Annotated in this window: 605 protein-coding genes, 8 tRNA genes, 10 pseudogenes and 2 riboswitches (2 of these 625 cut by a window edge); of the genes and pseudogenes, 359 read left to right on the top strand and 264 right to left on the bottom strand. The window is 46.8% G+C overall.

Annotated elements, in window-relative coordinates; all coding sequences use genetic code 11:
• The 6 genes and pseudogenes from PKOR_RS08090 to PKOR_RS08115 all read left to right on the top strand — a co-directional run.
• Positions 1-48, top strand: partial view of a hypothetical protein gene (locus PKOR_RS08090; RefSeq protein ID WP_052738771.1) — the 3' end only. The gene continues 621 nt to the left of window position 1, outside the view; only the last 48 of its 669 coding nucleotides appear in the window; its start codon lies beyond the left edge, outside the window; its stop codon occupies positions 46-48.
• A gap of 97 nt (positions 49-145) precedes the next feature.
• The gene (locus tag PKOR_RS08095; RefSeq protein ID WP_046310110.1) at positions 146-1,819 is read left to right on the top strand and encodes an amidase; all 1,674 of its coding nucleotides are present in this window, start codon (positions 146-148) and stop codon (positions 1,817-1,819) included.
• A gap of 119 nt (positions 1,820-1,938) precedes the next feature.
• A complete protein-coding gene (locus PKOR_RS08100) occupies positions 1,939-4,344 on the top strand; it encodes a prolyl oligopeptidase family serine peptidase (RefSeq protein ID WP_046310111.1) in 2,406 nt (801 codons plus the stop codon).
• 442 nt (positions 4,345-4,786) lie between these two features.
• Entirely contained in the window at positions 4,787-7,930 is a 3,144-nt protein-coding gene (locus PKOR_RS08105; protein ID WP_046310112.1) for a SusC/RagA family TonB-linked outer membrane protein, read from the top strand.
• 22 nt (positions 7,931-7,952) lie between these two features.
• Positions 7,953-9,452, top strand: coding sequence for a RagB/SusD family nutrient uptake outer membrane protein (locus PKOR_RS08110; protein WP_046310113.1), 1,500 nt, complete (start codon positions 7,953-7,955; stop codon positions 9,450-9,452).
• A gap of 85 nt (positions 9,453-9,537) precedes the next feature.
• Positions 9,538-11,061, top strand: a pseudogene (locus tag PKOR_RS08115) (IS1182 family transposase); the annotation flags it as partial.
• A 221-nt stretch (positions 11,062-11,282) separates the two neighbouring features.
• Here the strand turns inward: PKOR_RS08115 and PKOR_RS08120 are convergent.
• Together PKOR_RS08120 and PKOR_RS08125 are read right to left on the bottom strand one after the other, a co-directional pair.
• Complete coding sequence (locus PKOR_RS08120; protein ID WP_046310114.1) at positions 11,283-12,086, bottom strand: phosphatase PAP2 family protein; 804 nt, start codon at positions 12,084-12,086, stop codon at positions 11,283-11,285.
• 2 nt (positions 12,087-12,088) lie between these two features.
• Positions 12,089-12,892 (bottom strand): phosphatase PAP2 family protein, encoded by an 804-nt coding sequence (locus PKOR_RS08125; protein WP_046310115.1) that lies wholly within the window; start codon positions 12,890-12,892, stop codon positions 12,089-12,091.
• Between the two features lie 262 nt (positions 12,893-13,154).
• Between PKOR_RS08125 and metK the strand changes: the two genes are divergently transcribed.
• Positions 13,155-14,459, top strand: coding sequence for a methionine adenosyltransferase (gene metK / locus PKOR_RS08130; protein WP_046314248.1), 1,305 nt, complete (start codon positions 13,155-13,157; stop codon positions 14,457-14,459).
• 86 nt (positions 14,460-14,545) lie between these two features.
• Positions 14,546-16,069: pseudogene (locus PKOR_RS08135) on the top strand (IS1182 family transposase); the annotation flags it as partial.
• 284 nt (positions 16,070-16,353) lie between these two features.
• Here PKOR_RS08135 and hpf read toward each other — a convergent pair.
• From hpf to PKOR_RS08155, 4 genes are all read right to left on the bottom strand, one after another.
• Complete coding sequence (hpf, locus tag PKOR_RS08140; protein ID WP_046310116.1) at positions 16,354-16,650, bottom strand: ribosome hibernation-promoting factor, HPF/YfiA family; 297 nt, start codon at positions 16,648-16,650, stop codon at positions 16,354-16,356.
• A 27-nt stretch (positions 16,651-16,677) separates the two neighbouring features.
• Complete coding sequence (locus PKOR_RS08145) at positions 16,678-17,556, bottom strand: tyrosine-type recombinase/integrase (RefSeq protein WP_046310117.1); 879 nt, start codon at positions 17,554-17,556, stop codon at positions 16,678-16,680.
• Positions 17,557-17,627: 71 nt separating this feature from the next.
• Positions 17,628-17,822 (bottom strand): 30S ribosomal protein S21, encoded by a 195-nt coding sequence (gene rpsU / locus PKOR_RS08150; protein WP_046310118.1) that lies wholly within the window; start codon positions 17,820-17,822, stop codon positions 17,628-17,630.
• Between the two features lie 149 nt (positions 17,823-17,971).
• A complete protein-coding gene (locus PKOR_RS08155; protein WP_046310119.1) occupies positions 17,972-19,111 on the bottom strand; it encodes an acyl-CoA dehydrogenase in 1,140 nt (379 codons plus the stop codon).
• A gap of 240 nt (positions 19,112-19,351) precedes the next feature.
• Here PKOR_RS08155 and PKOR_RS08160 point away from each other — a divergent pair, with 240 nt between their 5' ends.
• From PKOR_RS08160 to PKOR_RS08235, 16 genes are all read left to right on the top strand, one after another.
• Positions 19,352-20,101, top strand: coding sequence for a tyrosine-protein phosphatase (locus PKOR_RS08160; protein ID WP_046310120.1), 750 nt, complete (start codon positions 19,352-19,354; stop codon positions 20,099-20,101).
• Positions 20,102-20,137: 36 nt separating this feature from the next.
• Positions 20,138-21,130, top strand: a complete 993-nt coding sequence (locus PKOR_RS08165) for an NAD-dependent epimerase/dehydratase family protein (protein ID WP_052738772.1) — start codon at positions 20,138-20,140, stop codon at positions 21,128-21,130.
• Between the two features lie 66 nt (positions 21,131-21,196).
• Positions 21,197-22,594 (top strand): tetratricopeptide repeat protein, encoded by a 1,398-nt coding sequence (locus PKOR_RS08170; RefSeq protein WP_046310122.1) that lies wholly within the window; start codon positions 21,197-21,199, stop codon positions 22,592-22,594.
• Positions 22,595-22,600: 6 nt separating this feature from the next.
• A complete protein-coding gene (locus PKOR_RS08175) occupies positions 22,601-23,374 on the top strand; it encodes a phosphosulfolactate synthase (protein WP_046310123.1) in 774 nt (257 codons plus the stop codon).
• Positions 23,375-23,477: 103 nt separating this feature from the next.
• Entirely contained in the window at positions 23,478-24,422 is a 945-nt protein-coding gene (locus PKOR_RS08180; protein WP_046310124.1) for a polyprenyl-phosphate transporter, read from the top strand.
• 27 nt (positions 24,423-24,449) lie between these two features.
• On the top strand, positions 24,450-25,190 hold the full coding sequence (locus tag PKOR_RS08185) for a shikimate dehydrogenase family protein (protein WP_046310125.1): 741 nt from the start codon (positions 24,450-24,452) through the stop codon (positions 25,188-25,190).
• Between the two features lie 99 nt (positions 25,191-25,289).
• A complete protein-coding gene (locus PKOR_RS24050) occupies positions 25,290-25,559 on the top strand; it encodes a YkvA family protein (RefSeq protein ID WP_235337350.1) in 270 nt (89 codons plus the stop codon).
• 502 nt (positions 25,560-26,061) lie between these two features.
• Positions 26,062-26,640, top strand: coding sequence for an RNA polymerase sigma factor (locus tag PKOR_RS08190; protein WP_052738773.1), 579 nt, complete (start codon positions 26,062-26,064; stop codon positions 26,638-26,640).
• On the top strand, positions 26,624-28,324 hold the full coding sequence (locus tag PKOR_RS08195; protein WP_046310126.1) for a porin family protein: 1,701 nt from the start codon (positions 26,624-26,626) through the stop codon (positions 28,322-28,324). The genes PKOR_RS08190 and PKOR_RS08195 overlap by 17 nt, the downstream gene beginning before the upstream one ends.
• Before the next feature lie 268 nt (positions 28,325-28,592).
• On the top strand, positions 28,593-28,976 hold the full coding sequence (locus tag PKOR_RS08205; protein WP_046310128.1) for a hypothetical protein: 384 nt from the start codon (positions 28,593-28,595) through the stop codon (positions 28,974-28,976).
• A gap of 369 nt (positions 28,977-29,345) precedes the next feature.
• Complete coding sequence (locus tag PKOR_RS08210; RefSeq protein WP_046310129.1) at positions 29,346-30,746, top strand: DUF4270 family protein; 1,401 nt, start codon at positions 29,346-29,348, stop codon at positions 30,744-30,746.
• A 9-nt stretch (positions 30,747-30,755) separates the two neighbouring features.
• A complete protein-coding gene (locus PKOR_RS08215; RefSeq protein ID WP_046310130.1) occupies positions 30,756-31,763 on the top strand; it encodes a Kelch repeat-containing protein in 1,008 nt (335 codons plus the stop codon).
• Between the two features lie 359 nt (positions 31,764-32,122).
• Positions 32,123-34,144 carry an excinuclease ABC subunit UvrB gene (gene uvrB, locus PKOR_RS08220; RefSeq protein ID WP_046310131.1) on the top strand — a complete coding sequence of 674 codons (2,022 nt, stop codon included), beginning with the start codon at positions 32,123-32,125 and terminating at the stop codon, positions 34,142-34,144.
• 128 nt (positions 34,145-34,272) lie between these two features.
• Positions 34,273-35,946: a M28 family metallopeptidase gene (locus tag PKOR_RS08225; RefSeq protein ID WP_052738774.1), complete on the top strand. Its 1,674-nt coding sequence runs from the start codon at positions 34,273-34,275 to the stop codon at positions 35,944-35,946.
• Between the two features lie 161 nt (positions 35,947-36,107).
• Positions 36,108-36,641, top strand: coding sequence for a GNAT family N-acetyltransferase (locus PKOR_RS08230; protein WP_046310132.1), 534 nt, complete (start codon positions 36,108-36,110; stop codon positions 36,639-36,641).
• 267 nt (positions 36,642-36,908) lie between these two features.
• Positions 36,909-37,829, top strand: coding sequence for a DUF6624 domain-containing protein (locus tag PKOR_RS08235; protein WP_046310133.1), 921 nt, complete (start codon positions 36,909-36,911; stop codon positions 37,827-37,829).
• 44 nt (positions 37,830-37,873) lie between these two features.
• Here the strand turns inward: PKOR_RS08235 and PKOR_RS08240 are convergent, their stop codons facing one another.
• Positions 37,874-40,078, bottom strand: coding sequence for a B12-binding domain-containing radical SAM protein (locus tag PKOR_RS08240; RefSeq protein ID WP_046314253.1), 2,205 nt, complete (start codon positions 40,076-40,078; stop codon positions 37,874-37,876).
• Between the two features lie 314 nt (positions 40,079-40,392).
• Here PKOR_RS08240 and PKOR_RS08245 point away from each other — a divergent pair, with 314 nt between their 5' ends.
• Positions 40,393-40,722 (top strand): hypothetical protein, encoded by a 330-nt coding sequence (locus tag PKOR_RS08245; RefSeq protein WP_148561648.1) that lies wholly within the window; start codon positions 40,393-40,395, stop codon positions 40,720-40,722.
• Positions 40,723-40,784: 62 nt separating this feature from the next.
• On the opposite strand, the gene PKOR_RS08250 is transcribed toward PKOR_RS08245, so the two are convergent.
• Together PKOR_RS08250 and PKOR_RS24725 are read right to left on the bottom strand one after the other, a co-directional pair.
• Entirely contained in the window at positions 40,785-41,012 is a 228-nt protein-coding gene (locus PKOR_RS08250; protein WP_046310135.1) for a DUF2798 domain-containing protein, read from the bottom strand.
• Positions 41,013-41,064: 52 nt separating this feature from the next.
• Complete coding sequence (locus PKOR_RS24725; protein ID WP_148561649.1) at positions 41,065-41,247, bottom strand: hypothetical protein; 183 nt, start codon at positions 41,245-41,247, stop codon at positions 41,065-41,067.
• Between the two features lie 145 nt (positions 41,248-41,392).
• Here PKOR_RS24725 and PKOR_RS08255 point away from each other — a divergent pair, with 145 nt between their 5' ends.
• Positions 41,393-41,701, top strand: a complete 309-nt coding sequence (locus PKOR_RS08255; RefSeq protein ID WP_046310136.1) for a hypothetical protein — start codon at positions 41,393-41,395, stop codon at positions 41,699-41,701.
• A gap of 72 nt (positions 41,702-41,773) precedes the next feature.
• On the opposite strand, the gene PKOR_RS08260 is transcribed toward PKOR_RS08255, so the two are convergent.
• Both PKOR_RS08260 and PKOR_RS08265 read right to left on the bottom strand, forming a co-directional pair.
• Positions 41,774-42,862, bottom strand: a complete 1,089-nt coding sequence (locus PKOR_RS08260) for a YncE family protein (RefSeq protein WP_046310137.1) — start codon at positions 42,860-42,862, stop codon at positions 41,774-41,776.
• 23 nt (positions 42,863-42,885) lie between these two features.
• Positions 42,886-44,802: a TonB-dependent receptor plug domain-containing protein gene (locus tag PKOR_RS08265; protein WP_046310138.1), complete on the bottom strand. Its 1,917-nt coding sequence runs from the start codon at positions 44,800-44,802 to the stop codon at positions 42,886-42,888.
• 107 nt (positions 44,803-44,909) lie between these two features.
• Positions 44,910-45,117, bottom strand: a riboswitch (cobalamin riboswitch).
• 109 nt (positions 45,118-45,226) lie between these two features.
• Here PKOR_RS08265 and PKOR_RS08270 point away from each other — a divergent pair.
• Positions 45,227-45,826: a DNA-3-methyladenine glycosylase gene (locus tag PKOR_RS08270; RefSeq protein ID WP_046310139.1), complete on the top strand. Its 600-nt coding sequence runs from the start codon at positions 45,227-45,229 to the stop codon at positions 45,824-45,826.
• A gap of 24 nt (positions 45,827-45,850) precedes the next feature.
• On the opposite strand, the gene PKOR_RS08275 is transcribed toward PKOR_RS08270, so the two are convergent.
• The 7 genes from PKOR_RS08275 to PKOR_RS08305 all read right to left on the bottom strand — a co-directional run bounded on the left by PKOR_RS08275 (position 45,851) and on the right by PKOR_RS08305 (position 50,353).
• Positions 45,851-46,279 (bottom strand): DoxX family protein, encoded by a 429-nt coding sequence (locus PKOR_RS08275; RefSeq protein WP_046310140.1) that lies wholly within the window; start codon positions 46,277-46,279, stop codon positions 45,851-45,853.
• Positions 46,280-46,356: 77 nt separating this feature from the next.
• Complete coding sequence (locus PKOR_RS08280) at positions 46,357-46,857, bottom strand: GNAT family N-acetyltransferase (protein WP_052738775.1); 501 nt, start codon at positions 46,855-46,857, stop codon at positions 46,357-46,359.
• Between the two features lie 143 nt (positions 46,858-47,000).
• Positions 47,001-48,152, bottom strand: a complete 1,152-nt coding sequence (locus PKOR_RS08285; RefSeq protein WP_046310141.1) for an alpha/beta hydrolase-fold protein — start codon at positions 48,150-48,152, stop codon at positions 47,001-47,003.
• A gap of 139 nt (positions 48,153-48,291) precedes the next feature.
• A complete protein-coding gene (locus PKOR_RS08290) occupies positions 48,292-48,480 on the bottom strand; it encodes a hypothetical protein (protein WP_046310142.1) in 189 nt (62 codons plus the stop codon).
• 13 nt (positions 48,481-48,493) lie between these two features.
• On the bottom strand, positions 48,494-48,748 hold the full coding sequence (locus PKOR_RS08295) for a hypothetical protein (protein WP_046310143.1): 255 nt from the start codon (positions 48,746-48,748) through the stop codon (positions 48,494-48,496).
• 94 nt (positions 48,749-48,842) lie between these two features.
• Positions 48,843-49,058, bottom strand: a complete 216-nt coding sequence (locus PKOR_RS08300) for a hypothetical protein (RefSeq protein WP_046310144.1) — start codon at positions 49,056-49,058, stop codon at positions 48,843-48,845.
• 107 nt (positions 49,059-49,165) lie between these two features.
• The gene (locus tag PKOR_RS08305; RefSeq protein ID WP_046310145.1) at positions 49,166-50,353 is read right to left on the bottom strand and encodes a THUMP-like domain-containing protein; all 1,188 of its coding nucleotides are present in this window, start codon (positions 50,351-50,353) and stop codon (positions 49,166-49,168) included.
• Between the two features lie 154 nt (positions 50,354-50,507).
• Here PKOR_RS08305 and PKOR_RS25530 point away from each other — a divergent pair, with 154 nt between their 5' ends.
• The 3 genes from PKOR_RS25530 to ahcY all read left to right on the top strand — a co-directional run bounded on the left by PKOR_RS25530 (position 50,508) and on the right by ahcY (position 52,661).
• A complete protein-coding gene (locus tag PKOR_RS25530) occupies positions 50,508-50,849 on the top strand; it encodes a DUF4397 domain-containing protein (RefSeq protein ID WP_235337352.1) in 342 nt (113 codons plus the stop codon).
• Between the two features lie 23 nt (positions 50,850-50,872).
• Positions 50,873-51,199, top strand: coding sequence for a DUF4397 domain-containing protein (locus tag PKOR_RS25535; RefSeq protein ID WP_235337503.1), 327 nt, complete (start codon positions 50,873-50,875; stop codon positions 51,197-51,199).
• A 154-nt stretch (positions 51,200-51,353) separates the two neighbouring features.
• Positions 51,354-52,661, top strand: coding sequence for an adenosylhomocysteinase (ahcY, locus tag PKOR_RS08315; protein WP_415837238.1), 1,308 nt, complete (start codon positions 51,354-51,356; stop codon positions 52,659-52,661).
• A 101-nt stretch (positions 52,662-52,762) separates the two neighbouring features.
• On the opposite strand, the gene PKOR_RS08320 is transcribed toward ahcY, so the two are convergent.
• A complete protein-coding gene (locus PKOR_RS08320; protein ID WP_046310146.1) occupies positions 52,763-53,509 on the bottom strand; it encodes a LytR/AlgR family response regulator transcription factor in 747 nt (248 codons plus the stop codon).
• Between the two features lie 29 nt (positions 53,510-53,538).
• Positions 53,539-56,511: a ligand-binding sensor domain-containing protein gene (locus PKOR_RS08325; RefSeq protein WP_046310147.1), complete on the bottom strand. Its 2,973-nt coding sequence runs from the start codon at positions 56,509-56,511 to the stop codon at positions 53,539-53,541.
• 290 nt (positions 56,512-56,801) lie between these two features.
• On the opposite strand from PKOR_RS08325, the gene PKOR_RS08330 reads away from it, so the two are divergent.
• Entirely contained in the window at positions 56,802-57,575 is a 774-nt protein-coding gene (locus PKOR_RS08330; protein WP_046310148.1) for a glycosyltransferase family 2 protein, read from the top strand.
• A gap of 6 nt (positions 57,576-57,581) precedes the next feature.
• On the opposite strand, the gene PKOR_RS08335 is transcribed toward PKOR_RS08330, so the two are convergent.
• Complete coding sequence (locus tag PKOR_RS08335; RefSeq protein ID WP_046310149.1) at positions 57,582-58,676, bottom strand: glycosyltransferase; 1,095 nt, start codon at positions 58,674-58,676, stop codon at positions 57,582-57,584.
• 108 nt (positions 58,677-58,784) lie between these two features.
• Positions 58,785-59,525 carry a class I SAM-dependent methyltransferase gene (locus PKOR_RS08340; RefSeq protein WP_046310150.1) on the bottom strand — a complete coding sequence of 247 codons (741 nt, stop codon included), beginning with the start codon at positions 59,523-59,525 and terminating at the stop codon, positions 58,785-58,787.
• Positions 59,526-59,838: 313 nt separating this feature from the next.
• On the opposite strand from PKOR_RS08340, the gene PKOR_RS08345 reads away from it, so the two are divergent.
• Genes PKOR_RS08345 through nadD form a run of 4 tightly spaced genes read left to right on the top strand, consistent with a single transcriptional unit; the run spans position 59,839 to position 61,901 of the window.
• Positions 59,839-60,432: a sigma-70 family RNA polymerase sigma factor gene (locus PKOR_RS08345; protein WP_046310151.1), complete on the top strand. Its 594-nt coding sequence runs from the start codon at positions 59,839-59,841 to the stop codon at positions 60,430-60,432.
• Between the two features lie 27 nt (positions 60,433-60,459).
• Complete coding sequence (locus PKOR_RS08350; protein WP_046310152.1) at positions 60,460-60,741, top strand: zf-HC2 domain-containing protein; 282 nt, start codon at positions 60,460-60,462, stop codon at positions 60,739-60,741.
• A gap of 6 nt (positions 60,742-60,747) precedes the next feature.
• Positions 60,748-61,332, top strand: a complete 585-nt coding sequence (gmk, locus tag PKOR_RS08355) for a guanylate kinase (protein WP_046310153.1) — start codon at positions 60,748-60,750, stop codon at positions 61,330-61,332.
• Positions 61,329-61,901, top strand: a complete 573-nt coding sequence (nadD, locus tag PKOR_RS08360; protein WP_046310154.1) for a nicotinate (nicotinamide) nucleotide adenylyltransferase — start codon at positions 61,329-61,331, stop codon at positions 61,899-61,901. The genes gmk and nadD overlap by 4 nt, the downstream gene beginning before the upstream one ends.
• A gap of 147 nt (positions 61,902-62,048) precedes the next feature.
• On the opposite strand, the gene frr is transcribed toward nadD, so the two are convergent.
• The 3 genes from frr to PKOR_RS08375 all read right to left on the bottom strand — a co-directional run bounded on the left by frr (position 62,049) and on the right by PKOR_RS08375 (position 64,021).
• On the bottom strand, positions 62,049-62,612 hold the full coding sequence (frr, locus tag PKOR_RS08365; protein WP_046310155.1) for a ribosome recycling factor: 564 nt from the start codon (positions 62,610-62,612) through the stop codon (positions 62,049-62,051).
• 51 nt (positions 62,613-62,663) lie between these two features.
• Complete coding sequence (gene pyrH, locus PKOR_RS08370) at positions 62,664-63,440, bottom strand: UMP kinase (RefSeq protein WP_046310156.1); 777 nt, start codon at positions 63,438-63,440, stop codon at positions 62,664-62,666.
• An 80-nt stretch (positions 63,441-63,520) separates the two neighbouring features.
• Positions 63,521-64,021 carry an acyl-CoA carboxylase biotin carboxyl carrier protein subunit gene (locus tag PKOR_RS08375; protein ID WP_046310157.1) on the bottom strand — a complete coding sequence of 167 codons (501 nt, stop codon included), beginning with the start codon at positions 64,019-64,021 and terminating at the stop codon, positions 63,521-63,523.
• Between the two features lie 85 nt (positions 64,022-64,106).
• Between PKOR_RS08375 and PKOR_RS08380 the strand changes: the two genes are divergently transcribed.
• The 52 genes from PKOR_RS08380 to hscA all read left to right on the top strand — a co-directional run bounded on the left by PKOR_RS08380 (position 64,107) and on the right by hscA (position 103,190).
• Positions 64,107-66,662 carry a M1 family aminopeptidase gene (locus PKOR_RS08380; protein ID WP_046310158.1) on the top strand — a complete coding sequence of 852 codons (2,556 nt, stop codon included), beginning with the start codon at positions 64,107-64,109 and terminating at the stop codon, positions 66,660-66,662.
• 150 nt (positions 66,663-66,812) lie between these two features.
• Positions 66,813-66,895, top strand: a tRNA-Tyr gene (locus PKOR_RS08385).
• Between the two features lie 77 nt (positions 66,896-66,972).
• A tRNA-Gly gene (locus PKOR_RS08390) sits at positions 66,973-67,045 on the top strand.
• Positions 67,046-67,148: 103 nt separating this feature from the next.
• A tRNA-Thr gene (locus tag PKOR_RS08395) sits at positions 67,149-67,220 on the top strand.
• Between the two features lie 73 nt (positions 67,221-67,293).
• Complete coding sequence (gene tuf / locus PKOR_RS08400) at positions 67,294-68,481, top strand: elongation factor Tu (RefSeq protein WP_046310159.1); 1,188 nt, start codon at positions 67,294-67,296, stop codon at positions 68,479-68,481.
• Between the two features lie 108 nt (positions 68,482-68,589).
• Positions 68,590-68,662: transfer RNA gene (locus tag PKOR_RS08405), tRNA-Trp, on the top strand.
• A 30-nt stretch (positions 68,663-68,692) separates the two neighbouring features.
• The gene (gene secE / locus PKOR_RS08410) at positions 68,693-68,884 is read left to right on the top strand and encodes a preprotein translocase subunit SecE (RefSeq protein WP_046314258.1); all 192 of its coding nucleotides are present in this window, start codon (positions 68,693-68,695) and stop codon (positions 68,882-68,884) included.
• A gap of 11 nt (positions 68,885-68,895) precedes the next feature.
• A complete protein-coding gene (nusG, locus tag PKOR_RS08415) occupies positions 68,896-69,453 on the top strand; it encodes a transcription termination/antitermination protein NusG (RefSeq protein ID WP_046310160.1) in 558 nt (185 codons plus the stop codon).
• Between the two features lie 12 nt (positions 69,454-69,465).
• On the top strand, positions 69,466-69,909 hold the full coding sequence (gene rplK, locus PKOR_RS08420) for a 50S ribosomal protein L11 (RefSeq protein WP_046310161.1): 444 nt from the start codon (positions 69,466-69,468) through the stop codon (positions 69,907-69,909).
• A 14-nt stretch (positions 69,910-69,923) separates the two neighbouring features.
• The gene (gene rplA, locus PKOR_RS08425) at positions 69,924-70,616 is read left to right on the top strand and encodes a 50S ribosomal protein L1 (RefSeq protein ID WP_046310162.1); all 693 of its coding nucleotides are present in this window, start codon (positions 69,924-69,926) and stop codon (positions 70,614-70,616) included.
• Between the two features lie 4 nt (positions 70,617-70,620).
• Positions 70,621-71,145: a 50S ribosomal protein L10 gene (rplJ, locus tag PKOR_RS08430; protein ID WP_046310163.1), complete on the top strand. Its 525-nt coding sequence runs from the start codon at positions 70,621-70,623 to the stop codon at positions 71,143-71,145.
• Positions 71,146-71,187: 42 nt separating this feature from the next.
• On the top strand, positions 71,188-71,568 hold the full coding sequence (gene rplL / locus PKOR_RS08435) for a 50S ribosomal protein L7/L12 (RefSeq protein ID WP_046310164.1): 381 nt from the start codon (positions 71,188-71,190) through the stop codon (positions 71,566-71,568).
• 160 nt (positions 71,569-71,728) lie between these two features.
• Positions 71,729-75,601: a DNA-directed RNA polymerase subunit beta gene (rpoB, locus tag PKOR_RS08440; RefSeq protein ID WP_046310165.1), complete on the top strand. Its 3,873-nt coding sequence runs from the start codon at positions 71,729-71,731 to the stop codon at positions 75,599-75,601.
• Positions 75,602-75,703: 102 nt separating this feature from the next.
• Positions 75,704-80,020, top strand: coding sequence for a DNA-directed RNA polymerase subunit beta' (gene rpoC, locus PKOR_RS08445; protein ID WP_046310166.1), 4,317 nt, complete (start codon positions 75,704-75,706; stop codon positions 80,018-80,020).
• 7 nt (positions 80,021-80,027) lie between these two features.
• Positions 80,028-80,345: a DUF3467 domain-containing protein gene (locus PKOR_RS08450; protein ID WP_046310167.1), complete on the top strand. Its 318-nt coding sequence runs from the start codon at positions 80,028-80,030 to the stop codon at positions 80,343-80,345.
• Between the two features lie 104 nt (positions 80,346-80,449).
• Positions 80,450-80,860: a 30S ribosomal protein S12 gene (rpsL, locus tag PKOR_RS08455; RefSeq protein WP_046310168.1), complete on the top strand. Its 411-nt coding sequence runs from the start codon at positions 80,450-80,452 to the stop codon at positions 80,858-80,860.
• 19 nt (positions 80,861-80,879) lie between these two features.
• On the top strand, positions 80,880-81,347 hold the full coding sequence (gene rpsG / locus PKOR_RS08460; RefSeq protein WP_046310169.1) for a 30S ribosomal protein S7: 468 nt from the start codon (positions 80,880-80,882) through the stop codon (positions 81,345-81,347).
• A 3-nt stretch (positions 81,348-81,350) separates the two neighbouring features.
• Entirely contained in the window at positions 81,351-83,456 is a 2,106-nt protein-coding gene (gene fusA / locus PKOR_RS08465; protein WP_046310170.1) for an elongation factor G, read from the top strand.
• Positions 83,457-83,465: 9 nt separating this feature from the next.
• A complete protein-coding gene (gene rpsJ, locus PKOR_RS08470) occupies positions 83,466-83,771 on the top strand; it encodes a 30S ribosomal protein S10 (protein ID WP_007654312.1) in 306 nt (101 codons plus the stop codon).
• A gap of 178 nt (positions 83,772-83,949) precedes the next feature.
• The gene (gene rplC / locus PKOR_RS08475; RefSeq protein WP_046310171.1) at positions 83,950-84,567 is read left to right on the top strand and encodes a 50S ribosomal protein L3; all 618 of its coding nucleotides are present in this window, start codon (positions 83,950-83,952) and stop codon (positions 84,565-84,567) included.
• A 1-nt stretch (position 84,568) separates the two neighbouring features.
• Entirely contained in the window at positions 84,569-85,198 is a 630-nt protein-coding gene (rplD, locus tag PKOR_RS08480) for a 50S ribosomal protein L4 (protein ID WP_046310172.1), read from the top strand.
• Complete coding sequence (rplW, locus tag PKOR_RS08485; RefSeq protein ID WP_046310173.1) at positions 85,198-85,485, top strand: 50S ribosomal protein L23; 288 nt, start codon at positions 85,198-85,200, stop codon at positions 85,483-85,485. Before rplD ends, rplW begins: the two co-directional genes overlap by 1 nt.
• Before the next feature lie 10 nt (positions 85,486-85,495).
• Entirely contained in the window at positions 85,496-86,320 is an 825-nt protein-coding gene (gene rplB / locus PKOR_RS08490) for a 50S ribosomal protein L2 (RefSeq protein WP_046310174.1), read from the top strand.
• 3 nt (positions 86,321-86,323) lie between these two features.
• A complete protein-coding gene (gene rpsS / locus PKOR_RS08495; RefSeq protein WP_025609055.1) occupies positions 86,324-86,602 on the top strand; it encodes a 30S ribosomal protein S19 in 279 nt (92 codons plus the stop codon).
• A gap of 2 nt (positions 86,603-86,604) precedes the next feature.
• Positions 86,605-86,997 (top strand): 50S ribosomal protein L22, encoded by a 393-nt coding sequence (gene rplV / locus PKOR_RS08500; protein WP_046310175.1) that lies wholly within the window; start codon positions 86,605-86,607, stop codon positions 86,995-86,997.
• Positions 86,998-87,002: 5 nt separating this feature from the next.
• Entirely contained in the window at positions 87,003-87,752 is a 750-nt protein-coding gene (gene rpsC, locus PKOR_RS08505; protein ID WP_046310176.1) for a 30S ribosomal protein S3, read from the top strand.
• Between the two features lie 29 nt (positions 87,753-87,781).
• Positions 87,782-88,204: a 50S ribosomal protein L16 gene (gene rplP / locus PKOR_RS08510; RefSeq protein ID WP_046310177.1), complete on the top strand. Its 423-nt coding sequence runs from the start codon at positions 87,782-87,784 to the stop codon at positions 88,202-88,204.
• Between the two features lies 1 nt (position 88,205).
• Positions 88,206-88,406 (top strand): 50S ribosomal protein L29, encoded by a 201-nt coding sequence (rpmC, locus tag PKOR_RS08515; RefSeq protein ID WP_046310178.1) that lies wholly within the window; start codon positions 88,206-88,208, stop codon positions 88,404-88,406.
• Positions 88,407-88,420: 14 nt separating this feature from the next.
• The gene (rpsQ, locus tag PKOR_RS08520) at positions 88,421-88,675 is read left to right on the top strand and encodes a 30S ribosomal protein S17 (RefSeq protein ID WP_046310179.1); all 255 of its coding nucleotides are present in this window, start codon (positions 88,421-88,423) and stop codon (positions 88,673-88,675) included.
• A gap of 1 nt (position 88,676) precedes the next feature.
• Positions 88,677-89,045: a 50S ribosomal protein L14 gene (gene rplN / locus PKOR_RS08525; protein WP_025609061.1), complete on the top strand. Its 369-nt coding sequence runs from the start codon at positions 88,677-88,679 to the stop codon at positions 89,043-89,045.
• Between the two features lie 18 nt (positions 89,046-89,063).
• Positions 89,064-89,387 (top strand): 50S ribosomal protein L24, encoded by a 324-nt coding sequence (gene rplX, locus PKOR_RS08530; protein WP_046310180.1) that lies wholly within the window; start codon positions 89,064-89,066, stop codon positions 89,385-89,387.
• 1 nt (position 89,388) lies between these two features.
• Positions 89,389-89,943 (top strand): 50S ribosomal protein L5, encoded by a 555-nt coding sequence (gene rplE, locus PKOR_RS08535; protein WP_046310181.1) that lies wholly within the window; start codon positions 89,389-89,391, stop codon positions 89,941-89,943.
• Positions 89,944-89,945: 2 nt separating this feature from the next.
• On the top strand, positions 89,946-90,215 hold the full coding sequence (gene rpsN, locus PKOR_RS08540; RefSeq protein ID WP_046310182.1) for a 30S ribosomal protein S14: 270 nt from the start codon (positions 89,946-89,948) through the stop codon (positions 90,213-90,215).
• Between the two features lie 90 nt (positions 90,216-90,305).
• Positions 90,306-90,704 (top strand): 30S ribosomal protein S8, encoded by a 399-nt coding sequence (rpsH, locus tag PKOR_RS08545; RefSeq protein ID WP_046310183.1) that lies wholly within the window; start codon positions 90,306-90,308, stop codon positions 90,702-90,704.
• Between the two features lie 14 nt (positions 90,705-90,718).
• Entirely contained in the window at positions 90,719-91,273 is a 555-nt protein-coding gene (gene rplF, locus PKOR_RS08550; protein ID WP_046310184.1) for a 50S ribosomal protein L6, read from the top strand.
• An 8-nt stretch (positions 91,274-91,281) separates the two neighbouring features.
• The gene (gene rplR, locus PKOR_RS08555) at positions 91,282-91,629 is read left to right on the top strand and encodes a 50S ribosomal protein L18 (RefSeq protein ID WP_046310185.1); all 348 of its coding nucleotides are present in this window, start codon (positions 91,282-91,284) and stop codon (positions 91,627-91,629) included.
• A 5-nt stretch (positions 91,630-91,634) separates the two neighbouring features.
• Entirely contained in the window at positions 91,635-92,153 is a 519-nt protein-coding gene (gene rpsE / locus PKOR_RS08560) for a 30S ribosomal protein S5 (protein ID WP_046310186.1), read from the top strand.
• 5 nt (positions 92,154-92,158) lie between these two features.
• Entirely contained in the window at positions 92,159-92,338 is a 180-nt protein-coding gene (gene rpmD, locus PKOR_RS08565; RefSeq protein WP_046310187.1) for a 50S ribosomal protein L30, read from the top strand.
• Between the two features lie 2 nt (positions 92,339-92,340).
• On the top strand, positions 92,341-92,787 hold the full coding sequence (gene rplO, locus PKOR_RS08570) for a 50S ribosomal protein L15 (RefSeq protein WP_046310188.1): 447 nt from the start codon (positions 92,341-92,343) through the stop codon (positions 92,785-92,787).
• 12 nt (positions 92,788-92,799) lie between these two features.
• Positions 92,800-94,116: a preprotein translocase subunit SecY gene (gene secY, locus PKOR_RS08575; RefSeq protein WP_046310189.1), complete on the top strand. Its 1,317-nt coding sequence runs from the start codon at positions 92,800-92,802 to the stop codon at positions 94,114-94,116.
• 3 nt (positions 94,117-94,119) lie between these two features.
• Entirely contained in the window at positions 94,120-94,893 is a 774-nt protein-coding gene (map, locus tag PKOR_RS08580) for a type I methionyl aminopeptidase (protein WP_046310190.1), read from the top strand.
• Positions 94,894-95,112, top strand: coding sequence for a translation initiation factor IF-1 (gene infA, locus PKOR_RS08585; RefSeq protein WP_025609076.1), 219 nt, complete (start codon positions 94,894-94,896; stop codon positions 95,110-95,112).
• Between the two features lie 5 nt (positions 95,113-95,117).
• Positions 95,118-95,234, top strand: a complete 117-nt coding sequence (rpmJ, locus tag PKOR_RS24055; protein ID WP_007654264.1) for a 50S ribosomal protein L36 — start codon at positions 95,118-95,120, stop codon at positions 95,232-95,234.
• 9 nt (positions 95,235-95,243) lie between these two features.
• Positions 95,244-95,621 carry a 30S ribosomal protein S13 gene (rpsM, locus tag PKOR_RS08590; protein ID WP_046310191.1) on the top strand — a complete coding sequence of 126 codons (378 nt, stop codon included), beginning with the start codon at positions 95,244-95,246 and terminating at the stop codon, positions 95,619-95,621.
• A gap of 10 nt (positions 95,622-95,631) precedes the next feature.
• Positions 95,632-96,024, top strand: coding sequence for a 30S ribosomal protein S11 (gene rpsK / locus PKOR_RS08595; protein ID WP_046310192.1), 393 nt, complete (start codon positions 95,632-95,634; stop codon positions 96,022-96,024).
• A gap of 20 nt (positions 96,025-96,044) precedes the next feature.
• A complete protein-coding gene (gene rpsD, locus PKOR_RS08600) occupies positions 96,045-96,650 on the top strand; it encodes a 30S ribosomal protein S4 (protein WP_046310193.1) in 606 nt (201 codons plus the stop codon).
• A gap of 37 nt (positions 96,651-96,687) precedes the next feature.
• Positions 96,688-97,677, top strand: coding sequence for a DNA-directed RNA polymerase subunit alpha (locus PKOR_RS08605; protein ID WP_046310194.1), 990 nt, complete (start codon positions 96,688-96,690; stop codon positions 97,675-97,677).
• Between the two features lie 72 nt (positions 97,678-97,749).
• Positions 97,750-98,277, top strand: a complete 528-nt coding sequence (rplQ, locus tag PKOR_RS08610; RefSeq protein ID WP_046310195.1) for a 50S ribosomal protein L17 — start codon at positions 97,750-97,752, stop codon at positions 98,275-98,277.
• Positions 98,278-98,356: 79 nt separating this feature from the next.
• Positions 98,357-99,472: a glutamine-hydrolyzing carbamoyl-phosphate synthase small subunit gene (gene carA, locus PKOR_RS08615; protein ID WP_046310196.1), complete on the top strand. Its 1,116-nt coding sequence runs from the start codon at positions 98,357-98,359 to the stop codon at positions 99,470-99,472.
• 21 nt (positions 99,473-99,493) lie between these two features.
• Positions 99,494-100,771 carry a phosphopyruvate hydratase gene (eno, locus tag PKOR_RS08620; RefSeq protein ID WP_046310197.1) on the top strand — a complete coding sequence of 426 codons (1,278 nt, stop codon included), beginning with the start codon at positions 99,494-99,496 and terminating at the stop codon, positions 100,769-100,771.
• A gap of 88 nt (positions 100,772-100,859) precedes the next feature.
• The gene (locus PKOR_RS08625; protein WP_046310198.1) at positions 100,860-101,156 is read left to right on the top strand and encodes an FtsB family cell division protein; all 297 of its coding nucleotides are present in this window, start codon (positions 100,860-100,862) and stop codon (positions 101,154-101,156) included.
• Positions 101,157-101,324: 168 nt separating this feature from the next.
• A complete protein-coding gene (gene hscA / locus PKOR_RS08630) occupies positions 101,325-103,190 on the top strand; it encodes a Fe-S protein assembly chaperone HscA (RefSeq protein ID WP_046310199.1) in 1,866 nt (621 codons plus the stop codon).
• Positions 103,191-103,256: 66 nt separating this feature from the next.
• Here hscA and PKOR_RS08635 read toward each other — a convergent pair whose 3' ends face one another.
• The 3 genes from PKOR_RS08635 to PKOR_RS08645 are packed head-to-tail and all read right to left on the bottom strand — an operon-like array spanning position 103,257 to position 105,646.
• Positions 103,257-104,201 carry an alpha/beta hydrolase family protein gene (locus PKOR_RS08635; protein ID WP_148561650.1) on the bottom strand — a complete coding sequence of 315 codons (945 nt, stop codon included), beginning with the start codon at positions 104,199-104,201 and terminating at the stop codon, positions 103,257-103,259.
• A gap of 21 nt (positions 104,202-104,222) precedes the next feature.
• Positions 104,223-104,570, bottom strand: a complete 348-nt coding sequence (locus PKOR_RS08640; RefSeq protein WP_046310201.1) for a hypothetical protein — start codon at positions 104,568-104,570, stop codon at positions 104,223-104,225.
• An 8-nt stretch (positions 104,571-104,578) separates the two neighbouring features.
• On the bottom strand, positions 104,579-105,646 hold the full coding sequence (locus PKOR_RS08645) for an Ldh family oxidoreductase (RefSeq protein ID WP_046310202.1): 1,068 nt from the start codon (positions 105,644-105,646) through the stop codon (positions 104,579-104,581).
• Between the two features lie 206 nt (positions 105,647-105,852).
• Between PKOR_RS08645 and PKOR_RS08650 the strand changes: the two genes are divergently transcribed.
• On the top strand, positions 105,853-108,231 hold the full coding sequence (locus PKOR_RS08650) for a tetratricopeptide repeat protein (protein ID WP_046310203.1): 2,379 nt from the start codon (positions 105,853-105,855) through the stop codon (positions 108,229-108,231).
• A 66-nt stretch (positions 108,232-108,297) separates the two neighbouring features.
• On the opposite strand, the gene PKOR_RS08655 is transcribed toward PKOR_RS08650, so the two are convergent.
• From PKOR_RS08655 to PKOR_RS08670, 4 genes are all read right to left on the bottom strand, one after another.
• Entirely contained in the window at positions 108,298-109,239 is a 942-nt protein-coding gene (locus tag PKOR_RS08655; RefSeq protein ID WP_046310204.1) for a Ppx/GppA phosphatase family protein, read from the bottom strand.
• 77 nt (positions 109,240-109,316) lie between these two features.
• A complete protein-coding gene (locus PKOR_RS08660) occupies positions 109,317-109,760 on the bottom strand; it encodes a hypothetical protein (protein WP_046310205.1) in 444 nt (147 codons plus the stop codon).
• 4 nt (positions 109,761-109,764) lie between these two features.
• Positions 109,765-110,316, bottom strand: a complete 552-nt coding sequence (locus tag PKOR_RS08665; RefSeq protein WP_046310206.1) for a hypothetical protein — start codon at positions 110,314-110,316, stop codon at positions 109,765-109,767.
• A 146-nt stretch (positions 110,317-110,462) separates the two neighbouring features.
• Positions 110,463-111,356, bottom strand: a complete 894-nt coding sequence (locus PKOR_RS08670) for a class I SAM-dependent methyltransferase (protein WP_046310207.1) — start codon at positions 111,354-111,356, stop codon at positions 110,463-110,465.
• 106 nt (positions 111,357-111,462) lie between these two features.
• Here PKOR_RS08670 and dapF point away from each other — a divergent pair, with 106 nt between their 5' ends.
• The 18 genes from dapF to PKOR_RS08760 all read left to right on the top strand — a co-directional run bounded on the left by dapF (position 111,463) and on the right by PKOR_RS08760 (position 130,765).
• On the top strand, positions 111,463-112,242 hold the full coding sequence (dapF, locus tag PKOR_RS08675; RefSeq protein WP_046314259.1) for a diaminopimelate epimerase: 780 nt from the start codon (positions 111,463-111,465) through the stop codon (positions 112,240-112,242).
• A gap of 106 nt (positions 112,243-112,348) precedes the next feature.
• Positions 112,349-112,867: a GNAT family N-acetyltransferase gene (locus PKOR_RS08680; protein WP_046310208.1), complete on the top strand. Its 519-nt coding sequence runs from the start codon at positions 112,349-112,351 to the stop codon at positions 112,865-112,867.
• Positions 112,868-112,878: 11 nt separating this feature from the next.
• On the top strand, positions 112,879-113,334 hold the full coding sequence (locus PKOR_RS08685; RefSeq protein ID WP_235337355.1) for a GNAT family N-acetyltransferase: 456 nt from the start codon (positions 112,879-112,881) through the stop codon (positions 113,332-113,334).
• Positions 113,335-113,591: 257 nt separating this feature from the next.
• Entirely contained in the window at positions 113,592-116,966 is a 3,375-nt protein-coding gene (gene secA, locus PKOR_RS08690) for a preprotein translocase subunit SecA (protein ID WP_046310209.1), read from the top strand.
• Between the two features lie 113 nt (positions 116,967-117,079).
• Positions 117,080-117,751 carry a deoxyribose-phosphate aldolase gene (gene deoC, locus PKOR_RS08695; protein ID WP_046310210.1) on the top strand — a complete coding sequence of 224 codons (672 nt, stop codon included), beginning with the start codon at positions 117,080-117,082 and terminating at the stop codon, positions 117,749-117,751.
• Positions 117,735-118,250, top strand: coding sequence for a hypothetical protein (locus PKOR_RS08700; protein WP_046310211.1), 516 nt, complete (start codon positions 117,735-117,737; stop codon positions 118,248-118,250). The genes deoC and PKOR_RS08700 overlap by 17 nt, the downstream gene beginning before the upstream one ends.
• A gap of 127 nt (positions 118,251-118,377) precedes the next feature.
• Complete coding sequence (locus PKOR_RS08705) at positions 118,378-119,568, top strand: M20 metallopeptidase family protein (protein ID WP_046310212.1); 1,191 nt, start codon at positions 118,378-118,380, stop codon at positions 119,566-119,568.
• 52 nt (positions 119,569-119,620) lie between these two features.
• The gene (locus PKOR_RS08710; RefSeq protein ID WP_046310213.1) at positions 119,621-120,415 is read left to right on the top strand and encodes a DUF2490 domain-containing protein; all 795 of its coding nucleotides are present in this window, start codon (positions 119,621-119,623) and stop codon (positions 120,413-120,415) included.
• Between the two features lie 154 nt (positions 120,416-120,569).
• Complete coding sequence (locus PKOR_RS08715) at positions 120,570-121,073, top strand: Hsp20/alpha crystallin family protein (RefSeq protein ID WP_046310214.1); 504 nt, start codon at positions 120,570-120,572, stop codon at positions 121,071-121,073.
• Positions 121,074-121,246: 173 nt separating this feature from the next.
• A complete protein-coding gene (locus tag PKOR_RS08720; RefSeq protein ID WP_046310215.1) occupies positions 121,247-122,737 on the top strand; it encodes a Do family serine endopeptidase in 1,491 nt (496 codons plus the stop codon).
• Positions 122,738-122,842: 105 nt separating this feature from the next.
• Entirely contained in the window at positions 122,843-124,420 is a 1,578-nt protein-coding gene (gene amaB, locus PKOR_RS08725; protein WP_046314264.1) for an L-piperidine-6-carboxylate dehydrogenase, read from the top strand.
• Positions 124,421-125,019: 599 nt separating this feature from the next.
• Positions 125,020-125,577, top strand: a complete 558-nt coding sequence (locus PKOR_RS08730; RefSeq protein WP_046310216.1) for an RNA polymerase sigma factor — start codon at positions 125,020-125,022, stop codon at positions 125,575-125,577.
• 35 nt (positions 125,578-125,612) lie between these two features.
• Positions 125,613-126,254, top strand: coding sequence for a hypothetical protein (locus tag PKOR_RS08735; protein WP_046310217.1), 642 nt, complete (start codon positions 125,613-125,615; stop codon positions 126,252-126,254).
• Between the two features lie 82 nt (positions 126,255-126,336).
• Positions 126,337-127,440, top strand: a complete 1,104-nt coding sequence (locus tag PKOR_RS08740) for a hypothetical protein (protein ID WP_052738776.1) — start codon at positions 126,337-126,339, stop codon at positions 127,438-127,440.
• 113 nt (positions 127,441-127,553) lie between these two features.
• Entirely contained in the window at positions 127,554-127,979 is a 426-nt protein-coding gene (locus PKOR_RS08745) for a RidA family protein (protein WP_046310218.1), read from the top strand.
• A 38-nt stretch (positions 127,980-128,017) separates the two neighbouring features.
• Complete coding sequence (locus PKOR_RS08750) at positions 128,018-129,832, top strand: MutS-related protein (protein ID WP_046310219.1); 1,815 nt, start codon at positions 128,018-128,020, stop codon at positions 129,830-129,832.
• Positions 129,833-129,976: 144 nt separating this feature from the next.
• Positions 129,977-130,219 (top strand): hypothetical protein, encoded by a 243-nt coding sequence (locus PKOR_RS08755; RefSeq protein ID WP_046310220.1) that lies wholly within the window; start codon positions 129,977-129,979, stop codon positions 130,217-130,219.
• 72 nt (positions 130,220-130,291) lie between these two features.
• The gene (locus tag PKOR_RS08760) at positions 130,292-130,765 is read left to right on the top strand and encodes a hypothetical protein (RefSeq protein ID WP_052738777.1); all 474 of its coding nucleotides are present in this window, start codon (positions 130,292-130,294) and stop codon (positions 130,763-130,765) included.
• 73 nt (positions 130,766-130,838) lie between these two features.
• On the opposite strand, the gene tsf is transcribed toward PKOR_RS08760, so the two are convergent.
• The 4 genes from tsf to rplM all read right to left on the bottom strand — a co-directional run bounded on the left by tsf (position 130,839) and on the right by rplM (position 133,495).
• Complete coding sequence (gene tsf / locus PKOR_RS08765) at positions 130,839-131,672, bottom strand: translation elongation factor Ts (protein WP_046310221.1); 834 nt, start codon at positions 131,670-131,672, stop codon at positions 130,839-130,841.
• 190 nt (positions 131,673-131,862) lie between these two features.
• Positions 131,863-132,630, bottom strand: a complete 768-nt coding sequence (gene rpsB / locus PKOR_RS08770; protein ID WP_046310222.1) for a 30S ribosomal protein S2 — start codon at positions 132,628-132,630, stop codon at positions 131,863-131,865.
• Between the two features lie 21 nt (positions 132,631-132,651).
• Positions 132,652-133,038, bottom strand: a complete 387-nt coding sequence (gene rpsI / locus PKOR_RS08775) for a 30S ribosomal protein S9 (protein WP_046310223.1) — start codon at positions 133,036-133,038, stop codon at positions 132,652-132,654.
• Between the two features lie 7 nt (positions 133,039-133,045).
• Entirely contained in the window at positions 133,046-133,495 is a 450-nt protein-coding gene (rplM, locus tag PKOR_RS08780; protein WP_046310224.1) for a 50S ribosomal protein L13, read from the bottom strand.
• Between the two features lie 255 nt (positions 133,496-133,750).
• On the opposite strand from rplM, the gene PKOR_RS08785 reads away from it, so the two are divergent.
• Positions 133,751-134,731, top strand: a complete 981-nt coding sequence (locus tag PKOR_RS08785; RefSeq protein WP_046310225.1) for an NAD(P)H-quinone oxidoreductase — start codon at positions 133,751-133,753, stop codon at positions 134,729-134,731.
• 184 nt (positions 134,732-134,915) lie between these two features.
• On the opposite strand, the gene PKOR_RS08790 is transcribed toward PKOR_RS08785, so the two are convergent.
• The 5 genes from PKOR_RS08790 to recA all read right to left on the bottom strand — a co-directional run bounded on the left by PKOR_RS08790 (position 134,916) and on the right by recA (position 139,852).
• Positions 134,916-135,626, bottom strand: coding sequence for an RluA family pseudouridine synthase (locus tag PKOR_RS08790; RefSeq protein WP_046310226.1), 711 nt, complete (start codon positions 135,624-135,626; stop codon positions 134,916-134,918).
• A 228-nt stretch (positions 135,627-135,854) separates the two neighbouring features.
• Positions 135,855-136,889 (bottom strand): sensor histidine kinase, encoded by a 1,035-nt coding sequence (locus PKOR_RS08795; protein WP_046310227.1) that lies wholly within the window; start codon positions 136,887-136,889, stop codon positions 135,855-135,857.
• A 3-nt stretch (positions 136,890-136,892) separates the two neighbouring features.
• Positions 136,893-137,582 carry a response regulator transcription factor gene (locus tag PKOR_RS08800; RefSeq protein ID WP_046310228.1) on the bottom strand — a complete coding sequence of 230 codons (690 nt, stop codon included), beginning with the start codon at positions 137,580-137,582 and terminating at the stop codon, positions 136,893-136,895.
• A 244-nt stretch (positions 137,583-137,826) separates the two neighbouring features.
• The gene (locus PKOR_RS08805; RefSeq protein WP_235337357.1) at positions 137,827-138,639 is read right to left on the bottom strand and encodes a DUF3108 domain-containing protein; all 813 of its coding nucleotides are present in this window, start codon (positions 138,637-138,639) and stop codon (positions 137,827-137,829) included.
• Between the two features lie 169 nt (positions 138,640-138,808).
• On the bottom strand, positions 138,809-139,852 hold the full coding sequence (gene recA, locus PKOR_RS08810) for a recombinase RecA (protein WP_046310229.1): 1,044 nt from the start codon (positions 139,850-139,852) through the stop codon (positions 138,809-138,811).
• Positions 139,853-140,481: 629 nt separating this feature from the next.
• Here recA and PKOR_RS08815 point away from each other — a divergent pair.
• A complete protein-coding gene (locus PKOR_RS08815) occupies positions 140,482-141,633 on the top strand; it encodes a hypothetical protein (RefSeq protein ID WP_235337359.1) in 1,152 nt (383 codons plus the stop codon).
• A gap of 13 nt (positions 141,634-141,646) precedes the next feature.
• Here PKOR_RS08815 and PKOR_RS08820 read toward each other — a convergent pair whose 3' ends face one another.
• The gene (locus tag PKOR_RS08820; protein WP_046310230.1) at positions 141,647-142,279 is read right to left on the bottom strand and encodes a GNAT family N-acetyltransferase; all 633 of its coding nucleotides are present in this window, start codon (positions 142,277-142,279) and stop codon (positions 141,647-141,649) included.
• Positions 142,280-142,450: 171 nt separating this feature from the next.
• On the opposite strand from PKOR_RS08820, the gene PKOR_RS08825 reads away from it, so the two are divergent.
• Positions 142,451-143,314 (top strand): SDR family NAD(P)-dependent oxidoreductase, encoded by an 864-nt coding sequence (locus tag PKOR_RS08825; RefSeq protein WP_046310231.1) that lies wholly within the window; start codon positions 142,451-142,453, stop codon positions 143,312-143,314.
• A 77-nt stretch (positions 143,315-143,391) separates the two neighbouring features.
• On the opposite strand, the gene PKOR_RS08830 is transcribed toward PKOR_RS08825, so the two are convergent.
• The 9 genes from PKOR_RS08830 to PKOR_RS08870 all read right to left on the bottom strand — a co-directional run bounded on the left by PKOR_RS08830 (position 143,392) and on the right by PKOR_RS08870 (position 153,934).
• Positions 143,392-143,820, bottom strand: a complete 429-nt coding sequence (locus PKOR_RS08830; protein WP_046310232.1) for a hypothetical protein — start codon at positions 143,818-143,820, stop codon at positions 143,392-143,394.
• Between the two features lie 108 nt (positions 143,821-143,928).
• Positions 143,929-144,894 (bottom strand): AAA family ATPase, encoded by a 966-nt coding sequence (locus PKOR_RS08835; RefSeq protein ID WP_046310233.1) that lies wholly within the window; start codon positions 144,892-144,894, stop codon positions 143,929-143,931.
• 7 nt (positions 144,895-144,901) lie between these two features.
• The gene (locus PKOR_RS08840; RefSeq protein WP_071843127.1) at positions 144,902-146,260 is read right to left on the bottom strand and encodes a peptidylprolyl isomerase; all 1,359 of its coding nucleotides are present in this window, start codon (positions 146,258-146,260) and stop codon (positions 144,902-144,904) included.
• Between the two features lie 102 nt (positions 146,261-146,362).
• Entirely contained in the window at positions 146,363-148,663 is a 2,301-nt protein-coding gene (locus tag PKOR_RS08845; protein WP_046310234.1) for a peptidylprolyl isomerase, read from the bottom strand.
• Between the two features lie 167 nt (positions 148,664-148,830).
• Positions 148,831-149,241, bottom strand: a complete 411-nt coding sequence (locus tag PKOR_RS08850; protein ID WP_046310235.1) for an ATP-binding protein — start codon at positions 149,239-149,241, stop codon at positions 148,831-148,833.
• Positions 149,234-149,572, bottom strand: a complete 339-nt coding sequence (locus PKOR_RS08855) for an STAS domain-containing protein (RefSeq protein ID WP_046314276.1) — start codon at positions 149,570-149,572, stop codon at positions 149,234-149,236. Before PKOR_RS08855 ends, PKOR_RS08850 begins: the two co-directional genes overlap by 8 nt.
• Positions 149,573-149,591: 19 nt before the next feature.
• A complete protein-coding gene (locus tag PKOR_RS08860; protein WP_235337369.1) occupies positions 149,592-151,658 on the bottom strand; it encodes a GAF domain-containing SpoIIE family protein phosphatase in 2,067 nt (688 codons plus the stop codon).
• Positions 151,659-151,962: 304 nt separating this feature from the next.
• Positions 151,963-153,432, bottom strand: a complete 1,470-nt coding sequence (guaB, locus tag PKOR_RS08865; RefSeq protein WP_046310237.1) for an IMP dehydrogenase — start codon at positions 153,430-153,432, stop codon at positions 151,963-151,965.
• Positions 153,433-153,616: 184 nt separating this feature from the next.
• Positions 153,617-153,934 (bottom strand): rhodanese-like domain-containing protein, encoded by a 318-nt coding sequence (locus PKOR_RS08870; RefSeq protein ID WP_046310238.1) that lies wholly within the window; start codon positions 153,932-153,934, stop codon positions 153,617-153,619.
• Positions 153,935-154,053: 119 nt separating this feature from the next.
• Here PKOR_RS08870 and pnuC point away from each other — a divergent pair, with 119 nt between their 5' ends.
• Both pnuC and PKOR_RS25020 read left to right on the top strand, forming a co-directional pair.
• Positions 154,054-154,767, top strand: a complete 714-nt coding sequence (gene pnuC, locus PKOR_RS08875; RefSeq protein ID WP_052738778.1) for a nicotinamide riboside transporter PnuC — start codon at positions 154,054-154,056, stop codon at positions 154,765-154,767.
• Between the two features lie 252 nt (positions 154,768-155,019).
• On the top strand, positions 155,020-155,196 hold the full coding sequence (locus PKOR_RS25020; RefSeq protein WP_158453752.1) for a hypothetical protein: 177 nt from the start codon (positions 155,020-155,022) through the stop codon (positions 155,194-155,196).
• A gap of 75 nt (positions 155,197-155,271) precedes the next feature.
• On the opposite strand, the gene PKOR_RS08880 is transcribed toward PKOR_RS25020, so the two are convergent.
• On the bottom strand, positions 155,272-155,679 hold the full coding sequence (locus PKOR_RS08880; protein WP_046310239.1) for a hypothetical protein: 408 nt from the start codon (positions 155,677-155,679) through the stop codon (positions 155,272-155,274).
• Between the two features lie 212 nt (positions 155,680-155,891).
• On the opposite strand from PKOR_RS08880, the gene PKOR_RS08885 reads away from it, so the two are divergent.
• Both PKOR_RS08885 and PKOR_RS08890 read left to right on the top strand, forming a co-directional pair.
• On the top strand, positions 155,892-156,410 hold the full coding sequence (locus PKOR_RS08885; RefSeq protein WP_046310240.1) for an AAA family ATPase: 519 nt from the start codon (positions 155,892-155,894) through the stop codon (positions 156,408-156,410).
• A 15-nt stretch (positions 156,411-156,425) separates the two neighbouring features.
• On the top strand, positions 156,426-157,301 hold the full coding sequence (locus PKOR_RS08890; RefSeq protein WP_046310241.1) for an aldose 1-epimerase family protein: 876 nt from the start codon (positions 156,426-156,428) through the stop codon (positions 157,299-157,301).
• An 85-nt stretch (positions 157,302-157,386) separates the two neighbouring features.
• Here PKOR_RS08890 and PKOR_RS08895 read toward each other — a convergent pair whose 3' ends face one another.
• Positions 157,387-157,635 carry a hypothetical protein gene (locus PKOR_RS08895; protein WP_046310242.1) on the bottom strand — a complete coding sequence of 83 codons (249 nt, stop codon included), beginning with the start codon at positions 157,633-157,635 and terminating at the stop codon, positions 157,387-157,389.
• A 230-nt stretch (positions 157,636-157,865) separates the two neighbouring features.
• A riboswitch (TPP riboswitch) is annotated at positions 157,866-157,962 on the top strand.
• Positions 157,963-158,025: 63 nt separating this feature from the next.
• Here PKOR_RS08895 and PKOR_RS08900 point away from each other — a divergent pair.
• The 4 genes from PKOR_RS08900 (at position 158,026) to PKOR_RS08915 (ending at position 163,421) form a co-directional block, all read left to right on the top strand.
• Positions 158,026-160,497 (top strand): TonB-dependent receptor, encoded by a 2,472-nt coding sequence (locus tag PKOR_RS08900; protein WP_046310243.1) that lies wholly within the window; start codon positions 158,026-158,028, stop codon positions 160,495-160,497.
• 254 nt (positions 160,498-160,751) lie between these two features.
• Positions 160,752-161,930 (top strand): acyl-CoA dehydrogenase family protein, encoded by a 1,179-nt coding sequence (locus tag PKOR_RS08905; RefSeq protein WP_046310244.1) that lies wholly within the window; start codon positions 160,752-160,754, stop codon positions 161,928-161,930.
• 340 nt (positions 161,931-162,270) lie between these two features.
• Positions 162,271-162,810 (top strand): RNA polymerase sigma factor, encoded by a 540-nt coding sequence (locus PKOR_RS08910; protein WP_046310245.1) that lies wholly within the window; start codon positions 162,271-162,273, stop codon positions 162,808-162,810.
• A complete protein-coding gene (locus PKOR_RS08915; protein WP_046310246.1) occupies positions 162,807-163,421 on the top strand; it encodes a hypothetical protein in 615 nt (204 codons plus the stop codon). The genes PKOR_RS08910 and PKOR_RS08915 overlap by 4 nt, the downstream gene beginning before the upstream one ends.
• 4 nt (positions 163,422-163,425) lie before the next feature.
• Here PKOR_RS08915 and PKOR_RS08920 read toward each other — a convergent pair whose 3' ends face one another.
• Positions 163,426-163,932, bottom strand: coding sequence for a phospholipase D-like domain-containing protein (locus tag PKOR_RS08920; protein ID WP_046310247.1), 507 nt, complete (start codon positions 163,930-163,932; stop codon positions 163,426-163,428).
• A 215-nt stretch (positions 163,933-164,147) separates the two neighbouring features.
• Between PKOR_RS08920 and ruvB the strand changes: the two genes are divergently transcribed.
• Both ruvB and queG read left to right on the top strand, forming a co-directional pair.
• The gene (gene ruvB / locus PKOR_RS08925; RefSeq protein ID WP_046310248.1) at positions 164,148-165,191 is read left to right on the top strand and encodes a Holliday junction branch migration DNA helicase RuvB; all 1,044 of its coding nucleotides are present in this window, start codon (positions 164,148-164,150) and stop codon (positions 165,189-165,191) included.
• A gap of 216 nt (positions 165,192-165,407) precedes the next feature.
• Positions 165,408-166,352, top strand: coding sequence for a tRNA epoxyqueuosine(34) reductase QueG (queG, locus tag PKOR_RS08930; RefSeq protein WP_071843209.1), 945 nt, complete (start codon positions 165,408-165,410; stop codon positions 166,350-166,352).
• A 2-nt stretch (positions 166,353-166,354) separates the two neighbouring features.
• On the opposite strand, the gene PKOR_RS08935 is transcribed toward queG, so the two are convergent.
• A complete protein-coding gene (locus PKOR_RS08935; RefSeq protein WP_046310249.1) occupies positions 166,355-166,546 on the bottom strand; it encodes a hypothetical protein in 192 nt (63 codons plus the stop codon).
• 312 nt (positions 166,547-166,858) lie between these two features.
• Here PKOR_RS08935 and PKOR_RS08940 point away from each other — a divergent pair, with 312 nt between their 5' ends.
• Both PKOR_RS08940 and aroC read left to right on the top strand, forming a co-directional pair.
• Positions 166,859-168,301: a BatD family protein gene (locus PKOR_RS08940; protein ID WP_046310250.1), complete on the top strand. Its 1,443-nt coding sequence runs from the start codon at positions 166,859-166,861 to the stop codon at positions 168,299-168,301.
• A gap of 2 nt (positions 168,302-168,303) precedes the next feature.
• On the top strand, positions 168,304-169,383 hold the full coding sequence (gene aroC / locus PKOR_RS08945) for a chorismate synthase (RefSeq protein ID WP_046310251.1): 1,080 nt from the start codon (positions 168,304-168,306) through the stop codon (positions 169,381-169,383).
• A 17-nt stretch (positions 169,384-169,400) separates the two neighbouring features.
• Here aroC and PKOR_RS08950 read toward each other — a convergent pair whose 3' ends face one another.
• From PKOR_RS08950 to PKOR_RS08960, 3 genes are all read right to left on the bottom strand, one after another.
• Positions 169,401-170,072 (bottom strand): carboxypeptidase-like regulatory domain-containing protein, encoded by a 672-nt coding sequence (locus PKOR_RS08950; RefSeq protein ID WP_052738780.1) that lies wholly within the window; start codon positions 170,070-170,072, stop codon positions 169,401-169,403.
• Between the two features lie 195 nt (positions 170,073-170,267).
• Positions 170,268-171,659 carry a sodium:proton antiporter gene (locus PKOR_RS08955; RefSeq protein WP_046310252.1) on the bottom strand — a complete coding sequence of 464 codons (1,392 nt, stop codon included), beginning with the start codon at positions 171,657-171,659 and terminating at the stop codon, positions 170,268-170,270.
• A 229-nt stretch (positions 171,660-171,888) separates the two neighbouring features.
• Positions 171,889-172,086: a hypothetical protein gene (locus PKOR_RS08960; protein ID WP_148561651.1), complete on the bottom strand. Its 198-nt coding sequence runs from the start codon at positions 172,084-172,086 to the stop codon at positions 171,889-171,891.
• Positions 172,087-172,352: 266 nt separating this feature from the next.
• Here PKOR_RS08960 and PKOR_RS08965 point away from each other — a divergent pair.
• Both PKOR_RS08965 and PKOR_RS08970 read left to right on the top strand, forming a co-directional pair.
• Positions 172,353-173,172 (top strand): annotated as a pseudogene (locus tag PKOR_RS08965) (IS982 family transposase).
• A 266-nt stretch (positions 173,173-173,438) separates the two neighbouring features.
• Positions 173,439-174,050 carry a NifU family protein gene (locus PKOR_RS08970; protein WP_046310254.1) on the top strand — a complete coding sequence of 204 codons (612 nt, stop codon included), beginning with the start codon at positions 173,439-173,441 and terminating at the stop codon, positions 174,048-174,050.
• Positions 174,051-174,245: 195 nt separating this feature from the next.
• On the opposite strand, the gene secDF is transcribed toward PKOR_RS08970, so the two are convergent.
• From secDF to PKOR_RS09000, 6 genes are all read right to left on the bottom strand, one after another.
• Positions 174,246-177,230, bottom strand: a complete 2,985-nt coding sequence (gene secDF, locus PKOR_RS08975; protein WP_046310255.1) for a protein translocase subunit SecDF — start codon at positions 177,228-177,230, stop codon at positions 174,246-174,248.
• Positions 177,231-177,397: 167 nt separating this feature from the next.
• Positions 177,398-177,727, bottom strand: a complete 330-nt coding sequence (locus tag PKOR_RS08980) for a hypothetical protein (RefSeq protein WP_046314283.1) — start codon at positions 177,725-177,727, stop codon at positions 177,398-177,400.
• Between the two features lie 88 nt (positions 177,728-177,815).
• The gene (locus PKOR_RS08985; protein WP_046310256.1) at positions 177,816-178,508 is read right to left on the bottom strand and encodes a potassium channel family protein; all 693 of its coding nucleotides are present in this window, start codon (positions 178,506-178,508) and stop codon (positions 177,816-177,818) included.
• Positions 178,505-179,125: a uridine kinase family protein gene (locus PKOR_RS08990; RefSeq protein ID WP_046310257.1), complete on the bottom strand. Its 621-nt coding sequence runs from the start codon at positions 179,123-179,125 to the stop codon at positions 178,505-178,507. Before PKOR_RS08990 ends, PKOR_RS08985 begins: the two co-directional genes overlap by 4 nt.
• Before the next feature lie 69 nt (positions 179,126-179,194).
• Entirely contained in the window at positions 179,195-179,779 is a 585-nt protein-coding gene (locus PKOR_RS08995; protein WP_046310258.1) for a non-canonical purine NTP diphosphatase, read from the bottom strand.
• 84 nt (positions 179,780-179,863) lie between these two features.
• Positions 179,864-180,379 carry a phosphoribosyltransferase family protein gene (locus PKOR_RS09000; protein ID WP_046310259.1) on the bottom strand — a complete coding sequence of 172 codons (516 nt, stop codon included), beginning with the start codon at positions 180,377-180,379 and terminating at the stop codon, positions 179,864-179,866.
• A gap of 190 nt (positions 180,380-180,569) precedes the next feature.
• Between PKOR_RS09000 and PKOR_RS09005 the strand changes: the two genes are divergently transcribed.
• The 4 genes from PKOR_RS09005 to hemC all read left to right on the top strand — a co-directional run bounded on the left by PKOR_RS09005 (position 180,570) and on the right by hemC (position 184,347).
• Positions 180,570-180,815, top strand: a complete 246-nt coding sequence (locus PKOR_RS09005; protein WP_046310260.1) for a type B 50S ribosomal protein L31 — start codon at positions 180,570-180,572, stop codon at positions 180,813-180,815.
• A gap of 78 nt (positions 180,816-180,893) precedes the next feature.
• Positions 180,894-182,099: a GlmU family protein gene (locus PKOR_RS09010; RefSeq protein WP_046310261.1), complete on the top strand. Its 1,206-nt coding sequence runs from the start codon at positions 180,894-180,896 to the stop codon at positions 182,097-182,099.
• A 46-nt stretch (positions 182,100-182,145) separates the two neighbouring features.
• On the top strand, positions 182,146-183,270 hold the full coding sequence (locus PKOR_RS09015) for a DNA polymerase III subunit (RefSeq protein ID WP_046310262.1): 1,125 nt from the start codon (positions 182,146-182,148) through the stop codon (positions 183,268-183,270).
• A gap of 126 nt (positions 183,271-183,396) precedes the next feature.
• The gene (gene hemC / locus PKOR_RS09020) at positions 183,397-184,347 is read left to right on the top strand and encodes a hydroxymethylbilane synthase (protein ID WP_046310263.1); all 951 of its coding nucleotides are present in this window, start codon (positions 183,397-183,399) and stop codon (positions 184,345-184,347) included.
• Positions 184,348-184,443: 96 nt separating this feature from the next.
• On the opposite strand, the gene PKOR_RS09025 is transcribed toward hemC, so the two are convergent.
• On the bottom strand, positions 184,444-186,003 hold the full coding sequence (locus tag PKOR_RS09025; protein ID WP_046310264.1) for an alanine/glycine:cation symporter family protein: 1,560 nt from the start codon (positions 186,001-186,003) through the stop codon (positions 184,444-184,446).
• A 306-nt stretch (positions 186,004-186,309) separates the two neighbouring features.
• Here PKOR_RS09025 and PKOR_RS09030 point away from each other — a divergent pair, with 306 nt between their 5' ends.
• The 8 genes from PKOR_RS09030 to PKOR_RS23420 all read left to right on the top strand — a co-directional run bounded on the left by PKOR_RS09030 (position 186,310) and on the right by PKOR_RS23420 (position 190,810).
• Positions 186,310-186,960 carry a peptidylprolyl isomerase gene (locus PKOR_RS09030; protein ID WP_046310265.1) on the top strand — a complete coding sequence of 217 codons (651 nt, stop codon included), beginning with the start codon at positions 186,310-186,312 and terminating at the stop codon, positions 186,958-186,960.
• 4 nt (positions 186,961-186,964) lie between these two features.
• A complete protein-coding gene (locus tag PKOR_RS09035) occupies positions 186,965-187,870 on the top strand; it encodes an SDR family oxidoreductase (RefSeq protein WP_046310266.1) in 906 nt (301 codons plus the stop codon).
• A gap of 217 nt (positions 187,871-188,087) precedes the next feature.
• Positions 188,088-189,740, top strand: a complete 1,653-nt coding sequence (locus PKOR_RS09040) for a sodium-dependent transporter (protein ID WP_046310267.1) — start codon at positions 188,088-188,090, stop codon at positions 189,738-189,740.
• A gap of 6 nt (positions 189,741-189,746) precedes the next feature.
• A complete protein-coding gene (locus PKOR_RS25235) occupies positions 189,747-189,905 on the top strand; it encodes a hypothetical protein (protein ID WP_200897432.1) in 159 nt (52 codons plus the stop codon).
• 9 nt (positions 189,906-189,914) lie between these two features.
• Positions 189,915-190,094 carry a hypothetical protein gene (locus PKOR_RS09045; protein WP_046310268.1) on the top strand — a complete coding sequence of 60 codons (180 nt, stop codon included), beginning with the start codon at positions 189,915-189,917 and terminating at the stop codon, positions 190,092-190,094.
• Positions 190,095-190,169: 75 nt separating this feature from the next.
• Positions 190,170-190,460, top strand: coding sequence for a ComEA family DNA-binding protein (locus tag PKOR_RS09050; protein ID WP_046310269.1), 291 nt, complete (start codon positions 190,170-190,172; stop codon positions 190,458-190,460).
• Positions 190,461-190,500: 40 nt separating this feature from the next.
• Positions 190,501-190,635 carry a helix-hairpin-helix domain-containing protein gene (locus PKOR_RS24060; RefSeq protein WP_200897433.1) on the top strand — a complete coding sequence of 45 codons (135 nt, stop codon included), beginning with the start codon at positions 190,501-190,503 and terminating at the stop codon, positions 190,633-190,635.
• Positions 190,622-190,810: a ComEA family DNA-binding protein gene (locus PKOR_RS23420; RefSeq protein WP_052738781.1), complete on the top strand. Its 189-nt coding sequence runs from the start codon at positions 190,622-190,624 to the stop codon at positions 190,808-190,810. The genes PKOR_RS24060 and PKOR_RS23420 overlap by 14 nt, the downstream gene beginning before the upstream one ends.
• Before the next feature lie 506 nt (positions 190,811-191,316).
• Here PKOR_RS23420 and PKOR_RS09060 read toward each other — a convergent pair.
• The 5 genes from PKOR_RS09060 to PKOR_RS09080 all read right to left on the bottom strand — a co-directional run bounded on the left by PKOR_RS09060 (position 191,317) and on the right by PKOR_RS09080 (position 194,733).
• Complete coding sequence (locus PKOR_RS09060; protein WP_046310270.1) at positions 191,317-192,159, bottom strand: class I SAM-dependent methyltransferase; 843 nt, start codon at positions 192,157-192,159, stop codon at positions 191,317-191,319.
• A 62-nt stretch (positions 192,160-192,221) separates the two neighbouring features.
• Positions 192,222-192,704, bottom strand: a complete 483-nt coding sequence (locus tag PKOR_RS09065; RefSeq protein ID WP_046310271.1) for an NUDIX hydrolase — start codon at positions 192,702-192,704, stop codon at positions 192,222-192,224.
• 52 nt (positions 192,705-192,756) lie between these two features.
• The gene (locus PKOR_RS09070; protein ID WP_046310272.1) at positions 192,757-193,845 is read right to left on the bottom strand and encodes an alpha/beta hydrolase family protein; all 1,089 of its coding nucleotides are present in this window, start codon (positions 193,843-193,845) and stop codon (positions 192,757-192,759) included.
• Positions 193,846-193,968: 123 nt separating this feature from the next.
• Positions 193,969-194,328 carry a hypothetical protein gene (locus PKOR_RS09075; protein WP_148561652.1) on the bottom strand — a complete coding sequence of 120 codons (360 nt, stop codon included), beginning with the start codon at positions 194,326-194,328 and terminating at the stop codon, positions 193,969-193,971.
• Positions 194,329-194,385: 57 nt separating this feature from the next.
• On the bottom strand, positions 194,386-194,733 hold the full coding sequence (locus PKOR_RS09080) for a hypothetical protein (RefSeq protein ID WP_046310274.1): 348 nt from the start codon (positions 194,731-194,733) through the stop codon (positions 194,386-194,388).
• A 143-nt stretch (positions 194,734-194,876) separates the two neighbouring features.
• On the opposite strand from PKOR_RS09080, the gene PKOR_RS09085 reads away from it, so the two are divergent.
• The 5 genes from PKOR_RS09085 to PKOR_RS09105 all read left to right on the top strand — a co-directional run bounded on the left by PKOR_RS09085 (position 194,877) and on the right by PKOR_RS09105 (position 202,086).
• Positions 194,877-195,335 (top strand): GNAT family N-acetyltransferase, encoded by a 459-nt coding sequence (locus tag PKOR_RS09085; protein WP_235337383.1) that lies wholly within the window; start codon positions 194,877-194,879, stop codon positions 195,333-195,335.
• A gap of 25 nt (positions 195,336-195,360) precedes the next feature.
• Complete coding sequence (locus PKOR_RS09090) at positions 195,361-199,305, top strand: AAA domain-containing protein (RefSeq protein ID WP_046310275.1); 3,945 nt, start codon at positions 195,361-195,363, stop codon at positions 199,303-199,305.
• A gap of 206 nt (positions 199,306-199,511) precedes the next feature.
• Complete coding sequence (locus PKOR_RS09095) at positions 199,512-200,357, top strand: hypothetical protein (protein WP_046310276.1); 846 nt, start codon at positions 199,512-199,514, stop codon at positions 200,355-200,357.
• Positions 200,358-200,625: 268 nt separating this feature from the next.
• A complete protein-coding gene (locus PKOR_RS09100) occupies positions 200,626-201,045 on the top strand; it encodes a TonB-dependent receptor plug domain-containing protein (protein ID WP_235337410.1) in 420 nt (139 codons plus the stop codon).
• Positions 201,046-201,210: 165 nt separating this feature from the next.
• Complete coding sequence (locus PKOR_RS09105; RefSeq protein ID WP_046310278.1) at positions 201,211-202,086, top strand: SDR family oxidoreductase; 876 nt, start codon at positions 201,211-201,213, stop codon at positions 202,084-202,086.
• A 101-nt stretch (positions 202,087-202,187) separates the two neighbouring features.
• Here the strand turns inward: PKOR_RS09105 and PKOR_RS25240 are convergent, their stop codons facing one another.
• Positions 202,188-203,987, bottom strand: a complete 1,800-nt coding sequence (locus PKOR_RS25240) for a hypothetical protein (RefSeq protein WP_046310279.1) — start codon at positions 203,985-203,987, stop codon at positions 202,188-202,190.
• Between PKOR_RS25240 and PKOR_RS09115 the strand changes: the two genes are divergently transcribed.
• Positions 203,986-204,273, top strand: coding sequence for a hypothetical protein (locus tag PKOR_RS09115; RefSeq protein WP_046310280.1), 288 nt, complete (start codon positions 203,986-203,988; stop codon positions 204,271-204,273). The genes PKOR_RS25240 and PKOR_RS09115 overlap by 2 nt on opposite strands.
• A gap of 462 nt (positions 204,274-204,735) precedes the next feature.
• Positions 204,736-204,927: a cold-shock protein gene (locus PKOR_RS09120; protein ID WP_046310281.1), complete on the top strand. Its 192-nt coding sequence runs from the start codon at positions 204,736-204,738 to the stop codon at positions 204,925-204,927.
• Positions 204,928-205,001: 74 nt separating this feature from the next.
• Here the strand turns inward: PKOR_RS09120 and PKOR_RS09125 are convergent, their stop codons facing one another.
• The 3 genes from PKOR_RS09125 to PKOR_RS09135 form a co-directional block, all read right to left on the bottom strand.
• A complete protein-coding gene (locus PKOR_RS09125; protein WP_046310282.1) occupies positions 205,002-206,096 on the bottom strand; it encodes an endonuclease/exonuclease/phosphatase family protein in 1,095 nt (364 codons plus the stop codon).
• A gap of 174 nt (positions 206,097-206,270) precedes the next feature.
• Positions 206,271-206,750, bottom strand: a complete 480-nt coding sequence (locus tag PKOR_RS09130) for a gliding motility lipoprotein GldH (RefSeq protein ID WP_046310283.1) — start codon at positions 206,748-206,750, stop codon at positions 206,271-206,273.
• Positions 206,743-208,167, bottom strand: a complete 1,425-nt coding sequence (locus tag PKOR_RS09135; RefSeq protein WP_071843128.1) for a PSP1 domain-containing protein — start codon at positions 208,165-208,167, stop codon at positions 206,743-206,745. Before PKOR_RS09135 ends, PKOR_RS09130 begins: the two co-directional genes overlap by 8 nt.
• A gap of 509 nt (positions 208,168-208,676) precedes the next feature.
• Between PKOR_RS09135 and PKOR_RS25150 the strand changes: the two genes are divergently transcribed.
• On the top strand, positions 208,677-209,918 hold the full coding sequence (locus PKOR_RS25150; protein ID WP_162488653.1) for a lipopolysaccharide biosynthesis protein: 1,242 nt from the start codon (positions 208,677-208,679) through the stop codon (positions 209,916-209,918).
• Here PKOR_RS25150 and PKOR_RS09145 read toward each other — a convergent pair.
• Entirely contained in the window at positions 209,912-211,255 is a 1,344-nt protein-coding gene (locus PKOR_RS09145) for a glycosyltransferase family 4 protein (RefSeq protein ID WP_235337505.1), read from the bottom strand. The genes PKOR_RS25150 and PKOR_RS09145 overlap by 7 nt on opposite strands.
• Before the next feature lie 83 nt (positions 211,256-211,338).
• Here PKOR_RS09145 and PKOR_RS09150 point away from each other — a divergent pair, with 83 nt between their 5' ends.
• Both PKOR_RS09150 and PKOR_RS09155 read left to right on the top strand, forming a co-directional pair.
• Positions 211,339-212,211, top strand: coding sequence for a GNAT family N-acetyltransferase (locus PKOR_RS09150; RefSeq protein ID WP_046310286.1), 873 nt, complete (start codon positions 211,339-211,341; stop codon positions 212,209-212,211).
• Between the two features lie 113 nt (positions 212,212-212,324).
• Complete coding sequence (locus tag PKOR_RS09155) at positions 212,325-212,654, top strand: DMT family transporter (RefSeq protein ID WP_046310287.1); 330 nt, start codon at positions 212,325-212,327, stop codon at positions 212,652-212,654.
• On the opposite strand, the gene PKOR_RS09160 is transcribed toward PKOR_RS09155, so the two are convergent.
• The 5 genes from PKOR_RS09160 to rsfS all read right to left on the bottom strand — a co-directional run bounded on the left by PKOR_RS09160 (position 212,655) and on the right by rsfS (position 217,472).
• Positions 212,655-213,485 carry a hypothetical protein gene (locus tag PKOR_RS09160; RefSeq protein ID WP_046310288.1) on the bottom strand — a complete coding sequence of 277 codons (831 nt, stop codon included), beginning with the start codon at positions 213,483-213,485 and terminating at the stop codon, positions 212,655-212,657.
• Positions 213,475-214,245 carry a UDP-2,3-diacylglucosamine diphosphatase gene (locus PKOR_RS09165; RefSeq protein ID WP_046310289.1) on the bottom strand — a complete coding sequence of 257 codons (771 nt, stop codon included), beginning with the start codon at positions 214,243-214,245 and terminating at the stop codon, positions 213,475-213,477. Before PKOR_RS09165 ends, PKOR_RS09160 begins: the two co-directional genes overlap by 11 nt.
• Positions 214,229-214,882, bottom strand: a complete 654-nt coding sequence (locus PKOR_RS09170) for a LutC/YkgG family protein (RefSeq protein ID WP_046314288.1) — start codon at positions 214,880-214,882, stop codon at positions 214,229-214,231. The genes PKOR_RS09165 and PKOR_RS09170 overlap by 17 nt, the downstream gene beginning before the upstream one ends.
• Before the next feature lie 11 nt (positions 214,883-214,893).
• Complete coding sequence (ftsH, locus tag PKOR_RS09175) at positions 214,894-217,026, bottom strand: ATP-dependent zinc metalloprotease FtsH (RefSeq protein WP_046310290.1); 2,133 nt, start codon at positions 217,024-217,026, stop codon at positions 214,894-214,896.
• Between the two features lie 71 nt (positions 217,027-217,097).
• Positions 217,098-217,472, bottom strand: a complete 375-nt coding sequence (rsfS, locus tag PKOR_RS09180) for a ribosome silencing factor (RefSeq protein WP_046310291.1) — start codon at positions 217,470-217,472, stop codon at positions 217,098-217,100.
• Positions 217,473-217,523: 51 nt separating this feature from the next.
• On the opposite strand from rsfS, the gene PKOR_RS09185 reads away from it, so the two are divergent.
• A complete protein-coding gene (locus PKOR_RS09185) occupies positions 217,524-218,279 on the top strand; it encodes a biotin--[acetyl-CoA-carboxylase] ligase (protein ID WP_052739104.1) in 756 nt (251 codons plus the stop codon).
• A gap of 57 nt (positions 218,280-218,336) precedes the next feature.
• Here the strand turns inward: PKOR_RS09185 and PKOR_RS23425 are convergent, their stop codons facing one another.
• Positions 218,337-219,860 (bottom strand): T9SS type A sorting domain-containing protein, encoded by a 1,524-nt coding sequence (locus PKOR_RS23425; protein WP_052738783.1) that lies wholly within the window; start codon positions 219,858-219,860, stop codon positions 218,337-218,339.
• Positions 219,861-220,384: 524 nt separating this feature from the next.
• Here PKOR_RS23425 and PKOR_RS09195 point away from each other — a divergent pair.
• From PKOR_RS09195 to rlmB, 4 genes are all read left to right on the top strand, one after another.
• Entirely contained in the window at positions 220,385-220,972 is a 588-nt protein-coding gene (locus PKOR_RS09195; RefSeq protein WP_046310293.1) for a T9SS type A sorting domain-containing protein, read from the top strand.
• A 126-nt stretch (positions 220,973-221,098) separates the two neighbouring features.
• The gene (locus PKOR_RS09200) at positions 221,099-224,050 is read left to right on the top strand and encodes a glycosyltransferase family 117 protein (RefSeq protein WP_046310294.1); all 2,952 of its coding nucleotides are present in this window, start codon (positions 221,099-221,101) and stop codon (positions 224,048-224,050) included.
• Between the two features lie 175 nt (positions 224,051-224,225).
• Positions 224,226-225,392, top strand: a complete 1,167-nt coding sequence (locus PKOR_RS09205; protein WP_235337411.1) for a GWxTD domain-containing protein — start codon at positions 224,226-224,228, stop codon at positions 225,390-225,392.
• The gene (gene rlmB / locus PKOR_RS09210; RefSeq protein WP_046310295.1) at positions 225,365-226,207 is read left to right on the top strand and encodes a 23S rRNA (guanosine(2251)-2'-O)-methyltransferase RlmB; all 843 of its coding nucleotides are present in this window, start codon (positions 225,365-225,367) and stop codon (positions 226,205-226,207) included. The genes PKOR_RS09205 and rlmB overlap by 28 nt, the downstream gene beginning before the upstream one ends.
• 105 nt (positions 226,208-226,312) lie before the next feature.
• Here the strand turns inward: rlmB and PKOR_RS09215 are convergent, their stop codons facing one another.
• Together PKOR_RS09215 and PKOR_RS09220 are read right to left on the bottom strand one after the other, a co-directional pair.
• Positions 226,313-227,389 (bottom strand): mannose-1-phosphate guanylyltransferase, encoded by a 1,077-nt coding sequence (locus tag PKOR_RS09215; protein ID WP_046310296.1) that lies wholly within the window; start codon positions 227,387-227,389, stop codon positions 226,313-226,315.
• Between the two features lies 1 nt (position 227,390).
• Entirely contained in the window at positions 227,391-228,362 is a 972-nt protein-coding gene (locus tag PKOR_RS09220; RefSeq protein WP_046310297.1) for a KpsF/GutQ family sugar-phosphate isomerase, read from the bottom strand.
• A 67-nt stretch (positions 228,363-228,429) separates the two neighbouring features.
• On the opposite strand from PKOR_RS09220, the gene recQ reads away from it, so the two are divergent.
• Both recQ and purD read left to right on the top strand, forming a co-directional pair.
• Positions 228,430-230,610 carry a DNA helicase RecQ gene (gene recQ, locus PKOR_RS09225; protein WP_046310298.1) on the top strand — a complete coding sequence of 727 codons (2,181 nt, stop codon included), beginning with the start codon at positions 228,430-228,432 and terminating at the stop codon, positions 230,608-230,610.
• A 181-nt stretch (positions 230,611-230,791) separates the two neighbouring features.
• Positions 230,792-232,081 carry a phosphoribosylamine--glycine ligase gene (gene purD, locus PKOR_RS09230; RefSeq protein ID WP_046310299.1) on the top strand — a complete coding sequence of 430 codons (1,290 nt, stop codon included), beginning with the start codon at positions 230,792-230,794 and terminating at the stop codon, positions 232,079-232,081.
• 78 nt (positions 232,082-232,159) lie between these two features.
• Here purD and PKOR_RS09235 read toward each other — a convergent pair whose 3' ends face one another.
• On the bottom strand, positions 232,160-232,573 hold the full coding sequence (locus PKOR_RS09235; RefSeq protein WP_046314294.1) for a BrxA/BrxB family bacilliredoxin: 414 nt from the start codon (positions 232,571-232,573) through the stop codon (positions 232,160-232,162).
• 345 nt (positions 232,574-232,918) lie between these two features.
• On the opposite strand from PKOR_RS09235, the gene PKOR_RS09240 reads away from it, so the two are divergent.
• Positions 232,919-233,290, top strand: a complete 372-nt coding sequence (locus PKOR_RS09240; protein WP_052738785.1) for a hypothetical protein — start codon at positions 232,919-232,921, stop codon at positions 233,288-233,290.
• Between the two features lie 58 nt (positions 233,291-233,348).
• Here the strand turns inward: PKOR_RS09240 and PKOR_RS09245 are convergent, their stop codons facing one another.
• Positions 233,349-234,233 (bottom strand): helix-turn-helix domain-containing protein, encoded by an 885-nt coding sequence (locus PKOR_RS09245; RefSeq protein WP_046310301.1) that lies wholly within the window; start codon positions 234,231-234,233, stop codon positions 233,349-233,351.
• 691 nt (positions 234,234-234,924) lie between these two features.
• On the opposite strand from PKOR_RS09245, the gene PKOR_RS09250 reads away from it, so the two are divergent.
• The 9 genes and pseudogenes from PKOR_RS09250 to PKOR_RS09290 all read left to right on the top strand — a co-directional run bounded on the left by PKOR_RS09250 (position 234,925) and on the right by PKOR_RS09290 (position 244,737).
• Positions 234,925-236,829 carry a sodium:solute symporter family protein gene (locus tag PKOR_RS09250; protein ID WP_046310303.1) on the top strand — a complete coding sequence of 635 codons (1,905 nt, stop codon included), beginning with the start codon at positions 234,925-234,927 and terminating at the stop codon, positions 236,827-236,829.
• Between the two features lie 29 nt (positions 236,830-236,858).
• Entirely contained in the window at positions 236,859-238,070 is a 1,212-nt protein-coding gene (locus PKOR_RS09255) for a glycoside hydrolase family 130 protein (RefSeq protein WP_046310304.1), read from the top strand.
• Between the two features lie 6 nt (positions 238,071-238,076).
• Complete coding sequence (locus tag PKOR_RS09260) at positions 238,077-239,303, top strand: AGE family epimerase/isomerase (RefSeq protein ID WP_046310305.1); 1,227 nt, start codon at positions 238,077-238,079, stop codon at positions 239,301-239,303.
• A gap of 72 nt (positions 239,304-239,375) precedes the next feature.
• Positions 239,376-240,611: a glycoside hydrolase family 26 protein gene (locus tag PKOR_RS09265; RefSeq protein ID WP_084694750.1), complete on the top strand. Its 1,236-nt coding sequence runs from the start codon at positions 239,376-239,378 to the stop codon at positions 240,609-240,611.
• Between the two features lie 167 nt (positions 240,612-240,778).
• On the top strand, positions 240,779-241,735 hold the full coding sequence (gene mgrA / locus PKOR_RS09270; protein WP_415837235.1) for an L-glyceraldehyde 3-phosphate reductase: 957 nt from the start codon (positions 240,779-240,781) through the stop codon (positions 241,733-241,735).
• A gap of 70 nt (positions 241,736-241,805) precedes the next feature.
• Positions 241,806-243,245: pseudogene (locus PKOR_RS09275) on the top strand (IS1182 family transposase); the annotation flags it as partial.
• 62 nt (positions 243,246-243,307) lie between these two features.
• A complete protein-coding gene (locus PKOR_RS09280) occupies positions 243,308-243,598 on the top strand; it encodes a transposase (RefSeq protein WP_046308825.1) in 291 nt (96 codons plus the stop codon).
• Positions 243,598-244,461, top strand: a pseudogene (locus PKOR_RS09285) (IS3 family transposase); the annotation flags it as partial. The gene PKOR_RS09280 and the pseudogene PKOR_RS09285, both read left to right, overlap by 1 nt.
• A 48-nt stretch (positions 244,462-244,509) precedes the next feature.
• Positions 244,510-244,737, top strand: coding sequence for a hypothetical protein (locus PKOR_RS09290; RefSeq protein WP_046310309.1), 228 nt, complete (start codon positions 244,510-244,512; stop codon positions 244,735-244,737).
• 78 nt (positions 244,738-244,815) lie between these two features.
• Here PKOR_RS09290 and PKOR_RS09295 read toward each other — a convergent pair whose 3' ends face one another.
• Complete coding sequence (locus PKOR_RS09295) at positions 244,816-246,222, bottom strand: sialate O-acetylesterase (RefSeq protein ID WP_046310311.1); 1,407 nt, start codon at positions 246,220-246,222, stop codon at positions 244,816-244,818.
• A 994-nt stretch (positions 246,223-247,216) separates the two neighbouring features.
• Here PKOR_RS09295 and PKOR_RS09300 point away from each other — a divergent pair.
• From PKOR_RS09300 to PKOR_RS09325, 6 genes are all read left to right on the top strand, one after another.
• Positions 247,217-250,354, top strand: a complete 3,138-nt coding sequence (locus PKOR_RS09300; RefSeq protein ID WP_046310312.1) for a SusC/RagA family TonB-linked outer membrane protein — start codon at positions 247,217-247,219, stop codon at positions 250,352-250,354.
• Between the two features lie 18 nt (positions 250,355-250,372).
• Positions 250,373-252,082: a RagB/SusD family nutrient uptake outer membrane protein gene (locus PKOR_RS09305; protein ID WP_046310313.1), complete on the top strand. Its 1,710-nt coding sequence runs from the start codon at positions 250,373-250,375 to the stop codon at positions 252,080-252,082.
• 34 nt (positions 252,083-252,116) lie between these two features.
• On the top strand, positions 252,117-253,274 hold the full coding sequence (locus PKOR_RS09310) for a glycan-binding surface protein (RefSeq protein ID WP_148561654.1): 1,158 nt from the start codon (positions 252,117-252,119) through the stop codon (positions 253,272-253,274).
• Between the two features lie 71 nt (positions 253,275-253,345).
• Positions 253,346-254,593 carry an IPT/TIG domain-containing protein gene (locus tag PKOR_RS09315; protein ID WP_046310315.1) on the top strand — a complete coding sequence of 416 codons (1,248 nt, stop codon included), beginning with the start codon at positions 253,346-253,348 and terminating at the stop codon, positions 254,591-254,593.
• 148 nt (positions 254,594-254,741) lie between these two features.
• Complete coding sequence (locus tag PKOR_RS09320; RefSeq protein WP_052738786.1) at positions 254,742-256,400, top strand: glycosyl hydrolase; 1,659 nt, start codon at positions 254,742-254,744, stop codon at positions 256,398-256,400.
• Positions 256,401-256,421: 21 nt separating this feature from the next.
• Complete coding sequence (locus tag PKOR_RS09325) at positions 256,422-258,209, top strand: glycoside hydrolase family 9 protein (RefSeq protein WP_046310316.1); 1,788 nt, start codon at positions 256,422-256,424, stop codon at positions 258,207-258,209.
• A gap of 108 nt (positions 258,210-258,317) precedes the next feature.
• On the opposite strand, the gene PKOR_RS09330 is transcribed toward PKOR_RS09325, so the two are convergent.
• Positions 258,318-259,076 (bottom strand): DUF2490 domain-containing protein, encoded by a 759-nt coding sequence (locus PKOR_RS09330; RefSeq protein ID WP_046310318.1) that lies wholly within the window; start codon positions 259,074-259,076, stop codon positions 258,318-258,320.
• Between the two features lie 223 nt (positions 259,077-259,299).
• Between PKOR_RS09330 and PKOR_RS09335 the strand changes: the two genes are divergently transcribed.
• The 4 genes from PKOR_RS09335 to PKOR_RS09350 all read left to right on the top strand — a co-directional run bounded on the left by PKOR_RS09335 (position 259,300) and on the right by PKOR_RS09350 (position 267,278).
• Positions 259,300-262,494, top strand: coding sequence for a SusC/RagA family TonB-linked outer membrane protein (locus PKOR_RS09335; RefSeq protein WP_046310319.1), 3,195 nt, complete (start codon positions 259,300-259,302; stop codon positions 262,492-262,494).
• An 87-nt stretch (positions 262,495-262,581) separates the two neighbouring features.
• Positions 262,582-264,027: a SusD/RagB family nutrient-binding outer membrane lipoprotein gene (locus PKOR_RS09340; protein WP_235337413.1), complete on the top strand. Its 1,446-nt coding sequence runs from the start codon at positions 262,582-262,584 to the stop codon at positions 264,025-264,027.
• Positions 264,028-264,114: 87 nt separating this feature from the next.
• Positions 264,115-265,632 carry a calcineurin-like phosphoesterase C-terminal domain-containing protein gene (locus PKOR_RS09345; protein ID WP_046310323.1) on the top strand — a complete coding sequence of 506 codons (1,518 nt, stop codon included), beginning with the start codon at positions 264,115-264,117 and terminating at the stop codon, positions 265,630-265,632.
• Between the two features lie 377 nt (positions 265,633-266,009).
• A complete protein-coding gene (locus tag PKOR_RS09350) occupies positions 266,010-267,278 on the top strand; it encodes a tyrosine-type recombinase/integrase (protein WP_046314301.1) in 1,269 nt (422 codons plus the stop codon).
• A gap of 164 nt (positions 267,279-267,442) precedes the next feature.
• Here PKOR_RS09350 and PKOR_RS09355 read toward each other — a convergent pair whose 3' ends face one another.
• The 7 genes from PKOR_RS09355 to PKOR_RS09385 all read right to left on the bottom strand — a co-directional run bounded on the left by PKOR_RS09355 (position 267,443) and on the right by PKOR_RS09385 (position 277,861).
• The gene (locus PKOR_RS09355; protein WP_046310324.1) at positions 267,443-267,964 is read right to left on the bottom strand and encodes a KilA-N domain-containing protein; all 522 of its coding nucleotides are present in this window, start codon (positions 267,962-267,964) and stop codon (positions 267,443-267,445) included.
• A gap of 99 nt (positions 267,965-268,063) precedes the next feature.
• Positions 268,064-268,465 (bottom strand): KilA-N domain-containing protein, encoded by a 402-nt coding sequence (locus PKOR_RS09360; protein WP_046310325.1) that lies wholly within the window; start codon positions 268,463-268,465, stop codon positions 268,064-268,066.
• A 650-nt stretch (positions 268,466-269,115) separates the two neighbouring features.
• Positions 269,116-272,145 carry a type I restriction endonuclease subunit R gene (locus PKOR_RS09365; protein ID WP_046310326.1) on the bottom strand — a complete coding sequence of 1,010 codons (3,030 nt, stop codon included), beginning with the start codon at positions 272,143-272,145 and terminating at the stop codon, positions 269,116-269,118.
• Complete coding sequence (locus PKOR_RS09370; RefSeq protein WP_046310327.1) at positions 272,126-273,349, bottom strand: restriction endonuclease subunit S; 1,224 nt, start codon at positions 273,347-273,349, stop codon at positions 272,126-272,128. The genes PKOR_RS09365 and PKOR_RS09370 overlap by 20 nt, the downstream gene beginning before the upstream one ends.
• A gap of 2 nt (positions 273,350-273,351) precedes the next feature.
• On the bottom strand, positions 273,352-275,292 hold the full coding sequence (locus PKOR_RS09375; RefSeq protein WP_046310328.1) for an AbiA family abortive infection protein: 1,941 nt from the start codon (positions 275,290-275,292) through the stop codon (positions 273,352-273,354).
• Between the two features lie 73 nt (positions 275,293-275,365).
• Positions 275,366-276,217, bottom strand: coding sequence for a DUF6804 family protein (locus PKOR_RS23430; protein ID WP_052738787.1), 852 nt, complete (start codon positions 276,215-276,217; stop codon positions 275,366-275,368).
• Positions 276,218-276,244: 27 nt separating this feature from the next.
• Positions 276,245-277,861 (bottom strand): type I restriction-modification system subunit M, encoded by a 1,617-nt coding sequence (locus PKOR_RS09385; RefSeq protein WP_046310329.1) that lies wholly within the window; start codon positions 277,859-277,861, stop codon positions 276,245-276,247.
• A gap of 851 nt (positions 277,862-278,712) precedes the next feature.
• On the opposite strand from PKOR_RS09385, the gene PKOR_RS09390 reads away from it, so the two are divergent.
• Entirely contained in the window at positions 278,713-279,363 is a 651-nt protein-coding gene (locus tag PKOR_RS09390; RefSeq protein ID WP_046314305.1) for a recombinase family protein, read from the top strand.
• Positions 279,364-279,383: 20 nt separating this feature from the next.
• On the opposite strand, the gene PKOR_RS24065 is transcribed toward PKOR_RS09390, so the two are convergent.
• From PKOR_RS24065 to PKOR_RS09460, 14 genes are all read right to left on the bottom strand, one after another.
• Positions 279,384-279,968, bottom strand: coding sequence for an antitoxin Xre/MbcA/ParS toxin-binding domain-containing protein (locus tag PKOR_RS24065; RefSeq protein WP_071843129.1), 585 nt, complete (start codon positions 279,966-279,968; stop codon positions 279,384-279,386).
• A 607-nt stretch (positions 279,969-280,575) separates the two neighbouring features.
• Positions 280,576-280,977 (bottom strand): hypothetical protein, encoded by a 402-nt coding sequence (locus tag PKOR_RS09400; RefSeq protein ID WP_046310331.1) that lies wholly within the window; start codon positions 280,975-280,977, stop codon positions 280,576-280,578.
• Between the two features lie 88 nt (positions 280,978-281,065).
• The gene (locus PKOR_RS09405; protein WP_046310333.1) at positions 281,066-281,461 is read right to left on the bottom strand and encodes a hypothetical protein; all 396 of its coding nucleotides are present in this window, start codon (positions 281,459-281,461) and stop codon (positions 281,066-281,068) included.
• A gap of 73 nt (positions 281,462-281,534) precedes the next feature.
• Positions 281,535-282,329, bottom strand: coding sequence for a serine hydrolase (locus PKOR_RS09410; protein WP_046310335.1), 795 nt, complete (start codon positions 282,327-282,329; stop codon positions 281,535-281,537).
• A 145-nt stretch (positions 282,330-282,474) separates the two neighbouring features.
• The gene (locus PKOR_RS09415; RefSeq protein ID WP_046310337.1) at positions 282,475-282,756 is read right to left on the bottom strand and encodes a hypothetical protein; all 282 of its coding nucleotides are present in this window, start codon (positions 282,754-282,756) and stop codon (positions 282,475-282,477) included.
• Positions 282,757-282,827: 71 nt separating this feature from the next.
• Positions 282,828-283,442: a hypothetical protein gene (locus PKOR_RS09420; protein WP_046310338.1), complete on the bottom strand. Its 615-nt coding sequence runs from the start codon at positions 283,440-283,442 to the stop codon at positions 282,828-282,830.
• 75 nt (positions 283,443-283,517) lie between these two features.
• Positions 283,518-283,775 carry a hypothetical protein gene (locus PKOR_RS09425; protein ID WP_046310339.1) on the bottom strand — a complete coding sequence of 86 codons (258 nt, stop codon included), beginning with the start codon at positions 283,773-283,775 and terminating at the stop codon, positions 283,518-283,520.
• 17 nt (positions 283,776-283,792) lie between these two features.
• Positions 283,793-284,047: a hypothetical protein gene (locus PKOR_RS09430; RefSeq protein WP_148561655.1), complete on the bottom strand. Its 255-nt coding sequence runs from the start codon at positions 284,045-284,047 to the stop codon at positions 283,793-283,795.
• Positions 284,048-284,156: 109 nt separating this feature from the next.
• Entirely contained in the window at positions 284,157-284,624 is a 468-nt protein-coding gene (locus tag PKOR_RS23435; protein WP_148561656.1) for a hypothetical protein, read from the bottom strand.
• Between the two features lie 89 nt (positions 284,625-284,713).
• Entirely contained in the window at positions 284,714-285,304 is a 591-nt protein-coding gene (locus PKOR_RS09440; RefSeq protein ID WP_046310342.1) for a hypothetical protein, read from the bottom strand.
• A 62-nt stretch (positions 285,305-285,366) separates the two neighbouring features.
• A complete protein-coding gene (locus tag PKOR_RS09445) occupies positions 285,367-286,395 on the bottom strand; it encodes a hypothetical protein (RefSeq protein ID WP_046310344.1) in 1,029 nt (342 codons plus the stop codon).
• A gap of 99 nt (positions 286,396-286,494) precedes the next feature.
• Complete coding sequence (locus tag PKOR_RS09450) at positions 286,495-287,304, bottom strand: carboxypeptidase-like regulatory domain-containing protein (protein ID WP_158453753.1); 810 nt, start codon at positions 287,302-287,304, stop codon at positions 286,495-286,497.
• Positions 287,305-287,349: 45 nt separating this feature from the next.
• A complete protein-coding gene (locus PKOR_RS23440) occupies positions 287,350-288,060 on the bottom strand; it encodes a hypothetical protein (RefSeq protein ID WP_148561657.1) in 711 nt (236 codons plus the stop codon).
• Positions 288,061-288,170: 110 nt separating this feature from the next.
• Positions 288,171-288,563, bottom strand: coding sequence for a DUF7674 family protein (locus PKOR_RS09460; protein WP_046310347.1), 393 nt, complete (start codon positions 288,561-288,563; stop codon positions 288,171-288,173).
• Between the two features lie 2,498 nt (positions 288,564-291,061).
• Here PKOR_RS09460 and PKOR_RS09470 point away from each other — a divergent pair.
• Entirely contained in the window at positions 291,062-291,535 is a 474-nt protein-coding gene (locus PKOR_RS09470; RefSeq protein WP_046310351.1) for a hypothetical protein, read from the top strand.
• Positions 291,536-291,679: 144 nt separating this feature from the next.
• Here the strand turns inward: PKOR_RS09470 and PKOR_RS23445 are convergent, their stop codons facing one another.
• The 6 genes from PKOR_RS23445 to PKOR_RS09500 form a co-directional block, all read right to left on the bottom strand.
• Positions 291,680-292,396, bottom strand: a complete 717-nt coding sequence (locus PKOR_RS23445) for a KilA-N domain-containing protein (protein WP_052738791.1) — start codon at positions 292,394-292,396, stop codon at positions 291,680-291,682.
• Between the two features lie 273 nt (positions 292,397-292,669).
• Entirely contained in the window at positions 292,670-293,011 is a 342-nt protein-coding gene (locus PKOR_RS09480) for a helix-turn-helix domain-containing protein (protein ID WP_052738792.1), read from the bottom strand.
• Between the two features lie 65 nt (positions 293,012-293,076).
• The gene (locus PKOR_RS09485) at positions 293,077-293,322 is read right to left on the bottom strand and encodes a hypothetical protein (protein WP_046310352.1); all 246 of its coding nucleotides are present in this window, start codon (positions 293,320-293,322) and stop codon (positions 293,077-293,079) included.
• A gap of 18 nt (positions 293,323-293,340) precedes the next feature.
• The gene (locus tag PKOR_RS09490; protein WP_046310353.1) at positions 293,341-293,910 is read right to left on the bottom strand and encodes a hypothetical protein; all 570 of its coding nucleotides are present in this window, start codon (positions 293,908-293,910) and stop codon (positions 293,341-293,343) included.
• A gap of 577 nt (positions 293,911-294,487) precedes the next feature.
• A tRNA-Arg gene (locus PKOR_RS09495) sits at positions 294,488-294,561 on the bottom strand.
• 64 nt (positions 294,562-294,625) lie between these two features.
• Entirely contained in the window at positions 294,626-295,348 is a 723-nt protein-coding gene (locus PKOR_RS09500) for a TVP38/TMEM64 family protein (RefSeq protein WP_046310355.1), read from the bottom strand.
• Positions 295,349-295,553: 205 nt separating this feature from the next.
• Between PKOR_RS09500 and PKOR_RS09505 the strand changes: the two genes are divergently transcribed.
• On the top strand, positions 295,554-296,723 hold the full coding sequence (locus PKOR_RS09505) for a cystathionine gamma-synthase (protein WP_262501867.1): 1,170 nt from the start codon (positions 295,554-295,556) through the stop codon (positions 296,721-296,723).
• 134 nt (positions 296,724-296,857) lie between these two features.
• Entirely contained in the window at positions 296,858-297,382 is a 525-nt protein-coding gene (locus PKOR_RS09510; protein ID WP_046310358.1) for a DUF6141 family protein, read from the top strand.
• Between the two features lie 85 nt (positions 297,383-297,467).
• Here PKOR_RS09510 and PKOR_RS09515 read toward each other — a convergent pair whose 3' ends face one another.
• Complete coding sequence (locus PKOR_RS09515) at positions 297,468-298,178, bottom strand: OmpA/MotB family protein (protein WP_046310360.1); 711 nt, start codon at positions 298,176-298,178, stop codon at positions 297,468-297,470.
• Positions 298,179-298,366: 188 nt separating this feature from the next.
• Positions 298,367-298,921 (bottom strand): hypothetical protein, encoded by a 555-nt coding sequence (locus PKOR_RS09520; protein WP_046310362.1) that lies wholly within the window; start codon positions 298,919-298,921, stop codon positions 298,367-298,369.
• A gap of 99 nt (positions 298,922-299,020) precedes the next feature.
• Between PKOR_RS09520 and PKOR_RS09525 the strand changes: the two genes are divergently transcribed.
• Positions 299,021-300,052, top strand: a complete 1,032-nt coding sequence (locus PKOR_RS09525; RefSeq protein ID WP_046310364.1) for an isoaspartyl peptidase/L-asparaginase family protein — start codon at positions 299,021-299,023, stop codon at positions 300,050-300,052.
• A 77-nt stretch (positions 300,053-300,129) separates the two neighbouring features.
• On the opposite strand, the gene PKOR_RS09530 is transcribed toward PKOR_RS09525, so the two are convergent.
• Positions 300,130-300,486: a SpoIIAA family protein gene (locus tag PKOR_RS09530; protein ID WP_046310365.1), complete on the bottom strand. Its 357-nt coding sequence runs from the start codon at positions 300,484-300,486 to the stop codon at positions 300,130-300,132.
• A gap of 55 nt (positions 300,487-300,541) precedes the next feature.
• Complete coding sequence (locus PKOR_RS09535) at positions 300,542-300,955, bottom strand: DUF5329 family protein (protein WP_052738793.1); 414 nt, start codon at positions 300,953-300,955, stop codon at positions 300,542-300,544.
• 130 nt (positions 300,956-301,085) lie between these two features.
• Here PKOR_RS09535 and PKOR_RS09540 point away from each other — a divergent pair, with 130 nt between their 5' ends.
• The 3 genes from PKOR_RS09540 (at position 301,086) to PKOR_RS09550 (ending at position 304,315) form a co-directional block, all read left to right on the top strand.
• Complete coding sequence (locus PKOR_RS09540) at positions 301,086-303,017, top strand: hypothetical protein (protein WP_046310367.1); 1,932 nt, start codon at positions 301,086-301,088, stop codon at positions 303,015-303,017.
• 42 nt (positions 303,018-303,059) lie between these two features.
• Entirely contained in the window at positions 303,060-303,566 is a 507-nt protein-coding gene (locus PKOR_RS09545) for a DUF421 domain-containing protein (RefSeq protein ID WP_046310369.1), read from the top strand.
• Between the two features lie 86 nt (positions 303,567-303,652).
• Positions 303,653-304,315: a hypothetical protein gene (locus tag PKOR_RS09550; RefSeq protein ID WP_046310370.1), complete on the top strand. Its 663-nt coding sequence runs from the start codon at positions 303,653-303,655 to the stop codon at positions 304,313-304,315.
• A 78-nt stretch (positions 304,316-304,393) separates the two neighbouring features.
• Here PKOR_RS09550 and trxA read toward each other — a convergent pair whose 3' ends face one another.
• The gene (trxA, locus tag PKOR_RS09555) at positions 304,394-304,720 is read right to left on the bottom strand and encodes a thioredoxin (RefSeq protein ID WP_046310372.1); all 327 of its coding nucleotides are present in this window, start codon (positions 304,718-304,720) and stop codon (positions 304,394-304,396) included.
• 408 nt (positions 304,721-305,128) lie between these two features.
• Between trxA and PKOR_RS09560 the strand changes: the two genes are divergently transcribed.
• Positions 305,129-306,130 (top strand): hypothetical protein, encoded by a 1,002-nt coding sequence (locus PKOR_RS09560; protein ID WP_046314318.1) that lies wholly within the window; start codon positions 305,129-305,131, stop codon positions 306,128-306,130.
• Between the two features lie 68 nt (positions 306,131-306,198).
• Here the strand turns inward: PKOR_RS09560 and dnaE are convergent, their stop codons facing one another.
• Entirely contained in the window at positions 306,199-309,822 is a 3,624-nt protein-coding gene (gene dnaE / locus PKOR_RS09565; protein ID WP_046310374.1) for a DNA polymerase III subunit alpha, read from the bottom strand.
• 279 nt (positions 309,823-310,101) lie between these two features.
• Between dnaE and PKOR_RS09570 the strand changes: the two genes are divergently transcribed.
• Positions 310,102-311,421, top strand: a complete 1,320-nt coding sequence (locus PKOR_RS09570) for an MFS transporter (protein WP_046310375.1) — start codon at positions 310,102-310,104, stop codon at positions 311,419-311,421.
• A gap of 116 nt (positions 311,422-311,537) precedes the next feature.
• On the opposite strand, the gene PKOR_RS09575 is transcribed toward PKOR_RS09570, so the two are convergent.
• The 4 genes from PKOR_RS09575 to PKOR_RS09590 form a co-directional block, all read right to left on the bottom strand.
• Positions 311,538-313,802 carry a LysM peptidoglycan-binding domain-containing protein gene (locus tag PKOR_RS09575; RefSeq protein WP_046310377.1) on the bottom strand — a complete coding sequence of 755 codons (2,265 nt, stop codon included), beginning with the start codon at positions 313,800-313,802 and terminating at the stop codon, positions 311,538-311,540.
• A gap of 306 nt (positions 313,803-314,108) precedes the next feature.
• On the bottom strand, positions 314,109-314,753 hold the full coding sequence (locus PKOR_RS09580) for an O-methyltransferase (protein WP_046310378.1): 645 nt from the start codon (positions 314,751-314,753) through the stop codon (positions 314,109-314,111).
• A 51-nt stretch (positions 314,754-314,804) separates the two neighbouring features.
• The gene (locus PKOR_RS09585) at positions 314,805-316,037 is read right to left on the bottom strand and encodes a M16 family metallopeptidase (protein WP_046310380.1); all 1,233 of its coding nucleotides are present in this window, start codon (positions 316,035-316,037) and stop codon (positions 314,805-314,807) included.
• 162 nt (positions 316,038-316,199) lie between these two features.
• On the bottom strand, positions 316,200-316,985 hold the full coding sequence (locus PKOR_RS09590) for a hypothetical protein (RefSeq protein ID WP_052738795.1): 786 nt from the start codon (positions 316,983-316,985) through the stop codon (positions 316,200-316,202).
• A 179-nt stretch (positions 316,986-317,164) separates the two neighbouring features.
• On the opposite strand from PKOR_RS09590, the gene PKOR_RS09595 reads away from it, so the two are divergent.
• From PKOR_RS09595 to PKOR_RS09610, 4 genes are all read left to right on the top strand, one after another.
• A complete protein-coding gene (locus PKOR_RS09595; RefSeq protein WP_046310381.1) occupies positions 317,165-318,166 on the top strand; it encodes a glycosyltransferase family 9 protein in 1,002 nt (333 codons plus the stop codon).
• A 165-nt stretch (positions 318,167-318,331) separates the two neighbouring features.
• Positions 318,332-319,621, top strand: a complete 1,290-nt coding sequence (locus PKOR_RS09600) for an aminopeptidase P N-terminal domain-containing protein (protein ID WP_046314321.1) — start codon at positions 318,332-318,334, stop codon at positions 319,619-319,621.
• A gap of 389 nt (positions 319,622-320,010) precedes the next feature.
• Positions 320,011-321,483, top strand: a complete 1,473-nt coding sequence (locus tag PKOR_RS09605; protein ID WP_262501857.1) for an OmpA family protein — start codon at positions 320,011-320,013, stop codon at positions 321,481-321,483.
• 213 nt (positions 321,484-321,696) lie between these two features.
• Positions 321,697-322,581, top strand: coding sequence for a transposase (locus PKOR_RS09610; RefSeq protein ID WP_235337423.1), 885 nt, complete (start codon positions 321,697-321,699; stop codon positions 322,579-322,581).
• 316 nt (positions 322,582-322,897) lie between these two features.
• Here PKOR_RS09610 and PKOR_RS09615 read toward each other — a convergent pair whose 3' ends face one another.
• The 8 genes from PKOR_RS09615 to PKOR_RS09645 form a co-directional block, all read right to left on the bottom strand.
• On the bottom strand, positions 322,898-323,821 hold the full coding sequence (locus PKOR_RS09615) for an aspartate carbamoyltransferase catalytic subunit (RefSeq protein ID WP_046310383.1): 924 nt from the start codon (positions 323,819-323,821) through the stop codon (positions 322,898-322,900).
• 15 nt (positions 323,822-323,836) lie between these two features.
• Positions 323,837-324,385: a bifunctional pyr operon transcriptional regulator/uracil phosphoribosyltransferase PyrR gene (gene pyrR, locus PKOR_RS09620; RefSeq protein ID WP_046310384.1), complete on the bottom strand. Its 549-nt coding sequence runs from the start codon at positions 324,383-324,385 to the stop codon at positions 323,837-323,839.
• Positions 324,386-324,527: 142 nt separating this feature from the next.
• Positions 324,528-326,012 carry a hypothetical protein gene (locus PKOR_RS09625; protein ID WP_046310386.1) on the bottom strand — a complete coding sequence of 495 codons (1,485 nt, stop codon included), beginning with the start codon at positions 326,010-326,012 and terminating at the stop codon, positions 324,528-324,530.
• Positions 326,013-326,188: 176 nt separating this feature from the next.
• Positions 326,189-326,599 (bottom strand): EVE domain-containing protein, encoded by a 411-nt coding sequence (locus PKOR_RS09630; RefSeq protein ID WP_046310388.1) that lies wholly within the window; start codon positions 326,597-326,599, stop codon positions 326,189-326,191.
• A 32-nt stretch (positions 326,600-326,631) separates the two neighbouring features.
• Positions 326,632-326,850 (bottom strand): hypothetical protein, encoded by a 219-nt coding sequence (locus tag PKOR_RS24740; RefSeq protein WP_148561658.1) that lies wholly within the window; start codon positions 326,848-326,850, stop codon positions 326,632-326,634.
• A gap of 30 nt (positions 326,851-326,880) precedes the next feature.
• Positions 326,881-327,309: a hypothetical protein gene (locus PKOR_RS09635; protein WP_046310390.1), complete on the bottom strand. Its 429-nt coding sequence runs from the start codon at positions 327,307-327,309 to the stop codon at positions 326,881-326,883.
• A gap of 4 nt (positions 327,310-327,313) precedes the next feature.
• Positions 327,314-327,499 (bottom strand): hypothetical protein, encoded by a 186-nt coding sequence (locus PKOR_RS09640; RefSeq protein ID WP_046310391.1) that lies wholly within the window; start codon positions 327,497-327,499, stop codon positions 327,314-327,316.
• A gap of 91 nt (positions 327,500-327,590) precedes the next feature.
• Positions 327,591-327,983, bottom strand: a complete 393-nt coding sequence (locus PKOR_RS09645) for a hypothetical protein (RefSeq protein ID WP_046310393.1) — start codon at positions 327,981-327,983, stop codon at positions 327,591-327,593.
• Between the two features lie 206 nt (positions 327,984-328,189).
• Here PKOR_RS09645 and polX point away from each other — a divergent pair, with 206 nt between their 5' ends.
• The 3 genes from polX to PKOR_RS09660 are packed head-to-tail and all read left to right on the top strand — an operon-like array spanning position 328,190 to position 331,295.
• Positions 328,190-329,893, top strand: a complete 1,704-nt coding sequence (gene polX, locus PKOR_RS09650; RefSeq protein ID WP_046310395.1) for a DNA polymerase/3'-5' exonuclease PolX — start codon at positions 328,190-328,192, stop codon at positions 329,891-329,893.
• A 6-nt stretch (positions 329,894-329,899) separates the two neighbouring features.
• On the top strand, positions 329,900-330,874 hold the full coding sequence (locus PKOR_RS09655) for a glycosyltransferase family 9 protein (RefSeq protein ID WP_046310397.1): 975 nt from the start codon (positions 329,900-329,902) through the stop codon (positions 330,872-330,874).
• A 13-nt stretch (positions 330,875-330,887) separates the two neighbouring features.
• Positions 330,888-331,295: a hypothetical protein gene (locus PKOR_RS09660; RefSeq protein WP_046310399.1), complete on the top strand. Its 408-nt coding sequence runs from the start codon at positions 330,888-330,890 to the stop codon at positions 331,293-331,295.
• 93 nt (positions 331,296-331,388) lie between these two features.
• On the opposite strand, the gene serS is transcribed toward PKOR_RS09660, so the two are convergent.
• Positions 331,389-332,663, bottom strand: a complete 1,275-nt coding sequence (gene serS / locus PKOR_RS09665) for a serine--tRNA ligase (protein WP_046310401.1) — start codon at positions 332,661-332,663, stop codon at positions 331,389-331,391.
• A gap of 285 nt (positions 332,664-332,948) precedes the next feature.
• Between serS and rho the strand changes: the two genes are divergently transcribed.
• Positions 332,949-334,694 carry a transcription termination factor Rho gene (gene rho, locus PKOR_RS09670; RefSeq protein ID WP_046310403.1) on the top strand — a complete coding sequence of 582 codons (1,746 nt, stop codon included), beginning with the start codon at positions 332,949-332,951 and terminating at the stop codon, positions 334,692-334,694.
• 172 nt (positions 334,695-334,866) lie between these two features.
• Here rho and PKOR_RS09675 read toward each other — a convergent pair whose 3' ends face one another.
• The 4 genes from PKOR_RS09675 to PKOR_RS09690 are packed head-to-tail and all read right to left on the bottom strand — an operon-like array spanning position 334,867 to position 337,721.
• On the bottom strand, positions 334,867-335,340 hold the full coding sequence (locus tag PKOR_RS09675) for a hypothetical protein (RefSeq protein WP_046310405.1): 474 nt from the start codon (positions 335,338-335,340) through the stop codon (positions 334,867-334,869).
• A gap of 42 nt (positions 335,341-335,382) precedes the next feature.
• Complete coding sequence (locus PKOR_RS09680) at positions 335,383-336,270, bottom strand: UbiA family prenyltransferase (RefSeq protein WP_235337425.1); 888 nt, start codon at positions 336,268-336,270, stop codon at positions 335,383-335,385.
• A 53-nt stretch (positions 336,271-336,323) separates the two neighbouring features.
• Positions 336,324-337,175, bottom strand: coding sequence for a hypothetical protein (locus tag PKOR_RS09685; RefSeq protein WP_052738797.1), 852 nt, complete (start codon positions 337,173-337,175; stop codon positions 336,324-336,326).
• Between the two features lie 42 nt (positions 337,176-337,217).
• Complete coding sequence (locus PKOR_RS09690; RefSeq protein WP_046310407.1) at positions 337,218-337,721, bottom strand: hypothetical protein; 504 nt, start codon at positions 337,719-337,721, stop codon at positions 337,218-337,220.
• Positions 337,722-337,915: 194 nt separating this feature from the next.
• On the opposite strand from PKOR_RS09690, the gene PKOR_RS09695 reads away from it, so the two are divergent.
• Positions 337,916-340,243 carry a penicillin-binding protein 1A gene (locus PKOR_RS09695; protein ID WP_046310408.1) on the top strand — a complete coding sequence of 776 codons (2,328 nt, stop codon included), beginning with the start codon at positions 337,916-337,918 and terminating at the stop codon, positions 340,241-340,243.
• A gap of 80 nt (positions 340,244-340,323) precedes the next feature.
• Here PKOR_RS09695 and PKOR_RS09700 read toward each other — a convergent pair whose 3' ends face one another.
• The 3 genes from PKOR_RS09700 to PKOR_RS09710 form a co-directional block, all read right to left on the bottom strand.
• On the bottom strand, positions 340,324-341,238 hold the full coding sequence (locus tag PKOR_RS09700; RefSeq protein ID WP_046310409.1) for a TIGR01777 family oxidoreductase: 915 nt from the start codon (positions 341,236-341,238) through the stop codon (positions 340,324-340,326).
• A gap of 97 nt (positions 341,239-341,335) precedes the next feature.
• The gene (gene folE, locus PKOR_RS09705; RefSeq protein WP_046310411.1) at positions 341,336-342,004 is read right to left on the bottom strand and encodes a GTP cyclohydrolase I FolE; all 669 of its coding nucleotides are present in this window, start codon (positions 342,002-342,004) and stop codon (positions 341,336-341,338) included.
• Positions 341,997-342,404, bottom strand: a complete 408-nt coding sequence (locus tag PKOR_RS09710) for a 6-pyruvoyl trahydropterin synthase family protein (protein ID WP_046314328.1) — start codon at positions 342,402-342,404, stop codon at positions 341,997-341,999. Before PKOR_RS09710 ends, folE begins: the two co-directional genes overlap by 8 nt.
• Positions 342,405-342,617: 213 nt before the next feature.
• On the opposite strand from PKOR_RS09710, the gene PKOR_RS09715 reads away from it, so the two are divergent.
• Positions 342,618-343,322 (top strand): hypothetical protein, encoded by a 705-nt coding sequence (locus PKOR_RS09715; RefSeq protein ID WP_046310413.1) that lies wholly within the window; start codon positions 342,618-342,620, stop codon positions 343,320-343,322.
• A gap of 81 nt (positions 343,323-343,403) precedes the next feature.
• Here the strand turns inward: PKOR_RS09715 and PKOR_RS09720 are convergent, their stop codons facing one another.
• The 5 genes from PKOR_RS09720 to PKOR_RS09740 form a co-directional block, all read right to left on the bottom strand.
• Positions 343,404-343,988 (bottom strand): inorganic diphosphatase, encoded by a 585-nt coding sequence (locus PKOR_RS09720; protein WP_046310414.1) that lies wholly within the window; start codon positions 343,986-343,988, stop codon positions 343,404-343,406.
• Positions 343,989-344,128: 140 nt separating this feature from the next.
• Entirely contained in the window at positions 344,129-344,482 is a 354-nt protein-coding gene (gene rplS, locus PKOR_RS09725; RefSeq protein ID WP_046310415.1) for a 50S ribosomal protein L19, read from the bottom strand.
• 175 nt (positions 344,483-344,657) lie between these two features.
• Positions 344,658-345,335: a tRNA (guanosine(37)-N1)-methyltransferase TrmD gene (trmD, locus tag PKOR_RS09730; RefSeq protein WP_046310417.1), complete on the bottom strand. Its 678-nt coding sequence runs from the start codon at positions 345,333-345,335 to the stop codon at positions 344,658-344,660.
• Positions 345,335-345,922 carry a ribosome maturation factor RimM gene (rimM, locus tag PKOR_RS09735; RefSeq protein WP_046310419.1) on the bottom strand — a complete coding sequence of 196 codons (588 nt, stop codon included), beginning with the start codon at positions 345,920-345,922 and terminating at the stop codon, positions 345,335-345,337. The genes trmD and rimM overlap by 1 nt, the downstream gene beginning before the upstream one ends.
• A gap of 11 nt (positions 345,923-345,933) precedes the next feature.
• Entirely contained in the window at positions 345,934-346,479 is a 546-nt protein-coding gene (locus PKOR_RS09740; RefSeq protein ID WP_046310420.1) for a 30S ribosomal protein S16, read from the bottom strand.
• Between the two features lie 200 nt (positions 346,480-346,679).
• Here PKOR_RS09740 and PKOR_RS09745 point away from each other — a divergent pair.
• Positions 346,680-348,203 (top strand): annotated as a pseudogene (locus tag PKOR_RS09745) (IS1182 family transposase); the annotation flags it as partial.
• 211 nt (positions 348,204-348,414) lie between these two features.
• Here PKOR_RS09745 and PKOR_RS09750 read toward each other — a convergent pair.
• From PKOR_RS09750 to PKOR_RS09765, 4 genes are all read right to left on the bottom strand, one after another.
• On the bottom strand, positions 348,415-349,185 hold the full coding sequence (locus PKOR_RS09750; protein ID WP_046310422.1) for an acyl-CoA desaturase: 771 nt from the start codon (positions 349,183-349,185) through the stop codon (positions 348,415-348,417).
• A 169-nt stretch (positions 349,186-349,354) separates the two neighbouring features.
• Complete coding sequence (locus PKOR_RS09755; RefSeq protein ID WP_046310424.1) at positions 349,355-350,035, bottom strand: RluA family pseudouridine synthase; 681 nt, start codon at positions 350,033-350,035, stop codon at positions 349,355-349,357.
• A gap of 158 nt (positions 350,036-350,193) precedes the next feature.
• The gene (gene panB, locus PKOR_RS09760) at positions 350,194-351,012 is read right to left on the bottom strand and encodes a 3-methyl-2-oxobutanoate hydroxymethyltransferase (RefSeq protein ID WP_046314332.1); all 819 of its coding nucleotides are present in this window, start codon (positions 351,010-351,012) and stop codon (positions 350,194-350,196) included.
• A gap of 77 nt (positions 351,013-351,089) precedes the next feature.
• Positions 351,090-353,762 (bottom strand): putative LPS assembly protein LptD, encoded by a 2,673-nt coding sequence (locus PKOR_RS09765; protein WP_148561659.1) that lies wholly within the window; start codon positions 353,760-353,762, stop codon positions 351,090-351,092.
• A gap of 88 nt (positions 353,763-353,850) precedes the next feature.
• On the opposite strand from PKOR_RS09765, the gene PKOR_RS09770 reads away from it, so the two are divergent.
• The 4 genes from PKOR_RS09770 (at position 353,851) to PKOR_RS09785 (ending at position 358,446) form a co-directional block, all read left to right on the top strand.
• Complete coding sequence (locus tag PKOR_RS09770) at positions 353,851-354,633, top strand: N-acetylmuramoyl-L-alanine amidase family protein (RefSeq protein WP_046310428.1); 783 nt, start codon at positions 353,851-353,853, stop codon at positions 354,631-354,633.
• A gap of 12 nt (positions 354,634-354,645) precedes the next feature.
• Positions 354,646-355,740 (top strand): MlaD family protein, encoded by a 1,095-nt coding sequence (locus PKOR_RS09775; protein WP_071843131.1) that lies wholly within the window; start codon positions 354,646-354,648, stop codon positions 355,738-355,740.
• Between the two features lie 94 nt (positions 355,741-355,834).
• Positions 355,835-357,463, top strand: a complete 1,629-nt coding sequence (locus PKOR_RS09780; RefSeq protein ID WP_046310429.1) for an acyl-CoA carboxylase subunit beta — start codon at positions 355,835-355,837, stop codon at positions 357,461-357,463.
• 134 nt (positions 357,464-357,597) lie between these two features.
• The gene (locus PKOR_RS09785) at positions 357,598-358,446 is read left to right on the top strand and encodes a transglutaminase-like domain-containing protein (RefSeq protein WP_046310430.1); all 849 of its coding nucleotides are present in this window, start codon (positions 357,598-357,600) and stop codon (positions 358,444-358,446) included.
• 100 nt (positions 358,447-358,546) lie between these two features.
• On the opposite strand, the gene PKOR_RS09790 is transcribed toward PKOR_RS09785, so the two are convergent.
• Complete coding sequence (locus tag PKOR_RS09790; RefSeq protein WP_046310431.1) at positions 358,547-359,128, bottom strand: thioredoxin family protein; 582 nt, start codon at positions 359,126-359,128, stop codon at positions 358,547-358,549.
• Between the two features lie 12 nt (positions 359,129-359,140).
• Complete coding sequence (locus tag PKOR_RS09795; protein ID WP_046310432.1) at positions 359,141-359,791, bottom strand: 4'-phosphopantetheinyl transferase superfamily protein; 651 nt, start codon at positions 359,789-359,791, stop codon at positions 359,141-359,143.
• 107 nt (positions 359,792-359,898) lie between these two features.
• Between PKOR_RS09795 and PKOR_RS09800 the strand changes: the two genes are divergently transcribed.
• From PKOR_RS09800 to folB, 3 genes are read left to right on the top strand one after another with little or no spacing between them, the layout of a single operon-like run.
• Positions 359,899-360,819, top strand: coding sequence for a WD40 repeat domain-containing protein (locus tag PKOR_RS09800; RefSeq protein WP_046310433.1), 921 nt, complete (start codon positions 359,899-359,901; stop codon positions 360,817-360,819).
• Positions 360,820-360,822: 3 nt separating this feature from the next.
• Positions 360,823-361,809: a DivIVA domain-containing protein gene (locus PKOR_RS25840; RefSeq protein WP_046310434.1), complete on the top strand. Its 987-nt coding sequence runs from the start codon at positions 360,823-360,825 to the stop codon at positions 361,807-361,809.
• A 4-nt stretch (positions 361,810-361,813) separates the two neighbouring features.
• Complete coding sequence (gene folB, locus PKOR_RS09810) at positions 361,814-362,170, top strand: dihydroneopterin aldolase (protein WP_046310436.1); 357 nt, start codon at positions 361,814-361,816, stop codon at positions 362,168-362,170.
• Between the two features lie 379 nt (positions 362,171-362,549).
• Here folB and meaB read toward each other — a convergent pair whose 3' ends face one another.
• The gene (meaB, locus tag PKOR_RS09815) at positions 362,550-363,530 is read right to left on the bottom strand and encodes a methylmalonyl Co-A mutase-associated GTPase MeaB (RefSeq protein ID WP_046310438.1); all 981 of its coding nucleotides are present in this window, start codon (positions 363,528-363,530) and stop codon (positions 362,550-362,552) included.
• A 258-nt stretch (positions 363,531-363,788) separates the two neighbouring features.
• On the opposite strand from meaB, the gene PKOR_RS09820 reads away from it, so the two are divergent.
• A complete protein-coding gene (locus tag PKOR_RS09820; RefSeq protein WP_046310439.1) occupies positions 363,789-365,180 on the top strand; it encodes a DUF5723 family protein in 1,392 nt (463 codons plus the stop codon).
• Between the two features lie 77 nt (positions 365,181-365,257).
• On the opposite strand, the gene PKOR_RS09825 is transcribed toward PKOR_RS09820, so the two are convergent.
• The 9 genes from PKOR_RS09825 to PKOR_RS09865 all read right to left on the bottom strand — a co-directional run bounded on the left by PKOR_RS09825 (position 365,258) and on the right by PKOR_RS09865 (position 374,697).
• Positions 365,258-366,382, bottom strand: coding sequence for a YncE family protein (locus PKOR_RS09825; protein ID WP_046310441.1), 1,125 nt, complete (start codon positions 366,380-366,382; stop codon positions 365,258-365,260).
• Positions 366,383-366,518: 136 nt separating this feature from the next.
• The gene (locus PKOR_RS09830) at positions 366,519-366,767 is read right to left on the bottom strand and encodes a hypothetical protein (protein WP_046310443.1); all 249 of its coding nucleotides are present in this window, start codon (positions 366,765-366,767) and stop codon (positions 366,519-366,521) included.
• A 194-nt stretch (positions 366,768-366,961) separates the two neighbouring features.
• On the bottom strand, positions 366,962-368,593 hold the full coding sequence (treF, locus tag PKOR_RS09835) for an alpha,alpha-trehalase TreF (protein ID WP_046310444.1): 1,632 nt from the start codon (positions 368,591-368,593) through the stop codon (positions 366,962-366,964).
• Positions 368,594-368,655: 62 nt separating this feature from the next.
• The gene (locus tag PKOR_RS09840) at positions 368,656-369,111 is read right to left on the bottom strand and encodes a hypothetical protein (protein ID WP_338047513.1); all 456 of its coding nucleotides are present in this window, start codon (positions 369,109-369,111) and stop codon (positions 368,656-368,658) included.
• A 117-nt stretch (positions 369,112-369,228) separates the two neighbouring features.
• Entirely contained in the window at positions 369,229-371,373 is a 2,145-nt protein-coding gene (gene scpA, locus PKOR_RS09845; RefSeq protein ID WP_046310446.1) for a methylmalonyl-CoA mutase, read from the bottom strand.
• 54 nt (positions 371,374-371,427) lie between these two features.
• A complete protein-coding gene (locus PKOR_RS09850; RefSeq protein ID WP_235337427.1) occupies positions 371,428-371,961 on the bottom strand; it encodes a GNAT family N-acetyltransferase in 534 nt (177 codons plus the stop codon).
• Between the two features lie 26 nt (positions 371,962-371,987).
• Positions 371,988-372,389, bottom strand: coding sequence for a YybH family protein (locus tag PKOR_RS09855; protein WP_084694755.1), 402 nt, complete (start codon positions 372,387-372,389; stop codon positions 371,988-371,990).
• A 6-nt stretch (positions 372,390-372,395) separates the two neighbouring features.
• On the bottom strand, positions 372,396-374,231 hold the full coding sequence (locus PKOR_RS09860) for a methylmalonyl-CoA mutase subunit beta (protein WP_235337429.1): 1,836 nt from the start codon (positions 374,229-374,231) through the stop codon (positions 372,396-372,398).
• A gap of 85 nt (positions 374,232-374,316) precedes the next feature.
• Positions 374,317-374,697 (bottom strand): YkvA family protein, encoded by a 381-nt coding sequence (locus PKOR_RS09865; RefSeq protein WP_046310448.1) that lies wholly within the window; start codon positions 374,695-374,697, stop codon positions 374,317-374,319.
• 165 nt (positions 374,698-374,862) lie between these two features.
• Here PKOR_RS09865 and PKOR_RS09870 point away from each other — a divergent pair, with 165 nt between their 5' ends.
• The gene (locus PKOR_RS09870; protein ID WP_046310450.1) at positions 374,863-376,197 is read left to right on the top strand and encodes an amidohydrolase; all 1,335 of its coding nucleotides are present in this window, start codon (positions 374,863-374,865) and stop codon (positions 376,195-376,197) included.
• 49 nt (positions 376,198-376,246) lie between these two features.
• Here PKOR_RS09870 and PKOR_RS09875 read toward each other — a convergent pair whose 3' ends face one another.
• Together PKOR_RS09875 and PKOR_RS09880 are read right to left on the bottom strand one after the other, a co-directional pair.
• Positions 376,247-377,041, bottom strand: coding sequence for a hypothetical protein (locus PKOR_RS09875; protein WP_148561660.1), 795 nt, complete (start codon positions 377,039-377,041; stop codon positions 376,247-376,249).
• Positions 377,042-377,141: 100 nt separating this feature from the next.
• Positions 377,142-378,539, bottom strand: coding sequence for a T9SS type A sorting domain-containing protein (locus PKOR_RS09880; protein WP_046310452.1), 1,398 nt, complete (start codon positions 378,537-378,539; stop codon positions 377,142-377,144).
• A gap of 182 nt (positions 378,540-378,721) precedes the next feature.
• Here PKOR_RS09880 and PKOR_RS09885 point away from each other — a divergent pair, with 182 nt between their 5' ends.
• The 3 genes from PKOR_RS09885 to dnaA all read left to right on the top strand — a co-directional run bounded on the left by PKOR_RS09885 (position 378,722) and on the right by dnaA (position 381,953).
• Positions 378,722-379,477, top strand: coding sequence for a 5'-nucleotidase C-terminal domain-containing protein (locus tag PKOR_RS09885; protein ID WP_046310454.1), 756 nt, complete (start codon positions 378,722-378,724; stop codon positions 379,475-379,477).
• 11 nt (positions 379,478-379,488) lie between these two features.
• Positions 379,489-380,421, top strand: coding sequence for a bifunctional metallophosphatase/5'-nucleotidase (locus tag PKOR_RS09890; RefSeq protein ID WP_046310455.1), 933 nt, complete (start codon positions 379,489-379,491; stop codon positions 380,419-380,421).
• Between the two features lie 107 nt (positions 380,422-380,528).
• Positions 380,529-381,953: a chromosomal replication initiator protein DnaA gene (dnaA, locus tag PKOR_RS09895; RefSeq protein WP_046310456.1), complete on the top strand. Its 1,425-nt coding sequence runs from the start codon at positions 380,529-380,531 to the stop codon at positions 381,951-381,953.
• An 89-nt stretch (positions 381,954-382,042) separates the two neighbouring features.
• On the opposite strand, the gene PKOR_RS09900 is transcribed toward dnaA, so the two are convergent.
• Positions 382,043-382,552: a hypothetical protein gene (locus PKOR_RS09900; RefSeq protein ID WP_235337431.1), complete on the bottom strand. Its 510-nt coding sequence runs from the start codon at positions 382,550-382,552 to the stop codon at positions 382,043-382,045.
• Between the two features lie 58 nt (positions 382,553-382,610).
• Positions 382,611-383,045, bottom strand: coding sequence for an OsmC family peroxiredoxin (locus PKOR_RS09905; RefSeq protein ID WP_046310458.1), 435 nt, complete (start codon positions 383,043-383,045; stop codon positions 382,611-382,613).
• Positions 383,046-383,278: 233 nt separating this feature from the next.
• Here PKOR_RS09905 and PKOR_RS09910 point away from each other — a divergent pair, with 233 nt between their 5' ends.
• From PKOR_RS09910 to PKOR_RS09930, 5 genes are all read left to right on the top strand, one after another.
• On the top strand, positions 383,279-384,778 hold the full coding sequence (locus PKOR_RS09910) for a GH3 auxin-responsive promoter family protein (RefSeq protein ID WP_046310459.1): 1,500 nt from the start codon (positions 383,279-383,281) through the stop codon (positions 384,776-384,778).
• 195 nt (positions 384,779-384,973) lie between these two features.
• Positions 384,974-386,125 carry a 1-deoxy-D-xylulose-5-phosphate reductoisomerase gene (locus PKOR_RS09915; protein ID WP_046310461.1) on the top strand — a complete coding sequence of 384 codons (1,152 nt, stop codon included), beginning with the start codon at positions 384,974-384,976 and terminating at the stop codon, positions 386,123-386,125.
• Between the two features lie 59 nt (positions 386,126-386,184).
• Complete coding sequence (gene rseP / locus PKOR_RS09920) at positions 386,185-387,498, top strand: RIP metalloprotease RseP (protein ID WP_046310462.1); 1,314 nt, start codon at positions 386,185-386,187, stop codon at positions 387,496-387,498.
• Between the two features lie 15 nt (positions 387,499-387,513).
• Positions 387,514-388,677, top strand: a complete 1,164-nt coding sequence (locus PKOR_RS09925) for a LysM peptidoglycan-binding domain-containing protein (protein ID WP_046310464.1) — start codon at positions 387,514-387,516, stop codon at positions 388,675-388,677.
• A 59-nt stretch (positions 388,678-388,736) separates the two neighbouring features.
• Positions 388,737-389,243: a DUF6702 family protein gene (locus PKOR_RS09930; protein WP_046310465.1), complete on the top strand. Its 507-nt coding sequence runs from the start codon at positions 388,737-388,739 to the stop codon at positions 389,241-389,243.
• Positions 389,244-389,296: 53 nt separating this feature from the next.
• Here the strand turns inward: PKOR_RS09930 and PKOR_RS09935 are convergent, their stop codons facing one another.
• Both PKOR_RS09935 and PKOR_RS09940 read right to left on the bottom strand, forming a co-directional pair.
• Positions 389,297-390,043, bottom strand: coding sequence for a DUF4184 family protein (locus tag PKOR_RS09935; protein WP_046310467.1), 747 nt, complete (start codon positions 390,041-390,043; stop codon positions 389,297-389,299).
• A gap of 63 nt (positions 390,044-390,106) precedes the next feature.
• Positions 390,107-392,098: an OmpA family protein gene (locus PKOR_RS09940; RefSeq protein WP_235337434.1), complete on the bottom strand. Its 1,992-nt coding sequence runs from the start codon at positions 392,096-392,098 to the stop codon at positions 390,107-390,109.
• A gap of 206 nt (positions 392,099-392,304) precedes the next feature.
• Here PKOR_RS09940 and lon point away from each other — a divergent pair, with 206 nt between their 5' ends.
• From lon to PKOR_RS10070, 25 genes and pseudogenes are all read left to right on the top strand, one after another.
• On the top strand, positions 392,305-394,794 hold the full coding sequence (gene lon, locus PKOR_RS09945) for an endopeptidase La (RefSeq protein WP_046314342.1): 2,490 nt from the start codon (positions 392,305-392,307) through the stop codon (positions 394,792-394,794).
• Positions 394,795-394,898: 104 nt separating this feature from the next.
• Positions 394,899-395,942, top strand: coding sequence for a type IX secretion system protein PorQ (gene porQ, locus PKOR_RS09950; protein WP_235337444.1), 1,044 nt, complete (start codon positions 394,899-394,901; stop codon positions 395,940-395,942).
• 69 nt (positions 395,943-396,011) lie between these two features.
• Positions 396,012-397,403: an ATP-dependent protease ATPase subunit HslU gene (gene hslU, locus PKOR_RS09955; protein ID WP_046310471.1), complete on the top strand. Its 1,392-nt coding sequence runs from the start codon at positions 396,012-396,014 to the stop codon at positions 397,401-397,403.
• A gap of 172 nt (positions 397,404-397,575) precedes the next feature.
• Positions 397,576-398,016 carry a hypothetical protein gene (locus PKOR_RS09960; protein WP_046310473.1) on the top strand — a complete coding sequence of 147 codons (441 nt, stop codon included), beginning with the start codon at positions 397,576-397,578 and terminating at the stop codon, positions 398,014-398,016.
• Positions 398,017-398,076: 60 nt separating this feature from the next.
• Positions 398,077-398,805, top strand: coding sequence for an SDR family NAD(P)-dependent oxidoreductase (locus PKOR_RS09965; protein WP_046310475.1), 729 nt, complete (start codon positions 398,077-398,079; stop codon positions 398,803-398,805).
• Positions 398,806-399,186: 381 nt separating this feature from the next.
• A complete protein-coding gene (locus PKOR_RS09970; protein WP_046310476.1) occupies positions 399,187-399,450 on the top strand; it encodes a DUF4212 domain-containing protein in 264 nt (87 codons plus the stop codon).
• Between the two features lie 28 nt (positions 399,451-399,478).
• Positions 399,479-401,170 carry a sodium:solute symporter family protein gene (locus PKOR_RS09975; RefSeq protein ID WP_046310477.1) on the top strand — a complete coding sequence of 564 codons (1,692 nt, stop codon included), beginning with the start codon at positions 399,479-399,481 and terminating at the stop codon, positions 401,168-401,170.
• A gap of 379 nt (positions 401,171-401,549) precedes the next feature.
• A pseudogene (locus tag PKOR_RS25245) lies at positions 401,550-403,427 on the top strand (propionyl-CoA synthetase); the annotation flags it as partial.
• Positions 403,425-405,407 carry an acetate--CoA ligase gene (gene acs, locus PKOR_RS25250; RefSeq protein WP_262501868.1) on the top strand — a complete coding sequence of 661 codons (1,983 nt, stop codon included), beginning with the start codon at positions 403,425-403,427 and terminating at the stop codon, positions 405,405-405,407. The pseudogene PKOR_RS25245 and the gene acs, both read left to right, overlap by 3 nt.
• An 871-nt stretch (positions 405,408-406,278) precedes the next feature.
• The gene (locus PKOR_RS09995; protein WP_046310479.1) at positions 406,279-407,163 is read left to right on the top strand and encodes an EamA family transporter; all 885 of its coding nucleotides are present in this window, start codon (positions 406,279-406,281) and stop codon (positions 407,161-407,163) included.
• A 205-nt stretch (positions 407,164-407,368) separates the two neighbouring features.
• Positions 407,369-407,932, top strand: a complete 564-nt coding sequence (locus tag PKOR_RS10000; protein ID WP_046310480.1) for an NUDIX domain-containing protein — start codon at positions 407,369-407,371, stop codon at positions 407,930-407,932.
• Between the two features lie 88 nt (positions 407,933-408,020).
• The gene (locus PKOR_RS10005; RefSeq protein WP_235337446.1) at positions 408,021-408,845 is read left to right on the top strand and encodes a lysophospholipid acyltransferase family protein; all 825 of its coding nucleotides are present in this window, start codon (positions 408,021-408,023) and stop codon (positions 408,843-408,845) included.
• Positions 408,787-409,074, top strand: a complete 288-nt coding sequence (gene gatC / locus PKOR_RS10010) for an Asp-tRNA(Asn)/Glu-tRNA(Gln) amidotransferase subunit GatC (RefSeq protein ID WP_046310483.1) — start codon at positions 408,787-408,789, stop codon at positions 409,072-409,074. Before PKOR_RS10005 ends, gatC begins: the two co-directional genes overlap by 59 nt.
• A 16-nt stretch (positions 409,075-409,090) precedes the next feature.
• Positions 409,091-412,129: a tetratricopeptide repeat protein gene (locus PKOR_RS10015; protein ID WP_046310484.1), complete on the top strand. Its 3,039-nt coding sequence runs from the start codon at positions 409,091-409,093 to the stop codon at positions 412,127-412,129.
• Between the two features lie 9 nt (positions 412,130-412,138).
• Positions 412,139-412,867, top strand: a complete 729-nt coding sequence (locus PKOR_RS10020; RefSeq protein ID WP_046310486.1) for an ABC transporter ATP-binding protein — start codon at positions 412,139-412,141, stop codon at positions 412,865-412,867.
• On the top strand, positions 412,867-413,418 hold the full coding sequence (locus PKOR_RS10025; protein ID WP_046310487.1) for a cob(I)yrinic acid a,c-diamide adenosyltransferase: 552 nt from the start codon (positions 412,867-412,869) through the stop codon (positions 413,416-413,418). Before PKOR_RS10020 ends, PKOR_RS10025 begins: the two co-directional genes overlap by 1 nt.
• 50 nt (positions 413,419-413,468) lie before the next feature.
• Positions 413,469-414,542 carry a branched-chain amino acid aminotransferase gene (locus PKOR_RS10030; RefSeq protein WP_046310489.1) on the top strand — a complete coding sequence of 358 codons (1,074 nt, stop codon included), beginning with the start codon at positions 413,469-413,471 and terminating at the stop codon, positions 414,540-414,542.
• Between the two features lie 96 nt (positions 414,543-414,638).
• A protein-coding gene (prfB, locus tag PKOR_RS10035) for a peptide chain release factor 2 (protein ID WP_148561661.1) occupies positions 414,639-415,716 on the top strand; the annotation gives its coding sequence in 2 pieces (ribosomal slippage) (positions 414,639-414,698 and positions 414,700-415,716; 1,077 coding nt in all).
• An 889-nt stretch (positions 415,717-416,605) separates the two neighbouring features.
• On the top strand, positions 416,606-419,716 hold the full coding sequence (locus PKOR_RS10040; protein ID WP_046310492.1) for a SusC/RagA family TonB-linked outer membrane protein: 3,111 nt from the start codon (positions 416,606-416,608) through the stop codon (positions 419,714-419,716).
• A 17-nt stretch (positions 419,717-419,733) separates the two neighbouring features.
• A complete protein-coding gene (locus PKOR_RS10045) occupies positions 419,734-421,179 on the top strand; it encodes a RagB/SusD family nutrient uptake outer membrane protein (RefSeq protein WP_046310494.1) in 1,446 nt (481 codons plus the stop codon).
• Between the two features lie 856 nt (positions 421,180-422,035).
• On the top strand, positions 422,036-425,167 hold the full coding sequence (locus tag PKOR_RS10050; RefSeq protein ID WP_046310495.1) for a SusC/RagA family TonB-linked outer membrane protein: 3,132 nt from the start codon (positions 422,036-422,038) through the stop codon (positions 425,165-425,167).
• Between the two features lie 48 nt (positions 425,168-425,215).
• Positions 425,216-426,778: a RagB/SusD family nutrient uptake outer membrane protein gene (locus PKOR_RS10055; protein ID WP_235337448.1), complete on the top strand. Its 1,563-nt coding sequence runs from the start codon at positions 425,216-425,218 to the stop codon at positions 426,776-426,778.
• A gap of 646 nt (positions 426,779-427,424) precedes the next feature.
• Positions 427,425-430,589 (top strand): SusC/RagA family TonB-linked outer membrane protein, encoded by a 3,165-nt coding sequence (locus PKOR_RS10060; protein ID WP_046310498.1) that lies wholly within the window; start codon positions 427,425-427,427, stop codon positions 430,587-430,589.
• A 9-nt stretch (positions 430,590-430,598) separates the two neighbouring features.
• Positions 430,599-432,113 carry a RagB/SusD family nutrient uptake outer membrane protein gene (locus PKOR_RS10065; RefSeq protein ID WP_046310500.1) on the top strand — a complete coding sequence of 505 codons (1,515 nt, stop codon included), beginning with the start codon at positions 430,599-430,601 and terminating at the stop codon, positions 432,111-432,113.
• Between the two features lie 88 nt (positions 432,114-432,201).
• Positions 432,202-432,798, top strand: coding sequence for a ribonuclease HII (locus tag PKOR_RS10070; RefSeq protein WP_046310501.1), 597 nt, complete (start codon positions 432,202-432,204; stop codon positions 432,796-432,798).
• Positions 432,799-432,884: 86 nt separating this feature from the next.
• Here the strand turns inward: PKOR_RS10070 and PKOR_RS10075 are convergent, their stop codons facing one another.
• From PKOR_RS10075 to PKOR_RS25025, 3 genes are all read right to left on the bottom strand, one after another.
• A complete protein-coding gene (locus PKOR_RS10075; protein WP_046310502.1) occupies positions 432,885-433,322 on the bottom strand; it encodes a response regulator in 438 nt (145 codons plus the stop codon).
• Between the two features lie 34 nt (positions 433,323-433,356).
• Positions 433,357-434,847 carry a sensor histidine kinase gene (locus PKOR_RS10080; RefSeq protein WP_046310504.1) on the bottom strand — a complete coding sequence of 497 codons (1,491 nt, stop codon included), beginning with the start codon at positions 434,845-434,847 and terminating at the stop codon, positions 433,357-433,359.
• A gap of 65 nt (positions 434,848-434,912) precedes the next feature.
• A complete protein-coding gene (locus PKOR_RS25025) occupies positions 434,913-435,050 on the bottom strand; it encodes a hypothetical protein (RefSeq protein WP_158453754.1) in 138 nt (45 codons plus the stop codon).
• Positions 435,051-435,187: 137 nt separating this feature from the next.
• Here PKOR_RS25025 and gcvT point away from each other — a divergent pair, with 137 nt between their 5' ends.
• Positions 435,188-436,276 carry a glycine cleavage system aminomethyltransferase GcvT gene (gcvT, locus tag PKOR_RS10085; RefSeq protein WP_046310506.1) on the top strand — a complete coding sequence of 363 codons (1,089 nt, stop codon included), beginning with the start codon at positions 435,188-435,190 and terminating at the stop codon, positions 436,274-436,276.
• Positions 436,277-436,353: 77 nt separating this feature from the next.
• Positions 436,354-437,079, top strand: a complete 726-nt coding sequence (locus tag PKOR_RS10090) for a 2-phosphosulfolactate phosphatase (protein ID WP_046310507.1) — start codon at positions 436,354-436,356, stop codon at positions 437,077-437,079.
• Between the two features lie 199 nt (positions 437,080-437,278).
• On the opposite strand, the gene PKOR_RS10095 is transcribed toward PKOR_RS10090, so the two are convergent.
• The 5 genes from PKOR_RS10095 to PKOR_RS10115 all read right to left on the bottom strand — a co-directional run bounded on the left by PKOR_RS10095 (position 437,279) and on the right by PKOR_RS10115 (position 439,784).
• Positions 437,279-437,605 carry a nucleotide pyrophosphohydrolase gene (locus PKOR_RS10095; RefSeq protein ID WP_046310509.1) on the bottom strand — a complete coding sequence of 109 codons (327 nt, stop codon included), beginning with the start codon at positions 437,603-437,605 and terminating at the stop codon, positions 437,279-437,281.
• Positions 437,606-437,616: 11 nt separating this feature from the next.
• Positions 437,617-438,288, bottom strand: coding sequence for a hypothetical protein (locus PKOR_RS10100; RefSeq protein ID WP_046310511.1), 672 nt, complete (start codon positions 438,286-438,288; stop codon positions 437,617-437,619).
• A gap of 12 nt (positions 438,289-438,300) precedes the next feature.
• Positions 438,301-438,444, bottom strand: coding sequence for a hypothetical protein (locus tag PKOR_RS25030; RefSeq protein ID WP_158453755.1), 144 nt, complete (start codon positions 438,442-438,444; stop codon positions 438,301-438,303).
• Between the two features lie 183 nt (positions 438,445-438,627).
• Positions 438,628-439,080: a D-aminoacyl-tRNA deacylase gene (dtd, locus tag PKOR_RS10110; protein WP_046310515.1), complete on the bottom strand. Its 453-nt coding sequence runs from the start codon at positions 439,078-439,080 to the stop codon at positions 438,628-438,630.
• 80 nt (positions 439,081-439,160) lie between these two features.
• Positions 439,161-439,784 (bottom strand): hypothetical protein, encoded by a 624-nt coding sequence (locus PKOR_RS10115; RefSeq protein WP_235337451.1) that lies wholly within the window; start codon positions 439,782-439,784, stop codon positions 439,161-439,163.
• Between the two features lie 169 nt (positions 439,785-439,953).
• Between PKOR_RS10115 and PKOR_RS10120 the strand changes: the two genes are divergently transcribed.
• Complete coding sequence (locus PKOR_RS10120; protein WP_046310519.1) at positions 439,954-440,856, top strand: ATP-grasp domain-containing protein; 903 nt, start codon at positions 439,954-439,956, stop codon at positions 440,854-440,856.
• On the opposite strand, the gene PKOR_RS10125 is transcribed toward PKOR_RS10120, so the two are convergent.
• A complete protein-coding gene (locus tag PKOR_RS10125) occupies positions 440,853-441,758 on the bottom strand; it encodes a universal stress protein (RefSeq protein WP_046310520.1) in 906 nt (301 codons plus the stop codon). The genes PKOR_RS10120 and PKOR_RS10125 overlap by 4 nt on opposite strands.
• A 143-nt stretch (positions 441,759-441,901) precedes the next feature.
• Here PKOR_RS10125 and PKOR_RS10130 point away from each other — a divergent pair, with 143 nt between their 5' ends.
• A complete protein-coding gene (locus PKOR_RS10130) occupies positions 441,902-444,622 on the top strand; it encodes a hypothetical protein (protein ID WP_148561662.1) in 2,721 nt (906 codons plus the stop codon).
• 17 nt (positions 444,623-444,639) lie between these two features.
• On the opposite strand, the gene corA is transcribed toward PKOR_RS10130, so the two are convergent.
• Together corA and PKOR_RS10140 are read right to left on the bottom strand one after the other, a co-directional pair.
• Positions 444,640-445,770, bottom strand: a complete 1,131-nt coding sequence (corA, locus tag PKOR_RS10135) for a magnesium/cobalt transporter CorA (RefSeq protein WP_046310523.1) — start codon at positions 445,768-445,770, stop codon at positions 444,640-444,642.
• A 47-nt stretch (positions 445,771-445,817) separates the two neighbouring features.
• A complete protein-coding gene (locus PKOR_RS10140; protein WP_046314347.1) occupies positions 445,818-446,423 on the bottom strand; it encodes an IMPACT family protein in 606 nt (201 codons plus the stop codon).
• A gap of 112 nt (positions 446,424-446,535) precedes the next feature.
• Here PKOR_RS10140 and PKOR_RS10145 point away from each other — a divergent pair, with 112 nt between their 5' ends.
• From PKOR_RS10145 to PKOR_RS10160, 4 genes are all read left to right on the top strand, one after another.
• Entirely contained in the window at positions 446,536-446,949 is a 414-nt protein-coding gene (locus tag PKOR_RS10145) for a sugar 3,4-ketoisomerase (RefSeq protein WP_046310524.1), read from the top strand.
• Positions 446,950-447,058: 109 nt separating this feature from the next.
• Positions 447,059-448,171, top strand: a complete 1,113-nt coding sequence (locus PKOR_RS10150; RefSeq protein WP_046310526.1) for a DegT/DnrJ/EryC1/StrS family aminotransferase — start codon at positions 447,059-447,061, stop codon at positions 448,169-448,171.
• 440 nt (positions 448,172-448,611) lie between these two features.
• Complete coding sequence (locus tag PKOR_RS10155) at positions 448,612-449,556, top strand: glycosyltransferase (RefSeq protein ID WP_046310528.1); 945 nt, start codon at positions 448,612-448,614, stop codon at positions 449,554-449,556.
• 190 nt (positions 449,557-449,746) lie between these two features.
• On the top strand, positions 449,747-450,727 hold the full coding sequence (locus tag PKOR_RS10160) for an acyl-ACP desaturase (protein ID WP_046310530.1): 981 nt from the start codon (positions 449,747-449,749) through the stop codon (positions 450,725-450,727).
• 84 nt (positions 450,728-450,811) lie between these two features.
• Here the strand turns inward: PKOR_RS10160 and PKOR_RS10165 are convergent, their stop codons facing one another.
• The gene (locus PKOR_RS10165) at positions 450,812-451,093 is read right to left on the bottom strand and encodes a DUF427 domain-containing protein (protein WP_046314348.1); all 282 of its coding nucleotides are present in this window, start codon (positions 451,091-451,093) and stop codon (positions 450,812-450,814) included.
• Positions 451,094-451,245: 152 nt separating this feature from the next.
• Between PKOR_RS10165 and PKOR_RS10170 the strand changes: the two genes are divergently transcribed.
• The gene (locus tag PKOR_RS10170) at positions 451,246-452,343 is read left to right on the top strand and encodes a vWA domain-containing protein (protein ID WP_046310531.1); all 1,098 of its coding nucleotides are present in this window, start codon (positions 451,246-451,248) and stop codon (positions 452,341-452,343) included.
• 147 nt (positions 452,344-452,490) lie between these two features.
• Positions 452,491-454,014: a sigma 54-interacting transcriptional regulator gene (locus PKOR_RS10175; protein ID WP_046310533.1), complete on the top strand. Its 1,524-nt coding sequence runs from the start codon at positions 452,491-452,493 to the stop codon at positions 454,012-454,014.
• A gap of 57 nt (positions 454,015-454,071) precedes the next feature.
• Here PKOR_RS10175 and PKOR_RS10180 read toward each other — a convergent pair whose 3' ends face one another.
• The 3 genes from PKOR_RS10180 to PKOR_RS10190 all read right to left on the bottom strand — a co-directional run bounded on the left by PKOR_RS10180 (position 454,072) and on the right by PKOR_RS10190 (position 455,643).
• Positions 454,072-454,365, bottom strand: coding sequence for a hypothetical protein (locus tag PKOR_RS10180; RefSeq protein ID WP_046310535.1), 294 nt, complete (start codon positions 454,363-454,365; stop codon positions 454,072-454,074).
• A 9-nt stretch (positions 454,366-454,374) separates the two neighbouring features.
• Entirely contained in the window at positions 454,375-454,917 is a 543-nt protein-coding gene (locus tag PKOR_RS10185; RefSeq protein ID WP_046310536.1) for a hypothetical protein, read from the bottom strand.
• Positions 454,918-455,109: 192 nt separating this feature from the next.
• Positions 455,110-455,643: a hypothetical protein gene (locus PKOR_RS10190; protein WP_046310538.1), complete on the bottom strand. Its 534-nt coding sequence runs from the start codon at positions 455,641-455,643 to the stop codon at positions 455,110-455,112.
• A 240-nt stretch (positions 455,644-455,883) separates the two neighbouring features.
• On the opposite strand from PKOR_RS10190, the gene PKOR_RS10195 reads away from it, so the two are divergent.
• Positions 455,884-456,618 (top strand): ZIP family metal transporter, encoded by a 735-nt coding sequence (locus tag PKOR_RS10195; RefSeq protein WP_046310539.1) that lies wholly within the window; start codon positions 455,884-455,886, stop codon positions 456,616-456,618.
• Here the strand turns inward: PKOR_RS10195 and PKOR_RS10200 are convergent.
• Both PKOR_RS10200 and PKOR_RS10205 read right to left on the bottom strand, forming a co-directional pair.
• Entirely contained in the window at positions 456,596-457,900 is a 1,305-nt protein-coding gene (locus tag PKOR_RS10200; RefSeq protein ID WP_046310540.1) for a dicarboxylate/amino acid:cation symporter, read from the bottom strand. The genes PKOR_RS10195 and PKOR_RS10200 overlap by 23 nt on opposite strands.
• Positions 457,901-458,208: 308 nt before the next feature.
• Complete coding sequence (locus PKOR_RS10205) at positions 458,209-458,667, bottom strand: peptidylprolyl isomerase (protein WP_046310542.1); 459 nt, start codon at positions 458,665-458,667, stop codon at positions 458,209-458,211.
• A gap of 146 nt (positions 458,668-458,813) precedes the next feature.
• Here PKOR_RS10205 and PKOR_RS10210 point away from each other — a divergent pair, with 146 nt between their 5' ends.
• A complete protein-coding gene (locus PKOR_RS10210; protein ID WP_052738800.1) occupies positions 458,814-459,488 on the top strand; it encodes a fasciclin domain-containing protein in 675 nt (224 codons plus the stop codon).
• A gap of 190 nt (positions 459,489-459,678) precedes the next feature.
• Positions 459,679-460,089 (top strand): hypothetical protein, encoded by a 411-nt coding sequence (locus PKOR_RS10215; RefSeq protein ID WP_046310544.1) that lies wholly within the window; start codon positions 459,679-459,681, stop codon positions 460,087-460,089.
• Positions 460,090-460,092: 3 nt separating this feature from the next.
• Here the strand turns inward: PKOR_RS10215 and rsgA are convergent, their stop codons facing one another.
• Positions 460,093-461,016, bottom strand: a complete 924-nt coding sequence (rsgA, locus tag PKOR_RS10220) for a ribosome small subunit-dependent GTPase A (protein WP_046310545.1) — start codon at positions 461,014-461,016, stop codon at positions 460,093-460,095.
• Between the two features lie 5 nt (positions 461,017-461,021).
• On the bottom strand, positions 461,022-462,263 hold the full coding sequence (locus PKOR_RS10225; RefSeq protein ID WP_046310547.1) for a 3-deoxy-D-manno-octulosonic acid transferase: 1,242 nt from the start codon (positions 462,261-462,263) through the stop codon (positions 461,022-461,024).
• A gap of 236 nt (positions 462,264-462,499) precedes the next feature.
• Between PKOR_RS10225 and PKOR_RS10230 the strand changes: the two genes are divergently transcribed.
• The 6 genes from PKOR_RS10230 (at position 462,500) to PKOR_RS10250 (ending at position 466,120) form a co-directional block, all read left to right on the top strand.
• Complete coding sequence (locus PKOR_RS10230; RefSeq protein ID WP_046310549.1) at positions 462,500-462,970, top strand: hypothetical protein; 471 nt, start codon at positions 462,500-462,502, stop codon at positions 462,968-462,970.
• Between the two features lie 23 nt (positions 462,971-462,993).
• Positions 462,994-463,152 carry a hypothetical protein gene (locus PKOR_RS25035; RefSeq protein WP_158453756.1) on the top strand — a complete coding sequence of 53 codons (159 nt, stop codon included), beginning with the start codon at positions 462,994-462,996 and terminating at the stop codon, positions 463,150-463,152.
• A 137-nt stretch (positions 463,153-463,289) separates the two neighbouring features.
• Positions 463,290-463,823, top strand: a complete 534-nt coding sequence (locus PKOR_RS10235; RefSeq protein ID WP_046310551.1) for a GNAT family N-acetyltransferase — start codon at positions 463,290-463,292, stop codon at positions 463,821-463,823.
• A 223-nt stretch (positions 463,824-464,046) separates the two neighbouring features.
• A complete protein-coding gene (locus PKOR_RS10240) occupies positions 464,047-464,925 on the top strand; it encodes a dimethylarginine dimethylaminohydrolase family protein (protein ID WP_158453757.1) in 879 nt (292 codons plus the stop codon).
• 89 nt (positions 464,926-465,014) lie between these two features.
• Positions 465,015-465,497 carry a GNAT family N-acetyltransferase gene (locus PKOR_RS10245; protein WP_046310555.1) on the top strand — a complete coding sequence of 161 codons (483 nt, stop codon included), beginning with the start codon at positions 465,015-465,017 and terminating at the stop codon, positions 465,495-465,497.
• Positions 465,494-466,120 carry a class I SAM-dependent methyltransferase gene (locus PKOR_RS10250; protein ID WP_046310557.1) on the top strand — a complete coding sequence of 209 codons (627 nt, stop codon included), beginning with the start codon at positions 465,494-465,496 and terminating at the stop codon, positions 466,118-466,120. The genes PKOR_RS10245 and PKOR_RS10250 overlap by 4 nt, the downstream gene beginning before the upstream one ends.
• 11 nt (positions 466,121-466,131) lie before the next feature.
• Here PKOR_RS10250 and PKOR_RS10255 read toward each other — a convergent pair whose 3' ends face one another.
• The 4 genes from PKOR_RS10255 to PKOR_RS10270 all read right to left on the bottom strand — a co-directional run bounded on the left by PKOR_RS10255 (position 466,132) and on the right by PKOR_RS10270 (position 469,362).
• Complete coding sequence (locus PKOR_RS10255; RefSeq protein WP_046310558.1) at positions 466,132-466,653, bottom strand: hypothetical protein; 522 nt, start codon at positions 466,651-466,653, stop codon at positions 466,132-466,134.
• 137 nt (positions 466,654-466,790) lie between these two features.
• The gene (locus PKOR_RS10260; protein ID WP_046310559.1) at positions 466,791-467,429 is read right to left on the bottom strand and encodes a peroxiredoxin; all 639 of its coding nucleotides are present in this window, start codon (positions 467,427-467,429) and stop codon (positions 466,791-466,793) included.
• A 29-nt stretch (positions 467,430-467,458) separates the two neighbouring features.
• Positions 467,459-467,923, bottom strand: coding sequence for a Fur family transcriptional regulator (locus tag PKOR_RS10265; protein WP_046310561.1), 465 nt, complete (start codon positions 467,921-467,923; stop codon positions 467,459-467,461).
• 164 nt (positions 467,924-468,087) lie between these two features.
• Complete coding sequence (locus tag PKOR_RS10270) at positions 468,088-469,362, bottom strand: aspartate kinase (RefSeq protein ID WP_084694756.1); 1,275 nt, start codon at positions 469,360-469,362, stop codon at positions 468,088-468,090.
• An 82-nt stretch (positions 469,363-469,444) separates the two neighbouring features.
• Here PKOR_RS10270 and fbp point away from each other — a divergent pair, with 82 nt between their 5' ends.
• A complete protein-coding gene (fbp, locus tag PKOR_RS10275) occupies positions 469,445-470,452 on the top strand; it encodes a class 1 fructose-bisphosphatase (RefSeq protein ID WP_046310563.1) in 1,008 nt (335 codons plus the stop codon).
• 198 nt (positions 470,453-470,650) lie between these two features.
• Here the strand turns inward: fbp and PKOR_RS23450 are convergent, their stop codons facing one another.
• The 4 genes from PKOR_RS23450 to yihA all read right to left on the bottom strand — a co-directional run bounded on the left by PKOR_RS23450 (position 470,651) and on the right by yihA (position 472,652).
• Positions 470,651-470,956: a hypothetical protein gene (locus PKOR_RS23450; RefSeq protein ID WP_052738801.1), complete on the bottom strand. Its 306-nt coding sequence runs from the start codon at positions 470,954-470,956 to the stop codon at positions 470,651-470,653.
• Positions 470,957-471,079: 123 nt separating this feature from the next.
• The gene (locus PKOR_RS10285; protein WP_046310564.1) at positions 471,080-471,541 is read right to left on the bottom strand and encodes a DUF5606 family protein; all 462 of its coding nucleotides are present in this window, start codon (positions 471,539-471,541) and stop codon (positions 471,080-471,082) included.
• Positions 471,542-471,563: 22 nt separating this feature from the next.
• Positions 471,564-471,971: an energy transducer TonB gene (locus PKOR_RS10290; RefSeq protein ID WP_046314354.1), complete on the bottom strand. Its 408-nt coding sequence runs from the start codon at positions 471,969-471,971 to the stop codon at positions 471,564-471,566.
• 72 nt (positions 471,972-472,043) lie between these two features.
• Positions 472,044-472,652 carry a ribosome biogenesis GTP-binding protein YihA/YsxC gene (gene yihA / locus PKOR_RS10295; protein ID WP_046310566.1) on the bottom strand — a complete coding sequence of 203 codons (609 nt, stop codon included), beginning with the start codon at positions 472,650-472,652 and terminating at the stop codon, positions 472,044-472,046.
• Positions 472,653-473,215: 563 nt separating this feature from the next.
• Between yihA and PKOR_RS10300 the strand changes: the two genes are divergently transcribed.
• From PKOR_RS10300 to PKOR_RS10315, 4 genes are all read left to right on the top strand, one after another.
• A complete protein-coding gene (locus PKOR_RS10300; protein ID WP_200897436.1) occupies positions 473,216-475,216 on the top strand; it encodes an OmpA family protein in 2,001 nt (666 codons plus the stop codon).
• Between the two features lie 153 nt (positions 475,217-475,369).
• Entirely contained in the window at positions 475,370-476,092 is a 723-nt protein-coding gene (gene ubiE, locus PKOR_RS10305) for a bifunctional demethylmenaquinone methyltransferase/2-methoxy-6-polyprenyl-1,4-benzoquinol methylase UbiE (protein ID WP_046310568.1), read from the top strand.
• Positions 476,041-476,808 (top strand): type IX secretion/gliding motility protein PorT/SprT, encoded by a 768-nt coding sequence (gene porT, locus PKOR_RS10310; protein ID WP_052738802.1) that lies wholly within the window; start codon positions 476,041-476,043, stop codon positions 476,806-476,808. Before ubiE ends, porT begins: the two co-directional genes overlap by 52 nt.
• A gap of 4 nt (positions 476,809-476,812) precedes the next feature.
• On the top strand, positions 476,813-477,559 hold the full coding sequence (locus PKOR_RS10315) for an SDR family NAD(P)-dependent oxidoreductase (protein ID WP_046310571.1): 747 nt from the start codon (positions 476,813-476,815) through the stop codon (positions 477,557-477,559).
• 82 nt (positions 477,560-477,641) lie between these two features.
• Here the strand turns inward: PKOR_RS10315 and PKOR_RS10320 are convergent, their stop codons facing one another.
• From PKOR_RS10320 to PKOR_RS10330, 3 genes are all read right to left on the bottom strand, one after another.
• Positions 477,642-478,040, bottom strand: coding sequence for an NUDIX hydrolase (locus PKOR_RS10320; RefSeq protein WP_046310573.1), 399 nt, complete (start codon positions 478,038-478,040; stop codon positions 477,642-477,644).
• A gap of 80 nt (positions 478,041-478,120) precedes the next feature.
• Entirely contained in the window at positions 478,121-480,208 is a 2,088-nt protein-coding gene (locus PKOR_RS10325; RefSeq protein WP_046310575.1) for a prolyl oligopeptidase family serine peptidase, read from the bottom strand.
• 408 nt (positions 480,209-480,616) lie between these two features.
• A complete protein-coding gene (locus tag PKOR_RS10330; RefSeq protein WP_046310577.1) occupies positions 480,617-482,209 on the bottom strand; it encodes a hypothetical protein in 1,593 nt (530 codons plus the stop codon).
• A 322-nt stretch (positions 482,210-482,531) separates the two neighbouring features.
• Here PKOR_RS10330 and PKOR_RS10335 point away from each other — a divergent pair, with 322 nt between their 5' ends.
• The gene (locus tag PKOR_RS10335) at positions 482,532-485,018 is read left to right on the top strand and encodes a DUF5686 and carboxypeptidase-like regulatory domain-containing protein (protein ID WP_046314357.1); all 2,487 of its coding nucleotides are present in this window, start codon (positions 482,532-482,534) and stop codon (positions 485,016-485,018) included.
• A 119-nt stretch (positions 485,019-485,137) separates the two neighbouring features.
• On the opposite strand, the gene PKOR_RS10340 is transcribed toward PKOR_RS10335, so the two are convergent.
• The 7 genes from PKOR_RS10340 to typA all read right to left on the bottom strand — a co-directional run bounded on the left by PKOR_RS10340 (position 485,138) and on the right by typA (position 494,458).
• Positions 485,138-486,241, bottom strand: coding sequence for a PepSY-associated TM helix domain-containing protein (locus PKOR_RS10340; protein ID WP_071843134.1), 1,104 nt, complete (start codon positions 486,239-486,241; stop codon positions 485,138-485,140).
• A gap of 4 nt (positions 486,242-486,245) precedes the next feature.
• Positions 486,246-488,588 (bottom strand): TonB-dependent receptor, encoded by a 2,343-nt coding sequence (locus tag PKOR_RS10345; protein WP_046310580.1) that lies wholly within the window; start codon positions 488,586-488,588, stop codon positions 486,246-486,248.
• A 216-nt stretch (positions 488,589-488,804) separates the two neighbouring features.
• Positions 488,805-490,007 (bottom strand): OmpA family protein, encoded by a 1,203-nt coding sequence (locus PKOR_RS10350; protein ID WP_052738804.1) that lies wholly within the window; start codon positions 490,005-490,007, stop codon positions 488,805-488,807.
• Positions 490,008-490,260: 253 nt separating this feature from the next.
• A complete protein-coding gene (locus PKOR_RS10355) occupies positions 490,261-491,103 on the bottom strand; it encodes an MBL fold metallo-hydrolase (protein WP_148561663.1) in 843 nt (280 codons plus the stop codon).
• Positions 491,100-492,062 (bottom strand): aldo/keto reductase, encoded by a 963-nt coding sequence (locus PKOR_RS10360; protein ID WP_046310585.1) that lies wholly within the window; start codon positions 492,060-492,062, stop codon positions 491,100-491,102. The genes PKOR_RS10355 and PKOR_RS10360 overlap by 4 nt, the downstream gene beginning before the upstream one ends.
• Before the next feature lie 44 nt (positions 492,063-492,106).
• On the bottom strand, positions 492,107-492,505 hold the full coding sequence (locus tag PKOR_RS10365; protein WP_046310587.1) for a DoxX family membrane protein: 399 nt from the start codon (positions 492,503-492,505) through the stop codon (positions 492,107-492,109).
• 141 nt (positions 492,506-492,646) lie between these two features.
• Positions 492,647-494,458, bottom strand: coding sequence for a translational GTPase TypA (typA, locus tag PKOR_RS10370; protein ID WP_046310588.1), 1,812 nt, complete (start codon positions 494,456-494,458; stop codon positions 492,647-492,649).
• A gap of 216 nt (positions 494,459-494,674) precedes the next feature.
• Here typA and msrB point away from each other — a divergent pair, with 216 nt between their 5' ends.
• From msrB to PKOR_RS10390, 4 genes are all read left to right on the top strand, one after another.
• Positions 494,675-495,226, top strand: coding sequence for a peptide-methionine (R)-S-oxide reductase MsrB (msrB, locus tag PKOR_RS10375; RefSeq protein ID WP_046310589.1), 552 nt, complete (start codon positions 494,675-494,677; stop codon positions 495,224-495,226).
• Positions 495,227-495,361: 135 nt separating this feature from the next.
• On the top strand, positions 495,362-496,138 hold the full coding sequence (locus PKOR_RS10380) for a DUF3050 domain-containing protein (RefSeq protein ID WP_046314359.1): 777 nt from the start codon (positions 495,362-495,364) through the stop codon (positions 496,136-496,138).
• A gap of 140 nt (positions 496,139-496,278) precedes the next feature.
• Positions 496,279-496,548 carry a hypothetical protein gene (locus PKOR_RS10385; RefSeq protein ID WP_046310591.1) on the top strand — a complete coding sequence of 90 codons (270 nt, stop codon included), beginning with the start codon at positions 496,279-496,281 and terminating at the stop codon, positions 496,546-496,548.
• Positions 496,549-496,768: 220 nt separating this feature from the next.
• Positions 496,769-497,113 (top strand): hypothetical protein, encoded by a 345-nt coding sequence (locus PKOR_RS10390; protein ID WP_148561664.1) that lies wholly within the window; start codon positions 496,769-496,771, stop codon positions 497,111-497,113.
• 33 nt (positions 497,114-497,146) lie between these two features.
• Here PKOR_RS10390 and PKOR_RS10395 read toward each other — a convergent pair whose 3' ends face one another.
• On the bottom strand, positions 497,147-497,383 hold the full coding sequence (locus PKOR_RS10395) for a hypothetical protein (protein WP_046310596.1): 237 nt from the start codon (positions 497,381-497,383) through the stop codon (positions 497,147-497,149).
• Between the two features lie 216 nt (positions 497,384-497,599).
• On the opposite strand from PKOR_RS10395, the gene metG reads away from it, so the two are divergent.
• Positions 497,600-499,639: a methionine--tRNA ligase gene (metG, locus tag PKOR_RS10400; RefSeq protein ID WP_046310597.1), complete on the top strand. Its 2,040-nt coding sequence runs from the start codon at positions 497,600-497,602 to the stop codon at positions 499,637-499,639.
• A gap of 176 nt (positions 499,640-499,815) precedes the next feature.
• Here metG and PKOR_RS10405 read toward each other — a convergent pair whose 3' ends face one another.
• On the bottom strand, positions 499,816-501,081 hold the full coding sequence (locus tag PKOR_RS10405; RefSeq protein WP_046310599.1) for an MFS transporter: 1,266 nt from the start codon (positions 501,079-501,081) through the stop codon (positions 499,816-499,818).
• A gap of 254 nt (positions 501,082-501,335) precedes the next feature.
• On the opposite strand from PKOR_RS10405, the pseudogene PKOR_RS26085 reads away from it, so the two are divergent.
• Positions 501,336-502,157, top strand: a pseudogene (locus PKOR_RS26085) (IS982 family transposase).
• Between the two features lie 13 nt (positions 502,158-502,170).
• Here PKOR_RS26085 and pth read toward each other — a convergent pair.
• The 4 genes from pth to PKOR_RS10430 form a co-directional block, all read right to left on the bottom strand.
• The gene (gene pth / locus PKOR_RS10415) at positions 502,171-502,734 is read right to left on the bottom strand and encodes an aminoacyl-tRNA hydrolase (RefSeq protein ID WP_046314360.1); all 564 of its coding nucleotides are present in this window, start codon (positions 502,732-502,734) and stop codon (positions 502,171-502,173) included.
• Between the two features lie 241 nt (positions 502,735-502,975).
• Positions 502,976-503,560 (bottom strand): 50S ribosomal protein L25/general stress protein Ctc, encoded by a 585-nt coding sequence (locus PKOR_RS10420; protein ID WP_046310601.1) that lies wholly within the window; start codon positions 503,558-503,560, stop codon positions 502,976-502,978.
• A gap of 44 nt (positions 503,561-503,604) precedes the next feature.
• On the bottom strand, positions 503,605-504,534 hold the full coding sequence (locus PKOR_RS10425) for a ribose-phosphate pyrophosphokinase (protein WP_046310605.1): 930 nt from the start codon (positions 504,532-504,534) through the stop codon (positions 503,605-503,607).
• Positions 504,535-504,702: 168 nt separating this feature from the next.
• A tRNA-Gln gene (locus PKOR_RS10430) sits at positions 504,703-504,775 on the bottom strand.
• Between the two features lie 685 nt (positions 504,776-505,460).
• On the opposite strand from PKOR_RS10430, the gene PKOR_RS10435 reads away from it, so the two are divergent.
• The 3 genes from PKOR_RS10435 (at position 505,461) to atpC (ending at position 507,915) form a co-directional block, all read left to right on the top strand.
• Positions 505,461-505,685: a hypothetical protein gene (locus tag PKOR_RS10435; protein WP_148561665.1), complete on the top strand. Its 225-nt coding sequence runs from the start codon at positions 505,461-505,463 to the stop codon at positions 505,683-505,685.
• A 376-nt stretch (positions 505,686-506,061) separates the two neighbouring features.
• Positions 506,062-507,573 carry a F0F1 ATP synthase subunit beta gene (gene atpD, locus PKOR_RS10440; RefSeq protein ID WP_046310610.1) on the top strand — a complete coding sequence of 504 codons (1,512 nt, stop codon included), beginning with the start codon at positions 506,062-506,064 and terminating at the stop codon, positions 507,571-507,573.
• 96 nt (positions 507,574-507,669) lie between these two features.
• Entirely contained in the window at positions 507,670-507,915 is a 246-nt protein-coding gene (gene atpC, locus PKOR_RS10445; protein WP_046310612.1) for an ATP synthase F1 subunit epsilon, read from the top strand.
• Between the two features lie 96 nt (positions 507,916-508,011).
• On the opposite strand, the gene PKOR_RS10450 is transcribed toward atpC, so the two are convergent.
• Entirely contained in the window at positions 508,012-508,569 is a 558-nt protein-coding gene (locus PKOR_RS10450) for a hypothetical protein (RefSeq protein ID WP_046310614.1), read from the bottom strand.
• Positions 508,570-508,742: 173 nt separating this feature from the next.
• Between PKOR_RS10450 and PKOR_RS10455 the strand changes: the two genes are divergently transcribed.
• Complete coding sequence (locus PKOR_RS10455; RefSeq protein WP_046310616.1) at positions 508,743-509,873, top strand: trans-sulfuration enzyme family protein; 1,131 nt, start codon at positions 508,743-508,745, stop codon at positions 509,871-509,873.
• A gap of 67 nt (positions 509,874-509,940) precedes the next feature.
• On the opposite strand, the gene PKOR_RS23455 is transcribed toward PKOR_RS10455, so the two are convergent.
• On the bottom strand, positions 509,941-510,684 hold the full coding sequence (locus tag PKOR_RS23455; RefSeq protein ID WP_052738805.1) for a hypothetical protein: 744 nt from the start codon (positions 510,682-510,684) through the stop codon (positions 509,941-509,943).
• A gap of 107 nt (positions 510,685-510,791) precedes the next feature.
• Between PKOR_RS23455 and PKOR_RS10465 the strand changes: the two genes are divergently transcribed.
• Complete coding sequence (locus tag PKOR_RS10465; protein WP_084694759.1) at positions 510,792-511,826, top strand: AraC family transcriptional regulator; 1,035 nt, start codon at positions 510,792-510,794, stop codon at positions 511,824-511,826.
• 10 nt (positions 511,827-511,836) lie between these two features.
• Here PKOR_RS10465 and PKOR_RS10470 read toward each other — a convergent pair whose 3' ends face one another.
• Positions 511,837-512,967 (bottom strand): aminotransferase class I/II-fold pyridoxal phosphate-dependent enzyme, encoded by a 1,131-nt coding sequence (locus PKOR_RS10470; protein WP_046310620.1) that lies wholly within the window; start codon positions 512,965-512,967, stop codon positions 511,837-511,839.
• A 243-nt stretch (positions 512,968-513,210) separates the two neighbouring features.
• Here PKOR_RS10470 and ispE point away from each other — a divergent pair, with 243 nt between their 5' ends.
• Positions 513,211-514,020 (top strand): 4-(cytidine 5'-diphospho)-2-C-methyl-D-erythritol kinase, encoded by an 810-nt coding sequence (ispE, locus tag PKOR_RS10475; RefSeq protein ID WP_046310622.1) that lies wholly within the window; start codon positions 513,211-513,213, stop codon positions 514,018-514,020.
• On the opposite strand, the gene PKOR_RS10480 is transcribed toward ispE, so the two are convergent.
• From PKOR_RS10480 to tgt, 3 genes are all read right to left on the bottom strand, one after another.
• Positions 513,976-514,920: a DMT family transporter gene (locus tag PKOR_RS10480; protein ID WP_046310623.1), complete on the bottom strand. Its 945-nt coding sequence runs from the start codon at positions 514,918-514,920 to the stop codon at positions 513,976-513,978. The two genes, ispE and PKOR_RS10480, sit on opposite strands and share 45 nt — an antisense overlap.
• On the bottom strand, positions 514,921-515,997 hold the full coding sequence (locus tag PKOR_RS10485) for an LptF/LptG family permease (RefSeq protein ID WP_046310624.1): 1,077 nt from the start codon (positions 515,995-515,997) through the stop codon (positions 514,921-514,923).
• 126 nt (positions 515,998-516,123) lie between these two features.
• Complete coding sequence (gene tgt / locus PKOR_RS10490; RefSeq protein ID WP_046310625.1) at positions 516,124-517,254, bottom strand: tRNA guanosine(34) transglycosylase Tgt; 1,131 nt, start codon at positions 517,252-517,254, stop codon at positions 516,124-516,126.
• Positions 517,255-517,523: 269 nt separating this feature from the next.
• Between tgt and PKOR_RS10495 the strand changes: the two genes are divergently transcribed.
• From PKOR_RS10495 to rsmG, 4 genes are all read left to right on the top strand, one after another.
• Positions 517,524-518,627: a glycosyltransferase gene (locus tag PKOR_RS10495; protein ID WP_052738806.1), complete on the top strand. Its 1,104-nt coding sequence runs from the start codon at positions 517,524-517,526 to the stop codon at positions 518,625-518,627.
• The gene (locus PKOR_RS10500) at positions 518,618-519,226 is read left to right on the top strand and encodes an RNA polymerase sigma factor (protein WP_025609480.1); all 609 of its coding nucleotides are present in this window, start codon (positions 518,618-518,620) and stop codon (positions 519,224-519,226) included. The genes PKOR_RS10495 and PKOR_RS10500 overlap by 10 nt, the downstream gene beginning before the upstream one ends.
• A gap of 166 nt (positions 519,227-519,392) precedes the next feature.
• The gene (locus tag PKOR_RS10505; RefSeq protein ID WP_046310628.1) at positions 519,393-519,611 is read left to right on the top strand and encodes a hypothetical protein; all 219 of its coding nucleotides are present in this window, start codon (positions 519,393-519,395) and stop codon (positions 519,609-519,611) included.
• 43 nt (positions 519,612-519,654) lie between these two features.
• Positions 519,655-520,296, top strand: a complete 642-nt coding sequence (gene rsmG, locus PKOR_RS10510) for a 16S rRNA (guanine(527)-N(7))-methyltransferase RsmG (RefSeq protein ID WP_046310630.1) — start codon at positions 519,655-519,657, stop codon at positions 520,294-520,296.
• 72 nt (positions 520,297-520,368) lie between these two features.
• Here the strand turns inward: rsmG and PKOR_RS10515 are convergent, their stop codons facing one another.
• Positions 520,369-521,322 (bottom strand): YheT family hydrolase, encoded by a 954-nt coding sequence (locus PKOR_RS10515; RefSeq protein WP_046310633.1) that lies wholly within the window; start codon positions 521,320-521,322, stop codon positions 520,369-520,371.
• Positions 521,323-521,457: 135 nt separating this feature from the next.
• Between PKOR_RS10515 and PKOR_RS10520 the strand changes: the two genes are divergently transcribed.
• Positions 521,458-521,880: a hypothetical protein gene (locus PKOR_RS10520; protein WP_046310634.1), complete on the top strand. Its 423-nt coding sequence runs from the start codon at positions 521,458-521,460 to the stop codon at positions 521,878-521,880.
• Positions 521,881-522,157: 277 nt separating this feature from the next.
• Entirely contained in the window at positions 522,158-522,415 is a 258-nt protein-coding gene (rpsT, locus tag PKOR_RS10525; RefSeq protein ID WP_046310636.1) for a 30S ribosomal protein S20, read from the top strand.
• Between the two features lie 196 nt (positions 522,416-522,611).
• Here rpsT and pyk read toward each other — a convergent pair whose 3' ends face one another.
• Positions 522,612-524,039: a pyruvate kinase gene (pyk, locus tag PKOR_RS10530; protein ID WP_046310637.1), complete on the bottom strand. Its 1,428-nt coding sequence runs from the start codon at positions 524,037-524,039 to the stop codon at positions 522,612-522,614.
• Positions 524,040-524,041: 2 nt separating this feature from the next.
• The gene (locus PKOR_RS10535; protein WP_046310638.1) at positions 524,042-524,470 is read right to left on the bottom strand and encodes an IPExxxVDY family protein; all 429 of its coding nucleotides are present in this window, start codon (positions 524,468-524,470) and stop codon (positions 524,042-524,044) included.
• A gap of 153 nt (positions 524,471-524,623) precedes the next feature.
• Here PKOR_RS10535 and PKOR_RS10540 point away from each other — a divergent pair, with 153 nt between their 5' ends.
• From PKOR_RS10540 to nadE, 4 genes are all read left to right on the top strand, one after another.
• Positions 524,624-524,860, top strand: coding sequence for an acyl carrier protein (locus tag PKOR_RS10540; protein WP_025609494.1), 237 nt, complete (start codon positions 524,624-524,626; stop codon positions 524,858-524,860).
• Positions 524,861-524,918: 58 nt separating this feature from the next.
• On the top strand, positions 524,919-526,172 hold the full coding sequence (fabF, locus tag PKOR_RS10545; protein WP_046310639.1) for a beta-ketoacyl-ACP synthase II: 1,254 nt from the start codon (positions 524,919-524,921) through the stop codon (positions 526,170-526,172).
• On the top strand, positions 526,172-526,912 hold the full coding sequence (gene rnc / locus PKOR_RS10550) for a ribonuclease III (RefSeq protein WP_046310640.1): 741 nt from the start codon (positions 526,172-526,174) through the stop codon (positions 526,910-526,912). Before fabF ends, rnc begins: the two co-directional genes overlap by 1 nt.
• Before the next feature lie 193 nt (positions 526,913-527,105).
• Positions 527,106-528,992 (top strand): NAD(+) synthase, encoded by a 1,887-nt coding sequence (gene nadE / locus PKOR_RS10555; RefSeq protein WP_046310641.1) that lies wholly within the window; start codon positions 527,106-527,108, stop codon positions 528,990-528,992.
• A 46-nt stretch (positions 528,993-529,038) separates the two neighbouring features.
• Here the strand turns inward: nadE and PKOR_RS10560 are convergent, their stop codons facing one another.
• Positions 529,039-529,368 (bottom strand): SdpI family protein, encoded by a 330-nt coding sequence (locus PKOR_RS10560; RefSeq protein ID WP_046310642.1) that lies wholly within the window; start codon positions 529,366-529,368, stop codon positions 529,039-529,041.
• A 121-nt stretch (positions 529,369-529,489) separates the two neighbouring features.
• Here PKOR_RS10560 and lgt point away from each other — a divergent pair, with 121 nt between their 5' ends.
• On the top strand, positions 529,490-530,329 hold the full coding sequence (gene lgt / locus PKOR_RS10565) for a prolipoprotein diacylglyceryl transferase (RefSeq protein WP_084694762.1): 840 nt from the start codon (positions 529,490-529,492) through the stop codon (positions 530,327-530,329).
• Positions 530,330-530,391: 62 nt separating this feature from the next.
• On the opposite strand, the gene PKOR_RS10570 is transcribed toward lgt, so the two are convergent.
• Complete coding sequence (locus PKOR_RS10570) at positions 530,392-531,225, bottom strand: hypothetical protein (protein ID WP_235337455.1); 834 nt, start codon at positions 531,223-531,225, stop codon at positions 530,392-530,394.
• A gap of 129 nt (positions 531,226-531,354) precedes the next feature.
• On the opposite strand from PKOR_RS10570, the gene PKOR_RS10575 reads away from it, so the two are divergent.
• Together PKOR_RS10575 and PKOR_RS10580 are read left to right on the top strand one after the other, a co-directional pair.
• Positions 531,355-531,753, top strand: coding sequence for a VOC family protein (locus PKOR_RS10575; RefSeq protein WP_046310644.1), 399 nt, complete (start codon positions 531,355-531,357; stop codon positions 531,751-531,753).
• A 131-nt stretch (positions 531,754-531,884) separates the two neighbouring features.
• Entirely contained in the window at positions 531,885-532,682 is a 798-nt protein-coding gene (locus PKOR_RS10580; protein ID WP_046310645.1) for a polysaccharide deacetylase family protein, read from the top strand.
• Between the two features lie 35 nt (positions 532,683-532,717).
• Here the strand turns inward: PKOR_RS10580 and PKOR_RS10585 are convergent, their stop codons facing one another.
• Together PKOR_RS10585 and cdd are read right to left on the bottom strand one after the other, a co-directional pair.
• Positions 532,718-533,365: an alpha/beta hydrolase gene (locus PKOR_RS10585; RefSeq protein ID WP_046310646.1), complete on the bottom strand. Its 648-nt coding sequence runs from the start codon at positions 533,363-533,365 to the stop codon at positions 532,718-532,720.
• A 50-nt stretch (positions 533,366-533,415) separates the two neighbouring features.
• Complete coding sequence (gene cdd, locus PKOR_RS10590) at positions 533,416-533,898, bottom strand: cytidine deaminase (RefSeq protein ID WP_046310647.1); 483 nt, start codon at positions 533,896-533,898, stop codon at positions 533,416-533,418.
• Positions 533,899-534,026: 128 nt separating this feature from the next.
• Between cdd and PKOR_RS10595 the strand changes: the two genes are divergently transcribed.
• Positions 534,027-535,376 (top strand): saccharopine dehydrogenase family protein, encoded by a 1,350-nt coding sequence (locus PKOR_RS10595; RefSeq protein WP_046310648.1) that lies wholly within the window; start codon positions 534,027-534,029, stop codon positions 535,374-535,376.
• A 4-nt stretch (positions 535,377-535,380) separates the two neighbouring features.
• Positions 535,381-535,767 (top strand): nuclear transport factor 2 family protein, encoded by a 387-nt coding sequence (locus PKOR_RS10600; RefSeq protein ID WP_046310649.1) that lies wholly within the window; start codon positions 535,381-535,383, stop codon positions 535,765-535,767.
• 8 nt (positions 535,768-535,775) lie between these two features.
• Here the strand turns inward: PKOR_RS10600 and PKOR_RS10605 are convergent, their stop codons facing one another.
• The 5 genes from PKOR_RS10605 to aroQ all read right to left on the bottom strand — a co-directional run bounded on the left by PKOR_RS10605 (position 535,776) and on the right by aroQ (position 539,337).
• Positions 535,776-536,492, bottom strand: a complete 717-nt coding sequence (locus PKOR_RS10605; RefSeq protein WP_046310650.1) for a tRNA1(Val) (adenine(37)-N6)-methyltransferase — start codon at positions 536,490-536,492, stop codon at positions 535,776-535,778.
• 44 nt (positions 536,493-536,536) lie between these two features.
• Entirely contained in the window at positions 536,537-537,001 is a 465-nt protein-coding gene (gene rnhA / locus PKOR_RS10610) for a ribonuclease HI (RefSeq protein ID WP_046310651.1), read from the bottom strand.
• Between the two features lie 69 nt (positions 537,002-537,070).
• Positions 537,071-537,631: a MarC family protein gene (locus tag PKOR_RS10615; protein WP_046310652.1), complete on the bottom strand. Its 561-nt coding sequence runs from the start codon at positions 537,629-537,631 to the stop codon at positions 537,071-537,073.
• A 118-nt stretch (positions 537,632-537,749) separates the two neighbouring features.
• Positions 537,750-538,811, bottom strand: coding sequence for an aminotransferase class V-fold PLP-dependent enzyme (locus PKOR_RS10620; protein ID WP_046310653.1), 1,062 nt, complete (start codon positions 538,809-538,811; stop codon positions 537,750-537,752).
• Between the two features lie 79 nt (positions 538,812-538,890).
• Positions 538,891-539,337 (bottom strand): type II 3-dehydroquinate dehydratase, encoded by a 447-nt coding sequence (gene aroQ, locus PKOR_RS10625; protein WP_046310655.1) that lies wholly within the window; start codon positions 539,335-539,337, stop codon positions 538,891-538,893.
• Between the two features lie 180 nt (positions 539,338-539,517).
• Here aroQ and xerD point away from each other — a divergent pair, with 180 nt between their 5' ends.
• From xerD to lolA1, 4 genes are all read left to right on the top strand, one after another.
• Positions 539,518-540,417: a site-specific tyrosine recombinase XerD gene (gene xerD, locus PKOR_RS10630; RefSeq protein ID WP_046310656.1), complete on the top strand. Its 900-nt coding sequence runs from the start codon at positions 539,518-539,520 to the stop codon at positions 540,415-540,417.
• A 121-nt stretch (positions 540,418-540,538) separates the two neighbouring features.
• Positions 540,539-541,570, top strand: coding sequence for a quinone-dependent dihydroorotate dehydrogenase (locus PKOR_RS10635; protein ID WP_046310658.1), 1,032 nt, complete (start codon positions 540,539-540,541; stop codon positions 541,568-541,570).
• Positions 541,571-541,645: 75 nt separating this feature from the next.
• Positions 541,646-544,264 (top strand): FtsK/SpoIIIE family DNA translocase, encoded by a 2,619-nt coding sequence (locus tag PKOR_RS10640; protein WP_046310660.1) that lies wholly within the window; start codon positions 541,646-541,648, stop codon positions 544,262-544,264.
• Between the two features lie 27 nt (positions 544,265-544,291).
• Positions 544,292-544,936: an outer membrane lipoprotein periplasmic chaperone LolA1 gene (gene lolA1, locus PKOR_RS10645; protein ID WP_046310662.1), complete on the top strand. Its 645-nt coding sequence runs from the start codon at positions 544,292-544,294 to the stop codon at positions 544,934-544,936.
• 81 nt (positions 544,937-545,017) lie between these two features.
• On the opposite strand, the gene PKOR_RS23460 is transcribed toward lolA1, so the two are convergent.
• Positions 545,018-545,536 (bottom strand): hypothetical protein, encoded by a 519-nt coding sequence (locus tag PKOR_RS23460; protein ID WP_052738807.1) that lies wholly within the window; start codon positions 545,534-545,536, stop codon positions 545,018-545,020.
• 123 nt (positions 545,537-545,659) lie between these two features.
• Here PKOR_RS23460 and pyrF point away from each other — a divergent pair, with 123 nt between their 5' ends.
• Positions 545,660-546,487, top strand: coding sequence for an orotidine-5'-phosphate decarboxylase (pyrF, locus tag PKOR_RS10655; RefSeq protein WP_046310663.1), 828 nt, complete (start codon positions 545,660-545,662; stop codon positions 546,485-546,487).
• 114 nt (positions 546,488-546,601) lie between these two features.
• Positions 546,602-546,847 carry a DUF7683 domain-containing protein gene (locus PKOR_RS10660; RefSeq protein ID WP_046310664.1) on the top strand — a complete coding sequence of 82 codons (246 nt, stop codon included), beginning with the start codon at positions 546,602-546,604 and terminating at the stop codon, positions 546,845-546,847.
• A 194-nt stretch (positions 546,848-547,041) separates the two neighbouring features.
• Here PKOR_RS10660 and PKOR_RS25565 read toward each other — a convergent pair whose 3' ends face one another.
• Positions 547,042-547,962, bottom strand: coding sequence for a transposase (locus tag PKOR_RS25565; protein WP_071843135.1), 921 nt, complete (start codon positions 547,960-547,962; stop codon positions 547,042-547,044).
• A gap of 117 nt (positions 547,963-548,079) precedes the next feature.
• Positions 548,080-548,586, bottom strand: a pseudogene (locus PKOR_RS25570) (transposase); the annotation flags it as partial.
• Between the two features lie 250 nt (positions 548,587-548,836).
• On the opposite strand from PKOR_RS25570, the gene PKOR_RS10675 reads away from it, so the two are divergent.
• The 7 genes from PKOR_RS10675 (at position 548,837) to PKOR_RS10705 (ending at position 555,269) form a co-directional block, all read left to right on the top strand.
• Positions 548,837-549,166, top strand: coding sequence for a zinc ribbon domain-containing protein YjdM (locus PKOR_RS10675; protein WP_235337459.1), 330 nt, complete (start codon positions 548,837-548,839; stop codon positions 549,164-549,166).
• 103 nt (positions 549,167-549,269) lie between these two features.
• Positions 549,270-549,734, top strand: a complete 465-nt coding sequence (locus tag PKOR_RS10680; RefSeq protein ID WP_046310668.1) for a YehS family protein — start codon at positions 549,270-549,272, stop codon at positions 549,732-549,734.
• Positions 549,735-549,852: 118 nt separating this feature from the next.
• Positions 549,853-551,094: a DUF2851 family protein gene (locus PKOR_RS10685; RefSeq protein WP_046310669.1), complete on the top strand. Its 1,242-nt coding sequence runs from the start codon at positions 549,853-549,855 to the stop codon at positions 551,092-551,094.
• 33 nt (positions 551,095-551,127) lie between these two features.
• Complete coding sequence (locus PKOR_RS10690; RefSeq protein WP_148561666.1) at positions 551,128-552,423, top strand: hypothetical protein; 1,296 nt, start codon at positions 551,128-551,130, stop codon at positions 552,421-552,423.
• A gap of 58 nt (positions 552,424-552,481) precedes the next feature.
• On the top strand, positions 552,482-553,117 hold the full coding sequence (locus tag PKOR_RS10695) for a NeuD/PglB/VioB family sugar acetyltransferase (protein WP_046310672.1): 636 nt from the start codon (positions 552,482-552,484) through the stop codon (positions 553,115-553,117).
• 159 nt (positions 553,118-553,276) lie between these two features.
• On the top strand, positions 553,277-554,245 hold the full coding sequence (gene trhO, locus PKOR_RS10700) for an oxygen-dependent tRNA uridine(34) hydroxylase TrhO (RefSeq protein ID WP_046310674.1): 969 nt from the start codon (positions 553,277-553,279) through the stop codon (positions 554,243-554,245).
• A 166-nt stretch (positions 554,246-554,411) separates the two neighbouring features.
• A complete protein-coding gene (locus tag PKOR_RS10705; RefSeq protein WP_046310675.1) occupies positions 554,412-555,269 on the top strand; it encodes a nucleoside phosphorylase in 858 nt (285 codons plus the stop codon).
• A gap of 109 nt (positions 555,270-555,378) precedes the next feature.
• Here PKOR_RS10705 and PKOR_RS10710 read toward each other — a convergent pair whose 3' ends face one another.
• The 3 genes from PKOR_RS10710 to PKOR_RS10720 all read right to left on the bottom strand — a co-directional run bounded on the left by PKOR_RS10710 (position 555,379) and on the right by PKOR_RS10720 (position 557,204).
• The gene (locus PKOR_RS10710) at positions 555,379-555,678 is read right to left on the bottom strand and encodes a hypothetical protein (protein WP_046310676.1); all 300 of its coding nucleotides are present in this window, start codon (positions 555,676-555,678) and stop codon (positions 555,379-555,381) included.
• 134 nt (positions 555,679-555,812) lie between these two features.
• Complete coding sequence (locus PKOR_RS10715; RefSeq protein WP_046310677.1) at positions 555,813-556,112, bottom strand: hypothetical protein; 300 nt, start codon at positions 556,110-556,112, stop codon at positions 555,813-555,815.
• Between the two features lie 81 nt (positions 556,113-556,193).
• Entirely contained in the window at positions 556,194-557,204 is a 1,011-nt protein-coding gene (locus PKOR_RS10720; RefSeq protein WP_046310678.1) for an acyl-CoA reductase, read from the bottom strand.
• A 115-nt stretch (positions 557,205-557,319) separates the two neighbouring features.
• On the opposite strand from PKOR_RS10720, the gene PKOR_RS10725 reads away from it, so the two are divergent.
• The gene (locus tag PKOR_RS10725) at positions 557,320-557,670 is read left to right on the top strand and encodes a 4Fe-4S dicluster domain-containing protein (RefSeq protein ID WP_046310680.1); all 351 of its coding nucleotides are present in this window, start codon (positions 557,320-557,322) and stop codon (positions 557,668-557,670) included.
• A gap of 179 nt (positions 557,671-557,849) precedes the next feature.
• On the top strand, positions 557,850-560,483 hold the full coding sequence (locus tag PKOR_RS10730; RefSeq protein ID WP_046310681.1) for a valine--tRNA ligase: 2,634 nt from the start codon (positions 557,850-557,852) through the stop codon (positions 560,481-560,483).
• Between the two features lie 81 nt (positions 560,484-560,564).
• Here the strand turns inward: PKOR_RS10730 and PKOR_RS10735 are convergent, their stop codons facing one another.
• Positions 560,565-563,297 (bottom strand): S8 family peptidase, encoded by a 2,733-nt coding sequence (locus tag PKOR_RS10735; protein ID WP_046310683.1) that lies wholly within the window; start codon positions 563,295-563,297, stop codon positions 560,565-560,567.
• A gap of 436 nt (positions 563,298-563,733) precedes the next feature.
• Here PKOR_RS10735 and PKOR_RS10740 point away from each other — a divergent pair, with 436 nt between their 5' ends.
• The 3 genes from PKOR_RS10740 (at position 563,734) to PKOR_RS10750 (ending at position 565,344) form a co-directional block, all read left to right on the top strand.
• A complete protein-coding gene (locus PKOR_RS10740) occupies positions 563,734-564,189 on the top strand; it encodes a hypothetical protein (protein ID WP_046310685.1) in 456 nt (151 codons plus the stop codon).
• Between the two features lie 201 nt (positions 564,190-564,390).
• Complete coding sequence (locus PKOR_RS10745; protein ID WP_071843137.1) at positions 564,391-565,137, top strand: carboxypeptidase-like regulatory domain-containing protein; 747 nt, start codon at positions 564,391-564,393, stop codon at positions 565,135-565,137.
• Between the two features lie 125 nt (positions 565,138-565,262).
• A tRNA-Leu gene (locus PKOR_RS10750) sits at positions 565,263-565,344 on the top strand.
• Between the two features lie 135 nt (positions 565,345-565,479).
• On the opposite strand, the gene PKOR_RS10755 is transcribed toward PKOR_RS10750, so the two are convergent.
• Positions 565,480-566,916 (bottom strand): dicarboxylate/amino acid:cation symporter, encoded by a 1,437-nt coding sequence (locus PKOR_RS10755; protein ID WP_046314365.1) that lies wholly within the window; start codon positions 566,914-566,916, stop codon positions 565,480-565,482.
• A gap of 302 nt (positions 566,917-567,218) precedes the next feature.
• Here PKOR_RS10755 and PKOR_RS10760 point away from each other — a divergent pair, with 302 nt between their 5' ends.
• The 5 genes from PKOR_RS10760 to PKOR_RS10780 all read left to right on the top strand — a co-directional run bounded on the left by PKOR_RS10760 (position 567,219) and on the right by PKOR_RS10780 (position 571,150).
• Entirely contained in the window at positions 567,219-568,208 is a 990-nt protein-coding gene (locus PKOR_RS10760; RefSeq protein ID WP_046310687.1) for an enolase C-terminal domain-like protein, read from the top strand.
• 155 nt (positions 568,209-568,363) lie between these two features.
• Entirely contained in the window at positions 568,364-568,831 is a 468-nt protein-coding gene (locus PKOR_RS10765; RefSeq protein ID WP_046314366.1) for a MarR family winged helix-turn-helix transcriptional regulator, read from the top strand.
• A gap of 19 nt (positions 568,832-568,850) precedes the next feature.
• Entirely contained in the window at positions 568,851-569,507 is a 657-nt protein-coding gene (locus PKOR_RS10770; RefSeq protein WP_052738811.1) for a YceI family protein, read from the top strand.
• A gap of 93 nt (positions 569,508-569,600) precedes the next feature.
• Positions 569,601-570,263: a YceI family protein gene (locus tag PKOR_RS10775; protein WP_046310688.1), complete on the top strand. Its 663-nt coding sequence runs from the start codon at positions 569,601-569,603 to the stop codon at positions 570,261-570,263.
• 137 nt (positions 570,264-570,400) lie between these two features.
• On the top strand, positions 570,401-571,150 hold the full coding sequence (locus PKOR_RS10780) for a DUF6503 family protein (RefSeq protein WP_235337461.1): 750 nt from the start codon (positions 570,401-570,403) through the stop codon (positions 571,148-571,150).
• A 64-nt stretch (positions 571,151-571,214) separates the two neighbouring features.
• On the opposite strand, the gene PKOR_RS10785 is transcribed toward PKOR_RS10780, so the two are convergent.
• The 3 genes from PKOR_RS10785 to PKOR_RS10795 all read right to left on the bottom strand — a co-directional run bounded on the left by PKOR_RS10785 (position 571,215) and on the right by PKOR_RS10795 (position 574,641).
• Positions 571,215-571,760, bottom strand: coding sequence for a hypothetical protein (locus PKOR_RS10785; RefSeq protein ID WP_046310691.1), 546 nt, complete (start codon positions 571,758-571,760; stop codon positions 571,215-571,217).
• Between the two features lie 5 nt (positions 571,761-571,765).
• A complete protein-coding gene (locus PKOR_RS10790) occupies positions 571,766-572,209 on the bottom strand; it encodes a nucleotidyltransferase domain-containing protein (protein ID WP_046310693.1) in 444 nt (147 codons plus the stop codon).
• Positions 572,210-572,478: 269 nt separating this feature from the next.
• Positions 572,479-574,641: a S9 family peptidase gene (locus PKOR_RS10795; protein WP_046310695.1), complete on the bottom strand. Its 2,163-nt coding sequence runs from the start codon at positions 574,639-574,641 to the stop codon at positions 572,479-572,481.
• A gap of 233 nt (positions 574,642-574,874) precedes the next feature.
• Between PKOR_RS10795 and PKOR_RS10800 the strand changes: the two genes are divergently transcribed.
• The 7 genes from PKOR_RS10800 to PKOR_RS10830 all read left to right on the top strand — a co-directional run bounded on the left by PKOR_RS10800 (position 574,875) and on the right by PKOR_RS10830 (position 583,301).
• Positions 574,875-575,162: an ATP-dependent Clp protease adaptor ClpS gene (locus PKOR_RS10800; RefSeq protein ID WP_046310697.1), complete on the top strand. Its 288-nt coding sequence runs from the start codon at positions 574,875-574,877 to the stop codon at positions 575,160-575,162.
• Between the two features lie 19 nt (positions 575,163-575,181).
• Complete coding sequence (gene recR / locus PKOR_RS10805; RefSeq protein WP_046310699.1) at positions 575,182-575,790, top strand: recombination mediator RecR; 609 nt, start codon at positions 575,182-575,184, stop codon at positions 575,788-575,790.
• A gap of 413 nt (positions 575,791-576,203) precedes the next feature.
• A complete protein-coding gene (locus PKOR_RS10810; protein ID WP_158453758.1) occupies positions 576,204-578,108 on the top strand; it encodes a T9SS type B sorting domain-containing protein in 1,905 nt (634 codons plus the stop codon).
• Positions 578,109-578,133: 25 nt separating this feature from the next.
• On the top strand, positions 578,134-579,135 hold the full coding sequence (locus PKOR_RS10815) for a PorP/SprF family type IX secretion system membrane protein (RefSeq protein WP_046310703.1): 1,002 nt from the start codon (positions 578,134-578,136) through the stop codon (positions 579,133-579,135).
• Positions 579,136-579,287: 152 nt separating this feature from the next.
• Entirely contained in the window at positions 579,288-580,502 is a 1,215-nt protein-coding gene (locus PKOR_RS10820; RefSeq protein ID WP_046310705.1) for a pyridoxal phosphate-dependent aminotransferase, read from the top strand.
• Positions 580,502-581,521 (top strand): bifunctional heptose 7-phosphate kinase/heptose 1-phosphate adenyltransferase, encoded by a 1,020-nt coding sequence (locus PKOR_RS10825; RefSeq protein WP_046310706.1) that lies wholly within the window; start codon positions 580,502-580,504, stop codon positions 581,519-581,521. Before PKOR_RS10820 ends, PKOR_RS10825 begins: the two co-directional genes overlap by 1 nt.
• Entirely contained in the window at positions 581,502-583,301 is a 1,800-nt protein-coding gene (locus PKOR_RS10830; protein WP_046310707.1) for a TrkH family potassium uptake protein, read from the top strand. The genes PKOR_RS10825 and PKOR_RS10830 overlap by 20 nt, the downstream gene beginning before the upstream one ends.
• Positions 583,302-583,343: 42 nt before the next feature.
• Here PKOR_RS10830 and PKOR_RS10835 read toward each other — a convergent pair.
• The 4 genes and pseudogenes from PKOR_RS10835 to PKOR_RS10850 form a co-directional block, all read right to left on the bottom strand.
• A pseudogene (locus PKOR_RS10835) lies at positions 583,344-584,258 on the bottom strand (porin); the annotation flags it as partial.
• Positions 584,259-584,505: 247 nt separating this feature from the next.
• The gene (hemE, locus tag PKOR_RS10840; protein ID WP_046310709.1) at positions 584,506-585,555 is read right to left on the bottom strand and encodes a uroporphyrinogen decarboxylase; all 1,050 of its coding nucleotides are present in this window, start codon (positions 585,553-585,555) and stop codon (positions 584,506-584,508) included.
• Positions 585,556-585,611: 56 nt separating this feature from the next.
• A complete protein-coding gene (locus PKOR_RS10845; protein ID WP_046310711.1) occupies positions 585,612-586,232 on the bottom strand; it encodes a MarC family protein in 621 nt (206 codons plus the stop codon).
• Between the two features lie 157 nt (positions 586,233-586,389).
• Positions 586,390-587,193 (bottom strand): NYN domain-containing protein, encoded by an 804-nt coding sequence (locus tag PKOR_RS10850; protein ID WP_046310713.1) that lies wholly within the window; start codon positions 587,191-587,193, stop codon positions 586,390-586,392.
• Positions 587,194-587,437: 244 nt separating this feature from the next.
• Here PKOR_RS10850 and PKOR_RS10855 point away from each other — a divergent pair, with 244 nt between their 5' ends.
• Both PKOR_RS10855 and PKOR_RS10860 read left to right on the top strand, forming a co-directional pair.
• A complete protein-coding gene (locus tag PKOR_RS10855) occupies positions 587,438-588,436 on the top strand; it encodes a DUF1028 domain-containing protein (RefSeq protein WP_046310716.1) in 999 nt (332 codons plus the stop codon).
• A 212-nt stretch (positions 588,437-588,648) separates the two neighbouring features.
• Entirely contained in the window at positions 588,649-590,076 is a 1,428-nt protein-coding gene (locus PKOR_RS10860; protein ID WP_084694765.1) for a M20/M25/M40 family metallo-hydrolase, read from the top strand.
• Positions 590,077-590,190: 114 nt separating this feature from the next.
• Here the strand turns inward: PKOR_RS10860 and PKOR_RS10865 are convergent, their stop codons facing one another.
• From PKOR_RS10865 to PKOR_RS10875, 3 genes are read right to left on the bottom strand one after another with little or no spacing between them, the layout of a single operon-like run.
• Positions 590,191-591,402 (bottom strand): S-adenosylmethionine:tRNA ribosyltransferase-isomerase, encoded by a 1,212-nt coding sequence (locus PKOR_RS10865; protein ID WP_046310719.1) that lies wholly within the window; start codon positions 591,400-591,402, stop codon positions 590,191-590,193.
• 46 nt (positions 591,403-591,448) lie between these two features.
• Positions 591,449-591,850, bottom strand: coding sequence for a DUF2721 domain-containing protein (locus tag PKOR_RS10870; protein ID WP_046310721.1), 402 nt, complete (start codon positions 591,848-591,850; stop codon positions 591,449-591,451).
• 13 nt (positions 591,851-591,863) lie between these two features.
• Positions 591,864-592,406 carry a hypothetical protein gene (locus tag PKOR_RS10875; protein WP_046310722.1) on the bottom strand — a complete coding sequence of 181 codons (543 nt, stop codon included), beginning with the start codon at positions 592,404-592,406 and terminating at the stop codon, positions 591,864-591,866.
• 926 nt (positions 592,407-593,332) lie between these two features.
• Between PKOR_RS10875 and PKOR_RS24745 the strand changes: the two genes are divergently transcribed.
• On the top strand, positions 593,333-604,753 hold the full coding sequence (locus tag PKOR_RS24745; RefSeq protein WP_046310724.1) for a T9SS C-terminal target domain-containing protein: 11,421 nt from the start codon (positions 593,333-593,335) through the stop codon (positions 604,751-604,753).
• A gap of 28 nt (positions 604,754-604,781) precedes the next feature.
• Positions 604,782-605,729 (top strand): PorP/SprF family type IX secretion system membrane protein, encoded by a 948-nt coding sequence (locus PKOR_RS10885; RefSeq protein ID WP_046310725.1) that lies wholly within the window; start codon positions 604,782-604,784, stop codon positions 605,727-605,729.
• Between the two features lie 134 nt (positions 605,730-605,863).
• On the opposite strand, the gene PKOR_RS10890 is transcribed toward PKOR_RS10885, so the two are convergent.
• Together PKOR_RS10890 and PKOR_RS10900 are read right to left on the bottom strand one after the other, a co-directional pair.
• Entirely contained in the window at positions 605,864-608,449 is a 2,586-nt protein-coding gene (locus PKOR_RS10890; protein ID WP_046310726.1) for a M14 family metallopeptidase, read from the bottom strand.
• 266 nt (positions 608,450-608,715) lie between these two features.
• Entirely contained in the window at positions 608,716-609,495 is a 780-nt protein-coding gene (locus tag PKOR_RS10900; protein WP_046310730.1) for a PepSY domain-containing protein, read from the bottom strand.
• Between the two features lie 520 nt (positions 609,496-610,015).
• Here PKOR_RS10900 and PKOR_RS10905 point away from each other — a divergent pair.
• From PKOR_RS10905 to PKOR_RS10915, 3 genes are all read left to right on the top strand, one after another.
• Complete coding sequence (locus tag PKOR_RS10905; protein ID WP_046310732.1) at positions 610,016-616,237, top strand: Ig-like domain-containing protein; 6,222 nt, start codon at positions 610,016-610,018, stop codon at positions 616,235-616,237.
• A 691-nt stretch (positions 616,238-616,928) separates the two neighbouring features.
• The gene (locus tag PKOR_RS24470; RefSeq protein WP_158453759.1) at positions 616,929-618,050 is read left to right on the top strand and encodes a T9SS type A sorting domain-containing protein; all 1,122 of its coding nucleotides are present in this window, start codon (positions 616,929-616,931) and stop codon (positions 618,048-618,050) included.
• A 497-nt stretch (positions 618,051-618,547) separates the two neighbouring features.
• Complete coding sequence (locus PKOR_RS10915) at positions 618,548-620,131, top strand: T9SS type A sorting domain-containing protein (RefSeq protein ID WP_046310734.1); 1,584 nt, start codon at positions 618,548-618,550, stop codon at positions 620,129-620,131.
• A 71-nt stretch (positions 620,132-620,202) separates the two neighbouring features.
• On the opposite strand, the gene PKOR_RS10920 is transcribed toward PKOR_RS10915, so the two are convergent.
• Entirely contained in the window at positions 620,203-622,092 is a 1,890-nt protein-coding gene (locus tag PKOR_RS10920; RefSeq protein WP_052738813.1) for a CocE/NonD family hydrolase, read from the bottom strand.
• A gap of 188 nt (positions 622,093-622,280) precedes the next feature.
• On the opposite strand from PKOR_RS10920, the gene PKOR_RS10925 reads away from it, so the two are divergent.
• The 5 genes from PKOR_RS10925 to PKOR_RS10935 all read left to right on the top strand — a co-directional run bounded on the left by PKOR_RS10925 (position 622,281) and on the right by PKOR_RS10935 (position 624,713).
• The gene (locus PKOR_RS10925; RefSeq protein WP_046310736.1) at positions 622,281-622,535 is read left to right on the top strand and encodes a hypothetical protein; all 255 of its coding nucleotides are present in this window, start codon (positions 622,281-622,283) and stop codon (positions 622,533-622,535) included.
• Between the two features lie 568 nt (positions 622,536-623,103).
• Positions 623,104-623,400 (top strand): transposase, encoded by a 297-nt coding sequence (locus tag PKOR_RS26090; RefSeq protein ID WP_420806334.1) that lies wholly within the window; start codon positions 623,104-623,106, stop codon positions 623,398-623,400.
• Between the two features lie 114 nt (positions 623,401-623,514).
• A complete protein-coding gene (locus tag PKOR_RS25040) occupies positions 623,515-623,685 on the top strand; it encodes a hypothetical protein (RefSeq protein ID WP_158453760.1) in 171 nt (56 codons plus the stop codon).
• 6 nt (positions 623,686-623,691) lie between these two features.
• The gene (locus tag PKOR_RS25045) at positions 623,692-623,844 is read left to right on the top strand and encodes a hypothetical protein (RefSeq protein WP_158453761.1); all 153 of its coding nucleotides are present in this window, start codon (positions 623,692-623,694) and stop codon (positions 623,842-623,844) included.
• Between the two features lie 86 nt (positions 623,845-623,930).
• Positions 623,931-624,713 carry a TerB family tellurite resistance protein gene (locus tag PKOR_RS10935; protein WP_046310740.1) on the top strand — a complete coding sequence of 261 codons (783 nt, stop codon included), beginning with the start codon at positions 623,931-623,933 and terminating at the stop codon, positions 624,711-624,713.
• A gap of 64 nt (positions 624,714-624,777) precedes the next feature.
• On the opposite strand, the gene PKOR_RS10940 is transcribed toward PKOR_RS10935, so the two are convergent.
• Positions 624,778-625,374 carry a DsbA family oxidoreductase gene (locus tag PKOR_RS10940; protein WP_046310742.1) on the bottom strand — a complete coding sequence of 199 codons (597 nt, stop codon included), beginning with the start codon at positions 625,372-625,374 and terminating at the stop codon, positions 624,778-624,780.
• A 119-nt stretch (positions 625,375-625,493) separates the two neighbouring features.
• Between PKOR_RS10940 and PKOR_RS10945 the strand changes: the two genes are divergently transcribed.
• The gene (locus tag PKOR_RS10945; protein ID WP_046310743.1) at positions 625,494-626,681 is read left to right on the top strand and encodes a serine hydrolase domain-containing protein; all 1,188 of its coding nucleotides are present in this window, start codon (positions 625,494-625,496) and stop codon (positions 626,679-626,681) included.
• A gap of 97 nt (positions 626,682-626,778) precedes the next feature.
• A complete protein-coding gene (locus PKOR_RS10950; protein ID WP_148561669.1) occupies positions 626,779-627,663 on the top strand; it encodes a hypothetical protein in 885 nt (294 codons plus the stop codon).
• A gap of 126 nt (positions 627,664-627,789) precedes the next feature.
• Here the strand turns inward: PKOR_RS10950 and PKOR_RS10955 are convergent, their stop codons facing one another.
• Positions 627,790-631,092, bottom strand: coding sequence for an amidohydrolase family protein (locus PKOR_RS10955; protein WP_046310747.1), 3,303 nt, complete (start codon positions 631,090-631,092; stop codon positions 627,790-627,792).
• Positions 631,093-631,307: 215 nt separating this feature from the next.
• Here PKOR_RS10955 and PKOR_RS10960 point away from each other — a divergent pair, with 215 nt between their 5' ends.
• Positions 631,308-632,045 (top strand): SDR family oxidoreductase, encoded by a 738-nt coding sequence (locus PKOR_RS10960; RefSeq protein WP_046310748.1) that lies wholly within the window; start codon positions 631,308-631,310, stop codon positions 632,043-632,045.
• A gap of 69 nt (positions 632,046-632,114) precedes the next feature.
• Here PKOR_RS10960 and PKOR_RS10965 read toward each other — a convergent pair whose 3' ends face one another.
• From PKOR_RS10965 to rpsF, 5 genes are all read right to left on the bottom strand, one after another.
• Entirely contained in the window at positions 632,115-634,181 is a 2,067-nt protein-coding gene (locus PKOR_RS10965; RefSeq protein WP_046310750.1) for a thioredoxin domain-containing protein, read from the bottom strand.
• A 176-nt stretch (positions 634,182-634,357) separates the two neighbouring features.
• Entirely contained in the window at positions 634,358-635,338 is a 981-nt protein-coding gene (locus PKOR_RS10970; protein ID WP_046310752.1) for a GSCFA domain-containing protein, read from the bottom strand.
• Positions 635,339-635,438: 100 nt separating this feature from the next.
• Complete coding sequence (rplI, locus tag PKOR_RS10975; protein WP_046310753.1) at positions 635,439-635,882, bottom strand: 50S ribosomal protein L9; 444 nt, start codon at positions 635,880-635,882, stop codon at positions 635,439-635,441.
• A gap of 12 nt (positions 635,883-635,894) precedes the next feature.
• On the bottom strand, positions 635,895-636,146 hold the full coding sequence (gene rpsR, locus PKOR_RS10980; protein ID WP_007652662.1) for a 30S ribosomal protein S18: 252 nt from the start codon (positions 636,144-636,146) through the stop codon (positions 635,895-635,897).
• Positions 636,146-636,514, bottom strand: coding sequence for a 30S ribosomal protein S6 (gene rpsF, locus PKOR_RS10985; protein ID WP_046310756.1), 369 nt, complete (start codon positions 636,512-636,514; stop codon positions 636,146-636,148). The genes rpsR and rpsF overlap by 1 nt, the downstream gene beginning before the upstream one ends.
• Before the next feature lie 537 nt (positions 636,515-637,051).
• On the opposite strand from rpsF, the gene PKOR_RS10990 reads away from it, so the two are divergent.
• The 18 genes from PKOR_RS10990 to PKOR_RS11075 all read left to right on the top strand — a co-directional run bounded on the left by PKOR_RS10990 (position 637,052) and on the right by PKOR_RS11075 (position 660,938).
• Positions 637,052-638,371 carry a c-type cytochrome gene (locus PKOR_RS10990; protein WP_084694767.1) on the top strand — a complete coding sequence of 440 codons (1,320 nt, stop codon included), beginning with the start codon at positions 637,052-637,054 and terminating at the stop codon, positions 638,369-638,371.
• Between the two features lie 40 nt (positions 638,372-638,411).
• The gene (locus PKOR_RS10995; RefSeq protein ID WP_046310759.1) at positions 638,412-641,396 is read left to right on the top strand and encodes a TAT-variant-translocated molybdopterin oxidoreductase; all 2,985 of its coding nucleotides are present in this window, start codon (positions 638,412-638,414) and stop codon (positions 641,394-641,396) included.
• A gap of 20 nt (positions 641,397-641,416) precedes the next feature.
• Complete coding sequence (gene nrfD, locus PKOR_RS11000; RefSeq protein WP_046310760.1) at positions 641,417-642,841, top strand: NrfD/PsrC family molybdoenzyme membrane anchor subunit; 1,425 nt, start codon at positions 641,417-641,419, stop codon at positions 642,839-642,841.
• Positions 642,834-643,358 (top strand): DUF3341 domain-containing protein, encoded by a 525-nt coding sequence (locus PKOR_RS11005; protein ID WP_046310762.1) that lies wholly within the window; start codon positions 642,834-642,836, stop codon positions 643,356-643,358. The genes nrfD and PKOR_RS11005 overlap by 8 nt, the downstream gene beginning before the upstream one ends.
• Positions 643,358-644,020, top strand: a complete 663-nt coding sequence (locus PKOR_RS11010) for a c-type cytochrome (RefSeq protein ID WP_046310764.1) — start codon at positions 643,358-643,360, stop codon at positions 644,018-644,020. Before PKOR_RS11005 ends, PKOR_RS11010 begins: the two co-directional genes overlap by 1 nt.
• A gap of 25 nt (positions 644,021-644,045) precedes the next feature.
• Positions 644,046-645,317 carry a hypothetical protein gene (locus tag PKOR_RS11015; protein ID WP_046310765.1) on the top strand — a complete coding sequence of 424 codons (1,272 nt, stop codon included), beginning with the start codon at positions 644,046-644,048 and terminating at the stop codon, positions 645,315-645,317.
• A 24-nt stretch (positions 645,318-645,341) separates the two neighbouring features.
• The gene (locus PKOR_RS11020) at positions 645,342-646,412 is read left to right on the top strand and encodes a cytochrome c oxidase subunit II (protein WP_046310767.1); all 1,071 of its coding nucleotides are present in this window, start codon (positions 645,342-645,344) and stop codon (positions 646,410-646,412) included.
• Between the two features lie 18 nt (positions 646,413-646,430).
• Positions 646,431-648,257 (top strand): cytochrome c oxidase subunit I, encoded by a 1,827-nt coding sequence (locus PKOR_RS11025; RefSeq protein WP_046310769.1) that lies wholly within the window; start codon positions 646,431-646,433, stop codon positions 648,255-648,257.
• An 8-nt stretch (positions 648,258-648,265) separates the two neighbouring features.
• Entirely contained in the window at positions 648,266-649,342 is a 1,077-nt protein-coding gene (locus PKOR_RS11030) for a COX15/CtaA family protein (protein WP_046310771.1), read from the top strand.
• 41 nt (positions 649,343-649,383) lie between these two features.
• Positions 649,384-650,238 (top strand): heme o synthase, encoded by an 855-nt coding sequence (cyoE, locus tag PKOR_RS11035; protein WP_235337470.1) that lies wholly within the window; start codon positions 649,384-649,386, stop codon positions 650,236-650,238.
• Positions 650,239-650,246: 8 nt separating this feature from the next.
• Positions 650,247-650,831, top strand: coding sequence for a cytochrome c oxidase subunit 3 (locus PKOR_RS11040; RefSeq protein ID WP_046310773.1), 585 nt, complete (start codon positions 650,247-650,249; stop codon positions 650,829-650,831).
• A 23-nt stretch (positions 650,832-650,854) separates the two neighbouring features.
• Positions 650,855-651,601: a cytochrome c oxidase subunit 3 gene (locus PKOR_RS11045; RefSeq protein WP_046310775.1), complete on the top strand. Its 747-nt coding sequence runs from the start codon at positions 650,855-650,857 to the stop codon at positions 651,599-651,601.
• Between the two features lie 78 nt (positions 651,602-651,679).
• On the top strand, positions 651,680-652,024 hold the full coding sequence (locus PKOR_RS11050; protein WP_046310777.1) for a cytochrome C oxidase subunit IV family protein: 345 nt from the start codon (positions 651,680-651,682) through the stop codon (positions 652,022-652,024).
• A gap of 12 nt (positions 652,025-652,036) precedes the next feature.
• The gene (locus PKOR_RS11055; protein WP_046310779.1) at positions 652,037-652,699 is read left to right on the top strand and encodes an SCO family protein; all 663 of its coding nucleotides are present in this window, start codon (positions 652,037-652,039) and stop codon (positions 652,697-652,699) included.
• Entirely contained in the window at positions 652,677-653,231 is a 555-nt protein-coding gene (locus PKOR_RS11060; protein ID WP_046310780.1) for a DUF420 domain-containing protein, read from the top strand. Before PKOR_RS11055 ends, PKOR_RS11060 begins: the two co-directional genes overlap by 23 nt.
• Positions 653,232-653,261: 30 nt before the next feature.
• A complete protein-coding gene (locus PKOR_RS11065; protein WP_052738814.1) occupies positions 653,262-653,528 on the top strand; it encodes a hypothetical protein in 267 nt (88 codons plus the stop codon).
• 221 nt (positions 653,529-653,749) lie between these two features.
• Positions 653,750-657,460, top strand: a complete 3,711-nt coding sequence (locus tag PKOR_RS11070; protein WP_235337472.1) for a sensor histidine kinase — start codon at positions 653,750-653,752, stop codon at positions 657,458-657,460.
• A gap of 16 nt (positions 657,461-657,476) precedes the next feature.
• Positions 657,477-660,938 carry a hypothetical protein gene (locus PKOR_RS11075; RefSeq protein WP_148561670.1) on the top strand — a complete coding sequence of 1,154 codons (3,462 nt, stop codon included), beginning with the start codon at positions 657,477-657,479 and terminating at the stop codon, positions 660,936-660,938.
• Here PKOR_RS11075 and PKOR_RS11080 read toward each other — a convergent pair.
• Together PKOR_RS11080 and PKOR_RS23485 are read right to left on the bottom strand one after the other, a co-directional pair.
• Positions 660,935-661,660, bottom strand: a complete 726-nt coding sequence (locus tag PKOR_RS11080) for a LytR/AlgR family response regulator transcription factor (protein WP_046310783.1) — start codon at positions 661,658-661,660, stop codon at positions 660,935-660,937. The genes PKOR_RS11075 and PKOR_RS11080 overlap by 4 nt on opposite strands.
• Positions 661,657-662,715 carry a sensor histidine kinase gene (locus PKOR_RS23485; protein WP_052738816.1) on the bottom strand — a complete coding sequence of 353 codons (1,059 nt, stop codon included), beginning with the start codon at positions 662,713-662,715 and terminating at the stop codon, positions 661,657-661,659. Before PKOR_RS23485 ends, PKOR_RS11080 begins: the two co-directional genes overlap by 4 nt.
• 624 nt (positions 662,716-663,339) lie before the next feature.
• Here PKOR_RS23485 and PKOR_RS11090 point away from each other — a divergent pair.
• Positions 663,340-664,359, top strand: coding sequence for a hypothetical protein (locus PKOR_RS11090; protein ID WP_046310785.1), 1,020 nt, complete (start codon positions 663,340-663,342; stop codon positions 664,357-664,359).
• 90 nt (positions 664,360-664,449) lie between these two features.
• Here PKOR_RS11090 and PKOR_RS11095 read toward each other — a convergent pair whose 3' ends face one another.
• Both PKOR_RS11095 and rfaD read right to left on the bottom strand, forming a co-directional pair.
• Positions 664,450-664,908 (bottom strand): YciI family protein, encoded by a 459-nt coding sequence (locus tag PKOR_RS11095; RefSeq protein ID WP_046310787.1) that lies wholly within the window; start codon positions 664,906-664,908, stop codon positions 664,450-664,452.
• A gap of 98 nt (positions 664,909-665,006) precedes the next feature.
• A complete protein-coding gene (gene rfaD, locus PKOR_RS11100; RefSeq protein ID WP_046310788.1) occupies positions 665,007-665,972 on the bottom strand; it encodes an ADP-glyceromanno-heptose 6-epimerase in 966 nt (321 codons plus the stop codon).
• Positions 665,973-666,053: 81 nt separating this feature from the next.
• Between rfaD and PKOR_RS11105 the strand changes: the two genes are divergently transcribed.
• The 4 genes from PKOR_RS11105 to lpxB are packed head-to-tail and all read left to right on the top strand — an operon-like array spanning position 666,054 to position 669,554.
• Entirely contained in the window at positions 666,054-666,947 is an 894-nt protein-coding gene (locus PKOR_RS11105) for an ABC transporter substrate-binding protein (protein ID WP_235337474.1), read from the top strand.
• Positions 666,944-667,957 carry a FecCD family ABC transporter permease gene (locus tag PKOR_RS11110; RefSeq protein ID WP_235337476.1) on the top strand — a complete coding sequence of 338 codons (1,014 nt, stop codon included), beginning with the start codon at positions 666,944-666,946 and terminating at the stop codon, positions 667,955-667,957. The genes PKOR_RS11105 and PKOR_RS11110 overlap by 4 nt, the downstream gene beginning before the upstream one ends.
• The gene (locus tag PKOR_RS11115; RefSeq protein WP_046310790.1) at positions 667,958-668,380 is read left to right on the top strand and encodes a 6-pyruvoyl trahydropterin synthase family protein; all 423 of its coding nucleotides are present in this window, start codon (positions 667,958-667,960) and stop codon (positions 668,378-668,380) included. It abuts the gene before it with no gap.
• A 52-nt stretch (positions 668,381-668,432) separates the two neighbouring features.
• Entirely contained in the window at positions 668,433-669,554 is a 1,122-nt protein-coding gene (gene lpxB, locus PKOR_RS11120; protein WP_046314381.1) for a lipid-A-disaccharide synthase, read from the top strand.
• 361 nt (positions 669,555-669,915) lie between these two features.
• On the opposite strand, the gene clpX is transcribed toward lpxB, so the two are convergent.
• The 4 genes from clpX to PKOR_RS11140 form a co-directional block, all read right to left on the bottom strand.
• Entirely contained in the window at positions 669,916-671,139 is a 1,224-nt protein-coding gene (gene clpX / locus PKOR_RS11125; RefSeq protein ID WP_046310792.1) for an ATP-dependent Clp protease ATP-binding subunit ClpX, read from the bottom strand.
• Positions 671,140-671,494: 355 nt separating this feature from the next.
• On the bottom strand, positions 671,495-672,193 hold the full coding sequence (locus PKOR_RS11130) for a ClpP family protease (protein WP_262501870.1): 699 nt from the start codon (positions 672,191-672,193) through the stop codon (positions 671,495-671,497).
• 91 nt (positions 672,194-672,284) lie between these two features.
• Positions 672,285-673,607 (bottom strand): trigger factor, encoded by a 1,323-nt coding sequence (tig, locus tag PKOR_RS11135; RefSeq protein ID WP_046310794.1) that lies wholly within the window; start codon positions 673,605-673,607, stop codon positions 672,285-672,287.
• 80 nt (positions 673,608-673,687) lie between these two features.
• A tRNA-Leu gene (locus tag PKOR_RS11140) sits at positions 673,688-673,769 on the bottom strand.
• Positions 673,770-674,017: 248 nt separating this feature from the next.
• Between PKOR_RS11140 and PKOR_RS11145 the strand changes: the two genes are divergently transcribed.
• The 4 genes in view from PKOR_RS11145 to PKOR_RS11160 are tightly spaced (at most 28 nt apart) and all read left to right on the top strand, a layout consistent with a single transcriptional unit that may run on beyond the window.
• Positions 674,018-676,210 (top strand): RelA/SpoT family protein, encoded by a 2,193-nt coding sequence (locus PKOR_RS11145; RefSeq protein ID WP_046310796.1) that lies wholly within the window; start codon positions 674,018-674,020, stop codon positions 676,208-676,210.
• 28 nt (positions 676,211-676,238) lie between these two features.
• Positions 676,239-676,739: a Fur family transcriptional regulator gene (locus PKOR_RS11150; RefSeq protein ID WP_046310798.1), complete on the top strand. Its 501-nt coding sequence runs from the start codon at positions 676,239-676,241 to the stop codon at positions 676,737-676,739.
• Positions 676,711-677,061: an STAS domain-containing protein gene (locus tag PKOR_RS11155; RefSeq protein ID WP_046310799.1), complete on the top strand. Its 351-nt coding sequence runs from the start codon at positions 676,711-676,713 to the stop codon at positions 677,059-677,061. Before PKOR_RS11150 ends, PKOR_RS11155 begins: the two co-directional genes overlap by 29 nt.
• Before the next feature lie 8 nt (positions 677,062-677,069).
• A protein-coding gene (locus PKOR_RS11160; RefSeq protein ID WP_046310801.1) for an adenylosuccinate synthase crosses the window boundary here: on the top strand, positions 677,070-677,157 show its 5' portion. It continues 1,196 nt past the right edge of the window; only the first 88 of its 1,284 coding nucleotides appear in the window; its start codon is at positions 677,070-677,072; the stop codon falls past the right edge of the window.

The following is a 677,157-nucleotide window of genomic DNA, read 5'->3' on the forward strand; positions in this document are numbered from 1 at the left end:
GACGAAGCTGAAATGGCACAGCTGGTGAAATACTATAACTCGCTGTAGAGCACTAAAATGATCAGTAATAGAAGAGGCAGACATCATAGTCTGCCTCTCTTTTTATAAAATGATTATCTTAGGAGGATAAATCAACTTAAACAGAATGAAGAGTAGAACTATAGCCTTGCTTGGCGCGGCATGCTTTGTGTCGGGTGCGTTTGTGGCAAAAGTGGCAGATGACAAACTATCCGTAGGGGTGCTACAGGATGCGCAGAAGCTGATAGGGTTAAACTTTACAGATGCACAACTCGATTCAACAATTACAGAGCTGGAGGAGCTAAGAGAGAACTACGAAGTACTGAGAAAGCAGAACCTGCCAAATAGCGTAGCGCCGGCACTAGTGTTCAATCCTATACCGGTTGGATATACTTTTGAAACGCAGAAATCAGCTTTTGAGGCTGAGCGCGCGCAAAACGTGAAGCTGCCAAGAAAGCGCGAGGAGCTGGCTTTTTACACTATACCACAGCTGGCAGAACTGGTGCGTACGCAGCAGATTACATCCGAGGAGCTGACAAAGTTCTACCTGGACCGCCTGAAGAAGTATGGCCCTACACTCGAGTGTGTCACCTCTCTTACAGAAGAGCTGGCACTGCAGCAGGCGCGGCAGGCAGATAAGGAGATCAAAGCCGGTAAATACAAAGGCATGCTGCACGGTATTCCGTTTGGTGTAAAGGATTTGCTCTCTACGCGCAAGTACAAAACTACCTGGGGAGCGACGCCTTACAAAGACCAGGTAATAGATGAGGATGCTACTGTGGTGCAGCGGCTGCAGGACGCAGGAGGAGTGTTGGTGGCTAAATTAACATTAGGTGCACTGGCTATGGGAGATGTATGGTATGGTGGTAAAACACGCTCACCATGGGACATAAACAAGGGCTCTAGTGGTTCATCAGCTGGCTCGGCAGCAGCAGTATCGGCAGGCTTATTACCATATGCCATCGGTACTGAAACTCTCGGTTCTATTGTGTCTCCATCAACAGCTACTGGAACTACAGGTCTGCGCCCAACCTTTGGCCGAGTAAGTCGCCATGGTGCTATGGCCTTAAGCTGGTCAATGGATAAGATTGGTCCGATTGCACGTTCCGCCGAAGACTGCGCAATTGTGTTCAATGCTATTTATGGCCCAGATGGTAAAGACCAGTCTGTTTATGATGCTCCTTTTAACTATAACCAAAGTATAAACCCGAAGAAGCTCCGTGTAGGTTATCTGAAAGATGACTTTGCAAAGGAGTACGGCTTCAAGGAGAATGACCAGGCTACGCTAGAAGCGCTTCGTAAGGCGGGAGTGGAGCTAGTGCCGATTTCTCTGCCTGATCTGCCTGCCCGGGAGTTGACTTTAACCATATCAGTAGAAGGTGCAGCAGCTTTCGACGAGCTTACCCGTAGCGGCCGTGACAGCATGCTTGTGGCGCAGCACAAGAATGCATGGCCGAACATCTTCCGTACCGGGCGATTTGTGCCTGCTGTAGAATACCTGCAGGCGCAGCGTGTGCGTACGCTGCTGGTACAGCAAATGCAAGAGATACTAAAAGATGTGGATGTATACATCAGTCCGTCTTTTGCCAGCAACAACCTGGTGGTAACCAACTTGACAGGGCACCCTTGTGTGGTAGTGCCAAATGGCTTTCAGAAGAATGGAATGCCTACTACCATTACATTTATGGGTAAGCTTTTCGGAGAGGCCGAACTGCTGAGCTTCGCTAAGTTCTACCAAAGCATAACACCACATGATGAGCAGCACCCAAGTATGAACTTCGGAAAGAAGAAGAAATCTTAAGACGCAGATTATAAAAGCCGCTCCCAGTGAGTTTCCTTCATGGGGGCGGCTTTTTGCTTATTCAGGTTAAAACTTTAATTTCAAGGCCAAACCTAACCTACCTAAACCTCATTAAAACGATGCAACTGAAACAAAAAGTCGTGGCGTTTGCGGCTTTGCTGCTGTTGGGCAGTAATGGCTTGCTGGCGCAGAACGATAAGCTGGAACTAAGCGTGGAGAAAATCATGCGCGATCCGAAGTGGATCGGCACCTCCCCAAGCAATGTGTTCTGGTCTGAAGATGGAAAGAAGATCTACTTCTACTGGAACCCGGAAGGTAACCGCCAGGATTCACTGTACAGTGTAAGCGCCGATGGCAGAAACCTGCAGAAAGTAAGCCCGCAGGAGCGCCGCAACCTGCCAGCACAGCGCGGTGTATACAACCGTGCCGAAACCAAAAAGGTGTATGAGAAGAACGGAGACATCTTCCTGTATGACATCAAGAGCGGAAAAGCGCAGCAGGTAACCAATACCGTAGAGCGCGAGAGCAGTCCTGCCTTTAGCCACAACGAGCAGAAGGTGGTGTACATGAAAGACGGCAATCTCTTTGCTTGGGGCATTGGCAATGGGCAGACAGTGCAGCTGACTGATTTCAAGAAAGGTAGAAAGGCAGCGGAGGAAGGCAAAAATGCGCAGCGTGACTGGCTGAAAGAGCAGCAGTTGGCGTTGCTGCAGATTGTGCGCGACCGCAAAACTGATAAGGATGCAGCCGAAAAGCAGCAGAAGCTGGATAGCCCTGATCGTCCGAAGGAAATTTATGTGGAGGACAAGGTTGTAAACAATGTAACGCTCGGGCCAAACGAGCGCTTTATTACTTATCAGCTTATCTCTCGGCCGAAGAATGCTAAAGTGGCCATCGTTCCCAACTTTGTTACTGAAACCGGCTACACTGAAGACATCAATACCAGAACTAAGGTTGGAGATGCTCAGAACGGCTATGAGTTCTTTGTGTACGACACGCAGCGCGACACAGCCTATGCAGTGCTGATGAACAATGTGGAGGGCATATATGATCAGCCGGCGTACTTGCTACAGCAGGAGGCCAAGGCTAGTGTTTCTCCAAGTACTACAGATAGCAAAACTAAAAAGCCAGAGCCACGTGCAACAGCCATTTATGGCCCGTATTGGTCTGATAACGGAAAGCATGCTGTGGTGGTAGCCCGCTCTGCCGATAACAAAGACCGCTGGATACTGAAGCTAAACCCATCTACAGCTGAGCTTACTGTGCTGGACCGCCAGCGTGATGAGGCATGGATTAATGGACCAGGTATAAGCTATGGCCCAGGCGAAATTGGTTGGATGCCTGATGGCGAAAGTGTGTGGTTTCATTCAGAAGAGAGCGGATACTCACATCTTTACGCTGTGAACGTGAGCAGTGGCAAGAAGAAAACCCTGACCAGCGGCAAGTTCGAAGTATCGGACGTGCGACTGTCAGACGACAAGAAGAATTTCTACTTTACAGCTAACAAGGTGCACCCGGGTGAGAAGCATTTCTACCGTATGCCAGTAAACGGAGGAGAGATGGTGCAGCTTACAAGTATGACTGGTGCCCATGAAGTAGAGCTGTCACCTGACGAAAAGAATTTGGCTATTCGCTATTCTTATAGTAACAGGCCATGGGAGCTCTATGTGATGAATAATAAGAAAGGAGCTAAACCCAAGCAAGTTACCAACTCCCTGACGGATGAGTTCAAGTTATACGATTGGCGTGAGCCGGAAGTAATTACCTTTAAGGCTGAGGATGGTGCTGATGTGTATGCACGCTTGTACAGACCGGAAAATCCACAGCAAAACGGACCTGCTGTAATCTTTGTGCATGGGGCAGGATACCTGCAGAACGCCCACAAGTGGTGGAGCAGCTATTTCCGCGAGTACATGTTCCACAACTTCCTTGCTGACCAAGGTTATACTGTACTGGACATAGACTACCGAGGCAGTGCAGGTTACGGCCGCGACGTGCGTACAGGCATCTACCAGTTTATGGGCGGCAAAGACCTGAGCGACCATGTAGATGGGGCTAAGCACCTGGTGGAGAAGTATAACGTGGATCCGAAGCGCATCGGTATTTATGGAGGCTCTTACGGAGGGTTTATAACTTTGATGGCCATGTTTACTGAGCCAGATGTGTTTGCTGCTGGTGCTGCATTACGCTCTGTAACCGATTGGGCTCACTATAACCATGGCTATACTTCTAACATTCTGAACACGCCACAAACCGACAGTACGGCTTATGCAAAGAGCTCCCCAATTTATTATGCCGAAGGGCTGAAAGGAGCTTTGCTTATCTGTCATGGCATGGTTGATACTAATGTGCACTTCCAGGATGTAGTACGCCTGACGCAGCGGCTTATTGAGCTAGGTAAGGAAAACTGGGAGCTCGCTGTTTACCCTGTAGAGGACCATGGTTTTACCGAGCCAGCCAGCTGGACCGATGAGTACAAGCGAATCTACAAGCTATTTGAGGAGAACCTGAAAGAGAAAAAATAAGAGCAGTTCTGCTTAAATTTCAAGAGCGTGTGGTGCGAAAGTGCCACACGCTTTTTTGCTTTATAAGCTTGTCAATTTAAGATAAGTATAGTGGTACACAAATACTTGAAAAATATAAAATCTGTTGATCCCACAAATGTTTGCTAGACTGATTTTTGGTTGATCTGAAATCGGGTAAAGAGCTAGTGAAGGTCAAATTTTGTGCATGATGATAGGATGTTTTAACACCATAAAGGGAAAATTATAAATTGATTTACGCAAAGTATAAAGGACTAGATTGCAGTGTTTTAGCTTCGAAAAAAACAGATAGGTTTCTTGAAAAAGGCTGTTAAGATGTTTAGATGCAGCATTTTTTTAAAACCTGCTGCTATTGTGTTGCAACATTGAGCTATATTTGAGAAACAACTATAATCTATTTTACCAATCAATCTAATCTAGCTTTATGAGAAAAGTTCTATTATTTGGTTTGGTGATGTTCCTAACGTTTGTTAGTCAGGCGTGGGCGCAAAACCGAACCATCACAGGAACAGTTACGGATGCTGGTAGTGGGCAACCATTGCCAGGGGTGAACGTGGTAGTGAAGGGGACTACTGTCGGTACATTTACTGGCACCGATGGTACTTATACCGTTGGTGTTCCTACTGAAAATGCTGTAATTCTGTATTCATTCCTGGGTTATATACCTCAGGAGATCAGCTCAGCTGGTAAAACCACAATAAACGTAAAACTGTCTGAGGATAGCAAAGCACTGTCTGAGGTGCTTGTTGTAGCCTATGGCACAGCCGATGAAAAATCTTTCACTGGCTCTGCTTCAGCTGTGAAGGCAGAGGCAATCGAGAAGCTACAGGCTAACGACGTTACCAAAGCACTAGGTGGTTTAACACCAGGTGTACAGGTGGTTCAGAATAGCGGACAGCCTGGTGCAACTGGTCAGATCCGTATCCGTGGTATTGGCTCTGTGGCATCATCATCTACTCCGCTTTACGTAGTTGACGGTGCGCCATATTCAGGAGACTTGAATGCAATCAACCCGAACGACATCGAGTCGATGACTGTATTGAAAGACGCTAGTGCGGCTGCTCTTTACGGTTCACGTGCTGCTAACGGTGTAGTGGTTATTACAACTAAAGGTGGTAAGGCTCCTAAGAAGCCAACTATTACCTTCGGTGCAACTTATGGTATCTCTGACTTTGCTGTTAAAGATTACGAGACTGTTAGCTCTGACAAATACTATGAACTAACCTGGGAAGCGTTAAGAAACGACGCGGTTGCGGATGCCTCTAAATGGGAAGGCAAATTCAACTCACCAGAAGAGTACGCTACTAAAAACGTTGTAAGCCGTATTGCCGGTGGATCAGCTAATGGTCAGCAGTACAACCCATTCAACGATCCAGAGCCAGTAGGCCTTGACGGTAAACTGAAGAGCGGTCTTACTGCTGCTTGGGAAGATGACTGGAGAGATGCCCTTTACAGAAGAGCTGTTCGTCAGGAGTATGATTTCGGTATTCAGGGAGGTAACGAAAAAACAAATTACTACTTCTCAGGTAACTACCTGAATCAGGAAGGTGCTTTCATTACTTCTGGTTTTGAGCGTTATACTTCTCGCCTGCGCGTAAGCTCACAGGTTACTGACAAAATTAAGTTTGGCGTAAACGCTTTGATCGCTAACACAGATCAGAACGCTCCAACTTCAAGCGGAACATCTTTCAGAAACGTAGTTTCTTGGGGTAGAAATATTTCTTCTGTGTATCCAATCTACAGAAGAAGAAATGCTGATGGTACTTTCATTGAAAACCCATCTGAGTTCGACTTCAATCCAACCCGCCCTTACGGTGGCAACAGCAACCCTGTAGGTACTACAGAGCTGGATATGCTTAAGCGTAATGTACTTACCTGGAGCTTGAACACCTTTGGTGAGGTTGAGCTTCCGTTCGACTTAAGATACAGAACTACTTTCGCGCTTACTGGCAATAACACAAAAGACTTTACTTTCTACAACCCTAACTATGGCGATGGTGCCGGTGTAGGTGGTCGTGGTACACAGTGGAGAAGCTCTTTTGTTGAGTACACAATCAACCATATTCTAAGCTACAGCAGAGCATTTGGTCAGCACCAAATCGACGCATTGGGTGGTTTCGAGGCATTTAACTACAAGTATGATTACATGTATGGTCAGAAGACAAACTTTCTTGCTCTCCCTGGCTTAACTGAACTTGACAATGCTTCTACTATTAACGCTCTGAACAGCCAGTCTGACAGACGCTCTCTACTGAGCTACTTGGGCCAGGTTAACTATAACTTCCAGGACAAGTATTACCTGTCTGGTTCATTCCGTCGCGATGGCTCGTCTCGTTTCCACACAGAAAACCGTTGGGGTAACTTTTTCTCAGTTGGTGGTTCTTACAGAATCTCTCAGGAAGATTTCATGAGCGGATTAGCTTGGGTTAACGATGCTAAGATTCGTGCCAGCTACGGTACTTCTGGTAACGAAGGGTTGCTAAATTCTGGTGGCGAGTCTGACTACTATGCTTACAGAGGTCTTTATCAAACAGGCTACAGCGACCTGTCTGCACCAGGCATCATCCTTGATAAACTGGAGAACCAAGTACTGTCTTGGGAGAAGCAGGCTGCCTTTAACGTAGGTGTTGACGCAACGATCTTCAACAATGTTGATGTTTCATTAGACTACTATAGCAGAACTTCAAAAGATTTGTTGTTCAACAAACCACTGGCTCCTTCAACAGGCTTTACCTCAGTGTTCGACAACCTGGGTGCCATGAGAAACAGAGGTGTTGAGGTAAATGTAGACGCTCATATCATCAATGGAGAGAACTTCTCTTGGAGTGCGAATGTGAATGCTGCTCATAACCAAAATGAACTTACAAAGCTGCCACAGGAAACTATCTTGATGGGCACAAAGCAGCTTAAAGTAGGTCGCTCTATCTATGACTTCTTCATCCAGGATTTTGCGGGTGTTGATCCAGCAACAGGTTTGAGCCTGTGGTACATGGATGTAAAGGATGAAAATGGGAATGTTATCTCAAAAGAGACAACCTCTGATTATAACAAAGCTTCTCGCTACTATGTAGGTACAGCTCTGCCAGATATTACAGGTGGTGTTACAAACAACCTGCAGTACAAGAACTTTGACCTGAGCGTGTTCTTTACTTATAGCATTGGCGGCGAAATCCTGAACACTGACTACAGCGGCCTGATGCATGGTGGCGACAGAGCTGGTACTAACTGGAATGAAGACATTCTGGATAGATGGCAGCAACCAGGTGACGTGACAGATGTGCCAAGATTAGGTACTTCTCAGTCTCTGAACTCTAACTCTCAATCTTCTAGATTCCTAGTGGATGCTTCTTACCTGCGCTTGCGTAACGTAACGCTTGGTTATTCACTTCCGAAGAGCCTGCAGGAGAAAGTTGGCCTTAAGAACGCAAGAGTGTTTGTACAAGGTGATAACCTTTGGACACTGTTCAATACTCCAGGCCTGGATCCAGAGCAGAGCATAGATGGTATTACTAACAGCCGTTTCCCTACCCAGAAGACTATCTCTGTAGGTGTGCGTGCTACTCTGTAAGATTTAATTTTAGTAGAGAAAAATGAAAACCAAAAATATAAAGTTTGTTGCAGCTATACTTGGTGCTACACTGAGCTTAACTGCATGTGAGAAAGATTACTTAGAGGTTGTGCCTTCCAATGCTGTGTCTTATGATCAGGCATATAGCACCAAAAGTGGTATGGAGGCTGCACTGACAGGTATCATTCGCTTGATGCGTCAGGCACCTGTTAACCAAGGTTCAGTAAGCCACGACAGTTACGGGGTACCTTCCCTGATGATGACGTTTGACGTGATGGGGCAGGATATAATGGCAAACACTAACTGGTATGTATATCAGTATGAGTTAGATAACAAGGCGTCGATCTACCGTGGTACCCGTATCATCTGGGGTCACTCTTATAACCTGATCACGAATGCGAACAACATCATTGCTAATGCTAAAAACCTGCCAGATGCTACTGAAGCAGAGAAAGCATCTTTTGTGGGTGAAGCTAAGGTAATCAGAGCGTTTGCTTACTTCAACCTGGCTCGTGTTTATCAGCATACTTATTTGAAAGATAAGAATGCTTTAGCTGTTCCGTTAATGCTGGATCCTGCAACGCCACAAACAGAAGGTAAGGAGAGAGCTACGTTAGAGCAGGTATTCACTCAGATCTTGGCTGACCTTAATGATGCAGAGCAAAACCTAACAGGTTCTCGTCCTAGCAAGAGCCGTATCAACAAAAACGTTGCTCAAGGCATGCTAGCCCGTGTTTACCTTGAAATGGGAGAGTGGGCGAAAGCTGCCGAGTTTGCTGCAAAAGCACGCGAAGGCTATCCGTTGATGTCTGCTACTCAATACAAAGCAGGCTTTAACAACTACAGCAATCCGGAATGGATTTGGGGTCTACCTCAGTCTGCTGACCAGAACAACGCTTATGCCTCATTCTACTCTTTTATAGATGGCCGTTATACAGTAAACGAAAACGGAAGCCGGGAATATGCTCGTAGAGGTTATAATAACCTTCGTGCTAACGATGAGTTCGTTGAGCTGTTTGATGAGAATGATGCACGTCGTGAATTCCAGGAAGATGAGAGTGCCTTTACAACTAACAGTGAAGGTGAGAAAATCTGGAACCACGATCGCTTCACCATTACAAAATTCAAGGACCTTGTAGACTTAGGTGGTCACATTGTTCTGATGCGTTCTGCTGAGATGCTACTTATCGAGGCTGAAGCTAAAGCTCAATTAGGTGACTTTGTAGGTGCTCAGGAGCTGCTGCTAGAGCTGCGTCAGAACCGCTATACAGATGCTGCTGTAGTGCTGCCAACACTTAATGCTGGAAATGCTCTTCTGGAAGAGATCTATGTAGAGAGAAGAAAAGAGCTTTACGGCGAAGGCTTTGGACTGTTTGATATCAAGCGTCTTCAGAAGCCACTGGTAAGAGAGGGTAACCATACAGCTAAAGAGGGAGTTACTCCAGCTAACTCTGATCTGTTTATCCACCAGATACCACAGGGAGAGATGGATGCTAATCCAAATATGGTGCAAAATCCGTAACAGGATTCTTTGATTATAGAGGAAGGGGCTGTCCAAAAAGGGCGGCCCCTTTTTCATTTTCTCCTCTTTTGCTATTTTAGTAGGTATGAAAAGGCGCAACGTTGTTTTCAAGGAGCAGCCGGGCCACCAGGTGGTCCTGTTCCCCCAAAGCATCGGAGACCGCATCCCGGAAGGCCACCCGGTGCGGCTCGTGGACCGGGTGGTCGATGAGCTCAACATCGACCGCATCATAGCCACCTACAAGGGCGGGGGCACGAGCAGCTACCACCCACGGATGCTCTTGAAAGTGCTCTTCTACGCTTACCTGAACAACATCTACTCCTGCCGCCGCATCGCCCGGGCCCTGGAGGAGAACATCCACTTCATGTGGCTCTCGGGCGGCAGCACCCCCGACTTCCGCACCATCAACGACTTCCGCTCCCGCCGCCTCAAGAACCAGATCCAGGACTTGTTTGCCGAGCTGGTGCGCCTCTTAAACCGCCTGGGCTACGTGAGCCTGGAGACCCAGTACGTGGACGGCACCAAGCTGGAGGCAGCAGCCAATCGCTACACCTTCGTGTGGCGGGGCTCAGTGGAGAAGAACAAGCAAAAGCTGGAGACAAAGATCAAGGCCGTGCTCTCGGACATCAAGCAGGCCATCAAAGAAGACAGGAAAGCGCCTCAGGAGCAGCCGCCCGAGAAGGTGGACGCCCAGCGCCTGAAAGAGGAGATCCGCCAGCTCAACGAGCGCGTGGCTGAGCTGGACAAGCAGGCCCGCAAGCAGGTGGCCAAACTGGAGAAAGAGCACCTGCCGCGACTACAAAAATACGAGGAGCAGCTAGAGAAGCTCGGTGAGAGGAACAGCTATAGCAAAACAGACGAGGATGCCACTTTCATGCGGATGAAAGAAGACCACATGAAGAACGGGCAGCTGAAGCCCGCCTACAACGTGCAGATCAGCTCCGAGGGCCAGCTGATCACCAATTTCTCTTTGCACCAGCGCCCGGGCGACACGGCCACGCTGATCCCGCACCTGGAGCAGTTCCAGGCCCATTACCAGCGGCAGTCAAAAGAAGTGGTGGCCGACGCCGGCTACGGCTCGGAGCAGAACTACGCCTGGCTCGAAGAGCACCAGGTAGAGGCCTACGTCAAGTACAGCTACTTCCATCAAGAGCAGAAGCGCAAGTTCAAGAACGACATCTTCCACGCCCAGCACCTGTACTACAATGAGCAGCAGGACTTCTTCGTCTGCCCCATGGGCCAGCGCCTGGAGCGGGTGGGCCAGTACACCCGTACTTCTGAGTTAGGTCATGTCTCCTCTGTCACCCGCTATGCTGCCCGCCGGTGTGAGGGCTGCCCGCTGCGGGGGCAGTGCTTCAAGGGCAGGGGCAACCGCATGATCGAGGTCAACCACCGCCTGCGCCAGTTAAAGGCCCGGGCACGGGAGCGGCTCTTGAGTGAGGAGGGAATCCGCCACCGCAAGCGAAGGGCCATTGAGCCCGAGGCTGTGTTCGGGCAGGTGAAGAGCAACAACCGCTTCACCCGCTTTAGATTGAGAACACTTGCCAAAGCCGAGGTGGACTTTGGCCTGGCGGCCATGGCCCACAACCTGCGCAAAATAGCCCGCAAGGGAGTGAAAGCCTTCCGGCAGGCCCTGGAGAGGGGCGCCTCCGGCCTTTCCCAGCAGCTAAAACAGCCAACTGCGGCTCATACCGGCCTGCTGGACCAGCTGACTACCATTTTCAGCCCGAGAAGAGCCGTTTTCCAGCTGGCCGCCTAAAAAACAAAATCAACCGGATAAACCAAAAGAGGCTGCCCTTTCCGGACAGCCTCTTTTTTGTTGGTTGATGCTCAGAAAGTATAAACTAGTGCCATGCCATCGTACAGCTGAGTACTTTCCGGCAATAGCGAAATGCGTGAGTCCTTTCTGTGTAGTTCTGGCACAAGTATACCTATAGCAGTGCCTACTCCATATCCCACAAGGTTATCGCTAAGGAAATGTTTGCCAGCCCTCATGCGCAGATAAGCTACAGTGGCTGGAACAGTAGCTGCGGCAGCCCATATAAACGGACGTGCCGGAGAGTCAGGGTTGAAGTCGTGGTACACCTTGGCCAGGAAGAAGGTGGCCGCGGCAGTGGCAGCCGTATGTCCGGCATAGAAAGAGTTTGTTGCTTGCTTATCTGTGCGGATACCTATTGGAGCATCTTCTGTATACAGGTAAGGGCGCTTTCGTGCTGTAAGGCCAGCGGTCATACTATACAATCCTCCGGCAATCGAAAGCACCTGCCCATAAAGCAAGTACACCTGTGGTGCATTTTGCTTAATATCATTATCCAGTAATAAGGCCAGAGGAGCTATAAAAGAGCCATAAAAGAAATAGTCGCTGGTATTCTCTGCACGGGTGCTGTAGTTGCCAGCTACAAACCTGTCAAAGCTGTTAACATCTTCTTTCCTCAGCCCAGCTAGCTCAGTCTCGGTTACTCTATCTTTATTCTCTATTAGTATATTTCCTGCTACTGTGGCACCTATACTTCCTGCCACTACAGCCCCATCGCGAAGCCAATCGGTTTTATAGGGCGAAGCAGAGCCATCTTGTGCCTTTATGAAAAGAGGTATGAAGACAAAAGCCAAGATGAGCCACAGCTGCCGTTTCATAATTAGAAAGTATAGGTCATGAGTGCGCCGTTGAAGTATCTACCGGATACAGGCACTAGGCTAATGTTGCGCTTGTTGTTCTTTTTGTGGAGTTGCGGCACCAGAATACCGGCCGCTGCACCCATGGTATAGCCTAACAAATTATCGCTCAGGAAGTGCTTGCCAGCCTTTAGGCGCAGGTAGCCTACAGTGGCAGGTATGGCAGCGGCGGCAGCCCATACATAAGGGCGGGCAGGCGAATCAGGGTTAAAATCGTGAAAGATCTTAGCCGCGAAGAAAGTGGCACTTGCAGTGGCAGCAGTATGGCCAGCATAGAAGGAGTTGCGTGCGTTGGCGTCATTCTTTTCCGAAATATCGACCTCATCACTATAGACAAGAGGGCGCGTGCGCTCCACATTACCGTTTGTCATGGTAAAGAAGGCTCCCGTTACAGCCATTGTCTCTACATACAGCACCAATACCTGGCCGGCCTTGTTACCAACATTGTCGTTTAGTAGCATCAGGAAGGGTGTGGCGAAAGAACCATAAAAGGGAAAGTCGCTGATTTTTTTTGCACTCTCTGAGTCATAACCCGCTGAAAATCGGTCAAAACGGTTGACATCATCCTTCGATAAGGCCATGATCTGTTCTTCCGAAAGTCCACTTTTATCCTGCATCAGAGACAGACCATAAGCACTCAAGCCCATGCCCGCCGCAATAATGGGGGCATCTACTTTAAAACTCGTTTTGTATGGAGAGTCGTCTTGAGCGTAGAGGTTGCCTGACAAAAAAGTGAAAATACAAACTATGGTTAATATGCGCTTCATAAAGGGTAGTTTCGAATGTTACAATTTTTGTAGATGAACGCGGCATAATTTTAAAAGGTTGTGCCTGTGCTCCAGCAGCGTCTCTACTTAATAGCACAGTCAAAGTATAAATTTTAGGAGTGTAACCTTTTGTGCCTAAAACGCTACAAGCCATTGTGCAGGCCTGTTATTCAGTTTCAAGTATGGCAGAATTGTCTTAGCTTTGTATCCGCTGCCAGAGGGGGCAGCCGGTTTATACTTTGTACCTAAACCCACAGAAGAAATGCCTTATTTATTTACATCTGAGTCTGTGTCGGAAGGACACCCAGATAAAGTGGCCGATCAGATTTCGGATGCCCTTTTAGATGAGTTCCTTAAGCAGGACCCACAGTCTAAAGTCGCCTGTGAAACGTTGGTGACCACTGGCTTGGTAGTATTGAGCGGAGAGGTAAAGACAGAAGCTTACGTAGACGTGCAAAAGGTGGCCCGAGAAGTGATCAAACGCATCGGTTACACCAAATCAGAATATATGTTCGACGCAGATGCCTGCGGCGTTATATCTGCCATACATGAACAGTCTGCTGACATCAACCAAGGAGTAGAGCGCTCTAACCCGGAAGAGCAGGGTGCTGGCGACCAGGGAATGATGTTTGGCTATGCCACTGACGAGACGGATAACTACATGCCGCTCGCGCTAAGTATATCACACCTGTTGCTGCAGGAACTTTCTGCCATTCGCAAGGAAGGAAAGGAAATGACGTACCTTCGTCCTGATGCTAAATCGCAGGTAACTATCCGCTACAGCGATAACCATGTGCCGGAGAAAATTGACACAATTGTTATATCCACACAGCACGATGAATTTATAGCTGCAGAGAGCAATACCCCGGAGGCTAAAGCTGAGGCAGAGAGACAAATGGTGGCTAAGATCAAAGAGGATGTAGATAATATCCTGATCCCACGCGTGCTGAAGCAGCTGCCAGAGCGTATCCAGAAGCTGTTCAACTCTGAGATAACTTATCATATCAACCCAACTGGTAAGTTTGTTATAGGTGGTCCTCATGGTGATACCGGCTTAACAGGTCGTAAAATCATTGTAGATACCTATGGTGGCAAAGGTGCTCACGGAGGTGGTGCTTTCTCTGGTAAGGATTCTTCTAAAGTAGACCGTTCTGCAGCTTATGCGGCACGTCATATCGCTAAAAACTTGGTTGCGGCTGGTGTGGCAAGCCAGGCACTGGTGCAGGTAGCTTATGCTATTGGTGTAGCAAAGCCTGTAGGCTTGTATGTAACCACGTATGGCTCAACTAAGGTGAAGGATGCTAATGGCAACCCGATGAGCGATGGTGAGATTGCTGAGAAAGTAAACAAGTTGTTCGATATGCGCCCTTATGCTATTGTACAGCGCTTTGGCCTGCAGAACCCGATCTTCTCTGAAACGGCTGCCTACGGACACATGGGTAGAACACCGGGTAAGAAGTTGATAGAGGTTTCAGTGAACGGAACAAAGGAGGTAAGAGAGTTCAATACCTTTACCTGGGAGAAGCTTGACTACGTTGACAAAATCAAGGCTGAATTCGGTTTATAAACTAAACTAGACTTACACAAAGAAGGGGGCTGTCCAAAAAGGGCAGTCCCTTTTTCATTTATTCGCCTTTTGCTATTTTAGTAGGCATGAAAAGGCGCAACGTTGTTTTCAAGGAGCAGCCGGGCCACCAGGTGGTCCTGTTCCCCCAAAGCATCGGAGACCGCATCCCGGAAGGCCACCCGGTGCGGCTCGTGGACCGGGTGGTCGATGAGCTCAACATCGACCGCATCATAGCCACCTACAAGGGCGGGGGCACGAGCAGCTACCACCCACGGATGCTCTTGAAAGTGCTCTTCTACGCTTACCTGAACAACATCTACTCCTGCCGCCGCATCGCCCGGGCCCTGGAGGAGAACATCCACTTCATGTGGCTCTCGGGCGGCAGCACCCCCGACTTCCGCACCATCAACGACTTCCGCTCCCGCCGCCTCAAGAACCAGATCCAGGACTTGTTTGCCGAGCTGGTGCGCCTCTTAAACCGCCTGGGCTACGTGAGCCTGGAGACCCAGTACGTGGACGGCACCAAGCTGGAGGCAGCAGCCAATCGCTATACTTTCGTGTGGCGGGGCTCAGTGGAGAAGAACAAGCAAAAGCTGGAGACAAAGATCAAGGCCGTGCTCTCGGACATCAAGCAGGCCATCAAAGAAGACAGGAAAGCGCCTCAGGAGCAGCCGCCCGAGAAGGTGGACGCCCAGCGCCTGAAAGAGGAGATCCGCCAGCTCAACGAGCGCGTGGCTGAGCTGGACAAGCAGGCCCGCAAGCAGGTGGCCAAACTGGAAAAAGAGCACCTGCCGCGACTACAAAAATACGAGGAGCAGCTAGAGAAGCTCGGTGAGAGGAACAGCTATAGCAAAACAGACGAGGATGCCACTTTCATGCGGATGAAAGAAGACCACATGAAGAACGGGCAATTGAAGCCCGCCTACAACGTGCAGATCAGCTCCGAGGGCCAGCTGATCACCAATTTCTCTTTGCACCAGCGCCCGGGCGACACGGCCACGCTGATCCCGCACCTGGAGCAGTTCCAGGCCCATTACCAGCGGCAGTCAAAAGAAGTGGTGGCCGACGCCGGCTACGGCTCGGAGCAGAACTACGCCTGGCTCGAAGAGCACCAGGTAGAGGCCTACGTCAAGTACAGCTACTTCCATCAAGAGCAGAAGCGCAAGTTCAAGAACGACATCTTCCACGCCCAGCACCTGTACTACAATGAGCAGCAGGACTTCTTCGTCTGCCCCATGGGCCAGCGCCTGGAGCGGGTGGGCCAGTACACCCGTACTTCTGAGTTAGGTCATGTCTCCTCTGTCACCCGCTATGCTGCCCGCCGGTGTGAGGGCTGCCCGCTGCGGGGGCAGTGCTTCAAGGGCAGGGGCAACCGCATGATCGAGGTCAACCACCGCCTGCGCCAGTTAAAGGCCCGGGCACGGGAGCGGCTCTTGAGTGAGGAGGGAATCCGCCACCGCAAGCGAAGGGCCATTGAGCCCGAGGCTGTGTTCGGGCAGGTGAAGAGCAACAACCGCTTCACCCGCTTTAGGTTGAGAACACTTGCCAAAGCCGAGGTGGACTTTGGCCTGGCGGCCATGGCCCACAACCTGCGCAAAATAGCCCGCAAGGGAGTGAAAGCCTTCCGGCAGGCCCTGGAGAGGGGCGCCTCCGGCCTTTCCCAGCAGCTAAAACAGCCAACTGCGGCTCATACCGGCCTGCTGGACCAGCTGACTACCATTTTCAGCCCGAGAAGAGCCGTTTTCCAGCTGGCCGCCTAAAAAACAAAATCAACCGGATAAACCAAAAGAGGCTGCCCTTTCCGGACAGCCTCCTCTGTTTTTTACTTATAAAGAATGGCTATGTTAGTAGCCAATAGGTTCTTTGTTCATAGTTGGTTAGAGAAATTTATTCTCTAATGGGCCATTTGTTTTTCTTTGAATTTTTTCAGCTGGCGACGCATGGCCTCTACGGCAGCATCGGCAGCAGCCTCAAAAGAAGGGGCGTCCTCCTGAGAGAATAGGGTGGCTCCAGGTACAAACAGCCGGACTTCAACAGTTTTGGTATCAGTATTACTGTTGTTATGCCTCATGAATACCTCACCATCAATGATCCTGTCGTAGAAGGTTTCCAGCTTATCCACTCTGTGCTGTATAAAATCTGTAAGCTGTTTGTCAGCCTCGAAGTGGATGGAATACATCTGTAGCTTCATAGTCTTTACAATTAAAAGTTAAACTTATCATGCTTTGGGATGAGCTTTCTCAAAAATCGATTTGAGCTGCTCAATGGAATTGTGCGTGTATACCTGCGTCGCCGCCAGGCTGGCATGCCCCAGTAAATCTTTGATAGCATTCAAGTCGGCCCCCTTGTTAAGCAAGTGCGTAGCAAAAGAATGTCGCAACACGTGCGGGCTGCTATGTTCGGAGGTGGTAATCAAGCTAATATACTTTTTAACGACGCGATAAACGAATTTCGGATAAAGAGGACGAGCTTTATTAGTAACGAGCAATTTTACCGAATTGTTATCTCCAAAAAGTCGAATTTTTTCGTTTTGATAGGCATCCAAAGCAAGCAATAATGAATCATTGAGCGGCACAATACGCTCCTTATTACCTTTGCCTAACACACGGACTGTTTTGGCTCGAAGTTCTATGTCGGAGGGCTCTATGTTTATCAGTTCGGCAAGGCGTATACCTGTGCCATATAAAAACTCCAGAATCAGCCTGTCACGCTGCCCCTCAAAAGTATCCTCAAAAGTAAAGCTGTCAAGCAGGTTATTGAATGGCTCTTCCTGTACAAAAGCCGGAAGCTTTTTAGTGGCTTTGGGAGCTTTAATGCGCAACATGGGATTCACCTTAATCCGCTCCTGTGCCATCAAGAACTTATAATAGGAGCGTAAGCAGGCAATCTTGCGGTTAATAGAGCGCGGCTTAATGTTTTGCTGCACCAAGGTTAATATCCAGGAGCGGATAATTGTGTGATCGGCCTCGGCGGCATCGGTAATCTGGTATACCTGCTGCAAGTAATCGGCAAACTGACCCAGATCGGTATGATAGGAGGTAAGGGTGTGCGGGCTATACCGCTTTTCGTACTGTAAGTACTTAAAAAATAATTCCATAAATTAGTATACCTGACTAGATAGATCAGGTATACTAATTTATGGAAAAATAAAATATCTTGTTAGAGATACTAGTAGTTTTGGTCAGCAAACAGCTGCTGCTTGTATACAGCTCTTTCCTTTTGCTTTCTTCTGGCAATTGATGGCTTCTCAAAATAAGCTCTTGAGCGCAGTTCTTTCAAAACGCCAGTTCTCTCGAATTTCTTTTTGAATCTCTTCAAAGCACGGTCTACAGACTCGTTATCTTTTACGTTTACAATAATCATATTTTTCCTCGCTTCTCTTTGAATTTAGGGTTGCAAATTTAAACAAGCTTTTACTTAAAAATCAACTTATTGGCTAATTATTTATTAACCAAGGGAAGTTTATTTTAAAAAGCAGGGGAGAAGCGTCTGAATTGCCTCTCTCAGCTTTTTTATTTTAGCAAAGCTCTTGATATAACAAGTTTTTGTATCTCGCTTGTTCCCTCGCCAATAGTGCAAAGCTTTGCATCGCGGTAATATTTTTCGGCCGGGTAGTCTTTCGTAAAGCCATAGCCGCCAAAAATCTGTACCGCCTCGTTGGCTACTCTTACAGATACTTCTGAGGCGAACAGCTTAGCCATCGCCGACTCTTTGTTTACATTCAGGCCACGGTTTTTCATGTCAGCTGCCTGGTAGGTTAGCAGCGAGGCAGCTTCAACCTCCGTAGCCATATCCGCTAGCTTAAAGGCAATGCCCTGGAAGCTGGAAATTGGTTTGTTAAACTGCTGGCGCTCTTGTGAATAAGCCAAAGCAGCGTCTAACGCACCCTGCGCAATACCTAGTGACAGTGCTGCAATAGAAATACGGCCGCCATCCAACACTTTCATGGCCTGTACAAAGCCTTCGCCTACCTCACCAAGAACCTGGTCCTTATGCACACGGCAGTCCTGGAAAATAAGTTCTGTAGTCTCAGAGGCGCGCATGCCCAATTTGTCTTCTTTGCGGCCAGCGCTAAAGCCCGGCGTTCCTTTTTCGATAACGAAGGCTGTCATGCCATGGGAGTCGCCAACCTCGCCGGTGCGTACAATTACTACTGCCACGTTGCCCGACTTGCCGTGGGTAATAAAGTTTTTAGCTCCGTTTATAACCCAGTGGTCACCATCCTGTACTGCCACAGTGCGCATGTTGCCTGCGTCTGAGCCTGTGTTAGGTTCCGTCAGGCCCCAAGCCCCTATCCATTCGGCAGTTGCTAGCTTAGGCAGGTACTTTTGCTTCTGCTCTTCATTTCCAAACTGCAGGATATGGCCGGTGCACAGTGAGTTATGAGCGGCCATCGACAAGCCAATAGAGCCATCAATTTTTGCCAGCTCGGCAATAGCCGTTACATACTCCAGGTAACCAAAGCCCGAGCCGCCATACTCCGTTGGCACTAGTACGCCCATCAGTCCCAGTTCGCCCAGCTTTTTGAAGACGTCCACCGGAAACTCCTGCGATTCGTCCCATTCCCTCATTTTAGGTTTAATGTGCTTAGCACCGAAATCCCGAACCATGTCCGCAATCATGCGCTGGTTTTCAGTAGTTTCTAATTCCATTTGTAGTTTTGGGTTGTTTTAAGGTGATATGCGCTGTATAACGGTATAGAACTATCCGTTGTTTACAAAGCTATAAATTTGAGGTAATAACACAATCAGCTATATAGTTTTAAACGTATGTAAAAGAGGCTACTGCGAGGGCGAAGCTTTATTTTGACATAGACTTTAATTTCTGTTATTTTGGAGATTGTTTGCTGTGCTGCCCTTTGCAGCAGGGCCACAGGAATCCATGCTAGCAAGATGATACAGTTTTTGAAGAACCTGTTTGGAGGGAGCGATCCTGTTCTGGAGGTCTCGCTGAGGGAGCTCGGTGTGGATATGCATTCGCATATACTTCCGGGCATCGACGATGGGGCAGACAGTCTGGAGCATTCGCTGGAGCTGGTGAGGGCCATGAAGGAATTAGGGTACCGAAAACTGATCATGACACCCCACATCATGAGTGACTTCTACAAGAATACACCGGAGATCATTCGTGAGAAGCTGCAACTGCTGCGGCAGGCTGTGAAAAACGCAGGCATTGAGATAGAACTGGATTGTGCAGCGGAATATTACCTGGATGAGGGATTGCTGGATAAGCTTGATAATAACGAGGAGTTGCTCACTTTTGGCGATAACTACCTACTGTTCGAGACATCTTTCCTGAATGAACCCCTGAACCTGCGCGAAACTATCTTCAAGATGCGTTCCAAAGGGTATCAGCCGGTACTGGCGCATCCGGAGCGGTATACTTACTTCTACGGCAAGTTTGAAGAACTCGTAGCCCTTCGGGAGCTAGGAGTAGTGTTTCAGCCAAACCTTAACTCGCTTGCCGGTTATTACTCGGCAGGGGCCAAAGACGTAGCCGAGCGGCTGGTAGAGCAGGGATTCGTAGAATTTTTGGGCACCGATACTCATGGCATGAAGCATATTGCCACGCTACACAAAGTACTCAGCACAAAGCACCTGGTTAAAGCTCTGGCGCTACCATTGCGCAACAGGCAACTATAGTCATCACTTCTTTTACACTTTATACTTCCACACATCATGGTATTTGTAACAGGCGGCAGTGGCCTGATCGGCAGTTTTTTGATTCCTGAGCTTTTACGGCAGGGGTATCAGGTAAAAGCTATTTACCGCGGCAGCATACCTGCTATTGCCGGTACAGACCAGGTGCAGTGGATAGAAGGCGATATTCTGGATCCTGCTTTGTTACGTGATGCACTGGTAGGTGTAAAGTACGTGTTCCATTGTGCCGGTCTGGTTTCTTATGCGCCCCAGGACGAGGAACTGCTGAAACAGGTAAACATTGAGGGCACTGCCAATGTTGTGGATGCCTGCCTGGAGACCGGAAGTATAAAGCTTTGCCACGTGAGCTCTATAGCTGCTGTTGGGCGACCTAAAAATACGGAAGTGCTGACAGAGAAAGCTAAGTGGGACCCGGCTGCAGATTTGTCGGCCTACGCAAGCTCTAAATATTTAGCGGAACTAGAGGTGTGGCGCGGTGTGGCAGAGGGGCTGGATGCTGTGGTGGTGAATCCTTCCATCATACTTGGTCCTGCCGACTGGAACCGCAGCAGTACTCAATTATTCAGGTACGTTTATAATGAGCGCTCCTTCTATACTGACGGCGAGGCAAACTTTGTGGATGTGCGCGATGTGGTGAATGCCATGCTGCAGCTAACCTTCTCGGAAATTTCAGGAGAAAGGTTTATCTTGAATGCAGAGCGAATGAGCTACAAAGCCTTTTTCGAGAAAGCGGCAACGTGCTTTGAGAAGAAAGCGCCTAGTAGAAAGGTGCCGCCAATGCTGGCCGAGATAGTCTGGCGTTTGGAGCACGCGCGCTCCTGGCTAACGGGGCGCCGACCGCTCATTACCAAGGATACCGCACGGGTCGCCAGAAAGACGCACTTCTTCAGTAATGACAAAATCAGGAAAGCTTTAGGATTTGAGTTTAGACCTGTTTCTGAATCAGTGAGTTGGGTATGCCAGGAACTGCAACGGCAAATAACCGGCGGTAGGCTGCAAAAGGCCAAATAAACTATTTGCAGCGTTAAAATGTAGTAAGGGAAAGGCTGTTTTTATACAGCTTGTTGGATACCGGAGATGAAAGAAAACTTTGACGAACACAGCGAAGAGCTGGAATTGATACAGCGTTTCGAGCGTATGCTCGGAAGCAATGAAACGGCATTTTTTGACCTCACAGACTTTGAGTATATCATTGACCATTATACCGCAAACTTTGAGTATAAAAAGGCCTTGGCTGCCTGCGATTCTGCTCTGGTGCAGTACCCGTTCTCTACGGATCTGCAGATAGATAAGGCGCAGCTATTGGCCATGTCAGGTGATTTTGATGGCGCCCTTGAGCTGATAAATAAGGTGGCTGAGGTGGAGCCAGAGAATGCTGATGTGCAGCTTACGAGAGGTATTGTCTATACCCAGCGAGGAGAGTTTCGCGATGCTATAGATTACTTCAAGAAAGCCCTGGCCTATGCCGATGACCGTGACGATATATACTTTAACATTGGCCTTGCTTACCAAACCTGGGGTAAGGTGGCCTCTGCTATAAAATACTATAAGAAGTGTGTGGAGCTGAACCTGGAGAACGAGGCGGCGATGCAGGAGGTGTTGTATTGTATGGATGTTACCAACTCCATAAATGAGCACCTGCCTTTCTTCCAGAAGTTCGTGGATGATGACCCATACTCTTATGTAGCCTGGTTTAACCTGGGTAACGTGTATAACAAGCTCGGAGCCTACGATAAAGCCATTGCTGCTTACGACTATGCCACCATCATTCGCCCAGACTTTATCACGGCATACAATAACATGGCGAATGCCTTGGTATACCTTGGCGAGTACAGCAAGGCTATCGAAGCCTTCAACGCTATGATAGAGCATGGGCAACCAAACGCAGAGATATACTGCAATATTGGTGAGTGCTATGAGAAGCTGCAGCAATGGGATTTGTCGCGCCGCTACTACCAGAAATCTGTAGACCTGGATCCTGAAATGGATGAGGCATGGTTTGGGATAGGTGTGATATTGGATTCGCAGGGCAACTGGTATGAGGCGGTACACTTTTTTAAGAAGGCGGTAGAACTGTACGATGACAGTGCCGACTACTGGGTAGCGCTGGCTGCTGCAGAATACCATGTGGGGCATGTGGTATCGGCGCTGGAAAGTTATGAGCGTGCCTCTGAGATACGCCCCGACGATAAAAATATATACCTGAACTGGTCAGTTATACTTTACGAGCAGGGTAATTTTGAGGAAGCCACAGATATTATTTTAAATGCCATAGAGCTGCAACCACGGGAGGCAGAGCTGTTTTACAGGGCTTGTGCCTATATGCTTTCTGCAGGAAAATACCGCGAGGCTTATAATTATTTGGAAAATGCTTTAATTTTGGACTTCGATAAACACAAGCTGCTGTTTGAGTTCTTTCCTGAACTGGAGTCACAGCGAGCATTAGCCCGATTAATTGATCAGTATCGCAAATAAAATCACATGAACTATACGCTGAATAGCATTCCGGAGCGTGCGGAGAAACCACGCGAACGAGGCTTTACCATGGCCATGGACAAAGGGCTTAGCATTCGGGAAGTAGAAGACTTTCTGGAGGTAGCCGGAGATTATGTTGACATTGTAAAGTTAGGTTGGGCTACGTCTTACGTAACGCCTAACCTGAAGAAGAAGCTGGATGTGTACCGTGCAGCTGGCATTCCGACCTACTTTGGGGGTACATTGTTCGAAGCTTTTATTGTTCGTAACCAGTTCGACGATTACCGCCGTGTGCTAGACAAGTATGAGATGACTTTTGCTGAGGTATCAGACGGTTCTATCGAGATGCCACACGAAGAAAAGTGTGAGTACATTACTAAACTGTCTGAGCAGGTAACAGTGCTGTCAGAGGTAGGTTCTAAGGATGCCGAGAAAATCATCCCGCCTTACATGTGGATCAAACTGATGAAAGCTGAGCTGGAAGCCGGTGCGTGGAAGGTGATTGGTGAGGCTCGTGAGGGTGGTAACGTTGGCCTTTTCCGTTCTACTGGTGAGGTGCGCAGCGGCCTTGTGGAGGAAATCCTGACACAGATTCCATTTGAGAAGATCCTTTGGGAGGCTCCGCAAAAGGCACAGCAAGTATGGTTTATCAAGCTTTTAGGAGCTAATGTAAACCTTGGTAATATTGCTCCAAGCGAGGTTATTCCGCTGGAGACTATTCGCCTGGGCTTACGAGGCGATACTTTCGACCACTTCCTAGATATTGAAAAACCTTGCTAGAAGGTTAAAGTATAAACACAAAAGTATAAATTGCCCGTCGGTTTGGCCGCACGGGCAATTTCCGTTTTAGCGCATCCGCAATAGTATAGTTGTTACACAATTTATGGAAAGAAGATCTTTACGAGAGTATTTACTGCTGTTTTCGAAAGGTGCAGGCATGGGAGCTGCCGATGTGGTGCCTGGCGTTTCGGGTGGTACTATCGCCTTTATTACAGGTATTTATGAGGAGCTGCTAGGTTCCATCCGTTCTGTAAACGGAGAGGCTATAAAATTGCTGCTGCGCTTTAACCTTAAGGGCTTCTGGAAACACATTAACGGAAACTTTCTGGTAGTACTAATTTCGGGGATACTGTTCTCTATTGCCTCCCTCTCACGGCTTATCCTTTTCCTGCTTGAAAATTACCCGGAGATGCTCTGGTCATTCTTCTTTGGACTGATTGTAGCCTCTGCAGTGGTAGTAAGCAAAAAGATTACCCGCTGGAGGTTGGGTGTTGTACTGGCTGGCTTGGTGGGGGCAGTTATAGCATATTATATCACCGTAGCCACACCTACACAAACTTCAGAAGCGTACTGGTTCATCTTTTTGTCAGGAGCCGTTGCTATCTGCGCAATGATTCTGCCGGGCATTTCAGGAAGCTTCCTGTTGGTGCTGTTGGCCAAGTATGAGTTTATACTTAACGCCGTGAAGGACTTACGGGCAGACATTATAGCCGTGTTCGGAATAGGCTGTGTAACGGGCATCTTAGCGTTCTCGCATGTGCTTAATTACATGCTGAAGAACTACCATAATGTAACAGTAGCTTTGCTTACTGGCTTTATGGTAGGTTCACTAAATAAAGTATGGCCATGGAAGCTGACTCTTGAGACCTACACTGACCGTCATGGTGCAGTAAAGCCGTTGGTGCAGGAAAACGTGCTGCCAAGTAGCTATGAAGCTCTGACTGGCCAGGAGCCATACTTGGTATATGGTGTAGTGCTGGCAATTGCAGGTTTCCTGCTCGTATACCTTGTAGATCGCTTTACAGAAGACTCAAACACGGAAGTATAGTTTCAACATCTCATTCCTCTACACCTCATGCGCAAATTCGGACTTATCGGTAAAAAGCTTGGGCACTCGTTTTCAAAGAAATACTTTACAGAAAAGTTTGAGCGCGAAGGAATAACTGATGCAGCTTACGAGTTGTATGAGTTGCCGCGGGCCGAAGAGCTGACAACGCTACTGCAGCAGGAGCCAGAACTGGTGGGGCTAAACGTAACAGTGCCTTACAAGGAGCAAGTTATTCCGCTGCTAGATGAACTAGATGAAGCTGCAGCTACCATTGGGGCAGTAAACACGATCAAAATATCTAACGGCCGAACCAAAGGCTACAATACCGATTACGTTGGCTTTAAAAGTTCTCTGGAAGAATTTTATCCGGAGCCAGCACGAAAGCAGGCCTTAGTGTTAGGTACCGGTGGAGCGGCAAAAGCTGTATGGGCTGCTCTGGATGCATTAAATGTCCCGTACCTGCGCGTATCCAGAAAAGAAGGAGAGGGGCAGTTAAGCTATACGCAGCTAACGTCAGAGGTGCTTTCTGATTACAACCTGATCATCAACACCACGCCGCTTGGCATGTATCCTCAGGTAGAGGAAGCACCAGAACTGCCTTACGATAATATAACGGACCAGCACTTTATTTATGACCTGGTGTACAACCCTAATCAGACAAAGCTTATGCAGAAATGTGCTGCTAAGGGAGCTAAGGTAATGAACGGTTTGCTCATGCTTCACCGCCAAGCAGATGCTGCCTGGAATATTTGGAATATTGAATATTAAATAGTACAATTGTGAGAGGCGAATAAAGGGGGTAAAAGGTGCAACTCTGTCCTGTGTTATATACGTTAAAGGAGTATAAGCTCAACAACGCATATTACCGTGCAGTACTTAAACTCCCTAAGGCAGAAAGCATATTCACTGAACACTTGTATTTACGCCCTGTACTTGTCGTGCCGCGACGTGAAGGTAGATTGGTACATTATGATAATGCTGGCCGTTGCCATTGCATACGCCGTCAGCCCAATAGATCTAGTACCTGACCTGACACCTGTATTTGGGTATTTGGATGATGTTGTAATAGTAACACTAGGTTTAACGTTATCATACCGACTACTCCCTAAAGAAGTGCTACAACAGGCGCGCCTGTAGGCACTCGAGGAAATGGACCAGTCGGTAGTAGCAACCAAAGTTGTAGCTTATACCTGGATGCTGTTGCTGACATTAGTTGCTATTGGCATCTATAAGTTTTTTCTCTCCGACGTACCGTATTAAGGTATAAAAGATCTTTTGAGCAGGGTTTAAGATGATTTACAACACTACAACTTGCTGCGAAAGAAGAAAGCCTCCTCAGGGAGGCTTTACTTTTTTAGGACTCATTATATCATACCATATTCTTGGTTACGCTCCTGTAGCTAGATGCTTCAACTAGCTTAAATCTGTTGTTTTTAAGGTGTGCAAAATAACCTCAGAAAGGTTACAGCTTCTGGTTTAGGATTTTATACCTTTACTCTTGATTGAAATCATTCTTATTGCCCATAAAGCACCTATTTTCAACTGGTGTATGGGCTACCAAGAACTATTTTTTTACCTGCTTGCAACCATCTGGCATCAGCAGGAATCATAGAATCGAACAAGCGTAAACAGGCAGCATTTGAAGCTTTTTACTAAACCTAAGTCAGACGAGGATAAGCTCATTGAGGGGTGCATCGCGGGCAAACGCGAGATGCAGCGCCTGCTCTATGACCTTTATGCTAAAAAGATGATGGTAGTTTGCCTGCGTTACGCCCCCACAACCTTTGAGGCAGAGGATATCATGCAGGATGCTTTTATCAAAGTATTCAACAATATCCAAAACTTTAAAAAAGACTGCCCATTGGAGTTCTGGATTCGCCGCATCATGATCAACACTGCCCTGAAGCACCTAAGAAGCAAACAGCTACTAACGGTGTCGCATGAGGCAGAAGAGGTAGCTAACCTTAGTTCTGGGGAAGTGAGCCTGAGCGGCTATACAATGGACGAACTCCTGAGTATGATCCAGAGCTTAGCGCCACGCTACCGTATGGTCTTTAACCTCTACGCTATTGAGGGCTACAACCATAAGGAAATAGGCGAGATGCTGGGTATCTCAGAGGGGACATCGAAATCACAGTATTCACGCGCCAGAGCCATACTGCAGAGTATGTTGTTGCGCCAGGAAAATAATTTAAAGGAACATGTCATCAGCAACTAACGATAAGCGCGGAAGCCTGGAGGAAGAGTTCCGGCGCCGCATGCAGGACGCTGAGGCTTCTCCGTCCGCAGACCTTTGGGACCGAATAGACCATAGCCTGACAGTGCAGGAAAACGGGCACTATAAGCGGGGTATGCTGTTTTATAGGCAGCTTGCTGCCGCTTGCGTTACCTTGCTATTGATAGCCGGAGGTTTTGCTGCCTATTATTTTAGCGGATCGGACGCAGTGCCAGCTTCTCAGGTACAGCTGCAAACAGGTACAATAGCCGCAACAGCACCAGCCACTAGAGGCGAAGAGCAGACAACAGAAACGGAAGGCTTAGCAGTAGATGAGGCTATTGCAGAAGCCATGCAAAAGGCGGTACAGCCTCAGGAGCTGTTTGCTAAGCAGGGGGCTGCTCCAGATAGAAGTACAACGATAAGCCCAAATAGTTCTTCAGCCACGAGTATAAGCACGCAAAAAGACGCTGCACCTGCTATAGCTGATGCCACTACTACTAATCCAGGTGCCTGGCATAGTGTGCCGGATCATAAGTATAGCTCTATACTGCAAGGTAAGCAGGACAGCAGGGAAAGCATGGGCATCAGAAGCATGTTCTCCCGATTCGAAAACGTGCACCGCACCATTACAAGGCCGTCTTCTGCCACTGCTGGATTTAACGCAGAAAGAAGAACTGGCTTTGCAGCAGGGTCCTCTCCAGAACCTACCGACGACTTTAAAAGGCTTAACGAGATCGTGATGAACCGCATGAAGCAGCTACAGGCAGAGCAGGAGGCGGTGAAGCAAATGTATAAATCTGAGAAAGCACTGGCAGTTGCCGGTAGCACAGAGAAAGAACAGGAAAGCGTTTCTGGTGGCAGATGGTCTTTAGGTATGGCTTATGCACCAAGCTACTTTGAGCAGAACATAGGTATACCGACCCAGTTAATGATGGGTACCGCTGCAAGTAGCTTTGCTTCTTTTGCGCCTCCTACAGCTTTGCAGGAGTCAGCAAGGCTGATGGACGATGCCCGGGAAGAGTATGAGGAGGAAGTGGAGCCAGGTTTCTCGTTCGGCATAGAGGCAAAAGCCGGCTTTAAAATAGGTAAGAAATGGAAACTATTGAGTGGCTTAGGCTTTACACAGAACACGGCAAGATCTAAGTCCAGTTATGTGATTCAGCAGTTCTGGAGAAGGCCTGGTACTCAAGATAAAGAAACGCCTGGAGCTACCACTATCTTCCTGCCATCGCTCAGCAGCAATTTTGCTTCTGACTCACTTAGTGTAGCTCAAACGAATGAGTTTAATGTGCTCTATCGTTACCGCCACCTTACTGTGCCGGTAGGGATGCAGTATGAAGGCAAGCTAGGTAAAGATTGGTTCTGGTTTGCAGGTGCTGGTGTGGCTGCTAACATACTGGTGCAGACATCTATTATTGCCAATTCGGCAGAAGTTCGGGATATTGATTATGAGCTGAATGATGAGAAATCGCCGTTCCGAAAGCTGCAGTGGTCTGGTAACGTTACCGCCGGTGTGGGCAAGCGCCTTACAAATAATATTTCTGTGGCAATAGGTCCGGAGTACAGAGGGTATTTCGATACGATGCTTTCCTCTCCTGAAAAAGCACAGGCACCGCAGGGTAAACCTTACACCATGGGTATAAACATGGCTGTAAACTACGAGCTGGGCTCCGGACGTAAATAAGCTTTATTTTTTGTGGGGCATGCAACGCTTTGTTGCTGCCAGGGGTCATAAAATTGTAGAAGAAAAGACTCCTGCCTATGAGACCACTACAAGACCTGTTGGAGCTATGTACTATAGCGGCTCGTCAGAACCTTTATGGATGGTATCTGTTACTGGTGCTTCTTCTCGCAGCAATCATATAATTTTTGTGCCATATTCTGAGCTATGAAATTGACGGTAAGCCTATGTGCTTATATGTCATAAAGTAACCCTTGTCCTTTTACTAACTATGAAAAGTCTATGCTACATAATTCTGCTGTACCTCTGCCTTGCGCTGCTGGCAGCTGGCTGTTCTAAATCGGCACCTATGCCCATTTGTACGGTTGCAGAAGTAGTAGCGCAGGATTGTGAAGCTGGATGGTATGTGCTTAAGCTGGAGGATAATTCTGAAGAAACAGCTGAGAAAACAGGCAGCTACGTGGGGCAGTTGCGGGGAGGCTATGTTACTACCAACACTCTGCCCGAAGAGTACAGGCAGATCGGTGTAAAGGTAAGCCTGCGCCTGGAGCTGAATGGCTCTGATGGCCCTCGCTGTGCTGCTACTGCGCTGATGCACCCTGCTGTTAAAATTGTTGATGTGTGCGAAGGCACTGTCTCAGTAACAGCACGATAGCAAGTGTTTTTAAGTGTAATGTGATTAATAATAAGGTGAATGTTATGACAGGGGGCCTGCTTCGCGGGCCTTTTGTTTGCTAAGTATGGCCGTTGCGTCCAGCCTAAAGCGAAGTGCTGCAGTCTGTTTTACAATTGTAGATCAACAGCCCGGACATTGTGCAATAATCTGAGGGTATTGCAGTTTACAGAAGGTAATATCTTTCTGTTGAAGAAAATATAGTGTTATATTTGAACCCAAATAAGTTATGACTTTGTGTCATAGTTTAGGAAAGAATCAGTACACAAAGTTTCTCTTCAAAATCGGGTGAGGAAAGAGAATTAAAGCCTTCACATTAGTTTGAGGAAAACCTGTTTTCACGGTCATTATATGCAATTTTTCAAGACAAAATCCCTCTACAAGAATAAGTTTAACTACCTGCTTTGCTGCTTAGGCGCAATGCTTACTCTGGCCTCTTGTGAGGACCCGAATGAGCTGGGCCTGGAGCTTGTGGAGGATAATATTTCTGGTGTTTATACGGATACGCTCACGATAAACGTGTCGACAGTGCTGGCCGATTCGATTGCTACTTCCGGGTCTGGTATTATGCTGGCGGGACAATACACCACCCCACAGACAGGAGCCTTGCAGGCATCTACCTATTTTCAGGTAGGGCCAGGCGGTGTACTGGCTACGCCTGCAGAAGGTGCAACATACGATTCCCTGAAGCTGATACTCCCAACCTCAGGTTATTACTACGGCGACACCACGCAGCGTGTAACTTACAGCGTATACGAGCTTAACTCAACACTAACAGCGCGTAATTTGCCGCCTGTTATTCCGAATGAGCAGCCTTATTCCAGCTTCTATCATCAGGGAGCAGGGCTTTACAGCGTTAGTAAAGTAGACCTGAAGCCGGAGCCGTTGGCAACTTACACTTTCTCTCCAAGACCAGTAAGCAAGGATACGCTGGAGATTAGCCTTCAAAATGAGCTTGGGCAGCAGTGGTTCGACCTGCAGAAAGCTGGAGATGATAAGCTGAAAGATAACAATAGCTTTGCTGCGTTTTTCAAGGGCCTTGGCATAGTAGCCTCTGAGGGTAATGCTGTACTAGGCTTCCCTACAAGTGGTGCTGTTGTAAGGCTGTACTACTCAGAGCCGTCTTCATCAGGTGGCAACAGAACGGTAAAGAGTTATAACTTCTCTCTCATCAACTCTAACCTGCAGTACAATAAGTTCGATGGTGATTTTACAGGTACGCCACTGGAAGGCCTGAAAGATAGCAAAGAGCTGCCTGCCAGTGCTACCAATGAGATAAGCGTGGCGCAAGCTGGTACAGGTCTGCTAATCAAGTTAGAGATACCATACCTGGAAAACCTGAAAGAAAAGCTGAAGCCGGAATTCATCAACAAGGCAACTTTGGTTGTAGAGCCATTCAGAGGTGCTGCCACAGGTTATCCTTTCTTTGTACCGTCTTCGGTAGGGCTGTATGAGACCAGTATTAGCAATGTGCTGTACACGCCGCTGAATGTTGAGTACACTCAGGAAATAATACCACTGACTTCTGCATATATCAAGTCTAGCGAAACAGCAACAGAGGGTCGTTATGAGTTCTCCATTACCGAATACCTGATTAACAAACTGAAGAATGAGAACCGTATTAATGAGCCGCTTTACCTGGCTCCGGCCTCTTCCGAGTTTAGAAATTCTGTTAGCCGTTTGGTTGTTGGCGCACAAAACCAGGCTATCAAGAACGTGAGATTAAAAGTTTACTATACTACTATCCAATAACCTACAACTATGAAAAACCCCTTTAAAAAAGTGCGCCTGTTTACAGTAGTGGCAATGCTGCTGTCTGTGTGCGTGTTCTCTTCCTGTGACGAAGACAGTGATAGCGAGGTACTACTGGGAGAATGGCAAAAGAAGTCTGACTTTGCCGGTGTAGCCCGAAGCAGTGCCGTATCTTTCGTGATCGATGGCAAAGCCTATGTTGGCACTGGTTACGCTGGCTCCATTCGCTTAAGAGATTTCTGGATGTATGACCCAGCATCGAACAACTGGGTTAAAAAAGCCGATTTCCCGGGAGCGGCACGAAGCGCTGCAATAGGCTTCTCTGCTAATGGAAAAGGTTATATTGGCACTGGTTATGATGGTGTTAATTACCTGAAGGATTTCTACGAGTATGATCCGGCCACCGATACCTGGACCCAGATTGAAGATTTCCCTGCCTCAGCCCGTTACGGTGCCATTGCTATGTCTTTCGCAGATAAAGGCTATGTAGGCGCTGGCTTCGACGGTAACTATCAGAAGGACTTCTGGCAGTATGACCCAGCCACTGCCACCTGGACGGAGCAGGTAGGTCTGCAAGGTGCTAAGCGTTTGAACGGTTTTGCCTTCACAGTAAACGGCAAAGGCTATGTAGGCGGTGGTCAAAACAACAGTGTGTATCAGACAGACTTTTTGGAGTTTGACCCGGCAACTGGCCAGTGGAGAACATTAAAAAGCCTGGCATCAGACCAGCGGCCAAATGAAAAATACCCTACTCCGCGCACTTACGCTGCTACATTTACCATTCACAATAATGGATACTTGGTAGGAGGCACCACAGGCACAACATCTGGAAACGATGTGTGGAAGTATGACCCAGCTACTGATACCTGGACAGAACTAGGTACTTTCGATGGTGGCATAAGAGATGGCGCCATCGGTTTCGGAATTGGGGAGTACGGTTATGTTGGCTTGGGTAAATCAGGCTCTTTGCGCTTCGACGACCTGTGGCAGCTTAACCCTTCCATTGTTAGCGAGTAGTCATCAGCTTAAACAAACAACAACTAAAGCAGCCTAATTAACGTTAGGCTGCTTTTTTTATATCTTGTTGTAACCAAATGCTATACATGAAGGTTAGGGTATAGAGGCTTCTGCCTAGGAGCATAGACAGAGCAGAAAGAGTGAAACTTTTACTGCGCTTCATGATGCCTATGCCCGTTATTTAAAATTAATTTTCTGTAATCTAGTGCACTAAGCCTGTTGTTTTACAACAGGCTTTTTTTGTGTTTAAAGCCTTTTAAGGTTGCTGCCGTACAGAAGGGATAACTATTGCAGCTGGCTAAACTAACCGCCCGTTTTAAATGTTATAGTTTATCTTTACTGATCCGTAAAAAAGACGAATGGACTTTAAGCTAACCTCAGAATTCAAACCTACCGGCGATCAGCCGAAAGCTATAGCCCAGCTCACCGAGGGCATACAGAAAGGTGAGCCAGCCCAAGTGCTGCTGGGTGCCACTGGTACTGGTAAGACCTTTACGATGGCCAACGTTATTCAAAACGTGGGCAAGCCTACGCTGGTGCTCTGCCACAACAAGACACTGGCTGCACAGCTGTATGGCGAGTTTAAGCAGTTCTTCCCCGAAAATGCGGTGGAGTACTTTATCTCTTACTACGACTACTACCAGCCGGAAGCGTACATTGCCTCTTCAGATGTGTTCATAGAAAAAGATTTGGCCATAAACGAGGAGATAGAGAAACTGCGCCTGCATACTACTTCTGCTCTGCTGTCTGGCCGCCGTGATATTGTGGTGGTGGCCTCTGTGTCGTGTATCTATGGTATAGGTAACCCGGAGGAGTTTGGGAAAAACGTGCTCTATTTGGCTCCCGGGCAGCGCTACAGCCGCAATAACCTATTGTATACATTTGTGCAGATACTGTACAGCCGCACCGAGGGCGAGTTCACACGTGGAACATTTAGGGTGAAGGGCGATACTGTGGATATTTATCCAGCTTATGCCGACTTTGCCTACCGCCTATACTTTTTCGGCGATGAGCTGGAGGCTATACATAGAATTGATCCGCAGTCAGGTAAAAAGCTATCGGATGAGAAGACCGTAACGCTTTATCCTGCTAACCTTTTCGTAACAGGCAAAGACACATTGCAGCAGGCCATTTCGGAGATACAGTACGATATGGTGGCGCAGCACGAGTATTTTTTGAAAGAAGATCGCCCTACGGAAGCTAAGCGTATAAAAGAGCGAACCGAGTTTGACCTAGAGATGATTCGTGAGCTAGGTTACTGCTCCGGCATTGAGAACTACTCCCGCTACTTTGACCGCCGTGCCCCGGGTGCCCGTCCGTTCTGCTTGCTAGATTATTTTCCGGATGATTTCCTGATGGTGATTGACGAGAGCCACGTAACAATGCCGCAGGTGCGCGCGATGTGGGGTGGTGACCGTTCCCGTAAGGTGGCACTGGTAGAGTATGGCTTCCGTTTACCGGCAGCGATGGATAACCGCCCGCTTACCTTTAACGAGTTTGAAAGCCTGATGCACCAGGTGGTGTTTGTAAGCGCCACGCCAGGCGACTATGAGATGCAGAAGGCTGAAGGTGTAATTGTGGAGCAGATTATCAGACCAACTGGTCTACTGGATCCAGAAATCGAAATACGGCCAAGTGCTAACCAGGTGGATGATCTGCTGGATGAGGTGGATGAGCGTATCAAAGCCGGAGAGCGCGTGTTGGTGACTACACTAACCAAGCGCATGTCTGAAGAGCTTGCCAAATATATGGATCGACTTAACATAAAGGTAAAATACCTGCACTCCGAGGTAAAAGCCCTTGACCGGGTAGAAATCCTGCGGGAGCTGCGTTTAGGGGAGATCGATGTGCTGATAGGGGTAAACCTGCTGCGCGAGGGGCTTGACCTGCCGGAGGTAAGCTTAGTGGCTATACTTGATGCCGACAAAGAAGGCTTCCTGCGCGACCAACGCTCCCTAATACAGACAATGGGCCGTGCTGCACGTAACGAGCGAGGCAAAGTGATTATGTATGCCGACCGTATAACAGGCTCTATGCAACGTGCCATTGATGAAACCAACCGTCGCCGTGCTACACAGATGGCCTACAACGAGGAACACGGCATTACTCCGCGTACAGTACTTAAATCTAAAGGTGAGATTTTTGAGCAAACATCCGTTGCGGATGCCAAGAAGCGTGAGGTGAAGATGTATGCTGGTCCGGAAGAAGTATCTATCGCTGCCGAGCCGATCATCCAGACTATGAAGCGCGACGAACTGGAGAAGCTCATTAAGAAAACAGAAAAGCAGATGGAGGCAGCAGCCAAAGACCTCGACTTCCTGCAGGCTGCTAAGTATAGAGATGAACTGTCAGAGTTGCGTAAGCTGCTTAAAACGAAGTAAGGTCAACAACTGATTCCGGAAAAGCAGATATCGAAAGGTATCTGCTTTTTCATTGTTTAAGCAGTCGGCTTACCTATATTTACTGTTATCAAAGTTTGTTGAAACGAAAGTCAAAACTTAAGATCTACATGTTTAAGAGAATTATACCTGTTCTTCTTCCTGCTGCAATAGGGCTTGTTACTGCCTGCAATTCCAGTAACTCTGGAACAGCGGTAAACGAAGCCGAAAATGTAGCTGCACTTTCTACAGAGAGCTATGGGAAATACCTAACCGAGCTGGCCTCAGATGAGTTGGAGGGACGAAAGCCTTTTACCAGTGGAGAAGAAAAAACGCTGCAGTACCTGGAGCGGGAGTTTAAAGAGTTAGGCCTGGAGCCAGGTAATGGCAATAGCTACTTTCAGGAAGTGCCGATGGTGGACATACGCACTATGCCAAGCCCAAGCATGACAGTGGAAGGCAAAGGCAAGAAACTCGAGCTGCAGGGGCGTGAGGAGTATGTGCTTTGGACAAGGAGAACAGAGCCAGCTATAGATATCAAAAACAGTGAGCTGGTTTTTGCCGGCTTCGGCATAGTAGCTCCAGAGTATAACTGGAACGACTATGCAGGCCTTGACGTGAAAGACAAGATCGTGCTCATCATGGTAAACGACCCAGGCTTTTATGAACATGCACCGGAGGTATTTAAAGGCGAGGCTATGACCTACTATGGCCGTTGGACCTATAAGTTTGAAGAGGCCGCACGGCAAGGAGCAAAAGGCTGCCTGATCATACACAATACTGAGCCAGCAGGCTATGGTTTTGAGGTAGTGCAGAATAACTGGAACACGTCTAAGCTGTACCTGGACGACCGCGGTAATGAGTCTTACAAATGCGCCATTGAAGGATGGGTAACAGACGCAACAGCGCGCAAGTTGTTTGAGGCTGCCGGAATAGATTATGCCGCCACTGTACAGAAAGCCTCTAAGCCAGGAGGCAAGCCAAAGCCTATGGGGCTTCGCCTCAGCACATCCCTTAAGGTAAATGCCACCTATGACAAGAGTAATAACTTTGTGGCTAAGATTATCGGTAGCAAGCGCCCAGACGAGGCCATCATTTATACCGCCCACTGGGACCACCTAGGCTATGGCAAAGCAGATGCAGAAGGAGATAGTATATATAACGGAGCTGTAGACGATGCAACAGGTGTGGCAGGTTTACTGGAGATAGCCAGAGCTTTCAAGAGCTTGCCAACTTCTCCGGAGAGAAGTATAGTGTTCCTGGCTGTTACAGCAGAAGAACAAGGCTTGTGGGGTTCTGCCTATTATGCGGAGAATCCGATCTTCAAGAAAGAAAAGACTATTGCCAACATCAACATGGATATGCTCAACTCTTATGGCAAGACGAAAGATGTTGTGTTATATGGTATGGGGCAGTCTGAACTAGAGGAGTATATTTCTGAAGAAGCAAAAGAAGCAGGCCGTTATGTTGCTCCGGAAGAGAATCCGGAGGCAGGGCTATACTACCGCTCAGACCACTTCAACTTCGCTAAGATTGGAGTGCCAGCTCTGTTTATTGGCCCTGGCATAGATCATGCTGAAAAAGGAAAAGAGTATGGCAAACAGAAGCTGGATGAGTTCTTTGCTACCTATTACCATAAGCCATCAGACGAGGTGCATCCTGACTTAAAGTTTGACGGTGCCGTGGAAGATCTATCGTTGCTGTATAAAGTAGGTCATCGTCTTGCTTTCTCAGAAGAGTGGCCAAAATGGAAAGCTGGTTCTGAGTTTAAAGCAGCAAGAGAAGCTTACCTCAATAAGCAGTAGGTCTCAAGCTGTCGCCATAAAAATGCCGCTCCGGAAGATACTTCGGAGCGGCATTTTTATTAAGTCTTAATTTGAAAGAGCAGCTTTTTCTCCCTGACTAGGGCTGCTTTTGGCACAGAACTGCTTATCAGCCTTATCTTAGCATCCATAACAACAAACACATGAGATTACCGATTAGCAATACTTTCCATTTTAGAACAGGTACAGCAGGCGATGCTGAACTGCTGGCAGACTTAGGCTGGTGCACTTTTAAGGAGGCTTTCGCTGAGTATAATAACCCTGATGATATGGTAGCTTTCAAACCTACCATGTATAGCGCAGAGTTGCAGGCTGCAGAATTAGCCGATCCTGACACAGAATTTCTGATAGTGGAGGTAGATAAAGAGGCGATAGCCTATGTAAAGCTGAATAAAGGAGAAGCTCCGGAAGCTGTTGTAGCCAATAAAGCGCTGCAAATTAGCAGGCTCTACATTACAAGAGCATGGTTGGGGCATGGGCTCGGCGACCAGCTAATGCAATGGTGTTTGGAAAAGGCCAGAAGCGAGGGATATGACATTGTGTGGCTCACAGTGTGGGAGCGTAATGAGCGGGCAAAGCGATTCTACAATAAGTATGGCTTTAAGGAAATGGGAGAGCTAGACTTTATACTTGGTCAGGATGTGCAGCGCGACCTTTATATGCAGGTAGAGGTGTAACATATGTTCTGGTGTTCCCGCTCCTGCTTCAGAGCGAAACAGGAGCGGGGCCAGGTCTTTCCATAGTTTTATTTAGTAGTAGATAGTAGTGGTAGTAGTCTGAAAGCTGGTAGCTTTTCTACCGGCTTCCAATAACAAGATGCCTAAACAACGACAAGGGTTGCATGGCCTGAGAAAAAATATCGAAGGCGAATAAAAGAATTAACTAAAAGATTAGTTTTTGATGCCTCAGCTTTGTACCTTCCTATACATCAATAGGAAAATGCTATGAAAAGAACGTTTCTGATTGTGCTCTTAATAGCCAGTATGGCAGCTACTGCACTGGCGCAAAGTATAGGCGAGGCTAGTGCTAAGTATGACGCCAAAGAGTATAAAGCTTCCGGAGAGCTGTACGAGAAAGCCTTTGCAAAGGGAGCAGGCAGCACTACAGATTACTATAATGCTGCCTGCTCCTGGGCCTTAGCCGGGAATAAGGACAAAGCTATCGCTAACCTGCAATTGGCTGTAGATAGAGGCTATATTAATCTAAGCCACCTGAAACAGGATACTGACCTTAACAGCCTGCACGGCGATAACCGTTGGAAAACACTCGTGCAGAACTTGGAGAAAAAGGTAGCCGCCTTGGAGGCAAATTATAATAAGCCGCTTAAGGCCCAGCTGGAGAAAATCTACCAAACAGATCAGGAAGTGAGAAGGAAAATCAGCACAGTGCAGCAAGAACATGGGCCAAACTCTCCGGAAATGCAGGCGCTTTGGAAAGAAATGTCAGAGACAGATGACATTAACAAGAAAGCGGTAGTGGCTGTACTGGAAGAGCATGGTTGGCCCGGTATAAGTTTAGTAGGTCCACAAGCTAGCTCAGCTGTGTTTCTGGTGATCCAGCATTCAGATAAACAGACAATGGAGAAATACCTGCCCATGCTAAAGGCGGCAGCCGAAAAAGGAGAAGCAGCTAAAAGTCAGGTGGCACTGATGGAAGATCGGGTGCGGATGAATAACGGCCAGCCACAACTCTATGGTAGCCAATTGCGCATGAACAACGATACCGAGCAGTATGAACTCCACACGATAGAAGACGAAGCTAATGTAAATAAGCGTCGTGCAGAAATGGGGCTGGAGCCGCTCGAAGAGTATATGAAAAGGTTTGGCTTAGACTATAAAGTACCACAGGCAGGACCTGCTAACTAGCCTAAAAGTATAAACCCGAAGCTGATCAGCTTCGGGTTTATACTTTATAGCAGCAGCAAGCCTCTTTCCCGTAGCTCAAACCAGCTCGGAGAGCTTAAGAACTCTGCGAAGTTAAGGTGTGCATCTGTAGGATAACTTTCTTCCAATTGCTTTAGCGTAACAGCCTCCTGGTTATCTGGCGTAATTTTCTGCAGTACTTCAAATAGCCATTGCCCAATACACGCCGTTGTTTTTACCTGGAAATCCTCACCCTTTTCATAAAAAGTGAGCAGGCAACGCTCAATGGTCTGTCCTTTTTTTGCATACATAGTCAGGTCGATATCTGGTAGGTTGCCTAACCAAAGTACACGTGCATTCAGGCGCGTATTGTCCGGACGCTGAGGAGTGGCTATGGCCTCTGCTATCAGGTTAGGTGACTGTGTAGTGCATGGCACTTTAAAGTCAAACCAAAACGAAAGGGGCTCGTCCAAACCTATGCCGTGCATGTAATTGTAAAGTGCTTTGGCTAAGCCTTCGCCAAAGATGCTGTGGTCAGTGCCTTTAGGATCCTCGTGCCACAGGTCGTTATTAGCAAAGTCTCCTTCCTCGGGGCCAACTTTTACTACGCCATATTTCTCTGGGTTCTTGCCAACCGGGCTATGCGCCGTCATACTAAAGCGATGCCAGTAGCCAGATTGAATCACGTTGTTGACAAACAACTGACGCACTACGTCCAGCGAATCTATTGTTTCCTGTGCAGTTTGTGTCGGGAAGCCATACATGAGGTAAGCGTGCACCATAATTCCAGCTTGGGTAAAGGCATCGGTAACGCGGGCTACCTGAGCTATACTTACACCTTTTGCCATCAGCTCCAGCAGGCGGTCCGAGGCCACTTCCAAGCCACCCGACACGGCAATACAACCCGAGGCAGCCAGCAGGCGGCAAAGGTCAGGCGTAAAAGTCTTTTCGAAACGGATATTCCCCCACCAACTGATTTTCACACCACGGCGGATTAGCTCAATAGCCATGTCGCGGAGCGGGGCAGGAGGAGCAGCCTCATCCACAAAGTGGAAGCCTGTTTGCCCGGTTTGCTCAATAATTTGCTCAATGCGGTCTACAAGCAAAGTAGCCGGTGCCACATCGTAGCGGTTTATATAGTCCAGCGTAATATCGCAGAAGGAGCAGCGCTTCCAGTAACAGCCATGGGCAATGGTAAGTTTATTCCAGCGGCCGTCGCTCCAGAGGCGGTGCATTGGGTTTATCACGTCAATCACCGAAAGGTAATCCTGTAAGTGAAGGTCGCTGTAATCTGGGGTGCCGACCTCTGTATGTGGTATATCCTTATCAAGGCAGCCATTAATGTACTCGACCTTGCCGTTTTGTAGTAAGAAGGTTCGCTGCAGAAAATCTATTTGCCGCTCTCCCTGCAGGTACTCCAGCAGTTTCAGCCAAGGGCCTTCGCCGTCATCCAGCGTAACAAAGTCTATGTACTTAAACAGGCGTGGCTCTCGCAGGCTGCGCAGTTCAGTATTAGGATAGCCACCACCTATGGCTATTTTTATGTGCGGATATTTTTCTTTGATATATTGAGCCATGCGCAGCCCGCCGAAAAGGTTACCCGGAAAAGGTATAGAAAAGCCAACTACATCAGGCTGTACCTGTTGCAGGCGCTCCTCCAGCAGCTCCAGTAACATAAGGTCTACAAGGCTTGGAGACTCCTGCAAGGCCTCCTCCAGTGTGTCGAAAGAGGTGGCAGACATAGCCAGCTTCTCAGCATAGCGGCTGAAAGCAAAGTATGGCGAGATAGTCTCCTTTATCAAATCACCAAGGTCCTCCAAGTATAGCGTAGCCAGGTAGCGGGCCCTGTCGGTTATACCCAGACTTCCGAAGGCCCAATCAATATCCTCCACCTGGTCGAAGCGGGAGGCCTCGGGTAAAAATCGGCTGTAGCTTATCTGCTGCGCCAGTGTATGGTCTTTATTCTGCAGAAATCGGATAACCGGCTCTATAGTTTCTAGGTAATCCCGCTTCAGGCGAAGTATACGTAGGCTATTATCAGAGAGCTCATAATCGCCCTGCTCCACCGCTTCGAATATACGCTTAAGCCCTTTGCGAGAGAACATACGCAGTACCAGCTCAATGCCGATATCGGCTTGCGTGACGCTATAACCACGGCCAGTCAGAAACCCTTTCAGATAAGCAGTGGCAGGATATGGCGTGTTTAGTTGTGTAAGCGGCGGCGTAATGAGCAGTATGGTTGGCTTCTCCAAAATATAAATCAGCTTAAAGTATAAGTATGCGGCAGCAATGCCAGCGCACAAAAGTACAGATTCCGGCGCAGACTTTCAGAGCGCCCTTATGCAACAGCCTGTGCCGTGTTCCGGTTCATGTTAAGGTCTCAAAATCAACTGACTTGGTATATTTAACTGGTATAATATTTTAACAATATTTAATTGGAATTATTTGTAATTGGAGAATCTTGTTTTTAAGTTTGCTTCAAGAAAGAAAATTGATGCTGAGGAGTTTAGCTTACTATGCCACTATAACAAATCCCTCTACCATGAACGCCCAGAAAAACTTACAAATGATACTGACCACGCTACTGCTCATACTAGCAGTGCTTGCGATGGATTGGCAGAAGGAAGACTACACAGACAAAGTTAGTACTGCTGTTGTTACGTCTAACACGACAACAGATACTTCAGAAACAAATCAGCTTTTAAATACCAGCTGCTGCTTAGAGCATGCTTTAGAGGCAGCTGAGGCAGGACGCCTGATGGAAGAAGAGGAGGACTGGGAAGGACTGTTACATACCTTCAGTACAGATAACAGGCCCATACTTTTTTTGGGGCACGACCCTGCAAAGCGTGTCACGGCCATATACTTTAGAAAGAAACCCCAACCAGCTAGTTAATACCCTTTAAAAACTAAAGCCTGCGCTTTTAAACGCAGGCTTTTCTTATTATTAGCTGTTTGTTATCTTCTTATTACACGATCAACGCCCTTGTTCACACCAGGCACAATAACCTGTATAGTGAGGGTAACCATCACAAAAATCACAAAGAAAGTGCGCAGTAACCGGAGCGGAAAGTCAGAGTGGAGGCCGAAAGTATAGAGCTCTAACGCCGAAGCCAACAAAAAGCAAATGAGGGCAATAAGCAGCAGCTTTTTGCGGAGCTGCGGTTTTAAAATTGGTCTAGGCATATATTACTTACTTACACTCCAAATATAGAGTGCCTGCGGGAACATATAAAAATCAGGAGTGGCCTTTTTCTGCCTCACTTTCTTCCTGAGCCTCGGACGATTGCGTCCGCGTGTCACTCTCTGGCTCCGGCGGCGGTATTTGCTTGTCTTGCCTTACTTTTTCTACGTCCGAAGAGTCGTCTTTTGTGGTCTCTTTAGGTGGCTGTTTTGCTTTATTTTCTTCCATGGTATGCAACAAATTCTGGTTTATGCTGATGTACGGGTATAAATACCTTCTGGTGCACATTTCAACTATAAACTAAGCCATGCCGTACATTTAGTATGCTGCGTCGGGTCTGCCTGTCGTCAGCTATAATGTTTAACAGGAAATTTTATATAAGATGAATAAAAGCAAATTAAGATCTACACTGTTTGCAATGGTAGCTACTGTAATGGCTACTTTTAGTATAGCTGCTTGTAATACAGGAACAGATCCAGGAGACACAGATACAGAGCGTGGCGACATAAAGAGGCCAGGAAGTATGGTAAACCAGGATGAGGACGACCAGGTGCAGGCTGAGCGCGATAGCATGGAGCAGCACTACGATCACGCAGATCATGAAAAGCATGATGATAACAGGAAAGGCAGTGCCGTACATGCTGGCGACGGCAAGAAAGATGCTGCGGATAGAGGAGAGAATAATCAATGAAGTATAAACATTATAAAACAGAAAGCCTGCCCTTAAATAGGGCAGGCTTTCTGTTTTTGATAAGCATTATGCTTAATTAAAAACAAAGCCGTTCGGGCCTACACCTACTTTAAAGGTGGTGATTTGTGTGCCGTTTGAATTGTAAACATACACAGTGCCGTCGCCAGACCAGTTGTTTTCGTCTCCACCGTAAATGTTGCCGTTATCAGGATCCACACCTAAGCCGTAGAAGCTGCGGTCGATAAGTGGTGTTTCATTAAGAGTGGTAGCGCTGATATCTTGCTGATGCACTCCTCCGTTGTAGATAAAGTATAGCTTATCTTTGCTGCCGTTGGTAACCAGCTTACCAGCCGATGCTGTAACATTAGGGAATATTATGGTGCTGCTAACAGTATTGTTAGACACATTTATCTTTGAAAGAGCACCAGCAGTGTGCTCCGACTGAGGTAAGTTCCAGTCTTTATTGCCAGAGCTAAGCACCCACAGGGTATTGTTTCTGTCGAGAGCAAGGCTGTTAGGGCCATAAGTTACTGTAATGCTGCTTTCAACTGCATCATTGGCAGTATTGATAACAGTAACTTTGTCGCTGCCCTGGTTGGTAACGTACAGCTTGCCATTGGCTATTAGAAGCTGCTCTGGTTGCACATCCACCTCTATTGTTTTCACAACAGAGTATGACTTCAGGTCGATAACCGAAACACGGCCTTTGTTGTAGCTCCAATCTGCATTAGCAGGAAGCCACTCAGTTACGTATCCTTTGTCATTGTTAAGTGCCACAAAGTAACGTGGAGCACTCAGGCCTTCTACCACGCCTTCAGACTTGAAGGTGGCGGCATTAACAACCTCGATTTTATTGCTGTTGTTTACTACAATAAAGGCTCGGTCGCCGTGGACAACCATGTTCTGGGCTACATCACCAAGTGGGCGATTCTCGTTTACTGTGCTGAAAATTCCATTCTGTACCTCATTTGAGTTACTATTGTAGTAGGAAATAGAGCCGTTAGGAGTACCAAAGTTACCTTCGTTCACTATAAATACACCATCTTCGGAGTAAGCGCCGCTTGGACCGTCATTGTTGTCGTCGCAACTGGTAAAGCCAAGAGAGGTGATGGCTAGTGTGGCAGCTAGAAAAAAGCTGCGGAAGTAGTTGAGTTTTCTCATTATGGTTTAAGTAAGAATTATAGTTAGGGTATGATAAATCGTAAACTGAAAGTATAACCGCGTGGAGGCATAGCCCGGTAAGCCATCGTCTGGTATTCGGCGTTTGTTACGTTGTCGGAACGTAACGTAAAATGCAGGGTGTTTTGCCCTAGCTGTAGTCTTCGGCTTAGTGCCAGGTGCAGGAGCGTGAAACTGTTGAGGCTGCTGGTTTCAGAATTGGTAGTGTAGCGCAAGCCGGTATAGTTAACGTTGCCGATCAGGCTCCACTTTCTGTAAGTAGCTTTTGTGGAGAATAAAGCCTTGTGCTGCGGTACATACATTAGCTGCTTTCCTTTGTCGCCACTGCCTTCATACACTTCAGCCTGCACCGACGAAGTATAGGTATAGCCAGCAGAGCTACGCAGCTTTAGTTCTGAGAAAGTAGCAGTAGCGGTGGTGCTAAACTCCAAGCCTTTGCTTTCTACCTTCTGTAAGTTGGTTGGGCGCCAGACGCCGGTACTGTTCGGAGCCCACTGTATCCAATCATCAATAAGCATATAGTAACCTGCCGCTTCTGTTTCTAGCAGCAGGTTGTTTTCTTGCACCAGCACGTGACGCAGACCCAGCTCGTAGTTCCACCCTTGCTCCGGATGCAGATTAGGATTGCCTGCTCCTACCCAGAAGCGGTCGTTAAGTGTTGGCACGCGGTAGCTGCCACTTACATTGCCCTTTAGCGATACCTGGTGCTGGTGGCTGTTAAAGAACTTCCAGTTAAAGCCCAGTGCTGGTGTAAGAGGAGGGTTGTATCCTTCTACCAATGCCTGGCGCAGGTTTAAGGTAAGTTGGAGTGGTTGTACAGGGTCGTAGCGGAACAGTGCAAACAGGGAGGCGCGGTTTTCATCTTGCTGCCCAGCGTAGCCATCGTTCGATGCTACAAAATGCTGCAGGTTTAAACCGCCCCTGAGGCTCCAGCGTTCGCCGTAGGTATATGTTTGCTCAGCCTGTAGCTGATAAGTGTCTACATTCGACTCTGAATTGGAGCTGATGTCGGTATAGTGTAGGTAGTCGTTAAAGTAGGCAACCTTTACGTCTGTCTGGCCTAGCTGGCTCTGGTGCTTGAGCTCTGTCATCAGGCGGAGACTTTTGTCTTGCTGCTGTGCATTGGCATAGGCAGAACCCATAGCAGGTTGGAGGTCTCGGTCCGAAAAAGTATACCAGCTATGTACAGCCACCTCCGTTCCCGGTGACAAGTGCCAGCTTAGGTCTTGGGTAAAGCCGTGCTGCTCCATCTGTGCATTTTCCTGGCGCACTTCCGGCGTACCAAAGCGGCTGAGATTTCTGTATTTAAAGTTGTTCTTGGCTAGGCTACCATAAGCGCTTAATCCATAGGAAAACTTTTTCGCCGTGTAGCCTACGCTGCCGCTGCCAAAATAGCGGCCAAAGCTTCCTGCTTCTAATTTCACATCGCCTCCAAAGCCTTCTGTGCTAAAGTTAGGGGAGTTCAGCAACACTGCTCCGCCAATAGCACCACTGCCATAGTTAGCTGCAGCAGAACCATGCTGTACTGCCACCTCACCAACTCCGCTTAAAGGAATAGTTGAAAAGTCTATCTGGCCTAAGGTAGCCGGAGCAATGTTAAGCCCATTCCAAAGTACAGCCGTTTGTGAAGCATTGGTGCCCCGAAACGCTACTGATGAAATGCCGCTTACACCGTAGCTCTTGAAGTAAATGGGAGAGCGTGCCTGCAGCGCTTCGGCAAGTGAACCAGAACTATAGGTGCTCAGGAAGGAACTGTCTACCTGTACTACACGACTGCCGGCAGCATATACTTCGGCGGGTTTGCCAAAAACCTCTACCGTACGCAGCTGGTGCCAAGTAGTATCCTGCTGTGCCATAGCCACAGTAGTAACACCGCCCAGGCAGGCGCAAAGCCATATTTTCAGAAGAGAGAATTTAGTCAAAATACATACTGCTTACATCCCGAAGCATGCAACAGGTACAAAGGCGGTAACAGCAAGCGCAATTATTATAGCGGTGGCCGTGCAGCTTTTTACCCGAAAGCATACGACAAATCAGTGTCGGACTGGCAGGTCTCCTGGCTCTCTTCAGTTAGCCCGCCTTCCCACGCAGCGTGTGCTGCACAGTGGCCGTAGGGTATAGGCTAACCTTTTTGGTGAAGATGACAGTTGCGGGAACAGCGCAGGAGTTACACCTGCTTCCCTTTTAAGGCTACAACCACGGCAGTAGTTATGGCCACCAATCTGGGTGCAAAGGTAGGAACATTTATGCAATGTTGGTTAATCCTGTTCAGAACATATTACTGGGGCCTTCAACCGAACCTGCTCTGGTGCGTAACTCCAAGCACAAATTGACAAGAGCAGAACATTGAAACTGACTAAACCTTTTTATACCCGACCTAATGTAGTGCAAGTGGCACAGGAGTTATTGGGCAAGTATGTCTACACCTGCGTCGATGGCATACTTACAGGAGGAATGATTGTGGAAACAGAGGCTTATGCCGGGGAAAATGACAGAGCTTGCCATGCCCACCTGAACCGTCGTACCTCCCGCACAGAAATCATGTATCATGAGGGAGGAGTCGCTTATGTATACCTGGTGTATGGCATTTACCACTTGTTTAATATCATCACCAACGAGAAAAATAAAGCAGATGCCGTATTGGTGCGTGCCATAGAACCAGAGGTAGGGGTAGAGGAGATGCTGCTGCGGCGGGGCATGGCAAGTGCAAAACCTAACCTTACAGCCGGGCCTGGGGTGCTTAGCATTGCTCTAGGCATAGATAAAAAGCTTTATGGTGCCGACCTGACTGGTAACACAATTTGGCTGGAGGATAAAGGTGTTACTGTGCCGGCCGAGGATATAGCCATTGGACCACGCATTGGCATAGACTATGCCGGTGAAGATGCGCTGCTGCCTTGGCGGTTTTGGCTGAAAGGGAGCAAGTGGGTAAGCAAAAAAAGATAACTTTGAGCTGGGATAAACAGCTTTCTAATTCTTCGCACTCAACTTATTGTCAACTGACCAATAACCTCCACCTCTAATCAGCAGGAATGTACTTCCCAACAACATCGACCAGTCTGTCCGGCTGGCATGTAGCATTTCCCAAACGCCATCGTTAGTTAAGATCTCCAGCTTAGTAGTAGCCAGGGCCGTGAGCATGATTATGATGAGAGGCATGCTTGCCAGGCGCGTAAACAACCCGAGTAAAACCAGTGTGCCGCAGATAAATTCAAAAGAGCCCACGAAGGCACCCAAAAAATCAGGCGAGGGAAGGCCAATTCTCTCAAAGCGTCCTGCGCCTCGTGTTGCAGGAAATAAAAGCTTTTGAATGCCCTCCGATAAAAACACGACACCTACTATAAGCCGGATCAAGATGGTTGTTCTGGAGTTGTCGGTTTGGGTGATCTTCTGAAGCATTGATTTGCTTGATGGTTCTAAGCCGCAAAGTACAGAGAATTGTTAAAAGCTATAACGGCACTAAGGATTACGAAAATCTATAGATGATGCGTGCTCACATGTGGAGTGCTTGAAGTAGTGCCGATATGCTTATGCATAATGGTAACGCCTGTGTTGCCTACTAGCTTAGTATATACGCGCCAGCCCAGGTCATAGTAGAAGCTTACTCTGTCGGTGGCTACCAGGTATAAATCAGAAAAACCAATCTGCTGAGCGTGCTGCTCTAAGGCCTGGACCAGTAACTTGCCAACCCCCTGCATACGGTACTCAGGTGCTACATAGAGTGCGGCTAGCCAAGGCTTCAGTTCCGGGAGTGCCTCCACACCGTCGTCCTCTATCAGCAATACCGAACCTGCTGGTTTATCTCCTGATAAAGCCACTAGTGTAACCGGAAACGTTCCAGATTGTAGGTGCTCACGCAAAGGAGCCTTCACCACCTCTATGGTGTTGCCCGGCTTTTGCCACCACTGCTGGTATATCCAGTTGGCTACAGTGTTGAAGTGTTCAGGTGCTTCGTGCAGGTTCTTTATTGTAAACATCGCCTTAGCTTCTTTAGCTTATGTTTTACGGGTATTTTACAACCAGAAAGAAAAAGCAATATAATTATAAAAGCCTGCTAGGCAAAGAGGTGTATGTTAGCCTATTGATATTTTTTAGAACATGTAAGAGGTAGTATTAAAAGCTACTTAGCCGGGAAAAGAACCTTTAAAGCCTGTGGTATTCGCTTACCCCAGGCAGCTTCAAAATGCTTTGCCTGTGGGTCCTTTACCCAAGTATAGTTTTTGCTATCCCGGTAGCCTTTCTTTTGCAGAGCCCGCAGCATGTTATCTATACCTAGCTGCAATTGTTCCTCCAGCTCAATCCCACCATTGTCGATGTAGAAGTACAGGTCTTTCTTTTTGCCTTTATAAGCAAGTACGTCATCTACATAGTCTATTTGCTGAATTTTAAAGGCAGGCGACATGCAAATGGCTCTAGAGAAGACTTCCGGATGCTCCCAGGCCAGCATGAAAGCTATGGTACCTCCTGCCGAAGAACCGCCCGTAGCAGTGTACTTGCGGTCAGGCTTTGTGCGGTATGTGCTATCTACGAAAGGCTTTACAGTATTGACTACAAAATCCATGTATGCTGAGCCTTTATCGCCAGGAGTATACTCCTGCATGCGATCTTCGTTATTGTTGATGCCGACAATAATGATTGGCTCTATCGCGCCTGCTCGTATCAGGCTATCGGCTGTTTCATCAATGCGCCAGTCTACTCCAAAAGAGCTGGTGCCAGGGTCGAAAAGGTTTTGCCCGTCATGCATGTAAAGTACAGGGTAGCGTTTTCGAGGGTCCTGGTCATAATTTGGCGGTAGCCATACGACCAAATCGCGGGCAGGTATAGTGTTGCCTGTTCCTAAATTTTGATGGTACCTAACCGTGCCTGTTACGCCTCCTTTTGCAGAAGGTGCTTTACCATCCCGCCAATGCTTTACCTGGTTTTTTACCTGCAGGCTACTCTCCACTTTAACCGTAAAGTTACCCAGAGGGGCTCCGGTACTGTCAGTGGCTTCATGCTCCCAGCTGCCCAGCGTATACTTATACTCCAGGTGCATAAGAGGCTCGCGCAGCACAATTTCCTTTTGCCAGCTAGTAGAGCTGGTTCGTTCCATCTCCACCTTTCCAGGATTCCAGTTGCCAAGCTCCGGAGCGTTGCCGGTAATATATACTTGGGCAGTATCGGGTAAGCCAGGTGTGTGCAGCACAAATGTTACTGTTTTACTGGATGGGACCTGTGCCGATGCTGTGAGTGCCAGTAGCAGTAAAAGCAGGAGCGGAGGGATGAACTTCATAGTTATAGTAAGGCTGACGAGGTGGAGACTGTGACGTGTTGAGTTAGTAAGTAAGGTAAGAAAATGACCAGCGTTCTTTAACGCAAAACAGCCACAGCATAAAGTGCTGCGGCTGTTTTGCGTTATGTGGTGTCAGAAATTAGCTGTTAGACTTTTTACTCTCGCGGTCCTGCTCGTTGTCGGTGCGGTTTTGCGGAGTTTGTCTGCCGGTTAGCTTCGTATCGGTTACGTCGCGCTCCAGGCTATTTGAAATATCTTTTTTATTGCTGTTGCTCTTGTCTGTCAGGTCAGACTGCTGTTTCTTATTTTTATCTTCCATTGTTTTCATAGGTTAAATTAAACTATTCGCTTTTTTTACCAGCGGACTCAGAGCCAGCAGGAATGCTTTGCCAGCCTTTGCCTTGAGTAGGCTTGTTCTGGTTGCCCACTTTGGAGGCAGTTTGATTCTGGGCGTTCGGGTTGTTTGGATTGTTGTTGCTATTTCGAAGCGAGTTCTCAATAGCCAACCTGTTTCCTTTTTTGCCCGCCTCAAACGATTTCTCAGGGTTGCTTGCAAAGCCATGGAACTCCAAGTTCTTGTTCTTTTCTCCTTTCATCTGGTATAGAAGTTTTTAGGTGAAACATCAGGCCTTTTCGTAAGGCCGTTCTACAGTGTACGTCAGTTACTTTAGCATGTTTTGCGGCTGCCTCTTAGTACTTCTGGTCACTGTTTTCTTCCACATCTTTACCTGTGCGGATGTTAGTAATGCCGCCACCGGTGCCGCTGATGGTAGGCGAGGTGGCATCGCTTTGGGAACTAGTAGCGCTGTTCTTGATCGATTTCCCTGGTTTCATGGTGCGGGATGTTTCATTCACATCCTGCTGCAATCTATCCTTCTGCTGATTCTTATCTTTTTCTTGTTTCATAGCTTATAGGTTAAAGTCAAAGTACGGCCGTGTGTAGCGGCCATACTATACTTTGTACGGGTTATCTATAGGCTAGTTGAGCAGGTAGGGTAAGGGGGTGGCAGAGGTTATGCCTTTTCGCAGAGCAGGACGATGGGCTTTTGGTGCATATCTGTGGTAAAGAACAGGTAAGTTTGGCCACCCTCTTTTATACCTGTTTTCTTGCGGATGTCAGCAACAGACTCAGGAAAGTTACGCACCGTTATATTGGCTTTTTTCTCAAGCAGCTGCTTTAGAAGTTCTTTCTTATTATAGCGGCTTATGCCCAGGCACCTAAAGCTTCGGCCCGGGAAGTGTGGCAATAGCTGTACTGAGGTATAGAGGTGGCTATTAGGGTGCAGCTTGCTCAAAGCCAGGTGCTGCCCCAGGTAGCGATATGCGCCGGCTTTAAGTATGGCAGCATTAGGTTCATATATAAACTCCCGCGGGTCATTATAAACAGGTGTGGCTGCTTCCTCTTGTGTACGGCTAAAAGTAAGCAGTTGCGGATTAGCCTGAGGCAGCAGGTTTACGGCCGTACGAGGCACATCAGCAGGAGCAGGAGCTTCCGGCTTTAGCAAGTATAGTACTTCCTTCACCTCGTTCTGCAGTGCTACCACCCATACTTGTTCCACGTGGCCCAGCTCTTGCAATGCCTGCTCTATGTCCAGCATAGGCGATGTTTTTAAGAGTACAGCCTCGGCCTTTTGGAAGAGCAGGGGCAGGAGACGTAGCACATCTGGCTCACAATCCTGCAGCAGGTGAAGCTTTTGTTCATGGTTGCCTCGCCGGGCGGGGTCCAGGTACAGTATGTCAGCCTTTCCTTCAAAGCCGCTTAAAAACTCTTCGGCAGTAGTGTTTATACTTGTGATGTTCTCTGCATCCAACAGACCAAAGTTATACTTCGCTATCTCCTGTAGTTCCTGGTTCTGTTCCACGTGTATCACCTGCGCAAAGCTGCGGGAAAAATAAAAGCAGTCTACTCCAAAGCCTCCTGTTAGATCTACCAGCTGCTTACCTTTCACCAAACTGGCTTTATAAGCCGCCGTTATCTCTGACGAGCTCTGCTCCACCGACAGTGCCACCGGAAACACGACCTGCGGATTCTCTACCCATGTTGGCAGCTTTTGTGCCGCCTTTTGCCGGGCTTTTATCTGCAGCACCAACTCCTGCACCGGCAGGTTAGGGTATCGCTGTGCCTGCAGCATTAGTTGGGCCACATCATGTTTCTGGTGCTCAAGTATAAATTCTTGTTCTTCGGTGGTGAAAATCCGCATGGTGCCTCTAATTCTATACTTCTGGCAAAGATACTCAATATAAGATAGTGACCTGCTTCAGTTTTGTCTAACGTTTTTAAATAAAAATTAAACAAAACTGAAGCAGGTCAATTTAATAGAATATCAAAACATATTTAATTTAATGAGGAAGGCTATGAAGAACTGGATGAAACTGATGCTGTTAACTGTACTGCCAACAGTATTTTTGGCAAGCTGCGATGATGACGATGATGACCTGGACCTGACCGATCAGGCAAATGTAATGATAGTACATGCTTCCCCAGACGCTCCTGGCATAGATCTTTATGTAGATGATGCGAAAGTGAATAATGCTGCTCTAAATTATCTGGACAACATAGGTTACTTGAATGTGGAGGCTGGTAACCGTAACTTTAAAGTAACTGCTGCTGGTACCGGTACAGGTAGTCCGGTTATAAATGCCGATGTGAATCTGATAGAAGATATGAGCTACACTATTTTTGCTGCCGACATCTGAGTGAGATTGCTCCGGTGGTGCTGATGGATGACCTGACAGCTCCTGCCAGTGGGAAAGCACATGTTCGCTTTGTGCACTTATCGCCAGACGCTCCTAATGTAGATGTGGTTGTGCAGGGAGGCCCAGTTCTTTTTTCTGATATGGAGTTTAAAGAGGCCTCAGCTTTTACTCCTGTGGATGCAGGCAGTTACACTGTGGAGGTGCAGCCCGTTAACTCTGACGATGCTGCTGTTTCTGCCACTTTAAACCTGCAGTCTGGTAAAATCTATACTGTATTTGCCAGAGGCTTCCTCAGCCCTCCATCAGGTAACATGAACATGCTTGGTGCGGAAGTGATAGAGAATAACTAAGCACCTCCTTTACTACAGATAGTTACGGCGCTTGCTACTTATTGGCAGGCGCCGTTCTTATTTACACTGCTGTAGAACTGCTTCAGACCCAGTAATGTTGATGAAGCGCAACAATTTTTGTAATTTTGTGTTTTCATTTGAAAGAGCAATAAATATGATAGATACAGATCTGAAGTACAAGGTAAAGGATATTTCGCTGGCCGAGTGGGGCCGCAAGGAGATAAGACTAGCAGAGGCTGAGATGCCTGGTTTGATGGCTATCCGTGAGGAGTATGGCCCAAGCAAGCCGCTAGCTGGTGCCCGCATTGCTGGCTGTCTGCACATGACTATTCAGACTGCTGTGCTGATCGAAACACTGGTGGAGCTGGGTGCTGAGGTTACCTGGTCTTCTTGCAACATTTTCTCTACGCAGGACCACGCTGCTGCTGCCATTGCTGCTGCCGGTATCTCTGTTTACGCCTGGAAAGGTATGACTGCAGAGGAGTTTGACTGGTGCATTGAGCAAACGTTGTTCTTCGGCGAAGACCGTAAGCCACTGAACATGATCCTGGATGATGGTGGTGACCTGACTAACATGGTACTGGATAAGTATCCTGAATTGGCCTCTGGAATCAAAGGTCTATCTGAAGAGACTACTACAGGTGTACACCGCCTGTACGAGCGTATGAAGAACGGTACGCTGCCAATGCCTGCCATCAATGTAAACGACTCTGTTACCAAGTCTAAGTTCGACAACAAGTATGGCTGTAAAGAGTCTTTGGTAGACGCTATCCGTCGTGCCACTGACGTAATGATGGCTGGTAAGGTAGCTGTGGTAGCTGGTTACGGTGACGTAGGTAAAGGTTCTGCCGCTTCTTTGCGTGGTGCCGGTGCCCGTGTTATCGTTACTGAGATTGATCCGATTTGCGCCCTGCAGGCTGCTATGGATGGTTTCGCTGTGAAGAGAATGGTAGATGCCGTTAAAGAGGCTGACATCGTGGTAACAGCTACCGGTAACAAAGACATCATCACAGAGCGTGAGTTCCGCCTGATGAAGGATAAAGCTATTGTTTGTAACATCGGCCACTTCGACAACGAGATCGATATGGCTTGGTTGAACAAAAACTATGGCAACACGAAAGATGTGATCAAGCCACAGGTTGACCTGTACAACATTGAGGGCAAAGACATTATTGTGCTGGCAGAAGGACGCCTGGTAAACCTGGGTTGTGCTACTGGCCACCCATCATTCGTTATGTCTAACTCCTTCTCTAACCAGACATTGGCCCAGATCGAGCTTTGGACTAATGCAGATGCTTACGAGAACAAGGTTTATACTTTGCCGAAGCACCTGGATGAGAAAGTTGCCCGCCTGCACCTAGGTAAGATTGGTGTAGAGTTGGATGAGCTTACGCCAGATCAGGCAAGCTACATCGGCGTGGAGGTAGAAGGGCCGTTTAAGCCGGAATATTACAGATACTAATATCTGTTAGCCATAAAACTATAGAGGCCGGTGCTGTAAAGCAGCACCGGCCTTTTTCTTTTCAGTAGTAGCTGATGGGAGAGTGAACTAGTAGCCGTGCCTCATATAATGTTAAATCTAGACATGAGTGCCTTTTTGTAAGACTTTCCAATTGGTATCTCACCTTTAGAGAATACCACAGAGTTTTCTTCCAAAGCCTCTATTTTATCAAGGTTGGCGATATAAGAGCGGTGCACCCGTACAAAGTTCTGCGACGGCAACTTCTGCTCCATATCTTTTAGCGTGGAGCTAACAAGGTACTTCTGATCGGCGGTAACTATAAACGAGTAGTTATCATAAGCCTCCACCCACAGAATATTGCTGTAGTGCACTTTAATGATGCGGTGCTTTACCTTTACAAAGATATAGTCAGTAGCAACGTCCTTGTCTTTTGAGTCCATACTGGCTCCATTCCCCACCTTAGTGTCTTTGTGGTTGCTGTCGTGCTTATAGAGGGCTATCTCAATGGCAGATCGCAGGCTCTTCTCATCAAAAGGCTTTACCAAAAAACCGTCGGGCTCCGTTTTCTTCGCACGGTCAATGGTCGCTGGGTCAGCGTAGGCGGTGAGGTAGATAAACGGTATGCCGAACTCTTCGCGGATGCGTGAGCCAATATCCACGCCGTCGGCATCGCCACGCAGGTTAATGTCGAGCAGTACCAAGTCTGGTTGAGTTTCCCGAATCATGTCGATCGTGTCTTCCCCTGTATCTATGGCACACGTCTCATAACCTAATTCTTCCAGGCTAGCCGCAAGGTCTTCCGCGATGATGACCTCATCTTCCGATATAAGGATTTTAGGTTTTGTCATAGCATTAGGTTCATACGTGAAATTAATAATTATGGTGGCAAAACAAAATATAATATTGATTTAGTGCCATGTTTGTTAAAGAATCTGATGTTACCGTCAAGCTTTCTGCTCAACGACTGTACTAGCTTTAGCCCAAAAGACTGCCCATGCTGTTGTTTCTCGAAAAAATCTTCGGGAAGGCCATGACCATTGTCACTCACGGTGAGGGTATACTGCACCTCATCGTGCTGCACCAGTTCAATTCGCAGCACTCCACACTCTCCTCTTGGGAACGCATATTTTAAGGTATTGGATACCAGTTCGTTCACAATTAATCCTAAGGTGATAGCCGAGTCAACATCCATCTTGGTATAAGGTACATCTAGCTCGAGTTCAACCCTATCCATACTTACGCCATAGGAAGCATAAAGGCTCTCGCATATCTCCAGAAAATACTCTTCTAAGTTGATCTGAGCCAAATCGTTATGGCGGTAAAGGCGCTCGTGCAACAACGACATAGAACGAACCCTGCTGCGTAGTGCCTGCATTACCTCCTGTGCAGAAGGATCTTGCACGTGGCGGGCCTGCAGATTTAGCATGCTGATCACAATCTGCAGGTTATTTTTAACCCGATGGTGTATCTCCTGCAGCAGAATCTCTTTTTCACGGTTCTGCCTTTCGAGCAAACGAGTACGGTGGTCTACCTTTAACTCCAGCAGAGAGTTCATCTTAACAAGGCTTCGCTCTCGCAGACGCACCACGCTTAGCACAGCCCCAGCCATCAGCAGCAGTATGACTCCTATAAACCACTCGCGTCGCCAAATAGGAGGCACAATAGAGAAAGTGTAAGTAAGGGGCTGAGGTGTCCAAAAACCATCGTTGTTGCAGGCCAGCAGCTCAAAAGTATATGTGCCTGGCGAAAGGTTGGCGTACGTGGTAAAAGAACGCTCTGTTTCTTGAGACCAGGCATCATTGTAGCCTACTAAGCGGTACTTATACTTTACCTGCTCCGGATCTGAAAGGCAAATGCCATGAAAATTGAACGACAAATGATTTTGCGTGTGTGGAAGCCGCAGGTTCTGTGGCAAGCCTGTGGTGCTATCCGGGTTGTGGCCAAGTGCCCGCCAGTCGGTAGGGTTGGAGTGGAGCAGTACATCTATGAGTACCATCTCGGGGTAAACCGCGTTCTGGCGATCCAGGTGAGGCAGGTACCTGGAAAGTCCTTTGGTTGTACCAAACCACATGTGTCCGTCTGCTGTCTGCAGCATTGCGTTGTCACATACCTCTAAGCCTCTGAAGCCACTGGGGCTCGTGTAGCTCCTGTAGCTGAATTTGCCTTGTTGGCGAAGCAGCGGGAGCCTTACTTTAAGTACATCCCGGTTGGTAGCGATCCAGAGGTTATCAGCTTCATCGGCATACAAGGTTTTGATAGCTTCGTTTGGTAAGCCCTCTTTAGAAGTATAAAGGGTAGCTTTCTCGCCCTGTAGCACCAGCAAACCTGTGTTGAAGGCAGCAAAGAATAAATTGCCCTGATTGTCTTCAGTGATGGAACGTACCTCCGTTAGGTTCAGACCCTTTAGCTCCACAGGCTGCACCAGCTGATTGTTCTTTATCTGAAACACACCTTGGTCGGAGCCAACCCACAGCTTGTTTTTGCTGTCCCGGAATATAGTTCGGGCAATCAGATTTCCACCAGTATAAGAAAGTAATTTGAGCGACCCTTGCTGAAGGCTTACAACGCCGCCAGCTGTAGCAAAATATAGTTGCCCGTCAGATCCTAAAGCACCTTGGTATACATCTGGGGCGGGTAGCCCCTGTGCCGCAGCGTATCGTTTAGGGCCATCCCTGCCTAAGCGCCAGATGCCGTTGCTTGTGCTGGCCCACATTTCTTCACCTACAGGTAAAAAGTTGTAGATAGTGGCGCCGCGTGGCCAAGGGATAGTCTGCCATATCGGGCCGCCGGGATACATTATCGCAAGCTCCCCCTCATCAGTGCCAAACCATATGTTGCCTTTGGTATCCTGTGCAACGGCTGTAACCCGAGGCTCTACAATACTTCCAAAATCAAAGTAGTGTAAAAACCAGGGAGCCCTGTGCTGCTGCACACCATAGCCGTTCGTTCCTATCCAAACATTGCCTTCTGTGTCAGTGGCTAGCGCTGTAATGCGACTGGTACGCAGGCCGCTGCGGCGTGTCAGGTGCGTAAAACTTTTGCCGTCATACTTGAGCAGGCCGTTGCGCTGCAGGCCTAGCCAGAGGTTATCATAGCTGTCGTGGGTAAAGCTGGTGATGTGGCTGCCGTTTAGCTGCCCGGGCAACTGAACAAATTCTAAAGAATTTTGACCTGCCTGTGCTAAGCCTTGTTCGGTGCCGATCCAAACCCGGTCTTTCTTATCGGTGGTGAGCGCTGTAACATGGTTATGAGGCAACTCACTGTTTTCAGTTGTGTAGTGCAGAACCTGAGTACCAGAAACTCTATAAATGCCACTGTCTTGAGTACCTGCCCAAAGGCTGCCGGTAGGTGTGTGAGTAACGGCGGTATAACTTGCCTCTGGCAGTTGCTGATACTTTGCTGCCAGGCTATCAGTAAGGTGGTATACTCCTTTGTTAGTGCCTATCCATAGTTTACCCGAATTATCTTCAGAGATACTCCACACTGATTGCGCTTGTATCCCCTTCTGTGGCCCATAGTTCTTAAAAGAGGAGCCATTGAATAATAAAAGTCCAACATCAGTAGTACCAATCCAAAGGCGCCGACGACTATCTTCATAAAGTGTGGAAATATTATGGCTGGACAGGCCATTCTCCTTAGTATATGTCTTGAAACTTACGCCATCAAAACGGCTTAGGCCAGCCCGGGTAGCTAGCCAGAGGTAACCTCTATGGTCCTGCTCTATGGCCATCACCTGCGACTGTGGCAATCCTTGCTCTAGTGTCCAGCTACGGATATTATACTGTTGCGCATAGGCAGCAGCAGTAGCCAGAAGCAGGCACAGAAGAAGGATAAGGCGTATAGGGTGCATTGTCGGTCTTTATACATAAGCCTTTGGTATAGAGCATTTCCTTGTTAGATACAACACAAAGGCGGCTAAAGTATAAAACTGCTTACGAAGGCTCGGTAAAAAGGTATAGCAGAAATGGTTGCATTTTATTAGCGATGTAAAAGAACTTCTGTGTAAACAGCGATATTTTTTGGTGTAAAAGGGTAGGGTAGCAGAGATAAGTACCTTGGCAGAATTAAATGGGGGAACATGGCCGGCTTTAAAGCGGAAACTAAGATATTTGCTTCTTTAACTGAAGTACTTGCCTTGTTATGCCTGTAAAGCTTTCTGTTGTTATCATCACTTATAATGAGGAGCGAAATATTGCCCGCTGCCTAGAGTCTGTTAAACGAGTAGCAGATGAGATAGTGGTAGTGGACTCTTTTTCTAAGGACCGCACAAAAGAAATATGCCTGGGCTATGGCGCCAGGTTTATAGAACATCCTTTTGGAGGGCACATCGAGCAGAAGAACTATGCGCTAACGCAGGCCACTTATAACCATGTGCTGTCTTTAGATGCAGATGAAACTTTAACACCGGAGCTGGAGCAAGCTGTGCTTACGGCAAAGAATAACTGGGAGGCTGATGCCTACAGTATGAACCGCCTTACTAACTACTGTGGTAAGTGGATCCATCACTCCGGCTGGTACCCTGATACTAAAGTACGTCTGTTCGACCGCACGAAAGCTGTTTGGGGCGGAGAAAATCCTCACGACAAGATTATCCTTGATAAGGGAGCCAGCTTACAGCACCTGAGGGGTGATCTGCTGCACTATTCTTACTACTCTGTATCGCAGCACCTGGGGCAGATCAATAAATTTACTGATGCCTCGTCTAATGCCATGATCAGGGGCGGCAAAACAGTTTTTTTGCCAATGGTGATTATAAAGCCTTTGTTCCGCTTCTTTAGAGCCTATGTTCTAAAGCGGGGCTTTCTGGATGGGCCAGAAGGATTTATTATCTCTGTCTCGTCTGCTGTATCTGTATACTATAAGTACGTGAAACTGTACATGCACAACAGGCAGCAGAAGCGAGATCAGAAGTAAAAGAATCTATACTTCATGCAGCACTTCTTTGTAAACAGCCAGTGTGCGGCGAGCTGTGTTCTTTTTTGAAAATTCCTGGAGCAGCCTAGTAGCACCCTGAACCGCACTGTCTCGCAGAGATTCGTTGGTCAGCACCTGATGCACCTTCTCGGCAAGTATAGCTGGCGATTTTACCGGAGCTAAAAAACCTGTTTCTCCGTCTCGCACTATCTCTGGTATACCTCCGGCCCTAGTTGCAACGACCGGTACTTTACAGGCAAAGGCATCCAGAATAGTTGTTCCCAGTCCCTCAGTTTCTGAGGTTACCAGCATCACATCCAGCTCAGGCATAATCTCCGGTACATCTTTTCTAAAGCCTGTGAAGATGATATGCTGCTGCATGTTCTTCTGCTGCACGTAAGCTTCTATCTCTTGTCTTAAAGGTCCGTCTCCTATGATAAAGAATTTTGCCTGTGGATGCTGTTTCAGCAAAAGCTCGGCAGTATCTACAAAAGTATAATAGTCTTTATGTGGCGCGATGGCAGATATATTGCCTATAAGCGGAGTAGAAGGAGGAAAGTTAAACTCCCTGTGAAGCTTGCCTGTTTTAGTGCTGTTAGCAAACCGGCTAAGGTCAATTCCACTGTGCACCGTTACGCACAGCTCTGGCCGCTCCAGGCTCTGCGACACTACCTCCTTGATTTTATCAGAAACACAGATTACCCGCTTAATACCTTTGTAATTATACTTCAGGCGCGAGAGCAGATTATTCTTTACAGGAAAATCTACGCGGCGGCTAAGTATGATAGGTAAAGTATTTCCAAGTGCATGCGAAAGTACACTGATAGCATGCGCATGGCCGCTGTGCACATGCATCAGGTTAATCTTGTTTCGCTTACAGTAAGATTTGACGTTTAGAGCAGTGACAACATCAAACTCGTTCGCAAATGGTAGAGCTGCGTGTGGTATGTTCCGTTGCTGGCAATAGTTGTGGAATTCCGACCCTTTTCGGCATACTACATAGTTGCCTACACCTTGTTGCTGAAGCTCCTCTATCAGGTAAGCAACTTGTTGCTCACCGCCTCTCCATGTTCTTTCCGAAACCAGATGTAGTATGCGCATGCCAATGTTTGTTTTTTGTGCTCTCCCTGATTTTTCAAGGACTCTTTTCAATGCTTACAAAGGTAGGGGATAATACTTTGCCGAAGCATACAAGTGTAGCAGGTTAGTTTATGCCACTTTCTGTGCCCTCACAATCATAGTCTCTCCAAACAGGATTTCCTTTGAGTGCATCTGAGAAGCAATTTCTTTGTTGCGGACCAATTGCCCCGAATTTTTCTCCTCTTTGTTGTACACGAGTTTAGTTGTAAGGTAAGACAGCGGCACTAGCGGCAGGTACAACCACGAGACAGGCTTAACCTGGTTGGTTGCGATGTTATCTATCCTGTAGTTATTGGAGTGCAGGAGGTAGCGCAGCTCAGGATAAGAAATCATGGCGATGTGGTGGGAGGGATTTGGTCTTTGCTCATCCAAAGGAGACTTACATTTGTTGTGGTGCCCCGTTAGAAGCCACCTGAACCTGGAGTGAAAAGAGCTGATATTGGGAGTGGAAACTATAAAATATCCCCCTGGCTTCAGTACCCGGTTTACCTCCTTGGCAAAGTCAAATTGCTTGCTGATGTGCTCGATGCCATCTATACAGACCACAACGTCGAAAAAGTTATCTTCAAATGGTAAGGGCGCCGTCATATCGCCCTGGATAAACTGCTTATGTTCTATTTGCAGGTTATTTACCACGTCCACGCTTACCACATTCTTATAGCCGTTGTCTTTTAAGCGCTGGGTAAAGGCACCGGCCCCAGATGGAATGTCTAGTATAGTAGCATCCTTATTACCTGGTATCAGGGTAAAAACCTCTTCATGTGTGTTTTTAGAGGTGTTGATAGGAATCCCTTTATAGCTTCTTCTCATAAGGTCAGTTTTGGGTTAGCTACTAATATAGCATAAAGCAATTGCAAATGCTTTATTATGAGTGCAAAAGTGAAGCCGAAGAAGCTGTCTTTCCGCTTAATTATAAGAGGGTTTCATTGATTTTGTAGAAATTTTCATGCCTAGAGGGGTAAAGAAAGTGCTTCTTTATAAATGCTACGTATAAGACCTTAAGTCGTGATTAGGGAGGCTATGCAACCCTTAAGCGGCAAGCAAGGTATGTAATTAAAATTCCTATATTTGCGTCTAACGCGCGATGGAGGGCTTCACCAAAGTACAAAATCCAGTAAAGTAGATGAGCGATCAAACAGGTAAACAACTGAGTAAGGAGGAAAAGGACGCACGGTTCGAGGCCGAGTTGCTACCCGTGCTGGACCCCCTATACAATTTTGCCTACAGGCTCACCTTAGACGAAGACGACGCCAACGATCTGGTGCAGGAGACTTATCTGAAGGCATATCGCTTTTTCGACTATTTCGAGCAAGGAACTAATGCAAAAGCATGGCTGTTCCGAATCCTGAAGAACTCCTTCATTAACGAGTTTCGGAAAAAGAGCAAGCAGCCCGCCAAAGTTGACTACAGCGAGGTTGAAGGGTATTACAACACCGATGACGTTGAAGGTGAGAGCGGAGTGGCCACCACTACCGACATGCGCACAGAAAGTGTGCAGGACCTTATTGGCGACGAGGTGGCTAGTGCCTTAAATGCGCTGCCTGTAGACTTTAGAACAGTGATCATTTTGTGTGATCTGGAAGGTTTCACTTATGAGGAGATGGCCAAAATCCTGGACATCCCAATAGGAACCGTGCGTTCGAGGTTGCACAGAGCCCGTAACTCTTTGAAGGAGAAGTTGGAAAAGTATGCGAAAAGCATGGGATATAACAGTTAGAGAAGAAATTTAAGAGTTTGAGCAAAGATGGAATCAAAATTTACAGAAGCGTACTCTAAAGCACCGGATGAGGCTAAAGAGGCAGATTGTGGGAAGGTGTCCGACATGTTGGACCTGATGATTGATGGTGAAGCTTCCACAGAGGAACAATTATTCTTTAACCAGCACATCGAGGAGTGCGTCAGTTGCTTCGAGAGTCATCAGAAGCAAAAGCTCTTAAAAGGGCTGGTGACTGGCCATCTAAAGCGCGTGATTGTACCAAACAGCCTGGTGCATTCTATCAAAGCTAAGATTCAAGAAACACTATAACCCCTAATGCAAGGCAAGATTATTATCTTCTCGGCTCCGTCTGGCGCCGGTAAAACCACTATTGTAAAGCACCTGTTAAGCGTAAACCCACAGTTAAGCTTCTCCATTTCGGCCTGTACCCGCGATAAGCGCGGTCGAACCGAAGAAAACGGCAAAGATTACTACTTTATCACCCCCGAAGAGTTCAAAAAGAAGATTGCGAACGACGAGTTTGTGGAGTGGGAAGAAGTATACGAAGGGGCATTCTACGGCACATTGAAATCCGAGATTGAGCGCATTTGGAAAAGCGGCAAGCATGTTATACTCGACGTTGACGTAAAAGGAGGATTAAGTATAAAGCATTTTTACAAAGACAGAGCATTGGCGGTTTTCGTAAAGCCGCCGTCCATAGATGAATTGGCTAAACGCCTAACCGCACGTAATACCGATTCGGCTTCCAGCATTAGCAGCAGGGTATTCAAAGCTAAGTTTGAACTAGGCTTTGAGGACCAGTTCGATAAAGTTATCGTGAATGATGACCTTGACAGAGCCTGCGCCGAAGCCGAGAAACTAGTTAACAACTTCCTGAAAACTGAGTCTGCAATCGTATGAAGGTAGGGCTGTTGTTCGGCTCCTTTAACCCCATCCACGTCGGGCACCTTATACTTGCAAACTTCATGGCTACCAACACCGACCTAGATACGGTTTGGCTGGTGGTGTCTCCGCAGAATCCGTTTAAGCCCAGCAACACGTTGCTGCACGAGTTCGACCGGTTGCACATGGTAAGCCTGGCTATTGCAGATAACCCAAACCTAGGTGTATCGAACATTGAGTTTAGCATGCCTAAGCCAAGTTATACGATAGATACACTCACGTACCTGCAGGAGAAGTATCCGAGTTACGAGTTTGTGCTGATCATGGGGGAGGATAACCTGCCGCTGTTTCCGAAATGGAAGAACTACGAGAGCATACTTGAGTACCACCAGGTATATGTGTACCCGCGCTCCGGCTCTGTTACCACTGAGTTGCCAGACATGCCTAGCGTTACCTTTGTGAAGGCGCCTATTCTCGATATCTCTGCCACTTTTATCCGGCAGTGCATTCGGGATGAGAAAAGTATAAAGTACCTGGTGCCTGATGAGGTAGCGGAGTACATCAAAGTACGGAAGCTGTACCAGTAGCTTCTTGATGTGATTTACGAAGCACGACACATGTAACACGACTGGCTCGATAAGGCCAGTACACGACAATAAGAAAGCCCCCTGAAGATTATCTTCAGGGGGCTTTCTTATTGTCGTGTATCTTGATAGGTGCTATGTGTATCGAACTTAGATTGTCATGATTTCGGCTTCTTTCTTAGCAAGTAGCTCGTCAATCTTAACGATGTAGTTATCTGTCAGCTTTTGCACTCTGCCTTCTGCGTCACGAACAGCATCTTCAGCAGTGCCTTCTTTCTGCAGCTTTTTCAGCGAGTCGTTCACATCTTTACGGATGTTGCGGATGCTGATCTTGCCATTCTCGGTTTCAGCTTTTACCTGCTTCACCAGGTCACGGCGACGCTCCTCAGTCAGGGCTGGGATGTTCAGGCGCACAGCATCAGCTTCTTGTTGCGGGTTCAGGCCCAGGTCGCTATTTTTAATGGCTTTGTTGATCTCGCCAATCATGTTTTTCTCCCAAGGCTTGATAAGCAGGGTGCGTGCATCTGGCGCGGCAATGTTAGCTACCTGAGAGATCGGAGTAGGCGTGCCGTAATAATCTACACGCAGGTGCTCGATCATGGCAGGAGAGGCTTTGCCCGCTCTGATTTTAGATAGCTCGTTACCAGTATGCTGAACAGCCTTTTGCATAGACTCCTCTGCCTCGCTTAGGTAAAACTGAATTTCTTCCGTCATATCGGTTTACTTGTTGAGTTCTGAAATATTTTAGGGCAAAAATAGTAAATTTTATTTTCTGTCAGTTTTAGAGCCTGGCTGAATCTGGTCTACAGTCTCTTTTAGCGTATCGCCAAGGTCCTCCATGCTTACCAGGGTTCCTACTTGCTCCCCTTCTACCAGGCGCTTCAGGTTGCCAGCGGTGTTCATATCAAACACGATGATTGGCAGGCCATTTTCCTTGCAAAGCGTAAAAGCAGTCATGTCCATTACATTCAGGCCTTGCTCAAACACATCCTTAAACGATATGTTAGAGTAGAATACTGCATTAGGGTCTTTCTCCGGGTCAGCAGAGTAGATGCCGTCTACACGCGTCCCTTTCAGTACTACATCAGCCTCAATCTCGATGGCACGCAGCGAAGCGGCAGAATCGGTAGTAAAGTATGGGTTGCCAGTTCCGGCACCGAAGATTACTACACGGCCTTTCTCCAGGTGGCGCACAGCACGGCGGCGGATGTAAGGCTCACATACCTGTTGTATGTTGATTCCTGAAAGTAGGCGCGTGTAAACTCCCAGCTTTTCCAGGGCACTCTGCAATGCCATACTGTTGATTACAGTAGCAAGCATACCCATATAATCGCCTTGCACACGGTCTAAGCCTACTTGCTCAGCCTGCACACCTCTGAAAATATTGCCTCCGCCAATTACCACGGCTACTTCCACTCCAAGGGCGGCAACCTCTTTAATTTCTTGAGCATACTGTAGCAGTCTGTTCGAGTCGATTCCGTACTGCTGCTCGCCCATCAATGCCTCGCCACTTAGCTTCAGCAAAATTCGTTTATACTTCACGGTAAACTATCTGTATAGGTTATGAATTCTTTTTACACAACAAAGCGGCCACCGTGGCAGCCGCTTACACTAACATAATGCTACTGGAAAAGGATCAGCACCTGGTTTTTCTCCACGTTCTGCCTTACCTGTACCTTTACTTCCTTCACTACGCCATCTCCCGGCGATTTTAGGATGTTCTCCATCTTCATGGCTTCCAGAATCATAATCGGATCTCCCTTCTTTACCTCCTGGCCTGGCTGCACCTTAACGTCAAGTATAAGCCCGGGCATTGGTGCCTTAACATCATTTACTTTGTTTGCGTTAGCATTGCTCATGCCCAACTGATCAAGTAGAAGGTCAAAACGATCTTTCACGCTAACCATTTGAGTTGCGCCGTTGATTTTAAACGTAAACGTCTTTTGCTGGTAATCAGCCGAAACTACTTCAGCTGTAAAAGAGCGGGCGCCTTTTATGATGTGAAACGTTTTAGGCCCGATAGGGGAGATGTCCCAGTCGAACGGGGAATTGTTTAGAAGTATAGTATCTTTTTGGATATCAACCTGCCATGTTTTGCCGTTACCGGTTTTTACCTGGAGCATCTTCTTTTCGTGTAGTTTCGACCTTAAAGTTAGTGTTTTCTTAGAGTATTTTAGAACTTCACCTCAAAATTAAAACTTCCTGAGCATGAATCATAAGTTTCTGAGTATAGTTGGTCTGGCTGCTGCCTTTGCGTTTACCAGTGGTTGCAACACCAGCAAAACTGTTTTAGATACAACAGGTGCGAAAGAGCCGCTGCAACAAGCCGCTGCTGATACAGCTGCTCCAGCCAATGCTGCTCCAGTCTGGGCACCGAAGAAGTATGCGTTCAACCCTTCTCGGACCAAGGTGCACGACCTGCTGCATACAACTTTGCGCATCAGGTTTGATTGGGAAAAGCAATATTTGCATGGTGTTGCTGAGCTTACCTTAAAGCCGTACTTCTATCCGCAGAACCAGTTGGTGCTGGACGCCAAAGGAATGGACATCCATAACGTGCACATGATGAAGGGGTACGACGGCACTCCTCTAAAGTATACATACGATGGGCAGAAACTTACAGTAGACTTGGGCAAGACATATACCCGGGAAGAGAAGTACACGCTTGAGATAAACTATACAGCCAAGCCTAACGAACTTGCCACTGGTGGCTCCGATGCCATTACAGAGGATAAGGGGCTGTACTTCATCAACCCGCTGGGGACAGAGCCGAATAAACCAAGGCAGATTTGGACACAGGGTGAGACTGAGGCAAGCTCAGCATGGTTCCCAACTATAGATGCTCCAAATGAGCGCATGACGCAGGATATCTATATTACCGTTGATCCAAAATTCACCACGCTCTCCAACGGTGCATTTGTGTACTCACGACAAAACGCCGACGGCACCAAAACCGACTACTGGAAGCAGGAGCTGCCACACGCCCCATACCTGGCTATGTTGGCTATAGGCGAGTATGCTGTAGTGAAAGATAAGTGGCGAAATATTGAGGTTAATTATTATGTGGAGCCAGAGTATAAGAACACTGCCAAAAAGATCTTTGGCAATACCCCGCAGATGCTAGAGTTCTTCTCGCAGAAGCTTGGCGTAACCTATCCTTGGGCAAAATATTCGCAGGTGGTAGTACGCGACTTTGTGTCGGGAGCAATGGAGAATACTTCTGCCTCAACTTTTATGGAAGACTTGCAGCTGAATGAGCGTGAGTTGCTGGATAAAAGCTGGGACGGGATTATTGCACATGAGCTATTCCACCAGTGGTTTGGGGATTATGTAACCACCGAATCCTGGGCAAACCTGCCACTAAACGAAGCCTTTGCAAACTACTCAGAGTACCTTTGGGCAGAACATAAGTATGGCGCTGATGAGGCCGCTTACCTGCACCTGGATGAGCTGAGTCAGTATTTGGATGAGGCAGAGACAAAACGAGAGCCGCTTATCCGCTTCCACTATAAGGATCGGGAAGATATGTTCGACAGCCACTCCTATGCTAAAGGTGGAAGAGTGCTGCATATGTTGCGCAAGTTGGTAGGAGACGATGCCTGGTGGGCTTCGCTTAATTTATACTTGACGCGCAACAAATTTTCTGATGTAGAGGTGGCTGAGCTGCGGATGGCCTTCGAAGACGTGACAGGGAAAGACCTCATGTGGTTTTTTAACCAATGGTTTATGCAGGCCGGCCACCCGGAGCTGAAAGTAGTCGATAGCTATGAAAATGGTAAACTGCAGCTACATGTTCAGCAAACGCAGGATACAGCATATGCCCCGGTTTACCGTCTTCCGCTAGAGGTTGCAGTATGGGCAGATGGCAAAAAGCAGGTATACCCAATAGTTATAGATGAGGCAGAGCAGGTTTTTACCTTTAATGTAGCATCGCAACCGCAGCTTGTGCTCTTTGATGCAGATCAGCGATTGCTGGCGGTAGTAGAGCATGAAAAAAACGAAGAAGAACTGCTGTTCCAGTTTCGTAATGCTGAGCATTTAGCGCTTAAACTGCAGGCCCTGTCAGAACTGCAGGAGCAAGTAGAGAAGCCAGAGGTCATGGCGATGTATCAGAAGGCATTGCAGGATGATTATTGGGCAGTGCGTAGTGCGGCCATCAATGTATTGAGCCAGCTAAAAGAAGGACAGGCCTCCTCTGTAGAGCCTATCATCAAGAGAATGGCTACACAGGATAAAAAGGGAGCCGTGCGAGCCGATGCTATACTTGCCTTAGCAGGCTGGGGCGGCAGCAAATACCAGTCATTGTTCGATCAAGCCATGAACGATAGTTCGTACCAGGCTTCAGCCGCAGCTGTATTAGCTTATGCTGGCACAGGTGCTCCGGATGCGAAACAGAAGCTTACACAGTTTGAGAAGGAGAGTAACGAGGAGATAGTACTGGCATTGGCTACTATCTACGCGGTGCAAGCAGGTCCTGAAAAGTATGATTGGTTTATGAAAAAGGTTAAATCTGCAAACGGTAGCGAACTTTATTACCTGTTGCAGAGCCTAGGCGCATACTTGGCAAGTAACAGCCAAACCAACACACCAGAGGCAATTGCTATGCTGGCAGATATAGCGCAAAACCATCGTTTGTACTACGTGAGAGCTTCTGCTTATCAGGCTCTTATGGTTATGTCGGAGAGGCCGGAAGTGCAGCAAATACTGCAGCAGATTAGGGAAAAAGAGAAGGATGAGAGGCTGCTGGAGATGTATGGCCGGTAAGGGCTCAGAAAAAAAAGTGATAAAATTTTGCGTGAATATTTGACTTGAAACAAAAAGCGCTTAATTTTGCATCTCCTTAGAACGAAGAACACGGTGCAAGCAGTGAAAGTATAAGGGAAAAGTTCTGCTGATTTGATTAGAATTAGCTTCGGGGAGATTCCAGAGCGGCCAAATGGGACGGACTGTAACTCCGTTGTCTTACGACTTCGCAGGTTCGAATCCTGCTCTCCCCACAGTTTATTGTTAAGTGTTTGAGCTGATTTAAGAGTTTTTCTTTTAAGGTTCAGGCTTTCGATTTTTAAGTATAAAAGCGGGAGTAGCTCAGTTGGTAGAGCGATAGCCTTCCAAGCTATAGGCCGCGAGTTCGACCCTCGTCTCCCGCTCTTTAAGTCAGGAATATATTTGCTACAAGGACTGGAGAAGGAAATTCATGCAGATGAGCTTCCTTTTTAGTGTAAATAGGGTTTAGGTTCCTGGTGGATAAAAGCCGACGTAGCTCAGGGGTAGAGTACTTCCTTGGTAAGGAAGGGGTCGTGGGTTCAATTCCCATCGTTGGCTCACAGTCCGTTACGTGTATATTTAAAAGCGCGACATAAACTTAAACGTTTTAACCTTAATTTAATATCATACAATGGCTAAAGAAACATTTGACCGTTCCAAACCGCACGTAAATATCGGTACTATTGGTCACGTTGACCACGGCAAAACTACTTTGACTGCAGCTATCACTACAGTGTTGGCTAACAAAGGTCTTGCTGCACTGCGTGACTTCTCTTCAATTGATAACGCTCCTGAAGAAAAAGAAAGAGGTATTACTATCAATACTTCTCACGTAGAATATGCTACTGAAAACCGCCACTATGCACACGTTGACTGCCCAGGTCACGCTGACTATGTGAAGAACATGGTTACTGGTGCTGCTCAGATGGACGGTGCAATCCTAGTGGTTGCTGCTACTGACGGTCCAATGCCACAGACTCGTGAGCACATCCTTCTTGCTCGTCAGGTAGGTGTACCTCAGCTTGTAGTGTTCATGAACAAAGTGGACATGGTTGATGACCCAGAGCTTCTTGAGCTTGTTGAGATGGAAATCCGTGAGCTGCTTTCTTTCTACGACTTCGACGGTGATAATATTCCAGTAATCCAAGGTTCTGCTCTTGGTGGTCTGAACGGTGATCCGAAGTGGGTTGCTACTATCGAAGAGTTGATGAACGCTGTTGATACTTGGATTCCACTTCCAGAGCGTCTAGTTGACCTTCCATTCTTGATGCCAGTTGAGGACGTGTTCTCTATCACTGGTCGTGGTACAGTTGCTACTGGCCGTATCGAGCGTGGTGTAATCAACTCTGGTGATCCTGTTGAGATCCTGGGTATGGGTGCTGAGAACCTGAAGTCTACAGTTACTGGTGTGGAAATGTTCCGTAAGATCCTTGACAGAGGTGAAGCTGGTGACAACGTAGGTCTACTTCTTCGTGGTATTGAGAAAACTGATATCCGTCGTGGTATGGTTATCTGTAAGCCAGGTTCAGTTAAGCCTCACACTAAATTCAAAGCAGAGGTTTACGTTCTTTCTAAAGAAGAAGGTGGCCGTCACACTCCATTCTTTAACAAGTACCGTCCACAGTTCTACTTCAGAACCACAGACGTTACTGGTGAGATCATGCTGCCAGAAGGCGTAGAAATGGTTATGCCTGGTGATAACATCACTATCGAGGTGAACCTGATCAACGCTGTAGCGATGGAGAAAGGTCTACGTTTTGCGATCCGTGAGGGTGGTAGAACTGTAGGTGCCGGTCAGGTAACTGAAATTCTTGACTAATAATATGTTTCAAACCCGTTCTTGGAAAGATTTTTTAAGAACGGGTTTGTTTTCATAAAACTTATGGATAAATTTGCACTCCAATTCAAAATTGGCGTGCATTTTTTTACGGGTGTAGCTCAATTGGTAGAGTAGTGGTCTCCAAAACCATTGGCTGGGAGTTCGAGTCTCTCCACCCGTGCAAATTTTTCACTATCTGGAAAGCGAAGCGATGAGCAACATTAGAACTTATATGAACGACACAGTCGAGGAGATGAAGGATAAGGTCTCCTGGCCAACATACTCAGAGTTGCAAAACAATTCTGTGCTGGTGTTGATAGGTTCTTTGATATTTGCTTTAGTGGTAGGTGCTATGGACTTCGGGTTCGACACTGTGCTTACATGGTTTTACAACCAGTTTTAGATTAGAGATACATGGCTGATTTAAAGTGGTATGTAGTTCGCGCTGTTAGTGGACAGGAGAAAAAAGCTAAGGCTTACCTGGAGAATGAGATAATGCGACACGGTCTTGGTGAATATGTTCCGCAGGTGTTAATTCCGGCGGAGAAGGTTTACGAGATGCGTGGAGGTAAAAAAAGAATCAGAGAGCGTAGCTTCTTTCCAGGTTATGTGTTGGTTCATGCAGATCTTTCTCACGGTGAAGCAGAGCACATTATCATCAGTACACCAGGAGTAATTGGATTCCTTGGTTCGGATGAAGGTTCTGCAAGTAAAAAGCCGGTTCCTTTGAGGCAGTCAGAAGTAAACAGAATACTGGGTACTGTAGACGAGGCAGAGGAGCAAGCAGAAGTGTTGGATACTCCATTTGTAGTGGGAGAAATTGTGAAAGTAATGGATGGTCCATTCAGCGGTTTCTCTGGAACAGTGGAGGAAGTATTCGAAGAGCGTAAGAAACTCAATGTAATGGTGAAGATCTTTGGTAGAAACACACCAGTTGAGTTGAACTACATGCAGGTAGAAAAAGAATCGTAGTAAATACATATAATGGCAAAGGAAATAAAAGGTTATCTGAAACTTCAGATAAAGGGAGGTGCCGCGAATCCATCGCCACCGGTTGGACCTGCACTTGGTTCAAAAGGTCTTAACATCATGGAGTTCTGTAAGCAGTTTAATGCTAGAACCCAGGAGAAGGCTGGCCAGGTGTTACCAGTTTTGATTACAATTTACGCAGACAAGTCTTTTGACTTCGTTGTTAAAACTCCACCTGCTCCAGTGTTGCTGATGGATGCGGCTAAAATCAAAGTCGGATCTAAAGAACCAAACCGTAACAAGGTAGGTTCTGTAACATGGGATCAAGTTAGAGAGATAGCCGAGACGAAGATGCCTGATTTGAATGCTTTCAAACTGGAGTCAGCCATGAAAATGGTAGCAGGTACAGCGAGAAGCATGGGTATCACAGTGTCTGGTACTGCTCCGTGGAACGAATAACAAGTTGAAGGAAAATGGCGAAGATTTCGAAAAATAGAAAAGCGGCTTTAGCTAAAGCCGATCTAGCAAAAGAGTATTCTTTAACAGATGCCGCTTCAGTTGTAAAGGACATTACCTTCACAAAGTTTGATGCCTCTGTTGATATTGATGTACGTTTGGGCGTAGATCCACGCAAAGCCGATCAGATGGTGCGTGGTATCGTAACACTGCCTCACGGAACTGGTAAAGAAGTAAAGGTACTTGCTTTGGTTACTCCTGACAAAGAGCAGGAAGCGAAAGATGCTGGTGCTGACTACGTAGGTCTTGACGACTATATCCAGAAAATCGAAAAAGGCTGGACAGATGTGGATGTGATTATCACAATGCCTGCTGTTATGGCGAAAGTAGGTCGTCTGGGTAGGATCCTAGGTCCTCGTAACCTGATGCCAAACCCTAAGTCGGGTACAGTAACTCAGGATGTAGCTAAAGCCGTTAAAGAGGTAAAAGCTGGTAAAATTGACTTCAAAGTTGATAAATTCGGTATCATCCACACAAGTGTTGGTAAAGTTTCCTTCTCTGCAGAGCAGCTTGCTGCTAACGCACACGAGGTAATTCAGACGCTTAACCGTTTGAAGCCTTCCTCAGCTAAAGGTACTTACATCAAGAGCATCACATTGTCTAGCACAATGAGCCCGGCCGTAATCGTTGACAAGAACGCAACTATCTAAGAAAATGACCAGGGAAGAAAAAGAGATAATTGTAAAAGACCTGAGCGAGAAGTTAGCTAATACAAACTACTTCTATATTACTGATGCTTCAACTATGTCTGTAGCTGGCATCAACGCGTTCAGAAGAATGGCATTCGATCGTGGTATCGAATACAAAGTGTACAAAAATACACTTATCAAGAAAGCGCTGGATACTTTAGAAGCTGATACTTCTGCGCTTGAGGATGTTTTAAAGGGCGCTTCCGGTATCCTATTCTCGAAAGAGCTAGGCAATGCACCTGCAAAACTGATTCAAGACTTCAGAAAGAAAGGCAATACGCTCCCTCTGCTTAAAGGTGCTTATATCGACAGTGGTATTTTCATTGGCGAAGAGCAGCTTAAAACTCTTGCAGAGATCAAGTCTAAAGACGAGCTTATTGGCGAAATCATTGGTCTTCTTCAGTCACCTGCTAAGAATGTTGTTTCTGCACTTCAAAGCAGTGGCGGTAAGCTGGCGGGTATCTTGAAAACTTTATCAGAAAAAGAATAATTTAAAAACGTAATCAATAAGTAACTTTTAATTTCTATAAAAATGGCAGATTTGAAAGCATTCGCTGAGCAGTTAGTAAACTTGACTGTTAAAGAAGTTAACGAACTAGCTACTATTCTTAAGGATGAGTATGGCATCGAGCCTGCTGCTGCTGCTCCAGTGATGGTTGCCGGTGGTGGTGCTGCTGAAGGAGGAGCTGCTGCAGAAGAAAAAACTTCTTTTGACGTAATCCTTAAATCAGCTGGTGCTCAGAAACTAGCAGTTGTTAAGCTTGTAAAAGAGCTTACTGGCCTTGGTCTGAAAGAAGCTAAAGAAGTAGTAGATAGCGCTCCTAAAGCTCTGAAAGAAGGTGTTGCTAAGGATGAGGCTGAGTCACTGAAGAAATCTTTGGAAGAAGCTGGTGCTGAAGTGGAGGTTAAATAATCTCACTTTATCAACATACTGAGAACAGGTAGACCTGGCATTTTCGTCAGGTCTTTTCCTGTTTGTATACAGATTCAAGATAATTGGATCTTTTTTTTGCCCACAGCTGTTTTGGACTCTGTGTGCTATTAAATGATTATAAACGTAAAATTCCAAGGCTTTGGCTAAGAATAAAACGACAGAAAGAATCAATTTTGCCTCTATAAAGCCGGTAATTGACTATCCTGACTTCTTAGATGTTCAGGTTAAGTCGTTCCAGGACTTCTTTCAGTTGGAAACCCCAGCTGAGAACAGAGCGCAGGAGGGGTTGTTCAAGGTGTTTGCCGAGAACTTTCCTATTTCAGATTCACGCGAAAACTTCGTACTGGAGTTTATCGATTACCATATAGATCCTCCAAAATACTCTGTTGATGAAAGCATTGACAGGGGCCTTACCTATTCTGTTCCGCTTAAAGCAAAACTTCGCCTTATCTGTAACGATGAGGATAACGAGGATTTTGAAACAATTGAGCAGGAGGTATTCTTAGGCAACATTCCATACATGACCGAAAAAGGCTCCTTTGTGATCAATGGAGCTGAGCGTGTTATTGTATCTCAGTTGCACCGTTCACCAGGAGTGTTCTTTGCGCAAAGCAAGCACACAAACGGAACAAAGCTATATTCTGCCAGAATTATTCCTTTCAAAGGATCTTGGGTTGAGTTTGCTACAGACGTGAACAACGTGATGTATGCCTACATCGACCGTAAGAAAAAATTCCCTGTAACAACACTTCTACGTGCTATTGGTTACGGTACAGATAAAGATATCCTGGACCTGTTCGGCCTTTCTGAGGAAGTACCTGCTGATAGAAACACACTGAAGAACTCAATTGGCCGCAGACTGGCTGCACGTGTTCTAAGAACATGGACTGAGGACTTTGTTGATGAAGATACAGGCGAGGTAGTATCGATCGACCGTAATGAAGTGCTTTTAGAGCGTGACTCTGAAATCACTCCAGAAGATATAGATGTTATTCTAGACTCAGGTGTTCAGTCTATCATCCTACACCGTGAGAATGTTAACATTGCAGATTACGCTATTATCTACAATACGCTTCAGAAAGATAACTCTAACTCAGAGAAAGAAGCGGTAGAGCAAATTTACCGTCAGCTGCGTAACACAGAGGCTCCTGATGAGGAGACAGCTCGTGATATTATTCAGAAGCTGTTCTTCTCTGACAAGCGTTATGACCTGGGTGAAGTAGGCCGCTATAGAATCAATAAGAAACTTGGGCTTGATACGAACTGGGACGCAAAAGTACTTACAAACGAAGACATCGTTCTGATTGTAAAGTATCTGATCGGTTTGATTAACTCTAAAGCTGTGGTGGATGATATTGACCACTTGAGCAACCGCCGTGTAAGAACGGTTGGTGAGCAGCTTTATGCACAGTTTGGAGTTGGTCTTGCCCGTATGGCACGTACCATCAAAGAGCGTATGAACGTGCGCGATAACGAAGATTTTAAGCCAGTTGACCTGATCAACGCGCGTACACTGTCTTCAGTTATCAACTCGTTCTTCGGTACAAACCAGCTTTCACAGTTCATGGACCAAACTAACCCTCTGGCTGAAGTGACCCATAAGCGTCGTGTATCAGCACTGGGACCAGGTGGTCTTTCAAGAGAGCGTGCAGGTTTCGAGGTACGTGACGTTCACTATACGCACTATGGCCGTCTGTGTACTATCGAGACACCAGAAGGTCCAAACATTGGTCTTATTTCTTCTCTGTGTGTACACGCTCGCGTGAACCACATGGGCTTTATCGAGACACCTTACAGAAAGGTAATTGAAGGTCAGGTAGTGGTAGATGGCTCTGTAGAGTATTTGACTGCTGAGGAAGAAGATACCCACCACATCGCACAGGCAAATGCAGTGATTGATGAGGGAGGTAACTTTGTTAATCCAACTGTAAAAGGACGTTTTGAGGGTGACTTCCCGGTTGAAGCACCAACAACATATACTTATATGGACGTTGCTCCGAACCAGATTGTATCGGTTGCGGCTTCATTGATTCCATTCCTGGAGCATGATGACGCTAACCGTGCCCTGATGGGTTCAAACATGCAACGCCAGGCAGTACCGCTTCTGAAGCCAGAAGCTCCAATCGTAGGTACAGGTCTGGAAAGAAGAGCTGCTATCGACTCTAGAGCATTAGTAATTGCGGAGGGTGATGGTGTGATTGACTTTGTTGACGCGAAGAAAATTGTTGTTAAGTACGATCTGTCAGATGAGGCAAAGCTTGTTTCCTTCGATGCAGAGTATGTGACTTACAACATGGTGAAGTACAGAAGAACTAACCAGGATACTTGCATCAACCTGACTCCGATTGTGAAGAAAGGTCAGCGTGTAACTAAAGGGGAGCCACTGTGCGAAGGATATGCTACTAACGATGGCGAACTAGCTATTGGTAGAAACATGCAAGTGGCGTTCATGCCTTGGCAAGGATACAACTTTGAGGATGCGATTGTAATTTCTGAAAAGGTAGTACGTGATGATATATTCACTTCTATTCACATCGAGGAATTTGAACTAGAGGTTCGTGAGACAAAACGTGGTGAGGAAGAACTGACTTCAGAAATTCCGAACGTAAGCGAGGAAGCTGTACGCAACCTGGATGAGAACGGTATCATACGCATCGGAGCTGAAGTACGTGAAGGAGATATCCTGATCGGTAAGATCACACCGAAAGGTGAGACAGATCCAACTCCAGAGGAAAAACTGCTACGTGCCATCTTTGGTGATAAGGCTGGTGATGTGAAGGATGCATCGCTTAAGGCGCCGCCATCACTGAATGGTGTAGTAATTGACACAAAACTATTCTCTCGTCCTAAGAAAGATAAAAACCTTCGTGCAAAATCTAAGAAAGAAGTAGAGGAGCTGAAGGTAAAATATTCTAAGGAGCTAACAGCCATCAAAAATGTGATGGTGGATAAACTGGTAGAATTGCTGGATGGCAAGACTTCACAAGGTATCCGACATAAGTTTGGTGACGAGATATTAACGAAAGGTGTTAAGTTCTCTCGCAAAAACATTGTAGAGGCTCTGTTCCCAGAGAAGAACCCTTACAAAGACGAGAGCAACTATGCGGTGCCAGAGGAGGTGAACATGTTCAAAGACCTGATTCTGGAAAACTGGACAACTGACGAGAAAGCCAACAGCATGCTGGTGGAGCTTGTTAAGAACTATAATAAGCGCCGTAACATCGTTTCCGCGCACTTCAAGCGTGAGAGATTTACACTGGAAGTAGGAGATGAGTTACCAGCAGGTATTGTACAGCTTGCCAAAGTATACATCGCTAAGAAGCGTAAGCTGAAAGTAGGTGACAAGATGGCGGGCCGTCACGGTAACAAGGGTGTGGTAGCGCGTATCGTTCGTGAGGAGGACATGCCGTTCCTAGAAGATGGAACTCCAATGGACATCGTTCTGAACCCACTTGGTGTACCTTCTCGAATGAACATCGGTCAGATCTATGAGACTGTACTAGGATGGGCTGGTCTGAAGTTAGGTAGAAGATATGCAACACCTATTTTCGACGGTGCTACAGAGGAGCAGGTTCAGGCGGAGTTGGCAGAAGCAGGTCTTCCAAGCTTTGGCCGTACTTACCTGTATGATGGTCTTTCAGGAGATCGTTTCGATCAACCAGTAACAGTAGGTGTGATTTACATGCTGAAACTAGGTCACTTGGTTGACGATAAAATGCACGCACGTTCAATTGGTCCATACTCTCTTATCACACAGCAGCCACTTGGTGGTAAAGCCCAGTTCGGTGGTCAGCGTTTCGGTGAGATGGAGGTGTGGGCACTTGAGGCCTTCGGTGCTTCAAACGTGCTGCAAGAGATACTTACAGTAAAATCAGACGACGTGATTGGTCGTGCGAAAGCCTACGAGTCAATCGTGAAAGGCGACGTACTGCCTAAGCCAAATATCCCTGAATCATTCAATGTATTGATTCACGAATTAAGAGGATTGGCACTGGAGATTACGTTGGAATAAGAAGTATAAAGCAAAGCGCCGAGGCAATAGCCGAGGCGCTTTGCATACTTATACTGGTTAAGCTGTAACGCATATTCATTGTATCGACATTATTCTAATAATATGGCATTTGCGAAAAACAAAAAGCTAACTCAGGACTTCTCTAAAGTAACGATCAGCTTGGCTTCGCCGGAGTCAATCCTGGAGCGTTCCAATGGAGAGGTAACTAAGCCTGAGACCATAAACTATAGAACCTATAAGCCTGAGATGGGTGGTCTGTTCTGCGAAAGAATATTCGGACCCGTAAAGGACTGGGAATGCCACTGCGGAAAGTATAAAAGAATCAGATACAAAGGCATCATCTGCGACCGTTGCGGCGTGGAGGTGACGGAGAAGAAAGTGCGCCGCGAGCGTATGGGCCACATTGAATTAGTGGTTCCGGTAGCGCACATCTGGTACTTCAAATCTCTTCCAAATAAAATAGGTTATCTGTTAGGCCTTCCAACAAAGAAGCTTGACCAGATCATCTACTATGAAAGATATGTAGTTATCCAGCCAGGTATCCTTGCAGAGGACGGTGTAAATACACTGGACTTCTTGACAGAGGACGAGTACCTGGATATGGTGGATAAACTGCCTCGCGAGAACCAAATGTTGGATAATAACGATCCAAACAAGTTTATCGCGAAAATGGGTGCTGAAGCCCTGCAAATGCTCTTAGAGCGCATCCAACTGGACGACCTTTCTTATGAGCTGCGTCATGCGGCTGCACACGAGACTTCGCAGCAGCGTAAAGCTGAGGCCTTGAAGCGTCTTCGTGTGGTAGAGGCGTTCCGTGATGCTACTACACGAATAGAGAACAGACCAGAATGGATGATCATCCGCATGGTGCCTGTTATTCCACCAGAGCTTCGTCCACTAGTTCCATTGGATGGTGGCCGTTTCGCTACATCTGACTTGAACGACCTGTATAGACGTGTTATCATCCGAAACAACCGTCTGAAGCGTTTGATAGAGATTAAGGCTCCTGAAGTAATCCTTCGTAACGAGAAGCGAATGCTGCAGGAAGCGGTAGACTCACTGTTTGACAACTCACGTAAAGTAAACGCTGTTCGTGCAGAGGGTAACCGTGCGCTGAAGTCACTTTCTGACATGCTGAAAGGTAAGCAAGGACGTTTCCGTCAGAACTTACTTGGTAAGCGTGTTGACTACTCTGGCCGTTCGGTAATTGTAGTTGGTCCTGAACTGAAGCTGCACGAGTGCGGTCTGCCTAAGAATATGGCAGCTGAGCTTTTCAAGCCGTTCATCATCCGCAAGCTAATTGAAAGAGGAATTGTTAAGACTGTAAAGTCTGCAAAGAAAATAGTAGATCGTAAGGACCCTGTAGTTTGGGATATCTTGGAGAACGTGCTGAAAGGCCATCCAGTACTCCTAAACCGTGCTCCTACACTACACAGATTAGGTATTCAGGCATTCCAGCCTAAGCTGATCGAAGGTAAGGCAATTCAGTTACACCCATTAGTGTGTACTGCGTTCAACGCCGACTTTGACGGTGACCAGATGGCGGTGCACGTTCCACTAGGACCTGCTGCTGTACTGGAGGCATCTATGCTGATGCTTGCTTCGCATAACATCCTGAACCCTGCTAACGGTGCTCCGATTGCAGTACCTTCTCAGGACATGGTACTTGGTTTATACTATGTATCTAAAGGAAAGCGCAGCACAGAAAATGAGAAAATCGACGGAGAAGGTATGAGCTTCTACTCTGCGGAGGAAGTGGTTATTGCCATCAACGAGAAGAGAATCTCTAAACACGCCTATATCAAGGTAAGAGCTAAAGTTAAAAACGAAAATGGTGAACTGGAGACGAAACTGATCGAAACAGTTGCCGGTCGTGTAATCTTTAACCAGTTCGTACCAGAAGAGGTGGGTTATATCGATGAACTGCTGACTAAGAAGAAACTGCAGCAGATCATCTCTAGAGTATTCAAAGAGACGGGTATGGCCCGTACAGCTCAGTTCCTGGATGATATCAAAACACTTGGATTCCAGTCTGCCTATAAAGGCGGTCTTTCTATGGGTCTTGGTGATATCAATATTCCGGCTGAGAAAGAGATACTAGTGGAGCAGGCTAAAAAAGACGTAGATGCTGTATGGCAAAACTACTCTATGGGTCTGATCACTGACAATGAGCGTTACAACCAGGTAATTGATATCTGGACGCGTATCAACAACCAAATTACTGAAACGTTGATGCGCCGTCTTGAAAATGAGAACCAAGGCTTTAACTCCATCTTTATGATGATGCACTCTGGAGCCCGTGGTTCGAGAGAGCAGATCCGTCAGTTGGGTGGTATGAGAGGTCTGATGGCTAAGCCTCAGAAATCATTACAAGGTTCCGTAGGTGAGATTATTGAGAACCCGATCCTATCAAACTTTAAAGAAGGTCTGGATGTAATCGAGTACTTCATCTCTACACACGGTGCACGTAAAGGTCTTGCCGATACGGCTCTTAAAACTGCCGATGCTGGTTACCTAACTCGTCGTCTGGTAGACGTGTCTCAGGACGTGATCGTTAACGAAGAGGACTGCGGTACTCTAAGAGGTCTGGAAGTAAGTGCACTGAAAGACAACGAAGATATTGTAGAGTCTCTATCAGAGCGTATCTTGGGTCGCGTAGCTGTTCATGATGTATACGATCCAGTTACGAATGATCTGATTGTAGAGTCAGGAACAGAAATCACAGAAGAAGTAGCCCGAGCTATCGAGAATACGGCAATAGAGTCTGTAGAAATTCGCTCAGTACTTACTTGTGAGTCTAAGCGTGGTATCTGTGCTAAATGCTACGGCCGTAACCTGGCAACAGGCTTTATGGTGCAGAAAGGTGAGGCTGTAGGTGTAATTGCAGCTCAGTCTATCGGTGAGCCTGGTACACAGCTGACTCTTCGTACATTCCACGTGGGTGGTACAGCATCTAACATTGCGGTAGATGCAACTATCCTGGCGAAGTTCGGAGGTAGAATAGAGTTTGAAGATGTTCGCTCACTGGATACGGTAAACAATGAAGGCGAGCCTGTTAAAGTAGTTATGGGTCGTTCAGGCGAGGTTAAAATCGTTGACCCGAACACAGGTAAGCTTTTGATCAGCAACCACGTTCCTTATGGTTCATTCCTGCATGTAAATGAAGGGCAGATCATTGAGAAAGGAGCACAGCTGTGTAATTGGGATCCGTACAATGCGGTAATCCTTTCTGAGTTCGATGGTGAGATTTCTTACGAGTCGATCATAGAAGGCATCACATACCGTGAGGAGTCAGACGAGCAGACAGGTTACCGTGAGAAAGTGATTATCGATACAAAAGATAAGACACAGAACCCGGCAATCGTGGTTAATCCGAAAAATGGTGAATCTAAAGGTTACAATATACCGGTAGGTGCTCACTTGACAGTAGAGAACGGGGAGAAAATCAAAGCTGGTCAAATCCTGGCGAAAATCCCACGTGCTATCGGTAAAACACGAGACATTACAGGCGGTCTTCCACGAGTTACAGAATTGTTTGAAGCTCGTAATCCATCTAACCCAGCGGTAGTGTCTGAGATCGATGGTGTAGTAACATATGGTAGCGTGAAGCGTGGTAACCGTGAAATCTTCATAGAGTCGAAAGATGGCGTGAAGAAAAAGTACATGGTGCCGCTTTCTAAGCACATCCTGGTACAGGACAATGACTTTATCCGTGCTGGTATGCCGTTATCAGATGGTGCTATCACTCCAACAGATATCTTGAATATCCAAGGTCCGGGTGCAGTACAAGAGTACCTGGTGAACGAAATTCAGGAAGTATATCGTCTGCAGGGTGTGAAGATCAATGACAAACACATTGAGGTTGTAGTACGCCAGATGATGCAGAAGGTAGTAGTGGTAGACCCAGGTGACACAAGCTTCCTGGAGAACCAGACGGTAGACAAAGTATCCTTTATGGAGGAGAACGATCACATCATTGATATGAAAGTGGTTGAGGATGCCGGTGATTCTGCAAACCTGAAGCCAGGTCAAATAGTAACACCACGTCGTCTGCGTGATGAGAACTCAAGCCTGAAGCGTCGTGACTTGAAACTAGTAACGGTGCGTGATGCACAGCCAGCTGTTTCTCGTCCTACACTACAAGGTATCACACAAGCTTCGTTGGGTACTCAAAGCTTTATCTCTGCAGCATCGTTCCAGGAAACAACTAAAGTATTGAGCGAAGCAGCGATCAAGGGTAAGGCGGATGAGTTGCTAGGACTGAAAGAAAACGTAATCGTAGGTCACCTGATACCTGCAGGTACAGGTCTGAGAGAATACCAGAACCTGATAGTGGGAAGCCAGGAAGAGTACGATACGCTAGTTGAGTCAAAGAAATCAACTTCTAAAGCGAAGCAGCAGGAGTTGCAAAATAAATAAGTGAACCATGGCGGAAGATCTGCAAAAACAAAATCAAATAAACATCGAGCTGTCTGAAGAGGTAGCGGAGGGAGAGTATGCTAACTTAGCTATGATCGCCCACTCGAGCAGCGAGTTTGTGATTGATTTTATAAGATTGATGCCAGGTCTGCCTAAAGCTAAAGTAAAATCAAGAGTAGTTATCACACCAGAGCATGCCAAAAGACTTTTGGCTGCTCTGGCAGATAATGTCCAAAAATTTGAAGCAAGCTTTGGTGAAATAAAGCAGACACAAGGCGCTCCTTCTTTCCCGATGAACTTTGGAGGAACAGTAGGAGAGGCCTAAGGTACAGAGAATTAATGTTTTAAAATTTTGAAAATGCAAAGTGAATTTTATACCTTTGCAGACCAAAATTTTAAGTAGAAAAATCTATAATTAACAGCTAGTAAATGCCTACTATACAGCAATTAGTAAGAAAAGGTAGAGAAAAGTTGACTTTCAAGTCAAAGTCTCCTGCCTTAGATTCATGCCCACAGCGCCGTGGTGTATGTACTAGAGTATATACAACTACGCCAAAGAAGCCAAACTCTGCGATGCGTAAAGTAGCCAGGGTAAGACTTACAAATGGTAAAGAAGTTAACGCCTACATCCCAGGTGAAGGTCATAACCTTCAGGAGCACTCAATTGTGCTAATCAGAGGCGGTAGAGTAAAAGACCTTCCAGGTGTACGTTACCACATCGTACGTGGTGCCTTGGATACTGCCGGTGTAAACGGTCGTCTTCAGTCACGCTCTAAGTATGGTGCTAAGAGACCTAAACCAGGACAGGCTCCGGCTGCTGCAAAAGGTAAAAAGAAATAATTCATAGAGTTTTAATACAATGAGAAAAGCAAAGCCTAAAAGTAGAATACTCCTTCCTGATCCAAAATATAAAGAGACATTAGTAACACGTTTCGTAAACTACCTGATGGAAGATGGTAAGAAAAGTGTTGCTTATGGTATCTTCTATGATGCTGTAGAACTAGTAGAGCAAAGAACTAAAGAAAACGGTCTTGAAACTTGGAAGAAGGCGTTGAACAACATCATGCCAAGCGTCGAAGTGAAAAGCCGCAGGGTAGGGGGTGCTACTTTCCAAGTGCCGACTGAGGTTCGTCCGGACCGCAGAGTATCTCTTGGTATCAAGTGGATGATATCATACGCTCGCAAGAGAGGTGAGAAGACAATGAAAGACAGATTAGCAGGTGAAATTATTGCAGCTGCTAAAGGTGAAGGTGCGGCCGTTAAGAAAAAAGACGATACGCATAGAATGGCAGAAGCGAACAAAGCATTCTCTCACTTTAGATTCTAACTTATGAATACTCGCGACTTAAAATACACAAGAAACATTGGTATCGCCGCTCACATCGATGCTGGTAAGACAACTACCACAGAGCGTATCCTTTACTATGCTGGTGTAAGCCACAAAATAGGAGAGGTACACGATGGTGCAGCAACCATGGACTGGATGGAGCAGGAGCAAGAAAGAGGTATCACTATCACTTCTGCTGCTACAACAGTTAGCTGGCCATACAGAGGTCAGAATTACCACATCAATATCATTGACACTCCAGGTCACGTGGACTTTACTGTAGAGGTAAACCGCTCCCTGCGTGTTCTTGATGGTCTGGTATTCTTGTTCTCGGCTGTAGACGGCGTAGAGCCTCAGTCTGAGACAAACTGGCGTCTGGCAGACAACTACAAAGTTGCACGTATAGGTTTCGTTAACAAGATGGACCGTTCAGGTGCTGACTTCCTTGCTGTATGTAAGCAGGTGAAGGAAATGCTTGGAAGCAACGCCGTAGCGCTTCAGCTGCCAATCGGTTCTGAAGATAACTTCAGAGGCGTAGTCGACTTAGTAAACAACCGCGGTATCATCTGGAATGAGGAAGATAAAGGGATGACCTTCACTGAAGTTCCTATTCCTGATGATATGGTTGAGGAAGCTGCTGAATACAGAGAGAAACTGTTGGAAGCTGTAGCTGAGTATGACGAAACTTTGATGGAGAAGTACTTTGAGGATCCAGACTCTATTACTGAGGATGAGATCGTTGCTGCGCTTCGTGCTGCTACAATAGACATGGCGATTGTTCCTATGCTTTGTGGTTCGTCTTTCAAAAACAAAGGTGTACAGACAATGCTTGATTATGTTATGGCATTGATTCCGTCTCCTCTGGATAGAGATAACATCAAAGGTACAAACCCAGATACAGGTGCTGAGATTTCTCGTAAGCCAAGCTACGATGAGCCTTTTGCAGGTCTGGCGTTCAAAATCGCAACTGACCCTTATGTAGGTCGTCTGTGCTTCGTACGTGCTTATTCAGGTGTTCTTGAATCAGGTTCATACGTGTTCAACACACGTTCAAATAATAAAGAGCGTATCTCCCGTATCTTCCAGATGCACGCAAATAAGCAAAACCAGATCGAAAGACTGGGTGCTGGTGACATCGGTGCGGTAGTAGGCTTCAAAGATATCAAGACTGGAGATACACTTTGTGATCAAAATGCAAAGATTGTACTTGAGTCTATGGAATTCCCAGAGCCAGTTATTGGATATGCTATCGAGCCAAAGTCTCAAGCTGACTCTGACAAGATGGGTATGGCTATTGCCAAGCTTATCGAGGAAGACCCAACTCTTCAGGTAAACACTGATGAGGAAACAGGTCAGACAATCCTTCGTGGTATGGGTGAGCTTCACCTGGAGATTATCATCGACCGTATGAAGCGTGAGTTCAAGGTTGAACTGAACCAAGGTGCTCCGCAGGTGGCTTACAAAGAAACAATCACTAAGAAGGTTGAGCACCGTGAGGTATTCAAGAAGCAGTCTGGTGGTCGTGGTAAGTTTGCCGATATCGTGTTCGAAATGGGACCACGTGAGGATGGCAAGCAAGGACTTGAGTTTGAAAACGCTATCGTGGGTGGTGTAATTCCTAGAGAATTCATCCCTGCTGTTCAGAAAGGCTTCGAAGAGGCGATGAAGAACGGTATTCTAGCTGGATTCCCAGTAGACTCAATGAAAGTACGTCTGTTCCACGGCTCATTCCACGATGTTGACTCTGACTCACTTTCATTCGAACTTGCTGCACGTCAAGGCTTCAAAGAGGCTGGTAAGCAGTGTGCTCCTAAGCTTCTTGAGCCAATCATGGCTGTAGACGTTGTTACTCCAGATGAATATACTGGTCCTGTAACAGGCGACTTGAACAGAAGAAGAGGTATCATGAAAGGTATGGATACAAAAGGTACTTCAACAGTAGTGAAAGCTGACGTTCCACTTTCTGAATTGTTTGGTTATGTTACAGACCTTCGTACAATTACTTCTGGTAGAGCAACTGCATCGCTTACTTTCTCTCACTATGAGCAGGTACCGCAAAACTTAGCAGATGCTATCATTGCCAAAATCAAGGGAACAGCAGCAAAATAGTAGTATAAGATGAATCAGAAAATTAGAATAAAGCTTAAGTCTTACGATCACAATCTGGTAGATAAATCTTCAGAGAAAATTGTGAAAGCTGTTAAGGCAACAGGTGCCATAGTAAGCGGCCCAATTCCTCTTCCAACAGAGAAGGATAAATTTACAGTTCTTCGTTCACCACACGTGAACAAGAAGTCTCGCGAGCAGTTTCAGCTTTGCACTTACAAGAGATTGGTAGATATTTACTCTACAAGCTCTAAAACAGTAGATGCGCTGATGAAGCTAGAATTGCCAAGCGGTGTAGATGTTGAAATCAAAGTTTGATAACAACATAGAAGATAGAAAAGAGGAGGGCGAAAGTTCTCCTCTTTTTTTATACCTGCTTGAGAATAAATATTTTAGAGAAAGCTTGAAAAGAAAGAGAAAAAATTATTAACTTTGCACTCCCTTAGCGAAAATAGGGGACAAGGAATTATTGTATCCATCTCTAAACAAAAGTTGAATGCCTGGAATTATCGGTAAAAAAATCGGAATGACAAGCCTCTTCACAGCAGATGGTAAATACACACCAGTAACGCTTATCCAAGCAGGTCCGTGTGTAGTTACTCAGGTGAAGACGGTTGAGAATGACGGCTACGCTGCAGTGCAGATTGGCTATGGTGACAAGAAACTCAAGAGAGTAACGAAAGCGGAAGCTGGTCATTATCAGAAAGCTAATACTGCTCCAAAGAAAAAGGTAGCTGAGTTTGATGTTGAAGGTGCTTCCTTCAACCTAGGTGATGTAGTTGATACATCCCTTTTTGAGGAAGGCGAATTCGTAGATGTAGTTGGTACATCTAAGGGTAAAGGCTTCCAAGGTGTTGTAAAACGCCACAACTTTGCTGGTGTTGGTGGCCAAACTCACGGCCAGCACAACAGAGCTAGACACCCAGGTTCAATCGGTGCATGCTCTTGGCCATCAAGAGTATTCAAAGGTATGCGCATGGCGGGTAGAATGGGTGGAAACAGAGTGAAGATCCAAAACCTGACTGTTCTTCGCGTTGTAGCTGAAAGAAACCTAATTGTTGTTAGTGGCTCTGTTCCTGGTGCCAGAAATTCTTACGTGTTAATTGAGAAATAAAATGGAGCTCTCTGTATTAAATATTAAAGGTGAAGATACAGGCAGAAAAGTAACTCTTTCTGATGCTGTTTTTGGTTTAGAGCCAAACGAGCATGCCATGTATCTTGACGTGAAGCAGTACTTGGCTAACCAAAGACAAGGTACGCACAAGTCTAAAGAGCGTAACGAGGTAGCCGGTTCTACAAAGAAGATCAAGAAGCAAAAAGGTACAGGCGGTGCCCGTGCTGGTAGCATAAAATCTCCTGTATTTGTTGGTGGTGGCCGAGTATTTGGTCCAAAACCAAGAAACTACAGCTTCAAACTGAACAAGAAACTGAAAAGAGTAGCTCGTTTATCTGCACTTTCTCTGTTAGCACGTGATAACCGTGTTGCTCTGGTTGAGTCATTCACACTGGATGCTCCGAAAACGAAAGAGTTCAGAGGAATACTTAACAACCTGCAGACAACTGGAAAAACTCTGATTGTGTTGCCAGCTGTAGATAAGAACATCGTGCTTTCAGGAAGAAACCTGCCAAAGGTAAAAGTTTCTACCGTGAAAGACGTGAATACTTATGACCTGCTGAACACAGAAAAACTTGTTCTTGTTGAGCAATCAGTAAATGAATTAGAAAACCTCTTTAGCGCGAAATAATGAACGTTCTGAAAAGACCAATTATTACAGAGAAATACGCTGCCTTGAACGAGGTTGGGAAATATGCTTTTGAGGTAGGAAGAAATGCCAACAAAGTAGAGATCAAAAAGGCAGTTGAAAAATTGTATGGCGTAACCGTAGAGAAAGTAGCAACAATGCGCTCGATCGGTAAGAAAAAGACTAAATACACAAAGTCTGGAGCTGTTACAGGCCGTACATCTCTGATCAAAAAAGCAGTAGTAACCCTGAAAGAGGGTGAAGTGATAGACTTTTACAGCGGCATATAATTAAGTTAAAATGGCTTTAAAAAAGTTAAGACCAATAACACCAGGTCAAAGATTTAGAGTAGCCCCAGCATTTGATGAAATAACATCAACTACTCCAGAGAAATCTTTGTTGGCACCTCTTACAAAATCTGGTGGACGTAACAACTCAGGTAGAATGACTATGCGCTATATGGGCGGTGGTCATAAGAGAAAGTACAGAGTAATTGACTTCAAGCGTACTAAGCATGGTGTTCCTGCTACGGTGAAGACAATCGAGTACGATCCAAATAGAACAGCTCGTATTGCGCTGCTTCACTACGCTGATGGAGAGAAAACATATATCATTGCACCGGCAGGTCTGCAGGTAGGAACTGTAGTTAACTCTGGTCCTGGTATAGCTCCGGAAGTTGGTAACTGCTTACCTCTTTCTGATATTCCTCTAGGTACAATCATCCACAACATTGAGCTTCAGCCAGGTGCTGGTGCTACACTAGCTAGAAGTGCAGGTTCTTATGCGCAGCTGGTTGCCCGTGAGGGTCGCTATGCTACCATCAAACTTCCTTCTGGTGAGTTAAGAATGGTTCTTGTTAACTGTTCTGCCACTGTGGGTACAGTTTCCAACGCTGAGCATATGAATGTGAAGCTAGGGAAAGCTGGACGTAACAGATGGTTGGGCAAACGTCCTCGCGTTCGTGGTGTTGCTATGAACCCAGTAGATCACCCTATGGGTGGTGGTGAAGGTAAGTCTTCAGGCGGTCACCCACGCTCACGTAAAGGCCTATATGCTAAAGGTCTTAAGACGAGAAACAAGAACAAGTATTCTGAGAAGCTTATAGTTAATAGAGGAAAGAAATAGTAAATGGCTAGATCATTAAAAAAAGGGCCTTATATTGACTTTAGGCTCGAGAAGAAAGTAACTGTGATGAACGAGGCAGGCAAAAAGTCTGTTATCAAAACCTGGTCTCGTAGATCTATGATTTCACCTGATTTCGTTGGTCACACTTTCGCAGTTCACAATGGGAATAAATTTATCCCTGTTTATGTTACTGAAAACATGGTAGGACATAAGCTTGGTGAATTTGCTCCAACAAGAAACTTTAGAGGTCACATTGCTAAGAAAGATAAAGGCAAGCGTTAATAATGGAAGCAGTAGCAAAACTTAGAAATGTCCCTACCTCTCCTCGTAAAATGAGAATGGTAGCAGACTTAGTACGCGGTAAAAGCGTATCAAAAGCTCTTGGTATTCTGAAATTTGAAGCCAATGCTGGTGCAGCCAAAGTTGAGAAACTTGTTTTATCGGCTTTAGCAAACTGGCAGCAGAAAAATGAAGATGCTCGCATCGAAGAAGCAAACCTTTACATCAAGACAATCTTTGTAGATGAAGGTAAAATGCTGAAGCGTCTTCGTCCAGCTCCACAGGGCCGTGGTTACAGAATCAGAAAAAGATCAAACCATGTAACTCTGGTAATTGACAGCATGACAGAGGAGCAGTTAGAGCAGCAGTCAAAGAAATCTAAAAAAGCCAACAAGTAAGAAATATGGGACAGAAAGTTAATCCGATAGGTTTTCGACTAGGTGTTATCAAAGGTTGGGATTCTAACTGGTATGGCGGCAAAGATTTCGCTGAGAAGCTGATCGAAGACGAGAAAATCAGAAAATATATACTAGCTCGTATCCCTAAAGGCGGTATTTCTAAAATTATAATTGAGAGAACGCTTAAGCGCATTACTATTACAATCAATACTGCAAGACCAGGTGTTGTAATCGGTAAAGGCGGTCAGGAAGTAGATAAGATTAAAGAAGAGCTTAAGAAGCTTACTAACAAGGATATTCAAATCAATATCTTTGAAATTAAGCGTCCTGAGTTAGATGCCAAGCTAGTTGGTGAGTCAATTGCTCAGCAGCTACAGGCTCGTATCTCTTTCCGCCGTGCTATGAAGCAAGCTATTGCTTCTGCGCTACGTGTTGGTGCCGAGGGTATCAAAGTTCAGGTTTCTGGACGTCTTGGTGGTGCTGAAATGGCTAGAACAGAGCACTACAAAGAAGGTAGAACTCCTCTTCATACATTGCGTGCGGATATCGACTACGCTTTGTCTGAGGCACAAACAGTGTATGGTAAACTAGGTATCAAAGTTTGGATCTTCAAAGGTGAGGTTTATGGTAAGAAAGATCTTACTCCGAACGCTGGCCTTGAAAGCAAAGGACCTGGTTCAGCCTCTGGCGACAGACGTGGTGGAAACCGCAACAAAAAAGGTGAAGGTGCACCTAAGCGTAAGCGTCGTCAATAATCGAGTGTTAACATTATAAGTTTTAGAAAATGTTACAGCCTAGAAGGACTAAATTTAGAAAAATGCAAAAAGGCCGCGTAAAGGGTCTGGCTCACAGAGGCAGCTCTATTGCGTTTGGTTCTTTCGCTATAAAGTCTCTTGAATCTACATGGATTACGTCTCGCCAAATTGAGGCTGCTCGTATTGCCATGACAAGAGCGATGAAACGTGAGGGTCAAGTTTGGATCCGTATTTTCCCTGACAAACCTATTACAAAGAAGCCTGCTGAGGTTCGTATGGGTAAGGGTAAAGGTTCTCCTGAATATTGGGTAGCAGTGGTTAAGCCAGGTACAATCATGTTTGAATCTGATGGTGTACCTCTGGAAGTAGCAAAAGAGTCTTTGAGACTTGCTGCACAGAAACTGCCAGTAAAAACAAAGTTTGTAGTACGTAGAGATTACGTTGAGAAATAAAATGAAAAATTCAGAGATAACAGCTTTATCTGCGGAAGAACTGCAAGATAAGCTTAACACTGAGAGAGCTAACCTGCAGAACATGCGTTTTGCTCATGCTATATCTCCACTGGAGAACCCAATGAAAATCCGCGAGACGAAGCGCTTGATCGCTCGACTGAGTACAGAAGTTCGTCGTCGTGAAATTGAAGCTAACTCTTAATACTGATTAAGATCATGGAGAGAAACCTAAGAAAAGAAAGAAGCGGTAAGGTTGTTAGCAATAAGATGGACAAGTCTATTACTGTACTAGTGGAGAGCAGAATGAAGCACCCAATGTATGGTAAGTTTGTTAGCAAATCTACCAAGTTCATGGCTCACGACGAGAACAACGAGTGCAACATCGGCGATGTAGTTCGCATTCAAGAAACGCGTCCTCTCAGCAAGAACAAGAAATGGCGTTTAGTAGAAATCATAGAAAGGGCTAAGTAAAATGATACAGCAGGAATCAAGACTAAGTGTAGCTGACAACAGCGGTGCTAAAGAAGTTCTTTGCATCCGTGTATTGGGCGGTACTGGTAAAAAGTATGCCTCTGTTGGTGATAGAATCGTTGTAACTGTTAAGTCTGCCCTTTCTTCTGGAAACGTTAAAAAGGGAACTGTTTCGAAAGCAGTTATTGTAAGAACTAAGAAAGAGGTTAGAAGAAAAGACGGTTCATATATCCGTTTCGACGATAATGCCGCTGTTCTTTTGAACGCAAACAACGAGCCACGTGGCACTCGTATCTTCGGCCCAGTTGCACGTGAACTTCGTGAAAAGCAATTCATGAAAATTGTTTCGTTAGCGCCTGAAGTTCTATAACTACAAATTCAGATTAAAATGAATAAGAAAAAACTTCATGTAAAGACTGGCGATACAGTAAAAGTAATAGCCGGTGACGAGCGCGGCAAGACTGGCCGCATTATCGCTGTGAACCTAGAAAAGCAGAGAGTTACTATTGAAGGCCTTAACCTTGTAACTAAGCACGCGAAACCAAGTGCTCAGAACCCACAGGGTGGCATCAATAAAGTAGAAGCTCCTATTCACGCTAGCAATGTTGTACTTGTAGACCCAAAGTCTGGTGAGGCAACTAAGGCTGCTAGAAGAAAGAACAGCGAAGGTAAAACAGAGCGTTATTCTAAAAAGACAGGAGAAGTAATCTAAGATGGCAACCACAAGATTAAAAGAGAAATATCAGAACGAGGTAGTGCCTGCCTTGAAAGAGAAGTTCCAGTATAAGAACATCATGGAGGTGCCTAAGATCACTAAAATTTCTATCAACAAAGGTATCGGTGCTGCCGTTGCTGACAAAAAGTTGGTAGATATTGGCGTGGACGAATTGACTACTATCACTGGTCAGAAGGCTGTTCCAACAATCGCGAAGAAGTCGGTTTCGAACTTCAAGCTTCGTGAGGGCATGCCAATTGGCGCACGCGTTACCTTGAGAGGCGAAAGAATGTACGAATTCCTGGATCGTCTGCTAACTGTGGCTCTTCCACGTGTACGTGACTTCAGAGGTGTAAATGACAAAGGCTTTGATGGCCGTGGCAACTACACACTGGGTGTTAAGGAGCAGATCATCTTCCCAGAAATCAGCATCGACAAGATCAAAGCTATTTCTGGTATGGACATAACTTTCGTTACAACAGCTAAAACTGACGAAGAGAGCTACGAACTGCTAAAAGCATTCGGTATGCCATTCGCTAATATCAAGAAATAACCATGGCAAGAGAAGCAGTAAAAGCTAGAGAGCTTAAAAGAGAAAAACTTGTAGCCAAGTATGCTGCAAAGAGAGCTGAGCTAAAAGCCAAAGGTGATTATGAGGCGCTGGATAAGCTGCCTCGTAACGCATCTCCTGTAAGACTTCACAACCGTTGTAAGCTTACTGGTAGACCAAGAGGATATATGAGAAAGTTTGGTATTTCTCGTGTAACTTTCAGAGAGTTGGCTTCAGCTGGTAAAATTCCTGGTGTTACAAAAGCGAGCTGGTAATTTTTTAGGATTCTCATTAAGAATCTTAAAAAGATATTAGTATCTTTGCCCCTCGCTTAGATAAAGCATTCATTATTACATTCATTCATAATGAACACAGATCCAATAGCAGATTATTTAACTAGAGTGCGTAACGCTATCAAAGCGAACCACAGAATAGTTGAGATACCATCTAGCAAGATAAAGAGAGAGATCACAAAAGTATTGTACGAAAAAGGGTATATTCAAAGCTATAAGTTTGATGACTCTAGCGTACAAGGCACGATTAAAATAGCTCTGAAGTACAACCCTAACACTAAGCAATCTGCTATTGTGAAACTGGAGAGGGTAAGTAAGCCAGGGCTTCGTAAATACACTGGCACTGAGAACTTGCCAAGGGTATTGAACGGCCTTGGTGTAGCCATTTTGTCTACATCTAAGGGTGTAATGACAGAGAAAGAGGCTAAGTCACTGAATGTAGGTGGCGAGGTGTTATGTTATGTATATTAATAGGAGGATAGACAATGTCACGTATAGGAAAATTGCCAATCACCCTGCCTAACAATACACAAGTTACCATCGGTGATAACAATGTAGTAACGGTTAAAGGCCCTAAGGGTGAACTTTCTACTACTATAGACAAGGATATGATTGTGAAGCAGGACGACAACGTTATTGTTGTTGAGCGCCCAACTGAGCAGAAGCGTCATAAAGCTATGCACGGTCTTTACAGAGCCTTGATCAATAATATGGTTGTAGGTGTTAGCCAAGGCTATAAAGAGCAGCTAGAGCTAGTTGGTGTTGGTTACAAAGCTTCAGTTCAGGGGTCAACTCTAGAACTGTCTTTAGGTTACTCACACAACATCTACATGAGCTTGCCGAATGAAGTAACAGCTACTGCTGTTACTGAGAAAGGTAAGAACCCGATTGTAACGCTGGAGAGCAACGACAAACAATTAATTGGTCAAGTTGCTGCTAAAATCAGATCGCTGCGTAAGGTTGAGCCATATAAAGGTAAGGGTATCCGCTTCGTAGGAGAAGTTATCAGAAGAAAAGCTGGTAAGACAGCGTCTAAATAATCGTCATCATGTCTACTAATAAAATAAGCAGAAGACTAAGAATTAAGCAGGGTATCAGAAATAAGGTTTCTGGTACCTCTGAAAGGCCAAGACTAACTGTGTTCCGTAGCAATAAAGCTATCTATGCACAGCTAGTTGATGATACTACTGGTGTGACACTAGCGGCTGCCTCTTCAGTTAAACTTGATGATGCAAAAGCCAACATTGAAACTGCTGGTAAGGTTGGTACAGCTATTGCTGAGCAAGCATTGGCTAAAGGTATCTCACAGGTTGTTTTCGATCGTAACGGCTACCTTTATCACGGTAAAGTAAAATCATTGGCAGAAGGCGCTCGTGAAGCTGGCCTTAAATTCTAAATAATATGTTGAAGAATAATATACGTAGCGTAAAGGCAAGCGAAATCGAACTTAAGGAGAGAGTAGTAGCCATTAACCGTGTAGCCAAGGTTGTTAAGGGTGGTAGAAGATTTAGCTTCGCTGCCATCGTGGTAGTTGGTGATGGTAATGGTGTTGTTGGTTACGGCCTTGGTAAGGCTAACGAAGTAACTGACGCTATTGCTAAAGGTATTGACGATGCGAAGAAGAATCTTGTAAAGGTTCCTGTGTATCATAACACAGTTCCTCACGCTATCGAAGGAAAATACTCAGGTGGTTTTGTACTAGTTAAACCAGCAGCTCCAGGTACTGGTGTTATCGCTGGTGGTGCAATGCGTGCTGTATTGGAAAGTGCAGGTATCAAAGACGTACTTTGCAAGTCTAAAGGTTCTTCTAACCCACACAACGTGGTAAAAGCAACTTTCGACGCTCTTTCTAAAATGCGTGATCCTTTGGCGGTAGCTCAGCAGCGCGGTGTTAATTTACAGAAAGTATTCAACGGATAATTGAAATGGCTAAAGTAACTATCACTCAAGTTAAGAGCATTATCGATAGACCTAAGAACCAGAAGTTGACTATCAAAGCTCTTGGTTTAGGTAAGATAAGCAAATCAGTATCTGTTGAGTATACTCCTCAGATTGCTGGCATGGTAAAGAAAGTCCACAATTTGGTAGAAGTAAAAGAACAATAATCATGTACTTACAATCTTTAAAACCTGCAGAAGGTTCTGTTAAAGCCAGAAAGCGTATAGGTAGAGGTACTGGTTCAGGTAGAGGTGGTACTTCTACTCGTGGACATAAAGGTGCTAAATCTCGCTCAGGCTACTCACAGAAGGCCGGCTTCGAAGGTGGTCAGATGCCACTTCAGAGACGTGTTCCTAAGTATGGCTTTAAGAACATTAACAGAGTTGAGTATAAAGCTATCAACTTAGATGTTATTCAGGCTCTTGCTGAGTCAACAAATGAGACAGTGTTGAACTTTGATTTCTTCAGAGCTCATGGTCTTGTACAAAAGAACGATAAGGTTAAGATTTTGGGTAGAGGAGAGGTTAACAAAGCTGTTGAGGTTCATGCTCATGCTTTCTCTGGATCTGCATCATCATCAATTGAAAAAGCAGGCGGTAAAACAGTCGCTCTTTAATCAGTAGGAGGTATGAAGAAGTTTATAACAACTTTAAAGAACATTTTCGCTATAGAGGATCTAAGAGTCAGAATTCTGAACACTCTTTTCTTCATAGCTATATTCAGACTTGGTTCTTTTGTTGTTTTGCCAGGCGTTGATCCTAATCAGCTGCAGGATAACACATCCGGTATTTTCGGTTTGTTAGATACTTTCTTAGGTGGGGCATTTAGTAATGCTTCCATCTTTGCTTTAGGTATCATGCCTTATATATCAGCTTCTATCGTACTCCAACTGTTAACTATTGCTGTACCTTATTTCCAAAAAATGCAGAAGGAGGGTGAATCTGGTAGAAAGAAAATCAACCAGATCACTCGAGTTCTGACAATAGTAATCACCTTGGCGCAAGCTGTAGGATTTGTTGCTACGATCAATGCTGAGGCTATAGCGATTAATACAACATTATTTACTATCACCTCCATGATAGTACTTACTTCAGGCACAGTTTTCTGTATGTGGCTTGGAGAGAAGATCACAGACAAAGGTATAGGTAATGGTATATCAATGCTTATCATGATAGGTATTGTATCCAGATTCCCTGGTGCTATTGTAGCAGAATTCTTATCAAAGCAATTGAATGGAGCACTTCTTTTCTTGTTTGAGATATTAGTTCTGTTCCTAGTTGTAATGTCTGTTGTGATGTTGACACAGGCTGTGCGAAGAATACCAGTACAGTATGCAAAGCAAGTAGGCACAAGCTCACTATATAGCGGACAACGTCAGTTTATCCCTCTGAAGGTGAATGCTGCTGGTGTAATGCCAATCATCTTTGCTCAGTCTCTTATGTTCTTGCCATCTATGATTGCTTCTATCTGGGCAGACTCTAGTGAGACAGCGAATTATATCGGAGCTACTTTCTCTGATTTTACCTCGTGGCAGTACAATGTTGTTTTTGGTTTGTTGATCCTTGTATTTACCTATTTCTATACTGCAATTAGTGTAAATCCAAACCAAATCGCAGATGACCTGAAGCGTAGTGGTGGTTTTGTTCCTGGTGTAAAGCCTGGTCTTGCTACCTCAGAGTATATAGATGCTATCTTAACAAAGATCACGCTTCCAGGTGCTATTTATCTTGCTTTAGTTGCTATCTTCCCTGCTATAGCGATGCTTTTCGGAGTAACAAGAGAGTTTTCTCAGTTCTTTGGCGGAACGTCGCTTCTGATCATGGTAGGTGTAGTACTTGATACTCTTAAGCAAGTTGAAAGCTACCTACTTATGCGCCACTATGATGGTATGATGAAATCAGGAAAGCTTCGTGGCAGAACTGAAAACATCGCCATGGTATCCTAATCGATGATAATTTATAAAACTGAAGAAGATATTGAGTTAATTCGCCAGAGTGCTTTGATCCTAAGCAAAGCACATGGCGAAATTGCTCGTCTTATCAAACCAGGTGTTTCAACTCTTCAACTAGATAAGCTAGCTGAAGAGTTTATACATGATAATGGAGGTAAGCCTTCATTCAAAAACTATAACGGTTTTCCTTATAGTTTATGCATTTCTGTCAACTCTGTAGTTGTACATGGCATGCCTAGTAACTATACTTTGAACGAAGGCGATGTCATTTCTGTTGACTGTGGAGTTTACAAAAATGGCTTCCACAGTGATTGTGCATATACTCATGCTGTTGGAGAAGTTAGTCCTGAAGTCTCTAAGCTTTTAGAAGTTACTAAAGAGTCTCTGTACTTAGGACTTGAGAAGGCTGTGGTAGGTAACAGACTCGGAGATGTAAGTTATACAATACAAGATCATGCCGAGTCTAATGGATTCACGATAGTTCGTGAACTTGTTGGGCATGGTATTGGACGTAACTTACATGAGTCACCTGAAGTACCTAACTATGGAAAACGTGGCCAAGGTGTAAAACTACAGGATGGTTTAGTGATTGCTGTAGAGCCTATGGTCAATCTTGGGACAAGGCATATTGTGCAGGAGGATGATGGTTGGACTATCAGGACCAAAGACAATAAACCTTCGGCCCATTTTGAGCATACAGTTGTAGTTCGTAAGGATAAGGCTGAGATATTAACAACTTTTGATTATATAGAACAAGCTAAAAAATCATAAATGGCAAAACAGTCATCCATAGAGCAAGACGGAACTATCGTAGAGGCTTTGTCTAACGCCATGTTTCGAGTTGAGCTTGAAAATGGCCATCAGGTAGTAGCTCATATCTCTGGCAAAATGCGCATGAATTATATCAAAATTCTACCAGGTGACAGAGTTAAGTTGGAAATGTCTCCTTATGATCTTACTAAAGGCAGAATTGTTTACCGATATAAATAAATCCAATGAAAGTTAAAGCATCAGTAAAAAAGAGAAGTGCTGAATGTAAAGTAATCCGCCGTAAGGGGAAGCTTTACGTGATCAACAAAAAGAATCCAAGATATAAACAAAGACAAGGTTAATTAAATTTTATGGCTAGATTAGCAGGAGTAGATATTCCGGATAACAAGAGAGGAGAAATCGCCCTTACCTATATTTTTGGTATCGGACGTAGCCTTTCGAAGCAAATTTTGAGCAAAGCCGGGGTGGATCTTGACAAAAAGGTAAAAGACTGGACTGAGGACGAAGCCGGTGAGATTAGAAATATAATTGCTGCAGATGTTAAAACTGAGGGTGTATTAAGATCCGAGGTTCAGCTGCACATTAAGCGTCTTCTTGATATTGGTTGCTACCGTGGATTGAGACACCGTAAAGGATTGCCAGTACGTGGTCAGAGAACTAAGAACAACTCTCGCACAAGAAAAGGTAAGCGTAAGACAGTTGCTAACAAGAAGAAAGCTTCTAAATAATCACTAGATCATGGCTCAGAAAAGAAAAGATAAAGCTAAAAAGCGTGTTGTAGTTGTTGAACCTACTGGCCAAGTACACATCAAAGCTTCTTTCAACAACATTATTATATCAGTAACCAATAACGCAGGACAAGTTATCTCTTGGGCTTCTGCTGGTAAAATGGGCTTTAAGGGTTCTAAAAAGAACACTCCTTATGCTGCACAAATGGCCGCTGCTGACTGCGCAAAGGTTGCTTATGACCTTGGTATGCGTAAAGCAGAAGTTTTTGTTAAAGGTCCAGGTGCAGGTAGAGAGTCTGCCATCCGTACTGTGCAAAACACTGGTATCGAAGTAACAACTATTAAAGATGTTACTCCACTACCACACAACGGATGCCGTCCACCAAAACGCAGAAGAGTTTAATTCCTAAATAGAGAACTAAAATGGCAAGATATACAGGTCCTAAGAGTAAAATCTCAAGACGTTTCAATGAGGAGATTTTCGGCCCAAGCAAAGCGCTGAAAAAGAAAAGCTACCCTCCAGGGCAGCATGGCCGCGGTCGCCGCAAGAAGCAGTCTGAATACGCTATTCAGCTTGCTGAGAAGCAAAAAGCTAAATATATATATGGTGTTCTAGAGAAGCAGTTTGCTAATCTGTTCGACAAAGCTCACAGAAGAGGTGGCATTACAGGTGAAAACCTTCTTGCTCTGCTTGAGTCTAGACTAGATAACACTGTTTACCGTTTGGGTATCGCCCCTACCAGAAGAGCTGCACGTCAGCTTGTATTGCACAAGCACGTTTTAGTTAATGGTGAAATTGTAAACATCCCTTCTTATTCTCTTAAAGTAGGTGATGTTGTGGCTGTACGTGAGAAGTCTAAGTCTCTTGAGGCAATCACTACTAGCTTGACTGTTCGCAATGCTCGTCAGTTTGGTTGGTTAGAGTGGGATGCTAACGAGATGGCTGGTAAGTTTGTGTCTACTCCACAGAGAGACCAAATCCCTGAAAAGATTCAGGAGCAGCTGATCGTCGAGCTTTACTCTAAGTAAGCAGCTTAATCAATTTATAACCTTTAACACTGCAAGTATGTCAATATTAGCATTTCAAATGCCAGAGAAAGTTGTAATGGAAAAAGCCGACGACTTTCATGGATTATTTGAATTCAAGCCGCTTGAAAAAGGTTACGGAGTAACCATCGGTAATGCTCTGCGAAGAATCCTTCTATCTTCTTTGGAAGGATATGCCATAACAAGCATTCGCATTGGTGGTGTACTGCATGAGTTCTCGTCTGTTGAAGGGGTGGTTGAGGATGTATCTGATATTATTCTTAACCTGAAGATGGCTCGCTTCAAAAAAGTAAGCGACGTTGTAGACGAAAGAATCACTGTTTCAATCAGTGGTCAGGATACTTTCAAAGCTGGTGATATCAACAACTTCACTTCTAGCTTCGAAGTGCTGAACCCAGAGCTGGTAATTTGCCACCTGGACCCAAGCGTTAACTTTGAGCTTGAAATGACGATTCAGAAAGGTCGTGGATACGTACCTGCTGATGAGAACAAACCAGCTGAGCAGGTGTTTGGTCAGATTTCTATCGACGCCATCTATACACCTATCAAGAACGTTAAGTTTAGTGTTGAGAACACACGTGTGGAGCAAAAAACCGACTACGAAAAACTAGTTCTTGACATACAAACAGACGGCTCTATTCACCCAGAAGATGCTTTAAAGGGTGCTGCAAACATCCTTATTCAGCACTTCATGCTGTTCTCAGATAATACAATGACTTTTGAGACAGCTAAGCCTGAAGAAGAAGAGGCTGTAGACGAAGAACTGCTGCACATGCGCAAAGTTCTGAAGACACCTCTTCAGGATATGGATCTTTCTGTTCGTGCATACAACTGCTTGAAGGCTGCCGACATCAAAACACTTGGCGACCTAGTGCAGCTTGATATTGCGGACATGATGAAATTCAGAAACTTCGGTAAGAAGTCGTTGACGGAGCTAGAGAACCTAGTTCAGGAGAAAGGTTTGACCTTCGGTATGGACCTTTCTAAATACAAATTAGAGGAAGAGTAATATTAATCCTACGGCATAATTCCCGATCCCGCTTAGGTTGATCGACGGTATGCACGTGCACAATTCAAAATAATGAGACACGGTAAAAAATTTAATCACTTAGGAAGAACAGCTTCACACCGTAAGGCAATGTTGTCAAACATGGCATCATCCCTTATCCTACACAAGCGCGTATCTACTACAGTAGCAAAAGCTAAAGCGCTTCGTAAATATGTGGAGCCTCTGCTTACTAAATCTAAGAGCGACACTACTCACTCTAGAAGAACAGTTTTCGCTTATCTTCAGAACAAAGAGTCTGTAAAGGAGCTTTTTGATGAGGTATCTGTTAAAATTGCTAACAGACCAGGTGGTTATACTCGTATCCTGAAGACTGGTTACAGACTGGGTGACAACGCAGAAATGTGTGTGATCGAGCTTGTTGACTACAACGAGGATATGCTATCTACAACTGGTACTGCAGCTGCAGGTGCTAAGAAGACTCGTCGTCGTGGTGGTAAGAAGAAAGCAGAAGGAACTGCTGCTGAGACAAATGCGCCTGAGGCAACTGAAACTCCAGCTGCTGAGTCTAACGATTCTAATGGCGAAACAAAAGATGCTTAATAAGCTCTGTTTGTAAATATTTTAAAGGGACATGACGTAAGTCGTGTCCCTTTTTTTATGTTTGTAATAAATCTTTACCATGAAAAAACATACTTCCTCAGAGGCAATTCTATTACTTGAAGACGGCACTGTTTATAAAGGCAAAAGCCTTGGGCGTATTGGTACGTCCGGTGGTGAACTTTGCTTTAACACAGGTATGACCGGTTACCAGGAGATCTTTACAGATCCATCTTATTATGGACAATTAGTTGTAACTACAGTATCGCACGTAGGAAACTACGGTGTGCAGCACGAAGAAGTGGAGTCTGACAAGGTGCAAATCAGTGGCTTGGTTTGTAAGGAGTTCTCTCATTTCTTTTCTAGAAAAACGGCTGAAGGTTCTTTACAAGAGTACTTCGAGAAAGCTGGAGTAGTGGGTATATGTGAAATAGACACTAGAGCTTTAGTGCGCCATATCCGCGATAAAGGTGCGATGAACGGTATCGTGTCCTCTGAAATAACTGATGTAGAGGAGCTGCGTAAAAAGCTGGCAGAGGTACCTTCAATGGCTGGTCTGGAGCTTTCGTCGCATGTTAGTACCAGAGAAGTGTATCACCTAAAGCCGGATGAGGTAAAATTCAGAGTTGCTGTACTTGACTTAGGAGTAAAACGTAACAGCCTTAACAACTTTATGCAGCGTGGTTGTGAGGTAAAAGTTTTCCCTTACAACACTCCGTTCGAAGAAATGGAGAAGTGGAATCCAGATGGTTACTTTATTTCCAACGGTCCTGGTGACCCTGCGGCAACAAGAGATGCTGTAGCAAGTGTAAAACAAATTTTGGCTAAGGAAAAGCCGATGTTTGGAATTTGTATGGGCCACCAGATACTGGCGCAGGCAAATGGCATTGCAACATACAAAATGCACAACGGGCACAGAGGCTTGAACCAGCCCGTTAAGAACCTGCTAACAGGTAAAAGTGAAATCACAAGCCAGAATCATGGCTTTGTGGTTGATTCAGAGCAACTAAGAAACCATCCTGAGGTAGAAATCACCCATATAAACCTCAACGACAATACCGTGGAAGGAATGCGCATGAGAACCAAGCCAGCGTTCTCTGTGCAGTACCATCCAGAGTCATCTCCAGGGCCACACGATTCGACCTACCTGTTCGATGAATTTGTAGCCCTGCTGGAAGAGAGTAAAAACAACGTATAACTATAGTTAAAAACAGAACTAATGAGCTTAATCACTGACATTAAAGCCAGACAGATCTTCGACTCACGTGGTAACCCCACTGTTGAAGTAGATGTAATGACCGAGACAGGCATCATGGGCCGTGCAGCAGTTCCTTCAGGAGCGTCTACAGGTATACATGAGGCTGTGGAGCTTCGCGATAACGACAAGGGCAAGTACATGGGCAAAGGTGTACTGCAGGCTGTAAAGAACGTTAACGATAAGATTGCCGAAGAACTAGTAGGATTCCCGGTGTTTGACCAGAACCTGCTTGATAAGATCATGATCGAGTTGGATGGCACGCCAAACAAAGGAAACCTGGGTGCCAATGCTATTCTTGGTGTATCGCTAGCTATTGCTCGTGCTGCTGCACAAGAGCTAAACCTGCCGCTTTACCGCTATGTAGGTGGCGTAAACGCTAACACACTGCCTGTGCCGATGATGAACATCCTAAACGGTGGTAGCCACGCGGACAACGCAATCGACTTCCAGGAGTTCATGATCATGCCTATCGGTGCTCCAACTTTCTCTGAGGCACTTCGCATGGGTTCTGAGGTATTCCACAACCTGAAGAATGTACTGAAGAAGAAAGGGCTTTCTACAAACGTAGGTGATGAAGGTGGTTTTGCGCCGAACATCGCTTCTAACGTGGAGGCCATCGAGGTAGTGCTTCAGGCAATTGAAGCTGCTGGTTACAAGCCAGGAGATGACTTCATGATTGCCATGGATGCTGCCAGCTCAGAGTTCTACGATGCTTCTTCTGGTAAATACCACTTCAAGAAGTCTTCAGGCGATAGGCTGTCTTCTTCTGATATGGTAAGCTATTGGGCTGAGTGGGTAAATAAATATCCTATCATCTCCATAGAGGATGGTATGGCTGAAGATGACTGGGCAGGCTGGAAGCAACTTACAGAGGCTATCGGTGACAAGTGCCAGCTGGTAGGAGATGACCTGTTCGTTACGAACGTAGAGCGTCTGCAGCAAGGAATCGACCAAGGTGTAGCGAACTCTATTCTGATCAAAGTTAACCAAATTGGTACTCTGACAGAGACGATCAATGCGATCAACCTGGGTGCTCGTAATGGTTACAAGAGCGTAATGAGCCACCGTTCAGGTGAGACAGAAGATAACACCATTGCTGACCTGGCTGTTGCTCTAAACACAGGGCAGATCAAAACTGGTTCATCTTCTCGTTCAGACCGTATGGCTAAGTATAACCAACTGCTCCGCATTGAGGAGGAGCTTGGTGAGGTAGCATATTATCCTGGAAAGAAGTTCTAAAATACCATTTAGGTAAAATAAATTTTGCAAGGCTGTGGGTTATAATACTCACAGCCTTATTTTTGTAAGTACACTTTACCTCAGGTTTATGAAACAGCGCATCCCTAAAATATTCAGAAACTTCTATTTCATGATTTCCTTTCTGTTTATCGTATGGATGCTGTTCTTCGACTCCAACGATTTTGTGACACAATACCAGATGCGACGCCAATTAAACGATCTGGAGCGTGATAAAGAGCATTACCTGGAGAAGATGGCAGAGGTGGAGAAAGACCGTAAAGAATTGATGGGAAACCCAGAGTTGCTGGAGAAATTTGCCCGCGAAAAGTACCTGATGAAGCGTCCGCACGAAGAAGTTTTCATCATAGTGCCTAAAGAGCAGTAGCTAAAAAACTGTATAAGTAGGAGTAAATTGTTTGTCTCCTAAAAGCGGTAACTGTGATAAACTAAATTAACCTCTATTTCCCTAAACAAATCCCTCCCCAAATAATTTGTAACTTTGTGCTACAGCGCTGCCGCCAAATGGTGGCGGGCTCACGTAAAAACAGATACTATGGCAAAAGTTGCAATAAACCTTTCTACCGGATCTCTTCAGCAGGAAGAGGTAATTGTAGGTATAGATTTAGGAACGACCAATAGCTTGGTGGCCTACATCCATCCTGAAGATAAGAAGCCTATCGCGATTAATGACCAAGGTCGTGGCACTATCGTACCGTCGGTGGTGCATTTCGCGCAGAACGGTGAGACCTATGTGGGAAACGAAGCAAAGGACTACCTGATTACTGATCCGGCAAATACAATCTATTCTGTAAAGCGCCTGCTGGGCAAGTCATACAAAGACCTCGGCGAGCACAAAGACTACTTTGGCTATAAAATCATTGATGATGATTCTGAAGGGCTGGTAAAGATCCGTGTGGAGGATAAGTTCTACTCACCAATCGAACTGTCGGCAGAGATACTAAAGGAGCTACGTGAACGAGCGGAGCACTCTCTGAAAACACCAGTTAACCGTGCTGTTATCACCGTGCCAGCATATTTCAACGATTCGCAGCGCCAGGCTACACGCGATGCCGGTAAGTTGGCTGGTCTGGAAGTACTTCGTATTGTAAACGAGCCTACTGCGGCAGCCTTAGCTTACGGCATAGGTATAGACCCGAATGAGGAAAAAATTGTAGCGGTGTACGACTTGGGTGGCGGTACTTTTGATATCTCAATCCTGAGCATCCACCAAGGCATTTTCGAGGTGCTTTCTACAAATGGCGATACTTACCTAGGCGGTGATGACTTTGACCGTGCTATTATCAACCATTGGATTCAGGAGAACCAGCTGATTGCTGATACCGTGAATCAGGATAAAAACCTGTCGCAGGAGCTGCGCTTGAAAGCAGAAGAAGCTAAGAGAACGCTGAGTTCGCAGGAAGTATACACAGGCAACATCAATGGAAATATTGATTGCCACCTGGAGCGGCATACATTTGAGGCTTTGATAGCTCCGATTGTTGCCCGCACGATAAATAGCTGTAAGCAAGCAATGGCGGATGCCAAGTTACAGCCGGAGCAAATAGATGCCATAATCATGGTAGGTGGCTCTACGCGCGTACCTGTGGTATATGAGGCGGTGTCGGAGTTCTTTGGCAAGCCAGCCAATAATTCGCTTAACCCAGATGAGGTTGTGGCTTTAGGGGCTGCCATACAGGCTGACATACTTGCTGGTAACCGCAAAGACATTCTGTTGCTGGATGTAACGCCTCTCACACTAGGAATCGAGACAATGGGTGGCCTGATGGACCCGATCATCCCTAGAAACTCTAAAATTCCTACAAAGGCCGGCCGCCAGTACACTACCTCGGTAGACGGACAAGTGAACATGAAGATCTCGGTTTACCAGGGCGAGCGCGATGTGGTGAAAGAAAACCGCAAACTGGCAGAGTTCGATTTAAAAGGTATCCCTGCCATGCCGGCTGGTTTCCCGAAGGTAGATGTGAATTTTATACTTAATGCTGACGGCATTTTGAAAGTAGAGGCTGTTGAGTTGCGCTCTGGTGTGCGTCAGGAAGTAGAAGTGAAGCCACAGTATGGTTTAACGGACCAACAGGTGGAGCAGATGCTGATGGACTCCATTACTCATGCTAAGGAAGATGTGGCCACGCGTATGCAGATCGAGGCGCGTACTACGGCTGAGCAGATGTTGTATCAGGTAGAGCGCTTCCTTGAGAAGAACGGTCAGCACCTGACGGAGGAAGAAATTAACTTGACCCGCGAAAATGTGCAGAAACTGAAGGATGTATTAGCTGCCGGTGGTGACAAGGACGCTATATATGCAGCTGTTGACAGGCTGGAGGAGCAGACCAGCCCGTTTGCAGAGCGCGTGATGCAGATCTCTATCAAGCAGGCGATGGCCGGTAAGAAGATTGAGTAACATTAACTCCTAATTAGAACAAAAACAGAAACTGCCGGCAGAGATGTCGGCGGTTTCTGTTTAAGCTTACTTCATGAATCGATGCAGCCAATTTATAGTTTGATCTACATTTAATATAGACCAGGAATGAGGGTTAATAGTGCCATCGGCCCGTAGGCCTTTAGCTGTAGTAATGACTAACTGGACCTGCTGGTTACCCATACTTTGCAAATCAGCGATCATGGCGGTACAGTCTGCCGTGTTTAAATCATAGAGATCGCGGCGGTTACTATTGAACTGGTTGTCTATATCGGGTTCGGTGTAAAAAAGCACGGGCAACTGTTTTAGAGGTTTAATTGCCGTATTAGCCGTGTCTGCGTAGGCATATGGTGAAATGGTGTAAAACTTCTCAGGCGTTTGGACGGCCGTGGTGCCAAAGTCATTCCGTAGCATTGTCTGTAGCATTTGCAACATTCGCCTCGGCATGGCTGAATTTGCCCGCTGTACGGCCTTAAGTGTACTGCGCTCGAAGCGCTCAAAATCGAGAAGCGGATCTACAGCGAAAAGTGCGGATACCCTTGCTTCCTGTACGGCGGTTGGTACAGCTAACATGTACTCTGTGAGTTTTACAGCTGTAGTTCCCCCCATCGAGAAGCCGCCAACAGCTAAAGGTTTTCCTTTCAGCTTGTACTTCTTGCTTGTGTTATCTACCAGCCTTAAGATAGGCTGTATTTTTGCCTCACTGATATGTAATGCAGTGTTGCCATCAACATAGGGTATAGCCACCAAATAACCTGCCTGTGCTGCCCTTGCAACAAGGTCTGTTTCTTTCAATACATCTTCCGGCTTTTCTCCAAAGCCGGGAAACAAAAGTACCCAACCTTTAGGGGCACCAGATGTTGGCTTGACAACCAAGGTGTAATTGTCAGCAGTATCGGTGGCAGCAACATTGTAAAAGCGCTCAATCTTTTGTGCAGAAGCTATGTGCACAAACAGTAGCATGCAGAGGGGCAGCAGACGTTGAACATTCATGAAAGACAAAATTAGGATAGGTTACTGTATAGCCTGTAACACAAACTGCAATAGGTTAAAGTTGAAGTATAGCAGCGTTACAGCTACAATAACTCCGACCATCACATTTGCATAGGGAGCTTCCTCTTCCTGCACTTCGCGCACGCCCCAATAGACATAACCTACAAGTGCCAGCAGGGCGTACAGCAGCAACAGGATTGGAATTGCCAATAGCACCTCAACCGAGGCAAAGCGCCAGAAGTAGTTCAGGCCTAGCCAAAACAGGTTTAGCGTCCAGGACACGACCAGCATGAGAATACTGCGCTTGTCGGAAATAAGACCAATTCCCCTGAAAAACTTCGCTGCTGCCGTGCTTCCTCCCGCTGCCATATAGTTGCCTAAAGTTTAATGCCGAATCGTTGGCCCAAGGCCTCCAGGTCGCGCTCTACCGGTGGAAGCAACGGAATACCTTCAATCAGGCGAATCTCCTCCATTTCTCGCTCCGGATCACCAGGTATAAGTACAGAGCGTTCGCCTTTCACCACATTGGCTTTACGGAAAGTGCCGATCCAGTTATCCATGTGCTGTTTGAAATCTTCTGCTGGACGGAAGGCATCCACACGCATGGCACCCAAGAAGTGGCCAATACCTTCGCCTGGCAAGTTATCCGCTACAGGCAGGAACGCTACAAACGGCGGCACCCAGGGGCCATAGTTGGCACCCGACAGCACAGCAGATAAGATATCCACCACAGAGGCCAGCGCATACCCTTTATGACTACCATGGTCGCGGTCAGAGCCGAGTGGTAGCAGAGCACCACCAGCTTTCAGTTCATTCGGGTTATCAGAGTCCTGTCCCTCTTTGGTCTGTATCCAACCGAGAGGCGCTTTCTTCTCTTTACGCTGCAGTATCTCCAGCTTACCATTGGCAGCGGCGGCGGTGGCTAAGTCGGCAACAAACGGAGGCTGGTTCTTAGCAGGTACAGCTACGGCAATCGGATTTGTACCCAGCATGCGATCGGTTGAGAATGTTGGGGCCACAAGCGGAGAGGCATTGGTCATAGCAATGCCAATCATGTCTTGCTCCAAGGCCATCATGGCGTGGTAACCCGCAATGCCAAAGTGGTTCGAGTTCTTTACTGACACCCATCCGCTGCCAGCCTGCTCGGCCTTCTGTTTAGCAACAGCCATGGCACGTGGAGCTACTACCAAGCCTAAACCAGCATCTCCATCTACAGTGGCAGTGCTTGGTGTTTCGTGTACAACACGCACGTTTGGCTTGGTATTGATGCGGCCGGCTTCCCACAGCCTTACATAGCCGCTCAGGCGGGCTACGCCATGGGAGTCAACACCGCGCAAGTCGGCAGCTAGCAGTACTTCGGTAGCCAGACGAGCATCTTCCTCCGGGCAGCCCATGTGCAGGAATACCTCCTGCGTAAAATCGAATAGTTGTCTGTATGGGTACATGTAAAAGTCTACTGTTATGGGCGGCAAATTAAGAAAATATCAAATTAATGCATTAGCTGTACTTCGCTTGCCCTTGTACCAACGGCAAAAACCATAATTTCTGCTCCCTTCACCATCATATTTTATTTTTTCTATACTTTACAGGCGGATTCCGGCAAAACTGGAACAAGCTTTGCCTTAGCTTCAGAAAGCTAAGCCCCTGCACTATGAAAAAAGCTCTACTACTGATCGTTATTGCCCTCACTGCCTATAGTGCTGAGGCGCAACAAAAGCTGCTGTTTGAGGAGAAGACAGCCGAAACGTACCTACTAAAGTATGGCACGGGCTCTGATAACAGTCAGGTCCAACTCAACAACATCATCGATATCCTGAATGAAAACCAAGTAACTACCCGCAGCGGCAGGCCACCACGTAAACCCGAGTTTACACTACGGTTTGAGCAACATACGCAAGTAATTGATACCGGAGATAAGCTACAGCTAAAGGTGCAGGTTGCTAAGGTACAGGTAAGCGGCAGCACCGACTACAAGGATTTTGATTTGGGAGAGGCGTTGTTGCCGGATAAGTATAAAGCCAAAGTAAAGCTACTGAATGCGAAGAATGAAGTTGTGCAGGAATATGCCCGCACCATAATGCTGAAGCCAAAGGGAGTAGCGCTGCTTGAGGAGCAAATACCTGATACTGCGGCAAATCAAAACTACAAACTGCAGGTGGTAGAGGAACAGGTAGAATATACTGCTGTAGACGTGCAGCAGCTGAAGGAGCAATTAAACCTGGTGCGCGCATACTTTGCCGCAGATGCCAAAGTGCTGCAGGCGCTCAAAGAGGTGGCGCTTATACTTCCAGATGATATTGACCGCCTGCCTCTGCACGACCGCAACCTCTATGAACTGGAAAAGCAGTATGAGCTCCTGAAAAAGGAGAACTACGTTGATAAGCTAAACCTGAAGCAGCAGGACCCGCAACGGTTAAAGTATAAAATGGAGCAGTTGCAGCAGGTGTTACAGGAGCGCCGGAAGGCTGTCAATTATACACTGGCCACCATTCATGAGCATTTCTACAACCGCGGCGTGAGCATGCTGAACAATGGAAATGCATCGGTAGCGCAGACATACTTTGCCAAATCGGTGGAGGCAAATCCTAACTTTGCCCCGGCTCACGTGCAACTTGCCCGCATCGACCTGCGCAACGGCTACATCCGTGAGGCTACTAATCGTACCCGCGACGTGCTTACCCGCATGCGGGTGGACCCACAGACGGAGCAATTGGCACTAGGGCTGGCGCATGATATTTACGCTGCTCATATAACCGAAGGAAACCGCTTCACCACCCGAGGTGAGTATCAGAATGCTTTGGAAGCTTATGCCGAGGCGCGAGATTTGTGCAGCACCATTGGCGGTTTGCGTTGCAGCATGCAAGCTTTGAACGACGGCGAGGCTAGAGCGGCTAACGGTGTTTATCGTGCTATGGTAGACAATGGGAAACGGCTGTTATCGCGCAATGATCTGCAGGAGGCCGAGCGTGTGGTAAATGAAGCTTTAGATTTCCAGGAAGACTACGACTACGTGCTGCACAATGCCACTGAGGCTTCTGAGTTGATGAACCAGGTGAAGTTCCAGTATTACCTTCGATTTATAGATGAGGGTAAACGTTTTCTGACACAGCAGGACCACCGAGCAGCGTTAAGCCGGTTTGAGGAGGCACTGGTGCTGGAGCAGCGATATACTTTCAGGCCGGTACAGGAGTTAAGACTGTTATCGCAAAAAGCAGCCAAGCCGGTGCTGCTGGCCATGCTGAACGAAGGCTATGAGCAGGCGATGCAGAACAGACTTGGCAACGCGCGCCAAACTGCGGCTGATGCAACCGTTATGCAGGAGCGCTATGCGCTGGTGCAGGATGTAGAGGTGCAGAATAAGTATAAACTGCTGCGTGAGCGAATCTTTACACAGGAGTGCATCAATACACAGGCCGACTATGATAAGCACTTCCAGAATGCCGAGGCGCTGGTGAGGGAGAAAAAGTTTATCGCGGCAGACCAAGCTTATGAGACAGCTATAAAAGCGGCAGATGCTAAAGCAGAGTGCGGTATTGCCACCTTTACAGCTATAGATGGCAGAGGAGCCATTGCTGCTGCCGCTAACTATCAACGCAAGCTGGAGGAGGCCAATCGTCTGATTGCCAAAAGCAGGTACGATGAGGCCATTTTGCTATATGAAGAGGCAAGAGCTTTTTATCTGGCGCAGCAGGTAAACAAGTATGGACTAGACCACATCTCGCTCTACAATTTCGCGAAAGATCATCCAAAGCAGCCATTTACTGCTGCTGTCGTTAGCTACTATGCCAATGAAAAACAGGAGCAGGTGTCTGTTCAGCTACTGGCGCTATTGTTGGAGAAGGGTTACCGCACCGGCAAAACCAAGAAAGTACAGCAGCAACTGGGCCAGCAGCTGGCATTGAAAGATGTGCAGCAAGGAGAGGTGCAGAATGCTAAAGTATTGTCTCTAAAGTATAGCCAGAATAATAATGATCTGAAGCAGTTAAGAAAGGCTTACGAGAAAGAACGGAAACGACTGGCAAAAGGATAAACCTGTAAGTATAACGGCCCCGAGAGTACTGCTCTTGGGGCCGTTATACTTGCAGGAGAGTGAAGCTTATTTCCTGCTCTGAAGCATCTCATACAGCACGCCTTCTTTCAGTGCGTAAGACGACACCCGTACCTCCTGTAGCTTATACTTCTCAAGCACAAAGTCTACGGCTATACTAGCCAGCACGATCATGTCAACACGCATTTCCAGCATACCAGGAACAGCAAGGCGCTCATCGTGGTTCTTGCGAAGCAGGTCCTGGTGAACAGTATAGAAGTCTTCCACAGCCAGCACAGAAGCAGCAGGTGGGCCAGCTAGTCGGGAAGTGTCGCCTCTACGGAGGGCACTGATATCACAGAGGGTGTCGAAGGTGCCTGAGGAACCTACTAATACGATGGGCTTATACTTAGCCACGGCATCTGTTAAAGGCTGCAGGCGCTCGTTCAAGTATGCTTTCTCTGCAGCTATACTCTCGGCAGGAATTGGGTCTTGGGTAAAGAACTTGTCCATGAGGCGCTGCGCACCGAGTTCGAAGCTCTGCTTCCAAAAAATCTCCTGTTGGTTGCAAAGTATAAACTCTACGCTGCCACCTCCAATGTCCATAATCATGGATACTTTTTCGTCCAAAACCCCGGCAGCACGCACGCCATAGTAAATTAGCTCTGCTTCCCGTGCACCATCAATCACCTCTACCTGTATATCGGTGTGCTTAAAAACCTCTTTTACAAAAGCTTCTCCGTTACTGGCATTGCGCACCATACTGGTAGCCATGGCACGTACTGTTTCAGCCCCAAAATCATCTATAGTATGTCGGAAGTCTCGCAGTGTTTTTAAGGCACGCTCTGAGGCCTCCGGGGCAATAGCTCCGTTACTAATGCCACCCTGCCCCAATCTTACGGGTACTTTTGTTTTATAAAGATCATGCAGTTGGCCCTGTTCGTCTACCTCTGTTACCAGCAGATGAAATGTGTTAGTGCCCATGTCGATGAGTGCAAAGCGGTTATTCATGACTGTGTTTTGGATAAAAGTTGTTGAATAAAGCGTACAAGCTGTCAGCTTTCTGCCTGTCCAGCTATGAGGTTGTGTTAGTGCTTCTTCTTTTTGAAAATCAATTTTCTCAGCACAAGATAACCATTACTTATCTTATTCTTCTTTGCCAAGAAAGGCAAGCCAATAGTTACCAGTAGCGAGATGCAGGCTATGGTACCCAAACTTCCTCCGTAGCCTGTAAAAAAGTTGCTTGTGTTCAGGTAGATCAGCGAGAAGAGTGCACCGGAAGCGGCAACAACAAAGTAGTTTGCTACCACACTCGAGGATACCATTCCTACAAACGATGAGCCTATAAAAACAATTGGAATGTTAGCGTTTAGGGGCTGAGGTAGCAGATTGGGGAAGAAATGAAATACCAAGCCGACAGCCAAGGAGAGAGCAGCTGAAGCACGTACAGGCCCCTGTTGTAACTTTACGTTGAGAAAGTAGGTGCATACTGCCGCAAAAGCTCCGGTTATAATTAGAATGATAGCATCCATACAGTCAAAGGAAGAGGAAGATCAATAGGTACGTTACGGCCACACCTCCGAAGGCGATGGTGCCTAATTTTCCCCCAAAACCGCGGAAGATGTTCTTTGAGAAGACAAGCAGAAGTCCTGCTATAAAGCTTGCAAAAAGTATGAACATAAAGCTTCCTGCAATATTGGGGCTCGACATACCTACAAAGGCACCACAATAAGTGGAAGCAGGTACCTCGTTGAGCAGCTTTGATTGCCTATTAAGCCATGGAACATAAGAGGCAATCGTACCTACAGCTCCTGCCGCTATAACCGGCCCCAGATTTACCTGCACATTTAGGTAAAAGGTCACTACAGCACCCAGCACTACGAATCCTACCGCCAGGAAATCTTGCTTCAAGTGCTTGTCCTCATGCCTGGGCACCTGTGTATAGGCAATTAGTACCAGGATAATGATCGCTGCAATAAAAATCAGATTTGACGTGATGTTTAACTTTTCGACCAGCATGGCCAGTAGAAAAGAGGCATGAAGTAAAATTAGAAGCAGGAAAGGCAGCTTCTTGAGAAACTTTTTCATAAGTGTTAGGCGAGGCAGCTCAGCTTATTGAAAGGTTCTGGCGCACTACTTGGTGTTATAGTTTAAGTCTGAAAATCAGTGGTTTAGGTCTGTAGATGATCTTATCTATGACCTAAACCACATGTAGTGCTAACAGGTTATGAATTTTACTTTTTGGCTGAAGTAAATCTGAAGAACGTGCCTAAGGGCAGACGGCGGTTGCCACTGTCGTGTAGGTATAGTTCCCCAAGTTCTTCGTTCTGTACCTGGTCACCAAAAGTATCACGCATCAGGTTGTCCAGTACCATGGCCGAGAAACCTATAGAGTATAGGTTAATGAGCAGGAAATAGTCGGTGCCATCCAGCATACCGCGGCAGAGCTTGATCATCTCGTTCAGCTCATTCTCCAATTGCCATTTCTCACCATTCGGGCCACGGCCATAGGCGGGAGGATCCAGAATGATGCCGTTATACTTATTGCCTCTCTTAACTTCGCGGCGGGCATACTTCATGGCGTCTTCCACTAGCCAGCGCACATTATCAAGGTTGCTGGCTTCCATGTTGTCTCGGGCCCAGAAATTTACCTGCTTTATAGAGTCGAGGTGGGTTACATCGGCGCCTGCAGCTTTAGCAGCCAGGGTGGCTGCACCAGTGTAGGCAAACATGTTCAGCACCTTCGGCTGCGGTGTTTTCAGCTTTCGGGTGGTATCGTAAATATACTTCCAGTTGCTGTCCTGCTCCGGGAAAAGGCCTACGTGCTTGAAGGATGACAGGCCAAGGCGGAAACGCAGCTTCAGGTCGTTATAGTTGTAGTTAATAAACCATTGCTCAGGCATTCCTTTCTTCAGCTTCCACTGGCCCTTCTCCTGGCTGCCTTTGTCGCGGGTAAATACGGCCTGGGCTAATCGCTGCCATTCCTGCTCTGGCAGGTGCTTGTCCCAAATAGCCTGAGGCTCAGGGCGGGCCACATAATACTCGCCAAAACGCTCCAGCTTCTCAAAATTTCCAGAATCCACTAACTCGTAATCGGCCCAGTTTTCTGTTGTTAAAAAGGAATACATATCTTTGTTGTTTATTTCTGGCTTAGTGCCGGTTGGCGGCAAAAATACGCATTATCCGCCGAACCTTAAAAAGGCACGCAGCCGCTGTTTTTTTTGTTACATATACATGGCAATTAGCTTTTACAAGTACCAGGGCACGGGCAACGACTTCGTGATGGTAGACAATCGTAAACATGTTTTTCCGGCTGAGGATGAAGCACTGGTGAAGCATCTCTGCGACCGCCGCAAAGGTATTGGCGCAGATGGCCTTATTCTGTTGCAGGACCACCCGGATTATGACTTCGAGATGGTGTATTACAACGCTGATGGCCGTGTAGGGTCCATGTGCGGCAACGGTGGGCGATGCACGGTACGCTTTGCACGCCAGTTGGGCGTTATTGAAGATGTGGCTTACTTTCTGGCTGCCGATGGGGAGCACCAGGCAAGTATAGAGCGTGAGCAGATCCACTTGAAAATGAATGATGTGAAGGAGGTGGAGCAGATAGGAGAGGATTACTACCTAAATACGGGTTCCCCACACTATGTGCGATTTGTAGAGGATGTACAAAACTTGGATGTTTACGAAGAGGGCCGGGCTATCCGCTACAACGAACGCTTTAAGGAAGTTGGCACAAACGTAAACTTTGTACAGCGCCTTTCTGACAACGAGATTTTTGTCCGCACCTATGAGCGTGGCGTCGAAGACGAAACATTATCTTGTGGTACAGGGGTAACTGCCTGTGCATTAGTGGCAAGTTTGAAAGGAATGCAAAGCCCGGTTAAAGTAAAAGTATTGGGCGGAGAGCTGCAGGTTGCTTTCGAGCAAAACGAAGATGGCAGCTTTAAACACATCTACCTGGTAGGACCGGCTAAGCAGGTATTTACCGGTTCCATTCCAATTCAGTAAGTTATAGCTCATATCACCTTTAGTGAAAGACTTTCAGCGGCTAAAGCTGAGAGTCTTTTCTTTTTTATGTAGCTTGCTGTTGTATGAAGTATAAAAGTTGAATCGCGTGTTTCTGAAAGCCGACCAAACTTACCTCAGGGCACTGGAGCCCACTGACCTCGATTTTCTGTACTCACTGGAGAATGACACCTCCGTCTGGCACGTGGGAAATACACTGGCCCCATACTCCAGGTTTGTGCTGGAGCAGTACCTTGAAAACGCTGCCCTAGATATCTACAATGTAAAGCAGCTGCGCCTGGTAATTTGTAATAACAGCAACGAAGCGATAGGAGCTATTGATCTGTTTGACTTTGAGCCGCTGCACCGAAGGGCAGGGGTCGGCATAGTGATAACAGCAGAATACCGTGGCAACGGACATGCAAAAGAGGCACTAGGATTATTGTTGCACTACTGCCAGTATAAGCTGCAGCTGCACCAGGTATATTGTTCCGTAACTGCTACCAATCTGCCCAGTATAAATCTCTTTACCCAAGCTGGATTTCAGCAGGTTGGTGTTCGTAAAGAGTGGCTGAGAACCCCTGATGGCTGGGAAGATGTAGTCGAAATGCAGTACTTGTGCAAATAAACATCTCACGGATGAGCATGATATACCGAAGAGCAACAGCTGCAGACATAGAAGGTATGTTTAGGGTACGGTTTGCTGTGCAGGAGAATAAGCTGTCAGACCCTTCGCTGGTTACGCACGAGATCTGCCGTCAAATGATCGAAGAGAGAGGTGCAGGCTGGGTTTGTGAGGTAGGCGGAGAAGCAGTAGGCTTTGCCATTGTAGACCTGAGCAAGGCAAACATCTGGGCACTGTTCATTGAGCCGGCTTACGAGAGGAAAGGCATCGGCAGGAAATTGCACGACGAGATGGTGGCGTGGGCTTTTGGGAAGGGGCTACGCAAGCTGTGGCTCGGCACTGACCCTGGTACTCGGGCCGAAGGATTTTACCGTAAAGCAGGCTGGAGAGCTATAGGAAAAGAGGCGAACGGCGAAATTAAGTTTGAACTGGAGAAGCATAACTTTACCCCGGTGCAGGAGCCTGGATAAAGATAGCAGGAGAAAGCGGGTAATTCAGAATACTGAACTTCTGCCACTATGCCACTTGTTACCTATTATGGCATAGCCAATTAAGCACTGTAAAGCTAAATAGTAAAACCACTATGCTTTATCGGTAATTATGGCAGACAGGCTATGCACTACTCGTTCTGGTACTGTTTTAGTACAGAGCGTTAGATATATCGGAAAAAAGGCTATTTTTGACGATATTGCGAACAGAAGAATTTATTTAAGAACAACATATACATATGTTTGATTTTATCGGTAAAACCGTTGCGAAACTATTCGGTACTAAATCCGACAGAGATATAAAAGAGGTTATCCCCTACGTATCTAAAATTAATGAAGAGTACGCCAAGCTTAATACGCTCACCGATGATGAGCTTCGTCAGAAGACCTTTGAGATAAAAGGCATTATTGATGAGCGTCTGAAATCTATTGATGATAAGATTGCGGCTTTGCATAAGCGCATTGCTGATGAGCCGGAGCTGAACATTGTGCAGAAGGAGAACATCTTTTCTGAAATAGATGAGCTGGAGAAGGAGCGCAACAAGGAGCTGGAAGTAGTACTGATGGAGGTGCTTCCTACCGGTTTTGCCATCGTAAAAGAAACATCCCGCCGCTGGAAAGAGAATGGCAAGTTAGTAGTAACTGCTACCGACCATGACCGCATGATTGCTGCCCGCAAACCAAACGTACAGCTAGACGGCGATAAAGCTGTGTGGGCTAACAAATGGATGGCTGCCGGCAATGAAATCACCTGGGATATGCTGCACTACGATGTACAGCTGATCGGTGGTATTGTGCTGCACCAGGGTAAGATTGCCGAGATGGCCACAGGTGAGGGTAAGACATTGGTGGCTACGTTGCCTGCTTACCTTAATGCCTTGGCTAAGCGTGGTGTACACGTAGTAACTGTAAACGACTACCTGGCCCGCCGTGACTCTGAGTGGATGGCGCCGTTGTTTGAGTTTCATGGCCTGACTATCGACTGTATCGATAAGCACCAGCCAAACTCCGAGGCTCGCCGCAACGCTTACAAAGCAGATATTACCTACGGTACTAACAACGAGTTCGGCTTTGATTACCTGCGCGACAACATGGCCCGCGAGCCGCAAGACCTGGTGCAGCGTAAGCACCACTATGCGATGGTCGATGAGGTAGACTCTGTATTGATCGACGATGCCCGTACGCCATTGATTATCTCTGGTCCGGTGCCACGTGGCGATGAGCATGAGTTTTATCAGCTGAAGCCACGCATTGCGATGCTGGTAGATGCTCAGCGCAAAGTAGTACAGAACTTCCTGACAGAGGCCAAGCGCCTGATCAAGGAAGGTAACACACAGGATGGTGGCCTTGCCTTGTTCCGTGCTTACCGTGGTCTACCAAAGAGCAAGCCGCTGATCAAGTTCCTGAGCGAAACTGGTAACCGTGCTATCATGCAGAAGGTGGAGAACTTCTACCTGCAGGATAACTCACGTCAGATGCCGGAGGCCGATGAGCCGCTGTACTTCACTATTGATGAGAAGCACAACCAGATAGAGCTTACAGAAAAAGGTATTGACCTGATTACTGGTCAGGGTGAAGATCCTAACTTCTTCATCATGCCGGATATCGGTACTGAGATTGCCAACATCGAGAATGATAACTCGCTTTCTCATGACGAGCAACTGCATGCAAAAGAGAAGCTGATTGCTGATTTCCAGGAGAAGTCGAAGCGTATCCATACTATCAACCAATTGCTGAAGGCTTATACTCTATTCGAGAAGGATACAGAGTATATTGTAACGCCTGACCATAAAGTGAAGATCGTAGATGAGCAGACTGGCCGTGTAATGGAAGGTCGTCGTTACTCGGATGGCCTGCACCAGGCAATTGAGGCGAAAGAAAACGTGAAGGTAGAGGATGCCACACAAACTTACGCTACCGTTACGCTGCAGAACTACTTCCGTATGTACCACAAACTTTCTGGTATGACGGGTACTGCCGAAACAGAAGCAGGTGAGTTCTGGGATATATATAAGTTGGATGTAGTGGTAATTCCAACTAACCGCCCAATCCAAAGAAAAGACGAGCACGACAAAGTATATAAGACAACGCGTGAGAAGTATAACGCTGTTGCCGATGAAATTGTAGAGTTAACGCAGGCAGGGCGTCCGGTGCTGGTGGGTACTACTTCGGTAGAGATATCAGAGCTCCTGAGCCGTATGCTGAAGTTGCGCAACATCAAGCACCAGGTACTGAACGCCAAGCTGCACCAGAAAGAGGCTGAGATTGTAGCTGAAGCAGGTAAGCCGGGTACAGTAACCATCGCTACAAACATGGCCGGTCGTGGTACAGACATTAAGCTTACTGCAGAGGCGAAGGCTGCCGGTGGTTTGGCCATTATTGGTACAGAGCGCCATGAGTCTCGCCGTGTAGACCGTCAGCTTCGTGGTCGTGCCGGTCGTCAGGGTGATCCAGGTTCTTCTCAGTTCTTCGTGTCACTGGAAGATAACCTGATGCGCTTGTTCGGCTCTGACCGTATTGCCCGCCTAATGGACCGTATGGGCCTTGAAGAAGGTGAGGTGATTCAGCACTCTATGATCACGAACTCTATCGAGCGTGCTCAGAAGAAAGTAGAGGAAAACAACTTTGGTATGCGTAAGCGCCTGCTGGAGTATGATGATGTGATGAACGCACAGCGCGAGGTGGTGTACAAGCGCCGCAGAAACGCACTGTATGGCGAGCGCCTGGAGCTGGATATCTGGAACATGATCTACGATATCAGCGAAGATGTAGTAGTAAGCTACAAAAACACCAGCGACTATGAGAACTTCCAGCTGCATATCCTGCGCGTGTTTGGTATCGAGTCTGCTATAACTGAGGAAGAATTTAGAAGCACAGCGGCTAACCAGCTGGCAGAGCGCCTTTACAACGAGGCTCTGAACCACTACCTGAACCGCAACAAGCAAATTGCTGCACAGGCTTACCCAATCATCTCTGACATCCACCAGAACCGTGGGCCGATGATTGAGAACGTAGCTGTACCGTTTACCGATGGTAAGCGCCAATTGGCAGCCGTTGCTAACCTGACTAAGGCTTACGAGACACAGGGTCTTGAGCTGATCCGTTCAATGGAGAAGATCATTTCACTGGGTACAATTGACCAAGCCTGGACAGAGCACCTGCGCCAGATGGATGACCTGAAGCAGAGTGTGCAGAATGCCGTATACGAGCAGAAAGACCCGCTATTGATCTACAAGTTCGAGTCGTTTGAGCTGTTCAAGCGCATGATCGGAAAAGTGAACGAGCAAACAATTCAGTTCCTGTTCCACGCGTTTATACCAGTGCAGGCGCCAGAGCAAGTACAGCAGCCGGTAAGACCGCCAATGGCTCCCAAGCCTCCGGTACTGAAAGAGCAAAAGCAGGAAGTACACTCTTCATTGGAGGATGAGCAAGGCCATACAACAGCGCCTGCCGCCGAACCTGAAAAGATCTTGCCGGCCCACTCACAGAAGATGGCAGGCAGAAACGACAGGGTAAGCGTGCAATATAACGATGGCCGTGTGCTGAAAGACGTGAAGTTCAAAACGGTAGAAGAAGATCTTCAAAACAACCGTTGCGTATTGATAGAAGATTAAAAAGAAGCAAGCAGCCACTAAGTATAAATTAGTGGCTGCTTTATGTTTGATTTGGCAGAGGATGTAGGAGGGAAATTTTCCTGTCTTATGTCCTTTGTCTTTTATCTAACGTTATGTCAGGAGAAGATATAGCATCTTTCATAGACCACACGCTTCTGCGCCCCGATGCTACAGTTGAGCAGGTGCACCAGCTCTGTGACGAAGCCCGAAGCTACGGCTTTGCAGCTGTTTGTGTGCCGCCATGCTATGTGCAGGAGGCAAATACCAGGTTAGGTGTAGGCGCACAGGTCAAAATAGCCACAGTAGTGGGCTTTCCGCTGGGGTATCATCACCACAAAGTAAAATTTCTGGAGACGCACCAGGCAATAGAAGACGGTGCTACCGAGATAGACGTGGTAATGAACATCTCATACTTTAAGTCTGGCAGGTATAAGGAAGTAGAGAATGAGCTGAGCGACCTTGCAAAGTTCTGCCATATGAAAGAAGCGGAGCTCAAGGTAATCATCGAGACAGCCCTGCTAACAGAGGATGAGATCGTTAAAGCCTGCAGCATTTGCACCAGTGCCGGAGCCGATTATGTGAAAACATCTACAGGTTTTGCAGCCAAAGGAGCAACTGTAGAGCATATAAAGCTGATGCGCCGTGTGCTGCCTAGTAGAATGAAAATAAAAGCATCCGGAGGTATAAGAACAGCGCCAGAAGCGGAAGCATTGATAAGAGCCGGAGCCGATAGATTGGGCTGCTCGGCCAGCATACAGATCGTTACTTATGAACAGAACTCTTAATTTTATTCTTGTAGTGCTGCTTCTTGCAAGCACCTCTTGTGCTTCTTCTAAAGGCGGAGGGCGTATAGGAAGCGAGGCAAAAATAGGAGGTGGCAAAGCTGATAAAGTAGTAGAAGACCTGAGCCAGTACAGACCAAGATATGAAGTAGCAGAAACTGCGCCTGTAGCACGCATTGAGCCAACCCGGCACAATAACGACCAGGTGGCCGTGCTAATGGATACAGTAGCTAGCGTAAACAAAAACATCCGCTATGCTCAGGGGTATCGCATTCTGGCATACAATGGTTCTGAGCGCCAAACTGTGATGAACCTGCGAAAGTCCATCATCTCCAGAGTGCCGGATGTACAGGATTACCTGACGTACCAACAGCCTAATTTCCGCCTGATGGTAGGTGACTTTTTCAGTAGGGTAGAGGCACAGCAGGTGCTGAACCAGGTCTCTGACCTGATTCCGAATGCTCAGATTGTACAGGATAAGATTAACATTCGGAAAAATTAACAACGGAGCTTTTTATAGTAGCCGATAATAAAAACGTTGTAGTCAGAAGTGGCTGCAGCGTTTTTTTATTTTAGTAACTTACACCAGTTGCACGAGCACTAGCTTGTGCCATGTAAAAGAGAATTTCATGTCGATTTCAACAGATAAAGTAAAAGAGCTTGCCAAAGCTTATGCGCCTGAAACCGTGCAGGTGCGTCGTCATATCCATGCAAATCCAGAGCTTTCGTTTGAAGAGCACAACACTTCTGCCTATGTAAAGCAGGTACTGCAGGGCTATGGCATAGAGGCTGAAAGTATGGCTAATACTGGTTTAGTAGCCTTGATAAAGGGAAGGAACCCTGAAAAGAAAACCATCGCTTTAAGAGCTGATATGGATGCTTTGCCTATTGTGGAGGCAAATGAGGTAGAGTACAAATCAAAAAATGAAGGTGTGATGCATGCCTGTGGTCACGATGTGCATACAGCCTCTGTACTTGGTACGGCACGCATACTTCAGGAGCTGCGCGATGAATTTGAAGGTACAATTAAACTGGTTTTTCAGCCAGGTGAGGAGAAGTTTCCAGGGGGCGCATCTATCATGATCAAAGAAGGTGTGCTACAGAATCCGGCTCCAGAAAGTATAATTGGGCAGCACGTATTTCCGTTACTGCCTGCCGGTAAAGTAGGCTTCCGCTCCGGTATGTACATGGCCAGTGCCGACGAAATCTATATCACCGTGAAAGGAAAAGGAGGGCACGCTGCCATTCCGGAGATGAATATAGACCCGGTGCTGATTACCTCACACCTTATTGTGGCACTGCAGCAGATTGTAAGCCGCCATGCCAGCCCAAAGGTGCCTACGGTGTTGTCTTTTGGCAAGGTAGAAGCAAAGGGGGCCACCAATGTTATCCCGAATGAGGTAAGGCTGGAGGGCACCTTCCGAACTATGAATGAAGAGTGGCGTCGCGAGGCTCATCAAAAAATCAAGAAGCTTGCCGAGAGCCTCTGCGAAAGTATGGGCGGCAGCTGCGATATTGACATCAAGAACGGCTATCCTTTTCTGCAAAACGACCCTACAGTTACAGGTACCGCGCGTGCTGCGGCCGAAGTATACTTAGGTGAGGATAACGTTGTGGACCTAGACCTGTGGATGGGAGCAGAAGACTTTTCCTACTATACCCAGCAGGTACCAGCGTGTTTCTACCGACTTGGTACCCGCAACGAAGAGCGCGGCATTACCTCAGGAGTACATACCCCAACGTTTGATGTAGACGAGGCTGCTGTTGAAACAGGGATAGGCCTGATGGCATGGATAGCGCTGCAGGAGCTGAATGCCTAATATATATTACATGACCTATGCCGAGGGTTGATTAGCCTTAGTTAAATTTAATATGAAGAAACTATACTTTGTACTTCTGCTGCTTTTGCCAACGCTGGCACAGGCTCAGAGCAAAATTTCTGCGTCAACTACCATCTGGCCGGAGCTGCAGATAAGCTACGGCTTAGGTGAGGAAGGGCTACTGTTTCTGCGCAATAGCTACCGCATCAACACCGACAGCGATTTCAACGACCTGAAGGAAACAGGACCACTGAGTAGCTTTGAGCGTGTAGAGCTAAGTTTAGGGTATGAGCACACTTTAACGGAGCATTGGCGTGGCGGAGCTTTACTTCGTTATGCAGCCGAAGACTATCCTAAAACGCTTTTTTATACTTTGTTCCTGCGCCACAACGGTAGCATTAAAGGCCTGTACTTTAACAAGCAGCTCCTGTTTGAGTATGTAGACCAGGAAGAGCAAGATACTTTTGGCCGCTTCCGTTTGTCAGCAGAGTTGGGAAAACGCCTTCCGCTTGGAAGCAGGTTTGTTACTCCTAGTATAAACTACGAAGCAATGCTGCGCTCTAGCCTTGGCAAGCAGTACGATGGGAGGCCGCAGGAACGTACCATTGATAGAACGCGTCTGCGTCTGAGCCTGAACTATGAGCTTACCGAGAAGCTCCGTATAAACCCATACTTTATGCGGCAAACGGACCACTACTATGTGCTTATTGCACCTGTTTATGATGAGCAGGGCAAACTAGTGGAGGACGGATATACTACCAAGCGCAATCGAATCACACCTGTGGTGGGGTTGGAGCTAAAGTATAGCTTTAACCGTACTCCTAATACTGCCAGTTTTACCTACTAATTTGCTTCATAACTGCAAATTAGTCAGCATCTTACCTGATCCTTTTAATTATTAAATGACATTATTTCATGATTGTGAAGGATAATTTGACTGGTATACTTTTTACTATAAAAAGGGTGTAGATCAGTTTACAGAACAAAAAAGGAGGTTTAAGATGGGACTAGCTAGATACAACGGCATGCAGGACACAATGCCGAATACATTCAGTTCAATGCTCGATAGATTCTTTAACGAGTCTGTTAACTCAAGAAACTTCTCAGGCTTTACACCACACGTGGATGCCTGCGAGACGGAGCGAGGCTTCGAAATTGAGGTTGCGCTGCCAGGTGTGAAGAAGGAGGATATCTCAATTGATTTCCAGGAAGGTAAGCTTACTATTACAGGTGAGCGCAAGCTGGAAAAGAAAGAGGAGGGCCGACGCTATCATATGCTGGAAACGCAGTATGGTTCATTCAGCAGAACTTTCTATCTACCAGATAATGTGAATCCGGATAAAATCTCAGCGCAGTTCAACGATGGTATTCTGCTCGTAAATATTCCAAAAGATGAGCAAAAGACCATGAAGCGCCAGATCAAGATTTCTGCCGGAGCCGAGAAGGAAACAAAGTCTGAGAAGAAAAAGGAAAAGGTTCTTACTGAGAACGGAGAAGCGAAGTAACTGCAAAAGCAACAAGAAGAGGCCCAAAAGTTTGGCCTCTTTTTTGTTTAATAAGAGATGTAGGTAAAATATCTATCGTGCTGCGTTATACTACCGTATACAGTTATAGCGTTAAGGTTAGTAAGAATATAGCCAATTTAGAATATATAAAATAGTAAAGCTTAAACCATTATATGAAGACAAGACAGTTTATACTTGGCGTTGCGCTTTCGGCCGTGGTGGGCGGCGGTGTGGCTGTTGGTAGCTACAAATTGCTGGAGGATGAAAATAAAGTACAGACAGAACAGCAATACCCTACCGTGCGCTACACAAGCGATATGCGCAGCAGTAACACGGTTGTGCCAGAAGGATTAAATTTTATTAAAGCCGCTCAGGTGTCTACGCCTGCCGTAGTGCACGTGATGACGGAATATAGCGTACGCTCCTCTGACCGATACAGCAGCCCGATGGACCCGTTCCTGCGAGAGTTCTTTGGCGATGGCTTTGGTCAGAACGTGCCGCGTGGTCCACAAATGGGGTCTGGTTCAGGCGTGATTGTAGCCTCTAACGGTTATATTGTTACCAATAACCACGTAATTGACAGAGCAGATAAAATAGAGGTAGTGCTGGATGACAAGCGTAAGTATGAAGCTACACTTGTAGGAACAGACCCTACCACAGACATAGCGTTGCTGAAAGTGGAAGCAGACAACTTGCCAACCATCCGCTACGGTAACTCCGATGACCTGCAAGTAGGGGAGTGGGTGTTAGCGGTAGGTAACCCTATGAACCTGACCTCAACAGTAACAGCAGGTATTGTAAGTGCCAAAGGCCGGAACATCAATATTTTGCGTACCAGCGCCAACCGGGATATGAGCATTGAGTCTTTCATACAGACTGATGCTGCTGTAAACCCAGGTAACTCTGGAGGCGCCTTGGTTAACCTGAACGGTGACCTGGTAGGTATAAACACAGCTATTGCCTCTCAGACTGGTTCTTTTGCAGGCTACTCTTTTGCCGTTCCGTCAGCCATTGTAAGCAAGGTAGTAGATGACCTGCTGAAGTTTGGTGAAGTGCAGCGTGCGCTACTTGGAGCCACTATCCAGGAGATCGACGCTAACTTTGCGAAGGAAAAAGGCTTGAAAACACTGAATGGTGTTTACATTGCCGGTGTAGAAGAAGGCAGTGGTGCTAAGGAGGCAGGACTTCAGGCAGGCGACGTGATTACATCTGTTAACGATGTTAAAGTAGCTAAGTCGTCTCAGTTGCTGGAGCAGATTGCCCGCTACCGCCCTGGTGATAAGGTTAAGATCGCTTACATCCGCGACGGTAAAAACAAGTCTACCAATGTAACGCTGAAGAACAGGGAGAACAGCACAGAACTAGTGAAGCGTAGCAATGCTAAAGCCATCACTTTTGACGGTGCTACTTTTGAGCCTGTAAGCAGACAAGAAATGAACAAGCTGGGTATCGACGGTGGTGCCAAGATTTCTGATGTGCGCAACAGCAAGTTCCGCGACACAGGTATGAAAGATGGCTTCATCATTACCCGCATCGACAGATACGAGGTACATGAGCCAGCCGATGTAGAGAAACACCTGAAAAGCTTTAATGGCGGCGTGGTGTATATAGAAGGTGTATATCCTGATGGCCTGAAAGCTTATTACCCTATCGGAAAAGGTTAATCAGCTTAAGGAGTGGACATAGAAAGCTTCTGCAATCTTGCAGAAGCTTTTTTATTTTTTAGCTTTGTAAGAGACCCTTGCAAACTCACAAAAAGAAATAAAACGATGAAACAGACGATAGAATCATTGCCGCTGGTGAAGGAAATAACAGATGTACTTCAGCAGTTAGGTATAAAAGAAGTTAATCCTGCCTACAGTACCGGCCTTGTTTGGGGTGGGCACGAAGGTCGCTCAACCCGTACTATAACCTCTCCTGCAGACGGAAACACTATTGCCACTGTAAACATGGCGAACGCAGATGATTACGACCAAGTAGTACAGACAGCTCAGGAAGCATTTAAGGTATGGCGCAAGACTCCGGCTCCAAAGCGTGGCGAGGTTGTGCGCCAGATCGGTGACAGACTGCGCAAGCACAAAGAGGCGTTGGGGAAACTGGTAAGCTATGAGATGGGCAAAATTTATCAGGAGGGCCTGGGCGAGGTGCAGGAGATGATTGACATCTGCGATTTTGCTGTGGGTCTGTCGCGCCAGCTGCATGGCTTTACCATGCACTCAGAGCGTCCGCAGCACCGTATGTATGAGCAATACCACCCTCTGGGTATTGTAGGTGTTATCTCTGCTTTCAACTTCCCGGTGGCAGTATGGAGCTGGAACGCTATGCTGGCTGCAGTGTGCGGCGATGTGATCATCTGGAAACCATCTGAGAAAACGCCGCTCACAGGCGTTGCTTGTCAGCATATTATACGTGAGGTGCTAACCGAGAATGAGCTTCCGGAAGGCATTTTCAACCTGATTATTGGTGATGCTGAAATCGGTAGCCTGATGAGCCATGACAAGCGCGTGCCGTTGGTATCAGCAACAGGTTCTACGCACATGGGTAAGAAAGTAGGCGAAGCGGTAGGAGCACGCTTAGGTAAATCTCTCCTGGAGCTGGGAGGTAACAATGCTATTATACTAACTGAGAATGCTGACCTGGAGATGGCACTACGTGCTATTGTGTTCGGGGCAGTGGGTACTTGTGGCCAGCGTTGTACTTCTACCCGTCGTCTTATCATCCATGAGAATATCTATGATCAGGTAAAAGAGCGCCTCTTGAAAGTGTACCCTAACCTGCCTATTGGTCATCCGCTGGACAGCACGACATTGATTGGCCCACTTATCGATAAAGATGCTGTAAATGCTTTCTCTAATGCGCTGGAGAAAGTACAGCAAGAAGGTGGTACGCTGTTAACAGGTGGAGAGGTGTTGAGCGGCGATGGCTTTGAGACGGGTACCTATGTGAAGCCAGCTATCGTAGAGGCTGAGAATCATTATGAGATGGTGCAGGAGGAAACATTTGCTCCAATCCTGTACCTGATAAAATATAGCGGTGAGGTGGAGAACGCTATTGAAATTCAGAATGGCGTACGTCAGGGTCTGTCCTCTGCTATATTCTCAACTAGCCTCCTGGAAACAGAAGCTTTCCTGAGCCACTGGGGTTCTGACTGTGGAATTGCCAATGTTAACATTGGTACCTCGGGAGCCGAAATCGGTGGTGCTTTTGGTGGCGAGAAAGAAACAGGCGGAGGCCGTGAATCTGGCTCCGATGCATGGAAAGTATACATGCGCCGCCAGACCAACACCATTAACTATAGCCGCGAGTTGCCACTAGCCCAAGGTATCAAGTTCGATATCATGGACTAAGGCTACAGGATGCTTTCAGCATCATTAGGCTACATATAAACAAAAAAGCCAGCTCTATAAAAGGGCTGGCTTTTTTGTTTAGCAGTGTTCATATCTTTATCTGTACCCATCAGCTGTTTGGCGCTACAGTTTATATACAGGAATGAGAGATTGTACCAGGTGCTTCTACAGTTCTTTCTCAAATCTGATTCCTTTGTTGTCGCAGTAAGCCATCTTCTTCCTTATCTACTCTTCCGCGAATTTGTACATCTGTTCACTTATCCACATTTGTGCATAAATAGTATGTGGATATGTGGAAAACTGTTGTTTATACCTGCAGCTTGAGTACTGAAGGAGTAGCTACAGGAGTAACCACTTCCTATGTTATCCCATAATATATATTGTAAGACAAAGAAGATGAAGAAGATATAGCGTTTTAACATTATCCACAAACAGGTGTGGATTGTGTGGAAAAGTTAGTTAACGAAAAACATCTTGAAAAATTTTGCAACTTGATGCAACCTCAAGTAAACGGGCTTGTCTTTAGTGTAGATTGAATGAGGCAGAATGGGAGAGTAATATAAGCATGTAAACGGGCTTAACCGGTTAAACAGAAGATATTGGAAAAACTAGGATATCAGGATGTAAACCACCAGGTGGTAGAACGCTGTAAGAGCGGAGACCACAGGGCGCAGTATGAGCTGTATAAGCTTTACTCGAAAGCCATGTTTAACGTGAGCATGCGCATAACAAACGATTATGCCGAAGCCGAGGATGTATTACAGGAAGCATTTATAAGTGCCTTTAAGAACCTGCATAGTTATAAAGGTGAGGCAAGCTTTGGCAGTTGGCTAAAGAAGATAGTGGTGAACGCAGCCATAAATGCTATCCGGAAGCGCCGTGCAGAGCTGGTACCGATGGACGAAAGAGTTGTGGAAGATGTGCCTGATGAAGTATCGGAGGATGACTCGGAGTGGCAGGTTGAGCAAGTGCGGAGAGCAATTCAGAAACTGCCAGATGGCTATAGGGTTGTACTAAGTTTATACTTGCTGGAGGGCTACGATCATGCTGAGATAGGAGAGGTGCTGGGTATATCAGAATCAACTTCTAAGTCGCAATATAGCCGGGCACGGAAGAAGTTACTGGAGATAATGAGAGAGCCGCAGTTTGTGGCCTGAAACATAAAGGTAAGAACATATGATGCATTACTACCATGAAAGATAGATTAGAAAAATTTGTGCAAGATAACCGGGAGGAGTTTGATGTATTCGAGCCCCGGCAGGAGCTGTGGCAGCAGATATGCCATGAGCTTCCAAATAATACACCCGAAAAAGAGACTAAGGTAATCAAGTTTAACTTTGGCGACCGTGCTAGCTTCAGTGCAGATTTCTTCTTTATGCGTGTGGCAGCAGCCATTATACTTCTTCTGGGCTGTGGCCTTACTATCTTCCTGATGAAGCAGCAAACTCCTGATACAGCCAACACGCTAGCTGCTAACACAACCTTGCCAAGCGTAAGCGCTATCGCACCAGAGTTGCCAGAGGTAGAGGCATATTATGTAAGCCAGATAGAAGCAAAGAAATCAGAGCTTAGCGATTATGACCTGAAGGTGCTGGGTCTAGACGAGCAGCAGGTAATAGATAAAGAGCTTGCTCGCCTCGACAGCAGCTACAATCAGCTTAAAAAGCAGCTTTATACTTCTCCTAACACCGATGAAATAGTAGGCAGCCTTATCCAGAACCTGCAGATACGGATTAAGGTGCTGAACCGCCAATTGGAAGTACTCCAGAATCTGGAGAAAATGAAACAAGAGCCTATTCAAGAACCACAAAAAGATGAAACCACAAATGTATAATTCTCTACGCCTTTTGTTGGTGCTGGCTATAACGCCCATAATGGCGTTGGCACAGCCCACAAGACCAGCACCTTGTCCGGATATGTCAATTGATTTTTCTGGATTAGTACTTGAGGAAATCAAAATAGAAAGGCTGGCGGACATGCGGGAACTAAAACACCTGGCTGCACTGGAAAGCCTGTCGGACTTAAAAAATCTGGCTGATCTGAAAGACTTACCGGAAATGAAACACCTGGTGGTAGTGGGCCAGACAGGAGCCATCAATCAAACAGATAGCCCCGAGTCAGAAGCGGCCATGTTTAACGCAGAAAAGCGCAAGACCATTGATAAGACCTTTAAGGTAAGCAGCAAAGATGTATTGAACATCGAAAACCAGTGGGGTAAGGTGCACGTGAATACCTGGGACAAAAATGAGATGAGGGTAAAGGTAGACATCATTGCCCGTGCCAGCACCGATGCAAGAGCACAGGAGATTCTCAATAGCGTAAGTGTACAGGAAAGCCGTGATGGAAACACATACTTCTTTCGTACCAAAAAAGAGCCGATACGCATCAGTGATCATAATAGCAACAGAGGTCTTGAGATAAACTATACCATCTACATGCCAGCTGAGAATGCCATTGCAGTGAAGAATAGCTTTGGCGATGTATACCTGGCATCGCTTAAAGGCAAGGCAGACATAGACGTAAAACACGGAACTTTTAAATGTGACCGTCTGACAAATTCTGGCAATACAGTAAAGCTAACCTATGGCTCCGGAAGCTGTGGTTACATTAATGGTGGAGTTATCAGTGTGGCCTATGCCGATATGAAGGTAGCCGAGGCCGGCGGCTTACAGGGTACCTCTAAGTATAGCGACTTTAGTGTGGGCAGTCTGGAGGATGTAATGGAGATGGATGTGAAGTACGGATCCTTTAGAATTGATAACATCAGCAAAAACATACGCAAGATTTCACTAGATAGCGGCTTTACACCCCTTAACCTGAACTTTGCAGACAATACCGCTTTCAACTTCGACGTGAATGTGCAGTTCGGTAACTTTAATGTAGATAAGTCGTTGGTTACTATAACATCTCTTGAAAAGAGCTACACTTCGGCTGAATACAAAGGCCGGTTTGGTGGCACTTCGCCAAAGGGGGTAGTAAGTATAAACTCCAAGTATGGTGACGTGAAGTTTACGAAATAGATAAACACATTATAGATAGTTTGTTTAAGGTGATAGAAGAGCTGGCAGTAGTCAGCTCTTCTTGTTTTTAGATGTACAAGGTTAGCACTCTCTATTAATACGTATATTTGAGTATGGCAACAAACAAAGAACTTCTTAACTCAAACAAAGCACCTGAGCCGGTAGGGCTATATCCTCATGCGCGGCGGGTAGGCACTCTTCTTTTTCTGTCGGGAGTAGGGCCACGGGAGAGAGGCTCCAAGACAATACCGGGTGTTGAGCTGGACGAGCAGGGTAATATCCTGAGCTACGATATAGAAGCCCAATGCCATTCTGTATTCCGTAATGTACGGGCAATTCTGGAAGATGCCGGCTCCAGTTGGGATAGCCTGGTAGACGTAACTGTTTTTCTGACAAACATGAAAGACGACTTCGCTACCTACAACCGTTTATATGCCGAGTACTTTGCAGATAATCAACCCTGCCGTACTACAGTGGAGGTAAATAAACTTCCGACCCCCATTGCCATCGAGCTGAAGTGTATCGCTATGATAGACTAAGCGGTGGCGTTTCTATAGATAGATCAAAATAAAGACTTGTGAGCGAAAGCAGAGAAAGTTTATACCTTGGCAGAGCCTCTGGCTTTGCTGAGCAGGAAAAAAAGGCCGCCTCTACCTCCAGCGCTGTTTCGTGGCTGCGGGTAGGCGTGTTTGTAGCTGGTTTAGGGCTGGCGTACCACTTCTTCAACACTGGCAATAGTACAGCTGGTGCTGTTACCATCTTGGTATTTTACGGCTTGTTTATACTGGTAATGCGGTGGCATAGTGGGCTTAACTTCCGTTATCAGCAGTTGCGATTGCTGCGCATGGTTAACGAGCAGGAGGTAGAGCGCTTACAGGGAAAACTCAACAAGTTCGATTCAGGGCAGGAGTTCGTAGATGATCATCATCCGTATACTTCAGACCTCGATATCTTTGGACACAATTCGCTCTTCCAACTTCTTAACCACTCGGTAACTAGTATAGGTAAGCTTAAGCTGGCAACCTGGTTAAGGCAGGCAGGCACGCCACAGGAGGTATTGCAGCGGCAGGAGGCGGTGGCTGAGCTAGCGTCTCCTAATCAGTTAGACTGGCTGCAGGAACTCCTGGCGCTACCCATGCACTATAAACATGATGCAGAGTCGGCAGAGGGGTTTATAAATTGGTTTAGGAATAAGGCGTTCTTTCGGCAGCATGCATGGCTAAAGCCGCTCCTGTTTATACTTCCGGTACTTACGCTGGCAGCCATTGCAGCATGGTTTTACGGCCTGAGCGGCTGGATTGCCGTTGCCTTACTGTTGGTGCAGTTTCTGTTAGCTTACAGGTTCCGGGTAGAGCGCGACGAGTATTACGAGAAAAGCATTGGCATTTATGAAGCTATGCGTAGCTATACCAAACAGCTACAGCATATAGAAGGGCATCAGTATAGCTCGCCAGTACTACAGTCGCTACAACAGGAGCTAAAGGCTTCTGGTACTAAAGCCTCTGCCAGTATAAACAAGCTTGCTAATATCATCGACTTTTTCTCCTGGCGCCTTAGTACATTAATGGCTTTTTTCCTGAACAATACGCTGCTCTGGGACTTTGTGTGGATATATCGCCTGGAAAGTTGGAAAGAGCAGTACCTGCAGCAGCTGGAACGAAGCCTGGAGGTGCTGGCCGAGCTAGAGGCATTGGCAAGTATAGCTGCTTTCCAGCACGCGCATCCACAGTTTGCTGTACCTCAACTTAGCCCTACGCCTTTTCTGTATCAAGCTACTGCCTTGGCACATCCGCTTATTTTCTCAGTAAAGCCTGTTGCAAATGATTTTGAGATGCAGGGAGCGGGACATTCCATCGTAATTACAGGCTCTAACATGTCAGGCAAAACTACCTTTCTGCGTACAGTAGGTATAAACATGGTCTTGGCGCTATTAGGAGCACCAGTCTGTGCCAGAAGTATGACTGTGGCTCCAGCACAAGTATACACAGCTATGCGTACTGCTGATAACCTGGCCGAGAATACTTCCTCATTCTACGCCGAATTAAAGCGCTTGCGTATGTTGCTAGAGCTGACTGAGCAGGGGGAGCCAGTTTTCTACCTCCTCGATGAAATACTAAAAGGCACCAACTCCCGTGATCGTCACCTGGGGGCCATGTCACTGATACGTCAGCTTCATAAGCGTAATGCTTCCGGCCTTATCTCTACACATGACCTGGAGCTTGGGGCAATGGAACAGGAATTGCCAGGTGGCGTAGAAAACTACAGCTTTAACAGCGACATCATTGGGGATAAGATAAACTTTGATTATAAGCTTACTCCTGGCCTCTGCCGTAGCTTCAATGCCAGCAAACTCATGCAGCTAATGGGTATTGAGATAGAAGAGGAGGCCTAAATCAGGCGAAGGAATCTGCGATAAAGAACAAAAGATTGGTTCTGAACTTCATCATCAGAATCAGGACTGTTTATTTGGCAGATCATCCTAGCTGGATATTGTGAGGGATAATTTTATACTTAATTCAACTAATAAACTCTAACTATGAGAGTAGTAGCCGACATTCCAAATCCGCACGTGAAGATCACGCTGCACTCCTACAATGGTAAGTATATTCTGAAGCTAGAAAAAGCTAACCTTGAGCAAATTTATAAAATAGAGGAAACAGAAGTGATGGGAGACGAAGGAGCAAAAGCCTTGATAGATGAAGAGTTTATTGAAGCTGTTGTTAATCGTTTTGTAGAAATGCGCGATGCTTTTGTGAGTACAGTTAGGCGGAATGGGTGAGAATAAACCTCGTGCCGGTGCAACTGATAGGATGTGAATAGGGTCATATAATCGAACTGCTTCCTAATCCTAATGGTCTCTCAGATAAAAAAGCTCATTATTTTCCCCTTACTGGTGCTTTCTCTCACCTCTTGTGATAAAGATGATAAGGTTGATTTGACACAGGAAGTTGAGGCTAAGCGTCTTTTACAGGATATTACCCAAACTCAGAAATGGCAACTTGTAAAAATGACGGGGCAAATCCGAAATTCTGAAACAACCGGAGCCAATATGCCATGGCAAGAGTTTTATCTATTCCATCCTGATGGAAGCTTTACCAAGTTCATGCAGAGGGGAGGCGTGTCAACATCAGCTTCCGGTATCTATACATATCACAGAACATCTACTGAATCCTATCTAGAGCTCTTTTACCCGGACTACAGTGATCTGATAGGCAGTTGTACTAGTGCTGAACCTAAGGAAACCTTAGTGGTGCATAAAAATGGGCTTCAAAGTTCATGGTGGGCATGCGATGGCCCCGGCCTTTGGTATGAAAAGGTGGACTAACTTTTTCAAATCATACATATAATAGAAAAGCCCACCTTTCGGCGGGCTTTTCTATTATATACTTTAGCTAAACTTAAGCGATAGCAATACGCTTGAATTCGCTAACAGTCATGCCTTTGCTAGTGTTGTCCAGCAATTTAGCTACAGATACAGATGGATCTTTCACGAAGTCCTGGTTTAACAGAGTATTGTCTTTGTAGAACTTGTTCAGTTTGCCCTGAGCAATTTTCTCCAGCATCTGCTCTGGCTTACCTTCAGCACGAGCCTGCTCTTTACCAACCTCAATCTCACGCTCAACAGTAGCAGCGTCAACGCCGTCTTTGTCAACTGCGATTGGGTTCATGGCAGCAATTTGCATTGCTACGTCTTTACCTACTTCTTCTACTTCAGCACCGTTAGTGTTAGTTAGGCCTACTAGTACACCTAATTTACCGTTTGAGTGGTTGTAGTTAACAACTTTCTCAGCAGATACAGTCTCGTAAGACACAACATCGATTTTCTCACCGATTTTACCCATCAGGTCAGTGATGTGGTCCTGCAGTGAACGACCGTCAGCCTGAGAAGCAGCAAGAAGCTCTTCTTTAGAAGCAGCGTTGGTAGAAACAGCAGTCTCCATAGCAGCTTTAGCCAGGTTCTGGAAGTCTTCTACTTTAGATACTGGCTCAGTTTCGCAAGCCAGGGCAATTACTTTACCGTTAGTACCGTCTTCGCTTACGTATGTCAGCACGATACCCTCTGAGGTAGCGTTGTCAGCACGCTTGCTGGCAATTTTCTGACCTTGCTTACGAAGAATATCTTTAGCTGCCTCAAAGTCGCCGTTAGCTTCAGTAAGCGCCTTCTTGCAGTCCATCATACCGGCTCCGGTTTCCTGACGGAGTTTGTTAACGTCTTGTGCTGTAATAGCCATCTTTTTATAATTAAGAATTATGAATTATAATTATCAGTTTCGTTTCGGGTAAAGTAAGTGGTATTCTGCTTAAACAGGATTTATTGCCTGTTATACTTCTGTTACCTTTCTAACTCCCCTAAAACAAACTGAACATTGAAGCGCAGTGTGCCCAATGTTCAGTTTGATATAGTGCAATATGAATTACTTCTTATTGCTCGTCGGCTTCTTGCTTCGCTTTGATGCCTTCTTCTTCAGAACGCTTACGCTCAGTTTCCTCTTTGTCCACTTTGCGCTCAGACAGACCTTCTTCAATAGCCTTACCTACGATCGATACGATCAGGGCTACAGACTTAGAAGCGTCGTCGTTTGCAGGGATAGGGAAATCTACCTGCTCTGGGTTAGAGTTTGTATCGCAGATAGCGAATACTGGCAGGTTCAATTTCTGAGCTTCTTTAACCGCGATGTGCTCACGCTTTACGTCCACGATGAACAGAGCAGCTGGTAGGCGAGACAGGTCAGCGATACCGCCTAGTACTCGATCCAGTTTCTCACGCTCACGAGACAGCATCAGCTTCTCACGTTTCGCCAGTGCTTTAGACTGCTCTGGGTCTTTCATCATTTTGTCGATGGTAGACATTTTCTTCAGAGACTTACGCACAGTAGCGAAGTTTGTAAGCATACCACCTAACCAACGCTCAGTCACGTAAGGCATCTTCAGGCGACGAGCCTCTTCTGCTACGATCTCTTGCGCTTGCTTCTTGGTAGCTACAAACAAAATCTTACGACCAGATTTTGCGATGTTCTTGATAGCGGCAGTAGCCTCGTCAAGAGCAACCAAAGTTTTGTTCAGGTCAATGATGTGGATACCGTTTTTCTCCATGAAAATGTATGGAGCCATTTTCGGATCCCACTTGCGGGTAAGGTGACCGAAGTGAACACCTGCCTCAAGTAATTCTTTATAATTAGTACTTGCCATGTTGTTGATACACCTTTAATATTAACGTTTGCTGAACTGGAATGAACGACGAGCTTTGCGCTTACCGAACTTCTTACGCTCCACCATACGTGGGTCACGAGTAATGAAGCCCTCTTTCTTAAGAGCTGTTTTAGTCTCGGCGTTTTCTACTACCAGTGCTTTAGAAATAGCAAGTCTAAGTGCTTCAGCCTGGCCGCTTACACCACCACCTCTAAGATTGGCTTTTACATCGTATTTGCCAACGGCTTCTAAGGTTCTGAACGGCTGATTCACAATAGTTTGAAGTACTTCGCTAGGGAAGTAGTCCTTGATATCTCTACCGTTAATAGTGATATTCCCTTGCCCGGCCGTCATGTAGATACGAGCCACCGAGGTTTTTCTTCTACCAGATGTATTGATAACTTCCATTAATTAATTAGATGTTGAGGGTTAATTCTTTAGGCTGCTGAGCTGCAAATGGATGCTCGCTTCCTGCAAAAACATGAAGATTTCTGAACAGCTCGCGGCCCAGTCTGTTTTTAGGCAACATGCCACGAACAGCGCGCTCTACAAGCAGCGTAGATGATTTAGCCTTAAGCTCACGTGGAGAAGTCTTCTTCTGACCACCTGGGTAACCAGTGTGTGTCAGGTAGTACTTCTGATCCCACTTACGGCCTGTGAAACGAGTGTCATCAGCATTGATAACGATCACGTTGTCGCCGCAGTCAGCGAAAGGAGTGTATGAAGGCTTATGCTTGCCCTTCAGGATCTTGGCAACCTCAGATGCCACACGACCCAAGCTTCCTTGCCCTGCATCAATAATCACCCAGCCTTTGTTGGCTGACTTCTTATTGACAGTAAGGGTCTTATAACTTAAATGATCCATTTTTAGTGGTTGTAAGCGATTTATTTATTTAAATTATGAACTTTCGGTTCTTGGAAAATGGACACAAAGATAGAAGGTATTTATTTGATATGCAAGATGTCCTGAATAAAATGCTGAAAGAGAGAGCAAAAGGAGTCAAGCGCACGGCCTGTTTATGCGTCCGGTGCGAGTGTAGGTAAAGTGCTGTAACTATAAAACCCGTGTGCAGTTACTTAATAAAACAACTATACTTAAGCCAAACCAAAGCTAAAAATTATGAAAGCTATACTTGTAAAACAACCTGGCGGGCCTGAGCAGCTTGTGCTGGGTGAGTACGAAAAGCCTCTGCCGAATCCCTACGAACTGCTGGTAAAAGTACATGCAACTGCCCTTAACCGTGCAGATACACTGCAGCGGGAGGGCAAGTATCCGCCGCCAAAAGGAGCAAGTCCATTGTTAGGCTTAGAAGTGGCCGGAGTTGTGGTGGAAGCAGGGGGGAACTGTACACGTTTCAAAAAAGGAGATAAGGTTTTTGGCCTGTTGCCCGGTGGCGGCTATGCAGAGTATGCCATTATCCATGAAGCGATGGCTATGCCCGTGCCAGATAATTTAAGTATGGAGGAAGCAGCTGCTATACCAGAAGTTTTTCTTACTGCCTGGCAAGCCTTAGCCTGGCTAGGTAAGCTACAGGCTGGGGAGCGTGTTTTACTTCATGCCGGTGCCAGTGGAGTAGGCACAGCTGCTATACAACTGGCAAGAGCGATGAAAGCTGAGGTGTTGGTAACTGCATCGGAGCATAAATTGCAAGCCTGTCTTGATCTTGGTGCCCACAAAGCCATCAACTACAAAGAAGTGCCTTTTGAAGATGAGGTGTTGGCGCACACTAATAGCGAGGGGGTAGACGTGATCGTTGATTTCATAGCCGGTCCCTACTTTAACCAGAACCTGGAATGCCTGCGCCTGGATGGCCGCCTGGTTATACTTGCCAGCCTAGGAGGTGGTAAAGTTTCAGAGGTAGACCTGCGGAAGATCCTAATAAAGCGCTTACAGGTGATGGGATCAACCCTTCGCTCCCGTACCCGTGGATACCAAATAGAACTGACGGAAGACCTAGGTCAGTTCGCTTTGCCGCTGTTTAGAGAAGGTAAACTTAAACCAGTAATAGATTCTGTTTACAATTGGCAAGACGTAGCCGAGGCACACCGTTACATGGAGCAGAATAAAAACATCGGCAAAATTGTGCTGCGGGTGAATTGATATCTAATACCGGGGTGCTTGGTAGAGGGGGTAAAAGATACCGTAGATATTAGCGGCAGGAGTTGCTATTCACTTCCTTTGACTTTCGAAGCCTGCAAATCCTAATGCAGATAAAAGCAAGAAGGACAAAAGAAGCAATTTCCATACTTCCTTTGTCCTTCGTCTTTAAGTCCTGTAGTTTAGATTAATGCGATCGCAGTTGTTTTACCAGTACGGCAAAATCCTTTGGGTAAGGAGCTTCTATTTTTACTGGTTCACCGTTCATTAGCACAAAGCCGATGTTAAACGAATGCAGTGCAAAGCGCTTGATGAGCGGCAACTCCTCTGTGTTTTTCTTTAAATTAAACCCTCGCTTCAGGCTGCTCAGGTACACATGCTTTCCCCCATATAACCCATCACCTACAATCGGCGCGTTCAGATAAGCTAGGTGCACGCGTATCTGGTGCAGACGGCCAGTCACCGGGAGACACTCTACTAAAGTATGGCGGTTGAAGGTTTCTAAGGTATTAAAGAAGGTCTCGGCTGGCTTGCCTTGTGGCGATAACTTGGCTACGCCTTTGGCGCTTGTCAAAATAGCACGCTCTACCAACTCCTCCTCAAACTTGTGTGTACCCCAAACTACTGCGTGATATACTTTGTAAACTTCGCGCGCCTCAAACTGCATAGCCAGGTTGCGGTAAGCCTCTGGGTTTTTAGCTAGCACCAAGCAACCGGAGGTATCCTTATCCAGGCGGTGACAAGCCTGTAGGTCTGGGTTATACTGGCGGGCAATTTTAAGCAGGTTGGTTGTATTAGGAGTACGATCTTCCAGCGTTGCCAGAAAAGGGGGCTTATTTACCACCACATAATCCTCATTCTCAAATATGATAAGGTCTTTAAAAACCGGGTATTTCATGTGTTATCTTTACTTTATTTAGACGGCTCCTCTCTGCCGTCATGTATCCTGCAAAGATACGCATAATAATTGTTGAATTGTTTGATGGCTAAACTGTTGCCCTATTAATATGCGGAGATGCTTGTAAGAGGCAATTGAGGTAGTGCATAAAAAAATACTCCTGCAAAACTTGTTGGTTCAAAGCTCTGCAGGAGTGGAGTAGTGCTGAATTACTATAAAGTGGGGTGTCTATTTTGCTTTTAATAGCTTAAAGCGAAGCGTAGTTCCTTTGCCCACCTCGCTTTTCACAGCAATGAATGATCGGTGTGCTTCTATGATATGCTTGCAAATAGAGAGGCCTAAGCCTGTGCTGGTAGTGTCGCGGGCGCGGCTTTTATCGATGCGGTAGAAGCGCTCAAAGATGCGGTTGATATGCTCCTGAGCAATGCCACTGCCATCGTCTTTTACTGTGATAGTATACTTCTTCTTGCCCTCATCAAACATGATCCAGATGTTACCACCCTTGCGGCCATACTTAATGGCATTGTCAATTAAGTTAATAAATACTTGGCGGATGCGGTTCGGGTCTGCATAGAGCATAATTGGCTCGTCTGCCGGTGCTTCAACGTGAAGCGTTATTTCGTGCTGGGCGGCTTTCTGCTCTAATTGCTCAGCAACCTCCCGCGCTAACTGAGCCACATCAAAGTTGCGCTTGGCCATTTTTACCACGCCCTTCTCAAACTGGGAGATGCTGATAAGATCTTGCACCAGGGCATCAAGGCCGTCAAGACTCTTGGCTGCTTTTTGCAGAAACTTATCGCGCACGTTAGGATCATCCATAGCTCCATCCAGCAAAGTATGGATAAAACCCTGTGCAGCAAAAATAGGAGTCTTTAGCTCGTGCGACACGTCGGCCAAAAACTCACGACGCATTACCTGCAAGCGCTTCAGTTCATCAATCTCCTGCTGCTTGCGCTCCGCAATCATGTATATCTCGTCCTTGATTTTCTTTAGCGGATCGGCAGAGAAGGTAGATCTGCTTTCTACTTTCTTAAAGTCCTGCCGCTTTAGTTTCTCCAGGCTGGAGTATACATTCTTTACCTCTTTGAACACCAATGCCTCATAAGAGAAGTGCACGAGTATAAAGCAGCAGACAAATACGATCACAAGCGCCACCATAAGGCCCTGGGACGAAAAGTAGCTTGCTAAAGCAAGAAAGGCGGTTAGCACAACTGCTACCGCCAGTGAAGTTAAGAGGGCAAGCGTACGGGAGTTTAAATTCATGTATTAGTCGGTGTTGAACTTGTAGCCCACGCCTTTGATAGTTTTAATGTTCTCTTCTCCTATCTTCTCGCGGACCTTTCGGATGTGCACATCAACGGTGCGGGCAATCACATAAACATCATTTCCCCACACGTTGCTCAATAGCTCCTCGCGGCTGAATACTTTGTTTGGTGTGGCTGCCAGAAAGGCGAGTAATTCAAACTCTTTCTTAGGCAAAGTTACTTTTTCTTCGCCTTTGTATACAGTAAAGCTTGTGCGGTCAATACGCAGGTCGCTCACCTCAATTACCTTGTCCTGGTCTTCCTGTTGGGAGTCGCGGCGGGCAAAGGCTGCCAAGCGGCTCAGAAGGGCACGTGGCTTTATTGGCTTGGTAATGAAATCGTCAGCTCCGGCATCAAATGCGGCTACTTCAGAAAACTCTTCGGAGCGGGCTGTCAGAAAGATAATGTGCGTGTTCCGGAAGTCACCAAGCTCCCGCAGCTGGCGGCAAGCAGCGATGCCATCCAGGATCGGCATCATTACATCCATCAAAATAACATCCGGCTTTATCTGGATAGCCACGTCAATGGCTTTCTTGCCGTTTTCGGCTGAGGTAACCTCATACCCTTCTCGTGTGAGGTTATACTGTAGCAGCTCTACGATGTCCGGATCGTCGTCTACTACAAGGATTTTGTAATTTGATGCAGTTTGCACAATACAGGGGCTTAAGGTTATGATAATAGGAAGCTACATATGCCTTAACAGGCTCATGCTGCAGTTATCTATTGCAGCTTAGTTATTAAATTAACTGCAATACCTGAATTTCCTTCACAAAGATACCATTCATCGCAGCATTAAAGATAGCGTAACTAAATCATAATATACTGTTAACATTTCCATAACACCTGCTTTGGGCTATGTAAGCAAAAAGCCAGCGTATAAGCTGGCTTTACTATACTTAGTTCTTTGCTAGCATAAGCTTGTTCTTGAGGTTCTTGTACTCGTAAAGGTTTACTTTTACAGAACCAACAAACATTTCTGCCTGTATCAGCACAGGTATTTTGTTCTTGTCGTCGGAGAGGTACACTGTGATGGAGTTTTCTCCTTTAAACATATCGTTCTGCGGCATGCGAGGCACCAGTTTAATGGCTTTTATGTCGCCAGCCTTTGTACTAACAACCTCACGGCCCCGGTATTCTACTTCCATATCGAAATTTTCTTCGTCAAAGAAGCCCTTCACATAAGTTTTGTCGCCAACGCGCATGTTGTCATAGTTCAGGGTGCGCAGGTAATAGAAGCCGCTTACAATGTCCTGCACATTATCGCTTACTTTAAAGGTTTTTTTCTCCACCTTCTTCGATTTCTTGCTTTTTTCTACATGCGCCTTATTGCTGTAGTGGTCAAAGTTCACGATTTCGCGCTTGCGGTAATTGCCTTCCTCTATGTTGCGGAAAGAACGCTGTGGTACTATGGCTGCTGTATCGATGTAAGACTGCCAAGTATCGCGAATTCTGATGAAGAGATCAAAAGAGCTGTTTGTCTTGCCATACACAGTTGCCTTATAGCAAGCTCTGTTATTTACAGTATGTAGTTCAGGTGATAGATCTATTATTGCCTCTGCAGCTGTAATAGGGCCATAGTGTACCTTATACTTTAATACCTCGCCAGTACTAAAACTGTCGTTTGGCAGGTGGCGCATTCTGTCTTTTGTGGCAAAGCCAAATATAACAAGTGCTACTAGTATGAGTACAGGGAAAAACTTCTTCATCATTATGCCTTCCTTTAGGTGTCAGTATTGTTACCTGTTTTCAATCAAGTTTTGTACCAACTGTTTCTCAAGGCTTAAGTTATCTAATCTCATCTAGCTAATCAACTCATTTTAAACAAAAAAGGTGCTACCACGGTAGCACCTTTTTTTACTTTAGGTTAGGAAATAAAGTTCACTCGGCAGCAGCTGCATCGTCTAAGGCGGCGGCTACTTTCTCCGGCTCACCTTTCACAATGGCTCTGATCTTGTTTTCTATTTCTTCCATCAGTTCCGGGTTATCAAGCAGAATCTGCTTCACACCATCGCGGCCCTGACCCAGCTTATCGCCGTTGTAAGAGAACCATGAACCTGATTTCTGAACAATGCCCAGCTCAACACCCAGGTCAAGTACCTCACCTACTTTGGAGATACCTTCACCATACATGATGTCGAATTCTACCACTTTGAACGGAGGAGCTACTTTGTTCTTCACTACTTTCACACGAGTACGGTTACCAGTAATGTTGTCAGCGCTCTCTTTGATCTGGCCTACACGGCGAATATCAAGACGAACAGAAGCGTAGAACTTCAGGGCGTTACCACCAGTAGTTGTTTCAGGGTTACCGAACATCACACCGATCTTTTCACGCAGCTGGTTGATGAAGATACAAGTACATCCTGTTTTGTTGATCGTACCTGTAAGCTTACGAAGCGCCTGAGACATCAAACGTGCCTGCAGACCCATCTTGCTGTCACCCATGTCGCCTTCCAATTCACCTTTTGGTACAAGGGCAGCAACAGAGTCTATAACAATAATATCGATAGCACCAGAGCGAATCAGGTGGTCGGCTATTTCAAGTGCCTGCTCACCATTGTCTGGCTGGGATATCAATAGGTTTTCAGTATCAATTCCTAGTTTTTGGGCATACACCCTGTCAAATGCATGCTCTGCATCAATAAACGCTGCCAGGCCGCCTTTACGCTGTGCCTCCGCAATGCAGTGCATGGTAAGCGTAGTCTTACCAGATGACTCAGGACCGTAGATTTCTACGACACGGCCACGTGGCAAACCGCCGATACCCAAAGCAATATCCAGACCCAGCGAACCAGTGGAAATAGCCGGAATATCCTCAACCTTGTTGTCGCTCAGCTTCATTACGGTGCCTTTACCGTAAGTTTTGTCGAGCTTATCCATGGTCAGCTGCAAGGCCTTAAGTTTTTCGTTGCTTACGCTCATGTGTGTTTCTTTATTAGCTTTATATTGAAGGTGAAATTACTAATTTGGAGCCAATCTTCAAAATAGTTTGCAAGTATTTTGCTAATTATTTTAGTTGTTTAGCGCCTTCTGATTATAACATAGCTGCACCGCTTTTTGTGCCACACTTAGCTCTTTTTTATAAGCTTTTTGCAGGGTTTTTTCTGCTGATTTTATTGGTAATAAGTTCCTTTTGGAAGGAGGTCCTGGTCTTAGTAAGCGAGTGCTGTAAATGTCAGTGAAAGAAGGATTGCTAATATTTTTAGGATATAGGGCTTAGTGAGTGGCTTAATTAAGAACAGTTCTTGAAGCAACAAAGTGCCACTGCTCACTTACTGTTTCTACGGCTTCTTTGGAAAGTAGTATACAGCCTTTTTAAGTAAATAATAAAGCAGAACGTTTGTGTATGGTGGAAAATGCTAGGAGGAGGTCGCAAAGGATTATCTCTAAGTATAGTAAATAATGTATGTCTACACCTGTGCCGTAAGTTGAAGACTTATGTAGCAAAAGACAACATTACTTTGGCTTAGTTAAATTTTCAGTTTCACTGATCAACTAACATATAATTAGCTTATCTTAACATAGCACGATTAGCTTCCCAATCTCTTGACATGCGCATTCAGAAAATCCTAGCCTTACTTATTCTAGCAATTATCGGTTATAATGCAGAGGCACAGTTAAACAACCGGGCATTGCAACATGAAATGCCTGTGCGGGAGCAGCATGCAAACGAAGTCAGAGTTACTGTTCAAGGCTTAGGCTTTCTGAAGAACAACGAGTACTTCAATAAAATTGCCGATGGATATACCCTTTTTGGGTATCAGTTCAACCCTAAGATAAGCTATCAGCCTACTGCAACTGTTCGGTTAGAGGCAGGCGCATTTTTACAGAAGGACTTTGGTGCTTCAGGCTTTGAAGCCATCATACCTACTTTCACTATTAAAGTGCAGAAAGAGCGCTGGGAACTGCTGTTTGGAACGTTGGAAGGTAGCTTGAACCATGGCTATATAGAACCGCTTTACGATTTCGAGCGGCTGATCACGAACCGACTAGAAAACGGCATACAGTACAAGCTTAACACTGAGCGCCTTCAGCTGGATGCATGGGTAGATTGGGTAGATATGTTATACCGTGGCGAGAAAGAGCAGGAGCAGGTGAACGGTGGCGCAGCCATGGCGGTAGTTTTGCTGGCGCAGGAGGGGCAGAGTAATATGGCCGATAGTTTGTACCTTAAATTACCCTTACAATTTACCGCTATACACAAAGGCGGACAAATAGATGCTTCTGACTTACCCCTTACTACAGTAGCCAATGCCGCAGTAGGGCTGGAGCTGGAGAAAAAGTATAACCGGCGTGTGTTGCACCGTTTGTATACTAAGAACTACATCGTAGGCTTTAAAGATTTTTCAAACGAATTTCAGTTGCCATACAAGCAAGGGCATGGCCTATACTTTAATGTTGGTGCCGATACAAAGTATCAGGATGTGATGCTGAGCTATTGGCGAGGAGATGGCTACATCTCGGAGTTGGGCGGAAGATTGTACCAGTCAGCCTCTACTACTTTTAAGCACCCTGGCTATCTAGAAGAGGACCGGGAGCTACTTATATTGCGGTTAATGAAAGACATCGAACTAATAGAAGCTTTGAATCTTACTTTGCGCCTGGAGCCCCTTTGGGACTTGAATAATCCAAAGCTAGAGTTCTCCAGTGGCTTCTACCTCTCTTTCGATACGGATTTCTTTTTAGCTAAGGCTAAGAAATAAGCTGTAGTAGCTGCTAATCAGCAACAGCTGTTGAGGCAGCTGCTTGCTGTTGGTGCGCCTTTTCAAAGTCATAACGTGTGATGCCGTAGTAGCTAATGTCAAGTAACTCATCTGAGTCAGCGCCTCGGTAGTCGCAGCGCAATAGGCCCTCTTTCTGAAATCCACAGCTCTCTGCTATTGGGCCATAGCTCTCGTTGGCGGCAGTGCAGCGTAAGTATACTTTATTTAGCCCAAGTGGACCGAAGGCAAAACGCAGTACCTCTTCCAGTGCTTCTTGTGCCAATTGTTTTGTGGCAGGCCAACCCGCAAAGTAAAACCCAATTTCTGCCTTGGGTATGGAGCGATCCAAGTTTTTCAGGGTGATATCTCCGACATATAACTTATCCTCTTTTTGCCACACACCAAAGTCAAACATGCGACGGTTCTCCCATTCAGTGCGCAGTTGCTGCACCTGTAGGCGGGCATCATCCAGGACCCGTACCCGCATCTTGCGCCCTGTAAAGGTAGGGCTGAGATAGGCAGCGTTCTCCTGTAGCAGGCGCATAAAGTCTCTTTCGTCCCCTTCCTGGTAAGGGCGTAGTAGCAGGCGAGGCGTCTCTAGTTGTTCATCAAAAGTCTCAGAGATAGTGTCGTATAAATAGCTCATGTATAACTGTGCGGATAGTGTGATCAAAACTCGGGTGCCTTAGTTCTGTCATACGCTAGCCATGAGAAAACGTGGTGTTACTTTGCCAATTTATACTTTCACCAACTGCACTTACAGAGTATTCGTTACTAAAGAACATTAACGAAACTGATAAACCTAATTAGAGAACAAATGGGAAACAGACTTGAAGGAAAAGTAGCCATTGTAACAGGAGGTGGCTCTGGTATAGGCGAAGCCATCTGCAAGAAATTCGCTAAAGAGGGAGCTAAAGTGGTTGTAGCCGGTTTTTCGGAGGACCCTGTGGAAGAAGTTACGAGAGAGATACAAGAGGAGGGAGGTACTGCCATACCTTTTACCGGGGACTTGTCTTTACTGGCCAATGCGCAGGGTTGTGTAGAGCTAGCAGTAAAGCAGTATGGTAAGCTGGATATTTTAATCAATAACGCAGGCACCTTCCCGGAGACAAATCTTCTGTCAGACTTTTCAGAAGAGGCTTTTGACTACTTGCTTAAAAACAACATACGAACAGCCTTTGTGATGAGCAAAGCAGCACTGCCGGAGCTACAGAAGACAAAGGGTAACATCATTTGTGCAGGCTCTGAGTCTGGCGCCTTAGGCATAGCTCAGAATGCACCATACGGTGGTACGAAAGGTTTTATGCATGCTTTTGCCAAAGGCTTAGCAGCAGAGCAGGCGCAGAAAGGGGTGCGCTGCAATGTTGTTGCCCCTGGGCCTATAGATACTGGCTGGACACACAAAGAAACCGGTCCAATGGATGAACAAATGGAGCAGATGGTAACGCAGGGAACACTGATGGGGCGCAGAGGAACGCCAGAGGAAGTGGCTAATGCGTACTTGTTTGTAGCATCAGACGAAGCTTCTTACGTTACAGGAGCTATTTTCCCGGTAGATGGCGGCACCTTGATTGCCAAAGGCCCTGCCGGGGATATGGCTGCACAAAATATGAAGCAACAGCCAAAAGGTGAGCTAAGCCTTCAGCACTCCAAAGACAGCCATACATCGGTTCGTAAGTAGTAAAACAAACTGCTTCTAAAACAGAAAGCCGCTACCTATGTAAGGTAGCGGCCTTTTTATAATATGAGCAGTTTTTACTAAGCGTTTAAGTACGGGTAATTGAAGTGCTTAGGGCTGTGCAGATTCTGCTGAATCATCATTACTTCCAAAGTGTGGGCTGTCTCTTTGAAGAACTCCAGGCGGCGGTATAGCATCTCCTTCTGCAGGATAGTGCCGGTAGCCGTTTTCATGTAAGCCTTTTTATTCTCCAGCACTTGGTGCATTACATCATTTACCTGTGTCTCATGCTGTGTGTACCACTGCTGTAAATCGAACAGGCGGGCAGCTCCTGGTGTAGATGATTTGAAATCCAGGCCATGAAGGCGCAATACATCTGCCAGCAAGTCAATCTCCAACGGAATAGAAGTGTTGTACGGCATAGAGCGCACTTCCAGCTTGCTGTTGAGGGCGCTGGCTATGCGAGCCAGATTATCTTTAAAGCGAAAGAATAAAGCAGCCGCTTCCATATGTTTTTAGGGTAATGTTGATGAAATGTATGAACACAAAATTACACCAATTTAGATGGATTGCTAAAATTGTTTTGTGCTTAGGTTAAAAAGGAACGACCCGTGCTCCTACATCAGCTCCTGAATCAGCTGCTCTTCTGTGACACCCTCAGCCTCTGCTTTAAAGTTGCGCACAATGCGGTGGCGAAGTATAGGTAGAGCTACTGCCTGTACATCTTCAATGTCAGGGCTATACTTTCCGTTCAGGATGGCATTGCACTTAGCGCCAATAATCAGGTGCTGAGAGGCTCTTGGGCCTGCGCCCCATTCCAGGAACTGGTTGGCCTGCTTAGAAGCGAGCGGCATGTTAGGCCGGGTTTGGTGTACAAGCTTTACAGCATACTCTACCACATTATCCGTTACAGGTACACGGCGCACCAACTTTTGAAAAGCAAGTATGTCGTCGGCATGCAGAATCTTGCGGAGTTCGCTAACAGCTGCACCAGTTGTGTTCTTCACAATCTGTAACTCTGACTCATAGCTAGGGTAGCCCAGGGTAATGTTGAACATGAAGCGGTCTAGCTGCGCTTCTGGTAGGGGATAGGTGCCTTCCTGCTCAATCGGGTTTTGCGTAGCCAGCACGAAAAAGGGCTTAGGCAGATCATACTTGCGGCCTGCTACCGTTACTGCATGCTCCTGCATGGCTTCTAACAAAGCAGCTTGGGTTTTTGGCGGAGTACGGTTTATCTCGTCGGCCAGTACAATGTTAGCGAATATCGGACCTGTTACAAAGCGGAAGTTGCGGTCCTTGTCCAGCGTTTCGGCGCCAACAATGTCGGAAGGCATCAGGTCGGGCGTGAACTGCACCCGATTAAAGCTCATGTCGAGCGTGGAGGCGATGGTTTGGATAAGGAGCGTTTTAGCCAGTCCCGGCACCCCTACCAAGAGGCAGTGCCCCTGACAAAAAACAGCTGTGAGTACTAATCTTACTACTTCGTCCTGCCCTACAATTACTTTTGATATTTCAGAAGTGAGCTCCTGGTAAGAGCGGTATAGGGCGTCGGCTGCTTCTTTGTCAGAGGTGAACTGCGTCATGTGTTGTCTATTGCGTTAGTTGTTGTAGACCAGAACAACCTTGGTACTCCGGATCTACTTCAATGTATACAGTGCTAATATTCTTCTTAAACCACTCGCTTACAGCCTTGCTTCGTTTCTCACCCAGTGCAGCGTTGGCTATTTTCTGATAATCGTCGTCCAGGTTAGCCAGGTGTGGCTTAGACTTCGACTTCAGGTAAAGTATGCGTACTGCCTCTTTTCCATCAGGAGTGGTAAAAGGCACAGGCTTAGAAATCTCACCTACCTCCATAGTATCTATCACGAAGAAGATAGCTGGGTCCAGCTGGTCCATAGGTATGTAAGTAAAGCCAGTGGCACGGCTCGTAATCATTCCGCCGTTATCTTTTGTGTTCGTGTCGTCTGAAAATTCTTTAGCAGCCTTGGCAAAAGTGAGGCTGTCATTCATAATCAGCGTACGAATACTATCTAACTCTTCTGCGGCAGCTTCAATATCTACTGTGGCAGTTCCTGGTTTGATCAGGATATGGCGCGTATTAAACTCCTGGCCACGGCGCTCAATCAGCTGGATCAGGTGAAAACCGAATTGCGATTCTACCACGTTAGAAATGCCTCCTGGCTCCAGGCGAAGGGCAGCTGCTTCATACTGTGGTACCAATTCTTTCTTCTTAAAGAAACCTAGCTCACCGCCGTCCTGAGCAGAGCCCGGGTCTTGCGAATACTGTTTGGCCAAAGTAGCAAAATCTTCACCGGCCAGTATACGCTTACGTAGCTCTTCCAGTTTCTGGCGTGCCTCCTGCTTTTGCTGGCGACCTACCTCCGCATAATTTACAATGTGGCCAATCTCAACCTCAGTAGAGAAGTATGGAAGGCTGTCTTTAGGAATGCTGTTAAAATACTTTTTGATTTCCTTTGGAGTAACAGACACTTTGCCAGTAATCTCGCGCTGCATCTTCTCCATTACAAGCTGCTCACGCACTGTCTTGCGCAGCTCATCCTTCAGCTGTCTGAGACTTTTGTTGTAGTACTGCTCCAGACGCTCTGTACCACCAACCTGGCCAGCCAGATAATTGATACGGTCGTTTAGTTCGCTGGTAACCATACCTTCGTCTACCACAACAGAGTCTACCTCGGCGCGTGCCAACAATAACTTGTCCTGCAGCAGAGAAGTAAAGATCTGACACTTCAGGTCATCGTTCGGTTGCTGCTTAGACTGGGTCAGGTACTGCAGGTAACCAAACTCCAGGTCAGAGCGCAGAATTACATGGTTGTCTACCTTGGCAATAATGCCATCTACCTGGTACTGCACCGGTGACTGAGCAAAAGCCGTGGCAGCGGATATAAGTAGGCATAATGCCACAAAGGCAAATTGGTGAATCTTCTTCAAGGGTTATATCTTAATTTATACTTATGCTGAGAAATAACGCACAAGTTACTTTTTTATTCTGAATTACCCGAAAAGCGGGTCAAATTCGGAGAAGCTCCACTGCTACTTTCGTACCAGTTTTTCAACCTCATCTTCCTTGATCTCAACAGGGTACTTGTTGCGGAGCTCCTGCACCCAGCGCTCTTCCAGGTATGTCTGGTAATCTGATATGACAGGACCACGCACCTCGCTTAGTTCCTTATAGGCAGGAGCCAGCACGTCTTTGATGATGATAAGGTACTCACGGTCATTTTGGCGTGTTGTATAGGTGCCCTCTTTCCACTCAACAGCATCTAGTGCTTTGTTGTCGCCGCGTTGGAACTTCTTCTCCGTTATCTGCACAGCTAGCGGGTTGTTCTTATTCAGGTTTTCGGCCAGGGCTGCTAACTCAGAGGTATAGAGCACAAAAGAAACACGGCGGTTGCGGCGGCGTCCTGTTTCGGTGTTATCCGGGCCAGCCTGCTTGCTCTTGCCTAAGCTGTTGCTGCTAAGCTGAGCTGCTGCTACACCTAGTTCCTGAAGATACGTTACTGCTGCATTTGCACGAGCCTCCGCTACTTTTGTGTTCTCACGAGCATCGGTGTGGCCAATTACATCCAGCGTCAAATCTTTGTTTTGTTGCAGCAGTTGAGCAAGCTCCTTGAGCTTGGCTTTGCCTTCTGCACTTAGTTCGGCTATGTTCTGCTCAAACAGTACGTCTGTTAACTTAGCAAACGATACAGGGTAGCGACGTTTGTCTAATTGCTGCTGAGCCTGCTGTAGTAGTTCTTTGTTAGCTGCGCTGATCACGATGGCATCGGCTCGCTCGCCCCATTTATACTTCTCGCGGTTTTGATTAAAAAACGTGCGCAGGCCTACTGTGTCTTCTATAGCTTTGCTCCATACTTTCTCATCCATCAGTTGGAAGAGTAATATACCATCGTGGTACTCCTGCACAAGCATACGGTAGTCGTTATACTTGTTCTCCAGGTTATTCTTCTCATACTCCAGCAAGCTTTTCTCTGTAAAGCTGTCGTAAAGCAAGTTCATTGCATGAGCGGCATTGCCAGTGGTGCGAGGTCGTTGCTGATCTTTTACATAAGCATAGAAGTCGGCAACAGTGTAGTTTTTACCCTGGATAGAGAACAGCGTTTGCTTCAGTGCTTTGTCACTTTCATCATAGCTCCAGTTGCCCTGCAAGAGAGCATCATTGGCTTTAGCCATGGCTGCTGCCTTTGCTTCGGTATTTTCGGCGAAGTTGTTCTCTTGCTTAATGCGCCTCAGGAAAGCTGCCTTGTTCAGTTCTGAGCGGGAGTCTTTGGCAATCTTGTTGCGCAGGTGCTGCTCCATCTGGTCGTATGGTGGCAGGCTGCGTTTCTCCTCGAGTTTGATGATATGCCAGCCATAAGAGGTATAAACGGGCTTCGAAATCTCTCCTGGCTTTTGCAGAGCAAAGGCTGCCTCCTCGAAGGCAGGAATCATGCGGCCAGTGCCAAACCATGGCAATGCTCCGCCGTTGCTGGCGGTGTTGGCATCTTCAGAGAACTCAGCGGCTAATTTATCCCAGCTCTCGTTTTTCTGTAGGCGGCGGTAGATAGCATCCACACGCTGTTTTGCTGCCAAAGAATCAGCTGCAGGCGCGTTAGGAGTGGAGCGTACCATAATGTGAGATACCTTGATCTCGCCACGTGCTTCTCGTTTGTCATTTACCTTAATCAGATGATAGCCAAAACGGGTGCGTACTGGCTGTGAGATATCTCCTACAGCAGTTTTATAGGCAGCATCCTCGAACGGGTACACCATCTGCAGTGCTGTAAAGTAACCTAATTCACCTTTGTTGTCGGCAGCTGAAGGGTCTTGTGAATGCTCCTGGGCAAGCTTTCCGAAATCTTCACCTGCTTTAGCACGCTGGCGGATCTCTATAATGCGGTTGTAGGCAGCCAGTGTGTCAGCAGGCACGGCATCAGGGGCGAGTGTTATCAGAATATGCGAAGCATTCACCTCCTGCTTCATACGCTCGTAAGCCTCCTTCACGAGCTGGTCTGTCACGCTTTTCTCTGTTAAGTAAGGCTGTGCCAGTTGCTCCTTATATCCTTCCAACTCACGCTTAAAGGCCATAGTAGTATCCAGACCGCGGTTTTGGGCCTCTATTACCTTTAGCTTAAAGTTGGTGTACAGGTTAAGGTAGTCGTTTACGCTCTCTCGGGTGTAGGCATCGTCGTTGCCGCCGTTGTTTTTCTCATACACATAGCGGAACTCTGAGATGGAAACAGGCTGGGAGCCAAGCGTAGCGATTGCGGGTTCTTTACTAACATTCTTCTTGGTAGCGGTGCAGCCTGCTATGGCCAGGACGGCTACCGCAACAAGTAGGTGGTTGCTGCGCATAAGTTGATTTAAAATCAAATTTGTCTTTTTCGCTGATCGAGAGACCAGGTGATGCAATTTTAGCTAAAATTTCTGACAGATAAGTCAAATACTTAAACCATAATACAATTGCACGGGCTTTTGTTCCCCGATAACGGCAAACCGGCAGCTAAAGTATGTACGTACTGCTATTTGATTTTCTTATACAGTAGGCAGATGTTCTGAGAGCCGTCGGTGACAAACTCGACCTTATCCATGATGCGGTTTACTAGCGCTATGCCTACGCCACCTTTCTTGCCCATCCGGATGTGCTCCTGTATGTTTGGCTCCTTGTAATTGGAGCGCTCGAAGGCTCTGCCTTGGTCTGCAATCTCAAACTTAACCTGGTCTTGAAGGGTTTGCACCTTTAGGGTAAGGTACTTCTCTGGGTTCTCGTGGTTAGCGTGGATAATAAGGTTGGCGCATATCTCATCCACTGCCAATACGATTTGGTTCATGAGGATGTCTGAAAGCGCAAGAGCCCTCAGATATTCCGTCACGAAATCCCGTATCGGCTTCAGGTTTTTTTTAGTGCAATTTACCCGAATGGAGTTATTCATTTGCAATGGTCCTTGCTTCCTCGTAATCGGACACAATGGTCATTAACAGGTCGAGTCCAAGTATTTCAAATACATTGCGAACCTTGTCCTGCATGTTAAAGAAGATTAGTTTGATCTGAGCGTCCTCGAATCGCTGCAGGTGAGAAATAAAGACACCAAGGCCCGCAGACGAAATATAGTTAAGATCCTGGCAATTAACCAAAACCTTGCTGTATTTCATGATCTCAGGGTCTGATAACTCTTCGTCTAAAAGTACTGAGGAACTTGCATCCAGTTCACCGTTGAGGGTCATGATAACGGTGTTCTCCTTGATTTCTTGTGTAATTTTCATCGGCATACTTTACGGTTAATCATTCGTTAGGTTGAGTGGGCTTGAACTTTATCACTAGCAGCGTCTGGTCGTCATAAAGGTTGCCCGGCCCTGTAAAATCATTCAAGTCGTTGATAATAGCACACTTTATGTCCTCTGCTTCCAGATGGTACGTTTGCTTTAACATATACAACAGGCGGTCCTCCCCATACTCATCGTTGCCAGAGTTTCGAGCCTCAACTATACCATCAGTATATATCACCATTACGTCGCCAGGGTTATAGTCATAGTACATCTCCCGTATGTGGCCAGCATAGTTCTTATCCCGGATGATGCCTAACCCTAAACCATCGGTGTCGAAGTAGAACACATCATCCATCATGGAGTTGTAGTACAATGTATGGCAATGGCCTGCACGAGCGAACATAAAGCCTTTCATGCGGTAATCGATAATATATAGCGCAGAAGTGATGAAAGAGGTTCGCTCTAAACAGCGGCTTAGGGCGCTGTTTGCCTGCTTCATAAACTCGCTCGGTGCCATATCCTGCTGCATCAGGCCGTGGAAAATACCTTTCATCTGAGCCATATGAAAAGCTGCCGAGATACCTTTACCTGATACGTCGCCGATAATAATGGCAATGCGCGACTCGCTTAACTGCAGAAAGTCATAGAAGTCGCCGCCTACTTCCTTGGCTGCCACCGAGTGGGTACTGATCTCAAACCAGCTGTCGGTAGGGAATGTTTTCGGTATAAGGCTTTCTTGTACCTGCGTGGCAATCTTCAGCTCTTCTTTGTAACGCTCGTTTTGCAGCGATTCGTTTATCAGGCGCAGGTTTTCTATGGTCAGAGTTGTCTGGCTGGTGAAGGTGCGCAGCACATTCACAGTTTCCTGGTCAAAGCCACCTTCTACATCCTTCAACAAGTATAAAACACCTGAAAGATGCTTGGAGGATTTGATAGGAAGTATAGCCATGGATTTCCATGGCAGCGACAAGCCCCGGAAGCCTGGGTTGCGGCCCAGGTTATTGTTGATGTAATCTATGTTGTGGATGTTGTATGCCTGCAACAGGTGCCGGATGCTGTTAATCTGGCCTTCTTTAATGTTGAGCAGGTGTGTTACCTGTGGCTCGCTGTTGCGGAAAATCTCAAACCAGCCGGCACTGGCATCCGAGGCTTTGATTGTGCTTTCAAAGAGCATGTCGTACACCTGTGCCTCGCTTTGCCCCTGCTGTATAGAAAGGCTAAGGCGCTGGAAGTTTAGTAAATCCTCACTTTTCTGCTCAAACACGCTGGAAGTAGGCAAACTGAACAGTGACACCAGGAAGGCAGCCAAGGTATACATGCCCACAAACATCATAGCGAGCAGTAGAAAGCCTACATCGGTATAATCTATTACCAGGTCCGCGCGATCGGCTGTGTTATGGAAGAACCGGATAAAGATGTAGCAGCTTAGCAGTATAGCCCCCAACAGTACAAGCGAGCGGCTCTTGTTGTTGAAGGTGAGGTAAGCCACCCACTTCATGTTGGTGCACAGGAAGAGTATGTAGAAGCCCATCAGGGCTAGCAGCGGCAGAAAAACGTAGTTGGTGTAATCAAAATTAAAGATGGTGAGCAGCAGCGTGGCGCCTAGCAGTAGCTCAAACCAATCCCAGGCAATCTGCAGAAATTTGTTTTTATGGTACAGCAGCAGCTGCCGCCAAATGTAAAAGGCCTTCGCCAGAAACAGCACCAATAACCCGAAGTTTACCTGGTACACCAAATGCAGCAGTAGTGTAGACTCAACGTCAGCGTAATTTGTGTATACCCGGTACACCAGGTATAAGGCTACACTTAAGTAAGCTGCCACACCAGCCTTGGAAAACAGGTTCCAGAGGTAACCTATAAAATCAATCCCTTTGAGTGTTTCGGTGTGCATCCGCTGAAACAGAAACACAGAAACGATAAAGACAACAGTGAGCAGGTTTCTGAGAAACGGGAACGCAAATTTAGGCGCACCGGAACCTGCCAGTGTGCTTTCGGCAGTAAGCAGTACATAAACCAGCAGTAAGAGCCAGCTTATGACAGCAGATATTGCCAGTAAAGATTTTGCGTTGGTTTTATATAGCATAAAACGGAAATCCGTCTTTGATTTTAGCCGTGACTGAATACGGTGCTCCCTGGCCTGTTCTAAATTGAAAGGTAAGAAAAAAAACTGCTCTTTGGCCAAGTTGTTGTGTCCTGTTTTAGAAAATCACCTTGCATAACGTAAATCGTGCAGCCTAGGTTAACTTTAATAGCACAGGATGTTCTAGCCATAGTGTAGTCTTTTCGCTGTTGCCTTGGCTAAAAAAGAACAGCAGCCAACGATTGTCCATTGGCTGCTGTTCTTTGTCTTGGTAGCTTTTAGGTATAACTACTTTATGCTGTATGTGTTAGCGGCTGTAGTTAGGAGCCTCACGCATAATCTGCACATCGTGAGGATGGCTTTCGCGCAGACCAGCACCACTAATCTTCACCATTTTAGAATCCCAAAGATCGCTTACAGAAGCTGTACCGCAATAGCCCATGCCAGCACGCAAGCCACCTACCAACTGGTAGATTACCTCGTTTACCAGGCCTTTGTAAGCTACACGGCCAACAATGCCCTCTGGCACTAGTTTCTTGGCGTCTTTCTCATCGCTCTGGAAGTAACGGTCTTTAGAGCCTTCTTCCATTGCCTCCACTGAGCCCATGCCGCGATATGTTTTATACTTACGTCCTTCGTAAATGATCATTTCGCCAGGAGCCTCTTCAGTTCCGGCTAGCAGCGAGCCAACCATTACAGTGCTGGCACCGCCAGCCAAGGCTTTTACAATATCACCAGAGAACTTGATACCGCCATCCGCGATAACCGGAACGCCAGTGCCCTGCAGACCACGGGCAGCCTCCATCACAGCAGAAAGCTGTGGAACACCAATACCTGCAATTACACGTGTTGTACAGATACTGCCTGGGCCAACGCCTACTTTCACGGCATCAGCACCAGCATCAGCCAGTGCCTTAGCACCTTCAGCTGTGGCTACGTTACCTGCTATCAGGTCTACATTCGGGAAAGTATCTTTAATTCTGCGAACTGCTTCCAGTACGCCTTTAGAGTGGCCATGAGCTGTGTCTACGCTTATTACGTCTACACCAGCCTCAACAAGGGCTTTCACGCGGTCCAGTACATCTGGCGTTACACCAACAGCGGCACCCACACGAAGGCGACCATACTCATCTTTACAAGCAAAAGGACGGTCTTTTTTCTTCAGGATGTCTTTGTAGGTGATCAGGCCAGCCAACTTGCCATTTTCGTCTACTACCGGGAGTTTTTCAATTTTGAACTCCTGTAGGATATCTTCTGCCTTTGACAGGTCGGTGCCCTTCTGTGCAGTGATCAGGTTCTGCTTTGTCATGATGGCAGAAACTGGTTGCGTAAGGTCTTTCTGGAAGCGCAGGTCACGGTTGGTGATGATGCCGGTCAGTTTACCGTCGTTATCTACAATTGGAATACCGCCGATCTTGTTTTCAGTCATGATCTGCACGGCGTCGCCTAGAGTGGCGTTATTATTCAGTGTTATAGGGTCCAGGATCATGCCACTTTCAGAGCGCTTTACTTTGCGCACCTGTCCGGCCTGCTTCTTGATGGACATGTTTTTATGGATAATGCCAATTCCGCCTTCCTGTGCCATCGCAATAGCCAATTCAGCCTCCGTTACGGTGTCCATGGCAGCCGAAACGAGTGGAACATTGATGCGGATGTTGCGAGTAAGTTGTGAGGAAGTATCGGTTTGGTGAGGAAGCACCTCGGAGTAAGCCGGGAGCAACAGCACATCGTCGTAAGTCAGTGCCTCAAATAAAATCTTAGACTGATCGGAGAGCATGGCAAATAAATTAGGGGTTATTATTTGCCGCGTAAAGTTACAGAAAATTATGTGGATAATTACGAATGAGTCTGGCTTATTTTTTTCTGCCACTATAAATTAGAAAATATAGCTGCTTTTCAGAAGAGAAATATTCTCTCAAGTTACAGCGAGTAAGGCCTCTGAAAGACAATTTGCGAGCAACTTAATATGTTGCCATAGATGGATCTACCTGAGTGGCCCACGCATGTATGCCGCCTTTCAGGTTCAGGAGGTTCTCAAAACCAAGGCGTTGGGTAAGGTAGTTTATAGCCTGGGCGCTCCGGAACCCGTGGTGGCACACAACCACAACCGGTACATCACGCCGAATACGGCCAGACTGCTTTGGGATGTCCGCAAGTGGGATAAGTTCGCCGCCAAGGTTGCAGATTTCAAACTCCTCGGGCTCGCGTACATCTACAATCTGTATTTTACTGCTGTGGGCCAGCCTGACTTTCAGTTCCTCTGCGGTAATCTCATCCATGGGTATTGCTCAGTAATAGGTTTAGTTTTAGCGGCTCATGTAGCGTTTGGTTGCGCCCAAACTCAAAATTAAAGAAGCTTTTGTATACATGGGCATTTTTAGAGGTGTAAATTGCGACAATGGAAACGTGGCAAAGTTTTTTGGGTGTTGTGCTTGGGCAAACACTTTTATCTAGTATTTTAGGCACTAGCGGCTCAGAAGTATGGGAGCAGTTCCTGGTTGGTATGCAACAAACCTCCTTGCTGGAATATGTAGCCGTGGTGGCGGGTATCGTGAGTGTATGGTACTCCAGAAAAGAAAACATCCTGGTATACCCCATTGGCCTTATCAGTACGACTATCTATGTCTACTTAAGCTTTAAGTACCACCTGATAGGGGAGGCAAGCGTTAACGTTTACTATACTATCCTAAGTATATACGGGTGGATTCTCTGGGCCCGAAAGAACAACCAGGATGAGCATGTGCTGCATATCTCGTTCTCGAGCCAAAAGCAGTGGCTACAGCAGCTTGCATTTTTTGCTGTGCTCTATCTTGTTATTTATTTCTCCCTTGCATACCTGAAGGATGCTTTTTACGAAGGCGTTATTCCTTGGGCAGATGCTTTTGCTAGTGCTACGGCTTATACCGGTATGTGGCTAATGGCTAGAAAAAAAGTGGAGAGCTGGTATTGGTGGGTTGCAACGAACGTTGCTTCCATACCACTGTACTTTGTTAAAGGCCTGGTCTTTACCTCTGTCTTTTACTTTGTGCTGCTGGTTATGGCGTTTGCCGGTTTGATTGAGTGGAAACGTAAAGCAAATATTCAAAAAATACGTATATCAGAACCAGCCTAATATGCTATTTATTTTGTGTTGTAAGTGTTGGTAATCAGGGTGATTGCTTGTTTAGTTTTATGGTATAGTGACTGTTGGGAACTCCGTAAAAGCAATAAAAAGGAGCAGCAACAGCAAAAGCTTATTACATAGTTATACTTTATCCTGTAGTTGTCTAATTATCTTGCCAGTAGTATAGCGTACAAGTACTTACTAACCTTTGCTGCGACCCCAAACGGGCGTAGTTTGTAAAACCACTAACGCTGCAGCATTATGAAACAACGTAAACTGGAATTACCCGAGGAACTAAAGTTTGAAAATCGGATGAAATGGGGATACGAGTCTCCGGACGAGCGCCCTAAATTTGTTTTCCTGTGTCAGTGCGGGGAGGAAAGACCAAAAGTTGTTGAAGTATATAATTTCTACGACTATAGTTTCTCTGAGAATTAAGCACGTGATATCTATCGCACTCAACAAAAGGGGGAGTCTAGCATATGCTAGACTCCCCCTTTTGTTTTGATACCCTTATTTGCAGCCTTTTAGCCACTCTACAGCATCATCCTCATTGTCATAGATATGTACCCTAAAGCTTCCTTGGGCGCGCCTGCAGAAGTCCTCTACAGCAAGTTTATCTGTAAAATCTTCTGGTATAAGGTAAGCGAAGGAGGTTAACCCCGCTTGTACAGCAGGGGCTAGGCACACCCGCTCCAACCAATCGTTGGCATCTAAAAACGAGCTTTTTAGATAACGAATGTCACTTAATATCTTGGTGTAGGGGCTGCGCTGTAAGCAATCCACATAAAGTAAGCTGGCAGACTTTATCTGCTCTATAGGCACGATCCCGTACCAACAACCTCTTATCCAGCCATTTTGAGCGTCTGTCTCAACAGTGAAGTATACTTCATCGTCGCAGTTTCGCAGTTCTTTTTTCATTTTAAAAGCATGTATGAGGAGTGCCAGAGCTTATTCTATAGACAAGTAAAAGCCAATATAATCTAATTATAGGGAAAGCGCTATACCTCCAAGGGTGAAAATTTATGTTCTGTTAAGCTATTCAGATTCATACTAGAATCTACAGCAAACTACGGGCCGAATTCTAACAGAAGTATGGCTAACTTTGGCATCACAACTGCAACAAAGCGCTTATGATAAAAATAGCCGTTACCGGCCCGGAGTCTACAGGTAAATCAACTATTGCAGCGCAGCTGGCAACGCGTTTTAACACGGTGTGGGTGCCAGAGTATGCACGCAGTTATGTTGCTACCTTAGATCAACCTTATACTTTAGATGATATCGAGGCAATAGCCCGCGGGCAACTGGCCCTTGAGCAGGAGATGCAACTGCAGGCAAACGATATTCTTTTCTCCGACACTGATATGCTGGTGCTTAAAATCTGGAGCGAGCATGCCTTTGGGCACTGCCCCGACTGGATACAGCGACAGCTGGAGCAACAGGACTACAACCTTTGCCTGTTGATGGGCGTTGATTTGCCCTGGGAGCCTGATCCGCAGCGGGAGCACCCGCACCTGCGTCAGTTTTTCTACCACTGGTATAAGCGAGAGCTGGAAGCGCTTGGAGCTCCCTTTGTAGAAATATTTGGCCAAGAGCAGGAACGCCTGGAATTGGCTACTAAGCACGTAGAGGCCTTGCTAACACAGAGATAATATCAATAACAGACTATGCTATACTTCCTCGAGAACGATAACTATAAAGTAGGCGTGGATACGCTGGGTGCCGAGCTGCATCACTTCATCAAGAAAGATGAGAACCTTGAGTTTATATGGCAGGCCGACCCGGAGGTTTGGACAGGCCATGCGCCTAACCTCTTCCCGATAGTAGGGGAGCTGCCGGAGCAGCAATATACTTTTGAGGGGCAGACGTATGAGATGAAGCGCCACGGCTTTGCTCGCCGCAAAGAGTTTAAGTTGGTGGAGGAACACCATAATAAGCTGGTTTTCGAGCTGACAGAGGATGAGGAGACGCTGAAGCAGTATCCTTTTAAATTCCGGTTGCTAATAGCCTATGCTTTGGATTGGAATAGGCTGGAGGTGACTTACCTTGTAACCAATACCAGCGAGCAGGCTTTATACTTCTCGATAGGCGGGCACCCCGGCTTTAACGTTCCTTTTTATGAAGGTGAGGAGTATGAGGACTACTTTCTAGAATTTGAGAAGGAAGAAATGCTGCACCGCTACCTGCTAAGCGACGAAGGACTGCAAAGCGGCGAGACAGAACTGGTGCTGGAACAGGATACGAAGCTGCCTCTTCGCTCTGCTTATTTCTATAAAGATGCCTTAGTGTTCAAGCAACTACAGTCGGAGCGGGTAATGCTGGGTAGCACAAAGAATGCTCGCCGTGTGGAGGTTATCTTCGAAGGGTTTCCGTACTTGGGTATTTGGGGAAAGCCGGCCCACCCGCGCTACGTTTGTATTGAGCCTTGGTGCGGCATTGCGGGTAGAGTAGGCGAGAGTGGCGACTTAACGGAAAAAGAAGGCATTAACCAACTTGCGCCGGAGCAAAGCTTTGCCCGCACGTACACAATAACTGTGCTGTAGTGCCTTTTCAGCCTGCGCAGAAGCAAGAAGCCCCGATTTGCTCATTGGCAAGCCGGGGCTTCTTGCTTCTGCGCAGGTTTTGCGCCTAATGCAGTGATGGCTCCGGGAACTTAGGAACCTTGATTTTTCTAATATCATACCTCGGTTCAAAATCATTTATAGGCAGAGAAATACCAGGTGGCAGATCCAGGTCTGGCAGGTCATCTCCTAGTGGTTCACCTCCGTCATCATCATTGTCGGTGGAAGGAGGACGGTTGTATCTTGTGCGCGGGGCAAAGGCATAATATGCCAGTATGGTTAACAGTGCTACTGTGTACAATATGCTGATCATCATCACGGTTCTCTTTTATTTTTCAACTTCTGCTGATCTCTCTGCACGGCAAAAAGTCTACTCTCAAAGGGGTAAAAACTAGTGTGCCTTATTAAGCTTTACAACGTACTTTTTAGCTAAGTGGTTATCTGTCAGAGGCAAAATTTAATAGGACAGAAGCATGCTTGTGCTGAAGATTGCAGGAGTATAAATAATCTGGGTTCCTTTGTTTAAATGATTATGTCGGCTACCTTTGCCGACACTAGGGGTGCCCAAATATTACGGGCTGAGATCATACCCATTGAACCTGATCCGGGTAATGCCGGCGAAGGGAGCGGTACGGGAAACACTTTTAAGTAGGCTGCCGGCCCCTGGCATGTCTGTATGTTTCACCATTATCTTATCAGTACATTTATGAGTAAATTATTAATGGCAGTGGTAGCCTTTATGTTGCCATTGCAACTGTTGGCGCAGCACACCCTGAACGGGCGCGTGATCAATGCAGCCACAGGAGAGGGTTTAGCCGGCGCTACAGTAGTGTTGGAAGGCTCCAGTGTAGGTACCGCCACCGGTAACGGCGGGTCTTTTTCTTTTCAGGATTTGCCGGCAGGCAGCTACAATCTAAAAGTAACTTATCTTGGCTTTGCACAGCAGCAGGTAAACCTAAGCTTGCCGCAGAATGCACCGGTGCAGGTAGCACTGCGACCGCAGGCACTGCAAGCAAATGAGGTGATTGTGCAGGCGACGCGTGCCGACGAGAGAACCGGTACAACCTTTACCAACGTAACACGGCAGGAGATTGAGGAACGCAACTTCGGTCAGGACCTGCCTTACCTGTTGGAGCAGGTGCCTTCGGTGGTGGTAAACTCTGATGCAGGCGCAGGCGTGGGCTACACCGGCATCCGCATACGTGGCTCCGATATTACGCGCATCAATGTTACGGTGAATGGTATCCCTGTAAATGACTCCGAAAGCCACGGCACTTTCTTTGTCAATATGCCAGACCTGGCTTCTTCGGTGGAGGATATTCAGGTGCAGCGTGGGGTTGGTACTTCTACCAACGGTGCCGGAGCCTTTGGCGCAAGTATAAACATCCAGACGCAGCAAGTACGACGCGAAGCCTACGCCGAAACTGATAACAGCTATGGCTCTTTTGATACCTGGAAGAACAACGTACGCTTCGGTACAGGCCTTATCAATGGGAAGTTTGCTTTTGATGGCCGCCTGTCACGCATCAAATCTGATGGGTACATCGACCGTGCTTCCTCAGATCTTAGATCTTTCTACTTTTCGGGTGGGTACTACGGAGATCAAACCTCGCTGAAGTTTATTACCTTCTCTGGTCAGGAGAAAACCTATCAGGCATGGTATGGAACACCGGAGGCACTGGTGTATGGCAACAGGCAGGATCTGCAGGACTATATTGACCGTAACGGTATAGAAGGTAGCGACCGTGAGAACCTGCTTAGCTCTGGCCGAACCTACAACTACTACACCTACGACAACGAGACTGACAATTACCAGCAGGACCACTACCAGCTGCATCTCTCGCATGATTTTATGCCGGCGCTTAGCTTCTCCGGAGCCCTACACTACACCTATGGCCGTGGCTATTATGAGCAGTTCCGTGCAGAGGATGACCTGGCAGATTATGGCTTGCCAAATGTAGAGATTGGGGGCGAAACAATAGAAACCTCCGACATCATCCGCCGCCGCTGGCTCGACAACGACTTCTACGGTGTTACTTATGCCTTACAGTATAATCCGAACCAGCGCCTAAACGCTACTCTTGGTGGTGCCTGGAACAGGTATACTGGCGCTCACTTTGGCGAGGTTATCTGGGCTCGCTATGCCTCTACCTCCAACATTCGCGACAGGTATTATGAGAACGATGCGGATAAAACCGACTTTAACATATTTGCCAAGGCTAGCTACAGCCTGACTGATAAACTAAGTGTGTTTGGCGACCTTCAGTTGCGTACCATCCAGTACGAGTTTTTAGGATTTGACAACGATGGTAAAAACATTACGCAGGACGCCAGCTATACTTTCTGGAACCCGAAAGCAGGTATAACTTATGCTCCTGCACCAGAGCACCAGCTCTATGCTTCGTTTGCTGTTGGTAACCGTGAGCCAGTGCGCGACGACTTTACCGAGTCTACCCCAACAAGCCGTCCTAAGCACGAAACACTGCGCAACGTGGAAGCCGGATACCGGGGTCTGTTTGGCGTTGGTGAGTTATTTGGACAAACCCTTGCAGCAGATGTGGAGGCAAACCTCTACTACATGAACTACAAAAACCAACTGGTTTTAACAGGACAGATCAACGATGTAGGCGCCTATACCCGCACGAACATAGACAAGAGCTACCGCCAGGGCATAGAGTTAGCCGGAGCGTTGCGCCTTGGCACACGTGCCAGCCTGCGTAGCAATATTGCCTACAGCCAGAACAGAATAAAGGGTTTTAGCGAATTCCTGGATGACTACGCCAATGGCGACCAAGTACGCTATGACTATAATGAAACGGCTATTGCCTTCTCGCCTGATTTTATAACAAGCAGCCAGCTAGAGGTGGAGGTGCTGAAAGGCCTTCGCGCTGCCTTCATCTATAAGACAGTAGGTAAGCAGTACCTCGACAATACTGAAAACGAAGATCGTATTATTCCGGCTTACGAGGTGGGAGATGTACGCCTGCGTTATACTGTCAATATCAGCAATGTGCTGAAGGAGCTGGAGCTAGGTCTGTTGGTGAACAATGTGTTCAACGAGCGATATGCAGCCAACGGTTATACTTACAGCTATCTTTATGGAGACCAGTATACCGAGAACTTCTATTATCCTCAGGCTACACGCAATTTTCTGTTATCTGTAGGTCTTAAGTTTTAAGTGTAAGCTAAAGCTATTAAAAAGCCCTGCCAGTTTTGGTGGGGCTTTTTTGTGAGCTAGGTAAGAGGATAGGCGGGGCTATACTGCTGTTACTGGCGGAGATCTCGGTTTATGCCATTGAGGAATAGAAGTATAAGTATGTCCAAGAATGAAACAGTTCTGTTCATACTTAAATCCTCCTAATCCTGATTCAGGTTATGCTTAAAATTTTAACTTTGCGTATTACCCTTTCTCTTAACCCTTAAAGCAAAACTATGGCCTACGAATCATCTGGTGCGCCGGATTACTATAACATCGACGACCTGTTAACCGAAGAGCACAAGCTTATACGGCAGACCATGCGCGACTTTGTGAAGCGCGAGATTTCTCCAAGTGTTGAACAGTGGGCACAGGATGCTCATTTCCCATCAGAAATAGTAAAGAAGTTTGGGGATGTAGGTGCTTTTGGCCCAACTATACCAACAGAGTATGGTGGCGGTGGCCTCGATTATATCAGCTACGGCATCATTATGCAGGAGATAGAGCGTGGCGATTCTGGTATGCGTTCTACGGCCTCGGTGCAAGGCTCTTTGGTGATGTACCCTATTTACAAGTATGGTTCAGAGGAGCAGCGCAAAAAATACTTGCCTAAGCTTGCAAGCGGCGAGTGGCTAGGTTGCTTTGGGCTTACAGAACCTGATTTTGGCTCTAACCCGGGTGGCATGGCTACTAATATAAAAGACATGGGCGACCATTACCTGCTTAACGGCGCTAAGATGTGGATCTCTAACTCTCCAGAGTGCCAGGTAGCGGTAGTGTGGGCAAAGAATGAGGAAGGCCGCATCAAGGGCCTGATCGTGGAACGCGGCATGGAAGGTTTCTCTACCCCGGAGATTCACAACAAATGGAGCTTACGCGCCAGCTGTACCGGAGAACTGGTGTTTGATAACGTGAAGGTGCCAAAAGAAAACCTGCTGCCAAACATCGATGGTTTGAAAGGACCGCTTGGCTGTCTGGACTCTGCCCGTTACGGTATTTCTTGGGGAGCCATTGGTGCCGCTATCGACTGTTACGAGTCGGCCAGGAAGTATAGTGTGGAGCGTATCCAGTTTGATAAGCCTATTGGTGCTTTCCAGCTCACACAGAAGAAGCTGGCTGAGATGCTGACCGAGATTACGAAAGCGCAGTTGTTGGCCTGGCGCCTAGGCACCTTGATGAACGAGGGCAAAGCAACCACGCAGCAAATTTCTATGGCCAAGCGCAACAACGTGGACATGGCCCTGCACATTGCTCGTGAGGCACGCCAGATTCATGGTGGTATGGGTATCACAGGCGAGTACCCGATCATGCGCCACATGATGAACCTGGAGTCCGTGATTACCTATGAGGGTACAAACGACATTCACCTGCTGATAACAGGTGCGGATATTACGGGAATCCCAGCTTTTAAATAGTCTCCCTAAGACTAAGAGAGAGCGATAAAGTATAAAGGGCAGCTGCGTGAGTGGCTGCCCTTTGCTGTTTTCGTAGACTCTCGCGATTTGCTTAGCTCCCGCGGGAGCCCGGCTAGTTGCCGTTCGCATTTTCTATAAATATTTTGCCTGTAGTTGTAATAAATTGTAATGTCTCTGCTCTAAGTATTAACTGGCTGTGAAATCAGCTCTAACTCATCACCCTTAACAGACTTAATCATGAAGTTTAAACTTTACAATAACACGCCGCTGCCAAGCATACTGCAACACCTAACCTCACCATGCTACTCTTCTTTGGAAGCGAAATTTAAGCATGTTGCCGATGCACGATAAGGAAAAGTTATTCCAGGAGATCGTGCGGGAGAACCGGGACAGGCTGTATCGTATTTGTCGCGCCTGTATACCCGACCACGATGATGCCAACGACCTGTACCAGGAGGTGTTGGTAAAAGTGTGGTTGAACCTGCACACTTTCCGTGGAGATGCAAAACTGAGCACCTGGCTTTATCGCTTTGCCTTGAACACTGCCATACTTCACCGGAAGCAGCGGAGCAAACATGTTACTTTACTACCGCAACATAGTATGGGATTTCCCGATGCAGCTGCCGAAACAGCTCATAAGCAAGAGCAGGAGGTGCTATTACAACAGCTGCACTACTGCATCAGCTGTCTCGAAAAGCAGGACCGGCTCATTATTTCGCTGGTGCTGGAGGAGGTGTCTTATAAAGAAATTGCAGAGGTGCTGGGGCTAACGGTAAACTATGTGGGGGTAAAGATAAATCGCATCAAACAGAAGCTGGCAGTGCTCATGGAGCAGCAGGTTACCCAGGAGACATTCAAAGAAAGCAGGAACGAACTATGAACTTCGACGACATTCAAAAAAGCTGGCAAACGCAGCAGGCACCTGCTACCGAAGGTAGAGTAGGAGGCACGGTAAAAGAATCTAACATACTAAATGATGTTAAGGCACTTCAGCGGAAAGTAATACACACAAACACAGTTGCTACAGTTGTAATAGGTTTGACTGCGGCAGCTTTTGTTTTCGTGCTTCGACCATTATTAAAACCCAGTACAGTTTGGTATGATATAGGAATAGGCCTCACTCTCAGTGCTGCCTTCTCTTTAGGTTTGATTCACTGGTTTAAGTCAATGCCATGGAAAAAGCAAGTTAACCTTAGCAGTAAAGCATATGTGGAGCAGGTGCTTAAGAGTCTTCGCTACTTAAATGCTATCAATAAGAAGCTAACCCCATTCCTTATGGTGGTTATTCTTGCTGGCATTAACCTGATCTACTTCGACATATTCTTGAATGAGAGTGCCAAACTACGCCTGGTGATGCATATTCTGCTAAATGCTTTTATGCTTACTGCAGGTATAGCATCTCTTTATTACTCAGAGCGGCATAACGACCAGTCCTACGTGCCGATAATAAAGGAACTTGAAGAGCTGCAGCAGAAGTTGGAGGAGATTTAAAGACTTACTCCTCTTCCTGCCCAAGCTCATCCCTGCTTTTACCTCCAAAGTTATATGTCATCATGCTTTTCCAAAGTTTGTCGAACTCTTGGCTATAGTCCTGCACAATGCTGAAGTTATCGGTTACGAGTACATTCTCGTGGTTGTGCATAGCAGCGTTGCGGGTCCAGTTGTAGCTACCAGTAAGCACGCGGGCCTCATCGAAAATAGCAAATTTGTGGTGCATGTGGCTACGCGCTTTATCAGTCCGAACTTCCAGGCCGTGAGCTGCTAGTTCTCTTATGTCAGAGCCGGCGTCATAGAGCTTATCGTTATCGGTGATGATTTTTATACGTTTGCCGTGCTTGTAGGCCCGAATAACAGCCTCTGTAATACGGTTGTCACTGATCGTAAATACGCAAATCTTTATACTTTCCTGCGCATCATCTATACATTCTATAATGGCGTTGAGGCAATCGTCGCCGGGGCTAAAGAAGGCGTGGCTCGTAATTTTTTGCTGGTGAGGATGCATATGTATTCTATTGGCTTGTTTGTAAGGTACAACAACCGCAATGATAAGTAAACAAACGCTTTAGCGATTGCTAATGATATTAGATTTATGGGGAATAACTATAATAATATTAGCAAAATATCTTAACTTCGTAAGTATAAATGGAGCTAAAGAACAGTCGAAACTGTTACCTTTAAGTACAGCAAAAGCTGATTTTATAAAGTATAAAGTATACCATGAGAGAAGATTATCTCACCGGCGAAAATGAATATATGACGCCTGCCGAACGCGACATAGACAAGGCGCTCCGACCACTAAGCTTCCGCGATTTTACCGGTCAGGATAAGGTGGTTGAGAACCTTAAAATATTTGTGTTGGCAGCCAAGCGTCGTGGCGAGGCATTGGACCACGTGCTGCTGCATGGACCTCCGGGCTTGGGTAAGACCACACTTTCGCACATTATTGCCTCAGAGCTGGATGCAGGCATCAAAATGACCTCAGGTCCGGTTCTGGACAAGCCTAGCGATTTGGCGGGCTTACTTACTAACCTGGAGGCAAACGATGTATTGTTTATTGACGAGATTCACCGCCTGAACCCAGTTGTGGAAGAGTATCTGTACTCGGCTATGGAGGATTACAAGATCGATATTATGCTCGATTCTGGTCCGAATGCCCGTTCTGTACAGATTAGTCTGAATCCGTTTACGTTGATTGGCGCTACTACACGCTCAGGCTTACTTACGGCACCTCTACGTGCACGTTTCAGCATTAACTCGCGCTTAGAGTACTACGATGCCGCACTTTTAACTTCTATTGTGAAGCGCTCGTCGACGTTACTAGGTGCACCTATACATGAGGATGCTGCTTTTGAAATTGCCCGCCGTAGCCGTGGTACACCGCGTATTGCCAACAACCTGCTGCGCCGTACCCGCGACTTTGCCCAGGTAAAAGGTGATGGTACTATTACGGTAGAGATTGCAAGATTCGCTCTGAACGCGCTGGACGTAGACCAAAACGGCCTTGACGATATGGATAACCGTATCCTGATGACCATTATCGATAAGTTTAAAGGTGGTCCGGTAGGTATAACTACTATTGCCACAGCATGCGGCGAAGAGTCAGAAACAATTGAGGAAGTATATGAGCCGTTCCTGATTCAGGAGGGTTATATAAAGCGTACTGCCCGTGGCCGTGAGGCTACAGAAATGGCTTACCGACACCTGGGCAAGATTCCCCCACAGGAGATTGCCTCTGGTGGCTTATTTAACCAGCCAGAATAAAATAAGCTGTTTGTGATAAAGTGTAAAAGGCAGACCAATAGGTCTGCCTTTTTTGTTTTGGGCTTCACATAGTCTCTGGACGCGGCTAGATCTATAACAGCCATCAGCAGCAAGTTTGGGTTATACTTTCCTAAAATCACTAAATCTCTCTAAAACCTCTCGTTGGATTTATTTTGCCTTACTTTTGTTGTGCAAAGTATAGCAACCAAGTATAAATTGAGTAAAGAAAAGTATACATACCTGATCAAGAAGAAGGCGAAGGAGCTGGGCTTTATGTTCTGCGGCATCTCTAAAGCAGAGTTTCTGGAGGAGGAGGCGCCAAGGCTGGAGCGATGGCTGAACCAGAACATGCATGGGCAGATGCGCTACATGGAGAACCACTTCGATAAACGCCTGGACCCGCGCCTGCTTGTGGACGGAGCCAAGTCGGTAGTGTCGCTGCTACTCAATTATTATCCTGATAAAGAAAACCAGCAGCAAGAGGAGGATACTTACAAGATATCCAAATATGCCTATGGCACCGATTACCACTTTGTGATAAAGGATAAGCTGAAAACGCTTCTAAACTATATCAACGAGGAGATTGGGGAGGTGGGGGGCCGTTGCTTTGTAGACTCAGCCCCCGTAATGGATAAAGCCTGGGCCAAAAAAGGAGGCTTAGGCTGGGTTGGTAAGAACTCAAACCTGATAACACCACAGGTAGGTAGTTTCTACTTTATTGCTGAGCTCATCATAGATCTTGAGCTGGAGTATGACGGGCCTATAAAAGACTACTGCGGCTCTTGTACCCGCTGCCTGGATGCCTGCCCAACAGGTGCTATTACAGAACCTTACGTGGTGGATGGTAGCAAGTGCATTTCTTACTTTACCATAGAGCTAAAGGACCAGCTGCCACAGGAAATGAACGGCAAGTTCGGGAATTGGGTATTCGGCTGCGATATTTGCCAGGATGTGTGTCCCTGGAACCGCTTCAGCAAACCACATAACGAACCAGCCTTTTCAGCGCACCCGCAGCTAAAGGAACTAAAAACCCGCGATTGGCAGGAATTGACACACGAAGTCTTCTCGCAGCTGTTCAAAAAATCAGCTGTGAAGCGCACCGGCTATAATGGCCTGATGCGCAACATTAGCTTTGTGCAAGACAACCCGGAAGAAGAATAAATTTAAAATTGGTGCTTTAGGAAAACACGGTTAAGGATGATCAGGTAGACACCTGAGAATTGGTTATAGCACCATTGCTTTAGCTGCTCGATTTCCTCTTTCACGAGTACTTTGAAAGCCTTGCGTAACTCCTTTTCAAACAGCATCTTGTCGAAGCTAACCTTCAGTAAGATGGTTTTAACGTATTCCAGCATTTTATAAAAAGTAAGCAGATATATTGTAATCTGCTCATATATACGATTGCAGCCTGATTTGGTGACGCCTTCCCGTTATATTTATACTATAAATTAGAATTTAAATTAAATTTATTTAGAAAGTATAAAGTATAATAAGGTGTGGTGATTGTTTTTTTACATGGGGAACAGTAGGTGAGAAAGAAGAGGTGCAGCTAAAGCAACAGATACCTTGCAAGCCCTTGCTATAACACCGTGCTACATGCCGAAAAAATATTAAATTTGTCTGTTGTACCTCAGTAGGATAGCCGCAGCATCAGAGCGGCCTGAACTATGCGATCTTTATACCTTACCCTTATACTTATCTTGATGCTGTTAGTGCCTGGTCTGGCACAGCAGGTTGCTATTGAGTTGGGTAAAAGTCCGCTGCCTATCAACCAATATTATACTATCTCTGTTCGCTTGCATAATCAGCAACTGAAGGACTATACACCATTCCCGGAGATAGAAGGCTTTAAGAAGAGTAATAAGTTTTCCTCTACCAAGACCATTATTACAGGAGGTAATACCACCACTATACTTACAGTTACCCAGAACTACGCAGCCCTAAAAGAAGGCACTTATACCCTAAAGCCCTTTACAATGAAAGTGAATGGGCAGACACTCCAATCGGAGGGGATGGAGATTAGCGTGACGGAAATGCAAACTGACGTGCCCCAGGATGCCAATCTGCCCCCAAACCTGATTGAGCCGGAAGAGGATCAGGTACAACCGGAGCAGGAGGCTGAGTTCATAGATAAAGACGATAATGCTTTCCTGACTTTATACTTAGATAAGGAGGAGGTATTTGTAGGAGAAGGAGTAAATGCGGTGCTGTACTTTTACCTGGCTGAGCAGGACCAGCGGTTACTGGACTTTTATGACTTTGCAAATCAAATCAACAATTTACTCAGGCTGTTAAAGCAGCCACATGCCTGGGAGGAAGCCTTCGATTTTACAGAGATCACTCCAGAGAAAGTAGTGGTACGTGGTGAGCCATACCTCCGCTTTAAGCTGTATGAGTCGGTGCTATACCCTATCAAAGCCAAGCCCCTAACTTTCCCGCAGCTTCAGCTCCGGATGATAAAGTATAAGGTAGCTAAAAACCCGACGCTGCTCACCGAGGATAGGCAGGAAGGATACAAAACCTTCTACTCCCGGCCAAGGGAGGTGCAAGTGAAAGAGCTTCCTCCGCACCCGCTGCGCGACGTTGTGCCGGTAGGCAACTACAGCATGCGCGAACGCCTCTCGAAGGAGATAGTGGCAGTAAACAGAAGCTTTAGCTATGTATTTGAGGTGGAGGGCGAAGGTAACCTGGCTGCCATCATGCAGCCACAACCTCAGGTGCCTCCGGGCCTCGACTTTTACCCGCCGGATGTGCAGCAAGACCTTACCAGAAGGGCAGGCCGGGTAGTAGGCTCCAAGAGTTTTTCTTACGCTGTTTTAGCCCGTGAGCCAGGTACTTATAACATTGGTGAAGCAATACAATGGATATACTTTAACCCTGTTACCGCTGCTTATGACACCCTGCGCCCTACTATGCAGGTGCAAATAACCGGTGCCCGAGACAGCGATGCTTTGGTTTTATCCCGAGATTTAGGATCTTTCTACAACATTATCGAAAACGAGGACAATACGCTGGTGAGCCTTCACCTTTTTGATGAGGTAAAGCGCTATACCAACATTATTCTGCTAGTGCTGCTAGCCGTAGCGGCATTTGTCTTCATAAAGAAGTAACTATGAGCAATTCGTACGGAAAGCTTTTCCGGATAACAACATTTGGAGAGTCGCATGGTGCGGCTGTGGGAGTAATAGTAGATGGTTGCCCTGCTGGCCTGGAAATCTCAATAGAAGAGATTCAGCATGCTTTGGATCGCCGCCGCCCCGGACAATCTGATATTACCACACCCCGCAAAGAGGAAGACAAGGTAACAATACTGTCTGGTATTTTTGAAGGAAGAACCACTGGTACGCCCATTGCCATGGTGGTGAATAACAAAGATCAGCACAGCCATGACTATAGCCACGTAGAACATGCATTCCGTCCTTCGCACGCTGACTATACCTACACGGCTAAGTATGGCACTCGGGATTACCGCGGCGGAGGCCGTAGTTCTGCACGCGAGACAGTGGCGCGTGTAGCTGCTGGTGCGCTGGCTGCAAAACTTCTGCTGCACCACGGAATTACGGTACAGAGCTATGTATCGCAGGTGGGAAGTATAAAGCTGCGCAAGTCCTATGATAAACTAGACCTGAGCCAAATAGACTCTAATAAAGTTCGTTGCCCCGACGGTAAAACGGCTGCGCGTATGATTGGCGTGGTAGAAGAGGCCCGTGATAATCTGGACACTATTGGCGGTGTTGTTAGCTGTGTGGTGAAAGGAGTCCCAGCCGGTTTGGGAGAGCCAGTGTTTGACAAACTGCACGCAGAGCTAGGCAAGGCTATGCTAAGTATAAATGCCGTGAAAGGCTTTGAGTATGGCAGTGGTTTCGAGGGCGTGAAAATGCGTGGTTCAGAGCACAACGATCAATTCTATACTGATGAGCAAGGTAACATCCGAACACACACCAATAATTCTGGCGGTATACAGGGTGGCATCAGCAACGGGCAGGACATCTACTTTAATGTAGCCTTTAAACCTGTTGCTACTATTCTGCAGCCTCAGACAACTATTAACGATGCAGGCGAGGAGATAACACTACAAGGCAAGGGCCGCCACGACCCTTGTGTACTGCCGCGTGCGGTGCCTATCGTGGATGCCATGGCTGCACTAGTAATAGCGGATTTTCTGCTGCGACAGAAAGTTAATAAGGTGTAGTTGCTGGTTTTACAGCATCAATCATACTTTTCAGAAGCCTTTCGTGCCTTTTTAGGGGTACGGGAGGCTTTTTTCTTATTGCTCCCTATCGGGATGCTCATAAACTTAACATCACTAGGTACCATGTAGCGGCGCTGTTGCTGGCGGTTCACCTGCATTAGCCCATATTGGGCATTAGCCTCCGCATCCATCGCCCGCATCTTTGTTAGATCTTTATCCTCCAGTGGCCTTAGGTCTACTTCAGGCTTAGGCTCTTTTGGTAGCTTCACCTTAGACATAGCCTCTTGTAGCTCCCGCTCCGTAGCCCAAGGCATAACATCCACAGTAGGAAGTTGTGCTGGGCTCTCTATGAGGTGCAAAACAACTGAATAACTACTGCCAGTGTAATTCTTGGGTATAAGCAGGTGCTGTTTCTGGTAACCTAAAGCCGCAACCACTACACTGTCTCTAGGCAAGACAGGTATAGAGAAAAAGCCGCTGGTATTAGTGTGGGTCCCACGAGTAGTATTAGGGACAAATATAGCTACGCCAGCCATACTCACTGCACTATCACCAGACACCACCATACCTGATAGCTGTACTACGTGGTTATGCTCTTGTGCTGTTACCTCCCCGGGACATGCAAAAATTAGTATAAAGAGTATAGGTGGCAAAATGCACCAGTGCTTTAGAGGAAGGCAGTTTTTCATAGCTTTAAAGGTTCGGACGGAGTTGCAAGCACAGCCCTGCTTGAAGAAGCTCAGTAGAAAGCTGTATCAGTATATAGTAACGTTGCTATACTCGTGTTATTGCCTAACTTCTTGAAGTACTGCATCTAGCCTGCTATAAAACAAGACGGCCGCCCCTGCATAGCAAAGGCGGCCGTCTGTATCTTTATCTTCTGCTTAGAACAGTCTCAAGTGTACTACCAGGAACCAAACCAGTACTAGGATTGGCAACAAGAATGGGATTGAGTAACGCAGAACGTATGCGAAGAAGGTTGGCATTTTGATACCCGCGCTTTCTGCGATGGCTTTCACCATGAAGTTAGGTCCGTTACCAATGTAGGTAAAGGCACCGAAAAGAACAGCAGCAAGCGATATAGCCTCTAACTGAACTAAGGTGTCAAGACCTGCCGCCGAAGTGCCTGCAGCAAACTGACGTACCTCAGCAACATTGTTCTGTGCCAGGTCATACTTAGCCATCGCCAACGATAGGAAGTTTGCATAAGTAGGTGCGTTATCCAGGAAACCTGACAGCGAACCTGTGGCCCAGTATAGGAAGTTTGGAGTAATGTAGCTCGCAAATGCTGGTGATGATGCAATCTGTGCTGATAATTGCAGTGCTGGCATCATGGTAAAGAAGATACCGAAGAACAGGAACACTACCTCCAGAATTGGGTGGAAGTTAAAGTGGTTACCTGCCAGTGCCGTTTTGCTGGAGAAACGGTAGCACAGGAAAGCAGCAGTTAGTTGGATGATCTCACGAAGGAAGGAAATCTTTGCACCATCGTAGTAGATGTGCGGTAAACCATCTATCACGTTAGGGTCCAGGAATACTGCACCGATGATAATAGCTAACCAGAACAGGTTGCGCTTACCTGTAAAGTGAAACTCCGTTTTCTCCTGGTTTCTTGCCACGACCTCAGGTCGTGGCAAGAAAGTCGTTTCTTTATTACGACGGTCAACCAGGAAAAACAGAAGGCAAAGCAGTGCAATTGATAACACCCAAGGAGTAAACAGGTGCTGTAGTGTCCAGAAGAACGGAACACCTTTTATAAAGCCGATAAACAGCGGAGGATCTCCTAGTGGAGTAAGCAAACCACCAGCGTTACTCACAATAAAGATGAAGAAAACGATCTGGTAAGGCTTTATACGGTGGTTATTGAGCCTGATAAACGGGCGTATTAAAAGGAGCGATGCACCTGTAGTACCAATGAAGTTAGCCAGTATAGCTCCTACTGCCACCAAAGCCACATTCATGATTGGGGTAGCGTTAGCATTTACATTCAGGTAAATACCACCAGCAGCTATATACAGTGAGCTGAGTAGGGCCGCAAACGTAATATACTCTGCCAGTGTGTGTACCGGCATGTGTGTGTCGCCTAAAACAAAGAGATAATATGCCAGCACAGTTAAGCCAAGTACAACGGCTACAGTTTTGTAATTATGCTCCCAGAAATGGCCGAAGAAGATAGGACCGGCAGCAATCATACCTATGAGAACCAGAAACGGTATAATCAGGAACATCGGCAGTGCGTGCTGTGCCTGTGCCAGTAGTATAAAATTGTTTAGCATGGTGTGGGTTAGTGCTGTGTTAGATTTTTGCTTGCAGCACAAAGATACATTTTCTGAGCTAAATAGCTAAGGAATCGCCGGGCTCAGAAGCAGTTTGGATGTATGTACATGGAGCTGCAGCAGCAGAGATTTAGCAGTTTAAAGAAATTGTTGGAAGCTACCTCTAAAAGCAAAACAAGAGCAAAGAATCTGGATCTTTGCTCTTGTTTTGGTAAGGCTGGTACCACCTTTATTTTAAAGCTTTGGTTGTATCAATACTTACAACAGGTATGTCCTCATCTCTTATCACATCTTCAGCCTGATGGTTATCAGTTTGAGCTGTTGCGTCGCTTTCTACTTTTGACCGAAGGGACTCTAACTTGCTTTCCAGATTCGTGATTTCTTCTTTTATACTTTCTTTATCTTCCTCTGTCATGATCTTTTTCACTATAAGTTTAAGTGCAATGCTTAAAGGCTGTTTTTACAGCTTTATGTTAAGTATACTTCTAATTATTGGCGTTTGTTTTGCTTAAAATAGGCTCAAGCGCCTTTTAAGTACAAATTCTATATGTTGAAGAAGATGCTGTGTGCAATGGATTTATACTTAATTAACTCAAGTTGCGTGATAGTGCATGCGGTATAAAACAAAAAAATCTGTTCTGCCAGTGGCTAGAGTACGTTTTAAAGTTTGCAGACTCTTAAACCGTAACAGCCATGACAGAACAGACCATTACAATTTACTGCTTTATAGACGATTTCTTCCATGCCGTTGGCAGAAAAGATGACGCTCACTGCAAAATAAATGATGCCGAGCTGCTCACCACGGCTCTGCTCTCGGCCCGCTACTTCCACGGTAACCTGTGCTCGTACTCATACATGCAAGCCCATCACGGGGTGAGGCGCATTGACAAATCCGGCTTTACCCGCCGCCTGCACGGCCTGCAGCCCCAGTTGCTGGCTTTGTTTGCCGCCCTGGGCCAGAGTCTGAAAGAGCTCAACACTTCCTCAGCTTACCTGATCGACTCTTTCCCGGTGGCCGTGTGCGACAACATCCGCATCCCTTTCTGCCACCTGCTCCAAGGCGAGGCCTATCGGGGCAAGTGCCAGAGCAAGCGGCGCTACTTCTACGGCTTCCGCGTTCAGGTCATCACCACCTCGGACGGTGTGCCGGTGCAGTTCTACATCCTGAGCCGGCTCTTTTGTCGACATCACTGCCATCAAGGCCATGGAAGTAGACCTGCCCCAGGACAGCCAGCTTTACGCTGACGCCGCCTACACCTGCTATGAGGTGGAGGACCTGCTCAGAGAATGCGAGCAGGTGGAGCTTCGCTGCTGCCGCAAGGCTAACAGCAAGCGAAAGGATGAACCCTGCATGGCCTTTCTGAAGGGCTACTACCGCAAGCGCATCGAAACCACCTTCTCGGGCATTACCGGCTTCTTCCCCAAGAAGATCCATGCCGTCACAGCCGAAGGTTTCATCCTCAAACTCATTCTCTTTATCTTCGCCTATACCCTAGCGCAAGTCATCGACTAGCTCGCAACTTGGGTTAATTAGTAGATGTGTTATTACTGAACAGTAAGTAATTAACGCATGATAAGTGATCTGCTGTAATGGTTTTGGCTTCTGTTTCACTAATATGAAAATCCTGTAGTAAGCAGGTCAGAGTATAGCTTAAAGCACGAAGCAGTGGGGTTTGAAATAGTGGCGGGTAAGGCAGCACATGCACTTGTCGTAAATAATGCCTAATTTTGGAAACTTTAACCAATAGCCACAGGTTTTAACCTTAAACAGCGAATATTATGACAGAAAATAAAGAAAAAATGGTTTCTGTGTACGCAGAGGCTAACCCGAACCCTGAGTCAATGAAGTTTGTGCTGAACGTGCAGATGTTGCCAGACGGCCAGAGCGTGGATTATCCAAACCTGGAGAGCGCAATTGAGTCGCCGTTGGCGCAGGAGCTGTTCAACTTCGACTATGTGTCACGTGTGTTCATTGCAAGTAACTTTGTAACCGTAACAAAAAGCGCTGACCTGGAGTGGGTAAAGATTATCCCAGAACTGCGCACCTTCCTGAAGTCTTATGTAGAGGCAGGCGGACCAATTTTTAACGAAGGTTTTTCTGCTGCCAAAGCAGAGCCAACTGCCGCAAGCGGAGAGGCATCTGCCGAAGACACTGAGATTGCTAAGAAAGTAACTGATTTGTTGGAGAACTACGTTCGTCCAGCTGTAGAGCAGGATGGTGGTAACATCAGCTTTAAATCATATCATGATGGCGTGGTAACAGTACACCTGCAAGGTTCTTGCAGCGGTTGCCCATCTGCTACCGTAACGCTGAAAGCTGGTATCGAGAACCTGCTGAAGCGTATGGTGCCTGAAGTAAAAGAAGTAGTTGCTGACGGTGTAGTTATCTAATAAAGCCACAGCAATAACAAAAAAGCCAGCTCTAAAAGAGCTGGCTTTTTTGTTTGAGAATATGGATGAGTTGAAGTAGCAGGTTTAACAATAGTTGCCTTTGCTGCTAGAGCCTTACATATAGCTCTACTATCAACAAAACAAGAAAGCCCGGAACACTGCTGTCCCGGGCTTTCTTGTTTTGTATTGCTATAACTAGCGAACCTTCTGCACCTGTGGAGCTGCTTCCGGCTGCTTGTCTTTCTCTTTTATTGTATCCACTACGATTGGTGTAGCGATGAACAGGGAAGAGTATGTACCAAACAATACACCGATGATCATGGCAAGCGAGAAGCTGCGTAGCACTTCACCACCGAAGATGAACAAAATCACTACTACCAGGAACAGTGTCAGGGATGTAATGATCGTACGGCTGAACGTGCTGATCAGGGCCGGGTTAACTACTCCTCTGATACCCAAGCGTGGGTTATCGTTCATGTACTCACGTACACGGTCGAAGATTACCACAGTATCGTTGATAGAGAAACCAATGATTGTAAGTACCGCTGCAATAAACACCTGATCCATTTCATAAGAGATACCAAACAGGTTCAGGATTGAGAATACAGAGATGATCATCAGGGCATCATGCAGGAGTGCTACAACACCACCCAGCGAGAACTGCCACTTCGAGAATCGAATCATTACGTAAAGGAAGATACCTACCAACGCTAATAGAATTGCAACTAAAGCAGTGTTCTGGATGTCGTCGGCCATAGTGGCACCAACTTTAGAAGAGCTTAGAACTTCCGGGTTCAGGTTGCTATACTGCTGCAGGCCTTGCTCCAGAGCTGTTCTTACTTGTGTATCAGCTTCTGTACTCTCGTCGTCAGCCAACCAGCTGGTAATAACCTTCAGGCGGTTAGAAGCACCGAAAGTCTTCACCTCTGTACCTGCTTGCTGGAAGTCGTCCAGAAGGCTAGAGCGTACTTCAGAAGCTGGTACTGCCTGATCAAACTCAATTACGTAAGAGCGGCCACCAGTAAAGTCTACACCTAAGTTTGGTCCTTTGATAGCCATGGCTACAAAACCAAACACAAGGATGAACAGTGAGAAAGCATAAGCTGGCTTTCTGTACTTCATTACGTCGAACTTAATGTTGCGGAACATCTTGTTAGACAGGGCAGAAGAGAAGGAAAGCTTGCCTGCCTTCTTGAACGTGCTTTCAACCAACAGTCTTGAGATAAATACTGAAGTAAAGAAAGACGTCACGATACCGATCATCAGTGTAATAGCGAAACCTTTAACCGGGCCAGAACCGAAGAAGTATAGGATAAAGCCTACGATAAAGGTAGTAACGTTAGCATCGAGGATAGTGCTGAATGCTTTGTCGTAACCTGCATTAATAACTTCACGCATGCTTAAGCCTTTGGCAGCTTCCTCACGCATACGCTCGAAGATCAGTACGTTGGCATCCACGGCCATACCCAATGTAAGTACGATACCAGCGATACCAGGTAGTGTAAGTGCAGCACCAAACTGGGCCAGCACACCAAGTATAAAGAATACGTTGAACAACAGGGCAAGGTCAGCAATGAAACCACCACGGCTGTAGTATGCAATCATGAAGACTACCACGATCAACAGACCTGCTACAGTCGAAAGCAAGCCTTGGTTGATAGCTTCCTGACCAAGCGAAGGACCTACGATAGCTTCTTCTACGATACGGGTAGGAGCTGGCATTTTACCAGCCTTCAGGATGTTAGCCAAGTCTTGTGCTTCATCCACGGTAAAGTTACCAGAGATAGAAGAGTTACCTCCTGTAATCTCGCCCTGCACCACCGGAGCAGAGTATACATAGTTATCCAGTACGATGGCTACCTGACGGCCAATGTTGTCGCCTGTAAGACGAGCCCATTTTCTGGCACCAGTAGCATTCATTGTCATGCTGATCTCTGGGCGACCTGCCTGATCGAAGTCCTGACGAGCATCGTTGATTACTTCACCAGTTAGCGGAGCTTTGCCGTCACGCCCCTTCTTGATAGCGTACATTTCCACGAACTGCTGTCCGTTGTCGCCAGCAAGTGGCTTCACACCCCACAGAAACTTCATGTTAGGAGGCAGGATAGAGCGAACATCTGGGCGGTTGAACAGCTCATTGATTTGGGCTGTGTCGCGAACGTTAGCACCGATGCCGCCTGGCATCTGCGTGAACAGCGAAGCCAGTACACCAGCCTGCTGGTTATTAAGAGAGTCAAGCTGAGAAGCAGCAGTATCAGTTTGTGCCGAAGCAACAGCTGTTGAGTCTAAAAGAGTAGAGTCTGCACCGGCAGCTTGTGCCAGTACGTCGTCAGAGGCGCCTTGCTGTGCAACAGGAGCGTTTGTAGTAGTTGTAGTAGTACCGATGTTTAGTTTACCGGCACGCTGCAGCTCGTCCAGGTGCTGGCCTACCTGCATAAAGTAAGGAGTGAACTCCTGTGGAGACCACACTTCCCAGAACTCCAGGTTAGCCATACCTTGCAACAGGTTACGCACCCGGTCTGGGTTGTCAACACCTGGTAACTCGATCTGGATACGACCAGTACCTTTCAGGCGCTGAATGTTTGGCTGTGTTACACCGAAACGGTCAATACGGGTACGAAGGATGTTGAATGAACGGTCAATAGCAGCGTCCACTTCAGACTGAATAACCTCAACTACCTCTTCGTTGGTAGATTCGTAGCTGATCTTGCCACGGTTAGCTGTGTTAGAGAAGATGCGGCTCAGGCGGCCATTTGGCTCTACCTCACGGTAAGCCTGCGCAAAAAGAGTAGTAAAACGCTCCTGGCTGTTCTTCTGCAACTCCTTAGCTCGATCAAGCGCCTTCAGGAAGTTAGGGTCTTTGCTGTTGCCAGACATAGACTTGATGATCTCTACAGGAGAAACCTCAAGCACTACGTGCATACCGCCTCTCAGGTCGAGGCCAAGACCAAGCTCATTCTCTTTAACCTCTTCATAGGTCATGCCCAGGTATACTTCCTCCTTGGCCATGGAGTCGAGGTAAGATTGTTTTTTTGCTAAGTCAACGTTGCCCTGTGCATCCGTGGCAAAAGCTTCTGCTTTATTCTGGATGTTGGCGGCAACGAATGAGAACGACAGATAGTAAAGGCATAGCGCCGATACGATCAACGTCAGAACGATTATTAACGATTTGTTCCGCATTGTTTAAGTAAAAGTATGAATTGGTTGAATTTTGGGTACAATTGTGTCTTTCTCCCGAATTACCTTTTAGAATAACTGTAATATACCTGTGTGCGTTCCGTTAGCTGATAGCTAAGGAGTTACAGCGGTAAAAAAAATAGAGAAAGTAAAAAAAGAGGAGTTACAGCCTAAGGGGCATTGGGCTGTATGGTGGTAGGTAAAATACGGGTTACTACACCAGCTCCTGGCGGCACTGCTGTGTAAGATGCAGGCAAAAGCTCGTTTGCTGGTTGTGCAAAAGCTGGTTGCTGTGGCAGTGGCTCAATGTCCTGCTGCAGGTTAAGGGCTACAAAAGAGGTAGTGCCCTCCAGCGATACTTTCTGCTTTACAATAGTTTTTCCTGCATCAGGTGCAGAGGCCAGTGCAGAGCTTGTTTGCTGCGCTGTGCCATTAGCCGTTGTGTATGCCACCACTTCCTGGCCATTGAGCATAAGTGCCCACAGCAGGGTTACTGACATCAAAAGGTGCCTGAAGTGGCAAGATATGTTTGTAGCTTTTGGCATGTATAACCGCAAATATGAAATCTTTTCTGTTAAAAAAGAAATTTTAGCGGTTAACATCAATAAATCGCTTCACGTCCTGCTTCTTGCCTATAAGCAACAGGATATCTGAAGGATAAATAATGGTGTCAGCCTTAGGTACACCAATAATGTGCTCTACCTGTGTTGGCTTTCCATCCTGGATCTCTTCAAAAAAGCGCTTTATGGTAATCAGGTTCAGGTTATACTTCTCACGGAGAGAGATTTTAGCCACGCTGCGGTTGGCAATATTGCGAGGGGCATTAATCTCCACAATTTCGTAATTATCTGGCAGCGGAAGGAAGGTGCGGATGCTTGGCTGCAGCAGGCGCTCAGCCACTGTTTTACCAACCTCACCCTCTGGCGACAGAATCTCCTGCACACCCATCTTCTCCAGGATACGGCGCTGCTGTTTATTGGAGGCACGGGTAATAACACGCTTCACGTTCAGCTCTTGCAGGTTAGCCGTTGTAATGAGTAGCGCCTCGAAATCCTCACCGATCGCTACTATTACAGCATCCATGTCCTGGATATTTTGTGCCTCCAATGCGCGGATATCGGTGGCATCCAGGGCTACAGCGTACGCTACCTGGTCTTTAATAGACTCCACATGGTCTTCATCGTTATCGATAGCGATAACCTCGGCGCCACGTTCTGCCAGCGTGGTGGCAATGGAGTGCCCAAAGACACCAAGGCCTATAACCGCAAATTTATGCCTCATGCTTTTATTTTAGCGTTTAGGTAAGTAGTGATTACCTCCAGCCCGCGCTCAAAGTTGGCGTTATTCGGGATGATGATGTCAGCGTCGTTTTTGTAAGGCTTAATGTACTTCTCGTATGTAGGAGCTACATGGTTGGTGTATCTGTAGAGTACATCATCCAGATCATACCCACGCTCTACCTTGTCGCGCACAATGCGGCGCTGCAGCTTAATATACTCTTTAGCGTCGATGTATACTTTCAGATCCAGCAGATTAGCAATTTCCTCGAAGTAGAAAACGAATATACCCTCTACCACCACAATAGGTGCCGGTCTGAACTCCAGTTGCCGAGGCACTACGTTCGGGTTATTAAAAGTATACTCGGTGCGGTAAACGGTTTCGCCATGGCTCACTTTAAGTATATCGTGGGCGTAAGCTTCGTCGTCGATGCACGAAGGTAAGTCGAAATTAATGACCCCGTTAAGGTCTGCAGTTTGGTGCTCGCGCGGTTTGTAATAGTTGTCCTGAGAGATCAGGCAAACGTCTTCAGGCGAAAACGAGGTAAGCAGCTTATTCAAAAAAGTGGTTTTTCCTGAAGCACTACCTCCTGTAATCCCGACGATGAATGGCTTTTGCATAGGAAGCTTTGGTTTCAGGCCACAAAATTAAGACATTAGCAGGTACTTGGCTACTTTCACCAGGTATTTTTATACTTCAAGCGTTTTCAGGAAACGAACAAGCTCCTGCGTAGCACGGCCACGGTGGCTGATGGCATTTTTTTCTTCCGAACTCATCTGTGCAAAAGTAAGGTCATAACCTTCTGGCACAAATACCGGGTCATAACCAAATCCTTTATCGCCTTGCCAATTTTCCGCTATGCTGCCTGTTACAATGCCTTCAAACTGATGTTCCTGGCCATTTAATATTAGAGTGATACTGGTGCGAAAGCGGGCGCGGCGGTTTGCTTTTCCCTGCAGGCTTTGCAAAAGCTTTTCTATATTATCGGCGTCAGAACGCTGTGGACCGGCATAGCGGGCGGAGTACACGCCTGGAGCTCCATCAAGGGCCTCTACCTCCAGACCAGTATCGTCGGCGAAGCAGCTCACGTTATAATGCTGCCATACGTACTCTGCTTTCTGGCGGGAGTTGCCTTCCAGAGTATCCTGCTCTTCGGGTAGCTCTTCGTTGCAGCCAATATCCTGCAGGCTCAGCAGCTCATACTTGCCTTCCAGCATCTGGCTTACTTCGGTTAGCTTATGTTTGTTATTGGTTGCAAAGCAGAGTCTTTTCATAAGTATCTTCTAACTAAGTGGTAAATAACTTGAACTGCACGGCTGCTTCCGAAAGAGCTTTGTGGGTGAGTAAGCCGCACACAATTAAAGTAAGTATGCCGCTACCTCATCCTCCTTCAGTACGACTTGTACGCGCTCACGCAGGGTGGTGGCGAGTGAGTAGCCGGTGTAAGTAGCGGCAATAGGGTAGAGCGGGTGGTGACGGTCCACCAGGGTTGCCACTTCTACTTTCTTGGGGCTTCGCGACAGAAACACGTTCAAAGTATAAGCCAGCGTTTTGCCGGTGTTTAGCACATCGTCGACCAGCACCACAGCTTTACCTTCCAAACTCAAGCTTTCAGGCTCAAGCTGTACTGGCTCCTGCAAAGGCTTATCTTTGTTAAGCTTTACCTGCAGTAGCTGTATTCTTATCGGGGATATTTGCTGTAGCTGCGTGGCCAGTTTCTCTGCTAAGGTATGGCCGTTAGGGTAAATGCCTGCCAGCACAAGCTCCTGTTCCTCAAAGTTGCGCTCATATATTTCATATGCCATGCGCGTCACCTTTTGCTCGATCTGGGCGCGGTCCAGTATCAGGTTTTGCTGTTTGGTTTGTGGTGTCATAGGTCTTTTTCTGTGCTTATACAGGCAAACTCTTACTAGGGCTGCTAAGGCAAATTTATAAAGATAATTGCTACGGCCGCGGCTTTTGCTCAGAGTGTAAAATAATTTGGCTCATAGCGTTTTACTTTCAAATAATCTTATTAAATTTGCAGTCCGATTCAGAAATTAAGGTTAAATAACGTTTACGATAATGAAAAAAGGCATTCACCCAGAGTACAGACAGGTGGTTTTCCAGGATATGACTAGTGATTTCAAATTCCTTACTCGTTCTACCATGACCTCTGATGAGACAATCACTTGGGAAGATGGGAAAGAGTATCCTGTAATCAAAGTGGAAGTTTCTTCTGCTTCACACCCATTCTACACTGGTAAAAACATCTTCGTGGATACCGCAGGACGCGTTGAGAAATTCAACAAGCGCTACCAGAAAAAATAAGCGGTTTATTCCGGTTAAAACGTTTCAAAAGAGAAGTCTTCCTGAACAATTTCGGGAAGACTTTTTTATTTTTGTAGTATGAACATCATCCTATTCGATGAACCCGCTATCCGGCAGGATCTTCTGCCACTGACCTTTACAAGAGCAGTGGCAGACATGCGCGTTGGTATTTTAACTATTGCCGAAAAATGGGCCCATTATATGGGAGTGGCTGTTTCATACCTCACACAGCCTTATCTGCAGCCTAAGTATAATGTGCACAATGGAGCCAGCAACCTCTACATTAATGGTGCAGTTTGCCCAAACGAGGAGTTGGTAAGCGCCATACAGGGGCTAAAAGAAGGGGAGGCCTTGTACCAGAACGACCTGCTTATTGCCCTAAACAGCGATACCCTTCAGTTTAACACCGTGGAAGAGCTGGTAGGGCATTCTGCGCCACAAAGGCACCAGTACGAAAGCTGTACCATTATCCGCGATGTGTGGGATATCTTCCTGCAAAACGGTAGCCAAATCCGTAGCGACTTCAATGTCCTGGCCAAAGGGCGCCAAAGCCAACCGATAGGAGATAAGCATACGATTGTGTACAATGAGGAGAACATCTTCATAGAAGAAGGTGTGAAGATACGTGCTGCGATACTAAATGCAGAGAACGGGCCGATTTACCTGGGCAAAAACTCTCAGGTACATGAAGGTGCCGTCATAAAAGGACCTTTCGCCTTGGGTGAGGAGAGCAATGTGAACATGGGGGGCAAAATGCGCGGCGACGTTAGCATAGGGCCATTTTGCAAGGTAGGTGGTGAGGTGGCAGCCTCGGTTATTTTTGGCTACTCAAATAAAGGCCACGAAGGTTACCTGGGCAACTCCGTGCTAGGTGAGTGGTGCAATATTGGCGCCGACACCAACACCTCAAACCTCAAGAACAACTATGCCGAGGTTAAGATCTGGAACTACGCCAAAAACGGCTTTAAAAATACAGGGCAACAGTTCTGTGGCCTCATTATGGGCGACCATAGCAAGTGCGGCATCAACACGATGTTCAACACAGGTACAGTGGTGGGGGTAAGCGCTAATATTTTTGGACCAGGCTTCCCGCGCAACTTCATCCCTTCATTCAGTTGGGGCGGAGCGGCTGGCTTTGAGACCTTCCAGATGCGCAAGGTGGTAGAGGTGGCCGAGAAGGTGATGGCACGCCGTAACCTGGAGCTTAGCCAGGTAGATCGGGATATCCTAAACCATATTTTTGAACAGACCCAGCAATACCGCGTGTGGGATAAGAGGGCGTAGAGGCTTCTTAATAATTGAGCTTACCAATAATTTAACTATTTAAGCCGTGCAGTTTTCACAGATAATAGGCCATCAGGAAGCAAAGCAGCTCTTGCTGAAGTCGGTGCAGCAAAACCATGTGGCGCATGCGCAGCTGTTTCTGGGGCAGGAGGGTAGCGCTAACCTAGCTTTGGCCTTGGCTTATGCTACCTACATCAACTGCGAAAGCAAACAGCCCGATAATTCATGTGGAACATGTAGCAGCTGTGTGAAGATGAATAAGCTGGTGCACCCCGACTTCAACTTCGTAATGCCTGTTACGGCCACTAAGTCGGTAAGTAAAGATGCGCTAAGCCATAAGTTCATGAACGAGTGGCGCGAGTTTATACTTGCAAGCCCATATCAGGGGCTGAACGAGTGGATGCAGCACATTGGCGCTGAGAATAAGCAAGGCATTATATCGAAAGATGAGAGCCGCCACCTGGTAAGGCTGGTATCGCTGAAAGCCTTTGAGGGTGCTTATAAGATTGTGGTAATCTGGCTGCCAGAACTGATGCATTCTGCTGCTGCTAACGCTCTGCTGAAGCTGTTGGAGGAACCACCTGCTCAGACTTTGTTTTTGCTAGTGGCACAGTCGGCAGAAAAACTTCTGGCTACCATAACCTCGCGCACTCAGATAATGCAGGTACGCAACTTTACCGAGCAGGAGGTAATACAGTATGTACAGCAGAAGTATAACCTTGATAATACCAAAGCTGAGCAGATAGCGCAATTAGCCGAAGGGAACTTGAACGCCGCAGCCAAGCTTCCTAGTGAGATCAGCAGCGATTACTTTACCTTCTTTACCGATTGGATGCGCCAGTGTTATGGCTATAAGTTTAACAACCTGGTGGAGATGAGCGACAAATTTCAGGCTCTGGGCCGTGAGAACCAGAAGAACTTCTTGCTGTATGCGCTCAACCTGTTCCGGAAAGTAATGCTCTATGGGGTAGATGCCTCATTGATTTCTTTTCTGCCGCCTGCCGAACTGGACTTCGTTCAGAAGTTCTCCAAGGTAATTACTGGGAATAATGCCGGAGATCTGGCCGAGGAGCTAAACCAGGCGCACTACCATATTGAGCGCAACGCAAACCCTAAAATGGTATTTGTAGACAGCTCGCTGCAAATTGCCGGTTACCTTCGAAAAGGGTAACTTTGATCAATGGCTCTTGATTGCTGGTCTTTCTTCAGTATCAGGCTAAGTATAAATTTCTTCTTCCCTGGCAGGGAGTATAAAACTGGAAGCACTTGAAAACAGGTGCTCCGTAGAAAGTATAACATGACAGAGAATATAACAGACCGAATTATACGAATAGGCACCCGTGGTAGCAAGCTAGCCTTATGGCAGGCAGAAAATGCTGCCGAAAAGCTGCAAGCCTCTGGTTTCAAAACAGAATTGGTTATCATCAGTACCAAAGGCGACCAGGTACTGGATAAGTCGCTGGATAAAATAGGCTCTAAAGGAGTATTTACAGAGGAGCTGGAAGTGGCACTGCGTGAGGGGCAAGTAGAAATAGCCGTGCATAGCGCAAAGGATGTACAATCTTCCATTCCTGAAGACCTGGAGCTCGTGGCGTTTATGGAACGCGAGCAGGTGAACGATGTTATCCTGAGCTTCGATCCGAACTTTAAACTGGAGCGTGATAGTAAGGCGGTAATAGGCACATCTTCTACTCGCCGTAAGGCACTTCTTAAAAAGTACTACCCAAACATCAAGACAGCCGAATCCAGAGGTAACCTGCAGACCCGCCTGCGCAAGCTGGAAGAGAAGCAGTTCGATGCTCTGATGCTGGCTTACGCTGGAGTTTACCGTATGGGCTATGATAACCTGATTGTGCACACCTTTCCAGAGTACGAATTTGTGCCTGCAGCAGGACAGGGCAGTGTAGCCATTGAGTGTGCCAAGAACCTTGATCCAGAGCTAAAGAAAGGCCTGAAAGAGGCGTTAAACCATACAGACACCCACGTTTGCTTATTGGCTGAGCGCGCGTTCCTGCGTACGATGGAAGGCGGTTGTAGTATCCCGTCCTTTGCGTTGGCAACGTTAACAGACGAAGGCGTTAGTATAACCGGAGGCATTGTAAGCCTGGACGGTAAAACGCTGCTGCAGGAAACACTGGAAGGACCGACTGTAACTGTTGAGGCAATGGGAGAGCAATTGGCTAACACTATTCTGAGCCGGGGTGGTGATGAAATACTAAAAAGCATTCGAGCTGAGCGCACAGAATAAGTAAAAGCTTTGCGTAGACAAGAGCTTTACTGGTGTTATAAAAAAGGCCTCCTGCACAATGCAGGAGGCCTTTTTTGCTTTATATCTTTTTTGAGCTTAGGCTTTGGCAGCTTCTGCTTTTACAGCTTCTTTGGAAAGCGGCCCATTCCTGGACGATCGGGCATAGGCAAGGAAATCCTGCATCTCACGCTTCACCATAGGAGCCATTAAATATAATCCTACCATGTTAGGAATACTCATGGCAAAGAGCATGGCATCAGAGAAAGCTACTACGCTGCCTAGCTGCATAGGAGCACCAAGTACAATAAAGGCGCAGAAGATAACTTTAAAGCTGATGTCGGCTGCTTTGGTATGGCCAAATAGGTACGTCCATGACTTAAGCCCATAGTAAGACCAGGTGATCATGGTAGAGAAGGCGAAAAGTATAACTGCAGCTGCCAGAATAATCGGGAACCAGCTGATAACAGTGGCAAAGGAGGCTGAAGTGAGGGCAATACCATCACCGGCAGTATCCAGTTGGTAAGCTCCGGTTACCACAATTACGAGTGCAGTCATGGTACAAACTACTACAGTGTCGATGAATGGCTCCAGGGAAGCCACAAAACCTTCTGTAACCGGTACATTGGTTTTAACGGCAGAGTGCGCAATGGAAGCAGAACCAATACCTGCCTCGTTAGAGAACATACCGCGGCGCAAGCCCTGAATCATCACACCTACCACGCCACCGCCTATTGCTGAAGCTGTAAAAGCTCCTTCAAAAATGGCTGCAAAGGCGCCTGGTATCAAAGAAATGTTAGAAACCAGTACAATGATGGCAGCTACAATGTAAGTGCCGCACATCAGTGGAACAACCTTTTCTGTTACCCGGGCAATGCTCTTCATACCACCAAGTATAACAAGGCCTACCAGCACAGCCATGATCAGGCCAAAAATCCAGGCGTTACCACCGCCAAAGAATGAACCTGACTCGCCGCCTGTAACGGCAATAAACTGCTGTGTGGCTTGATTGATCTGGAACATGTTACCTGCTCCGATAGCACCGCCTATACACATGATAGCAAAGAAGGCTGCCAGGAATTTGCCTAAGCCAGCCATGCCCCGCTCTTTCAGGCCTTTGTTCAGGTAGTGCATTGGTCCGCCAGATACAGTTCCGTCGGCATGTTTGTCTCTATATTTTACACCAAGCGTACAGGATACAAACTTGGACGACATGCCAAGCAAGCCCGCCAGGATCATCCAGAAAGTGGCACCCGGTCCGCCAAGGGAAATAGCAATGGCCACACCTGCAATGTTACCAAGGCCTACTGTACCAGATACAGCAGCTGTCAAGGCTTGGAAGTGTGTTACCTCACCAGGGGCATCCTCTTGGTTGTACTTGCCACGTACAATATCCAGTGCATACTTAAAACCTCTGAAGTTGATAAAGCCAAGGTAAAAGGTAAAGAACAAGGCGCCGGCTAATAACCATACTAGTATAAGTGGTATACCTAGATCATCGGAAACTTTTAGTTCATAGAAAATAATGTCGGAGATAAATTGCGCTGCAGGGCCTATGGCCGCATCAATTTTCTCGTCTATAGTTGTATTGTTTGACTGGGCAAAAAGGGAACTACAGGCCCCCAGACTGAGCGCTGCAGAGAGTAAGAATCGTTTCATCTATATGGGTTAGTTGATTAGTCGGTTTTCTTGAATTTAACTATTTCTGCTGCCAATGTAAAGTTTAAGCCCGGATTGCCCCTGTCAGTTCAGGAAAATAACGATATAGTACAATATATAGGGGAAGGGATTTTTAGCACTTCTCCTTTAGGTATACGGCAAAACAGCAATAAGCAACGGTAGAGATAGTTAACAGGCTACAGAGAAAACTTAAAATGTAAACAAGACATAAAAAGGCTTAAATTTGAAATCCAACCGGCGTGGCTGGAACATGAATCACAAAACCGACATAACTCTACAGATAGTATGAAACTGCTGAAACGCATTGCTGCTACTGCCATGGTAGCTTTTGTATTACCGCTGGCCGTACTTGCACAGAAGCCCAAGGGCAAAGATCAACTCGTAACCATCTCTACCGCACGGGGCGACATCAAGCTTGTGCTTTTTGATGACACCCCACAACACAAAGCCAACTTCCTGAAACTGGCTAAAGAGGGTTTCTACGATGGCACTACCTTCCACCGTGTGATAGATGGTTTTATGATACAGGGAGGAGATCCTAACACAAAAGATGATAACCCGCGCAATGATGGTGCTGGTAGCCCAGGCTATACTGTTCCGGCCGAAATCAACTCAGCTCACAAGCATGTGCGAGGAGCCGTAGCAGCAGCACGCCAAGGCGACATGGTAAACCCGGAGCGCGCGAGCAGTGGCTCACAGTTCTACATAGTGGAAAACCACGATGGTACCCCTATGCTGGATGACGTGTATACGGTGTTTGGGCAGGTAGTAGATGGCTTGGATGTGGTGGACAAAATCGCGGAGCTGCCAAAGGATGGACGTGACCGGCCACTATCTGACGTGAAAATGAAGGTGACGGTGGAGCAGGTAAAGAAGAAAAAGGTCGCTAAGAAGTACGACTATAATTACAACACCCAAACACTGGAAAAGAAATAACAAGATGAAGCGAATACTGATTACAGGCTCTAACGGGCTACTGGGGCAGAAATTAGCCGAACTATTACTATCAAGGCAGGATGTTGAACTACTTGCCACCAGCCGTGGAGAGAACAAACTAGCTGAGCTATATCCGACACTTCCTTTCAAAAGTATGGATGTGACGAACCCAGAGCAGGTGGAGCAGGTGGTAAGCAAGTTCCGCCCTACACACATCATCCATACTGCCGCCATGACCAACGTGGATCAGTGCGAGAGCGATCGCGACGGTGCGCTGCTGTTAAATCGTGATGCTGTGCAGTTCTTGGTAGATGCATGCGAAAAGTATAATGTGCACCTCATCCACGTAAGCACCGACTTTATTTTTGACGGCGAAAACGGCCCATATGACGAAGAGGCGGAGGCAAAGCCGGTAAACTTCTACGGAGAGACCAAGCTAATGGCAGAGGAGATCGTGAAGAACGCGAAGTGTAAGTGGGCCATACTCCGGACAGTGCTGGTATATGGCGTTGTAAACGACTATGGTCGTACTAACATTGTGCTGTGGGTGCGCGATAGTTTGCAGGCTGGTAAAGTAATCAAAGTTGTTACAGATCAGTTCCGCACACCAACACTAGCCGAGGATTTAGCAATGGGCTGCTGGTTGGCTGCTGAGAAGGACGCTGAGGGTATTTATAACATCTCTGGCAGCGAAATGCTGACTCCTTATGATATGGCCCTGCAGGTTGCCAATTACTTTGCACTAGATAAATCGCTTATAGACAAGGCCGATGGCAGTACCTTTTCACAGCCTGCCAAGCGTCCGCCTCGCACAGGCTTCATCATTCGGAAAGCCGAAACAGACCTAGGTTACCGCCCCCACACTTTTGCCGAGGGTATCCGAGTAGTGGCAGAGCAGGCTGAGGCTTAGTATAGCAAAGTACTCGGTGTATTCAGTTGCGCCACAAGTTCCCAACGAATTCAAGATAAGGCAGTAAGCTTCGGTTTACTGCCTTATTGCTATAACATTAAAAATATGCGATTTTTAATGCAGCTGTCCGATCCATTACCTATATTGTACCCTTTAATTTCAGTACAATACGACCAAACACCTTAAACTAACTAAACTAACTCTTCTACCTTACTTTATGAGTGCTAACAAAGAATCCTGGGGCTCACGCGTCGGTCTAATCCTGGCGATGGCCGGTAATGCCGTAGGTCTCGGAAACTTCCTGCGCTTCCCGGTGCAGGCGGTGCAAAATGGCGGCGGCGCCTTTATCATCCCTTATCTTGTCTGTTTTTTGGTGATGGGTATTCCCCTGCTTTGGATAGAGTGGTCTATGGGCCGCTTTGGGGGCAAGCATGGTAACCACTCCACACCTTATATTGTGGACACCATGGGTAAACATCGCCTGTGGAAGTATATTGGCGTATTCGGTATCTGGACAAACATTGCTGTAGCGGCTTATTACTGCTACCTGGAGTCCTGGACACTCTCTTATGTGTTTCACTCCGTTCTGGGCACGTTCAATGGCCTAGATCAGGAAGGCGTGGCAGCTTTCTTTGACACCTATGTTAGCATCGGCGATTCCACACTAGGTATACCTTATGAGGCTGTGGTGTTTTACATCATCTGTTTGCTGCTTAACACCTGGATCTTATCGCAAGGTTTGTCTGGTGGTGTAGAGCGTGTGGCAAAGATAGGCATGCCTATGCTGATTCTGTTCGGCGTGTTCCTGGCGTTCAAAGGCTTTACCATTTCTGCCGGAGAAGCCGGTGCCGTAAACGACAGCTCTGTGGGCCTGAACTTCCTGTGGACGCCAAACTTTGATGAACTGTGGTCGCCAACAGTGTGGCTTGCTGCAGCCGGACAAATCTTCTTTACGCTATCGGTAGGTATGGGTACTGTACACTGCTACGCTTCTTATGTAAGGTCTAAAGATGATATCGCACTTAATGCTATGTCGGCTGGCTGGATGAACGAATTCGTAGAAGTAGTACTTGGTGCCTCTATCCTGATTCCAATTTCGATTGGTTACTTGGGTGTAGAAAGAGTAACAGAGTTGGTGCAGTCCGGTGGTCTGGGGCTGGCATTTAAAACACTACCGTTCCTGTTTACGCAGTGGGGCGAGGTGCTAGGTGCCATTGCCGGTGTTATGTGGTTCGGTTTGTTGTTCTTTGCGGGTATCACCTCCTCCCTGGCTATGGGTACACCTTGGATCGGCTTCCTGCAGGATGAGTTTAAATGGGAGCGTAAATCAGCGGCCTGGTCTTTTGGTCTGATCGTGCTGATACTAGGTATGCCAACGGTACTGTTCTTCCACTACGGTGTGTTCGATGAGTATGATTACTGGGCAGGTACAGTTTCGCTGGTAGTATTTGCCCTGGTTGAGACGATTCTATTTGCATGGGTGTTTGGTATGGATAAAGGCTGGCGTGAGATCACATCCGGAGCCGATATACAAGTACCTAACTTCTATAGGTACATCATCAAGTTTGTAACTCCGCTGCTGCTCCTGTGGGTGTTCATCGGCTCACTGGTAACGCCGAAAGGCGGCGACTGGGCAAAGGCTTTTGCAGGTGATTGGGTGCTTGACGACAGCTCTATTATCAACAAGATCAAGAATACGAGCCTAAAGCGCCAACTGGCAGAAGCTACAGATCCTGCTGTAATCGAACAACTGCAGGAAACACTGTTCTTTGTAAATGCCTCGCGTATACTTCTGGTAACAGTGTTCCTGAGTATTGCTGCGTTGGTTTACATTGCCTATAAAAAAAGAGTTAGAGAAGGAAGGATATAAGAAACTATGAATACATCTGCACTTATTGTGATGCTCAGTACCATGCTGTTGGTAACCGGGCTGATGATTTACTTTTTCACGCGTGTGCTAAGTGCACCCCCAAAGCCTGAGCCAGACTCTTATCTCGATAACGACGATGAACCAGAGCGCCAGGTAAAACCGTAAAAACTATACATGAAGAAAATAAAGCACTGGATACGCAGGAACTTTGGCTTTTCGCAGCGTGAAGTAAATGCGTCTCTGGTGCTACTTACCTTACTGGTGCTGCTATTGGTGGCACCTTTTCTTTTAAGTACGTTACTGCAGAGTCTGAGTACGTTTCACCTCAAGACCGCCAACTACTTGACAGCTTAGTAGCGCAACTGGAGGAAAGGCAGCCGGAACGAACCAGCAAGTATACTACGGCCCTTCAACCCAAACGAGCTGACGGTGGAAGAGTGGCAGGCGTTCGATTTGCCCAAGTACCTGGCGCAGCTTATTCTCAACTACCGAAGCAAAGTAGGTAACCTTACCTACAAAGCAGAACTAGGCAAAATCTATGGGCTTCCGGATTCTGTTTTTCAGCGGCTTTACCCTTACATCGATTTGCCTGAGGAGCGTCCGTCTAAGTACAAACGCCCTGAAAGTATAGCAACTCGCCCCACACCAAACCCCAACTGGAGCAATAACAAGCGTGAGCGGTTTATACTTGCTCCTTTCAATATACACCATACAACTTGAGTAGATCAGGGGCATAGGCAGTAAACTATCAGCTCGCATCGTGAAGTACAGAAATGGCTTGGGCGGCTTCCATGATATTGAGCAGCTGCGAGAGGTTTATGGATTGCAGCCGGAGGTGGTAGAAAGCCTGCAGAAGTATACCTTCGTGCCGAAAGCCAACAGTGCTAAGTATTAACACCGCTATTGCCGACGAACTGCGGGCACACCCATGCATCTCTTCTAACGTGGCCCGAGCCAATGTTGCCTACCGTGAGCAGCATGGCAGGTACAGACAACTGGAAGACGTGCGCCAGGTAAAGCTGGTAACAGCAGAGCTCTATGTAAAACTACAGCCATACCTAACACTGTAGCAGCTATAGTCATCTCAGATACTCTTGAGACAAAAAGTGGAAAGGACTCCATAGTGTATCCGCATTGCTGTGAAAGCTGGACTCGTGAAACCATGAACTAACCCTTCTGAGGAGCGGAATTTTCAAGAATTACAAACATCTTCCTATGCCCCTTCGAGGGGGAGTAATGATAAGCTTCGCTAGCAGTGTCTAACTAAAGCTGATCCCAGTCCTTGGGTTGAGCGCCTTGTGAAATCCGGTGCCTTAAGGGCAGCGCCCTGGCGCAGGAGGGAACGCCGCGCGATGCCCGAGGACGAGGCCCCGCGGCCTTGAGCGCAAAAAGTGAAACGAGCTGGTTGTAGAGCCGTGGAGGAACAGCAGTTAGAAAGTATAGCTTGGCTCAAGTTGTAGAGGCTGCGACTATGAAGTATAGCAAGCAAAAACCAAGTGTAAAAAGGCACGGGCTGCAAGCCCGCGCCAGCGACGAGAAGTTTGGCATAAGCGGAAGCTTGCGGCAAATCACTTAACTACGACGTAAAAGCCTTTGCTTGAATGAAAGTATAGAAGAAAACAGCATTCGGGCTTTTTGCTACTATATGCATCTCCTCCTTCACCTTATCCGCCAATTCCGCATCCACATAACCGGCATCCAACAGTTGCGGTAACCCGCTTAGGAGTAGTTCAGTCCAAAAGCCAATCATCTCGGCACGTTTGGCAGGATTGCGGTTATCGAGGTGGTAGGTTTTAGTTTCGGTGCTGATTCGCTGATACCCTACAGACTGCAATAGGTTCCCCAGCTTCGCGCCGACAAAAGGGTCTCCGCTCATATCGTATTGAAGATCGTTGAAGCGCATCCAGTACTGCAGCACGTTAGGAGAGTAGGGCTCCACAAAGAAGCTGGAGTTTAGCACCTCCGTAATTACAATAGGGCTGCCGGGCTTCAGCACGCGGCGCACCTCCGACAGCACACGTGCAGGCTCGGGTATATGCTCCAACACCCAGCAAAGGAAAGCTCCGTCGAAATCTGCCTGTGAGTTAAAGCTCATGTCCATGGCATTCTCCTGCAGCAGTTCGTAACGGTCGGTGGCATAAGGAACTGTAGACAAAAACTTACGAGCCTGCGCGATCTGCTTATCAGAGTAGTCGATGCCGGTCAGGAAGAGATGTGGGAAGCGGCGTAGTAAAATCTCAGATTGTGCCCCAACACCACAGCCAACTTCCAGCAGTTTTGTAACAGTAGAAAAATCAATGTCGGAGTAAATCTTATTTTCCATGAACCTTGCCTGCTTATACAGGCGGGTCTGTTCCTCCGGCGAGTAGCCGTGTAGATACTTTTCTTCAGATGATGATTCTTTAGACGCTGCTACCATGTTTGATCAGTTTTTAAGCGAGAGTTACATCTATTACTTGTATAAAGAAAGCGCAGGGAGAACTATTGTTGATTTAAACTATCTATCAATCCTATAGCTTTTTCGACAACCTGCCGCTCACTTTTGAAAGAAAGCATTTCAAAAGCTTGCTTCAAAGACACCCACCGTGCTTCGTTTACCTCCCAATCGTGTTTTCCTATGTCGCCTGACTCGTACCGCAGCAGGAAAAAGTGCACAAGCTTATGGAAGCGCACCCGCTGCTTGCCTTTGTCGCCAACATACCAGTATTCTATGGTGTCTATCTTTTGAAGTAGTTCTGTGGTGATACCTGTTTCTTCCTGCACCTCGCGCACAGCAGTAACCTCTGGTGTTTCACCGGGGTCTACTATACCCTTGGGCAGCTGCCACCGCCTTTGAGGTCCTACAGAAATTAGGGCCACCTCTACACCAGATGAGCCCCTGTGGTAGGCCACTCCTCCTGAGGATACCTGCTCTACCGTAGGGAGTTTGGGTTTTGGGTTGTTAAGGTTTGTTTGTGAGGGCATCGTTCAACGTATAAAAATGTAAACTTTATACTTGATGCACTGGTGCAAAGGTTTACTTTGCCTGTGTTACGGCCTTCTGTGGTTGAGACTTCTGCTGGTCGTTTAGCCATAGCAAAGTGGAGTTATAGGCCATGTCGTGCACGCCCACATACAGCACCAGCTTCACGTTATTTGATTCGCGACTAAATACCACCTCCGGGTCAGACTCGCCAAAGTGGGGATCGGTGGCCTCGCCCTGCAGGTTCTCTGGTATGGCCTGTTCCTTTACAATGTACTCCATATCCTCTTTGGAAATAGTATCGGCGGGAGCAGCTAAGATATTAAAGGCACGGATGGAATGGCTTGGCGGCACCAGCAGGTCATTTATACCGTGAGCCAGGAGGATCGAGACATCTTTAGCCTTGTGAATATGGGTACTGGGACTGCGCCTCTTCCCCTCTGCAGCCGCTGCTGTACCCAGAAGAGGTTCACCACCCAAAGCGGCTATAATTTGTTTGTTATACTTGCGGTGCGGATAGTATAGGTTGAAATCATACCACTCCGGGATATCGAAAACAGGGACCCAAGCCGCAACACCAGCCCATAGCTCAGGGTGGCGGCTGGCTGTAACCAGTGCGGTCATAGCACCGCCCGAGGAACCAACCAGGTACACTCGCGAAGAGTCAATATCAGCATGCTGCATGGCATAATCCACCGCATCCACGATATCCTGAATGGCGGCATCTGAAGCCATTGCCTCAGGGTGCTCAAAAATGCCCCGATAATTTGGCTGAATAAATGCCCAGTCGTACTTCTCGGCCCAAAGCGCAAACGGAATAGACGGCACTTGCAGGTATCCACTGCTCCAGCTATGCAACAGCACCAGCAGCGGCTTTTTGCGGCTCGATTCAGAGGCATAGAACAAAGCAGGCTCTACCTTGCCATCCATTGTAGACTTTATCTGCACCACTTCAATATCCTTCAGCTCCTTTTTCCAGTCCTCAAGGCTTTCGTCGCCCACATTGCCGGGGTATTGTTTGGTGGTGGTGTATCCTTCCAAGGGCTCGATAGGAGGGATAGGTTTGTCCCTGTTACAGGCCGTGAACAGAATACTTAGCAGCAAAGGAAGCAGAAGTTTAACCGGGTGAGAGTTTTTCTTCATCAGAATGGTTTTAGCGGGCACAAAGGTATAAGTTGGCTGTACTTTTACAAGAACTGTATCCTGATAAAAATGTTACGCTAAGCTCCAGGCAGAGGGCAAAAACAAAGAAGGTGGCACTGGTTTTTAGTTAGCAGTATCTACATCCTGATACCGCACCTTCAGGTTAGATTTTGAGGTGAAGTGCTGAACAACAGCGGTATACTTCTCCTGGCTCGCCTCATGAAAATTGTCTGAAGTATCCCACACCCTGCCGTCGGAGAAGCTAATTTTGTAGTGCGGCTCTGCTTCCACTTCGCCTTTAGAATTCAGTTTGTGCGTATAGTGCGTGATAGAAGTAATATCTTGGATTGAGTACTCTTGCGGTGTCAGCGAATTGAAGTCGTTGATGATGATTTTGTCCCCGATGATTTCTTTGTACCAACCAAGGCCTAGGACAGACAGAACAACCCCGGCTATAACGCTGCCTATACACATTAACTGCACTACCTTATACCCATCTATACCATGTTTCCGGTTGGTGAACTCTATGTATACATCATACTAGTCCCGAAGCACGAGGCGGTACAGGAGCTCGATTGGTGGCATAATCAGTCCGAGCCCAAAGCAAAGACCAGGTACTAACCAAAAAGATTCAGGTGGGTATATTGCAAAATCTAAAGACCGACCACGGAAGTAGAGCTCCTGCACATCGTTGCCAAGCAGGTAAAAGATATAGCAGATAAGGCCTGTAAAGAAGAAAAGGGGAATAATGGAGAAGATCTCGTAAATCTTGTACTTATACTCATTCAAGAATATCAGCTTATCATAGTCCCCTACAGGTTTTGGCTTGTGCGGAAACAACAAGGCCAGCAGAAAGAAAATAACGGCAGTAAGAATAGAAGCTAACATCACAAAAGTAAAAGTGCAGCAAGTTAGTGCTTTCTGCCTCAGCAACTCGTTTCCAACTCTTGCTAAATCATACTAACTTGCTTTGTTTGTCTAGACTTTCGGCAAGCTTCTTTCGTTAACGAGGCAGTAACAGTAATAACACAATGCAGCAAATGCAGGTACAGCAGCAGGTTTATACGGCGAGGCCAGAAGACTATGCTTTCCTTACAGAAGTATGGGAGGCATCGGTACGGGCAACGCATCATTTTCTGACAGAGGAAGATATACTGTTTTATAAGCCGCTGGTGCGGGATGAGTACCTGCAGCAGGTAGAGCTGCGTTATGTAAAAGACGAAAATGGGCGCATTGCCGGGTTTGTTGGTACTGCCGAGGGTAAAGTGGAGATGCTATTTGTCCACCCGGAGAGCCGGGGGCAAGGCATCGGAAAAAAACTATTGCAATATGCTGTAGATGCGCTGCAGGCAAATGCTGTGGACGTAAACGAACAAAACGAACAGGCAATAGGCTTTTATGAGCATTTTGGCTTCCGTACTGTTAGCCGCTCAGAGGTAGACGGCATGGGCAAACCATACCCGATACTGCACATGCAGTTGCCTCGCTAAAAAGCGCTGAAAGTACAGTATTATCATGAAAGACATCCTCAAAAATTACAGGCGTAGACTTCTGAACCTTGGCTCCAGCAACAGAGCCCTGGTATTGCTGCGCCTGTACCGAGAGCTGCACCTGGATGTAGAGGCACTGGATTTCGTGAATGGTAAGCCGGCGTTTGATGTGCTTGGAAAGCTGCTGAGTGGCAAAAAGAAGATTACGCTGAGTCCATATGCCGACAGCCGCCATGCACCTGTAGCTGCTGTGAGTCGGCGCCTGCGTTTTATCAAGCGCAAGGCCGAGATGATATTTGAGGAGCGTGGTAGCAGGGAGTTATACTTAGGCTGGCCCTTTGTGCATGGCAAGTTCTCGGACGGTACGGCCGTGCGTAGCCCGCTGCTGTTCTTTCCTGTGAAGCTGCAGGTAAATGCGGCACAGGAGTGGGAGCTGCAACCCGATGAGGCGCAGCCGCCACAGTTTAACCAGAGCTTTCTGCTGGCCTACGCGCATTATATGGAAACACCTTTGGCCGAGGAGCTAGTGGAGCTGGACTTAAGCACACTGCCGCAGCATCCGCTGGAGTTTCGCACTAAAGTTTATGAACTGCTGAAAGAGCATCAGCTAAGTATAAATGCCGGCCGTGAGTTTTTCACAGATAAACTAAAACGCTTTACAGACTATAAAAAAGCTGATTACGAGACGGAACTGAAGCCGGGGCAGCTGCACCTGGAGCAGGAGGCTGTGCTGGGTATATTCCCGCAGACAGCTTCTTATTTACTCACAGATTATGATGCCCTGCTGGAGCAAGGGGAGCTGCAGGAAATGGAGCAGCTGTTCGGTACGCCCGAGGCAAGTACAAACCTGAGTACACAGGCGCAGCATACTTTTACGGCCTTTGCCATGGATGCCTCGCAGGAGGCGGCGCTGCAGGCGGTAAAGCAGGGGCAGTCGGTGGTGGTGCAAGGACCTCCGGGCACGGGCAAATCGCAGCTTATCTGTAATTTAGTATCTGACTTTACCGCAAGGGGCAAGAAGGTGCTGGTGGTTAGTCAAAAGCGAGCTGCCCTGGATGTAGTGCACCAGCGGCTGTCGCGGCAGGGGCTGGGTACGTTTGCCGCCCTGGTGCACGACATTAACGCCGACCGAAAAGCTATCTTCAATCAGTTGCGCGAGCAGATAGAGCAGCTGGACGAGTATAAAAAGCAGAACCTTGCGCTCAACAGCATCTACACCGACCGCACCTTTCTGGAGGTGAGCCGTGGCATTAACAAGAACTTAGAAAAGCTACAAAGCTTTAAAACAGCCCTGTTCGACATGAGCCGCTGTGGTTGGTCGCCGAAGGAGCTATACTTGCGCAGCAGCTTGCAACAGCCGCACATCCCGCTCAATCCATACTACAAAAGCCTGACAGCAGAGACGGTGGCTGAGTTTCTGCCGCGTCTGCGCCAGTACTTAGACAGAGCTATTCCCTGGCAGAAGGAGGATTTTGTGTGGAAGGAGCGTAGAAACATGCAAGGCTATACCTGGCAGGAGAGGCAGGAACTGGAAAACGTAATCCAGGCGCTGCCAGAGGAAAACAGGGAACTAGAAAGGAGAATCAGCGACCTGGGCGGCTACCCTTTCACCCTGGGCGACCTGCCAAAGTATACCGCAGCCTTGGGGAGAGTTAAAGTGCTGCAGGAGTTGCTGGCGCAGGAGGATGTCTTGCAGGCGCTTCAGCCCTTACTGCAGCGGCAGGCGGAGCCAAAGGAGTTGCAAAAGCAGCTGGTGCAGCTAAAGGAGCTGTATTTGGTTTGTCCTGCTCCAGATGCTGCTATTGCCACCGAGGATCTTATCTCTGTACGAGCCGCTGTTGCCAAGTATGAGGAACAGCAAAATCAACTGCTCAAGCGTGTTGCCTGGTTTTTTGCTCCAGAAAAGCAGCTGCTTAAAAGGGCACTGGGCAAGTATAAACTGGAGTTGGATGAGGCAGGAGTAGGAGAACTGCAGCGGCGACTGGAACTACGGCAACAGTCAGTAGAGCTCATGCAGGGCATCAACCAAAGTATAAAAGCAGGCTTGAAAATTAGTCAACATCCAAGCGAGGTGCTGCAACGGCTTAAGGCAGTAGAGGAGGCCATACAGGTACAAAAGCTGCTCCGGCAACTGCACAAAGAGCAAATACTCCACGAGAAGCTGTTAAGTATTGTGCAGCTGCCGGAGCACCTGCAGCGCCTGGTACAAAGTATAAACGAAGCCGAAGAAAAGTATAAATCCTGGCAAACCTGGCTTACAGAGGGCCAGATTACACGACTAACGCAGGACGGAAAGTATAAAGAAGCGTTGCTGCAGGAACTACCGGAGGTGTTCGAACACCTGGTGGCCTTCGATGCATTATTAACCTCCTTCACCGCGCCAGAGCGAAAGGTAGCGGAACTGCTGCTTAGCCAAAGTATAAAAACAGCCGGGGAGGGAGAAGCGCTCTTCCTGAACAGCCTGTACCTGGCCTGGCTGCACGAACTGGAGGGGCAGCACCCAGAGCTACGTATGCCGAGCAACGGAGAACTGGAGCGGTTAGAAGTAGAACTGCAGCAACTGTTACAGCAAAAGCAGGAGCTGAGCCAGGAAATCGTGCTGTCGCGGCTTCGGGAGCAGGCTTATAAAGATATCGAGGTAAACCGCCTTGGTAACCCCGTTACCTACCGTCGACTGCACGCACAGGTCAGCAAGAAGCGTAGCCTGTACCCGCTCCGCAAGTTGTTCGCGATGTTTTCGGAAGAGCTGCTGGACCTGGTACCTTGCTGGTTAGCCTCACCTGAAACGGTGTCGGCGGTGCTGCCACTGGAGCGTTGCTTTGACCTGGTGATTTTCGATGAGGCCTCGCAGTGTTATGCGGAAACAGGCATACCTGCCATGTTACGTGGCAAACAGGTTATGGTAGCCGGTGATGCGCAGCAGCTGAAACCCTCCGACCTTTACCGTGCCCGCTGGAGTAGTGCAGAGGGGGAAGACGAAGTAGAGGAATTGTCGGCAGAGTCTCTGCTCGAACTGTGCGGTTTATACTTGCCGCAGACCATGCTCACGCAACATTACCGCAGCCGCTATCCAGAGCTTATCGAGTTCTCGAACCGCTACTTCTATAAAAACAAACTGGAGCTGATACCAGAGCTGCAGGATGCCAATGCCCGCCAGCCGGCTATTACCTTCGTTAAAGTGCACGGGCTGTGGCAGGACAACCAGAACCTGCTGGAGGCGCAGCGGGTAGTGGAGCTGGTACTACAACACCTGCAGGCAGGGCAGGAGGAGGTAGGCGTCATTACCTTCAACTATAACCAACAAATGCTGGTGCAATACCTGCTGGAGGAAGCAGCACAACAGCAAAACATCTCTCTGCCAGCCTCAGTGCTTGTAAAGAACATCGAAAACATACAGGGCGATGAAAAGGAGGTGATTATACTTTCGGTGGGTTATGCCCCGGATGAAGGAGGTAGAATGGCAATGCAGTTCGGTAGCCTGAACCAGGCCGGAGGCGAAAACCGCCTGAACGTTGCCGTGACCCGCGCGAAACAACAGGTGGTGGTGGTAAGCAGCATTAGGGCAGAGCAACTGCAGGTGGAGAATACTTTGCACGCCGGTCCGAAGGTGCTGAAAGACTACCTGCACTATGCGCAGCAGGTAAGCCGCCGCTATTTTGAGTATATGCCTAAGCAGGAAAGTATGCCAGCCCAGGTGCCACTGCTGAAAGAGGTGCTGGCACAGCAGGTACTAAACCTGAAGCAGGAAGTGCCTTTTGCGGACCTGACGTGGGTAAAGAGTGCCGCCTACCAAGGAGTAGTGCTCACGGATGACGATTTATACTACAGTGCTCTCTCCGTACGTCACTCGCATGCCGATATACCGCAGCTGTTGCAGCAGCGCCACTGGCCCTATAAACGTGTTTACAGTCGTCAGCTTTGGGAGAAGCCGGAGAAGACGGTGGAAGGAGTTAGAAAATTTAAAAGTTAGAGGGTTAGAAAGGTAAAGGTATTTCTGGAGTAAGCGCCAACTTGGGCTAAGCTTTGTAAAAGCAAACTTTGGGTTTGAAAGTTCAGCAAGTACAGATCGGCGTCTGTGACAGAAGTTGTAGTCTTTTATACTTTCTGCACCACGCCCCGTACAAACTTTCTAAATTTTTAACCTTCTAACTAAAGCTAACTTTCTAACTACAGTCTGTGCTCTACAAAATCTTCACCGTCTACATCTATCTCCAAACCCTATTCTGCGGGTGTGGGGCAGACAGGCGGCACAGCGGCTTTGAGAAACCTGACTTCAAGTATAAGCTGAAGAATATAGCGCGGCTGGATGAGCCGGTACAGGAAAGCTCTGGACTTGCCCACGCTCCTGATAGTACCTTCTGGACCCACGGCGATAGCGGAACACCTGCAGTACTACACAGCTTTGATCTGGAAGGGCAGCTGCTGCAAACCTTACCGCTGGAGCTGCAAAACCGTGACTGGGAAGAGTTGGCCGAGAGCGATGAGCAGCTCTTTATCGGTGACTTTGGCAATAATCAGAACACCCGCCGCGATCTGCGTATCTATATCTTAAATAAAGCAGATTATACATTGGCGGGTACCTTATACTTCTCTTTTGAGGATCAAACTGCTTTTCCGCCTGATAAAAACAATCAACACTTCGATTTAGAGGCCTTTTTCTACCACCAGGACTCGCTGTACCTCTTCACTAAGAGCCGGGGTAATGAAAAGCAGCTTAAGCTTTATACTTTGCCGGCGCAGCCAGGCACACACCAGGCAAGGTTGCAGGAGCAGATGCCTGTTAAAGCTATGACTACTGCCGCGGCACTCTCTCCAAGCGGCAAGCAGTTTGCCATACTTGGCTATGGCAGAGTATACCTGTTCGAGGTAAAAGGTGGCAACATCAATCTGAACGGAAGGCACTACTGCTTGGCAGCAGGTAAAACCGGACAAGCAGAGGCCATACTTTATATTTCAGAAAACCAACTCCTTATCACGAACGAGAACGGCAAGGTTTTCCAGCTTACACTTCGGAAGAATTAACAAGGAGCATCATTCCATAGTTGAAGTATGAGTTTTAACAGGGTGATGTGCAGTTATATGTGTGTCTGTTAATATCTAAATGACCTGCCCGTGATGCTTATATAATCTCAACTTAATGTTGAGGTAATTTATGCTGCTTAATCTTGCTACAACATAAACAAGAGAAGAAGCAGTATGAAGGAACCATTACTTTCTCTCTTACTAGTCCTGTTTACAAGGCTGCCAGATAGAAGTGCAGGCTGGTAGTACTCACGAAGTAAAAGTAGAGTTGGAAGAAGAAGGAGTAATGGGCCAGGAAGTGGTGGTGCTGGGCGACCGGCTGCGCAGCCAGGCCAAAGCGCTGAGCCAGCAGCGCAATAACCCAAACATCACCGTGGTGTCGGCTGACCAGATTGGCCGCTTTCAGGATGCCAACATAGGCGATGCAGTAAAGCGTATTCCGGGCGTTACCATGCAGAATGATCAGGGCGAGGCCTGCGACATCATTATCCGTGCTATGGCGCCTGAGTTAAACTCCGTAACCCTGAATGGTGACCGCATTCCTTCAGTTGAGGGCGGTAATCTCCGTGTGCAGATGGACCTGATCCCTTCGGATATGATTCAGACAGGGGAGGTAAACAAAACCCTAACGCGAGACATTCCACCTTTACGATTGGTGCGACCTGGAGGCCAAAATAAAGGCTGCTGAGGAAAGAGCAATGACTAAGAAGTAGATAAATTTAAAGCACTTTGTTAGCAATGCAGGCTATCTAAATAGGGTAGCCCGCATTGTTTTTAGCTCCGGTACACACCTACGGTACAACCTTTTTCCTGACGCTCTAGTTAAATTTTAAAGAATTACGAAGATAAAACTATGCATACAACAATATTAGTAACAGGTGCCACAGGAACTGTAGGTCGTGAGGTAGTGAAGCAACTATCCATGGTGGATGGCGACATAAGGGTGCGGGCAGGAGTACATTCTGTTATCAAAGGAGAAAACCTGAAGCGCTTGCCAGGAGTGGAGATTGTGGAAATGGACTTTGAGGAGCCAGACTCGCTGCATGCAGCCTTTACGCACGTAGATAAAGTTTTTTTGATCACTCCGTTTGCCTCTGACCAGATAGAAATGGCCAAGACACTGGTAGATGAAGCCAGAAAAGCTGGAGTGAAGCATATTGTAAAGCTATCGGCTTTGGGCGCACATGCTGAGCCAGGTATACAACTGGGCCGCTGGCACCGTGAGATAGAAAAGTACATTGAAAGCAGCGGCATGAAGTATACTTTTCTGCGCCCTGCGTCTTTTATGCAGAACTACATCCACTACAATACTGAAAGTATAAAGAAGGAAGGCAAGTTCTACGGTTCTACCGGCGATGGGAAGGTAAGCTATGTGGATGCCCGTGATATTGCTGCCGTAGGCGTAGAAGTGTTGACAAGTGAAGGTCATGAGGGAAAGGCGTACGATATTACTGGGCCGGAGTCGCTGTCGAATTATGAAGTGGCGCAGCTGATGAGTGAGGTGACTGGCCGCCAGATAGACTTTATCGATGTGCCGGATGCTGCTGCTAAAAAGGGTTTGACAGACCACGGCACTCCTGATTGGATGGCAGATGCCCTAGTGGAGCTGTACAGCGTGCAAAGAGCAGGTAAATCCAACAAGACAACTGATACAGTGGAGAAGGTTGCCGGGCGCAGGCCTCATAGCATGCGGCAGTTCCTGCAAGACCACAAAGAGTGCTTTGTGTAAGGCCTGATCTATACCTGACTGAACCTCCAAAGCGAGTAAAACAAAAGTCCCCTCCTGTTTTCAGGAGGGGACTTCTTATGTGTTTAGCTTATCAGCTATATCTATTCATCCAGGTTGCGGTAACGGTCACTTCGGCGAGTCTGGTAATTGTCCTGATCTCGGTTTCTACCAGAGTTTGAGTCTTGGTCGCCATAGCCGCGATAGTTCTCACGTGAGCTAGAGCCACGGTTGTCGCTATAGTAAGAGGTGCTGCTATCCATAGAACCATAACGGCTTTGGTCGCCGCCATAGCCACCTTGGTTGTAGCCACCCTGACCATAGCCGCTTTGTCCGTAACGGCTAGAGTAGTCGCCTTGGTTTGAGCTGCTAGAGCCGTATCCGCCCTGGCTACCGCTACCTGAGCCATAGCCATAGCCACCGCTCATGCCACTGCTGGAGTTGCTGTCGCCATAGCCTCCGCTGCTTCTGTCAGACGACATTCTGCCTTGTGAGCCATAGCTGGATCCACCGCTGTAGCCTTGGCCATAGTCGCTGCCTTGCGAACCGTATCTGGCTGAGCGATCTGAGCTATACTCATCGTTATAAGATCCGCCTCTTGAGCCATAACCACCCTGGCTGCCGTAGCCACCCTGCATAGAGCTCTGAGAGTCCCAGCCTCTTTGAGAGCCACGATCATCCTGATCATACTCACTCATGCCTCTGCTAGAGCCGTAGCCCATTGAGCCATAACGGTCACGGTCGCCGTAGTTACCTTGTGAGCTAGATCTGCCCGGGCCGGAGCCGGTCATACCATAACCACCGCCTTGCTGGCCACTGCTGCCGTAGCCGCTTCTGCCAGATGAGCCATAGCCACCTTGCCCATAGCCTCCCTGTGAGCCGAAACCTTGAGAAGATGATCCGTAGTTGCCTTGTGAACCATGGCCACCTTGTCCGCCTTGGCTGTAACGGCCCATACCGCCCTGGTCATTCATCATGCCATAATCGTTGTCGCGGTCCTGAGAGCGACGTCCGCCCATAGAACCTGAACCACTCATAGAGCCTGATCCACCATAGCTAGACTGTTGGTCGCGGTTAGAGCCGTAGCCAGAGCCGCTGTCTTGGTTGCCATAACGGCTAGAACCTTGGTTATGGCTGGTATAGCCACCACCTTGGTTACCAAAGTTACCACTCAGGCCACTTTCGTAGCTGCCGTAACTACCCTGCGAAGAGTTGCCCTGTGTACCAAAAGCACCTGACGTGCCACCTGATATCATGCCACCTTGTCTATCGCCTTCTCTATCTTCATAGCCACCTTGCATACCTCCTCTGCTAGCACCAAAGTCCTGGTCCTGATATCTCACGCGGTTGCCTTCCATGCCTCCTTGGCTGCCATAGTTAAAGCCGCCCTCTGAGCCTTGGCCGGAACCATAGTTATAGTTAGAGCCTCTTTGTGATCCGTATCCACCTGAAGAACCATATCCTCCGGAAGAGCCTGAACCACCGTAGCCACTACCTGAACCCTGAGACGAGCCATAGCCACCTCCTGAGTTACCATAGTTTCCTGTACCGCCATAGCCGCCTTGGCCACCGTAGTTACCTTGCATACCACTAGAGCCTTGGTTATAACCCCCCTGCATGCCAGAGCCGCGGTTCATGCCACCTCCCTGTGATGAAGAGCCGTAGTCGCCCTGATAACCATAGCCGCTCTGGCCGCCATAATTGCTGTTTTGGGAACCATAGCCATAACCGCCCTGGCTGCCATAGCCACTTTGGTTACCAGAGTTCTGGTTACCGTAGCCACCCTGGTTGCCCTGAGAAGTGCTGCCAGACATGGAGCCATAGTTGCCATAGTCTGATAGATTGCTGCTGCGGTCTGAGCCAGAAGAGCTGTCGGAACTTGAGCCTGATGTACTGCCAGTCATGTTGCTGTCTGACTTACCCGAAGTGCTGCTGGTTGATTTACCTTCTTTTTTAGATGATGAGCCAGATTTAGCTTTTGTAGTTGATGATTTAGAAGTTGAACCAGTAGTAGACTTACTGCCTGTGGAGCTGCTCTTTGGTGATGAGCTGGAGCTGCCTGTAGCTGAAGTCAAACTGCCAGATGAGCTATTCTTTGTACTATCTGATGTCGATGAAGTAGATGATGTTGGACTTGAGCTGCTGGAGGAGCCGCCCGACATATTGTTGGATGTCTGGTCCGAGTTTTGATTCTTCTCAGTTTCTTTCATAGTTCTGATCTCCCTAGTTTATAGTTGACGTTTATTAAGTTTGTTAGTACCCTCATTTGCACTTCCCGAGACCAGTGGGTATTCGATTCTGGTGTCGGATTTAAGTTGCCGTTACTGTAAAAGATTACGTGATAATAGGCCTTTTTATGTGTAACAGAACGTTTTAACTATACGAACCATACCACACATGGTTATTGCTATATTGCAGTGTTGCACCCGTAAACTACCACAGTAGAAGCGAGATATTATACAGTAGCGACAGCTTCAAATACATGAATTCTACCAGCTATCTGTACAGCAGAAGATAAGTCAGAAACGGAAGTGATAGGCTTAAGTGAGGCGGTAAGTACCTGATGATTATTTCGTTATTTATTTATCCGGATGTTTGCTGCTAATCCAGAAGTTATACTTACCTTTGCTCATATTATTAATTATTATCACAATGAAGACAGGTAAAGTAAAATTCTTTAACGTATCTAAAGGATTTGGCTTCATCGTTGACGATGAAACCAATCAAGACATTTTCGTGCATCAAACTGGTTTGACCCATGAAATCCGCGAGAATGACCGCGTATCTTATGAGGTTAAAGATGGTAAAAAAGGTTTGAACGCTATCAACGTAGAGAGAATCTAAGTTATAAGCTACCAATAGCCGACAGGCATTGTAAAAGTCTTTTACCCGCTCAGGAAACTGGGCGGGTTTTTTGATTATTGACTGTTACTATTTTGCTTCTCCTGATTACGTTCCTCACCTTTTTCCAAGCCTTCCTGTATCAGTTCGTTTGCTTCCTGCTTATCCTCCTTGTCCGCTCTTGGATGTACCTGCTCATGCTCCCGCTGAGGCTCAAAGCTTAGGGTGATCATAATAGGGAAGTGATCAGAGCCAAACTTAGGTAAGCGGCGTAAGCTTACCAGCCTGAACACCGGATCATAAAATACGTGATCTAAGGGATAGCGAAAAAAAGGCACAAAGGCGTTGTAGGTGTTGAAAAAACCTCTGCCTACACGAGGGTCTATCAGGCCACTAATCTCCTTAAACAGCTTTGTAGTTTTTGACCAGGCTACATCGTTCAAGTCGCCGGCTACTACGGCAGGATAGGGTGCTTTCTTCGCCTCTTTGGCTACCAACAGCAATTCGGCCTCTCGTGTTTCCGTGTTCAGCATGAGGCGCGGTGGCTGTGGGTGTACTGTAAATAAGCTGACCTTATCGCCGCTAGGTAATTCTATAACGGTATAGAAAGATGGAATTCCATCTTCTACCAAGTACCTGATTTCGCTATCATGCAGTTTGTTTCTGCTCCAGAACAGCATGCCGTAGGTGTTGTCCAGCGGCTTCTTTATAGCGTAAGGGTACCGCTCATCCAATACTTTGCACACACTGTCGTGCCACGCCTGGTCAGGCTCATTCATGATGAGCATATCCGGGTTAGCCTCTAATACCCGCTCCAGAAACTTGTCATATTTCTGATTCACCATCCGCACATTCGAGATCATCAATGTGAATGCATTGGTTGGATTTGCCTTCTCTGTGCGAAGAGCCTCCACTTTAACAACAGGCGTAAAGTGAATGATGTAGCGTAACTCATTAAGTATGGCTAGCGCCCATACGACTACCATCACAATTTCAGATGTGCTCTGTACACCATAAACTGCCACGTAAGCAGCTAAAATGATAGACAACAACAGGGCAACGTGAAGTCGCGGGAAATCTAGTATTCTGATCCACCACAGAGGGGAGGTAATAAGAGGCAAAAAGGAAAAAAGGGTGAAAATAAAACCAAGTATGACAAGTGTGGTTTGCATGTAGTAAGAGTGCTTTAAATGGGGTGCTTCTGCATACTACTATACGAAGGTATTAGTTGCCTGTGCAACTTTTTTGCATTCTTTAGCAGGAAAAAGATAGGGTGTAAAAAGACAGCCCCGGCAACTACCAAATGGGCTGCCGGGGCTGTCTTTTTATTTTAATTGTAAAGCTTATTATTCTGCTTTATCGGTAGCTACGCGTATACCTACAGCCAGTATGTTTGGTAGAGGGTCGCGACGCATGTATTGGGTAAGCTTCAGTTTATACTTGCCTTGCTTTTCGAATTTTACATTGTCGATAGCAAGAGCCTGTAAATCGTAGATGTCGCTGGAGCCGTTACCAAGAGGCTTTCCTGTTTTAGAATCCATCAACAGCACCTCATGTAGCTTTGATGAAACCTGCGTGCTGTCAGGACCAACCAATTGGTGGCGTAAGTACAAATTATAATAGTCGTACTTCAGGTTATAGCGCACATTAAAGTACACATCGTATACCTGTGTAGTATCCTGAATCTCAAATTCAAAAACAGGCGCATTGTCTATTTGCCAATTGCCTTCAGGCAAATCTACGTTTTGCTCATATACCCTTGCCGGGTCGCAGGCAGTAAACAGTAGCACGAGTGCTACTGCCCACATCCTTACAATTTTATGCATCGTTGCGTGGTGGTTTATTGCTTTGGTCTTGTTTCTTGCCTCTGAACGGTTTTCGCGAACGCTTTTTAGGGCGCTGCTCATTGTTGCCGTTCTGAGACTGAACTGTTCCCTCAGGAGTGCTTCCAGATGCTTGTACCTCAGCTTTTGGCCTTGGCTCACGTCGTTCACGCCGCTCTCTTGGTTCTCGGTTTTCGCGTGACTCATTGCCTTCCTGGCCTTCTTTATTTTTGTTTCTGTTGCGTGTTGGGCGCTGCTTACGAGATTTTTGCTCCTGCAGCTCACCATCCTGAGGTTGCTGAACGCGTTCTTGCTTTTCTTTCTTTGGCTGAGGCGCTTCAACAGCTTTCTCCTGCTGCTGAGCTTGCTCTGGCTGCGTAGTAGCGGCGTCGGCTCCCTTTTTCTTTTTCTTCTTTTTCTTCTTCTTTTTGCTCTTGAACTTTTCGTCCAGTCGCTCCAAGTTACCCTCTACCTGTGCTACAAACTCGTTTTGCTTTGGCTCCTCTACTGGTTCAACTAGAAGGGCCTCTACGGCTACACCTTTAGAATTGAGCTCCAGAATTTCCTGCACACGCTCTACCGGCACCGGGTACCAGTTATTATCGCCCTTATAGCCAAACCACATCATACGTTTGAAGATGTCGGTCTTCTGAAGTATAGCGTCGCCCTGCTGTGTCTGCAGCGGGCGGTTCACAGTTGGAATATCCTTCAGGGCCTCCATATACGTCTCTAGCTCATAGTTGAGGCAGCACTTTAAGCGGCCGCACTGACCGCTGAGCTTGCTTGGATTAAGCGACAGGTTCTGGTAACGCGCCGCTGTGGTAGACACACTCTTAAAGTCAGTAAGCCAGGTAGAGCAGCAAAGCTCACGGCCACATGAGCCAATGCCACCCAGTCTGCCTGCCTCATGGCGTAGGCTTATCTGGCGCATCTCTACGCGAATCTTAAACTCCTCGGCCAGCTTCTTGATCAGGTCACGGAAATCTACGCGGTCATCAGCTGAGTAGTAGAAGGTTGCCTTGCTCTTATCAGCCTGGTACTCTACATCCGAAAGCTTCATCTTCAACCCGAGCATCTGGATGATCTCGCGGCTGCGGTACATGGTGGTGCCTTCCTGATCGCGGGCCTCGTTGAACTTCTCCATGTCGCGCTCAGTCGCGATGCGGTAGATGCTGCGGATTTCTTCATTGTTATCCACTTTCTTTTTGAGCATCTGAAGGCGCACAAGTTCTCCCTTCAAGGATACAAAGCCAATGTGATGTCCATTCGGTACATCCACTACCACAGCGTCGCCGGTTGTCAAGTCCAGGCGGTTTATATTACGGAAGAAGTCTTTACGGCCTCCCTTGAATCTTATTTCTACAATATCGAACTCCTCAAACGACGTTGGAATATCCATGTCGCTGAGCCAGTCGAACACGTTTAAACGGTTGCAGCCACCTGTGCTGCATCCGCCGTTGCTTTTGCAGCCGCTTACGCCGGTACTGCATCCGCCACTAGAACATGAATTACATCCCACAATTTTATCTCCTTATATAGCTATGCTAATTCTTGTTTTCAAATTAGGTAATTTAACAAATATACTAATTTTTTAGGCTTTTGCTTTTGCAGCCCCTAAAAGTACAAGTAAGGCAACAACAGCCTATGGCCTTTGGTGCCCTTGTGTAGTTAACAACAGGGCTATTTACGAAAAAAGTGCCGCATTGCGACAGGCATGGAAATAAAGTATAATTTTAAGGAATGCTTCGGAAGTTACTGTCTCATGCGGCTATTTATGGCTTGGCTGCGCAAATACCGCGCATAGCCGGAGTTCTGGCGCTACCCATCATTACGCCTCACCTCACCACCACAGACTATGGTGTGGCTGGTGTCGTAACAGCATATGTAACCGCATTGGGTGTTGTACAGTCGCTAGGGTTAAGCGTGGTAATGGCTAACGCCTATGTAAAGCACCCAACGCGGTATAAGTGGGTGTGGCGGCAGTTGCATGGTTTTTTTATATTGTGGTCTGTCGTTTATAATGCAGTGCTTGCAGCAGTACTTTTCCTTGGAATACCTGCCGAGGCTGTAGAAGATAGGTGGGAGATAATAATTCTACAGGTAGTACCGGCTTTTTTTCTAAACCATACGATTTTCTTTGGAGGCTTTTTATATCGAATACAGCAGCGACCTTTTCCTGTAGCTGTGCAATCTTTTGTAGTGGGAGCTTTAACTATAGGTTTAAACATATATTTTATAGCTTGCCTACAGTTGGGGTATATGGGGTGGTTTTACTCCGGCTTTATAGGGGGATGTGCTAGTTTTACAATTTATGTTTATCCTGTGTATTGGCAGGAGAAGCTCTGGCCAATACTTAATTTTAAGTGGTACCGCTTGAAGTCTTCACTTCGAGTAAGCTTACCCTCTATCCCACATCACCTATCAGTGTTTCTACTGGATGTATCTGACAGGTTAGTGATGGATGTCCTGCGTGTACCGGTACAGCGGATTGGCTTATACAACATTGCATCGAGTTTTGGGTTGTACTTTTCAGCAGCCTCTTATGCTGTGGTACAGGCTGCTAGTCCTATGTACATGCAGATATATGCAAGCACAGCCGCCTATGACAGTCAATTGAAAATTCGTCGAGTAACTTTTACGTTACAAGGGCTATTTTTAGTAACAACATCATTACTTTCGTTATGGATGAAAGAAATTTTTCAGCTACTTATTAAAAATGATGTGTTGCAGCAAGCTTATCCACTTGCCATTATTATTCTCATGGGGTACAATTATAAACCAATGCACTTAGTGGTAGAGAGTAGGCTATTTTACCAGGAGAGGACGGAGCAGCTTTGGAAAATATCTTTTGTAGCGGGTGTAGGAAATGTAATACTAAACCTGCTTCTGATTCCGCTGTTTGGTATAGAAGCAGCAGCTTTTACTACTTTTGTTTCCCTCATGTACACGGGGTACAGCGGTTTTCTACTAAAGAGCTTTAAACAGTCACAGCTTATTAACTTTTATCCTGTTGTCTCATTAGCTTTAACAGTAGCACTATTGTTGGGAATATACTTTATAGCTGATAGAGGTATTTTGTTTAAGGTGATGATATCCATTGTAGTACTTGTAGCCGGGGTAATTTTTTTCGTCCTGATCAACAAGAAAAGGTGCAAGGTTAATACTCAATGATTCTGTATAATTTCTTTATAAAGGTCATATAATTTAGGAGCTATAGCCTGTATAGAAAAGTGCCTAAGATAGTCCTCTCTGATGTTACTACTGCTGTATTTCTCCCTATTCACGACTATATACTCCATAGCTTTAGATAGCTCTACGGGATTATCTTTCTCTACTAGAAGGCCATTTATAGAATTTACGGTTGTTTCTGGACCTCCACATCGTGTAGCTATTATTGGTTTACCGCATGCAATAGCTTCTACATACACTATGCCCATAGATTCATATTGACTAGCCAGTACAAAAGCGTTGCAACTTTGAAATTCTTGTATCGCAGCTTTTCTATCTAGTTCTCCCAGCCATGTAAAATTTTCTGCAATACCCAAAGAAAATGTTAACTCTTTACAATGATCTAGAAATGGTCCATCTCCCCCTATCCTGAAATTGATGTTCTTATATTTCAGCAGTAATTCCTTTGCAGCAAACACCACTAAATCAGTTCCCTTATTGGGTGCAACATATGAAAGGGAAAAGAAAGTAAAGGCATCTGTATTGACATTTGCTACTGAAGCCGGTGCAAAGATATTCTCGTTAACAAAATTAGGTATCATTACCGTATTCATAATTCCCTGCTTATACATTACCTCTTGTTGAAATGGACTGACAGCTATATTCACAGCAGATTTAATGTACGGCTGCTTATAATAGGCCAATAGCTTACCTTCCTTATTTAAAGTATGTGGCCATGGAAATGGACCCATGCGCTCACTAAGGCAAAAAGGTATATTACGTTTTTCAGCCACTTCCATGGCTATCAGGCCCGCAGGAAACCCTACGTGGGCATGAATAACATCGACAGGTCCAAAATCTGCTTCAAAATTCTTTAAGTTCTCAATATTTGATTTGACAACTCCTTTAAGATTACCCTTTAGTATCTTTCTAGTCCATGTAAAGGTGGGCCTGTGATACACTTTCAGATTAGAAAGAAGACTAGTCTGATAGGGTGTAGTATTAGCTTTGATAACTTTCCAAAGATTTTTGATGTGGTGCTTTGTCCATAAAAGGAAATCCTCATCCTGCTGTCCCCAAACACTGATGCCTACATTAACAGACGGGTAGTATTGACAAAATGCTTCTGTCTGCTCTTTTATCATCGTACCACTAACAGGATGATCTTTAGAGGGAAACCAAGAGGGGATCACAAATACGTTCATTCTGTTTAGGTAGTATTGCTCTATTAATATCGATTTACTATCAAGACGCTCTGACTTGAAAGTAGAAAGGTAGTATATAAGCTGCCAGTTCGCTAAAACAATAATATAATTTCGATTGATATAGATAGCCTTCACCAAATCTTTGCGAAAAGTTTAGGTGAAGGCTATCTATAGTAAATTTGGTAATCACGTATAGAACTCAAAAGTAACTAACCACCATGCCCAACTTCCATTTCTCTTTCCTTACGCCCCAGAGCTTGCCGCAGCTGCACTCTACTTTCCTTAAGGCCTTTGCTGACTATGTAGTTCCAATACAGCTAAGTGAGGAGCAGTTTAAAGATAAAATTGAGCGGGAAGGAGTAGTGGTAGATTTTAGCGTTGGGGTATTTGTAGGGAAAGAGATGGTTGGCTTTATACTTACTGGCTTGGGAGAGTGGCAAGGTAAGCCAGCGGCATATAATGCGGGTACAGGTGTTGTACCTGGTTATAGAGGACACCAGTTAACACAGCGGATGTATGAATTTATGCTGCCAAAACTGCGAGAGAGTGGCATAGAGCTTTGCCTGCTAGAGGTTATACAAGAAAACATACCTGCACTGAGGTCATACGAGCGCATTGGGTTCAAGGCTACACGCTCTCTCCTTTGCTTCAGGGCCATGAAAGAGGATCTGCTACTGCAGCAGGTAGAGGAGCCAACCGAAGTTATTATAAAGCCTGCTATTAAGCCCTCTTTTAAAGTTTATCAAAGTTATTTAGATGTTGCCCCTACTTGGCAAAACGATATGGCCTCCCTGAAAAGAAGTAAAGGTCAAAACACGATACTTGAGGCACTGAATGCAGAGCAGGAGGTGGTAGGATACATTTCATTCTTCATAAAGAACGGAGCAGTAGCACAGTTAGCTGTAGATAAGCAATGGCGCAGGAAAGGAGTAGCGACAGCATTACTCCGGGAAGCCGTCAAGCAGGTGCAGGCGCCTTCTATTATGTTCATTAACATTGAGAGCACAGCTAAAGATGTAGTATCATACCTTGAGAGACGACACTTCAAGCTCATCTTAAAGCAGTATGAAATGGTGATGCCAATTGTATAGAGTACCGCCTGAAATATCAGGACATCTATTTAAAAGTTACAACAATCTTCAAAGGGGTTATTAGCCTTTATAAATGCTTACTTTTGTGCTTTGTTAACCAAACACCAAGAACTATGAATACGGCGTGGTTTTACCTTATACTGGCTGGCATATGCGAAATTGGCTGGGCTTTTGGCTTGAAGTATAGCGAAGGGTTTACTAAGCTAGGAGTGAGTGTGGTTACGGTTATAGTAATGATACTAAGCTTTGTGTTGCTTTCTCAGGCCATGAAAACACTTCCTTTAGGTACTGCTTATGCAATCTGGACCGGAATAGGGGCTGCAGGTACAGCTATACTAGGCATTGCTTTTCTGAATGAGCCGCGCGATTTGATCCGCATTTTTTGTATCCTGCTTATTATAGCCGGAGTAGTAGGGTTGAAGGTTTTTTCAGGGGCTAAATAGTTACTCTAGCATCTGGTATACTTCTACCACGTTCTTGGAGAAGAGATAAAGGTATCCATTCCCTACGAGCGCAGAGACGAACTTCTTGTCAATTGGCAGGTCTAGTACCCTTTCTTTCTGAGTATAGAGATCAAGAAAGTAAAGTTTCCCATCCATTAGGAAGTACAGCTCATTGTTCCTGAATCCAATGTGGCTTAGCCCATTGTAAGGAAGCTTCTTTTTATAATTGCCAAGGTTATCGAAAATGAGTATACCGCTGTTATAGTCGAGCAGATATACTAGATTCTGGTATTCCCGCAGCTGACGTACGTCGAACTGTTCACGGTTTAGCAGCAAGTTTAAGGGGGTTTCAACTGTTAGCTGCCTGATGGATGGGTTTAACTTTCCTAAAGTTAGGCTAGTCTCATCAAAAAGCCAGTAACCTTGGTCTGCCGCAGGGGCAGCTACTTTGGCCATGCCTTCATACTGCAAATCCAGCAAGTTGCTTGTGCTGATAGGTCTTAGAAATCTATCCAGAAGGACAAGCTCTTGACTGCCTTCATAAAACAGCACAATCTTCATTGGGTCCCAAGCGTGGATGCTGGTAATGCGTCCTCTAGCAGGAGGAGAATATGTGTCTACAGGTTGCCCGTTCGGAGCTAGGCGTAACAGGTTTAAGCGACCATCAAGAATATACAAGAGGCCGTTTCTGTCTAATGAAATAGTAGTGGGGGAGCTAACCGAGATACTGTGGCTATAGGTAAGAATAGGTGCCTTCAACGTGTCCTGCGCCTGTAGCATAAGTGGTGCTAAACACACCATCAGCAAAAGTATAAATAGCTTAGCCTTCAAAAGTTTTAAGCTCTAGTTTATCTCCGTCATACACACCGTAGGTACAAAAATTAACCCATTCTCCCAAGTTTACATACTGCGCCTGATCTCCAATGGGCAATTCCAGTGGCAGGTGTCGGTGCCCAAACACGTAATAATCATGATGTTGCTTCTGCTCTACCTCCTGGCTGTACTGCACCAGCCATTCGCGCTCCCCAAAGAACTGCTCATCTTTTTTTACATTGCTGATGCGGCTTCGTCTGGACCACATGTTTGCAATGCCTATGCCTGCGTTTGGGTGTATGCGTGCAAAAAGCCACTGACACATCTTGTTATCAAAGACCTTCTTCAACACCTTATAGGTATGATCTCCGGGGCCTAAACCATCTCCGTGGCCAATATAAAAGGTCTTGTCTCCAATAGTAGTGGAAATAGGCTTACGGATGATGGGAATATTGAGCTCATTCGGGAAGTAGTCAAACATCCACATATCATGGTTCCCCGTGAAAAAAAGCACAGGTAAGCCTGAGTCAGTCAGCTCCGCTAACTTGCCTTGCAACCGCACATAGCCTTTGGGAATAGCATGCTTATACTCAAACCAAAAGTCAAAAATGTCACCAAGTAGAAGTATGGCGGCTGCATCCTGCTGAGCCATATCAAGCCAACGTACAATTTTCTTTTCGCGGGCAAGGCTGGTTTTGGCGTCTGGTACACCTAGATGGAAATCGGAAGCGAAGTATACTTTTTTGCCTGGCGCTAATTCGTTAATGCGGAAGGTCATCTATCAGGAAAAGGACTAACTGTTTAGGGCCATGAGCGCCCATTACCAGAGTTTTTTCGATATCAGCGGTACGGCTTGGGCCACTAACCAACGATACCATGGAAGGAAAATTAGTTTTATACTTGTCGCGTACGCGTTGCAATCCATCTTTGATGTCTGCGACTAGCTGGCTTGCTTTGGCTACCACCATATGTGTGGTAGGATAAATAGTAAGCCTGCGCCCTCCAAAATTGGCAGAGCTCACCATAACGCTCCCGGTGCGTGTGATCAATGCCTCGCAGGAGGTAAGGCTGGCTTCTACGTCCTGTACAAAGTTCTCCTCATCAGCTGCGAAGTCTATACCTGCTTGGTGTACGGCATTCTGCAGATTAGGCTCCCAAATACAAAGGTGCTGCAGGTTTTGCTCCTTTTTATAGACGTACAGTTGATCAAAAAAGTCTTCCTCATTCTCGCAGTAAACAAACACACCTGCATTCTTGATGAAGTTTTCGGCAAACACTACCGACATATCTTCTAATGCAATGGGTGCATGCAGCGGTGAGTTGAAGTCTGGGGTAGGAGGCAGAAAAGGCGCCGACTTAGCCAGCGCCTCTCTTACTCTTCTTAAAACTATTTCTTTAGATTTAGCTTCGTACATGCCTGTAATGGTCAAGCTGTTCTCGAATTTATGTTGTCTTGTTCTGCAGTAGAGCTCCCGTTACCGTTGTTTTGCAACGGAGTGCCTGGTACGTTACCCTCTTCTTGTTCCGGGTGCTGTGTCTGGCCAAGCTCAACTGGATGAGTCTGCTCTACCTCGCTCTTCGTCTGGCTACGGTCTGTACCTGCAGTATGTGCCTGGTAAGTAGTCAAGGCATCAAACGGACGAGGACCAACTAAGCGCTCCAAGTCGTTTTGGAACAGTATCTCTTTCTCCAGGAGCTCCTGTGCTACTACCTCTAGCTCATGACGCTTGTCTGATAGTAACTGCTTCGTACGTTCGTAGGCTGCGTTGATAATGCTACGCACTTCCTCGTCGATTGTCTCAGCGGTAGCCTCAGAGTATGGTTTGCTAAACGCCATGTCAGATTGCTTCGAATCATAGAACGAAACATTACCAATTTTAGCGTTCATGCCATACATGGTTACAATGCTGTAAGCCATTTTAGTAATTCGCTCCAGGTCACTTAGTGCACCTGTAGAAATCTTACCAAACACGATCTCCTCAGCGGCACGGCCACCAAGAGCCATGCACATTTCGTCGATCAACTGTTCTGTGGTATATAGGAACTGCTCCTTTGGCAGGTACTGTGCATATCCCAACGCAGCAACACCACGTGGAACAATACTTACCTTAACCAACGGATCTGCGTGCTCCAGGAACCAGCCTGCGATAGCATGACCAGCCTCGTGGTAAGCCACAATTTTCTTCTCTTCAGGAGAGATGATTTTGTTCTTTTTCTCTAAACCACCAATCACACGGTCTACAGCGTCGTTAAAATCCTGCTGATCTACAGCCTTTTTATTACGACGTGCAGCAATTAGAGCGGCTTCGTTACAAACGTTGGCAATCTCAGCACCGGCAAAGCCTGGAGTCTGTGCAGCCAGTTTCTTCGCATCCACATCCGGAGCCAACGTAAGCGGTCCAAGGTGTACTTTAAAGATCTCAGTACGGCCATTGATGTCTGGCTTGTCTATACTAATCTGGCGGTCGAAACGGCCAGGACGCAGCAACGCAGAGTCCAGCGTATCTGGGCGGTTAGTAGCTGCAAGTATAATTACACCTGAGTCAGTCGCGAAACCGTCCATTTCCACTAGCAGGGAGTTCAGCGTGTTTTCGCGCTCATCGTTGCCACCTGGGGTAGCACCACGGCTACGGTGACGGCCAATTGCATCGATCTCATCGATAAAGATGATACAAGGTGCTTTTGCTTTAGCTTGCTTAAACAGGTCGCGCACACGAGCTGCACCCACACCCACAAACATCTCCACAAAGTCAGAGCCTGAAAGTGAGAAGAAAGGCACATCTGCTTCGCCAGCTACAGCTTTGGCCAATAACGTTTTACCAGTACCTGGAGGGCCAACTAGCAATGCTCCTTTTGGTATTTTACCACCCAGGATAGTGAACTTGCTAGGGTTCTTCAGGAACTCTACAATTTCCTGCACTTCTTCCTTAGCTTCCTCAAGACCAGCCACATCTTTGAATGTGATCTTTACCTTGTTTTCAGCATCGAAAAGAGCTGCTTTTGATTTGCCAATGTTAAAAATCTGTCCGCCTGTGCCGCCAGATGTTACACGGCGCATCAGGAACCAGAAGCCAAACAGAAGCAAAATCAGGAAGCCCCACTGAAAGAAGAAATCAGCAAAGCCAGTGCGTGTTTCAGGTTTCAGGGGCACCTGCTCCTCACGAGGCAGTTCAGCCTGAAGCTTATCCAAGTCCTCTTTGAAAGACTCCGCAGAGATCACCTGGAAGTGGTAGTGAGGGCCTTGATCCATGGTGAGAACACCACGGTCGTTCAGTTCAGCTTTGTATTTTTCATTCTGGAGGGCTTCCTGCTCGAGGTACACCTCCACCGTTTTACCATTTACAAGGGTGAGTCTGTCAACGTCACCGCTCAGTAGCATCTCTTCAAAATCCTGTTGTGTGGTTTCTATAGAGGAATTGCTCTTGTTTAGGTAGGTCAGTCCAAAAATCAGAAGGATCAGCACGGCCAGCATCCACAGCTGCATGGTAGGGCGGGGAGGCGTATTCGGGATGATCGGCTTCTTTTTCTTATTGTTGCCTTTATTGTTATTTTCTGCCATTGATAGTTTGAATGTCGATTATATGGGAAACAAGGGGCTGGCCTCAAAAGTTTTGGCACCGGCCCCTAGTGTTAGACAGATTCCACGTGCTCTATCTTGGCGTCGCCCCAAAGCTCTTCCAAAGCATAGAATTCACGCTTGTCTCTCAGGAAAACGTGTGCTACTACATCCACATAGTCCAGCAGCACCCACTCTTTATTTGTGCGGCCTTCGGTTTGCCATGGGTTCTGGCCAATTGCCTTATGAACCTCCTCCTCAATAGAAGAGGCAATGGCATCCAACTGTGTGTCGGAGCTTGCGGATGCTATTACGAAGTAATCTGATACAGCGTTTTTAAGTGATTTAAGGTTCATCACAACTATATCGGAAGCCTTCTTCTCCTGCATGCCCTTCACTACAAGCTCTGCCAATATGTCGGAAGTAGCCTCAACCTTGGTTTCTTTCATTTGTGCTCTTTAAATTTGATGTACAAAAGTATTAAATTCTGCTCTAATTATATGTTGCCTAATACGCTGTTTATGGGCCAGCAGCTGCTTTTCATCGCAGCCTGTGCATCCACCAACTCAGAGGCCCAACAGCTTCTTATCAAAAATGAAGCCACAGAAGGTTGTACTGTTATTACGCACAAACAAACGCAAGGGCGTGGGCAACGCGGTAATTCTTGGGAGGCGGAGCCTGGTCAGAATATTACCCTTTCTGTTATTCTGTCACCTTCATTTCTGGCTGTGCGGAGGCAGTTTTACCTCAACATGGCCGTATCGTTGGCGGTACTGGATCTTTTGCGCGAACAAGGCATGCAGAAGGCCCAGGTAAAGTGGCCAAACGATTTATTCTTTGAAGATAAGAAACTCGGCGGGATTCTGATAGAAAACACTATAAATAGTCACACCCTACAACACAGTATTGTCGGGATTGGTTTAAATGTGAACCAGTTACGTTTCTCTTCCCCTGCAGCAACCTCAATGGCTAACGTTAGCAGGCGTGCATTTGATCTGGAGAAAGTGACCATGCGCTTGCTGGAATTATTAGAGAAGCGCTATCTGCAACTGCGAAACGGCCAAACTGATCGGCTAAAAGTTGAATACCTGCAGGGGCTTTACCGCTACCAGGAAGTGCATGCCTTTAAGATCGGAGACCAGGAAGTGCAAGGGCAGATATTAGGTGTGAACGAAGAAGGTCGCCTGGCTGTGAAGATTGGTAATGAGCTGCGGTACTTCGACTTTAAAGAAATAGCACATGTTATTAACTGTTAAACTGGTTTTATTTGAGAATAAAAAACCGGGAGAAGACCTTCCCCCGGTTAGTAACTTTTACTGTACAATGAGCTTTTGCACTTGTCTGCCGTTCGCACCCTGCAGGTGCACGTAGTACAAGCCTTTTGGAATGTTTAACTCTGAAATAGAGAGCTGTACTTGCTGAGCGCCTTCGCCAATCTCCTGTGTGTAAACTGTGCGGCCGTTTCTATCCATAATTTGTAGCAAGGCATCGCTGTCGTTATGCATGGCCACCTGTAGGTAGTTGGTAGTAGCTGGGTTAGGGTATACCTCGAAACTTGCATTTCTAACTGCAGCACGTTTAACCGCAACCACTTTGCTAAACTCATACTGACCGTCAAAGTCTATTTGTTTCAGGCGGTAGTAATGCAAGCCTGTATCAGCTGTTTCGTCGGTGTAGCTGTAATTTAATGTGGTAACTGAATTTCCAGCTCCTTTCACCTCAGCTATTTTGTTAAAAGATTTGCCGTCCTGGCTGCGCTCAATCTCAAAACGGTCATTGTTTTCTTCTGATGCTGTAGTCCATTCCAGTGCAACACCGCTTTGAGTGGCTTTGCCTTCAAAAGAGACCAGTTCTACAGGAAGCGGAGTAATCGGTTCATCCTCACAGCTAATCGTGTTTAGGCCTGCACTCTCAAAGGTGTTGGCGGTAGTTACAGACATTAGGAAGTATGGCGCAAGCTCATAAAGATCATTTGGAACAACGATGGCGAACACATCAGCCGCGCCGTTGGCATAGCCGTTTGTGTTTTGCGCATCGAAAGTGATCAGGTTAGCTTCCTGGTCCACATCTACCCTATATATGAAATTCTCTGTTTGATAAATGCCGCCATTGTTCATGCCTGCTACACCAATTTCGTCAGGCGTGTCCTCCGTTTCGATTGTAACACCCGATACATCAGAGTCAGCCTTATTTTCGATGTATAGTTGTACAGTAGTGGTGCCGTCGCCATTATCTGTGGCGCCTATAAAGGCAAAATTGGCTGCATCACGCTCCACTACACAAGCATCTGGGCGTGTGGTAGGGCTACAGGCATTTAAGTCGAATACAACTTGGCGGCTTTGGGTAACAATGTCTCTGTTGCCATTGGTGCCGCTTCGTAAAGTGGCACGAACACGCATTGTGGATAGTGCCTCAAAATCGGCCTGTGTCAGGTTGAACATAAAAGTATCTACCTCTCCACCAGATAGCGAGTAATTCTGTTTGGCATTAAATTGTATGGCATTGTATGGTGTCTCTACTTTATTGGGGCCTTGCTCACTGGCAAACCCGTTTCGAATGCGGTAGTCGCGGGCATTTTGCTGGTAAACGCTAGCTGGTCCGGCTGCCTCAGATCCTTCCGGTACCTCAAAAGCTAAATAGGCTAGTTCGTCGCACTTTACTTGTAAGCTGAAGGCTACCTGCATCAGGCCTTCCTCTACTTGTGTAGCACCATGGTATTCAAAGCGATAGCATTCGTGGTCTTGAACACATCCACCGGTAGGTGTTGGACGCTGAGCTTGTGCAAAACTGACGGAAGTAAGGAAAAATAAGGTGAAAAAAAGTATATATCGTTTCATATTGATCGAGATTAAGTCATTAGGTAAAGTCCTATTTTATGATATGCTATATTTAACGACCATATATAAATGTAGTTGCATGATTTTAATGGATGTGTAAGGTGGTTAGTGTCTGTTGATGAAGGAATAAAGTGATATTTTATTTGTTTTTAGATGATACTGCCTATTTGTGAATGCTTGATTATTCTTGATATTTTGTGCTGTTATTTGTATTATATATAAATTAGTATGTTTATATGTAGAGCTATTGTAAAGGGGGAGGAGTGGGTATAGTATAATTTTGTGTTTGATTAGTATGGGTGGTTTGGCAAAAAGGGAGGAGAAAATGAGTGCACTTATGGTAGAATGTATTGCAAAGCAGGAACGATTTTTGATAAAGATGCTGCTGTTGAAATAAAGTGGGCGTACTTGCCTCATTTACAAATATTTTGGAAATTTAATTTTCAGATTAGGCTTTTTAGACTATCTTTGATTTGCAAAGTCGAAAGTGTAGTGCAGATACTATAACATCAAGACATTTGAGTATGAGAATTTTTACGAAAATGATATTAGTAGCCACGCTGATAAGCTCACATGTAGTGAGCTTTGCCAGTAACAGTGGTATTGTGGGAGGGAATTCAGTTTATAAAGGCGGTAACACGCTCTGGAAATTAATGCCAGATAAAGAAGCGCAAGTTACTTTGTCTGCCAATAATGCCAGACCTGACTTTGTGGCCAAAGAAGACCATACCTGCTCTAAGATTTATGCTTCGGCAGTGAGCCAGGTATTCCATGTAGTTGAGAAAAAGCAGAGCAAGAGCATGTATGCTAATATTACGCTGGCAGCTTTTGCCCCTGGCAATGATGTGAAGACGTCGCTGCCATCAATTAACGCTTACCCTAACCCATCGCGAGGGTATACTAGGCTGGCGCTTAACCTGCCGGGTAATGACAACTATAAAATTCGTATCTCCAACACAATAGGTAAGGTGTTGGCTGTTCAGGAAATTGCTCCAGCTGAAAAGGCCAGAGTAGACCTGGATCTGACAAGCTTGCCGTCAGGGGTGTATTTCTATAGCCTGCTGGTAAACGGCAAAACTGTAGAGACGAAGCGACTTGTACTTCAGAAGTAATAGGCTCCAGAACGGAGTTAAGAGATAAAAGCCGACCCATGGGTCGGCTTTTTCATTATAAACTTACAATAATAGCCAGCCACTTTACATTAATTTATTATTTTCGGGGCTGAATCAACAATTGCTATGACGGATTATCGGAAGGTAAATAATCTTGTAGGCTGGGTCGTTTTTCTGATCGCTACAGCCGTTTATGTACTAACGCTGGAGCCAACAGCCAGCTATTGGGATGCGGGAGAGTTTATCGCCTGCTCATACAAACTGTTAGTACCACACCCTCCAGGGGCTCCGTTTTATCTTTTGGTGGGCAGGTTGTTCTCCATGTTTGCCTCTGATGTTACGCAAGTGGCTTGGTGGGTGAACCTACTTTCTGCCCTCTGCAGCTCCGGCACAGTTCTCTTCCTGTTCTGGACCATCACCATACTTGCACGTAAGCTGCTGGTTAAAGAGGGAGCTGAGCAAACGCAAGGCAATTTGCTGCTAATTATGGGTAGCGGCGCCGTCGGTGCCTTAGCTTATACTTTTTCTGATTCTGCCTGGTTCTCTGCGGTAGAGGCTGAAGTATACGCCATGTCCTCTTTCTTTACGGCCATTGTGTTCTGGGCTATTCTGCGTTGGGAGGCTAAAGTAGGGGAGGCTCACTCAGACAAGTGGCTTATCCTGATCGCATACCTGGTTGGTTTATCCATCGGTGCTCACTTGCTGAACCTGGTTACTATTCCGGCACTGGCTTTTATTTACTTCTTTAAGCTTTATAAGCCGTCGTTCTGGGGTGGGGTAATTGCCTTCGCCATTAGCGCCGTTATTGTAGTGGCCATACTTTGGGGTATCATCCCTGGTCTGCCGTCAGTAGCTGGTAGTTTCGAGGTTTTCTTTGTGAACTCATTGGGACTGCCCTTCAGCTCAGGTATCATTGTGTTCCTGGTGTTGTTTATCGGCGCCATCGTCTTCGGTATTCGCTACTCTATCAAGCATCACAACAGGGTACTCAACACAGCGCTGCTTAGCCTTGTATTCGTACTGATTGGCTACTCTTCTTATTTGATGATTCCGATTCGCTCTTCTTACGAACCAACCATTGATGAGAACGATCCGGATGATATCCTGACCTTCGTTTCGTACCTGAAGCGTGAGCAGTATGGCGATCGTCCGTTGCTGTTCGGGCCACAGTACAATGCACAGCCGATAAGCCAGGAAGAGGGTGCACCACGCTATGTGAAAGGCAAAGACAAGTATATTAATACTGGCAACAAGATTGAGCCAGTTTACGATTCGAAGGATAAGGTACTGCTTCCACGTATCTACAGCGATCAGCCTGCTCACGTAGATGCCTACAAAAAATGGGTGGACCTGCGCGAGGGACAGACGCCAACGTTTGGGCAGAACATGAGCTTCCTTCTGAATTATCAGTTGGGTTTTATGTACTGGCGCTACTTCCTTTGGAACTTCGTGGGCCGCGAGAGCGATGTGCAGAATGCCGGGGTGCTCTGGTTTGGTAAAGATGACCCTAATGCGCCGGCACGTGTGCTGGAGAGCGAGGCCCGCAACTGCTTCTATTTGCTGCCGTTGTTAATTGGTATGCTTGGCCTGATCTATCAGGTGCGCAAGGATGAGCGCAACGCCTTTGTTATTGGCTTGCTGTTCTTCTTTACAGGTATAGCCATTGCGCTGTACCTGAACCAGCCGCCAGTGGAGCCTCGTGAGCGAGATTATACTTTCGCCGGGTCTTTCTACGCTTTCAGTATCTGGATAGGATTAGGAGTGATGGGGCTGGCTGACCTTTTAGGCAAAGCTCTGAGGAATACTACCTCTCGTGCCGCAGTGGCTACTGTGATAGGTTTGCTTGTTCCGGGTATAATGGCTGCTGAAGGATGGGACGACCACGACCGCTCTGATCGTTACCATTCAGTAGACTCAGCTAAAAACCTGTTAGACTCTTGCGCGCCGAATGCTATACTTTTCACAAACGGTGACAACGATACTTTCCCGCTGTGGTATGCGCAGGAGGTAGAGGGGTATCGTACCGATGTGCGTGTAGCTGTACTCAGCTACCTCAATACCGACTGGTATATCGACCAGATGATGGATCAGTCTTACGAATCAGATCCATGGCCACTGACGCTGGGTATGGAGAACTACCGTCAGGGTACTAATGATTTCTTGCCTTACATGGAGCGCCCGCAAGTAGCAGCAGGTATAGATCTGAAACAGTACATTGAGCTTGTAAAGCAAAATCACCCAGCCTTGCAGGCACAGTACGGTGCAGGCACCACTTTGATGACCATGCCAACGCGCAACTACTTCCTTAAGATTGATAAGGAAAAAGTGAACCAGATGGACATTGTGGCTGCAGACTATGAAGATCAGATTGTGGATCGTATGCAATGGACTATCACGAAGTCTTTGCTGGAGAAGAAGCACCTGGTAATGCTGGACTTGCTGGCTACTAACAACTGGGAGCGCCCTGTATACTTCTCTACTACGGTAAATAGTGCTGACTACATAGGTTTGTCTGACTACTTCCAGCTAGAAGGCCTGGCATACCGCATCGTGCCGGTTAAAGCTGGTGAGAACGAAGGAGGCATTGTGAACAAAGAGGTGATGTATGAGAACATGATGAAGAAGTTCTCCTTCCGTAACTTCGACAGGGAAGATATCTACTACGACGACAACTACTATCGCTTCTCGGCTAATGCCCGCGATAAGTTTGCCACACTGGCTGCGGCATACTTAGAGGCAGGTGATGAGGCGCGAGCCAAAGAGATAATAGACCACTGCTTTACAGTGTTGCCGTTAGAAACAGTACCTTTCGACTATTACACGCCGCAGTTCATTCCGCTTTACGCTGCCTTAGGCGAGACAGAGAGGGCAACCCAATTGCTGGACCTGATGGCGCAGGATGCTCAAAAGGCATTGGACTACTATTTTGCAAAAGGTTCTTTGTTTGACCAGGAGATACAGGTAAATATGGTGATCCTGCAGCAGTTAGTCGGTTCTGCCCAGGAACTAGGTTTGAGCGACAGAGCAGCACAGTTAGAGCAACAGTTCAGACAATACCTGCAGCGCATGCGTCGCTAAACAAAATAAGGTTATTACCAGTACAAAAACCCGGGTTGCACAGAAGCTGCCCGGGTTTGTTTTTTTAGGAGATCATACTTATACTTGCTTTACCATGAGGTACTTAAGCTTGCTTTTATTATGCATTATATGTGGCTGTGGCGGCGGCAGTAGCTACCGAAGCACCGGCCCTAGCATGAATAGCCTGGAGCCTGCCCCAGTAAAGCGGGAGGTGCCTGAAGTAACCATGCAGCATGCCTACTATGCAAGCAACGACAGTCTTCATCTGCTCTTTAAATTTGAGGATGTACGCCAGGTGCTAGATATCCTGCGGGCTGCCACCTCTTACGAATATGCTGTAAGAACAGGATCAACAGAAAGAGATGCTGCTATCCTCCAAGACTCCTTAAAACTGCCAGATAGAAAAATTACTGATATAGAAGGCCAGTTGCATGTGAAGATGGCTTTGCCAGCTCATGTGGTGCAGGAGCCAAATGTGTTGCACCTGCAGGTATGGCAAGTACTGTCAGGGCAGGAACGAATGGGAGTGCAGTTTAAGGTGCCTCTAAACAAGGGGATGCTGCAGAAAAACTACCTGTTGGTCCAGACAAGCACAGGTAAGCCTCTCTTTCAGAACTATATCACCACGTCGGATAAGCTGCTTGTGCGTAACTATGGTGCAGGCGACAGTACACTGCAGGTAAATCGGTTTGAACTTGACTTTATGCCTGCCGCACCACCTATGAGCATGCGTAAACCAGCGGTGCCCCGCACTTTGTCTGTGGCTGATACTTACACGCTTACTGCTTCGGATACCCTGCAGTTTGAGCAGCAAGGTCTGTACATGTTCAATCCTGATTCTGAGTTCGCGCGGGGAGTGTTAGTGCTGCCAGGTAAGTATCCCTATGTCACAAAGGCCGAGGAACTCGTGCCGCCACTTATCTACCTTACCACATCTGAGGAGCGTGAAGCGCTATTGAGTGCCAAAGATCCAAAAGCCGCTGTAGATGCTTTTTGGCTGGAAGTAGGCGGAAGCGAGAGTAGGGGCAGAGATCTTATTCGTGCCTATTACAGCCGTGTGGAAATGGCCAACAAACTGTTTACAGCGCATAAATCGGGTTGGGCTACAGATCGGGGTATGATTTATATTATCTATGGCCGCCCCAGCAGTATTAGCCAGGTGGGTCCTAACATTACCTGGATTTACCGGGAGTCAGACACTGCGCCATATATCAAGTTCGTTTTTACCAAAAAAGAGAATAACTTTACCGAAAATTATTATGAGCTGATACGGCGCCGTGAGTACGAGGAAAGCTGGTACAGCTCTGTTGCAAAATGGAGAGCAGGAAAGACAAATTTGTAGGCAACCGCTACGGTGGCCCCAGAACACCAAAAGAAGATAAAAGTGAGATGATTTTCGGTTCGCGCCCTATACTAGAGGCGCTAACGGCCGGAAAAGAGCTGGAGAAAGTATTCCTGCTGCGCGGCACGCGCAACCCCACTACCGATGAGATTGTTAAGTTGGCCAAAGACCGTGAGGTGCCTGTGGTAACAGTGCCCGTAGAAAAGCTGAATAAGCTTACGCGCAAGAACCACCAGGGGGCAGTAGCTTTGATCTCACCGATTTCCTATCAGCCTCTTTCAGAGATAGTGACTTCGCTTTTTGAGCAAGGCAGAAATCCGCTGTTGCTTATACTTGACCGTGTAACAGACGTGCGTAACTTTGGCTCTATAGCTCGTAACGCTGAGTGTATGGGTGTAGATGCCATTGTGATACCAAGCAGGGGAGGGGCGCAGATAAATGCGGATGCCATGAAAACCTCTGCCGGAGCACTGAATTTAGTGCCTGTATGCCGGGAGCCGAACCTGAAGGAAACAATCGACTACCTGAAGGACTATGGTTTTCAAATAGTTGCCTGCACCGAAAAAACAGAGCATCAGATTACTGATTACTCTGTGGACATGGTAGGCCCAACGGCTATATTAATGGGCAGCGAAGAAGATGGTATTTCTCCTGAGTACCTGAAGCGTGCTGATGTAAAGCTGCGTATTCCGCTGATGGGACAGATTGGTTCACTAAACGTATCGGTGGCTACTGGTATCATACTTTATGAAGCTATGCGCCAGCGCCTGAAAGATGGTGGCTACGCTAGTCTCAACAAGTTAGAGCCGATGTAACAGTTTGTTGCCTAACTAAGTTGGGCAGGAAGTATAAAATAAAAAGGCCAAAGGAGTAGAGTTGTCTCTCTTCCTTTGGCCTTTACTATTGGCTTGTTTTATGGCTTAAATGTAATCTGCGCCTTTCTTTGATTTGGCATCAGCCATAAATTCTTTTACTTTCTGTTCTTCTGTTTTCTTGCAGATCATCAGTACATTATCGTACTCGGCAACAATATAGTCTTCCAACCCTTGTAAGACCACCAGGCGCTCTTTAGGAGTTTTTATGATACAGTCCTTGGTGTCGTAAAGTATAACATCACCATCTATCACGTTGCCATTGTCATCTTTGTCGTTGATGGTGTAGAGGGAATTCCAGGTGCCAAGGTCGGACCAGCCTATATCAGCTAACAGTACATACACGTTGTCTACTTTCTCCATGATGCCATAGTCAATTGACACGTTGCGGCAGTGAGAATAGGCTCGGGTGATAAAGTTTTGTTCCTGTGGTGTATTAAGGGTGGTAACACCTTCTTCGAACACCTCGGTAACTTCTGGCAGATGCTGGTGGAAAGCCTTTAAAATGCTTTTCACATTCCAGATAAAGATGCCCGAGTTCCAGACAAAGTCGCCACTATCCAGGAACATCTTTGCCAGCTCCAGGTTCGGTTTCTCTGTAAAGGTTTTTACCTTTTTGGTTTTGAAAGCCTCATCATCAATGTATTGGATGTAGCCGTAGCCAGTGTCAGGGCGGCTCGGTGTAATACCCAGCGTAATCAGCACATCATCTTTAGCAGCTGCGGCCAACGCATCGTTTATCACTCCTTTAAAAACATCCTGTTTCAGCACTACGTGGTCAGCTGGCGTTACTACCAGGTTAGCGTTAGGGTTCAGCTGCGCGATTTTATAAGAAGCGTAGGCTATACACGGTGCTGTGTTTCTACCGATCGGCTCCAATAATATTTGGTTGTCAGATAGTTCTGGTAGCTGCTCCTTCACTAGTTTCCCATAATCCTTATTGGTTACAACAAAAAGGTTTTCTGGGGGGCAGATGTCGGCGAAGCGCTCTACAGTTGTCTGTAGCATGCTTTTACCAACGCCTAACACATCATGAAACTGTTTAGGATAGCTGGTGCGGCTGAACGGCCAGAAGCGGCTTCCTATGCCGCCGGCCATAATCACCACGTAGGTGTTGTTGTCCATGTTATACAAGTCCTTCTTTTAGTAAATCGTGGAGGTGGATGAAGCCCTCGAATTTACCTGATTTTGTGACAATGAGTTGCGTTATACTTTTCGCCTGCATAATGGCCATAGCCTCAGCAGCATAGCTGTCTGGCTCTATGGTAAGCGGAGATGGTGTCATGATATCAACGGCAGTAATGCCTTCTATGGTATCATATTTGTTAAGCATGCGGCGTAAATCACCGTCGGTAATAATGCCCACCAGTTCCTCCGAGCCTCCTTTTACTACAGCAGTGGCTCCCAATCGCTTAGACGAAATTTCAATAATAATCTCTTTGAGTGTTGCGTTCTCCTTTACGCTAGGCGACTCATTTTGGGTATAAATATCTTCAACCTTCAGGTAAAGACGTTTACCCAAAGACCCTCCAGGGTGAAGTGTAGCAAAGTCGGAACTGCTAAAGCCACGGGCCTCTAACAGGCTCACTGCAAGTGCATCGCCTAAAGCGAGTGCGGCTGTAGTACTGGTAGTAGGTGCCAGGTTATGAGGGCAGGCCTCACGTTCTACATAGGCATTAAGTATAAAGTCGGCGCTATGGGCCAGGTAGGAGTCGGTACTCGATACAAGAGCCGCCAGCTTGGAACCTTTACGTTTCAGTAGCGGTACAAGTACCTTAATCTCAGGGGTATTTCCGCTTTTAGAGATGCAGATTACAAAGTCCTCCGGCTGAATCATGCCGAGGTCGCCGTGGATAGCGTCTGCAGCATGCATGAACAAAGCGGGGGTACCGGTAGAATTAAGGGTAGCTACAATTTTTTGGGCGATGTTGGCGCTTTTGCCTATGCCTGTAACTACCACGCGGCCTCTGATCTGCAAAATGGCCTTAACGCAGGCCTCGAATTTTTCGTCGATAAAATCTGCCAGTCTGGCGATTGCTTCGGCCTCGGCGTCTAATACTTTTTTTGCAGTAAGAGCTATATTATTAGGGAGATTCAAGTTAAATTTGTGTTAGTGTACTCTTTTGGAGTGCGTTGCAACAAGATTAAATTTTTTGCAGGATTACATGTCTATTCAACAAGAGGTAAATCTCAAGAACAAATTAAAAGAAGTTTTTGGGTATAATCAATTCAGAGGAAATCAGGAGCTGATAATAAACAATATTATCAACGGCCGGAACACCTTTGTGATTATGCCCACAGGCGCGGGCAAGTCGTTGTGTTACCAACTTCCTGCTCTTTCTTTACCGGGTACAGCCATCGTTATTTCACCGCTGATAGCCCTAATGAAAAATCAGGTGGACCAGCTGAATGCTTTTGGAGTGAACGCTCACTTCTTAAATTCCACCCTTTCTAAAGCCGAAACTAACAAAGTAAAGAAGGAGACGCTGGCTGGAGAGGTGAAGCTGTTATATGTGGCGCCAGAGTCTTTGACGAAGGAGGAGACGGTAGAGTTCTTACGAGCCTCTAATATCTCCTTTGTAGCAATAGACGAGGCTCACTGTATCTCCGAGTGGGGCCACGATTTCCGTCCGGAGTACCGCCGTATCCGTGGTATCATCGATCAGATCGGAAACCTGCCAATCATAGCGCTTACAGCTACGGCTACACCAAAGGTACAGCTCGATATTCAGCGTAACCTGCAGATGGACGAGGCTTCGGTATTTAAGTCGTCGTTTAACCGCACCAACTTATACTACGAGGTGCGCCCTAAACACAAGACGAAGAAGCAGCTGATCCAGTATGTGAAGAAGCACAAAGGTAAGAGCGGTATTGTGTACTGCCTGAGCCGTAAAAAAGTGGAAGAAATTGCGGAGCTGCTGCGTGTTAACGATGTCAAAGCCCTGCCGTACCATGCCGGTCTGGAAGCCAATGTGCGCATGGCCAACCAGGATGCTTTCCTTAACGAGGAGTGCGACGTAATTGTGGCTACTATCGCCTTTGGTATGGGCATCGACAAACCGGATGTGCGCTTTGTAATCCACTACGATACACCTAAATCCATTGAAGGTTATTATCAGGAGACTGGCCGTGCCGGTCGTGATGGACTGGAGGGAAATTGCCTGATGTTCTACAGCTACGATGATATCGTTAAGCTGGAGAAATTTAATAAAGATAAGCCCGTAACAGAGCGTGACAACTCCAAGTTGCTGCTGCAGGAGATGGCTGCTTATGCCGACTCTGCTGTTTGCCGCCGCAAGCAGTTGCTGCACTATTTTGGAGAGACCTTCGAGAAAGACTGTGGCTTCTGCGATAACTGTCTTCACCCGAAGGAGCGTTATGAGGCGCAGAAAGAGGTGCAGCTGGCACTAAAAGCTGTGCAGCAAACTGGGCAGCGCTTTGGCATAGACCACATTACACATGTACTGACAGGCCTTCGTAATCAATATGTAACCAGCTACGACCATGATAAGCTGGACGTATTTGGAGCGGGCAAGGAGCAGGATGCGCAATTCTGGAGCTCTGTGCTGCGCCAGGTCCTGCTGTCGGAGTATCTGGAGAAGGATATTGATAGCTTTGGAGTGATTAAGCTGACGCAGAAAGGTGAGGAGTTTATCAATAATCCTGTGCCTATACAGCTTACAAAAGACCATAACTACGATCAGGAAGTGAAAGAGGACGAGGAGAAAGAAGAAGCACAGGCATCGGCTGGTCACGATGAGGTGCTGTTCGATATGCTGAAAAACCTGCGTAAGAAGCTGGCTAAGGAGAAGAGCCTGCCTCCTTACGTGCTGTTCCAGGACCCTTCGCTGAAAGAGATGGCTACTGTATACCCTACCACGCGCGATGAATTGGCGCATATTGCTGGTGTGGGTATGGGTAAGGTGCAGAAGTTCGGTAAGCCGTTCCTGGACATGATTGCCAAATATGTAGAGGAAAATGACATTGTAACAGCCTCCGATGTGGTGGTGAAGTCTACAGTTAACAAGTCGAAGATCAAAATCTACATTATTCAGCAGATAGACAAGAAGGTTGATCTGGAGGAGATAGCGGCTTCGAAGGACCTGACCATGCAGGAGCTGATAGAAGAAATCGAGCACATTTGCTACTCAGGCACTAAACTGAATCTGAACTATTACATCAATAATATACTGGATGATGAGCGCCAGGAGGAGGTGTACGACTACTTCATGAGTTCGAGCACCGACAACATTGCTGTAGCTCTTAAGGAGCTGGGCACTGACGACTACACCGAAGAGGACCTGCGTTTGATGCGTATCAAGTTCCTGTCGGAGTATGCTAACTAAATCTGGGCAAGTATAAAGTATAAGAGCGGCTGGGTGTAAAACCGGCCGCTTTTGTTTTTACCACTCAAGTATAAATCATGAAGTATAAGGGGCAAAATTGCTGTGCGTGCAAGTTTTAATCTTTAACTTCGCATCCATACCCGTTACTGTTTATTTACTTGTTAACCGTTAACCCAAGAATATGAATGTACTAGTGATAGGGGCTGGCGCCCGTGAGCATGCCATCGCCTGGAAGCTTAGCCAGAGTGAATTCTGCGATCAGGTTTTTGTTGCGCCAGGTAATGCCGGTACTACAAAGTTTGGCACTACTGCCGCCGTTGATATACACGATTTCGAGGAATTAGGGAAGTTTGCTGCCGATTTCAACATCATGATGGTGGTGGTAGGTCCCGAGAATTCATTGGTAGAAGGCATTCATGACTACTTTGCGAGCTCAGAGTTCCTGAAGCACATCTTGGTAATTGGTCCTAAAAAGGCCGGTGCCATGTTGGAGGGAAGCAAGGACTTCTGTAAGGCTTTCCTGCAGAAGTATAACATCCCTACAGCTCGTTACCAGTCCTTCACGGAGGCTACTTTCAAGGATGCAGTAGAATACCTGAAGCAGCAAAGTTTTCCTACAGTTATCAAAGCTGATGGTCTTGCTGCAGGTAAGGGTGTAATTATAGCTCAGGATTATGAGGAGGGCTTTGATGCTTTGGAAGCTATGCTGCGTAACAAGCGCTTTGGTAACGCCAGTAGCAAAGTAGTAATTGAGGAGTATCTACAAGGTATTGAGGTTTCAGTGTTCATCCTGACCGATGGCAAGGACTATGTGCTGCTGCCGGAGGCAAAAGACTACAAGCGCATAGGAGAAGGCGATACGGGCCTGAATACAGGTGGTATGGGTGCCATCTCACCTGTGCCTTTTGCTGATGAAACTTTCATGCAGAAGGTGAAGGAGCGTGTTATTGAGCCAACGTTGAAGGGCATGCAGGCGGAAAATCTGGATTACTCTGGCTTCCTGTTTATCGGCTTGATGAATGTGAACGGCGATCCTTATGTGATTGAGTATAATGTGCGACTTGGTGACCCGGAGACAGAGGTAATTCTGCCACGCATCAAGTCAGACCTGTTTATGATGTTTAAGGCTTTGCACGACCACACATTAGGGGAGTATAAGCTGGAGTTAGACCCTCGTACAGCCACAACAGTTATATTGGCTTCTGGCGGTTATCCGGAAGGATATGAGAAGGGCAAGGAAATTGCTGGCTTAGAGAACGTGTCGGAAGATGTGCTGGTTTTCCATGCTGGTACAAGCAAGGTAAACGGAAAGCTATTGAACAATGGTGGCCGTGTGTTTGCCGTTACGGCCTTGGGTGATACTATGGAGGAGGCTTTGGAGAAAGCTAATGCTGCTGCAGAAGCTATTACCTGGCAAGACCGCTATTACCGCCGCGACATAGGCTTCGACCTGCGCAAACTAAATGTGTAAGGTACACAGGCATTAAGTATAAAAAGAGAGGGCCGGCAGATACATCTGCCGGCCCTCTCTTTTTATACTTGGTTAAGCTTAGCAATAAGCTTCTAGCGCACCTTGAAGGTTATCAACCACACGGTGCAACTCGTTACCCTCGATGTGGTAGCGCTCAATCATGTGTACTAGTTCGCCATCTTTGAACAGAGCAATAGCTGGTGAAGATGGAGGATAAGGTAGCATAAACTCACGAGCCTTAGCTACTGCTTCCTGCTCCATACCTGCAAATACTGTTACAAGCTTGCTTGGCTTCTTATCAGAGGCAGCAACGGCCATCTTAACTGCCGGGCGAGCCTTAGAGGCAGCACAGCCACACACAGAGTTTACTGCTACTAGCACAGTTCCTTCTGTTTTGATAGCTTTTTCTACTTCCTCAGGTGTCATCAGTTGCTCAAAACCAGCGGAGGTAAGATCCTCACGGATAGGGGCAACCATATATTCAGGGTACATTGCCATATTTCTTTGGGTTAAATGTTTAATATTCTGCGAAGTTAACAAAAGTGCATCATAATGTATACAAACGCAATAGGACTAAAGTTTAAACTATAACATATCAAACAACGGATAACAAGATAAAAAATACATTAAGTAGAATTGTTTTAGGGAATTACCTGCAAAGTATAACCACTGCGCTTCAGTTAAAGTATAAAACTACGTGCGACTATGAATGAACATGTATAGAAGCGGTTTGTTTGGTTTTGCACTATGTTAATGCTCCTGGGGTGCGAGAGGTAATGCCTGCCTTAAAAAGGTTTTAGAACTCTGGCTCTTCAAAGCACAGCCGTAAGGCCATAAATGCGCAAGTTCTTTAGAGTTACGACTATGATGTTTTCGGCTCACCCTTCTATCAGCAGTGCATGCGTACGCTACTTTTATCTGCCAGCAACCAAAGAGCGTCCTGCAGAGGTTATTGAGGTAATCAATAGCAACTCCAATACCGTAAATGTGCCTATGCGGGAAGAGGACCTGGAGCTGCAGACTTTTTTTGTAAGGCCGCTTTGCACTAGAGAGGCTGAGCAGTATAAAGGCACCGAGACATGGAAGCTCTTTACTTCCTGGGAGGAACTGCAACAAGACCATTACAAGCTGGACCTTCCAAACGAAATTCTAAACCAGCTTTTGCGCTTCCGCCAGAGCTTTGCGCTGCAGGAAGAGATAGCTGCATAGAAACTCCACCGCTTTAGATTCCCATTCCCTCCGCTATTACTTCAGATCATTACACACTCTATATAAATACCCGCGTGCCGGAATAATTCTTTCTAAAATCTGTGGGAGTACAGCCGTTCTTCTTCCTGAAGATGCGGTTGAAGTATGATAGGTTGTTAAAGCCGCAGTTGAATGATACCTCCGCCACGGTTTGTGTAGTGTCGATAAGCAGTCGGGACGCATGCCCTAACCTAATTTCATTTAAGCTTTCAATAAATGTCCTGCCCGTCCTTTTCTTGATAAAACGGCTGAAGGACACTTCCGGCATGTTCACAACCTTCGCAACATCAGCCAGGGAGATATCTTTATCATAATAAGCCTCCATAAATTCGAAAGCTTTCTCGATACGGCGGCTGTTGTAGCTAAAATGCTTATCAGAAAAGCAGGCGTTACACAATGTGCGCATACCGCGCGACAGGGACAGGTCGTGCAGAATCGACATTAACTCCAGCACAGAGTCGAATCCGTTTTTAGTGGTTAGCCGCTCCATACGAGCCTGAAATGCAGCAGTAGTTTCCTGTGAGAAAAGAACTCCTTTCGCTGCTCGCTCTAGCAGGGCACGCACATGGCTTAACTGGTTCCGGCGTAGGAACTTCTCATCGAACAGGTCGCGGTGAAACTGTATCGTTATTTCATGTATTTCCGTGCTCTCACACTCATGGGTAAACCAGCCGTGCGGAAGATTACTTCCTACCAGCACCAGCTCGATGTCTCCAATGGTTTCTATGTTATCACCAACAATGCGTTTTGCTCCCTTTGCATTGTATACAAAGTTTAGCTCATACTCCTCGTGGTAGTGCAATGGGAAATTAAACTCCTGCTTTACTCTTTTAAAGAAGGTAAAGCAATCACTGGTATTAAGAGGAGTGATTTCCCTATAAATGCTGCGAAGTTGGTCTGTCATCTCTCGTGTTAAATAAGTACCATGTCTAGAGTTGAATAAATATAGAATTTATCTGCACAACTACGGTGAGTGTGAGCCGATATTTTTGATTTGAGTAGACATATCTGCATTATTTTTCATCAATCCTCTACGGGTAATCCCTGTTATGGGAATTTTATTAGATAGAGGTAGATAAAGCAACTATATTTTAAAAAGGTGAGTGGGTACTTAGATTCTTTACAAAGTCAAATAATTGATAAAAAAGTATTATATATAAGATAGGGATAGTAGGTATATTTGGTTGTAGTTTAGTGATAGTTTAGTAGATAGCTAGTGCTAGTGCGGGCTTCTGGCCCGCACCAAGCAGTGCACAGAGTAAGAAAAGCTTCTTCCAAAGCAATTGTATGTGTTAAGAGTAGTCCTATTTTGTGTAGCAATGGTGTTAGTGTTCTGCAACCAACGTAGACCTATACATTCTTGCCAACTGTAGAGGACAGTGGACTGTCTTGTGTGCTGGTATGATACAATGGCCGCTCTGGACACTACATTGCTCCCTATCTTAGACAGCATTGTGCTGAGAACTTTGTAGCATTTTACTTAAAGCCAAATATACTGTTTGGTAAAAATGTGGCAGCCGAACATAAATATGCACCAGCAGGATAAAAGTGTCTCTAATAAACACTGTCATTCATGAATCTTCATTAGCTAAGAGATGAAATTATCAGCCGTCGATATCAGCATCATTGTAGCTTACCTTGTAGCAGTTGCCTCTATCGGGTTGGTACTAAAAAACCGCGCGAAAAAGGATAAGGAGGCATACTTGTTAGGAGGCAACACACTGCCCTGGTACGCGCTTGGCTTATCCAATGCCTCTGGCATGTTTGATATTTCCGGTACCATGTGGATGGTGATGCTGGCTTTTGTGTACGGTCTGAAAAGTATCTGGATTCCGTGGCTGTGGCCTTCTTTCAATCAGGTGTTCCTGATGGTGTTCCTGGGTATATGGCTCCGTCGGTCAAATGTAACCACTGGAGCAGAATGGATGCTCACCCGCTTCGGCAGGGGCAAAGACACACACAAATCACATACTATAGTCGTCTTTTTCGCTCTGCTTAGCTGCCTTGGCTTCCTAGCCTATGGTTTTATCGGCTTGGGCAAGTTTGTGGAAATCTTTGTGCCATGGTCGGTGGTGCAGCCTTATGTTCCGTTTGAGGTGGCTCCAGAGTATGTAGCTCATTTCTACGGATTAATTTTTACACTTTTTGCCATGTTCTATGCCGTATTAGGCGGCATGGCCAGTATTGTGTGGGCAGATGTGCTGCAGTATTTCATCATGACGGTTGGTGCCGTGGTGATAGGGTACATCGCAATAGAAAATGTATCTGGAGGTACTTTTAAGGTGCCAGAGGGATGGACTACGCCGTTCTTCGGAGCCACCCTGGACATGGACTGGACAGGTATAATTGACGAGGTAAACGTAAAGATACAGGAAGATGGCTTTTCGCTGTTTGGCTTGTTCTTCTCGCTGATGCTGTTCAAGGGTGTCTTGGCTAGTTTGGCTGGTCCCACGCCTAACTACGATATGCAGAAGGTGCTATCTACCCGCACGCCCCAGGATGCCGCAAAAATGAGCGGTTTTGTTTCTTTGGTGCTGATTCCTACCCGCTATCTGATGATCATTGGTTTTACAGTGCTGGCACTGCTAAACTATGAGCAGTTGAACCTGGATGCCGGAAGCGTGATAGACTATGAGCGTATCTTGCCAGCTGCCATCGTTAATTTTGCTCCTACAGGTATACTTGGGCTTATTCTAGCCGGTTTGTTATCTGCTTTTATCGGCACGTTTGCTGGCACGCTTAATGCCGCGCAGGCATACATCGTCAACGATATTTACCTGAAGTATGTAAATCCCCGTGCATCCAACGCACGCGTAACCAATATCAATTACCTGACAGGTGTAACTGTGGTGATGCTAAGCATTGTGCTGGGCTTTTTTGCCAAGGATGTAAACAGCCTTCTGCAGTGGATCGTGTCTGGCCTTTATGGTGGCTACATTGCGGCCAACGTGCTGAAGTGGTACTGGTGGCGCTTTAACAGCAATGGCTTCTTCTGGGGTATGCTTTCTGGCATTGTGCCTGCACTTGCCTTTCCGTTCTTCTTCGACGGCCTCGACCTTTATTATTTTCCGCTTCTGCTGCTCTTATCATCAGCAGGAAGTATTGCTGGTACACTCTTGTCTCCGCCAACAGACATGGAAACCCTAAAGAGCTTTTACCGGACTGTTCGCCCATGGGGCTTTTGGGGTCCGGTAGATAAGCTAGTGAAGGAGGAGGAGCCAACTTTTGTAGAAAACACGCACTTCTGGCGCGATGCTTTTAATGTGGTGATAGGGGTAGTGGCGCAAATGTGCCTTACGCTACTGCCAATCTACCTGGTTATCCAGATGCATACAGAGCTGCTGATAACACTAGTGCTTTTTGCTATATGTGCCCTGGTGCTGAAAAAGACCTGGTGGGATACACTGCCACAGGAGGGGCGTAAGCAGCCGCCAAGAAATCCTAATGAAGAGAAGCCTCCGAAAGAGGATGTATTTGTAGTAGCTGGCAAAGGATATTAAAGTCGACGTAATACTTAACCATTTATCAAATGGAAAATACCTATAAAGAAAGGCTGAAGCAGTTGGAGTGTGCTTACCACGCTCTGATTACCCGGGAAAACCCCAAACTGGATTTAGGCAATGGTGTGTTCGACAGATACACTTATCCTGTACTTACGGCACAGCATGCCCCTCTATTCTGGCGCTATGACCTAAATCCGGAAACTAACCCGTACCTGATAGAAAGGTTCGGTATCAATGCGGCCTTCAATTCGGGAGCCATAAAGCTGAACGGTAAGTTCCTGCTGGTTGTGCGGGTGGAGAGTGCTGACCGTAAATCTTTCTTTGCTGTGGCTGAAAGCCCTAATGGGATCGATAACTTTAAATTCTGGGACCGGCCTATCACCATGCCAGAAACATCTGTACCGGATGTGAATGTGTATGACATGCGCCTGGTGCAGCACGAAGATGGATGGATCTATGGCTTGTTCTGTACTGAACGGAAAGATCCTAACGCGCAGCCAGGTGATGAGTCTTCAGCTATTGCGCAGTGTGGTATAGCCCGCACGCATGACCTGAAGAAGTGGGAGCGGTTAGCAGACTTGAAAACTCCTTCTCCTCAGCAGCGCAACGTAGTACTACATCCTGAGTTTATCAATGGAAAATATGCCTTCTATACTCGTCCGCAGGATGGATTTATAGAGGCAGGTTCCGGTGGCGGTATTGGTTGGGGGCTGGCAGATTCTATCGAAAATGCGGTGGTTGAAGAAGAAATAGTACTTGATGCCAAGCAATATCACACTGTAAATGAGGTGAAGAATGGCCAAGGGCCGGCTCCACTTAAAACAGAAAAAGGCTGGTTGCACCTGGCGCACGGAGTACGTAATACAGCTGCCGGACTTCGCTATGTGTTGTATACTTTTTTAACAGACCTGGAAGATCCAACTAAGGTAATACATAAACCTGCAGGTTACTTTATCGCACCTGAGGGAGAAGAAAGGGTTGGCGATGTATCAAACGTGGTCTTCAGTAACGGCTGGATACTAGATGAGGATGGTACTGTATTCATTTACTACGGTTCATCTGATACCCGCATGCATGTGGTTACCTCTACCTTAGATAAATTATTGGACTACGTTCTTTATACGCCTGCAGATGGCCTTCGCACGGGCGCAACGGTAGAACGCTTGAATGCTTTGATTGATTGTAACCAGGTCTACCTTAAAAAGAAGCCAGAACAAAGAGCCTCAGTAGTATCATAGTATCACATGACACAGATAGCAGTATTCGCGGATAAAGATAGGTTGAACATTTATCAAGCGACAGCAGCTTCCGAGCTTCAGAGAATTCTGGAGTTTTGGGAGCTGTTTGCTGTAGATGAAGTGCAGGGCGGCTTTATAGGGCAGATGAACAATGAAGGAGAGGTGCAGAAAGGAGCTCCGAAAGGCGCAGTCCTTAATGCCCGTATTCTCTGGACTTTCTCTGCTGCTTACAGGCACACGCGTAGTGAAAAGCACCTGCAACTTGCCGAACGCGCCTACAGCTATCTGATGAACTACTTTTGGGACAAGCAGTATGGTGGCATGCATTGGTCTTTAAGTGCTGAAGGAGAGCCTTTAAGCACCCGTAAACAGGTTTATGCCCTTGCCTTCGCTATATATGGACTAAGCGAGTTTTATCGAGCAACTCATAATGAGGAAGCTTTAGGAGCTAGCCAGGAGCTTTTTCACTGGATTGAACGGTACAGCTTTGACGAGGAGTTTGGTGGGTATTTTGAAGCCTTTAGCCGTGAAGGGGAGCTATTAGAGGATCTCCGGCTGAGCCCTAAAGATCGGAACGATCCTAAAACCATGAATACTCACCTGCATGTGCTTGAGGCGTATGCCAACCTTTACCGAGTCTGGCCAGATGCGCAGTTAGCACAGCAGTTGGAAGGGTTAATCAGAGTCTTTTTTGAGATAATAGTGGATGCCGAAACAGGTCATATGCACCTCTTCTTTACCAGGGAATGGAAGCCTACAGCCGATCTGGTGTCGTATGGGCATGACATTGAGGCTTCGTGGCTCTTACAGGAGGCTGCCGAAGTGCTAGGTAACAAAGAGCTAATTGAGGGTGCAAGAAAATTAGCTGTAAGGATGGTTTGTGCTACCTTGGAAGGTTTGCAGGTTGATGGTAGTTTGTACCATGAGCTGGACCGGAGCCAGCAGCACTGCGACAAGCACCGTGAGTGGTGGGTAAGTGCCGAGGCCATGGTTGGCTTTCTGAATGCATACCAGTTAACTGCAGAACCTGCTTTTCTGGAGCACTCCCTGGAAGTCTGGAATTTTGCAGAAAAGCATCTGCTGGATAAGGAAAAAGGAGAGTGGTTTTGGGGTGTATGGGATGATTATAGCCGCATGGATGAGGATAAGATTGGCTTCTGGAAATGCCCTTACCACAATGCACGTGCTTGCTTGGAGGTGATGGAGCGGTGCTGGCACCTCTTGAAATCCTGAAGTTAAAGTATAGATTTACAACAAATGGGCAGGTGAAATCAATCCAGCGCTCTTCTCCTGAAACAAACGAACATGAAAAACTTTTCTATACTTCTAATCGCATTCTTTTGCAGCTATGGCTTCTCTGCAATTGGCCAAACAGCACCAGCTCAGTTAGCAGATCAAAAGGCTACCAAGAAAACAGCCATACTTTATGATAACCTGATGAGCCTGTCACGCCAGGGCACTCTGTTTGGGCAACATGAAACAATGGCCTATGGCGTAGGATGGTGGGGTGAGCCCGGCAGATCAGATGTGAAGGAAATCAGCGGCTCTTATCCTGCTGTACATGGGTGGGATATTGGTAAAATTGGCACAGACAAAAGTATAAATGGTGTTCCTTTTGATGATGTACACCGCTACATACGTGAGGTTTACAAAAGAGGAGGCATCAATACAGTAGCCTGGCACATGGACAACCTGGCCAGAGGAGGTAACTCCTGGGACACGACGCATGTGGTTAAGGATATGCTGCCTGGCGGAAAAGCGCATGAGGCTTATCTGGCTAAGCTAGACTTAGCAGCCGATTTCTTCAAAAAGTGCCGGGCCAATTTGTTCACACCTATCCCTATTATTTTCCGCCCATACCACGAGCACAACGGTGACTGGTTCTGGTGGGGGAAAGGTTACTGCACAGAGGAAGAGTTTGTGCAGCTCTGGCAGTTTACAGTTAACTACCTCAAAAACGAGAAAAACGTCCACAACCTTATCTATGCTTTTTCACCAGACCGAAGCAGGATGAATCTGGAAGAAGGCAAACCTGCTTACCTGTACGCTTACCCTGGTGATGATTATGTGGACATTCTTGGCCTCGACGATTACTGGGACATGGGCTTTGAGGGTAACAAGAAGCCTCTGGCTGAGCAAAGGGTAGACCTGGTAAAAAGCCTGAAGTTAACTGATGAACTAGCCAAAGAGAAAAACAAGGTAGCTGCCCTCACCGAGACAGGCTTGGACAAACTTACTACCCCAGATTGGTACACAGGTCACTTGCTTAGCTCTTTAAAAGAAGAACTGGAGCCGCTGCAGATTTCCTATATTATGGTGTGGCGTAATGCTAATACAGGGCACCACTACAGCCCATACAAAGGACATCCGGCGGAGGAAGACTTTAGAAAATTTACCGCAGACGAGCAGATTCTAATGGAGGATGATGTGCAAAATATTTACAAGCGAAGAAAGCCGCTGGTAAGCAACGAGAAGAAAGGGCGAAAAACAAACTTACAATCGGTAACTCAATCTTCTAGAGATACAACGGCCTCTCATTAAGTATACTTGCAGTATTAGTTTTTTGCCGAACATACCCATTTGCTATTGATGCTGGGTAAAGGCTTTTATGACATCTATAACTGTTTTAGTTTTGATGTCGCTTGTACTACCTTATCATTATACCTATCATCAGAATGTATACCCCTGATCCGAATCGATATAAAACTATGGAATACCGCCGCTGTGGGAAAAGTGGCATTATGTTACCTGCTCTCTCTCTTGGGCTGTGGCATAACTTCGGCCATGTAGATGTGCTGGAAAACTCCCGCTCTATACTGCGCCTGGCCTTTGACCGAGGTATAACTCATTTTGACCTGGCTAATAACTATGGGCCACCTCCGGGCTCGGCAGAGGAGAACTTTGGCAGAATACTGAAACAGGATTTTCAGGGCTACCGCGATGAATTGATTATTTCTACCAAGGCTGGTTATGCTATGTGGGAGGGGCCCTATGGTGACTGGGGCTCCAAAAAGTACCTGGTCTCTAGCCTGGATCAAAGCCTGAAGCGGATGGGGTTAGAGTACGTTGATATTTTCTATCATCATCGCCCTGACCTAAATACACCCTTGGAGGAAACCATGGGTGCCTTAGACCTAATAGTGCGACAAGGCAAAGCCTTATATGTTGGCATCTCCAATTATAAGCCTCAGGAAGCAGCAGAAGCCATCAAGTTTTTAAGGAGCCTTGGAACGCCTTGTTTGATTCACCAACCAAAGTACTCCATGTTTGAGAGATGGGTAGAAGGTGGCTTACTAGATCTGTTGGAGCAGGAGGGGGTTGGATGTATTCCTTTCTCACCGTTGGCGCAAGGGCTGCTGACGGACAAGTATACACAAGGTATTCCGGTTAATTCGCGTGCTGCGAAAGCACACGGGCACTTGAAAGAGTCGGAAGTTACGGAGGACAGGATGGCGAAAATACGTCAGCTTCAGCAACTGGCGCAAGAAAGGGGGCAAAGCCTGGCGCAAATGGCACTTGCGTGGCTTCTAAAAGATGAGCGTGTTACTTCTGTCTTAATAGGAGCTAGTAGGCCAGAGCAGCTGGAAAATTCATTAGGTTGCCTGGAAAACTTACACTTTGGTAGTGAGGAACTGCAGCAGATAGAAAGTATACTTCAAGCATAAAACCAGAAAGGGGCTGTCCAAAAAGGGCGGCCCCTTTTTCATTTTCTCCTCTTTTGCTATTTTAGGGAGTATGAAAAGGCGCAACGTTGTTTTCAAGGAGCAGCCGGGCCACCAGGTGGTCCTGTTCCCCCAAAGCATCGGAGACCGCATCCCGGAAGACCACCCGGTGCGGCTCGTGGACCGGGTGGTCGATGAGCTCAACATCGACCGCATCATAGCCACCTACAAGGGCGGGGGCACGAGCAGCTACCACCCACGGATGCTCTTGAAAGTGCTCTTCTACGCTTACCTGAACAACATCTACTCCTGCCGCCGCATCGCCCGGGCATTGGAGGAGAACATCCACTTCATGTGGCTCTCGGGCGGCAGCACCCCCGACTTCCGCACCATCAACGACTTCCGCTCCCGCCGCCTCAAGAACCAGATCCAGGACTTGTTTGCCGAGCTGGTGCGCCTCTTAAACCGCCTGGGCTACGTGAGCCTGGAGACCCAGTACGTGGACGGCACCAAGCTGGAGGCAGCAGCCAATCGCTATACTTTCGTGTGGCGGGGCTCAGTGGAGAAGAACAAGCAAAAGCTGGAGACAAAGATCAAGGCCGTGCTCTCGGACATCAAGCAGGCCATCAAAGAAGACAGGAAAGCGCCTCAGGAGCAGCCGCCCGAGAAGGTGGACGCCCAGCGCCTGAAAGAGGAGATCCGCCAGCTCAACGAGCGCGTGGCTGAGCTGGACAAGCAGGCCCGCAAGCAGGTGGCCAAACTGGAGAAAGAGCACCTGCCGCGACTACAAAAATACGAGGAGCAGCTAGAGAAGCTCGGTGAGAGGAACAGCTATAGCAAAACAGACGAGGATGCCACTTTCATGCGGATGAAAGAAGACCACATGAAGAACGGGCAATTGAAGCCCGCCTACAACGTGCAGATCAGCTCCGAGGGCCAGCTGATCACCAATTTCTCTTTGCACCAGCGCCCGGGCGACACGGCCACGCTGATCCCGCACCTGGAGCAGTTCCAGGCCCATTACCAGCGGCAGTCAAAAGAAGTGGTGGCCGACGCCGGCTACGGCTCGGAGCAGAACTACGCCTGGCTCGAAGAGCACCAGGTAGAGGCCTACGTCAAGTACAGCTACTTCCATCAAGAGCAGAAGCGCAAGTTCAAGAACGACATCTTCCACGCCCAGCACCTGTACTACAATGAGCAGCAGGACTTCTTTGTCTGCCCCATGGGCCAGCGCCTGGAGCGGGTGGGCCAGTACACCCGTACTTCTGAGTTAGGTCATGTCTCCTCTGTCACCCGCTATGCTGCCCGCCGGTGTGAGGGCTGCCCGCTGCGGGGGCAGTGCTTCAAGGGCAGGGGCAACCGCATGATCGAGGTCAACCACCGCCTGCGCCAGTTAAAGGCCCGGGCACGGGAGCGGCTCTTGAGTGAGGAGGGAATCCGCCACCGCAAGCGAAGGGCCATTGAGCCCGAGGCTGTGTTCGGGCAGGTGAAGAGCAACAACCGCTTTGAACTTGCTACCTTTGACTGGAGGCTTATTGAAAGGCAGCTTCACAGAAAGTGTTATATTTAGCTGTTATGGAAAAAAGAGAATATGACGCCTCCTTCAAGCGGATGGCCATTGATCTGACCTACGCCAGGGGATCGGTAAAGGAAGTGGCTCTGGAGCTGGGCATTGACCCCGGCAGACTTAGCAAGTGGCGCCAGAAGGAGGGCACACCCATAAGGTCGGCCGAAGGTTTAACGGACGAGCAAAAAGAGATCAAAAGGTTGCAGAAAGAGCTAAAGGAGGCGCAGCTGGAGCGAGATATCCTAAAAAAGGCCATCAGCATCTTCTCCAAGGGAGACGGGCGGTATACGGATTCGTAGAAGAGCACCGGAACCAATTTCCCGTAGAGAAGATGTGCAAAGTCCTGAGGGTGAGCAGCAGCGGATTCTACTACTGGCTCAAGCACCCGGTGGGGCTAAGGGAGCTCAGAGAAGAGCGCCTGGTGGCCCAGATCAGGCAGGTGCATGAGCAGAGCAGGGGCCGCTACGGCAGCCCCCGCATCAGCTTTGAGCTAAAGGAGCAGGGCATCCAGGCCTCCCGTCCCCGCATCGCCAGGTTGATGCGAAAACATCAGATTCAGAGCATTGTACGGAAGAAATACAGGATCAATACCACTGACTCCAACCACAGCCTCACAGTGGCAGAGAACTATCTCAACCGGGACTTTACCGCAGCCAGACCGGCCGAAAAGTGGGTGTCGGACATCACCTACATCAGAACAGAAGAGGGCTGGCTCTACCTGACGGCTGTGCTGGACCTGGCCGACCGGAAGGCGGTGGGCTGGGCGTTGAGCCAGACCATGGAGGCGGAGGCCACCACGGTGGCCGCCTTCCAGATGGCTCTCAGCAACAGGCCCTTGAGCGGGGAGTTGCTCTTCCACTCTGACCGGGGCGTGCAGTATTCCTGCAGCGCCTTCAGGGAGCAGCTGGAGGGGATGCCCGTGCTGCAGAGCATGAGCCGCAAGGGCAACTGTTGGGACAACGCCGTGGCAGAGAGCTTCTTTAAGACGATGAAGACCGAAATGGTTTACCACCACAGGTTCGCCACCAGACAAGAGGCCGGGCTGGCCGTGTTCGAATACATCGAGGGCTTCTACAACCGCAAGCGGAGGCATTCGGCACTGGGCTACCTGACCCCTAGCCAGGTTGAGGAAGAATTATATCAACAAAGAAGGGCTGCCTAAGAAAAAGCCTCCAGTAAAACATTGCAATTCCACTTCACCCGCTTTAGATTGAGAACACTTGCCAAAGCCGAGGTGGACTTTGGCCTGGCGGCCATGGCCCACAACCTGCGCAAAATAGCCCGCAAGGGAGTGAAAGCCTTCCGGCAGGCCCTGGAGAGGGGCGCCTCCGGCCTTTCCCAGCAGCTAAAACAGCCAACTGCGGCTCATACCGGCCTGCTGGACCAGCTGACTACCATTTTCAGCCCGAGAAGAGCCGTTTTCCAGCTGGCCGCCTAAAAAACAAAATCAACCGGATAAACCAAAAGAGGCTGCCCTTTCCGGACAGCCTCTTTCTGGTTTTAGTTTATGGGTGCATTATTTTGGCTCGATTGGCCAACCATCGGTACGGAAGCTTGAAGCAGGTAAGCCTTCTTTATTGAAAAGGTTAGGTTCTGCTGTGTTGCTCCAGGCAAAACGTACAGCAACAGGATTTTTTACTTTAGGTGAACTTATCACAATGGTACTGCCATCTATTTTTGCTTTGGCAAGTACAAACTGCTGATCCTTGCCGGCTACCTCAAAGAGCGTTAACTCTTTGCCTTTCGCCATCAAACCTTTATCGGCATAATCAAAATACAGGCGCACTTTGTTGCCCTCTACCTTCATCTCGCGGTAAAGCGGACCGGAAACAGCAGATACTTCTTTCCCATAAGTCTTATTTAGTGCCAGGTTAGCAAAGCGCTTACCTACATCCAACTTATTTCTGGGGTGAATGTCTTTCGTGTTGCCAATGTCGCTCAAAACAACCATACCTGTTTTCGGAACAGAAAGTGATCTGCGCTGAGCATCTCTTAGCAGCACTCCTTCCAAGGGGCGGCCATACTCATAAGGAGCTATTTGAGCGAAGTAGAAAGGAAACTCATACCCCCACTCACTTCTCCAGCTGTTAATAAGGCTTGGCAATAGCTTACCATAGTTCTGGGGCGCTACAGTGTTTGACTCTCCCTGGTACCAGAGTACACCTGCCACACGAAAAGGGATGAGTGGCGCAATCATGGTATGAAAAGCTTTGCCTGGATCTTTAGGTCCCCATTCTACCACCGGCTGTTTGGCGGCAGCCTCGTTAAGATCCGTATCTGCTTTTATTACTTCCGGCTTTACCCATACTTCTGCCGGAGTGCCTCCCCAGCTACTGTTAATCAGGCCTATGGGTACATTTAGCTGCTGGTGTAGCTCTCTTCCAAAAAAATAAGCTACAGCGCTGAAGTCTATCATTGTTTCCGGGCTAGACGCTACCCATTGGCCACCTAAATCGAGTTGAGGAGCATCAGCTGTACGGTGCTCAACACTAAAGAACCTGATGTTTGGATAGTTTGCTTTAGCTACTTCCTGTTCTGCGTTGTCTATACCAGCTCTGGCACTCCACTCCATGTTAGACTGGCCAGAAACCAACCATACTTCACCTATCATTACATCTTCCAGCACAATGGTATTATACCCTTTGATAGTCACAGTGTATGGTCCCCCGGCTGATGGGGTTTTTACCTTTACCTGCCACTTTGCATTAGGAGAGGTAACAGCTTTAACAGTGTTCTGGTCCCAACTGGTTGTAACGCTTATCGGCTCTTGTGCTTTGCCCCAGCCCCATATGGTTACCTCCGCATTCTGCTGAAGCACCATATGGTTACTAAAAATGGCAGGAAGGCCAACATTAGCTAGTGAAGGTGCGATAGGGTTCATCACGATCAGAAACAGTAATAGTACTGCGTATAATTTTTTCATAGATATTTGAAGTTGAAATGGCTTTTGGAAAAGGCTAACATGCTGCTGAAGTTAATTAATCAGCTTCTATTTTTACTACAGGTCCTTTCTACGTTAAGCATATATCTGCAAAATCTTCCTGTAGCATAGTTCTTGATGCGGATTTCTACCCTTCTGATAAATGAAATATAAGTGAGTAAGTACTACTTGTGTGATTGAGTATTAACTTATATGGTTGATTGCATGTAAGTATGTATGCTTAAATTACTATTGTAAAGTATACTCCTGAGAGCTCAAAATTACAGATAAAGACTTAATACGAAAGTGCTTATGTAGGGTAGGTCAAAAAAATGATAAAAAAGTATTATGTCTTTTAAAGGATTTGTATCTATATTCGAATATTAAATGAGTGTGTACTCAGGTACAAATTCCTAAAAGTAAAATATAGAGGGGCTTGGCTTCTTGAAAGCTTTACCGCAGCTCCTTTATTTCTTTAAGATTGCCGTTTATTACCCGTTTTTTCTGAATTAAGTGATTGGTTAGTTATTGTGTTTTAGTTCGCGCACCTGCAGGTCTGATAGGTACAGGAGAGATAAGTGTTTTTTCATACCTGTTAGCCTTGTAGGAAAGCGAAACATCAGAAAGCTGAAAATGCCCTAGCCTTGAATGAAAATTGGGTCAAGCAAAAACTACCAACTAAAATAGAATAAAAAGATAAACTGCTAGCAGATGCATTCTTCGTGACTTCTTTATAACTGACTTTGAGTAGAAGGCAGAAAGGAGGAAGGGGGATGTGTCGCTTTTGTGTTGGTGCGATTACAAAAAGATAACGGAAAAATTTCTTCTCACCCTTATATATTAATAAAAATGACCCTTTCTGATTCAGGATAATCTAAAAAGACAAGTGACGCAGAAGTGGAACGCACCTGATATTGCTCGCTGTCGTGGCAGGGTAAGTGTTCTTGAAACTATTACACAAACATTTTCAAATGAAGGTCTAATCAAAAATCACTGTATGAAAAGAATTGTACTTTTTTGTTTGATGCTGGGGTGGCTCCTTCCAGAAGCCATTGCGCAACAGTTGGTCAGCGGGAAGGTGACCGAGGCATCTACAAGACAGCCATTGCCAGGGGTTACTGTGCTGGTGAAAGGAACAACAATAGGAGCAGCAACAGACGTGGAGGGTAACTATAGCCTGCAGGTACCCGGTCCAGACGCAACTCTTGTATTTACCTTTATTGGCTATACTCCAAGAGAGGTGGCTGTAGGAAACCAGTCTGTTATCAACGTTACCATGGCGGAGGATAACAAGGTGTTGGGCGAGGTAGTAGTAACAGGCTACGGCGAGATCAGAAAAAATGACCTGACAGGCGCTCAGACTACGATCAGCACGTCAGCAATAGAGAAAACGGTTAACACTACTATTGAGCAGGCTATACAGGGGCGTGCCGCCGGTGTATATGTTACCCAAAATACAGGTGCACCTGGTGGTGGTATTTCTGTGAACATTAGAGGTGTTAACTCCATTAACGGAAGCAACGAACCCCTTTATGTAATAGATGGTGTGCAGATCACTGGGTCTACATCTGCTTCAGGTTCTAACCCGCTTTCTACACTAAACCCATCTGATATTGAGAGCATGGAGATCCTGCAGGGGCCTTCTGCTACAGCTGTATATGGCTCTAGAGCTACGAACGGCGTGGTTCTGATCACAACAAAACGAGGTAAAGCTGGCGAGGTGCGTATCAATTACAACTACCTGCACAGTATACAGACTCCTCCACAAGAGTTGGAAGTAATGAACCTGCGTCAGTATGCGCAGATGGAAAAGGAGTACAAAGGTATTGCTGGCGGAGTTGTTAGAGAAGAATTCCTGGATCCTTCTATACTAGGTGAAGGTACTAACTGGCAGAAAGAGCTTTTCCAGACTGCACCTATGCAAAAGCATCAGGTAAGCTTAAGCGGAGGTGGAGAGAAAACCACTTACTATTTGTCTGGTGAATATCTGAACCAGGAAGGTATAGCCCTAGGCTCGGGCTTTGACCGCTACTCTGTACGTCTGAACATGGACAACAAGGCTAAGGAGTGGTTAACGATCAACGGTAACTTCAACTATGCTCAAACAGATGAGAGACTATCAACAACACAGTCTAACATCATCTCAAGAGCTATTCAGTTGCCTCCGCACATTCCGGTAAGAAACATCGATGGTTCTTATGGCGGTGGTACTGTTACGCCTACAAACTCATCAGAGCAGTTTACACCACCTAACCCGATTGGTCTTGCCAACATCACAACGAATGAGCTAACCCGCAGACGCTTCTTGGGTGGCTTAACAGCGGCATTTCATATTGTAGAGGGACTTGATTTCAGGACCTCGGTAAATGGGGACGTAAACTTTACGAACTCAACTTACTTCCTGCCTACTTATCAGTTCGGATATCAGAAGAACGAAGAGGCAAGGCTAAGCAACAGCCACAACATGAATACCTACTGGAACTGGAACCAAATGCTCCAGTATCAGAAGCAGTTCGGGCGCCATAGCCTAAACCTGATGGCTACGCATGAGTCGCAGGAGTCTACCTGGAGAAACCTGTCTGGTGAAAGACGCGGTTTCCAGACTAATGATGTGCTTGACCTAAACGCAGGTGATATTTTGACCAGCGTTGCTGGCGGTGGCCACGGCGAGTGGGCCATGGAGTCTTACCTGGGCAGGGTTAACTACAACTTCGACGACCGTTACATTATTCAGGCGGCCTTCCGTGCAGACGGCTCTATCAACTTCGGTCCTGAGAACAAGTGGGGTTACTTCCCTTCTGTGTCAGCTGCTTGGAGAGTGTCTGAGGAAGACTTCTTCAATGTTGGTTTCGTGAGCGACCTGCGCCTGCGCTATGAGATAGGCTTGACAGGTAACCAGGGTAGCAGTGGTGCTATTTATGGTACACTTGCTCCAGGTCCAACGCCATGGGGTACGGGCTTCCTTCCAAACAGATACCCTAACCCGAACTTCCAGTGGGAGGAGACAAAGACAAACAACTTTGGTATAAACCTGGGCCTGTTTGAAAACAGAGTACAAGTAGAAGCAGACTACTACATCAAGGACACCGATAACCTGATCTTGCAGGCTTCATTGCCTTGGTATATGGGTACCAACGGTTCAGGTGCTGTTCAGCCTCCGTTTGTAAACATAGGCTCTTTGCGGAACAAGGGCTGGAGCTTAACATTGAACACCATCAACATCGACAATGGTAGCTTCAGATGGGAGTCCAACTTCAACATATCTCACTTTAAGACCACGATAAAGAGCCTTTCTACTGAAAGCAGCATACTCAACCGCAGAACCAGAGAGTGGAATGAGTGGGAGCAGCGTTCTGTAGTAGGTCAGGCTCCTTGGTTATTCTGGGGTTACATCGAAGATGGCATTTTCCAGGATATGGAAGACCTGCAGAATAGCCCAAGACCAGCTGATAATAATGGAGAACCATTCCCTATTGCTGAGAACAGTATCTGGGTAGGTGACGTGAAGTACCGCGACCTAAACGGTGACGGCATCATCACTGGGGAAGATCAAACGTTTATTGGTAACCCATGGCCTAAGTACTATGCTGGCTTTACCAACAACTTCTCATACAAAGGCTTCGATTTGAGTGTTCTGATTACAAGCACTATCGGTAACGACATCTACAACTACCTGCGTGCTGAGAATTCTAATCCGAACAACATTAACCTGGGTCGCAACCTGTTTATAGGTGCGTTTGACTACGCTAAAGTAGAGCTGGACAGCGAAGGAAATCCTTACCTGCTGAACCCAAATACAAATGTGGCCAGAATGTCGAGCTCAAACAGAAACAACAATTTCGACCGCCACACTGACAAGTATGTGGAAGATGGCTCTTTTGTAAGGTTAAAGAACGTTACCCTGAACTACAACCTGCCTGCATCTCTGCTGGGGAACCAGAAGATTGTGAAAGGTGCCAGAATTGGTGTAAGCGCTCAGAACATAGCTACCATCACCGGCTACTCAGGATTTGATCCGGAGGTAGGCTCGCATGTTGGAGGTTTGGAGAACCCTAACACGGCTGCTATTGGTGTAGACTATGGTCGCTACCCATTAACACCGATCTACTCTGTGAACGTTGGTATTGATTTTTAATTAAAGTACACAAGAAAGATGAAAAATAGATTCTTATATATAGGAGGGCTTCTTGTACTATCTGTGTTTTCAGGCTGTGAGAAGGAGTTTCTGGAAAGAGCTCCGCAGGATACACTGGTAGATGCCAATTTCTTCAAGACAAACGAACAGGTACTTGCTGCCTCGGCTCCTCTATACAGCGTTGTGTGGAAGGATTATGTAGACAAAGCTTCCTGGGCTCTTGGTGACCTGCGAGGAGGTACAACTTTCCGTGCCTGGGGTTATAGGGATGATGTGTTGTTTAACACAACAGAAGTTTCTACATCAAACAATGAAGCTTACCGCGCCTTCTTCATTGTAATCGGGCAGTCGAACACTCTGATCCAAAACATCAACAGATATGCCGGAGCAGAGGTAAGTGAGGAAATCAAGAACCATGCTATTGCCGAAGCACGCTTCATGCGTGCTACGGCCTACAGTTATCTGGTAATGAACTATGGTGCTGTGCCGATTATCGAGAACAACCTGGATTTGCTTAACAACCCGGCTGTTCGCCGCAACACCATAGAAAGTGTTTGGGAGTTTATCACGAGGGACTATCTTTTTGCTGCGGAGAATTTACCAGCGGCTCCGATACAACCAGGCAGAATAACCAAGTGGTCGGCTGAAGGTATGTTGGCCAGAACCTACCTGACAAGAGCAGGCTTAGGGGCGAGCGGCGGTAACAGAAATCAGGAGTACCTGAATAAAGCAAAAGAGTATGCGGAAAGAGTCATCACTATGAGTGGTCGTTCGCTGCTTCCTAACTATGCTGACCTTTTCAGATATCCTTACGATAACAATGCTGAATCACTGTTTGAGCAGCAGTGGGTATTCACCACCGATTATGGTTATGCTAATACGATGGTGTCTCAGATTACCTTTAGCAACGACATTGCCAACGGCGATGGATGGGGAGGTGACTTAGGAGCATCGTGGTGGATGCTGAGCCTGTATGACGGACTGATTAGCGAGGGTGATCCAAACACTGATGAGGATGATGGTCGCGCACCTGGTTTTACAGTAGACCAAAGACTTAAGGCTAGCTATATGCTACCTGGAGCTCATTATCCGGAGATAAGCCAGACGGTAAGAGATGCAGATGGTACAGAAAGAGAGCAACAACTTATCTTCCCGGCACCAGCAGCAGATGCAGAGCAAAGCTTTGCCAGCATTAAGAAATATGTAGTAGGTAAAGCGAAAGATGTTGGCGGACAGGCAACTACGCAGCGATACCCTAACAATACTTATATGTTAAGGTTAGCGGAGATGTACCTGATCTATGCGGAGGCAACTCTTGGTAACAGCGCCTCTACCTCAGACGACACAGCACTTGATTACTTTAATGCGGTGCATACGCGTGCAGGCTTACCTGCCTTCGAGGGGCCGCTTACCTGGGATGATATCTTCGAGGAGCGCATGAAGGAATTCGCGATGGAAGGGTTGGCATGGTATGACCTAGTGAGGCTGCATTACTATAACCCTCAGAAGGCATATGACATCATTAATAGCCAGGACCGCGGACTTTTTGTGATAAAGCCAAACAGGATGCCAAACCCAACTGGCTGGACATTTACTAAAACAGAGTACTTCACAGAAAGAAAAGCCAACGCCAACTCCGGAAACTTTGAGCTGCCAATACCTGCAGCCGAGGCAAGCCAAGCTCCTGGCTTAAGAGAAGAGCCTGTGCCTTATGAATTCGGAGAGTAATAGAAACATCATTCTAACGACAGAGAAAATTGATATGAAATTTAGATTTAAACCATTGTTGTTCCTGTTCATAGCTGTTGCAATGGCAGGGATGTTTACAGGCTGTTCGGATGATGATGAAAATGGTCCGAACGGGGGAAAACCTATGGTTAGCTATGTAAGGGTTACACGTCCTGAGTCTTCAGACTCTCTCCTTACGAAAGCAGGTCAGGGAAGTATGGTGGCCATTATAGGACAGAACCTGCAAGGTGCACGGCAGCTTTGGTTTAATGACCAGCAGGCTGCACTTAACCCTACCTATATCACAAATACATCTATCATTACCCGTGTGCCTGCCAATATTCCGGGTAATATCACGAACAAGATGAAGATCATTTTTTCCAACGGGGATTCTCTAATACACGATTTTGTGGTAGACATTAGTGAGCCCCTGGTATCTGGAATGATGAGCGAGTATGTGAATACGGGTGAGGTGACTACAATAGTTGGTGACTACTTCTACGAGCCTCTTACTGTAACTTTTACAGGAGGTGTTGAAGGTGAAATCGTTTCTGTAGAAGATGATGTAATTGAGGTAAGAGTGCCAGAAGGTGCTGAGCCAGGACCTATAACTGTTGCAACCAACTTTGGTGTAACAGAGTCGGACTTCTGGTTCCGTGACAACAGAAACATCATCGCTAGCTTCGACGGAACTACAAATGGCTTATGGCATGGTCCGGACTACATTAAATCATCCGATCCGGCTATACCTAACATCAACGGGAAGTTTATTCGTGTAAACCGCGATCTGGGTGCTTGGGCATGGTTTGAGATGTATGTAGGCCCGGCAAACAGCGATGTGGCTCTGGAAACCAGAAATATACCAGCTGCAGCCCTTGCTAACCCAGGTGACTATGAGATTAAGTTCGAGATTCTTACGCTTGACCCGCTAACAGGTGCTGAGGTGAAGATGTATATGGGGCCTAACATGGCAGACGAAAGGGGGACTAACTACACCTGGAAGCCAAACGTTGACACCAAAGGTCAGTGGGAAACAGTAAGTATTCCGTTTGATGACTTCTATACAGCAAACCAGAAGTTCGCATACAACCCAGAAGGTTATGGTGTGTCCTTCCACTTCAGTGGCCCATTGGCAGTTAAAGCTAACTTTGCCATAGACAATATGCGAGTAGTACCTAAAACGCTTGATTAATCTTTATACTTGATAAGAGACATATGAAGAATCTATATAATATAAGGCTGCTTTTACTCGCAATCCTGGTTATGTCTTTAGGAGTCCTGACGTCGTGTGAGGATGATGATAACGACGAGCCAAATGGAGGACGAGTAGAGTTGCTCAGCTTCGGTCCAACTGGTGCGCAGCATGGAGAAGAGATAAGATTTATAGGCAATAACCTGAACAAGGTTATATCTGTGGAGCTGCCAGGTGTAAGTGTGCCGAAATCGGCGTTCAAGAGCCATACCTCAGAACTTATTGTACTGGTAGTGCCTGAGGAAGCAGGTGAGGGGCGCGTAACACTGAAAACAACAGATGGAGATGTTGTTTCCAAAACAGTGTTAAGCTTTGAGGTGCCTGTTGTTGTCAATTCGTTTACTGAAGAGGCCAGACCTGGATCTAACATAACAGTTAGCGGAAACTACCTGAATTGGGTAAAGGGTGTGGTGTTTGGCGAGGATACCGTGAAGGAATTCGTGAGCCAGTCATTAAAGGAACTGGTACTTACGGTGCCAGTAAAAGCGCAGACAGGCCGACTGATTTTCCTGACAGGTGGTACAGAACCGCTGGAAATAGCAACGGAGCAGGAACTGATCGTTACTCTTCCTTCTATTTCAGGTTTAGCGCCTAACCCTGTAGAAAGAGGCCAAAACCTGACTATATCTGGTCAGAACCTCGACCTTACCATGGGTGTCCTGTTCAATGGCATAACAGAACCGATCACTGACTTTGTAAGTGTATCAGCTACTGAACTTGTTTTAGTGGTTCCTACAGAAGCTGGCAAGGGCGTGGTAACACTGGTTGCTCACTCCGGGGTTGAGGTGGAATCTGAGATGTCACTACAGTTTATAGGTGACTTGCCGCCACTGGAGCCGCTCCCATACTTCCTGTACAACGATGGCAGAGGAGAAGGCTGGGAAAACTGGGGTTGGGGTGGAGCCACAGATTGGGCGAGCACCGAAAGAGTAAGACAGGGTGACCTTGCTGCAAAAAAAACCTATGATGGTAGCTATGACGCCATCCGTTGGCATAACAACACAGCTGTATCTACTTCAGGATACAGGGAGCTGGTTTTCTCTGTTTACGGAGGTCCTGGCACGGATAGTAAGAACATGCAGCTTATCATAAACGAAGCCTGGGGTTCACCTTATGTGTTCCCGGTTGTAGAAGGCGAATGGACAACGTACAGCATTCCGTTGTCACAGTTAGGTAGTCCTGCTACAATAGGTGACGTTTTATTCCAGTCAGCTGGTTGGGCCGGAGTAGTACATTACGATCACGTTGGTTTCAGATAATAGAAACCGTTCAAAAATCAGAAAGCTCCTGTAGGTTTTACAGGAGCTTTCTGATTTTTAACAAGGCTCAGCCGCAAAAGCAGGCCTTATTAGATGTCTATAACCATCTAATAGGGATAGAAAGTTTGAACCACTGGCTTAAGAAAATATGAGGTACCGTTGTTATTCTTTTCTCTTCATTTCTATACTACTAAGTATAACTATACAAGCTTATGCCCAAAAGTATGAAGCGGAGAACGCAACACTGACAGGGGGCGCAACCAGGCAAGCATGTTCGTCTTGCTCAGGAGGATATTTTGTGGCACAGGGAGAAGGGAAGCTTTCTTTCAATGTAACGCTTCCGCAAAGCGGTTTTTATACTCTAGTACTTCGGGCCTCTGCTCCCAATGGCGATAAAACAAACATTGTTGCTGTTAACGAAACAACCACTGATTTTATTCTGGGCCAAAGTAACACGTACGCTTCTCATAAAGTGGTGCACACCCTAAAACTTGAATCAGGTCAGCACACAATCGAGATCAGAAAATCGTGGGGGTGGATTAACATCGATTACATTGAACTAGAAAAAGTTGATGCCTCAGAGCGCTTCAACCTGAATCAGGCATTGGTAACACCGAACCCAACTCCGGAAGCAAAAGCGCTTTACGACTTCCTGTTAGATCATTATGGCAAGAAAGTAATTTCGGGTGCCATGACCCTGGATAGCCTGGACGAAGCTATGTGGCTGAAGCAACACACAGGTAAGGAACCTGCTCTGCTAGGTATAGATTTTATGCACAGCGGCAGGGGGTATACATGGTATGAAGACAAAATGCCTATCATCAATGCCCGCACCTGGTACAGCCGAAATGGTATACCCGCTATCATGTGGCACTGGCGCGACCCCTTACGCAGCACGGAAGAGTTTTATACTCAAAACGACTCCAAACCTAACGGGACTAACTTTGACATCTCCCAAATCTCTGATGAGAACTCTGCAGAGTATGAAGCCATGTTAAAGGATATTGACTACATAGCTGGTCTGCTGAAAGAGCTGCAGGAACAGCATGTGCCTGTTGTATGGAGACCACTGCACGAAGCTGCCGGAGGCTGGTTTTGGTGGGGAGCCAAAGGGCCGGAGCCACTTAAAGCATTATGGCGCCTGATGTATGACCGTATGGTAAACCATCATGGGCTTCGGAACCTGATCTGGGTGTGGACCAGGGAGCCAGGTGACGATGCATGGTATCCGGGTGATGCCTATGTAGATATTGTTGGGCGGGACATGTACAAAGACGGTGATCACAGTTCGCACCAGATAGAGTTCAACAACATGAATGCTCTTTATGGGGGAAAGAAGATGGTTACTCTTAGCGAGGTAGGTTCTTATCCTGATCCGGATAACCTGCTGCAGGATGGTGCAGGCTGGTCGTGGTTTATGCCATGGTACGGAGGCTACACCCGCGACAGCAAGTATAACACAGTAGAATTATGGCGTAAAACAATGGCACATGACTATGTGCTAACGCTGGATGAAATGCCTGACCTGAGCACTTATACAAGGCAGTCCCAGGAGCCGACAGGTATAGAAGATGAGCTGGCGAAGAAGCAGCCTGTTATAGCCTATCCAACCATTGTGAATCATAGTCTAACGGTCAGAAGTGAGAGGGAATTGAAAACCTTAGTCGTGTATAATCTTTTAGGCACCGTGGTAAGGCAGCAAAAGGTTACCGGTCACGAAGCAGTGATTTCGCTTGCTGGTCTTGCTCCAGGAGTATACCTGGTGCAGGTAAACAGCAAGCATGTACTGCGTGTGCTAAAGCAATAAGCTGTTTAAAAACATCATCTAATGAAGCATCTAAAACTACAACTCTTTACTGTTATTACTGGCTTGCTCGCCTTAGGAGGTACAACAGCAGAAGGGCAACAGCTGTCGGAAGAAATTCGCTTGAACCAGGTTGGCTTTTACCCTGATGGTCCAAAAAAGGCCATTGTACCCGGTAAGGCAAGAGGTAACTTCTACATCACTACTTCCGATTTTGCGGATACCCTTTACACCGGAAAGCTTGGCGAAGAACTGAAATCAGTTCATTCTTCCAAAACTACACGGGAGGCAAACTTTTCACAGCTAAAAGCTACAGGCACTTATGTAGTAGCTGTGCCAGGGTTAGGGCATTCATACCCTTTCGAAATAAAGCAGGATGCCTATCAAGATGTGGCAAAAGCATCAATAAAGGCTTTCTACTACCAGAGGGTTTCTACAGCGCTTAAGCCAGAGCATGCAGGCAAGTGGAGCAGGCTAGCAGGTCATCCGGATAATAAAGTGCTGGTGCATGCATCTGCAGCAAGTAAAAGCCGACCTGCAGGAACAGTCATCTCATCTACAAAAGGATGGTATGATGCCGGAGATTATAACAAGTACATTGTGAACAGCGGCATTACTACAGCCACTATGCTTTCGGTGTACGAGGATTTTCCGGAGTACTTTAAAACGATGAAGCTACAAATTCCGGAAAGCAATAATGCGTTGCCGGATTTGCTGGATGAAACACTTTGGAACTTGCGCTGGATGCTGACAATGCAGGACCCCGGTGACGGTGGCGTATACCACAAGCTTACTACGCCTCAATTTGAGGGTATGAATGTAAAACCTGCCGAAGCTAGGCAACCTCGTTATGTTGTTAAGAAATCGACCGCAGCGGCTCTGGACTTTGCAGCAGTGATGGCACAGGCTAGCCGTGTGTTTAAGAAGTATGAGCAGGAGCTACCAGGCTTTTCTGATTCTTGTTTGGTGGCTGCAAAATCGGCCTGGAAGTGGGCTGGTAAGAACCCAGCAGTTTTGTATAATCAAGATGAAATGAACAAGTCATTTGATCCGGATGTAAGTACAGGTGCTTACGGTGACAAGGACGTGAGTGATGAGTTTGACTGGGCTGCTGCAGAACTATACCTGACCACAAAAGACGAGAGCTACTATAAAGCTATCAAAGCCATTCCACATAAAAATATGGAGCTTCCATCGTGGGGCCAGGTACGCCTATTGGGCTATTATTCGCTGGCACGCTTGCAAAATGAGCTAACCCCAGTTGCTAAGAAAGACTTTCCTAAGTTAAAAACAGCGCTTGTTGCCTTTGCTGATAAGTTAGCGGCAGCTAGCCAGAACAATGCATACAAAGTACCGATGGGCAGTGCTGCCAGTGATTTTGTGTGGGGAAGTAATGCAGTGGCGGCCAATCAGGGCATTGCCCTGGTACAGGCATACCGCCTCACAAAAGATAAGAAGTACTTGAACAATGCACTGGCTAACCTAGACTACCTACTGGGTAGAAACGCTACAGGATACTCGTTCCTGACAGGCTACGGAGACAAAACACCTAAGTACCCTCATCACCGCCTTTCTGTGTCTGATGAGGTAGAGGAGCCGGTGCCGGGCTTGCTAGTGGGTGGACCAAACCCGGGGCAGCAGGACGGCTGTACATATCCTACTAAGATAGCCGACGAATCTTATACAGATGAGGAGTGCTCTTATGCCTCAAACGAGATCGCCATCAACTGGAATGCGCCTTTAGTATACCTGGCTTCAGCATTGGAAGCTCTGAAGCAGGAGGCAGGCTATCTGGCTAAGAACAGTAATTAAACAAACCACCTCATAAGCCAAACAGCACCGCTCCCTGTAATACTGCATCTGTTAGTGTTACAGGGGGCGGTGCTGTTTTAGATAGATTAGTAAAACTAACAGAAGGTGCTAGTCCTGCTTTGCAAAGTTAAGCGTATGGAAGAAGCTAACCTGCAAAGTATGGTTGTGCTCGAACACTACCCCGTTTGCCTTTTGAACAATCTGATTTAAGTAGCCTAATTCAAGCGAGGATGAGTTGCTGATTTTATAGCCTAATGCTACATAAGCTCTGTTTTGGTCAAAAATGTTTTGCTTTACATTCTCACCAAAGCCTACAAACACCTCATCGTATGCGGCCAGGAAAGGCTCCTTTGGCTCAAGCGATGGGCCGACAAGCGGTAACGTAGCCTTTATCATATAACGGGCACGATTCAGGTAAGTATAATCGGCTGCTCCAGGCTGCTTTACCCAGCGCTGCTCCAGGCGATAACGGTGCGATAAACCGACACGGGCTATATTTCCTTTTAACTGCAACTGCTCGTAAATACGCTGCTCCGGAAAAGTACCTGCTGCCGGATAGTCGCCGTATGGATGTGTCTCAATGAAACCGTAGCCCAACGTGAACATGGCAGTAGGAGTGAGGTCATAATTTACACCTGTACGGAAAAGTAGCTGCTGCGGGTTTTTGATGGTGTTATGTCGCCGCAGTTGCACCTCTGCATGTATTCCCCACCGGTCAGCAACTTTGTGGTCTCCGAAGTACATGTACCAGCCATTGGTGTTGTGGTCTTTAATGCGCTCGGTTGTCTGAGCGCTTGCTGTGTTTAGTAGCAGGGCAGGGGCCAGAAGCACCCATGCCAAAAGTATAAGAGTAGGTCTATTCTTCATGTTGTTAAAAGTGGCACCATAATGCCTGAACTACAACTTGAATTTGAACTGAAATTTAGATATGGATAACCACACTGCCTCAATAATCAAGTATATGGTGTGTTATTTTAAATTAAAGAAATGCTATGTTTTAACTCCGATACTTAACTTTTACTTAAAGCACCCTTAACTGTGTCTTGACACAGTGGCAATAGCTTTGCAGGCAAACTAATAATGCAAAGCAATGAGTTTGAATTTTACCAAAGGTATTAGTAAACACGTGGTAGCAACCGTTTTCTTAGTGCTGCTATGCTGTTGTAGTGCATTTGCACAAGCGCAAACAGTCAGAGGAGCGGTAAAGGACGGGAACGGTACGCCATTGCCTGGCGCCAGTGTAGCTATCAAAGGAACTACAACTGGTACAGTTACCAACTTGGACGGTAGCTATACTCTAAGAGTTAACAGCGCTGAGGATGTGCTGGTAGTTAGCTACATCGGTTTTTTAAACCAGGAAGTAACAGTTGGAAACCGGGAGGTTGTAGATATTACGCTTCGCGAAGACACAAATAGCCTTAGCGAAGTAGTAGTAACCGCACTAGGTATTGAGCGAGAGGAGAAAGCCCTAGGCTATGCCACCCAAACAGTAAGCGGCGAGAGTATCACCAACGCCCGCTCTAACAACTTTGCGAGCGCTCTATCTGGTAAGGTAGCAGGCCTTAGCCTGATTTCTCCAGGTTCTGGCCCGGTAAACTCTACAAGAATATCACTGAGAGGGGATAACTCACTTAACCCGGATGGTAACAACGCGCTTATTGTGTTGGACGGTGTGCCTATGAGCAGCGAAATGACCAGCTCCGGTGTGAGCAGCGCTTATGGTGCCGGTTCCGGAAATGACGTGCCGATCGACTTTGGTAACGGAATTGCTGATATCAACCCAGATGATATAGAAAGTATAACAGTGCTGAAAGGCCCAAGTGCGGCAGCGCTTTACGGTAGCCGTGCAGCCAACGGTGCCTTGATCATCACAACGAAATCAGGAAACCGCCAGCAGAAAGGTCTGGGTGTAACGGTTAACACCAACATCAGCTTTAACGATGTATTAAGATGGCCTGATTTTCAGCATGAGTACGGACAGGGTACTGAAAACCTGAACAAGGATGGTCAGCCATACTACTCTTACCGTGCGTCGGAAGACGGTGCTAACACAGGAAGTACAAGTAGCGCCTATGGTCCAAAATTCGACGGACAATACTACTACCAATACGATCCTACTTTGGAAGGACAGTCTGCAGAGCGCCAGCTATGGAGACCTTATAAAGATAACGTAAAAGGCTTCTTCCGCACGGGTTCCACTATCACAAACAGTGTGGCCATTGCAGGTGGAAATGAAAAAGGTTCTGCTCGTGCCTCCATCACACACTCTAAAAACGAGTGGATTATGCCTAACACGGGCTTTGAGCGTATGACGGCTGCTCTGAGCCTGAATTACAAAGCGTCAGACAAGCTAAGATTAGCCTCTAAGGTTAATTTCACGCACAAGACAAGTGATAACCTGCCAGCTACTGGTTACAACAACCAGTCTATCTCCTACTTTATGATCTTCCAGAACCCTAACGTGGACCTGGCCTGGTATAAGCCAAGATGGAAGAAAGGGCAGGAGCAAATAGACCAGATTCACCCTTTTAGCTCTTACATCGATAACCCGTACGTTATCGCCTACGAGATGACCAATGCGCTGAATAACTACTCTACTGTTGGTAATATCTCGGCTACTTACGAGATCTCTCCTAAGTTTGAGGCAATGGTGCGTTCAGGTATAGATTTGAGCAGCGAAGACCGTGAGCAGCGTCGCCCTTTCAGCACAGCCAACTTCCAGTACGGCTACTACAAAGAGCAGGGCATTTTCGACTACGAGATCAACACAGACGCCTTGTTTACTTACCGTGAGAAAATTGGCAGTGACATTGATGTAAGAGCTTCAGTGGGTGGTAACACCATGCGCCGCAAGTACAGAGGCACTAACGGTGTGGTAGATGGTCTGGTGATTCCGGGAGTATACAAGTTGTCGAATGGCATCAGCACTCCAATGATGACAACACGCCACTTGCAGAAGCAAGTGAACAGCCTTTATGCCCTAGCCTCGTTCTCTTACCAGGACAAAGTGTTTGTTGACGTAACAGGCCGTAACGACTGGTCGAGCACACTGCCTGTGCAGAACAACTCCTTCTTCTACCCATCTATCAGCTCAAGCTTTATCCTGAGCGATATCCTGACACTGCCACGCCAGATCTCTTATGCTAAACTTAGGTTGTCGGCAGCACAGGTGGGTAACGACACAGATCCTTACAAAACAAGGAAGTACTACGGGCAGAGCGAGTTTGCAGGCTCGGGTTCAGTGCCAACTACCTTGCACAACGTAGACTTTAAGCCAGAAATCACCACAAACTATGAAGCTGGTTTAGAATACAGACTCTTCCAGGGTCGCCTGGGCATGGACATTACCCTGTACAGAAGCTTCACGAAGAACCAGATCCTAGATATGCCGCTTGACCCAACTACTGGCTATAGCAGAGCCGTGATGAATGCCGGTAAGGTACGCAACCAGGGTGTTGAACTGATGCTGAATGCTACGCCTGTTGAGACCCGCAATTTCCAGTGGAGATCTACAGTGGTATGGTCTAAAAACGACAACAAAGTCCTGGAGCTAGCTGAAGGCCTGGGTACTGATCAGCAGGTAATCGCTTCTGGTGGCCAGGCTACCATTATTGCCAAAGTGGGCGGTACTACAGGTGATATCTACGGTTACGGCTTTGTAAGAAGCCCGGACGGACAGATTGTGTATGATAAGGCCGGTCTGCCAGCTTACCCGGACGAGACGCAGTATATTGGCAACGCCTACGCCGACTGGAAAGGTGGTTTTACTAACGAATTTTCTTACAAGAACTTCCGCTTCAGTGTGCTGGTGGATGGGCAGTATGGTGGTATCATCTACTCACAGACACACCACAAAATGTCGGAGCAAGGTAAGTTGAAGCACACGCTCATGGGCCGCGCAGAAGGCTTCATTATTGGCGACGGTGTGGTAGACAACGGCGACGGAACTTACTCAGAGAATACGACTAAAGTGAGCCCGCTGCAGTACTACAAGCGCTACTACCGCCGCGCCAACGTAGAGTCTAACTCTTTCGATGCTTCTTACCTGAAGCTCCGCGAAATGCGCCTGGAGTACAACCTTCCAAAGTCGCTGCTTGCTAAAACCAAGTTCCTGAATGGCGCGAGTGTGGCACTGTATGGCCGTGATCTGGCTATGCTCACCGACTTCCCAATCTTCGACCCTGAAACGGCAGCCCTGAATGGTTCTACCATTATGCCAGGTGTTGAGATAGGCCAGATGCCTTCTACAAGAACTTTCGGTGCAAACGTAACACTGCAGTTTTAAATAAACCCTTTACCAATAGTACTATCAGGAAAAGAACCAGCCAGCGCTATACTTAATAAAGCAGGCTGGTCCTCCTAAAGCAAAAAGATGATGACAAAAAGTATAAAGAAGTTTTTGGTTTTGTTGGTGGCATTGGGTAGTGTAACCGTTTCATGCACCGACGACTTTGAGGAGATCAATCTCGACCCTAACAGAATTGAGAAAATTAGCCCTGGCACCTTGCTGAATCCGATTATTTATGAAGTTGCCAGCTTTAATACCTCCCGAAGCAATGCCTTCACGTTCGAGATAATGCAGGTTTCGTTGCCGTTCCCGAGCCCATCTGGCGGGGAGCACCGCTACGATGTTGGTGACGGCGCAGGTAATTCTACCTGGAACACTTATTACCGTTGGCTCACGAATATAAAGGAAATGCAGGCTGCTGCTGTAGCTGCTGAGGATCCAAACTATGAGGCAATCGCTCTTACCCTAAATGCTTGGGTTTACTCGCTCCTGACAGACTCTTTTGGGGATGTGCCGATGGAAGAAGCTACGCGTGGTGACGAGGGCGTTTTCTATCCGGCCTTCAATACACAGCAAGAAGTATACACCAAGATACTGGCTGACTTAGATAGAGCGAGCACCCTGTTCGACACATCTAAGCCAATGATTTATGGTACTGAGATTCTCTTTGACAATAACGTGGGTAACTGGCAGCGCTTCTGTAACTCGCTGCGCCTGCGCTTGCTGTTAAGGGTGTCTAATAGAACCGAAACGAATGCAACGGCAAGAATGGCTGAGATCATCAACAACCCTGAGCAGTATCCTGTGTTCACCAGCAACGAAGAGGCAGCCATACTTGAAATTACAGGTGTACCGCCGCTGGTGTCGCCTTGGGGGCGTGCCGTAGACTTCAGAACAGGTCGTGCGGCTTCTGCTTTCTTTATCGACAACCTGAATGAGCTGAATGACCCCCGTCGTGAGAAGTTCTTTGGACAGGCTACATCAAAAGACGGCGCTACTAAAATAGGGTTCAGAGGTATACCAAGCGGCTACGATGGCGGCGATGCACAATTCGATTTCTCTCCATCTAGCCCAAACATCGAACTGGTAACGGCACCAATGATTTCTGTGATCATGAGCTACGCCGAAGTTGAGTTTATCAAGGCAGAACTGGCGCAAAAAGGAATCATCAGCTCAGATGCGCAGGTACATTACGAAAAAGGTGTAAAGGCTGCTATTGAGCAGTGGGGGGCGGAATTCCCGGCAGACTACTTTGAAAATCCGACTGCTGCTTATAACGGCACTTTCGAGCGCATTATGCTGCAGAAGTACTTTGCCTTGTACTTCAACGACTATCAGCAGTGGTTCGAGTATCGCCGCACCGGCTTGCCTGTACTTCCTAAAACAGAGAGTATGATGAACGACAAAATGGTGCCAGTACGCTTCCGCTACCCTGCCACCGTGCAGCAGATGAACAGTGAAAACTATATGAAAGCTGTGGAGCGTATGGGCGGCGATGATATTAACACCAAAGTTTGGTGGGAGAAGTAACTGCATTAAATGAATCACACTTTTCATTTAATGAGGCAGGTGCTGCTGGTGCCTGCTTCTTTCTTTCCAACTTTTAATTTTTAAATAATGTCTCAGAAAAGAAGATCCTTTCTTAAGTCTTTAGGCCTAGCAGGTGTAGGCCTAACCTTATCGCCAAGTGTGTTGCAGGCTAAACCAACAGCGCCTGCAAAAGGCAAAGACCTTTCTCTTGTAAACCTTTCTGGTAAGGTACATACTGGCGGCAAAGGTATAGCCGGTGTGGCAGTTACCGACGGCTATAATGTGGTGCTAACAGATGGTAGCGGCAGGTACGAGCTACAGAGCAATGCTACTGCAGACTTTGTATACATTTCTGTTCCGCGCGGTTACGACTTTGCGAACGAAAACGGCATAGCACGCTTTTACAAGCGTATAAAGGCAAGCCGTGGCCGCTACAAAGCTGATTTTGAGTTAAAAAAGCTGACGAAGGATGATACAAAGCACAACTTTGTAGTATGGGCAGATCCGCAGATTATCTCTGAAGCAGATGCAGAGGAGCTGAAAACCAAGTCGGCTCCAGACCTGAAGGAGCTGGTAAATAGCTATCCTGCTGATACCCTGTTTCACGGCATCGGCTGTGGCGACTTGGTGTGGGACAAGTTTGAGCTGTTTGAGGATTACCAGCAAGCCATCAACATTGCAGGTATACCTTTCTTCCAGGTTATTGGCAACCACGACATGAACCTGGAGGCACGCACCGATGAAGGATCATCGGAGAAATTTAAGGAACTGTTTGGGCCAACTTACTACTCCTTTAACCGTGGAGAAATACACTATGTGGTGCTGGATGATGTGTTCTTTATCGGCACAGCCAAAAAGTACATCGGTTACCTGACTGAGCGCCAGCTGGCGTGGCTGGAGCAGGATTTAGCTACTTTGAAGCCAGGAACAACTGTTGTAGTGAACCTGCACATCCCAGCTTACACCAACCAGCACACCCGCAACAATGAGAAAGAACCATCGTTGGGTGGTGTGGTGTCCAACCGTAAAGAGCTGTACCGACTATTAGCACCTTACAAGGCGCACATTATGTCAGGACACACCCACTTTAATGAAAAAGTGTTTGAGGGAGATAACATTATAGAACACGTACATGGTACCGTTTGCGGCGCCTGGTGGACTGGGCCTATCTGTTACGATGGCACTCCGAGTGGCTATGGCGTGTATGAAGTAGACGGTTCAGAAGTGAAATGGTACTACAAGTCTACTGGCTTGTCGAAAGAGCACCAGATACGCGTGTACCCAGTAGGAGCCGTGCCAGAGAAGCCGCAGCAAATAGCTGCCAATGTATGGAATTGGGACCCGCAGTGGAAAGTAGAGTGGCTGGAGGATGGAAAGAACATGGGGCAAATGGAGCGTGCTACAACGCTGGACCCTCTGTCGGTGGAGCTTCATCTAGGCGCCTCCAAGCCAGCCAAGCATAAATGGGTAGAGCCACACCCAACTGACCACATGTTCTTTGCTCAGCCAACTGGCAAGGCCAAAACCATCACGATACAAGCTACTGACAGGTTTGGCAATATTTTCAAAATTGATGCTGATGCGAAAGGGTTGAGCCGCCTATAGTGCTAAGTTCACGTACTAAAGGTGCTGCTCAATAACTTGAGAGTAGTATAAACAAGCAGAGGCAGGGAGTAAACCTGCCTCTGCTTGTTTATAATGCCTCGTTAAATGTAGCTTATAACTAACTTAGCCTAAAATAAAAAAGCCTCTCAGATTTCTCTAAGAGGCTTTTCGGTGGTCACGAAGGGAGTCGAACCCCTAACCTTCTGATTCGTAGTTTTATCTAAGTACTATATAGTAAATTACAGATGTTTGGAAATGTTTGGTTCTGAGCAATAGAGGCGGTTTTTACCTCTTGTTAGTAACAGTCGTTTCTTGACATTCTAGCGAAATGTATGCAAATTGTATGTACATCGTATGTACATCAAATGGTGAAAAGTATGAAGCAAAAAGTCTCTACTGCCATCATTCTTGACACACGCAGACCGCATAGTGATGGCCTCTATCCCGTAAAGCTAAGGATCACCTACCAGCGTAAGCAAAAGTACTACCCGGTTATTAACGAGAGGGGGGAGCCCTACCGTTACACCTTAGCTGAGTTCGAGAAAATACGAAGCCCAAAGGCTCGCGGCGGCTATAAAGAAGCTAGCCTCAGCCTGGACAAAGCTGAACACGCAGCACTAGAGGTGATCGAGAAGCTGCCGGTCTTCAGCTTTGAGGCTTTCGAGAGCAGGTATGTGACAGATTATAAGAAGGGAGATGTATTTGCCGCATATCGATACAAGATTGCGGAAATCAAAAAAGAGGGACGGGCTGGAACAGCAAGTAACTATGAATGCTCCTATAAGTCTCTGCTCGAATTTTGTAAAAATAAGCCCCTGCCGTTCACTTCGGTTACAAAAACCTTCCTGCAGACATACGAGAAATGGATGGTGGGATCTGGTAAATCTTTGACTACCGTCGGCATATATCTACGCCCCCTGCGTGCCGTCTTCAATGACGCCATAGCATCTGGAGAAGTTAGTCCTGAAATGTATCCTTTTGGCAAAAGAAAGTACACTATTCCGGCCAGCCGCAATGTGAAGAAGGCGCTTACCTTAAGTGACATTGAGAAGATCGTTACCTATGAACCAAAGCATGACGGAGAGGCCAAAGCAAGGGACTTGTGGTTTTTCTCCTACCTGTGCAACGGTATCAATGTGAAGGACATGGCTCGCTTAAGGTATGAGAATATTACAGGCGACGAAATTACCTTTGTTAGGGCAAAGACGGAGCGAACGAACAGGCAAAATATAAAACCTATCGTTGCTGTCCTCACCCCTGAGATGAAGCAAATTATTAAGCGCTGGGGGAACAAACCTGCTAAGAGCGATAGCTATGTTTTCCCGATCTTAAAGAAGGGACTTTCTCCGGAGGAAGAGCTGGCTCAGGTGCGATACGCAACGAAGGCCATAAACAAGTACATTAAAAGGATAGCTGCAGAAGTAGGCATAGAAAAGAACGTGTCTACCTATACCGCGCGCCATTCTTTCTCAACTGTACTCAAACGCTCAGGTGCCTCAATGGAGCTTATATCAGAGTCTCTCGGGCACAGCGATATGAAAACAACCGAGAGCTATCTGGACAGCTTTGAAAGCGACCTTAAGAAGCGTTTTGCAGAGCAGCTTACAGCTTTTAGGAAGGATAAGGAAGAGGCCGAGATAGAATAAGTAGGGATGGGAGATTTTGCCTGTCATCAGCCTGAATACTACTAAAGAGCAAAAGAGGCTATAGATTATTGCTTTTTGGTGATACTAAAAAACCCAGGGCGAACCATCACAAAAGGGACAAGTTCGACCTGGGTAAATTTATCCTGAGTACCCTTTACAGAAAGTTAGTCGTCAATCTGATCACTACTTTGTTCTACTAAAGGCTCAGTGTCAGGATAGTCAATATCAGCTAAAAGTATCTTCTCCGTAACATTATACAGCCATAGTTCAAAGTCCAGCGTTAGCCAAACTGCAAATTTGAAAGCTAATGCCCTATGCATCCAAATGCTATATCCGGAGCTCCAGTACTCCTTGACTAAAACAGGGCTTCCTGTTTCCTCGCTCAACCTATCCATAAATGCTATGACTTGTTTGTCTTCGATGAAGTCATTGATATTTTTTTCTGGATAATCTCTTGCCATTAATGTGGCATTTACCATCTGTTCTTCATTCAAGCTAAGGAGAAGCCCTCTAGAGTCACCATCTGGATAAAACCCGATATAGTTAGAATCATATACTTGTACGCCAAGGCTTTTCATGTTTTCCTCCTTTCTTTTTATGTGAATGATAGGTGATAACACTGGCATAAGCCTAATAATAAATACTAGTGTCTGTACCCGTCTTAAGTCAACTACTGCAAGAGACATTCAAGCAGCCTCTAGTTGATAGAAGTAGTCTCGAGCGCTGATGATTTAGCTCCGGTTACAGTTTATGGATGTTGCTTGCTACTTGACCTACTTAAAGAATTATTCTTCAGTCTGAAGAACCAAATTATCTTCCCATTTAAGGTTATGTTCATCCGATAATATTTTCTCTGCTTGCTTATACACCCATAGTTCAAAACTTGGATTCAGCCATGCGGCATATTTCAATGCCAATATCTTATGCATCCAGGTTTCAGAACCAAGACCCCAGTTTCTCTTAACCAAGGCTGGACCGAATATATCACTACTCAGCTCATGCATGAAATCCTTGACATTTTCTTTCTTTATGAAGTCATGGATTTTTTTATCTTTAAATCTACGCTCCATAAAACCAGCCTCTACCATATCCTCTTCGACTAGGCAAAATGGAATTTCACCATATGTATTACTCACACTAATTTTGAAATCGTTGATATCATCCTGGCGCACATTAAGTTCGTTCATGTTATCCTCCTTTCTTTTGTGTGAATGATAAATTAATGACTTTGTCTGGTAGTAAATTTTTATTACTCATACCCAATTGGATTCAGTTCCTGTGAGTTAGACACAGGCAGCCATTAGCAGTTGAAATGCTCATGGGCATTAGTACTTCAGCTTCAATCTCGGCTTATAGATGTTGCTCGACCTTTGGCTAATTTGTTGGAGTGGGAGGAGCCTGTGCTGGTCTTAGCAAAAGTAGCGGCCTTAGGGGAAGCCAATGGGTATCCGTTTGGCCTGAAACTGAAAAATCGTTCGTTGTTTGATACCAGTTATTCAAAGTTAACTGGCTGACTCGGTTTCCGATAACTACTAATGATTCGTTTATCATACGCCTCTCTCATTTGGTACGACACAAAGTTAATAAGGAAGCCAGCCGGATTATTTGCGATTTATTTGCAGCTTTTTTGCAGGAAATTTTTACCGTTCTCTCTTAAGTAAAGAGAAATGAGAAAACTGCCGCCAGGGAAAGCGAACAATGTCTGAGCATACCGGGAAGAGGCAAGCTAGATGGTTTCTGCAAGCTTGCAAGCCTGGTTAAATATCCTTTTAATCGCTTCGAAGGGAGGTAAGTAGCTATGGTTATTGTGGCGTATATGGGCTAGTAAAATGGCTGGCTATGCCACACTCATATCATACTCCTTAAATCTGGCCTCAGCCTGCTCCATCACCTCGTCCAGAATTTCCTGCAGCTCGTCTTTTACCTTGAAGCGCAGCACCTTTTTCACGGCTAGCTGTAGCTGAGCTTTGGTGTCGTCTTTCTTATACCAGTCGGGTTGGGAGGCGCTTTTCTTCACCTCAGCCAGAATCTTCTGCACCAGTTCTTTGATCAGGTCGAAGTCCTGCACGGCGTTGGGGTGCTTGGCTAGGATCTCGTAAAAAGCTTCTTCCTCTTCCGTAATCCCTAGCTGGTTGCGGCGCTCGTCTTCCTCCTGCATGTGCTTGGCCACCTCGCGCAGCTTTTCCATAGCCACCAGGCTGTCGAAGAAGTGGTTGTGGTAATCTGAGATGATGCGTTCTACTTCCTCTTTCAGCTTCCTGTACTTCACCAGGTTCTTCATGGAGCGCACTTTTATCTCGTCGTTCATGATTTGGCGCAGAAGCTCCAGTTTTAGCTCGTTACCTGTCTTCTGCTCTTTGGCGGTAGCCAGGAAGTCGTCGTTGATGATGGAGATGTCGAAGCGCTCGATGCCGGCCATCTGAAACACGTCCACCACCTCTTCGCTCTCGATGCTGCGGTGGATCAGGTCTTTTATCTTATCCTGCTTTTTCTTGATGTTAGTGCTTGGGTACTTCACTTTACGTACCGCTGCACCCACGTGCTGGAAGAAGATCAGGTCTAGCGCTATGTCGTTTATGCTTTCATGGCTTTTGATGATAGGGGCGAGGCTGCTGAGCTTCTTCTCGTTCAGCATAAAAGCTTTACACAGCTCATCATCGGAGACAAAGTGATTAGTTGCCTGACTTACCAACTTGATCTTATCTGGCCCGGTTAAGGCAGGCCAGGTAGTGTAGTTTAAACCTTCTGGGAGTTGCTCCTTCAGTAGCTCGACTACTTCCTGGGCAAGCGAGAAAGCTTCTTCTATATCCACGGTTACTCTGCCTGAGCCGCCTGCCGAAGTATACTTCTTCGTCGCATCACGCAACCTGTCACCGATGCCGATGTAGTCGACGATCAGGCCACTGGGCTTGTCGCGGAACACGGTGGCGACGCGGTTAACGGCCTGTATCAGGTTGTGGCCGCTCATCACTTTGTCGACATACAAGGTATGCATGGCGGGGTTGTCGAAGCCGGTGAGCCACATGTCGCGTACGATCACGAGTTTCAGCGGATCGTCCGGGTCTTTGAAGCGGGCTTTTACCTCTTCCATCTGCTCTTTGGTGCGCACGTGCGGGTTCCAGGTAACCGGATCTTTGGCGATGTTGGTCGTCATGATCACGGCTACTTCGGGGCAGCCATCCAATGCCGTTAAAGCATCATAGAGCTTCACGCAGTTGCGGCGGCTCATGCACACGATCATGGCTTTGCCTTCCATTCTCGCTCCCTGCGTAGTGCGGGAGGTATAGTGCTGCAGGATGTCGCGGGCGATGGCTTCTACGCGCTCTTTGGCTCCGGCAGCGTCTTCCATGGCGGCCCAGAGTATCTTGTTCTTGTCGCTTTCTTCCAGACCACTGGTTATCTCTTCGGCTTCATCTTCCAGCTGCGCATTGCCCAGGTGCAGCTTGGCCAGGCGAGGTTCGTAGTAGATCGGTACCACGGCTTTGTCTTCGGTGGCCTGGCGGATGTCGTAGGTATGGATGATGTCGCCGAACACGGCTACGGTGTCGGCGTCTTTGCTGTCGACGGGCGTGCCGGTGAAGCCGATGAAGGAGGCTTGCGGCAAGGCGCGGCGCAGGTTGTTGGCAAAGCCCTGCACCAAGCCATACTGGGTGCGGTGGCACTCGTCTGCAATCACGATGATGTTGTCGCGGGTGCTCAGCACGGGGTGCTCCAGCTCGCGGCCGGTGGCGGTTTCTTTCAGGTTAAACTTCTGCACGGTGCTGAACACCACGCCGCCGCCATCGCCACTCAAGAGGGCGCGTAGCTCGTCGGTGGTGTTGGCAATCTGCACATCACCTACCAGGTCTTTGGCGGCCACAAAATCGTCGAAGAGCTGGCGGTTGAGGTCGAAGCGGTCTACCTGCACCACAATGGTTGGGTTCTTCAGCTCTTGCAGCTGGCGCAGGATACCGGTGTAAATGGCCATGGTAATGCTTTTGCCGGAGCGGGTGGTGTGCCATACTACGCCAATGCGGCCGTCGCCGTAGGGGCGCACGCTCTTCAGGGTTTCCTGCAGAGCATACTGTATGCCGAAGAACTGGTGGTACTTGGCGCCTTTCTTGATCAGATGGCCCTTGTCGAGCTCGTGGAAGATGTAGTGGCGCACGTATTGCAAAAGTCGCTTGGGCACGAGCAAACCTTTGATGAGTGTTTCGAGTGCGAATCCGTTTGGGATCACCGTGATCCCATCTATACTTTTCCAGGCGGCGAACCACTCCAGACCGCTGCTGTACATGCCGTGCAGGGTGGTCTGGCCGTCGCTGACCACCGTGAGGGCGTTGTACTCGAAGAGCTGCGGAATCTGGTAGGTATAGTGCTGCACCTGGTTGTAAGCGGCTTCTACGGTGGCGTCCTGGCTGAAGAGGTTCTTGAACTCGAAGAGCACCAGCGGCAGGCCGTTCACGAAAATGATCAGGTCGGGGATGCGCTTGCTTTTGCCGACGATGGTAAACTGGTTGACCACCCGAAACTCATTTTGCTGCACATCATCGTAGGCGATGGGGTAGAAGTGGCCGAAATGCTGCTTGCCGGTTTCGTCTTTCCAGGTTTTGCTGATGCCTTTGCTGAGTTTGAGGTGGAAGGCGTGGTTGCGCTGGTGCAGATCGGCGCCGGGGTTGTAGAGGAACTCCTGCTTCAGCTCGGCCAGCACTTTTTGCGGCACCTGCGGGTAGCGGCGCTGCAGAAAAGCCTCAAACACGTCTTCGAGCACAGCCTTACTCAGGTCGCGCTTTATCTCGGAGCCGTGTTTATAGGTATAGTGCTCCTGTTCGCGCAGCCAGGCAATGGCCGCCTGCTCAATGGCTTCTTCAGCTAAGTACTGGCTCATGCAGCTCTTCCGGTTTGGTTTGCATTACATCAATTTCTCCCGAAATGAGTTTGGGAAGAAGCGTATCGCGGAGTTGGGTAAGCGTATTAATCTCAGAACTTAAATGGATAACCTTATTAAATAATGGATCTATAAGATTATAGAAAGCTTCTAACTTATCTTCAGTTGGTATGATAACCTTAAAAGTATCTATATCAGATTTTCCTAAATGAATAACTGTTGTACCTACTTTTGCAGCTTCAAAGAACTTCAGATGTGGCTTTATAGATTCAAAAATAAAGTAGCTGTGAATTGAGCTATTTAATGGTTTAAAATAACAAACTCGCTGATTTAAGTATGCTTTTTCACCTTGCCATATACACGGACTGAACTCTGCGTCCATACCAACTATGATATCACCCTTATTGATGATCGTAGCTTTTTTATGGTTTTCAGTTGTATAGTATTGAGGTTTAAAATTCTTTAGATCTCTAATTCTAATTAGAGGCAGACCTTCTCCTTTTTCATTGAATTTTTTTGATGAAAAAGCTGCACCGTAAATAACATCTGCTATTTGATAAATACTTCCTACTCGCCATCCCTCCGGCAGATTCTCTTCATCAATACCATCCACGAAATACTGCCGGAAGAGCGTTTGCGCCATTTGCTCCAGTGTTTGGTTCATGCGGCGGTTCAGCTCTATTTTGTCATCTATACTTTTAAGAATCTCACCAATTCTTTTCTGAACTTCAATTTCAGGTATAGTTATTTCGATAGAGTTTATAGCTGCACTATTCAGACTTGCTCTGGTCGTCATAGTTGCGTGCATTCCAATCTGATTTCTGATGTGGGTTGTTCGGAAGTAGTAGCCAATGAAGACTGGATCTATCTCAACTGAAACTTTATCCTTCAGGCGCAAGCGTTTCGTAAAGCCATTGAAAGTAGCATTTTCATAGTCCTTGAGTGCAACTGCACTCATACCCAACTCATGCATTGTTTCGCTGGTTCGTGTCAGGAAAATATCTCCACGCTTTACAGAGCAGGAGGTTCTTTCCTTATCTGTTGTGTTTGCTAAGCTTTCAAGTTCTGTAGGTATGAAGAAGTTGTAGAAGACATCTTTAAACGTCACGAAAGGGTGGCCAAAGCCAAACTCACTTCTTGACTTTGATAAGCCAGAAGCAACGCTGTAAAGATTGCCTACTTTATAGGTTTTAAAAGAAGCCATAATTAGTTCTTACTTAATAGAAAGCCAAGTACATTATCTACACTATTCTTGAAGACGAAATACTCGTCTTTTGTGATAGAGCTAGCTACTCTAATGTTATTACCTGAGTGCGATATTGGGTTATTATTACGTCTATCAAATAATGTAGCAATCTTTATAACTTCATTATTCTCTACACCTTCAGCTGTAAGGAATGAACGAACATCTGATACATCGTACCCCTTTATATCTTTACATTCAAGTAGACTACAAATAAGATGAATCTCATTTAATAGCAGGTTTAGGCTTATAGAGTAGTTGCTGATTCTTTCATAGTGAGTCCTTAACCTTATCTGTTCGATAAGACTGATTTCATTTTTAAACCTCTTTAACTTTGCGAATTCTATCTTGTAGTAGCCAGGCAGCTTATTATTTACTACTTTTTTAGCTTTGATTTCATTGAAAATGTCCTTTATCTGGTTATCACTATAAAGTTTAGACACCAGTTTTTTATTGTTGAAACCAGTCTGACACAAATAATTGATGATAAGATCTCTATCAAAAGTAGTGAGGTGTGATTTTGACACAAGGAAATTTTCAAATTCACCAGTAGCTTTATTGGAGAGCGCTAGAATAACAATCAGTGGCTTGGTTTTCAACCTAAACAAATCATAATTAAAGTCTGTAAATATTGCGTCTAATTTTTTTATGTTTTGTGGCGACTGCAGGAAAGTACGAACCTTGTCATCGTAAATATCATTCAAATAGGTCAAATCAATCTCGTGCTTACCTTCTACAACTTTTAATAAATCTAAAGCCTTTATTCTATCTAATGTATCTATGATTAGTTGACCTTTGTCAGGTATACTTGTGCCATTGTTAGCATTTGGCTCTGGGTACTCTGGAGAAGAAGATTCAACTAAGTTCTTAAGTATGTTGAAGTCTTTCTTTTCATTTAAATCAAAAATTTCAGTTTTAGAATTAAATCGCAGATTTAGATTTTTATAAAACTTATCTGAAATCAGATTTAGTAAATCATAAATGAACTTACTTTCTTTTAATGAATGCGCTTTAGCTTCATCTTTAGGAGAAAAAAAATCAAGCGATATATGTATGTCATCAACATATCGAATGATTTTATATTCTTTAAGAAAGTTAGGATATAACCTCTTTATCTCGTTGATAGAATCTTCTATATACAAATCGCCTAAAGTCAAGTATAAATACCCTATAAAGCTTGAGATGACGTTATTATCACTTTGGGGTAAACAGTCTCTATCTTCATTAAGAAACCTAAAGTAGAAGTCTATCAAGTCTACAGTTGATTTATCAAAATTGTATAGCTGTTTATCACTAAATTTTACTCTTTCTAACATTTCTGTTAGTAGTTTATGCATTGATATGTTATCAAAATAGTTTTGGATATCTACCTTTATAACTGATCTATTTGCATTCTTCTTTATTTCTTGGTCTAATTTTTCTTTGAATTTCTTGTAGCTACTGTAGTAGGTTGTAGACGTTGGATTTACGTGCAGTTTATCTTTTTCAAATGTTAAATTGCCTCCATAAAAGCAATGATGATTCTTTCTGGAATAATCTGCTAAAAACTGTTGAGACACCTTTAGTAAATATATACCAACAGCATAGTAAAATACTTGCATAGGGTATCCAAAGAAAAAGTATCTTCTTAGACCAATTCCATCTTTGGGTAGAGTATACTTGTAGAAAAAGAATTCTTTTTCAAGAGCGTAAAAGAAATTGTTCTGAACTTTTTCTTTGAAGTAAGTCTTAGTAGCAACCTGTTTCGTCTTGCTCTGTATAGATTCGAAATAGAAAAAATTTAAGGTATTATAATATCTGTTTGTTTTCTTGTTGCTGATTTGGAAATCCAGAAGCCTTTTTGCTTCTAACCATAATTCATAGTCAATGAAATATCCAAACTGAAGTTTTTTTAAGTTGCCCATAGCCTGTATACATTTTTGTTGTTCATGCTACTCAATTGCTATGAGCAGTATGTGTTTATATGATTGTTGAAGGTTAGAAATTCTTTTTATTGACAGGTATGAATATATATCTATTGTTAATCCCAACTCTAAGAATTCTGTAATTCTCTATAATCCCTGCCTTCATTAAATACATTTTAATATCTAAGTAAGAATTGCCAGTGATAGGGTCTTTATCTATAGGAGGTGGCCAAACTGGCTCTCCTTCTGTATCTTCATACATACAAGAATATTCATAATCTTCCTTTTCCCATTTCAGAGCCTTGTTGATTTCATCTTCTGTGTATGGAGGGCCATATTCATTTGCCTTAAACCAGTAGAGAATTTGTCTATATCTCTGATGCCTTTCTTCTTGTTTATCTAAGGTATCCATTGTACCTGGTGGAATCTTAAAAAACTCTTTTGATGATTCTAGAGCTTTTCTTCCCTCATCACTATAATAATCAATAGGGTATATGGGCAAATTATTTACTAAGCACACAGTTTCAAAATACTTAGCAACTTCAATTTCCTCTTTTGAAAAAGGAGCAAGTTCATTCAACTCCTGCACAGAAAGCCTTCTCTTTTTACTGATTTTTGTTTTTTTTGTAGTATTGTTAAAGAGTGAAAGAAACAGAATCAAGCAGGTTATTATATCTATTACTACCCAAATTGTTTTGCCAAAAGGAAGGGGGAATATAGGGTTGAATACTATGATAATTGCTATGTAAGCATAAGTGAAAAATGGTTCTTGAGAGTCATTATCATAATCTTTAATTAGACTGCCAATTGCTGCTCCTATAACTATTATCCTTAAAGGAAGATAGTATCCGATTGGTAGATTTAATGTTCCTAGTAATAATGCTAGGCAAGCAATTACTTTGAAATTATTCAATGTTAATTTCATAAACTAAAGGGTGTATTATACTATCTCTTACAACCCAAACCCAATCCCCTCCAGATTCTCCCGAATCCGCTTCTCCAGCAGGGCGCTTTCTTCAAACTGAGCGGCCAGTTCGGTGGTCAGCAGCTTCATCTTCTCTTCAAACGGCACGCCGTCGTCTTCCTCGGCTTCGGAGCCCACGTAGCGGCCCGGCGAGAGCACGTAGTTGTTGGCGGCCACCTCGGTTAAGGTAGCGGCCTTGCAGAAGCCTTCGGTGTCGGTATAGCTGCCGCCGATGTTGCGCCAGGTATGGTAAGTGTCGGCAATGCGGGCCACGTCGGCATCTTCGAACACACGCAGGCGTCGGCTGGCCATGGTGCCCAGTTTGCGAGCATCTATAAAGAGGATCTCGTTTTTGCGCTCGCGGTGCTCGCCGTCGCGGCCGTCACGGTTCTTGCTCAAAATAAAGATACAGGCTGGTATGCCGGTGGTCAGGAACAGCTTGTCGGGCATCTGCACAATGCAGTCTACCATGCCTTGCTGTATCATGTGCTCGCGCACGTTCTTTTCGCCGGCGCTTCCGGTAGTCATGGCGCCGTTAGCCATCACCACGCCTGCCGTGCCGCGCTCCGAGAGGTGGTGCCACAGCGTCTGGAACCACATGTAGTTGGCATTGCCGGGAGTGGTAAAAGTATCTTTGGCCCCGAAGAGGCGCGGGTCGTTGTCGGGCAGCAGTTCGGGGTGCCAGTTACTGATGTTGAACGGCGGGTTCATGAGGGCGTAGTCGGCCTTCAGGTCGGGGAAGCGGTCCTGCAGCAGCGAGTCGCCCAGCTTTACGTCGAAGGAGAGGTTGCGCAGCAGCAGGTTCATTTTGCAGAGGCGCAGCGTGCCTTCGTAGCGCTCCTGCCCGTAAATGGAGATGTCGTTTTTGTCGCCGCCGTGCGCCTGCAGAAACTTGAGGCTCTGCACAAACATACCACCCGAACCGCAGGCCAGGTCCATGATGCGGCCCTTGAGCGGCTCCAACATCTCCACAAGCAGACGCACCACCGAGCCCGGCGTAAAAAACTGCCCAGCCCCGGAGCCTTCGGCCATGGCAAACTTGCCAATGTAGTACTCATACACGCGGCCGTAGATGTCGGATTCGGGGTTATTGATCTCAGAGAACTTCTCTTTGGAGAACAAGTTAATGAGCCCGGCCACCTGCGTAGGGGAGAGCTGGCTTTTCACGAAGATCGGCTCCAGAACGCCTTTGTAGTCGGGGTTGCGCTTGCTCAGGATCTCGTCGATGAGCACAAAAGCCTGGTCCACCTTCACCTTGATGTCGTCCTGCTCGGCGTTCTCGCGCAGGTATTCCCAGGTTGCTTCCTTCGGCAGGCGGTATACGTTCTTTACCTGGTACTCCAGCTCATCTTCCAGCACTTCGGTCTGCTGGTGCTTTTCAATGCTATAGTAGTCGCTTTTAGGGTCTGCAAAAGACTGTTCTATCTCTTGCTTTCGTATCTCAAATCGCTCTGAAAGGTGCTTTAAAAACAGCAGCGAGAGTACGTAATCTTTGTACTGGTTCTCGGCAACAGCGCCACGCAGTTCGTTGGCAGCATTCCAGAGTTCGTTTTCAAAATCTATATCCGCTTTGGGTGCAGCGGCAGGGGTATTATTCTTGGCCATGTAAGGGTGTACTCGTAGTTTAAACAAAGTTCAAGATACAGAAAACTGTATAATATTTAGGGTTATATATATACTTTTTTAGATGATGTAGGTGTTGAGAACAGTACTTCAGGTGCTAAGAAGCCGGGGCGAACACTTGAACAGTTAACAAGGGATCTTTTATATGAAAGGTTATCATACTGTGGTAACTACACATGTATTTTTTTCAGGCGAGTTTACCCTGTTTATTGATTGCTCGTCTAATTCGGCCCACCATAAACTTGTAGCTACTACCGAATATTACCGATTAACAATATTTAATAAACCTTTGTACTGGAAGAATCATTGATCCCCCTTCTATATAAATGCCCAGAAATAGTTTTTGAGTAAAGGTGCCGCTGGTTGGAAGGGGAGGAGTGCGCCCATTGGGCAGACACAGATGAGGGAAAGTGGACTTTACAGCAACAGGAGCCTCCTGAGGCACTGAGAAGAAGCAATAGTGAGAGCGCTTGCAGAGCAGTCGTCTACAAGAGAGCATAATGATGCTTTCTCCTTTCTATGGGCGCAAAGGATCATGTGCCTGGGAAGACTAATCAGCCTCTAATCCCTGCTTTAATAAAGCGCTTGTGAGGGCTTAATTGCTGTTTAATCTTTTCGAGTGGTAATCCCTGGCGCCAGCCCTTCGGCCTTTTGTTTAGAGGGCTGGGGTGTATTCAAAAAAAGGTGTCCGAAAACACGCCTTACTTACGCTCTCCTGAGGCCGGTCCTCGTACAGGGAAAACTGTATTCAGATAACCACTAGTTTATTTGAATACTTTTGCTATATTAGTCCCATGTTCAGAACTTCTCACGTCAACACCAAAATGACTGCTATGAACAAAGTTGCTATACTGGTCAGGGTATCCAAGGCAGACCAGAGCTACGACAGGCAGGTGTCGGAGCTCACGGAGTACGCCGCCTCACAGGAGTATGAGGTCATAGAGCTTATTACCGAAACCGTCTCAGGGGCTAAAAAGAACACCGAGCGCAAGGGCATTCAGCGCCTGCTCAGGCTGGCAGAAGGCAGGAAGATCAACAAGGTGCTGGTGCACGAGGTGACCAGGCTGGGGCGGGACACGGCACAGGTGCTGGCCACGCTGGAAGCCCTGCACGCGCTCCAGGTCAGCGTGGTGGTGAAGAACTACAGTATAGAGACGCTCAACCCTGACGGCACGGTGAACGCCATGGCCCAGTTCCTGCTCACCATCCTGGCAGACATCGGACGCATGGAGCGCATCACCCTGATCGAGCGGGTGAAGTCGGGGCTGGAGGAGGCCAGGCGCAGAGGCAAGGCATTGGGCAGGCCGCAGGGGAGCACCAAGGACATCGTCAGGTCGCACCCGAAGGTGGTCCGCTACCTCCGGGCGGGGCAGTCTATCCGGGAGACGGCCAAGCTCTGCGGGGTGGGGGTGAGCACCGTGCAGCGTGTAAAGAAGGCGCTGGTGGGCGAAAGAAGCTCCTCTCCTCCAGTGAAGGTTTCATAAGCACCGGAAGGCAGAGGCTGTCAGGAGTACATCCCGTGCTCGATGCACACCAGCACGTTTAACACCCGCTTTCTTCTTTCCGGGGTGTCCAGCCAGTCAATGGGCTTCTCTTTCCCTAAGGCCGTGTTCCTGGTGTTGAGCCACCTCTGAAAAGCGTCCTCGTCCTCGAATACCTCTATTCCTTTTATTGTTATGGGATCCTCCATCTCTTGATGTTGAGTTTGAGGTTTAGTCTTCAAGCCTGGTCCCGAAGGGGCGGCAATGAGCGCCTTCAGGGAAAAGCCGAGGCCACGGTGCAGGCTGCGGATCATCTCCAGAGTCAGCGGGCGCTTACCGTCCAGCACCTCCGTGACGCTTTCCCTGCTGCCTATGTAGGGCACCAGGTCCTCGTGCCGGAGCCCCAACTCCTCCATGCGGACCTTGATGTACTCCACCGGGTCAGGTCCGTCGATGGGGTAATGCTCCTCCTCGTACCTGCTGACGAGCATGGAGAGGATCTCCAGCCTGTCTCCGTCAGGTGTGCCTGGCACAGCGCCCCACAGCGCTTTGATCTGCCTGAGCGCGTCCTGGTAATCGTCTTCGTTGCGGATGAGTCTTAATTCCATAGCTAAATATCCTAAATCACCTGTTATACGACAAATCCTTAGAGTTCTTTATCTAAGCGCGACTGGTACCAGAGTGCGTTTCAGGCAACTGCAGCGGAACATGGTTTGGAGGAACCTCTTTGCTGCAGGTTCCCCCCTCCCTTAGAAAAAAACGTCCGGGGTACCCGTTTAAGGGCGTAAGGGCGTGTATAACACCGGCCCGTTTTAAGCTTTTTGAGCGGAGCGCGTTGTATAAAGAGCAAACGCGGCGTAGCCAAAGTATGGCTTTTACGCCTTGTGCGCGCCCTGCATGGCGCGAGTAACATTTCGAAAAGAATACCTCAGGTTATCCAGAGGGGGCAAATCCCTTAGCAGTAAGTTGGTCTGCGAAGGTTCCACATGGTGGTGGAGGACCAAGCGTCAAGTTGCCCGAAATCCGATTAGGAGGCTCAGACGGTGGAGTTCGCTAGCCTTATCCCAAACTAGGGCGAGGGCGCGGCTGGTGTAATGGGCGGCTGTGCTATCCTTGACGAACCGCCCTGTACGCGACCCGTACGCAGGGTGGTGGGAGAGCCTCACCGTGGGCAATTTTGCTCACGGCGGGCTACTCGATTGTAGGATGCTATTTTTAATTTATTTCTTCGGTTAAATGAAGGTATACATCTCCTAAAATTTCAAGATGTTCGGCAGTTAAATGAAAGTATTTGGGGTTCAGATAATTTATTTCACAATTGTCGAAACCTTCTCCAATTTTAATTGAGTCCTTGATAAAGAGATAGTGGCAAATTTCTCCATCCACAAAGCTTGAGCCTAAATCTTCGATTAGGTTTTCCTTATTTTCTTGAGTCAAAGAAAAATCGAAGTTCTGGTCAACATACTTCTTTATTGCCTGTCCCTTCTTATTCTCAGGATTAGAAAGGTCATAAAATTCTGCTGGTAGATTAAATGAAAAACTAATCTTGCAATCCACCTGACAAGCGTCCACAACCGCCAATATTTTATTTAGGTATTCGTATTGAGTCAGATTCATAGTTTTAATGACCTACAACGGATTAGCACATAAGGTAAGCGAAGCGTAGCCGTAGCTTTGCTTATGTGCCTTGTTCTCGGTAGTTATTCTATCTTTTTGGTTTTATCAATAGCATACTCACTACTGCCACAAAGCAAAAGATAATTGTGAATGCAGCTGTAAAAATATAGGCAGTTCGGCTCTGGAAGTATAGCAATCCAGAAAGAACAATGATTATCGAAATCAGATGATAAAATAACCTGCCCTGCTCAATAGAATTACTTTTTCTTAAATTCTTTTGGGTAAATATTTTCCTTCCAGAAAAAGCAATTGCGAACAATGAAATGGCAGAGTAGAAGACAAATATAGTTTCCGCTGTAGCAAGAGAACCATATTTATTAGCTCCAACAAATATTGATACAATCAAGAGTCCAAGTCTGATTAAGTTATCAGCTTTACCTATACTCTTTAGTTCTTCTCTACCATATAAAATTAAGCTTTTCATACTTACAATTCCCGAGAACGTCTTTGCTATTGTGCGTTTATGCACTATAGGTTTGGTTGTACGTTCGTTCTTATTAGAGCACGTTTAGTTGTCTTAACACTGATTTTGTTATCTCTTTTCTGCAGGAGCCAAAATTAGGATTTGGCAAGTTTCTGTCTTTTATAAGTCTGGTAGCGAAGAAGTACACGTTATCTTCTTTTTCTACATAGCCAACCCACCAGCCAGTATCATTTCCGCCGTCTCTTGTCCACCCAGTTTTTGCTCTTAGGGTATAGCTATCGTTTTGCTCTTCCTTCATGATTTCCTTCAGGATTGCAAAGCTTCTTTTGGAGAAGGGCAGGCTTTCCTCATAAACACCTATGAGGGTCTCGATTTGGTTAGCGGGTGATATGGCAAATTTTCCAAAGTTCCAGAAGTCTGGATCATTAATAGAGACATCTGCATTGCCATAGTTTGACTTTGTTAGAAGATCCTTATACTTGGCCTTCCCGACCTTTTTCGCTAATTCAACATAAACCCAACCTGCTGAAAGTTTGAATGCCTCCTTTAGGCTCATGTCGTGATAGATATCTGGGCGGAAGCCGTATTTGACTGTATCAGTCTCTCCTGGCCACTTAATGATTTCGTTCTCATCAGCAATGACGCCCGTTTCTAGGGCAATTAAGGTGTTGATTATTTTAAAGGTAGACGCTGGCAGTGTGGCTACATAGCTGTCATTGACATTGCTGGACATCCACTTCTTTGCTTGATAGTCATATACGGTAATGCTCCCCTGTATATTACAATCTTGGAAAGGTGTATTTAGATCAATTTGCCCATATACTCGTGAAGTCAGGAGAAATAGAAGAAATGGTATCGCTAATCTCATTTTTTAAATGGTTTGGATGGCGTACAACGTACTGGTATAGCAGATGGTGAGGCGTCAGCCGAAGCATGACTGCTATACTTTGTTAGCTGCTGAATTTATTTCGTTTTAGTTATAGAATCTTGTTGAGCATCATAAAATCATGAGCCTATAAAAAGCTTAACAGCAACATTATGAAAATTAAACCAGCGCCAACAGATTCTACAACAGATAGGGTGTATGGCTTAACTACTCTCACCAAAAATCTGTCTAACGCTAAGATAAAAGAAACTCCAACGAGCCACCCTAAAATAACGAATGCACCCAAGCCTCCACCACCACCTGTTGTCATCATATATATTATCAATGGAACCCCAGCAATGATTGTGGCAATCCCAAGTATTGAGACAATAGTAGGTTTATCTAAAAATATGGCTAAGAATTTCTTCATTCATTTATTTGACAGCTAACGGACTTGGCCATAAGGCGGCGTAGCTGGCTTATGGGTGTGGTTAGCTTTTGTTATTTTATTGTGTCTTCAGATACTAAAGTGTTGTTCTGCCAAACTTGCTCAATCCTATAATCCTGATGATAAACTATTCTTTTCCCTTCAGAAGTATTATTCACAAGCTCTTGTTCAATGAACAGATTTCCAGTTGAGTCATACTTCTTGAACTTCCCGTTCGCTTTTCCATTAGCTAAATCGACAATGCTAAAGCCACTGTTGTCATTGTAACTTAGTGCGAAGTAGGCTTCATTGAATTTTACTTCGTTCGGTTTTGCTGATATTGCTGCTCTCCAACCTTCACTTACTGTGTTTCCAGTTTGAAAGAGAATCCTTGATGTACAGCCATTAAAAGGCTTGAACTCCTTCAAAAATTGGTAAAGTGTTTTCTCTTCAGCAAGTTCTACTGAGTATAGGTAAACATTTTCACATGGCGACATATGAGTGCATTGGCTGGGGCATTGCTCGTAGTCCAATAACACGAAGGTCGTATTCCCTATTTGTTTTTCAGTTTGAACTGCTGGTTGCTTCCAATAGGTAGAAAAATCTGTCAGGTAGTAAAATGAAATTACGATAAGAAGAACGACTCCTATTGCTAAGTATAAGTAGGTATTATTTGTTTTCTTCTTCATGATTCTAATACAAGCTAACGGCTTTGCTAAAAGGTGGCGCAGCTAACTTATAGGTTTTGTTGTGGTATGTTGTTTTTAGATCTGTACTATTTCTATTATTGAAACAACACTCATTAGTAACCCAAAGCCTATCCCGAAAATGAGTATTCCTGCAGGCACTTCATAAACTGCTTTGGTTCTTGGCTTCAAAAACAGGAATACCACGCCCAATAAAATAATTGGTATTGTAATAAAGAAAAAGAAAGTCCACCATGTAGGTATAAGGTTTAGAGCAATGGCTGTTATTCCTAATGCTCTAGGCTTCTTTATTATTCTATCAAACCAGTTACTCATGCTTCGAGTATTTGCTTTTATACTTTCGTAAGCTGCCTATATGCTTGTTCATCAGCCATCTCTGCTAATCTTGATAAGGTTTTTTTTGCAAAGTCTCCTGAAGCAAGACCATTGCTGATGAGTTCTAAACTTTGTATTAACTCATCTATAAGCGCCCAGTCTTCACTATTGAGTTTCTGCTTTTCAACTTCTTTACCTGCTCTCGCGAAACCATCGTTGTCCCCGCCATACTTCTGGTAGATATTTAGCTTATCAATAGTTATTCTTTTCATGATTTCAATGCACCACAACGGATTGGTGCAGAAGAAGCCGAAGCGTAGCGAAGGTTAATGCTGCACTGGGTTAGGCTATGTAATTCCTTTTGATATACTGTTTACTAACTCAATTCTGAATTGGATAGCTGGCATTCACTCTTGAAAAGTTCTCTGCATTAGTTGTTTTTTCTACATCCCTTGCATAATAAACCTGAGCTACATTATCGTAGTTACCTTCAATGCTATCTAACCAAGTACTGAGCTTATAGCCTGCCCGATAATCAAATAGGTACAAAGAAGAGTCCTTTCCCTTTTTCTCATAATTGTCAGCGACTCTGACAAGCTTTACTCTTTTATCTTCTTGGAAAACTAAATAAGCATGCATTACTCCATCAAATCCATAGTATTCGGCTTTGATATAGTCTTCTGGGCATGGATTTTCATTGTCATCACATCTGCCGTAGTAGAAGTAACTCTCACCATTACCATCCTGTCTCGTCACAGTTACCCCTTTGTATTCATAATATATAAATTCATTGTCACTACAGGATGCTAAGACAAGCATTATTAGTAATAGACTTATTAAATTTCTCATTGATTTCTATAAAGCCTAACGGATTGGTACATGAGGTGAGCAAGGCGTAGCCGCAGCTTAGTTCATGTGCTTGGTTAGCAAATTTAATTTTAATCACAGTCTTCGTCATCACCACACCCGATGTTTACACAGTCGATTACTGGATTTTCTACCAGTTCTATTTTTCCATGCTTATGGTTGAGACGATACGCTTTCAAGATCTCTGGCTTATCTCCAGTATATTGATTTACAATCGTAAAGAAAGTAAACTCCGAACCTTTGCACATAGTGTTCAGACTGTAGTTCATCTGATTATCAGTCCAGTTAGAAATTGATAAGGCATCTAAAACTTTCCAATTTGGTCGTGGGTTCGTTGTCGAAGTCTCAACAGTTTCTTCTAAAATGAGATAGTATTTGGTTGAGTCTGTTTTGTCTGCAAAGATTCCATAGCCATAGGCATATCCTTCTCTAAAGGGTTTTTCTTCTTGTATTAAGGTTCCTGTAATTGTGGTTAGATTAGTAAGGGAATCAATATAGAAGTTTATAAGTTCTTTGGCATCACTTATGAATACTTGTTGAGAGTGAGAGTCAGAGACTATTGATAGATTTTCATTTACTATTTCTTCTGTTTTAGACTCAGCACTTGTACAACTGTGAAGCAGCACAACTGGCGTAGCGATAAGGAACATCCACTTCTTCATAATTTTTATATTTGCTAACGGGCTGGTATAGCAGATGTGAGGCGTCAGCCGAAGCATGACTGCTATGCTTTGTTGGCGGAAGTATTTCTTATTTTAATATTGAGCAAGTTCAGAGTAATTGGAAAAAGAAGAAAAACTGTCCAAATCATGAAATTTCTAGGTAAGAGATCAAGATAGTAATTCAACCCAAATACTATAAATGTAAAAAGCATACATAAAAGAGAATGTGCTTTATTAACCTGCTCAGTTGAATATCTGGATATGTGTTGGCTCTTTAACGCCTTAATGTCTTTAAAGTACTGCTTATTAAAGAAGGTCCCTCTGCCTGGGAGGAATCCTGTTACCATTAGGAAGTTCTGTACCATGTAAATACTTGAAATGCCTAGAAGAAAATATTGAAGGGCCACATAAGCTCCATGTTGCAGGGTTTGTGTAGTTTCTATTTGGTCATTTTGGTACACATTCCAAGCGTTGTCAAATGCGAAGAGCACCATAACAATAGAACTCCAAATGCTTAGCGTCAGCCTGTTTGTTCTCGACAAAGCTGTATAACTGAATGCGTGGAAGATAGAGTAAAGGGACAAGAATAAGCCAACTGCCATCAAAACCTTTAATATCATGTATTCTGCGTTCACTATACCTAAGTCGACCACCCAGTACACGACAGCTAAAGACTGTAGCAGCGTAATACCTTCAGTAAGTTTGGGGATAATCTTCTTTTCGTAAACAACAATGGCAATTATTATAAAGATAAAGCAAAACACATAAGGCCACATTTCGATATGATGCTCAAAGCTATAGATACGCTCTCTTTTGCTAGGAAGAAATGCGATAAAGCTAAAGATAAATGCGCCTAGAGCAGTGAGCAGCACTTTGTTCCAGCTCTGGCAAAGCCTTTTATACTCGAAAAGCAATCCACTCAGCAAAGCCAAAACACTCAATGGTATAAGAATCTTGTCTGCGGAATAAACTCTGTACCCAATGTACATTGTCAATAATGAAAGAAATAAGCCTATAGCAACAAGGTAAGGCTTGAGATCCAATGGCCTTTTTTTCTTTTTCTTGGATTGTTGTAATTGCTTTGTTTGCATTAAGCTTTATAACTTTATGTTACCGCCAACGGCCTCGTATAAACAACGTGCAATACCGTCGGCCGAAGTATGATGTTTATACAATGTTGGCAATAGTATTTATTTTGTTAAGATTTTGAAATACTTCATGTTGTGAGTAAGAACTTCTCCAGGAACTACATCCCTTCCGTTGTAAATTATTGAATCATATTTACAGAGATTGGTGCTTGTGATTCTGTAGACTATGTTGTAACCATTCTTACGCTTGTTCTTATCAAGAACCACTCCCTCTATCAAACACTTAAAATCACTATCACCTACTACATAAGAGAAAACGGTCAATGAGGTTCTGTCTGTTCCGTCAGACCGGAAAGTGCCACTAAACGGAATCCTTATAGTATCTCCGATTACCAAGGCTTTGAAACGTCTTCTGTTTTCTTGCCTTTTTGCTTTTAGGTGCTTACTGATTTCATCAAGTCTTGATTTAATAGGTTCAAATTCTCTTCGGTAACAAGGATGCTCTCTAAGGAATAAGTCTTTGCTCTTTGCTGCCCTATGCAATTCAGGAAGTTTGTCAAATTCTTTTTTACGAAGACGGTCTACTTTCCTACTGGACTTATAGTGATAGGTGGTGCTTTGAAGTAAAACAACCTCTAGGTAATTGCAAGTGTCGGGAATTGATGCAATAGCGGTTTCGTATCCGATGAAGTTAAAACTCAGTTTTGTTGTTTCTTTGGGAATACTGATTTCAAAATATCCATCAATGTCAGTTTCTCCCAAAAGGACTGTATCCTTGCTGTATATCACGACACCTGGCAGTTCATCTAAATTTTCATCAATTATTCTCCCTTTAACAGTTTTTTGCCCAAACACATATGAAATGCTGGATACGAGTAATAAAACTGTAAAAAATGTTCTCAGAGATTCCAAACTTTCATTTTTAATATTATTGCCAACGGTTGGGCTATGGTGCGTTTATGCACTATAGCTTTTGTTGGCAGCAGGCTGTTCTATTTTAGCAATCAACTTTGAACTTCTTATTTTCCTGTAATTAATCTCGTCAACAGTAAATCCCACGACTGGTATAAAGACAACTGTTGACAGAGCTATCAAAGAAAGAAGGTTGTGGTCTGTTGTTGAGCTTCTAATTAGTTCTGCTAACCCCATTACAACTGTCGGAATTAAAAGAATACTAACACCTGTGGTAATCCAGACCTTATTGTAGCTTGGGTAATTATTAGGACGATAAACTTCAATCGCCTTGTTGTCGCTGCTAAACACATTTACCCACTTATAGTAGTCCCAGAACAGCAGGAAGATAATTCCTAACAGCATCATGGTTGCTATAAATGGAGTGAAAGAACCTATTGTACTTAGTGTGAGAACCGTGATGTTGAAAATTATCGGCAGAAAGATTAAAGCACCTACTGTTGCGAACCTTTGTGTGATGAGAAGTATGGCCGCAATCACCTGTGCCCACCCAATCAAATTGTAATAGTAGCCTGTGTGGTAAAGCGCGTCCAAATACTCGAAGAAAGGTCCAGTATTACCAGGATTAGCGAAGGGAACATTGGCAATTTTCTTTATCCCAGATGGAATGAATCCAAAACCTATCAGGAACCTAAGATTTATTGCAAATATGTTCAAATATCTACTGCTGCGTATCCTATCGTAAAGTGTTAACATGGAACGCTTCTTTTGTTGATTCATCAATATGCTTACTGCCAACGGCCGCGTGCTTAAGGTGCCGAAGCGTCAGCGAGGTAACTTAAGCATTGTGTTGTACTATGTAGTTTTTAATAAATTCCTGTGGTTTTAGTACCCCAACCCTTATCAAGCTCCTTGCAGAACTCAACAGAGAGTGGCTTCAGCTTTTTCGTGAATCTTTCTATTGGAAAGTCTCTTTCACCATCATTATTAGTAATATTTTCCAAATATTCATACTTAACCGCCCAGCGCACTATTTCATTTCCGTCAGCCAGCATCTGTTCTGCAAAGTCAGCAAGCTTAATTATATCTTCTTCTGTTCCGCTTTTTATTTTATCATAGGCAAGTGAGGAGAACTGGGCCATTTCTAACCCAAATTCATACTTGTTATCTCCCCAAGAATCCCTGTGTTCTTCAAGCTTGTCCTTGAACTCAGGAAACAGCTTTAGCATAATCTCTATACTTTCTTGTTCGCTTAACATTCCTGTTTTTCTATGATTTCTATATAGTACAACTAATGGATATACGTGAACATACGCTTATCTGCACTATGTACGAAGGTGGTCTTGCCTACTCTTTTTTTAGCTTTTAAAGCTGCTAAGGCAGTTTTACGTGTTGTCACCGTAATATTTTGCTATTACAATATAATATATTCTATTCAAAGCACCAGTACTTCCTACTTGATTTTAGACGAGATATGCTCAAGAAAGGTCGCATGCCTGGCATAAAACCGCCAAAAGCTTATATCATCATCCAAGTAATGGCTTTAAAACCTTGTATAGGGAGCGATGCCAGTAAAAGGTAACAATATCAATGAGGCAATCTCTGATATTTCAGTGCAATTTTACTATCCGTGTTTATCCGTTTATAAACGAGTATATTCGCGTTATAACACGGCTACGAGCTTTAAAACAAATCTGAATCAAAAACTGAGAACCAGGCACAGTTCTGACTTATATCCCTGTCACTTTCTTTTAGTATAAAAAATAGTGCAATTGCTTGGCAGATACATAGAATACAACAAGCAGGTAGTAGGGAGCGTTAAGTAAAAGACCGTTTTTCGGATGGCACAACTCCTGGCATGGCGTGAGCGGGTCGTGCTCTGCCCCCTCTTGTCCTTTCCGCTTCGTTTTTGGGGGTTTGGTCGGCGCGTTTTTGAGTTCCCGGCCATGATTTAGCATTTTGCACTGGGCATGGTGCTATACTGGCCCCGGCTGGCAACCGCCGTCGCTCCGAGGATACGGGCGAGCGCCTGATGAAGGAGATCAGCAGTAAGCTGCGTCACAACCGCTCGAGGAGGAGAAGGTGCTCATCGTCAATTGGCAGCCTTACAGTGCCCCCCTCCCTTGAGAAAATAACGGCAGGGGTGCCCTCACCAGGCTGTAAGGGCGCATATAGTACCGGCCCGTTTTTAAGGTTTCAGGTTTAGCTCACGAAGCCTGCCGTGCCAGAGGGGTCACCCTGTCCAGCTCGGAGGACGGGATGAGCCAGCGGCTCGGCCTGAGCACGTCCTTCTGCGCCTTCAACCTTCCCCTTTCAATGTAGTGGCGGATCGCTTTCTCCGTCACGTCTACTCCTCTGCTCTTTAGCTCTGCTCTGAACTCCCTTACCGAATAAAACGCTCTCATTTCCGTCAATACTTAAGGTTACAACAAAGTTTTACTGCTCTTTCTCTACACGCTCTCGCTTTATCTCTCCCAGGTCAATAGCCTACATACCGCACCACATCTACCCGAACTCCACGTCATGTTTCTAATCGTTCCACCTTGATATCTATTCTCGCTCTTAATTTCCCTATAGTACTAGCCCGTAATCAACCTTCAAAACCACATCCACTTAGCTCCAGTAAACTTCGACACACGTACGCTACAAACTCCAAAATGCTCTCAAGTACACCTCACCTAAGTCACCCTCACTCGATACTCACCACTTCAGTCACATCACGTCCTTCTTCGTCCTTCAACGTACCTTTTCGTCCTTCAATGCTCCTTTTCGTCCCTATAACAGGGGGGACATTTCTAGGAATACACACACAGTTCTCCCTTAGGGGTGGGGAACTGCCGGGGGAAACATTTCTGAGGTTTCCACACGCACCCGGGGACAAACAACCAAAAATCCCAGGGCTTGCGAATCGTTGCGCCGTCCATCGGTTGTTGCGCACCTTGCTCGCCGCTTTCGCTTTGTTCTCGGCTGTGGCTCTGAGCGCTTCTAGCCACGGGTAATGTTCATGCGGAACAGAGACTACGGACAGATACACATGAACATGCTGGATGTTTAGCCTAAAGCTGAGAGAATCCAGCCAAACTCTTCCGGTCTTTCGATACAGTATAGGAAAAAAGGGTGCGGGAGGTTAGTGCGGGGAGTTAAATTTTTTGCGGGTGCGCGAGAGGGGGGCGGGAGGGGCGGCTCACTTACAGTCAAGGGACCTGCCGGGACAAGCGGTACTAAATAGGGGAACTAGAAAATGCGGGAGAGTTTACAGGGCCAGCGGCGGCAGAGCGCCCTGAAAGGGCATATAAATGCCGCAAAAAGAGCGCTTACAGCGATTTCATGTGCCAGGTGGGAGTGAACTATATCTTAAGGGAGAAAGCTCGCCAGAGGGCGGAAAAAACGGCTCTGGGAGGCTTTTTTGAGTGCTGTCGTGCCTCTATAGCGTTCTTGCCCTTCTACGCGCCGAGTTCGTTGTGGCAGCACTGCCTCTTGCGCCTTTTTTGACATAGGCGTAAATTGTGCGGCCAAACAGACGCGCTGTGTCCTGTGGAGGGGGAGTGGAGGAAGTTGGGGTAGTGCCGTACGTTTCCTGGTGTGCCTAAGTTGGCCTTTGCGTACGATACGCACTCCCGTACTGTACCGGTACTTAGTGTACTGTATTATATATACCCCCACTCCCTCTCCACCACCATATATGTGTTCACTTTTTTCAGTGTCCCTAAGGGCGCAGGCAAGGGACGCAAGGGTATAAAGGGATCAAGGCTTTGCTATGTACATCTATCTTCCGCAGCAGGTCGTCGACTGGGTCGACAGAGACTTCAATAGGCTTAAGGAGCTCGTAACAGAAGGCGGTGGGAAGTGGAGCCGCACCATTGAGAAGCGGCTAAGGGAGAGAACCCTGTTTATAATCTGGTATGTCATTACCAGGCGCCTTTTCCCCGCCAAGGGGGATAACGGGGAGCGGCTCCGGGAGAAGTCAAGCCTGAGGGAGTTCGTCAGTATCCACCGCGACGAGCTCGCCCGCTACGGGGGGAGCACGCACTACTACAGCATCAGGAAATTTCTGGAGCAAATCTTCGTCCTGGAGGTAAACGAGGCGTATTCGACGGGCCAGGTGCCGGACTACCTGCACCGCTACAGGCGGGAGGTGCTCAGCCGGGTGTCGCTGAGCGAGGAGGTGGAGGAGAGCCTGCTGGCGAGCCAGGGGGGCTATGAAGAACTGGAGTTAAGGTTAAGCCCGTAAGGTAGTGCAGGTAGCAGCTGCTGTGTCTCTTGCTGCTTTTCTTCCCTCCCAAAGTATTTAGTATAAGTACGATTTTTTGATAAAATATTAAGGCTTTCTGCAGAAAAGCAGAAAGCCTTATGTGTCTAACGTTTTACAGAGTGGCTATGCCACCATAGTACATGCTCCGGCCTCTTGCTCAGGAATGGGTAAGCTTCTAAGTGTAGTCTTAGAGTTTGCTTTAGTGTACAAATCCAAAATGAACTTACGTCCTTTCTCTGTCCATTTAAGGTGAAAATTGACAACTATTTCTTCTCCATTCCTATTAGGTCTAACTACAGAGGCAAGCTCAGCTAACCCCATGTTTTGATATTTATCAGTCAGCTGCCAAACACCCTGATCGGTTTTGTGTTGGACTCCTTGTTCCTTTAGGAACTGATTTAGCTTTTCTCCGCTCAGGCTAGGGGAAAGCATTTTGCCAATTGTAGTTACGTTATAAGTTAGCTTCTTCTTCGTAAGGGCAGGAGATAAGTTGGATAGGTCCCTGCTAGTCGAGTAAAAATTATTTATAATAATTTCCTCTATCCTTTTATAAACCCAAACTTCGAATTTGGGTGATAGCCAAGCGGCAAATTTAAGTGCTAACAATTTATGCATCCAGGTGCCGGAATTGGAGCCGCCGCGGTTTACAACCAAAACGGGAATTCCCGATTCGCTTTGAAGCTCATTTATGTAGGTAGCAGTTTGTTTGCTCCTAATGAAGTCATGCACTCTTTTCTTGGGGAATGGCTTTGCCATTTCTGTGGCATTCACCATCAACTCATCATCTAGCCTAAAGGTGATGAAACTGCTACCGTACTGAAAAATTTTAGTCTTCTCCATTCTAACCTCCTTTTCTTAAGTTCAGATAACTCGTTGAGAGGCGTTCATAGAATGGTAATCCACTAGACTAGGGTTAATGAAACCTTATATGGGTTAGTCAAATTCCCTCCGCCTCTCAAAGCTGCTCTATTAATCTATCCCAATTGAAGTTAAAATAATGTGCAGGATGATCGTTATGTGTCGTTCAACTGCCAGAGTTAATTTGTACTGGTTGAGGGATGGGTCAAGTACAGCCTCTCGGTGGTATACTAGGCTGTACTTGATCCTTTAAGCTCATGATGCCCTTCTGCTTTTGCTGACAACCATAATGGATGCAGGCTCAGCCTCAATTTCAGCAACGGTCCTCTGGCGTGAAGCTTTAACCCAGTCCGCCAGCTCCTGCTTTACAAAGTATAGCCGCTTGCCTTTCTTAAGGTGAGGTATCGACCTGGAGCTGGTTTTCTCATAGATGGCTGACTTCGATACATTGAGGAATGCAGCAGCCTCATCTACTGTTAAGAAATCTCCAGTTGGCTGAGTAGTGTCGGTTTTATCCAGCCGTTCTTGAATGTCCAGCAGGATAGACTCGATACGGTCTATGCGCTTCTCAATAATAGCAAAAGGGTTTTCCATCATACGCCTCTATCATTTGTTCCAGTGCAAATGTATAAAGGAGTTTCTATGTGGTATTTGCGATTTACTTACGTATTATTTGCAAATGATTGTTGAGATGCCTTGCTTATAGCATCGAGTAGTCTTTGTTTGTGGCGTTTAAGTTCTTCAAGGTCAGCCGGTCCAGGCGCGTCACTATATCTGTCTACATAAGTAAAAAGGTTCTGTCTGCTACCGATATCCCCAAAGGTAGTTTCTAAGGCATTAACTAGCTGCTGCTTATTGGTAAAATGCTTGTTCATTAAATATCCTAGCTCATTTAACACAACAAGCATGATAGCATACTCTTTTTTTTATTTCACTTTCGAGTAAAGCTCTTTCACGATGGGATACACCTTTTTCCCATCCTCTGTTAGGTGGTAATAAAAACCGAACTCTCCATTTGTAGAGGGTGCCAGGTCTTGCTGCGAAAGTATTTGTTGCGGTTGTGATCTATGTAGCGCTTGACCTTGCTTAGGAGTTACGTTCGGCACGGAAATTTTTAATATGGATACAATTTCTTGTTTAAGCTGATATAGAGGATAAAGTGCCATTGAGATAGCTCCATTTAATAGCTTGTCCTTATCGTGAACCTTTTTCGGTTCAGCACCGGGAAGGGTAATTATATTATAGGGCGGTTCCTTACCCTGCAGGCTATATTGGTCTAACGCAGCAATGATTCTGTCCCGATACTCAAATTCTAGTTCATCCCTGCGGATAGAGATGTGAATGTCCACCTCGTCCAGAAGTGCTTTAAGCCTATGAGGCTGATGGTTCTTAGTGACTTCTTCAATATAGTCAAGGACTTCAAATCTATCAAGTACCTCTTCTTCTACTAATGTTAAGAAATCACTTAAACTTATTCTATCTTTCATTGCTTCCATTGTTGCTTTCCAAATTTTAGAATTGCTTGCCTCAGTTGTCAACCAAGGTCGAGAATAGACAATGTAAAATAGTGTAGTATCCTGCCGTTAATCAGGTATATATAACTAGCCTACTATATACCTAGGCTTTAATAGATTTGTTTTCATACCACTTACCTTAAATTGTATTTATCTTGATATGAAGTTAAAGGAAGGCAATTGAACCTTTGAGCCTTCGGATGGACAGTCTACGGTATGGAATTGTGGTGACCAAAGCGATTGATGCCTTCAGTGGCAAAGCCTCTTATGCAGAGAACAAGAATTAGTTTCACAGCAAATGGAGCTACGGCTTCGCTACATGAGATGGGAAGGCCGGCCTTGCGAAAAGTAAGGAGGTGAAGGGGATGACTGTAGCGTACAAGATGGGCGATAAAACCAAGTGTGCAGTCACAATGACTCCTAATGCCAACCTTTACGAGTACGAGATGAAACTTGAGTTAACGAGGGGCTGATACCTAGAGAGCCGAAATGTATGCAAATTGTATGTACATAAAAAAAGCCACTTAGCGATTTTACTCGTAAGTGGCTGATTTTTAAGTGGTCACGAAGGGAGTCGAACCCCTAACCTTCTGATTCGTAGTCAGATGCTCTATCCAGTTGAGCTACGAGACCATTCTGTTATTGTGATGCAAAGTAAAGGCCTTTTTTCTTTATACGCAAGACCTCTCTGAAAAAATTATTCATTTTTTGCCGCTGCCTTGCGTAATGATCGCTCTAAAGACCTGTCGAACAGGAAGTAAAGCCCTCCAATAGAAATGACAATTAATGCTACCATCAGTATCTGGCCGCTGCGTCCGCTGTCCGGATTCTGTAGTGCCTGTACTACATCACGGGCCTGAGTGCCCACCCAGAAGAAGAAAAGTGTGCGGGGCAGCATACCCACTATACTTGCCAGAAAGAATTTGCGCCTGTTTATCTGCAGCAACGAAAGCACGAAGTTCATCAATGCAAAAGGAAGCACCGGGGAGATTCGCGTCAGGAAGATAAGGCTCCAACTCTCGTTGCGTAGCTCCTGCATCAGGGCACGAGCCTTGTCAAACTGGTTCAGAAAGCTTACCATCTTGCCATGGTCTACCAGCTGAGCTATACTGTAGCCGATAAGTGCGGCAATACCATACGACACCACAATGCCTACAAAGCCGTTCCAGCCTAGATAGAACCCACTGATCAAAGCTATAAAAGTGGTCGGTGTTAGTGCCAAGGCCATGGTCATGGAGATTACGGCAAAGTATAGCAGCATCTCCCAAAACGACAGCCCCAGCAAAAGCTCCTGGTAGTTATATAACACCACAGCTGCCGTAGAACTAACTACAACTGGCACTACAACCAGCAAAAGCATGGATACAAACGTAGAGGCATTGTCGCGTATAAAGCTTCGCAGCAGCGGGAGTAACTTCATGTGGTATGTTGGGTAAGATACTATCAGGAATTAGACGAAAGACAAAGGACAAAAGATTTTAGCGGCTTTGAAAGTATCTATTAGCAGCAGGTGTGCCCAAGGTTTGCTTTTTTATACTTCGGAGGGTTTCTTTTAGCTTGCAACAATCACTCTACCTATCGGTTAAACACAGAAGAAGCAGTAGATAACCCTAATAAGGGAGTTTATAAGTCGTAGAAAGTACAAACAATCAACTATGAAATTCGGAACAAAAGCCATACACGCTGGCGTGGAGCCAGATCCAAGCACGGGTGCCATTATGACGCCAATCTACCAGACTTCTACTTATGTGCAGCGTTCGCCAGGCGACCACAAAGGCTATGAGTATTCCCGCACACATAACCCAACCAGAACGCAGCTGCAAAATGCACTGGCGGCACTGGAAAACGGCAGCCACGGCCTGTGCTTCTCCTCAGGTATGGCTGCAGTGGATGCCATTATAAAGCTACTGAAGCCTGGTGATGAGGTGATCTCTACAAATGACCTGTATGGTGGTAGTTACCGCATCTTTACCAAGATCTTCCAGAACTACGGCCTCAAGTTTCATTTCACAAACATGCAGGATGTGAGCAATGTGGAGAAGCTGATCAATGAGAATACTAAGATGATTTGGTTGGAGACTCCTACCAACCCGCTGCTTAACATCATCGACATTGAGGTTTACGGACAGCTGTGCAAGAAGCATAACCTGCTTTTAGTGGCTGATAATACTTTTGCAACACCATACCTGCAGACGCCACTGGATTTAGGTGCCGATATAGTAATGCACTCGCTAACAAAGTACATGGGCGGCCACTCTGATGTGGTAATGGGGGCTGTTGTAGTGAAGGATGATGACCTGCACCAGCAATTAGCCTTTATTCAAAACTCCTGCGGTGCTACGCCTGGTCCACAGGATTGCTTCCTGGTGTTACGTGGTTTGAAAACGCTGCACTTGCGCATGGAGCGCCACTGCCAGAATGGGCGTAAAGTAGCTGAGTATCTGAGGGACCATCCGAAAGTAAGTAAAGTATACTGGCCAGGCTTTGAGGAGCACCCTAACCACGAAGTGGCTCAAAAGCAAATGAGCGACTTCGGAGGCATGGTATCGTTTGAGTTGAAAGGCGATAATGTAGAGGATGCCACCCGTCTGTTGGAGAACTTTGAGCTGTTTGCGTTGGCTGAGTCGCTAGGTGGCGTGGAGTCGCTTTGCGGCCACCCAGCTACCATGACACACGCCAGCATTCCGCGTGAGGACCGTATGAAAGCTGGCCTCAGCGATACGCTGATCCGCTTGAGCGTGGGTGTAGAAGATGCCGAAGACCTGATTGCGGACCTGGAGAAGGCAATTGGATAGTTACATAAGAACGGTGCCTGCTGGTAAAGCAGGCACCGTCTTTTTAAAGTACGCTTACAGTTTGTCTATCTTTGGCTACTCCCGCTCCGTAAGATGTTTTACTTGGGAGTTCTAAGTCTTGTGTCAAACGTCTTATGACTAATAGAATCATACTTTACCGGGAGAAGCAGCGGTTCAGGCAGTTTTGGCTGTGGGTGGTGGTGTTAGCTGTGGCATCTATCTTCTGGACAGGCTTTGTGTACCAGGTGCTGTTGGGCGGTAGCTATGGCAACAGACCAGTTTCGGATGTGCAGCTGGCTGTTTTGTTTGTGCTGGTGGGGCTGGGGCTGCCATACTTCTTCTACCGTATGTCTCTTACTACAGAAGTTCAGCCGGGGGAGGTGCGGGTGCGATTCTGGCCCTTTCACATTAAACCTGTAAAAATACCGTTGCACCTAGTCCGAGATTATGAACGCGTTACCTATAACCCAATTGTCGACTACGGAGGATGGGGTATTAAGTGGGGCTCTGAGGGTAAAGCTTTTAATATGTCGGGTAGTGAGGGAGTAAAGCTGTACTTCTACAACGAGAAGCCCCTGCTGATAGGCACGCAGCAGCCTGAAGAACTAATGTCAGCTATAAATGAGGCAAAGCGAGGAAAGAGTGATGTAGAAGCCTAGGATATTTTTCAGTGCTCTGAGAAAGGGCAATAAAAAAGCGCCGGTAGCACAGAGGCCACCGGCGCTTTTTTTATAAGGTACGAAACTAGGCTTTGATGCCCAGGATTTTGTAGATCTCAGTGAAGTCTGGAGTCAGGATGATCTCTGTACGACGGTTTTTAGCTTTCGCCTCAGCAGTACGTCCTGCGTCAACTGGCATGTAGAAAGAACGGCCAGCTGGAGTGATTCTGTCAGGAGACAGACCTTTGTCAGTCATCAGACGAGTGATCTCAGTAGCGCGCAGTACGCTCAGGTCCCAGTTGTCAGTCAGGTATTTCATACCGTTCATAACAGAAACGTCATCAGTGTGACCTTCTACCATTACACCAACTTCTTGGTTTTTCTTCAGTACACTCACCAGCTGATCGATAGCTTTTTTGCCACCTGGGTTTACTTTTGTGCTACCTGTAGGGAACAACAGCTTGTCAGACATAGAAACGTATACTTTGCCGTCTTTTACAGACACGCTCAGGTCACCTTGGTTGAAGCCTTGCAGAGCTGCATTTACTTCGTTTTTCAGGTTGTCAAGAACTTTCTGCTGCTCGTTCATGGCACGCTCCATGTCAGCAAGTTTTTGCTCACGCTCTCTCAGAGAGTTAGAAAGCTCGTCTACTTTAGCTTTAGAGGCAGCTAGTTCACGCTCCTGAGCTTCTTTACTTGCTTGCAGGTCTTCGTACTTCTTAGAGGATACGCAAGATGCCATCATGGTAGAGCACATCACAAGCGCCAGAGATGCTTTGAAGAAATTGGATTTCATGGGTGATAATTTAATTTGTTGTTTGGATAATGTTTGAGAATACTCTGCAAATATGGTAAAAGATCAGCCTGCAAACTAAGAAAACTCTATAAAAACCAATAATTTACCAGTCCTTTAAGCTCAAAAACGGAATAATCTTTGTTATATTGTATAACAGCTATATTTTCTACAAAATAATGTTTATGTAGTTAATAATCTGAGAGATAAAGTTTCCTGAGCCGTGGTTGCAGAAACCAAATTCCTATTGGCAGCAACAGAAAAAGGAAGAAAGCGCCTGCATACTCACCACCGTCTACTGTTCGCTGCTCCTCCACGCTTACCAGCGCACGTGCTGCAAAGTATACCACGTATAGGTAACAGAAAGTAGCAAATAAATGCATGGGTACTAACAAAGCCATCATGCCAAGCGGCAGTGTGCCTGCAGCCATACTATCGCGCACCACAGCTAGTGTATATACAAAGAGCAGAGTGTACAACACAATGTATATATTGCTGAGGTGAAAGTATAGCGGCGAAATTTTTATACTTGACGGTAATCGCCTAAACAGCATGCTTCCAACTTGCCAGAGCCACAAAGTATAAACCGTTGCCGGAAGAGCATCTAGTACCATGCTGCTTATGTTGCCTACTCTTACACCTAGCGTGTCAAGTAGCCAAATAAGGCCATATTGTAGCAGGAATGGAAGTATACACAGGAGCAGGAAGACCTGCCAGTGCCTTAGCCGGAAAAGGAACATGTGCATGATAGATGTATGGCTGCAAGATGAGAATTTTGTGCCGGATACGCCAAAAAGCTCTATATTTAACAATGCTTTAACTATACCCTCACCTTAAACCAAACCATGAGAAAGAGTTTATATTTTTTACTCCTGTTTCTGTTGGCTGGCTTTATGAGCCTGGCCCAGGGCAAACCCGACTACAGTAAAATTACCTTGGTGATACACGGCGGTGCCGGTACCATTACCCGCCAGAACATGACGCCGGAAAAAGAAAAAGCTTACCGCGAAAAGCTGAATGAGGCACTGCAGGTAGGATACGATGTGCTCAAAAAAGGAGGCACCAGTATGGATGCGGTAGAGGCAACCATCCATGTAATGGAGAATTCCCCGCTGTTTAATGCTGGTAAGGGAGCAGTGTTTACAAACGAAGGTAAGAACGAGCTGGATGCCGCTGTGATGGACGGTAAAACCTTGATGGCTGGCTCTGTGGCAAGTGTAACTACTATCAAGAACCCTATCACGGCTGCCCGTGCGGTTATGGAGAAGTCGGAGCACGTAATGATGATTGGCAGTGGCGCTGAACAATTTGCCAAAGTGCAGGGTATCGAGTTGGTGGATCCTTCCTACTTCCATACCGAAACGCGCTACGAACAACTACAAAAGATTAAAGACAAAGAAAAAACGCAGCTCGACCACGACGGAGGCACTAGCAGCAACGAGAACATCTTTACAGAGGGCAACAAGTTTGGCACAGTAGGCTGTGTAGCGCTGGATGCCTATGGTAACCTGGCTGCCGGTACTTCTACAGGCGGTATGACCAACAAGCGCTACGGCCGTGTGGGTGATGCTCCAATTATTGGTGCCGGTACCTATGCAGATAACAACACCTGTGCGGTATCTGCTACTGGCCACGGAGAGTACTTTATCCGTTCGGTTGTAGCACACGATATTGCTGCCCTGATGGAGTACAAAGGCTACTCTGTAAAGAAAGCTGCCGATGAGGTGGTGATGAAGAAGCTGGTTGAGCGTGGAGGCGAAGGCGGTGTGATTGCACTGGATAAAAATGGCAATATCGCTATGCCATTCAACTCAGCAGGTATGTACCGTGGCTACATCAAGAAAGGAAAAGCTGAAGTATCTATTTATAAGGATTAATCCCTGAGGCTCAAGGAACAAAAAGAAAGGGCCGGGAGCTTAAGCTCCCGGCCCTTTCCTATATGAAATGTGTCAAATCAAACGTTAATCCACTCCCAGGCCAACTGCCGCTGACTGAAGTCGAAGTACTTTACATCAGCACTGGTAAAGGGCTTAGCCATTACGGTCAGCCAGTCCACCCACTTCTGATCTCCCACCAAGGCTACTTTACTAAAGTCATAGGCGTGCTTGAGGTCAAACTTTATATCATCCCAGAGAGCTCTTAGTGTATAGTCTTCTACATCCTGCACCTCTGCATATACTCTTATTTTGCCATGCTGCTTAATCCGCTCCTTTAACACGGGCAACATCACATCATAGTCGTTACGGTCTACATTGCCAGAAATCCGGAAAGCGACCAAGTCTTCTTTAGATTGTTCGAGTAGTTGTAACATGCAGGTATAGAGTTATAGCGTTTTTCTATACGATATGAGCTGCCAAATGTTAAAACTATTTCTGTTCCAGTTGTTTAAGCTCCAACAGTAGTACCTCGTTTGTAGTTTTAATGCTCCCGTCTGCAAACCGGATCTTATAGGGTTCTCCAGTAAGGCCTGACCGCGACGCAAGCTCCTCTATAAAGCCTTGCGCCGTTTTTACATTATTCCGATGCTTCTCCCACTTCGACTCTAGGTGTTCTGCTGCCTGCCTACAGCTATGCTCGCTGCCGTTGCGGATAAACATTGCTCCTTCCATCTTTGAGACTACCTGTATCAGGTGGGCTACCTTCTGGTCTTCAGATAGCTGATTTGCACTTATTTCTGTTATCGCGAGTGTATTGGCTTGTGCAAAGCAATCTTGTGCGGAGATTATGGCGGCGCACAGGGTCAAATTCAACAGCACATAGGCCTTCATCTTGGATTTCATATTAATTTTATGATTATAGCGTTATTATTAGCATCTTTAATGCACTTAAGTTCAATCTTTAGCGTTTAGTGATTCAGCCAATTGGCTTATTTTGCAGCCACAGACAGCTTAAAGACCGCAACCGTAGTTTATGAGAAAATTAGTTTTAGCTCTAGTAACCCTACTAGTTTGCCAGCAGGCAGTTTTTGCACAACGGAACATTGAAACCCGCCTTGGCTATAGTTACAACGATGATTTTGAATTTTCGGATGAATGGCAGTACCTCTCAACCGACATCTACCTCTTTAACGGCAACCGTTTTACACGTGTTCTGAACGAACTGGAAACAGGCTCCCGTAAGCCGAAGAAGAAGTATGGCAATGTGCTGGAGTACCTCATGATTACAGCGCAGCTGAAAAACATGAAGGTGTTCGGCAATGATGACATCGTGTACCCGCTTTACAACTTTGCCATCGACCAGGACAAGAACGACTATAAAACCCAGGTGAGTGATCATCAGGAGGTGGTGCGAATTATTGATAAGATGCCGCTCGGCTCTGCGAACAATAACATTGATGCCGTTATCAATGCAAAGGCTATTACCAATGGGCAGAGCGATCAGGTGTTTAACCTGGTGGCTAACCAGCTGATGGCTATCTCTAAGTTAACCACGCCAACAGGAGCTGTTCTATCGCTGGTAGGGGAGTTTGGTAACCTGCTTAATGCCCGAGCCAGCCGCAAGGAGTATAAATTTAGTTCTACCATCCGCCTGTATGAAGGGCAGGACTTTGATACTCGTTTGCACTCGGTGCGCATCTATGTGTTTGTGCCAAACGATGTAAAGAAAGTGGATATCAAGACGGTAAAGCTTGCTGATTACCTGCAGAAGAACCCAAATAAACTGGATCGCCGCCAACTGGAAGAGATGACCGGCTACAAGGACTACCCATACATGGTAGTAGCAAACTATAAGTCGCTCTATAAAATGGATGTGCTGACAGGCGATGAGGTAACGTTGGACCTGATTGAGAAGCGCAAGCAAAAGATACAGGCTGCATACGAGCAGCAGCTGATCAATGATGAGACATTCCGTCAGGAGAAGCTGTTTATAGAGTTCTTGCGCTCGTTTGCTGACATGAAGCACAACCTGAACACATACCGTCTGAACTACCGCAACAACAGCGCGGAGATTAACTCTAAGAACCTTTTCGGTATAGTGCAGGAGTATAAGCGCCTGAAAGGCATTTATGATGCACGCGAGAAAGAGTTCTCCAAGAACAGTACTTACCAGAACATCTTCCGCTCAGAGTATGAATCTATACTCACCAATGCTGATCTGTATCTGGAGGCTGACCACAACCTGAAGAACGGAAAGCTGCTGGTAAACACCCTGCGTGAGCTGGAAAACGATCCTAAATCCTGGCAATCCCCAGAGAAGCGAGAAGCTGCCCTTGCCCGCTTATATGCTATTGAGCTGCCAAAAAAAGAGTTTCTTTCTGCCTCAGTAGAGGGGGAGGCTATTGTGCGGCTTACTCAAAAGCTGGAAGAGCGCCAGTATAATGAGGTGTTCATGAAGGATGTGCAGAATTTGGGTTCTACGGAAGCGAACGATGAAACAATGCCACAGCGCAATGCCCTGTTGGAGAAGGCTACAGCCAGCAAGTGCCAGAGCTGCCGCGAAAAGGTTCGTGAAGCAATCACAGATTACAACAAACGCTACGACATTTATAAGCTAAAGCAGGCTCTGAAGAAAAAGGAAGAGCTTAACCTGAATGCTGAGGCAACTGTGTTTAAATACCTGAAGCGCCAGCTTTGCATCGAGAGCAACCTTCAAACGGTGTCTGCTTCTACTAACGACAATCTGGACCAGTACATCAGCCGCATGCATGAGAAGAACGGCGAGCTAGGCAAATCGATAAAGATGCTTGACTCACTGAACAAGAAGGAGCTAAGCGAAGTTCGACTCGATAGGGTGCAGGAGTACAATGCACGGCTCCAGCACCAGATACAGGAGGTGGAGAAAAACTTTGACATACTTTATAATTTAGATAAAAGCATCTGTAATTGCGAAGATGCCAGCTAAGACAGCTACAACCCTCACCTGAAAGCGCTCGTTTTCAGGGGTATGGGCGAGTATTTTGACATTGTATTCGGCATACACGACAATACACTAACTTGGTGGCAAATGTCTGCAAGGGCGGTAGGGATTTTCTTTGCCGCCCTACTTATTATCCGGATAGGCAACCACCGCATCTTCGGCAAAAGCTCTGCTTTCGACATTATACTGGGTATTATCTATGGCTCCATCTTAAGTCGGGCCATAACAGGTAATGCCCCTTTCTGGCCTACTGTTACAGCAGCCTTTACTTTGGTGTTACTGCATAAAATGCTTGCCGCCTTTGCTTACCATACTAACTTTATGAGTGGCTTTATAAAAGGCCGCCCAAAGGCACTGGTTAAAAATGGTAACCTTCAGACCGAAGCTATGCGTGAGAGCAGCGTAACAGAAAATGACCTGACAGAAGCTCTCCGGATCACAGGTTGTGGCGGGGGACTTGAAAGTATAGAGAGCGCCTACCTTGAACGGAGCGGAAAAATCAGCATCATCCTTAAAAAAGAGCAGGATAACTAAACACTTTTAGCTGTAAATAGTTAAAATTATAGTTGGTATGGGATAATTCTGTTTCCTTTGTGACACAAAAAAGCAATGACTAGCTTATGAAATCAGGGAGTATACTGCTGTTGCTGTTACTTTTAATTAGCCTGAGTAGCCTTGCACAGAGTCAGGTGAAGCTGAAAGAGGTGGTGGTAAGGCCAGAACTCCGCAAGGAAGTGCTCGGTACCAAGCAGAAGAAAGCTGACTATGGGCACGGGGGAAGCAAGGAATACCCGCATTACCAAACAGCTTATCATATTCCAGCTAATGGGCAGCAAGGGTTTATCAACAGAATAGGCGTCTATATTTACCATAAACGCTCTTTCCCTGATCTTTTTAGCAAACCCAATAAGCTACAGGTTTATTTATACGCTGTTGATTCTACTGGGCAGCCTGGCGCCCCGCTGCTACCACAACCACTAGTATTCCGGCCAAAAAACAACACGTATTGGCACTGGCTCGATATTTCAGAATATAACCTGCAACTACCGGCGCAAGGTGTGTTTGCAGCCGTTAGTTGGCCGCAAGCTACGAAGCTAGACAGTGGGCCATATGTAGGCATGACAAACGAATGCGATACCTGCCCCTTTTACGTGTACCGTTTTATGACCGATGATCCGGTATGGATTGAGGTAGACCAGTCGGAGAGCCAGGGAAAAAGCCGAAGCAAAGAAGACAAGTTCAATCAGAACCTGATGGTGCGACTCGAAGTCTCTATAAAATAGCGACGGCAGCCATGGGCAGAAACAAAAAGGCCTCTCCTTATGCAGGAGAGGCCTTTTATACTTATTATCTTCAGATAATTATGCCATTTGAGCATCTAGCTTCTGAGACAGCACATTTTTAGGCACTGCGCCTACCTGCTTATCTACCACTTCGCCATTTTTGAATACCAGCAGCGTAGGAATGCTGCGGATACCAAATTTTGCAGAAGTTTGTGGGTTAGCGTCCACGTCTACTTTACCGATCACAGCTTTGCCTTCGTACTCACCAGCCAGCTCTTCTACGATCGGGCCAACCATACGGCACGGTCCGCACCACTCAGCCCAAAAGTCTACCAACACTGGTTTATCTGAATTGATGATCTCATCAAAGTTCGAGTCTGTGATTTCTATCGCTTTGTTAGCCATAACTTTATTGTTTTGTTGTGTTTCTTTCGATGGTTAAATATAATAACAATTACAGGTTTGGCAAATATGGCTCCAAACTTACCCAACCTGACAAGCTGTCTTGGTTAAGCCTAAGCAGTTTCGCTATCGCACCTGATATACTTACGACATTAACAGCCGTAGGATACTAATTGTTTGTATGAACAAATGTTGTCAATAAAAGTTTTGGATGCAAATATTTATTCCCACAGACTGCTTAATTTTTAAATGGAGGAAGGGCTCAGTGGATGATGTATGGAGCAGTTTCTTCTCGGAAGTTCATTATAAGTAGCAAAGGCAATGGTTAACTGCTGTTTTATAAGAGTTAATGCAAAATCCTAAGTCAAAGCTGGTATCGTAAGTATGGCTTTCATTTATAAACTACATACTATGAAGCACTTATCAACTTACAGCACATTGCTAGCAACCGCCTTGTTTACTTTTTCTTCCTGCGAAAAAGACGACGAGATAGATTTTAACTTTCCTGATGAAGGAAGCATGGCCTACGTTAGCAGCAACACCAGCGGCATGATTACTACACTGGATGTAGATGATGTTTCTGATATATCAATGAAGCAGAAAAATATTGCCTCCACGGATGCCGATGGTATTTACTACAACGACGACAGAGATGAGATTATTCTGGCTTCGCGCACTTACAACAGGCTGGAAATTTACCAGAAGCGCAAAAACGGATCGTTGGAGATCAAAACCACCAGCAGTTCAGACTTTAGCAATGCACGTGAAATAGCCGTTAGCGGAGATATGATTGTAGTGGCTCAGGATGCTGATCCTGTGTTAAACAACAACATGAACCGCTTCTATGTGTATGAGCGCACACCAAGCGGGATACGCTACCGCAACATGTATGATGTAAACATTAACCTGTGGGGCATCCATGCTGAGGGCAATACACTTTACGCGGTGGTCGATAACTCCAGCGACATAGTCTCTTTTGAGAATTTCTTCTCCAATCTAAATGGTATGATCGAGCCATCAAAACGCGTTACAGTGGAGGGAATTGTGAGAACACACGGTATCACGCACTCCAGCAAAGACAATAGAATGGGGCTAACAGATGTAGGTGATGGCGCCGTGGATAATGATGGTGCGGTCGTTGTAATCAGCAACTTCAGTTCAATGTTTGGCAATACAGCGAATGGCGGTACCATCATGGCTGCGGATCAGGTAAGAATTGAGGGCAGCAACACAATGCTGGGCAACCCAGTGGATGTGGCTTACAATGAGGATAACAAACACATTTATGTGGCAGAAAGAGCAAGTGAAGGAGGTAAAGTATTGATTTTCGAAATGCCAGCCTCTAACGGAAATCCAACGCCAGCCTACTCTAAAAATGTAGCAGGAGCAGCTGCCATTTATCTACACCAATAATATTTTATGAAAAAGCCCCGGCCTAATTTAGGCCGGGGCTTTTTCATAAAACTATGGTTCAGTTAGTACTATATCAGCTTACACTCTCCCAATCCCATGTCTTTAATCGAGTTCAGGAACAGTTTAGGGTCAATTCTATACTTGCGGGAGTAAGTTGGCAGCGCCAGTTTTTCATCCGGAACGTGCAGCGTAATTTCCAGACGTTTCTGACCAGCACTAGCAACAATTGCCCCTTCCAGCGCCTCAGCAAGGTTTGGTGTAAAGTGCTGCAGGTTGATGTTCAGCTGTACGCCTTGTGCCATCTTATCCATCACGTCGCCGAGCAGCTGTATGTTCTGCGGTTTCAGCTCCCATTGGTCTTCAGACTTATAACGCAGCTGCACTTTGCCTCGGATGAACAAGTACAGGCCCATCTTCAGGTAAGGCGAGAATTTTACGTAATCCTCTCCGAACAATGCCATCTGCATCGAGGTGTCGTAATCTTCAATGGTGAACAGCGCAAACGGATTGCCATTCTTCGCAGTTCGGATTACCACGTCCGTCACCATACCGGCCACGTTCACATCGCGGTTTTTATACTCCTCAATCCTATCCAACGGGCAAGTGCAGTAAGAGTCAATCTCTAACTTAAACTGGTCGAGCGGGTGGCCCGACATATAGAAACCTACGACCTCCTTCTCACGGCGAAGCATTTCAGCCTGCGTCCATACTGGTACTTCCGGTATTTTTGGCAGCGGAGCGGCCACAGCTGCACTACCGCCGAACAAGGACTGCTGCGCAGCCTGCTGCTCTGCCTGGTAGCTGTTGCCGTAGCGTACTGCTTTCTCCAGCACGCTCATACTTTCGCCTTCCGGTATATCAATCAGCTGGGCACGGTGGTACAGCTCCCACGAATCGAAGCAACCAGCCAAAGCCATACTTTCAAACGTCTTCTTGTTAACGGCACGAAGGTTAATGCGCTTGGCAAAGTCGAAGATGTCCTGGTAGAGGCCATTCTGCTCTCTTTCTGAAATAATAGCTTCCACGGCAGCTTCACCGGTACCTTTTATCGCACCCAAACCAAAACGAATCTGCCCTTGCTCGTTCACGTTGAACTTCAGCAAAGATTCATTCACGTCCGGGCCAAGTACGGCTACGCCTTGCTTGCGAGCTTCCTCGATAAAGAACGTCACCTTTTTGATGTCGTTCATGTTGTTGGTGAGCACCGCAGCCATGTACTCGGCAGGGTAGTGAGCCTTGAGGTAACCTGTCTGGTAAGCCACCACCGAGTAAGCGGCAGAGTGAGAGCGGTTGAAGCCGTACTGGGCGAACTTCTCCATCACGTCGAATACCTCCGAAGCCTTTTTCGCCGGAATGCTGTGGATTTCGGCGGCTCCTTTGATAAACTTCTCACGCTCCTCGGCCATCTTCTTCATGTCCTTCTTACCCATGGCGCGGCGCAGCAAGTCGGCACCACCCAGTGAGTATCCGGCCAGGATCTGCGCCGTCTGCATAATCTGCTCCTGGTACACCATGATACCATAAGAATAGTTGAGGATTGGCTCCAGCAGCTCGTGCGGGTATTCTACTTCCTCTTTACCATGCTTCCGGTTAATGAAGTTCGGGATGAACTGCATCGGACCCGGGCGGTAAAGGGCGTTCATAGCGATCAGGTCTTCAATATTGGTAGGCTGCAGGTCCTTGAGGTACATGCGCATACCTTCCGACTCGAACTGGAATGTACCAATTGTATCCCCACGCTGGTAAAGCTGGTACGTCTTCTCATCATCAATCGGAATGTCATCTATGTTGATATCAACACCATGGTTCTTCTTGATCAGCTCCAGTGCATCTTTGATGATGGTCAGGGTTTTCAGACCCAGGAAGTCCATCTTTAGCATGCCCGCACTTTCAATCACCTTACCGTCGAACTGTGTTACAAGCAGGTCGGCGTCCTTGGATGTTGATACCGGAATGTAGTTCGTGATATCATCTGGGGCAATGATTACACCCGCAGCGTGTATACCTGTGTTACGAACTGAGCCTTCCAGCTTCTCCGCCAGCTTAAGTACAGCTGCACGATGGTCGTTTCCTTCGCGGATGGCAGCCAGATCGAGGTTTTCCATAAAGGCCTTAGCCAAGGTAGTGCCAGGGGTGTCTGGTACCATCTTCGCTAATTCGTTCGCCTCGGCCAATGGCAAAGACGTAGAACGCGCCACGTCCTTAATAGACGATTTGGCAGCCATCGTACCGAAGGTGATGATCTGGGCTACCTGCGTTTTACCATACTTGTCTACCACGTAGTCGATCACACGCTGGCGGTTCACGTCGTCAAAGTCAATATCAATATCGGGCATTGATACACGCTCCGGGTTCAGGAATCGCTCGAACAGCAGGTTATACTTGATCGGGTCGATGTTGGTGATACCGATGCAGTAAGCTACCGCAGAACCAGCCGCCGAACCACGACCCGGACCCACAAACACGCCCATATCGCGGCCACGGTTAATAAAATCCTGCACAATAAGAAAGTAACCGGCAAAGCCCATCGTTTTGATGATGTGCAGCTCGTAGTTCAGGCGCTCCTCAGCCTCCGGCGTAATCTCGCCATAGCGTTTCTTGGCACCTTCAAAAGTAAGGTGGCGCAGGAAGTCATCAGCATCGGCATGCTCCGGGGGGATCGGGAAGTTAGGCAGCAGGATATCGCGCTTCAGCTTTGGCGGCGTGATTTTGTCTACAATTTCATTCGTGTTATCCACCGACTCCGGCACATCCTTGAACAGCTCGTTCATCTCAGCCTGAGTCTTGAAGTAGAACTGGTCGTTCGGAAAGCCGAAGCGCGTTTTCGGACCAGCCTCATCAATGCGGTTCAGCATCTGGCGGATGCTGGAGTTGTTGCTATACTTCTGACGCACGTTCTCCACAGTATCGTAGATCACCTTCTGGTCGTCCGTCAGGAAGCGGTAATATTTTGTATGGAAGTCGCCAACCGGAGTGCTTTGATCTTCGCCGGTGTTCACGCAAAGCAGGATATCGTGGGCGTTCCAATCCTCCTGATCCACATAATGCGAGTCGTTGGTGCAGATTACCTTTACGTTATACTTTGCCGCAAATTTTAGCAGCACCTGGTTCACATCCTCCTGGCTCTTGCCGGTACCGTCGATGTTCATCAGGCCGTGGCGCTGCAGCTCTACATAGTAATCCTCACCAAACACATCCAACCACCACTTAAAGATTTCTTCGGCCTCTTCCTCGCTTTTCCAGAGTATGGCTTGCGGCACCTCAGCACCAATACAGCAGCTGGTCGCGATCAGGCCTTTGCTATACTTCAGCAGCAGCTCTTTATCAATACGCGGCCATTTGCTGTACATGCCCTCAATGTAAGACATAGAGCAGAGCTTGGCCAGGTTCTGGTAACCTTCCTGATCTTTGGCAAGCAGGAGCTGGTGATGGCGCACGTCTTTTACCTCTTTGCTGAAGGTTTTCTGATGGCGGTCCTGTACCAGGTAAAACTCGCAGCCCACGATCGGTTTCACGTTATACTTGTTGGCCTCATTCACGAAGTTGAAGGCAGCGAACATGTTTCCGTGGTCGGTCATGGCAACGGCTGGCATACCATCGGCCTGCGCCTTTTTCATGAGCGCGCCAATGCTGGCCTGGCCGTCGAGCAGCGAGTACTGTGTATGCGTGTGTAAATGCGAAAAAACAGGCATTTATGTGGAGTTATGAATTACGAATGAAGAATTTAGAATGACTTTTCTGATAGAGCGTATCTATACTTTCAAACCATTTTCGGGATGTTAAAATTACGGAAATTAGGGTGGCTCCCCAAACCCAAAGCAGCCTTTGCTGTAACAAATATGTGGAAGGATTAATCCCGGCTTAAAAGGAGATTTGTAGAAAAATTAGGGTAGAGTAAAGTATAACTATTAAACTTGACCAACTCGTAAGTATAGGCCTGTGCTGAAGGAGGTGCAGCAGCATAATAATCTATGGCATCAGTAGGAAAATTGAGTGGAATGTTTCGGGCTCTGAGCTCGCGTAATTACAGGTTGTTCTTTGTGGGGCAGGGTATCTCGCTGATCGGTACTTGGATGCAGCAGATTGCCTTGAGCTGGCTGGTGTACCGCCTCACTGATTCCGTTTTTCTGCTGGGCGCTGTTACCTTCTCCAGCCAAATACCTTCTTTCCTGCTTGGCCCTTTTGCCGGGGTGCTGGCCGATAAGTTTAACCGGCACAAGGTACTGCTTATTACACAGGCGCTCTCCATGCTGCAAGCCTCCACACTGGCGGCACTGGTGCTCACAGGCAACATTGAAATTTGGCATGTACTGGCCCTTAGTGCATTTCTAGGTACAATCAACGGCTTTGATATAGCTACCCGGCAGGCTTTTGTGGTAGAGATGGTGGAGCGAAGAGAAGACCTAAGCAACGCCATAGCACTTAACTCGTCCCTGTTCAACATGGCCAGGCTGGTGGGGCCTACCATTGCCGGTTTGTTGATTGCAGCCGTGGGGGAGGGCCTGTGTATTTTGATAAATGCCGTCAGCTACATCGCCGTGCTGGCATCGCTGTTGCTCATGCGCCTGAAGCCTTTTGAGCGGGTACAGCAGGAGCGTAAGGTATGGCAGTCACTTAAAGACGGATTTCGATATGCCTTCGGATTTCCGCCTATTCGAGCTTTAATTATTATTGTGGCCTTGCTCAGCCTGTTCGGGATGCCGTTTACAGTGTTGTTACCTGTTTTTGCCAGAGATATTCTGTACGGCGGTGCCAATACGCTAGGTTACCTGATGGGGGCTTCTGGTTTTGGGGCTTTAAGTGGTGCACTATTCCTGGCACAGCGGAAATCTGTGATAGGGCTTGGCAAGGTGATTATCTGCACGATGTTAATCTTTGGGCTGGCCCTTATCGCCTTCTCTTTTTCCAAAATGCTGCTGCTCTCGCTGGTGTTAATGCTCTTCAGTGGCTTTGGCATGATTGTGACCATGGCCTCGTGCAACACGCTGCTGCAGACGCTAGTGGATGATGACAAGCGTGGCCGCGTGATGAGCCTTTACTCCACGGCCTTTATGGGTATGGCTCCAATTGGCAGCATGCTGGCTGGTTCGGTGGCAGAGCAGATTGGAGTCGGGTATACTTTGGCAGGCTGTGGGTTGCTTTGCGCTGTAAGTATTATACCTTTTGCTGTAAACCGACCTAAGCTCCGCCGCATGGTGCAGCCCATCTACGAGCGCCTTGGCATTGTGCCGGAGATAGCCACTGGCTTGCAAAGTGCCTCCAACTTAACCGCTCCGCCGGAGGAACGGTAAAAATCTCTGCTGTCTCTCCTGCTGTACATAGTATAAAGAGTGGTGTCTGGGTATAAACACAAAAGCAGCTCTGTTTTCACGAAGCTGCTTTTGTGTTGGTTTAAAAATAAGTCTTGTTATCTCTTGATCAGGAGCTTTTCGCCAACACTTACCGAGAAGTCAGGCTTGTTGTTCCACTCCATGATGTCTTTGATCGTTACATTATACTTCCTGGAGATCTGGTACATGCTCTCGCCGGAAGCTACGGTGTGGTGAACGGTGCCGCTTGCTTTGTTGCCTGCTGGAGCGGCTTCCGTAGCTGTCGGTGTAGCAGGAGCTTTCACGCGCAGTTCCTGACCTAGCTTAAGGTTGCTGTCAGTCAGGCTGTTCCACTGGCACAACTGGTCCAGCGTCACATTATACCTCTTGGAAAGCTGGTAGAGCGTTTCTCCTGCTGCTACAGTATGGTAAGCGTTGCTGGTGCTGAGCATTGTAGCTGGTACTTCCTCCGGGTCCTCAGTAAAAGGGGAGGCTGAAGGCTGCTGCAGAGGCTCTGCGATCACTAGCTCCTGTCCTAACTTTAGAGGAGAGTCTCCTAAGGTGTTCCAAGCAATCAGGTCGTTTACTGTTACGGCATATAGCCTGGAAATACCATACAGCGTCTCGCCCTGTTTAACAACATGCGTAGTAGTGTTAGCCTCAGCTTTTGATGCTTGCGCAGGAGCAGTTGCGGCTGCAGGCTTGGAAGCAGGAGCTGGAGTGAATGGTTCTTCTTCAACTTCCTCTTCCATATTAATTGGAGAAGTAGTTTCGGCGGCAGTAGCAGGCTTGCTGGTGTTGGTCTTACTTGTGCCCGGGTAAAGGGCAGTGTTTGACTTAGTTGGAGCTGGAGCCTGTGTAGTAGGAGCCTCCTCCTCAAAGTCTGGCTCATCTTCTAGTACCTCTTCTTCCTCAACAGGTGCCGTGGCTACAGTCTTGGTCGATGAGGTTCTGCTGCTATTGTTAGACTCCTGTTGCTGATCTCCCTTCAGGCTTTCGATAAAGCGGGTAAAAATATTATCTTTTTTAGGAGCAGAAGAAGCCTCCTGATCAGTTACTGGCTCATAGTTTTGCTTTGAGGCAGTAGCTACATTTTGCTTTTTCAGGTCACGTACTTCAACCGGGGTATGGCCTGGGCGGCGTTTCTGTAGCCACAGTACACGTCCTGGTACAGGCACTTCGTTGCGCTTCATGCGGTTTTTAAACAACAGGTAGTTAAGGCGCATACCGTAGTGCTGCGAAATCATCTGCATGGTTTCGCCTGGCTGCACTACATGGTACTCTGCATCTGCGCTTGTTTTCTTTTTTTCGATGTAGTAAGCAGTACCAGCCTCAATTTTGTCGAAGCTGTGCATGTCGTTATATTTCAAAAATTTGCGGGTAGACAGACCAGCCTGAAGCGCCAGCTTGTCTTTTGTATCGCTTTCTCGGGCTACAAGAGCATTCAGGTTATTACGCTTTACCAGAGCTGCAGAGGCTTTGCTTGAGCTCGTTTGGCGCGGGGCTGTTTTTTGAGGTTCAGCAGAAGCGATCAGACCGGGTTCATTGCCATTGCTATTGCGAACAGGAATCATCACGTAGTAATCCTTGTCTGATGGAATTGTGTTGCCCAACAGCCACTTGTTATACTTTTCCAGTTCGCTGTAGTCTGTTTTTGTGGCTACGGCAATTTCTGAAAGGCTCTGTCCCGGGTTAGCACGCAGCTCGCGCAGCGATATAGCCGGAGGATTGGCTTTACCTACATAAGCATCGTAGGCAACCTTGTGCGCCAGGAAAGTGATGATATATTCGTTCGTCTCCTCCGTTATATCCATTTTGGTGGCACCATGGTCTGTAGCTTTGGTATAAGCTTTGGCACCTGAGTAGCCCAGGTAATAAGACAACAGTGTGTTTATCCAGTTATTGTAGTAGTTATTGCTGCGCTTAAAGTATTTAGCGGCACCACGGCTAGCCTCTACGATGTGGCGGCGCTCATCTACTACGCGGTCCATGCGCAGGTTAAAGTCCATTGCAGCCTCTCGCTTAAACTGCCAATAACCAACCGCATTAGAAGTAGAAACGGCATCACCTATCAAACCACTCTCCTGAAGCGCGAGGTACTTGAAGTCATCAGGAACTCCTTCTTCTTTAAACACACGCTCAATGATCGGGAAGTAAGCATCCGCCAAGTCTACTTTAATCTGGAAGTATGCCTGGCTGCGTTGCAGGGCGTCTACTTTCTTTTGTATCTCGGCCTGGGCCCTGTCCGAAATCTTCAAATGGATGTCGGCAAAGTAGATGTTGTTTGGTACAGTAACTCCCTGTGCCAATACCAGCAATGGCAGAAGCAGGAGGATCAGAAATGTGGTAAAGGTTTTACTCATGGCGAGCTGCGCTAGATTTTGGCTAAAGTGTAAAGAGGCTCTACTTTCTGTTGAGTTAAGCATAGATAAATAGCTCTATGTTAATATCTTCAGATTATAATATAGCTAATGCAAAATTAACGGAAAAAGCTTCGTATTTAATAACGACTCACTAAGTTCCTCATTATTTTTTGCAGCTAAAAAGTATAAAATTTCTCTTACAGGATATGACGTAATAGCTAAGCCACAGAAGGATAGAAAGTTAAGCTTAAAGGGGAGGTAGGGGAGAAGAAAAGAGGCCCTTCAGTAAGGGCCTCTATAAGTTGTTTATTTTTTTCTGGCTATCATCAATCCGTCGCGCACAGGCAACAAAATATTCTCTACACGCTCATCCTGATGCACATACAAGTTGAAGTCCAGGACGGCTTTGGTGTCTTCATCCAGCTTCTTTCGGTACTTCTCCAGCACCTTGCCACTCCAAAGCACGTTGTCGGCGATAATGTAGCCGCCCGGGCGTACTTTGTCCACCACCATGTCGTAGTAACGAGCATAGTTAATCTTATCTGCATCGATAAAAACAAGGTCGAACTCTTCATTGATGGTAGGCACGATCTCCAGCGCATTGCCAATGTACAGCTTTATACTCTCGCCGTAGCCTGACTCGTCAAAATAACCACGCACCCGCTCCTCCAGCTCCTCATTTATATCTACTGTATGAAGCGTGCCACCCGGCTGCAACCCCTCAACCATGCAAAGGGCTGAGTAGCCTGTGTAGGTACCGATTTCCAGGATTTGCTTTGGCTGTATCATCTTGGCGTAAAGCGAAAGCAGCCGGCCCTGCAGGTGCCCCGACAGCATGCGAGGTTTCATCACGCTTAGGTGCGTCTGGCGGTTTATCTTGTGCAGCAGCTCACTTTCAGGCGAGGTATGATCTTCAGAGTAGCGCAGCAGTTCTTCGTCTATAAATTCCATAGTTTTTGGTGGTTGGATACATTATAGTCTAACAGTCAGCTAATTTAGCAATTAGCTTGGCACGTAGTTCAGAAAGCTCATCTGTTCTTCGCGCAGTACATCATTGGCAATGTCGATAAGATCTGTCGCCGTAATGCTCCTGATCTTGTCGAAGATCTCGTTTAGCGACTCTACTTTGTCCTGATCAAGTATACTCTTACCAAGCATCATCATTAGGCCCATGTTACTTTCTTCAGCCATTGCCAGCTGGCCCATCAACTGCTCTTTGGCTGTATGCAACTGCAGGGAGCCAAGTGGCTTCTCGCGTAGCTTTCTAAGCTCCTTCAGCACCAGTGTGGTAGTCCGCTTCAGTTGTTTTTTCTCTGTGCCAAAGTATATGCTCAAAAGGCCAGTATCGATGTATGTGGCGTAGTTAGAGTCGATGGTGTATACCAACCCATGCTTCTCGCGCACTGCCAGGTTCAGGCGGGAGTTCATGCCAGGGCCACCTAACAGGTTGTTCAGCATAAAGAAAGGGATGCGGCGGTCGTCGGAAAGAGGATAAGCCGGGCAACCAATTACACAGTGTGCCTGCGAAATAGGCTTCTCAATGGTTACATTCTTAGGCACGTATCCGGTGAAAGGAATTCGCACACGCTGCTTCTGTATTGTTGGTACATCGCTGAGGTACTTTTCGGCTAGCTTTACCACCTTCTCGAAAGGCAGGTTGCTTACCGAACAGAATACCAAGGCATCGGTGCTGAGGTTCCGGTCCAGGAAACCCAGAAAATCCTGTTTCTGAAAGCCGGACACACTTTCTTTTGTGCCAAGTATGTTGTTGCCAAGCGAATGACCCTCATAAACCACAGCATCAAACTCATCTACTATGGCCTCTTCTGGTGTGTCGAGGTACATCGACATCTCCTCTAATATTACGCCGCGCTCTTTTTCGATTTCCCGCTCCGGAAAAACAGAGTGAAACGTAATATCTGTCAGTAATTCAAAAGATTTCTCGAAATGCTTGTCCAGCACAGAGCTGTAAAAGCAAATCTTCTCTTTTGTGGTATAAGCATTTAATTCTCCGCCCACTGACTCCAGGCGGTTAAGGATGTGGAACGATTTGCGTTTTTGGGTGCCTTTGAAAGCCATGTGCTCCCAGAAGTGGGCCAGGCCCTGCTCCTGCGGTAGCTCATCACGGCTGCCAATGTCCATCACGAAGCCACTGTGGGCTATCTTGGTGTGCAGCACCTGCTTGTGTACAATTCGTATCCCGTTAGGTAAAGTATGGATATGATAATCAGGCATTCAATTCTAAAATTAGCCTGCAAAGGTACGGAAAAAGTACCGGATATTAAGGTGCGTGAGGTATGTTGTTAGGTTTACATGTAGTATAGCCGCTGCCTTAGCCAAAACAGCGCAGCAACTACTTCAGGAAGAGCAAAGGCCTCTGTACTAGGAGGTGGCGTTTTAATTTTTTTTCTCCCTGCCTCCCACGTTAATCACAAAACCAACAGCAAACACCGAATAGGCTGCTGTAAGTGTATCGCGGTTCTTAAGGCCGATGGTGGTACCGCTGGTATACTGCAGCTGCACTGACGGATTTAATGTGAGGCGGGTGTAGAAGATGGGTTCCAGGAAGATATTATCCTCCAACTCCCCCGGCACATTATTAACAGCATAATCGTGCATGTTAAGGTAACTTGCGCGGAGGGCAGTGCCATAATTCAACGGAAACTCCCTGTTCAGCAACCGCAGCGACTTTTTGCGCTTGGAAGTGAAGTTTACCTGCAGAAAATATTTGCTGAAGTTCGCATCGTAGCGTTCGTAGGTCATGACGCCTGTTTCCTTGTTTTCTTCTTTTTCTGTGCGCTCAGAGCTGCCTCCGCCAAAACCAGCGTAAATTTCTAGTATGCGATTATCTTCAGGACCAAAAGTTGTAAAGTAGCCACCGGCAGCTTCCAGCAGGTTATGGCGCAAATCCCGTTTACGGCGCTCGCTGCTCAGCATAGAACCATTCAACAGTACACCGAAATGGTCAGACACGGCATAGGCGGTGTTAAAAGTAATATTGCCTTTAGGTGTAACGTGGCCGCCAGCGCTCAATTCTCCCTTCTTGGTGAACATAGGTACGTTGGGCACATTAGGCATATAAGCAGAAGTGCCGCAACCAGCCAACACCAGGGGCAAAGCCAGAAGCAGCGCAAATTGTTTTATACTTTTATTTAAAGAGAAGGCGGTAAAGGGTGTATTCATAAAATTATATTCTGCGCAGCATAGTATGCCAACTTAGGCAAAGTAGGCAGTAATTACAAGCAAGCTTTGATAGATTTAGTGAAATATTCTGATTTTTAAGTTAAAAGCCTCAGGTACCTGTTGCATTTTTAACTAAAGGCACTTTGGCGTAGCTTTGCCTGTGCAGACACATAGGCACAATGAAAATACTGATCATACAAACGGCTTTTCTGGGAGATGTAGTATTGGCAACAGCATTGGTAGAAAAGCTGCATACTTTTTACCCGGAGGCTCAGCTTGACTTTCTGCTGCGTAAAGGTAACGAGGGGTTGCTGAAAGATCACCCGCTGCTGCGCCAGGTGCTGATCTGGAACAAGCAGGAAGGCAAGTATAAAAGTCTGATGCGGCTGCTCTCGCAAATCAGGGCTGAGAAGTATGACCTGGTTGTAAATGTGCAGCGTTTCGGCGCCACCGGCTTCCTGACAGCCTTTTCAGGTGCCAAAGAAACCGTTGGCTTTGAGAAAAATCCGTTTTCCCGCCTCTTTACCCGCCGCTATGTGCACGATGTAAAGTCTGGTACGCATGAGGTGGAGCGCAACAACATGCTCATCCAAAGTATAACAAACGCCATTCCGGCCAAGCCAAAGCTGTACCCTGGCCAGACAGATTTTGCCAAAGTAGAGCAGTGGAAGCAGGAGCCGTTCGTTTGCATGGCCCCAACCTCAGTGTGGTTTACGAAGCAGTACCCGCAGGAGCAGTGGGTAACACTCATCAACAGTATCGACCCAAAGTATAAAATATACCTGCTGGGCTCACCTGCCGATAAGCAGCACTGTGAGGAGATCATGGCTCAAAGCACAAGCACTAGGGTGGAGAACCTGTGCGGGCAGCTAAACCTGCTGCAGTCTGCCGCGCTGATGCGTGATGCTGTATTGAACTATGTGAACGACTCGGGCCCAATGCACTTGGCATCAGCTCTGAATGCTCCTACCTGTGCCATCTACTGCTCTACGGTGCAGCGCTTTGGCTTTGGCCCGTTGGCTGATTTTGCCGAGGTGGTGGAGCGGGAAGGGCCGCTGTACTGCCGCCCCTGTGGCTTGCATGGCTACAAAGCTTGTCCTGAGGGCCACTTTAAATGTGCCCGTGAGATACGAAACGAACAGTTGCTGGCGGTGTTGGAGAAAGCTGCAGCAGTAGCATAAGCAACTATAGGAGGAAGGGTAAGCACAGCCAAAGCTGATTTTATACTTAGGCAGCGTTTTACCACGTTGGAGTAGCAAGGCGGCGTGAAGTTGCCCGATCTGCAGCTTTATGCTAACTTTAATAGTGCAAATTACATCTACCTTAACCTTTTCAAAATAAAACTCATGAAATACCTCCCGATAGGACAGGAGCTTTTTGTGCGCAACCGCCACAACTTTATAAAACAGCTTAAACCTTCGTCCATCGCTATTTTTCATTCTAATGATATGATGCCAACCAATGCCGACGGTACTATGCCGTTCCGGCAAAACAGCGACCTGTTTTACCTGTCAGGTGTAGACCAGGAGGAGAGTATACTTGTGCTCTTCCCGGATTGCAAGGATGAACGCATGAAAGAGCTGTTGTTCATACGCGAAACCAACGACCACATCCTGACTTGGGAGGGATATAAACTAACTAAGGAGCAGGCACGGGAGACTTCAGGCATCAAGACTGTTTACTGGACACACCAATTTGATCAAGTGCTGAATCTGCTGGCATTTGAGGCAGAACACCTTTACCTGAACACAAACGAGCACCTGCGTGCCGTAGTAGAGGTGGAAACCCGCGATGCTCGCTTCATCAAAACTATAAAAGAACGTTATCCGCTGCACAGGTACGAGCGGAGCGCCCCAATTATGCACCACTTGCGGGCTATTAAGTCTGAGCGTGAAATAGAGCTGATCCAGAAAGCATGCGATATTACTGATAAAGCATTCCGCAGGCTGCTAAGTTTTATAAAGCCAGGTGTAATGGAGTATGAGATTGAGGCGGAGATTTACCACGAATTCCTGCGCAACCGTTCCAAAGGGCCGGCTTATGAGTCTATTATTGCCTCAGGCGAAAATGCCTGTATCCTGCATTATGTAGATAACAACCGGGAGTGCAAAGACGGAGACCTTGTGTTGATGGACTTCGGGGCGGAATATGCCAACTATGCAGCAGACCTTACGCGCACGGTGCCAGTTAACGGTAAGTTTACGAAGCGACAGCGCGAAGTATATAATTCGGTGCTGACTGTAATGAAAACAGCGGTACAAATGCTGGTGCCGGGGAACACGCTGGACCAGTACCACAAGTTTGTTGGTACCCTGATGGAGAACGAGCTGATAAAACTGGGCTTGCTCAATGAGGGCGATGTGCGTAACCAGGACCCTGAAAAGCCGCTGTATAAAAAGTACTTTATGCATGGCACTTCACACCACCTCGGGCTGGATGTACACGATGTTGGCAACAAGTTCAGGCCTTTTGAGGAGGGGATGGTGTTTACCTGTGAGCCCGGAATCTATATTCGGGAAGAAGGGATTGGAGTACGCCTGGAGAACGATATCCTCATCACCCACAACGGGCCAAAGGACCTAATGCAGAATATCCCTATAGAGGCCGACGACATTGAGCAACTGATGAAAAAATAAGCATACCGGAAGTACCGTATGCACAATGCATGGAAAAGGCTGCAGGATAAATTCCTGCAGCCTTTTTTGTTGTGCTTACATCAAAAAAAAGTCCCTTGCATCAAAATAATTTTTGGCATAAAACCTTGCGCTACAGTTTCAGTTTGAAGTATAAACTATGTGCTTGGTAGAACCATCATCGAGAAAACCAGTACAATTTACCAAGTGGAGCACAATGTGTTATGTTCAACCGGTTATTTAAGATGCCTATGGACGAACATTTTCTCTTTATGAAATGGCATGGTAGGAAGCCTCTGAGGTTTCCTGAAACGAGGGGATTTTTTAAGTATAAAATAAACTCGTTTCAAAACATGCACGTATTGTCATATCAACATATATTTTGTAGAATCATGCAAACACATTTATCGAAAATTTGTAGACTAGCTTTCGCACTCGCGTTCCTGCTTATGGCAGGGCCCGATGTTTTTGCGCAAAGCTCCGACCAAAAAACAAACCTGCAGATATACGGAAGTGCCTTACAGTATAAAGGTGACATTACAGGCGACGATGAGTTCGGCGACCTGGAGTGGGGCGGAGGTATATCGCTAAACCGCTACCTAAGCCCTTCTTTTGATGCAGGTTTGCATCTGACCTACGGTAGCACAGAGGATACAGGTATTGGCTCTATGGCTGGTAGCATGTTTGATGCTCAAATGGGTACAGCAATGCTGGGTCTGCGCCTGAAAATGTATGGTACCATCCTGAAAGAGGATGCCTTTATAGGTCCATACCTTCAGATTGCGGGTGGTGGTGCCTGGGCTAAAACAGATGCGACCCGTGCCGATGGTACAATGCAGCAAGACGACAAGTTCTTTACTACAGCGGCCAGAGGTGGTGCCGGTATCCGTTTCCGTTTCTCTGATGCGGTAAGCGCTTTTGTGGAAACCAACTACATGATCATCGGCCAAGATAAAATCGATGGCTATGATGTAGGCGACAACGACCGCTTCCTGATGCATAACGTGGGCCTTGGTTTTAACCTGGGTAAAGCAAAAGACACTGACGGCGACGGTGTGCCAGACAGACGCGACGACTGCCCTGACACTCCAACTGGCGTGCAGGTAGACAAGAGAGGTTGCCCTGTTGATACTGATGGCGACGGTGTGCCTGACTACCAGGATGAGTGCCCGTCTGAGGCTGGTGTAGCTAACTTGAATGGTTGCCCTGACCGCGACGGTGACGGTGTGGCTGACAAGAATGATCAGTGCCCTGATGAGGCTGGTACTGCCGCTACAAACGGTTGCCCTGACTCTGACAACGATGGTGTAGCTGATGCACAGGATAAGTGCCCTGACACACCAGCTGGCGTACAAGTTGGCCCAGATGGTTGCCCTGTAGACTCTGACGGTGATGGTGTTCCTGATAACGAGGATGCCTGCCCTAACTCTGCCGGTACTGCTGAAACAAAAGGCTGCCCTGAGCTAGATGAAGCCACGCTGAAACTGATCGAAGAGAAAGTACGCTTTGAGTTCGACAGAGCTAGAGTACAGGATAGCTATAAGCAGCTGCTAGACAGCATTACTGTAGCGCTGCAGAAATACCCAGACCACGTACTGTTGATCAAAGGTCACGCTGACCACATCGGTTCTGAAGAGTACAACCAAGCGCTGTCTGAGCGCAGAGCCGAAGCTGTGAAAGAATATCTGATCCAGCAAGGTGTTCAGAACCCTGATCGACTGGTAACAAAAGGTTACGGTGAAACTCAGCCACTTGTAAAAGTAAACGAGCGCCTGTCTAGACGTAGAACTGAGAAACAACGTGCCCAAAACAGAAGGGTAGGTTTCGAGATGAATACGCCGGACATGCAGTTGAATATGGAATAATAAATCTGAGATAACACAAATCGAAAAGCGCCACAGGCAGATGCCTGTGGCGCTTTTTTTATACCTGATGTAACAACTAGTAAAAGAAAAAGCAGGTTTATCACCAAGAGTGGTCGGAAGGAATTCCGACCACTTTTTCATTGGGGCTGTTTTTTCACTTTCTTGATCTCTCTGCTTCTCTTGTTTGTTGTCTTTACAGGCTAAAAGATAAAGATGATGAGCATATTCAAAGACCACAGGATGAGTGTGAGCCAACTGCTGGAGCCTATCCCCGAGCAATACCTGGCGCAACTCTCCCTTCAAAGCAGCGTAGGGCATGCAAGCGGCAGGAAGGCAGTCCAATACACCGTGGCCTTTGATGGGGTGCTGCCCTGCAGCGCCCAGGCCTTCAGCGAGCGCAGCTATAACAGCGAGGAGGTGGCCCTGTCCCACCTGGTCTGGCAGCATGCCAGGAAGGAGGCTGGCCACAAAAACCTGTATGTGCTGGACCGGGGCCTGCAATCGGCCCAAAGCCTGGCGGCCTTTGAGGCGCAGCAGGTGCGCTTTGTCTGCCGGGTGAAGGAAAACCGCAAGTATGAGCGCAAGGCCAACCTGCTTGAGCCAGGACAGCAGACAGACCTGGGCGAAGGGGTGCTGAGGAGCGATCAGCTCGTCAGGCTTTACTGCGGCAAGCCCATCCACAACAGGAAAGGAAACATCCATTACCGGGAAAGCCTGCTGGAGCAGGATTTCCGCCTCCTCATCGTGGAAAGCAAGCAGGACCCAAAGCAGCGCTACTGGCTGTTGACCAATGCCCTGCAGATGCCTGCTGAAGAGGTAGCCAAGGCCTACCGGCGCAGGTGGGACATGGAGGTGTTCTTTCGCTTCTTTAAGCAGGAGCTCAACCTGAGCCACTTGGTCTCGCTCAACCAAAACGGCATAGAGGTGATGCTCTACATGACCCTGATTGTGGCCATGCTGCTGCTTATCTACAAACAGGCCAACGCCATTGGCTACAAAACGGCCAAACGCAGGTTTGCTATGGAAGTCAGAAACCTGGCTATTGCCATCATCGTGGCAGAGTGCGGTGGGGACTTGGACAAACTCTTTAAAACATAAAAAAAGTGGTCGGAATTTCTTCCGACCACTCCTGGCCAATGGCCTGCCTTTTCAAAAATCAACGTTCACTAAACTTTAATTTACTTTATCTCTAAGCTTCAGGTAAAATCTGCTCTAAGCTTTGTTTTATAACCATGGGAGCAGGTTTATACTTCTGCTATAATAACAGAAAGCGGCAGTAGATGTTTTAAGGAAGAGCTAGAAAGTAATCTGACATTCCTAGGACTACTTTCAGGGATAAAAAGGAAGCCGCCCACAGGATACAGCCCTGTGGGCGGCTTCCTTTTTATACTTTATCTTATAGTTTACAGAATGTCTAACCTTTCTGTGCCAGCAAGTATAGCACAGCCATACGAACGGCCACACCGTTTTCTACTTGGCTTAGAATGATAGAGTGATGTGAGTCGGCAGCATCAGAGCTTAGCTCTACGCCACGGTTTATCGGCCCCGGGTGCATCAGCACTATTTCTTTGTTCAGGCTGTCGAGCATCTTCTTATCAATGCCATAGTAGAGCGTGTACTCGCGCAGCGATGGGAAGTACTTCATCTGCTGGCGCTCCAGCTGTATGCGTAGCACGTTGGCCACATCGCACCATTCCAACGCTTTGCGTACGTTCGTCTCCACCTTTACGCCCAGCTCCTTAATGTACTTTGGCAGTAACGTAATTGGCCCGCAAACCATTACCTCGGCTCCTTGCTTCTGCAGGGCGAAAATATTGGAAAGAGCTACGCGCGAGTGCAGGATGTCTCCGATAATCACCACTTTCTTACCGGCTACTTCGCCTAATCTCTCCCGAATGGAGAAAGAGTCGAGCAGGGCCTGGGTAGGGTGTTCGTGAGTGCCATCGCCTGCGTTAACAATGTTCGCCGGTATGTGCTTGCTGAGGAAGTGTGGTGCACCTGGGCTGGAGTGGCGCATAACGATCATGTCCACTTTCATGGCCAAGATATTGTTTACCGTATCCAGTAAGGTTTCGCCTTTCTTTACAGAACTGCTGCTGCTGCTAAAGTTGATAACATCGGCAGAAAGACGCTTTTCGGCCAGCTCGAAGGAGAGGCGCGTACGCGTGGAGTTCTCGAAAAATACGTTGGCGATGGTAATGTCGCGCAGCGAAGGCACTTTCTTAATCGGCCTGTTCAGTACATCCTTAAAATTATCGGCAGTCTCAAAAATGAGCTGGATGTCTTGCGGGGTGATGTCTTTGATACCTAACAGGTGCCGGACGCTGAGCTCTTGCATGTATAGTGAGAAGTTTTATTCTTCGGTTTTGGTAATCAGCCAGATGGCATCCTCCTCGGCCTGCTGTTCCTTCCACTCTACCAGCACCCGTTGGCTCTGCAGGGAGTTTACCTGGTGGCCCACATAGGTTGGCTGAATAGGCAGGTGGCGTGTGTAGAGGCGGTCTATTAGTACCAACAGCTCCACACTGGCAGGTCGGCCGTAAGCAATCATGGCATCCAGGGCAGCACGCACTGAGCGGCCTGTAAACAACACGTCATCCACCAGGATAACCTTTTTACCTTCTACCAGAAAATTGATTTTGGTAGCGTTGGCTGTGATAGGTGTTTCGCGGCGGCGGAAATCGTCGCGATGGAAGGTGGTGTCGAGAAGGCCGGTAGGTACTTGTTTGCCTAGTATAGTAGCCAGAGTGCTTTGAATGCGCTGCGCTACAAATCTGCCGCGCGGCTGCAGGCCCAGAATTACAGAATCATTAAAATCGCCATGGTTCTCGATAAGCTGGTGGCACAGGCGCATCACCATAATTTCGAGCAGTTGGTGGTTTACAATGAGTCTTTTCTGCATAGCCGGGAGAATTAGATGCAAATATAGAAAGTCAGGTGAAGATGCGAAAGGTTTAAAGCATTTAGCGCGAGCCGTAAGTAATTTTATACTTTAAGTGGCTTTAATAAAGCACAGGTTTAGCCTACGCTGCAGGAGAAAGATCTTAGAATGTGATCTTGTTCACATAGAAAACAGACCGGAAGTTGGCACCTTTTGCTTTGATGCGTTGAAAACCAAAGGCAGCCATACTGTTGCCGTACCACCGAATGATACCGGCCTGGCTGGTATACTGTACCTTCTCTTCCTCATCGTAGGTTAACAGCTCCAGTTCTGTTTTTTCGTCGTTGTAGCGGTAGTCATCCATAATGTGGTAGATGATCTTGTTATTGTCTGGGTATGCCATTACGACACGTCCGCCCGACAGGCGCTGTACCTCCACAACGTGTGTCAGTTCGAACGTTGTGATACCAGGTAATGGAAACATATTATCCCAGAGCAAGATCCCGTTTTTGTCGAAGCCCAAGGCCACAGCATGGGTACGCTTGATCCCATCCGGTAGGCGGTAAGGTCTGTTGTCGAAGTCCAGGGCAAGGCTACTATTACGTGGGTTTGAGTATTGTGGGTAATAAGCCTCGGCCGCCAGGATATATCCATGCGGAGTTACGATAAGATCGTGTAGCAGCAGACGGTAATGAAAGCCGGGACCACGGCCACTTTTCAGGCGCTTTTCCTCACGACGTCGGGTACGTTCCTCACGGCGCGGCTTCATGTACTTTAAGAAGTTTCTGAGTTGAAGCAGGCTGTAAAAGTTACCCTCTACCACCCGTGAGGCTAAAGGAGTGGCATAAAAGCCTTGGGCAAATCGAAGGTCGCGTGTGCCGTAAGTGCCTATCAGCATCTTTTCTGTTGTGTCGCCTGGAGTTATTTCAGCATTCAGCAGGTTCCTGTCCTCTTTCTGAATAATGAAGTAGTTGTTGAGGAGTTTACCATTGGCATCAAAGCTTTTTACCTGCAACCTGGAAACACGACCGTTAGATTCGGTTATGACTGCATCAACACGGTTTTGTCCTGCATCGGCCAGGAGGTCTGAGAATGAAGACTGTTCTCCGTAGACCGAAGGCAGGAGATTGGCTTCGCCTGAGAGAGGGTTAAGGTGCATCAGTACAGACTTGCCGTCTTTCCTGTTGCGCCCTATAATAAAGTAGTTGCCGTGCAGTACCTTGTACTCATATATGTCTTCCAGAGGGTCCAGGTTAAACTTCTTATGCCAGATGTTGCCAGTTTTGTTGTGCACCCGAATGAAAGTATAGTCGCGGAGGTTATCACTGCCGAACACAAGGTAGGTAAAAGGCTCAGCAGTATAGTAGCGTATATAGTCACTGTCCGGGGCTATATTGGCCGTGTCTGTCCATACTTCCTCCAGCTGGCTGTCATACTTGGTAAAATGGAATGTAGCATCCGTTTCCCAAGGGTTGCTAGTTTTATGGTAAACCAGCAAGCTACTGTCGGGAAACGCAATAACCTCTACTTCTACATCTTCAGGCTCAAAAGGCAACTCCAGGCGCACAGGCTGGGTTGGTTCCTGTGCCCACAGAGGTACAAGGATAAGCGAGAAAAGCAGGGTGAGCAGGTTACGAGCATGTGGCATAGTATCACGGTGTTTGTGCTATCCGGCGGTAGAATAATATAAAAATAGCAGCTATTGCATTTTACTGCAAATAACTGCTATTCGTTGTTTGCCAATCCTCCCGTAAGTCTTGTTATACAGTTGATGTTACAGTAGATCAAGTGCTTGTATCAGGTTAACCCGCAAGGGAAAGATACTTAGTTGCCTAGGGCTAGCAGAATATCAAACTCTTCAGGCTTCAGGGGCATTACTGACAGGCGCGACTGGCGTAGCAGCGCTATGTCCTGCAGGCGTTCGTCTTTCTTTATCTGCTCCAGTGTTACCGGCTCCTTAAAATCGCGGAAAGGTACCAGGTCTACCACTACCCATTTGCCCTTGTCGTCTTTGGCAGTTGGGTCTGGATATGCCTCTTTGTCTACTTTGGCAATGCCAACAATAGCTTTCTCGGAAACGCTGTGGTAGAACAGCACCAGGTCGCCGGGCTGCATTTGCTGCATGTTGTTGCGGGCTTGGTAATTGCGTACCCCATCCCACATGGTGCGGCCATCTTTTACCAGATCGGCCCAGGAATATGTTTCAGGTTCTGATTTTACTAACCAGTGTTGCATTGGTGTAAGGGTGAATTAAGAAGTATAGTTTATTATGATTGTGTATTTGGTTCAAGTATTGTTGCCTTCAGCTTCCGTGCCCGCCAAAACAGCAGGATCTCATTTATGATAAGGGTAAGCAATGCGCCATGCACAAGTCCTATCCAGTAGGTGTTTGATAAATTCAGAAGTATAAGTACCACGGAAAGCATCAGGAGAAGAGCTCTGATTAAGCCCCTTCTGTTGTTGGAAAGCATTTCGTAAGTTCTCATGCCGGCTAGTAGTATGATGTAGGAAAGAAGTTAGTTCTTCTTGATCGTGATCTTCTGTCTGCTGCGCAGTTGCTGGTACCGCAGGACACTGTCGATGAGCAGGGTCAGCAAAATGCCGCTAAACAGGCCACCCCAGAAGGTATCAAGCACGCCAACTAGCACAAGTATCAATACAAGCGCCTGCAGCCCGGCCTTCAGTAGTAGCTTATGGTCTTTGCTCAGACTCTTGTATCGTTTGAATACGCTGCGAAAAATACCTGCCACTTTGGGTGAATTGCTCGACCAGGGTTTAAAGAAACGCTGCATTTCCCACTCAAGCTGCACCAGCAGAACGCCCAGTACTGATCCTCCGAAAAAGCTTATGAACAGATCGGCTACCGTGAGTACCATGAACAGCAGAAGCAACAGCAGGGCTGCTCTGGTTCGGGTAGATCTCGATAGCTTGTTATAACGGAGCATAGGCTTAAAGTTGTGGTGTTCTCTTAAGATAAGACATTAACAGAATCACCAGTACTACAAACCCAACAGCTAGCAGGCCATACAGAAAGCCTGTCCAGAAGAGGGCGTATGTATAGGTAAGTACAAAAGCCAGGGCAACAATTGCTGCAAGAAGAAAAAAAGGCAGTACTTTCTTTATTTTCTGATCCATGGCTAAAAGTATACTTTGCTAGGTAGCTAGCTTTTGGGCAGCGTTAAGTTGAGTGTATTTTATACTTCTGATTTGCAGCGAACGTTCAGTTTTACTCTATTCGTCTTACTTTCAGCAGGTCTTCATCCAGCTGTACAATCTGCATGTTGTACTCTACCGGAGGAGTGCTACCCTGAGCCATACGTATCTGCACAAGGTCCTTCTCCAGTTGCTCCCACTGACCCTCTTCTTCCTTCAAACCATCTGTAGGTGCCACTTCATAACGCTTAAACACACCTCCTGGCTCTAAGCTGAAGCCTGTGCGCCCACGTGAAGGCGGAAAATCGTAGGTGTTAGGGCGATATACCCAAAGGCCGTCTTCATCCTCCTCAAAAGAGTGGAGCCATACTTTTCCGGCCATCTGAGCGGCTACTTTGTCGGACTTCCTGCAGGTTACCGCCATCAGGAGCAGGCACAGCAGGCAAATCAGAGACGTATATTTCATATGTAGTAGTATCGTTTAATGCTAAGGTAGGGAATAATGGCGGTATATCGAAGTATAAAAATACAACTATCCTATGCTCAGGATGGTGAAGGGTTGGCTATGAGATTATACGATGGAGTGCCACCCGGAGGTAAGACGCATAGGGCTTAGCGGCAAAGGTTCGGCCGCTTTTCCTATCTTTGTAGCATACAGACAAGACTTAGGCTTTGGAAAACAAGAAGATCATAAAACAGTTTAAGCTGGCGGCGGAGCTCATGGAGCTACACGACGAAAACCCGTTCAAGATCCGCTCTTACACCAATGCGGTGGGAGCACTCGAACTGGTAGAGGACCCGCTGGAAGGCATGTCGCAAGCGCAGCTGGAGGAAATTCAGGGCGTGGGCAAAGGCATTGCCGCTAAGATTGTAGAAATAAACGAGAAAGGCTCTTTTGCTGAGCTGGACCAGATGCTGCAGGTAACACCTCCGGGAGTGGTGGAAATGCTGCGGATAAAAGGCATTGGCCCTAAAAAAGTACGTAACCTCTGGAAGGAGCTGAGAGCTGAGACTGTGGAGGAGCTACTGGAGGCATGTGAGCAGGACAGGGTAAGCAAGCTAAAAGGCTTTGGTGCCAAAACACAGGAGAACATAAAGCAAGCGCTACTCTTTACACAGCAAAACCGCGGTAAGCTGTTGTATGCGGAGGGTGAACTGATGGCTGAACAGCTGTTGCAAAGTATAAAAGCAGCCTTGCCAGAGGCGCAGGTAGAGTTGGTGGGCGATATGCGCCGCCGCATGGAAATCGTGACATCCCTGCAGTTTATACTTGCAACTGATGCGCCGGTGCAGGCACAGCAGACTTTCCAAAGTATAACTGAGCTAGACGAAGACGTAAAAGCCTCTGGGCCTTTTGCATGGCGCGGCTCCCACTCCGAAAGCGGTACGCCCGTTGAGGTAAAGCTGGTGCCTGTAGCACGTTTTGCTAATGAGGTGCTGCTACACTCTGCTGCCCCGGAACACCTGGCGCAGCCCTTTACAAGCACCACTAACCTGCTGACTGTAGTACGCGAGCAGGACTATGCATCTGAGGCTGATATTTATAAATCGGCAGGCATGGCCTACATTGAGCCGGAACTGCGTGAGGGCACGAATGAGTTGGAGCTTGCACTTCAAAACAAGCTGCCACAGCTGCTGGAGCTCTCTGATCTAAAAGGTATCCTGCACAACCACAGTACCTACTCCGACGGTGCCCATACCTTGGAGCAGATGGCTACCTACTGCCGTGACATGGGGTATCAATACTTAGGCATATCCGACCACAGTAAAACAGCCTCTTATGCAGGCGGTTTGCGCGAAGGCGATGTGCTACGGCAGCAAAGGGAAATCGATGAGCTGAATAAGAAACTGGCTCCTTTCAAGATATTCAAAGGCATTGAGTCGGACATCCTGGGCGATGGTTCACTGGACTATGACAGAGATATTCTGCAGACTTTCGACTTTATCGTGGCCAGTATTCATAGCAGCCTTAACATGGATGAGAAAAAAGCCACCGCACGATTGATAACGGCCATTGAGAATCCTTACACCACCATGCTAGGTCACCCAACAGGGCGGCTCCTGCTGCGCCGCGAAGGTTACCCGATCAACCATAAGATGGTGATTGATGCCTGTGCTGCTAACAACGTGATCATCGAGATCAATTCTAACCCATGGCGCCTCGACCTCGACTGGCGCTATGTGCAGTATGCCCTGGAAAAAGGCGTGATGCTAAGTATAAATCCTGATGCACATCACACCAATGGGTACGACGACATGAAGTATGGCGTATTGGTTGGCCGTAAAGGTGGCTTAACAAAGGACATGACTTTTAATGCCAAGCCGGTAGAGGAGGTAGAGAAGTACTTCAAGGAACGGAAGGAGAAGGTAAAGTAAGTATAGATGCCTAAAATACTCATACTTCGTTTTTCCTCCATTGGTGATATCGTGCTAACGACACCTGTTATCCGCTGCATTAAGCAGCAGGTGCCAGGGGCGGAGGTGCACTACTGTACCAAAAAAGCTTTCCATAGCATAGTTGCCAACAACCCACACGTGGACAAAGTACATGTACTTGGCGATAGCCTGCGTGAACTGGTACGGGTACTAAAAGCGGAGAACTTCGACTATGTGGTGGACCTGCATAATAACCTGCGCACCCGCATAATCAAGGCACGATTAGGCAAGCCGAGCCGTAGCTTTAATAAGCTAAACTACGAGAAATGGCTGATGGTAAATTTTAAGCGGAACCGCCTGCCTGACGTGCACATAGTGCAGCGTTATCTGGATGCAGCTGCTGCCTTAGGTGTCAAAGACGATGGAGGGGGGCTGGACTATTTTATACCTGGTCAGGACCAGGTAGATGTAAATACTTTACCAGTGGGCTTTCAGAATGGCTATGCGGCCTTTGCTATAGGAGCTCAGCATTTCACTAAACGCCTACCCACACCTCGTATTATAGAGTTGTGTGAGCGTCTGCAGCAGCCGGTTATATTACTAGGTGGTAAGGAAGATGCTGCTACCGGTGAAGAAATAGCTGCTCATTTTGCTGAGAATCCACAAGCAACTATCATCTACAATGCCTGCGGTAAGTACAACCTGAATGGCTCTGCCTCGTTGGTGAAGCAAGCAGAGAAGGTAGTAAGCCACGATACAGGGCTAATGCACATTGCAGCTGCCTTCCGTAAAGACATCATCAGTGTGTGGGGCAATACTATTCCGGAGTTTGGGATGTACCCTTTCCGCACTAAGTACAAAGTGTTGGAAGTACACGGCTTAAGCTGCCGCCCATGCTCCAAAATAGGTTATAGCAAGTGCCCTAAAGGCCATTTTAAGTGCATGTGGGATATACCGTTTGGTGATCTGGAAATAGAGTAAAAAGAAATCAAGTATGTCAAAATACAACCTAAACTGGCAGCAGACCGACGCTCAACTGTTGGAGGCGCTGCTGCTGGCTACAGGCGGTGAGGGAGCCGCTCCGCTTCACGAAGTTCTCTTGATGGCTGATGCCGTGGATGGAACTGTTTTGTCACACGAGGAGGTAGAGCAGGGACTGGAAAAGCTCATGTCTGTCAACTATGTGCATGTGCAGAAAAACAAGCTGTCCCTTACGCCGGAGTTTATGAAGGCTTATGAAAGTATAGATGGGGCTGAAAATGAACAGGAGGCCCTGTGGCAGTTACTCCAGAGTCAGCTGCTAACTCCTGAAGGGTTAGATGAGCCAAAGATCCTAATTAAGAAGTATAAACTCAAGAACCACTACCAAGCCTATTTAGAGCAGTATGGTGGAGGAGAGTAGATAGATGACATAAGCCTTATAAAAGCAAAAGCCGCTGATGTATTCAGCGGCTTTTGCTTTTATAGTTTAGGATCTCACTTTTATCCTTTAGAACTAGCCAATTTTCTCAAAGCCCAGATACGGGTGCAATACTTTCGGCATGTTGATGCCATCTGGCGTTTGGTTGTTTTCGAGTATAGCGGCTACAATACGAGGTAGGGCAAGAGCACTACCATTTAGCGTGTGCAGCAACTGTGTTTTGCCAGACTCAGTTTTGTAGCGCAATTTCAGGCGATTAGCCTGGTATGTCTCAAAGTTAGAGGCAGAACTTACTTCCAGCCAGCGGCCTTGCGCAGCAGAGTATACTTCCATGTCGTAGGTAAGGGCAGAGGTAAAGCCCATATCGCCACCACACAAGCGGAGCACACGGTAAGGCAGTTCCAGTTTTTGCAACAGCCCTTGGATGTAGCTGCTCATTTCTTCCAGCGCCTCATAAGATCTTTCAGGTAGTGTTATCTGAACAATCTCTACCTTATCAAACTGGTGCAAACGGTTCAGGCCACGTACATCGGCACCCCAGGAGCCCGCCTCACGTCTAAAGCATGGCGTATGGCCTGTATTTTTGATAGGCAGCTGGTCAACCGGAACGATCTCATCGCGGTACATGTTGGTAATCGGAACCTCAGCTGTCGGGATAAGGTACAAATTATCTGCTGTGGCATGATACATCTGGCCGTCCTTATCTGGTAATTGGCCGGTACCGTAACCTGATGCCTCGTTAACCAATATAGGCGGCTGCACTTCTATGTAGCCTGCTTTCATGGCCTCATCTAAAAAGAAGTTAATTAGTGCTCGCTGTAAACGTGCCCCTTGCTTCTTGTAGAACGGAAAACCAGCGCCGGTTACTTTATTACCCAACTCAAAGTCAATGATATCGTATCTTTGAATAAGCTCCCAGTGCGGTTGTGCTCCTTCGTGCAGCTGTGGTATCTGGCCATGCTCTAGCACAACTTCGTTGTCATCTGCGCTTTTGCCAAATGGAACGCTTTCGTGCGGCAGGTTAGGTAACTTATAAAGAGCTTTCTGAATTTCGTCTTCTAACGAGGAGAGTTGCTCAGCTAGTGATTTGGTCTGCTGCTTCAGTTCGGATGTTTCGGCCTTGGCGGACTCGGCTTTTTCACGCTCACCGTTCTTCATCAGCATACCGATTTCTTTGGATAAGGAATTGGCGCGGCTCTGAAGTGTATCATGCTCGTTCTGGATCTGACGTCGCTGCTGATCGAGCTCCAGCAGAGCGGCTACTTCCTCGGCCGCATTTTTGTAGTTTTTCTTGTTCAGGCCGGCTATTACATGCTCGGTCTGCTCTCTTAAAACTGTTAGCTGTAGCATAGTTAAGTATTATGTATAAGCACAAAAATAGAGTTTTTTAAGTATTTAGCGGCTTTTACGAAATCTTTTAAACATTATTTGAAACTTTTTTTCTAAAAGAACCCGTAATATTTGTTAATTAAAAGGCATTGCAATAACATTGCGGTACAATTGAAGAAGGCCCTTTTCCCGTGCCTCTCTGACTCTTTCGCAACCTATTCTTTTTTCCTGATTTAAAAGATAATCCTCGCTTTGTTCGCGCACTGCGAAACCTGGCAAGTTAAGTTAACTACCATACCATTATTTATGTACAAAATTGAAGAATTGAAAGATAGACTTCTTTCAGAACTCAAAGAAATTGCTGAGCAACTGGGCGTTAAGAATTTTAAAAAACTTAGCAAACAAGACCTTATTTACAAGATACTTGATCAACAAGCGATCACCCCTTCTGAAAAGATATCAAAAAAATCCAATAGAACCCCTCAAATTGAAGCTGCTGATGATGTAGAGGCAACTGAAAGTGCAGTTGCAGTGGAAGAAAGCATGGCAGAAGCACCCGTGGCCGAAGCACCGGAAGCAGCCAGACAGGAGCGACGTCCACGTAGTCAGGTTAATAACCGTCGCGAAGACAGGGCACAAGTTGCTGTTCCTGCTGAGGCTCCGGCCAAAGACCACGGCTCACAAAATCACCGCGAGCGCCTCCGCCGCGATAACCGTAGCGAGAACAAAGAGGAGAACCGCAACGAGGGTAGAGACAATCGTAACAACGATAACAGGGGGGATAGAGATAACCGCTACGACAGCCGCAGCAACGACAGCAGAGAAAACCGTGGTAACGATAGCAGAGAAAGTCGTAGCAGTAATGACCGTAGCAACAACGATAACACGCGTCGTAGTAATCAGCAAAACACCGCCAATACGAATAACTTTAAAGAGTTTGACGGTATAATCCTGAATGAGGGTGTGCTGGAGCTGATGCAGGATGGGTATGGTTTCCTTCGCTCTACGCACTATAACTACTTAGCCTCTCCGGATGATATCTATGTTTCTCCTTCGCAGATCAAGCTGTTTGGCTTGAAAACAGGAGATACTGTTAAAGGTCAGATTCGTCCGCCGAAGGAAGGTGAAAAATACTTTGCCCTATTGAAAGTAGAAACGGTAAACGGACGTACCACTGAGGAAATCCGTGATCGTATTCCATTCCAGCACTTAACTCCGCTATTCCCGGAAGAGCGCCTGAAATTAACTACAAAGCCAAGCCAACTTTCTACTCGTATCCTGGACCTGTTTGCCCCTATTGGTAAAGGCCAGCGCGGTATGATTGTGGCCCAGCCTAAAACAGGTAAAACTGTGTTGCTGAAAGAGATTGCTAATGCCATCTCTGAAAACCACCCGGAAGTATACCTGATGATTCTGCTGATTGACGAACGTCCTGAAGAGGTAACTGATATGGCTCGCAGCGTGAAAGCTGAGGTGATTGCTTCTACCTTTGATGAGCAGGCTGAGCGCCACGTAAAAGTATCCAGCATTGTACTGGATAAAGCTAAGCGCATGGTAGAATGTGGCCACGATGTGGTTATCTTGTTAGACTCTATCACTCGTCTGGCTCGTGCCTATAACACCGTAGTACCTTCTTCTGGTAAAATATTATCAGGTGGTGTGGATGCTAATGCCCTGCACAAGCCGAAGCGCTTCTTCGGTGCTGCCCGTAACGTTGAAAACGGAGGCTCCCTTACCATCATTGCCACTGCCCTTATCGACACTGGCTCTAAGATGGACGAGGTAATTTTTGAAGAATTCAAAGGTACCGGTAACATGGAACTGCAGCTGGACCGCAAGCTGGCAAACCGCAGAGTTTACCCAGCTATCGACGTTCCTGCATCCGGTACGCGTCGTGAGGATCTGCTGATGGACAGAGACGAGCTGAACCGTATCTGGATCCTGCGCAAGTTCATGTCAGATATGAATTCTATCGAAGCCATGGAGTTCCTGAAAGACAGAATGAAGGGCACCAAGAGCAACGAGGAGTTCCTGATCTCGATGAACGGGTAAGGAAGAAAAGGTTAGCTTAACTTATATAAAACAGCCTGCCAGACTTTTGTTTGGCAGGCTGTTTTATATATGCTCAGTTTATCTTTTGTAGCTGCTGTTTATTGGCTTACCTGTAGCCTTCTTAGTGGAATTGCGGGTATTAAAGCTACTTTAGAGGAGGGTCAGGAGAACTTTACCACCAAAAGCTGTAATCTGGCCTTACCAGAAGGTAAAAGGTGTAGGTGGCAACAAAGCCGAAGATAATATGTGCAAAGATGAGTGTGGTCAGGTAAGTCCTGAGGGTGATAAGTGGTGGGTTGGGGTGCATCATAAAAAAGAAGTACCAGACAACCATAGCCACAAGACCGTGTGCTAAACCAAACAGCAGCCCCCAAGAAGCTGTTGGCAAGCCTACACCTGAGCTCCAGAGGGCTAGGTAAATAAGAGCAAATAAGACACCTACACCATAATGAGCTATCGTGCCTGCCACCTTTGTGCTAGTCAGCTCTGAGAGGCTACCATCGGGCTGTGTGCGGTTCAGGAGCATAGTGCCAAGTATACACACCACCTTCATGACACGGTGCGTAATAAACGAGAGTAGGTACAGGAAAGCAGTCATGGCGGCGGTACCAGCTATGCCTGCTAATACGGCATCAAAAAACTTCATAAGCGGTGCTTTCTAATGCTATACGATTTTACAAGCGTAGGTTTAGGCTAACCACACCCTCGCTACCATCATCAAAATAAACGCAGTACTTATGCTGAGCGATGAGATCTTGTTCATCAGCATCGTGTTGTCGTAGTTCACAGCATGCGGATCTTTCTGCGCTCGCAGTACCCAACCCGTGTAGAAGAAAAGGATAGGAGTTGTGCAGAGCAGGAAAATGAAGATGTTTTGCACTTGACTAGTAGTAAGGTACAACCACAGCAGTAAGCCTGTACCAGCTAATAGGCTAAATGCAGCAAAAAGATAGGTGCCGGTTACACCCAGAATCAAGCTCAGGGTACGGTCGCCACGGCGGCTGTCTTCTTCGTGTTGGTAAATCTGGGTGAGGGGGTAGGAGCCGCAAAGGAACAAAGTGCTTACTAAGGCAAACCAGACGTTAGGCTCTTGCAATACCTGCTGTAGGGTTAGCCCCACACCCACTTGCACCATTATGTAAGTGAATGCTCCTTGAAAAAACGTAACAACAAATGTGCTAAGTATGGGATACTTTTTTAGACGTATGCCCTCATAGCTGTAGGCCTTGGAGATGAAGAGGTACAAAGCAACAAAGCTAGCAAAGAGTGGCGACAGCAGTAGACCTGACAACACCGCTAACACATCAAACAGCAACACCAAGAGCATGAGCTGCCTGTTAGGTTTAGGAGGATTTTTTAAGCCTCCTATGCTTCCTTCGTCACGGTCATAATAGGAGTTATAGCCATTGCTGGCAGGGTATACCAGTACATGCAGTATCAGGAACACCGCAGCTGCCCGCCACAAGTCTACCTGCTGTAGCGTACTAAGTGCAAACCAGAAAATCGGCATCAGATACACCGAAAAGGGTATGCGCATCAGCGTTAGGGCAGTACTATACTTGGTAGCTATTTTCAATGGCTGAGTGTTTTAACTCTTATTGGTATAATTCTTTATTCAACATATCTGGTTCACTCTCCTGTCGGATACCCAATCAGGTAAATAACCTGTTTGCCTAAGGCTTTGCCTGCACGGCCTGAGCTCCAGGTGTAGTCACTTGTTTCTACCTTTGATGCCATACGTTGTAGCTGGTCAGGAGTATAAATACGGAGCAAAGAAACTGTGCCGTCCCAGATGATACCGAACGGAATAAGCGGGATGATGTACGTGAAAAAAAGCCTGCTCAGCCTGAATGGCCGGATAAAAGGAGTGACCAGCAGTATCACTACCGGGAAGAGTAGCCACAGGAGGAGCATCTCAAGCCAACTCTTTTTTGCTCCTTCAAAAATGCCAATGGCTGCATGCTTGTTAGCGGCATCCTGAAGTATGGCTTGTGCTAAGGGTGGCGGGAAGTGGTGGAAAGAGGAGAAAATAGTGCGAACACCTTTTATACTTTCTGGTACAGCAGTGGCATCTACAGGCGCTGCTATATACTTGATGGTGCCTGCTGAATTCTCTTGCAGATACTGATAAGCGTTGATATTAGGATAAAGGTCGGAGAGGGTGACATGAACTGTTGTACCCATTTTTCTGCTCAGCTGCTCTCGTATTGACGCAATACCTCCTCCCGCTCCAGAGCAAAGGTCGGTAATCTCTTGTTGCCTGGAGCGCTCCAATAGCTCCTGGAGCAGTGGTAGTATAGGCTCGTAGGCATTCAGCTTCGTGATCATGAAGCGCAGAAAGTCGAGCATACCCTGCCGGATAACGTGTGGAAACCAGCGCAGGTCTTCTAGTTCAAAGAGTTGGAGGCGGATGTTCAATGGGAGTTTCTGCAGAGGTACTGTGCGAAAACTCCAAAGGTTTCCGAATAAACCTTGAGCCATAGCTTCAGGAGCATACTTGCCCTGAAGCCGACAAGTATAGTTCTAAATTATGCCCTGCTCACCGGCACCAATACGAAGTCCATCGCCAGTATTGCTGAAAAGCTGCCAATACTCACTTGCCGCACTCATTGGATCTGGCATAACTGAGAGAAAGGTTCCGTCGCTAAAGTATAGCATTAGGCCCCAGCTGTCCTGTTGCTCTACACGCTCTACAATTAGGTTAGGATTATCGTTTACCAAGGCCATCATGCGTTGGTCGAGCATATTTGAGCCGGGTTCTTTCCAGTTCCAAACAGGGTTAGGCAGCCCTTCTTCACGTTTACGAATGTATACTTCGCTGTGCTTAATTATGTACCCTTCTGCATGCTGTAGTTGCCATGGGCAATCTACGGCCAGGGTCATCTCACCTACATCCAAAACCAGACCTTGTGGTGTGGTATAGTGGGTATGGCCAAAGTGGAAATATTGTATGGTTTCGGTGCGGGTAGTCTTGGTAAGGGGTTGCCCGATAAGTCGGTCAAACGCCTGTTGTATAATCTGTTGCATCTGCAAAGAGGTCTGTAATGTGCATCTTCTGGAACAAATATAACCAGCACCCGTCAAAGTATAGCAGTGACGACGGTATTTAGAAAGTTAATACAGGGTAAATCCTTGAATGTTGTGTCCAAAAAGTATCTTTGTAGTCGTTTCGAAAGAAGTGTTAGAAGGAATTTAACGAGGGTAGCCTTTGTTTGCAAGCAATGCCGAAAGAGCAAGAGATAGTACAAGAACCCAAAACATCAGCCGCTAAGAAGGTAGTAAGCTTTGTCTGGAAAGTTTTTTTTCTGGGCCTTACTGTCCTGGTGCTGTACCTGCTGAGCGTAGAGCATAACCTGCTATATTTGTTTGGCGCCTCACCAAGCTTGGATAGGTTAGAGAACCCGCGATCCGATCAAGCCTCTGAGCTTTATACTGCGGATGGACAGCTCATCGGAAAGTACTTCCGGGAGAACCGTAGCCCAGTAAGCTATAAGAGCCTTTCGCCACAGTTGGTGCAAGCGTTGGTTGCCACAGAGGATATTCGATTTTACGAGCATGCCGGTATTGACCTGGAGGCAATCCTGTCGGCAGTGTACGGCAGTTTTAAGGGCGAAGCACGTGGTGCGAGTACAATTACCCAGCAGCTGGCCAAGAACCTGTACAAAACCCGAACCGACGACTCTAAAGGTGTGCTGGGGCATATCCCGGGGGTAAACATCGTTATCTCCAAGACCAAAGAGTGGCTGACGGCTATAAAGCTGGAGCAGCGTTACACAAAGGAGGAAATCCTAACCATGTACCTGAACACGGTGGATTTCGGCTCAAATTCCTTCGGTATCAAAGTTGCTTCGAAGACATTTTTCAATACCTCTCCTGATAGCTTAAAGACAGAGCAGGCCGCCGTGCTGGTGGGGCTGCTGAAAGCACCGACTTATTATAGCCCACGCTTTAACCCTAAGAATGCTACCCGCCGTCGTAATGTGGTGTTAGGGCAGATGGTAAAGTATGGCTATCTGCCAAAGGCTGAAGCGGACTCGCTGAGTCAACTGCCGTTGGTGTTGGACTATAGTGTAGAGAATCATTACGATGGGCCTGCCACTTATTTTAGAGGAGCCGTGGCCGATTACCTGCAGGAGTGGTGCAAGGAGAACGGGTATGACCTGTATCGCGATGGACTGAAAGTATACACTACCATAGATTCCAGAATGCAGGCCCATGCAGAGGCAGCGATGGAAGAGCAGATGCGTAAGCTGCAGCGCCGTTTTGATAACCATTGGCAGGGCAAAAATCCTTGGGTAGACGAAAAGAACAAAGAAATTCCGGGCTTTATTGAGGATGCGATCAAACGCACAGCTTACTACAGGCGCCTTAAAAAGAAGTATGGTGTTGATACTGCTGCCATCAAAAAAGAGCTGAACCGCCCACGCGAAATGAAGGTGTTTACTTGGGAGAACGATTCGCTGGAGAAGACAGTAACGATGAGCCCGCTGGACTCGCTGGCATACTACAAGCACTTCCTGCATGGTGGTATGATGACCATGGATCCTTTCACAGGCCACATCAAAGCGTGGGTAGGTGGTATCAACTACAAGTATTTTAAGTACGACCATGTAAAGCAGGCGCGCCGCCAGCCAGGTTCTACCTTTAAGCCATTTGTTTATGTGGCAGCCATAGATAACGGTTACTCGCCTTGCGATAAAATAGTGGATAAACGCATCACCATTAACTATGTGGAAAAGGGAGAGAAGAAAAGCTGGTCGCCTACCAATGCTGACTGGGAGTATACCGGTGCACCTATGACCTTACGTCGCGCCATGGGTAAGTCTGTTAACTCAGTTACGGCTCAGCTTACGGAGCGCGTTGGATGGGAAACCGTTGTACAGTATGCGCACAAGCTTGGTATAGAAAGCCCGCTAGAGTCGGTGCCATCTATTGGTCTTGGCCCGAGTGACGTGTCTGTGTTTGAGATGGTAGGAGCTTACAGCACCTTCCCGAATCATGGTTTCCATACGGAGCCTATGTTCATTACCCGTATCGAGGACCGCAACGGTAATTTGGTTCACCAGTTTACGCCAAAGCAGAAGAAAGTGCTCAGCGAGGAAACAGCTTTTCTGATGATGCACATGCTAAAAGGAGGTATGGAGGAACCAGGTGGTACTTCGCAGGCGCTTTGGGAGTACGATCTGTGGAAGGGTAATGAAATTGGAGGCAAAACGGGTACAACTTCTAACCACTCTGATGGCTGGTTTATGGGAGTTACCAACAACCTGGTTACAGGCGTGTGGGTAGGAGGCGAGGATCGCAGTATCCACTTCCGTACTTCCCAGCTAGGGGAGGGATCTAAAACTGCACTGCCTGTATTCGGGTTGTACATGGAGCGCATCTATAAGGATCAGGATTTGGGTTATACGATGGGCCGTTTTCCGGGGCCTACAGTTAAGATATCTAAGAAGTATAACTGTACCACTGTGCTGCCAAAACAAATTATGCCAGATTCTACAGCACTGGATTCTGTGCTGGAGCTACTGAATGTAGGGGACATATTGTAGAACATTATCAGTGCTCTTTAAAAAGAGAAGGGCCAGCTATACTTTAGCTGGCCCTTCTCTTTTTAAAGACTTTAAATTCTTTAATCTGCTTCTTCGTAAAAAGACTCAAGAGCGTCCTCTAAGTAATTATACTCAAAAGTAAAGCCGGTTTGCAGCACTTTATTAGCGCTTACGCGTTGGCTGGCTAATATTACCTCGCTCATCTCACCCATCATCAGGTTAATGGCAAAGGCCGGTACCTTGGGCAATACTAGCGGCTTTTTCATGGCCTCTGCAAGCTCCTTGGTAAACTCCTTATTGGTAACCGGATGTGGGGCCACAGCATTATATACTCCTTCAAAATGAGTGTCCTCTATTGCTCGTATAAACAGGCGGCAGGCGTCGTCGATATGAATCCAGGACATGTACTGCTTGCCCGAACCAAGTGGGGCACCCGCCATCAATTTTACGGGTCTGGCCAGTTGTGGAAGCGCACCACCCTTGGAACTCAGGACAATGCCCAGCCTGAAGATTACGGTGCGCAGGCCCAGCTCGCGCATCTGCCACGCTGCAGCCTCCCAGGCTTTACATACTTCAGCTAAGAAATCGTCGCCGTAGGTACTCTCTTCAGACATCAGTTGGTCGCCTGAGTCGCCGTAAATATCTTTGCCCGAAACAGAGACAAACCCTTTTACATGATGCTCAACTTGGCTTAGGCACTGATGCAGCAGGTTTATGCTATCTGTACGGCTATGCAACAGTTCCTTTTTACGCTCATCAGACCACTTTTCTGTGGCAACGCTGGCTCCAGCCAGGTTTATGATGTAATCAGCATAAGTGATGGCGCTTTCATCAATATAGCCTTCGTTAACATCCCACTTAAAAGTTTTATAGGTAGATATCTTGTCCGGATTGCGGCTGAGGTGCGCTACCTCATACCCCTGGTCTATCAGCATCTCCGACAAACGCATTCCTATCAGACCTGAACCTCCCGTAATTAGAATTTTACCTGGCATATGTTCGTGTATGTTTGCACAATAAGTTCACCTATACGCTACTTAGGTATATTTAAGTTTTCTTATATTGCTCGGGATGGTCGGGTGCCAACGTAGCCTAGTGTTTGCTGCTGCGGATGTGGCCCAGAAACTCTGCACGGTAGTTTTCCTGCTCAAACAAGCCAGAATACTCAGCCGTAATAGTGCTGCTGCTTACATCGTTCACCCCGCGGCTCATAACGCATAAGTGGTCGGCCTCAATTAGTACAGCTACGTTTTCTGTTCGCAGTGCCTGCTTGAGCGCGTCTGCTATTTGCATGGTCATACGCTCCTGCACCTGTGGGCGACGGGCGTAGTAATGCACAATTCTGTTCAATTTGGACAGCCCGATCACGTGCTCGTTCGGGATATAAGCCACATGTGCTTTACCTATGATAGGCACAAAATGATGTTCGCAAGAGGAGTAAACGGTAATATCGCGCTCCACTAACATCTTGTCGTACTTATACTTGTTCTCGAAGCGGCGCGGTATTGGCTTATTATCCGGGTGTAGGCCACTGAAGGTTTCCTTCACATACATTTTAGCAACGCGATGCGGTGTTCCCTTCAGGCTATCGTCTGTCAGGTCCAGGCCCAGCGTGTGCATAATCTCGCGGAAGTGCCCTTCAATAATCGCTATTTTCTCATCGTCAGAAAGGTCAAAGGCATCAGCACGCAATGGAGTCTCCAAAGAGCTCATCATGTGGTCGTCCATCTCTTCTTCTTTCTCCAGGTCGTGGTTATCCATTATATTCCACAAAGTTTCTTTCTGTTTCATACAGTATTACAGCTAAATCGTAGTCCGGGCTAATCCTGTCGCGAAGCTTGTTCCAGATAACCACTGCTATGTTTTCAGCAGTTGGGTTAAGTTGTTTAAAATCCTCTGTGTCCAGGTTCAGGTTCCGGTGATCGTACTTGTTTATCACCTCCTCTTTTACCAGATCGCTTAGCTTTTTCATGTCGTATACATAACCCGTTTCCGGGTCCACTGTTCCGGTCAGCTTAACGATAAGCTCATAGTTGTGGCCATGGTAGTTAGGGTTGTTACACAGGCCGAACACATCACTGTTTTGCTCATCCGTCCAGGCTGGGTTATGCAACCTGTGGGCAGCGTTAAAGTGCTCCTTTCGGCATATAGTTAGTTTCATAGTGTTCACAACGGCTACTGTAGGCTTTAGTTTGATGTCTGTTACGATCACTCCTCGACTGCGAGTGCCACAAGTTTGCAAAGTTAGTGCAGCTAGCCCTAAACCCAAACCAAATTGAGGCTAAATTAATTCGTTTTGGCTTCTCGCATTGTCCGCCTCTTTCTTTAATTTCGTGAATCAGGGTAACCTATCACAGTACAAAACAGAAGCGATATGAAAGGGTTTATACTTGCCGTATTTTTATTGGTGGCTGGAGTTTGCCAGGCGCAATCGGTACAGATAAATGAAGTGGAGCAGGATGTAAATGGAGTTAAAAGGCGCGGCCAGCAACTTTCGGTGCAGCTTGATCCTAAAACTGTTGAGCGCTCCTGGAAAGAGTACCTGGGGCAGAGGGCAGGTCGCGTGAAAGTCTCTAAAGGTGTTATGACAGTAGAGGGCGCTAAGTTAGATACAATTTCTGCTGAGCCCCTGCGAGTGCTATCTACTGTAGGCAGCGATGCAATGGGTAGTTATGTGTGGTGGAGTATAGATATGGGGACCGACTACCTAAACAAGACAGCAACGCCTAAGGAGTATGCAGCAGCAGAAAACTTCTTGCGAGGCTTTGCCTATAAGCTGTACCGCGACGATGTATTCAGGCAGATCAATGCCGCAGAAGATGTCTTACGGGCTACTAAAGAGGAGCAGGACCGCGTGGTAAAGGAGGCGAACAGCATTCAACTTAGTATTGAGCGAAACAAACAGTGCCGGAAAGAACTAGAAGAGGAGCTGGTGCGAAATGCTGAAGAACTGAAGCAACTGGAGGAAAATGTTCAACTAAATTTGCAGAAGCAGGAATTAAGCCGCCAACGCGTGCTGGAGATGGAAAAGGAAGTTGATGCGGTGCGGGCTAAATTGTTGGAAGTTAAACGCAAATAGTACTTACTGATTAAGAATAGTTAAACCAAAAAGAGACGCGGGATAAGCGTCTCTTTTTGGTTGATAAGCGTTAACTGTTGCTTACAACTTCATCCAACGCTGTATTTCCTTTTCAGCAAACTTTTCATCTCGCCAGCCAACAAACCTTGTTCCGGCTGCTTTGTTGTAGTTGGCAAACCAGATCTGCAGTATGGCTTTCGCGCCAGGATACTTTGTGCTAAAGTTCTCATAGTTGGTTGCATCCAGCTGGCGCTCACTAGGTCGGGCAGGTACGGCTACCACTATATGCCGCAGTTCACCGCCTCTCTCCAATTGCATCAGACCTACCGGAATTACCTCCATATCTGTGCCGGGCTCCTGTCGCTCTGAGAGTACCAGTACTTCCAGGCCTCTGCCGTTCTTATCAATTTCCGTGGAAGGTATAAAGCCAAAGTTGCCCGGGTAGGGGAGGAAGTTTACCTCACGCTCATGGCCTGCATCTAAATCAGGTACAAACTCCTGCTTCTCCTTATCATACACCAGCTTGTGTGTGTTGCCCGCAGGAGTTTCAACAACTGCTTGCAGCTGCTTGTTTGCAGAGTAGGTTGGCAAGCTTGTATAATCCGTTTTGCAGGCAGAAACGACGAAAGCTAGGAGCAGTAGGAGAAAGTAAGAGTAGCGTTTCATGGTGCTGGCATTCTTTAGGTTCGCGCAAATATAAGCAGTGGCCGCTGTAGGGTAAAATCAGGTGTAGGCACAAAAAAAGGAGCCGAGGTCGTCGGCTCCTTTTCACTAAAACTATGGAAAACTTATGAAAACAGGTATTCTTATCTTCTTTCCTTGATACGAGCAGCTTTACCCTGAAGACCTCTCAGGTAGTACAGTCTTGCTCTTCTTACTCTACCTCTTCTTACCAGTTCAATTTTCTCGATAGCAGGAGAAAGCACTGGGAAGATACGCTCTAAACCGATTTGGTTTGATACTTTTCTTACAGTGAACGTTTCACCGTTTGTGTTCACGTTCTTACGCTGAATCACAACGCCTTGGAATTGCTGAACACGCTCTTTGTTACCCTCACGGATTCTAACGTGTACGTTTATAGTATCACCCGCCTGAAAAGCTGGGAAAGAGGCGCGCTTGTCAGTAGATTCCTGCTCAATGAATTTAATTAGTTCGCTCATGATGGCTATGTTCTCTTAAAGTATCTTCTTCAAATTTCGGACTGCAAAGATATGTAATTATTTATTACATAAGAACATTTGCAGAAAAAAAATATAGATTTTGGTGGCCACCTCAGCAAGAAATTGCCTATAGGCCATTTAAAATTCTGTTCTACCGGTCATGCCGGTCTGTGGTTTATTCGTTGAGCAGGTCAGGGCGGCGCAGTTTGGTACGCTCTATTGCTTGCTCAAAACGCCATTGTTCTATCTTTGGCGTGTCGCCTGACATCAGGATGTCCGGCACCTTCATTCCTTTATACTCAGCCGGGCGTGTGTAAACTGGCGGTGCCAGTAAACCATCCTGAAAAGAGTCTGTAAGAGCAGAGGATTCATCGTTTAGCACCCCAGGTATTATGCGGATAATGGCATCAGCCAAAACAGCAGCACCAAGTTCACCACCTGAGAGAACATAGTCTCCGATGCTGATCTCGTGCGTTACATAATGCTGTCGCACTCGCTCATCTACACCTTTGTAGTGCCCGCAAAGTATAATCACGTTCTCCATCAGGGAGAATTGATTTACAATGCGCTGGTTCAGTGTCTGCCCGTCCGGTGTCATGTAGATAATTGCATCATACTTGCGCTCAGCCTGCAGCTCAGAAATGCACTTATCAATAGGCTCGATCATCATTACCATGCCTGCACCGCCACCGAAGGCATAGTCATCTATCTGGCCATGCTTGTTTATAGCAAATTTGCGCAGGTCGTGGATGTGAATTTCTACCAGGCCTTTTTGCTGTGCCCGCTTCAGAATTGAGTGGCTGAAAGGGCTATCCAGCAGGTCGGGCTGGCAACTGATGATGTCAAAGCGCATTACTTTTTCTCCTCCTCGGTGTCTTCGTCAAGATCGTCGGCTTCGTCGTCAGGGCTCGATGGCTGTGTATATACTTCCAGTAGGCCCTCTGGCAGGCTTACGTGCAAGAGTTTAGCCTCATGGTCGGCACGCAGGAAGATCTCGTCCATTACCGGTACCAGCATATCCTGGTCCAGGTACTCCATTACCATAAGCTGCTGTTGCGGAAGGTCGTAGAACTCTTTTACAGTTCCCAACTCCCCGTGCTGCTCATCAACCACTTGGTAGCCGATTACATCGTGGAAGTAGAACTGGCCTTCTTCCAACTCCGGCAGTTCATCCAGCGACAGGTAAAGGGAGGTGTTGCGCAGTGCTTCGGCTTGCTCGATGGTATTGATATCCTCAAACTTGATAATAAACCGGCCCTTCTGCACAGGCTCCATGGTCGTTATAAAAAAAGGAATCAGTCTTCCTTTTTGCTCAAGGAAAACTGATTCCAAATCTTCATAATCTTCGGGATAGTCTACGTCAAAAAACGCAACTACTTGCCCCTTCGTGCCATGGGTCTTGACGATATAGCCTAATAGGAAGCATTCATCAACATGCATGGCACACCGAATTATGCTTGCTCTTCAGTAGACTCGCCTTCGCCACCTTCAGCTGGAGCCTCAGTAGCCTCTTCAGCAGGAGCGTTAGCAGCAGCTTTCTCAGCTTCACGCTGACGGATAGCTTCTGCACGAGCCACATTAACTTTACGCTCAGCCTCAAGAGCAGCAGCACGCTTCGCCTCTTTCTCAGAGCCTACTTGCTGGCGCTTCGCCTCAATCTTCGCGTCTTTAGATTCTTTCCACTCGTTAAAACGCTGGTCAGCAGTTTCCTGAGAGATAGCGCCCTTGATAACACCTACTTGTAGGTGCTTCTTGTACAGGATGCCTCTGTAAGAAAGCATTGCTTTTACGGTGTCAGTTGGCTGTGCACCGTTCATTACCCACTGGAACGCCTTGTCTTCGTTGAAGTCGATGAAGGCTGGAACAGTGTTCGGGTTGTAAGTACCCAATTTCTCGATAAATTTACCATCACGTGGTGCTCGAGCGTCAGCTACTACGATATCGTAGATAGCGGCTTTCTTGCGGCCTCTGCGGGCCAGTCTGATTTTTACTGCCATTTTATAATGTGTTTTTTCAGTCGGCGGAACCCGTCCGCCAGTTTAGAACCGCAAAACTAGGCAAATAATTTCGTATTGTCTACAGTCTTTATGTAAATATTAAGCAGTTGGCATTCAGGACAAAGTATGGTCACAAAAAGGGGCTGTCCAAAAAGGGCAGTCCCTTTTTCATTTCTTGGCCTTTTGCTATTTTAGTAGGCATGAAAAGGCGCAGCGTTGTTTTCAAGGCGCAGCCGGGCCACCAGGTGGTCCTGTTCCCCCAAAGCATCGGAGACCGCATCCCGGAAGGCCACCCGGTGCGGCTCGTGGACCGGGTGGTCGATGAGCTCAACATCGACCGCATCATAGCCACCTATAAAGGCGGGGGCACGAGCAGCTACCACCCACGGATGCTCTTGAAAGTGCTCTTCTACGCTTACCTGAACAACATCTATTCCTGCCGCCGCATTGCCCGGGCCTTGGAAGAGAACATCCACTTCATGTGGCTCTCGGGCGGCAGCACCCCCGACTTCCGCACCATCAACCACTTCAGGAGCCGTCGCCTCAAAAACCGGGTCCAGGAGCTCTTCGCCCAGGTGGTGCGCCTGCTGCACCGGTTGGAGTATGTGAGCCTCGAGACCCAGTACGTGGACGGCACCAAGATAGAGGCAGCCGCCAATCGCTATACTTTCGTGTGGCGGGGCTCAGTGGAGAAGAACAAAGAAAAGCTGGAGCGGAAGATCCGCAGCGTGCTCTGTGACATCGGCCAGGCCATCAAAGAAGACAGGAAAGCGCCCCAGGAGCGGCTGCCCGAGAAGGTGGACGCCCACCGGCTCAAAGAGGAGATTCAAAAGCTCAACGAGCACGTGGCTGAGCTGGACAAGAAAGCCCGCAAGCAGGTGGCCAAACTGGAAAAAGAGCACCTGCCGCGACTACAAAAATACGAGGAGCAGTTAGAGAAGCTCGGTGACAGGAACAGCTATAGCAAAACAGACGAGGACGCCACCTTCATGCGGATGAAAGAAGACCACATGAAGAACGGGCAGCTGAAGCCGGCCTACAACGTGCAGATCAGCTCGGAGAACCAGCTGATCACCAACTTCTCTTTGCACCAGCGGCCGGGCGACACGGCCACCCTGATTGCCCACCTACAGCAGTTCCAGGAGCATTACCAGCAGCAGTCAAAAGAAGTGGTGGCCGACGCCGGCTACGGCTCGGAGCAGAACTACGCCTGGCTCGAGGATAAGCAGATCCAGGCCTATGTCAAGTACAACTACTTCCATCAAGAGCAGAAGCGCAAGTTCCGAAATGACATCTTCCATCCGCTTAACCTGTACTATAACCAGCAGGAGGACTTCTTCGTCTGCCCCATGGGCCAGCGGCTGGAGCAGGTGGGCCAGTACGAGCGTACATCTGACTTGGGTTATGTCTCGCAGGTGAGCCGCTACCAGGCCCGCCGGTGCGAGAGTTGCCCCTTAAGAGGGCAGTGCTTCAGGGGCAAGGGCAACAGAGTCATCGAGGTCAACCACCGGCTCCAGCGCCTGAAGGCAAAGGCCCGGGAGCTACTGTTGAGCGAGGAGGGGGTGCGCCACCGCAAGCAAAGGGCCATTGAGCCCGAGGCCGTGTTTGGGCAGGTCAAGAGCAACAACCGCTTCACCCGCTTTAGGTTGCGCACGCTGGCCAAAGCCGAGGTGGACTTTGGCCTGGCCGCTGTGGCCCATAACCTGCGCAAAGTAGCCCGAAAGGGAGTAAAAGCCTTCGAAGAGGCGCTGGAAAGGGCCGCCTCCGGCCTCTCTGGCGCGCTGAAACAGCCGACCGCGGCTCATGCTTGCTTGCTGGACCACTTTTCCGCCTTTTTCAGCCCGAGACGAGCCGTTCTCTACATGGCCGCCTGAAAAACAACAGCAGCCAGATAAACGCAAAGAGGGTGCCCTTTCAGGACACCCCCTTTTATGATTAGGCATTTGCTTTAACTCTTGGTGCTTTAGCAGCTTTCACCTTCACAGGCTTCAGCTTAATAATGCTTAGCTTATCCAGCGTCCAGATAACTGGCCAGGTTGGGTCTACTTCCCACCACTTAACACCGAAGTTAACACGGTTTGGTAGCTTGTGGTGGTTATTCTGGAACAGTTCTCCGCCTGTCAGAAAGTCAAAGAAAAGAGAGTTTCTTGACTTATCATTGTTGTCGAAGTTCTGATAGCCATATTTGTGGCCGCTCCAGTTTACAATAGCACCGTGTACTGGTCCCATCAGGAAGTGGATCGGCAGCAACAGGAACATCCACCACTGGGTGGCAAAAGCGATGTAAAACAGCACGTAAGCCACACCCCAGCCAATGCGGGAGAAATATGAATCACCGACTCTTTCCAGTGCAGGCCATACAGGGTAGTCCCCTTCGAAACGGCGCTCCGGCTCTATACGGTTATTAAGTACATTGTTATAGATTTCTTTGGTCTTCCACATCATCGTGAAAGCATTATTAGAAAAGTGCGGCGAGTGCGGGTCACGCTCTGTATCAGAGAATGCGTGGTGCATGCGGTGCAAAATTGCGTATGCGCGTGGCGATAGGAAAGAGGAGCCTTGTGCAATGTATGTTAGCAGGTAAAATGCTTTTTCCCAGAACGGGTTCATAGTGAACATTTTGTGGGCTGCATAGCGGTGCAAGTAGAACGTCTGTACAAACAGCGACAGGTACCAGTGCACCACGAAAAAGATTAGAATGGCCATCAATGTATCGGATAAAGTATGATTTGGATTAGTTGTGCGGCAGTGTGATTGCTATAACCATGCCACGCATATTGCAAAGCTACAACACGAATTCAAAAGTAAAATAGTATACCACATGTAAAAGTTCAGAAAATGATAAAAATCACTTTCCGGAGTTACTGGTTTCTACCTACTTCAGCTGCCTGAAAAGTGCCCAAACCGGAGTATCCGGAGGGGGAGCACTTACCGTAACTGGTGTCTTAAGGGTAGGGTGGCTAAACTGTAGGCGGCGGGCATGTAGGGCTATACTTTTATCGGGTAAGGGTTGTGCTGCACCGTACTTTAAGTCACCGAGGATAGGGCAGCGCATAGAAGAGAGTTGTACCCGGATCTGGTGGGGCCTGCCTGTGATAGGGTTGACTTCTAAAAGATATTTACCCTGCTGAGTGCTCAGTAATTTATAGTTTAACTCTGATCTTGCCCCAGCCTGGTTTTCTTTGGCAAAGGCTTTGGTAATGTTGCGGGAGCTGTCTTTTACCAGCCAGTGTACCAGGTTTCCCTGTTCCTGCTTCGGACGGTTTTGTACCACCGCCCAATAAGTTTTTTCTGTTTTCTTGCTGCGGAACAGCTCGTTCAGGCGGGTTAAAGCCTTAGATGTTTTAGCCAGCAGCACTACACCGCTAACTGGCCTATCGAGGCGATGCACGACACCCACAAATACATTGCCGGGCTTATTATACTTCTGCCTGATGTACTCCTTAGCCAGGTCAGCCAGCGTTATATCCCCGGTTTCATCGCCATGCACCAACAGACCTGCCGGTTTGTTTACCACCAGCACATGGTTATCCTCAAAAAGCACGTCTAAGGCCATAGGCTTTAGTTAAAAGTTAAGAGTTATGAGTTAAAAGTTAATTTGTTATAAACAGGAGCCCCATAAAAAGAGCTGCATCTTTCAATAAGCGTACGCGAGCGCTATGCATAAGCACACTGGCTCACTTTTAACTTTTAACTCATAACTCTAAACTCAGATTAGTATGCTTCCTGTTCGTTTGGAAAATCTTTATTCTTGACGTCGTGCACGTAGTTCTGAACAGCCTCTGTCATAACGCTGTGCAGATCGGCATAGCGGCGCAGAAAGCGTGGCTTAAACTCTTTGTTGATACCCAGCATGTCGTGCACTACCAGTACCTGGCCATCTACATGTGGGCCAGCGCCTATGCCAATAATCGGTATAGTTAGTTTTTCGGCTACACGCCTTGCAAGCTCAGATGGTATCTTCTCCAGTACAATAGAAAAACAGCCTAGCTCCTGCAGCAGCAGTGCGTCATCGATCAGTTTCTGAGCCTCGGCTTCTTCCTTAGCGCGTACAGAGTAGGTGCCAAATTTATAGATGGACTGAGGTGTAAGGCCCAAATGACCCATTACAGGTACACCTGCGCTAAGTATGCGTGTAATAGATTCCTTTATCTCAGCGCCACCCTCCAGCTTGATGCCATGCGCGCCAGATTCTTTCATGATGCGTATAGTGGAGCGCAGGGCCTCTGAGGAATTACCTTGATAAGAGCCAAATGGGAGGTCTACCACCACAAAGGCCCTTTTTACACCTCTCACTACAGAAGAGGCGTGGTAGATCATCTGGTCCAGCGTAATTGGTAGCGTTGTTTCATGGCCAGCCATCACATTAGAGGCTGAGTCCCCAACAAGCAGCACATCTACTCCTGCGGCATCCAGTATAGTTGCCATAGAGTAATCGTAAGCTGTAAGCATGGATATTTTCTCGCCACGCTCCTTCATGTTCTGAAGTTGGTGCGTGGTGATTCGCTTTATATCATTTTTATGTACAGACATAGCTAGCAATGGTTTTGGTTGTAAAGCTATAAAATCTAAAAACAAAAACAGCCACATTTTGATGTGGCTGTTTGCTCTCAATAAGTATAACCAGTGTTGCTTCGCTTGGTAAGTTTCAGGTCCTGCAGCAGTGCTGAACGTGCGTTAATAGTGAGGTTGTAACCTCGTAACTGTCCAAATGGTACCCAGCCAATGCTCATGTCCCAGCAGTGCAAGTCGCGGTAGATCTGCAAGTTTGCATAGGAGATGTTCTGGTTTGAAATGTCATAGGTAGCATTGTAAGTTACCTTCCACTTGTCTGTGATGTTAAGTGAACCGTCTAAGCCTACTGTCTGGATAAGGTTATTTTGACCATTCAGGCCAAAGGTCCGGTTGTAGTTCATAGAGTAGTTCAGGTTCAGCGTCCACGGAATTTTAAAGTCCACGTACTGCGGCAGCAGTGGGTCAAAAGGTTCCCGCTCCAGCGACGGCAGGTTGTCAGGCGTGGTTGTCTCCGTTCTGAAGGCTTCCGGGTTCAGGCTGGCAGTCAGGTTCAGACCTGCGTTCGTTATTCTGCCGAGCTTTAGTTTTGTGATGTCAAAGTAGTACTCATCTATCGTTGTTCCATTGATGTCTCTCTCGTAAGGATCCACTGTGGAATTGAAGTTCATGTTAATAAACTTGAAGAGCTTTGTGTTCAGGGATATTCTAAATACGGAGAGCCTTAAAGAGTCGCGGGCAAAATCGTAGCCGGAAGAAATACGGAGGTTATCGATGATGCTGATCTTCTCCGATTTAGCCCCAGCTGTATCGCTTTTGGCCTTTACCTTCATCTCAATGCTGTTATCAATACTGAAGTTAAGCGCTGAACTGAGACCTGTTGCTGGTGCACCTGTTCTAAAACGGGCCAGGTCTTGGTAAAGAGCACGGTTTGTAGTAGGATCAGCTCCTGTAAGCGTACGTTGATAAAAGCCGAAGCGCTCATCACCGAAGTCAGGGCGATAGTTGTAGCTGATGCTTGGCCTTACTAAGTGGCGTATGGCTTCTACCTTTTTACCTGGTTTGAAATTAACAGTACCATAAATTGTGGTGCTCAGGTTTGCTCCTGCACTGTACTGATACACACGCCCAAAGTTTGTCGTGTCTACGTCCACTCGTTGTGAGTCGGGGTCAAAGCGGTAGCTATATTTCTCATCCAGCCAAGTCTCATTGTAGTTAACACTAGGGCTGAAGTTGAAGAAACGCATAATCTTATAATTACCAAGGCCAATGCCAAAGGTATGTATCGCTGACTTCTGTCCATTCTCCCACAGGCGCTGCAGGTTGTTAAAGTTGATAGGAACTGTGTCGGCAGGGGCGGACTCCAGTACCGGAATATCAGAGCGCGTGCGTGCAGGCTGAACGTTGGAGACCGTGTTAGATGCTCTTACATTGTAAGTCAGGGTAAACTTCTCGTACCACTTGTTGGTAGCAGGCGCATCGGTTAACAGCTCCGACAGTGATACCTGCGACATGCTGAAGTTAAGGTCTGGTAGCACGAAATTCATAGTACCGGTCTGCGTACTTTGTCCCTGGCTGGCCTTTATCGTGTAGCTGAAAGGCGAGTTCGGTATCGTCTTTTGGTAAGAGATATGGGAGTTAAATGTAGGTGACAGGTACTGTGCTGAACCGTTATAGTTAACGCGTTGGTGTAGTTGACTACCAGCGTTTACACTGGCGCTAAAAGAGCCTCGACCTGGTTTGGTAACAGGGCTATGGTTCCAGTTAATCCAGAAAGTTTGCTGCGACGGCGGCAATTGGCTAAGCGCATTGTCTGTAGTTCTGGAGCTTTCTACATCCGCCTCGTCATTCTTAAAGTTGTCATAGGTAAAGCGGAAGTTACCTCTGTAGGAATAGCGCTTTACATAATCGGTGCTTGCCTCCACGTTCCAACCACCTAGAGAGTAGATATCTCCCGTCACGCGGGTACCCATGTAATCGTTCCAGGCAAAGTAGTAGCCACCGTTGTTCAGGAAGAAACCTCTTGAGTTTTCACCGTAACTAGGCACAATTACCCCAGAGGCCCGTTTGGTTTTAGGAGTAGGGAAAAGGCCAAAAAGGAAGCCCAGCGGTGTTGGAATATCACCGATAACCAAGTTAAATGGCCCCGCCATCACCTTATCGTTAGGGATAGCCTTTATCTTGCCGGCGCTAATGTAGAAGTGCGGGTGCTCCAGGTTACAGGTTGTATACTTGTTATGGAGGCCGTAGAATTCGTTGTTTTCGTTACGTTTTACCACCTCCGAGTGTATATAACCTTCGCCTTGCTGCGTTACTACTTCAGAAATGCGGCCTCGCCTTGTTTTGTAGTTGTAAGCAATACGCTTAGCGGCATAAGTTTCGGCACCTTGTGTAAAAACTGGTGTGCCTACCTCTTTGCCTGTTGAGTCGGGAAGGGTAGTGGCGGTAAGTGTATTGGTTTCGTAGTTGATTTGGATATATGCCGCCTCCAGGTTCATGTCGCCGTAGTTGATCTTGGCATCTCCGTAAAGATGCACCACTTTACGGTCGACCTCAAACTGCATGGAGTCTTTGGCAGAATATTTGATAGTGGTTGCGATGTCGCCTTTTGGAGCTGCAACGTTAAGCGAGTCCTGACCTACCACAACCGATGTATCTTGTGCTGCTACGGTGGGAGTGTCTTGTCGTACTACAGCGGGAGCAGGCACTCCCTGAGCATGAGCCGTCGGGGAGGAAAAAATGGCGAACTGCAACAGCAGTAAAAAATTCAAAATGTAGTAGCGCAACTTCTTCAGAGTTCCCTAAAAGTTTACTTAATTTGTACAAAGTTATTGTTTTAGCTTTTAACTAACGAGCGTTGTGAAAAATATTGTTACTGTTTCTGTTCTGGCTTTTGTTTTTTTACTCTGCTCCTCCAACACACTTGAATTTAAGAAAGAGTACAAGTTACGGACCGTGGTGATTGATGCCGGCCACGGCGGGAAGGATGTGGGGTGTAATGGTAAGTTTTCTCATGAGGCAGATGTCGCCTTAAATATTGCCAAGCAGGTAGGCGGGCTCATAGAGAAAAACGTGCCTGGTGTTAAGGTTGTCTATACTCGCACAGAGGATAAATTTGTGGAGCTGATAGACCGTGCTGGCATAGCAAACAAAAATAACGCTGACCTCTTCATCTCAATTCACCTCAATTCTGGTCCGGCCACCGCATACGGTACCGAGACCTATACTATGGGACTGCACACCTCCAACGGTAACCTGGAGGTTGCCAAGCGCGAGAATTCAGTAATCCTGCACGAGGATAATTATGAGGCGAATTACAATGGCTTCGATCCAAACTCCCCGCAGAGCCACATTTTGTTTGCGCTGCACCAGAGCGCTTACCTAGACAACAGTCTTCGCTTTGCTGAAAAAGTAGAGCGTGAGTTCAGTACCAAAGCTGGCCGCAAGAGCCGTGGGGTAAAGCAGGCAGGTTTCCTCGTGCTATGGAAGTCTTACATGCCGAGTGTGCTTATTGAGTGCGGTTTTTTGACCAATCCTACCGAAGAAAAATTTCTTAACGATAAAACCGGGCAATCGTATATTGCATCAGGTATATACAGGGCCTTCAAAGAGTATAAACAAGAGTTGGAGGCTATGAACTAAGCATACTCCTACGTGAAGATATCTAAGGAAACCAAAGTTGCTCTACTCGGCATTGTAGCGCTAGTCATACTCTATTTCGGATTCATGTTCCTGAAAGGGTCGGATCTTTTCTCCGATTCGCGCAAATACTATGTCGTTTATGAAAATGTAGATGGCCTTGCTGTTTCCAACCCCGTAATCTTAAATGGTGTGCAGGTGGGTACCGTGCAGAACCTGCGGCTCATGACCGAGAATAAGAACAGGATACAGGTAGAGCTAGAGGTGCTGGAAGACTTATCTGTAGGTGACTCTACAATAGCGGCACTTGGTAACTCGGACCTGCTAGGCAGCAAAGCTATTACCCTCTATCTCGGAAACAGCACCAAAATGTACAATGGTGGTGAAACGCTCATCCCGTTCATGCAAAGCAGCATCACCGAGATGATTTCTACCAAAACGGTGCCTATCATTGATAAAGTAGATACTACGCTTGCGCGTGTTAACCGCCTATTAGATTCGGAAACACAAGGAAGTTTTCATGATATACTGGAAAACACGAAGGCCACTACTGCAGCTGTAAACGAAATTCTGCGATCAAACCAGGAGAACATACAGGCTATAACGCAGAATGTTAACGAACTAACGAGTTCTCTCCGCCAGACCCAGCGGCACATAAACCGCCTTGCCATGAACATGGCTGAAATAACCGATACTTTGAAGCAGGCTGAAATTACAAAGCTGGTGCGCAACGCCAACGATGCCGTGATGGAGCTAGAGTCGGTAGCTACAAAGCTTAACTCTAACCAGGGTTCTATTGGTAAGCTGATGAACGACGAGCAGTTGTACGAGAACCTGAACCGTTCTTCCGTGGCACTAGACCTGTTGCTGCGCGACATTCAAGCGTACCCAAAACGCTATGTGAGCTTTTCTGTGTTTGGTCGCAAAGACAAGTATAAAGTAGACGAAACGGGTCGTGTTATCACCCTTGAGGAGGTGAAGGAGCTGCAAGATCAGTATCCGGGCGATTTCCGCACAGTGCCGGATACCGTTTATGTGCCTGTGCGAAAAACAGTGGAGGGCGCCTCTGCACAGCCAGCGCAAAAGGACAGCGTAAAAACTAACCGATAGGTATTTGATGTAAAGTGATACATATGTAAAATCCGCTCTTCCAAGCGGATTTTCGCGTTTTATACTCTCACCCTAAAAACTAATCTAACCCTTCATGGATCTTGAATTCAACAAAAACGAAGACGCACTAAAACAGCAGATTTTCCAGCTGAAGAACAAACTGAAGAAAGTATACCTCGGTGGCGGCGAAAAGCGCATCGAGAAAGAGCATCAAAGAGGCAAAATGACAGCCCGAGAGCGTATTGATTATCTTTTGGATGAAGGCACTGAGTTTCTGGAAGTAGGTGCTTTTGCCGGAGAAGGTATGTACGAGGAAGTAGGGGGCTGCCCAAGCGGTGGCGTGGTGACAGGTATTGGTTACATAAAAGGTCGCCAATGTGTAGTGGTTGCCAACGATGCCACTGTAAAGGCAGGAGCCTGGTTCCCGATTACTGCCAAAAAGAACCTGCGCGCTCAGGAGATTTCCATAGAGAACAAATTGCCCATTGTTTACCTGGTAGACAGTGCAGGAGTATTCCTACCTATGCAGGATGAGATTTTCCCGGACAAGGAGCACTTTGGCCGTATGTTCCGCAACAACGCAGTAATGAGCTCTATGGGCATTGTACAGATTGCTGCCATTATGGGTAGTTGCGTGGCTGGTGGTGCTTACCTGCCAATTATGAGCGATGAAGCACTAATTGTAGAAGGAACAGGATCTGTGTTCCTGGCAGGCTCTTACCTGGTAAAGTCTGCCATTGGGGAGAGCATTGATAATGAGACTTTGGGCGGCGCTACTACACATTCAGAGATCTCTGGTGTTACCGATTATAAATGCAAAGATGATAAAGAGGCGCTGGACCACATCCGTAACATCTTCGACAAGATGGGTGACAAGCCAAAAGCAGGCTTTAACCGCGCAGCGGCGGCGGCTCCTAAACTAGATGAAAAAGAGATCTATGGCTTGTTGCCAGCCGACCGGGTAAAGCCATACGATATGATGGATATAATCCTGCGCCTGGTGGATAATTCAGAATTTGAGCCATACAAAGACCTGTATGGGCAGACGCTAATCTGTGGTCTTGCCCGCATAAATGGCTGGGCAGTGGGTATTGTGGCAAACCAGCGCAAAATCATGAAGAGCAAGAAAGGCGAAATGCAGATGGGTGGCGTAATTTACTCCGACTCAGCAGACAAGGCCGCTCGCTTTATCATGAACTGCAACCAGAAGAAGATTCCACTGGTATTTCTACAGGACGTGTCTGGTTTTATGGTGGGCAGCAAGGCTGAGCATGGCGGCATTATTAAAGACGGTGCCAAAATGGTGAATGCCATGTCTAACTCAGTAGTGCCGAAGTTTACGATACTTATAGGCAATAGCTACGGTGCCGGTAATTACGCCATGTGCGGTAAAGCTTACGACCCGCGCCTCATCTACTCATGGCCAACAGCGCAGCTAGCAGTGATGAGTGGTGCTGCGGCTGCTAAAACGTTGCTGCAAATTCAGGTATCATCGTTAAAGGCAAAAGGCGAGGAGATTACTCCTGAGGCAGAGCAGGAGCTGCTGGAGCGCATCACGAACAAGTATAACGAAGAACTTTCCCCGTACTATGCAGCAGCGCGCCTGTGGATAGATGGTATTATCGATCCGCTGGAAACGCGAAAGGTGATCTCTATGGGTATAGAGGCTGCTAACCATGCGCCAATCGAGAAGCCTTACAATGTGGGTGTAATCCAAACATGATCAAGTTAAACCAGAAATAAGGAATCATAAGTTGGAAGTGGAGTGTTATCTACTTATATCATATAAAGAGTTGTAAATTGTACTCACAATTCTGTTATATAAGTTTGAGTATTTAATTATCGGAGAAGAATAGAGTGACAAAGGGAGAAATTAAGGCGTTGATTTCGCTGCTTGATGACAGCGATAACGAAGTGGCGTCGTATGTGGAGAAGCAGATTGCTTATTTAGGTGAAGGAATCATCCCTTTTTTGGAAGAGGAGTGGGAGGAAACCCTGAACGCTGATCTGCAGAAGAAGATAGAAGACCTGATTCACAACTTACAGTTCGACGGCCTTACGAAGCGCTTGCAGGAGTGGAAAAGAAGCGGTGCTGAAAACCTGCTGGAGGGTATGTACCTAGTAAATTCTTACCTGTATCCAGACGTTGATTTTGCCACCATCTCTAAATCAATGGACCAGCTATACTTCGATGCCTGGACGCATATGAAAGATGAGATGCACCCTTACGACCAGGTAAAGTCTTTGAACAATGTGCTTTTCCGGGAGAAGCGTTTTTCGGCTAACACCAAGAACTTCCACTCGCCGGCAAACTCAATGCTGCACCTGGTGCTGGAGAGCAAGAGAGGCAACCCACTTACCCTGTGCGTTATCTACATGACGCTGGCGCAGCGCCTGGATATGCCTGTATACGGAGTAAACCTGCCGAACCTGTTTATACTTACCTATAAGCTGGATGGCATGCAGTTTTACATTAACGTGTACAACAAAGGCCTTATCCTGAGCAAAGCCGATATAGATAATTACATTCTGCAGCTTAACCTGAACCCGGTTGATATCTTCTATGAGCCTTGCTCTAATCTGGATATCATCAAGCGTGCCCTTCGCAACCTGGCTTTTTCTTTCGAGAAGATGAACGACTTAGATAAGGCTACAGAAGTAACCAAACTTCTGGATTCGGTTACAGATGAAGATACAGCTGCATAGACAGCTACCTGAATACTAAAAAGGCGCTATGGGTATTTCCGTAGCGCCTTTTTGTTTTAATCAAGTATATAGGCAGAGCTGCTATCTCATAGGGTGCAGCTTAATACTTCTTAATCAGACAGCCTGTAGCGCGCTTATCATTAGTTGATACAGGGCGGTTAGCCAACGTTTCGTCGATTACCGTGCGTAGGTAATGGTTCTTAACTCCGCTCTCCACTTGAGGGTTATCATCTATGGCTCCTTTATACTTTAGCACAAACTCTCCATTGTTGTTGTGCAGTACAAACACCTCAGGCGTTTTGGTGGCTCCAAACTGGCGGCTCACTTTCTGCCCTTCGTCAGCCAGGTAAGGGCTGTACTGTCTGGAAGCCATGTCCTTCAGTGTTTCACCTGCATCGGCTGCGCCAGGATTAATGAATACAAACTGAGCTCCTTTAGCGCTATAATTGCTGGCAAGCGTTACCAAGCGGTTCTCATACAGTTTAGCATAAGGACACTGGTTATTAGTGAACACCAGTACCACAGTTTTGGCGTTAGCAAAATCGCTTAGCGACACGCTCTGGTTGTTGGTGCCCTGCAGCGTAAAATCAGCGACTTTGTCTCCAACCTGATAACCGCCAGATTGGGCAAATACGCCTACTGAAATCAGAAGGGCTGTAGCAAGGGAGAATAACTGTTTCATGTCTTATAGTGTTTAGGTTGCGGGATCGGAAAGTCTGTCTATGCAGTAAGTTAACACGTGGCCGTGCAGGACTTCGAAAGTAACACGATACAATTTAGAAAAATTTTCGGTTTTTACCTGCCCCTCCAGTTGATTAGGTGCTTCAGCAGGACCTACCACTATGTTTTCTTTAAATATCAGCTTCTTACGGCTGTATAGTTTGTACAGTGTTTCTTTAGCGCTCCAGTATAAGCAGGTATTTTGCTCATTTGCTAACGTATGGGTTTTCTCCTGATCGTTCAAAAACTTATCCTGAACCCGCAGTGCCTTCTCTGATACTTGTTCAATATCTATGCCAACCTCATGCTTTTTGGAAAGTATAACAGCGGCCAGCTCCGGGGAGTGTGAGATGGAAACATGAAAGCGGGAGTCTGTGAAGTATGGCTTCCCATACTGGTTGCGTAGCAGTTGTACGGGAACAGAAGTAAACCCTTGCAGCACCTGGTATACCAACACCCGGCTCGCCAGCCATTCGCGCTGCCGCCTAGGGTGCGTCTGCGCCAGCCGCTCCTCTACCGAAACATAAGAAGGCAGTAGCTGGCGTAGCTCCTCCTGCTCTTCAGCCAGCTTCCAAAGGCCTATTTTAGTGTGTTCATCCAACGATTTAATGTGCAGCAAAGGCATAAGTAATATGGTATGGGTTCAGCGTTTTTAAAGTATAGGCACGGCTGGTTAAACGCATTTGTTGTAAATTTAGGCTAAAATCATAAAACACCAGAGTATAAGGCAGCATGGCAAGTAAGGTACAAGTAGAGAAAGTGGCCACATTAACCGGCCACCGCGATTGTGTGTATGCACTGGAGCCAGCAGCAGAGGAACACCTTTTCTTTTCTGCCGCCGGAGATGGCATGGTTGTTACCTGGAATCTGCAGGAGCCGGAAAATGGAGAGCTAGTGGCGCGTGTGAGCACTTCTGTTTATGCTCTTTGTTACCTACCTCAGCGTCATTTGTTGCTCATCGGACAAAATCAGGAGGGCGTGCAGGTGATTGACCTGGAAAGCAAGCAGATTCTTAAATCGGTGCCACTGCCTAAAGTGGCTATTTTTGATATTGTGCACGCTGCCGGAGCAGGTAAAATTTTTGTGGCGATGGGTAATGGTGCTATTGCAGTGCTGGACGGCGATAGCTTTGAGTTGAGTACGTTCATCCGCAAGTCGGACAAGAGTGTACGCAGCCTGGCTTATAACCAGCACACCAATGAGTTGGCAGTAGGCTACAGCGATCATAAAATACGAGTTTTTGATGCCAACACTCTTGAGCTAAAGCATGAGCTGGTATCACATACAAACTCCGTTTTTACAGTGGCATACTCACCAGATGGGGAGCTGTTGCTCAGCGGTGGCCGTGATGCTCATTTGCGCGTTTGGGAGGTGGATAATAATTATAAAGAGCGGGGGTACCTGATAGCGCACATGTATACCATCAACCACATAACTTACAGCCCGAATGGTGATCATTTTGCCACCTGTAGTATGGATAAATCCATAAAAGTGTGGGATGCGAAAACATTTAAGTTGCTGAAAGTGATCGATAAAGTACGAAATGCCAGCCACGGCACCTCGGTAAATAAATTATTTTGGTCGGCTCATCAGAATCAGTTAGTTTCGTGTAGCGATGACCGCACCATTTCGGTTTGGGATATAAATTTTTGAGTTATGAAGATTACACCGTTAGATATCAGGCAAAAAACGTTTGAAAAGGCATTTCGAGGATTAGACAAGGATGAGGTAAATGCGTTTTTGCTGACGCTCTCACAGCAGTGGGAAAAACTGCAGGATGAGAACAAAGATCTGCGCATGAAGCTGGATGCCGCACACCGCGAAACCCAGAAGTTGCGCGAAGTGGAGTCATCGCTTTACAAAACTCTGAAAACCGCAGAAGATACAGGTAACAGTATCCTGGAACAGGCGAAAAAGTCTGCTGAGCTACAGGTGCGCGAGTCGGAGCTAAAGTCGGATGAGCTGCTGAGTAAAGCTCGTAACGAAGCCCGCCAGATGCTGGAAGAAGCCCAAAGACAGTCAGAGCGTGTCATCGCCGAAATGCAGCAGCAGGTAAAATCGCTTGATCAGGATTGCCGCCAAATGGAGAACTACCTGGACCACCTGGTGCGTGACCTGCGTAACCTTGCAAATGAGACGCTGGAAAACGCTGAAAAAGCAAAGGCAAAACCTAAAGCGGGTACACACAGTATTCTTTCAAAAGCTGCCAGCACGGAAGTAGCAACTTCGGAGCTGCTGAAAAATTTGAAAGATATGAACACAAACTCTGAAAACACAACATATAAGTTGCCTGAATCTACTACAGCTAATGCGCCTGTAGCTGTTACAGGTACTACAGCAAGCACAACCGATGTCATTGGTGACCCTGCGCCGGATGTAACTCAACCACAGCCGGAAGTTCCGACTCCAACTACACCGGTGCCTAATGTGCCATCGCCTGAAATTCCACAGCCTGAGCCAGACTATCCAGGTAGAATACCGGCTCCAGGCATAGAGCAGCCAATTCCGGATATTGAGCCTGTGCAGCCAGACAAGCCAGAGATTCAACCGCCGCTTACAGAGCCATCACGTAATGCTTATGCTACCAATGGTGCTACTGTTAAGCCATCTTCTGGTGGTTCTTTCTTTGATGAGATAGGCTAAGCGGATGGGATTGATCGCGCTGGAAGGCATGGAGTTTTTTGCCTTCCATGGCTTCTATGATGAGGAACAAAGAATAGGTAACAAGTACGGCATCGATTTGACCATCAAGACAGACTTACGCCGTGCTGCCGAATCTGACAACCTGGAGGAAACGGTGAACTACGAGATACTGTATGCACTGGTGCTGGAGGAAATGAAAACTCCTGCCCGTTTGCTAGAGCACCTCGGTCACCGCATTATCGATAGAGTATACGACAGGTTCCCGTTTGTGCAGTCGGTGAAGGTAAACGTGTACAAGTTTAATCCTCCGCTTGGTGGCATTTGTAAATGGGCTAAGGTTAGCTTGGAGGAAGCAAGGTAAAGATTTACTTATTGATAGAAAGCAGCTGGCTCAGGTTTGGGGCAGCTGCTTTTGTTTTCCATGTTTAGCAGCAGCTGCGTTACCTAGAAGTGAGCTATACTTTCTAGCTGTTGCTCATCCACGGCTTTACTTCCTACTTGTTTCACCTCTTGCTTGAGATCCAAGGACTGGAATCAGGTTCAATGGCCCCAACCTTTGCTACTCCTCCTTTGAGGGGGCACAGGGGGATGTTTATCGTTCCCGAAAATTCCCCTCCTCAAAGGAGTTAGGGGTGGGTTCACCTGAATAGCTCTAACTACAGCACTTATACTTTAGAAGCGGCAGCTACAGTAAAACATCCCTACTTACATAACCAGGAGCAGGTCAGGCAGTCTAAACTTTACACTAAACGTAACAGCTCCGATGCTGCGGCAAAGGCTGATTTTTGGCCTGCTTTCACTTCTTCGGCTATACTTGGGAGTTGCTGTTTCACCTGCTGGTGTGCATAAAAGTGCTCTTCCAGGCCCTGGCGTATAGCTTCATACATCCACTGCAGGTTTTGGTTGCGGCGTTTCTGCTCAAAGTAGCCGTTGCCTTGGGTCAGCTCCAGGTAGTTAACGATGGTGCTCCAAATGGTCTCTAGGCCCTTGTTCTGGAGCGCAGAACAAATACTCACTTTAGGCATCCATCCTGACGCAGCTAGCGGATAGAGGTGCATAGCACTTTGATATTCGGCGCAGGCGGCATTTGCCTTGCCCACATTCTCTCCATCGGCTTTCGTAATGGCAATAGCATCGGCCATCTCCATGATGCCTCTCTTTATTCCTTGCAACTCGTCACCGGCACCAGCTAACATCAGAAGCAGAAAAAAATCCACCATAGCATGTACAGCTGTTTCTGATTGGCCTACACCTACAGTTTCCACAATGATGGCATCAAAGCCTGCCGCCTCGCAAAGTATAATACTTTCGCGGGTGCTCCTGGTAACGCCTCCTAAAGATTTGCCAGCCGGTGAGGGCCTGATAAAGGCTGCTGGGTTGGTGGCAAGTGAATCCATACGGGTTTTGTCGCCGAGAATACTTCCACCGGAGCGCTGGCTGGTAGGGTCTATTGCCAGAACTGCCAGTTTCTTGCCTTGCTCCCCAATCAGGTAGTTTCCGAAGGATTCGATAAAAGTACTTTTGCCAACTCCAGGTACACCGGTTATACCTATGCGTACTGAATTGCCTGCATAAGGCAGCACCTGGTTAACCACCTCCTGAGCCAGTTCGAGGTCTGATACCAGGCGGCTCTCGACCAGGGTAATAGCGCGGCTCAGCATCACACGGTCGCCGGCTAAAATGCCTTCTACATATTTATCAGGGCTAAATCGTTTGGCCAATGGGGTAAGGGTTTGGGATCAGCAAATCGTACTCTTTTACAAAATTAAGATTTAAAGGTTGCCATGCCAGCTTACACGGAAAACACCTGTTTAACGATCCTCACTATATCAATTTTGTTAGCCGCTACGCAATAGGAAAATTGAAGGAATCATTTTTTGTACTAAAACTGAACCTAACTGCTGCTCATCTGGTTGCTCTTGCTATCACACCATGTATCAAACCTTTTTGCACATTTCCTATTTGTCGTCGTTTCGATTATGAAGAGAATCTGGATGCTGGCCCTTGCATTTATGGCCCTGCACACTACTACATTTGCACAAACTGAGTACAATAATATCAATACCACAGGACGGGGCGGAGTCGGAACCACATTCAGTGGCGGTTATCAGGCTATCGGTATAAATCCTGCTAATATAAGCCGAAGTAGGTATACCTTATCATTCTCCTTTCTGGAGGGTGGATTTGGTGTTAGCTCCAGAGCTTTTACAAAAGATATTATTCATGATTTTAGGAATACAACCCCTAACCAGGAAGTAAGCCTGGCAAACAGAGAGTACTATGCAAAGGCTTTCACTTCGAATGATGTTTTGAACATCGGGGCAGACCTGCAAACCTTTGCGATCTCGGTTAACTTGCCTAAGATTGGTGGTTTTGCTTTCAGCAACCGTCAGCGTGTGTTGGGGCATGCTGGTTTTAACAAAAATTTCTCAGAGCTTTTATTCTTAGGTGAACATGCTCCTGTTGTAAAGGAGTCTGATCCGAACGAGCCAGTATATGTGTCTGAATTATTTGACGGTACTGAGTTAAAAGCCAGTTGGGTAAACGAGTGGAATATATCTTATGGCCGTAGGCTTGTTAGTTTGCCTGCTTTTAAGATTTTTGGAGGCGTGGGATACCGTTACATACAGGGTCTTGCACTATACGAGTTTAGTGCAAAAAATGGGGAGGTGAAAGCTTATAGCACCGCCTCTCCTATACTAAATGTTGATTATGGACAATACCTGGATGATCCTTTATTCAACCACAATGAAGCGAACAATATATTAAGCCCGGTAGGCAAGGGGCATGGCTTCGATATTGGGCTTTCTGCAGAGGTAGCAAAGATAGTAAAGCTTGGTGTATCTGTGGCAGACATTGGCGCGATGCGTTGGACAGAGAACCTGCTGGTAGGGCAGGATAAAGGGTTTTTGGTCTCAGATATAGAGAGTAACGGCAACTATGATTTTGAAAATGCTATGGATATGGCCGAGCAAATTATAGATACTGCCATGCACTTTACTGCCTTGGACGAGCTGCGTACAGACCTGCCGACACGCTTTAGAGCAGGAGTAGGTCTGAAAGTAAGTAATAAGGTAGAATTAGGGTTAGATTATGTGAAAGCTTTAAACAATGCGCCTGGTAACCTGACGCAGGACTTTATAGGGTTGGGGGTAGACGTGATGCCATCCCCGTTCATTCGTTTAAGCTCAGGAGTATCGACAGGGGCCGGGGATAAAGTGAACCTGCCTCTTGGTATAGCCTTTGTCACGCCTGTTTATGAGTTCGGCCTTAGCACTCGTGATATCACTGCGCCATATACCAAAAGTAATCCGGGGGCATCGTTGGCCTTTGCCTTTATGCGATTTAAAATAGGTAAGTTACCGTTGTAGGTTATACTTCGCATTTAAGACTGACAGTATGAATAAACTCGCCAGCTTCTGGAAAAGGAGCTGGCGAGTTTATACTTTTACCGACTGCTAATGCCTTGAGGAAAGTTTGGTAGGCCCAGATCGCTTTTCTGCTTGCCCAGGTGAAAGCCGTCGTCTACATAAGTAGCGTCCTTGCCTTTCGCATTAGGATTGTTGATGACACCAAGGTAGTAGTTATTCTGCCGGGCTACATAAATTTTCCCATCAGGTCCTAGTTGCAGGGCACCTATGCGCGGACTTTGAGAAGTGCCTACTACCGTAGCTGATTTTGCAATGGCATCAGCGTTTCCAGCTTTCAGGTCAAACTGCACGATTTGTGCTTTGCCTCCGCCTACGCCATTGGCTGTGCCGTAAAGTTTGCTGCCATCCGGAGAAAACATCACACCATAGGCTTCCTCAAACCCTTTCAGAAGTACAGGGTCTGATACTTTACCAGTGCTGCGGTCAAAGTTCAGTACCTCAAAGTTACTTTCTGCATCCCAGAGTGCGGCGGCCAGCTTAGTGCCATCAGGGGATGAGGTAAGGTAACCGATAGCCTTTCGGTTTGGACCGCCATGCACAGTGCCTACCATGCTTAGCACTGGCCTTGTCTCGACGCCCTCTTCATTCACTAAGAAAGCCATGTAGCCGTTGCTGTTCCAGCGGTGTGCTATTACCCACCAGTCGCGCCCGTTGCTATGGCGTACTGCAGTAAGTTTTTCTGTGGCTGGGGCAATAAGGAAGTTGTTTCGAGAGGTGATGTCGCCTTTGCCTTCCTGCTTTGTCATGTCTACAACAGTATAGCGGAGGCCGTTCGACTGTGCCTGTATATCAGTGGTGAAAATGTAATAAATATTGCTGCTGCCGGGCTTAGGAAGTATAAGCGCCGACTGTGTAGATGATTTACCACCCATCAGTCCGTTGCCGTTTGGCATTACGCGGTGTTCACCATTCCATACCGTTATGCCATTAGTGTAGAGCAGTAGGTTTCCGTCTGCATCGGAAAGAGTCGCGCTTCCTTCTTCTGTGAAAAGCCTGCTGCTGGTTGCAATCGCCGAATCACCCTTGAATATGATACCAGCTCCTTTGCCAAAGTACCAGTTGTTTCTTTCGCCTTGGGCCAGGGCCGCAAAGCTGCTGAAAGTAAGTACAGCTGCTGCTGCAATGTGTCTTGGTCTGATCATATCATCCTGATAAACGTGTTACAGCAGCTTAAATTACAAAAGCAGTGCCAATGCATGTGCATCACCTAAACTTTGTACTTTCTTACCTATAAACAGTTAGAGCAGGTTTAAACCTGCTCTAACTGTTATTTTAAATTTATTGGTTAGTATTGCTAGTGTCCTGTTTTATTCCAGTGGTGTCTTCTCCGGCAAGTGCATCGTTAACGTGTGTTTCATCATCGCCTGTGCCAGGTAAGTCTCCTGAGCCTTGAACACCGGTTTCGTTGGTATCTCCGGTAGTGGACTCTGGAGGCATGCTGCCGTTGTTTCCTCCGCACGAAGTCAGTAACAGAAGTGAGCCTGCAAATACGGCAGAGGTAATCGATTTTATGAGTTTAATTTTCATAGTTTTCTAGTTTAAGTACTTCTCAGTTGTACGTTTTTCGTGCGGTATCTGGTTTCTATCAATTTATTCTGGTTAAAGAACAGAAGAAAGGAACATTAAAAAAATTGTACAGATATAGCTAAAAGAAAAAGAGGCGCCTGATCTGGCGCCTCTTTTTCTTAAATTGATTTATAAGTACAGGAGAGCTAGACAGGTTAATTCTGCATCTCCAGCTCTTCTAAGGTCATGTCCAGCAGTTCTGGGTGCAGGGATATTAGTTTAAGCAGCACGCCGTTGGTCCAGCCAAAGCCATCCTGGTTGGGATACTCGCCGCCGCCTGCCTGCAGGCTCATGTCTACTACATTATACTTCTCCATCAGCTTACCGGTGTTGTGAAATACCTCTTCGTTCTTTTCTACCCAACGCTGCGTTACCTCGTCAGCCAATTGGTTGTGCCTGTAATTGCGAAGAGCCTGTATACTCATCCACTGCAGCGGAGCCCAGCCATTTGGAGAATCCCACTGCTGTCCGGAGCGGTTGAGCGTCGTTACAAGGCCACCTGGCTGCAGGAAGTCTGCTTCCAGCTTTTGCGCTACAGCAGCAGCCTGTTTCTTTTTGGCCATGCAGAAGTACAGCGGATACACAGCAGCTAATGTAGGAATGTTGGTAGTGCCTCCCTTTACAAAATCGTAGTCAAAGAAGAAGTCCTGCTCCTCATTCCAGTTATACTTTAAAATAGCTTTGCGGCGTGCCTTTGCCAGCTTTTCATACTTTTCGGCTTCGGCTTTATTGCCCTCCAACTCTGCCATCTCGGCAAGCGTGCGTTCCACGTGGTAAAGCAGGGAGTTCAGGTCTACAGGTATCAGTTCGGTAGTACGAATGGTGCTAAGGTTCTGCTCATCGGCAAACCAGCGGGTACTGAAATCCCAGCCAGACTCAGCGGCTGCCCGAATATTGCGGTAAATCTCCTCCGGGTTCCTATTTGACTCCTTGGCCAGTTCCACATCCTCGCGGTAAGACTCTGGCCGAGGCTCCGGTTGATCGTCCCAGTAGCGGTTCAGAATGCTGCCATCGGGCATGCGGACCACGCGGCGGTGCGTAGGGTTATCTGCCGTTAGCTTATCAGCTCCATCCATCCAAAAGCTATACTCCTGGCGCAGAGCCGGCGCATACGTTGTGAGTACCTCTTTGCCTTTTTGCTGAGCCAGTATTCGCAGCATGAGCGCATAAAATGGCGGCTGGGACCGGCTAAGGTAATAGGTGCGGTTACCGTTCGGAATATGACCGGTGGTATTGATCAGGTGCGTGAAATTATCCACCATACTTTGGATAAGCTCTGTCTCGTTGCTGGCTTGCAGGCCGAGCATGGTGAAAAAGCTATCCCAGTAGTATATTTCCCGGAAACGGCCACCAGGCACAATGTACTTCTTCGGCAACGGAATCAAGGAGCCTCCGTCGGCACCCGGCTCCCGGGTAAGTATTGGCCATAGCCGCTCTATATGCTGTGTTACAGAAAGGCTGGTGTCGGTGGTAAAGCCAGTGGCAGGCTGTGGAGGCATTTCAAAATGTTCCAGCACAAAAGCTTCTAAATTGAAGCCAGACTGGTCCTTTTGTTGCCTGTATGCCGCTAAAATCTGCTGCGGTGGCAGCAAAGGAGTAGCATCCGGAAAGGTCTTGGAGTCGGGGAAAACATGCTGCAGTTGAACCTGCTCAAACAGTTCGCCTAAATCCTGCTCCGGCCTGTACAGCTCCTGAGCCCGCAGTGGCTGTATAGCGAAGGTATACGGTATTAGTAACAGAAGGAAAAATATTAGGGTGCTAAAAGTATGATTTTTCTGTTGCTCCATATAGCGCTGATTTTTTAGTTAATAATTATCATACGCATTCCGGAAGCAAAGCGACAAGTATACTATCTGAAAGGATACTGTACAAACGAAACCTGGCTCATGGCGTCCTTTTCGTATCTGGCTACAGCAAATTCTTGGAATCGTTCTTCAAAATTGCTCCCGCCGGGATGTACTTCAGAAGGTACAGGCTTGTTATTCAGGAAGTAATATATTTTGGTATTGCCATATTTAGTATGCGGCATCATGTCCCCGTAAGTCTGCATCTGTTGCCACAGCGTATCTTCCACAGTTACCGCATAGATTCTCACCACAGGGCCTGTGTTGTTTTCGTTTCGGTACATGGCTACCTCTTTAAAGTTGCCATCCAGGTCATCCACACTAGGTATAGACAGGGTATCGTAGATAAACCAGCCAACAAGGGCAACGGAGAGGGCGATGAGGATGTGCTTTAGTTTCATGTAAGGATAAAATAAGTAATTCTGCAGGTGTGAAACCAGTGAGGGAGGAGATTGTTTCAAAGCTAAACCGGAAGTCCCAGCTTCGCTATACTTTATCACGAAGTTTAGCTCCACCAAAGTATAAAGCCGCAGTTGAGTCAGTTCAACTACGGCTTTATACTTTGGTATTGATCTTATTTAGGCTTCTACCTGCTTAATCAGTTTCTCCAAGATATTTTGTGCAGCCACGGAGATGATGGTACCAGGACCAAACACACCCACTGCACCTGCCTGGTACAAGAAGTCGTAGTCCTGTGCTGGAATCACACCACCCACAATCACCAGGATATCCTCACGACCCAATTTACGAAGCTCCTCGATGAGTTGCGGCACCAATGTTTTATGTCCTGCTGCCAATGAGGATACACCTATGACGTGCACGTCGTTTTCGGCGGCTTGCATGGCTACTTCGGCTGGTGTCTGGAAAAGTGGCCCAATATCCACGTCGAAGCCGAGGTCGGCGAAGGAAGTGGCAATCACTTTAGAGCCGCGGTCGTGGCCATCCTGGCCCATTTTGGCCACCATAATGCGTGGACGGCGGCCTTCGAGTTCTTCAAACTGATCGGCCAGAACTTTGGCGCGTTGGAAGTTTTCGTCGTCGGTTATTTCTGCTGAGTACACTCCTGATATGGCTCTGATTACTGCTTTATGTCTACCGTATACTTTCTCCAGGGCATCCGATATCTCACCTAAAGTGGCGCGGTGGCGTGCTGCTTCTACAGCTAGGTCTAACAAGTTTCCAGTACCTGACTCCGCTGCACTTGTTAAAGCCTGTAATGCATGAGCTACAGCATTTTCGTCGCGAGAGGATTTTACGCTTCCCAGGCGGCGCAACTGCGATTCACGTACTACAGTGTTATCTATGTCCAGAATATCGATTTCCTGCTCTTGCAGAGGCTTATACTTGTTTACGCCAACAATTATGTCTTTGCCGGAGTCGATGCGAGCCTGCTTACGGGCAGCGGCCTCTTCGATGCGCATTTTCGGCAGGCCGGTCTCGATGGCTTTCGCCATACCGCCCAATTCTTCTACTTCCTGAATCAGTGCCCATGCTTTATGGGCTATCTCGTGCGTCAGGGCTTCCACGTAATGAGAACCACCCCACGGGTCTACCACCTTCGTAATATTGGTTTCCTGCTGCAGGTAGATCTGCGTGTTACGCGCAATACGGGCGGAGAAATCGGTTGGTAAGGCAATAGCCTCGTCTAGCGCATTGGTGTGTAAGCTTTGTGTACCGCCTAACGCAGCAGCCAGAGCTTCTACGCAGGTACGGGTCACGTTATTGAACGGGTCTTGCTCAGTTAAGCTCCAGCCAGAAGTCTGACAGTGGGTGCGCAGCGCTAGCGATTTTGGATTCTTTGGGTTAAACTGTTTTATCAGCTTGGCCCACAGCATACGAGCCGCACGCATCTTGGCTATCTCCATGAAGTGGTTCATGCCGATGGCCCAGAAGAAAGAGAGACGCGGCGCGAAGTCATCAATGTCCATGCCTGCCCTTAAGCCAGTGCGCACATACTCCAAACCATCTGCTAAAGTATAAGCCAGCTCAATATCAGCGGTGGCGCCGGCCTCCTGCATGTGGTAACCTGATATGGAAATGGAGTTGAAGCGCGGCATCTTTTTGGAAGTATACTCGAAGATGTCGGCGATGATCTTCATACTTGGCTCCGGCGGATAGATGTAGGTGTTGCGCACCATGAATTCCTTCAGAATGTCGTTCTGGATGGTGCCGCTAAGTTGCTCGGGCTTAACCCCCTGCTCTTCGGCTGCTACAATGTAAAAGGCCATAATCGGTAACACAGCACCGTTCATGGTCATGGATACTGACATCTGGTCCAGCGGAATCTGGTCGAAGAGGATTTTTATGTCCTCGACCGAGTCGATGGCTACACCGGCCTTGCCTACGTCGCCAACCACACGGGGATGGTCAGAGTCGTAACCACGGTGTGTTGCCAGGTCGAAGGCTACCGAAAGACCTTTCTGCCCACCAGCCAAGTTGCGGCGGTAGAAGGCATTGGACTCCTCAGCGGTAGAAAAGCCGGCATACTGGCGGATTGTCCAGGGCTTTTGCACATACATGGTGCTGTAGGGGCCGCGCAGGTAAGGCGGTAATCCGGCAGCAAAATCAGTATGCTCAAAGTTCTGGGCATCTTCCGAAGTATAAAAGCTCTTCACTTTTATCTGCTCCGGCGTTTTCCATACTCTGGCATCTGCAAGAGCTTTAGGTCCTTTGTCTGTCGCAGCTACTTTATTTATATCTATCTTAGAAAAGTCAGGCTTCATATGTTAGATGCTTGCTATAGGGTGTAACGTAAATGCCACACAGAGTGAACTACGTTATGTCGTTAAATCGTACCGCTGTTCGGTTAAAGGTTTACCAAAGGCAGTAGAAGGCTTCTCTTCTGTCAGCTGAAAGCCATACCGTTTGTACAGCGCGATAGCAGACTCCTGCTCATGGGTGGTCCAGAGGTAGGAGGAGGTATAGCCTTTCTCTCTATAGAACGCCATGTACAGGTCCATAAGCTTTTTACCCAGACCAATGCCCCTGTACTCAGGCTCTATAATGAAATACCTGAGCTGAGCCGTGTTGTTTGGCCGGTGCATCAACAGCAGAAAGCCAATGATCTTGCTCCGGTGTTCTGCCACCCACACACAATCTTTATTCGGATCGTATTGGCTGTAAAATTCATGGAAACCTTTAGCCACGTAGCTTTCGAATTCAATTCCATAATTACACTCAAACTCATAAAGAGCACCATGGCGGTAAGTTATATAGCCAATGTCTCCGGGTTTAAGTGTGGTTCTGATGGTGATGTCGCTAAGTTGCAAATTGCTTTCTGTAGCGCGTTTTATACTTTCTATGGTACTCAAATCTTACTTAAATTAACTTTAATGGATCAACTTGCATGCTCTGCTGTAACTACCCAGCGGCCATCCAGCTTCTTCCAAAGCTGAGAGGAAACGCCGCCCATTAGTCGCTTGCCTTCCAGCTCTATTTTCCAACAGAAGACAAAGTATACTGCCTCGGGCGATACCTGCTCTATGTGCAGTGGCTCATAACTATAGACTCCCATTTTACTACGGTCAGTAAAATCACGGAGGAACATATCCAGTACCTCCTGGTAGCCTTTTTCAATGCCGCTCTTACTGATCCAGAGCATTTCAGGCGAATTCCAGTAAAAGGCCATGGCAGTCTCTAGGTTGCCTTTGTTCCACGCGGAAACCTGTCTCTCCAACGCCTGCTTGACTTCCTGTGCGGCATTGCCTTCGGGCATGGAGAAAGCGGAAATCGTGCTCATGGTTTTTTAGTCGTTGCTGTGAAGCTTCTTCTGTACTACCCGCATGATTCGGTTCATGTCGCAGTTCTCGAACAGGAATTCGTCGTAGCCATGGGCCAGCATCTCCTCCTCCAGATGCTGCGGGTCGTTTGCCAAAAGCACAAGCGGCTTACCATCGTGGTGGCGCAGCTTAGCATTAAACTCCCGTGCGTAAGCGGCCTCAGAGGTAGAAACTGCCACCACATCGGCGGCAGCGTGGAAGAGCCTGTCTGAAGCATCTGCGGCAGAATTATACTGCTGCAGCTCTGTCTCGAAGCCTGCACAACTAAAGAACTCCTGCGCAAAAGATGCATTTACCTGGCGCTCTTCACTGTTGCCGATCAGGGCAATCACTGCCTTCGGACGACGCTGACGCTTACGCAGGTGCAGCTCGGTGGCCATGCGCATCACCTCGGTTGGGTAGGCAGCACGGGTGGTATCGAAATCTGCACTTTGTATCAGCTCTTCCGGATCGAATGATATCTTCTCTTTAGGGTTCGGGTATTTGTTGGTGCCCACCAGTATATCACGGCCAGTGGCAATATTGCGGAATTTCTTACGGCTCATCTCGGTGATGGAGCCAAGTATAAATCCGCTATCGTAGGCATCCTCAAATCCACCTAAGGCTTCTACTTCTCTAAATAGGTCCCACGCTTTCTGGGCCAGTTCGTTGGTCAGCGACTCCAGGTAGTAAGAACCGGCAGCCGGGTCAATGGCTTTGTCCAGGTAAGCTTCCTCTTTGAGGATGATGGATACATTACGGGCAATACGCTCTGAGAACTCATCCGACTCTTTAAACGTGCTATCAAACGGCGATACTGAAAGCGAATCGCAGCCGGCAATAACGGCAGACATAGCCTCGGTAGTTGTGCGCAGCATGTTCACGTACGGGTCGAGGGTAGTCTGGTACCAGCTGGAGGTGGCGCTATGGATGCGCAGCTTTGCGGCTAAGGCTGGCTCTGTCTGATAAGCCTCCGCTACGGCTGCCCACAGCAGGCGCAGGACGCGCAATTTTGTGATCTCGAAAAAGTAGTTGGTGCCCGAGGCCACGTAAAACTGCATGTTGCGCAGCACCGATTCCAGCTGCTCTCCGGCAGTGGTTAGCCTGTCGGCATAGGCTACTGCAGCACTTAAGGTATAAGCGATTTCCTGCGTAATAGAGGCGCCAATGCCGCTGAAGTTAGTACCGCAAACAGTAATGCCATAAAACTCCGGGCTGTCCTTTGTCAGGTCCAGCACGGCAGTTATCGCTTTGGCCTCCTCTTTAGTAAGAGAGCCCTTGCCTGTCATGGGGTCGTAGTTAACAAAGCCTTTCAGGTTGCGGTGCGATACCTGCTTTTGCTCCAGCTCCTGGTACAGGCGCTTTAGAAAGGCTACTGGCTCATTAGGTAAAGTATAACTTACGCTATGCTGACTTAGGTCAATACTGCTAACCAGGTAAGCAATATCAAAAGCATCAGGCTGCTGCAACTCAAAGTGTATGCCATCTGCTCCACGCTGCAATGCGTCGGAGGCTTTGTCTATGGCCACTTTCCCATTGCCTTTAACTTTTATCTGCTGCACGTTTAGCCAGCTGTTATTGCCGGTTTTGTTGCCTCGTAGAAACGGAAAGTCACCGGGCTTATGCGTGGTAAAGGGAAGGCCGTTGATATCTTCTTTAGCGTAGTATGGCTTTATGTCAATGCCTTCGTAAGTCTGCCAGATAAGGCTCTCCAAAGGCGTTTCTCGCAGGTCTTTGCGTGCTTTCTGCTCCCAATCAGCTTTAGAGGCAGGGGTGAACTCGGCAAACAGTCGCTGTTGGTTTAGCTGCTCGTCAGTTATCATGCTTTTGTTCTAATTTCTTGTAAAGATAGACTTTTATACCTTACGAAGTAAGGGTGCTTAAGGGCCACTAGGCAGCTACAGTACTTTAACTTATAGGGTCGATATAAGCCTGATATACCCAATAGCCAATCAGTAGCCAAAGTATCACAATTACGGCTGCCATCACATAATTGGGTTTGCACTGGTGCATCTGCTGTTTAGCCTTCTGGCGGTAGTAGTGTAGCAGCGGAGCTGGTATCAGCTTAATAGAAAGCCAGAGGCCTAACGGCAATAGCAGCAGGTCGTCGAGGTAGCCGATAATCGGGATAAAATCAGGTATAAAATCAATTGGACTAAAAACATAGGCCACCGTTATCAGGACCATCACTTTAGCCGCAAAAGGCATTTCAGGGTCCTGTGATGCCAAGTACAAAGTATAAATATCCTCCTTCAGCTGACGTACAAGCGCTTTCCATTTCTTAAGCATGGTAGATTGTACGCACGCTCAAGAGAAATAACCAACCAAGAAGGGTAGTAGCTCTTAGGCTAAATTAGCAGCAGAGCAGAAGTATCTTTGGCTTCAGGGCTTGCTCGTCATGCATTAGATGTTACAAAAATCACTATCTTTCATACTTCATCTAAAAGCACATTTATGCATAAGAACTATACTTTAACAAAACGAACTATACTTGCTGCGCTTGGGCTGAGCCTTTTTGCTGTGCCGGCTATGGCGCAAAATGCTAAGTTGGTGGCCAAGGTAGATAAGCTGGCGGATAAGGTAGAGCCCCAGGTGGTTGAGTGGCGCCGTCATTTCCATGAGCATCCGGAGCTGAGCAACCGCGAAACAGAAACGGCTGCCCGTATTGCCTCTGAATTGAAGAAGATGGGCATAGAGGTTGAGACAGGTGTTGCCAAAACTGGTGTGGTTGGTATTCTGAAAGGGGGCAAGCCCGGGCCAGTAGTAGCCCTGCGTGCCGATATCGATGGACTACCGGTTACTGAGAAGGCTGACCTACCTTTTGCTTCTAAAGCTAAGGGTGAGTATAACGGAGCTGAAGTAGGAGTGATGCATGCCTGCGGCCACGACACACATATTGCTATGCTGCTTGGTGCGGCTGAGGTACTATCCAGTATGAAAAGCGATCTGAAAGGTACCGTGAAATTTATCTTCCAGCCAGCGGAGGAAGGAGCTCCGGCAGGGGAAGAAGGAGGTGCCTCGCTGATGGTGAAGGAAGGGGTGCTGGAGAAAGGACCTAAACCGGAAGTAATTTTCGGTCTTCACATTAACTCTCAGACTGAGGTAGGTACACTTAAGTATAAACCTGCCGGTATTATGGCCAGTGCCGACGTTTTCCGCATAAAGGTAAAAGGAAAGCAGGTACATGGTGGCTACCCATGGTCAGGTATCGACCCGATTGTGGTATCAGCGCAAATCATCACTGGCCTGCAAACTATCATCAGTCGCCAAACAGAACTAACCAAGGATGCAGCCATTATTACAGTAGGTATGATACATGGCGGTGTGCGTAACAACATTGTGCCGGAGGAGGTGCAGATGGAAGGTACTATTCGTGCTTTGGACACCGAAATGCAAAAGAAGGTACACGAGAAAATCCGTTTAACGGCTACTAAAATTGCAGAAAGTGCCGGAGCAACCGCTGAGGTGGAAATTGTGGAGATGGCGCCAGTTACCTTCAACCAGCCTGAGTTAATGGATAAAATGCTGCCAACGCTGCAAGCAACTGCCGGTAGAGACAAAGTGGTGCTGATGAATGCAGTAACCGGTGCAGAAGACTTCTCATACTTTCAACAGCAGATTCCGGGGCTTTACCTTTTTGTGGGTGGCATGCCTAAGGGACAGGACCCTGCCACGGCTCCTGCACACCACACACCAGAATTCTTTGTGGACGAAAGCGGCATGAAGCTAGGTGTAAAAGCCCTCACTAACCTGACGCTGGACTACATGAACGGGAAAGGGAAGAAGTAATTGATTTAGACTTGAAACAGAAAGGCAGCCACTAGGCTGCCCTTTCTGTTTATTTTGAAAGTGAATTGTAATAACTTACCAGTTTCACCAGATCTGGTGCAGAATTAAAATCAATATCATTCTTTTTCAGGAAAGCCGTCATTGCAGGCTGCTGCTCACTAAAGTATGAGAGGTTTTGCTTCTTTTTACCTGTTATTTCCAGTAGCTCCTTTTGGTTACCTTTTTTTAGATAATAGTCTTCCCTCCTCACAATCCTATCGTTTTTGTCGCCTGCGTTGAAGGCTACATTGTAGCTGGCGCGGATCAATTCTGTATCAACTTTACGGAACAGGCTTATGCCTTCGTCATTCACCAATACCTCTACAAATCCTGTTGCAGGTTGTCCATTTATAGTAAGGCCAGCGTGTGTGGCATTAACAAACACTCTGTCTCCTAAAATAGGATCAGCCAGCTTAAATGCATCTACGGCTGTGCTGTTAATAACACGAAGCTGGTCTGGTGTAGGGCTTGGAGAATTAGTTGTGTTTATAAGGAACTGGTTATTCTCTATATCATATTTAAAGCTTTCCGCTTCGAGCATGCGGTTTAGCGTAATAAATAGTTCTCCTGAACTCCAGTCATCTGTCAAGTACACAGTGCCCACTACTGTGGGCTGCACCACATCTAAAGCCTCTGTCCTAACCGAACGATACTGCCCATAACCAGTTCCCACATTGGTGGCAAGCTCCCCAATATAAGCAGGCATGGAGGTTCCCTTTCCCGATAGAATGGATTGAGCTTCTGCAACTCCTGCCAGAAGTAGAAAGGCTAGAAGTAGTGCGAATTTTCTGGTACTGGTTTTCATATTAGAAGTAGTTTGTAGTGATAGATAGTCCTTAAAGCTAATAATTATTTCTATACTTATTTTACTTTTAGTAAGAGTATTTGTTTTGTTGTACAGCTATTTACCTTACCACCAGCTTACCACTACCCACAGGTTTTGATCGGCTACTTATAGTATAGAAGTATAATCCGCTGGCAAGGGAGCCTGGTTTAACCAAGGTGTTACGGCCAGGTTCCAGGCGTAGAACGCTCAGCTTTTTGCCAGTGGCATCGCGCAGCTGCAGATACATACTTGGCAGGTCTGGTGCCTCTACCACAAACCTATCGGCGACTGGGTTGGGGTAAAGCTTAAACCCGGCTTTGGCCAGATCATCCCCAGCGGAGGTGGGTTGCTGCTCGCCAACATATAGATAAGTGAACTCCCAATCATCTTCAACAAAAAAGCGGATCTCATGTGAATGACCTCTCGCAGAACTTCTGCCTCGCAGGCCAATGAGGTAAGGTGAGGGGCGCTCCATATCAGAGGAGGGGGTGAGGGTAAGGGAGACAGCAAACCCATCTACTGTATCCCGAACGGCAAGTGTGGCTGCAGCAAGGTCTAAGGTATCTATTTCGCTAAAGAACCTAGCATGTAATAGATGGTCTTGGTTAGGATTCTTCTGCAGGTAATACTCCAGCTTCAGCGGCTGATCTGGCCATGTCTGTACTGCGCCATCGTCTCTTAAGGGCAGGCGATCTTTATTCAGCAGTGTGAGTTCGGGCTTTTCTTTAGAGTCGCTTACATTATACATGATGTCTACTACAGTAGTGCCTATTGCTGCACCGTTGCGCTGCTCTGTTACCTGCAGGGCAATAACGTATTGGCCTACAGTATTAGGGGCTACCCAACTCAGCTCGCCATACTTGCTTACCGTAAGTCCCTCTGGAAACTGATAGCCGGGTACGGTTATTATTTCACTGTTTGCATTCTCAGTTTTTGGCGTAACCAGCTCATATAGTAACTGATCCCCATCTGCATCATAGGTCAGGAGGTTGTGTATCATGGGTTCACCTGCGTAAGCCTCAAAAATAGGGACCCCAGCCAAAGCAACTGAGTTATAGTTGGTGATCAGCCTGCTGGCATTAACCGCTGTGCTTACATGCATGGCTACCTGGTCGGACGGGCTAGGGAAGTTGATAATGCCGTGATTACGGCTCTCGCCAATCCAAGTCACGGTGTAATTGCCCGGCGTAGCGTAGGTATAACTCCAGTGGAAAATATCACGGTCATAGGTATAGCTATAAGGTGTAATGGAGGTGCGTGGTAATACAACCGTATTGCCGTCACCCATTTTTACTTCTACCTCAGGGTCTTCGGCCTGAGAGAAGTGGTTGGTGTAAAGCGTAAATGTAAAGTTAAACTGGAGCGGATTGTGCTCATCAACAGTATAGCTAATGTAACCGCTGTACAGGTGTGTGGCCTGCACCAGCATGGGCAGAAGGAGCAGCGCTAAGGCGCTGAGTAACAATTTTGTTTTCATGAGCTGGAGGAGTTAGAGGTTGAACATCAATATACATATAAAAAACGTATTTATTAATATTGTATTAAAAAAGTGACATGTTCTTATCAGGCGTTAACAGATCAGCCTTCAGGCACGAACCTATACAGCTTGGTTGATGTTGGTGAGGCTGGTACCTTTGAGGCCAGATTCTGAACATTCTTATGAAAAGTCATTTCCCGAAAGCCTTAGTGGCCTTGGCCCTCACCCTTAGCTTGGTGGGCTGCCAACGTCCTTGGGTTACATCACCTACACCTGGCACTACCGATGTGCCGGTAGATAAAACCATCACCCCAGACACTCAGATGGAGGCACAAATTGCCCCTTACCGTGAGGAAGTAACCGTTAAAATGTCGGAGGTAGTAGGTACAGCGCCTGTAGCCTTGAGCAAAGGGGACTACGAGTCGCCGCTGGGTAATTTTGTGGTAGACCTGCAACTGGCCCAAGCAGAACCACTCTACGGTAAGCCTATAGACCTTTCTTTAACGACCAATGGAGGTTTGCGCATGCCGCTGCCGGAGGGAGATATTACCACAGGCCATGTTTTTGAGCTGATGCCTTTTGAGAACGAGCTGGTGGTGCTAACATTAAGAGGCGAAACCGTTAAGCAACTGTTTGACTATGCAGCCGAGCGCAAAAACGCCCCCATTGGCAACGCTAGTTATACTGTATCCGGCGGCAAAGCTACAGACATCAAAATCAACGGGAAGCCTTTTGACCCGAGCCAGACCTATACCCTGGTAACCTCTGACTACCTGGCTGGAGGTGGCGATGACCTGAAAATGCTGAAGGACGCAGAGAAAACAGAGAAGGTGGGAATGCTGCTCCGCGATGCTATTCTGCAGCAGATCCGCCAGCTTACTGCCGCTGGCAAGCCAGTTACAGCTCAGTCCGGAAAAAGAGTAACCATCCTCCCTTAAGTATAATCCAAATGAGAAGAAGAGACTTTTTGAAAACAACTGCAGCAGGGGCGGCTGGTATAAGCTTACTAGGCGTGCCGTTTTCGGCAGAGGCTGCCCAAAGTATAAACCTTACCATTCTGCACACTAACGACCAGCACTCGCGTATAGATCCTCTTCCGGATGATGGCCGCAAGTATGGCGGTATGGGTGGTATGGCACGTCGTGCTACCTTAATAGAGCAAATCAGAAAGCAGGAGTCTAACGTGCTGTTGCTCGACTGCGGCGACATCTGGCAGGGTACGCCATACTTTAACTTCTTTAACGGTGAGTTAGAGTATAAACTGATGAGCGAAATGAAGTATGACGCTGCTACTCTTGGCAACCATGATTTCGACAATGGACTAAAGGGGCTGGTGCGGCAACTGCCAAACGCTTCTTTCCCTTTCCTAAGCGCGAACTACGACTTTAGTAAAACCATTCTTAAGAGTCATTTTGAGCCTTACAAAATATTTGAGAAGCAGGGGTTGCGCATCGGCGTGTTTGGCCTGGGTATAGAGCTGGCAGGGCTTGTCAGCAAGAACAACTATGGCGAAACCGTATACCTGGACCCTGTGGCCACGGCCCGCGAGATGGTGCAGGAACTGCGCCACAACCAGAAGTGTAATCTGGTGGTGTGTCTTTCACACTTAGGTTACAAATATGAGGACGGCAAAATCGATGATGTAACACTGGCATGTGAGGTAGAGGGCATCGACCTGATCCTGGGAGGCCATACGCACACCTTCCTAGACCAGCCAGAGGTAATACGCCATGCCACCGGTTACCAAACCCTTATAAATCAGGTAGGTTGGTCTGGTATTTTTCTGGGACGTCTCGACTTTAGTTTCAGCAAAAAAACAATGCAAAAAACAGATGTAAGAACAGCCGTTCTCCCCGTGGACAGACCTGTAACAACTTCGTGAAAAAATAATTTTTTGTTTACAGATTATTAAGCAAATTTGTAACCCCCTGCCGATAAAAGGAGCCGTTTGTTACACCAAGCATATCTTATGTAATTTTGGAAAATTGGATGATCAAAGACTGTTCTACAGTATGGCATAACTGCCTTCAGGTGATAAAGGAAAACATTGGCGAACAGAGTTTTAAGACATGGTTCGAGCCGATCAAGCCTGTATCTCTGCGGGATAGTGTACTGACCATACAGGTGCCTAGCCAGTTCTTTTATGAGTGGTTAGAGGAGCACTATGTACAGCTTTTGAAGAAAGTGATTTACCAGGAGCTTGGTAGCGAAGGGCGCCTAGAGTATTCTATTATAGTAGATAGGGGCAATGAGGTAAACAAGCCTCAGACTGTCAACATCCCGACTAAGAAGATTCCGGCAGCTGTAGTAAATTCGTATAAGCCGGAGCAGAGCTTTATTAAGAGCCCATTCGAGTCGAAGACAATTGACCGCAACTTCCTGAACTCACAGCTGAACCCAGCTTATACTTTTGAGAACTATATTGAAGGAGATTGTAACCGTTTGGCCCGCTCAGCAGGTTATGCCGTGGCAAACAAACCGGGTACTACTTCTTTCAACCCGCTCATGATTTATGGTGGTGTGGGCCTTGGCAAAACGCACCTGGTGCAGGCCATTGGTAACAACATCAAAAACAGCAACCCAGAAAAGTTTGTACTGTACGTTTCGTCGGAGAAGTTCGTGAATCAGTTCATCGAGTCCCTGAAAACAAACAACGTGCAGGACTTCGCAAACTTTTACCTGCTGGTGGACATCCTGATCATCGATGACGTGCAGTTCCTGAGCGGTAAGGAGAAAACGCAGGAGATGTTCTTCCACATCTTTAACCACCTGCATCAGTCGGGCAAGCAGATCGTAATGACCTCAGACTGTCCGCCACGAGACCTGAAAGGTTTGGAGGAGCGCCTGTTGTCCCGCTTTAAGTGGGGTTTGACCGCCGACCTGCAGAGCCCGGACTTTGAGACACGTATGGCCATCATTCATAAGAAGATGCAGAGCGATGGTATCGATATTCCGGATAACGTGGTGGAGTATTTGGCCTACAGCGTGGATACTAACGTGCGTGAACTGGAGGGAGTACTGATCTCCCTGATTGCGCAATCGTCGCTGAACCGTAAGGAAATTGATCTGGAGCTTGCCAAGCAGGCCCTGAAGCATATCATTGAGGATGTAGAGACAGAGGTTAACCTCGACTTTATTCAGAAAACGGTAGCTGAGTACTTTCAGGTTAGCTTGGATTCTTTGAAGGCGAAGACCCGCAAGAAAGAGATTGTAACGGCACGCCAGGTGGCTATGTACTTTGCCAAAGAGTTCACCAGCCACTCGCTTAAATCTATCGGTTACCACTTTGGAGGCCGCGACCACAGTACGGTTATTCACTCAGTACAAACTGTTTCTGACCTGATTGATACTGACAAGAAGTTCAAAGCCAGCATTCAGGAGCTTCAGAAGAAGTTTAAGTCTAAAGCTGGTTAAGCAGGAGAATATAAGACATAAAAAAGCGGCGGCCATACTTCTCAAAGTATGGCCGCCGCTTTTTTATGGTTAGAATAAATTGCGAAGGCTTAAATACTGCTGCTCACACTATCTGACACTTCAAAATTATGAGCGTCGGCTAAGTCGCGCACCTTGTTCTTGATACGCTCCAGGTCACGTTTCTTACGCACTTGCTTCAGGTCAAGGTATACCTGATTGCCATCATGGAGTGTAATACGCAGCGCCAAAGGCGTGATATGTACAGCGGCAATGTCTGGTATCTGAATAATGTGCTTGGTACGGAATACCCCGAACTTCTGCACAATATACTGCGGTGTAACCTCGATGTAAGACTGCACTCCGAAGATTGAAGTATTTTGCAGCATCACATAAAAGAAGAAAACAACTGCAAGCCCGAAGAAGGCATAATACAGATAGTTTTGCTCATAGTTGCGGTCGGCAGAGAAAAGAAGCATAACGGCCCAAGCCAGCCAGAACAGTGTAAGTATAAGCTGCACTGTAAAAGAAAGTTTCGCATTACGCGTAGGGCTCAGCTGCACAATCAACGTCGACCGCGCACTACTACCAGATACTGACATTACTAAAGAATTTTGTGAAACATAAGTGGCCAGGCAAGGCTCCTCGCAATATAGCAAATTATTCCTTAAGAGTGGCCTGAAGCGTTATCTCCGGCACGGCACCAAGCGCCTTTGATATAGGGCAGCCTTTCTTGGCATCCTGCGCCAGTTGCTGCAGCTTTTCGTTGCCCAGGCCTTGGGCTTTTACATCGGTGGTTAGGTCTATTTTAGTGACAGTAGGCGCGCCGTCCTGCTCGCCCAGCGTTACGACAGCTTTGGTCTCCACATACTCTGGCGTAAGGTTTTCCTTTTCCAGCAAGGCGCTCAGGAACATGGAAAAGCACCCGGAGTGAGCCGCACCAATCAGCTCCTCTGGTGAAGTGCCGCTATTGCTGTCGCCGAAGCGGGAGGCATAGCTATATTTTGACTGTACAGCTCCGTTTCCGGATTTTACCTCACCCTCGCCGCCTTTTAAGCCTCCATTCCATCGTGCTTCTGCTCTGTGTTTTCTCATCGTTAGTTTATGTATAAGTGTTTAAATATCTGTTGTTGAGCCAGCTCCTGAAAGTTATATTTAAAGCTATAGCACTGGCTATTTTTTCTGCCTACTTACGTAGTAACCGGTAGTATGTGTTCAGGTTTGAACTAAGTACAACAGAAAGTAATGAGCAAACACGCCTATCTTGCCTGTGGGTGTGGCATTGCAGCATTATCTGGTTATCTTTACTTCCCACTAAAGCTGATTGTATGGGTGTAAAAGCGTTGTTGAGTAAGCCGTTGGCGGCTTATGTGCACCGGAAGAACCAAAGCTGGATAGAGCAACCGGCAGAGGCACAGCAAGCTGTATTCAAAGAAATTGTAAATAAGGCACAGCAGACAAAGTTTGGGCGTGACCACAGTTTTTCAAGTATAAAGACTCATGCCGACTTTGTACAAGCTGTGCCAGTGCGCGATTACGAGGGCTTATCCACTTATTTCAACCAGGTAAAGCAGGGAGAGGAAAACGTGCTATGGCCTGGCAAGCCACTGTACCTTGCTAAGACCTCGGGCACAACCTCTGGCACTAAGTATATCCCTATTTCTTCAGACTCTATTTCAAACCACATCGACGGCGCCCGAGATGCTCTGTTGGCGTATGTGTATGAAACAGGTAGATCCCAATTCCTAGACGGGAAACTGATTTTTCTTTCAGGAAGCCCGGTTCTAGAAGAGGTGGGCGGGATCAAAACAGGCCGTTTATCTGGCATTGCCAATCACCACGTGCCGGGTTACCTGCGCACCAATCAGCTGCCTAGCTACCGCACCAATTGCATAGAAGACTGGGAAACAAAGCTCGACCAGATCATAGAGGAGACGATAGAGGAGGATATGACGCTCATCTCGGGCATACCACCGTGGGTGCAGATGTACTTCGATAAGCTTATCCGGCAGACAGGCAAACCCATCAAGGAGATATTTCCGAACTTTAACTTGTTTGTGTATGGTGGCGTGAATTTTGAGCCTTACCGTAAAAAGCTGTTTGATTCTATTGGACGGCATGTGGACTCTGTAGAGACTTTTCCTGCTTCAGAGGGATTCTTTGCATATCAGGACAGGCAAAGTGACCAAGGGCTTCTGTTACTGCTGAACTCGGGTATCTTTTACGAGTTTATACCTGCTGAAGAGTACTTCAGCGGAAACCCTACCCGCCTTACCATCGATCAGGTGGAGCCAGGAGTGAACTACGCCTTAGTGATCAGCAGCAATGCTGGCCTTTGGAGCTACTCAATTGGCGACACCGTAAAGTTTGTCTCCGTTAAACCCTACAAGCTGATCGTAAGTGGCCGCATTAAGCACTTTATCTCAGCTTTTGGGGAGCACGTGATAGGCGAGGAGGTAGAAAAGGCCATGAAGCTGGCCATGCAGAAGTTTCAGGAGGTGGAGCTGATAGAGTTTACGGTGGCTCCATTTGTAAGCCAAAGCCAGGGAGCTTCGTACCATGAGTGGCTGATAGAGTTTGCTAAGGCACCTCTTAACCCTGCAGCTTTTGCCGAGGAACTGGATACACAGTTGCGTAGGCTGAATAGTTACTATAACGACCTTATTTCAGGTAATATCCTGCAGAGGCTAAAGATCACGGCTCTTACGAAAGGATCTTTTCAGCGGTACATGAGGTCCCAGGGCAAATTAGGGGGCCAAAACAAGGTTCCGAGGCTCAGCAACGACAGAAAGTTGGCCGACGGTTTGCTAGAAGCCAGCAAGGTGTGATAAAACACAATCAGTTTACCTCCAGCCTGGCTTGCCTTGTGGGATAATGAAAAGTATGAGCTGTAGCTGAACTTTAGCCACGGCTGCAAAGAATTGTAGATACACAAAATTCGTGTGCTTCAGGCTAAGCAAGCGTAGCAGCTCTTTACCTGAGCATATTATATACACTGGCGCATTTTGTGCCTTTAATACAAAATGAAGAGAATAGCCATACTTGGCTCTACCGGTTCCATTGGGGTACAGGCCCTGGATGTTATCAGGGCCAACCCAGAAAGTTTTGAACTGGAGGTAATTACTGCCCACAGCAATGCTGACCTGCTAGTTAAGCAGGCCCTGGAGTTTAAACCTAATACAGTTGTGATTGCCCGCGAGGACTTGTACGAGCAAGTGCAGGAGGCGCTTGGGAGGGAGGATATTAAGGTATATGCTGGCTCCAAAGCGTTATGCTCAGTAGTAGAAATGGGCACTGTAGACATGGTGCTTACCGCTATGGTGGGGTATGCAGGGCTTCTGCCAACCATTCATGCCATTAAAGCTGGCAAGCAGATTGCGCTGGCAAACAAAGAAACACTGGTAGTAGCGGGGCAACTCATCACCAATTTGGCAAAAGAGTATGGTGTAAACATATACCCTGTAGACTCTGAGCACAGCGCCATTTTCCAGTGCCTGGCCGGTGAATTCCATAACCCAATCGAGAAAATTATACTTACAGCCTCTGGTGGGCCGTTTAGAGGGCGAGCCGCTGCAGAACTGGCAGAGGTTACCAAGGCACAGGCCCTGAAGCACCCTAACTGGGACATGGGCGCCAAAATCACTATCGACTCAGCCTCGCTGATGAACAAAGGGCTGGAGGTGATTGAAGCAAAATGGCTTTTTGGACTGAAGAATGAGCAGATTGATGTGGTTGTGCATCCGCAGTCTATCATTCATTCGTTAGTGCAGTTCGAGGATGGCTCTATTAAAGCTCAGATGGGCCTGCCTGATATGAAGCTGCCGATACAGTATGCGTTAGGTTACCCGCAGCGCCTTAGATCTGATTTTCCGCGTTTCAGCTTCCTGGACTACCCGCAACTAACCTTTGAGCAGCCAGACCTGGAGACCTTCCGTAACCTGCAGCTGGCTTTTGATGCGATGGAGCGCGGCGGCAACATGCCCTGCATTCTAAACGCAGCCAACGAGGTGGCAGTCAGTGCTTTCCTGCGCGATGAGGTAGGGTTTCTGCAGATGTCCGACATCATCGAAAGCTGTATGGCAAAAGTTACGTATATTGCGAATCCTTCTTATGATGACTATGTTAGTACTGATGAAGAAGCACGCAAACAGGCTACAGTTTTATTAAACAAGTAACTATACTTCCTGTTGCACTTGCCAGCAGAACGTTAGAAACAGAAATTTTTTCTTTTTAGATGGATATATTGATCATGGTGGGCCAGCTCATACTGGGCCTCACAATTCTAGTAGGTTTACACGAGCTCGGACACATGCTTACAGCCAAATGGTTTGGAATGCGTGTGGAAAAATACGCAATCGGCTTCCCTCCAAAGGTTTTTGGTAAGAAAATAGGCGAAACAGAGTATATGCTGGGCCTTATCCCATTGGGCGGCTTCGTAAAAATATCTGGTATGGTGGATGAATCCATGGATACGGAGTCTCTGAAGGAGGAGCCAAAGCCTTGGGAATTCCGTGCTAAGCCAGCCTGGCAGCGCCTCATTGTAATGATGGGCGGCATTATTGTAAACGTAATCACAGGTATTGTCATCTTTATTGCCCTTACTTATACTTATGGCGAACAGTATATCCCTGCTAAAGAGGTAAAATATGGTGTTGTAGCAAATGATTTAGGGCGCGAGATTGGTTTCCAGACAGGCGATAAAGTAGTGGCCGTAAATGGCAAAGAGCTGGAGAAGTTCGAAGATATCCGTTCTATGGATGCATTGCTGGGAAGCAACTCCTACTATACTGTAGAGCGTAACGGCCAGTTGGTAGACCTGAAAGTACCAGTTGACCTGATGGATAAACTGGCTGATAATAAAAACGAAGTGTTTTTTGTGGAGCCACGCTTGCCGTTCAAGGTTGGCCAGGTGGTAAAAGGTAGTGCTGCTGCCAAAGCTGGTTTACAACCAGAAGACTACATTACCATGGTTAATGGCCAGAGTGTAAAGTTCTTCCATGAGTTTCAGGCTGCTTTGAAAGAGAACAAAGGTAAAGCCATCACCATGACTGTGGAGCGAAACGAAAAGCTGGTAAAGCTGAAGGCAGAGGTAAGCGAAGAAGGTACTATTGGCTTCCAGCCAGTGCCATTGCTGCAGTACGCTACCCGTGAGTATAGCTTGGCTGAGGCTATTCCAATGGGCACAGACCAGGCTTTTAGCGTGATTACTGCTAACTTGAAGGGCTTCGGTAAAATATTCCGTGGAGAGGTATCTGCTTCCAAGTCTCTGAGCGGCCCGATAGGTATAGCCCAGATTTTTGGTGATACCTTTAACTGGTACAAGTTCTGGAGCATTACAGGTATGCTTTCTATGGTGCTTGCGTTCATGAATTTCCTGCCAATTCCGGCACTGGACGGTGGGCACGTGGTTTTCCTGACCTATGAGATGATCAGTGGCCGCAAGCCGTCTGATAACTTTTTGGAAAATGCCCAGAAAGTGGGTATGGTTTTATTGTTAGGTTTAATGGCATTTGCTATCTTTAACGATGTATTTAAGATAATCTTTTAACCAAAGATTTTCAGCATGAAATCCATCGTACCAATAGCCCTGGCAAACTTAATTCTTCTATTTGTTTTTTCACTAAACCAGGCTCAGGCTGCCCCAGCCTCCTTGGGTAAAAGTATAAACCTGCACGCTGTTGTGGCTCAAAGCGACAGCGTGTATCAGGTACAACAGGGAGATACTTACTACAGCCTTTCCCGCCGTTTTGGCATTCCGTTAGACTCGCTTCAGAGCTGGAATAATAACAAGCTTCAGATCGGGCAATCGCTGTACCTTATCAACCCCAACAAGAACAGACAAGTAGCGGCCAAACCAGCTACTACAGTACCTGCCGCTAAAGCTGCACCAGTAGCCCAAGCCACTTCTTCGGCACCTACACCGGCTCCTAAGACCACCGCTACAAAAAGTACTGCTGTGCCACCAAAAGCTACTGAGAGTACATCTGCCTCTCCGGCACAGACACCTAAGCCAGCCGCTTATAAAACCAAAAGCCGCATTCTGGTTGTGCCTTTCGACCCGCATTTATACTTCTCCGACGCTGACATGGAGATTGCGCGCCAATCCAGGATACCTCTCCAGAACGTACGCCACGTGTTCCGCCGCAGGCTTAACGCCATGCTGGCACCGGAAGGATACGAAACTATCCACTTGCTGGGTGGCGTGTACCGCGACAGTGTGAGTGAGCTAAGTCGCCTGTACAAGTCTCTTAACTATGCTTACCTGGATAACAAGCAGTCAAGATACAACCACCAGCCTGCTGTAAAAGAGGAAAAAGGAGGCATGCTGAATTGGGTAAAGGAGCAGAAGGGGAAACTAGGGATTAAAAACGAGCCTGCGGTATTACCGGTAGCGCAAGACCCAGACAAGCATTTTGGTGTTACAGTTAAAGACCCAGAGTTCTTCAGCTATTTCAATAACCAGTACGGAATCGATTACTACGTTTTCATCAATCAGTTTGAGGTGAAGACGGTGTATGAGAACTGCTTGGACAGAGCTGCCCAAAACTACGAGCGCGACTTTACAGTTCACTACAGCATTTATGACAGCAAAGGTGAGCTTGTATCAGGTAATAAGGTGAAAGTGCCTTACGAGTCAAATATTAACGATGTGCAGCGCATTGTAAGCGATAGTATGCCTAATATGGCGAAGCGCGTGCTGGCTGATCTTCCAACTGCAAAGAATTAAGCTACCGCAGGAACTGGTACTACATTTGCTTCCGTTTACCTGTTTACAACTACTGCCTTATGAAGTATAGACTCCTGCTCATTTTTTCCCTGCTGTTAACTGTTGGTTTCACCAAGCCTGTCCTTGCCCACGATTATCACGCCAGTATTGCCGATGTTCGCTTTAACCCGCGCACGCAAAGTTTGGAGGTGGCCGTTAAGGTATTTATGGATGACCTGGAAAATGCCCTGTCGCAGCGTAATAAGACAAAGGTAGTATACAGCCATACTTCGGAGCAGGTAAAAAAGTACCTCGCCGATTACCTTAGCACCAATCTTGTGCTGGAAGTTGAAAAAGGGAAGCCGCTTAAGCAGAAGTTCCTGGGCTCGGAAGAAGATGCCGATGTTGTTTGGATGTACCTGGAGGTGCCGTTACAACAAGCTTCGCTGCCCCAGCTTTACGTGAAGAATGCAGTGCTTACCGAGCTGTTCTCCGACCAAATGAACATTGTAAACATCAACTACAAGGGCAAAACAGAAAGCGTACTGCTGGAAAGAAGTGATACGCAGAAAAAGATAACGCTATAGCAGCAACAGAAATAAAAAAGGAGCTGAGCTACTAAAGTGGTTCAGCTCCTTTTTTATTTCTGTTGCTGCCAAACTTTAGCAATTAGCCCGGAAAGCAATAGAGCTATCAACCATCCGCTGAGCAAAGTAACGATCATATGGCCCGGTGCTTTCATCAGGTGTTTCCGCATGAGCAGGTTTAAGAGCAGAAAAAGAAAACCTAGCGTTGCGGTAGCAAGCCAAAAACCTAACCAGGACTGCTGATCATCCTCAACACGGGGCTTTGCAGGTAAACGGTGTACATGCCAAAGTATAATAGCTAATCCCACTACCGTACTGGCATGCTGCACTACGCGATGCAGCGCCATCTTTAGCTCAACAAAAGGAATCTCTACTGTTGTGTTTAGCACCGGTAATATTGCTGCAGATAAGGTATGGCGATGTGTAAAGCTATCCCAAAACACATGAGAAGAAGCTCCAATCAGGGCTGATGCTGTAATTACTAACCAGTTCTTGCGGAAGTACTGTATCCAGCTTGCAGGGTAGTTAATGGCCTCTGCCCTTTGTCTAAAGTATGGAGGCAGGTACTCGATCACAAGGTCACGCACCACAGTATGGAACACAATGCTTAGTAGCAGCGCTACAGGCAAATCGAACAGTAGAAGGCCAGGTAAAGTATGGCTGACCTCACTTTTGGTTTTAAGCCTAAAGAAGTACTCAAAGTCAGGTGCAATGCTCCCCATTACCAGGGCTGTAGCCGATAACCAACGACGGCGCAGCAGCGGAAGTATAATAGCTGGATGAGCGGCGGTAAAAGGCATATGTATTTGATGGTTTCTCTTGGTTCTAACGCAAGACACCACCGCCAGATATACCTGATAACGTTATTTTCTTGGTTTGATGATCTTAAACTCGACGCGGCGGTTTATGCGGCGATCTTCTTCAGTTTGCTCCTCCCGAATAGGCTTGCTGCTTCCATAGCCAACTGCATCGATGCGCTCGCCGCCAATATTTACCTTGCGATCTATGTACCTTTTGATAGCATCAGCACGGTCTTGTGAGAGGGAAAGGTTAAAGTCAGGGTCGCCGGCGCTATCGGTATGGCCTGCAATCTCAAGGCGGTATGTTGGGTGATCGATCATGAAGTAAGCAACCTCATCCAGTATCGGCTCCATTTCCGGAGTAATGTTGGATTGGTTGGGCTCAAACTCAATGTTCTGGAACACCATTGGGATGCTGTAGTCGATCACGGAGGTCATGACGTCTAGAGAAGTATCGCCTCTAAGCTCCAGCTCGCGCTCAATGGTGAAGAAGTCTGGGCTTTGAATGAGGATCATGTACCTGGTATTATCAATCAGGCTAAACTCAAAAGAGCCGTCCGGGCGCACATACTTGCTGGATATCTCAATTCCATTATCCATATCAATAATGGAGATAACAGCAGAGAGCGGCTTATGGGTAATGGAGTCGGTTAAAGTGCCTTCTACTTTGGTAACGGCCAATGGATGTGCCTCCATGGGCAGCGGGAACGAGTAAAGGTCAAGGTTCTTTATGTCGTCGGCCTCGGAGCGGGCATAATACAGGTTCTCGGAGGCGGCATCAATTGCAAAGTAGTACTCGCTGCCACGGCCGTTAACTAAGGGGCCGATGTTTCGCGGTTCCTGCCATTTACCCTGCACCAGGTACGTTTTGTAGATATCAAAATCACCGAAGTTGTAGAGCTGGCCACGTGAGCTGAAGTATAACACTTGGAACTTAGGATGCAGGTACGGACTAACCTCGCTCTCTCGGGTATTTATAACCGGCCCCATGTTCTGAGCTGGTGCCCATGACCCTGATTTAGTCTTGTAAGTGTAATAGATGTCTGAAAGGCCAAAGCCGCCTAAACGGTCAGAGGCAAAGTATAAGGTATCCTCCTGTTTAGATAACGTTGGCTGAGAGTCCCAGGCACGGCTGTTTACATTGGCACCAAGGTTTTTGATATCTCCCCAAGTGCCATCGTCCTGCAAGGTGGCTATATAAATATCACAGTTGCCGTAGCTGTCGGGTGCTTCACACCGTGCAAAGTACAAGGTTTTGCCATCGCGGCTCAGGCAGGCAGAGCCTTCGTTATAAATACTGTTGATAGGCTTTCCGAACGATTGTGCCTCTGCCCAGAAGCCATTGTTCTGCTTGCTGTAGTACAGATCTTCATTCGCGCGGTTCTGCAGGCCTTTTACATTACGCTTAGAAGTAAAAATCAGCAGTTCGTTCTCACCACTAAGGGTGGGGCCATAATCAGCGTAAGGAGAGTTGATGGCATTACCCATGTTCAGGTAAACGCCTTTCGGTGGCTGATACGACACAATCGACTTCCGGTACTCTACCAGTTCATAGTAATAGTCCAGCGGCACGTAATAGTCTTGGGTGTTTTGATCCAGCGAATCGTAGTAAGATTTTATCTCGCTTACGTCGGAGCGGTGGTGCTTAAGTACGAGACGGTACAGTGCTTTGGCTTTTTCTACGTTTCCATGGCGCTCATGCAGCTGCCCCAAGCGCCACAGTAGGTCAGTATCTTTGTAAAAATTCTGAACACCAAAGTTGTTTACATACTTCTCCAAAAGAGGGAGTACCTTATTGTATTGCTTACGTTTTTCCAGCCTCTGTATAAGAGAGAGCTGCTTTCGGTCGTGATAGTAAGGTATTTTGTTTAAATTAGGGAAGTCGAGCTGCAGCTCTGGGCTTGGCTGAGTTTTTTGAATGTTAAACTTGGCCTCAGACTCTTCGGGCTGTATAGGATTGAATTGCTGCCCCTGTACCATGGCAGGGCGCAGGAGTGTGAGCAGGAAGAATACCAACAGGAACAAGCGTTTCATCAGCGATGCAATTTTGCCCAACGCTCAAAGATATTAATTTTGCGCTATATTATTGTAAGTGTGCTTCCGCTTGGTGCTAATTTTTTAAGGTGTGTGCAAGAGCTATCCTTAATTCAGACAATTCAACAGCCAGAGCAGCCTTGGCACAAGTCTTGAACAAATATTGCATGGTAGGAAAACCGGGGGAGATTTGGAGTTTTCCTGCCAAAATGGCACTTAATCTACTTATGAACCAAACACTAAAGCATTTTCTACAAAACCTGCTTCTTAGTAGTGCTTCGGACGACGAAGGCACGGAACTTATACCTGTGATAACCGCTGAGATAGAGGATGATATGAACCTGATGGAGCTGCCTGAGGAGCTGCCGATATTAGCGGTACGCAACACAGTTCTTTTCCCGGGAGTGGTATTGCCTATTACGGTGAGCCGCAAAAAGTCTGTCAAACTGGTACGGAAGTCGCATGCAGGCGATAAAGTTCTCGGGGTGGTAGCACAAAAAAATACCAACTCCGATGATCCTACGGCCGAAGACCTCTACACTGTGGGCACTGTGGCTAAAATCCTGAAGATGCTGGTGCTGCCCGATGGCAATACAACTATCATCATACAGGGCCATAGCCGCTTTCAGATAGAGGAGGTTACTCAGGAAGATCCATACCTGACAGCAAAGGTGAGCCTGTGCGAGGAAACGCCGATGGACAAGAAGAGCAAGGAGGTAAAAGCGTTGGTGCAGTCTTTGAAAGATGCGGCTGCCAAAATGCTGAAGCTCAACCCTGAGATTCCGCAAGAGGCACAGGTAGCGCTGGATAATATTGACAGCCCAAGCTTTCTGACACACTTCCTGTCGAGCAACCTGAACGTAGAGGTAGCGCAGAAACAGGCTCTGTTGGAGGTAAATGACGGCAAGGAGCGTGGGACGCAGTTACTGGAACTCATGCTGCGCGAAATCCAGCTACTGGAGCTAAAGCAGGAAATTCATACTAAAGTACACACCGACCTGGACCAGCAACAACGCGATTACTTCCTGCGCCAGCAGATAAAGGTATTGCAGGACGAGCTAGGACAGGAGGGACCAGACCAAGAAATTGAGCGTTTTAGAGAGCGCGCTAAAAATAAAAAATGGCCAGAGGCTGTGGCCCTGCACTTCAAGCGGGAAATAGACAAACTGGCTCGCCTAAACCCACAAGCGGCAGAATATCCTGTGGCGGTAAGCTATCTGGAATTTCTGCTGGACCTGCCTTGGAGCGAGTATACCAAAGACAACTTCAACCTGAAGCGCACTAAAAAGATACTGGATGCCGACCACTACGGTCTGGAGAAGGTAAAGGAGCGTATTCTGGAGTACCTGGCTGTGCTAAAACTAAAGAACGACATGAAGGCACCTATACTTTGCCTTTATGGTCCTCCGGGAGTGGGTAAAACCTCCTTGGGACGTTCTATTGCCAAAGCCTTAGGCCGTAACTATGTGCGAATGTCATTAGGTGGTGTGCGTGATGAGGCGGAGATTCGTGGTCACCGTCGTACCTATGTGGGCGCTATGCCGGGTAAAATCATCAACCAGATCAAGAAAGTCGGTTCTTCTAACCCAGTCATCATACTGGATGAGATAGATAAGCTTGCTTCCGACTTCCGTGGCGATCCGTCTTCAGCTTTGCTGGAGGTGCTGGATCCGGAACAGAACCATACGTTTATGGATAACTATCTCGATGTGGAGTATGACCTGTCGAAGGTGTTGTTCATTGCTACAGCTAACTCACTGGATACCATACAGCCTGCCCTGCGCGATCGTATGGAGATCATTGAGCTGACTGGCTATACGCTGGAGGAGAAAACTGAGATTGCGAAGCGCCACCTGGTGCCAAAGCAGATAACAGAGCATGGGCTGGAGCCGGAAGACGTGAAGGTGCCGAAAGCAACAATACATAAGGTCATAGAAGACTATACCCGCGAGTCGGGCGTTAGAAACCTGGAGCGTAAGATAGGGCAGCTGGTGCGTAACACGGCCAAGCAAAAGGCAATGGAAGAGGAATTTGCCAAGTCCATCAAGCCAGAGGATGTTACAAAGATCTTGGGCTCTGAAATTTTTGACAAAGAGATCTACCAGGATATTGATACAGCTGGTGTGGTAACAGGCCTTGCCTGGACATCGGTAGGTGGTGATATCTTGTTCATAGAAAGTATACTAAGCCGCGGCAAAGGGAAACTGACGCTGTCCGGGCAATTAGGTGATGTGATGAAGGAGTCGGCCATGACGGCCATCTCTTACCTGAAGGCACATGCCGAGCTGTTGGATATTGACTACCGCCTGTTCGACCAGTACGACCTTCACATCCACTTCCCGGAAGGAGCTGTGCCGAAGGATGGTCCATCAGCTGGTATCGCCATCTTTACTTCTATTGCCTCAGTGTTCACGCAACGCAAGGTGAAGTCGAGGCTGGCTATGACTGGTGAGATTACGCTGCGCGGTAAAGTACTGCCTGTAGGAGGTATAAAAGAGAAGATATTGGCCGCTAAGCGTGCTGGCATCACCGATATTATACTTTGCCAGAAGAATAAGAAAGACATCAACGAAATTCCGGAGCAGTACATAAAAGGCCTTACCATCCATTATGTAGACCGTGTGGATGATGTGGTGAAAATCGCACTGCTGAACGAAAAAGTGAAAAACCCGCTGAAACTGACGGTAAGGGAAGAAAAGACCGAAGCAGAGAGCTAATTGTAAGTGAGTACGGGGAATGATCCTTTGGAATTCCTCGATACGAACTCTCTTAATGTTCTAGTGTTGCTCACTTATTGACCTGTTTAAAATCATAGCCACCTGTGAGAAAAGCCGCACTTATACTTACTATGCTGTTGAGCCTGGCAGTTAGGGTGCAGGCACAGGTTGGTGGCCAGCGCGGCTTTCCGTTCCTGGAGTTGCCGACTAGCGCCAAACAGGCGGCTTTAGGTGGTATAAACGTTACGGCAGCAGGCCATGACGTAAATATGGTGGCGGCTAACCCTGCGCTGCTAAACGAGGAGATGGACGGGCAGATAAGCCTTAGCTATGTTGGCTATCTAGCCGATATTAAGCAGAGCCATGCTGTATATGCTTTCAATTCGGAGAAGCTGGGGCGCTGGGCTGCAAGTATAAATTACCTCAGCTATGGCGATTTTGTAGAGCGCGATGCCACAGGCATGGAGTTAGGTACCTTCAATGTAAACGATTATACCCTGGCCTTGACCCATTCCCGTGAAATGGAAGCTTTTACAATAGGCGCTACAGCGAAAATGGCTGTATCTAGTATAGCGGGGAATCAGGCTGTTGGCTTGTTGGCTGATGCTGGTGCAGTATTTAAGCATCCGGAGAAAGACTTAACCGTAGGATTGGCGTTTAAGAACGTGGGCTATCTGGTTAAGCCTTTTGATAGCGGAAAGCGACAAGAGATGCCATGGGATGCGCAATTGGGCATAAGCTATAAACCTGTGCATATGCCAGTGCGGCTATCGCTAACAGCGCACCGGCTTTACCAGTTCGACATCGTATACCTGGACCCCAACGCACAAGGCCAGTTGGATGAGAACGGAAACGAGGTGAAGGAGGAAAAAACGCTGGGTGATAAGATTGCCCGACATTTTGTGGTTGGTACGGAGTTCGTGTTCAGCAAGAACTTTCAGCTACGGGCTGGGTACAACCACTTGCGAAGAAAGGAGCTGCGCCTGGATGGTAATTCAGGAGGAGCCGGTTTCTCTTTAGGAGCCATGGTGCGGGTGCGGAGTTTTGAACTGAACTATGGTAGTGCCTTCTTTCATCCCTCAGGTGCCACGCATTACATCACCATTGCCACCAATACCAACACGTTCCTCAAAAAGAAGAGTAGTTAATAACCAAACGGACCTGCAACTGGTATGTAGCTTATGGCCGGGTTTGATTTATAAACACAAGAAGAAGACATGTTAGATAATATTGCATCGTTAACGCCAGCTCAGATTGTAGCGGAGCTGGATAAATATATCATTGGGCAGAAGGATGCCAAACGTAATGTGGCCATTGCGCTGCGTAACCGTTGGCGTCGCATGAATGCTGATAAAAACATCCAAGGGGACATTGTACCAAACAACATCCTGATGATTGGAGCCACAGGTGTGGGTAAAACAGAGATTGCACGCCGCCTGGCCAAGATTGCCGATGCGCCTTTTACCAAGGTAGAGGCCTCTAAATTTACCGAGGTTGGCTACGTGGGCCGCGACGTAGAAAGTATGGTGCGCGACCTGGTTGAGCAGTCGGTAAACATGGTGAAGCAGAAGAAAAAGGAGGAGGTGAAGCAGAAAGCAGCCGAGGTGGTAGAAGATATCATACTTGATGCGCTTATCCCGCCGATCCAGGGCCGCTCTACGCCATCGTTTTCTACTACTGCCGATCCAAATGCCATGCCGGACAACGATTATGAGCTGAACGAGCGCACCCGTGAGAAATTCCGTGAGAAGATCCGTAACGGTGAGTTGGAAGACAGAAAGATCGAGATTAGGGTACAGCAGAATGCTATGCCAGGCGTGGGTGTAATGGGCCCTGGTATGGACGAGGCTTCTATGATGAACATCCAGGAGATGATCAGCGGCATGATGCCGAAGAAGACCAAGAAGCGTAAAGTATCCATTGCGGAGGCACGTAAAATTCTTCTGGAAGAGGAGGCTGCCAAGCTGATTGATATGGATGAGGTGAAGGAGGAGGCCATTTTCAAGGCTGAAAACTCTGGTGTAATCTTTATCGACGAGATCGACAAGGTAGCAAGCTCGAGCAAGAAAGGTAGCGGACCTGATGTGAGCCGTGAGGGTGTGCAGCGCGACCTGCTGCCAATTGTGGAAGGTTCCACGGTGAACACGAAGTATGGCATCATCAACACCGACCATATTCTTTTCATAGCTGCCGGTGCGTTTCACGTGGCTAAGCCATCAGACCTGATCCCGGAGTTACAGGGCCGTTTCCCAATTCGTGTGGAGCTGGACAGCCTGACCAAAGACGATTTCTATCAGATCCTGAAGTTCCCGAAAAACGCGCTCACCAAGCAGTATGAGGCGCTACTCTCTGCCGAAGACGTGGATCTGACGTTTAACGACGAAGCGCTTGACGAGATCGCCTCCATTGCCTACGAGGTAAACACAGAAGTGGAAAACATAGGTGCGCGACGTCTGCATACGGTCATGAGCCGCCTGCTAAACGATATCCTGTTCGATGTTCCGGACAAGATTGGTGCTAATGCACATATTGTAGTCACTCGCGAGATGGTGCAGGAGAAGCTGTCTGGTATGGTGAAAAACCGTGACCTTAGTCAGTATATTCTGTAGTTAGAATGTAGAAAGTTAAAAGGCTAGAAAATGTAAAAGTGAGTTAGTGGCTCGCCAGCACATTTTTATACTTTCAACTATACTTCAAAAGCTGGCGTCCCTGCTAAGGTAGAGGCGCCAGCTTTTTTATTTTTAGCCTTGATTTTATACTTTGAGGAGTACAGAGCGCAACATGAAGAAGACAAGCAAAAGTATTGTGATGCCCGCAGTGGTAGCAGTGATAACTCTTCTTCTGTTTGCAACAGTGCTAGCATACTTTCTAACTCTTGAAGCACACTATTCTAAAGACCGGGAAGAGACGCGGAAATTTTCATTTTTAATCAAAAGCTGTGAAGAAGCAGAGGAGAAGGCTGAAGCAGATTTTGAGAAAGAGGAAATACGGATGTTCTTTAGTAGTGGTGTTGAGGATGAGCATCATAGTAAATTTCCTTACAGCTTTTATAAGCGGCTTGAAGAGGATTTTGGTATAGATATCATTTATACTGGAGATGTCTTCTCATCATTCCACAAGTGCTACAATCTTAAGATGGATGATCTGCTAGATGAGAAGCTTGGGGAGCATATTATTGAGGGTCTGTTCAATGAGCTTAGAGACAAAGAGTATGTTCAATAAAGCATCCTCTCCCAAACCTCCTCCGTACCTTTAACTTTTTAACCTACTAACCTTCTAACTTTGAACATCTACATCATCACTGGAGCCAGCAAAGGCATAGGCAAGGCACTGGCCGAAGAACTTCTGAAAGACGAGAATAACTTAGTAGTAGGCGTATCTCGCAGCAGCACGATCAAACATCTTAACTACCGCCACCAGCCACTCGATTTCTCAGATGTACCTGCCGTAGAGCACAACCTGCACAAGATTTTTCTGCCTTATAAGGATGCACAAAAGCTGGTACTAATCAACAACGCTGGTGTGCTGGGAGATATAGGCTACGTGGGAGAGGGAATGCCCAATGAGCGGTTTGAATTTGTGTTTGATGTGAATGTTATTGTTCCGGCCATGTTGATGAATACTTTTCTGGAAGTATACAGTCAGCACCCGGCGCAGAAAGTGGTGGTAAACATTAGCTCCGGTGCAGGCAAGTATCCAGTGGATGGTTGGGCAAGCTACTGTGCTTCTAAAGCCGCCATCGATATGCTTTCGCAGACGGTGCAGCTGGAGCAGGACAAACGTGGTACAGGCGTAAAAGTATATGCTTTATCACCTGGTGTGGTAGATACGTACATGCAGGGGCAAATCAGGGAAAGTGATGCTAGTCGCTTCAGTGCTGTAGAAAAATTCAAACAGTATAAGGAGAACAACGAACTTGCCTCACCCGAAGAGGTAGGTCAGAAGATCGCCAACTTTCTCAACAACACCGACGCGTATAATAATGTGGTAGTATCGGTTCGTGATATGTAATAACCACCAAGATACCTTCTTAGGCCCTACCAGTTGGCAGGGCCTTTTTGTTTTCAAGCCTGCCTGCAGGTAACAAGTTGGTGCTGAAGTATAAAAAGCATCTATTAATTAATGATTCGCTAAATTATTATATATAAATATCTTAAATTGTTAGACGCAGGCAGGCTTTTTATACTATGCTTGTTGCTGCATAAAAGTATAACTGTTGGAGATACAATGCTTCCAAAACTGTACAAGGGGCAAGCATCAAAGCATAAGTTAGAAGGAGATAATAAGGCTGAAAGGGAACGCACACAATGCCGATAGTGCTGAGCTTTGGGAAAAAGCAATGAGCTGTTACTGTAACAATACCACCTATTTTATATCTAACCTTTGTGAATAATGGAAAATAACAGACAAAAGATGCATGAGTATTGGAGGCGTAACCTGCGCATCCTGCTTACGCTGCTCGGGCTCTGGTTTGCAGTATCGTACCTGTTTGGCATTCTGCTCGTGGATGAGCTCAACCAGTTTATGCTGGGTGGCTTTAAACTAGGGTTCTGGTTTGCCCAACAAGGCTCTATTTACTTCTTCGTGCTGATCATCTTCATTTATGTATGGCTGATGAACAAACTCGACAGAGAGTTTGATGTGGATGAAGAATAAGAACATCACACCTTAAACACTGACATTCATGAGCATTTTAGCTTGGACATACCTGATTGTGGGCATTACGTTTGCCCTCTACATCGGCATCGCCATTTGGTCGCGGGCCGGATCTACAAAAGAATTTTATGTGGCTGGCGGCGGTGTAAGTCCGCTTGCAAACGGCATGGCCACTGCCGCCGACTGGATGAGCGCAGCCTCCTTCATCTCCATGGCTGGCCTTATCTCCTTTATGGGCTACGACGGCTCTGTATACTTGATGGGCTGGACGGGAGGCTATGTGCTGCTGGCCCTGTTGCTGGCACCCTACCTGCGCAAGTTCGGTAAGTTTACTGTTCCGGATTTTGTGGGCGACCGCTATTACTCCAGAACAGCCCGCCTGGTGGCTGTTATTTGCGCCATCTTTGTCTCGTTTACTTATGTGGCCGGGCAGATGCGGGGCGTGGGTATCGTCTTCTCTCGTTTTCTGGAAGTGCAGATCGAGACAGGTGTTATCATCGGTATGATAATCGTACTGTTCTACGCTGTGCTGGGTGGCATGAAAGGAATTACCTATACACAGGTTGCACAGTATTGCGTGCTGATTTTTGCCTACATGGTACCGGCTATCTTTATCTCTTTGATGCTTACCGGTAATCCTATTCCGCAGCTTGGCTTGGGTGGCAATGTAGAAGACGGAACCCCACTGCTGCAAAAGCTCGATGGCATGCTTACAGAGCTGGGATTTGCGCCCTACACCGACGGCACAAAATCAACCATTGACGTATTCTTTATCACGGCAGCCCTGATGGTGGGAACAGCAGGTTTGCCACACGTAATCGTGCGTTTCTTTACGGTGCCTAAAGTAAAGGATGCCCGTAAATCGGCAGGATATGCGTTGGTGTTCATTGCCATACTTTATACTACAGCTCCGGCCATCGGGGCCTTTGGGCGCTACAACATGCTCAACAACATCAGCAACCGGTCTACTGCAGAAATGCCACAGTGGGTGCAGAACTGGCAGAAGACAAACCTGATCAGCATCGACGATAAAAACGGCGACGGGCGCATACAATATGTAAAGAACCCGGATGCGAACGAGCTGACAATAGATAAAGACATTATGGTGCTGGCAAATCCGGAAATTGCTAACCTGCCAAACTGGGTTATTGCTTTGGTAGCAGCTGGTGGTTTGGCGGCAGCCTTGTCAACAGCTGCTGGTCTGCTGTTGGTAATATCTACTTCCATTTCGCACGACCTGCTTAAGAGATCTTTCATGCCTGATATCTCTGAAAAGCACGAGCTAATAGCGGCTCGTGTAGCAGCCACAGCGGCTGTGGTGGTGGCTGGGTACTTTGGCATCAATCCTCCGGGCTTTGTGGCCGAGGTAGTGGCTTTTGCCTTTGGTCTGGCAGCTGCTTCTTTCTTCCCGGTTATCATCATGGGTATCTTCTCTAAACGCATGAACAAGCAGGGGGCCATTTGGGGAATGGTGATAGGTCTGGTCTTTACGCTAGCCTACATTTTATACTTCAAGTTTATCAACCCAGAAGCTAACCTGCCTGAGAACTGGTGGTTTGGTATCTCTCCGGAAGGTATTGGTACATTGGGCATGATACTCAACTTTATAGTGTCTTTTGCCATATCAAGGTTTACCCCGCCGCCGCCACCTTACATTCAGGACCTGGTAGAGGATATCCGAATCCCGAGGGGAGCGGGTGCTGCAACGGTAAACCACTAGAGATAACGTAATAATCTGCTGAAAACATGAATGGTTGGCTTCATAAGGTCAACCATTCATGTTTTACCTGCTTTAGGGCGTCATGTCATAAGTTCTCAACCCTCATATTCTCAATGCTCTAGGTAAGACAAAGAACGAAATATGCTGATGCCATCATTGTTTCTGATGTGTCATAATAGCTTTCAAATGTCCTTCATTCGTAATGGTACAGAGGCCATCAAAAGTGAAGTTGCTGGTGTTGGATATGATGGTGCTAAATAAGGGCGTTTAGAAAGTGCGCCCTACACGGGGAAAGAAAACTTGAGGAGGTAGAACGGCTGGAGGTAGAGTAGCTATCAAAAACATTTCTGCACACGCATAAACCTAAAACACCGAAACTATGGAGACTTTAACTCGAGCACCCAAAAGTTATGCTGAGGCATACGCACAAAGTATCTCTAACCCCGAAGCATTCTGGAGAGAGCAGACAGAACAGGTGGCATGGTACGAAAAACCGCAGCAGGTGCTCACCACCGATGAGAACGGCTTTTATCGCTGGTTTGAAGGTGGCAAGCTCAATACTGCCTACCTGGCGCTCGACTACCATGTAGAGAATGGCCGTGCCGATCAAACAGCCCTTATTTATGATTCCCCTGTTACTGGTGTGGTGAAGAAGTATACTTACACGGAGCTTCGCGATTTTGTAGCTCAGTTTGCCGGTGCGCTGCAAAAGCTTGGTGTGGGTAAGGGCGATACGGTGGTTATCTACATGCCCGTGATACCGGAAGCAGTGGTAGCCATGCTGGCTTGCGCGCGCCTGGGAGCTATACATTCTGTTGTGTTTGGAGGCTTTGCCCCGCACGAGCTGAGCGTGCGCATTGATGATGCTAAGCCCAAAGTAGTCGTTTCTGCTTCCTGCGGTATCGAGTTCGCCAACGTAATCCCTTACAAGCCTTTACTAGATAAAGCACTTGAAAGCAGCACACATCAGCCAGATTATACCATTATTTTTCAGCGGCCGCAGTTACAAGCCGATATGCAACTTGGGCGCGACCTGGATTATATGGAGGTACTGCAGCAGGCAGAACCTGCTAATTGTGTACCTGTAGAGGCTACAGACCCACTGTACATTCTTTATACCTCTGGCACCACGGGCAAACCAAAAGGCATTGTACGCGATAATGGTGGCCATGCCGTAGCGCTAAAGTATAGTATGAAGGCTGTGTATGGTGTTGATCCCGGGGATGTGTTTTGGGCAGCCTCGGATGTAGGCTGGGCCGTGGGGCATTCGTACCTGGTGTATGGACCGTTTATCCATGGCTGTACCTCCATACTCTTTGAAGGTAAGCCTGTGCGTACTCCCAATGCAGGTACCTTCTGGCGCGTAATTCAGCAGCACGAGGTGAAGGTGCTTTTCACGGCTCCAACGGCTTTCAGGGCCATCAAAAAGGAAGACCCGGACGGACTTTTCAAGAAAAAGTATGACACGCCATCTTTAAAATACTTATTTTTAGCTGGAGAGCGGTGCGATCCGGACACTTACTACTGGGCTAAGAATCTACTGCAGGTGCCGGTGGTAGACCATTGGTGGCAAACCGAATCGGGCTGGCCTATGGTAGCAAGCATGGTGGGGCTGGAGGAAGTATCTGCCAAGGCAGGCTCTGCCGGTAAGCCTGTTTGCGGCTACGCTGTACAAATCCTGAATGAGGAAGGACAGCAGCTCATCCCGAACCAGGAAGGTATAGTAGCCGTGAAGCTGCCGCTGCCACCAGGTTGCCTGCCCACCTTGTGGAACGATGATGAGCGCTTCCGAAAATCATACCTGGAGCGGTTCCCGGGCTATTATATGACCGGCGACGGCGGCTATATAGACGAAGATGGCTACGTGTACATTATGGGCCGCATCGATGATGTAATCAACGTCTCGGGCCACAGGTTGTCTACCGGGGAGATGGAGGAGATGGTATCGTCGCATCCGGCGGTGGCTGAGTGTGCCGTAGTAGGTATAGCTGACGAATTGCGAGGACAGCGGCCAATTGGTTTAGTAGTGCTGAAAGACGGCCAGACAATAGGAGAGCAGCAACTGGAGAAAGAACTGGTAAGCCTGCTGCGTGAGAAAATCGGGGCGGTGGCATACTTTAAAACAGTGCTGCAGGTACCGCGCCTGCCTAAAACCCGATCTGGCAAGATACTGCGCCGCACGCTGCGCCATATTGCCGACGGCACACCTTATGCCGTGCCATCTACCATTGATGATCCGGCTATACTTACTGAGATACGCGACCTCCTTAAGAAGAGGCGCGTTGGATATGCATTTAAGAACCTTAAAAATCAAACTAACCAAGAATTAACTCTTGCCATGACGAACTATCAAGTAAAAACCTACAAGGAGTACCAGGACGCTTACAAGCGTAGCGTGGAGAATCCGGAAGGATTTTGGGCCGATATAGCCGACACCTTTACCTGGCGCAAGAAGTGGGATAAAGTACTGGAGTGGAATTTTGATGAGCCGAATGTGAAGTGGTTTCAGGGTGGAAAGCTCAACATAACTGAGAACTGCCTTGACCGCCACCTGAAAACCAGAGGTAATAAATTAGCCCTAATTTGGGAGCCTAACGACCCGAAAGAACGTTTTGTACGCTACACTTACCGTGAGTTGCACGAGAAGGTGTGCCAGTTTGCCAATGTGCTCAAGAAAAACGGAGCTAAAAAAGGAGACCGCATCTGTATCTATATGCCAATGATTCCTGAGCTGGCTATTGCAGTGTTGGCCTGTGCCCGCATTGGGGCCATCCACTCGGTAGTATTTGCCGGTTTCTCCGCTTCGGCCATGGCAGACAGAATAAACGATGCACAGTGCAGTATGGTACTCACCTCTGATGGATTGAACCGTGGTGCCAAGCAGATACCTGTGAAGCGCGTGGTGGACGAGGCGCTGGAAAGCTGCACAACGGTAGAAAAAGTAATAGTGGTAGAACGCTTGGGTTGGGCCGTGAATATGGTAGAAGGCCGCGATGTGTGGTACCACGACGAGGTGAAAACTGTTAGCAAAGAGTGTCCTGCCGAAGTGATGGATGCTGAAGACATGCTGTTTATACTTTATACTTCAGGCTCTACAGGCAAGCCGAAGGGTGTAGTGCATACCTGTGGCGGCTATATGGTGTATGCGCAGTACAGCTTCTGTAATGTGTTTCAGTACGAGGAGAGCGACATATACTGGTGTACAGCAGACGTAGGCTGGATCACGGGCCACACCTATCTGCTATATGGCCCGCTGCTGGCTGGTGCCACTACCCTAATGTTTGAGGGTGTTCCAACATACCCTGATAATGGCCGTTTCTGGCAGGTAGTAGATAAGTTTGGGGTAACTATTTTCTATACTGCTCCAACTGCCATCCGCGCCCTAATGGGTGGCGACATAGAGGATGTGCTTTCTTATAGCCTTGACTCGTTGCGGGTGCTGGGCTCAGTGGGCGAGCCTATCAATGAGGAGGCATGGCAATGGTATTACCGCCATGTTGGTAAGGGGAGAAGTCCATTGGTAGACACCTGGTGGCAAACCGAAACGGGTGGTATCATGATTTCCACGTTGGCAGGAGTAACACCTATGAAGCCAAGCCATGCAGGACTTCCTTTGCCAGGTATACAGCCTATACTTGTCGACAGCGATGGCAATGAGATAAAAGAAAACGGAGTGGAAGGTTATCTTTGTGTGAAATTTCCGTGGCCAAGCATTATCCGCACCACCTACGGCGACCACGAGCGCGCGCGCCTCAGCTACTTCTCTACTTACAAGGGCTTATACTTTACTGGTGATGGCGCCAAGCGCGACGAGAATGGCCTGTACCGTATCATTGGCCGGGTAGACGACGTTATCAACGTATCAGGCCACCGCTTCGGTACTGCCGAGATTGAAGAAGCCATCAACCACAACGAGCATGTGGTAGAATCAGCAGTAGTAGGCTATCCGCACGATGTGAAAGGCCAGGGCATCTATGCATTTGTGATCCTGAAAGATAAACCAGAAAACGAAGACTGGCTGCGGGCAGAAATTGTGGAAACGGTGGTGGAAATGATCGGAAAGATTGCACGACCAGACAAAATTCAGATCGTGAGCGGTCTGCCTAAAACGCGCTCTGGTAAAATCATGCGACGCATCCTGCGCAAAGTAGCCGAGGGTGACACTTCGAACCTGGGCGATACTTCTACACTGCTGGACCCAGAAGTAGTGGAAGAGATAAAGGAAGGCGCATTGTAAAAAGAGAGTATTAGTTTAGTTGTTAAAAGCCCCGCAGCATTAGCAGTGGGGCTTTTTTTGCTACTGGTGCTAATTAAGGTATTCATAACTCTGCGGGTAAGAAAGGTGGGAGAGTTGGTGAATATTTTGTGTTCGCCTGTGCAGTTACGGTTATCTGTAGTTTTCAGCAAAAAATCGTAAGTTTATTACTGTTAGCAATTAGCATTGGGTGGATAACCGGAACAACTCCTTATACACAGTAGTTGTAGCGCATTTAAGTAAATGAAACAAATAAGAATACTTGCATTAACATTTTTAACCTTAAGCTATATTAGCTTATTTCTAATGCTGGTATTTGATAATGAGTTACAAGACATTAGCTTTCCACCCATATTTATCCTGTGGGGATTTGGAGTCATTAATTTAATAACGAACGCCATTTATGTAGACAAAGCAAAATTTAGAATTTGGGTTTTGCTCTTATTAGTTACTAGCGGATCAACTTGGGTATTTCCACCCTTGTTGTTTACATATTTCGGAATCCCATTCTTATTTGTTTACTTAATCGTTAGCATTTATGTGCACTTTAAAAAAGTGTTCAAACAACAGTTTAAGAGTTAGTATATAAAATAAACGTGCTACAACCACACCTTTACCATAGCTACGCCATGGAAAAGCCCAGCACGGTTAGCAGTAAAGTTGATTATCATATAAATGAGTAAGCACCTATAGAAAATATTAGCCTCTCCTGCTAGCAGGAAAGGAAGTGCCCGTGCGGTATACTTTGCCCATCAGGTTTAGTGAGGAAAAGAGAAATAAGAAGTAGTATAAGATTAGTTGTGTATCTTAAGTTAAGTGTGCTGGCACACAGTTCTGAATAGTGTTTATACCGTTGTTCGAAACCGCATTAGTAACCCTCGCCGTTCTCTTAAGAATACTGTCTAATCCCTTAGGTAATGTTTTTCAGAAGCAACTAACCTCTAAAGGAAACCACCCCTTACTCGTCAACTTTATAACATACCTGCTCTTGTCCTTCGCCTGCGTTTTTATTGCAGCAGATGTGCAGTGGCATGCTCTTCCAAATGAATTCTGGTATTACTCTGTACTGGCAGGTGTTGCAGGAGCATTAGGGAACGGCTTTTTGGTGAAGGCCCTACAGAAAGGAGATCTCTCAGTTCTTGGACCAGTCAATTCTTATAAGTCGGTTGTAGGCATTGTAGTGGGCATCTTTCTGCTTGGTGAGGTGCCAAATGGCTATGGAGTATTGGGAGTTGCCTTGATAATTTATGGGAGCTACTTTGTATTAGGTACAACGAAAGAAGGGTTCTCTTTGGACCTGCTTAAAAGAGCTGAAATCCAGTATCGAATATGGGCTATGATTTTAACAGCGGTAGAAGCTGTTCTCATCAAAAAGATAATAGTAGCTTCTTCAACTGCTGTTGCATTTATGAGTTGGTGCTGGTTCGGTGCTCTTTTCTCCTTCGTTCTGTTGCTGGTTTACCGGCTAGACTTGAAGAAAGAAATCAGTATGCTCGGCTACGCAGATCTTAGCAAATATGCGTTTCTTATTGTTTGTGTTGGTATAATGCAGCTTACAACCAACTATGCCTTTGACCACATGGCCGTTGGTTACGCACTGTCACTTTTTCAACTTTCAGTCATCGTTAGTGTACTGTTAGGCAGCAGGTTTTTTAAGGAGCAGGAAATCCGAAGAAAGCTGATTGGATCTGCCATCATGATTGCAGGATCAGTTATCATCATTCTTTTAAAGAACTAATAGTAGATTAACATGCGCACCTCTAGCTTTTTCAGAGTTGTGGCTTCACTGCAATCTTGTGTGGTAGAGCTTTGAAAGGCCTGCTACTTAAAAACTTAATGCGGTAATCTCAGTAGTGCAATTTAGCTTAGCCTCTCTAAAACTGTAGGTCTATACTTCTACAACCTGTAATCTTTTATCTTTGTACCCAAACAAAGTATAAGCTATGATTGACGAGACACACAACCCTTGGACCACCCTTTCCAGCAAAGACATTTACCAGAACCCCTGGATTAAAGTACGCGAAGACAAGGTGCTCAACCCGAATGGCGGCGAAGGCATTTATGGGGTAGTGAGCATGAAAAATAAAGCTATTGGTATTATTCCAATAGATAACGAAGGCAATACTTACCTTGTCGGCCAATACCGTTACCCGCTAAATGGGTATAGCTGGGAAATACCAATGGGTGGCGGATTGGTTGAAAACAATATTCTGGAGTCGGCGAAGCGGGAGTTGCAGGAGGAAACCGGTTTTACCGCCGCCAAATGGACGAACATCTGCCGTTTGCACACGTCTAATTCTGTTACCGATGAAGAAGGCTTTGTTTTTCTGGCTGAGGAACTAACAGCTGGCGAAACGGCTTTTGAGGAAACAGAAGAACTGCACATTAAAAAGGTGCCTTTTAAGGAGGCTGTGCGCATGGCCATGAACAACGAAATTACCGATGCTATTAGCGTAGCTGGTATACTTAAGGCCGCTTTTTTGTTGCAGGAACAGGGTAAGCTGTAGCCATTTTTTATACTTACCAAGCGCCTGCTGCGTTAAAATATTGTACAGCTGCCGAGCCTGATGTTCAGGCGTTGTACAATGGTGGAATATGCTTACATTTGGACATATGAAGGCCGTAAAATACTTGTCACAACGGATTTATACTACCTGGTGCGTAACTTGGTTTGTGCTTCCTTTTGTGGTTACGTATCCGCTGCAGGCAGTGCTCATGCGCCGGAAGCAGTGGTACAGGCAGCTGCATGAAGTCAACAGGTTTTGGTCGACATCTGCCCTACGTATGTTCCTGACGCCGCTTCAGGTAGAGTGGCGCATGAAGTTAAACCGGAAGGAGCGCTATATTTTTGCTCCAAACCACAGCTCCTACCTCGATATTCCGGTAATGCTGCATGCCATTCCCGGATTTCTTAACTTTGTAGGCAAGGCTGATCTGTGTAAAGTGCCGCTGTGGGGCAAGGTTTACGAGAAACTATACATCTCCGTAGATCGCAAAAGCACCGTTAGCAGCGCCAAAAGCTATATAAAGTCAGTAAAAACGTTGGAAGAAGGGCGTAGCCTGGTGATATTTCCGGAAGGCACTATCCCTAAAACCGCAGGTGAACAACTGATGGCTTTCAAAGATGGCCCTTTTAAACTGGCCATTGAGAAGCAGGTGCCGGTAGTACCGGTAACGATGCCTTACAACCAGCACTTTCTGCCTGACCTGGACGGAAAGCTGAAAGTACGCTGGCACCCGCTCAAGATCATTATTCATGAACCGGTTGAGACAAAGGGGCTAACGCTGGAAGACCTGCCAAGACTAAAAGAGCAGGTGTTCAGCATCATTCAAACAGAAATTACGAAACATACTAAAGTACATGTCAACAGATATTCAAACCATCCGCAAGATAGCGCACTTAGCAAGGCTGGAGTTTAACGAGGAGAAAGAGCAGGAAGTGCTGCAGGACCTGAACAAGATCCTGAACTGGGTAGACCAGTTGCGCCAGTTGGATACCGAGCACGTAGAGCCGCTCATCCACATGTCGGAAGAAGTGAATGTGCTGCGCGAGGATGAGCCGCGAAACACCATTACACACGAACAGGCATTGCTGAATGCACCTAAAAAAGACTCCGATTATTTCCGGGTGCCGAAGGTGCTGGAATAAATCGATGGCTTAACATATGAGTAAGATCAAGTTTTGGCAAGGATGGGATACGTATACCAGGTATCCCTATCTTTTTTTACTGCTGTTGGGTATTCTGTCTCTGCTGCTAGCGGTATACTTCTATTTTACAGGTGAGGCCACGGCCATTGCCTGGGATAAGGTAACCGATATGCAGGTAGTGCCAATGCCGGTTCATGAGGTGTCGGGCCTGCTGGAGAATTTCACGCTCTCGGCAGACGGTTACCTGCTGTTTGAGCAGTATGACGTGGCGTTGCCCCAGGTAAAAGGCAGCGTGGCAGCATTGGTGTTAGCAGTATTAGCTATCTGCCTCGTCTTTTATGCAGCGGCCATAAGTACGATGCGGCAGCTGCCGTACTTTGGAGGTATACTGCTACTGATGCTGTTCCTGGCCACGTTTAATTTCGACCTGCTGGAGGTATTTGGCGGAGCCGGGCAAACAATGCTGTTGGTTAGCATTGTCATGCTTGCCATCAGCAGCTACGCATTTCAGGCTTTTTGGCCAAACACAAGCTTTATACTAAGAGTGGTAGCGATGTTAGGCGTTGTAGCTGTGCTGGGGCTGCTAATATACTCTGAGGCGGCATTCCCAACAGAACTGGTAACGCTGCACCTGGTAAGCTACAGCTCTATCGGGTTGTTGGTAGCATCTGTGCTGTTCATGCTGTGGGTGAGCTACGAGAATATAAATGCCCTGCTCTGGATAAATACACAGGCTAAAACACCGGAGCGCCGCTTTAGTATGTGGCAGTTCCTGCTGATCAGCTTGCTATACCTGTCGAGTTTATTGCTGTTATACCTACGCCATACAGGCTATGTAGATGCAGAGGTAATACCACTAAACCCGTATCTAGTGCTGTTGCTGTCTGCAGTGGCCGGTTTTTGGGGTATGCGTCAGCGGGAGGCATTCTATGGGCGCCTGTTTTCATTCCATCCTACAGGGGGCATACTGTATTTGGTATTTGCAACCATCACTTTCCTAAGTATAGGATACGCCTTCGCAACAGCCAACGACTCCCTTACTTTACTGTACGGCAACCTGATTATTTACACGCACCTTACTTTTGGCTTTGGCTTTCTGGTGTATGTAATGTTCAACTTTGGACGCCTGCTGGAGCAGCGCCTGCCAGTGTATAAGGTGGTGTATGAGCCAAAGTCTTTTTCCCTGTTTTCATTCTTCATACTTAGCCTGGTGCTATGCGTGGTGCTGATCATGCGCACGCAGTATCGCTCTTACTTCCAGGCCCAGGCAGGCTATTATAGTTACATTGGAGATTTGTACCGTGCTTCTGGTAACGATATTCTGGCGCGTCGCTTTTATGAGGAAAGCGATGTGTTTGACAATGGTAATGTGAAGGCAAATTATAGCCTTGCCGCCATGCACCGCAAAGACCAGCAGCGTAACCAGGAGATATTGCGCTTGAAAGCGGCGCTGGAGCGCAGGCCGAACGCTAAGCTGTATGTGCGCCTGGCTAATCTATACGATGAGAAGCAATACTTCTTCGAGAAGCTGTATGTGCTGCAGGAGGGGGCAGAGCAGTTTCCGGAAAACTCAGAAATCTATAACAACCTGGCCCTGTTATACTCTGAAACCAGCGTTCAGGACAGCACAGAATACTACTTTAACCTGGCGCAGGAGAATAGCCCTAACAACGATCAGGTGCGCAGCAACCGCTTAGCGTACTATACCCGCCAGGCCATGCTGGAGCCTGCAAAGGCAGTATTGGAAGAGTCCATCAAAGGCAAGTATAAAACACTGCGCAGCAATCAGGCTGTGCTGCGTCAGCTCTTAGGCATGGATCCACAGGACAAGGAGCACTTTATGCCTGACTCTCTGAAGGAGGTAGAGGACTTTACTTTGTTCTACAACCAAACCATCAGCCGCCTCAGCGAAGGCGATACAACCCGCCTTAAACCTATAAACGACTACCTTGGCTCCCCAGGCAACCAGATATTCTTTAGTGATCTGCTTTACCTGAAGGGATTAGTGCACCACTACAATGGACTGCCGCGCGAAGGAAGGCGCTTAGTAGAGAACCTGGCCCTGCAGATGGAGTCGGAGAGGGGGTATTATTACAACACCTTAGGGCTATGGATGCTGGAGGAGAAGAACAACCGCGCGGCAGCTGCATACTTTAAACAGGCAAAAGACAGGGGGTACATGCAAGCCTATCTGTCCCATGGTTATGCATTGGCCCTGGCGCACCAGCCAGAAGAAGCAGTAGCTGCCTTGGAGGAAGTAGCTTATACTCAGAATGAGGCAGCCTTGGCGGTGGCCCACGGGCTTGCGACTTTACTTCGCCAGGATCTGCAGACCGTGCTTCAAGAAGGGTCTGACAAAGATAAGTTGCAGTACCTGCTTACGTATCTGCCAACGCTCTCCCTAGATCAGATTAATGCAATGGCAAACTCGATAGAAGAAAAGGACCTGAAGCGTCATGCCATGGTGGCCAGAGTAGAGTACCTCTTGGGACAGAAACGCTGGAAGGCAGCCTACAATGCCATACAGGAGGCAAGTGCTCTGCAGCGGCCAGAGGGTAATCTGCGCTCGACACTTAACCTGCAGCAGCTAAGGCTATGGCTTTATACTGAAAAGTATGATTTGCTGAACGACAGGCTGGGCAAACTTTACCTGACCGACCGCGATAAGCGTATGAGTTTCTACTTTAAAGCACGGATAGCAGAAGCAAGAGGGCGTACCGAGGAAGCTGCCTCACGTTATGAGCAGGCCATTAAAATGCTCACCTATGATGAGGAGACGCTTTTGGCTGCCGCTGACTTCTTCAGGAAGTATAAACCTGGTGATGAGAAGGCCTACAACATACTGCTGAGCGGAATTACCTATAACCCATATTCTGCACAACTGCACAAGGCATACGCCCTCGAAAGCGTGGAGCAGGGGCTATATTCCTACGCAGAACAGGCTTCAGAAACGCTACAGAACTTGCTTCCTGCCTCGGAATATGCTACATTTATAAAGAAACTTGAACAAAAACGCCAGGAAGTAGAGGCTCGTGCTGATAACTGGCAACTATGAAAAAACTGTATGAGCACCATCATCGAAACCCATAATATCTCTAAAGTGTACCGCATGGGCACAGAGACCATCCATGCCCTAAAGTCGGTGTCTATCAGCATTAGCAAAGGAGAGTATGTGGCTTTCATGGGGCCTTCAGGTTCGGGTAAGTCTACTTTCATGAACATCATTGGCTGCCTGGATACTCCTACTGGTGGCACTTACATTCTGAATGGCCAGGATGTAAGCAACATGTCAGACAATGAGCTGGCGGAGGTGCGTAACAAAGAGATAGGTTTCGTATTTCAGACCTTCAACCTGTTGCCCCGCCAGTCGTCGCTGGAGAACGTGGCCCTGCCGCTGATCTATGCCGGCTACAATAAAAGCCAGCGGGAGGAGAAGGCACAGAAGGCGCTGGAGAGCGTTGGCCTGGGCACCCGCGGTAAGCACAAGCCAAATGAGTTATCGGGTGGTCAGCGGCAGCGTGTGGCCATTGCTCGTGCCCTGATAAACGACCCAAGTATTATACTTGCCGACGAACCGACAGGTAACCTTGATACAAAAACCTCCTACGAGATTATGGAGCTGTTCGAGAACCTGCACTCCAAAGGCAATACCATCATCATGGTAACACACGAGGAAGATATAGCCAAGTATGCACATCGCATCATCCGCCTCCGCGATGGCCTTATCGAGTCCGACACAGTAAACACAGATGTATCAACAGCTTCTAGGCTGCAGGCAGAGCAACAACACTAATGAAGATATACACCAAAACAGGCGACAAAGGAACCACCTCGCTAATTGGTGGAACCCGAGTAGCAAAATCACACCTTCGCATTGAAGCCTACGGCACCATAGACGAGTTAAACTCGTACATCGGATTAGTGCGCGACCAGGAGGTAAACAAAGGCCGCCTCGATATCCTTAAAGAGATACAAGACAGGCTTTTTACCATAGGAGCCACGCTGGCTACTGACCCCGATAAAAATGTGAAAATGGCCACTCCAGATCTTCATGAAGAAGATATAACCCTACTGGAGCAGGAAATTGACAAGTATACGGCAGAGGTGCCTCCTTTGCGTGCCTTTGTGCTGCCGGGCGGGCACCAGTCGGTCTCTTTTTGCCATTTGGCCCGCTGCGTATGCCGCCGAGCAGAGCGTCTGGCTATCAGCCTGCAGGAAGTATCGCCGGTAGATGACCTGGTAATAAAATACTTGAACCGGCTTTCTGACTACCTTTTTGCGCTTTGCCGTAAAATGACACAAGAGCTCGGTGCGGAAGAGATAGCCTGGAAGCCCAGAATGTAACGACTCATACCCAATAACCCATAAAGGAATTAAAAGCCAAACTTAAAACTATGTCTTTAGATATGCTTACGATACCAGCAAAATGCGTTTCAGAGTCACGCATTGCAGAGCTGGATTATAACAACATTGAGTTTGGGAAGATCTTCTCAGACCACATGCTGGTAGCCGACTACAAAGACGGCAAGTGGCAAAACCCACAGATTCTGCCGTATGGCCCTATGTCGCTGAGTCCGGCTACTTCTGCCTTGCATTATGGCCAGTCAATTTTTGAGGGCATGAAGGCCTACAGAGATGCAAGCAGAGACGTTTTGCTATTCCGCCCGCTGGATAACTTCAGACGCCTGAACAAGTCTGCTGAGCGCATGTGCATGCCAGCTATTACGGAGGATATTTTTATGCAGGGCCTGGAGCAGCTGCTGCGTCTTGATGCAGCCTGGGTGCCGCCTACGGCTGGCTGCGCGCTATACATACGCCCATTCATGTTCGCCACTGACGAATTTATTGGGGTGCGTCCGTCATCAAACTATCGTTTCAGTATCTTTACCTGCCCGGTAGGCGCATACTATGGTCAGCCGCTAAAGGTGGCTATCGAGCCGCACTATGTTCGTTCTGCAGAGGGTGGTGCTGGCTTTGCCAAGGCTGCCGGTAATTATGGTGCTGCTCTGCTGCCTGCCCGTAAGATGCAGGAGCGTGGTTATCATCAGCTAATCTGGACCGATGCAAAAGAGCACAAGTACATTGAGGAGTCTGGTACCATGAACCTGATGTTTGTGATTGACGGTAAGCTGATCACGCCGCCTGTAAGTACAACCATACTGGCCGGCATTACCCGCGACAGCGTTTTGCAATTGGCTCGTGATGTTGGCTACACTGTAGAAGAGCGTAAGGTGTCTGTAGAAGAACTTACAGCCGCTTATGAAGCCGGTACGCTACAGGAAGCCTTTGGCACTGGTACGGCGGCTACTATCGCACAGATTGCTATTATACATTATAATGGTACTGACATGGAGCTGCCTGCAATTGAGGAGCGTGAAGTGTCGAACCACTTGGCAACTGAGCTGGATAAGATTAAGACTGGGCAGGCACCAGACAAGCATAATTGGGTGCACCGTATCAGCCTGTAGAAGAAGAGAAATAAGTATAGAGATGCTGGAGTATAGGCGAGAGTTTATACTTCAGCATTTTCTCGTTTAATAGGAAGTATAACCCACAACACGCTAATGACAACTGAGCAAGTAAAAGAGTTGAAGGCCAGAGTAGAGGCCTTGAGGAGGTATCTTTGACTACGATGCCAAGAAAGAACAGGTAAAAGAAACCGAAACACAAACCACTGCCCCAAACTTCTGGGACGAGCCTAAGGAGGCTGAAAAGATCCTGAAGGAGATAAAGTCTGTAAAGGTATGGACTGATCATTACGAAGAGGTAGAGAAGGCAGTGTCTGATTTTGAGGTACTTTTCGACTTTTACAAAGAAGGAGATGTGTCTGAGGAGGACATTCAGCAGGAGTATAAAAAAGCAGAGGAGGCAGTAGAAGGGCTGGAGTTTAAACGCATGCTGAGTGGCGAAGAAGACCAGCTAAGCGCCATACTGGAAATAAACCCAGGCGCGGGTGGTACCGAAAGCCAGGATTGGGCCGAGATACTGATGCGTATGTACATCATGTGGGCTGAGTCTCATAATTTTGGTGTGAAGCAAATCAGTTACCAGGCTGGTGATGGCGCAGGTATAAAATCGGCTACACTGGAGATAACCGGCGACTTTGCTTATGGCTACTTAAAGTCTGAGATTGGAGTGCATCGCCTGGTACGTATTTCTCCTTTCGATTCTGGTGGACGTCGCCATACGTCATTCGCGTCGGTTTTTGCCTATCCGGTGGTAGATGATACCATTAACATTGAAGTGAACATGAGCGATATTGAATGGGATACTTTCCGCTCAGGAGGTGCAGGCGGGCAGAACGTAAACAAAGTGGAGACGGCCGTTCGCCTGAAGCACAAGCCAACAGGTATCGTGATTGAATGCCAGATTGAGCGCTCTCAGCTGATGAACAAGGAACATGCTATTCGCATGCTTAAATCAAGGCTGTACCAAATCGAAATGGAAAAGCGAAATGCTGAGCGGGATCGTATTGAAAGCACTAAGAAACGAATCGACTTTGGTTCACAGATCCGTAACTATGTGCTGCACCCTTACAAGCTTATCAAGGACGTGCGTACGGGTGTAGAGCGATCTGACGTACAGAATGTACTCGATGGAGATCTGGATGAATATATTAAGGCTTACCTAATGCAGGCTTAAGAGCAGCATTTGATTTTATAGAAAGGCACCCGGTAAGGGTGCCTTTTTTGTTCGCTAACTACTAGGAGTATCTCCAAAAGCTGGTGGAGATAAATTCTCTTAAGGCTAAATCAAATCTTTTCGTCTACTCAAGTACTTCTATGACTACTGTCATTGATAGTTTTTTTACGCTCAACTGAAGTAACAATATTAAGAAAAGCCCTATCCTCTGATATTTTTTATTTTCATCCTCAACAGTCTATTTGTCAATCAGTTGTCTGCTGAAGATGAACTTATGATAGTCCATCTTCAGGTAAGTGATGAATCAAACTTTATCAAAAGCTTTACGCTTCATTTAGAAGCTACATGTTTGATTGTATGCTTTTGCCTTTGTGGATATAGTTCAAACCAAGTTTATTGGAATACTCAGTACAATTGTATTTATCAAAGTTGCTCTCTGCTTGTAAGGCAGTGAGTACTTGCTTTTTGATTTCAACTAATAACACAAGTTGTATTAGTCGGTTACTCACCACCGCTATTTGTTGTCACATCAATGTTATAGCTTATTTAATGATAAAATTATTTTAATAAAGCTATTTTGTTTTTAAATTCTTAAAATATATACTTGTGTGTTGATAAAAATACAATAGTGGTAATTTTTGCTGGAAAAGAGAAAGAAGCATCTATAGAAACAGTATTTCTGTTGGTTGGCTAATGTATGCCATTGTTGTGTAGCCTTTTATCTACTAAAAAATTCTTTACATACTCCTGGTAGCTGACAAAGCCAAACTTGTGGTTTTGTTGGATATTTCAAAGTGCTACGATAGCGCTAATGGAATTGCTTTGCCTGAATATTACTATAAAACATGTCTAGCTAAAACCATTTGTTCACCTTAACCACAAATAGCATATGAGAAAATTGTTACTCATGAGTTTTGTTCTGACGCTAGCACTTCTACAGCAAGTGTATGCACAGAGTAAAACTGTGTCTGGTACAGTTACTGACCAGGCAACAAAGCAAGGGCTGCCCGGTGTGGCTGTTATTGTAAAAGGTACTGTCATAGGTACCACCACTGGCCCGGATGGCTCTTATACCATAAGTGTGCCTGCTGGCTCAAATACACTTGTCTTTAAGTATATAGGTTACCTAGGTGCTGAAAGAGAGATTGGCAATGCATCCACTTTAAACGTGCTACTTACAACAGACGACAAAGTGCTGAATGAAGTAGTTGTAACAGGCTATGCTACGCAGAAGCGCGAGGAGTTTACAGGTGCTGCCTCAACTGTTACCGGAGAAGCCATCCAGGACCGGCCGGTGCAGAGTTTTGCTCAGGCTCTAACTGGTAAAGCAGCAGGTGTGAATATTGTGCAGCCAAATGGCTTGATGAACAACCCACCTATTATACGTGTCCGAGGTGTTAATTCTATCTCACTAAGTTCTTTTCCGTTGATCGTGATAGATGGTATACCTGTATCAACAAGCAATGTAGGGGACGGATATGCAGCTAACAATCCGCTCGCGGACATTAACCCAGCTGATATCGAGTCTATAGACATACTTAAAGATGCTGCATCAACCTCTATCTATGGTTCAAGAGCCGCAAATGGTGTTTTGATCATCACCACGAAGAAAGGAAAGCAGGGTAAAGCATCGGTATCTTACAATGGCTGGTTTGGCGTGAACGAAGCTACAAGGCTGCCAGACATGTTGAATACTGAGCAGTACATGGAGATTAAAAATGAAGCGCGCCGCAACGCAGGCCAGGCAGAGGCCTTCTTTCCAAGCTATGACGCTAGCGGTAATCTTATAGATACCGATTGGCAGAAAGAGGTGTACCGTACAGCTCTTTCTCATAACCATGCGTTTTCTGTTTCAGGAGGTACAGATAAAACAACTTATTACTTCTCGATCGGAGCCTCAGAGCAGGAGGGCTTCTTAAAAACAAACGAGTTCGACAGAAAGTCAGCGCGCCTAAACCTAACCCATAAAGTAACTGACTGGTTTGCGATGAGAGGCAATGTTACCTACAGCAACTCTTTGAACTCAGGCATACAGAGTGGGTCTTTGCCAGGGTCAGGCTTTTCATCCTCTGGCTTGGGTCGACTAGCTGTGGTGCTCTACCCGAACGTTTCTCCACTTAACCCTGATGGAAGCTACAACATAACTTCATCCAATACTATGGGTCCTGGTGCGAACCTGCTTACGCACAACTACATGAACCCTGTGCCTCTAATAGACCTAAACTCAAATACATCTGAGTCGAACAGAGTTATTGCAAACTTAGGTGCTGATTTCAATATCGTAAAGGGCCTGACTTTTAAAACAACCTACTCTTTAGACAGGAATAGAGTAGAGGATAACATCTTCTGGAATCCTCTACATGGCGATGGGTTCTATGCTAACGGCGAGGCCTGGAACTCCCACCAGAGAAGAAACAACTGGAACTGGATCAATACCCTGCAGTACCAGACAACTTTCGCAGATAAGCATAATCTTTCTGTGTTGGTCGGCTCAGATGCCCAAGAAACAACAAGAAACTACTGGTGGGCCGATCGTTGGGATTTAGCTGACCCTGGCTTCAATCAGTTTCAGGCAGACTACCTCTCTAACGATGCTGGCGGAAGTATAGGTAAGAGAGTGTATGAGGCTTACCTAACGAGCCTGAGCTACAACTACGCGGGTAAATACTTTATTAGCGGTAACTTTAGAAGAGACGGTAACTCAGCTCTGTCGCCTACTATGCGTTGGGGTAACTTTGGTGGAGCATCGGTAGGATGGTTAGTTTCTGAGGAGGGCTTTTTCCAAAACTCGGTGGTTGCAGATGTTGTTTCCAACTTCCGTTTGAAAGCCAGTTGGGGCCGCGTAGGTAACGGTAACCTTTCCGACGACTATGGGTCTTATTCTTTGTACACAACAGGATTTTATGGCGAGGCTCCGAGTTTATACTTTAGCCAAGCTGGCAACACAGGCCTGGAGTGGGAAACAAGTAAGCAAACCAACATTGGTTTAGACTTAGGTTTTCTGAACAACAGAATAACTGTAGAGGCCAACTACTACAACAACAACGTAGACGGCCTGATTCTCAACGCTCCTCAAGCTCCTTCTAAAGGTATACCGGGCAACTCCATTGCCATGAACATCGGCTCGATGTACAACAGAGGCTTTGAATTTGCTGCTTCTGCCACTCCAATAGACAGAGGCAAGTTTTCATGGACTACTAACTTCAACTTCACTACAAATAAAAATGAAGTAACCTCCCTTGTTGATGACGATACACCTATCATTGGCGTTACAAGTGGCTTAGAAACAACTAGTATAACTAGGGTAGGAGAGTCGGTAGGTAGCATCTATGTTGTTAAAACAGGCGGTGTAAACCCAGAGACAGGCCAAAGAATCTTTATTAACTCAGCCGGTGAAAAAGTACAGTATTCTCACCCTTCTGTTTGGACCTACCTGGATGGTTCACCTGCTGCACCAGTTAATGGTTCGCATGCCTCGGCAGTTTACAATGCCTTGCCGACCTGGTATGGCGGTTTTACAAATAACTTCAAGTATGGCAACTTTGACCTGAGCCTCTTATTCTCCTATTCAGGCGGTAACTATATCTATAACGGTACCAAAGCAGGCCTAAGGGACCAGCGTATCTGGAACAATCATACAGACATGATGGATCGTTGGACTTCTGAAGGCCAGCAAACAGACATTCCGCGTGTAGTATACGGCGACAACATCTCTAATGGCTCTGCTTTTGCTATTGATGCCAACGTGGAGAAAGGAGATTTCCTGCGCTTGCAGAACACGGTGCTGGGCTATCGAATTCCGAAGCAGCTGTTTGGAAACTCTGGCATTAGCGGACTCAGAGTTTACGCACAGGTTGATAATGCCTTCCTCCTAACTAAGTATTCTGGTTCTGATCCTGAGATCTCTTCCAACGGACAATCTAATACAACTCCAGGTGTGGAGAGAAACTCCGTTCCGCAAGGAAGAATGTACACTTTTGGTTTAAACCTTAACTTCTAATCAAAAATTTTCTACCGATGAAACTGATTGCTATAAAGAACAAGAGATATATCCTAAGGCTTGCTTTGATAGCTGTGCCTTTGCTGCCAGTACTATCATCCTGTGAAGATGACTTTTTAGAAGCGGTGCCTGAACTGGAGATTTCCGACGTTAATGCCTTCGATACGCCTGAACGTGTGCTAGCCCAGGTAAACGGGCTCTACAGTGGCTTGAAACATGGCCGCTTTCTGGGCGGTCGCTACCAAATCTACAACGACATCCGTGCCGAAGAATTTATCAACCGTACTGGCAATAACGTAACAGGAACCAGCGTCTGGAATGCGACGGCAGGAGCTGATGAAACATACATCACAGATATCTGGTCCAGAGGATACCAAGCCATAAACCGGGTAAACGTTTTTCTGAAAGGCTTAGAGGATAATGCTGCCAAGGTTGGTGCTGAGGATGCGCAAAGCTATGGTGCTGAAGCGAAGTTTATCAGAGCCATGTCATATTTATCCTTAGTACAGGTTTTTGCAAAACCTTATACAAGCGACAATGGAGCTTCTCCGGGGCTTCCGCTTCGCTTGCAGGCAGAAACAACCGGTGCAAACAACTCTTTGGAAAGAAGCTCTGTGGCTGAAGTCTATGCACAGATACTTTCTGACCTGAATGAGGCTGAGGCAGGCTTGCCTGAAAGTTATGGAGATCCTGTGCTGAATACAACGCGTGCAACGAAGAGCGCTGCTATTGCTCTTAAAACAAGAGTATACCTGATAATGGGAAGGTATCAGGATGTTGTCACAGAAGGAAACAAGCTTGTGCCAAATGCTGCTCCATTTGCTTCTGCTTTAGCTCTGCAGCATAAACTGGAGGAGGATGTAATAGCGGTGTTCTCTAACTACACAAATTCTGAGGCAATCTTCTCAGTGCCTTTCACGGCAACAGATGCTCCCGGTACTCAGAACCAGTTGGGTTATTACTTTAACAGCGGCAATACAGAGTACTACCTTAACCAGTCGGCGCCTGGGATTTTTGCTAACCCGCAGTTTGAGGCAGATGATGCTCGTAGAACAGAGCTGACTGCTACAATAAATGGCCAGCAGTATGTGACCAAGTTTAGTGGTGTAAACCCATACATCGATTGGGTTCCATTAATCCGGTATGCCGAGGTTCTGTTGAACCTGGCAGAGGCTGAAGCAGAGGTAGGCAGCGAGGAACGTGCTGTTGCTCTGTTGGAGGCTGTGCACCAGCGCTCCGATGCATCATGGCAGTATACAGGCACTGGCCAGGAAGATCTAGTTGCCGCTATTTTGACAGAAAGAAGAATAGAGCTCATTACGGAAGGCTTTAGAGCAAATGACATTCTGCGCAGAAGCTTACCGCTCTACTCCGCAGGAGCAGGAGTCTCTATCGCGCCTTCAGATGAACGTTATGTCTTTTCTATTCCAACCTCGGAACTTAACACAAATAGTGGGCTTTAATTCTTAAGTGACATACTCTGCTTTACCAGAGTGAGTATATACCATTCCTGAGCTTTATAAAAGGAACCGCCCAATGCACGCATTGGGCGGTTCCTTTTATAAAGCTCATTGTATTTGTGCAAACCTGAAATAGTAGGAGCGACTAGTATGCTAGCATTTCGCTGCTAAAAAAAGTATAAGCCGGAGGTACAAAAAAGGAATCAAAGTGTACCCTATTTAGGAACAATAATGTGATATATAAGAGTAGATATAGGTACCCTATTGAATAACCTTTTCTTGTTTCTAAAGCCCTTTTTCCTGATGGTGGAGGTAACTTCTAAAAGGTTGCAAGAATTTTAAAAAATAGTCGATAATATTTCTAAATTAATGTCTGAACATTGTCCTGTTGAAAGAATCATAATGTTAGCCTGTTATTACTAAAAATGTGTGTTTAGAGCCTGTAAATGGGGTTTTATAGTTAGTTATGAGTTTAAAGAGCATTGGTAATGTTCTTGTTTATAATGTTTTAACATTAAAGCAGATTATTTTTTAGGTATTGCTTTTCAAATTTTAACTCCATATTATTGACATCGAATAAGTGCCCTTCCGGACATGAAGCTGTACAGGCCAACAGCAGTGGAGAGGAGGCACTGTCGCTCTAGCGAAGAGAGGGTGTGACTGTTGTAGAGCACAACCTGCCAGCGAAATTCAATCCAATTTATCAGTGCATGTCTACGAAGTGGGGTAGCTAAAGCAAACCATGGATAGGTGCATAAAATTTAAAAACACATGAGATATGTGCATGGCGGAGCTATGTCCAAATCTGAAGCAAAAATTCTAATAACAAACCTTTCAATCACCTTAATTCAAACAACAAATGAGAAAACATTTATTAATGAGTTTTGTGATGGTGCTAACACTGCTCCAGCAGGTGTATGCCCAAAGCAGAACCGTGACTGGATCGGTTACCGACCAAGGCACATCGCAAGGACTGCCGGGGGTGGCAGTAATTGTGAAAGGCACTACTGTTGGTACCACTACAGGTGCTGATGGTTCCTATTCCATAAATGTACCTGAGGGTGGAAACACTTTAGTGTTCCGATTCATCGGATATCAGACTCTTGAGAAGGCTATTGGCAACTCAAGCACCGTAAATGCCGCTATGGCCACTGACCAAAAGCTTTTGGACGAGGTAGTAGTAGTGGGTTATGGTACACAGCAGAAGAAAGACGTAACAAGCTCAATCGCTTCTGTGAAAGGTGAGACATTGGCAAACCTTGCCACTCCATCTTTTGATCAGCAGCTGGCTGGACGTGCTTCTGGTGTGCAGATTACACAGCCTTCTGGCATTTTGGGTGCTCCTCCTAAGATTAACATCCGTGGTGTTAACTCTATCTCTTCTAGCACTCAGCCACTTATCGTTATTGATGGTGTGCCTGCTGCTTCTTCTGGTAACGTTGGTGGTTTTACGCCTGCTAACGCACTTGCCGACATTAACCCGAACGACATCGAGTCTTTCGAGATCCTGAAGGATGGTGCTGCAACAGCGGTTTACGGTTCTCGTGCTGCTAATGGTGTAATCCTTATCACTACTAAGAAAGGTAAGTCTGGACAGGCTAAGTTCTCTTACGATGGATGGGCTGGTACTGCAAAGGCTATCGAGCTGCATGACCTGCTGAACGCTCAGCAGTTTGTTGATATCACAAACGAGAAGTATGAAAACATTGGCCAGACTTCTCCAGCTCAACTGGGCGAGTGGGACACTGACTGGAACGATGAGGTATTCCGTACTGCTTTCCAGCACAGCCACGCTTTCTCTGCTAGCGGTGGTACCGACAAAACTACCTACTACTTCTCTTTAGGCTACTCTAACCAAGAGGGTATTGGCCGTGCCAACAGCCTGGAGCGTTACTCTGTACGTACTAACCTGACTACTAAAGTTACTAAGTTCCTGGACTTCGGTTTACAGGCTGGTTTAACTAACCAGATCAACGAAGGTCCACTAACAGGCTCTAACAGCTTGTCAGGTAACATCTTCAGTGTTATCCGTATGCACCCTAACGTGCCTGTATTTGACCCAACTCATCCAACTGGCTATAACATCGATGTAGTTAACCCTAGAGCGCTTGGCCGTGGTCCAAACACTGCTACTATTGCAAACGGTATTCCAAACATCCGTTTCGTACTGGACAACAACCTGCGTAAATCAACTTCATACCGTGGTCTTGGTAACGTGTACTTAGACTTCAAACTAGTTGACAACCTGCGTTTCAAGACATTGCTTGGTGCTGACTTAACCCTGGTAGAAGACTTCCTATACAACGACCCACGTCATGGTGACGGTCAGGGTTCTAATGGTGTAGTTTCTCAGGCTTACTCTCCAATCAAAGCTTGGAACTGGCAAAACATCCTGAGCTATAACAAGTCATTTAACGATGTGCATAACGTAGATGCGACTTTAGTGCAGGAATATAACAAATACAGAAGCAGCTTCTTCCAGGCTCAGGGTACTGGCTTGTCAGATCGTTTCTTCAACGAGAACCTTGTAAGCGGTGCATTTGCTAACCAGTTTGCTTTTGGTGGTATAGGTGAAAATGGCCTTTCTTCTTACTTGGGTCGTTTAAACTACAACTACGCCAGCAAGTACTACTTCGGTGTTTCGATGCGTGCTGACGGTCTTTCTAAACTTTCTCCAGATAACAAGTGGGGTTATTTCCCAGGTGTGTCTGCTGCATGGAGAATTTCTGAAGAAGAATTCTTCAAGAACTCTGCTGCTCTTAGCTTCATCTCTGACCTGAGATTGCGTGGTAGCTATGCTGAGGTGGGTAACATCAACATCCCAGGTGGTAACTATCCATACCTTGGTTCATTCAGCGCTGCACAGTACGGTTCTATGAACGGTATCTCATTCAGCAACACTGGTAACCCAGACCTGAAGTGGGAAGCACAGAAAATTACTGACGTTGGTTTGGACTTAGGTTTATTTGATGGCCGTCTGAATCTGGAGCTTGCTTACTGGACTAAGGACAACTCGGATATCGTTCTTGCTGCTCCAACTCCTCCATCACTGGGTGTGCCAGGTAACTCTATCATCAGAAACATTGGCCGTGTAGTTAACGACGGTATTGAAGTCTCTGTTTCTGGTAACATTATTGATAAGTCTAACTTTACCTGGAGCTCTAACTTCAACTTCTCTACACAGCGTAACGAAGTGAAGGAGCTTGTTGATGGTAATGATATTGTATACGACTACACAATCCACCGCGAAGGTGAGTCTATTAACTCTATCTACGGCTATCAGTACGAAGGTGTAAACCAGACTAATGGTAACCCAATCTATCGTAAGGCTGATGGTTCTCTGGTACAGGGCAACATTGGTCTGGCTGGTGGTTCAGCTGGTGTATACTACGGTTACGATCCTGCTAATCCTTCTGTTCTGGGTGCTCGCTCTTCACTTTCTGCTGCTGACAAAGTTATACTTGGTACTACACTACCTAAGTGGTTTGGTGGTTTCGACAACAACTTTAAGTATGGCAACTTTGACGCGAACATCTTCGTGCGCTTCTCTGGTGGTAACAAGATCATGAACCGAACTCGCCAAGACCTTTTGACAATGGCATTTGAGAACAACGGTACTGAGATCCTGAACAGATGGCAGAGCGCTGAAAACCCAGGTGATGGTCAGACTCCTGCTCTTGCTGCAGGTGCAGGTTACAGCAACTTCATCAACACAAACGGCGAAGCCTCTTCTCGTTTCGTTGAGAGCGGCGACTTCCTGAAGGTGAGCAACCTGGCTATCGGTTATACAATTCCTAAATCTATTACAGAGCGTGCCAGCATCGATCGTCTGAGAGTTTATGCTCAGCTGCAGAATGCATTCGTGTTCACGAAGTATACTGGCCTTGACCCTGAGACTTATACTAACCTGAACAACAACAACCTGGGTGTTGACTGGAATGGCCAGCCACAGCAGCGTGTGTTCACTGTTGGTTTAAACCTTGGTTTCTAATTACTTAATTTTCCGACAATGAAAAATAGATCATTCATAAAGAATAGATTGAAGTTAGCCTTACTTGCCCCAGCGGTTTGCTTTTCGCTGATGCTGACTTCTTGCGACAAAGAGGTGATGGAGCTTGAGCCTTATGATCGCCTAACAGAAGAAAGTGCCTTTACTACGCCTGAGCGAATAGAGCTTACTGTAGCAGGTGTTTATGATGCTGCTCAGAGTGGTTTCTATGCCGGTGGTGCAGTACGTGGCTATCCGTTTGGTGCGGCACACATAGAGCAGGGCGATAACCGCGGCGAGGATATGCTGAACCTGGAGGCGTTCTACGCCATCACGTATGAGGCTACTTACAATGCTGCTTCTGCCAACAACGTTTACCACTTCGAAACACTTTATGCTGTTGTAAACAAGGCAAATATAGTGATTGAAGGTGTAGAGAAAGCTGTTGCTGATGGGTTGATCACTGCTGAGGTAGGTAATGCTTACATTGCAGAGGCCCGATTCCTGCGTGCCCTTTCTCACCACGAACTGCTGGTACACTTTGCACGACCTTATAACCATACTGCGGATGCTTCGCACCTAGGTGTGCCTTATAGAACCTTGCCGGTTAACACTCCTGCTCGGGTAGAGGAAGCTCGTCAGCAAGGCAGAGACACTGTAAAGGAAGGCTATGCTAAAGTACTGGAGGATCTAAACTATGCAGAGCAGAATCTGCCTGAAACACGTGCCAAGCAAATCTCTAGAGCTACCAAAGGTGCTGCTATTGCCCTTAAGACTAGAGTTAAGTTACACATGCGCGATTGGGCTGGTGTGATTGAAGAAGGCAATAAGCTTATTTCTGGAACAGAGGAGTTTACAAGCCCTATTGGTGGCTATGAGCTAACTGCTTCGCCAGAGGAGCCATTTGCTAACAACGGAGCCAACTCAGAGTCTATCTTCTCATTCGAGAACTCTGCGAATGACAACGCTAGTGTAAACGGGTCTCTTGGTCAAATGTATAATGCTAACACCGGTGGCCGTGCGCTAGTAGCTATTAGCCCAATCATCTGGAACGCTGCCTTCTGGCCAGAAGAAGATGAGCGTCGTGATATAACTGTAAGCACTGCCAGAGCCATCTATACTAACAAGTACAGAGATGCTGCAACGCAGTCTGACTGGTCTCCGATTGTTCGTTATGCTGAAGTACTGCTGAACGTGGCAGAAGCTGAGGCTAGGCTGAACCCGCTGAGTGTTAGAGCCCTTGCGCTTCTTAACGCTGTACGTGGTAGATCAACAGATCAGCTTTACTCTCTGACTACTTTGCTAAGCCAGGACGACCTGATTCAAGCGATTATCAACGAGCGCAGAATTGAGTTCTTGGCAGAAGGCTTGCGTTGGAAAGATATCCACCGTCTAGCTAAGGAAGGTGAGTTCGGTCCAGCTGGTATACCTGCAAAAGTTGCCTCTGCTAACCTGAAGCGTGATGACTACCAGGCTGCAAGTGGAACAGTTAGAGCTGATGCGATCAAAGTTCCGGCGATTCCTTATGAAGATTTCCGCTTCATCTGGCCTATCCCAATTTCTGAAATCAATGCTAACCCAGTGTTAGCCGCTCAGCAAAACCCTGGTTACTAATTCGGTTAAGTAGTGTATTAATTGCTAATCCCCGTCAATCGTCCAGATTGGCGGGGATTTTTTTGTGCCATTTTTTCAGTAGTCTCTCAAGAAGTGTTATGGTTTTGTAAATTTTTTTTTTCTCTTATGTTAAAAAAAAGTCTGTTTGAATAAAAACATGTCACACTACGTGTCCTTTTCAAAGTAATAACATCGAACATGCTATATATCAATTATTAACATTTATGTAGATGTGACTGAGAATAGAAGTTTTCGTTTATAAGGTGTTAAAAAAGGTCCTGGTTGTTGTTGCAACATAGAGTGTTAAGGCTTTTACCCTATTGTATTTAATGTTGTAACCTCCTATTATTGGTGAAAATTATCATGTGCGGTCAAACCGGTGGCCATTCAGGCCTACGGATACAAGTCTTAGCAATTAGAGGCAACTGAAAATCAGTACTTCTGAGGTTCCTGAGCAGGAAGACTTGAAATCAAACTTAAACTTGATAACAGGGCATACAGGTAGCTCTGATTTAGACTATCTAAGCTTATAAAGCTCTAAATCAAAAACTCATAGAAATATGAGATGGCGGAGCTTTGTCTATTAGTGAAATCCAATTTTTACCAATACAATCTATTATCTAACTATTTTATTCATCCAACTTTTATGAGGAGATTATTACTCATGAGTTTTGCTTTCGTGTTGATGCTTGCCCAGCAAGTGTATGCACAGAGTAAAACTGTGTCGGGTACGGTTACGGACCAAGGCACATCACAAGGGCTGCCTGGTGTGGCAGTTATTGTGAAAGGAAGCACAGTGGGTACCACTACAGGGCTTGACGGAAGTTATACTATTAGTGTTCCTGCTAATGGTAGCACCCTGATTTTCCGATTTATAGGTTACAAAACTGTAGAGCGTGAGATCGGGAATTCGTCCAATATAAATGTTGCCTTAGGCGTGGACGACAAACAGCTTGAAGAGGTTGTTGTGGTAGCCTATGGTACAGCAGACAAGGGCTCCTTTACAGGTTCTGCAGCGCAAATTTCGAGTGAGAAAATTGCACAGCGTCCTGTAACTAACATCACAAACGCTATTGCTGGTCAGGCTGCCGGTGTGCAAACTAACTCAGGTAGCGGTCAGCCAGGCGCAGGCCCGGATATTCGTATCCGTGGTATCGGCTCTATCAACTCTTCTAATGACCCTCTTTATGTGGTAGACGGTGTACCTTACTCTGGTAGCATTGCAAACCTGAACGTAGATGATATTGAAAGTATCTCTATCCTTAAAGATGCCTCTTCTTCAGCGTTGTATGGTTCTCGTGCTGCTAATGGTGTAGTAATGGTTACAACCAAAAAAGGAAAGAGTGGACGCAACCAGATCAATGTAAAAATCTCTCAAGGTGTTACCAACAGAGGTATCAAAGAGTATGACCGTGTAAATGCTTACGAATACTACCCTCTGATCTGGGAAGCCCGCAGAAACTCACTTGTGGCTGCTGGTAAGCATACATTGGAGCAAGCAAACCAGGCGGCAACCAACGATGTGAAAGGTATTCTAGGTTACAACCCTTTCAATGTAGCTGATGATGCAATTGTTGGCACAGATGGTAAAATCAACCCTAACGCACAGCTACTTTATGGTGATGACCTGGACTGGTTTGAACCTATGGAGCGCAACGGATCTCGTAGCGATTATGGCTTAAACTTTAGCGGTGGTAACGAGAAGAGCGACTACTTTGTGTCAGTTGGTTACCTGAACGAGAAGGGCTACATCATTAAGTCAGACTACGAGCGTTTTACAGGCCGTGTAAATATTAATACACAGGCTACAAGCTGGTTTAAGACTGGTTTGAACCTTTCTGGTACTATCACAGAGTCAAATCAGGCAAATACAGGCAGCAGCAGCAGCTATGTTAACCCGTTCAACTTTGCACGTAGCATGGGACCAATCTACCCAGTATATGCTCATGACCCTGTAACAGGTGCTTACATCCTGGACCAGAACGGCAATAGAATATATGACTATGGCAATATGTCTGAATATGGCCTGCCAAGCCGTGGTAGCAATGCAAGTGTGGGTCGCCATATCGTAGCTGAGACTAAATGGAACGACAATCTGTACAACAGAAACGTACTTAGCGGTAGAACCTACGGTGAAATTACTTTCCTGAAAGACTTTAAATTCACTACAAACCTAAGCGTAGACATCTCTAACTATCTTGCCGCAGAGTATGACAACAACCAGGTAGGTGATGGTGCTCCAGCAGGTAGAGCAAATCGTACAAGCTCTACAACTACAAGCTACAACGTCAACCAGTTGTTGAACTATGCTAAAACCTTCAACGACAGACATTTTGTAGAGGTGTTGTTAGGTCATGAGAATTACAACTATGAGTATAAGTACCTGTATGGTATGCGCCAGGGCTTAATTGTAGAAGGTAACACAGAGCTTGGCAACTTTACTACTACCAACAGCCTTAACTCACGCACTGATGTTTACAAAACAGAAGGTTACTTCTCTCGCTTAAACTATACTTTTGACGACAAGTATACCCTGTCTGGCTCTTTCCGTCGCGATGGTTCTTCAAGATTCTATCAGGATGTACGTTGGGGTAACTTTTGGTCAGTGGGTGCTTCTTGGCGCCTTGACAGAGAAACTTTCATCACTATGCCTGAGTGGGTTGATATGCTGAAGTTGAGAGGTTCTTACGGACAAGTTGGTAACGACGCTCTATTGACTTCAGGTGGTGCTAACAACTACTATGGCTGGCAAGCACTTTATGGCTTAGGCTATAACAACGCTGCTGAGCCAGGATTCCTTCAGGAAAGCCTTGCAAGCCAGGACCTGGTATGGGAGTCTAACAACAGCTTAGACCTTGGTATCGAGTTCGATATTTTTGGAAGACTGAATGGTGGCATAGAATACTTCAACAGAGAGTCTGAGAACCTGTTGTTCCAGGTGCCACTGCCACTTTCAAGCGGTGTACTTACCAGATGGGAGAACGTTGGTACTATGGCTAACAAAGGTGTGGAAGTGCAGCTTTCTGCTGATGCTGTTAGAGCCAAAGACTTTACCTGGAATGTGAGCCTGAACCTTTCTTCGTATAAAAACGAAGTGAAGAAGCTACCAGAAGGCCAGGATGAAATCATCTCTGGAACTAAGAAGCTGATGGCAGGTCGTTCTATTTATGACTACTGGCTGCGTGACTGGTACGGTGTAGACCCTACTTCTGGTAATGGTGTTTTCATCGCCGATAACGTTGAAGCAGCAGACGTGTATGAGTTGGATGGTCAAAAAGTAACAACACTGGCTAACAATGCTAAATATCACTATGCTGGTTCAGCTATTCCTGATTTCGCTGGTGGTGTAACTAACACCTTCACTTACAAAAACCTGTCGCTTTCAGTATTGCTGACTTACCAGGTAGGTGGTAAAGTATACGACGCTAACTATGCATCTCTGATGAATGCTGGTACGCAGGGTGGTGCACTGCACAAGGATATCTTGAACCGTTGGCAGCAGGAAGGTGATGTAACAGATGTTCCTCGTATGGACTTGACAGCTGCTACACAGTATAATGCTGCGTCAGATCGTTGGTTGATCGATGCTTCTTACCTGAACATCAGATCAGTGAACCTGAACTACGTGCTGCCTTCAAACCTGACTTCTAAGGTATTCCTGAAAAACGCTAGTGTGTTTGCTTCAGGTGAGAACCTTGGCTTGTTCTCTAAGCGTGATGGCATGAACGTTAATCAGTCTTACACAGGTGTTACATCTAACTCATACTCACCTGCCCGTGTTTACACAGTTGGTTTGAACGTTACCCTTTAATTTTTGAAAATGAAAAAAGTATTATATAGTTCGCTTGCAGCATGTATGCTGGTTTTCTCCTCCTGCGAAAAGGATTACCTGGAGACACAACCAACTGACGCTGTTTCTGAACAATCTGTATTTACAACTACTGCAAATGCCTGGGCTGCGCTGAATGGTATTCACAGAGCGATGTTCATACAGTATGATAACCAAGACCAGGCAGGCCATGGCTCAGTATTGATCAACATGGAGATGCTGGGCGAAGATGTTGTGATGACTGCAGCTGGTAATGGCTGGTTTAACAGTACTTACAAATGGTTAACGCACCGCAATGCCAATGCGGGTACAGTTCGTTTTGCCTATAGATTCTACTATAAGCTTATCGCCAATGCTAACATGATCATCAACAACATTGACAAAGTTGATGGTCCTGATGCGGACAAGAAAGAGATTAAAGGGCAAGCCTTGGCTTATAGAGCTTGGGCCCACCACCAACTGGTACAGCTTTTTGCTGAGCGTTATGATGCCTCTAAGGGTACAAACAATCAGTTAGGTGTTCCTGTACTGACTACTAACACTACTGAAGGTCAGCCGCGTGCTTCTGTTGAAGCAGTATATACGCAAATCAACGCAGACCTTGATGAGGCGATTTCATTACTACCGCAAGGCCGTAATGCCAAGTCGCACTTCAATATTGATGTAGCTAAAGGCCTGAAAGCTCGCGTAGCTTTAACGATGGGAGATTGGGCAACTGCTGCTCAGTATGCGAATGAGGCAAGACAGGCTTATGCACTTATGAGCCAGGAGGATTACCTGGCTGGCTTCAGCAATGTAGAGAACAAAGAGTGGATGTGGGGCAGCGATCAGATTGCTGACCAGACGACATACTTCTATTCCTTCTTTGCTTATATGTCTGTTAACTTCAGCTCAACAAACATTCGCACTAATCCTAAAGCTATCAACAACAAGCTTTATGCTGAGATTGCTGATACAGACGTGCGTAAGCAGCTGTGGGATCCACAGCCAACCGCTGTGAAGGATGCTGAAGGTAAGACTACTGGCTACGATGTAAATGGATATACCATTCCTTCTACCTTCTCGCCTAAGCCTTACATGAACAGGAAGTTCCAGGCTGATGGCAACGCCAGCAGTATTGGTGACGTGCCTTACATGAGAGCAGCTGAAATGTATCTGATAGAAGCTGAGGCTCTGGCTCGTTTGGGTAGAGATGGTGATGCTGCTGCTGTACTGGCTGAGTTAGTACAGGCTCGTGACGAGGAGTATACAGTTGACGTTACAGGCCAAGACCTGATCAACGAAGTTCTGGTACAGCGTCGTATCGAGTTGTGGGGTGAAGGCTTCCGTTTCTTCGACCTGAAGCGTACCAACAGTGCACTTAACAGATTAGAAACTAACCACAACGCAACTCTAGTAGACAACCTATTTGAGGTGCCGGCAGGTGATAAGCGTTGGCAGTGGGTAATTCCGCAGGATGAGCTGAACGCCAACAGAAACCCTGGTATGGTGCAGAATCCACTGTAGTAAATAGATTTTAGTTGTATAATTAAGGCCCGCAGTCGTTTGACTGGCGGGCTTTTCTTTTTATACTTGCGCTGATACATTATTACTTATGCTTTTACCAAACCACAGTGGCTTTACCCTGGAGGCGGGCGTAGACGAAGTAGGCAGGGGCTGCTTGGCTGGCCCTGTAGTGGCTGCCGCTGTTATACTTCCGCCAGATTACCAGCACCCGCTCTTTAACGATTCTAAAAAGCTGACCAAGAAGCTACGGGAACAGTTACGTGAGGAGATTAAGCGAGACGCTGTCGCCTGGGCTATAGGAGAGGCCTCGCCAGAAGAGATTGATAAGATCAACATCCTGAAAGCCTCTTTCCTGGCTATGCATCGGGCTTTAGATAAACTGCAGCAACGGCCGGAATACTTGCTGGTGGACGGAAATAGATTTAACCCTTACCAGAAGTTGCCTTATAATTGCATTGTGAAGGGAGATGGAAAATATCTCTCTATAGCGGCAGCTTCTATTCTGGCTAAAACCTATCGGGATGACCTCATGTGCAGCTTAGCAGCAAAGTACCCTCACTATGGCTGGGACAAAAATGCTGGCTACCCCACAAAAGTACATCGTGCAGGCATTGCCATCCATGGAGCCACAGCGCATCATCGTAGGTCTTTTGCCTTACTACCAAAGCAACTGGAGCTGCTCTAACTTACTTAATGATTTAAGCTACATCATAAAGGCCGTGCCCGTACTTAACAGAAGTACGGGCACGGCCTTTATGATGTATAACTAGCTTATTTAAGCTTGATAAGGTCTAGGAATAGGCTAAAGCTATCAAGAGAGGAGTCACTGCGTTCGAAGCTGTCGAAAGAAAGAGGCTTAACAATATAGCCGGACACGTTAAGGCGCTGTGCAGCCATACGGTCAGACTCCTCGTTAGAGGTTGTCATGATGAAAACAGGAATATGACTGAACTCTGGATCGCGACGTAACTCAGCCAGAAACTCAAGTCCGTTCATCTTTGGCATGTTAATGTCCAGAAGTATAACACTTGGGGCAGGAGAGATCTTTTCAGCATCAATACCGCGCAGCATGTTTAATGCTTCTCTGCCGTTGCGTGCCTCATGAATTGGGTGGGTGATACCAATCTTCTTCAGCTCCCGCTCTACATTCATTGTATCCAGGTAATCATCCTCCACCAGCAGGATATTAACTACTTCTTTCTCACTCATTATACTTCAGTGCTTCTGATCGAATTAAACAAAGCTATAAAAAAATCTCATTTTCACCTGATACTTTTGGCCAGGTGAATGTGAATGTAGAGCCTTTCCCAAGCTCAGAGTTAACCCAAATGGTGCCTCCCTGCAGCTCTACAATCTTCTTTACAATGCTGAGGCCTACACCAGTGCTTTCCATGGCGTCACGCTCCTGCAGGGTCTGGAAAATAACAAAGATGCGTGCATGGTAGTCAGGGTCAATACCAGGTCCGTCATCTGAAACTGAGAATACATGAAACTCATCCGTTTCGTGGTAGCGAACGGTTACTAAGCCCCTGTCCTTATCATGATACTTAATCGCATTGCTGATAAGGTTGCTGAACACTTGTTGCAGCTGTATACGGACAGTGTGTAATGTGGGTAGGTCTTCCTGAACATCTACAACAAAACCTTTAGGCGGTGCTATAAGATCTACTACTTCTACCAAAAGCTCATTTACATCCACATTTTCTTCAGCTTGGCTGGTACGGCCAATGCGTGCCAAGGCAAGTATACCGTTAATCAGGTTCTCCATACGGTGTACCCGTACGCGCATCATGATCAGGTACTCCTGCACGTTTGGCGGCAGCTGTGTGCCCATGTCCTCCTCTACCCATCGCGAGGCAACCTCAATACCGCGTAATGGCGCCTTAAGGTCATGTGACACCACGTAGGCAAACTGGTCAAGCTCTTTGTTTTTGAGGTCCAGCTCAGTAAAGGTTTCATCAATAGTTGCTGACATACGGTTTAGGGAGTACGAAAGTCTACTCAGTTCATCGTTGCTTGTGTCTACTATCTGTGTTTTATAATCACCTTGGGATATTTGCTCCGCCAGCGTTACCATCTTCATAATTCGGTTAGAGATGAGGCGGGTAATATAATACGCCCAGCTCAGGCCAAGTATAACGGAGAGAATAGTAAGGATAGTGGAGAGCTGTCGGGTGTTATTTATACTTCTACTCAAGCGCTCCGTGCGTTCCTGCCGCACTTTATACTCATAGGCATTGAACTCTCGGAAGGCAGCACGAACAGAGTCGATGATAGCCTTTTCACCTAAAAGTAGAGGCTCTATCTGCGCATCAAACTGCTTTTCGGATATCTGAGTATCCTGATTGCGCTTCATTTGAATCAGTGGTTCTGCGAAACCCTTCTCAAAGCGCGTCTGCAGGGCAGCAATCTCATCTATCTTCTTTACCTGCTCCGGCGAATTGGTAACAAAATCTCGCATCTCTTGCATCAAGGCAGGCATTTGGTCGCGGGCCAACCAATAGGGCTGCAGAAAGGTCTCGTTGCCGTTTAGCAGGTATCCACGAAGGCCAGTTTCCATGTCAATGATGTTACGCTGCAGGGCTGCAGAGTTACGAACCACAATCTGAGAGCGCGATACCCACTGCGTGTTCTCCACCACGGCTTCTGACAGGCGGAAGTTCACAATGGCTACGGCAGTAAAGAGCACCAGAATCAGTACAAATCCGGCAAACAGTTTAACAGAAAGTTTCATGTATAGGGGCTGAGGCTAAACAATAGCCGGGGCTGTTGCAGCTGCCACGGCTGGCGATACTACAACTAGTTCTTTTGTGCGTTTTTCAGGTGCGAAAGTATGGGCATGTTGTAGTTTCGCAGAGCCACAGCTGTGGTGCGAACGGGTGCAATAGGGGTGAGCATGTCGAGATTCCTTTGGCTGTTATTTTGGTTTTCGCTCATACGGCAGCAAAATATATTTGTTACAGCATATTTGCCACTTGCCCGAAGAATGGCATGTAGGTGGCAGGGGATTAAATTTAGGATGAGCCCGAAAATTACTTAATTTTGCTATAAATCTAAGAACAGCTACTACTGACATGGAACTTAAAAAAATCGCTCTGAACGATGTGCATGAAGCCCTTGGCGCTAAAATGGTGCCTTTTGCCGGTTATAACATGCCTGTGCGTTACTCATCAGATATAGAAGAACACAAAACGGTACGCGAGGCTGTCGGCATTTTCGACGTGTCGCATATGGGCGAGTTTATGCTGCGTGGCCCCAAGGCTTTGGACCTGATTCAGCGTGTTACCTCTAACGACGCCTCTAAGCTGTCAGATGGTAAAATACAGTACTCTTGCTTGCCAAATGAGGACGGTGGTATTGTAGATGACCTGCTGGTATACCGCCTCGGTGAAGAGGAGTACATGCTGGTGGTGAATGCTTCTAACATTGAAAAAGACTGGAACTGGATCAGCAAGTATAATACAGATGGTGTGGAGATGGAAAACATCTCTGATGAAATCTCTTTGTTTGCAGTACAAGGTCCTAAGGCTGCCGAGGCACTTCAGCCGCTGACTAAAGTTGACCTGGCTAACCTGGTATACTATACGTTTGAGAAAGGCGAGTTTACAGGTGCGCAGGATGTGATTGTATCGGCTACAGGTTACACAGGAGCAGGCGGTTTCGAAATCTATGTGAAGAACGAAGATGCCAAAAAGGTATTTGACGCTATCATGGAAGCAGGTAAAGAGTATGGTATCAAGCCAATAGGTTTGGGTGCCCGCGATACGCTGCGCCTGGAAATGGGCTTCTGCCTTTATGGGAATGATATTGATGATACTACCTCACCAATTGAAGCAGGGTTGGGCTGGATCACGAAGTTCGATAAAGATTTTGTTAATGCTGAGAACCTGAAGGCACAGAAAGAGCAGGGCGTGAGCCGCAAGCTGGTTGCTTTTGAGATGCTTGAAAAAGCTATCCCGCGCTCGCACTATGAGATTGTAAATGCAGAAGGTGAGAAAATTGGAGAGGTAACTTCTGGTACAATGTCACCATCACTGGGCAAGGGTATAGGTATGGGCTACGTTGCTAAAGACTATAGCAAAGCCGGTTCAGAGATTTTCATCCGTATCCGTAATAAAGATGTAAAGGCGCAGGTTGTAAAGCTGCCTTTCTATAAAAAATAGTTAACAATGAAAGAGCAAGGACAAAGGGCTTATGTAGTGCCTTTGTCCTTGCTCTTTCATCCAAAGTTTAAACATAGATGCCAAATATAGATGTATGTTTCAGTCCGGAGCTGCTGCACTTGTATGACCTGAAGGGGAAAGCAGTGGTGGCTGTGGATATTTTAAGAGCGACCTCTACAATGGTAACGGCTTTTGCTGAAGGAGCAGCTAATATTTTTCCGGTGATGGAGCTGGAAGAGTGTCGTGCTTTTGCCGGCCAAGGCTGCCTGACAGCAGCTGAGCGTAACGGAATAAAAGCGGAAGGCTTTGACTTGGGCAACTCACCTTTCGGCTACATGGGGGGCAATGTAAAAGGGCGCAACATCGCTATTACAACCACCAACGGTACCCGGGCTATCCGTATGTCTGAAGAGGCGAAAGAAATAGTGATAGGCGCTTTCCTAAACCTGCAAGCTGTAGCGGATCATCTGGCTGAACTAGGGCTGGATGTTTTGGTAGTGTGTGCTGGCTGGAAAGGGCAGTTTAACCTGGAAGATACACTCTTTGCAGGCGCTCTGGCAGAGCGCCTGCAGGATACATTCTCCTCTGAAAGTGATAGCACCTTAGCCGCCTCCTACTTATATCAGACAGCAAAAACAGATATAGTTAGCTTTTTGCGCCAGTCGTCGCATGTGCGCAGGCTCGAGCATCTGGAGATTCATAAAGACATTGAGTTTTGTCTTCGCCACGATGTGTATGATGTACTACCTGTTTGGCGCCATGACAGACTGTTGGATCTTAGGTTTAAAGAGGTAGAGAGCTGAGAAGTTAAAGAGTTAGAAAGTTTAGGAGTCATCAAACTCCTAAGTATAAAAGAGAGGGGCTGGCATTTAAGTATTGCCAGCCCCTCTCTTTTATACTTTTCATACCCTACTATTCATAGGGACAGAAGCAAGTAGTAGGTAAGTGGTGAGTTATGTCATCTACATCTTGGCTTTCTAACTCCCCAACTCTCTAACCTTCTTACTTCAGTTTCTCGTTTTGCTTGTGCCGCTGGCTGTCGCGGTTGGTTTTTTTCTTCAGGTTTTTCTGTAGCGCTTCTGTCAGGTTAACTCCTGTTTGGTTGGCCAGGCAGATCAGCACGAATAGCACATCGGCTAACTCATCTCCTAATTGCTTTCCTTCGTCGCTTTTCTTAAACGATTGTTCTCCGTACTGTCTGGAAATGATGCGAGCCACTTCACCCACCTCCTCGGTAAGTATGGCCATGTTGGTTAGCTCATTGAAGTAGCGCACTCCGTTTTCCTGAATCCACTTATCTACAATGGCTTGTGCTTCGGCTATAGTCATAAAGCTTTTTGTTATTTGCCAAATTTAACCACAAAATCTACATAAGGCACACCAATAGCTATCTCCTGAGCAATTTCCGGGTTATTTAGAAAGGCCAGGTCTACTGTAATTTTCTCACCCATAAACCTGATTCCGTAAGAGTATATACCATAATAACTCCCTGCTGGCACAAACCAGTTTTTAGTAACAAGCGCTGTTTTACGACTGATACGCTTCCTGCCGCTCAGGTTCACCACGGGTTCTGCCGACACATATCCATCAACTGCTCCAAAGCCAACGCCGAGCGTAGCGTTATTGTCGCGGTTACCATACGTTACAATGCCGTAGCCGATGCCCAACCCCGGAAAATCGTCAGCAGAGGTGGAGTTGATGTAAAGTATACCAGCGCCTGCATTCCACTTGTCGCTAATAGGAAAGCTATACTTAGGGGTAACAAAAAATACTGGGTCTCCTGTAAAGGTAGTAATCAGCTCGAAGCCAGCTCCAATTGTAAACCTGTCGGTAATACCATAGCTGAAAGAGTTTAAGACCAAATAAGTGTTTTGGTAATAAGCTTCGCCTTTGCGTAGGCTGAACGCAGAAGGGGAGAAGAGGTAACGGGTAGCGTTAGGGTTCCCGAACCAATATTCCCCATTTATAAAGCTACGCTCATCCAGAATTCTGTAACTTTTAGTGGCACTCAAGGGAATTGTAATCTAGCCTGTACTTTGAGTTAACAGACGGATATTTCCCTCGCTCTGCCCCAGGTACACACCTTGTATGGTGTTCCCGTCTTTTGTTTCTACCAGCCAACGTTGGGGAGCCTGCCCTTGCGTTTGGGTACTGTCGGTTTGAGCCATTGCAGATAGGCCAGCGCCCGCCCCTAAAACGATACACAAGGTGGCAAGTACAGCCACCGAAATGCTGCAGATTTGTTTAGCTATAAATATAGGTAAATGATTGTATAACAGGGCGTTCGTTTACCTAAATGTATGGATATTTACCTATGTTTAAATCAACAGTGGATAAAAATAAATCTGGTGTTATTCTTTGTTTTTGGTGTCCATAACAATGGTGACAGGCCCATCATTCAGCAGCGAAACTTTCATGTCGGCTCCAAATTCCCCTGTTTGTACAGGCTTGCCTAATGCGTCCTCCATTAGCTCCACAAAACGTTCATACAGAGGGACAGATACAGCTGGCGGAGCTGCGTTAATATAAGAAGGCCTATTGCCCTTTTTAGTGCTAGCGTAAAGGGTAAACTGGCTAATAACCAGCACATCACCATCTACATCTTTAACGCTGAGGTTCATTTTACCTTCGGCATCAGAGAAGATTCGTAAGCCTGCTACCTTTCCGGCAAGCCATTTAAGGTCTTCTTCAGTGTCGTCAGCAGCAAATCCGGCAAGCAGCAAAAGGCCCAGACCAACCTGGCCTTTAACGTTACCTTCAATTTCTACAGCTGCTTGGCTTACCCGCTGAATCACAATCCGCATGCTATGCTTTGTTTTGGTTCAGGGCAAAGGTAGTAATTTGAAGGGAGAGACAAGGAGAGTATAAGTGTTAGGTAGTGTAGCTAATCTACATATCCATCATACAGAATCCTGCTTACTTTGCCTTCCTGCAGGTAAAAGTGCAGCATAACAGGTGCACCTTCTCTAGTGGAAGCTACTATCTCGTTTGTTGTCTGGGTGATCTTCATGCCCTCACCCTGGCTTTTGAGGCTCTTGATCAGTTCTGCTTGTGTCATGCCAACGCGAAGGTTGTTGCGCAGTTTAATATCCGCACTGCGAATATCAGCCATCTGCAGCAGCAGGTCACCAGTTTGGGTTGGGGCGTAGAATTCCATAAAGGAGTTTCCAAAGCGGATGGTGTAGATGGTATCGGTTACGCTTGTCTTGTGGCGGTTTTCGATGGCATCAGCATCAACGGTGAAATCTGAGTCGATGCGGTCAAAGTAAGTCGTAAGATCGTTGCTTTGCTGGCGATTGGCTACAAACGGATTACCCAGTAAGTCGAGTGTGTTAACAGAGCGGTCTGGGCGTACTGCAGTAGTATCTGGTTCGGGAGCACTATGGCGCTTGGCAGGCATCTCCGCCTCTTCTTCTATGGGGTTGTCGGTGGTGCAGGCAGTGGCAATGGTGTGTATAAGCAACAACAGCACGAGTAGGCGAGCCTTAAGACTACACCTGTAGCACATGCTATTGGTTAGGCGGAGAAACATAGTGAACGACGTATATAAGTAAGGGTGGTGGGCTAAAACTATACTTACATACGAGAATCTACCGCTCAAAAGTTATAGCTTAAATGGCTATAACTTTTGCTTAGGCCCAGGATAAAGTATAATTTGGCGGCAAAGATGGTAAAAAATGAATACACAGCAAATAGCGCTGATCACTTATCAGGATGCTGGTAAATACAGCACTACATCAGAAGAAGAAAATAGCCGTTTATATGACTTTTTAACCCAAAAAGGGCTTCAGGTAACACTGGAAATTTGGGATGACCCAGCTGTTGATTGGGCTAAGTATGAGCTGGTAGTACTCAAGTCGCCTTGGGACTACTTCGATAAGATCGACACCTTTTATGCCTGGCTGGATAAGTTGGAGAAGTTACAGGTGCGTGTGCTGAACCCAATCAACATTGTGCGCTGGAACAGCGATAAGCGCTACCTGGTAGAGCTGCAGGAGCAGGGTGTAAAAGTGGTGCCGTCGGTATGGCTGGAGCAGGGTTCGCAGCTAAACGTGGCGGAGGTGTTTGCCCAGTTGCAGTCTGAGAAGGTTATTGTAAAGCCAGCTATCAGCGGTGGCGCTAAAAATACTTTTGCGCTTACGCAAGCAGAGGCGGAAGCTAAAGCAGAAAGTATAAATGAGCTGTTGCAGCAGGAGAACTTCCTGGCACAGCCTTTCATACCCGAAATCCAAACCAAAGGGGAGTGGTCTTTCCTGTTCTTCAACGGAGAGTATAGCCACACAGTGCTCAAAGCTGCCAAGGCCGGTGACTTCAGGGTACAGCACTTCTTTGGCGGAACAGTACATACCCCAGAGCCACCGGCTCAGTTATTGGAGGCGGCTCATAACCTGGTGGACAAGTATGCCCCTGGCTGCCTTTATGCACGAGTAGACGGCGTTGAGTTGAACGGCGAGCTGGTGCTAATGGAGCTGGAGTTGATAGAGCCTTTCTTGTTTATGGCTACCAGCGAGGGCGCTATAGAACGATACTATGAGGCGCTGTTAGCGCAAATGCATCAGCCTACCGAAAGTATAGCCTAAACCTTTTCCGGACTGTGGAAGATCAGCATCGGAACGTGAGCCTCCAGTACTAGCTTTTTGCTGAGGCTCGGTTTAAATATGCTGCTGAACAAGGTGCGCTGATGGTTATTTATAGCTATCAGCTCTAACTGCTCTCGCTCCACAAACTCCTGCAGGGTGTCGGCTACATCGTCACTGCTTGGTAGTATTACGAACTGAAGGTTATGGTTAGGAAGGGCAGTGTACAGTCGAGCCTGTAGCTGCTCCATTTTATGGCTGTCTTCCGTTTCAGAGCCTTCGGTTCCGATGTGGGCACAGAGCACTTCCGGGTTGAAAGGCTCAAACAATTGCAGCAGCGTTGCCAGAGCCTGCGCATCGGTTTTGTCAAAGTCGGTGGCATACAGGATGCGGCGCAGGCTGTGTTGAGTGTAGGGCTCTGGCACAGTTAGCAGAGGCACTCGGGCGTCCTCTACCATTTTGGTGGTAACGGTGCCGAAGAGGGAACGGGCTACATTATCCTCGCCTTTGGTGCCCATCAGCAGCAAGTCGGGCTTAAAGCGGTTAATTTCTTCAGGAATGATATCTTCCGGCATGCCATTAATAAAGGCATGTTTCAAAAGTATGTGCTCCCCTTTAGCTTTGGCTGTAACCTGCATTTCGTTGTACAGGCTCTCTAGTCTTTCGTGCTCTTCCATGTGGTTGCGGTGCATTACACGGTCGGTCACTTTTTCTGAGCCGGGGCTAAGCGGGCTGCGGCCAGTATCAGAGAACGGGTCGTCGAGCTCTGGCTGTAACAGGTAGTCGCTGAAGCAGTGCAGCAGGAGTATCTCTGTCTTTTGCATGGCAGCGGCTAAGTGCAATGCATAACGGCAGGCGTTGGTGGTGCTTTCTGTGAAGTCTACAGGTATAAGTATTCTGAACATATTATCTTGATTGAGCTTGGCTGTTGTATACGTGGCGATGCTGTATGGGATATATACCTTACTCTGTCTGATCTTCGGCTTATTGTACTGCAGGGATGCAGTTCAAAAAATTACACTATTTTTGTAGCCTGAAAACGCTTACCATGCCTAAACGCATCGTATTCTTCTTTATTGGCTTTGTTATACTTGCTTCTCTGGCGTTCTATGGTTTTAACCGTTGGAAAGGCTCCAGAGAGAAAGTAGACCTATGGACGATGGTGCCAGAAAATGCGGCCCTAGTAGTAGAGACAAACAACCACCAGGCGCTGATGGAGCACCTGCGCGAGACGGAGCTTTGGCAAAGCTTTTCGATGCTGCCGGTGATGCAGCAGCTCGAGGAGAATATGGCTTACCTCGATAGCGTTGCCCCCGGCAACCAGCGCCTCGACCGTTTTCTGGACGAAAAGAACATCCTTACATCGCTGCACGTGGAAGGCAAGTCGGAGGTGAGCTATGTGTTTTATGTACCTGTAAACTCTGTGGGCGAGCACCGCTTTCTGCGTACTCTCACTGAAAACATAAACAAGAGCACCATCTTTGAGGAGGACTCCAGAGACTACCAGGGGCACCTGCTAACTGACATAACCAACACGCGCAACGGTAGCCGTTTTACATACTTCACTTATCACAACAACATCATCCTGAGTGCCTCTCCTGTACTTATAGAGGAGATCGCGAGGCGTGCTAGCAGAGGAACCGAAGCGTCTGTTGTAGCCGAGTTCCGTAATGTAAATTACCTGGACCAGCCGGATGTATATGCCAATGTGTTTGTTAACTACAGGGTATTGCCAGACCTGTTTGGCTTGTTTCTGCAAGAGGATGTAATGCCACAGGTACGTTACCTGGCTACCCTGTGCCATAACGCTTTGTTGGAGCTAAAACTGGATAGGAACAAAATATTTCTGAATGGCTTTTCGAATGCTGAGAACCTGAAGAACTCTCTGCACAATACCATGCAGCCACGAAAGCCTCAGCTGTTAGGAGTTAGAAATTACATGCCTAACCGCACGGCCATGTTGCTGCACTTCGGCCTACAGGAGATAGCACGCTTGCGGCAGCCTCAAAAGGCTAACAAGTCCGCTTATGCTGCCACTGTTGATAGCCTTGCCCAAAGTTTTAGACAGGAAGCTGCTCTTGCCTACATGGAGTCGAACAGCATGAGCCAAAGCCCGGATAAGGTGGCATACGCTCATACAAGTAACCCTGCGTTAACACAGCACCTGCTAAACCGGCTGGGAAATCAGTTGGCAGAGGCCCGCAAGGAACAGCCGTTTATAGAAAAGTATGCTGGGTATAGCATTCAGCTTCTGAACACTCCGGAGTTGCCTGAACAGCTCCTGGGGCGTGTATTCCAGGGTTTTGAACAGAGTTATGTGGTGCAGGTAGATAATTACCTGCTCATATCAGAGGAAATGGCAACGCTCCGTCACCTGCTCGATGACATATTGGAGGGAAACGTGTGGAGCAAATCAGTAGGTCAGAAAGCTTTCCTGGAAGAGACGCTGCAGGAAGCAAACTTCAGCCTGTACCTGAATACCGTAAATGCCTGGTACATCCTGAATCGTTACACTACTGATGAGGAGCGGGAAAACCTTTTGCAGAACGCTACCATCATTAAGCGCTTCTCACAGGTAGGGCTGCAGTTCTCTATGGTTGAAGGAAGGTACTATACCAGCCTGGTTATTCGAAGACCGGAGCAAAGCAACACAACCGGGCAGGATGTTTTCGAGGAGGAGGAAACTATCACCTTTGATAACAGGCTTGATTCAAGACCTTTCCCAATCCAGAACGCCGTAGACCGAAGCCGAGAACTGGTAGTGCAGGATTCTGCCAATGTGCTGCTAAATGTAACTGCACTAGGCAAACGTGGTTGGACCGATAGCCTTGGCACCACCTTGCGCAGCGAAATAAAGCAGATAGAGTACGGGCCAGACAAGAAGCTACGCTACCTGTTTATAACCTCAAACCGCATCCACGCTATCAACAACCAGGGGCAAGCGCTGGAGAACTTTCCGTTTAACCTGTCCGATACACTGAGCCTGCAACACTTGGCTGTGTTCGACTATGAAAAAGAAGGCGACTATAGGCTGCTGGTAGATGATAACCTTGGCAACCTGTACATGTACAACATGCGTGGAAGTGGCGTACAGGGCTGGCAACCCCGCCGCATGGATTATCGTTTGGCAGCCGAACCACAGCACCTGCGCGTGGGTGGCCGTGATGTGATTCTGGTGCCGCTGGAAAATGGCTACATCTATGCCCTCAACCGCAATGGCGATACATACCCTGGCTTTCCTATAAACCTGAAGGCACCGTTAACCTCCGGTACCATGGCTAAAATTGGTGCCGACCTAAGGCGCACAGAAGTAACAGCTGTAACACGATATGGTAATGTGGTAACGTTTAACCTGCAGGGCAAGGTGCTAAACCGTGAGCAGCTGATGCGTCCTAGCAAGCGTGCCTTGTTCCAGATGGTGCCAGAAAGCAGCAGTGCCCGTTCTTATATTATTGTGCGGCAGGAGCAAGGCAAGGTAGCCATACTAGATCAGGATCTTAATGAGCTGTTCGAGAAGCGCTATGTTACGTCAGCCCCTAAAATAGTGCAGTACTTCCACTTTGGCGGCGATAACAGGGTATACGCCATCACGGAAACAGGGCCACGAAAAACATACCTGTACGATTCAAAAGGCAAGCTTATTGGTGGCCGCTCTATCGAGAACAGCCAACCCGTTACCATCTACTATAACGAGACTGCCAACGACTACACCTTATACTACGTGATCAGAAACCAACTAAAGAAGATCGGCTTTAGTATTGGTGAATAAGCGCTAACCTGTGCTCGTTAAAAACTCCTGAACCAGCCCTTTTTGTAGAAGAAGTATAGCTGCAGCATTATGAGCATAAACATCAAACCTAAAAGTATAGGGTAGGAGTATGGCTGGTAAAGCTCTGGCATGCTGTGTGGGAAAACCTTTCCTGTTTCTGGATCCTCGTGCGAAAAGTTCATCCCATACAAACCTACAATAAAGCTTAGCGGAATAAAGATGCTGGAGATGATGGTAAGCACTTTCATGATTTCGTTCATGCGGTTGCTTACTGTAGACATGTACAGGTCTACCAAACTGGAAGCCATCTCGCGGTGATTGTCCACCAGGTCTATCAACTGCACAGCATGGTCGTAAGCATCGCGGAAGTATACTTTCAGGTTCTCGGGAATGGTGTCCTCGTCCATGCGCAGGATCTCGTTCATCAGGTCGCGCTCAGGCCATGTGATGCGGCGCAGCTTTATCAGTTCGTTTTTTAAGTCCAGAATCTGGCTTAGCGTGGCCTTGTTAGGCTGCCGAAGCACTTCCTGCTCTAACTCCTCAATATAAATACCGATATCAGCAATTACCGGAAAGTAATAATCCAGCACCACATCCAGTATAGCATAGGCAATGTACACTGCCGGCCGCTGCCGGATAATGCCTTTGCCGATCCTGATTCGCTCGCGCAGCGGATCAAGGCAATCGCCATAGTCGCTCTGCAGGCTAAGCACGTAGTTAGGTCCCGTGAAAAGCGAAAGTTGTATATCGTCCAGGGTTCTGAATTCGGGAGACCAGCGCAGCATACGCGTGATCATGAACAGGCGGTTCTCACCAAACTCCTCCACCTTTGGCCTTTGGTAATCGTTGATCACGTCTTCCATCTGCAGCGGGTGCAGCTTAAAGTCTATGATCAGTTGCTCCAGCATGGCCTGATCAGCATAGCCTCTGATGTCGATCCAATGTCGTGCATCCGGTCTGGAGTTTACCCGTTGTAACAGTTCCTGGTAAGTCTTTAGCTCCATCTCCTCAAACATCCCCTCGTTAAACGACATCAGGAAAAAGCGTGGAGCATACGCCTCGGCAGGTATGAGTAGCGAGCCTGGTTTTATGCCAGCCTTGCGTTCTAAAATCTTGTTGCGGGCGCGGTTATGTTTGCGTTTGGCCATTTAGGGGAGTTAAGAGTTAGTGCGTTTAGGAGTTAGAATTTAGAAGTTTATTCCCCTACAACGGAAACCTCAACGCCTTCCATCTCTTCCAGTTTGATAGTAATCTCTTCCTGCAGCTTACGGCGCACCTCAATGGTAAGGCGGCAGTCCAGTTCAAATTGCTGGTCGCGCACCTGCAGGTCATACTCTTTCACAAGGCTCATCACATCGTTCATCTGTGGGTAAGCATAGTGTGCCTGCAGCAGTACAGTTTCGTGCTTTTCTATAACGGTGGCCTGTTCCAGTGCATCAGCTGTGGACACTTTGTAAGCGTTAATAAGACCGCTTACACCCAACTTAGTGCCTCCAAAGTAGCGTACTACCACTACCAGCACATTGCTGAGGCCGGCAGAGCGGATCTGCCCAAGTATAGGATCACCTGCAGAATGGTTAGGTTCGCCGTCGTCGTTTGTGCGGTAGCGGGCTTGGTCAGCACCCAGAATGTAAGCATAGCAGTGATGGCGGGCATCGTAGTACTTCTTCTTCAGCTCGGCGATAATATCCTTCACCTCCTCTTCAGAATATACCGGATAGGCCAGGGCAATAAACTTGCTTCCCTTCTCCTTGTACAACCCCTCTGCGGGCGCTTCTATGGTTCTGTAGGTATCTTCCATGGTTGCTTTTGCTGCTAGCATTCCTGCAATTTAACCAAAGCCCGGCAAGGGTAAAAATTATAGCGATATCTACGAATTACGTACATTTGCAACATCACCAAAAAATATACTTTTGCCAGCTACGCCATACTTGCTTTCATTCCACCGTGTCGGGAGTCCTGAAGTAGGCTTTATAACCAGTACGCAACTGGCCGAGAATATCCCGTTTGAAATAAAGAGGGTGTTCTGGACGCAAGACACACCATTAGGCGTAGAGCGTGGACACCATGCCAATATGGCTACCGAAGAGGTGCTGATTGCTCTGAGCGGAAGTATAAAAGTGCTGACCGACACAGGCCGGGAAAAGCAGGGGTTTGAACTGACGCACCCACAGGAGGGCCTGTACATACCAGCAATGTGCTGGACTGAGCTATACTTTTCTGAAGGAGCCACAGCCCTTTGCCTTACCTCTACAGATTTCAGCGAGGCTGATTATATTCGTGATTACAACAGGTTTAGAAAGCTGGCGTCGCACATTGAGTCATGAAAAAAATAAAAAGCATATTATAGTGGTAGGTTATAGGTTGAAGGTCGCATAATATTCCTTACTTAACCTTCTAACTTTTTAACTTCCCAACTTACGAACTCCACCGACTATGCAAGAACCTCTTCCGTACTTCCAGTTCAGAGATTTTCCGGCAGGCCTGGAGACACAGGTGCAGCAGGCGCTGACACAAGCCGTTGCCGGCAAGCAGTATGTGCTGGGGCCGCAGGTACGGAGCTTTGAGCAGGAGTATGCAGCTTACCTGGGAGTTGGTGCAGCTGTGGGAGTAGGCAATGGATATGATGCACTGGTGATCGCTTTAAAAGCTTTGGGCGTAGGAGCAGGGGATGAAGTAGTGTTGCCGGTGCACACATTTATTGCCACTGTAAATGCGGTGCTGCAAGTTGGGGCAAAGCCTGTGCTGGCCGAGCCTGATAAGTACACTTACAATCTTACAGCCGAAACTGCCTCCAGACACATCACTTCCAAAACCAAAGTTGTACTTCCGGTGCATCTCTACGGACAAGTTTGCCAGATGGACGAGCTGTTGCAGTTGGCGCTGAAGCAGGGTATAAAAGTGTTGGAAGATGCCGCTCAGGCACACGGAGCAAAATATAAAGGCACCTTAGTCGGAGCCTTTGGCGATGCTGCAGCCTTCAGCTTTTACCCTACCAAAAACTTAGGAGCCTTGGGCGATGCCGGAGCAGTCGTAACGTCTGATGTTGCTGTGACTGCCTTTGCCAAGAAGTACAGAAATTACGGCGAGGCACAGAAGCATATGTCTGAACGGGTCGGATTAAACTCAAGGCTGGATGAGCTGCAGGCGGCAGTGCTACGGGTAAAGCTGCAACATCTTAATGCTTTGAACGCAGAGCGTCAGCGGCTGGCACAGGTATACTTGCAGGAGCTACAAAACACCGGCGACCTTATACTTCCGGTAACGGCTCCAGGCTGCGATCATGTCTACCACATCTTTAACATCCGCACAAAGTATAGAAACAGACTGCAAAGCTACTTGCTAGAGCAGGGGATACGTACGGCAATACATTACCCTGTGCCGGTACATCTGCAGCCTGCTTATACTTTTCTAGGATATAAAGCCGGATACTTTCCAGTGGCCGAAGAACTTGCCAGTACCAGCCTCAGTTTACCGCTCTTCCCAGGTTTATCCGAAGCCGAGCAGATGCGGGTAGTTGAGGCCGTAAAAGCGTTCTTCGGGAGGTAGATTTATGCTTCTTGTCCAGCTCTAAGGAAGCAGGAGGAACGTTCTACTGTATAAAATATGAGTGTTGTAGTTAGAGCTATTCAGGTGAACCCACCCTAACCCCTCTGAGGAGGGGAATTATCTTCTATCAGCTTTGGCTATCTAACCTGATCTCAGTCCTTGGATTGAGCGCCTTGTGAGATCCGGTGCCCGAAGGGCAGCGCCCTGGCGCAGGAGGGAACACAGCGCGATACCCTTAACGAGCGCCTCGCGGCCTTGAGCGCACCAAAGCCAAATATGAAACGAGCAAGTCATAGAGCCGAGGATGAACAGTAGCTAATAAGTATAGCTTGTTTTAAAAAGTAAAGACAGTAGCTATAAAGTATAGGACAAAGTATAAGCTAAACTTCCAACAGCTGCCTCGCGAGCACAAAGCAATATAATATTCCTTATCTTCGCCCATGCCCCAACCACCGCTTGTCTCCATCATCTGCCTGTGTTATAACCATGAGCGTTTTCTGCGTGAGGCCTTGGACTCGGTGTTGGCGCAGACGTACCCCAACCTGGAGATTATTGTAGTGGATGACTGCAGCACTGATGGCAGTGTTGGTATTATCCAAGAGTATGTGCAGCGGCACCCACAGCTCCGCTTTATCAGCACCGGGCGTAATATGGGTAACACGAAAGCCTTCAACATGGGTTGGCGGGCCAGTAAAGGTCAGTTTATTATTGATTTCGCTACCGATGATGTGCTGTTGCCAGAGCGGGTGTCACAACAGGTAAAACTCTTTCAAGATTTACCACCTGACTACGGTGTAGTATACTCCGACGCAGAATATATATCTGACAATTCGGTGCCACTACACCTGCACAGCCAAAAGTACAAAGCTGCACCGGATGGCGATGTTTTTGCTGAGGTTCTCGGGCGTTACTTTATATGCCCACCTACCATGCTTATTCGCCGGGAAGTATATGAGGAATTGCACGGTTACGACGAAGCTCTGGCCTATGAGGACTTTGACTTTTGGGTACGTTCTGCCCGCAAGTATAAATACGCTTACCTGCCACAGGTAACTACACAGAGGCGGCTGCATAACTCCTCTCTTTCAAGTGGCTGGTACCGGCAAGGCAATAAACTTCTGGCATCTACTGTTATAGTATGCAGTAGGGCCGCAGAAATGATACAGACCGAGCAGGAGCGCGAGGCGCTGGTCAGGCGGCTAAAGTATGAGGCACGACATGCTTACCTTACTGGCAACTTTAATGAAGCAGAGCAGTTGCTGCAACTCCTTGAACAAGTAGCAGGGATGCCTTTTTTGTATGGTTTCGTGCGGCAGCTAAACAGGCATAAAATCGATCTCGGTTTCCTGCGACGCCTCTATCTGAGACTCCGTAACAGGCAATAATAGTACAGTTTTTGTCTACCTTCTCCCTTATTATCCGTAAGCAGAAATTAAAGCTGGCATTTTGGGATTAAACATATAACAAACACATAAGCAACCGAAAACGGGTGTTTTTGTGGGTAATTTGTTACTCAATAGGGCCACTATCAATATTTTAATACCTATATTTGGCACTCAATTAAACAACAACAACATGATTACAGCAGCACTCGCCTCCCGTGCAGAAGTTATAAAATGGATGGAAGACTTTGTGGGAGAAAAACTCTCTGAGTTTCTTAAATCGGTTGAAGATAGCTGGCAGCCTGCCGACTTGTTACCTGACGCTACACTGGAGACATTCTTTGATGAAGTAAAGGAACTGCGCGAGCGTGCCCGTGACCTGAGCTATGATCTGTTGGCTGTATTGGTTGGCGATACTATAACAGAAGAGGCACTTCCTACCTACGAAAGCTGGCTCATGACCATAGATGGTTTGCCACAAGATCCGCAGGGGCCTTGGATGAAGTGGAACCGCAGCTGGACGGCTGAGGAAAACCGCCATGGCGACGTACTAAACCGTTACCTTTACCTGAGTGGGCGTATCAACATGCGTGAAATGGAGGCTTCTACGCAATACCTGATATCCGATGGTTTTGACCTGCAGACAGACAACGATCCATACCGTTCGTTTGTGTATACTTCTTTCCAGGAGACAGCTACTAATATTTCGCACCGCCGTGTGGCTCAAATTGCCAAGAAGCAGGGCGATAACATGCTTGCCAAGCTTTGCGGCCACGTGGCAGCCGATGAGGCGCGCCATGCTAAGGCTTATAAAGCTTTTGTAAGCAAAATTTTTGAGGCTGACCCGAACGAGATGATGCTTGCTTTTGAAGACATGATGCGCAAGAAGATCGTGATGCCGGCCCACTACATGCGTGAGTTAGGTGTAGAGCTTGGTAAAACATTCGGCCACTTTACCGATGCCGCACAGCGTATTGGGGTATATACTTCTGCAGACTATACCGATATTCTGGAAGGTCTGATTAGTGAGTGGAAGATCGAAACCTTAACAGGTCTTAACGAAACTGGCGAGCGTGCCCGCGATTACGTAATGGCCCTGCCAGCCCGACTTAAGCGTGTAGCAGAGCGTATGAAGTCTCCACAGCTGGAGTACAAGTTCCGTTGGATTGACTAAGCAGCATAAGCTAAAAGATAAAGAAAGAGGTGAGCCAGTTCAGTGGCTCACCTCTTTTGTTTTGTAACCCTACCACAAGCAGAGTTACTCCTGAACTTCTACGTCTTTCCAGAAAGCTATGTAATTTCTTATCTCTTTAGCTGCGTCTTTTGGGTTGGGGTAATACCAGGCAGCGTCCTGCTGTACCTCTCCATTTACTTTTACATGGTAATAGGAGGCTTCGCCCTTCCAGGGACAAGTAGTGTGGGTACGGCTTTCCTCCAGATACTTTTTATCAACTGTGTTCGGAGGAAAATAATGGTTGCCTTCTACTACAACGGTATCATTGCTATCTGCAATTACTACATCATTAAATATCGCTTTCATAGTTTTACTCGTTTTATAAGTGCTGTACATTATTTTACTAAAGCATGATAGCAAGGTTCTGCAGCATATTTGCTCTTATGCTGCCCACCATGCGCAGGAAGTAACAGAACAATGTACTGGCTATACTTGTTACACATGGTAAACCCTAGTTTATGATTGGATACAGATTCACTGATTATATACCTCCCCAGGATGATAAGCCAGGTTTTGAGTCGCTGCTGAAGATCTTTATGCAGCTGATAACCATTACCTCAGGCGACGTGGGAGAGGCTCTGAATTGGCTTAGTTCGCTGGACAAGCAGTATAACCTGACTGGCGACGAATATGGTATAGGCGACTTTATTGAAGACCTGAAGAAGAAGGGCTACCTGGATGAAAACCCACAGGAGCGAGGAGCCTTTCAGCTTACAGCTAAGAGCGAGCAAAGTATACGCCGCAGTGCTTTGGAGGAGATTTTCGGAAAACTCAAGAAAGGCGGCAAGGGAAGCCATGCTACACCGCACACTGGCATCGGCGACGAGACTAGCACTGACCGCCGCGAGTACCGCTTCGGCGATACGCTGGAGCAGATCTCTATGACGGAGTCGCTACGAAATGCCCAGATAAACCACGGCATTGGTGACCTGCAGCTGACAGAGCAGGACCTGGAGGTAACCGAGACAGAGCATAAAACACAGGCCTCCACGGTACTGATGATAGACATCTCGCACTCTATGATTCTGTATGGGGAAGACCGTATCACTCCGGCCAAAAAAGTAGCCATGGCACTGGCTGAGCTTATTAAGCAGAAGTACCCAAAGGATACGCTGGATGTGATCGTGTTTGGCAACGATGCCTGGCAGATCGAAATAAAGGACTTGCCATACCTGGAAGTAGGACCATATCATACCAATACCGTAGCTGGACTGGAGCTGGCCATGGACATTCTGCGCAAGCGCAAAACACAGAACAAGCAGATTTTTATGATCACCGATGGTAAGCCAACCTGTTTAAAAGAAGGTTTACGCTACTATAAAAACAGCTTTGGGCTGGACCGTAAGGTGGTAAATAAAACGCTGAACCTGGCTGCCCAGTGCCGTCGCCTGAAGATCCCAATTACCACATTTATGATCGCTTCAGACCCATACCTGCAGCAATTCGTAGACGAGTTTACGAAAGTAAATAACGGGCAAGCCTACTACAGCAGCCTAAAAGGATTAGGGCACCTGGTGTTCCGCGACTACGGCCGCAATCGCAAAAAGAGTTTTTAGAGTTAGAAAGCTTAGGAGTTATAGAGTTAAGCATTCACATAACTCAGGAAGTTCCCCTCCTCGGAGGGTTAGGGATGGGTTTACACGAAAAGGTCAACAATTTAACCACCCAACAATTCAGCAATTTAATTACTGATAACTGTACACATGAACTACAGAGACATACCAGCCGAGAAGCTACAACAGATAAAAACACTGGGCCAGCTGAAAGCTGCCGGTTACGAGCCAGAAACCGTGAAGCAGGAGCTGCGCCGCAACCTGATCAAAAAGCTACAGAACAAAGAAGAGATATTTCCGGGCATTTGGGGTTATGAAGAAACCGTAATTCCGGATATGCAGCGTGCTATACTTTCGATGCACCACATTAATTTGCTGGGGCTTAGGGGGCAGGCTAAAACACGTATTGCCCGCCAAATGATAGACCTGCTGGATGAGTACATACCTGTGGTGCAAGGTTCCGAGCTGAACGACGATCCGCTTCATCCACTTTCGCGCTACGCCAAGGATGTAGTACACGAGCATGGCGATGATACGCCAATCACGTGGTTGCACCGCTCTGAACGCTATACCGAGAAACTGGCTACACCTGATGTGTCGGTAGCAGACCTTATTGGTGATGCTGATCCGATAAAAGCAGCTACGCTAAAGCTGCCGTACTCTGATGAGCGCGTGATTCACTTTGGCCTGATACCTCGCTCCCACCGTGGCATATTTGTAATAAACGAGCTGCCCGATTTGCAGGCGCGCATACAGGTGGCGCTGTTTAATATTCTGCAGGAAGGTGACATTCAGATACGCGGTTTCAAAGTACGTATGCCGCTGGATATCCAGTTTGTATTTACTGCCAACCCTGAAGACTACACCAACCGTGGCTCTATTGTAACGCCGCTGAAGGACCGTATCGACTCCCAAATCATCACGCACTACCCTAAAACCATTGAAACAGGTAAGAAGATTACCAAGCAGGAGGCGAAGGTGAAAGAGGGACAGCACCAGCTTGTGCAAACCAACGACATTATTGGTGACCTGATAGAGCAAGTAGCATTTGAGGCGCGCGAGAGCGAGTATGTAGATGCCAAGAGCGGTGTCTCGGCTAGATTAACTATCTCTGCTTTTGAGAACCTGCTGAGCGCTGCTGAGCGCCGTGCCTTGATGAACGGAGAGCGCAAAACATACGTGCGTGTATCAGACTTCCTGAATACAATTCCGTCTGTAACGGGTAAAGTGGAGCTGGTGTATGAAGGCGAGCAGGAGGGGGCCGGCCATGTGGCGCAGGTGCTGATGGGTAAAGCTATCCGTACACAGTTCCTGAAGTACTTTCCTGACCCGGATAAAGCCAAGAAAGCCAAAGAGGGGAACCCTTATAAGAAAATAACCGACTGGTTTGGCGACGGTAATACCATAGATATACTAAATGACGCATCTGCGGACGAGTATAAAGCTGCCCTGCAAAGTATACCTGGTCTAACAGAATTGGTAGAAAAGCAGCTGCCGAAGGTGAAGGGCGATGAGAAGCTGTTTATGATGGAATTTGCTTTACATGGCCTGGCAGAGCATAGCCAATTAAGTAAAAATCGTCTTAGCACTGGCTTGCAGTTCAAAGACCTGCTCAGTGGTATGTTTACCATGCCAAGCTTCGGAGATGAGGAAGAGGACGATGACCAGTTTTAAGTATAACTAAGCTGATAAAGTAAAAAGGCAGGAGAGGAATTCTCCTGCCTTTTTACTTTATTCCTCTTCCAGTAGGGCGCTGGCTATACTTTGCCATTCTTCTTCCAGCGTTTGCTGCGGCCGTTTTTTGCCTGCCCTGCGGTACCAGTAGTCGGCATTCCAGTTGTCCCCTTCTTTGCGGTGCAGGTAGGCATGTATCCAGGCGGCATTCTGGTCGGGCAAGTCTTGTATGAGCACATGTGCCTTGTCCCAGTCACCCTTCGCGTCATGCCACAATGCCTGCAGGTATAAAGAGGCTTCTGAAGGAGGAGCGCTAGAGCTTATACTTTGTTGAAAGGAGGTAAAGTTCATGGGTAAGATTTATCTTATATCTAGTTTTAACTGAATAGGCTTCGACTCATCTTCATGAGTGAAAAGGAGTGAAACCTGCTCGTTTCCTATCAGAAGCCCTGTGCATCTCTCGTTTGCTTCAAACTCTTCGACAGATATCAGGTGCTTCATCCAAATTTGCTTAAAATCATCACCTAAAAGAGCAACCATATTTTTGAGCTCACTACTGTTCCCGTCTATCCTAAGCTTTTTACCTGTTTTTGAATTATAAAAGTTAGTAAGGTTCAAGTTTAAAGAGTCGTCTACAATCTGTTCATTGCTATGTTCTGTTCCAGATAAAGGTAGAATCAGTGTTGTCGCATGCAGTTCTGCCTTATCTGCAGGTAGATAAGAAATTATATTTTCAGTAAAATGATTTATGAGAATGAGAAAATTCTCATGGCTAACTGTGATGACAGAATAGTGTATCTTAGGTTCATCTCTAGTTAAATGTAAATCGAGTAAACCTGAAGCATTACCAAAGGAAATTGTAGCGTGTATGCCTTTACTTAGGAACGAACATCCAAGTGACATTTTGTTACCCTGAATAAATAACCATAAATCTTTATTGATATTTATCCTTTTAATTTATCTCTCCATATTAGTTTTATATCTACACCACCACCATTCCCCGTTTTTCTTTTACCAAACTTTACAAAATTGTGGCTTAGTAACAGATATCCCACCGACTTATGCTAATCCCCGAAATCCAGGATTTAACATCTATCAAAAACTGTACCCTGCTGAAGCGCCAAACTGCTGAGCCAGAAAGCCTGCGCTGCTAAGTAAAGGAGTCCAGCTGAGCCGAAACATGAAGCCTTCTTCTATGGGTTGAAAGCGGTACCCAAGATTCAGATAGCCATTGGTATTCCACCCGTTCTTTTCTATGAATTCAGGTTTTGTTGGGCTGTAGATATCCGTTTCAGCATAAAAAGGTGCCAAGCCTATACCTGCTTCGAATGAGCTGCGACTTTCGCCAGAAAGGTAGTTTACTCCTGCAGGAAAAGCGACTACACCCATAATCTTGTTCTCAGCGTCATTATTGAAAGTACCTGTAAAGATGCCTCCTATGCCGATACGTAAGCCAAACCCATTATTTGCTCCTTTCTTAAGACGCATATCATAGTTAACTGTGCCATGCAGGCCTTGCCCAAAAGCTTCTACAAAGACTGCCTTTTTGTAGCTATCTGATGCTAATGATTGAGCTTGCACCTGGCAAGTAAGGCCAACAAGCAGAAGTAACAAGAGTCGTGTTTTCATAGAGCTAATCAGTACAAACGAGAAGAAAGTATAGCTATGGGCTAGATGAGGACTAGCACATTTTGATGTATATTCTGGTAGAGCAAAAAGCATAAAGCTACTGAGTTACTTACGCCTGTTGCATATAGCTAAATGAATATAAGCAAGTTGTAGAGGATTAGCAAATAAGATAACCTGCGGGTGCCAGCTCTTCCTGATACCTCCTAAAACATAATATCAGCAAAAACAGTAGCCTTAGGCATGGAAAACTACGTGTCTATTTGGCCGGTGGTAATACTGGCTTTAATACATTTCTTTGGAACAAGGCTGAGGTTTTTAGCAGGTGTGCCGCGCAGTATCTGGTTGTCGGGTGCGGGCGGAGTTTCGGTGGCTTATGTTTTTCTGCACCTGTTCCCGGAGCTCAGTGAGGGGCAGGAGCATGTGGAGCAACTTAACGTGGCCGAAACCTTCCTGAGCCACCATGTGTACCTGGTAGCCCTGATTGGCCTAGCCGTGTTCTATGGGCTGGAGCGGATTGTGGTGGAGCAACGGTATCAGCAGAAGAAAAAAGAGCATGTAGAGCCGCGACATGAGCAGGGTTTTTTCTGGCTGCACATTGGCTCCTTTGCCATCTACAATGCCTTAATAGGCTACATCCTGTTCCAGCGGGAAGAGGAGTCTTTGCAGAACCTGCTGTTGTTTTCGGTGGCCATGGCGCTGCATTTTATAGTGAACGACTTCGGATTGCAGGAGCACCATAAAAATAGCTACCGGCGCTATGGGCGCTGGGTGTTGGTGGCTGCCTTGATAATGGGCTGGGGTATTGGCTTTGTAGTAGAGCTGCCAGAGGCTTTGGTGGCCCTAGTGTTGGCCTTTGTGGGAGGCGGCGTAATTCTGAACGTACTGAAGGAGGAGCTGCCCAAAGAGCGCGAAAGCCGCTACTGGGCCTTCGCGCTCGGGGCAGGTCTATATGCTATTTTATTGTTATCTCTGTAGGCGGGTGTAGCTGCCCCTCAGTGCGTGCCACCATCATCGATACAGTAGCATCGCCGGTTACGTTAACAGTGGTGCGCAGCATATCCAGAATACGGTCTGGAGCAAGTATAAGGGCAATACCCTCTATCGGTATACCTGCCTGTTGCAGCACAATGACCAGCATCACAATACCGGCACCAGGCACCGCTGCAGCTCCAATAGAGGCCAAGGTGGCTGTCATTACTATTCCCAGCTGTGCTGTCAGGCTTAGGTCGATGCCGTAGGCCTGGGCTATAAATACTGCAGCAACAGCTTGGTAAAGGCTGGTGCCGTCCATATTGATCGTGGCACCCAGAGGTAGTACAAAGCTGGTGATCTCTTTATTAATGCCGAGGTTTTTCTCCGCGCACTCCATGGTTACCGGTAGTGTAGCAGCACTGGAAGAAGTAGAGAAAGCCAGCATCTGGGCCGGGAAAATACCTTTCAGGAAGTGCTTGTACTTTGTTTTGCCTACTGTCATGACAAGTACCGGGTAAACAAGTAGTATCATGAACAGCAAGCCGATAGTTACCACAATACAGTAGTAGCCAAGCACCAGCAGTAGTTCTACAGCGGCACCCGGGTCGTTGCCGGCAAACTCTACCACCAAGCCTGCCAGTAGGGCAAATACGCCATAAGGCGCCGCCATCATAATAATATCAACAATCTTAAGTATAGCCAGGTTAAGCCCCTCAAAGAAATCATTAACAGGGGCAGCCTTGTCCGGAGGAATCATGATCAGGGCTATACCGAATAGCAGGGCAAAGAAAATGATTTGCAGCATACTGCCATTGTTGGTCATAGACTTGAAGATATTGTCAGGAACAATATCAACGAGCGGCTGCAGCGGGCCTTGCTGCTCTACAGCGGCAGCGGCCGAAGACCTTTGGGTGGTGGTAGAGGCAAACTGCTCTTTAAATTCTTCCCGTTTCTCAGGAGAGAAAGCCTTTCCGGGCTCAAACACATTTACTAACACAAGACCGAAAAGCACTGCCAGCACCGTTGTACCTAAATAGATGCCTATGGTTTTAGAGCCGATGCGGGAGAGTCTGCTAACATCGCTGAGGCTGGAAACTCCCGTAATTAGCGAGACGAGCACCAGTGGCACAGCAATAAGTTTAAGCAGGTTGATAAAGATGGTGCCGAAGGGGCTGATCCAGTCAAGGGTGAAGTCGACCAGGCCAAGTGAGCTGGCTAACATCCCCCATAGTACGCCTAAGGCCATACCTATCAGGATTTGCCAGTGTAAAGCAAGATTCTTCATACGTAGTAGTAGCAGGCGGCACAACCGCTATAGCAGTATCCGCTTCTCTAACAGTTTTTTTAATGGTGATACAGTGCCTGATACTTAGCGTATAAGGGCAGGCAAAGTTATATTCCCGTGAGGGCGCCAAACGGCTGTTAGGTAAAAATAAGCATAATTAGGCAGGAACAGGAGGTTGTGTGGCAATTATTTAAGTTATAATTGCTATTGTGCAATAGTAATAAACAGGTGAATGGCTAGAAAAGAGAAAAGCCAGCCCTAGCTTTCTAGGTACTGGCTTGATAATTAAGTCAGAAGATAGGTAAGGATTACTCCTCGTTCACTACAATCTTCTCGATGCGGTCGTTAGCCCGGATCTGATCAATTACGTCTACACCTTCCACCACTTTACCGAATACAGTGTGGTTGCGGTCCAGGTGAGCAGTGTTATTGCGGCTATGGCAAATAAAGAACTGCGAGCCACCAGTGTTACGGCCAGCGTGAGCCATGCTCAACACGCCACGATCATGGTATTGGTTCTCACCAGTCAGTTCGCAATCAATCTTGTAGCCTGGGCCACCTGTGCCAGGTACACCTTTAGCGCCCTCACGGGTGTTAGGGCAGCCACCCTGAATCACGAAGTCAGGAATAACACGGTGAAAAGTAAGGCCATCGTAGAAGCCATCTTTAGCCAGCTTCACAAAGTTATTAACAGTATTAGGAGCGTCCTTCTCATAGAATTCAACTTTCATTACTCCTTTGGCAGTATGGATTTCTGCAGTTTTCATGTACAGTTCTGATTTAGCTTAAACATTGATACAGATAACAAAAGTACGCAATTTATAGTTTAAGAGAGCTATAAGCCAAGCTTAACTCAGTAGTAGGGGTGGCACTGGCTTAAGTAATTTTACATGCACAAGTAAACCCACATACTATGAAAACAATAAAAGTAATGGCATATGCCTTAGCCATTTGCTGTAGCACAGCGCTAGCAAGCTGTGGCACAAATGAAGAGAATGCGAATAACGAGGCCCAAAGAGAAGCAGGTACCAACTTACGTGAGGAGCCTGGCTCTCGTGGAACAAACCAGAACACCCCTGGTAAGCAGGCCAGGGAAGGAGAGCTAGGAAACGATCCAGTAGATGCCTCCATGACAGGATCCCGCATAGGTGGAAACGTGATGGTGCCTTCTAAAAATATAGTAGAAAACATCAACGCTAACGAGAAGCTACAAGTACTTGCCGCGGCTGTGAACCAGGCAGAGATGGTAAAAACACTGAATGGAAGCGGTCCTTATACTGTTTTTGCACCTCAAAGCGAAGCATTTAAGCAGATGCAAAACGGCGGGATTGAAAAAATGGTAGAGGGCGGTAATAGCCAGCAACTGACCTCGTTGCTGCAAAACCATGTAGTGGCCGGTAAACTTACAGCCGCCGATTTAACAGATGGTGCTACGCTGAAAACATTGGGTGGGCAGCAGCTAAGCGTTACGAAGAAAGGTAACGATATATTGGTGAACGGTGCAAAAGTGGTGGAAGCCGATGGTATGAGCACTAACGGGGTGATACATGTGGTAGAAAAGGTGCTGGTAAAGCAGCAGGCACAGTAAGCTGATTTCAGAAGATAAGATCAGGAAGGGCAGGTATCAGAAAATACCTGCCCTTCCTTGCTTTGGTTTAGATAGCTTATCAAGTTCAGTGTCTGTTTAATTCAGAAAGGATTTGTGGCGTCGGTTAAACTTCTTTATACAATAATGTATAGTTTTACAGCATAAACTAATCTGAGAATTAAGACAGTACATGAAGTTACACAGCGATGGCCTATGTGAGTTGGAGTATGATGCCGCTACAGATATACTTACTGCCCGATGGCTCCAAAGCAAAACGTCCACACTAGCCGAACTAAGTTATACGATGCAGGTCTTGCTAGATACCATTCGCAACTATGACATAAAGCGGCTACTAATTGATGCACACGAGGATGTGGAAGGGGTTTCGGATGTTGAGTACGTAGACTTGAATGTAGAATTTGCGAAAAAGCTTGTTCAGACACGCCTGCAGAAGATTGCCCGCTTAGGTAATCCAAACCACAACCGTGAGAATTTTATAGAAGCGCTGGCGGAGGACTTACTGGCACAGCCTACCACCTTGGTCGCGTTTCAGAACTTTACTGACGAAAGAAGCGCCATACAGTGGCTGCTGCATGACTAAACTTTACTTGCGGTTATCCTGCCCGTGCAGCATGCTTAAATAGCTTTCGTAGCGGGTAAGGGAGATCTCGTTGTGGCGCACAGCCTCTATCACGGCGCATCCGGGCTCATTAAAGTGGGTGCAGTTGTTAAAGCGGCACTGGTTCAGGCGCTCACGCATCTCTGGGAAGAAGTGGCTCAGCTCCGCCGCCGGAATATCCACAATACCCAATTCCTTTATACCCGGCGTGTCGATAACGAAGGTCTCCGGGTCAATCTCGAACATCTCCGCAAACGTTGTGGTGTGTACGCCTTTATCAGAAAAATATGATATTTCGGAGGTTTTCAGCTCCAGGTCAGGCACGATGAGGTTGATGAGCGATGACTTGCCTACACCCGAGTGGCCTGAGAGAAGCGTGGTCTTTCCATGTAAGATAGCCTTTATGTCGTCTATGCCTTTGTTGTTTGCAGCAGACACTGCTAAGCTTGGGTAACCGATTTGGGCGTACATGTGGCTGATCTGGCGCTGGTAGTTCTTTATATCCTCATCGTACAGATCTATTTTGTTGAAGATAAGCGTGGCCGGAATATCGTAGGCCTCAGCAGTTACCAGGAAACGATCTATAAAGCCAAAGGAGGTACGTGGTGATACTAGCGTGACGATGAGCAGAGCCAGGTCTACGTTGGCGGCAATGATGTGGGAGTAAGCAGTTTTATGCGTGCTCTGTCGGATGATGTAGTTCTCGCGCTCCTCAATTGTATGGATAACAGCAGTGTCCTCGCCAGTTGTCTCCACCTCAAACTCCACGCGGTCGCCTACGGCCAGCGGGTTACTAACCTTTAGCCCTTTTATCTTGAACTTGCCACGCAGGCGTGCCCGGTGCAATTTGCCCTCCTCGTCGCGCACCAGGTACCACGATCCCGTCGATTTTACTACTACTCCTTTCATGCAGTTTATTTCAGCAGTTGCTTTACATCGGCCATGATGGTTGCCGTAGCGCCAGCTTGCTCTTGTACGTATTGTTTTTCTTTGTGAGTTATACTTTGCCGCAGCCCTTGTGTTTCGTGCACACGCCCGAAAGCCTGCAGCAGTTCCTCCGCGTTTTGCACCGAGAATGCACAGCCCAGCGCTACCAGGTCCTTCGCCTCCTGAAACTTTTCAAACTTTGGCCCGAAGAACAGCGGCAGCCCAAACACTGCGGCTTCTAGTGTATTGTGCAGTCCTTTGCCAAAGGCTCCGCCAATATAGGCGTAGGTGCCGTAGCTGTAGAGCGAGGAGAGCATGCCAATGTTGTCAACCACCAGCACCTTATACCTGGCTGCGTCTGCCTCAGAGGTCTGGGAGAAACGCACGGCCCCTTCGCCTAAGGCCTGCATCACCGTATTTATACTTGCCTCGTTTACTTCGTGCGGCGCGATGATAAATTTTATACTTGGTGTATACTTCCGGGTCAGCGGCAGCAGTACTTCTATATCCGCAGGCCAACTGCTGCCTACCATAAACACCTCTTGCCCGGCAGCAAAAGCCTCTATCAAAGGTATGGTTTTAACAGATGCGGCTGTCTGCAGTACTCTGTCAAACCGCGTGTCGCCGGCTATACTTGCGTTGCTTATATTTATACTTTGCAGCAGCTCCAGTGAGGTTTTGTTCTGGGTATAGATGTGCGTGAAGCGGCGCAGGATACCACGGTAAAAGTCGCCATAGCCTTTAAAGAAAACCTGCTCCTGCCGGAAAATAGCAGAGATGGAAAGTACAGGTATACTTCTGCGCTGCAGCTCCTGCAGGTAAAAATGCCAGAACTCATACTTCACGAACACAGCCAGCTTAGGCTTAGTGATGTCCAGAAAGCGTTTGGCGTTGCTGGCGCTATCTAGGGGCAGGTAGAAAATGTAGTCGGCTCCCGCGTAGTTTTTGCGTACCTCGTAGCCGGAAGGGGAGAAGAAGGTGAGCAGCACTTTATACTCCGGAAACGCCTCCCGGAACGCCTCGATCACCGGTCGCCCCTGCTCAAACTCGCCCAGTGAGGCACAGTGGAACCACACCAGTGGCGCCTGGTTCTGCTGCAAAGCCTGTTGCAGCTTCTGGAACTGCCCCTTACGCCCTTGCTGCATCAGCTTCGCTTTTTGGTTGAAAGGAGCTGCCAGGGCAATGACTGTACTATAAGCCTTCAGGCCAATGTCGTAGAGTAACTTCAAATTTATACTTCTTACAAAGAACTCACAGTGTCCGAAGGTCCTGCGAGCGTCTGGTTTTGCTGCAAATATAGCGCTTTACGGAGGGATAGTTGGTAAGGGTGGTGTACTTTGTGGGTTGGGAGGCTCTGTATACTTGGTGAGTTACTGTTATCTGCTATATTTGGTAGGGTAAGCGTAGGTTTACGTTGAGCTAATAGTTAGGCAATACTAAAAGTATAAAATTCCAAAAAGCTACTTTGTTCTACCTTGTTATACTTCTACTAATAGGTTGTTCCGAAGGTGAGAAGGGTATAGAAAGTGAGCCTGAGCAGGTTTATGTCTCTGAAGAAGAGAAGCTTCTCAATGATGTCTTTCTTAGTGTTGTTGGAACCGACTTGTACTACAAAATATCCGATAAAGAAATGGATGTAGTCTACGAGATAGCAAGCAAAGAAGGGGAAGACAAAGCACGGGCTTATTACGAAAAGCATCGGAAAGAAGACCCAACACAGCTGGTTGTCTTCACAAGAGATGAATTTTGGAATATGCATTACCCACTAAATAGCAGGAACATAATACCTGACAGACTTCAACTCATAAAGCATATCCTGATAGAGAACAACTTTGACCCTACTACACAAATACTGGAAAAACTCTCACAGCCCTTGGAACTTAGCTCTGTCAATCTAATCCGAACGGGCCGTTGTCAGGGAGCAGGATCTGGATAAGGTTAAAGGAGAATACAAGAAGTATGGCAGCTTCAACATCCAAGGTTTATATAGATAAGGCTAAAGAAAGGGCGGTCTTCGTCTATGAAAGGAACTGTATGGATGGGTTTAAGTGTGGCGAAGGAAACCTTGTTATCTTAGAAAATGGTAAAGACGGGGTGGCGAGTTTCAAAACAGTTTAATCTGTATGTATCATAGAAAAACAATAAGAAAAGAATAGCATTGCCTACCCCTATACATAAGCCAAGCAGCGGCTACGCCTCGCTCGCTTTATGTACCAATTGGTAGGCACCCTTCAAGCGAAACACTTCAAGAAAGAATGGTAAACATCAACATAACAAGAGTAACACCAGCCGACATTGACCAACTGCAGAAGATTGGCAGGCAAACATTCTCCGAAACGTTTTCAGCAGGAAACACAGAGAAGAATATGGCAAAGTACTTGGATGAGGGCTTTTCAATAGAGAAACTGACGACCGAACTCAACAACCAAAGCTCAGAGTTCTATTTTGCGACCTTTGGCGATGAGATAGTTGGTTACTTAAAGCTAAACTTCGGACAGTCTCAAACAGAGCTAAAAGACAACAAAGCCCTTGAAATTGAAAGGATTTACGTGGTAAAAGATTTCCACGGGAAAGGCGTAGGGCAGCTGCTCTATGAAAAGGCCATAAAAATTGCAAGGCAGGTAGATGCCGATTACGTTTGGTTGGGTGTTTGGGAAGAAAACCCAAGGGCCATAAATTTTTACAAGAAAAACGGGTTCGTAGAATTTGACAGGCACATCTTCAGGTTAGGCGACGATGAGCAGATAGATATCATGATGAAGCTGCAACTGGACAGCAAGCAAGTATAAAGGGGCACCACTCAAAATATGGTTGAGTAGCTAAAGTTGGACCTTATGTAGTTTAAGCTAATCGTCCCGACGCTCGCATTGCGCTTATACTTGCTTTTGTCCCAGTATCTTTTCAACTTTCTGAACAAATAAACCTGCCAGGTTTTCTGATGTGCTAATTATAACAAATCCAATTATAGGCCTTATTTTTGCAGTGCGGAAAGCACCCTTAGATAGTATAGAATTGATTAAGACCATAAAGCAGTACAGCGAGACCCATACGCTGCAGAAAGTAATTATTGGCAGGTACGAGAACTACAGCGAGGCGCCGGCTTATGTGGAGCTGGTGAACGAGGATCAGAAGAACGGACTGCCGCAAAAGGAGCAGCTGAAGGAGGAGTTCGATACGTTCAGGCAAGTGCTGACGGAGGCAGGCGTGGAGGTGCTGGTGCCGGATTACGTGGGCAAATTTGTCTACGACCAGCTCACGCCGCGCGACCTGGGCATGGTGATCGGGGAGAAGTTCCTGCTCTGCAACATGGTGAAGAAAAGCCGCCGCTACGAAAGTGCTGGTATTTTCCGCTACCTGCACGACATCCCCGGCCACGAGGCCAACATTATTATCCCCGACTCGCCTACTTGTTTTATAGAGGGTGGCGATATACTGGTAGATAAAGGAAACATCTTCGTGGCTGTATCGCAGCGCACGAACCAAGAGGGTGTGGCTTTCCTGGAGGAGCAGTTTGGCAGTGAGTTTAACGTGGTGCCGGTAGAGGCGCGAACCTTGGCAGAAGGCGAGAACGTGCTGCACCTAGACTGCATGTTTAACCCGGTAGGAGGCAGGGCAGCCCTTATTTATGAAGAAGGCTTTAAGCAGGTCCCACGCGAGATTCTCGATAACTACGACCTGATCAGGGTGAACAAGGAGCAGCAGCGGGAGCTGGCCACTAACATACTTTCGCTGTCGCAGGACCGGATCATCAGCCGCGACCATTCGCTGTGCAAACCAATCAACGAGGAAATTAGGAAGGCTGGAATAGACGTTGTAGAGATAAAGTTTGATGCCGCTCCTGCCACTGGAGGCTCCTTCAGGTGCTGTAGTCTGCCCTTAAGAAGAGGCTAGCAAGAGTAAATGCATAAAAATTGGGATCAGTGGAATATTAAACAAAGGCTATTTTTAATTAGCTTAAGGCTTCAAAGTATAAGAACCTTATGCCCCTCAACATTCGTCCTATTCAAGCATCCGACAACGAGCCGCTGGCAACGCTGATCCGGCAGGTTTTCCGGGAGTTCAAGATCGATAAACCCGGTACGGTGTATACCGACCCTACCACTGATGCTTTGTATCAGCTGTTCCAGCACCCTGGCAGCACCTATTTTGTTGCAGAAGAGAATGGTGTAATAGTAGGCGGCTGCGGCGTTTATCCGACAGAAGGTTTGCCGGAGGGATGTGCCGAGCTGGTAAAGTTTTACCTTGCTGCCAATGCCCGAGGCAAGGGTATCGGAAATAAACTGTTGCAGCAAAGTATAGAAGCAGCCAAGACGCTTGGCTATAAGCAGTTATACTTAGAGTCGTTTCCTGAACTGGCAAGAGCCGTATCAATGTATGAAAAAGCAGGCTTCAGGCCTTTGCCACATGCACTCGGTAACTCTGGCCACTATGCCTGTAATATCTGGATGTTGAAAGAGCTATGAGCATACAACAAGCCTATAACAGTTGGGCCCCACAGTACGACACCAACAAGAACAGAACCCGCGACTTAGAGGCCGTGGCCCTGCGCACCACGCTGGCAAGTATAAATTTTGAGACTTGCCTCGAGGTTGGCTGCGGCACAGGTAAGAACACCGAGTGGCTGGTACGGAAGGCAATGCATGTTACTGCCGTAGACCTTTCGGAGGAGATGCTGGAGCGGGCAAGGAAGAAGGTAAGCTCAAACAAGGCCGAGTTTGTGCAGGCTGATATTACCCAGGTCTGGAGCTTTGCAACGCAGCCTTACGACCTGGTAAGCTTTAGCCTGGTGCTGGAGCACATCTCAGATCTGGATCATACTTTTAAGCAGGTGGCTGCGGTGCTAAACCACGGCGGGCACGTCTACATTGGTGAGTTGCACCCTTTTAAGCAGTATACCGGAACCAAAGCCCGTTTCGATACCGAGGAGGGGAGGCAGGAGGTGGAGTGCTATACCCACCACGTGTCAGACTTCGTGCAGGCAGCAAAGCGGTACGGCCTAAGTTTGGTAGACCTGAACGAATACTTCGACGAAAATGACCGGACAACTATACCGCGCATCCTAACCATGCTTTTGCAGAAGGTGTAGCTTTGCTCGAATTACTGCTTCTTTAAGCTATACCCAATACCGGCTCCTATCCATGGCAGAATAGGTATAAAAGAATTCGTAATCAGGATAGGTTGTGTGTTGATGTGAAAGAACAGCCCCTCTCCATCCTCCGGATAATGCTTAAAGCCAAGGTACAGGGTGAAGGGAACAATCATAGATTCATATTCCGAGTCCATGCAGCCGTAACACTCCTCAACCCTGGTGTCGAAGTAATCTCTTGTAGAGAGAAAACCGGCCAAACCAAGCTCAAACTTGTTGTTGCTGCGGCCCAAGTTTGCACCAACGAACAAAGGTAGCGAAGGGTGCCATTCAGCATCCTGGCCATATGCAGTGCCTATACCTGCTCCATAGTGCAGGCTCAGTTTTTTATCAGCGTTAGGATTTCGCTCATACAGTACAGCGGGGCCCACTATGTTCTTACCCAACAGCTCTAAATTAATGGTATGCCTGGTCTGAGCCCTAGCATGTAGTGTGGCACAGCAGAAGGTGAGCAACAGGAGCACATTTTTCATACATCAAGATTATAAATTATTCATGTATAAAAAATAGTGAATTATCAGGTAAACGATTTGATAACAACAACTTATAATAACAAAAACGCCCCTGCATTTGCAGGGGCGTTTTTGTTATATGCTTAAGAAGTAACTTCTTAGTGAGCTGCGTTTTTAGAAAGGTAGTTAGATACACCTTCTTTAGTAGCTTGCATACCTTCCTGACCTTCTGACCAGTTAGCTGGGCAAACCTCGCCTTTCTCCTCGAAATACTGCAGAGCATCTACCATACGTAGTGCTTCGTCGATAGAGCGGCCAAGTGGCAGGTCGTTCACTACTTGGTGACGAACAACACCTTCTTTGTCGATCAGGAACAGACCACGGTAAGCAACAGGCTCACCTACAAAAGTAACTTCACCTTCTTCGTTATACTCATAGTGACCAGCCAGAACGTCGTAGTTCTGTGCAATAGTTTTTGCAGCGTCAGCTACAAGTGGGTAGTTTACGCCTTCGATACCACCCTGCTCACGCGGAGTGTTCAACCATGCGAAGTGAGAGAAGTGCGTGTCAGTAGAGCAACCTACTACAGCTACACCTTTGCGCTCAAACTCTTCCATTCTGTCTTGGAAAGCGATGATCTCAGTTGGGCACACAAAAGTGAAGTCCATTGGGTAAAAATAGAAAATTACGTGCTTCTTGCCAATGTACTGCTCTAATGAAAAGTCTTCTACAAACTCACCGTTTTCAACGGCCATTGTCTTGAACGAAGGTGCTTTTTTACCTACTAATACTGCCATTTGTTATTGGTTTTTGGTTTTTAATAAATCTATTTTGAAACTCGTGTGATGCTTATTTGTTTTTCGGGATCCACCTTATTACCTGAGAGCTGTACCGAGAATCCTTTGATATCGAAGTTCTCCAGGTTTCTCTTACTGAAGAACTCTATCAACAACTGGTCAAGCTCCGGGTCCTCGAAGTCAACTATCTCCTTAGTTTTACTGCAATAGATGTGGCTATGCACTAAAGTATTCCCGTCATAGCGCTTGCTGCCCTCCTCTGAAAGCACGCGCCGGATCAAGCCTGTTTCGGCAAAAGTGTCCAGCGTTTTGTAAACTGTACCCAGCGAAATCGTGGGGTTAGCTGGCTTTAGGTGCTGATACACATCTTCAGCAGTGGGGTGGTGCCCGTGTAATGCTGCTACCGCTTCGAACACAACAATGCGCTGGTGCGTGGCCTTAAGGCCGCACGTTAACAGGCGCTGTCGTAATTCGTCTCGGGTCAGGTTTTGCATATTCTAGTTAAGAATGATTCTTATTTAGGAATAGTTCCTGCAAAGGTAAGGCATAACTAGAAACATCAAAAGTTACGGAGTTAAAAAATCGTTAAATGATCTATCCTATCCTGAACTCCAACTTGCACTTCTCTACAAAAAGCGTCCTACTAGTATAGGCGAAGCTAGCGGCTCACAATCTGAAAGGTAGTGCGTGTGCGCTGTTCTAACAGGATTTGCTTTCCTTCAATAATGCGGCTTATACTTGCTGCATCGTAGTTTTTGACGGTATACAGCTTAAGATCAGTGTTGTAGTGTATCACAAACTGATCTTGCAGCGTCTGGATAAGGCGATGCAGGCGGTCTTCGTTATAATCGGTGCAGATAGAAAAGGAGATAGCAGAGTTCTGCATCAGGTTGATCTTTATCCGCAGCTCCGACAGTGCATTAAAGATGGTGCCCAGGTTTTTCTCCGAGATAAAAGTAAAGTCCTTTACCCCGAAGGATAGCAGGCATTGCTTCTCTTTGATGATATAAGCAGGTGCAATTACCTCAAAGCGGCAGTCGCAAATCCTAGAGCCTTCTCCCTCTGGGTTGATAAAAGACTTGACGTAAAGCGGGATGCGCTTGTTAGCGAGTGGCTTTATGGTTTTAGGATGGATAACGGAGGCACCATAATAAGCCATCTCCACGGTCTCCTGGTATGAAATCTCTGGGTAGCGTACGGTGTCAGGAAAATGCTTCGGATCGGCGTTCAACAGCCCATCCACATCTTTCCAGATATACATACTTCCGGCATCGAGGCAGTAGGCAAAAATGGCGGCACTAAAGTCGGAGCCTTCGCGGCCCAAAGTAGTGGTAAGGCCGTTGTTTGTGCCCCCCAAGAAGCCCTGCGTTACCACCAGCCCTTCCTGCAGTAACGCTGGCACATCGCGCCTGATCAAGCGTTCGCTCCAGGCCCAATCTACCTTGGCTTCACGCCAGTTGGTATCTGTTTGGATATACTTCCTGCTGTCTACCAGTGTGTTATAAACGTCTTGTTCTGTTAGGAAATAATGCAAAATGGAAGACGAAAAAAGTTCGCCAAAACTCACCGTTTGGTCGTATACCTTATCAAAATTATCATTTTGGGTAATCCCAGACAGCTGTGTGTACAGCAGTTCGAAAAGTTGCTCCAGCCTTTGTGTGGCTGGGTGTTCCTGTTGTGGTATCAGCTCATACAGTATTTGCAGGTGATAATGCTTTAGCTGCTGGAAGTCAGCGTCAAAGTGCTGCTGGTGGTAGGCCTGTCCGAGTAGAGCTTCCAAGGCGTTAGTGGTTTTGCCCATTGCCGACACCACCAGCAGGAGCTGGCGCTCACCACCTTTCGTCTTAACGATGTGTGCAAGGTTGCGGAAAGACTCGGCGCTTTTAACGGAGGCGCCCCCGAACTTGAATATTTTAATCCTGTCTGAACTCATAAACTGTAAAGCTAGGTCTTATCTAAATATTGCCTAGTTATAATATTTTCGTATATTAAACTATATAGTTAAATTTTGATTTATGAACGACAAACTCGGACTGCCTGTAGGCACTACGCTAGACAGGTTTATCATGAGAAAGCAGGAGGACTTCCCTTATGCCACAGGGGAGCTGTCTCAGCTACTGCGCGACATAGCGCTTGCGGCCAAAATCGTAAACCGCGAAATAAACCGTGCAGGTCTGCTGGATGTAACCGGCGCCTATGGTCAGCAGAACGTGCAAGGCGAGGACCAGCAAAAGCTGGACGTTATTGCCAACATCCGCTTTATACGGGCCTTGCGCAATGGGGGAGAGGTTTGTACCATTGTTTCGGAGGAAGAAGACGGCGTAATCCAGACGGGCAACACCAAGGGCAAGTACATTGTAGCTATTGACCCTCTGGATGGCTCTTCCAATATCGATGTGAACGTGTCGATTGGTACCATCTTCTCTATCTACCGCCGCCTGTCTGACCAAGGCTGTGATGGCACCATGGAAGACTGCCTGCAAAGCGGTGTAAGACAGGTAGGAGCAGGCTATGTGATTTATGGCTCTTCTACCATGCTGGTTTACACAACAGGTAATGGCGTAAACGGCTTTACCTACGACATGACGCTAGGCGAATTCTTCCTCTCTCACCCAAACATCTGCACTCCTAAAACAGGCTCTATCTACTCAATTAATGAGGGTAGTTTTAACTCGTTTCCGGATGGTGTGAAGCAGTATGTTAACTACTGCAAAGAAAACAATTACTCTGCCCGTTACATTGGCTCACTGGTGGCAGATTTTCACCGTAACCTGCTGAAGGGTGGTATTTACATGTATCCACCAACAGCTAAATCACCTAACGGAAAGCTGCGCCTGATGTATGAATGTAATGCCCTAGCCTTTATTGTAGAACAGGCAGGCGGTAAGGCCACTAACGGTTCTCAGCGCATTATGGAGCTGGTGCCAACAGAATTACATCAGCGTTGCCCACTATTCATCGGTTCTACCGAGATGGTGAATAAAGTAGAAGAGTATCTAAAAGCAGAAGTAGAAGTACACTAAGCACAAGCTCACAAATTTGGAATTGAACTAGAAACAAGATTACAAAGGCAGAAAGCATATCTAGACTTTCTGCCTTTTTTATGCTGTTACTTACATCCTCCCTAGCTCTTGCAGTATACTTTAGTAGCAGGCTAAAGTCTTGTGGTGTGAGTATACTTTAGGATTCGAAAGTAGGTATGCTGAGCTGAAGGTATAGCATCAGCCACTGTAGCGTAGCCGAATCTCTGTTTTCTGTATCTCTCTTTTAAGTATGAGCCGGGCAATACGAAGGGCTATAATTTCCTCATCGGCATCTATCATGGCTTCTTTTACCTTGCGCTCATCTACATCGATGCGGTAGAGAATGTGCAGCAGACGGTTAAAATCGTGCCGGAGCAGCTGCTGAACAATATGCGCAAGCTTAAACTCCAGGGCCTCCAAATCTGAAGATGGCAGGTTATCTACTTCAAATATCCGCTGCAGGTGATTTGTTGTACCTGAAAGTATGGCTGGTGAGTAAGGCATAAGGGTAAAAGAAGATTGCTTTTACAGGCTATGCTGTAAGTATAAGGCAACGTAAATGTACATCAAAAGTTGATGCGGTGTGGCTGCAAACAAAAAGCCCTCCGCAGGGGGAGGGCTTTTTGTTTAAGCTTCATTCTCTGACTCTTTCTCAGAGTCTTTGCCTTCTGCCTCTGATTCGGACTTGCCGGCTTCTGAAAAACCAACGTACTTTTTCACGATAGAATACCAGTTAACCAGCTTCTTCATGTCTGATACATACACACGGTCTTCGTCGTAGTTAGGCAACACGTCTGAAATAAAGTTTTTGTAGTCCTCGTTGTCTGGCTTATCTCCCAAAGGAAGATCCTCACCATACTTTTCGTTGATGCGGTCAAAAACCTCGGCTAGCGGCACAGTGCCTTCTTCATCTGTAGTATAAATCGAGATCTCGTCAAGCAGGGACATACGGTGGCGTGCTTGTGCTACCATTGTCTTTGGGCTCTCCTCCAGGCTCTCCATAATTACACCAGTGCGTGTTGGTTTTACTACACGAAAAAGGCCGCTCTGGCCAGAAACTGCTGCAATTTGTCTTAAATCAATAGGCATAGTAAGGTATGTCTGTTTTTATTTATAATCTAAACATAATCGGGATACTGGCATCCACCCCAAAGCCTGGAGAGTTAAACTTAAGTAGCTTGGCTACCCGTAAAGCTTCCTCGCCGGTGCCTGCACCAGCAGTGCGCAACACCTTAAAGTTTGATGTTGACCCATCAGGGTTTATAGTGAAGCTAACAATGCACTCACCTTGCACACGGTTGCGCTTGGCCAGCTGCGGATAGCTCAGCTCCTCATAGATGGCTTTATACATAGCCTCCTGGCCTCCTTCGTAGTAAGAAGCTACCGGGATGACTTTGCTAGGCGTCCAGTAACTTTCTTCAGTTTTGGCTTGGGCTGCTTTCGTATCGTTGCTTTGGGCATTTGCCGTTATCGCCGCAAAGGCAAATAAAATAAAGAAAAATGGAATTCTAATTCTCATAAAGGTAAACATTTAAAATTTCCTACATTCACGGGTATCAACTGCACTTTTCAAATGTGTCCCTCTGTCCGGTTAAGACTGATTCTGCATCTGTGCGTTCACCTCTTCTATAAAGTTAAGGATCTCGTCGCGGCCAATCTGCTTTTCTGAGGATGTCCGGAACATTTGAGGCAGCTCTTCCCATGTTTCACGCAGTTTACGCTTCCAGGCGGCTATGGTTGAGTCAGTTTTTATAGCCGATTGTTTGTCCAGCTTTGTAAATACAAGTACAAAAGGCACCCCCATGGTTCCAAGGTAATTGATAAAATCAAGGTCCTGTTTCATGGGGTCATGCCGGCTATCTATCAATACAAAAACGCAGGTAAGGTTTTCGCGCTTTTGCAGGTAAAAGTTAATCATGCGGCGCCACTCATCGCGGGAGCTTTTGCTAACTTTTGCGTAGCCGTACCCCGGAAGGTCAACCAGGTACCACTCATCATTAATGAGGAAGTGGTTAATGAGCTGTGTTTTGCCTGGCTGTGCCGAGGTTTTAGCCAGTTTTTTTTGCTCTGTCAGCATATTGATGAGCGAGGACTTGCCTACGTTAGAGCGCCCGATAAAGGCATACTCAGGCCTGTTAGGTGCAGGGCATGCCTCCACCTTGGTATTGCTCATCAAAAATTTTGCTTCCTTTATAACCATGCTTCTTTGCTATTTGTGGTTTTGTGCTTGTTTAGTCTCCGCTTATATTTTACGGAAGAGATATACTTGGTGCCGTCTCTTTACCAGATTGCTTTTACTAGAACCTCAAAGGTAGCAAATTAATTCTGCCCCATAGTAGAAGGGGTACCTGAACCACTTATCAACAGAACGAACAAAATGGTATAACATTATCTAGCATAGAGGCACCTCGGGAGGAGAGGCAGTCTTTTTTTCAGCAAGAGCTAATTCAGCATCAAGGAAAAATATCGCTTGTTAATATAATATATTGTATATATTTGCTGATGTTTCAATTCTATGTGAGTAACTTTATAATTGAGCCTTTTTCGCTTTAAAGGCTACTGCATAGTTTTTAACCTTTTTGCCAGTTAAAGTCGTATGAGGTCAGAAGCTTTGGGAGGAATATTAAATTAAGCATATACTAAAATTTATATATCTCGTATAGGTGCTTGAGGAGGTATGCCTGTTTCTGAAAAATATGCGCCGTACCGAAAATTTTACTCATCACCACAAAAGTTAGGAAAGTATAACCAACCCCTTTACACATGATTAACAATTTAGCCAAATCGTTCTCACGGGGAGCCCTGCTGTTGGCTATGGCTGGCCTTATGGTCACGACCTCTGCCTCAGCGCAAAGCACCAGAAAACAAATGCGGACAGCCAACAAGTTTTTTAAAAAGGAAAACTACCGCGCTGCGTTGCCTTACTACGACCAAGTCTTGGCCGCTGACCCTAATAATGCCAAAGCACTTTACTTTGCTGGTATCAGCTACCTTACCTTTGATAAAGAGAAGGCAGGTGATTTCCTGAACCGTGCGCATCAGCTAAAGCCAAACCTGGATAAAGAGCTGGAGTACTGGTTGGGCCGTGCGGACCATATCAACTACCGCTTTGACAATGCTATTGAGCACTTCCAGAGCTACCAAAAAACCATCAACAAGCGTAACATTGAGCGTAAAGAGGAAGTAGCTCAGCTGATTCAGTACGCTAAGAATGCGAAGCGTGAGGTTGCTAACCCGAAAGACGTATTCGTGAAAAACCTGGGTGGTGATGTGAATACTGCGTATTCAGAGCACAGTCCGGTTATCTCGTCTGACTATAATTACCTGCTGTTCACTTCTCGCTCTGAAGCTACAACAGGAGAGAAGGCGGCTCAGGACGGCGAGTTCTTTGAGGATATTTTTGAGACTAACCGTACAGGCGAAGACTCTTGGGAGAAGCCACGCCCTGTGCCAGGTGCCCTGAACAGCGCCGGCCACGATGCTTCAATCCAGCTTTTTGACAACGATACTAAACTGTTGCTGTACCAATCTATCAACAACGGTGATATTATGGTATCAGAGCGTCAGCCTGATGGAAGCTGGGGTGCGCCAAAGAGCATCAGTGACAAAGTAAACACACGCGATTTCGAGTCTGACGCTTACATTACACCTGACGGGAGCACGCTGTTTTACTCAACAAGCCACTTCTCAGAGAATGGTGACCTGGACATCTACATGCTACAGCGTAACAAGAACGGCTCTTGGGGTAACCCTAAAAGCCTAGGCAGAACCATCAACTCTAAGTTTGATGAGGATAGCCCTTACCTGGCTAGCGATGGTACGCTGTTTTTCGCTTCACGCGGCCATAGCAGCATGGGCGGATACGACATCTTTGCCGCTAAATATGACTCTGTAGCACGTCGTTGGGGTCGTCCGGAGAACCTTGGCTCTCCGATTAACACGCCAGACGATGATACTTATTACCGCTTGGCTCCAGATGGAAGCTACGCTTACTTATCGTCTTACCGCATTGGTGGCTACGGCGAGAAGGATATTTACACTATCAACTACATCAAGAACGCAACTGTTAAAGGTCGTGTATTGGTGCAGGGAGACAGTACACTGGCACTGCCAGGTGTGGAGCTTGTTTTCAATGGTCTGCAGGCTGATAAGCGTCCGATCTCTTACCGTGATGTGAGCAAGCCAGACTCAGCTACTTATAACGTAACAATGCTGTCTGGCCGTAACTATCAAGTGCAGTTGTCGCTGGATGGTGAAGTATTGGAAACGCAGGAGTTTGAAGTACCAGTTGTGCTGGATGACACAACTACTATCAGAAAAGACTTCTTTGTAACATTAGAAGATACTACAGTAGCACGGATTGCTAAGCTTACTCCTGATGCAGCAACACCTGCTTCTGTAAAGATGGAGAACATCTACTTTGCTACAGACAAGTATGACCTGCGCCCTGAGGCAATCCAGGAGCTGGATCGTATTGCTGAAATCATGAAGGCTAACCCAACGCTTAACATCAGCATTGAAGGTCACACTGACTCTCGTGCCAGCGACTCTTATAACATGACGCTGGGCCAGAACCGTGCTGATGCTGCCTTCGATTATCTGGTAAGCAAAGGCATCTCTGCGAAGCGTATGGTAACCGTAACTTACGGTGAGAGCAGACCGGCAGTACCAAATACTTCTGCTGATAACATGCAGCTGAACCGCAGAACTATCTTCAGAGTGCTTCCTCGCGAAGAGCTGCAGAGAAACCAGGAAGTGCAGTAATTAGAGAATATGGCCTAAGTGCCAAAAGAACTATACTCCAGAAGCAGGCCGGGCACATGTCCGGCCTGCTTTTTTTATATTTCGGAACATATTCTGCGGATAATAGTTGTAGGTAGAGTATTTTTGCCCCCGTTACACAATTCATTCCAACCCATGGCGGTAGTACCTTACAAAGACCAGAACGAAGACAAAAAGTCTCAGGTAGCCACAATGTTCAATAACATTGCTGGCAAGTATGATTTCCTGAACCACTTTCTGAGTGCTGGCATCGATATTATCTGGAGAAAAAAGGCAGTAAGCTTACTAGCTCCTGAGAAACCCAAACAAGTGCTGGACATAGCCACTGGCACCGCCGACTTTGCTATTGAAACGCTTCGTCTATATCCGGATAAAATAACAGGAGTAGACATCTCAGAGGGCATGTTAGCCGTAGGACGTGAGAAGCTGGCGAAGCGTGGCTTGACGAATAAGATCGAGTTGAAATACGGTGACTCGGAGAACCTGCCTTTTGGTGATAATTCCTTTGATGCCATAACAGTGGCCTTTGGTGTTAGAAACTTTGAGAACCTGGAAAAAGGTTTGGCCGAGATGCATCGGGTGCTTAGACCAGGTGGCACTGCTGTTGTACTGGAGTTCTCTAAGCCACGCAGCTTCCCGATGAAACAGCTCTATCAATTTTATTTCAAGAATATACTACCAGTGGTAGGTAAAATCGTTTCTAAGGACAATGCTGCCTATACGTACCTACCAGAGTCGGTGCAGGCTTTCCCAGACGGGCAGGATTTTCTTAAAATTTACCAAAAGGTTGGATTTAGAAGCACGAAATGGCATTCACTCACATTTGGAATAAGCTCCATCTACATAGGCAAAAAGTAGCCTTTAGTAGCCTGCTTGCACTCTTTCTGTTGATAGGTGGCGCGGCAGAGGCGCAACAAAAAGTAAAGGCATTGAACAAGCCTGGCTACGATGATAGACCAGTGCACTATGGTTTTTACCTGGCAGTGCCACTTACAAAGTATAATGTTGTGCATTCACCAGATTATGCTAGTCAAGCCTCCCGGGATGAAAACTTTGCTATAAATTCAAAGAATGAGATTGGCTTTTATACGGGTTTAGTGCTGAACGTGCGCCTTGCTGAATATCTGGATGCCCGTTTTGTACCTGGCGTAGGCTTTTATGGCCGCACGCTTGAATTTAAGAATGTAGCAGTGCAAGGTGTAGAAACAGAGGAGGTGATGCTGGAGACCGTTAGCAACACGATGGTTGAGTTGCCGGTGTTACTGAAGTATAAATCAAAGCGCCGTTCTAACTACAGGCCATACATTGTAGCAGGTGTTAAGCCGGGTATCGATCTTGGCAAGGGAAATAACGGAGCAAAAACAGAAACCATGCTGGAGGTTGAGCAGTTTGATTTGGCACTGGAGTATGGTATAGGTATAGATATCTTCTATCCATACTTTAAATTTGCTCCTGAACTGCGTTTCTCGCATGGGTTGCTGAACCAACACAAGCCTCTAGCTACTAGCCAATACAGTGGGTATATAGAAAAGCTAACACACCACAACGTTTCACTCATATTCTTCTTTGAATAACCAAATGACCAAAATTGCATTTGTTACCGGAGCCACCTCAGGTATTGGCCTTGCCACTGCCTTGGAGTTGGCCAGCAAAGGGTATCGCATTATCGCTGCTGGTCGCCGTTTAGAGCGTTTGCAGGAACTGCAGCAAAAACTAGGCGAAGAGAGCGTGTATCCCTTAACTTTTGATGTGCGCAATAAAGAAGCCGTACTACAGGCAATCGCCTCTTTACCTCAGGAATGGCGTAACATAGAGGTGTTGATCAATAATGCGGGTAATGCCCATGGCCTTGCACCTGTGCAGGAAGGGGCCTTGGAAGATTGGGATGCCATGATTGACATCAATGTGAAAGGACTGCTGTATGTAACAAAGGCTGTGCTGCCGTTTATGCAGCAGGGCAGAGGCCATATAGTAAACGTAGGTTCTATTGCTGGTAAAGAAGTATACCCTAACGGGAACGTGTACTGTGCTTCAAAGCATGCTGTAGATGCTCTTTCTAAAGCAATGCGTATAGACCTGGTACAGCAAGGCATCAAAGTGTCAGAAGTAAATCCGGGGGCGGTGGAGACGGAGTTCTCAGAAGTGCGTTTCAAAGGGGATAAGGAGCGCGCTGCTACAGTATATCAAGGTTATGAGCCACTACAGGCACAAGACATAGCCGAGCTCATAAGCTTTATTGTAACGCGTCCCGCACACGTGAATTTGGCTGAGGTATTAGTCCTGCCAACTGCACAGGCCTCATCTACTATAATTAAAAAGCAGTAGTAAACAAGATACTACCTTATATAAAAGCCCCGCCTCCGTTTCATTACAACAGGGGCGGGGCTTCTGCTTTTTAGCTCTCTGGCTACGACAGGAGGCCTTTGTTTCTCAGCCAGTCAAAGATGATCTTATCTACAGGTGATACTTTGTCTCTGTCAGCATACTGCAGCCACACAACTTCTTCTATCTCGGAGGCTGCTTTGATGGTGCCCTTGTACCTGGCACTGTAGCACTGCATTTTTACTTCTATACCTTCGGCGTGACCATGTGCCTGCGCCTGAAAAGTTTCTACGTACTCAATCGAGTCCGGAATTAGCCTGATACTTAGCTCTTCCTCAATCTCCCGCATTAAGGTTTCTTGGTCGGTTTCACCAGCTTCGCGCTTGCCGCCGGGTATGTAGTATACATTCTTACCGCGGCTCCTCGTACTCAAAATCTTGCCGTCTTTCAGCTCAATCCAAGCTAATTTATCGATGATCTTCATTTTTACTGTACTTGATGAATCAGGTAGAAACTTTATCCTTAGACAGCTCACCCTAACAAGATGAGCTGTCTAAGGATAAATTATTTCTGCTCTGAGAGTAACTGCATAACAAAAGCGTATAAATCTGCTTCCTCCCGCACACTGGAATAAATGCCTGTGGCTCCGTAATGACCTGCGCCTCCCTCAACACGAAGCAGTACAGGGTTTGTTTGGGCAGATCGGTTCTGCAGCCTGGCTGCAAACTTATAAGAGTGTAGCGGTGGCACCCTATCGTCGTTGGATGAGGTCATGATGAGCATAGCAGGATAATTCACCTCCTCCTTTATGTTGTGCAGTGGCGAGTAGCTGCGCAGCCTTTCAAAGCTTTGGCTATCGGTTACAGTGCCGTACTCATCTACATGGAAAAGCCCAACAGTGAACCGCTCCAGGCGGAGCATATCCAGTGGTGCTACAACCGGTACTACTGCTTTGAATAGCTCAGGACGCTGAACGGCTGCTGCAGCAACTACAAGACCGCCATTAGAGCCTCCTGTTGCAGCTAACTTCGATGGATGGGTATAGCCGGTTTTTATCAGGTACTCAGCTGCAGCCACAAAATCATCGAATGATGTTTGCTTGCTGGCTCCACGACCTTGTGCAGCCCATTGGCCACCCAATTCTCCACCACCACGAATAGAGGCAAAGGCAAATACACCGCCGTTCTTGATAAAATGGATCAGGCCCGGCTCAAAGCTTGGCTGAGAGATGGCGCCAAAGCCGCCATAGGCTTTAAGTAAGGTCGGGTTAGTACCATCTAACTTCAGGCCCTTCTCATACACCAGTGTCATAGGTACAGGAGTGCCGTCCTTGCCAGGATATTCTACTGCTTTATACTCGAACTTATCCAGGTCATAGGTTACAGTAGTGCGGTCGGTAAGGGTGCGTTCAAAGGTCTTAGTGTTGAACCTGTATACCACCGACGGAAATGTGTAGGAAGAGTAGCGGTAAAGTACCTCGTCGTCATCTGGCGAGCCTGAGAAACTGCCTATGGTGGTTGCTACAGGTAGCTCCAGGTTGTAAAGCATTTTACCACTGTAGTCAAACACAGTTAAAAGAGGGTGGCCATTGGTAAGATAAGTAGCAATAAAGCGGTCATCCATCAGGAAAGTTTCAAGCAAAAGCGCCTTTGAGAACTCAGGCACAATAACACGCCAGTTAAATGGGCTGGCAGGGTCTATTTCAATAAGCCGGCCATTGTTTGCCTTATAGCTTGTTTCGGCAATGAGCTTTCCATTGTAGCTACCCAGAATATCCAAGCCGAAAGAGATGTTGGTCAGGAGTGGCTTGAGCGTTGGCTGTGTTTCATGGTAATCAATGTAATAGTAATTTTTAACATTGGTTTGCTCATTCCGCTCAGTTAGTACAAAAAAGCGCTCGTTTGCCGTAGTAATAAAATCAAATGTAACAGCCGCATTGCCTCGCTCAAAAATAAGCTTATCCTCGCTTTGGGCTGTACCTATTTGGTGGTAGAATACTTTCTGTGCCTTGCCTTCGGGGTAGGCAGCATAGAAGAAGCCATTATCTTTCCAGGCTATGTTCGAGAACTTTACACGCTGGAGATGGTCGGGGCGGTGCACAGCACTCTTAAGCTCTATAACCTTGATTTCTGCCCAATCGCTGCCATTGCGGCTGAACTGGTAGGCCAGCAAATCAGATCCTTTTGACACATCGAATCCCTTTAGCAATATCCTGTCTTTTGCAGAGATGTGCGCAGGGTCTACCAGTGGCTTCAGATCATCGAGGCGTGGGTTACTGCTCATCTCCTTTTTGAAGAAGAGCGCTGGCGTGCCGTTGTTATTGTAATAGTAGTAGCGGAAGTAGTAGTCGCCAACTTTGGTGTAGTTGTGGCTGGCACTAGCGTAAGAGTACTTGTCTATAGCCAGAAAGGCATTGGTTTGGTTAGATGCCTTGGTGAGGTACTTTTTCGATAATTTATTTTGCTCCTCTACCCAAGTTAACACTTTGGGATTATTCTGGTCTTCCAGCCATCTGTACTTGTCGGGTACAACATGCTGGTTATGGAATGTGTCTGCTACTGCCGATTCTTTGGTAACAGGATACTCGAGTTGCTGGGCAAAAAGCTGCCCTGCCTGCAAACACACCAGGAGGGGAAGTAAAATTTGTTTCATGAAAAAAAGGATGATATGGAAGAATTGTATAACCAGCTGTGACTGCTGTTAAAGCAAGGTTTTGATAGTATAATAGATTGTTGTGCGGCTAAATTAATACAATTTCCTGAACCAGGAGAAATGTTCTGAGAGAACTGTAAAATAGTAAAGTACAGCTTGAGTTAGCTGAAGTGCGTTTGGGAAGGGCAGCTATATGAAAGTATATACAGGATAGAGCACAATGATTTCTGTTCCTAACCTTGTAATAAAATGAGTGTTGCTTCTACAGTTGGAGAAAGACTTGCTTGACTGAAGGTTTAAAGTGCTCCTTTACTTTATGTACAGTTACCTGCACAGCACACTTTGCTCTTTGAAGTCTTTAAGAGCAAAGTGTGCTGCCGCAAAATTATACTTATAAGAACTTAAGAACTAAAAGCCTTCCCGGTCGAAGGCATGTACACGCACATCGCTTGTACGCTTATCTTTTATTTCAGGACCACCTTCTACTTCTGTGCCACGCTTGGTGTCGTACACCCACGTTTTCTTGCCCCAGCCGCTTACTTCTGAACTGTCCTTTATCTCGTCTTCGCCACGGCCGCCCACAATTTTAACTTTGATGCCTATCTTCACCTTACCGCTTATCTCAAACTTGTCATCTTCAGCCAAACCGTGCAGTGTAATCAGTTTTGTTTCTGATCGTTTGAACACGCGATGGTATGTTACCGTGTCGTCAGACTTGCGGCGAACAGTTACCTCGGTTTCCTCATGGTTCAGGCGCTTTACCTCAAACTTATCCTCTTGATCGGTGCCTACAACCAGTGCTTCTTTGGCCAATATCTCGTAGAATTCGGCAGCGGCATCGCGTAACTGGTTACGTCGGCTTACCAGCCTTTCTTTAGTTCTGCTGCCCTCCAACTCATACACTGCTTCGGGGTACTGGCGTACGGCCTGCTCTATCACCTCATCAGTTATATGTTGCTGCAGCTCCATGGCTAGCGAATCAAACTGCTGGCGGGTTACCTGCGACAGCGCCCTGTTGTCAATGAACGAGGAGTTGATGGTGAGGGCATAGACATCATTAAAATCTTCATCAAACGATTCAAACTTACGGATAGCCCAGTTGCGGCTGAAAATCCAGGGGATTATCCCGTCTTGGAAACGGTAAAACGCATTATCGCGGTCTTTAGGGATAGGGCGGTAATAGTGGTTGCCGTTACGCTCGTGCTCAGTCCATTCCCACTGTCCCTCATGGCGGTCCCAATCGTGTATGAGTAGGTCAAACAGACGAGCCTTAGCAAAGGCAAGTTGGTCTATAAAATGGTCGTCTTCCCCAAAGCGGTGGTTAAGCATCTTTCCGCTACCTACAATATCAGTGGCATTACCAGATACCTCGTCTACCATGCGGTCATCGTTATACTTCTCCTCCAGTAGATACACCTTGTCGCTGGCGACTTCTTTATACTCTCCAAAGTCACTATCGTCAGGGCGCACATATACCAGTTTAGGCGTAGCATGAGGGATAGCGGCTGCTTTGGCCATAGGAGGTAAAACCAGGGCGGCATAAGGGTTTATTGCCGAAATCTGATCGCGGAGAACGTTTACAACAAACGTTGTGCGCCATACTTTGGGCAGAACCTCTGAGGGTTCTTTGTCTACAGACCGGAGCGCATAAGTTTTATTGTCAGTATTTACCAGTGTAAAGCTGGTTGTCTGAAAGCCGCCACCAATTTTTTCAATGCTAAGGCCACCCCAGGTAGTATCCATATCGAAAACCGGAACGGTAACTGGAGCTGACCAGAGAGGGCGGTAGTGCTGTCCCCAGAAGAGGCGGTGCAGAAAGCCCCGCTTATAGTGGGCTCCAGCCTTTACTTTAATACTATCTACAGATGTTGGGTCGTCCTTCAGACGTTGGTATGCTTCAGCTTCTACCACAGGTGTTTTGGCGTAGAAGTTCTTTCTGGCACAGCCAGCTGAAGCCATTATCAACAAGGCAAGTATTACATGCCAGTAGTATATCTTCATTCAGGTTTGGGTGCTGTTTCTAAGACACTTTAACGTAATGCAGCTATAATGTTTTCACGTGAACCATATATAAACCTTAGTTAAAGTGCCCTGTGAGGTAGGTAAAAGGTAATCTAAAGTATAGCTATAGTTCAATATTTTATTTGTCTGTTCGTTAGCACATGTTAAGGTAGTTTAAAGGGCAAAGTAGGAAGTGTAACCTGCAGATAACAAACGACTTTAATGTAATTTTGACCCAACTTTTTTATAATGGTTGTTTAAACAAGTATGGTGGTATATTAGGGAAATACTTCTACCTTTGCACGCTTTTAAAGATATAGCTTTGGTTAGATATATTATAACAATCCTACTTGTACTTGCCGCGCTGGGCAGCCAGGCCCAGACCCGTGTCTCGGGGCAAGTTACAGATGCTACTACGGGCGAGGCCCTTCCATTTGTCGGCATCTACATCAAGAATACCTCTATCGGAACCTCTACCGATGCAGAAGGCTTTTACAATATCCGTCTAACAAACACGCCTGACTCGCTGACGGCTGCTTTTGTGGGTTACCTGCCCCTTACGCTGCCGATAAAGAAGGGCGTTGCCGTGCAGACGCTTGATTTTAAGCTAAGCACTAATGCGCAGCAACTACAAGAGGTAGTAATACGGCCTGGCGAGAATCCTGCCTGGGCTATTATGCGTCGGGTGATGGACAACAAAAGCAGCAACGACAAGCGCAAGCTCACAGCTTACCAGTACGAGGCCTATACTAAGATGCAGTTCGATGTGGACAATGTAGGGCAGCAGAAAGGTAAGGGCGTAGTGGGTAAGGCAATCACCTCGCTGGTAGACTCCCAGTTATACTTGGCTGGTGAAGATGGCAAGAAAGTGCTGCCGTTCTTTATCTCGGAGTCCTTGTCAGACTATTACTACAACAGGGACCCTAAGCGAAATAAGGAGATCCTGAAAGCCACAAAGGTAACAGGTATCGGTTTGCAGGACGGTACATTGGTGTCGCAGGTGATAGGCAGTAGCTACCAGGACTATAATTTCTACCAGAACTGGGTAAGCGTGTTGCAGAAGAACTTTATCAGTCCGATTGCCGATGGCTGGAAAAGTTACTACAACTATGAACTGGAAGATAGCACCTACATCGGCAACGACTGGTGCTATGAGTTATCTTTCAAGCAGAAGCGCCCGCAGGATCTGGCTTTTAACGGCCGTATGTGGATTACTGCAGAGGGTTATGCCCTTCGGAAGCTGGAGGCTACTGTTAGTAAGTCAGCTAACATCAACTTTGTAGAGAATATTGCCTTAAAGCAGGAGTTGCAACAGGTAGGGGAGAAAGCTTGGATGCCGTCTGAAACAGAGGTTAAAATCAGGATAGTTGGTCTTACACCTAAGCGACCAGGTATACTAGCCAAAGTGTATACTTCCTACAAGGGTGTGGAAGTGAACCAGCCCCAGAAGTCAGACTTTTTTGATAAGCCGGTGGAGTTGCTGGCAGGGGCAGGTAAGCAGACTGAAGACTTTTGGGACAAGCACCGCCACGACAGCTTGAGTGTATCGGATAAGCAAGTGTATGCCACCATCAACACTATACGGGAAACACCAAAAGTGCAGCGTTTTACCAACATTGCTACTGTGCTAGGCACCGGCTACAAGAGCTTTGGAAAAGTTAGCTGGGGGCCGTGGCCTTATACTTATGCCTACAACAATGTGGAAGGGCATCGCTTTCAGGTAGGAGGCAAGACAAATATAAACTTCAGCGACAAGCTGGAACTGAGGGCTTACACAGCCTTTGGTACCGAAGATAAGGAACTGAAGTATAGCCTGGGCGGGCGGTACATCTTCAGCCGCAAGCGCTGGAGCGAAGTAGGATTTACGCACCAGGAGGATCTGGAGCAGGTTGGGCTGATGTCAGACAAGCTGGAGTCCAGCCCGTTCTTTCTGGGCTTTTCACGATTCGGAGAGCTGCGCCGTCCAATAATGGTGCGCGAGACAGGCCTATACGTGCAACGTGATGTGCTGCGCGGAGTAACGGAGAAGATAAGCCTGCGCAAGCGTCAGTTTGATCCACAGTATGATTTTGCTTTCTACAAAGATGGCCCAAGCCAGCCGGAGCAGGTAGCTACCAGCTTTACGGCCACAGAAGTTAGCTTTCTGACGCGCTATGCCAACAATGAGGTGTTTGTGGAAAACGACAATGAGCGTATTAGCTTGGGCAGCGGAAGCAGGCCGGTGCTGAGCCTGAAGTATACATTGAGCCTACAGCATGCACTGGGTTCGACAGTAGACTACCAGCGCGTGGACCTGGGGGTGGAGCAGGAGTTTGTAATGGGTCGACTGGGGAACACCTTATACAGGCTGGAAGCAGGAAAGATATTCTCGCCTGTGCCTTACCCACTGCTGGAGGTGCACACCGGCAACGAAACTCCGTTCTACTACGATGCCACCTATAACCTGATGGACTACTTCGAATTTGCCAGTGATACCTATGCTTCGCTGCACTATGAGCAATACTTTGAGGGATTATTGTTCAACCGTCTGCCCCTGATCAAGAAGCTGAAGTGGCGTGTGCTGGCAACATCTAATATCCTCTACGGCAGCCTTAGCCAAAAGAACCTGGACCTGATGCCAACTATAATACCTACGGGGGCTACGCAGGAGGCGCTGAAGGCACTGGGGCGCGCACCTTACGTTGAGGTAGGCTACGGTATCGAAAACATCTTTAAAATACTTCGTGTAGATGCTTTCCACCGCCTGACATACCTGGATGAAGGTGCCAGAAAGTTTGGCCTGAAGTTCTCGGTGCAGTTTAAACTGTAATTGAAGTAGAAGTATACGTAAAAGAGCCGGGCCACAGATATACTATGGCCCGGCTCTTTTATGACAAAACTCTTAGTGGAGCAGTTTAGCTAGAAATGCTTTAACTGCAAGACGAGGGATTAACGTACTGCCTTCACCATCTTCTTCTGTACAGACTTTGGCTCCTGTGTTGGTAGCTGCCGATAGTACCAGATCACAAAGCCGGAAATAGAAAGTATGGCAGGCATCAAACCGAAGAAGGCATATAGCAACTTCACAAACAAACCTGCAAAATCACCGAAGTGGATAGGATGCAATGATGTCAGGAAGCGGTCCAGCCAAGGTTGGTCACCTACAAAAAAAGGCTCGCCCAACTCACCAGTTTTATAGTCTGCCTGCATTTTGCTGTAAAACTTGCCGTAGTAGGATGGGTCCGACTCCAGGTGGCCAAGCAGTTGAATCTTTCCCTCATCATTTACCGGAAAACGAAGATAGGTGATGTTAAAATCAGGATAGGAGGCTTTAGCTTCTGTCAGGGCAGCATCCACCGAGGCTGTAATTTCTGGTACTGCTATTTCCTGTGTTCCGCCTTTAAGTGCGCTGTTTACCACAGTTATAGCCAGCGACAAGCCCGTTACGCACATCAGCATATTAAATACCAATGCCCATACACCAACTATACGATGCAGGCTAGAGTACATGCTGCGGCGGCTTATAAGCGAAATCTTCTGCCGGAAAGTGATCACCTTTAGTATAGACTTACGGTAGAGCATAAATCCGGTAATGGTAAGAAAGAGAAGGGCTATACCTATCAGCAGCACGGCTATTTTACCAGGTGTGCCTGAGAGCAGGTTATAGTGCAGGTTCAGGACAACGTAGGTGAGCCGGTTGTGAGCCTGGCCAACTGTTGAGAGCTTTTCACCAGTTTCGGGGTGTACAAACAACCACCTGCGTAATTGCCCCTGCCGTAGCTCGTACAACACTGCTTCACTCGGTGTGGCTGGTAGTGAAGGTACTCGTATGTCCCAGCCAGGGTTCTCGGCTCTTACCCAACCTATGGACTTATCTATTTGAAGCGCCTGAGCAGGTGTAGCCAACTCGGAATGACTGGCGAACATCACCTCGTCTATATCGTCGTCGAAAACTAGTATAACGCCAGAAAGGCTGATAACCAGGATGAACATCCCGGCTATCAGCCCACACCAATGGTGAATGGAAAATGTGCGTTTAGTTCGCTTCTTCAAAATGTTACCACTTATAAGATGCCCCTACCTGGAACCTGGCTCCGTTTGCTCTTGTAAAGTTGTCATCGCGACCGTACCAGTACGCCTGTGGCAGGTAATAAGCTTTATCCAGAACGTTCTCAATACCCAGGTTCAGGCTCAGCTTTTCGGTAGCCTGGTAAGAGGCTGCTAAATTAAACACATCAAATGCTTTTACCGGTCCTTCGCCTGAGCTATATCCGCCTTTTGCATTCTTTTCAAACTCATCACGCTCACCAGAGTAGATCCACTGCAGGTTCAGATTCAGGTTTTGCCTAGGCTTCAGGTTAAGGTAAGAAGTAAACTTGAAAGGCGGAATGCGCAGACTTGTCAGAGCCTTATCTTCGTTGTCGTTGTATTCGCCGTTGTTGTTAATGTCAGCTCTGCCCTGGCTATAAGATGCATTGGCACCTAAAGTAATCTTATTTGACAAGAACAGGTCTACCAGTGCCTCAAAACCTTCTACACGCTCTGGGGCACGCTCAATCTCGTAAGCACCAGCTTCGTTGGCAATAAGGTTTGCACCCAGTTTGGAAGTGCTGATAAAGTAGGCACCGCTAAAAGAGGCTATACCTAACTGGCTATGGAAACCGGCTTCATAGTTGTTCACAATCACTGGCTCCAGGTTCATTTGTGAGATAAAGTTCTCCTTTGCGCTTCTTACATAGCGGCCTACATCAATCATGGAGAAGCCCTGTGAGTAGCTAACAAACGGTTTGAAATACTCTAGCGCAGAATAGCGAAGACCTACGTTGAAAGTGTTTGCGTCAAACTTCAGCTTGCCTCCCTGTACATACTCGCCGCCTGCACCACTAGCCAGCACCAGTTGCTGAAAGTCATCTACTGTTACTGATACGTTGTCGAAACGGTATCCAGCCTTAAAGTTTAAGTGCTGCAGGATGCTCAGTTGCAGCTGTGCGTATGGAGCTAGGTTTTTCAGGTCCATTTCTGGTACCCAGGTGCGGCCATCAACCAGTGGCTGCGAAGTTACGTCGTTCAGGTAATCGGCTCCGTAGGCAATGCTACCACTAACCCCGCTACCTAATGCGAACGGTGTATTCAGGTTTAAGCGAACACCATTCTTGCGCGACTTAATAGTAGACTGACCGCCGTTCTCGAAGTATGGCGTGTAACCATATACCGTGTAGAAACTCTGCAGGTAAGTGCTCAGCTCCAGATTCGTGTTCAGGAATAAGTTTTTACCGATGTAGCGCAGCTGTGCGTTGTGGTTGTACTTGGTACCTTCTGGCTCACCTTGCACTTCGCCTTTTACACCAGTTGTAGGACGCTCGCCGTACTTGCCTAGCTGTAACACGTAGTCAGATTCCTGGCGGCTTCCAAAGTAGTTATACATGGCTTCCACGCGGTGGTCAGAGCTAAGGTTATAGCCTGCCTTGGCAAAGCCGTTATACATTTTTGTCTCACCCAAGCCGTAAACCGGGGAAATTACTTCGCCCTCGCCGTCACGCATCACACCTGTTTTCTCGTAAGTGCCGCTGGCAACGTAGTCGAAGTTTTCTAGTTTTCCTGTAAACTGTTGCGACACGCGGCCACCTATTGTATTATCTGAGTGGAAAAGCATGCCTGTACCTGTTAGGGAAGTATAAGCACTGAAAGGCTTGCTGGTGTTTGGCTGCTTTGTGATGTAGTTGATCAAACCACCGTCGGCACCGTTGCCATACACGGCAGTAGCTCCCTTTACTACTTCAACACGCTCTATAGCGGTTGGATCAATGGTACGCACATCGCGGCTACCGTTGCGCAGTGGCGTAGACTGCGGAATGCCATCTACCATGACCAAAACGTTACGGCCGCGGAGCGTCTGGCCCACATTGCTGGTTGTGTTGCTGTTGAGAGCAAGACCTGGCACTGTGTTGGCCAATATATTGGAAATGTCTGTGCTGATTTGTGACTGTATCTGCAGTGTACGCGAGTCAAGTACGTGTACAGAAGCAGGTGTTTCGTCTAATGTCTCCACACTGCGGCTGGCTGATACTACTACCTCATCTAGTGAGCTTGTGCTTGCCTGCACCGTAAGGTTCAGGTTCAGGTTTTCGCCGGTATTCAGGTTTATAGGCTGTCGGATAGCTTTATACCCTACTCCTCCCACGCGCAAAGTATAGTTGCCAGGTTTGATGTTGCTTAAAGTAAATTCGCCAGCTGCATTGGTATTGGTGCCAAGTACGGTACCTTCAAGTGCCACTGTTAAAAGCTCCAGGGATTGCCCATTCGGAGAGGTTACTTTGCCTGAGATGGCGGCATTCTGACTTTGCGCCTGCCCAGTAGACAGAACAAAAAGCCACAGAATAAGGAGTAAAGACTTTTGCATATATAGCTTATTTTTATTTAGACTGATTATATGGAGGCAAAAGTATAAGCTACTCCTGAAGTAGGCAAGGTTTATTTAAACTAATTCTAAATAAGGTGGCAACATTGATATTTATTGCCCGAAAAGTAAAACTACCTGCCATAGAAAGTAGCAGGTAGTTTTATAGATATATAGATTAAAAGGATGGCAGCTCCTGGCCAGGACCTGCCGGAGTGATTACAACTTCACAAATTCTACGCGCCGATTGTTAGACTTGGCTTCCGGTGTATTATTCTTATCAATAGGTTTGGATTCGCCTAAACCTTTTGCAGCCAAGCGATCTTCGGCAATACCCTGCTCCACGAGGTAAGCTTTTACAGCTTCAGCACGTTGCTGGCTCAGCTTCATGTTAGCATTTTCTTCACCATCGCTGTCTGTGTGGCCTTCCACTGTAAATTTCAATGTTGGCTGCTCTTGCATCAGTTTAGCTATACCCGCCAGCGTGCCGATAGATTCAGGGCGTATAGAAGCTTTGTTCACATCGAATTTGATGCCGTAGGTTACAATCTTACCGTCAGCCATTACCTGGTCGTAGAGCTTCTTACCCCCCTCGGCAATCATCACGTTCTTCACCATGGTATTGGCATTAATGCGCTTATCTACCTCTATTCTTAAGCCTGTTGGTTTGCCCGGCATGTTGGGAATATTAATCAGCCGATGCTCGTCCAGGTATACTTTCATGCTGCGCTTATTAAAAGAGATGGCAACATGGCGCCACTGGTTTTTTACTTCTTTTGAGGCCAACTCCTCAGATTCGGAGCCAAAAGTTCTAAACCTTACCCGGTTTGCCCTTACATCTATCGGGTCCCAGAGATCGCCGTTCACATCACGGTTATAAGAGTCTACATCGTCTACCAGATAAATATTGTAGGCCACATTTGGATCATCGCTGTCAAAAAACACATCCATTTCAAACGTAAAAGTTTCCGGTAACCACTGCTCCCCCTTCATCAGGGGTTTTACGCTGGTACCCGTCTGGATAAGGTTGATTACAGGTTCATTGCCAAACATGGATACCTCGGCGTTACCCTTATTCAAATCCCAGCGTGACGGGAACTCGCCTACTTCTTCGCCGGCCAAGTTGTCTGCAAACATCACCTTGTCACCGGGTACAAAATCATACTTGGTCCAGGCTTTCATTTTGCCACCTGTTGCCTCAGCTGAAGCACCTTCTTCAGAGGCCTCGGCTGTGTTGGTGGTGCTACTGGCTGCTTTCGTTGTACCATCCAAGGTATCGTCTATGGTTTTATCAATCTTCTGGTCTAACCTTTGGTTAACCTTGTTTTTGATTTTGTTGCCTATGTTGATCTGTGCATAGGCAGGGGATACAAAAAGCGCCAGCATCAGAACGCCAGCATAAAGCAAACTCTTTTTTTTCATAGCAATAGAAATTTGGAAAGCCTAAAAGTATAGTATATGATAATAAAAATAAGTTTTTGTACTTATTAGAATGCTTGTCTTTTGCGCTGCTTAGTGAAGTGCTGAAAAGTAGGGGTGGAGACACTTCTGCAATAGGTGTATGGGAGCAGAATTGTAGTGTTGAAACGTAGGTATGTAGCACAAAACAGCACGTGCCTGAGCCACAGCATCAGCTGACTCAGGCACGTGCATCATATTAATTTTGCTAGAAAGCTTACTTCCCTATCGACTTCTCCATCAGGATTCGCCACACATTCATGTGCAGCCATTCATCATAGTTCTTCAGGTGCTTATACTGTGGCAGCTTCACCTTCCCTGGTATATCGAAGAATGGAGTGTTGTTTTGGAGTTCTTTCTCTACAACGGCATAGAGATCATCAAAGTAATTCTGCACAAGTGTAATATCACTGCGGTTTCCAATTGCCCGTACATGCGCCATATATACTTTGTCAAACTCTAACTGCTGTATCTTCTTTAGGTCTTCTAACCAATCTTTAGGCGAGGCATCCGGAAGGTAAGCATACAGCACCCTGTCCGGCACTACCAGGTCTATAATAAAGACGGCGTTATGCTCTGGAAAGCGGAATACAGTCATCCCGTCACCATGATTGCGACCAAAGAAATATAGCTCAATAACCTTGCCTCCTGATCTGAAGATAGTTTTTTCGCCGCTCCAGCTACTGTCTGGAGTTATAACTTTTGGATTAGGAGTAATGGTATTCTTGGCCTCAATATGGCTCACAAATGTGGCTCCCTGACTCTTAAAGATCTGGCCTCCGCTGATATGGTCCCAGTGGTTGTGGCTATAGAAAACATGTGTAACCGGCTTATTGGTCACCTTTCGTATAGCCTTCATGGTAGCCGCAGCACGAACTGAGTCCAACGGGTCTATTACGATGACGCCTTTATCTGTGATGTAGAAGCAGGAAAAGGTGCGGTCTCCGACAAAGTACAGGTTATCCTGTGCCTTTATAGTTTTTATACCTTGTGCACAGGCACTCGCTGACCAAAAGCCGGCGAGCGCCATGCAAAGTATGAGCCACAAGAGTTTCTTCACACTTCTTGAGTATAGCTCGAAGCCTTCTCTAACTGCTTCATATCATCTTGGGTCAGCTCTAGCTGCACAGCCTCAGTGAATGCTTGCACGTGCTTACTTTTTGTGGCGCTGGCAATAGGGGCGGTAACAAGCGGATTGTTAATCAGCCAGGCAAGCGCAATTCCGGCTTGCGACACACCATGCCTTTCTGCCAGCTCATCTAGTGTGGCAAGTATATGCCTGCCCCGCTCATCAAGATACTTCTTGATTCCGCCTCCCCGTACACTCTTGCTCAGGTCCTCCTCACTACGGTACTTTCCGCTCAGGAAGCCGCTGGCCAGGGAGAAATAGGTTATTACTCCTAAGCCTTCTTCTTTGCAGATTGGGGCTATTTCTGCTTCATATTCCTCACGATCGTAGAGGTTATACTCTGGCTGGAACACTTCGTAGCGTGGCAGCCCCTGCTTTTTACTGGCCTCAAGTGATGCACGCAAGCGCTCCGGCGAAAGGTTAGAGGCTCCAATGTAACCTACTTTGCCTGCCTCAATCAGTTTCTGATAGGCACCTAGCGTCTCCTCAACCGGTGTCTTGTCATCATCCCAATGCGTCAGATACAGGTCGATGTAATCTACTTGCAGCCTTCTCAGGGAATCGTCGGCAGTTTTAAGGATATGCTTCTCGGAAATGTCTTTGTGGCCTTGCCCCATGTCAGAGCCAACCTTGGTGATGAGTACGATTTTGTCGCGGTTGCCGCGTTCTTTCATCCATTTACCAATAATGGTCTCAGACTCACCGCCCTGATTGCCCTCGCCCCAGCGAGAGTATACATCGGCTGTATCCAGGGTGTTGAATCCTGCTTCGTATACTTCATCCAGTATCTCGAAGGACTCTTTTTCGTTCAGTGTCCAACCAAAAACGTTGCTTCCTATCACAATAGGAGCTGTATGTAGATCCGTGTTTCCTAGCTTTCTTTTGTTCATGTTATAGTATATAGGTTGCTATATTTGATTTCTGCTTCTTACTCTTAGCTCCTGCGCAACAGTGCCAATGCATGGCTGTTATGGTTTGCAAAAAGGTAAAGTATGGCTAAGTACAGCCCATAGAACATCTGTATGGACACCCCAGACCAGTTCTCCTGTAGCGAAGATCCGAAGATAAGCACGCAGATAAGTATGACTCCAGCCACTGTGCTTGCACGTATGGCAATGCCAAGAATCAGGAAAATGCCTAGCAGCAGCTCTACAAAAGGAAGAATGTAGGCAAAAGCCAGCACCATAGGATAGGGGAGTACGGTTTCGTTAAAAGAGGAGGCCATGCCTTCTGCAAACTGTGTGATCTTTGGGACGCGTACTAACCCATGGCCTAAAAAACTAAAGCCTATTGGCAAACGGGCTAGTGCATAAGCTGCCTTGTTGTATTGCATGCCTGAGGAACATCTGTTTTTTGCATTAAACAGCTCTTGGCATGGTATGTTTAGATTAGTTGTAGAATCAGTTTGATACAAAAAGCAAAAACGCCTGCCACATTGCTGCGACAGGCGTTTTGTATAAGTGCATTTTAAAGCTTAAGCGTTAGCATCAGCTCTAGACATACGGTTACGCTCGTTCTCGTCTAGGTAGATCTTGCGCATACGCAGGCTCTTTGGCGTTACCTCCAGGTACTCATCCTTCTGGATGTATTCCATGGCTTCTTCAAGCGAGAAGTTTTTAGCCGGAGCAATTTTCGTATTGTCGTCAGAGCCGGAAGCACGCATGTTTGTCAGCTTCTTACCCTTTTGGATGTTTACCGTGATATCGTTCTGGCGGTTGTGCTCACCAATTACCTGACCCATGTATACATCTACACCCGGATCAACGAAGAACACACCTCTGTCCTGCAGCTTATCAATAGAGTAAGCAGTACCAGGACCTGTCTCCATAGAAATGATAGAGCCGTTATTACGACCAGGGATAGTGCCTTTATACGGCTCGTACGCCTGGAAACGGTGGTTCATGATCGCCTCGCCGGCAGTAGCAGTCAGTACGTTGTTACGCAGGCCGATCAGACCACGCGCCGGAATGTTGAACTCCAGGTGCTGCAGGTCGCCTTTTGGCTCCATGATTGTCAGTTCACCTTTACGCTGCGTTACCAGTTCAATTACCTTACCAGCTGTTTCTTCCGGAACGTCAACTACCAGGTGCTCGATTGGCTCGTGGCGTTGTCCGTCAATTTCCTTATAGATTACCTGTGGCTGACCTACCTGAAGCTCGTAGCCTTCGCGGCGCATAGTTTCGATAAGTACAGACAAGTGCAGGATACCACGACCGAATACCAGGAAGGTATCCTCACGGTCTGTTTCCTGTACGCGCAGGGCCAGGTTTTTCTCTGTTTCCTTCATCAAACGATCGCGCAGGTGACGTGATGTCACGAACTTACCCTCTTTACCAAAGAAAGGAGAGTTGTTGATCGTGAACAGCATGTTCATGGTAGGCTCGTCGATAGAGATACGCTCCATTGCCTCTGGGTTCTCAGCATCAGCAATTGTGTCGCCAATATCGAAACCTTCTATACCTGTAACCGCGCAAATCTCACCGGCAGACACTTCCTGAACGGCTTTCTTGCCAAGGCCTTCAAATACCTGAAGTTCCTTAATGCGGCCTTTCTTGATGCTGCCGTCAGCTTTGCAAAGAGAGATTGGCATACCTTCCTTCAATGTTCCACGGTGAACGCGACCAATCGCGATACGGCCTACGAAAGAAGAGTAATCAAGAGAAGTGATCTGCATTTGCGGCGTACCTTCGCGGAACGGAGCAGCAGGGATCACATCAATGATAGCATCCAAAAGTGGGGTGATATTGTCAGTTGGCTGCGTCCAGTCGGTGCTCATCCAGCCCTGCTTTGACGAACCGTAAAGTGTCGTGAAGTCTAGCTGGTCTTCTGTGGCATCAAGGTTAAACATCAGGTCAAACACCTGCTCGTGTACCTCGTCTGGGCGACAGTTTTCTTTATCTACTTTGTTTACTACCACAATCGGCTTCAGGCCAAGCTGAATCGCTTTGCCCAAAACGAAACGCGTCTGTGGCATGGCACCTTCAAAGGCGTCTACCAGAAGCAGTACGCCGTCAGCCATTTTCAGCACGCGCTCTACCTCACCACCAAAGTCGGCGTGACCAGGGGTGTCGATAATGTTGATCTTAACGTCTTTGTAACGAACCGACACGTTCTTAGAAACGATCGTGATACCACGCTCGCGCTCCAGGTCGTTGTTGTCCAGAATCAGGTCGTCGAACTGCTGGTGCTCTGCAAAAAGCTTAGAGGCGTGAATGATCTTGTCCACGAGCGTGGTCTTGCCGTGGTCTACGTGTGCGATGATCGCAATATTTCGAATATTTTGCATTGAATTGATTTTTCGAGCCGCAAAAGTACTAAAAAGGCTTCAGACTTTTACTAGTTCGCTCGAAATAAACAGGTTATGATACTATTAATTTACGCTGCGGCTGTTTTGGCACAGGTTATGAGGCAAACATCAAAAGGTTATCTTTTGTTTCCTAGGTAGTTAGTAAATTTTAAAGTAGCTAAAGCCAGGCACCCACCCACACCGTAAGTATGAGTTATGAAAAGAATAGAGATTTATTTGATGGTAGTGCTGTTGAGCTTTACGGCATGTGCCCAGCAAGAGACAACTTCTGAGTTTACAGCCACCACAGCAGCAGCAGGAGATGAGCCGTTGGAAGAGGCGGTAGTCAACGCTTTAAATGATGAGACACTGCAAGACACTGTGGTGAAAACAGAAGCTGAGTGGCGCAAGCAGCTAACGCCGGAGCAGTACTTTGTGCTTCGACAGGAGGGCACAGAACCCCCTTTCAAGAACAAGTATGATAGCAATAAAAAGAGGGGCATCTATGCCTGTGCGGCCTGTGGTAACCCCATGTTCAGCTCTAAGACTAAATTTGACTCCGGTACCGGCTGGCCCAGCTTTTATGCGCCAATAGCCAAAGAGCAGGTAAAAGAGGTAGAAGATAGGTCTTTCCCGGGTGAGGTGCGCACGGAGGTAGAATGCGCCCGCTGCGGATCCCATATCGGGCACGTATTTCCGGATGGTCCTAAGCCTACTGGCTTGCGCTACTGCCTTAACTCAGCAGCCCTTAACTTTCAGGAAAAATAAGTTGCTGAGAGCTTTTCTGCCTTACCTTTGTGTGGCAAAACAGGCTCTCAGCACTGCTTAATATACGTTTGTCACATTCTTATTTTACCCGCATCAGGCTCTACCGGACCTGATATGGGAAGCATTTATTATATCATGAGTAAAAGAATAGAAGCCTTGCAACAGGCTTTGCAGGAGCACAGGCAGCGACTGCTAAAACATAATGTTTACCAGTCGTTGGAGACGCTGGATGACTTGAGGCTCTTTATGGAGCACCATGTGTTTGCCGTATGGGACTTTATGAGCCTGCTAAAAGCGCTGCAACGGGAGCTTACCTGCGTTACCCTACCATGGGTACCCAAAGGCAGTCCTTCTACCCGCCGCCTTATAAACGAAATCGTGCTGGAGGAGGAAACTGACGTGGACCAGCAGGGGCAGCCAGTAAGTCATTTTGAGCTGTACTTACGTGCCATGGCCGAGGTTGAGGCTAATACGGCGCATGTTGAGCAACTGCTAACAGGTATTGCAGAAGGTAAAAAGGTAAACAATGCTCTTGATCAATTGCCGATTGATCCTTCAGTAAAAGCATTTGTGCGCAATACCTTCAGGGTGGCAGACTCCGCAGAACCGCATATAATTGCTGCCGCTTTTACCTTTGGCCGCGAAGATTTAATACCAGACATGTTTCGCCACCTGATCGAAGATCTGAACAGGCGGTTTCCAGGTAAACTCAATACCTTCATCTATTACCTGGATCGCCATATACAGCTGGATGAGGAGGTGCATACACCTTTAGCGCTGCAAATGGTGGACGAGCTTTGTGGCGATGATGAGGATAAGTGGCAGGAGGCCCTGGAGGTATCAAAGGCTTGCATAGAGCAACGCATCGAACTCTGGAACGGCATCCGCAACCTGTTACCTTCTGAAGCTTAAACCCTCAGCTCGGTTAGGAGTACAGGAGGTCTGTTCCTAGATTCGTGTCACTATTCAATACAAAGAGGCAATGAGTGCATGTGATTAACTATTGAAAGCAGCCTGTCGTACTTTAATTCTGAACCAAAAAGAATAAAACTATGGCAGAATTACATTCAGAAGCTGAAAATATAGAAAATACCTCCCAATGCATTTTAGAGGCTTTCAAACAGTATGAAGTGCGCGAAGGCAGTGTGCTACACTACCAGCAGCTCTACCCGTTCCTGCAGGAGCGTTATCCGCACTACAAGGACGTGCAAAAAGAAGCGGAGCATCATCTTACAAAAGAAGGTTATGTAAATCCTGCTCCGGATGGCCTTATGTTAACGCAGGTAGGCCACGACCATGTGTGGGGTGGCGAAGGCCGTTAAACCTAGAAAAGCTTTTGATAGGAGACAAACTCCTGCTAAAAGAACAAGCCGCTGTTTCAGCATTGATTGCCGGAGCAGCGGCTTGTTTTTGCTACATATGATGCTACTACTGCTGTAGCATAGTTGTGTGCTTGAAAAATAAGTGCAATTTCGGAGTATGTGCGTATACTATAGTATGAGCCTGAAAAACAGGTGTATTACAACTATAGCAATACCACAAATGGATAAGTATGTCACATACAGTATAGGTTTAGTACTAAGCGGGGCAACAGCTTGTACTTCTCTTAGCGAGGGGCAGGAGAACCTGCCACCACCATTACCGGCAAATGAGCGGGTGACCCTCAGAAGTGATCCAAACCAAAGCCTTCGCGAGAGAATGGATGGGCAGGCGAGCGAGATCAACAGGAAGCGTAACATTGAACAGTTAGACCTCAACAAACCAGCTATGACGCCGAATAACCTTCGTCCGCAGCTGTTGCCTTTTGCTCCGGTTGATTCTACAAGGCATAATATTTATTGGCCTCTTGACCCGGTAGTACGGCCATTACCGGCTAACCAAGAATAAAAAACGCCCTCAGATTTTTACTGAGGGCGTTTTTTATTGCTTCTTCTTTTCTTTCTTACCAACGTCTTCCGGTTGCTCGACTTCACCTAAGTGTAGTTCATCGGGTTCCAGGTCAACGTAAACTTCGTTTTCAGGTGGCGTATTTTCTGATTCTCGATCACGATCAGTACCTCGAGGGGATGGATTTTTACTTACATCCTCTGTACTGTCGCGCTTTCCAAGGTTATCGCCATCATGCTTGGTGGTTCTTAAATTATCTTTGTTCTTCATAGGTAAGGATGATTTTATCTTCTGCTTACGATCACTGTTTTGGAGTTATAAACCTGTATTTGCCACTTACGGCTGCTTAATAAGGCTTTTCTGACTCCGGTTTGTAGCTTTCTACGCAAACATTGCGTGTGCAGCCGTATATACTTCTACGGGATTAACGGCACCTGGCGGTGCATTCTGCAACGTATTTGTATATTTGCTTTTTTAAGAGACAAGATGACGAACAACCCCAAAAGATATACTGTAACGGCAGCTTTGCCGTATGCCAATGGCCCGGTGCACATTGGCCACCTGGCGGGTGTATACTTGCCTGCTGATGTGTATGTGCGTTACCTGCGCCTGCAAAACCGCGATGTGAAGTTTATCTGTGGTTCTGATGAGCATGGTGTGCCGATTACAATCCGCGCAAAGAAAGAAGGTATCACGCCTCAGCAGGCCGTAGATAAGTACCACGAGCTGATCAAGAAGTCCTTTGAGGACTTCAACATATCTTTCGATGTCTACGACCGCACCTCTTCTAAAATCCATGCCGAGACTGCAGGAGACTTCTTTAAGAAGCTTTACGAAGACGGTAAGTTTATTGAGCAGACCACGCAGCAATACTATGACGAGAAGGCCCAGCAGTTCCTGGCTGACCGTTACATTGTAGGTACCTGCCCTAAGTGTGGCAACGAAAATGCCTATGGCGACCAGTGCGAGAGCTGCGGTACTTCCCTGAATGCTACAGACTTAATCAACCCAAAAAGTACTTTGAGTGGTGCGGTGCCTGTAATGCGTGAAACCAAGCATTGGTACCTGCCCCTGAACGAGTATGAGGCATGGTTGCGCGAGTGGATTGTTGAAGGCCACAAAGGTGACTGGAAGCCGAACGTGTACGGTCAGTGCAAAAGCTGGATAGACCAGGGACTGCAGCCACGTGCCGTTACCCGTGACCTGGATTGGGGCGTGCCGGTGCCAGTGGAAGGAGCAGAAGGCAAAGTGCTTTATGTGTGGTTTGATGCGCCAATAGGCTATATATCCGCTACGAAAGCCCTGACAGATGATTGGGAGAAATACTGGAAAGACGAGGAGTCGAAGCTGGTGCACTTTATCGGAAAAGATAACATCGTGTTTCATTGCATCATTTTCCCGAGCATGCTGAAGGCGCACGGAGATTACATCCTGCCAGACAACGTACCTGCCAACGAGTTCCTGAACCTGGAGGGCGATAAAATCTCTACTTCCCGCAACTGGGCTGTGTGGCTGCACGAGTACCTGGAGGAGTTTCCGGGCAAGGGCGATGTGCTGCGTTATGCACTGGCTTCTAATATGCCGGAGACAAAAGACAACGACTTTACCTGGAAAGATTACCAGGCCCGCAATAACAATGAGCTGCTGGCTATACTTGGTAACTTCATCAACCGTGCTGTGGTTCTCACCCAGAAGTACTACGAAGGAGCTGTGCCTGAGCGAGGTGAGCTCACAGATTACGATAGGGAGGTGCTAGGCGTACTGGAGGGCATGCCACTGGTGATTGCAACCTATATCGAGCGCTACCGCTTCCGCGATGCACTTGGCGAACTGATGAACCTGGCCCGCCTTGGTAACAAATACCTGGCTGACACTGAACCTTGGAAGCTGATCAAGACGGATGCTGAACGCGTGAAAACCATTATGAACATTGCGTTGCAGATTTCTGGCAGCCTTAGCATCCTGATGGAGCCGTTCCTGCCAGAGTCTGCTGGTAAGCTGCGCAGTATGCTTAGCCTGAATCCTGGTATGTGGGCAGATGCCGGTTCTGCAGATCTTGTGCCAGCCGGTCACATCATCGGCAAGCCAGAGCTGTTATTTGAAAGAGTAGAAGATGCCGCTGTAGATGCGCAGGTACAAAAGCTGCTGGACACGAAAAAAGCCAACGAAGTAGCCAATGCCACGGTAGAAACAGCCAAGGAGAACATCACTTTTGATGATTTCACGAAGATGGACATTCGTATTGGTACCATCCTAGAGGCTGAGAAAGTAGCCAAAACTAAAAAGCTCCTAAAGCTTAAAGTTGATACTGGCATTGACCAGCGCACAGTGGTAAGTGGTATTGCTGAGTTCTTTAAGCCAGAGGAGATTGTAGGGCAACAGGTAAGTATACTTGTGAACCTGGCTCCGCGCGAGATTAAGGGCATCACCAGCCAGGGTATGATCCTGATGGCTGAGAACCCTGATGGTTCACTGGCCTTTGTGCAGCCAAGTAAGCAGATCAAAAATGGTGGCGAAGTGAGGTAAAGCCTCTTTCCACTTGCATAGAATAGAAAAGAGCGGCTGCCTTGCCAAAGATAGCCGCTCTTTTACTTTTAGCTTTATCTGATGTGGATATTACCATTGATAATGCCTCTTTCGAGGATAGAGCCGGGCTTTGAGGCACCTCTTCAGAACTTTCTGCAGGGAATATTCTCTAAGCGTTACTGGGCCACTGCCATCGTCTCGGCTCCAGGAGTAGGTAGGTTCCGTTTTCTTACTCGTTCTTTTTCGATGTGCTGTACTACAAAGTATAAACCAACGGCTGTTACCACAGATAAAGCTCCTGTACACCACCACAAAGTGGCAAAGCCGTAAGTTGCGGCAAGTGTAGTGCCAAGGTACGGAGCCACCACGTGGGCAGCAGCATAGGATATAGTATAAAGGCCCATATAAGAACCCCTATTGGCTAAGCCGGAGCGCTCCACTGTTATGGTTGCCATAAAGGGCATAGCCAAAATCTCAGCCACGCTCAGCAACAGCATTGCCACTACAAGTATAGCCAAGTGCTGTGTCAGGTTAAGCAGTACAAAAGACAGGCCCAGCACCAGTACGCCCCCTGCAATCAGCCACGACTTGCGTACGCGATCTCCTATCAGGTAAACAAGAATCATTTCCAACAAGAACACAATGAGCCCGTTTAGCCCCAGCAGCAGACCGATCTTATTTTCTGATAAAGTATAAACCTGCCTGTAGTAGAGGGGTAGCGTAGAGAGTAGCTGAAAGAATATGGTGGCAAAGCAGCAGCAAAGTATGGCAAAGAGCACAAAATAGCCATCGCTGTAAGGTGAGCGAGCATTGGCTTTTGGCTCTATGGCATTAACTGTTTGCTGCGGCGGCTGCCCTTGCAGGTTCCGGAAGTAAAAGAAGAAGAACAGGCCCGCCAAAATACAGGTAAGTCCATCAGCTATAAACAACCAGCGGTACGAAATGGCTGCTAGCAAACCACCCAATGCAGGGCCAATGGAAAACCCCAGGTTGATGGCCATACGGTTCAGGGAGAAAGCCCTTGTCACGTTTTCGGGGCGAGCATAGGAGGCAATAGAGGAGGAGTTGGCAGGCCGCAAGGTATCGTTAACCAGGCTTAGTATAAATACGCCGGCCATCAATGCCTCGAACTGGCGTAGGCTTAGCAGCACAAAGTATAAACTGCCACCTACTGTCAGGCTTAGGAACTGCACTTTAAAGTGGCCTACTTTATCTGTCAGCCACCCGCCCAAAAAGGAACCGCACACTGAGCCCAAGCCATACATGCTGAGTACTATGCCCGCTTCTTTTAAGCTATAATCAAGCACCTCTGTCAGGTATACACTCAGGAAAGGCGTAACCATAGCACCGCTGCGGTTTATGAGCATAACCAGAGACATCATCCAGGCAGGGCGGGAGAGGCCTCCAAAAGCGTTGCGGTAGAGCAGAACTATCTTTTTCATAGCGGTTGGCAATGGCGTAGCATAAGGGCAAATGTATGGTTTCGGCAGGATATTTCTACAGCTGCTTACAGGAAAGTAAAAGCCCCTCACAAATATGGTCTGGGAGGGGCTTCAGGAAAGTTAAGCAGGAGTTTCTGCCTTGTTACTTAACTCAAGTTGCGTGATAGTGCACGCGGTGTAAAACAAAAAAATCTGTTCTGCCAGTGGCTAGAGTACGTTTTAAAGTTTGCAAAGACTCTTAAACCGTAACAGCCATGACAGAACAGACCATTACAATTTACTGCTTTATCGATGATTTCTTCCATGCTGTTGGCAGAAAAGATGACGCTCATTGCAAAATAAATGATGCCGAGCTGCTCACCACGGCTCTCTTAGCCGCCCGCTACTTCCACGGCAACCTGTGCTCGGCCTACTCATACATGCAAGCCCATCACGGGGTGAGGCTCATCGACAAATCCGGCTTTACCCGCCGCCTGCACAGCCTGCAGCCCAGTTGCTGGCTCTGTTTGCTGCCTTGGGCCAGAGCATCAAGGAGCTCAACACTTCCTCAGCTTACCTGATCGACTCTTTCCCGGTGGCCGTGTGCGACAACATCCGCATCCCTTTCTGCCACCTGCTTCAGGGAAAGGCCTATCGGGGCAAGTGCCAGAGCAAGCGGCGCTACTTCTACGGCTTCCGCGTTCAGGTCATCACCACCTCGGACGGAGTGCCGGTGCAGTTCTACATCCTGAGCCGGCTCTTTTGTCGACATCACTGCCTTCAAGGCCATGGAAGTAGCCCTGCCCCAGGACAGCCAGCTTTACGCCGACGCCGCCTACACCTGCTATGAGGTGGAGGACCTGCTCAGAGAATGCGAGCAGGTGGAGCTTCGCTGCTGCCGCAAGGCTAACAGCAAGCGAAAGGATGAACCCTGCATGGCCTTTCTCAAGGGCTACTACCGCAAGCGCATCGAAACCACCTTCTCCGGCATTACCGGCTTCTTCCCCAAGAAGATCCATGCCGTCACAGCCGAAGGTTTCATCCTCAAACTCATTCTCTTTATCTTCGCCTATACCCTAGCGCAAGTCATCGACTAGCTCGCAACTTGGGTTACTTGGTATTGTACTGGTTCATGGTGCGCTCCAGGCCAACAGTGCCAAACGCTATAACAGAATCAGCGGACTTTTCAATCAAGGTTTGCAGCTCCGGCTGTTCCTCTTCGCTGAACTTGCTGAGCACATAATCCACCTGCTTGCCCTTGTTATAATTGTCGCCAACGCCAAAGCGCAAGCGCGGATAGTTATTATGCCCTAATGTTTGCTCGATGTGCTTCAGGCCGTTGTGCCCGCCCGGGCTGCCTTTGGCACGAATGCGTAGTTTGCCAAAAGGGATGGCAATATCATCGGTAATCACCATCATCTGCTCTGGTGGCAATTTTAGGCTGTTGAGGTAGTGGCCAACTGCCTTACCGCTTAAGTTCATGTAGGTAGTTGGCTTTACCAGTACAAAAGTACGGCCCTTGGACTTGATCTCAGTAACAAAGGCATGGCGGCCTGTGTCAAACTTGCTGTCAAACTTGTTTGCCAGGTAGTCCAGCACCATAAAGCCAATGTTATGGCGTGTTTCAGCATACTCAGGACCAATATTTCCCAGGCCCACGATCAGGTATTTCATACTTGTATCTTCGGTTGTGGCTGTTGCTGTTGCTGTTGCATCAGCAGACAAGCCTAACCACTTTTTTATACTTTGAATAGGTGAATGGCTCAATTGCTAGATGGTTTTAACTGTTACTGCCGTGGAAATGGTTCGGCTAAGCAGCAAGATAACCATTTAACTATCCAGCCAAAACAAAAAATCCTGCCCCGCACGGAGCAGGACAGGACTTTGAGAATATTCTGAGCTGTGGCTCAAAAAATTACTTTTTGCCACGAGCTTCTTCAGCCTGTGCACTCTTAAGGGCACGCGGAATGGTTACTGTAGCGATTGGAGCGCTTGGGTTTGTCAGGATTTCGTAGTTATCCGGCTGGATTTTAGAAACTTTGATAGACTTACCAAGTTCCAGATCAGAGATGTTTACCTCTACGAAGTCCGGCAGGTTAGCAGGAAGCGCTTTGATTTTGATGCTACGCAGTTTAGTTACCAGCTTACCACCGGCCATTACACCAGGAGAGTTGCCAACAAACTTAACCGGAACATCAATCTTAACTTGCTTATCGTCCTGCAGCTCCAGGAAGTCAACGTGCAGCAGCATTTCGTTTACGGGGTGGAACTGAGAATCCTGAAGGATAGCACGGTAGTGAGTACCTTCAATGTTCAGGTCTACCTCGTGTACCTCTGGCGTGTAGATCAGGTCACGGAACAGGATAGCTGGAGCATAGAAATGAACCTGCTCCTGGCCACCGTAAAGTACGCCTGGTACAAAAGACTCATTACGCAGTTCTTTCGACTGCTGCTTGCCGAGATTTGCTCTTTTAAACCCTATAATCTCTAACGTTTTCATAAAAATGTTTTGTTAAAATATATTGCTACAAAAGTATAGCCTAATTAAATAAATAGTGAGCTGATCGACTCGTGTGTTACCACGTTGTTGATTGCTCTGGCGAACAGGTCTGCAAAAGACAGTACCTTGATCTTAGAACTCTCCTGCTTCAGCGGAATAGTGTCTGATACAACAAGCTCCTCCAGTACTGAGCTCTGGATGCGGTCATAGGCAGGGCCTGACAGCACCGGGTGCGTTGCAATGGCACGAACTGTTTTCGCTCCTTTATCTTTAAGCAGCTCGGCTGCTTTGGTAATAGTACCGGCTGTGTCAACCATGTCGTCTACCAGTACTACATCCATTCCTTCTACATCACCGATCACCTGCATAGAGGCAATCTCGTTAGCACGCTTACGGTGTTTGTCGCAAACAACCATTTCGGCGCCAAAGTTCTTTGCAAAGGCTCTTGTTCTTACCACACCACCTACGTCAGGCGATGCAAAGATAAGGTCTTCGCCCAGGTTTAGGCTGCGCAGGTAAGGCACAAAGATGGCAGAACCATCCAGGTGATCCACAGGAATGTCGAAGAAGCCCTGGATCTGGCCAGCGTGCAGGTCGCAAGTCATGAGGCGATCTGCACCTACCGACTGTATAGCATTAGCTACTACTTTAGAGCCTATTGCAACACGCGGCTTATCTTTTCTATCCTGGCGGGCGTAGCCATAGTATGGCATCACCACGATTACCTTGTGAGCTGAGGCTCGCTTGGCGGCATCCACCAGCAGCATTAGCTCCATCAGGTTATCAGCTGGCGGAAACGTAGAAAGTACGATGAACACCTCTGCGCCACGAACTGACTCGTTGTAATGTACACCTATCTCGCCATCGCTAAAGCGGGAGATAGTAAGGTCGCCGAGCTTGGTGCCATAGGCAGCGGCTATTTTCTCAGCCAGGTAACGGGATTCTGAACCAGAGAAGATTTTAACTTGTGGCATAACGGTGCTAAAAACTAAATAACGGTTGTTTGGGTTTAGTTGATTATGCCCGCAAAGCTACCAAAATTCCTGATGGCAGACATCAAATATTTCTGATTTTTAAATACTTACACCTGCTGTATAAGCAAAAAAAAGAACAACACCCTTGTGAGTGTTGTTCTTTTAAAGTTGTCCGACCAGGGCTCGAACCTGGACTCTTCTGAACCAAAATCAGACGTGTTGCCAGTTACACCATCGGACAATCTCCCTACTTGACTCTAGAATTGTTGTTCTGTTATCGTTTGGTGATGCAAAGATAGAGAGACGATTTTAAACTGCAAACAATTGGCTCAAAAAAAATCGATTTTTTTTCGTCTAAAATCTGCTTCAGGGCATCATTGTCGTACTTTTTGCCCTAGAAATGCTCCTCAAAAGAATGGCGATTATGGGGTTTAAAATGGCTTAATTTAATGAAAATCATAGTTTTATTTTAAAGAGATTTTTCAGAATAAAGCCAGCTTCGCGGGAGCTACAGGTACTGCTGATGCGGCTCTGAATTCCGCAAAAAAAATATGCCTTCCCTTAAAATCTTACTTGTCTTGCTGTCGAAGTTCCTCTTTTTGGTATGACAGGTACCGGTGGTTGTTTGCCGTCCGCCTAGCTATACTTATACAATAGGTGTATGGTCAATCCTGTCTCTTGATACTTAGTTGCAGTTACTACGCATAATTAATAAAAGAGTGAAGCAGGAGAAAGCATGAATGGGATTTTGGTAGAAAGTAAACCAGGAGCTGGTGCAGCAGGTGGAGTATTGTACTAAAATGGACCTGACTTGTACCAAGTATAGCTGTAATAAATATCTGCTTTTTTCTGTGTATAAACTGACACCCCTACGTGTTTTATGCGTAAAGAAGTCGGCAATAGCTTAACTTACTATGCTTCAGCTTATGACTACTGTTAACCCTGACCTTATTACAACTACGTGCGGACGTGAACTGGACCTGAGTACAACCGAGTTGGTGATAGAACGCTCCAACAGTTTGTTTAGCTATAATATACATAAGCTGAAAACAGGCGAGTATATCATTGCAGAGAAGTTCTACGCCAACCCTTTCAATAACCGCTATATCCTGCTCAACGATGAGCAGATAGAACTACTGAAACAGTTATAGATATAACTGTAGCCTTCTTGACTCGTTAAACGTTGCGCAGCTAAGCTTTGCCAAATGTGCTGTAGTGAATCTTAACAGCAAATCATACTTCAGGTATAGCGTCCTTGTGAAGGGAGTATAACAAAGCTCTTCCTGAGGCAGCCAGCCTTTATATAGTTTACTGCAGTGCACACATTACTATTATAGTGTATCTGCATCTACTCAAATAAATATAAAGGGTTGGTGAATGCTGATCGGGTCCTTAGCACGACCTTTTGCCTACTTAATTCAGTGGCGCAAAACTTTTTAAATCCTGGCATGGATATAAGAGATTAATCCATTAGTTTTGCACCCTGAAATAACTCCGTTATAATAGTTAATAATTATAAAAAGTCAAATGGCGAATATTGGCAGAATAACCCAGGTTATCGGTCCGGTTGTGGACGTTAGCTTTGTGGGTGAAAACTCTAAGCTACCAAATATTTTGGATGCCCTACAAGTGACGAAGGACAACGGCCAGGTAATTGTGCTGGAAGTGCAGAATCACCTTGGGGAAGACCGCGTACGTACCATTGCGATGGACTCTACCGAAGGTCTTACTCGTGGCGCTGAAGTTGTTGACCTGGGTGGCCCAATCAAAATGCCGACAGGCGAAGGCATCAAAGGCCGTCTTTTCAACGTAATTGGCGAAGCCATTGACGGTATTCCACAGCCTCAAAGCACAGGTGGTCTGCCAATCCACAGACCTGCTCCTCGTTTCGAGGACCTTGCTACTTCTTCTGAAGTACTTTATACAGGTATCAAAGTAATCGACCTTATCGAGCCTTATGCAAAAGGTGGTAAAATCGGTTTGTTCGGTGGTGCCGGTGTAGGTAAAACAGTATTGATCCAGGAGCTGATCAACAACATCGCGAAAGCACACGGTGGTCTTTCTGTATTTGCCGGTGTAGGTGAGCGTACACGTGAGGGTAACGACCTTCTGCGTGAGATGATCGAGGCTGGTATCGTGCGTTACGGAAAAGAGTTCTTAGAGTCTCTTGAGCACGGTGGCTGGGATCTTTCTAAAGTTGACCAGGAAGAACTGAAGGAGTCTAAAGCTACCTTCGTGTTCGGTCAGATGAACGAGCCTCCTGGGGCGCGTGCACGTGTTGCTCTTTCTGGTCTTACTATGGCGGAGTACTACCGCGATGGTGAGCCTGGCTCAAGCGACGCTGGTCGTGACATCCTGTTCTTCGTAGATAACATCTTCCGCTTCACACAGGCGGGTTCTGAGGTATCAGCCCTTCTTGGCCGTATGCCATCTGCGGTAGGTTACCAGCCAACACTGGCAACTGAAATGGGTGCCATGCAGGAGCGTATTACGTCTACTAAGCGTGGTTCCATTACTTCGGTACAGGCCGTTTACGTACCTGCCGACGACTTAACTGACCCTGCTCCAGCGACAACTTTCGCTCACTTGGACGCAACTACAGTACTTTCTCGTAAAATTTCCGAGCTTGGCATCTACCCAGCGGTAGACCCTCTGGACTCTACTTCGCGTATCCTGACGCCAGACGTAGTAGGTGAAGACCACTACAACACTGCACAGCGCGTGAAAGAGATTCTGCAGCGCTACAAAGAGCTTCAGGATATTATTGCCATCCTTGGTATGGACGAACTTTCTGACGAGGATAAACTGGTTGTACACAGAGCGCGTCGTGTGCAGCGTTTCTTGTCTCAGCCTTTCCACGTGGCAGAGCAGTTTACAGGCCTGAAAGGTGTACTGGTAGATATCAAAGACACCATCAAAGGCTTTAACGAGATCATGGACGGTAAGTATGACCACCTGCCTGAGTCAGCTTTCAACTTGGTTGGTACCATTGAGGATGCTGTGGCTAAAGGTGAGAAAATGCTAGCCGAAGCAAAATAGATTTAAATTAGTTTAGAGTTAAGAGTTTAGAGTTAAGAGTGGTTAAGCCCATACTTTGACTTTAAACTTTTAACTCTTAACTCTTAACTAAAAAGAATGTATTTAGAGATAATCACACCTGACAAAAAGGTTTATGCCGGTGAGGTAGAGGCTGCTCAGTTCCCGGGAGCTAATGGCTCTTTCGAGGTGCTGGACTCACACGCCCCGCTCATCAGCACCCTTGACAAAGGAAGCATCCGTATCACTACCAACAAAGGACAGGAGTTCTTTACCGTGGACGGTGGTGTGGTAGAAGTGCTCAACAACAAGATTATTGTACTAGCTGAGTCTGTAACTGAGTAACAGCCGGTACCAAAGTATAAAGCAAGGCCTCCTGTTCTTAATGAGTAGGAGGCCTTGTTGTTTTTGAACAGATGAGAAGATTGGTAACGGGCTTGGCTAAAATGAGCCTTGGTTCTTTTTAGCTCTTGTTGAGCTAGGTGGGTTGTCATTCAGAACATTGACTAAGTTCTCTGCTTCCTGTTTGCTTAGAGTCTGCCCGAAGACTTTGTTATTTCCGTAGTATCCAAACTGTATTTGTTCACCAGTAATCCCATACATTCTGAATACCAAAGGGGACGTTTGTTTTGTCACCACTCTAAAATTGTCTACTTGGCTTGATTCATACTTTCTTTTAGAAGTCAGGATTGTGCCGAGCTTTTGAATTGTCAGTTCCTGAGCATTCAACTCAATTCTTTCTTTTCCATTTAGGTGCCACAGGAAGTATTTGATCACAAACACTCCTGCCAGTAGTATGAGAGTTGTGAAAATGATTAGCTCACCGTCTATTTTTTCAGGATTGGTAGCTAAGCCATAAAGTATTGTCAATGTGATGCCAGCCCAAACAAGCGACCAAGCCCCAGTAAGAAATAGAATCAGGTAGTTCGCTTCTCTTTTAAGCGTTACTATAAGACTACTATGCTCGCCAGATTCTATTCTCACTTTCTCTTTTATCATTCCTATTAAGCTCAACTAATGTGTAACAGGAGCTTTATTCCTTTTATCTGCACTGTATCTTAAGTGCTTTTAATTTGGGGCTGTATGAAAGAAATATAAACCTACACTACCCGCTCCTCCTTTACAATATAAGAATTCCTCCTTACTTTTAACCATACTTACACTTACACAGCATGCCACACATCCACCCTAAAACTACCCCTATTTACCAGACTTCTGTTTTCGCCTTTGAGGACCTGAATGCGCTGGAGTCATACTTTGAGCAGCCGGGGCAGAGCTACATGTACACTCGCTATGGCAACCCAAATACAGATGAGCTGGCAAAGGAGGTGAACAAGTTGGAAGGAGGTGCTGGGGGAGTAGCAACCTCATCGGGCATGTCGGCAATACTGGCGGCTGTACTAGCTGTTTGTAAGGCAGGAGACCATGTGCTATATGCAGAGGAGATCTATGGAGGTTCTTCGGCACTGCTGTCTCAGGAGTTAATCCGGGTTGGCATTGAAGTATCCTTTGTGCCCACAGCCGATACTTATATTTTAGACAACTACATACAACCAAATACACGCCTGTTGCTGGCAGAAACAATGAGCAACCCGCTGTTGCAGGTGCTGGACGTGGCAAGGCTGGCACAGGAAACACAGAGGCATGGCATAAAGCTGGCAATCGACAACACCTTTGCTACACCTATACTTACTAAGCCACTCGACCTGGGTGCTGATATAGCTATTCATAGTGTAACAAAGTACCTCTCGGGACACAGCGATGTAACAGCTGGTGTAGTTGTATGCAAAGAGCAGGAGGACCTGCAGCGGGTACAGAAGGTAATGATGGTGTATGGGTTAAACCTAAGCCCGTTTGAAGGCTGGTTAGCCGCGCGAGGGCTAAAAACACTGCGCCTTCGTATGAAGCAGCATTGTAATACCGCGCTTGAAATAGCCAATTATCTGAAGCAGCATCCAAAGGTAGAAAAAGTATGGTACCCTGGGTTAGCAGAGCACCCTCAGTATGAGCTGGCTAAGCAGCAGGGGCAGGGAATGTTCGGAGGAATGCTCAGCTTTAAAATAGTAGATGAAACAGAGGCTGTAAACCGCTTTATGCGTGCTTTGTCTGGCATACCTTTTACTCCTTCGCTTGCGGGCGTAAGTACCTCTATCTCTTACCCCTTGGGTACCTCGCACCGCTCATTAACTTCGGAGCAGCAACAGAAAATGGGAATTACAGCAGGAGTAATTCGTTTTTCAGTAGGTATAGAAGAGCCGGAGGAGCTGATAGCTGAACTTGAAACCGCTTTAGCAGAAGTATAAACCGGTAAAACAGCAGAGGCTCCAGATATCTGGAGCCTCTGCTGTTTTACCGGTATCGTTAGAAGTATTACCGCTGCCGGAATTCATTTAACTCGATTTTATACAAGTCGTTTCTGGTGTCGTGGTAAACGCTGTAAGAGGTAGGGTATAAACCAGATGGATCCCAGCGCTGTGGCTGCTTGATAGGTGCAGTTACATCCACTCCTTCAGTAAAGAAAGAGGTTGCTACCATAGGCTCCTGAAATATTATTCTGCCGTTATAAGAGCCGTAGATGTAGGTATGAGTAAAAGGTTCTCCATTCAACTCTGGGCTGGTACTGTCTACCCAGTGCATTCCCATAAAAGGTACAGCGCCAGCCTGTACATAATCTTCGGGTAAAAAGGCAGGATCCGGAAAGTTATTTAGTTCTTCCTCATTCTCCGGAAGTATAGCCATACGTTCCTGGTTCGTAATGGTATAGAAATGGAAGTCGAAATGAGGTACATCATATATCCCGTCAGGCTCATGTCCTGCAGGATAATAATCTACCATCACGAGCTTCGTAGGCATGTTTGGTGTTAGCTCGGGTAAGGGCAAAATAAGCACCTGCATCTCATCGGGCAGCGAATTCATGGCCGATTCAGAGACAGCAATGCCTAGGCCTGTAAGGCGTGTGCCAGTCATTTCTACATAACTTTGTGCATAACCCTGGCCTAAGCTAACACGCTCTCCATAGCGGACACTGGTCAGGTTAAATTCATCGTCGTCTGGGTTACAGCCTGCAAACAGCAGCAAACAGAAGGAAAAAGTGGTAAGAATAAGTTTTTTCATAGCTAACAATAGGATTATAAAGTGACCAAATAGATAAATTGAGATTGGCAAAAGTAGGTGATAGACAGGCTCTTGCTTGAGTTATTTTGTGAGAAAAAAGAGGAATTATGTGCCAGATGGAGTTTCCGACAGAATACATAGGCTTGGTGAAAGATGTGATCTACAGTGTCTGCAGAGATGAGGAAGCAACAGGTAAGTTTTGCAAGAAGATAAACTTACCTATTGAAGAGTTGGATACACCCAGTATGCAGGTGCGTTTGGATGTAGTGGAGCGGGTGTTTTCAGCTCTGCGGCAGCAAGTAGGGCAGGAGCATGTGGGGTTACTTTGTGGTTCGAAAGCCAGCGAATCAGTCTGGGGGCTGGTAGGGCACCTTGTGCAGGTCAGCCCAAATTTACAAGCCGCTATGGCAAACCTTTGCCAATACTATATCTGCTTTTCTAACGCCGTTGAGTTTAAACTGCAGCAGGAGCCAGACGCTACTACATTAGAATTGATACCTGTACCGGGTTGGAAGGAAGAATATCCGTATTCATGCCGGCAATGTGTGGAGTTTAATATGGCAGCTGCCTTGCATATTGCCTCTAACCTGGTAAAACAACCTATAGCGCCAAAAAAGGTGGAAATAGCTTTTATCCAGCCAAAAGAGTCGTCGACATATGAGCTTCTCTTCAAAGCACCTGTAAAGTTTAATGCCACCACTAGTAAGCTATACTTTGCGCCCCAAGCCATGAAGCTTTCGATAGCAGGATCCTGTACAGTTCTGTATAACAAGTTCAAACAGATGCTACAGGACGAACTGTTATGCAGCACGCTAGGGGGCAACTTTAGATCATTAGTTAAACGAGAAGTACAGAAACGGCTAGGAGAACATACTGCATGTTCTATTGAGTTGATAGCTGATAGCTTGTGTATGTCTGTGCGCTCCCTGCAGCGCAGGCTCAGCCTGGAGGGAACGAGTTTTCATCAGGAAGTAGAGGAGGTAAAGAAACAGGTTGCCCAGCAGCTCATGAAGGCAAAGCAATACAACATATCTGAAATCTCGTTCATGCTGGGCTACAACGATTGCAGTGCTTTCCGAAAAGCTTTTAAAAAATGGACTGGCCTAAACCCCAAAGCCTTTTCAATGCTGCAGCAAGTATAAACTATCAGTTTTATACCTCCAGTAGCCGCTTCAGGTGCTTAACCACCTTATCCAGCTCTTCTTCTGTTAGGCTGCTGCTGCTCGGTAAGCAGAGGCCCCGCTCAAAAAGTCTTCCGCTAAGGTTGTTGCCAACGTAAGGGTGGTGCTCGAAGAGAGGCTGCAGGTGCATAGGCTTCCACAGCGGTCGTGTTTCGATATTCTCCTCCTCCAGTGCGCTTTGTATACTTGCCGGCGTGTGCGGTTCCGGCAGCAGCACAGTGGTGAGCCAACGGTTAGAGAAGCAGGCTTTCGGCTCTACCTGGAACTCCAGTCCCTCGATGTGCCCTAACTGCTGCCTGTAAAAGTTGAAGATATCACGACGCTGCTTTATGCGCTTCTCCAGTACCTCCATCTGCCCTCGGCCTATACCCGCACTAATGTTGCTCATGCGGTAGTTGTAGCCCATCTGCGAATGCTGATAAAAAGGTGCGGGGTCTTTAGCCTGAGTGGAGAGAAACCTGGCGTTTTCGATCAGTTGCTCATCCTCAGAAATAAGCGCACCGCCTCCCGAGGTTGTAATGATCTTGTTGCCGTTGAACGAAAAAGCACCCAAGCGACCAAAAGTACCTACCTGGTGGCCACTGTAACGGGAGCCAAGTGCTTCGGCTGCATCCTCTACTACCGGAATACCATACTGGTCGGCAATGGCTATGATCTCCTTCAACTTGGCAGGCATGCCATACAAATGTACCAGCATGATGGCGGCAGGGCGTTTACCCAGGCGCAGGCGGTCGGCAATTGCTTCGTGCAGAGCCTCAGGGCTCATGTTCCACGTGTCCGGCTCGCTTTCTATAAACACCGGCTGTGCTCCCAGGTATAAAATAGGGTTGGCAGAGGCCACAAAAGTAAAGGTGGAGCAGAGTACTTCGTCTCCGGGCTGAACACCTACTAAGCGTAAGGCAAGGTGCAGGGCCGCAGTCCCTGAGCTGAGGGCAACGGCATGACGTGCATTAGTGTGCTGGCAGATGTCGTGCTCAAAACCTGGAAGATTAGGGCCGGCAGTTGTTACCCAATTATCTTCTATAGCTTTCAAAGCATAGTTCTTCTCATGCCCACCCATGTGTGGCACTGAAAGGAAGATACGTCCTGGCCTGTAATTCATATTCGCTTAAGTGAGATAGCGCTCCTGCGACTGAGGAGCTAGGGGTACAGATGCTATAACTACGGTTACGGCTGCATTTAGGCTATACGTAATTAGCACCGCACTATATTACTTTTCTTTAAGATACAGATTTCCTGACAAGTATGCACAGTAAATGACGTTACATTTTCGGAAAGCCGCGTACTTACAAACCTTTTCAGCGTATTTTCATAGATTGCAGTCCTTAAACAGCTTTATTCCACAATGCTTGATTTCCCGAACGCCAAGATAAACCTCGGCCTCTACATCACTGAAAAACGCCCTGATGGCTTCCATAACCTACAGTCGTGCTTTTACCCGGTGCGCTGGTGCGATGCTTTGGAAATACTGCCTTCGGAGCAGGAAAGGTTTGACATGACGGGGCTACCTGTTCCGGGAAATCCAGAGACGAACCTGTGCCTGAAAGCTTACAAGCTGCTGCAAAAGGACTATAACCTGCCGCCGGTGCACATGCACCTGCATAAGGTAATACCTATGGGAGCTGGCCTGGGAGGCGGATCTGCGGATGCCGCTTTTACGTTGCGCCTGCTGAACCAAATGTTTGAGCTTGACTTAAGTGCGGAGAGCCTTGAGAACTATGCCCGCCAATTGGGGTCAGACTGTGCCTTTTTTGTGCAGAACAAGCCGGTTATAGCGACAGAACGAGGTGATGTATTTACGCCTGTAGAATTATCACTGAGTGGCTATACTTGTGTAATAGTGTACCCGGAGTTGCATATTACCACGGCCGAGGCGTATGGTAGCATTGTGCCCAAGCAGCCAACTTGTACCATGCAGATGTTGCTGAAGCAGGATGTGAAGGTGTGGCGTGAGGTGCTGAAGAATGATTTTGAGGAGGCGCTGTTTCCCAAATACCCGGAGCTGCCACAAATAAAACAGGAACTGTATGAGGCCGGAGCCGCCTATGCATCCATGACAGGTTCAGGCTCCGCAATCTACGGCCTTTTTGAAGGCGAAGGACCGGATGAATCAGTCTTTTCGGGGCAGTACACCGTCTGGAAAGGCTTGCTGTAGCCTTTTCTTACGCCGCTTGTCCAGGGTCTCCAGCACAGGGTATATAAACACGCTGAGCAGGATAACAGAAGCGCCCACATAAAAGCCTGATGACATTTGCTCTGCCTCGTTAAAGATGAACCAGGCGAGTATGATACCATAAACCGGCTCCAGGTTAACGGTAAGGTTCATGGTGTATGCTGAAATGCGCTGCATCAGGCGTACGGAGGCAGTATAGGCATATACAGTACAGGCGAGAGCCAGTACAAGCAGATAAACCCAATCCATGGTGGTAAGCCCAAAGTTCAGGCTGCCACCCTCTGCCAAGAAAGAAGTATAAACAGGAAAGAACAATACTGTGCCAAGGCAGGCACCCGCCATTTCATACATGGTAATAGTAGTAGAAGGCATCTTCTTTACCAGGTTAGCATTGATGATGGTGAAGATGGAGCCAAGTAGAGCGGCGCCTATGGCCATACTTATACCTAGTACGCTGTCGAAGCTGGTTTCATGCTGAAAGATGATGTAGAGCCCCATAATCACCAAAAGAGCCAGGAATATTTCGTGCGGCTTGATTTTGCCCTTGTTAAAGAGCGGCTCCAGAAAAGCTGTCCAGAGGCTGCAGGTTGCCAGGCCCACCAAACAGATAGATACTGATGCCACGCGCGCAGCCGCAAAGAACAGTATCCAGTGAGCAGCTATCACAAAGCCTACTGCCATTAATTTTAGCGCTACAGTGCGGTTTATCCAGAGTGGTGCCTTACGCCTGTAGATAATTACCCCGAGAGCAAGAGCCGTTATCAGGGTGCGCAACGATACCAGCTCCACGGCAGGTATGCTGATGAGTTTGCCAAGTATGGCCGTAAAGCCCCACAGGAAGATCACAAAGTGGAGCTCAATAAAATCTTTAAGACGTGGCATTTAGCGCGGTACGTAACGGTACAATAAAAAGCCTATACCTGTAAATACGATAGTCGGAATCCAGGCAGCGACTTGCGGTGCAATATCGCCAACCTGCGCTAAACTTCGGCTGGTGATCACGAAAATTATAAAGATGAATGCTAGGAAAAACCCTAGGGCTATTTGGAAGCCAACACCACCGCGTGCCTTGCGGGCACTTACAATTACTCCAATTACAGTAAGAATGATAATGGCAAACGGATAACTGAAACGTTCATACTTCTCAATGAGGTAAGTCTCTATATCGTCTGCGCCACGCTCTATCTTCTCGTTAATGTAATCGTTGAGCTGCGTCAGTGTAAGGGTTTGCTCCAGCTTATAGGTACTCTCAAAGTCTTTTGGCCAGAGATTTAACGTAGTATCCAGGTTAGCTCCTTTGTAAATAGTCTCCTTCTCTCCGTCGAAAGTGCGCAGGGTATACTGGTTAATGTGCCACTTTTCTTTCTCTGCATTCCACGAGATGCTGCTGGCGCTAAGTTTTTTGCTCAGGTTTGTATCGTTGATCGTTTCGAGGGCAAAATTGTAGCCGATGTGTGCGGAGTTGTTATAGCTCTCCATGTACACATAAGTCTCCGGTCCAATCTTGATGTGGATATTGCGGCTATCGTAGGTGAAAGGACTCTTGATATACTTCACCTGGAAAGCTACACTCTCTTTGTTGGCATTTGGAATTACCCAACCAATCAGCACGAAGATTGTCGCGCCTATTAGAGAGGAGCCGATAAGGTAAGGTACCAAAAATCGCCTGAAGCTGATGCCGCTGCTCAGAATAGCCACAATCTCGGTATGTGAGGCCAGCTTGGCCGTAACAAAGACCGTGGCAATAAACACCGTGATAGGGCTGAGCATGTTAGCGTAGAATGGGATCAGGTTCAGGTAATAGTCGAACAAGATCTCTGATACGCTCGGGTTGGTCTTAATGAAGTCGTCGTTCTTCTCAGTGAAATCTATCACCAGAATAACGGACACCAGTATCAACACCGTGAATACATAGGTGGTCAGGAACTTCTTTAATATGTACTTATCGAGGAGCTTCAACGCTTCGCTTTAGTTTAGAGTTTAGAGTTATGAGTTAAGAGTTTCTATATGTAATAACAGTTAGAAGCAGGTATAAAAATAATAAGCCAACTTTTAACTTTAAACTCTTAACTTTTGACTGGCTCCTTAGAGCCTAGTCATCAGTTTCTTTACCATCATGTCTTTCCAGTCGCGGAAAGTTCCATTCAGGATTTGCTGGCGGGCCTGCTTTACCAACCACAGGAAGAAAGTAAGGTTGTGCACGCTGGCGATTTGCCCGGCCAGGTACTCTGTGCTGTGGATTAGGTGTCGCAAGTACGCTTTTGTATAGAAGGTGCTCACATAGCCACCCAGTTCCGCATCAATCGGGCTAAAGTCATCGGCCCACTTCTTGTTTTTAATATTAACGATGCCCTGTGTGGTGAACAACATGCCGTTACGGGCATTGCGGGTTGGAAGTACGCAATCGAACATGTCCACACCCAGTGCAATATTCTCCAGTATGTTGGCAGGTGTACCCACACCCATCAGGTAACGCGGCTTGTCCTTCGGCAGTATGTCGCACACTACCTCAGTCATCTCATACATCATTTCGGCCGGCTCACCTACTGAAAGGCCGCCAATGGCGTTGCCCTCGCGGCCAAAGCTGGCAATTGTCTCTGCCGACTGTATGCGCAGATCCTTGTAAGTGCTGCCCTGCACAATAGGGAAAAGCGTTTGGTTATAGCCATACTTAGGTTCTGTGCTGTCGAAGCGATCCACGCAGCGCTGTAGCCAACGGTGCGTACGCTCCATAGATTGCTTGGCATAAGTATAGTCGCAAGGGTAGGGGGTACACTCGTCAAAAGCCATGATGATGTCGGCACCGATCGTGCGCTGCGTATCCATCACGTTCTCTGGTGTAAAATTCAGTGTAGAGCCGTCGATGTGCGACTTAAACTTGACACCTTCTTCCTTGATTTTACGAGTACCTGCCAGTGAGAAAACCTGATATCCGCCGCTGTCGGTCAGGATAGGCCTGTCCCAGCCGTTAAATTTATGAAGGCCGCCTGCCTGTTCCAGAATGTCTAAGCCTGGGCGCAAGTATAAGTGGTAAGTGTTGCCGAGGATGATCTCAGCTTTTATATCCTCTTTCAGTTCGCGCTGGTGCACTGCCTTCACAGTACCAGCCGTGCCCACAGGCATGAAAATTGGCGTTTCGATCGCTCCGTGGTCAGTTTGCACCACACCGGCTCGGGCTTTGGACTGCGGGTCTGTAGCTACTAAGTTAAATTGCATGGTTGTATGGTTGCCGGCGCATCATCTTGCAAAAACAACACCAAAAGCCGGCAAGCCCGCAAGGGCTTCTATTTCTTTAAGTTCTGTAAAAAACAATTAACCGGCAAAGATACAAACTACACCTGCACAAACCATAGGCAACTTTAAAATTAGAACTCGCTTCATAAATGCCTATACTTTATCTAATTTTGAAAGGAAAGCCGCTGTAGGCACTTTTAAAACGAGTTTGCAGTGCAGCAATTTAACCTTATAAAAGTCAGTCTTTTAACTTGATACCACTTATACTCCTCGGGGTACTGGCGCTGTGTGTGCTGGTGCAGTTATACTTTGCCTTTTTTAGATTTCTGCCTTTAGCCAATTACAAGGATCCGGAATCAAACGTGCAGCGGCCGGTGTCAGTCATTATTGCGGCTCATAACGAGCAGGACAACCTGTTTGAATTATTGCCAGTTTTGTTGGACCAGGACTACCCTGAGTTTGAGGTGCTGTTAGTGAACGACCGCTCTGATGACGATACTGAGTTTTATACTTATGAGCTGGAGCGGCAGTATCCTAACTTTAGAGTGGTGACAATCAAAAAGACCCCTGATTACCTGAATTCGAAGAAATATGCCTTGGCTTTGGGCATACGGGCAGCCAAATATGAGCACCTGCTGTTTATAGATGCAGACTGCCGCCCATGCTCAAAGAATTGGATAGCAAAAATGCAGGCAGGCTATGCCAATGGCGCAGAAGTAGTACTTGGCTATTCTCCGTATGCACAATTAAAAGGATTTTTGAATCACCTCATCCGATATGAAACCTTGCTGACCGGAATTCAGTATTTGTCTCAAGCAAACGCAGGTCGCGCATATATGGGCGTTGGCCGAAACTTATCTTACACCAAGGCGTGTTTCTTTAAGAACAAAGGGTTTGCATCTCATATCAAGTTAATGGGCGGCGACGATGATCTTTTTGTTCGCGATGCCGCCAGCAATAGTAATGTTAGTATTGTTATCGACAAAGAGGCGCAGACAATCAGCACTCCTAAAAAGACGTTTAAGGAGTGGGTCGTTCAGAAACGAAGACATTTGTCGGTTGGAGGGCGGTACAGAGCAGCAGACAAAAGAAGGATAGGAGCTTATATAGCATCAAACATACTTTTTTACATACTTTTCTTTATTCTTCTTGTTCTAAATAGCCATTTAGCTATATTAGGAGCGCTTGTAGGCGTTCGTTACCTTACGGTTTTTCCAGTTTATCTGGCGACCGCCCGTAGATTAGATGATAAGATATCCTTGTTGCTGATGCCCTTGCTGGACCTGGTTTATTTCGTAAACTACCTGTTCCTTGGGATATCTGTGTTACTGTATAAACAATTCAGATGGAAGTAAATAAACAATTCTCTGCGAAAGCAAAGCACGATTTTAAACTTATACAGGCGGCGGTAGAAGAGAACGATGAGAAGGCTTACGCCGAGCTCATGAGCATCTACAAAAAACCTGTATACCACGTGGTGCTGAAAATGGTGCGCAACGCCGATGATGCGGAGGACTTGACGATAGAAGCTTTTGCCAAAGCTTTCAAAAATCTGCACAAGTTTAACCCAGAGTACGCCTTCAGTACCTGGCTGTTCCGCATTGCCACCAACAACTGTATCGACTTTATTCGCAAAAACAGGATCAAGACCATGTCTATCGACTCAGCCATTAAGATTGACAATGGCGATGAGATTACGATCGACTTCAAGGATAAGAACCTCAACCCGCAGGAGGAAGCTATAAAGAACCAGAAGATTGAGATTATGCAGTATGTGGTAGCTAAGCTGCCGGAGAAGTATCAGCGCCTTGTTACACTGCGTTACTTCAACGAGCTAAGCTACGAGGAGATCGCTACAGAGCTGAATGCTCCGCTAGGTACTGTAAAAGCCCAACTGCACCGCGCCCGAGAGTTGCTCTATGACATGGTGAAAAACAAGAAGCACCTCATCTAACCCTGTATTGAATTAAGGTTAATATATTGATTACGGTTAAAGCCCCTGTTGCCCTTGTGTAACCGGGGCTTTATACTTTTGCGCCACTTCCCGTACTTATTTTATACTTTTGCAGCACTAAAAGCAGTAGCAACCAAACTTATACTTGAGTCGAAGCTGGTAACCAATGCCTAAGTTGACTAATACCATATTATCGTGCCTAGGTAAGCTGTACTTGCGTCTGCGCTTGCGTAACCAGGAACAAGTGCAGCGTGAGCTACAGGTAAAGTATGAAGGCCGTTATCGCAACGCCGGGCTTGTGCTGCTTTTTGATCTGCTAATGGCCATAGCTGTTGTAGCCTTTGTGGTGATTGTAACCGCTGTTTTATACTTCACAGTAGCCTAAAGTATGCTTTCTAATCTTTAACTTCCTAACACTCAAAATTCAAATGCCTTACTCTACCACCATTCGTACCTTGCTCTCCGGTTACTTCCCAGAGCTTACTGAAGACCAACTGCAGAAGTATGAAAAGATGGGAGAGATGTACCAGGAGTGGAACCAGAAAATTAACGTGATATCCCGCAAGGATATGGATCAGTTGGGTGTGCACCATATTCTCCACTCATTGGGCATTGCGAAGGTCGTACAATTCCCGGAGCATACGTCGGTAATGGATGTGGGCACAGGGGGAGGTCTGCCAGGCTTGCCATTGGCAGTAATGTTTCCGGAAGTAAAGTTTCACCTGGTGGATTCTATTGGTAAGAAGATACACGTGGTGCAGGAAATTGCCCGCGAGCTACACCTGCAAAATGTTACGGCCTCTCATACCCGTGCAGAGCAGGTGCGCGATAAGTACGACTTTATCATAAGCCGAGCTGTTACCAGGCTTGCTAACTTTTGGCCATGGGTGATGAACAGCTTTAAGAAAACCGGACTTGAGACCGAAGGGCTGTATTACCTGAAAGGCGGCGACCTGCAGGAAGAACTGGCCGAGTCAGGACTTATCACTCAAACGCACAACCTGAGCGACTACTTTAACGAGGAGTTTTTCGAAACAAAAAAAGTAATCTACGTGCCGCTGAAAAGATAAAGCAGCCTCAGTACATGACTCACGTTCTAGGCAAAAGGGCCGTTGGAATTAAGACTCCAACGGCCCTTTTGCCTACTTCTCTTCCAACAAAAACTTAACTGCTCGCTCCTCAGAGTAGTACCTGTCCTTCCGGAAATCAACGGCAAAGCCTACATGCCCGCCCTGCTCAGGCATCTCCAGGTAAAAGTTAGGATTATCCCTCGCTTCCTCTATCGGGTAGCACTCCGGAGCCAGGAAAGGATCGTTTTTGGCATTAACCAGCAGCGTTGGCACCTGAATGTTTTTCAGGAACTGCTTAGAGCTGGAGCGGGCGTAATATTCCGCCGCATCTTTAAACCCATGGATGGGGGCAGTATAGCGGTTGTCGAACTCAGGGAATGACCAGGAAAGGCTATAGCCACTGAGGTCTATCTCACCTGGGTACATCTGTTGCTTTTGCTCTAGCTTCCGGCCTAATGTTCTTAAGAAGCGCTGAGTGTAAATCTTTGATATTTTCAGAGCCGAGCTCTTTAGGTCTATAGGTGTAGAGAACACCGTTGCGCGCTTAATTTGCTTTGGTACTTGCTGCGGATCTTCACCCAGGTACTTTAGTGTGATGTTTCCGCCGGCACTAAAACCGACCAGGTAAACTGTCTTGTACCTCTTGGTGGCCAAGGCGTGGCGCACTACAAAATCAAGGTCGTCAGAGGCCCCGAGATGGTAGGAGCGGAGCAGTTTGTTCGGCTCACCGCTGCAGCTGCGGTAGTTCCATGCTAGGGCATCTATACCCTCAGTGTTAAAAGCCTTCACCATACCTGTTATGTAGGGCCGGCCTGTATCTCCTTCTAAGCCGTGAGAGAGTATGAGCAGCGTATTAGAGCCAACTATCGACCAGTCTGCATCTATAAAATCATCATCAGGTGTAAGCAACCGTTCCCGCTCATACTGCACCCCTTCCACCTGTCGGAATAAGCTGGGAATAATTGTTTGCAGGTGACCATTAAAGAGATAGAAGGGTGCTTTATGCTTGGATGGTAATAGTGGCATAGGTGATAATAGGATTGTATTCAGTAGTAGTTTTTATGTATGATGTTGCGAAAGTAATCTATTCTAGCCGAGTTATATATCAATATTCTACTTCTAAGCGTATAAAAAGACTGAAATACCAATATAAATACAACTATGGAAATGATAGCAAAGTTTAAAACAATAGGATTCGCAATTGCACTAGGTTTGTTTATGTTTGCCTGTAGCCAGGAAACACAGACAGAGACAAACGAAGAAGTAAATGAGACTCAGACTGAAATGACTGAGGCTAATGCAGAAGCTAGAACAACTTATGACGACTTTGATGCTTGGGTAAGAACCAATACAGAACGTTCCGAGACAGTTACAGCTGATGAGTATCGTGAGATGAGAACAGAGTATCGCCGCAGAGAGAGCGAACTGGAACGAGAGAGCTCCAACTGGGATGAAGAAACACGTCGTGCCTGGGAAAATACCAAGGCAGATTGGAACGAGTTTGAAAACAAAGTACAGCAGCGCCTCGGCAATATTGAGGACGTTGATGTAGACGTGGATGTGCAGCGAGAGAATAACAACTAAATAGCTCTTTACTAAATTGAAAGCCGCTGTAGACTCTCTGCAGCGGCTTTTCTTTTAATATAACTTTGTAGCTTCTTGTATATAGTTTGCAGTTGCTGCTGTACTTGCACTATTGTTTTGCGGTAACTATAGGTTAAACCCGCTGAATTAGTTACCTTTGTGAGTAAACCAATGCACTAATTTTTTGTGAGAGGTGTTTTGGAAATTAGTTACAAAGGGTTTACCTTTGCAAACTCATTTAGGAAAAGCATCAGAAGATTTAATATTGTAGAATAACATGGCTAACCACAAGTCGGCATTAAAGAGAATTAGAGCGAATAACGCTAAACGTCTTCGTAACAGATACCAGGCGAAAACTACTCGTACTTTCATTAAGAAGCTGAGAAATACAACTGACAAGGCCGAGGCGCAGGAACTGTACAAGACAGTTTCTTCTATGCTTGACCGTCTGGCTAAGAAAAACATCATCCACAAAAACAAAGCAGCTAACAACAAGTCTAAACTGGCTAAGTTCGTTAACAGCATCGCTGCTTAATTTTTGACGGAATCATATTTGCGAAAGCCCTGCACATACAACGTGCAGGGCTTTCGTGTTTGTAGTTACCAGAGTAGATGCAATTCTGCAAGAGCGAGTGCCGCCTGAGCAAAATACTTTGATCTGTGTAGGAATTAACAAAATAGCGCCTGGAGCTGTAGCCCCAGGCGCTATTTATATGTTGAAGTATAGCTGCTTAAGCTATACTTAACTTGATCATGTTAGTGCGCTTCTGCTCGTTGATTGGCATGCTTGCAGTGTTGATGAATATGTCACCTTTCTGCAGGTGGCCTTCGTTGAGAAGTGTCTCTTTGATGTCTGTGATAGTGTTATCAGTAGACTCAAACTTGTTATAGTAGAAGCCACGTACTCCCCACACCAGGTTCAGGGTGTTAAGCAGTCTGTGGTTTTCTGTGAAAACAAAGATATGTGCCTGCGGACGGTACTTAGCCAGCTGGAAAGCTGTGTAGCCAGACTTCGTCATACCAATAACAGCCTTGGCATTTGTGTCGCGGGCAAGGTTACAGGCGTTTGCTACTAAGCTATCGCTCAGGAAAGTCTCAGACTCAGGGTTAGGCGTGAAAGTTCTGTTGAATACATTGGAATGCTCCTCTACTGTGCGAATAGTAAGGGTCATGCTGCGGATCGTCTCAACAGGGTAGGCACCTACGGCTGTCTCAGCACTTAGCATCAGGCAGTGTGCACCATCAAGTACTGCATTCGCTACATCGTTTGTCTCTGCACGTGTAGGGCGAGGGTTAACGATCATACTTTCCATCATCTGGGTAGCAACAATAACAGGTTTAGCAGCCTGATTACATTTCTCTACCAGCATTTTCTGGATCATAGGTACACGCTCCATGCCTACTTCAACACCCAGGTCACCACGGGCAACCATGATAGCGTCTGTCGCCTCAATGATCTCGTCAATATTCTCGATAGCTTCAGGCTTTTCGATCTTGGCGATCACGCGAGTGTCTTTGCCGCGCTCCTGAATAATACGCTTGATTTCGTGGATGTCTTCTACTTTACGAACAAAAGAAAGAGCTACCCATTCTACATCATTGTCAAGGCCGAAGTGAAGGTCTTCAATGTCTTTCTCTGTAAGAGACGGAGCAGAAACCCTTGAGTGGGGCAGGTTAATACCTTTACGAGGCTTTACAATACCACCGTACACTACCTCTGTCTCTACTTCAAGCTCTTGGTCGGTAGATATTACTTTTAGCTCCAGCTTGCCATCGTCCAGAAGGATAGAGTCTCCTGGCTTCACGTCTTTTGCCAAGCCAGTGTAAATAGTAGAGAGTCTTTCTGCAGTGCTGATAGAACCATCGCATGTCAGTTTGATGCGCTGTCCTTCTATGATCTCGACGCTGCCGTTCTCCACGTCACCTAGTCTGATCTTTGGTCCCTGAAGGTCCTGCACCAAGCAGATGTTGGTGTTGTGCTGGCGGTTGATTTCGCGTACATGGTCGATTACTACCTTATGTTCTTCATACGCGCCATGCGAGAAGTTCAGACGAAACGCATTTACACCTTCCTGCACGAGGGCCACCAGGCGCTCGTAGGAATTACTTGCTGGCCCTACGGTGGCCAGAACTTTTGTCTTGTTAAATGTAATATCCATACTTAGAAAATCAGGTTCTCCTTAAATTTTAAAGTGAGAGGGTCAAACTTCTTTACGTATTGCACTAACGGAACCCGCAATAATTTCTTTGTGAGTTCCTGAGGGTGCAGTTGCTGCATTGCCCCGGTTATCTGCAGCACATAATCATACTCTTTAATGTCTGGCAGCAAAAAAGGTTTCCTCAGGGTCGGGCTGCCAAGCGCCCTGTTGCGAAAAAGCCGCACTTCGCTATACTCAGTGATGTACTGGAAGTTAGAGATCAGCAAGCGGTCTTTTCCGAAGAGGTCGTAACACAAGTCCTTTTGCTTTGTCAGGCGCAAATCCAGCAAGCGGTTTAACACCCATGCTAACTTATAATCCTTCACTGACGTTACCAAACCGTACAGATCAAAACTATAATCATACTCTATGTTCAGGCGGTGCGTCCTCATATTTTGAATTGAAACGCTAAAATAAGAAGCTCCGCCTGTAAATCGGAGCGTAAGGTATAAAACTTTTGCCACGTAGCGAATAGAGTAATTTTTTTTGACATTGTCTGTTAAAAGCTATTTCTTTGCACAGTGTTTTAATTAACTATAAGAAAAATGTCAGAAATCGCAGAAAAAGTAAAAGCTATCATCATCGATAAGCTTGGTGTTGAAGAATCAGAGGTAACTCCAGAGGCGAGCTTCACAAATGACCTTGGTGCTGATTCACTGGATACAGTTGAGCTTATTATGGAATTCGAAAAAGAATTCAACGTATCTATTCCAGATGATCAGGCTGAAAATATCTCTACTGTAGGTCAGGCTGTTAGCTACCTGGAAGAGCACGCGAAGTAATATACCCCTACCTTAGTTTATCAAGAATTTCTACTATCTATCCCTCTACTAACAGCTTATGGAGCTTAAGAGAGTCGTAGTTACTGGGCTAGGCGCACTCACGCCACTTGGAAATACCGTCTCAGAATATTGGAACGGATTAATCAATGGTGTGAGTGGCGCTGCGCCTATCACACGCTTTGATGCGAGTAAATTTAAGACCCAATTTGCCTGTGAGGTAAAAGGATACGATCCAGAAAAATATTTTGATCGTAAAGAGGCTCGTAAAATGGACCTATTTACGCAGTTTGCGATGGTCGTGGCCGATGAGGCTGTGGCCGACGCAAGCTTGGTAGAGGGAAATTATAATCCTGACCGTGTAGGTGTGATCTGGGGCTCTGGTATCGGAGGCTTACGCACCTTTCAGGAGGAGTGTGTGAACTTCGCCAATGGCGACGGTACTCCACGCTTCAACCCATTCTTCATTCCTAAGATGATTGCCGACATCAGTGCCGGTCATATCTCTATCAAGCATGGCTTCCGCGGACCAAACTTTGTTACCGTTTCAGCTTGTGCTTCTGCAACCAACGCTATTATCGACTCATTTAACTATATCCGTTTGGGTATGGCAGATGTGATCGTGACAGGTGGTTCTGAAGCTGCTGTAACAGAGGCTGGTATTGGAGGCTTTAATGCTCTAAAAGCCCTTTCTGAGCGCAACGACTCTCCAGAAACTGCATCACGCCCGTTCGACAATGACCGCGACGGCTTTGTACTGGGTGAAGGTGCTGGTGCCCTGATACTGGAAGAGTATGAGCACGCCAAAGCGCGTGGCGCTAAAATTTACGCCGAGATAATTGGTGGCGGCATGTCTGCCGATGCTCACCACATCACGGCTCCACATCCTGAAGGTTTAGGCGCACTTAACGTTATGAAAAACGTATTGCGCGACGCCAACATTAAGCCGGAGGAGGTTGATTACATCAACGTTCACGGTACATCCACTCCACTTGGTGACATCAGCGAGGTGAAAGCGATTAAAACAGTTTTTGGCGACCATGCCTATAAACTTAACATCAGCTCAACTAAGTCGATGACAGGCCACTTGCTGGGTGCCGCCGGTGCCATAGAGGCTATTGCTTCTATTATGGCTGTGCAGAACAATGTAGTGCCACCTACCATTAACCACTTCACCGATGATGAAAACATCGACAACCGCCTGAACTTTACGTTCAACAAGGCGCAGGAACGTGAAGTAAAAGTTGCCTTGAGCAATACTTTTGGTTTTGGTGGTCATAATACCTCTGTTATATTCCGTCAATTCAACGATTAGTGTTTGGGCCTTTTAAACCAGTTCGGCGCGCTTACCATCGGTTATTTAACAAAGACAAAGCCTTAGTACGTGCGCTCTCTGGAATTATTGGCAGTACCCCCGATAACCTGCGACTCTACAAGCTCGCCCTTACCCATACGTCCTTTGCCCGGCAGAACTCTGCAGGTAAGCACGAAACAAACGAGCGACTGGAGTTTTTAGGAGACGCCATTCTAGGTGCCGTGGTGGCTGAACACCTGTTCAAGAAGTTTCCTTATGAGGATGAGGGCTTCCTGACAGAAATCCGCTCACGCATTGTAAACCGTGAGTCGCTGAATCATATTGCCGTTAAAATTGGATTGAATCTGCTGGTAATGGTGGATACAACCAACCATGGCATGCGGCACAAGTCGGTTAACGGTAATGCATTAGAGGCCTTAGTAGGAGCTATCTACCTGGATAAAGGTTATAACACTACCCGCCACTTTATACTTGGCAAACTCATTAAGCCACACGTAGACCTGCATAAGCTGGTAAGTACTACCGCGAACTTCAAGAGCAAGCTTATTGAATGGGCGCAGAGCCAAAACCTTGAAATCCGCTTTGACATCATCAAACGCAAGCAACAGGGTAATACAACAGAGTTTACATCTGAGGTATACATTGATGAAAAACCCATTGCCGTTGGCGTAGGTCTCTCTAAGAAAAAAGCTGACCAAGCTGCGGCCGAGAAGGGACTGGAGTATCTGAAGATTTCTTAAACCTCATCATCAACTCACAAAACTACTACTAGTTTCCTAGCAATAGCTTTGGCTTCACTGCTAACAATTCGCTAAGGGCTAACTGCGTTTGAGCATATAGGCCAAGACAGCATTTAACAATTTAGCAGTTCAGTAATTGTTCAATTCTCCATATCGCTTAACTTGCCGGGGTATACATGCGTTATAAACCCCTATGGAAGAAACGAGATTAATGCTGGCAGCGGCCGCCCTGAACCAAACACCTATGGATTGGGCCGGTAACCTGCAAAACATACACACTGCCATTTCTGAGGCAAAACAAAACAGCACCCACATCCTGCTACTACCAGAGCTTTGCATTACCGGCTACGGCTGCGAAGACATGTTCCTAAGCCCCTGGCTTTCTGAAATGGCCTTTAACCAACTGCTTCAGATAAAGGAATGGTGTGATGGCATCACTGTGGCAGTAGGCCTTCCCGTTTTCCTGGATAAGAAAGTATACAATACCGCCTGCGTAATTAAGCATAAGGAAATCATTGGCTTTACAGCTAAACAGTTCTTGGCCAACGACGGTGTACATTATGAGCCGCGTTGGTTTACACCGTGGCCTGCCCATGAGGTTCAGGAGTTCGAGTTTTTTGGGCAGAAGTACAAGATCGGTGACATAATATATGAAGAGCAAGGCGTAAAGTATGCCTTTGAAATTTGCGAGGATGCCTGGAGGCCTAACCGCCCAGCCGAGCGGCATATGCCAAAAGGAGTACAACTCATACTAAACCCGAGCGCCAGCCATTTTGCCCTTAGTAAAACCGACGTGCGCCACAGGTTGGTAGTAGAGGCTTCAAAAAAATACCAGTGTGCTTACATGTATGCCAACTTATTAGGCAACGAGGCTGGTAAAATGATCTATGATGGAGAGGTGTTGGTTGCGCAGAACGGAAAGTTGATTCGTCGTAATGAACTGCTGTGCTTTAAGGATGTGGATCTGGAATGTGCAGAAGTGTGCTTCTCTGATAAACCGGTTATTGAAGAGGTAATTGAATACTTGCCGCCGATAGATGAAAACACAGAACTCGTATCAGCGTTAAGCCTCGCCCTGTTCGACTATATGCGCAAGAGCCGTAGCCGTGGCTTTGTTTTGTCTTTAAGCGGTGGCGCCGATTCTTCTTTATGTGCCGTTGCTGTGGCTGAGATGGTACGACGTGGCGTGGAAAGCATCGGAATGGAGGCTTTCATGAACAAAGCGCTTCTGTTCACTGAAGAGGAAAAAGCTGCTATTGGGCAAATGCCACAGCAGGAAGCGTTAAAAGCCATGGTGGGTAAGCTACTTACCTGCGCCTACCAGGGTACTGTAAACTCCTCAAACGATACTTATACTTCTGCTAAAGAATTGGCAGAGTCAATTGGGGCCACTTTTTACAAGTGGACAATAGACGATGAAGTAGTAGGCTACATTTCTAAAATAGAGGGCGCACTTGGACGTAGGCTAACCTGGGAGCAGGATGACATCACGCTTCAGAACATACAGGCCCGTGTACGTGCTCCTGGAATCTGGATGTTGGCCAATATCAGGTATGCGCTCTTGCTGGCCACTTCAAACCGTAGTGAGGCTTCAGTAGGATATGCTACCATGGATGGTGACACAGCAGGAAGTATATCTCCTATCGCCGGTATTGATAAAGCCTTTATCAGGCAATTTCTGATATGGGCACAGCAGGAGTTAGGATACACTGGCCTTCAATATGTAAATAACCTGCAGCCAAGTGCCGAGCTTCGTCCGTCAGAAGAGGAGCAGACTGATGAGAAAGATTTGATGCCTTACGAGGTGCTGAACCAGATTGAGCGCCTGGCCTTCCACGACCGCTACTCACCTGAGGAAGTATACGACCTACTTCTGGAGCAGAATATAGCTGCACCGGATCTTCTAAAAGGGTGGATAACCAAGTTCTACAGCCTGTGGAGCCGCAATCAGTGGAAGCGTGAGCGCTATGCTCCGGCGTTTCATCTGGATGATTATAACGTGGACCCTCGCAGCTGGCTCCGTTTCCCAATTTTGAGTGGAGGCTTTAAAGATGAGCTAAAGCGGGTACAGCAAAAATAATGTATAAGAGGGGCGTTACCAGATTAGGTAATGCCCTTTTTCATCTTTACCACTCTCCATACTTTCGCTTCAGGTGCTCGTTAGTCAACACGATACTTCCAATCAGTAGCAGAAGCATCAGTCCCACAAGTACAAGTATACTTACCGGAACAAACAGCAGCAAAGCGCAAAGCCAGCCTGCCACAACAGAAACAACTCCTATCCCTATCAGAAGCTTCGCATAGTAGATATTTGCCTCTCTCCAGTTTTCTATGTTGCGCATTGAGTAATGCGTGCGGAAGCCATAGAACCAGTTATTGTGCTTGGGAGGTCGAACGTTTATCACAACTCCAATCAATAGCACAAGCAGGCCAGGCAAAAGGTGTAGGAACAGCATCTGTAGGTTGTTTTAGTGGTTCTTGTACCGCAACGATATTAATGAAGCAGGGGAAGGTGCGGCATCTTTCATTTTTTCGGTGCTCTATTTATCTTAACTTTGTCTGATAAGCATCACCCTTATGAACATATTAAACTATATAACCTGGAACGTTGATCCCGAAATATTCAGCATTGGACCCTTGAGCATCCGCTGGTATGGGCTACTTTTCGCGCTGGGTTTTATTATCGGGCAACGCATTCTTACTAAGATATACGTAGCTGAAGGCCGCACCGAAGGCGATGTGGACGTGATTACCATCTACATGATCGTAGGTACAGTGTTGGGTGCACGCTTGGGACATACGCTGTTCTACTCTCCAGAATATTACCTGAGCAACCCGATTGAAATACTGAAAATCTGGGAAGGTGGGTTAGCCAGCCATGGTGCGACAATTGGTATTCTGCTGGCGCTGTGGCTATTCAGCCGCAAGTATAAATTCGACTATATGTGGGTGCTGGACCGCATTGTGATTGTGGTGGCATTGGGAGGAGCCTTGATTCGCTTGGGTAACCTGATGAACTCTGAGATCTTCGGACATCCGACTAACCTGCCGTGGGGCTTCATATTTGTACGTCAGAATGAATATTCTCACGTGCCGCGCCACCCTACGCAGTTGTATGAGTCGCTGAGCGTGTTCCTGCTGTTTGTGCTGCTTTACTGGCTCTGGAAGAAGTATAAAAGTGCTTTGCCAAGGGGACTGCTGTTTGGCATATTCGTTACGGCACTATTTACCTTCCGCTTCTTAGTGGAGTTCCTGAAAGAGAACCAAGTGGCAAAAGAGGCAACTATGGCCCTGAATATTGGGCAGCAGCTGAGCATTCCGCTCATTCTTATTGGCCTGATTATCCTGTTCAGGGTATGGCAGAATCCGAAGCCAGCACTGCCTGGCGGTAAGGTGCAGGAGAGGACCAAGGCATAAAAAACAAGAAGATAGTGAGTCTATATGATCCCCTTTTGCTGAGGCAGAAGGGGATTTTTATGTTACAGGTTGTGTCGGTAAATGCTTCCTCCCTCGCTGGTTATTACCAGTACATCTTCTTCCTCGAAAGCTACGGCCTCGGTTTTACCTGTACCTTCTATGTCACGCTTTTCATAGTCTCCCTCATAGAACTCCTCCACACTATTGTAGTTACGGAACAGGTGTAACTCTTCTTCTCCCAATAGAACCACTGTTTTGCCATCCGGACTTATATCTGCAGCAGTAACTTTAGTTTCTAACTTGGTACTGCCAATGAGCTGGGCTTCGTAAGATCCTGGCTCATCTGGGAGTTGATATAGCTTTGCTGTTTCGCCACGACCCCGATCTTTAGAGACGAGGTATAGCTTATCATTGTCCCAGAAAAGAGCTTCGCTGTCGAAGTTGCGTTCCTCCTCTTTAGGAGGGAATTCTTTCTGGTCTTCGTAAGAGAAACGAATAGCCTTCACTTGTTCAGGATTTGCAAGGCTGACCTTGTAAATGGCTAAATCTTGCCTGTTGTTCTTATTGTTTCCGGTATCGGCTATGTACAGGTTTCCTTCGTCATCTTTGGTAATATCCTCCCAATCCACATTCGAAAGATTTAACCTGATAGTCTGCAGTGTCTTTCCCGCAGCAGTTTGTTTGTATAAGTAGGGTTTATTACGGGAGTCGTTATGCGTTAAGTATACTCCTGTAGCTATCGCCACTATACCCGAACTTTCGTCAACTTCTTTTGGAAGCTTGGCGAGAACCTCAACATTGTCAGGTGTTGACGGGACTGCTAATTTTAACTTATCATGAAGTAAAAGGGTGAACAGCCCAATAGTCGTAGCAAAAAGTAAAGTAATCTTCATCATCAGCTTCATCTAATAGCCATTTGCAGCTTAGATAAACGAGTGGGAACAGCGTACGTTAAGCTAAGAATAGTGTGAATGCGTCGAACTACTCGAATTAAGTAGGTAACTGTACATAATCAAGAGTATAACATGGATATTAAAAAGGTAAAAGAAACCTGCTTATATGTAAAGGACCTTGAGGTGACCAAGAGGTTTTACCATGATAAGCTGGGTTTTAAAGTTATAGGTGAAGTGGGGGGAAGGCATGTGTTCTTCAGAGCGGGTGCCTCTGTGTTACTCTGCTTTAACCCACACGCCTCCCGTAAAAGTATAAACCTGCCTCCACACTTCGGCTCTGGCCAATTGCACCTTGCATTCGAAGTAGAGAAAGAACAGTATGAGCCGTGGAAAAAGAAAGTTGAGGAGCTTGGTATTGCTATTGAGCAGGAGTATGATTGGGGTGGAGGATTTTTGTCATTTTACTTCCGCGACCCAGACGAACATCTGCTGGAAGTGGTGATGGAAGGCATGTGGGAGAGAGGAGGCTGAATTTTTAATATTTCTCCTGCTATAAGCTTCTGCATGATCATAATAAGAGAAAAGCTGGAGTGACACCTTTTCAATATTATCTGTATATTCATAGGGTTGAAGAACCTGTCTAACAATTTGCCCAGAACCAGATGATCAGAAAGTTTACCTTCGCTGCTTTGCTATGCCTGTGTAGCCTTTCGGTGTTCTCTCAGGATTGGAACAAGAAGAAGTGTGCCGTGGTGCTTACCTATGATGATGCTCTGAATGTGCACCTAGACAAAGCCATTCCAGCGTTGGATTCACTGCAACTAAAAGGGACATTCTTCCTGACAGCTGCTTCGCCTACTTTTAATGAGCGTTTTTCTGAATGGGAAGCAGCAGCCAAACGGCATGAACTGGCAAACCACACACTTTTTCATCCTTGCAACGGGCAGTTACCCGGCAGAAGCTTTGTAACGGCTGATTACGACCTTGCCACTTATTCCGTACGTCGCATTACAGATGAGCTGAGAATGACGAATAAGGTTTTGGAAGCAGTTGATGGGAAGAAGGAGCGTACCTTTGCCTACCCATGCGGAGACATGAAGATTGGTGACACATTTTACCTGGAGGGGATGAAGGGCGACTTTGTAGCCGCACGGGGTGTACAGGGGGAAATGGTTCCGAGAAACACCTCAGACTTATATACCATTGGCAGCATTATGATCAATGGGCAGTCTGGCGACGAGATGATTAAGCTGGTAAAAGAGGCTTTGCGAACGAACAGCATGGTCGTGTTTCTTTTTCATGGAGTAGGAGGTGAGCATGACCTGAATGTATCGCTTGAGGCACATCGCCAATTACTGCGTTACCTGAAAAAACACGAAAAGGAAATATGGAACCCTACCTTTATTGAAGCAGCGAAGTATCTGAAAGAGACAAGTACAGCTGCCGTTAAAAAGAAGTAGCTTAAGGCGAGGAAGCTGGTACAACTGCCGGGTTGCTATAAGTCTCGATTTACCAACTCCAGTATTTCAGGATGTAGCGTATGGCCTCCCTCGAAAATATAAACCTTTGGGTGTATTCCTAAACTGTGCATCAGTTGCTGTTTATGTTGCAGAGCCTCTGGAGTTATAAATTCATCCCGGGTGCCATATACTACAGCGACAGGTAGGTTAGCGAAAGCAGCTTTTCCGGTCGTAAAGTCTATATCTTCAGGAAAAGAGGCAGCCCAAAGTATAAGTCGGTCTACCGGCACCTGTTGTGTTGCCAGCCAACGGCTTACCGTGGCACCACCCTGAGAGAAGCCAAGCACCGTTATGCGCACGTTATGAGGTAACTGTTGCAGTTGCTCCTGTAACAGTAAATTTAAGTAATTGGCTTGGTCGTCAATCTCAGATAAACGATCCTCTTTGGTCATCCAAGTGGCCCCTACACGTCCAGAGAACTTCTCCAGGTAAAATCTGGAAAGTGCCTCTGGTGCCACCACCAGCGTCCTCTCATTATCCAGTACACTGAAGTGGCGCAGAAAGAAGCGGGCCAATTGACCGTAGCCGTGGCAAACAATCCAAAGGTCCTGTATACTTTTAGATGGTGTGCCCAGGGTATAGTAGCGGGCGGTGCGGGGTACGGTAAGGCTATGCTCTATCATAAGCAGGGAAGTTAGGCATGCTTCTGCTTTTGCACAAGCTCCTTTACCTCCTATAGGTCATCCGGAGTAAATTGGAAGGGCAGTAAATCTGCTACAGATTTAAAGCGGTAAAATTTACCGTTCGGCGCCTGCAGTAGTACAGGTATAGCTTCACGCTGCTTATACTCATATTCAGACATCACTTGGCGGCAGGCACCACAAGGCATGGCAGGCAAGAACAGTTCTTCCTGGCGACGACGCGCCGTTACGGCCAGTAATTTTATCCTGGCTTTAGGATAATGTGCGCTTAAAGCAAAAAGGGCTGTGCGCTCAGCACACAAGCCTGAAGGATAAGCAGCATTCTCCTGGTTACTGCCCTTGAAAAAAGTACCATCTTCCATCATCAGGGCTGCACCAACTAAAAAGTTAGAGTAGGGAGCATAGGCATCATTAGCTGCCTCCTGGGCAAGTGCTATAGCTTGCTGCTCCTCTTCCGTTAACTCCTGTGGGTCCAGTACGTCAACACTTATTTGTACTTCCAGTTTACTTGCCATTTCGTTACAAGTAGGTTCAAAAATTAGAAAAGGGCTTTAAATTTAAGCTAATATTCTGATAAAACCATACCTAACCTTTGCCTTACACCCCGATATTTCTAACTTAAGGCAGAACCCAATAACCCACTATGAAAAAGATTCTTCTGCTTGGCGCTGGTCGGTCAGCCTCTTCGCTCATCAGGTATCTGTTTGATAATGCTACAGCCGAAAACTGGCACATTACCATTGGTGACATCAGTATCACGCATCTGCAGCCGCTTGTGGAGCCGATTGTTTTTGCCGACACGATCACCTTTAATGTGCACGATACTGAGCAGCGGGCAGAGGAGGTGCGCAAGGCTGACCTGGTTATTTCGCTGCTGCCTGCTGTTTTTCATATTGAGGTAGCCCGGGAGTGTCTGAAGCAGGGGAAGCACCTGGTTACAGCTAGTTATGTGTCGCCTGATATACTGAACCTGCATGCGGAGGCACAGCAAAAGAACCTGACTATCCTAATGGAGTCAGGGTTGGATCCAGGTTTGGACCACATGTCGGCCATGCGCGTGATCAGGAGTGTAAAGGCTGCAGGAGGTAAGCTTACTTCCTTTAAGTCCTACACAGGTGGCTTGGTAGCACTTGAGTCTGATAACAACCCCTGGCGCTACAAGTTTACCTGGAGTCCTCGCAACGTAGTATTGGCAGGGCAAGGTACAGCCAAGTACATCAAGGAAGGGCAGTACAAATACATCCCATACCACCAGCTCTTTAGGCGCACCGATGAGTTTTATGTGGAGGGCTACGGCTATTTTGAAGGCTATGCCAACCGTGATTCCTTAAGTTACCGTGAGCCTTACGGTCTGCTCAATATCCCAACTATGCTGCGCGGCACACTCCGCCGGAAGGGCTACTGTGAGGCCTGGAATGTATTTGTGCAGCTTGGCCTCACCGAAAACAGCTATACATTAGATGGTGCGGAGCACATGACGCGCCGTACTTTTGTAGAGGCATTCTTGCCGCCTGCTGTGTCGCCAGAGCAAAGTATGGCAGAGCGGCTTAGCCTGTACTTAGGTATACCTGTGGATGGAGAGGTGATGCAGAAGCTAGTGTGGCTGGGGCTGTTCGATGATACGCCGGTAGGATTGGCCGAGGCTACGCCAGCCCAGATACTGGAGAAAATCCTGAAGGATAAGTGGACACTGGCTCCCGGTGATAAGGACATGATTGTAATGCAGCACATGTTTGAGTACGAACTAAATGGAGTGCTGCGTGAATTAACCTCCACTTTGGTCGTTACCGGCGATGATGAAGTGCAAACAGCCATGGCTAAAACCGTCGGCTTACCAGTAGGTATACTGGCAAAACTGTTGTTACAGGGCAAGATTACACATCGAGGCGTAGTTATACCTATCCATCCGGAATCATATGAACCAGTGTTAGACGAGCTGGAAGAGTATGGGGTAAATTTTGTAGAGACGGAGAGGGTAATTTCAAAAGGCTGATAGTATGAATAACGAGGAACGCCAGCGGCAAATTATAGAAAACTACATACAAGCCTACAATGCTTTTGATGTAGACGGTATGGTGAAAAACCTGCATCCTGATATCGTTTTTGAGAACATTACCGATGGCATCACCAACCTGAAAATCCAAGGTGTGTCTGCTTTTAAGCTGCAGGCAGAGCAGGCCATGACCTTTTTTCTGGAGAGAGAGCAGCGGATTGGGAGCATAGATCACAAAGAAGATATGGCTGAAGTTGCCATAGAGTATAGCGGTACAGTAGCAGTAGACTTGCCTAATGGCTTAAGCGCCGGAGATAAACTGACCTTGGAGGGCAAGTCTAGCTTTTACTTTGAGGGAGGCAAAATCATCCGGCTGCAGGATATCAGCTAGCCGCAACTTTAGAAGATGAGGTAGTAGCTTTTGAGTAACTCCGTAAAAGCTGAAGTATAGGTCACTTTATCTTCTTCCCGGATGTAGAACTCCTTGATGACAGGCATTGCCATAGGTGTAAAAGTATAGGTCTGAATGTGGCGGATACATTTGCCGCCGTGGTAGGTAAATACCTGTAGGGTTTCCGACAAGTATAAATCTGATGCTTTGGCCAGTTTAGCAAAGTGTGCCGCCTCAGGGGGAGGCAGCAACAGGCATAGCTTGCCTTGGTCTTTTAGGTGGCTTTGGGCAAATTGGAGAATATCTTCGAAAAGGAGCTCTCCGGTGTGTTTGGCTGTGTTGCGTGCCGCATCCGGAGACTTAAGCGAGCTCAGGAAGAATGGCGGGTTAGAAAGTATAACATCGTACTTAGGGCGCTCACACCTGGCAAACTCCTGTAAACTCATCGGGTGCAGGTGTAACTGCTTTGCCCAAGGGCTGGCAGCAAAATTCTCTTGCGCCTGTAGCTGCGCCTCAGCGTTAATTTCTACAGCATCTATACTAGCATGGCTGCGTTGGGTCACCATCAGCGAGAGCAAACCTGTACCGGTACCAATATCCAGAATGCGCTGTGCTTCCTGTACCTCCACATAGGCTCCAAATACGCAGGAATCAGTGCACACCTTCATGGCGCACCTGTCTTGCTCTACCCGAAACTGCTTAAACTGGAAGTATGAATTAGGCATTTGGCTTACGTTTCAGGGAAGAAAAAACACTACCCTTCGTAATCTTAGCTGGGCTGGTAAGCGCCAGACTCAAATCCCTGGTCTACAAGCAGGTTAGGGGAAAGAGCACTGGCAACAGCTAGTTGGTCGCAACGCTCGTTCTCTGGGTGACCCGCATGGCCTCGAATCCACACAAACTTAACCTGGTGCTTTGGGTACACACGCAGAAAGCGAGACCATAAATCCGCATTGGCCTTTCCTTTGAAGCCCTTCTTTTGCCAGCCAAACACCCAGCCTTTTTCTACAGCATCTACAACGTATTTGGAATCGGAGTAAACGGTAACAGGCATGCCCGGCTTGGTAATCGCCTCTAGTCCCTTGATCACGGCCAGAAGCTCCATGCGATTGTTGGTGGTCTTACGGAAGCCCTCCGTCAACTCTTTTTCATGCTGCTTCCAGCGTAGAATAGCGCCATAGCCGCCTGGACCTGGGTTTCCTCTTGAGGCTCCGTCTGTAAATAATTCGATCATTGTATCCTGCCAAATTCTGGGTTAGTAGAGATTAGTGTGTAAACCTTTAACCTACCAGCAATTTAGCTTTTAGAGATTTGTCTTAAATAATTTGATAGCTATAGCGAGCAGAATGATGCCGAACACTTTGCGCAGTACATTGGCCCCATCTTTTCCGAGTTTGCGCTCGATCCAGCTGCTTGCCTTTAATACAATGTAAACGAACACCAGGTTCAGCACAATGCCTACCAGTACGTTTGGTAGCGAGTAAGCTGCACGTAGCGAGAGCAGCGTAGTCATGGTGCCTGCCCCTACAATGAGCGGGAAAGCCAGCGGCACAATGGAACCACTCTTAGTTTCAGGGTCCGTATGGAAGAAGTCTTTGCCCAGGATCATCTCTAAACCGATTAGGAAAATGATGATAGCACCCGCCATGGCAAACGACTCGAAATCGATGCCGAAAAGCTTGAGAATGGACTGCCCCAAAAACAGGAAAGCAATCATCAGCACGCCCGAAATAACGGTAGCTTTTTCAGATTCTATCTTTCCCTCGCGTTTGCGGAGGTCGATGATGATTGGGATAGAGCCAATGATATCGATTACAGCAAATAGTGTTAGTGTAACAGATGCAATCTCTTTGAGACTGAACATAGCAAGCTTTTAAAGTTAAAGAGTTAGAAAAACTAGAGAACTATAAAGTTCGAGAACTTACAATTTTGAATGCAAAAGAACTCTTAAACTTTCTAACTCCCAAACCATCTAGCTCTGATCAGGCATAGTAGTGCAGGAAAAAGCGTTTCAGCTCTTCGTATTCCTCATCAACTATAGCCGGGAAGTTGGCAATGCGAAAGGTATTGCGTGCCCATGGGCCATATCCGTTGCCCAGGCGCAGGTTGTGGTGCAACGCACGCTTTTTTACATCCTCTACCAGTTTCTCGTTGGCTTGCAAGGTGATTACTGTTTTAGAGCGCACCTCCTCGTTTTCTACCAATAGCTTAAAATCAGAGAATTGCTCAAAGAAGGTGTACAAGTCCTGTGCGCGGTCAGTCAGGTGCTGGTCTATACCTTTTATGAACGGGCGATCCTCCAGCATTCGCTTGAGTAGGTAAATGTTGAGCTCATTAGGAGTATGGGTAGTCTGGTAGTTGAGCATTTTCTCATACATCGGTACCAAACTGTTGTAGTGGTCACGCTCTGCTATCTTTTTCGCCCTAAATATACAGCGAGGAGAACAGGCCATAACCGCAAGCCCTGGAGGCAGGCCAAAGCACTTTTGTACAGACGCAAACCAGATATCTGCCTTGATCAGTTTTAGGTTCAGGCCGGCCATGGATGAAGTGGCATCTACAGCAATCAGGGTGTCGCGGAAGCGGTTGTGCAGGTTAAGTATAGTGTTAGCATTAACCTGCGTGCCATTGGATGTTTCGTTTTGTGTAAAGCAAATTAACTCTGTGTCAGAGCTAATCTGTAGTTCACTTACCGGCATGGCCTCATTCAGGTCAAACTGGTGCCCTTCGGCGGCAGGGCGTATCTTTTGCGCATACTGAAACCACTTCTCCCCAAACGAGCCATTGTAAATATGGTAGCTCTTATGCTTAGTCAGGCTCTGGATCAGGATTTCCCAGCATTCTGTTGCCGAAGAGGCAAAGAATATATAATAATCCTGCGGAATGTTGAGCTTGCGCTTAATAGAGCTTACCACCGACCGTGACAACTGCACAAAGTGCTCACCCCGGTGTGGTGTGTTCATAATGCCCTCGTCGTACGCATCTACCAGGTAGGTACGTACTTCAGGATACACTTTTGAGGGGCCGGGATAAAAGTTGAGCATGTGGTGGTAAATTTATATAGTGGATATACTATATTAAAAAGTCTTTCTAACGGTCCTATAACGGCGCAGGTTGCAGAAATTATACTGTAAAACCAATTCTGTTTGGCTTCAGGCGCTCAAAGTATTGCAGTGCCAGGCGGTAACTATCTAAGCCAAAGCCGCTGATGCTGCCTTTGCAATAAGGGGCAATCATACTTTTATGGCGGAAGGCTTCTCGGGCGTAGACATTGGAAATATGCACCTCCACTACTGGCGATTCTATAGCCTTGATCGCATCCGATATGGCCACTGAAGTATGGGTATAAGCTCCAGCATTAAAAACAATGCCTTTGTAGCTAAAGCCTACTTCATGCAGTTTGTCTATCAGTGTGCCCTCTGTATTCGACTGGAAGTACGATAGCTCCAGTGCCGGAAACGCTGCTTTCAGTTCTTCAAAGTAGTCTTCGAAGGAGCGGCTGCCGTACACTGATTTTTCACGCACACCTAACAAATTCAGGTTAGGACCATTCAGGATGAGTATCTTCATAGTGTGTTATATGCAAATTTCCAAGGATACAAAGGTAAGGATTAAGTATCTTTGCTCTATTCTTTGGCAAAAGAAATATAGGCATAGGAAAAGGTCTTTAGCAAACTGTGTTTTGCTGCGGTCCGGCTTTTTGCACAAATGCTCTTTTGTCCTTTGTTCAAAAGTCTTTCTTCCAAAAACATGAACTGGCGCATTTGTCTGAAGCAATTTGAGGAGTATCTGAAGCTGGAAAAGTCGCTGTCGAAGCATTCGGTAGAGGCTTACGGACGTGACATACGCAAGCTGGTGGAGTTTTTGGATGCCAAAAGCCTACAGGTAGCGCCGGAAGATATTACGCCGTCCATTCTTCGTGATTTCCTGGAGTGGATCAACGAGCTGGGCATGACCTCCCATTCACAGGCTCGCACCTTGTCTGGCATCCGTGCCTTCTATAAGTTTCTTATTATGGAAGACATGATGCAGACCGATCCTACTGATACTATAGAGGCTCCAAAGCTGGACCGTAAGCTGCCAGACACCCTGGCCTTTCATGAAATTGAACAACTACTGTCGGCCATAGACCTTTCTACACCGGAAGGTACCCGCAACCGTGCCATGCTGGAGACGCTCTACAGTTCGGGCCTGCGTGTTTCTGAACTGCTGGATCTGCGCATCAGTAATCTTTATGCCGATGCAGGATTTCTGAAAATAGCCGGTAAAGGTGAGAAAGAACGTTTAGTGCCAATCGGTCGTGATGCTTTGAAGCACATAAGGCTTTACCGAGAGGGCGTGCGTTGCCACCTCAATATCAAAAAAGGGCACGAGGATATCTTATTCCTTAACCGCCGTGGCGCTAAAATGACCCGAGTGATGGTATTCACCATCATCAAGGATTTGGCAGCCAAGGCTGGGATCCAGAAAACAGTAAGTCCACACACCTTCCGCCACTCCTTTGCTACCCATTTGATTGAGGGCGGTGCTGACTTGCGTGCTGTGCAGGAGATGCTGGGGCACGAGTCCATTACCACCACCGAAATTTATACTCACCTCGACCGCGATTACCTCAAGCAGGTGATTAAAGATTTCCACCCAAGAAGTTAACAAGGTAACTTGAATGAGCAGTAAAGAAGATGATATGGCCGCCTAAAAAATCCATTTTACCCGACAATCATTAATTCCTACTCCTATCTTTGCAGGCAAGTATAACCTAACCTGATACACCGTGTATAAGAGCCTGCTACGCCCGCTGCTTTTCCAACTCGATCCTGAGAAAGTTCACTATCTCTCTACCGATGCTTTGCGTGCTTCTTTGAAGCTGCCCTTCGCTAAAAGCCTTACCCAAAGTATGTTTAAGGTGGAAGATAGGAGGCTGGAGCGTGAGCTGTTTGGGTTGAAGTTTCCAAACCCGGTAGGGCTGGCGGCAGGCTTTGATAAAGATGCCAAACTGGTAGATGAACTGGGGGAGCTGGGGTTTGGCTTCGTTGAGATCGGTACGCTTACTCCAAAACCGCAGCATGGCAACGACAAGCCACGCTTGTTCCGTCTGCCACAGGACCAGGCCATCATCAACCGTATGGGCTTTAATAACGAGGGTGTGGACGCAGCGGTAAGAAGGCTGGAAATGCGAAGGAGTAATATTATTGTAGGAGGTAACATCGGCAAGAATAAAGTCACTCCAAATGAGGAGGCGCTAAATGATTACCTCTACTGCTTTAAGGCACTGTTCCACGTGGTGGATTACTTTGTGGTAAACGTAAGCTCTCCGAACACGCCCGACCTACGAGCACTACAGGACAAAGAGCCGCTGAAAAAGTTGCTTGTGTCGCTTCAGGAGGAGAACCAGAAAATGGGTACGCCTAAGCCGCTGCTGCTCAAAATAGCCCCGGACCTGAACCTGGCACAGCTAAACGACATCATTGAAATTGCTATTGAGGCTAAACTGAGCGGAATTATTGGTACTAACACTACCGTTAGTCGCCAAGGACTTCTAACACCAGAGGTACGCGTGCAGGAGATAGGCATGGGTGGCCTAAGTGGCAAGCCTCTTACTGTGCATTCTACCCAGATAATACAGCACCTGCGCACGTTTTTACCGCCTGAGATTCGTTTGATCGGCGTGGGTGGTATTATGGCTGCCGACGATGCTATAGACAAAATGAATGCGGGCGCGGACTTGGTGCAGCTTTACACCGGCTTCATCTATGAGGGGCCATCACTGATAAGCCAGATCAACAAAAAATTACTCTCCAGATAAGCCACATTCGGGCTGAAAGTCTAAGGCATTGCCACGAAAAAGTGTAAATTTGAGATTCTAACGATAGCTGAGGGTATGGCCAAGAACACTTACAGAGATGACACGCTGCAAGCAGGGCGGAAGAATGAGGTGCGTGGTAAGAATGAGCCACGTGGGGCAAATGTGCCGAAAGGACAGAAGCCGAAGAAAGAGAAGAAAAAATGGTCTTTCCGAATTCCGCTACCCCAAATTAATCTAAGATTAGGCTTTATGCAGGACCGCCGTTTTAAGTTAACGGTAGGCTTCTCTTTTCTGCTTTTCTCATTTTTCCTGACCATAGCCTTCGTGTCTTACCTGTTTACAGGCAATGCTGACCAAAGCGTGGTGGAGACAGTAAGTGGTACCGGCTTAAAGGAGTCGGGGCAGGAGGCAGAGAACTGGTTGGGCCTTTTCGGTGCCTGGTTGTCGCACTTCTTTATCAATGATCTTGTAGGCATCGGTGCCTTCTTCCTGATACCTGTACTTTTCTTTACAGGCTCTAAAATTGTTTTTAAGCGAGCTAATGTGTCGTTAAGCTATGTGCTGGGGCTGTGCAGCTTCTGCATGCTTTGGCTGAGCCTGACAATGGGTTATATCGTTTTCTCGACTAATACAGTAGGCAGGCTTGGCTTTCTGGGAGGTGCAGTAGGCGTGGAGTCTGCTATTTGGCTTAACAGCCTGATTGGCTGGGGATCCTGGCTGCTGTTGGGCTTCCTGCTACTGGTGTTTATTGTTAGCTTCTTTAATATCACAAGTATAAACTGGAGCAGTCCTAAACCTGCCACACTGGCTACCCAAGCCGTTGGCGCTGAAAGAAATTACGCAGAGAGTCTGGGCGACGTGCTAGGCGCGAAGACAAACAACATCAATCATAATGCTGATCCAACCGCTTCATTAGCCTTTGAGGAAGCAGAAGAGGAAGTGCCGTTTGATGATGAGGACGAAGAGATAAACCGTGCACTGGAGATGGAGCTGAATGCACTTCAGCAGCAGAAAAAGTCTGAACCGCCAGCAGCTCCGGAAAAGCCTGCTTCACCGTCTCTGGAACTGGACATAGACCTGCCAGAGGAGGATGAACTGTTGGAAGAGGAAGAGCTGGAAGAAGAGCCTGAAATGGCGCTCCAGATAGAAGAGACGCCGGAGGAGGAGACAGTGATTGGGGACATGGAAAACTACGACCCTACGCTGGACTTAGCCCGTTATCAGTATCCGAACCTGGAGCTCCTAAACGACTATGGAGCTAACAAAATCCAGGTTACGAAGGAGGAGCTCGAGGCTAACAAAGATAAGATTGTAGAAACGCTGGCGAACTATAACATCAGCATCGCCAGTATCAAAGCCACTATCGGTCCAACTGTTACCCTTTATGAGATTGTTCCGGATGCCGGGGTGCGTATCTCTAAGATCAAGAACCTGGAAGATGATATTGCCCTTAGCTTAGCGGCTCTAGGTATTCGTATTATTGCGCCAATTCCAGGTAAGGGTACGATTGGTATTGAGGTACCGAATACGAAGAAGGAGATGGTATCTATCCGCTCTATACTTTCCACGGAGAAGTTTATGAAGAGCGATATGGATTTGCCGATTGCCTTCGGTAAGACTATCACCAACGAAGTGTTTGTAACGGATTTGGCTAAAATGCCACACTTGCTGATGGCGGGAGCTACCGGCCAGGGTAAATCGGTTGGTCTTAACACTATCCTGACATCGTTACTATACAAGCGCCACCCATCCCAGCTAAAGTTTGTTCTGGTTGACCCTAAGAAGGTGGAATTGTCGCTGTTCAATAAGATTGAGCGCCATTTTCTGGCTAAGCTGCCGGATACCGATGAGGCTATCATTACCGACACGAAGAAGGTAGTGAATACGCTGAACTCGCTGTGTATGGAGATGGACATGCGCTATGACTTACTGAAGGATGCAGGCTGCCGAAACCTGAAGGAGTACAACCGCAAGTTTGTTGAGCGTAAGCTAAACCCACAGAAGGGCCACCGCTTTATGCCGTACATCGTGCTGGTAATTGACGAGTTGGCTGACTTGATGATGACAGCTGGTAAGGAGGTAGAAACTCCGATTGCCCGTCTGGCACAGCTGGCTCGAGCCATTGGTATACACTTGGTAGTGGCTACGCAGCGTCCGTCGGTAAACGTCATTACAGGTATCATTAAAGCTAACTTCCCGGCCCGTATCTCCTTCAAAGTAACCTCTAAAATCGACTCCCGCACCATTCTGGATGCCGGTGGTGCTGACCAGCTGATTGGTCAGGGTGATATGCTTTTCTCTATCGGTTCTGACATGATTCGTATTCAGTGTGCCTTTGTAGACACGCCAGAGGTAGATCGCATCTGTGAGCACATTGGAGAGCAGCAGGGCTATAGCGATGCGTATTTGTTGCCTGAGTTTGTGGGTGATGAAGGTGGAAACGAGAAAGCCGACTTCGACCCGAGCAACCGCGATCCATTGTTTGAGGAAGCCGCTCGCGTGATTGTGCAGCACCAGCAGGGAAGCACCTCATTGTTGCAGCGCCGCCTGAAGTTAGGCTATAACCGCGCCGGCCGCTTAATAGATCAGCTGGAGTCTGCCGGTATAGTGGGACCTTTTGAAGGAAGTAAGGCCCGCGAAGTTTTAATTCCGGACGAGTACAGTTTGGAACAGTTATTGAATACACTTGGATAGAAAACTAAACAAGTACTTACATACGACATGAAAAAATTACTCTCCTTACTGCTGGTTGTGCTGATGTTTGTATCCGTGGCGAATGCGCAGCAGGATCCTCAGGCTACTAAGATACTCAATGCCATGAGCCAGAAGTACCGTACCATGAAAGCCTTTAAAGCTGATTTTGCCCAGACCCTGGAGAACCCTTCTGCCAAGGTGAAGGAAACCATGAACGGCAGCATTACCGTGAGCGGCGACAAGTATAGATTAGGTGTGAGTGGCCAGGAAATTATCAGCGATGGTAAAACAATGTACACTTTCCTAAAGGATGCCAATGAGGTAACTATAACCGAGACAGATGAAGAGGCAGAAGCTATGGCTCCCAGCAAGATCTTCGACATGTATAAGAAGGGCTACAAATATGCTTATGCCGGCACCGAAACAGTTGGAGGCGTGAAGCACGATGTAGTAGAGCTTTCACCAGAAGACCGCAAGAACCCGATCTACAAGGTGCGTCTGTACATCAGTCAGAAGGACAAAACTTTAAGAAGCTGGCAGATGTTCCGTAACAACGGAAACCGCTATACTTATACTATTAGCAACTTTCAGGCAAACCCAACACTTGCCACTGATGCCTTCACTTTCAACAAAGCCAAGTATAAAGGCGTAAGTGTAGTAGACTTAAGGTAAACCAACCAATTTTATGATAAAGGAAAGGCTGTCCCAACGGGGCAGCCTTTTTATTTTTATGCTTGTTCTGCTATTGGTGCATTAATAAACTGCGTAGTCAAGGCGCAGGTTAAAGTTGCTCACTTTATTGGGCTCTACCAGTACAGGGTTTATGCCGCCCTGTCCGTCTATCCCGTTGGCGTACAGCTTTCCATCTTCCACAACAAACACAGAATAGGTGCCGGCAGGGAGCTTAGCCTGATAGAATCCCTCAGCATCGCTACTAACGGTTAATATGGGTCTTGCATTGATGGTATAATATTTCTGGTCATGCTGTTCTACATCCTGTATTGTGGTGTAAGGGTATATTTTTATACTTCGTTTTACAGGGTACTCTTTGCACGTGCTGTTCTCATCAATAATAGGCATACAATTACCTTCAATCAGTGTTAATGTTCCAGCAACTCCCTCTGTTATTGTTACTTTATCCTGGTTAAGCAGGAGGAGCCTCTCTGTATTGTTAACCCACTGAGATGTTATTTCTGGCTCATCCTCTTTACTACAACCAGAAAAGGCAAGTACAGAAAACGCTAAAGTTAATATGGCTGATGCTGCTCTCATTCGCGTGACTTTTATTGGAAGACCCGTGCTGGTGCTGATTAGTTGCAAGCTAAAGCTAATCTAAACTTTCACCCTCTGGTGCAAATTTATACTTTTGTACAAACCACACAGCACACATACCCCATGACAAGAGAGCAGCTTTTCGAGCAGATACTGAATAAGAAATCTTACCTGTGCATCGGCCTGGATACAGACCCCCTGAAACTCCCTCAGCACCTGCTGGACCTGGAGGATCCGGTTTTCGAATTTAACCGCCAGATTATAGAAGCTACCGCCGATCTATGTGTGGCCTATAAACCTAATATTGCTTTCTATGAGGCACAGGGGCCGCAGGGGTGGGTAAGCCTGCAAAAGACGCTGCAGGTAGTTCCTAAGGATATTTTCACAATTGCTGATGCCAAGCGTGGCGATATTGGAAATACTTCAGAGCTGTATGCCCGTGCCTTTTTCGACAACATGGATTTTGACTCTGTTACAGTTGCTCCTTACATGGGTGCCGATTCTGTAAAGCCTTTCCTGACGCAAGATGGTAAATGGGTAATTCTGCTGGCGCTTACCTCTAACGCCGGTAGCCAGGATTTCCAGATGCTGCGCCTGGAGGATGGTAACGAGGAGTACCTGTTCGAGCAGGTGCTCAGAACTAGCCAGCAGTGGGGCAATGCCGACCAGCTGATGTATGTGGTTGGAGCTACGCAAGCGGAGTATGTGCAGCGCGTACGCCAGTTAGTGCCGGATAATTTCCTGCTGGTACCGGGCGTAGGTGCACAGGGAGGTAGCTTAGCGGAGATTTCTCGTTTAGGTATGAACCGCCAGTGCGGTCTGCTGGTAAACTCTTCACGCGCTATCATCTACGCCTCTTCGGGTAAAGATTTCGCAGCAAAAGCTCGTGAAGCAGCCCTGGTTGTACAGCGGGAGATGGAGATACTACTTGAGGAACTGTTGGTAGGGTAAAGTTCAGAACTGCAGGAGCATAATAGGAAATTTAGTGGCTCGGTGCTGTTTAGCCGCCGGATTTGGAGATAAACGGAGAGTTCTTATATACTATAGTTGCCATTAATTATAAATATGAAAGTAATAAGGCAGTTTAATGTCTTCGACAGAGAAACAGATAAGTTAGTTGAAGAAATACTTATTACTGATTTTAAATTAGAAGAAATAAAAGGAGTTATCCGACCATCAAAGCATGACCCAGCCTTGTACGACTGCTATGAAGTAGAAGGAAGCCTTAAAGAATATTTTGAAGGACTAGGTTATAGTTTCGATTTAGAAAGTAAGATTTACTTCTTGTGTTGCTTTCAAGATAAGGAATAGCATGGATTCTTTGAAGTTGTTTATTAAGCTAGCTTTTCTGCTAATCACCTCCTTGATTATATTTATATACTTTGGACTGCTACATGAAAAGATCGTTAGACCAAATTTTAAGAACATGGGGACTGAGGGATTCTTTTTCTGGGGATTTGTTGTGCTTATAATGATCACCCTTGATGTATTCATTGTACGCAATCTTATCTATAAAATGAAGAGCAGAAAAAAATAATTATGGCCAACAAAGGTAGCTGTTGCACAACTCTAGCGTAACTTCTGGTCCCTATCCCATTTCTGATTTCACTTCTCTTCAGAGTAGCCAAAATTAAGTTGAAGAATGCTTCCAGCTCCGGCCTGGGCAGGGCCATGACGGCTGCCTGGCTTGTTTTCGGGGTAAAGCGCAGGAGCTTCTGCAGGTTGTAGGCTGCGGCGGCCATCAGCATGCCCTTGTGGGCCAGCCCTAGCCCGCGGGTGTTGACCCTGCGCATGCCCAGGAAGTCGAGCAGCGTGCCCAGCACCGGCTCGACGGTGGCCTGCCGGAGCCGCTTCATGTGCCTGCCCCAGCGGCTTTGGACGCGGGTGATGGCCCGCTCGTACTCCTCGCGGAAGGAGGTGATGTTGACTTTCTTCTCGTGCTGCTTGCCGATGCAGCCCTCTTTGCGGGGGCAGCCCTTGCAGTCCTTGCGCGTGGTCAGGTAGAGCCTGGAGCGGACGTTGTTGCGTTTGGCGTTGACGATCTCCTTGCGGAAGGTAGCCTTCTTGCCCTCGGGGCACAGCCAGTAGTCACCCTCCCGCACGTAGGTGAAGCCCTCGGGCCCGCCCACATAGGTGCCGTGGGGCGGGATGAAGGCCGTGATGCCCTCCCGCTCCAGCAAAGCGTAGTTCTCCCCCGAGCAGTAGCCGGTGTCGGCCAGCAGGGCCGTGCAGCCCAGCCCCAGCTGGTGCAGCCGCTGGTTCAGGTGCTTGACTACGCCGGGCAGGCAGATGCTGTCCTTCTTGTCGGCATGATCCGCCTGCACGTGCGTGATCACGTGGCGGTGCGTGTCGACCGAGAGCTGCAAGAGGTAGCAGAGCTTGCGGGCCTTGCCCGGCTTTACGGCGATGCGGGCGTCGGGGTCCACCGGGGAGTAGTGCGTCTTATTGCTGGTGTACTTGGCGCCCTTGTTGTGGGCGCCGGGGTGCAGGTCCTGCTCCAGGCGCCACTTGCGGTTGCGGGCTCGGATCTCGAGCAGCTCCTCTCAGCTGGCCGTGAGGGTGCGTTGCTCTTCTGTGGCCCTGTTGATGAGCGCCTTGCGGTCTCCGCGGCTGATGGCCCGGACCTGCTGCAGGTGCGCATTGAGTGTTTCCGGTGCTACTTTCAACTCGAGCGCATCCATGGAGGCGTTGGCTTTGACCAGGGCTGAATCTACGGCTTGGGTGTGGCCGGAAACCATACCGGCCTCCACGCACAGGGAAAGCACGCGGGTGAAGACCTCTTCAAAGAGCTCGGCGGGCAGGAGCTGGCGGGTTCTGGAGACAGTCGAGTGCCAGGGCAGCGGCTCGTCGAGCTGGTAATCAAGGAAGTACAAAAGGTCCAGCCTAAGGCTGCAGTGCTCGATGAGCTTGCGGTCGGAGGCGATGTTCTCCAGGTGCGCCACCAAGCAGAGCTTGAAGAAAACGACCGGGTCAATCGACTGCTGGCCACAGCGCCCGTAGTAGGGCTGAGTCAGCTCGTAGAGAAACGAAAGGTCGAGCCTGTCCTTGAGCCGCCGGTAAAATTATGCCCCGGCACCTAGAGCCGAGAGCGAGAAACGAAGCTCCCGCTCGTCTTCAAAAGTTTTCCTGCCCTGCATCCCCACATCAGTTTGGTACTATCCTCTTTTACGCCTATCTTCAGTAGGTTGTGCAACAAGCACAAGGTGTAGACGTGAGCTACGGCCGACAGCCTCGCCGCTCCACACAAAAAGCCGTTGATCAAATGAAAATCATAAAATACATACCACGATGTCAGAAGAAATGAAGCAATGCCCAAAATGTAATTCGCCTTATGGCTATTCGATGGGTGAGGAAACCTACGCTTGCCCTGAGTGCGGAAATGAGTGGAACCCGAATGAGGTGGAAGAGGAGGCAGGGCTAAAGGTAGTAGATGCAAACGGAAATATTCTGCAGGATGGCGACTCTGTGGTGGTAGTTAAAGATTTACCTGTAAAAGGTGCTCCAAAACCTGTAAAGGCCGGAACAAAAGTAAAGAACATACGATTGACGGACGGAGATCACAATATAGACTGCAAAATAGATGGCTTCGGCTCAATGGCACTTAAATCTGAGTTTGTAAGAAAGGCATAACGTATTCTTTCATAATTATTGGTTTCGTGTAAGTGCAGCGCGTGCGCCAGGTAGCGCCGGATAAATTGTTAAATTGCCGAACAAGTATAAATCCAGAAGATAAATGACCAAAAACGATATACTCCGCCGCATCCGCTATACCTTTGATTTCGGTGATGATAAAATGATTGCACTTTTCGGTTCAGGTGGGAAGCAGGTAACACGTGCTGAGGTAAGCAACTGGCTGAAGAAAGAGGACGACCCGGAGTACAAGGAGTTGAATGATGAGCACCTGGCGGCATTTCTCAATGGCTTTATCAACGAAAAGCGTGGCAAAAAAGAAGGACCACAGCCCGAACCGGAGAAGCGGCTGAATAATAATGTCATCCTACGTAAATTTAAGATCGCCTTGAACTTGAAGGACGAGGACATGCTGGAGATACTTGAACTTGCAAAATTCCGCTTGAGCAAACACGAGTTGAGTGCCTTTTTCCGTAAGCCTGACCACCAGCATTACCGCCCTCTGAAAGACCAGATTCTACGCAATTTCCTGCACGGTATGCAAATTAAGTACAGAGGGCAAGACTGATAAGAGCAGCTCTTTCTGCCAATACTATAAACGCCTGTCCCAACACACGGGGGCAGGCGTTGTTGTTTAAGTTTGATTTTATACTATACTTTCTGCATCTTAAGTGTAAACTCACAGCATGAAAGAGGATTTTCTGCACTACGTTTGGCAGCACCAGTATTTTGATAAAACTACTTTGGCTACCACCGATGGTGAGCCGTTGCAGGTGCTGCGTGTTGGGATTTATAATACCGATGCAGGTCCGGATTTTAAGGAAGCCATACTCCGGATAGGGGAGGTACAGTGGTCAGGAAGTGTAGAAGTACATTTGAATTCCTCCGATTGGCATCGTCATCAGCATGATCAAAAGTATGACCAGGTAGTGCTGCATGTGGTATGGACGGCTGATGTACCTGTAGTAAGAACTGATGGTACAGTGATGCCAGTGCTGGAGCTGCAAAACCGGGTCGACCTGCGTCTGCTGCAAACTTACGAGCAGCTTCAAAAATCTAAAAATAAGATTCCCTGTGCTCCCTTTTGGCCAATTGTGCCTGATGTAACTAAAGCCCTGATGCTAGAGCGGGCCTTGGTAGAGCGTTTGGAGGAGAAAGGACAGGAAGTGCTGCAGGTATACGACAGCTACGGTAACGATTGGGGGCAGGCTGCTTATCATACTTTGTTGCGCGGCTGCGGCTTCAAGGTTAATCAGCAGGCATCTGAGTTGATGGCAAAATTGCTGCCGTTCCACGTGGTGCGCCGTCACCAGCACAGTTTGTTACAACTGGAGGCGCTGTTGCTGGGACAGGCAGGTTTTCTTGATGCCGACGATGAATATGCACAGCAGCTTCAGCAAGAGTATTCTTTCCTGCAGCACAAATATAAACTACAGCCCCTGCAGCGCCATCAGTGGAACTTCCTGCGCATGCGTCCAGCCAACTTTCCTACCGTACGGCTGGCACAACTGGCAGCGCTGTTACATCAGCATGCATCTCTTTTTACAGCCTTACTGGAAGCAGAATCAATAAAAAAGTATGAGCAGATCTTCCAGGCGCCGGTGTCGGAGTATTGGCAGCTGCACTACATGTTTGGGCGGGAAAGCAAAACAGCCTCAAAGGGAATGGGTAAAATCAGTGCCCAGAATTTGGTGATTAATGTAGCCGTGCCTATACTTGCTGCCTATGCTGTACACAGCGGCGACCGTACTTACTTGGATAAGGCTTTAAACTTATTGGAACAGTTAAGGGAGGAAAGCAACCGCTACACCAGGTATTATGAGCTACTAGGCTGGAAAGCTAAGTCAGCTGCCGATAACCAGGCAGCATTAGGGCTGTATAAACGCTACTGCCATCCCGTAAACTGTATGCGCTGTGCGGTTGGTTGATAACAAAATCATGAAAAAGAATAGCACCACCCTGTGAGTATACTGTTCGTTTACCTCATCAATATACTTATACTTGTTGGCCTTGTTTGGTGGATGTATCAGCAGAGGTGGGTTAAAGAACTGAAACCGTACTTTTGGCCTGCTTTGGGTACAAAAATGGCTGTTGCAATAGGCTTTGCTGTATATCGCTATACTTATGGAGCTCCTAGTGATACGCATGTCTTTCATTCAGCAGGTCTAAAACTGCTGGAGTATGCGCAACAAAGTTCAAAAGGTTATTTAGACCTTTTACTTTATAACCACTTTGAAAGTGAAGTTTTGCGTGCTTCGCTACCATTTACCCAATATCCAGACTTTACAAACTCCTTTTTCTTTATTAAGCTGTTAAGTGTATTCAACTTGGTAACAGCGGGGCAGTACCACCTGAATAACTTGTATTTGTCGCTCTTCAGCTTTGGGGGGAGTGCGTATTTAGTGGCAGTACTGTCGCGTTTGTTTCCGAAGTATAAAGTGGCAGCTGTGTTAGCTTTTCTGTTCTTTCCGTCGGTGGTGCTTTGGAGTACTGGTGTGATGAAAGAAACAGTTATGTTTGGCAGTATGTGCTGGCTGGTTGCAATCGCCTTGGTACTGTCACATAGGCACAGGCTTACTGTTTGGGGTTGGCTGTTGCTGCCATTGCAACTTTACCTGTTCATCAAAATAAAGCTCTTCTATGCGGCTTTGTTGCTTCCGCTACTGTTGGGTTATGTGCTGGTTCAGCATCTTAAAAAATACGTTAAGGCTTTAGTTACTCTTAAAGCGCAGTTGCTGCTTTTGTTAGCGTTGGCAGGTATAGTGGTGATGGTAGTGATGTGGCAGCGAAGCGTTTTTAATCCTGATTTTATACTTTGGAACCTTGAGAGTAGTTATACCTCACTATTGCAGCGGTCTAAAAACGCTCCGCATATTCATCTGAACGATTTAGAGCCAACCATCCAAAGTATGCTCCTCAATTATCCGGAGGCAGCCCTAAGTGCGCTTTATCGTCCGTTCATTGGCGAGTCCCGGAAGGTGCTGTACCTGCTTAGCGGATTGGAAAATCTGCTGTTGCTTATACTCACAGGTACAGCTATAGCCTCTGCATTCAGGAGGAGTGCAAGTGTAAAAGTAGAGCTGCTGCATGTGGTGTTGCTGGTGTTTATATTGGCCATGGCCGGAGTAGTAGGTCTCTCTACTCCAAATTTTGGTACCCTGAGCCGCTATCGCATTGTATTTCTGCCTTTCCTGGTATACTTGCTGTTGCAAAATGTGTATGCCAAACGGCTTCTGCAGCGCCTTAGACTACTGTAGCCATACTTTCAAACTCCCACACTTCTTCGTACCTTTGCGCCTTATTTAAGATTGAGTTATGCAAAATCCGGTAATCATATTGGGTGCCCAAAAGCTTGGTACCACCGCACTAGATATCTTTAACAGTAACAGCGTAATGGTGTACTGCTTTCTGGATGATAACCAGAAGCTACAGCAGGAAGAGATAAACAATGTGTCGGTGATGAGCAACACCGAAGATAACGAGTTCCTGAAACTGGTAGGTAAGAAGTGCGACGTATTTGTGGCTGTTGATGATTCCGCAGCACGTAAAGGCCTGATCAAGATGCTGAAAGATGAGCATAAGGTAGTGCCGGTAAACGCCATTCACCGTTTCAGCGCTGTGTCAGAATATGCATGGGTGGGCCATGGAAATCTAGTAGGCGCAGGTGCTATTATTAACAACAATGCTAAAGTAGGAGATAACTGCATCATCCACTCCAGAGCATTGGTTGATACCAAAGCTGAGATAGGTAACTACGCAGAGATAGGTGCAGGTGCTATCATCAATTCCGAAGCAGTGGTAGAGGAAGGGGCCTTTATAGGTACAGGTGCTGTAATAGTGTCTGGCGTGAAGATTGGCAAAAATGCCCGTGTTGGAGCTGGCTCTGTGGTAGTGGCTGACGTGCCTGCCAAAGCCACAGTTTTTGGCAACCCAGCTGCTCCAGTAAAGTAAACTTTTATACTTGCCAATGCTGTTACAGAACTGACAAAGGTCATTTTGCGGCAAATGGGTACTTCATACTTTTGCTGCAACAAGCATTCATTTTTCTTAACAACAGCTCCTAAGGAGCGGATTATTAATTTTTAACACTTAGCGAGAAACTAAGCAGTTATGAACAAAACCCACAGCATACTACTGTACTATTGCTACACGCCGATAGAAGATCCGGAGGCGTTTCGTGAGCAACATCACCTTTTCTGTCTTGAGCTAAACCTGCTCGGCCGCATCATTGTGTCGAAAGAAGGCTTGAACGGTACCCTTTCAGGTCTGAAAGAAGACTGTGACAAGTATATGGCAGCCATGCACGCTGATCCACGTTTTGCCAAGATTGACTTCAAGGTAGACTACTCAGACAAGCACGCTTTTGCGAAGCTGCACGTGCGTACGAAAGCAGAGATTGTACATTCTGGCCTGTTGCACATCGACCCCAACGCACGCACTGGCAAACATCTGGCTCCTAAGGAGTTTAAGGAGATGAAAGACCGCGACGATGTGGTGGTGCTGGATGTGCGCTCAGACTACGAGCACAGCGTAGGTCGCTTTAAGAACGCTGTTACGCTGGATATCGAAAACTTCCGTGAGTTTCCGGAGAAGGTGCAGGAGCTAAAAGAAAAGTATAAGGATAAGAAAATCCTGACGTACTGCACTGGTGGTATCAAATGCGAGAAAGCAAGTGCCTTCTTGCTGGAGCAAGGCTTTGAAGATGTATATCAGCTGCACGGCGGTATCATTAAGTATGGTATGGAAGCTGGCGGAGAGGACTTTGAGGGCAAGTGCTATGTGTTCGATAACCGAGTGGCTGTGGATGTGAACACTGTAAACCCAACGGTTGTTTCCAGGTGCCATGTGTGCAACACGGAGAGCGATCGTATGGTAAACTGTGCGAACCCTGTGTGTAACCTGCACGTGCCAATCTGCGAGAAGTGCGGCTGGGAAATGGATGGAGCCTGCTCAACAGAGTGTAAAGAACATCCGGAGAAACGCCCTTACGACGGCACAGGTTACTACCAAAAAGAGATGAACGGCTATAATCCGCTGAAAGGATTCAACCGCAAAAAGAAAACTGACGTACATGTATAAGTATTCTCTAAAGCTCAGAAAAGCGTGTGCCTAATCAGCCACGCTTTTCGTGTTTTTAACCTAGACAAAGGACATAAGACGTAAGATAAAAGGCTTAGTGTGTATAAACTCCAAAGTGATTGATCAATAGTCTTTTGTCTTATCTGCTGTGTCCTCAATAAAATCTATGGCTTTTATTCCAGAATCAGAACTAATCATAAATCCAAACGGTACGGTTTACCACCTTAACCTGCTGCCAGAGCATATTTCCGACACCATCATCACGGTAGGAGACCCGGAGCGGGTGGCAAAGGTGAGCCGACACTTCGACGAGATAGAGGTAGTGGTAGCCAAGCGGGAATTTATCACGCACACGGGCTACTATAAAGGCAAGCGCCTGACGGTTATCTCCACTGGTATGGGCACCGATAATATCGATATCCTGATGAACGAACTGGATGCGCTGGTGAACATTGACTTCCAGAGTCGTACAGTGAACGAGGAGAAGATCAAGCTGAATATCATACGCATCGGAACCTCAGGCTCCCTGCAGGAAACGGTGCCGCTAGGTAGCCATCTCGCTTCACACTATAGCATAGGCTTGGACTCGCTGATGGAGTTCTACCAAATCGAGCAGTCAGAAGAAGAGCATAGCATCACGAGGGCCTTACAGCAGGAGTTGGGTATAGGTTTTAAACCATACTGTGTTACTGCCTCGCCGCACCTTCTTGAAAAGGTTGCCTTTGACATGCTGCCGGGGTATACGTTAACCTGTCCTGGATTTTACGCTCCTCAGGGGCGTGTACTGCGCGGGGGATTGCGGAATGAGCGTTTGCTGCATACGTACCAGAACTTCCGGCACAATGATTTTATGCTCACAAACTTCGAGATGGAAACAGCCGGATACTACAGCATGGGCCGAATATTAGGTCATAATGTGCTGTCGTTAAACGCTATTGTGGCTAACCGCATAACGCACCAGTTTGCCGACAATGCGGAGCAGGTAATTGATGACCTGATTCTAAAAGTACTGGAGCGCATCTAAGTATAAAGCGTTACCCTTAAAAACAAAAACAGCTTGCTCAGTTCTTCTGGGCAAGCTGTTATACTTTATACTTCCAAAGTATAAGGGGCAAAGGTTTGGGTTTCATAGTTTAGCAGTAGTTAATTTCTAAGATAGAACGCAGTGGCAGAAACATACCAGATCTCAGAAGTACAAAGTCCTTATCCAATCCCCACAATGTTGCTTCTACGCACTTCTTCTCTCCAGAGGCTGTCTTAAACGTGATCATAGATTTGTTGCGGTTGGTGTTGCTTAAAATTGTGGCACGGTTGGCATCGTCATAGCGGCGACTTTTTTCTGATGAATCCTGTAGCACATCTTTTTTACTGAATTTTAAAGTTGGGATTCGCTCTTTGCTGATTAGTTTGGTGTTGTTCTGTTGTTTTTGCATAGTTTAATTATTTGGTGTGGTATATATAGTGCAGATATCATGCCATAATGGTGTTTAAACATTGTTGTGCAGCAGCTGCAAAAAAAGCAAGTATGGGTATACTTGCCTGGCGCTAAAGGAGGAGAAGTACTACTCTAGAAGAATTCTATCCCTATAATCGAGGAGACAGGAATAGAGCAGCCTGCTTTCAGCGTCATATACTTATCGTCAACTGCCCATACTGTGGTATCCACGCGGCGCTGTTCGCCATCGGCAGTCTGGAAAGTGATTTCCACTTTACCACGGTAAACATTACCAAGGGAAGCTGCGCGGTTCAAGTCCCATATGCGCTTCTTACGAGCTTCGGGATCTGTGAGTACGTCATCGTGCCCAAAGCGGAGGGAAGGAATTACTTCCTTCTCTACCATCGGGATAGGGTTTACAAAGGTTTCCATGTGCAATTGTTTAAGTTAACTACAACCAATATAGGAAACCGTCATATTATGTGCAATGTTTTAACGCTGATTTTTAAGGAACTACAGGCGCTGCAAAAACGCTAGTGTGTCTACGCCATCGGCATAATCCCACACCATTGGGTTTTGGGCCTCACCAAACGGAATGCTGCTCTCCAGCCAACCATGTGCTGATACCACTACCTGCGTTTTATCTTTCACCTCGGCTAACTTCTGGCGCAGGTCAGACAGTGACGTAAACGTGTCGTAGAATAAGACCGAAATAGGAGATACCAGGTTATTGCTTTGCTGCACCAGCATAAAGCCGTTGTCGAAGTGAGGCACGCGGTTAACCAGAAGTATAGACTTGTTGTAGTCGTAGTTGTTCTGGTATTTGTGGTGGTCTAACAGGTTTTCACGGTGCTGATTTGCCTCAAAGAACTTATCAAAAATATACCCCTCCGGCACAAATACCTTCGACACATTACGGCACCCTAAACCATAGTAACGGAAAACATCTTCGCCTAAAGCTTTCAGATCATCTGCTTCCTCGTGCCCCGTTAGCACACCAATGCTTGTTCTGTTTTTGCGGATAATGTGCGGGCGCTTGGCAAAGTAGTACTCAAAGTATCGCGCAGTATTGTCAGAGCCTGTAGCAATTATGGCATCAGCTTCTTTCAGCAGCTCTACAAACTCTATGTGGCTTCCAAAAGCCGGCTCAATGCCTATAAGCATGTTTGCAAGGCGCTTTACCAGTATATCATCGCTGGAGCTCAGCTTAGCCAATAAATGGTGCCCACTGATCAATACGGCAAGAAAATCGTGGAACCCAACCATAGGAATATTGCCAGCCATCACCACGCCAACCTTCTTAGGTGTAACCTGTTTAAGGTGGTAAGGGTAAAGCCACTCACGGAGATACTGCTCTTGCAGCATGGTAACAATGCCACTTAGAGCACAGGTAACATTCTCTTCTGTAAACCAAGGGTTACGCGAGGCGGCTGAGAAGGCCAATGCCTGCCGCTCCTCAGGCGTCAGGTTTTGCAGCTGTTTCCCGAGTTCTACAAAGGCTTCTATCCTGTTCTCTAATGTCATGGCAAATTGTATGGCTTATAAAAAATTACTTGATAGGGATACTGATTGTTCCTAATTTTGTTCTTTAAAAGAAACAGAAGTACAAAAGTATAAAAAATATACAGGAGATACGACTATGGCTATAATGATAACCGATGAGTGCATTAACTGCGGAGCTTGCGAGCCAGAATGCCCGAATACTGCCATTTACGAAGGCGGTGCGGAGTGGACTTGGGGCGGCGGTACTGCATTAACGGAAGTTGAGATTGACGGAGGCGAGGTTGTGCCGGGTGATGCCCCACAGACACCTATTTCAGATGAGTTTTACTACATCGTTTCCGATAAATGCACTGAGTGTATGGGCTTCCATGAGGAACCGCAGTGCGCTGCCGTTTGCCCTGTGGATTGCTGCGTAGACGACCCAGACTACCGCGAGACAGAGGAAGAGCTGCTGGCCAAAAAGTCTTGGCTGCACCAGGAAGCTTAGGAGTAAAGTGTGATTTGAGGAAAACCTGCTCGTTGAGGCAGGTTTTTCTGTTTAGGGACAAATTAGGGTTTCAGGCATTTACTTCTGCCCATCAACAATCAGTAACTAACAACCAACAATTAAAGCAAAATCCCTAATTTTGCTTTTTAGCATAATACGCCGAAAATAACTTGTATAAGATGTCTATCTCAACAAAATATAACCCCAAGGAAGTAGAGAAGAAGTGGTACGACAGCTGGATGCAGCGCGGCTTCTTCCACTCAGAGCCAAATCCTAAAAAAGAGCCTTATACCATCGTGATTCCGCCGCCAAACGTAACCGGTGTGCTGCACATGGGACACATGCTCAACAATACCATTCAGGATGTGCTTATCCGCAGGGCACGTATGCAAGGCAAAGAGGCTTGCTGGGTACCTGGTACCGACCATGCTTCTATCGCCACAGAGGCAAAGGTTGTAGCCATGCTCAAGGAGAAAGGCATCAATAAAAAGGATCTGACCCGTGAGGAGTTCCTAAAGTATGCTTGGGAGTGGAAGGAGAAATATGGCGGCATCATCCTGGAGCAGCTTAAGAAGCTAGGGGCTTCCTGCGACTGGGACCGCACCCGTTTTACCATGGAAGACGACATGAGCGCTGCCGTAATCGAGGTGTTCGTAGACCTGTACCGCAAAGGACAGATTTACCGTGGTGTGCGCATGGTAAACTGGGATCCGCAAGGCAAAACCGCACTTTCTGATGAGGAGGTTGTGCCGAAAGACACCATGGCCAAAATGTATCACCTGAACTACGAGATAGTAGCTGATGGTGCAGCAGAGCCAACTTATATCACCGTAGCTACATCGCGCCCTGAAACCATCATGGCTGACGTGGCTGTAGCTGTAAACCCGAACGACGAGCGTTATACGCACCTGCATGGTAAGTCTGTTCGCATTCCGTTGCTGGGTAAGGAGATTCCGATTATACAAGATGAATATGTATCCATCGACTTCGGTACGGGTGCCCTGAAAGTAACGCCAGCCCACGACTTGAACGATTACGAGCTGGGCCAGAAGCACAAGCTGCCATCGATCGACATCCTGAACGATGATGGTACCCTGAATGCACAGGCGCAGCTGTACGTGGGCCAGGATCGTTTTGAGGCACGTAGAAACATTGTAAAAGACCTGAAAGAAGCCGGCTTGCTGGTGAAGGTTGAGGAGTATGCCAGTGTACTGCAAACATCAGAGCGTACGGGTGCTGTAATTGAGCCGCGCCTTTCTATGCAGTGGTGGTGCAAAATGGATAAGATGGCCAAGCCTGCCCTGGAGTCTGTGATGAACAATGAAATCCGCCTGCACCCGCCGAAGTTCAAGAATATGTACCGTTCCTGGATGGAGAACGTGCACGACTGGTGTATCTCACGCCAGCTGTGGTGGGGACAGCAGATACCAGCCTACTACTTGCCGGATGGCTCTTATGTAGTGGCTACCACTGCTGAGGAAGCTTTGAAACTAGCCCGTAAGGAGAGTGGCAACGAAAGCCTGCAGCTTGAAGACCTGCGCCAGGACGAAGACGTGCTGGATACATGGTTCTCTTCCTGGCTGTGGCCGATCTCAGTGTTCGATGGTTTCAAAGACCCGGATAACAAGGACATCCTGTACTACTACCCAACCAACGACCTGGTAACGGCTCCGGAGATCCTGTTCTTCTGGGTAGCACGTATGATCATGGCTGGTTTCGAGTTCCGTAATGAGCTGCCATTCCGCAATGTATACCTGACAGGTATTGTGCGCGATACGCAGGGGCGCAAAATGTCTAAGCAGTTAGGCAACTCACCAGATCCGTTGGACCTGATCGAGCAGTACGGAGCAGACGGTGTGCGTGCTGGTATGCTGTTCAGTTCTCCAGCCGGAAACGACCTGTTGTTCGACGAGAAACTGGTAGAGCAGGGCCGTAACTTCAGTAACAAGATCTGGAACGCCTTCCGTCTGATTAAAGGATGGGAAGTAGACGAAAGCCTGCCGTTCCCAAACGAGACAGCCGTTAAGTGGTTTGAGTCGCGCTTTAACGAGGCGTTCGTGCAGATTGAGGATCACTTCAGCAAGTTCCGTATTTCGGATGCATTGCTGGCCGTATACAAGTTGGTGTGGGACGACTTCTGCTCTAATTACCTGGAGATGATCAAGCCTGCTTACCAGCAGCCGATCGATAAGCAGACAATAGATGCCACCACTGCTTTCCTGGAGAAAGTGCTGAAGGTGCTGCATCCGTTTATGCCGTTCATCACCGAGGAAATTTGGCACGAACTGAAGGAGCGCAAGGATAAAGAATACCTGATCGTTTCTGCATGGCCTAAGAAGGATAAGTTCGATAAGGGTATTATCGAGAAGATGGAGAACGTGTTGAGCATTGTTGGTGGTATCCGCAACGTGCGCAACTCGAAGAACATTCCGAATTCTAAGCAACTGGAGCTGTCGATTAAAAACCTGAGCGGCACAAACTATGAGCCATTCCTGGGCATTGTTCGAAAGCTAGCTGGTGTAAGCGAAGTAAGCTTTGTGCAGGAGAATTTAGAAGGCGCTATCAGTTTCGTAGAAGCCGGCGACGAGTTCTTCATCCCAATGGAGGGTAATATAGATGTAGACGCCGAGCGTGAGCGCCTAACGAAGGAGCTGGAGTACACCAAGGGCTTCTTGGCATCGGTAGATAAAAAATTGAGCAACGAGCGCTTCGTAAACGGTGCACCCGAGGCTGTAATTGCCAGCGAGCGTAAGAAAAAGGCCGATGCTGAGGCCAAGATCAACGCCATTGAGCAAAGCCTGGCTGCGCTGTAAGTAAGTCTTAAAGTATAAAACAGAAGCGGCTGTTCTCGTAAGGGAACAGCCGCTTCTGTTTTATACTTTACTCTTAATTGCTTAGTGCACCAGCATCATTCTGTTAGAAGAAACTTTGCCGTTAGCGTTTACACGGTAAATGTAAGTTCCGCTTGGCAGGTTGCTACCGTCGAACTTCAGACTATGGTTACCAGCAGGCATGTTTTCTGCAACAAGAGTCTGCACTTTATTGCCAAGCACGTCAAATACCTCAACTGTTACATAAGCATCTTTTTCCACACCATAGTTGATGGTAGTCACTCCATGGAACGGGTTAGGGTAAGAGAAGCTCTTTTCCCACAATGCTGGCTCAGCCTTCAGCTCAGATGTGCTAGACGTAACAAGAGGCTGGGCTAATGTTTGCCATCCAGTGAAAGTACGTGTAATAACTACTGCAAAGTCAGCGCGTGTTACATCTTGCAAAGGCTTAAATGTAGCGTGTAAAGTTGGAAGCAGGTCATAAGGTCCTTGTGTTACAGAATAGTACGCATTGATCAGGTTAAGCTCAAGTGCTACACTCACATAACCTTCTAAACCCGCCGGTATGTCTTTAGCGTCTTCTATTGGGTAATCTTTGCCATCAACATTAACTGTTACAGCTTTACCATTTCTGTTTAGTGCTTCCTGCTGTAAGCCAAGCGACTGTACCAGAGAGTATGCCAAACTAGCTCTGTTTACTTTACCATTCGGAGAGAACTTGCCTGCTCCATCTGCTAGTATAACGCCGTTATTGGTGTGGAAACGGTCTCTCAGAGCTGCTCCTTTAGCAGAAACAGATTCGGCCAAGAGGAGCTGGTCAGATTTCAAATCACTAAAGGAAGAAGTGCCATTAGTGGGCATGTACTGGCGAACGGCCTGGCCCATCATCAGATAATCTGCCAATTGAATTCGCTTCAGAGGTTCATCAGGCTTGAATCCACCACCGCTTAAACCATCCGCTAAGCGTGCGCTTACTGCTAGCTTTATAGATGCTTCGGCTGGGTGACCTGCAATGTCGTTTAGGCCAGTGGCACCGAGCATCTGCTTGGTTGTTACATATCCGTCAATCTTTTCAGGAATAGCAATACCGTTCAAGCCTGAGATTTTAACTGTCCAAGTACCTGGAACTGGATTTGCAACTGCCACGGTACGGTCATGGTACAAGGTGAAAGCAACATAGATACCTGATCTGTACTCTTGGCCGTCAGGCGAGATGAGGCTTAAGTTTACAGGATTTCCAGTTTCACCGGAAACGCCTCCTGCCAATATCTTGGCTTCTATGCCGGTTGTGCCCTCTGTAACCTCAAAGGTTTCTGAATTTCCGGATGTTAAGATAGGATCAAAGTTGATAGAGAAAGGAATTCTTTCTTCTCTGGAATTTATGTTGCTGTTGAATTTTCTGTTGATGTTAAGAGTCGAACCAAAGGAAGTGCTTCTGAATATATGGTCGACAGCGGCATATGCATTTACATAGCCTGCACCTATTTCCCATGACTCATGACCTGGGATGTTAGTGGCTGTAAGCTCTAGAATGCTCTTTACCTGATCAGCAGTAAGGGAAGGGTTTGCGTCTAACATAAGTGCTACTATACCTGCCACATGTGGAGTAGCCATAGAGGTGCCGCTCATGTGGGTGTAGAAAGGTACATGAGCTGGGTCAAGCTCTGCAGCATCCATATCTACAGAAAGTGAAGAGACAGGGGCTAAAACTCTTGTTGATACAACATCAACTCCAGGCCCAACTACCGTCGGACGGTTCTCATAGGTCCAGGTTCTGCCACCTGCAGTGAAGGTGCCCTTGTCGCCTTTAAGCCCTCTTGATGAGAAATCAGCCAGTCTGCCATATCTGTCGCCTGCACCTACAGAGATTACCCATGGTGCTACAGCATAAGGGTTATGCGTATCGGCACCAGGTCCGGAGTTACCAGCTGCAAATACAGAAATTATGTTGTGCTGATATGCTTTCAGAGAAGCCACGTTTACCGGGTTATTCGGATCAAATGGTCCTGATGAGCCCCATGAGTTACTAATAACTCTGATGCCATATCGTGCTTGATTGATAAGGGCATAGTCATACCCACCAATCGCGTCCAGAATAAATAAGGCACCACCAGAGCCGTAGCCGATCAGGTCAGCACCTGTTGCTACACCAGCATATTTGCCGTTAGACATGGTTCCCAATCCTCCTACTGTACCAGCACAGTGGGTGCCATGCCCTGAGTTAGTATCTGTGTTCGGTACATTTTCTAGCCAGGTAGGGGGAGCTAGGGTTGTAAAGCTGTTTAAGTTAGTGGTGCCTAAAACATTTTGCTTTAAGTTCTTTCCTAGTTTAAGATCCTCGTGTGTGCCGTCAATACCACTATCGTTGATAACCACGGTTACGCCTTTGCCAGATACAGGAAGGCCACCATTTTTAGTGGTCATTTCCATGTCTGTTCTTAATCTTTGTACACCTGTTAGATGGGTGTCATGGTAGTTGTAATAGATAAGCTTTTTGTTTAGGTAAAGTGACCTTACCTGCTCATTTTTGGCAAGAGCATCTATTTGTGATGCAGTAGCAAGTACGCCAGCTATAGGGAGAGTCTGAAAGGATACACCAGATGTAATACCTAAGCTGTTTAGTAAAGATAAATTGGCAGGAGTAGGAGAGCTGTCGCCGTGGAAAGTTACTACTACTTCAATCGGGCTGGTAGCTGTTTGTAAGAGTTGCTTAAGCTCTTTGTCAACAGTTGCCTGTGCCAAAGCAGAACCCGTAAAGAGAACGAGTGCTACAACCAATGTTAAAAGTTGTTTCATGGGGGAAGATGAGTTAAAAGTGTTACATATAAATTGTATTAAATAAGTTGGAACGTTAGGAGTAATTGCACTAAGCAGGATATGGCTCAGCTGCAATTCTTCGTGTGCATATAGTATTACTAAGTAGGTGTGGGAGCGGATGTAGTTGCATTATACTATATATGAATGATTTTGTTGTTGCTTAAAGGTATATTTTTTTGAAAATATATCATGTGTTATAACATTATTTCCTAGGGGAATGCAATGCCGTTTCTTTAACATTAATTTAGTGGATAAAAATAGAGTTATTGTACTTGTTTTATTATACAATTGAATTATGTTGATGATGTAACATCAGTAATGAATACAACAAGGATAAATATCAGCACCCATGCAACCATTGGGCATGGTTTGGAACTCTCCTTACAAAAGAGACCAATCCGCACAACCTAAAACTATGGCCAACTACTTCTTTCCAATCTTGCTTATACTTTTAGTGTGGCAGTGCCAGGATGAGGCCCATACAGAGGTAAAGCCGCAGCATGCAGCTTTGGGTAAGGCGTTCACTTTAGAGCAGGGGGAGCAGGTAAAATTAGCCGCAAGTGATTCAATGGTACTTGAGTTGATGTTGGAAGAGGTGAAAGATTCCCGTTGCCCAGAGGATGTAGTATGCGTTTGGCTGGGCAATGCCACGGCTATTGTCAGAATTTCGTACGCAGCCAACAGAGGGCAGAAAGTAAGCTTCTGTATCGGCGATTGCCGCCCAGATCCGGTGAGGACCAAGCACACAATTGCTGTTGAAGTAGGAGAGCAGGAGTATGAGGTAATATTATTGGAAGTGTCTCCTTACCCTAACACCAATCTCGAGGAGACAGCCAAGCATGTAAAGTTACTGGTCAATAAGATAGACTGAAGTAACTATTATCAACGTCATGCCTAGGGAAATGCATGCCACCTGCTCCTTAAGAAGTACGACTGTTACAAGTAAGTTGCTAATACGGTGACTTTCTATTAATATCTGCCACCCTTGATTCCTTAGTATGAAACAGACTTTAACAATTCTGCTACTGCTATGTGCGTTCATTTCTGATGCTCAATCAAGATCCAAGGCAGAGTGTTGGGGAGTCATAACGACGATTCTCTTTCCTATGTCAACATAGGTATATGGAATAAGAACATAGGAACAGCCTCGGATGAACATGGAGTCTTCAAGCTTGCCTTGTCGCAGGAGCATGCTCTGGATACACTTACTTTTTCGGCCATTGGCTACAAGGAGTTATCAATAGCAGTACAGGATATAAATAAATCAGAAGAGCTGGAAATTAAACTGGTGGAAAAGGTGGCAAACCTGCAGGAGGTGGCGGTAACCGGGCGTAAGATGAAGATTAAAAAGCTGGGTATAACAGGCCGCCTGCCTGTGGTGTGGGGGAATCCGGATAGAAGAGAAGAGCTCAATATTTATGAGTTTGCAAACCTGATAGAGATAAAAGAGAAGCCAACGCAACTACTTTCCGCCCATTTTTACCTCACTAGCTCTAAAATGGACTCGGCTTTGTTCCGCATTAACCTGTACAAGGAACGCAACGGTATGCCGGGCGAACGACTGGCAGAGCAAAGCATAGTGCAGCGCCTTTCTACTAAGGAGGGGTGGGTGCGCATTGATTTAAAGCCATTCGGTGTGTATACAGAGGAGGACTTTTACCTGGGCATCGAATACCTGCCGGCAGCTGATGCTGAGAGGAAGTCTATCATGCTGGGCGGTAAGTTAGGAGGTTCAAGCTATTCCAGAAAAGCGAGCCTGTGCAGTTGGGAAAAGTTTGTCGGTGCCAGCCTGAGTGGCTATGTGACTGTACTGCAGTAGCTTTATAACTCAGGTTATACTCTGCTAAGCTTTGTTAAAAAATATCCGGCACCAGATGCATTGTTAATTAAAACCAGCTATTATATTTGCAGTACCAATCCTCAGCAGCTGTTTAGGATTGAAATGCGCAAGTGGCGAAATTGGTAGACGCGCTGTCTTCAGGCGGCAGTTCCGCAAGGTGTGAAGGTTCGAGTCCTTTCTTGCGCACAAAACGAGGCTAATCTTTTTAGGTTAGCCTCGTTTGTTTTTATACGTATTAATTCTCCTGCTATACAACTTAGCTAAAACACAAAGCCCCTTCTGTCTTACTCAGAAGGGGCTTTGTGTTTGGTAAAAGTGCCGTTATACCAGTTCAGGCTTTCTATCTTGCTCTGATAAGCTTTCTACAAGCTCTGGATTTGTTGTCTCTACCAGGCCCACCTCTGGCTGTGGGTTGAACTCGCCTTCCCAACGGGCTACCACTGCAGTGGCCAGGCAGTTGCCGGTCACGTTAACGGAGGTACGGGCCATGTCCATCAACTCATCTATGCCAAGTATGGCAAACACTGGCCACACCGGCAGGTTGAAAGAGGCTACGGTGCCTAGCAGAATAACCAGGGAGGCGCGAGGCACGCCGGCTACCCCTTTTGAAGTCAGCATAAGGGTGAAGACCATCACCAACTGCTGTTCCCACGTGAGCGGCACGCCTGCTGCCTGTGCCACAAACACGGAGGCTAAGGCAAGGTACAGGGTAGTACCGTCCAGGTTAAAGCTGTAGCCGGTAGGCATAACGAAGGCTACAATGCGGCGAGGCACACCCAGCTTCTCCATCTCCTCCATAGCACGAGGCAGGGCTGCCTCTGAGCTGGTGGTGGCAAAGGCAATGGAAACCGGCCCGGAGATGGCTTTGAGGAATCTCCTGATCGGAACTCGGGCGATCAGGGCCACCGGCAGAAGCACCAGCAGGGCAAATGCCAGCAGGGCCACATACAAGGTCGCAAGCAGCTGGAACAGGTTAAGCAAAATGCCGAAGCCCATGTGGCCTACAGTATAAGCAATAGCCGCTCCCACACCCACGGGTGCAAAATACATGATAACGTTGGTGAACTTGAACATGGTCTCGGAGAGGCTCTCGCAGAAGTCCAGCATAGGCTTGCGCTTCTTCTCGTTGACCATGGCCAGGCCGATGGCAAACAGCACGCTGAACACCACAATCTGCAGCACCTGCCCCTCGGCTACAGACTTGGCGATGTTCTCCGGGAATACATGCAGGATGATCTCTGAGGTTGTCTGGGCAGGCACAGCCTGTATCTCTTCGTGGCTTTGGGCCAATCCTGCGTCGATTCCCTCACCAGCCTTGCTGAGGTTGATGGCAGCAAGGCCTATAAAAAGCGCCAGCGTGGTTACAACCTCGAAGTACACAATGGCTTTCCAGCCCATGCTGCCCACCTGCTTGAGGTTGGCATGTCCGGCTATACCCACCACCAGTGTGGCGAAAATAAGCGGCGCAATAATCGTCTTGATGAGTTTCAAGAAGACCTTGCTGAGCACATTCAGGTTAACGGCAAACTCAGGGAAGTCGTAGCCAATTTCGGCACCCACCACCATGCTGATCAATATCCAGGTGGTCAGGGATCGCTTCTGCAGGCCGTAGAGGAGCAGTACGGCAATACCAGCCCACCGAACTGCTAACAGTGCCTCGCCGGGCAGAGAAACAAAGCTGTACTGTTGCAGCACAGTAAGAATGGCCGCGATGGTAATACACAGCAGCGTGGCCAGAGGTAAAAAAGACTTTTTCATAAAGAAGGTTAAAAACAAGTAGGCCAAAGCCTGTACCAATAAAAAAGCCTTTGTAGCGGACACTGCTGTTTTGCCTTATTCTCAGGGTTTTATCTACAGGACACACTTACATTAGCTTACAAATATAGAAGTTGGAAAAACAGCGACAAATAGCTGAAGGGCTGGTGCAGAACTATTTTTTTTAGCTCCTGAATATGTGGAGGAAAGTTTATACTTTGTTTGCTGTATTTGTGGCAAAAAGTGGCTTAAGAGGGATAAAAAATGCAATTTGACCCAAAGCATACCATTAAACCCTGTACCTTATGTTAAAATGGCATATAGAGGTCCTTCATCTCAAGCTAAAGCACATCCATATCATCTCACCAAACACCCCGGCTACAAAGGTGAATTTTTTGGTGCAGGTGTCAGATGGTGAATTCAGTGGCTTTGGAGAGGCGGCACCAGACTTGCGGTACGGTGAAACACCTGAACTGCTGCTGCAACAGTATAAAGTGCTGTTGGTAGCAGGTTTACCCCAGGTGCAAAGTATGGAGGAGTTATTGCAGCTGTTGGAGCAGCACCCGCCCATTAATGCCCTGCGCTTTGCCATAGAGGCTGCTTACCTGCACTATTTTTGCCAGCACAAAGGTATACCCGTGCACCAGTTATTGGGGCAGCCAGTGCCTCAGCCACAGGCCACTTGTTTTACACTGGCTGTAACATCCCCAGAAGAAGTACAGGAGTATGTATTGAGCCAAAACTTGGAGCGCTTCAGATACCTCAAAGTAAAAGTAAATCCGGAGCAGGGGCTGGAGTTAGTACAGGAGGTACTACATTTTACAGATCAGCCCCTGGTACTGGAGGGGCATGAGAGGTGGCTAAACCCTCAAGAGCTGCTAAACTTCCTGAATGCGCTGGATAGAAGCCGAATACTATTTATAGAGCAACCCATGCCTGTCGCTAAGGCAGCAGCTTATGCTCAGCTTAAAAACATAAGCCCGATCCCGCTTGTTGCTGATGAGTCAGTAACAGATATGGCAGATTTTGAGCTGCTACGCACGCAGTTTCATGGCATCAGTATAACGCCTATGAAAGCTGGGGGCTACCTTAATACAGTAAGGCTGCTGCAGGAGGCTAAGAAGTACGGGTTGATGACAGTGCTTGGTTCAGCTATAGAAACAACGTTAGGAGCTTGGAGTGCCATGCAGTTAAGTGGAGCATTTAATTTTGTTAACTTAGATGGTTTTCTAATGCTGAAAGAGGAGCCTTTTGGGTTGGTGCAGGAGCAGCAGGGCGTAATATACCTGAAGTAGGCTGTACTGCACATACAAGAAGGCTCGGCAGGTGGATGTATAAACTGTTAATCAGTATAGTAAGGAAACTTTTTAAAATTATTTTTGTTAATATGTTTGTACATTAAATGTAGGTACATAAATTTGCATCATCATACTGAAGCTTAATGCTGCACATGAAAATTGAAGACGAGATAAAACAAAGTGTTTTTAAAAGCGAGTACCAAAAGGCTTATATCAATTTGATATATACCTCGGGGTATTTGCAGCAGGCGCAGTCAGCACTATTTAAGCCCTTTGGCGTTACGCTGCCACAGTATAATATCCTGCGCATCTTGCGTGGGCAACATCCTAAGCCAGCTACCATCAGCCTGCTGATTGAGCGCATGCTGGATAAAACTTCGAATGCCTCACGCATTGTAGATAAACTTGAGGCCAAGGAGCTGGTAACGCGTAAGCAGTGCCCCTCTGACCGCCGCACGGTAGATGTGCTCATCACGCAGAAAGGCCTGGACCTACTGGAGCAGATGGATGGTCTGGAAGGTGGCAAAGGTACAGGTATCACAAACCTGACAGAGGATGAGGCAACCCAGCTGAATGCCCTGCTGGATAAAATCAGAAATAATAACAACCATAACCAATAGTGTCAATCAACAAAAACAGATGAAAAAGTACGTAATTCTTGCCTCTCTTGCCGGCTCGCTGCTATTCACAGCTCATGCTGGTAACACAAACACTGTGGCCGCTACAGGCACTACAGAGGTAGCCGCTCCCGCCAAGGCGCGTGCTTATAAAGTAGATGTTGCTAAAAGCGACCTGAAGTGGCACGCCAAAAAAGTTACAGGTGAGCACATGGGTAACATTGCTCTGAAGAGCGGTGATATTCAGGTTAGCGGTAACAAGGTTGTAGGCGGTACCTTTGTGATCGATATGAACAGCATCACTTGCTCTGATATCAAAGATGCAGAGTATAACGGTAAGCTGATTGGTCACCTGAAGTCTGATGACTTCTTCAGTGTAGAGAAGCACCCGACTGCTACATTCAAAATCACTAATGTGAAACCAGTTGCTAACGCTGCAGCAGGTAAGCCTAACGCAACCGTAACTGGCGATTTAACTATCAAAGGCATCACAAACCAGGTTTCTTTCCCGGCTACTGTGTCAGTGAAAGATGGTGTAGCTTCTGCTAAGGCTGACGTTACTATCGACCGCTCTAAGTTCGATGTGCGCTACGGTTCTAAGAGCTTTTTCGATAACTTGGGCGACAAAGCAATCTATGACGATTTTGTTGTTTCTCTGGACGTAACAGCGAAGCAATAATTTCTTAAGCAAGTATCTTAAACCGCTCCGAAACAAAGGCGGAGCGGTTTATTTTTATAGTAATCTATTCTTTCATACATATAACAAACATTCATGAAAAGAACAGCAATTTATGCTTCGTTTGCAGCAGCTTTATTTTTTACTGCCTGCGGCGGCGAAACAGAAACAGCCGAAACAACAACTGTAACATCAGAGGCAACTGCTGCCACTGGTGAAGGTGAAATTTACCAGGTCGTGCAGGACCAGAGCACTGTAGGCTGGCATGGTACTAAAGTTGCCGGCGAGCACAAAGGTAACATTGATGTACAGAGCGGTGAGCTGACTGTAAACGGCGACCAACTGACTGGCGGTACTATCGTGATCGATATGAGCACCATCAGCAACTCTGACATTACAGCTGAGGAAGACAATGCCAAACTAGTTGGCCACCTGAAGTCTGAGGATTTCTTTGGTGTAGAGAAATATCCAACAGCTAAATTTGAAATTACAAGTGCTTCTCCGATAGCTAACGCTGCTGCCGGTGAGCCTAACTATAACGTAGAAGGTAACCTTACCATCAAGGAAACTACTGAGAAAGTAAGCTTCCCTGCTACAGTTAATGTAGAAAACGGAACTGTAACAGCTAAGGCTGATGTGGTTGTAGATCGTTCTAAGTACGATGTACGCTATGGTTCTGAAACTCTTCTGGGTGAACTTGGCGACAAGGCTATCTCTGATGAGTTTACTGTTTCTTTCGACTTAACTGCGAAGAAATAAACAAATAGTATATTAAGCTTCTACGGAAAAACCGCTTTGGCTCTAGTGCCGGGGCGGTTTTTCTGTTTATACTTACCACCTTATTTTTCTACCTTTGGCTATCTGTACTACCTGCTAATCATAATATGCATTACCTGTTGAGATATACCTACACCTGGCTTTTACTAGGTGCTCTGCTAATTACTTCCTGCTCACAAAAAGTGGATCCTGAAGCGCAGATCATTGTAGATGCTGCACTTACAGCACATGGTGCCGCAAACCTAGATCAGAGCGTTATTTCTTTCAGGCTCCGGGATAAGCAGTACCGCGCGCTTCGTGATAATGGTGCCTTTGTCTATAGCCGCACTTTTACAGATTCTACGGGCCAGCGTATTCACGATGTGCTGAGCAACAGCGGCTTTAAGCGCACTATAGATGATAAAGAAGTAGAGTTGCCGGAGGAAAGGGAAAAAGCCTACAGTGCCTCTGTAAACTCAGTAATTTACTTTGCTCTGTTGCCTTACTTCTTGAACGATGTCGCTGTACGTAAAGAATACCTGGGCGAGGCTACCATAAAAGGGGAGCCATACCATAAGGTAAAGGTCACTTTTGCGCAAGAAGGGGGAGGAGATGATTTTGAGGATGAGTACGTATACTGGTTCCATAAGCAGCGCCATACTATGGACTACCTGGCCTACAATTTTAAGGAAGATGGGGGAGGATCACGCTTTCGGGAAGCTACAAATTCCAGAGAGGTGGGCGGCGTTCTGTTCCAGGACTACAACAACTATAAAGTAGCTGATAAAGACTTTCCTATCCAGAACTATGACCGGGCTTTTGAGGCAGCTAAGCTGGAGAAAGTATCGGAAATAAACCTGGAGGAGCTGCAGGTAAGCAAGCTGCAGTAATCAGAGTATAAGAACATAAGCTTATGCTTGACCAAGTGACAGACCTGCTTTAAGGTGCTTATGCCTACTCAATCTCAAATTCCTGTGGTAGTGGCACGGTAAGGTGCTTTGGCCTGCTGTGGATCTGCTGCAGAAAACTATCCAGCTCTGATTTATACTCGAGGTGGTAATCTTCGTGCAGGTTTTTGCGGATGAGCTGAATAGTGCGAAGCAGCAGGCGTGCTGAGGCAGTAAAAAAGCCCTTGTAATAGCTGTCGAACTGGCCTGTAAAGTTGTCGAAGATGAGGCGAAGCGTGTACATGTGCAGATCGATCTCAGTCTTTGGCTCCTTGGTGATGCGCTTAAAACGGGCAATCTCTTTCATGGCCTTTCGTAGCGCCTTGGTAAGCGCCTTTGCAAGGCTGCGGCCACTGGCGTTTATCAGTAACTCATGAATTTTGTCGGCTGCGTCGTCATACACCTCTTCCAGCGTTACTTCTTCCAGTAACTCATACCGCAGAATGTCATACAGTTCGGCATCGCGACGGGCTGCCTTCAATATAATAGCTTCTTTTTCCTTGTCGCCCAGGTTTTTTACTGCCTGTCGAAACGCCGGTGAAATGGCTGGCATAGTGCTTAGTTAGGCAAGTTGTCAAGGTCCAGCAGGTCTTGCTGACGAGCGGTGGCCTTCTTGTTCTTTTTTAAATCTTTCAGGCTGATAAAGTTCGCCCTAGTATCGCCGAAGGGTATGGCAGCTTTACTTGCCCAGCAGCTGGTAAATTCTACACCAGCCATACCTGTAGCCAGATCGATGCGGTTAGGCGGGTAACCTAGTTGTACTACAATATCGGTTGTGGTCAGGTCCTCCAGGTTTACTTCTTGTTCGCTATAGCCAAGTTCCTGAAGTACTGCCAGTACTTTTGTGGCATTCTCTGCAGATGGGTTAATCCAGATATCGATATCACCAGTATAGCGAGGATACCCATAGAGGGCTACAGCAAAACCTCCTGCTATAATGTACTCTGCACTAGAGGTATTTAACAGCTTAACAAATCCTTGAAAATTGTCTGTCAGCTCCATTGGTACTAGTAGTCTGTATTGGGCCCTAATATGCTTCACAGCCGCGAGGCGTGCTTCTGCAGGTTGGGCAAGCCAATAAACTAAGTCATCATTGCTGGCCGACAATTTTCTTTTGGTAACCGCTCTGCTTGTCGATCGTCGCAGAGCGGGGCTGACTTTTCTATTCAAAGTATAAACCTTTTAATGGTTAAAGGATACCTTACGGAAAGGCAGCGTAAATGTGTAACCTGCGGTTACCAAAGCAACAGCAGGTTACAAAAGTATGTAAATTATAAATTTTCGTCAAAGTATTGGGTAATCTTGCGCATCAAATGAACACGATCCTTACCCCTCACATTGTGCGGGTGGCCGGGGTAAACAAAATAGTCCAGCAGGATGCCTTCGTCTACGGCTTTCTTGATAAACTGTAGGCTGTGCTGCCACACCACCACATCGTCTACCGTACCATGAATCATCAGGAGCTTGCCCTCCAAGTTCTTTATATGGTTCAGAAGGTTGGCTTCCTTGTAGCCATTAGGGTTCTGTTCAGGCGTATCCATGTAGCGCTCGGTGTACATTACCTCGTAATATTTCCAGTCTATTACCGGACCACCCGCTACACCTACCTTAAACACACCAGGGTGGCGAGTCATGAGTGAAGTGGTCATAAAACCGCCGAAGCTCCAGCCATGCACACCGATACGGTCGGCATCTACATAGGGCAGTGACTTTAGGTACTCTACTCCCCGAAGTTGGTCAGCCATTTCTATAGTGCCTAATTGGCGGAAAGTTGCCTGCTCAAAAGCAAGGCCTCTTCCTGAAGAGCCACGGGAATCCATAGTGAACACGATATAACCTTTCTGAGCCATCAGGTGCATCCAAAGGTTAGCTCCGGCTAGCCAGCTGTTGGTTACCAGTTGCACGTGCGGCCCTCCGTACACATACACTGCCACCGGGTACTTTTTATTCTTGTCCATGTTTGGCGGTGTGATTATGCGTGTGTACAGGTCAGTGCCATCGTCAGCTTTGAGCGGAAGGATAGTAGTTTTGCCGAGCTGATATTCTGTGAGCGGGTCCTTTGCGGTCAGGAGTGTCTGAAGCACTTTGCCTTCTGTGCTCAGCACCCAAATCTTTCTAGGGGTAGCCGGGCTGCTGTAGTTGTCTATAACATACTTGGCGTCAGGGCTAAGTTGTGCCTGGTGCACTCCGCTACCTTGGGAGATGCGGCGCGTCTTTCCATTGTTCAAGCTAACTGCGTAAGTGTGGCGCTCCAGTGGGCTTTCGGCAGTAGACATGTAGTATAGCTCATCACCTCTTTTGCTAAAGCCTAGGATGTCGGTCACCATCCAATCTCCACTCGTAAGCTGACGGATTTGCTTGCCGCTGGTGTCGTACAAGTATAAATGGTCGAAGCCGCTGCGCTCACTGATCCACACAAATTGACTTGGTTTGCCTGGCACAAAGTATAAACCGTTTTCCGGCTCCACATACTTTTCGTGCTTCTCTTCAAACAAGGTTCTTTCAAACTCACCTGTCTGAGCATTGTAGCGGTTCAGCTTCATGTGGTTCTGGTCGCGGTTGAGCACAGCAATGTAAACATGCTTCTCGTCCGGGCTCCAGGTTATGTTGGTCAGGTACTGCTCTGCAGGTTCGCCAGTTTTCAGGTAAATCGTTTTCTTAGATTCAGTATCATACACACCAACGGTTACATGATGGCTTTTGCCGCCAGCCATTGGATATTTGATGCTGTTAAGTTTAGCCGGAAGTGGTTCGATATCTACTAAGGGATAATCAGTCACCATTGTCTGGTCCATGCGGTAGAAAGCTAACTGACTACCTGTTGGTGACCAGAAGGTGCCTTTAGTAATGCCGAATTCAGATCGGTGAGCTGTCTGCCCGTGTACAATTGCTTCGTTTGGTTCGTCTGTAATTGCTACATCGGGGTCGCCTGGAGTGGAGAGATACAAGTTATTGCCTTTGGTGTAGGCCAGGCGCTGCATGGTTGGATCCAGCTCTGTGTTTTCTGCCCCTTCGGCATAGGTCGTTGTAATCCTGGCTTTTCCTGATTTTAATTCATACTCCATAATCCTGTTTTGCACATCAATAACAAAGCTGCCACCATCGCGCCAGTGCAATGCAGGAAAGCTGCTGAGTTTTTCGGCGCCTGTTGCTTCTACGGCTGCGCTTAGCTGTTGCAGCGTCATGATGTCGCGCTGCTTGCTTGAGGTAGCACTGCCGTGTACAAGCGTAGCTTCGCCGTTGCTTTGCCTGATGTATGCATAGTCGTTGCTGTTAGCTATCCAATCTAATTGGCGAAGGTTCTGTGGCTGCAAAGCAGGGTTCAGAATGGCATCCTCCATGGTTAGCTCTTTTTTCTGAGCCTGCAACTGAAGTGTAGCAGTTAAGAGCAGCAGAAGTAAGGCTAACCTTTTTGGGAAGTATGAAATAAACATAGGGAACATGTATAAATATTATCCGAAATGGTTATGCAAGAAACAGTTTATCCTCATTTTAAACAAAGGGAAAGGCCGTTTCAACTCCTGAAGTATAGTTGAGCAGGGGGAATCATACGCCCCCTAAGTTTGTTAAAATCAATACGGTTGTTCTGGCTGAGCTATAGCTGGCGAGGCTGTTATACTTAGGGTTACAACTTCTTTTAGTGCGTAACATTTTGTAATTTTGCAGTATGAATTGGGATACAGATATTTTTCATAAAGAAGACTTTGAGGTCGAATTATTAGAGGAAACCACTGACCTGCGCAACCTGGTGGTGTACAACGACGATGTAAATACCTTCGACCATGTAATTGATACGCTTATTAAGGTTTGCGGCCATACAGCGGAGCAGGCAGAGCAATGTACGCTGTTGATTCATTACAAGGGCAAGTGCACCGTGAAAGTTGGGTCTTATGAGGAGTTGTCGGGCATGTGCACAGCACTACACGACAAAGACCTTTCGGCTGATATAGAATAGAGGAGGAGCACTAGGTTTAATGAATTTTCCGTCTAAATTAATTGAGAACGCTGTGGAGGAGCTTGCGAAGCTGCCCGGCGTAGGTAGGAAGACTGCGCTTCGACTGGCTTTGCACCTGCTGAAGCATGAGTCTGAAGATACTCTCTCGCTGGCTGAAGCGCTGGTGAAAATGCGCACAGAGGTGAAGCATTGCAAGGAGTGCCATAATATTTCGGACACAGAAATATGCTCTATTTGTGCCAATCCATTGCGCGACAGAAGCTTGCTATGTATTGTGAGCGACATTCGTGATGTGATTGCTATCGAGAACACATCTCAATATAAGGGTTTGTACCATGTGTTGGGAGGAGTGATTTCCCCAATTGAGGGAGTCGGCCCCTCTGATCTGCACATCGATTCATTGCTAGAGCGTTTACCAAACTCGGAGGTAAGAGAAATTCTCTTAGCTATCAGTCCTACCATGGAGGGCGATACCACAGCCTTCTACCTTACCCGCAAACTCCGCGACTTTAACCTGCGCATTACCACAATTGCCCGTGGGGTGCCAGTGGGTGGTGAGCTGGAGTATACCGATGAAGTTACCCTTGGCCGTAGTATAGTAGAACGTACTGCCTACGGTAAAATATAAAACTGACTACCCACACAAAAAAAGGCTGCAGATACATCTGCAGCCTTTTTTTGTATCTACACTTATCTTTCTTGTTATTGGTAGAATACAGTTTAAGATTGGTATATAAATATCATCATGGGTGAATGTATACTTTTATTTAGTTTGTTTAGGATAAAACATAACATCAAGTTGTAACAAATATGATTTAGTTGAGTAATATTGTAAATATTTTCAATTTTCAATTAGTGCCTATGCAAGCTTTACCCTTTACCCTTGCCAGCCTGCAAAGTCGACTTCAGTATGTTTTGTCTCTTGCTTTTGTAATACTCTTTTGCTGTGAGGCATTCTCAGCAGATACACGAAGAGTGTCCGGAACTAATCATGTTCTTGAGAGTAGCACCTGCACTTCTCCTGTTAAACCTAAAATTACTTTGAACGGTCCGCCCACAATCTGTACCGGAGGTAGTGTGTTACTAACAGCTAGTTCAGGTAAGAGCTACAAGTGGAGCAACGGAGCTTCTTCTCAATCCATAACTGTGACGCAGTCCGGAGACTATTTTGTAGAGGTAGTTGACGCAAATGGATGTGTGGGCAAGAGTGAAACAGTAAAAATAGAGGTAGCTGGCAAACTGGTAGCTCCAAAGATAGAGTACACTGACCCTCTGATCGTATGCGATGCGGGAAGTATAAAGATGTCTGTTTCGGAGCAGGAGGGGGCATCATATATATGGAAAAAGGATGGAGTGCCAGTTTATGATAAGTCGAATGAATTTACAGCAACCGAAGCAGGTGTTTACACTGTAGAGCTCTCTAATTTTTGTGGATATGTCAGAAGCTCCAACAAAGTTGATTTTAGAATACAAAAGCCTATTCCTGCATTTGAGGTAGAAGCTACAGGCAAACTGGTGTTCTGCAAAGGAGGTAGTGTAAAACTGGCAGTTCCGCAATATCAGGACGTGACCTATGCGTGGTTCAGGGATGGCCAACCCATCAGTGGTAGCAGCTTTGAGTTAGTGGCAGAAGAAGCCGGAAATTATACGGCAGCTATAACAAGCGAGTGCGGTACTTTCAAAAGTGTAAAAGGGCAAAAAGTAGAACTATTAGCCTTGCCTGAGGCACCCACAGCAAAAAATGTAACGGGGTGCACAAAAGCTGCTTTAACATTAACTGCCACAGGAGGTACAGCTGGCAAGTATAGGTGGTACACGCAAGCTAAAGGAGGAGCTGCTATAGCAGGTGTGGATGGAGCTTCATACACTACTCCTGTTTTAACGAACTCAACTACTTACTATGTAGCTATTACCAACGGTCTGTGCGAAAGTGAGCGGGTGCCTGTAGAAGCCATCATCAACGAAAAGCCTGCTGTGCCAACTATTGAGGTAAATGGTGTGCTGGAATTTTGTGAAGGAGGAGCTGTAGAACTTAGCATAAAAGCATACAAGAACCAGGAGTGTGTCTGGTTTCGCAATGGGAAAGAAGTTGCTAGCGGAGCCAATTCGATAAATGCAACCGAAAGCGGCGAGTATACGGTGCAGTTGAAGAACGACTGTGGGGCCACCCTTTCATCAAATAAAATAAAAGTAACTGTTTGGCCGGCTCCTGCACCACCCGTGGTACAGCACGGAAGTACTTGTGGCCCCGGTGAAGTAAAACTTACTGCTTCGGGTGGTAAGGCTGGCGAGTATAAGTGGTATGATAATGTTTCCTCACTTATTGCTCTGGAAGGGTTTACTGGTGATAGCTTTACAACGCCTGTGCTGCAGACCTCTCAAACATATTATGTTTCGTTAGTGAGCAATGGCTGCGAAACAGAACGAGTGCCGGTACAGGCTAATGTTTACGCTATACCTGTTGCAGTGGCAAATGTATCAGACGATGAGATTGATGCCGGAGAAACAGTTCAGCTTACAGGCAGTGGCGGTGCACACTACAGTTGGAGCCCTGCCATAGGCTTAAGCGACTCTAAAGCATCTTCCCCTGTTGCCACACCCGATGAAACCACCCGCTATACTTTAACCGTGAAAAATGAAGAGGGATGCGAGGACACAACCAGCGTAGTGGTTACGGTGCGTCAGTTACTGGAGATCCCTAACGCATTTTCTCCTAACGGTGATGGCGTAAACGACACTTGGGAAATAAAGAACATCGAGTATTTCCCAGACGCAAAGGTAGAAGTCTACAACCGCTGGGGAAGCCTTGTTTTTGAAAAAGTCAGCTACCGTAATGAGTGGCATGGCACTTACAGAGGAGCACGATTGCCTGTTAGCACCTACTTCTATGTCATCACCATACCGGGTAAAAATAAGTTTACCGGCTATCTGAATATTGTGAATTAAGAATGGAATTGTGAAGAAGAAGCCTATGAAACTATTTTTACCACTCCTGCTTTTTTGTGTTCTCCCTCTGCTGGTGTTAGCACAGCAGAAGCCACAGTACAGTCAGTACACCATCAACAACTATTTATTGAATCCTGCTATTGCGGGTATAGAGGACTATGCCGATATGAAGATAGGTAGTAGATCGCAGATGTCGGGTATAGAAGGTGAGCCAACAACTTATTACCTAAGTGCACATGCTCCGATTGGGTATACTTCTAAAGGCGGGCGTAGCGGTTCCGGAAAATCCACTCCCTCGTTTGGCAACAATAACAGGAGCGGCAGAATTAGTCAGCGGTTCAGGCCGCACCACGGTATAGGTGTACTTGCCGTACACGATAGGTTAGGGGCTTTTTATAGAACCGAAGCTAGCTTTGCATATGCCTACCATCTGGCTTTATCGCGCGAGGTAAAATTATCCGGAGGAGTAAGTGCAGGCTTAATTCAGCAGCGGCTGCGTTCTAATGAGCTATCGTTTGCAAATCCTGTGGATGGAGCTAATGCTGACTGGAATATGGTGAAGCCAAACCTTTCTGCTGGTCTTTGGCTCTATGGAAGTGATTTCTACATAGGTACCTCTGCTACGCAACTACTTGGGAATTCTATTAACTTCGATAACTCTGTAGAAGATAGAAACCTGTTATATGAGCATTACTTCCTGACCGGTGCCTACAAATTTGATATCACAGAGGAGGTGAGTTTAGTGCCCTCCATCATGCTGATGTGGTTGCAACCCCTGCCTGGTTCTATAGACTTCAACCTGCGGGCGGTGTATGACGACAGACTATGGATAGGTGGATCGTACAGGCAGAATGGTAACTATGCTGTGCTTGCAGGTGTTACGATCAACCACGTTTTCGACCTTGGTTATGCTTATGACCGGGGGATACCTGCCTTTAATGGTATGGGCAATGGTAACCACGAGGTAGTGATTGGGATGCGTGTTTTTAACAAAGCCAAGGTGCTTTGCCCGCAGAATCTTTGGTAGCCAAAGTGTTGTAATCCTTTCCTGTTGATGTTCTTAGTATAACCTCAACTATTAATCTTTCTGATTAAAGTTTTTTGCCAGCCTTGATAATCCCGGCTGCCACTGGAAAGTCTGTGGCTTTATGAGTAAATTGCCAGCTTAACTCTAAGCTTATGCAAGAAACAGAAGAAGCGAAAGCTGTCCTTTCTGACAGAATATTATCTCTGGCTGAGTCTCAGACTATTGCCATGGCTAAAAAAGCCCGTGAGCTGGCTGCCAAAGGGTATGACGTGATCAACCTGAGTTTTGGAGAACCAGACTTCCAGACACCGCAGTACATAAAGGATGCTGCCAAAAAGGCCATAGACGAAGGTTTTACCTTCTACACGCCTGTACCTGGTTACCCAGAGCTGCGACAGGAGATTGCAAAGAAGTTCAAGCGGGACAACAACCTCGACTTTGCGCCTGATCAGATTGTGGTTTCTACCGGGGCTAAGCAAAGTATAGCCAACGCCGTTATGTGCCTTGTTAATCCTGGCGACGAGGTGATTATTTTCTCGCCATACTGGGTGTCGTACGAGGAAATTGTGAAACTGGCTGAGGGAGTGCCGGTACCAGTGATGGGCCGCCTGGAGAACGACTATAAAGTAACAGCCGAGCAGCTGGAGAAGGCTATCACAAGCAATACGAAGCTGGTGATGTACTCTTCCCCGAGCAACCCAACCGGAGCTGTATTCGATGAGGAGGAGCTGCTGGCGATAGCTAGAGTGCTGGAGAAACATCCGCAGATCCATATTATTGCCGATGAGATTTATGAGTACATAAACTTCGGGGGCAAGCACCATAGCATGGCTAGCTTCGACTTTATCCGTGAGCGTGTGATCACGATAAACGGCTTTTCCAAAGGTTATGCTATGACGGGCTGGCGTGTAGGCTATATGGCTGCAAGCCGCGAAATAGCCTCAGCCTGTGAGAAAATGCAAAGCCAGATTACATCTGGTACCAGTTCTATCTCCCAGAAGGCAGCTACTGCTGCATTACAGGGAGGCAATGCCAGTGCCTTGGAAATGACAGAGGCTTACCGCCGTCGTCGGGACCTGGTACTGAACCTGATGAACGATATACCCGGTTTCAAGACATACCTGCCAAGTGGTGCTTTCTATATCTTCCCGGATGTAAGCGAGTACTTTGGCAAACAGTACGAGGGTAAAACTATCGAAAGTGCCCTAGACCTCAGCATGTTTATACTTAGCGATGCCAATGTGGCTGTGGTAAGTGGCGAGGCATTCGGAGCACCGCAGTGTATCCGCTTCTCTTTTGCCACCTCCGACGAGAAATTGACGGAAGCTCTTCGCCGCATTAAAGAAAGCCTCGCAAAACTGCAGTAATGGATTCAATCAAAAGTTTGGAAGATATTTTTGAGGCTTTCAACAGTCTTAAAGTGCTGGTGGTGGGTGATGTGATGATTGACTCCTACCTGTGGGGCAAAACCTCCCGCATCTCCCCTGAGGCTCCTGTGCCTATTGTAAACGTGGTGAAGCGGGAGAAGCGCTTGGGCGGTGCAGCCAACGTGGCGCTAAACGTGCAGGCCATGGGAGCTACACCTCTACTTTGCTCAGTTATTGGCGACGATCAGGATGGTGCCGATTACCTTCGCCTGATGGAGGAGAAAGGTTTATCCATTGAAGGAATAGTACAAAGCCCGGAGCGCGTTACAACCATCAAGCACAGGATTATTGCAGGTGCACAGCAACTCCTGCGCGTAGACTCAGAAATTGAGCATAACCTGGCAGACTACGAGGAACGATACCTGGAAGAGCGCTACCTGCAGTTACTAAAGCAGGCGGATGTGGTAATTTTTGAGGATTACGATAAAGGCATTTTTTCAAAGCAGAACATTCAGCGCTTTCTGGAGCTGGCCAATGAGTATAACGTACCCAGCGTCATAGACCCGAAGAAGAAAAACTTCCTGAGCTATGTAGGCTGTACGCTTTTCAAACCAAACCTGAAAGAGCTAAAAGAGGGACTTAAGGTTGACTTCGCTGATGAGAACCTGCCTGCTTTTGAGGAAGCTGTAGAAGAGCTTCAGGAGCAACTACAAACAAAGCAAGTACTGGTCACGCTGTCCGAGCGTGGCGTTTTTGTAGCCGATGGTGCCGAGAAAACGTACATCGGTGCTCACCGCCGCTCCATATCCGACGTTTCTGGTGCCGGAGACACGGTCATAAGTATAGCTGCCTTGTGCATGGCACTTAAAACTTCTATGCCATTTATGGCCGGCCTAAGTAACCTGGGCGGTGGATTAGTATGCGAGCAGGTAGGCGTAGTGCCTGTAGATAAGCAAAGGCTGTATGAAGAGGCGCAGCGGATAAGACTTTTTGAAGCACATGAATACAGAAACGCTTAACAGAGTATTGTATGATAGTAAGTTGACAGCGTATAAAATTATGCGCTGGACAACTTATTCCTTAACTATTCTGGCAATAGGTCTGCTTGTTCTGGCACATGGTGTAGTAGAGGACCCGACGCAGCTGCGAATGCTCTTCTATGCCATAGATGGCATTTTGGCAATATTTGTCATCATCTATTTCCTGCGCATACTCTATACTTTTGAGCGAGTCAAGTTCCTGAAGCGCACTTGGTTTGAGGGCATATTGATGTTCATCGTGTTCCTTAACCAGGTTTTTACCTACGTTTTAGGTATTCCTCTCATCTATAATATTTTTGAAGGATTGGGCATTCCGCTTTCTGTGGAATGGTACCGGGTGTTGGTGTCAATGTACATGCTCGTGTTCCTGATAGTGGAGCTCCTGGAGACGAAAGTGCACCTCAAAACCGTGCAGCTCAAGCCTTCAATCACTTTCCTGCTGAGTTTCGTCTTCCTGATACTGCTGGGAACGGGGCTGTTTATGCTGCCCAAAATGACGAATTCTCCGGACGGTATTCGTTTCTTGGATGCTCTGTTCATGGCTACAAGCGCTTCCTGTGTTACTGGTCTTGCAGTGGTGGATCCTGGCACCTACTTTACCCTGGCAGGCCAGGTAGTGCTGCTGCTCCTTATACAAATGGGTGGTTTGGGTATCCTTACCTTTGCTACTTTCTTTGCCTCGCTAATGCGTCAGGGAATCGGGGTAAAGCAACACGTGGCCATGCATGAGCTGCTCGAGAGCGAGTCCCTTTTTTCAACAAAGGGACTGATGCGCAAGCTGATCTTACTTACCTTAACCATAGAAGGGATAGGTGCAGTAATGATTTTCATGAGCTGGGGGCAAGAAGCACAGTTCACAAACCTGGGCAGTAAGATCTTTTTCTCTGTTTTCCATTCGATTTCTGCGTTCTGTAATGCAGGTTTCTCTCTTTATCCAGAAGGCCTTTACACACAGCCAATCCGGTTCTCATACATCCTGCATTTAACCGTCAGCCTACTGATTATTTTTGGAGGTCTGGGTTTTCCAGCGATTATAGATATTTTCTCTCCGGCGGCCATGCGTGCACGCTTAAAAGCGCCTTGGAGAAACTGGAAAATGATGACCCGGGTAATTGTGTATACTTCGGCTGCACTGCTTGCTCTGGGTACGGTGGGCTTTTTCTTGCTGGAGTACTTTAATACCCTCTCGCATATGAGCTTTGCAGAGGCGCTTATTACATCTTTCTTTCAGTCGGTGACCACCCGTACTGCAGGCTTTAACACAGTGGACATTTCGGCTCTGAACGTGCCTACGTTGCTGATGTTCATCTTCCTGATGTTCATTGGCGCCTCTCCTGGTTCTACCGGGGGTGGTATCAAAACTACCACCTTTACAGTAATTTTATTTGCGGTGGCTACTACTGTTCGTAATAGGCGGAATATGGAGATAGGGCATCGTACTATACCTCACTCTGTTGCTTATAAGGCCTTTACAGTGTTTACATTTGCTGCCGTCTTCAACATTACTTTCATCTTTATACTTTCTATATCAGATGCACAGTTCGATATTATTCAACTGGCTTTTGAGCAGGTGTCGGCATTTGCTACAGTGGGCTTAAGTACAGGTATAACGGCAGGTTTGTCTGATGTTGGTAAGAGTGTGATTATCCTATCAATGTATTTAGGAAGGGTTGGAACGCTGACGCTGGCGCTGGCGCTGAGCACGCATGCTAAATCCACAGCTTACAAATACCCTGCTTCTCACTTGGCTGTAGGCTAAGGAGAGTAGTCCTCAAGCAAAGTCAGGTTATAAAACTGGAAGTTACTTATTGATATGGAGGGCTATGGAGCCGACAAGGAAGATATTGTTGGCTCCATAGCCCTCATTTCTTAAGAAGATAGGATTGCTGCCTCTTAACCATCTCGCTTCTGTTCGGCAAACCACGTTGGGGTGCGGGGAATAATCAGCATTTAATGACAACCCTGTTGTTCTGAAGCCTTCAGTGCTCGGTGCAGCTATAATTATCTGGTGTCGGTCAGAATAATATTCTGCTCTGGCCGCTGCTGCCCACTGGCTGTTAAACTGATAGCGGCTAATTAAGACAGGACTGTACCAGACCTGATAGTTGCTGCTGCCTTTAGACTCTTGTTGTGCTCCAATATCAAAACCAGCGATAAGTGAAAGTCTTTCATTTAAGCTGAATTGGCCACACAGGTTGTTGAAGTATCGCATTCTTCTGAATCTGTCAGGGTCGTCTGTGCCGATAAAAGTGCTCCAATTCAGCGCCACCTGGTCGTTAGGAGTATAATTCACCTGAGTTCCAAAAGAGGGTAGTGAGTTACCCGATACCCGTCGGATTCTTTGCCAACCATTGGTAACAAGTACAGCGAGAGTCCAGGATGAGGTGGGGCTATAGCTTACTTTGGCTCCAGCAAGATAATAAGGTGAGTTTTCTGCAAGTAAAGAGCGTGTTAAAGTAAAGTTGTCTGTTGAGATGGCACTCTCGAACCCAATATGAGAGCCAAAAATGCCCGCATCCAGCCACAGGTTACCTTTAGATGAAAGCGCCACGCCTACGTTTGCCTCAAACACATGCCGGAGGAACTCCTCCTCGGCTGCGTAATTATCCATGACATAGGTGCCAGCCTGTAAAGCAATGTTACCTCTGTACTTCTGATGCTCAACAGAAACCTTAAGCAGAGCCAGGTTTAAGTTAAACTCGTTATGTCTGTTGTGGTTGTAGAGGAAAGGCTGCCTGAAGTTAGTTTTAGGCCTGTTAAAATCATATGCATAAAAATGTCGGTAAACCCTGAGATTGTAACTGCAGGGCCTGCCGACATGGTTTTATCTGTTTGAGCGAAAGCAGGAAGAGAAAAAGCTATTAGCAAAATTATGAGGTTGAAAGCCTGTAAAATACCCTTAGGCTTTCTTTTGTTGCTACAGATTCTGTTCTCTGTCTCTTTCAGATATTTTTGTTGAGCTTCTAGCTTTTTGCTTCCCCAACTACAGTTCCATATTCCTTTACTGTTTGCACAAAGCATTTTACCTTTTCCGGGTCAGTATCAGGGTATACGCCGTGGCCGAGGTTAGCGATGTGCCGGTGTGGACCGAATTCTTTCAGCATCTTAATCGTCTCATGCTGTATCGAGTCGAAGGAGCTGTACAGAAGGCATGGGTCCATGTTACCTTGCAAAGTCTTGTTAGGACCAACTTGTTGACGCGCTTTGTCGATCTCCATGTTCCAGTCGAGGCCAATAGTTTCGCAGTTCAGCTTGCTGAAGTCTTCCAGAGCAAAGAAAGCACCCTTTGCAAACACCGTTACCGGCACATTGCGGATGGCGTTACAAATCTCCGAGATGTATGGTAAGGCAAACTCGCGGTAGTGTGCTGGTGAAAGTATACCTGCCCATGAGTCAAACACCTGGATAAGGTTGGCACCAGCTTCTACCTGCGCTTGCAGGTAAGAGATGGTTGTGTCCGTGATCATGCGCAGTAACTGGTGCGCTAGCTTAGGGTTAGTATACAACATACCACGGGCATGAGAGAAAGTTTTAGAGCCACTTCCCTCTACCATGTAAGCCAGGATAGTCCAAGGTGCACCTGCAAAACCGATCAGAGGCACACGGCTGTTAAGTGCTTTCTTGGTAATTTTAATGGCATCCAGTACGTAGTGCAGGTGTTCGTGCGGGTCCGCTACACGAAGCTTTCTCAAGTCCTGTTCGTTCCGAACCGTATTAGGAAAAATAGGACCACGCTTCTCAATCATTTCATAGGTGCAGCCCATTGCCTCTGGCACCACCAGGATATCAGAGAAAATGATTGCAGCATCTACATCGAGTATATCAACAGGCTGTATGGTTACCTCAGCGGCAAGTTCTGGTGTCTCCACCAACTCCTTAAAGCCACTCAGGCTTTCGCGTACAGCACGGTATTCAGGCAAAATTCGGCCAGCCTGACGCATGAGCCAAACCGGAGTGCGCTCTACGGCTTCACCCTTGGCAGCTCTTATAAGCAGATCATTCTTCAGTTGCATGGCACAAAGATACGGATTTTACCATGCGATTGTTAATCTGCGGCAAAGTCCATTAGCTACCTATCTAGCAGCGAGAGTATACCAGTGCTCACGAAGTTAACTCCAATTGACAGTACAATAAAGCCCATAATGCGCGACAAGGCTGACAGGCCAGCTTTGCCTAAGTAGTTAATCAACTGGTGTGAGAAAATCAGAATAATAAAAGTTACCACCGCCACCAAAGTAATAGAAAGTACAATCAGGCTGATGTCGGGGTAAGACAAGGCAGGAGAGAACAAGCCTATACTTACAGCAATAGCACCGGGTCCGGAAAGCATGGGCATAGCCAATGGTGTAAAGGATATGTCGTCTTTTTCCAGTCCCTCCTTCAGTACTCCTTTAGAAACTTTTTTGCCACGGTGCGCCTTGCTGGTGAGTAGTCCGAAGCCAGCGCGCATTATCATCAAACCACCTGCAATCCGGATATCTGACAACCCAATGCCGAAAAAGTTGAGCACGTACTGCCCCGCCAGGAAAAATACAGAAAGGATAAGCGCCATGTAGATACAGGCCCTTAACGCCTGCTGGTTACGGTTGGCGGCTGAGTCGTCTTGCGTTAGGGTGATGAAGACGGGCATGGCTCCAAAAGGGTTCACAACTGTAAATATTGCCGAAAATGTAGCCAACACTAATTCCATAGGGAAGTATATTTTGGCCGCAAAAGTAGGTGGCGCAAGTTAAGGCAGGGTTACAGATATATTGTGAATCAGTTAAGAGAGCAAGATTGGTGAAAGAAAAAGGCTCGAGGAGCAACTACCACCTCGAGCCTTCTATTGGTTCAATTATTTACCAAGATTAGCCGTTATTGTGAGCAGCCTCTGTGGATTTTTTACGGGGTGCGCGTCGGCGGCTTTCTTTCCGCTTTACATAAACTGCTGAGCGCCCTTTGTCTTCCTCCTTCCGGATGATAAAGATGTCTTTATAGGCGCTAATGAGCTGCAGGAGCTGGCCATAGCCGAATGTGCGTGGATCGAAACTGGGGTCCAGCTGGCGTAGGTTGGTACCCATCATGCCCAAGTGTGCCCAGCCATCTTCATCTGCCGACATAGTGAAAGCCTCTTTCAGGAGCGGCACAGGGTTAGGGCGCTGCTGGCTGGTAGAGTCACTGCTTCCTTTCTCTGACTGCTCAATCTTTTCGTCAATATCATCCGTTAGGTTTTCAGTAAAGATAAACACGTTGCAAGCGTTCACGAAAGGCTTGGGTGTTTTACGCTGGCCTATGCCCATCACAAAAGTGCCTTCTTCACGAATACGAGTGGCTAGACGGGTATAATCGCTATCGGAGGAAACGATGCAAAAGCCATCTACTAAGCCTGAGTGCAGCAGGTCCATGGCATCGATGATAAGAGCACTGTCGGTGGCATTTTTACCTACCGTATAACGGAACTGCTGTATAGGCTGTATAGCATGGTTGTTCAGGCACTCTTTCCAGCCGTTCATCTGAGGAGTTGTCCAGTCGCCATAAATGCGGCGGATAGTGGGAGCGCCATACTTTCCGGCCTCGGCCATCAACTTTACAATCAGGCTAGGCTGGGCGTTATCGCCATCAATCAGCATAGCCATTTTATCAACTTTATTGTTTTTAGGTATATTCTTCATGTATAAAGGGTTTGTTGCAGTTGACCATTTGCGCCTCTGCCAAAGTGGGGCTACGTGCCTTACATAGTTATACTACTATTTTTGCCCGAGGTTATAGCCGAAGATGCACGACTGCGATAAGTATAAAAAGCTATATTTGCTTTAGGCCGAATGGCAGGTAGGTTTACGTATAACTTTCGGACGACCTTCGTCATTAGCAGTATAGTAGGCAAATATCACCTTAAATCAAGTATAAACCTTCCGTATGAACAAATATAAAATCACACTTTTAGCGATGGGAGTATCTTTATTGGCCGCACTAGGGTCAGCAAAGGCGCAGGTATACAAAGCAGAGGAACCTCTGGCGCACACTTATTCTATAGTAGCCCGCGACCCAAAAACCGGCGAAATGGCGGTTGGGGTACAAAGCCACTGGTTCTCAGTAGGTACAGCCGTACCTTGGGTGGAGGCAGGCGTGGGCGTTGTAGCAACACAGTCTTTCACGAACAAGTCGTTTGGGTTACGTGGCTTGGCACTCCTGAAAGAAGGAAAAACACCGGAGGAAGCACTAGCCGTTTTACTGGCTGACGATGAAGGACGTGAGGTGAGACAGGTGGCAATTCTGGATGCACAAGGTAGGGTAGCGGCTCATACGGGTAAGCAATGTATCCGCTACGCCGGGCATATAACCGGTAAAAACTTCTCAGTGCAAGCCAATATGATGCTGACAGACAAAGTATGGCCAGCTATGGCAAAAGCCTTTGAGCGAAGCGAGGGGCAGCCACTGGCCGAGCGCGTGCTGTTGGCTATGCAGGCTGCCGAAAACGAAGGTGGTGACATCAGAGGAAAACAGTCGGCGGCGCTGGTGGTGGTAAAAGGCCAGAAAGATGACCAGCCTTGGGATGATAAAACCATTGATTTGCGTGTGGATGACCATGAACAGCCTTTGAAGGAACTGGAGCGCCTGCTGAAAGTATACCGTGCCTACGAACACATGAATGCTGGCGACCTAGCTATAGAAAAAGGGCAAATGCAAAAGGCTATGGAGGAGTATGGCAAAGCAGAAGTTATGTTCCCAAATAACCTGGAGATGAAGTACTGGCATGCCATTGGCCTGGCCAATAGCGGACAAGTGGAGGAAGCAGCTAAACTGCTGCGCGAAGTTTACAAGAAAGATGCTAACTGGCGAGAACTTACAAGCAGATTGCCGGAAGTGGGCTTGCTGGACGTAAGCAAGCAGCAGATGGAAAAGCTGATGAAATAGCCGCGTATTGCTAACTCAGTGTAGAAAAGGAGCAATAGCAAATCAGCTACTGCTCCTTTTCTTTTGAAGATTACTCATTTATGAACGGTAATGGTAAAGGTGCTAAACTCCTAAACCAGCCTTCATAAAGCGAGCTGCAGGGAAAGGTAAGTATTAAATAAAATCCTTAAATTGAAGGCTTGTTAAGTAACCTAATCACCTTTTATACCGAGATGTTAAATAAACAGAACCTACGTTGCCTGATGGTAGCGGCTGCCACGGCCTTAACCCTGCCGGCTATGGCACAAAAGAACTATGCACAAGATTCTACTACCATCAAGAAAATCTACGATAATGCCCTCACCAGCTACGAGAGCTATGAGAACCTACGTTACCTTACCAAGCAAATTGGTGCACGCCTGAGCGGGTCTCCGCAGGCTGCCGCTGCCGTAGAGTGGAGCAGGCAGGTAATGGAAAAGATGAACCTTGATACAGTATACCTGCAGGAGGTAATGGTACCACATTGGGTTCGTGGCGACAAAGAAATTGGCCGCGTTACCAACTCTAAGCTGCTCGGCACGGTGGACATGAACATTGTAGCGCTGGGTGCATCGGTGGGTACAGGCAAGCAGGGCCTGAGTGCTGAGGTAGTAGAGGTGAAGAGTTTTGAGGAACTGGAGAAGCTGGGTAAGAAGAAGGTAAAAGGCAAAATTGTTTTCTTCAACCGCCCATTCGATAATACCCATATAACTACAGGGGCAGCCTATAGTGATGCAGTTGATCAGCGTGGCGGAGGTCCGGTTGCTGCTGCTAAACTTGGTGCTGTAGGCGTGCTGGTACGCTCCATGACAAACGACATACAGGAGGTAGCGCACACTGGCAACACGCGCTACGAGGATGGTGTTGAGAAAATTCCTGCGGCAGCTATCAGTACAAAGCATGCTGAGCAGTTGAGCAGCTTGTTGAAGGAAGATCCGAACCTGAAGTTCTACATGCGCATGACTTCTGAGATGCTGCCGGATGTGCTTTCATATAACGTTATTGGCGAGATAAGAGGAACCGAGAAACCAGATGAAATTATTGTGGTAGGCGGACACCTTGACTCCTGGGATATTGGCGAAGGAGCACACGATGATGGTACCGGATGTATGCAGTCAATAGAAGTGCTGCGCTTATTCAACGATTTAGGTATAAAGCCTAAGCGTACGGTGCGTGCAGTGTTATTTATGAATGAGGAGAACGGTTTGCGTGGCGGCCGCAAGTATGCAGAGCTAGCAAAGGCAAATGGTGAGAAGCACGTAGCAGCTATAGAGTCGGATGCAGGAGGCTTTACACCGCGTGGTTTTGGCTTGGATGGTACTAAAGAGCAGCTGCAGGCAGTACTGGCCTGGGAACCACTGCTGGCTCCTTATGGCCTGCACGACATTGCGCCGGGCTACGGTGGAGCCGACATTGGCCCATTAAAAGGTCAGGGATCTGTAGCCTTGATCGGTTTTAAGCCAGATTCGCAGCGCTATTTCGATTACCACCACACTGTGATCGACACATTTGAGCAGGTAAACCGCCGCGAGATGCAGTTAGGTGCAGCCTCTATGGCTTCTTTGGTATATCTTATTTCAGAGTATGGCCTGAATGGCAGTACAGCAAAAGTGCAGAAGTAAAAGCTTAGATACTAAAACAACAAAGGCCGCTATAATTAGCGGCCTTTGTTGTTTTATAGAGTAGGAGTTAAAGCTGCTTCTCTAAAATGTAGATTAATTCAAATGATGCTAAAACTAAGGCAGCAACAAAGAGCTGTCGCCATAGCTTAGGAAGCGGTAATCGTTCTCCATGGCATGCTGGTATACTTTGCGCCAGTTTTCCCCAATCAGGGCTGATACTAACAAGAGCAAAGTGCTCTCAGGCTGATGAAAGTTTGTTACTAAACCATGGCACATCCTGAAAGTATAACCAGGTGCAATAATTATTTGTGTGGAGGCATGAAGATGGTCAGTGCCAAGATGGTCGAGGTAGCGCAACAGGGCTTGTAATGCTGTTTCTGCCGAAGGCGGATTTATACTCTCGTAGGCCTGCCATTGGCTTACATGCAGCTCCTGCACTGATAGCTCCGGTTGTTCCAATACCTTTGCTCCTAACCAATAAATGCTTTCCAGGCTGCGCATACTGGTAGTACCTACAGGTATAACAGGCTTACCTACCTGGTGTAGCAGGCGCTCCAGTATACTTCTGGTAATGTAAAGCTGCTCTGCATGCATCTCGTGGGTCTCCATGGTTTCGGCTTTTACTGGCTTAAAAGTACCTGCGCCAACGTGCAGGGTTAAGTATGCCGTGCCAATACCCTGAGCCTGTAGTGCGGCCATCACGCGGTCAGTAAAATGCAGGCCAGCAGTAGGAGCCGCTACAGCTCCTTTTTGATTAGCATAGATGGTTTGGTAGCGGGTATGGTCGTCGGGGGTGAGGTCGCGGTTGAGGTACGGAGGCAGCGGCAAGCGTCCACAGCGCTCTAACACTTCGGCAAAAGGTAGCTCGGCAGGTTCCCACGTGAAACGTATCAGGAAATGCCCTTCCTGCTGTGCCTCGCGCTCAGCCTTCAGTACGCCTCCTTCAAAGTCTAACCTCACAGGTCCGCTTTTCCAGCGTTTGTTATTACCCACCAGGCACTTCCAGGTGCTGCCGCCGGTTTGCTGCATGGCCAACTGTACTTCGCGATGCGGTGCAACAGGCTCCAAGCAAAATATCTCTACCAGGCCGCCTGTTTCTTTCTGCATCAGCAGTCTAGCCTGCACCACCTTTGTATCGTTAAACACCAGCAGCGTGTCCTGAGGCAGTAGCTGTGTGAGCTCTGTGAAAGTATGATCGGCTATATTGCCCTGGCGGTATAACAGCAGTTTGGACTGGTCGCGCTCGGGTAGAGGAAACTTGGCAATGCGCTCATCTGGCAGCTCGTACACAAAATCCTTTATCGCCAGTTTCTTAGGGTCGTTCATGATGATAGCAGTATTATTAAGTAGACGCTAATAGAATGGGAAAACTTTACTGGGTGCTTTTTTCCTCCAGATCGTTTAGCTCCAGTTCAAGCGCCTTTACAGATATTTGAATTTCACGTATGGCCAATGCCAGAGAGATCAGCATCATAACAAGGCTAAAGGCAAAAACATACTTGCCGGCCACTATGTAATCTGCAAAGAGCAGAAACATACAGAGCACACAGCCAAACATACTGAGGCTGCCAAAGGCCTGCATATTCCGGATAAGGAGCAGGCGCTCGCGCAGGTTTTCAATCTGGCTGTACACTAACTTGTTTCGGGACGTGGCGTAGCGGTCTTTCAGGTTGCGGATGAGACTGGCAAGGCCAAGAAAGCGGTTTGTAAAAGCCAGCAACAGCAACGACAGCGCTGGAAACAGTAGGGCAGGCGTGGTTAGGGTGATCTCCATGAGTTGCTTTTTGTCAGAGGCTTTTCAGGAAATCTTCGTCAAACGGTTCAATATCGTCATCATCCTCTGTGTCGTGTGGCGGGTTCCAATCAACCTCTGTCAACAGCTCAAGGCCGTCCATAATCAGCTCGTCCAGCTCTTCTTTGGTGCCGGCATCCAATGTGCTCTCAAACAGGTGTAGTATTTCTTCTCGCTGAGGGTTCACAAAAATCTCATGATACAGGTTGTCGAAGGCCGCAATACGCTTCTGCACTATCTTATCAATCTCACGGCTGTTTTTAGCCTTCAGGGCATCCTGTAGTACCTCTAGTACCTCCTTGCTTTTTTCATTGTCAGCCAGGCGCAAGAACGCTTTTACAAAAGCGATGGCTACTCCAAGGCGTAGTCGTTCAAATTTAAAGCTTAACTGCTCCCGGCTTATACCCTTAGAGAACTTAGCGTCGCGAAGGGCTTGCTCAAGTTCTGTGTAAACAGTGGCTGCACCCTCTTCAAATACAGGTGGCTTAGGGCTGTCGAAAGCGGTTTCGAGTAGCAGTTCAAAACTTCTGGCGCTCATGGCTAATGTGGTTTATCTTTTGGATAATAAGACTGCAAAGGTAAGTGTTTATACTTTCTTTCACCATTCCTTGTTAACCTCTGCTTTTTAAACATGAATGCCTCAGTAGTAAACCTGAGAAATAGTACGAAAATGCAAGGAGTATAATTTTTATATGCTTGCTTTATTATTGGATATAATTGATGGGTTGCTGCTCTGTTAGTTTTCTTCTACAGCTTCTGGTTTCTGATTACAAGGCAAGTTGATTGTTGTTTGTGATGTAGTATTATTTTTTGATATGAATGATGCTTGTTATAAGTAACCATCAAGTGGTACTATTGTAAAGTTATATTTGATAACATATAAGTATCTATATATAAATAAATATGACTATTGTATTGCTCTTGATGTGTTAGCTTGTTTAATTTGTTAGGAAGCCAGTGTTAAGTGATGTAGTGGCTTTTTTTGGCCAGTGTGCTTATTGAGGTAATTGCACAGGAATAATAGAGTTGAAAGCGTGTCTTCAGCTGTTTCAAAGTTGACAACAGGTTGTTTTGTTGGGTAAGTGCAATGATGTTGCTGGTTAACTCGAATAGTGTTGATCTGCTAGTGGGGAGCTGTGTTTGGATTAAGTCAACAGGTTTTGGGTCTTGTAAAAGGTTTTTTAGGATGATGGTCGGCCTTTTTTTACAAGAGGTAAAAGGAGTGGTTTTTTTAAGGTGTTTGTGATTTTACTTAGAGTGTGGGGAGATGTTATGCTTCTTGAATTGTACTCGTTTGATGCCTTTTAAATTAGATTAGGCCTGGAGTGACTGTAAAAAAGCCTCCTTCTGAATATTATAAGAATTAATCAATCACGTTTTAATCGATCGCCTATGGCAACAATCTCTACCCAAATACTTAGCCGCTTATTTTTTGTGTGCTTGTGCTGGGTATTGCAGCTCGCAATGCTTTCAAGCGTGTCCGCGCAGAAGAACAACACTGTGCCGGTATTCAATGTAGACTTAACCGGGGAACCCAACGGTACCTGGACTTCCGGGTCGGTCACAAGAAACGGGCAGCTATGTGGTGCAGACAGCAATGATAACTGTGTCCAGTTCAACATCACTCTGGATAGGAATGCTGCAGGGCTAGAGTTTGAGATTATAGATGGACCTGTGCCGTCTGGATCTATGGGATACCAAATAGATTGTGGTCCACAAGTGCAGGTAGGAGACCCGATATGTGTGGATGGTACAGGCCCTCATGTGCTAACACTGTGTATGCCCGGTAATGCCAAGGGAGAGTTTGTTATAAAGTCTATAGCTGCCTTTGAGCCCCAGGGAGACGTATCTGTAACAGCAGGCTGCTCTACAACACTTTTTGCTCCAATAGCATTTGAAGAGGAGTCCATCACCTGGAATGATATTACAGGAGGAGGAGTCTACAATAAGTACCTGAGCTTTCCGAATGGAAATGCTAACCCTGTGGTAACACCGGATGAAAATGCTCCGGCTTATGTTGATTATGAAGTATGCGGTAGATCAGTAGCTTCCCCGTGCTCCACGCTTCCTTACTGCGATGTAGTAAGGGTATACTTTTATCCACCTCCAGTTATTAATATAGGGCCAGAACCTGCCATTATCTGTCCGGGCGGCAGTGGAGTTGTGTTAAGCGGAACAGTGACTGGTGGCGATGGTAATTTCAGCTATATATGGACTGACGCTGCCGGGAACCAAGTGGGAAATCAACCTGATTATGTTGCTACCACTCCCGGCATGTATAAACTAGAGGCCAGAAATGTAAACTATCCTAACTGCCGTGAATTCTCGGCTTCGGTAGAGGTTTTCTCGAACCTCACCGTTAACGCAGGTGTAGATCAGCTTGTTTGTGCGCAGAATCCGGTACAGCTTTCCGGTGTGGTAACAGCTGCTATAGGTGGTGTCTGGAGTGGAGGCGCTGGCACATTCAGCCCCAGCAACACCGATTTAAATGCGACCTATACCCCAACGGAGGAAGAAATCAGGGCAGGATCTGTAAAGCTTAGGCTAACTTCCACAGGTAATGGCTCTTGTGACCCAGTGGCAGATGAGGTGGTGATCAGCTTTTATGAAGTAAATGTTGAGCTAACAGGCACCCCAGTTATTTGTAGTGGCACGTTGGGCACCATCACGGCGAATGTTACCGGGGCTAACGGTGCTGTGTCCTACCTATGGAGCTCCGGAGAGACTACGGCAAGCATCACAGGCAAACCTGCGGGCACCTATACTGTAACTGTAAACAACGGGCAGAACTGTTCCATTCAGAAAGAATTTACAGTGACAGAGGTGCAGGGGCCTACCGGCTTTACCACTAGCGTGAAATCAGAAACCTGTGGAGCAAGCAACGGAAGTATAACCGTTAGTGATATTACTGATGGTACAGCCCCCTATACCTACAGCAAGGATGGAAAAACGTTTCAGGCTTCAGCTACACTCTCAGGACTAGCTGCAGGTTCGTACACCATCGTTGTGAAAGATGACAATGGCTGTACTTTCTCAAAGAGTGTTTCTATCACAAACATACCTGGGCCAACTGCCGTGGCTGCCACAACCACCACAGCCTCTTGTGCTAACAACGACGGCAGTATAACGGTAGGCAGGGTAACCGGCGGTACTGCTTCCTATACCTACTCCATCAACGGAAAGGATTTTCAGGAGGCAACTCTTTTCTCTGGCCTCGCCTCAGGCACCTACACAGTAACGGCTAAGGATGCCAACGGCTGTACTATAACCACCCCTGTAAGAGTTGCACAAACAATGCCTACAGGTTTTAGTGCCACAACAAAGTCTTCTACTTGCGGCAACAGCAACGGCGAGATAATAGTAACGGGCGTATCAGGTGGCACGGCTCCTTATAGCTATAGCTTGGGTGGAAGTGCATTTCAAACTTCAGCTACCTTCACTGGCTTAGCAGCCAAGGATCATATCATCTCGGTAAAAGATGCCAAGGGCTGTACTTTCTCAAAGTCAGTATTGGTAAATAATGTTGCTGGGCCGTCAGATCTTACGGCAACAGTGAAGGCTTCTACCTGTGGCGACAGCAATGCTGAAATGGTGATAACAGTGGCGGGTGGCACCTCGCCATATGCTTACTCCTTGACAGGCGATAATTTTCAGAGCTCAAACACTTTTGTAGCACTTTTAGCCGGTGATTATACCGCTTATGTAATGGATGCCAAAGGGTGTGTCTATACAGAGGCTGTTAACGTGCCCGACATTCCCGGACCTGATTTCATCCTCTCTGCCCAAGCTTCTACCTGCGGAGGTAGTAATGCAGAAGTTGCAGTAACGAATGTTACAGGCGGTAAGGCACCTTATATTTATAGTATAGATGGAGAAACTTTCCAGGATGCACCTTCTTTTACGGGCCTGCTAGCCGGAACTTATGATATAACTGTGGCTGACGCAAACGGTTGTACAGCTGTGAAGCAGGTTGAAGTGCAAGATATTGCCGGTCCGAGCGAACTCAAACTGACAGCCAACTCCTCTACCTGCGGCTCAAATAACGGTAGCATAGTGGTGGGAGAAGTTGTAGGTGGATCTGCTCCTTTTGCTTATAGTATAAACGATGGAGGTTTTCAGACTTCAAAAACCTTTGGGACACTTGTCGCAGGGAAGTACAAGGTAACGGTGAAAGATGCCAATGACTGTACTTTCTCCAAAGAGGTTGTGGTGGAAAACATTGCCGGACCTACGGATTTTGCTGTCAGCGCTACCTCGAGCACCTGCGGCAACAGCAACGGTGAGCTTTCTGTGACGGGTGTAACAGGCGGAACGGCGCCTTACACTTACAGCAGAGACGGGGTGAACTTCCAGGAGAGCGGGGCCTTCGCAGGGCTTGCCGCCGGAACGCACCGCCTCACGGTGAAGGACGCCAATGGCTGCGTTGTCACCAAGGATGTTACTGTAACCAACATAGCAGGGCCTTCAGCCGTGGCGGCTACTTCTGCACCTGCCAGCTGCCAAAACAACGACGGCAGCATCACGGTAGGCAAGGTGACGGGCGGTGCCGGGTCCTACACCTACTCGGTCAACGGGAGGGACTTTCAGGAGGCAACTCTTTTCTCCGGACTCGCCTCAGGCACCTACACGGTAACGGCTAAGGATGCTAATAACTGTACTGTCACCACTTCAGTAAGAGTAGGCCAGAACGTGCCGACAGCGCTTACTGCTTCTTCTGTGTCTGCTACCTGTGGCAACAGCAACGGCGGGCTAACAGTGACAGGTGTAGCGGGTGGTACTGCTCCTTATACCTACAGTGTAGATGGATCTGCCTTTCAGACTTCGGCTACTTTTACTGGTCTGGCGGCAGGCACGCACACTGTTACGGTAAAAGATGCCAAGGGCTGTACATACTCCAAGGCTGTTAATGTTAGCAACATTGCTGGGCCGTCTGACCTGGAGATTAGCGCAACCTCAAGCACCTGCGGCAATAGTAATGGAGAATTACGCATTACAGGAGTAAGCGGCGGTACAGGATCTTATGAGTATAGCCTGGATGGGAAGAACTTTCAAACTTCAGCCACTTTCACAGCACTTGCTGAAGGTACCTATACAGTAACAGTGCAGGATGGCAACGGCTGTTTGTACTCAGAGGATGTTGCCGTAAATAATATTGCCGGTCCATCCTTTACCCTTGCAGCACAGGCATCTACCTGTAGAGACAGTAACGGAAGTATAGCGGTTACTAACGCAGCAGGAGGCAAGGCTCCATACAGTTATAGTATAGACGGAGATAACTTTCAGAGCTCAGCTAGCTTTACAGGGCTGCTGGCAGGCACCTACACTATCACAGTAAGAGATGCCAACGAGTGTACGCTAGCCAAGGAAGTGGTGGTAACAGACATTCCCGGTCCAAGTGACATGGCGCTGGAAAGTACTTCCTCTACTTGTGGTAACAGCAATGGTGTTATTCGTGTAGCAGGAGTTACGGGTGGCACTGCTCCTTATGTTTACAGCCTGAACGGTGGAAGCTTCCAGAGCGAACAAACCTTCGCTTTGGTGCTGGCTGGAGACTACACGGTAACCGTGAAAGATGCTAATGGCTGTACTTTCTCTAAGGGTATAACGGTTAACAATATAGCTGGGCCTTCGGATTTGGCCGCTACTTCCACATCTTCTACCTGCGGCAATAGCAATGGCCAGTTAGTAGTTTCTGGGGTGACAGGTGGCACAGCCCCTTATACTTACAGTATAGATGGGGGCGACTTCCAAAGCGCCACTACTTTTGCAGGACTGGCTGCCGGTTCTCATGCCATTACCGTGCGTGATGCTAACAAATGCGTTCTCACCAAATCATTCACCATCTCTAACATTGCTGGGCCTACAGTAGTAACAGCCTCTGCGCAACCTGCCAGTTGCCAAAACAACGATGGCAGCATTACAGTGGGCACTGTAACTGGGGGTACCGCTTCCTACACCTATTCCATCAACGGAAAAGATTTTCAGAGCACGAAAGCTTTTTCAGGACTTGCTTCAGGAATTTATACGGTAACGGCTAAAGATGCCAACGGATGTGAGGTAACCACTACTGTAAGAGTAAACCAGAATGTACCGACAAACTTTGCCAGCTCTACAGTGTCATCCACATGTGGAAACAATAACGGCAGCATTACAATTAGTGGGGTAACAGGCGGCTCAGCACCTTATTATTATAAAAATGATGGCTGGGAGTTTCAGGTTTCAAATACTTTTCAGGGACTTCTGGCAGGTGCACATACCATAACTGTAAGAGATGCCAAAGGCTGTACTTTCACGAAGTCGGTGATGGTAACGAACATAGCAGGACCTTCTGACTTGACTGCATCTGTTAGCGCTTCTACCTGTGGAGGTAATAATGGTTCTTTCACGATCAGCAACATAGAAGGAGGCAAAGCTCCTTACTCCTATAGTATAGATGGAAAAACCTTCCAAGATGATGCTTCTTTTACAGCAGTGATAGCCGACACCTATACCGTTCACATAAGAGATGCCAATGGCTGCGAGTATACAGAAGATGTTGTTGTGCCAGATATTACAGGTCCTGCTTTTACGGCTACAGCTCAGAACTCTACTTGCGGCAACAGCAACGGAAGTATAACTCTAAGCGATGTTACAGGAGGTGTTGCCCCATACACCTACAGCAAAGACAATGTAACATTCCAATCTTCGGCTACTTTCACTGGGTTGATTGCCGGTACTTACGACATCACTGTAAAAGATAAGAATGGCTGCGTTTTCACAAAAGCTATTGAGGTAGGCGATGTTGCTGGGCCAAGCGATATTCGCCTTACCAGCACCTCCTCCACTTGTGGCGGAAGAAACGGTAGCATAAAAGTGGAGAGTGTAACAGGTGGTACTTCTGCTTACACATACTCTATAGATGGAAGCACCTTTCAGGCTGGGTCTACTTTCAGGCCAGTGCTGGCAGGAGAGTACACGGTAACTGTACAGGATGCTAACGGCTGTACTTTCTCCAAAGAGGTTGTGGTGGAAAACATTGCCGGACCTACGGATTTTGCTGTCAGCGCTACCTCGAGCACCTGCGGCAACAGCAACGGTGAGCTTTCTGTGACGGGTGTAACAGGCGGAACGGCGCCTTACACTTACAGCAGAGACGGGGTGAACTTCCAGGAGAGCGGGGCCTTCGCAGGGCTTGCCGCCGGAACGCACCGCCTCACGGTGAAGGACGCCAATGGCTGCGTTGTCACCAAGGATGTTACTGTAACCAACATAGCAGGGCCTTCAGCCGTGGCGGCTACTTCTGCACCTGCCAGCTGCCAAAACAACGACGGCAGCATCACGGTAGGCAAGGTGACGGGCGGTGCCGGGTCCTACACCTACTCGGTCAACGGGAGGGACTTTCAGGAGGCAACTCTTTTCTCCGGACTCGCCTCAGGCACCTACACGGTAACGGCTAAGGATGCTAATAACTGTACTGTCACCACTTCAGTAAGAGTAGGCCAGAACGTGCCGACAGCGCTTACTGCTTCTTCTGTGTCTGCTACCTGTGGCAACAGCAACGGCGGGCTAACAGTGACAGGTGTAGCGGGTGGTACTGCTCCTTATACTTACAGTGTCGATGGATCTGCCTTTCAGACTTCTGCCACATTTACTGGTCTGGCGGCAGGCACACATACTGTTTCGGTGAAAGACGCCAAGGGTTGTACATACACTGGAAGTGTCGGAGTGAAGAATCTGGAAGGTCCTACTTTCCAAATTGCAACCACTTCTACCACCTGCGGTGCAAGCAATGGTCGGGTTGAAGCTAGCAACGTTACCGGTGGAGTAAGTCCTTATACCTATTCCATCAACGGTACAGACTTTCAGGACTCTAATGTCTTCTCTGATCTATTGGCAGGTTCTTATACTATTACGGTGAAAGATGCCAACGGCTGCCTGGGTACAAGCACTGTTGAAGTGGAGGACATTGCCGGACCAAGTGAATTTAGCTTTACCGCAAAAGCTTCTACTTGTGGCAACAGCAATGGCAGCATAGTGGTGAGTGAGGTAACTGGAGGTACTGCACCTTATACCTACAGCAAGAATGGAGAAAGCTTCCAAGCCTCAGCTACTTTCGAAAACATAACAGCCGGCGACTACACCATAATTGTGAAAGATGCTAATGGCTGTATAGTTGAGAAATCAATAGCTGTTGAGAACATCCCGGGCCCAAGTGAATTGTCACTTGTTTCTGTAGCCTCTACCTGCGGCAGTGCTAACGGCAGCATCTCGGTAGAAGGCGTAACAGGTGGCACAGCTCCTTATTCCTTCTCTATTGATGGAAGCACATTCCAGGCGGAGGCTACCTTCAGCTCTGTTACGGCAGGGGATTACACAGTTATAGTGAAGGATGCCAATGGCTGTACTTACGCCAAAGAGGTTACTGTAGAAAATATTGCCGGTCCGGTTAACATCTCTGTAGCCTCAAAAGCAAGTACGTGCGGCAGTAATAACGGAGAGCTAAGCGTAACCGATGCATCCGGAGGTACAGCACCATATACTTATAGTATAGATGGTGCCAACTTCAAAGAATCAGCTTTGTTCACGGGTTTGCTTGCCGGATCATATACAGTAACAGTAAAGGATGCCAACGGCTGTACTTTCGCGTACGCAGCTTCGGTATCGGATATTGCCGGACCTACTGCTGTAGCCGCAACTGCCGAGGCTGCCAGCTGTGCTAACAATGACGGTCGCATTATAATTGGTGCGGTAAACGGCGGTACAGCTCCTTATACCTATAGTATAGATGGTGTCAACTTTCAGAGTAGCACTTCCTTCGCATCACTGGCGACAGGTGATTATACTATCACAGCTAAAGATGCGAACGGTTGTATGGCAACAGGAACTGTTTCAGTCAATCAAAATGTGCCGACAAACTTTACTGCCTCTTCCAAAGCATCTACTTGCGGAGGAAACAACGGGACTGTTACAGTAAGAGATGTATCTGGAGGTACAGCACCTTATGCTTATAGTAAAGATGGCGTTAACTTTCAGCAGGAGGCTACACTTACAGGTCTTGTGGCTGGCGTGTACACCATCGTGGTTAAAGATGCGAAAGGATGTACATTCAGTAAGCAGGTGCAGGTAGAGGATATAGCTGGCCCTACTGAAGTGGCGGTTTCTACGGAGCCTTCTACCTGTGGCGACAGCAACGGCACAATTACGATTAGTGAAGTAATTGGAGGAGTAGCCCCATATACCTATTCCATCAACGGCACCGACTTTCAGAGCAGTACAGGCTTTAGCTCTTTGCTAGCTGGAGAGTATGAACTAACCGTGAAAGATGCTAACGGCTGTACGTATACTCAGGCAGTTATCCTTAACAACATTCCAGGTCCAACTGCCTTCAGTGCTCTAGCCAATCCTTCCAGTTGCGGACGTGCCAACGGTACAGTTACAGTAAATGATCTGATTGGCGGTACAGCTCCTTATGCTTACAGCGCTAACGGCACTACTTTCCAGGAAGAAGCTACTTTAACAGGACTTGTGGCAGGGGAGCATATCATTACAGTAAGAGATGCTAACGGTTGTATAGTAACCAAGTCTGTAGTAGTAGACAATATAGAAGGTCCTACCGGAATGGAGTTGGTTAGTGCCTCGTCTACGTGTGGTGCCAGCAACGGAAGCATCAGTGTTAGCAACGTTACCGGCGGCACTGCTCCTTATACTTACTTGGTCAACGGAACAGACTTCCAGACATCAACAAGGTTTGAAGCAATACTGGCAGGGAAATATAGCATTACTGTAAGAGATGCCAACAGCTGTACTTTCTCAGCAGAAGTAACAGTGGAGAACATTGCTGGGCCAACAAACCTTGCTGCCGAAACAAAGCCTTCTACCTGTGGAGCTAGCAACGGAGAGTTAAGTATTACTAGTGTAGACGGTGGCACAGCGCCTTATACCTATAGTATAGATGGTGAAAACTACCAGGCATCAGCTGCCTTTAGGGGACTAGCTGCAGGCACACAAACCATCACGGTGAAAGATGCCAATGGATGTACTTATGCCACTAGCCTCGAGGTGCCTGATGTCAGCGGTCCTACTGCTGTGGCAGCAAATTCAAAAGCTGCCAGCTGTGCAGGGAATGACGGAAGTATTACAGTAAGCGGAATTACGGGCGGTACAGCTCCTTATACTTACTCTATTGATGGCGTAAACTTCCAGGCTAGCAGAACTTTTGAAGCCCTGGTTCCAGGAGAGTATACCATCACAGTAAAGGACACCAACGGATGTAATGTTTCTGGAGAGGTAGAAGTAGGCAAAGAAGGTCCGGCAGGCTTCACTAGTTCTAGTAACGCTGCCAGCTGTGGCAACGAAAACGGAAGCATCACAATTAGTGCAGTAGAAGGGGGTAAGGCACCTTATACTTACAGCATCAGTGGTGGAGCTTATCAGACTGCCTCAACTTTCATCTCACTGGCAGCAGGCGTTTATACCATTACGGTGAAAGATGCAAACGGCTGTGCCTTTACTAATGAGGTGGAGGTGCATCACGTAGAAGGTCCTTCTGATCTAACAGCCTCTGCGCAGACGGCCTCCTGTGGCAGAAGCAATGGTCAGATCACTATTACTGCTGTAGCTGGTGGTGTAGCACCTTATACATTCTCTATCAACGGCAAGGACTTCCAAGCTTCAGATGCTTTCACGGCACTGGTGGCTGGGGAGTACCGGGTAACTGTGAGAGACGCCAACGGCTGTCTGTTTGCCAAGCCTGTTGCTGTTACCAACGCCAATGGCCCTACCGGATTCCAAATAACTACTACAGCTGCAGCCTGTGGTAGTGCTAATGGCAAGGCTACTGTAGGTAATACAGCAGGTGGCACAGCACCTTATACTTATAGTGCAGACGGTGTCAACTTCCAGGCAGATGCTACACTAACTGGCCTGTCTGCGGGTGTTCATACTATAACTGTAAGAGATGCCAAGGGATGTACTTTTGCCAAACAAGCAGAGGTAGGGCATGTAGCCGGGCCATCAGGGTTAGAGCTGGCAACAGTTTCGGCAACCTGTGGTAGTGCAAATGGTGAGATCCGCGTTAGCAATGTAACGGGTGGTACGGCTCCATATGTGTATGCGCTAGACGAAGGTGGCTTCCAAACCTCAGCTGTGTTTAGCGAAGTGACTGCCGGAAACCATACCATCACTGTAAAGGATGCCAACGGCTGTGTGTTCCTTCAGGAAGTGAAAGTTACAGATATTGCTGGCCCTTCTGACATAGCAGCTACTACTACGCCTGCTTCCTGCACAGAAAACAACGGCACCATCACGGTAACCGGAGCTACAGGTGGGAGCACACCTTATACTTATTCGCTGGACGGTATCAGCTACCAGGCATCTGCTGCCTTTACTGCACTGGCAGCTGGCAGGTATGAAGTGTATGTAAAAGATGCCAACGGTTGCAGCACATCAGTTACAGCTGTTGTTGAGTCTAAAGGGCTGCAGGAAGCGACAGTCTCCACTACGGGAGCAACCTGTGGGAAAAATAACGGAGCCATCGTAGTAACGTCGGTGAGTGGTGGCACAGCGCCTTATACTTACAGCCTCGATGGTACCAGCTTCCAAACCTCAGCTTCCTTCAATAATCTGGCAGCCGGAAAATATACGGTTGTAGTAAAAGATGCCGAAGGATGTACTCTCACCAAAAAGCAATTGATTGAGAACAGTGGCAGTGCGACTTTCAATGTAACCGCAACTAATGCCAGCTGTGGTGCAGACAATGGGGCTTTTAGAATTGAGGAAGTGAGCGGAGGCACTGCTCCTTATACTTATAGTATAGATGGGGCAGCTTACCAAAGTGCACCAGAATTCAAGGGTTTGGCTGCGGCAACTTACCAGGTAACTCTAAAAGATGCTACCGGCTGCATAAGTACTGAAACTATCACCATCGGCAACACGCCAGCTATCACTGACCTAGGAGTAACTGTAACACCTGCAGGTTGCAACCACTCTATGGGGCAGGTTGCTATTGGTGAAGTGACCGGTGGTACAGCACCTTATACTTACTCTTTGGATGGGGTAAACTACACCTCATCTACCACTCTTTCTGATGTAGCACCAGGTAATTACACCCTCACAGTAAAAGATGCCAAGGATTGTACCTTCAGCATACCGGTGAAGATGGAAGAGGGCGTAAGCAGTTCACTAGACTACGTGCAGCACCTGAACTGCTACGGTGATGCCACCGGTGTGATTGCCTTTACCGCAACAGGCGCAGATGCACAAACTGTGTACAGCATCGACAATGGCAAGACCTTCCAGAAAGAAGCTGTGTTCAAAAATCTGGCTGCAGGCACTTACCAACTGATCACCAAATTCTCTGAAACATGTGCTGTTACAGTAGGCACAGTAGAAGTGAAGGCCGCAGAGCCAATTTTGTTAGAGGTAACACCACTCACTAAAGCCATAGGACTTGAGAAATCGGGTAGTGCCGCGGTAACAACCATTAGTGGGGGAGTCGGCCCTTATACGTACCAGGTAAACGGTGGCAGCTTCAGTTCTGATTCTGTGTTCTCAAACCTTGGCGCAGGCACCTATACGCTGATGGTGAAAGACAGCAGGGGCTGTATAGCAGAAATCAGCTTCGAAATAGAAGGCTTAGATGATCTTGATATTCCGAATGGCTTCACTCCAAATGGTGACGGGGTGAATGACACATGGGTACTTAAGAACCTGCCTAGGCTGTACCCACAGTGCAGAGTATCGGTTTACAATCGTTGGGGAAGCCCTGTATATACCTCCAGAGGATACGCCAAACCTTGGGATGGTACCTATAACGGCAAGCGTCTGCCAGACGGCACTTACTACTGCATCATAGAACTTGGCGACGGTACTGCACCGCTCAAGACATCAGTAACCATCATGCGATAAATCAGCCATCGAAAAACATCAGCGTGTTATGAAGAATTACATCCTAATATCTTGCTTCCTGCTAATAAGTTCGGTAGCTGTGGCACAGCAGAAGGCACTTTACAGCCAGTACATGACCAATTATTACCTGCTTAACCCCGCCGTGGCTGGAGTTGACAAAGACTGGAACATTAAGGCAGGCTACCGCAACCAATGGACAGGTTTTGAAGGAGCCCCCAAGACATATTACTTGAGCGCAGAAACAGCTCTGTTTAAGCGCACCATTCGGAGCCGCAGGGTACAGCCTTACCACGGTGTTGGTGGCTATGTGTATACCGACCAAACAGGACCCATCACGCAAACAGGCCTGCAGTTGTCGTACGCGCACCATGTGCCTATCAACAGAAGCATCTATTTTTCGTCTGGCTTGTTTGCTGGTGTGCAGCAGTACAGGTTTGATGAGAACAAGATACACTTGGCCGAGGGGTCTAACGAGCGTGACCCTGTTACGCAGCAAGGTAGTCTCAATGCCTTTATGCCTGACCTAAGCGTAGGAGCATATTTACACTCCGAAGAGTTTTATGCGGGGGCATCTTTGTTTCAGGTACTGGGCAATAAAATTATGAAGAATAAGGGAGTGGAGGACCCAAGCAGGTTGTCGCGCCACTTGTTTATTTCGGGAGGCTATAACATTGATGTTAACAGAAATATTACCGTCACACCTTCTGTTTTGATCAAGCATGTAAACCCCGCTCCGGTGCAGGCAGATTTTAATGTGAGAGGTGCCTATCATTTTACAAACAGGCGCAAATCGAAGTATGATGATATGCTTTGGGCAGGGATTTCATACCGCACCCAGGATGCCATAGTGGGATTGGCTGGGATACAGCTTAAACAGCAATACCAGCTAAGCTATACGTATGACATCACGATATCGCCTATGCGCCACCACAGCGCTGGCTCCCACGAAATTGTACTTGGGCTCAGAATGCCGTAAGGTTTAACTGTAGAGGTAAGACAGGAAGAGCCAGCGCATTTGCACAGGCTCTTCCTGTTTTTAAAAATTTAGTCATCAATGGCTGTTTATCACCGATGCCCCAAATATTGTTGTTTCGGTTTGGTAACTATTAATTAATGAGCTTCCTCCGCACGGGCAGAATTGCCGCTGATGATCTGGCCAAAGAAGATACTGTTCAGGAACAGCTTGTTGGTGCCGTACCAGAATGCTCTGAAGTTCGGGTTATCAGGCATCGCAATCACTTTACCAGCACCTATAGTAGATACATCTACCGCAGCCGTGTTTTTCACCTTCTGTAGATTTGGCTTAGAAATATATCCTGCCATCAGTGGGTTGGCTGTATACATCACAGGGTTAGCATACGGGCTTTTAGAGCGCTCCATAAACAGGGTGTTGCTGCGGAATATTGGCAATTGCTCATCAGTATAGCCGTAAGCTAAGGGGTGTGTCAGGTCCAGCTTTGTTTCAAAGATAGCGCCACCAATAACCTGGGCTCCTTCTGAATTTGCCATGTCGGCATAAGCTTTTTGTGCGGCAGTATCTGGCTCCGACTTCGTGAAAGTAATGTTACCAATGCCATTGTCTGACAACCACTTAGCCGCTGTGCCCATGCCCACTACTGTGCCACCTTGGAGCACCCAATTGCGTAGCTTGTCTTTGGAGATATTGCTGTAAGAGCCTTCGGCCATTACCACTACGTTGTACTTGCTTATTTCTGAGCGGTTAAAGTCGTTGGTTTTTATCAGAACCGGTCGCATGCCGAAGCGGTCGTCCATCAGGTGCCAAGCCTCGCCAGCATCATAGCTGTTTACACCATCACCGATCAGCATCATTACCTTAGGTTGCTTCAGGCTCAGCACCATCGGGCTGCCCAATTTTATACCTAGCGGGTTGAAGCCAGTGTTCATGGCGTATACCTTCAGGGCATTTTGCTGTGCAACTTCCTGCATAATTTGGTGAAGGGCTTCAGCATTTACCGACTGGCCAGCCACAGGTATAAGTATGGTGCCATAATCATACTTCTTGCCTTCCGCAGTTGTAAACTTATCGGTAGCTACCCTTGTGTTGATGCCTCGGTCCATTAGCTGGTTAAGAGCACGGGGCGCATAGTAACCATGCCACTCAAACGTGTAAGCATAGTCACTTTTGCCTCCTACAACCTCACCTTCTGGCAACTTCAGGTCTTCTACTTTCTGGCCCAACTGGCTGCTCTTAAAGTTACGGGAGGAGAGCGCAGCATGGTCGAGGTCAAAAGCCAGCGGGAATGTCCAGGCGGAGATGTCGTAGAAAAGGCTGTCCTGGAAAGTGGTGCGCCTCTCAAACATCGCTTCAATCAGCCTGTACTGTGGCTGATCGGTTGGGATGATGTAAGCGTTCTCTGGTGTATAAGTAAAGTTGTTGATCTTGAAGCTCTCCTTCGGGCGGTATACCTCTATCTGGTGTTGCTTAATAATTTCAGCCAAATGGAAAGCTCTGGCTCTGTCAAGTTCAGAACCGAATACATAAGCTTTGGTTGAAGCCTTTTTAGACTCGTTTTGTACCTGCTTATAGAAATCGCGCTGGTGTGCCAGTAGCTCCTCGCGCATGGCTTGCACCGCCTCCAGGGTGGAGAGGGTAGTAGTAAACTGATTGCGGATCGTGAACGGGAATGTCAGCACACCATTCACGCTTTCCTGTGCATGGCCCCTGGAGCTGGCCTGTTCGAAGAGTATCCCCACCGAACCATTTACATCTGGGTAAGTCGAGCCTTTGCCGTAGTAAAAGTCATCGTAACTTTCTTCAGTATAATAAAAGGAGCCGATCTTGTCCAGTGCTTTGGCATGAAAGGTGCCGATCTTCTGTGTCAGCTTAAAGTTGTTTTCTGGCGTAAGCGGATTGTTACGGCTCGGTATACCTGGCTGAAAGAAGAAAGTAGCGTTGGTTCCCATCTCGTGGTGATCTGTAAGCACATTAGGCTTCCACTCGTGGAACTTTGCCAACCTGCCTTTCGACTCCGGGTGCTGCAACGGTAGCCAATCGCGGTTAAGGTCGAACCAGTAATGGTTCGTACGACCTCTTGGCCATGCCTCGTCAAACTCGGCACTGTTAGGGTCTGTTATCAGATTTTTGCTGCGGTGTGAGTTAACCCAACTGGCAAAGCGGTTCATTCCATCCGGGTTTATAGATGGATCTATGAGGATAATGGTCTCATCCAGCAACTTGTCTATTTCTGGCCCTTGTGCTGCTGCCAAATGATAAACAGCCAATAGGGAGGCATTACTGCCGCTTGGTTCGTTGCCATGCACACTGTAGCCCATCCATACCACAGCTGGCATCTCTTTTATATTTAGCTTTCCAGATGCTGACGGATCACTAAGCTGGCGGTGCTTCTGCTTTATCTGCTCAAGGTTCTGGTGGTTCTTAGGCGAGGTGATGGTAAGCAGGTACAGCGGGCGGTTTTCGTGAGTGCGGGCATACTCTGTTATGGTAATACGGTCGGAGAGGTTTGCCATCTGCCGCATGTACATAGCTAGTTGGTCGTGGCTGGCATGCCATTCGCCTACATTGTACCCTAGAATATCTTTAGGTGTTGGAATGCTGCTGTTGTACGATACCTCAGCAGGCAGGTAATAGGAGAGAGGTGTTTCGGCCTGCTGTGCTACCGCCACTGGCCCAAGGCCCAGCATAGCTGCTACAGCAAGAACGCGTAAGTTTTTCATGTTGTAAAGGTGAAGAATAGGTTAGATAATGGTTATATCTGCAATTTCCTGTTTTGCGCAGGCTTTTGCAATAGTAGTAACAGTGCTTGAGCGAAAAGCTTCAGAGCCTCCTATGGCACAGTTAATCATCAAGAAAGATCAGCAGAGGCGGTATACTATCCTTTTTAACAATGTGCTGCTAATTTATAATAGAGACCGAAAGAGGTATATACTGATTTCTAGTCAACAGTACAGGTTTTTGGTTAATGAGCTAGCTGCTCTTATACTTATGCTATAGTCTTAGGCCTGGAAGATCCTGCTCTTGCTGATTTTCTTTTCCCGCCCCGGAAACTAACAAAGTACAGGCCGAATCCTGAAAGTATAGTGATCAGTCCTACCACCGAAAAGAAGCGCAGCAATAGGTTGCCAAAGTTGTCTCGGCCCTGGTAATCCATTGTGTGTAGCATCCACAGGAAATCAAATATACGCCACTTATTGTTGCGGAACTTCATTACTTCGCCCCGCTCGCTCGATACATATACTGTTGTGTTAGTAGGGTGCTGCATGGTTACAGCATAGGCAGGCAACGGACTTTCACGGTATTCGTGGTGGCTCCCTACATCTCCTTCTGTCAGGTACTCTACCTCTGCCACCTGTACAGGCTCATTAAAGCTGTTCTGCGCCATCTGTACAGCCTCCTGCTCCGTTAAGGACTTTCGTAAATCACCTGTGCTGGCAAGTGCCAGTTGAGTGTGGTGCATAGCATGCTCCCCGTGGCTTGCGAAGTACACAACCTGGTAGTGTGGCTCTCCAAGTATATCGATCAAACGGACAGATTTTACAGAGTCAGCTTGTGATAGCTGTGACAGCACTTCCGTTGGTGATACCATTGCCATACTGGTTTCAAAATTGGCAGGGGCCTTCTTCTGAAAGTCGCCATGAATCTCATCGATATCGGACCAGCTAAAGTATAAGCCTCCTATTGTCCAGAGAACAAATTGCACACCTGTTACTAACCCAAGGTAGCGATGTGACTTGCGAATGAGGAGATGTGTGCGACGGTTCATGTTTTTAGTGCTACTTTATAGTGCTATTCCATAGAAGCTTTCCTGCCCCTGCTGCTAATATAGCCAGCTATTCTCTTTTAAGAGCTTTTTAGTATGAAATAATGTAGTGCAATTTCAAAAGATTATATATGATTTTTTTTATTAAAACTTTGTTTTGGATGAAACAAAATTATTTGTCTTGTGTATACATTCTTTGAATAATAAAAAAAAGTATAGGAATTAACCAGTTATGACTGTGAACCCGGCATTTCATAATCAGCGAGGTGCTCCCTGAGCCTTCTGCTGTTCTGTTTTATCACCAGGATTATATCATTCACGCGCTCTTACTTACATACTAACTTGGTTAATATAACTTAACCATTTTGCAATATGGTTTTAGCTATTAAAAATAGCCTGCAACCTTATTGCCCAACCTTTTTATGCCCTGCTGTAAAGTACAATACTTTCGTTACTTCTGACAAAAAACACTCAAGGCCCCCAAATTAAGCAGCCTTAAACCCAAACCTTATCCCTAAGTTTTATGAAACAAAGTTTTACCCTATTGATTGCCACCGCTGTTAATGCACGGTACGGCAGAACACTCTTAACCTGCTGGCTCATGCTCCTGTTCCTGATGATGGGAAATGTTGCGGCGGCGCAGACTTCTGTCTCGGCATGTGAGGGCCAGACAGCATCATTTGATGCTAACCCTGCTCCTTCAAGTGCTGTTACTATACAATGGCAAGTAAGTACCACTACAAATGCAGATAATCAATATACTAATCTAACAGAACCGTTAAGTGCCTCTGTAGCTAATAATCGCATTTATTCTGTTACAGCAACCTCAGCACTGAACGGCAATTACTACAGAGCAGTATATAGAAATAACGGAGGGAATGTTGTTGGGACTCTTCGTGTTTTTCAGCTAACTGTAAATCCAACTCCCACTTTAAGTAGCACCTTAACGCCTGCGGCTATATGTAGTGGTGCCACATTTAATTATACTTCAACGAGTAATGTTGCAGGAACGACTTTCAGCTGGCAACGCCTCCCAGCAACAGGTGTTACAGGTGGAGCGACCACTGGTACTGGTAATATTAGCCAAACTCTTACCAATACCACTTCAAATCCAGTGAATGTTACTTTTCGCTACACATTAAGCGCTAACGGCTGTACCAACACGCAGGATGTGGTTGTAACTGTAAGACCTTTACCCACAATCTCTGTTACTCCAACAGGTAGTGCCTTAACAATCTGCTCCGGCGGATCAGTTAACCTCACCGCTTCGGGTGCCACAACCTATTCCTGGTCTCCGGCAGCAGGGCTTAGCACTACTACTGGCGCTTCTGTTACAGCTAGTCCTACCACAACTACAACCTACACTGTAACTGGTACAACAAATGGCTGTTCTTCCTCTACACAAGTAACAGTTACTGTAATACAGACCCCAACTGCGTCTATTACACCCGCTTCGCCAGCTCCAGTTTGTGGAGGGTCTGTACTTTTAACCGCTGTTGCTAATCCGACGACTCCAGCTGTAGGAACTTATACTTACCGATGGTTGGATGCTGGTGGTAATACAGTTGGCACAAATTCAACCTTTTCAGCTACGGCAACAGGAAGTTATTCTGTTGTAATTACAAATACTGCTGGACCATGTGCCAGTGCACCTTCAAGCGCTGTAAATGTTACAGTTAATCCTGTGCCGACAGCGCCTACAAATGTTTCTGCTAACTCTACTTCATTCTGTGGTAGTGGCACCCCTACCTTAACCGCCACTGCAGGTGCAAACAGCAATACAATAAGGTGGTACCTTTCTGAAACTGGTGGATCTCCGGTAGGAACAGGCTCACCTTATACGCCATCTGCTCCTATTACAGCGACTACAACATACTATGCTGCCAGCTATAATTCAACTACCACCTGCGAAAGCAGCACTAGAGTAGCAGTACAGGTAACAGTCAATCCCAATCCAGTTGCCGTAATCACCCAGGGTGCAAATGTTATCCTTTGTGAAGGAGGTGAAGTTACTCTTACAGCCCAAACAGGCACAGGCTACTCTTACCAATGGCACCTAGGTGGTAGCCCGATTACTGGCGAAGACGAAAGTAGCCTTACAGTAACCGAACCAGGCAGTTATACCGTGGAAGTTACTCTTGGAGAATGTACTGTGATGTCAAGCGCTACCACAGTTACAGAGCAAGCTCTACCAGAAGTAACTATAAATACAACAACTCCAACAGAGTTTTGTGCAGGCAACTCGGTTGTATTAACTGCTGCTGTTGACCCTTCTTCGCCAACGGTTGGTAACTATACTTATAGATGGTTTGAGACAAGTTCTCCTGGTACTACCTTAAGTACAGAGCCTAGCTATGAAGTGTTTGCGTCAGGTACCTACAACGTGGAGGTAACTGTAAATACCTGCCCTGTTGTAGCTGATGAGCCAGTAACGGTAACAGTTAATCAGTTACCATCTGCTGAAATTATTCCTACTGGGCCTACTGATTTTTGTGAAGGTGGGTCTGTTGTGCTTAATGTGCCATTCAGTGCAACTAACACCTATGAGTGGTTTTTGGATGGAGTGGCAATTGAAGGTGCCTCTACAAATAGCTTATCAGTCACAGTCTCTGGTAGTTATACTGTGACCGTAACTAGTGCGGAAGGCTGCCCAAATACCTCAGCGCCTACAGTAGTAAGAGTGGGTAACGTTGAAGAAGCCGCGGTTACATTTACCCCGCCAACCGAGTTTTGCGAAGGAGGTAGTGTACTTTTGGAAGCCACACAGGCACCAGTCGGGCAGACGTACACGTACCAGTGGTTACTAGACGGTGAGGAGATAGATGACGCAACTGAGCGTACTTATCTTGCTGCGGCTTCCGGTGATTATAGTGTTAGAGTAAGCAACAGTGGCTGTTCCAAAACTTCAACAGAGGTAACCGTTACTGTTAGTCCACAGCCAGCCGCTAGTATTTCGAGCGGCAATGAAGAAACGTGTTTTGTGCCGGGAAGTACCGTAAGTTTCGAGGTGGAGGCTACTTTTACTGGGGAGACTGCCGTATGGAGCTCAGACAATGGAAATTTTGTCTTAACTAACCAGGTTATCAATCCAGAAACAGGTGTTGCTACCGCCACAGTAACTGCTACTGGCACAGGAAGCGCTACTATAACGCTAACAGCCAGCAATTCTGAAGCAGGGTGTAACAACGCAGCTAGTTCTGTAGTACTTTTAGTTAAACCTTTGCCAAGTGCCACTATCACTGCTGATGGCTCAACTACTTTCTGCCAAGGCGAGCAAGTTATACTAAGTGCGCCAGAGGGTACAGGTTATACTTACCAGTGGTATAGAGATGGAGAGCCTGTTGTTGGTACCGGAAGAAGCTATACAGCAAGTTTAGCAGGTAGCTACACTGTAAGAGTAACTAGTAATGGCTGTTCTCTGGAGTCAGACCCAACGGTTGTAACTGTAAATCCACTTCCAACGGCTACTATCAGTACGTCGGGTTCCACGGTTTTTTGTTCAGGAGGTTCAGTAACCTTAACAGCCAACTCAGACATTGGTACCAACTTTACATGGTTCAGAAATGGTAATGAGCAGGTAGGTACAGGTGCAACTTTAGTTGTAAGAGAGAGTGGTAGCTATACAGTGCTGGTATCGGCTGGCGGTACAGGTTGTAGCAATACATCCGATGCGACTGTTGTTACAGTTAATCCAACTCCGGAGGCCACTATTCGACCAAGTGGTCCTGTTACCTTCTGCGAGGGTGGAACCGTTACACTTGTTGCCGTTAACGCTCCATCTAATGCTACCTTCCAATGGTTTAGAGGGACAACTCCAGTTGGTACCACACAGCAGATTACCGTTAGCCAAAGTGGCAATTACACAGTACGCGTGACATCAGGGCCATGTAGTGCTACGTCGTCAGTAACTACGGTAACAGTTAATCCAACGCCTACACTGGTGATCACTAACCCTGAACCAGTATGTTCTCCTGCTACAGTAGATCTTACTGCTGCTGCCGTAACCAGCGGAAGCACTTCAGGCTTAACTTATACTTACTGGACCAATGCTGAAGCAACAACGGCTTTAAGTAACCCATCAGCTGTTGCAACTAGTGGTACATACTACATTAAAGGTACAACTGCAGCAGGCTGTTTTGAGGTGAGACCAGTGCAGGTTACTGTAAACTCTACACCAGCTACGCCTACTATATCGGGCATTACACCAAATGCTGTAATTTACACTGGTGAAAGGGTGAACGGAAGCTACACCAGAACACTTGTTGGAAGTGATCCAGGTGCTGGTAACACGGGTACATTCTCTGGACCAGGCATAACAGGTGCGGGCGTATTTAACCCATGTAGTGTACTGTCGGCCGGGCAAAACTCCAGAGATATAGTCATCACGTATACTGTGAGCAACAGTACAACAGGGTGTAGTAGCTCAGTGAGTGTTCCTGTGACTGTAAGGCGCTCTACTTATACTATTGTACTTGAAACAAATCCCTTCCCTGTTTGTAAAGGACAGAATACTAACTATACGGCAAGGGTATTAAGAGATGCTGTTGTTACATATCCGGCGCCTGAGAACATTAGAATTCAGCCTGTAAATGTGGTAAGCTTTGAAGAGGATGTTACTAGCCTTTTTGTTGTAGAGTCTAGAAAGAATCAAGGTAACTTCAATAGAGGTACAACCTTTAGTGATGCTAGTTTATCGGCAACAGACTACTACGAATCCAGAGCTACTCCTATAAGCGGAGCTTTACCAGCATGTGCTAGTACAACTCCAATATTCTCGAATAAAATTTACTTAGGTACGCCAGAGGTAACTGTGAGCCTTCAAAATCCAGGATCTATTTGCCCGGGTACTTCGGTAACGTTCACAGCTACGCAGGGTACTTTGCCTGGCACGCTTACATACCAGTGGACAGTAAACGGAGAGGCTGTGCCTAATGAGACGTCATCTACTTTCACCACGTCTACACTTCAAAATGGGGACCGAGTAGCTGTAAACTTTACAGCAGAAGGTAGTGGCTGCGGTGTTGCAACCTCTGGTAATGAGATTGTCATGGTTGTGGTAGAGACCCAAACAGTAACAGGAGGAAGCTATTGTGCAGGAACTACAGGAGCGCCAATCACTATTGGGTCGTCCCAGAGTGGTGTAAACTACCAGTTAGTACAGATTGCTAGCAATGGTACAGTAACAAGTATAGGTAACCCTGTTCCCGGAACGGGAAGTAGCCTAAGCTTTGGCAACCAGTTAGCAGGAACATATTCTGTCATTCCGATAGCTGCAAATCCAGGTGCTTGCTCTATGTTTAATCAAGTGACGAACAGCGAAACACCATTACCAACAGTATATGACATAACCAGCAGTGCTACCAGCTACTGTGCGGGATCGGGTGTTACAATAGGATTGAGCGGGTCTGAACCAAATACTACCTACAACTTATTCAGAACGGGAACTACTGATGCAGTTGGTGCTTATACAACAACATCAACACAGAGTGGAGCATTTAGCTTCCCTGGTAGCTTTACGGCAGGCACCTATAGAGTTACTGCAGTAACTGTAGCTAATCAACCTGCCAGAGCAGCTTGTCCTAGAGATATGTCCGGCACTGTAACCATAGAGGAAATAATGCTGCCTCAACAGTACAGCATAACGGGAGGCGGTGATATCTGTGAGAATAACATTGTTGCTATGCCAGTGGGGCTGGCAAATTCACAGATTAATGTAAGTTATCAACTGAAGCGTGACGGAGTAAATGTTGGTAACCCTGTTACTGGTACCGGTGCGGCATTTGACTTTGGGACTTATACAGAGCCTGGTACTTATACAGTTGAAGCTGTTACCACAACTACACCAGCATGTCCAGTTACACTTAATACAAGCACCGTAATTAGAAATGTTAGTGCCGAGGATGTTACTGGTGAAACTTTGAGAGTAACATGGATTGAGAATAATACGCAATGGAGAGTTGAGGCTGTAGATGAGCCTGAGCGCTTTACTTTTGGAGCCAATCCAATATATAGATGGTATCGCTCTACTGATGAAGGGATCACTTGGGCAGAGGTTCAGCCAACTTCATCTGATCCAAGCATCTACATCGAAAATGAACCTTCTACAGATCCTCTCATTAGAGCGGAGGTACGAACTACAGACGGTCGTTGCCTCAGGTTTATTATTACTAATGAAAACTCAGTTCCTCTCCCAGTAGAACTGATGTACCTGAGAGCCTTCAAACAAGGTAACAATGTGCTGCTAGAATGGGCAACTGCTATGGAGGAGAACAATGCTGGCTTCGAGATACAAGTGTCAGAAGACGGTTTCAACTTTAGAAAGCTAGATTTTGTGCCTACCCAAAACGGCAACACAGTGCTGAAGCAAGTCTATAAGTATATCGACAAAGAGAACGGTAAGTATGGAACACGTTATTACCGTCTGAAACAGATCGATGTGAATGGCACCTTTGAGTACTTTGGACCAAGCGTGGTAATCTTTAGTGAAGTGGCAAGTCAAGTGAAAGCTTTCCCTAACCCGTTCACTACTGAGGTAACGCTTGACATTGCCGCAGCGCAAAATGGTAAGGTACAGGTAACGATGTATAGTGCTATTGGTCGCCAGGTGCTGGAGCGAAGCTTTACTGTGGAGAAAGGCTTCAACACTGAGGTACTAAACATTAATGATGACTTACCACATGGTGTTTACTTCATCAAGGTACACTTAGACGGTAAGGTGCATCAACTAAAACTTCTGAAGCAATAAAAGATCTTAATAGGGTTTAAAGCTGAAAGAGCCGGGTATTTTACCTGGCTCTTTTTTTTTATTATTTTATAATAAAAAATTATACAATCCATATATGATATTTCTGTGTTGTAGTTTATCTAAGGTAAAATATAACTGACTGAAAAAGAAGCAGAAGTGATTATATAAAGTTTGGTTAAAAAATAACATATGTCTAAACATTTACAATTTTAAGTACAATTTTTGTTTGGCAAAATTAAAATTATTTTATAGATATATATGGATGTTTGTTGAAGTGTATTAATATTGTGCTCGCGAATAGATTAATCTCATAATAAACTATAAAAAAAATAGCTGAATATGCCTCGCCAGCCATGGGAGATCAGTGTAATAAAAGATTATAAGAAGTAGTTTCTGCCTATAGATATTCTTCTAAGGAAAATTTTGGAACTTTTATAATACAAGTTAGCACGGCTGATACCGTGGGTGGATATCTATTGTCTTCAAAGTTATGTTGTGCAAGAATTAATCAGTAATGATCCAATACTTTCATAACCCTTTAAACCCATATTTTATGAAAAGAATTTTTACTCTATTACCAAAATGCTTTCTAGCAATTAGTATGATACTAATGGTTGGTACCATTAAGGGGCATGCACAGAACAATTTTACAATAACATTAGATAAGACATGTGCTTTGAAAAACCAAGGTTTGACATTATCTATCACTGGCGACGGATTTGCAAATGGTAATAAGCATACACAGTTGGAGGCATATACATCAGAGACAGCAACAACACCGCTAACTACTATTTTCACGCAATCTACAGGTAATGCAAGAGTAATTACTGCCACAATTCTAGAAGATTCTCCAATAGTTGAAGAAGCAAGAACAGTTTATCTTCGCGTCAGGAACAACAAAAGTAAGGATTTATCTAGCCCAGTTCCATTTAGAGTTAGAGATACAGCAATTGTACCTAATGGTGAAATCACCTCTTCATCTAACACTGTAGAGATCGGAAAGCCTATATTTTTTACTGTTACTTCTGATATTATTAATAATAATGATACAGACATAAGTACCATTGAGTGGTACATTGTGAAAATGGAGGGTACAAACGAGGTGAGGGAACTTGTGCAAACAGGGGGAACAGAGTATAGAATGACTCCAACCACTAATGATCCTTTTGAAATTGAATCTAAAGTGACTCCAAATTCAAGCGTATGTTACACCGAATCTCCAAAGGTTTATTCTACACATCAGATGACACCTATGCCAGTCGAGATTATTTACTTCAGTGCGGCCAAGCAGGGCAAGGACGTGTTGCTGGCCTGGGCGACGGCGATGGAGAAGGACAACACGGGCTTCGAGGTGCAGGTGTCGGAGGACGGGCTGAGCTTCAGGAGGCTGGGTTTCGTGGGCACGCAGAACGGCAACACGGTGCTTCGCCAGGAGTACCGGTACACCGACCGGGAGAACGGCAAGCACGGCACGCGCTATTACCGCCTCAAGCAGGTGGACACCGACGGGGGCTTCGAGTACTTCACCACCAAGGCCGTTAGCTTCGGGCAGGTGAGCGGCTACAGCCTCAAGGCATACCCTAACCCGTTCGAGAGCGAAGTGAGCCTGGAACTGCAGGCAGATCAGCCAGGCAGATTAAATGTACAGGTACTGGATGCGATGGGTAAGGTAGTGTATACGAAGCAGTATGCTGTTGAACAAGGTTTATCTCTGGAGCAAATAACATTAGGGCAGTCGCTGCCTAAAGGAATCTATTTCGTGCGCACCGAAATGAACGGCACTGCCAGCAATTTCAAGCTCTTAAAGAAATAGAGTAATAGGGTTTAAAGATAAAGAGCCGGGCAGTTTGTCCGGCTTTTTGCATTTATAGCCGACTGTAAAAACTTGAGGGTAGCAGGCCACCATAAGTGGAGGAGCACACATAGTTTAAACAAGGGCTAAGTAACGAAGTCTAAATGTGTTGGAAGTAAAATCAATTGCTAGTTTATAATATAAACTTTAAATAGTTAAAATTAGAACATATATATATTCGTATACTGTAGAAGATATATCTGCTGGTAATACTATTGTTTAAATCTTTTTAAAGGTATACAACTATGAAATACAAGCCTTTATATACATATCCTTTAAGGGTGTAGACAGAATACCTCTATATCTGATCTTTAGCCTCTTTTTGTAATCAGGTAATATTTCAATTCAAAATTCTGCAGTAAGCACTGTGGATGGCTTTGTATTGCCCAAAGAATTCGATGCTCCCTCAGGTCATCAGCTCATCTAATATCTCCAACTCTTTAAACCCTTATTAAGTTATGAAGACAGTAATCAAAAAGTTTACAGTTAAAGTCTCTCGAGTAGTTCCTGTGGTAGGCGGAGTAGCATTCTTCTTGCTGCTCGTATCAATGCTTCTACCATTAGTGGTTTCCGCACAAACTATAGACCCAGATGGTTTAGAACCTAATTGTGCAACTGTTAACCAAGGATTTCAGCTTACCATCAAAGGTGATGGTTTTAAAGTAGGCACTGATGATGTACAGGTAGAGGCTCTGCTATCTGATGGCACCTCTCTTGCAACGTTCACCACTACAGCTGTTGATGTTAATACCATAGTAGTAGATGTACCTGCTAACTCAGCTATGATAGGCGCTGCTAGAAGTATAGGTATAGTTGTAAAGAACCGTAATGGGGAGGGTGCTAGCTCACAATATAAAAATGTGTCGAACCAGGTAGCCTTTATAGTATATGAGCCTGTAGGCACAGTGGGAGCGATAAGTGGCCCTACCTCTGTTTGTCAGGGAGAACAAGCTGTTTATTCAGTAGAAGCGGTGCATGGAGCAACATCTTATACTTGGGCCCTACCTACAGGTGCAACTATAGAAGGAGCCTCTACAAGTAACACAATCACGGTGAACTACGGGGACAACAGCACCTCAGGGCAAGTTACAGTGTGGGCAAATAATGGATGTGGCGTACAAAGCGAACCAGTAAACCTGGATGTGCATGTTAAAAAAACTGTAACACTAACAGGAGGCAGTATAGCAGTGGACACAGATCATCCAGAGAATGAGGTGGAAGTAGGTGAACCTGCTACCTTTACAGCATCATCCGAGATCATACAGCTAAATGATGTTGGGTCATACAGGTGGTATTCCACGGAAGATGGTGTTTCATGGAGCCCTCTGCCTAACTCTAACACGCAATCATACACTGTAGCCTCAGTCCCGTCTGATCTGTTTGCCATGAAAGTTGAAATCACACCACGCTCGGTAAACGCCTGCTACACTAACCTGCCTAGAACTGGCTATCTTACCATAGAGTCAGAGCCTGTCACTCCTCTACCTGTGGAGATTATTTACTTTAGTGCAGCCAAGCAGGGCAAGGACGTGTTGCTGGCCTGGGCGACGGCGATGGAGAAGGACAACACGGGCTTCGAGGTGCAGGTGTCGGAGGACGGGCTGAGCTTCAGGAGGCTGGGTTTTGTGGGCACGCAGAACGGCAACACGGTGCTTCGCCAGGAGTACCGGTACACCGACCGGGAGAACGGCAAGCACGGCACGCGCTACTACCGCCTCAAGCAGGTGGACACCGACGGGGGCTTCGAGTACTTCACCACCAAGGCCGTGAGCTTCGGGCAGGTGAGCGGCTACAGCCTCAAGGCATATCCTAACCCGTTCGAGAGCGAAGTGAATTTCTCAATAACCGCAGAACAGCCGGGGCAATTGCATGTGCAGGTATTTGACATGCTCGGGAAGCCAATAAAGGCTACTTCCTATGATATAGCTATGGGAAGCTCTGAAAAGAACATCACTTTAGCAGCGGCCTTACCTACAGGCATGTATCTTGTTAAAACGAACATGAATGGCAATATTAAGAGCTTTAAACTGCTGAAGAAGTAGTATAGAGAGGCTCTATAAAGCACAAGAGCCAGGCGTTAAACCTGGCTCTTGTGCTTTGGAATAGTATATGCCTACAGCACCTTTACCTTTAAACTAGTAGGTTGTTGCGGCGAGTGATATACTTTATGCGTGGCCTTGATAAAATCCTCTTCGTTGGCTTCGAAGATATTGTCCACGTATTTTTGCGGGTTGCGGTCTACAAGCGGGAACCAAGTACTCTGAATCTGTACCATAACGCGGTGTCCTTTCTTAAAGGTATACAGCACATCCTGCAGCTCCACATTTACCGGCGTCACCTCGTTTGGTGTAAACGGTTCCGGTTTTTCGAAGCTGTTACGGAAACGGCCACGGAAAACCTCGCTGCGCACCATGGCCTGATAGCCACCCATTGGCTTGTTTGGCTGGTGCGGATTTGCCTGTGCTGTGTCCGGATACACATCGATAAGCTTTACTACCCAATCGGCATCAGAGCCGGTAGTGGCAACCTTCAGCTGAGCTAGAATTTCGCCTGCTAAAGTTAAATCCTCCGTCAGTACATCAGTTTGAAAGGTAAGCACATCCGGACGACGGCTGGCAAAACGCTGGTCATCGGTCATGTATTCACGTGTCATGCCTGTGGCAACGGCTTCTGTGAAAGGTACCGGTTTGGCAGGGTCAGAAATATACTCGCTAGCTTCTGCCTCGCCTGCCTTTGGAGCCTCAAAGCTTAGTTTACCATTTGCATGCAAGTACAGGTTTCGCTCCTTTGCCTGTTTCGGTGGCCATACTTCAAACTCACGCCAGGTGTTGTTCCCACCTTCAAACATGATGGCCTCAGGTAACTTTACCGGCTGCTTTGCCTCGTTTTTGAGGTAGTGGTTAAAGAATCTGGCTTCTACCTCTTGTTGATACCAGGCAGAGTTGTTCTGCCCAAAGTATACATTGCCAATGTTAGAGCCATCTGTGCGAATCCAACCTCCATGCACCCATGGTCCCATCACTAGCATGTTGGTTAACTTGGGATTGTTTTTCTCGATGGTCTGGTAGATCTTGAGCGGTCCGTAAAGGTCCTCAGCATCGTACCAGCCGCCGACAGTCATCACGGCAGGGCCTTTTATGTTTTTCAGGTGAGGAAGCAAATTACGCTTCTGCCAAAATTCATCGTAGTTCGGATGAGCTGCCATCTCATTCCAGAAGGCAACATTGTTCTTCAGGTACTTTTCATTAGCGTTTTTGAGCGGTCCCATCCGCATGAAGAATTCATAGCCATCCGGGGTGCCATGGTCGAAGCGTGGGTTACGCTCTGTAGTTGGTTCCGGGCGCGGCAAACCAAAGCTGGCCAAAAAGTTGAAGGCGTGTGGTAGGAAAAAAGCTCCGTTGTGGTGGAAATCATCCCAGAACCAGTCGGCGATTGGTGCCTGCGGCGACACGGCTTTGAGGGCAGGGTGATTGCTCATGAGACCGGCGGCAGCGTAAAAGCCAGGGTAGGAGATACCCCATTGGCCCACGCGGCCGTTGTCGTTGTCGAGTTTCTTTACCAGCCAGTCCACTGTGTCATAGGTATCGGTGCTCTCGTCAAAATCTTTCTTGCCCTTCTTTTTGGCCAGGTGCGGCGTCATGTTTACAAAATCTCCCTCTGACATGTAGGTGCCGCGCACATCCTGGTACACAAAAATATAGCCTTCACGCAGCAGGGTAGGGTTTGGTCCTAGGCTGATTTTGTAGCCTTCGCCATACGGGCCAACCGAGTAAGGAGTACGGTTCATCAGTATTGGATACTTTTTGCTCTTATCCTTTGGCGAGTATACCACCGTGAAGAGCTTTTTGCCATCGCGCATTGGAATCTGGTACTCCGCTTTCTCATAGTGCTGGCGGATATAGAGCGAATCTTGATTTACCTGCTGGGCTATACTTTGGGAGGCGTACAGGCAAAATGCCAGCAGCAGCATAAGTGGCCGGAGCAGGTTTTTTATTCGGGTCATAGGTTAGGTTTGATAGTGGTAGTTAAAGTTCAACTCCTGAAGATAAGCAATCTATACTATAAAGAGGAAGTTCGTAGCAGCAAGTATAATCTCAACTATATACCAGAAATTGTATTATAGTATATATCTAATGTTTGTATACAGATCTCATTATATTTAAGGATATTATAACTATAAGCATGTATTCTATGAAAACAAAAAGTATCCTTCCTAACCTCATTTTAGGCGTTTTTGCAGTTGCCGTACTGACCTTTATTTATTTTGTCGGTAAGGACTTCGGTCATTTTCTGGCAGGGCTCAGGGGAGAGCCTGAAATGTCGGCTTCTGATGTTGTTTTTAATATTGGCTACAGCCTCGGCTACATTGCTATCCCTGTAGTCACGCTTCTGCTGCTGTACATGGCTTACCGTTTTTCCAGAAAGGGAAAGAAGAAGCGCGCTTAATCCTGATCATACAACCATATGAAAAACTTAAAACCACATCTGCACAAAGCGCTATATTTTGCGCTGGGCTTTACTCTGAAGGCCTTTTACTTTTATAGCAGGTTTTAGAATGGTCCTTTCATCGTAGTTAGACTAGGTGCATTGACCAAGGGGAATGAGAGACTGAGGGGCAGGTAAGTCAGCAATACTATACCGTAAAAAAGGAAGCTCCATTCCCCCTTACCTTTTCTCTGATAGTCTGGACAGTACTTAAGGCTATCGATGAGGATAAGCAAGTGTAAGACAAAAGGCAAGACGAGGGAGAAAGAAAGGTCGCTCACTTTAACCACTCATGCTATGGAACAGATCACAAGACAGTGCGTGGCATCGACATTGCCAAATTGAGCTTCACCGCCTGCGTTTGCAAACCCTCCCCCAACTCCGGCCTGTGCTTCTCCCAGGTGGCAACCTTTGACAACAGCACCAGGAGCTTCAACCAGCTGCTCAAGTGGGCGCGCAAGCAAACCACTGGTGCCTTGCCCTCATAAACAACGCCAAACAACTCACCAGCTACGCCGGCTTCGATGTGGTGGAAAGGGAGTCCGGCACCAGCGTCAGGGGCAAGACCAGGATACCCAAGAAAGGCAACGGCAGGATAAGGGCGGCCCTTTACTTCCCGGCCCTGGTGGCAAGCCGGCACAACACTGCCCTGCGGGCTGTTTACCAGCGCATCAACGCAGGGAAAGAGAGCAGGATGGTGGGCGTGGTAAGCCTGCAGCGCAAACTGCTGCTGCTCATCTACTCCATGTGGAAAAACGACACGGTATTCCAGGACAGGAACATAGCTTCCGGAGATCTGGAGAGAAAGCCTCTCCTTCGGCAATAGAATATACGGAAGATTCTACTAAAATGTGTTGATTTTTAACACAGTACCTTTTTGATAGAGGGCTGGCCTGAAATAAAACACGGATTAGTAGACGGATATTTTATACGATAGCATATGAAAAGAATCAGACTAACCACACGCGATGTAAAGTTCTTCTTGTTAGGAGCATTTACATTGTATGCCCTGGAGGTGGCCTTCAACTGGGAGGCGCATAAAGATGCTTTTTGGGAAGGTGTTGAAACAGCGAAGGCTGATAATGGCGAATCAGTTACGTCAGAGAAATAAAACCACATGAAAACAAAAAAGAAATCAAACTTGCGTTACCTGTTGATAGGTGCTGCCGTTGCCTTGGCTGCCTATGTGATCTCGGGTTGGGATGATGTAGTGAGAGGCATTACAGATGCCCAGGAAGGAAAACCTTACAACTACGAGCAGGCCGAGTAAAGTATAAACATTGTTTCCTGTGCCAGTGGTGCTAACATAGCTTTATACTTAGCCGTTAAAGCAAAGCACAATAAGTATGAAAACAAATGGAACAGGAGCAAACTACCTTACTTAAGGATTATTCGATACAAGAAAAAGGAGCCTACTTTGGAGCCTTAGCTACACTAGCCTCTGCCGATGGACATGCATCGGATGAGGAGTTGGAATTTTTATACATGATGGGAGAAGCGGCTGAACTGCCGGAGAACCTGCGGCAGGAAGTCGAATCGGTTGCGAAGAATCCTTCCCAAATAAGCCTGCAGAAGTGCCTGGATGCTCTCAAAAATAGTCCGCTTCGCTTCTCGCTCATCACCGACATCATCAGCTTTGCTAAGTCAGACGGAAATTATACTGCGGACGAAAGGCAGCACATCGAGGACATGGCTGCCTACTTAGGTGTAGATCAAAAGCAGTATAGCCTGCTGGAAGATTATGTAGACAAGGCAGGAGAGGCACAAAAGCATGGCGAAGATCCTACATCCCAGTCATTCATGAACAAGAATGGTTTTGGAGACATGTTCAAGAACGCTGGCATCTCTCCACAGATGGTGCAGGGTATGTTGGGTATACTGGCGCCAATCGTGCTGGCCCGCATGATGGGAGGCCGCAGGCACCGTCGCTATGGTGGAGGTATGATGGGAGGTTTGATTGGTGGACTGCTTGGAGGAGGCATGATGGGTGGCGGCATGTACAGGTCCGGTGGAGGCCTTGGCTCAATGGTCTCTATACTTGGTGGGCTAAATGGGCGCAGAGGCTACAGCAGTATGAGAAGCGGCGGTTTAGGTGGCTTGTTAGGAGGTTTATTAGGTGGAAGCCGGCGCCGCTGGTAAGGAGCCAGACTATAAGAAAGTAAACGGGTATGGCTTCCTTGTGATGGCCATACCCTTTTTACTTTTATCCTATTTCTTGCTGAATGAGCTTTCGTAAATCTTCCTCTCGCAGTAGCCCTCGTACCTTTTTATTGCCTATGATAAAGGTTGGCACCGCTGAAATGTCCACCTCTTCGTAAGCGTGTTTCAACGCATCAAGATGTGCCGCTTTATACTTGTTAGTTTCCAATGCTTGTCTGTATGCCTGTTCATCCAGTCCCACTTCTTTTGCCAGCTTCACCAGTACCTCTATATCCCCGATATCCTGTTCTTCCTGAAAGAAGGCCGTGAACATACGGTGCGTATAAGCCTCTCCCAAGTCTTGCTCCTGAGCAAATTGATAGCCCTCGAATGCCTTGTGCGTATAGGGCTGCGGTGAAACTTTAGGCAATACGATTGGTATATCCAGCTGCTTACCCATAGGGTATACAGAGTTTGCCCAGGTTGTTTGCAGGTATTCCTCCTCCGGTTTTAGTGTGGGAGTAGGGTAGGGGCGCAACTCAAATGGCATCCACTCCATCTGCACTTTATCTTCCAGGCCCTGCAGCGCTCGCTCCAGCACTACCTCCCCAAAGAAGCAGTAAGGGCAGACATAATCAGAATATATCTTTATCTGTAGCATCGGTTTAATTATTTGTCTTTTTCATACCAGTATGAAGCCCGTTTTGTTCAGCATTCAGCTGTAGCTAGCAGATGAATGGGGATTTTTTTCTAGATTGTACGGTCAAATCCAAATTAACTATGCTTCTGAATACTTATATGGCGCTGCTAGTGGCGCTAAGTTTAGCTGCCTGCCAGCCGCAGCCGCTACAAACCAGCACTAGCCAAGCACAGGCACAGCAGGCTAAAGTAGAATACTATTACCCAGAGGCCGGAGATGATTGGGAACGTCGCAAGCCGGAGCAGTTAGGCTTAGATGCGGCAAAGCTGCAGGAGGCTGTAGAGTGGGCAAAGTTGCAGGAAACGCAGCAAATGCCGAAGGACTTCTCCACACAGAAAGAAATTTTTGGTGAACCGCTTGGCCCCTTGCCACCTAGCAGGGCCAGTACCAACGGCATCATCCTGAAAGATGGCTACATTGTGGCGGAGTGGGGCGAAACCGATGCTGCGGATCCTACTTACAGTGTAGCTAAAAGCTTTCTGTCAACCATATTAGGCCTTACGCTGGATAAGGGTATGATTGATAATATACAGGACCCGGTGGCAAAGTACGTGCAAGATGGCGGCTACACTTCAGAGCATAACAGCAAAATAACCTGGGATCACCATGCCCGACAAACTTCTGAGTGGCAGGGCAAGATGTGGGGAAAGAAAGACGATTTTATAGGTAAAGAAGCCTATGGTCGTGGAGAGCGTAAGCCACGTGAGTTGCAGGAGCCGGGCACCTACTACGAGTATAACGATACGCGCATCAACCGTTTTGCGCTGTCGCTGCTGCGCGTTTGGGGAAAGCCCCTTCCGCAGGTGCTGGAGGATGAAATTATGGACCCGGTTGGAGCCTCTGAAACCTGGAAGTGGGTGCCTTACAGAAACTCTGTAGTTGAAATCAACGGGCAGCAGATGCCATCAGTAAGTGGAGGTACACGCTGGGGCGGTGGCCTTTGGATAAGTGCCCGCGACGAAGCTCGCTTTGGCTACCTTTTCCTGCGCAACGGCCGCTGGAAAGGTAAGCAGCTAATATCAGAGGAGTGGGTGAAGGAGGCTACTACCAAACGAGGTTCCGTGGGTCCTGACTATGGTTACCTCTGGTGGCTGAACACAGGCGGCGAGGCTTGGCCAGATGCCCCTAAAACCAGTTATGCTGCCTTGGGAGCAGGACAAAACACTGTATGGGTTGACCCTGAGCATGACATCGTGATTGTATGGCGCTGGCATGATGGAAAACAAAACGAACTGTTTAAGCGTGTGCTGGCGGCGGTTCAGGAGTAGTGGCATTGTGTTGTATAGCACATTCAACAACATGTTAAATACCTGAGGATGCTGAATAAAACTCATTCTATCTATACCTGTTTTGAAGATTGAAGCTGTGAGAAAAGAAAACAGGCTCGTTTTCCTGGCGATGGGGGAGGTATATGCTCGTCAGGCAATTTACGCCTTGTTGTCGCTCTTGAAAGTATACCGCATAAAGCTGCCAAGATCATTGCATGTTGTAGTATATACTGATACTCCGGCTTTGTTCTCACAACTTCAAGAGGTAATATCACTGGAGCTTGTGTACCTAAGCAATGAGAAGTTCAGTTCTTGGAAGGGAGATAAACAGCAACTTTTTAGGACAAAGATCAGGCTTCTGCAGGAAATGTCTAATGCGGGTCAGGGAAGTATAGTGTATGCCGATACGGATATCATCTTTTATAAGAAGGTTGACAAACTGTTTTCTTGGCTCAACAAAGGGAACACTCTCCTGCATACAAAAGAGGCTACTCTTTCTACAGAAGGCTTCCAAACATATTGCGACAGCTTCTGTGGAAGGCAGTTTACGCTTGCCTCAGAAAGGAGCATTGACATTCTCGATAGTCACTACATGTGGAATGCTGGAGTGATAGGACTACCCCGCTCTAAGTTCTCTCTTGTAGATGATGTGCTGGAGCTAAATGACAGGCTCTTGGCCATTAATGATCTAAGGTTGGTGGAGCAGTTAGCTTTTTCCGTTGTACTTGCTGTTAGTAGTTCTCTTAGGGAGTGCCATGATGTAATCTTCCACTACTGTTGGAATGGTGGCAAAGACAAAATGGATGAGCAGATAAAGCAGTTGTTAAGAGACTATTCCAGTGATGGGGTAGGGGCGCCCGTAAAGCATTTGGATAAGTATAAGGTATATTACCCCTCTACTAAAGAAAAGCTGGTTTATTTCTCTAATCCACGCAATTTTGTTGCCATGCTAAAACGAAAGCTAAGCTATTTACTAAAGTAGTCATCGCCCTTGTACAGAATCCTTGTGTGAATGTCCATCTTATGATGATGCTTGTAGAAGCTGAAAAGCCATAAAACAAAAGAGCCACTCTATTTGGAGTGGCTCTTTTGTTTTAGCTATAGCCTGTTACTGACGGCAGGTACAATGCTCACCAGCGATTCCCTCAAAGCGGGTGTTTGTGCCTTCGTGCCAATCGAAAGCAGTAGCATACTTATCGTTCTCCCACCAGAATTTACCCGGCTGCTTCTTATAGTTGCCGATCTCGGCCATGGTAGCGGCATCGTACAGGCGACCATTCACCATGGTATACTTTACGTGCTCTGAGTTCTGAATATTCTCCAGAGGATTCTGGTCAAGCACAATCAGGTCGGCTAGCTTGCCTGTTTCCAGTGAGCCCAACTCGTGACCCATGCCGATATACTCAGCACCATTGATGGTAGCAGCTTTCAGGGCTTCATGATTTGTCATGCCACCCTGCTGTAGCATCCACAGTTCCCAGTGCGCGCCGAGTCCTTGCAGCTGTCCGTGTGCACCCAGATTTACTTTCACACCGTTGTCGGTTAGAGCTTTGGCAGCACGGGAAGTAGCCATAAAGCCATTCTCGTACTCCTCATCTGGCACCTGCGTCACAAAGCGTGCACGGCCATCAATTACAGAACGTGGCGTGAACTTTAGCAGGCGGTCTTTTTCCCACACATTGGTTTTCTGATACCAGTAGTACTCACCATTGGTGGCGCCATAGTTCACGATCAGGGTAGGGGTATAACCTACATTAGAGGCTTTCCATACTTCAAGCACATCCTTGTAAAGCGGCGCTACCGGAATGTTGTGTTCTATGCCGGTGTGGCCGTCCAGGATCATGCTCATGTTGTGGAAGAAGGTAGATCCACCCTCTGGGTACACGCTCATGTCCAGTTCGCGGGCTGCCTGAATAACCTGCTGGCGCTGCTCGCGGCGTGGCTGGTTGTAGCTCTTCACGGAGAAACCTCCCACTGCCTTAATGCGGCGCAAATGTGAGCGGGCGTCGTCCAGGCTGTTAATCTCAGCTTTGAAATTGCCATCGGCACCATAAAGAATAGTACCTGTAGAGTAGATACGCGGACCAACCATAGCTCCTGATTTTACTGCCTCAGACTGGCTGAACACCATTTCGGTAGTAGAAGAAGGGTCGTGGGTGGTGGTAACACCGTAGGCCAGGTTGGCATAGTACGACCACTGCTTCTGTGGACTCATACCCAAGCGGAACGTGCCCAGGTGCGCATGTACGTCTACAATGCCTGGCATAATGGTTTTACCAGCGGCATCAATCACTTTAGCGTCTTTCGGTACATTTACACCTTTGCCAATAGCCACAATGCGGTTGCCGTCTACTACAATGGTACCTCCTTCAATCACCTCATCACCCTTCATGGTAATGATGCGGGCATTAGTGAAGGCAACTTTTCCTTCCGGAATATCTGTCTTCAGCTCCAGGCCAATTTTGGTACCAGTAGTGTCGATAGCTGGCAACTCCTCCGGAGCACCTGGAACGAAGGAGAAGCGGTCTTTTAAATCGTTGGTAAAGTACTCATCGCCCAATACCCAGTTGATCTTCTTGCTGTCTGCTGACCAGTGGATGCTGGTACCGGCATCACGCGTGAAGCGGGCAACCGGAACAGCCTTTGTGTCTTTACTTAGGTCTAGGCCAGAACCGTTAGCCGTAAATGGTGCGATATAGCCGTTGAATAGCTCTGCAAAGGCTATCCACTTATTGTCTGGGCTTGGGTAGAACTGGTCGGTATACTTAGAAGTATAATGCGTCTGTTCATTCTTGCCGTTCATGTCCACGCTCTTGAACGCATACTTATCGCCCTCGCGGCCGGTAAAGAAAATACGGTCTGATGTAGCGTTAAACTGTGGGTTGGAGCCGCGCTCGTGCACCAAGGTAGCTTTGCCACCGTTGGCTGGCATGTAGAAAATACCTTTCTCTTTGCCGTGTGCATAGCCCATGTGGTTGTTGCCGCCCTCTTTGATGTACACAATGTACTTGCCATCTGGCGAGTACTGAGGCACAGAATAGTAGCCTTTCTCCGACGTCAGCTTAGTTGGCTTAGCGTTCTTTTTGCGAATGTCGATTTTGTACAAGCCACTGAGGTTGTCGTCGTTCCAGGTGGCATATACTATGGACTTTCCATCAGGGGAGAAAGTAGGGTAGAATTCAAAATCCTGGCCCTTGGTAATACGCTCTGGTTTGCCGTCTGGCAGATCTTTCTTATAGATATAACCGGCTGCATTAAACACAAGCGTTTTGCCGTCTGGGGAAGTTACAGCATGGCGAACTGCCTTGGCAGTAAACTTATCAGGCGAAACGCCGCCGTTCTTGCTGTGGTCGTGGCGCACGGCATCCGCCAGGTAATGCGTGGCGGTAGCTTCAAAAGGTATGTTGGCCACTTGTTTTGTAGCGACATCCACTTTGTTGATCTTACCGTCAGCCCAGAACACAATGTTCTTGTTATCCGGAGTCCAGGAGAAGTATGGGTAAACGCCGAAAATGGCCCACGCTTCCTGTTGGTCGTGGCTAAGCTTATCGTATACAGGCCACTCTTCGCCAGTTTTCAGGTCGTGCACAAACAGAACGGACTTGGTGCGCACGCGGCGTACGAAGGCTACATATTTGCCATCTCTGGATATAACCGGCCGCACTGCGCCACCGTTTCCTGAAACCACGTTCTCAATCTCACCAGTGTTGCGATCAACTCTGCGGATTACGTAGATCTGGCCGTTAGGGTCTTTGTTGTACTCAAAGGTAGAGCCGCCGCTCATGTCTTCGGAGAAGTACACATACTTGCCGTCCGGAGAGGCAAATGGCTCACCAGCATCCTGCTGGTCATTTTTGCGCTTGGTTAACTGGATACCTGTACCGCCGGTTCTGTGGTACATCCACATCTCGCCGGCACCCAAAGAGCGGGTGTTGGTAAAGTGCTTGCGGGCAATCAGGTACTCTCCGTCCGGAGTCCAAACGGCGTTGTTCAGCAAGCGGAAGTTTTCATTGGTAATCTGCTTGGCATCAGAGCCATCGCGCTTCATTACCCAGATATTATCGCCGCCTCCTGCATCAGAAGTGAAGGAAATGTACTTGCCATCAGGACTGAAACGTGGCTGCACCTCGTAAGGGCGGCCGGTTCTCAATAGCTTAGCTTTTCCGCCGGAGATGGGCATAATATAGATGTCACCCAGCATGTCGAAAACAATCTCTTTGCCGTCCGGACTCACGTCCACGCTCATCCAGGTACCCTCATTGGTGGTGAGGGTAATTTCTTTCTGAGGGCCATGCTCGGCATCCACTTTCCACTTAGTGTCCTCTTTTTTGTTTTCCTGAGCATGTGCCGCGCCGAAAGGGAGAGCAAGCGCCGCAGCCAGTACTACACTCAGGTAAGTGCGTTTATTCATGATAAGTATAAGGTAGAAGATTAGTTAACAGCCTCTAATTTAAGCATTACAAGCCACAATGCGAAAAGCAATCCTGCAGCAGCTAAAAGTCTAAAGTGCAGGAAACCCATTCTGTTGGATTTGGAGTACAAACATTAAACTTCCCACAGCAGCTTATACTTGCCGTGCAAGGGATGGAGAATTAGCTTATAACAAACACTACTAAGTAAGAAAGAATGAATTTAGCTGGAAACACAGTACTCATAACAGGAGGCGCCACAGGTATAGGTTTAGCCCTGGCAGAACGTTTTTTGAAAGCAGGAAGCGAGGTTATTATCTGTGGTCGACGAGAAGATAAGCTACAGGAGGCCAAACAAAAATACCCGGCTCTACACACCAAAGTATGCGATGTGGCCGATGAAAAACAGCGTGTGGCTTTGTATGAGTGGGCAACACAGGAATTTCCCAAGCTTAACGTGCTGGTAAACAATGCCGGTATTCAGCGCAGGGGGAACTTCCTGGAAGATCAGGAGCCTTGGGAGGTGCGCAGGCAGGAAATAGCTATCAACGTAGAAGCGCCCATACACTTATCGGCGCTGTTCATCCCACATCTACAGCAGCAAGATACCGCCGCCATAATGAATGTATCGTCGGGGCTGGCATTTACGCCAGGCACATTTGCCCTTGTTTACAGTGCCACTAAAGCAGCTATCCACTCCTTTTCTATGACGCTGCGCCACGAATTGGCCCATACCAGTATCCAGGTAATTGAGATTGTGCCTCCAGCAGTGGATACGGATTTAGGAGGAGTGGGCATACATACTATGGGAGTTGCGGTAGATGAGTTTACCGACAGCATTATGAAGCGTATCGAGGCAGGGGAATTGGAAGTAGGCTATGGAAGATCAGAGAAAGCGAGGTTGGCTAACCGGGATGAGATAAATGAGATGGTAAGGGTGATGAGTACTCTATAGTTTCTTATGAAGCAATTACATCATGTGAAAGGGGCAGGAGTTTTTATTCCTGCCCCTCTTCTACTAGTACTATAGCGATGGGAATTTTGGTTCTGCTTGTCCTCCTCTTAACTGCTTAAGAGCCTCGGCGGCTGTGTGTACTGGTAGTTGGCAAGTCTTATTATAGCATACATAAATAGTTGTTTTACCACGTATGGCTACTTTGTCCTCTAATAGTGGGATGTCACTGCCTTCTCCCGTTGTACCGCCTAGCAGAATCATGTTGGGGAGGTAAAAGGCCGCCAACTCAGCGCGCATCTCTGCTGCTTCGGGACCAACAATGGCTACCTCGGCAGTGGGAGTAAGCTTGTGGAAGTATAGTGTAGCCCAGTTACTCAGGTGAGAAGGTTCTTTCAGCATCAGGTCTTTTACCTTTGCCAGCATCTTATCTGAGAGCGTGGTATAGCGCTCGTCATCGAAGTATATGCCCAGAAAGTGCAGGTTTTGAGCCATCACAGAATTAGAGGCAGGAATCACGTTATCCAGTAATTCCTTCTTGCGTGCGATCAGCTTCTCGGCATTCCTGTCGGTGAAGAAGAACATGCTTTCAGCCTCATCAAAAAAGTTCTCCAGTGTATAGTCAATCAGCCTTTTTGCCTCTATTAGCCATTTCTCATTAAAGCTTACCTCATACAGACGCACCAAAGCGCGGATCAGCAAAGCGTAATCTTCCAAAAAGCCATCTATTGTGGCTCTGCCTTCTTTGTAGCTATGGTATAGCTTTTCGCCTTCCTTAAGATGTGTAAGTATAAAGTTGGCATTCTGCAGGGCTAGGTCCAGAAAACGTTCATTCCCGAATACATAGAAAGCATCTGTAAGCCCCTTTAGCATCAGGGCGTTCCACGATGTTAAAATCTTATCGTCTAGGCCAGGGCGTATACGCTTCGCCCGTACCTGCATCAGCTTATCTTTCCAGCTCTGTGCCATTTCCTCCAGCACATCCAGCTCCAGTTCGTTTTCTCTAGCAAATGCTTCAAGCGTAGTTCGTCGATGAAGGATGTTTTGGCCATGCTCAAAGTTACCGGCAGCAGTGGCATTGTAATACTCAGAAAAGATAGGCTCTTCGTCGCCTAATAATTCGTGGAGCTCATCTTTTGTGAAAGTATAAAATTTGCCTTCCTCGCCTTCGCTGTCGGCATCCAGAGAAGAACAAAAGCCGCCCTCACCGCTCATTAACTCCCGCTCCACAAAACCTATTGTTTCGTACACCACATCATGATAAAGTGTTTCACGTGTGGCTTGATAGGCTTCGGCGTAAAGGCTTACTAACTGGCCGTTATCATATAACATTTTCTCGAAATGCGGTACCAGCCACTCCTCATCTACAGCGTATCTTGCAAATCCGCCACCTATTTGGTCGTAAATGCCACCATAGGCCATCTCGCGCAGGGTAAGGTTTATGTGGTTAAGGATAGTCTGATCGTTGGTGTGGTGGTGGTACCGTAGCAGGAACAGGTAGTTGCTAGGCATCGGGAATTTGGGGGCCTGACCCAAGCCACCTCTCTTTTTGTCAAATCGCTTGCTCAGGTTATGGCCGATCAACTTAAAGTCATCCTCCCGTACATGGTAGTTCAGATCTTTAAGGCCATACTTTGCCAGTTCGCTAAGATTTAGATGTTCTACAAACTGCTCCGCCGACTCATCCAGCTCTTTTCGGTTCTTTTTATAAACCTGTGCAATGTTGGTTAACAGCTCTTTCCATTGCTTTGGAGGAAAGTAGGTTCCCCCATAGAATGGCTTTGCCTCAGGATTCAGAAACACATTCAGGGGCCAACCACCTTGCACGCCCATGGCTTGTAGGGCATCCATGTATATTGCGTCCACATCAGGGCGTTCTTCCCGGTCTACCTTAATGCACACAAAGTGCTCGTTCATTACCTCTGCTATTTTCGGATTCTCGAACGACTCGTGCTCCATTACATGGCACCAGTGGCAGGAGGCATAGCCGATGCTGACAATAATAGGTTTATCTTCTTGCTGAGCCTTTTGAAGCGCCTGTTCTCCCCAAGGATACCAATCTACAGGGTTATAGGCATGCTGTAGCAGGTAAGGGCTACTCTCTTGAATAAGTTGGTTGGGTCGTCTGTCCTCTGCCATAGGTCTGTTCTGTTAGAAAGGCTTTCAATTCCAAGGCTATACTTTGATTTAGAAGAATAATTGTGGATATACGCCATTACGCTAGCAACGGCTATAACTCAAGTATAAACGTGGAGGGCCCTTCTTTAACATGTGTTAAAGTTCTACGAACAAGATAGGTAAAAGTGTTTGGTGAGCTATGGAAGAAGCTGATGCTGAAGCGTACTCTTTTGAGTGCTAACGTCTATTCTATACTTCTGTTCAATATTCTCTAGCTGCTTTAGAGTACTTTTCAGGAAGTTCTGATGAGCCTCAGATGCAGGGTGAAAGGGCCGGTGAGCCAGAGCACGTTCAATTTTTTCCCATTGATCCATGAACTGCCGGAAGTCAGGAGTATAGTAAGCATCTACAAACTTTTGCCAGATGTAATCTTCGGCAAGTGGCGTAGGGTGAAGCATGTCTTCTTTATAGAAACGGTAATCACGGAGGTCATCCATCATTATTTCGTAAGCAGGAAAGTATAACACATGTTGTTGAGCCTCCTGTAGCCTGTGGCACAGTACACGTAAACTAGCCTTGCTTACGCTATTGGTCTCTATTGTTTCTTTTATATGCCGTACCGGACTTACAGTTAAAAGAACTTTCAGATTAGGGTTTACCTGCTTTAGCTGCTCGAAAAGGCCTTCAAATGCCTGGTACACTTCTTCTACAGAAAGAAGTACACGATTGAAGTTACGTGCAGGAAGCTTATGGCAGTTAGCAACTACTTTACCAGTTTGCTGTAAGCGGTAAGCAATGGCGGTGCCCAGCGTTATTATCAGTAGCGAAGAGTGCTGGAGCTGTTCATGTGTCTGACTTAGTTTTGCATGGATGATATCCAGCAGCTCAGTCTTATCAGAGCTGGAGAGGGAAGAGTGCAAGTCATAGGCGTACCAGATGCCGTTCTGTTGTACCAGGTTTTTCCCAAAGTCATAGTCTTTGCCTGCTGCTGCGCTAAGGAGCAGGCTCACAGAAAGAGGGTTGAATATTGTTCCGAAAGGATTTACTAGCACTTTAACCTTGTGCTGCTGTAGCTTGCTGCCTATAACATCGGCAAAGCAAGAGCCAATGGTTAGTACTTTATGCTCTAAGGATAGATTGAGCCCAGACGAAGGCACTTGTACTTCTGTTCGGAACATGAGATGTTGATCTTAGTCTGAATTTATACGTGCAATATGGCGAAAAAAAAGCGTCCTGCCGGTTTGGCAGGACGCTTTCAGTATAATCTATATAGAGTGCTTATTCAGCAACTACATTGAATTTTACTTGGTGCTTCACTTCTTTGTGCAGGTTAAGCGTAGCAGTGTATTCGCCAGCAGTTTTCACGTCCTGGTCGAAAGAGATACGCTTACGATCTACATCAAAGCCTTTAGCCTTCAGAGCATCAGAAAGCTGCAGTGTAGTTACTGAACCGAAGATCTTTCCAGTTTCACCAACTTTTGCAGGAAGCTCAAGAGTGATATCGCCAATGTTGTTAGCAAGCTCTTGTGCATCGTTCTTAATTTTCTCAGCTTTGTGTGCAGCCTGACGGATGTTCTCAGCTACAACTTTTCTGCTTGATTTGTCAGCGATAACCGCCAGACCCTGAGGGATAAGGTAGTTACGGCCGTAACCTGGCTTTACTTCAACAATATCGTTTTTGTAGCCAAGGCCCTTAACGTCGTCTTTAAGTATTACTTCCATCGTTAACCCTCCTTATTTTAAAGAATCCGTTACATAAGGTAAAATAGCAAGGTGTCTTGCACGGGCAACAGCCTGAGACACTTTGCGCTGGAACTTCAGGCTAGTACCTGTAAGTCTTCTTGGAAGGATCTTGCCTTGCTCGTTCACGAACTTCAGCAGGAAGTTACCATCCTTATAGTCGATATACTTGATACCGCTTTTCTTGAAACGGCAGTATTTCTGACGGTTCTCTTGTTTGTGTACTCTTTCGTTAACTAAGCTCATTATCCTTTAACCTCCTCTTTTTTAGCTTGTGATTTGAACTCGCCGTTTCTTCTGCGCTCGTTGTAAGCAACAGCGTGCTTATCAAGTGCAGTAGTTAAGAAACGAACCACTTTTTCATCACGGCGGTAAGTCAGCTCCAGGGCGTCTACCACGTTAGTAGGTGCCTTAAACTCAATCAGGTGATAGAAACCTGTAGACTTCTTCTGGATTGGATAAGCCAATTTACGAAGACCCCAGTTTTCTTCGTGGATAATGTCGGCGCCATTTTCCTTAAGCACCTGTCTGAACTTCTCGACCGTTTCTTGCATCTGAGTCTCGTTGAGCAACGGAGTCAGGATGAAGACAGTTTCGTAATTTCTCAATTCCATCGGTTCGATATATGGTTATAATTTTAGCCTGCAAAGGTAGGAGTCTTTTTTTTATAAAGCAATAGGGTGCACTGATAATTGGGCAGATACTAATAGTTTAAGGGTAAGCTAATGTAACAGCGGGGGTAGTGTATATACCTTATATATAATAGGTGTGGGTGGACGCATATGGTGGAGGAGTGGGATGAGAGAATACAAAAACCTTAAGAGATAAAAGACAATTTTTCCTGAGCTAAGATCAATATATCTCCAACAAAACAGTACTATTAGTAGTTGAGAAAATGACTAGAATTAGTATAATTTTTTCTGCATGCTCTAAGATGTGGATGAGGTGTGGTTATTTAGAATGATTTTAAATAAAAGGCCGCTAAATGCTTTAAAAATGGGTTTTTGAGGCCAAGTAGGAGGGGAGGGAGGTGGTGGATCTCCTGGGGGCAAATAATAAACTTATTCTGTTTGAATAATGGAATTCGCATAGTAGATTTGTGCCCGTAAAGTAAATTCACCATATCATATACTAAACAAGTGATCTTGGCTATGATTAGCTGTATACTTAAAACTCAATCTAAAATTTTCTACACCTTCCTGTTAGCCCTGGTGGTTTCGTTTGGTGCCCTAGCTCAGGGTGCCAGTGAGCAGGCGGAAGTAGCTCAGAAAGGAGTGGAACCTGGTTCTACTGAAGGTGCATCAGTAGACGGTGGGGCTGACCCTGCAGTGATTGATGCTGGTGCGGCATTGTTCAAAAACAACTGTGCGGTATGTCACTCTGCTGGAAGCGATGTAATTGTAGGTCCTGGTCTTAAGGGAGTAACGGGCAGACGCAGCGAATCATGGCTGATAAGCTGGATTAAAAATTCGCAAGCCCTGATTCAGTCAGGAGATGCTGAAGCTGTTGCTGTTTATAATGAATACAACAAGCAGGCGATGCCTTCTTTTGCTTTCTCTGATGATGAGGTGCGATCTATTCTTGCTTACATCGATTCTGAAGCAAATACAGCAGCCGCAGTTCCTACAACAGTAGGAGGCGTTGAAGGTGCAGCTCCAGGACAGAATGTAGGTACTGATGCTATCGGTGCAGTTGGAGGCTACCTTGATATTATATTGGTAGTACTGATTGTTGTACTGATTGTACTGGTTGTAACACTGCTACTAATCACGTCTTTGCTAAAAAACTACCTGAACAAGAATCGTCAGCTAGACGAGTATGATGCTGAGGTAGTTAACCAGCGCTTTGACTTCTCTAAGATTTATAAGTCCAAAGCTGTTCGTACACTGGTTGTGCTGATTTTCGTGGTAGTTCTTCTTGATCTGACCATAGATAAAGTAATGGGTGTTGGTATTCAGCAAGGATATCAGCCAAAGCAGCCTATTGCTTTCTCTCACAAACTGCACGCAGGCGAACATCAGATTAACTGTAACTACTGCCACACTACTGTATACGAAAGTAAGAGTGCCAGTATTCCTTCAGCTAACATCTGTATGAACTGCCATAGCCAGATCCAGACACAATCTCCAGAGATTCAGAAGATCTACAGAGCTATTGAGCGTAACGAACCAATCGAGTGGGTACGTATCCATAACCTGCCTGACCTGGCTTACTTTAACCACTCTCAGCACACTCAGGTTGGTGGTGTAGAGTGCCAGACCTGCCACGGTCCGATTCAGGAGATGGATGTAGTTTATCAGTACTCTCCGCTTACAATGGGCTGGTGTATTGACTGTCACCGTGAGACTCCTCTTAACACAGAAGGAAATCAGTACTACGATAACCTGGTTCAGCTGCACGAGGCATCTTCTAAAGGTGCGTTCACAGTGTCTTCTAATGGTGGTACAGAGTGCTCTAAGTGCCACTACTAATATATTATCCAAATAAGTATTCGAGTTTTCTAGATATAATATGCAAGACAGAATAAAATACTGGAAAGGAATTGAGGAGCTGGAGAACGCTCCGGAATTCGAGAAGAATGCTCATAATGAGTTTCCAGAATTCCTGCCGGTTAATGAAGTGGAAGGAGGAGAGTCGTCTTCAAATGGCAAAACTCACCGCCGCGATTTCCTTAAACTGTTAGGATTTAGTATGGCAGCAGTGTCACTGGCTTCTTGCGAGGCTCCAGTGCGTAAAGCTATCCCATACCTGAACAAGCCTGTAGATGTTGAGCCAGGTGTAGCAAACTGGTATGCATCTACCTTCTACTCAAATGGTGATTACAATAGCATACTTGTAAAAACACGTGAGGGAAGACCAATTAAAGTTGAGCCAAATCCGGGTTCAGCACTAACTCCATATGGTACAAGCCCAAGAGCACAAGGCTCCCTGCTTAACCTGTATGACAATAACCGTCTTCGTTTCCCGCTGATAGCTGGTAAAGAAGCAACTTGGGAGGATGTAGATAAGCAAATAAAGTCTCGCCTTGCTAATGTAAATGGCAAAGTGGCTTTTGTTTCCTCTACAATCATCAGCCCAACCACCCAAAAACTGATCAACGAGTTTGGTGCACGTTTTGGCAATTTTGAGCATGTAATTTACGACGCTAACTCTGCTGCAGGTCTTCTGCAGGCTAATGGTGGCGTTATCCCTGGATATGACTTCAGCAAGGCCAGTATGATAGTTGGTATCAATGCTGACTTCCTGGGTACTTGGGTTGCTCCAGTGCCGTTTGCAAAGCAGTACATCCAGACAAGAAAAGTAGACGCTGACAACCCAGTAATGTCTCGTCACTATCAGTTTGAAACTAACTTTACACTGACTGGTGCTAACGCAGATGTGCGTGTGCCAATCAAGCCATCTGAAGAAGCAGCCTATGTAACAGCTCTACACAATGCTATAGTTGGTGGATCTGGTGCAGCATCTGATAACAAACAACTGGCTGAGGTCATCAAAGGCCTGAAAGCCAACCAAGGTAGAGCACTAGTTGTTTCTGGTTCTAATGATCCAGGCGTTCAGGCAATGGTAGCTGCTATCAACAGAGCGCTTGGTGCAGAAGGTACCACAATCAATACTGCTGCTCCATTCTATACAAAGCAGGGTAACGATGCCGACATGATTCGCCTGATCGAGGAGATGAATGCTGGTTCAGTTGGTGCTGTATTCTTCTACAATGCAAACCCAGTATACAACCACCCACTGGCAGCACGTGTTAAGAGCGGTCTGCAGAAAGTAGGGCTGAAGGTATCGTTTGCAGACAGAGTAGAAGAGACTGCTAAGTTTGCTGACTTCGTTACGCCAGATCATCATTACCTAGAGTCTTGGAACGACTTTGAGCCAAGAAAAGGGTACCTGAGCTTATCACAGCCTACTATCAGCCCGATATTTACAACACGCCAGATGCAGGACAGCCTGTTGGTGTGGAACAATAATAACACAGACTTCTATGAGTACCTGCGTAACAACTGGAAATCAGTTGCTACAGGAGGAGACTTCAACAAGTTCTGGGAGCAGGTAGTACACGACGGTGTGCTGGAGAATGGTACCAGCATGCTGACAGTGAAACCATCTACTACTGCAGTTTCTACTTCAGTAAGAAAGATTCAGCCAAGCGCTATCGAAGCTGTACTGTATGAGAAGGTAAGCATCGGTTCTGGAGAGTTCTCTAACAACCCTTGGTTACAAGAGCTTCCTGACCCAATTTCTAAAGCTACTTGGGGTAACTATGTAGCCATGCCACGCACAATGGCAGAAGAAATGCAGGTAGTGCAGGGTGATGTACTGAAAGTTACATTTGCAAATGGTGAGAGCATCGAGCTGCCAGCATTGATGCAACCAGGCCAGGCTAATGGAACAGTAGGTATCGCTATGGGTTACGGACGTGACCTGGAGTCTATGCCAGTAGCAAAAGGCTTAGGTGCAAATGCCGCTCCTATTGCAACTGTAGTAGATAACGTAGTACTAAACACAAGTGGTGTTAAACTGGAGAAAACAAATGTAACTTCTCCAATTGCTCAAACACAGACACACCATACTATCATGGACCGTCTGGTTGTGCAGGAAAACACACTAGCTAAGTATAAAGAAAACCCTAAAGAGGTAACAGAATACATCCGTATTGCTACACATGAAGGTCCGGCTAAGCCTGCGACAATCTCTCTTTGGGATGACTATGAGTACAAGAACCACCATTGGGGTATGGTTATCGACCTAAACTCTTGTATTGGTTGCGGTGCTTGTACAATGAGCTGTAATGTTGAAAATAACATCCCGGTTGTAGGTAAGGCAGAGGTTCTGAACCGTCGTGAGATGCACTGGATGAGAATCGACAGATACTACAGTGCAAAAGAGCATGAGGAGAAAGATTATGCTGAAATGGAGCATCCAGCGGATAATCCATCTGTGATCTTCCAGCCAATGCTTTGCCAGCACTGTAACCATGCTCCATGTGAAACAGTTTGCCCTGTTGCTGCTACCATGCACAGCTCAGAAGGTATCAACCAGATGGTTTACAACCGTTGCGTAGGTACAAGATACTGTGCAAACAACTGCCCTTACAAAGTGCGTCGTTTCAACTGGTTCGCTTATGCTAACAACGATAAGTTTGGTTTCAATGAGCCAATGAACACAGACCTTGGCAAAATGGTGTTGAACCCAGACGTAACAGTTCGTAGCAGAGGTGTAATGGAGAAATGCTCATTCTGCGTACAGCGTGTGCAGTTAGGTAAATTGGAAGCAAAGCGTGAGAACAGAAGACCAAAAGATGGTGAAATTGTTACTGCCTGCGCCCAGTCTTGCCCAACAGAAGCGATTGTATTCGGTGACATGAAAGATCCGGAGAGCCGCATTTCTAAAATCCTTGCTCGTCAGCAGGGAGAGCGAGCGTTCCATGTTTTGGAAGAGCTAAATACTCAGCCAAACGTAACGTACCTGACTAAAATTAGAAACTTAGCTTAACATTTAATACTGAGAGCATTATGCAGCATGTATCTCCGATAAGAGAGCCTCTTGTAACGGGGGGGAAAACATACCACGACATCACTGAAGATGTCTGCAGACAAGTGGAGGCCAAGCCCAACGCACGTTGGGCGGCTGCCCTTGCCGTTGCACTGGTTGGCTTAGCTATATTTATCTACTCTGTATACCGCACCCTATGGTACGGTATCGGTGAGTGGGGCCTTAACAAAACAGTAGGTTGGGCATGGGATATCACCAACTTCGTATGGTGGGTAGGTATTGGTCACGCCGGTACACTAATCTCAGCAATCCTCCTGTTGTTCCGTCAGAAGTGGAGAACTTCTATTAACCGTGCAGCAGAGGCGATGACAATCTTCGCCGTAATTTGTGCGGCTATGTTCCCAGTTCTTCATATGGGTCGTCCATGGCTGGCATACTGGGTACTTCCGTTGCCAAACACGTTCGGATCACTGTGGGTGAACTTTAACTCACCGCTTCTTTGGGACGTATTCGCGATCTCAACTTACTTCTCTGTATCGCTGGTGTTCTGGTACATCGGACTGATCCCAGACTTTGCTACCATCCGCGACCGCGCTACTGGTCCAATTGCAAGAAGAGCTTACGCTGTACTTTCAATGGGCTGGACTGGTTCTGCTAAAGCTTGGTCTCGCTATGAAACAGTATCCCTGATTCTGGCAGGTCTTGCAACACCACTGGTACTTTCAGTACACACCATCGTATCGATGGACTTTGCAACATCTGTAATTCCAGGATGGCATACTACAATCTTCCCTCCATACTTCGTGGCAGGTGCGATTTTTTCTGGTTTTGCCATGGTGTTAACCCTGATGATCATCACCAGAAAAGTATTCTTCCTGGAGGACTATATCACACTGGAGCACGTGGAGTCTATGAACAAGGTAATTATCCTTACAGGCTCTATCGTAGGTATTGCTTATACTACTGAATTCTTCATCGCGTGGTATTCAGGTGTTGAGTATGAGCAGTATGCCTTCATCAACCGTGCTTTCGGTCCTTACTGGTGGGCTTACTGGTCTATGATGACTTGTAACGTAATTACTCCACAGTTATTCTGGTTCAGAAAAATCAGAAGAAGCTTAACAGCCACTTTCATCATCTCTATCTTCGTGAATATCGGTATGTGGTTCGAGCGTTTCGTGATCATCGTAACCTCACTACACAGAGACTTCCTGCCTTCTTCTTGGGCTATGTTCTCTCCAACCATTATCGACATCGGAGTTTATGTTGGTACAATAGGATTGTTCTTTACTCTGTTCCTGTTGTTCTGTAAGTTTTTCCCAGTAGTGAACATGGCTGAGGTGAAAGCAATCCTGAAATCTTCTTCAGAGGTTAAGCACCACCACAACGCAACAATGCACTCTACTGATAAGGGTTTGAACACTAATAGACATCACAATGAATAAGAAGTTTGTTCTAGGTATTTATGATGATGAAGATGTGCTGCTAACAGCCATCGAGAATATCCGCGCCGCCGGTACTAAAATTTACGACGTATTTTCTCCATACCCTGTGCACGGCATTGATGATGTGTTAGGTATCAAGCGTTCAAGATTACCGATTGTTGCTTTCTTTGGAGGTTTATTCGGTATGTCATTCGCTCTGTGGATGCAGATCTGGATGCTTGGTTTCGACTGGCCAATGATCATTGGTGGTAAGCCACATATTGCGCTTCCATCTTTCATTCCGGTAACGTTTGAGTTGACTGTACTTTGCAGTGCCTTCAGTATGGTGATTACATTCTTTATTGTATCGAAACTGAAGCCATCTCTGAAAGTAAATGTTTTCGATAAGCGCTCTACAGACGATAAGTTTGTGATGGCAATAGAGGTGAAGGAAGGAGTAACTGATATGTCTGCTCTTAACAACCTGCTTCGCTCTAACGGTGCTATTGAAGTTAATGAGAAGGAGGTAGTAAAATAATGAAAAGAATTTCGAAAATAGGCTTCAAGGCCTCTGCTATACTTTTCTCTGCAGCGATTCTTATCTCCTGCAGCAATGAGCAAGAACCAGGTCTGGAGTATGCTCCGGACATGTACCACTCTATTCCGCTAGATCCTTATTCACAGATTAAGGATAATAAGTATAACCCAGCCGGAATGAACATGCGTGAGCCTGCAAAAGGTACTGTTGCACGCGGTAAGAAAGGCTATAACCTATACTTGTCAGAGGATAACGCTGAAACGGCAGGTAATGAACTGAAGAATCCTCTAGCTTATAATGAGGAGAACCTGGCACAAGGTAAAGTACTGTACACTCGTTTCTGTGCTCCATGCCATGGCGAACAAGGAGACGGACAAGGTTTGGTAGGACAAAAGTTCAAAGGTGTACCATCATACTCTGTTGGTCGCGTTGCTGAACTACCAGCTGGTCACATTTTCCATGTGATTACTTACGGAAGAGGTCGAATGATGCCACACGGCTCACAGGTAGACCCTACTGAACGCTGGAAAATTGTAATGTATGTGCAACAGCTTCAAAAAGGTGAAGCAGCGGCAGCAACACCAACTGATTCTCAAGCTGCAGAAGAAGCTAATGGTGAGCCTGGCACAGACAATCCTGTAACCGGAACTCCTAATAACTAAGACTAAGGCATAATAATAAAGGATAATGACAGAAGAAAGACTCATCATTTCCAGAAAAACGACTAACAAGTTTTTCTTAATGATAGCTGTAGGTGTTGTTTTACTTATAGCAGGTATCATTTTTATGGCCGCAGGCGGGGGAGCAGAGCATCATGCAGAAGGCCATGGTGAGGCCGCTGCTGCAGGGCACGAAGCAGCTTCTTGGACAAAGCGTTTATTCGTGAACCTTTGGCTGAACAACGTATACTTTACAGGCATTGCCTTGATAGGTACCTTTTTCGTGGCTGTACAGTACGTAGCTTATGCAGGCTGGTCTGTATTGATTAAAAGAATTCCTGAAGCAATAAGCGCTTATCTACCAGTAGGTGGTGTAGTAATGCTGCTTGTATTCCTTTTTGGTGGCCATGATATTTTCCATTGGACACACGAGTATCTGTACGACGTAAACGATCCAAGATACGACCCAATTATTGCTGGTAAGTCAGGCTACCTGAACACAGCATTCTTCTTGATCCGTATGGTTCTTTACTTCGCTCTGTGGATTCTGTTCACAAAGTGGCTGAGAAAAGAGTCATTCAACGAAGACCTGAACGGTGGAACTAACTATTACCACAAGAGCATCCGCATTTCAGCAATGTTCCTGGTAGTATTCGGTATTACATCTTCTACTTCTGCATGGGACTGGGTGCTTTCAATTGACACGCACTGGTTCTCTACAATGTTCGGTTGGTATGTATTTGCTAGCTGGTGGGTATCTGGTCTGGCTGCCATAACGCTTACAGTAATTATCCTGAAGCAAAATGGCTTCCTGAAGATGGTAAACTCAAACCACCTGCACGACTTGGGTAAGTTTGTATTTGCATTCTCTATTTTCTGGACTTACATCTGGTTTTCTCAATTCCTGCTTTACTGGTATGCTAACATTCCAGAGGAATCGATCTACTTTATCGAGAGACTTGGAGGTAATGATGGCAAGTTTGCCTGGATCTTCTTTACTAATCTTCTGATAAACTTTGTATTCCCTTTCCTTGTTCTAATGACAAGAGATGCAAAGCGTCAGATGATCATGTTGAAGATAGTTACAATCGCCATCTTGATTGGACACTGGTTGGACTTCTATCTGATGATGATGCCAGGTACGATGCGTACAGATGCAGGCATAGGCTTCATTGAGATCGGTACTGCACTTATTTTCTTAGGCGTGTTCCTGTTTATGTTCACAAAAGAACTTGCAAAAGCTTCTTTGGTGCCAGTAAACCACCCGTTCGTGGAGGAGAGTGTTCACCATCATGTTTAGAGACTATACTAAAAGCGTTATATAATGATTACGATCGCCATTGGTTTATCCATAGTTCTATTACTGGTTATCCTGTTCCTGCTTTTCAGGATAGGAACGCTCGCTTCAATATTCCGAGGATCGTCGGTGCGTGCGGCTGGTACTACAAAAACAAGTAACCGTGTTAACGGTACTCTACTACTACTATTTCTTGTGCTGGGTGGCGCTGCTTTTGCATGGTCATTCGCAGATGCATGGGACGAAATGAACCTGCCGTTGGCATCTGTTCATGGTGAGTGGACAGACAACCTGTTCTGGACAACCATGATCATCATCGGTATTGTGTTTGTCATCACACAGGTGCTTCTGTTTATCTACTCTTACAAGTACCAGCACAAAGACGACAAGCGTGCCTATTATTACCCGCACAACAACAAGCTTGAAATTGTTTGGACAATGATCCCAGCAGTTGTGATGGCTTTGCTGGTATTTGGTGGCTGGAAGACCTGGACTAAAATCACAAGCGCAGCTCCAGAAGATGCTGTGGTGATTGAAGTAATGGGTAAGCAGTTTAACTGGATGGTTCGCTACCCAGGTGCCGACGGTCAGTTGGGAGTTGCAAGACATACACTTATAGATGCTACAAATGAGTTTGGTGTTGACTTCAGCGATCCAAACGCGCAGGATGACTTCATGCCACGTGAGATCCACGTGCCAAAAGGTAAGCCAGTACTTCTGAAGATCAGATCTCGTGATGTGATTCACAGTGTTTTCATGCCGCACTTCCGTCTGAAAATGGATGCTGTACCAGGTATGCCAACTAAGTTCTGGTTTGTACCAAGCAAAACTACTAACGAAATGGCCAATGAGACCGGTAACCCGGATTTCAAGTATGAGCTTGCTTGTACTGAAATTTGCGGACGTGGCCACTTTGCAATGCGCTTTATCGTGGTAGTTGATGAGCCTGAGGATTACGAAGCATGGTTAGCAGAGCAAAAGCCTTTCGTAGAGCAAAATCCTCAAGTACTGGCAAAATTCTCTACTGAGTCTTCTAAAACATTAGTAGCAGAAGCGCATCAGGAGGAAAAAGCCACAGAAGTAAAAACTGAGTTGTAGCATTTAATTCAATTGTCCATGTCTAGTACAGATATTTCGATTAACAGGGATGTACATCATGTTCACGAGGAGCATGATCATCATCACGATCAAAATTTTTTTGAGAAGTATATCTTTAGCTTAGACCATAAGGTAATTGCCAAGCAGTTCCTGTTCATGGGTGTCTTCTGGGCTTTTATAGGTGGCTTCTTATCAATTTTATTCCGTTTGCAGTTAGGCTGGCCAGAGGCTACCTTCTCATTCCTGGAGCCAATACTTGGTGGCTGGGTAGAAAACGGAAAACTTAACCCTGAGTTCTACCTTGCACTGGTTACCATGCACGGTACCATCATGGTATTTTTCGTACTTACAGCAGGTCTGAGCGGTACCTTCAGTAACTTCCTGATTCCGCTGCAGATCGGTGCCCGTGATATGGCATCAGGCTTTATGAACATGCTTTCTTTCTGGATTTTTTTCCTGGCAAGTATAGTAATGTTCTGCTCGCTGTTTATTGAGACAGGCCCTGCGGCAGGTGGTTGGACGGTATACCCGCCACTGAGTGCTCTTCCTGAAGCAATACAAGGTTCAGGTGATGGTATGTCTATGTGGTTGATCTCGATGGCGCTGTTCATCGTGTCTCAGCTGCTAGGTGGTGTGAACTATATCACTACTGTTATCAACCTGCGTACAAAAGGTATGTCAATGACGAAGTTGCCGCTTACGATCTGGGCCTTCTTCCTGACAGCAATCCTTGGCCTACTGGCCTTCCCGGTACTTTTCTCAGCGGCGCTGTTGCTGATTTTTGACCGTAGCTTTGGCACTAGCTTCTTCCTGTCTGATATCTATATCGCAGGACAGGCACTAACTAACACTGGCGGTAGCCCAATCCTGTTCCAGCACTTGTTCTGGTTCCTGGGTCACCCAGAGGTATATATCGTGATCATGCCAGCTTTTGGTATTGTATCTGAGGTAATTGCTACTAACTCACGTAAGCCAATCTTTGGTTACCGCGCCATGATTGGTTCACTGATCGGTATATCTGTACTTTCTTTCGTAGTATGGGCGCACCACATGTTCGTGACAGGTATGAACCCGTTCCTTGGGTCTGTGTTCATGTTCCTGACGCTGATTATTGCGGTACCTTCTGCGGTAAAAGTTTTTAACTACATAGCAACGTTATGGAGAGGTAACATCCGATTCACTACTGCTATGATGTTCGCTATCGGATTCGTATCGCTGTTCATCTCTGGAGGTTTGACAGGTATCATTCTGGGTAACTCTGCACTGGACATTCAGCTGCACGATACTTACTTCGTGGTAGCACACTTCCACCTGGTGATGGGTGCGGCGGCCTTCTTCGGAATGTTTGCTGGTGTATACCACTGGTTCCCTAAGATGTTCGGCCGTATGATGGATGAGAAGCTTGGATTTGTTCACTTCTGGTTTACGTTTATTTCTGTATACCTGGTGTTCATGCCAATGCACTACATCGGTATTGCCGGCTTCCCAAGAAGATATTACAACTGGACAGGTTTTGAGGCTTTCAACATCTTTACAGACTTGAATACATTCATCAGTGCTGCTGCTATCTTTGGTTTCACTGCTCAGTTTGTATTCCTGTTCAACTTTATCTACAGCATCTTCCGTGGTAGAAGAGCTAGTGCTAACCCATGGCATTCAAACACACTGGAGTGGACTACTCCTGTGCTGCCAGGACATGGCAACTGGCCAGGTCCGCTGCCTGTAGTATACAGATGGCCTTATGACTACAGCAAGCCGGGTGCTGAAGAAGATTATATTCCACAGACAGTTCCTTTCTCGCAGACGCAGTCTTCAAACCTGCCAAACGAGAGAGATGTTGAATAAGCTCATTGATGGCTAACAAATCTTTTCAATATAAAAGATTTAGAAATATAGGAGTACTAACAGTATTTGCTGTGTACTTCCTAATATTAGTCGGAGGAATCGTAAGAAGTACAGGTTCAGGTATGGGTTGCCCAGACTGGCCTAAATGCTTCGGCAGTTGGGTTCCTCCGACTGATGTTAGCCAATTACCAGATGACTACCTTGAGGTATACAAACAAAAACGAATAGAGAAAAATCAGAAGCTAGCAGGATACCTGGATAACATAGGTTTCGACAATGTTTCTTCCGCTATTTTCTCTCACCCTAGCCAGTACATTGAAACGGAGTTCAACGTTACAAAGACCTGGATCGAGTACTTAAATCGTTTAGTTGGTGTACTGATAGGTATTTTTATTTTCTTGACTGTAGTTTATGCAGTTCCTTTTCTAAAACGGGATAAGACAGTTTTTTATCTCGCATTGGGAAGTTTCTTGTTGGTAGGGGTACAGGGCTGGTTAGGATCAATTGTTGTTTCTACCAATTTGTTGCCAATAACAATTACTATACATATGGCTCTTGCCTTGGTAATTGTGGCCATGCTGCAGTATGCAGTAGCACGCGCTGACAAGAACAGCTTCTCCGCTGAAATCAGCTATTCTCCTAAGCTTAATTTGCTGCTTTGGATATTAGCTACTGTTACTTTCGGGCAAATTTTGCTTGGAACTCAAGTACGAGAAGAAGTTGATCTGGTGTCCTTCATGTTGGGTGGTACTGAAAGAGCAACATGGGTAGAAAAGCTAGGAACAAGCTTTTATATTCACCGCTCTTTCTCGATTGTACTGTTAGCTCTGCATGTATATGTGGCCCTTCAAATATACAGGTTGCAGAACCGTCGACTTAACATGTTGACATCTGCAATGCTGGTTATAGTAGGGGCAGAGGTCTTGATTGGGGTGTTACTTTCTTATTTTGCGATCCCTCCAGTTCTACAACCACTGCACTTAACTCTTGCAGCTTTACTGTTTGGAGTGCAGTTCCAACTATTGATTATTTACCATTACGCCTCTCGCAAGGCTGAAAATCCGCAAGTAGTAGTTGATAAATAATGTACACAGGAAACACTGAGACACTACTGCATGATACAACCATGGCTAATAAAGCAACAGCATATTTTCAGCTTTTAAAGTTTCGCTTGAGCCTGACTGTTGCTTTCTCAAGTGCCATTGGCTTTATATTAGGCTATCCAAATTCCCGCTGGTATGACATTGCTCTTGTGATGTTAGGAGGGATATTGGTTACAGGTGCCGCGAACATCATAAATCAGATTCTTGAGAAGGATCTTGATAAGCATATGAAGCGAACTTCTAACAGACCTCTACCAACAGGTAGAGTAACTGTGATGGAGGCTGCAGTATATGGAGTGATATTAGGTGTGGCAGGTACAGCCCTTTTGGGAATGTATTTTAATCCACTCGCTGCGGCATTATCATTATTATCATTGGTGCTATATGGTTTCATATATACACCTCTTAAAAGGATAAGCCCTATATGTGTATTTGTAGGAGCTATACCAGGAGCTATGCCTCCACTTATTGGATGGGTAGCCGCAACTGGTGCCATAGAGGTTGAAGCAATAATTTTATTTGGCATTCAGTTCTTCTGGCAGTTCCCGCATTTCTGGGCTATTGCATGGGTGTTAGACGATGATTATAAAAAAGCAGGATTCAAAATGCTTCCAATGGCTGGAGGTAAAAATTTGAAGACAGCGATCCAGATCATGAGCTACACCTTAGTGCTGATCCCTCTGAGTTTGTTGCCATTACAGTTTGGCATGACAGGTATAACATCTGCCATGATAGCGGTAGTTTGCGGCGTGCTCTTTTTGGCTCAAACATTTTACCTGATGCGCACATGCTCCAAAAAAGCAGCCATGAGTATAATGTTTGGTTCTTTTCTGTATCTGCCTATTGTGCAGATAGCCTTTGTGTTAGATAAATTATAGGGATAGCAATGGCTAACTTTTCAAAAGAAGATCAAACAGGCCGCGGCGGTGTACACCCGTTAAAGTTTTCGCTGTGGTTGATTATTATCAGTATTATAATGATGTTTGCAGCTTTTACAAGCGCATACATTGTTAGAAGAGAAGAAGGTAACTGGCTTGAGTTCGATCTGCCAAGCATACTTCTGATCAATACAATTGTAATTGTACTAAGCTCAGTTACGATGCAACTGGCACACAATGCCGCGAAGCAGAATAGCATGAGTCGCTTGAAACTGATGTTGCTTTTAACCTTAGGTTTAGGAGTAGCTTTCCTGATAGGACAGTGGTATGGATGGGCTGAACTAGTAGAGAACAACATCTATTTCGGAGGTACAGGAAGTAACCCTTCTGGTTCATTTCTGTATGTTTTAACAGGAGTACACGGTTTCCACCTTATCACAGGGCTAATTTTCGTCCTGATTACATTGCTTAGTAGCCTGAAGTATAAAGTGCATTCTAAAAATATGCTGCGCATACAATTGTGTACAGTGTACTGGCACTTTTTAGGCGGACTTTGGCTATATTTGTACATATTCTTAAGAATAAATCACTAAACACGTTTTTCATTAAATAAACTATGTCTACTTCAACTACGCTGGAAGCACCTAATTCAGGTACATGGGACGGTGGCAATGAGCCAATGAAAGCGAGCTATGGTAAACTCATGATGTGGTTTTTCCTGCTCTCAGATGCGTTTACCTTTGGTGCCTTTCTTATTGTTTATGGATTAGCACGCCATGCTCACACGCCTTACACAGGCGATGCTGAAGCATTTACCTTCTCGACAGAATGGTGGCCAATCCCAGAAAAAGTATTCAATGCCTTCCCTGGTTTTCATGGGGTAGACCTGCCACTTGCCTTTGTGGCCTTGATGACGATGATTCTGATTTTAAGCTCAGTAACTATGGTACTGGCAGTAGAAGCAGGACACCGTATGGACAAAAACGATGTACAAAAGTGGCTTCTCTGGACCATCCTTTTTGGTGCTACTTTCTTGGGTTGCCAGGCTTGGGAGTGGGCTCACTTTATCACTGGTACTGACGAAGGTATGCTGCTGGCAGATGGTACACGTATCTATGGTGCGAACCTGACAATCAACCAGTATGGCCCTCCATTGTTTGCTGACCTGTTTTTCTTTATTACAGGTTTCCACGGAACACACGTATTCACAGGCTTTATCCTTCTAATCATCGCCTTCATTAACACAGTTAATGGCGTATATCATAAGAGAGGTCACTACGAAATGGTAGAGAAAATTGGTCTTTACTGGCACTTTGTAGACCTTGTTTGGGTATTTGTGTTTACATTCTTCTACCTGATTTAATTAATAAACAGCAATAACAAGGTTGCGCTGTAACGGTAAACCGAAATAGTGCAACTGTATAAAACATAACACTGGATTATGGCACATCATCATACAGAAAACGATTTTCATCAAACAGGTGAGATTCCAAAGCCACAGACAAAGGCTATCTGGAGAACGTTTGGTATACTTGTAGGACTTACAGCGCTTGAATTCCTTTTTGCATTTACTATGGATGCTGGTACAGCGCGTAACGCCATCTTCATCATCCTTACTATTTTCAAAGCATTCTATATCGTGTCTGAGTTTATGCACTTGAAGCATGAAACAAAGTCTTTGATCTGGTCTATTATTATTCCGCTTGCTTTGGTTGTATGGCTAATGGTAGCACTTCTTGCTGAAGGTAGCTATTACTACGAGTCCATCACAAATTACTTCAAATAAGTTACATCCTTGATGAAACCTGTAAAGGCACTAATATTAGGTATCCTTCTATTAGTGCCTATTCTTATTTTTATATTTATCAGTGTCTTCGGAACACATCACTTCTCTCTAAAAACTTATTACCCAAAACTTGACGATTTTGGCAAGGTTGTGCTAAATGCGGCAGGAGATACTGTGTTTCAGTATGTGCCTTATTTTGAACTAGAATCACATACAGGTGTAACGGTACAGCAGTCAGACCTTGATGAGAGTATTTTTATAGCTAGTTTCTTTAGCCCTGCTTGTACAGACTCTTGCTTAAAAGTTTTCTCTCAATTAGTTAGGGTTCAGGAGGTTTTCGAGAACAATCCCGACGTTAAGCTTGTTTCTATAGGAGTAAACCCACTAAGCGATAGTCTGCAATCAGTGCAAAATCTGGCACAAGAGTATCAAGTAAATAGTGATAAGTGGTTTTTATTAATAGGGGATACATCAGAAGTTGTCCCATTAGTAACTGAAGGGTTTCACGAACGCTATGAAATGATAGGAGATACTATTGCTCATAGCCATCGGCTGGTGTTGGTAGATAAAGAAAAGAATATTAGGGGTGTATATAAGGGTGCAGACCCTGAGGATGCCGACCGTCTGATTTTAGAAATAAACGTGTTGCTTGATGAATACAGTAAGAGAAAGTAACCTGACAACCGAAAAGGATCGTAAGTTTCTTACGGTTATTGCTCTTCTTTCGGTTGCTATACCGCTAGTTGTAGCTGTTTTATTCTTTATGCCCAAGGGGGATACTCCTGGGGTGGATGTTTCGTATTTGCCAGGTTTTCATGCCATCCTTAATTCTTTAACTGCTATTGCACTAGTTGTAGGATATGGGTTTGTAAAGCGTGGCAATAGCAGAGCTCATCGTGCGGCGATGCTCGTAGCATTTGGTCTTTCGTCTTTATTTCTAGTATCGTATGTCACATACCACTTTCTGGGTCAGCACACGGTTTATGGGGGAGATGCACCTTTAAAATATATTTACTATTTCATTCTGCTCACACATATTGTGTTGGCCGTCGTTATTGTACCTCTGGTGCTATTGTCGGTTTACTTTGGTATCACGAATCAACTGAAGCGCCACCGTCGTATTTCTAGATGGACGTTCCCTATCTGGTTGTATGTTGCTGTAACCGGAGTACTGGTTTATTTAATGATATCGCCTTACTACGCATAAATTAGTTTTTTCATCAAAGCATTAGGAGAGATGAGACAGAAAATGGGCAAAATACTTTCAGTAGTTGCATTCGCTTTTATACTTATGTTTGCCACTACAGATGCTTACAGCCAGTGTGCCATGTGCCGTGCTACAGTAGAGTCTAATGTAGGTACAGGTAGCCGTACACCTGAAAGTGAAGTTGGCAGTGGATTGAATACAGGTATACTTTACCTGATGATTGTGCCTTACATTTTGATTGGTACAGTTGGCTTTTTATGGTATAAAAGTAACCGCAAAAAGGAAAAAGAAGCTTAGAGTTCTACTTGATAACTATAAAAGGAGCGGCCCTTAAGAAATCTTAAGGGCCGCTCCTTTTATAGTTAGATACGTTTTCAGATTTAAAGCTATTGGTCTAGTATATTTTTCATGTGCTGCCCGCTGCGTATACAATTCCAAGTAATTTATCTTTGCACGATTATTGAGGCTATAGCGCTTATCTTGTGATTTCCTTACATTAGTAAATAAACTGCGCTACTTTGAACCGAAAGCTTACCCTTTTTCTTTTTTTGTTTGCATCGCTGCTGTGTTTCATTGCCATTGCAGTATTACACTTCAATGTTTTTTCACCTCGGGCAGCAGCGCAAAATAATCAGAAGGAAGCAGAGAAGATTGCTTTGCGTGTACAGCATTGCATAGATAAAGCTAATGCGCAAGCTGAGCAGTTGGCTTCTAAATTGAGTGATAATACTGTCTCCTTCTCGCAACTACTCCAGGAAACTGATTATCCTGTTTTCATCTACCGTGGTGGTAACATTGTTTTTTGGTCTAACCACACGTTTGCTCCGCAGCCAGATGTGCCAGAAAATTTTACAGGTGCGTTAGCTATAGAAAATGAGTACGGACGCTTTGTGGTGGTAAGAAAAGCGGTAAGGCACTATCAGATTGATGTTTACATACCACTACAGGTAGATTACCGGATAAAAAATGCTTATCTGACTCCTAAACTTGACGAAGAGGTATTTGAGCAGGCTAATCTTCAGCTTATACTCGACCCGGAAGCACTATTGCCACAAGTAAGAACACGAGACGGACGTTTCCTGTTTGCGCTAAACTTCGAACAGGCACATAAAACATCAAGCTACACTTCCTTACAATTAGGCTTGTTTATACTGGGGCTGCTGCTATTTATACTTTTTGCAGTTGCTGTGACTAAATCTTATGTCAGACAGCAGAAATACAGCCAGGGAATACTGGTGCTCCTGCTGTTGCTGGGAGGAATGCGCCTCGTTCTTTTATGGCTTAACCTCCCTTTTGGTATTGCTGATGTAGAGCTTTTTGATCCTAGGCTTTATGCCGCCTCCTTTTGGTCACCATCAGTTGGTGACCTGTTGCTGAATGTTCTGTTGCTGGCGGCAGTTGCCGGTTCTGGATTATACCTGTTTCGTAAGAACCGAGTGGTGGCGCAGCTAAGCAAGATGCCCCATGAAAAGAGCCGCTCGCTGATAATGGCATGCGTGCTGATCTTCTTTTTTCTGCAGCTTCTCCTGTTCAAATTCTATTACAGCATATACCACAATACTCCACTAGTACTGGATGTTACCCACTCCCTCAGTTTTACAAGATATAAGACGGTAATGTACCTGGTGATGCTGGTGCATACAATGGCGCTATGCATGTTTACTTATATACTAGCGACTGTTGTGTCTGTGCTGGTGCCAAAAGAGCAGAAACTGTGGCCCTTTAAAATGCTGATGTTAATAGCAGGAATGCTGCTACTCTTCACAGGTGTTTTTGTAACGGAGCTGTTCATGGTAGTACTTGTAGGTTTTATCTTCTGGACTATTATTGTGCTGGCAGCCCAACACCAGCATGCGGTCAGTCTTGCCTACCGTACCTATTTGCTTTTTTTCCTGGTGGTGATAGTTAGTGCTCTAACAGGTGCCATGGCACAGTTCTCCCATTACCACAACGACCTGAAAACCTATAAGCAGAACTTAGCTTTTAACATTCTACAGGATAACGATGTACTGGGAGAGTATCAGCTGAATCAAGTGGCTACTGAGATTGCCAATGATGAACTGATCAAGATGAAGATGATGGGACCCTATGTAGATGTCTCTTTCATCAAACGCAAGATTACGCGGCAATACCTGAGCGATTACTTTGATAAGTACGAGATCAATGTTTTGCTCTTTGATGATCAGGGCAAGACACTTGAAAGCGCAGATACTACGATTGCCACCTTGCAAGACCTTAAACATCAGTTTAACAAGCCTCAGGCCCGAACAGAACATAAAGGGCTTTATCTCTTAAAAGACCCGGCACGATTTAATGCCCGTACTTACTTAAAGCTCATACAAGTACCTATCAGCAATGAACTGAATGGTACTATTGCCCTGCAGTTGACACTAAAGAAACTGCTGCCTAACAGTGTAGTTCCGGAGCTATTGGTTGATCAAAAGTATAATAATCCGTTTGGGCGCGAAATGTTGAGTTACTCCGTTTACAGCGGTAATAAATTGCGGCACAGTGAAGGAGAGTATGACTATGCTACCAATTTTGATCGCAGCCTCTTGGAACGGCCTGAGCTGTACCGACAAGGTGTTCCACAGGGAGACTCGCATCATTATGGGGTACGTAGCGAAAACAGACAAACACTCATCATTACCACCGATAAGTACGGAAGCCGGCAAGTTCTCTCTAATTTCTCTTTCCTGTTTCTCGTTTTCGTAGCAGGACTAATACTTTTAGGCTTACTGTACCTGTTACTTCAGCGCCATAGACTGCGTGAGTTCAGTCCGAACTTCAGTACCAAAATTCAGCTCTTCCTTAACTTTGGTATACTAGTACCAATGCTCCTGGTAAGTATAGCTACCGCTGGTCTGGTTACGGCCTCATATAAGAAAGATTTGATGCAGCGGTATGAGCAGAGAGGAGAGGCCATTCAGGAGCATCTGTCTAAACAACTAAGCCGAAGACTTTTGCAGCGTCAGCGGAACCTGCAGCGGAATATAGCTGAGGTGGCAGCCATTGCAGAGGCCGATGTAAACGTCTACGACCGCAATGGGAAGTTGCTTGTAACCAGCCAGCCATTAATTTTCGAAGCCGGGCTGCTTTCTAAGCTGGTAAACCCGCAGGCTTTTGCTGCCATTTCGGAGCGACAGGCCTTAAGGGTGCTGTTGCAGGAGCAGGCAGGTAACCTTAGCTTCAACTCCATTTACCTGCCCCTGCGCGATGAGGACTACCCAGCCGAGCTGGCAGGTTTTATCGGCATTCCTTTCTTTGACTCAGAGAAGGAGCTGGACATGAAGCTAATCGAGCTTATTACTACCACGATGAATATCTTCACGGTGATGTTCATTTCCTTTATGGTGTTGACCTTCTTTGCCTCGCGTGCCCTAACAGTGCCATTGCGTATGCTGGCCGAAAAACTCAAACGTACCTCCTTAACTGGTAAAAATGAGATGCTGGCTTACGAGGGGGCAGATGAGATAGGTATGCTGGTGAGCGAATATAACCGAATGCTCTTAACCCTGGAACAGAACAAGCAGGAGCTGGCGATGCAAGAGAAGGAGGCAGCCTGGCGTGAAATGGCAAGGCAGGTGGCGCACGAGATAAAAAATCCGCTCACGCCTATGAAGCTTTCGCTCCAATACCTGCAGAAGGCTATTTCTGAAAAGAGGCCAAATACAGAGCAGCTTATTGCCAAGATCTCGGATACACTCATCACACAAATCAACATACTGAACGATATTGCTTCGTCGTTCTCAAGCTTTACCTCAATGCCGGAACCGAAGGCTGAGCCGATGGATGTGGCGGCTGCTTTGCACAAAGCTGTAGATTTGCATAATGATCCTGCCTCAGCTATACTTACCAAGAAGATTCCGGATGAGGAGATAGTTGTGAAAGCAGACGAAAGTCTGATGGTGCGTACGTTCAATAATTTGCTTTTAAATGCCATTCAGGCGGTTCCTGCTAGCCGGAAGCCACAGATACAGGTAAAGCTGGAACTGCAAGGGCACCATGCGGTGTTGATTTCGATCAGAGATAATGGCAGCGGCATTCCGGAAGATATTCAGAGCAAGGTCTTTATACCAAACTTCAGCACGAAGTATACAGGGTCGGGTATTGGGCTTGCCGTGGCTAAACGTGGCATTGAAAATGCAGGTGGCCGCATCTGGTTCGAAACTGAGGAAGGGCAGGGTACTACATTCTTTATACAGTTACCGCTGGCTAATGAGCGCTAGGGGCCTCAGTATATTGTTGCTGCTGTGGTTACTGAGCATCCCGCTGTTTGCCCAGGTGCCACTCAACAACAAGCGCTGCATCTGGCTACCTGTTAATAACCTCCCGCAGCAGTTGGATACGCTCACCCTGATGCCAAGCTCTATTACACTCCTTCATCCAAAGAAGGAGCAGTTCAGCTACGAGTACAGTTATACAACCAACGAGTTTACGCTCACCCGCTTTCCTCCTCCTGATTCCATAGCTGTTGGCACCTTAGGTACCGTGCAGGCCCTGCGCGACTCTATATTGGTGTGCTTTCGTGTGATGCCCATGAACCTCACGAAGCCTGCATCTAAGCGGGACATTGCTAGGCTGGAGTTAACTTCTAGCAGGGGTGGGTTTTTTCAGGAAGATATCAGCACCAAAGAAGAGATATTCCAAACTCCTGGCCTGAATAAGACGGGTAGCATTTCGCGGGGCATCTCTTTTGGTAATACACAAAACGTTTTTGTTAACTCGGCTCTTAACCTGCAGCTGGATGGTAAACTGACAGACGATATAAGTATAACAGCTGCCATAACCGACCAAAACATTCCTTTTCAACCAGAAGGAAATACGCAGCAGCTACAGGAGTTTGACAAAGTATACATAACCCTGCAGCACCGCCTGTGGCAGCTCACGGCAGGTGATGTGGTCCTGAAAAGTAAGCCGTCCTACTTTATGCAGTTTTACAAGAACGTGCAAGGAGGCGCCTTTAGTTATATCACAGGAAAGGAAAAGGATCGGCAGGGCATAACTACAGTAGCAGCCTCTGTGTCTAAGGGTAAGTTTGCCTCACAAACTATACAGCCGCAAGAGGGGGTGTTAGGACCTTACCGCCTACGAGGGCCTAACAACGAGCTTTACATTATTGTACTAGCTAACTCGGAACGGGTGTTTTTGGATGGGGTGCTGCTGCAACGGGGCTACGACTACGACTATGTGATAGATTATAACCAAGCAGAGGTTACCTTCACTACCCGCCATGTCATTACCAAGAACTCCCGCATCAGGGTAGATTTCGAATACTCTGACCAGAACTATAGCAGAGGAATTTACCACCTGAACCACTACCAGAACCTAGGTAAACTAAAACTATATGGCAACTACTACAACGAAAGCGACAACCCAAACAGCCTGCTGAACCTGAGTCTTAATACAGAGCAGAAGCGCTTGCTGGCAAGTATAGGCGACAGCCTGCATCAGGCAATTTCCTCCGGAGCAGATAGTGTGGCTTATGACCCGGGGCAGGTGCTTTATGCCCGCCGCGACACGGTCTACAACAACGGCCAAAATGTAGAGCGCATTTACGAATACTCTAACGATCCTGAGGCTGCCCACTATAGTGTAAGCTTTACAAATGTAGGTCCTGGCAATGGTGACTATGTGGCTGTCAACGGTGCTGTAAATGGCCGGGCTTATCGTTGGGTGGCTCCTGTAAACGGAGTGAAGCAGGGAAGCTATGCTCCAGTGCGGGTGCTGCCTACGCCACGTAAAAAGCAGCTTATAACTTTTGGTGGTAGCTACGAGCTACAGGAGGGGGTAAGCTTTTTTGCTGAGGGAGCAGCATCTGAGCATGACCTGAACCGTTTTTCAGACTTGAATGCTCAGGACGATCAAGGCAAAGGACTACGGGTAGGATATGTGGTGCAGGATAAGCAGCTGGACTTCCTGGGCAAGTATAAACTTAACAGTACTTTGAACTATGAATATACGGATGAGTATTTTGAGCCCATAGATCGTTATAGACCTATAGAGTTTGACCGTGACTGGAGCCTTACTACCACAAAAAAGGCAGAGGATCATATCTTCAACTTCTCTGTTGGAGCAGCCGAGAATGCTGCAAACCTTGTGAACTACCGTATTAGCCGTCGCTATCGTGTTGACCAACTGAATGGAGTGCAGCATTTTCTGGATGCCAATAAGCAGTTGGGTAAATTTACCTTTCGCAATCGCTTTTTCATGTTGAACAGCACACAGGGGGATCGGGAGTCTGAGTGGTACCGCGGCGATGTGAATGTGGCCTATAAAATGGGTAAGGTGTCGCCTGGCTATACTTACAGCTTTGATAAAAATCGAATAAATGTATTAGATACAGATTCAGTGGTTGGCTCAGCGCAATATTTTGAACAGCACCTGTTTTACCTGGAGAGCGGCGACACTACCAAAACAAGGTTCAGGGTAGATTACAGCCACCGTAAGGATAGGTTCCCGACAGGTAACGGCACAATGGGCAACCAGGAAGTGGGGCAGACATACAATGCCCTGCTGCAGAGTCGCATTAGTCAGGATCAAACGCTGGAAGTGCAGGCAACTTACCGTAAGCTGAATGTGCGCAACGGTAAGGATGAGGAAACAATTCAGTCTAGGGTAGATTGGAACGCAAGTTTTGTGGAGGGTGCTTTTCGGTCTGAAATGAGTTATGCTACGGGAACAGGTCGTGAGCTAAAGCGCATCTACATTTTTCAGGAAATGCTGCCGGGGCAAGGCACACATTACCTGCGTGAAGGAGGAGACCCGAATAACCTGAACGACTACCTGGAGGCCCAAACAGTGGACCAGCGTCGCTACATCAAAATTTACTTGCCAACCGATGAGTATGTGAATGCCTACACCAATACCTTTACCTACCGCCTTACCACTTCAACGCCCCGTAGCTGGAAAAGTGAACCAGGTATAAAGGCAAGACTGTCTAACTTCTCTATGCTCAGCTTTGTCAGCATCAACAAAAAGACAACTGACAATGACCTGAGCCAGCGCTTTAATCCTTTTGGTGAGGACGTGGAGGATGTATTTCTGATCTCGCTGGTGAAGCAGCTGCGCCATACTGTTTACTTTAACCGCAGCAGCCCTAAGTATGGTATGGAGTATACTGTGCAGCAGAATGAGCAAAAGCAGTTGCTTAACAATGGTACAGAAACGCGTAATGTGCTGAGTCATGCGCTTATTGGCCGCCTTAACCTGAACGAGGTGCTAAGTTCGCAGCTAAGTTTAGGCTATAATGTACGGGAGAACCAGTCGAACTTCCTTAGCTCCAAGAACTTCAAAATTCAGGCGCGGGAGCTGTCGCCCGAGTTGGCTTACCAGCCAAACACCAAGCTACGCTTTACGGGCAAGTACCAGTATTCTCTAAAAGAGGATGTGCTGCAAACCGCAGAAGTAGAGCAGGAGGGAATTTTTCATGAACTGGGGCTGGAAACGAAGTTGAGCCAGGTAGGCAAACGTACAGTAACGGGTTTGATAAAGTACGTCAATATTGATTTTGATGGCGATGAGGCCTCTTATGTAGGCTATGAGATTCTGAATGCTCTTCGCCCAGGCAACAACATGACCTGGTCTTTGATAATGCAACAGCGCCTGAGCAACGGTCTTAACATATCGCTTAACTACGACGGCCGTAAAGCCAATGGAGTAGGAGCTGTACATACCGGACGCACGCAGGTGTCGGTACTGTTTTAAGATATTCGCTTACTTTTTAAAAGCTTGGCATTGATCATTTCCAGGAATGTTGCTCGGTAACTTGGGCCTAGCGATACAGAGTTTTCATTGGACAACATAATCTGGTTGCCCTCTACCGATTTTACTTTAGCATTGTTTACGATAAAAGATTTATGCACTCTGGTGAAGTCTGCTGTCGGCAGGTGCTCCTCAATTTCTTTCATGCTTAAGTAGGTGGTCAGCCTTTCGGAAGAAGTTTGAATACGCACATAATTTTGCATGGCTTCTACATAGACGATATCCTCAATGCTGACTTTTACGAATTTTCCTTTCACATCTGCCTTGATGAAGAAGTAGGCATCTTCTTGCTTCTTCGCTTTAGGTTTCAAGGATTCCTTCACCTTTGCTACAGCACGTAGAAACCGTTCATAAGAGATAGGCTTAAGCAGGTAATCTACTGCATTCTTCTCAAAAGCCTGAAATGCATAATCAGGGTAGGCTGTCGTGAAAACCACCGTGGTACAACTGTTGATCAGCCCTGCCAGGTCTACACCTGAAAGCTGTGGCATATCTACATCCAGAAATGTAATGTCTGCCGATACTTTGCCCGAGGTAATAGTGTCGAGGGCATGCAGCGGGTTCTCTTCCGATCCCACTAATTTAAGCCCAGGCGTGTTCTGTATATAGCGTGAGAGTACATCAATTGCGTGCTGCTCATCGTCCACTACGTAGCAAGTTGTCATGTCAGGTTAATTTTTAGACTAAGGCGGTGATGCTGATCGTCTTCTTGTATAGCTAAGGTATAGTCGTTTTCGGTGTAATATTGGGTGAGCCTGGTTTTGGCATTCTGTATTCCTATGCCATGCCCACGAGCAGCATGATGTTTGCGCTTTTTATTGTTAGTACTGAAATAGAGTTGATTCTGGATACTAGAAACCAGGATTTGTGCGGCTTGCGACGGATCGGTTAAGTCGCCATGTTTGAAAATATTCTCCACAAAGGTGAGCAAAAGTAGCGGTGGAATTCTGCCTTGCAGTTGGCCACAGCACTTCATCTGCAACTGAAGCGGATAGCTGAATCTAAGTTGGTTAAGGGCAATGTATCGTTCAATGTGCTCCACCTCATTTTTGAGGTCGGTTTTGCCGTCCTCTTGCACCCGCTGGAGCGCATAATGCATAACTTCAGAGAGTAGCAAAACACCCTTAGATGCCTTGGGAGACACATCTTGCACGGAGTTATAAATAAAATTGAGCGTGTTGAAAAGTAGGTGGGGACTAACCTGTGCTTGGTGCAATGCATTCTGTGAGCGAGCAAGTCCTTTGGTAAGTTCTGCCTTCTCTCGTTCGGCCTGCAGGCGTTGTAGCTCTATTTTATTGATGTGTTTGGTGTTCTTGATTGTTTGGCGAGTAAACCAATAGGCTGTACTAAACCCCAGAAAATAGATACACCTCCAGGTTGCTCGCAGTAAAAACACCCTGTTTATACTAAAGGACTCAGGCTCATCGCGAAATAAATTAATAACGCTTTCCAGACCAACCTGAATGGTAATGTATCCGGCTACGATTGCTGGAACGAGTAAAGGAAGCAATAGGAGTTGTTTATGCTTAACGGTATACTGCAGCACTACATGGGCGAAGAAATAAAACAGACAAATATTAAGCGTATACCAACAGGTCCATTCCCACCAAGCAGTCGTAGTCGGACTGATGAGTTCGACAAGTAACACTTCATATGTAATAAATGCTGCCCAGGCAAGTATGTGATATAGAATAGTGCGGTATGAAGTGCTAATCGGCATGTATAAAACAACACATTACTTTCTAAAGTCGCAACACGTTTCGTCTACAGCAAAAGCTCATTGGTATAAATTTTTTCTCTTATGGGGAAAAGCTTTTTACCTTAACAAGGTGAGTTTTAATTAAAGTTTAAAGGGAGAATAAGTAGTAGCCTTTGATAATTTATATTGACTTTTGCTCCAAGCGCTAATTGAAAACAAACTTAAGAAAAGGCTATTACTTGTTTCCTTGATGCTTATTGAAGAAGTAAAAGGAGCTGCAATATTATCAAGGGTTGTATCCTAGTAGCATGGTAAAGTGGCTATTCAGGTAGTAATCCTGCCCTTATGTTAGAGGAGTTAGCATACCTTCTAATCTGCGGCCACGTACATCAGTTGTCGTTATAAAGTGGCCGATTCATCAAGATGATAAGTGGTTGATCTATACTAAGGCTGCGGTTACAGGAGGTAAAGCTTACATTGACAGTAATATATTACTATATTAGTATTGTTGCCAATCATGTTGCTATTCAATTCACTGTCACCTCATTCGCAATTGCTATGTTAACGAAGAAATGCTTCTTACCCTCTAAGATTCTGCTGTTCCTACTATGTCTTTCTTTTCTTATTTCTTCCTGCAAAAAGGATATGGAAGAAGTAGAGCCTGCCCCTCTCCCTGCCTGGCAATTGCATAACCAGTTTCTGCACGACTCAAAGTTTATCACGAACATTTATGCTGACGGGGATAAGCTGCATGTGCTCGGAATTAGCCTAGTCTCTACTATTTCTCAAGCTGGCCCTAATGAAAGAGTAGAGCATTACGTGCATTCGTTCGATGATGTGACAAGGCACAGGTTCCCGCTTAACGGGCAAGTAGTGCTTGGTAGAAGAGGTAATTTTCTGTTAGCTAAGCCTTTAAAGAACCCGGTAACTTTGTGGACTGATGTTTATATGGACATGAAGGAGGCAGACCCTACATTCAATAGTTTTAGTTCAGTTATGTCTTACACGAACGAACCATTTGGATTATCTGAAAACAATGTTGTGCTAGTACCATACTTTGTGAGTGGTGCTCCTCAAAATAAACTATTGTTAATGAAGTTGTCAGTTGAACCTAATATGCATGGGAATGATGAGGTAAAGGTTATCGAAAGGAAGGTGCTAGATTTTCTACCAGAGGGGTTTTATGTAGAGCACATTAAAACTTTAGGGAATTACTTCTATGTATCTACAGGTGGTGGCATCACTAAAGTATCGGAAGAAGGAGAAGTGGAGGGTTTTGTTAATGAGGAGTCTTTGGAATCTATGTTCGTGCATAAGGGAAATCATTATGCCATTACTTATCGCGGAAGCTTCAATAAGTGTTCGCTTCATAAGTCTTCCACAAACGGTAAAGATTGGACCTTTGTAAGTGAGTTAAATCATAACGCAGGATTTCTAAATTACCATATTGTAAGTGATAGTCTACTGGTAGGAAGCTACAGAAGTCAGATATTTGAGATAGATGTAGATAACTCTTTTTATATAAGAGAACTAGAGAATGAAGGGTTAGCCGGCAACTACATTACTGCTATAAAAAAGGTAGATGACTTGATATATGTAGCAACCCATTCCGGGCTGTTTAGCAAAAGTTTGGAGGATGTAGTAGTATACAAAGAGGTAGAGTAACGAGCATCAGCACTCCTTTACAAATAACGGTAAGTTATCCGGAAGAGTCATCATAAATTTGTGTCATCCATAATTACGGTGCTGTCCATATTACGGCTTTTGCTGCTCAATCTTACTATGCGTCTCTAAGTATACCGGAAGCGCAGCTGAACCATACCAGGGGTAAAGTTCCACCTCAAAAACCTTGGCCCTTACAGCTGGGTCAGTCTCCACCAGCTTCTGAGCTTCTTCTACTGTCTTTACATCAAGTATAAAAATGCCGCGGTAGTTCTTTTCGTTCTTACCAAGTGGCCCGGCTACAATCAGTTTCCCCTCTTTTGCCAGTTTGCCAATGTTCTCCATATGCCCACGGAAATACTCGTTTAGCTTTTGCTTGTCGGTAGTGGTGTTAGAGCCGGTTTTAAGTATAGCCAGCACATAAGATTTCATTCCATAGGCATCAGCACCTAATGAGTCAGCCAGGGCCTTATCGTAACTTGGAGATTGAGCCTGAGCATTTGCCGCAAAGCTGAAACAACAAAGTACAGCAAGAGCGAATAGGTTTTTCACACGTCTAAGTCAGAAGGTAAAAGGCTCTAAAGTAAAATGCTGGATTACGAAAGCGTGTTCATAATCCAGCATCTAATTTATCATTCAAAGAACTGATGTTAGTAATACTTCTCTTCCATCAGGTAATTCTGTACATAATCATTCACGCCTTCCTCAAGAGTATAAAATGGCTTATCATACCCGATAGAGCGCAACTTGCTCATGTTGGCCTCCGTGAAGTACTGGTAGTTGGCGCGCAGGTTCTCCGGGGTATCCATAAAGTCAATATTTGGCTCTATGCCCATGGCTTCGAAGGTATTTAGCGCCAGCGCCATGAAGGTACGGGCCTGGCCGGAGCCAAGATTATAGATGCCAGAGTTCTTGCGGTGATGCATCAGGAACATACATACATCCACCACATCCTTTACATAGACAAAATCGCGCATCTGCTCACCATCTGCATAATCAGGATTGTGCGAGCGGAACAGCTTCATGCTGCCATGATCCTTTATCTGGTTATAGGCATGGAAAATAACGGAAGCCATTTTACCCTTATGATACTCGTTAGGGCCATATACGTTAAAGAATTTCAGTCCTGCCCAAAAGAAAGGCTTGGCTGTTTGCTCCAGTGCCCAGATATCAAAATCGTTTTTAGACTCGCCGTAAGGGTTGAGCGGTTTTAGCAACGGAATGGTGGCTTCATTATCGTCGTAGCCCAAGGTGCCTGAGCCATAAGTGGCAGCCGAAGAAGCGTACACCAGCGGAATCTGGTATTCAGCACAGGCGTTCCACATTTGCTTGGAGTAATTCAGGTTCAGCAGGTCGAACACGTCCTTGTTGAACTCGGTAGTGTCGGTGCGGGCGCCCAGGTGGAAGATAAACTCGACATCCTCATAGTGCTCATCCAGCCACTCAAAGAAGTTATCGCGGTCTACGAACTCCTTTATTTTCTTCCCTTTCAGGTTATCTTCCTTCTTGGCAACGGAAAAATTATCCACCACCACTATATCATTGAAATTGTCCTGGTTCAGCCTGCTTACGAGGCAGCTGGCGATGAAACCAGCGGCACCTGTTACTACTATCATGTTTCTTTGTTAAGCCTGTATCTAAAATTGCGTTAAATTTACGAAAATAAACTGAGCCACCTGCGCCAACCCAACTATACCTTGAGACAAGCCAGACTTATACTACATACCCTACTTTGCCTGCTCCTGTTGTCTTGCAATGAGCAAGAGAAACAAACGCAGGAGGAAGAACTGATACTAAAAGACGACCTGGGGCGTGAACTGAAGCTGCAGCAAAAGCCTGAACGGGTGTTCTCCTTTGCCTCTTCCATGACAGAGATGCTCTTTGCCGTTCTCGACACCAGTACCATTGTTGCCCGCACCCCAAATTGCGATTACCCTGCCGCTGCTCTCGAGAAGCCAGTAGTAAATAACTACCCGGTTGATTATGAGCAGGTGCTGGCGCTTAAACCAGATCTTGTTTTCACCGTGGAAGGCATCACTCCACTGGAGGTGGCAGAGCGCTTACAGCAGTTAGGTGTACCGGTGTATTACCAGAAGTATAGGTCTGTAGAGGATATTTTTACTGGATTGGAAGACATTGGCCGAATTATGGGTCGTGAGCAACAGGCTAAGCAGCTCACTGATTCGCTACGTCAGGAAGTAGCACAGATAAATCAGCGGCATCAACAGCAAAATGCTCCGCAGCAGGTATTAGCTATCACCTGGACCGATCCAATTTATGTGCATGGGCAGAACACGATCTTTACAGATAAGCTCCACATACTTGGTGCCGAGAATGCTGTGAAAGAAGTATTCGAGCAGCCATATCCTGCGCTTACCCGCGAGTATATTCTAAAGCTTAACCCATCTGTTTTATTAGGTGGAACAAAAGAGGAGCTTGAGGAAAAGTTCTTCAACTTATACCCAGAGCTCCGCAGGATAGAGGCTTACCAAAATAACCGCATTTACGAACCAACAGATAACCTGATGTCGCGGCCTAGCCCAAGGGTGGTGGAGTCGTTGCGGGAACTGGAGGGCTTCCTGTACCCATGATGTTGCGGCGCAGCTTATACTTTATACTTGCTCTACTGTTGATTTTGATGGTAGGGGTACTGGGGCTTCAGGTAGGTTCTTTCGATACCGACACGGCAGCCATCTTTAATGCGCTGTTTAACTATGACTCTTCCAACACTACTCACTTTGCCATACTTCATCTGCGTCTGCCCCGGCTTATACTTGCTTTGGTAGTAGGTGCCTCCTTAGCTTTTTGTGGTTACCTCATGCAGGCTATGGTTAACAATGGCCTGGCTGATCCCTATCTGCTGGGTACAGCCTCGGGCGCTTCTTTAGGAGCTGTCATCGTTTTCTTTGGCTTTGTACCTATAGCAGTGGCCGGAGTTTACTTGCCACCGGTGTTTGCTTTGGCAGGTGCTTTTTTGGTAACGTTGGTGGTTGTGATGCTCGGGTACAGAAAAAGACAGATCATCCCTGCTCAGTTACTGTTAGCTGGTATTGCCCTTAGTTCTCTGGTAACTGCCCTTGTGGGCCTGCTCACTTTCCTTTCCGACTCGGAGGGGAAGCTGAGATCTGTCGTGTTCTGGTCGATGGGGAGCTTTGAGCGAGCCAGCTGGGACATGGTGCCATATCCGGCGGCAGCTCTGTTAGGGGCATTGTTGCTGTTTGCATTCTACCAAAAGCAGCTGAACATACTTTTGCTGGGCGAAGAGCGGGCACAGGCACTAGGTATACAAGTAGCGCAGACCCGCTGGGTTATACTGGGAACGGTATCGGTGGTAACAGGCTTCGCTGTGGCCACTTCCGGCCCCATAGGTTTTGTAGGACTGATCATACCGCATGTTACACGAGGTTTACTGGGAGCAACAGGCCGCTCTAACCTACTTTTATGTGCCTTTATAGGAGGTCTCTTCATGCTCTTGTGCGATTTGCTTTCCAGAATAATTTATCCGCCTGCCGGACTGCCAATAGGAATTATTACTTCGTTCTTTGGTGTTCCTTTCTTTGTATATTTGCTGTTCAAAAAGAATTACAATTTTAAAGGATAAATGATTTACGTTAGCAGGTTAGAGCACTTCAATGCAGCTCATAAGCTATTCAACCCGAACTGGTCGTTGGCAAAGAACAAGGAGGTTTTCGGGCCATGTGCCAACACTAACTGGCATGGGCACAATTACGAGCTGATCGTGACGGTGAAAGGAATGCCTGATCCGGACACAGGTTTTGTGATCGACCTGAAAAAACTCAGTACTCTTATTCGTACGCACATCATTGCTAAGGTTGACCACAAGAACCTGAACCTGGATGTTGCTTTTATGGAGGATAAGCTGGCCAGCACAGAGAACCTGATCGTGGAGTTCTGGAAAATTCTGGAGCCACGCGTAAAGGAGATCTCCAATAACAACGCGAGTTTGCACAGCCTGAAGCTGTACGAAACCCCGCGCAACTATGTAGAGTACTTCGGAGAATAAACAAGGGATCAGCGGCGTTCCATACTTGACCAGCTCCAAAAGAACCCACACCATGAAATATTACATCATAGCCGGAGAGCGATCCGGCGACCTGCACGCATCTAACCTCATCAAACAGCTCCGTAAGCAAGATCCGGAAGCACAGATCAGAGGCTGGGGCGGTGATATGATGCAAAATGCCGGTATGGATCTGGTGCGTCATTACCAGGAGATGGCGTTTATGGGATTCGCCGAAGTTTTTAAAAGCCTGCGCAAGATCCTTGGTTTTCTAAGTGAGGCAAAAGCAGATATAAAGCAGTATCAACCAGATGTAGTAATATTGGTAGACTATGCTGGCTTTAATATGCGTATTGCCCGTTTCGCCAAAAAGCAGGGGCTAAAAGTATTTTACTACATTTCTCCCAAAGTCTGGGCTTGGAACCAGGGGCGTGTGCACGGAATTAAAAAAGTGGTGGACCGTATGTTCGTCATCATGCCTTTTGAGGAGGATTTCTACGGCAGGTTCGACTACAAAGTAGATTATGTGGGCAACCCTGTGAATGACTCTGTGACAGATCATGTACCTTCTGCCGATTTCAGGACAAGAAACAAACTCTACAACAACAAGCCCATCATTGCTATACTGCCGGGCAGCCGCAGGCAAGAGATCGAGAACATGCTGCATGTCATGCTTAGTGTTCTACCTAACTTCCGGGATTTTCAGTTTGTAGTGGCAGGCGTTAGCAACTTCTCTAAAGAGTATTACGAGCAGTATAATAAAGACTCCAACATTAAGATAGTTTACGACCAGACTTACGACTTGCTGTCGCATTCCAAAGCTGCGCTTGTAACATCAGGTACAGCAACCCTGGAAACTGCTCTGTTTGGGGTTCCGCAAGTAGTTTGTTATAAGACTAGTGCTATCTCCTACACCATTGGTAAGATGGTAATCAAGGTACCTTATATCTCGCTGGTAAATCTTATTGCTGATAAACCTGTGGTAACCGAGCTTATTCAGGATGATTTTACGGCTAAGCAGATTGTGGCTGAGCTAAAGCGGGTGCTGTTTGATAAGCATTTTATGCAGAAGCAGCAGGAGGGGTATGCACTCGTAAGAAAAAAGATCGGAGAGTTCAGAACAGCGGAACGTGCTGCCCAGCTGATGGTGGGTTATCTAAAGGCAGAAAAGGTTTAAAGGCCGCATAGTTCCTTTCCCTCTAACATTCACCACATAGTATCATAGTGGTTAGTTTCTGGCTATACTAACATCCCGTATGGTACTGTACCTTCTACAGATTGAAGCACTGGCAGGGAAGTCTCCTATATCTAAATTCTAACTTACGTAAAGTTTATAAGAGACCACCACTGATTGCCTTAGGACTTTCAGGTTTGATAATATCCATACAGCTGAAATGTGCTACTTCTACAGAAAACTCTTTAGCAGAAGAATTGAATGCTGATTCATTATAGTGCTTTGTAGTTTTATCACTAGAGCATGTACAACAAAAAAGGGAGCCTGAATGGGGCTCCCTTTTTTGTATAATTGTTTTATTGCCTTATGCTACCTTCAGTTGCTTCAGGCTGGACTTCTCAAATTTTTCGCGGGCATAATCACCGGTGATAACCAGTTCTTTGGTTCCTTCTTCTGATGGAAGCTCAAACATGGCATCTGTCATGATACCTTCGCAGATAGAGCGAAGACCACGTGCACCAAGCTTATACTCTGCAGCTTTCTCCACAATGTACTCCAGCGCACTCTCATCAAAAGAGAGGTTGATGTTTTCCATCTCAAACAGGCGCTTGTACTGCTTCACTATAGAGTTCTTTGGCTCCAGCAGGATCAGACGCAGAGTCTCTTTATCCAGCGGGTTCAGGTGTGTAGCTACCGGTAAACGACCTATCAGTTCCGGAATCAGACCGAAGTTCTTCAGGTCTTGTGCCGTCATGTACTTCAGGAAGTTCTCTTTCTCTTCCGCCTCATCCATTTTAGACTTGGAGAAACCAATAGGACGGGTGTTCAGTCTGTTTTTGATAATTCTATCAATGCCAACAAAGGCACCACCACAAATAAACAGGATGTTCTCCGTGTTTACAGTAATCATCTTTTGTTCAGGGTGCTTACGCCCACCTTGTGGCGGAACGTTTACAGTAGTACCTTCTAAAAGTTTTAGCAGAGCCTGTTGTACACCCTCACCGCTCACATCACGAGTGATTGATGGGTTGTCGCTCTTACGGGCAATCTTGTCGATCTCGTCGATGTAAACAATGCCACGCTCAGCTGCCTCTACGTTATAGTCAGCTGCCTGCAGTAGGCGCGTAAGTATACTTTCCACGTCCTCGCCCACATAACCAGCCTCGGTTAGTACAGTAGCATCGGCAATACAAAATGGCACCTGCAGGATACCAGCCATCATACGAGCCAGGTAAGTTTTACCCGTACCTGTTTCACCTACCATTATGATGTTAGACTTTTCAATCACCACATCATCCTCAGTTGGCTGCTGCATCAGTCGCTTATAGTGGTTATATACCGCTACCGACATTACCTTTTTGGCCTCATCCTGACCTACCACGAACTGATCAAGGTAGGTTTTCATTTCTTTAGGCTTCATCAGGTTGAACTTCGGAGTTCTACTGCTTGCGCGTATCTTGTTCTCCTCATTCAAAATCTGCTGTGCCTGACCGATACAACGATCACAAATGTGCGCGTTGATACCGGATATCATCACCGATACATCCTTCTTGTTTTTGCCGCAAAATGAGCAAGTAATTTCTGCCATAAGAAACGATTGATCCAGAGTAGTTTACGCATCTTTTTCAAATGCGTAAAGCAAAGGTACAAAATTGAATACTTATACAAGTAGAAAAAATTCGATCCAAACGCTTGAATGCCGTTCAAACACAGGTATAAATTTTAAGATAAGTATTTTTCTATTTTTATGTATAATGCTGACCACTAGATAGTTGCATTGTAGAGATTTGCACAGTGGTATGTGGATAAATTTTTTACTAAAGCTACGTTTTAATGCTAAGTCTGGTTCTAAAACCATCCCTTCTAAGTGCAAAGTGTGCAAAATAAAACCCCGCATCGGGTGTCGGTGCGGGGTTTTATATACTATAAATTATATTTTAGATTTATGATACCTTACGGGTTAGTACCTCGTCGATCAGGCCATACTCCTTGGCTTCTTCGGCACGCATCCAGTAGTCACGGTCAGAGTTGTCGTATACTTCCTGGTATGATTTGCCAGAATGGTCAGCAAGGATTTCATACAGTTCTTTCTTCAGCTTCAGGATTTCACGCGCTGTGATTTCGATATCAGAAGCCTGACCTTGCGCACCACCCATTGGCTGGTGAATCATGATACGGGCATGCGGTAGGGCAGAGCGCTTGTTCTTAGCGCCACCTGCTAATAGTACAGCACCCATGGAAGCTGCCAAGCCAGTACAGATTGTAGCAACGTCAGGGCTTACATATTGCATAGTGTCATAAATACCAAGACCGGCATACACTGAGCCACCCGGGCTGTTGATGTATAGCAGAATGTCTTTCTTGGCATCCGCCGACTCCAGGAACAGTAGCTGGGCTGTAATGATGTTAGCGATAAAGTCATCAACCTGCGTACCCAGGAAAATGATCCGGTCCATGATAAGGCGTGAGAACACGTCAATTTCACGGAAGTTAGTAGGTCTTTCTTCAATTACGGAGCGCGTCATGCTTTCGATTGTGTGCATGGCTCTGCCCTCTACATGGTTAATATATTGGTCTACGCCCAGGCTGCTCATGCCCTGGCCTTTTACAGCAAATTTGCGGAACTCGTCTTTGTTAAACATCATGTTGTTTAGGTTTACGGTTTTCTCAAAAATAAAAAAGTCCTTCTAATATCGAAGGACTTTTTTATAAAGTTATGTATGTGCGTTCTGCTTAGAACGACATATTTCTGAAGTCCTCTGATGTGATAGTCTTCTCCACAACAGTCATCTTCTCTTTAAGTTTAGCGAGCACCTTCTCGGCCAGCAGTTGCTCGTACTCGTTGATGTAGTTACGGCCGTTGTCCTGCTGCAGATACTGCTGAGCATAGTTGTTCATGCTTTCCATCAGTTCTTCAGGTACCTCCGGCATGTTGAACTGGGCAAGCATCTTCTCTTTAGTAGCTTCCACTACTTCCTCATTTGTCACTTTCAGCTCGTTCTCCTCAACAACCTTGTTCTTGATCATTGACCACTTCAGCTCGCGCACATACTGATCGAAGTTTTCCTCAATTTGCTCAGCAGTAAGCTTGCCTTCGTTTGTCACCTGGATCCAACGCTTGAAGAATTCTGTAGGTAATTCTACTTCTACGTTGTCAACCAGTGTATCGATGATATTACGGTACAGAAGGTTGTCAGCCTCACGCTCATAGTTCTCCAGGATAGTCTCGCGGATCTTAGCGTCAAACTCCTCTTCTGTTTTTACTTCGTCTTTACCGAAAAGCTTATCGAAAAGTTCTTGGTTTAGCTCAGCAGGCTCTGTACGGTTGATCTTTTCAACGATGAATTCAAACTCACCGTTCAGGTCAGCCACAGCCTCTTTGCTCAGGCCAGTTACGTGTGCCAAAGCAGCGTTGTCGTCGCCGAAAGTCTTGCGGATATCGAAACGGATTACGTCGTCAGCCTTAACACCAACAAACTTATCCTGGCCTTCTACCACACGGCTAGTAGGGATCAGCGTCTTAGACTGGAACTCACCATCTACCTGCTTCAACTCACCAGAGATGAAGTCACCTTGCTCAGATGTTTCCGGGTTGATTGTCTTACCAAACTGGCGCTTCAGGTTTTCGTAAGCCTCGTCAATTGTTTTCTTGTCCAGTTCAACTTTGAAGCCCTCTACGCTTTTATCAAGAGGAAGGTTGATTTCTGGCAGTAAGCCTACCTGGTAGGTAAACTCAAATGTCTTTTGGTTATCCCAGTCAATTTCTGGCTGGTCATTCTCTGGAAGTGGCTCTCCCAGTAATTTTACATCGTTTTCACGGATATACTTAGAGATTTCCTCCTGAAGCGTTTTGTTGATTTGCTCCACTAGGATGCTCTTTCCATACATCTTCTTTACAAGCCCTGCAGGTACTTTACCAGGTCTGAAGCCTTTAATCTGAGCTTTTTTGCTGAATTCTTTTACCTGCTGGTCTACTTTCTGTGCGTAGTCCGCCTCTTCCAGTACCACCTTCAGTTGCGCATTGGTGCTGTCGGTTTGGTTTAATGTAATATTCAAGGCTTATAAAAATTTAGATTTTAGAAATATCTACTAAAAACAAACCCCCAACAATGGCTGTTGAGGGTTCGTAATGTTTGTGCGGATGGAGGGACTCGAACCCCCATGCCTCGCAGCGCTAGATCCTAAGTCTAGTGCGTCTACCAATTTCGCCACATCCGCTTGAGTGTGCTTGTTTGTTTTAGTGTTGCAAAGGTAAGCAACGTTTTTTTAAATGCAATACCTCTTTCAAAAATTTCTTAAATATTTTTCGATCTGCATATATAACCCCTCCTAAAAGCTTTCAATACTGGCATTTATTGGTTGCATATTATAATCAGTTATATTTGAAACTTATAACGCAGCCAGCTTATTTATACTTATAGTGTGGGCTACTAAACTGGCAGCACCCTACATCATAGTTGTAAAACATGATCGATTTAGAAGCAGAACGCAAAGAGATACTCAGGCACTACAGGAGGTTACTACGGCATGCTAAGCCTTTCTTAAAGGACAACGATGCCAAAATCATCAAGAAGGCATTTAATACCTCGCTGGAGGCACACAAAGATATGCGCCGCAAGTCTGGTGAGCCTTATATCCTGCACCCGCTGGCTGTAGCTCAGATCGCGGTAGAGGAGATTGGTTTGGGTACTACTTCCATTGTGGCAGCCCTGCTACACGATGTAGTAGAGGATACTGAGTTGGAGACTGCAGACATCGAGCGTGAGTTTGGGCCTAGTGTGGCTAAGATCATTGAAGGGCTTACCAAGATCTCCGGTGTTTTTGATTACGGTACTTCACAGCAGGCGGAGAACTTCCGTAAGATGCTGCTTACCCTGAGTGATGATGTACGCGTTATACTTATAAAGCTGGCCGATCGCCTGCATAACATGCGTACCTTGGGCAGTATGCCGCGCCACAAGCAGCTCAAGATTGCTTCCGAAACAATGTACCTGTATGCACCTCTGGCGCACCGCCTGGGTTTGTATGCCATCAAGTCGGAGCTGGAGGACCTGTACCTTAAGTATACCGACACCGACACTTATAAAGATATATCCCGAAAGGTAAGGCAGACACGCAGTGCCCGAAATAAATTTATTAAAGACTTTATACACCCTATTGAGGATGAGCTTCGGAAGTATGGCTTTAAGTTTAACATCAAAGGCAGGCCCAAGTCAATCTACTCTATCCTTAAAAAGATAAAGAAGCAAAACATAACCTTTGATGAGATCTACGACCTGTTTGCTATCAGGATCATTCTGGATGTGCCGCTGGAGAACGAGAAGGCGGCCTGCTGGCAGGTGTACTCTATTATAACAGACTTTTACCAGCCTAACCCGGACCGCCTGCGCGACTGGGTAAATACACCTAAGGCGAACGGATACGAGTCGCTGCACACAACTGTCATGAGTAAATCGGGGCAGTGGGTAGAGGTGCAGATACGTACCCGCCGAATGGATGAGATTGCTGAGCGAGGCTACGCAGCTCACTGGAAGTATAAAACAGAAGGAGCAGCTTCGGCAGAGTCTGGCTTGGAGCAGTGGATTAACAAGGTGCGCGATATGCTGGAGAACAACACCGCCAACGCACTGGAGTTCATGGACGAGTTCCGCAAGAACCTGTTTGTAGAGGAGGTGTTTGTGTTTACGCCGAAAGGAGAACTCATTATACTTCCAGATAAATCTACGGCGCTGGACTTCGCTTTCGAAATTCACTCCCAGATTGGTTTGCATTGCCTTGGTGCTAAGGTAAACCAGAAGCTGGTGCCACTTAGCTATAAGCTGAAGAACGGAGACCAGGTCGAAATCCTGACTTCGCAAAAGCAGAAGCCAAACGAAGAGTGGCTGCAGTATGTGGTTACTTCGAAGGCTCGTACACGCATTAAAGATGCGTTGCGGGAGGAGCGTAAGAATAAGGCTGAGCAGGGTAAGGCAATGCTGGAGGCAAGAATGCAGTATATAGGTGTAGCTGATAATCAGCAGAACTTAAACAAGCTGCAGGCTTTCTTCAATGTAGCGACCTTACAGGATCTTTATTATAGAATAGCTACCGGACATATCGATATAAAAAACATCAAAGAGGTTATCTTTACAGCTGCCGCTGATAAGGTCGCTTCTATGCTTGACCCGAAGAGCTTCGACAGGGAAGTACAGAAGATAAGAGGGGTAACTTCGGATATGTTGGTGATAGGGGAGAGTACAGACAATTGGGACTACAAGATGTCTAAGTGCTGCAACCCAATCCCGGGCGACGATGTGTTTGGTTTCCAGACAGAGGAAGACGGCATCGAGATACACCGAACAAACTGCAAGCGCGGCATTGAGCTAATGTCGAACTACGGCAACCGCATTATAAAAGCGAAGTGGACAGAGCAGAAGGAGCTGGCATTCCTGGCTGGTATCCGCATCAAAGGAACTGACCGTGTTGGTCTGGTAAATGATTTGACCAAGGTTATCTCCACCAGCTTAAAAGTAAACATGCGTTCCATCACCATCGATTCTAACGACGGTATCTTTGAGGGGAACATCATGGTTTTTGTTAACAACACAGGGCACCTCGACAAGCTTATCCAGCGCATGAGCAAGGTGAACGGAATTCTCTCCGTGGAGCGTTTCGATTAAGAGGAGCTTGTATACTAATAGAAGAGAAATGGCATTAGATAAAAAGAAGTTCGAAGAAGTAAAAAAGATCTTCACTGCATACTTAGAAAGCAAAGGCCTACGTAAAACACCAGAGCGTTACGCTATTCTGGAGGAGATCTACTCCAGCGACGGGCACTTTGATGTGGAATCGCTCTACATCAGCATGAAAAACAAAAACTACCGCGTAAGTAGAGCCACTGTCTATAACACACTGGACCTGCTGGTAGAGAACGACCTGGTGAGCAAGCACCAGTTTGGTCGTAACCTGGCACAGTATGAGAAGTCGTACGGATACCGCCAGCACGACCACGTAATATGTACTGAATGCCACAAGGTGGTGGAGTTTTGCGACCCGCGTGTGCATCAGATTCAAAGTTTGGTGGGTGAACTGTTAAATTTTCATATCTTGCATCACTCCCTGAATCTATATGGTATCTGCGGCGATTGCCGTGCTAGAAAAGTGACAGAGGAACTTAAACATGAAGTATCAGACAGAGCTCAAGGATAATATCCTTTATATTCGGCTGGAGGGCGACCTGATTGCAGGCGCAGACACGCAACAAATGATAGACAGCGTGGATGATATGCAGGAAGGAAATGTGTTGCTTTGCGCCGTGGATCTGTCGAATGTGCGGTTTATGGATAGTAGTGGTATGGGAGTGCTGGTTTCGTTACTTACAAAGTTCCGGAACCGCGGAGGAGAGCTGGTGCTGATAAAGCCATCTGACCATATCCGAAAACTATTGATAGTAACTAAGCTAAACGCGATTTTTACAATTGCTGAGAACGATGACTTCGCAGCGCAATTCTTAAAGGAATCAACATATTAAATACTTAAATGGCAGTTGACATTTTAATAGGTCTGCAGTGGGGCGACGAAGGCAAAGGAAAGATTGTAGACGTACTTGCTCCGACCTATGACATTG

Source organism: Pontibacter korlensis (genome assembly GCF_000973725.1).
Taxonomy (GTDB): Bacteria; Bacteroidota; Bacteroidia; order Cytophagales; family Hymenobacteraceae; genus Pontibacter; species Pontibacter korlensis.

Excerpts from the sequence above, each read along its gene's own strand:
- PKOR_RS08095 (WP_046310110.1), top strand. The coding sequence starts at position 146 with ATGAAGAGTAGAACTATAGCCTTGCTTGGCGCGGCATGCTTTGTGTCG.
- PKOR_RS08100 (WP_046310111.1), top strand. The coding sequence starts at position 1,939 with ATGCAACTGAAACAAAAAGTCGTGGCGTTTGCGGCTTTGCTGCTGTTG.
- PKOR_RS08105 (WP_046310112.1), top strand. The coding sequence starts at position 4,787 with ATGAGAAAAGTTCTATTATTTGGTTTGGTGATGTTCCTAACGTTTGTT.
- PKOR_RS08110 (WP_046310113.1), top strand. The coding sequence starts at position 7,953 with ATGAAAACCAAAAATATAAAGTTTGTTGCAGCTATACTTGGTGCTACA.
- PKOR_RS08120 (WP_046310114.1), bottom strand. The coding sequence starts at position 12,086 with ATGAAACGGCAGCTGTGGCTCATCTTGGCTTTTGTCTTCATACCTCTT.
- PKOR_RS08125 (WP_046310115.1), bottom strand. The coding sequence starts at position 12,892 with ATGAAGCGCATATTAACCATAGTTTGTATTTTCACTTTTTTGTCAGGC.
- metK (WP_046314248.1), top strand. The coding sequence starts at position 13,155 with ATGCCTTATTTATTTACATCTGAGTCTGTGTCGGAAGGACACCCAGAT.
- hpf (WP_046310116.1), bottom strand. The coding sequence starts at position 16,650 with ATGAAGCTACAGATGTATTCCATCCACTTCGAGGCTGACAAACAGCTT.
- PKOR_RS08145 (WP_046310117.1), bottom strand. The coding sequence starts at position 17,556 with ATGGAATTATTTTTTAAGTACTTACAGTACGAAAAGCGGTATAGCCCG.
- rpsU (WP_046310118.1), bottom strand. The coding sequence starts at position 17,822 with ATGATTATTGTAAACGTAAAAGATAACGAGTCTGTAGACCGTGCTTTG.
- PKOR_RS08155 (WP_046310119.1), bottom strand. The coding sequence starts at position 19,111 with ATGGAATTAGAAACTACTGAAAACCAGCGCATGATTGCGGACATGGTT.
- PKOR_RS08160 (WP_046310120.1), top strand. The coding sequence starts at position 19,352 with ATGATACAGTTTTTGAAGAACCTGTTTGGAGGGAGCGATCCTGTTCTG.
- PKOR_RS08165 (WP_052738772.1), top strand. The coding sequence starts at position 20,138 with ATGGTATTTGTAACAGGCGGCAGTGGCCTGATCGGCAGTTTTTTGATT.
- PKOR_RS08170 (WP_046310122.1), top strand. The coding sequence starts at position 21,197 with ATGAAAGAAAACTTTGACGAACACAGCGAAGAGCTGGAATTGATACAG.
- PKOR_RS08175 (WP_046310123.1), top strand. The coding sequence starts at position 22,601 with ATGAACTATACGCTGAATAGCATTCCGGAGCGTGCGGAGAAACCACGC.
- PKOR_RS08180 (WP_046310124.1), top strand. The coding sequence starts at position 23,478 with ATGGAAAGAAGATCTTTACGAGAGTATTTACTGCTGTTTTCGAAAGGT.
- PKOR_RS08185 (WP_046310125.1), top strand. The coding sequence starts at position 24,450 with ATGCGCAAATTCGGACTTATCGGTAAAAAGCTTGGGCACTCGTTTTCA.
- PKOR_RS08195 (WP_046310126.1), top strand. The coding sequence starts at position 26,624 with ATGTCATCAGCAACTAACGATAAGCGCGGAAGCCTGGAGGAAGAGTTC.
- PKOR_RS08205 (WP_046310128.1), top strand. The coding sequence starts at position 28,593 with ATGAAAAGTCTATGCTACATAATTCTGCTGTACCTCTGCCTTGCGCTG.
- PKOR_RS08210 (WP_046310129.1), top strand. The coding sequence starts at position 29,346 with ATGCAATTTTTCAAGACAAAATCCCTCTACAAGAATAAGTTTAACTAC.
- PKOR_RS08215 (WP_046310130.1), top strand. The coding sequence starts at position 30,756 with ATGAAAAACCCCTTTAAAAAAGTGCGCCTGTTTACAGTAGTGGCAATG.
- uvrB (WP_046310131.1), top strand. The coding sequence starts at position 32,123 with ATGGACTTTAAGCTAACCTCAGAATTCAAACCTACCGGCGATCAGCCG.
- PKOR_RS08225 (WP_052738774.1), top strand. The coding sequence starts at position 34,273 with ATGTTTAAGAGAATTATACCTGTTCTTCTTCCTGCTGCAATAGGGCTT.
- PKOR_RS08230 (WP_046310132.1), top strand. The coding sequence starts at position 36,108 with ATGAGATTACCGATTAGCAATACTTTCCATTTTAGAACAGGTACAGCA.
- PKOR_RS08235 (WP_046310133.1), top strand. The coding sequence starts at position 36,909 with ATGAAAAGAACGTTTCTGATTGTGCTCTTAATAGCCAGTATGGCAGCT.
- PKOR_RS08245 (WP_148561648.1), top strand. The coding sequence starts at position 40,393 with ATGATACTGACCACGCTACTGCTCATACTAGCAGTGCTTGCGATGGAT.
- PKOR_RS08250 (WP_046310135.1), bottom strand. The coding sequence starts at position 41,012 with ATGCCTAGACCAATTTTAAAACCGCAGCTCCGCAAAAAGCTGCTGCTT.
- PKOR_RS08255 (WP_046310136.1), top strand. The coding sequence starts at position 41,393 with ATGAATAAAAGCAAATTAAGATCTACACTGTTTGCAATGGTAGCTACT.
- PKOR_RS08260 (WP_046310137.1), bottom strand. The coding sequence starts at position 42,862 with ATGAGAAAACTCAACTACTTCCGCAGCTTTTTTCTAGCTGCCACACTA.
- PKOR_RS08275 (WP_046310140.1), bottom strand. The coding sequence starts at position 46,279 with ATGCTTCAGAAGATCACCCAAACCGACAACTCCAGAACAACCATCTTG.
- PKOR_RS08280 (WP_052738775.1), bottom strand. The coding sequence starts at position 46,857 with ATGTTTACAATAAAGAACCTGCACGAAGCACCTGAACACTTCAACACT.
- PKOR_RS08285 (WP_046310141.1), bottom strand. The coding sequence starts at position 48,152 with ATGAAGTTCATCCCTCCGCTCCTGCTTTTACTGCTACTGGCACTCACA.
- PKOR_RS08290 (WP_046310142.1), bottom strand. The coding sequence starts at position 48,480 with ATGAAAACAATGGAAGATAAAAATAAGAAACAGCAGTCTGACCTGACA.
- PKOR_RS08295 (WP_046310143.1), bottom strand. The coding sequence starts at position 48,748 with ATGAAAGGAGAAAAGAACAAGAACTTGGAGTTCCATGGCTTTGCAAGC.
- PKOR_RS08300 (WP_046310144.1), bottom strand. The coding sequence starts at position 49,058 with ATGAAACAAGAAAAAGATAAGAATCAGCAGAAGGATAGATTGCAGCAG.
- PKOR_RS08305 (WP_046310145.1), bottom strand. The coding sequence starts at position 50,353 with ATGCGGATTTTCACCACCGAAGAACAAGAATTTATACTTGAGCACCAG.
- PKOR_RS25530 (WP_235337352.1), top strand. The coding sequence starts at position 50,508 with ATGAAGAACTGGATGAAACTGATGCTGTTAACTGTACTGCCAACAGTA.
- PKOR_RS25535 (WP_235337503.1), top strand. The coding sequence starts at position 50,873 with ATGGATGACCTGACAGCTCCTGCCAGTGGGAAAGCACATGTTCGCTTT.
- ahcY (WP_415837238.1), top strand. The coding sequence starts at position 51,354 with ATGATAGATACAGATCTGAAGTACAAGGTAAAGGATATTTCGCTGGCC.
- PKOR_RS08320 (WP_046310146.1), bottom strand. The coding sequence starts at position 53,509 with ATGACAAAACCTAAAATCCTTATATCGGAAGATGAGGTCATCATCGCG.
- PKOR_RS08325 (WP_046310147.1), bottom strand. The coding sequence starts at position 56,511 with ATGCACCCTATACGCCTTATCCTTCTTCTGTGCCTGCTTCTGGCTACT.
- PKOR_RS08330 (WP_046310148.1), top strand. The coding sequence starts at position 56,802 with ATGCCTGTAAAGCTTTCTGTTGTTATCATCACTTATAATGAGGAGCGA.
- PKOR_RS08335 (WP_046310149.1), bottom strand. The coding sequence starts at position 58,676 with ATGCGCATACTACATCTGGTTTCGGAAAGAACATGGAGAGGCGGTGAG.
- PKOR_RS08340 (WP_046310150.1), bottom strand. The coding sequence starts at position 59,525 with ATGAGAAGAAGCTATAAAGGGATTCCTATCAACACCTCTAAAAACACA.
- PKOR_RS08345 (WP_046310151.1), top strand. The coding sequence starts at position 59,839 with ATGAGCGATCAAACAGGTAAACAACTGAGTAAGGAGGAAAAGGACGCA.
- PKOR_RS08350 (WP_046310152.1), top strand. The coding sequence starts at position 60,460 with ATGGAATCAAAATTTACAGAAGCGTACTCTAAAGCACCGGATGAGGCT.
- gmk (WP_046310153.1), top strand. The coding sequence starts at position 60,748 with ATGCAAGGCAAGATTATTATCTTCTCGGCTCCGTCTGGCGCCGGTAAA.
- nadD (WP_046310154.1), top strand. The coding sequence starts at position 61,329 with ATGAAGGTAGGGCTGTTGTTCGGCTCCTTTAACCCCATCCACGTCGGG.
- frr (WP_046310155.1), bottom strand. The coding sequence starts at position 62,612 with ATGACGGAAGAAATTCAGTTTTACCTAAGCGAGGCAGAGGAGTCTATG.
- PKOR_RS08375 (WP_046310157.1), bottom strand. The coding sequence starts at position 64,021 with ATGCTCCAGGTAAAAACCGGTAACGGCAAAACATGGCAGGTTGATATC.
- PKOR_RS08380 (WP_046310158.1), top strand. The coding sequence starts at position 64,107 with ATGAATCATAAGTTTCTGAGTATAGTTGGTCTGGCTGCTGCCTTTGCG.
- tuf (WP_046310159.1), top strand. The coding sequence starts at position 67,294 with ATGGCTAAAGAAACATTTGACCGTTCCAAACCGCACGTAAATATCGGT.
- secE (WP_046314258.1), top strand. The coding sequence starts at position 68,693 with ATGAGCAACATTAGAACTTATATGAACGACACAGTCGAGGAGATGAAG.
- nusG (WP_046310160.1), top strand. The coding sequence starts at position 68,896 with ATGGCTGATTTAAAGTGGTATGTAGTTCGCGCTGTTAGTGGACAGGAG.
- rplK (WP_046310161.1), top strand. The coding sequence starts at position 69,466 with ATGGCAAAGGAAATAAAAGGTTATCTGAAACTTCAGATAAAGGGAGGT.
- rplA (WP_046310162.1), top strand. The coding sequence starts at position 69,924 with ATGGCGAAGATTTCGAAAAATAGAAAAGCGGCTTTAGCTAAAGCCGAT.
- rplJ (WP_046310163.1), top strand. The coding sequence starts at position 70,621 with ATGACCAGGGAAGAAAAAGAGATAATTGTAAAAGACCTGAGCGAGAAG.
- rplL (WP_046310164.1), top strand. The coding sequence starts at position 71,188 with ATGGCAGATTTGAAAGCATTCGCTGAGCAGTTAGTAAACTTGACTGTT.
- rpoC (WP_046310166.1), top strand. The coding sequence starts at position 75,704 with ATGGCATTTGCGAAAAACAAAAAGCTAACTCAGGACTTCTCTAAAGTA.
- PKOR_RS08450 (WP_046310167.1), top strand. The coding sequence starts at position 80,028 with ATGGCGGAAGATCTGCAAAAACAAAATCAAATAAACATCGAGCTGTCT.
- rpsL (WP_046310168.1), top strand. The coding sequence starts at position 80,450 with ATGCCTACTATACAGCAATTAGTAAGAAAAGGTAGAGAAAAGTTGACT.
- rpsG (WP_046310169.1), top strand. The coding sequence starts at position 80,880 with ATGAGAAAAGCAAAGCCTAAAAGTAGAATACTCCTTCCTGATCCAAAA.
- fusA (WP_046310170.1), top strand. The coding sequence starts at position 81,351 with ATGAATACTCGCGACTTAAAATACACAAGAAACATTGGTATCGCCGCT.
- rpsJ (WP_007654312.1), top strand. The coding sequence starts at position 83,466 with ATGAATCAGAAAATTAGAATAAAGCTTAAGTCTTACGATCACAATCTG.
- rplC (WP_046310171.1), top strand. The coding sequence starts at position 83,950 with ATGCCTGGAATTATCGGTAAAAAAATCGGAATGACAAGCCTCTTCACA.
- rplD (WP_046310172.1), top strand. The coding sequence starts at position 84,569 with ATGGAGCTCTCTGTATTAAATATTAAAGGTGAAGATACAGGCAGAAAA.
- rplW (WP_046310173.1), top strand. The coding sequence starts at position 85,198 with ATGAACGTTCTGAAAAGACCAATTATTACAGAGAAATACGCTGCCTTG.
- rplB (WP_046310174.1), top strand. The coding sequence starts at position 85,496 with ATGGCTTTAAAAAAGTTAAGACCAATAACACCAGGTCAAAGATTTAGA.
- rpsS (WP_025609055.1), top strand. The coding sequence starts at position 86,324 with ATGGCTAGATCATTAAAAAAAGGGCCTTATATTGACTTTAGGCTCGAG.
- rplV (WP_046310175.1), top strand. The coding sequence starts at position 86,605 with ATGGAAGCAGTAGCAAAACTTAGAAATGTCCCTACCTCTCCTCGTAAA.
- rpsC (WP_046310176.1), top strand. The coding sequence starts at position 87,003 with ATGGGACAGAAAGTTAATCCGATAGGTTTTCGACTAGGTGTTATCAAA.
- rplP (WP_046310177.1), top strand. The coding sequence starts at position 87,782 with ATGTTACAGCCTAGAAGGACTAAATTTAGAAAAATGCAAAAAGGCCGC.
- rpmC (WP_046310178.1), top strand. The coding sequence starts at position 88,206 with ATGAAAAATTCAGAGATAACAGCTTTATCTGCGGAAGAACTGCAAGAT.
- rpsQ (WP_046310179.1), top strand. The coding sequence starts at position 88,421 with ATGGAGAGAAACCTAAGAAAAGAAAGAAGCGGTAAGGTTGTTAGCAAT.
- rplN (WP_025609061.1), top strand. The coding sequence starts at position 88,677 with ATGATACAGCAGGAATCAAGACTAAGTGTAGCTGACAACAGCGGTGCT.
- rplX (WP_046310180.1), top strand. The coding sequence starts at position 89,064 with ATGAATAAGAAAAAACTTCATGTAAAGACTGGCGATACAGTAAAAGTA.
- rplE (WP_046310181.1), top strand. The coding sequence starts at position 89,389 with ATGGCAACCACAAGATTAAAAGAGAAATATCAGAACGAGGTAGTGCCT.
- rpsN (WP_046310182.1), top strand. The coding sequence starts at position 89,946 with ATGGCAAGAGAAGCAGTAAAAGCTAGAGAGCTTAAAAGAGAAAAACTT.
- rpsH (WP_046310183.1), top strand. The coding sequence starts at position 90,306 with ATGAACACAGATCCAATAGCAGATTATTTAACTAGAGTGCGTAACGCT.
- rplF (WP_046310184.1), top strand. The coding sequence starts at position 90,719 with ATGTCACGTATAGGAAAATTGCCAATCACCCTGCCTAACAATACACAA.
- rplR (WP_046310185.1), top strand. The coding sequence starts at position 91,282 with ATGTCTACTAATAAAATAAGCAGAAGACTAAGAATTAAGCAGGGTATC.
- rpsE (WP_046310186.1), top strand. The coding sequence starts at position 91,635 with ATGTTGAAGAATAATATACGTAGCGTAAAGGCAAGCGAAATCGAACTT.
- rpmD (WP_046310187.1), top strand. The coding sequence starts at position 92,159 with ATGGCTAAAGTAACTATCACTCAAGTTAAGAGCATTATCGATAGACCT.
- rplO (WP_046310188.1), top strand. The coding sequence starts at position 92,341 with ATGTACTTACAATCTTTAAAACCTGCAGAAGGTTCTGTTAAAGCCAGA.
- secY (WP_046310189.1), top strand. The coding sequence starts at position 92,800 with ATGAAGAAGTTTATAACAACTTTAAAGAACATTTTCGCTATAGAGGAT.
- map (WP_046310190.1), top strand. The coding sequence starts at position 94,120 with ATGATAATTTATAAAACTGAAGAAGATATTGAGTTAATTCGCCAGAGT.
- infA (WP_025609076.1), top strand. The coding sequence starts at position 94,894 with ATGGCAAAACAGTCATCCATAGAGCAAGACGGAACTATCGTAGAGGCT.
- rpmJ (WP_007654264.1), top strand. The coding sequence starts at position 95,118 with ATGAAAGTTAAAGCATCAGTAAAAAAGAGAAGTGCTGAATGTAAAGTA.
- rpsM (WP_046310191.1), top strand. The coding sequence starts at position 95,244 with ATGGCTAGATTAGCAGGAGTAGATATTCCGGATAACAAGAGAGGAGAA.
- rpsK (WP_046310192.1), top strand. The coding sequence starts at position 95,632 with ATGGCTCAGAAAAGAAAAGATAAAGCTAAAAAGCGTGTTGTAGTTGTT.
- rpsD (WP_046310193.1), top strand. The coding sequence starts at position 96,045 with ATGGCAAGATATACAGGTCCTAAGAGTAAAATCTCAAGACGTTTCAAT.
- PKOR_RS08605 (WP_046310194.1), top strand. The coding sequence starts at position 96,688 with ATGTCAATATTAGCATTTCAAATGCCAGAGAAAGTTGTAATGGAAAAA.
- rplQ (WP_046310195.1), top strand. The coding sequence starts at position 97,750 with ATGAGACACGGTAAAAAATTTAATCACTTAGGAAGAACAGCTTCACAC.
- carA (WP_046310196.1), top strand. The coding sequence starts at position 98,357 with ATGAAAAAACATACTTCCTCAGAGGCAATTCTATTACTTGAAGACGGC.
- eno (WP_046310197.1), top strand. The coding sequence starts at position 99,494 with ATGAGCTTAATCACTGACATTAAAGCCAGACAGATCTTCGACTCACGT.
- PKOR_RS08625 (WP_046310198.1), top strand. The coding sequence starts at position 100,860 with ATGAAACAGCGCATCCCTAAAATATTCAGAAACTTCTATTTCATGATT.
- hscA (WP_046310199.1), top strand. The coding sequence starts at position 101,325 with ATGGCAAAAGTTGCAATAAACCTTTCTACCGGATCTCTTCAGCAGGAA.
- PKOR_RS08635 (WP_148561650.1), bottom strand. The coding sequence starts at position 104,201 with ATGAATGTTCAACGTCTGCTGCCCCTCTGCATGCTACTGTTTGTGCAC.
- PKOR_RS08640 (WP_046310201.1), bottom strand. The coding sequence starts at position 104,570 with ATGGCAGCGGGAGGAAGCACGGCAGCAGCGAAGTTTTTCAGGGGAATT.
- PKOR_RS08645 (WP_046310202.1), bottom strand. The coding sequence starts at position 105,646 with ATGTACCCATACAGACAACTATTCGATTTTACGCAGGAGGTATTCCTG.
- PKOR_RS08650 (WP_046310203.1), top strand. The coding sequence starts at position 105,853 with ATGAAAAAAGCTCTACTACTGATCGTTATTGCCCTCACTGCCTATAGT.
- PKOR_RS08655 (WP_046310204.1), bottom strand. The coding sequence starts at position 109,239 with ATGAATAACCGCTTTGCACTCATCGACATGGGCACTAACACATTTCAT.
- PKOR_RS08660 (WP_046310205.1), bottom strand. The coding sequence starts at position 109,760 with ATGGATGCTATCATTCTAATTATAACCGGAGCTTTTGCGGCAGTATGC.
- PKOR_RS08665 (WP_046310206.1), bottom strand. The coding sequence starts at position 110,316 with ATGAAAAAGTTTCTCAAGAAGCTGCCTTTCCTGCTTCTAATTTTACTT.
- PKOR_RS08670 (WP_046310207.1), bottom strand. The coding sequence starts at position 111,356 with ATGTATTCCTTTTTAACAACAGAAAACTGGGCCGATTACGAGTTAGTG.
- dapF (WP_046314259.1), top strand. The coding sequence starts at position 111,463 with ATGGCAATTAGCTTTTACAAGTACCAGGGCACGGGCAACGACTTCGTG.
- PKOR_RS08685 (WP_235337355.1), top strand. The coding sequence starts at position 112,879 with ATGAGCATGATATACCGAAGAGCAACAGCTGCAGACATAGAAGGTATG.
- secA (WP_046310209.1), top strand. The coding sequence starts at position 113,592 with ATGTTTGATTTTATCGGTAAAACCGTTGCGAAACTATTCGGTACTAAA.
- deoC (WP_046310210.1), top strand. The coding sequence starts at position 117,080 with ATGTCAGGAGAAGATATAGCATCTTTCATAGACCACACGCTTCTGCGC.
- PKOR_RS08700 (WP_046310211.1), top strand. The coding sequence starts at position 117,735 with ATGAACAGAACTCTTAATTTTATTCTTGTAGTGCTGCTTCTTGCAAGC.
- PKOR_RS08705 (WP_046310212.1), top strand. The coding sequence starts at position 118,378 with ATGTCGATTTCAACAGATAAAGTAAAAGAGCTTGCCAAAGCTTATGCG.
- PKOR_RS08710 (WP_046310213.1), top strand. The coding sequence starts at position 119,621 with ATGAAGAAACTATACTTTGTACTTCTGCTGCTTTTGCCAACGCTGGCA.
- PKOR_RS08715 (WP_046310214.1), top strand. The coding sequence starts at position 120,570 with ATGGGACTAGCTAGATACAACGGCATGCAGGACACAATGCCGAATACA.
- PKOR_RS08720 (WP_046310215.1), top strand. The coding sequence starts at position 121,247 with ATGAAGACAAGACAGTTTATACTTGGCGTTGCGCTTTCGGCCGTGGTG.
- amaB (WP_046314264.1), top strand. The coding sequence starts at position 122,843 with ATGAAACAGACGATAGAATCATTGCCGCTGGTGAAGGAAATAACAGAT.
- PKOR_RS08735 (WP_046310217.1), top strand. The coding sequence starts at position 125,613 with ATGAAAGATAGATTAGAAAAATTTGTGCAAGATAACCGGGAGGAGTTT.
- PKOR_RS08740 (WP_052738776.1), top strand. The coding sequence starts at position 126,337 with ATGTCAATTGATTTTTCTGGATTAGTACTTGAGGAAATCAAAATAGAA.
- PKOR_RS08745 (WP_046310218.1), top strand. The coding sequence starts at position 127,554 with ATGGCAACAAACAAAGAACTTCTTAACTCAAACAAAGCACCTGAGCCG.
- PKOR_RS08755 (WP_046310220.1), top strand. The coding sequence starts at position 129,977 with ATGAGAGTAGTAGCCGACATTCCAAATCCGCACGTGAAGATCACGCTG.
- PKOR_RS08760 (WP_052738777.1), top strand. The coding sequence starts at position 130,292 with ATGGTCTCTCAGATAAAAAAGCTCATTATTTTCCCCTTACTGGTGCTT.
- tsf (WP_046310221.1), bottom strand. The coding sequence starts at position 131,672 with ATGGCTATTACAGCACAAGACGTTAACAAACTCCGTCAGGAAACCGGA.
- rpsB (WP_046310222.1), bottom strand. The coding sequence starts at position 132,630 with ATGGCAAGTACTAATTATAAAGAATTACTTGAGGCAGGTGTTCACTTC.
- rpsI (WP_046310223.1), bottom strand. The coding sequence starts at position 133,038 with ATGGAAGTTATCAATACATCTGGTAGAAGAAAAACCTCGGTGGCTCGT.
- rplM (WP_046310224.1), bottom strand. The coding sequence starts at position 133,495 with ATGGATCATTTAAGTTATAAGACCCTTACTGTCAATAAGAAGTCAGCC.
- PKOR_RS08785 (WP_046310225.1), top strand. The coding sequence starts at position 133,751 with ATGAAAGCTATACTTGTAAAACAACCTGGCGGGCCTGAGCAGCTTGTG.
- PKOR_RS08790 (WP_046310226.1), bottom strand. The coding sequence starts at position 135,626 with ATGAAATACCCGGTTTTTAAAGACCTTATCATATTTGAGAATGAGGAT.
- PKOR_RS08795 (WP_046310227.1), bottom strand. The coding sequence starts at position 136,889 with ATGAATTTAAACTCCCGTACGCTTGCCCTCTTAACTTCACTGGCGGTA.
- PKOR_RS08805 (WP_235337357.1), bottom strand. The coding sequence starts at position 138,639 with ATGATGAAGAAGTTTTTCCCTGTACTCATACTAGTAGCACTTGTTATA.
- recA (WP_046310229.1), bottom strand. The coding sequence starts at position 139,852 with ATGAGCGTAAGCAACGAAAAACTTAAGGCCTTGCAGCTGACCATGGAT.
- PKOR_RS08815 (WP_235337359.1), top strand. The coding sequence starts at position 140,482 with ATGCGCATTCAGAAAATCCTAGCCTTACTTATTCTAGCAATTATCGGT.
- PKOR_RS08820 (WP_046310230.1), bottom strand. The coding sequence starts at position 142,279 with ATGAGCTATTTATACGACACTATCTCTGAGACTTTTGATGAACAACTA.
- PKOR_RS08825 (WP_046310231.1), top strand. The coding sequence starts at position 142,451 with ATGGGAAACAGACTTGAAGGAAAAGTAGCCATTGTAACAGGAGGTGGC.
- PKOR_RS08830 (WP_046310232.1), bottom strand. The coding sequence starts at position 143,820 with ATGGAAGCGGCTGCTTTATTCTTTCGCTTTAAAGATAATCTGGCTCGC.
- PKOR_RS08835 (WP_046310233.1), bottom strand. The coding sequence starts at position 144,894 with ATGACGCAGTTCACCTCTGACAAAGAAGCAGCCGACGCCCTATACCGC.
- PKOR_RS08845 (WP_046310234.1), bottom strand. The coding sequence starts at position 148,663 with ATGCGCAGCAACCACCTACTTGTTGCGGTAGCCGTCCTGGCCATAGCA.
- PKOR_RS08850 (WP_046310235.1), bottom strand. The coding sequence starts at position 149,241 with ATGAATAACTCCATTCGGGTAAATTGCACTAAAAAAAACCTGAAGCCG.
- PKOR_RS08855 (WP_046314276.1), bottom strand. The coding sequence starts at position 149,572 with ATGAAAATTACACAAGAAATCAAGGAGAACACCGTTATCATGACCCTC.
- PKOR_RS08860 (WP_235337369.1), bottom strand. The coding sequence starts at position 151,658 with ATGCTATATAAAACCAACGCAAAATCTTTACTGGCAATATCTGCTGTC.
- guaB (WP_046310237.1), bottom strand. The coding sequence starts at position 153,432 with ATGCTCTCCGATCAGTCTAAGATTTTATTTGAGGCACTGACTTACGAC.
- PKOR_RS08870 (WP_046310238.1), bottom strand. The coding sequence starts at position 153,934 with ATGGATGAGATTACCGCAGAGGAACTGAAAGTCAGGCTGGCCCACAGC.
- pnuC (WP_052738778.1), top strand. The coding sequence starts at position 154,054 with ATGGAAACGTGGCAAAGTTTTTTGGGTGTTGTGCTTGGGCAAACACTT.
- PKOR_RS25020 (WP_158453752.1), top strand. The coding sequence starts at position 155,020 with ATGAAACAACGTAAACTGGAATTACCCGAGGAACTAAAGTTTGAAAAT.
- PKOR_RS08880 (WP_046310239.1), bottom strand. The coding sequence starts at position 155,679 with ATGAAAAAAGAACTGCGAAACTGCGACGATGAAGTATACTTCACTGTT.
- PKOR_RS08885 (WP_046310240.1), top strand. The coding sequence starts at position 155,892 with ATGATAAAAATAGCCGTTACCGGCCCGGAGTCTACAGGTAAATCAACT.
- PKOR_RS08890 (WP_046310241.1), top strand. The coding sequence starts at position 156,426 with ATGCTATACTTCCTCGAGAACGATAACTATAAAGTAGGCGTGGATACG.
- PKOR_RS08895 (WP_046310242.1), bottom strand. The coding sequence starts at position 157,635 with ATGATGATCAGCATATTGTACACAGTAGCACTGTTAACCATACTGGCA.
- PKOR_RS08900 (WP_046310243.1), top strand. The coding sequence starts at position 158,026 with ATGAGTAAATTATTAATGGCAGTGGTAGCCTTTATGTTGCCATTGCAA.
- PKOR_RS08905 (WP_046310244.1), top strand. The coding sequence starts at position 160,752 with ATGGCCTACGAATCATCTGGTGCGCCGGATTACTATAACATCGACGAC.
- PKOR_RS08910 (WP_046310245.1), top strand. The coding sequence starts at position 162,271 with ATGCACGATAAGGAAAAGTTATTCCAGGAGATCGTGCGGGAGAACCGG.
- PKOR_RS08915 (WP_046310246.1), top strand. The coding sequence starts at position 162,807 with ATGAACTTCGACGACATTCAAAAAAGCTGGCAAACGCAGCAGGCACCT.
- PKOR_RS08920 (WP_046310247.1), bottom strand. The coding sequence starts at position 163,932 with ATGCATCCTCACCAGCAAAAAATTACGAGCCACGCCTTCTTTAGCCCC.
- ruvB (WP_046310248.1), top strand. The coding sequence starts at position 164,148 with ATGAGAGAAGATTATCTCACCGGCGAAAATGAATATATGACGCCTGCC.
- PKOR_RS08935 (WP_046310249.1), bottom strand. The coding sequence starts at position 166,546 with ATGCTGGAATACGTTAAAACCATCTTACTGAAGGTTAGCTTCGACAAG.
- PKOR_RS08940 (WP_046310250.1), top strand. The coding sequence starts at position 166,859 with ATGCGATCTTTATACCTTACCCTTATACTTATCTTGATGCTGTTAGTG.
- aroC (WP_046310251.1), top strand. The coding sequence starts at position 168,304 with ATGAGCAATTCGTACGGAAAGCTTTTCCGGATAACAACATTTGGAGAG.
- PKOR_RS08950 (WP_052738780.1), bottom strand. The coding sequence starts at position 170,072 with ATGAAAAACTGCCTTCCTCTAAAGCACTGGTGCATTTTGCCACCTATA.
- PKOR_RS08955 (WP_046310252.1), bottom strand. The coding sequence starts at position 171,659 with ATGCTAAACAATTTTATACTACTGGCACAGGCACAGCACGCACTGCCG.
- PKOR_RS08970 (WP_046310254.1), top strand. The coding sequence starts at position 173,439 with ATGACAGAAAATAAAGAAAAAATGGTTTCTGTGTACGCAGAGGCTAAC.
- secDF (WP_046310255.1), bottom strand. The coding sequence starts at position 177,230 with ATGCGGAACAAATCGTTAATAATCGTTCTGACGTTGATCGTATCGGCG.
- PKOR_RS08980 (WP_046314283.1), bottom strand. The coding sequence starts at position 177,727 with ATGTCAGTAACCCTGCTGTGGGCACTTATGCTCAATGGCCAGGAAGTG.
- PKOR_RS08985 (WP_046310256.1), bottom strand. The coding sequence starts at position 178,508 with ATGAGGCATAAATTTGCGGTTATAGGCCTTGGTGTCTTTGGGCACTCC.
- PKOR_RS08990 (WP_046310257.1), bottom strand. The coding sequence starts at position 179,125 with ATGCAAAAGCCATTCATCGTCGGGATTACAGGAGGTAGTGCTTCAGGA.
- PKOR_RS08995 (WP_046310258.1), bottom strand. The coding sequence starts at position 179,779 with ATGAAAAGACTCTGCTTTGCAACCAATAACAAACATAAGCTAACCGAA.
- PKOR_RS09000 (WP_046310259.1), bottom strand. The coding sequence starts at position 180,379 with ATGACACCACAAACCAAACAGCAAAACCTGATACTGGACCGCGCCCAG.
- PKOR_RS09005 (WP_046310260.1), top strand. The coding sequence starts at position 180,570 with ATGAAAAAAGGCATTCACCCAGAGTACAGACAGGTGGTTTTCCAGGAT.
- PKOR_RS09010 (WP_046310261.1), top strand. The coding sequence starts at position 180,894 with ATGAACATCATCCTATTCGATGAACCCGCTATCCGGCAGGATCTTCTG.
- hemC (WP_046310263.1), top strand. The coding sequence starts at position 183,397 with ATGACAGAGAATATAACAGACCGAATTATACGAATAGGCACCCGTGGT.
- PKOR_RS09025 (WP_046310264.1), bottom strand. The coding sequence starts at position 186,003 with ATGAAACGATTCTTACTCTCTGCAGCGCTCAGTCTGGGGGCCTGTAGT.
- PKOR_RS09030 (WP_046310265.1), top strand. The coding sequence starts at position 186,310 with ATGAAACTGCTGAAACGCATTGCTGCTACTGCCATGGTAGCTTTTGTA.
- PKOR_RS09035 (WP_046310266.1), top strand. The coding sequence starts at position 186,965 with ATGAAGCGAATACTGATTACAGGCTCTAACGGGCTACTGGGGCAGAAA.
- PKOR_RS09040 (WP_046310267.1), top strand. The coding sequence starts at position 188,088 with ATGAGTGCTAACAAAGAATCCTGGGGCTCACGCGTCGGTCTAATCCTG.
- PKOR_RS25235 (WP_200897432.1), top strand. The coding sequence starts at position 189,747 with ATGAATACATCTGCACTTATTGTGATGCTCAGTACCATGCTGTTGGTA.
- PKOR_RS09045 (WP_046310268.1), top strand. The coding sequence starts at position 189,915 with ATGAAGAAAATAAAGCACTGGATACGCAGGAACTTTGGCTTTTCGCAG.
- PKOR_RS09060 (WP_046310270.1), bottom strand. The coding sequence starts at position 192,159 with ATGGTAGCAGCGTCTAAAGAATCATCATCTGAAGAAAAGTATCTACAC.
- PKOR_RS09065 (WP_046310271.1), bottom strand. The coding sequence starts at position 192,704 with ATGCCCTCACAAACAAACCTTAACAACCCAAAACCCAAACTCCCTACG.
- PKOR_RS09070 (WP_046310272.1), bottom strand. The coding sequence starts at position 193,845 with ATGAAGAAAAACTCTCACCCGGTTAAACTTCTGCTTCCTTTGCTGCTA.
- PKOR_RS09080 (WP_046310274.1), bottom strand. The coding sequence starts at position 194,733 with ATGTTAGCTTCTATTCTTACTGCCGTTATTTTCTTTCTGCTGGCCTTG.
- PKOR_RS09085 (WP_235337383.1), top strand. The coding sequence starts at position 194,877 with ATGCAGCAAATGCAGGTACAGCAGCAGGTTTATACGGCGAGGCCAGAA.
- PKOR_RS09090 (WP_046310275.1), top strand. The coding sequence starts at position 195,361 with ATGAAAGACATCCTCAAAAATTACAGGCGTAGACTTCTGAACCTTGGC.
- PKOR_RS09105 (WP_046310278.1), top strand. The coding sequence starts at position 201,211 with ATGCATACAACAATATTAGTAACAGGTGCCACAGGAACTGTAGGTCGT.
- PKOR_RS09115 (WP_046310280.1), top strand. The coding sequence starts at position 203,986 with ATGTTGCTGTCTGACTTACCCGAAGTGCTGCTGGTTGATTTACCTTCT.
- PKOR_RS25240 (WP_046310279.1), bottom strand. The coding sequence starts at position 203,987 with ATGACTGGCAGTACATCAGGCTCAAGTTCCGACAGCTCTTCTGGCTCA.
- PKOR_RS09120 (WP_046310281.1), top strand. The coding sequence starts at position 204,736 with ATGAAGACAGGTAAAGTAAAATTCTTTAACGTATCTAAAGGATTTGGC.
- PKOR_RS09125 (WP_046310282.1), bottom strand. The coding sequence starts at position 206,096 with ATGCAAACCACACTTGTCATACTTGGTTTTATTTTCACCCTTTTTTCC.
- PKOR_RS09130 (WP_046310283.1), bottom strand. The coding sequence starts at position 206,750 with ATGCATAAAATTGTAAGGATGTGGGCAGTAGCACTCGTGCTACTGTTT.
- PKOR_RS25150 (WP_162488653.1), top strand. The coding sequence starts at position 208,677 with ATGGCTAACGCCTATGTAAAGCACCCAACGCGGTATAAGTGGGTGTGG.
- PKOR_RS09150 (WP_046310286.1), top strand. The coding sequence starts at position 211,339 with ATGCCCAACTTCCATTTCTCTTTCCTTACGCCCCAGAGCTTGCCGCAG.
- PKOR_RS09155 (WP_046310287.1), top strand. The coding sequence starts at position 212,325 with ATGAATACGGCGTGGTTTTACCTTATACTGGCTGGCATATGCGAAATT.
- PKOR_RS09165 (WP_046310289.1), bottom strand. The coding sequence starts at position 214,245 with ATGACCTTCCGCATTAACGAATTAGCGCCAGGCAAAAAAGTATACTTC.
- PKOR_RS09170 (WP_046314288.1), bottom strand. The coding sequence starts at position 214,882 with ATGTACGAAGCTAAATCTAAAGAAATAGTTTTAAGAAGAGTAAGAGAG.
- ftsH (WP_046310290.1), bottom strand. The coding sequence starts at position 217,026 with ATGGCAGAAAATAACAATAAAGGCAACAATAAGAAAAAGAAGCCGATC.
- rsfS (WP_046310291.1), bottom strand. The coding sequence starts at position 217,472 with ATGAAAGAAACCAAGGTTGAGGCTACTTCCGACATATTGGCAGAGCTT.
- PKOR_RS09185 (WP_052739104.1), top strand. The coding sequence starts at position 217,524 with ATGTTGCCTAATACGCTGTTTATGGGCCAGCAGCTGCTTTTCATCGCA.
- PKOR_RS23425 (WP_052738783.1), bottom strand. The coding sequence starts at position 219,860 with ATGAAACGATATATACTTTTTTTCACCTTATTTTTCCTTACTTCCGTC.
- PKOR_RS09195 (WP_046310293.1), top strand. The coding sequence starts at position 220,385 with ATGAGAATTTTTACGAAAATGATATTAGTAGCCACGCTGATAAGCTCA.
- PKOR_RS09200 (WP_046310294.1), top strand. The coding sequence starts at position 221,099 with ATGACGGATTATCGGAAGGTAAATAATCTTGTAGGCTGGGTCGTTTTT.
- PKOR_RS09205 (WP_235337411.1), top strand. The coding sequence starts at position 224,226 with ATGAATAGCCTGGAGCCTGCCCCAGTAAAGCGGGAGGTGCCTGAAGTA.
- rlmB (WP_046310295.1), top strand. The coding sequence starts at position 225,365 with ATGGAGAGCAGGAAAGACAAATTTGTAGGCAACCGCTACGGTGGCCCC.
- PKOR_RS09215 (WP_046310296.1), bottom strand. The coding sequence starts at position 227,389 with ATGGACAACAACACCTACGTGGTGATTATGGCCGGCGGCATAGGAAGC.
- recQ (WP_046310298.1), top strand. The coding sequence starts at position 228,430 with ATGTCTATTCAACAAGAGGTAAATCTCAAGAACAAATTAAAAGAAGTT.
- purD (WP_046310299.1), top strand. The coding sequence starts at position 230,792 with ATGAATGTACTAGTGATAGGGGCTGGCGCCCGTGAGCATGCCATCGCC.
- PKOR_RS09235 (WP_046314294.1), bottom strand. The coding sequence starts at position 232,573 with ATGTACCCTGAATATATGGTTGCCCCTATCCGTGAGGATCTTACCTCC.
- PKOR_RS09240 (WP_052738785.1), top strand. The coding sequence starts at position 232,919 with ATGCGCAAGTTCTTTAGAGTTACGACTATGATGTTTTCGGCTCACCCT.
- PKOR_RS09245 (WP_046310301.1), bottom strand. The coding sequence starts at position 234,233 with ATGACAGACCAACTTCGCAGCATTTATAGGGAAATCACTCCTCTTAAT.
- PKOR_RS09250 (WP_046310303.1), top strand. The coding sequence starts at position 234,925 with ATGAAATTATCAGCCGTCGATATCAGCATCATTGTAGCTTACCTTGTA.
- PKOR_RS09255 (WP_046310304.1), top strand. The coding sequence starts at position 236,859 with ATGGAAAATACCTATAAAGAAAGGCTGAAGCAGTTGGAGTGTGCTTAC.
- PKOR_RS09260 (WP_046310305.1), top strand. The coding sequence starts at position 238,077 with ATGACACAGATAGCAGTATTCGCGGATAAAGATAGGTTGAACATTTAT.
- PKOR_RS09265 (WP_084694750.1), top strand. The coding sequence starts at position 239,376 with ATGAAAAACTTTTCTATACTTCTAATCGCATTCTTTTGCAGCTATGGC.
- mgrA (WP_415837235.1), top strand. The coding sequence starts at position 240,779 with ATGGAATACCGCCGCTGTGGGAAAAGTGGCATTATGTTACCTGCTCTC.
- PKOR_RS09280 (WP_046308825.1), top strand. The coding sequence starts at position 243,308 with ATGGAAAAAAGAGAATATGACGCCTCCTTCAAGCGGATGGCCATTGAT.
- PKOR_RS09295 (WP_046310311.1), bottom strand. The coding sequence starts at position 246,222 with ATGAAAAAATTATACGCAGTACTATTACTGTTTCTGATCGTGATGAAC.
- PKOR_RS09300 (WP_046310312.1), top strand. The coding sequence starts at position 247,217 with ATGAAAAGAATTGTACTTTTTTGTTTGATGCTGGGGTGGCTCCTTCCA.
- PKOR_RS09305 (WP_046310313.1), top strand. The coding sequence starts at position 250,373 with ATGAAAAATAGATTCTTATATATAGGAGGGCTTCTTGTACTATCTGTG.
- PKOR_RS09310 (WP_148561654.1), top strand. The coding sequence starts at position 252,117 with ATGAAATTTAGATTTAAACCATTGTTGTTCCTGTTCATAGCTGTTGCA.
- PKOR_RS09315 (WP_046310315.1), top strand. The coding sequence starts at position 253,346 with ATGTCTTTAGGAGTCCTGACGTCGTGTGAGGATGATGATAACGACGAG.
- PKOR_RS09320 (WP_052738786.1), top strand. The coding sequence starts at position 254,742 with ATGAGGTACCGTTGTTATTCTTTTCTCTTCATTTCTATACTACTAAGT.
- PKOR_RS09325 (WP_046310316.1), top strand. The coding sequence starts at position 256,422 with ATGAAGCATCTAAAACTACAACTCTTTACTGTTATTACTGGCTTGCTC.
- PKOR_RS09330 (WP_046310318.1), bottom strand. The coding sequence starts at position 259,076 with ATGAAGAATAGACCTACTCTTATACTTTTGGCATGGGTGCTTCTGGCC.
- PKOR_RS09335 (WP_046310319.1), top strand. The coding sequence starts at position 259,300 with ATGAGTTTGAATTTTACCAAAGGTATTAGTAAACACGTGGTAGCAACC.
- PKOR_RS09340 (WP_235337413.1), top strand. The coding sequence starts at position 262,582 with ATGATGACAAAAAGTATAAAGAAGTTTTTGGTTTTGTTGGTGGCATTG.
- PKOR_RS09345 (WP_046310323.1), top strand. The coding sequence starts at position 264,115 with ATGTCTCAGAAAAGAAGATCCTTTCTTAAGTCTTTAGGCCTAGCAGGT.
- PKOR_RS09350 (WP_046314301.1), top strand. The coding sequence starts at position 266,010 with ATGAAGCAAAAAGTCTCTACTGCCATCATTCTTGACACACGCAGACCG.
- PKOR_RS09355 (WP_046310324.1), bottom strand. The coding sequence starts at position 267,964 with ATGTCTCTTGCAGTAGTTGACTTAAGACGGGTACAGACACTAGTATTT.
- PKOR_RS09360 (WP_046310325.1), bottom strand. The coding sequence starts at position 268,465 with ATGAACGAACTTAATGTGCGCCAGGATGATATCAACGATTTCAAAATT.
- PKOR_RS09365 (WP_046310326.1), bottom strand. The coding sequence starts at position 272,145 with ATGAGCCAGTACTTAGCTGAAGAAGCCATTGAGCAGGCGGCCATTGCC.
- PKOR_RS09370 (WP_046310327.1), bottom strand. The coding sequence starts at position 273,349 with ATGGCTTCTTTTAAAACCTATAAAGTAGGCAATCTTTACAGCGTTGCT.
- PKOR_RS09375 (WP_046310328.1), bottom strand. The coding sequence starts at position 275,292 with ATGGGCAACTTAAAAAAACTTCAGTTTGGATATTTCATTGACTATGAA.
- PKOR_RS23430 (WP_052738787.1), bottom strand. The coding sequence starts at position 276,217 with ATGAAATTAACATTGAATAATTTCAAAGTAATTGCTTGCCTAGCATTA.
- PKOR_RS09385 (WP_046310329.1), bottom strand. The coding sequence starts at position 277,861 with ATGGCCAAGAATAATACCCCTGCCGCTGCACCCAAAGCGGATATAGAT.
- PKOR_RS09390 (WP_046314305.1), top strand. The coding sequence starts at position 278,713 with ATGAACAAAGTTGCTATACTGGTCAGGGTATCCAAGGCAGACCAGAGC.
- PKOR_RS24065 (WP_071843129.1), bottom strand. The coding sequence starts at position 279,968 with ATGGAATTAAGACTCATCCGCAACGAAGACGATTACCAGGACGCGCTC.
- PKOR_RS09400 (WP_046310331.1), bottom strand. The coding sequence starts at position 280,977 with ATGAATCTGACTCAATACGAATACCTAAATAAAATATTGGCGGTTGTG.
- PKOR_RS09405 (WP_046310333.1), bottom strand. The coding sequence starts at position 281,461 with ATGAAAAGCTTAATTTTATATGGTAGAGAAGAACTAAAGAGTATAGGT.
- PKOR_RS09410 (WP_046310335.1), bottom strand. The coding sequence starts at position 282,329 with ATGAGATTAGCGATACCATTTCTTCTATTTCTCCTGACTTCACGAGTA.
- PKOR_RS09415 (WP_046310337.1), bottom strand. The coding sequence starts at position 282,756 with ATGAAGAAATTCTTAGCCATATTTTTAGATAAACCTACTATTGTCTCA.
- PKOR_RS09420 (WP_046310338.1), bottom strand. The coding sequence starts at position 283,442 with ATGAAGAAGAAAACAAATAATACCTACTTATACTTAGCAATAGGAGTC.
- PKOR_RS09425 (WP_046310339.1), bottom strand. The coding sequence starts at position 283,775 with ATGAGTAACTGGTTTGATAGAATAATAAAGAAGCCTAGAGCATTAGGA.
- PKOR_RS09430 (WP_148561655.1), bottom strand. The coding sequence starts at position 284,047 with ATGAAAAGAATAACTATTGATAAGCTAAATATCTACCAGAAGTATGGC.
- PKOR_RS23435 (WP_148561656.1), bottom strand. The coding sequence starts at position 284,624 with ATGAGAAATTTAATAAGTCTATTACTAATAATGCTTGTCTTAGCATCC.
- PKOR_RS09440 (WP_046310342.1), bottom strand. The coding sequence starts at position 285,304 with ATGAAGAAGTGGATGTTCCTTATCGCTACGCCAGTTGTGCTGCTTCAC.
- PKOR_RS09445 (WP_046310344.1), bottom strand. The coding sequence starts at position 286,395 with ATGCAAACAAAGCAATTACAACAATCCAAGAAAAAGAAAAAAAGGCCA.
- PKOR_RS23440 (WP_148561657.1), bottom strand. The coding sequence starts at position 288,060 with ATGTTAACACTTTACGATAGGATACGCAGCAGTAGATATTTGAACATA.
- PKOR_RS09460 (WP_046310347.1), bottom strand. The coding sequence starts at position 288,563 with ATGTTAAGCGAACAAGAAAGTATAGAGATTATGCTAAAGCTGTTTCCT.
- PKOR_RS09470 (WP_046310351.1), top strand. The coding sequence starts at position 291,062 with ATGTACATCTATCTTCCGCAGCAGGTCGTCGACTGGGTCGACAGAGAC.
- PKOR_RS23445 (WP_052738791.1), bottom strand. The coding sequence starts at position 292,396 with ATGGAGAAGACTAAAATTTTTCAGTACGGTAGCAGTTTCATCACCTTT.
- PKOR_RS09480 (WP_052738792.1), bottom strand. The coding sequence starts at position 293,011 with ATGATGGAAAACCCTTTTGCTATTATTGAGAAGCGCATAGACCGTATC.
- PKOR_RS09485 (WP_046310352.1), bottom strand. The coding sequence starts at position 293,322 with ATGCTTGTTGTGTTAAATGAGCTAGGATATTTAATGAACAAGCATTTT.
- PKOR_RS09490 (WP_046310353.1), bottom strand. The coding sequence starts at position 293,910 with ATGGAAGCAATGAAAGATAGAATAAGTTTAAGTGATTTCTTAACATTA.
- PKOR_RS09500 (WP_046310355.1), bottom strand. The coding sequence starts at position 295,348 with ATGAAGTTACTCCCGCTGCTGCGAAGCTTTATACGCGACAATGCCTCT.
- PKOR_RS09510 (WP_046310358.1), top strand. The coding sequence starts at position 296,858 with ATGACTAATAGAATCATACTTTACCGGGAGAAGCAGCGGTTCAGGCAG.
- PKOR_RS09515 (WP_046310360.1), bottom strand. The coding sequence starts at position 298,178 with ATGAAATCCAATTTCTTCAAAGCATCTCTGGCGCTTGTGATGTGCTCT.
- PKOR_RS09520 (WP_046310362.1), bottom strand. The coding sequence starts at position 298,921 with ATGCACATGTTCCTTTTCCGGCTAAGGCACTGGCAGGTCTTCCTGCTC.
- PKOR_RS09525 (WP_046310364.1), top strand. The coding sequence starts at position 299,021 with ATGAGAAAGAGTTTATATTTTTTACTCCTGTTTCTGTTGGCTGGCTTT.
- PKOR_RS09530 (WP_046310365.1), bottom strand. The coding sequence starts at position 300,486 with ATGTTACAACTACTCGAACAATCTAAAGAAGACTTGGTCGCTTTCCGG.
- PKOR_RS09535 (WP_052738793.1), bottom strand. The coding sequence starts at position 300,955 with ATGAAATCCAAGATGAAGGCCTATGTGCTGTTGAATTTGACCCTGTGC.
- PKOR_RS09540 (WP_046310367.1), top strand. The coding sequence starts at position 301,086 with ATGAGAAAATTAGTTTTAGCTCTAGTAACCCTACTAGTTTGCCAGCAG.
- PKOR_RS09545 (WP_046310369.1), top strand. The coding sequence starts at position 303,060 with ATGGGCGAGTATTTTGACATTGTATTCGGCATACACGACAATACACTA.
- PKOR_RS09550 (WP_046310370.1), top strand. The coding sequence starts at position 303,653 with ATGAAATCAGGGAGTATACTGCTGTTGCTGTTACTTTTAATTAGCCTG.
- trxA (WP_046310372.1), bottom strand. The coding sequence starts at position 304,720 with ATGGCTAACAAAGCGATAGAAATCACAGACTCGAACTTTGATGAGATC.
- PKOR_RS09560 (WP_046314318.1), top strand. The coding sequence starts at position 305,129 with ATGAAGCACTTATCAACTTACAGCACATTGCTAGCAACCGCCTTGTTT.
- dnaE (WP_046310374.1), bottom strand. The coding sequence starts at position 309,822 with ATGCCTGTTTTTTCGCATTTACACACGCATACACAGTACTCGCTGCTC.
- PKOR_RS09570 (WP_046310375.1), top strand. The coding sequence starts at position 310,102 with ATGGCATCAGTAGGAAAATTGAGTGGAATGTTTCGGGCTCTGAGCTCG.
- PKOR_RS09575 (WP_046310377.1), bottom strand. The coding sequence starts at position 313,802 with ATGAGTAAAACCTTTACCACATTTCTGATCCTCCTGCTTCTGCCATTG.
- PKOR_RS09580 (WP_046310378.1), bottom strand. The coding sequence starts at position 314,753 with ATGGAATTTATAGACGAAGAACTGCTGCGCTACTCTGAAGATCATACC.
- PKOR_RS09585 (WP_046310380.1), bottom strand. The coding sequence starts at position 316,037 with ATGCCTGATTATCATATCCATACTTTACCTAACGGGATACGAATTGTA.
- PKOR_RS09590 (WP_052738795.1), bottom strand. The coding sequence starts at position 316,985 with ATGAATACACCCTTTACCGCCTTCTCTTTAAATAAAAGTATAAAACAA.
- PKOR_RS09595 (WP_046310381.1), top strand. The coding sequence starts at position 317,165 with ATGAAAATACTGATCATACAAACGGCTTTTCTGGGAGATGTAGTATTG.
- PKOR_RS09600 (WP_046314321.1), top strand. The coding sequence starts at position 318,332 with ATGAAATACCTCCCGATAGGACAGGAGCTTTTTGTGCGCAACCGCCAC.
- PKOR_RS09605 (WP_262501857.1), top strand. The coding sequence starts at position 320,011 with ATGCAAACACATTTATCGAAAATTTGTAGACTAGCTTTCGCACTCGCG.
- PKOR_RS09610 (WP_235337423.1), top strand. The coding sequence starts at position 321,697 with ATGATGAGCATATTCAAAGACCACAGGATGAGTGTGAGCCAACTGCTG.
- PKOR_RS09615 (WP_046310383.1), bottom strand. The coding sequence starts at position 323,821 with ATGCAAGAGCTCAGCGTCCGGCACCTGTTAGGTATCAAAGACATCACC.
- pyrR (WP_046310384.1), bottom strand. The coding sequence starts at position 324,385 with ATGCAGAAAAGACTCATTGTAAACCACCAACTGCTCGAAATTATGGTG.
- PKOR_RS09625 (WP_046310386.1), bottom strand. The coding sequence starts at position 326,012 with ATGCCACATGCTCGTAACCTGCTCACCCTGCTTTTCTCGCTTATCCTT.
- PKOR_RS09630 (WP_046310388.1), bottom strand. The coding sequence starts at position 326,599 with ATGCAACACTGGTTAGTAAAATCAGAACCTGAAACATATTCCTGGGCC.
- PKOR_RS24740 (WP_148561658.1), bottom strand. The coding sequence starts at position 326,850 with ATGAGAACTTACGAAATGCTTTCCAACAACAGAAGGGGCTTAATCAGA.
- PKOR_RS09635 (WP_046310390.1), bottom strand. The coding sequence starts at position 327,309 with ATGCTCCGTTATAACAAGCTATCGAGATCTACCCGAACCAGAGCAGCC.
- PKOR_RS09640 (WP_046310391.1), bottom strand. The coding sequence starts at position 327,499 with ATGGATCAGAAAATAAAGAAAGTACTGCCTTTTTTTCTTCTTGCAGCA.
- PKOR_RS09645 (WP_046310393.1), bottom strand. The coding sequence starts at position 327,983 with ATGAAATATACGTCTCTGATTTGCCTGCTGTGCCTGCTCCTGATGGCG.
- PKOR_RS09655 (WP_046310397.1), top strand. The coding sequence starts at position 329,900 with ATGCCTAAAATACTCATACTTCGTTTTTCCTCCATTGGTGATATCGTG.
- PKOR_RS09660 (WP_046310399.1), top strand. The coding sequence starts at position 330,888 with ATGTCAAAATACAACCTAAACTGGCAGCAGACCGACGCTCAACTGTTG.
- serS (WP_046310401.1), bottom strand. The coding sequence starts at position 332,663 with ATGCTACAGCTAACAGTTTTAAGAGAGCAGACCGAGCATGTAATAGCC.
- rho (WP_046310403.1), top strand. The coding sequence starts at position 332,949 with ATGTACAAAATTGAAGAATTGAAAGATAGACTTCTTTCAGAACTCAAA.
- PKOR_RS09675 (WP_046310405.1), bottom strand. The coding sequence starts at position 335,340 with ATGAAGTTTTTTGATGCCGTATTAGCAGGCATAGCTGGTACCGCCGCC.
- PKOR_RS09685 (WP_052738797.1), bottom strand. The coding sequence starts at position 337,175 with ATGGCTCAAGGTTTATTCGGAAACCTTTGGAGTTTTCGCACAGTACCT.
- PKOR_RS09690 (WP_046310407.1), bottom strand. The coding sequence starts at position 337,721 with ATGCAACAGATTATACAACAGGCGTTTGACCGACTTATCGGGCAACCC.
- PKOR_RS09695 (WP_046310408.1), top strand. The coding sequence starts at position 337,916 with ATGCCGAAAGAGCAAGAGATAGTACAAGAACCCAAAACATCAGCCGCT.
- PKOR_RS09700 (WP_046310409.1), bottom strand. The coding sequence starts at position 341,238 with ATGCCAGGTAAAATTCTAATTACGGGAGGTTCAGGTCTGATAGGAATG.
- folE (WP_046310411.1), bottom strand. The coding sequence starts at position 342,004 with ATGGATAACCACGACCTGGAGAAAGAAGAAGAGATGGACGACCACATG.
- PKOR_RS09710 (WP_046314328.1), bottom strand. The coding sequence starts at position 342,404 with ATGAAACTAACTATATGCCGAAAGGAGCACTTTAACGCTGCCCACAGG.
- PKOR_RS09715 (WP_046310413.1), top strand. The coding sequence starts at position 342,618 with ATGAAAGGGTTTATACTTGCCGTATTTTTATTGGTGGCTGGAGTTTGC.
- PKOR_RS09720 (WP_046310414.1), bottom strand. The coding sequence starts at position 343,988 with ATGAAACGCTACTCTTACTTTCTCCTACTGCTCCTAGCTTTCGTCGTT.
- rplS (WP_046310415.1), bottom strand. The coding sequence starts at position 344,482 with ATGAGCGAACTAATTAAATTCATTGAGCAGGAATCTACTGACAAGCGC.
- trmD (WP_046310417.1), bottom strand. The coding sequence starts at position 345,335 with ATGCGCTTTGACATCATCAGTTGCCAGCCCGACCTGCTGGATAGCCCT.
- rimM (WP_046310419.1), bottom strand. The coding sequence starts at position 345,922 with ATGCATGTTGATGAATGCTTCCTATTAGGCTATATCGTCAAGACCCAT.
- PKOR_RS09740 (WP_046310420.1), bottom strand. The coding sequence starts at position 346,479 with ATGGCAGTAAAAATCAGACTGGCCCGCAGAGGCCGCAAGAAAGCCGCT.
- PKOR_RS09750 (WP_046310422.1), bottom strand. The coding sequence starts at position 349,185 with ATGGCCATTCTAATCTTTTTCGTGGTGCACTGGTACCTGTCGCTGTTT.
- PKOR_RS09755 (WP_046310424.1), bottom strand. The coding sequence starts at position 350,035 with ATGGCCTTAGACGTGCTTTTTGAGGATAACCATGTGCTGGTGGTAAAC.
- panB (WP_046314332.1), bottom strand. The coding sequence starts at position 351,012 with ATGTCTGTACATAAAAATGATATAAAGCGAATCACCACGCACCAACTT.
- PKOR_RS09780 (WP_046310429.1), top strand. The coding sequence starts at position 355,835 with ATGGATCTTGAATTCAACAAAAACGAAGACGCACTAAAACAGCAGATT.
- PKOR_RS09790 (WP_046310431.1), bottom strand. The coding sequence starts at position 359,128 with ATGAAACAGTTATTCTCCCTTGCTACAGCCCTTCTGATTTCAGTAGGC.
- PKOR_RS09795 (WP_046310432.1), bottom strand. The coding sequence starts at position 359,791 with ATGCCTTTGCTGCACATTAAATCGTTGGATGAACACACTAAAATAGGC.
- PKOR_RS09800 (WP_046310433.1), top strand. The coding sequence starts at position 359,899 with ATGGCAAGTAAGGTACAAGTAGAGAAAGTGGCCACATTAACCGGCCAC.
- PKOR_RS25840 (WP_046310434.1), top strand. The coding sequence starts at position 360,823 with ATGAAGATTACACCGTTAGATATCAGGCAAAAAACGTTTGAAAAGGCA.
- folB (WP_046310436.1), top strand. The coding sequence starts at position 361,814 with ATGGGATTGATCGCGCTGGAAGGCATGGAGTTTTTTGCCTTCCATGGC.
- PKOR_RS09820 (WP_046310439.1), top strand. The coding sequence starts at position 363,789 with ATGAAGAGAATCTGGATGCTGGCCCTTGCATTTATGGCCCTGCACACT.
- PKOR_RS09825 (WP_046310441.1), bottom strand. The coding sequence starts at position 366,382 with ATGATCAGACCAAGACACATTGCAGCAGCAGCTGTACTTACTTTCAGC.
- PKOR_RS09830 (WP_046310443.1), bottom strand. The coding sequence starts at position 366,767 with ATGAAAATTAAACTCATAAAATCGATTACCTCTGCCGTATTTGCAGGC.
- treF (WP_046310444.1), bottom strand. The coding sequence starts at position 368,593 with ATGGAGCAACAGAAAAATCATACTTTTAGCACCCTAATATTTTTCCTT.
- scpA (WP_046310446.1), bottom strand. The coding sequence starts at position 371,373 with ATGAAGCCTGACTTTTCTAAGATAGATATAAATAAAGTAGCTGCGACA.
- PKOR_RS09855 (WP_084694755.1), bottom strand. The coding sequence starts at position 372,389 with ATGAGCACGATTTCCGCTTTCTCCATGCCCGAAGGCAATGCCGCACAG.
- PKOR_RS09860 (WP_235337429.1), bottom strand. The coding sequence starts at position 374,231 with ATGATAACTGACGAGCAGCTAAACCAACAGCGACTGTTTGCCGAGTTC.
- PKOR_RS09865 (WP_046310448.1), bottom strand. The coding sequence starts at position 374,697 with ATGCTTAAGAAATGGAAAGCGCTTGTACGTCAGCTGAAGGAGGATATT.
- PKOR_RS09870 (WP_046310450.1), top strand. The coding sequence starts at position 374,863 with ATGCATAAGAACTATACTTTAACAAAACGAACTATACTTGCTGCGCTT.
- PKOR_RS09875 (WP_148561660.1), bottom strand. The coding sequence starts at position 377,041 with ATGAAAACCAGTACCAGAAAATTCGCACTACTTCTAGCCTTTCTACTT.
- PKOR_RS09880 (WP_046310452.1), bottom strand. The coding sequence starts at position 378,539 with ATGAAAACAAAATTGTTACTCAGCGCCTTAGCGCTGCTCCTTCTGCCC.
- PKOR_RS09885 (WP_046310454.1), top strand. The coding sequence starts at position 378,722 with ATGAAAAGTCATTTCCCGAAAGCCTTAGTGGCCTTGGCCCTCACCCTT.
- PKOR_RS09890 (WP_046310455.1), top strand. The coding sequence starts at position 379,489 with ATGAGAAGAAGAGACTTTTTGAAAACAACTGCAGCAGGGGCGGCTGGT.
- dnaA (WP_046310456.1), top strand. The coding sequence starts at position 380,529 with ATGATCAAAGACTGTTCTACAGTATGGCATAACTGCCTTCAGGTGATA.
- PKOR_RS09900 (WP_235337431.1), bottom strand. The coding sequence starts at position 382,552 with ATGTCAGTATCTGGTAGTAGTGCGCGGTCGACGTTGATTGTGCAGCTG.
- PKOR_RS09905 (WP_046310458.1), bottom strand. The coding sequence starts at position 383,045 with ATGAGAAAACACAGAGCAGAAGCACGATGGAATGGAGGCTTAAAAGGC.
- PKOR_RS09910 (WP_046310459.1), top strand. The coding sequence starts at position 383,279 with ATGGGTGTAAAAGCGTTGTTGAGTAAGCCGTTGGCGGCTTATGTGCAC.
- PKOR_RS09915 (WP_046310461.1), top strand. The coding sequence starts at position 384,974 with ATGAAGAGAATAGCCATACTTGGCTCTACCGGTTCCATTGGGGTACAG.
- rseP (WP_046310462.1), top strand. The coding sequence starts at position 386,185 with ATGGATATATTGATCATGGTGGGCCAGCTCATACTGGGCCTCACAATT.
- PKOR_RS09925 (WP_046310464.1), top strand. The coding sequence starts at position 387,514 with ATGAAATCCATCGTACCAATAGCCCTGGCAAACTTAATTCTTCTATTT.
- PKOR_RS09930 (WP_046310465.1), top strand. The coding sequence starts at position 388,737 with ATGAAGTATAGACTCCTGCTCATTTTTTCCCTGCTGTTAACTGTTGGT.
- PKOR_RS09935 (WP_046310467.1), bottom strand. The coding sequence starts at position 390,043 with ATGCCTTTTACCGCCGCTCATCCAGCTATTATACTTCCGCTGCTGCGC.
- lon (WP_046314342.1), top strand. The coding sequence starts at position 392,305 with ATGAACCAAACACTAAAGCATTTTCTACAAAACCTGCTTCTTAGTAGT.
- hslU (WP_046310471.1), top strand. The coding sequence starts at position 396,012 with ATGTTAGATAATATTGCATCGTTAACGCCAGCTCAGATTGTAGCGGAG.
- PKOR_RS09960 (WP_046310473.1), top strand. The coding sequence starts at position 397,576 with ATGAAGAAGACAAGCAAAAGTATTGTGATGCCCGCAGTGGTAGCAGTG.
- PKOR_RS09970 (WP_046310476.1), top strand. The coding sequence starts at position 399,187 with ATGGAAAATAACAGACAAAAGATGCATGAGTATTGGAGGCGTAACCTG.
- PKOR_RS09975 (WP_046310477.1), top strand. The coding sequence starts at position 399,479 with ATGAGCATTTTAGCTTGGACATACCTGATTGTGGGCATTACGTTTGCC.
- PKOR_RS10000 (WP_046310480.1), top strand. The coding sequence starts at position 407,369 with ATGATTGACGAGACACACAACCCTTGGACCACCCTTTCCAGCAAAGAC.
- PKOR_RS10005 (WP_235337446.1), top strand. The coding sequence starts at position 408,021 with ATGCTTACATTTGGACATATGAAGGCCGTAAAATACTTGTCACAACGG.
- gatC (WP_046310483.1), top strand. The coding sequence starts at position 408,787 with ATGTCAACAGATATTCAAACCATCCGCAAGATAGCGCACTTAGCAAGG.
- PKOR_RS10015 (WP_046310484.1), top strand. The coding sequence starts at position 409,091 with ATGAGTAAGATCAAGTTTTGGCAAGGATGGGATACGTATACCAGGTAT.
- PKOR_RS10020 (WP_046310486.1), top strand. The coding sequence starts at position 412,139 with ATGAGCACCATCATCGAAACCCATAATATCTCTAAAGTGTACCGCATG.
- PKOR_RS10025 (WP_046310487.1), top strand. The coding sequence starts at position 412,867 with ATGAAGATATACACCAAAACAGGCGACAAAGGAACCACCTCGCTAATT.
- PKOR_RS10030 (WP_046310489.1), top strand. The coding sequence starts at position 413,469 with ATGTCTTTAGATATGCTTACGATACCAGCAAAATGCGTTTCAGAGTCA.
- PKOR_RS10040 (WP_046310492.1), top strand. The coding sequence starts at position 416,606 with ATGAGAAAATTGTTACTCATGAGTTTTGTTCTGACGCTAGCACTTCTA.
- PKOR_RS10045 (WP_046310494.1), top strand. The coding sequence starts at position 419,734 with ATGAAACTGATTGCTATAAAGAACAAGAGATATATCCTAAGGCTTGCT.
- PKOR_RS10050 (WP_046310495.1), top strand. The coding sequence starts at position 422,036 with ATGAGAAAACATTTATTAATGAGTTTTGTGATGGTGCTAACACTGCTC.
- PKOR_RS10060 (WP_046310498.1), top strand. The coding sequence starts at position 427,425 with ATGAGGAGATTATTACTCATGAGTTTTGCTTTCGTGTTGATGCTTGCC.
- PKOR_RS10065 (WP_046310500.1), top strand. The coding sequence starts at position 430,599 with ATGAAAAAAGTATTATATAGTTCGCTTGCAGCATGTATGCTGGTTTTC.
- PKOR_RS10070 (WP_046310501.1), top strand. The coding sequence starts at position 432,202 with ATGCTTTTACCAAACCACAGTGGCTTTACCCTGGAGGCGGGCGTAGAC.
- PKOR_RS10075 (WP_046310502.1), bottom strand. The coding sequence starts at position 433,322 with ATGAGTGAGAAAGAAGTAGTTAATATCCTGCTGGTGGAGGATGATTAC.
- PKOR_RS10080 (WP_046310504.1), bottom strand. The coding sequence starts at position 434,847 with ATGAAACTTTCTGTTAAACTGTTTGCCGGATTTGTACTGATTCTGGTG.
- PKOR_RS25025 (WP_158453754.1), bottom strand. The coding sequence starts at position 435,050 with ATGAGCGAAAACCAAAATAACAGCCAAAGGAATCTCGACATGCTCACC.
- gcvT (WP_046310506.1), top strand. The coding sequence starts at position 435,188 with ATGGAACTTAAAAAAATCGCTCTGAACGATGTGCATGAAGCCCTTGGC.
- PKOR_RS10090 (WP_046310507.1), top strand. The coding sequence starts at position 436,354 with ATGCCAAATATAGATGTATGTTTCAGTCCGGAGCTGCTGCACTTGTAT.
- PKOR_RS10095 (WP_046310509.1), bottom strand. The coding sequence starts at position 437,605 with ATGACTATAGCCGAAGCACAAGCCATTGTAGATAAGTGGATTCAGGAA.
- PKOR_RS25030 (WP_158453755.1), bottom strand. The coding sequence starts at position 438,444 with ATGGCTCAAACCGACAGTACCCAAACGCAAGGGCAGGCTCCCCAACGT.
- dtd (WP_046310515.1), bottom strand. The coding sequence starts at position 439,080 with ATGCGGATTGTGATTCAGCGGGTAAGCCAAGCAGCTGTAGAAATTGAA.
- PKOR_RS10115 (WP_235337451.1), bottom strand. The coding sequence starts at position 439,784 with ATGTGCTACAGGTGTAGTCTTAAGGCTCGCCTACTCGTGCTGTTGTTG.
- PKOR_RS10120 (WP_046310519.1), top strand. The coding sequence starts at position 439,954 with ATGAATACACAGCAAATAGCGCTGATCACTTATCAGGATGCTGGTAAA.
- PKOR_RS10125 (WP_046310520.1), bottom strand. The coding sequence starts at position 441,758 with ATGTTCAGAATACTTATACCTGTAGACTTCACAGAAAGCACCACCAAC.
- PKOR_RS10130 (WP_148561662.1), top strand. The coding sequence starts at position 441,902 with ATGCCTAAACGCATCGTATTCTTCTTTATTGGCTTTGTTATACTTGCT.
- corA (WP_046310523.1), bottom strand. The coding sequence starts at position 445,770 with ATGGCCAAACGCAAACATAACCGCGCCCGCAACAAGATTTTAGAACGC.
- PKOR_RS10140 (WP_046314347.1), bottom strand. The coding sequence starts at position 446,423 with ATGGAAGATACCTACAGAACCATAGAAGCGCCCGCAGAGGGGTTGTAC.
- PKOR_RS10150 (WP_046310526.1), top strand. The coding sequence starts at position 447,059 with ATGCAAGAACCTCTTCCGTACTTCCAGTTCAGAGATTTTCCGGCAGGC.
- PKOR_RS10155 (WP_046310528.1), top strand. The coding sequence starts at position 448,612 with ATGCCCCAACCACCGCTTGTCTCCATCATCTGCCTGTGTTATAACCAT.
- PKOR_RS10160 (WP_046310530.1), top strand. The coding sequence starts at position 449,747 with ATGATTACAGCAGCACTCGCCTCCCGTGCAGAAGTTATAAAATGGATG.
- PKOR_RS10165 (WP_046314348.1), bottom strand. The coding sequence starts at position 451,093 with ATGAAAGCGATATTTAATGATGTAGTAATTGCAGATAGCAATGATACC.
- PKOR_RS10170 (WP_046310531.1), top strand. The coding sequence starts at position 451,246 with ATGATTGGATACAGATTCACTGATTATATACCTCCCCAGGATGATAAG.
- PKOR_RS10175 (WP_046310533.1), top strand. The coding sequence starts at position 452,491 with ATGAACTACAGAGACATACCAGCCGAGAAGCTACAACAGATAAAAACA.
- PKOR_RS10180 (WP_046310535.1), bottom strand. The coding sequence starts at position 454,365 with ATGAACTTTACCTCCTTTCAACAAAGTATAAGCTCTAGCGCTCCTCCT.
- PKOR_RS10185 (WP_046310536.1), bottom strand. The coding sequence starts at position 454,917 with ATGTCACTTGGATGTTCGTTCCTAAGTAAAGGCATACACGCTACAATT.
- PKOR_RS10190 (WP_046310538.1), bottom strand. The coding sequence starts at position 455,643 with ATGAAAACACGACTCTTGTTACTTCTGCTTGTTGGCCTTACTTGCCAG.
- PKOR_RS10195 (WP_046310539.1), top strand. The coding sequence starts at position 455,884 with ATGGAAAACTACGTGTCTATTTGGCCGGTGGTAATACTGGCTTTAATA.
- PKOR_RS10200 (WP_046310540.1), bottom strand. The coding sequence starts at position 457,900 with ATGAAGAATCTTGCTTTACACTGGCAAATCCTGATAGGTATGGCCTTA.
- PKOR_RS10205 (WP_046310542.1), bottom strand. The coding sequence starts at position 458,667 with ATGAAAACTGCAGAAATCCATACTGCCAAAGGAGTAATGAAAGTTGAA.
- PKOR_RS10210 (WP_052738800.1), top strand. The coding sequence starts at position 458,814 with ATGAAAACAATAAAAGTAATGGCATATGCCTTAGCCATTTGCTGTAGC.
- PKOR_RS10215 (WP_046310544.1), top strand. The coding sequence starts at position 459,679 with ATGAAGTTACACAGCGATGGCCTATGTGAGTTGGAGTATGATGCCGCT.
- rsgA (WP_046310545.1), bottom strand. The coding sequence starts at position 461,016 with ATGAAAGGAGTAGTAGTAAAATCGACGGGATCGTGGTACCTGGTGCGC.
- PKOR_RS25035 (WP_158453756.1), top strand. The coding sequence starts at position 462,994 with ATGGCAGCTTCAACATCCAAGGTTTATATAGATAAGGCTAAAGAAAGG.
- PKOR_RS10235 (WP_046310551.1), top strand. The coding sequence starts at position 463,290 with ATGGTAAACATCAACATAACAAGAGTAACACCAGCCGACATTGACCAA.
- PKOR_RS10245 (WP_046310555.1), top strand. The coding sequence starts at position 465,015 with ATGCCCCTCAACATTCGTCCTATTCAAGCATCCGACAACGAGCCGCTG.
- PKOR_RS10250 (WP_046310557.1), top strand. The coding sequence starts at position 465,494 with ATGAGCATACAACAAGCCTATAACAGTTGGGCCCCACAGTACGACACC.
- PKOR_RS10255 (WP_046310558.1), bottom strand. The coding sequence starts at position 466,653 with ATGAAAAATGTGCTCCTGTTGCTCACCTTCTGCTGTGCCACACTACAT.
- PKOR_RS10260 (WP_046310559.1), bottom strand. The coding sequence starts at position 467,429 with ATGGCAGTATTAGTAGGTAAAAAAGCACCTTCGTTCAAGACAATGGCC.
- PKOR_RS10265 (WP_046310561.1), bottom strand. The coding sequence starts at position 467,923 with ATGCAAAACCTGACCCGAGACGAATTACGACAGCGCCTGTTAACGTGC.
- PKOR_RS10270 (WP_084694756.1), bottom strand. The coding sequence starts at position 469,362 with ATGAGTTCAGACAGGATTAAAATATTCAAGTTCGGGGGCGCCTCCGTT.
- fbp (WP_046310563.1), top strand. The coding sequence starts at position 469,445 with ATGAACGACAAACTCGGACTGCCTGTAGGCACTACGCTAGACAGGTTT.
- PKOR_RS23450 (WP_052738801.1), bottom strand. The coding sequence starts at position 470,956 with ATGCCTTACTCACCAGCCATACTTTCAGGTACAACAAATCACCTGCAG.
- PKOR_RS10285 (WP_046310564.1), bottom strand. The coding sequence starts at position 471,541 with ATGCCTATTGATTTAAGACAAATTGCAGCAGTTTCTGGCCAGAGCGGC.
- PKOR_RS10290 (WP_046314354.1), bottom strand. The coding sequence starts at position 471,971 with ATGAGAATTAGAATTCCATTTTTCTTTATTTTATTTGCCTTTGCGGCG.
- yihA (WP_046310566.1), bottom strand. The coding sequence starts at position 472,652 with ATGGTTATAAAGGAAGCAAAATTTTTGATGAGCAATACCAAGGTGGAG.
- PKOR_RS10300 (WP_200897436.1), top strand. The coding sequence starts at position 473,216 with ATGATTAACAATTTAGCCAAATCGTTCTCACGGGGAGCCCTGCTGTTG.
- ubiE (WP_046310568.1), top strand. The coding sequence starts at position 475,370 with ATGGCGGTAGTACCTTACAAAGACCAGAACGAAGACAAAAAGTCTCAG.
- porT (WP_052738802.1), top strand. The coding sequence starts at position 476,041 with ATGGCATTCACTCACATTTGGAATAAGCTCCATCTACATAGGCAAAAA.
- PKOR_RS10315 (WP_046310571.1), top strand. The coding sequence starts at position 476,813 with ATGACCAAAATTGCATTTGTTACCGGAGCCACCTCAGGTATTGGCCTT.
- PKOR_RS10320 (WP_046310573.1), bottom strand. The coding sequence starts at position 478,040 with ATGAAGATCATCGATAAATTAGCTTGGATTGAGCTGAAAGACGGCAAG.
- PKOR_RS10325 (WP_046310575.1), bottom strand. The coding sequence starts at position 480,208 with ATGAAACAAATTTTACTTCCCCTCCTGGTGTGTTTGCAGGCAGGGCAG.
- PKOR_RS10330 (WP_046310577.1), bottom strand. The coding sequence starts at position 482,209 with ATGAAGATATACTACTGGCATGTAATACTTGCCTTGTTGATAATGGCT.
- PKOR_RS10345 (WP_046310580.1), bottom strand. The coding sequence starts at position 488,588 with ATGCAAAAGTCTTTACTCCTTATTCTGTGGCTTTTTGTTCTGTCTACT.
- PKOR_RS10350 (WP_052738804.1), bottom strand. The coding sequence starts at position 490,007 with ATGAAAAAAAAGAGTTTGCTTTATGCTGGCGTTCTGATGCTGGCGCTT.
- PKOR_RS10360 (WP_046310585.1), bottom strand. The coding sequence starts at position 492,062 with ATGAACAAAAGAAAGCTAGGAAACACGGATCTACATACAGCTCCTATT.
- PKOR_RS10365 (WP_046310587.1), bottom strand. The coding sequence starts at position 492,505 with ATGCAATACAACAAGGCAGCTTATGCACTAGCCCGTTTGCCAATAGGC.
- typA (WP_046310588.1), bottom strand. The coding sequence starts at position 494,458 with ATGCAAAATATTCGAAATATTGCGATCATCGCACACGTAGACCACGGC.
- msrB (WP_046310589.1), top strand. The coding sequence starts at position 494,675 with ATGAAAAGAATAGAGATTTATTTGATGGTAGTGCTGTTGAGCTTTACG.
- PKOR_RS10380 (WP_046314359.1), top strand. The coding sequence starts at position 495,362 with ATGAGTAAAAGAATAGAAGCCTTGCAACAGGCTTTGCAGGAGCACAGG.
- PKOR_RS10385 (WP_046310591.1), top strand. The coding sequence starts at position 496,279 with ATGGCAGAATTACATTCAGAAGCTGAAAATATAGAAAATACCTCCCAA.
- PKOR_RS10390 (WP_148561664.1), top strand. The coding sequence starts at position 496,769 with ATGGATAAGTATGTCACATACAGTATAGGTTTAGTACTAAGCGGGGCA.
- PKOR_RS10395 (WP_046310596.1), bottom strand. The coding sequence starts at position 497,383 with ATGAAGAACAAAGATAATTTAAGAACCACCAAGCATGATGGCGATAAC.
- metG (WP_046310597.1), top strand. The coding sequence starts at position 497,600 with ATGACGAACAACCCCAAAAGATATACTGTAACGGCAGCTTTGCCGTAT.
- PKOR_RS10405 (WP_046310599.1), bottom strand. The coding sequence starts at position 501,081 with ATGAAAAAGATAGTTCTGCTCTACCGCAACGCTTTTGGAGGCCTCTCC.
- pth (WP_046314360.1), bottom strand. The coding sequence starts at position 502,734 with ATGAAATACCTGATCGTGGGCCTGGGAAATATTGGTCCTGAGTATGCT.
- PKOR_RS10420 (WP_046310601.1), bottom strand. The coding sequence starts at position 503,560 with ATGAAAACGTTAGAGATTATAGGGTTTAAAAGAGCAAATCTCGGCAAG.
- PKOR_RS10425 (WP_046310605.1), bottom strand. The coding sequence starts at position 504,534 with ATGCCACAAGTTAAAATCTTCTCTGGTTCAGAATCCCGTTACCTGGCT.
- PKOR_RS10435 (WP_148561665.1), top strand. The coding sequence starts at position 505,461 with ATGACTACTGTTAACCCTGACCTTATTACAACTACGTGCGGACGTGAA.
- atpD (WP_046310610.1), top strand. The coding sequence starts at position 506,062 with ATGGCGAATATTGGCAGAATAACCCAGGTTATCGGTCCGGTTGTGGAC.
- atpC (WP_046310612.1), top strand. The coding sequence starts at position 507,670 with ATGTATTTAGAGATAATCACACCTGACAAAAAGGTTTATGCCGGTGAG.
- PKOR_RS10450 (WP_046310614.1), bottom strand. The coding sequence starts at position 508,569 with ATGATAAAAGAGAAAGTGAGAATAGAATCTGGCGAGCATAGTAGTCTT.
- PKOR_RS10455 (WP_046310616.1), top strand. The coding sequence starts at position 508,743 with ATGCCACACATCCACCCTAAAACTACCCCTATTTACCAGACTTCTGTT.
- PKOR_RS23455 (WP_052738805.1), bottom strand. The coding sequence starts at position 510,684 with ATGAAAAAACTTATTCTTACCACTTTTTCCTTCTGTTTGCTGCTGTTT.
- PKOR_RS10465 (WP_084694759.1), top strand. The coding sequence starts at position 510,792 with ATGTGCCAGATGGAGTTTCCGACAGAATACATAGGCTTGGTGAAAGAT.
- PKOR_RS10470 (WP_046310620.1), bottom strand. The coding sequence starts at position 512,967 with ATGAATTACAGGCCAGGACGTATCTTCCTTTCAGTGCCACACATGGGT.
- ispE (WP_046310622.1), top strand. The coding sequence starts at position 513,211 with ATGCTTGATTTCCCGAACGCCAAGATAAACCTCGGCCTCTACATCACT.
- PKOR_RS10480 (WP_046310623.1), bottom strand. The coding sequence starts at position 514,920 with ATGCCACGTCTTAAAGATTTTATTGAGCTCCACTTTGTGATCTTCCTG.
- tgt (WP_046310625.1), bottom strand. The coding sequence starts at position 517,254 with ATGCAATTTAACTTAGTAGCTACAGACCCGCAGTCCAAAGCCCGAGCC.
- PKOR_RS10500 (WP_025609480.1), top strand. The coding sequence starts at position 518,618 with ATGGAAGTAAATAAACAATTCTCTGCGAAAGCAAAGCACGATTTTAAA.
- PKOR_RS10505 (WP_046310628.1), top strand. The coding sequence starts at position 519,393 with ATGCCTAAGTTGACTAATACCATATTATCGTGCCTAGGTAAGCTGTAC.
- rsmG (WP_046310630.1), top strand. The coding sequence starts at position 519,655 with ATGCCTTACTCTACCACCATTCGTACCTTGCTCTCCGGTTACTTCCCA.
- PKOR_RS10515 (WP_046310633.1), bottom strand. The coding sequence starts at position 521,322 with ATGCCACTATTACCATCCAAGCATAAAGCACCCTTCTATCTCTTTAAT.
- PKOR_RS10520 (WP_046310634.1), top strand. The coding sequence starts at position 521,458 with ATGGAAATGATAGCAAAGTTTAAAACAATAGGATTCGCAATTGCACTA.
- rpsT (WP_046310636.1), top strand. The coding sequence starts at position 522,158 with ATGGCTAACCACAAGTCGGCATTAAAGAGAATTAGAGCGAATAACGCT.
- pyk (WP_046310637.1), bottom strand. The coding sequence starts at position 524,039 with ATGGATATTACATTTAACAAGACAAAAGTTCTGGCCACCGTAGGGCCA.
- PKOR_RS10535 (WP_046310638.1), bottom strand. The coding sequence starts at position 524,470 with ATGAGGACGCACCGCCTGAACATAGAGTATGATTATAGTTTTGATCTG.
- PKOR_RS10540 (WP_025609494.1), top strand. The coding sequence starts at position 524,624 with ATGTCAGAAATCGCAGAAAAAGTAAAAGCTATCATCATCGATAAGCTT.
- fabF (WP_046310639.1), top strand. The coding sequence starts at position 524,919 with ATGGAGCTTAAGAGAGTCGTAGTTACTGGGCTAGGCGCACTCACGCCA.
- nadE (WP_046310641.1), top strand. The coding sequence starts at position 527,106 with ATGGAAGAAACGAGATTAATGCTGGCAGCGGCCGCCCTGAACCAAACA.
- PKOR_RS10560 (WP_046310642.1), bottom strand. The coding sequence starts at position 529,368 with ATGCTGTTCCTACACCTTTTGCCTGGCCTGCTTGTGCTATTGATTGGA.
- lgt (WP_084694762.1), top strand. The coding sequence starts at position 529,490 with ATGAACATATTAAACTATATAACCTGGAACGTTGATCCCGAAATATTC.
- PKOR_RS10570 (WP_235337455.1), bottom strand. The coding sequence starts at position 531,225 with ATGATGAAGATTACTTTACTTTTTGCTACGACTATTGGGCTGTTCACC.
- PKOR_RS10575 (WP_046310644.1), top strand. The coding sequence starts at position 531,355 with ATGGATATTAAAAAGGTAAAAGAAACCTGCTTATATGTAAAGGACCTT.
- PKOR_RS10580 (WP_046310645.1), top strand. The coding sequence starts at position 531,885 with ATGATCAGAAAGTTTACCTTCGCTGCTTTGCTATGCCTGTGTAGCCTT.
- PKOR_RS10585 (WP_046310646.1), bottom strand. The coding sequence starts at position 533,365 with ATGATAGAGCATAGCCTTACCGTACCCCGCACCGCCCGCTACTATACC.
- cdd (WP_046310647.1), bottom strand. The coding sequence starts at position 533,898 with ATGGCAAGTAAACTGGAAGTACAAATAAGTGTTGACGTACTGGACCCA.
- PKOR_RS10595 (WP_046310648.1), top strand. The coding sequence starts at position 534,027 with ATGAAAAAGATTCTTCTGCTTGGCGCTGGTCGGTCAGCCTCTTCGCTC.
- PKOR_RS10600 (WP_046310649.1), top strand. The coding sequence starts at position 535,381 with ATGAATAACGAGGAACGCCAGCGGCAAATTATAGAAAACTACATACAA.
- PKOR_RS10605 (WP_046310650.1), bottom strand. The coding sequence starts at position 536,492 with ATGCCTAATTCATACTTCCAGTTTAAGCAGTTTCGGGTAGAGCAAGAC.
- rnhA (WP_046310651.1), bottom strand. The coding sequence starts at position 537,001 with ATGATCGAATTATTTACAGACGGAGCCTCAAGAGGAAACCCAGGTCCA.
- PKOR_RS10615 (WP_046310652.1), bottom strand. The coding sequence starts at position 537,631 with ATGTTCAGTCTCAAAGAGATTGCATCTGTTACACTAACACTATTTGCT.
- PKOR_RS10620 (WP_046310653.1), bottom strand. The coding sequence starts at position 538,811 with ATGCTCAACTTTTATCCCGGCCCCTCAAAAGTGTATCCTGAAGTACGT.
- aroQ (WP_046310655.1), bottom strand. The coding sequence starts at position 539,337 with ATGAAGATACTCATCCTGAATGGTCCTAACCTGAATTTGTTAGGTGTG.
- xerD (WP_046310656.1), top strand. The coding sequence starts at position 539,518 with ATGAACTGGCGCATTTGTCTGAAGCAATTTGAGGAGTATCTGAAGCTG.
- PKOR_RS10640 (WP_046310660.1), top strand. The coding sequence starts at position 541,646 with ATGGCCAAGAACACTTACAGAGATGACACGCTGCAAGCAGGGCGGAAG.
- lolA1 (WP_046310662.1), top strand. The coding sequence starts at position 544,292 with ATGAAAAAATTACTCTCCTTACTGCTGGTTGTGCTGATGTTTGTATCC.
- PKOR_RS23460 (WP_052738807.1), bottom strand. The coding sequence starts at position 545,536 with ATGAGAGCAGCATCAGCCATATTAACTTTAGCGTTTTCTGTACTTGCC.
- pyrF (WP_046310663.1), top strand. The coding sequence starts at position 545,660 with ATGACAAGAGAGCAGCTTTTCGAGCAGATACTGAATAAGAAATCTTAC.
- PKOR_RS10660 (WP_046310664.1), top strand. The coding sequence starts at position 546,602 with ATGAAAGTAATAAGGCAGTTTAATGTCTTCGACAGAGAAACAGATAAG.
- PKOR_RS10675 (WP_235337459.1), top strand. The coding sequence starts at position 548,837 with ATGAAGCAATGCCCAAAATGTAATTCGCCTTATGGCTATTCGATGGGT.
- PKOR_RS10680 (WP_046310668.1), top strand. The coding sequence starts at position 549,270 with ATGACCAAAAACGATATACTCCGCCGCATCCGCTATACCTTTGATTTC.
- PKOR_RS10685 (WP_046310669.1), top strand. The coding sequence starts at position 549,853 with ATGAAAGAGGATTTTCTGCACTACGTTTGGCAGCACCAGTATTTTGAT.
- PKOR_RS10695 (WP_046310672.1), top strand. The coding sequence starts at position 552,482 with ATGCAAAATCCGGTAATCATATTGGGTGCCCAAAAGCTTGGTACCACC.
- trhO (WP_046310674.1), top strand. The coding sequence starts at position 553,277 with ATGAACAAAACCCACAGCATACTACTGTACTATTGCTACACGCCGATA.
- PKOR_RS10705 (WP_046310675.1), top strand. The coding sequence starts at position 554,412 with ATGGCTTTTATTCCAGAATCAGAACTAATCATAAATCCAAACGGTACG.
- PKOR_RS10710 (WP_046310676.1), bottom strand. The coding sequence starts at position 555,678 with ATGCAAAAACAACAGAACAACACCAAACTAATCAGCAAAGAGCGAATC.
- PKOR_RS10715 (WP_046310677.1), bottom strand. The coding sequence starts at position 556,112 with ATGGAAACCTTTGTAAACCCTATCCCGATGGTAGAGAAGGAAGTAATT.
- PKOR_RS10720 (WP_046310678.1), bottom strand. The coding sequence starts at position 557,204 with ATGACATTAGAGAACAGGATAGAAGCCTTTGTAGAACTCGGGAAACAG.
- PKOR_RS10725 (WP_046310680.1), top strand. The coding sequence starts at position 557,320 with ATGGCTATAATGATAACCGATGAGTGCATTAACTGCGGAGCTTGCGAG.
- PKOR_RS10730 (WP_046310681.1), top strand. The coding sequence starts at position 557,850 with ATGTCTATCTCAACAAAATATAACCCCAAGGAAGTAGAGAAGAAGTGG.
- PKOR_RS10735 (WP_046310683.1), bottom strand. The coding sequence starts at position 563,297 with ATGAAACAACTTTTAACATTGGTTGTAGCACTCGTTCTCTTTACGGGT.
- PKOR_RS10740 (WP_046310685.1), top strand. The coding sequence starts at position 563,734 with ATGGCCAACTACTTCTTTCCAATCTTGCTTATACTTTTAGTGTGGCAG.
- PKOR_RS10755 (WP_046314365.1), bottom strand. The coding sequence starts at position 566,916 with ATGAAAAAGTCTTTTTTACCTCTGGCCACGCTGCTGTGTATTACCATC.
- PKOR_RS10760 (WP_046310687.1), top strand. The coding sequence starts at position 567,219 with ATGTTAAAATGGCATATAGAGGTCCTTCATCTCAAGCTAAAGCACATC.
- PKOR_RS10765 (WP_046314366.1), top strand. The coding sequence starts at position 568,364 with ATGAAAATTGAAGACGAGATAAAACAAAGTGTTTTTAAAAGCGAGTAC.
- PKOR_RS10770 (WP_052738811.1), top strand. The coding sequence starts at position 568,851 with ATGAAAAAGTACGTAATTCTTGCCTCTCTTGCCGGCTCGCTGCTATTC.
- PKOR_RS10775 (WP_046310688.1), top strand. The coding sequence starts at position 569,601 with ATGAAAAGAACAGCAATTTATGCTTCGTTTGCAGCAGCTTTATTTTTT.
- PKOR_RS10785 (WP_046310691.1), bottom strand. The coding sequence starts at position 571,760 with ATGCCAGCCATTTCACCGGCGTTTCGACAGGCAGTAAAAAACCTGGGC.
- PKOR_RS10790 (WP_046310693.1), bottom strand. The coding sequence starts at position 572,209 with ATGGAGCTGACAGACAATTTTCAAGGATTTGTTAAGCTGTTAAATACC.
- PKOR_RS10795 (WP_046310695.1), bottom strand. The coding sequence starts at position 574,641 with ATGTTTATTTCATACTTCCCAAAAAGGTTAGCCTTACTTCTGCTGCTC.
- PKOR_RS10800 (WP_046310697.1), top strand. The coding sequence starts at position 574,875 with ATGAATTGGGATACAGATATTTTTCATAAAGAAGACTTTGAGGTCGAA.
- recR (WP_046310699.1), top strand. The coding sequence starts at position 575,182 with ATGAATTTTCCGTCTAAATTAATTGAGAACGCTGTGGAGGAGCTTGCG.
- PKOR_RS10815 (WP_046310703.1), top strand. The coding sequence starts at position 578,134 with ATGAAACTATTTTTACCACTCCTGCTTTTTTGTGTTCTCCCTCTGCTG.
- PKOR_RS10820 (WP_046310705.1), top strand. The coding sequence starts at position 579,288 with ATGCAAGAAACAGAAGAAGCGAAAGCTGTCCTTTCTGACAGAATATTA.
- PKOR_RS10825 (WP_046310706.1), top strand. The coding sequence starts at position 580,502 with ATGGATTCAATCAAAAGTTTGGAAGATATTTTTGAGGCTTTCAACAGT.
- PKOR_RS10830 (WP_046310707.1), top strand. The coding sequence starts at position 581,502 with ATGAATACAGAAACGCTTAACAGAGTATTGTATGATAGTAAGTTGACA.
- hemE (WP_046310709.1), bottom strand. The coding sequence starts at position 585,555 with ATGCAACTGAAGAATGATCTGCTTATAAGAGCTGCCAAGGGTGAAGCC.
- PKOR_RS10845 (WP_046310711.1), bottom strand. The coding sequence starts at position 586,232 with ATGGAATTAGTGTTGGCTACATTTTCGGCAATATTTACAGTTGTGAAC.
- PKOR_RS10850 (WP_046310713.1), bottom strand. The coding sequence starts at position 587,193 with ATGAAGAATATACCTAAAAACAATAAAGTTGATAAAATGGCTATGCTG.
- PKOR_RS10855 (WP_046310716.1), top strand. The coding sequence starts at position 587,438 with ATGAACAAATATAAAATCACACTTTTAGCGATGGGAGTATCTTTATTG.
- PKOR_RS10860 (WP_084694765.1), top strand. The coding sequence starts at position 588,649 with ATGTTAAATAAACAGAACCTACGTTGCCTGATGGTAGCGGCTGCCACG.
- PKOR_RS10865 (WP_046310719.1), bottom strand. The coding sequence starts at position 591,402 with ATGAACGACCCTAAGAAACTGGCGATAAAGGATTTTGTGTACGAGCTG.
- PKOR_RS10870 (WP_046310721.1), bottom strand. The coding sequence starts at position 591,850 with ATGGAGATCACCCTAACCACGCCTGCCCTACTGTTTCCAGCGCTGTCG.
- PKOR_RS10875 (WP_046310722.1), bottom strand. The coding sequence starts at position 592,406 with ATGAGCGCCAGAAGTTTTGAACTGCTACTCGAAACCGCTTTCGACAGC.
- PKOR_RS24745 (WP_046310724.1), top strand. The coding sequence starts at position 593,333 with ATGCTTTCAAGCGTGTCCGCGCAGAAGAACAACACTGTGCCGGTATTC.
- PKOR_RS10885 (WP_046310725.1), top strand. The coding sequence starts at position 604,782 with ATGAAGAATTACATCCTAATATCTTGCTTCCTGCTAATAAGTTCGGTA.
- PKOR_RS10890 (WP_046310726.1), bottom strand. The coding sequence starts at position 608,449 with ATGAAAAACTTACGCGTTCTTGCTGTAGCAGCTATGCTGGGCCTTGGG.
- PKOR_RS10900 (WP_046310730.1), bottom strand. The coding sequence starts at position 609,495 with ATGAACCGTCGCACACATCTCCTCATTCGCAAGTCACATCGCTACCTT.
- PKOR_RS10905 (WP_046310732.1), top strand. The coding sequence starts at position 610,016 with ATGAAACAAAGTTTTACCCTATTGATTGCCACCGCTGTTAATGCACGG.
- PKOR_RS10915 (WP_046310734.1), top strand. The coding sequence starts at position 618,548 with ATGAAGACAGTAATCAAAAAGTTTACAGTTAAAGTCTCTCGAGTAGTT.
- PKOR_RS10920 (WP_052738813.1), bottom strand. The coding sequence starts at position 622,092 with ATGACCCGAATAAAAAACCTGCTCCGGCCACTTATGCTGCTGCTGGCA.
- PKOR_RS10925 (WP_046310736.1), top strand. The coding sequence starts at position 622,281 with ATGAAAACAAAAAGTATCCTTCCTAACCTCATTTTAGGCGTTTTTGCA.
- PKOR_RS25040 (WP_158453760.1), top strand. The coding sequence starts at position 623,515 with ATGAAAAGAATCAGACTAACCACACGCGATGTAAAGTTCTTCTTGTTA.
- PKOR_RS25045 (WP_158453761.1), top strand. The coding sequence starts at position 623,692 with ATGAAAACAAAAAAGAAATCAAACTTGCGTTACCTGTTGATAGGTGCT.
- PKOR_RS10935 (WP_046310740.1), top strand. The coding sequence starts at position 623,931 with ATGGAACAGGAGCAAACTACCTTACTTAAGGATTATTCGATACAAGAA.
- PKOR_RS10940 (WP_046310742.1), bottom strand. The coding sequence starts at position 625,374 with ATGCTACAGATAAAGATATATTCTGATTATGTCTGCCCTTACTGCTTC.
- PKOR_RS10945 (WP_046310743.1), top strand. The coding sequence starts at position 625,494 with ATGCTTCTGAATACTTATATGGCGCTGCTAGTGGCGCTAAGTTTAGCT.
- PKOR_RS10955 (WP_046310747.1), bottom strand. The coding sequence starts at position 631,092 with ATGAATAAACGCACTTACCTGAGTGTAGTACTGGCTGCGGCGCTTGCT.
- PKOR_RS10960 (WP_046310748.1), top strand. The coding sequence starts at position 631,308 with ATGAATTTAGCTGGAAACACAGTACTCATAACAGGAGGCGCCACAGGT.
- PKOR_RS10965 (WP_046310750.1), bottom strand. The coding sequence starts at position 634,181 with ATGGCAGAGGACAGACGACCCAACCAACTTATTCAAGAGAGTAGCCCT.
- PKOR_RS10970 (WP_046310752.1), bottom strand. The coding sequence starts at position 635,338 with ATGTTCCGAACAGAAGTACAAGTGCCTTCGTCTGGGCTCAATCTATCC.
- rplI (WP_046310753.1), bottom strand. The coding sequence starts at position 635,882 with ATGGAAGTAATACTTAAAGACGACGTTAAGGGCCTTGGCTACAAAAAC.
- rpsR (WP_007652662.1), bottom strand. The coding sequence starts at position 636,146 with ATGAGCTTAGTTAACGAAAGAGTACACAAACAAGAGAACCGTCAGAAA.
- rpsF (WP_046310756.1), bottom strand. The coding sequence starts at position 636,514 with ATGGAATTGAGAAATTACGAAACTGTCTTCATCCTGACTCCGTTGCTC.
- PKOR_RS10990 (WP_084694767.1), top strand. The coding sequence starts at position 637,052 with ATGATTAGCTGTATACTTAAAACTCAATCTAAAATTTTCTACACCTTC.
- PKOR_RS10995 (WP_046310759.1), top strand. The coding sequence starts at position 638,412 with ATGCAAGACAGAATAAAATACTGGAAAGGAATTGAGGAGCTGGAGAAC.
- nrfD (WP_046310760.1), top strand. The coding sequence starts at position 641,417 with ATGCAGCATGTATCTCCGATAAGAGAGCCTCTTGTAACGGGGGGGAAA.
- PKOR_RS11005 (WP_046310762.1), top strand. The coding sequence starts at position 642,834 with ATGAATAAGAAGTTTGTTCTAGGTATTTATGATGATGAAGATGTGCTG.
- PKOR_RS11010 (WP_046310764.1), top strand. The coding sequence starts at position 643,358 with ATGAAAAGAATTTCGAAAATAGGCTTCAAGGCCTCTGCTATACTTTTC.
- PKOR_RS11015 (WP_046310765.1), top strand. The coding sequence starts at position 644,046 with ATGACAGAAGAAAGACTCATCATTTCCAGAAAAACGACTAACAAGTTT.
- PKOR_RS11020 (WP_046310767.1), top strand. The coding sequence starts at position 645,342 with ATGATTACGATCGCCATTGGTTTATCCATAGTTCTATTACTGGTTATC.
- PKOR_RS11025 (WP_046310769.1), top strand. The coding sequence starts at position 646,431 with ATGTCTAGTACAGATATTTCGATTAACAGGGATGTACATCATGTTCAC.
- PKOR_RS11030 (WP_046310771.1), top strand. The coding sequence starts at position 648,266 with ATGGCTAACAAATCTTTTCAATATAAAAGATTTAGAAATATAGGAGTA.
- cyoE (WP_235337470.1), top strand. The coding sequence starts at position 649,384 with ATGGCTAATAAAGCAACAGCATATTTTCAGCTTTTAAAGTTTCGCTTG.
- PKOR_RS11040 (WP_046310773.1), top strand. The coding sequence starts at position 650,247 with ATGGCTAACTTTTCAAAAGAAGATCAAACAGGCCGCGGCGGTGTACAC.
- PKOR_RS11045 (WP_046310775.1), top strand. The coding sequence starts at position 650,855 with ATGTCTACTTCAACTACGCTGGAAGCACCTAATTCAGGTACATGGGAC.
- PKOR_RS11050 (WP_046310777.1), top strand. The coding sequence starts at position 651,680 with ATGGCACATCATCATACAGAAAACGATTTTCATCAAACAGGTGAGATT.
- PKOR_RS11055 (WP_046310779.1), top strand. The coding sequence starts at position 652,037 with ATGAAACCTGTAAAGGCACTAATATTAGGTATCCTTCTATTAGTGCCT.
- PKOR_RS11060 (WP_046310780.1), top strand. The coding sequence starts at position 652,677 with ATGAATACAGTAAGAGAAAGTAACCTGACAACCGAAAAGGATCGTAAG.
- PKOR_RS11065 (WP_052738814.1), top strand. The coding sequence starts at position 653,262 with ATGAGACAGAAAATGGGCAAAATACTTTCAGTAGTTGCATTCGCTTTT.
- PKOR_RS11080 (WP_046310783.1), bottom strand. The coding sequence starts at position 661,660 with ATGACAACTTGCTACGTAGTGGACGATGAGCAGCACGCAATTGATGTA.
- PKOR_RS23485 (WP_052738816.1), bottom strand. The coding sequence starts at position 662,715 with ATGCCGATTAGCACTTCATACCGCACTATTCTATATCACATACTTGCC.
- PKOR_RS11090 (WP_046310785.1), top strand. The coding sequence starts at position 663,340 with ATGGAAGAAGTAGAGCCTGCCCCTCTCCCTGCCTGGCAATTGCATAAC.
- rfaD (WP_046310788.1), bottom strand. The coding sequence starts at position 665,972 with ATGATAGTAGTAACAGGTGCCGCTGGTTTCATCGCCAGCTGCCTCGTA.
- PKOR_RS11110 (WP_235337476.1), top strand. The coding sequence starts at position 666,944 with ATGATGTTGCGGCGCAGCTTATACTTTATACTTGCTCTACTGTTGATT.
- PKOR_RS11115 (WP_046310790.1), top strand. The coding sequence starts at position 667,958 with ATGATTTACGTTAGCAGGTTAGAGCACTTCAATGCAGCTCATAAGCTA.
- lpxB (WP_046314381.1), top strand. The coding sequence starts at position 668,433 with ATGAAATATTACATCATAGCCGGAGAGCGATCCGGCGACCTGCACGCA.
- clpX (WP_046310792.1), bottom strand. The coding sequence starts at position 671,139 with ATGGCAGAAATTACTTGCTCATTTTGCGGCAAAAACAAGAAGGATGTA.
- PKOR_RS11130 (WP_262501870.1), bottom strand. The coding sequence starts at position 672,193 with ATGTTTAACAAAGACGAGTTCCGCAAATTTGCTGTAAAAGGCCAGGGC.
- PKOR_RS11145 (WP_046310796.1), top strand. The coding sequence starts at position 674,018 with ATGATCGATTTAGAAGCAGAACGCAAAGAGATACTCAGGCACTACAGG.
- PKOR_RS11150 (WP_046310798.1), top strand. The coding sequence starts at position 676,239 with ATGGCATTAGATAAAAAGAAGTTCGAAGAAGTAAAAAAGATCTTCACT.
- PKOR_RS11155 (WP_046310799.1), top strand. The coding sequence starts at position 676,711 with ATGAAGTATCAGACAGAGCTCAAGGATAATATCCTTTATATTCGGCTG.